This is a genomic window from Streptomyces sp. NBC_00224, assembly GCF_041435195.1.
Classification (GTDB): domain Bacteria; phylum Actinomycetota; class Actinomycetes; order Streptomycetales; family Streptomycetaceae; genus Streptomyces.
In genome coordinates, this window is sequence record NZ_CP108106.1 from 172,205 (window position 1) to 1,094,950 (window position 922,746).

Here is a 922,746-nt window from a genome sequence, read left to right on the forward strand (position 1 = left end):
CCCCCGCCTGCGCGGGGACCACGTGCCCCGCCACACGGGGGCGACGCCGATCTCCGGCTCACCCCCGCCTGCGCGAGGATCAGTCATTCCCGCCCGTCCCGCCGCATCAAGATCCGGTTCACCCCCGCCTGCGCGGGGACCGGGGTCCAGCAAGCCCGCAGAGAAGGCCGGTACGTGGATTCCTCCCGCCGTAACTACGGCTTCTCGGAAGACGTTCAGGTCATCTTCGGGTCCATCACTCACGACCGCTGCCGTATGGGCGCAAGTGTCAGCAGACCGCATCCGTATGCCTTGCCCCGGCCGATACCTGCCGCGAGTTTCTCGCGGAGTAGGTCGGCGTCGAGGACTCGGGCCATCCCGTCGAATTGTGTGCGGGAATGCTGAATTTGCTGCTTTGCGGCGGCACCTTTGGAACCTCGCGGACCGCGTACCGCGTCGAGCGGCTGGGCGTTGACGTGCAGAGGTTCCAAACCAGCGGCGGTGGATTGGCGTTCCCACCATTCAACGGCAGCATTACCGCTCAAGGCGACGACCGGAGGGAGGTTGTACGCCTCCCGAGAGGTGACCCCTGGTTTGCGCACGGGATTGGCCACGCAGCGGTAGTTGACGATTTGCCCCTTGTGCAGCTGCGCCAACAAGTCGTCAAGGATGCGCGTTTCGACTTCTCCGTAATCCGCTGGCAGGCGGGAGGGAGCCGGCTCTAGGCGACTCTGCAGGAGGATCTGCGGTCCACGCACGGTTTCCTCAGCACGGAACAACACTCCGAATGCCGCCCGGGCCGGGCCTTCGACTCCGTCGGGGAACAACTGCATCACACGTTGGTGCAATCGGATGCCCTGGGCATTGCCGCTGAGATCTCGGCGGGCCTCGGCAGAAGTGGGTGAGGGCAAGATGCGGGTCAGCCACACAGTCACCAAGTCCTCCTCTGCGGATGGGAGATGTGGGTATCGATATAGCTCTGGAGCTTCTCCAAATAGCCGGTGCCGAAGCCTTCGTATCTTGCATCCGGAAGGTACGCGGCACGCCGGTACAGCGGCCGGGGCCGGTACAGACGCTCCAGCGGTGCGAACGACATCGGCTCGTCGGTGACTTCGCCGCTGTGGTGGTCACCGTCACCGCTGTCTGGGGCGTCGGTGTTCACGGGGAGCACTCCGAGCGGTCTGTCGCCGTAGAACTCGATCGGCTGCGGGCCGCCGCGCGGTCTTTTGGCTGCCAGCGGCATCCGGACCAGGTGCTGCAGCGGATCGTCCACGGTTCCCAGCAGTACCGGACCCTCTGGCGGGCAGGACCGGCGGCCGAGAAAGAGGGGCCAGTGCGGGTCGCGCAGGGCACTGGCGCATGAGTGAAGCAGTTCTTCATCGTCGGACGTGAGCGCGAGGGTGAAAGCGGCGTCGGCCAGATACTGGCGCTTGGAGACCAGAGTGCCCTTGCCCTTGGTCCTGCGTTCCCCATCAACGGTGATCACCGTCTCATCGGCGGGCAGCCCACCGCCTACGGTGTGGAAGTCGGACAGCACGACGCCGGGTCGGTCGACACGTACCGTCATCGACAGTTCCGTGAGGTCGTCCAAGGGTGCCTGGCGCTCCCGTCCGAGACCTGCGGCGAGCAAGCCCACGACGCCGGACCGGGTGGGGAATCGGGCTGTGTCGCGGCGCAGGAATTTGCTGTGGGTGCCCCAGGACTGGAGTGGGCCTGCCAGGCGCAGCAGCAGACCGCGGGCGGGGTTTTCGGTCACTGCGGCGCCTCGGCGAGAGCGATGCCGATGGAGGTGGTGACGAGTGCTTCGAAGGACGCGTGGCGCTCGCCGAGGTGCTCCAGCTTGTCGAAGTGGAGGGAAGCGTGTGCCGCGTGCAGGACCCGCTCGGGGCCGAGGAGTGTGTTGGCAGCCTTGGAGTAGGCATCGACGCTTTGCACGGAGCGCCCGACGTAGCCGCCGTGTTCGGCAGACCGTACGGGCTCTTCGAAGGCTGCGGCGAACGACAGGGGCCGGTCGGAGCGGACGGCCACGTGGACCAGGTGAGGGAGCGTGTGCGGGGCCGTAGAGTTCTTCTTCGCCTGCGGTAGCGATTCGATGAAGGAGAGCAGGAACTGGCCGGCGAGCTCGCGGGCCGCCTCCAGGACCATGTCTTTGTCGTCGCTCAGGTTCTTGATGAGTTCCTGGAGATCAACGGTGGCGAACCGGTAGAAGGTGCCGGTGCTGAACTCGGCGGTGCCCATGTGACCGCTGCCGGTTTCGTCGCCCCTCATCGCGGTGACGTCGTCAACGGCCGCGAAGTAGTCGAGTTCGATCTCGGTGGTGTGCGTGGTGAAGGCATGCGCGACCTGGACGGCACCGTCGACATCGGCCCGGTCGACCTCGGCGAGCATGCGCCCGAAGAGGTTGATGACGCCGTTCCTATTGGTCAGGACCTTGTCGATCTTTCCTTTCAGAGCGCTCTCGGGCTTGGTCTTACCCCTCCCGGTGAAGTCCGTGGTGAGCGTGTCCTTGTGGGCTTCGGCGATGTCAGCAAGTTCCTCGACAGCGCTCTCGGCGAGGTAGACAAGCGCGTTGGTCAGGACCTTGTTCGTGATGGGCTGCTTGTCTTTCCCCTTGGCCACCTCCCACTTGATGCTGCTTCCCGCCGCAACATGCGCACCCGCACGTTCGGCAAGGGCCTTCTCCCATCCACGGCTGCAAAGCACTTCGGCGACCCGCTCGCCGATGCGGCGTGTGCGCAGCGCGTTGTCGCCGAGCGTGTCCTGGAAGTGCTCGCGGATGGCCCGCTTCCAGGACTGGCTGGAGATGCGGGTACGCAGGGCGTCGCCGTAGAGCATGGTTTTCACCGAGTTGGTGTCGTCCCGGTTCAGGTTGGCGTAGGGCACGGGTTGGACGACGTGGATGTCGATGAAGCGTGGCTTGCGGTCCATCGCGATCTCCTGTGGTGAGGGGTTCAGTCCTGATCGGCGCGGGCGGTGATCCGGTAGAAGTCCTGCAGCCAGCGGCGGCTGATGCGCCCGGACTGGTAGGGCCAGTCGACGAGGTCTGTCAGCAATTGGCCCCAGTCGATGGTGGCGTCAGTGGTGCGTACCTGGTTCACCGCGGCAGGGAGGTGAAGGTGGATGCCGCGGAGGCTCTGCCGCGTCAGGAGATTGAGGCGGCTCTCTGCGGCACTCATCCGCATGGAGGCACCCTTCGCCATGACGGCATGGCCCAGCGTGGCGCCGAACGAGGGGCCGTAAGGGGCGGGCTCGGGCGCGGCGGCTCCCTCGTCCGCTTCTCCGTCCTCCTGAAGTACTTGCTGCGCCACCGCTCCCACTTGGTCGGCGGTGTCTTCGTCGTCTTCCTGGTCCGTCGCGAAGGCGTGCCGGGGCTGGGCCGCGATCAGGGCGGCCACTGTGTAATGTGCCTGCGCTGATCTGTCGTCGCACCCCTGCGGCAGTAGCGGCGTCAGCAGCCGGTGCATGGCGCGGGCGCGCGGGTGGTTCAGATCGCGGCGCAGTCCCGCGCGCAGCGCTGCGCGGGCGCCGGGGTCGGTGCGGCACAGGCGTTCGATGTGCGCGGTGAATGCGGCGAACGCAGCACGATTCCTTGGGTGCTTGTTCGCTTCAGGGGCTTGGAAGGTCATGCCTGTCCTCGGGTCGGCGGACGACGGTCACGACTTCTTGGCCGCCCGTCTCGTCTGCGGTTGCTCCATCGCCTTGTGTGGGTCTTTCAGGGCGGCTAGGAGGATCGCTTTCGCCCTGGCGACGGCCTTCGCGCCTCGTGGGGTGCGCGTCACGGAGTCGGTCACCGTCTCGTAGGCATCGAGCGCGTGTCGCCCGAAAGCCCTGCATGTGGCGTCGAAATCGAAGCCGGAACCCTCGAGACCGTCCAAGCGGTTCAGTTGCCGAAATCGTGACCAGAACTCGTCCTCCGCCGACGGCCAGTACCGTGCCGTGACCGCGTCCAGCCATGCTCCCGGATCATTCTTCTTGTCAGCCGTGTACTTCAGCCAGGCTTCCTTCGTGGCCTGCTCCAGCCGGCCTCCGAAGAGCTCGCCGAGCTCGCGGAGCTGACGCACGGGCAGGTCTGTGTTCGCCACGTCTTCCTCCACTCGGGTAAGGAGGACCGGGGTCGTGGAGTCGACGTATTGATGGTTGGCCGCCTGGCTGGAGTCCTGTTCGAAGCCGAGCGCGCGTACGCGCAAGTACTCGCTGACGTCGAAAGCGTGGTCCATGACCCTCGGCTGGATGGGGCTGGAGTCATCCAGCTGCTTGAGCAGAAGGGCATCGATGTCCCGCCACAGAGATCGGGAGGCGCGTGCGGGCCGGGGGGAGCTCTTCCCCTCCTTGTCGATGTCCCAGATCAGGTAATCGTCTTCCGGCCGGATGCGTTCGGCGTTGTAGGCCCAGGTGATGTACGCGTCGGCGGTGTGCTGGCCATCCTCGTCAGGGACGAGCAGGAGAGCGTGCTGTGAACAGGCGGTGAGCCGGGAGCAGGGACCCTGTGGCTCGGGCATCGGCTGGAGCGGGTCCGGGAGGTCATCGCGCTCCCAGGGACACAGGTCGCTCATTCGGCTGACGTCGCCGTCCGGCGGCGTCAGACCTGCCAGGAGCGTGAGGAAGAGGTTGTCGCACTCCGGGTGATACGACAGCGCAGCGCGCAGTGGTGAAGCCTTCGCGTAGTGGTGGCTCACCTGGCCGACCGCACGCCTCGAGAGGCCGCCGGGAGATCCCCAGTAGTGCCAGGTCAGCAACGACAGTGCCGCCTGCGAAAGGTTGGGGAGTACGAGCTGGTCATGGCTCCAGTGCCCGAACCAGGAATGGTTGTTGCCCGCTGACCGGCTCATGACCAGCTTGTGGACCCCGGCGGTGCGGTTCCTGTCGCACTGGTCGGAAAGGCGAGGGTCCTGAAGCCAGGGACGATCGCGATCGAACAGGTCGAATCGGTGAGTCCACTGGTCGAAGTAGCCGGCGATGCCGGCCTTGCGGCCGTCGGGGAGTTCGATGCTCTGCTCGGGAAGACCCTGCTCAAGGATTTCCTCCCGCCGGTCGCCCCAGCTTCCGGGACCGGCCTCGTCCAGCGCGGTGATCCGGGCCGTGAGCGCGTACAGCAAGCGCAGCATCGCAGAGTGAGCCGGAGCCTCCGGAATCAGCAGCGTGCGGATCTCTCGGGCCTGCAGGAACAGGCTCCTGAGGCCCACGTGAGATGGGCCTGACTTCCCATCCAGCCATGCGACCGGAATCCATGGCTGTTCGATCAGATTGGACGCAGGCGTGGACACGCCCCTCCCCCCGTGGCCGGACTTCCTCCGAATGCTAGAAGGACGTACCCGGGCGGCGTGGGCGGTTACGGCAACGGATCAATTTTCAGGCCAAGTTCACTTATGCAGAAACGGTGGGTCGGGCTGACGTACACCCATGCACCGTCTTCCCGCCTCAGGTTCAGTCGGAGAACATTCTGGAGGGCGGCCATGTCGCGCCAGGCGGCGTTGGCATCGCCCTCCACACCCTCGACAAGTCGCTTCGGCACCGGTATCAGATAGGGGACGAGCTGGCCTGGATTCGGTCTCCTCTTAGGGCGGCGTTGCTCAAGTTTCTGCTCCAGGACGCCGTCCTCCAACAGGTACACCGTCTGCCCCTGCTTGTCGGGCCCGGGGAAGAGGCAGACCACATGCACCACCTCCTCACCGAGCACAGACGAGAGCAGCTCGGGCTCCAAACCGGGGTGGCAGCGGCTGAGCAGACCGAGGTCACCGTCGAGCTCCCGCGGTCCAGGCACCGCCAGCCAACCCGCAGTACCCCTGGCTCTGCGTTCCCGCACCGCGCGCCGGTTGTCGAGCTGCTGGAGCTCACGCGCCGCGGACTCCCCCAACCCGTCGACGAGCTCGTCGGCGTACACCTCATCCAGCAGCAAGGGCAGTTCTCCAGGCAGCGAAATGGTCCTGCCGGCCCCCAGGATCAGGTCAGTGCGCCGCACCAGCGCGGCCTCGTCCCGTGCGGACACGTTGTCCGCTCGGAGCACCACCAGCCTTGGCCGATCACTCACGCTCTGCGCCGCGCGGGCCAGCAAGGCCGCGAGCGGTGCCAGTCCAGAGATGACGAGGTCAAAGTGCAGACCCCGGACATGTTCCAGCATCGGCGTTGTCACCAGCACGGAGGGCCTGGAGACTCTACCGTTGGGGGCGAAGGCGTTCCGGCAGGCTGCAAGCCGCTTCCATCGGTCCTTGTTGCGCATCTGTTCATGGATCAGGGTCACATCAAGGCCGGGCAGATCCTGTGTGAGCTGATGGAACGTGCGGATGGCTTCCGCCGGCGTCGACCGGTAGACGACGGCCCGTCCGCTGCCTTCTGTGACCACCGGTGCAAGAGCCGCCCGGATCTCGGCATACGGCGAACCGTCAACGACTGTGATGCCGAGCGTGCGGCCGCGCGTGCTGCCGGCAGGCTGCTGAGGCAAGTGCCCGCCTCCCGACCGGGCATCCACGAACGACCACCCCGGCGAGCGGCGAGGCTGGGTCACCGGCTCCTGACCACCACCTGCGCCCCGGCGGTAGGCCGCCAGCATCGCATCCACGGACGTGTCCGCAGCCGTCGCGGCCAGGACAACCGGTATCCGCAACGCAGCAGCCCACTCCAGGAACCGGAGCATCAGCTTCTGCCCCCAGGCGCCACGGGCATGGGCTTCATCCACCACGACGACCTTGCCGGAAAGGGCAAAGAGCCTCATGACGTTGAACTTCACCGGCATGACAGCCTGCAGAAGCTCGTCCACCGTCCCCGTGCCGAGCGCAGCCAAGAGCGCGCGGTGATGGGAGTTGAGCCAGCTGTTCGCTGTCAGGGCCCACTCCTCACCAGGCTCCGCGCTGACTCCCCCGGCTGCGTTGGCGTGCGCCCACTGCTCCGCGGCTTCCGCCGGCTTCAATCGCGAAGAGCTGTGTAGCAGCAGCGACCGCCAGGGCCCGGTCAGCGCCTGCCCGGCGAACGCGTGCACCTGCGCCATGTGACTGTCGGCCGCTGAACCGGTCGGCACGGCGTAGAAGAGGCCCCGCGCATTCGCTGCATGCCCAAGGACGGCCGCTGCGCGAAGGACCGCTTCGGTACGGTCCTCTGACGGCGAAGCAGTCACGACCACCAAGCCCGGCCCATGTTCGGCTACCAGATCAGGCAACTGGCGAGCCATGCTCACCCCAAGACCCGTCTCCCCCACGCCCTGTGCAGACTCTGACGGCCGGGCGAAACCCGTCCCGAGCAGGTCCGCCTGCTGCACCAGACGGCGAGCCGCCGTGCGGGCGATCTGCCAGTAGGCGTCCAGGTCTTCGGGAGTTCCAGCCCATCCCTCGTCCCTGAGCCGGGTCAGGATCTCCTCTTCGATACTGGCCAGCCAGTCCGACAAGGTCACCAACCCCGTCAGGACAACAGCCGCCTCCGGCGTCATCCGCCCCTGCGGAACCCAGGTCGCCCCGACCACTCTGCGTACCTCCTTGAAGTGGAGCCGGCGCTGCTCCTCCCAACTGCCCGCGCCCATACCGGGGTGACGCGCAACGGGGCACCTCGAGTCCTTGTCGTAGACCACCGGGTGGAAACGGCCACCGTGCCCACCGAGGAGCTGGGCCACCGCATGGCTGAGCCGGGACTGCGGACGCCGCCTCGAGTCCGGATAGCCGCTCTCCCTGAAGGCCCCCACCAGCCACCAGTGCGCCGCCGCTTCGTGCGACTGCCTGTCCTGCGCGGCACCAGCACCGAACCCGTACCCCGGCTCACCCCTCAGCTCCTGGGCTTGCAGCCTCTTGTCCGCGTGTTTCGGTCCATTCGAGTGCAGTTGGAACGGCACACTGATCTTCCCAATGTCATGCAGCCCCGCCCAGAATGCCGCGAGCGCACGCGCCTGCCCAGGCGAAACCTGCAGCGACTCCACCACCATGCTCCGCTGGTGCGCGGTCAGTAGTTCATCCCAGACCAGCTCGGCGACGGCCGCCGTGTCCAGCAGGTGACAGATCAAAGGATGCGTGTGATCTGCACCGCGAGCGTTCTGGCCCAGTCCGGCATGTTTGCCCCACAGGCGGGCATCCAGGGGCATAGTGCTCCTTGTCACAGGTTCAGTGCAGGTGTGCCTCAGCAGAACGCAACAGAGCGACCCTTGCCTGCAACATCGCCTCGCCCTGCCGCGCCCCGCGAGGACCGACGGAGGGGAATTCAGTCAACCGCAGGCACTCGAACTGGTCCTGCGCGTAGAGTACTTACTGCTGCACGTCTCCCTGGGAGGTGCGCGGAATCCCATTGGCTCTCCCGCCGACGGCACACCGAGATGAACGCACGACCCTCTCGAGGGATGTGGCGCAACCTCGGCCCTGTAGGCGCTATGGAGAAACAGTGTCCAGGTTCCCGCAGAAGTTCGTCCAGCGACGCGAGGTCCTCCTCGAGGTCTCCCGCGTCGTGGTCAGCGCGGTACTCCGTGTCCTGATCAACGAACTCGTCAGCTGGCTCTTGTGAGCCAACGGTGACGGACCCCAGGGGTCCGTCACCCCTTTGCATAACGGCGATGCCCCGCAGGCTGGCCACTCTCCGCACACCCGAAGTCGACCCAACGCCTAGGTTCACCCCCGCCTGCGCGGGGACCACTTCAGCTGTCGCCTGTAGTCGGTGAGCGTGGCCGGTTCACCCCCGCCTGCGCGGGGAGCGGACATCCTCAGACAGGCGGCGCGTGTACGTATGCGGTTCACCCCCGCCTGCGCAGGGACCACAGGGCGATGCACTGCACCAGCGCGGCTTCCGTCGGTTCACCCCCGCCTGCGCGGGGACCACCGGTGCAGGACGCCCGTTTCCTGGTCCGCGCCCGGTTCACCCCCGCCTGCGCGCGGACCAGAGTAACGACGCGGTAGAACGCCGTCTCGGTCTTCCCCTCCCCCGTCGGCGCCGTCACCACCAAGATCCCCGACCATCAATCGCCCCGGACAGCCCCGCCTCCACGCTCTTCTGCAAGCCGTACGGACGCGCGATCTCAGGGAACAACTCAGCGAAAGTGCCGCTCCGCAGGGCCGCCCACCCCAGACCCGCTTCCTCCTACAAGTCCGGTACTCCACGCATCAGAGCCCGCGCATGGCCAGCCAGTGACGCACGGGAACCCACATCCGCTTGGCCAGCAAGGCGTATTTACTGCCGGAGGATGACGTGCTCCTGGCTGGCGATCCAGTCCGAGACGATCACCATGCCGGCGATGACCACAGCCACCTCCACCGGCAGCGCCCCGCAGGCCGGTACCGCAGGCCCACCCAGCACCTCGTGCAGCGCCGCCACATGCTCCCACCGCTGCTCAGCCCAGGCACCGGCCCCCAGCTCCCGTGTCACGCTCAGCGGGTCCTGCAGATCACGCAGCTCAATCCCCTGCGGGTAACGGCCGTGATGCCCGCCCAGCAACTGCGGCACCTGCGCGAGCAGCAGCCGCGCGAGCCGCCCGCCCGACTGCGGATATCCCAGCCGTGCCAGCAGCTGCGGCAGGGCGCGGTGAGTGGCGTACTCATGCCGCACAACCCCTGAACCGCCCCCGGACAGCACGCCCGTCCGCATACGCCGCCTCGTCGAGGAAGCCGCAGGCAGCCGGCCTGGTCCGAGCCGCGAGCCGCTGGAAACCCGGCGTGATCTTCCCCAGATCGTGCAGACCCGCCCAGAACATCACCACGCCACGGGCCTGCTGCGGCCCGAGCTTCAGCGCCTCGGCGACGCGACGCTGCTGGGCGGCCGAGAGCACCGAGTCCCACACCGTCCCGCACACCACCGCCGTGTCCACCAGATGCCCCGCCAACGGATACGGCATGGGCAGCCCATCAGACTTTCCCCATAAGCATGTATCGACCATCACTCCCCCACCCCGAGCCCAGCAGCAGGGCAGTACTCCACCACACGCCACAGACAACGCCACAACACACCAGGCCAGACCCCCCACCGACAACACGCCCCGCCCCCAGGGACGTTGACGAGAACACCAGCCACTTCCCCCCACACAGCCGCTCACCGCAATCCCGCCCCGAACCACTACCGCCTGCCGCTACCACAACACCGCCAAAGCGCCCGCGCCTGGCCCGATCTGGCTCACCCCCACCTGCGCGGGGAGCGGGGCGATCTCGCAGAGGCGAGCCACGTCCTGAGCGGTTCACCCCCGCCTGCGCGGGGACCACATCGGGCAGCCGTCGTGCCGCCACGTGGAGTCCGGTTCACCCCCGCCTGCGCGGGGAGCGGACCCAGCTCAAGACCCAGGTTCGCCAGACCGGCGGTTCACCCCCGCCTGCGCGGGGAGCGGGCCTGCACGGCTTCACGGAACCACGTGAAGTGCGGTTCACCCCCGCCTGCGCGGGGAGCAGGTCGCAGTGAAATCGTCGCGTCGTTCCTGGCGCGGTTCACCCCCGCCTGCGCGGGGAGCAGGGCCGGCCGCTGGTGACCAGCGAGTCCTGCGCCGGTTCACCCCCGCCTGCGCGGGGAGCAGGCGCACAGGCGGTGGGAGTCGGGGTGATGGAACGGTTCACCCCCGCCTGCGCGGGGAGCAGTAGTTCGAGGAGCGCGGCGAGGTCGGCTGACGCGGTTCACCCCCGCCTGCACGGGGAGCAGGGCGCACAGGCAGCCGTTGAGCCAGAGGGCGCCGGTTCACCCCCGCCTGCGCGGGGAGCAGGCCGAGCTCTACGCCCTGCGTCGCGAGTACTGCGGTTCACCCCCGCCTGCGCGGGGAGCAGGGCCTGCTGGCACGCCGAAAGGTACTGCCCGACTGGTTCACCCCCGCCTGCGCGGGGAGCGGGCTTCCTGACCTGCGACGCTGAAGACCCTTTGCAAGTTCTTGACGCATGCCACTAGGGACCACTGGAATCTCCTCACTCACTGACGAACTGCACCGAGGCTCCAGCATTTTAGACAGGAAGTCTCGCGAGCCCAGCCGACCGCTCACCAACGGCGGATACCTGTAGAGAGGCAAAAGGGGCGCGAGGGTGCCGGCGAATGTGAGCTCAACAGCACAGCCCAGGCGCCCGGGATCAGCACCGCGTCCACAACGCCTGCTCTGCCACGTTCGGTTCACCCCGCCTGCGCGGGGATCAGGTCCTGGTCACCGATTCCGTGGATTTCCTGGGCGGTTCACCCCCGCCTGCGCGGGGATCAGCGGCCCGAGCGGTACATCAGATCCACGTAGCCCGGTTCACCCCCGCCTGCGCGGGGATCAGACGCTCCTCTTGACTGATGCGGACATGGTGGGCTTGGTTCACCCCCGCCTGCGCGGGGATCAGGGCGAGCAGTCTTCGCAGGGCATCCGCCCCTCCGGTTCACCCCCGCCTGCGCGGGGATCAGCTTCCCGCTGGCCGCGCCAACTGCCGTGCGGACGGTTCACCCCCGCCTGCGCGGGGATCAGGCTTCCTGAGCTGCTACATCAAGACCGCTTTGCCGTTTCTTGGCCAGCAAGTCCCGGATCGAACATCTCCCCCCTCACTCCACGGCTCCCACCATCTCACCCATCACCGCTGACGTCAGAACATCGCCAACAGCCTCCGCTCCAACGGCGCTCAGCACCGCCAGCACTCGACACCTCCCCACCGGCCGTACGGGCCAAGCCCGACCAAGCTGCTCGCACGTGCCTCACAGTGGGGCGGTATTGCAGGAGAGTGCGCAAAAGATCACGGGATCGATGCGAGATGGCTGCCGCGACCAACGCTTCAACGGTGAGGACCAGACCTCGCTGTAGACGACGCCCCCGGTGCACACCACGGTAACGAAATACAAGATGCACATCTCCCGGCTCCGGTACTGCCGCAGCCGGGGGCCACCGTGCCGCCGAAGAGCCCCCGCCGGCCTCAGGGTCGACGGCGAAGACCCGCGGTTGAACGGCCCAGCGGGGGCCAGGATCACCTGCCAAAGAGTCCATACGGCTACCCGTGCCGGGGAGCGTTGCCGAGCGGGTACCGAAGACACCGTGCGGCCAGCCGGCGCGGGAGCTCCGCCGGACGCGATGCAGGGCGTGGCCTGGAAGTCCTTCTCACCGCGCAGGCACCAGCCATGCTGCACCCCGCCGTCCCCCGACTTCACGCCAGTGTCGGCGCTGCCCCTGGCAGAGGCTTTCGGCTCCGAACCGATACCTGCTCCCCTCGACAGTCTCAACACCAGCCTGTGACGGGATGTTGGTCACCGCACCCGCGTCTCCTCGCTGCGCCGGATGGCTGTTTCCTGCCTCACAGGAACCCAGCAGTAGTGGCGCTGCGGCGGGTTGGCGTGCGCGGGCGGGGTGGCGGGTTCAGTCTGTGGGGATGGAGTGGCGAGTGCCTGGAGGGCCTCCGCATGGACCGATACAGCGGCCCGACGGCGAGGACGGGCAGCCGAGGAGCAGGCGGATCCGGCCGTGGCTGACGCATACAGCAGCGGCCGCGGTGGGGCTGCTGATCGGAGCGTTGGCCGGCTCGGTGGGGCACTCCTCCTCCGACGGGGGCGCCTCCCCCACGGTGACAGCCACGCGCACCGAGACCGCCGCGCTGCCGCCGACGGCAGCTCCGCCACGCTCCGAGGACGCAGGCCACGCGAAGGCCGGGCAGATCCCGGGTGACGGCATTTCCCTCATCGGGCGGGACATCCGGCCCGGCACCTACCACAGCGAGGGCCCCCAGGGCGACCCCATCACCTACTACACCTGGGCCCGACTGAACAAGACCAGCGGCGAGGGCAAAGACGTGATCAGCGCCGACGCATCCAAAGGAGCCGAGACCGTCACCATCGCAGCCACCGACAAAGCCTTCCGCACCAACGGCTGCAAGACATGGAAAAAAACCAACTGACGCGCATACTCCGACCGTTCAAGCCCAAGCACCTCACGCCCATGCACCCGCCACCAACCAGTACGCTTCCCCCTTCACCCCCGCCTGCGCGGGGAGCGGTGAGCCGTGTAGACCCGGGGGTCGATCCGGTTCGGTTCACCCCCGCCTGCGCGGGAAGCGGCCCACCGATCCGATGGGCATCGACGTCACCACCGGTTCACCCCCGACCTGCGCGGGGAGCGGTCGCGGATGCCGCCGTCCGCGTACGACAAGCCCGGTTCACCCCCGCCTGCGCGGGGAGCGGTTTGCCACGACTCAGATGGAGCTGTCGTGGATCGGTTCACCCCCGCCTGCGCGGGGAGCGGAACGGGCGCAACCTCGGCGTCTACCCGATCGCCGGTTCACCCCCGCCTGCGCTGGGACCACTGCTCGTGTACGGGCCAGCCGCCTCCTCGGGCCGGTTCACCCCGCCTGCGCGGGGACCACATGGCCACGGCGCGCTGCCGCTTTGCCTCAGCCGGTTCACCCCCGCCTGCGCGGGGACCACGTGACCAAGATCGACCTCATGTAGTCGTAGGCCGGTTCACCCCCGCCTGCGCGGGGACCACCTGGACCGCCCCTCGATCCAGGGAGAAAAGCGCGGTTCACCCCCGCCTGCGCGGGGACACGAGCGAGGGAAGGTCTTGACCGCTACGGACGACGGTTCACCCCCGCCTGCGCGGGGACCACTTTGCCCGTCAGGTGGGTATAGGCGATCGGATCGGTTCACCCCCGCCTGCGCGGGGACCACGCTCATCCCGGTGCTCCCCTAGAGTCCAGCGTCGGTTCACCCCCGCCTGCGCGGGGACCACTTGCCGGTCTTGCCGACACCCTCCCCGAACGTCGGTTCACCCCCGCCTGCGCGGGGACCACGCGGTGTGCGGGACCGCCGCGAACCGGGGCGGCGGTTCACCCCCGCCTGCGCGGGGACCACCTGACACCCCGCCCGGCGGTGCCCTACCCTTTCGGTTCACCCCCGCCTGCGCGGGGACCACGCTTCGTGAGCTGGGATTCTTAGGGCGGTTTGCAAGTTCTTGACCATTCTGGATACGCACGAGGCAGCGGGCGCAGGATGTCCGGTCTCAGCACGGGCCAGTTCCCCTTCACTTCCCGATCCCGCAGATTTCGATCATGATGTCACCGGCCCTGGCCGGGAACGCTCTCGCCACAGAACAGGCAATCGCCCCTCCGTCATCTCCAGCAGTCAACGCAGGGTAGCGTCCCGTCAACGCGGCAGCCACAGCCGCAAGTCAACCGGCCGGCTGGGGGGACTGCGCCCATTCCAGAAGGGGGCGGACGGCACGAAACTCAAGGCGACAGGTCACGGCTGGGGACTCGTAGCCTCGGCGTGGATCACCTTGGGCGGGATCTACGGGCAGCTCGCCACGATCGCCGCCAGGATAATCGCCGCACACGCCAACCGGGGTATCAAGGTTTCCTGTGCTGTCGCCTGGGGGCAGCAGACATGGCCGTCGGCACGTACACAGTGAAGTTCGTCCGCAGCACGCTCGCCATCGCCCTCGCCCACACACCACCCGCGACGAACAGACGCCGCGACATCCCCCTCCGCAACAGTGCAGCCATCCGCTTCCCCAGGGAAACGGCCCTTGCACGCCACGATCCGGCACCCCCGGCCATGCCCGCCACACCACCCACGTCAGCCGCACTCTGACCCATGATCAGATAGCGCACACTGCCCTGCCCCCGTCTTCAGCCGGGAGGAGCACTCTCGTCATGCCGCCTCATAATGGTGCGCCCGGCCGCCCCGCCATTCGATCATCACGGAGTTCCCGGCGACCATGTCCTCGGCACTCGTCTCATCCAGGCCCGACTGCCGCAGGAACTCCACCAGGTCACGGTCACTGTGGGCGAGGCCGATGATCTGTCCGCGCACGGTGACGCGCCGGCCGCCACTGCCGCGCGGCCGGTGGACGACTATCGGCGCTTGGTCCATGTCTCCAGGGTGCTCCGGGCTGCTCATTCCAGCATGCCAAGGGCGGTGTCGGGCCGGCAGAAGTCACAGGCCGGGGCGCCTTCGGCGAGGGCGGCGAGGGCCTGCTCGCGGCTGACGGCCGTGGGCTGGCCGGGCGCCATCGAACACCCGCCGACATGGACGCCTTCCGGCAGCCGGGCCTTGCCGGCGCCTCGCCGTACGTAGGCGATCACCCAGTCCGGTGGCGGCGGGAGCGGACGGCGGGCCGCTTCCTCGGCGGCGCGCTGCCGCTCACTCTCGATCCAGCACCGTGTCCGGGCCAGGTCGTCCAGCTGCACACGCTCCAGGAAGAGCAGAGCGGCGAGCCTCGGAGACACACTGTCGGACATACGTTCGAGTATAGATCGCATCGCGGCGCCCCGCCCTGCGCTCAGGGCCCTCTCCCGGGCCAGCGAACCCTGATCGTTGACCACCGAGTACGAGCGACGGCGGTTCCTGATGTGGGCGTGTGACCGCCCTGAGCAGCGGTGCAGCTGCCCCCATGACCAGGAATGGAAGCCGTGGCGATAGTCGTCCTGGCTCACGGGGCAGTGGTCCGAGCCGTTTCGGAGGAGTTCCTCGTACCGCTGCGCACGGAAAACTGACTGATCAGGATCCACTTCCAGAGGCGAGGGGCCTCTTCGCTGGTCAAGCTGGCGGGGTGACGGGGTGAGCGGCCCACAAGACTGCTGGCTCATGCCCGACCCCGCCCTTCCTGCGCTGCACCGACGCGGCTTGAGCTGCCGAGCGTCGGCCGCCGCGCATCTCGCACGCGAGCTCGACGCTCCGGTCGCCGCCGGCCACTGATCCTGGAGCCCCGGGGGGAGCGTCCGGTGAACAACCAACAGTTACTTTCCTGTCGCCCGGGATGAGTCAGGGCCTGTCCGGGAACTCCGTGGTGGACGGGCCGATGATGGAGAGGGGCTATGGGGGCGGGAACTGTTGCGGTGTTGGTGGCCGGCATGGGGGTATTGGGTACGTTGCTCGCGCCCTTGGCCGCGGCGTGGGTGGGTGCGCGATCGCGGTCGCAGGAGTCCGAGTTGCGACGGCTGGCCGACCAAGACCTGCGGCGCCACGAGGCGACGGCAGCCGACCTGGAGCGTCGGCGGGCGACCTACATTGCCCTCAACACCAGCGCCCGCCTGTGGCGGATACGGCTGATGGAGGACCTGAACCGGTTCCCCGACCAAGCGGGGCCGTCCTCGGAGACGGAGGAGGCGCGGCTCGCGTTCCAGAACGACTTCGCGCAGGCGCAGATGCTGGTACCCGACACTGTGCTGGACGCCGCCAACCGCGTACGGATCGCTCTGGCCGACGCCTACAAGCGGTTCGGGCACCTCGGCGAGGCATCGGCAACAGACGATCACGCGGGTGAGGAGCTGCGTGCGTTCCTGCTGCACATGTGGGACGAGATCACGCAGATGCAGGCAGTGATGCGCAAAGATCTGGGGGTAGGTTCCGGCGTCCCCGTGCCCTCGGAGCGGCCAGGAGCCTACCGGCCACCTTGGGCCTGAGGGATCTCAATGAGGCGGGTTCAGCGTGCAGTTGCGGTCCAGGAATGCCACGTCGCCGCGGACCTCCCTGTCGACTCGCCGCGCAGGTCATCGCTACCGGCTGGAGGCCACGTCACGGGCTGCGTAGGCGAGCAGTTCACCGATTGCTGCCTCGTCGGAGCTCGGAGGCCGCCGACGCCACTGCGCCAGCGTCTCCCGCACGGTGCGCGCCACAGTCTGAACGTGTTCCGCCAGGTCGTCGTCGAGTGCTGCCGCATCCCCGTCGGCTGTGCGGCCGGTGACGACGATGGTTCCGGCCAGCGGATACACGGCGACGCCCCGCCAGGCACTCGCCAACGCCCAGGCGGTCAGATTCTGCGGGAGACCGAGCGTGCGGCCGCTGCCATGGATGTGCAGCACCGCCCGGCGGTGGTAGACGCCCTGGTCGACACAATCGGGGGAACCTACCTGCTCACCGATCACGCAGAACGCGTCCTTCCGCGGCAGCAAGAGCTCGGTGACAGTGGTGTCCGGGTCAATGCGCAGGGCGCGCATGGTTTCTCCTCCGTCAGGGGTGCGGTTTATGGCGTGCCTGGGGTGGGTTGGTGGGTGAGTGTCTGCCAGCGGCGCTCGAAGTCCTCGCATTCCCCGGCGACCAGCGCGGGGGTGACCGGCTTGTTGTACTGAGCGGTGATCCCCCGCTCCCCGCACACCCGCGCCACCTCCACGGGCGCGGGAGTGCCGGTGTGTAGCCGGTGTTCGGCCCACACCTGGTATATGCGCAAGCGTACGAAGTGGCGGCGCACGTTGCCCGCGCTGACAGGTTTGCCCCCGCGGCCCAGCAGGCCCTTCGTAGCCAGGTAGGTCGACAACTCCTCATCGGTGGGTTCATCGCCGTTTTCCTCCTGGTACTCCCTCCACGCGAGGTAGTACCGGTCAGAAGCATTCAGGACACCTATCCCACTCCCACCTCGATCCTGGGGTGAAGGTGGCTCGTCGAGGGGGGCATTGACCCGCGGGCCACGCTGCTGCCTCGCGCCCTGCGCGGCAGCACCGACAGGCACCGCCCGCGCACCCTCCCTCTGCGACAGCGGCTCGTCGGCTTCCTCATCCCCGGTATCGGCAGCATCCCCGGCAGGCGACTCCCTGCGTTCCCCCTGCCCCTCCGGGAAGCGCCCGACGACGTCCACGGTGTCTCCCTCCCTGATGGGCTCGCTCCCCTCACCGGTGATGAGATCCCGCTCGTCCACATCCGCCGTGACGTCGCCTGTAACGGGGTGGGAGGCGTGTTCCTGCTCGTTGCTACGCCAGGTCCCGGAAAGGTCGCTGTCCCCGGAGTGGCCGCCCGGTAGTGGCGGGCCGGAAGCTGCCCGCCGGTGGGGGTGCGGTGTGTAGCGTTGACGGAGGGCTTGGAGCAGGGGCTGCACCTGCTGCTCGGAGAGCGGTTCGCCCGAACCCGTGGCGATACCGAGGACGTCACGCAGCCACACGGCCCACTGCGTGGCGGACGGCTCGAGGCGGAACTCGGCAAGGAACGCCTCATAGGCATCGGCCAACCGCCCCGCCGGGACCATCACCGGGGTCGGCTCCAGACCCTCGACATACTGGGGGTCATACGTGCCCGCGTACGCCTCCTGATCCAACTGCTGGGCGGCGAACCAGGGACTCTCCAGGGACACAGCCTCGGACGGCTCCTCCTGGACGAACTCCGGCTCCGGCGCGGGCGCCGGCTCGGGCTGGGGCTGGGGGGTCGCGCTCACCACGGGCGTGACCGGCGGGGCAGTGGGCAGCAGCGTCGGCTCGATGCCCGCCGCGGCGAGGCCTGCGGGGCCGGTGTCCGCGAGCGGGACGCCGAACTTGGCCAGGCGCAGCGGCATCAGCGACTCGACCGGCGCCTTGCGGCGCCAGCCGCGGCCGTAGCGGGCCTGGAGGCGGGCGCGGTAGACGAGGCGGTCCTGCTCCAGCTTGATGACCTGCTCGTAGGAGCGCAGTTCCCACAGCTTCATGCGGCGCCACAGGCGGAAGGTGGGGACCGGCGAGAGGAGCCAGCGGGTGAGGCGGACGCCTTCCATGTGCTTGTCGGCGGTGATGTCCGCGATGCGGCCGACCGCGTGGCGGGCGGCCTCGACGGCGACGACGAACAGGACCGGGATGACCGCGTGCATGCCGACGCCGAGCGGGTCGGGCCAGGCGGCCGCGCCGTTGAAGGCGATGGTCGCGGCCGTCAGCAGCCAGGCGGTCTGCCTCAGGAGCGGGAAGGGGATGCGGATCCAGGTCAGCAGCAGGTCGAGCGCGAGGAGCACGCAGATGCCCGCGTCGATGCCGATCGGGAAGACGACGGAGAAGTTCCCGAAACCTTTCTTCTCCGCGAGCGCGCGCACCGCCGCGTAAGAACCCGCGAACCCGATCCCGGCAATGACCACCGCACCCGCCACCACCACCCCGGCCAAAACCCGGTGCGTACGGCCGAACACCACCACCTCATCGCCCCGTACTGACACCAGCAGCCGCTCCTCCCCCGGCACCAGACCGCCATCCAGCCGTAACGGTCTCCACTGCCTTCGTAGCCACAGCCTGCCACAATCAGCGCTCCCTGCCCGAACGTGTTTTGCGCGACTGCCGCGTCCCTCCTTGCCCTCCCGCATCACACTGCTGGGCCTCACAAGCAGACAGGACACTCCTGAGACTCATATCCGGCCACTACCGCTCGCCGATGACTACCAGCAACGGGTGTAGGTCTCTGAAGGGAAGGGCTCACTGATCCACGGCGCTGTTGCCCATCACGCTCATGGTGGCGGCACGTGACCCGGTGGAAACTCCCCAGGTTCGGGAATCACGGATGGGGGCGCTCACGTAGCGGATTCACCACCAGGCTGCATCTGGCAGGCTGACCCACACCCGCCCCGTGAACGCCCTCCGGCGACCCGGCGCGGGCGACGTTCGACCACGCGCGGGCTCATCAGCTCGGGTGGGCCAGTTCCGACAGCTCTCGCTCGTGAGAGTCGGGCCGGAGTTCAGCCCGACCAGCCCTCGGGCGGCCGGAGGCGGCCCCATCGGACGTTGGCGTCGCTGAACTGTGCGTCGGCGAAGGCGACTCGACCCCCGTTCACCTGGGCGCGGACGAAGGAGACCATGCCACCGCTGAACCGGGCGCGGCCGAGCGAGACGGTGCCTCCGTTGAATCTCCCGTGATGGAAGGTGACCGTGCTGTCGGTGAACTGCCCGTAGTCGAAGGTGACGTTTCCACCATCGAACCGCGCCGCGTAGAAGCTCACCGTACTGCCCGTGAATTCCGCGTCGTCGAGGGCGAGAGTACCGCCGGTGAAGTGCGCGTGGTCGAAGCTAAGCGTGCCTCCGGTGAATCGTGCGCGGCGGAAGGCGAGCGACCCGTCGGCAAGTCGGGCCCGGTGGAAGGTAACCGTAGCGTTGCCGAACTGCGCGTAGTCGAAGCCAACCGTGCCACCAACGAACCGTGCCTCGTCTAAGGTAAGCGTCCCGCCACTGAGGCTCGCGTGGTGGAACGTGATGTCGCCGGCACCGAGCAGCGCGCCGCGGAAGGAAAGCGCACTGCCGCTCAACCGGGCCTCGTCGAAGCTGACTACACCGCCCTGGAATTGCGCATCGTTGAAGGTGACCGCACCCGCACCGAATCGTGCGCCGTGGAAGGTGACCACGCCGTCGAGGAATCCGGCTTCGTCGAAGCTGATCAGGTCACCAACGAAGTCGGCGTCGGCAAAGGAGACACTGCCGCGAAACCTGCAGCCGGAGAAGTCGCCTCCGTCGAAGGTCGCGCGAGTGAAATCAAGAGCGCAGGTCGACCATGAAGACTGCTCCAGCGGCTCCTGGAGGTGATCGCGGATTACCCGGATGATCGTCTGCCGTACCTCCAGTTCTCCCTTCCTGTACTGGTCGGACTCCAGGTTCCATTCGTAGGGCATGCGCAAATAGGCGCACAGGACATCCACGCAGACCTGGCGTTGCTCCACCCAGTCATCGGCCAGCCGGGCCATCGCATATACGCCGGCGAGGCGTACGGCCGGTCCTTCATGACCCAGCTGGCCGGCCGCCGTGCTGTAACGCTCGGCGAACTGGGCCGCGTCCGCCCGGTGGGCGTCCCCTTCGGCGATGCGCTGCCTACGATAGGCGTACACACCGGCGAGGACCGCACCGAAGACCGTCAGGATGGCGATGCTGAGCCTGATGCCATCGGGAACGTCCAGGGCCCCCGTGGGTTCCGTCAGCCGGCGGACGAGCCAGTACGCCACGACGCCGACGACGCAGACCACGACCACAGCCAGACTGGCCACGATCCACACGGGCCAGAGGTCCGGCGCGTACCGACCACTCTTATGCCGCCATCGGCGCGGCCACCAGGGTCTACGGGCCATCGATTTCAGCTCGCCCGACCGCCCGTGGCGGAAATCAACTCCGCCACGAACTCCCGGCATGAACTGTAACGATGCTCCGGTTCCTTGGCCAGGGCCTTCGTCATCACGTGGTCGACGGCCGACGGGAGACCCGGGCATCTCGAGGAGAGCTCCGGGGGTCGGTCATATCGGTGCGCCCACAGCAGTGCCATGTCGTCGTCACTCTGGAATACGGAGCTACCCGCAAGGGCCTCATATACGACGCAGGCGAGGCTGTACAGATCGCCCCGGCCATCTACGGGGCGCCCAGAGATCTGTTCGGGGGACACATAGTCCAGGGTGCCCACGAACTGCCCCACCGAGGTGAAGGACACCTCCTCCAGCGATGGTTTCGCCATCCCGAAGTCCATGAGATACGCATGGTAGGGATCGTCGCCGACATCGCTCCTGGCCAACAGGATGTTGCCGGGCTTTACGTCCCTGTGTACGAGACCGAACTCGTGCGCGGCGTCGAGCGCCGACGCCACCTGCCGAGCGATGCGCATCGCACTTGTCACCGATAGTGGACCATCCCTATCCAAGAGAGCTCCCAAGGTCGGCCCGGAAACGTAACGCATGGCGATGTACAGGACCCCGTTGGCCTCTCCGGCTCCAAAGATCGGCACGATGTGCGGATGATCGATCGCAGCGGCCATGCGCGACTCATTGAGGAAACGTCGACGGAAAGCGTCTCTGGGCGTCAATTCAGGGGCGAGCACTTTCAGGGCTACGACACGACCCAGCCGCAGATCTTTCGCGAGGTAGACAACGCCCACTCCCCCGCGACCGATCTCACGCTCCACCTGGTATCCCGCGATCTGCGCACCGAGCTGAATGGGGTGAAGTCGGGTCACCTGCCGAAATTAGCATCCGGACGCCCCGGGCTGATGGATATCCGTGCGGACGCTGCGTCGCGATGTGGGGTGCCGGCCGAACCGACCTCTACGGCCGTCGACTGATGTCCACAGCCGTAGCTGAGATCGTTCAGGCCGTCAGGCGGTAATCGACCCGGACGGGCCAGGGATAGAGGCGCGTGGGCTCATTGCGCACGTGATAGCGCCACAACGCTGAGCGGTCGTGGCAGGCAGTCCCATCCTCGTCTCCGGCGGGGCCGACAAGACCGTGCGCCTGTGGGACCTGGCGGCCCACCGCCAGATCGGGTCGAACTTGACCGGCCACACCGCGACGGTCAACGCCGTCGCGTGCACGAGCACCGATGGCAGGCCGCGCGCCGTCTCCGTTGGCGACGACGTTGGCGTTCGGCTGTGGGATCTGGCCGCCCGCCGACACCTCCCCAAGGTCTTACCAGCCATACCGCGCACCGGCATGCACCGCAGCACGCAACCGCGCGGCCGAGTTGATCACCGCGTACAGGCCCCGGGTGGTCATCGTCCACTCCTTGGGTCCAGTCGTCGCCTGCGAGGCTCTATGGGCCCATCCCCAGCTCGAAGGAGAGCTGCTCGTCACTCTCGGCTCGCCGCTGGCACTCCCCCATGCCGTGTTCCACCGCCTCCAGCCCCCGCCTCTGTCGCTGCGCGGGAGACGACCGCCCGGAGTGGCCCGCTGGGTCAACCTCGCCGATCCCGGCGACCTGGTAGCCCTGCCACCGCACGGCATCAAGCGGCAGTTCGACGGCGTGGACGCACCGCAGCCGCTCGACGAGGCCATCCACGCCTTCGACTTCCACAAGACGGCCAACTACCTGGCCACTCCACGCCTGCGCACCCTCTTGAACGAGCTCCGCTGAACGTGGCGAGGCGCTGCTCGGCTCTCTGCTCGCCGCCGTACGGGGCGTCTCCCCCTTGAGGTCGACACCGCAGACAGGCGCGAGGTGATGTTCTACGGGCCCGGTCCGGGCTACGCGGGCGGCGGCAGGCTCGTTCTCACCGCCGCCTTCCTCGGCGCCCATCGCTGACCACCACCCTGGCTGACTCGTCCCGATATCACGTGCACGCGAGCCCGGCGCCTGACACCCTGTGACCTGATTCACGGCTCAGCGGCAGGAGTTCAGGCTTTGATCATCACCGATTCGTGCGTCCTCCGGGGCATCTCGCTGAGCGACAGCAGCGCCGACCTTCTCCGTACCATCCGCGCGCTCGGCGTCGAACGGGTGGGTGCCCCATGGATGGTCGTGGAGGAACTCATTGCGCAAGAGGCGGTGGAGTACCGGCAGCGCCATGAGGCGGCAGCCCGTGCGCTGAAGTCGCTGAAGAAGGCCACGCCTTGGAACAGCGACGGGGTACCGCTCGGGCCGTCCGAGGAGGACCGTGTACGGGAGCACTGGCGGACTCAATACGCGACCGTCGTCGAGGAGGTTCCGACCAGCGAGACGGCCCTCCGGGAAGGCGTCTGGCGTGAAGCGAACTCCTTGCCTCCCTGCAAGGCGACCGAGGGCACGAAGTCGCTGAAGGTGGGAGGCCGGGATGCCGCAATCTGGCTGTCCGCCATCGAGTACGCGCATAGGCACCAGACGGAGACGGTCTACTTCGTCAGTGCGAACACCAAAGACTTCGGAGCTGGCTCGTCCTACCCGCCGCCCATGGATCGGGACGTCGACGGCCTCGGCGACCGGTTCGTACATCTGACGAGCCTGGACCAAGTGCTCGCCCGGTTTACGCAGCAGACCAAGACGGATGACGCCCTCGTAGCCGAGATCCTCAATGCCCCTGCGGTGCTCAAGGCGATGAAGAGGGAAGCAAAGAAGCGGCTCGGTGAAGACGGGGCATTCGTGTGCACGACGTCCGTCGGGGAGCTGGAGCAGGAGGTAGCCGTCGCCTCCGCCTTCGGCTGGCTCGCCGCCAAGGCGACCGTGCACTCCATTGAGAAAGTGCAGACGTACCGCATCGGCGAGCACGAGTGGTGCACCGGTGTCGTCCGGTGGCACATCGGCGGGATGGCGTTCGTGGCAGCGGAAGAGCCAACCCTTGGCGCAGCGGGCTGCTCATGGACGACGTCCGTCCTCTTCACCTCAGACGTGGAGAACCCGCGGCTGACGGTCCTGCGTCACAACCTCGCGCGCCCGCTCACGCGCGAGGAGTTCGCCGCCCTTGGCATGGCCAAATCCCCGCCTGTGTCGGCCATGCCGCTTTTCGATCTGATCAACAGCCTTGGCATTCCTGCGGATTCGGCACGCGGGCTGCCACGGGCGTACGAGGGAGCACTCGTGAGGAACGCGGCCAAGATCCGGCGTAGCGCCATCGGGGAGCAGGTAGCTGCTCTCCTCGACGCGGCCGAGGCCGACGACCCTGATGAGTAGGCGCGGCCGACGAGCCCCGTCGGCCGTGCCCTCCTTCACCTCGGGCGCGACGCGGAACTTCAACACCGGCCAGAGGCCGCCGTGATCCGGGGTCACCATAGGCGTCGGCGAGTTCCTCCAAGGCCCTGACCCGGACTTACGTACGCACCCGGGATCAAATGGAGGCCTCTGGACGGCTTCTACGACATTTGCCATGTAATACCGCAGGATGTCCCCTGACTGGCACCACACACCGAGAGCCGGACCAGGTGCGCACCAACTCGGCTTCGCATCAGGACCTTCTACCCACTGTCGCAGGTCAGAAGCGAGGGAGGCCGTGCACCCTTCCTGAGCCTGAACTCGTGGAGTCGTTGGGCTGATGGGAGACGATGGGAGTTTCAGCGGGCCCGGGTGACGCTGATCTGCTCGTCGGGACAGCGCGTCAGGACTTCGTTGAGGGCGGTTTGTTCGGCCGGGTCGATGGTCAGTCCCCAGCGGATCTTGTCGGCCACCCAGTCGGTCACGTACTGGCAGCGGTAGCCCGCGAACGGCGGCAGCCACGTAGTAAGGATCCTGGTCTGCTTTGCTGCGATTGGACTTGGCCGACACCGCGATCAGAGCACGCTCGTCCGCCAAACCGTTGGCGTAGTCCTCGGGCTCACATGATCGCGAAACGGACGTCAGTCAACTACGCCGAAGCCCTGCTGCGGAACCGCTCGCTCAGGTGACCCGCGCGGCCACCAGGGTCTCGAAGGTATAGGGCCGCAGGCCATCGGTACGGCCGGCGAAGTACCGCTGCTGGAGGTCTGCACGTGCGGGGTGGTCCACGACCTTCAGCCCGCACCGGCTGACCAGCCTCTCGATCCCGGATACCGGCCAGCCAGGCTGAAGAGGCTCACCGACAGAAGCCGCGATCGGTGCGTAGATGCGGGCATATTCCGTGCAAGTTAGACCGGTCCCGACCCGGCCCTCGGCGGGCGAGGGTGAACTGTCCAGGGCTGTCCTCGGCCAGCCAGCCCCGCTCCACCAGCCGCTTCAACTTGCTCCGGGTCCCCTCGATCTTCCCGGTCGTCGTCGGCAGGCCGATCCGCGGCACAATCTGCTTGGCCTGCACCGGCCCCGGGGCATCAGCGATGACTTCCACGATGTCCCGGTACACATCCGGCAACACCGCCACGACGAAACCCTCCCGCCAGGGCGGCACCATCATCACCCCGGTGCCATGAGGCACCAACGTCTCACTCGGTTCCGGCGCATTCCCCGCCGCAACGTCCGGATCAGCCTCCGCGGCCGACAACTCCGCCAGGACTTGCGCAACCGTCTCCCGCGTGATCTCCAACCGCGAAAGGTCCTCCCTTGCCCTCTCCAGCCGGACGGCCAACTCCGCAGCCTCAGCCTGGAGTTCCTCCACTCTCTGCCGAGCCGCGGCCTCCCGAACCCGAAGCTCCTCCGGCAAAGACACCATGGCACCCCACCTCCACCCCACCACGGTAGAAGTCCTGCGGCACCGACCACACGCAAATCAGCGTCTTCCCCGATCAGCCATCCCTCAAGAGGATCCGCACCCAATTCAGTTCCAACAAGCGGGTCACGCACGACCTGAACGGCCAAGTCGCCGCGCCTTGTCGGTTCCAACTATCGTGTCCCGGCACACGGGATTGTGCTGGCCAGGGATGACGAACTCTGCGCGTCGGCCCGGCAGGCAGTCCCAATGAGTGATCATTACCAGCAGCTGGCGGCCCTACGGACGCGACGGAACCCCCGTCGTTCCTCTGCCGGGGGTTCCGTCGCGCCTCACCTTGGAACGATCGCCGGATCGTCTCCGTAGACCTGCTGCCGTGTAGCAATCTGGTTCTTGGGCACGTGGGGCAGCCCCAGGTTGCCGCACTGATTGGTCGGGCCGCTTCCCGGCAGTCCAACGACTGACAGCTGCGGCCAGGTATCGCTGACAGCAGCCCTGTGACCTGCGCTTGGCACCGCGGCCTGGCCGAGAACGGCAAGGCGGCGGTGCGAGAGCGTCATGGCTGGTGAACGAGCGTCAGTGCGGGGTGACGCAGGCAAACCAGTCCAGCGGGGCTCCGGCGCGCCTCGAATCTACGGACGTTGACCCAATCACCCAGTTGGCCACGCGATCGTGATCCGGGACGAAATCGGCCGTATTCGCCTCCCTTTATCGCTCCGCGGGGCCTTCCCGGCACTGCTCCTAGCAGCTCCCGTCGGTGACGGGGATGACCTTGTCGTCGTCCGGCGCGGCGTCGCCGGTACCGTCCTTCTCGAACCAGAACACCTCAGCCGTCGCCGTGCAAGACGAGGACGCAGTCCTCAAGTTGAGTTCCTGCGCGGGGCGCAGGTCGTCTCCGGTGGCTACCGATCCGTTGCCCGTGGCCGCGCAGTGCACCTCGGTGGCGCTGTCCACGGTGCAGGTCCCCACGCGGGTGCCGTCGTGGCCCTTGACCAGGGTGAAGGAGGAGCCAACCGTGTTGAGGAACTTTGCGTTGGAGAGGGCAGTGGCCGACAGTCGCCAGTTCGAGTCGTAGGTGCACGGGCCCTGGTCGCAGACGACCCGGGGCGTCCAGGCGACTTGGGAAGCCGCCCCGTACACGCCTCCGGGAGAGGGGATGTACCAGTTCCCGCTCGCCGCCGATGCCGGCCCCTGGGTGAACAGCAGAGCCGCCGCGGAGAGCACCGCGACCGCCAAGGACCCATGCCGGGCCCGCCTGCTCCTGCCGTACATATGTGTCCTCATCTGGAGTCGCCCTTCATGATGGTGAACCTGTCGCCGGGGAGGCATCCCCAGCTGCCACGCCTTACCCGGCAGCCGTACGGTCACGGTGTCGGCTCGCAGACGACGGTGGCGGGGGCCACTTCTCCGCGATCCCGCCGTCTGCGGCGCGCCGATGGCGGCCAGCAGTCGGGCGTCGGCGCGTACGGCGGCCATGGAGGAGAGAACGGCGGACAGGTGAGAGCGAGCACGGGAGACCGCGCTGCAGCGGGTTCTCGATCACGAACCCGATATGTAACGGCCCGGCGCCCCCAGCGACAGGCTGCGGGGTGCCAACTCACCCGACTGGGTGACCGGATTCACCGCATAAACGATCAGCCTCGTAGCCGGATACTGCCCTTGGCGAACCTGGCGGTCTGCTCGCCGGTCCGGCATCACGTCAGCGGCCTTGCCCCCAGAGTTCGCCTGGCCAACTATCGCTGACACCAGCGGCCAGATGCAGCTGACAGACGCCCCGTCACCTGGCGCTTAGCAGCGAGGGCTGGCCAGCTACCGATGACCGTCACAACCCGTACGGGCCGCTGTGGTCGTATGCTCGACCACTGATGTGAAGGAACCGCCAGGCCCCCCTTCAGTCGTCAGATCCCTCGGGGACCCAGCTCAGCAAGAGGTGACAGAGCTCGCGGAACTTTTCCCGGCCGTACGCGCCGATCTCCTCCGTGAGCTCCAGGACGGGGCGGTCGGCGCCCCCGTAAGTAATGGAAAGCGCGGCAGAGGCTCCAACTTGCGCCTTGGCCGTCCGGAGACGGTGAGTGGCCTCGTTGCGGCTGGTCTTGAGGTTGTCGTACTCGGGGGTGTTCCGCAAGGCGGCGGCCGGTGCCGTCTCCCAGGTCGCCGACCAGGCTATGACGGAGATCAACGGGCGTCCGGGATTCGCGACACTGGGTTCTGTCGCGCGAAAGCTACAGAACGCCAAACGCACGTACAACCAGCTGGGCTGTGCCACCGCGCCGACGGCACCGCAGACCCGACACGCCTGCCTGGCTCCGGCCGCGGTGGTCGCGCAGGGCTTCGACGATCTCCGAGACGGAGCCAACCTGGCCCTGGCCGGCAAGTGATCCCAACACACGACCACCACTGGCCGTACGCACCACCCCCGACTGCTCATCCATCTGCCGCCGGTACGACCAGGCGGCCGGGCTGCAATCCCGCGGTGCCCGCCCTGCCGGTCGCCATGAAGGCAATCTCCAGCGCAGCGCATCTCACGTCTCACCCGCGCAGCGGTAGGGCGTGCCGACGGGCGACGCCGCGCCTGCTGGTACGGCCCTGGCTCTGCGGGGTGCTTGTGCTGTCGTGCGCACGTGCTGCCCGCTCCGCGCGCTTGAGGTCGGCGACCAGGAGCGTGGCGTACGCGCGGGCCTGCCACTGCAGAGAGGTGAGCCAGAGACGCCATGCCCTGTGGCGGCCGGCTGTACACCCTGTTGGCTACGCATGCACGGTAAGGCGCCCCGCCGCCAGGCGGCCAGTGGCCGGTGATGTGCGGCCAGGGCGGCGTCATCCAAGCGGCAAGGGCCCTGCAGCGCGGGGACCGGTGTCGAGATGGGCGGCGATGCGCGCAATCGTCCGGGCGTTGTCCTCGAACAGATGCGCCCGCATGCCAGCAGCCTGGGCGGCCTCGACGTTCACGGCGTAGTCGTCGATGAACAGACAACTCGATGGCTTTACGTCCAGGCTGGCGCAGGCGGCTTCGAAAGCGCGTGGGTCCGGCTTCTCGATGCCGATCTCGTGCGAGTAGACGATGTGTTCAACGAGTTCGTCGAAGCGGTAGCGCGCTGTTTCCCGCTCTCTGGCGCCGACGAAGCTGTTGCTCAGGATGCCCAGTTTGCACTGCCCTTGCAGCGCTCGCACGTAGTCGATCAGCTCCTCGTTCGGCGTTCCCAGGTATTCCGTCCACAGATCAGCCACGAGTTCTTCGACCTGCTGCGCGTCAAGACCCAGGCGTGATGCCAGTTCCCCGTGCACGTCTTGCTCGCTGATCCTTCCAACGCTTCCAGCACGCCACACGTCGTCCATCCGCTCGTGCACGGTGCCCGGCGGCAGTCCCAGCCGCTCTTCCCACCGTTGCACCCATCCCGTCTGCGGCGTGATCTCCAGCACGCCGCCGATGTCGAGAATGACGCAGCTCTCCCTCACCCGAACTTTCCCTCCTCGTCCTGCCCAGTCCGCGAACGTACGCGGCCCCGCTCGTGTGATCTCTCGAGACACTGTGGCTCGTCCCTCCGGAGCAACGTCAAGCGATCTTGGAACGCTGTGACAGCCCTGTCCACGTGGTGTGACAGTCCTGTCGCCGCGCGGATCCCCTGGCACGCGGCAGCAGCAGGATGCTGCTCCGCTCCGCTACGACGGGACCGGCAGCTTCGCCGGCCGGGTGCGTATCGGAGGCAACGGGACCACCTGATGCACAGTTGCGACCAGGTCAAGCGCAGCCAGAGCATCATCAAGCGGAACCAGGCCGCCGTCGAAGCCACCGGCAAGTCTCCGCGGTCGTGGCCTTGGAAGCCTCGGCGGAACGGCTGGGCGGCGTGGTCGAGTCCGGCGAGGCCGGCGTCGGCGGGGAACTCTTCTCCTGGAACTGAGTCGAGCTCATTGCCAGGACGCCGTCCACACCTGCCGACGGCCCGCCACGTGTGGGTAAACAGCCATCGGACCGGGTTGTCCTGGGCACCACGGTGTCGGACGCGTCCTGAAGATATAGCCCGACGGCCCCGCCCTCCGCCTTCCCTCAACCACTTGGACCACGTTCGTCGGGAACATCAAGAACGCAGCTCGTTCAGAAGGGCTCAAGCGCGGTACAGCCAGCAGCCACCGGCACCGGCACCGGACTGGGCAATCGAATACGCCTGGCGCACATCCAGGCAGCGCAGCCGGACACCGGGCTGCCCCGGATCCCGTGTCGTACGGTCTGATGTCGCCCGCAACGGATTGCACCGAACCCGGCGGAGCCGCCGGTACGGCTGAAAGATCTGAACCAATACCGGGAATCAGGCCGCGACGAGCTCCTGCTCGCGGTCCGGTGTCTTGACCTTGGGCTTCTTGTTCGGCAGCGAGAGCCGGAAGACCTTGTGCCACGCGGAGAACACCTGCTTGGGCAGTGGCCCGGTGACGTACTCCAGCTCGTACTTTTCGAACAGTGCGCGCACCTTCACCGCGACCTCGGCGTACCGGTTGCTCGGCAGGTCCGGGAACAGGTGGTGCTCGATCTGGTGCGAGAGGTTGCCGGTCATGAAGTGCATGGCCCTGCTGCCGCTGATGTTCGCCGAGCCCATCATCTGGCGCAGGTACCACTGGCCGCGCGTCTCGCCCTTGATCGACCGGCGCTCGAAGATCTGCACCCCCTCGGGGAAGTGCCCGCACATGATCACCGAGTGGGACCAGATGTTGCGGACCAGGTTCGCGGTGAACGTGGCGGCGAGCGTGGTGAGGAACGACGGGCCCGACAGCAGCGGGTGGATCACGTAGTCCTTGAGCACCTGCTTGCGGATCTTGCGGCCCACGGCCTTGGCCCGCGCGCGGAACTCCGGGTTCTTGCGGCGACGCTTGTTGAGGTTCTTGCCGAGCTCCAGGTCGTACGCTGCGATGCCGTACTCGAAGAAGCAGGCGTTGAGGAAGTTCCACAGCGGCTGGCCGAGGTGGACCGGGTGCCACGCCTGGTCCTCGTCGACGCGCATGATGCCGTAGCCGAGGTCGTTGTCCTTGCCGATGACGTTGGTGTAGGTGTGGTGCAGCTCGTTGTGCGAGTGCTTCCACTGCTCGGACGGCGAGACGTGATCCCACTCCCAGGTGGTGGAGTGGATCTTCGGGTCCCGCATCCAGTCCCACTGGCCGTGCAGGACGTTGTGGCCGATCTCCATGTTGTCCATGATCTTCGCCACGGACAGCCCGGCGGTGCCGATCAGCCACGCGGGCGGGAAGAACGAGAACAGCAGCACGCCCCTGCTGGCCAGCTCGAGCTTGCGCTGCGCCGAGATGACCTTTCGGATGTAGGCGGCGTCCTTCTCGCCCCGGCTGGCGATCACCTCGTCGCGGATCGCGTCCAGCTCGCGACCAAGCTCCTCGATCTGCTCCGCGCTCAGGTGGGCGGTGGGGTCGATGGCGGTCAAGGTGCTCCTACCGTTCGATGTCGCAGGGGCCCGCCGCGGCGGACACGCAGGTCTGGATGAGGACGCCCGGCCCGGCCTCGGTGATCTCGCCGGTGCGCAGGTCGCGGACGGCGCCGTCCTTGAGCGGTGTGACGCAGCCGAAGCAGATGCCCATGCGGCACCCGGAGGGCATGAGCACGCCGGCCTTCTCGCCGATGTCCAGCAACGGCGTGGCGCCGTCCGCTCCGACGATCTTGCCTGTGGTGCTGAACGTGACCTCGCCGCCGTCGCCGGCGACGACGATGCTGGGGCGGAAGCGTTCGGTGTGCAGGCGCTCCGGTACGCCGTGCTCGCTCCAGTGCTTCTCGGCGGCGTCGAGCAGGCCCGCGGGCCCGCAGGCCCAGGTCTCGCGCTCGGCCCAGTCGGGCACGAGTCCGTCGAGACGGGCGATGTCGAGCATGCCGTGGGTGTCGGTGTACACCTCGGTGAGGCGCAGCTTCTTGTCCGCGACCAGGTCGTGCAGTTCGTCGCGGAAGATCACGTCCTGCGGCTGCGGCGCGGAGTGGATCATGACGACGTCGTCGAACTCGGTGTCGCGCAGCATGCCCATCACGGGCGTGATGCCGCTGCCGGCCGTCAGGTAGAGCACCTTGGCGGGCTTGGCCTGCGGCAGCACGAAGTCACCGGTCGCCTGGTCGAGCTGGATCAGCGTGCCCGGTTTCGCTCTGCGGACCAGGTGGTTGCTGACCTTGCCGTCCGAGATCGCCTTCACGGTGATCGTGACGCGGCCGTCGGAGCGGTTGGCGGGCGAGGTGAGGGAGTAGGCACGCCACAGGCGGACCCCGTCGACGTCGACCCCGATCCGTACGTACTGACCGGCCGTGTGGCCGCGCCAGCCCCGTCCCGGCCTGATCACGATGGTCGCGGCGTCACCCGTCTCCGGGTGCACAGCCTCGATGCGCCCCCGCAGGTCGGCGCCCGCGCGCAGCGGGCTGACCAGGTCGAGGTAGTCCGACGGCAGCAGTGGCGTCGTGACCATTTCCAGCAGTTTCCACGCCCTGCTGCGCAGGGCTGTACTCGTCATGACCCCAGCTTGCTGCGTCTCCAGGCGTAAAGTCCTGACCGTAGGACGTGAATTTGATGGTTGGGATTGTTCGTAGGGAATAAAAACATGAGTCATGCAGTCCAGCGGGCCAGCGAGCTGGCCCTGGATGAGACGACGGTCACCGCTCTTCGGGCCGCGCTGAAGACCACGGCCGACGAGGTCGTTCAGGCGATCATCGACGAGGTCCCTCCGTACACCAACGCCCTGTCGGGCCACATGGGCGCTACCATCCGCCGCGCCGTCCGCACCGCCCTGGGGCACTACCTGGACCTCGCGAGCGGGAACACCATCAGCGGCGACGCCAGTGACGCGGCCTACGAGCTGGGCCGGGGCGAGGTGCGCGACGGCCGTTCCATGGACGCCCTGCTCAGCGCCTATCGCGTCGGCGCCCGTGTGGCCTGGCGAGGCCTGGCGGCGGGTGCCGTACCCGCAGGTCTGCCCGCTGCCGAAGTCGCCAAGTTCGCCGAGCTGACCTTCGCCTACATCGACGAGCTCTCCGCCGCGAGCGCCGCGGGCCACGCCGACGAACTGGCCGCCCGGGGCCGGGCTCACGAACGCCATCTGGAGCAGTTGGCCCGCGACCTCCTCGCCGGCGCGAGCCCGGACGTACTGCTGGCCTCCGCTCAGCGAGCCGGGTGGCAGCCTCCCGTTTCCCTGACCGCGGTCCTGCTGCCCGCCGCCCAGGCCCGACCCGCCCACCGCACGCTCGACCCGAGCACCCTCGTCCTGGACGATCTGCCGGACGCCACCGGCGTGCTGCTCGTCCCCGATGCCGACCGATCACATCTCCTGCGGCAGCTGACCGACCGCACCTCCGTGGTCGGCCCGGCCCGGCCATGGACTCGTGCGTCCGCCTCGTACGCACGAGCCGTACGCGCGCGCTCCCTCTCCTCCGATATCCGCGACACCGAGGACCACCTGCCCGAGCTGGTGCTGAGCGCCGACGTGGACGCGTTCGCAGACCTGCGTACCCGGGCCCTCGCACCGTTGCGGACCTTGCCTGCCGCGACCGCACGGCGGCTGGAGGAGACATTGCGGGCGTGGCTGTTGCATCAGGGCAGGCGGGACGAGGTGGCGGCAGCGTTGTTCGTCCATCCCCAGACGGTGCGGTACCGGATGTCGCAGCTGCGGGAACTGTTTCCGGATCTCGCATCGCCACACCGGGTCCTTGAGCTGACGCTGGCGGTCGGTCTTCGGGGCAGCTGACGCGTACTTCGACCGTCCACGACCGCGTCCGAGCGGTCCAGGAATCGTGCCTCGTTCTCGGTGCCATCAGCTGGCTCATGACAAGGCCTCGGGAAGCCCGTCGGGAACGCTGTCTCCGAGAAGCGCGGTGGCGGATACGGCTCGGTTGGATCCGGTGGACGATGCGCACCGGCCCACTCGTCGACGCGCTCATCGAGCATCTGGTCGGCGATCTGGGCCACCATGCCCTGGAAGACGGCTTTCATATCGTCGTGGAAGGCGCGCTGTCCTGGCACGAGCTGACCCACGGGCGCGCGGCAGGCTGCAGCTGGATGACCGGCGGGGCGGCCAGGCCGGGTCACCAGGGCGGGGCCGGGCCGCTCGCGCCGGGGACCCCCGTTATTCTGCGACGGCCCCGCGCCTCCCTTCCGACAGGTCAACCGGACGACCGACCGGGCCGGCCCGGCACACCGCGCGAGGGATGATGGGGATGGAACGACGGAACATGAGGTCAGGAGCATCCATGGCGAACCGGGTTCACCGACCCCGTGAGGACGCGGAGTTCAATTTCATCCTCGGGATGAGCGGAGTTCCGGTCCTCGCATACTTCACCGGGACATGGCCCAAGGCAATCGAGCCCTGCCGGGTGATGGACCTCGTCGTGGGTGGCATCGCCGACGACTACACGGGCCGCCTGACGGCCATCCGCGCCGACATCACGCGTTGTCCGGCCGCAACCGAGCGATACGGGATCACCGGAGCCCCGTCCTACGTCCTGCTGAAGGAGGGAGAGGCGGTGGCGCACGGCACGGGGCCCATGACCATCACCGAGGTACGGAAGTTCCTGGACGGCCACCTCTGAGCGGCCGCTGCGGCACGTGGCCGCGACGCCCGTCACGTCACGTCTCATCTATGGGAGCTGCGCCGCCTGCAACACCTTGGGGCTGAGACACCCCCACAGGTCACGTAACCCTGTCGAAAACGGTGCCCTGCGGCAGATGCGCAGCCGCGCGCACGATCTCGGCGAAGGTATCGGCCAGGGTTCCGCCGCTGCGCGAGCGGAGCCTCACCCGGCCCTGCCGCCCGTGACTCGCCAGCGCCCGGAAGTCGTCCCACTTGGGTTCAGCGGCATACCCGGGCGGGAGCTTGGGCTTCTCGCTGGCGGCCGCCAGCGTCGGCTCGGGCAGCGACCAGGAAGAGGGCATGGTCGAGTCCTTCCCTCATGCGCCTTGCGCACTGGCCCAGCTCCCCGAGTTGCCGGGCGGCCTGAGGGGCCTGCCCCGCAGACTGTCGGGCTGCCCCCGACCACCTGCCCGTGCGTACTGCGGCGACGGACCGCGCAGGGCGCTGGAATCCGCTACGCGGGTGAGATCAGGCATCATCCGGACCGACCGCCGACGCCGCGGTAGCCAGCCATACCTTGGCAGCGGGGCGGTGCCGGTGCCTCGGGGTCCGGCTGTCCGTGAAGCAGGCGGCGGCCGGTCAGGTCACCCCGGGAGGGGCCGCACGGATCCGCTCGCGCCGAGGTTCTGGCGTGCCTGCTCGATGTATTCCTGTCGCGCGGCGCGATAGTCGGCATACGCCCGGTCCCAGCTGCCGCTGTGGTCCTGGCCGGGAGTTGCCCGGGCCAGTGCTTCCAGCAGCCACAAGCACTGGTTCATCCGTTTCATCGCGGCAATGGTGTGCCTGTCTGCCAGGAGGAGCAGGGCTTCGGACAGGGCGGTGCGGTGGACTTCCGCCTCACCCAGCCTGTCAAGTACCGCCGCAGTAGGCTCCAGCGGGTGAGGACCTGCGGTCAACCCCCGGGCCACCGCGATGCGCCGGTACTGGTAGGCGAGATCCTTGACAGCATGCGCGTATTCGGCATAGGCCGTCAGGCGCTGTCCGTCCCACCGCACGGATTGCTCACGCCGCCACTTGGCCCGCTCGTTCAGACTCGTCACCACAAAAGACATGGCGGCTCCGACAGCGACACCGGCGAGCGGAAGGATCTGACTGGCCATGTCCATGGATCCCCCGATCACGCGACACCAGAACTCCATTCTCCCGCCGCGCCCCGGGCCGAACCAGAGACCGCGCAGCAAAGACAGGCACCGCCCACGGTGAGCGGGGAAGCCACGGCGCACAAGAGACCGACCCCCACAGCGGCTACCGCGCCCTGCCGGCCCGCCCCAGAGAGCAGCCCCTGGGCGAGGTGACCGCAGTGCGGGCCACACAGGCGGAAACACTCAACCCATCGTTACCGCAGGCCCCTTTGGCGGATACCCGGTGCAGAACGCGGACGCCGAGCGGCCGGGCCCCGCGTTCCACGGACCTGTCCTGATCCCCCGGAGAACCTGGCCGGCCCCTCCCCCGAGTTCGCCAGGACGCTCGACCGGCTCGGGCTCCGTCGCGCTGCCAGCCCCACCGGGATCTGTTTCGACAGCGCAATGGCCCCGGGCCTCTGACTGACCGGCAGCAATGGACTGCCGATCGCTCAGCGCGCGAGTTTCCATAGGCGGATCGTCTGGTCGGCGCTGCCGCTGGCCAGCAGGTTTCCGTCCGGGCTGAAGGCCACGGAGTAGACGGCGCCGTGGTGACCGGTCAGGGGATACCCGATGGCGACCGGGCCGGTGGATTCGCTCACGCGCCACAGTCGGATCGTGTTGTCGCTGCTTCCGCTGACCAGGACCTGTCCGCTGGGGCTGAAGGCAACGGTGTTGACGGCGTCGTTGTGTTCGGTGGCGTTGCCGAGGAGCACCGGGCGCGCGGGGTCGGTGACCTTCCACAGGCGGATGGTTCTGTCACCGCTGCCGCTGGCCAGCAGGTGGCCGTTCGGGCTGAAGGTGACGCTGTAGACGCGGTCGGTGTGGCCGGGCAGCGCCGGGCCGATGGGTGCCAGAGGGTCCGCCACGTTCCACAGCCGGACTGCGTGGTCCGACCCGCCGCTGCCCATGACGCTCTCCTCGTGGCTGAAGGCCACCGACAGGACGGCATCAGTGTGCCCGTAGACGGGTGTGCCGACGAGTGTGGGGTGTGCGGAGTCGGTTACGTTCCATAGTCGGATCGTGCGGTCGCCGCTGCCCCCGGCCAGCAGGTCCCCGCTGGGGCTGAATGCCACGGAGAAGACGGCGTCGGTATGGCCGGTGGTCGGTCGGCTGGCAACGGCTGGTTTCGCGGGGGCGGTGACGTTCAGCAGCCGGACCTTCTGGTCGGCGCTGGCGTCGGCGAGCAGGTTGCCGCCGGGGTGGAAGACCACCGAATAGACCGTGTCGGTGTGGCCGTCGAGAGGGAGACCGATGGGCGTGGGGTGCAGCGGATCCGTCAGGTCCCAGAACCTGACGGTTTGGTCGCGGCTGCCGCTGGCAAGGACGTGGCCGCCCGGCCGGAAGGCAACTGAGTAGATGCGGTCGGTGTGGCCCAGGAGTGGCTGTCCCAGCGAGGCGGCTGCCGCGTTGGACGTCCTGCCCGGGGCTCCGCGATCTGACGTCGTCGCCGGTCCGGTACGACGGCGGGTGAGCGTCAGGACGGTGTTGGCGGCGGTCAGTCCGGCGGCGCCCACAGCGCTCAGCAGCGTGCGCCGGTCCAGCAGGGGCAACTGCCCGGCCACAGGTTGCGCGAATGGTTCCGGCGGTTTCCTGGGGTGGTCAGGGTGGGCGGCGTTGCGGGCGAAGAGGAAACCGTGAGCCCCTCGGGCTCCGCTTTCCACTGGCTCGGGTAGTCCCGCGTCCCGTAACCGGGCGTGTAGTTCGAGGAAGATCCGGTCCAGGCGCAGGTGCGGCGCCGACACCTCGCGGATGCCGTTGCTCACGATGTCCAAGAAGGCTTTGGTGAAGTAGGTGAGTGTTCCGTTGACGGGCGTCTTGGCCTTCTTGGTGCTGGCGCTGGCACCGATGACGTACAGGCCCTCAACCGGGTGAGCCTCTTCGACGTCGGCCGACTGGAACACATGATTGGACTTGGTGGCGAGTTCGGCATGGCAGCAGTCCAAGAGGACGAGCTTGGTCTCCGCCCGGCAACCGCGGAGAATTTTCGCGAGACTCTCATAGAGCATTGCGGTGTAGGGCAGCGCTCTCCAGCGTGGGTCGGTGTCGCCCACTGTCAGGGCGAGTTGCCCCTCACTGGTGCGCAGTCCGTGGCCGACGTAATACACCAGAAGTGTGCCTTGGACGTCGCTGACAGCCTTGATCACTTTTCGGGCCAGGGCGTCTGGCGACGCCATGTCCACCAGGCACGTCACGCGCTCTGCCGGCCATCCGCACAGCTCGCTGGTCAGCAGGTCGGCTATCGCGCTGACGCACTGGGCGGCAGGTAGATTCGGGAGTCCTAGGTCCGCGTAGACTCCGTTACCGATCAGGATGGCGCGGGAGCTGCTCAGGTCACGCTCCACCTAGCCATTCCTCCAGCACCGGGCGGGCCTCTTCGAAGGTTTCGGCGGTGATCGTCAACCGGACAGTGCCGTGCCGCACCTTCATGACGAAGCCCGGCCCCCTTGAGTCCAGCAGCGACTTGACGATGCCCAAGAACACCGCGACAGCACCGCCCGACGCACAGGCTGCCGTCAGCAGGTCCACCGCTGTGCCGAGGTCCTCGGGCTCCATCGGCGCGGGCACGGCATCCACCGCGATCCCGCTGCGGCCTTGCAGCTCACCGAACAGGATGTCGAAATCGTCCGGATCCTCTGCCGAGATCTCGACCGTACCCACCCGCGCCCCCTTCGCACCTGGCCTTCGGTCCGCCAGCAAACGTCAACAAAATGCCGCCGCCGATCGCCGCCCTGACCCTGGAGACCCCAGACCGACATATCGGCCCATCCATCCGCCGTCCGCGCCCGGAGATGCGGATGAGTCCTCGACGATAGAGGTGCCGCGGTCACCGTACGCCGCAAGGACAAAACCGTCCATGAATTGTCCGCACATGACTGGCGGCGATGCAGAAAAGCGCGGTTCTGATGCTTTCCGGGAGCTGTTTCCGATCTTCAGCTGGCACGTCGCTCGCTCGGCGACGGGACGTTGCTTCACGGTGGGGGTGTGCTCCGGTCGGGGATCGGGAGGTGAGGCTCTCGGGAGGCAGATGCCTGCACGCAGTCGTCCCGACCCTTCACTCTTCCATCTCCGCTGCCGGCAGGGGCCTGGGGACCGGACATGTCTCCTGAAGTGGTGAGCCCGGTCGAGACCGCGGTGTCACACGAGGCGCCGGGTCACCTCGACGGCGAGGACGAACCTGTGTCACCCACAGCCGACGCCGCCGCTCTCAGCGGGCGCTGCGCGGCGGCTCCCGGAGGGGTTCAGTGGTAGACGTCGACGACGACGCGGTTCGGAGAGGTCAGGGTGAAGATTTTGCACTGGGAGTGGTCGCCCAGCGAAAGGCCGAACGTCACGTTGCCCTCGTAGCCCGCGGCCAACTCCACACCCTTGAGGGAGGGCAGGGAAACGGACTGCACCCGGGGGGTGGCGTAAGCGTCAGGCCCGCTGGGGAGAGCAACAGCTCCACCGGAGACGTCGAGGAGCAGGTAGGACTTCCCCGAGATCTGCAGGTGTCTGATCTCGTCGTCACCTGCCGTGTGATACGTGCCGTCCGCGCTCGCGGTGGCCCGCACCTGGGGCAGGCCGGTGCCACTCAGGTCGAAGACCAGACGGTCGAAGTCCGGGTGGCCGCCGGCGCGGGCATCCAGAACGCAGATGTTCAGGCAGGAGGTGACGGGGGATGTGGTGCTGGCCTGGGCAGGTGCGGGTCCAGCGAGGACGAGGGCAGCGGCCACGGCGGCACCAGCGGCGGATACCTGTCGGATGATGCTGGTCTTGGGCATAACGGTTCCTCACGTGTGCAACGTTTTGTCGTGCTGATGGCACGCGGTGGACGAAGCCGGCGGCATCACTGGATGCCGCCGGCTTCCGGTCACGGGGTCTGTCTGGGCCCTTGATGGTTGCGGGGCTTGACTGGTGGCAGTGGTACGGGGCGGTGGGGCCGGGCCGACGCCCCGGTGGTCACGGCGGGCCGGGGCGGGCACAGTGGGGCACGAAGACGATTCAGGTTCTGTCGCCGGGGTCCACTCCGGCTCGATGGACACGATGACGACGGTGGTCGCGCCCAGGGAGATCCCGACCAGGGTGCCCACCAGCAAGGTCGGGTGCCATGGACTCGGCGAGGAGCAGGAGGGCGATCGTGCTCGCCACTCGCGCCCCAAGGGCGCAGCCCGGCCGAGTTTGTCGCCGACCGCCGTTCTCAGGCTCTGAGGTACGGGGGCTGGGGGCTGGGTGGGTCTTGAAGTAGTCGGACCGCTGAGTGGATCTGGCGGCCGCCCAGTGACGAACGCGCCACGATGCTCATCTCCACCCGAGTGGAGCAGGTGGCACCGGTACGTCTTGCTGGGCGATGCCGGGCACGGTCGAGTGCCGGGTAGCTTCGGGAACCATCCTCGTTCTGACCGTGATGGCTGATCAAGTCGCCATCCGCAACCATGGCTTACAACTCCAGGTGCCAGTTCTGCTCGGCGGGGTCTCCGCCGGCGCACGTCCACAGGGTCACCCAGGTGCCGTTGCCGAAGTTCCCCCCGTAGTTGGTGAGGCACTTGTTGGAGTGGCTGGTCTTGATGTTCCTGAAGAAATCCAACTCGGACTGGTCGAAGTCCTGGCTCTCGGCACCCGTACACGGCCACAGGGTCAGCACCGCACCGTTGGAGTAGATACGGTCGCCCTCCGGGGTCAGGCACTTTCCGCTCTGCTCGTGCACGATCCTGTCGCCGCTCCACCTCCAGACCTGGGCGTCACTTCCCGTGCAGTCCCACAGGGTGATGCGCGTTCCGTTCGCGGTGCTGTTGCCCTGAGGTGTCGCACATTTGTGTGGACCGGAGGGAGGGATGTTCATCAATGGCATGCCGGGAATCTCGCCGCCCGAGGCTTCGGCGTGGGCTGAAGAAACACCCGGCAGAGCGAAGCCGAGCAGCAACGCGGCAGTGGCCGCAGCACGTAGCGCGCGAGTGCGCATGATACGAGTCCTCCCATGGTGATCGCCTGATCTGAACAGGGTGCTGGAATGGCCGCCCGCCGAGCGCTGCGCGCCACGCGGGCCCGCATGGTCGGGGTGTACAACGCTCACGCCGAGACGGCGTCCCCGGCGACACCGAATCTAGGCCGACGCGGTGCGCGGGAGTGTGCGTGGCGTGCCGAGCCTCTACGCAATGCGTGCACAACCAGGTATGCAACAGGCACACCGGAGGTGTCCCGGCCGGGGCCTGACGTCGATCGCCGCGTCCGCGCCGTCAGCCAACCGGCCCCGGAGAAAGGACAGCCCGGCCGCCATAGCGCCCCTGTCACCGGTGAGCGCGATGACGTAGCCGGGTGCGTCGGAACACCGACGGCAGCGGTAGCAGTGGGCGACTGCACGCCCCTCCCCGGCCACGCCTGCCCCCCACACGAGGCCCAAAGCGACCGAAGCGACCGGATCGCAGACATGGCCTGACCCGGTCCGGCCAAAGTCCGTCTCCTGTAGAGGCCTTGGAGGAAGTGCCGGACGAGGCGGGACCATGTGGCGTTCACCGTGGGCTCAGCTTCATGGCCAGGGCCGAGTCGCTTTACACGGCGCCCCGCCTTTCCTGCGGCCCCGACGAATCAACCGCTGTGAGCATGGAGGAACGGCAGATCACAGGACCGCTCAGCTACCCAAGGCTTGCCAAGCGCGGCGACGTGACGGGTGGGCCGGTATGAGGCGGGTCACGGAGATCTCCCGGTGGGTGGGCGTGCGCCGCCGGGCGGTGCCCCGGCGGCGCACGCGACAGGGACCCTGCTGGCGGCCGGTCGCGGCCGCGGTGAGGGTCTGGTGGTCAGTCGGAGGTCGGGGGTTGTTTCGGTGTGGCTTTAACGGCTGGTAGCGGCTCCACTCTTCCAGCCTGAGCTGGCTCCAGCCGAAGATCGATCGGGCGAGAGTTCCGGCTTGAAGCGGCTCCGGCTTCCGGGGCCGGATGGCCCCGGAACATCCAGTCTGGAGCGACGGGTCACGTGCTGTTCTTCTGCTGCTTGGCCCTGGTCTGAGCCAGCCGGTAAGACTCGGTGCCGGTCTCGATGATCGCCCCGTTGAAGGTGAGCCGGTCGACGATGGCTGCGCAGAGCCTCGGATCGGTGAACGTCCTCGTCCAGCCACCGAACGATTCGTTCGAGGCGATGGCGACGCTGCTCTTTTCCTCACGCTCAGTCAGAACCTGGAAGAGCATCTCAGCTCCGCGGCGGTCGAGCTCGAGATACCCCAGCTCATCGATGCAGAGCAGGTCAACACGCCCGTAGCGGGCAATCGTCTTGGTCAGCTGCTTCTCGTCGGCGGCCTCCACCAGTTCATTCACCAGCTTCGCAGCCAATGCGTATCGGACTCGGTAGCCGGCCATGGCGGCAGCGGCACCGAGGCCGATCAGCAGGTGAGACTTGCCAGTTCCGGAGTCACCGATCAGGCACAGAGGCTCGCCCTTCTTGACCCATTCGCAGGTGGCGAGGTTATTGATCAGTGCGGGGGTGACGTTGGGGTTGGCGTTGTAGTCGAAGTCCGACAGCCATTTCTGGCGGAGAAACCCCGCCGTGCGAATACGCCGTTCCGATCGGCGGCGGTCACGGTCTTCGCACTCGGCCATGAGCAACTCGGCGAGGAAGCACCGGTAGGACAGGTGCTCGCGTTCGGCGCGGGCGACTGTGTCGGAGAACTGAGCCCGCATGGTCGGCAGCCGCAGCACGCGGCAGGCGGTGTCGATCGCGGCATCCGAGGCGGGTTCGGTCAGGGTGTGATGTGGGCCGGTCATGGCGATTCCTTCCTCGAACGGTTCAGTAGCTGGTCCCAGTTGCCCAGCACAGGCAACTGCCGACTGTCGACGGGTAAGCGGGCGGCCCGGCGCAAGGTCAGGCTGGTGACCTGCAGGTCCGTCGGCTCCGGCGGGACAGGGGCTCGTGCCCGGGGCGCAACTCCCGCTCCGACGAATGCGAGCCTTCGCGTGCGCTGTGCCATCCAGACCTCGTGGACGATCGATGCGACGCTTCGTAGAGGTCCTGTTCAAGAATCACGACAGCAATCCTCGCCAGAGCCACCGCTGTCCGCACCACGATCCCGACATCGACGCAGATCACAGCGACTGAGACTCCGCGCGTGATGTCGCGTGGCGACAGCGTCCCTGAGCTTGGAGTCTTGCCAGCCGTCAGGCGACATGACGCCGGGATCATCTGTAATGCGCGAGTGGATAACCAGGCTTGTCCGCGGACAACCCCGCTGCGTGGCCGTGGACTCGGGCACACGGAGTCTTCCTGGCCACGGTCAGACGCGTGTTGCTCGGCAGCGCCGCATGACCAAGCGAGCCTCCGTCCACGCCGCGGTCTTGGCCTTCATCGCGGTCCCGTCTCGTGATCTCCCTCTCACGGGTGATGATTTGTCACAGCCAGGCAACTGCGGGCGTGATGTGGCTATGTGGCTGGGATGCCCCCGTTCTCATTGGAGCGCGCTTTGGGGGCGATATGGCACTTCAGGATGGTGTGGACGGTGCGGAGTCGAGATCGCGGAGGCGTCGTCGTTGGCCGTGGATCACGGGCGGCATCGTCGTCGGGTTGATCGTCATCGGTACGGTGACAGGCGGCGGGAAGAAGGACGGCGACGCGAAGAACCCCACGCCGTCGTCGGCTGCAGGAGAGCCGTCCAAGTCGGCCGACTCGTCGAAGTCGGTGTCCGCGGCCAAGCCGAAGGCGAAGCCGGTCGCGGAGACGGTGCTCTCGGAGTCGGGCAGCGGCATCAAGTCGACCGCGAAGTTCAAGGTCGACGGGGACTGGGACCTGCGCTACTCCTACGACTGCTCGGCGTTTGGGATGCAGGGCAACTTCATCGTCCAGGAGGGCGGTAATCCTCTGGGGGCGATCTACCTCAATGAGCTCGGCAAGTCGGGGGCCGACGTAACGCATCTGCATGATGGCGGGACACGCTTCCTGGAAATCAACTCCACCTGCTCGTGGAAGATCAGCGTGATCGACGTGCCGTGACTGCGGCCCGGACATAGCGAAGTGCCCCGGCCCCCATGGGGGCCGGGGCACTGTCGCGTTTCTACGGCAGCTGTCCTGCGGCCGGCGGATGCGACGCCATAGCCGTACGGGCCGGGAACACTCCTGTCGGGACGACCGCACCCGGGCCGGGCGAGTGCACGTCACACTCCCGCGTCTCCCGCGTTATGCTCGGCTCCGCCCACGTCAGGGTTGAGAGGGCAGGCGGCGAGCTCCGCCCAAAGACCTTGCCGACGAGTGAGCACTGTGCATGGTGATGTTGCTGGTCACGGGTCTGGTGTGCACGGGGTTCGGGATGCTCGTACTGGTCGTGGGTAGACGACTTCGGCGAGGATCGTTGACCACCGGGGCCCTTCGTGATCACCGGGGCCCTTCGCGGTTCGCTCTCGGGGCGGGAATCGGAGTCGGCATCGGCATCGGCTTCACGATGTGGCTGCACACCCCGGCCGATTCGCTCCGCTCCCCGACACCCGGCGCCGTGCTGCGCGGCGACAGGATAGTCAGCTCCATGCGATTACTGATCGAATCATTCGGATCAGGACTCCTCACCGGAGTCCTGGTCGGACGCCCCGGCTTCGGTCTCACCTTCGGTGTCCCGACCGCCCTAGCCTTCGGCTTCGGAGGCGGCTTCACCATCGGGCTCATCAACCGCTTCACGCACAGCTTCCGTACGCCCGGACACGTAGGAAACACCAGTGGCTGGTTCTTCGTCACCTGCGCCTGGTTCGCCTTGCGCGGCCAACTCCCCTGGCGCCTGATGCAGTTCCTCGACGACGCGCACCGCAGAGGAGCCCTGCGCCAGGCGGGCGCGGTGTACCAGTTCCGCCACACCCACCTACAGGACCGGCTGGCCGATCCTGCACCCCCTGCCGCTGCCCTCAATCCGCTGCCGGGCACCGTTGAGCGATGCCCTGCGAGCGGCAGGCGCCTCCGCGCCCTACGCGTCCACCGTGAGGGCGCCCACCAGGCCGAAGTCGGTGATCGTCTTGTCGAGCTACTCAACCGCCGTGTGCGCTTGGGAGGTTCGCGGTGATCCAGGTCCAGGGCGGTGCGGCCTCGCGTCGATGGTCGGCGACTCCTCACTCTCCCCCGTCGGCGGAATGGAGCTGGAAGTCGACAACGACGCAGCCAACCTGTCCGTCATCGGTGCGGCCGATCCAGACGGGATAGGCCCCGTCGCCCCGGCCGGCACGAAAGGCGATGAGGTTCGGTTCGAGCTCCGTGCTGGGCAGTTCGACGGTGAAATGGCTGTCGAGGGGTATGAACAGGTCCTCGTCCAGCTGGTCTTCTGTCACGGTCCGAGTGGCATCCATGAAAGCCGCTGTGCCGGTATCCACGCCAACCCCGTAGAACTGGCCCTCGCCGAGCAGCCCCAGGTCCTCGTCGGGCAGAAGGGCCAATTCCCACTCACGAGGCGGCATGTCCAGGAATTTCACCCTGGCAGCGGCGACACCGGCCCCGCGTGTCGTGCGCAAAAGCGACAGCATGACCGGGAACTCGCCCAGTGGCACAGCGACGGTCCGCGGGGTCTCTCCGATCCAGCCGGGGTCCGAGACCACCAGCTGCCCTGACGTGATCCGCAGCCGCCCGGCACCAACAGGCTCGACGACGGCCGGCCCCTCCGGGGTCTCGCATGCGCCCGGACTGAACAGCTGCTCGATCCCGGTAGCGCGCAGCGGTCCCGATCCTTCGTCCACCGACACGTCGCACAGGACTACGGTCGTGGCGGGCTCGTGGTTCTGCTGGGCGAGGAACGGCACGAACACCTGCCAGTCGCCGAATTCCGGTACGGGGCACAGGAAGCTTTCGACGGACGCCCGGAACTGCCGCACGGAATCGCTCGACGGGCCGGATGTTCGGGCGTGCAGCGGCTCCGTCGACGCTCCCCTGGGCTCGGCGAACTCGGACCTCACCTCCACCTGCCCGTCGGCCGAGACGGTCGTGGTCTCCTGGACATCCCACTTCCAGGACGAGTGCTCCTGCTCGCTGGAGAACTGCCATCGGGTGTTCTGGTGAGCCAACAACATCCCCGTACTGTGCGGCTTGAGGTCGATCATCTGCATGCGCCAGGACCTGTCGTCGAACAGATACACACGCCACATCCGGCCCGGCCAGTATTCGACCAGCGCCAGCGGCCGCTCCCGCGCGGACAGCAGAACCGCGTAGTCCATCCCGGCAGCGTGTCTGCGCGCCGCGACCGCGCGCGACATCGGGTCCGGATGGGTCATCCTCTGCTGGGAACCCCACATGTTGCCGTACGACACATCAAGACTGTCGAAGATCACAGCCGCGCATCTCCCCCGTAGTGCTAGGCCCCCCCGGGCAGTGGCGCGCGGCGAGTGCCCCTGCCGTATCACCCCGCCGTTCCAGGGCTTCGTTGTGCAGCCAGTCTGCCACTGAGGTGTGACACACAGGATTACGGGAGGCCAGCAACCTGGGGCTACCGACCAAACGGGCCGACCCAGGTGACGACACACAGCCGGGTCGGGCCGTCGGCGATGGGTGGTTGGTCTGGAAGGGGCCCCTGTTCATCTGGCAGAGCCTAGAAGCCGGGGTGTTCCGCCCGCCATCCGGCGATCGTCGGGTGCATCCCCGCCAGATGGCGGGGCCCGGAGCCGGGCACAGCGGAACGCCGCCCTCCAACCGTGAGCACCGGTCAGGAGGGCGGCGTTCTACCGCTGAGAGCGCATCGGCTCATGCGTCACATGTGCGTCCGCTCCGGCGTTGGCGTCAGGACGGGTCGCCGTACTGGAGGCCGCGTCCGTTGGTGCCGACGTATACGCGGCCGAAGGTGTCGGGGTCGCCGGTGACCACGCCGACGCCGCCGATGCTGCCCCACTGGTGGGAGTCGTCGTTGACGCGGAGCCAGGTGGCGCCCTTGTCGGTGGAGCGGAAGACCCCGGTCACGTCCTTGACCGTGCCGATCAGGTACAGGGCCTGGTAGGAGGTGCCGGGTGCGGCCTTGCCGAAGCCGAGGGCGGAGGCGGACCTCACCGTGGTGAGCGTGGTGAACGTGCGGCCGCCGTCGGTGGAGTGCAGCAGCCCCTGGCCGCTGTCGGTGATCCACAGGTCCCCCGCGACGCCGGGGACGGCCGTGAGCCGGCCATCGGCGGGCAGCTTTGCAGCCCGGGCGGTGAACGTCGCTCCGCCGTCCGTGCTGGCGTAGAGCGTGCCGCCGGCCAGCGAGTAGAACGTTCTGGCCGAGGAGCGGTCGGCGACGACCACCGAGTCGGTGCCCAGCCCCACTACCTTCGACCAGCTCGCCCCCTTGTCGGTGGAGCGGTACGGAACCTGGCCGGCCTCGGTCCAGACAATGGAGGAGCCGTCGGCCGCGAGCGCGACACACCCGTCCTGGGCACCGGCCACCGGCTCTGCCCTGAAGCCGTTCCAGCTGATGCCACCGTCGGTGGAGTAGGCGCCGTCCTGCGCGCCGCCATGGCCGACCCGGACCATCACCGAGGGGTTGGACTGGGCGAAATCGATATCGGTGCTGTTGGTCATCATCGGGTTGTTCAGCCGCCCGGCGGGCACCTTGGTCAGGTCGTCGTGGCGGAAGCCGCCCTGGTCGCCCATGGCGGTGATGACCGTGGCACCGCCAGGCGGGGCGATCGCCTCCATCAGCGCCGTCTCCTCAAGTCCCCGCGCCCCCACGGTCCAGTGGCTGGTGCCGCCGCTGTCGGTGGCGTTGGCGTCCTTGCTGCGCCAGATGCCGTTGCCGGTGCCGTACAGCGCGTGCCCGGAGTCGAAGGGGTCGATGGCCAAGGCGGTCATCCAGTGCCCGGTGTGGGTGCCGACGTACGGAGCGGCCGAGGCGTCGCGCACCGATTTCGCGGCCTGTGCCGTCCATGTCGAGCCGCCGTCCGTGCTGCGGTAGATCTCGTCCTCGGGCCACCAGCGGTCGAGGGTGGTGACCATCACCGTGGACGGCTTGCGCGGGTCGACGGCCAGGCCGGAGAACCCGTAGCCACCGCTGGACGGGGAGACGTTCTTCCACACTCCACCGGCTGGTGTGTACTTCCACACCGAGCCCCCCGTCACGCCGTTGGGTCCGAGGGCGTCGGTGTACGTCAGGTACAGCGAACCGTCACCGGAGAGCACGCCGTGCTGCGGCAGTTGGCCGGTGGGCTGCCGGGACACTGCCTGCCAGGTGCTGCCGTCGTCGGTGGAGCGGTACAGGGAGGTCGACCGGTCGGCGACGCCGACGTAGACCGTGTGGCTGCCGGCCGGGCCGTACGTCACGAAGGAGATGCCCGCGCCGCTGCTCGCCCCGTCCTTGACGGGGAACGAGGAGACCTGCCGCCAAGAGACACCGCTGTCCGTGCTGCGCCACAGGCCGTTCTTACGGGTACCCAGCAGCAGAGTGCGGTGGTCCGAGGGGGCGATCACGAGCCGTTCGCCCGCCCCGCGTCCTCGTTGCCGCCCAGTTTGAACGGCAGATCGGTGCGCTGGAAGGTGCGTCCCCGGTCGGTGGACCGCAGGATAGCGCCGTTGCCGCCCCAGCTGTTGGTGTAGGTGCCCGCAGCGAGGTAGAGCCGGTCGGGCTCGACGGGGTCGGTGGCCAACGCGTCTATGCCCAGCAGGTTCCAGTCCTTCTCGCCGAGCCAGTCGGTGAGCGGGATCCACTGCTCGGCCGCGGCGTCCCAGCGGTAGGCGCCGCCCATGTCGGTGCGCGCGTACAGCAGGCCCTTCTCCCGTGGGTTGAACACCAGCCCGGTGACATAACCGCCGCCCACCACCTGGGCGTTCTTCCACACATACGAGCCCGCGGACGGCTGGGGACCGGTCACCTTCACCAGTCTCCACTGCTGGTTGGTGCTGCCCCTGCCGGGATACTGGACGATCGCCGCGCCCTGCGCCGTGGAGCCTCCGGAGACGTCCAGGACCTGGCCGCTCCTGCGGGAGGTGAAGGTGACGGCGCCGGAGCCGCTCACGTCCTCGATCCGCCACTGCTGGGAGGCGGAAGAGCTGTCGGTCTGCTGCTCGGCGGCAGCCGACTGGGCCCTCGAGCCACCGGCTATGCCCAGTACCTTGCCGCTGTTGCGGTTGACGAGCGTGTAGTAGCCGTCCCCGGTGGCCCTCAGTCTCCACTGCTGGTTGACGGTGCTCTGGTCGGTCCACTGCTGAATGCGGGTGCCGTCGGCCGTGGAGAAGGCGTTGACGTCCACCGCCTTGCCGCTGCGCACGGAGACCAGCCGGTAGTAAGCACTGGCGTCGACCGTCGCGGCCTGCGAGTCCTCCTGCGTGAGCAGGAGATACGGGATGCCCGCCGCGGGTACTCCGAGCAGCAGAGCGGTGGCGCTCCAGCGACGGCGGTGACGCCCGCGGCGCCCGCCGTTCGTGCGGTTGTTCATAGGGGGGTGTTCTCCTTGTGTGTCACCGTGGATCGGGCAGGTCAGCGCTGCAGGGTGAGGAGACCCGGCCGGTACGGCAGTTGGTCGTACGGGCCGGTCGCGGTGGGCGACTTGCCCTGGTAGAGGAGCTGGAGGTGGCAGGGGTCGACGGTCATGGTCTGGTCGGGGTTGGTGCGGACCAGGTCGCCGTGGCTGATGTCGTTGGTCCAGGTGGCGCCGCTGTTGGCCTTGCCCGCGAAGGGGTTGCTCTCGCTGGCGGCCTGCGGGGTCCAGGAACCGTTCAGGCTGGTGGCCGTGAACGAGCGGAAGTAGCGCTGCTCGTTCGCACCCCGGGCCTCGACGATCATGAGGTACTGGTTCTGGCCCTGGACCTTGTAGACCTGCGGCGCTTCGAAGAGGTTCTTGACCGTGTCGCTCATGACGGTGGTGTACGAGGAGCCGAAGCTGCCCGGGAAGTTCCCGATCGGCATGCTCGCCCGGTAGATCTTGCCGTTGTCACCGGCGAAGAACAGGTACATGTTCTGGCCGTCGGCGATCAGGGTCTGGTCGATCGGGGCGGCGCCCGGGATGCTGCCGGTGAACAGGGGCTGCGGCGCGGACCAGCCGTTGGGGTTGGTGGGGTCGCTCGACGTGCGGTAGATGAAGGGCCACGCGCCCCACTGGTAGGCCAGCACCCAGACCTTCTTGGGAGCGAAGTAGAACAGTGTGGGAGCCACCGCGGCCTGTCCCATCCCGGTCTGGCGGGCCGAGGACATGTCCGACCAGTCGGTGAAGGGCGCGAAGGCCATCGAGCCGTACGACGACCCCGACACGTTCGAGGCATACACCAGGTGCTTGCCGTTGTACATCACGTGGGTGAAGTCCTTCACCGACCTCCACCCGTTGGCCGGCTGCGCCAGCGCTCCGGTCGACGTCCACCGGTAGCTCGACGGAAGGGCACAGGTGCCGCCCGTCGGCGCGGGTGACGTCGGGGCCGGTGCCTGGGAGGGGCCGGTCCACTTCTGGTTGGCGCCGGACCAGCACGAGTACAGCTGGATCTTGGTGCCGTTGGCGGTGGCCGCGCCGACCGCGTCGAGGCACAGCCCGGACCGGACACCGGCGATCGTACCGTCGGTGTTGACGTTCCACCGCTGGTCGGCGCTGCCGTCGCAGTCCTGGATGACCACCGCGGTGCTGTTGCCGGTGCCCTTGGCCTTGGCGTCCAGGCACTTGTTGCCGTAGACCATCAGCTGTTTGTCGGCGGTGTGGGTCCAGCGCTGGTTGCGCTGCCCGTTGCAGTCCCACAGCTGTGCCTGGGTGCCGTTGGCCGTGGAGAAGCCATTGATGTCGATGCAGCGGCCGGACGGGACGCCCTTGATCTCTCCGCTGGCGGCGGACCCGCCCGGGGTGGGGCCGGTTCCGCCGGTGGGGGTGCCGGACCCGCCGGGCGTCGGCCCCGGGGCGGACTTGAGGGCGTTCATGACGGCGGTGTAGGCAGGCTTGGGCTTGCCGTCGTTGTCGAACAGCAGCGGACTCTCGCCGCTGCGCCAGGAGTCGCGGTCACGCACGCCCCACACCGTGATGCCGGTGCACCGGGCCACGGACAGGCAGGCGTTGACCGCGCTCGCGTAGTGGGTGGGCGACGCACCGGCGATGTCCAGCTCGGTGAGCTGGACGTCGACGCCGAGGGCGGCGAAGTTGGACAGGGTGGTCCGGAAGCTGGACGGCGGGCCGCCGGCGCCGAAGTGGCTCTGGAACCCGACGCAGCCGATGGGCACGCCGCGCGACTTGAAGTCCTTCACCATGCGGTAGACGCCCTGCGTCTTGGCGTCGGTCCAGTTCTCGATGTTGTAGTCGTTGTAGCAGAGCTTGGCCGAGGAGTCGGCCGTCCGAGCGGTACGGAACGCCTCCTCGATGAAGCCGTTGCCGAGCACGTCCTGGAACACCGAACCGCGGTGCTGGCCTGAGCCGTCGGCGAACGCCTCGTTGACCACGTCCCAGGCGTAGATCTTGCCCTTGTAGTGGTTTATCTCGGTGGTGATGTGGTTCTTCATCACGCCGCGCAGGGTGTTCGCGTCGCGGATGGAGCGGACCCAGGCGGGGAGCTGCGAGTGCCAGACCGTGGTGTGGCCGCGCAGGCGCTGGCCGTGTGCCAGGGCGTGGCTGACGACCCGGTCGGCGGCTTCGAAGGTGAACGTGCCGCGGGACGGCTCGACTGCGTCCCACTTCATCTCGTTCTCCGGGGTGACCATGGTGAACTCCCGGTCCGCGATCGCGGCGTACGCCGGGTCGCCGAGCCGCCCGGCGGCCACAGCGGTGCCGAAATACCGGCCCGAGGGCGCCGCCTGCGTACCCAGGGCGGCGGCTCCGGCGGAGTCGGGGAGCAGCGTCATGGCACCGGCCACCAGCGCGGCGGCCGACACTCCTGTCACCACGAAGCGGCGACGCCGGCTGAGCCGGTGCAGGCCCTTCATGATGTTCCTCGTGGGCCTTGGATGTGTCGCGTCATAGAGCGGCTTCCTTCGGGAGATACGTCAACGGGTAAGTCGGGGTCCCTCCACCGCCGACCCGCCCAAGCGAGCGGCGGGAAGAACACCCCACACAAGGGGAGGCTGGCGAACGCGCGGTCCCGTAACGGAAAAGTGGCGCCGCCCGGCGGATTGCCCGGTGATGCATCTCGCAGGAAGAAAGCGTTACGCGAGGCCCCGCGATCTGGTCGTCCCGGCGGGAAGGGCATGCCTCGTTCTGGGGTGCCTACAGGTGGCGGTCGCGGCAGCGCGGCCGTCGTCCCGCCTGCCCGTGCCGTCCGCTCAAGGAGCGGTTCCTCAGGCCCAGGCCCTGCGCACGACGAACGAGGCCTGTCCGGCGAAGGCGCGGGTGCCGTCGGAGCCGTCGAGCCAGATACCGCCGTCGCGCCGACGCAGGACCGACCCGGGGTAGTTGTGGGCGTGCAGGGTCACCGACCCGGCGACCGCCCCGGGGCTCGCGCAGAAAGTGGCGTCCTCGCGGAACAGGGCGCTGCCGTCGCTGCTGCTCAGCCGCAGCCTCAGTTCACGATGGCGCAGATAACGGCCGTCGGCGGCGCGGAAGGTGACGCACCGGGCGTCAGCCAGGCCCCTGATCACCGTAAAGGTGACCCGCCGCCGTGTCTGGGCGTCGCTGGACGCGGAGACCCGGCCGAGCGTCGCGAAGTCGCCGGAGTACGCGACGTACCGGCCGGGGGCGTCCGCGGACTCCAGCGACTGGGCGCCCAGCGGAACCGTACCGATCGAGGACGCACTCGCCGCCGGGGACGGACCGGCCGAGGGGGTGGTGCGCGACGGGCTCGGCGCGGCGGAGCGCGAGGGGGTCGGCGCCGACTGGCCGAGCGCGGGCTTGCTGGCCCGGGGCTCGCCGGCTGTGGGAGCGGCGCTGACCCCGGGCGCCCGATGCGTAGGCTCGGGCCAGGCCACGTAGACGGCGGTCCCGGTGACGAGCACCGCGCCGGTGGCGACGGCGAGCAGCGGATGCGCGGTCAGCGCGGAGAGTTTGCCCACCAGCGAACCGTGCAGACCGCCTCCCCCCGCCGCCGTGCCGAAGGCGACAGGGGTGGCGGCCACTTGGGCGCCGCCCACGGCCGTACCCGACAGCAGCCCCTTGGCGGCCAGCGCGGCGACGAGCCCGGCCGGGACCGCCAGCGGCGCGAGGCCGAAGAGCAGGAGTTCGGCCGGGACGCGCGTCGCCGTCGTCGCCCCGCACAGGGCGCATCCGCGCGTGTGCCGCGCGATCCGCTTGCGCCACACCGAGGTACGCGCGCCGTCCCACCCGGCGGCGGTCTCGCCCAGCCCCGGGCAGCGCGGGTCGGCCTCCAGCGCGGCGACGATGGTCCTGCTCAACTCCAGCTGCTCGCGCATGCGTTGTAGACGCACGCCGACATGGGCGGCCGAGAGCCCCGTCGCGGCGGCGATGTCGTCACGGCTCAGCAGGCCGGCGCGTTCCTGCCACCACAGCGACAGCAGCACCCGATGGTCCGTATCGAGCCACCGGGTGGCCTCGACGACCTGCCGGCGCTCGTCGGACATCCGCAGACGCAGGATCGTCATGTCCTCGGGTTCGGCGCCCGCGTCCGGTATCTCGCGTGCCTCGTCGATGACCGTGGTCCGTCCGGCGAAGGCGCGTTGCCGGTGGCGGTGGGTGCTGATCTGCCGGATCGTGATCGACACCAGCCAGGACCGGAAGCTCTCCGGGGCGCGCAGGGCGGGCAGGTCACGCATCGCGCGCAGCAGGGTTTCCTGGACGACGTCGTCGACATCCGCATGGCCGCTCAGCGCTCGCCCGACGATGTTGTAGAGCAACGGCAGGTACGCGGCGATGAGTTCCTCGCGCGCACGGTCGTCGCCGGCCTGCGCCTCGACGACGAGCCCCGTGTGGTCCGCGTCCATGAATCCGCCCTTCCCCACCTCCCTCGGGGGAGCGACCCGCCGAGTCCGGCGGCATACCTTAGCGTCGGCAAAGCGATACGGCCAAAGCGTGCGGCACACGCGAGGCGGCTCCCGCCCTGCGGGAAGCGCCTCCCTCAGGGCCCTCCGCCATCACCGCGCCGCCGTCCACTACCGGTCCGCCGTTGTCCTGGGGCAGCGTGCGGCAGGTGTACGCACTGGGCGTCGGGGCGCGGGCTGGGCTGGTTCAGGTGGCGCCATGAGCACCCGCGCGGCTTTGCGTGCCTCTTTCCTGCGGCCCCGCCGAACCGACAGCTCCGAACAGGGACAAACGGCTGATCACAGGACCACTCAACGGCCCAAGGCTTGCCACTGCGGCACCAGCACCGACCAGACCTCGGCGTCGTGGCGGACGCCGCGGTAGAGGTAGGTCGCCACAACTGTGACTGAGCACCGTATCTGGCCTCTCTGGCCAAGTATCCGCTCAAATAGGCTCAGCGCGAGGAGCCACAGAAGGCCCTCGATCCACTGCGCGCTACCGCTTGCCGATTTCGCCCATCAATCGGTCGGTTCTGAGAGGTTGTTTTCTTCCGCTGTTTCATCCCGGAATGCCAGGATGGTTCAGCTTTGGCGGGTTGCGCCAGGAGATGGCGTTTTCGTGGGTGAGGCGGCGGGCCATCAGGTCGCGAAATCCTGGGCTCGTTGATCGGGAATCTGCAACTGCCCTTCGTGCGGGTGCTCCCGAGGTGACAATGATGCGTGGTGTCGTGGCTACAGGGGGTGGCGCATGATCGATAGAGTGCTTGAGATCTTCACGCAGATGGCCGACGGTACGGCGGTTGCTGCCGGAACCGGGGTAGGACAGGCGGTCTCCGACGTGGTGCGGGAGCGGCTCGCCACAACAGACCGCGGGCGCACCGCGATGCGTGCAGTCGCCGACGGCCACCGAGACCCGGATACCGTAAGTGAACTGCGCACGCTGCTCCAGGCCGCGGTGGACAGTGATCCGGACTTCGCCAGACGATTATCCGAAGCAATGGCCGGGCCCCGACCCGTCGACGTCCCCCGCTCCACGACGCACAGCATCACATTTGAGGGTACGACGGTACGCGGCAGGAACACGATCTCTTTAGGTCCTGTGACGTTCAACAACACTCGAAATACCCGGTTTTCGCTGCTCGCTGCCGCCCTGGCTCTCATCGCCCTGGTGGCCATCAGCATTTACGGCGGTGCACGGATGATCACAGGTGACGGCCCGGGACAGAACCAGGCCGTGACGGCGCTCAACAGCGATTCCCTGCACCAAGTGCTGCCCACTCATGGGAGCCTGCCCGCGAAGTGGACGCAGCCAAAGCCGGCCGAGACCCTGACGGCGGCTCAGGGACCGGGATTGATCGTCGCGGCATCCGCCGACTATCTGATGGGGACCCCGGAAGCCGAAGTCTCCTTCATGGCCGCGGCTTGCATCAATGCGGAAAAAGCGCATGAATTCTTCAACGCGGTGAAGAAATCGCATGATGGTAGCGGCCGGGCGGAGGCAGACGGCTTGACTGTTCCGATGCCGAAGATCGGCGACGAGCAGTGGGCCGTAACCGGACCTGCCACCCAAGACCGCCCTGGCGGAGGCTTCATCACTCTGCGCGTCGGCACAATCGTCCTGTCCATCCAAGGAACCGATACCGATCGCCAGTCCTTCGCCACATCACGTCTGGAAGTACTGGCAAAGATGATGGCCGAACGAGCCCAGCAGGCGCAAAACGGCCAAACACCGTCAGCCTACGTACGCGATGCCTGAGCACACAGCAGCGGTAGAACCCGCCGCGCCTCTCACGGGATAGGTCAAAGTCTGGAGAAGGACAGACTCCGAATGGCGACGTAGCGAGCACCCCTCATCGCCTAACGCACAAACCCCAGACCGACGTCAGAACACGTCCGGCCAGGGACATCTGGCTATGGCGTGCGCGGCGCCGGAGCGGCACCGCCCCGGGCGGGCGGGCGCCGGCCGTGCCGGGTGCTCGGTAAGCGACATAGCGGGCGTCGTCACCGCTCCTCTCCGCCCTCCAGGTCGCAGCGGTCTGCCCGCTGAAGCCGAGCAGTCGGTTGAAGACGAAGGCGGCAAGCTCGGTGGCGAGGTCCATAAGAGGGGCGTTTCTGGTGGGCCGGGGCCGGCTGCTGAAGTCGGCGCCCACCGCGCTGCTGACGCGTCCATCCCTCCAGCACCGCCTCGAAGACCGCGTCCTCGGGACGCAGCAGGGACACGGGAGGCAGCTTTTCGGGCCGCCGACCTCGCCGTTCGCCGAAAGGCCCGTTCAGTGACGGTCCGTCACCTGGGGTGGCTTGCGTGAGCGTCCGCCCGGGCCCTCGCCACCGCTCGTTCGTCCCCCTCGGCAGACGCCTCAACGAACGTGCTCCGGCTCACGCCCCGAGCGCGACGGCCCCGGCGCCCGACCATGATGCCCGCGTTCCCCGGTGGACTCCGTGTCCGGCACATGCCGCCGAACGCGCTCAAGAGGTACGCCCTTTCGGAGCTGGTGCACGGATCGGCATCAGCTGCGAACTGCGGGAGAAACCCGCGCGGCGACTTTCTGGGCAGCCTGGTTGAAGGCGTGGATCTGAGGGGCGGTGTTGGTGACGAGCCAGGTGGGCACCCATTCCAGGGGCGGTGCATCGCTCAGCGGAAGATACGCGACGCCGGGGCGCGCGTAGAACCGCGACACCTGGGCGCCCATCACGAAGGCCCCTTCGCCGGCATCGATCAGGGCCAGGGCCTCCTGGAGCGTCTCGAACTGCGGGCCCGGCTCGACGGGGCGACCTGCGGGCGTCACGTGGGGGGTGCGGTCCGCGCGCCAGTAGTCGGAGAACGCTCCGGCCACCTGCAGCATCTTGATCTCAGCCAGGTCTTCCAGCGAAACGCTGTCACGGCGCGCGAGCGGGTGGCGGGACGACACTCCCAGCACCCGGGGTTCGGAGAACAAGACCGGCCCGGTGACCATGTCGGGTTCGTGGTGCGGCAGGCTCACGACCAGAAGGTCGACATCGCCTGCGCGCAACCGCCCGAGGCCGTCGACGATCTGCATTTCCCTGGGCCGGACCCGCCAGCCGGGGTGTCGTCGGTCGAACAGCCGGGCGGCCTGGACCATGAGCTGTCCGGCGGCGGCGCCGAGGAAGCCGACCTGGAGAAGGCGGTCAACGCCGCGCGCGGCGTTGACCGCCTTCTCCAGCCCAGCCTCGATCTGGTCGTAGGCCGGGCGTACATCGTCGTGCAGCAGCCTGCCGGCCTCGGTGAGGCAGACGTGACGGCTGCTGCGTTCGAACAGCGGCGTACCGATGTGGCGTTCCAGCCGCTTGATGGTCTGGCTGATCCGGGCAGTGCTCACGTGCAGACGTTCGGCCGTGCGGCCGAAGTGCAACTCCTCGGCCAGCGTCAAGAACGCCTCCAGCTCAAGCCGCTCCAGCACTCGTTCCTCCGGACGTTAAATCCACCTTAACGATCCTTGCACTATGCCAGCTTGTTCGCACATCAGTCCCGTAGCAGTCTGAGCGAGCCGACATCATCCGGCACTTCCACCTCACACCCGAGGGCTTTCCACGGGTGGACTGCCCTCTGGCTGCCGGCAGAAGCAGTGAGGGTGAACCGAACCCACCCGCATAGCCGGACCATGACGGACGGCGTGCCAGACACCAAGGGATCATCACGATGCGTGCCATCGGCCAGGACTCCTTCGGCAAACCGGACGTCCTGAAGATCATTGAGGTGCCGCGCCCCGTGCCCGGCCCCGCCGAAGTGCTCGTCCGGGTATGTGCCGCAGGGGTGAACCCGACCGACTGGTGGCACCGGGCCACCGGCGGGCTGGCGGGCGATGTTCCGATCCGCCTGGGCTGGGACGTATCCGGTGTGGTCGAAGCGGCCGGGCCGGGTGTCACCTTGTTCGGACCCGGCGACGAGGTGTTCGGCATGCCGCGCCAGCCGGCTCCTGCCGGGACCTACGCCGAGTACGTGGTCTCCCCGGCCCGGCACCTGACTGCCAAGCCGCCGGGGCTCTCCCATGTGGAGGCCGCCGCCCTCCCCCTGGCCGCGCTCACCGCGTGGCAGGCCCTCGTCGACACCGCCGATGTTCGCCCCGGGCAACGCGTGCTCATTCATGCCGCAGCCGGTGGCGTCGGACACCTGGCCGTCCAGATCGCCAAGGCGCGCGGCGCACATGTCATCGGCACCGCTCGCGCCACCAACCACGACTTCGTACGAGGACTGGGCGCCGACGAGGTCATCGACTACACCCGCACCGACTTCGCCACCACAGCCCGCCACATCGACGTCGTGATCGACACCATCGGTGGCGACTACGGGCCGCGCTCCCTCAACACCCTGCGCCCGGGCGGCATCCTCGTCTCACTCTCTTCCCCCGCCGAGGCGCACCTGGCGGCCGAGGCCCGAGCTCTCGGACTCCGCTCCACCTTCATGATCACGGAAGCCGACCAGGCGGGCATGAAGGAGATTGCCTCCCTCGCCGCATCCGGCCGACTGCGGGTGCGCATCGACACGGTCCTGCCGCTCGAACGGGCTGCCAAGGCACACGAGATCGGCGAGACCGGCCGTACCGCCGGAAAGATCGTGCTCACCGTCTCCGCCTGACCCTCCCCTTGCCACGAGCCCCCTTGTCACGAGAGCAGGACCATGCGTTTGTTCCTTTCCTCCTGGAAACTCGGGGACACCCCCGCATTGCTGGACGACCTCGCCAAAGACGCCCGAACCGCAGCCGTCGTCGGCAACGCGCTGGACGCCCTCCCCGTCCCGCAAAGACAACAGGCCACCGGCCGGGAGGTCGCGATGCTGCGCGACCGCGGCTACCGGGCAACCGAGATCGACCTGCGGGACCACTTCGGTGATGCGGGCACGCTCGCCGAGCGCCTGTCCGGCTTCGGCGTCGTCTGGGTCCACGGCGGGAACCCGTTCGTCCTGCGGCTGGCCATGGCTCTCAGCGGTGCTGACGAGCTCCTGACCGGCATGCTGCGCCGCGACGCCCTCGTCTACGCCGGCTGGAGCGCCGGCGCCTGCGTCCTGTCGCCCAGTCTGCGCGGCTTCGAACTCGTCGACGACCCCGCCGACGCCGTCACCGCCTACGGCCTGCCGGCGCGCTGGGATGGTCTCGGCCTCCTGGACTACGCCTTCGTTCCCCACTTCCGCTCGCCGATCCCCGAGAGCGAGCCGATCGAACACGTCGTGGAGCGCTACGAGCGCGAAGGAGTGCCCTACCGCGTCTTCCGCGACGGCGAGGTCGCCCTCGTCGATCAACCGTCGACCGCTGCAAGCCGATAACCCACTCGAAGGAGAATGCCATGACGTCCGTACGACTACCGGTGGACAAGCTGGCCCCGCACATCAACCGCGCCCTCAGCTCGCTCGACGCCGCCTCCCGGAAGGTCAGCCTGGAGCCCGCGCTGCAGGAGCTGGTATGGGCACGCGTCTCCCAGCTCAACGGCTGCGCCTACTGCGTCGATCTGCACACCCGGGACGCGCGTACGGCAGGCGAGAGCGAGCGCCGCCTCTACGCACTGCCGGTGTGGCGCGAGACCCCGTTCTTCACCGACCGCGAACGGGCCGCCCTGGAGCTGGCCGAGGCGGCCACACGTCTCACCGACGGCCCCGTCACCGACGAGGTCTACGGCCGGGCGGCCGCGGAGTTCACCGAGGTCGAACTCGCCGAGCTGATCTGGACCATCACCGTGATCAACGCCTGGAACCGGCTGGGCGCCAGCGCCCGGCCCTGGCCACTCGACTGACCGACGCCACGACCGGGTCAACGGGCAGCCGACAACGGACGCTGCCTGGTGTCGGCTGTCGTGGACCGGTACTTCCATTGTCAGAGGCTGCTGGCAGCATCGCCGCTATGAATGTCGTCCGTACTACCCCGCCGCGACCGCTCGACGTCGCGGCGGTCTTCCCCCAACTTGCCCCGCTGGCACGCACGGCGACCCGGTTGCATCCCCGCCGCGGAGCTCCTTCGTTGCACGACAGCTCGATAGGCGGGCCACTGCTGTGGCCCGCCGACGAGCCGTGGCCGCACTGCGACCTCCCGCACGAGGGCGGGGGCTACGCGCTGGCCGAGCTGCGCCTGCAGCAGCGCATCCGGGCGAGCGAGGCGGTGCACCCGGACGGCGAACCACACGTTCCCCAATACACGTCTGAGGAGCAAGCGGTCCTGGAGCGGCTCAACTCCGACGACACGTGGCACGACGACACGTGGCTTGCGGGCCCGGTCGCCATGCTGCCCTTGGCCCAGTTGTACGCGCGCGACATTCCCACCCTGCGCCCGCCCGGACAGGCCGGGGCCGATCTACTCCAGGTGCTGTGGTGTCCCTTCGACCATCCTCCGGAGAAGTACATGCCGAGGACCGTGCTGGTCTGGCGGTCCGCGGCCGCCGTCACCGAGATCCTCACCTCACCCCCCGAGCCGCCGCTGGTGGTCGAGGAATACGTGCCGGAGCCGTGCGTGGTCGCCCCGGAACAGGTCACCGAGTATCCCAGCCCCATGGAGTTGAGCAAGGAACTGCGAGAGCGGATCGGGAACTGGAGCACGTGGCAGGCGGCCGACGCCGGTGTGGACAGCGTCTACGCCCCCTACCCGGATTCGTTCTACGGGAGCCACCTGTCCGTCGCCCCCGGCTGGAAGGTCGGCGGCTGGCCCATGTGGGGCTACACCGATCCCGCTCCCCAGTCCTGCCCCGCCTGTGACACCGAGATGGACCCGCTGCTGACCATCGATACCTTCGAATGGGACAGCAGCAACCGAAGCTGGATCCCGTACGAAGACCAAGCGGCTGCGTCCTCCCCCGACTCGCGCTACCGCGACCTGCGGCAACCGACCGCGGTCCAAATCGGCAGCGGCTACAAACAGCAGATCTACATCTGCCCGGCTGCGCCGGAGCATCCCCACACCGAGCTGATGCAGTAGCCGGGCCCCACCAATGTGCAGGAGCGCCACCACGAAGTCACCTCCCCGGCCGGCGACTACACCGTCGAGGGTGCCTGGTGACCTGATTCCCTGCGCGTCCGCTCGCCCAGGAACCGCCGATGCTGGAGAACCACTCCGACCCCGGCCTCAGAACCGACACCCGGTGGCCGTACGCAGCGATGCGCCGCCGATGGCGTGCCAGTGCCCGCCCGGGCCGACGTCATCGAGGAGAACCCGGGGCGGCGGTAGGCGGCTGCGGCCACCGGGAGGTTGTCTTTCTTCCCACTCCCGCCATCCAGCAAGAAACCTCATGGTCCAGCAGCGGGCTGCGGACCCATAATCCGGATGTGGACCTCTCGGATGACGGCCCGGCCCTGGATGACAGATGGGCGCAGAGCGACAACAACCTGTGCGGGCTGCTGCCGGACAGCCGGAACGCCTCGCACATCGCCGAGCGCTTCGTGCGAGCCGGATGGCGGTCCCGGTCGTCCTCCTGGGAAGGCTACGAAATCGAGACCAGCTGGTGCCGCATCGAAGCCGACCCCACCGACAATTCCGCCACCCTGCTCAACGGCGTCATCGACCCGGACCGGCTCGACGACCTCGCCGCACTGCTGACACGGTTCGGCCTCCGCTTCCACCTTGAGCTCTACGACGACGAGCGCGACCTCATCCGGGAGATCAAGGGCTGACCGGGTCGGGTGACGCTGCATGCGTGCGAAGGCAGGCGCGGGCCGTCCGGCCACAACTGGAATGACCGGATGAAGCAGATCACCGCGATGGTCCTGGACATCACCACGTGGTTCGACCGCGACCGGTGGAATGCCGCGCTCCACGAGAGCGGCTTCAGCGTCGAACGCCGCTGACCACGCGGCGAGGAACACAGCCCGAAGACAGGCAGGCGCGGTGCACCCACCTGCCTCGGATGCTCCGGCCTGCCGGTGGCCGCCTGCTCACTGGGCGGCGAGGGTGCGCCGGGCGAGCGGCGCCATCGTCACCGCCGCCTCGCTGACCGCCCACACATGCCCGCGGCGCACCGGCCCCGGATCGCTGGGACTGCGGGGGCGGTAGCGCAGCAGGTGGTGGCGCTGGGCCACGTGCGGCAACACCAGCTGGCCCCACTGGATCGCGGCCCTGCGGTCGCGCAGCCGGGCGCCCAGTCCCCCGCACCGCACAACGAATCCGCCGGGCCGTGCGGTCGTATGTCGGACGGTCCGGAGACGGTCGGAACTGTCCGGCCCGGTCAGAAGGGGCGTCAGACGAGGTACTGTGCCTCGCCGTTGCCCAGCGACCAGTCGGCATCGCTGTTCTCGGTCAGCACAACGAACATGTTGCGGGGTTCCGTTCCGGCATGTTCCTGGGCGAGTTCGGCGATGCGCCGGTACAGCGCCTGCTTCTGCTCTGCCGGACGGCCCTCCCGCAGGGTGATGGTCACATAGACGATGTCGTCGTCCCGCCGCACCCCGAGGTAGGTGCCGTGCCGCAGGAGGCCGCTCTCGCCGTCGTGGGCCGTCAGGATCTGGAACCGGTCGTCGTCCGGGACCCCCATCACCTCTCCCAACGCCTCGTGCACGGCGCGCCCCAGGGCAACCAGGCGCCCGGTGTCACGGCCCAGCACGTCGATACGTACGAGCGGCATGCGTCCTCCAACCACGGGACCAACAGTGTCTCAGCCCAATCGTACATACCAGTAGGTACAGAGTAGGGTGCGGGGCCCGGCAAGCATTCAGCAGCCGCCTCAAGTGACCCCGTTGCCCTAAGAGTTGCCCATAGGAGTTACCTATGGGCCCCGCTGACATTTCGTCTTTGCCTCCCGTTCCTCCTCGGTCCTACCGTGAAACCAGTTCACAACAGAAAGAAAAGGACCAGCGAAATGACCAGCATCGAAAACGGATCGACGACGCGGGAGCTCAAGGGAAAGCGGGCACTGGTGACGGGCGGAACCCGAGGGATAGGAGCGGCCGTTGTCCGCCACCTCCTCGACGCAGGCGCCGAAGTACTCACCAGCGCCAGGTCGGCCACGGTCCCGGTGCCGGAAGGAGCCGCCTTTGTGGAGGCCGACGTACGGACCGCGGCCGGGACCCAAGCGCTCGCCGAGGCCGCACACAAGAGCCTGGGCGGCGTGGACATCCTGGTCCACAACGCGGGTGGAGCGCAGCCGTACGAGAGTGCCTCGGACATCCCCGACGAGGTGTGGCAGGACGCGCTGGACCTGAACTTCCTGGCCTCGGTGCGGCTGGACGCACTGCTGGTGCCGGGCATGCGGGAGCGGCACTCGGGGGCGATCGTGCATGTCTCCTCGGCAGCGACCCTCGCCCCGGTGGGACCGTTCCTGCACTACACGGCGGCCAAGGCGGCCCTGGAGAACTACAGCCGGGGCCTGGCCCTGGAACTGGCTCCGGCCGGCATCCGGGTCAACACCGTCTCTCCCGGCAGGGTCGCCACCCCGGGCGGCGAGGCGACGCGGGAGCAGTGGGCGCAACTGAACTCGGCGGCGGGCCGGACCGGCGCCGAGGGCACCACCCCGCTGGGACGGGACGGCCGCCCCGACGACATCGCGCACACGGTCCTGTTCCTCGTCTCCGACCAGGCGGGCTGGCTGACCGGCAGCAATCTCTACGTGGACGGCGGCGAATTCCCCCGCAACTGACGTTCGGCGGAATTCCGGAAATACTGCTTCCGGACATCCGTCAATGCGAAATCAGCGGGGGCCAGTTCTCCTGGCGCAGGAATGCGAGTAGCGCCGTCTCCGCCGGTCCCGCACCGGACCGGAGCACCGCGATCACGGGCTGGGTGACGGCCGGGAACACCGGCCGCACCAGGTGTTCGTGCCCCGGGGGCACGGCGGAGGCGGGGACGAGCGTCGCGCCCAGTCCGTGAGCGGCCCAGCGAACGGCGGTCGCGGCCTGCGACACGCGGGCGGCCGTGGCCGGGGCGAGCTCGTTGTCCCGCAGCGCGTTCACCGCGACCTCCGCCTCCCGCAAGAAGGCACGCCCGACCACCGTGGGAACCAGTCCGCTGGGCGTACGGGCGAACAGCTCCACGCCGAGGTCCCGCTCCAGGCCGCGGATCTGCTGGGAGACCGACGGCTGGGCGACGTGCAGCCGCTCGGCCGCCGCGGTCACCGAGCCCGCCTCGGCGACGGCCAGCGCGTACTCGAACTGACGAAGACTCATACCCGTACCCTCTCGGCGACGGGCCCCGGATCAGCCCGTCGGCATAGCTGTCACAGTCAGTAACTCCGGCCCGTTGCGTGGGATTCCCGTACGTCCGGCCTCGGCCGACACTCGCGGACGTTCCGGCCGAGCCGAGCTGCCGCGCGGCGAAGGTCCTCGCCTAGGTGCGTGATGAGCTGACACTGCGGAACCAGCGGCAGTTGGAGCACACCCACTTCCACGTCGGAGTGGCTGCCCGGCAGCGGGACTTTGCCGATCTGACGCAGCGGGTGCCCTCGCCTCGGACACCTTGCTGCTGTCGCACAGGGGACAGGGCACTTTCATCCAGCTCGGCGCCGTGGAGCGAGGGCCCGACGGCCGACCGGGACACGGTCGTCGGAGGCGCCGACGGTCACGTGGTCTGTACACACGCCCATCGGCCATCGATTTCCTGATACGTAACGGCTGTGCCGTCGAGACAGCAGAAACCCGGCCCGCGTACACGGAGGTAAATCTCTGGAACACCAATTACGTCAACGGCAACTGGCACGGCGGCTTGATCGACGTGAAGTTGACCATCAACTCGATCGCCGACTCCCGCGCGACGGGGTACAGAGCCGCCACGGTCTCCTCGGCCGTGGCAGGTCCCGTGGCGCCCTTTACCGCTTCATGGGACCAGTTGGCCTCAGCGGCCCTCGCGAGATCGTGGACATGGTGTGCAAGGTCGGCCCGGAACTCCAGCACCAGCGTGCGTACACACTCCCCTCGCCAACCAGAGAGTTACCAGCACCTCAAGAAGAGCCGCGCCGTCCATAGCCGCATCCTCGCAGGAGCCCGGCCTTCCACAGGGTCAGGCCGCCAACGGCACTCCCACCCGTATCTCCCCGACGACACCTGCGGGGACGTCCACGCCCGGCGGCCCCACTGCAGGCCGGACGCAAACAGCCGCCAGGTGACTTCGACCGCCCAACCGACCGCTTCCTTGTTCCTAGTCGTCCCCGCCGGTGGTCCCGTTCACCTGCCGGCGCCGGTTCTTCCCGGAGCGACGCACCAGCTCGCCCGCCGCGAGCGTCATAGCCGCCACCACACGGGTCCACCGGGGCCCACCACGCTCCGCCCACACCACACATGCACACCCGCCCACCGCGAGCGCCAGAACACCAAGCAACAGCAGACCGATCATGTTCCCCACCTCTGCGTTCGTTCGTACGGTCCTGCTGATCGTCTCAGGCCGACGAAAACGCTGACATGCCTTGGCTCACGCTGCGAGGGAGGAGCGCATGCGGTCCAGCCCGCGCAGCACCTCGTCGCGGTTCTTCGCCTGCTTGATCCACCCGGGAAGGCGCCCGAAGAGCCCCATCTTGCGCCAGGGCTCATACCAGGGGTCGTGCTCGCGCAGTGTCGCCCGCACGTACTGGCGCAGCAGATTGAGGTGTTCAAGGTTGTACGCCCACAGGCGCCCATGCCTTGCATGGGTCTGGAGCGAGAGCGGCTCACGGAAGTAGGGATCGAGCATGTCCGGGCCGCCGCCCCACGAGAACACGACCGGAGCGTCCTTCTCGCGTTGCCGTGACAGTCCACAGTGACGGCACACGAGCCGCCGCGGCACGTCCCCACTCGACACATTGTCCAGGGCATTGCGGGCGGCCGTGGCTATCTGCGCCTGCCGTGCGCACCGGGGACAGCGCACCAGTAGCCAGCCTGAGACGGCGAAGTGATGCTTCCCGTATCCGGGATCCCGGAAGCGGGCAGGGTAGAATGTGGTCATCACCCCAGTATGCGGGTGGGGGCTCTCGGACTCGCGGCAGTATCGGTCAGGACGACTCGACGATCCCCCGGACCACCCTGATAGGGCTCCGTTAGGTGCTCCTGTTCTCGCTGTTCGGGAGCATGTTGGGTGTGTGGGCAGGCGGCAAGTTGAGGATCTGCGTGCCGAGTTGGCGGAGTTGCTGGCCGATGTGTTCGTGTCGGTTCCGCGGCGGGACCAGCGGGCAAAGGGTGGCTGCTGTCTGCGGGGGCTGATGCTGGACGGGCGGCGCAGTCCATCCAGGCGATGGCTGGCTGGCTCGCTGGACGGCAACGAGCAGAACCTGCAGCCGGTTCAGCGCCGCGAGCTCCCTACATCCACCCTTGTGGCCGGGGTCCGACCACCTCAACAAGGCAGTGCCCACACCGGCATCGACGCACCGCGTCCGGCTCAGGCGCTGCCGGCAGTGATCTCCGCGCAGCGGGTGGCCACGGCGCCGAGCGTGCCCTCCGTACGCAGCAGCCCGCGCTGGACGCGCGCCCCGTTGCCGTGCTCCCGGAGGCGGGCGATGCTCTCCCGGACGCGATCGTCGTCGCCGTGGTCGGCCAGGGCTTCGCGCACATGGGCGTAGAGCGCCTCGACGGCCCACTCCGGGGACGTCTCGCGCATCGTCTGGGGATCGATGAGCGGGCCGTCCAGCCCCGAGCGGCCGGCGCGCCAAGCCGCCAGCCGCAGCAGGCCCGTACCGACCCTGGCCGGAGGCTGTCCGTCCCGCCAACCGCGGGCGGCGGTCTCGACCAGGCCGCGTACCAGGGCCGCCAGCAGGACCGGGGTCGACGCCTCCAGACAGACGTCCGCGACCCTGACCTCCACCGTGGGGTACGCAGCGGACAGGCGGGCATCGAAGTACATCATCCCCTCGTCGCGCAGCACCCCGATGTCGAGCATCGCGCGCACCTGCTCGTGATAACGGTCGGCGGACCCGAAGACGTCCGTGGGTCCGGCCGAGGGCAACCGGTTCCACACCCGGCTGCGGTAGCTGCCGTATCCGCTGTCCTCCCCCTGCCAGAACGGCGAGTTCGCGCTCATCGCCGTCAGCACAGGCAGCCATGGGCGGATCCGATCCAGGACCGCGACGCCCTCCTCGTCCGACTCGACCGACACGTGGACGTGGCAGCCGCAGGTCAGCTGCTCCTGCGCGGTCAGGCCGAACTGCTCGCCGACCCACTCGTACCGCTTGCCCGTGCTCAACGAGGGCCGAACCGGCAGCGGGGAGGTGCCGAGGGCCGCGACCAGCGCCCCGGCGGACGCAGCATGCCGGGCGGCTTCCATCCGCCAGCGGGTGATCTCCTCCAGCAGCTCCCCCATCTCCGTCACCGGTTTGGTGGCGAACTCCAACTGCTCCTGCTGCAGTTCCTTCTCGAAGATGTGCCCCTGCGGTCCGCCGCCCTCCGTCCGCTGTCCGACCGACCAGCCCGCGGCCGCCAGCACGGCCCCCGACAGGGCCAGCGGCTCACCGCTGCGGGCGTCCACCAGCAACAGCTCCTCCTCCAGGCCTACGCTTCGCATGCCGCCGCCCATCGGTCCGCCGTCCACATCGCCTTGCGCCTGCCCTGCCCCACCCAACCATGCGGGTGCCGACCAGGGCGGTCGGGCGGGCAGGCGGCATCCTGCGGGTTGAGGCGCCGGGTGCGGGGCAGGCGCGCCGTCGGTGGCGGCGCTGCCCGCCCCCCGGCTCATGGGCGGATTCACCGGAGCCGTTCTCGCCGCCCAGGGAACCAACACGACGCGAGCCGGACCGTCTCGTCTTCTCATTTCGCCGGATTCGCCGAGGTGCTCAGGACGGCAGCGCCCGCGCATGCACCCGCCGGGCCGGTTCCTGGCCGCCGCCGCTGGGCAGGACGCGTCCACAATGTCCTGCCCCGGCTCGGGACCGTCCTCGAAGACCAGCTCGTACCTCTGAGTGGGCATCGTCTTCCATCCGCCCTCGGGGGCGTCGGGCAAGATGCTGCGAGCACATCGGGCAGCGCTCAGGACCATGCTCGGCCGCAGCCCGAAGGCAGGCATCTTCCGGGTGCCGGACGGTGACGACCAGCCGGGCCGGTGATGCATGCACGAGGGGCCGGGGCGGCCGATCCGGCCGTGCACCGTAGGCGCCGCAAAGGCCGCGCGCGGCCTTCCGCAGCGGGAGTTCACGCATCTGCGCACCGCCGCCAACCGCCGACGGCTCATACGTAACGGCCACCACCGTCAAGCCACAGCCGCACTCGCACCCCCTCCCGGCCGCACCTGGGTACCAGCACCACGCTCAAGAACCCTCGCCACCGCACCGGTCGCCAACCTCATCGACCACACCCCTGACGTCATCCGCAAGGCCATGGGCCAGCCCGACCCCGCCTGCCCCAGGCCCGCGACGCCGATCCCGGCGCCATGCCAGCGGGCGCCCAGGCAGGCGAGGAGAACCGCAATCCCGACAGGGACCAAGTAGTACAGCCCATGGACGACCACCCCATCCGGCCCAGCACGGTGGCCGCGACGACGAGGAGAGTCCGGTGCCTCTTCGGTCGGTCGACTTGCCTCAGCGGCGGGCCAGTTGACGCTCACCCGACATACCGGGCTGGTAGACGAGGCCGCAATACTGGAAGATCTCCGACTCCTGCCCGGCGGGCAGCACGTCGTCCGTGCCGATGGAAGGGGCCTCGCGCACCAAGGACTTGGGGTAGGGCACCTTCACATACCCCGGGCCCACGACGGCGTCGGCCACCGGGACGAACAGCAGCCGGTACCGGGTGGGAAGGCCGCACCGTACGGTGGCCATGGCGGGCCTGTCGGTCATGGTGTCCACATAAATCGCCTCCAGGACCTGGATATACACCCACGACCGGCTCAACCTCAGTGATACCACACGACGTTCGGACGGACCGGGCAAAGCCGGCCCCGGCGCTGCCGCCTCGGCGCGGTGCCCCTGGTCCAGGATCGAGATCGTCACGCCGCACGATGCTCGGGCCCGCTTCGCGCACGGTCCGGGCAATGAGGCCTGGATCAGCTACAAGAATCACCAGACCGAAACCTGCGGCACCGATATGCCCAGCGTCATCGTGCACTCGGCGACACAGGAGGTCCCTGAGGACGACCTATCGGTCTTCGAACCGATCCACCGGGCACTGGCTCGACGCGGTCTGCTGCCTAGCGAGCATCTGGTCGACGTCGGCTACGTCTGGCCACACGTCGCCCTCCAAGCATCCGCTGCCCACGCCGTCCCTCTGCTCTGCCCAGGCGGAGGCGCTCACCGCGGACACCCCAACATTCCAGGGTTCTCGCGCTCCGGTCAGTCACCGGATCACCCCAGGACCGCCGTCCCGGCCTGCCGAACTCCGGGTCCGCGGTAGAGGAAGAGTTGGCAGGCTCTGCTCAAGCCCCGTCCATCACCGTCTGCGCGCTCACGGCCTCGGCCTCGCGCCGGTCGTACTCGGCGCGAGCGGCGCCGATCTCGTCCTGGTGGTCCTCGGTCCAGGCGACGAGCGTCTGGATGGTGTCGTGCAGCGTCACGCCCATCGGCGTGAGCTGGTAGTCCACGCGCGGAGGGACGACCGGGTGCACCGTGCGGCGCACCAGTCCATCGCGCTCCAGCTGGCGCAGTGTCACGGTCAGCATGCGCTGGCTGATCCCGTCGATCTCGCGCCGGAGTTCGGTGAAGCGCAGGGTGCGGCGGTCGAGCAGGGCGATGGCGAGCAGCGACCACTTGTCGGCTACACGGTCGAGGATCTGACGGACCTCGCAACCCTCTCGGGTGTCCCACTGGCGGGCCTGGTCGGTATCGGTTCCCGTGCAGTAACTCGGTGACTTCAAAGTGCCTTCTTCCATGGTCCTCCAGGATGCACCAGGCTCAAGTCGGTAACAAGAAGGAACCGACTGGCAGTTCGGTAATCGCCTGCGACGCCTTCGTTCTCCCATGTCTCCCTTCCCCGATCACGTCAAGGAGCAGTCCTGTGTCCACGTCGTCCATGTCACCACCGTCGGAGCCCGGCGCTGACCGCCTGAGCGGGCGCGCTTGGGGAACGCTCTTCGTACTGTGCGGAGCGATCTTCCTGGAAGGCATCGACGTGGCCATGCTCAATGTGGCCCTGCCGTCGATCCGTGCCGACCTGGGCTTGTCCACTGGTGAGTTGCAGTGGGTGATGAGTGCATACGTCGTGGGCTACGGCGGGTTCATGCTGCTGGGCGGACGAGCCGCGGACCTCTTCGGCCGTCGGCAGATGTTTCTGTTCTGGCTCACCGTGTTCCTGCTCTTCTCCGGCCTGGGCGGTCTCGCCGACGACGGACGCACGCTCATCGCCGCCCGCTTTGTGACGGGGGTCGCCGCCGCATTCATGACTCCTGCCGGGCTGTCCATCATCACAACCGGCTTCGCGGAGGGACCGCAGCGCGACAAGGCCCTCCTGATCTACTCCGGCACCGCGGCCGGGGGTTTCTCCATCGGCCTGGTCGTCGGAGGGCTGCTCACCTCGGCCGACTGGCGCTGGGTGTTCTTCGCCCCCGTAGTCCTGTCGCTCGTGATCCTGGTCGCCGCCCTCACCCTCATCCCCAAGTCCGTGCGGCCCGAGCGCGCCGGGCAGCGTGTCGATGTGCTCGGCGGGCTCACCATCACCGGCGCGATCGTGCTCTTCGTCCTCGCCGTCGAACGCGCCACCCACACCGCCATGGGCCAGACGCTGGGCACCCTCGCGGCGGGCTTCGCGCTCCTCACCGCCTTCGTATTGACCGAACGCCGGACGGCCGCCCCGCTCATGCGGCTGGGGATCCTCCGCAACGGCTCCCTGGTGCGCGCCAACCTCGCCGCCCTGCTCTTCTCCGGTGGCTTTTTCGGCTTCCAGTTCATCGCCGTGCTGTACCTGCGGGAGCTGCGAGGCTGGTCCACGGTCCAGACCAGCCTCGCGCTCCTGGTCATCGGCATCGACGCCGCCCTCTCACCCACCCTCACCCCCAAGCTGGTCCACCGATTCGGCAACGCCCCGGTCATCTTCGGCGGCATGGTGCTGGCTGCGCTCTCGTACGCTCTGTTCCTGCCGGTCGGCGCCGACTGGACGTATGCGGCGATGTTCCCCAGCCTCATCACCCTCGGTCTGGCCTTCTCCCTGGCCTACGGTCCGCTCACCATCGTCGCCACCGAGGGCATCGACGAGGAGGAGCAGGGACTCGCAGGAGGCCTGCTCTATACCTCCTTCCAGTTCGGTGCCGCCCTCGGCCTGTCCGCCGTCACCGCCGTCAACGTCGCCTCCACCGATGACGGCGGATCCCCCAAGTCCCTGCTCGACGGCTACCACGCCGCCCTCCTCGTCCCGCTCATCGCAGCCGTCCTCGCCGCGCTCGTCAGCGCGTTCGGCCTCCGCGATCGCCCCCGTGCGACGGATGACGATGTCCCGCGGGCCACGTCGGCCACCGCCGAAAGCGCTGCGACAGCAGGGGCAGCGGCGATGAGCCCCACGGAGACGGACGTGGCGCCATGGCGCTGAAGTGCCCTCCTTCCGCAGGGTGGAGGAGGCGTTCCTCCAGTACATCAGCGACATCGAACAATCGATCAAGGGAAGCCCACCCGGGGCCGCCTACGACCCTCGCGGCTACTGGCCCGGCAGACATACGAACCCGACGCACTACGTGTTGCGCATCGAGCCACGGCGGGTGCAGGTACTGCACGGAAGGGATTTGAGCAACCGGATCTGGACCAGCGAAGGCGGGGCACAGGGCCCCTCAGTGCGCCCCCGACCACGACCAGGGGCGCACCCCGCACGTTTCGACACTGTCCGGCACATCGTGTCCGACTGCCCGCCAGCCAGCCCCTCGCCGAAGCTCTCCGGTGCCCCTGGGAACGGCCGACTGAACCCGGTCGGTAGACCCAGGCCCAGCTCCGCCGCAGCGGGCGAAACGGGTTTTTCTGGCGGTGGAACCGAGCTGGCGTCGTCACCTACATCCGTGATCAGCTCCGGCGCCGGATCCGTGCTAATGCCGCATCAGGCAACGTTCGCCCTCTCGACGGGCGTGACTCCGTCTCGTGTGGAGCAGCAAGTCATGCGCGATGATGCGACGCGGCTCAGGATCGCTATGTGAACAGGCGGACGTCGCCGTCGCCTGATTCCGGCCCAGACGTGGCAGCCCCATGCCGCGTCTCCGCGATCTGGAAGGACCCAAATGCCGATCGTCCTCATCTCCCCCGAGTTCACGCAGGAGCAGTACGAGGAGACCAACCGCAAGTTGACGGGGGGGGGGCAAGAACCGGATGGAATCTCCAGCCGACTGGCCCGTAGAAGGTTTGCTCGCACACATCGCGGGACAGGGCGAGAGCACCTTCCGCGTCGTCGACGTCTGGGAGTCCGAGGAGGCCCTCAACCGCTTCGCCGAGATCCTCATTCCGATCCTCCGTGAGGCCGGTGTCGAGGGCGACCCGGAGGTGTATCCGGCACTCACATATGTGTCCGTCTAAAGGCAATGCCGTTGCGTTACGGGCTTGCGGGTTGGGGTCTTGTGATGAGGACCGCTTGAGGTCCGGTGCGGGTCGGCTGTGGCCAGGAACGGTGTTCAGTTCGCTTGAGGTGGTAGTTGGACATCTTGCGTTTCACCACGCGGGGCTGGCTGCGGAGGCGTCTGACGGGCAGGAGCCGCTCCAGGAGGTCCTGCTCGAGCATCACCAGTGCTCTGACCAGGAGGGCAGGGGGAAAAACTGCCCGGCGTGACGGTCACGCTGCGCCGGGCAGAGCGCAGGGTTTCGGTGAAGGAGACCCGGTCAGGGTCCAAGCCACGGGTGACAGCCGTTCTCAGCATGAGTTCCCGCAGAGCGTGGTGGACCAGCAGGTGTGCCCAGATCTGCTGGTGAATACCGTCGGGTGTTTTGCTGCTGAGTACGACGCGTGCGCCACGCTGATGGGTCTTGATCTCGGCGAAAACGGACTCGATCTCCCAGCGTTCGCGGTAGAGCGCGGCCAGCTGCCGGGCAGGATACCGTCGGGCGTCCAGCAGGCTGGTGACCAGGCGATAGCCGTCGGTCTCACCCTCACCAGCCCGGTCCCTGAGCCCGTAGGCCAGGACACGGACCACAACCGGCTCCTTGCGGGCCGGGCTGCTGCTCGCTCTGATGTGTGAGAGCCATGACCCGTCGCGGAACTGTTTGGTGACGGGCAGGACGCGGTTGGCGGGCACCCGCCACAGCAGGTCGGCGCCGGTGGCTGTGAACGCCTGCCACAAAGGGACGCCGAGGAACTCACGGTCGGCCAGTACCAGCTGACCTGGGCTGGTCGAACGCGGCAGGCGGCCTACCAGAGTGACTTCCCCGGTGCGGCAGCCAGCCAGTTCCGCGTCCAGCACTGCATGGCTGCCGATCTCCACCAGAGCTGCCATTCGCACTTGCGGAAACGCGCTCCTGCCCGACCCGCGGCCACTGCCCGGACGTCCGAAGGCAGTCTCGTTGGCTTCACTGTCCGCGACGTCCCAGCACGTGCCGTCGACGGCGAGCAGCCGCAAGCCCCGCCAGAACGCGCCGGGCGTCGCCTCGGTCGCCATGGGCTTCGCGGTCGTGGCGAACAACACCCGCAGCGGCTCGGAGCCCAGCCGCTGCCGGGCCCTGAACAGTGAGGACTTCGCCGGAACACGCCAGTTGCCCAGCAGCCCCGAGCTCCGCAAGCCATCGACGAGATGGCGCATCACTTCCAGATACGGGGCAGGTGAGAACAGGGCCAACGCCAGCACGAAGTACACCACCAGCCGCGCGGGAAGCAGCCGCTGACGTCGCTCGGCACGTCCGCACGCCGCCACCACCCGGTCCACCAAACCTGGCGGATACACCCAGGTCAACAGGCCGAGACCCGATAAGTCAGACACACTCGCAGCCATCCGAACCACCCCCGGGACGAACTGCCAAGCACAGTACGCCTACAGCGAAGGCAACGGCATTGCGTCTAAAGGGTGTTGCACAAGGCTCTGAGCTGGGCATCTCCCGTGTATGGCTGGGGTGTTAAGGGCTAATCGGGTGTGGGTGGAGACGTTCACGGGGCTGCGGTTGACGCAGTTCTCGGGTCTGTTGAAGGTGGTGCGGGAGCGGGGCGGCAACGGCACCCTGCGGGGCCGGCCGTGGTCTCTGCCGCTGGCCGAGCGGGTGCTGATGGTCGCGGTGTACTACCGCACGAACTTGACCATGCGGCAGCTGCGCCCGCTGTTCGGTGTCTCCTCCTCCACTGTGTGCCGGGTCGTCCAGCGTCTGGGTCCGCTGCTCGCGATCGAGCCCGCCGGCCGCCCGGTGGACGCGGCGGACCGGTTGTGGATCGTGGACGGGACGCTGATCCCGGTGCGGGACCGGAGTGTGGCGGCCTCCAGCCGCAACTACCGATTCTCCGTAAACGTGCAGGTCGTCGTGGACGCTGATACCCGGCTGGTGATCACGGCGGCGCGGCCGGTGCCGGGCACCACCGCGGACGCTCACGCCTGGCGGGCGTCCGGGCTGAGCCGGCACTGCCGGGGTGTGACCATGCTGGGCGACGGTGCCTACCTCAACTGCGGGATGGCGGTACCGCACCGCAAACGCCCGGGACGGGCTCTGCTACAGGCCGAGGAGGACGACAACGCCGAACACCGCAAGGTCCGCGCCCGCGTCGAGCACGTCATCGGCCGGTTGAAGAACTACAAGATCCTGCGCGACTGCCGCCAGCGGGGCGACGGGGTCCGACACGCCATGCTCGGCATCGCCCGACTGCACAACCTCGCTCTCACGGGATAGCTTCTGCCGCATACGAGACCTGAGAGGTCCCCGGGAGACGGCTCCCCCCCTCGCAGTCTCGGAGGAGAATCAGGCGAGGCAGAACTCGTTGCCCTCGATGTCCTGCATCGTGATGCACGACTCGTTGACGCCATCGGCGCGCTGCGTCAGCACGTGTTTCGCGCCGAGCGCCATCAGCCGTGCGCATTCGGCCTCGAGTGTGGCCAGGCGCTCGTCACCCACGAGCCCTGTGCCGACCCGCACATCAAGATGCACCCGGTTCTTGACGACCTTGCCTTCGGGAACTCGCTGGAAGAGCAGGCGCGGGGCCACACCCGAGGGATCAGCGCACGCGAAGTAGACCTCCTCCTCAGGCGGCAGCGAGTGGTGGTACTCCTCCCACGTGGCAAAGCCCTCCGGGACTGTCGGTACGACGTACCCCAGCACCTCGCACCAGAAGGCGGCGAGGCGCGCAGGTTCCGCACAGTCGAAGGTCACTTGGAACTGCTTGATCGTTGACATCGGCGCACGATAACAGGGGCCCCGCTCATCTCCCCGGGCGGGTGGATCCACACGTTGCCGGGAAGACAGCCCCTGCCATCCGCTGCTGTGTCGTGCGGTCACAGGGGTGAACCGAGGTCGGCGCCTCTCCCAAAGGGTGGGACCCAGGATCCGATCTCAGCCTGAACGAGGCCACCCAGGGGTGGTTCAGTCGGCCTGATTGTTGGCCTGCTTGGGCAGGCAGAACATCAGGCCCCACATCAGGGCGAGGAGGCTGCCGACCCACCACAGCACGGTGATGAACGCGTCGCGGTTGAGTCCGGCGTCAGCAGAGCCGCCGGTGGTGGCGAAGAACACCAGGGCGGTCAGCGCGGTACCAAGGGCGATGCCCAGGTGCATGACGGTATTGAACAGGCCCGAGGCCGACCCGGCGTCCTCGTGCGGGACCCTGGCCAGCGACATGTCGGCGAGCGGGCCGCCGACCATGCCGAGGCCGAAGCCGATCAGTACCACCGGAGCGGTCATCGCCAGCAGGGTCAGGTCCGCCTGGCCTGCGTCGACCTGGAGCCCGTAGGCAGCCATCGAGGCGAGCGTGATGAGGGCTCCGGCCTGCGGCAGGCGGCGGGCGAAGCGCCCGCCGCTCTTCGCCGTGACCGTCGCGCCAGCCAGCTCTCCGAGGGAGAGCAGCACGAAGGCGAGGGCCGCGTGGAAGGGGCTCATGCCCAGTCCGCGCTGGAGGTAGAGCGTCCAGGTCATGAAGAACAGCCCGCACAGAAGGCCGTGCACCAGCTGCGCGGCCATGCCGCCGGAGAACTGCCGACTCCGGAAGAGGGGCAGGGCCACGAGGGGTGCGTTGTTCTGCTTGCGCTGCTGGTGGCGCAGGAAGACACCGAGGACGAGGAGCCCGGCGGCGAGCAGGGCGAAGCACCACAGCGGCCAGTGATGGAGGTGCCCCTCGGTGAGCGGGAAGACGATCAGGACGATTGCCAGTGCGGACAGCAGCATGCCGGTGAGGTCGAGCCGGTCGGCCTTCTTCACGGTCGACTCGGGGATGAACGTGCGCCCCAGGAGGAGCACGGCGAGGCCGACGGGCACGTTGACCAGGAAGATCGGCCGCCAGGACAGCCCGAACAGGTCCGTCTCGGTCAGCAGACCGCCCATCACCGGGCCCAGGACGTTAGCGAGCGACATGACGGCCCCGTACAGACCGAACACTTTGCTGCGGTTCTGCCCCTCGAAGGTGACATGGAGGGTGGCCAGGATCTGGGGGATCATCAGGGCCACTCCCGCGCCCTGGAGCATGCGGGCGCCGATCAGCACGCCCGGCCCGGCAGCAAGGCCGCACAGCAGCGAGGCCGTGGTGAACACGACGGTGCCGATGAGGAGGATCTTTCGCCGGCCGTGGAGGTCTCCGAGGCGTCCGCCGGTGATCAGCCCGATGGCGACGGGCAGTGAATAGCCAGTGGTCAGCCACTGGACCGCGTCCGGTCCGGCGCCGGTCGACTCCTGGATCGCGGGCAGGGCGGTCAGGACGACCGACTGGTCGATCATGTCCATCAGTTCGGCGCCCAGCAGCACCAAGACGGCGATCCAGGCAGCCAAGCCCATCTTCGACAGCCTGGTTGCTGGGTGGGTTGGGGGCTGGGTGGTGTGCTGCGGCTCGTTGTCGAGCGCGGAGGAAGACACGACAGGAAACTCCTGATCCAAAGGAATCGGGGAGCCCTGCCGACAGCCGCACCGGGGCCGGAAAACACGAAACCCGGGGCAGACGGCAGAGCTGCACCCGGGAAATGACAGAAGACTGCAGGGATGGATGACGCAACTCAGGCCAGCGCGACGTCCGCCCTCGGACACGTGCGACACAACAGCACGCGGGGAACACGGACGACTACATGGCCTGGTTAATAGGACGTCACCTCAAGATCGACACAGAAGGAACAGGAAATCCGGTCACTGCCGCCGAAGCCTCCGGCGCAGGACCTCGTCTACGGTACGACACCCCCGGGCCCTTCGCACATCAGATACTGCGTCTCCATCCCTCGCCTACGCCTGTCGACCTCACGCATCCGTTTCCGCCACGAAGCTGAAACATCCCCTGACTGGCACGCGGCTCACGCCCCCAGTCGCGGTGAGCTGATCCTGAGCATCGGATTTGTCCGCCCGGGCCAGATATCGCGCTCAGTCACATATCTCCGTGACGACCGAGCGTGAGGGGCAGTCCAGACCGTCCGCCCGCGAGGCTCGCAGCGCAATGCGGAGTTCCGCCGCGACTGCCGTCATGGCCGGCCGCGCCGCCACCGGGGAACCGTGCCACGGCCCGGCTCAGACCCCGTTCGATGAACGTCCGGCGCCCGCCTGGGGTACTGCCACCGGCGCGGGGCGGGCTGGCCGGTCTGGGTCAGGCGGTCGTGACGTGCGAGGTGGTCCGGCACGGCGGAGTCTGGAAATCATGCAGCGCAAGGGTGAGCAGGCAGGCGCAGGCCATGACGTGGAAGCGGTTCTCGACGAGCTGTACCTCACACCACCGCCCGCCTTTGTGGTCCGCCGTGAGGAGCTGGCTGCCGCGGCGCAGGCGGCAGGCGGCAGGCGGCAGGCGATGTCAACGGTGCCCGCCGCATCCACGCCGCCCGCCGCCCCACACTCGCGGCCTGGGCCGCGAACCTTCTGCTGCGCACCCGGCCTGAGGAGAGCGGGCGTTTCATGGAGTTGGGGCGGGCGCTGCGGGAGGCCTACGAGTCCATGGACGCCGACGGGATCCATGAGCTGTCCCAGCGGCGCCGGAGCGTCGTCTCGGCGCTGTCCCGGCAGGCGGCCGAGCTGGCCCAGGAGGCGGGCCACCGGCTGTCCGATACGACGCAGCAGGATGTGGAATCCACCCTGCGCGCCGTACTCGCCGATCAAGACGCGGCAGACCAGTGGGCCACGGGCCGCCTGCAGTCATCGCTCACTCCCCCTTCAACCTTTCCCTCACCCACGACCCCGGCGGCATCCTCATCGGCCAAACCGTCCCCATCCAAGGCCTCAAGGTTGGCTTCACGCACACAGGCGAAGGCCGAACGCGCCGACCGGGGCCGACAGCGGCACGAAGAACTCGCCCAGGCCAAAAAGGCAGCCGAGGCAGCCCAGCAGCGCCTGCGTGACCAGCGCGCGAAACACGCCCAGGCGGGCGAGATCCTTCAGCGGGCACGCACCCGCCACGACCAGGCTCGCCAACAGGCATCGGCCCTTGAACAGCAACTTCAGCGCGCACAGGCACAACTCCAGCGCGCCGAACACGAACACCAGAAAGCCCAAGCACGGCATCAAGCCACCGCCGACGCCCTGGCCGAGACCGAGCAGTCCGCACGAAAGGCCGCCCAGAGAGTCGAACACCTGACTGCAGCGACTAAATAGGACAGTGCGCCGACAACAGCACGATCAGCCATTCGCGCCAGCCGCAGGCACTGGACGCGGCTTTCGACGCGCAGGCCGGGCCTGTCCGGCGTAGAGGTGACCGTGTGGTCCTCAACCCTCCGATCGAGCCGATGCTTGCCCAAGCCCGGCGGGAACTACCACCCGACGGGGCGCTGCCCGGCACGCTGCAGTTCGAGCATAAACCAGACGGATTCCGGGCCGTCGTCTTCGCGCGCACCGACCTGGTCCGGGTGCAGTCCCGCCAGGGCACGGATCTGAACCCCGCGTTCCCCGACATCGCCCAGGCCGCGGCACAGCTTGGCGAGGACCTTGTCCTGGACGGTGAGCTGGTCGTGGCCCACGAGGGGCGGCTGGACTTCGGCGAGCTGCAGCGCCGCGCCCGCCGCAGCGGCCGCAGCGCCGTCCAGGCGACCGCCGAACACCCGGCCTATCTGATCGTGTTCGACGTCCTGGAGGCCGCCGGAACCGAACTCGTCGCCCGGCCGTACCGAGAGCGCCGCGCCCTGCTGGAGGACCTCTTCGCCTGCGGCGTGCTCACCGCCCCGTTCACGCTGTGCCCCGCTACCGGGGACCGGGCGACCGCCCTGGACTGGCTCGACCCGGCCTGGGGCGCGGCCGGCATCGAGGGCGTCGTGGTGAAGGGGACCGAGCAGACCTACCAGATGGGCAAGCGCGGCTGGCTGAAGGTCCGCTCCCGCTCCACGTCCGAAGGCGTGATCGGCGCAGTCACCGGGGCGACGACGTCACCCGACACGCTGCTGCTCGCCCGCTACGACGCGGCCGGAAAGCTCCGGCTGATCGCCCGCACCACCCCGCTGGCCCCCGCTGTCCGGCGTGACCTGGGAGAGCGGCTGCGTCCCGCCGGGCCCGGCCATCCCTGGCACGGGCGCCGCTTCAGCGCCGGCTGGGGCGCCCGTAGCGAGCTGGACTTCCATCCCGTACAGCCCGACGTCATTGCCGAGTTCATCGCGGACACCTCAGTCGACGCCGGCTGCTACCGCCACCCCGTGCGATTTCTGCGCATCCGAGCGGAGTTGCATCCGATGCATGTCCCGCTCTTCGGCGAGGAAGACGATTCGGCTGGTCGAACCGGCAGCCAGTATGAGGGATAAGCGGTCCTGAGCTGGGTCTTTCGGTGAAAACGGCAACACGATGCATCGATGTTGCCGCCCACACCCAACTCCGCCTGGCCCGGCCCCTCGCCGAAGACCTCCGCAAACTCTGGGAACGGCCCGCACGCCAAGTACGCCTCACACCCGCGCGCGTGCGTAGAGGATTTCGCTGCCTCCACGGGAAATCGCCTCAGGCGGCCAGCGCACCGAAACCACCACTGCAGGCCCCGGCCGGCCAACCGGCATGAAGAACAGGCACCGTGCACGTGTGCACCCCGTCGGCAAACACGACACACCGACCCCCCGCGGCAGCCATGACAAGCCGCACAACTGCATAAACGCCAAGCTCAGGCGGCAGGCGGGATGATGAGAGAGGTCCCCGGGAAGATCCAGTGACCGTTGTCACTCGACGCGAATCCGTGATCCCGCGCTGCCTTCTCGATCACTGCCCGGTTGGCTTCGTACAGCGCCTCCCAGGGCGGGCCGCCGCCTGAGTACCTTCTCGCCAGATCCAACAACGTGTCGCCGTCCGCGCCCACCACTTTGGTACGGCCAGAGAGAAGCCCCGCACCAGGAACGGCCTTGCGCGCCGCCCATTCGGCTGCGCTCTTCGCCTTCTCGCTCTTCTCATACGCCGGGGGCAGGTGTTCCTTGTAGTAGGCCTCTATATTGGCGCACTCAATGTAGTCGAGCCTTTGGCAGGCAAGCCACTGTGTCATGGCTGGGCCAGGAAGGTACTTGACCGCGCCTGAGTCGCAGAGGGGGTCGCCTGAGTTGCACTCGTACTTGATGCGGTCAGCGTATTCGCTCCCCACCTTGTACTTATTGCCCACTCCTGGCCACTTCGTTGGGTCCGCGAACATCTCGATCGAGACGATCTGGCTTCCCAACTGCGTGGAGACTCCCCCTTCACTGAGCGCCCGCTGAATGACGACGACCCCCGTCGAGTAACCGATGAGCGCAAGGCACACATCCTTGGGGCGGGTCTTGCTCAGAACGTTCAGGCGAGCCACAAGATTGTCGCGACCTTCGCCTGTAGCTTTCTCATCGCTCGGCACGCCCTTGAGGCCTGTGCGCCCAGGGCTGTCGTACAGAGACTCATAACCCACCTGGACAGGAACAGGAGGAAGAACCTTCAAGAGGTTCTTCCTGAGTTCGTCCTTGAGAGGGAGAGCAGCCCAGCCCCCGCCGCTGGGGTCGTTGTACCCACCGACGTAAATTATCTGAACGCCTCCAGCGCATCTGCGGACTGGTTGCGCAGGTGGTCTGGTTGATGGGGCGCTGGATTGCGACGGCGACGGTGAGACGACGGACGGGCTCGGCGTCGACGTCGTGCTGTGAGTCGGCGTCCGCGACGTCGTGCTGTGAGTCGGCGACGGCAACGTCGTGCTGTGAGTCGGTGTCCGCGACACGAGGTGCGTCACCGGGGGTTCCGCCGTGACGAAGGGCGAAGGCGTAGGGCTGGGGGATTGGGCCTGGGCCTCAAGGCCTGAAGAGAGGGCCAAGCGGCCGATGGCCAGACCGCTGGCCGCTATGACCGCCATTCGGCGGGTCGCCCGTATTCGCGGTTTGGTACGCCTCAGTAGCTTGATTCGCACGCTGGCCTCCTAAGAGTCGCGTAGCGGCACTGGCGGTGACGCTACGCGCCGGCTGTCAAGATCACCCTTGGTGCTGGGCCATGCGGGTCATTGTGGTTGTGATGCCGGACTCACAGGTTGGGCAGTGAACCTCTGCACCCTGTGGTGTGGGAGTGAAAGAGGCTGGTCAGGATAGGTGACATGGCGAAGCCCCTCGTCGTTGGTGTCGTGATCTCACTCAACACGCCGACGGCCGGGGGGCTTCGTTGGTTCCGTATCCTTCCAATACGGGGTATCAGCCCGAACCGAAGGCTCTGAAGGGGCCCCGCGGAAGGCCGGCTGTTCGATCGAGTGCAGTGGCTGCAGGACTTCGGCGGATGCTTCGTATCCTCCCGGCTCGGTGAAGCCCAAGCATGGACTGGCACCTCTCGGTGATCTGTGGCTGCTGCCCTCGCTCGAGTGCGATGGGGCCGTGAGTGCCGGGGTGGACGCTTCGACTACTTTCCGGTTCGTGAAGCCTCTTGTACGGACCGGCGCCTCGTGGCGCTCTCGGATCTGACATCACCCGAATGGGCGCGTGCTCGTTGGTGCCTGTGATGCGAGCCCGCTGCGCGGTGAACCCCTCGAAGCTTTCGACGCCAGATGCCTCAAGACGGACCGGGGCCCGCGCGGTGCGCTGGTGCCATGGGCGGCCAGTGAGAGGGAGGGGCGTGACCCGCTTGGGCTCCTGACCAGTGCAGACGAGACGAAAAAGGGTGGGGCCAGTCGGCCATCTTCTGCGGGATCGACTGGGCGGAAGGGCACCATGACGTGGCCCTGACGGACGACAGCGGGAAGCCGATTGCCAGGCTCCGCATCGACGACACCCTGGCCTGCTACCAACAGCTGCTGGAGCTGCTGACCGAGTACGGTGACAGCGAGCTGTCCCCGATACGGGTAGCCATCGAGACCGGCCGCGGTCTGCTCGTAGCCTTCCTGCGGCAGGGAAAACGGCGGGCCTATGCCCTCAACCCCATGTCCGTGGCCCGCTATCGCGACCGACCCAGTGTCTCGCGCAAGAAGTCTGACACTGGCGATGCCCACCGCCAAGCCCCCGATGCAGGAGACGCCCCTGGCCACCGGCCCGGACCGCCCAGCCCCCGAGCGGCCGAGCATACGGTCCCGTCACCGTCGGCACGCCGGGGATTTCGGGCGGGCTCCGACGGGTTTCGCCACCACGCAGGCGATGCCATCTGCCCGCTCATAGAGTGCAGTCTCCGAGCCAGGTCAGGACCGGCCCGACCGAGTCAGCGGGAATCCGTTGCGTCGTCCTCGGCCGGGCCGGGGGCTGCCGTGCTGTCGGCGGCCTGGCCGGCGGCTCGTTCCGCGCGGAGTTCTTCGGCGACCTCGTAGGACCGGCCCGGGTCGTAGACGGTGACCGAAGTGCCAGGGCTGTACATCGCGGCGGCCCGGGGCGTGTACCCATAGGTTTCGACGCCGCGCTGGGCGGCTATGCCGTCGACCTCGCCGACGGGTACCCGCCACAGCTCGGCGGTGTGGGACGGGGTCCACCACTCGTCCGGACGCAGGAAGTCTCGCCTGACCTCGCTCTGGCGCTCCACCGCCACCTGGACCCGGCCGAGTTGCTCGGTCAACCAGTCGGTGAGCGCCTGTGCGTCGACCCGAGAGAGCGGTGCGGACGTCGCCGGTTCGCACTCCACCGTCTCGCTGCCGGTATGCAACACCACCTTGATCGACTGTCGCTGCCCCAGACTGAGTCGCTCGATGACGACGACTCGCTGCAGATCAGCCATCGCCATAGTCGACGAACGCAGAAAACGGGCGATCACGACCTGGGCCGGAGTTCCCAGGGGGCGGAGCTCGACCCACCGCACCGTCATGGAGACCGTGACGTACATCATGGCCACGGCGAGCAGGATCACTGCGACGACCGTGAGCGCCAGTAGGACCCAGAAAATGCCCCAGACGAGTGAGTTCCCCGAGATCACGGCGGCCACCAGAGCGGCCAGCACAAGTGGGGCTGCGACCACCGGCGGGACCATGACGCTCCCGCCGAGCGCGACGGCCAGCTCGCGGGCCCGGCTGGGCACGAACAGCAGCCGCCATCCGGCCGTCACGGGTGACACAACTTCCGCCAGCGGGCCGGGATGCTGAGTTTCCATGACTCAAAGGTAGGACCCTGCAAAGGAGTTCGTAAGGCCACAGCGAGCCGCACATTCTCGAGGACGGGAACCGCAGGCGACAGTGCGTCAGCCGGCCAGGCAGGTGCAGAGGCCGGCCACGGCTTGGGGGCCCGGGGAGGCCGCGAGTTGTTCCAGGGTCAGCGGCTGGCCGGCGGGGCCGGCGATGAGGAGGCACCCATTGGCGTACTCATCGAGGTGCCGGGCAGGTTCTGGGGGCGCCGTTCTCCAGGACGGGCAGGGCACGCTCATCGCCCAAGGCCCGCTCCCGAAGCTCGCGCAGATCCCGTACAACCGCCAACACCACCCACCCGAGCCCCCTCACCCTCGCCCAGACCGCAAAACAGTCGGACAGGGTCAGAACCATTCAAGAATCCCGAAGCTACGTCACCTGACCGCCAAGCCCCCGACGCAGGAGACGCCCCTGGCCACCGGCACGGACACTCAGCGGGGCTCAAGGGAACTCAAGTGAAGTCGCACAGAAGACGATTGAGCCTTCAGCGGGCCCGGGTGACGCTGATCTGCTCGTCGGGACAGCGCGTCAGGACTTCATTGAGGGCACTTTGTTCGGCCGGGTCGATGCTCAGTCCCCAGCGGATCTTGTCGGCCACCCAGTCGATGACGTACTGGCAGCGGTAGCCCGCGCGGCAGCCACGTAGAAGTCCTGGTCTGCTTTGCTGCGATTGGACTTGGCCGACACCGCGATCAGAGCACGCTCGTCACCAAGATCGTTGGCGTAGTCCTCGGGCTCACATGATCGCGAAACGGACGTCAGTCAACTACGCCGAAGCCCTGCTGCGGAACCGCCCGCTCAGGTGACCCGCGCGGCCACCAGGGTCTCGAAGGTATAGGGCCGCAGGCCATCGGTACGGCCGGCGAAGTACCGCTGCTGGAGGTCTGCACGTGCGGGGTGGTCCACGACCTTCAGCCCGCACCGGCTGACCAGCCTCTCGATCCCGGATACCGGCCAGCCAGGCTGAAGAGGCTCGCCGACAGAAGCCGCGATCGGTGTGTAGATACGGGCGTATTCCGTCCCCGCGTCGTCGAGCACAGCGTCCTCGGCCCGGTAGGAGAACACCACCTCAGACCCGGGAGCAGCCGCCGCGATCGTGTGCAACGTCGACTCGATCGCCTGTGCCGTCAGATAGGGGGCGACGCCCGTCCAGCAGAACATCGCCGGCTGCGCCCAGTCGAACCCGGCCGCGCCCAGAGCATCCTGAACCGGTCCGGCCTCGAAATCAACCGGCACGAATACCTGCGAGGCGCTGAGCGGCAGGCCGAGATCTCTGACCCGCTCGAGCTTCCAGGCATGGGAGGCAGGGTGATCAACCTCGAACACCGTCAGCGAGCCGAGCAGATCCGGCCGCCGCCACGCGAACGAGTCAAGCCCCGCGCCGAGAATCACGTACTGCGTGAAGGCACCAGCAGCCAGCCGGTCCTCGGCGTACCGGCTGCGGGTGCAGACAGCCGCACGGGCCTCGCGACGGACCGGGCCGGGGAACAGCGGATCGAACTGGTCTCGCAGCTGCTGCCATACCGGGCCGACAAGCACCAGGGCCAGCACATCGTCCAGTACCCACGGCGACGCCGTCTCCAGGCGAAACAATCCACGCGACACAGCCGCAAACATCGCCGTCCTGCTCGGCGCGCTTTCCACGCATCCCTCCTTGCCGGCCAGACCCCAGCATGCTGGCCACACCCACCCACTCCGCGCACTTCACAGGATGCGCCTGAAGCGCCCTGACGGCCATAGCCAGATCGCCTGGCAGCCACGATCTGCACGCCATCGGGATCCTCCAAAACGGCCGGGCACGCCAGCATCACAGCCGCCTGCACGCCACCACGCCCGGGACGCCACCAGCACCCCCGAGACTCTCCGACTCGACCCGGCATGAATAGACCGGACATAACGCGACTATGCCGAGGCCTTGCTTGAAGGGCGAGAAGGAAATTTCAGCGTGCTGGCAGGAAATTTCAGGGCGCGCCGCCGCAGCACGGGATAGCGATCGGGGCTATCGACCAGGTCTCGCCGCTATGCGACATGGCATGAATGAGAAGTGGGCAGCCATGTTCGAATTCATTCAACTGCTGACACAAACAGTGGAGTTGCACTCCCCACCGGAAGCTCGCCGTTACAACTGCGGGATGGGGGAATTCCTTGCCCGCACCCTGCTCGGGGACTTCGCAGAGTGTCCGCTCGGTGACCTCTCCCTCTGGGCCAAACAGTCCGCGCTCTACCTGAACGCACACGAGGAAGAACGCCTGAGGAAGCAAGGCCTGGATCCCTGGACAGGACAACCTGACCCATACGCCGGCACCTACGGCGGCTCCTAGAAAAATGCGGGCGGTGGTCCTGCTGATGCGTCTCATCCGCCAGACCGAGGTTCCGACGCTCCCCAATGGATCTCCGGCACATTGGCAGGACCACCACGCACGCAACCAGACGGGCACCTGCAACGTCCGAGCCTGGCCCCAGACGCCCACCCCAGGCTGTCCGGTGCAACAAACACAAGCTCAAAGCCGCGTCCGCTCAGCGCCCTGGGGTCCGGGTCCAGCGCACACCAGGCGGACTCCCCCGGCCGCCTTCAGCTCAGCGTTCCAACGCCGCCAGCAACCCGAAGTCCTTCACCGTCACCGTGGTCACCGCCAGACAGCATTTGCCTGCAGCACCCATGGTCCTGGTTCCCACTGCCCTTTTCGCGGGCGTTTCCAGCGGCTCGTTCACGGAGATCCGGTCACCACCAGGGCCCCGTCGCTCGCCCTGCGGGTCCCGCTGAGCTTCAGCTGCGGCGAGGCCGATAAAGGCCAGGTAGTTGCGGGGTGCCTCCCTGGCCACCGTCGCGGGCTTCGGATTCACCCGCGTCGGCGAACAGGGGAACGAGAGCGACGGGCTCGTGATCGTCTTCGAGGTCCCGGCGGACGCGATTCGGACCGCGCAGCTTCAGGGCAAGGGCGAGCATCGTGATCGTCCCGGTCGGGCCGTGGCGGAGAAGGGCCGCACGGGTGGGCGTGTTCCGAAGTCGGCCGCCGCCGGGGTCCCGATCAAGGCGACCGCCTGCCACCATGAGCCGGTGACGACTCAGAGGTGCCAGGCGTCGATGGGGAGGGTTCGATCATGCCCGCTTTCGGGAGAAGGACCAGGCGCGCCGTGTCGGTCATCGGGTCGGCGGTGTCACTCGCCGTCACGCTGACCCTCGCCATGCCGGGGACGGCCTCCGCCGCCGAAACCGCGGCGACGCGCCGCGACCGGTTCGCCAACTTCGAGTACAAGCAGTGCATCGAGGAGAACTCCTACTTCAACTTGTGGGCCCAGAGCTGCAAAATCAACTACCCGGGTCAGTACTGGTGGTGGGTCGGCACCACCAACACGTCCTCGACACTCAAGAACTACACATGGGACCACTGCCTCGACAGCAACTCGGCCGGAGACGTCTACGCCATCGGATGCAACGGCGGGAACAACCAGCTGTGGCAGATCATCCAGCCCGCGCCGGCGAGTGCCGTCATGCTCCGGAACACCGCGACCCGCCTCTGCCTCTACCAGACCTATGACGGCCTCTACCGCACGACGGTGTGTGACCGCAACGCACGCACTCAGCGGTGGACCATCGGCTGAGCTTGGTGGTACTGCCGGAGAGTGCCTGTCTTCGGTCCACGCCGTCACCTCCGTCCAGGCACCCTCCGAGCAGCGGGTGTTCAGGTCGTACGCGCCGCTTGGGCGGCCGATGCCGCATCGGTTTCGCCAGTCTGCGTGTCCGCTTCCGTATCCGTGTCCACGTCCGTGTCCGACAGATCTCGTTGGCGGGTCTCGCTGGCGCAGCCGAGGGCGATAATCGTGAGCAGGGCCGCGGCCATGACGTAGAGGACGATCGGTGTGGCGTTGTCGTACTTGGAGAGCAGGGCGGTGGCGATGAGCGGGGCCGGGGCGCCGGCGGCCACGGAGGAGAACTGGGCGCCGATCGATGCTCCGGAGTAGCGCCTACGGGTGGCGAACATCTCGGAGAAGAACGCCGCCTGCGGGGCGTACATCGCGCCGTGAAAGAGCAGGGCCACGATGACGGCCGTGGTCATCGCCGTGAAGGACTGCCGGTCGCCCAGAGCGAAGAACGGGTAGATCCACAGGCCCATGCCGAAGGCTCCGATGACGCACCCTGGCCAACCGGCACGGTGTCTCCTGCCGAACCGTCCGGCGACCCCTGGCCGCACCACAACCCCGCACCCACGAAGTCATCCGCAGACGCGTGCCCGCGACCGATCCCGTCAAGGAGCTCATCGACCCCCTGACCGAGGAAGGACTCACCATCAAGGAGATCTGGGATCGCCTCGTCGACGAACACGTCATCGCCCTGTCCATCACCGCGATGACGCCCTACGTCAGAACACACCAGCTCGACCGGAACCACGAACCGCACCCGCCGCCCGCTCCCACCTTCTAGAGCCAGCGAAACTCAGTAGCTGTTCGAGCCCAGCTCTGCATACCTTCGGCCGCATGGCTGACGACTCCTTCGCGCATCCACGGCTCGCCGCGATCTACGATCCGCTCGACCCCGACCGCAGTGATCTCGACGCCTACCTCCGGATCACAGAAGAGTTCGAGGCACGCCAAGTGCTGGACATCGGCTGCGGCACAGGGGTGTTCGCACTTCTCCTGGCTGACCGCGGGATCGAGGTCGTCGGCGTCGATCCCGCCCTGGCGTCCATCGACGTCGCCCGGACCAAACCGGGCAGCGAGCAAGTGCGCTGGATCTGCGGTGACGCGACAGCCCTCCCCCCGCTGCAGGTCGACCTCGCGACGATGACAGCGAACGTGGCCCAGGCCATCACCGACCCACATACGTGGCACAAGACGCTGCGGGGAGCCTACGAAGCACTACGGCCCGGCGGACATCTGGTCTTCGAGACCCGCGCCCCTGCCAGACGCGCCTGGGAAGAGTGGACCCGCGAGAACTCCTACCGCGTGACAGAGATCCCAGGCGTCAGCTCCGTCGAGAGCTGGGTCCAGCTGATCGAGGTGAGCTTGCCCCTCGTGACATTCCGCTGGACCTACGTCTTCGCTGCGGACCGACAGGTGCTCACGTCTGATTCGACGCTGCGCTTCCGAGAGCGAGAGGACGTCGAGCAGGACCTGGTCGCGCACGGATACGTGGTGGAAGACGTTCGCGATGCGCCCGACCGCCCAGGAAGAGAGCTCGTCTTCCTGGCACGACGTCCGTGATCTCCAATGATCCACACCACTTAAACTTGCGCTGCCCGAGCCCAATGTCCCCGCGCCGCGGGTGGTCGGCGTCGACGAGTACGCCACCCGCAAGGGCCGCCACTACGGCACCGTCCTCGTCGACATCGAGACCCGCCGCCCCGTCGATCTGCTGCCGGACCGGGAGGCGTCCAGCCTGGCGCCCTGGCTCGCCGAACGGCCGGGCATTGAGATCGTCTGCCGCGACCGTGCGCCGTTCTTCGCCGAAGGCGCCTCCGCCGGCGCCCCGCAGGCCGTCCAGGTCGCGGACCGGTGGCACCTCTGGCACAACCTGAGCGAGGCCACAGAACGGACCGTCGCCCAGCACCGCCACTGCCTGCGAGCCCTTGTCCCGGCCACCCCCGAACCCGAGCCTGAGCCCGCCCCGGAAGAAGAACCGTCCGGTTCCCCATGGCCGACCGGGCACCGGGTCGCCGACCGCACCAGGTCCCGGCACGCCGCCGTTCACACACTCCTGGAGGCAGGACACAGCCTGCGTTCGGTCCAGCGGCAGCTCGGCATGGCCTGGCACACCGTCAAACGGTTCGCCGATGCTGCGAAGCCGGACGACCTGTTCACCGGCCAGTGGCAGAACCGGACCTCGGTACTCGATGACTACAAGCCCTACCTGGACGACCGCTGGAACGAGGGCTTCACCAACGCCTGGAAGCTGTGGGAGGAGATCGTGCCGCTCGGCTACAAGGGCAGCTACCAGCGCGTTCGCGCCTACCTGTACAAGAAGCGCACCTCACCGCGACCGGTGACCGCCCGGCCGCCGTCGCCTTGAACGGTCTCCGGATGGATCCTCAGACGCCCGGAGACCCTCACCGAGCCCGAACAACTCCAGCTCAAGACCGTCCGCACCCAGTGCCCCGAACTCGACGCACTCACCCGACACGTCCGGTCCTTCGCGGTCATGCTCACCGACCGCCAAGGCGAACGTCTCCCGGACTGGCTCGACGCCGTCCGACAGGACGACCTGCCCAGCCTCCACACCCTCGCCGCCGGCATCGACCGCGACATCGACGCCGTCACCGCCGGACTCACTCTGTCCTGGAGCTCAGGTGCGGTCGAAGGCCATGTCAACCGGATCAAGATGCTCAAGCGCCAGATGTTCGGGCGGGCAGGCTTCCAACTCCTCCGCAAGCGCGTCCTACTGGCATGACGGAGGGGCGCCGCGTCAAGGACGACGAGCCAGAGTCTTCGACGCGAACAAGACCAATGGGGTCAGGTGTCGGCGCATTCGTCGATGACGGCGCAGGCGAGGCGACTGCCGCCCAGGTAGGTGGAGATGCCGTCATCGCCGTGCATGTGGGGCGCGTCCTGGAACCACTGCCGCCACAGGCCGCCCTCCTGGAGGAAATGGCTGGCCCGGTCGCTGTGCAGGACGGAGTCGGTGTACGCCAGGGCGCCCATGGCTGTCGGCTGGTCGTAGGCGAGGTCGGGCCGATGCAGGTAGCGATCCAGGTAAGCGGCGAGCAGGTCGGCGTCCCGTGCGGTGCCGAAACTCGCCAGTGCCACGCAGTAGGCCCCACCCGCGCAGCAGACCTCGCTCTCCAGCAGCAATGCTCCCAGACGCCCGCGGAAGTGGTCACGGCGCGAGACGGCGGCGAGCCATGCCGCGGTGCGCCGCTCGCGCCAGCTGCCCTCGAAGAGGATGGTGAGCTCGGCGTCGGTAACAGCCCTCGCATCACGGGCCAGAGCATGAACGAACGGCTCGTACTCCTCGCGCGACATGCGAAGTACCACTCCGCCAAGCTTCAGGTAGCGGCGCGCCGGGAGGCAATAGCGGCGATACAGAGCCTGTATCTCGGGGTCGTAGCGGATCACCACCCCATCCTCTCGCGACGAGCACGCAGCTGAGGGCGTGGGGCGGAATACGCCTGCAGTGTCCCCGAGACGGGTGGGACGCCACCTGGAACCCGGGTCGGGTGAGCAGGGTTCCGTCAGCACGCAGCGTTACTGCTCCACGAAGTTGAGCCAGAGCCTGAGAACGGACAGCAGATGTGCACGAAGCCGGGAGGCGTCTGGCCTGCGGAGGAATCGCACTAGAGCCTGTCTCTCGGAGAGGTGGCGCGGGTCATGCGGAACTGGCCCCCGGCTGGTGCCGGGGGCCAGTTCGTTGTCGGGGGCGTCGAACGGGGATGCCGGGTGAAGTCAGCTCACGCGATGGTGTTGAGCATCGCTTCTTCGACGTGGTTGGCGGCGTTGCGGTGGCCGAGGGCGTTGGGGTGGACGAAGGACAGTTGGTCGGGGAGGGTGACGAAGCCTTCGACCCACTTGGAGTTGTCGCAGACGCTGTGGTGGGTGGTGGAGTCGTAGAGGTCGACGAAGGTGGCGGCGTCCTGGGTGCCTGTGGAGTCGTTGATGGCCTTGTTGAGGGGTTCCAGGACGTCATCGCGCAGCCAGTCCAGGTCGCCCTGGGTGATCGTGCCGAACTGCGTCAGTTCACCGAAGCTGCAGCTGGAGGCGTCGCGCGGGATGATCGTGGGGTAGCCGACGGTCAGGATCTTCGCGTGTGGGGCGAGCTCGTGGAGCGTTTCGAGCATCCGGTCGTAGTCCTGGCGCACCTTCTTCAGCCGGGCCGGGATGCCGTCGCCCAGGGCGTCCTTGCACGGGGTGCCCTTGCCGCCGCTTTCGCCGCCCAGCCCCGGGCACTTGGCCAGGATGTCGGCGAAGCCCAGGGTGTTGCCGCCCGCGCCGACGGTGATGACGTCGGTGCCGGGGCCCACGGCCTCGGACTGGGGCGGCACCGGGGGGAAGGGGTAGTCGGGGTCCTCGGAGAGGGGCGGCATATGGCGGCCGATCGGATACTGGGGGGTGTCGGTGACGTGGTCGATGGTGGCGGCGCCGCAGCTGGCGTTGGTCAGGTCGAAGAGACCGCCGAGGTCGCGCTTGATGACCTGGGGGTAGGAGCGGTCGGTGCGTTCGCAGCCGTCGCGCGGGATTTCGAAGGTGTCGCCCGCGGCCTGGATGACCCCGGCGGTGTAGGAGTCGCCCAGAGCCACCCACTGCTTGGTCGCGGCCGCAGCGGCGGGCTGCGCGCCGGCGAACTGCGCGGGGACGAGAGCGCCGGCGGCCAGAGCTGCGACCGATCCGAGCAGGGCCAGACGAGTACGGAAACGTGCCACGAATCCTCCAGGGATACGGCGTTGACATCGCTTTCACCCTAAAGAGACAGTTACTCAGTGCACTAGATCCAATACGGACAGTCATAGGTGAGTTGGGGAGCCCGCCTCTGTGGGGGACCTGCGTTCCGCGTGTCGACCACTCGCCCACCACAGGCGACCGCTCCCATGTGGCGTCTGCGTAACATGTGCCAGTTTCTGATCGATTGCAGGGCCTCGGCCGGTCACCCTTCTCACGAGGACTGGCCTGTTCTCGATCGCCAGCACGCTCGACCCCCAGCCGTTCAGAGCCACGAGGAGGCGCCTTCCGACGGGCAGACGCGTGTTCGGCGGACCGGCCGTCCGCCCACCTCCGGGAACGGAGCTGCCGAGTCCGTTCGAACAGCCGGAGCTGGGCGGTGCAGTACGCGGTATCAGCGCCGCGTGGTCGCCGAGCGAACAGTGAACATGGCAGGGATGATCGTCGACACTTGTTCTCCCGGGCTGGTAGCGGTGACGCACCAGCCTCGGAACCGTCGGGCATGACCGCAGCCGCGCCGGGCCCAGTTGCCGTTTCGCGCTGGCACCACGGTGGCAACGCGCCACATCAACATGGCCGTTGACAGTCGACTGCAACCGCCGTAGCGGTCCCAGGCCCACTCCCCCTGCATGCCCAGCGGACTGGCCCCGGACGGAAAGGTCCGGAGCCAGAATCCCCAAAAACTTCAGTGATCTTCTATGGCCGCAGCACGCCGTCGAACTGGTCCCAGTTCGACCAGCCGCTGCCTGTGGGGACCTGCCAGCGGTGATAGACGTATCCGCCACGGTTGACGCCGAAGAGCTCGACACGACCGTCCGCGTTGGTCGCGGCGGCAACCTGGGTCAGGCCACCCTCGAACTGTGCCCAACTCGACCACGCGCCGCCGATGGATGTCTGCCAGCGGTGGAAGACGGCGTCAGCGCTGTTGGCTCCGAAGATTTCCAGCCGTCCGTCTGCGTTGCGGGCCACGGCGATCGACGTCAGGGCGCCGTCGAACTGCTCCCAGCCCGACCATGGCCCGCCGATGGACGTCTGCCAGCGGTGGTAGATATTCCCGGCGCTGTTGACGCCGAAGAGCTCCACGCGGCCGTCCGCGTTGGTTGCGGCGGCAACCTGGGTCAGCGCACCGTCGAACTGTGCCCAAGCCGACCACGCGCCGCCGATGGATGTCTACCAGCGGTGGAAGATGCTTCCCGCACTGTTCGTCCCGAAGAGCTCCAGTCGTCCGTCCGCGTTGCGGGCCACGGCGATCGACGTCAGGGCGCCGTCGAACTGCTCCCAGCCCGACCAAGAGCCACCAGCGGGTGTCATCTGCCAGCGGTGGAAGATGCTCCCGGCGCTGTTGACACCGAACAACTCCATGCGGCCGTCGGCGTTGGTTTCGGCGGCCACGGCACGCAAGGCGCCGTCGAACTGCCCCCAGGGCGACCAGTTACCGCCTTCCTGGCCGGTGGAAACGATCAACACGAGCCGCCCCTGACGCCACGCCGACACAGGCTGTCACCGTCACACGTGTGTATTCACGCTGCGTGAGAGGGCTGGTGGCCAGGTGGGGCAGGAAGACCAGACACGGCTTGAGCGGGCTCAGGCGATCGGCCTGTTCCGCTACATGCTGATCAGAGAGGCCGCCGACCCGACACTGTCACGTCGTCAACGCGGCTTCCTGGTGCGGGAGTTGGCGGCTGTTCCGCATACCGATCCGGACGGGCGGTCGGTGCGGATCACCCGGTGGACGCTGGACCGCTGGATCCATGACTGGCGGACGGGCGGCTTCGACGCCCTGGTGCCGTCCCCGCGCCAGTCCCGGCCCCGGACGCCGCCGGAGGTGATGGAGCTGGCCGCGTCGCTGAAGAAGGAGAATCCGTCACGGTCGGCCGCTCAGATCCGCCGGATCATCGGCGCCAAGCTGGGCTGGGCGCCTGACGAGCGGACCATCCAGCGGATGATCGTCCGCGAAGGGCTGACCGCCCTGCAGGCTCCGCTCACCCCCGCCGTGTTCGGCCGGTTCGAAGCGGATGGCCCCAACGAACTATGGACCGGCGACGCTCTGCACGGGCCCATGGTCCAGGGCCGGAAAACCTATCTGTTCGCCTTCCTCGACGATCACTCGCGGGCGGTCATGGGGCACCGCTGGGGCTTCGCCGAGGACACCGTCCGCCTGGCCGCCGCACTGCGGCCGGCCATGGCCGCCCGGGGCGTCCCGCGCTACATCTACGTCGACAACGGCTCCGCGTTCGTGGATTCGTGGCTGCTGCGGGCCTGCGCGAAACTCGGCGTCAAGCTGGTCCACTCGACCCCCGGCAGGCCACAGGGCAGAGGCAAGATCGAACGGTTCTTCCGCACCGTGAACAGCGAGTTCGTCATCGAGATCGCCTCCGGTGACGGCGAACCGGGACGGCGCATCGACAGCCTGCTGGAGATGAACCGCCTGTTCACGGCCTGGACCGAGAACGTCTACCACCGGCGAGTGCACTCCGAGACCGGTGCCGCCCCGCTGGCCCGCTGGATGGGCGACCGCCCCCTCGCCGTCCCGAACCCGGCCGACCTCGCGGAAGCCTTCCGTTGGTCGGAACACCGCACCGTGTCCAAGACCGCGCTGGTCTCCCTGCACGGCAACCGCTACCAGGTCGACCCCCAACTCGTCGGCCAGCGGGTCGAGTTGGTCTTCGACCCCTTCGACCTTTCCTTCCTGCGCGTCCGCCTCCAGGGGCAGGACATGGGCACCGCCCTGCCTTTCCAGGTCAGCCGGCACTCCCACCCCAAGGCCCGGCCCGAAACCCCGGCGGAGGAGCCCCGCACGACGACCGGGATCGACTACCTCGGCCTGATCGGCACCGCTCACACCGCCGAACTCGCCGACAGGGTCAACTACGCGGCCCTGGGAGATCCGACGCCGACACCGGTCGTCGACCTCACCGACCTGCCCGGCGCATGACCCCGCACCGCCAGCTGCACGGAGGATCAGCGTGATTGAGAAACTCCAGGCCCACTACGGATTCAGCCGCATGCCCTTCGGCCGCGACCTCGCCCCCGGCATGCTGCACCGCCACGCATCCCACAACGAAGCCGTCGCCCGCATCACCTGGTGCATCTCCGAACGCTCCATCGGTGTCGTCACCGGCGAGGTCGGCGCGGGCAAGACCGTCTCGGTCCGCACCGTCCTGCACGGCATCGACCCGTCGAAACACACCGTGATCTACTTGCCCAACCCCATGATTGGAGTCCGCGGCATCCACGAAGCGATCGTGACCGCCTTCGGCCAGCAGCCCTCCCACCTCGGCTCCCGCCTCACCGCCCAGACTGGCCTGGCGCTGGCCGCCGAACGCGAGGAACGCGGCCGCACCCCCGTTCTGGTCCTGGACGAAGCCCACCTGCTGTCCTACGAACAGCTCGAAGCCATCCGGATGCTGACCAACACCGCCATGGACCAGGACTCGCCGCTGTCCTGCCTGCTGGTCGGCCAGCCCACCCTGCGCAGAACGATGAAACTCGCCGTCCTGGCCGCCCTCGAACAGCGGACCGCCCTGCGCTACACGATGCCGGGCATGACCGCGAGCGAGACAGGCAGCTAGATCAAGCACCACCTCGGCCTCGCCGGCCGCAGCGACCAACTGTTCACCGACGACGCCGTCACCCTCATCCACACCACCTCCCGCGGCTTCCCCCCGCGCCGTCAACAACCTCTGCCTCCAAGCCCTCGTCGCCACGTTCGCCGCAGGTAAGTCCCTCGTCGACGAGAAAGCCGCCCAGTCCGCCGGCACCGAAGTCCTCGACTGAGAAAGGCCCGTTTCAGGCCATCCGAGCAGTATCAGGACCGCTGATGACCGCAGTCTCGGATCATGTGACCGTTCCGAGTGCAGCAAGGAGGATTCCGTGCAGTTGCGCAACGTCACACCGAACGACGTCGACGCCTACGTCCGGATGCGGTGCGACCCGGTCATGATGGCTGATCTCGGCGGCCCGCTGCCGCGTGAAGGGATGCCCGACAAAGTGCACCGAGACGCCGCTGAGGCAGCCGACGATGTCTCCTGGATCAAGATGGTCATTCCCGATCCAGACACCCCCGACGTGGTGGCCGGGTCGGTGACCATCTGGTCACACAACACCGACGACGGGGCCGTCTCTGAGATCGGATGGATGATTCTTCCGCAATTCCAGGGCCGCGGCCTGGGCAAACAGGCAGCCCGGACCCTTCTCGAACAGGCGCGGGACGAAGACCGCTGGGGCGTCGTGCACGCGTTCCCCGCAACCAGCAACGCAGCCTCGAACGGTATCTGCCGGTCTCTCGGCTTCCGCTTCATCACCGAGCAAGACGTCACGTTCGCGGACCGGGTCCTGCGAAGCAACCACTGGGCCATCAACCCGCGCACCGACCTGAAGCCAGCCTGAGATCCGCAGACCACATGGCAGGCGATACATGCAGCCTGCACGAACGGCCGACACCATGCCGGCCACGGCGACACCTCGCCCACAACCGCCCCGCTGGAATCACACCAGCGGGGCGTTCGCGTCCCCTGTCATCGGCATCCTCAGTGCCGCAGCCGTCGGCATTTTCAGCGTCGCCCAACAGTCTCCACACGGCGTTTGCGGGCACTCGCCTGCGATGCCACGTCACATTTCCCGCCTCGGGACTGGTGGGCTCGCATGTTGAAGCGTCGCGTATTCCTCGATGAGTCAGTCGTGGTGTCACCGTGTGTGGTCGCCGAGGGTGCCATCGTTTGCCGACAAGGCCCCGTGTGGAACGTCGCGTAATTCTCCAGACTGAAGATCACGAACGTCCCCATGGGGAACGCGGAGTTGCTCCGCGATGACCAGGAGGACAGCGTTCTTCCCCGGGCCGCCCGGCAACCAGCCGATCCTTTAGGTCCGAGCCAGGCGGTCAAGGATGAGCGCAGCTCATCGTGGTAGCGACGCCGAAGGCGTCCTTGACGGCCTGGCTCGGACCGGACACTTCACAGCCGGGCGGCCCGTCTCTCTCCCGCTCACTCAGATCGCACGAACGAGCGGCGACGACGGAGCAGGTCTGGGGAATTGCATGGTTCAGGCCGCGATTCCGTGAATCCCCAGGTGGATGCGTGAGTGCGGGAACGTTTCTCGTGGGGATTGCCCCGGTATGGGAGCTGTGGCGATCGAGGATGTGCTGTTTCCCGGGATCGATGTTCAGGTCACGGCGGTGCACGCCGCGATGGACGGAGTTGTCGTCGAGGCGGAGGCGTGCGGGAGTCCGCCGAGCTGTCCGAGCTGCGGCTCGTCAGGACGTCGCGTGCACTCCCGCTACCGGCGTCGATTATCCGAACGCCCGGTGGCGGGACGGCCGTTGATGGTCTCCTTGCGGGTACGGCGGTTCTTCTGCGACCGGCCCGGGTGTCGACGGCGGACGTTCGTCGAGCAGGTACCCGAGCTCAGCGAGCGATACCGGCGCCACAGCGTCGGACTGCGGCAGTGGATGCGGGCCGTCGCGACGTTCCTCGGCGGGCGCCCCGGTCAACGGCTGTGCCAGAGACTGCAGTTCCCCACCCGGTCGCACCCACCTGCTGAATCTGCTCACCGCGCCGGCGATCCCGGCCCGGGCACCTCAAGTGCTCGGCGTCGACGAGTTCGCCTTCCGCAGGGGATGGCGCTACGGCACCGTGCTGGTCGACGTGGAGGCGGCCCGGGTGGTCGATGTCCTCCCCGACCGGGACGCGGCGACCTTCATCGCCTGGCTGCACCAACACCCCGGCGCCGAGATCATCTGCCGGGATCGGGCCACCGCCTACTCCACCGCGATCCGCGAAGCCGCCCCCGACGCCCAGGAGATCGCGGACCGCTGGCACCTGCTCCATAACCTCTCCGCCGCGGTCGAGAAGACCTGCCACCAGCACCGCCCCTGCCTGCGCAAACGCGCCGACGAGAACGAGTAGCCACACCCCGGAAGATCATCAATCCGCTACCGCCGCCCGCTCTGCCGCCCACGAAGATGGCCCTCCGCACCGTTGACCGGTACTCCGACATCCACCGCCTACTCGGCGAAGGATGCTCCGTCTCCGAGACCGCCCGCCGCCCGCATCTGGACCGCAAGACGGTCCGCCACTTCCGCGACACCGACCTCGACACCCTGCTCGCCTCCTCCCGGATGGGGCGACCCAAGGGGGTACTTGAGCCCTACACTGCCCACCTCACCGAGCGGTTCACCGACGGCGTGACCAGCCCGATCGCGCTCTACCGCGAGATCAGGGAACGCGGCTATCAGGGCAGTGATATGCCCGTGCGTACCTACGTCGCCGGGCTGCGGACGGGCACCGTGGAACCCGCCCGCGGCGCCATCCCCCGCCCACGCAAGATCACCACCTGGATCATGCTGCCCCGCGGAGCACTGACACGCCAGGAGGAAGACGAACTCCTGGCCATACGCCTGGCCTGCCCCGATATCGCCCGGGCCTGCGACCTCGCCCGCACCTTCCACGACCTGCTCCAACACCGCCGCGGCCACCAGCTGTTGGCGTGGGTCCGCGAAGCCGAGCGGGACGCACCGCCGCCGATCGTCGCCTTCGCCCAGGGCCTGTGCCTCGATCTCGACGCCGTCACCGCCGGCCTCACCCTCCCGTGGAGCTCAGGCATCGTCGAGGGCCACGTCAACCGCATCAAGACCATCAAGCGACAGATGTACGGCCGAGCCTCATTCCGACTCCTCCGCACCCGGATCCTGCTTCGATCATGACCTGGGGATTCACGGAATCGCGGCCTGAACCAATTGCATGACCGCTGACACCCCGGTTGTCCGCTGCCTGTGCGCCGTTCCGTACCGGGGCCCCGGTAGTTCTCGCCGGAAAACAACGCTAAAGGAATGGTCCACAGGTCAGCGCGTAGGTTCCACAGGGCGTGCCAGAGCTCGTTAGGTGCGGCCGTAGCGTCGTGCCCGACACGAGAGCCGGGCCCTCAGCCTGCCCCAACCCTCAAAGACCTCATCTCGCAAACACAGAGCGTCAGCACACCGGCGAGGCTCATGAACGATCGAGGCTAGCTTTCGGACGATCCCGGGTTGAGGGGGGATCGGCACCGGCGGGCTATCGGGACACCTCGGTTTCTGACGGCCGACGTGGAGGGAATGTCAGCTCCCCGTCACGGGTTACTCGATCCGGCGTACATGCCGGCCGAGAGGATTTGTGGGAGGACGGCCACCGACGCATCGGCAGTCTCCAGCAGCGCCAGCCCTACTCCTGACATTCCCTGGAACAGGCCCGGCGAATTGACTGAGGCATACATGCCATGGACATGCCGTTCACTCATCGTCCGCCGCTCGAGCGAGAGCGCGGCATCGAGCCACGTATGCTCTCCGAGCTCAGTTGCTGCTACTCGGAGGATCACAGCGCGTCCAAGGTTCCCGCAGCAGAGCGAGTCGGCCGAGAGCGTTGCGTCCGCGTCAGCCGTTGTGACCAGGGCGGTTAGCAGATCGGCTGATGTCTTGGCATCTGACGCGGCGGTCTGTCGCAGGCACATCCGGGCCAGAGCAATTCCTGGGGCACCGTGGCACCAGCTCACGGCGGAGTTCGTGCGGTTGGCCTCGGCGGAACGGAAGTCCGGCCAGTTTCCGTGGATTTCGTCAAAGGTGGTGCGTTCATATGCCAATGCCCGCCTCGCGCCCTCCGTGTACTGGAGGTGTCCAGTAGCGTCAGCGAGGAGCGCCAGCGCCGCAGCTATACCGCTGGCGCCGTGCGACAGGCCAGTGAGCGGTATGCTCCCGGGCCCGTCCGGGAGCCACCCGCCGGAGGAGTGCTGGTGCTCCAAAAGCAGTTGACCAGCGCATTCAGCGAGTGACACGGCCCGCGGGGTACCCAGACGCAGAAGGGGCCCGATGAGACCGGCGGCACCGAAGACGAGGTCAGTGCGTCCGTCCAGACGCAGTACTGCCTCGTCGCACCCGGATAGCATTTCGTCCCAGCCCTCAGGGCACGCCACCTCGGGCAGGATCTCCGAAACGAGCGACAGCCCCAGGATGACTCCAGCCGATCCTATGATCCCGAGCGGTTGGTCGCGCCACCATCGTCTTTTCGTCTCGGCAGGGCACTCCCAAAGACGGCGTGGCACGTCGGCCAGCGCGCGCCGTGCGAGACGTCGGTAGTCTTCCGAGCGGGGCAGCTCCTGGAGGGACAGGGCGGCCAGGAACAGGGCGATGCCGACCCGTCCGCCGTAGAGCGATAGCCCGAGTGGACCGAACCGCTGTGTCTGGAGGTCCTGCAGCACTTCGGTGCCCAACCACTCGGAGTAGTCCGATCCATCGTCGAACGCGGTGTCAAGGAGGAGGTTGCCGATTCGCTCTGCCTCGCCGACCGAATCGAGTACCTGGTTCGACCGTGGTGTCAGACGGATAGCCTGCGATGTCGATCCGGCCGACTTGTGATGCTTGGCAAGGACTGCACCTCGCACCAGTTGGGCCTGGAAGTCGATGGCCTGCTGATCGAGGCTCGCGACCTTGCGGCGGGCTGTGTCACAGCCAGACGCGCCCAAAAAGTCGGAGATCTCAGAACCGTCGGGGAGTGGGAGGCGAACATCATCGACGGGCATCTCAAAGAACGGCACGTCCAGCTCGTACATTTGCGCCACTTCGGCGTGGAAGAGCCGCCAGTTCGCGGGGCGCTCGGAGCTGCGCAGGTAGCTTTTGGCGAGCGTCTCAAGAACCAGGCGTTGTCGCAGCCAGGAAGTCAGCGCGACAGGGTCGGCTTGCTGCTCGCGCAACCACGCGTAGATCCAGGTGGGCCTCACCACCAGGCGTCGGCGCAGGCCAGCGAATCTGGATAGGTGGCCGCTGACGCCGACCCAGCTCTCGCGGTCTGCTTCGGCTGTGTGCAGCTGATCGACGAACCCGTCGATCAGCTCCTCGACGAAATCGGCAATCCGATTGCGGTCTCCGGGCTGTGCGGGTGACGACGTCGGGACGTTGGCCGCCCGCTCGCAGGTGCCGACGAGCATTGCGTCGGTGTTCCCGTACGTCCACCCCTGCGCCTTTGACTGCTCGGCAGCCGGAGGTTCGATGCCCAGGGCACTGACATCGCGCGCGAGTCGCCGTCGTCCGACGACCTGCCACTGGGGCAGGATGCCGAGGGCGGTCACAGAGTTCGCAACCCGTGCAGCAAGATCAGAGTCGTCGTCACTTCCCCAGCCACCCAGCAAAGTCTCGGCATCCACGAGGTGCAGCTTGTCTCCGCGCGCGATGAGGTTCTCGTGGTGGCAGTCGTTGCAGCCGAGAAGGTACAAGATGGCCGTGAGCCGGCCGGCGTTCCGGTAGAAGCGGCTCAGTTCGGCGTCGTCGGCTGACGGCGTGTGTGAGACATACTCCATATAGCCATACTCAGGGCGGATCAGAACCGTCACACCACCCAGGGTGGCGTCGTCCGGCCTCGGCCGGGGGAGCTCACGAAGGAGATCCTGGAACACTTTGTCAATCGTAAGGTCCTTGGGCTTGTAGACGACAAGGTGCTTACTGCCTTGCGTTGGCGAGACCAGCTCTACGACTGCCACTGTCTGGCCTCCCCGGTGGGGATCGCTGAGGCCCGGTCGAAGCCCCCGGACCTGGACATCGGCGGGTAGTCCGAAGGCTGCGATGAGATCCCCGAAGTCTGCGTGAAGCCTGGAGAGGAACCGAGAGAAGTGCACAGTCCACTGCTCCACTGTCATCCGAAGGTGCTCGCCGAACACCGGATAGCGCTCGATGAACGATCTGAAGTCCTCGGCGCGAATCTCTTCAAGTAGCGTGCAGTAGAGGGTTCGCCGAGGACGCCCCTGCCTTGTGGGGTCCCCCAAGTGGGCGAAGACCACGTCGGACGGCGTACGACGGGACGTGAACTCCTTCCACAGCACCTTCTCCCCCACCCCGGCCAGCCGAGAGACGAGGTCGCTGATAAGAGCCTGTCGGAAGGGGTCTTCATATGTGCCGGTGGGTGGGAGATCCAGCCCCAATCCGGCGGGCACGTCCTCATCAAGAGCGTCGAGGAGGCGGATCAGTGCTCCGTCCGCGATCCCGAGCCAAAGGTCGGCGAACGGCACGGTCGCCATCTCTCCAAGGTCTGTCTCCTCGGTGAGTGGCGTCGCAGGCACAAGCCACCGACGGACAGGCCGGCCGAAACGGGCCAGTGACTCAGGGGGACGCGAGAAGACTGCCGCGGCTTCAGCCGGTGAAAGCTTGTCCCAGGCCAGGCGCCTGTCCAAGAGCGAGGGCTCCTCGACTCCCGTGACGCGAAGCCACTCTTGCCGCCACTCCTGGGACGTTTCGTCTGAGCAACACCTGTCCGCGGCGTGCTCACTTGGCCACGCTCCGGCCACATCAGCCCGCCGTTCCACGCCGCTGCTCCTCTGCTCGACCCGTCGTGTTTGAATCAGATAGGGACGGTACCGGTACCACAGCCTGGGCCTTCAGCCGTCAGGCCCTCCGTGTCCCAGACTGAGGTCTCCACCCAACAGCAGGTGAGCAGGCAGCAGGCGCTCTCGATCTCCTGGTGACTCGGCGTGACGAACCGATTGAGCCCGGCCTCGTCGAGCGTCAGGTCGAAGCCGTATTCCGCGGCAATGCCCTTGAGCGACTCAAGGTTCTCCCGGTTGGCCCGTCCGAGCTCGCTCTTAACCTCCTCTGTACGGGCAGCCACCTGTTGCTCGGCCTCTTCAACCCGACGTCTCAGCTCCTGATCGGAGTTCAACCGGGCTACGAACTGATCCAGCTGAGTCATGACATCGGCCTCTCTCATGTGAGAACTGCCCTCTCAGACCACCGTAGATCCAATCGCTACGGCTCGCACCCGGCCGGATCACCTTCGCCGAACGCAGGTACTCGCACCCCAGCCGGAACAGCAGGCTCGGCGCGTCGTGCTCCATCGCGCGGGCCAGCAAGAACTCGTCCAGCTCCTTGAGCTCGATGGTCTTCGGTGGCTTCCACCCCAGATACTCCGCGATCTCCCGCAGGTGATCGGTACGGTCTACTCACGCTCGCCGTAGCCCGCCAGATAGGCGACGCCGAGCCCAAGCTGGCGGGCGAGCCGGCCGACCGCCGCGAGCGGAGCGGCGGGCACATCGTCGGGAACGAAGCCCAGCCAGGGCAGGACAGACAGCTGCACAGCGGCGCCAAGCACATACTGGGCCCGCAGGAACGCCTCATCGGCCGGGGTAAGGGTGAAGTACCGGATCAGCTCGTCCTTGCCAATCGACGGGAACGACCGCAGGGCCTCCAGCTCCTCATCGCTGAAAACCCTCGTCGCCATCCGCCCGCCCTCCCGTCACCATCACCCGGTCAGCCCAACGAGCCACCATGCGCCCAGCAACGGGCCACGGCCCGTCCTTCCCCGAGATCACCCCAGATCAGGCGGAGTCTCGCGGGCTTAGCGTTGTTTTTTCGGCGCGAACTACTGGGACCCCGTACCATCCGCTGGTGATATTCCGTCCTCTCTCCACGCCACGCCTAGTGGCAGCCGTGCTCACCGTGACGGCCGCCATCGTCGCGTTCGGGTCGTGGGTGCCGTGGCCGGTCTACGACTCATCGTGCGTCGTCTACTCCGGGTCCTACGTCCCTATGAGTGCGCCGAAGGCCGAGGTCGACACCGCCGTGCAGCGGCGCTACGACGAGGCCCTCGGCGACGGCGCGTGCGGGCCCAAGCGGGCGCGCTTCCACAACTGGACTCGGTGAGGTCGGGTCTGCTGCAGATTTAGGTGACAAGTGTGGTCACGCGGCCTGGACGGCCGGTGTGGTCATGACGGTCTCGAATTCGACGGGGGTCAGCCGGCCGAGCGAGGCTTGTCGGCGACGGCGGTGGTAGGTCTTCTCGATCCAGGTCACGATCGCGATCCGCAGTTCCAGGCGAGTTGCCCACGTCCGGCGGTCGAGAACGTTCTTCTGTGGCAGGCTGACGAAGGACTCCATGGCCGCGTTGTCGCCTGCCGCACCGACCCGCCCTATCGAGCCGACCATCCGGTGGCCGTCGAGCGCCCGGACGGACTTCCGTGACCGGAACTGTGATCGGCGATCGGTGTGCAGGACACACCCGGCGACACCGTCACGTCGGGCAACAGCGTTGCCCAGAGCCGCGACGGCCAGGCGGGACTTCATCCGTGCGTCGATCGAGTAGCCCACGATCCTCCGGCTGAAGACATCCTTGATCGCGCAGAGATACAACTTCCCTTCCGCTGTGGGATGTTCGGTGATATCGGCGAGCCACAGACGGTTCGGTCCGGCCGCGGTGAAGTCACGCTGGACGAGGTCGTCGTGCACCGGCGGGCCAGCCTTCTTGGTCCGGCCACGTCTCTTGCCGAACACGCTCCACCAGCGGTTGTCCCGGCAGAGCCGCCACGCGGTCCGGTCCGCCATGACCGCCCCCGCAGCGCGGGCTTCGTCGGCCAGGAACCGGTAGCCGAACTCAGGATCGTCGCGGTGGGCGTCGAACAGGGCATTGGCGCGAGCGGCCCGTTCGAACTCGGCCTCGGTCACCGGCTTGTCGAGCCAGCGGTAGTAGGGCTGTCTGGCCAGCTTGCGGACCCGGCACGTGACCGTGACGGGGATTCCGCCCGCGGCCAGCTCGTTCACGAGCGGGTAGATCCTTTTCCCGGCAGGTGTGCCTGGGACAGGTAGGCCGCGGCCCGGCGCAGAACCTCGTTCTCCTGCTCCAGCAGCTTGATCCGCCGGCGTGCTTCCCGCAGTTCTGCGCTCTCCTGGCTGGTCGTTCCGGGCTTGCTCCCGTCGTCGATGTCCGCCCGGCACATCCACTTCCACAGCGTCATCGCGTGAACCCCGAAGTCGGCGGCCACCTGCTCGACCGTCACGCCCGGGCCGCGGTTCCTCGCGACCCGCACGACGTCCTCGCGGAACTCTTCCGGACAAGGCTCGGGCACAGCGACATCCTTCCCACCCACCCCACAGGGCAAGCCAGTTCAGATGTCACCCGATCGTGCAGCAGACCCGTCCGGTGTGGCTTGAGAAGCGATTCCCAAACCGAGGGACACGACCGTCGCTCGAACTTCCGTGTGCATCAGGCTCGTTCGGGTGATCGCTTCGTGGCCGGCGCATAGAAGAAGGGCTCCTGCACAGTTCGGTGATCTCGAGTCAACGAACCATCAGGAGGCCCTGGTGTCCCACTGTGCCGTGTTCGCTCCGTCCGCGTCCAGCTCCGGCATGTCGTGCGATTGCATCGCACACCGGCTCGGGAATGCCGCTGACCAGCCCGACCGGACCCGCCGCTACGGCTCCGACCTGACCGACGCGGAGTGGGTGATCGTGCGGCCGCTGCTGCCGGTCCCGTCCTGGCTGAACGGACGCGGCGGCCGCCCGGAGGGCTATTGCCACCGGCAGATGATCGACGCCGTGCGCTACCTGGTCACCGAGGGTGTGCGCTGGGTCAGCCTGCCCGCCGACTTCCCCAAGTGGCGGGCGGCATATCGGTTCTTCCGCCGCTGGCGCGACAACGACTACATCAAGGAGCTCTACGGCCGACTGCGCAAGATGCTGCGCGAACTGGCCGGCAAGAAGGAGGATCCCACCGCCGCGATCATCGACTCGCAGTCGGTCAAGGCCGACGCCACCGTCGGCGCCACTACCTGCGGCTACGACGCCGGAAAGAGGATCAACGGGCGCAAGCGACACATCGCCGTGGACACCCTGGGCCTGCTGCTAGCCGTGATCGTCACCGCCGCGTCGGTCAAGGACAACGACGCCGGCCGCGACCTCCTTGAACAACTGCGCGCCGAACACCACCGCATCACCCTGGTCTGGGCCGACGGCGGCTACACCGGCTGGCTGGTCGTCTTCGCCCACGCCGTCCTGGCCCTCGCGCTGACCGTCGTCAAGCGCAGCGACGACGCCAAGGGATTCGTTGTGCTGCCGCGCCGCTGGGTCGTGGAGCGCAGTTTGTGCGCCACGAGGCGCTCTGTTGTATCCCCGGATTATCCGGGAGGAACTCGGAAGGAGGTTCCTGGGCCTATGACTTACCTGGAGCCGAAAGGCGAAGGGGACAAGAGCATGTCAGGAAACCAGTGACCGGGCCCAGTTGTCAGGGACGGTGCGCTGGGTGGCCCGCGCGATATGGCGAAGACTGAATTGTTTGAAGCCCAATCTCCAGCAGATGCAAGTTCCCATCCGTCGGAAAGACAGCCGAAACCGACGCCGCGATCTGCCCTTGCTTCTTTTGACTTGGCAGGGGCAACTTCCGGTTCACGGAGCGATGCCCAACGAGGGTATTCAAGGAGATGAGTGGGACGCCTACGTCGCGCTATGACGTACAGCAGAGACGAACGTGGGATCGCCTACGGGACGCGAGTCCTATGGCGACGGAGGCCCCGTAGTAGTCGCCGGAGCAACGCCCGGCCAGGGAGGGCGGGAAAGCCGTCCGCAGGGCGAAGGGGGCCAGGTGGTTCGGACACCCGAGACTCGGGAGGTATGCGAAATGCAGAGCGCCGCAACGGTGCTGGGTGTCCTGCGTGAACGCGGCAGGCGTGGCCTGCCGTGCAGTGAACTGTATCGACAGCTGTTCAACCCGCAGTTGTATCTGTTGGCCTACGGGCGCATCTACGCCAACCATGGCGCGATGACGCCCGGGGTCACGCCGGAAACCGTGGACGGCATGTCCCAGCGGAAGATCAGCCGGATTATTGAGGCGATGCGTCACGAGCGTTACCGCTTCCGTCCGGTCCGGCGCGTCCATATCCCGAAGAAGCATGGGAAGACGCGTCCGTTGGGGCTACCGACCTGGTCGGACAAACTCGTGGGCGAAGTGGTTCGCCTCCTGATGGAGGCGTATTACGAGCCGACGTTCTCCGATCGCTGTCACGGATTTCGCCCTCGTCGTGGATGCCACACCGCTTTGCGGGAAGTGGGACACACCTGGACCGGGACGGCCTGGTTCATCGAGGGCGACATCGCTGACTGTTTCGGCAGTTTGGACCACCAGGTTCTCCTGGCGATCCTTGGCGAAAAGATCCATGACCAGCGGTTTCTGCGGCTGGTGCGGAACATGCTGACAGCCGGATATCTGGAGGACTGGAAGTGGGGAGCCACGCTCTCCGGAGCACCGCAAGGCGGAGTGGCCTCCCCGATCCTGTCCAACATCTACCTGCACAAGTTGGACGAGTTCGTAGAGACAGTACTGATTCCGGAGTACACCCGAGGGGAACGTCGGGCCCGAAACCCGGCGTATTTGGAGTTGCAGAGTCTGCTGCGGACAGTCCGTCAGCACGGCGACCGGCCTTTGGCTCGTGTCGTGCGCCGGCGGATGACCAGTCTGCCGAGCGCGGACCCGAATGATCCGCACTACCGGAGGCTGCGTTACGTCCGCTACGCAGACGATCATCTCCTCGGTTTCACCGGACCACGAGCCGAGGCCGAGCAGATCAAACAACGCCTGGAGGCGTTCCTGCGCGAGGAACTCAAGCTGGAGCTCTCCCAGGAGAAAACTTTGATCACTCATGCCCGTACCCGGGCAGCGAAGTTCCTCGGCTATGAGATCGCGATCCAGCACAACGACACGAAGAAGACCGGCCGTTACCGGCGCGTCAACGGCCAGGTCGCCCTACGTGTTCCCCGGGACGTGATCAAAGCCAAATGTGCCCCCTACCTCGCCCGCGGTGATCCCGCGAAGCGAAAGGAACTCGTCAACAGCAGCGACCATGCGATCGTTGCCACGTTCGGGTCCGTCTATCGGGGCATCGTCCAGTACTACCTGCTCGCCGGGGATGTCTCCAGGCTGCACCGGTTGCGATGGGTCATGGAGACTTCCATGCTCAAGACCCTTGCGGCCAAGCACCGTTCGAGCGTGCCGAAGATGGCCGCAAAGCATAAGGCCAGAATCGACACCGAGAAGGGCCCACGAGTCTGTTTCGAGGCCCGCATCGAGCGGAAGAACAGGAAGCCGCTGGTGGCACGGTTCGGAGGAATTCCCCTCTATCGGCAGCGGTCGGCGAAAGTAGTCGACCGACGGCCGGTCTGGGTTGACTATCCGCACAAAGAGCTGGTCACACGGCTCTTGGCGGACACCTGTGAGATCTGCGGGAGCAACGGTGATGTCCAGGTGCATCACATTCGTGCTCTTGCTGATCTCGCCCATGCCGGATGGCCGCCGTCCGATTGGGCGCGCGTCATGCTCGACCGGCGCCGCAAGACAGTTGTGGCCTGCGACGCTTGCCACGACCGAATCCATGAGGCGCAAGCGGCCAGATCATTCACGTTGTGATCACTGGAGAGCCGGATGATCGGGAAACCGTCAAGTCCGGTTCGGCGGGAGGCCGCGAGGAAAAGGACCTGACCACAGGCACCTCGCCACGCGGCCGACCCAACCTCCTGGCTGATCCGGGCCCGGCGCCTGGCCCGGGGCTACGAGACCCACATCGACAGTGCCGAGGCGATGGCCTGGTGGGCCGCGAGCATCCTGGCCACCCGCCGCCTGGCCCGCTCCGGCCGACCCGCGCCCCGCCGGGTCAAGCAGTCCGCGGCCTGAACAGCCCCGGCCGCCCCTCGGTCAACCAGCCCCACTCGACCAGCCGCTTCGCCCGAAACCGCGCTGCCTGCTCCCGCGCGTCACTGGCCGACCAGCCCAGATGCTCGCGCATCGCCCGTGCCCGCACTCTGTTCCCGCCACCGGTGGCATCCTCCTGGACCAGGGCCACGATCCGCGCGCACTCGGGCGGCAGCACCTCGATCCCCACCCCCTCGCGCCATAACGGGACCTTCACCCGCGGCCCAGCAGCACCCGAGGCCTGCAAATCCACCGACGCACCGACCACGACGGCTTCCCCGGCCGCCTCGGCCAGGGCCTCGACCGTCTCGTCGCGGGCGGTGACCGCGCGCCGCGCGCCTCATCCGCCTCGGCCACAGCAGCCTGAAGCCGCTCCAGTTCGGCCCGCAACTCCTCCGCCCGGGCCAGCGCCACCCGCTCGCGCCTCTCCAGCACGCCCCGCACCGACGGCATCCGCCACCTCCCAGCACGCCCCGCACCGACACGACGCTTCGAGCATGCCTACCGACCGACGGCCACACCTCACCTGGGAAAACGTGACCCTACCTTCGGTTTGGGACTCGCTTCTGAACGGCTCTGTCGCACATTCGGTGGTGACGTAGAGTCATTGCTGCTCGGGTGTCACGGCGTTGGGGTATTCGCGGACGAGGCCCGGGCCCGGGTTTGCGCCTGCTGGCCGTTCCAGTCCCGCGGCTATGCGAATCCCGCAGGCCGAGGCTCCGAGTGCACGTACCACCGTTCGGGTGACCAGGACGGCGAGCCGGGCCGGGCGGCCCGCAGGTGCCGCATAGCCGCGCGGGTCTTGGCTCGCACTGTGGCACCCCTCGTTCCCTGTTGAATCAGCGTGTTGAAGCCGATCCAACAGGGGTGGTTCTGTGCCAGGTTGGCGTACGTACTGGGCACCCGACACCGGCCGAACGCCGTGGAGGCAGCGGCTTTTGACCTCGGGTAGGTCAGCGGGCGGGCATTTGAAGGTCGTAGTCGCGGAAGTCGACCGCATACCAGGCGACCATCTGCGACGCGATCTTGAACATCTGGCTATGGGTCGAGGCGAGGAGCGGGAACTTCTGCTGGACCTCGTAGGCGGGACGGAACAGGTACGGGGTGAGCGTGGCGACGGCGGTGTCGAGGGGTGGGTTGGCGCGGATGTGCAGCACGTCGGCGACATGCGCGTCCATCATCCGAACCATGGACGCTCCGACGGCAGAGGCGCCGGGGAAGATCTTCCGGTCCATCCAGTCCAGCATGTTGCTCGCCAGCTTGATCCCCTCGTCGGACGAGGCTCGGTGATGCGCGGCGGCATCGGCGAGGACCAGGTTGGCTTGCTCCATGGACTGCGGGTTGTACTTGTCGTCGATACCCAGCAGCCGCCCACCGATACGCATCGTGGCCGTCAACTCGTCGGCCTGTCGCGCGGTGATCTGAACGTCATACTTGGCCGCCAGCTGGACGTTGTAGGCGCCCACATACATGAGCTCCTCGACCTTCAGGCGCTGGCTGATCGGCATGCCGTCCCGGGTACGGTCCCAGCCGTGCGCCAGGGCCATGTGACGGGCTGCGGCGTGCACGAGCCGCAGCTTGACCAAGGTGATCAGCGCACTGCCCGACGGATCCCAGCTGTTGCCGCCGAGCATGTCCCACATGGTGTTCATCGTGCGGGAGAAGCGTCGGCCGATGTCCATCACGAGGTCGAACTTCGCGGCCCATACCGATTTGGCCAGCAGCGGGTCGGCCAGCGCGGCGAACAAGCCACCGAACGCCTCGGCCAGCGTGAAGGCTTCCATGTTGGACTGGATGAGCTTGATTGTGTCGCCGTGCGCCAGCCGGTCGACGGTTGATTTCTCTTCCGCGGTCAGCACGGTGTTGCGTTGCAGGAAGTCGCGCAGCACCGGCGGTGCCTCGGCGGGCACTGGCTGGTCGTTGCGGGTCCAGGCGTGGAAGACCTGATTGGCCAGCGCCATCTGGCCTGCGCGGACCAACTGCTCGATGACCTCATCGGCTTCGGGGTCTCCCTCCTTCACCGCCTGATCGCCCGGCAGCACCCAGGCCGGCTCGGGGCCCGCAGCGGCAGCGGGGCTGCGGCTGTCCTCCGCGTGGGCAGGAGTGGCGCTGGGCAGGCCGGTGGCCACACCGGCGGCCAGGGCGGCAAGAGCGGTCCTTCGGGTTACGGATTGGGTCATGCGCCTCATCGTGCCGGGTCGCTTCTCGGCGTTTCCAGTGATCATCGCGGAGGTCACTCGGATGGCTGATCCAGCGTCAGATCGAGCGAGCCAGCCGCTCACGCCTTCGGCGTCCAGGGCGGCAGCACACCCGGTGTCGACGCGGTGACGGCCCAGCGGTAGGTGAGCTGGTCGGGCCGGGGTTCGGTCGACAATCCGGTGACAACGAGCTGCCGGTACGGCGCGGAACCTCCGCGAGCACTTCACTCACTGCGATTCGAGCCATGACTTGAAGTAGGACACGCTGCTGAAGAGGGAAAGCGAATCGGTCTCGCCACAACCGCTGCCGCCGGAGATGATGCCGACGACCGCGCCGTTGATGGCGGCGGGGCCGCCAGCGTCGCCGTTGCAGATGGCCCGACTGCCGTCGGCGGGGCCTGCGCAGAACCTGCCCGTGGTGTCGAAGGCCGCGCCGGGCTCGCTGTAGGCGGCGGCGCAGGACTGCCGGCTCAGGACCGGGAGTTTGGCGGTCTGAAGCCGCGTGGGCAGGCTTGCGCTGTTGCGCTGGGTGCGCCCCCAGCCGGTGACGGTGACATTCGCGCCGGCGGCGGGCTCACTGGTGGCCAGTCGGGCGTACTTCACGCCGCCGGTCTCAGAAGCCGACTTGGCAAGGGTTACAACCGCGACGTCGTTGGCCAGGGTGCCGTAGTCGTAGGACGGGGGGACGCTGATCTTGGCGACCGGGCTCGTCTGGGGCAGCTTGTTACGGTCCAGGCCGCCCCACTGGACCTCCAGTTTGGAGGCGGTGGCGCCGTCCACGCAGTGGGCGGCGGTGATCACCTTGTTCGCGCTGAGCAGGAAGCCGCCGCACACGTGGGATTTGCCCTTCCAGCCCTCCATTCGGACGCTGACCTGATAGGAGGCGGTTTGCGCCGCGGCGGGACTCCCACCGACGATGGCGGTGGCGGGCACCACGTTCAGGGCTGCTGAACCCAACACAGCCACAGCACAGACGGCGACCTTGCGCAACATCAAAAGATTCCCTTTCAGGCAACACAGCGGTGACGATTCTCAACGCGAACCGACAGCAGCTCTAACGAACCGCGTTGCGTGAGGTTGCGACACGGACAAACTGTCACGAACCACCGCGCTTCCCGATTTCGGTGACAATCCACCCAACTTCGCTGTCCCAGGTCAGTTGGCCTCGCCTGGCCCGCTCAGGCCAGCCGGCACCGCACCGCGTCAAGCAGTCCGCGGCCTGAACAGCCCCGGACGCTCCTCGGCCGACCAGCCCCGCGCCACCAGCCGCTTCGCCCGGAACCGGGCCGCCTGCTCCTTCGCCTCGGTCGCAGGCCAGCCCAGATGCTCACGCATCCGCCGTGCCCGCACCCCCTCCCCGCCAGCCGTGGCCTCGCGCTCGACCAGGGTCACGAACCGCGCGCAGTCGGGCGGGAGCACATCGATCCCCACCCCTTCACGCCAGAGCGGGACTTCGACTCGCGGTCCGACACCGACCGCAGCCGACACCGCCGCCGGCACATCGGACACCACGGCCTCATCGACCGTCTCGGCCAAGGCCGCGACGGTCTCCTCGCGAGCGATGACCGCGCGCCGCGCGGCCTCATCCGCCTCGACCACAGCAGCCTGAAGCCGCTCCAACTCGGCGCGCAACTCCTCCACCCGCGCCAGCGCCACCCGCTCGCGCCGCTCCAGTACCCCCAGCACCGACGGCATCCGCCACCTCCAAGCACGCCCCACACACGACAGTCCGAGCATGCCTACCGAAAGGCGACTACACACCTCACCTGGGAAAACGTGACCGTACCTTCGGTTTGGGAATCGCTTCTCACTGCAGCTGATCGTCAACCCGGCAACGGACCGCCCCTCTCCTTGCTGCACCAGTGGCCGGGCACGGCACTCGGCCACGAGAGTGGGAACACACCCACCAGCTAGGGCGTGGCGGGCGGTGTCGGGGCGGGGCGGTTCCACTCCTGGGCGATCCAGGCGTCCACGCGCGACCACTGGTCGGTCAGCCAGGACTCACGGGCCTGGTCACCGGCTGGTATGGCGTGGTTGGGCACACTCCACCACGTGGCGCGGACCGCCGTGCGCAGGGGGATCGACTGCCACAGTCGGGCCGGCGAGTCGATGCGGTCGAGCCCGGTGTGCGCGACGAAGGCGACTGCCGCTCCGGCATCCCCCGCCCCGGACAGCGCCGCGAGCGAACCCTCCATCCTGGGCGGCAGGACGTGCCGCTGGCGGCGGGCGCGAGCCGCGCGCCGGACCTGGCCGGTTCGGTTGAGCCAGCCGATGGCCCGACGCCTGCGACGTTCCGTGAAGTTGCCGCCCTCGGGGAACATCACCAGCGCCTCCCCCGGGCGTAACGCCGCCGCCAACCTGTTTCCCGCGCGGTGCCGGCGCCCGGACAAGGGGCCCAGACGAGGAATCCGGCTGCGGACGGACGCGGAGCGGCCGTCGCGGTCAGCGCGAACGCTGCCCGGTGAAGAGGCGGTACAGCAGGAGCACGATCACCGAGCCGACGATCGCGGCGATCCACGTTGAGGGGTGGAAGAAGCCGTTGACGGAGTGCACGCCCAGGATCGCCTTGCCGAGCCAGCCGCCGAGCAGACCGCCGACAATGCCGATGAGCCCGCCGCCTCGAGCTCCAGCAGCCGCGCCACCAGCACCGGCCTGGACACCCCCAACCCCAACGCGGCCTCACCACACCCTCCCGGCTCTCCCATCCCACACCTCCCGACGCCCGAACTCGACGCCGACCACCGTGCCCCCGACCTGCCCCCGAGGGGTCAGAAGTGCCGTTCCCATGACAGCGGAACAGGAAAGGGTGTACCTCCCTATGACGGCCACCACGGCACCACACACCGTCCCATGTCAGTGACTCCCCACACTCAAAACCCCACCACCAGCGAGCACACGCTGACCTGACATGCCGTCACTGACACCCACCACTGACGCCAAACCGGCACGTCGCAGCTCGGCTGGCGCCAGCGTGGAATCACACCGTGGTCGGCGGCCGAGCTCAGGCGACTGGCTCGGCACTGGCACATCGATCCGGGCCTGATGTTTCTCCCGGCGGGCCACCAGCCGCAAAGTTCGAGGACCCCAAGCTGCCCGAACCCCAAGGCTACGGCCCCACCAGACCCTTGTGGGCATCGTCGGCAGGCCGACGTCGCGCGTGCCCTGCGCGACCCCAAGGCCGGCGACCTTCTCCAAGCCCTGTCGACCGACTGACCCGACTCCGCACCCTCGCGGCGGCCGGGCGTTCGCGGGCACGGTGGGCTCCCGCTGGCCGGGCGCCTCTTGCCCCCAACTCACCGCACCGGGTTCAGTTCCCGGCCGGACTGGCACCGGCCCACACGGGCGCTCGCCGACGCGTCAGGCACGGTGCCGCAGCGGAAGGGTGGCCCGCACGACCGTGCCACCGCATGCGGGGGCGGCCACAAGGAACGTTCCGCCGTACGCCTCACACCGCCAGCGCATCCCTTGCATGCCATATCCCCGCGCTTCGGCCCTCGGTGCGGCGCCGGACAGACCCACGCCGTCGTCGCGGACGGTGATCGACAGCCGGTCGTAGCTGTGGACGAGAGCGATGTCGGCCCGCTCGGCCCGGGCATGCTTGACCACGTTGGTGAGCGCCTCCTGCACGATGCGGTAGGCCGCGAGACTCGTACCCTCGTCCACGACGGCTTCGTCCTCGCCCTCGATGGCGACGGTCACGCGCAGACCGTTCTCGTCCGCGACCCGTCCGGCCAGCGCCCGGACGGTCGGCGCGAGCCCGAGCCCGCGCAGAGTCACCGGATGCAGAGTCGCGATGATGCTCCGCAAGACCGTGGCCTGATCGTCGAGACGGTGCATCGCATCCTGTGCCGCCAGCTTCAGGGCATGCGGATCGGACGAGGCCCGCGCCACATCAAGCTGACGGCTCGTCAGGGCTAGCAGTTGCAGGACCTCGTCGTGCAGCTCCCCGGCGATCAGCGCCGCGTAGTGCTCCTGTCGGGCGATCAGGGCCCGTGCCCGGCTCTGCCCGAGGAGCGCTTTGCCCTCCGGCCAGGCCCGCACCGCGAAGACCGCCGCTGCCAGCAGCAGTGCCGCGCCCACGTAGGCCGCCCGCCCCGCCGCCGGCCCTTGGGACAGGGCCAGCGTCACAAAGGCACCGGCAATGAGCACGAGGACGGTTCGTACGCGCGACCTGGGGCCGGCCAGGACGGCCAGGACTGCGGTGGCCATGGCGACGGCCGTCGCCGCCACGGGGCGGACCGGAAGCGGGTCGTGCGAGAGGAGGTCCGCTCCGTACGCCATCGCCCCCACCAGGCTCAGCGCCAGGCACAGGTTGCGAAGGAGCGCGACCGCCTGCCGCCGGCGCAGCGTGGGCCGACGGAGTTCGGCCCTAGGCACGGACGTCGCCCTGCTTCCGCGCGTAGGCGACGAGGTCCGCGCGGGTGACCAGGTTCAGCCGGCCGCGCAGCGAGGCCCGCACGTTCTCGACCGTGCGGATGCTGACGCCGATGCGCTGGGCGACCTCCCGGTTGGTGTGTCCGGCGGCCAGCAGTTCAAGCACCTCGCTCTCGCGCGGCGTCAGCATGTCCATCTGCTGGGCCACGCCCCCCAGGTCGGCTCCGAGCGAGGGCTGTACGTAGCGTCCTCCCGCGGCCACCGTCGCGGCCGCCAGGGACAGTTCAGTGACCGAGGTGTTCTTCAGCAGGTATCCGGTGGCGCCCGCGGCGAGGGCCTTGCGGACCAGCAACACGTCGTCGTGCATGGTGTGCATCAGGATCGTCATCCCGGGGGCGGCCGCGAGCAAGCCGGGGATCGCGTCCAGCACGGGGCCCGAATCGAGCACCATGTCCAGCACCAGCAAGTCGGGGCGCCGGCGCGCGACCACCGTCTCGGCCTCCTTCTCACCGGCGGCCTCCCCCACCACCGTGAAACCGGCACGTTCGAGGAGTGCCCGGGTGCCCGCCCGCACGGTCACATGGTCGTCCGCCAGAACCACGCGCACGGAACCTGTCAGCACGGAACGAGACCTTTCGGACTTGCGGGGAGCGGTCGGCGTGCCTGCACCCGGGGACCCGGGGTTCCGCACACCCGGGTTTCCGGGGATCCGGGAACCCGGGGGGCTGAATTCGACTCGCCGATGCACGGAGCGGAATTTCTCTCCACTCTCCGATGCCTCACGAGGCTTGTCAAAATCGGGACAGACCGTAATCGGACCGTCGCTCGGATCGGCAGGAGTGATCAAGGGAATGGTTGATGCGGTAAACCCACATGCGGCTTGCGGACTTGCACGGATGTCCCCGGTGACGGGGCCAGCGACGATGAAACGGTCCGCACGACAAGAAGCGTCCTCGCATTCGCCGCCCATGGGCGACGGCCACAGCGCGCCTTCCCTCAACGCGCCGTATCGGCTCGCTTCGTGTCGTGAGTCCAGATGACGCAAGGAAGACATGAGCCACCTCACAAGACGACGTTCCTGGCTTGTCCGTGCCGGCACGCTGACCGCCGTCGTCGCGGTCACTGCGGGATCCGGCGCGCAGCTGGCACTGGCCGCTCCCCTGCCGACCGCCGCCGAGATCATCCGGGAGCCGAAGCCGGGCCTCACCGGCTATCACGGCGTAAAGCCCGGGGACCTGGAAAAGATCCTCGCGGGCATCAAGCGGCCCGAGGGCGATGCGGGAAACCACATCGCCGACTGGAAGGGCTTCTACATCGCCGAAACGGTCAATCACGCAGCCGGGTACGCGATAAAGGGAAAGAGGGCCGGTGGAATCGTCAAGGTCACCCTGCCCGTGGACATCACTATCGCCACGGTGAACATCAAGAAGAATCCAGGTGAACTTACCGATGATTTCAAGGCGCGGCAGGTAAAGCGCATCAAGGACGAGTTCGGCATCCCGGCGGACGCGCCCATGATGGATTCACTGGCGAAGGACCGCATAGTCCTCAAGCTGCCGGAAGAATCCGAGTTCGGAGGGTTCGAGTACGTCGTACCGTGGAAGTTGGCGGAACGCGGAACGGCGACGAAGGAAAGAGAATTCGCCCCGCGCAATGAGGGTGTGGACGAGGCGTACGCCTTGTCGAACGCCGCGCCGGCCGTGGCGGCGGAGGGATGTGCCCCGCCCACTGCTCGCGCCAAGCGGTCCGCCAGCCGGTGCGCGGATCTGGACTGGGAAACCGTCCGCGACGAAGCGAAGAAGACCGTCGGCGAAGTCGTCCAGGACACCGAGCACCTGGCCAGCCTCCCCGAGCGCACCCTGCAGGGCCTCAGCAAGGCGGAGGCCCATACCGTTGCCGTGCGCACGCAGGCCAAGCTCGGCACGATGAGCGGGGTGAGGACGGCCGCCGAAGCAGCCGGCGTCGCCGCCTGGGCCTACGGCATGGGCGTGGCCTTCACCGACCAGCGGGCCACCACCCTGGACAAGGTGGCGGCCACGACCGCCATCGTGCCCGGCGTGGGGAACGCTCTCGGCATCGCCGACGGCATCGAACACCATGACCCCGAGGCCGTCGCGGCCAACGCGGTCGCTCTCGCAGCCCTGGTGGCGGCGCAGGCCGTGCCGGTGGTCGGCGAGCTCGTCGACACCGCTCTGCTCGCCGAGCAGATCGTGGACGTCGTCATCGACATCTATCAGCGCACGGCGGCAACACCGAGGCCTGCCACCCCGCTTCCCTCCGGCGCGCTTCCCCTCCTGCCGCCGGCCAAGCCCTCGCTGGACTGCAGCGTGCTGGCCCTCGACATGGACATCGTCTGGGACACGACCGTGTCCGTCCCGGACAAGACCCAGCTGGTCATCAAGGAGCGGGGCGGTAAGGAATTCACCTACCCCGCCTCGGCCGGGAAGGCTCCCGGCTGGCTCATCGCCAAGGGCATCGGCCAGGACCGTACGTTCGACGTCTTCTACCGGGTGACGAACGACCAGGGCAAGACTCTGGAGTCGAGCAGGCGTGCCGTGGTGAAGCAGACCGTCAAGGACGCGGGTTTCTACTGCACGGCGACGGTGTCGCAGGAGAGCTGGTGACCGGCCGCCCGCACCGAGCGGCTGTCGGCGACGGTCGCCGCCGGATCCCGGCGGCGCCCTCCGTCCCCCGTACCGACACCGCACACCTGACTGTGCGGACGCCCTGACCGAGCGGGGGGCGGGGCACCACGTCCCGCCCCCTGTGGGGCAGTTGGCGCGGCGCGCAGTCCTGCGCCGCGCGCCGCCGATGGCGCCGCGCGCTCACCCGAACGCGGCGCCCCCTCCCGATGCACGTCGTCGTCCGGCAGGCCCCGGCGGCCACGTGCCCCTGCCCCAGACCCCGCTCCGGCCCACCCGGAACCACCGCAGCGCACGGCCATCCCGCGCCTGCCCCTTCGAGAGGTATTCATGACATCCCCGCTGACCCGCCGAGGCCCGCGATACGCGGTCCTGGTCCCCCTGACGGCCGTCATCGTTGTCGTCCTGGCAGCCGTCGCCCTCCTCGGAACCCGCACCATCCTGTTCTGGTTCAAGGAGCAGACCGGTCAGGGCGCCTGGCACCTCACCTATGAGGGAACGTCCAACGACGGCCGGGGCCGGCCCGCGAAAGAGGTCCGATACGGGCACGATGACTATGCCGAGCAGCGGTACAAGGAGGAGAGAGCCGCCCCCGTGCGACTGCCCTGGCGCCAGGAAGCGGTGGTCGACACGGGCAACGAGGCCCGCGTGGAGGTGGTTCCCGGCACGGACGGCGTCGCCTCGTGCCGCATCCTGCTCGACGGCGTCCGCGTGGTCGCCGAGGGGACGTCACCCGCGCCGGGCAAGCCCGCGGTCTGCCGGGTGACCACCCCCACCACACCGGAGAAGTGGCCCTGCGGCAAGAGCGTCAACACCGCAGGGTGCGGCGACGAGACCCACGCGGGAGCGCGGACGCTGGGCGGTGAAGATCTGCCCGTAGTGCGCGGCCATCACATCGGGGTCGGTGGCAAGGGTGCGGGCGGGGGGTCGTTCCCGGCCAGGCCGAGCCGAACGGGGCGGTGACGGCCAGGCATTCCTCCGCTGCGCGTTGGTCGTCGTCTTCGTCAGTGCGGGCACCTGACGCCCGGGTTCGGATGGTTGTTCTGATCGGGTAGTGAGAGCGCCTTGCCGGTTCTGGGCTGATTCTGGTCTTGGGCCTTTCAAAGGCCTCACCTAGGTTGTTCGTATGGGGCAATCATCCGAGGACGCTGCGCGGCGTCGAAACATACCTGCCGCCGTGGAGGCAGCTCTCTGGGCTCTCAGCAGCGGCCGCTGCTACGCGCCTGGGTGCCCTTCCCCCGTGATCTATGAAGTCCGCCCTGGCGTCTATCAAAAGAACGTCCAGATCGCCCACATCATCGGAGTCAAACGCGGTGCCGCCCGTTACCGCCCCTGCCTTCCGAGGAAGAAGCACGGGACCGAGAGTCATTCAAGAATCTGCTACTGCTCTGCCTCGCGCACCACGCCGAAGTCGACGACAAGAACCATGGCGAGGAGCTCTACCCACCCGAGCTCCTTCGCAAGTGGAAGCGTGACCACGAAGGCAAGAACGGCGGGGGATTGGACCAGATCGGCCCGATTAGCGAAGACCGGCTCACCGCCCTCCTCACCTCAGTGTTCACCCCACCGGTGACGCGGTTGGAGAGGATCGCCGACCAACTGGAGCGGACGGGAACGCTCACATCGGAGGCTCTCAGCGAGCTCCGCAACATCGTCACTGTGATGTCAGACAGTCCCGGAAGCCCTGACGTGCACACCGCGCGGAACCTGGCGTACGCGGCAGAGGTCTTCAATACCCGCACCCTTCAGACTTCCGCACAGTCTCTCGCGTACGCTGCCGAACGCCTCCCATCGGTCTTGAAGCGGCTCGACCAGCGGATCAAAGCACTCGGGAATTACACATAACGCTGGTACGACGCGGCGATATCACCCCCCATAGCGTCTGTGCTCCGCAACCTGCCGCATCGCGGCGGCGGCGGACACACTCCCGCGTGCCTGCAGCGCCCCGGTGCGAAATGACCGACCAGGTGCGATGCCGGGTTCGGTGGGGTGCGCAGGAGGACCCTCCTTGGCCTTGACCGGTCTATCCCCGCACCCGGCCAGCGTGGGCCCCTGATCCCTGTCGATCAGGCCGGACGCCGAAGCGGGTGTACGTCCAGCCTGCGGGGATGGACAAGTTGATCGAGCTAATGAACAGCTCGCTCATATCCGGCGGGGTCATTGCCGTCCTGGCGTCGTGGCTGGCCAACCGTGCCCGTACCCGCCAGGATCAGCAGACCAAGATCGGGGCCCTGCCGGTACACGCGGATGCGGTGACGGTGACCGTGGCGGAACTGCAAGCCTCGGTCTCCGCCAGCCAGCTGTTGTGGGAAGGCCCAGTCGAGCACGCGGTCGGGGCCCTGCTGGCCGTGCTGGTCTCCACCGCCGATACCGCCCAGGCCCGGATCAACGGCGAAACGGACACGCAGAGCCTCCGAGTGGGCCTTGGGCCTGCGGTCGAACGGACCCGCCGCTGTGCCGGGTCAGAGGACCGTGCAGTGCACGGGCGTGACGGTCCCCGGACATGCCGTAGCGCGATTCAATTTATTTGATCTTGTTCGCGTCCGTGGGGCACCATAGTTGACGACAATCTCCAGTCGGGCTAGGGGCACCCGGCTGGAAGTCATCCGGTCCGAGGCCGCAAGTGCCCCCGCTCGCATAGCTTTACGAGGAGCTTCATCTTGAACCGCAAGCGCACTTCGTTCATCACCGGCCTGGCGTTCGCGGCTTCGGCCGTCACCGTGACCCTCACGGCTTCCCCGGCGTCTGCCAGCAACCTCGCGAACACGCTCGTCAACGCCAACAGCGGCAAGTGCCTGGAGGTGGAGAACTCTTCCACCAGCAACGGCGCCCGCGTGCAGCAGTGGGACTGCAACGGACAGCCCAGCTCGAAGTGGAAGGTGATCTGGGCCGGCGGTGGCGGCTTCAACCTCGTCAACATACACAGCGGCAAGTGCCTGGAGATCGAGAACTCCTCCACCAGCAACGGCGCCCGCGCGCAGCAGTGGGACTGCAACGGACAGCCCGGGGCCAAGTGGACGGAGGGGGACGGCGGAAACGGCCACCACGTCTTCAAGAACAAGAGCGGCAAGCTCCTGGAGATCGAGAACACCTCTCACGACAACGGAGCCCGCGCGCAGCAGTGGAGCGACAACGGCCAGCCGGCCGCCCGTTGGGACCACTACGGCCCCAACGCGTAGGGCCCCCTGCTCCCGACCTGTGTAGCCGAGGTTCTGTCCGGCCAACGCCGAGCACGACCTCAACGCTTTGGGGGGATGCGCTGGTGACGAAGCCCGCCGGCCCTCGCACTGACCGACACCACGACACCGCCCAGGGCACCCCGGCCACACAGCCCGGGGACACCACCATGCCACCCGGCAGGACACGAAGAGCGGGGCCGCTGCCGTGAGGCAGCGGCCCCGCTCTTCGTGTCCTTTGAATCTCTGAGGGCCACGGCTGGGCAGTCCTGTTACAGGGGCTGCCCAGCCGTGCTGATGAACCATCGGAGACCTACGGGTTCACGACATTGCCGTTGCGGGTGTGGAACAGGATGTTGCCGCTACTCAGGCTCTTTCCGCAGGAGAGATCGTCTTCAACGGCGGCACGGGACGGGGCGCCGCCGAACGGGCTGGGAATGACGTGCACGTACGTGTACTTGAAGTCGAGCACCAGCGTGTTGCCCTGGCGCGCCGATCCTTGGACGATGCGCTTGCCGGTGAGGATCGTCGAAATCGTCGGATTGGTGCCGGTCCAGTCACTTCCCTCTTCGCAGTTGACCCAGTACTGGAGGCCGGTCGTGCCGCCCGCTGCTGCGGCTCTTGCGACAGTTCCCTCCGGGGCGTGAGAGGGGGAAGCGGTGGCCGTTGCAGTTGATGCAAGCGTGGCCAGAGCTGCCGTACCGAGAACGGCCCCCACGAGCCGCGTTCCCTTCCGGGCAATGGACATGGTGATCTCCTCGTATCTCTGTGCCGCTCTCGGTCGGACCCGAGAGGTGGACAGAGACCACCTAAATGACCACGAGTCAAGATTCGATCAACATCTCCTCAATGCGTGGAAAGAACTGGTGAGGGTGATGAGTGACCGGCTCAGGCGAGCTTCGCTGTGTTGAGGCAGGCATTCGTAGTCCCTCATTGCGGCGGGTGCAGCCCAGCGCGGGCGCGATGACCCTGCCGATGGACAGGACCGGATAGACCGAGCCGAGCAGCCGGTTCTGCCCGACCGTTGTCGTCCTCCCCAAGCTGGTGGGGCCAGGGGGCGGGGTGCGGGGTGCGGGGTGCGGGCTGGTCACTCACAGGCGACGCCGTCGCCGTCGCGGTCGAGGTGGGATCCATAACCGGGCTCTCCCCGATGGATCGGAGCTGCGCCTGCCTGCCTGACGGCGGTGCAGTTCCGGTACGAGACGCTGCCGCCACCTCCCCCGGTGCTCGAGCTGCCGCCGGATGACGTTCCCCCACTCGCTGGTGGGCCTGCGGGGGGCCTGGCCTTGCTGTCGTCTGCTGCCGACGGCTGCGGTCGGCTCGGCGGCTGCTCAGGTACTTCCTGTTGCGGCTGCGCTGGGGCGCGAACAGGTGGGGGCGGCGGTGGCGTCGGGGTGGCCGCTGTGCCGGGAGTGGAGGAAGGGGGCGCCGGTGTAGCCGAGGAAGCAGGGACGGAAGCTGGTGGAGCTGGGGCCGCCGCGGTAACGGTGACGGTGGTGGCCGGCTGCGGGCGGGGCTTCGCGTCGTCCTGCGTGTTCTTCGGGCTGGAACCGGCGACGACCAGGACCACGAACCAGATCGAGGCCAGGACCACGGTCACCGCTTTGCCGGTCTTTGCCCAGCCGACCATAAACGCGAGTGCGGCACCCAGCGGGGGCATGACGAGCGTTGCGGCGATCACGGCGGGAACCGCCAGCAGGGGATGCCAGCGGCGCGATGGAAGTGGCTGGAACGGGGCGGCATCAGGGGGTGGGTACACGGAACTCCAGACCGGTAGGAGACGAGGCAGGCACCGCGTCGTACCTGCCGCACAGCCATCCGGTGTCCTGTCCAAAACCTGGCGAGGATGGGCTGCAAGGGGGCGGCATGCCGCTACGGCAACGATCGCGGCACCAGCGCGGATTCACCCGTCCAACGCCCCTGCGAGGCAATGGTTACCGGCAACATGCCCCCGACGACGCGCACCACCTCCTCGGCCCGCTGCCTGAACTTGGCGAGGCCGTCCTCGGTGACCGGCCGCCCCTGGAACGCCTTGCGGACGCCAGAGATGACCTTGGTGCGCGAGAGGGATCGGCCGAACAGGCCGAACGCCGCGAAACCGGCAAAGACAAGCATCAGAACGAGCAACGAGCAACGAGTGATCACATCAGGTGAGAACAGGGCTCGCATAGCGGCGGCAGGGCGCAGGCTTGGAGCAGGGGCTGTACCTGCTGCTCGGAGAGCGGCTCGCCTGAACCCGTGGCGATGCCGAGGACGTCGCGCAGCCGACCGCCTGCGCCCTGCGGGCCTGGCCCGCCCCTTGCTCGAGCTGGCGGCCTTTCTGGACTCCGAGGGCATCCCCGACTCTGTCCTGACCGGCGAACGGGCCCTCGTCTACATCGCCCACACCGCCGAGGAAGCCACAGGCGCCCGCTACAACTATGACTTGGTCACGTCCGAGCAGGTCCGGCTCGCGCTGCGGGCGCTGTATCGGCTCAGCCTGATCGACCACAGTCCCGCCACCCCTGATCAGGCGGTGCGGGTTCACCAGCTGATCCAGCGTGCCGTCCGCGACAGCCTCGCCCCCGACCGGCGCGACAGGGCCGTCACGTCAGTGGCCGACGCTCTCCTGGATGCCTGGCCGGCAATCGAATACGACACTGCCTTAGCCTGACGCGTTCACCGGGCAAGTCCGGATCTTGATGTCGGAACGCAGAAGTGCTCCCTGAGTTGTGGTGATCCGACTTGTCGAAGATCAAAGCACCGCAGCCGGGAGCAGTTTCACGTGAACGCCACAACGTCTCGTTCGAGGCTGTCTAATGCGCTCGGGGTTTGACGGAGCCGGGATGCTGGACACTTGTTGGTCAAGAACCTTGGAGGGCTCCGTGTCACGCAGCTATCCGCCTGAGTTCCGTCGCGAGGTTCCTCGACTCGACCTCGTTGCTACGGGACGCCTGGCCGGCACGTTGTCCATCCCGCGACCGACTACCGCCGGAGGAGACCGTCAGTTGGTGGCGAGAAGGTGCTCCAGCCAGTTGCGGCGTGCCGCGACAGCGGCCTTGCTGATCCGCGCCTCGGGGGCTTTCCGGTCGAAACCGTGGATTCCGCCGGGCCACACGTGCAGCTCGGCTTCGCCGCCGGCCTGCCAGATCCGGTCGGCGTAGGCGAGGATTTCATCGCGCAGGCACTCGGCGGAGCCGACGTCGAGGAATGTGGGCGGCAGGCCGGCCAGGTCAGTGGCGCGGGCGGGCGCAGCGTACTGCGGCACGTCAGCTCCGCCCTGGACGTCGCCGAGCAGCGAGCTCCAGGCGAACCCGTTGCGGCTGCGGTCGAACAGTTCGACGTCGTCCATCTGCAGGGCCGAGGCGCTGTCGTTGCGGTCGTCGAGCAGCGGGGCAATCAGCAGCTGGCCGAGCAGGCGGGGACCGCCCTTGTCGCGCACGGTCAAAGCGAGCGCGGCGCTGAGGGTGCCGCCGGCGCTGAAGCCCGTGACGACGATGCGCTCCGAGTCGATGCCGAGCTCGTCCGCGTGGTCGGCGACCCACAGTAGACCGGCGTAAGCGTCGTTGATCTGGGCGGGGTAGGGGTGCTCGGGCGCGAGCCGGTAGCCGACCGAGATCAGCGTGGCCCCGAACCGCTCGGCCGTCTCGAGTATCTGGTCGAGCCCGGTGCGGTGATCGCTACCGTAGAAGCCGCCGCCGTGTATGAAGTAGAGCGCCGGCCGCGATGCGGGCGCGCCGGAGGGTGTGCACACCAGCAGCGGGATCTCGGGGGCGCCGTCCAGGCCGGGCACCGAAGGCTGGAAGACGGTGAAGCGCCCGCCATGGCTGAGGTCCTCGAGCACCGCCACTGCGGCGTCGGCCTCCGCGCGGATCACCGACAGCTTCTCGAGGCTCATCGGCGCCAAGTCTGGTTCCTCCGCCAGGTAGGCGTCATAAGCGACCTGAAGTTCGGCATCGAGAGGAACGGGAACGGCGGGCACGGTCTTTCCAGGTTCAAGATCCATGCGCGCACGCTAGCGCCCCTGCTCCTTTCGCATCATCCGGTTTTCAACACCTTGCCGATCGCGCAGCAGGGCCGGGCGGATCAGCGGCGTGGGCCAGGCGTGGGCCAGGCGTGGGCCTGCTCGATCTCGACCAGTCTCACCGAGCAAGTCCGGATCTTGATACCGGAACACAGAAGTGTGCCCTGAGCTGCGATGATCCGACTTGTCGAGGATCAAAGCACCGCAGCCGGGAGCAGTTTCACGTGAGCTCTACAACGTCTCGTTCGAGGCTGTCCGTAACGTCCGACGGGCGAAGTGTCGTCTCGCATGCCGGGCCCGGCTGCTGGCCGATCTGGCGGAGGTGACCACGCTGACCAGTGTCTTCGGTGACGCGCTGGCCGGAGGACGACAGCGCACCGGCGGCCACGATCCGGGCCAGGTGATCACGGACATGGCGGTGATGCTCGCCGATGGTGGCGAGACCATCTCGGATCTCGCCGTGCTGCGGGACCAGGCCGAGCTGTTCGGGCCGGTGGCCTCCCCGGCCACGGCATGGCGGGTGCCGAACCGAATCGACGAGGCGGCCCTGGGCCGGATGCGGGCGGCCAAAGCTGCGGCCCGCGAGATCGCCTGGGCGCAGCATGCCGACACCCATGAGAAGTTCCCGCAGACCAAAGCCGCTGGGCGGGCGATACCGGGGCAGGTGGTGGACATCGACGCCACCATCGTGATCTGTCACTCGGAGAAGGAGCAGGCGACACCGACTTGGAAGAAGACCTTCGGCTATCACCCGATCCTGGCCTTCCTGGACAACACCGGCGAGGGGTTGGCCGGGATCCTGCGCCCCGGGCGGGCTGGGTCCAACACCGCCGCCGACCACATCACCGTCCTGGACCACGCGCTTGCCCAGATCCCCGACGACCGGCGGTATGGGGTCGCGATCCTGGTCCGCACCGACACCGCCGGCTGCACCAAAGCGTTCCTGGCACACATCAGGGCACTGCGCGCCGACGGGGTCGACGCCCGGTTCTCCGTCGGCGCCCCCATCGACGCCGAGGTCCGTGACGCCATCAGCGCGCTGCCGGCCTCCGCGTGGTCGGCCGCGATTGACTCCGACGACGAACCCCGTGACGGCGCGCAGGTCGCCGAGCTGACCGGTCTGCTCGACGCCGCCGGGTTTCCCGAAGGCACCCGGTTCACCGTGCGGCGAGAACGCCCGCACCCCGGCGCTGCCCTGGATCTGTTCGACACCGTCGAAGGCTTCCGACACCAGCTCATCGCCACCGACAGCCCTCCCAGCACCGGACCTCTGGCCTTCATCGACGCCCGCCACCGCGCCCACGCCCGCGTCGAGGACCGCATCCGGTGCGGCAAGGACACCGGGTTCGGCCGCTTCCCGTCGCGCCAGGCGAACATCAACGCCGCCTGGCTGGAACTCGCCCTGGCCGGCATCAACCTCATCGCCCGGACCCAGATCCTGCTCCTTGACGGCGAACTGGCCAAGGCCGAGCCCAAGCGACTGCGCTACCGACTGTTGCACACCGCCGCTCGCATCACCCGCGGCGGCAGACGGACCTGGCTGCGGATCGCCGAACACTGGCCCTGGGCCCGGGACCTCGTCACCGCCTTCGCCCGCCTGGCCGCGCTGCCCCGTCCGGCCAGCCCGCGCCTCCGCTGGCGCCCGGCGGTCGATCCGCTCCCATCCCGCCGGCACGACGCCCTGATGTGCCCGATCGACAGGGGGAACGCTCTGTCGACTCGCTTTACACAATCCGGCGAGCTGTAACAGCCGCGGTGTTCCTCGCTGGCGCCCCAGGGGTTCCCTGCGGTAATTCTCCGTCCTGTCGGGGGAATTACACTCGGCGCGCTGCCGCGTGTACCGGGCCAGGTCGCGACGGGCCAGCAGCGCGTGCAGGTCCCGGCGTTGGTCGTCACTGTGGCCTTCCCGCGGCGGTGAGGGTGGTGGAAGCCAGGCCGCCCTTCGCCTGCCTGTCCAGCAGTCGCGGTCTGGATTCTCCGGCTCCGGCAGGGCGTTCGGGCAGAAGAGCCTAGAGTTCACGGTCCCATGTCACGTCCGCAAGTCGTCGATCACGTGGAAAGGCCGCCCGGTCCGAGGTTGACCAGTGACAGATCCACTCAATGGAGGGGCGGTCAGCCGAGACCGCCCACCCCACTCGACACCTACACTCCCAACGAAGCCTGTGACCAGGTCAGACAGCAAAACGCTGCTGGAGTTCCAGGTCGCCCGTTCAGTAGTACATGAAGGTCGGGATCAGGCCGCCGCCGCTGGCATTCGGTATCGTTACCAGCCCACCGGAGCCGACGCCCCTGCTGTTCGCGACGTTGACCACGTCGTAGACCGAGCCATAGTTGCCCATCCAGTGCCACGAGGGGTCAGACTTCTGAGTCTTGCAGGCGCTGACAAGCTTGATGCCCTCCTGGGCAGTGAGAACTTGGTCAGCCCGCGGGGTGTAACACCTGGCGTTCGGCGTTGTCGGCGCCTGCGGCGCAGGTGCGGCGGAAGCCGGAATCGCCAGGCCGATCAGCAATGTCGCGGGTGCAGCCGCGATGGCGAGGGTGCGCAGTCGGTTCATGGTTGACCTCCCTGGCTAGCCACCTGTCTCGGAACCGAGATCTGAACCGACCGTAGAGTCGCCAGGCCCAGTCCCGCCATTTGGGTGCGTCCATTCGGGTGATGGCGAGGTGTCGATTCGGGGATTCTGTTATTCGGTGCGGGGGCGTCTGACCTGGAGCGTTTCACATGTAGATCGTGAGAGTGAGGATCGCGGCGGCGACTGACGTGAGCTTGTTCGGACCCAGACGGGCTGATATGGGCTTGCCGCAAAACTCGCCACTGCCTGGTCTGGGAGATGGTGCGTTCGACAGGGGCCCGGAGTGCCACGTGGACCTTGTTCGAGGCCTTGTGCTTGTCGGAGAGTTCGGCCATTCGGCGGCGCTTGACCGGCGTGATTACGGTGTCGGCGCTGCGCTCGTCGGCCTCGCCGACGAAGCCTTCGTCCACGCCATTCCTCCGTCGCCAGCTCTTCCGCTGTGTGCGTCGGCTGGATGCGAAACCAGCTTGGGTGCGGAGGCGGCGGAACACTAGGGTCAGTCCCGTGCCTCAACCGAGACGAAGCCTTCGACGCGAGCTCGCCCGCCGCGGCGGCGCCACAACAGCCCTTCGCTGACGGCTCACCCGGCCAGCCATCCACACGGCGTGCCGACGGATGCGGGAGGAGTCCTTGGGAAAGCAGCTCTCCCGGTCGTTAATCCAGAGGCATCCAGGACACAGGTTGCCCGGTCTCCGCGACGAACGGCGTTGCCGCATCATCAACGACCGCGGCACACGACAGCCCCAGAATGTCCGGAAAGTCCGGGTCGCGCACGTTGGAGGGCAGGAGAGGCACAGGAGTGCAGTACGACGAAGACGACTACCGTGACGAGCTCGACTACTTCGTCCGGCACGCCCACGAGCACACCGCGCACCTCCCCCTGCTGCACCAGACAGCTCAAGGCCTCCTGGGCGAAAACGCATCCCGCACGCTGATAGAAGAACTCACCCTGCACGTGATCACCGACATGTTCGAGCAAGGCGTGAAGCCCGGCGACGATCCCGACCCGGCCGACTTCACCCCTGGAACCTCTCCCCCCAGGCCGCCCTCGAACAGATCCGACACAGGATGAGTTCCTCCCCACAACCCGAACACGAACTCGCCGCCTGGCCCCGCCACGCCACAAGCAACTGACAGCTCCACGTACCCAGACAACAAGTCGAGCGACCAAAGACCGGCGCTGCTTGTGCTGCGGTCCCGTACCGAGACGGCACGCATCGATGCCTATAGCGACGCCGTGTGGCCGCACGAGGCGGTGTCCTTCTACGAACGTGCACGGTCCATGGGCCGGGACACGGTGGTCCGTGGCGCGCTCCCCACCACGCGTAGATCCGTGCCGTGCTCAAGGCGTTGATGAACTTCTGCGGCGAGCTGTAGCTCACGTCACGCGTCCAAAGCCTGGCGACAGTTCCGTTCTCCGCGCCGGCATTCCCCTTCGGGGTGAGGCACTTGCCGCCGGCTTCGCGGTAACCCGAAAGCGGGTGTGCACGCTCCGCGCGGCGGGTCCGCGTGCCCGCCGGGGTCCGCAGCTCCGGCCGACGCGCCCGCCTGTCGCCGCCTGATCCGTCAACTGCGCGCCGAGAAGTGGACGTTGTTGGGCCTTCACCACACGATTTCAAGTCATTCACGCGACGATCACTTGATCTTCACATGGCATGTGCAATATCACATGTCATGTGAGCCCATCGGGATCGCCCGACGGCCCCTCCTTCCAAGGAGATTGACCATGAAGCGTTCGACATTCCTCACTGCCGCAGTCGCAAGCCTGAGCCTCGCCGCCCTCACCCCGGCGATCGCCGTCGCCGCCCCCGCGAGCGCCACCGAGACCGTGGTCTCCTGCGGCAACTCCGGCCTCCAGTCGGCCCTTTCAACCCGCCTGTGCGCCGAAATCACCGGCAACACCGTCACGTTCGTCGGCAAGGTCAGCCTTGCCGGCCCGCCCTCGCCGGGCAGCCCGGCCCCCGCACCGAAGCAGCTCACCACCACCTTCACGGCCACGGTCGACGGCGCCCCGCTGCCGAATGTCACCAAGTTCGCCCTCTTCAACAACACCAACCTGGACGTCCCGGGCCTGAGCGCCAACGCGGCCTGCGGCTCCACCATCCGCGCCACCTTCGGTGTCACCAGCTACCCCTGGGCGGCGCGCCCGGTCTCCCACGAGGTGACCGTCATCTGCTGACCCGCCCCTCCAGCCCGTCAACTCCTGTTTAATCACCTCATGTCCGAGTCGAAGACGTCCGGTCTGGTGGCGTTACGCAGTCGCCACCGAGAGCTCTACTGTGCTCTGCGCGACACCCGGAGTTCCGAGAGCGTCGACGCCGCTGTCGAGTCCGCGGAACAGCTGACGGCACACGGTCAGGCGGGGCCGGAAGACCACTGGAGTGCGGGCCGGACACTCCTTCTGTCCTGGCACGTCTCCCAGGACCGGGGCCTCTTCGAACAAGCCCTCCAAGCATTCCGCCGGGCCGGCGCACAGGCGCTGGACGACGACACGCGCGCGGCGGCGGCTCTGTCGGTGGCAAGGGCTTGGTATGTGCGCATCGGCGTCGACCCCGACACCCTCGACCAGGCGATTGACGAGGTGACAGTTGCCGTACGGTCCGTCGGCGTAGCGCACACCGAGCTCGCGGAGCTGCTCACGGCCCGCTTCGCGCACAGCTTCCGGCCGTCCGACCTGAATGCGGCATTGAGCCTGTACTCACAAGTCGGCAGTCTGCCCGCACCCGTTGCCCTCAAGGTGGCCGCCCTACTCTCGGAGCACTTCGAGTTGACCGGTGACGACGACGGTCTGTACCTGGCCATCGAGTTGACGGCCCAGGTCGTCGTGGGCGACCACGACCCGGAGGACCCGGAACACCCTCAAGCGGCCGGGCTGTTCCTGTACCTGCTGGGCAAGCGTCCCCGGACGAGCGAGGCGGGATCACACACCGCGACGGCACTGCTGCACGTGATCGCCGAGGCGGAGGATCCGCTGGGGGCGCGGCGATTTCTGGTCGGCGCGCTGGAGGCGGTGTTCCAGGCGACCGGATCGGTGGCGGACCTGCGTGCGTTACTGGACGTTCTGGGCAACGGCTTGGCCGAGCCCGACCTCGGTCTCCCGCCGCACGGGATGGCCCTGGCATGGCTCGAACACTCCACGGAACTGCAACAAGAGGGAGCGCTCGGCACCCATGAGCTGGACGGGGTCATCAAGATCCTCGTCCATGCCCTCACCGACCACAACACCCTGCCGTCGGCACTGGACTCACTCACTATCGCACTGGCCCAAGCCGTGGCGGCCTGGAACGAGGTCACCCGGGAGCCTACCGTCGAGCAGTTGGAGCGTGTGCTGACGCTCACCGAGGCAGCGGACGAAGTCCTCGGGGAGGAGCTCAAGTCAGCGCTGATAACCACTACTTCGTTGCTTTACCTGAAGCGGTCGAACAGATCCGGCAGACACGACCATGTCGACGCCACCGTCAGGGCCTACGAGCTTCTGCACGAGCGTCTCGAAGGGCCGGAGCTGATCCCGGTGAAGGTAAGTCTGGCCAACGCCTGCGAGGTCCGGTACGAGAAGCTCGGGGACCCGTCCGATCTCGAACGGTCCATCACCTTGCTGGCGGAGGCTCTGGCCGCGGGCGGCGAGGACGACGGCCCTGTTGCCGCCTCGACTGCTGCATCGCTCGCCAGCAGTCTGCTGCTGCGCTTCAGGAGAGGGCAGGGGCATCCGGAAGCGGACTGGTACCGAGCGGCCGAACTCCTGGAGTCCGCCTTGGCCACCGAGCAGACGTATCCATGGCTGCGCAACGGTCTGGTGTGGGGAGTTGCGGATCTCTTTCTGCACGGTGTGCTGCTTCGCCGCCACCCAGGTCCGGAATGGATACCGCGGCTCCACGGCCTGTTCAACAAGGCCGTGCCCCTGGCCGACACCGATGGCCTGGTGTCGGAACTCGCACGGGCCTCGACTGCGCTGACAGGCCATTTCACCAGGGGCTTCTCCGGGAGCGCCCGGCGCCACGGCGGCATCGAACCGCCGGAAGCCGCCGTGGCCGACTGCCTGGCAGGTATGAAGCGCGCTCTGGCAGCGGGCGACGCCACGTTGTTCCGCGAGTGCGACGAGGAACTGCGGCAGACATTCGTCCGTGCCTCCACGGACGAGTACGAGCTGAGTCGATGGGCGACCACCTACGAATCCCGTTACACCACCGCGAAGTCGGTAGACGATCTGTGGTGCGCCATCGCAGCCCTGCGGTCCTGCCCACGCGGAACGATCAACATGACCACGTTGGCCCACCTGTTGACGGACAGCTACTCGATCACCGGGCTCGTGGCGTACCTCGATGAGGCCATCGAATTGATCAGCGAGCAGCTCTGTGGCACTCCCGGTCACGCGCAGCGCCACGGTCTGTTGAACGATCTCTCCGGGGCCCGCTGGCTTCGCTTCGAGCACACGGGACGTGCCGCCGATTTGGATGCCTCGGTGAAGTCCATGCGGTCCGTGCTGGAGATCACCCCGGAGGAGTCGGACAGCCGAGCCCTCTATCTGAGCAATCTGGCGGGGAAACTGGACACCCGTTTCGTCGCACTGGGCAGCCGCCAGGACCTGGACGAGATCATCACGCTCTGCACCGAGGCCGCACGGCTGGCGGGAGCCGAAAACCCCGAGGTCCGCTCTGTGGCCCTGAACGGGCTGGGCGGCGCATACCGTCGCCGCTACCAGCTCGACGGGAACACCGACGACATGCGGCTGGCCATCGACACCCTCAGCACCGCCTTGGCCGGACTCGACGCGGACGACCCGGCTCGCCCCAGGGCGCTCACCAATCTGGCGGCCTGCACACTGATCTGCGGGGTGCGTGAGCCCGAGGTGAACACGGATCTGGACGAGGTCGTACGCATGCTGCGTACCGCGATCGCCGCGACCGGCGCGCTGGACCCGGTCCGCACCGGCCGACTCTTCATGCTCACCCAAGCGTTGCTTGTCAGAAGCAGCAAGACCGGACACGCGGGCGACCGGGAAGAGGCACTGACCATCCTGCGCGGGCTGGTACCCGGGAACCAGGCAACGCATCCGAACCAGATCGATCCCGCCGAAGCACTGGCCCTCGAACTCCGCTCCGAAGACCCGCAAGCGGCCCGTCAGCTCAGTCGCGGGACCGCCCGAGCCGTGTTCGCCCGCGCTCCCATCAGGATTCAGGCCGCCCTGAGGTGGGCGGTCCTGAGTGCCGTCGCGGGTGACGAGGAAGACGCGCTCACCGCCTGGCAGACGGTCCTCGACCTGTTCGACGTGGCCGCCTGGCGCGGAAAGCCCAGGCACGATCAGGAGGAATCCCTGGCCGAGCACCAGGGGGTGGCGAGCAGCGCCGCGGCGTATGCCATCTCCGTGGGCCGGCCGGCCCACGCGGTGGAGTTGCTGGAGCGCGGCAGATCCGTGCTGTGGAATCAGGTCCTCGAACGGCGGGCAGACGTGCCGGGCTCGCTCAACGAGCGACTGCACACGATCGCCGAGAGCCTCCAGCACGGCGGCAGCGTCGATCAACTGGTGCGGCTGGGCCGGGAATGGGACCGGCTCAAGGCCGAGGCGGCTGCCGAGTACGGGGAGTGGAACCCGTTCGCCGCCCCCACCTACGAGACGTTGCGGCGCGGTGCGGGTGACGGCACCGTGGTCGTCAACGTGGCCCCGCTGCGCTGCGACGCGCTGGTCATGGCCGACGGCGCACCCCGGGTCGTCGAGTTGCCCGGTCTCGATTTCGCCGAGACGGCACGTCAGGCCGCCGCGTTCCTGCAGGCCGTCCACGCCCCCGGTGCGGGAGTCGGTGGCCACATCACCGCCCAGCAAACCGCCCGGGGAGTGCTGGACTGGCTGTGGCGCGCGGTCGTCGCCCCGGTCCTCGACGCCCTGGGCGACATCAAGCGGATCCGCTGGTGCCCGACCGGGATGCTGTCGCTGCTGCCGTTGCACGCGGCGACCGATGCGACCACGGGGGCGAGCGCCCTCGACCGGGTGGTGTCCTCGTACACCCCCACACTTCGCGCCATGGCCTCCGCAACACCACCCCACGATGCCGGTAGGCCCGTGGAGCGGCTGCTTACAGTGGGCGTGGCGGACTATCTGGACCACCCTCCCCTGGCCAGCGTGGACCGGGAGACCGAAGCGGTGCGCCGGTTACTGCCCCACGCCCAGCACACCTCCCTCATCAATGCCAGAGCCACCGTGCAGGCGGTCCGTGCGGAGCTGCCCGGCAGCCCGTGCGTGCACTTCGCCTGCCACGGCATCCAGGACTTCGGCTCTCCGTCCAACGGGGGTGTCGTGCTGGCCGACGGCACGCTGTCCATCCTCGACATCGCGCGGCTGCGCATCGAGAACGCCGAACTCGCCTACCTGTCCGCGTGCCAGACCGCGACGGGTGGCACGCGGCTGCCCGACGAGTCCCTGCATCTGGCGGCGGCACTGCACCTGGCCGGCTTCCGCCAGGTGGTGGGAACGCTGTGGCCGATACGGGACACGCTCGCCGCCGACGTCGCCGAGGACTTCTACTCGGCAATCGGAGCGAAAGGGCTGGACGGCGCGGCGGAGGCGATCGCCGGGGCGACCCGGAGGCTGCGCGATCGCTATCCTCTGGAGCCGCTGCTGTGGGCGGGCTTCGTCCACATGGGTTGACGGGAGGGCCGCGTTGTCGACGGACGACTACTTCGCACTGCTGGTCACACCGGGCGCGACCGCCACGGTGCTGGAACTGCCCGAGCAGACGCGGGCCGCCACGGCGGCCGAGGTGGTGGAGCAGCTGTTCGCTGTGGAGGCATCGCTGAACGAGGTGACGCTGCGCGTCGGATGCCGCGAGTACGGGATCGTCACCCGGGCCCGGCTGGCCGAACTCCGGGGACACGCGCCACGGCAGGTGGGTGACGGCGACCACGGCCGACTACCCGGCCCCGGCACCTTCGTCCTGCTGAGGTTCGGCTGCACGGCCTGCGGCAAGGAAGAACTGCGAGTGCATGTGGACGAGGGGCGGCTGCCGCGCTGCTCGGAGCACGGTGAGATGAGGCGCGAGGCGTGACAGAGCTGCCCCTGCAGCTGGGTCTGAGGTTCTTCCTGGTCAATGTGGTGCCGACGGCGGCTGCCATGGCGTTTGTGCTGGTTCTGATCCGGGCCGGGGCGCCCGGTGACCATCTCGTCTTCGCCGACGCGTGGCACAGCGCGGCCCGTCTGTCCCTCGGCAGGACAGCGCTGCTGGGACTGGCTGTGCTCGTGGCGGCAGTGGCACTGCACCCCCTGCAAGTGGCCCTTGTCCGCCTGTACGAGGGCTACTGGCCGCGGCTGCTGCGCGGGCCGGCCCGGCTGCTGTCCGGGCGGCAGCGGCACCACATGGGCAGGGTAGCCGAGAAGGTGTCCCGGGCGCTGTCCGCGCAGGACGCGCAGGCCGCGGGGGAAGCGGGCGAGGTGCTGCGCTCGTCGTTCCCAGATCGTCGGGCCGTCTTGCCGACTCGCCTGGGCAACACCCTCGCCGCCACGGAAGAGCGGGCGGGTGCGGTGTACGGCTGGGACGCGGCGGTTGCCTGGCCGCGCCTGTACCCGGTACTCGGCGATGCCTGCCGGCAGCAGGTGGACGACCACCGCAACTCGCTGGACTCCGGGGTCCGGCTGGCCGCCACCGGTACCCTGCTGACCCCCGCGACGGTGTGGCTGCTCTGGGGCTCTGGCTGGTGGCTGCTGCTGGCCATGGCTCCCTCCGCCCTCGCCTGGATCTCCTACCGGGGCGCGGTGCAGGCGGCCCTCGGCTATGGCCAGGCCGTCACCGCGGCGTTCGATCTGCACCGCTTCGACCTGCTGACCGCGCTGCACCTCCCGCTGCCGGCCGACCGGGACGCGGAACGCGCCCTGGCGACGGAACTGTGCACCATGTGGCGCCAGGGGGCGCCGGTGGCCTTGCGCTACGACCATGCGCTCTGAGCGTGCCGGGCCACTACGTGTCCGCTCCGCTCAGCCTTCCCTTCAGAGGAACGGCCGCGCCCAACCGTTATGGGGCACCGAGCCCTTCCCGGCCAGACCCCGAACGGCCTCAGGGGCGCCATGGCGGGGCGGGGGCGTTCCACTCCGGAGCACCTTCGTCATCGGGGTTCCTAAGAGTGTGTTGCGCTTCAGGTACCGGGCTGGTCCTCAAGTCCATGGCAAGGCTGGCGAGTTGCTCACGGACTACGTGCGGGCAGGGTTCAATGGGGGCGCACGGTTCTGTCGGAGCCCCCTGGCGGGGCAGGCCGAGAGGTGGAGCAATGGCAGGAAAGCACGGTGGGGAGACGGACGACAAGCCGTGGACGCCGCCACCAGAGCCGCCGAGTCCTGATGGCTCCCGTCCGCAGAAGTAGGCCCGGTGGGCTATCGCGCCGTATGCCGACGCGCCCTGGAGGCGAAGGCGTGCTTCCGTGCCCCCTGGCTGCGGGAGGCGTTCGACACTGTGGACCGGGAGCTGTTCGTCCCCGCGCGGGCCTGGGCGCCCGAACGGGACGAGCACGGGCGCTGGCGGTTCCTCGACCGTGATGTGGACGAGGATGCGTGGCGCCGGGCGGTGTGGGACTCCCATCAGTCGGTGATCACGCAGCTTGACGACGGCCGTACCGGGCCGGTCGGGCCTGCCGACGGCGACTTCACATCCTCGGTGTCCGCCCTCGACATCGTGTGCACCAAGCTGGAGCAGCTCGGCCTGGATGCCGGTCATCGGGTCCTGGACATTGGCTATGCCTCCGGCTACCACACCGCGCTCCTGTGCGAGCGCACCGGCAGCGAGCGGACCGTCGGGATCGAGGTCGACCCTCAGCTCGCGGCGTGGGGTGCATCGAACCTGAAGAGGGCTGGGTATGCGCCGGTGCTGGTGTGCGGGGACGGCATGGCCGGTGTGCCGCAGCATGCTCCGTACGACCGGATTATCAGCACCGCCGCGGTACGGACCGTCCCGTGGGCGTGGGTGCGCCAGTTGGCGCCCGGCGGGTCGATCGTCACGCCGTTCGGCACCGCGTACGCGAACTCCGGGCTGCTACGGCTGACGATGCGCGGCGAGAAGGCACGTGGCCGCTTCGCCGGGAGCGCGGCGTACATGTGGATCCGCGGCGAGCGGCCCACCCGTGCGTTGAACGTGCCCGAGGAGTCCACCGCCCGCTCCTCCCCACTCGACCCGGCCGAGGTCCTGGAAGCCGGCTGGGAGCAGGACTTCGTGATCGGACTGCACACTGCGGATGTCGCGTTCTCCCACCGGGGCGACGGCGCCGACCGCCGCGTCCAGTTCGTCGACCAGGCCGGCACGTCCGCGACCATCGTGCGCTACCGCGACTGGTGGCAGGCCGACGCCGTCAAATCCTGGGGTCCCAGAGACCTGTGGGATGAAGTCGTGGCGGCATTCACCTGGTACGCGACACAAGGCCGCCCCGCGGTCACGGAATTCGGCCTGACCGTGGACTCCTCAGGACAACACGCCTGGTACGGCAACACAGGCCATCCCCTGAACACCGACCACGCATAAGGACTGTCCCGATCGGCTGGCACCCGGCCTCAACAATCCTGGGCCTGGGCGGCTGGGTTGCCCCGGACAAGGGCGACGAGGGCTGCGCAAGCAGGGCGTCGCGGAGGGCGTCCCTGGCGCCAGGGGATCCGCGTGAGGGCCGCACCAAGCCCGCTGCCGATGCCCACGGCCAGGGCACTGATGCCGCCCAAAGCCCCCCGCCCAGAACCCGAACCCGCTCCTCGCGAAACGCCTTCCATGGCGTTGGTCTGCGCCCGCATCAGCGAAGTCCAAGAGCGGCTCGAAGGCCTGATCCCACGGCTGGAACGCATCCTGGACGCGCAACCGGCAACGGCCGTTGCGGCGGAGGAGGGCGGGGATCCCGTCGCTGAGATGCGGGCCGCGCTGCGTGTGATGGGCGGGCCCGCTCTGGAGGCAGTCGAGGACCACTTCTTGCGGTACGTCCTGGCGAGTGCGCCGGCGCCGCCCGGGCTGCGAGGGGAGGCAAACGTGTGGGGGTGGGATGACGCGGAGGTGCGCGGCCGTCTCGCCTCCCACGTCGCGGCGGAGCTGGTGGGACGGCGCTGGCCGAAGGAGACGGGCGGTGCGGCTGTGGAAGCCTTTCTCGGTGAGCTTCTGGCCGCCCACCGTGCGTGGTGCGACCGCCGCCCCGGCATCCGTGGAGCCCCCGCGCACAAAGGCAGCGCCGGGTCCTGAAGTCGCCCGTGCGACAGCCTGTACCCGCAGGTTTGGCCATGGCCAGGCAGCGGGATCCGTCGCGGCAGCGCGCCCGATGCTGCGGCGCTGATGCTGGCTACGGCTGTCTCCTGTCCGCAGCGCCGTACCTGTGCGCCAACCGGGCTTGTGGTACTTGGAGTTACGGTTGGGGAAGTGCCCGGTCGGCGCGGCCGCGGGAGATCCTGGAGGAGCGGATGGGGACGCATGAGCAGGGGTTGTCGGTTACCCGGATCGAGTTGACGGGGGTGCCGCAGGCCGTGGATCGCCTGATGGCCGCCCTGAGCGCCCATGGCGAGATCATCTATGACTCGCGGTCTGATCTGGATGCCCGTGGCGAGGTGCACTGCATCGCGGAAGCGGTACTGCCCGGCGAGGATGCTGTGCCAGGGGCGCAGGGTGCCACCACGGTGACGGTGCAGGCGGTCCTCGACATCGATCGGGCCGCCGGCCCCAGCCTGCTGGCCGCCGCAGGGCGCGGGCAGTTGGAAGCCGACGTGGCCGCCCGCCTGGAGGGGCTGTCGCACAGCTCCGGGCCGGCACGGACGCGGGTGGTGTCCGTACGACCCTCCCGCGCCCCTCAGGACTAAGCCGTGGCAGGTTCCCGGCTCGCGGGGCAGTCGCCGTGGCTGGCAGCTCGCCAAGGCGACCAGGAGCACCACCGGCCAGGGCAGCAGGTGATGACGGCCGCGAGGGGATGCCGGCTCGGCCGTTACGTTCCCTCGTCGCTCCCGTGGCTCTGCACGGCGCGGTCCCGCCTGCCGTGACGGGCCGCGCGGCCCCTCTGGGCCTGTGCGTTGGCCGCATAGTACGCGGAGGCAGGTCATGGACGAGGCGGGGGCGCAGGCGCGGCTGGACGGTTCGGGGCTGTCGCTCTGGCTGACCGACTGGAAGATCACTGCGGGCACCTGGCGGAATCGGCGCGTGATCGCGCTGGACGGTGGCCGGTTCGCGGCGGGGAACCTGGACTTCGAAATGCACCCCAGCGGGCGGGCGTTGACTGTGTCCATGGTGACTGTCGATCCCGGCTACGAGCGCCGGGGCATAGCCTCGGTCCTCATGGACGCCCTCTACGCGGCCTACCCGAGGGCGTGGATCAACCATGGAGGGCGCACCGCTGAGGGGGCGCTGTGGTGGAACGGCTACCGCGATCCCGGGCCGCATCGCAACATCCATAACCGTGCCCCGGCCGAGTAGGCCGAGTACTTCGATGCCCGCCAGGTCGGCGCCAACAAGGCCCGTCGCTCAGCTCGCGCGCGTGGTGGGCTTGGATCTGCTCGGTGATGACGTAGCCGGCGGTCGCTCCGATGATGGCGGGGACCATGCCCCAGCCGATCAGGAACCCGTTGAGCACGTACAAGGCACTGCATACTCCCAGCACGATGGCGCCCCGGCTGAGCAGCCAGTAGCCGAACCGGGGCAGGGCGTGTCGGTCGGCCCAGCGTGCCCGCAGCCGCTGCCATCGGCCCGGTGGCGGGGGCCCGCCGGGTGAGGGCGCAGGTGCGGAGGACACCTTGCCCACGGTAGGGGGCGGATCGCCTCCCGAGCAGGTGAACGGCGGCTTTGGTCGAACCCCGGCTCCTTGAGTTTCAGTGCATCCTCGAAGTGGGTGCTCGCTCTTTGCGGGGACGGCCCAGCCCGGCAAGGTCCCGGGCGGAGACCGCGCGGGCACCAGCGTGCTGGGCGTGGCGGCGGCCCCCGGAAGGTGCGGCGGGTATCGGCGCACTGGGCTGGTCCGCGTTGGACATCTTCCCCCCCCGGGGGGCCGTCGAGCGGCACGCGGTCAGCGGATGGTGGCGGTCCACTGGCCGCGCTTGAGGCGGATGGTGCCGTCCGGGGCGATCCTGGCCCTCGCTCCGTACACCGGCAGACCGCCCTCGCGGTTGAGCCGGTGGCGGATGCGTTCCAGCTCGTCCCACAGGGGGCGGGGGCCGCCCTGGTGAACCTCGGGCGAGTCGAGGTAGCCGTCGGCGGTGGCGCGAGCCCATGAGCCGTCAGGGTGCAGGAGCCATACGGTGCGCGTCTTGTCGTCCTGGTCCCAGCGGTATTCGATGCCAGGGACGGCCAGTTCCATCATCGACCACACCTCCCAGGCGTCCGGGACGTACAGCAGTGGGTAGCGGCTGGTGGTGACGCTCTCGCCCTGGGCATCCTGGACGTGCCGGAACAGCTCGTCCGTGGCGTCGTCGGCGTAGTCGTCGCCGTGCCGGGTCTGCATGAACGCCGCTTTTTCCTCAGAAATGAACCCGGCGGCACCGCCGTCCTCGGTCTTGTCGGCCACCAGGAGCAGACCGGTTTTGGCGATCGTCGTCACCAGTCGCCCCCCGGGGCGCAGTGCGGCCAGCCAGGACGGCGGGATGCGCTGCACGGAGACGGTGGAGACGATGCGGTCGTAGCGGCCGGGCAGTTCCCCGGTGAGGTCGCAGACGGCCAGGTGCGGGTGCAAGCCGATCGATTTGAGGCGCTCCTGGGCGGCCGTCACGAGGTAGGGGTCGACGTCGACGCTCGTGACCTGCGTATCGCCGAGGCGCCGGCAGGCCAGGGCGGTGCCGTAGCCGCTGCCGCAGGTCACCAGGATGTCGCTGTCGTCGGTGATCATCGCGTGCCGGTACATCATGACGACCAGCGTGGGCAGCGTGGAGGAACTGGTGGCCCTGCCTGGGGTGACGGTGCCCGGTTCGTTGGTGTCGGCGTGCAGCGGCCCGAGGCGGGTTACGAGGGTGTCGTCGCTGTAGGCCGTGCGCAACCACGTTTCGGTGTCGGCGATGCCGTCCCGCACGATGCGCCCCTCCTTGACCCGCTCCCACCAGCACGGCACGAACAGATGCCGGGGTGTGGTGGCGATCGGCTGGTACCAGCGGGAGGAGGGATGAACGGTGTCGGCCGCGAGACGCCGGGCGTGGGTTTCCCAGTCCATAGTGGGTGCGCTCCTGTTCGATCAGTCTTCCGCCGGTCCGCAGGTTCCGCCGGATGAGGGCTTGCAGGTGTCGTTGTTCGGCGAGCAGTCCGGACCGCAGGGCGCCACCCCCGGCGAGGGCATGCACGAGTCTTCGTCGGGGGTGCAGCCGCGTCCCCTGCGCGGCGGGATCATCGCTTTGATCTGGGACCATTTCTCCCCGGCGAAAATCGCGGCCAGGCCCTCATCCTGCACCTGTCCGGCGGGCAGAAAACGCCCCAGGACGCACGGCGTTACCGAACCGTCCGGCATCACCGCAGCCGTGTTCCGGGCGCAGTTGCCGCACAGCTGCGACACGGACGGCGCTCCGCTGCCCCGGGCCGCGTTGCCGACGCCCCGGACGCGGTCGATGTGCACATCGGTGATGCCGAGCGTCGCGAGGTCCGCGCGGGCCTGTTCGACGCGCTGGCCGGCCAGAACATCAACGATGCCCACCCGCAGGGGGATGCCCCGGCGGTGGGCTTCGATGATGTTGGCGCGGATCGCCGTGTGGCTGCCTGCGCGGCCGGTAACGGCGTCGTGCCCGTCGTCGGTGTCAGCGTAGTAGGACGACGCCAGGCTCACCCCGGGCCGCGTGAACAGGCTCCAGTGCGCGAGGCGGACCTTGTAGAGGTTGCTGTAGACCTCCACGCCGAGATCCAGGCCCAGGGCGTGCTCGACGAGCTCGGCGAAGGCGGGGTGCAGGGTCGGTTCGCCCCCGATCACCTGGACCTTCTTCACGCCAATGGCGGCAGCCTCGCTGATCACCCGCTTCCAGTCCTCGCCGGACATGGTGCCGTGACCCTGGGTCGGCCCGGCCTCGGCGTAGCAGTGCGAGCCGCAGGTGAGCTGGCAGCGCTGGGTGATCTCCAGCTCAAGGAAGCTGGGTGTTGCGGGCGCCTCGGGTGCGATGGTCATGATCAGTTCCCTTCGGTTGATGCTGCAACGCTGCCCTTCCCGTGCTCCCCCGGCCGGGCTTCCCTGCCCGGCCGGTCGGCCCGTCCCGCTCGTGGCGCCTGAGCCGTTGGGCGTTGCGGTTGCTGCTGCTGCTGCTGCTGCTGCCGAGGGTGGCGCCGGTGACGGTGCCCCGGGTGCTGATGAGGGGCGCGGTGTAGCTGCCGGTCTCGGGCTCGGTGCTGTCCACGGGCTACCGCCACGAGTCGGCCGGCCGGGGTGGTCCGTCGGCCGCACGGGGCGGTGCAGGCTCCCGTGCGGCCGGTTGGACTCCTCTATGACAGCGCGGGGCAACGCGCCGCGACAGATGAGGAGTTGGGGACTTTCTGGTTCACGGGGTAGGACAAAACTGGGTTCCCGCTAGGAAGTGCCGCCGTCAGCCGCCGCTCAGCAGGTCGAGGACAGCTTGGTGGTAGACCGCGTACACCTGCGGAAGTTCGGCGAGGTGGGCGCGCTCGTCGATCCCGTGGAGCCCCACATACGGCACTCCGAAGCCGGCGGTCGCGGGAATGCCTCCTTCTGCGGCGAGGAGGTTGCCGATGTTCGACGGGCCCGCTGTCTTGGTCCGCACGGCGATCCCCAGGGACGTGGCGGCCTGGATCAGCGCGGCGGCAGGCTGCTCATCGTCCTGGAGGCGGAACGGTGGCCAGCAGGCGATCGGCTCGACGCGGGTGGGAGCGGGGCCGGGGAGCTCGGCGTCGAGCTCGTCGACGGCCTTGCGGACCAGGGTCTGGGCATCCTGGGCGTCGAAGGCGGGGGTCGTGCGGATGTCCAGGTTCACCTCGCACCGGTCCGGGGACACGGAGAAGCCCTGCCCGCCGTGGATCGCGGTGACGGACAGCTTCGGCGCCAGCGGGAATCCCGAGCCGTCGTTTGGAGGGCCGGGCAGGTCGGCGGAGTCGAGGAGCTGGACCAGGCGGGCGGCGCGGGAGACGGCGCCGAGCACGCTGCGGCTGGATCCCGAGTGCCCGGACGGCGCGTAGACGGTGATCGTGGCCCGCCACAGGCCACGGCCGCCGACGACGACCTCGTCCATGCCCGGGTAGCCGATCATCACGCCGGCGGGCCGGGCTGCCTCGGGGTCGGCCAGGTAGGCGCGGGCGCCCCCAAAGTCCCCCGTGTGCTCGTCGACGTCAAGCAGAACGGCCAGGCCACCGTGGAGCGATGCGGCGCAGGCGTGAACGTCCGCGGCGATGTGCACGAAGACCGAAGCCGCCAGCTTCGAGTCGGCCGCTCCCCTACCCCGCAGCCACCCCGACTCCACGTCGCCGACCGTGGGCGGGAACGACCAGGCGCTCTCGTCACCGAAGGAAGCGGTGTCCACGCAGGCATCCAGCGTCCACCACGAGCCGGGCCGCCCACCCTCGATCTCCACCAGCAGGCCCACGAGTTGACCCTGCTCATCGTGCAGTCGCCGGTGCGGCAGCGCCCGACCGGACAGCCAGCCCTCCACAACCCCGAGCACGGGTGCGTAGTCGTCGATCCCGCCGCGGCTTGGCCGACGGATCAGTTCCTGGGCCAGTTCGATGACGGATGCCGATCGCTGGGCGGCCCGCGCCACCAGGTCTTCGCTCACGTGTCTCCTCGCCATGACGTTCCGCCGAGCCCAACGGGCAGGGCGTGAACGGCCTCCAACGTCTCCACCGGCCGTGCGGACGCACACGCCTCCCGGCCATGCTGCACCAGTCCGACGGCGGCTTCGCGGCCCAGCAGAATTCCGCAGTCGAAGCCCTCCGCGCCATGAAAAGAGGGCAAAGGGACGACGGCCGCGCTCCCCGAGGCCACGAAGTACCGCTCCATCGCCTGCAGCGGCTCCACGATCCCGATGTGCAGGGTCTTGACCCCGTTGCGCCGCTCGCCTGGATCACGAAGTTCCAGAAGCCGCACCAGATGATCCGACAGCGCCAGATGACGCGGCGGACCGTACAGAATCCGGTAGTGCACAAGATCAGGGCGCTGGGCCACCGCCGTCTCGATCGCGGCCAGATACGTCTTCTCTCGACTGCGTGAGCCGGTGACGACCAGATGCTCCTGCGCTCCAGCGACCACCTCGATCATGGCCTCGACGAGGTCCCTGTACCGGGTGAGCACCCGCACCACCACACCTGTGCCGGCGGCCTCCAGGTCGCTCGCACTGTCGGTCCCGTCCTGATGCGCGAAGAGGATCTCAGCGCGCTCGCGGTAGACCTGGCTCAGGCCACGGCGGTTGCGCGCACCCGTGCGCTTGCGCCCCGCCTCCCAGGCACTGATCGCACTGCCGTCCGTCGAACCGCCGGTGATCGCATTGAGCTCATCGGCAGCTTCCTCCTGCGTCAAGTTCCTTGCCAGGCGGGCGCGTTTGAGTGGCGAGTCCCCGCGCGTGGATCCGGTCACCGCTACCCCCAGGAGGTGATGGGCCCATCCGCGCCTTGCGACCGCGCCGACCCGCGATCTAGTTGTCCCCTGACACACCAGCTTCAGCGGCGCGACCCGCGGAGCCCTCGGCTCCAAGCCTGTGACCAGCAGAGGTAGTCCACCACGTACGCCCGGTGCTTCGACCATGGGACACTCCACCGCTGCGTCGCGCAAGAAGACGCGTTCTGCCACCACGGCAAAGCATCACATCCGAAGGCCGACAGCCGCGGCAACAGGCTTACCAGACAAGATCATTCCTCTGGCGCGGCGTATCCCGCCCGGCCCAGCAGGCAGGCGAAGCCGGGTGAACCGTGAACGGGCTCAAGGGGGTTCCCTCTTCACCGGACGGGCACCCCGCCCCGTGCCTCCGGAGCGATTCAGTTCAAGGTGGTAGCCGGGCTCACCGGCCGTGGCCCGGGTGGCGGTGTCGGCCACTGGAAGGCAGCGCCCTGCCCCGGCTCCGGTCTCGACCGTGTCTGGCGGCGGAGCGCGAACGGCCCTCTCGCCTTCGCGCGAGGCTTGTGCTGGACTGTGCACCATGATGCGTGAGCGACGACGGGGTGACCACGATGCCTCTTGAGGGCGAGTACGAGCCGAGTCCGGCGCAGTGGGTGCGTGAGCAGGTCGAGCTGTACGAGAGTTCGGGCGGCGCACAGGGAACGACGCTGTGGGACACGGGCCTGCCCGTCGTCATTGTCACGATGCGCGGGGCGAAGAGCGGCAAGATCCGCAAGGTCCCGTTGATGCGTGTGGAGCACGGGGGGCGGTACGTGGCCGTGGCCTCGAAGGGCGGCTTCCCGCGTCACCCGGTCTGGTACTTCAACCTCATGTCCAACCCGCACGTGGAGCTCCAGGACGGGCCCGAACGCCAGGACATGACGGCCCGTGAGATCACCGGGGACGAGAAGGCCGAGTGGTGGGAGCGCGCGGTCGCCGCGTATCCGCCGTACGGCGAATACCAGGAGAAGGCCGGCCGTGTGATCCCCGTCTTCGTCCTGGAGCCCGCGTCTGCGGGGACGGTCGACGCCCCAGCGCCGTCGACGAGGAACTGAACTCCAGGCCTCACTTCTGAGTTTGCGGTCGGGGTGACGCTGAGTTCGTGCGCCTGTTCGCGATCGATTCCAAAGGTGCGCCAGCACGGGTTTGTTGCCTGCGAGTCCAGCCACGTCCAGCGAGGACCGCTCCAGGAGCCGTAGCTTTCCCGCGGCCGTCCGGTAACGCTCGACGAATGTGCCCTCTCCAGTCTCCATGAGGTCGCACAGGGCAGCTTCGCCGATCCGGGATGAACAAGCGATGAACAGCGAGCGCGCCATGTCGAAGTCAGGCGCGGCCGAACCGCACAGGTGCTGTGACAAGTGGTCTCGGACCTCCCCGGCCGTCTGCGCCCTACGGTGCGACCGGTGTGCTGTCGCCTCGCCGGCTGGCAACCAGATACGAGCCAGACGCAGAGCGGTGTCCAGTGCGGCGCGTGCCGCTTCCGCGGTTTCCTCCTCGTTGCCGCCAGCGCATGCCCACATCGCCCAGTCGCACGCCGCGGCGAACCGAGACTGCAGATCACCTCTGTCGAGATGCGCGCAGATAGTGCGGTAGAGGACGCTGGTTCGTTCGGCCTCTCCGGCAAGAGTCAGTGTCATGGCGGGGGTCCGTAGTTGAGCGGGCAGCCGTTTCGCGCCGGGCGCCACAGCGTACGTATTCTTCGGTGGTCGGGTAGCCCTAGGTGATCGCGCCCTCGGGCTACCCGACCTTCTTCGATGCGGGACTTAGCGATGCGGTTACGGCAGACCCGCTGCCCGTCGAGCGGCATGTCAGGTTGTTGGCCATCTACCAAGCGGTCACGATGATGAGGATCCGCCGGAGCCCTCGTGTAGTTCTACGATCCGTGCTGGTCATGGGGCGTGACCGGCAGCGAGCGCCGGTGCTCGCGGCTGGTTGAGATTCCCATCGGGTGGGTACCAGTGTCCAGTTCGGCGTGCACGTGCAGGCTGGCCGGTGCAGGTCACGGCGATGGGCCTGCTCGCAGCCGTTGACGTACATCAGCTGGCCGCACAGCGCGACGGTGGCCTCCAGGGCGGCGCCGGCAAGGCCCATGCGGTCCCAGACCTCCAGGGCACACGGCTGGATTCCGGACCGCCTTGGCGAGCTGTCCGGCGGTCGGCTTCATGCGGGTCTTGCACCACCACGGGCCGATCATCACTCGCTCCCCGTCCACCTCGATCCCTTCCCGGGCCCCGGGCGGGCGGCCGTAGCGCTCGATGAAGGCGCGCAGCAGTTCGGCGCTCTGTGTGAAGGCGCGGCGGCGTGGGGTGCTGGTCTGTGCGGGCGGCTGCTTGGTCGTTCGCCGGCTGTGGTCGGGGGCCGCACCGAGGCGGGTGAGCAGTGTGCGCTGGTCTGGGCAGCCGAACATGGCCACTTCCTCCCGCCGGCCACCGCGGCGTGGCAGGGCTACCCCATCGGGGTGTGGGCCAAAAACCAACGGGCGGCGGGAAGGAAAGCCCTGGTGAACATCGTCTGCCGGGAAGCCGGGATGCCCGTAGACGCGGCCGGTGCGATGCCGCAGACGCGACTGGACGCCCTCGACGACATCGACCCCGGCTGCTGCCCCGCATGGGACACCAACTGGCAACGCAGCTTCCAACTCACCAAAGCCCATGTCGATGCCGGCGAACCGCTGCCCGCCCAGGCAGGCGCCGTCATCGTCCAGGGCGAAGACCTCGGACGATGGGTCACCGCACAACGGCGCGGATGGCACCAGCTCACTGTCGGGCAACAGGTGTTGCTGGAAATCCTCGGACTCGAGCCCGCTGGCCCCAGGATCAGCCCGTCGCTCCCCCCACCCGAGACGACAAATGGGCCCTCAACCTCGCCGCCGCCCGCCAGTACCACGCACGAGAAGGGCATCTGAACGTACCCAGGAAACACGTCGAGCGACTCAAGCGACCAGAAACCGGGGACGGTCCCACCGGGCTCCAGGCAGGCGGTGACAGCCCCGTAGAAGTCAAACTCGGCACCTTCCTCGACAACACACGACGCAGGGCCGCGAAGCTGTCGGTGGAACGGCGAGCAGACCTCAACGCCCTCGACATGCGCTGGTAACGCGGACGTCTTTCTCGCGTACGGGTGTTCAAAGAGCGACGCCGCCTCGGCCGTGTCCAGCGCGGCCGAGGCGCATCAGGAGACCGCGGCTACTTGGCTTCCTCAAACGTCCAGCCACGGTCCCCGTCGGAACCGGACGTCAGCTGGAGGAAGGGCGGGAAGATCGGAATCGGCGCGATTCCGATCGCCAGGGGCTCTCCCCCACCGGCAACAACGATGGTGAAGGTTCCCGGCTGCGCACCTTGGGTGATCTTCCACTCGCAGGGAGGGAAGTCGCTCACCCGCACGCGCACCCTCGTGCCTTCATACGGGGCCGCCGGGGCCCCGTCGTAGCACACGAACGGGCTGGGCCAGATCCTGGAAGACTTAGAGATGGCGTAGTTGTCCTCGCGGGTGCGCCTCACCTCAAACGTCTGCCCTTGATCCTGGGCGGGCAAAAGGGTGACGGCCCCTTCTTCCCCGACGGTCAGGAATTGATCGTTGTTGAATTTGATGTGATAGGTGCCGTCGGGAACGCTTCCCATGGATGACTCCCTCGCCTGATGCGCGCCGCGGCCGCGGCCGGCTCTGGCCGTCAGCCTCCTACAGCCGCAAACGGGCCGACAGAGCGCACCCCGGCCAATGGCCTGAACCGCACCGGACAACGACGGGGGGGAACGGGGCGGTACTGATCACGGATACGGCCGGAGCCCGCCGCATCGGCCAGATCCTCGACGCACGCAAGGAAGCCAAACACTCGTAACACCCCCCAAGCCCCGGTACAGCCTGTGACGGCTGCCACCTGAGCCCCGACGCCGTCGCGGTCGGCAGCGGCGAGTAGGGATGGCGCGCATGGAGCGGGTACCGGAACACGCTCGCCGGGATGCCGAGCCCACCGAGCCAGCCGGCGGTCGGCTCCGCTTCGTGTGCCGTGTGCTCCGCGTACCCGCCGCCGGGGAGCACGATCAAATGGAGTGCCGCAGGCCGGGCCGCGCCGGCGGCTGCGCGGCGGCACCTCATCGATTCGGGCTGGCTCCTCACCACTGAACCTCCGTATGCGTCCGTGGACGGCGTCGCCGCCCTGCTCCCGTGAGACCGCATCAGGTCATCAGTCGGCCGAACGCCCTGGCATCACGCGAAGATGTCAGCGCGCGGATCTGGTGCACGGCGGCCCGTCGGAGTGCCCGCTGCCGACGCTACGCCCGTGCGGCGCGATGCCGGCGTCGGCGTCAAGAACCCCAGCGGGAGGCCCGCGCCGCGAGTTCGAGGGCGGTGACGGCGCCGGGTTCGCCGCGCTCGCGGAGGAATTCGCCGGGGACGGTGTAGCGGGCGCCGGCCTGCGGGGAGCGCGCGGCCTGCCGCACGACGTCGTCGACCAGCACGGTGGCCATGTCGAGGCGCGGGTAGCGGCCGTGGAGCGCCTCGCCCTGGGCGTCGGTGACGAACTCGGTTCCGAAGCCGATGTCGACTCCGATGCCCCGGCGGGTGAGGTAGGCCAGCACACCACGGCGCTCCGCGATGCCGTCCGAGGTGTGCAGGGCGATCGCCTCCCACACCGGGTCGGTCTTGTCAGCGCCATAGCCGTGCTCGGCGAGGAACCCGGCGGCCATATCGGCGCCTTCGACCTCGAAGCGCGCCTGGCCCGGGGCCGACGGCGAGGCCCCGAGGTCGTGCAGCACGCAGGCGTGGAAGAGGAGTTCGGCATCGAAGTCGATGCCGGGCTTCAGCCCTTCGTGTTCGGCCAGCAGCTCGGCGAACACGTAGCTGCGGATGCTGTGGTTGGCGACCGGCTCGCTCTCACGCGACCGAACGAGCTCGACGGCGGCACGGGCGACGGGAGTGTCCGGGAGTGCCGGCAGAAGGCGGGCTTCAGTGTCCATGAGGCGACCGTAGGCGCGTATCGGACCCAACCGTCAGTGGCACGGGTGCCATGGAACGATAGAATCGTGCCATGACGAGCCGGGCATCAGACGGGGCACACCACGTGGTCGTGGTGGCCCTCGAAAACGTCCTCGCGTTGGACATCGGGATCCCCTGGCAGGTCTTCGGGAGCTGGCAGAACGGCCCGTACACGCTCACGGTCTGCGCCGAACGGCCCGGCCCCGTCCCGATGCACGGCGGCCCTCCGCTGTCCGTCACGCACGGTCTGGACTGCCTGACATCCGCCGACACCGTGATCGTCCCGGGCTACCTGGAGCCGGACGTGCCCTCCGCCGAGGTGACCGCCGCACTGGCGGGGGCGGCAGCCCGCGGCACCCGCATGGCGTCCATCTGCACCGGCGCGTTCGCCCTCGCCGCCGCCGGACTGCTCGACAGCCGCCGGGCCACCACGCACTGGCTGTACGCGCAGGAGCTGGCCCGGCGATACCCCAGGGTGACGGTCGTGCCCGAGGACCTGTACATCGACGAGGGCCAGGTGCTCACTTCAGGCGGAGTCTCCTCCGGCCTGGACCTGTGCCTCCACCTCATCCGCCGCGACCACGGCCCCCGCCTGGCGAACCAGCTGGCCCGCCTGCTGGTAGCCGCCCCCCACCGCACCGGCGGCCAGGCCCCGTTCATCGACCTGCCGGTACGACCCGAGCCGTCCGACAGCCCCGCGCTGTACGACTGGGCCCTGCGCAACCTGCACCAGCCGCTCACCGTCGACCAGTTGGCGCGCCGGGCCGGCGTGTCTCGCCGGACCCTGATCCGCCGCTTCCACACCGACACGGGCCTGCCGCCCATGCGATGGCTGCTCGACGCCCGGCTCGCCCGCGCACGCGAACTCCTCGAATCCGGCGACCTCACAGTCGAAGCCGTCGCACGCCACTGCGGCCTGGGCACCCCGGCCAACTTCCGGACCCTGTTCAAGGCACACGTCGGAGTGCCGCCCAGTGTCTACCGCGCGACGTTCGTCGGCTGACGGACGCCCGGGCCGCGAGCCGGCGTCGACGAGACGCGCGCCCGCCGCCGCTGGTGTCGGCATCGGTCCGGATGCCTGGTCCATTCCCTGCTCACTGCGGCCCCGCTCACGAACATCGTGTAGACGAGTGCCGATGCACGCCTGCATGTGAGCGGGCCCCGTGGGCGCGCACGACTCCGCTGATCTCATAGGCACCAACACTGCAATCGTCGGCAGCGGCCGACACATGCCGTTGCCGGTGAAGGCATCGCTGCATTTCAGGAACCTGTTTCGTCCTGACCAACGATTGGTGCCCCGGACACTGCTGCTTGGACGTCGAGCGAACAGCTGGCCCGATGTCACATCCGGCGGCCGCACACTGCTCATGTGCAGCACAGTGGCCACCTGGTAGCCCAGCCCACTCCCGATCATTCCCAGAGCTTCCCAGCCCACCCCCATCCCCTCCACCCCAGGACTGCCCGGACCAAGATCCGGACCATTCCCGGACCAGCCCACGTCAGGTATCCGCACCAACTGCCGTTTCCGCTGGTCAGCATGGGCGTAACTGGTGTACCACCAGCAGACGAAGAACCTGCTCGTGTCGTACTCGCCGAAGAAGCTCGGCTTCCTTTAAGGGGATGAGAAAAGGCGACTGAACTGAGATTTTACCCATCAGCCGCCTTCCGCTTGGCTGGCTCAGAGCAAGAACCGGTCCATGCATATCTGCCGCTATCTCCCACCGCCGCCCCGCTCCCAACCAGTGCTTCCGGACCAGTCACGGACCAACACCCAGCTCACCAGCAGGTGCCGGGCATGACTGGCGCGGGCCCAGTCCCGCCCGGACCTCTTTCTCGTGTGTGGATCGAACCCCGAGGCAGGCTACGCTGCGTTCCCGTTGCCGCGCAGCAGAGGCGGGCTGAGCAGCCATGCGCTCCCCCGACGGTAGAGGTTGGCCGCCCACACAATGCTGTGGCGACAGCGGTGTATTCGATCTTCCTGCGGATCTCCTCCAGGGCAACCGAGACGATGGCGAGATGATCGAAGGCCAACGCCTCTGCCTCATCCACCAGTTGTGAGACAGGAGCCCAGAACCGCCAGAGCGCCCAGCGAGACCGTGGCAGCCAGCTGACCGGTCACCGGACCGTACGCCGAGACCCCGCTCGTCAGCTTCGGATTCGAATCGGCCGTATGGGCCACCTAGGAGGCGTATTGACCTGGCGGTTGCTTTCACGAGGATTGGCGGAGGTTTCGCGCCTGTCCCCGGCGCTCGGCCGAGCGCCGGCAACCTCGTGACCCGGCGGTCCCGCCCCGCATCCGATCCGAGGCGGGCGTCAGTCCGCGGAGTCCCTCTCCGGCGTCCCGTCGTCCACGGTGTCCGGATGTGAGACGCGGCTGGCGGACTGGTCGTCGGTGTGGTCCGCCCCTTGCGGGTCGATCGTGGCCGCCCAGCGTTCCGCCCAGCGGGCGAGGGGGTTCAGGGCGTGGCGCGCCTCCTGTCCCAGCGAGGTGAGCTCGTAGCGGCTGTCCGGTAGTTGGTGAATCACCTGGGCATCCAGCAGTTCGGTCAGGCGCTGCCGCATCACGCTGGAGGACATGTCGTCGCACCGCTTCTGCAAGGGGCGGAATCCAAGCGGGCCCGCGCGAAGCTCCCACAGGATGCGCAGACTCCACCGCCGCCCGAACAGATCGAGTGCGGCCATGAGGGGGCGGCCGGTGGTCGAGCCGCGAACAGGATTGCCAGGTCTGGGTGTTGCCATGTCGGGATGTCCAGCTCTCCAGGGTTGATGCTTCGAATTCCGACACGCTAGCATCAGTGACCGCTTCGGAAATCGAAACGGAGGAGGCTGTTGTGGCACCTGCCCCCGACTACCTGGGTGACAGGCGTTCCTCAAAGCCCGTGTAGACGGAGGCGAGACCGGCCGGGAGGACCGGTACGTGCGCATGGTGCCCCGAGTTCGGCGTCGGCGCCGAGTCGCACGGACGGCTCACTCGGAACCTGTTCGTGGCGGGGGGACGGGTGACCGGCACGTGGGAGATCGAGTACAGGATCCACCAGGCTGCGAACCGGCCCAGCGGAACTTCAGTGCTGCCTCGTCGGCAGTTGCCGCCACCAAGCCAACATCCACTCAGAGCTGGAGACCAGATGACCACGACCGAGTTTCCCTCGGCGGCAGCACGGGCCGCCGCCGCTGCCGCCCTGGCCGAGGACGCGTCAGGCAACGACATCACCACCGTGTGGAGCGTTCCCGAGGAACTGGTGGCCACGGCCGAGATCCGCACCCGGCAAAGCGGCATCGCCGCCGGCCTCCCCGTGGTCGCCGAGGTCTTCGCGCAGGTCGACCCCGAGGTCAAGGTCGAGCCGGCCGTCGCCGACGGCGCCCGACTGTCCGACGGCCAGGTCCTGGTGCACCTATCCGGTTCGGCGCGCAGCCTGATCACCGGGGAGCGTACGGCGCTGAACTTCCTGCAGCGCATGTGCGGCATCGCGACGCTGACCGACCGCTACGTCCAAGCTGTGGCAGGGACCAGGGCGCGCATCCTGGACACGCGCAAGACGGCGCCGGGCCTGCGCGCCCTGGACAAGTACGCGGTCACCGCCGGCGGCGGCCACAACCACCGCCTCGATCTCGCGGCGATGGTCCTGCTCAAGGAGAACCACATCGCCGCGGCGGGCGGGGTGACCGCCGCGATCGAGGCGGTCAGGCGCGGGATGGCGCGCACCGGGCAGACCATGGAAATCGATGTCGAGGTGCAGACCGTCACACAGGCCGCCGAGGCCCTCGACGCCGGAGCCCGCTGGATCATGCTCGACAACATGCCGGTGGCCGGCATCGAGCAGGTCGTGAAGTTCCGGGCCGGGCGGGCCGACGCTTCCCGGATCCTGCTGGAAGCCTCGGGCACCATCCGCCTGGACACAGTTCTCGACATCGCCGGGACGGGCGTCGACCTCATCTCGGTCGGGGCGTTGACGCACAGCGCGCCCACACTGGACCTGACCATGCTGCTGACCACCGGCCCGGTGCCATGTCCGAGGTAGCGCTCGTCGTCGCGTGTCAGCGAGACGGCGCGGGTGGCAGCCCGACCGCCGTTCTGGGTGATGCGGCGTTCACCGAGGAGGAGCGATGCCGCATTCCCGCGGCGTTGGGAACATCGCACGCCGTCTTCCTCCGCGCGACCGGAATCGAGCGTCGTCGGCCCGCGTACACACTGCGGTTCTTCACCGCCCAGGGCGAACTGCCCGCCTGTGGACACGGCACCGTCGCCGCCCTCGCCGTGCTCGCCGAACGGGAAGGCGGCGACCACGACTACCGCGCCGCCCTGCGTACGGCCCACCGCAGCTTCACCGGTCGGGCAAGCCGAAACGATGCCGGCCTGACGGCGTCGTTCGACCCGGGCCCGGTCAGCCTGCGTAGCACCGGTGGACCCGAACTGAGGGCAGTCGTAGGCGGCCTCGGACTGACAGAGGACGCGGTAGCCGGCGACGCCTGCGTGGCGTCGAACGGGCGGCCGAGGCTTCTGCTGCCCATCCGATCCCGCGCCGCACTGGCCGAACTCACGCCGGACTTAACCCTGTTGCGCGCAGCCTGTGACCGCTACGGTCTGCTGGGCTGTTACGCCTACTCGCCCCCGGACCGACACGGCCGAGCAGCAGCCCGGATGTTCGCCCCGTCGATCGGCGTCCCCGAGGACATCGCCAACGCCAACAGCACGGCCTGCCTGGCAGCCCATGCTGCCGGGTTCGGCACACACCGCCTCGCTGTCGACATGGGTGATCACCTCGGCAGCCCGTCCACCATCACAGCGACCGCCCACCGCGACCGCACGGGACACCGGATCCGAGTCGGCGGCCAGGCAGCGATCGTGCGCACGGTCATGCGATGAGGCCTGCGCGCCTCAAGGCGAAGGTGCCGGTCCGCAGCAGCTCCTGTGAGAGCCCGGCCAGTTCTGGCGGCATCTGTGGCAGGGGCTCAGGGTTGATGGCCGATCACGTCGTACTGGTGCGACTCGCACCTACCTGTCGGCTCCTCTCCGTTCCAGTCCGGGCCGCGGCCCTTCCGGCGAGGCCAGTCATCGACTCGACCGGCTCTGGCTCGTCCTCGCCCGCCGACGCCCACCCGAGACCAATCCGATCGCAGCCCCCGGCCGGTTGATCGAGGCCGTCCGGCTTCGACGCCGTCTCCGTCGGCTCGCTGACCCACAGCGCGCCGGCCATGGATCTGAGCATGCTTCTGATCATCAATTCCGAACACAGGAGATACCGTGGCCAAGGGCTACTGGGTCAGCGTCTACCGCACCATCGCAGACCCTGAGAGGCTTGCTGCCTACGACAAGCTGGCCGGTCCAGCCGTCAAGGCCGCGGGCGGGCGGCTGCTCTCCCGCGGCAGCCGGGTCGTCGCACACGACGCCGGAATCGCCGAGCGCACCGTCCTGATCGAGTTCGACAGCTTCGAACAGGCGGTCGCCGCACGCGCGAGTGCGGCCTACCAGGAGGCACTGGCCGTACTTGCTGACTGCGTCGAGCGCGACTTCCGCATCATCGAAGGCCTCGACTGACGACCGATGCCGCGTCAGGGAGGAACACCGACGCCGAGGACGATCGCTTGCCGTGGCCCGCGCACAGGGCGGGGGCGAAAATGCTGAGGTCTCCGCCGACCTGCGCGGGTTTGCGCCACATCCCGTTCTCCAGGCAGCTCCACATCACCGCCTTGTCCTTGCGGACCAACGCGACGTGGAGCCTTCCGTCGAAGGAGGCCAGAGCGGGCGGGGTGATGCTCTTCCGCGGAAGAGTGATCAGCACGCTCCAGCGGTTACCGGTACGCGCGGCGTATTCGAGGGCCAAACCAGCTATTCCCGCGCAACACCCGCAGCCTGGGCCACTTCCCGCCCGGAGCCGCGCACTGGCTCACCCAACTCGACGACGGCACACTGCCACAAGAATGCAGATGGAGGGTGGCGCCATCCGACAACATCGCCACGGTCAACTGGCCGTACCCAAAATCGTCCAAGAGAACGACATAGATCGTCCGGACGGAGCGGGACCTCGACTTGGAGAGATCGACTTCCAAGTTGTACCGGCCCGGTCGGCAAGGTGCACAGGCCAACGGTCCGCGGAACGGCAGGGAGACCGCTCGGGACTCCCCCAGGGCAGCGGACAGGACGACATGCCCCGTCGAGACACTTGCCCTTCCGGTGGCACCCAGTCCGCGGCAGACACGCTGGCCGGCAGTATGAAGGACAACGTCAGGGAAGGACTCCGCGAATCCGGTGCCCGGCCGGGCCAAGGGGCAGCCTGCACGCCGGCTACCGCCCCTGCACCTGCTCCAGTCGAGCCTCGTACACATCAACGCACTGCTGCTTCAGCAGGTCCTCGCCGAACCGGCCTGGGCGAAGAAGCTGAGCGACGAGGACCCGCGTGGGCTGACCGCGCTGTTCTGGTCGAACATCAACCCGTACGGCACGTTCCGCCTCGACATGAACAAGCGCCTCGGCCTGTCGGGCGTGACCATTCCCGGTCAGCGTGCCGCCGTGAGCGAGCGAGCCGAGGCGGCCCCCGCCACCCGCTGAGGATTATGATCACTCACCAATATGAGTAGACAGTGTCTACTGTGCACGGTAGACACAGTCTATGACTGATGAGAGCTCCCTTCGGGAGCGGTTGATCGATGTCGGGGTCGACCTTGTGCTGACCGAGGGCTCCGCGTCCGTGGGCCTGCGGGAAATAGCCCGTCGAGCGGGGGTGTCGCACGGGGCGCCACGCCGGTACTTCCCCACGCACCACGCGCTGCTCTCGGCTATCGCCCGTCGCGGCTTCGAGGATCTCGCAGCCAGATTCGAGGCCGCGGTCGCCCGCACGACCACACCGCGCGGCCAGTTGGAGGCTCTCGCGCGGGCGTACGTCGGATACGCACTGGAACGCCGCGGCATGTTCGAACTCATGTGGCGGCACGACCTGCTCGACAGCGCGGCGCAGGCATCGGACCAACCGAAGCTGCGCGAGTCGACCCTCCCGCTGTTCGGGCACATCACCGGACTCGTCGCCCGATGCCGATCGGAGCGGGATGCCGCGCAACGCACCGACGGGCCGAACGAGGCCGCACCGCCGCCTGCCGTGACCGCCGCCGCCCTGTGGTCAAACCTGCACGGCATCGCCCAGCTGTGGGCCTGGGGCAGCCTGCAACTCGCCCTCGGCGCCCCACCGCTGGACGGCGACCCCGGCGACAACCAACGCGACCGGCTCATCGCGACAGTTCTGGACGCCCATCTCGGCCCGGCGACCTCATGACCGCACCCGCACAGCGCCAGATGGCACTTCTGGTCAGCGTGGTCGGCGCGATGATCGTCGCACTGGACGGAACCATCCTGCTCATGGCGCAGCCCGGAATGCAGCGTGATCTCGGCGCGAGCGTGGCGCAGATCCAGTGGACGAGCACCGGCTATCTGGTCGCCGTGGCCGCGCTACTCGTGATCGCCGGGCGCCTCGGGGATCGGTACGGGCACCCCCGCCTACTGTTCGTCGGCGTCCTCGGTTTCGGGGCTGCCTCGGCCGGGATCGCGCTCGCGCCGGACGTCGGCTGGGTGATCGTCCTGCGCGCGGTGCAGGGCGGGTTCGCCGCGTTCCTACAACCTGCGACGCTCGCGCTGCTACGGCTGGCGTATCCCGCGGACCGGCTCGGCACGCCGATCGCCATCCGCACCAGTGCGATCGCGGTAGCGGCAGGGTCCGGTCCGCTCCTGGGCGGTGTTCTCATAGCTCATCTGGGATGGCGCGCCGTCTTCTGGATCAACGTGCCCCTCGCGTTCGTCATCGCCGTCCTCGCCCTCGCCATACGGGCGCCGACACCTCAACGTGCCAACTCTCCACGGCTCAACCTCACCAGCACGGGCCTGCTGGCGGTCGCGCTCGCAACCCTGGTCCACGCCTTGTCCGATGTACCCGCGCGGGGGTGGACCGCCGCGCCGACGCTGCTCGAATTCCTCGCCGTCATCGGCGTCGCAACGGTGCTCACCTGGCACGAACGCCGCACCACGCACCCGATCGTTCCACCAGCCGTAGCGCGGTCCGTACCGGTGACGGCGTCGATGGCGATTCTGCTGGTCACCACCGCCGGCGTGTTCGGCGCGCTGTTCAGGGCCACGTTCTACCTCCAGGACGTACTTCGCCTCGACCCACTCGCCAGCGGTCTGCGCGTGCTCCCGCTGACCGTGCTCATGGTCCTCGGCTCACCCGCCGCGGTCGCCGCACTGCGCCGGTACGGTGCGCGCCGCACCGCGGTCGCCGGTACGGTCCTCGTCGTGGTCGGCATCGCGGGGCTGTCCCGGCTCGGTCCCGCCAGCACATGGATGGCCATGGCTGCAGTCTTTGCCGCCATCGGTGCCGGGTTCGCCGCCGTGATGGTCACCGCCACCGGGACCGTCGTCGGTGACGCGCCGCCCGGGTACGCCGGAGTCGTCGGCGGGCTCAAGCAGACCGCCATGAACATCGGGCCGACCTTCGGCATCGCCGTCGCGGCCACCGCAACCGGCTCGGCTGTTTCAACCATGAGCTCCACTCTGCTGATCCTGGCCTCACTCGCCGCGCTCGGCCTGCTGCCCGCGTCGCGGCTGCCCCGGCGGCCGGCCCACCAGGAAGGAGACGACACGACCGCCTCACGCCCGGCGCAAGCACCAACACCACAGGCGGCACCCGCTCGACACACAAACAGTTGAGCAAGCGGCGAACACACCCAGGCTGATCCGGCTCGACCGGCACTCCCGCTCCGTGCTCCACCTGGTGACGCTCGGCGCTGACCTGCGCGAGCGCGGCATCGGGCTGCACGTGATCGAGCAGGGCATCGACACGTCCACGATGGAGGGACGGGCGATGTTCGGGATGCTGTCCGTGCTGGCCTAGCTCCAGCGCGAACTGATCGTGGCGGACACCAACGATGGGCTCGCCTCCGCCCGCGCCCGGGGCCGGGTTGGCGGACGCCGGTCGAAGCTCACCGAGGACCCGGCTGCGCTCGCCCAACGGCTCTACGACGAGCAGGAGAAGACGGTCAAGCAATCGCCGACATGTTCGGCGTGCCGCGGTCGACGGTGTACGGGCACCTCGACAAGACCAAGACCGTGCCCCGCCAACCCAAGAAGACCGCGGTCACGAAGTCCTGGCGGTCCATATCCTGCACGCCTCTCACCCACCCGTGCCGCGCGGACGAAACTGTGCGCTGGCTGACGGACCCGGTGGTCGCCCTCTCCCCCCGCATCCGCGTCGTCGCCCTCGTCGACGCACCTCTCCCAGTCCTGGAAGCGGTCGTACGGTGCAGCCGGTCGGCGCGGGTAATGCCGGAGACGTGCCTACTCCACCGCACCGCCCCCCCCACTCCCCCGGCACGACAACCCCCCGCAGACCCGCCCCGCAGTTCCGCAGGACCCAGCCACGTCACCGGCCTCTCCACGATTCCGGCTCCTGGGATCTCACGAGTCGCGAGATCCCAGGAGCCTGCCTGAATTCAGTGGAAGATCGGCTCGCCCAGCGGATGTGCCGACGGAATCCCTGGCCGCCGCGCGTCCTGGCGGTCCCGGAGCGTTCCCGCCCAGCGCCATGGCACTCAGTACAGCTTGTTCACCGCTGTCCGCAGGGTGTTCTTCCACGCGGCCACGGGCGGATCCCCCCAATAGCTCGACCACAGGACCAGCGTGACCGTGTCCCCGTCGCGGCCCACACCCCACAAGTAGTTGAAGTCGGGGCGCTCAGGGTTGTTGGCGTTGAAGGTGTGCATCCCCTGGAGGGTTGCCCCCTCCTCCACGTCCACCACGCCGTGGTCGTAGCCGGTCGCGGTCACGCCGGGGGGCTGCGGGCGGTTCATGCAGTCGACGTAGTCCTGTCGGGCCGCGTCCGCGAACGCGACGGCCTCGGCCTCCGTGGGGAACGCCACCACCTTCTGCCGGGCGAACGCGGTCTCCGCGGTGGTGAAGTCCCGGTGCCAGACGTTCACCTCGGCAGGCCCCGCCGGCCAGCCCGCCGGGCAGCCGTACTCCTCGCCCCACCCCCGCGAGACCGGTGCAGCGCGCCACGACTCGGTCGTGGGCAGGTCGGAGATGTACAAGGTCCCCGGCCTCGGCCGCCACTGGTCGGCACTCGTGGCCGGGCCCGACGCGACCACTACCGCCAGCACCGCAGCCCCCACCACGACGACGCCCCCTCGTATCCCTCTACGTACCCTCATGGTTTCCCCTTCCCCCTGTGCGTCTCGATCGCGATGCCCATCTCGGCCGGGCCGGAACCCCGCTCCAGCGTGGGGTGCCTGCGTCCAGGAGACCGGATCTTCGATCACAATGACCTGAAATCCGCCGCCACTGACCGGAAACGACAAACGCCACTAGAAGGGAGTCGCGCACTCCGGGTTAGGCAAACCCGTGAGGCGGGCTCGACAACCCATGCGTCGCATGCACCTCAGAACAACGGCTTCGGATCGGAACTGAAGAAACAGGCGTACAGCGTGCCGACACTGCGCCGGGGCGGAGCTATGCCCAGCTCGGGGAACCCGGGGACGGAGCGCGGGGGGCGGGTGCGTCTAGGCATGGGACCTCCAACGCGGGAGCTCGGCTGAGTACCACAGTCGTGGTCCAGTACGGATCGGATTTGGTATATCGACTTCGGATGGCACGGCAACGGTGGTAGCGACAGCAGAGCACCTGCCATGAACGTGCTATTTGCGAATAGTTTCTTACCCTTTCGGTCATGCCGTGTCCGCCCCGCAACACCGAGGTTTAGCGTCCTCCCTCAGTCGAGGAGAAAGGCGCTAAAAATGCCGAACAGTAATAATCCGCCACAGTTCGAATTGATCTGCGGACCGGTGCACTTGGTCATTGAGCGTGTACCTACATGGCTCGTCACGCTGGTGACGACAACGGCCACGGGAGCGGGGGCCGCCTGGTGGGCGAGCCGCTAGGACTGTCTCAACAGACCCAGCGGGCCTGTAGCGTTGCCCTTGCTCGTTGGTTGAGTTGGGGTCAGGCCGCCGGTTCGAGTCCGGCCGTCACCGTCTCCGCCTCCTTGCTCGTCATGCACACGTTCGAACTCATCTGGCACGTCCTCTCGACGAAGGCACGCCGTTGGTTGACGGAACACGTAAGGAAGGGGGTGCGGAGCATGGTCCATGTCAACTTGTCCGTCTTGGTGGCGGGGGCTGGTGTCGCGGGAGGGGCGTACCACCTGGCCCACAGCTGAACCAACGAGCGTCACACAGTGGATCAGTCCGCATACGTCGTCCGCTCGCGCATCACAGCCTCTCGCCGAGAAGGTGCCTGCCGGGAGTCTTGCTGGTGCCGTACTCAGGGTGCATTGCATCAGCTGCGCCGCCGGGCGTGTCTGCGTCGCGGATGGCCAGGCCGACCGGCTTGCCATCGGCTCGCACGACGCTGGTACGGACATTGATTGCCGCTGCGGTCCGGTGGCAGCCGCCGCGAACCCGAGCGCCATGGCACTCCCCGGATACCGGGGTTGAAACTGCCGCTGCGGCAGCTTCTACCGTTGCGAACAGGGCCGGAGAGACCGGCCCGGTGGAAGGATTCGTGAGGGAGACGGCGATGGCGTGGCCGACCGCGGAGGTCGCCCGGATGTCGGGCGTCACGGCCCGGACACTGCGGCACTCCTGGCGGATCGCCGACCGCTTCCCCACGTCCGAGCAGGCGGCAGCCGCGACGGGCGACGCGGCCCGCGAGCTCGCCCGCCCCGTCGCGCGGCGCGCCCTGAACCAGCTGGTCACCGTAGAACTGACAGCGGGTGGCGCCGTCCGCTGGCAGCTCTCCTGGTCCCACCCGGCCGCCCCGCGCTACCCGACGGACGGCTTCGAGGACCTGCTTGAGGCGGCCCTGGACGCGACGATCGCCGACCAGCCCGACACCGAACCCCTGCCAAAGCTGGTACTTGCCCGGGCATCGGTCTGATCACCCTCGGAGTCCCCCAGGGTTCACGACTGTCCTGCTGGAGCGACGGACACTCGCCCAATGAGCCGCAGCACACCGCCGGGCAGCTGGTGCTGCCCCTGGTTCCGCGTCCACACAGAGCAGTTCGAGGCTGCGTTCCTGCCGAATGCCGGCGAGAACGTGGAGGCCGTGGACAACGTCGACGTCCTCGTGGACCTCAAGGACGGCTCCCGGTGGAGCGCAACCGTCATCACCCCAAAAACCAGCTGCGCGTGTCCACAGTGACTGCTGAGGGGTGCCCTGCAGGGTGTGCCACTCGTCGGCGCCGCGATACGAGATGGCGAGCCATACCCGCCCGGCCGGGGCATGTCGGCCTTAACGCTCTGACTGTCCAACACCCCCGCACTCGGGGTGGGTTCAGGACCTGCCCTGTGCGTTCGCGAACCCGCAGGGCGGCGAGAATTTCTTCCCAGCGGCCTTCAATCCGCCACATCCGCCAGTAGTGTTACACCGTCTGCCACCGTGGGAAGTCGTGCGGCAGCAAACGTCAGGCGCAGCCGGCCCGCCGCCAGTAGGCGAGGGCATCGATGAGCTCAGGCGCTGGTGCGTGGGCGGACGACCACCCGGCTTCGGCGGCGGCACCAACGGCGCGAGCACTACCCACTCAGCATCGGACAGATCCGTCGGATACACACGCCTACCAGCCATCTCCACCTCCCCGACATGCAGTAACCCTCAAGTCACCTGCCCTGAACGAGGCTTCTCAGACACCCACTGCGTCGTCGGCGCCCGAACGGGCAGTGCGTCGGACAGTGGTCAGGACCCGGGCAACCGAACGGACATGAAGGCTCCTGTACGTGAACGCCGACTGCACCTCAACGGCGCCAGAGGTGCAGCCCGGCACCGCCGGACGTGACCTTCAAGTCGTTGAAGGTCACGCCGTCCTCATAAGTCCGCAGTCGCCGAGCCGCGCGTTGCTCCCGCCGGACAGGGCCGTCAGCGGGCCACGAACTGCGTGAGGATCGCCTGCACCTCGTAGATGTCGACCCCCTTCGTGAATGTCTTCTGCAGTGGCGTCGGGTTGCTGGAGATCCAGATCTTCAGCTCGGCGTCCAGGTCGAAGTGCCCGGCCGTCTCCACCGCGAAGTGGGTGATGCTGCGGTACGGCACCGAGTGGTACTCGACCTTCTTACCGGTGATCCCCTGCTTGTCGACCATGATCAAGCGACGGTCGGTGAACAGCATGGTGTCGCGTATCAGCGTGTACGCGGCGTGCACCTGCTCGCCGTGGCCGAGCAGCCGCCCGTAGTCGCCCTGCGCCTTCGCCGGATCGACGGTGTGCGCGTTTCCGAACAGTGCCATGTCAGGCCCCCCACTCGACCGATCTGCAACCCCCGCATCCCTGGTGAAATGCCGGATCTTGACCACTGTATACGGGGGCAGGTGAGAGGAGTCGAAGGTCCGTGCGACTTGGAGACCTCAGGAGTCGTACGGGAACCGCTCCGGGCCCGGCTTGCCCGCCCCACACGCAAACGTCCGCGAACTCGGTCCCGCCGAGCACCGCCCGCGTCGCCGTCGTGATCCGGTTCACATCCCCACCTCCCCGAGGGCGCATCCACTACCAACTCACCTTCCCCGAAAAGGACTTCTCAGACACCCTCTAACAACTTGCGGAGAACCATGTCGTCAGCAGGGTCGCGTTCGGGCATTCCGCGAGAACCGCCAGGAGGTTGCCCGCGTGGTCGCGGTCGTCGTGGGTGAGGAAGATCCACCGTACGTCCAGAGGATCCACGACGGACCAGGCTGCCTCCAACCACTGGGAACGCACTGCGGGCGCCCCGGTGTCCACCAGGACCGGTTCGGCTCCCCGAATCACCATCGAATTCATCGGGAAGTGACCGACCGGCGGGGCCTCAAGGGCCCACGGGATGACGAAAGTCTCCTCTGCGATCTTGTACGGCTTTGGGCGGCCCGCCGTAGGCCCTTTATGTGCTCGCACGTGCCGGTCAGTCTTGGGCGCTTCGTGTCACCAAGCATTCCAGAGCCCGCCGTGACGGTGGCGGACCGGAGGGATATCTGCCTCGTCAAGGTCGTGGCCGGCGTAGTGCAGTCCGTGGATCCTCTGGGCTTCAAGTCGCCCCTGAAGCCGGGCCCGGCTTTCAGCCGTAGCGATCTCGGCAGAGAACGAGCCCTTTCTGCAATAGAGCACCATCCACTGCCAGGAGGTGACCCGGCGCAGCATCTTCGTAGGGATAGGGCGACGGCCTTCACGGGTGGCTTGGGCCAGTTCAGCGTGCGTGTAGCGCAGGTCGCACAGGGACATGGACTCCGAAGCGCCGTCTTGGACGCGGAGTTTGCTGGGAGTTGTGCGGACGGTTCGGGACATCGAGAGCCTCCGTAGGTACCTCTGGGCTTTCCAGAGGTACCTACGGGGGGTGCGTAGTGGTCAGCACGACTCAGCCCTCTCGTCGGTCGGACGATCTACCAGCAGGACAGTAGTCGCGCGGAGGTATGGAGACAGGGGTTTCCCTCTCGCCGCGTTGCCAGATCATGCCGCCGTCCGCCGTGCGTTCGGCAGCGTCGCGCCAGTCCTCCGCAGGAAGCGCGACCCGCTCAGATGGGGTACTCGGCCTGGGCAATGCACCGGTGGCCACCCGCTATGACAAGCGCCGCTACGTTCACTTCGGCACCGCAACCGCCGCAGCCCTCACCATCTCACTCCGAACTTGATCGGCCGGTCACGTCCCTGACTACTGCGGGCCGTTCCCCGCCTCCCCTGCCCCGACTCCGGAGGCCGTCGATCAATTGCCTACCCGGAAAACCTTGCCTGGCTGGATCGAAAAGCGCATGACCGAGAACCGTGAGGAGATCAGGCAAGGAGGCTACGGCCGGTCTCGTACAGGAGTTGCGCGACGCCGTCGGTGGAGTGCTGCAGAAGGGTCTCCATCAGACCATCCAGGGCCCGGCGTACGCGGCTCGGTTCAGGGGCGGGGCTGGTGCTCTCCTCTTCGAGACGGGAGGCATCGCGGACAATCTGGCCCCTGAGTTCCTCCGCGATCTCTACCCGCGGTGCGGCTGCGAGGACCTGGCGGGCGAAGTCGACGAACTGAGAGGGGTCGAAGCCAATGTTATTGTTCTGGGTGTTTTCCGAGCCGACTTGAATGTTGTGACCGCCATGAATATTGGTGGTGAAGGTCGGGAGATGGCCGTTCTGCATAAGGAAGTCCTTCACGAGGAGTGAGCTCTCGGCACACTGCACTCCTGTTCCAGTCAGCGTCAAGAGAGCCTTGAGCGGATACTGAGCGTTCCCTTCCTGAAGGGTAGCCAAGCCCCGCTCCATCAGAAAGGCCGCCGCTGCGCGCACCTCGTCGAGGGTCAGGGAGTCGCCGTACAGTTGCGATTGCGGCATCGCGAGGAACGCCTCGAGACCGACGGTGGGACTGTAGGAAGCGCGAAAGGCCGCGGCTATCAGGCCGTTGTGGGCATGCTGCTGGCGCCCTTCAGAGTCACGTCGCAGGTACAGGAGCCGCTGTGCTTCCAACTCACCGGCATGCGTCAGGCGATACGGGTCACCTCTGCGGAATACAAAGTTCCGTTCCAGCTGGTCTCGGCGAACCAGTTCGTTCAGGTCGGCCCGAAGTCTGAAGCGGTTACCCCGTCTCCACTCCACGGGAAATCCTCCGGACCAGCAAGATCTCCCATTCCCTGGGCACTGCGCTCGTACATCCACACCAGCAGGTACGCATCCGCCCCAACTCCCGTCATAGCCAGATGCTACGGCCGATCGCGTCTGTACAGACTGCTTCCGTGCAGTCCGGCCCCACCCCCAGCTCCGGTCCACTGCCGGCGGCCGCGCGCAGCGCCACGAATGATGCTGCCCTGCCCGTAGAGCACGTCCTTCAGGCCGGCATCGCATCCCTCCGCCATCGGCGGTGTACACCAGGGTGCGGTCAGCAGTGCTTCGGCAGTGCTAGAGACGCTCCACGTCCGAGAACCCGTTGTGCGCCAGCCGGATCAGGACACGCGGCCATGCCTTGATCCCAGCGAATTGACAGAACGTCAGCCGTGGCCCGCGCCACCGCGCGCGTCGCGCTCCTCGATGACGCGCGCTCCACACAGTCCGCCTACGTCGACCTGGACCGCCTGGCCGCCGTGGGCAGCGGCTTCTCGCTCGGCGTCAAACGGTGACTCGACCAGAACCTCACGGCGCGCTACGACCTGCCGCCCTCGCCCTGGCGTTCCAGGTCAGCACCAAGACCATGCTGCGCCGCTTCCGCGACGAGGCGAGCCAGACGCCCCTCGCGTATCTGCACACCGCCCGGGTGCGCCGGGCCAGGCAGCTGCTGGAAACGACCGAGAGGACCGTCGCGAGCATCGCCGCCCGGTCGGGTACCGCGACGTCGGGACGTTCGGCGCCCTCTTCGCCCGGCACACGGGACGGCAGCCGAGCGTGTATCGCGCCACGTTCCGCCGCCACGACGCACCCGACGGCTGAGCGCGGCGTCCCCCACACGCACCCCCGCCGTCGCTCCGGCCGCATCCGTGCACAGTTCTTCGTTCCCGCGCACCGCACGGAAGCGGCAGGCCTTATGCTCCCGTTCAGATGGCAGCGGGTCACGGCGAGTGACCGCTCGGGGGCGGCGGGGGGACGGGACCACATGACCGTCGAGGAGTACTGGAGCAGGAGCGACGACGAGCTGTACGCCTTGCTGGGGGCGGAGCTCCTGGGTGAGGGCGTGGGGCTCTCCCCCGCTGACGACGAGGACAAACGCCGGTTCGGGCAGCAGTGGTTCGCCAACAAGCACCGGGAACTGCAGAGCAAGATCTGTCATCACGAACGGGCCCAGGCGCTCATGGGCACCACCGGTTCGGACCGGCTCCTCGACGCCTACGCCCTCCAGGAACTGCTCCAGCAGTCCATCGGCGACCCCACGACGGCCACCCTCATTGCCGTCCTCGTCGCCAGGGTGGGACTCGGCACCTTCTGCCACAACGCGCCCGCGCGCCCATGAAGACCCTGGCGGACCGCAAGCGTGCGCTCCTCCAGGCGGACCGCGAGGCGGCGCTGGCGGAAAAGCGGCGGCAACTACAGGAACTCGGGGCCCACGACCTGCTGCGACAGCTCGACGACTACTCCACCAAGCCGGTCACCGACCTGTCCATCGCCTTCGTGGACATGGTGAGCGAGGAGTTGAGTGCCGCGATGGCCGACCTCGGGGCGAGCGCCGCCCGGCTCGACTCGGTACGCGTCGTCACCACGCTCGACCAAGCCGTGTCGGCCCAGATGACCCCCTTCGACGACGGCTCGGGCCTAGTCATCGTCGCCGACGGGATCTTCGGCATGTGCTCCAGTTACTGCCAGTACCTCGCTCTCTGCGCCGACAAGAGGTCCCACGCCGCGTTACGGCCCACGGCCTTCTGGCGGGTGCTGCGCGACCTGGGCAAGGGGGAGGTCTTCGGATACGAGGACGTGCTCACCGCCCTGCTGCGCTACCACACCGCCCATCAGCGGGCCTTGGCCGTGTCGACGCAGTTGGGGGTGCGGCTCAGCCCGGAGGGCGAGCGGTACGCCTCGCAGCTCAGTCACCTCGCCTATCGCTTCGTCGTCGGCCATGAGATGGCCCACCACGTTCTCGGGCACTCCCAGGGCCCGAACGCGTTCGCGCCGGGCGAGCACCTCCCGGCCTGCTCCGCGGACGACCGCAGGGAACGGGACGCAGACCGGCTCGCCTTCCAGGCCACCAGACGAGCCAGTGATAAGCAAAGCCGCAGCCGGTTGGAAACAATGGTGATGCTGGAACGGGCCACCATGGCCGCGCTGATGGCCATGATGGCCCTGCACGTGGCGGAGCGGACGCTGTTCATCCACCGCGGTTGCACGCATCCCCCGGCCGCGGTCCGGACGGGCTGGCTGCTGGAGCAGCTCAAGCCGGGCAAGCAGCTGTCCACACGCCGTCTCCTGCGCGTACCAATGAAAGCCACGGAGGCCGCCACCGATCTGTCAGAGCACGCCCGGCCCTTCTCCTGGCAGGCGTTGGACCCGGAGCTGGTGTACAGCCCTATGCCCCGCTCGCACCTGGAGGCGATCGGCGAGCTCGACGCGCTGCAGTGCGAGACGGAGGCCTTCCACGTCGCCTGGCTGGAACGGCACGCCACGGCCGACACCGCCTGGCTGGGCGAGGGAGCGCGGCTGGCCGCCGCCGGGGAACCGGCGCCGGCGCTGCGGCGCTGGGGCGTGGACGAAGGGACTTCCCGCGCGCTGTGCAACCCTCAACGGGCGCTCACCTTTTTCACATTGAAGGAGTATATCGCCCGGTCCTTCACCGAGCGGGGCATCGCGGAGCCGTGGGTGGCGCCGCACGCGCTGGTGGCGGGCATGCTGATCGCCAGGCGCGTGCAGCCGCATCGAGCCCACCTCGTGCAGGGCCCCGACGGCCGTCCGGCTTGAAATACGTGAGTTGGGCCTCCGGCAAAGCTGCGGACGCACCGGATCCGGCTTCGACAACGCCGCCGCGGAGAGACTCTGGGCCCTGCTCAAAGAAGAGATCGGCACCCGAATCTGGCCCGACCGGGCCACCGCCCGCGCCGAGGTCTTCGACTTCATCGAGACGTTCTATAACCGCCGCCGACTACGCAAGCATAAGGTCTTCGGATACCTCACCCCAGCCGAGACCCGGCAGCGCCACCCACACGACCTCGCGGCATAAAGATCGAGTGTCCAAGATCACGGGGAAGCTTCACCTGCGAGATGTTGACGCACCAATGTGGCCGCTGGGATTCGACGGGAGCCCGTCATACGGATCTCATCCCTGGAAGCCTGCCTCACTACAAACACGCTTGCACCGAGCGCACCGTCGCGCCGCCTCAAGGCTGAGATCCGGCGCGACGGGGCGGCGGGGATGCTTCAGTTCCCGCTTCGCCGGCAGTCGAACTCAGTCGCAGACCGTTGCCGGGCGAATGGCATCGACGATTGCCCCGCTGGAATTCGGCGTGTCCTTCATGATGGCGTAGACTTTTCCGCACCCTCCCCGCGCACGGTACACAGGGCCCGCGTATTGCGTGAAGTAGCCGGAGTCCTCTGCACATCCGTCGGCAATCCAGTTCGAACACAACTTGAGTTTCATCCATTTGCGCACACTCAGATTGTTGTCCATGATCGCGCAGGTCGGCTCGTCGTTCGGGTTACCGCCTGTCGGTATGCGATAGGTGAACAGGGTCGCCAGTCGCTGCTCATTGGTCGGGAGCCGATAGCCGTTGTCGAGTACGTATCCCTCACCGCACACCACGGCTGCCGCACGCACCTCCCGAGGGTGGGCGGCCGCGAGGGCCCGGGTTTCGGCGTTGGCCCCGGCCGTGACCTCGGCGGCACGCGGCGACGGATCGGCGTGAGCCTGCGGTGCCGCCACGCCCAGTGCGGCAATGCTCGCCAGCGCGATCAGGAATCTGGAAGGCCTGATTCCCCGGATCCCCATAGCGATTGCGGTTTCCGTGGACCGCGTACGGCTTGGCGCGGCAGCAGGTGACATGAATCCTCCAGGTGGGTGTCACGGGCTGGTCCGGGTGCCGTCTCACCGTGTGATGCGTCTGGTTGTCCGTCAACACAAACACGCGTATCCGCAGGTGGGGCGCGGACAAACACATTGTCCGCGGACAAGGGTCGAAGGGGGACGGCACCGCGAGGGACGACCATGGACGGGCGTTCGAGGAGCATTGCGACGCCCCCGGCCGCCGGGGGTGGGCGGGGTGACACCTCCGGCTGCCGCTTCCCGAGGATGCGCCCACCCGTCCGGTCCGGCGGCGAGCGTGAGTTGGATCTCGGCATCTCAACTGCCCAAGATTGTCCGACAATCGCTGGACCAGCTATCCGATTCCTGTTCTTCTGAGGTTGGAATTGACGGCAGGGCGAAGCGGTGTGCGCCCATGAACACCAAAGGGGTTCAAAATGGGCAGGGCGGGACGTCTGCAAGGAGAGCCCAGAGGCGAGACAGCCCAGGCAAACAAACTTGCTGTCTTTCTTCGGGACATGACCAAAGGGCGTACAGTCCGCGAACTGGCCAAGTGTTACGGGAGCGGCAAGAGCACCTGGAGCGACTATCGTTCAGGCCTTAAGATCATTCCGCTCAACTTGCTGGAACGCGTGGTCTTGAGTCAATACCGGGACGAGCGCAGCCGAGTGGAACTCATCCGCCGGGCAAGGGATTTGCACGCCGCCGCCTGTGACGCGGAGGCGGGGAGGATTCCCACAACAAGCGGAAAGACGCCGCAGCCTGAGGCTTGGGACGCGATCAGGGAGGCGCAGCGTCGAGCGCAGGCGGAATTGGCGGAGTCGGAAGCGGTCGTGCGTAGCCTGCTTGCCTTGACCGCGAGGCTGCAACACGAGTTGGGACAGACACTGCCGCCGACTCACAGCCACGCGACCGGGAGCACGGCTACGCCCGCAGGTCGGATACCACCGGCGCCGCTCGATCAGCATGACGAGCCATGGAACACCTCAAGGCAACCCCTGGACGGCGACGCCGAGCAGACGCAGGAGTCTGCTTCTTCAGACGACATGAGCCACCAAAGGCGCCGTGTGCTCCTGCCTCGGGACATCGAGGAGGGGCGGCGGGAAGGTTTGGTGAGCGCCGTCATACAGCTACGGCGAAGATACCTACCTGCCACACGCGGTCTTGCCGCGTTCGGGGATGCGCACTCCCCCGGCGACGCGCCTCAGGCTGCGGTCTGGCTGCCTGCCGAGGTCCACCGGTGTGAGGCGCATCCGCTCCAGCCCTACCGGCAGCAGAGCCGAGCACTGAGTCGTTCTGGTGAGGCAGTGGTGCGCGGACAGGTGGTCCGACGGCGCGACTCGATGAGAGGCGCGGGGAGACTTCCGGTTCTTCCGACTCGCCATGGTGGCACCCCTGTCCGGCGCGCAACAAAGTGGGCGCGTCACGGGTTCCTGCTCGCCTTCACCGTACTGATCATATTGGTGTCCGCCGCACGCATGGAGGGGGTTCGACAGCCCTTCGCCTCACCTCACCCCCCTCCGCCCCCGCGCCCTGTCCAGGGATCCGGCCCGCAGGAAACACCCGCCAGCTCCTCGCCTCAACCACCCGCTTCACCGGTCGCCACCGGCCCGCGGGCCGCTCCGTTGCCCGGCGCCTCCCGGCCCGCACCCGCTGCGTCGAGCCCGTCCGGATCGGATCGCACAGCACCGCCGCCTTCCACCACGGTCGCGGACCGCAGGTCGCCGGGGCAGCAGCCGTCGACCGTCGTCCCCGCGCCGGCCGACGGCGGTGTCTATGCCATCTCCGAGAAGGACAGCGCCGTCTTGGAGTGGAGCGGGAGAGGAACCGCATGGACGAAGATCGGCGCGCCGGCCACGAAACTCTACGCCGGAGCGCCCGGGTTGTTCGCCATCGACTCGGGCACACGTGAGTTACTGAAGTACGGTCAATCGCCCGGAAGCTGGGCGAGCATCAGCGAGCCCGCCGCCGAGTTCGCCATCAGCGGGCCCGACGTATTCCGCCTGGCTCAGGACCGCAGCGCGATCCATCGGTGGGACGGAGCTCGGGGAAGCTGGACACGTGTCGGCGGACCGGCGGGACGAATCTACGGCGGTGGAGCGGGCCTGTTCGCCACCGACCCGGTGGACGGCAGGATCTTCGCCTACCGTGGCAAGGCGGAGGTTTGGACGTACGCCGGCGGTGCCGGCGCCGACTTCGCCGTGACGGACCACCACTTGTACGGCCTCAACCCCGAGCGCACCGCCGTGTTCCGCTGGAACGGTGAGGGTGGCGACTGGAGCCCTGTCGGCGGTCCGGCGGCCGCCCTCCACGCAAGCCCCTCCGACGTGTACGCCGACAGCGCGGCGGACGGTGGGCTGTGGCGCTACCGATCCGGTGGCTGGACCCGGGTCGGTGAGACGGGGGCGGCTTTCGGTACCCGTGGCGAGCGGCTGTACCGGCTGGACAAGAACCGGTCCGCGGTGTGGGAATGGGCCGGCGCCGACTGGCATCGGATCAGCGGGCCCGTCGGCTCACTCGTGGTCACGGGGTGAGGGGTCGCAGAATGCGTTGATGCCGCCCGACGCGGGCTTCGTCCTATGTCGGCCTGCTTCGAGGGCCTCCCGCCGCGTACCCGGCGTGGCCGTGAACACGGCGGGAGGCCCCGGCCGACCTTCGCTACATCACCCAGCCGTTGACGGCCCATTCCATGGCGTCCGCGTAGAGCCGGGCACCGCTGATCTTGGGATGGAAGGACTGGGCCGACAGGCCGTAGTCACGCAGGAGCGGCCAGTCCTTGACCGGATCGTCGCTCTTGGTCAGGGTCTTCACGATGCCGTGGATGTTTTCCGGGCTGCCGCAGACACCTTTGCCCTTGAAATTGGGGGTGGGGTCCGCGAACCGCGCGTCGATTCCGTCGTCCCTGGCCATCTTCGCCGCGGTCGCCATCTCGGCGGCCAAGTGCTTGGCCAAGAGGTCGAGCCAGTCGTTGGACGCCTTCGACATACCGATGGTCAGGGGCCCCACCCGCAGACAGCTCGCGTCGTCGGAGATCAGATTGGGGTATCCCATGAGCAGGACCTTGGCGTTGGGCGCCTTGGCGTGGATGCGCTGCAGGACGTTCACGATGTCCTCCCGCACCACCTCGCTGATCAACGCGGGCACAGCCTTCACCATCGGGAGACCCTGAAGGTGCTTGTCACGTTCCGTATTCGTCCTGCCGTCCCCGTCGGTGTCCCGGTCGATCTTCTCGTCTCTGCTGTCGAACTTCCCGCTCTCGCAGCTTCCGTTTCCGATGGCGATCAGGCATTCCTGGATGACGTCGGAGAACCGTGAGTCGTTGCCGCCGATGGAGATCGGCACGAAGGTGGTGTTCTGGTCGAGATACCCCTGATCCAGTTGCGGCAGTTCACCGTTCTCCGGATATCTCAGGATGTTGTAGGTGCGTGCGCCGGAGCAGGCGATCAAGTGGTAGTCCATGACGGGGTCCTGGGTGTCCGCGAGCTCACCGACCGAGGTATAGGTGCCGGTCAGCTGTGCCTGGCGCGACCACGCCTTGTCGGAGCGGTGGCAGGCATTGCGCGTGAAACTGTTGTTCTTGTCCCGATAGTTCGACTCCGGATAGTAGTTGTCGTCTCCGTTCGAGGCGCCCTCTCCGGAGGAGAAGGAATCACCCATGGCCACGATCTGGTGTTTCGGCTTGCCGGGCAACGGCTGGAACGCAACGGAGTCCCACGCAACGTCCTCGTCACCACCACCGTCAAGGGAGTGGGTCGACAGGGAGACCGACGGCGTGCCGGTGAAGCGGAACACTCCCAGACTCATCCAGCGGTTCTCGCGTGCGCGCTGCGGCACCACCCGCACCGGCGAGGTGGAGTCCGTGCCACCGACGACATAGGTGGCCTGTCGGGTATGTGCCCCATGGTCAGGGAGGTGTACCAGGACTCTGGACCAGCCGATGTTCGGCTCGCCGAGTGTCCAAGTGCCGGTGATGAGCAGCCGGGTGCCGTCGTTGGTGCCCGGCTGGACGTTCTCCTTGTTCCGCGTATGGGAGAACCAGAAATGATTGTCGTTGCCCGCACCTATCTGATGCAGATCCATCTTTCCCGGATAGGTGTTGTTCCAGTTGGCGAATTGGAACCCGAACGTACCGGCCGAGGCGGTTGCCCCGCATGATCTGTTCGCACTGCCCGCCGGCGTCGAGCCGTTGGGGGTGTTCTCGACCACTTTGGTCCCGGCGGGAAGGCCGCTCAGACCGCACACCGGAGGATAGGAGGTGCCGTCCGGCTGCTCGGGGTAGGTGTCGTTGAACCGGTGGATCGCGTTGCCGCACTGCGCACGGGCCTTGCAGTCTTTCCACTGCACGGAGGTATTCCACCAGCAATGCAGCCAGTGCGGGTTGACGTTCTCCGGCTGATCGAGGGTGCAGGCTCCCTGACCCGGTTCGTTGGAGTCACCGTCCTTGATGCGGCCGGCGTCGCAGTTGTTGTCCTGCATCGTGCAGAAGAGGTCGATCGGAGGTTTCGCCGACGTACGGTCCTTGTTGGAGGACCACCACGCGGGCCGGTACCCCGGCTGGGTGTCTCCCGGGCTGAACAAAGCGGCCAGCGGACGAGCGGCCCAGCCCATCACTTTCTCCTGGTACGGCCAGTCCTGGGGATGCGCCGCGTGCGAGTAGTCGTCGGACCCGTCCGACTTCTCCAGGAACGGCGTACGGTTGTACTTCCAGAGGGGGTTGGCGGGATTGTTCGTGAATCCGACTCCCCAGTGCGCGTCGCCACCCGCCGGGTCGCTTCCCTTTTCCTTGAAACCGGAGTTGTAGGCCCACAGGGCGAAGAACCAGTTCTCCAGGTACTTCGGATGCCCGTCATTGACGGTCAGCCCCGCCCGCGCCGTCTGGTTCCACTTCTCGACGAGGATGTTCGCACCGGCGGCGATGTTCGCCGTGTAGTCCAGTGCTATAGCGTCCTGTTGCGTCGTGGTCAGCTCAATCCCACGATCGGCAAGCCGCATTCCGTCGGTGGCCTGGGTGATGCCGTACCCGCAGTCCGACTTGGCCCAGTCGATCGCCCATGGATCCATCTGCTGACCGTCGGAGTAGTAGTTGACCCCATAGAAGTTGCCGATCAGCGAGTTCGCCGTCACCCCGGGCACGGCGAACCGAGTGGCCTGCCACATGTTGGATTCCTGCGCGGTGATTCCGAGCAGCACCTGGGCGGGGATGTGCCAGTCGTCGACGCGGTCCGGCACCCCGTTGGTGTCCCCATACATCAGATGCAGCGGAAACAGGGACTGCGGCTGGTAGGCCGACATGCCCATGCCCTTCCAACCGTCCGACCGCGAGACCTGCTTGTTGAGCGTGCCGGCCACCGCCTGGTCAACGGCCCATTCGACCTGGCGGGGAGTCGGCTGGAAAGCCTGTTTGCGGATGTCGTTGCGCGGCACAGCGCACGTCCGCTCCGCTTCCACCGGGTCGCTCGGGGAGCCGGCCGCCGAGGTCTTCGCGGTCCGCGTGCTCCTTCCCGGCCCGAGCAGGGCCGGGGAGGTCGCCGTTCCCCGGGAGCGTTCCTCTGCCCTGCCGAGCGGGTGCCCGCCCGGCAGAGTCTCAAGCTGGGTCTTTTTCCCGGTTCCGAGCAGGTGCAACTCGGTCCGGATGACGCGGCCCTCCCCCTCGGCCTCGGCCCTTAGCGGGGACTTCTCCCCCGCGGCCCATGCCGTGCTCACCGCGGTCGCACCCCGGGTGGAGATACGGTCGTCCTTGGAGAGGTCACCGCGGTTTTTCACACTGCTCGGCAGAGTCCCCTCGGTCTTGGCCTGGCCGGTGACGTACACCGTCCCGTCGGCCGAGGACGCCAGGTCCCAGTCGGTGAGTGGGCCGCGTGCCAGGGTGGTGGGTTTGGCGTTGCCCTTCATGATCTGCTCGGCGCTGACCCGGCGGGCCTGGCTGTCGCCCTCGTCGGCCTTCGGCGTGGCCGGTCCGGGAGCCCTGTCGATGAACGTGACGCCCCCGTCCTTGTCGGCCCGCAGCTGGAACGGCACGCCCTGTGTCCGGGCGATCGTCGTCTGCTCCCCCGTCCCGCCGATTCTGACCAGCCGCCCGCCGGAGGCCGCCACGATGCCGTGCGCCGTCGGTACGGCGGAGGTCACCTGACCGTTGAGTGGCAGGGGTGCACCAACCTCGCGGCGCGCGAGGTCGACCGATATCAGCCGGGTGCCGACCTCCTTGTCCCCGTCCTGGGAGAGTTGGCTGAAGACGGCCTCCTCGCCCGTCCCGCATCCGGGAGAGAAATACGCCAGCGTCGCCTGGCGCGCAAGCTTGGTGACCTCCCCCGACTCCAGGTCCACGACGGCGGTGAACGCCCCGCGCACCATCAGTTCCGGCTTGTTGGTGAAAGTCCGGGGCGCATAGGCGACCGCCGCGCGCTTGCCCGACTGACTGACGCAGGCGTTGCCGATCCAGCTGTCTGCTTCGAATCCTGGCTCCGACAGTGTCGCGGCGGTCTTCCACTCGTATCCATGGGAGGCGTCGGCCACCATGACGTGGAAGCCCTCGGCATCCCCGGACGTGGTCCATGCCACGTCCTTGGAGGAGGCATACCCCTTGCCCTGCATGGCCTCGCGCTGTGTGGCGGGGATGGCCCCGGCGGGCTCGCGCGCGGCCTTTGATGTCTGGCCGGTTGCCTCGGCCGACCATCCCTGCGTGCTGCCGTCCGGGATCTTCGGGTCTTCGGAGGCGCCGGCCTGTCCGCACAGCGTCACCAGCAACGTCATCGCCGCCCCGACCACTACGGGCACCCGCGCCCGTCGCTGTCTCGTTCGTCTTCTCAAAACGTGCTTCCTGCCCTCCGTTCGAAGAGAGCCGGGGCACAGCCGGGCTGAGCTCCGACCCCACGGCCCGCAGCCGGGGCCATCACGCATCAGTGGACACGGGCGCTCTCTCCGAACTCTCTCCAACGCCACTCACCGAGACATCCCGCGAACACACGACGTTGCCCCCCGCCGCATCCCGTCCGTGGACAACGCCCATTGTCCACTCGCCACCTGCCATTTCTCCGAGCTGTGTTGACGGACAATCTCCCAGTTCCAGACGCTGAGGTCCCCAGTGATAACCGCACGATCGGCCTACGCGGTTCCCGTCCACGAAGTCCGCTCCCACATGTACTGGAGGAACCTTGAACGCCATCGGCATCGTGAAGGTCCGGCTCCTGGGCCCGGTGGCCCTGGTGCACGACCGCACCCCGGTCCTGGTGCGCGGGCAGCGTCAGGTCAGATTCATCGCGGCTCTGGCGCTCAGACCAGGACAGGTCGTTTCCAAAGAGACGCTCATGGCGGAGTCGTGGGACGGCGCACCACCGCGTACGGCATCGGGTCAGCTGCAGACATCCGCCTGGCGGATCCGGCAGGCGCTCCAGCAGGCAGGAGCCCCGCCAAGGGCACTGGCCTCGCACGGCTTTGGATACCGGCTGTTGACCGCACCAAGCGATGTGGACGTCTTCCAGGCGCGAGAGGCCGTCCGCAACGCCCGGAAATTGTTCGGGCGCCGGGAGTACGAGAGCGCGGCCCGGGAACTGGATGTCGCACTGGAGTGGTGGCGTGGCCCGGCGCTTGCGGGCATCTCCTCCGGCCGCCTCCGACACCGTGCGGAGGCTCTCGACGCGGAACGCGTGGCCGCTGTGGAACTGCGCGCACTCATCGACGTAGAACTCGGCGGGTTCGACAGCGCGGTCGAACGGCTCACCGAACTCATCGAGCAGGAACCACTGCGTGAGGACCTGTATGTGGGCCTCATCCGCGCCTACTACTCCATGGGCCGACAGGCAGACGCCCTGCACACCTTCCACCGCGCCGGCCGTCTACTGCGCGAGCAGATCGGCGTGGCCCCGGGCGAGAGGCTCCGCCGCGCGATGCAAGCCGTACTGCGTCAGGACGCCCGAGCGCTCAAGGAAGCCTGACCGACAACCTCGGCACGCCCTGTGCCCGCGCTGGCACTCGCCAGTGCTCATGAGCCTGCGGCCTGGGCTGTTGTTGGATCAACGGCGAGGTGCTCGCGCCGGATGCCGGATTCCCTCCTGACGGTGGGCCGGGGCGGCGGATTGGTCTGGACGGGCAGGGTGGCGGATTTGGCAAGGCATTCGTCGTCCAGCGAAAGCCCGACTCCCGCAGTGACGGTGACCCACCCGTACGGAGAACGCCTCCCTGCCACCGTCGTCGGCCCCAGCACGCTCCACGGAGGCCGGGCAGGTGAAGGCGGGACAGATCGAGGGGGACGGAGTCTGCCTCGTCGGGCGGGACATCCGGCCCGGCACCTATCGCAGTGAGGGCCCCCAGGGCTACCCGGTCGCCTCCTGCAACAGGGCTCGGCTGAGCGGGACCAGTGGTGAGGCCAAGGACCTGATCAGCGCCAACGCCTCCATGGGCGCCGAGACCGTCACCATCGCGGCCACCGACAAGGTATTCCGCACCAGCGGCTGCCAGACGTGGAAGCTGTCCGACTGAACCACGCACACCTCTGGCTGCGGTAAGCCCACTTCGACCGCCGTCGGCCCGTCCACGCACAGAGCCCGGCCGTCGGGGCCGCCCGTGTGGACGGCCTGCGCCGACTCGTTTTGGGAGTGGCGGCAACCCCGCCGTGCGTCGCACGTCGTAAAGGGGTGAGGGGCGTTCCCCCGTCCTGGACGGCACCTTTTGTGTCGCCTCAGCAGCCCTCGGAGGTTCCCGTTGCTGCATTCCTCTTACCCGCGACGTCGTGGCCGCAGGGCTTGGACGGCCCTGGTGGTGGCGGCCTTGGCCCTGGTCGCCGCGCTCCTCCCGGCGGATGCGGAACCGGCCGCTGCCCGTACGACAGCCAGCCTCGCGGAGTACGCGCAGGGGTCCGGCGCGCCGACCGTGTCGCAGGCGGAGGTGATGCCGCACCTGCGCGCACTGCAGCGGATCACCGACCGCAACGGCGGCAACCGCGCGCACGGCACTCGGGGTTACGCGCAGTCGGTGGCGTACGTGCGGCACGCGCTGGAGCGGGTGGGCTTCCGCACCCAGCTGCGCCACTTCTCGCACGCCGACGCGGACGGCTACAACCTGATCGCTGACTGGCCGGGCGGCGACCCGCAACACGTCCTGCTCACCGGCGCCCACCTCGACAGCGTTCCGGCCGGTCCAGGGATCAACGACAACGGTTCCGGCTCGGCGGCGGTCCTGGCCGCCGCACTCAAGGTGGCTGAGTCCCGTCTCAAGCCCGCACGGCACCTGCGTTTCGCCTGGTGGGGAGCGGAGGAGGCGGGGCTGATCGGCTCCGCACACTACGTTCAGAGCCTGTCACCGTCCGACCACAAGGCCATCGACCTGTATCTCAACCTGGACCAGGCGGGCAGCAAGAACACCCGACAGTGGTTCGTGGTCAACGACGCGCAGCACGGCGAGAGCGCCGGATTCCAGGCGTTCCAGGCGTGGTTCGCGGCGCTGGGCCTCGCCACCTTCGACGTCGGAGTGGGCGGTTCGGACCACGAGCCGTTCGGAATCGCCGGCATCCCCTCTTCCGGCCTCAGTACCGGCATCTCGGACTGCATCCACAACGCGTGCGACACCCTCGCCAACGTCGACCCGCCGACACCCCCTCCGCAGTACATCGCGGACTGGATGATGCGGCAGAAGTCGTGGGACGGCACCGTAGAGGCGTTGAGGCTGGGGTATCTGGCTGTCAGGGTCGACAGGGGGGCGGGACCGAAACTGTTCGACAGGGTCGGAATCTGCAGCTCCACCTGCAGGGCGCGGGTCAGGGCGTACATCGTGTTCCAGCCCACTTGACCATCTTCGTCGATGGTCATCCTGATGCGGTCGCCGTACATGGTGTTCACGAACCGCTGGGCACGCACCACCATTTCGTCACTCATGGCAGGTCCTCACTCCAGCGCGAGCGAGGGCCACCAGGAACGTGGGCCTGTCACCGGCACCGCACCTTGCTGCCGTGGTCGCTGAGCAAGTCGTGACGGATCCACCCCTCGACACCCGTGCTCACGTTCCGCACGTACGTCCAGTTGTAGTCGTCGTCAGCCAGGGGGTTGGCGAAGCAGTGGTAGTCGAGGGCCTGGCCGGGATAGGCCACACCGTTGATGGAGCACCCTGTGCTGGCACCCGATCGCATGTTGACTGCCTCGTGTGCGGTGGCGTACCACCCGCCGCCATCGATGTCCTCTGGCACCCATCCGCAACCGGCCAACGCGGAGGCGGATGTAGCGGATGCGGAGCCAGCGAGGGCTTGTGGGGCAGCGAGTGCGCACAGTGCTGTACTGGACAGGAACAGCGCGACGATGCGTCTGCGCATGGATAACCTCCGATGGATGGGGTGAGGAACGCCTGAAGGCACGGGGCGACATGCGGGGCAGGGCAACGCGGCCTACGCCGGTGCCCCACCCACTGAGCTTGTCGACGAGGGCTCCGTCGGCTGCCTATCAATCGTGGTAGACCAGAGCCCCGCAATCTAGGGTGCTAGCCGGGAAGTTGAAGTACGTACCGCAGACTCGGTAGTAGGAGCCGTAGTTGGTGCCCACCATGTTGGACCAGTCCAGCTGCCCCTTACTCACGGCGACGAAGCGCTCTTCCTGGACGTCGACACCGCCGCCGCCGTCGAGGAGAACGCGCTGGATCACCGCACTGGCACCTGCGGCGCCGGCACCGGAGGCGCGTATCCATGCGGCGTGGCACGTGTTCGACCACCGCAGCTCGTAGTATCCGCCCTTCAGTACGAAGTCACGCAGGTTGAAGGCGTTGGCGTCGCAACCGGTCCCCTTCGGCCCCTTGTTGGAGCACGTACTGCCGTAGCAGGACGCCGCGTAGGCCGCGGGTGAGGCGGCGACGGAACACCCGATGAGGGCTGCGGCCGCGATGGTGAGAGAAACGACCCTGCGTTTGAGCACATTCACTCCTATCGATGGAAGGTGCCGGTCGCGTCGGCGCCCTGTCTGGTCGACCACCGGGAAACCCTGGCGGCCCCCTGCGGGGCAGGCGGGCGCCCCGTCGGCACTATCGAGGCTTCCGCTTCATGCCAGGCGACTGGCGGTCACCTCACGCTGGATCGTCGCTGATTGTCCGTCAACCAAACTCGCCGAAAGCCCAGTTCAGGCGCGGACAATCCCGTTGTCCGCGGACAAAGGGGATTGCCGGAGACGGTGGCCACCCAGGGGCAATTGACCACTACGAGCGAGCGGACAGAACCCCCAATGCGTCGCCAGTTCGATCCCGCCCGCTCCCACACACCTGCGCGACCCTTGTCCAACCGATAAATACGGTCGCCCTGGCTCCGAACCCCGCTCCGGCATCTCCGATGCGCGACCAGCCGCCCGCCCGGTAGCGCCACGGGCCGACGTCCGTCTCATTGGCGGCGTACAGGTCCAAGGGACCCGGTACAGAGCACCAGTCGGCCCGCCGACCGCGCTCCGCTCACCCGGCTTGCCGCTCCAGCGGAACACCCCGCTGCGCACCGCAACCAGCTGGTGGATCGCCGGGGACCTGGCCGGAGTCGTCCCGCTGTACTGAGCTCCGCTGCAGGACGGCATCTGGTGGGCGACCGTGGCCACTCCCCTCGCGGCACTGGCCGGCGCCGAGCCCGACCTGGCGTGGCTCTTCGCCGAGATCACCGTGACCGGAGTGGACCTGCGGCGCGGAAGCTGCCACTTCACGCGACTACATCAAGCACTTGCTGGGCAGGGTGACCGTCTCCACGATCCACCAGCGCCTGCGTGACCAACACAAGCTGAAGGTGTCGATCTCCTCGTTCCGCCGGTGGGTCCACGCCACGCTACCGGACGAAGTGCGAGATCGCAGGTCACCGTCCTGCGGGGCGAGATCGAGCCGGGCTCGGAAGCCGGAGCTGTAAGACGTTCGGGTCTTCCAACATCTTCGTAACCGTTGATCGCGTGAACTTGCCTGTGGTGCCGGGGTGTTGACGGTGGCACGCTGACAGTACTGGGCTTGCCCCGGCCGAACCGCTGGTTCCACCCCCGCCGCAAGGCAGCACGAGCCCAACCGTTGATCTTGTAGCTTGCAAATAATCTTGCAGGTGTCAGGTGCACGGCATAGCCTCCGATGGTCAACCTTCGCACGCTTGAGCGATTTGCGCGGGCGCCGGGCCAGGTCTGCTCCCAGCCGCACTGCACACCATGAGCCCTCATAACCGCCATTTCGCGATAGGCAATTAAGAAAGCGACCAGATGCGCAAGCTCTCCGCTGTTCTCACTCTGTTGCTCACGCTGCTGGGCATCTCCGCCATCTCCACCAGCCCGGCCAGCGCCAGCGTCAGCAGCTGGGGCATCTTCGACAACACGAACGGCTGGTATCACGCCTGCGCCACCCCGCAAGGCAACGGGACCGGCAACGGTACCGTGATCACCACATGGGACTGCACGGGCAGCGACCTGCAGCAGTGGGGATGGGACCGCAACCACCTTGTCCACAAGGTGAGTGGCAAGTGCCTGACCCCCTCGGGGAACGGCAGCGATGTCAACGGCGCTGTCCTGACCCTGTGGACCTGTGACTACTCCTACGGCTCTCCGCAGGAGTTCGTGTCCAGCCAGTACAACACCTATACCGTCTTCGGTGGCAAATGCATCACCAACAAGGGCGGTTCTCTGACCAACGGCACCTGGCTCACGCTGTGGTCGTGTGCAGCAGACAACCCGCAGGAGCAGCAGTGGTCGGGGTACTGGATCTAGCAGTTCCCCCCGCCGGAGATCTGGCACCGTGAGGCTCACGGCCTACGCCAATGAGCAGTCCTTCGCCCTGGGGCCTCAATTGCGGTCCCAGGGCGAGGATCATGCGGCCAGGGCCCGGCGTTGAGCATGACCTGCCGGTCTTCGCCAGTCGATCCACGGTGATCGCAGCGATCTGCAGGAGCACGAACCCGATGGCCGCGGCCAGGGCCAGCCAGGGCGCCCTGCCGGTCGCCCGTGGCAGTAGCAGCCCCGCGGCACCCGGAACTTCGAGCGTTCCCAGCGCCCTGACGGCAGACCAGCGGTATGCGGTCCACCCAAGCCATCATCGGGCCGAGCAGATCGCGGCTGCGGACCACCTTGGCCATGCCCGCGTAGAGGTAGAAGGAGGCGAGCAGTCCGGCAACCGAGAGGTGGCAGCGCCTTGGCCGTGCCGGTCCGGCGGCGGGCAGCCGGGAGATGTCCGCTCGCTGTCTTCAGATGAAGTCGGTAGCGGGCTCGGTAGCGTAGCGGCTCATCGTGTGGAGGGCAGCCTGGCGGGCAGCGGCCTGCCGCCGGTGCTCATGCTCTGGAGGTCTCGGAAGCACGGCACGTACAGGTCGGGGGTGCCTGGTTCCAGGGCCAACTCAACGTGTTCTACCGGCGCTGATCGACGCCGCCACCGCCCGGCGTGGGAGCAGATCCTTGATCCGCTCCCACGCCGTGTCGGTCAGCCCGCAGTACCCTTCCATGGCCGGACAACCGGGTTGATCGAATTCGGTCCGGCCGGCCGACGCTGAAGCGCCCGCGCCGACGATCGCGGTCCCGTCCGAGAACACGACACCCGTCGGAGCTGCGAGAGACGCCGATGCGGTGTCCAGGAACACGTACCTCCTACGCACCGCACCATCAGACGACGACGGCCGGCCCACCATCAGGTCTCCGTTCCCCGCTCTCGCCGAAACCGCCGGTCGCAGGCAGATGTCCTCCGAGCACCTCGCCGACCGCACAACCGGTCAGGCAGTGTCACGGTCCACGCAGCCCGTGCGCCAAGTGGCCCCGTCGGCTCTCGACATGACTGTGATCGCAGGTGGCGAGGTGCTCATGACGTCAGACGTGTGCGGAGGGGGTCATGAACCGCTCTCCGTCGGCAGTCCCTGTTCGAAACGCAGGTAGCGGTCTACCGACCTTGCCAGGACCTCGTTGCCGTCGGCAGTGACGACGCGGTCCCACCAGGCGCCGTAGATCCGGTCGAAGCGGTACCCGGCGAGCAGTTTGCCGGCGGCGCGGACGGCGTCGGGGCGCTCAGGGATGTGGTTGGCGTAGCTGTACATGATGCTGACCCAGCGGGGGTCGGGGCCGACGTTGACGATGTCGCCGGTGAACAGGGCACCCTGGCCTGCCTTCCAGTGCATGACGGTGCTGCCCGGGAAGTGGACGCCCGGGTTGATCAACGTCAGTTCGTCGGTCAGCCGGTGGGTCTGCCCGCTCCAGTAGCGCAGGGCTGGGTCAGGGCGGCCGACCCAGCGGCGGTCAGCCTCGTGCAGGTAGACGGGGGCGTCGAAGGCGTGCGCCCAGTCGACCATGGCCGAGTAGAAGTGGGGGTGGCTGATGGCGATCGCGGTAATGCCGCCGAGCTCCCGTACCTCTCGGATCACTGCGTCGTCGAGGTAGGGCACACAGTCCCACAGCACGTTGCCGGCGGCCGTGCGCAGCAGCAGGGCACGCTGGCCGATGGCGAACTCGGGGGTGCAGCCGATCCCGAGGACGTCCGGACCCTGCTCCTCGAAGCGGCCCTGGTGACCTTCGGCGCGCAACTCGGCGAGGCTGGTCCACTGCTGGCCGTCGCGTCCCACGTACTGGCGCTCGTCCAGGCAGACCGGGCAGTCGGGGCGCGGGATGGCGTACTGCGTGCGGCAGATGGGCAGCGTCGAACCGGTGAGGTCAGCCACGGTAGCCTCCGGCCAGCTCGGTCAGGACGGACGGGCGGCTGGGGCGCCAGCCGAGTTCGGTGACGGCACGCTGCCCGGACACCACCTGGTTCAGGCCCAGGGCCTCGGCGAAGGGGCCGCCCACGGCCTCGGCAGCCTCCTCCAGCGGCCAGGGTTCGGCCCGGCCGGTGCCGCCCGCGGCGACGTCGGCCGCCGCAGCCAGCGCCGCGACCGGTACCGCCTCGTGTGCCACGCCGTGCAGCACGCTGCCCGAACTGGCCTTGGTCACCGCCAGCACGAACAGGTCGGCGAGGTCGTCCACGTGGACCATCGGCCAGCGGGTCGCGGCCGATCCGACGTAACGGCCAGTGCCGTGCTCGCGCGCCCAGCCGGTCATCAGCCCGGGAATGCCGCCGCCCCGGCCGTACACGATGCCGGGCCGCACAACGACGGCTCGTACGTCCTCCCCGCCCGTGGCCAGGACCCGCTGCTCGATCCGCGGACGGTAGCCGACGATGGCGATCGCATTCGTGGGCGCGTCCTCGTCGACTGCCGCGTCGCCGGTGGCGCCGAGCACCCACACGCCGCTGGTGTAGACGAAGGCGCGTCCGGAGCCGCGCAGCCGCTCGGTGAGCGCGTCCACGGCCGCCGTGTCCACTGCCTCGTCGCCGGTCGGCGTAGCGAGGTTCACCACGGCGTCGATGTCATCGGTGACAGCCGCCCGCAGCGAGGCCGGGTCGGTCAGGTCGCCCACCACCATCGTTGCCTCGGTCGGCGGCCGGCTCGCGTCCTTCATGAAGTGGACCACCTGGTGGCCCTCCGCCGCGAGCCGTCGCACCACGGCCGACCCTATGTAGCCGGTGGAACCCAGCACCAGTACCTTCACGCCCACTCCCCTTTTGCTCCTCGACAAGCTGAAGCGGGTGTTTCCCGCCTCACCAACGACAATCGAATCTAGGCGCGCACGGTCGGCCTTGGTCGCCGCAGCGTGCAGGATCTCTCGACTCCACGTGCAGAGCCGGGACCCAGCGCGTGGCCGCGGTACTCCCCCGGAGTGAGACCGTAGGCCTGGCGGAAGGCGCGGCCGAAGACGGTGGCGTTGGAGAAGCCCCAGCGGGCGGCTATCACCTGAACGGACAGCCCGGACAGCTCGCGCCGCGCGAGATCGGCGCGGCAGCGCTCGAGGCGGCGGGTCCTGATGAGGGCAGCGACGCCCTCGGGCTCGTCCCCGAACAGCGCGTAGAGGCCGCGCAGCGAGATGTTGTGGTGGTCGGCGACCGCTCGGGGGGTGAGCTCGGGGTCACCCAGGTTGCGTTCGATGAAGACCTTGGCCCGCTCCAGAAGAGCACGGGCACGGATCTCGGGTGCAGTGCACTCCAGAGTGCCGAGCTGCTCGGCCAGGTAGGCCGTGGCCATCTCCAGGGCCACCCGCCCGAGAGCCGGGAGCTCCTCGCTCCGGCAATCCGGGCCGTTGTCGCGAAGGCTCGTCAGGAAATCGGCCAACACCGCCCCGAGGCCGGTGCGGGGAAGCCGACGGGCAACGAGGTGGTCGGCGCGGCTGGCTCGCAGGGGCAGCTCCGATCTCGGGATCTGAAGGACGATCACGCGGATCGGTCCGCCCTCGCGGTCGGTGTCGCACTCCAACGGGGCCGAGGTGTTGGTCACGATGAAGCCGTCGACGACCAGGCTGGAGTCCCGGCCGAACTGGCAGGCCTTCAGCGCATTGTCCTGAACCAGCGCGAGTTGGTACTGCTCGGGGTCGCCCCGCCTGATGTGCGCCTGAGTACGGCGCGACCATACGGGCGAGAACTCGAGCGTCGACACCGTGAGCGCGCCCAGCTCGACTGCCCCGATGTCGGCGTGGAAGTCACGCGCCCGATCGGTTTTGATCTCCACGGGCAACAGGTCCGTGGACACCGTCTCGGTGAACCAGTCGAACCTCTCGGCCACCGGTACCTCACGGCCGGACGCCCATGTCCACGTCCGATTTCTTGCACTCACAGACATTGATGACTCCCCCGATGTGCTCTTCGTGAACGTTGATATGACGGATCTGAAGGTCCGCGGCGTGTCAGAGATCCGTCCCTGCTTCGTCCTTGATGTGGGCAAGGCCAGGTGCCGGCCCTGCCGGGTGCAGCGAGTTGCACCACGAGGCGCTGCAGAACGCGCGCGGTGCAGATCCCGTTGTCCCGGCCCGGGTGGCAGCCGGTCGTGCCCCCGACGTACTCGCCATTCAGGAGCCGCTGGCGCATCGGACGCGGCCACGACGCCCGGCGGCGGCGTACCTTCCCGGGCGGACGGCCACCGTGCGCCTCATCCCGCCACGAGTGGCCTTCCTCGGCCGACCGTGTCGCGTAGCAGCTTCCCGGCCACCGTCGTCCCGTCCGTGCGGATCGTGACCGCCACGGCGTCCGCTCGTGCCCGGGTCCCGGGGTTCAGGGCCGTCCTGAGCGCGACCCACAGGGACTCGTACGTCAGCCCCGGTCCGTCGTGCGCTGCGCCGATGCCCAGGTCAACCACCCGGCTCGCCCAGTACGGCTGGTCCGCCATCTGCGGTACCACCAACTGCGGCACGCCGGCCAGGGCGGCCGCCGTCGTGGTGCCCGCGTCCCCGTGGTGCACGACGGCGGCTACCCGGGTGAAAAGTGCCTGCAAGTTGGCCTCACCGACAGCGAAACAGTCGCCCTGGCCGTCAGTCACCGCCGGGTCGGGCCAGCCGCGGCCGATGACGACGCGCCGGCCCTGAGCACGGATCACCTCCACAGCGGCCCGAGCGGTGCCCTGGACGTCACGCACGGGCATGCTCCCCAAGCCCACGTACACCGGTGGTGTGCCGGCCTTCAAAAACGCGTCCAGGTCGGCCGGGAGGGGGCGGTCGTCCGGCCGTATCCACACACCAGTCTGCACAACGTCGAGATCCGCCGGCCGCAGCCACGGACTCAGGGTCGCATCCGACACCAGCCAGGGGCGGCCGGTGAGGACGTGGTCGCGGATGTCGTCCACCGGCGGCAGGCCGATCGCCGCCCGGTGGGTGTTGACCCCCTCGCCGAACAACGCGTTCAGGTGCTCGCCGTTCAATGCCCACAGCACCCGGTTGTCCGTCACCTCCGGCGGGTGCGGGCACCCCGGCCACGCCAACGGCGGGTGGTGCGGTGACGGCAGGTACGTCGGGGAGTGGGCGACGAACACATACGGGACGCCCAGTTTCTCGGCAACCGCCCGCGCGGCGGCCGCCGCCGGGATCAGACCGGCCGTCACCACGACGTCGCATCCGTCGGCCGCCGCGGCGAGCAGGTCGTACGTCGCGGCGACCATCCGGGCCACGCACACCGACAGGTTTTTCGTCGGCCGGTCCTCCGTCGTTCCCGTCACCGCGGCGTTCGCCATCGCGTGCGGCGACTGGCCGAGCGGCGCCAAGGGGATGTCAATCCCCTCCAGCAGCTCCACGAAGTCCGGCGGGGCACATACCTGCATCTCCTCACCGCATGCTCGCAGAACCGCCTCGAGCGCGAGCATCGGCTCTACATCTCCGCGCGAACCGTACGCCACCAACAACACGCGCACGTCAGGACGTCCTTTGCTTTCCGTGGATTTCGGCCCCGGCCGACGGGAGGTCGCTGGTGGTCTTGCCGTAACCGAGGGACTCGACGATCAACCCGTCCCGTACGAGCACGAGCGTCACGCCCCGGATCGAGTCGGCCGGTCCATCGCCGAAGCGGTACCGCCAGCGCACCGTCGCCCGTTCACCGGTGACAACGACGGCCTCTGGGTCGAACCGGCCCGTACGGTCCTCGGCGAGTGCCCGGCAGAACTCCAGGCACGCGGCGCGGCCTTCGTAGCGGGTCCCGTCGGGGGCCGGCTCTTTCGCCTCCATCACGCAGTCATCGGCAATCAGGCCGGCGAGCGAGGAGGTGTCATGGTCGATGAAGGCGCGGTTGAAGCGGTGGACGACCTCGGCCGTGGTACGGAACGACATGTCGCGACCCCCTCGGGAATGAAATGATCGGTCCGCCCTGCCCCGTCCGGACCCCGCCAGATGGCCGGTCTTCCCCGAGGGTGCACGTGCCGTCCTGGTGACGGCGCCTGGCACCCCCGGTGGCCCGTAGGACCTGGTCCGGCCCGAGCCTCGGGGCCGCCGGTTCATCGCGTTTCCCGCTGCGAGCCGGTCTCCCCATCCGCGACTGCGGGCGCGGGAATCGCGTGTTCGGCGGCACGGCTGGCGTGCTCCCACGCCGCCCAGGTGTCCATGCGCGTGTGGGCGATGTCGAACGCGAGGTCATAGACCATGCTCCCCAACAGAAGACGCAGCGGCGGATCATCGCTGCCGACCAGCTTGAGCAGCGCCGCCGCAGCGAGCTGCGGATCGCTGTCGACCGCCCCCTCGGCGAACTGCTTGGCCAGTTCCTCCCGCAGCGGCGCGTACGGCTCCATGGGGCTGGTGCTGCGCATGGCGGTGTAGAGGTCCGTCCAGTAGCCGCCCGGCTGGACGATGCTGACCTTCACCCCGAAGCCGGCAGCCTCCGCGGCGAGGGCTTCGCTGAGGCCTTCCAGGGCGAACTTGCCGGCGCTGTAGAGGCCGGTGCTGGGGAAGCCCCCCAGAGCGGCGATGCTGGAGACCTGCACGAGGTGGCCGGAGCCCTGCTTACGCAGGACGGGCATGACGGCCTGGGCGACCCAGAGCGCGCCGAAGAAGTTGAGGTCCAGTTGGGCCCGGGCCTCGGCCTCGGTGAACTCCTCGACCATGCCCATCGACAGCATTCCGGCGTTGTTGACGACGATGTCGAGCCGGCCGAAGTGGCCGACTGCCTCGGTCACGGCGGCGAACACCGCATCGCGGTCGGTCACGTCCACCCCGAGGGGCAGGACCTGCCCTGGGTAGGCGGCCGCAAGCTCCTCCAGCGGGGCCGCGGTGCGGGCCGCGCCTGCGACGCGGTCGCCGCTCCTCAGCGCCGCTTCGGCGAAGGCGTGGCCGAGGCCCCGGCTCGCGCCGGTGATGAACCAGACGCGGCTCGTGGTGTCGGCTGGGGTGTGCATGTGCGCGGCTCCTGTCTGGGAAGTGAGCTGCCCGGGCTTGGTCCGCCGGGTCTGGTGTGCCGGTGTTGCGGGCGGGTGCGTGCGGGGGCGTGCCCGCTCCGCCGGTCAGCTCCTGCGCGCGCTCCGCACGGCCAGGGAGGTGAGGAGGGTGAAGACGGCCCCGGTCGTCAGGACACCGTTGAGGGTGAGGCGGGTGGCGACGATGGCTCCGAAGAGAGCGCCGAGTGCGATGGCGAGGTTGTAGACGGAGGTGTTCAGGGCGGTGGCTGCCTCGGTCGAGTCGGGTGCCGCCTTGAGAATCCACGTCTGGACGGCCACCGGCACGCCGCCGAAGGCCAGACCCCATCCCATCAGCAGCAGGGCCCCACTGACCGGAGTGCGGCCGGCGAAGGGGAAGACTGCGAGGATCGCGGTCAGCAGGACGCTGACGGCGAGGATGGTCATGCGAACGTTCCGCTCCGAGGCCGCCGCGGCGAGAAAGTTGCCGAGGATGCCGGCGACTCCGAAGCCGAGTAGGAGCGGGCCGATCGCGCCTTCGCCGATCCCGGCAGTGGTGCGGAGGATCGGGCTGACGAAGGTGAAGGCGGCGAAATGACCGCCGACCAGGAGGAAGGTGGAGAGGACGCCGGCGCGCACCACGGGGTTGCGGAACTGCCGCGGCAGCGTGCGCAGTTGGACGACCTGTTGGGCGGGCATGGGAGGCAGCAGGAAGAGCAGGGCCACCAGGACGACGAGCCCCAGTGCGCCCGCGGCCACGAAGGCCGTGCGCCAGTCCGCCAGCCCGCCGATCAGCGTCCCGGCCGGTACGCCGAGGACATTGGCTGCCGTCGCGCCACCGAAGACGAGCGAGACGGCCCGGGGCACGGACCGTTCCGGCACCAGCCGCACGGCGAGGCCCGCGGCAAGTGCCCAGAAGCCGCCGATGCTGATTCCGACGAGGAAGCGCGAGCCCAGCAGGACGACGAAGTCGGGCGCTACGGCCGACAGTCCGTTGGCCAACACCATCAGGGTGACCAGGCCGATCAGGGCGGCCCGCCGGTCGAGCCGGCCGATCACCACCGGGAACAGTGGCGCCGTGACGGAGGCGACCAGGCCGGGTACCGTCACCATCAGCCCGGCGGTCCCCTCGGAGACGTGGAGGGCCTCTCCGATGAAGGGGAGCAGCCCGACAGGCAGTGATTCGACCGTAACCAAGGCGAACGTCCCGACCGCCATGGCGACGACGGCGAGCCATCTGGTGAGCGGTACCCCCTCGTCGTCGCGCGTGGCGGGTCTCTCGGCGGTGTCTGCGACGGTCATGAGTGTGCTCCGGTCGGTAGGGTTTGGTCCGCCTCGAAGGCGTCGTGATCGATGGAGGCGGTGCTCTGGGCGACGGCGATCCGCCATCGGCCGTCGTCCTTGGTCAGGACGTACACCGGGGTGCCGGGTGCCACGTCGGGGTGGGCGGCCACCACGAATGCCCATCGGCGCTGTGCCGCGCTGGGTCTGTCGCACCGCCTGCTGCGCAGCCCCGGGCCGTCGTGACCGCGGAGCACCTCATCAAGGCGCCGCCCGTCACGGGTGATCGGCCGCTGACGGATCTTGACCGCCGCGAGATCGGGCCGGACGAACACGATAGACTCGGCTTCACAAGTGACGGTCAGCGGCCGGTGGACCGTGCCGGGCAGCGACCTACGGGCGAAGGCACTGATCGCCGCCAACCCGGTCAGCGGGTCGCCGTGCGGAACGGTCCACACGGCCTCCTGGCCGAACAGCTCCGTGAACGCATCCGGCAGTCCGTTCTGCTGGGCGTATTCGACTTGCGCGACGAGCCTGACAACGGCGCTCACGTCCTCCTCGGGAACGGCGACGCCGGCGACTTGCGGCTTCATGATGGCTTTCCTCCCTGAGTGTGTGGGCGTGCGGGGGCGTCCCGGTACAGCCGGGACTTGTCTCCCGTCCGGGCACGCTCCAGCGGCCGCCAGCGGCCCGCTGGCAGTGCGGTGTCACCGGCACCAGGCAGCGGCTCCGGGCCGCTGTCGATCCTTCAGCTTCCTGCCGCGCCCATCAACATCGAAGATCAGTAAGATCCGATAACTCAGGCTTATGACGGGGGTCGGCTACACGTGGAAGTACGTGACATCGAGATATTCCTGACGCTGGCGGAGGAACTGCACTTCGGCCGTGCGGCCGCACGGCTGCACCTCACGCAGGCACGTATCAGTCAGGCGATCGGCCGTCAGGAACGCAAACTCGGGGGCTTGTTGTTCGACCGCTCCAACCGCCGCCAGATCCGCCTGACGCCGCTCGGCAGCCAGCTGCGTGCCGACCTGTTGCCGGTCTACGCCAACCTGCGCGACAGCCTCGAACGCGCCCGGATGACCGCCCGCGGCAAGTCCGCCCGCCTGCGCGTCGGCATGATGCCCTTCAACGTGCTCGATCTGCACCACTTCTGGAAGACGTTCCAGGCCCGCCACCCCCAGTGTGAGCTGCAGATCCGCAGGGCGCCCTACGTCGACCCCTTCGCGAAACTCCGCGAGGGCGACGTAGACGTACTCATCACCTGGCTGCCGGTGGACGAACCCGATCTCACCGTCGGCCCGGTCCTCTTCCACGACCGTCGCGTCCTGGCCGTCTCCGCGGTCCACGAACTCGCTGACAGAACCGTCGTGCCGGTCGAGGCACTGGCCGACTTCGCCCACGCCATGCCCCCCGGGATGCCCGACTACTGGGAGGACGGCTACCTGCCGTTCTACTCACCCCGGGGCAAGACGCTAGAGCGTCTCGAGCAGGTCACCAATGCCGACGAACTGATCCACCTGGTGATCACAGGCGAGATCGTCCACCCCTTCCCCTCACACGTCACCCTCTACTGGTCCATGTTGTCCCACATGCGCTTCGTTCCCGTCCCCGACATGGGGACCATCCCCTACGCCCTGGTGTGGCGCAAGGACGCCGAAAACGAACTCATCCGGGCCCTCGCCCAGACCGTCCGCGACATCGGCGCCGTGCGGTTCTGACGACGCCCGCGGACGACCGTCTGTACTCGGCTTCGGCGTCCCCCACTGCGAGGTCCACCGACACACGGCGTCCCCACCGGGCTCCACGGCTGGGGTCGGCACCATGGTCACAGAAGTCGGGGGAACGACCTGTGGGGCGGTGCGGCCCGCGTCGTCAGCCCGGTGAGCACCGCCAACACCTTGGCCGCGGCAGGGTGCTGAGGAGCGGCAGTTCGAGACAAAGCGCAACTCGGAGGAAAGGGTCGACATGGAGACCTGCGGGCGGGAGCGGGCGATGGCCACGTCGCCGCCGTGCGCACCGAAGAGCCAGAGCTGAGGCGTCTGATGGGTCGTCAGATCGGCGACTCGGTCCGTCACAAAGTCACCAGTTCGGACATGCCGACCGTACCGTCGCCATCCCGGTCGGCCTCGCCCGTGCGCAGTCCTTCCACCAGCACCCCGGTGAACAAGAACGGCCGGAAGCACACGCGCTGCCTCCGCGCTGGGCACTGGCCCGCCACCCTCCAATGCGTACTGAATCGAGCTGGAAGCCGTGAAAACAGCTCGCCCTCGCCGCGTACCCATGTGATCGAGCTCCTGGAAACTCTCCTCGCCGTGGGCGTCCGTACCGGAGCGAATGAGGAGCCCACCCGCGAAGGCGCCCGCGTAGCAGCAGTCGAGAAGGAGCACTGCCCGCTGCGCACGGCTCGCCGGCATCAAGCAGTGCGGGCGCGGCGGTGAGAGTCACGAACAGGGCGTTCACCTGCTCCAGAATGCTCGACCGGGCGCCCGGCGGGCAGGCCCAGCGTCCGGCTTTGTGACGTCCTCCACGTCAAGCTGGAGGAGGTCCTCCCATAGGCCGTCCAACTCCCAGAGCAGTGACTCGACGTCTTGGCCGGGCTGCTCGAACCCCTGGACCTCTATGCGCAGCTGTCCGATCATGGGTGCCCCTCATTTCTCAGTTCGGCACTGCCCGGCCGCTTCCGCCCCATGGCCGCAACTCGACATCAGAGACCCCAGGCACTCCGCGCGCGCCCGCACAGAGTGCCCCGAGCAACTGCTGGATCCGCTGATGCCGTGCGGCCGCTACCACGCCATCAACTACACCGCCCGCGCCACCAGGCTCCCCCCCCTCGAACCGGGCGCGCCGCGATTCTCCGACTTCGCCGCCCCGGGCAGCGACGACATGTGGAGGGGTGCTGCGTGGATTGTGGAGAAACTCTGCACGCCTCGCACATCCCAGCCCGCCGGGCGTGGCTAGATTCACCGGTGTTGCAGACGGCATATCTCCCTGATGAAAGGCGTGTCATGCGCAAGCCAATGGCGTTTCTGTCGGCGGTCTTCCTGGCGGTGGGCTTCCATGCGGCCATGGCCCCGCAGGCCTCGGCGGCCGGCCCCAACTGGGGAGAGCTCATCACCCCGGTCGGCCCCGGCACCTGGTACCCCGCAAAGTGCGCCACTCCCAAGGGCAACAGCACGGCCAACGGGACCATCATCACCCTGTGGACCTGTACAGGGGACGAGCTCCAGAAGTGGGACCACGACGGCTACCAGATGGTTCACAAGGCGAGCGGGAAGTGCCTGACCCCGCAGGGCGACGGGTACAACGTCAACGGCGCGGTGCTCACCCTGTGGCCGTGCGACGACAGCGGCAACAACCGCAGCCAGCAGTTCTGGTCGAGCGACTGGTCCATCAAGACCAACTACTCGGACAAGTGCCTCACCAACAAGGGCGGTTCGTCCGGCAACGGCACCTACCTCACCCTGTGGACCTGCGCCTCGGACTTTCCGCCGGAGCAGCACTGGCAGATGCGGTACTGACGGGCGGCACCCCGGTGGACGGGGCCCCGGCCCGGTGGTCGGGGCTCAGCGGGCACGCGGGTTCAAGGACGGGCTGTCAGCCGGCAGGGCGTGATGCCGCAACGCACAGGTGCGGCAGGGGAAATCGCCCGCTGTCCGGCTGCTGTGGGCTGCGGGACAGCAGCGCTGGCCAGGTCCGCTCACGCGGCATGTGATGCCCTTTCGCGCGACCGGTCAGAGCAGGTAGACCCCCTGCTCGGCCGGTGCTCCTGGCTGCGACGGGCCTCATGACTTGCGGTATGGGCGGGGGTTTTCCAGCTCCGCCGAGACCGCGCATACCGGTGGCCGCCGCCCGCAGGTGTGCGGGGCGAGCCGTTCATCGAGATCTGTTGGCCGCACCGGATGTGCGGACCAGCTGAATACACGCCCGCACTGGCGGGGGCAGCCCTGTGAAGGCTTGGTCCCACCGGCCGGGTGAACCCGGCTGTGCCCGAGCAGGCACAGCCCCTGACCGACGAGATACGGGGGAGTTCTCTCTTGAGATCCATCCAACGGGCATCCGTGCCGGTAGCCGCGCTGGCTGCCTGTGCGGCCTTGACCGGGGGCTTACTCCAAGCCGTTCCTGCGGCCGCCGCGCCAACGCCCTCCACCGGGGGTGCCCCGCCACCCGCCACGTCCGGACGTGTGGACAGTCCGGACGAGACGCTGGGCAAGGGCTGGAAGACCTCCGAGGACCGCGCGGTGACCGGCGCGGCCGACGCCAAGGCCTTCAAGATACTTGTCGCCGACGAGGCAAAGGCGTACGAGTGGAAGACGGTCGCCGCGCTGGCGGAGCCGGGAGTGCCCGCCGACTCCTGGATCGGCAACCAGTGCGTCATGGACGACTCCCATGTAGCCGCTGTGTATGCCCCGCGCGCGTTCACGAACAAGCCCGACCTCATGCAGGGCGGCGCGTTCACAGCGATCGTGAACACCAGGACGGGTGAGGTGACGAAGCTGCCGTTCACCGCCACGCTCGCCTACTTCGACCCCACCTGCAACACCACCACGCACACGGCCGCCTTCACCCAGTACCGCGACATGAACGACATGGCGCAGGTGAAGACGCAGGTGATCACCGTGGACACGGCCGGCACCACGGTCGTGAAGACGGGGGAACTGCGCGGGCAGGTGTCGTCGGCGGCACCGGTGAAGGGCGGTGTCGTCGCCGGTCTGGGCCGCGATCTCGTCCAGATCGACGGCAAGGGGAAGATCCGCCGACTCGCCAGGGGCGACAGCATCCCCTTCGACATCCGCCCCATGACAGGGGACCGGATCGGCTTCGTGGACCGCAAGGACACGAAGACGGCGCAGGCGAAGGTGTACGGCGGCAGCGGTGAGCCGCTCACGGTCGCCACCGGGCCCCTGGGCGACCTGGAGCTGGTGCCCGGCGCGCAGGGCCGCGTCTTCCTCACCGGCCGTCCCCAGAACGTCAAGGTGGAAGGGAGCGGAGTCACCCGGCTCAACACGCCGGCCGACACCGACGTCTCCTCCCACGGTCGCCTCGCCGTCGCTCCCGTACTCACCCCCAGTGTCCGCGCCGGACTGACCCGGATCAAGGCGGCCGGAAAGGACTTCGACAGGCCGGCCGAGCCCGAGGCGGGTGTGCGTTCCCGCTCCGGGACGGCCCCCGAGACGTCGGACGACGACACCGCGATGACGGTCACGTCGACCGTCACGGCGACGGGCAAGGAGGTGCGGCAGCAGGTCGCCCCGACGCGGCAGAGCCCCATCGAGGGTCTCTCCCCCGCCCTGACCGGTGACGCCAAGCCGCGTACGCTGCCCCGTGCGGCCGCAGCCGCGCCCGACTCCCACGACCCCCGTGACACCGACCGCTGGTGCTCCGTCTCCCGCAACGACATGAGTGTGCAGGCGCTGCAGCCTACGTCCAACCAGGTCGAGTGGGCGGTGGACATGGCCGTACGCGGCGAGCTGCGCAGCAACTGGATCCGTCAGGGCGACTACCGCGGCCAGGCCGGGCTCCTGACGACCGACCCCCAGGGCCTCTTCCCCCGCCCGGAGCTGAAGGGAGGCGGCCGGATCCCCGCCAACGTGCTGCTCGGCATCCTGGCACAGGAGTCCAACCTGTGGCAGGCCGAATCCGGCGCGGTCCCCGGCCAGATGGGCAGCCCGCTGGCGGCCGTGGACGGCTACTACGGCCACAGCGCGAAGGACACCCTGCTCGGCTACTGGCGCATCAACTGGGACAAGTCCGACTGCGGTTACGGCGTCGGCCAGGTCACCGACGGCATGCGCCTGAAGGGGCACGAGAAGACCGGCGAAACCAGCCTTGAGCCGGCGCTGCAGAAGGCGATCGCCGTCGACTACGCCACCAACATCGCCGCCTCCATGAAGATCCTCACCGACAAGTGGAACGAGGTGCACGCCGACGGGCAGAAGATCACGGTCAACAACGACGATCCCTCCCGCGTGGAGAACTGGTTCACGGCGGCCTGGAACTACAATCTCGGCTTCAACCCCAAGTCGGCGGCCGGACAGAACGGCGGCAGCTGGGGCCTGGGCTGGTACAACAACCCCGCCAACCCCATGTACAAGAAGGGTGCCTGGGACCACCCGTTCATGGATGTGAGCCTCAACACGAACAACATCCGTGACGCGGCGACCCCGCAGTACTGGCCGTACGAGATGAAGGTGATGGGCTGGTCCGCCTGGTCCATCGACTCCGGCTTCTCCTACGGCACGGACGGCCGCCAGGACTGGAAGGGCGAATCGGGGTTCAACTCCGCCGGCTTCAACCCCGCCTGGTGGACCACCGTTGCCGACCGCTCCCGCGTCAGCCCGCCGATCAGCACCTTCTGCAACACGAAGAACAACTGCAACCCCGCCAGCCCGGTCGACTGCCCGGACGAGGCCTGCTACCGCCAGTTCTGGTGGAACCAGGAGAACGCGACCTGGAAGCCCGACTGTGCGCAGACGTGCGGGCACGAGAACATCAAGTACCAGACCCTGCGCGCCGAGCCCGGCCGGGGCTACCGGCTGAAGAACGGCAGTCCGGTGTGCGCCGGCGCCCCGGCGGGCTCCGACGTCGTCACCTCCATCCCCACCGGCACACCGACGTGGTCGGCCTGCGGGGCGGCGGCGTCGACGGGCAGCTTCCAGTTCACCTTCCATCCCGACTGGGACCAGCACTACGAGGCGAAGGCCGATCTGCATTCGATCGGCGGCGGCCACGGCGGCCACTTCTGGTACACCCACACCCGTGACGAGAACCACCTCGGCGGCGACGGCAACCGGATGACGATCGGAGGCGAGTGGACGGCGGGCAAGACGTACGACCTCGCAGCCGTCTACGCCTACATCCCCGACACCGGAGCGCAGACCAAGGACGCGAAGTACGTCATCAGCGGCGCTGTCGGCGGCCCGTACGAGCGGTACGTCGACCAGGACGCGAACAACGGCCAGTGGGTACCGCTGGGCGCCTACAAGTTCACCTCCACGCCGAAGGTGACACTGACCAACTACTCGAAGGGCGCCACCGCCGACCGCGACATCGCCTGGAACTCCGTCGCCTTCAAGCCGATCAAGGGCAGGTTCGTCCAACGCTCCCTGACCGCGGCCGCGATCTTCGACCCGAACCAGGAGCTCAACTCCAACTGGCCGGTGTCGACGGAGATCAACTCGCCCGTGCGGTCCATGAAGTCCCTCTACGACTGGGGACTGGGCCTGGCCGACAAGGGGCCGCTGTGGAACAACCCGGAGGGAGCCGACGCCCACGGCCTGTCCTCCGAGGCGCGCTGCCCGACGGCGAAGGCCGTCGGCGAGTGCACGGGGCAGCAGACGTGGGACGCGGCCGATCAGTGGGCCAAGGACATCAGGGAAGGCGGATCGGCTCCGCGCACCGACGGATCCGCCCCCGCGATGTCGATCCCCGTATGGATGGCCATGTCCAACCTGCGTCCCGACGTGTCCAAGCCCGCCTCCGAGGCGTACCGGGACCCGAACAGCTACAAGATCAAGTCTGATGTGAACGTGACGTTCGTGGTCGGCGAGGACGGGAAGATCGTTGACGGCAGCGCCGCGTCGAACTACCGGGCCCGCGTCGGCAACGCCCACCTGCCCCACTTCGTCACCAAGATCATGAAGACGATCGAGGCGGACTACGGGATTCCGGCGCCGGACATCGACTACACCACGCAGGACGCGCTGGAGTACGGCAACGTCCACACCTCCCACCCCTACACGGACGGGGACACTCCGGGCCAGGCGTACTTCCCGCACGTCCGCGGGGCACGCATCGACGACGCCAAGCAGTGCGTCGACTTCCGTGCCATCGGCGGCGGCGTGCACGGCTACCGCGCCATGATCGGCCACAAGTCGATCAACGACAACGTCAAGGCGTGGGTGGACAAGGTCAACGCGAGCCTGCAGGCCAACCACGCGGTGAAGCGGTTCGCCGGAGACGTCTACGCGATGTTCTTCAAGAACTCCGGATCCTGGAACAACAACATGGGCGGCTCCATGATCGGCAATGCGCCTCCGATCTGGCAGGACATCGCCGCGGCCTTCTGCGCCGACGGGTCCGTCAAGCCGATGCACCTGCAGAGGAACGGCGACGCGACTCCGTCCAACGGCATCGTCTTCCAGTCCTACATGCCCGACCTCTACCTGTACGTCGACGACCAGCTCACCGACAACCTCGGCCGCCCGTCGAACCACCGGATCAACGGCGGAGACTGGAGGAACTTCTCCAATTTCCCCGCCACCGCTCCCAACGGCAACGCCTATGCAACCTGCTCGGCGGCCACCCGCGGCAGCGGCGGCAACCCGTGGGGGGTCGACGCCCCAGCACCGATCATCGGTGACGGCCCGGGAAACCGGCCGAACAAGGTGGTCCACTGCGACGACCCGGCCAACGAGTTCACTGCCCCTCTCACCCGGTGACCGCGTCCGCCACCGCGTGATGTAATGCGAGGAGAAGGGGGGCGGCCATTACAAGCCACCCCCCTTCTCCTCGCGCACACCATCGGAGAACTCCTCATGGGCATCCTGTACGTCGCCTTCTTCGCCGCGATCCTCTACCTCGTGCCGGTGACCCTGCTGTGCCGGAGGATCGCGAACAGGACCACGGCGCGGACGGGCTGGGCCATGGCCTTCCTGCTGATCGCCCTCCCGGTCATCCTGCTGACGATCGGCGCGATGATCGATGCGGCAAGAGCTGCCACATGACTGACTCACCTTGCCAACCCGGGGGTCAATTCAACGGCTGATCCTGGTTGTCGAGGTTCAAGTTGCTGGTCGGGGTGAGCCGGCTCTCGAGGTGAGCGGCCACCCTCATCAGGCGTGCACCCCGGGCAGACGCCCGCGGACTCCTACCAGCTGATCGGCTACACCACGAAGAGGGGCACGATCGGCGGCATGCCACCTCCCCATCCGCCGCCCGAGCGGCCCGCGTCACGCAGCCCGGGCCACGTCCGCGGTCCCGGCCTTCCTCCGCCGCCGTGGCGGCACCGCACTCAACCCCCCTCGCGTGATGCGCTCACTGTGTCGTCACCTGGTTGGAGGGGCAGCCGGATCACGGTGATGCGGGTGCCGCTTGGAGCCGCCTCTTCGTTCCCGGCCCGGCCGGTCGCGGTCGACGTCAGGCGTGCAGGACTGCTGAACACCTGGTGCCGTACTCAAGGACCGGGCGGCTGCACGGTGTTCGCCGGGTGTGATCCCGTACGCGTTCCGGAACGCACGGCCGAAAGCGGTGGCGCTGGCGAAGCCCCAGCGCGCCGCGATGGCCTCGACGGTGCGGCGGCTCGACTCGGGGCAGGCCAGCTCGGCGTGGCAGCGGGCCAGTCGGCGTCGGCGGATCGTTTCGGCGACACTCACCGGCTGGTCGCGAAAGAGTGTGTAGAGGCCGCGCAGGGACATGTTGTGCCGGTCGGCGACAGCTTGGGGCGTCAGCTCGCGGTCGCCGAGGTTGTCGTCGATGAACTGGAGGACGCGCTGGAGCATCGCCTGGGCGTGCGCCTCGGCCGGTGTCTGAACCGGTGTCTCGTCCCGGGCCTGGGCCTCGATCCGTTGCGCCAGGCACGCGGTGGCAAGGTCGAGGGCGACTGAGCCCAGGCGGAGCAACTCCTCGGGTCCGCAGCGGGGGCCGTGGTGGTGCAAGGAGCGCAGGAAGTCGGCCAGGATCTTGGCCGTCCCTCCGTCGGCTCCCGCATGCACGGGGCCTGGCTGTGCGAGGATGCGATCCACCCTGTCGGACCGCAGGGGCAGGACCGTACGGGGGATCTGCAGCACGATCGCCTCGACCGCCCCGTAGTCGCTGAAGCAGATGTTCTCCATCGGGCGTGAGGTGTCCGCCAGGACGAGACCCCCCGCCACCACGGACGCATTGCGCAACCGGGCGATGTTGAAGGCACCTTGGGTGGCGAGGGCCAGTTGATACGACCCGGGATCGTCCCGCCGGACGGGGGTCGCCGCCCGGCGCGAGCACACCCGCGAGAACGCGACCGATGAAACCCTCACCGGGCCGAGGTTCAGCCCGGTGTGCCGGGCGTGGACGTCTGACGTGCGCTGGGTGCTGAGTGGTGCGGGCGTCAGCTCGCTCGGCACCATCTCACAGAACCAGCCTGACCCGTCGGCCGACACCATTGTGTCGGCAGTGACCGCGGACCGTCCCATGGCATCCCCCTTGCTGGCGGCGCGACACCAACCGGCTGGTCAACCGGCGGACGCGCAGCCACACTTCCACTCGAAGCAAAAAATCGACTGTCCGTCACCAACCCCGTTCCGGGGCTCGGCATTCCTTGTTGGAGCGGAGCGCGCCGCGGTGTCGTAGGGAGAGAGGAGTGGATGCCCGCGGTGCAGTGACGGGGCTGCTGCCGTCCTCCTTGTCGCGCCCGGCCCGGTGCAGTGCGGATACGGCTGCGGCGCGCGACCACGATTGGCGGTGGTGCCGCTGGGCCGACGACGCCGCGTCGGGCGATCAGGGGTTTGATGACGCTCCCGGCCCATCGACGCTGTCCACGAAGTCGGCGATGAGCGCGAGAGCGACCGTCATCGCGCGCGGTTCGCTCTCCGGCACCGGCCCGGCCCCGTCCCGCCAGGCCACCGGATCGCCGCCATTAAAGGACACCCGCACCGCCTGGGCCACCATCGGCAGGTCAGCCGACTCCACGAAGTCGCCGTCCCACTGGCCCAGCTCACCCATCAGCTGACCAGCCAGCGTAGCCACGCGGAGCACACGACAGAGGGGGGTGACGAAAGCAGACACAAAAGAAGCTCAACGCAGCGAAACGCACCCATCTCGCGTTCTGGCCCCCGGCAATCGACGGGGCGGCGACTTCGACTCGCAGAGACCGCGTCAGCGCGGCCTGCTCCCCGACGGGAGGAGCCACGGGTTGGCCGATGGATGCCCCCCCGGGGCAGACCCGCGTACTCCGGTCATGCGACCCTAACGTGCCGGGGCCCGGTGGACATGACCCGTGCACCCGCACGAGCCATGGTCGTGACGGAACTCCGGGCCCCAGCACACCCCACCGCGCCTCCTGATACTTCTCCACGCGGACGGCACCAGGGCCACCCCAGGCACCTATCCACCCCTGGAACATGTCCCGGCTCCCCCGAAAACCCCTCTTTGAACCTCGGCCGGGGGCCGCGTGACCGGCCAGGCAACGGCCTGAAAGCAAATCCCCACCCAGCGCAGTAAGCACACCGCCTGACAGGCAGGACCTCCATCATCGCCTTCGGTACCGGTAGGACCCGGAGCCGCCATGGGCGCGGATCTTGAAGTGGGCTGCGCGTCCTACCTCCCGGTCGGTGTGCCGCAGCGCGGGCCGCCCGGGCCGTCGAACTGCAATGAGCTGAAGAAGTCCCGGTAGGCAGGGAAGAAATTCCCCTTGCCGGTCGGGCCGGCCGACGTGACAGACGTGCACCCGCTGTAGTTCACGTCGGACCACAGGTAGATGGTCGAAGGGGTCCGGTTCCAGTCCGACTTGGCCCGGTCGTTCATGCCGAGCGCCGTGAGGTCCGGCGTGTTACCCCGCAGCTTGATCATGTCGCCGGTGCCGTCGAGACCCGAGAACATGCAGTAGTAGCCGTCAGGACACCTGTCATATCCGTCAGCCGCCTGGGCAGGGGAGACCGGCGCCATGCTCAACGCCGCCACGGCGGCGACCAGCCCGGCAAGAATCCGCTTGGTGTGGTTCATGCCCAGCTCAACGATTCCTCCCACCCCGGGTAATCGCACAGACGCCTTCAGTCAGCGCGGGCGCGCGACCATGACGCATGACACGAGAGGGCTCGATGCCCAAGGCGTAGTCGACAGTCGCGCGGGCACGGTAGACGTCGGCGTCCGAGACGGATTCGTCGTCCTCCACGTCGCTGGGCCACTGCGTGACTTCATTGGGATGCCAGCCCTCATGGCCCACCGGGATCTCCACGGACGGGCGCAGGACGCCAGTCGCTGGCGCTGGCCGGTCCGTCTGCATCGAGCATGGGCTTGTCCTTGCTCATCGGTCGTCTCTCTTCTTCTCGCCGGCCTCCGTGGCGTCCAGGTCGACACCCAGCGCGGTCGGTCGCCGAGTAACCGCCCACCCTGGCCGACTCCGTGACAAACGTCGGGAACTCCCTGTGGGCGCGGCCGTTGTGACCCTCGCGCGCACCAGCGCCCACCGGGCCGCAGGAGGTCTTCGAGCGGGGACCGCCGTGGGTACCTAGGTGTGCTCCCGGCGCGGCCCGGCACCGAGGTTGACGTCATCGCCCTGCCCGAACGCCGTATTCTGCCGTGGATCGCGCTGCGCCCGCGTAGCGCGTGAGCAGCGCGTGGCCGCCTTTGAGGATCCAGCGTTCGGGCTGGGCCTGGAACACCCGGGCGACCAGGCGGCCGAAGTAGCAGGAACTCAGCAGGTCGGCGACGCCCATCCCGCTCTGCCGGGACAGGAGATGGGCCTTGTGCTTGAACGCGCCATAGAAAGCCGTCGGGCTCGTGTACACGTCCATCTGGCTCCTCGAACAGCGGTGGTCGGCGGCCAGGGTTCAAACTTACGGGCGGTGACCGGGTATCCCGACAGCCGTGCCCACAAGGGCGGCGGGGTGCGACGGCGCTTCTGGGCTCTGATCGGGTCCGGACGTCAGTTGTCGTCCGCGCCGGGCGCCAGGTGCTGAAGGAGCTGCTGGCGCCACGGGGCCGGGAGGCGGGACAGGGCGGCGGCGACGTCCTCCACGCGCGCCTGGACCAGCAGCCGTCCCACCTGCTCGGCGCCCACACCTTCGCCCGCCTGGGCAGTGAGATGGTCGATCAGGTCGTGGCCCGTGGCCGCGTGGGGCAGCCCGTAGGCGTGGGTGAAGGGCTGGAGATGAGGGGCGAGGGTGTCGGGCCCGACCAGGTGGCGGCCGGCCGCGTCCGCGATCACCGCGCCGATGTGCGCGCCGTCGACTCCGGCATGCAGCAGGTCGGTGATGGTGCGCGTGGGTGTGGTGACGGGCAGTCCGTCCACGAGTGCGATGTGCCCGGGATCCAGGACCGGCCCGTCATACAGGCGCCGGCCCGGCGCCGCGCCGCCGGTCCCGGGGGGCACCAGCATCTCCACCACGGGTGCGGGCAGATCACCGAGCTGGTGCAGGCGGCAGGCGGAGGCGTGGGAGATGACCGCCCCCGGGCGGGCGGGCGGCAGCCTGCGCCAGGCGGGCGTCGGCGGATCCATCGCGAGCCAGGCGGCCTTGATGTCCCCGTGCCGCGGCACGGGCGCCCCCGCCAGCTGAAAGACCCCGTCGTCCACCGCCGTCAGCAGACCCGCCTGTACCAGCCCCGTCAGCCGGAACGTGCTGACGCCTTCGATGGCGGCCTGCGCCTGCGTCACCAGGCCCCACTGCCCAGCCGTCCAACTGCCCAGCCTCACCAACGCGTCCACGTGATCCACCCTCGCATCATCCCAGGAGGCCCCGGGTAAAGGAGAGCAGTGGCCAAAGCCGCCGAGGACGAAGCACTGGCCCTCCCTGCCTCGTCGAAAGCTGCCTAAACAGTCGCCGCATAGATCACGCTCCGTCAGACCGCGGGAGGTCGCACCCAGGGCGCGAGCCTTTCCCCGGCTGCCAGCTCGCGCCAGTATCGGAAAACGGAGCCCTGAACGATGTCGAGCTGTCCTGCAGCGATCAGGCACGAAGCCTGGTTTGTGCCGCCTGCGTCCGCTTCGAAGGCCAGGACGACAGGGGGTGTTTCCCCGACCTGGTCGACAACCAGCCGCATCTCGTCCGGCGTTGGTGCACGGAAGGCCGGATCCTGGAAGCTGGAAGGGCACCTGACCAGGACCGGGTCAGCGAAGACCAATTCCAAGTGGTGAGCGTAGGAAATGTCGTGCCCGGCGCCCAGGCACAGCCGGCCCGCGTTCCACTCCACCACGTCCCAGTCCCACCAGGACCCTTCGGGGAGCTGGATCACCTCGTGTCCCTGTTCATCTGAGGCCCTCCCTTGCGCTGCTAATCGAACAGTCAGCAAAGCTACACGTGCTCCCCAGTTCACCCCCTTGACGGCCTGGGGCCGTGAGGCGTCTGGCCCCGGCCGAAGGCAGCGGTCCCGCGATGGTCCTCCTACCTGCCGGGCTTCGGGCGAAATCCCCATCGGTACCTGCCCGGCCCCGCCACCCCGGGGCAGTTCGTCACCCGGCCGGTCAAAGACGACCACCGTCCCAGGCCGTAGGCCTCACCGGTGCCCGCCGCGGGCATCTCCCGGCGGGCGGACCAGGGCAGGCGGGTGAGCCGGGTCGGGGCGGAAGCCGAGCCGCAGGTAGGCGCGTTCCAGCTCGGGGGTGCGGGCGGCGGCCACCAGGCCGATGCCGTGGGTGTCGGCGTGCCGCAGCGCCACGCGCACGAGGCGGCCGGCGGAGACGGCATCGTTCTCGGCCGCGGCCAACTGCCCCACTTCCCACCACGTGCCGCCCGCCCTGCGGTGCGCGTGGCGGGCCCGCGTCACGGCCACCGAGCTGGAGACGCCGCGCAGCGTGCGGGCCATCTCCGCCATGAGAAGGACACCGAAGGTATGGCCACGCTGTTTCCGGCCAGCGCCACAGGCACCCCGCAGACCGCCGCCAGCAATGCGGCGGCGGCGCCCAGACCAAGCGCGAGCAGTGCGAGCACCAGGGCGGCGGCCATGCCGATTGCGGCCAGACGGCGCCGGGGACGGATGCGCGGGCCCTGGACGGCTGATCCGGAAAACAGAACATCATCGAGCGATTCAACCCCCATGCGCAGGGTGTCCCACAGGGGAACGTTCCTGCATGCCGCCCCTGACCTGGGCATTCACGGAACTGCGGTCTGAACCTCTTTCAAAGAGGCCACCCACGTTACGAGCCGGGCGGCGTGGGCAGCGTCTCACGCTCGTATGAAACAGCCCTCCGCCCACAGGGGCAGCCCGCTCTGGCAGCTACCACTCAGGTTGACCGAAGCTCACCCACGCAGAACGCGGTCCGGGTGCGCTGCCAGTGCGGCGCCGCACTCTGCCCGCCCCGCGGTCGCATCGGCTCGATCTCCAGGGCGCGGTCCCCGATCGTGAACTGCCCGCGTGTCTGCTGTTCGACCACGTCCCGCAGCTTGCTCACGATCTGCTCGTATCGGGACTGGCTCACGTTTCCGACGTCGGTGAGCTCCTCTGGCATGGCGTCTTCACCATCCAAGTTCGGTGCGCAGAAGGGCACTTCGGTCCGCAGGAGGCCGGGCTCTGCTTCCAATACGGAGAGGCAGAGCCTGTTACCCCAACCAGGCGTTGCTCGACGACATGAGCACGCGCTGTACCGGAAGCCTCAGGAGTCCAGAGCAAGTTGTGCAGGTACGACTGGGCTCCTGCCCCTTGCGACTCCGGACCCCCGCCCGTCTCAGACCTCGCGTTCGCGTAAGCATCCAATCGACGCTTTGCTCCGGCATCACCAACGCCCCGTTCAAGACCCGCGTCAAGATCGGCGGCGGCTGGAACACCTACAACACCCTCTTCTAGGCGCTGCACCGCTGTTTTGGGTCGTCCACCGCCACAGCGGCAGGGCGTGCCCGAGGGTGACGCCGCGCCTGCTTGCTGGTACGGCCCTCGCTGTGACCGGAAACGTTCGCCGGCCCGGGGCCCGGGGCATCCACCGGATTGTGTGACACGGAGGGTTTGCTCGTTCCGTTAGGGTGCGCCGAATGGACGACAGCACTTCATGGCAGCACTCAACGGCGACTCAGACCCTGTACTTCCATCCCGACTATCTCGATGCAGTACGCGCCGAACAGAAGACGACCACGGTACGTTTCCATGACCCGGTGGAGACGGGCCCGGTGAGCCTGGTGTTCGAGTTGGACGAGGAGGTAGCACTACCGGGTGTCGTCACGCAGGTCACCGCTAAGACGATTGCCCAGCTGAGCGAGTCGGACGCCCAAGCGGACGGTTTCCGTAGTCTCGCCGAGCTTCACGACAGACTGCGGTTTCACTACCCCCAGATCGAGGCGACCGACACCATCGCCATCGTGCACTTCCGATTGGCGAAATGAGTGAGTGACCTCAGGCATCGACTGCAGTGCATCCCTGCGTGATCACGCCGCTTCGGGACGTGGGCGAACCCAGCGCTGCTGACGTTCACCGCGGATGCGGGCACGCTCACGGCGCTGGGCGGCCAGTATGTCGAGCGGGCGGGCATTGCTGTTGCGCCAGCTCAGGTAAGCGTGCAGGACCCGGGTCTGGACGGTGTGGCCGGGCCCGCCCCCTGTTTCTGCCTGCAGGAGCCGACGGTGGGCGGCCCGAACTCGTCGAAGGCGAACGTGCGGTCCGGCGGTTCCCGGCAAACCTTCCCGGTCGCAGCCCTAGTAGTGCTTTGTTACTGACCTTTCCGTTGGGTTGTCGGGGGTGACGCTGACGGGGCTTCGCGCTATCTCAGTGGTATGAGGTATGCGCAAGGGGGTGGGCTCAGGCCCCATGAACAAGCCGCCCGGGAACGGATAAGGATGCTGGCGGCAAAGGGCTTTGAGCAGGGTGAGAAGAACTCCGTGATTGCGAAGGACCTTCGGGTGAGTGTCCGTTCGGTCGAGCGGTGGCGGCGGGCATGGAAGGAGAACAGTGCTGCTGGCCTGCGCTGTTCAGGACCGGCCAAGAGCCCGAAGGTGGGCTCCGAGGAGTTCGCCGCCGTGGAGCAAAGGCTGCTGCTCGGGACGGTGTTCCATGGGTGGCCCAATGAGCGGTGGACCCTGTCCCGGGTGCAGGTGCTCATCGCCGAGACGCTGGGTGTGTGCCTGTCCGTCCGTGGAGTGTGGGAGTTGCTGCGGCGTCACGGCTGGTCCTGTCAGCAGCCCGCGCGGCGGGCAGTGGAACGGAACGAGGCGGCCGTTGCGGGCTGGGTGAAGGAGACCTGGCCGTCGGCAAAGCCCCGCGGCGGCGCTCGGGGCCTGGCTCGTCTTCGAGGACGAAGCCGCTGTCACGATGACGTCGCACCATGGACGCACCTGGGCGCCGAAGGGAAGGACCCCTGTGATCAGGTTCAACGGCGCCTCCCGCGGCCGGGTGACCCTGGCCGCGCTCGCCTGCTACAAACCCGGCGAACGCAGCCGGCTCATCTTCCGGCCCCGGATCCAGGGCCACCACTTGGGCGCTCAACGAGGCTTCACCTGGCAGAACTACCGTGACCTGCTCGTGCGTGCCCATCTCCAACTCGGCGGCCCCATCGTCGTGACCTGGGACAATCTCAACGTCCACCGCAGCACCGGAATCCGCGACTACGCAGCCGATCACGACTGGCTGACCATCATCCAGCTGCCGTCATACGCACCGGACTTGAACCCTGTCGAAGGGATCTGGTCTCTTCTGCGGCGGGCCGTGACAGCGAACACCGTCTTCGCCAACCGAGACCACCTCGTCCAGGCCGTCCGCAGCGGCCTGCGACACATCCAGCACACACCAGCCCTGATCAACGGATGTCTGGATGGCACCGGTCTCTCCCCCGTGACCTGACACCGCCCGACAACCCAACGGAAAGGTCAGTAACAAAGCACTACTAGGGCCTGTCCGACGGATCATTTCGGGCAAGTGCAGGCACGCCCGACGCGGCGGAGCTGAAGGGCCGCAGCAGTCACGTGAACGACGGCCACCGGTCGGCGGCCCACTCCCGCCAGCCCACCCAGCCGGGTGGCGGGCCAACGACCCTGCGGCCCTCCAGCTCCGCCGCGTCGGGTTCCTCAAAATGCGCCCACCCGTGCAGGATGTCGGCCTCGGACATCGGCAACGTCTCTTCTGGGGTGGTCGCCCAGCGATGGGCGATACGGGCGCGTTGGGTCCTATCGTCCACCGGCAGGTAGACCATGCGGAAGCACGCATCCTCGGCCTCCACAAGCCAGCGGATCGCGGACCGTTCGTCCCGTGACCAACAGCCGAAGTCCACGACGACGTTGGTGCCCAGTTTGACCGCCTCCAAGGCGAGCCAGAGCATGCGGCCCTCCAGCACGTCGCGCTTGCCGTCCGCCTCCGCCTCGCCGAACAGGGGAATCATCCAGTCGTCGGGCGTCAGGCGCAGCGCACCGTGCTCCGCAGCGAGCTGCCGAGCCCGCGTGGTCTTTCCGGCCCCTGGCAGGCCGACCATCAGGAACAACGTGGTCACACCCAGATCATGGCAGGGAAGCCAATCAGACGACCACCGCTTTACCTGCCCGCCCGATCACGGGCTGAGCCACAGACGGATGGAGGCCAGCGTGCAGACCATCCAGGCCCGCAGCCCAGCCGTGCACCTCGTCAACCGTGACATCCCCACCCATGACTGGCGCAACGAGCGGCTCGCGGGCAGTCACGTCCACTGCGGCTGCAGTACTGCCTAATCAGCTGTCCGGAAGAAGTGGCGGGGCAGGGGGATCAGCCACCTGAGCCATCAAGGGCAACCGGCGTGAAACCATCCCTGCCCCACCCGCGCAGTCCCAGAGTCGCGAACTCGTGGGACGCACCCAAGAAGGTACGGCCGCGTGCTCAAGCTGTGGTTCCGGTCCCGGCAGAGAATGCAGACTCAGCCCGGCCCCGGCTGTCTCCTGGTCCTGCCCCCCCCGGAACCCGACTGGGTACGTCTGCCCCTCCTCCTGTCTCTGCGCTCCTCGACAGCGAGCGGCTTCCCGGGTGGGCTTGGCTGTAGGCAGACGTCAACGGCCTCAGCATCAGGAGCAGGTATGCCCGAGCGTGAACGCAAACCCGACAGCACACCCCGTACGCCTCACACCCCGCTGCGAGAGGCCACATCCGCACGTCTGCCAGAAACGGCCCTGGCCATGACCGCCCACAACGCGCCCAACTCCGTGACCCATCCGCCTGGCCCGGGGATGCACGTTCTGCAGCGCGCCGCCGGCAACGGCGCACTGGCCAAGGCGCTGGCCGCCCGCCGCTCCGCATCCACGCGTGGCGCGCCCACCCCGCCGACGGTCCAGCGGGCCGGGGCCGACAGCACGGACGCCGGTCCGTCGGACGCCGTCACCTACCGGCTCCAGATCCAGGTCAAGAAGCAGCGCCGGATGGTCGATCCCCAATACTGGGACGGTAACGATATCGGCCACGCCTGGGTGGTCCTCTACACCAAGACCGGTGGCTCCACCTCGTACAAGTCCTACGGCTTCTTCCCTTCCAGTCCCCTGGACGGGCGCCGCGAGGCACTCAGTACCGTGCCCGGCGTCGTGAAGAGGAACTGGGACCTGCCCGAAGGGGCCACCTCCGCGTTCGAGACGGACCTGACGCAGGAACAGGTCCTCAAGTTCAAGGAGTACATCGACCAGCACGAGAACGAGAAATACAGTCTCCTCCGCTACAACTGCGTCTCCTTCGCGCGCGGCGCCTTCAAGGCCGCCACCGGCAAGAGCGCTCCCGGCCTCGAACTCCCGTTGCTGGAGAACCCCAACCTTCTGCAGGACTTCATCAAGCGGACCAACGAGAAGCAGGGCAAGCCGAGGGCGGGCGAGCGGGTCGCGGACGCGTACGCCGGCGACCCCAGCCCCACCAGGTCCGAACGCGTGGCGCTGGAGGCCGCCAACGCTGCCGGCTCGGACTCCGGCGGGGAATGGGTCCCGGGTCACGAATCACCGGCCTCCGCCGCCAACAGCCCCGCCCTCCCGCCCCAGCAGCACACCCCCGGGCGGATGCTGCTCGAATCCGAAAGCGACTCCGACGAATCCGCCCGGGGCCGGCCGACCGCCCCTCCCACACAGCCCGCACAGAGGCGCTTCTCTCTGGACTGACTAATCGATTCAGAGACTCTGACCCGCAGCGTCGCCGCTCGCCTGGACGCCCGACACCAATGTCGCCCAGGTCCCCGCCGACGGCCGGGGCTTCCCTGCGCGGCCGAGAGGATCAGCTGAGGCCGCCTGCGGCGGCAGCAGTCGCCGGGGGGCGGGTTGGTCATCTCCATCAGGAAGTCCTGGTCAGCGGCGCCCGAGCAACGGACCTGATGCCGATCGCCGTCGACATCGACGTGATGCCGGACAAACGCAAGATGTCCGTGGGCGAACTCGCGGACCGCATAGGGATCACCCCCGCCAACCTGGCGGTACTCAAGAACGGCCGCGCCAAGGCGGTGCGCTTCGCGAGGCTCACCGCGCTCTGCGAGGTACTCGAATGCCAGCCGGGCGACCTGCTGCGCTGGGAGGCCGAGGACACCGCGGGCCGGTGACGCGTGGCCGCCGGTAGCCTACGTCCGCGACGTGTCGGAGAAGATTTCGAGGAAGGCCCGCCCCATCCGCACCCGACGGAGGGCGGCGACGCGGGCCCCATCTCCCCGGACCGCTCCTAAGCGGTCACAGGAGCAGCCGGATCACGGTGATGTGAATGCCGCTTCCGGCCGTCTCCTTGTTCCCGGCCCGGTCGGTCGCGGTGGACGTCACTTTGTACGTACCGATGCCGCGCGGTGGCGCCACCTTCCACGTACAGCTGTGCCGTGAGGCGTCCGTGCAGGTCACCGCCGCCTTCGCGGACTGCGTTTGCCCCAGCAGGGTCGGTGTGAACGTCACGGTCACCTCGTCGACACCGGCCGCGGCGTCGGTCGCGGTGCCCGTCACGAACTGGGTGTCCGGGGCGCCGATGTCGACGGCGATGAAGATCGTGCCGTCCGCCGTGGTGAACCTGGACGCCGCCGGTGTCTTGTCGACCCGTACGGTCAGTGTCCTGTCGGGCTCGGCGTTCCCGGCCTTGTCGGTCGCGTGGAAGGTGATGACGGTCTCGCCCTCCCGTGCGATCGTGAGCGCGGCCGAGTCCCCGGCGACGGTGGCCGGGGGCGTCGTCTGCGCGCCGGACGTGGAGTAGGTGATGCTCGCGACCCCGGAGCCCGGCACCGGGTCCGTGGCGTGCAGGGTCACGGTCCCGTCGGCGGCGATCCAGCCGTTCCCGTTGGCGGGCGGCACGAGGGCCGCCGTGGTGGCCGGCGCCTTCGTATCGATCTTGAAGGCCTTGCCCCGGATCTCCTCCAGGTTCCCCTTCTTGTCCTTGGACCGGTACGAGAAGGTGTAGTCGCCGTCCGGCAGTGTGAACGGGCCGGTGTACGGCAGCCAGGTCTGGCCGTCGTAGCTGTACTCGGTACGGTCGATCCCCGAGCCGTTCGCGTCGTACGCCGTGAGCGTCGCGGTCACGGGCGACACCAGCCAGCCGTTCTGGCCCGGGGTGCCGCCGGTGGTGGTGAGCCGGGTCAGCGGCGGCTGGTTGAGGGTCGGGCAGATGTCCAGGCCCGGCAGGTTTCCGCCGCTCGCCGAGCAGAGCGCCTGGAACTGCGCGTGCAGCCGGGCGAGTCCGCGCGGATCGGGTGCGTGCGACACGGTCGGCACGCTCGTCGGGAAGGCAGGCGCGGTGCCGGTCACATAGGCGGTCGCCGTCGTCTCGTCGTCGACAGTCTTCGGTGGCCTGAGCTGCGCGAACATGTCCTTGGCCAGGGCCTGTTGGGCGGGCGTGAGCGCCTCGAACGCCTTGGAGATGCGCGCCTCCGGGTCGTTCTCCTCGCCGGGCTCCTCCGCGACGAGCCGCGGGCTCTGTGCGGCGGTGGCCTTGGGGGCCGGGGACGCGGTCGGGGCGGGTGCGAGACCCGTACCCGTCCAGTTCAAATGCAGCTCGCCGACCTCCCACGGCTTGTTCTCGCCGTTGGGCAGCGTGAAGGTGACCTGCACCCCGCCCTTGGAGTTGTGGACGGCGGGCGCGCTGCGGGTCCCGTGCGCCAGGAACTCGTTGTTGCCGACCAGCGAAGCCGTCGCGTTCGCGGGCACGCCGGGCGGGCGCGGCACGTCGACGGTGATCGAGTGCGCGTCCAGATAGTGCTGCTGGGAGCCGCACTCGCCCTCGTTGCCCGAGTTGCGGACCATGAACACCCAGGCGTCGTTCGCCGTGTTGATCGCGCCGGGCGCACTCTCGCGGATCGCGAGGGTGTGCACCGGGTGGATCTCGGCGCCGCCGGGCGCGTGCACCTGGTCGATGCCCATCAGGCCGGTGACCACGGCGTCGTGGTCCTTGACCATCCGGTCGATCCGGCCCCGGTCGTCGTCGTCGACGGCGTCGTGGAACTCGGCCCACCACGGCTGGTGGTCGAAGTGGTCGACCGTCTCGTCCGAGTCGAACTCCAGCTTCACCTCGTCCGGGTTGCCTGCGGTGGCCCCCGCGGGCCCGGTCCCCTTGAAGTCCCTGGGTTTCAGGGCCATGTTGTAGTCGTCGTCGCCGCCGATCCCGCCCGCGTGCTCGTCGAAGTCGATCGAGCCGGTGTAGGTGACGTCGAACCAGTTGCGGTGCCCGGTCGGCGGATCACCGCCGCAGAGCCCGAAGATCTCGAACAGGTCCCAGCCGATGCGGTCCTCGTCGGTGGTCTGCGAGGTGCAGGGCACGCCTGTGTAGCACTGCCTGACGTAGTTCCCCTCGTTGCCCACTGTCCCGCCGTTGGCCTGCCAGCCCCACACCGGGTCCCGGAACAGCAGGTTGCTGTCGTACCCGGTGGGCACGAGGTCGAACGGCTTGGGGTGCAGCGCCGGCATCGGTCCCGGCGTGCCGTGGTTGACGGAGAGGGTCAGCCAGGCCGAGCCGCCGTCGTGGTCGAGGGAGCACTGGTTGTCGTTGCCGTCGTCGTGGTTGTAGTAGCCGTTGTCGCCGTACTCGTCGTCCGTGTAGCCGACGATCAGGTCGAGGGGCTGGACGAAGTCGGCGGGGTCGCCCAGAGCCGCGATCTTGAGGGTGTGCTTCCCGAAGACGATGTCGCCGAGCGGGACGTGGGTGACCGGCTGCTCGGGCTTGTCGGCGTAGTACGCGCCGGGGATGGTGACCCAGCCCCAGTACAGGCCGGCCGGGTAGCCGCTGCCCGACCCGCGCGGGTCCAGGTACCGCTTCCAGGTCTCGCCGCTGCCGCCCGTCTGCACACAGCCGCCGGCGTCGATGGTGATCTCGTCGCCCGGCTGGAAGACGATCCGGTCGTACTCGTAGCTGGGACCGGCCACGAAGGGCTGGTCGATCCGCATGTGGGTGGCGTCGGTGGTGGTGAGGGTGCAGACGGCGTCGCGGTCGCTGGTCGACCCCGGCCCGCAGTTCGCCGTGTCCGCGGCGTGGGCCGCGCCGGTCGGGACGAGTGCGGCGAGCGGGACGAGCAGTGCGAGCGCGGCCACGCGGGCGAGGCGCCGCCGCACTCCGGGTAAGACGTCGGATCTGAGTCGCTTCAAGGGACCCTCCCTGTGACGGACAGGACGGGACACAGAGTCCATCCGCGCCCCACCCCGGGACAAGGGGTGGAGCGCGGATGTGACAACTGCTCCGCACAACCAATTCAGCCAGCCACTCTTCAACGCCAAGCCCGCCGTACCACGCGAAGGGGCGGCCCTGGCCTCCCCGTCAGCGGCCGCCCCGCCACCGCGAGGGCGCAGTAGGCCCTCAAGGCACCGCAAGCGCGCCAGGCATGGCCATCGCTGTGGTCCTGGATGGCGCCTGGGCCTCGTCGTCGAGCACGGCAGCGGGGGCCCAGCCCGAGCGGGTGCCCAGACCCTGGAGCCACAAGCGGCCCCCGGCGCCGGGAGACCCCAAAGGCGGTTCCCGCCGTCTCTGTTCCGCTCCTTCCTGCAGAACCTCACGGCCACGTGCTCAGCCGACGCGGGCCGGACGCTCTCCGAGACCGGCCCGGTGATGGGGCAGTCAGCTGGGTCGGGCAATGGGTCCTCGCCGATGGGTTGATACAGCTGCTCCCGACGGCGATGGTCTTCCCGGGCGCCTGGGCGGTCGCCGCTACTGGGCACCAGGTCGGGCCTTGGCGATGCAGTGGCGCCCACGCCACGTCAGCGCCTACCCGACGGTGTTCACCCGAGGCACCCCGGGCCGCACAACGGAAACGTCCGGCTGACGACGAGGTTGGTGGTGGTGCTGCCGAACTCGGCCAGCTCGTCGACGATCTCCTCCAGGTGGGCCATCGACGTGCCCGCCACCTTCATGACGTAGCAGTCGTCTCCGGTGGTGCGCAGGCACTCCAGGATCTCCGGGCGCTCCTCCAGCAGCGGGCGCGATGCAGACCGCAAGGACGCACCGGTACCGTTGTGATCATGGTGATTGACCCAGGTTTGCACGAGGTTGCCGGCGCGGACATTCCCCGGATACTCGACGAAGTCGCCCGCCAGGGCGTGCCCGCCTTTACACTCTCCACCGCCACCCGTACCGACCAGGAAGCCTTCTTCAAGGCAGTGCAGGCGGCACTTCCCCTGGACCCGCCGCTCGGAACCGTAGGCATGGTGTGGGAAGCCCTCGCGGATTCCCTGTGGGGCGGACTCCATGCGCTCAACGCTCCCCGTGTGGTCATCGTCTGGCCCGATGCCCACCCCGTCGCGGGCGCCCAGGGAGACTTCGAGATCGCACTGGACATCCTCCGTGAGATGGTCACCAGCCTCGCCGAAGCCCACTACACCGACGGACGGCCCACACACGTATCGGTCTACATCGCACCGGCCACTGGCAGCAGGCAGCCCCCCGGGGCGTAGCGGCCACAGATCGAAGAGTCCTTGCACACCCCCGCCGCCGGGGCAACATCCGCGCCTGCCCGCAGGGTCAGGCCGCCGCGGGCAATCCCGCCCGTATCTCCTGGACGACGCCCGCGGGCACGTCTGCGCCCGGCTCCACCTCGACGACGCGCACCACAGTCCTGGTCCGCATGCGGCACGACCAACGGAACCGGGACTCCATCGCCAGACGCACCACCGAGGGCATGTCCACCAAGGACATCATGCGGTGCCTCAAGAGGTTCGTCGCCCGCGAGGTCTACAGGCTCTTCAGGAGCACAGGCATCCTGAACACGGCGGGCTCGGGCGGAGCCGGATCATGATCCCGACCGGCTGCCGTCCGCGTCATCGAGCGACGCGGCCGCGGCCAGCCGCTCGACGAACGTCTGAAAGTCCGTCGCCAGCGGGAGCTCCGTGTCGGTGTCCACGTCGAACCACGTCACGGACGGCTCCCCGCGCTCTCCACATGTCTGGTAGTCGAGGGCGATCCAGCAGTGGCCATCACCAGAGAGCAGAACGAGAGGTGAAGGAAGACCCCATTCCTCAACCAGGTAACCCGAGTCCAGCAACGACGGCTGGCCGTCGTGACGGCCAATGCCCATCATGTCGTCGAGCGGAACATGGTTCTCGCTCCACGACGTCGGCACATCGGTCGGAAGCGCGTTCCACAGCTCCGCCACCAGGCCGCCGTTCTGGACCCGCAGGATCTCCAGCAACGAAGCCGGCAGACGGACACCCAGCTGGCGTTCGGCATCCTGAACGACCGCGCCGGTCAGCGGTGGCTGAACCCCGAACAGGCTCTCACCCCAGAACGTCGTCTTAACCTCATCAAACCGAGCCACGAACGCATCCTATGGACCTCACAGCCCGGCTTGACGATCTATAGAAGCTTCACCCCGCCCCCGGCGGCGATGGTCCTGGTGCAGGCGATGAGTGACCTCGGCACCGGCTTTGGTCGTCGTTGCCGTCGCTGATCCGGTGAGCGGGTGGCACACAGCGGCAGCTGGGCGAGCACAGCCCGTCTCCGTTGCCTAGATCCAGTTCCCCCACCCAAAGGTGCAGAGATACGACCGACGCCACGCATCAGCCCCCCGGATACCGCGCAGGTACATCACCGCAACCGCCACGAAGAACAGCACCGCGAAGCCTGCGGCAACCAGGCCCCCGGCGACGGGACCTGCGAAACAGCCCACCACCACGCCGGCCACCACCACAACGGCCACACCGCCATGCGCGGCGGGCATGTCGGCGCGGAAGACCTCCCTCAATGCCGTCCGCGTCGTCCGCATGTCGGACTTGTACCGCTCCCGCGCCGCATCCTGATCGGCGCCAGGCCCTTCCGGCCACTGCTGCACCGTCATCCCCCTTGAGTCAGTCAAAGGCTATCGGCGTGAGGCTCAGAACCCGCCTACGTGCCTCGGTCCGGATACGACCTGTACCTCAACCGACTCGATGACGGTCAGGGCGTCCTGGAGACGGACGCGGCTGCCGCCGACCGTGCTCTGCGCGCCTGGCACCGCCGCGCCGGGGCACCGCCGATCGTCGTCAGCAGAGCGGATCGAACGCGTACTCCCCTTCTGGTAGGCGGGTCTGACAACCCGCCCCCGCCGAGGCGAGGGGCGGGACGGCGGGTTCGCCAAGACGGACCCAGCGGCGTGGTCGTACGGGGGCGGGCGGCTGGGGGGTGGCGTCAGCGCGCCCCACCCGGAACCTCTCCCGCCGCGGGTCATGACACCGGCGCCGCCACATGCCCCACAGCCACCAGCCCCAGGCCGACAACACACAGGAACGGAGAGCCCCAACTAGCCACCACGAGCAGGGCGCCCGTTCCCCACACCCGGGGACGGTGAACGTGACGCTGCAGCCACCGGCCCGGCAACCGGCCGAGCAGGAGCCCGTGCAGGCCCAAGACCGCCCCCATCACCCCCACCCCGAGCATCGCCAACAGCGCCCCACCCACGAACACACCCACCGCCATGAGCAGCCCCCAGCGACGGCCTTGCAGGACAGGGTGTTCCAGGAGGAGTACGGCGACGGTACCCAATACCGAAGCCTCAAGGACCTGTACGAGGACGAGGAGTTCATGGGGACCGAGGGCACGCATACAATCCTCGACATCGACCGTGTTGTTGCGACACAGTCCGGCACGGGCGACTACGGCACCCTGCGCCCTCTGGCACTCCGCGTAGTGCACCATTTCGGCACCGACCGGCCCTCCGTCGAGCACTACGACAAGCTCGTCACCGCCGCCCATGAGGCCACGAGCTATGAAGAGCACCAGCGGAGTCTGCTCGGCGAGTGCCAGATGCGATGGACCGGCTACTACATCGTCCTCTACACCGGCGACAGCCCGACCCACCTGGGAATCTTCGGATCCTCAGGAGACCAGGGCAAGAGAGCTGGCCCCCATCCGTGAGGATGAGAGCGCCATCCGGACCCTGCCATACGGCGTGAGGAGACCTCCGCCCATGAAGGATGATCACCGCGCCGTTACGGTGACGCAAGCCGCGCCCCACCAGACGCGCGACGGGAGGGAGCAGCAGATGATCCGCCACGACAGCGTCGGAGCGTACAAGGCGCCGACCGTGGGCAGTCGGGCGGCGCCCCAGGCGTGCTGCTGTAGCCCGGCCAGTGTGGGTGCATGGTCCATCTCAAGCAGCCGCAGCTGTCAGGACTGGGGCGGAAAAGACCGTTCAGAATGGCGGCCGCCAAATCTTCACGGTACTGGAGGGCGGAGTCGGCCGCCTCGCTTTCCGGTCATCCTCCGGCGGCCGACTGACGATCGAGATCGGCCAAGGCGAACCTTCGGGCCGGAATCAGAAGGCGGGCGCCCTCGGCACACAGGGAGCCGTCGGGGCCGAGGGGTCCAGGGCCCGCTTGACCAGTCCGATCGCACGCGGGCTGTACGACATGCTCAGATGGGCGGAGAAGTCGACGACGCAGCCCTCCTGCAAGGTGATGTTCTGCACCGTTGCTCCGGGGCCCGCCGCCATGAACGTGCTCTGCCAGGGGGTAGTGATCTCGTCGTACTTCGTGCCGATCACGGTGTACTCGACCCCGGGAACGGTGTCCCCGTCGGCATTGAGCTCCTTGATGAACTCGGACTTCTCATACTGCTGGACTCCCGCCTTCCCCAAGGGCTTCTCCCCGGGCCCCAGCATGTGGAGCACGTCGGCGAGAGTCTCGATGCCGCTCATGGTGGTGCCGTGGTTGGTCGCGCCGAGCTGGACGACCTTCTTGACCTTGTTCTTCGAGGGGTCGGTCGTGTTCGCGCCTCCGTCGGCCTTGAGATACCAGCGGGACAGGGTCCCGCCCTGGGAGTGGCCGACAAGGTCCACCTGGCCGGAGCCGCTGGCAGCGAGCACCTTGTCCACGAAGGCGGCCAGCTCCTTGGAGGACTTCCTGATGTCTCCGTAACCCTTGACGGTGGGAGCGAGAGCCACTCCGGCGTCGTCGGTGTCGCCGTAGTCGAGGGCGTAGACGCAGTAGCCCTGGGCCTTCAACTCGGGCGACATCCCGGCCCAGTTGTTGTAGCGGTTCTCGTAGGTCCCGTGCACCAGGACGACCGGACGCGGGTGAGCGGCGCTGGGACGGCAGGTCCAGTCATTGGCACCCGGCGCATCGATGTCGAGGTGGAGGATGGAATGGACCATGGCGGGAAAGAAATTGTCCTGCTCGGGGCCGGTCTCCGCGGCCGCGGACGTGGAGGTGGCCAAGACCGTCGCCGCGGCGGTGGCACAGGCGGCGGTGACGTATTTGGGTAAATGCAAGACGGCTCCTGAGAAGTGTGGAACTCGGGCCACGCGCGATGTTTCGTATGGGTGCCGGCCGAGGAGGGAACCTCGGGTGACCTCCTCCGACGTCCACCGGATGACGCACCGTCAGACCCCGGCCCTGGTAACGCCCGAGGACAATCCCGGACCGTCGGCCGCGTACCCCGGGCAACTTTCCGGGCCCCCAGTATGCACGCGAGGCGGGAGGTTCTGAAGGGAGGAACACAAACCTCGAAGGGGGGGAGTTCTGACGCGAGAGGCGTGCCGGGATCCTGGTTCCCGGCGGAATGTTGTGCCTCCCCATCACCCGCCGACCACGAAACTGCTGAGGCCTCGCCCGCGCCGAGCGTGCCTTCGATCGTCGGCCCCGTGGACTCCTCGGGGATCTGCTGGCAGCCAGCGAATCTGCCCCGGTTCGAGGGATACCCGAAGGGACGCTGGCACTGACCCGGGGGAATGCACGTTCCGATCCCCCGTCGCTGCGCAGATCCATGCGAAGGAGCTGGTGACGCACACGGGGTCGGGCGGTGGAGAGCCGAATTGTCAGCGGCCGCTGCTGTCATGGGTCGATGACCTCATCGATCCGCGTTACCGCGTGCTCCGGCGACATTCTCCAGGCCTATGTCAGTGCCCTGGTCAACCCCGTCAACGCGGTGGGGGTGATGGGCAAGGGCCTCGCCCTGCAGTTCAAGAAGGCCTACCCCGCGATGTTCGCTGCCTACAAGCAAGCCTGCCATTCCGGTGACCTTGCCGTCGGCAGGATGCACGTGTGGGATGCAGGCGCGGCGGCACAGCCGCGCTACGTCATCAACTTTCCGACGAAGGAACTCTGGCGCTCCCGCTCACGGATAGAAGACATTGACGCCGGGCTGATAGATCTTGTGGCCACCGTCCAGCGTCTCGGGATCGCGTCCCTGGCGATCCCCGCACTCGGCGCGGGGCTCGGGGGCTTGGAGTGGGCTGACGTCGAGCCGCGTATCCGGCGCGCCTTCGCTGATGCCCCAGGCGTCAGTCTGTTTCTCTACCCGCCCCACCCACCGCAACAGCAGCCGGTGCTCAACGGATCGTGATCCCCAGCCGTCGAGGTACAGCGGTGCAACGTCGGTATGTTTGCCATTGGCCAGTGCCGTTGCGTATCCAGTGGCTAGCATCCGGAGGCAACACCCTTGACGGAAGCGGGCCTTCATGACCGCCGAGCTGGGCAGCACCCTCCTCTCCGACCAGTACGCCGCGCGGGTCGCCGCCGACCTGGAGACCAACCCGCACGGACAAACCCGCATCCGGGGCGAGATCGAGGCCCTGCAGGCCCAGCTCGCGACCCTGGAGGTCGACAGTGTCCTGTTGACCCGCATACGCGACGCCCTCTCCTCCTCACTCCCCGCAGTGACAGCGGCCAAGGAGGCTGCTCCGGACCGCGTCAAGCCGTCATCGAAGGGCGGTCCGGCCGCGTCTTCCCCCGCTCAGCGCGCCCCGAAGCCCGGCAGCCCGGCGGGTCTGGGGCGGGACAAGAAGTCACCCGCGGCCCGCGCTTTGCGAGCCCGGGCAACGGCCGTCACCCGGCCCAGGCTCGGTGACCTGGTGCTGGCTCTGTTCACTCACCAAGAGCCCCGTACGGCCAGTGACGTAGTCCGCGAGCTCGGGGCAGCACACCCAGACCGGGCGCAGGCCAGCACCCAGGTGGTCCGCAACACCGTCGAGGCCCTCGTCGCCAAGGGCAAGCTGGCCAGGGAACGCACGCAGCGCACCGTGCACTACACCGCACCCCGCCCTGTCGCCACCGCTGCCGAGCCGGTGGCGGCAACGCCCGCTGCCGTCACGGACCTTCCTGCCTGATTCCGGGCGACGCCGCTGTCTGCGGCCCGGACCTGCACGACTGCGCGGTCCGGGCCTCTCGGACGGGCGCCTGGTTCGCTCGTTGTCGCCCTACCCCCGCCTCACCACCTTGCGCCCGGAGTGCCTGACGCCATTGGGGATCCATAGCGAAGATGATTCGGTTCTCCAGGATGTCCTGGTCCACGCTCTCCGGCAGTTGCCCCATGAGGCCGAAGCACAGTAAGGGGCCGCGGAGACGTCCGGCTGACTGGCCAGCTCTCACGGCAGGCCATCAAAAGACCTACTGCCATAGAGCGAAGCCGCACGGAACGCCCGTTCAGAGCCCTGTGTCGTCGGCGCTGGTTGGCAAGCGCCAAAGGGGATCGGTGTGGATATCCCACCACCGGTCCGCGACGGCACGGGCCAGCTCGGCGTCGTACTGCTCGGCGTCGAAGTGGAAACCCAGCGGCAACCGATCCCCGTAGGGCCCCTCCCAGCCGGACCAGACCACCATCCCTCCGCAGCGCTGCACCACAGCGGACAGGAACCCGCAGCAGCCGCCGGTGCACTCGGGTTCGCCCAGCCTCAGGCGGCGACCCGTGCGGGACGCCGCGAGCGGACTGGGCCGGTCCATCCGCAGCACGTCCCTCGCGAACGGCCCACGCCCACCCTCATGGACCGCCGCTTCCACCACGTCGCAGCCATCCACCCACAACCGCACCTGACAAGGCCACCGAGGCCCCGGTGGCAACACTGTGATCCCGAGCCGATTGAACACACGCTCACCCTAAACCGACCAGCCTGACCTCGTGCACCGTCTCCCGCCAGTGGCCACAGCGTCCGGTCAAGACGCCCGAATGGTTGTGCACAGGTACGCCGCCCCGCATGGTCGACCACATGAGTCGGGAATCAGCGGTCGAGAAGACATGGCGTCTGCTGGACGCCTGGAGCTCGGGCCCCGCCGCCACGACGGGGCCCGAGAAGGTGATCCGGGGCGGACCCCACGGATCAGGCGGTGCGTCGGTGCGTCAGAGGACGTTGACCGCGCTCCAGGCCGCAGCCACGGTGGCGTACTCGGGGCTGGTTGCGCCGTAGAGGTCCTTCGCCGCGTTCAGGGTCGCGGTGCGGGCGCCCTTGTAGTCCGTGGTGGAGGTCATGTAGACGGTCAGCGCCCGGTACCAGACGGCGGAGGCCTTCTGGTTGCCGATGCCGGCGACGGTGGAGCCGTTGTACGTCGGGCTGTTGTAGGTGATGCCGTTGATCGTCTTGGCGCCGCTGCCCTCGCTGGCGAGGTAGAACCAGTGGTTGCCGACGCCCGAGGAGTTGTGCACGTCCAGCCGGCCGACGGACTTCGACCAGTAGTCGGCGGAGCGGCCGTCCAGGGACGGCTTGTCGAAGCGGCGCAGCCACGGCGGGGTGGACTGGTCGCTGAAGAGGTAGTCGGGGGTGTCGACCGGGTTGTTGGCGTACCACTCGACCATCGTGCCGAGGATGTCGCTGGTGGCCTCGTTCAGGCCGCCGGACTCACCGCTGTAGCGCAGGTTGGCGGTGGCCGAGGTGACGCCGTGGGTCATCTCGTGGCCCATGGTGTCGAGGTCGACCTGCTCCGGGTCGGTGGTGCCGTCGCCGTCGCCGGTCATCATGCAGAAGCAGGCGTCCGACCACTGGGCGTTGTCCCAGTTGGTGCCGACGTGGACGAAGACGGTGGCGCCGCGGCCGTCGTTCTTGATGCCGTTGCGGCCGAAGGTGCTCTTGTAGTAGTCGTACGTCTTCGCGGTGTTGGCGTGCGCGTCGACCGCAGCGGTGGAACGGTCGGTGGAGAACTTCCGGCCGTCGCCCCAGATGTCGTCGGCGTCGGTGAACAGCGTGCCCGAGGAGCTGTTCAGGGACGAGGAGGAGACGTTGCGCGCATCCTTGGTGATGTGCTTGCGGGTCGGGTCGATCAGGGCGAAAGTGCCGTCGGCCTGCTGGGTGGTGTCGATGGTGATGTCACCGGTGTACTCGGAGTGGCCGGTGCCGGTCGCCTCATGCTCGGCGTCGTAGTTCTCGATCGCGGCGCCGGTGGTGGCGTCGGTGACGAATACCTCGCCGTGCGGCTGTCCCTTGTCGCCCAGACCCTGCACAGTGGTGCGCCAGGCCAGGCGGGGGGTGCCGTCGGCGGCCCACACGATCAGCTCGGGGGTGGACTTGGCGTTACCGACCAGTCCCTGCGAGCTCTTCAGGGCTCCGGCCGCGGCACCCTTGGAGTCGACCGCGGGAGTGACGGACTTGGGCGCCACCTTGTGAGCCTTGGCGTGGGTGGATCCCTTGAGCGAGCCGTCGGCCTTCTGGTGGACGACGAAGTCGCCGCCGACGACGGGGAGGCCCTGGTAGGTCCGCTCGAAGCGGACGTGCTGGGTGCCGTTGGCGTCGATCACGACATCCTTGACGTGGAGCGTCTGGCCCGCCCCAAATCCGAAGGTGTCGGCGTGCCGGGTCACGTTTGCCATGGCCTGGGATATCGCCGTGTCGCGGACGGAGGTTCCGTGCTGCACCGCATGGGGCTGCGAGTGCGCCGGTACGGACATCGCACCTGCGGTAATGACACCGGCGGCGACCATCGTGGAAAGGGCAAGGAAGGGACGGGGCATGACGGGGTGTTTCCTTCGCTCGTCGTGGGGGTGACGACGTCCTTGGACGTTGACGCGAAGTGTTCACCAGGTGACATGTTCCTGACGTGATCCCATGTGGGATACAACTGCGGAGCTATAGGGGGTGGGGAATCGCAGCCCGGCCGGTCACCTGTCCGCGCCGAGGGCGAACTCCTCGCCGCCGGCCTCCCACCAGGCCAGGTACTGCGGCCGCTGCCGCACCAGCGACAGATAGCCGGCCAACAGACGCTCGCCCACCGCGTCGGCGAGCTGGGGCGGCACCGATTCCGTGTTCCAGGCCAGCTGCAGCCGCCGGTGGAACGGGACGTCCACAAGCGGCCGCTGCACGGTGCCCGGGGCGGGGACATCGGCGGTCGGCCACACACCGCAGACGGCACGCCGGCCGGCGACCAGGATCTGCGCCACGGACAGGTCCGGCGTCACGTGCGCGATGTGCGGAGTGAATCCCGCCGACTGACAGGTGAGATGGAGATACGCGTGCACACCGCTCTCGTCGGCCTCCGGCATGACCCACTCCTCGCCCCTCAGCTCGTGCAGGCTGACCGTCTCCTGGCGGGCCAGCGGGTGGTCCTCGGAGAGCAGGACGAAGACCGGCTCGCGCAGCAGCGTGCGCGTCGCCACCGACTCGCCGACCGGAAGAGGGAAACCCGGGAACTCGCCGAACACCGCGATGTCGCATTTCGACCGGCTCATCATTTTCACCAGGGTGTGCACGGAACGGCGGGCATCAGTGGTGAGCCGGCGTTCCGGGACGAGTTCGAAGAGGGCGGAGATCAGCAGCGGCACCAGGGGGCCGGCGGTTCCGCCCGCCCGCAGCGGCGCGGCAGCCTCCGTGTCCGCCTCAGCGGCCGACCGCGCGTGCTCGCGCAGCCGGTCGAAGCCGACCACGAGGTCACGTGCGCAGCGCAGGACGTACTGACCGCTCGCGTTCGGCTTCACCCCCTCGGCGCTGCGGATGAACAGGGGGCCGCCCAGCTCGTGCTCGATCCGCTTCAGCTGAGCGCTCGTGGCCGGCTGGGAGAGCTGCAGCCGTGCGGCGGCTCCGCGGATGCTGCCGGCCTCGGCGACGGTGAGCAGGACACGGAGGTGACGGAACTCAAGGTGCATGAACATTCCCCGCTCAGCGCGGAGAGCCCTTGCACCCCCCGTGACCAGCAGTACCAGCTGCCCGGGGGCATGGTGACCAAGAGTCTGACGGACCTGTCGGGGCGGCAACCACGGGACGGCAAAATCTACGGGCGAACGCCACAGTCCTGCCTCCCTGCCGTCCAGCGGCTCCGGCGGTCCTCAGGAGGGAAGGTTCTGCTCCGCCCACACCACCTTGCCGGTCACGGTGCGGCAGGAGCCCCATCGGCGGCACAGCATGTTGATGAGCTGGAGGCCCCGGCCGCCCTCGTCGCTGAGATCCGCGTGCTGGATCTGGGGCAGGTCCGGGCCCGTGTCCGAGACCTCCACGACGAGTCGCTCACCGCGCAGCAGCCGGAGCCGGCCGGGCCCGTTGCCGTAGCGCAGGGCGTTGCCGACGAGTTCGGAGACGACGAGTTCGCAGACGTCGGCGAGCTCCGTCAGATCCCACGCGGCGAGCTGGTCCGTGACCAGACCCCGGGCGACGGACGCCGCACGCCCTTCCTGCGGCAGCTGCCACTCGCGGAGGCCGGCGGGGGTGGCAGAGGCGATCGTCGCGACGAGGAGCACGGCCTCGTCGAAACGGGCGGTGTCGGCAGGGGCGCATTCGATCAAGCCGCCGCCTTCCAGAACCTCGGGTGCCAGACCGCGCGCCGCCGAGCGCAGGCGTTCCAACTGGTGGTCCAGGTCCGCATGCCGGGACTTCACGAGACCGTCCGTGTACATGACCAGATTGCCGCCTGCCTGGACTTTCAGGCGGATCGGGTCGTACGGAATCACTCCCGCGCCGAGCGGCGCGCCGATGGGCAGGTCCACGAACTCGGCGGAACCCCGCCCGTCGAGGAGCAGTGGTGGCAGGTGCCCGGCGCTGGCCAGCGTGTAGGTGGAGTCGGCCGGGTCGAAGACAGCGCAGAGGAATGTGGCGACCTGCTCGTCCTCCAGGTCACGCGTGGCGAGGTCGAGCCGGGCCAGGACGCGCTCCGGAGCCATGTCCAGGGTCATCAGGGTGCGGGCCACCGCCCGCAGACGCCCCATGGTCGCGGCCGCGGGCAGCCCGTGGCCCATGACGTCGCCCACCATGAGGGCCGTACGTCCGCCGGGCAGGGCCATCACGTCGTACCAGTCCCCGCCCACACCGTGGTGAGCCGTCGAGGGCGCGTACTCGGCCTGCACACGCAGCCCCGGCGTCACCGGGGTCGCGCGCGGCAGCAGAGTGCGTTGCAACGAGACGACGTGCTCGCGCTCGCGCCCGTACAGCCGGGCGTTGTCGATGTAGACGGCGGCTTGGGAGGCCAGGTGTTCCGCCAGTGCGAGGTCGGTGGAGGAGAACGGTGGTGTTCCGGGGCCGCGTACGAAGTCCGCGCTGCCGAGCAGCAGCCCGCGGGCGATCAGCGGCACCGCGAGATAGCTGTGCACTCCGGCGGCACGCATCTTCGCCGCGGCGCTCTCCGTCGGCGCGACCTTGATGAAGTCGTCGTTCCGCATCCGGCTCACCATCACAGGCTTGCCCTGCCGCAGACAGTACCGATGGAGCAGTGTCTCGTGCGCCTGCTCCGTGCGGACGAAGGTCTCGCCCACCGGAGTGGGCTCCAGGGCGGACAGCTCCTCGATGGCGCACAGCGCCGTGGCCCGCATGAGCGGGACGCCCGTACCCGTCCACCGTGAGCCCTCGTCGCCCCGCAGGACGCTCTCCAGGATGTCGACAGCGGCCCCGTCGGCGAAGCCGGGCACGGTGAACTCGGCCAGCTCCTGGGCAGTGCGCTCCAGGTCCAGAGTGGTGCCGATCCTGGAGCCGGCGGAGTTCAGCCAGGCCAGTCGATCGCGCGTGGTGATTCGGTCGAGGGGGACCTCGCCGGTACTCCGGCCGAGCCGCCTGCGGGCACCGGCCGACCGGTGCGCCGCGGCCCCCTTTCGGGCCGAGGCGCGGCTGGCCAGGCGCCGTCTCCCTTTGCCGCCGTTCACTCTTTCGACCTCCCGCCAGGAACTCGATCCCTGTTGGTGCCCAGCATGCACCTCTCCCGGCCGATTGGGTCGATGCCGGCCGGACAGTCGGCCAGGAGCTCGGCCAGGGCCTGTCCGGCGGATGATGTCGGGCGGTCGGCGGTGGGTGGGGCAGGGGCCCCTCCGCGAAATGCCTCGACACGGGTCGTGGTGATCGGGGATGCTTCGCGCGATGACCAGAATCAATGACACACCGCCCGCGTGGGACGATCGCACCCAGCTCACCACGTTCCTCGACTACGCACGTGGCACCGCACACGCCAAATGCGAAGGCGTCTCTGAGGAGAACGCGCGCAAGGCGCTCCTGCCGGGCTCACCGTTGATGACCATGAGCGGTGTGATCAACCATCTTCGCTGGGTCGAGTACTACTGGTTCCAGGTGGTCTTCCTCGGCGAGGAAGACCGGGCCCCCATGACGGATGAGGACCCCGACCGCGAGATGCGTATTGCCGTCGACTTCCCGCTCACACAGTTGCTCGACGAATACGCCGAACAGAGCAGCCTCTACCGCGAACTGGTCGCCGGAAGCGACCTGGACAAGCAGGCTCAGCGCACGATCCGCAACGGCGTCCACGTCGACTTGCGCTGGATCGTGCACCACCTCACCGAGGAGACGGCCCGCCACAACGGCCACCTGGACATCCTGCGCGAGATGCTCGACGGCGCAACCGGCTACTAGATCCGGCGGAGATCACGGGCGGAGCCAGAGGCGGATCGAGGCCACGGTGACAGTGTCGTGGAAGGCATAGGCGCGCTGGTCGACCTTGTGGGTGCGCGACGATGCGCTATGGAGTCGAGTGAGGTGAGAGACCTTACCGCCAGGTTGTCGTAGCAATCCGGTTGAAGCAGGGGGCAGTTCGCCTCGGGGGATGCCGGGGTGTGCGGTAAGCAGCCCCGACAACGTCGGGACGAGCCGGTACTGCCAGACGGCTCAGGTCCGGCAAGCGAGACGGGAAGGTGTACGCGAGGAACCAGTGCCTGACGCCCCGTAATTTCGACATCGGCTCCAACCTGGCCGATGCGGGCCGGATGCAGCATACGACCACCGGTAGCGGTGGTCGACTCCGAAGCCGACTCCACGAATCGGTGGGGAGGCCGTGCCGAAGGGTGTAGCGGTCGGCGAGTGCCAGGAGTGCGGGTCCGTGGTCGGCGTTGAGCCATACCCGCAAGGGCTTGCGGCGCGCGGGAGGCTTGTGTGTCTGCCTGGCCTCCCAGCTCGGGGGCATCATCCGGTGCGTGCTGATGGGTACGCGGACGGGGCGGTCCCTGGTTCCCCATGGCACGCAGCTCGCGCCGGTGGGCCCTCGGTACCTGGGCTCGGCTGGAGAAGATCGGATTCATGCGGGAAGGAACGTTGCGGGAAGACTGCGTCGTGAACGGCGAGGTATCCGACTCGTGGGTCTTCGGGTTGATCAAGCGGGAGTGGCGGCCGTCGACCATGCTGATCCCAGCGCGCTAAGAGGCCGTTACATCCGTTTCTGGTACAGGCCGCGTCCGGGCTGGGTGAGCACGCCTTGGTGGGCAAGGCGGCCGAGGCGGGGATCTTCGCCTACCGCGACGACCTCAACGCGTGGATCCACGCTCTGATGTCCCTGCGGGACCCGAAGAACCGGGAAAGAGCCTCCCGCCGGGCCAAGGCACGATCCGACAAGCTCAGCGCGAACCCCGGTCTCGACGTCTGGTGCAACACCGTCGAGTCGTTGTGCGACCCAAGGCGCCGGAAGCTCTCACGTGTGGCAGGCCAACCGGAACACAACGGACACGTGCTGTAGCGCGGCCGGCCCGGCCGCATCGTTGTCGACGAGGGCGATGACACGGTTCATTACACCTGCAGTGTCGACCGGATGTCCGCTGCCAGGATCTCCCGCAGGTCGGCGAGTGCCGCCTCCACTCCTTCGGTGACCAGTACGCCCGCAGGGCTGAGGATGACCTCGTCCACTCCGCAGGCACGGTATTCCCGCAGGGACTCCGCGATCTCGGCGGGCGTTCCCACCACGATCCCTCCTGAGCGAAGGAGCTTCGCCGCTCCATCGGCCGGGTCTGCGCCATCGACGCTGATTCCGGCGCGCCGGAACATGTCGGTGTAGTGCGGCAGAATCAGGTTCGGGTAGGCACCGGCGTATGTGACGCGTTCGAGGTCGCGTCCCGGCAGCGCCACGGCGACATGCACGATCGTCGCCACGCGCGGCCGACTGCGGCCGGCCTCGCGCGCTCCGGCTTCCAGTGCGGGAACGATGTGGTCGCGCACGTAGTGCGGCGGGGTCATCAGGGTGATCGCCACCTCGGCGACGCGTCCGGCGGTGCGGGCCATCCCCGGGCGAAGGACGCCGAGCCCTAGCTCGACCGCGGGTGTCTCCAACGGTTCGAGATTGGCATGCAGGGTGAAACAGTCACCGTCGTGCCGAACCTTCTCACCGTTCAGCAGGGCGCGGGTGAGGGCGATGTACTCCTCCGCCGCGGCGCACGAACTGGGATAGGGGGTGGAGCGCAGTGCCCGCTGGGCTCCCGGATATGACGGGCCGTATCCAGCGACGTACGGCATTCCGGACAGCCGGGCCAGGGAGCGGGCCTGCAGCGCTGCCTCGTAGGGATGCCGGAGCAGCGTGATCGCGACGCCGGTTCCGAGAGGTATTCCTGGGAAGCGTACGGTGAGTGCGGCGAGGACTTGGTGGATCTCCAGCGCTTCCATGGACTGGCCGGCCCACAGGCGGTGGGCGTGGCCTTGGTGTACGAGCTGGGCGAAGGCGGCGATGCTGTCCAGCCGTTTCGGCTGTACGGGGAAGAACACCGAGGCGGGCGGTCGGCTCGGCATGTTGCGGGCTCCTTCGTTGATCCGGCGGCCGTGGTGGGGCGGGCGGGCACCGCGATGCTCGTCGCGGTGCCCGCCTCTGTTCTGTCCCGGTGTCTCACGCGGTTCCGGGGCAGGTCCACGCGCAGCTCTGCAGCGCGCTCTCGGTCTCTTCATCGGCGTCGAGAGCCTGCAGCGCAGTCACGTCGGCCTCCATCACCTTGTCGTTCTCCATGGGAATCACCTCCCTCCACACTCGCTACGTCTCTTGCGTCTCCGTGCCACCGAAGCCGACGCCGGCTCCGGCGGCACGGATGCCGTGGTGCGGCAGCCACAGGCGGGGACCGCCGTGGACCAGCCGCAGCAAGAAGGCCAGAACACCGGCGATGCCGGTGCCGAAGTCGGCCGCCAGACCGGTCGCGGTCTCGTCCGGGGGCAGCATGCGCCCGTCGCGCAGTGTGTGGCGCGCGAGGAGAGCCGTCGCGAGATCGGCCGCCCAGTCCCGGTAGCGTTCCTCGCCGGTCATCGCGGCGAGGTCCAGGAGGAACTCGCCGTCGCCGGAGATCCCGTGGCACTGGGTCGTCCCGGCTTGCCATCGCGCTCGGTGAACGGCGCCTGCGGCCAGAGCGGCGAGGTCGAGCAAGCACCGGTCACCGTTCTCCTGCCACATACGGACGAGGAAGGTGCCCACTCCGGAGGAGCCGCTGCACCAGTGTGTCCACTGTCGATCGGGGTTGTCGCCTCGGGCGTCTTTGGGCCAGTACGCCGCTCCGTCGCGCACCTGAACCACGGCGCGGAGCGAGTCGGCGGCTCGCGCGGCCAGCTCCAAGTAGGCGCGTTCGCCGGTGATCTGACCGGCGCTCAGCAGGAACGTGCCCGCGCCCGCGACCCCGTGAGCGAAGCCGAAGTGGGCAGCCCCGGCGAGACGTGACGAAAAGTGCCGTGGAACGGGCCAGAGCACGAGTCCGTCCTGCTGCTCGGCCGCTGCCGCCATCGCCTCGGCGGCCTGCCCGGCCCGGTCGAGGTAGGTCTCCTCGCCAGTGATCTCCCAGAAGCGGAGTTGGGTCAGTCCCGCTCCGGCGACGCCGTGGCAGACGTCCGGATTGGGCCAGCGCACCGGGACCGTCCTGGCGAGGTCCCCGGCGAACGCGAGCAGGTCGTCGTCCCCGAGGGCCGAGGCGGCTTCCGCGAGTGCCCAGGCCGTACCGGAGCGGCCGAAGTAGAGGCCGGGCAGCGCGCGTGGCTCGCGGGCGGCGCGGTGGCGGATCCAGCCTGCGGTAACCGTCATGGCGTCGCGTAGCGCGGTGTCCGGCCGGTTCCGGTACGCAAGGGTCAGGGTGCCCAGGATCCCGGCGGCACCGTGCTGGACGTTGCACGGATCGGAGGTCGCGCCGGATGCGCCGGTCGGCCACAGCCGCTCGGAACTGCCAGTATCCATGGTCGCCAGCAGGTGGTCGAGTGTGTCGATGAGCATGCGCTTCACGCCGGAGGTGTCGGGGAGCGGCGGGATCGATCGGGCTCGGCCGTCTTGATCGGTCGGGTCAGTGCGCGCGGCGAGCAGATGGCGGACTCTCGCGAGCCCGGGCCGCCGTCCGGGATCCTCGTGCATGAGCGCGAGGACGACATCGCCGAAGCGGCGTACGCCGGGGTTGCCCGCGCCCAGCTGGTCGAGCCAGTACGCGATGCGCTCGTGGTGCGAGCGCGTGCCCGGATCGTCGTCGGGGAGCAGCGGATCCGCGCCGCTGATCAGGTGGAAGAGAGTGGCTCCCAGGCTGTACAGATCGGCCGTGGGCGGTGGTGCGGTACCGATCCGGGGCGCAACGGTCTGTTCCGGCGCGGCATAGCCCGGCGTGTACCCGCGGACGACGGGCCGTGCTCCGGACCGGACCAGGAGCTCAAGGTCGATCAGACCCAGGGATCCGTCATCGGTGACCATCACATTGCCAGGGTTGAGGTCGCGCAGCACCAGCCCCTGGGAATGCACCAGCTCGACCAGGTCGGTCAGTTCGGAGGCGATCCGCTGGACGGCGTCCAGCGCTGTGCCCCATGTGCCGTCGTCGTGGAAGCTCGTGTTGTCCGACACCCAGCGACGCAAGGTGACTCCGGTGATCTCCTCCTGCACCAGGAAAAGGTCTCCCTGCTGCTCGAAGAGATCGACCAGCAGCGGTGTGACGCCCGACGAGGCGAACTGCCGCAGCATTTCCGCCTCATGGCGGCGCATGTCCCGGACATCGCCGCCCGTCGTCGTGGCCTGGGTGTGCTGACGGGCCTGCTTGACGATGACCGCCGCACCGGTTTGTTGATCGAGGGCTCGGTATACGCCACCTGTGCACAGTTGACGTACGGACGTACGGACCAGGTAGCGGTCCTTCAGCAGAACCGGGCGGGGCGCAGCCACACTGCCCGGTCCGGTCTGGGAGGTCTGGGAGTGGTTTCGGGCATGGGTGAACGGATCGCGCGGCCCCCAGTCCGGCGGGGAGAATCGCGCCGTGCGCCGGTCCAGCACAAGGGCCCCATCGGGTGCGACCAACATCGCCTCGTACTGACCGTCGTTCCCGAGCATCGGCACACCGTGGAACACCCCGAACCGGTAGTGCACCGAACTCCCCTGCCGGAAGGGGCGGTCGGAGAGGACGACCGGGCCCGGCAACCCCTCGGTCGCCCGGTCGAGTTCCGCGGCCAACGCACGCAGCCCGTCGTCATCGACCTCGGGATAGACAGTGATGATCTTGCCGGCGCTTCCGCGGTCACACTGGCGGGAGACCAGTTCCGTGACATGGTCGATGGTCCTGGCGAATTTGAAGTGACACCGGTGCTGAACCAGTACATCGGCCGCCCGCGCGAGCACCAGCGGCGCGGACAGAGGCGTGGCCGAAAGATGAAGCTTCCATCCCTGGACACGAGAGATGTCACCGGGGGGCTGGACATAACACCAGAAGCCCTTCGCCACCATATTCCAGTCCCGCAAGCCGTGATGCTCAAGTACCGAGCGGACACAGCCCACCAGCATGGTCGCGTCCGTAGCGGTGAACTCATCCCCCATCCCAGCCCCCTGGTTCGTGTGATTCCTTGCCGTGAATTGACGCTTGTGCTTCTCGTCAACGCCGGCTTCGTCTGATCGACTTTGGCACGACGAGAATCGGAAGTGATATCCCCAGCATTCGGGGGTTGACAGGCATGGCGCGGGCCGGAGGCCCCTGGAGAGCTCGATGCGAAGGCGTATCGCGCACCAGAGTTGCAGGAGCAGGCGTTCCCATCACGGGGAGGAAACGGTACCCAAACCGCATCCCAGGGGCGGAGGGAATGACGGTGCGTCAGCGCGGGCGAAACGTGCGCCGCCAATGCGCTCCGCGCCTCCTAATGGGTGCCTGAGAAGCCTCGTTCAGGAGTTCCTGCAGGATCCGCTGGGCCAGAACCCTCATCAACTCGATTCCGTCCGCCGTACGCAGTGACTCCATCAGGCGGAGTAAGTCATGCTGGGACAAGGCCATCGCGCCACCTCTCGCTTCAACGAGCTTCGTACCCGGAGAGTTGCGCGATGGCCGCCCCATGACCAGGGGCTATGCGGAGATCGCTGTTACACCACCCAACGGGACACCATCCAGGTCGCAAGCGACCTGCGCGACGGCAGGGACTGCATCACCGAGCTGATATGAAGTCTTTTTAGCTGATCTCCATCTGGCGCTCGTTCAACGCTGAACGGACAGCCTCCGGTCAGGCTGACCGCCCTGCTAGATCTCCAGCGGCAGGGCGGGCTCGAAGGCTCCTTGCCGGTCACGCGGCAGCCCTGGCTCAGGGGTTGCAACGTACGATGGATCCCTGGTTTCGGGGCAGGGCCTTGCAGACGTCGTCGCCCGCGCCGCCGTCGATGGTTGAGCGCACGCTGTTGCCGTCAGATTTGTCCGTCGTCCTGCGCCCGGCGACGGCGATCAGGATGTCGTTGCCGTCGTTCCCGAACATCCTGCCCAGATAGTTTCCGGTGCCGCCCTTCCCCTGGTCTCGGCTTCCGGCGCCTCCATCGCCGCCACCGGCCATGATGCGGTCGTTGCCGCCATCACCGGACACTGAGCTGCCAAAGGAACCCTTGCCGCCATGAGCTCCGTCAGGGTGCCCTCGAACTCGGTGACTTTCCGGCCAGATTCTCCGTGAAGTGTCAGAGCCACGTTCACGTGTATGCCGACACCACCCGAGACGGTCGCCGTGCCGATGAACGGGGCGTCCACGGCGCCGACGCCCGTGCAGTCGGTGAGCGCGCCACAGCAGGTGTCGGCCGCGTCCGACTGGGCGGCAGGTCCCGTGGCCATGGTGACGCCCAGAACGGCGCACAAGGGCAGAACCAGTGCGGCGATGAATGAGAAGCGCGCCGACGCCCGCGCAGTTCCTCACGTTCGGACTCGTCCAGCCTGCCCGCGGCCTCGGCATCCGCACAGACCTTGGCCCCATGAACTCACTCTGCAGCGTGCCCTCGTGCACGCCCAAGTCCCGCGCGACCTCTGCTGCGGACTTCCCCTCCCTCTCCATCACGATCCGTACCGCACGGCCTCCGAATGTCAGCCCCTCTCCTGCCGGGGCGGCGCATCCCTGGGGAAGGCGACCGTGCAACACCCGAGCAGCAGGCGTGCGGCGGCGCAGAGGGCCGCGGTGATCCACAGGCCGGTGCCGATGGGGCCGATACCGGCCAGGACGGGCCGGATGGCGAGCAGGAGGTAGGCGATGAGGATTGCCGGGAACGTGAGGGCTGCCAGTCCGTAGGGCACGCTCCACAGCTGGGGCAGGCGGCGAGGCTGCGGCGGGTGGCGGTAGAGGTGGTGGCCGAGCCAGGCACGGGCGTCGTCCATGGCGTGGTCCCGCAGGTGGGGGCGGTCGACCGTGGCCAGCAGCAGGAGGTAGCCGTCGAGCCTGATGAAGGGCAGCAGATTGAAGACGACCGTGGTGGTGTTGGCGAGGGCCAGAAGCCACCAGTAGGAGCGTTGTCCGCCGAGGTCGGCTGCGCCGGCCAGGGCCGCGCAGGCCCCGACGCCTGTGTTGACGATGATGCCGGCGAGAGCGACGGTGGCGCGTTGGCGGCGGGGCAGGCACCAGCTGGAGGTGACGTCGCAGAAGAAGGCCGGGGAAAGGTAGAGGAGCATGACGCCCATGCGGCGGGGGCGGCCGCCGAAGTAGGCCAGGGCGGTGGCGTGGCCGAACTCGTGTCCGACGTTCACTGCGATCATCGTGGCGTACACGAGGAGCCAGGTGACGGCGTTGCGGTGGGCGAGGGCGCTGTGCAGCTGCTCGGCGCAGAGCACGGTGGTGATGAGTCCCGAGCAGACAAGGACTGCGTAGAACACCGCGACGGGGCGGCGGGCCAGGTGTGTTCCGATCGTGTGCAGGATTCCTGTCAGGCGATCGGGCTGGTACAGGGTGAGCTGGAGCATCGCCGGCCTGCGGTAGACCAGGCGGCGCATCACAGGACGTCTGGCGTCTTGATGGGTTTCCAGCAGTCCTGCGGCAGCGAAACGGGACAGCGTCTCGCGTGCACGGACATCCCCGGTCACCCCTGCCCAGCTGGCCAGCACCGCCGTTCGGGGGCGTGTGCCGTCCAAGGCCAGCAAGAGGACTGCCGCGTCTCTGCCCAGGCGCAGGTACTGCCCCCCAGGCAGGCTCACCACTGCCTTGCCACCCTCCCGTTGGGTGACTTCCACGCCGCTGCGCAATGCCGGAAACTCCGGCTCCAGCACATCCGACGGGTTATCCGTGCGGCTGGCGCCGGGCGGTGGTGTCGTCTGCGGAAACATGATGCAACCTCACCCTAGAGAAGGCGCCTGGCCCGGTGGCAGACCCCGGTGCGCCACCCGTGCCACCGATCTCCCGCAGACGGGCGGGCAGTCCCACCATCAGCCCGAAAGGCAAAAGCCATCCGCCCGTCTGCCCCGTCCGTCAACCACACCGCACTCCGGCCTGGGGACTGTTTACCTCGGGCCCATCATCGGAGGCATCCCGCCCATGGGGGGCATCCCGCCCATCATCGGAGGATAGAAGTAGTTGTAGACGTTGAGCCCGAAGTGATAGCTGTCCTGGAGGAAGGTAAGGCCCGAGTGAGCCGCCATGAAGCCACTGTCGACGGCCATCTGGCCGGGTCCCGGGCCATCGGCCGGAGCATCAAGCTGCTCCAGAAAGTCGATCTCCAGATCCAGATCACACGACTCGCGTACGGAATCCACAGCAACACCTCTCTCTAGCTTTCACCGGGGCCCCGCAGCACGGCGCAACAGTCGGCTCCCAGTCACTCCGCGCCGACACGGTCATCCAAACCCTCATCACAGAGAGACGGACGCTGACGTCATACGACACGACGTACGAGCAGCCAAGCAGAACGAACCACCCCAAAATCAACCGCCGCCTAGCAACACCCACACCACTTCAGAAACCCTGACACACACCAGCCCGCGCTCCCCCCGCGCACGCTCCCGCGCACACACGCACGCCCCCGGCCCCGCCCCCACGCTCAAAGGGACTGCAAAGGCTTCGGCCGGGACTGTAAGACGTTCGGTGTAACTCCCGATCATGGAAGATGCATCGATGACCAGTGAGAACGTGTCCGAGTCCGGGGCCGTCGAGCCACCGAAGGCTGTGTCGGCGAAGGCCGTGGACGACCAGTTGATCGACGAGCTGGTGGACCGCGCCCAGGCCGAGGGCTCGCAGTTGACTGGTGAGGGCGGGCTGCTGCAGCAGCTGACCAAGCGGCTGCTGGAGTCCGCCCTCAAGGGTGAGATCACCGACCATCTCGGCTATGACAAAACACGATGCGGCCGGGAAGAACGGCGGCAACTCCCGCAACGGCAAACGCTCCAAGACCGTGCTGACCGACGTCGGCCCGGTGGAGATAACCGTGCCCCGCGACCGCGAGGGCTCCTTCGAACCAAAGATCGTCAAGAAACGGCAGAAGCGCCTGACTGGCGTCGACGAGATGGTCATCTCGCTGGCCGCCAAGGGCCTGACCACCGGCGAGGTCCAGGCCCACCTGGCCGAAGTCTATGGCGCCGAGGCCTCCCGCCAGACCATCTCCACCATCACCGACAAGGTCCTCGACGGCACGGCCGAATGGCAGAGCCGACCCCTCGACGCCGTCTATCCGGTGGTCTTCATCGACGCCATCCACGTGAAGATCCGCGACGGCGCGGTCGCCAACCAGCCCGTCTACGTGGCCCTGGCCGTCACCACCGAGGGCCGGCGCGAGATTTTGGGCCTGTGGGCCGGCGACGGCGGTGAGGGCGCCAAGCACTGGATGCACATCCGCACCGAGATCAAGAACCGCGGCGTGAACGACGTCCTCATGCTCGTCTGCGACGGGCTCAAGGGCCTGCCCGACGCGGTCGAGACTGTCTGGCCGAAGACGATCGTGCAGACCTGCGTGGTCCACCTGCTGCGGAACTCCTTCCGCTATGCCGCCCGCCAGGACTGGGACAAGATCGCCCGTCTCCTCAAGCCCGTCTACACCGCCCCCACCCAGGAGGCAGCCCTGGACCGGTTCGCCGAGTTCGCCGATGTCTGGGGCAGGAAGTATCCGGCGATCGTGAAACTGTGGGAGAACGCCTGGGAAGAGTTCACCCCGTTCCTGCGGTTCGACACCGAGATCCGCCGCATCGTCTGCACGACGAACGCGATCGAGTCGATGAACGCCCATATCCGCCGGGCGGTGAAAGCCCGCGGTCACTTCCCGAACGAGCAGGCCGCCCTGAAGTGCGTCTACATGGCCATCATGTCGCTCGACCCCACCGGCAAGGGCCAGGCTCGCTGGACCGTGCGCTGGAAGACCGCCCTGAACGCCTTCGACATCACCTTCGACGGCCGCCTCTCCGCAGCCCGTCAGTAATCCCAACTACCCCAGTTACACCACTCGTTTGCCAGTCTCCCTGCCACGTGAGACATCCTCTTATTCGGAGGCCAACCCTCAATCAGCCGCGTCAACAACCCCGCAGGGCAATACGCCTAGCGCCATACGGGTGAACAAGCGATCGGGCGGGGGCAGACAGTGACAAAACGTGTTCGACTGCTCACCGGAGGTGCCAAGGCCGGGCTCGGCAGACGCCTTGCGCCGGACATCGCTCCTGTACCAGCGAAGGGCGCTCGCCATGCTCCGTCCCTCCATCGCCAACGGCGCCGCCAACTCCCGCTAAGCGATCGACAACAACCTCATCGGTGTTGGGGGCCTGTCCGCCTGATTGGGCGGACAGGCCCCCAGCGGCCACCACGCCGTCGTAGATGGCAGGGCGTCTCCATCCCTTGCCATCTAACGATATCCAGCCTCCGCCGACTCAGAAGGATCCGCCATGCTCCCGTGCCGCCCTCACTGCACCAACGTCCTAGCCGTCAGCACCGTCCTCCTCGCTGGTGTCCTGTTCACCGCGCAATCAGCAGCCGCCGACGAAGGTCCGACAGCGTCTCCGTCCGTTGCAAGCCCAATCACTCAAGACGACCTGGTCAAGTCGGAGGCGGAACTCAGCGCACAACACACCAAGGAGAATGGCGCGCAGAATGCTGAGCAGCATGTCAACACCAACGCGTGCGGCGACTCAGTGGGCGTCCTGGGGGCATCGGTCCCAGTAGCGAACGCGACCGAATGCGCCGTGGTGCCGAACGACTGAGGGTCCACAGAGGATGACCGTGTTACTTCCCACCCTCTGAGCTTGACTCTGTCGGTGATCTTGGAGTTTCCCGGTGCGACGGCGTGATCAACAGGCATGCTCGGGGCTGTTCCGCAGGCCGATGCAGTTGTCGAGGTACTCGTTGTCACTCCGTCCCCGTTCCGGTGAGCAAGTCCCTTCTCTGACCGTGCAGATCGCGCGGGCGAGCAATCCGGACGGTACGACGGCAATGTGGGTGCGGGACCGGCTGGACGGGCTGTGGCACGACGAGGACTTCGCCGGCTGGTACCCGCGCGACGGCCGTCCCGGCCTTTCGCCCGCTCAGCTGGCCACCGTCCGCGTGCTGCAGTTCCTGCTCGGTCTGTCGGACCGTCAGGCAGCGGAAGCGGTCCGCTGCCGCATCGATTTCAAGTACGCCCTGGCCATGGAGCTGGACGATCCCGGCTTCCACCACAGCGTGCTGGCCGACTTCCGCGAGCGCCTCGCCCAGGACGACCGCGCCGACCGGCTCCTCGATCTGGCACTCGCCCGCTTGAAGGAGGCCGGACTCGTACGCGAGCGCACCACGCAGCGCACCGACTCTCCACCCACGTCCTGGCCGCGGTGCGCGACCTGACCCGGCTGGAACTGGTCACCGAGGCGGTCCGTGCCGCACTGGAGGAGGTGGCCCGCACAGCCGGGCATCTGCTGATCGGCCTGGTGGACGAGGACTGGGGGCGCCGCTACGGCCGTCCGGTCCGGCTGGGCAAGAACCTCACCCGGCCCAAGACCAGGATCCTCGCCGCCGGCGACGATGCCTGCCGACTGCTGGAACGCCTCCACCGGCCCGGTCCGCAGGCCGAGGCCCTGCGGCAGGTCGTCGTGCAGAACCACTACCGCGACGCGGCGGGCCGCCTGCGCTGGCGCACTGCCGACGACGGCGGGCTGCCGCCCTCCTCGTCGGCCATCATCTCCCCCTACGACACCACCGCTCGCTACGTCCGTCATGGGCACATCATCCGTTGGAAGGGGTTCGCCGCCCATCTCACCGAGACGTGCGCCCCCGGCAGCGTCAACGTGATCACGGACGTGGCCACCACCTCGGCCGCCACGAGCGACGCCCAGGTGCTGCCCGGCCTCCGGGCTCGGCCGGCGCGGCGTGGGCTGCTGCCCGCCGAGCACCTGGTCGACGGCGGCTACACCTCGCTGGTCCACCTGGAACGAGCCGCAGCCGAACACCAGGTCACCGTCAGCGGACCGCTGACGGTCAACCCCACCCGCCAGCACCGCCTGGGCGAGGGCTTCAGCCGGGACGACTTTCACATCGACTTCGACCGCCAGCAGGTCACCTGCCCGAATGGCAAGGTCAGCGCCGGCTGGCACGGCCCCTACCCGACCTCCGAGCTCGCCGGCGCACCCCTGATCGTGACCCGGTTCGCCAAGAACCAGTGCCAGCCGTCTCCGGACCCGCCCCGGTGCACCAGCGCCCCGGCCAGGAACGTGGGCTTTCCGCGAGAACTCCGCGACCTGCAGCTGTGAGTCCGCGCCGAGCAGCAGACGCCCGAGTGGAAGGCCCGCTACGCGGTCCGCTCCGGAGTCGAGGGCACTGTCAACGAGTTCGCCCACGGACACGGAATGCGCCGGTGCCGCTACCGAGGACAGCCCAAAGCCCATCTGCAGCACGTACTCACAGCCATCGCCGTGAACATCGAACGGCTCAGTGGCCAACCAGCAACCGAGGAAACCCCCGCAACGAGACCGCCGACCGCTTTCCAGATCTATCTCGACCAGCACGGGATCTCCCGCTCGAAGTCCTGGCGAACCCTGGGCACCTGACCTCAACCACCAAGATCACCGACAGAGTCAAGCTCATCGCGCGCCGCCACCGCGGCCGGGACAGCATGCTGGACCCCACCGGCTTCGGCGAACTGGTCCTCCGCCCGGGCCCGGTTCATCCTGCCGGATGTCGACGGTCCGCTCGCCGACATCGCCCGCACCGCCCGCCGCATGTCAGGCTCGGACCACGTCCGCCGGGGGTCCGTCGGCACTCCCTCGCCGACTTCCCAGAAGGAGGTGTTCCTGAACGAGGTCCCGGAGGAGCCCTCGCGCCTTCACGGGATTGGCCGATGAACCGCGACAGTCGACAAGCCTGGTGTCCCGCGCACGAACGATGCGCGGGACACCAGGCTCTCCTGGCTCAGTTCTTGCCAGTGGCCGAGGCCCCGGTCAGCGGCCGCTGCGGGCCGGCAGTTGGCCGCACTTGCCGCCGGCGCACGTGCTCAGCCAGTCGGCGAAGTCGGCGTCGTACTTGGTGCCGATGGTGTCGCGGAGCAGGCTGTGCGCCGCATCGTACTCGCCTGCGCGGTAGTGGCCGAGCACAGTGGCCACATCCGCGGGGTGCGACTGGAGCATGTAGCGGACGCCGAGATAGCCCCACTGGTAGATGCGGGTGGTGTCGGCGTTTGCATAGGTGTTCTCGAAGAGCTGGCTGAGCTTGTAGGTGTTCTTGCCCGCCTCCTCGATCGCCCTGTCGTAGGTGACGCCGCGGTACGCGTAGGAGATGTACTCCGCGAAGCCCTCGACCCACATCACGGTCGGCGTGGTCTGCCCGGCCGCGAAGTCGCCGTGCATGTCGTACCGGCCGTCGAGGTAGTGCGTGTACTCGTGGTTGAGGTTCCAGATCTGGAAGGCACCGTCCTGGGCCCGCTGCTCGTAGGCGATGAAGCGCGGCTGGTTGCCCTGAGCGGCCGGGTCGCCTTCCAGGTATATGCCGCCGTTGTTGGTGTCGACGCCGAAGACGACACCGGCGTAGGTCTTGTAGTCGGTACTGGAGTTGAAGGCGACGATCTCAATGCTGGTGTTGTTGTCGTCCTTGACCGGACCGCTGTCCTTGACGATCTTGTGGAAGAACGGGTCCTGCTTCAGGGTGCTCTCGCACATGGCTGACAGTTCGGACGCGGTCAGCTCCTGCGCGAGGATCTTCGCGCTCGGACCGCATGTGTGCTTGACCGTCAGCACGGCGTCGCGTACGCGGTTCTGCAGGTCACAGGTGTTGTACTCGGCACAGCTCGCCTTGTCGTACTCGTTCGTCATCTCGGCGAGGCCGACCCAGAGCTGGGCGGTGCGTCCAGTCATCTGGCTGCGGCCGAGCAGCTCCTTGACCAACGGCGTAACGGTGCCCTTGAAGTCGGCGTGGCGCAGGAAGCGGCCGAGTTCGCGTCCGGCGTTGGCGGTCAGATAGGACTTGTCGGTGCCGAGCAGACCGTCGTGGGCAACGGCGAAGTCGCGCAGTCCGGTGAGGACGCTCGGGTCCGCCTTCACGGCTGCCACGAACTCCGGCACCTGGTGGCCGCGGAAGAGGACGGTGTAGGTGTTGTTGACCGCCGAGACCATCCAGTAGAACGGGTCGTACGACGCGTTGTAGTCCTTCAGCAGACGCTTGACCACGCCGAGGAAGCGGGCGTTCTCTCCGGAGCTGTCGATCAGGGTGACCGTCTCGGCCAGGGTCTGTCCGTTGGCCTCGGTGACGTCGAAGGCGTGGGACGAGCCGAAGAAGGCGTCCAGGGCGCCCTGACTGGCGCTCTTCAGCGTCGGGCCGTATTCGCCGACGTTCTCCGGCTGGTTGTACTGGATGTAGTAGCCGGCGCGCAGGTACAGCACCACCGGGGTCGCGTACGTGCTGTTGTTCCCCGGATAGTTGGCCGCGACGTCCTTGAGCGCGTTCGCCACCGTGACCATCTGTTCCTCGCGGAAGAGAGCCTTGGAGTCCTGACCGGTGACGCTGAACAGCGTGTTGATACAGGCGGTTTCCGATTTCTTGATCTGCTCGACCAGGGCGGCGCCGGACTTCGAGGTGAAGTCGCTGACGTTGCAGCCCGCCGCGGTCTTCGCCGCCGAGTGGGCCTGCTTGCGCTCTGCGGCGTTCTGGGCTGCGGGGAGCGGAGGGCGTTGCGCGGAGTTCGAGGTCTTCGTGGCCGATCGCGCGGGGTCGGCTGCGTGTCCGGGAGCGAGATCGGCGGCAAGCACGGTGGCGGAGGCGGGCTGCGGGCCAGGGATCGACCTCGGTACGGGCTTGGGTGCCCCGGCGTCGGCCGGAGCCGCCGCGCCGTTGGGCGCGAGCATGGTGAGCCCCAGGGTGGCGGCAGCCACGGTAGGTATCAGCAGTTGGGCGAGATTCTTGAGTGTGGGGGGTCTGCGCATGGGGATGGCCTCCAGGCCGGTCGGCAGCCGTGCGTGGGGCACGGCAGTGGGGGGTGCGGACCGCAATGGCAACGGAAGTTGAGCCCTTCCGGAGCCGGCATGCCCGCGGAAAGTGTGACCGTACAATTTCACAGTTCACATGGCAGTTAAAGGGGGCTGCAGGCAACAGAAGAAACTGATGAGCCGTCAGTGGTGGGATTCTGTCCGGGATTTGGAGATTCCCGACGAAATCACATGATCATCAGACATGCCCATGCCCGCTTCCGGTCTCGACCGCCACCCTTGAGGTGAGCCGGCGTCCCTCCATCCCCCACTCTGGTGCGCGGATTCCGCCCCGGACCGCACGGGTGGCACGGCGGTACGGGTGAGCAACCCCGGTGGCACGACGGCGACATGGGTACGGGACCGGCCGGCCGGGCCGTAGAGCGGCGAGGACTTCACCGGCCGGTCGCAGGTGAAGCAGAAGGCCGCTGGACGACGCCGCCCGCGAGTCTGGCTTTCTCGGGCGGCTCTGTCAGCGATCACGGGGAACCCTCACGGGCGGTAAGGATCCTGTTCGATTCACAGTGCGAACCGGTGTGAACTGACGCTCCCTCATGTCCTGCGACAGAGGACTGGAGGCTCCTGTCCGGGGCGACGTACTGGGCATGGACGGACCTCAACTCTCCTGGCCGGACATGCTGTTCGCGGGAATCCCGGTGGTCGTCGAGGCGACCGTGTGTGCCAGGAGCCCGCCGGACTCCTCACCTGACCTTCGCCGAGCACGACAGCTACTTCCGAGGCGGTCACCCCAGGGCCGAGACAGGACACGCTGAACTCAAGACCCAGCCCACCGCGATCCCCGGAGACGGAGACGACGGCAAAGACGATCACTACGCATCGGAGCATGCAGCATGCCAGACCCTCATCCTGGCCACCTCCCCCGCACCGAACAGCAAGCTCAACGCCAGCCTGGCCTCCATTGAAGGGCTCGAAGCACCGACCCACGAAGTGTTCTGACCCGTCTGAGCAAGCTCTCTCTATGGCCTGACCTGTACCAAAGCCTGGGACCCACAGACCCTCCGGATCCGTGGACTATTCAGCAGGAAGCATGACGTTCAAGACCACTGACGAGGCGCGGTGTTCCTCGCAGACAGCCCACCAACTGTCGCCACCCTTGTCCTTCACATGGACGCTCCAAGTCGCTTCGTGGCTACAAGGAGCGCCCCAAGCGCAGCGCTGTTCGTGAGACTCCGTACCAGGAGCATGCTTCTGCTGGTCCCACCTGATCGGTTGCTCGACAAGTTCCACGAGACCAGTGAAGCGCCTCTCGCTGGCTGCCGCCGCTCATCGGCATGGGCGGCCAGCTTGCCATCCTCGACCGCGCCGAAGCCCTCACCCGCGACGTCCTGCTCGACGCCACCCGCTACCTCGACCTTCCCGTGGCAGACGAGAACGACAAGACATGGTGGCAGAGCCGTGTCCATTCACATTCGCCATGGACCCGGCATGCCCGTCGTCGCCGGTTCCGGTGACTCGCCGACTCACCGACTCGCGTGAGCGCATACAGGGACATTCCCCGGAAGAAGACCACGTCGGTCTCCTCGTTGTGCGGGAACTGACCGTGTACCCGGCCGAGGGGACCGGGTATCCAGTGCTTCATGCCGACACCGTAGAAGACCGCGCTGACACCGCTCCACAATTGCGACACCTAGCCATGCCGCGGCGAGGCAGAACCGCACGACTCCCGAGCGGTACGTTTCGCCGCCCCGCAGCGACGGCAGGAACTGAAGTGACGCCGTAAATAGGAGGGGTTGTGGTGCAGGACGACTTACTCGTGGTGGGCTTCGACCTGGAGACGAGGCGAGAGGTGCACGTCGCGGAGCGGCCACCAGAGCAGTGGAAGCGGCTTGGCTACGGCGGCACAGGCCAGCTGGTGTGCTTCTACTGCTTCCACGGGTTCGAGGCCGCCTCGGGCACCCGGGTGTCGCTGGTGACGCGGGGACGCCTGGGCGGCTCTTCTCCCCTGGAACGGCACCCGGGTTCTTGCTCGCGCCGTAGAACGCCACGTTGGTGAACCTCATCGATGTAGAGGCGTTGAGGTGATTGTAGAAGGCGAGCTTGCCGCGTCCGAAGCCGACGAACAGCCAGAACACACCGAGAGTGGCGGTGTTCTGCAGCAGGGACCGTCTCCCACCAGGACGGCATCGGCACGGGCCTCGACGCCCGGCTCACGATGAGCCCGAAGGGCCCCTCGGTCACCTTCATCGACGAGGCCGACGGCAGCCAGGTCGCGCGACTGGGCACAGTCAACCGCAGTCACCCCAAACTCCCCGGCTCGGCCGGTATCTACGCCGAGATCGTGCAGCCGTCCAGCTGGGACCCGCAGCTGAAGTCCAAGACCCAGGGCGGCCCCACACAGTACGCGTACACCGACTTCCCCAAGCTCCCCAAGGGCTGCCCGCTGTACTGACCCGCCCCTCCACCCGCCCAGAAGCAGCCCCTCCGGCCGGGAGCCACCGCGTCGCGGTGGCTCCCGGCCGCATCCGCTTGACGCACTGGCGGGTGAGCCGCCGGCGGCGAGGACACCGTCAACGGCGCCCGCGTGCGCTACTGGCGCGTCCACGACCGCACCGCCACTGAACTGTGCTCGATCACAGTCCGGTGGCCAGCCAGATGGTCACGGCTGCGGTGGCAATCAGGGCGAGGTTGAGTGTGATCCGGCGGTCGCCGATGGTCAGGTGGACGGCGACCGCACCGATTTGCAGGGAAACGAAGCCGATGGCCGCGGCTGACGCCAGCGAGGCAACGACACCCGTCAGCGGTGGCAGGATCAGTCCGGTCGCGCCGAGTATTTCAACCGTTCCCAACGCCCTGACGACGGGCAGCGGCATGCGGTCGACCCAGGCCATCATCGGTCGGAGTTGATCGCGGCTGCGGATCAGCTTCATCGTGCCCGCGTACAGGTAGAAGAGGGAGAGAAATCCCGCGGCGATCCAATAGGCGATGTTCATGGTTCCCGTTCATGGGCCACCGGCCAGCGGAGCCCCATCGATTGCGTCGATTGTCAAAGAAGCCCTGTCGAAGGCCCGGTGCGGCCGTCCGAGGGGCCCGGACGCCGAAAGGCGAGCCGCGCCGCGGCCCGGTCGGTCGGTCGGAGAGAAAGCCGGCGGGCCGTGCGGCCCGGCGGTTTCAGGCAGGCTCGGTCGCGTAGCGGTTCATCGCACCGATGGCGGCCTGTGGCGTCAGCCGTCGTCCGCCGGCGAGTACGTCCGAGAGGTCTCGGACGTACTGCGCGTACAGGCCGGGGGTGAAGGTGCTGAGCAGGACGGCCAGCTGGTCGGTCGAGGTGGCGTAGGGAATGCGGGGTACCGGGCAAGCCCATCATGAGCGTGCCCCCGGTGGCGTCGTGGTCCTCGCGTCCCCGACGGTGAAACGCACGGTGCCGCAAAGGCCGGAGAAGCCCTCGTCGTGTCGGGCGTGGCTGGGGCGGTGGCGGTCCCTGGGCGTGCGGAACGAGGACGGATTCGGCGATGGCGAGGCGGTGCCCGGTGCGGCTGCCGCCCTGTGGAACGCGCATGGGCGTGATGCCCACAACGGTCGTCTCGCCGTCGCTGGGACCCGCCACCGATACCGCGGTGTCGGCCTGCGGCCCGCTGGGCTTGGCTTCGTCGGTCATGCTCACGAGTGCACCGCCTGGGCCTTGTCCGTGTCCAAGACCTATCCCGCGACGCCGTTACCTGGTGGGTATCGTTGCAGCGTGGAGCTACCGACCTTGCGCTACTTCGTGGCCGTCGCCGAGGAACTTCACTTCGGCTGGGCTGCCACCCGACTGCACATGCCCCAGCCGCCGGGCCGGGCATCCAAGCAGTCGGAGGCCCATGTCGGGGCCCTGCTGTTCGCCCGCTCACCGGCCTATGTCACGCTCACACCGGTGGGCACGACCCCACCCGCCCCGTCAGGATCTGACACAGCGCCACCGTCCCCCACCCGTGACTGCGCCCCGCCACCGGCACCCCCGCCCCGTACCGTCACCGTACGCCCAGCAGCCCAGCGGTGACCGGGCACCAGCGGGGCTGCACAATCCCCGGCAGCAACAATCCCGGGGCACCCTGCCACGGAACATGGCGGGCGGAGCCTCGGGGTGTGCGGCCCCCAGGCAAGGGGCAACCTGAAGCCACACGTTGATTCTCTCCAAACCCCTCAAGCGCGGTGATTCCGGTCCAAGTGCGCACTTGGGCGACGACCGCGATGCTCTCCGCCAAGTCGGCGGACCCCAGCAACGGTGCGGCTATCCGCGGCCCTTGCCGGTGCGGCAGCGGCGGGCTGCGAAGCCTGAGGCACTGTCGCAGACAGTGGTCGCAACAGGCTCTGGTGTGGTGGCGTCTTCGCCCGTTTGACCAGTGATCGACATGCGGTTTCCATGCAGAGGCAAATCCGGAATCATCGCTATTGATCGTCGTTTTTGAGGGTGACGGCCGTGGCCAATGCGAACCCGCCGCGGTAGTCACCATCTCGGGCGAGCGAAAGCGTGTCGCTATGTCTGATGTGAAAGCAGTCGAACTTCAGTGTCCATTCCGTAAGCGCTACATGGGGCAAGGCGAGGTGAGCAACCTCGCCAAGCACCTCGAAAGAGATTGCAGCTCGATCAACAGGGACGGCACAAACACCCACCATTCAATCGCCTCGTGTCCCATCATCATCGACGTGGCGCCCGGAGGCGGCGGGTACGGCGTTGGGGTCTCCCTAAGGGCCGTCCCGTAAGTGATCTGGCCGTGGGATGATCACGGCCGTGGCTGGTGTGATCACGGCGTCTGAGCCGTCCTGGATAGCCCCGTGCGCCGGGCTAAGCCCGCGCGCCTTCGGCAAGTTGATGAGGCAGCTGCGCCGCGAAGGCGGAGACGCGCCGGGCCGAGGCCGACCCTGGAAGCTGTCCCTGGAAGACCGGGTGCTACTGGTGGCCGCTTACTGGCACACCAACTTGACTTTGCGCCAACTCGCGCCGCTCTTCGGAGTGTCGAAGTCCACCGCCGATCGCGTCATCGACCATCTCGGCCCCAGACTCGCGCTTGCCCCGCGTAGGCGATTCGCCAAGGACGCGGTGCTGATCGTGGACGGGACGCTGGTACCCACCCGCGACCACCAGGTCGCCGAGCAGTCGAAGAACTATCGCTACTCGACGAACCACCAGGTGGTCATCGACGCCGACACCCGCCTGGTCGTGGTGGTGGGCCGACCCCTGCCCGGCAACCGCAACGACTGCAGGGCATGGGAGGAATCCGGGGCCAAGGCCGCCGCCGGCCGAACAACCACGATCGCCGACGGCGGCTACCCCGGAACCGGCCTCGTCATCCCGCACCGCCGCCCCAGAGGCGGCGAACTGACTGACTGGCAGGCCGAACACAACCACGACCACAAACGGGTTCGCGCCCGCGTCGAGCACGTCTTCGCCCGGATGAAGACTTGGAAGATCCTGCGCGACTGCCGCCTGAGAGGCGACGGTGTGCGCCACGCGATGCACGGCGTTGCCCGCCTGCACAACCTCGCTCACACGGGATGACTCCCGCCGCATGCGGGACCTGAAAGGTTCCCGGGAGACGCTCCCCACCTCGCGGTCTCGCAGGAGAAATCAGGCGAGGCAGAACTCGTTGCCCTCGATGTCCTGCATCGTGATGCACGACTCATTGACGCCATCCGCACGCTGCGTCAGCACGTGCTTCGCGCCGAGCGCCATCAACCGTGCGCATTCGGCCTCGAGTGTGGCCAGGCGCTCCTCGCCCACGAGCCCGACGCCGGCCCGCACATCGAGATGCACCCGGTTCTTGACGACCTTGCCTTCGGGAACTCGCTGGAAGAGCAGGCGCGGAGCCACACCCGAGGGATCAGTGCACGCGAAGTAGATCGCATCCTCGGGCGGCAGCGAGCGGAAGCACTCCTCCCACGTGGCGAAGCCCTCCGGGACCGCCGGCATGACGTACCCCAGCACCTCGCACCAGAAGGCGGCGAGGCGCACAGGCTCCGCGCAGTCGAAGGCTACTTGGAACTGTTTGATCGTTGACATTGGCGCACAATAACAGGGGCCCTGCTCATCTCCGCAGGTCAGGGGGTCTGCAGGTGGTCAGGAGGAGGGCTGCCACCCGCTGTCGTGTCGTCCGGTCACAGGGGTGAACCGAGGCCACCGTCTCCCCAAAGGGAACCCGGCCAGCCACTCCCGTGCTGTCGAAGACCAGTTACGGGACAACCTTTAGGCAAGGTCGACGGAGAATGCGCCTATCAGTACGCCGGATCGCCATCCTGAACGGCTCGACAACCTCCCACTGCTCGTCCACAAAGTTGCCTGCGTATCACGCCCAACGCGCTACCAGACCCCACCCCCACACAAAATCCGGTCAACCAGGGCATCACAGGCAGATCATCCGAGTCATCCACGCCCCGACCGCACGGCTCCTCCGGGTCCTGGGCCTGGCGGGCTGCCACGACGACTCGTCGCCGCAGCCCGTCACATCCACTCACAGAGCCTCGCCCGGCTGACCGCCGGACGGGCCAGTCAGCCGGAGACGCTCGGGCGGCCGTTCTCGATATGGCCCATCAGGCGCCTACGGAACGGGCTCCCGCCATCTGCGGTCACTTCGAGGTCGTACCAGCCGTGCGCGTCGGCGGCCGAGTGCACCACGGCGCGGCTACGGCCCGGCTTGACCGTCACGGAACGCTCCCAGTCCCGCAGATCGGTCTCGTCGGCGTAGCCGAGCGGCCGCACGACGAAGGTGACGGGCCGCTGTCCGCGGTTGCGGAGGATGAGGTGGACGTCCCGGTCGTGGTGGTCCAGGTAGGTGGTCACCTCGGCGCCGTCCGCGTCGCCGGCGCCCTCGAACTCACGCCGGAAGCCGTTCGGCCCGGTCACCGTGAACCGGTAGGCGCCGGTCAGCGGCACGGTCCACTGGTCCTTGCCCCGTACGTCCTTGTGCTGCGGCGCGGCGAACTCCTTGGCGTACGGGTAGAGCGCGAAGTGGGCGCTGGCCCGGCCGGTGTTGCTGAGCTGCACCTGGAGGGCGCCGCCCGCGACCTTGGCATAGGCGTCCGGCTGGTAGGGCAGCGGCCGGGCGGGCCGGGTGCCCTCCTCCTGGACGGGCATGTGCTGCTGCGCGGGCGGCTCGGGACGCCAGCGGCCGCTCATCGGCGGAATGGGTCCCGGCCGGTGCACTGCGGGCCGCGGCCTGCCACGCCTGAAGTCGAAGGCCGAGGTCAGATCGCCCGCGACGGTGCGCCGCCAGGCACTGATGTTGGGCTCGCGCACCCCAGTCCAGCGCTCCAGGAAGCGGATGACGGAGGTGTGGTCGAACACCTCGGAGCATACGTAGCCGCCGACGCTCCAGGGCGAGACCACGAGCATCGGCACCCGCGCACCGAGGCCGGTCGGCTTGCCCTGCCACTGCTCGTCCGTCACCTCGGGAGGGGCCACCGGCGGCGGGATGTGGTCGAAGAAACCGTCGTTCTCGTCGTAGTTGATGAGGACGACGGTGTGCCGCCACACGTCGGGGTGCTTTCCGAGCGCGTCGAGCACCTTGTAGACGATGGTGGCGCTGTGCACGGGCGAGGAGACGCTCGGGTGCTCGGAGTCCAGTGCCGAGGGCACCAGATAGGAGACCTCCGGCAGGGTGCCGGCGGCAACGTCCTGGCCGAAGGCGTCGGCGAGCGTACCGGTCGGCACCCGCCTCAGCCCCCGCTCGAACAGGCTGCGTTCGGCCGTGGTGAGGGTGGCGACTCCCTGGTCGAGCAGTCCCAGGAGCCGCTGGCGCTCGGCGTCGCTCGGGGCGTCGCGCACGACGGAGTAGAAGGACTCCATGAACGTGTGCCCACCCGTCCTGGCCAGCGCCTTGCGCGCGATCGCCTTGAACGTGGTGAAGAACTCGATCTGGTTGTCGGTGAAGTTCTCCCACTCGGTGTACGTCTTCCAACTGCGCCCGGCCTTCTCCAGCCGCTCGGCGTAGGTGCCCCAGTCGTACCCGGGGTGGGTGCCCTCGTCGTAGGCGTCGTTGCCGACGGCCCGCTGGCCGCCCGGCTCGAACCCGGTCTTCCCGCTCCACAGGTGGTTGCGGTTGGGGCTGGTAGAGCTGTGGATGGAGGAGTAATAAGCGTCGCAGACAGTGAAGGTGTCGGCGAGCTCGTAGTGCAGCGGGATGTCCTGGCGGTCGTAGTACGCCATGGTCGCCGAGGTCTTGGCGGACACCCAGTTGTCCATCCAGCCGCCGTTCCAGGCCTTGGCCCCGCCGCCCCAGGAGTGGTCGAGGGCCCCTATGTACTGAAGGTCCTTGTGCTGGGTAGCGGCGGCACCGCGCACGGGGAAGGGCAGGACGGTGCTGCCCAGCGGCCCCGGCTGCTCGAACACGGGCTTGCCGCCCGGGAGTTGAAGGGCATTGCGATCACCGAAGCCGCGGACTCCGCGCAGGGTGCCGAAGTAGTGGTCGAAGGACCGGTTCTCCTGCATGAGGATCACGACGTGCTTGACCGCGCCGAGGCCGCCGGCCGGGGGGCCTGCGGCCATCGCGGTCTGCAGCGAGGGCGGCAGCAGGGAGGCGGTCGTGGCCGCGCCGAGGGCGCCGCCCCCCAGTGCGAACAGCCGCCGCCGTGAGATGCCGCCTGCGTTGTCCGTGGCCAACTGATCCTCCTGAGTCGTGTGAGGTGTGTACGGGGGAACGCTACTGACTCGGAGTGACCGCCAGAAGACCCCACCGCGCCCACCGGGTGAACGTCCAACCGTCCGCCCCAAAAGTCCAACAACGCAGCGGCCCGGCCGTGGGCGACTCGAAGGGGAGCACGAGGCCCGGGTACGGGTCGACGCAGGCAACGCCCCACAGGTGCACGGTGTTGATCTGAAGCGCACCACCTTCACAATGGCCACCAACGACCTGCCGTGCGCCTGCGCTAGCCAGGGACCTTCAGGGCTTCCTCTCCACATGCAGTAGATGAGCACCCCGCGGCCGCCGTAGCGCGAGTGCCACTCGGTGAACAGGTTCTGGTCGTAGGCACACACGCAGGTGGAGTCGGAAGCAACCGGTCGAGCCCTGGCCCCACAGCCCGGTACTGCGCGCGGCGAAGGTGGCGTTCGCGATCTGGATGGCGATGGCGCGCGAGCGGCCACGGCAGACAGATACCGGCGCCGGACGTATCGCAGTTCATCAGATGTAGAGGATGAACCACGCTCTGCCATCATGCTCTGGCACAGGCCCTGGAACGCGGCGGGCGCAACGGCCTTCCCACGCTGGCCAGCACGGTAACCCGCAGGATGGGCACGGCGGGTGGGAGCCTGAGGGATGCGCTATCCAGAGTCCGTGCGGCAAGATCTTGCAGGCGGTGCCTGGCGAGTTCGAAGGCGGCGGGCTTGATCTTTAATGTGCCCCCGACGGGGTGGTTGAACTGATAGACGATCAGCAGCATCACTCCGACGGTGATGGCTAGAGCGCAGACCGCGCCGGCGTGGACGCGGAGGCTGCCGACCTCGAAGAGGTAGACGAATCCGACGGTCATCAGCGCACCCACCAGGAGGGCGGCCCACAGCAGGGCCGGGACCCCGGCCGTGGCGGCCTCGTTCACGCGCTCGCGCCGCGCGTCGCCGAGTTGACTGACCGCGTCCAGAGCGGATTGGTAGCGGGCCTGGTCGGCGCCGGTCTCGGGCTGGCGGACGTTGATGAACCCCCGGCCAGCTCCTCAAACCGTTCAGCGGCGCTGTCGCCTCCCTTGCGCCACCTCCGCAGTACGTAGGCAGTGTCTGCCGCAAGATCGAGCCGCAGCTCAGGACCGTCAAGACTGCACAGCATCACCTGGCCGCTGCCGCTCATGTACACCCACTCGCCGAGCGGCACAAACTCCGGCCCTGGCTGGGGGAGGAGGATCGTCACGAACCTCCAGCTCAACCAGCACCTCGTGCGACGGGGCGTTGCTGAGAATCCTGGCCGTGCCGGCCCCCACCACCACCGAATCCCCGCCCATGGGGAGCTCGGTCCAAAACAGCTACTCCGGCTCGCCCGGCCTGCGCATTTCGTCCAGCCCGAAGACCGAACGCTCCACCGGCACGGTCCCCGCCACCTCGGTGACAGCACCTTCCGCCATGAACCCACCTTAACTGCAAGGGACTTCAGGCTAGGCCAGCCGTGAAGGCACGATGGGACAGTGCAGCGCCAAAGCACGGGACCACACGGAGTGCCCGGCTTCGCGGAGAGCGGTGGCCGACCCAACCGCCGGACGGTCGGGTGCCCAGTCGGCGTGCGGGATGCCCGGCGACCGGGCCTGCCATCCGGCTTCCCAGTGCCCAGCATCCGGCCCCCGCTACTGCGATAGCTGATGGTTCAAGCTGAGCTAGGACGCGGGGCCGACGCACGGCGGGTCGAGGGCATCCACGGCACCTATGGGCCGGTGGATCATCAAATCTCCCTAGCTGCAGTCATTTTGCGCCGCCGACCTTCCATCTCCGTTCCTACCGGTGGTTTGTTGACAGCGGACGGGTGTGGGAACAGACCGCAGGTGGGGGGTGTCAACTGCGGCTGTGGGAGGCCGAGATGACGAAGCGGCTGCCCTGTCCCCCGCGCCTGGCCCGCTGGGGGCCTATGCCGACCGGTTCGGTGCCAGCCAGGCACGTCAGTGTCTTGTTGCGGTCCCGTGGCAGCGGCAGTCCGGCCAGGTCGTCACGAAGCCCCCGCGGTCGCAGCTGGACCCACGGACTCGCTGCACAGGCCCCAGACACCCGGGTCAGCACCGCAGCTCTGCCGCTCGTTCGCACATCACCTCCACGGCGTCGGACAGCTGAGGGCGCGCCCCGGGGTGGGCCTCCCGGATGACCTTCACCGCGTGAAGCCGCCGACCACTCCTGATCAGCTCGTCCACCTCTTCCCGGACCACCGGCAGCAACGCGTCCCAGATCGAGTTCTCCATACACCCATCCAAGCAAATCGCTCTCGCCCACCGCCACCGCCCTTACGGTGCGCCCCGCACGGAGAGCCGCTCAGAGCAGGTCCTTAGCGATCGCCGTATTCGTCTCACCTCGCTCGAAACCCTCAGCTGCCCGCATCCCAACTCGTTCCCGAGCTGTCTGTGACCAGGCTGTCAGCCGTCCCCTGGCGTATACCGCACGCGCCGCTGGCATGGCGTGATCAGCAAGGCTTTCCCCATGGCGACCCTCCAGAAAGGTCAGTAGCACCTCCACGGAGTCGATGAGAGCAGACCTTGCAAGGTCACAGCGGCGGTCGTTCGAGGGTGCCGAGTGAGTGGGATCACAGCAGGTGCGGCGGAACGCCCTTGGATCTCTTCGCATCTGTTTGCCTGGAGCGGGGATTTCGATCGGCGTGTGTGCGGAGGTACGGCGCGGGTGTTCCCTTCCCGCCCGGTGCCGTCTTCCGCGGTGCACCGCCCTCGACTTTCGGAGTTTGTGTATGAAGCGCCTCTCCACGGCGTCGGCTGCGGTGCTGGCCGTGTGCTCGGCCGTGCTGGTTGCCGGTTGTTCCAGTGACAGCAAGCCGGTGAACTTCGGCAAGGACGACGCCAAGGGAGGGACGAACCGGAGCCAGGCGCCGAAGAACAGCAAGGTGCAGTTGCCTACGAACCCGCGCGAGTGGACCACCCAGCGCGAACTCAAGGACGGCACCAAGGTGGTGCGCACGACGCTCAAGGGCGGAAAGTCGGGCTTCGAGGGCAAGGTGTGGGCGTGGGCCCCCAAGCAGTACTTCGAGGACAAGTACAAGAACAGCGCCTTTCCGGTGCTCATCGCGCTGCCCGGCAGCAACGGCTATCCCAGCAACTACTGGTACGGCGGTGACCTCAAGCTCCAGGAGACCATCGCCGAGCAGGCGGGCAAGGGGAAGAGCCTGCCGTTCATCGTGATCATGCCGGTGCTGAACGCGGACAAGAAGAACTACTACGACGGCAGCGACATCCCCGGCCGGGCAAAGATGGGCACCTGGATGTCGGACGACGTCCCGGACCTGGTCCGGGAGAACTTCCGTACCTTCAAGGACCCCAAGGGGTGGGGTTTCTTCGGCTCGTCGTCCGGCGGATACGTCGGGATGAAGATGATGCTGCAATACCCGAACCGCTTCGGCGCCGTCATCGCCGGCGGCCCCGACACCCGCCCGGACTCCCCGATGTGGAACGGCCACGAGAAGGAGAAGCAGGCAAACAACCCGGAGAAGCTGGCCCAGAACCTGATCAACAAGGGCGGCCCAACGGTGAACCTCTCGATCATGCTGGGCACCAAGGAATCGGGGCAGCGCAATGTGAAGGACTTCCTCACCAAGTACGGCAAGGGTCCCATCAAGACCAGTCTGCACATGATCCAGAACGGTCAGCACAGCGGACGGCAGTACGCGAAATCCCTCGCGGACGGCCCGCTGGAGTGGATCAGCAAGCGGATGCTGGCGCCGTCGCCGTAACGGCCGCAACCTGCCACCGTGGGAAACCTCTGCAGCGCTGGGGATGAGTGCGGGCGCTACCGCAGGCTCGGCACCCTCCTGAGCGGGCTCTTCGTAAGGGCCTTCACCTACCGCGTCTGGGTCCGCTCCCAACTCCAGCAGTTTCTCAAGCCCCCCGAGCTCCCGGTCCGCCGCATGCTGCTGAACACTTATGTCGAACCTGCGTACACCGTCGTCCGCGATGACAGGCAGCCCGTGACGGTTCCGCCCGAAGAACGTACGTACCTGTGGCCTGACGACCACATGCCGGCGCTGCCGTCGGGCTTCTTCAACGACATCCCCTCATCCGCTTCGCCCCTCGCCCCAGATACCCCACTGCCAGTAGAGGTCATGGGCCTGCCCCGCCCGGGTGAATGGGTGCTCGTCCGCTCCCCGCAGGGCACCCTCGGACCGACCGGGCGGGCCAAACACTGCTACAGCTCCGAGATCAACCAGGCCATCCGCTGCCACCGACCGCTTCCGAAGAGCCCCCGCGGCAGAAACAGGCGACAGTAATCGCGCGTCCCTTACTGCACCGCAGCAGCCGGGGCGTTGGGGGGCCACATGGCGGCGTACTGCACCAAGCCCACCGGCGCCCCGAACGGCTCGCCTCGGTCACCGCCCCCGACCCCGGCGGCCTGGAGAACGCGGGCCCCGGAAACGCAGGCCGTAGCGTCCACCGCGAGCCCGGGTGGCAGCCCGAGCACGCCGCCCAGTGGATGGACGAGGCTCTCGACACACTCGGCCTCGACAGGGTCCACCTGGTCGGCTCCTCCTACGGCGGCTGGCCTGCTGGCGCTTCGGGTGTGCGAGCAGGCGGCGCTTGCCCATGACGACGCAGAGCCGGGGTCCGGAGGGATCGCAGCTCGTCCTCCCGGTCGTTGTGAAGATCCGGTCCAGGTGGTGGTAGAGCACCGCGATGGCCGACTCGGGGTTCCGCCGGCCCACGAGGATGCCAAGATGTCAGTCGGAACGCGGAAGCCGGCGAACCCGGACCTCTGCTCGCCGGAGCGGTGGCACGAGCGCTCCGGGCGGCTTGGAACCGCGGCTTCGACGCCGTTGCCGCCTGCAGCTTCGAGGACGAGCTCCCGGACCTCGGCGGACTACCGCGCTATCGCTGACCCACGCCGGATCCACAGGTATTGACCATTCCTCCAACGACAAGACTGGCCACTGCTGACGGCAAGCACCGTTGCATTACCAGAGCCTCTCTTTCAAATCATCCGCACGGGCGTGCGATAGGTTCCCCGTCATGACGGACCTCGGATCCGTCGCCTGGCCACCTGCCCCGATGAGGACCGAACGACTCGTGCTCCGCGAGTCCAAGGCCCGGGACCGTGCAGCGTTCATCAAGCTGTTCGCCTCGCCAGAGGTGGGCACCTACATCGATGGCCCTGCCCAGCCCCCAGCCGCCGTAGCCGCCTCAGTCCGTGAAGTCCAGTACCAGGTGGTCCTGGACCCGCCGGTACCCCAGCCGCTGGTACAGCGCGTTGCTCGTCTCATTGGCCAGGTCCGTGAACAGCACCACCTGCTCCGCCCCCCATTCCAGGGCCAGCCGAGTCGCGGCCGCCGTGGCGGCGCCCGCGAAGCCGCGGCCGCGCAGTGCGGGCGGGGTGTAGACCGGGCCGATACGGGACTGGCCGACCAGCACCCCGGAGGCGGCGGCCAGTGACACCGGGCCCTCGTCCGTCTCCCACAACATCAGCTGCCCGGCCGCCGTGCGCCGGAAGGCGGCCGCCGCCGCGCCCAGGCCGGGCGGCAGCGCCACCTCGTCGAGGAACGCGGTCAGCCACGCGGTGACCAGCGTCAGATCCGCCTCGGCCGCCAGGCGGGCGCGGCCCGCCACCGGTGCCGGGTCGGCGAGTTCGGCGAGCCGGAACAACCGCTCCTGACGGTCCACCCGGTAGGGCCCCCAGGCCTTACCGAAGGCCCGGGCGGTGGCGGTCGCGCCGTTCACCCCGACGAGGGCGTCGCCGCGCAGCGCCCCGGCGAGCTCCCGAGCCGCGCCGTCCGGCATCGTGCCGAGCACCGGCGGCATCCCCGGGGTCTGGACGTACGCACCGCCCACCACCGGGCCGGGTCCGGTCCACCAGCCGAACCGCGCGCCCGGCCAGTGCCCGCAGCGCGCCTGCTCAGCGAGGGTGAGCAGCACCGTGTTGCGGGCCGGGTCGGCGGCGAGGAAGGAGTCCGCGGCCGCCCGGAAGGCGTCGATGTCCTCGGTGAGATGCCAGGTCATGCCCGATCGTCGTACGACACCCGGCCCTGGCGCACCCGAATTTCCGCAGCCCTACGGGACAGCCCATGCACCCGAACCGGCACGGCGCAGGCCGCGGCCACCTCTCACGCAACGCAGACCTTCCCTCAACGTCGTTCTTCATGCAGCACCCATCAGCGCGATCAGCGCCTGCCGCCGCTGGTCGACCCCGTAGGGCTCGCGGACACGGACGAGGTCGGAGAAATGACGCTGAATCAGGCTGCCGCGCCTCGACTGCAGCAGCCCCGGCCGGGGCGGCGTGAACAGTAGCCGCCGGCAACCGTCGAACCTCACCTCGGAACACCATCCCGCGAGGCAGCGACTTGGGGCCGGAAAGCGTCTCGCGTGCCTAGGCGAGCATCGGCTGCACCGGCGGACCAAGCATCAACAGGACCTCGCCCACGGGTAGGGACTCGTGACGCTCACAGGGTGGCACGGCTCCCCGCCACAGGTCGCAACCAGCCTGGCCTGTCAGCGGAACCGGCTGCCCCTCATTTCTACGACCCGACGTCAGACCACGCGGCCGGGCTGAGCACGACCATACGCAGGTTCCCTCATACGGATGCTTATCGAGGCATCAGACAACCGCATCCGGTGTGGAACCAACCCTGGGAACATTGAAGATCCATGCACAGCACATCGACAAGCCCGGCCTGGCCGTCCTGGAGATGGTAGGAGTCGGCGGGCATGTGAGCGGGACACGCGCTCTCTCCTGTGAGATGGCCGGCTGGGCCGCCCGCGGCCGCGGGCGGCCCAGCCGGACGAAGAACTCGTCTGTGGAGGCTGTCCGTTGGCGGTTACCCGATGCATCCGGGGACAGGAGAGGGACTGTTGGTGCAGTTGGTGGGAGTGTTGGCGGTCACGGTGGAGGTGTTGAGGGTTACTGATCCGGCGACGTAGTAGATTCCGCCGGGGTTCACCATCGCGGTGTTGGCGGTGACTACGCTGCTCGTGATGGTGAGTGTTCCGTTGACGCTGGCGATTCCACCGGCCTGGTGAGCGGTGTTGTTCTGGACCGTGCTGCTGGTAAACGTGGCCGCTGCCGGGGTGCCGCTGCTGTAGAGGGCGCCGCCCAAGCCGTCGGCGGCGTTGGCGGACAGTGCGCCGCCAGTGAGGGTGACCGCGCCGAAGTTCAGGATGCCGCCACCGTTGTTGTGACCCGCGGCGGCCGCGTGGCCACCGCTGAGGGTGACTGCCTTGAGGGTGATGCCACCGGTGGAGCTGACTTGGGCGATGCGGAAGGCTGACGCCGTCCCGGCGCGGGTGAGGGTGTTGGCGTTGCCCTCGAAGGTGATGGGCGTGGTGATGATCGGCAGGCCCGCAGGGCCGTTGACGCCGTCGCTGCCGTGGGCTGCGGTGAGGGTGTAGGTACAGCCGGGTGTCAGAGTCACTGTCCCGCCACCCGCGGCGTTGGCTGCTGTGACCGCGGTGACCAGCGCTGTCTCGTCGCAGGCGACGGACGTGGGTCTGGCCTGTGCGGTGACGGGGAGGAGGACGGCCGTGCCAGCGGCCAAGATGGCCGTTCCGGCAAGGGCGAGAGTTACGCGACTGTGTCGCATGAGAGCTTTCCTGGAACCGAGGCCGACGGTAGTTGAGTGAGAGCTCAAACGTCCCGCAGAGGCGGTCGTCGGCGGCAAATGTGCAACCAACTCCTATACTACGTCGGTTTATCATAAATAGATAATTCAGTGCAGATTTGGCTGGTTTTTGTGGCGAGATTACCTCAGGGCCAGGGAAACCTCGCCACAGAGCCCTCAAGAGAGCGGGTTGGCCCACCAGTTGGGCCGGGAGGTCAGCCGGTGCAGTTGGGCACTGCCGGGGTGCTGCCGACGCAGTTGTTGGGGGTGTTGGCGCTGATCGGTGCGTTGGTGGTGGTCATCGTGCCGCCGACGCGGTAGACGCCGCCCGCGTTCAGCAGGGCGCTGTTCGTCGTCACGGCGGTCTGGGTGAGGGTGGTGGCAGTGGAGTTGACCGCGGCGATGCCGCCGCCTTGCGAGCCGGTGTTGCCGGTGACGGGCAGCGGGGAGCCCGATACGCCAGTGACCGTCAGCGTACCCCTGAGGCCGTTGTAGATGCCGCCGCCATCGAGCAGTGCGGCGTTGCTCTGGACCGGGCTCCGGGTAAACGTCGCGGCGGGTGCGGTGCCGGAGGGGGTGTCCGCGTTGGCCAGACCGCCGCCGTTGAGTGTGGCGGTATTGCCGCTGAGGCTGCTACGGGTAAGGGTCACCGCGCCGTGGTTCAGGATGCCACCCCCGTTACCGACGGCACTGCCGTTGGTGAACGCCACGCTCGTAGTCAGGGTGAGGGAGCCCGTGGCGCTGACCTCAGCGATACGGAAGGGCAGCAAGGAGGTGCGTGTGACGGTCGCGGGCCCGATCATTTCGACGGGAGTGGTGATGACCGGCAGCGCGTTGGTGAGACCGCCGTGAGCGGCGGTCATCGCGTAGGTGCATCCCGAGGCCAGCACGAGGGTGTCGCTGGTCGCGGTGGAATTGGCGAGGTTGATGGCCGCGACCAGAGCACCCTCACTGCATGCCACAGGAATGGTGATGGCCTGCGCTGCGGGGCTGTTGACGACCACGCCGACGGTTAAAAGGGTGCCCGTGGTCAGGGCCTGGATGATGGTGCGAGTGCGTCGCATGACGCCGCCTTTCCCTGAGCCGCGCGAACATCCGCACGGCGCGGCGCGCCGGGGCTACGGATCGCACGGTGAGACCTTCGCCCTGCCAATGACTATTCGCGTACCTCGCGCTCCCGCTTGTCCCGTTGGGCCTGGCGGCACCAACGGCCCTGGCGCTCCCGGCTGCAACGCCGACCCGTCCAGTCCTGTCGATCCCGGTACGCGCAGTACTCCGGGTTGCTTTCCAGGCCCCCGAGCCCCTGGTACGACCATCACGGCCGTAACGGACGAGAACGTAGACGACCAAGGCCGTGGCCACCCACCACACGGGATTCAGGAACGCGAGGCCGAACAGCACGACTGCAAGGGCGAGAAGCAAGAGCATGGTGGACCTCCGCGAGTCTGGCAGGGTGACCTGGGCCGCCCGCCCGGTTTGAGGCCGGGTGCTTCAGGATCGCTGCAGGGAACGGCGCCACCAGGAGCAGCCCGTCGCGGTGGTGACGAGTGCGGCGAAGCAGAGGTAGCGGAGAAGGCGGGAAGCCTGTGGGCATCGCATGCCTCCTGGGAGCGGAAGGAGCTCGCGCTGCCGGGGGCTGGGGCTTCATTGACCAACGTAGTCCTGTCTGCCCCCCGCTCATAGGGCCAGGGCTCAAGTCCGGGTCCCGGCGTTCAGGCGATGGCGACGATGTTCGAAGTAGCCTCCGCAGGCACATCAAGCTGCCCATTGGCGTTGTCGCCGCAGGCGAAGACCTTGCCGCTCGTGATGAGCGCCAGGCTGTGGGTCTGGCCGGCGGCGACGGCAGTGACGCCCCGGACCTGATCGGCCGCGATTTCCACGCGGACGCTCCCGGCACCAAGTTGGTGGGTGCACCTACCTCCCGGACGACCGAGGGCTGGCTCTACCTCGCCTGCTGGCTGGATCTGGCCATTCGCGAAGTCGTCGGCCACGCGATGGCCGACCACCACCGCGCCAACCTGGTCGTCGACGCGCTGAAGATGGCCCACGGCCGGGCCGCCCGGCAGCCCGGATGCATTGCGCACTCGGACCGGGGCAGCGGATACACATCCGCCGACTTCCACCGCGCGTCCGGCGAGTTGGGGATCCGGCGGAGCTGTGGGCGCACCGGATCATGCTTCGACAATGCCGCCGCGGAGAATTTCTGGGCTCGGCTCAAAGAAAAGATCGGCACTCACCTCTGGCCGGCCGAGCCACCGCCCGAGCCGAGGTCTTCACCTTCATCGAGACCTTCTACAACCGCGCCGCCTGCGCAAACACTAGGTCTTCGGCTACCTCACACCAGCCGAGACCAGCAGCGGCACCAGCATGCCCTCGCGTCGTAACGATCAAGTTTCCGAGACCACGGGGAAACCTCACCTGTACACGTGCCCCGCACACCGTTTGACGTGCTCCCCGCCCTGAAGGACGGGGATTCCAGCCTGGGCCGTCAGGCCCTTCTGGTGGCTTCCTGCTTCACGGCGCTGTGCGGGCACGGATGCCCGTCTTACCGGCGCTCCACAGGCGTTTAGCCGGTCCGCTTGTCCAGCGGCCCGAATGTTTTTGGCGGCGTTGATGTCGCGGTCGTGGACGGTCCCGCACTCCTGACAGGTCCACTCACGGACACTCAGGGGCTTGGGGCCGTCCTTGATCCCGCAAGCGGAGCAGACCTGAGAGGTCGGCTCGAACCGTCCGATCTTTGCGAAGTGCCGGCCGTGTTTGGCGGCCTTGTACTCCAGCATGTTGACGAACGCCGACCATCCGGCGTCGTGCACGGACTTGGCGAGCCTAGTACGTGCGAGACCGGACACCGCGAGGTCTTCCACGTACACCGCTTGGTTGTCGCGGATGATCTTCGTGGACTCCTTGTGGTGCCAGTCCCGCCGCCGGTCCGCCACGCGGGCGTGCTGGCGTGCGACCTTGATACGGGCCTTGGCCCGGTTCTTCGATCCCTTGGCCTTGCGGCTGAGGTCCTTCTGCAACCGCTTGAGTTTCTTCTCGGCGCGGCGTAGGAAGCGCGGGGCGGAGATCTTCGTACCGTCTGAGAGGACGGCGAATGCGGACAGGCCGAGATCGATGCCGGTCTCGGTGTCCAGTTCGGGCAGGAACTGCGGGTCGGTGTCCACGACGAACGAAGCCCAGTACCGGCTGGCCGCGTCCATCGTGACCGTGACCGAGGTCGGCACGGCTGGAAGCGGACGAGACCAGCGCACCCGCAGGTCCCCGACCTTCGCCACGTACAGCTTGCCGTTGTCGCGCAGGGAGAATCCGTTGGCGGTGAGTCGGATCGACTGCCGCCGGTCCCTCTTGGACTTGAACCTGGGCGGCGCGACCTTCGGCCCCTTGCGCTTGCCGGTGACCGAGGAGAAGAAGTTCCGGTAGGCGGTGTGCAGATCGCGAAGCGACTGAACCAGTACCACCGAGGACACCTCACCCAGCCACAGCCGTTCCTCTGTGCGCTTCGCGGCGGTGACGACCTGCTTTTGCAAGTCGGTGTCCTTGATGTACGGCAGCCCCGCAGCGTGTGCTTCCCGACGGGCCCTGAGGCCGTCGTTGAAGACCACGCGGGCGCACCCGAACGCCCTGGCCAGCGCGTGGCGCTGGGCGGGCTCAGGATACACGCGGAAGCTGTACCGAAGCTGCACGGCCGCGATCCTATCATTTGGTCTATGGCTACCGATGGCGAATACAGGCGTGGCAGGCACGTGGTGTCTGGGATGCACGTTCATTTGGTCTTCGTGACCAAGTACCGGCGTGGTGTGTTCAACGACGAGATGCTGAACGTGTGCGAGGCGACCATGCGGAAGGTGTGCGAGGACTTCGAGGCTGAGCTAGTCGAGTTCAACGGCGAGGATGACCACGTGCATCTGCTGGTGCACTACCCGCCGAAGGTAGCCGTGTCCGGCCTCGTGAACAGCCTCAAGGGCGTGTCCGCCCGAATCCTGCGCCGGGACTTCACCGGCCGAGTGAACCGGGCGATCATGCACGGCCACTTCTGGTCGCCCAGCTACTTCGCCGCGTCCTGCGGCGGCGCCCCGCTCACGGTGGTGCGGCAGTACATCGAACAGCAGCGTCGGCCGCTATAGCTTCGCTCTGCGGACCGTTCCGGCTTACCCCGCCCTGAAGGACGGGGCTTGCACCGCGCCCAAACGGCCACGTCGGCCTCGCCCGAAGCCGCGCAAGATGAGCTGTCGTTGCAGGCGCGGAGGCAGCAAATCGCGTACCTGTCCAGACAGCGGGTTCGCCAGCGGAGGCTGCGTCAGACCGGTCGGTGTGGGCCGCCGCCGGTCAGGCGCCGGTGGCGGCCGGGACGGGGTCCGGACCGGGTCCGGAGCAGATGATCTGTGCGAGCAGGTTGAGGCCGGGACGGTCCACGGGGCGGGTGTTGGCGTTGAGGATGACGACTGCGGCTCGGTGTTCGGGGGCTATGGCCAGCAGGCTGCGGTAGCCGCCGGTGCCGCCGGTCTGGAACAGGATCCGGTGCTGGCTGCGGGGCAGGTTGGCCGAGATCCAGCCGGGATGGATGGCGGCTCTGGCGTTGATGCGGTGGGCGGTGGTGTGAGTGAGAGCGATGGCTTCGGCAAGTTCTTCGGGTGCGGGGCCGATCTGGGCCCGGGCCAGCGTGAACAGGTCGGGCATGGTGGAGTGCAGGCCGCCGGCGCCGGCGAGGGCGGCCAGGTGCCAGGGTGGGCGGGGGCGGCCGGTGCGGGAGTGACCGACGGCCAGTCGTGCGGTGCGTCCGGGGTCGAGGGCCACGCGGGTGTCGGTCACGCCGAGGGGCCGACAGATCTCGGCCTGGATGAGCTTGTCGTAGTCGGTGCCGGTGTGGCGTGCCAGGGCGAACCCGAGCAGGCCGGCGCCGAGGTTGGAGTAGCGGAAGCGGGTACCGGGCACCGACCGCAGTCGGGTGCGCCGCAATCCGTCCAGCAGGAGTTCGCTCGTGCAGCCGGCGTAGGGGTCCGATCGGAACAGGCCTCGCGCCAGGAGACCTTTGGGCAGCCGGGGCAGGCCGGAGGTGTGGCAGGCCAGGTGAGCCAGCTTGATGACCTCACCGCCACGTTCAGGAGCCGTGATGTCGCGGGGCAGCAGGTCGCGAAGTGGTTGGTCCAGTCCCACGGCGCCACGCACGGTGAGCTGGGCCAGGGCCAGCGCGGTGAACGTCTTGGTGACGGAACCGATCTCGAACAGCGTGCCAGGGTCTGCGCCGTGCAGCGCGGACTGCCCGCCCCTGACGGCACCCACCGCGACGACGCCACGCTGTCGGGCACCGAGCCGCTCCGCCGTTCGTCGTACCAGACCATCGAGGAGCGAGGGCATGATCGTCAGGCCTCCGTCCGGCCGAACAGACGTCGGCCGCCGTACTTCTTGTGTACGGCCTGCTTTGAGACCCCCAGCGCCTCGGCGATCTGCGTCCACGTTGTCCCTGCCACCCGCGCCCGGTGCACGAGAACCTCTTCCTGTCCTTCCAGGCGGTGGCGCAGCGCGGCTGCCTCGCGCAGCGCCTCGATGGGATCGGCGTTCTCGGTGATCGACGAAATATCAACTTCGGCCATGCGTCAACTTTAGTTGACCTCCTCCCCGATCGTCAACCTAAGTTGACGGCATCGCCCGAGTGGTGAAGGTCGTGTCCCGCGTCGTGGCGTAGGGGATCAAGCGTTACGCATTCCGGTACAAGGCCCCTGCCGACCTCCGCAGAGGCGACCTTCCACGAAGCGCCCTGCTGAGGCGAGTTGAGCGCCGTTCCGGCGGAGCCGCCGCGCCCGACCTGCGGATTCCGGCGCCTTGATCGGCTACACCACCAGGCGGGACGTCATCGTGATGAATGTGTTGGCGGTTATGAACGACCAGCGTGGCGCCCAGGAGGGCAGCAAGCCCGGGGCGTTGGTACAACATCCGGACGGTGCTGAACCAGGCCGATAGCGGTCTCTCGGGGGCCAGGCTGACCAGTCTCGACGGTGAAGTCTCCGGCTCCGCGTCACAGTGAGCCCTGGGCGGCGTTTGCAGTTCGGAATGCACATGCCTCGGAGAGCGGCTGAGCGGCGACGCTCGGGAAGGAACGTCGCCGCTCAGCAGTATTTGTACGCCTGATAGATCTGCCCTCATCAGGAGAGCGTGGCGACCGCCGGGGCGTTGTCCGGTGCCGGAGAGCCAGGAGTTCCCGGAACGTCCGCAATCGCTGGTGCATCAGCCAGCGTTGCATCGGTTGTCAGCAGCGTGGCCGTGGCTGGTTGGCGGACCTGCTCGACCACTTCGGCGACGTCGACGTGGAGCTCGCCACCCTCGCTGACTTTCCCGAGCATGAGCATCACTTCGGCGTGCTGGTGATTTTCGCGCAGCATCGCCTCGGTGTGCCGGTTGCGCTGCTGCCGCGTCTCGTGAAAGTGGTGCAGCAGTACCGACCGAAGTGGCCGCAGCGCCACCAACAACGCGACCGCCGCTGACGGCGAATGCGGCCACCCACGGGACATCGGTGGTGAGCGGGACAATCAGAGGGGCAGCACCCACTGCCGCTACTCCGGCCTGGCGCCGTGTGATATCGATGGTCGGAAAATGACCCATCAGTAACTCCTCGACCTCCATGCGGCGCCCCGCGTTCGCGGCGTATGAGTCGAGATTGAGAGAGAAGGTCTGGACGGAAGAAGGCTCGCTTGCCACGGCCGCTACCATCCGTCGAAGCCGCCCATCTACACAGGCCACCCGATGCGATGAATATTGTGGATTGCCATTGACTCTGTCGGTCCAACGTGAACCCCTGCCCTTAACGGGGCTACGACTCAAGGGAGTTATCTTCACGCACGCATCGGATGCCACACCGGCTGAGTGGGAGATATGGCGACGCCAGGTCTCTGGCGACGACGACGAGGACCTGTCTGACGTCTTCAAACAAGTACGTCGCGACAAGACGATCGCCACCCAGGTGAAGTGGGCGCAAGACTGGCGGACACGGACGTTCTGCGATCTTGGATTGCGCCTGATCTACGGTCGCCATATCCGCGGAGTGCCCGCCGAGAAGGCGGACGAATCACAGCTCTTCGCCAACGTCAAGGCAAGCGACCTCAACTACCACGCTTCTCGTGGATTCTTCTGCAGCTCGGAGGCTGAAGCGCTCAGCGTCGATCGCTTCAACAGCACCTTGAGTCAGCAGGCCGCATTTTGTAAAGACTTGATCTCCTATCTCTTCCGGCCAGCTCCGTATCTGCGCCGGATCGCGCAGATGCGTCCGCAGTTGATCGCCAAGGCGGAGGAGCTGACGCTGGAGGAGTGGATCCGATACGTCTCGAAGACCGAGCTTGATTCAGTAATGGTCAACCCACTGGTGTCTCTGCACACTTTGGTCGAGACCGTGCGCCCTAACGGACCGGACGTTCGGGAGTACATGCACACCCTTCGTCGACTCAGGCTGCAGAGATGGGCCGACTTGTACGAGCGTGTGTTAACCGCCTACGGGGCACCCGCAAGCCCAGCCGTCAGGACGCGGTACTGGAGCAGGTCTTCGGCGCGCCGCTGGACGAACTGTACGAGCGGGCAGTGCACCCTGGCAGCTCGCCTGCGCTGGTCCGTGCCCTGGAGCTGCGTGCCTTCCTGGCGCTGGCCGAGGAGCAGGTGCTGCACGTGCGTGAGCGCATCCACGCGGCGATGGCTCCCGGCGCCGGTCTCGACAGCCTCGACGCGGACGTGCTGCGGTTCGAGACGCAGTGGCTGGAGGCTGCTCTCGCCGGCCGGTCCGGGTATCTGACGGCGCTGTCCGGGCTGCTGGCGACAATGCCCCCGCCCGCCGCCCGTCCGGCCGTCCGGCCGTGGTCACAGTTCCCGCCCGCCCTGCCTTGGTGAGCAGCATGCCCTCGCCTGCGCCATCCGGTGCGGGGGTGCCGACGGCTCGGGGGCGCTGAGTTGCCCGACCCGTACGCCGCTTCCCGCCAGGCGGGCGAGCGGATCGAAGCCCTCTACGCCCGCTCACCTGCCGGGAGGCGCTGGGGCACGAGGGCTCGATCGGCCTGATCGCGGCGGACGCGCGGATCCCGGTGCTGGCCGAGGCGCTGACGGCGGCGGGCCTGGCGTTGCCTGACGGTGGTCCACGCGGCCCCGCTGCCGCTCCAGGGGGCGGTCCCCGGTGGCGGTCGCCCCGCCGGCCCGGCCGGGCGCGCTCGCGGCGGCCACCGCACGCGCGGGCGGCCGCCCTTGTGCGGCTGTGCCGTGCGTCACCGGGACGCCTCTCTCACCCCTGTCGCGCACGTACGAAGATCGCACGTGTGATGGAATGAGGTGATGCGACCCCCCACACGCATGCCGTCCCGTCCCCGCAACCCCTACGACGAACTGGCGGCACTTGCCGACCCCGACCCCGATCTGGACCCCGCGCCCCGGCCCCGGATCCTCCCCCTCGACCTCGGCCGTCTGCACGCCGACGACGACGAGCCGTGGTCGCCGCCCGACCACCGCCGGTCCGGTAACGGCCGCCGCGCCAGGCGGAGTCGACGGCGCCGCCGCAGTCCCCTCGCCGCGCTCCCCCGGCTGGCCAAGCTGCTCTTCGCGCTGGTCGTGTGCGTCGGATTCCTGGTGCTCGCGGACCGGTGCGCGGTGATGTACGCGGAGAAGAAGGCCCAGCGGGCGCTCCAGGACGAACTCCACCTCGCGGCCGCTCCCCAGGTGGACATCCACGGCTTCCCCTTCCTCACCCAAATCCTGGACAAGCACCTGAAACGGGTGGACGTCACCGTGCCGCACGTGGCCGCCGACCGGGTCTCGCTCGCGAAGGTGCAGGCCAGCGCGCGTGACATCAAGCTGACCGGGGATCTGCCCAGCGACATCATCCGCAGCGCGGTCATCGGCGACCTCGACGGCAGGGTCACCCTGTCCTTCGACGACATGAACCGCGAACTCACCGCCTCCCGGCTCAAGTTCAGCCGGGTCAGCGACGACACGGTGGGCGCGGACGGCAAGCTGAGCATCGCCGGGCAGGAGCTGCGCGTACGGGCACGGGCCCAGGTGCGGCTGGTCGGCACCAGCGGGCTGTCCACGGACGTCGACGGCATGAGCCTCGACATGCCGGGCATCGCCACCTACCGCCCGGGACGAAACCGGGGGCTGACGCTGCACCGGGAGTCCGCCGAACTCATCAGCCGGGACACGGCACGCGTGAAGGCGCTGCTGTCGGTGCCGGCGGTGGTGCGGCGGCTCGGGGTGCCGGAGAAGGACGTACGGGCGGCGCTGCGGAGCGACAAGAAGCTGCACGAGCTGGTCGGCACGCCCCAGTTCGTCGAGCAGCTGACGCGGGTCAACCTGGTCGACGTGGTCGCCGACCACCCCTGGCTGCTGTCCAAAATCGGCATCGACCCGAAACTGATCACCGGCCTGCTCGCGATGCGCCCGCCGGAGCTCTCCGACCGGCTGTCCTTCTCGTTCACGCTGCCGAGCCAGGCGCAGGAGCTGCGGATACGCGATGTCCGCGTGGAGGAGAGGGGTGTCGTGGCGACGGTGTCCGGGGTGGAGGTGGGGGTAGGGCGGTGACGGGGTGCGGTATCCGGCCCCGGACCGTGCCGGACTGAGCACGGCCCGCGGACAAGGCTCACAGAGGGTACGGCCCGCGGACAGGACACCCCATGCAGCTATCGGGTCAAGCGGCGGTGGAGAGTTGGGGCCTTGCTGGCGGAGTGAAAGCGATGGTTTCGTCGAATTTCTGGCGGGTTGGCTGTGTTCACGAAAACGGGTTCTGGCTCACTTCCGGGCTCTGTCCCTAATTTGGGGGTAGTTGGGCAGCCATCCGATGTGATGGGTGGGGTGCAGGTAGCGGATCTTCTTCTGCGGGTTATCGCGGTGGAGGTCGACCAGCTGGTGTTGACGGATGCGGAGGTCCGGGTCGCCGTGCGGCCAGGGGCCGTGTCGGCGGCCTGTTCTGGATGCGGACAGAGATCTTCAAAAGTGCACTGCTACTACCAGGGACTCTGGCGGATCGTCCGGTCGCCGGCAGACGTGTACGAACCGAACTGCGAGCTCGTCGACTCGTCTGCGGGAACGATCACTATGCCCGTCGGACGTTCGCCGAGCAGATACCGTCCCTGACCCGTCGTCACGCACGCCGGACGGACGCTCTTACCGCCCAGCTCACCGACGTGGCCTTGTTCCTGGGCGGTCGGCCAAGCGCTCGCCTGTTCCGGCGCATAGCCATCAATACCTGTAAGGACACTCTGCTTCGGCTGATCCGGGCGCTTCCGCTCCCCTCGTCGGGACGGGTGCCGCATCTCGGCGTGGACGAGTTCGCCGTTCGAAGGGGACGGAACTACGCGACGATCCTCATCGACATGGCAACCCACCACCCGGTCGACGTCCTGGCCGACCGGGCCGCAGCTACCTTCGCGTCCTGGCTGCGGGATCATCCTGAGGTCCAGATCATCTAATGGGTCCTGAAGGAAGTTCATGAGCCTCTTCTTGGAGGGGCTCATGTCTCACTGGTACAGGGCTGAGCCCTAGAGATCATCCGGACCTTCGAGTCCGATCGGCAGACTGGGCCAGCCCTGCGCTCAGAACTCTTCGCTGCGCTCACGTAACGAGACATGGACAGATCGCGGTCAGTCACGAGTATCCGGATTCGGTATGGGGCATGCAATCTGGCATCAACGTGCCCAATCGCCGCACCGGTGCTGTTCTCTTTTCGTGGCCTGAGCCGATCGCGTGCCGTTGAGTCCGCGCAGGCAGGCGACGCGATGGCGGGCCTCGGTGGCGGTGTGCGGGTGGTCGATGGCGGTTTGGATGGCGTAGGTGGTCATACCCTACGACCGGACATTCCCCGCGTCGGAGTCGTCTCCTCGATCCGACTCTGGCCCAGGCCATAGTCAGCCGGCATCCAGGGCATCGGCCCGCCTCGTTAGGTCTGCTGCGATGTCGTCCCAGTCCGGGCCGTGCAGCCACAGGTTCTCGGCGGCCTCCCGCATTAGCACTGACTCGTTCGGCCGCTGCAAAAGGACTAGCCGATAGGACAGGTTCCGGACCCAGACGGGCAACTGTCCGTCGACCCCGTGCGGACAGAGCTCACGCAACATGGCGAGGATCGCATCCGCGTCGGCGAAAGTCAGCTCCTCAACGAAGTAACGCTCCTGGTGTTTCTGGTCGCACTCCGGTGTGGGTCGGTACTCGTCTCCGTATAGACACCGAGCGTGCTCCGTCAGGGTGCTGTGCATGTCCTGGAGCCTACGACGCGATGATCCGCCGGACAGGCCCGAGGAGCCTTCCTCCCTCTGCAGAAGGAGCAGACATCCGCCAGGAGGCTCGGCGAGAGTGCCGGTCGGTCGGGCCCGGCCGACCCGCGGGCGGCGATTCGGGGGGGGCCGCCGTGGCCAGCCTGCCAAGCCGGGGGCAGGGGCGGAAACCCGCCGACCGGCGGGGTTTGACGGGTTTCATGTGCGCCTACCAGATGCTTCGCACGGCCCCGTGAACGGCGCTGGTCGGTTCAGCCCACTCTGCCGACGACCTTGGTGAAGGCGCGCAGGTAGCCGTACCGCTGCCCCTCGGCGCTGGGGTGGTAGGACTCCTTGAGGGAGGTCTTGGGGGGAGTGTTCAGCCAGGGGGCGCCGGAGCAGACCTGGTGCCCGGCGAAGTACGGGTCGACTGAGGCGAACGTGAAGCGGGAGTGGCCCTTGACGCGGTTCTCGATCGTGGTGTTGAGGGTCTTGATGGTGGCGTCGATCGCGTCGTGCGTCTTCTTCTTCAGGCTCGGGTAGTGGCAGCCGGTGCCGTCGTCCTTGTAGAAGGTCGGGTAGCCGAGGACGACGACGCGGGCGTTGGGTGCTTTGGCTCTGATCGCGTCGTACACCGTGTCGAGCTTGTCGGGCAGGTCGTACGTTGCGATGCTCTGCGCGTTCGCGAGTCCTCTGGAGCAGAGGGCATCCACGGTCGTCCCGCAGAGCTCCCCGATGCGTTTGAAGCCGATGTCGTTGCCGCCGATGGTGAGGGAGACGAGGCGGGTGGCCTCGCTGAGGTTGCCGAGCTGCCAGTGCTGGCCGGCCCGGGGCTCCTCGTTGATCACGTCGTCGGTCTTCGCCCCCGAGCACGCCTCGAAATCGAGCGAGGCGTCGGGGTGGGCGGCGTGCCAGAGTGCCGGGTACGCGTTCATCGAGCCAGGGCGGCGGCAACTGTCCTCGCCGTCGGAGTAGGGGGCTCCGCCGGATCCCAGCCCGGCCGAGTACGAGTCGCCGAGCGCCACATAGTCGAAGCCGGTCCGGGGAGCTGTGTCGGTGTCGGCCGGCCGGGCCGTGGCGTCGGCCGTGGCTGTCCAGGCGATGGTGAGTGCGGTGGCCAGCGATATCGCGGACGCGTGGGCCGTGATGCGCGAGATCTTCATGTGAGGGATCCCTCGGGGAGTGGATTTCTGTAGCTGGAGGTACTACCAGCCGGCGGGAAGCAAGGAAAGGGGAATGTGCGTGATGAAACTTGCCGGCTTGGATTTACTGGGTGAGTTCTCGCTTCCGGCGGCCGTCATCCTTGTCCCAGCTGGCGAACGGTCTCCGGTCGCAGTGTGGAAAGCTCTTCTCTCGGCCGGTCGGGAGGAATTCTCCGGTGGGACCCGGACCTGTGCGCATCCTTCCTCCGGCTCGCGGTGGTGCGCTGCAGATCCTCCGGGCTGTAGCCGAAGCAGTGGGAACGACCTGCTGAGACGTTAGCGGAGGGGTGGGTTCCGCAATATCCGCCGACCGGCGGCTTGACTTCCCCATTAGGGGAGGGTGGGGATCTCTCATCCTCCTCTATCAGGCTGATAGGGGCTCTGAATTTCTTTGCGATCCGGGGTATGTGAGAGGAAGTTCACGAATGCTGGATCGGAGCGCAGGAGGTCGCTTAAAGTGCGTCGATACCCAGACCCGGCGGGGGCGGCCGAGCACCCTTAAGGATTAGTGCGGCACGGCAGGACGGTTCGCCGCGACCGCGCCTCGTCGTGGTCGACGAGGCGCTTTTGCGTTCGTCGCTGCCGATGATCATCAATGCGGCGGGGACATGCGGGTGGTCGCGTCCGATAGTGGCGTGGACGCCGCTGCCGTCGTCACCGAGCATTGGCCCGACGTGGTACTCCTCGATATCCAGATGCCGGACCTGGACGGCTTGGGTGTGCTGCGACAGCTCAAGGCACTCGCCAACCCGCCGGCCGTGGTGATGCTGACGTCGTTCGGGCCGAACGAGTACATCCACCGCGCCTTGGCGGGTGGAGCGGCCGGCTACCGCCTGAAGGATGCCGATCCCGAGTAACTCATCTATCAGATACAGGCGTTGGCGAACGGGGGCCGTCCGCCCGGCGCGGTGCTGGTCGGCGCACCGGCGGTCTTCGGGCTCCTGGTCGGCGCCCGCGTCGAGCTCGTCGCCGCGTGCCCGGCGGACCTGACCCGGCCAGGAGCGGGAGCAGGCGTTCCTGGTGGAGCGGGTGTTGTCGGCGGAGCGGGCGCGGCTGGCGCAGGAGACACCCGATGTGGTTGTTCACCAGGTGAGCCTGGTCAGTGTGCAGGCGGGGGCGTCGCAGATGACCACCGCCGATACGGAGGCACGGGAGGTGGCGCGCTTCGTGCTCAGGACGTCCGCGCGAGCGCTGGACGAGCTGCGCCAGATGGTCGGGGTGGTGCGCGCCTCCGGCGGTACGACGGACACGCTCGCCCCGCAGCCCCTCCCCCGTGACCTGCCCGCCCCATCTCCGACAGCCAACTGGACATCGACGCCCGCCTGGACCTACCGCTCACCCTGCCGGGTGCGGACCCCTGACACGAGGCCGTGCTGCGGGCCGCCTACCGCACGGTGCAGGAAAGGCTGACCGACGCCCGCAAGCACGCACCCGGCGCCCCCATCCGCGTCCACCTTCACGACGAGGACGGCCACCTGCACGTCGAGATCCGCGACAGCCCACCCACCGCGCCCCCACTCGACCTCGGCCTCGCCCCCGGCGGCCACGGCCTCGTTGACCTACGTGAACGCGCCCACCTCCCCAACGGCATCTTGCGCATGAGCCACGAGTGCGACGGGGCCTCCTGCTGCACGCGGCGTTCCCGGCGAGCAAGCGGTCGCGGGTCTGAACGTGACCGGCGGCTGCCGGGCCTGCTGAGGCACCAACCAAGCACCCCTCCCGAGCAGACCCCCGCTGATCGGCGGGTGACGCGGCGGGGGGTGGCTGGGCCAGGATGACGGTACCGCAGGCCGAGACGATTTCGGGGGCGGTGCTCCTTCCCGCCCCGGACGGGTTCTGTGATTGCCTTCTCCTCTCCTTGCCAACTCGCCAACTCCCGTACCCCACATGCGTGTTCAGGGTCACTACCCGCGTGTACGGCTACGCGCCGTACGGGTTCGGGGATGCCTCCGGGACGGGCAGGCAGGCGGTCATGGAGCACGGCCCCACCGTCTCTGCGTGCGGATACCGCCCAACCCCTCTCATGCGTAAGGACGTTCGCGCATCATGCACTCTTCCCATCTGCGCAGACTGGCGATTGCCCTGGCCGTTACGACGGCCGCCACCATCGGCGCCGAAGCTGCGGCCACCGCGTTCCCGTCATCCGCCGCACCCCTGGGCGCGCGGACCGCCTCCGTCTCTTCCGAGACCGACCGGAAGGCGACAGTGGAGGCCGCCCGCGCGGCGGCCTACGCGCACTCCTCGGCCACTGGCGTGGGCAAGCACGACACGCTGGAGACGGCGGACGTGGTGGTCGGTCGGAACGGCGTGCAGCACGTCCGGTTCCTGCTGCATCACTACGGCAAGGAGGTCCTCGGCGGCGACCTCATCATCCACCTCGACGCCCACTCCGCCTACCAGGACGTGACCCGCGGCCTGAGCCGCCAGGTCGAGATACCTGCCACGGCCGCGCGGCTCAGCGCCGAGCAGGCACGGGCCAAGGCCGCCGCCCTGGCCCAGGGTGACGCGGGCGCGGCCCAGCTCGTTGTGGACGCCCGCTCGGAACGTCAGGCGCTCGCCTACAGGGTGTCCGTGACAGGTTCCCGTACGGCTGAGAACAGGGGCGGCCGCACGGTGGTCGTCGACGCCACCACGGGCACGGTGCTCAGCAACGAGGAGGACAGCGAGGCGTTCGTCCACCGTGCTCTGCGGACCCCGCTGCGCGAGCGCAACGGGAAGGTCGGCGCCGCCGGGCAGTCCACTGCCGGGGAAGTGGGGCAGGGCAGGTCCCTGTACAGCGGCACCGTCCCGTTGACCACCACCAGGACCGGCTCCGGCTTCACTCTCAAGGACCCCTCCCACGGCAACACCGAGGTCCGGGACGCGAACGGCCAGACGCCGAACAGGTTCACCGGCACCAAATTCACCAGCACCGACAACAAGTGGGGCAACGGCAGGACCGGTGACCGGGCCACGGCCGCGGTGGACGCGCTGTTCGGTGTCACCAGCACGCTCGACTTCTACCAGAAGACCTTCGGCCGCGACGGCCTCAAGAACGACGGTGTCGGGGTCCGCGCGCTGGTGCACTATGGGGACCACCAGGAAGGCGCCTTCTGGGACTCCACCTGCGGCTGCATGGTGTTCGGCGACGGTGGCGGAAAGGACTTTCCCACTCCGCTGGTGGCCTTGGACGTCACCGCCCATGAACTGACCCACGGCGTAGTCGCCCAGACCGCCCGCCTGCGGGCCCGCGTCGACAGTGAGGGCAGCCAGTACGGGGAACCGGGCGCGCTCAACGAGTCGCTGGCGGACATCTTCGCCGTCGGGGCCGAGTTCGCGACCGACAACCCGCACAACCCCCCGAACTACCTCATCGGCGAACGCCTCGGCATGAACAAGCAGAAGTTTCTGCGCAGCCTCGCCGACCCGGCCCTGGACAAGCTTGAGGGCGGGGTCGGAGAGTGGGATCCGAAGCAGTACGACTGCGAGGTGCACGCCGGGTCCGGCATCTCCTCGCACGCCTTCTACCTGCTCGCCGAGGGCAGCAAGCCCAAAACGATCAATGGGATCCACTACAACTCCCGCACCCGCGGGGGCATGAAAGTAGAGGGCATCGGCCGGGACAAGGCGCTGCAGATCTTCTACGACGCCCTGACCGGGCACATGGTCCACAACACCGACTTCCACGGTGCCCGCCAGGCGACACTCCAGGCGGCCACGGAGCGCTACGGCCAGGGCTCCGCGGAGTACGAGGCAGTGGACCGGGCCTGGGCGGCCGTCAACGTCACCGAAGCCAACACCCCGCAGCGCGGGGGGATCGGACACTAGGCAGTTCAGTCGGATTGTTCTGGCCTGTTCGGGTGCGGTGATGGACAACCGTTGTCCTCGTACACCTCGTGGGTGGCCTCCTGGGCGCACTTGCCCGCAGAGGTGGGGAACTGACCCCCGAAGAAGTGCCCCGGCTGATGGACCGCTCGGCCAAGACCTCGCATCCGCATCTCTGGGCCATCGACGACACTCCGAAGTAGCCCTCCGGCTGAGGTCGTGACGGCTCGCAACGCCTCGTACCGGCGAGGCGAGGCGCCCGTACAGGGTGCGGGCGCGCTGTGGCGGGAGATGGCGGGGCTTGGCTTCGAGCTGAACGACGGAGGACCGGCGGCCAGTGGCAGCAGCGGTGACCACGATCTCTCGCCACGTCCGGGCCTGTCCAGGTCCTGCCTCCCGCCACCGCCACACCAGGCCGAGTTGCGGCGACGCGCCACCCACCGGTCAGTCGGCTCCCACCCGCCAACCGGCGGATGGCGTAGGGAGCCGACCCTGTCCGAGACTCCGTTCACAGGCCTTGAGGGCCAAGTGAACTCATGGGGGAAAACCAAATGAACGGCACCACTGCCCACGCCATCACCTCTTTCCGTCGCCGCCTGACGGGAACTCTCCTATCCACCACGGTTGCGACCGGGCTGCTAGGCGTCGGCCGGAGCCGCGCATGCCGCCTCCGCAGTCGGCGGTGATGTCTACACCCCGGCCGGATACACCGCCTACTTCTGAAGAAGGCAGCCTCCGACCCCGAGGCCAAGGAAGTACTCAAGGGCTTCACAGCACTCTCGGCCGACAGCAAGGGGAAGTTCCTCAAGTCCCTGCGCGTACGCGGCGATCCGGCGTGACCATCGCGGCGGCATGTCGATGCGGGAGCTTGAGCGCAAGCACGGCGTGACGTGGCGGACGGTGCGGAAGGCGTTGGATTCGTCCTGGCCGGAGCCTCGTAAGAAGCTGCCTCCCCGAACCACGACGCTGGACCCGTACAAGGCGGTGATCGACGAGATCCTGCGGGCGGGATCTGGACGCGCCGCGCAAGCAGCGGCACACGGTCACTCGGATCTTCCACCGGCTGGTCGAGGAGCATGGGGCGGACGTCTCCTACGGCGTCGTGCGCTACTACGCTGCCGGCCGGAGGCCCGAGATCCTGGTCGAATCCGGCAAGGCATCGCTGGAGGCGTTCGTCCCGCAGACTCACCTGCCGGGCCACGAGGCGGAGGTCGACTTCGGTGACGTGACCGTGCGCCTGGCCGGCGAGCTGGTGACCCGCTACCTCTTCTCCTTCCGGCTGTCGTACTCGGGCAAGGCCGTCCACCGCGTGTTCGCCTCCTGCGGCCAGGAAGCCTTCTTCGAAGGCCACGTACACGCACTGCGGACCCTGGGCGGAGTGGTCGCCTTCCGCTCGCACTTCGGCATCGAGAGCGACCGCAGCCTACGTTCCTCGATGGCCAGCCGTCCTGGCGGACGCCTGGCCATCCCGCGTTTGCGGTGTCCCTGGAAGAGGTCTCAAGAATCGAGCACGGCGGCGACGGCCTCGATCTCGACGAGTTGGTCCTTGTAGCCGAGCACGGTGACGCCCATCAACGTGCTGGGAACGTCATGGTCAGCGAACGAGTCCCGGACAACCTGCCAGGCGGCCACCAGGTCCTCCCGCCGGGCCGATGCGACGAGAACCCGTGTGCTGATGACGTCCTGGAGTGACGCGCCTGAGGCAGTAAGAGCGGCCTGCATGTTCGCGATGGCTTTCGCCGCTTGGCCCGCGTAGTCCCCGATCGCTGCTGTGGAGCCGTCATCGTTCAGCGGACACGCCCCTGCAAGGAAGATCAGGCGTGACTCGGCGGGCGCCGTGGCCGCGTAGGCGTACTCGGCGACGTCGGACAGGGCGGTGGAGCGGATCAAAGTGATGGCACGAGCCACGGTCGTGGGGTCCTTTCCCCTCGGGTGTTCAGCGCGGACATCCTGCCAACGGCCAGTTGGCTCCGCCTTCCCTTTTCTCGCCGCCCCGCGAGAACGCCGTCACTTCTGCTCGACATTCACGAACCGCATGATCACCAACTGACTCCGGAACCAGTCGACAAACGCTGTTCTTAGACATCAACGAAGCCAGGGTGTTGGCGTGAGCATGGAGCGGGGAGATTTAACGCATGTGGAGTGGGCCCGGCTGAAGCCGCATCTGCCGAAGTCCGGGCAGCGCGGCGGCCGCTGAGCCGGCCACCGCAGCGTCATCAACGGGATCCTGTACCGACCGCGCACGGGGGTACCGTGCCGGGACCTAGTCGCCGGTCGTGCCGTCGAGCATCTCGCGCAGGATGTCCAGGTGGCCGTTGTGGCGGGCCGTCTCCTCGGTGAGGTGAAGGAGGATCCAGCGCAGGTCGACATGGAGGCCGTCGCGGATGGCTCGCTGGGCCTGCTTGTCCAGGCCATTCCCGGCGACCAGTTCGCGGTAACGGGCGCTCTGTTCGGCGTATTCGTCGAGCAACTGCGTGAGCGGGAAGTCGACGGCGATACGCATCTCGCGGTCGGGGTCCTCATCGGTCCAGGGGCCCCGGTCTTCCTCGCCGAGGAAGACCACCTGGAACCAGTAGTACTCGACCCAGCGAAGATGGTTGATCACTCCGCTCACAGTCATCAGCGGTGAGCCCGGCAGGAGCGCCTTGCGGGCGTTCTCCGCCGAGACGCCATCGCACTTGGCGCGGGCGGTGTCACGCGTGTAGTCGAGAAACGTGGCGAGCTGGGTGCGCTCGTCCCACGCGGGCGGCGTGTCGTCGATTCTGGTCATCGCGCGAAGCGTCCCCGATCACCGCGACCGCTGTCGAGGCATTTAACGGCGGGCCCAACCTGCCCCATCAGCTCCTGCCCGCTGGGTCGCCACAGCCAGTCAGCGCCGGTGGGCCGCCCGGCAAGATCCGCCGGACAGGCCCTGGACGTCATCGAGCGCGCCGAGGGGGGCGACCAGATGGAGTTCCTGCTTCACGTCCGGGCGCTGATGGCGGCCAGGGCCTTGCGTGTGTCGGTCAGGCTCCAGCCGGTCCACCACTTCAGGTCGTCGGCTGTGGCGGGCCCGAAGGCGGCGAGATACTGCCGCGCCAGCCGGGTCTTCGTGTCGGAGGCGGGGACTTGGGGCAGGGGGTCGGCGGGTGCCCAGCGGAACTGGGCGGAGGTCCAGGAGCCGGCGGGGCGAGCGCGGCGGATACGACCCTCGACGGCGAGGACGCCGAGGATCGGGGCGGAAACGCGTTGGCGGGATTCGTAGGGCTTGCCGGGGAGCGTGGTGATCTGCTCGCGCAGGGTGGGGATGTCAGCGGCCAGGTAGGCGGCGGAGGCCGCACAACTGCGGTGCCGTTCGCGGAGCAGTGCGTACCCGCCCGGCCCGAAGAAGAGGAAACGGCCACCTGAACGGTCACTGCGCGCTCAGCCCGTGAAAGCCCGTACGGCACAGCCTGATTGTCCGCCCGACTCCGCATACAGCGACTGCAACCTGCACGCGCAGACGACGTTTCTCGCTGTGGGCGTAGTCGGCCGGCCGCCGAGCACAGGCCGCCGCAGGTGGCGTGACCTCGTGGCACCGACGGGGCAACACCCCGCAGCAGGCCTATCGAGGGTGTTTGTCGGTCGACAGAACAACCGCCCACACCCACCAACCCCTTTGTCTCACACTCATGGTGTGATCGTGGCGTACCCCATGAACACATCGGCCGACGGTATATGGCACCCCATATGGCGGGGCTCGTCTACGGCTCGCGGTCGCAGGGCCACACATATACCTCTCCTGGAACTCCACTGCCCCTGAAGAGGGTTGCCTCGGAGTGCGAGAGTGTGTGCGCCCTTGCCAGCTCGGTTCAGGGTTGTTCACCATGTGCACACACGGTTTCTCTGGACCAACCTCCGTGCATCACACGAGGTTTGAGTCGAGGCCGCTGTTCATCCACCTCGCGCTGGAAGGTACCCCCGCCATGTCTGCTTCCACGTCTGTCCTGACCTGCCTGCCCGCCCGCCTGCGTGCCATGTCCGCAGCCGGTACCGTCGCCATCGTCGCGACGGCGGCGCTCACTCTGACCGCTACTCCCCCTGCCACCGCGGCCCCTCGCCCCGCGAGCACACCGCAGGTGTCCTCCCGCGTCCTGGACCAGTGGATCGGCAGGGCTCTGGCCGTCATGAAGGCCAAGCACATCCCCGGCTCCTACGCCGGCATCCTGCGAAACATCAAACGCGAGTCCGGCGGCAACCCCCACGCCGTAAACAACTGGGACTCCAACGCCCGCGCCGGCACCCCCTCCAAGGGGCTGCTCCAAGTCATCGACCCCACGTTCCGAAGCTTCCATGTCGCGGGCACGGCATGGGACATCTTCGACCCCGTGGCCAACATCGCCGCCGCCTGCAACTACGCCGCCCACACCTACGGCTCCATCGACAACGTCAATTCCGGGTACTGACCCCCTTCGATACGGGGCACCGCTGCGGAGAGCTGTGCCCCACACCCAAGCACGCCGGACAAGGCTCCAACGCACCGGAGGAGGCTACGTTTGAGCCGACCCCCAGTTCGGCGGCGTGGGTGTCACGGGCCGGGTTACTTCCGGTTTGGCCTGGCCTACCGCGTCGTGGGCGGCCAGGGCGGCGCGCAAGGTCAGGGTGTCGGCGCCCCGGGAGGCGTCCAGACCGGTGAGTTCGGTGGCCTTGCGCAGCCGGTAGTCGACCGTGTTCGGGTGCACCTGGAGCCGGGCGGCGGCCCGGCGCCGGTCGAGTCCCCGCGCCAGGAAGGCGCGCAGCGTGTCGAGCAGCTCCGGACGGTCGTCCAGCGGGTCGAGCAGTGCGGCCAGCCCGGCCCTGGCCGGGCTCGGCCGGCTCAACTGGTACTCCAAGAGCACGTCGTCGAGCAGGTACAGCCCGGGTCCCCGCCCGGACGCCTCCGCCACCGCGCGCACCTCCCCGGCGAGCCGGGCGGCCTCCGCGACCCCTTCGGGCGCCGCGGTCGTCGCCGCGGCCAGTAGCTCGGCGCCGCACATCCGGCCGAGCTGCTCGACCAGATCGGACAGCCGTGCCCGGTCCGCCCGGCCGAAGTCGTCCGGCGAAGTCGCGTACGGGATCAACACCAACCCACCCCCGCCGGACAGGACGGAGAGCGGAACGCCACTCGTCTGGCGCTGGATTTCGTTGCGCAACCGCCGGAGCTTGCGGCGGGCGGCGACCGCATGGTTCACACCGGGCACCAGCTCGTCCGGGTGCGGCCCCATCGCGATGCTCAGCACCAGGTAGCAGGCCGGCAGCTCAATACCGGCCCGGTCCGCCGCGCCCTGGGGGCTGCCACCCTCCAGCAGCCGCGACAGCAGCGACTGCAGCGCGACCTGCTCGTCACTCAGCGCGGTCTGCCGCTCCTGCACATACCCGGCGGCCACCTCGCAGCTCACCAACCGCAGATACGCGAGCAGTTGGCGCTGCACCATCAACACGTCGGCCAAGTCGCCCGGTTCGGCCGCCGAGAAGACCTGGGCGGCGCACTCCTCCGCGCCGAGGTGGTAGGCACCGACGACGGCCTCCAGCGGTACGCCCTCGTCGGCGCGCCGGGCCGACGACTCGCGGATGGCCGCCGCCTCGGCCTGCCCCGGCATCTCCCCGGTGCGCAGGACCCCAGCGAAAGTCCGTATACCGCGGGTCACCTGCTTGGCGATGTCGCCGCCGAGGTGCTCCGCCGGCAGCGTCCCGTACACGGGGAGCCGCTCGACCAGCCGGATCATCACGGCACGCTCCAGCGCGCCAGCTGCGTCCTGGAGCCGCTTGTGCACCGGCACACCGCCGAACCGCGGTACCTTGTTGCGCTCCACAGCGTTGGATCCGGTCACAATTCACCTCGCACATCTCTGTTCCCCGCCCCGGAGACTGGGCCGCCGACGAGCCCCATGATGTTTCCGGGACATCACCTACTGGTTGGTAACACGACTGGCTAGTGGATGGCCAGATGCGGCAGGACCTCGGCCGCATCGTTCACCGCATTCCCCTGCCGGGGACCGCCGCCCCGGCCGACCCGACGTGTCGCACACCAGCCCCCTGCCGACGCGTCGCTCCCCCAGGAATCGAGGACCGCATGTCCAAGGCAGCTGTTCGCCTGATCTCCGTCGCTGTCGCCGCCGCAGCCATGGCCGCCACGCCCGCCGCCACCGCCGTCGCGGCCACACCGGCCGCCGCGACGGCCTCGGCAAGCGACCCGTTCTACGCCTACACCGGCAGCGAGCCGCTGTCCTCGTTCGCGCCGGGCACCGTACTCAAGACGCGGACCCTGCAGTACCACGTCATCGGCATCCCCACGCCCCTCAAGGCGGTCCAGCTGCTGTACCGCACCACCGACGCCCAGGGCCGCCCGGCCGCCAACGTGACCACAGTGGTGCGCAGTCTGACCGGCGACAGCAGCAAGGCCGTCTCCTACCAGTCGTTCTACGATTCGCTCAACCCGGAGGACAGCCCCTCCCGGGCGATCGCCGGCGACGTCACCCTGGGCGGTGCCATCCCCAACGTGGAGGCCCTCTTCATCGCGCCGCTGCTGCTGCAGGGCTACAACCTCGTCATCCCGGACACCGAGGGGCAGCAGGCCAACTTCGCCGCCGGACCGGAGTACGGAACCAACACCCTCGACTCCATCCGCGCCGCGACGAAAGCGGCCGAGACGGGGCTCAACTCCACCACGTCGTTCGGCCTCATCGGCTACTCGGGCGGCGCCATCGCGACCAACTGGGCCGCCACGCTCGCGCCGAGCTACGCACCGGACGTCAACCGCCGACTGGTCGGCTACGCCGAGGGCGGCCTGCTCGTGGACCCGGCACACAACCTGAAGTACGTCGACGGCTCACTGGCCTGGTCCGGCGTCATCCCCATGGCCGTGATCGGCGTCTCCCGCTCGTACGGCATCGACCTGAAGAGCTACCTCAACAGCTACGGTCTGAGCGTCTACAAGGACCTTCAGCGCGGCTCGATCATCAACGCCCTCGGCCACTACCCGGGGCTGACCTGGAAGAAGATGGCGAAACCGGAGTACGCCAACCCCAATTCGATCCCCGCCTTCCTGACGGCGATGAACAAGCTCAACCTCGGCTCTGCCGCCACCCCGGCCGTCCCCGGGTTCATCGGCCAGGGCAACGGAGGCGTCCTGGAGGGGACCTTCAGCAACCGCCCGGGCATCGGCACGGGCGACGGCGTGATGGTCGCCGGCGACGTGCGCTCACTCGCCCGCCAGTACTGCGCCACCGGCAGCTCCGCAGTCAAGTACAGCCAGTACGAACTGCTCAGCCACACGGGCGCGACCCTCGCCTGGGCACCCGCCGCGCTGGGCTGGCTCAACGACCGCTTCGCCGGCCGCACAGCGCCGTCCGACTGCGGCCGGATCTCCAGCGGCAACTCGCTCGCCCCGGAAGAGCCCGTTCCGCTGTCGTGATCCGTGGCCGCCCCCTCACAGAGCCCGGCATCGCCGCGTTTTCCGTCGAGCGCGCGGAGCTCCTGTCGAACCGCGGCACTCACAGCCGACGCTCGCGCGGGGTGGATACACCGGGCCCCCGTGAGCGGCGGTGGCGGCCGGTCCGCACGGACGCACGATCTCATCACCCGATCGTGAGTTCCTGCGGCCGCAGACAGGGTGCGCCGCGGTTCTGGGAGTGATGGCATATGCCGGGCGCCCGCTCGGCCATGCCGCAGGTGAGGAGGTGCCAAGACTGGGGATACGGGACGGCACAGGGGCTTGGACGAGACGACGGTCCTGTTGGCGGCGGGCCTTGCCGACCTGACGGTGAGCACACTGGGCTCGGCCCTGGGGACCGTGTGGGCAGCGTTACACCGCTCGGACGCCGCCGAACTCGCGGCGGACGCCGAGCACGATCTGCTGGCGCGCGGCCGCCTGGTGATGGACCGGTACGCAGTGCACCGAGCATCTGGCCTCTTCTCTCCTGTGCGCGCCCAGGATCAGCAGCTGCAACAGAGGTTGTCTCACGTGGCAGGTTTCGCGAGCTTCTTGTAGCCGGTCAGGGCGGCGGCCATGGCCGGGCCTCGGCTCTGCCAGTCGTTGCGGACCACGTACGGGATCTTGAGACCACGAGCAGCCCATGGCAGGCTCATGCCGCATGATCGATGAATTCGCGAAAGGCAACCTGCACGGGAGACTGCGGCGGGACCGCAAGGCGCTGCTCTGGAAACTCGACGGCTTGTCCGAATACGACGCCCGCCGGCCTTTGACAGCGACCGGGACCAACCTCCTCGGCCTGGTCAAACACGTGGCCACCGTCGAGGCCAGGTACTTCGGCGAGGTCTTCGACCGCCCTTCCCCGCAACCGCTGCCCCGGTGGCAGGACTCCGACGGCAGCGATCAGTGGGCGACCGAGGACGAGACCCGCGATCAGATCATCGGGTTCTACCGGCGCACGTGGGAACACTCGGACGCGACGATCAACGACCTTCCCCTCGACGCCCCCGGCCACGTGCCGTGGTGGCCGGCGCCTTATCCCAACACAAACCTGTTCGCCGTCATGGCCCATGTCCTCGGCGAGTCCACCCGGCATACCGGGCACGCAGATATCCTGCGCGAGGGCCTCGACGGCCGGACCGGGTTGCGCGCCGAACACGAGACGCAGACCGACGAGGAAGCCCGTACAGCCTACTGCGCGAAGATCGAGCAGGCCGCCAGATCAGCCGCACCCATCAAGACTTAGAGGGTGTCTCACGTGACTTGATGTTCGTGCGCCATGATGCCGGTCGTGGGTGCTGATCGATTGAAGCGTCTGGTTCCTGATGAACTCTGGGAGCCGGCCGCCCCGTTGCTGGGGTCGTTCGCTGCTCGTCCGCAAGGTGGCGGGACCGCTCCGTGTGACGAGCGGGCCGTGTTCACGGCAGTGGTGTACGCGCTGACCAGCGGCTGTGCCTGGCGGCATCTGCCGCCGACATTCGGCACGTCGCCCGCCACCGCACATCGCCGCTTCACGGTATGGACCGAGGCCGGCCTGTGGCGTCGGCTGCACCGGGCAGTGCTGGACGAACTCGGGGCCCGGGGCGAGGTGGACTGGACCTCGGCGATCGTCGACGCGGCCTCCGTACTCGCAAAAAAAAAGGGGGGATCGCTGACCGGGCCGAACCCGGTCGATCGCGGCAAGAAGGGCAGCAAGCTGCACGGGCGGTCCGATGCCCGAGGCATCCCGCTTGCCGTCGCCGTGTCCGGCGCGAACATGCACGACAGCCTCGCCCTCAAACCGCTCATCCGCGGCATACCCGCCGTCCGGTCCCGCCGGGGACCACGGCGGCGCCGACCCGTCACGCTCCGCCCGGACAAGGCGTACTTCTCCGCCGAACACACCTGGCCTGGCTGCGCGAGCGCGGGCTCGTCGCGCGCATCGCGCGGCCCGGCACCGAGTCCGGCGAACGCCTCGGCCGACACCGCTGGAAGACCGAACGGTCGACCGCCTGGCGCTTCGGCTACCGCCGCCTCACCGTCCGACACGAACGTAAGGACTCGCACTTCCTCGCCTCCCTCGGCCTGGCCGCCGCCCTCACCTGCTACAAGAAGCCCGCGAAACTTGACACGTGAGACACCCTCTTATCGCCGGCGATTACCGACTCAGGAAACCGTGGCCGGCGATGAGGTGATTGAGGTACACAACGGCCGGATAGGTCGCGATGAAGATGACGAAGAAGCCGTTGAGGCCCATGAACACGGCGACTGCGCCGTGGAACAGCACTCCGAGAACAAGCAGTGTCCGCAGCAGCCCTGGCCCGGCGACAAGGGTCAGCAAGAAGCAGCATTCGAAGAGAATCACTGACCAGCAAACCGTGCTGGCGACGGCTGGTCTGGTTTGAAGGAACCGCCACAACCAGGCTCTGCCATAAATGCAGGTGCTCATGATGCCGGTCACCGCTTCACCTCGGCGCCACATCGGCCCCAAGAGCTTGACAACACCTGACACCGTATAGGCCAGTACTGCCTGGGCGGCGATGAAGACGACGCACAGCATGCTGGCCAGCGACCCGGCAGGCGCGAGGAAGAACAGCGCCGACGAGCCGAAAACGACCATGTGCATGTGGTGCGCACCATCCAGGCCGAACACGGTCCTGCAGTTCATCAGCAGCAGCCAGCAGAGCACGGCAGCCGTGAGCGTCGCGATGATGGCCGAGGCGTGGGGCAGGTAGAGCAGCGTGGCAGCCAGGCACAACGACGAGGCCAGCGCGAGTCGCATGATCCAGGCGAACGGGGCCGGGGCGAAGACGCGGTTCAGCACCCGCCACAGCGGTCGGGGTGTGCTCGGCTGGGACGTGATTCTCAGAACAGTCCAGCTCAGCAAGCCCGTGGGGGCGAACACGTCGCTGCGGCGCATGTCCTCGACCAGCGACAGCGAGACGCCCAGTGTCGCGATGAGCAAGACGGCCCGGATCGCCTCGTCGGGGGTGGTGAACAACTCAGTCATTACAGTGGGTGCAGTTCCGAGGTGAAGATCGGGAGCGCGGGCTGGTCGGCGTGGCTCTGCATGATGAGGAACTGCGTGGCGATGGCTCCGGTGGGGCGGGGGATCGACGAGATGTGATGGAGAAGGAGCAGGTACGGGGTGGACAGTTTGATCAAGTGCCGACGCTCGTCGACCTCGCTCTCCATGCGCAGCGAGGTGATGACATCGAAGAGTGCCTTTCTCAACCGCTTCGTCGGGTTCCAGGCGCACGACCAGGGGCTCTTGAAGCGGTCCATGCCGTGCAGCATCGTCCAGTTGCCGACGGTCCCGTCCGGGAAGACGTCGCGGTAGAGCAGGTACAGGTTGTGCGTTCCCGGATGCGGGGCGAAGAAATGCCACTTGGGCAGCAAACTTAAGGCTTCTAGCTTGCCGATAACGCCAGCCTGTTTCAGGCCCACGTTATAGAGGACGGTCAGCGTGAAATAGCCGCCCAGGGCTGCGACCACCATCCCGTTGGAGAGGACTGACAGGTTCATACTCTCCGAACCCACTCGGTTGTTCTACTCAAACCCCGAACTCATCGAGGATCTCCCGGCGCATCGACAGCAGATCGCGGGCTGAGGCCAACGACCCCAGCCGCTTGATCTGTTCTTCGGTGAGCTCCACCTCGTCCAGTCGTTCACGCAGCATCTTGCACCCACCAGCGCACGTGACCAGGGCAATCACGACGGCGGCGATGGCCACGCAGGCGAGTGGGCACATGATCGTGTGCGCGACGTTCATTTCCAGTAGATGCTCGGGGACGGCATCGACTGCCTGCCGCTCAACGGTGGACAGGTCAGGCGCCGTCTTCACGATCAGCGTGTCATACGAGGCGCGCTCGAAGTCCCGGTAGCGCTCGATGATCTGGAAGTCGGCATCTCGGAGTTCGCCTCCGTTGTAGGCAAACACCACCGCCCCGTAGTCGATCTCGTCGACCAGGGCGAGGCTTGAGGCTACTGTTCTGCTGCCATACATGACGTCGAAGTAGACCGGTGCGGAGAGAAGCTTCTCGAAGGCGACGTCGATCGGTTGAACCGGCCGTGTGTCCAGTTGTTCCTGGAAGTCCGCGCTCAGTTGTCGCAGGACCCTCTCATCGCCGGTCGAGTAGGCCTTCTCCAGCACTCCGATCAAAGTTGTCCCCGGCCGCGCCCAGAACAGCAGCACCGTGCCCTTGATCGGCTTCAGCAGATAGTCGGTCGAGTCCTGCAGCGCCGGGTGCGGGGTGACCACGACAGGGGCCCGGGTCTGCACGATACGTCGGTGCTCGTCGGCCCGCAGGCGTTGCACCTGCTGGGCCAACCCTTCCTTGGCGAACTCTCGCAGGATCTGTTCACGCTTGGGGTGCATGGGCGCACTTCCTCGATTGATCGTCCCGCGCCGGAGTCCCATCAGTCACCTAACGTCACGAAAGTAGCAGACAGCTACCACTCATCTGTATGACACGCCGTCCGCTGGCCATTCCAGAGCGACGCTTGCGGTCGCTCTTCCTCCGGGGCCGAGTAGCGAGCACCGAGGAATTGCGCATGGCCGGAATACCGCCTCTTCACCAGTACGCCGCGCCCGCCGACGGCCGTACCATCGCCACCGGGCTCGGCCGCCCCGCCCGCCGAAGACACCCCGGACAACGTGCACCCGCTCCAAAAGCGCTGACCCGCCGCACCCTCCCGCTCAGTCGGCGGACCTTCCGACGGCGGGGCAAAGCACTGCCCGCCTTGCCCTGGCCGCCGACGTTCCGGCATCAATCCTGGCTGAAGTCACAGGTATCAGCGTGAGCAATGCGACGCGGTGGGCAATCCTGGCCAAGCGCGACCGGACGGACTACATCGCCACCCGCCGCGACGACGCCTGAACTCGCTGAGAGGTTGGATGTGCTGCGGCTTCCCCCGGCCGTGACACAGACGAAGTTCCAGCTCGCTCAGAAGCCGAAATAGCCCAGCAAGGAAACAGCAGCCCTGCGCCAGTGCCAAGGCCCACTCTGGGCGAGCGAGACAACTACGAGCAGCGTTTCCGTCAACTCGTGTCGGCGCACTCATCGACGAAGGCGCAGAGCCGACGAATGAGGCTCAGGGAAGAGGGGGTGGGGTCCGTGGTGCCCTGCATGTGGGACGCACCTTGGAGCCACTGTTGCCACAGGGCGCCGGGGCCCAGGAAACGGGCAGCTTGGTCGCCTTGGAGATTCAGGTCGATCAACAGGAGAGCGCCTATGGCCACAGTCTGGTCGTAAGCGAGGTCGGGCCGGCGAAGATAGCGATCAAGGTAGGCGACCAGCAGATCGCCGTCGCGCGGCGTCCCAAAACTGGCCAGGGCCACGCAATAGGCCAGTCCGGTACAACAGACCTCGCTGACCAGCAGGAGCTCCCCGACGCGCTCACGGAACTCGGTCCGGCGGGAAACAGCCACGAGCCACGCCGCAGTCCTCCGCTCGCGCCACCCGCCCTCAAGGAGGGTGGCGATCTCATTCGCGGTGATGACTCCCGCGTCCTCGCTTAGCCGTCGCAGGAATCGGTCGTACTCGGGACTCTGCATGCGCAGCAAGTTGCCGCCGAGCTTCATGTAGCGCCGCTCGGGCGTGACATAGCGGCGAACCAGGGCCAACAGTTCGGGGTCCTCGTGGGCATGGCGCATCACAGGGCCGATCCTGCCTCGCTGGTGCGCAACGAGGCCACCCCCTTTTTTTGACGTTGCGCCGCTCGGCGACGGAGAGCGCGGCTACTTCCGCGCCTCGGCACAACCACCGCACCCGAACGGCCTCTGCGCTGCACCGGAATACGACACCTGCGGAACAAGTGCACTCCGCCAGTACCGCTCAAGACCTTGGGGTCCTGCTTGGAGTGCTACGACGGCACGCCCGCCGACCCCGCAACCTACATCGCTCCTCCGTCCAAACACCTGCTTGCCGCCTGATCCGAGAGGACGCCAGCCCAGCCGGGCCCGCAGGAACTCGCTCAGCCGGTTCTTGTCCATGCCTGTCAACGTAGAGGCCGGCACCGCCAACCGGGTGGCCCTGCCACACCCACCCGGAGGCGCCGTCCGCGGACAGCTTCGCGGGCAGCGGGGGCAGCTGTGCGGCGTCGGCCCAGGCAATGGGTGGCGACCATGGAGGAAGTGGGGGCTCCAGGTTGCCGCCTCAGCCTGGCGAGGTGATGCGTCCGCCCTCTCAGCCGGCCACCAGCTCTGCGGCGACCTGCGCAATACGAGCATCGCCCTTCCCCCACCGATTGAGGAGAAAAACGGAAGCTCTCCCGGAGTGGCCGACGCACCGGCAGAATCGGTCCCATCACCCGGCCGGGTCAGGGACAGCGCGGTCCCGTACGGCTGTTCAGCCCTGGGGATCCGCAGGGCGGTGCCCCGTAGCAGCCACGTGTACGCGAGGAGCACGGCGCGCCGGGCCCCCTAGCGCGTCGGCCTGCCCGTGCACCAGACCGCCCTCAGCGTCCTGCGTGAAGCCCTGCCACAATTCATCGCCGCCCTCGGCGTCACCGGCATCCTGACAGCCCTCAAAGCGACTGCTCCTCGCCGCTGGCCGCCGACGCGAGCAGCACTCCCGCACCCGCCGCGACGACGGACAGCCCTGAGTTCGGCAACGCCAGCCCACTCCCTCGCGGTGTCGGTCGCTGTCCGGACAGTTGAACCAGTTGCGGCACCACCCCCCTCCTGCCGGACTGCGCTGCCACAGTTGGTGGCGGGCGGGCGAACGGGTGCCCCAAGACTCGGAATACGCTCAGAACCTGTCAGCGTGATCGCTGCCTAACGAGCCCGTCAGCAGAGCGTGTACCGACATGCGGTCACAGCCTGGCTAGACCAGCACGGGAAGCGAGGCCAGCCCACGGACGAGACGGGTGCGCCGCCACTCCAGTCGGTCGGGTGGGAGCGCGAGGCGGATGCTGGGGAATCTGGTCAGCACCGCTCGTAGGGCGATCTCAACTTCGGCCACGGCCAAGGGGGCGCCGACACAGCGGTGGATACCGTGACCGAACGCGAGATGAGCAGCCGCGTCCCGGTCCAGGTCGAGGTGATCCGGCTCCGGGAACCGGGCCGGGTCGCGGTTGGCTGCCCCCAGCGCGACCAGGACCGGGACACCGGCCGGGATCTCGGTGCCGCCGAGCGTGACGGCCTCCGTGGTGAACCGGAAGGTGGCCATGCTCACCGCTGAGTCGAAGCGGAGCAGTTCGTTCAGCGCGGCAGCGACCTCGTCCGGATTGCCCCGGAGGCGATCCAGCACGTCCGGGTGCCGGAGCAGCGCCAAGAGGGCGTTGCCGAGGGCATTGGTCGTCGTCTCGTGTCCGGCCACGAGCAACAGCACGGCCAGGGAAACCAGTTCCTCCTCGCTCAGGCGGTCCTCTCCGTCCCGAGCCGAGACGAGCCGGTCCAGGAGCGAGCTGCCGGGGCCCAGACGCTTGGCGGCGATGAGGTCCGTCATGTAACCGGCCAACGCGTGTGAGGCCGCGTCGATGACGCAGGGCTCTCCCGCCGCGAACAGCTCCGCGGACCAGCGCTGGACCGCGGACCGGTCGGCCTGCGGCACTCCGAGCAGCTCGCAGATCACCATGACCGGCAGGGGGACCGCCAGGCGGGCCACGAAGTCGCGCGGTCCGCCGACAGGCCACTGGTCCAGCAGCTCGTCGGTGGCCTGGGCGATGAAAGGACGCAGTTGCTTGACGGCCCCCGTCGTGAACTCCTTGGTCACCAGCTTCCGCAGCCGGCTATGCCTAGGCGGGTCACTGGCCAGCATCGTGTGCGCCACCGCCGGATGCAGGCGGCGTCGCGACTCCTTGCCCGCGAAGAAGACGCTCGTGTCCTTCGACAGACGGGAGTCACCGAGGGCCTCCCGGGCCTCCGCGTACCCGGTGACCAGGTAGTTCGCACGCCCTCCAGCACCGGCAGGCACGGACTGCACGGGACACGCGGACCGCATGGCCGTGTACGTCGCATAGGGGTCCCGGAGGATGCGGGGATCTTGAGCCGGCCCGGTCATGGCCTCAGACTCCGACGGGCCATCGTGGGTTTCGACAAGACCCCCCACCTCCGCTGCTTCGTCGGCCGACCGCGGCACGACTCCCTTGGCCCGCGCTTCGTGCTGCACTGCCTCAGCCCCGACACCCCCTCCGTACGACCCGATCTACCTCCTCACAAAATAGCCGGTCAGCGCACACTTCCCCGCGCATCCGGAGCAGAGGAAACTCGCAGCCGCTGGATCGCCTGCGTTGCCCGGAGTTCCTGCCAGCAGGCGGCAAGACGGTCATGACGCTCCACGCGACCGACACTGCGGGCAATCCCGAGCCGGTCAGAACACTGGCCGCCCGGGGCGACAAGAGACCGCCCGCGCCACGGTTCGCCACCGCCGACGGCACCATCGTCATCGCAAAGTTGGCCAGCAGCCGTTGAGCGGTTCCGCGTTCTCGTCGGCAATCAAGGCCACGGTTTCCATGCACCGAAGGTCGGACGCGGTAGCGACATTGATCGAGGGGCGCGAGCCTCTCGACCGACGTACCGCGCACCGCACTCCATACAGGCTGGCGGCATGACATCAGCACCGATCGTCCGCCGGACCCTCCCTGCGAGGGCCGCGGCCTGTCCACCACCTGCACCGCCGACAACGCCCGTTGCCCGTACATCATCCACCGCTCCAGCGGCGTCGTCGCGGACCGCTGGATCACTCACCTACAAAGGCGTCAACTTCGATACAGACCGCGAGGTGTGGCGGCCGGAGTATGTGCGCCGGGAGATCGCCGCCGTCAGGCAACAGCTGCACGGCAACGCGGTCCTGCCGCTCGGCCACGACCTTGACCGGCTGGCGCAGGCCGCGGCGATCGCGGCCGCGCACGGCCTGTTCGTCTGGTTCGAGCCGCGTCAGTTCGACAAAGGCGCGGAGCAGACCCTCGCCTTCCTCGGCTCGTTGGCACGCACTGCCGAGCAGCTGCGCACCCGGCACCCCGGCGTGGGTATCGCGGTCGGCACCGAGTTCGGCTGCTGCACCTTCACCGGGGCCAAGGAGCAGGGAGGTTCGGGCTTCACGCGGTGGGCTGGGAGCGGCAGCCTCCACGGGTCAAGGACGGCTACGTGCGCGACGAACAGGAGCAGGCCGACGAGATCGGGGAACTGCTGGACCTCTACGCGGCCGAGCGCGCCTGCACGGCGCGTTCGTCTACAACTTCATCGCCCCCGACTCGCCCCGTTCCCCCCAGCGCCGCCACGACCTGGACATCGCCAGCTTCGCGCTGGCCAAGACCTACCCCACCGGGACACGGCGCGGCTACGCGCAGACCGGGCGGTGGGAGCCCAAACAGTCCTTCCACACCGTGGCAAGCCGGTTCCGCTGACACCTGCGGCCGGCGCTACCACCGAGCCTTCGCCCCCTGAGGAAACCGGGCCAGTACGCGCCGACACCGCCAGGGCGCGTATCGGAAGTGGGTCTTGAGCTATGAATGATCACGGTTCATGGCACGGGGAGATCTCACGGACGAACAGCGGGCGGTGCTGGAGCCGTTGTTGCCGAGGAGGAGGGCAGGACGGCCGCCCGGCCGACCAGCTTCGACGCCGAGGACTACGAGGCTCGGCATGCAGTCGAGCGGACGATCAATGCCCTCAAGAACTTCCAGGCTGTCGCGACGCGGTTCGACGACCGCGCCTACGTCTTCTACGGCACCGTCATTGTTGTCTCGATCCGGCTTTGGCTGCGGTCGTGATCCACCGGGGATCTAGTAATACCCCTTCGCCCCGTCGAGTAGCTCCCTCACGATGTCCGCGTGCCCCGCGTGCCGTCCGGTCTCCTCGACGAGATGGATGAGCATCCAGCGGAGGTTGGCGTTGCCGGAGCGGTAGTCGGGGTGGCGGCCGACGTCGTCCAGGGAGGCCGCGGCCACGATCTCGTTACTTCGGGCGCACTGGGCCTCGTACTCCGCGAGCAGCTGCTTCAGCGGGATGCCGTCAGTACGCCAGTTCGCGTCCTCGTCCGTCTCGTCAAAGGATGGGTTCTGCGTCTTGTCGCCGCCCAGGAACAGCACCTCCAGCCAGGTGTGCTCGACCCACCGCATATGGCTGATGAGGCCGGCCATCGTCATTGCCGGCGAGGTCGGGATGACGGAGCGGTGCGCGTCCGCCTCGCTCAGGCCATCGCACTTCCATCTCAGGATCTGCCGTTGCAGATCCAGCCAGCCGATGAGCGCGGTGCGCTCGTCGGCCTGCAAGGGGGGACGCTCAAGTGAAGGTGTCATGTGCGGACGTTAGAGCGCCGGTCTCCGACTGTCGCCTGATTTTCGGCTCAAGATCCGCCGGACAGGCCCTAACTCGCCGACGCCGACCTGCGCCGGGAGAGAACGACGGCCTGCAGGTGGCGGAGAACTGGAACTCCGCCAACCATGACCTGCTCTACGGCAAGGACGGCGACCTGACCTGCTCCGCCAAGGAGAGTCAGGAGGTCTCCATGCTCGCCTTGCGCCTGCTCCAGTCGGCGCTCCCCGGCCACGGTGAAGCAGGCTTCCGTCGGCACGAAAGAGGCCCCCTGCGAGTGGCAAAAACCGCGAACCCCGCAAGGCGCTGCGCCATCCTCAGCAGGATGGGGCCATGAACTATGGGCATGAAGATGCAGGCGGGCAACGGCCCCTGGTCGTGCGGGTCCCGGTGGAACCGGTGGAAGCAGTTGCGGAGGCGGACGCCGCGGATGCCGTCCGGCGGGCGGGCAACTTCGCGGTGCGCGGCCCTGTGTTCGGGGTGGCCGCGCAGGACGCCGATGACGGAGCACGGTGGCGGGTGATGGTCGCGGTGACCGCGGACAACCCGCAAGAAGCCCGCGACAGCCTCAACTCACTCCTGTGGTTCAAGGCGAAGGACGACGCCAAAGACCGAGCCGAGCGCCGCGGGCTACTGGCAGCGGTCGCCCAGCTGGAGCGCGAACGCGTCCAGGAACTCACCGTGCTGGGGACCCGCTACCGCATCGTGCGGGCCGAAGAGTACGCCGGTGAGGGCAGCGACGGCATCGAACTGCCCCGCCCCAGCGACCCGGAGCCCGCCGCGCCCGACTGGGATCCGAGGACCCCGGCAGCACGGATCGACGACGGCCTGGTCCTCGACCCCGACGCGCCCCTCACCCCAACCCAGGCCGCGGAAACCCTCGCCCTGCGCGACCTGACCTACACAGGCACGCGCTTCCCCACCCCCGTACGCAACGACTCACGCCGGGCACGGCAAACCCACCCCGACGTCATGCTGCTGCCCACCACCTACACCCTCGTCGAACGAAGCAGCACCGGCTGGACACCGGCCAGCGCCCCGCACCCCACTCCGCACGAGGCCCGCAAAACACTGGAGTACACCCTCCTGCAGTTCGAACCCCGACGACGCGGCCTCCTCCCCGACCTGCACTCCGACGCCCGCACCCTCCTGGCCTCCGGAGACTGCGACCCACAGACCGCCACACAGCTCGCCGCCTACGTCGCCGGCGCCGACCAACTCCGCGCCGCACCCATCAACGAACTGGAAGTCCACGGCATCGTCTACCGCATCGCCCGCACCCGCCGCATGCTTCGCTGGGGCCCCAACGGCCCCGAAACCCCACGCCCCACCGACTCCACCGGCCAAGACCCCTGCCCCATCCACGTACCCCTCGATGAAGACGGCAACATCATGCCCACACCCTCCGCAGGACCGGACACGGGCAACACCTGAACCAAGGCCCCCTGAGGGCAACGCCTCGACAGGAAGCGCCCAACCAGTCCATCCCGCCACAGCCTCGTCACTACCAGCCGTCTGGAACCAGCCTGCCCTGGCAATACGCCAGAGCCGACCCCCACCAGCCCCAACCGCTCCTCGGCACTGCCACCCAGCGGACGCACGTTCAAGCAGCGCAAAGGCGGCGGGCACGCCACCGCCGATCACCCCAGCCCTCAACCCACCCCCCGTCCACTGGGCAGCCCCCGCCGCTAGTGCAGAACCGACGACGCGGACGCCCCCGCGCTCCTCCCAGTTTCGAATCGGGCTCGAAGTCACCTCGGTCCCCCTCGGGAACCAGGAGCTCCCCCTCAGCCGGCTCCGCCCGTGAAGTCCAGTACCAGGTGGTCCTGGACCCGCCGGTACCCCAGCCGCTGGTACAGCGCGTTGCTCGTCGCATTGGCCAGGTCCGTGAACAGCACCACCTGCTCCGCTCCCCATTCCAGGGCCAGCCGGGTCGCGGCCGCCGTGGCGACGGCCGCGAAGCCGCGGCCGCGCCGCGCGGGCGGGGTGTAGACCGGACCGATACGGGACTGGCCGACCAGCACCCCGGAGGCGGCGGCGAGCGACACCGGGCCCTCGTCCGTCTCCCACAGGACCAGCTGTCCGGCCGCCGTGCGCCGCGCCGCGGCCGCCGCCGCGCCCAGGCCGGATGGCAGCGCCACCTCGCCCAGGAACGCGGTCAGCCACGCGGTGACCAGCGTCAGATCCGCCTCGGTCGCCAGACGGGCGCGGCCCGCCACCGGTGCCGGGTCGGCGAGTTCAGCGAGCCGGAACAGCCGCTCCTGACGGTCCACCCGATAGGGACCCCAGGCTTCCCCGAAAGCGCGGGCCGTGGCGGTGGCCCCGTTCACCCCGACCAGCACCTCACCGCGCAGCGCCCCGGCCAGCTCCCGGGCCGCGCCGTCCGGCATCGTGCCGAGCACCGGCGGCATCCCCGGGGTCTGGACATAGGCACCGCCCACCACCGGTCCGGACCCGGCCCACCAGCCGAACCGCGCGTCCGGCCAGTGCCCCTGGCACGCCCCCTCCGCGAGGGTGAGCAGCACCGTGTTGCGAGCCGGGTCGGCGGCAAGAAACGGCCCCGCGGCCGCCCGGAAGGCCTCGACGTCGTCCGTGAGATACCAGGTCATGCTCGATCGTCGTACGGCGGCACACCCGGGCGCAGCTCATTTTCCACAGCCGTACGGGGCGGCCCGGTGCGCCCGAACGGGCCCGGCGCAGGCCCGCGGCCACCGCGGGTAGGCAAGGAGGGGAAGGCAGGCGGTTCCTCAGGTGAAGGTAGGCGCAGCCCCGGCCGTACCGCGGTCCGTCACCGGCGGATGTTCACTGGATCGATGGATCTGCGGGCCAGATCTGTTTGTTCCTACGTGAGTGATGGAAGTCTGCCGAGCACGGATCCATGAGGCTTCCGTGAACCGCCCGCCGCACTATGCAGGGAGCCGGCCGTGAAAAGACTTCTCGCCGCCGCACTGGGTCTGGCAACCAGCTTGGCAGTCGTGTCCGCAGTCCCGAGCCACCCTGCGGAAGCAGCCATTCAGGCAAGTTTCGAAATCCGCAACCAGTACAATGACAACTGCCTTGACGTTGCCGGAGCCAACACCGGATCGGGTGCGGCTGTCCACATGTGGACGTGCAATGGCGGAGCCAACCAGCATTGGCACTGGGTAGGAGATCAGCTTCGCAGTGATCTCAACGACAAATGTCTGGATCTCGCTGGCACGAATCCCTACGACGGCGCCATGGTCGAACTGTGGGACTGCAATTTTCAAAACAATCAAATGTGGGGGTACAACAACCCGTACCTCTACAGCAAGCTGAACAGCAAATACTTGCTTATGGTGAACAACGGCCTCGGCTCACCAGTGGTGACCCAAGGAATCCCTTTCCCCCCGGACAACAGGAACGTTAAGTGGGAGCTCAGGCCAGTATAAGCAGCCGCCCGGGGGCGCGCCCGTACTCGATGAGCCACTCCGGTGCCGCCTGCTGATGCGCCATCACCGCCTGCCACGCGCGGGCCTGGGGTGTCATCGCGGCGACGGTGCCCCCATCACTGACGACAAGCATCCCCGGCGGCAACCCTTCCCCCTGTCCCCCGGGCGTGACGGGCCCTTGGGTGACATAGCTGCGCAGCGCCCCGACCAACGCCGGCCCGCCGTCGAGCACATCACCGACACCATCCACATCGAGGAAGGCGATGCCGCCCGCCCGCACGACATGCGGGTGCACGGCTCCCGCGACAGGCATCGGGGGAAGCGTTGAGGGAGGGCCGGGCGGCCCCTGTGCGGGTGGGTGCCGCCCGGCCCGGTGACCTCGTCGCCCTACGACGGGGTCGCGCACGCGGAGTGCTGGGCGGGCTACTCAAGCAGCTCCGCGTACGAGCCCATGGCCATGGCGATGTCCGCCTGGGCCCAGAACCGGTGATACGTGAAGGAGGGCGCCGCCCCGCCCGCCAGATACGCCTCGATCTTCGACCAGGCCGGGTCGTTCTTGTAGAAGGACCGCAGCGAGGCGAAGGTGGACGAGGAGTTGATCGCGTCGCCGTTCGGCATCTTGCCGCTCCAGCCGCTCGGCACGTACACCGTGTCACCGAACCGGCTGTAGTCGGCGCGGGTTTCGGGGACGGCGATGCCCAGGCTGTCCTGGTAGTTGTTCCACATGCCGTCAAGCAGCGCCTTCGCCGTCGTCTTCGCCGCCATGTCGCCGGACTTGGCGGCGTAGTACGTCAGGGTCTTGGCGAACGCGGCCGCCACGCCGACGTCGTTGGTGTAGTCGGCGACGGTGACGTGAAGTGCGCTGTTGGCGCCGGGGCTTGAGGCGTTCCAGACGTCGGGCTGGCCCGACCACTGGAGTGTGGAGGGGATCCGGTACGTGCCGTCCGGGTTGATCGTGGTCTTGGACAGTGCCCACTTGACCCACTTGTCGAGGACCGCCTTGGCACTGGCGTTTCCGGTCTGCTGGTAATACTCGGCGACCCGTTCCATCGACCATGCCTGGAAGCCGAACCACTGGTTGGACGGCGGGTCGTGATAGACGGGCTGCTCGTCGTAGTACATGCCGTAGAACGTCGACTTCCCGGCCGGCGGTGCCGCGTAACGGCCCGCCCAGCTGTTGGTCGCGCCGCCCGCGATGGCGCCCTCGTCCGACTGCAGCCAGCGGTAGAACTCCAGCTGCCGGGTCAGCGAGGTGCCCCAATCAGCCGCCCCGGAGGCCGACTTGGGCTTCAGGTCGGCGTTGGAGCTGAGCGCGTACGCGGCCAGCGGGTTCTGGTATCCGCCGTGCGCGTGGCTGGAGCCGATGCGCCAGGCCCAGCCGCCACCGGTGTCAGTGGAGCCGCCCCATGCGTAGTACCAGGACAGCAGGTACTGCGAGGCATCCTTTCCAGTCCCGGCAGGGCAGGTGGACGGCCCGACGCAGTTGCCGATTTTCTTGAAGTACTTGTCGTACATGGCGTAGCGCAGATAGTCGCCCATCTTCGCGGCCTTGCCGACGGTCGCGGTGACGTCGCCGCCCTTGCCCTGCGCCTTGGCCCACACGTTCGCCCAGTACGCAGCCTGCACCGCACGCGCGTCGGCGTCCGGGGCGTCCGTGTACTTCCACTGCTTGGCGTAGGAGTTGTCGCCGGTGAACAGGTCCAGGTAGCCGTTCTTGCCGCCGTACTTGAAGGCATCGCACGTCGGCTGAGGCACCGTCTCCCACACCGACTCCTGCGGGCCGCGCTGGAAGGTGTTGATGTACGACGGTCCCTTGGCCGTGGGGCCACCCTCGCATGTACCGCCGGGCGTGTCGCCGTAGCCGTAGACGTTGTCGACGTCCTGGAGCCAGTGCATGCCGTAGATGTCGTCCGTGCCGTACGCGGACTTCAGCTCGCCCGCGATCGGGTCCGATCCCACCGGCACCGACGTGTCCAGCTTCGCCGGGTACTCGTTGGGGGTGTCCTCCTCGGGTGCGTACGTCGCCGGCTTCGAGGCGTTGTAGAAGGAGTTGGTGGGCTGGTCCGCGTGCGTGGGGATCATGTACTTCTCCATGAGAGCCCACGCGCCGTTGAACTTCGACCAGTCACCGGTGACTTTGCCGTACGTCGCCTGCAGCCAGATGAGGTAGCTGTAGGCCTCCGACGTGGTCTCGTGACCCTGGTCCGGGGCCTCGACGATCAGCGTCTCGACCGAGTGGTAGGGGATGCCCTCGGGTGAGAAGTAGCCGTTCGCCGGGTTGGTGATCTTCCCGTAGAGATCCAGGAAGCGGGCGTCGTACGTCTTGGACGCGGGCAGCTCCGTCACCGTGACCGTCGCCTTGCTGTGTCCGGCCGCCGAGGCGGTGAAGGTCGCGCCGCCCGTGCCGGAGGAGTCCGCCGCGATGGTCACTGTCTGCGCGGTGCCCCAGTTCGACGGGGTGAAGGTCAGCGACGAGCCGCTGGAAACGGACAGGCCCGCGTTGCCGCCGGTGCGAGCGGTGCTCACCGTTACGTTCGCGCTCGGCTGCTTCGACAGCTTCACCGAGAACATGTCCGACTTGCCCTGCTGAACGGCGAGTTGGGTCGGCGAAGCCACGACCGCAGGTCCCGAGGCGACCATGATGCCGACCGGGGTCGACTCCGCGGAGGCATCCAGGCTGTCGTACGCCTTCGCCAGCAGGGAATGGCTGCCCACGGCCAGGTTGGAGGCCGAGAACGTGTAGGGAGGACTGGTGTCCGTGCCCAGCAGGGTCGTGTCGTCGTAGAACTCCACCTTGCTGACCGTCGCGTTGTCGGCCGCCGCCGCGGTCGCCGCGAGCGGGACCGCGTCCCCCTGCGTGTAGACCGCGCCCGCACTCGGACTGGTGAGCACGGTGACGGGCGGCAGGTGTGCGCCGGCACAGGTGGTGCCGTTGATCGCGAAGCTGCTGGGCGCGGTGTTGGTGCCGCTGTAGGTGAACTGCGCGCCTGTGGAGACTGCGGCGCCCGCGGCGATCTTCGCGTTGTACCCGGCGTCCTTCACGGTGACCGTCTGGCCGGCCTGGGACCAGGTGCCGTTCCAGCCGTTCGTGAGCTTCTGGTTGCCACCGTAGGCGTACGTCAGGGTCCAGCCGTCGATGGTGTCAGTGCCGCGGTTGGTGATGGTCAGGTCGGCGGTGAAGCCGGAACCCCAGTCGTTCGTCTTGTAGTCGACGCTGCACCGGACGGCCGCCGCGTGCGCGGCGGTGGTGCTGGTGGCGAGCATGGTCAGGGGCAAGGCGAGCGCGGCCAGGGCAGCGGTCCACCACCGCCGCACGGCTCTGCGCCTGTGTCCGGGATCCATGTACTGGTTCCTCCTTGCGGCTTGCGGCTCGGGAGAATTCAGGTCTTGAACCCAATGGGAGCGCTCCCATAGTGGGGACGACCCCGCGTGCGGTCAAGGTGTTTGAAGAGTCGAAAGCTTTCGCGCGCTCAATGAGACAAAGTCAAGTCACACCCCTGGGCATTTGCGCCAGCGGGCGCTACGTTCCTTCGCACCAATGGGAGCGGTTCCATTCAGTCGACGCGCCGGTCACGGCGCGCCAAGCTGCAAGGAGTCGCTCATGCGACACTCCCGTGTTCACTACCTTTAGCCGCCCGGTGCGCTCGCACGTCGGCTGCTCGGCCTGCCCGTGGTAGACGACCGGGGTCACCTCACCCTGCATGGTGGAGTGCTCGGCCACCGGCCCCGCTGGCGCTCTGCCGAACGCACCGCTGGTCGGGCACTGGGTTCTCCGCCCACTTCCAGCTGTTGACGCAGAACGCCTACCCGCCGGAGCCGTAATCGGCCGACCGGTTCCGCCGGGGCCAGTCCCCACCCACGGACCGGCCCCGGCGCTCCCACTCCTGCGCCCCCCACTTCGAAGAGGATCCACATGCGACCGTCACCACACCATGCGCGCAGCGCGCGGGGCCTGTTCTGCGCGCTGCTCACCGCGCTCATCTCGCTGACCGCGCTGCTGACCACCAGCTCGGCGGCACAGGCCGACACCACCCTCTGCGAACAGTTCGGGTCGACGACGGTCCAGGGCCGCTACGTCGTTCAGAACAACCGCTGGGGCACCAACCAGACCCAGTGCGTCACCACTACCGACTCGGGATTCAGGATCACCCAGGCCGACGGGTCGGTCCCCACCAACGGCGCCCCGAAGTCCTACCCGTCCCTCTACAACGGCTGCCATTACACCAACTGCTCACCCGGCACCCACCTGCCCGCCCGGCTCAGCACCATCACCAGCTCGCCCACCAGCGTCTCCTACAGCTATGTGAGCAACGCGGTGTATGACGCCGCGTACGACATCTGGCTCGATCCCACACCCCGTACCGACGGCATCAACCGGACCGAGATCATGATCTGGTTCAACAAGGTCGGATCCGTCCAGCCCGTGGGCTCGCCGGTCGGCACAGCGACCGTGGCCGGACGCCAGTGGCAGGTGTGGTCCGGCAACAACGGCTCCAACGACGTGCTGACCTTCGTCGCACCGTCAGCGATCGCCGACTGGAGCTTCGACGTCATGGACTTCGCCCGGGAGGCCGTCTCCCGCGGGCTGGCCCAGAACAGCTGGTACCTGACCAGCGTTCAGGCAGGCTTCGAGCCCTGGCAGAACGGCGCCGGCCTCGCCGTGACCTCGTTCTCCTCCACGGTCAACACCGGGGCCGGCAGCCCCGGTGACCCCGGCAGCTCCCGGGCCTGCAAGGTGGCCTATGCAACGAACACCTGGCAGGGTGGCTTCACCGCCGACGTGACCGTCACCAACTCGGGTTCCTCCCTTGTCGACGCCTGGAAGCTCGGGTTCAGCCTGCCCGCCGGGCAGCAGATCACCAGTGCCTGGAACGCGGACGTTTCCCCGTCATCGGGAGCGGTCACGGCGAGCGGCCTGCCCTACAACGCTCAGATCGCCCCCGGCGGTCACGTCTCCTTCGGCTTCCAGGGCCTCTACAGCGGCGGTTTCGCCGAGCTCGCCGGTTTCCGCCTCAACGGCACCCCCTGCCCCACCACCTGAAACACCCCGCACTCGTCGGTGATCCTGGGCGCCTTGGGACATGCGGGTCCTCCCCCGAGGTCTCAAGGGCCAGGCGGTGCCCCGCGAGCTCGCCCAGCCCGGCCCAGCCGTGGCGGAGTACGGCAGTTGCCCGCACCCTTCAGCGGAGTCCGGCAGTTGCCCGCCCCCTTCACCGGAGTGGATCAACTTCCTTTCCGTACCGCGCTCTTGACGTGTACTGCGCAAGGCTGGCTTGATGAATTGGGAGCGCTCCCATATCTCCTTCCCCCCAAGCCCCCCACCCCAGGAAGGTTCCACCAGTGCCCCCTGTCACCTCCGCCCGCGGCGTGCTACGTCATGCGGTCGCCGCGGTAGCCGGCCTCGTCCTGGCCACCGGCGGCCTGACCGCCACCGCGTTTCCGGCGCACTCCGCCGGCCCGGCCACCGCCACTGCCGCCGACGCCCCCGTCCGGGTCAACCAGCTCGGCTACCTGCCCGACGGCCCCAAGCGAGCCACCGTGGTCAGCTCCGCGACCGGGCCGCTCCCCTGGCAACTGCGCGACTCCTCCGGCACGGTGGTCGCCTCGGGCGCCACCACCGTGCGCGGCGCCGACCAGGCGTCCGGCCAGTCCACACACCAGGTGGACTTCGGCGCGTACACCGCTACCGGCACCGGCTTCACCTTGGTCGTCGGCGGCCAGGCCAGCCATCCGTTCGACATCTCCGCGGCCCTGTACGACGGGCTGCGCACCGACAGCATGTCGTTCTTCTACCAGCAGCGCAGCGGCATCGCGATCGACGCCGCCCTCGCGGGCGCCGCCTACGCCCGCCCCGCCGGACACCTGGGCGTCGCCCCGAACAAGGGAGATACCAGCGTCCCCTGCCAGGCCGGGGGGTGCGACTACCGGCTGGACGTGCGCGGCGGCTGGTACGACGCGGGCGACCAGGGCAAGTACGTGGTCAACGGCGGCATATCCGTCTGGGAGCTCGTCAATTCCTTTGAACGAGCACGGCGTTCGGGCGGTGACGCGGCACTCGGCGACTCCACACTGCGGGTGCCAGAGCGCGGCAACGGGATACCGGACGTGCTGGACGAGGCCCGCTGGGAGGTGGAGTTCCTGTTGCGGATGCAGGTCCCGGCGGGCAGAGCGATGGCCGGAATGGCCTTCCACAAGATGCACGACGCCGAATGGACCGCGCTGCCGACCCGCCCCGAACTGGACGACAAGCAACGCGAGGTGCACCCCCCGTCCACCGCGGCCACGCTCAACCTGGCGGCCACGGCCGCGCAGTGCGCCCGGGTGTACGCACCGTACGACGCGGCCTTCTCCGCGCGCTGCCTCGACTCCGCCCGCCGTGCGTGGGCGGCCGCCAAGGCCAACCCGGACGTGCTCGCCCCGGCGACCGACAACACCGGCGGCGGCGCGTACGAGGACGCCGACGTCTCGGACGAGTTCTACTGGGCGGCGGCCGAACTCCTCGCCACCACCGGCGAGTCGCAGTACCGGGACGCCGTGACCGCCTCCCCGCATCACACCAAGCCCGCCGACGGGTTCTGGTGGGGCGGCACCGCGACGCTCGGCCGGATCACCCTCGCCACCGTCCCCGGCGTCGACCTGCCCACCGACGACCTGACCCGGGTGCGCGGCCTGCTGACCTCGGCCGCCGACGGCTACCTCTCCACCATGGCCGGCCAGGGCTACGCGGTGCCGATCCCCGCCACCGGCTACGTCTGGGGCTCCAACAGCTCCGTCGCCAACAACGCGATGATTCTGGCCGTCGCCCATGAGCTGACCGGCCAGCAACGCTACCGTGCCGGAGCGCTGGAATCGATGGACTACCTGCTCGGCCGCAATGCCCTCGACCTCTCCTACGTCACCGGCTACGGCGAGCGCTCCTCCGAGAACCAGCACCATCGCTTCTGGGCGCACCAGAACGACGCCTCGCTGCCGCACCCGCCGGCCGGTTCCTTCGCGGGCGGTCCGAACGCGGGTCTGGAGGACCCGGTGGCCAAGGCCAAACTCCCCGGCTGCGCGCCGGCGGCGTGCTACGTGGACGACATCGGCTCGTACTCCACCAACGAGGTGGCGATCAACTGGAACGCCTCGCTGGCATGGCTGGCGGCCTTCGCGGCGGAGCGGCGCGGGACCCCGGCGGTGCCCGAGGTGCGGGTGACACCGGCGGCGGTGACCGTCCCGGAGGGCGGCTCGGCGGCGGTGGGGGTGCGGCTCTCGGCCGCGCCGGCGCAGAGCGTCACCGTGACCGTGGCCCGGAGCTCCGGCGACCAGGACCTGGCCGCGACAACAGGTACGACGCTGGTGTTCACACCGGCCAACTGGGCAACCGCGCAGCAGGTTTCGGTGTCCGCCGCACAGGACGCCGACGCCGTGTCGGACAGTGCGACGTTCACGATCGGCGGGCCGGGGGTGCGGTCGGCGACGTTCACGGCGGCGGAGGTGGACGACGACACGGCGCCGCCGGCGTCCTGCGCGGTGACGTACCGGATCGACAATTCCTGGGGCAACGGGTTCACGGCGACGGTGACCGTGAAGAACACCGGGGCGTCGGCGATCTCGGGCTGGACGCTGGGGTGGAGCTTCGCGGGCGATCAGCGGATCAGCAGCGCCTGGAACGCGACGGTGAGTCAGTCGGGCGCCGCGGTGACGGCCCGCGACGCCGGGTGGAACGCCGCGCTGGCGCCCGGCGGCAGCAGGAGTCTCGGGTTCCAGGCGACGTACTCGGGTACGAACGCGACACCGACGCGGTACACCCTGAACGGCTTGCTCTGCTCCTGAGCGACGGACGACCACAGGAAGGCAGGTCGACGCCCGGCATCACTGCTGCGGGCGTCGGCCTCCCTCACCGAGTGGGGCTGTTACCTCAGAGCGGCGACAGCCCCACTCGGACCGCCTTCCTCAACTCACTGGCGCTCCAATGGATTTGGCGGTAGGCAGAACCTGTGCGGTGACGGTCGGGTGGAGGCGGCGGGTGTGGTCGAGCGGGCGGACCGGGCCGGTCAGGCGCAGCGGTACGGTGAAGCGGGCATCGGTGCTGGAGGCGGCGATGCGTAGTTCCAGCGCGCCCGGTTCGACGATCCGGTGGCCTTCGCGGCCGGTGAAGGAGGCCAGGTCGGCGGGGAGTACCAGTTCCACGCGGCACCCGGCGCCCGCGGCCAGGTCGATCCGCCGGTATCCGATCAGCCGCTGCACCGGCTGCACCACGCTCGCCACCGGGTCGTGCAGGTACAGCTGTACGACGTCACTGCCCGCCCGGCCGCCGACGTTGCGCAGTTGGAAGGCGAGCCGGAACTCGCCGTCGGTGCCGGTCTCGTCGGTCTCCACCGCCAGCCCCGACCAGGTGAACTCGCTGTAGCCGAGCCCGTGTCCGAATCCGTAGACGGGTGTCGGGTCGGTGCTGGAGACACCGCTCGCCTGGGCGAGCCGCGCGGCAAGATACGTCGACGGCTGGACACCGGGGTGCGTGGGGATGCTGACCGGCAACCGCCCGGACGGGTTGACCCGTCCGCTCAGCACGCCCGCCACCGCCTGTGTGCCCGCCTCGCCGGGGAAGAAGCACTGGACGATCGCCGCGGCCTCGCTCACCGCGCGCCCCAGCGCGTACGGCCGCCCGGCCAGCAGGGTGACCACGAGCGGAGTGCCGCAGTCCAGCAACGCGTCCAGCAGCTTGCCCTGGACGCCGGGCAATTCGAGCGATTCGGTATCGCAGCCCTCGCCGCTGGTGCCTCGGCCGAACAGGCCTGCCCGGTCACCGAGGGCCAGCACCACCACATCGGCCTGCCGAGCCGCACGGACCGCCTCGGTGATGCCGTCGGCATCCTCGCCGTCGACGGCCACCCCGCGCACCGTCCGCACCTCGCTCCCGGCGAACTCGGCCCGCACCGCCTCGCTCAGAGTGGGAAGTTCGATGCCGAGCGGCACCTTCGGATACTGGCCGCCCACGTGCACCGGGAAGGCATAGCAGCCGAGCACGGCGGTGGGTTCGTCGGCGTTGGGGCCGATCAACGCGATCCGGGCGGGGTCGCGCAGCGGCAGCAGGCCGTCGTTGCGCAGCAGTACCACGGCCTGTTCGGCGAGTTCGGCGGCGAGGGCCCGGTTGGCGGCCCGGTCGAGGTCGACCGTGCCGCGCAGCCCCTCCGGCTCGCTCGGGTCGGGGTCGATGAGGACGTCGGGCACGGGATCCCAGTCCGGGTCCAGCAACCCGAGTTGGGCCTTCTGGACGAGCACCCGGCGCAGCGCCCGGTCGACCAGCCGCTCCGGGACGAGCCCGGTGGCGACGGCGTCGAGCAGGGGCTGGCCATAGGTCTTCACGGTCGGCAGTTCGGTGTCGACGCCGCTGGTGAGGGCCAGGGCGGCGGCCTGCGGCCAGTCCTCGGCGACGCCGTGCAGGGTTTTGAGGAAGGCGATGCCGAAGTAGTCGGCGACCACCGTTCCGGTGAAGCCCCAGGTGTCCCGGAGCAGTCCGGTCAGCAGGGTCTCGTCGGCGGCGCCGGGAATACCGTCCGTATCGGTGTAGGCGTGCATGACCGAGCGGGGGCGGCCCTCGCGGACGGCCATCTCGAACGGCGGCAGGATGACGTCGGCGCGTTCGCGCGGTCCCATGGAGACGGGGGCGAGGTTGCGTCCGGCGCGGGAGGCGGAGTACCCGGCGAAGTGCTTGAGGGTGGCGACGATCCCGGCCGACTCCAGCCCCTGGACATAGGCCGTGGCGATGGTGCCGACCAGGTACGGGTCCTCGCCGATGGTCTCCTCGACCCGTCCCCAGCGGGCGTCGCGCACCACGTCGAGGACCGGCGCGAGGCCCTGGTGCACGCCGACGGCGCGCAGGTCGCGGCCGATCGCGGCGGCCATCCGCCGCACCAGTGACGGGTTGAAGGCGGCGCCCCAGGAAAGGGGCACGGGGTAGGCGGTGGCGCCCCAGGCGGCGAAGCCGGCCAGGCACTCCTCGTGGGCCAGGGCGGGGATGCCGAAGCGGTTGGCGGCGACGATCCGGCGCTGGGTACGCATCAGCGAGAGGGCGCCGAGCGCCGGGTCGACCGGTGCGGTGCCGAAGGGCCGGGTCAACTGGCCGAGCCCGTACGGCAACAGGGTTTCGAGGTCCGGCGGTTCCTCCATCTCGTGCTGGTGCGGGGCGACTTCACCGCCCTCGTCGCTGGCACCGACCCAGACGCCGATCAGCTGGGCGGTCTTCTCCCGCAGGGTCATGGCCGCGATCAGGGCGTCGGCCCGGGCCTCCGGGGTGAGCGTGGCGTCCCGCCAGGCGGGAACGCCGTCCGGGGCGGGGGGCGGGGTGGCGCTCATTTTCCTCCCACGCCCGTCAGGCCCTGGACGAGGGCGCGGCGGGCGAACAGGTAGACGACGAGGATGGGGAGCATGGACAGCACCACGGCGCTGAGCAGTCCGGGTACGTCTACGCCGTGTTCGGTCTGGAACTCGTACAGGCCGAGGGTGATGACCTTGGTGGAGTCGGACTGGGTGAGGATGAGCGGGAACAGGAAGCCGTTCCACGCCTGGAGGGCGGCGAAGACCACGATGGAGGACAAACCCCCCTTGGACAGTGGCAGCACCAGTTGCCGGAAGACCCGGCCCGGGGAGGCGCCGTCCATCGCCATCGCCTCGTACAGCTCGGGGCTGATGTCGCGCATCGCGCCGGTGAGGACCAGGGTGCAGACCGGGAGACAGAAGGCGGCGGTCGGCAGGATGACACCGATCAGGTGGTCGTACAGCCCGGCCTTGCTTATCAGGTAGAACATCGGCACGATCACCGCCTGGGCGGGAATCGCCAGGCCGAGGAGGAACAGCCGGAACACCCAGCCGGTGGCGCGGCCCCGGGCCCGTACGATGGCGTACGCAAGCGGCGGGACGACCAGCAGGACGAGGGCGACCACGCTGGCGGTGACGGTCAGGGTGTTGAGGAAGTCACGGCCGAAGCCGTTGGACAGGTCGGTGAGGTAGTTCCGCAGGGTCCACTGTGCGGGCAGGCTCAGCGGGCCCTTGGTGGAGTAGTCGGCGCGGGTGCGCACGGTGGCGAGCAGCAGCACGTACAGCGGCAGGCCCACCAGCATCAGCCAGATCAACGAGCCGAATCCGGCGAGGTAGTTGGGGCGTCCGCGCATCACAGGCCCTCCGCAGTGCCGCGCATGCGGTCGTAGCCGGAGAACTTGACCACGGCCAGGGAGATCAGGGTGGCGACGACCACCAGGACCAGGGCGATGGCCGATGCGGCACCGAAGTCATAGCTCTTGAAGGCCTTTTGGTACATATAGAAGGCGCTGACAGTGGTGTCGCTGCCGGGGCCGCCCTGGGTGAGGATCAGCACCGTGTCGAAGGTGGTGAGTCCGCCGACCACCATCAGCACCATCGAGGTGATGATGGTGTTGCGCAGTTGCGGCAGGGTGATGTGGAAGAACTGCCGGACAGTGCCCGCCCCGTCGACCGCGGCGGCCTGGTAGAGCACCTGGGGGATGGCCCGGGCACCGCCCTGGTAGATCAGTGCGTGCAGCGGGGTGAACTGCCACACCCCCACGAAGGTGAGCACCCCGAGCGCGCCGCCGCGGCTGCCGAGCAGGTTGCCGTCGCCGAACAGCCAGGTCAGTTGGGAGGGCACACCGAAGTTGGGATCCAGGACGGCCCGCCACACCACGGACACGGCGGTCGCCGACAGGAGCAGCGGTACGAAGTAGACCGCCGAGAGCACGGCTCGGTTGCGCTGGTGTCCTGCGGCCCACACGCCGAGCAGGAGGCTGACCGGGGTCTGGGTGAGCACGCCGAGGGCGGTGAGCAGCAACGTGGTCCAGACCGACTGGCCCATCACTGGGTCGTGGATCAACGCGACCCAGTTGTCCAGGCCGTTGAAGTGCGGCTCGCTGATGCCGTCCCAGCTGGTGAAGGAGAGCACGGCGACCAGGACCAGCGGCACGATGGCGAACAACAGGAAGAACACCGCGGCGGGCGCCGCCCAGACGAAGCCCGGGCGGGCCACGCCCGTGCCGGCCTTCGGGGCCCGCGTCATGAGGTGGGCAAGGCCTGCATGGCCTTGATGAAGGCGTCGGCATCGCGCTTGCCGTCGAAGTACTGCTGGATGGCGGTGTGCATCGGGGTGGCCGCGCTCGGCGGGTACGCCTGGTCCCAGGAGAGCTGGAACGAGGGGGCGGCCTTGACCAGTTCGTACTGGTACTTGGAGTACGCGGGGCTGGCCGCGGTGTCGAGGAAGTCGACGGTGTTGACGGTGGTGGGCAGGTTGCCCACGGCGAGCTGCGCCTTGACGAACTGTTCTGAGTACATCAGCTTCAGGAAGGCGGCTGCGGCCTCCGGGTGCTTGGTCTTCTTCAGCACCGAGTAGAAGTTGTTGGTGTTGCCGACCACGTCGGCCGGGTCGCCCTTGCCGCCGTTCAGCGTGGGGAAGCCGGTGTACCCGAGGTTCGACTTGGCGAAGTCCGGGTTGGCGTCCTGCTGGGTGGAGTAGTACCAGGAGCCCATGAGTTCGAAGGCCGCCCTGCCCTTGGCCACCAGGGCCGGGGAGCCGCCGTCGGTGAACTTGACGGAGTCGTAGTTCCTGCCGAACGCGCCGGAGTCGGCCAGTTCCTTGAGGACGGCCAGTGCCTTGCGGCTGTCCTCGCTCGCCCAGGCGGCCCGGTCGCCGCTCACCGCCCGTTGCAGCAGGCCGGGCCCGCCGATCCGGTCGTACAGGTACTCGAACCACATCAGGGTGGGCCACTGGTCGCCGCCGCCGAGCGCGATCGGCGTTTTGCCCTTGGCCTTGAGCACCTTGGTGGCGGCGACCAGCTCGTCCCAGGTCCGCGGCGGGGTCAGGCCGGCGTCCGCCAGCACCTTCTTGTTGTGGAACAGCAGCACCGGCTGGGTGCCGCGCATCGGCACTCCGTACGGTTTGCCGTCCACGACGGCCGAGTTGAACACCGACGGCAGGAAGTTGCTCTTCAGTCCCGGGTCCTTGGCGATGAAGCCGTCCAGCGGGAGCAGCAGGCCGGCCTTGACGAAGGGCTGGATGGAGCCGCCGCCCCAGTTGAAGAAGACGTCCGGGGCATGCGGGGTGCTGATGACGGTCTGCAGTTTCTGCTGGTAGTCCGCGCCGGGCACGGTGTCGAGCACCACCTTGACCTTGGAGGTCCTGTTGAAGGTCTCGGCGATCTGCTTCTCGACCTTGTTGGTGGCGTCGCCGTAGACCATCACGTGGATCGTCCCGGAGCCCGCGTCGGAGGAGGCGCCACCCGATCCGCACGCCGCGGTCATGCCCAGGACGAGTGCGGTGGCCGCGACGATCGCGGCGAATCTCGATCCCATACCCTGCCTATCATTCGAATGTTTCGGTCCATTTGGCGAATGTTGTGGGAAAACTAGGACCACCCTCGGCGCCCGTCAAGAGTTTCGGCGGGATCCGATCGGACCGCGGCCGACCGGCTAGCATCCGTGCCGTCGGCCACCCACACAACGGAGTTGCCCAGCAGGGCAGTGAGGAGGAGTTCGTGACCAGAGCCGCGACGCTCGCCGAGATCGCACGGGAGGCGGGGGTCTCGGCCCCGACTGTTTCGAAAGTCCTCAACGGCCGAGCCGACGTCGCCCAGGCCACCCGGGAGCGGGTCGAGGAGTTGCTGCGCCGGCACGGCTACCGGCGGCGGCGCGGCACCCAGAGCAGCCCGCTCCTTGAACTGGTCTTCCACGAGCTGGAGAGCGTCTGGGCGATGGAGGTGATCCGCGGCGTCGAGAACGTGGCGCGCGACGAGGGGCTGAGCATCGTCCTTTCGGAGTCCTCCGGGCGGCTCACCCCCGGCCAGTCCTGGGTGGACGGAGTGCTCGCCCGGCGCCCCACCGGCGTCCTCCTGGTCCTGTCCGGCCTGGACCGCTCCCAGCAGGAACAACTGGCCGGCCGCGACATCCCGTTCGTGGTGATAGACCCGGCCGGCGACCCCGGCCAGGGGGTGCCCGCCGTCGGCACCACCAACTGGGACGGCGGTCTGGCCGCCACCCGGCACCTGCTCGACCTCGGCCACCGCCGGATCGGCCTGATCGGCGGGCCGAGCCGGATGATGTGCAGCCGGGCCCGGGCCGACGGCTACCGGGCGGCCCTCGACATGGCAGGCATCGCGTACGACCCGGAGCTGGTCCGCGACGGCGACTTCCACCACGAGGCCGGCCGCCGGGTGGGGCTGGAACTGCTGGGCCTGCCCGACCGGCCGACCGCCGTGTTCGCGGGGAACGACCTCCAGGCCCTCGGGCTCTACGAGGCCGCCCGTGAGCTGGGGTTGCGCATCCCCGCGGATCTCAGCGTGGTCGGCTTCGACGACCTGCCGCTGGCCCGCTGGGTCGGCCCTCCGCTCACCACCGTCCGCCAGCCGCTGACCGAGATGGCCGAGGTCGCCACCCGCATGGTGATCGACCTCGCCCGAGGCACCCGGCCGGGCACCCTGCGGGTGGACCTGGCCACCAGCCTGGTCGAGCGGAGCAGCACCGCCCCGCCACAGACTCCGTCCCGAACGGTTGACGGAGCATCACCCCGCCTCTAGGGTCACCGACTGAATCGGCAGAGAGACCGAAACTTTCGAGTACCCGGTCTCTCCGCGCGGTCCGCGTTCCACGCCCCACCGCACGTCCGTCTCTTCCCTCACAGAGAAAGGACCACGCCGGTGCCAGTCCGGACGCTCCGCCTCCCCCGCCCCAGGCAACCCCGGCGCGCCCTCGGCGCCGCCGCCGTCACCGCACTCACAGCCCTGGCCGCCGCCACCCTGCTGCCCACCGGCAGGGCCGGCGCCGCGGACACCAGCCTGCGCTCGCTCGCCGAGGCGAAGGGCATCTACTTCGGTACCGCCATCACCCAGGGCGACCTCAACAACTCCGCACTCACCGCCGTCGCCGGAAGCCAGTTCGGCATGCTCACCCCCGGCAACGAGATGAAGTGGGACACCACCGAGCCCTCGCGGGGCAGCTTCAACTTCGCCCCCGCCGACAGGCTCGTCTCCTTCGCCCAGGCCAACTCGATGAAGCTGCGCGGCCACACCCTGGTCTGGCACAGCCAGCTCCCGTCCTGGGTGAGCAGCCTGCCCACGGCACAGGTGAAGGCCGCGATGGAGAACCACATCACCAACGAGGTCACCCACTACAAGGGCAAGCTCTACGCCTGGGACGTGGTGAACGAGCCGTTCAACGAGGACGGCAGCTTCCGCACCGACGCCTTCTACAACGCCATGGGCAGCGGCTTCGTCGCCGACGCGCTGCGCACCGCGCGCGCAGCCGACCCGGACGCCAAGCTGTATCTGAACGACTACAACATCGAGGGCCAGAACGCGAAGAGCGACGCCATGTACAACCTGGTGAAAACGCTCAAGAGCCAGGGCGTCCCGCTGGACGGTGTCGGCTTCCAGGCCCACTTCATCCTCGGCCAGGTCCCCTCGACCTTCAAGGCCAACCTCCAGCGGTTCACCGCTCTCGGCGTCAACGTCGCGATCACCGAGCTCGACGACCGCATCCAGCTCCCGGCGACCACCGCCAGCCTGGCCCAGCAGGCGAACGACTACGCCGGCGTGGTCAACACCTGTCTGGCCGTCACCGGCTGTGTGGGCATCACCCAGTGGGGCGTCGGCGACGCGGACTCCTGGATCCCCGGCACCTTCCCCGGCTACGGCGCCGCCACCCTGTACGACGCCGACTACCGGCCGAAGCCCGCCTACGCCGCCTCCGCCACCGCCCTCGGCGGCAGCACCAGCCCCTCACCCACCCCGGGCGCCTCCTGCAAGGTGACCAGCTCGGTCAACGCCTGGAACACCGGCCTGACGGAAGACATCACCCTCACCAACACCGGCTCTACCACGATCCACGGCTGGTCCCTGGGCTTCACCCTGCCCGCCGGCCAGACCGTGACCAGCAGCTGGAACACCTCCCTCACCCCGGCCACCGGCCGGGTCTCCGCCGCAAACCTCGGCTACAACGGCACACTGGCCCCCGGCGCCTCCACCTCCTTCGGTTTCCAGGCCACGCACACCGGCAACACCTCCCTCCCCACCCTGTTCAGCCTCAACGGCGCCCCCTGCACCACCGCCTGACGCCCCTTCCCCTCACAGACCCGGCACCGGCCCGGGGCTCGGGCATCTTCTGGGAGCGCTCCCACCTCCAGCCTCGGCAAAGGACCTCGACGAAGGACCTCGACCAAGGAGAAGAACGCGATGTTCACTGATCATCCCAAGGCTCGGTCGCACACCAGATGGCGCTTGCGAAGAGGGATCATCGGCCTCGTGGTGACCGCTCTGCTGGCCGGCCTGTCCGTCGCCCTCAGCGCGGCACCCGCGTCGGCGGCGACGGTCGACACCAACGCCTGGTACGTGCTCGTCAACCGGGGCAGCGGCAAGGCGATGGACGTCACCAACCGCAACGCCGACAACGGCGTCGGCATCCAGCAGTACACCCGCAACAACGGCGCCTGGCAGCAGTGGCGCTTCGTCGACGCCGGAGGCGGCAACTACCGGCTCCGCTCCCGCTTCACCGGCAAGACGCTCGACGTGTCGGGGGCCTCCACGGCCGACGGCGCCCGAATCCAGCAATGGGACGACACGAACGGAACCAACCAGCAGTTCGGCCTGGCGGACTCGTCGGGCGGGTACGTGCGGTTGATCGGCCGGGCCAGCGCCAAGGCCGTCTCGGTGGCGGATGCGTCAACCACCGACAGCACGCCGGTCGTTCAGTCCGCCGATTCCGGCGCGAGCAGCCAGCAGTGGCAGCTGGTGCGGGTCGCCACCGTCTCCACCTCGCTTCCGTCATCGCCGTCCTGGGTGTCGACCGGCGTCCTGGCCGGGCCGAAGTCCGACGCGTCACACAACCTCGTGTCGATCAAGGACTTCTCGGTCATCCGGCACAACGGCAATTACCACGTCTTCGCCACCACGGCGAACACGTCCGGGAGTTGGAGCCTGGAGCAGTTCTCCTTCAACAAGTGGGGGGACGCGTCCTCGGCCACCCAGCACTACCTGGACGCGTCGGGCATCGGCAAGGGATACCGGGCGGCGCCGCAGGTCTTCTACTTCGCCCCGCAGGGCCTGTGGTACATGGTCTACCAGACCGGCCCACCCACGTACTCGACGTCGACCGACCCGACGAACCCCGCCTCGTGGTCCGCGCCGAAGACGTTCATCGGCTCCGAACCACCGATCGTGACACAGAACAAGGGCAAGGGCGGCTGGATCGACTTCTGGACGATCTGCGACGCGTCGAACTGCTACCTGTTCTTCAGCGACGACAACGGCCACCTGTACCGCGCGCAGACCACGCTCGCGAACTTCCCCAACGGCTTCGGCAACACCACGATCGTGATGTCGGACTCCACGTACGCCCTCTTCGAGGCGTCGAACGTGTACAAGGTGTCCGGCACGAACCAGTACCTGCTGCTCGTGGAGGCGATCGGGGCCAACGGCCGGTACTTCCGGTCCTGGACGTCCTCCAGCCTCACCGGCAACTGGAGCCCTCTGGCGGCCTCCGAGAGCTCCCCCTTCGCGGGCAGGGCCAACGTCTCGTTCAACGGCTCCACCTGGACAAACGACATCAGCCACGGCGAGATGGTCCGCTCAAGCAATGACCAGACGCTGACGATCGACCCCTGCCATATGCAGTACGTGTACCAGGGCCGCTCGCCGGATTCCGGCGGCGACTACTCCCAACTCCCCTACCGCATGGGTCTGCTCACACAGGCGAACTCGAACTGCTAGGGAGGCGTGCCCCCACCCCCCAGCCACCCAACCACCTACCCAACCACCCAACAGCGTACGGAGAACCATGAAGCACCCGCACCGATCCAACTCACGCCGCGCCTGCCTGCTGGGCTTACTGGCCGCCGCCACCCTGGTGTCGATCGGCACGGCGACCGCGACTCCCCCAGCCCCCCGGGCCGCCACCCTGGGTGCCCAAGCCGCCCAGTCCGGACGGTACTTCGGGACCGCCGTGGCTGCCTACAAGCTCAACGACCGGACGTACACGACGATCCTTGACCGCGAGTTCAACAGGGTCACGCCGGAGAACGAGATGAAGTGGGACGCCACGGAACCGTCCCGGGGATCGTTCAACTTCGGCCCCTCCGACCAGATCGTCAACCATGCCCTGGCGCACGGGCAGAAGGTCCGTGGTCACACCCTCGTATGGCACTCCCAACTACCCGGCTGGGTCGGCGCCATCACCGACGCCACCACCCTGCGCGGCGTGATGAACAACCACATCGCCGGGGAGATGACCCACTTCAAGGGCAAGATCCATTCCTGGGACGTGGTGAACGAGGCCTTCGCGGACGGCGGCAGCGGACAGCACCGTTCCTCCGTCTTCCAGAACGTCCTCGGCGACGGCTTCATCGAAACGGCCTTCCGCACAGCCCGCACGGCCGACCCGTCGGCCAAGCTCTGTTACAACGACTACAGCATCGAGGACTGGAACAGCGCCAAGACCCAGGGCGTCTACCGCATGGTCCGCGACTTCAAGGCGCGGAGCGTACCCATCGATTGCGTCGGCTTCCAGGCCCACTTCGGCACCAGCGGCCCGCCCGCGAGTTTCGGCACCACGCTGGCGAACTTCGCCGCGCTCGGCGTCGACGTACAGATCACCGAACTCGACATCGCCCAGGCGCCACCGACCGCATACGCGAACACGGTGCGGGCCTGCATGAACGTCGCACGCTGCGCCGGCATCACGGTATGGGGAATCCGGGACACGGACTCCTGGCGCACCGGAGAGAATCCACTGCTCTTCGACGGCGGTGGCAACAAGAAGTCGGCGTACTACGCGGCGCTCACCACCCTCGGCGGCACTCCCGCTGGGCATAAGTGACGCTGTCCCGGGTGTCAGTTCTTGCCCTGTAGTCGCCATATCTGCTTCTTCTTGGTGCCGAGGGCGCTCGCCGGGTCGCAGGTCCACTGGTGGATCAGCGACCCGGCCGTGGTCGAGACGTTGCTGACGTCGACGCACTGGCCGCTGTGGACGGCGACCAACTGGTAGTCCTTGCTGTTGCCCAGCGCCGTGACGGGGCTGGACGGGGCTGAGGGGCCCCGTGACGGCCCGGCGGCCTACGACGGCTCGCGGGCACCTTCGCCGCAGAAGCGGCCGTCGGAGCCTACAAGGCTCACTACGACCGGCCCATCGTCCTCCCTCTCCTCGGTGACGTACATGGCCGGTGGTCGCCGTCGGTCGCGCGGGCCCGGCCACCTTCGAGGCGGCGGCCTCGCTGCTGCGCGGCAACATGGCCCGCGCCTACTCGACGGGCCCCCGACCTTTCACGGACCCAGCGCAAGCCACGGCTTGGGAAACAGCGCCCAGTGGCCGTTGACGAAGACCAGACCGTCGAAGGCCATCCCATAAGGCTCACCGGGCTCCGTGTACTTCCAGCGGTAGATGACCAGCCCGGGCCTGAAGCCGTCCTTGAGTTTCGCATAGCCGCCCGGAAAGTACTTCAGGGCCGGCGCCGTCCCGGCCTGGATTTCCTCGGTGGTGGCCTTCCACATCTGCAGGACCGTCTGCTGGGGTTCGGCCCAGGGCCCGGTCGGCCAGAGCGCAGAGGCCTGGTAGTACCGCTCGGCCTGTTCCGCGAAGCCCGGCCGGAAGACGGCTTCGTAGTCCTCGTGCCTGGGCCGCAGTGCCTCCACCAGACCCGCGTCGGCCCCCGTACCGGCCTTTGTCAGCAGGGACCTGGCGCCTCCGTCAGTCGCGGGATAGGCGCTCGCCGACGCGACGGGGCTCCCCGACCGCCCCGCACCACCGTCGGCACCCACGCGGATCACTCCCGTGGCCGCGAGAGCGGCGACGCACACGGCAGACACCCCCACAGCCGCGACCTGAACGCGGCGCCAGCGCCGACGGCGTTCGCTGCGGCTCAGGAAATCCTCCGCGGGCGCGGGCAGTCCGAACTCAGCGCGCCAACGCCGTCCGAGCTCCAGATCGGTTCCCTGCAGGAGGTCGCCCCCTTTCCCGGAGCCCCCCCACCTCCCGGCCCGCTCCAGCGCGTGATCCAGCCACATGTCGAACTCGGCGTACGCGGCTCCCCACCGACGCAGCTCTGGCCATTTGTCGATGAGGAGGTCGTGAACGAGCTCGGCCATGGGCGGACCCGTCCCACCGGATTCGTCCGACGAGCGGACGGTGATGATCCGCTCGCGGGTCAGGACCGTCAGCACCCGGTCCACCGCCGCCTCGTCGACAGCGGGGCCACAGGCCAACGTGCGAAGCGCTGCCACACTGCGCTGTCTGCGCGTATCCAGACTCTTTCCGCTCTGGTCATGGCGCACCAAGAGGGCGAGGACGCGTTGGGCCACCGGCTTGTGCCGCTCGTCCAACTGCCCCAGGACAGCGTCCTGCCACTGGGCCAGGCTGCCACCGAACCTACCGACCTTCGCATAGGCGTCGCACGTCAGAAGGTTGTCGGCGCGGTTCTCCCACACCAGGGTCAAGGTCTTCTCCAGCAACGGCAGTACGGTGGCGCGGACCTCGTCGGGGTCCGTGTCGTACCGGCCGCTGGCCAGGACCTCCGAGAGGATCGTCTGCGGCAGCCCCTCCTCGAAGCGCAGAGCGGCGTCCGTTGCGGGCTTGGTGATGATGTCGTACAACTCTCCCGACGTCAGCGTCGGCGGCAGATCGACGACGGGTTTCACGGCCTGCAGCAGTTTCGGCGCCCGATCGGCCAGACTCGGGTAGAAGTCGTTCCGCATGACGAGCAGTACGGTGACGGCGGCACAGGACTCGACGACCTCGGTGAGCTGGCGCAGCACGACGAGGTCGTCGTCCGGCACGGCTGAGCCGTGCCCTGGGCCCGGGGAGGTGAGCAACTCCTCGAACTGGTCGATCACGAGCAGCAGACGATCGGTGCCGCTCGACTCCGCGAGAAACCTCTCGGCCGACGCCAGGATCCCTCCACCGGCGGCTCCCGGCAGGCCCGCGAGTTCCAGATTGGCCCCGAGACCGCGTGCGGGACGAGCAACCACCGACCGCCACCCCGACGGCAGTTCGGGCAGCACACCTGCCTGGACCAGGGAGGACTTGCCGGACCCGGAAGGGCCCTGCAGCAACACCCCGTGCCGCCCGCCCACCAGGTGCCGCAGCAGTTGCTCCTTCGCACGGTCACGCCCGTGAAACCATCTCGCTCTCTCATACGTGAAAGCTCGGAAGTCCTGGTACGGGCAGACATCCAGTGGCTTCAGCGCGGGCCAGACCTCGCGCAGGATCTCGCCGGGCGTCGCGTAGGCGGTGTTCAGGCCCCGTTGGTGCGGATCGGCACCCGGCAGGGACGTCACCATCCCGATCACCAGGCCGGTCTGGGTGTCCACGACCGGTGCGCCGCTGAACCCGCGCGCCACGGTGTTCGCGTCGTGCAGTTGAAGCACCCAGTGGTCCAGGACGCGCAGCGGACCGCCCGCCGTCGCCGTGCCCTCGTGACCGCCGTCGAAGGTCGAGCTGGGAAACCCGAACGACCACGCGGGCCGACCCTTCGCCCCATGAGCGAGCCCTACCAGCAGTTCCGGCACCAGGGGCGGGGCCTGGGCGAGCTGGATGACAGCCGTGTCCTCACGCTCCGGCCGGCGCCACGGCCCGGCGAGCACTCTTCCCCGGGCCTTCGGAGCCCCCATCGCCTGAGGGAAACACACCTCCACCTCGTCACCAGGCCCATGGCCCGCGTCGCACACGACATGGGCGCAGGTGACCACCACCCCGCCCGGCACGAGGAAACCCGCCCCGGTCGCCACGCCCGCACCGGTGAGGATCTGTGCCACCGCGCCGGCCGGACCGCCGAGTTCCGAGGGCTTCGCCGCGACGGGATCCCCATCTGCCGATGACGTGACCAGGGACTCCATGTCAGTTCGCGCTCTCACCGCCGTCAGCGACAGGGCTGGCGGCGGCGTTCCAGGTCACGGTCACCTTCAGATGACAGGCCGCCTCGCTCTTCGCGATCACTGCCCCCGCCTGCGCTGCCAGGTCGACGCCGAACTCCACCTCGACGCCGTCGGGCCGCACCCGCCGGAACTCATCCAGCACCGCCCGCGCCATGCCCGCGACGGGGCCGATGACGCTCTCCAGACTCTGCGGCAGATCACGTATAGCCTCCGAGACCCGTCCGGCCATGACCGGCCCGGCCGACACCTCGACGGGATCCGCCTGCACAAGGATCGATCCACCGCAATCCAGAGGCATACGCACAACCGGCCTCGCTGACATCAGCGTCCCCCCGCCCGTCGACTCCCCCCGCCATCCCCAAGAGACAGGGGCGAGCACTCACCGTAATGCCTCAAGTACCGCCCCGTGGCCGGATTCCCATGAAGTCTCGATATGCCTCAGAGACCACTCATATCGGCTGCCCCGGCTACTGCCAGGCCGCAGGACCGGCCGGATCCTCACCGGAACGGAGCACGCCGCCATGCATGAGCCGAGGGCGGGCAGGCGGCTAGGTGTTCTGTCCCGGGAGGTTGTGGACGGGTGAGCCAGGTCTCGGCTGAGGGATCTTGAAGGGGTGTGACCCAGATATGCCAGAAACCCGCCAGAACTTGATCTTGTCCTGCTGAGTGCCTGACGGTGTCGGGGATCTTGGCGATGACGGTCGGCCATGCCCTCGACATCTAAGTCTCCAAGATCCCCGACCTCGTCACCCGCGATCAGCTCTGCGTCTCCTCGCGGCGTCCAATAGCGGCCGCATCGGGTATGACGAGCAGCTTGCCGGTGGTACGCCGAGCCTCCAGATCGCTGTGAGCCTGGGCGGCCTCGGACAATGCGTAGCGGCCCGTTACGGTGACCTCAAGCGCCTTGGAGCGCACCCACTCGAACACATCGGCGGCCCGTCGGAGCAGTTCGGACCGATCGGCGATGAAGTGATCGAGGCTGGGCCGGATCAGGGTCAGCGAACCGCCGTGGGCGAGCCGAATCGGATCAAACGGCGGCACGGCACCACTTGCCGCGCCGAAGAGCACGAGATGGCCGCGGGTTCGCAGGCTGGCGAGGCTCGCATCGAAGGTGTGCGCGCCGACGCCGTCGAAGACAACCGGCAGTCCCTGACCGCCGTTGAGCCGCCTCACCTCGGCTGCGAGATCGTCGACTGCGGAGGAAAGGATCACCTCAGCGGCCCCGGCACGCTTCGCCAGCTCGGCCTTCGCCGTGGTCGACGTCGTGCCGATCACCCTGCCGCCGAGATGGGTGATGAGCTGGGTCAAAAGCAGCCCCATGCCACCAGCAGCCGCATGCACGAGCACCGTGTCGCCCCCCTGAACCGGGTAGGCGTCCTTGACGAGATAGTGCGCGGTCATGCCTTGGAGGAGCACGGCGGCGGCGGTCTCGAAGCCGATATCGTCGGGCAGCGGCACCAGCCGGGAGGAGTCCACGACGGCCCGCTCGGCATACGTGCCGGGAATCTCCACCCAACCGACCCGGTCCCCGACTGCGACGTCAGCGACGCCGGGTCCAACTTCGACGACCGTGCCGGCGCCCTCAGCGCCCGGGGTGAAGGGCAGGGGGAGGCTGTACCGGCCTTCGCGGTGGTAGACGTCGAGGAAGTTGACCCCGGATGCGGCGACCTCCACGACCGCCTCGCCCGGACCCGGCCGCGGCTGGTCCACCTTGGCCTCCTGCAGCACCTCGGGACCGCCCACTTCGTACACCTGAATCGCTCGCATGTTCCTCCAATTAACGGCTCATCCCCACCAACCCCGTTGATGGCTCATCCCCCACCAACCCCGTTGATGGCGATCCGATTCCCGGCAAGCAGACCAGCCCGCCGCCCCCGCCGAGAGCTGGGACGCCTGCTTTGCACCCGGGTCTGGGACAGGAGACCGAGGCCGTCAAGGGTCGACGAATGCACCACCCGCCGCTTCCGCACCGCCGTACGGCCACCCGCCATAACCGGCGTAGCCTCCGGCAGCTCCACCGCGCGGCGCACGAAATCGACCACCGCCTCCGGATACTCCTCCGGCCTCGGGAACCGGCAATCCGCTGTTACGACTTCAACGCCAGCAGCAGGGCCAGCTGACCTCCATCCGCTCCGCCGCCCACACCGCCTCCTCCCGCGTCGGCGCGAAGAACAGATGGCGCCCATGGGTACGCATGGCGATGGCAAGGGTGGCTCGGACGGCGACAAGAAGCAGTCGCCCAAGGAGGGCGACGGGCAGTGGACCAAGCCGATTCCGCCGAAGGCGGAAGTAGCGCGGTGAGCACGCCACGGCGGCTGGCGGAGATCCTGCAGGGCAAGGGCGTGTTGTCCGCGCAGTGGAAGGATGCGGTGGAGAACGTCCCCCGGCACTTCTTCCTCCCGGACAGGGTGGAGGCGGGGGCCTGCGTCATCTCGCGTGCTGGGGATCCGGAGTCATGGCTGGCCGCCGTCTACGACGATGTGGCGATCACGACGCAGGTCAACTTCGGCGAGACAACCGATGAGGGGGACTACCGGCTGCCGACATCGAGTAGTTCCATGCCGTCGATGATGCTGCAGATGCTGCAGATGCTGGATCTGCTGGATGTCCAGGACGGGCAGCGCGTGCTGGAGCTGGGGGCGGGGACGGGATGGAACGCGGCGTGGCTGGCCCACCGGCTGGGGGACGAGGCCGTCACCTCCGTCGACATGGACCCCGTCCTGGTGGAGCAGGCCGTCAAGAACACCCAGGCCGCTGGCTACCATCCCCGTCTGGTGTGCGGCGACGGGGACGCCGGGTGGCCTTCATCGGCCCCCTACGAGCGGGTACTTGCCACCTACACCGTCTGCGAGGTGCCCTTCGCCTGGGTGGAGCAGGCACCCGGTGGGCGGATCGTCGCGCCTTGGGGCGGCAGTTTCCTCAGCCACTCCTTCGCCGTCCTCGACGTGGAGGACGGCAGCGCCCGGGGGCGGTTCACCGGGTACCCGTCGTTCATGCGCACCCGTAACCACCGGCCCGAGCGCGGCTACCTCTCCGGCTTCATCCACCATCGCGACGAGGCCGTCCGGGCCCGCAGCGATTTGTCGCCCCTGGCCATCGCTTACGACGCCGAGGCGCTCTTCTTCGTTGGTCTGGCCCTGCCTACCGCGTGGTACCTCCCCGTGGAGGCCGAGGACGACAGCGGAGAGGTCACGGTCTGGTTCCTCGCCGATGACCGCTCATCGTGGGCGGCGGCCGACTACTCCCCCAGCGGCGAGTACTGGGTGACCCAGTACGGCCCCCGCCGGCTGTGGGACGAGGCCCAGACCGCCTACGTTCAGTGGCGGGCATGGGGCGAGCCGACGCGCGACCAGGCCGGAATGACCGTGGACGCCACCGGCCAGAGCGTGTGGCTTGGCTCGCCCGACCACGTCATCGCCTGACCAGCACAATGAGCGGTCGAATCGCCACACCTTGCCCGGCACAGGCCCTAGTGCGAGTGCCCCGGCACCGGGTGACGTGAGGTCACCCGGTGCCGGGGCACTTGTGTGTGATGGCAGGGGTCTGGGGTCTGCCCGCTGCGGGGTTTAGTACACGTCGCGGTAGGTGTTCCAGCCGCCGCCGAGCTTCACGCGGGACTCGAAGCCGCCGTAGCCGTTGGAGGTGTAGCGGAACAGCTCGCCGCGGGAGTTGGTGGCGAGGAGGTCGGCGCGGCCGTCGCCGTTGAGGTCGCCGGGGGCGGCGAGGTTCTTGAACTGCTGCCAGCCACCGCCGACGTACACGCGGGACTTGAACGGCGAGGTGGACACACCCGTTCCCGGGTAGAGGTAGAGCTTGCCGTCGCCGGTGCGGGCCACGATGTCCGCGAGGCCGTCTCCGGTGAGGTCACCGGCACCGACGATCTTGTCGTAGGCGTTCCAGCCGCCGCCGACCTTCAGGCGGGAGGCGAAGCCGGTGCCCGTCCCGTTGCCGCGCTGCAGCCACAGGGTGCCGGAGCCGTCGCGGGCCAGCAGGTCGCCCTGACCGTCGTTGTTCAGGTCGCCGGGACCGATGACGAGGTTGTAGCGGCTCCAGCCGGCGCTGACCCCGTTGCTTTCGTTGTAGAGCCAGTTGTCGGCGATCTCCAGCAGTTCCGGCTGGCCGTTGGCGTCGAGCGAGGAGGCGAACCGGATGTCGGCGCCCGCCCAGCCCCCGCTGTCGCCCGCCTGCTGGCGGCTGCCCAGCTGGCCGTTGTTCAGGGCGGGGTAGTAGAACAGCGTGCCCTGGGTGTTGCGGGCCAGGATCTCGCTCTTGCCGGTGAAGGGATTGGCGCTCGACGTGTTGAACGAGGACGCGATGTTCCAGCCGTCGCCCCACTTGCGCCGGTCCTGGAAGTTGCCCTTGCCGTCGGCGAGGTACATGTAGGCCGTGCCGTTCTGGGCACGGCCGTAGAGGTCCGCGTGGCCGTCACCGTTGACGTCGTCGATGCTGAAGAGTTGGTTGTACGTGTTCCAGCCGCCGCCGAGCTTGACCCGGCTCGTGAGCGGGGCGGCGGCGTTGCCGGTGCCGGCGTAGAAGTACAGGTCTCCGCCGGGTGTGCGGGTCAGGACGTCGGCGATGCCGTCGCCGTTGACGTCGTTCGCGCCGAGCAGCTGGTCGTAGGCCTGCCAGCCGCCGCCGACCTTGACCTTGGCGGCGAACGGGTCGCCGCCCGCGTTCCCGGTGCCGGGGTAGAGGTACAGGTCGCCGCCCGGGGTGCGGGCCAGCAGGTCGGGCTTGCCGTCCCCGGTGACGTCGCCGGGGGCGATGAGCTTGTTGTACGCGTTCCAGCCGCCGCTCGACCAGCCGGGGATGCCTGCGGAGGTGGTGGTCGCCTCCGCGTACAGGGCGATGGTGCCGTTCGACGACAGCGCCAGCACGTCGGGGCGCCCGTCGCCGGTGAGGTCGCCCGGTGTGATGACGTCCTTCAGCCACTCGTTCTCGCGGTACGGGAACGCGTATTCCGACTCGTCCGCCCCCTTGAACTGCTGCAGCCACCACTTGCCGCTGGGCGTGCGGTAGAGGAGCTCGGAGACGCCGTTGCCGTCCAGGTCGAACCGGGGCTTGACCGCGCCGACTGCTGCCGCCCCGGTCAGGCGGTGGCCGGTCCTGCCGGGGAGGGTCCCCGAAGGGTGGGCGGGCTCGGGCTGGGCGGGAACGGCTGCCGTGTGAGGCGCCACCGGTGCCCCATCGGCCGACGCCGTGCCGGACAGAAGCATCCCGGCCGACAGGGCGAGGGCGGTGCAGGCCGCGAGACGGCCGGTGCGCAGGGCGCGCGAAGAAGACAAAATTTCCCCCCAGGGAATACACGGGTGAAACCGGGTCGGATCCGCCACGGCTCACGAGGCGAGCGGAGCGCACAGAAGCACTCCTGGCGGACCGCATGGCGCGTCGCCGCAGACGCCAGGTCCATGTGCGGCCGCGCGCAGAAATACCAAATCCCCCCGGAAATGTGAATGCAGCATACAGCCGACACACAGGTAGTTGAAGGGAATACCGAGCCGTAAGGGCCGCACGGCCGGCGAGGACCGCCCGGAGGGCACCCGGCCAGGATATTGGGGGTATCGCCGGCGGGCAGGGCGCCCGGGGCGGAGTCGTAGAAACTGATGCGGCTTGGCCCAGCGTTGCGTATCCCGGCCACGATCCACCACGGGCGCACGTCATCCTCCTTGGCCGTGCACGCTGCCGTACGACGGCCTCCGCCCTGGCGACCCCTGCCGCTCTGGCGTGTTCGCCTGCGTGAACATCAGGGAACCCGTGTGTGTGGCACGTGAAGGCCCTGTATAGAGTGCACGGCGTATAGCGCGGTACAGACCAATCGCGCCCATTCACGACAGCCGGGGGGCTTGTTCATGAAGTTCATTCCACGCGCACTGGCCGCGACCGCCATCGCCACGGTGATGGCTGCCACCGCCGCTACCGCGTTCGCGGCCGGGAACCCGACCGACGCCAGGGAACTGCGCGCCCAGGCCGATGCCCAGCACCGCGCCCACGGCTCCCAGGGTCTTGCCGCTCCGCGCGCCGCCGCGAAGAAGCGTGTGGAGACGCCCACGTTCTCGATGACGGCCGTCGACAAGAAGTCCGGCAACCTCTACCTGTACTTCGCGGACCGCCAGGGCGGCTTCGACAAGCGCTACGACGTCGGGGTCGGCTATGACTTCGAGGCGTTCCAGGGCCACGTCGACAACGACAAGGACGGCTACGGCGAGAGCACCTGGCACGTCGACAAGTCGGGCCTGCTGTCGTACACGTACCACGTCTCGGAACTGACGCTGGACACCAAGGACATCGGTGGCGGCTGGCAGATCTACGACAAGGTCCTCTTTCCCGGCAACCTCGCCGGTGCGGGCGAGGCCGACATCATCGCCCGTGACAAGGCGGGGGTGCTGTGGCTCTACCTCGGCTACGCGGACGGCCGCGTGACCGCCCGCACGAAGATCGGCGGCGGGTGGGGGCAGTACACCGAGATCGCCGGACAGGGCGACCTGGACGGCGACGGTTTCACCGACATCGTCGCCCGTGACAAGGCCGGTGTGCTCTGGTTCTACAAGGGCAGCGGCGACCGCAACGACCCGTTCAACCAGCGCACGAGGATCGGCGGCGGCTGGAACACCTACAACCGCATCCTCTCCGTCGGCGACCTCGACAACGACGGCCGCACCGACCTCGCCGCCCGCGGCAACGACGGCACGCTGTGGCGCTACTCCGGCAACGGCGACAGCGCCGACCCGTTCGACAACCGCGTCAAGATCGGCTGGGGCTACAACATCTACAACCTGATCTGACCGGAGTGGGCAGGTGCCGTGCTGCCACGACTTCACCGGCGACGGCCGCGGTGACCTGCTCGCCCGCGACAGCAGCGGAACCCTGTACTGCTACGACGGCACCAGCAGCGGCCAGCCCGCCTCCCGTGCTCGGATCGGTGGCGGCTGGAACACCTACAACACCCTGTTCTAGACGCTGCGTTGCAGCCGGCGGTGCGCTCGGCCAGGATCCGGCTGGGCGCACCGCTGTTTGCAACGCGCCCGTCGAGCGGACGGAGACGAGCGCTCCGGCCTCCCGGCGACCGTGCCGAGTCCGCTGCCGAGCCGCGCGGGCGCCCGGCGAACACGACGAAGCGGACGGCGGCGCCGGGAAGTGAAGCGGCGATAGTCGGTGGACCGCCGTGCCCGTCGGTCCCGGCGGCAGCTGGGGCGGTTCAGACAGGCAGCTGCCAGCGAGGCCCGTCCGGGGATCCCAGCAGATGGTCTGCTGCTCTGCAGTCGCGGTCATTCCGAACTCCGTGAGCTCGGGTACTCCTGCTGCCTGCCAGGTCTACAGCGCTACTTCGACCTGGTCCCGCAGGCGCAGCAGGCCGTGCTGGTAGACGGTCCATCCGCCTGTTGTCTTGAGTCCATGCCTGTGATCCGGTGGCGCCGTCCCGCAGGATCACACCGCTCCCACTGCGGTTGTGTTCCAGGCGGCACGGCCTGTACATCTGCCAGCCGCCGATGTTGGCGGGCTATGACCACGGCCCTGCCCTGGAGGTCCGCAAGAAGACGGCTGCGGACTTCCTTCTGGGAGATCAGCGCGTCATCGCCCTGGTCACGATCGCTCGCGGCCGCCAAGGCGGCCGGGCACGCACAGCGGCTCCCCCGACTCCCGTAGCCGGGGCCCGGAAGACGTGCCACAACAGTGCATCGCCGTCTCAGGGCATCAGCGGGGTACACGGGCGTCGTTGCGGATCCTGGCGGCAGTGTCGGCGTTCTCACCGAAGCTGACCCCGGTGCCTCCGTTGCGCAGTGCCCCGGGGTCGAAGACGGCGACTTCGCCGTAGGTGTAGTGATCGGCCCACACGCAGATGGGAGTCGTGATGATGTACTGATTCGCGAGCTGTCTTCGCGAAGTGCGAAGCTAAGTCTTGATTGGTGCGGCCGTCCTGGCGGCCTGCTCGATCTTCGCGCAGTGGGCTGTACGGGCTTCCTCGTCGGTCTGCGTCTCGTGTTCGGCGCGCAACCCGGTCCGGCCGTCGAGGCCCTCGCGCAGGATATCGGCGTGCCCGGTATGCCGGGTGGACTCGCCGAGGACATGGGCCATGACGGCGAACAGGTTTGTGTTGGGATAAGGCTCCGGCCACCACGGCACGTGGCCGGGGGCGTCGAGGGGAAGCTCGTTGATCGTCGCGTCCGAGTGTTCCCACGTGCGCCGGTAGAACCCGATGATCTGATCGCGGGTCTCGTCCTCGGTCGCCCACTGATCGCTGCCGTCGGAGTCCTGCCACCGGGGCAGCGGTTGCGGGGAAGGGCGGTCGAAGACCTCGCCGAAGTACCTGGCCTCGACGGTGGCCACGTGTTTGACCAGGCCGAGGAGGTTGGTCCCGGTCGCTGTCAAAGGCCGGCGGGCGTCGTATTCGGACAAGCCGTCGAGTTTCCAGAGCAGCGCCTTGCGGTCCCGCCGCAGTCTCCCGTGCAGGTTGTCTTTCGCGAATTCATCGATCATGCGGCATGAGCCTGCCATGGGCTGCTCGTGGTCTCAAGATCCCGTACGTGGTCCGCAACGACTGGCAGAGCCGAGGCCCGGCCATGGCCGCCGCCCTGACCGGCTACAAGAAGCTCGCGAAACGTGCCACGTGAGACACCCTCCAAGGCATCACCGCCATTCTCGCCGCCACGGTAGTGCGGTTGCCCCGCCCAGTGGAGCAGCAGGGCAACCGCCGTGGAAGGGTCAGCGCCAGTCGAAGGAATAGCGGTTGGCCACCCGGTCGAACGATGCGTCGATCCGGCGCGGAGGAAGACTGAACTCTTCCTCGGCCCAACGGCACATCGCCACCGGGACACCCTCCTCCTGGAAGTCCGACTCGACGTAGGACATCCGGTGGATGACTACGGTGGCAGGGGCGCCCCCCACGCTGTCCGACACCTCGGAGGCGACCGCCGCGAGGCCGTCACGCAATCCCGTCTTGACGGCTTCGTCGAGTCCGGAAGCCGTTTCCTCGAAGGCGATCCACACAGGCACCTCGGCGGACACGCGCTCGCCTTCCGACGGCTCTCCGTGGACAACCTGCGCGGTCAGCGAAATCCTGACGCCCCAGGGCCCTTTCAGGAGCTTGTAGATGTAGGTTCTGGATTCTGTCATCAGTCGAATTTCAGGATGAGGAAGACCGTGGACGCGAAGTAGTTCTCCGTGCCCTTGGCCGTCGGTCGGGTGATGTAACTCAGGCCGTGGTTGGGTTTCCCGTCCCACAGGAGACTGTACTTTTCCATGAACTCCGTCGCGGCGTCGTCCGACATAAGGCCCAGGTGGGCCTGCGGGAGCGTGGCCAGGGCCACGTTGCTGATCGTGAACCGCATGATCTCGGAGCCCGGCTTGTTGGCCGCGTAGGCCACGGCCTCGGCCCGGCTCCCCCATGCATAGACGCCGGGGCCGAAGTGTGCCCGGTGCGGCTCGGTCGGGAACGGGTGGCCGCCGGCCCGGAGTCGAGCCGCGTCGGCCTTGTCCTGGACGGTGAAGAACTCGGTCTCGCCGCACACGATGTCCTTCACCGCGTCCTTCGCGCCGCCGCTGCGGGTGAGCCTGGCGACCCCCTTGCCCTTGGGCTTCGGCTTGTCCCGGTCGCAGTCCGGAATCTTCTTCTGCACCCGCTCGACGGCTTCCTCGACCTTCTTGAACCGCTTCTTCGCCGCGGCGATCTTGTCGAGGAACTTGTTGATGCCCCAAATGGCCTTCGTGATCTTCGGGAGCTTGCTGCCGATCTTGAGCAGCTTGCCGGGCCCGATGTTCTGGACGATCGCCCAGAGGCACGTCGGGATGTCGGGGTCGTCGATGCACGCCTTGATGTCCTCCAGGAAGAGCTCGACCAGGAGCTCGGCGCCGTTCTCCATCAAGTAGTCGATGAGGTCCTTGCCCGAGAGGTCCTTGGCCTCCTCGTACTGCTCGCGGGTGAGATTGAGCTCCTTGAGCGCCTGGTCCAGTTCCGAGCCCGACGCGGGCACGTCATGGGCCTCCGAGGCCTTCCGGGCGGCTTCCTCGCGAGCCTTGCGCTCCTGATCGCGCTGGTACTGCTCGGCGTTCTTGGCCGCCTCGTCGGCTTCCTTGGCGTAGGTGTCGGCGTTCTTCGCCGCCGTCTCCGCGGACTTGGCGTGCTCCTCGGCGGAATCGGCCAGCCTGCCCGCGTCGGCGGCGTCCTTCTCCGCCTGCTTGGCCGCGCCCTGGGCGATGGCCGCTTGCTTCTCCGCCGTGGTGGCGGCGCTGTTGGCGGCGGCGGCCTCGTTCTCCGCCCGGGTGGCGGCGTCGCGGGCGCGCTGGGCCTCCGCCTCGGCAGTGGTGGCAGCGTTACGGGCCGCGTTCGCGTCCGCGTACGCGTCGTTGGCCGCCTGGCGGGCGTCACGGGCGTCCGTTTGCGCCTGAGCGTCTGCCTCGTTGGCGCGGGCTGCGGCCGCACGGGCCTGCGCTGCCTCCTCGGCCGCCTGGGCCGCCGACTTGAGGGCGTCGGCGGAGGAACGGGCCGCGTCCGCAGACGAGCGCGCCGCGTTGGCTGCGGCCTTGAAGGCCGGTGCCACCTGGGCGTTGGCACGGCTCGCCGCCGCCTCGGCGGCCTCGGCGGCCTTGACCGCCTCGTTCGCCTTGGCCTCGGCCGACTTGACCTGCTCCGCGCCCATCTCCAAGGCGGCTTTGGCCACCGCTGCGGCGAAGTCCGCGTCGAGGTCCTGGCCGGAGAAGGGAGCCGTCAGCTCGATGGCCGAGTTCGCCGGATCGGCGATACCCGCGGCCGTCGAACGCGCCGACATCGACGCCTGAACCGCGACCGTGGCCTGGATCTGCGCCATCGCCGCCTCACGGTTGGCGCCATCCGCCTCGTCCTTCGTACGGTTGGCCGCCTGCAGGGCACCATTCGCCTCGACTGCCGCGAGACCCGCCAGGCGGGCCGCTTCGTGCGCGGCCATGCCCGCACGGGCTTCCTGAGCCGTCGCCTCGGCAGCCTTGTGGTCGGCCCGCAGGGCGGCGGCGTGCGTGGCCGACGCCTCGTAAGCGGCCTTCGTCGCGGCCTGATTGGCGGCGGCAGCGGCGGCCTCCGCCTTGTTCGCCGCCTCGTTCGCCCGCGCGGCATGCGCGGACGCCTCGGCGGCCGCGGCCCGCGCACGGGCGGCGGCACCGTCAGCCGCGATGGCGGCGGAGCGCGACCGCATGGCCGCACCGCTCGCCTCGTCGGCGGCGGTACGGGCCCGCCCGGCAGCCTGGCCCGCGGCATTGGCCGCGGACCGCGCCTCGGTCGCGGCGGTCCGTGCGGCCGCGGCGTCCTGCGTGCCCTGGGCCGCGGCGGCGTACGCCTCGGTCGCCCGGGCCCGGGCCTCCTCGGCCTTGTGCTCGCGCTCGGCGTCGAACGCCTTGTTCCGCGCCTCGCGCGCCTTCTCCTCGTCGCCGCGAGCGGCTTCGTCCGCGGTGGCGGACTTGCCCTCCTGGACGGCGGCCCGCTCCCGCGCGGCAGCGGCGTCAGCGGCGGCCGCCTGGGCCTCCGCACGCTTGGCGGCGGCCGTACGGGCCTCGGCCTCGGCCCGCGCCCGCGCCGCGGCGGCGTTGTTCCGCTCGCGTTCCGCCCGCGCACGGGCTTCCGCGGCCAGGGCGCGCTCGTGCTCGGCGATCGCCCGCTGCTCCGCGGCGATCTTCGCCTGGCGCTGCGCCTCCGCGCGGGCCTCGCGGGTCTTCCTGGCGTGCTCCCAGGCTTCCTGCTCGGCCTTCTCGGCGTCGATGCGCGCCTGCCTGCTCTTTACGGCGGCGTCAGCGGCGACCTTCGCCTGACGACCGGCCGCATCGGCCAGCTGCGCCGCGGCCTTCGCGTGCTCCTCGGCGTTCGCACGCCACTGCTTGGCCTGCTCCTCGTGCAACTCCGCCTGGTTCTTGGCCCCGAGACCTGCCGCGTCGGCAGCCGTCGCGTCCACCGCGTGCTGCGCGGTCTGCGTGGCCTTGACCGCGGCAGCCGCCGCCGACGCGATGCCCTCGGCGACCTCCGCCCACTGCACGCCGCGCGTCAGACCGGTGTCCACCAGGACATCGGCCTGCGTCTTCGCGCGGCCCGCGGCGACCTGGGCCTGCTTGGCCGCCTCGTCCGCGTTCTTGACCTGCCGGGCGATCTCGGCCTTGACCGGACCGTAGTCCGACGACCGCTTGCCGGCCCGGTCGGCAGCCAGCATCCGGTCGGCCTGACGTGCCTGTGCGGCCGCCGAACTCATGGCGTTCGAGGCGTTCTTGAGGGCCTTCACCGCATCGCCGTGGGCGGCGATCAGCTTCGTACGGGCCTCTGCGGCGCGCGCGGTGTTCTCCGCCAGCTTCCGCAGCTTCTCGGCGGCCTCCTGGGCCTCCTTCTGGGCCTTCTCCTCGGCGGCCCGCCGGTCGGCGTCCTTCTGCGCGGCGACCTGGTAGCCCTTCTCCAGGAACTCCGCGATCACCTTGTCGTCGTTGGAGGCGAGTGCCGCCAGAGCGGCCTTCTTGACCTCCGGACCGCCGGACGCCACCAGCATCTCGACCCGCTTGCGGTTCTCTTCCGCGCGCTTCTTGTCGTTCTGCCCGGTCTGCTTGTCCCGCTGCCGCGCGATCTCCGCGCCGAAGGCGATGAAGTCGGCCCGGTCCTGCCGCGATCCCTTCAGAACACGGTCGATCTCCTGCTCCAAGAAGGAGCCGCCCGTGCCGCGCATCGCCTCGATCGTCCGACGGTTGTCGGCGTCCGCGGCGTCCTTCTTCTCCTTGGCGCGTTGACGGGCCTCGGACTCGCCGTGCTCCAGGAATTCCCGGATCGCATGCGGGTCGGTGCTCTCCAGAGCTTTCTTCGCGGCCTCCTTGACCTCCTCTTCCTCATCGAACTGCGCATAGATTTCGACCAGTTCACGATCACGGTCGTCACTCGCCTGCTCGGCCGCGGTCCTGGCGGGAGCGGCCGGCACGCTTGCCGTGCGCTGGGCCAGGGCCGACAGCGGCCGCGTCGCGGGCTGGTCGGTGGCGGCGATGGCCTGCTGCACCGTGCCGCCCAGCAGCGCCACGACGACCGCCGTGGTCACGGCCCTCCTCGCCACCGCGCCCGCGGCACCGCGTCTTCTTCCGGCCCACGGCCGTAATCTACCCATCACGGAAAATCCTCCTGAAAAAGGGAAAAAGAAGCCCCTGCCCGCACACACGGGCAGGGGCATGGGGAACGAGAGAAACCGCAGGCTCCATCACGGGGCCCGGGCGACGGGACACACCGCCGACCGCGCCTCGTCAGCCCTTGACGCGGCTCTCGCCGTCCTGGGCTCGGTCGTACATGTCCTTCCAGAACGCCGCCGTACCGGCCGCGTCCGCCTGTTCCCTCGCCCAGGAATCCTGGTTGGCCTCGGCCGGCTCAGCGATGTGCTTCCAGAGGCTGTCGGCACTCTCCCCCGCCACCCTGGCGATGTTCCGCCAGCTCTCGGCCTGCGCCCGTGCCTCCTCCTGCTCGGCCAGCCACCTCTGACGAGCCGTATCGGAGTGGTCGGCCACCGCCTTCCACGCCGCCTCCGCCTCGACCCGCGCCCGCGCGGCGTCGGCCGCATCCTTCAACGCGGCCTCGGCAGCCACGGCCTTCTCCACCAACCGGGACAAGGTGTAGTGCCGTGCGGTCTCAGCCTCCGCGCCCCGCAGCCGGTAACCCTCCAGATCCAGGGTCGCGCCCGACGCCCAGCCGTACCCGAAGAACTCCGTGACGTCCGCATCGGTCGCCGACGGCCGCAACGCCCATTGCGCCGCGACCCGTACGTTCTCCCCCGGGTCCCGCTCGGCGACATCCCGTACGAACTCCCGGTCCTTCGCCACGACTTCCCGCCGGTGCTGGGCATCTGCCTCCCGCACCGCCCGGTCGCGCTTCTGGGCCTCGGCATAACCGGACTTGACGAAGGCCGCCCGGTCCGCGTCCGATCCCTTGACGGCGCGTTCCGCGGCCGCGTGCACTTCCGGGGCGAAGGTCGCGGTGTGGGTCCGTGCCACCCGCTCGCAGAACGCGCGGTTACGGCTCCGGGTCTCCTTCATCCGCTGCATGGCCAGCTCGAACCCACCTCCCGGCGCCAGCCACTCCGTGATCGCCTCGTCGCCGCGCGAGCTGCGCAGCGCGAGCCAGGCCGACACACGGATCTCGGACGGCAGATTCGACATCGCCATCTTCAGAACTCGGTCCCGGGCCGCCTGGGCCGCCGCGGACCTGACCGGCGAGGGCTGGTCGGCCGCCCCGTCGTCCGCGGCGGTGACTACGGCCCGGGCCGACGCGGTCCCGGCGACCACTCCCCCGCCCGCCAGCAATCCGGCCGTCAGCACGGGCACGAGCCACCGATGTGCACGGCCGGTCACTTGACCACCTTGATCTGCCAGAGCTGGGCATCGCTCTGGTTGCAGGACCACGACTGCGCGCCCACGCCGTTCGTCCGCACACCGTTCTGGAAGCCACCGTTGTTGATGTCCAGGCAGCGCTCGGTCGTGTGGGTGACCCGAAACTCGTAGCTCCTGTTGGTGTAGTCGACCACGGCGGCCTGCCAGCGCATCTGCTTGCCCCCACTGCACTCCCACACCTGCACAGCGGCTCCCACCTGCGTACCGCTGTTCTCGACTTCGAGACACTTGCCGCTGCGCACCGACCGGAGTTCGAAGGAGGAGTTGTCCACGGGGACCATGCGCCACTTCTGGGTGTCGGACCCGTCGCAGGCCCACTGGATGGCCTTCGCACCGTTGTCAGCGACACCCGAGATGTCCAGACACATGTCGCTGCCCACCAGCTGGAGGTTGACGATCGTGTCAGCGGACGCGGGCGCGCCGGTGCTCGCCGACGCGTGTGCGGTGGTCGCGCCGGCGGCCACCGCGGCGACACCGGCACAGACGGCCAGCGCGCAACGGAGAAGTTTTTCCATCGTGATTTCCGTTTCTTCTCGGCGGTGGGCGTCAGGCCGGCAGGAAGCGCCAGCGGGCGAGGTCATGGCCGCACTCCCAGGTCATCGCGCGCGTGCCGTCCTCCTCGGGCTTCCAGAAGTCGATGTTCAGGCAGCGGTCGGGAGCCGACATGGGTCTCAGCTCGTACAGGTCCTTGGCGACCTCGACCAGCATCAGCCGCCAGCGCTGGCTGGAATCGTCGAAGCACCATTGCTGCCCGACCTCGATGTCGGAGCTGGCCAGGCACCGGCCACTGTGCTTGGCCCGCAGCTCGAAGGTGCCCGACCCGGCGGGCTTCAGACTGAAGAGCTGGTGGTCCGCACTGGCGTCGCAGGTGGACTGCACCGCGTAGGCACCATTGCGGATGGCGCCGTCCTGGATGGTGAGGCACTTGCCGCTGTGTTCGACCTGGAGCCGTACGTATGACGACGCGCCGGCCGAGGCGCGGGACGTGGACGGGTCCGCCTGGGCGGTGGTGACGCTGCCGACCAGGGCGGCGACGCTGGCGCCGACGGCCAGCGCGGCTCTGACGGTCCGGGACATGTCGAGTCCGTTCATCTCTGTGGAGGGTTCGGGGGCAAGAGGAAGGAAGCGGTCAGTCCGCGTACGGAGGGATGACCATCCAGGTGGAGTCCCGGTCGAAGTCCGTGCCGTACTGGGTGATCGCGTAGAGCCGCCCCTGGAAGTTCCGCAGCCACACACCCGGCTTGCTCGCGAGCTCGAAGGACTTCCCGTACCCGTTGAAGCCCTTGCGGGGACACCAGGAGGCGTCCGCCCGGAACTCCGCACTGCCGTCGTCCCCGGCGACCAGCACGTTCTCGCCGATGTGCTCGTTCCTCAGGTAGTAGCCGGGCTTGCTCACCGACTCGAAGGAGAAGCAGCCCGGGTTGCTGGCCAGCGCGGGCACGATGACCCAGCTGGCGTCCTCGCGGTCGGCCTGCTTGAACCCGTAGCTCATCGGGGCGATGAACGCCCCGTCGCCGTCGGCGGCGTTCCTGCGGATGTACCAGCCCACGTCGGTAACGTAGGACGACATGAAGGACTGCCGTCGCGCCCGGTGCTGGTTCTCGTCCTTGAGGAACGCGGTGACGTCCTCGTCCGTCCCGGCCAGCGCCTTCTTCGCCGCGGCCACCAGGTTGGGGTTCACACCGCCGTTCTCCGCCGCGGCCTGGATGCGCCGGGCGAGCTGACGGTTCTCCTCGGCAATCTTCTTGCGGCGGTTCTCGTCGTCACGCTTGTACGCCTCGTCGGCCCCGGTGTCGATGTACTTCTTCCACGCGGCCGGGTCGGAGCTGAGCAGCGCCTTCTGGGCGGCCGCGAGGAGTTCGGTGCCCTTGACGTCGGCCGGGGCCGCACGCAGCAGTTCGCGGATGAAGTTGTCGTCGGCAAGGCCGAGCATGGCCTCGGTCGGCGTCACGCGGAAGAGCGCCGCCACGTTCTTGCGGGCGGCCAGCTGCCGCTTGCGCTCGGCTTCCTGGCGATTCCTCTCCTCGATCTCCTTGAGCTCGTTCTCGACGTCGCGCTTGTGGGCCTCGCGGGCACCGTTCACGATGAACTCGTGCCAGGCGGGCGCGTCACCGGCCAGCGCGCGGGCACCCGCCGACCGCACCTCCGGCCCGGAGGCCGGGTGCCTCACGATGGCGCGGACGAAGTTGTCATCGCTGAGCTCCAGCAGCTCCGGGCTGCTCGGGATGCCAACCGCCAGCAGGGCCTGGGACTTGGCGAGCCTGGCCGCACGGTCGGCCTCCGCCTTGTCCCGCTCGCGCTTCTGGTCGATCTTGCGCGCCTCACCGATGCCCGTCGTGATGAACCGCACGTGGTCCTCGGGCTTGGAGCTGAGCATCGCCTCCTCCGCGGCGGTACGCACCGTCGCCATGCGGTCGCCCCCGTCCCTGGCCTTCTGCCACAGCACGTGGATGAAGTCGTAGTCGTTGAGCAGGAGCACCTCCGACGGCGGATCGAAGTCGACCTTGGACGCCGCCTCGATACGCTGCTCGGCAGTCGTGCCCACCGCACCGGCCTGGGCGCTCGCCTTCGCGGGCTGCTCGGCGGCGGCGGCCGGTACGACGGCTCCGGTCACGGCGGCCAGCGCGGTGGTGGCCACGATGCCGCGAGTGACGATCTTCCGCACACGCGCGGAGGTGATGTGGCTGTTGTGCATGCTGTGTCAGTAACCCCTCTGGTACCCAATGCTGGGTGACCCGATATATGGAGAGCGGTCATGGCGAAGTAGGCGCTTCACCGGTGCCTCACCGAGCGGAATTCGTAGTTCTCGAACGCGCGGTGAAATCAGCCCTCGCGACCAGGACACGTGAACTGATGCCAGGAAGGCCTGCCGGACCGCTGAGCGATGTTTCTCGCCAACGAGAGAGCGTTTCAGCGCCTCACGGGGTATCGAGTACTGCAGCCCGGACGTCGCGTGGGCCGCTACTGACGGCGCTCGTGTTCCGGGCCGACAGTCCAGGACTCTGCCTGGTGAGCATGGCGTGAGTGCGATCGATGCTGGCAGACAGCCGATTCCGAATGCCTTCGGCCACGGCACTGACCTGCGGGAAACCCGAGTCCGGCTGCAGTACCCGTGCGGCAGCAGCAGCCACCGCACGCATGGACTCCCGGTCCACGGTCATCCCCCATACCCCCGTCAACGAACTTCAGGACGGGCGCACACGGCATGAAGGGGCACAAACGCCCTGCTCACCCCGTACCCCCGTCGACTGGATGAACCAGTCACCATGACCGTATCCGCCATATGTCGAATAATGATCTTCTTTTGGCCAGTGGAATCCCCCATTCCAAATAGAACATGACGGCAGCTCGACCAAGCGGCAGGGCAGACAATCAAAGTCCCATGAGCAGCAAATGCAAGAGTCAAGTGAAGGAAACGTAAAGTGAGTTGAGTAACGGGAACGCTCGCGGTGCGGAACCACGCGCCACTCATCACCCAGCCCCGCCCAGCCTCAACAGAGACGTAGACAGCCAAGGCTGTCACTCCAGAGTGATGACTCATCTACGGAACGAATCCACTCGCTTGGCTGGATCGGCCCAGCAATCGCCAGCAGGGGAACGCCCTTCCCTCGCTCGGCCGGCTGCGCATCGGCACCTGCGCCTCTTCACGCCGTCCCGCGGTGCGCCCCGCCGGGTGCCGGGCCCCGCCCGTGGCGCTTCGCGTGCGGGCGTCGAGGCCGATCGCAGACTGTCCGGAGACGCGGACCGCACCGTCCCAAGGGCACTTCCCGTGAACGAGGTAGAACGCCGCCCAACTCCCGTCGGCCTGCCTGTACCAGCACGGCGGCACGGGACCCCCTACTGGGATTGGGACCAGCATTCGCTGCGGCTCTCGCTGACCGCGGCCGAGCTCGATGTGCCGTGCACGGTCCACCCCCTCGGATCATGGGCGTGCGGCACGCTCGGGCTCGGGGAGGAGGTCCTGATGATGGACCCCAACCCGCTCCCCGTATCCTCGACGGCACTTGGTCTCCGTACGAGCTGGTGCCGCTGCCCTGCCGAACCATGGCAGTTGGACGTCCCGTTTCCACAGCGGGCTGACCCGACGGTGGCGCTGGGCGCATGGCACGGCACCTGTCGGACCACCCGCGCGGGGTGACGCCGGGACATGACTCGGACGGAATGCCGGGCTGCGAGCGTAAAGGCGGGCCCCTTCGCTCGTACGGCGGCGTCGGCACACCTCACGCGGCCGACGATTCGCCCCCGCGAGAGACCGAGGGCTACTTCCACACGGCCCCGTACCTGTCGCAGCCACCGGAAGACACCGCGGCATTCCCGTTCACCACACTGACACAGGCTCCCACCCAAGCCCCTTGCCCGACGAAGCGCTGAGCACCGCAGGCGGCCCCGGTTCTGATTCGCAGTCACACCGCGGCGGGGCGCCTGCGCAGCCCCAGACCTGCGCGCCTCTGGCAGCGCACGCAGGTGCCAGAACACCGAGCGAACCTGTGAAGGGGGGCGAGGAGCTGGCTGACCACGCCCCGGGTACAGCGCCGCTCGCCCCCCACTTCCCCTCGTGGAAACGCGTCAACGTGGGTCATGCCGCTCGGAGCGCGCATCTAGACCTTCGCAGAGGTGCCTTCAGCCAGCCGGGTCGGCATCCGCACGCTGTGCCAGCGTGCCGGTCGCCACCCAACAGGCGGGCAGACGGGAGACCGTGCGCCCGTGCCCGATGCGGGGGTCGGCTCCGCTGTAGACCTCAGCATGCCAACCATGGCCTGCCAGCCACGACTGCAGGTCGTCCCGGGCGGACAGCCAGCGGGCACCCTGCGACGCGAGCCGTTCACGGGAGGGTTTGCCCTCCTCCCCCAGCATCACCGTCGCCAGCTGTTCCAGCATGATCCGACTGCCCGGCGCAGACAGCGCGGACAGCCCGGAGAGCAGGGCATCCCCCGCTTCTTCGGAGAGGTACATCAGCAGGCCCTCCACCAGCCAGGCGGTCGGCTGGTCGGAGTCGAAGCCCGCTTCGCGCAGCGCGTCGGTCCAGTTGGCGGTCAAGTCCGCGGCAACTCCGCGGCGTTCGCAGGTGGCGGCCAGTCCCGAGTGGGCGATCAGCGCGTCTTTGAAGGCCATCATGTCCGGCAGGTCGAGCTCGTACCACTGTGTTCCGGGCGGGCAGTCCAACCGGACGGTCCGTCCATCCACTCCAGCAGCCAGAGTGACGACCTGGCGGACCCCGGCGCGCATCGCGCTGAGCAGCTCGTCGTCGAAGAACCGGGTGCGCACCGCGAAGTACGCGGGGTATTCGCGCGTGCTGCTGCTCGCTCGGGTGACCATGTCAGACACCTCGGTGAAGGACTGATCCTCGGCGATCGCGTTCAACAGCCCGTCGGCGAATGGGTCTTGGAACAGAGCGTCGGGTCTCTGGCTCTCCATCTGTCGCATCCAGGCCACGACCAGCGCCGTCTGCCCGACGCCTTCGGGGACCTTCAGACCGTCGATCATCGAGATTCTCCTGAGTGAGGGGGTGGGGATGGTGGGTGGAGTTCCTGCTTCCGGCCCCGGGGCGGCGGAGAAAGTGCTGGCACATCAGTGCCCCGGGCGCGTATCAGTCGGAACCTCCGCAAGGGGGCGAGGAACTCACAGGCCGACGCGATTATCACTGGTTTGAGTCCCCGTGATCACGAACTCCACCGTATTCACGGACTTTTTTCCGCCGCAGACACCAGCCTGGGTCCTGGACACAACAACCCTTCGGGAAACCCGACTTCCAAGGGACCTGACCCGACGCCGTCCGGCGGAGGGCAACTGGGCCGCGTACCGGACCGGCACGACAGAAACCCGCTCCCCGCCGCGCCGGACACCTGCAGCGGCCGAGGACGCACAGCCGGTGGCAGCGCGCAGCACTCCCCTTTGACTGGTCAGGGGGCACGGCGGGTGCGCCAGCAGCTGGTTCTGCGGCAAGAGCAGCCGACGCAGCAGGCGGTCCGCGAAGCGTGTACGCGCCGGAGCCTGGGGAACAGCGTTCCCCAGGCGTGATCCGCGCTCACCAACGCCTGGACGAGCGTGGGGTGGTGAACGATTGAAATGCCGTGTCAGCACCGGTGGAGTGCTGGTCCTTGGCCGTGTTGCACGGCCAGAGGATCACCGCCGCCGAGAGCACCCGTCCCTGTCAATGGTGGTAGTCGTACGCCTTGACGTCGACGGTGTGGTGCCTGCCCTTCTCCTGCGATGACGACGCCCAGACCCTGGCCGACCCGGTACCCGCCGTTGGAGTGGATGGTGAACCACGCATTGCCGGGCTTCTTGCAGTACTGGAACCGGGTGTTGCCGGTGATGGGGATGCACTTGCGGCTTTCGACGTTGTACAGCCGCACGCGGGCCTTGCCGCCATCCCCGCTGTTGTAGCAGTTGAAGTTGATGTCGGTCCTGGCCGTGTCCGGCGCGAAGGTCCCCGACACCCAGCGTGTGTGGTGGTTGAAGTCGCTTCCGGCCCCCCGAAGACAGGCAGACTTGTCGCCGTTCACATTGACCACGGCCGCACTCCGGCCTGCAAGGCCGTACTGGCGGCGGACACCGCGACGGCCACCTCCGAACCGTGGCACGGCTCGGCCCAGCAACCGGTCTCAGCGGGAGGACCGGACGGACCGGCCCTCCCGCGTTGATCAGTTGCAGGTCATGTTGGCGGGGGCGTGGTCGGGGTCGGTCCGGTAGCAGGAGTGCTGCGCAGCCGTCAGGTCGCCTACGCTGGTCTGCCACACGGCGCCCTGCCACAGGGCTTGCAGCGAGTCGGGCTTTTCCAGGAGGCGCGGGTAGCGCAGGACTTCCCAGGACGGGAACTTGTCCTTCACGGTCTCGACGTCGAAGCCGGTGAAGTTCCTGTTGTTGCCGTCGTATCCGTGCGGGTACACGTAGAACGTCGCGTTGATCCGGCCGAGGTCGGCGACGCTCGATCCCGGTACATCGGCGAACGAGTTGACCGCCGACACGTCGACCCGCATGCCGCCGTCGCCATAGGGCTCCACCCAGTACTCGTTCTGCGGAGTCCGGTCGTCCTGGACGACCTTGGCGTGCTCGGTGCGCACCAGCGGTTTGGCGTTGCGGCACGGCAGGTCTCCGACGCAGGAGTGCTCGACGTAGATGCCGACCTGGCCCGTGGCGGTGTCCCAGGCAAAGGCCACCTTGGAGCTGACCTCGGGCTCGGTGCTCCACAGGCGGTGGTTGCCGATGGAGTGGTTCACCGGATTGCCGTCGTCGCCGATGTAGCCACGTACGACGACGATGCCGCGGTCGGCGCCCTTGGGCAGCAGCGTTGCGCTCTCGTCCAGGTCGCCCGGGGTGGGTTTGCCATCGAGGAGCTTGGCTTTCGCGCGGGGGATCAGCGGGTTCGCGGTCTCGTTCGGCGACCACCGGAGGGGGCCGTGCTCGAACATCTGGGTGACGCCCTCCTGCGGGAGCTCGTCGGTGATGGGGTAGCCGTACACCCCGCCTTCCCAGCCCGCCTGTCCCCAGCGCTGGCCGATGAGGCCCAAGACGGGGTGGACGCCGTTGGAGCGCGTGGGGTGCCAGTAGAGCGAGCCACCCTGGAACACCTGACGCTTCCCGGCGCCGTCGGGCAGGGACAGTTCGTCGCTGGTGGGGTAGCCGAGAGAGCCCTTCTCCCAGCCCATGGCGGCCCACTTGTCGCGGATGAGGCCCCAGATGGCATGGGCGTCGGTGGAGGGACTCCAGTAGATCGAGCCGCCGTCGAAGACACTGAACCGGCCCACCCCGTCGGGAGCGGTCTGCTCGTCGGTCTGGGGGCAGCCGAGCGTGTCCCGGTACTCCCGGTACTTTTCCAGGATGCGGCCCTGGACCGTATGGCCACAGATCTGTTCTGGGTCCTGCCCGGCGGCGGAGGCCGTCGCCGGGAAGAGGACGGAGCCGGCGAGAAGGGCGGTGAGCAGGAGCGAGATTTTCGCTCCCCGTCCGCGGGCTCGTCGGCGGGACGTTAAGTGTTCTCTGATGGCGTTCACCCGAGTGATTTTCGTGCACACGCCAACGAGAGAGACAGTGTTCGAAGATCCAAGGAATGGGCAGGTCCACGGCACAAGCACACAGCCAGGCCCTTCACGAGCCGCGAGAACTACTGGGGCCTCCGGGAACTGGGCCTCTCACCCGCGAGAACCGGAGGTCAGGTGATCGTCTGCGCATGGCCGGCCAACTGGGAGTCGACATGGCCGACGATCGGTCGATGTCGCCTGGACAGCTGCCGCGCGGGGCCGCGCCGCCCACCTCACGGGCCATGGCGGTCAAGGACCGTCGCAGTCGCCTCCAGTCCTGCCGGGGGGACGAGGTCCACATCGCGAAGTCGCCGGGGCTCAGACGGGTTTCGTTGCGCTCCTGGGTGACACGCATGGCGCCTTCGAGGATCAGGGTGAGCGGCGCAGCGTCACCGCGCACGCGCCAGCGTGCTGTACGGCCGGTGGCTCGCCGCGCAGGCACGGGCAGCCGGCGTAGCGGTCATCGCTCCGCGTCCGTGGCAGGACCTGGCCGACCGTGTCGCCGATGCGATAACGGGCACGGGGCGCCGCCGTCTGCCGCTGCGTGACTGAAGCGGGGCACCGGCCTTCCTCGGCCGCCGACACACCAAGGCAACCGGCACCCCATACGGACGGCATGCACCCGCGATAATCAGGTCCGCCCCTTCCCTGCCGGCCTGCGCGAGCCTCTGGCCCGCACCGACCGGGAGAGCCGAGAAAATACAACACGGAACCTGAGACCCCGTCGGATGGCATCACCTGAGACACCGTGAGAACACCCAGGTCACAGGCCAGCAGATAGCGCGGGCCGTGTGTGATCCAAAACTGATGTTCATCGTTGACACCCTTTGCAGGCGGTGCGCCGACTGGTCGAGCTCTAGCGTACCGACGTTTTTCTCGCGGTATCCGTTTACTCGTGTCCAAGCCAGCATGCGAGAGCATTCGGACGGCAACTGGAGAAAGCCATGATTCAGATCGATGTGGGGATCTGCTACGGGATGGGAACCGCGCTCGCCCTGTCGCACGCCCGCCATCTGATCGTCGCGCCCGAGAGCAGGGGGGAACTCGATGCCCGTCGGTCGGCCGTGGTGCTCTTTGCCGCTCTCGTCGTCACCCCTGTGGTGGTCTTGACGCTGTGGCTGTACCCCGGCTGGGAGACGATGTGGGTGGTGTCCGCACCATCGGTCTGGCTGGTGGCGGCAGTGGTGCCGGGTCTCGTTGGGGCCGCTTCCGCCGGATATCTCCTGACCTGTGAACTGCTCGTACGCAAGCGGTATGGCGCGGCCTGTGCGCAGTGGCACGCAGCCGTCTTCGTGACAGTTTTCCTGATGTTCCACGGCTGGGACGGCACGGGGTACCAGCGCATGCTCTCGCCTGACTCCGACGCCTTCGCCCTGTGGGCTCACAGCTCGGTGGTGGAGAACGCGGCCGCGTGGCTGCTGTCACCGGTAGCGCGGCTGGTAGCCGTTCTGACGGTCCTGACTGTGATCGCGTTCTTCCTCATGGCATGTCGTTGTGAAGGGCTCTCGGCAAGCGGGGGTCCGGGGTGCGCAGGACGGGAGCACGGGTGGCTGGCGGTGCGCCCGGTGGCAAGCGCCGGCTTCGCCGGGTGTGCACTCGCCGCTGTGGGGGTCAGTACGGTGGTGCATCTGGTCGGCTGGTTTTGGGCGGTCCTCGCGCTGTCTGGCGGAGCTGTGGCGTTGGGTTCCTGCGGGTTGTCCGCCGCCTGGTACGCCCCGCTCGACCCGCGCCTTCGATCAACGCGGGAGGGCGGTTGAATCCCTATGGGGAGGGAGTGCGGTGCGCGTCCCCCGCCGTCTGCGGCCGCGCCACCGGCTGCCACCGTGAAGCGACCGGCGTGAGCTGGGCGACGCCGAACTTGTCCATGGTGCAGCCCGGTCCACCCACGGTGTACGTGCGGACCTTCGGCAGCTCGTCGAAGAGTGAGCGGCGCCGGGGAGGCGCGAGACGCAGCAGCCGTCCACGTGCCCACAGGGCACTGTGTGTCAGTGCGGCGACGCCGGTGGGGGCGCCGGGGTAGCCAAGGGCCGTACGCAACGGTTTGTCCAGCACGCTCAGGACCACGGGCCTGACGAGGGGGCGCAGGGGCCGGGGGAACCAGCCGCACATCGCTTTGAGGGCATGGTCGGCGACGCGGCGGCCCGCGTCGGTGCGACTGAACGCGGTGCGCTCGTACTGCTCATTGAAGTCCTGGAAGTCCTCGTAGCGCGAGGGGATGTCCTTGACCCCCAGGCGCAGTCCCACATTCCGATAATACCAGAATGCGGCAAGTTTCTCCTCCCCCAGCAGCGGGCGCCATCCATGTCTGCCGATCCATCTGATGGGTTCGTAAATGAACGAGGAGAGCGTATAGAGCATGTCGTCGTTGCTGATGCGGTACCAGCCGTGGGCCCGGTTCACCGTGCGCAGGGCGGTTTTCCCCTCTGGTGAGTCGTAGCCGTAGCGGGCGAGCGCGCCCATGAGGATGAAGGTGTCGTCATAGCGGCGCTGGGCGGCACACTCGAACTGGCCCGTGGCATCCAGCAGTCCGCCGATGCTCGGCACGGCGAAGGTACGCAGCAGGGCGATCTCAGTGGCACGCAGATAGTCCCAGGGGAATTCACAGCCGGAGCTGATGCGGTAAATCTCCAGGTGGTCGCGTTCGGGGTCCAGGGTCTTGATGTGCCGCATCCGCGCGTAGCGGTTCCGGACGGGCCGCAATACGGAAGGCCGATTCATGCTTCTGGCCATGTTGGCGACTCCTTGTGTCGTTGGCTCGCGGCGCGCGGTTTACATCGGGCCCAGAAGAAGAAAAGGCCTGAGGCGGCGAGACCACTGGCCCAGGTGAGTTCCGCCAGCAGTTCGGTAACGGGGATCCGCGCGCCGAAGGTGCCGCTGACAGCGGTCTGCATTCCTCCGTACATGGGCAGGAAGGACACAAGTGTCCGGTCTGCTGTGGGATTGAACATCGGATTCTGGAGGCCGGCGTCGATGAGGCTGATCATGATGATGGCGAACATTCCCTCAAGCTCGCCCGGGAGCAGGGAGGCCAGCGCCATGCCCAGGCCGCCGTAGGTAAGACCCGCGCTCAGCAGGCCGAGAGCCACCGTCCAGGGGCTGTGCAGGCTGAGGTGCACGGCCATCACCGCCGTGGTGTAGGCGGCCGTGCAGGCGGCGGCGAGGTTGAGCGCCACGATCTTCCCGGCGAACAACCATCCGTGAGGAAACCCTGAGCGCACCAACCGCCCGTCGAAGTACCGGCAGCGGTAGGTGGCCGTGAACGTCATGAACCCGATGATGAGCGTCACGGCGTTGGCAGCAGCCAGGATCAGGGTGAGGTCGTTGCCCGGCACGGTGAACGGGGGCTGATGCCGGGCTGGTGTGAAGACGACGAGGTCGGCCGGGATGAAGAGTTGCTCCAAGGTCAGCCACAGCGGGACGAAACCCGCGATCATGCACAGGCCAAGCCGGTTGCGGGCGTGCTCCAGGAGCGCGAAACGAGTGGCCACGGACAGGACGGACGATGGGGCTGAGGAGGTCGTCATCGGCGACCTCCTCGGTCGACCGGCGCCACGAGTGCCGACTCAGGGCCGCAGGAGCGCAGGCGGCCATCGACGAGTTCGTACCGGAAGTCGAACCGGCTGACGTCAGGGGCGAAATGAGAGACGACCAGTACGGTCCTGCCGCGCTCGCGCAACGTGTCGGCCAGATCCCAGAACCGCAGGTACGTCTCCCAGTCGAAACCCTGGTACGGCTCGTCCAGCAGGAGCAGTTCCGGATCGTGCATCAAAGCCAGGGTGAGGTTCAGCTTCTGCTGGGTGCCGCCGCTGAGGGTGCCCACGGTGCGCGTCCGGTAGTCACCGAAGCCCAGCTGCGCCACGAGGTGCTCGGCATGTTCAAGGCTGGGAAGGCGGTAAGCCGCCTGGAAGAACCGCAGGTGCTGGTCCACCGTGAGGCAGGGATTCAGCACCGGAGTCTGCGGGCAATGTCCCATCGTTCCCCGGTAGCGGATCTCGCCCTCGTCCGGGGACAGTTCACCGCACAGGAGACGCAGCAGCGTTGTCTTCCCCGCCCCGTTCTCGCCGAAGAAACCGACGATTCCCCCGGCAGGCAGGCTTACGTCGACTCCGGTCAGGACCGGCTGCCGTCCGAAGCTCTTACGCAGCCCCGCGACGCGCAGAGACCACTCCACCCCTTGTGTCGAGACCTCCTGGCACAGCGCATGGCCTGCCACGGCCGGGTACCCATCGCTTCTGTCGGGCCGCGCGTGTGGCGGCTTACGCCGGTGAACCACCGCTTCTCCTCGTTCGCCGGGGGCTATGGTGTCTCAGGGACGCAAGGACAAGGCGCAGCGGCGCAGTTCGCCGTCGGGCATGATGGTCTCCCGGGCGAAATCGATGAGCGGACCAGCCTGTTCCGGGCTCCGGCCGAGCCGCCGTACTGCATCGGCCGCGTCGCACAGGTGCTGTTCGGCGATGGCCAGGGTCTCCTCGACGGCTCCGGAGTTGATCACCATCCTGCGGATGTTGTCGACCGCTTCCTCGCAGAGCGGAGCCGCGAGGTGTTCGCGTACCGCACCATCGCGCTGCAGCGCGCGGATCACGGGAAGGGTGAAGATGCCCTCCAGCAGGTCCTTGCCCACTGGCTTGCCCAACTGGACGGAGCTTGCCGTCAGGTCGAGGACATCGTCGACCAGTTGGTAGGCCATCCCGAAGTGCCATCCGAAGCGCGCCAACGCCGCGCGTGTGGCCGGATCCTTGGTGGCCTGCATGGTGCCGAGCTCACAGCACAGCGACAACAGCGCCGCAGTCTTCTCGCCAATCACCTCGAAATAGGATTCCGCGGTGCGGTCCAGGCGATGGCGTCCGGCAGTCTCCGTCACCATGCCCCGGCACATTTCGCGCCCCGCGCGGGCGGCCAGACACGCCTCCTCCTGCCCGAGCCGGGCGACCAGTTCGATGGCATGCAGGATGATGTAATCCCCGGCAAGGATGGCCATCTCGTTCCCCCACAGCTGGTTGACGCTCCCCCGCCCGTGCCGGCTCGGTGCCTGGTCAACCACATCGTCGTGGTACAGCGTCCCCACATGAATCATTTCCATGGCGGTGGCGGCCTCGATCGCCCGAGAACGCCCCTTCTCGGCGCCGTCAGCGGCGAACTGGTGGCACAGCAGCGTGAGCCGAGGCCGCACCCGGCGCCGGCGCCCGCCGACCTGGTAGCCGATGACGTGACGGAGGTCGTCGCGGCCCGACCGGCTGATCTCCAGCAATCTGTTCTCGACATCCGTGAGAGAAGCATCGGAGGAAGCGACGCCAACGCCCTCTTCTGTTTGAGATTTCACGGAACTCCTCGGCGAAACGCGGCATGCAGTATGGAACTGTTCGACTACTAGAAGTATGTCTAAATGTTTGCAGACTTCCGGAAGACGGGGTACGACCGGCGTGTCGGACATCACGGCACGCCAGCGTTATACGTTTCGGCTGCACTGCGTCGAGCAGCGACACCCGATATAGATTGCCCATCAGACACGCTCCCGTTGTGACTGGGCGCTTCCTGTCCAGAAGGAACTTTCGCGTCGACGATACGGATGACCTGAATCACCCAATCGGAAAACTAAGGTGCTGTGCAGGGCGCGGGAACGGAAACTCGGACAGGTCCGCTCGCCCAGCCTGAGAGGAGAGCACTGCCGTGGAATCGCCGAAACGGGCCGGCCCATTGGCTGCGCTAAAGGGGAGCGTATGCCTGGTCACCGGCGGGGCTCAGGGGATCGGCCTGGCGATCACGCGGGCTCTAGCTCACCAGGGCGCACAGGTACACGTCGCTGCGATCTCCCCGGACAGCATCGAGTCGGCCAACGCGGAACTGGCGGCAACCGCGACGGGCGCGTCCGTGACCTTCCACTTGGTCGACGTCAGCAACCGAGACGCCTTCGAGGAGTGCATCGCGCAGGTGCACTCAGCCAGCGGGCGATTGGACATCTTGGTGAACAACGCCGCATTCACTCAGTGGTGTGATGTCGCGGATATGAGCATCGAGGACGCCGAGCAGACGATGCGTACCGGCTACAACGCCATGGTCTACGGTGTGAAAGCGGCACTGCCGCTGATGCGTGCCGCCAACAGCGGACACATCGTCAACATCAGCTCCGCTGCCGGAGTAATCTTCGTCAGAGGCCCCTCCGCTGCCTATGCGGCAGCGAAAGCAGCCATCAACGCCTACACCCAGATCCTCACCTGCGAACTGGCTGACACCCCGGTCCACGTCCTGCTGGTGCGGCCGGGTGCGGTGGGCGGTACCGAGTTCTTCGGCAAATGCGTCCCCTCCAGTCGGATGCCGCGTGTCGCCGACTTCCTCCCCGTCTCCACCCCCGCACAGGTCGCCGCCGCCATCGTGAACGGCATCCTGCGCCGCCGGGCCGTCGTCGACGTCCCTGGCTATCTCCCGTGGTTGTACCGCGCCTACGCCCTGACCCCACCGCTCCTGGCAAAGCTGGCCGCCCTCGGCGGCCCGGCACACCGCAACTTCGCCACTGTTACCGCCCCGTCGGTAGCACCCAGTGCGCACGAGCCCACGCTGGCGGGAAGGGCATCCGCCGCGGCTGCTGTGAAGCGGCTGGCCATGCGGCTGATGAACAAGGCCGGCCCCACCGTAGGGGTGAGTACAGCAGGGCGGTTGTTCCTCGCCCCGATGGACACCGTGCTCCAGCGCTACAGCGTTGGGCGGTGGAGCGTAGGCCGCGGGCTGGGCGTGCCCTCGCTGCTGCTGGCCTCGACTGGCGCCCGCTCAGGACAGCCGCGGCAGTCCCCGCTATTTTACGTCGGGCACCGCAATGGCTTCTGCGTCGTGGGAACCAACTTCGGACTCGCCCACCACCCCGCCTGGACAACCAACCTCCTGCACAACCCGCACGCCGTCGTCATTACGGCGGGACAGCGCATCCCCGTTACCGCACGCCTGGTCGAAGGCAAGGAGCGCGACGGAGTCTGGGCCCAGTTCCTTGACCTTTACTCGGGCTACCAGACCTACAGCGACCGCAGCGACCGCCACCTACGAATCTTCCACCTGCAGCCCTCCGAACCCATCTTCAACGGCCCCCTCGTGCACGGCGAGATCAACACCAGCGACATCACCGCCGAACGGCCTCAACAGCACCCATCCGCAGACGGGCCCTGACCCTGAATCCTGGACACGGGTAGGACTCCGTTAGTACTGCAACGGTGCTTGTCGTGACGGGTGGGCGGCTTTGTCGTTGGTGTGGGTATGGGCGGGGATCTCGCTGATGTCAAGTTGTGGGCCGGGGAACTGAGTGCGGTGCACGGGCGGTTCGTGCACCGGTTCGGCGGATTCAATCGATCGTCGCAACGCCTTGATCGAGCGGTGGAGCGATGGGCGTCTTGGAACGGCAGCAGCGGGTGCGCGCGTATCGCGGGCAGATCCCGTCACCGGGTAGGCCGACACTCCCGCCTCGGTCAGCGGTCTCCAATCGCCTACGAGATCGACTTCCAAACAACAGCAACTACCCTGACCCAAGCCGCATAAACGTGTTCAAATCCGGGGTCAAGGCCCGATCGCCTCGGCTGAGGCCATCGAGCAAGTGGCTCCGACATCCACGAAGTCTTCCTCACCCTCGGTTGCGCACTCAGCTGCTGGCGCCGGCTCATGAACCACCGTTTGTGACACCGCCGCGCGAGCGGCCGTCTACAGCGAGACCTTCCGCTCTTCGGCCTTCAGGCCGCGGAGTGTCCAAAGCCCGTACAGAGCCAGCAGCGGCTTACCAACCAACCACTCGCCAGGGCGGTAGTCATCCGCTCGCACGAGCCTCTCAGCAAGATCAGGGCGCTGCCGCCGCACGTACGCACGGGCCTTGAGCGCGTGAGCCGGTTGGGAGGCAAACTTGATCCGGTCGACATCCTCAAGCAGCGGGATCACGTTCGTGATGTTCTCCCATGTCGTCGCGCTCCGGTCTTCGAGAAGCACCGTGCCGTCGAACCCAAGCACCGACTTCGCGTAGTCAGCCATCAACTGCGCCTCCGCAGCTCCGTTGCTGGTCGCACCACCGCTGAAGATCACACGAGTGCCGCGCGCACCGTCAGCGGCAATGGAGCGGATTCCAACGCGAACTCGCCAACGGTTGATGAAGTTCACCGTCGATTGTGGGTTCCGGTAGCCCAACACGACCACGGCTTCGGACGCGCCCACTCTGCTCCCTACGAGGGATCGAGACCAGCGCCAGTTCAACCACTCTCCCCAGGCCAGAACTGCAACCCCAGCTATCCCCAATCCTGCCCTTCGTCGCATGCGGCGACTCTAGAACACCGCGACATCGGGCAGCAAAGACACCAGCCGCCCTACAGAGGGCGCATTCTGTCAAGGCTTCTACTGAGGGTTTTCGTTAGCTCTGCGGCGGTTGGGGATGAATGATGAGTCCGGTGTGGGTGAGGAAGGACCACGGGAGTTGTTCGTTGGAGCAGACCCGGTGGATGCCGCGTTCGGCGGCGTCGGCGACATCGGCGAGGTGGTTGCCGGCGAGGTTGGCCAGCTCGCGGGTCTTGATGGCCGACCACAGCAGTTCCACCGGGTTGAGTTCGGGTGCGTAGGCAGGCAGCCACTCCAGCGTCAGCCAGTCCTGGCCCGCTGCCCAGGCCCGCAATACCCCGGCTCCAGTGTGCGGACAGTCCGTCCCGGACCAGCACCACCGGCTCACCGGCTCACCGGCTCACCGGCGTAGAGGGTTTTGACCTGTTCCAGCACGTCGATCAGGGAGGTGGTGTCGTAGCTGCCCGGCCTGAGGTGGAAGCAGAGTCGCGGACCACGCCCAGGGTCGGCGGCGTGATAGCCCAGCACGGCGGCCATCCCGGCGCGTTTCCAGTTCAGCCGGTGCCGCAGTGTGGGAGTGCGGCCGCGGGGTGCGTAGGTGGCGCGGACCTGGGACAGCAGGGACACGCCCGATTCGTCGAAGGACACGTTCCACGCACGTTTCTTCACCGCCCCTTTTTGATGCGTGGCCACTCCTGGGCGACCCATCGGGCGAGCTCGACGCCGTTCCGCTCGACGGCCTGGCGCCGGGGCCGCTGCAGACTCCACCCCAGCCGCCCGGTCAGCAGGCGCCGCACCGATGCCCGCGCCAGCCTCACACCGGCCACCCGATCAACCACCATCCCCACCCGCTCCAAGGTCCACAGATCGGCCTCGAACCCATGCGCCTGAGCACTCTGCTCCAACACGGCCCGAACTACCTCGACTTGAGCCTCATCCAGCTTGGGCGATCGACCGGTGACCAGCCGCCGCCGCAGCGCCAGAGCCCCGCCTCGCTCCCACAGGCGTTTCCATCGACGCACGCCATCTGGATGGATCCCCACCATCCGTGCGACCTCGGAATCAGCACGTCCCTGCTCGAACAACTCCACCGCGCACACACGCCGGGCCCGGCCAACTGCGGTCGCATCAACGGTGGAACAGCGATGTCCGACACAACAGACACAGGCTCAGAAGACACGCCAGCATCCTCACACTGCTACAGCCCCTGCACCCACAGAACTAATGAAGAACTCAGCAGAAACCCACATGGTGCAGAAGTCCGGTCATCGGCGAGAGGGCCTCGTGCAGACCCCCCAATAACCGCGGTGAAAACCTTCCCACCGCCCAGTTTCTTGATCAGTTGGGCCGGCCCGAATTTCACGGCGTGCAGGGCGGCGCCGCCCAACGCATGCTCGAACTCACTACTCGTCCACCCATGGCCGATGCCCCTGAGCAGCGCGTTGAGCATGGCAAAAGCCATGGAGACGAGATTTGCCTCCATGGCCAGCAGCCCCTGAGGGTTCACTGCGGTAGTGACCCTGCGGCCAGAGCCTTCCGTGCTGCTGCCTCGAACTCTTGCTGACGGAGGCCAAATGCTTGATTATATTCGCGGAACCTCAACGATGAAGAACTCTGCTCTGCCGGACCAACAGTGCGAGCCTGAACGTAGCGGCCTTGCTCATCAAACATCGCCCCGGCCGATTGAATCAATGCACCTGCCGCGCGGGCAACCCCCTCGGGACCTTCCACCTTGACTCGTGCGCACAGGGTCACAGCGAGCTTCCAGTCTGCCAACAGCTGCTCTGCGGAACCCGACTGTTCAGGTGGCAGAGTTCCATCAGCTGTTACGCGCTCCAGAGAGAGTTGCCGCTTCAGTATCTCGATAGTCACGGTTGTCATCTGATCCAAGAACTCGGTGTACGCCTTGGCCCGGGGTTCCCGCTGATGGATCGTCCACTCCAGCTGACGCTGCCCTTTGGCGTTCGAACGACCGAACCAACCATTGACGACGGCGCCAAGGACGGCAGAAACCGCACCGATGGCAGCGCCGACGAGACCCACAACCCCCGCATTCATGGGGACGATTGTGCCGCAAGAAGGCATCGCCGAGATCACCCGCCACCTGCTGCAGGTCGGTCTTGCCCGTCACACCTCAGATGTCCTGGGGCCCTCCGATTCTCACTCACAGCCGCTACACGCAAGGCAGCGAAGAGCCGGTTGGCCCCAGCCCGCCCACAGCCACGGCTGCGCGTCGCAGCCAACACCTGAGCCGACAACCTGCCTTGGCGGGCGGCATGGTGGGCCCCACCACGGCCCCGTGGGGAGAGAGGCAGCCTGAGTCGCACTACTCCCACGCGCCGTGTCGACCGATCGCGCCAGTGCCTGTACGTTCCGTCCAGCCCCATCTTCTGGCCGTTCTCGGGATCGCCATGTCCCGGCGCTACGCGTTCCAGGGCGGCCCAGACCTCGCCAGTCGACGTGACGTCCCAGCCCGACGCCAGCGACGTGGCCCTGCTGCGCCTGGTGGCGCAGCAGCTCTGCTCCAGGCCCCTTCACTCAGTCAGCCAAGGGACAAAGCAGACCGGACAGATGCGGCTCGTCGTTCAGGTCCTCTCGTGTGAGCCGGATCCCGAAGGCGTTCTCCACCAGCGCCAGGACACTGTGGACGTCGTGTTCCAGGCCCGGGCCGAGTCCGAGTGGCCGCATCTGTTCGTCCAGGCGTCGCGGATCGGTCCCTGTCGGGTGAATCTCCTGCAAGGTATCGAAGGCGACGACCACTTGGCCGTCGACGGCCTAGGCGAACGAGTCCATCTTCTCGTTGTGGTGCAGGACAACGGCCTCGGTACCAATGGACACGGCCCGCAGGATGGGCGCGTGAAGGCCGTGGACGCCGCCCTCTTCCCAGGCCCAGGACCAGCACCGCGTGGTGCCGGAGCTGACCACAGGCTCTATCTCGTCGGAAAAATAGTCCCCGAAGTCGGCCGCCAACTCATCCATGTCGCGCACGGCCACGGTCGAGGGGTCTGCCCCCATCCGCATCAGCAGCTCGGACGGTGCAAGATCCCGTACGAAAGTGACCGTGTAGAAGGGGAAGTCGCCCCGAAGCAAGTCCAGGCCTCGTCCCTCAAATCGCCCTGTCATGACGCGGATCCTGCCACGCGCCACTGACACCATGTTTTCGCATACCAGTCGGCGCAGGCGGATCCTCTCAACGGAGTGGTCCAACCCCACCAGTCGCTGCCGGGTGCGCCAGTGCCGCACCCACTGCCCGGCCACCCTGCGCCCCGCCACACCCTCCCGCCCGCCAGATCCACCCACCAGATATTCCTCGTCCGCCGGGGGCCTGGGGCCATGGTCGGATGGCAGCGGCAGCGGGCCTAGATGGAGGTCTTCTCGTCGATGGAGACGACGTACTGGTCCTCGCGCAGCGGGACACCCTCGAACGTACGGGCGTACAGATCCAGGACACGCTGAGCCTTGGCGCGGAAGTCCGGGTCGCGGATGAAGATCCAGGACCCGTACTGCCAGGGCTTGAATACGTCCTGGCGCAGCCAGCGGCGCACAGCGGACGGCGAGACGCTATCGGTGACACCGCGCGCGTTCAGCTCTGCAGCCAGTTCCGGGGAACGACCAGCGCGACGGCGGGATGCCGCCTCGGCCGGGAGCTGGCAGGCCAGGGCTTTGTCCTCGGCGACCCGCACGGGGGTGAAGTGGGCGGGGCACCCGGAACGCTTGCGGTCGGCCAGGGCCGGCAGCCCGCCGCGGGCGAACCGGCCGCGCCAGACACGAACCGTGTCCAGGTGCAGGCCCGTCTCGTGGGCGATACGCGCGTTGGAGCGCCGCCATGCCGCCCTTAGCACGAGCGATGCCCGCTGCCTGTGGCCTGATATTCGGTCTTGCGACCGTAGGCCATCGTTTTCAACCGGCGGCGCTCGGCGACGGTCAAGGTAAGAGCCACGGCCCGGGCCACGGGCACGGGCACGGAGGACAACGGCCAATCTCGGAAAGATCATTCAGGACGGGTCAAGCACACTGCGCCGCACGCCGTCCGCGCCGTGTTCAAGGGCGCCTGATCAGGGAGGTCCGACAGTCAGCCGAGGAAGTCGACGCGGTCGATCAGGCCGTCGCGGACCCGGTAGGCGACCAGCACGCGGAGGGGGTCGTCCGTGATGCCGTGGGCGATCTCGTGGTCCACCACCCAGTCGCCCTCGGTGAGGCGGCCGACGATCTCAGCCCGGCAGCGACCCTTGGCGAACTGGTCGGCGTACGCCTCCCGCACGGCGTCGCGCCCGAGCAGGCGGTCGCCGCTGCGGCGGTTGATGCAGACGTCGGGGGCGTACGTCGCCGCGAAGGCTTCCAGGTCATGGCTGTTGTAGGCGGCGAGCTGGCGTTCAACGATGGTCTCTGGGGTGATCACCAGTTGATCATGCAGAGTGTTCCCTCGCTCGTCCAGGGAAATCCGGGACTACCTGCCGATCGGGACATTCCCACCTCGCACGACCTCCCGTTCAGCGGTAACTCTCCAGAGTGAGGACGGCTTTGGAGGCATTGGTGAGCAAGTTCGGGCTGCAGCGGGCATGCCGGAAAATCCGCCAGGTCTTCAGGCGGGCGATGCCCCGTTCGACAGGGTGACGCAGCCGGGCATGGGCCCGGTTCAATGACCGTTGGCGGAGGTAGGTCCTGTCACGCGCTCGGACCCGGCGGGCGCCGGCTCCTCCCCCGCGTCGGCCTGTTGCGGGGGTTCGGGCACGGACGCGGGGCCGAAGACCAGGCGTCCGGGCGGCAGGATGAGCGCGGCCGGGGCGGCCAGAACCCACAGGATCACCACGGTCACCAGGCCGGCCACGGCCGCGTCCACGGGGTTGCCGTTGTCGTCGAGGTGCCCGAAGAACACCGTGCCGACGACGGCGATGCCGGTGGCGACGCCGATCTGGATGGCCGTGTTCACGAGTGCGGCGGCGGCTCCCGCGTGCCGGCCCGGCGTCTTGGCCAGGACCGTCGTGACGAGCACGCCCGAGGTCATCGAGACGCCGAGGCCGGCGAGCAGCAGTCCGGGCAGGATCTGCCAGGAGTGCAGGCCCGTCTCGTACCGCTTGAACGCCGCGAGGACCAGGCCCATGCCGCCCGCCGCGAGCAGCGAGCCGACCACCGCGACCGGCCTGCCGAACTGCCGGATCTTGGGCGCGAAGGGCGTGAACAGACCCACACCGACCGCGAACGGCACCATGCTCAGCGCGGTGTGCAGCGGCGAGTAGCCCAGGCCGCTCTGGAGGTGAACGGTGATCACCAAGGTGTAGCCGGTACCGGCGAAGAACAGTACGGCCACCAGGAGGCCGCCCAAGGGGGCGCGTTCGCGCAGGAGTTGGGGGTCGATCAGCGGGGCATGGCCGCGGCGAGTGACACCGCGTTCGTACCACGCGAACACCCACAGCAGCGCCGGGCAGGCTGCCATCAGCGCGAAGCTCCACCAGGGCCAGCCCAGGGTGCGGCCCTCGACGAGCGGATAGAGCAGGGCCAGGACGGCGGTGGTGGCGATGGCCAGGCCGGGGATGTCGGTGGTGGCGGCGTGCTCGGCCCGCGAGTCGCGGCACAGATAGTGCGTGGCGATCAGCGCGGCGATGCCGATGGGGACGTTGACGAAGAAGATCGGCCGCCAGCCGAGGTCGAAGAGGTCGGCGTTGAGCAGCAGACCGCCGATCAGCGGGCCGCCGACACCGCCGATGGAGAAGTTGAGGCCGAAGATGGCCGCCGCCTTGGACTGCTCGGCGGGCGGGAACTCGACGCGCAGCATGGCGAGCACCTGGGGCACCATCAGGGCGGCGCAGGCACCCTGGGCGATCCGGGCGGCCACCAGCATCTCGGGGTTGACCGCGAGGCCGGTGAGGGCGGAGGTGACGGTGAAGGCGGCCAGGCCGAGCTGGAAGATGCGCAGCCGGCCGAACCGGTCTCCGAGGCGGGCCGCGGTCATCATCCCGGAGGCGAAGGCGAGCACATAGCCGGCGATGGACCATTCGAGCTGGGTGCTCGACGCGTGCAGTTCCCGCCTCAGCGAGGGCAGCGCGACATTGATCACGGTGGTGTCCACGAGATCCATGAAGACCGCCGACAGCGTGACGATGAACGCCGCCCACCGCCGGGGGTTGAACTCGGGTGCGGCGGTGGCGGGAGGTGAGGCTAAGGACATGGGCCATCCCTTTCCTGAGCAGGCCCGGAGCGCACGTGTCCGGTAGGGTGGACGAACAAAGAGAGAGTTTGCTTTGAAAGCAAAGCTATAAGGGGGTCGGCGGGATGTCAACGGAGCGCGAGGCGGAGCAAAAGCGGCAAGCCGCCCGGGAGACCGGGATGAGCAGGGACGACGCGATCCGGGCCATGCTCGTGCTGATGCCGCGTGTCGCGCAGCGGCTGAAGCGCACTACCGTGCCCGAGCAACTGCGCTCGATGAACCTGGCGCCGCGCCACCTTTCCCTGCTCTCCCACCTCGTCTTCGACGGCCCGGCCCTCGTCAACGAACTCGCGGCCCGCCTGGAGGTCGCCCCCACCACGGTGAGCCTCATGGTCGCGGACCTGAACCGCCAGGGCGTCGTCGAGCGCAAGGCCGACCCCTCCGACCGGCGGCGCACGATCGTCTCCCTCACCGAGGACCCGGAGACCCGCGAGGCCATCAACAGCTGGCTCGCGCGCGGCGCCAACGCCTGGGAGAAGGCCCTGGACCCGCTCACCCCGCAGGAGCGGGCCATCTTCGTCCGCACCATGGAGGCGTACGAGAGCGGGGCCTCCGGCGCGACGGAGTGAGCCGAACCCCCGCCCAGCAGGCCGAACGACCCTGCGGCAAATCCGCCTGAGCCCGGCTCCGGTACGACGGGGCCGGCGACCGAGCCGTGCTGCAGCGGGATTCGAGCCCCCGCCTCTGAGCTGTGCGCGGGAACGGGCACCCCGCCCGATCCCCGGACGCCGGCAGGGAAGAACCTGTGAGAAGGCGAGGATCAGGGCGGGTGCTTCTCACTCAGCCTCGCGCAGCCACGCCAACAGCTGGTGGCCACAGTGGCGCTGGAGCAGCCGTGGAAGGTTCAGGCGAGGTAGCAGGTTCGGGCGAGTTCGGGGCAGGCCAGGCGAACGGCCCTGGAGTGCGTGTTGGACAAGACCGCGTATCGGGCAGGGCCATACCCCGGCCGTGAGCACAGCGGGGCCACCGGGGTGGGCCAGGGGCATAGCGGCCGTCCCGGGCGCGGGAGCCAGGAGGCGTTCCCCGGCAGCCGACAGATGCTCAGTCCTCGCCGACTTGCAGGAGCGCGACCACGAACCCGCCTCCCCGGCAGGCGACTACACCGTCGAAGGTGTGCCTGGTGACCGGATTCCATGCGCGTCCGTTCTCCCAGGAACCGTCGATGTTGGCGAACCACTCCGACCCCGGCCCGAGAATCGCTACCGCCTTCACCGCGGCCCCGCTTCGCGGCAGGTGCACTGAAACGCGGGAGTGCTGAGCTCCGGCCCACGGATTCGCGTCCCGGGGCCGGAGCCGGGACGGGGTCAGAACGTCGTGCAGATGGACTGGACCGTGAAGGTCTGCGGGGAAGCGGTGTTGTTCTTGCCGAACACCGTCCACCCCTTGTTGGGGCCCGTGCCTTCGGGGAGGCCGCGCGAGGAGCTGATGACGACACCCGGGGCGCCCGTGGACCCGGCCGCGTATCCGCCGCCGCCGCTCGGGCGCTGACCGTCGGCGCAGGCCGCGGTCTCGTGGGCCTGCTCGCCGACCGCAAGGACGCGGCTCGACTCGCGCAACGTCACCGGGGCAGGGGTGCACAGGACGAAGGCGGAGACGGTCTGGGCGGCGCCGTCGTTGTTGGCGACGGTGACCTTCCAACGGCCGGAGGGGTCGGTGTACATGGCGCTGGCGGAGAGGAACCCCCGGCCGGGAACGAATCCGCCGCCGGCGGGGTGCTCGCCCGAGGGGCAGCTCGCGAACGCCGTGGCGGTGCCGCCGGCGGGCACGGTGACGGCCGGGCCGGTGACGCGGGCGTGCGTGTTGTGGGTGCACAGCACGTACCCGGCGGCCTGCTTGTTCTCGCCGGTCAGGTTGCTGACGGTCAGGTTCCAGCTGTTGCCGGACGGGGCCGAGCCGGAGATGAGCGTGCCCTGGCCCGTGGTCCCGCCCCCACCACCGCTCGGTTCGGTGCCGGCGGGGCAGTCCGCAGTCGCCACGACCGTTCCCCTGGCGGGGACGTCGATGATGCGTCCTGTGACGCCGGTGTGGTCGAGCGGGGCCCGCGCGGCCGGAGCCCCGGCTGCGGGTGCCTGGGGCGGCGAGGCGGCGGTGACTGTGGCGGCGAGTGCCACGGCGGACAGCAGGGCGACGATAGGGACGCGAGCCACGGGGGGCCTCCGGGGGCGTTAAGTGCACTGGTACGTGGATGTGGTCCATGCCCTCCCCCTCGCCCCCCGAGACGAGTCCGCCCATCCGAGCACTCACCTGGCGCAAGGCGGATCGATTCTCCGCTCCCCCCGACGGCTGAACGGGCAGGCGGGCGCATCGGCGGGCACCTGCCCGTACGCTGGACGACCCGCAGATGGCCGCGAGGGAACCCGCTCGCTGACCTGCGGATCATTCCCTGGCTTGACTCTGTCGGGGATCTTGGAGGTGCCGAGGTCAGCTGCCCAGGGTTCGCCAGGACTTCGGCCGAGGTATCTCGCGCTGGTCGAGGTAGTTCTGGAAGGCAGTGGGCCGGCGGGGTGGGTGTGTTTCCTCGGTTGGTGGCAGTGCGCTGAGGCGCTCGATGTTGACGGCGATGGCGGTCAGGACGTGCTGGATGTGGGCCTTTCCGTGTCCTCGGTAGCGGCAGTGGCGCATGCCGTGTCCGTGGGTGAACTCGTTGACGGTTCCCTCCACTCCGGAGCGCACTGCGTAGCGGGTCTTACACTCGGGTGTCTGTTGCTCGGTGCGGACGCGGAGTTGCAGGTCGCGGAGTTCGCGCGGGGGAAAGCCCACGGTGCGGGTGCTTTCGCAGGAGGTGGTGCACTGGGTGCGGGCCGGGCAGGGCTGGCACTGGCTCTTGGTGAACCTGGCCACGATCAGCGGGGCCGCGGTGGGTGAGGAGGTCGGGTAGGGGCCGTGCACAGACGGTAGCCAGTTGAGCAGGTGAGAAACCCGGACGCCCGTCCCGCAGGTACCAGTCGGCGAAGTCCCCGTCGCACCACAGCCCATCCAGCCGGTCGCGCACCCATATCGGCGTCGTGCCGCCCGGGTTGCTCGCCCGCGCGACGTGCGCAGTCAGAGGCAGGACATGCTCACCGGAACGTGGGAGGAGGGACAACAGACACCTCGACGGCTGCATCGGTCATCGGAACCACCCGAGCATGCCCGTTGACCATGCTGCCGCACCGCGAAACTTCAAGATCCCCGACAGAGTCAAGCTCAGAGGCCCGTGTAGGTGAACTCGTCGGCCGGGCTGGTGGCGGAGGTGACGTCGCCGACCGTCACGGTGATGTCCACCGTCTGGTTGTCGTCGATCTGCGGGGGCGCGGTGGCGGTGAGCTGGGTGTCCGAGACCCAGGTGACCGACTTCGACGCCTGGTCCTTGAAGTTCACGCCGACGCCCTTGGGGAAGCCCGCGCCGGTGATGGTGACCGTGGTCGTCTTCGCCCGTCCGCTGGTGGGGTTGACGCCGGTGACCACCAGAGGTGCCGGCCCGTCATAGGCGAACTGCCCGAGCGGCACGACGGGCGACGTGCCGAGGACATTGGTGACCCGGACGTCCGCGATGCCGACGCCGTCCGGCACCGTGGCGCTGATGTGGTTGCCGCCCGGGCTGATGGTGAGGTCAGTGCACGGGATGGGACCGAAGTCGAGGAGGCTGCCCGGAGCGAAACCGCTGCCCTCGATGACGACCGTGGACCCGCTCTTGCCACAGCTGGGACTGACGCTGGTCACCATCGGCCCGGAAGGAGAGAGCAGCGAGGTCTGGAGCAGGCCGAGGTAGGTGTTGTTGGCGTGCTGGTATGCGACCTGCCCCATGAAGTCCGCGAGAGTGCTGTTGGTCAGCGCCGGGTCGTACGTTGAGTAGTTCCCGTCCGATGGCAACTGCTGCTGCACACCGGGCTGCACGTAGACGTTGCCCTTGGGGAGCCCGTTGAGTACGTCGAACAGGCGGTGCACAGGGATGTTGCCTGCCGGGCCGGGTGACGGGTACCACTTGTCCTGCTTCACCTCGTCGAGGCTGCTCCAGGCCAGCGGCACCGCGTCCCAGGCGTTGACGTGGTGGTTGTTGCTGAAGGGCAGTCCGTTGACGTAGGTCGCGAAGCTCTGCAGCCCCGCGGTGGGCGCCGCGAAGGTCTCCAGGGCGAACTGCGGGACGTTGGTCCAGGTCTGCGCCTGCGTGTACAGGTAGGGGGCGAGCATGGTGGCGATGGAACCACCCAAGCTGTGACCGGTCACGTACACCGTCGGCTGCGGGGTAGTGGGCGCCGCCTGGACCAGGCTGGCCAGCGCCTGCGCCAGTGTGGCGCCCTGGTAGGCGAACGCACCCTCGGGCACCGGCACACCCAGCACGTCCCCCGGCGGCGGTGGGATCGAGACCATGGTGGCGACCTGGGTGAACGCCGTCATGGCGCCCTTGGAGACGGTGACCGGCGTCGGCGAACCGCTCGCGGTGAACGGGACCACGGTGCCGACGTCGAGGTCCTCCAGGATGTCGGTGATGTTGCCGGTCGTGCCGCGCGCGACCACGGCGAACTGGTTGGAGCCGCCGATGCTCTTGGCGATGTACACCATGTTGGCGTCGTCCGGGCTCAGCGCGAGCCAGGCCAGCTGCCAGCTGGCCCGGGTCGCCAGCCAGATGGCCCTCAGCTGCTGGGAGATACCGGCGGCCACGCGCCACGTCTGCTGGTCCCGGGTCTCCCCCGACGGTCGCGGGGTCGCCGCGGTGGCCGCGAGGGCGGACAGCGTCATGCAGACCTGTGGCGGGGTCGGCGTGGTCATGATCACTCCTGGGGTGCTCACCGGACCGGCGATGGACCACCGTGGACGGTACGTGCCCGGCCTGCCGATCCGGGTGCCCCACCGATCGTCAGACACCCGGATGGGCTGCTGGGTTGACGCTTGCGGACCAACGTCGGGCTCAGTGGGGCAGCAGGCACCCGGAAGACGTGCGCAGGTCGAGCGGCGGACGCGGGCACGCCCCGACGAGTCAGCCAGGCGTGGCCGGCCATGGATGTCGACTTCAGCAGGCGATGTTCCCCCAGCGGGTGCGGCATCGGCTGCCGTCGCCAAGGCGTCCCATAGCTCAGCACGATGCCGGCCGACGATGCGCCACACAGCCTCGGCCAGGTTGTGGAGTACGTGCCACATATCGGCCACCTACTTTGCCTGCGGTGCTCCGGCGCAGCCTCCGTCGCGGACGATCTCCAGCCGCACTCCGCACAGACATCCCCATGCCCCGGGCCCGAGCGGCCACGAGCACTTCGTCCTGGATGAGCGACAACCACTCGACCTCAACAGCCGCACCGGGGAAGAGAAGATAAGCAACACTCACGACCCCGTCCATACCCAGGTGATGCCCAAGCCGTGATCGCAGTCGCTGCCCCCAAATCAGCGGCAGAGCCCAAGATTTTCTGTGCCAGAGCCCACTGAGCAACGTCACAGCCAGCCTGCATGCCTCTACGCCCGACGGCCCCGCTGATGACGGCGTAGACGAGCCGCCGGACAGCCGCTGCGGCGCGAACGCGGCAGCAGCCCGTGGGGAATCGCAGGCCAGTTGGCGTGACGCCGTTCGCCAGTGATCGTTTACTCGGGGTGGAGTGTGTGATCGGTCCAGGCGGTGAAGAGCGGAGGCGTCTCAGTGGCGTCGCCTCCTCACGGCGTGGTGCTGGGGTGGTGCTCTTCGCCATATGCCTGTGGGGGCTTCTTGCCGCCCTGTATGCGGGGGGCATCGGTGGTCGGTTGTCACCCGAGACGCTGACGCCGGCGTCCGCCGAATCTCTCCGTGCCGACTCCGTGCTGGCGTCTCGTTTCGGCGCTGGGGATCCGCACCTCGTACTGCTGGCCGAAGCCCCTGGTTCGGTTGATGAACCTCTGGCCGCGAAGAGCGGTCGGGATCTGACGCACACGCTCGCAGCCGATCCCCGGACCGCCTGGGTGCGCGGATACTGGCCGTACCGCCTCCAGGAGTTTCGGTCCCCCGACAGGCGTCACGCCCTGGTGCTGGTGCGGTTCCGCGGGGACGAGCGGGCGGTGCGTTCCGCTGGTGACGACGCGATCGCCCGGTATACGGGGACGGTCGGCCCGCTGCGGGTCGCTGCCGCAGGTGAGACCGCCGTTCTCTCCGAGACGGAACGCCTCAGCAAGCGCGGCCTGCTGCGGGCCGAGATCGTCACCGTCCCCCTGGTCCTGCTCATCCTGTTGTGGACGTTTCGCAGCGCCTTCGTCGCGCTGATCCCGATGGTGGTGGGCATCCTCGCTGTCGTGACCACGACCGCGTTGCTGCGCCTGCTGACCAACGTGGCCTCGGTGTCGGTCTTCGCCTTGAACGTCACGACGGCACTGGGTTTCGGGCTCGCCGTGGACTACAGCCTGCTCCTGGTCAGTCGCTACCGGGAGGAACTGGCCCGGGGGAACGCTCCTGGGCCGGCCATGGAGGCGATGGTGCGGACGGCCGGGCGTGCGGTGGGGTTCTCCGGGGCCACTGTGGCGGTCGCCCTGTGCACGCTGCTGGTCTTCCCGCTGCCGCTGGTGCGGTCGGTTGCCTACGGCGGTGTCCTGGTCGTCCTCGCTTCCGCTGTGGGCGCGCTCCTGCTGGTTCCCGCTCTGCTGGTGCTGCTCGGGGAGCGAGTGAACCGGTGGGACGTCTTCGCTTGGCTGCGCCGCCGCAGGAGTCCGGAGCCTCACGAGGTGTCCAAGGGTGGCTGGTTCCGGCTGGCCGAGTGGGTGGCGAAGAGGCCGGCCGCAGTCACCGTCGGCGTGCTAGTGCTGCTCGTCCTCCTGGCCGCACCGTCGGCCCTGACGCGGTTCGGCCTGTACGGCGACAAGCTGCTCCCGGAATCCTCTCCGGTCACTCAGACCTCCAGGGAACTTCGCGGTGCTTTTGAAACGACGACATCGGGCGCGCCGTCTGTCGTTCTGCCCGGCCTGAGCGCAAGGCGCTCTGCCAAGTCACTCGACGCCTACGCCCGCCGGCTCTCCCTCGTCGCGGGTGTGCGCCAGGTGGATACGGCGACTGGCGCTTACCGCGGGGGACGGCGGTCGGCGCGCGCGACAGCCCAGTCGGCGCGCTTCTCCACCGACACCGACACCGATGCCTGGCTGTCGATCGTCCCCACCATGAAGGACGCCCTCACTCCGGAGGGAAGCCGGCTGGCTGAGAGGATTCGCCGCGTCCCCGCCCCGGTGCCGGCCCTCGTCGGCGGGCCGGGTGCCCGCCTGTCGGACACGGAGCAGGCACTGGTCGACCGACTGCCGCTCGCCGTCATCTTCGCCGCCTGCGCCACGGCGTTGCTGCTCCTGGCGTACACCCGCAGCGTGCTCATCCCGCTCAAGGCGCTCTTGCTCAACGCCCTGAGTCTGATGGCCACTTTCGGGATCCTGGTCGCCGTCTTTCAAGAGGGATGGCTCGGTCCGCGCTTCGGAACTCCGGCTGTGGGCGTTACCGACGTGATCGCTCCTCTGATGTTTTCGGTCGCGTTCGGCCTGTCGATGGACTACGAGGTATTTCTGCTGTCGCGCATTGTCGAGGAGCACCACCGGGGAAGCCCGACGTCAATCGCTGTGGCTACCGGTCTGCAGCACAGCGGACGACTGTTCACCTCGGCCGCGGTCGTCTTCGCCACCGTCATGGCCTCCCTGGCGCTGTCGGATCTGTTGCATCTGAAGGTGGTCGGGACCGGTCTGGCCGTGGCTGTCCTGTTGGATTGCACCGTCATCCGTGCCTTCCTCGTGCCTGCCGTCATGCAGCTCGCGGGACAGGCGAACTGGTGGCTTCCGAAGGCGTGGAGGGCAGCCCCGCGGGCAAGGGGCGATGCCGCACGCCGCGCCGCTCTCCAGGGCAGGTAGCCATGTGGGGCGTTCTCTCGCGACGATCGGGAAGCGAAGGTGGTGTGGCGTCGGTGCGGATTCCTCCGGCGTCAACTCAGCAGCACGGGCAAGGACTCGGCTCCGTAGACGATGGAGAGTTTCCGATACGGAATGTGCTCCGGATCGATCGCCAGACGCATGCCCGGAAAACGTCGTACCAGCGCGGGATAGGCCGCGCGCAGCTCCATCCGTGCCAACTCGGCGCCGATGCAGCGGTGGATTCCGTGGCCGAAGGCCAGGTGGGACGAGGAACGCCGGGTCGGATCGAACCGCTTCATACTCGCGCCAAGCGACTTGTCGCGGTTCGCGCCGCTCAGCGAGCACAGCACGAGGTCGCCCTTCCGCAGCCCCACTCCGGAGACCTCGACGTCTTCGCGGACGAACCGAGGGAAAGCGACCTGAACGGGCGACAGGTAGCGCAGCAACTCCTCCATCAATGTGTCGACGGAGTCGTCCTCGGCTCGGACCAGTTCGAAGGATTCCGGGTTCCTGAGCAGGACAAGGGCGCCGAGTGCCAACATGCTGGCCGTTGAATCCAGTCCTCCGGTCAGCACTCCGTCGGCAATTCCGGCCAGCTCCCTGTCGTCGATTTCATCGCCGTGTTCGCGCACAAGCATGCCGAGCAGACCGTCACCTGGTGACTCACGTTGCCGGCTGACGAGGTCTATCAGGCGGGACGTGGACGTCGACATGGCGGCCAACAAGCCGTCCGGCCCGCCGGACACATCGAAGTGGGCCGTGCTGAGCTGCTGGAACTCATGGCGGTCTGCGCGCGAAACTCCCAGGAGTTCACAGATCGTCAGGGACGAAACGGGTAGGGCGAATGAACGCACGAGATCGACCGGACCAGACTCCTTTGCCATCGCGTCCAGTTGCCCCTCGACGATCTCATCGATCCTCGGCGCAAGCCTGACCAGCCGCCGCCTGGTGAACTCGGGGGTCAGCAGCCGTCGCAGCCTGGTGTGCTCCGGCGGGTCGCTGAATCCCAGGCCCCCGGGGCTCGCCGCCGCGTCGATGCCGGCACTGTCCACCAGACGGGCGAAGCTGCTGCTGAACACGTCAGCCCGGCCCAGCACCGCCTTGACCTCGCCATGGCCGCTGACAAGCCAGGCGTTCACGCCGAACCACCTGGCCAACCTTGTCACCGGTGCCGAATCGCACCTCTTGGCCATGTCCGCCACCGGATCCAGCCCGACTCGCCGCAAGATGACCAACAGCGAGCCGGGGAGCAGTGCTTCCGGGGACGGGCCGGTACCTCTCCTGCGGGCGCGCGCGAAATACAGGCGGGTCAGGAGCGAACCAACAAGAGAACGAACATTCCTCACACCACCGACACTATCGGTGCCCATGTGGGCCATTCAGTCAAACAGGTGAAGTGAACCGTTCCGGATTCGGTAGAGACTCCGGACTGTCCCGAGTTGGGTGGAGTGGAGTCGATCTGAACCAGCCAGCCGAGAACACCGGTGCGTCCGCCCGGCCTGGACCCGAACGAAGACATCGTCGGGGCGTAGCGGCGGAAGCAGTGCAGCCCGCGCTCCACGATCCGTATCGCTCAGGCAGGTCGCGCCATGAGGGCTCTGTGCGGAGCTCCCCCACGTCGGTTGGGAGAGCAAGCCCCCGCACGTCTACGAGGGTGGGGCAGCAGGCCAGGTGTACTCCAACTCAGGCAGCTCGAAGCCCTGCTCGAACCGGCATACGCGTTCGTCGGTACGCAGAGCACCGTGCCGTTCATAGAAGGCGATGGCGCGGGTGTTGGCGCGCAGTACCTCCAGGTAGACCGCCTTGTCGGGATGCTCGTCGGCGGCCCATGCGAGAGCGTGACGCAGGAGCCGCCCCCCTGTCCCAGACCCGGTACGGCCCGGCCTGGCATGCAGGTTGTCCAGCAGGAGCCGACCGTCAGGCCGTAGCATCAAGTACGCGAAACCTGTCATTTCTCCCGCACTCTCCGCCACGAACAGCGCCGCCCCGGAAGGCGGTTCATGGAGCCGACCACGCCAAAGCTCCAGGCGCTCCTCCAAGAGCGGGCCGCTCAAGAAGCTGGCCGGCATGATCCCCGCGTAGGCTGCGCGCCAACTCTCCGCATGCAACCCCGCAACGTGCTCGGCATCGCTCTGTCCGCCCCTTCTGATCTCCATGGCGCCCAGCTTCGCCCATGCCCACGGACGATGCCACACCTGTGCTGGTGAGACGGCTAACAGGGGCCTTGTGAAGACGGACCCCGGGCGTGCAGGGTGCCGTTCATGACCGTGACGGCGTCTCCGGTGAGGTGGACACGGTCGCCGTGCATGGCCGTGCGGACCAGGCCGGTGCGCACGGACGCCTGAAGGCCGGTGAGCTCGTCCCGGCTGAGTCTCGCCGACCAGTAGGGGGCCAGCACGGTGTGGGCGCTGCCCGTGACCGGGTCCTCGGTGATGCCTCTGGCCGGCGCGAAGAAACGGGAAACGAAGTCGTACTCCAGGCCGGGCTCGGCTGCGGGGGCCGTGGTGATGATGCCCCGCAGGCCCTCGCGGCGCGTCAGGGCGGCTACCGCGTCCAAATCGGGAACCATGGCCCGCACGGTGGCCTCTTCGGGCAGGACGGCCAGTAGATCGCCGAGCGCCCCGGCGCGGAAAGTGGCCTCGATCTCGACCGACAGCGCCTCGGACAGCCCTGCCGGCGGGGGGACTTCGGTGCAAGGCGCGGCCGGAAAGTCCAGGGTGATACTGCCGTCCGCGTCGGCATGCGTGACGAGGATGCCGTACCGCCGGCTGCTGAACCGCACGGCGCCCAGGAGCCCTCGCTCGGTGCGCAGCACGTGCGCCGTGGCCAAGGTGGCGTGGCCGCACAGTTTGGACTCGACGCGCGCGGTGAACCAGCGGATGGCCCAGTCGGCCTCGGCCTCAACGGGCAGCGGGAGGGCGAAAGCGGTCTCCGAGTGGTTCATCTCGGCCGCGACCTGCCGCATCCAGGAATCCTGCGGCCACTCCCCGGCGGGCAGCAGGCACACACCTGCCGGATTCCCGGCAAACGGACGATCGGTGAAGGCGTCGACGACGTGCATGCGCATGTCGCAAACGTAGCGACGCCGATGGAACCACCCCTACGGCCAATCCGGAACGAGTGGCCCGGCCTGGGCCGGGGCACACGGGAACGGCCGCAGGGCCCCCGGGAGGCTTGGCTCGACAGGGGCCCCACTGACTGCCCAGATCCGCGACCACGTGGGTGATCCCGGCGCGCCTTCGAGGCCCCTGTGATCCGCGCACACGTAAGAACCCGTCTTTGGACCTCGATGACCTCGCGCGGGCGGGACGGCAAGCCGTAGCACACGATCGCGGAGGCGGCGCGGGGCGGAAATCCGCTCGCGCGGTGCTAAACGCTTTGGCCGCGGCTGGAGATGTACGAGCATGGACGTCTTCACATTCCCCGTGCGCGGGGTGAGCGTTTCAATGGGCGAGTTGGTTCGCGGAAACCAGCCACCGCCAGCGCCGACGCTCCGTGACAAGGGTGCCGACGGCCAGCAGGGTCACGGGAACCGCCGCCCAGGCAGGCCAGGCCAGCCACGAAGAGATCACAGCTGCGGCGAGTTGGAGCAGCACCAGCAGGATCGTGGCCCAGCCCGGCACCGCGATGATCACGTTGGCCTTGTCCCCCCGAGTGGAGAAAAGCGTCGGAAGGCCGATCAGGGCCACTACGGACACGGCGGCAAGCAGCCATGAGTGGCCGGCCAGGGCCCAGGGGGTGGCCACCCACGCGACGAGCTCCGTCGCGAAGCGCAGGGCGGACGCGGCGCGGTCGTCCGGTCGTCCCGAGGTCGTTTCTCCACCAGCAACGTCAGTCACCTGCGGACGATCTCACGGCGCGCGGCCGGCTGCCAGGGGTTTGGGGCGCCACCGTCGCACCACGGCTTCGAGACCAGGCCGGGACAGTTACCCGAAGCGGGCCCCGGGGCGGCCCTCGGGGCGAAGTCTGTATCGCCGGAGCCGATCCGGCCGTCAGCAGGTGTGTGGCGTACGAGGCACTGTTCGATGGGTCGTGTGACCAGGTCGGCAGTCGCATCGTTCCGGCTGGTGTAGGACGGGGTGACCTGTCGGATCGGAACTGGGCTCGGATTGAGCCGCACTTGCCGAAGAACATGGGACGAGGCGGTCGTTGGAGAACCATCGCAGGGTGATCAATGGCATCCTCTTCCGGCATCGGACCAATGGTCCCTGACGTGATCTGCCAGCACGGTTCGGGAGGTGGGCGACAGTGCACAACAGGCACCGAAGATGGTCAACGGAGCGACTGGCCGGGGTTGAGGCGGCGGAGGTTACGCCGTCGCCATCGACCGGGCCAGCCGCACCGCCTGCTTCCCGGGTGGCACACTCCTGCCGTGGCTGACATAACAACTCAAGTAGTGCCGGTGGCCTCCGCGCTTGCGGCAGTCGCTGTGACGCTCGCGGGCAACATGTATGTGGAGCGCAGCAAGTGGCAGCGGCCCCGGCGGGACGTCGTCGAGAGGCCCCACTTGGTGGGTCGCTCGGGTGCACTGAGGGGTGGTGACGGGGCGATGTGGCCCCAGGCCGGCTCTTGTGGTGAGACGGTTCCTGTGGATTCCGGCAGAGGCGGTGCTGTGGATGTCTTTATCCAAGCAAGAACTGTTCGACCGGATCCGGCGGGACAGCTGGCAGCGGCAGCCGTCGGTCCGGGCTCTGTTGCGTAAGTACGGCGTTCACCGTCGGCTGGTCCGCGAGGCTCTGTCCTCGCCGGTACCCACCCTGCGCCGACGGCCGGTGAGGACTTCACCGCGGATGGAGCCGTACACGAAGACGTTCGATGCCTGGCTGCGGGCTGATCTGGAGGCTCCGCGCAAGCAGCGTCACACCGTGCGGCGGATCGTGGCCCGGATCGAGGAGGAGTTCGGCGAGGCGATCCCGTATCCGACGGTGCGGGACTTCATCGCGGCACGGCGCAAGGAGATCGCAGCCCAGGCAGGGGCTCCTGTGGAGGTGTTCGTCACCCGACACAACGCGCTTGGCGCGGACGCCGAAGTCGACTTCGGCGACGTCTACATGGACATCGCCGGGCAGCGCACCCGTTGCTACGCGACAGGGCCCGGATCCACCTGGATCCGGGCCCTGCTCAACAGTAGCGGGGACAGGATTTGAACCTGCGACCTCTGGGTTATGAGCCCAGCGAGCTACCGAGCTGCTCCACCCCGCGTCGGTAAACCCCACCGTACGCCATCCCGACGGGCACCGGAGACCACCTCCAAGAACCGAGGCTCCTACGCGGCGAAGCCGACATCGGTGACCTACTCGCACTTACCCCACCAACTGCCCAGGCGCTACGGCGAGCGCTATTCGTGACCGAGGCGGCGAGCCTTGCGCTCATGGGCGGCACCCCCTGGACTGGCCTCGGCCGCCGGCTTCGCCTGGGGCTCCATCGCCGACAGCTGCGCCGCTTGCTGACCACGCTCGGCGGCCTGGGCGGCCTGCTGCTACTGGCTGCGATCACGGTTCTTGTTCTTGGCCATGGTGACGTCTCCTGCCACATCGAGAAGCTAGGGCCATTACAGGCTCAAACGCTCCACCAGACACCGCAGCTCGGTCGACCACCGTGCGTAGCCACCCGCCACCGCCGATACGAATCCGCCCCCTCCCGCAGTTCCAGGGCAGCAGCCTCCTCTGCCGGGGGTGGCGGCCGGGTTGGTGGTCAGGAGCGTTGCGGGGTGGCGTGGGCGATGTACAGCTCGTCGAGTTGGGCGGTGCCCGTAGTGAGGTGCCAGGGGCCGCGCCAGGTCAGGACGGCAGCTGAGGCCGTGGGCAGGACGAGTTCACTGCGGGGCAGGGCCCTGGTCAGCGCGCCGGTGATCTGGGAGTCGACCAGGCCGTGGAGGCTGGGGTTGTGGCCGACCAGCGCCAGGGTGTGGATGTGGGCCGGGGTCTGGCGGACGAGACCGAGCAGCGCGGGCAGCGGCGGGTGGTAGAGGCTGAGTTCGAAGCGGACCGGCGGCGGTGCGGCCAGTTCCTCGGCGATCAGCTGCCATGTCTCACGGGTGCGGCGGGCGGGCGAGCACAGGACCAGATCCGGGAGCCACTGGCCCGTGAACATCCAGTGCCCCAGGAGCGGGGCGTCCCGACGGCCGCGCGGACTCAGCGGACGATCGTGGTCGACAACCCCCGAAGGCCGGGTGGCCTTCGCGTGCCGGACCACGACCAGCCGCCGCAGCGGCACGGCCGGCGTCACGCCCTCACCCCACACACGCAGGACGCCCCAGATGCCAGAACGTTCAACGAGACCACGATACTCACCACGCCACGGACCCTAGAGCGTTGACCCGCCACGACACAGCAGCGCCCTTCGCGCCACCTTGCCCCACCGTGAAACCCCAACTGCCGCCCGCCAGACCCCCGAGAAGGCCGGCCCAGCCGGGCCGCCGACGCCCTCGGCGCCCCTCTCCACGCGGAAACGGGAGGCTGCTGAGATTGACATCAAGTGGATCCGCGACGCGCTCGCGAAGGAAGCCCCGCAAAGTCTGCGGGCCGCGCCGGACGACCCACGGTGATAGAGCTTCGTGAAGAAACAGCCAGGGCTGCTCTTCGTTCGCCACTCGGCTGCCGTCGGCAACGGGGAGCGGGGCTGCCTGCTCGTGGAGCGTGCGGGCTGTTCCGGGCGGTCAAGGTCACCGCGCTGCTCACCACGACCCTGTACGTCATCAGGGATGCCGACCGGCCCTTCGGCGGCATCGACGTAACCCCCACCGCCACCGCCGAGGCCGAACGCCAGGCCACTCGCGGTGCCCGGTCCGGGAGACAGCCGCACGACGAAGCCCAGGCCGATGACCTGGGGCTTCGTTGAGGGGCGAGGACGGACGGTATTCGGACCCGCGCCGAGTAAGGGTGCGGGTCCGGTTCCCACCTGAGAGGCTGTGCCCCTTACCGGTTGAGGATCTGCTCGACCTTGTCGGCCACCTGCTTGGCCTGGATGTCGCGGCCCTTCTCATTGGGGTGCGCGTACCAGGGGAGCCACTGGTCGCCCTCGCCGATCTGGGAGTTCTCCAGCAGGCCGCCGATGCCCCGGTTGCGGCCGTCGCACGCCGTGTTGCTGCCGGTCTGGTCGTAGAGGTCGACGAAGTCGGCGCCGGCGTCCGCGACGGCCTTCTTCATGGTGTCGTCCAGCCGCTTCTGGATCTGGTCCAGGACCGGCAGGGCGTCCTTGGGGATGTCGGCGAGCGGCAGCTCGGTCTGGCCGGGCGCCGGGGTCAGGCACTTGTTCGTGTCCTTGGGCACGAGCCTGGGGTAGCCGACCAGGACGGGCTTCGCGTCGGGGGAGAAGTACTCGATGCGGTCGAGCATCTCCTCCAGGTCCCATCCGACCCGCTCGAACTGACCGTCCAGCCACTGCTTTCCATCACCGGACTCGAAGAACTCGCCGCACGTGGCGGCCGGTTCGTCCCCGTCCACCGGTTCTCCCGGCAGCAGACCGTGATCCGGGCTCCGGAGCTTGTCGGAACACTGCTTCAGGATGCGGGTGAAGCCCAGCGTGTTGCCGCCCATGCTGCCCACGGCCAGCTGGGTGTTCTCCTTGAGCGCGTCCTGCTGCGGCGGGACCGTCAGGCTGGTGCCGGGAAGCGTCTCCTGCTCGTTCCAGAAGTGGTGAATGAGTGCGCCTCCGCAGGAGACGTCCGACTGGACGTCGAGCGTGATGCCCTTGTCCGCGAGGCGCCGGGTGGCGACGGTGGGATAGTTCTCCTTCGCCTGGAAGCAGAGGGTTCTGTCGCCGTCCTGGTTGAAGGGTGCGATGCCGAAGTTGGCGGTGTAGGAGTCGCCGAAGAAGACGGTCGGTACAGGGTCGGCGGGCGCCGCGCCGGCGCTTCCCGCCGGGCCGGCGAGCGCCAGGCAGCTGCCCAGCGCGACGGCCGCGGCAGCCAGCCGCCGTACCACCGGAGATTTCGTCGTCTTATTACGCATGGCCGAAGACATTCCTGTGCCCTTTCGTCGTGGTCCACGAGGAGAGGCGAGCGGACCGGAACGTTCCGTATTCACTCATGCGCGGATCGTGATTCCCTCAGGTGTGCGAGCCACACCCGGGTGTTCTTGGACAACCCCCTCGCTTATGTCCATCTCGCCTGCTCAGCAAGGGTTCTGAGGAGGCAGGGCCGGGGAGTCCGGATGCGATCACGACCCGAAAGAGGAAGAGCCCGCCCGTCCACCGCGCCTGCCCGGCAGCGCGGCCGTGTGCTGAAGGGGCGCAGGGCGTCTGGCAGGCGTCGGTCATGCCGTACAGGGGAGCGACTGTCGTAGAGGAGTTCCGTGGCCGACCCGGTCGCCTCCGCCTAATCGGCCAGAAGTCCGCGTGACGTGTGGGCGGCCCAGGCCGGCGGTCCACGCCACGCGCCGTGAAACGGAGCCGTCCGGACGAGGGTTCCCACAACCATGCCGATCTGAGTATCCGTACGTGATCACGGTGGCGCCCCGTGCTCATGGAGTCCATCCGGCAAGCGGGAAGGCTGGCGGCATGGACAACACAGGAGCGCGGGGCTGGAAACCGGAGAGCCACCACCGAGGGGCTGAAACGGCCATCCGGACGGTTGCCTTCGTTGTGGGAGGGATGCTGGCGCTGATGCTGCTCGGCATCGTCGCCGTCACCCTCCTGTACGCGGTAGCGCTCCAGTCCTGACTCTCAGATCTGGTGGGGCAGTCGACCCGGGCGGAAACCGAAGCGATGATCTGCCGGTGGGAGAAGACGAGTTGATCGCGCCCGTCCAGGCCGAGGCGCCGACGGGGAGCTGCCCAGCCAGGCGCTGCACCTTTCCCCGGGCGTATCCGTCACTTCCCGGTCCGGTGGGTGAGGGGCTGCTGTGAGGCGGTCGCTGGTGTGAATAGTGCCTGGACGGTTTCGGTGGCCAGTTCTCGCAGCCAGGTGTGGGCGCGGTCGTTGTCGTAGCGCTGGTGCCACAGCAGGTACAGGGGGACGTCGGGCAACGGGAGTGGCGGCGACAGCGTGGCCAGACCGAGTTGTTCCCGGGCCGTGCGGGTGACCGCGTCGGGGAGTGTGACGACCACGTCGGTGTCGAGGGCGAGTTGCAGTGCGAAGGCGGCGGTGGGCCCAGCGGCGACGACGCGTCGTTCGAGGCCGCGTGCGGTCAGGGCGTCGTCGATCGGGTCGCGCAGGCTGCCGCGCCGCGAAACGGTGAGGTGCTCGGCGGCTGCGTAACGCTCAAGGCTCAGCGGGCCTTCGGCGAGCGGGTGGCCCGGTCGGACGGCGATGACGAGCCGGTCCCTGCCGACGAGGCGGTGGCGGATGTCGGGGAGCGTCGGAGTGCTGGAGCTCGATTCGAGGTCGACCTCTCCCCGGCGCAGCTCGGCGTCGTCCGTCCCGGGTTCGGCGGACAGGCACAGTCGGACGCCGGGGGCCTGGCGGTGGACGGCGGTGATCAGGGCGGTGCCGCACGCGGCGGTCAGGGCGTCGTGCCAGCGCACGGTGAACACCCGCTCCAGAGCTGCCAGGTCGAGTTCCTGCTGCGCCGACAGAAGCTGGTGGGCCTGCTGCACCAGGGCGTGGACCTGGGCGCGCATGGCCAGCGCGCGGGTGGTGGGGACCATGCTGCGGCCGGTGCGGACCAGGATCTGGTCGCCGGTGGCCTTGCGGATGCGCCCCAGGGAGCGGCTCATCGCCGGTGGGGTGACGTGGAGGCGTGCTGCGGCGCCGGCGACGCTGCCCTCTTCCAGCAGGGCGTCCAGGGCTGTGAGCAGGTTCAAATCCAGTTGCATGGCAGTAACTCTACAAGTGACAAGCATGCACTTGTTGTTAATGGTCGGGCGGCCTACCTTCGAAGTGCGGGGCGAGACAACTCCCCCGCTTCCACTGAACCCCAGGGAGCCCGCCATGAGCACAGACATGCCTTTCGACGCTGGTACGACGCTTCTGTCCGACGTGACCGCTGCGGTGAAGACCGCCGGCGTCACGCTGCGCGATCGCTACACCTCGTACGCCCGGGGCGTGAGTCTGGACGAGGTCGTGGGCGAGATCCACGCCAACGACGACGCGGTGCTGGACGTGCTGCGGGAGCCGTTGCTGCGGGCCCGGCAAGGGTCGCAGTGGGCCGAGGACGAGCTGGCCGGCGGCGCGCTCCCGCCCGGGGAGTGGTGGGTCGTCGACCCCGCCGAGGGCAACATCAACCACGTCCACGGGATGGAGGACTGGGCCGTGACCGCCACCCTGGTCCGCGACAACCAGCCGGTACTCACCGTCGTCCACCTGCCGCTGACCGGCGACACCTACACCGCCGTCGCCGGCGGCGGTGCCCGCCTCAACGACCGTCCGCTGAAGGTGTCGGCCAAGACCGACCTGGGCGCCGCGCTGATCGGCACCGGTCAGGCCAAGCCCGGCGAGGACGAGCGCACCTTCCGGCGGATCGGTGACTCCGTCACCGCCATGCTCATCAACGGCCTGGTCGTGCGGGTGTCCGTTCCCGCCACGATGCAGCTCATCCACGTCGCCGCCGGGCGCATGGACGCGTTCTGGCAGTTCTCCGACGTCCGCTCCGGCCTGGTCGCCGGCGCCCTGCTGGTCTCCGAGGCCGGAGGCACCGTCACAGACTTGGCGGGCGCCCCCTGGACCACCGGCAGCCGCGACTTCCTGGCCGCCGCCCCCGGCATCCACGCCGCCGCCCTCAAGGTCCTCTCGCCGATCGCCTGACCGGAAATCTCCGCTCTTCCCCACCCCGATACCGCAAGGAGCATCACCGCATGACCAGCATCGGCATCCTGGGCACCGGCCGCGTCGGCACCAACCTCGCCGGCAAGCTCTCCGCAGCCGGACACCATGTCACCCTCGGCGGCCGGAGCCCCGAAGACACCGCCTCCCGCACCGCCGGACTCGCCCCGCGGATCGCCTTCGCCGACCAGCGCACTACTGCCCGCACCGCGGACATCGTGATCAACGCGACGCCCGGCGACAGCTCCCTGGACCGCCTCACCGACCTGCGCGCCGAACTCGCCGGCAAGATCCTCATCGACGTCTCCAACGCCACCCGCGACGACGGAGACGGCCTGCCCGGCGACCTCTGCTATCCCGGCAGCAGCCTCGCCGAGAAGCTCCAGGCCGCGCTCCCCGACACCCATGTGGTCAAGACCCTCAACACCATGCTTTTCATGGTCATGACCGCTCCGGAAACCCTGGCCACCCCACCGACCGCCTACCTCTCGGGCGACGACGAACACGCGAAGAAGACCGTCACCGGCCTGCTCGGCGACCTGGGCTGGCAGCCCGAACGGATCGAGGACCTCGGCGACATCACCACAGCCCGCGCCACCGAAGCCATGATCCTCATCGTGCCCCACATCCTGCGCCGACACGGCTTCAAGCCCTTCGCCATCTCCCTCGCCCGCTGACCCGCCAAGGCCGGATTGGGCCAACTTCAGGGGGTGTGTTCGGAAGATGGGTCTTCCAAGACACACCCTGGAGGAGTCACCCCAGGTCAGTGCCGTGACACGCAGGATGTCCGTGCCGACCTCCACACGCTCGACCCGCACCGCGAAGCCAGCTGCGGCAACAAGCCCTGCCGAGCCCACACCGGTGAAGTGCCGGTCAGGCGGCCTGGCCCGTGGGCATGATGGTGACCTGCTGGAGGTTCACCCGCGGCGGCAAAGTGGCGATGAAACCGACGGTCTCGGCGATGTCCTGCGCCGTGAGCCACTCCATCGTCTCCTTGGAACCGGCCAGCCAGTCCCGGGCGCCCTGGTCGGTGACGTGGCTCTGCAGCTCGGTGCCGACAATGCCAGGTTCGAGTACCGAGACGCGGACGTTCTTCGCGCCCAGTTCGGCCCGCAGGTGACGGGAGAGGTGGGTGACGTACGCCTTTGTCCCGGAGTAGACGGCGAAGTTCGGGAAGATGTTCTGCGCCGCGATGGAGGAGGTGTTGATCAAGTCGGCCACACCGAGCTGGGCGGCGGCCTTGACCAGCTGCGGGGTGAAGGCGCCGATCGCGTTCATCAAACCGGTGATGTTCAGGTCGATCTGCTGCTTCCACTGGTCGGTCGCCAGCTCCTCGACCGGAGCGGGAAGCATGACTCCGGCGTTGTTCAGGAGCAGGTCTGCGCCGCCGAACTCGGCCTCCACCCGGTCGGCGGCAGCTTGCACCGCGGCGGCATCGGTCACGTCGGTGGCAATCGCGACCGCGCTGCCGCCGTCCTTCTCGATACGGGAGACCAGCTCCTGCAGCCGGTCCGCACGCCGGGCCAGGACAACGACGCGGGCTCCCAGAGACGCCAGCTGCTCGGCGGAGGACTCGCCGATGCCACTGGAGGCGCCGGTGATGACGGCGACGCGGCCGGCCAGAGGGCGGGAGGTGGTGTTCGTGGTCATGATGCGTACCTTCCAAGCGGTAAGGGAGAGGGTTGGATCGCGGTCGCTGACTGCTGGCCGCACATCCAGAACACCACCCACGCCAGTGCTTCAGGACGCTATAACTGGCCCTGCCAGAACAGGTACTGGCAGGGCCACCCTGGAGCGACATGGCGCCGCTGAAGTAGTCACACTTGAGCCATGGATGGAACCAAGGAAATTTCCGGCTTTCTGCGTTCACGGCGCGCGGGCATCACCCCGGAAGACGCGGGATTGCCCTCCGACGGGCGCGTCCGCCGCGTACCGGGCCTGCGCAGGGACGAGGTGGCCCGCCTTGCCGGTGTGAGCACGGAGTACTACACGCGTCTGGAGCAGGGGCGGGCGGGCAACCCCTCCGCCGAGGTCATCGAAGCGATCGCCCGCACGCTGCGGCTGGACGAGACCGAACGCGAACACTTCACCGACCTCCTGCGGTCCGGCGCCCGGACTTCACGCCGCGCGCCGGCCAGGGCCCAGCGGGTCCGGCCGGGGCTGCACCTGATGTTGGAGACCCTCGACCAGGTCCCGGCCTTCATCCTGGGCCGGCGCACCGACGTGCTGGCCTCCAACCGGCTCGCCAGGGTCGTCCTCACCGACTTCGACGCCCTGCCCGCCACCCGTCGCAGCCTGGCCCGCTACTACCTCCTGGACCCGCAGGCCCGTGACCGCGTGGGCGACTGGGAACGGATCGCCGCGGAGACAGTGGCCATCCTCCGGCTTGAAGCAGGCCGCTACCCCCACGACCGGCAGCTCGCCGACCTCGTCGGCGAACTCACCCTTCAGTGCCCTGAGTTCACCGGCTGGTGGAACGACCACCGCGTGCTGCGCCGAACCCACGGTGCCAAGAACTACCACCACCCCCTCGTCGGCGGCCTGCACTTCTCCTACGAGTCCTTCCAGGCCCCCGGCGACGCGGAACAGACCCTGTGCGTCTACAACGTCGAACCGGGCTCCGAAACCGCGCAGGCCCTGCAGGTCCTGGCCAGCTGGACCGCACCCGAGATCATGACACCTGAGAATCCGCACCCCAGCTGACCAAACCGCCGGAGAACGAGTCGCCCTGGAAGCCGAAGATTCGCGATCGGCCCGCTCCAGGATCTCGGCCGTCCACCGTATGAACACCCCCACGCTAACCAGCCTCTCCAGCGTGGGTGTCGCGCTCCCGTCCTCGCCGTTGGCGACGGCGCCCTCGGCTTCTGGAACGCACTGAGCGAGGTCTTCCCCGAGATCCGGCACCAAAGATGCTGCGTTCGCAAAACGGCCAACTGCCTCTACAGCCTCCCGAAGTCAGCCCAGCCCGCTGCGGCGGGGTGACCCACTCGATGAACTGGACGATCACGCCGCTGGGGTCGGTGACCTGGAAGTAGCGTTCTCCCCAGGGCTCCTCGGCAGCAGCACGGTCATGTCGACGCCCTCGGCGCGCAGCCGCTTCTCCCGGCCAAGACGGTTGTTGTTGTCAACGGCTGTTCGCGGATGCCTCGTTCAAGTTGGTGACCGCATCTGGCTCGGTGGAACGTTGCGGCGCCGCGGAGCCTTCCGCGGGCTTGGACCTCGCCAGCCACAGGCCGGTGAACACGGCGGTGGCCAAAGTGACGGCGCCAGCCGCGACGAAGGCGCTGTTGAGGCCGGTCTCGAAGGAGGCGCCGCCGGATTGCCGGGTGCGGACGATGGCTCCGAGTACCGCCACGCCGAGCACCGCGCCGATCTGCCGGGTGGTGCTGCTGATGCCTGATGCGAGGCCGCCTTCCTGCGGGCTGACTGCTTGGATGGCGGCGCCTGTCAGTGGGGACAGGGTCAGAGCGAAGCCGATGCCGACGACTCCCAGCCGCCACCACACGTTCCCGTAGCCGGTGTCGGCGTGCACCATGCCGAGCGCCAGCAGTCCCAGGCCGGCCAGGGCCAGGCCGGTGGTGACCACGATTCGGAAGCCGTACCGGGCGGCGAGCCGGCCCGCGTACGGGCTGACGATCACCATGGCGAGGGATACCGGCAGGGTCTGCAGGCCCGCGCGCAGGATCGAGCTGCCCTGGACGTACACGAAGAACTGGGAGAAGAAGAACGACGAACCCATGAGCGCGAACCCCACCACGACCATGGCGGTGTTGGACACGCTGAACAGGCGCTGCCGGAACAGCCGCAGCGGCAGCATCGGTGCGGAGCGACGCGCTTCGACGGCGACGAAGGCGGCGAGGAGGATCACCGCGGCGGTGAAGCTGCCCAGGATCACCGGCGACGTCCAGCCGCGGGCACCACCCTCGATCAGCCCGTAGGTCAGTGCCCCCACCCCCAGAACGGACAGCACCGTCCCCGGGATGTCGATTGCGGGGGCGCTCGGATTGCGGGACTCGCCGAGGTGGCGCAGACCGAGCAGCAGAAGGACCACGCCGATGGGCAGATTGACCAGGAAGATGGCGGGCCAGCCGAAGGCATCTGTCAGCACGCCGCCGGCCACGGGGCCTGCGGCCAGGCCGATTCCGCTGAGTCCGGCCCACAGCCCGATCGCCTTGATTCGTTCTTGCGGCACGGGATAGGCGGCGGCGAGCAGGGCCAGCGAGGCAGGGCTCAGTGCCGCGGCCCCGATGCCCTGCAGCACCCGGCCGGCGACCAGCCAGCCGAGCGAGGGCGCGAGGCTGCACAGCAGCGACGCGGCGGTGAACACCACCACGCCGGTCAGGTACACCCGCTTGCGGCCGAACCGGTCGGCGAAGATACCGCCGGACAGCAGCAGCATGGCGACCAGCAGTACGTACGCGTCGACGATCCATTGCAGACCGGTCAGCTGAGTGTGCAGCCGGTGCTGCATATCGGGCAGCGCCGCTCCAACAATCGTGTTGTCGAGCAGGACCATGAATTGGCCTAGGCAAGTCACCGTGAGCAGCACGGCCCGGTTTGATCGACTGCCTACGGCCGCCGCATGCGATGCCGCCATGGGGATTCCTCTCAATCGTCAGTTGCGCCCGGCCACGGTCGACGCGGCTGGCGATACACCTGAGCGCTCTAAAGCAGTCAGCGACTGCGTTAGGCGACTGTAAGGAGAGCCGCCCCACAAACGCAAGTCACGGCTGCGTTAAGGTGGGGGCATGAACGAGCGACAGCCAGCCCGGCGGCCCGGCGGGCGCAGCGCCCGCGTCGCCGCGGAGGTGCACCGGGCGGTCACCGACCTGATCAGCGAGCGCGGCTACGGCAACTTCACCGTCGGCGAGGTCGCGACCCGCGCGGGCGTAGCCGACAGCAGCATCTACCGCCGGTGGGGCAGCCTGGAAACCCTGCTCACCGAGGTGGCGCTCGCCCGCCTCAACGCGCAGTCGCCGATGCCCGATACCGGGAGCCTGGTCGGCGACCTGCGCACTTACGCGGCCCAAGTGGCCCGCGAGATCACCGGACCTGACGGCCTGTTGTTGGTGCGCCTGGCCGTCGCCCTGTCGACCAACGGTCAGCAGGGCCTGCAGGCCCGTGACGACCTCCGCGACGAACGCACCCGGCAACTGCAGTCCATGCTCGATCGCGCCCGCGAACGCGGCGAGCACGCACCCGACGCGTTGGGCGTGCTGGACCACATCCTGGCCCCGATGTACATCCGCGTCCTGTTCGGTATGGGCCCGCTCACCCCGGACTACATCGACGGGCTGGTCGACCGATTGCTGTGACCTCAGCCTGGTCCCCGGGATCAGCCCTCGGACGCGGTGCCAGGGCTCCGCGGTGCCAGGGCTCCGTGAGGTGCTCGCCGACACGCGCCCGGCCAGCTCAGGCATCCGGCCCCTGGCCGGCTCACGTGGCCTGGCCGAATCCGTCGGCCGGCGGGCCGTCGCCGCGGATCGGGGTGAAGTCGACGTCCAGGTGCGGGTCGTGTACGCGTACTCAGCTACGCCACCCAGCTGGATCCCCCCCAGCCCGCCTTTTCCGCGTCGTCGAACTCGGCGCGGCCCACTGCCTCATGGCCGCGCTGGTTGACGTGCCTGAGGCGTCCGAGTCGAATTCGTCAACGAACCAGGACTGCACAAGGATCCGCACGAGCACGGCCGCCGCGGAGTCCGTCGGCGCGGAGGCCAAGAGATCGTCTCAACTGGCTTGATCACTAGGCTGACGGCCGCGATGGCGATGGTGGAGCGGCTGGTGCCGGACGGATTGAGGGATTGGTTCCAACGGGTGGTTCCGGCTGCTCCGGTACGACCCCAAGGTGGTGGCCGGTGCAGGTATGTGGATCGGCAGGTGCTGGCGGCCCCGCCGTCCAGGAGAGCCATGTCAGTGCCCCGCTGCATACTGGCGCCCATGCAGATCACGGAGTACACACTCAAACGGGCCTGGCACCAGATAGCCACGGGCTCTGACCTGCTCGACGACGCGATGCTCCCGCCCATCGCCACCTCACCCGGCCCCTACGCACAGCGCGCAGGTGACGGGGGTGGCCTCTTCCTGGTCCTGGAGGAAGACGGCACGGTGCGCGGGCACCACGGCTACCGGGAGTTATTCGCTACCCGGGACCTCGACCAGGTGCTGTACATGGTTGCCGAGGAAGCGGTAGCTCAGCTCGCCGAGCACATCGTGGCCCACTCCCCCGGCCGCGGGCCGGTCACCAACCTCGTCACCGGGCAGGCACAGATGCTGGAGCAGATCAACCCCGCCTGGGCCAGGAGATTTAGCAGCGGCGGTCTGGATGGCACGCCCCCGGCGCAGCCCTGCGGACGCGACCCTCTGGAGCGACTCGCCTGGATCGCCGATTCCTGGCGCGACCAGGACCCCTACACACACCTTGCCTTCTTTCGCGGCGAGGGCATCAGTGCCGAACAGATCGCCCTGCTCCACGGCGCCGATCCCGAACAGACCGCCGCCGGGACCTGCCTGTCGGACCTGCACGGGATGGACGGCGACGGCCGCGACTCCTGGGAAGCCGACTGGCAGACCGTCTGCTTCGGGCAGGCAGGCGACTGGGTGTTCCTGATGTACCACGAGATGCCGCCCGGCATCGGAGACAACAGTGTGGCGCTGTCCCGGCTCGGAGTCACCGAGACCGTGCGCCTGAGCGCCACCGCCGCGAAGGCCATCTACACCCTCGACTACACACGCGACGGCCGTCGCGTCGACGACGACTGGGGGGTCCTGGAACTGATCTGGTACCGGCGGGGCCGCGCCCCCTACTACCGGGGCGGCCAGCTCGACTTCCTCAACCAGGCCATCCGCCGCGCCGAACTGGACCACCCCGAACTGACCAGCGAGTTCGAACTGTACTTCCACGCGCTGGATGACGCACTCAACCTGCACCTGCCCCAGCAGGACATCCAGCAGGGCACGGTCCGGGCCGCGCAGTGGGCACGCGGCAACCCGGGGCAAGGCTGACAGCCAAGGCCAGGGCTGCCCTCTTCAGGGCCCGACCGTACGAGTCAGCAGCCCAAGTGGCGCTCCCGGCGGTGCAGTACCGGCTTCACGGCGCCACCGCCGGACCCCCCGCGTCGCCTCCACACCGCTCACCACCGCTGCGGGTGGCTACCTCTGCTTCGTTGCCTCCTTCCCCAAAGGGGAAAGTCACCGAACGCGTCCGCTTTACTGCCGTGGCTGCCGTCATGACGTGCCCGCCCACGGCTCACCAGTCCCCATATGCCCCTCCACACCAGCCGGGCCGCGGCTCGTCTTGAGCAGCCGGACGACCACCAAGCGCGGCACCCGTCGGCGCTGATGCCGATGGGCGCCGCCGCGGCGGGCAGCGCCTCCAGCTGCGCTGGGCGTACGAGGGCGTGATCTTCGGGCCATCCGGTGTCGCCCACTCGCCTGCCGCGGCGGGCGCTCTGCCGGTGCTCTCCGCACGCGACTGCACCCTTTGGACTACTGCGTTTCGACCCCATGGAAGACGATCTTGCGGCACCGCCGCGAGAGGCAGCAGCCCACGCAGATAACAATCTCCCTTCACACGCTGGTCTTCCCGCGGCACCGACGCGAACACGTCCGCCACCAACCTTGCCAACTTGCCCCGAACACACATCGCTTCGAGTGCGTCCACACACCCACCATGCCCCTGATCAGGACCGACCGAAGGACCTCACGGAGCCCTATCAGGCGAACCAGTCGGGGTGGCGCTTGCGGAGATCGGCCATGGCGGCGACGAAGGCATTGAGGGCATCGCGCATCAGCTTCCCGTGGAACGCCTCGAACACTGCCTCCTGAGCGCCGAAGCGGACCGTGGTGGTGACCACTTCGGTCTCCCCTCCCCACCCCGCCTGGTCGTTGCTGCCCGACCAGGTATCCCACCGGCTCGTGGAGGACACCGAGAGCGACGACAACTCCCGATAGGGCACCCGCAGCAGGTGTGTCGCGTCGAGCACGCACAGATGTGTGCTCGTATAGGCCACCGCCCATCGCGGGTCCACGATGCGGCCCGTCTTGACGTGACCGATCAGACGCTCCCAGCCTACGAGTTGGCACCGTTCCCGCAGATTGACGAATCTGCGCCCCACGGGCGTGCCCTCGTCGATGAGGGCGACCCGCTGCTCCCGCAGCAGTCGGTTCAACGCGACCTCGAAGTCGGCGGGTTCGGCAAGGTGGTGCAGGATGTGGGCGTCTACCTGCTGCTTGTCGTAGCCGATACCGCTCTTGCCCGACACCTCGGAGAAGAAAGGCGACCGGACCGGCTTGGTCCGCCGAGGGTCCGACACGAGGTCGATGACCTCCTTGAGGTGGTTCATGACCGCGCCGATGTCGTACCCGGAACCCTTCACCGGGTCGAATGGGTAGTCCGTCGAGGGCGCGACCACGACCGGCTCCGCGGCGGCCGCGGCGACCGGTTCGACTGCGGCGGGACGACTCGGTCTGGGCCCCGCCGGATTGAAGGCGACGACAAGGTCACCGATCGCGCTGTTGACGCTGAGGGTCGGCGTCTGGTCGGGCAGGATCCGCGTGACCCGGTCGCAGACGTCCCGGTAGAACTCCTCGGCGCCGACGCGACCGTCGCCGTCACGGTCGCCCGTGCCGTGGCGCAGCGACTTCACCACGGCCGAGGTGAAGACCGACGGCTTGGCCCCGTCGCGGCTGCGCTCACCGTCCTCGTAGCTGTACTGCAGCGAGGTCGAGGAGGTGATGATGAAGCGGCCGCGGCCGCCGAGGTTGCCCGCCACATCGATGGCATGTTCGCCCGCACGCGTGCGCATGCCCTTCACGAACGCGCCGCTGTAGCAGCAGTCGAGGAGCAGAATGATCTGTTGCGACGCGCTCTGCTCCATGCGGTCGTTGAGGAAGTCGGCGTCGACCGAGCTTGCTTCGAGCGTGTCGACCTCCGTGTCCCGAGCGGCGAAGTGCAGCCGGCCCCGAGAGTCCTTGCGGCCGTGGCAGGAGAGGTGGAGCAGCAGAAGGTCCTCGGGAGCCGCCGCGCTGAAGAAGCGCTGCACGCCCCGGGCCACTTCGTCGCGCGTCCGGTCCTTGAGGATGTCGACCTCGAAGCCCCCGATCGCCCCGTCACTCAGTACCTCGGAGAGGGCCACCGCGTCCGCGTTCGCCCCGGGCAGATGCTCCAGCCGCGGATCGTCGTAGCGCGAGGTCGTCACGACGAGAGCCCGCCTAGCCATGGTCGCCGGACTCTGCCGACCGAGCCGCGTCTCGGTCCCGCTCGACAGATGTGAAGAAGTGCTCGATCGCCTCGCGCTGTTCGGCGCGTCCGGTGGAGGTGAGCCGTAGTTCGTGCTCGCCCAGCTTCATCTCGATGGAGCCGGAGTTGCGGCGCCGCAGCCAGTCCTGAAGCAGCCCGACCAATGACCGCACCAGTGTCGGCGCGGTCCGCAGGACGATCACGAGCGCGGCGGCCTCCCATGCCTCGGCCGACCGGGTGCCCACCGGCGCCGGACCTGCCGACAGCGGCGTGACGCGATGCAGTGCGAGCCCCGCCAGCTCTGCCATCAGCGCGGCCGTTTCGGCTTCTGCCATGCGCATCCCAGTCGACTCGTCGTGCCAGAGTCGAATGGTCGCCTCGGCGAGATCCCCGTGACTGTCCATGTCCCGGCCCCCTTTATGGCAGTGCTCGAAGTGCAAGAAGGGTGACAGAGTGGCATGAACGGGCCCATCATCGGGGCGGTTTCATGGATACTCGCAGACCGTGTGCCGAAGTCGCCTGCGGGCCGCAGCAGCGCGACCCCGCTCACCAGTTGGCGTCTTGCCGCACCCGGCGCCGCGACGTCGATCCTCACCGGTCCACCACCCTCTGCCACTTTCGTTGGATGCGAGAAAACCGCATCAGACGCGAGTCGACGGGCGGTCCGTTGGTCAGTCAGTCGTACGAGTGACACCGGCTGGCGATCAGGCACCGTGAGTCACTACCGTCGCTGGCGTCTCCCCAGCCCAACATCGCTGGTCACGCAGGGGCATCCCGCACCAGGCGGCAGCCAATCTCAAACCGTCACGAGTCCGCACCCGATGCAATCGGCGGCCGGAGTCCCCCGCGCCGGCCGGATCTTCGGCGCACGTGAGGATGCCACGCACCGTTAACACCCGACGCGGCCCGGGAACTACCACCAGAGGGGCCGTGCGAAGCCCGGTCCTCGCGGGAGGGGGCCGGTGCCGGCCACCGCCTCCGCTTGCCGACCGGAATCGGTTGCCCGCGCGGCGTACAACCGGCGTGCACCCCTTCACGCCCCAGGTGCGGCCAGTGGCCTGGTCGGCACGGATGCCGACCTGGTCGACGAAGATCCCCTCACCGTCCTGGGCCTTCGCCGTCGCATCGATCGTCGGCCAGATCTTCTCCCGCCAGATGCGGACCGCTTCCGCGTCCTGCTCGACGGCCCGCTTGTCCGGACGCCTTGGCGACCTTGTCGTTGTTGGTGATCACACGGTAGTCCGCGTACACACCCACGCCGTGGGTTCATACCCTGCTTCCTCGCCGCCCGAGGTGGCAAGGACTTGAACGAGCTGGCCCGTCCACCAGCCCGGGAAGGTGGTGGCGATCACGCTCCCTCGGGGGCGGCGCGGCGGCATTTACTACTTGGCCGCCAGTACATCCCAAGACTCCACATCCAGGAGCTGGCTGCGCGGGTGGCCGAGCCCAGCGCCCATGTCAGTGCCTCACCGTAGATTCCCGGCCATGGGTATCTACTTGGTCAGTATCGGCTCCGAGGACTGGGACGACGAAGAAGTCCTCAAACCCACCGCCCGCGCCCTCACCACCGAACTGAGACGCCTCAAGCTGCCGCCGCTCACACCCCCGCCACCCCACGCCTTCGTCCCTGGATCGGGCACCACATTCGAAGAGAAGCTCAACCGCCCCATGGACAGCTTCAGCGCCCTGTGCCGCGCTCAGCCCGACGGCCAGGATCGCAGCGACGCACTCCTCGGCTGGGACCTGCTCCTGCCGATCACCCTTCCCGAGCCCATCGAACTGCGTGTCCCTTCGCCTCACGGCGACATCACGATCGCCCATTCCGCCGCCACCGTCCTTGCCGCCGCTCAGACGCTGGCCCGACAACTGGCACTTCCCCCGCAGACGCCGGCGTACTGCGACAACCTCAACCTCACCAACTGGTTCGACAGCCCCGAGGCCCAGCGAGCAGCCGAAACGCACCCGGGCCCCTGGCAGGACAACCTCGACGCCGCCTTCTACACAGCGATGTACCTCCGCGCCGCCGAACACAGCCTGCGCAACGCATGTCCCCTCCACTACAGCTGACCACCCCGAAACACAGTCCCAGGATGCAGCGAGCACCACCTCGCCCAGGCCGTCGCGTGCGAGCTGTGCGGGGCGGGTACGGATCATGTCCCGCGAAGTGGTGTAGTCAGCCGGGTTTGTTTGGTTCCGCCTGTCCCGGCTCGTCCGGGGCTGTCCGGCCTCGTTCGGGGCGGGGCAGAAGGCAGGTTTCGGCGGGGCAGTCGGGCACAGCAGCCTCTTCCGGTGGAGCCCGGCAGTAAGTCACGCCATCTCCTCACGGCCGCTCTCGTCACTGTAAAGGTCAGCCAGTCCTGACAATGGGGGGTTTCCCCCATCGTGGGCGGGACTGTGGCTGAGTAAAGTCGCAATGACTGATCACCGATCCAACTCGCTCCATACGGGGAACTTCATGCGACACCTACAGACGCGCGTCCTTGCACCAGTGGCTTTGGCTGCTCTCACCGTCGGCGGGCTCTCCGCCTGCTCGGCCCTCGACCAGAAGACCTTCGAGGACGATGCCGAGGTGCCCCAGAAAATCACCTCGATCCGTCTCGACAGCGGGAACGGCGGGGTGAAGGTGGACGCGTCGGCGGACATCTCAACGGCCTCCGTGCACCGAAAGGTCAACTACCGTGGTGACAAGCCCAGTGGCACGTCCTTCAGCGTCGAGAACGGCGTCCTGACGCTCTCCGGCTGCGGCAAGAACTGCGGCGTCGACTACGTCGTCAAGGTGCCCGCCGGTCTTCCGGTGACGGGAGGCACGTCCAACGGCAGCCTCACGCTGACCGATGTCGGCACGGTCGACGTGCACACAAGCAACGGCGAGATCGCAGTGAACAGCGCGAGGGGCCCTGTGAAGCTGAGCACGTCCAACGGTGACGTCAACGTCAAGGACGCCAAGGGCGGCGACATCGACACGCAGACGTCGAACGGCGAGGTGACGATCCAGACGGCCACCCCACAGAACATCAAGGCCCGCACGACCAGCGGCAGCCTCACGATCACGGCCCCGCCCGCCAAGTACCAGATCTCAGCGACCAACTCCCACGGCGACAAGAAGGTGGCGTTCAAGAACGACCCGTCGGGCAAGTACCGCTTGGATCTGTCGACAACGAACGGTGACCTGACTGTGGAGTCGGCAGGCTAGTGACCTTCTTGAGAGCGGCCAGCGCCGCGTTGCGCGCGGTGCGGACCGGGATGCCGTGCCGGTTGAGCTTCTGTGTCATGCCGTGCGTTGAGATCGGCTTGCCCGGGACCATGCCGGGGAAGAGCCACTGAGGGCCGGGGTGGACTCGCGAGGGCTGCGGCCGTAGCTGAGGCTGTTCGGCGAGGCGGCGGAGGAGCTCGGCGAGCCGTGGTGGTAGCAGGACGGGGTGGCGGCCCAGGATCAAGTGGGCGTGCCTGTCGTCGAACTTGAGGTGCTCGGGCGTCAGTGGCAAAGGGTGCGGTCCTTTCGAGGGAGGGTGGGGATCACGCGCCGAGGACGTATCTGTCCTGGTGGGGGGGGCCTGATGGACGCGTTCGTGTTCGTGGGCGACCTGGAAGGCCCAGTAGGCGGTGAAGTCGCCTTTACTCAACACGGCACGGAGTTTCAGGACTGCCTCGGCGCCGTGCAGGCCCCAGCCAGCCACCAGTACCCGCCGGAACACCGTGCGGGCGGTCCAGGGCGTTTATCCGACGTTCATGGCGTATGGAGTGTTGAGCGATGGGCTGACCGCGGTCGACGTGACCGACACCACCAGCGGACAATTCATCGTGTACAGGAGAGACACATGCCCTCTGTCAGACGCGCAGCCATCGTCATCGCCTCGTTGAGCATGGCCCTCGTCGGGACCACTGCCACCGCCCAGGCGACGCCCAAGACCAAGGCCGGCTCCCACTGCGTCGCCAACGTCACTACGCACAAGACCACGTGCTACGACAGCTTTCGCGACGTGATCGCCGCAGCGACCGGCGGCCGGGTCACCGACGCTCCGGCGACCCCGGAGCAGGCCGCGAAGGACAAGAAGTTCCTCGCCGAACTCAACGCCCCGGCCACCTCCCCTGCCGGCGCTCGGACCGCCGGCGCCGTGAACAAGGTCGTGGGCGCCATCCTCTACGAAGACTGGAACTACGGCGGCGCGTCCCTCACGCTGACGATCCCCGCACCGTGCGAGAACGACGGGCAGTGGGACTGGCAGTATGACACCCTCGACGACTGGAACGACAGTGTCAGCTCCCTGATCCCCGCGAACAACTGCTGGGTCGCGCTGTCCTCGGACATCTACCACAGCGGCACGCAGCAGGAGTACCACACCGCCACGCCCTACGTCGGCGACGCGATGAACGACCGAGCCAGCTCGGTCAGCCTCCTGTAGCGCGCGCCGAGCCCCGGCGCCGGGGCCATCACCGACCTGGAGATGTCGAAGCGGATGCGCTGAGCTGCCGGCGTGGTCCAGCCGGACCGCGGCGGCGTGGATCCGGTCGCCGCTCCAGGTCGGACGCTCGGGCCCGCTCCGGCGAGATCCGCTCACGCCGACGTGCGGCCCGGTGCCCAGCGGCCGGGTGCCGGGCCGGTCGGGCCGGTCGGCGGGCGGCTACCTGAGCTCGTACGAGGGCTCGCGCCGATACTCCGTGTCAGCGTCGTCCCAGGCCCCTGTCGGCGAGCCACCCGACCACATCCACGTTGCTACAGGCGGCGCGGGACCGGCATACGGGCTCTCCCCCGTGCGGCGCGTACCGGGGCGGTGGCGCTGGGAAGGTGGCGGGGCGACGGGTCGGCCAGGCCTCTCCCTGCTCGCCGAGCCGTTCCCGGAGCAGGGGCCGCCGCTTCCAGGACCCTGCTCGACATCGTCGGCAACTGACCAGCTGGCGAACTCATTAGAGGCAGTCATAGACGCCATGACAGCATGCGGCCATGCGATCCGATGTCACGCTCCGCCCCCTTGACCGGACTCTCCTCGCGGAATTGCTGCATGCCGCAGTCGAGGATGCCGATCCGCTTGAGGTGATGCCGCCCGTGGAGGAGCCAGGTGGATGGACGCCGGAGCGTCGGTCGGCATTCGTGCGCTTCCACGAGTCACGCTCGCTGGCGACAGACCCGGTAGAGACCACTTTTGCCATCGCCGCTTCACGGCGGGTTGTTGGAGCAGCACGGCTGTGCCCCGTGGACAAGCAGGCCGGGGCAGCGGAGGTCGGGGTGTGGATCGGACGGTCTCACCGAGGCGTTGGCGTGGGCGGTGCCGTGCTGGAGTTCCTTTTGAAGCAGGCTCGCACGGAGGGATTCACCTCTGTCTATGTGAGCACGACGCCGGACAACACCGCGGTGCAGACCCTCATGGCCCGTATCGGTGTGCATCTCGTCCCCGATGGTGAGGAACTCACGGCGTGCGTGAATCTCGCAGCTGACGATCAGTAACTACTTGCTCCAGGCATGCTCAGTTCGTGCCGCATCCGCCTTTGTGCCGGTGGTGGCGTGCCGCGCCGCCCCCCCCAGCGGGAGGATCGAGATCGTCGGCTGTACGCGGGTATGGCCCGTTGCGGGGCCGCATGCGTAGGGGCGGGGATCGTCAGCCACAATGGCGGGTCAAGAAAAGAACGATCATGGGGGACGGATGTCAAGGCTGCGCCCAACGGTGCTGATCGGTGCGGTAGTGCTCGCGCTCGTGGCTGCCGGACTGGTCTGGGGCGTGTGGCTGCGGGACGAGGGCGGGGACGACCTCGCCGACCGCTGCCAAGGCACACTCGCGGTGGAGGAGGCACGGGCGTACTTCGGCGCAGGAGAGCTCAAAGCACGCGGTCACACCGGTGACTGGGCCGGCCACGAGTCCCAGTGGTGCTCGGTGTGGCCCAAGGGCGACGACACCGGATCGGTTCTGCGCCTCCAGATCCGTCCCCGGGCCGCCTACCGGGCCAACGGCGCAGGTGACGAGGCGTCCGCGACGCCGATCGGGCACGGCTGGAACGGATCCTTCACCGACCGGCACGAGCCGCAGGCAGCCGTACTGGTCGACTGCGCGCCCCTTGCCGGCAAGGGCCTGTACGTCACGGCCGAGACGACCAAGCCCACCAAGGAGCTCTCGGCCGCTCAGCTCCTCCAAGTCGCCCGCCTCGCCACCGAGACGGCACGCAAGGCGGCAGGCCACTTCTCCTGCGAGGGCAAGCTGGGCGAACGCCCCGCGAGCGTCGACCGCACGGACTGGGCCCAGCGGCCCGTCGCACAGGCGACAGGCACCTGCGCCGGCGTCGTGGACGCCCGCGAGGCCGCCCATCTGACGGTCACGACCGTCTCCGAGAAGCCCGCCGGACGCGCGCTCACCGAACAGTGCTCGCTCAAGCGGGGCAAGCTGGGACTTTTCCACATGACCGCGTACTACGGCCCGTCAGCCGAGCAGGAGATGTACCTCGACGGCCGCTACCCCGGCACCGCGAAGGACGCCTCTACGCGGTCGGTGGCGTGCAAAGGCGCCATCGGGACCGCGTACTTCAAGCTCGTACGCACCAACGACCGCGCCCCGGACGGAACCTCCGGAGCACACGGCACGAGTGACCCGGCCGCGCTCAACCACCTGCTGGAGTCCTTCGCCACCGCGTCAGCCCACCGGCACGGCTGCCCCGCCACCTGACCGGGGCACACAGATGTGCTGCCGCAGAGACCCCGATCGCTGCCGAGCGCCCCGGCCCCGGAGCGACCCGGTAGGCGCTGGGGTGTCATCCAGGACATCGACCGCTCCTGCGGCGGCACTCTCGACGTGCAGCCGACGGCGATCACCGAGGCTGACCGCAGGCCACCCCGCCTTCACGACCAACCCCTCCAGCCGCCCAACTGCCCTGCGACGACCAGGACGACCGCCCTGCAGCCTGACTGCGGAGCCATGGCGGGCGCTGACGTCACAGCCGACCGAGGGCCGCTCATCCACTACGCTGCAGCCTCGTGACGCTACTTTCCGTGTCGAACGGGCGGCTTCGCACCGTTCAACTGGCAGGCGACGCGGCCGCCGCCCTCTTGCGCTCAGAGGGCTACCTGCCGCTGCCAGGCCTGCTGACCACAACAGGCCTGTCCGTGCTGCGTGAGGACGCGGAGCGCCTGGAACAGGCCGCCCGACGCCGGGACTTCACCATGGCAAGCATGGGCGGCTCTCCACGGCACATGACGACCCTCGGCGGCCACGACATCGCCAAGGCGTCAAACCTCGTCCCCGAGTTGTACGCCGACCCGGAGCTCCTGGCGCTCATCTCCGGACTGATCGGGCAGAGGCCGCTCCCGGTGCCCGACCAGGTGGAACGGCACGTGCTGAACATCCTCCACCGCGAGGGCGACACCCACGGCGCGCACACCGACGACTACCCCTACGCCCTCGTGATCTTCCTGGAGGCGCCGTCCTCGCCGGAGGACGGCGGGCTGCTGGAGTACGTCTGTGACGCCGCCTCCCTGCGGGACCTCACCGCCGGCCCCGCGCGCACCGCCCACCACCGCGCCGGCGACGCATACCTGCTGCGCAGCGACACCACCGCGCACCGCGTCACCCCGCTCACCCGCGCCGGAGTGCGGCGTACCGTCCTCAACTTCGCCTACACCACGCCTGGTGCCGTCCCGCAGACGACGACGTCGGCGCGCCGCCTGTACGCCTGACGTCCACGGGCCGGCCCGACCGCCCGAGTTCCGCGGCAACCCCGGCCCGCGTCATCCGGCCGTGCACGCGACAGAATCCGCCAATCCCGCACGGTGAGTGATGTTCCGGCGTTTTCCGGAGAACCTCCAGGGCACTGCTCGGCAAGGGACCTTGTCAGACGACGCCCGTGCCCGGTTCGCCAGCGACATCGATCCATGAGGAGCATCGTGGTGCGCCACGCCGAGGTCGCCGTTGTCGGCGCGGGGATGTTCGGTTCCGCGGCGGCCAAGTACCTCAGCCGCGCGGGCGCGGACACCGTCGTGATCGGTCCCGCAGATCCCGCGTACCGGACGACCGTCCGGCTGCCGGAGTTCGGCGCCCATCAGGACGAGTCCCGGATCGCCCGCTGTCTGGGCTGGGATCGGTTCTGGGGCACCGTGGACACGCGCTCGACCGCCCGGTACCGGGACATCGAGGCCGAGTCCGGCATCAGCTTCTTCCACGAGTGCGGTTCTCTCGCGCTGGCGGCGAACTCGCTCGGTGACCACACCCGGGACATGCTCAGCACCGGGCGGGAGGACGGCGTCGTGGTGGAGCGGCTCTCGGACGCGGAGGTGCGAGGGGAGTTCCCCGAACTGTGCCCGCCCCCGATCGCCGGCGGTGTCGACGCCCTCCTGGAGCGCAAGAACGCCGGCTACATCAATCCGCGGCGACTGGTGAGGTCCCAGCTGGAGCTGGCGGCGACAGCGGGGGCACGGCTGCTCCGGGGATCTGTGACCTCCGTAGGCAGGGACGAGAAGACCGGCCTGTGGTGCGTACGCGGGGAAGGCGCCGCCGGCGGCCCCTTCTGCGTCGGCGCCGAGAAAGTCCTCGTCGCGGCAGGTGCGCTGATCAACCACAACGACGCTCTCCCCCAAGGCCGCCAGCTCGACCTGCAGGTCTTCACCGAGCCCAACCTGCTGTTCGAGGTCGACGCGCCCCAGCGCGAACGTCTGCGGGACCTCCCCACGGTCGTCACCATCGACCCGACCGACTCGGGCGACGACAACATGTCGGCCTATCTGCTGCCGCCGGTCCAGTACCCCGACGGCAGGTGGTACTTGAGGATCGGACCAGCGATGCAGCCCCTCGTCGAGGAACTGCGGGCGGCACAGGAGATCCTCGCATGGTGCACGCGGCAGACCATCACGCCGCGACAATCCCAATTCCTCCTGCGGATGACACGCATGCTGCTCCCCCACCTGGAACCGGTCTCCGTCCGCGAGGCGTGCTGCGTCGTCGACAAAACCCCCTCCCGCTACCCCTACCTCGGTCACCTGGACGACGGCCTGTCCGTGGCCGTCGGTGGCAACGGCCACGGAGCCCGCGGATCCGACGAGATCGGCCGGCTCGCCTCGACCGTCGTACTGGGCGAACCCTGGGACTTCCCCCTCCCGCAGAAGACGTTCGCTCCCGCCGCCGCGCCCATGGCACAGCCGGACCGCCCCTCCTACCTGAAGCCGCCCTTCGGCCTGTGCTGACGAGTCCCGGCAGGCCACGGCAGCCGTCGCGGGGTCGCGGGGCGGGCGCCACGGCGCCGTACTGGCAGCGACCTCGGTGGTGCTCGCCGCCGGGCGGGTCCCGGGGCCGACCTGGGTGGCGGCCACCGTGGGTGCGTTCGTCGCGTGTGCGGCCATAGCCGGGAAAAGGGTCGTGAAAACTCTGGGAACACGGCTGGCCGAGCCCGTCGAACGAGTCGTACGCCGGTCCGCCGCGAGGAACGCGCTCCTCGGCCCACGGGTACCCACGAGCGGCAGCGACACTCGCGGACATCGAAATCGGCCCCGGAGAGCCGCTGCTCGCTCTGCTCCGGCGCGCACGGCCGCCGAGTCGACCGACGGCCCTCCTCACCCGCAGCCAGCACTCCCCGCGGGCCTCCTACGGCGAACAGTGCCTCGCCGACCAAGGCGACGCGACCGGAGCCGTGGAGTGGAACTCCCTGGCTGACAGGCATACTTCGCCCGGCTCGCTCGCTACGGCAACTACCGAGGAACACCACGGACGTTGGCGATCCTCGCGGCGCTGCTGGTAGCGCAGAGCAGCACTCGGGCGCTAGCTGGACGCTAAACATTCTGTTCAGCGTCCGTAGGGAGACATCACTCCTCGGGCAGTTCCACGATCACCAATGTGCCCCGGCTCCCGGGACGGACCGTGTGGGCAGCTCCTGCCGCCACCATGAACAGCTCGCCCGCCCGCACCGACACCGGCGTGCCGTCCACCTCCAGCTCCAGCCGGCCGTCGAGGACCAGCAGAGCCTCGGCGGCCCCATGGCTCTCCTCCTCGACCGGCAACTCATTCATGCGCAGTACCTTCACGCAGGCCGCCCCCACCATGCCCAGCTTGCGAGAACTCCACGCCTCCGGCAGACCGGCCGCCGTCTCCGCAAGGTCGACCGCACTCATGACACACCCCTCCTCACGGACCCGGCCGGTCATGCCGAAAGGGCCCGCACATAAAGATCAATGGATGCCTTGAAAACTACCTGACCAGGGAAAACAACTGGTCGACCGTTCGGTAAAACCTGTCGCCGGGGCCAGACCGAAGCCAGCCCCCGGCCCCCGGCCCCCACCAGAGGCTCATCCATGACCCGGTCAACGATCCGAGATGAACCACTAGCATCCCCACCCCCGCACCCGGGGCCGACAGATTCAAACGCAAGCCGTACAGCCCGGAGATCATGCGCTCGATGGCCCCGCGGAAAACCCAGGCCGCTGCCGTGTGGCTCACCGCGTCGGGCGATCATCGGGCGGATGCCGCCTGCCCACCGCAGACGACAGTACCTGTCGTGGCCGTAAGCGCGGTCGGCGAACAGCGTGTCGAGGCGGCGCCCGGGGGCGTCCGACCGTACCCGGCCGGGATCTTGTCGAGCAGGGGCAGCAACTACGTGACATCGTTGCGGTTTCCGCCGGTCACCGCATCGGCGACACCCTCGGGCTCGCGGAAGCCACCATCAGCGCGAGGACCGAAGGCTCACCTGTCCCGGTGGTTTGACCTCGGTCATGCATGGCGGGCGCGGCGGTCGAGCAGAACACCTCCTTGTGGAGATCTGGCTGTTGAACCATCTGTCCACCGCCTCCCTCACCCTGATCACGGTCGGCGGCATCGTCGCCCTGGCATTGACAGGCAGCCTGCTGACCTACCGTTTACATCCCGCAATCGCCGAGGGCGAACACAACGACATGATCGGCGCGGGACTTGGCATGTTCGCTGCCATTTACGGGATCATCCTGGCCTTCGTCGTCGTCACCCTGTGGACCCAGGCGGACGAAGCCGAGATGGTCGTCGCCAATGAGTCGGCCCACCTGGCGCAGATGGTCCGCGACTCCCAGGCCTTCCCGCCCGCCCAGCGCGCCGACATGGAGCACGCCGTCAGCGACTACGCTCACGCCGTGGCGGAGGTGCAGTGGCCCCTCATGCGAAAGGGCCGCCCCAAGTACGGCGCCACAGAACGAGCCATGGAAGACATGTTCGCCACGCTGAACTCATTCGAGCCGAAGACAGAGCGCCAGAAGGCTTTCTACCGCGAGACCATCAGCGACATCAACAAGGTCGTCGCTGAGCGCCGGGCCCGGATCACCAAAGCCCAGCAGTCGCTGCCGGAACTGTTCAAGATATTGGCGTACGGAGGCGCGCTCGTGATCATCCCGCTCACGTTCCTGTACGGCAACAAGAGCCGACGAGTACGGCTGCTGTTCGTCGGCTCGGTCGCCGCGCTCGTCGGCTTCACCCTGCTGCTCGTCCTCGTGCTCGACCACCCGTTTTCCGGGGACATCAGCGTGCAGCCGGACGCGTTCAAGGAAGGCGTGCTGGCAAAGTTCTGGTGATCGGCCGGCTGCGGGTGAGGTCCGGTTGACCGCTGCAAAGGATGGACAGGGGCTACTGATCCATCCGGGGCGGTGTCGGGCCCACCCCCCGCCTGGATCCGTATGGCAGCTCACTGCGGCCCGACGCGCGTCAACGAACGCGCCGGCACCTCGCAAGGGGGCTCGGTACTCGCTGTGACTTCGCCTTCATGAGCGGGCGTTGCGCGCCGGCCCCGTGACAGAGTCTTCCTCATGCAGATATCCAGGTACAGATACGTTGTCGCAGGCCTCCTCCTGAGCGCCGCCCTGGCCCTGACTGCCTGCGGCCAGCAGCGCACCGGCCCCACAGCGGCTGGCTCCGCCCTCTCGCCCTCGCCCACGGGCTCCCCCGTCGGCCCCGGGCGCGGAAACGTGGAACCCGACTCCCACGATGGAGCCCCGCACTACCGCGAGAACAACGGCTTCAAGATCCCCAAGGACATGTCCCCCAACAGCGAAAAGATCGCCAGGGCCGAGGCCGATCGCATCGAACCCGTACTCAAGCGCCTCTGGGACGACAAAGTCTGGGACCCGACGCGCGTGCGAGCAGCGCTGCTCCAGCTCGGCTACCGCAGCGAAGGCCCCGACAGCGAGCAGGGCCGTGGAACGCTCGTCGTGCAGGATATGGGCGAACGGCTCGGACTCACCGACACTCACCCCGTCAGGCCCGAGGGCGCCCGCATCGCCCTGCGAGTCCGCAACGACGCCTGCGTCACCGCGTTCACGCAGCCCACCAACTACCTAGTCAAGGTCAACGGCCCGTTCCTGGAGAGCGGCTGCTTCGAGCCACGCGGCGGTCACTGAGCACCGGGACGACGTGGGGGCGGGTGAGCCCCCAGCCCGGGTCACCCTGCGGGCCCCGCGACTTCCCGGAGAACTCCGAACTGTCGTGGCTGTGCAAGATCCACCAGGACTCTGGTGGCCATGAAGCTGATGCTGCGCATGGGCTACGTGTGCCAGCACTGCCAGCGCGAGCGCACCCGCCCTCGTCAGTGGCTCCCCGCCGTACCGGCACCGGCGGGACGTGCAGTCCCCCGAGCCGGGGCGACCTCCGGTGACTGGCCGGACGCTGAGCGAACCCTACTGGGAGTTGACCCGCAGGCTCTGCTTGGCCAGTTCGTAGGCCGGGAGCATTTCCTTGTGCTCGTTGGTGTCCATGCCGCCCAGGTGCAGGACCACCGCGCCGCTCGAGGTGATGACGGCCAGGGCGTGCTCCTGCTTCGACTCGTCGAGGAGCTTGCTGTACGTCTCGTACTGCGGGGCAAGCTGGAACCGCTGAGCGGGAAGCTCGTGAGGCTGACGGGCCGCGGATGGCTGCGTAAACTGCCCGACGGTCGGTTCACCACCCGCCGGTGAACCGGCACGCTGCCGTCCGGAGCGGTGCTGATGAAACTCCTTAATCGGCCGTCTGCCGGGCCGCTGGGCACCCTGCTGCCAGGCGAGCACACCAGAGCACGTCAAGTGCCCAACTCCTGTCATCCGTTCACTCTCTTTTGATGGCAAATGAACGCTTCAGGCTTAGATTGACACTTTGGTCCATTCTGTTCCAGGTGGAGTATGACAGTGTCATGCTGACGTCAACGACCGCTACGCACCAACTCACCTGACTCCTCAGGCAGCTGCACCCCTCGGCCCAGCCCCCGCCCGGCCGCAGCAGGCCCAAGTCGAGCCGTCACACGGTTATTGGCCCGTCGCGTCGTTGTCCGTACCACTGCGGATTCCCAGGGGGCTGCTGGTCCCCGCCGACACGGTGCGGACACGGAAAGGGGACACTCTGATGTCTTCCATCCTGCCCAGCGGCTTACCGCTCCACAGGCTCGGCCGCCGACTGAACGCCCTGCTCTCCGTCCTCGCGCTGCCGAACGGGAGAACACGATTGAACCGGCGAGGGGCCCAGCTCCACACCGGACAACTGAACGCGCTGCACCGGTCGCAGACCACGGGCCGCAACTTCGCGGCGCTGGTGATGGCACTGCTCCTGGCGGCGGCCTCCGCTCTCGCACTGCCGACGGCCATGGCGTCCGCCGCGCCGGTGACGGCGGCCCTGGCTCCGGGGCTGACGTTGGCGAAGTCGGCGTCGCCGACCACGGTCTCGGCCGTGGGTGAAACGGTGACGTACTCCTACGTGGTGACCAACACCGGCGACGAGCCCTTGACCAATGTGACGGTCACGGACACGCTGACGGCCCCCGCAGGCCCGCCAGTTTCCGTCACCTGCCCACAATCCACGCTGGCCGCAGGCGAGTCCATCACCTGCACATCCTCCCCCTACACGGTCACGCAGGCGGACGTGGACGCAGGCCAAATCAGCAACACCGCGGTCGCGGAAGGCACACCTCCCTCCGGCACGCCGGTCCAATCGCCGCCGTCCACGGTGACGGTGCCAGTAACGGCGACTGCGGGAATCACGGTGGCGAAGTCGGCGACGCCGACCACGGTCTCGGCCGCCGGTGAAACGGTGACGTACTCCTACGTGGTGACCAACACCGGCAACGCGTCCCTGACCAATGTGACGGTCACGGACACGCTGACGGCCCCCGCAGGCCCGCCAGTTTCCGTCACCTGCCCACAATCCACGCTGGCCGCAGGCGAGTCCATCACCTGCGCATCCTCCCCCTACACGGTCACGCAAGCAGACGTGGACGCGGGACAGATCAGCAACACCGCGGTCGCGATGGGCACACCCCCGTCGGGCACGCCGGTCACCTCACCGCCGTCCACCGCGACAGTGACGGTAACGGTGGTGACCCCGTCTCCGACCGTCACCGCCGTCAGCCCGACCTCCGGGCCCACCGCGGGCGGCACCATCGTCACCATCACCGGCACCGACCTGACCGGCGCCACCTCCGTCACCTTCGGACCCGGCAACCCGGCCACCGCCGTGTCCTGCTCGGCGACCTCCTGCACCGCCACCTCGCCCGCGCACGCCGCCGGCACCGTCGACGTGCAGGTCACCACCCCCGCCGGCACCAGCGCGACCAGCGGCGCCGACCAGTTCACCTACCTCACCCCCAACGCCGACCTCGCGTCCGCCGTCACCGACTCGGCCGACCCGGTCTCCTTGGGCGACCCCCTCACCTACACCCAGACCGTCACCAACAACGGCCCGGCCACCGCAACGTCGACCACCTCCGCACTGACCCTGTCCGGCTCCTCCGCCACGATCGTGTCCGCGACTAGTTCCCAGGGCTCGTGCACTATCAGCGCGCCGACGGTCAACTGCACCCTCGGTACCCTGGCAGGCGCCGCATCGGCGACGGTCACTGTGGTGGTCGAACCGCAGGCGACCGGTACCGTCACCGCCACCGGCGCCACCACCTCGGCCGTGGCCGACTCCACCCCGGGCAACAACTCCGACGTCGAGACCACCACGGTCAACAACGGCCACGGCTGCACGATCACCGGGACCAGCGGCAACGACACACTCAACGGCACCAATGGGGCCGACGTGATCTGTGGCCTCGGTGGCGACGACATCATCAAGGCCGACAACGGCGACGACATCGTCTACGCCGGGCCCGGCAACGACACCGTCTACGGCGGCAACGGCGCCGACACCCTGTACGGCGAAGCCGGCAACGACAACCTCGACGGACAGAACGGCAACGACACCCTCGTCGACACCTCCGGCACCGACACCCTGATCGGCAACCTCGGCAACGACAGCATCAACGTCCAGGACGGCACCGGCGGCGACACCGCCAACGGCGGCTCGGGCACCGACACCTGCACCGCCGACCCCACGGACACCACCACCAGCTGCTGACCAACGACAACACAACAACAAAGGGGCCGCCAGCGAACGCGGGCGGCCCCCGTGCATCCCCCCCATCGCGTGACACCAGCCCCCCAGCACCCCAGCCGCCTGCCGCCGTACACCAGCCGACGTCGCACCTTCCTGGCTTGGCCGTGTCCTGGTGTCCTGCGCCAGAGATCCGTTGGCAGAAGCGGGCGAGGGAGCCGAGGATTTCCTCGGCCGTCTTGGTCACGATGAACGGTTTGGGGTTGGTGTCCCACTCCTTGACCTGGTGCGGATGTCGGCTTAGAGAGTTTGCACGTTGTGGTGTGTGCCGCGGCGGATGTTCTGATCCGTGAGGAGGCCGGACCACCGCTCGCCCTGTGATCAAGCCCAGCCTTCACGAACGCTTCCCGCCGGGCATCGTGATCCACCACACTCATGGCAACGGCCTTCGTCCTGGTCACGCGCACCCCATGGTCGGAGCATCCGATCAGGTATGAAGGCCGCCCTCACGTCCGCTGAACTGCGGAAACGCCTCTCAAGTTCGAGTCACGTTCGACGCCGGGCGACATACCGCGCCGCAGGACCCGCATGTCCTCTACGGGCCCGTCCGCGCTCTTCGGCACGGTAGTGGCCTCTCCTCTTCGCCAGCCAGGGCCGACGGCGCGGTATGGCCCCCGCGGCAGCGGCGAGTTCCCCTCCGCGCCTGGCCTGCGAATGCTCGGCCTTGAACGGAATGCGACACCGTATTCGTAGGCACGGCCGCGCACCGGCGCCTTCGAAGCCGAGGCGGAGGGCGGCCTGGACGCCGTCGCCGTCACGTGACCGGACTTCGCTCCGCTGCTCCACGCGACCGTCGAAGGAACGCCGCCGCACCGCGAGCCGCTGCAGATCAGCGCCTGGTCGCACCAACGGCAGTGGTCGATCCGCGGTACGGAGTCGTTTCACGGCGTGGCCCTCATCGACGGCGAGACGGACGACCTGGCCCAGGTCGCTCGGGCCGTCCGGGCGTGGTGCGATGGGGTGGCCCTGGGGGACATCTGACAGGCGGCGCCCTTCGTGCACCTGACCGGCCGGTTCGAAGTCCCCGACAACGATCCCCCGCGCTCGACCGCCGCGGAAGTTCCGCCGATGAGTTTGCGGCGGCTGCACGGTCTACCCGTCGACGAAAGGAGCACACCATGCGCAAGATCATTGTTTGCACGTTTCTGACGCTCGACGGCGTCATGCAGGCGCCGGGCGGTCCGGACGAGGACGCTGAGAGCGGGTTCAAGCACGGCGGCTGGCAGAAACCGGTGGCCGACGACGAGGTCGGCACGGCGATTGCCGGTTGGTACGAGCACTCCGACGCGATGCTGCTCGGCCGCAAGACGTACGAGATCTTCGCGTCGTACTGGCCGACCGCCGATCCCGAGAACCCGTTCACCGATCGGATGAACGGCATGCACAAGTACGTGGCGTCCCGGACCCTGACGTCCGTCGAGTGGCAGAACTCCACGCTGCTGGAGGGCGACATCGTCGATGCCGTGCGCAAGCTGAAGGCGTCCGACGGCGGCAACATCAACGTCGTCGGCAGCGGAGACCTCGCCCAGACCCTCATGCAGCACGGCCTCGTCGACGAGTACCGGCTGACCATCCACCCGGTGATCATCGGCACCGGCAAGCGGCTGTTCGCCGACGGAACGATCCCCACTGCGCTGGAGCCAGTCAGCGTCTCGACGACGAAGGGCGGCACCATCGTCGGCGTCTACCGGACAAACGGTAAGCCCAGCTACGACAGCTACTAGTGTCATGCGCTGCGGGAGTGCCGCCGATGGCGACCGGCGGAACTCTCGCAGCGCAGCACGAGTGCTCCACGTCGCCCGTGCTGGCGGCCACCAGCACACTCCGGATCACCCCCAGCGCTGGAAGACGGGCTCGAACGCCCCTCCTCCCGCGCCGCCTTGAGCAAGCGGGCCTCCCACTCCTTCGCCCGCGAGCGGCGACCTCCTCCTCGCCCGGCGCCCCCGGCTCCCGCCGCCATTCAGCGACCATCCGCTCCGCCCGCCACAGCGACAACAGCTCGGACTCGATCTCGGTCTCGATCTCGGCGTGCAGACGGGCATGCACCGACAACTCCTGGACCAACCACACCTCCCGTCGCCCCTCCGACGGCGGCAGACCAGCCGGTACAGGCGGCTCCCCCACCAACCGGTTCACCACCTCGCGACCGTGATCAACCCCGGCACCGCTGTCCGCCCCTCGCCTGCTCGGACAGGCCACGGGTCACATGCGCCGCCAGGGCCTCCCTGGGTGCTGTTTCTCGGCGGTGAGTTCGGTGATGCGGAAAGCGCGTTCACCGCGGGAACTGTGGGGGGTGTCGAAACATGGCCCTTCGCCCCATGGCGGGCACGGAGCTGGGCCAGCGAATGACGCCAGCGGAGGGGTCCGCTGGCGGCAAGTCCTACTAGTGGTCGTCGGCGGCCTCGGGGCCGGTGCCCAGCGGGCGGCGGCCACTGCGCGCGGGGCCGGCCGGAGGCTGAACGGGGCTCCTGGGGCCAGCGGGCGCGCGCTCGACTGTGGTGCGGCGCTCGTCCGTGCGGGACTGCTCGTGGTCGGTGCGGGGTCCGGTGCCCAGCGGGCGGCGCGTGGTGCTCACGGGGTGGAGTCTTCCAGGGGCTCGGGGCTCAGCACGCCCCGTTTCCGGAGATCGTCGACGTCGGGGAGGTGGGCCTGGCCCAGGGGGCCGGTGTCCAGATCGGCCTGGGTTGCGTGCACGCGGTGGCGGGGCTCGGCGGGCGGCACCGGCGGCTGCGGTGTCTGCGGGCCGGTGCCGAGGGGGCGACGGGTGGAGGTCACGGCGGGAGTATTCCACCTGGGCTTTTGCCCACCAATTCGAACACGCGGCCCAATGTCATCATGGCGACTTTTCCCCTCCCCCATGATCTCGCGACAGACCAGGTGGCGCGGTACGACGCGTACCGGCGGCTGACCGATCCCGCGCCGGACGGGACCGCGGCCGCCCGGCGGAGCCTTGAGCGGCTGGCTGTCCTGATCGCCGCCCATCCGTACTGGGACCCGGACGGTCCCTCGGCCGCGGCCCGGACGGCCCTGCACGAGCAGGCGCGGCGGGAGGCGCAGCCGTGACCTGACGGGACAACGGACGGCCGTTGACGGGCTTAATTTGTTTGCCGCCGGCCGACCCGGTCCGATAGACAGCTCGCATGCTTCGAGGCAACAAGATCGGGCTGCGGGCCCGGCACGAGGAGGACATCCCCATCCTGCGGGCCGAGCTCTACGACGACGTGGCCAACGCCTCGCGGGCCGAGAGCGGGCCGTGGCGGCCAGTCACGCCCGGCTCGAAGGACCCGCGGCTCGTGGTGGACGACAGCCAGCATGGAAGCGTCCCGTTCTCCGCAGTGGAGCTGGACGGCGGCGCGCTGGTCGGCACCGCGACCCTGTGGGGCATCGACACCCACAACCGGACGGCGCACATCGGCCTGGGACTGCTGCCGTCCTCTCGCGGCAAGGGCTACGGCACCGACGTGGTCGCGGTGCTGTGCCACTACGGCTTCGTCGTGCGCGGCCTCCAACGGCTGGCGATCGAGACGCTGTCGGACAACGCCGCGATGCTCCGCTCCGCCGAGCGCAACGGCTTCGTCCGCGAGGGCGTGCTGCGCTCCTCGGCCTGGGTGATGGGCGAGTTCCTGGACGAGGTGCTGCTCGGCCTGCTCGCCCAGGACTGGAAGGCGGAGTCGAGGGCCTAGGCTGCTGCGCACGACTACAGGGCCCCGGCCGACGGTGACGTCGGCCGGGGCCCTGTGTCTGCATTCACTGCGTCAGTCGCGATCGGCTGACGGGATGTAGGCGCCCGGCACGTCCTCGGGCGCGTAGATCTTCTTCTCGCCGGGATACGGCTTCGCCCACTCGTGCGTCTGGTACCAGGTGAAGTGGTTCATTTGCGCGGGGTTGGCGAAGTCGGGCTTGGCGTCGGGTCCGGTGAGCCGCTGGTGCGACTTCCAGGTCTCCCATTGCGCCGCGAGCTTGTGCATGTCCGCGGGCACCTTCGCCGTCGGGGCGGCCGCCGCGGCGGGGTTCTGCGGCGCCGGGGCGTCCTCGCCGCAAGTGGGCGGGACCGTCAGACCCCCCGTCAGCGAGGTGCGGTTGGGCAGCGCGCTGAACGGGGTGAGGTCCGGCGTGGCGGTGAACGCCGCGGCCATCGGGCTGGCCGCGCTGTCCTTCTGGTTCATCGGGTGGATCCCGAGGATCTGCTCGATGGTGCGGATCATCGTGATCTGCGAGTAGTAGTGGCTGTCGACGACGCCGTGCTTGGCCCAGGGGCTGATGATCTGGATCGGGGCGCGGTGGCCGTCGACGTGGTCCAGGCCGGCCTGGGAGTCGTCCTCGACCACGAAGATCGCGGAGTCCTTCCAGTACGGGCTGTGCGAGATCGTGTCGACGAGCCGGCCGGTGGCGAGGTCGTTGTCGGCGACCTGGGCGGCCGCGTTCGGCGGTCCGCCGGTGTGGTCGCTGGAGAGCCAGAACATGTTCAGGTTCGCCGGCCCGTTCTTCTCGAAGTCACGCTTCCAGATCTCGTACCGGTAGATGTCCGGCACGCTGGTGTCGAACTTCGCGAAGCCGTGCACCGACACGTCGTTGAGCGAGGGGATCGGCGAGGACGAGACCAGGGGGTAGGCGGTGTCCTGTCCGGTCGAGCGCATGTTCTTGGTGTCGCAGTACAGGTTCTGCCAGCTCGCGCCCGCCGGCTTGGTCAGGAACTGCTGGAACTCGCCGAAGTCCCGTACGGACTGTCCGGCGGCCTGGGCGCCGGTCCACAGGAAACCGGTCCGCTGGTGGCCGAGGGCGTCGTCCTCGGTGTCGTAGCTGCGCGCGTACTCACCGGCCATGGACTCGGTGTACTCCGGGTTGTCGGCCTGCATCAGCCAGTTGTGCCCCTCGGCCGAGTTCGTACCGATGTCGTACGTGTTGTCGTAGAGCCCGAACTGCTTGGCCAGCGCATGCTGGTTGGGGGTCACGTTCTCGCCGAACTCGGCCAGCGCCGGGGCGCCGTTGCCCTGCGGCAGGTCCCCGTAGACCTGGTCGTAGGTCCGGTTCTCCTTGACGATCAGGAAGACGTGCTTGATCGTCGACGGGTCACCGAGCCGTACGGGGACGGGCACCGGCTGCGCGTTGCCCTGGCCGTGCGTGACCGAGCCGGGCGTCCAGCCGTTCTGCTCGAAGACCTTGGCCGTCTGGGCCTTGATGATGCTGTCCTTGGGCAGGAGGAACCGCTGCAGGCTCGATGTCGTGTCGTGGGTGCCGTGTCCGGCGCTGTTGGAAGGGCGGCGCGCGTCGATGCCACGGGTGTTGGAGACCAGCACCTCGTTGCCGACGGTGGTGATCTCCGCGGGGAAGTAGTCCGTGGGGAGCAGGCCGACATAGCTGACCGGCTCCTGCGGGGTGGTGTAGCGGTAGACGGCGACGGCGTTGGCCCGGCCGAGCGTCACCAGCAGGCGGCCGTCGCGGGAGAACGTCACCGCGTTGGGCTCGTAGCCCACGGACGCCTCCGGCCACGGCCTGGTGGAGATCGTCTGGACGACCTTGTCCTTCGCCGGGTCGATGACCGAGACGTCGTTGGTCGCGGTGTTGGTGACGAACACAGCGCCCTTCTTGGCGTACACGGCCGTCGGGTGCAGACCGACGTCGATGCTCGCGACGGCGGCACTCGGGTTCGCCACGTCGATGACGCTGACCGTGCCGGTGGTGGTCGCCGCGGTCACCGGGTCCGCGGGCACCTGGGTGTCGTAGGAGTTGACCGTGGTCTCGCCGGGCCGCGCCGGTCGGCCGCCCTCGTTGCTGACGTACAGCTTGGAGCCGACCAAGGCCATGCCGCGCGGGGCGTTGCCCACGGCCCAGCTCTGCTGGACCGCCCCGGTCGCCGCGTTGATGGCGGCCACCCGGTTCTGGCCGTTGACCGCCGCGTACACGGTGGAGCTGTCGGGCGAGAACGCCGCCGCGCCCACCAGCGCGTGCTTGGGGCCGTCCGCCGGGATCTTGACGGCCACGGGGCCGGCGAGGCTGCCGTCCGCGTTGACGGTGAACTTGGTGTAGCCGTCGGTCTGGCCCAGCCACAGCTGCTTGCCGTCGGGCGAGTACGTCGGGCCTTCCTGGCCCACGTCGTTGCCGCTGATGCGCAGGTCGGCCGATGCGGAGTTGCCGATGCGCTGCTGCAGCTTCCCCCTCCGCAGGTTCACGATGTCCAGCGCCAGCCCCCCGTCGGCGAGCGAGGCCGCGAAGTGGGTGCCGTCCGGGCTGACCGTGGACGACATGATCTTGCCGTTGTTGATGACGAAGCGGGCACCGAACGGGGCGATGAACTGGTCGCTGGAGATGACCTGGCCCTGCTGGGTGACCTGGCCCACCTGGGCCGTGCCGAACTGGTCGGTCCGGGCGAAGGCGGTGCCGGCCAGAGCGAGGGCAACGGCGGCGACGCCTGCCGTTGCCAGGGGGGTTCGCCGGCCGGGGCGTCTGCCGATACGCCTGCCGACAGAGCCGGAGCGCCTCTCCTCGGCACTCCGACGGCGACGTGTGACCTGCATGGAGTCATCCCTTCGGGGTGGCGGAGAGCAGCTCGACATTGCCGTCGAACTGCCAGAGCGGGTTCGGCGCGTCCCCAGTGGCGGTCCGCACCAGGAAGTAGCCGTTCACTTCCTTCGGCCCGTCGCCGTCGGCCACGAACCGCCCGTCCGCGCCGACATCGAGCTGGTACACGGCTTGTCCGGTGGCCTCGACACCGGGGAGGTGCCAGGAGACGACGCAGCGCCAGTCGTTGCCCGGCCCGTGGGCGCCGGTCCTGACGTTGCCCTTGGTGCACGCCGCCGTGGCCTTCAGCTGCGCCTCGGTGACGGCGGGCCGGTTGAGCTGCTCGGTCTGCGTGCGATAGAGGTGGGCGAATTCCGTGGCGAGCGAGCGCTGCACCTTCTCCTGCTCGATGCCGGAGCCGCCGGCCGTCGTCGCCGCCGCGACGACGGCCACCGTCCCGGCGAGCAGCCCGGCGAACGGCAGCACCGCGATGGTGAGCCCGCGACGCCCCGGGCCGTCGTGCGCCGGGTTGGTGAAGTCGCGGCGTACGAACAGGAGGTAGGCCAGCGCGCCGGCGGTCACGGCCCACAGCAGACTCACCACGACGCCGATCAGGAGCGGGCTGCCCTGCGCGGGGCTGGTGAACAGTCCGTTCCAGGCGATGAACGCGTAACCGGGCAGGGCCAGGCGTACGGCTACGGGCAGCGGCAGGATCTGGGCGAGCTGCATCGCCAGCGCGACGAGAACCGGCAGCAGCAGTCCCATCGGCGAGCGCCCCAGGGTGACGGAGCCGAGCAGTCCGATCGCGGCGAGGGCCAGCGTCGGGGCCAGCACGCAGACCCAGGCGAGCACGACCTTCCAAGCGGCGTCCGACGGTGCCACCGCGTGCCCGTCGAGGCCGACGAGTGGATGGTTGCCGACCGCCGCGAGCCCGCCGACCGTACTGGAACAGGCCAGGCCCACCACGAGCACCAGGATGACGCTGAGACCGGCCAGAGCCTTCGCCGCGAAGATCCGCCGGGGTGAGCGCACCGCCACGATGAGATGGCGCCAGGTCCCCAACCGGTCCTCGCAGGCGAACACATCACCGGCGACCACCGAGGTGAGCAGCGGCAGCGCCCAACTGCCGGAGAACCCGAGCGTCACCAGCGGTCCGGCCCACCCGGTCGCGTGCATCCAGCGGCCGAAGAGCGTGTCCGTGGGGAGCGTGCTCTGCTGGGCCACCAGGGCGACGAAGGCACCCGGCACGAGCCAGCAGGCGAGCACCAGCAGGCGGATACGCCACTGGGAGACGAGCTTGACCAGCTCGAAGCGGTATGCACGCGCCACCGGGACGCGGTGGGCGGCGGAAGCGTGGGGGGCGGCGACGGTCGTGGTCATTTTCCGGGCTCCTGCGGCTCGATCGGCTGCTGTCGCACGATCGACTTCTCGGTGAGCGGCTCGGTGAGCGGCTCGGTGAGCGGCTCGGTGAGCGGCTCGGTGAGGGAGAGGAAGGCGGTTTCGAGCGGCGAGGCCACTGGGGCGAGCTCGCGCAGCGCGATGTCCGCGTGGACGAGCCGCCTCACCAACTCGTCGAGGGCAGGCACCAGGGCGCGCACGACGAGCACGCCGGAGTCGCGTCGCCCCTCGGCGTCGTCGACGGTCCGGGTCCCGTCCGTCTCGTCCGCCAGCAGCCGGGCAGCCGACGGGTCGGAGGTGATGAGCCGGTAGTCGAGTTCACGGTTCTCGGCGGCGAGCTTGCCGAGCGGGCCGGAGAAGACGACCCGTCCGGTGGCGAGGATCGTGACCTCGGAGCACAGCGCTTCGACGTCGTCCATGCGGTGGCTGGAGAGCACGACGCTGGTTCCGTCGGCGGCGAGCCGGGTCAGGACACCGTGCACGTGTCTCTTTCCTGCCGGGTCGAGGCCGTTGGCCGGTTCGTCGAGGACGAGCAGCCGGGGCTTGGTGAGCAAGGCGGCGGCGAGCCCGAGCCGCTGGCGCATACCGAGGGAGAAGCCGCGGGCCCGGTCGTCGGCGACATCGGTGAGCCCGACCTCGTCGAGCACGTCGTCGATCCCCGCCGTCCGCGCGTCGTGGCCGCGCAGAGCTGCCAGGGCGGCGAGGTTCTGCCGGGCGGTGAGCGAGGGGTAGAGGCCGGGTCCGTCCACGAAGCCGGCGACCCCGTCGGGAGCGGCGAGCTCGCGCCCGACCGGCGTCCCCAGGATCTCCAGCCGGCCACTGTCGGCGACGGCCAGTCCCAGCAGAAGCCCGAGCAAGGTCGTCTTGCCCGCGCCGTTCGGTCCGACCAGGCCATGGATCTGCCCCTGCGCCACATCCAGATCGACGCCGTCGAGTGCGATGACGTCGCCGAAACACTTGGTGATCCCACGGGCCTGCAGCGCCGGCAGTGTGTCCATGAATCCCTTCTTCCAGAAGAACCCCCAACAGAACATAGAGACGACACAAGACGCGGGCAGGGTAGGCCAGTTGAAGCCACAAGGAACGGAAGGAGACCGGCACCTGACGCACCGACAGCGAACGGGATCCAGCGCCGGAGATCCCGCGGAACGCCGACAGTCCGCGGCCGGAACGACCACGGACTGTAGGTCTGTGCACGCGGGTCATGTGGGGACCCGCGCGGGAGGTACGGAGGTCAGTGAGCGTCTTCAGCGGTAGCCCTCCAGTGTGAGAGGTCGCTAAGTCCGATCTCCCTCGGTTCGTGATCGCTCGATCGTGGTACGGATCGTCGCGCAGGCCGCCTGCTGGGCATGTCCATGTTGAGGTGCGAGGCATGGAGCGAGAGCCGTACCTCAGCGACTTATCGGACGAGCAGTGGGCGTGGATCGAGCCGATGGTCACGGCCTGGAAGCAGGACAGGGGGGCGCGGTCGGCGACCGGGGGGACCCCGGGGCCTCCGATCTGAGGGAGGTCGTGAATGCGATCTTCTATCAGAACCGGACGGGCTGTCAGTGGCGCTATCCGCCCCATGACTTCCCGGCCTGGTCGGCGGTGTCCTACTACTTCGGCCTGTGGCGCGAGTTCGGGCTTGACCAGCGGATTCAGGAACTCCTGCGCTGCTGCCAGGTGCGGGAGAGAGCCCGGCGATTAGAGGACCCGTCCCCCCGTGATCATCGACACCCAGTCCGTGCGCGCGGCCGCGGGTGTCCCGAAGACCACGACGGGACTGGACCCTCGATCGCGAACATGGCCCGTCGTCTCACCACACCCGCCCCCACCTGGCGCGACAGCCTCGGGCTGGCCGCGTGAACGTCATCGAGCTCCTGGCAGACCTCCAGGCCCAGCACGACGAGACCACGGCGCGGGCCGGTGAACTACGCGACCAGATCGAGCACTTGACCGCCACCCTGGCCGAGGCCGAGGCCCGACTCGCGAACCTGGCCACCACCACCCGGAAGGTCATCGCCGAACGCGTCCCACCCGGGACCGAGCCCGACCCACCCGAGACAAACACCGCTTACCAGGCCATCGTGAACGTCTTCAACCAGCACCCCGGCCAGCCATTCAGAGCCCGTGAGCCGCACGAATTCCTCGGCATGCCCACCGACGAGGCGGCCGTCAACATCACCCGCAGCCGCCTCGGACGCCTCACACGCCAGGGCTTCCTCACCCAACCCGGACGAGGCCGCTATCAGAAACGGACTTAACGCCGCACTTCGCGGGCCGGAATCGGCCCAGCCGACAGCCGCCAATCTCGCCTGAGCAACCCGAAGACCCACGAGTCGGATACCTCGCCGTTCACCACGCAGTCTTCCCGCAACGTCCCTTCCCGCACGAAACCGATCTTCTCCAGGACCCGGGCAGATGCCACGTTGCGCGTATCGGTCTCGGCCTGAACCCGATTCAGGTCCAGCGTGTCGAACGCCCACTGCAGCACGGCGTGCGCGGCCTCCGTCGCGTAGCCGTGGCCCCACATCGCATCATCGAGGACATAGCCCAACGACGCACTGCGGTAGTCCGGGTTCCATCCGGTCAGACCGCACCAGCCGACGAAGGCCCCGTCAGAAGCACGGTCGATGGCCACCCGCGCCCCGGTGCCTTCGTCCGCCATCTTCCGGCACATGTTGATGAAACGATCGGCGCGGGCCCGTTCGGTCCACGGCGGGGAGTCCCAGTAGCGCAGCACGTAGGTGCTGCTGTGCAGCGCGAAGAGGGAGTCCGCGTCGGCGTCGGTGAAGGGCCGCAGCCGCAGGCGAGCGGTGTGCAGTATCGGGGTGGCCAAAGTCATGCGCACCATGTTGCGTCCTCATGGGGCGGGCAGAACACCGAATATCCGATCCCGGTCCGGTCCTCACGACCAAACACCTGCGCCGTGCGCCCGGCCACAAGTTGTGAGTACGCGTACTCGGGCTGAGCCTGTTCCGTAACCTCTGAACCCGTCAGTTCAGCAGGGCAGCCGTGAAAACATCGCGTTGAGCCACCAGCCACCCCTGGATGCGGTCCCAACGTTCCCAACCACCACGCTCGGACAAGGCCTGGGTGTAGACGGGGTCACCATCGGTCACTCGGTCGGCGACGAAGGCCCGGCAGGATGCGGTGGCCTGTTCGATGACGTCAGGCAGGTCAGCGCGCTCCTGCGGGGAGAGGCCGTAGCTGTCGGCGAGGATCCGCAGTCGCGTCGGGGCGTCCAGTCCCCCGGGATGGACAGCTGCCGCAGACGCGGGATCGAGCATCGGAACCCAGTAGCGGGCGGTCATGGCAACATCCCACACTGCTCGGCCGGGAGCCGCCAAGTCGAAATCGATCAGGGCTACGGCATGGCCATCGCGGAAGACGACGTTGTCCGGACACACATCGTTGTGGCACAGCATCGTTCCTCCCGCAGGGTCGGCCAGAGATCGGGGCCACTCGGCGCATGTGTCAACCGCGATGGCCGCGCTGGCGTCGTGCAGGCGCCGCAGCAGGCTTCCCACAGACCTCAACGCGGTCTCAGTCATCACCCAGCGCGGATACGGCGGTAGAGCGACGTTACCGGGGATGTAGGTCAGCTGCTCGCGGCCGTCCGCGGTGAGACGGACCGGCCTCGGCGCTGCGTCGAACCCGTGTTCTGCGAGTGCGAGGAGATGAGCGTGGAGGGCGCGCGCGGTGCGCGGCGCCGGGCGTTCCACCACGGCACCGTGGCGGAAGACCGCGCCCTCGTTCATCATGCCACCCACCAGCGCTTCGCCCTCTGCCATCTCGCCCTCAGTCGTCATGTCGATCACGCTACCGTCAGGTCGATCACGCGTGGGACGGTCCCGAAATGTGCTTCGAACTAGGTCGCTCACCTGGATATTTACCGGACGCCGGGGCGTCCTTCGCCTGATCATGTGCTCCGACCAAGGACACACGTGACCACGACGAAGGCCGTGAAGGTGAGTTTGCTGCTTGATCATGTTCCGGGTGAAGCGCTCGCGAAGGCGTCATGCTTCCGGGAGGGCTCATTCGACTGCCTGACCGCGCGCGGGGACGAACTGTTCGACCTCGCCGACGCGTTGCTGTGCGCGGACGGACCGGCTACGGCGCCGGTGGACCTGACGCTGGTGGCCGGACACCGGCGCGTGTCGGCGTACAAGTGAAGATTCGTTCATGTGTACGCCGAGAACCCCGACCTACAAAAGCGTTCAACACGGTCAGCCTCCCAGGCACCGCCGACAATCAACCAGCGCAACCACGCCACCCCGTCACGCTCCTGGAGGCGTACTTCCCGGTGCCGCCTCCCCTTTCGAGAAGCCTCGGCCGATCGGCTGGCTCGATCGGCCGACCGGGCGCTCGTGGCGGCGGTCCGGAGCGTCGTGCCCCGGCGGTGTCCGGCACGTGGGAGACAGTGGGCCCCATGCCAGAAGCCTTCGCCGGGTCAGGGGCGCCCCGCCGCACCCTCCTGACGGCTGTCGCCCTCACCCCGCTCGCGATGGCCGGCTGCTCCGCGGAGGGCCCGACCGCCGCCTCGGCCGACGGCCCGGAACCCGGGCCGAAGGACGCCCTGATCATGGTGATCCGACCTGCGAAGAAGCTGCACGCCGGGGACACCGGCGAGGACGCGGAGGGCACTGAGGACCCCGGATTACTGGCCGGTCGCGATCGGCGCCGGGCCGAGGAACTGCACGGGGCTCTTCCCGCCCGTTTAAGGCGCGACGCCGCCCCGCCCCGCGGTCGTCCTTCGCGACCGGCGGACCGGCCGGGGCCCGCGCCCGCTGCCTCCAGACGGTCGAACCGCTGACCGCCGCCCTGCGCACCCGCGTGCGCGGTGAGCCCGCCGTCGGCGCCGAGGAGGCCCTGGCCCGCGCCGCGCCAGCCGCCCCCGTGCCCGTCCTCGTCTGCTGGGAACACACCGGCAAGCCTCCCGCCTGATCCAGTCCCTTGGCGTCCACCAGGTGCTCGGCATCCCCGCCGCCTAGCCCGACCGCTATGAACTGATGTGGGTGTTCACCCGCCAGCAGGGCCGGTGGAGCTTCCGCAAACTCCGCAGCGCCTGCTGCCAGGGGATGCCAAGCACGTCGAGCGTCGTCCGACGTTCTCCGACCGGCAGAAGGGTGCAGGAAAATGAACGGTGGCGAGCCGACGGCGCCGGCCGAACGAAGGGGCCGACGCAGCATGGCGCTGTGGTGGGGACCGCGGGTCATGTTCGTCGGCGGCGCCGTGCTGCTCGTCGTGGAGTCGAGCCGCGGAGTGCCCCTCTCGGAACTGCGGCTGGCCCTGTACGTCTTCGGTGCCTGCAGTGCCGTCTTCATCGTGCGACAGCTGTGGGTCGGGCATCAGCAAGGGCCAGGCGGAAACCCCCCGCGCTGGCTGGTGCGCGCCGCCGCGTTCCTGACCGCCGCAGGAGTGCTGGTACTCGTCGCCCCCCTGGCGGGTTTCGAGGGGGACGCCCTGCCGCTGGTCGGCTCGGTCCTGCTGCTGCTCGGTCTGGGCTGGTTCGTCGAAGCGTGGCGGGGAGCCAAGCTCGGCCAGCAGAGGAACGCCCTCCTGTGGTGGGGTGTGGCCCTGTGCGCCCTGACCGCAGTGACGGCGATCTCAGCTGCCTTCCTGCTGCCCAAGGCCAAGGGCGGCCTCTTCCTGTCCCTGCTCATCGCCCTCGGCCTGGCCCTCTTCGTAGCTCTGCCGCTCGGGCTCAACGTCCTGTCCGAGTGGGGAGTGCGCCGACTGCGCCGGCGCAGCTCTGCCGCGGGAGACGACGCCGGTGTCGGTATCGTCGGGTACTTGGGCATTGCCGGGATCGTCCTGACCGTCCTGGCCGTCGCATATCTGGGGTATCTGGACTGGGTACTGGCCGCGGTCCTCGCCGCCATGGCGCTGGTGCTGGTGTTGGCCATCGTCTCCAACACGCACGCAGACATCGCCCTCGTCCTCGCGGCGCTCTGCATGCTCGCGGCGGCTCCCCCCGAGCACCCCACACCACAGGCCCTCCTTCCCGCCGGAGGGCAGCGCGTCCTCGTGGCGATCGGCGACTCCTACATGTCGGGCGAGGGTGCGAGCAGTTACTTCGAGGGAACCGACGACGGCGGCCGCAACGAATGCCGGCGCTCGCCTTCCGCGTACGCGGTGGGACTCGCCACGGGAGACCGGCGCTTCGACCGCGTGCTGTTCCTCGCGTGCTCCGGGGCGCGGACCTACAACGTCATCGCGAAAGCCGATGCACGCTTCCTCCAAGTGCAGGAGGGGAGGCCGGGCCCCAAGATCGAAGCGCAGGGGGACGAGCCGGGTACCCAGATCGATCAACTCACCAGTCAGGCATCCTCGTTCCACCCCGCACTCGTCATCGTGGCGCTGGGAGGCAACGACGCCGGCTTCGCCATCCTGGGAGAAGCGTGCATCGCGCCCGGCGACTGCGAGGACCAGGAGTCGGCGTTCACAGGCAACCTGCCGAAGGTACGGGGAGCCCTCGCCGCGACGTTCCGCTCGCTCAGGAAGGCCCTGCCAGCCGACGTGCCCATCGTGGCGGTGCCCTACCCGCAGCCGCTCGCCACAACCGGCAGATGCACCGGAGTGGCCCTGACGAAGACCGAACGGGGCTTCATCCACCGGTTCGTGGACCAGGTCGACAAGACGATGTCCGACGCCGCGACCGAGGCCAAGGCGGGCATCGAGTACCTGGCCGAGATGAAGGACAGCCTCAAGGACCACCAGCTCCAGCTGTGCCAGGGGAGGAAAAGCAAGGCCGGTATCAACTTCGTGGACATCGCATCGGTCAACGGCCTCACCTCACAGCGGTTCAGCCCGGCCAAGTGGATCCACAACAGCCTCCACCCGAACGAGCGCGGCCACGAAGCCATGCGCGACACCTTCACCACCTGGCTGAACAACCACCCCGGACTGCTGGAGCATCGCGCGCCCACGGCGCAGGGGCAGACCACGAACCAGGCCCTGCCGGCACCCGAGCCCGAATGCAGCATGACCCGCAACGCCGGGAACCCGCACTGTCAGAACCGGATCCGCGCCTGGGAGCTGGAGCAAACCCGCGGGCGCTGGCCGTGGCTGGTGCCCGTGCTGCTCGCACTGGCCGTTCTGTGGGTCGCGAGCATCGCCGTCTTCAGCCTGCTCCCCGGAAGGAAACCACCCCACAGGGATCCCGCCTCCTCAGCGCAGGCGAGGTAGGGAGCCGAGCAGCTCGCCCGCCGCCAGTGGACCGGCATCGCCGGCCACTTGAAGCGTCACCCGGCCACCCGCCGCGGCGTGAACTCACCCGCGGCCGGCAGCTGTGTGAGCGCCGTCAACCAATCCCGGTGACCAGCGAGGCCGAAGACAGGAACAACGCGCCCAGGGCCCCCACGCATCCGTAAACCCGCACTTCACGCCGGTCATCGTGGCGGCGGACATAGTTCGTGGCGGCCGCGGCGAAGGCCAGGCCGCCGGCAATGAACCACGGCCCCCACAGGTAGAGGTACCAGCGGGTCAACCCGGCCAGATCAGGCGCGACTGCGCGCGCCCCGGCCTCGACCAGCATTCCGTGGACAACGAACAGACATCCGTGCCAGACGAGCAGCAGCGTCGCGCCACCGCCACAGAACACCAGGAGCCGACCCGTCCACGTGCCGCGACGGCGCGTCAGGCCGATACCGACCAACGCCCCGAAAAGCTTCAGAAAACCGGTCACCCACAAGACGGCCAGGAACCACGTCACCCGGTCGTCAGCAAGCTTCACCAGCGACGGAGCCACCGTCGACCGCGCGCCGAAGGTGCCACCCAACGCCCAGAGGAAACTGGGGACCGCGAACAGAAACCCCCATGCCGCAACGGCGAACCCGGGCCACCTGCCCAGACGGAGGCGGAGGCGGAGCGCCCAGCTCGCGGCCGGACGCACTGGATTGTCCAAAGAATGCTTGCTCGTCACGGCTCCACCGTTGCCGAACCTCGATGACAGGGCGTCGTCCGCGCGAACGGCCAGCCCCCCGCCCGGGGGAGCCGCCCTTGGACACGCCAGCGACTGACAGTCAGCGCCGCATCGCCCACACCACAGTCGGATCGATGGCATTGCCCGTGGCCGGCTCCACAACTCACCCTGAACGGCTGAAGGGTCAAGGAACAAGCTCTGCGCTCAGGAATGGCGCTCACGACCGCCGCCCCCTGGACGCAAGAATCAGCAGCACAGCCGGCACCAGACCCAGCGGGAACCCCGACGGTCCCAGGATCCACCCGGCCAGCACCACCCAGCCCGCCAGGACCCATCCCACGTAGCGCGGGACCTCCTGGCCGGTGCGGGCCATCCGCGACAGCAGCAGGCCCAGCAGAATCAGCGGCACCGCGAAGCCGCCCGGCAGCGCCCAGAACAGACGCACCGTCTCGGCGTGGGTGTCGGGGTCCGCGCCACGCAGCTCGCCCGACAGCCAGCCAGCCCATTCCGACCGGGACTCGACGGCAAAGAGCGCGGTGTGGAGGCCGCCGATGGACACGGCACTGCGGCCTGCCCACAGGGTCAGGGTGCGGGCACGAGTGCTGCCGCCCGCGGAAGAAGTTTCGATACGTCCAGTTCCGATACTCATGGTTCCGTATGATGGGGCAATGCAGCCTCCGAAGCAACCCACCGGCCGCCCGCGCGAGACCCGCGTGGACGCCGCAATCCGCGACGCGGTACGCGAGTTGGTGCCACGCGTGGGATACGCCGGCCTGACCATGGACGCCATCGCCGCCAAGGCAGGCATCGGCAAAGCGGCCATCTACCGCCGCCACACCTCACGCGGCGAACTCGTCTTCTCCGTCCTCGTCCACGGGAGAAAATCGCAGCCCCTGCCCGACACCGGAACACTCACCGGCGACCTCACCGCGCTCGCGAACCTGATCCTGGGGATCTTCTCCGACCCGGTGACCGCCGCAGCCACCCCCGGGCTGCTCGCGGACCTGCAGCAGCAGCCCGACATCGCCGCGCGGTTCCAGGAGACCTTCATCGCCGAAGAACGCGCACAGATCACCGCGTTGCTGGAACGCGCCCACCAACGAGGAGAACTGCCCACACCGGCAGACCCCGTATTGGTGCACGCCGCCGTACTCGGCACCGCGTACGCCTGGTTGTTCCTCCTCGCCCAGCCACCCACCCCCGCCCTCGCGTCGCGCATCGCCGCGCTCGCCGAAGCCGCCGCTCGGGGCAATTGACCGACGGCGCTATCGAACGGAATCCTGGTCGCAGAGGGAGCCTCGGCATCCTCCCGGACCTGAACGATCAGGAGGATGCCAAACCCCAGGGGCGTGGTCTGCGTTGGTAGCCGTTGTCGTACCAAGAGGTTTGCCTGGTGGTCGAGCGAGGGTTCCCGGTCGGATGGTCTTCCGGTGGCACGGGCATGAAGGCAGGGCCTCCTGCACCGCTCGTGGGTGTCACCCGCCACCAGTCCCGAAACGTCACCCGGCCACCCGCCGCGGCGTGAACACCCCAGGACGCTCCTCGGCCAGCCAGCCCCGCTCCACCAGCCGCTTCACCTTCGACCGCACCCCCTCGACCGTCGTCGGCGCCACCTCCAGGCTCAGCCGTCCGGTCAACTCCCGGGCCCGCAGCCCGGCCCCACCCGCCTCCGGCACGCCCACCAGCCGCTGATAGTCCGGCGCGACCGCCTCCACCCCCAGGCCCGGCGCCTCTCAAAGAGAGCCGGCACCGCACGTCAGAGCCTGCCTGGTCCGGGCTCAGGCCGAGACGGATCCCGGCGACAGCGGCACCTACGGAGTGTCCACGGCCGTACTCGTCCACGGGGCGCGCAGCGCCTTCTTGTCCACCTTTCCGACCTTGGTCATCGGCAGCTGGTCGAGCAGGACCGTCTTGCGGGGCGTATACAGGTCCCCCAGCTCGGCGGTCACCGCGGCGCCGACCGCGTCCGGGTCGACGTCAGCGCCCTCGGCCGTGGCCAGGAAGATCTGTACCGCCTCCCCGTAGTCCTCGTCCGGCACGCCCAGCGCCGCCGCGTTGCGCACACCGGGGAGCGTGAGCAGGAAGTCCTCCAGGAGGCGGGAGTAGACGTTGTCGCTGGTGCTGCCGGTGACGATGATGTCCTTGGCCCGGTCGACGAGATAGAGGTATCCCTCGGCGTCGAGATAGCCCATGTCCCCGGTGCGCAGCCAGCCGCCGTAAAACGCCTCCGCGGTGCGCTGCGGGTCCTCGTAGTAACCGAGCATCACGGCCTTGCCCCGCACGCACACCTCGCCGATCTGCCCGGCGGGCAGCACCGCCGTGCCGTCTTCGCCGCGGATCTCGATCTGGGTGTCGGATATCGCGCGGCCGCAGCTGCGCCAGAGCTCGGGCCGGCGGGCTGCCTGCACGGCGAGGTCCTCCGCGTCGAACGCGGCGATGCCGAGCGCCTCCGACTGCCCATAGCCCTGGCTGAGCACGGGCCCGAAGACCTCGACCACCTGCTGGAGCCGGCTGGGCGAGGAAGCCGCGCCGCCGACGACGATCCGCCGCAGCACAGGCAGCGCTCCCACCTCGCACTGTGGGTGGTCGAGCAGCGCGTACAGCATGGGCGGTACGAACATGGTGGCGGTGATCCGCTCCTCGCGCAGCACCTCCAGGGCCGCGCCCGCTTCGAACTCGGGCAGCACGACAAGGGCGCATCCTGTCACCAGCGCCTGAAGCGACGTGAGGTGGCCACTTGCGTGCGTGAGCAGCGTGGAGACGAGTACCCGGTCCGTACCCGGGTCCATGGCCGGGAAGAACCCCACAGAAGGAGCGTTGCCCCCGTCGGCCGCCACGCCATCCATCAGCACGTCGTACAGCCGGTGGCTGTGGGCTGCGAGTTTGGGGCGGCCCAGGGTGCCGCCGGTGTACAGGACGGTGACGGCCTCGTCCGCTGCCGGGGCGGACACGCCCTCGGGACGCGTCACAGGGCACTCGGCCGCCACGGCCAGCAGATCCGTACACCGCTGCTCACACGGACCGACACTGAGCAGCACAGGTGCATGGACACTGCGGCCGGCCGCGTCAGCGGCACGCGCCGCGAACACCGGATCGGTCACCACAACGCGCGCCTTCGACTGCTCGACCAGCGCGGCGAGTTCACCCGGCCCCGGCTCGGGCGGCAGGAACACCACACGGCAGCCGATCAGATGCACCGCAAGCTGCACCAAGACAGAATCCACATGGTTGGCCAGGAACAACCCCACACCGTCACCGGGCACGAGTCCCTGCCGCCTCAACGCGTGCCCCAAACTGAACAGCCGCTGCCGAGCCTCCCTGCGGGTCAGCCGCAACTCACCCTGGACGAGCGCATCGGCGTCCTCGTCCTCGTGCCAGTGCTCCAGGATGTGCTCCAGGTACGTCCGCGCCCCAGATGCTTCCTGCAAATTAACGATCATGAATACATGCAAGCACGCCACCCAGGAGCCGTGACCTCGCAGGGAGCAACTTCAGCCATCAGCAACTGGAGCACTATATTCCGATATGGGACGGTTACTCGGCTCTCCGGCCCAGGGTGCTGTGCATCTGGCCTCAACAAGATCAAGACTGTTCGCGCAACGGTCATGCCACAGGAGGCAGCGGCGGCGCGCCACCCTGCGAAACCGCCACCCCACCGCCGCCCCCACTCTTGCCCTACCTATCGAATATCGATAGATTTACATCGTGATTCGATGGAAGGGTAGGTCGTGGGAAAGCTGACCGTACGTGCGCTGCGCGCCGTGCTCGTGGTGGTGCTCACCGGAACCGCGTTCGTACAGGCAATGATGGTGTGGACATTGGTCAGTGGGAGCGACCCGGAGGACGGGTCGCTCCCACTGACCGCGCTGCGCGTGATCACGATCCTGGGCATGGTGTCGGTCCAGGTCGCCCTGGTCTGCATCTGGCGACTGGTGACGATGGTGCGACGCGGAACCGTGTTCTCCCACGCCGCCTTCCGGTACGTGGACGGAGTGATCGGCGCGATCGTGGCGGCTGCCCTCGTATGGTTCGCCGTCACGGCCGTAAACGCACCGGGCCAGCGCGACGACCCGGGCGTCACCGTCATCATGGGCGGGATTGGCGTAGCCATCCTGGGGGTTGCACTCCTCGTGCTCGTACTGCGGATGCTGCTCGCCCAAGCCGTCGCGCGCGACGGCGAAGCGGCGCAGATGCAGGCCGAGCTGGACGAGGTGATCTGATGCCGATCACCGTCGACATCGACGTGATGCTGGCCAAACGCAAGATGTCCGTCGGCGAGCTCGCGGACCGCATAGGGATCACTCCCGCCAACCTGGCGGTACTCAAGAACGGCCGCGCCAAGGCGGTGCGCTTCGCGACACTCGCCGCGCTCTGCGAGGTACTCAAGTGCCAGCCGGGCGACCTGCTGCGCTGGGAGGCAGAGGACGCCGCAGGCCAGTGACGCGTGGACGCGCCGGTAGCCGTACGTCTGCCGCGAGTCGGAGAAGACTTCGAGGACAGCGGACCTCCTCAAGGGCTACTGGTTTTTCGGGGTGGGGTCGGTCGGGGTTGATGGTCAGGCCGGTGCCTGCGAGGAGGCCGTCGATGATGTCGGGGCGCTGCTCGATGCGGCGTAGGCCGCGGTGGAGGGTACGGATGAGATGGCCGATATCGGTGAACGCGGTGTTGGCCAGTGGCCCTCGTCGCAGCAGCGAACACACAGCTTCAGCCCACCACCTTGCGCTTATCACATAACTCCGGCGTACCGCAGGGATCAAGCCCCGTCACCACCCGACCCCACCCCGAAGAGATCAGTAGCCCAGCCGGCACGATGCAGGGCCGCCAAGCTCTCCAGCGAACGTCGCGTCGACCTTGAGCAGGTGGCCATGCGGGGTCAGGGAGGATCAGTGGGCGGAGTACCCGCCGAACCGCATGATCTTCTCGGTCAGATAGGGCGAGACCTCCGCCGGGTCCTCAGGTTCCACCTTCCAGCCCTCGGCCTGCAACTCGCGCACCGCTTGGGCGATGTCCAGGGTGTTCTGGAAGATCAGGCATTCTCGGAACTACGAGTTGCGATGATCGGGGCCGACGCCAGACCGACATGCCCGGTCACCCACCGATGAAGCTCACTGTTTCTGTCATGTCAGCCCGCCCGGTACGCAGCCGTGGCGCGCCCTCCTTCTCGAATCCCACCGAGACACCGCAGAACAGCACGAGCCCGTCATCGGCTCCGACGATCTGGCTGACGGTCTTGCGATACATCGTCCACATCACCTGAGGGCAGCTGTGCAGCCCTTCCGCCCTCAGTAACAGCATGACCGTCTGCAAATGCATCCCCGCGTCCCCCCACTGCCCGGGCCCCATCGTCCGGTCGAGGTAGCAAAACAGCACGACCGGTGCCCCGAACGCCTCCGAGTTCAAGGCGGCGATCTTCATGGGCCTGTCGGGGTCGTCGCGCTCGATCCCCAGCGCTTCGTACCGCTGGGCAGCCGCGGCGGAAAAACGGTCCACATACGGCGAGGTCAGTTCGGCCGGGTACATCGGATACTCCCGCTCATCCCCCGGGTCTCCCGCCAGTGCCCTGGTCGTTGCGCGCCTCTTCAGCTCGGCCAAGGGCTCGCCGGTCACGACATACAGATGCCACGGCTGGAGGTTCCCGCTCGACGGAGCCCGCGTCGCTGCGGCCAGCACACGTTCGAGTATCTCTTTGGATACCGGCTCATCGCTGAACGCCCGCACAGCCCGGCGACTGTCCACAGCTTCATACACATCCACGTCTGCTCTTCCCTTCACTCAACGCCAACCACCTCTCTACCGTCTTCAGCACGCACACGAGGCAACAGGTGATCCGGATCGCACTTCGGATCTGCGGCAGGCGGCAGCGCTGTTCCTCGGCCTGTCGATGCGATCGGCGGCAGCGGATGCAGGCGTGTTCGTGGATGCAGGGGGTGCCGAACGCGCGGCCGCATGCGCCGATGGAGACTTTGCGGCGCTCGAAGTGGCCGAGGAACTCCTGCCATTCCTCGTCGGTGGGGACGCGGTATTCCTCGCTCGGGCGAAGGGACCGGCGGCGGGCCAGGAAGGCCATGTGCGCCTGAATCGCCTCTTCGGGGTAGACGGCTAATGCTGGAGTCGGGTAATGGAACTGTCCGAATGCCTCAGCCATTGCGGACCCACGAGGTGAACTCGTCGGCGAGACCGGGCGGGTTGGCGGCCTCGGTCTGCCGGGCGACCGCCTCGTAGTACTCCAGCTCGTGGACGATCACCGGCACGGTTCGGCCGACAGATCTTTCGATGACGCCGGTCGTATGGAGGGTTCGGGCGAGCTGGCAGCAGGTCTGGACGAGGGCCGTCGTCCTCGTTGCTCGATGAGGAAGGAGACAGCGTAGTTGTCGCCGGCGCCGGCGGCCGGGATGTTCTTCGCGGAGGACGTGGGACTGTCGGTGGCGACTGTCCGGACGTACCCGGTGGGTGGCGACGAAATGGCCGACCGAGCGCCGGGTGGCGGGGGTGTCGTGGGAGGTCCACAAGGTCCTCGCCTCCGCTGCTGACCCGTTCGAGGTGATCGCGCATCCGCCGCCAAACGAGCGGACGGGCCGCCGGGCGTGGGACGGGGACGCAGCGAAACGGGCGGTGGGGTGGAAGGCGTCGGTGCCGGTGACGGTCGAGGAGAAGGTGGAGGCGGTCACCGAGCTGGTGCGGGACGAGGCGGTGGCCTGCCGTGTCGCGGTCGCCCTCCTGAAGCGCCGGAGGGTCGTGTTCGTGGCCATGCGGGACGGTTATCCGGACTACGGGCTGGCCGGCTGGCCGGCTGGCCGCGTGAGTTTAGCGTCCGGAGTCTCGCCCGGCGTGCATCGTCTCCACGGAGAGGACAGGATCAAGAGGCGGAACAAGGGTCTTGGTTGCGGCAGCGACGAGGTGCTCTGGTGCGGGGCCCGCCTGAAGGGCGGTCACGTATTCGATGACTTCGGCATGGGTCAGGCTCGGGACGCGTTGCCGTAGCAGGTGCATAGCGATGATCCGGCCTTGGTCAGCCGTCGCTCGGCGGAGTTCGTCGTGTAGGTCGTCGACGGCCGTGCGCGTGGGCTCCTTCCGGATGCGCTGGCGGTAGTCGGCCTCCCACTCGCCGGTGGCATAGGAGACCGGGCCGATCTGGTGGAGGCCACCGTCAATTCGGTCGACCAGATAAGGGCCGTTTCCGCCCAGAAGCTGTCCCGGGTCCCGGGTCCGGAGGTACTCCTCGGTCTGGTAGGAGACGATCCAGACCAGCTCGTGCGCTTCCACCCCGGACACCACCAGGCGCCCCGCATAACTGCGGTCCAGGTCTTCCTGGGCTATGCGCTTGGCGTACTCACGGTCGATCATGCCCGGCAGCATCCCGCATGGTTCCTCGTACGCCCAGTGGTTTCCGTGCTCGGTGGTCATGAGGGTGGTCGCGCGGCGACGGACACCCCGAGGTCAGTAACGCCGTGGCCGTCGCCGCGGGCGCGTCGCAGGCTTCGGTCGAGGGCGGTGAGCTTCACCTTGGCTTTGGTCAGATCGCCGCCCTCCAAGGGCACCAACACCTCGTCGACGCCCTCGCCTACAGCCCGGACCACACCCTGCTGAGCGGCAGCGACGACCATACGGCGAAGCTGTGGGACATCAGTCACCTCCCCCAACACCCTGAGCTGGGCGAACTGGCCAGACACGCCGACATCGTCACAGGCGTCGCCTTCGCCTCCCATGACCACACGGCGGCAACCAATGGCGTGGACGGCGTGGTGAACATCTGGGACGTGACCGACCGCGCCCAGTGGGCCCGCCATTCCCCGGCCTCGACTACGCCCCGCCCTGCCCGCGCCGCACGTGACCCGGACCGGCCGCAACCTGGGAGCGTTCGAAGGGAAATCCTCAACGGGAGTGCCCTTGCCCATGGTGCCAACGCCACAAGAATCCGCCTACCCCGCCAACCCGCTGATCGGCCGTCAGGCCACCGCCTCGCGGATACCTCATACATCGGCTCTACCGCGACGACTGCCCCTGTCAAACTCCACGGCATCACGGCCACAAGCTCAGCAGACACTCCCTTTCGGGGGTCAGCCGACGATGCGGAACCGCAGTTTGAACAAGGTGAGCGCATCGAGCCCGAGCCCTTCGGTGAGGAAGGCGCCGAAGCTTCCGTAGTCGGCCAGCGCCTGCGCCCTGAACGCCCCCAGGTAGCTGCTGTGCACCTGAAGCAAAGGGTCAAGCAAGGCCGGGTCCTGCATGAACCCCGCGGCTTTGAGCTGACTCTTCAGCGCAGCGTCCGATGCCGCACGGAGTTCGTTGCTCAGGAGGTAGTCACCCTCGGATGTGGAGGCCGGCACGCCGACCGCGCGCAGGATCGTGTCCGCGAGGATTCCCGTGCGGTCCTTGCCGGCCGAGCAGTGGAACATCGACGGCTCGTTCGCGTTCGCCACGGTGCGGATCGCTGCCCCGAGCGCGGCTCGGTTCGCCGGGTTGGTGACGAAAGCACGGTAAAGCACATCCATCCTCGCTTCGGCCTTTCCTCCGCCGAGTTGCTGCTGCTGGTACACGGGGTCCTTGCTGCGCACCACCATGCCGATGAACGCGAACAACGACGTGTCGTCGATCGGCTGGACGATGGAGGTCACGTCGGCCGGAAGTCGGTCGGCTCCGTCAGCCTGCATCTCGGGCGCGGTACGCAGGTCGATCACGCTGCCCAGCCCCAGGGCAGCGAGCGCGTTCACGCCCTCGGGCGGCAGCTTCGACAGGGTCTCCGAGCGGTACAGCACACCCCAGCGGGTGGTCTTGCCGTCGTACGTGCGGTAGCCGCCGATGTCCCGGGCATTGACCGTGCCCGGTACCGCCAACACCCGCGAGCTCGTGACCGTGCTGTCGGCGGGGCGGGCGTGGTTCGCAGGCGGGGACGCCTGCGCCGTACCGGCTGCCAGGGGTATCACCAGGGCCAGGGCGAGCACAGACGTGCTGATGGCGCGTCTCATCGGTGCCACGAGAGGGCTCCTTCCATGGGGGGAGCCGGGAACGTAGCGCGTGGATCTTGTGCCTGGAAGGCTCACGCATGAAACAACAGCCCCGCCACGCGCCGTGACCACCCGTCAGTTCCGCAACGCACCGTTCCGGTTATGAAGGCAGCGGCGTCAGATACCGGCTGAGGACCTGAAGACGATCGGCCGACGGACATCAACCAGCTCGGCGAGGTCGCACCGGCGTCCGGCCAGCACGGCGCCACCTGGATCTGCCAGGTCGGATCCACCAACTCCGGGTCGCGCTCGGCACGGACGGCGCGGGCGCCACGGGCCGGCAGCCACCACGGCCTGGCCCGCTTGCCCAGGCCGCCGGCCGCGCCGGACGCGGGATGGCGATGCGGATGACCGCCGCGACCGTCGAACACAGCCGCGCCATGCCGCCCACCCCCATCGCCGAACCCGAAGCACCGTCCACCTCAACACCGGCACCGGAGCGGGCGCCGAACTCCTGGACGTCCTCGCCTCCCACGTCCTTACCCGCGGCGTCTCCCCCGTGGGCCGGATGCGCCAGGCACCTGCGCACGCGGACCGGTGGCCGGCCACCCACACCACCCCCGCCGCGGAAGTCCGCATCGCGCAGCTGACCGTCATGGAACCCGCCGGGACACTCTTCTACATCGGAACCATCGCTTCCCCGCCCCAGTGAACCGCCGCAGTCGAGCAGTACGGGTGGAACGTGCCGTACGTCGGGAAAATCGGACTCACCCAAAACCCCGCCGCCGACCAGAAAGCCAAGCGCCGTCCCATACGGGAAGCCGCCGCGAACAGCCGGTTCGTCAGCGCTCGAATCCTCGTCCACCACCTCGACTGACCGCATCACCCACCCACGACACGGCACGAAGGACAGCCTCCAGAGGTACTCGTGCTCCTTGGCCAAACGTAGGGCGTTGAATCGCGTTCCTACTGCAAAAGTCCGGCTGGAATTATTAGGGCAGGGAAGGAACAGAGTATCGACGCTATCGCCATCCTGTACCAGATGCCGATCTGCGCTAACCGTGCTTCCCTGGAAGGGATTGCCGCGGCGCTATCGATGGCCCCCTGTCGAGCTGGAGTCCATCAGCCACAGTCGCAGAGCCCTGGAGCGGGCCTGCTCGACGAGCCAACGTCTTTCTCACCTCCCTCGTAGAGTCACGAGAGGAGCATCATTATGCGCAAAAACAATCGGACTCGCCGTCTTTTGACGGCCTCGACAGCTCTTGTAGCCGGGGGCATCATGCTCTGGCCCGATGCCGCGGTTGCGCATCCGGCCTCTCCCGACACCCCGGCAGGGATAACGGGAGACTTCCAGCTCGTCAACGCGGGGACCGGCAAGTGCGCGACGGTTGCGGGCGGTGTCTCGACCGAAAACAACCTCGAACTCGTCCAATTCAACTGCGACACACATCCCTCACGCCGCTGGTCCATCACCAACAACAACGGCAACGGCAGGCAGTTCGTCAATGGAAAGACCCGAAAGTGCGCGACAGTTGCGGGCGGCGTCTCCACCGACAACAACGTCGAACTCGTCCAATTCAACTGCGACACGCACCCCTCTCGCCGCTGGTTCGTCACCAATTGGAACGGCAGCTCATACCAGCTCGTGAACGCGCAGACCCGCAAGTGCATGACGGTCGCCGGAGGTGTCTCCACCGACAACAATGTCCCGCTCGTGCAATTCACCTGCGACACAGACCCCTCGCGCCGTTGGATCCTACGGCGCGTAGGCGTGCCCATCGACTGAAGCAGCGCTGGCGTACTGGGCGAGCACCCATCGGGGCGGGTGGCCGGGGCCGGTCGGGCAGGTGAAGACGCGGAGGTCGCGGTCACGGTCACGGCCGAAGCGAAGCCGAGTGGGTGGGAAACAGGCCAGCCGCTCCGGATCGAGTCCTGTCCCCGCAGAGACGGGTCGCGATCCTCCAGCGGCATCCAGCTTTGCGAGCCGGCGTCCATCTCATCACCGACGGCCGTCAGCAGCAATCGCATGGGCGTTGCGCAGGATTCGCAGTCGATCGCCATCGGTCCTGTCGACGCCCAGCTGGGACAGCCCCCTACCCGCCGGCCAGGCGGGATCGACAAGTCGCCCTGGTAGCTGGCGGCATCGGCACCGTGTTCCAACGTCTGGGCCTCGGCCCACGCGTCGATGCGCGCGATCAACGGGGCAGGCCTCAAAGCCCTCGTGAAGACAGCCAACGCAGCCTGACCTGCAACAGGTGAGGTCACCACAGGTGGAGGAAGCTCCGGACATCGTCGTAGCCGTCGAGGGCCCGACCGTCCACATCCGACGGGTCTGCCTCGGCCCGCGCCGCCAGCGACTCTGCCAGGGCACGGGCCTCATCGCTGAGATGCCCAAAGCGTCGAGCGGTATGGCCCAGGCACAGCCCAGCCAGCCCGAGCAGCGGACTACCCGACACAGCCCGCGTCCCGACCTGCACGCACCAGTGCTCGATGAACCCCGCGTCGTCGTCGTTCAAGGCGGTGCCGACCAGGACTCCCGCCGCCTCGCCCTCGGTCGAGCGGTCACGCAGAGCCTGCTCCAACGTCTCGACCACCGCCCCGTGAGGCAGCGCGGGAGGGTTCTCGAAGCTCAGATGAGAATGCACCCCGCGAGACTACGCGGACCGTATCCAACGGCTGCCTGCCGCGGACCCGTTCGGCAAGACGGGGCGAACGTTGCTTGATGCGGCACTGGCTACCGCTGCACAGCTCGCCCGCGCACAGCACATCCGCAACATCGTCGCCCGCAAGATCGACGAGCAGCGGCGGGACGTCGCCTTGTCGTAAGGCGGCCACCTCGCTCACCCTGGCTGAACCCGTGTTCCGCTCAGTGGACCAGCCGCTGGACGGTCGGTCTCCGCCCCAACCACCATGTCTACATTGTTCGCGCACGCCTCGTGGTGAAAGGGCAGTGTCATGCGAAAAAGATCAAGAAGAGCGTACGAACGCATCGGTCAGCTGGTCAGGAATCTGCGGGCAAGTCTGGTGGCCTCTATGGCGATTGCGGCACTACTGGCCGCGGTGCCCGGCCCCGCCACGGCCGCGCCCCAGCAAGGTGTCGGCTACTTCGGCTCCTCGATTGCCGCGGCTCGCAACGCGGACGGCCGACTGGAGCTGTTCGGCGTCAGTAGCGACGGAGACGTTTGGCACCGCTCGCAGACCTCTCCCGGTGGCGGCTATGCGAACTGGGAGAAGTTGGGCGGCCCCTTCGTCGCCGTCGCCGCCGAGGCCAACGCCGATGGGCGGGTGGAACTGTTCGGCGTCAATAACGCCAGGGGTGTGTGGCACCGCTGGCAGACCTCCCCCGGTGGCAGCTGGTCCGGCTGGGAGCAATTCGACGGCGAGCTCACGTCAGTTGCCGCGGCTCGCAATCAGGACGGCCGACTGGAACTGTTCGGCACCGATCGCACCCATGGTGTGTGGCACCGCTGGCAGCGGTCCCCCGGCGGCGGCTGGTCCGGCTGGGAGAAGTTCGACGGCGGGTTGTCCCAGGTTGCCGCCGAGACCAATGCCGATGGGCGGGTGGAACTGTTCGGCGTCGATCACACCGAGGGTGTGTGGCACCGCTGGCAGACCTCCCCCGGCGGCAGCTGGTCCGGCTGGGAGAAGTTCGACGGCGGGCTCACGTCAGTTGCCGCGGCTCGCAATCAGGACGGCCGGCTTGAGCTGCTCGGCACCGATCACACTGAGGGCGTGTGGCACCGCTCGCAAACCTCCCCCGGCGGCGGCTATGCGAACTGGGAGAAGCTCGACGGAGGGTTGACCCAGGTTGCCGCCGAGACCAATGCCGATGGGCGGGTGGAACTGTTCGGCGTCGATCACACCGGGGGCGTGTGGCACCGCTCGCAATGGTCCCCCGGCGGCGGCTACTCGAACTGGGAGAAGCTCGACGGTGTGTTGAGGCCCTGACAAGGCTCGGGCTGCGTTCCTCCGGCCGGGCCTCCGCGTCCGGCCGGAGGAACGTTCACGCCCTCCCACTCGCCATCAGTCAGGTCCGCCCAACGGAGATCGGCACCGGCCAGGTGCAGTTCGCGGAGATCGATCTCCTCACGGCTACTCATGTACTCACGGGACTGGGGTCGGGAGCCCGTGAGCGCCGCCTGTGGGTCGGCGCTCGGCCGGACGGGCAGCGGCTCCTCGTCTGTGCGCGCAGACGAGGATAGAGTGCCGGGCGCGCGCTCGTGGATGGAGAAACCCAGCACTCACGCGGCGTCGGTGACCACTTGTTCCGGGGCGTCCTGGACCATCTGTTCAACGATGGTGTCCAGGACAACAAGATCGCCCTGGAGGGCGACGGGGCCCAGGATGCGGTGGGCGCGGCCTTCGCCACGCTCACCCTGCCCGACGCGAAGCTCCCGATCGTCACGCCGCGCTCACGGAACTGACCGAACGCATCGGGCCGGTTCACGGTACGTACCAGCCGGATGTCAGCCCCCTTGCCGTGGTCGTCGCGGACCGCCCGCGAGAGGGACACCGGTGCGCCGGGCCTGCTCAACGGATGCGGTGGAGCGGCTGCTCCGGGCGGCCTCCTGGGGGATCCGCGCGGGCTGCACGGGCTGGTCGGGCGGCGGGACGTATCCGGGCAGGCGCAAGGTGCCCCAGACGTAGGGATCGGCCTGGGCGCTACCGAACGGAGACCAGGCCAGGCGCGTCTGACCGGTGCGGTCCGCCGTGTCGGAGTCGTAGAGGAGGATATTGACCGCCAGGCGCTCAGGATCGGCGGGGGCGGGCAGGCCGTCGAGCGGAATCCTGACCTCGACCGCGTACCCCTTGTACGGATCGGTCACGGCGGAGGCGACGGCCAGGCCCGGGGCGGTGCGGCTCGCGGGTCCCTGCCAGTTGTCGGCGTCGCGTTCCGCGCAGGGTCCCCTGCTGTCCTTGGTGAAGGGCAGGATGCCCGTCTTGAAAGTGGTCGAGGTGTCGTCGGAGCGGCCTTGCGGGTCGAGGGCGATCTCGACGGCGTCGGTGCGCCAGTGGCGTTTGCAGTCGGCCGCGGCGTCCAGGGCGTACCCCTTGATGTCGTCGGCGACGCGGACGAACACATACAGGTCATCGCCCTGGCGCGAGAAGCGGACGTCCGCCGCGCAGTCCTTCTCGTCGGCACATCGCTCGCCCTCCCAGTGGGTGAGCCGCAGCGCCGGGCCGGGGTACTCCCCCAGTCCGGCGACACCGTCCACGACGGGAGCCTCGGCCACGGAGGGCACACTGGCGGAGGGGTTGGCCGGATACGCAGGCTGGGCGTCATTGGCGAGCCAGGGCATCCGCATCCGCCGGGCCCAGGCGCGGAAGTCGGCGTACAGCGGGCGCAGGCCCGGCTGTTCGCGTGTGACGGGAGTCTGTGGTGTACGGCTGTCGGCCAGGACGGTGAACCACTCGCAGGGCAGCTTCACCCGTGGGGTTTCGACCGTCGGCGGCAGGGAGGCGAAGCCCTGGGTGGCGTACTCGCGGGTGGCGTCCCGCTCGATCTGCGCCCAGGTCCTGCCCGAGTGTCTGCGCGCTGTCGTGCCGGTCCATACACCGATGACGGGGAGCCCGGTGTGCGGGTCCTTGGCCTGGTACTTGCCGCACTTCTCCCCCGCGGGCCCCGGGAAACCGCCGTTCGTGGCGAGCAGTCGGGACGGTTTCCAGGCCGGGTACTTCTCCCGGGTGATCTGCCCGGGGAACGCGGTCGGGTCGCCTGCGAGCTGGAACGCCTCGACAGCCAGCCGTGCCGCCTCCTGGTGTCCGCCGTGCTGGTGGAACGGGCGCGGATCCATGACCACCACTTCGCGCGGGGTGGTCGCCCGGATCAGCCGGACGAGCCGCGAGAGCGTGTCCGTCGCCGGCTGGGGCGACGGGTTCCAGACCGTGGCGGTCAGCGGAGCGGAGAGTGTGTACCAGAAGTCCGGCTTGTCGAGATAGAACACGTTACGGATGCCGGCCCGCCGTACGGCCTTGCGCTCCTCGCCCTCACGGATCAGGCCGAGAGCTGCCCCCTCTTCGGTGCCGACCGCGTTCCCGCCGCCCTCGCCCCGGGTGATGGTGACGACGCCGGTGCTCAGGCCTCGCCGCTCCTGCCACTGGCCGAAGGTGGCCAAGGATGACGACTCGTCATCGGGGTGGGCTCCGACGAACAGGACATCGGTGTGCGCCGGATCCGTCCTCCCCAAGGAGTCGGTCGGCACCGGACCCGCCCGTGCCGTGTCTGCCGCCAGGGGCAGCACGCTGGCGACCACGCCGAGCACCGTGCACCCCGTCCACAGCATCTGTCGGACCCCGCATCGCAGCAAGGCAGCCCTCCCTTCACCGGCAGTGTGCGACGAGCGGCGCCCGATGTCATCAGCGAACGCACGTCATCAAGCCAGCCTGCCAGTCAGCGGCTGCTCCCCCTCGCACCGCGAGTGACACATCCTCACGCGTCGCAGTGCGGGGACGCATTCGAAGCTGATCGAATCCTTCGACAGCGGACACGGGCGCACTGTTGAATAAGGGTCCGGCTCGTTTCGAGTGACTGGCTGAGCTGGGCTTTTGTGTGAGTGGGCTGGTGGCGGGGCCGGGGATCGGCATTCTCGGTAGCGTGACCATCTGCTGCATGGGGTGTCCATGCGTCCGGCTGGTCCGTGCGCGGGCTTTCGACGGAGAGTGATGAGGCTGCAATGAGTGAACTGACGAAGCCCGCGGTCGACGTCCCGGAGGGTGACGCTCCTACCGAGCTGACCATCCGGGACCTGGTCGTCGGGGACGGGGCTGAGGTGAGGCCGGGCATGGTGGTCAGGGTCCACTATGTCGGGGTGACCTTCGAGTCCGGGAAGGAGTTCGATGCCTCCTGGGACCGGGGCGAGCCGTTCAAGTTCGCCCTGGGCAGTGGCAGGGTCATCAAGGGCTGGGACCGGGGGGTGAAGGGGATGAAGGTCGGCGGTCGGCGCGAGATCATCGTTCCCCCGCGTCTCGGCTACGGCAATCAGTCGCCCTCACCGTTGATCCCGGCGGGCTCGACCCTGGTCTTCGTGGTGGACCTGCTCGACTCGTATTCCAACACGGCCGGGTGGAGCAACGCCTAGCGACCCAGGCCGCTCCTCCCCTGCGACGTGCTGCGTCGCCTCCAGGGTTTGGTACCGCCGTGCTCCTCGCTGCCGCTCCTGCTTCCGCCTGGAAGCAGGCGGCGTGGAGTCACATCCCCTGGTGGCGCACACCTTGGCCGAGAGCGCAGCAGTAGTCCCGCCCGTGCCGGCGGACGCCCCTGACGGGGCACCAGAGCGGTGCTGTACGGGCCATGGTGACATGCCGGGCTGCCCCAAAGGCTGCCCCCGCGGCACTGTCCGCTCGCAGAGCCGGCGACTACAACGGTTACGACAGGGAGCCGCGGCCGAACGCTGATCCCCTCACCGCGGTGCTGCCGGTACTGCTGATCGGCTGCGATTCGAGCGATCAGGATCGGGACATGCCATGCGCGCGCACGTAGAAGACCCCGGAGAGAAAAACGGGAGCAAGGCACGGCCTCCGCGCCGGGCGGTGTCCGTGCCCGGGAATACGGCACACGTCCCGAGGAGCGCCTCCGAGGTCACGGCACTGAGTGGCCAGGTGGGCAACCGTGTCGTCGCACGCCTGTTGAAGGAGGAGCGGCACACCCACGGTGCCGGCTGCGGTCACGACGGCGTCGAGGACGGTACTGCGAAGGCGCAGAGCGCTCTGATCGCCGAGGCGATCAGGTCGGAGAGCAGCCAGATCCCCGATCCGCTGCGCGGCAAGGCCGAGTCCTTCTTCGGCAACGACTTCTCCCGTGGCCGCCTCCATGACGGTCCAGTGGCCCAGCGCGCCATCGAGGCCATGGGCGCCCGGGCCCTGACCATCGACAACCACGTCTTCCTCCCTCCGCCCGGGGCCCGGGACTTGGCGCTCATCGGGCACGAGTTCAGCCACCTCAACAACAATCTCAACGGAAAACCCGAGACGGGCACCGACAACGGCGCCGGGCTCAAGGTCACCAACCCCAACCAGCCCTCCGAGCGGACAGCGGACACGGAGGGCGACAACTTCGCCGCGGACGTGGCCACGGCCCCCTCGGCCACCGCGCAGCGCTCGGTGGCCGCGGACTCCGGCGCCGAGCCGGTGCGGACCGAGCTCGTACAGCGCGCCGCGCGACCGCAGGGCGACGCCATGGACGTCGACCACTTCGGGTCCGACGAGGACTTGGACGAAGCCATGACTGACGCGTTCGACCGCCAGGACGCGGTCGACGCGGCAGAGCTGGACCGCCTCAAGAAGCTGGGCCTGGGGGGACGGCATCGAGAGTTCCTCCGGCTGTTGCGCGGCCATTTCTCCGCGTCGGGCGGCAAGTGGAAGATCGAGAAGTCGACGCCTGAGGGCGACTTCGAGGCCGCGACCAAGGAAAAGGGCAAGGTGAAGGCGCACAGTTACGAGGACCAGCCACAGGTCCGACGGCTGCGGTGGATCTCGACCGTCATCAAGGAGTATCTGACGACCGTGAAGCTCCCGCCGATCGAAGTGCAGGCGGCGATCGACGATTCGGGACGGCTCATCGTCGCGGCCAATGACAAGAGCGCCAATGACCACCTGGTCGAGCTGGCCGCGAACGGCGGCGCCACGGATTCCCTGGGGCACATGCTCGGCAACGCCGCGCGCCCCCAGGCGCGGGCGGGCAGCGCGATGGACGAAAGGGCCAGGGTCGACCGGGTCAACCGGCACTTCGACCAGGCGTCCGACATGCACAGCGGCGCGGCGCCGGTGCCCGCTGCCCTGCGGACCGCTCTCGCCCAAGGCATGGTGGTCGCCGCCGGAGGCGCGTCGGGGCAGCACGCGGAGCTCCGCATCTTCGCGAGCAACAACGGCAAGACGCCGCCGTATCTGGGCGGAACCAAGAGGCCGTGTGCCACCTGCTTCGCCGCCCTCTACCCCCATGGCTCGCCCAAGGGCGGCGACGGGAAGGAGCTCGTGCGCCCGGGAAGGTTCTATTCCAGGGAGGACGCCAACCGGACGGTCCCGGGATACAAGGACAGCACCACGGTGTCCCCCAAGGACCGGGCACAGCAGGTGTTCGCCTGGATCGACAAGTCCGTCGCTCATACGCATGACTCCTATGCGCGCAACAACGCGCTCCTTCGGGGGCAGGGCTCGGAGTCGGATTCGGACTGACCTGCGACAAGCGACACCGCGCGCCGCGGTCGCCACCGGTGACGACGGGACTGTTCCGGCAGTACGTCCGCATCTGGACGCGCCACTCGCAGCGCAGCGAAGTCGGCGTCAAGCAGCGCGAGTCGCGGGTCGATCCGGCGCGGCAGGGCGGCCGGTTGTGCACGGAAATCCAACCGTCGTGCGCGCAAAGTCAACGACGCCTCACGTGAAACTGCCTCACGTCGAGACGAGAACAGCACCCCACTTCGCCCGGGCGGGACTGCTGCACGGGGGACCATCGTGACAAGAGGATCGGTACACATGCGTGGAGTGAGAAAAGCACTCGTCGTTCTCGTGGCGGCTTCCACGGTAACGCTCATGGCCAGCACATATGCGTCTGCCGGTGACGAGAGATGGGAAGACGCAGGTTGGTACTCAACCGGTGCGGGTGCTCCGCAGGGCACGATGTACGGCCCGACGGATCTGTCCGGCAACCAGGCGTGCTTCCGCGAGGACGGCGACCAGCGGCGTTCATCAAGATTGCCGTCAGCGAGGCGGCCTCGGCCGTCACGGGGTAGAGCCACCTGCAGGCCCGGCGACCGGCGGTGGCGAGCAAGTTCACCTCGGAGGACAAGGCCCGGGTGGTCGAACTCGGGCCAGACTGGCGACCGTACGGCGACACCTTGACTGACCGAGAGGCGGCCCCATACGCCTGTGACAGAACGAAGACGTCACGGAGGACCGCCTGTGACTCCGTGCGAGATACAAATACTTCCGACCACATACACCGCGCCACTTCAGGGGGAACACCGTGAAGTACACCCGCAGCACCGCTCTCGCCGCCATCGGCGTCGCCGCCACCCTCTCGCTCACCGCCTGCGGCAGCGACGGCTCCGCGAAGGACTCGTCCTCCAAGGACTCCTCGTCCACGTCTTCTTCACCCGCGAACGGTGGCTCGCAGCCGGAGGGCGGCTCTAGCTCCCAAGGTTCGCAGGCCGGTGACGCGAAGTCGGGCTTAGGCGAAGACACCGAGTCGCGCCCCGGCGCCGCGAACGGCGCAACGAAGACCGGCGGCAAAGCGACGACCGGCGGCAAGGTCACCTTCTGCAAGACGAAGGACCTGGCCATCGACGCCAGCAACGCCGCGCCCGACAAGAACTCCGGCAGGATCGACATCACCATGATCAACCGGGGCTCGACCACCTGCTCGGCAACCGGCTTCGCGGGCGTCGACATCAAGGACGCCGACCACACCTCGAACCCCATCGAGCGCGGCCACGCCCAACCCCGTATCACCACCCTCAAGCCCGGCGACGCCGCTGTCTTCGACCTCGCCTACGACATCGACACCACCGGCCACAGCCTCGCGTCCCCGACCAACATCCTGGTGACGCCCCCGAACGAGACCCACACCGTGAGCCTGAAGTGGCCCGCGCGCGCGGGAAAGATCAAGGGCGCCTACACCAACGTTGAGGTCTACCCCACCCACACGACCAAGTAGAGGTGGTGACCGCGGCCAGCCCGGTGGCTACTGACCTTGGCGGCGCGCCAGTTCGGCAGCTGGTCACCGTGCTGCGGCGCAAGGGTGCGGACACGCTCTGCAGGGTCGGCCGTGGAGCCTTCCGCTGGAAGACCGGCTTCTGCTGCTCCCGGCTTACTGGCGAGCGATATTGACGATGCGCCAGCTGGCGCCGCTGTTCGGGATCTTCGAAGTCGGCAGCCCACCGGATCATCGACCGCCTCGGTCCTACGCTCGCGTTCCAGCCCCGCAAGCAGTTCGCCAAGGCGAGGGCGGGCGAGCCCCGGGCCGACGCCGCTGGCGGGTGTCCCAGGAGCGGGTTCCTCAACAGACCACCTTCACCGCAGCGATCGGCGAGACGGCATCGGTGAGATCGACGACGAGCGGCTCGTCGCCGGTGACCTGATTGCCGTTTCCCGTTGAGGAGTCCGCGGCAACTAAACGGGCTCGGCCGCCTGCGGCGTGGGCCAGCCGGCCATGACTGTGGCCTGTTGACTCCTTTCGGCGCAGGTTCGGGGACGGCATGCTCGTTGATCTGTGAACGGTATGCAGCGGACTCACCTCAGGATCTCTGCGCGGGCCGTGGCCGGGAGACCACGGGTGGAGCACTGATGAGGACGGAACACCGGGCCGGCGTCCGTTCATGCCTGGGGCAGGAGCGGGCGGTGGGCCATGGCGGCCTGCCGCGTCCAGTCGGCCCGAGGGGGGCCGCCGGGGCAGGGTCGTAGCCCTCATGAAAGGGGAAAATCCCCATGTCACACAGAACTCTTTGCACGAGCGAGAGCAGATGGTCGACAGCGCGGCTACGCCGGGGCGGCCTGACCAGGCGGCTGACCACACGGGTTCTGCCCGGCACGATGGCGCTCGCGCTCGCCGGCGCCGGGCTGGTCGCACTCGCGCCACCGGCGCTGGCGCTGGCCGCGACGACGGTCGCCTTCTCCTACACCGGCAGCGGCCAGTCCTTCACCGTGCCCGCCAGCGTGTACTCGATCAGCGTGGACGTCTTCGGTGCCCAGGGCCAGGACGGGCCCGAGGGCGGCAGCACGGGCGGACTGGGCGGGGAGGCCCAGGGCAACCTGACCGTCACGCCGGGACAGGTCCTGCAGATCAACGTCGGCGGCTCGGGCGGCTATGGCGGCGCGGGCGCCGCGGGTACGGGCGTTGAACCCGCCACCGGCGGCGGTGCCGGAGGAGGCGCCTCGGATGTACGCCAGGGCGGCAACGGCCTGAGTGAGCGGATGCTGGTGGCCGGTGGCGGCGGAGGCGGAGGCAACTGGATCGGCAGCGCCGTCAGCGGGGCCGGCGGCAACGGAGGCGGCGCCAGCGGTACCGCCGGCGGCAACGGGAGCGACGGGGCAGAAGGCGGCGGGGCAGGTACCGCCAGTGCCGGCGGTGGCGGTGGGCTCGGCGCGAACGGTGCCCCTACCGCAGCAGGCGGAGCCCCAGGCCTCGGAGGTACGGGCGGCGCCGGCGCCAGCGGGGCCGGCGGAGGAGGCGGAGGCGGGGGCTGGTTCGGCGGCGGAGGCGGCGGAGGCATCATGAGCAGCCCCTCCGCCACCGTCGGCTCAGCAGGCGGCGGAGGAGGCAGCGGGTACGGTCCGGCCGGCACCGTCTTCCACAGCGGCGTGCGCTCGGGCGACGGCTTGGTGAGTATCACTTACGCCCCAGCCGCTGCGGACATCGATGTGCACATCACAGCCCAGCCGCGTCTGGGCATCCTGGTGCCCTACCTCCGCTACACCCTGACGGCCAACAACACCGGACCGGACACCGCCACCTCGGCCACGATCACCGCATCCCTGCCCCGGGGCACGAGCGCGACCGGCCTGTCTGCCGGATGCACCACCGGCGCAGGGACCGTCACCTGTACCTACGAGGCCATCGCCAAGGGTGCCGGCACGGCCAAGTCCTTCGATATCCCCCTGCATCTGCTCTCCCTGGGCCGCGTGTCGGTGACCGGCACACGCACCGCGTCAACTCCCACCGACCCCAACGCCGCCAACGACAGCGCCACGGCCAACTGCACCGTGATCTCCATCCTCCTGGCCACCTGTTCCTGACACCGAAAGGCCGCGCAGGGTGGGCCCGAGCGAGGGCTGGGCCCACCCCCAGGCACGGGTGTGGAGGTGAAGGAGCCCACCGCCGCAGGCCTCGTGAGAACAACCATGCCAGCGGCCACCGACAACTCCGCCCAGCCTCCCGGGCCTACCACGCGACCTACGCCTCTCATGGCAAGAACAACAGCCAAGCCCCCGCCCATGGTGAAGGCATGGAGAGCGGGTGGTGATCGCACCAACCGCACGCCAGCGCCTGGCGCCCCACGACGACTCGCCCGCATCGCTCCTGGGCCACACCAGCCACTCGTGTACCGACAGCACGAGGGGAGGCACCAGTAGACGGCGTGGTCGACGCCCGCACCGCAGCCATCCACCGCCGCATCTCACGGGAGATCACAGGGGCTGGCCGGCGGATGCCGCCGAGACAGCCCGCCCGCTGGGCCGTACGACCCTGACGTGCTGAGCCCGGTGGGCGCTGTAGGGTCCCGCATCCCACGCCGGAGGCCACCGTGGCGACCTGGGGTTCTCCAACCTGTCTCACCGCGACCTCCACCAACATGCCCACGACGGCCACCTCGCCCAGTGGCCACCACGGCCGGACAGGGCAACTTAACAACTTCGCATGACAATGTCCGGACAACTGTTACATCGCCGATGGAATACCTACGTGCACTCCTCATAGCGTCAGCTTTGCCGCTCACGCCCAAGCGCCGCCCATCAGCTCGACCCACACCCGCCGGCCCGGGACGGGACAACGCCGTGCTGCGCCTCGGGCAGACCACCGTGCCGGTGCACGCCTCTTCCTGGAGTCGTGCTCGCCCGCGTCCCGCCCGTACGCCTCGCCCGCCCAGTCACCCGCGAAAGACCTCCCGTGCCGCCACAGCCCGCTCGCCGCGCCCTCATCGCCGGTTTCATAGCCCTTTCCGCGGCGATATCGGCCTGCACTCCCGCCTCGTCGACGCTTGCTTCTCCGCCGGTCCACAAGCGCGGCACGGTGCTGGCCGCCCGGGACGGTTCGAGCGGTGTCCGGGTCATGCAGATCCTCGCCCACCCGGACGACGACCTGTACTTCATGAACCCCGAGCTCCAGCAGTCCATCGACGCCAACGACCAGCTCGTCAGCGTCTATGTGACCAGCGGTGAAGCCGAGGGCTTCAACAAGATCCCCGGCCGCAAATCCCCCAAGCCCAGCGTCGCCAACTACTCCGGTGCCCGCCGCCAGGGCCTGCGCCAGGCGTACGCGTTCATGGCGACCGGCGACACCAAGGCACCCTGGGCCAGACAGGTCACCACCCTGCCCGACGGCACCCCCATAGAAGTGGACGCCCTGAGCCACCACCCCGGCATCCGGCTGATCTTCCTCGGTGTGTCCCAGCACTCCTCCACCCACGGCGCCCCCAACCGCGATCTGCGGCGCCTCTGGGAGGACCCCCACACGGTCACGCGGACCCTGGTGGGCACCGGCTCCCCCGTCCGGGCGTCGCACACGGTCACCCGCGCCGGGCTGATAGACGCGCTGGTCCACCTCATGGACAGCTACCGGCCCACACTCGTCCGCACGATGGACCCCGACCCGGACATGCAGGTCCGCGACGCGAAGCACCGCGCCCACCACGACCAGCGCGGCTACTCGGACCACCCCGACCACACCGCCGCCGCGCTGTTCACCTACGCCGCCCTCGACCGCTACAGGGCCCCCCACGCCGTCACCGCCTTCCGCGGCTACTACAACGAGCGCTGGCCGCAGGGCCTCCCCGCGCAAATCATCCGCGGCAAGGCCAACGTCCTCAACGCCTACGGAGGCTCCCCGCAGGGCTGCGACGACAAGGCGTTCGGCGGCTGCGGTGACTACGACGTCGGCCGGGACCGCTCGTACGGCACCGGCTGGCTCCAGCGCACCTCGCTGCGCTACCCCACCGCCGCCCCGCAGCTGCGGCAGGGCGCCGACGGGCGGCTGACCGCGTTCGCCGTCCTCGGCGGGCAGGCGGCCATGTGGCAGGAGACCGAGCCCGGCGGCGGACGGTGGACCGCGCCGAAGCTGCTGGCCGGAAAGGGACTGCTGCCGGGCCTGACGGCTTCGCTGACACGGGACGGCCGCTGGCAGCTGTTCGCCGAGCGCGTCGCCTCCCTCGGCGCAGCGGCGAAGGACAACCGGCGCGAGATCGTCATGACGGAACAGCCGCGCCAGGGCGGGCCGTTTCGCGCCTGGGTCTCGCTGGGCGCCCCCGACCGCGACCCCGAACACGGCCGCCGGGTCGGCGGGCCCGTCGTGACCCGCGGCGCCGATGGCACCACCTGGCTGTTCGTACGCAACTGGGCCAAGGGGGTCTCCGTCCGCAGCCAGCACGCCGGCGGCACCTGGAGCAACTGGTCGGACCTGGGCGGCGCCGAAGTCCAGGAGGGGCTCAGCGCCGTCACCGACGCCAAGGGGGTCGTCCATGTCTTCGGCGCCGGCCACCACACCGTTCGCCACTGGGTGCAGCGGAGCCCGGGGGGACCGTTCGTCCTTGCACCCACCGGGCTGCCGGCCCCAGCCGATCCGCCCACCGCGCTGGCCCGGCCCGACGGCTCGCTTCTCCTGGCCTTCCGCGCGGCCAGGACCGCCCGTCTGCTGGTGCGCACCCTCCCAGCCGGTGGCGGAGCATGGCGCGACGAACGCGTCGACCTGGGCAGCCGCGGCTACGGCGCGCTCGCCCTGCACTCCATACCCGGCGGAGTCCTGCTGGCCGCCCGCAACAACGACGGCGGTACGAGCCTGGTCACTCTGGGCACCGGGCGCCCCCCGCATTGGAGCACCGTCCCCGGAGCCGTCGTCGGCGCGGCCTCCCTGGCAACCGACTCCGCCAACCGTGCCGTCCTCGCCCAACTTGCCCCTGACGCGACACTCCACACCCGCGCCATACCTGACGGCATCCCTGTCGAGCAGGAAGACCGTCAGCGCGGGAAGTCCGTGGATCAGGCCGCGAGTTGGTAGTTGTGCTGGTCAGAGGTGGGATGGAGACGTCCGTGCTTCCGGGCGCGGTGGAAGGTCCAAGACTGATCGAAGCCACCGTTGTCGTTCAGGGCGGGGAGTCTGAGCACGGCCCCGGCACCGGCCAGACGCCCCGCACACGAGACTGGCCGTGCAGACGCGGAATCCCCCGGCAGCTCAGCCACCCGATCCCCCGGCGACCGAGGCCCCGGTGATGGACTGCATCACCTGCGCGATCATCTCCTGCAGCGGCACGCTGTCCCGGTTGCCTAGGACGACACCAACCCAGCCGGTGTACGGGTAGATGTTCCAGTTGGCGCTGACCCGCCGCTGAAGGGGACCTCATGGGGTGGTCCGGGCTCACCCGCGCCCGCTACCCCGACCCCGCCCACACCGAGCGGGCCTTCAACCCGATCGGCGAGGTCCACGCAAGACTAGTCAGTGACCGCCCGTGACTCGGCCCGGATGTAGGCGTTTCTTAGGTGGTTGCTCATCGCATCTCGGCCACGCATGGCGGCCCCGTACCGCGGCCTGCGCCGGCCTCGTCCATCCATCGAGCCGCACAATCTTCCCCAGCCCACCGCCGAGTTGGTGACCAGCGGGAAGGGGAAGACGGAGAGGGGAAGCATGGAGGATCTGCCCAGGTCGGCGACGGAGCCTGATGGCTGCGTGGTCGTGCGCGTGCTCAGTTACAACATCCGCTCGATGCGCGACGACATCGCCGCCCTCGCCCGCGTGATCCGGGCCTGTCGGCCCGACGTGGTCTGCGTTCAGGAGGCGCCGCGGTTCTTCCGCTGGCGCAAGGCCGCTGCCCGTCTCGCCCGGTCTTCCGAGCTCGTGTACGTGGCGGGCGGCGCCACCGCCTCCGGCCCCATGATCCTCTCCTCGCTCCGCGCCCACGTGGAGCACACCGAGGACATCCTGCTGCCCCGCACCCCCGGCCTGCACCAGCGCGGCTTCGCGACCGCCGTGCTGCGGTTCGGCCAAGCCCGCCTCGGCGTGCTCAGCTGCCATTTGAGCATCAACGACCAGGAGCGCTACGAGCAGGGCCAACTGCTCCTGGAGCGGCTGTCCGCCATGGACGTGCCGCACGCGGTCGCTGCGGGCGACCTCAACGACCGGCCCGACGGCCCGACCTTCGGCCTGCTCGCGGGCGCCCTGCAGGACGGCTGGGCGACGAAGCCGTGGGGACGGGAGCACACCACCCGGCTCGGCGACCCACTGCAGCGGATCGACGCCGTCTTCGCCACACAGGGGGTTCAGGTGCTGGGATGCGGAGTGCCGATGGGGCTCCCCGGAGTCTCGGAACGAGACCTGCGAGCAGCCACGGATCACCTGCCAGTGCTGGCCGCTTTGCGAGTACCCCCCGTCCTGCAACCCGACACGTGGCTCGAACAAGCCAGATCGGTCCCTGCCCCACACACCCAGCACGAAGACTGATTCGGTCAGGGACGCAGATCCGCAGCCAGGCGGGCCGAGCCTGCCACGAGTGAAGCGGTGAACTCGTGCCGCGGCGCGGTGAGCACCTGCCGTGCCGGTCCCTGCTCGATGAGCTCACCGCCGTCCAGTACGGCGATCCGGGCGGCAGCCGCTGCGGTGTCGAGGTCGTGGGTGATCAGGACCAGGGCCAGTTCGGGTCGGTCACGCAGCAGGACGGCGAGCGTGTCCAGGAGGCCGCGCCGGGTGACCGTGTCGAGGCCGGAGGTGATCTCGTCGCAGATCAGCACCCTCGGCCGGGCGAGCAGGGCCCGGGCGAGCGCGGTCCGTTGGAGTTCGCCGCCGGACAGTTGGCCGGGTCTGCGCCGCACCAGCTCCTCCGTGAGGCCGAGGCCGGTCAGGGTGTTCAGGGCCTCGGCACGAGCCTCTCGTCGGTGCGCTCCTCGCAGCCGTACCGCCGTGCGCGCCACCTGGTCGACGACCGGTCGGTATTCGTCGAACGCAGCCCTCGCGTCCTGGAAGACGTACTGGACCCCGGCCAGTTGTTCACGGGTCCGGGCGCGCAGACTGCGCGGGAGCGGGGTGCCGTCGAGCTGGACCTCGCCCCCGTAGTCCCGGTGGAGTCCGGCCAGGCAGCGGGCGAGCGTGGTCTTGCCGCTGCCGGAGCGGCCGACGACGGCCAGGCACTCGCCGGCGCGGAGGGTGAGTTCGGGGATGCGCACCACCTCGTTGATACAGGCACCGTCGCGGTGCCGGGCGGTGAGGCCACGTACCTGGAGTGTCGCGTGTCCATCGCGCGCGGGCGGGCTGTCACCCGTCTTCCCTTCCGCTGCCAGGAGTTCGGCGGTCCAGGGGTGTCGCGGGGCGAGCCACAGTTGCTTCGCGGGAGCCGCCTCCACCACTCGGCCGCCGCGCATGACCAGAACCTCGTCGGCAAGGGCCCGGACGACGTCCAGGTCGTGGCTGAGCAGGACCACGGCGATGCCCTGTCGGGTGACCGCAGCCAGCTGGTCGACGATGTGACGCTTCGTCAACACGTCCTGTCCTGTGGTCGGTTCGTCCGCGACCACCACCCTGGCGCCGAGCAGCAGTGCCTGTGCCAGGACGGCGCGCTGCTGCTGGCCGCCCGATAGCTGGTGCGGATAGCGGCGCAGCAGGGACTCGCCCTCCGGGAGCTGCGCGGCCGAGAGAGCGTGCAGGATGCGCGTTCGGGCGGCGGCCCGACGCTCACCTCTGGGCAGGCTCCGCACCTGCTCGCGGGCGATGTCGCGCAGCAGTGCGCCGACCCGGCGTGCGGGGTTGAGGACGGCGCCCGGGTGCTGGGGTACGTATCCGACGAGGCCGTTGGACACGCGGACGTCGCCGGTCACCCGGGCGCCCGCCGGGTACTCGCCGAGCAGCGCGAGGCCCGTGGTCGTCTTGCCGCTGCCGGACGCGCCGACGAGCGCGGTGACCTTCCCGGGCAGGACGTGAAAGCTGACCCCGTCGACGATCGGCCGGCCGTCGATCTCGATGCGTAGGTCCTTGACCTCAGCGACCGCGTTCACGCCTGTTTCCTCTTTTCCGGTGAGGTTTCTCCAGTACGGCGTCGAAGAGCAGGTTGCTCCCCATGGTCAGGGCGACGATCAGCAGGGCGGGAACCACCACGGCCCAGGGCTGGACGAACAGCCCTGTACGGTTGCGGTCCACCATCACCGCCCAGTCGGAGGCGTCCGGCTCGACGCCGACGCCGAGGAATGCCGCCGTGGCCACCAGGTAGAGCACGCCGGTGAGCCGTACGCCCGCGTCGGCGGCGAGTGTGCGCGCGATCGACCTGCCGACATAGCCGACCGCCATGCGCCACCACGTCTCGCCCTGCATGCGCAGCGCTTCGACGGCCGGGCGGGAGGCCGTCTCGGCCGCGGCCGCGCGGACGATCCGCGCGGCGTCCGGGAAGTTGACCAGGGCCACGAGCAGTGAGAGGCCCACCGCCCCCGGCGAGAAGGCGGCGGCCACCAGCAGGATCAACAGCAGGGACGGCACCGCGAGCAGCACGTCCACGGGCCGCATCAGCAGCTCTTCGAGCCATGTCCGGTGGGTGAGCGCGCTGACGAGTCCGAGCGGCAGGGCCACCAGGTAGGACAGGGCCGTCGCGGCCAGGGCGACGAGGACCACGGACCGCCCACCGAGCAGCACTTGCCGCCCTACGTCCCGGCCGACGAAGTCGGTGCCGAGCCAATGTCCGCCGCCGAGTGTGAAGGAGGGCGCTCGTGGCCCGGGCTCGCCTGCGAGGAGCGGCCCGAGCAGCGCCAGAGCGAGCGGTACGGCGACGATCACCAGGCCGAGCACGAAGCGTCCCGGAGGGAGTGCGGAACCCGGCTTCATGCCGCCGCCCCCGCCCGCGGCGCGAAGCGGTGGACGACCAGGTCGGCGCCCAGATTGAGGACGACGGCGGTCAGCCCGAAGATCACCGCGAGACCCTGCACCACGGGGACGTCCCTTTCCGCGACCGCATTCATCAGCACCGTGCCCAGCCCGGGGATCACATACAGCGCCTCCACGACGATGACCCCGCACAGCAACCAGTCGACCGTGCGGGCGAGTTGCTGGGCGGCCGGCGCGATGGTGTTGGGCAGCGCGTGCGTGTAACGGATGCGGGCGCCGGAGATTCCGTAGCGGCGGGCCTGGGCGACGTACGGCGAGGCCAGCGCGTCGATCATGCCCGCACGTACCAGGCGCGCCAGCGAACACACCGGCCGCGACAGCAGGACAAGGAGGGGAAGGACCAGCGCCGTTGGGTGGCCGAGCAGATCGGTGCCGTATCCGACGGCGGTCGGTGGCAGCCAGTCCAGACGCAGGGCGAACACGGTGACCAGCAGCGTGCCGAAGGCAAACTCCGGGACCGCGTACACGCCGAGTGTCACCGAGCTGACGAGCCGGTCCGGGAGCCGCCCCTCGTGGCGGGCGGCCAGCACCCCGAGGCCGACGCCAATCGGAACCAGCAGCATGATCGTGAGCACGGCGAGCAGCACGGTCGGCCCGAAGCCGTCCGCGATGTACGAGCTGACGGGCCGCCCCGAGGCCAAGGATGTGCCGAAGTCGCCGTGCAGCAGCCCGGCCGCCCAGTCCGCGAGGCGTTCGTGCGCAGGCCGGTCCAGGCGCAGCGTCTCGCGGATGGCCGCGATCCGCTCCGGGTCGGGCTGGTCGCCGGCGAGGGCGACGGCGGCATCGCCCGGCAGCGCCTCGGTGAGGGCGAAGACGAGCAGGACGACGGCTGCCGTCTGCGCCCCGCCGAGCAGCAGTCGCCGGGCGAGCCAGGAGCGTAGTGCGCTCACGCGAGCCAGACCTTGTCGAAGCGTGCCCAGTCGAGGGAGTTGGCGGGTGCCTTCTGCTCGACGCCCCGGACACTGCGGGCGGTGCCGAGGATCCAGTCGGCGAAGCCCCAGATCAGGAAGCCGCCCTCGGTGTGCAGGCGGCGCTGCATGCGCTCGTAGATGGCGGCGCGCACCTTCTTGTCCTTGGTAGACTGTGCCTGCTGGTACAGGGCGTCGAAGTCCTTGTGCCGCCAGTGGGTTGCGTTGGTGGTCGACCCGGTGAGCAGGCGCTGGGAGATGTGGGACTCGATGGGCATGGCGCCGGAGCGGTAGGAGGCCAGGGTCCCGGAGTCGAGGATGTCCCTCCAGTAGCTTTCCTTGCTGCCGGTCCTGATCTCGATGCTCACTCCGGCCTTTGCCGCCTGGTCGCGGAAGATCGCCGCAGCCTCCGTGAACCCGGCCGCGACCGGGGAGGTGTCGAGGGTGACCTTGAGCTTCTCGGCTCCGGCCTGCTTCAGCAGCTCGCGGGCCCGGTCGAGGTCCTGTTCACGCTGCGGCAGGCTCCCCGCGTAGTACTCATAGCCCTTACCGAACAGGTCGTTACCGATCCCTCCGGCGCCGGACAGGGCGCCGTCGACCAGTTCCTTGCGGTCGGCGATCAGGTAGAACGCCTCGCGGACCCGCGTGTCGTCGAACGGAGGCCGGTCGGTCTTCATGACGAAGCCCTGCATGGCGCTGTTGCGCAGTCGGACGATCTGGATCTGCCCCTTGTCCTCGTGGGCGCGAGCGGTGGCGGGGTTGAGTTCGTGGGCGTACTCGACCTGCCCGCCGAGCAGGGCGTTGGTGCGCGCCGACTCCTCGTTGGCGACGACGAACTCCAGCTCGTCGAGGTACGGGGCACCGTCCCAGTAGGCGTCGTTGCGCTTGAAGACGGCGGATTTGCCGGGCGCGAAGGACACGAAGCGGAACGGGCCGCTGCCGACCGGCTTCTTGTCGAAGTCCTGAGCGCCGTCGGGGACGATGTACGCGCCGAATGCGGCCAGTACGTTGGGGAATTCGGCGGTCGGGCGTTTGAGGACGAACTCGATGGTCCGCTCGTCCAGAGCGCGGCTGGCCTTCAGGTCGATGGGCTCCAGCGACGCCTTGGCGCGGAACGCCTTCGCCGGGTCGGTGATGCGGCGGTAGCTGTAGAGGACGTCCTGGGCGGTCACCGGCTTGCCGTCGTGGAAGGCGGCCTTGCGCAGGGTGACCTTCCAGCGGTCCAGGCCGGCGTTCGGCTCCCAGGCCGAGGCGAGCCGGGGCTGCGCGGACAGGTCGGATCCATAGTCGGCGAGCTTGTCGAAGAGGGCTTTGGCACGAGCGGCATCGGCGAAGAGGTTGACCAGGTGCGGATCGAGGGTCTCGCTCGCACCGCCGCCTGCGAAGGCGGCGCGCAGCCGTCCGCCGCGCTGGGGCGTGCCGTCTGCCTTGGCGGGGTCAGCGGCGGTGCCGGAGCCGGCGCAGCCTGCGAGGGCGAGCGCCCCGAGTCCGGCGGCGCCGCCGGCGGCGGCGAGGAAGCCCCGGCGGCGCAGGCCGGGCAAGCGGGAGTCGTTGACGGGGACGTCGTTCACGTGGGTGTCCTTGCTGTGTGAGCCAATATCGGCGTGGGGGCGACGGCTTGTGGGGTTCAGCGGGCGTGCGTGAGGCGGGCGACGAGATGGAGCCGGTCGGCATCGGCCGTGGAGGCCGGCAGGTCGCCCTCCCGCCACTGCGGCTCCGTACGAGGACCGGGCCCGTCGTACAGGGCGAGCACCTCGAAGCCGTGAACAGCGAGCACGTGGCGCAGTTCCTGAGGGAAGAGCAGCCGCCACGCGGAGCGCTGCTCGACCGGTGGCGATCCGTCGTCGGCGGTCCATACACGGGTGCGGCGCAGCAGTTGCGCGGCACGGTCCACGCGCAGGGTGGTGGTGGACCGGTAGGCGGTGCCCTGCCAGGTGAAGCCGTTGCGGGACGGGCGGTCCAGGAGTGCCGTCCGGCCGAGGAAGAAGGCCCCATTGCGCATCTCGGCGACGAGCAGCCCGCCGGGTGCCAGAGACCGGCGGCAGGAGGTCAGGAAGCCGTCGAGTTCGTCGTTGGTGTGGCAGTACAGCAAGGCACTGTCCAGGCACACCACGGCGTCGAAGAACCGTTCTGCCAGGTCGAATCCACGCAGGTCCGCCCGGATGTACTGAGGACCGGGGTGGTGCACGCGGGCGTGCTCCAGCATCGCCTCGGACAGATCCGCGCCGACGACCGTCCGGCCGACCTGGTGCAGATATGCGGCGTCCCGGCCGGTGCCGCATCCGATGTCCAGAACCCGCGGCCCGGCCCCGTGCCGTCGCAGACAGTCCTCGGCCCAGCGCCCCGCCAGGCGCGCCTCGTCGGGGAAACGGGCTTCGTACAGGACCGGGTTGTCGGTCAGCAGGTTTGTGCTGCTCATGGGTGTCTCCTCAGGCCGGCACGGGTACGGGCGCCGCTTGGGCGGGAAGTACTCGCCGGCGGTGCAGCCAGGCGACGGCGGTGGCGGAGGCGAGTCCGAAGGCCAGGCAGCACGCCCAGGGCAGCCACTGCGCTCCGGTGCGCCGACCGGCGTCCATGGACCAGCCGACGACCGTGTTGCCGACGGCCGCGGCGATGCCCGAGACCACGTAGAACAGCCCGAAGTAGGTGCCGGTGAGCTCCGGGCGGCCGAAGCGGGGGATCAGCTCCATGACGAAGGGCTGGGCGATCATGACGCCCAGGTAGAGCAGCAGCGCCCCTGCCAGGACCGGCAGTGCGCCGAGCGCCGCGTCGCCGACGCCGCCGTGCGCTGTCCCGGCTCCCGCCACCGTCATCGGCGGTATGAAGGACAGCCCCATCAGCGTGAGCCCCGCGCTGATCCATCGCGCCCGGCTGCCTCTGCTCTTCAGTGCCCGTGTAATGGGCAGTTGCAGCAGAAGGTTGGTGAGGGTGCCGACGAGGAAGACGATGCCTGCCGCGCCGTCCCAGCCGGTGGCCCGGCGCGCGCCGTCCGGCAGCAGCAGATACAGCTGGTTCTCCATGGTGAACATACCGACCATGGCAACGGCGAACGCCACGAAGCCGCGGTTGCCGATCACCTCTCGCCAGTCCCCCAGGACGCTGTTCGCGGACGGTGTGACCTTGCGCGCCGGAAGCACAACGGCCTGGGCGACCGTGAGCGCTGCGAAGATCCCGGCCGCGGTGAGCGCGGAGGCGCGGAAGTCGACCAGCAGCAGGGCGCTGCCGAGCAGCGGCCCTATCAAGGCACCGGTGGTCGCGAAGACGTTGAACAAGGCGAACGCCTCGGCCTTCTGCTCCCCTGCCTCCAGGGCGAGATACGCGCGTACCGCCGGGTTGAACAGCGCCCCGGCCAGCCCGCTGAGCACGGAGGCGGCCAGCAGCACCGTCAGTCCGTCGCCGAGGGCGAAGAGCCCGAAGCCGACGGTGCGCAGCGCGCATCCGGCAATGATGACTCCGCGCGCTCCCAGCCGGTCCGATGCCGATCCGCCGATGAGGAACAGGCCCTGCTGGCTGAGGTTGCGTACGCCGAGAACGATGCCGACGACAGCGGCCGACAGCCCGAGGTCCTCGTTCAGATGCACGGCGAGGTAGGGAATGAGCAGGTAGAAGCCGGTGTTGACGCCGAGCTGGTTGACCAGGAGGAGCCGTATCGCGAGGGGGAAGCCGCGTATCTCGTGCCATGTCTTCACGCGTGTTCACTCTCCGCTTCGATACGCGGGCGCACGCCGAGGCCGGGGTGGTGGCTCGTCCGTACGGTGCCGTCGGCGCCGCCGATGCCGGTCCACGGGTCGTGGGCGAGCAGGAGGTGCCCGTCGAGGTCGATCCACCGGGCTCGGTCGGCGAGATGCACGGCGGGGGCGATGCCGAGCGTGCTGGCGGTCAGACAGCCGAGCATCAGATCGGTGCCGGTACCGGCGATCAGTTCGGCGATCCGCAGTGCTGCACTGACGCCGCCGCACTTGGCGAGCTTGACGTTGATTCCCTCGACCCGCCCGGCCAGTCGGCGAGCGTCCTCGTAACCGACCGCGTCCTCGTCGGCGATGACCGGCAGCGGCGAGCGTTCGGCGAGTCGTGCCAGCGCCTCGGGGTGGCCGGGTTCGATCGGCTGCTCCACGGCCTCGATTCCCAACTCCGCGAGGCGGGGCAGGAGTCGCTCCGTCGTGGCAACCGTCCAGGCTCCATTGGGGTCCAGGAGCAGTCGAGCGTGGGGAGCCGCGGCACGCACGGCCCGTACGCGCTTCAGGTCGTCCTCGGGGTCCGGTGCCCCGGCCTTGATCTTGAGGACCGAGAAACCGTCCCGTACCAGGCGGGCGGCCTCGGCTCCGGCCCGTATCGGCGACGTGATGCCGATGGTGCGGGCGGTCGCGGCGGACGGCCGGGCGGAGGTACCCAGCAGTGCGTGGACCGGGATGCCTGCGCGCTTGCCCAGGAGATCGAGCAGCGCGGACTCCACGGCCGCGATCACGGCGGGCGGTGTGCCTTCCCGGCCTCCGTTGCGCAGGGCCTCCAAGGCACTCCCCGGTTCGGCGAAGCGTGTCAGCCACTGGGACTCCGCGTGCAGCAGACGTCCGAGTGTGTCGGCATCGAGGCCGTAGTACACGCTGGTGACGGCCTCTCCTCGGCCGAGTTGGCCTTCGTGTTCGACGAAGAACCAGACGGCGTCGCGGGCCGCCATCGTTGAGCGGGATATGCGCAGCGGCTCGGTGAGTTGGAGACGCACGGTGCGCTGACTGACTTTCACGGGCTCTCTTCCAAACGTGGGGTTCGGCTGTGCAGCGGGTCGGTGACGGCGCGGCACCGGGCCCAGCCGGTGGCCTCGACAGCCCGCGGATGCGGGATCTCGACCGGGCGAGTGGCGGCGGTGGCCGGTTCGAGCCCGTGAGCGGCGGTGAAGTCGTCGTCGTAAACGCTGCCGAGATAGCGGTGCGGCCCGTCGGGGAAGACGGTGGCGACGACGGCTCCCGGGTGGACACGAGCGGCCCAGGCCGCCACGAGCGCGACGGCTCCGGTGCTCCAGCCGCCGCTGACGAAGTTACCGACGGCGAGCTTTCGGCAGGCGTCCGCGGCCTCGGCCGGGCCGACCCAGTGGACTTCGTCGAAGGCTTCGTAGGCGACGTTGCGCGGATGGATGCTGCTGCCCAGGCCGCGCATCAGACGCGGCCTGGCCGGCTGGCCGAAGATCGTCGAGCCGGTGGCGTCCACACCGATCAGCCGGAGCCCGGGCCAATGCCTGCGCAGCGGTCCGACCACACCGGCGCTGTGGCCGCCGGTACCGACGCTGCACACCAGCACGTCCAGGTGGTCGAGCTGTACGGCCAGCTCGGCGGCGAGGGAGGCGTAACCGGCGATGTTGTCGGGGTTGTTGTACTGGTCGGGCCAGTAGGCGTCCGGCAGCGTCGAGAGCAGTTCGCGCAACCGGGCCAGCCGGGCGGCCTGCCAGCCGCCTTCGGCCGCCGCGCGGTCGACCAGCTCCAGCTGGGCCCCGTATGCGCGCAGCAGTTGTCGCATCGAGGGCTCCAGCTCTGTGTCACCGACCAGAACGATCGGATGCCCGAGAGCCTGGCCGGCGAAGGCCAGCCCGATGCCGAGCGTTCCGGACGTGGACTCCACCACCGGGGCCCCGGGCCGCAGCTCGCCGCGCTCCTTCGCGCCGAGCAGCATGGACACGGCCGCTCGCGCCTTCATGCCGCCGACGCCGAGACCTTCCAGCTTGGCCCAGAAGCCGGGCTGCGGGCAGGGCAGGTCGACGGTGATGCGGGCGAGGGGGGTCCGGCCGAGCAGGGTGAGCAGTTCGCGGTTGCCCGCGGGGCTGAGGACGGCCGTGGTCACAGGGCGGCTCCGGAGCGCTCACCGGCGCCGTAGCGGTGGATGGTCCCGGGCCCGCCGTCGAGCCAGAAGAAGGGGTACGGCTCCGCGCACACCGCGCTGACTCCGGCGCCGATGAGGCGCGGCAACACCGCGCTGCCGGTCTGGGCGAACATCACCAGCGGCTTGCCGTGCCGCAGTGCGTGTTCGCGCAGCGGCTCGAAGCTTCCGTTGCCGAGCGTCATACCCGAAGCGAGGACGGCGTCGCAGCGCTCCAACTCCGCCAGCGCGTCGGTCCGTACCGGCTCGCCCCACTCCGTGGTGCCGCCCTTGAAGTCGCAGGGTATGTACGCCAGTCCACGCGCCCGCAACGCCTCCAGCAGCGAATTGACCACGCCGACCACGAGCACGGTGCGCCCTGGGCCGACGTCGAGCAGACCGGTGACGGCCTTGGCCCTCGCCCGGGACTTCTCCAGCGAGCTCCCGGCGGGGAGCGGACACGGCCGGGCGCCGCTCGCGGAACGATGGGGAAGCACGTGCATCAGGTAGGCGTCCAGTGCGGCCACCCGTACCGGCAGCAGTTCATGCGCCATGAGCCGGGCGACGTCCACGCCGACACAGTCGTCGACGGCGCCGTCGGGGAGCCCACCGGGCTCGACCGCGCACGAGCCCACGGCTTCGGCCAGCCTCAGGCTGAGCACTTCGTTGCGGTAGCAGCCGCCGCGCCCGTCGTGCCGTACGGCCTGGCGCGTGGTGAACGCCATCGCGATCCGCTCGGTCCTCGGGTCGGACCCGAAATCACCGCGGAGCACACGGTCGACGAGTTCGTCGTACGAGGCCGCGGTGAGGTTCGCGTGGGTGACGGCGGTCATCGGCCGACCACCTTCGGGCAGAGCGCCGAGAGCAGCGTCTCGACCCGGTCGCGAGCCGCGAGGCCCTCGGCGTCGCCGGCCATGACGTGGCCCAGGTACTCGTTGTTGCTGCCCGCCTCCTTGACGGCTGTTCCGGGCTCGGCCAGCTGGATCTCCAGCACGTCCGTCGCCGTGCGCACGTCGTCGGCGCCGTCGATGGACTCCAGCACTCCCTCGGTGTCCGGCACCAGGAACCCGATGGCGGCACTGTGCAGGCCGGTGGCTCGTCGGCGCAGGTCCGGTTCTCGGCCGAGGGCCACATCTACGCAGGCGGCGGCGAGATCGACCCCCGTCACATGACGGACCAGTTCGGTGATGCGGTTGCCGGCGGGGCGGGGGTTGACCTCGACCACCCGGGGCCCATCGGCTGTCAGCTTGATCTCGGTGTGTGCCACGACCCCGTCCAGTCCGAGGGCCTTCAGCGCCTGAACAGCCGTCTCCGCGGCCGCCTCGGCGTCGGCGGCAGCGAGCGCCGCGGGGAACATGTGGCCGGTCTCGATGAACGCCGGCGCCCCGCCGACGCTCTTGTCGGTCACCCCGACCACCTGCGCCGTTCCGGCGAACGACACGGTCTCGACGCTGACTTCCGGCCCCCGGAGCAGTTCTTCGAGCAGGACCACGGGCTCACGGCGCTGGCCTCGCGCGTTGACGGTGAAGTCCGCGAGCGCCCGGTAGGCGCGGGCCAGGTCCGACTCGTCGTCGACGCGCCGGACGAACATCCCGGCGCACAGGTCCACGGGTTTGAGCACGAGCGGGTAGCCGATCTCCCGCGCCGCACCGGCGGCCTCGGCCCAGTCCGCGCAGACCGCGTAGCGGGGCCCCGGCACTCCGGCCTCGGCAAGGACACGGCGGGTCGCGTCCTTGCGGCACGCGTTCTCGACCGCCGCGGAGGAAGGACCTGGCAGCCCCAGACGGCCGGCGATCCGTGCGGCCGTCGGGAGGTAGTAGTCGCAGGAGGTGATCACCCCGTCGAAGCCCAGCACACCGTGGGCGCGCTCGACCAGGGGCAGCAACGTCCCGACTTCGTTGGTGTCGGCGGTCAGCACATTGTGCGCCGCGAGCAGCGGGTGCGCGGTGCCCTCAGGAGCGGAGCGCAGGTAGTGGTGCAGATCACGGGTGAGGAACGTGAACTCGTGCCCGCCCTCGCGGATCGCTCTGGGCAGCAGCCTGCTCATCGATCCGACCCAGCTCTCGACCATCAGCAGATGGGACACGGCTTCCTCTTCTCAGAACGCGGGATGAACGCATGACGCGTCGGCAGCACCGCAGCACCCGCCCGGGGCCGCTCGGGGCTGCTCGGCTTGACGCAGCCACACGTTATCGACAATCGTTTTCATTGTCATCTGAATGCCTGTCGACTCTCTGAATGCGAGACCCGTGACTCCCGCTGCACGCCACCGGGCCGTTCTGTCCGCCCTCGCGGCCACCATCGCCGCCCTGGCCCCGGCCACCCCTGTCCAAGCCACCACCACCCCGGCACCATCCCCGCGTTTCGGTCCCTGCCCGGAGTCCGTACCGGCCCCGGCCTCTCCCGCGCAGGTGGAGTGCGGATCGCTGAGCGTCCCGCTCGACTGGGAACGCCCGGACGGCGAGCACATCCGCATCGCCGTCTCGCGCGTACGCGCGTCCGGACCGCCCGAGGAGCGGCGCGGCATTCTGCTGGTGAACCCGGGCGGACCCGGCGGGCCGGGGTTGGCCTACGCCGTCACCAAACGGGCCAAGCTGCCCGAGAGCGTGCGCCGCGCATACGACGTCATCGGCTTCGACCCACGCGGCACCGGGCAGAGCGCGCCCGCGGACTGCGGCCCGATGGGCGGACTCTTCGACCGCCCCGGACCCGAGCCCGTACCGTCGGGCCGCGCCGCGGAAAAGGCGCACCTCGACTCGTTGAGGCGTATGGCGGACGACTGCGCGGCCGGCGTCGGCGACGCGCTGGTGCATCTGTCGACCACTCAGACCGCCCGGGACATGGACGCCATACGCTCCACACTCGGCGAACGGCGGATCGGCTTCCTGGGCATCTCCTACGGCAGCTACCTCGGCGCCGCCTATGCCGCCCTGTTCCCGCAGCATGTCGGCCGTATGGTGCTCGACAGCGTCGTCGGCCCCTGGCAGTGGTACGACTTCGACCTGCGGCAGAGCCGGGCATTGCTGCGCCAGCGCGATGTGTTCTTCACCTGGGTCGCCCGGCACGAACAACGCTTCGGCCTCGGCGGCAGCGCCGGTCAGGTCCGTTCCGCCTACATGCGGGCGCGTCAGGAACTCGCCGCCCGCCCCGTGGACGGCATCGGTCCTGCCGAGTTCGACCGTGCCGTGTACCGATCGCTCGGCCGCACGGAACGCTGGGAGGACCTCGCGGCGGGCATCCATGCCTACCTGCACGACGGCAGCACCGAACTCCTGCGCCCCGCCGCCCCCTTCGACGGCGCCGCGTCACGTACCTATGAGTCCGCGAACCGCGTCGTGAAGTGCGCTGACGGGCCCGGCCCGACGCCGGGCCGCGTCACGGCCGACCTCCGGCGCCTGCGGCGTCTCGACCCGCACCCGATCGTCACAGGAATCGAAGCCTCGGCTTGCTCGTACTGGCACCACATACCCACCCAGAACACCCGGCTCGGCGGCCCCGAGGTGCCCCCGGTGCTGCTGATCGCCTCCGAACACGACCCCGTCACACCCGTCGAGGGCGCCCGGCAACTTCGGAAGCGGCTGCCCGGCTCGCGCCTGGTCACGCTCTACGACGACTACTCGCACGGCGTCTTCGCCAGCCGGGGCAACGCGTGCGTGGACGGCACCGCCGCCGCGTATCTGATCGACGGGACCGTCCCGTCGACGGATGTGCACTGCGCGGGCCCCGGCCTTCCGGCGCTTCGGGTCCCCAGCGAATGAGTTCTCAGCGAAAAGGAGTTACCCGATGACCGATGCCCCGCAGGACGCCCCGCACCCCTCGTACACCGTGCGCCCCGCCACAGTGGCCGACGCGGAGGGAGCGCGCCGCGTGATGCTCGACACCTTCTACCGGGAGTTCGGCTACGGCTACGTACCCCAATGGCACCGCGACGTCGTCGACATCGCGGGCACCTACCTGGACGACCCCCGGCATCTGCTACTGGTGGCGGTGCACGGCGGCGAGGTGGTGGCCACGACCGGCGTGCGATCGGTCGGCCCGGTCCATCCGCCGCACCCGCGCCGGCTGGCGGAGCGCTACCCGCCGGGCACGACCGCGCAGCTGGTCCGGGTCTACGTCAAGGCCGAGCACCGGCGCCACGGCCTGGCACGGACCCTGGTGCGCAGAGCATGCCACTTCGCCGCCACCACCCCGGGCTACGAGAGCATTTACCTGCACACCAACGTCCACGTGGAGGGCGCCGAAGCGTTCTGGCGAAGCATGGCCAAGGAGGCGTTCGACGCCCGGACGACCGGTGAGCACGGTCCCGGTGTCGGCACGGTGCACTTCGAGATCCCGATGCCTCGGTGACGCAAAGCCAGCCCGAATTGGGCCGCAGCGGCTGGCCAAGGCGTACGAGCGCGGAATGCTGCGCCCCGCAGGCTGACGGGCATGATCGAACGACTGCCCGTCACCGTCCTGTCCGGCTTCCTCGGAGCGAGCAAGACCACGCTGCTCAACCACGTGCCGAGCAACCGCGAGGGAATGCGCGTCGCGCTCATCGTCAAACGACATAAGCGAGATCAACATCGACGCCGCGCCAGTAATCCAGCCGTGCTTCGGTATTTCGGCTGGTCAGTGTTGGTTGGGTGTGCACCGTCGGAGTCGGAGTGGTCGGTGTTCTGACTCTGCTGGTTTTGTTCACGAGATCCGGGATCCGACAGCGGTTGTTCAGTTCTCGGGAAGGCACTCTTTCGGGCCGAGGTCGATGTTCATGAGGGCCGACAGCACCCGGCAGGCGGCAGCGTCGCTGGGCAGAGGTGGGCGTTCCTCGACAACTGTGGACCCTTTGTCGGCGGAATGGGCAAGTGGCCCGACCCGGGCGGGGCCGCCGCACCCCCGTGGCGGCGGCCCGGTCCCGGCTCAGCGCAGCCGAGTTGCGGCGTACGTCTCGATGGCGTCCCGCTGGTACGCGGCCAGGCCCGGCGCGATCGACTCGTACACCGCGCGCCAGTGCTCGTTCTCCACGCAGCAACGCCCGATCGCGCGGTACTCCTCGGCGGTGGCTGCCCGGCTCTGGGCCAACGTCCGGTACTGGGTGTCGATCTCGACCTGCACCTCGTCGGCGTCAGCGGGCAGGCCGGTGGCCATCAGCTCCGCCAGCCGGATCATCTGCGCCGTGCGCTCGCGCTCGTCGGCCTCGATCTCGGCCCTGCTCAACGCCGCGGTATGCCGCTCGACGGCCCCGACCAGCTCCGGGAAACCGCGCAGGACCTTCATGCACTGGGCGGGCCGGATGCCCTCGAACAGGTTCTCCGGCCGGCTGATACTGATCATGTCTGTGCCGTCCTTCCTGGACTGCTCCAGTTCGGTGATCGTGCGGGCGACGGTGCCGGCCAGGGCATCGAGGCGGTCGCGCTCGGCGAGCAGCCGACGGTAATGGCCCCGCAGAGCCTCCACCTCGTCGACCTGCGCGGCCAGGATCCGGCCGATCTCAGGCAGTCCCAGGCCCAGCGCCCGCAGCACGAGAACCTGCTGCAGCCGCAGCAGTTGGCGCTCCTCGTAGTAACGGTGGCCGTTGGCCCCGATCCAGGCCGGCGGCAGCAGGTCGATTTCGTCGTAGTGCCGCAGTGTCCGGGCCGTCACACCCGACATCCGGGCGACCTCCGCGATCGGCCAGGCCATCGCCGCCTCCCTCACACCTGCTTCACCGGGCCGGAATCTCCGGCCCTGCTCAGAACGGTAGAGGCTTCCGCTACGGCAGGTTCAAGCCCAACTCTCAGCTTCTTACGCGCCGATCGGCAGCCGCACGGACGGTGATCACGACCGGCCTGCCCTGTATCGACCACGTAGCGCAGGGCGTCCACGATCTCGCGGCGCGGGTGGGCCTCGGGCCTGCCGCCTGTCGGGGTTCGGCAGGCCGGCACCGATGATCGCGCCGAAGCACGGCACACCACGGGAGGGGAAAGATCGTACGGCCGCACACCGCACCCGCCGCGATCCCAACTGGGGCACCACTGTCCGCGACAGCGCCTGGAACTGACCCAGCACCACACACCCCGGGCACGGGTCTCCTCGTCCACGCAGTGGAGACAGGGACCCGGCCCGCGGACTGCGCCAGGCCACACCGGCCCCCACTCCGCCTTCGGGTGCCCGCCGTGCCCTGGGCGGACGGCTCGCGCCCAGGACACGACGCCAACGTGGCGGCAGCGGCAAACCCCACGACCACCCCAGGCCGGACCACCAAACCGATCCCCGCCGCGCGGAAGTCCTGGGTACCGCCACCGCTGGCTGGGGCTGGGGTGGGTCAGCTCGGCCAGTAGATCCAGCCGGAGCAGCCCGTGTGGTCCTCGCAGACGCGGAACTGCTTGATCTGGGAGGAGTAGGTGGCCCACGGGCCCCAGTCGCCGTGGGCACCGTTGCCGTCCCACTGCGAGACGTGGGCGCCGTTGGCCAGGTAGGCGTCCGCGTACACGCCGTTGCCGTCCGACTCGCCGTCATAGGCGCGCATGGAGTAGGCGGTGGCCTGGGCGCTGTCCGAACCGTGGGTGGCGGTCACGGTCGCCGAGGCCGAGGTGGCCGTGGCGATGGCGAGCAAAGCCGCACCGCCCAGGACCGTCGTAACCCTGAGCGTCGCCTTGGGCGACAGCTTCATGCGGTTGAACACAGATTCCTCCTTGAGGGATCGCCCGAATCACGTACCCGTGTTTCGGGGCCGTGGCTGCGCCGGCATCCGCGCGCAGCCGCACATCGGACACGCCGCACCGGATGGCACGACGGCCCACACAGCGCCGACGGTGGCGCCGGTCACCGAGTCCAGCAGCCCCGGGATTGTTCGGCACCCCGCTCCCGCCAGCACGAACAACCCTTTTCTGGCGGGGACGCGTCGTGCGGGGGTGGCCGGGGGGTGCCTTGCCGGTCCGGGCCGGCCGTCTCTAGCGTGGGTGCGCTTGATCACGCACAGGAGCCGATCAGTTGCACAGGGGGATGCGATGGCACGGCCCGAAAAACCCTTGGACCCGGACGCGGGTCCCGTCGCGCACTTCGCCGACACGCTGCGCCGGCTGCGCCACGACGCCCGGCTGTCCTACCGGGCGATGGCGCAGAAGACCGGCTACTCCCTCTCCTCTCTCTCGCAGACCGCCGCCGGCAGGAAGCTCCCCTCCCTGGCCATCACCCTCGCCTATGTAGAGGCCTGCGGTGGGGACCGCGCCGCATGGGAGGAGCGCTGGCATCGGGCCGAGCAGGCGGTCCGGCACGCGACCGCTGCCGCCCGCACCGAGCAGGAGGACGGTCCTGCTCCATACCGGGGGTTGGCCCGCTACGAGTCGGCGGACAGCGCCCTGTTCTACGGCCGCAGCGTGCTCACCGACCAGCTGGTTGCCCTGGTGGCCCGCCAGCGGGTGAGCGTGGTCGTCGGGCCGTCCGGCAGCGGCAAATCCTCCCTGCTGCGCGCCGGCCTCATCCCCCGCCTCCAGGACCCCGATCCCACCACCGGCGAGTTACGCATCGCCGCCCTGCGGATCTGCACACCAGGCCCCCGCCCGATGAGCGAACACGAAAGGCTCTTCACCCCTCGCGACACCGAAGCGGCCAAGGAAGCCGACGGCGACACCTTGGTGATCGTCGATCAGTTCGAGGAGGTCTTCACTCTCTGCACCGAGGCGGACGAGCGCGACACGTTCCTCGATCTGGTCCTGGCCGCCCGGGATCCCGGCAGCCGCCTGCGCGTGGTGCTGGGCGTGCGCGCCGACTTCTACACCCACTGTCTACGCCACCCCCACCTCGCCCAGATCCTGCGCGAGGCGGACCTGCCCGTCGGCCCGATGAGCCCGGGCGAGATGCGCGAGGCGATCACCAAGCCCGCCGCCACCCACGGCGCCATCGTGGAACGCGTCCTCACCTCACGGTTGATCGAGGCTGTCTCCGCCGAACCGGGCGCCCTGCCGCTGATGTCGCATGCCCTGCTGGAGACCTGGCGCCACCGCACCGGCCGCGCCCTCACCCTGGAGGCTTATGAAGCGGCCGGCGGTCTCGACGGCGCCGTCGCCGCCACCGCCGAAACCCTCTACACCTCCCTCGACGACCACCAAGCCGCCCTGGTACGCCAGATCCTGCTCCGGCTGATCACCCCCGGCGACGGCACCCCCGACACCCGCCGCCCCATCCCCCGCAGCGAAGCCGAGACCGACCGCCCCGGCAAGACCACCACCGTCCTTGAGCAACTGGCCCGCGCCCGCCTGGTCACCCTCGACGACAACCAGGTCGACCTCGCCCACGAAGCCCTCATCACCGCCTGGCCCCGGCTGGCCGGATGGATCGACGAGGACCGCGACCGGCTCCGCCTGCACCGCCGGCTCACCGACGCCACCCACACCTGGCAGCAGCACGACCGCGACCGCGGAGCGCTGCTGCGGGGCGGTCGGCTGGAAGCCGTGTGGAACGCGTTCGGCGCAGACGGTGGTGCGGCGGAGCTGACTTCTCTGGAGCGGGAGTTCCTCACCGCGAGCCGGGCGGCGGCGACCCGGGAACGCAGACTCCGGCAGACGGCCGTGGCGATACTGGCGGTGCTGGTGGTGTTGGCGTTGGTGGCGGCCGGGCTCGCCTGGGGGCAGCGCAAGGACGCCCTGGCCGCCCAGCGGCAGGCCCAGTCCCGCCAGCTCGCGCTCCAGTCCGACGCCTTGCTGGCGACGAATCCCGACGTGGCCGCGCTGCTCGCGGTGGCGGCCTACCGTCTCAGCCCCACCGACGAGGCCACGGTCAGCCTGCACGCGGCCGCCGCCCTGCCCCTCAAGCACCGCATGGTGCTCGGTGGCGCAAGCACCAGGGCGCTCTCCCTGGCCTTCTCGCCGGACCGCAAGACGGTGGCCGTGGGCGGCATCGACGGAATGGTGCGGCTGTGGGACACCACCACGGGCCGCTCCCACCCCCTGACCAAGCCACAAAGAGGCGCCTACGACGTGAACGTCGTGATGTTCAGCGCCGACAGCCGCACACTGGCTGTCGCCAGCGGCAGAACGGTGCGGCTGTGGGACACGGCGTCCGGCCGCATCCGCAGCGAAACCAGCGGCGACAGCCGCATGCACAGCGAGACCAGTAGTGGGTTTTCCCGAACGGAGGGTGTGGCGTTCGCCCGTGACAGGCACTCGCTGGTCCTCTCCGACAGCAGAGGCGCAGTGCGGCAGTGGGATCCGGCCGACGACAGCGTACGCACCCTGCTGGCCGCCACGCCGGATCCGGCCGCCACGGCGCTCAGCCCGGACGGCAACACCATTGCCGTGGGCAGCGAGGCCGGAACGGTGCGGCTGCGGGAGGTCGCCTCGGGCCGGACCAGACAGACCCTGAACGGCTCACCCGGCGCGGTGTCCACGCTGGGGGTCAGCCCCGACGGGCGCACCATCGCGGTCCGGTACGCCAACGGCAGTGTCCGGCTGTGGGAACCGGACAGCGGCCGGGTCCACGACCTCGCGGAGCTTCCCGCCACCGTGCGGCATCTTGCCTTCAGCGCGGACGGCCGCACACTGGCCGGCAGCACCCTGGGGCGCACGGTCGTCAATGACGAGGGATGGACGGTGGGGGTGGCAAGCGGCCGTGATGCGCCGGGGGTGTGGGATGTCGCCTCGGGGCGACGGGTGGCCACCCTCACCGGGCACACCAGCGAACCCGAAGCCCTGGCGGTCAGCCCCGACGGGCACACCATCGCCACCTCCAGCAGCGACGGCACCGTCCGCCTGTGGGACGTCACCCATAGCCAGCACACCTACACCCTGCTCACCAACAGCCTTGAGTCCGTGTATGCCCTCGCCTTGAGCCCGGACGGCCAGACCCTGGCCACCGCCGACACGTCAATACGCCTGTGGGACACCGCCGGCGGACACCTGCGCCGCACACTGACTCCCGCCCGAAGGCTGCGCACAGCAGCCTTCGCCTTCGGCCCGGACGGCCGGACCCTGATCGCGTCCACCCGTGACGCCGTCCAGCTCTGGGACGTGGCATCCGGCGCGGTCCGCGCCACGGTAAGAGAGGCCGGCGACCTTCCTGGAGGACTAGCCGTCAGTCCCGATGGCCGCCTACTGGCCATCAACGGCGACAACCCGAAAGTGCACCTGTGGGACACCACAACCGGACGCCGGCACTCAACCCTGGCGAGAGAAGGCACACGCGTGCCGGTCATGGCGCTCAGCGCCGACGGCCGCACCCTGGCCACTGCGGACCGGAAACAGACAGACCTGTGGGACACCGCGACCGGACAGCGTCGCGCCACGCTCACCGACGCCACCGGTACAACGGACGACCTGGCCTTCAGCCTCGACGGCCACACCCTCGCCACCCGGGACGGTAGATCCGTACGCCTGCGAGATGCAACCACCGGCCGCATCCGCGCCACCCTGCCCCCGTTCAAGGATCTGGCCAGGGACCTGGTCTTCAGCCCCGACAGCCGCACCCTGGCCACCCGCTACGACAACGGCGTGCGCCTGTGGGACACCGCCACCGGCCGCAGCCGCGGCGTTCTGACCGGACGCAGCGACCGGCTTGAGCACATAGCGTTCAGCCCGGACAGCCGAACCCTGGCCACCGCCAGTGACGACGGCACCGTCCGCTTGTGGGACGTACCCACCGGACTCGCCTACGCCACCCTCACCGGCCACACCCGCGCCGTGACCCACGTCCTGTTCGGCAACGACGGACACACCCTGTTCACCGCCGGCAACGACCGCACGGTACGCCAATGGGGCATCCAGCCACTCAGCCCGCACACCGCCATCCGCACCATCTGCACCGCCCTCGGCCGCGACCTCACCCAAGCCGAACAGACCGCTTACACCAACAGCCGGCCTGTCCCCGCCCACTGCTCCCCCACCTCCTCATGAGGTTGTCAGAAGCCGGTTGTCGGGCCCGGCAACACCGGGGCCGCCCGCGCCACCTCCACCCAACGCAGCCACACCAACACCCCTGGATGACCTACAAAAACCACGAAAGTCGAGTCCCGTACAACCCTGAGCTCAGATCAGGTGTCGAAGAGGTCGGTGCGCACCGAAGCACGTACCGCCCGGCTTCGTTCCCGTGGGCCTTCAGTCGCGGGGCATAGAGCCCTCATCCCAGGATATTTCATCGCAAAGGGCGTACAACCGTCCAGTCTTCTCAGAGGTCTTGGTGGGTGTCGCATTCTCCGCCGCACCCGCACGTCCTTCTCCGAGGAGGCCCCCGCCCCATGTCACGCGCCCGCGTCCGCACCCCCCGGTTCCGGCTGACCGCCGCCGTCGCCGTCGCCCTGGCCGCCACCACCGCCGGCACGCTCGCCGGCCCGGCCGCCGCCGCGGCGGCCCCCACCGGTGCGGCCGCGGTCGCACAGCAGGGCGCCGGGGACGCCGTCTTCCCGTTCCTCAACAGCGTCGTCGCGACCGCTGGGCCCAACGGGTTCCTCGCCGTCCGGACGGACGACGTCGTCTGGACGCGGTACGCGGACGGTTCCGTCACCACGTTCCCGAAGAGCCCTGCGATCACCTACCGGGGCGCCGCCGGAGCCGACGTCGTCGTGGCGAGCGAAGGAACCCGCCACACTGTCCACGACATGGCCAAGGGCGGCGCCCCGGTCGTCATCGACATTCCGTACGAGCTGCGCGAGGTCAACGGCTCGACGCTCGTGATGGTCGACCCGGCCACCCACGAGCTCCACCTCGTGAGCCGGGCGCCCGGGGGCGAGGTGGTCGACCGCAAGGTGACGGGGATGCCGACCGGAGTCCCCTGGGAGTTCCACGGCTCCACGCCCGGTACGGTCGCCGTGCAGACCTCGGAGTCGGGCGGCTTCCGTCTCGCCCTGGTCGACGTGGCCACGGCCGCCGCCGTCGAGACGTACGACCTCGCCCGCTACAGCGGCTTCGCACAGGTCACGCCCGACCACGTGCTCTGGGAGCCGGCATACGGCCAGACCAAGATCGTGGACCGGAAGACCAAGCAGGCCGAGACGCTTCCCTACCGGGCGCAGATCGCCCTGGGCGGCGAATGGCTGGCGATCACGGGCGGCGACAAGGTCGTCGTCGACGGGGTCACCTACCCGAACAAGCCGATCGTCCTCAAGTCGCTGAAGGACAGCCGCAAGGTCGCGCTCCTCGATCTCGCGAGTCGCGTGGCCCCGGCCGGCGACGGGACGCTCCTGGTGTCCGGCGGCACCTTCGCGCAGGGCCAAGGCCTCTTCCGCATCTCGCTCAACGCGAGCGGGACCCCGGTGGCCACCATGATCGGGGACGGGCAAAGCCCCCTGGAAATGGTCTTGGAGCGGGTGAACATTCCGAGCGTCTACCGCTTCGACGGCACCGACAAGCGCGTGACCTGGGAGGCCAACCAGCAGGACCTGGGCGTCGCGCTGGACCTGACCCACGTGGCCACCGGCCGCAAGGTGTCGCTCTGGAGCTACTACGACACCTCCATCGGCTGGGACGGTTACCTCGACCAGGTGATCGGCGCCTACAACGGCGCGTACACCTGGAAGATGACCGCCCGCCCGGCGTCCGGAGTCGGCCCCGTCGCCGTGAAGACCGGTACCACCACGGTGGACCGTGGCACCGCGCCACGCGACTTCAACGACAACGCGCACGCGGACGCCCTCGTTCGCGACAGCTCGGGCAACCTCTCCGCGTACGACCTCAGCCAGCTACGCGCCATGGGCAACAGCTCCGACTGTCATGACGAGGGCTGCCCGCCGGTCGTCCGCGACCCGAAGCCGGACGTGCTGGGCACCGGCTGGAACACGTACACGCTGATGGCCTCCCCCGGAAACGTGGCTGGTTCAGCCTCGGACGACGTTGTCGGCCGAGACCGTGACGGGGTGCTGTGGCTCCACCAGGGCAGCCAGCAAAAGCTCCTGCCCCGTACGAAGATAGGCGGCGGCTGGAACATCTACACCCAGATCACCGGCGGATCCGACCTGAACGGCGACGGCCGGGGCGATCTCCTCGCCACCGACAAAGCCGGCGTGCTTTGGTTCTACGCCTCCACCGGCAATGCCACCGCCCCCTTCAAGGCCCGCCAGAAGATCGGCGGCGGCTGGGGCGTCTACAACCTCCTCACCGCCCCGGGCAACATCGCGGGCGCCTCCGGCGGCGACCTCCTCGCCCGCGACAAGGACGGTGTCCTCTGGCTCTATCTGGGCAAGGGCGACGGCACCTTCACCGCCCGTCGCAAGATCGGCGGCGGCTGGCAGAAGTACACCCACGTCATCCCGGCGGGCAGGAACGGCAAGGGCGTGGCCGACATCTACGCCATCGGCCCCTCCGGCTCCGCGCTCTACTCCGGCCGCGACAGCACGACCCGCCCCTTCGAATCGGCCTACACCCTGCCCCTGCGCAGCGACTCCACCCGCTTCCGGACCTTCTTCTGATCCCTGTCTCACGCCTCCACCTCGTCCCGACCGAAAGGGTCGCTGTGACCGCCGGGCCTCGGGACGCTGTCTGACCGCCGTGTGGGCACCGCCGGCCGCGGTGCCCCAACCCGGGCCCACGTCGAGCGAAACCACCGTCACGGCGCTGCACGATCTCCACGGCGAGCCCGGTGGCCTCCCGGGCGCAGGCATGGAAGTCAGCGCCGCGATAGCCCTGGTCCGCCCACACATGCCGCAGGCGCGGAAAGACGTGGGCGGCCTGGGAGAACAGCACGGCGCCAGCCTGGCCACCCACACTGGCCGGGCCTACGCAGGTGAGCAGGACAGTGCCGCGGGTATCGATGAGAAGGGGGCGCTTGATGCCCGCTGCCGCGCCCCCTTGTACGCCACCGTGATCACAGACGACGAACGCCCCCTATCGCCATCCTCGGACCCTCGTCACCCGCCCCGTGACACCACGACGGCCAAAGCCCCAGCGGGGCGGCAGCACTGTTCACCCGTCAGCTGCGGGAGAGGCGGCCCTGCTCGGCCGCAGATGCCATGAGGCAGGGTTCATCGACGGCCACAGCCCGCAGCCATCGAGGGAAGCCACACTTCGCTCGGCGAGACGCGCTGGCTGCAGAGTGCCTCCCGGCCTCGTGCACATCGACAACACCGTCATCTGGCCGCCTCCCGTGGACGCCGTCGGTAAACGGCCCTTCGGCTACCTCGGCAAACCCGGGAAGTGGGCTCCCGTCAGCGAAGCGCGAGCCGATTTCACCATTACTGGCGATCAACTCTTCCGGTTGCCGCCCGACCGCAACAGGAAAGGAGCCTCGTCGGCACCTTGCTCCTCACGCTCAGGCCATTGATCGCGACGCCCTGCCGCGTCGCGGGGCGTGACGCGTTCGTCGATCACGTACGGCATCGCGACTCATTGTCCGCGGACATTCTTCATTGTCCGCGGGCCAACAGAAGTACGGGCGGCCGTGTTGACGGACAATTCACAGACGGCCAGGGTGGGTTCGAAGATGCCGGAGGAGGTTGTGCGCTGCCCCTTCCGGCGTACGGACCGAATTCGGGGAGTGCAATGAGTGCAAGGATGCACATGGGAGCAATCGCCCTCGGCCTGACCGCCTCTGCGGTGGTCCTGCCGTCCGGTACGGCTTCGGGGCAGGAGGTAGCCGATTCGTCTCGCTCCACTCCGGGGCAGATCGCACAGCATCGGACTGCTCCGAGCCGGGCATCTGCCACCACGTACTACATCGTGAACAGTTATTCCGGAAAGTGCCTCACTGTCGACGACTCACAGAACTGGGATGGCGGGGCTGTTTACGCACAGGAATGCAATACAGCCGTGCAGAGCTGGTATGTCGGATCCAACGCGGGACGTTGGGCGGTGACGGCCACGTGGGACGGCCGAGTCCTGGATGCCGTGTTGGACAACGTCAACGGAAGTCGCATCACTCGCTACCGTTGGCTCGAATGGGACCACCAACCCAGGAACCAGCAGTGGACGCACAGCACGGTGACCGGGGAGATGAGGAATTCCTGGAACGGACGGTGCCTCGACGCCGATCCCGGACAAGCCAACAGCTATATCCAGCGCGTGTACTTGTGGGACTGCAACGGCAGCGACTGGCAGAAATGGCTGTGGTATTAGCTCGGATTTCCTCCACAGCACCCAACCGACGCGCTCGGGACTTCCATCCCCGAAGCCGGACTCCCCCACCCCTTTCCGTCGTCCGGCTGTGGACAAGGACGCCGTCGTCTGGTTCCTCGGCCGTGCCGCCGCACCGGCTGGCAACCGCACACAAACCCCTGGAGGAGAGAGCTATGAACCGAACACACCACGCTATGACGGCTGTCGCCGGAACCATAGCGACTCTGGCACTGGCGGCGACGCTCAGTGCCGGTCCGGCGAGCGCGGCTACGACCCCGTCAGTCCCCTCGACCGAGGTGGCTGCGAGCACGCCTTACCACTACTACAGCACGTTCCCCAGTGAAATCGAGTGCGGACAGACAGGCCACAACCTCGTGGACCGCGGTCCCTACGCGTCGTACATGTGCACCCGTGTACTCAGCGGATGGGAGCTCTGGGTGAGGTAACCAGCGTCTGGGCGGTCCGGCTCCCCTGCGCAAGTCGGCAAGGGAAGCCGGACGGTCTGTGTGAAGCCGGGGCTTACCAGTCGCTGTCGCGGAGGGGTTCCAGGCGCCACTTCCGATTGCCCCAGTCGACCCAGTCTCTCGGCCTTGCGCAACCGGCCGTTCTCCACCCGCAGCCTCGCCAGTTCCTCACCCCAGCCCTCGACCGACCGCTCGCCGCGGCCGCCGGCACGGCCGGCCTGCTCGCCGGCCGCTGGCCCCGAGGACTTCGACAACCTGGCACAGGACCGGGAGCGGGAACGGGCCGTGCTGGTGTTCGAGGAAGTCAGTAGGCTCTTGGGCTTACCAGCGTTGGCCTCCTCTCAGGCCGCCCGCACCCGTAGACCCCGTTCACCGTCACCCCGACGTCGGCGGCCGCCCGCGCCAGCGGCATCCCCGAGACAACCAAGGCGACCAGGCGCTCGCACCCACGAAGCCCGGGTCTTGAAGTATGTCCTGAATCGGCAACTAAACCTCTATTGAAGGTGAGTTGATCTCCAGCCGGCGGTAGCTTGGAGGCATGTCTCGCAACGACGCCGTCAGCTCTGCGCTGATTGATACTTCGATGGTCTCTCGGCCACCGATGCGTCGGCTCGTGTGCCTGTAAGTCTCTCCCTCCCGTGCTCAGATCACGGGCGGGGCGGCGGTGCGTGCCGTTCGACGGGAGCGCAACCAGGCGGCCGCAGTCCCGCCTCTCCTCCGCAGGAGAGGCCACACCTCATGTTCAGGGACAAAAGCAAGATCGCAGACCGCAACGACATTGCCCGCCGCTGGCTTTTAGCAGCTGCGGTGCGAGGCATCCTCGCCGGTGTCACCCGTGCCGTCATGGACATCCTCATCAACTCAATGAGGGGCCGGTACTTGCAGCACCACTGATCGACTGAACCTGAGGGCGGCACCAAAGTCACGGACCGCGGCCGCCCTCAGGCGTCGATTGACGAAGACAGACCAGTTGAACAACGACTCCCACCAGTACGACCGCACACTTCGACAGGCATCTCTACTTGGTCAGCTGGTGGCATCAAGGCCACCGTTTCGACCCGGCACGCGTTGGCGCGCCAGGGCAGCCGGCCTGGCCGGGCGCCGCATGCCGGGAAGGCGAGTACTACAAGCTCCTCACGCGCGACCTGCGCATGGGTACCTTCTGGCACCCATGAGAGGAGTCCCTGTGCGTCTTCGGCGCAGAGCTCCTGGCCGAGGTCGAGGACGACCTCACAGCCATCCTCGGCACCGTGATGCGCCGGGGCGGACGCAACGTAGGCAACGTCTGGACATACGAATCAAAAGGCAGCCCGTAGGCGAACGCCGTGAGCCGGAGGCCGCGTGCCGAGCGGGCGGTGAGCGCACTCACCCGGTGGGACCACCGGCGGCCTCCCGGCGCACGGTCTCGGCGACGCGGGAGAGTGCCGCGCCGAAGTGGCGGCGCTGTGCGGCGGTGAGAGGGTCGAACACGAGTCGGCGCACCTGTGCGACATGCCCCGGCGCGCTGTCGACCACCTTCTGCCGGCCGCTGTCGGTCAGCGTGGCCAGGGTGTAGCGACCGTCGCTCGGGTCGATTCGTCGAACGATCCACTCTCGCGCCTCAAAGCGGTCCATCAGCTTCGACAGCCGCGGGAGAGTGCTGTTGCAGTCCCGGGCCAACTCGCTGAACCGCATGGTGATCTGATGCGCCATCGACAACCGGGCGAGCACGCCGTACTCGAAGTTCGAGATACCCGCGTCGCGCTGCAGCTGACGGTCCAGTGCTGCAGGCAGCGCGATCACGACGGTGAGAAGGTCCTGCCAAAGTTCCTGCTGCTCGGTGTCGAGCCACGGTGACGGTTCATCCATGTGATCCATCCTACTTGCTCAGGCAACAGATGTCTGTTGCCTGAGCAAGTCAGTGCGGTCTACCTTATGAGTTGCCCAGGCAAGTCAAATGCAGCTTCAAGGAGTCCTCCATGATCAAGCTCAGCATCTTCCTGACCCGGCGGGCCGACCTCTCCCACGAGGAGTTCGTGGACTACTGGACACAGAAGCACACCCCGCTGCTTTCGAGCCTGCCCAGCGCAGAGGTCCCGGTCCGGCGCTACGTCCAGCTCCTGCCCACCGAGGACGAGATCCCTGGCATAACCACCGCCGTCTACGACGGTGTCGCCGAAGTGTGGGTCGACGGCATCGCCGACGCCGCCCGCTGGTTCACCTCCGACACCTACACCACGACCATCGCCGCGGACGAGGAGAACTTCCTCGACCGCTCCCAGACCCGCTTCCTCTACGCCACCGAGAGCCCGATCTTCGGCTGAACCGCCGTCAGCGACAACTCCCCCCCCGTTATCTTCTTCGCGGTCCTGCAATGGGGCCTCCGGCCTCCGGGCCCCGGCATAGCTGCTCCCCCCTGTCGAAGGCATGACTTGGATGGTGGTGCCACCGGGCCCAAGAGGCGTCATGGGAGACGCTGATGAGTGCCTCTGTGTGTCAAGGGGCGCAGCGAGAGTCGTGTGGCGGTCGCGTTTCAGGGTGCGTTAGACGACGTTCGACAGGCGTCGCTTGAGGGCCCGGCCGACCTCGGCCGTGGTCTTCCCTTCGGGGATTTTCCGCAGGTAGCAGTCCTGGCCGCGACCGCCGTGACGGATCTGGCAGACCGCGATGACGTGCGGCACGGAGTTCAGCGCCCGGTTCCCGCCGGTGTTGAGGCGGTGACGGGTGTTCTTGCCACTGGAGGCGTCCAGGGGCGCCGTATCGGTGTAGCCGGCGTAGCAGTGCTCGGTGGGTCGCGGACTTGGCGGTCGACGCGTCTCAACCCGCCCTAGGCTCACGGGGTAGGGAAATCCCCCTGGCAGGTGGGGTGTTGGTCCCAATGTGCCGGGCGTGCCGGGAGCGGCAGAGTCCAGCCATGAACCTTTCCAGGCTCCGTGGAAGATCAGCCAAGCGCGGTGTGCTCGCTGTGGTATGCACCGTGACCGTACTGGCGGGGACCGGGTGCAGTGACGACCACCAGCGGTCCTCCTCGTCTGCCGCACCTGCCGCACCTGCCGCGTACCCGCAGCCCGCAGCACGTGGTTCGGTGATCTCTGCGACCCCTGTGGCGGACTTGACCGCCAAGGAGGTCGTGGCCCGTGTGGCGAAGGCCGGCATCGACGCGGCACAGGTCCGCTACGGCGTGCGGGCCCACCGGATCGTGTACCGCACCATCGACATCAAGGGCCGGCCCACCACGGCGAGCGAGCTGGTGGTGATGCCGAAGAGCGACGACCGCACTCTTCGAGTGGTGTCCTGGCTGCACGGCACGGAGGTGTACCGGGGGGAGGTGGCCTCGGTGAACGACGAGTCCCCCGACCGGACCACGGCACTGCTGTTCGCCTCGACCGGCCGGGCGGTGTCCGCACCGGACTACCTCGGCATGGGCAAGGGCCCGGGGATCCATCCCTACGGGAACCCGGAGGCGACCGTCAGCGCGTCGGTGGATGCCTTGCGGGCGGCTCGTGCCTTCGCTGCCCGGGACAGTCGCACACTCGACCGGCGCGTACTGATCAGCGGATTCTCCCAGGGTGGACCGGCCACCATGCTGGTCGGGCGCGCCCTGCAACAGGGTGTCGACCCGTACTTCCGCCCGGGTGCGCTGGCCCCGATCGCCGGCCCGTTCGACCTGAGTGGTTTCGAGGCCGCCGCAGCAGCCGACAAGGTTGCCCGCTCGTCCCTCTACCTCGCCTATTTCACCACCGCCTGGAACCGGATGTACGGCCTGTACGACACTGCGGACCAGGCATTCCGTGCCCCCTACGACAAGACGGTGGAGACGCTGTTCGACGGCGACCACCAGGCGTCGCAGATCGCGGCCGCCCTGCCGGCCACCTCGAAAGAACTGTTCACCCCCGAGTTCCTCCAGAAGGTGCGCAACCCCACGGGGATCCTGAGGCGGAAACTGGAGGTGATGGACACCACCTGTGACTGGCGGCCGACAGTCCCGGTGCACCTCTTCCACGCCAGGGGCGACAAGGACGTCTCCTTTACGAACTCCCTTCACTGCCAACGCCAGCTGGCTACCCACGGGGCCCACCAGCAGTTGAGCGACGTCGGGCAGTTCGACCACTCCACAACGGTCCTCAAGGCACTGCCCCAGGTGGTAAGCGAGTTCGACTCCGCCCACTGACCCGTCACCGGTGCGGTACGCGGGACACGTGCCGCACGCGGCACGTGTCCGACGGGCCGGGGCGGCGGACGCTGACCGGGTAGGCACCCGCCACGCGTCGCAGGCCGCGCTGTCCTGTTGTTGCAGACGATGTCGCCGCGCTGCAGCCACTTCCCCACATACGTCGTCGGCGCGGTCTCCGGCGCGGTCAGACCGACGTGGATGCTTCGTTCCAGGTTCGGCTTGCATCGGTAGGAGAACTGCACGACGTTCGGGGCGATCAGCTTGTTCGCGGTGATGCGCTCCGGTGCACGGAACGGTTTCCCGGCAGCCGACGCGGGGAGCGCGGCGGCCGTGGTGATCGCGGCGACTATCGCGGCGGTGGCGGTGATCTTGCCTATGCGCATGGTTTCCCCCTCTTGGTCTTGCGGTCTGTCACGGGCCCTGCCAGGGCCCCTGGCGTATGAGAAAACTGGATGAACACAGGTTCCGCGGGCTGTGGTTGGTGTCGCTGGTCGGCAAGCCAACCAGGCCGGGGATTGTTCAGCAGCCCGGTTCGGGTACCGAACAATCCCGCTGACCCGGGTGAACACGCACGCATGCGACCGGCGAGAACCGGGCGCAGCGAGCGACGCCCCCGAAGACCGGAGTATCCAGTTCAAGTCACGGGCAGGGCGCGGCAGTTGTTACGCGACCGGCGGCAACCCGACACCCTCACGTCCCGCGTACAGAGCCAGCGTCGGCATGAGCCCGGCCACGACCGACCCCGGCTCCGGCAGCTCCAAGGGCGGCCGGTCCACGCCGGGCGCACCATCTATGCGGTGCTGGACACAGATCCCCACGGCGCCAAAGGCAGCAATGGGGGCTTCGACGAGATCAACGTCCTTGCGGACAACAGCTTCCCGAACGCCGACACCCACAACATCCCGCTGGCTTACGGCGCGGTCGTCGTTCAGCACCCCAAACTGGGGCTGTACCGCAGCAGCGTCAGTGACGCGGTCGCCAGCATGCGCACCGCGAACACCAACGACAGCTGAGGACAGGCGAAGAGCAGAGGCGAGCCCCGCGGACGGCGAGTGGTCGATCACCGCCGGGGCGCGGGCTGCGAGCTCCGTGCTTTCGCATGGAGCGGGCAACGCTCAACAAGATCGGCGCCCGGCAACCGGGCACCCTCCGCCGCGTACATCCACAGGCGGCAGACCGACGTGTCGTCGTTCACGTTGGGCGCGGTCACCGCCTACGAACAAGCCGAGTCCGCAGGCAACGCGGGGACGAGTCCACAGGCCCACATCTGTCTTGGCCGACTCACGCTGACACTCCCAGACCTGGCTGCAGTTGAGGAGGCGTTGCGCGCCGCCATTGCCTCGGAATACCGGATGACCTGCGCCTGGGTTCGCGGGAGTCATGCCATGCCCAGCCAGCCTTCCAGCACGGCCTCGCGCTCACGGGATCGCAGGACCTCACCAGGCTGGGCGTCGTTCCACCAGTTCGTCAGGGCGGCAGGCGAGGACTCGCCACGCGTGAAACGGGCGAGCAGCCCCAAAGACAGATCGACTTCTCGCTGGGTGTAGGCGGTCGCGGCGCCGGAGAACACCGGGGACTCGATACGGTCCCCCTGCGTCGTGGTGATGACGACTGTCATCTCGGCCGGGCTGCCGGGAACCCACGCGTCGAGGGCTGCGGCGGCCACGGACAGTCCGCGGGCCGCCCACCGCACGAGCGTGGAGCGGACCGGGGCTTCCGTCACTTGGAGATCCATCACAGCCGACCAGCGCCACGCCTGCGGAGCGGGGCCGGTGATCCGCACGCCTACTGGGGAGAGCAGCACACCCGGTTCCCCCGTTGCGGGAGGCGTGCCCAGGTAGACCCTTTCCCCGCTGACCCAGAAGAGGCCCACCGTGCTACCCGTTCGGTCGGCTGCATGGGTAGGCGGTGACGGTTCCACATTCAACTCCATCTCTTGGGCGCTGCGCGGCGATCATGCCGAAGCAACCGACCCTGGACGCACCGCGACTGGGACCCATCATAATCGCGCCACCAGGGGTTTTGCCGGGCGTAGCGCCCGACGCGGGGCTCGGTGCGGGCGGTTGGAAGGCTTGACTACCCGGCGATCCGGGCCGGGAAGAGCCCGGCCGGCACCGGCTCATCGTACCGATACGACCTCGCCTTCCCGAAGACCGACAGCGTCCCGGCGAACGAGACCTTCCCGGTCACACCGGGCAACTGGCCACCCTCCCCTACGCGTTGCACACCGACGCCTCGCGTACGGGAGCGCCCGTCCAGTATCGCCACCTCGCGCACCCGCCCGACCAGCCGTGCAGTGCCTGCCACTCCATCCCCCCGGCCTCTTGGACGATGGTGCGCCTCAAGGACGCCACCGGCGTACGACAGCGTCCAGGCTTCGGACCGGTCACGCTCGCGGCCTCGCGACCGCTTCGCGGAGCACCGTCTGCCCGGCAGGTGATGTTTCGGCCGCGATGGCGCACCTTCAGCCGCCGACCGGCCGGGTTCGCGCAGGCACTCTGGCGTCATGCCTGTCCACGGCTCTACCGTGGCACCGGGACACACCCGCACCACAGTTCGCATCGTTTGTCATGGACGCGCCATGCCCTGCCCTGTCATTCACCACACACCGTGACCTTGATGACTCCAGGCAAGAGGTGAGCCATGTTCGTGCACCACAGACGCCTGCACCGACCACGTCGACTGCGTCGGCTCAGTGTCGTCATCCTGCTCCTCGGCGTCGTCGCAGCCGTCGCGGCCGGGCCCGCCCGGGCGACGCCGGATGCCGCGCCTTGGGGCCCGCCCCTGGTCAAGCCGGTCGACCCTCAGCACTGGCGCAACCCCGACGACATGACCTGGGCCGAATACCGCTCCGTCCCGGGCACGGACTGGGCGAACCCCAACCGCCAGCCCACCCAGCGCAAGTTCAAAGGCGCTCTCGTACTACTGGACTACGCCGACGAAGACTTCTCGGTCACCAAGCCCGCCGGAGCCGCCAAGTTCGGCAATCCGCTGCCCAGCGCGTCCGGCATCCCCCGCGCCCAGCTCCCCAAGTTCTACGAGGACTTCCTCAACAAGCCCGGCACGCTCAACCACGGCCACACCATCAACGAGTACTGGATGGAGGATTCCGGCGGCCGCATCGGCGTCGGCCTGACCGCCTTCGGCGCCTACCGCATGCCGGGCAAGTCCTACCAGTACGGCATCGAGCCCGGCATGAACCCCGGCGCCTGCCCCGTGGGCGACACCTGCGGCAAAGACATCCGCGCCGACGGCAAACGGGCCTGGGTCGCCGACGTGGGAGCCGGTAAGGCCGGCGAGTTCGACTTCGTCTTCTACCTCACCGCCGGAGTGGACGAGTCCTCCGCCTGGCAGGAGTTCGGGCCGATGAAGTTCGCCTCCGCCCAGGACGTGCCGGCCGCCTGGGGACCCCCGTCACCCATCGCCTCCGGACAAAACTCGGCACGGACCCGCTATGTGCCGTGGACGTCCTGGCAGGCGGCCGCCCGTATCTGGCCCAACGCCGCAAACGGCTCCTCCACCCAGGCCGAGAGCTCCGGCATGGCCACCTTCGCCCATGAACTCAGCCACATCCTGGGCATCGGCGACAACTACAACAACCCCTACGGGACACCGCTCAGCCGCTCCTACACCGGCATCTGGGGCATGCTCTCGCGCGGCTCGTTCAACGGCCCCGGCGGGCCGCACACCCGCTGGCAGATACCCGCCACCGCGGGCGGCTCCATGGGCGCCCAGCACGTCCTGCGCGACAAGCTCAAACTCGGCATGGTCGACGAGAAGAACATCCTGCGCCTGGACCGCGACGCCCTCAAGGACTCCGGCCCCGTCGTCGCCCGCGTCACCGCCCGCTCCGCCCCGCCCGGAGAGAAAGGGCTCACCGGCGTCAACATCACCATGGCCCGCGACCTGTCGCCGACCTGCGACCGGGCCACCGACCCGCTGTGCGACGGCGGCGGCTACGACAACTACACCGTCGAGGTCGTCGACCGCATGGGCATGGACTCCTTCACACCGGACAGCGGCGTCCTCCTGAGCAAGACCAAGAACGCCGACCGCGCGCCGTTCGCCTGGGTGGTCGACGCCCACCCCGAAGACATCGGCCTGGTGGACTTCACCCGCCCCGACGGCACTCCGCAGAAGATCACGATGGGCGACTACCGGCAGCTCAGCGACGCGCTCTTCCACGCGGGGGCGGACTCCGGCAGCTCGTACGAGTACGTCGACGAGGCCAACCGGCTGCACTTCTACGTCCTCAACGTGCGACACGACGCCACCGGCGTGCTCTCCTACGACATCGGCATCAAGTCCCTGGACGGTGTCGGCCCGCAGACCCGCGCGGTCGCCCTCGGCAAGGGCTCCGTCACGAGCACGCCCGCCACGGGCCGGGCCGTATGCACCTTCAGCCTCGCCAACACCGGGCAGCCCGACCCGCACAACCAGCCGCACCTGTCCTCCGACATCTACCGCCTGACCGCCACCACCTCGCAACGCGGCTGGTCGGCCTGGCTCCCCAACCGCCTCACCGCCGTGGCTGCCGGCACCTCCGTCCCCGTCGACGTCGCCGTCACCGCGAAGCCGGGCGCCGAGCGCACGGGCGCCGTCATCCTCACCGCCCGCTCGGAGAGCGACCCGGCCAAGACAGCCCAGGCCACCTGCTCGCTGCCGAAACCGGGCAGGTGACCTCTCCCGCACAGGGCACGGGGCGACCGGGCCGCATCCGGCCCGGCTGCCCCACGCCCTGCCAACAGCGGCGGCCCCGAAGGAAGTCAGCCACTGACCGCCCACCAGGACCGACTCCCCGGCGTTCGAGGTCGAGTGCCCTGCGAACTGTCGGACGAGATATACGCGTTGCCGAACGCCCCATCGCTGTGGGGGCGGTGCCTGCGCGATCGGGCGTGAAGGGAGGGTGCCGCCGGTGATCCGGGGGGGAATGATCTAGGCTGCAGGGGATTTGATGATCACCAGGCCGGTCAATCGGGGTCTTCTTCACGGCGTCGAGTGCCCGACCGCGGAAGGAGCCCCATGCCTCCCGTTCGCCCGACTCGCCGCGTTCTCATAGCCGGTGGCCTTGCCGCCGTCGCTTCGTCCGCCGCCGTGCACCCTGCCTTCGCCGCCCCTGCGCCCGCGCGGTCCGCGGCGCCGACGGCCGGTCCCGTCACGGTGCGGCTTGCCGGACCGACCGGACCCGCCCCGGTGGGTGCGGTCGAGCTGCACCTGATCGACCGCTCCAGGACCGACCCGTGGGCGGATCCGAAGCAGCCGCGCGAGCTGATGGTGACGGTGACCTATCCCGCGGACAACACCCGGGCCCGCACGCTGCCGTGGCTGCCGCCGGGCGCCGAGCGTGCGCTGAAGGCCCGTTACGGAGGTGCCCTGGACGCCGTCGTACTCCCGGCGACGCACAGTGCGGATCGCGCGCCGACCCGCGGCAGTCGGCACCCCGTGCTCCTGTACTCGCCGGGCTACGCCTCGGACCGCACCTTCAACACCCTCGTCGTCGAGGACCTGGTGTCCTGGGGGTACGTCGTGGTCACCGTCGACCACCCCTATGACTCCGGCGAGGTGGAGTTCCCCGACGGCCGTGTCGTGCTCACACGCCCCGAGGAGGACGAGGACACCATCACGAAGGCGGTCGCGGTGCGCGCCGCCGACCTGCGCTTCGTACTGGACCGACTGGCGTACCTCGACCGGGGTGGAAATCCCGACGCCCAGCGGCGCCCGCTGCCGCGCGGACTGTCCGGGACCTTGGACCTGTCCCGGGTCGGAGTGTTCGGCCACTCCCGGGGCGGCGCCGCGGCGGCGGCCGCCATGGACGGGGATCCCCGGGTGCGAGCGGGCGTCAACCTCGACGGCGCCGTTCGCGGGCCGGTGGTGGAGCGGGGGCTCGACCGGCCGTTCCTGTTGGTGGACACCGCGGTGCACGACGGCCTCCGCCAGGATCCGACCTGGTCCGCCCTCTGGGAGAACCTGCGCGGCTGGCATCGGTGTCTGCGTCTGGCCGACGCGGACCACCTCTCCTTCACCGACCTGGTGTCCATCGGGCCGCAGTTGGGGGTGCCACTACCCCTGCCGCTGGGCACGATCCCGGCCGAGCGGGCGGTGGCAGCGGTACGCGCGACCGTGCGGACCTTCTTCGACGCGCACCTGCGCAGACGTCCCGACACCGGGCACCTGCTCATGGGGGCTTCGGCGCGCTATCCGGAGATCCAGTACATCGCCGGCCGCTAGCCGGGCGATATGCCCCGGCTGGGGCGTCGGACGGACGCACGATCGCCTGACCAGGGAAGCCCCGAGCGCTACCGGCCACCCGCAGATCGCGGCCACAGACAGCGGATGCGGTCGTGACTTCGCGTTCGACGGAGTTTTCCGTTTCATGGGCAGCACTTGACCTGACAGCCGATGCCCGGACCTACAGACTGCCTCCACGGCCGGTCCGCCACGAACCGTCGTGGCGTACGGCTCATCTGGAGCGGGGTACTGCCGATGGGCGGCGGAACGGAATCGACGGGAGAGGGCGCGATCATCTCGCTGCCCAAGGGCGGCGGCGCGATCAGCGGTCTGGGCGAGAAGTTCGCCCCCGATCTGTTCACCGGTACGGGCAACTTCACGGTCCCGATCGGACTTCCGCCCGGCCGGGCGGGCCATGCCCCCCAGCTGTCGCTCGGGTACAGCACCGGCAACGGCAACGGCTCCTTCGGGTCGGGCTGGCAGCTGAGCCTGCCGGGCGTGGCCCGCAAGACGTCCCGGGGCATTCCGCGGTACGTGGACACCGACGCGCCCGGCGCACTGGGGCGGGCCGATGTGTTCGTTCTGTCGGGGACCGAGGACCTGGTGCCGGTCGCGGGTGCCCATCCGGGGCGGGTGCGCTACCGGCCGCGCACGGAGGGCCAGTTCGCCCGGATCGAGCATGTGCGGGACGCCACGGGTGACTACTGGGAGGTCCGTGGCACGGACGGCCTGCTCACCCGGTACGGCACCGCGCGCCCGGACGGCGCGGACGCCGACTGGCGCGACCCGGCGGCCGTCGCCGATCCGGACGATCCCGGCCGGCTGTTCGGCTGGCGGGTCACCGAGTCCCGGGACGTCCTCGGCAATCTGATCCGCTACGAGTATCTGAGCGACCGGGGCCGTGAGCCCGGGCACTCCTGGGACCAGCCGCTGCTCGCCCGCATTCGGTACGCGGACTACGGCGAGCGCGCCGCGCCCTCCTTCCTGGTCGAGGTCGAGTTCGCGTACGAGCAGCGCCCCGACCCGTTCTCCGGCTACCGCTCCGGCTTCGAGTTACGGACGTCCCTGCGCTGCCGCGCCGTCCGGGTCACCACCCACGCCGCCGATGGCGTCGCCCGGATCGCACGCGAGTACCGCTTCGGCTACCACCAGGCCGCGTTCAGCGGGGTGTCGCTGCTGAGCCGGATCGACGTGACCGGGCTCGACGACCAGGGCCTGGCGCCCGGACAGGAGCCGGTGCGGGAGGACATGCCGCCGCTCACCTTCGGATACACGGACTTCGACCCGGCCGGGCGCCGCTTCGAGGCGGTGACCGGAGCCGGCCTTCCAACGGCGTCGCTCGCCGACCCGACCCTCGCCCTGGTCGACCTGAGCGGCAGCGGGCTGCCCGATGTGGTCGAGCTGGGGGCGGCGCAGCGGGTCTGGCGCAACGCGGGTGGCGGCCGTTTCGAGGCTCCCCGGAGGCTGGCCGAGGCACCGCCGTACTCGCTCGCCGACCCCGGGGTGCGGTTCATGGACGCCGAGGGCGACGGGCGTCCCGATCTGGTCGTGTCCTCGGCGGTCACGGGCGGCGGGGCCCCGGGCGGGGCGGCGGGCTACTTCCCGATGACCTTCGCGGGCGGCTGGAGCCGCCGTTCGTTCGTCCGCTACCGGCTTTCGCCCTCCTTCGGGCTCGCCGACGCGAATGTACGCCTGGTCGACCTGGACGGGGACGGCCTGACCGATGTGCTGCGCTCCGGCACCCGCCTGGAGTGCTGGTTCAACGACGCCGACCCGCGAAAGGCCTGGCAGCGCACGGCGACCGGCACTGCCCCGGGACCACCGGTCGACTTCACCGACCCCCGGGTGCGCCTGGCCGACATGACCGGCGACGGGCTCGCCGACATCGTGGTCCTGAGCAGCGGCAATATCGCGTATCTGCCGAATCTCGGGCACGGGCGGTGGGGTGCGCGGGTCGCGATGCGCGGCTCGCCCCGGCTGCCTGCCGGCTACGATCCGCGCCGGGTGCTGCTCGGTGACGTCGACGGGGACGGCGCGGCCGACCTGATCTTCGTCGACCACGGCCGCGTTCAGCTGTGGGGAAACAGGTCCGGCAATGAGTGGACGGACGAGCCGATCACGATCCGGGGCACCCCCGACGTCGTCGACACGGACGCCGTGCAGCTGTCCGACCTGTACGGCACCGGCATGGCTGGGCTCCTGTTCAGCCGCGCCGCCACCGGCTCGGGCCGCCCGTACCTGCGCTTCCTCGACTTCACCGGCGGGATCAAGCCGCAGCTCCTGGGGCTGATGGACAACCACCTTGGAGCCACCACACGCGTCACGTACGCGCCCTCCACCCGGGAGTACCTGCGCGACCGCCGCGATCCGGCGACCCGGTGGCGCACTCCCCTGCCCTTCCCCGTGCAGGTGGTCACGCGGGTCGAGGTGACGGACGCGCTCTCGGGCGGGGTGCGGACCACCAACTACCGCTACCACCACGGCTATTGGGACGGCACGGAGAGGGAGTTCCGGGGCTTCGCGATGGTCGAGCATCTCGACACCGAGACGTTCGGGGAAGGGACCGCCGCGACCACCGCAACCTCAGACGCGGAGCTGCACTCGCCACCCACCCTGACCAAGAGCTGGTTCCACACCGGCCCGGTGGCTGCCGCCGAAGCGGGTGACTGGAGCGAACTCGACCTGCGGCACGAGTACTTCGGCGCCGCCATCCCCATGCTGGTGCGCCCACCGGGCCAGTCGGCGTTCCTGGCAGGGCTCCCTCGCGCCGCCCGCCGCGCCGCCCTGCGGACCCTGCGCGGACATCTGCTGCGCACGGAGTTGTACGCCCTGGACGCCACCGTCCACGAACGGCGCCCCTACACCATCACCGAGTCGCTGCCGGGAGTGCGCGAGGAGTCGCCGCCCGCCCCGGACGACACCCGTGAACGGATCTTCTTCCCGCTCACCCTCGGCACCCGGGTCACGGAGTACGAACGCGGCAACGACCCGCTCACCCACTTCACCTTCCCCGCCGGGTACGACGCATATGGCTTCACGACCGGGCAGTTGGCCGTCGCGGTCCCCCGTGGCCGCGATCCGCTGCTCGCCGTCGCCACCGCGCCGGGGCCGTACTTGGCGACGTACACGAGCGTCGAGTACGCCCGACGCGACGACGCCACGCACTATCTGGTCGACAAGGTCGCCAGTAAGACCGAGTACGAGATCGTCAACGACGGACGGCCGCGGGTGACGGACCTGCGCGACGCGGTCCTCGCGGGACCGGCCCCGGGGTCAGGGGTGTCCCTGCGGGTTCTCACGCACACCCGCAACCACTACGACGGCGCCGCCTTCACCGGTCTCACGCCGGGCGCACTCGGCGAGTACGGGCTCCTCACGCGCACCGAGTCTCTCGCCTTCACCGACGCCTTCCTCGACTCGCTCTACCGCTCGGACGACCCGCCGGCGGTGGGCCCGCGGCCGGTATATCTCGCCCGCGGCGGTGCGACCGCGTGGACGGGGGAGTATCCGCGGGAATTCCGCGACCAGTTGCCCGCGCTCGCCGGCTACGTGCACCGCGGCGACGGCGAGATACCCGGTTCGCCCGGTGGCTACTACGTGGTCAGCGCCCGCCACCAGTACGACGTGCACGTGCCGGGCCGCGTGCCGCGCGGCCTCCCCCTCACCTCGCTCGACCCGCTGGGCGCCCCGAGCCGTATCGAGTACGACCGGCACGACCTGCTGCCGGTGCGTGCCGTCGACCCGGTGGGCCTGGCCACGGATGCCGTGAGCGACCTGCGGATGCTTCTCCCCCGCCAGGTCACCGACGCCAACGGCACTGTCACATCGGTCACTTACTCACCGGCCGGGTTCGTCACCGCCCAGTACACGCACGGCAACAACGGCGAGGGTGATCGCCAGGCTCCCAACACCCGCATGACGTACGACCTGCGGGCCTTCGCCGAGCGGCGCGGCCCGGTGTCGGTGCGCACCGTGCGGCGGGCCCACTACGACACGGACACCGATGTGCCGCCAGGACAACTGGACGACATCATCGTGTCGGTGCAGTACACCGACGGATTCGGCCGACTCCTGCAGACCCGCGCACAGGCCGAGGACACCCTCTTCGGCGACGCCGCGTACGGCGGCGGCGTCATACCGGCGGGCGACCTCACCCCGGTCGGCGACACCACCGGGCGCACCCGCGCCCCCGCCGATCCGGACAACGTGGTCGTCTCGGGCTGGCAGGTGTACGACAACAAGGGCCGGGTGGTACGCAAGTACGAGCCGTTCTACGCCACCGGCTTCGCCTACGCGCCGCCCCTCGACGCCCAACTCGGCCAGCAGGTCCGCCTGTTACACGATCCGCTCGGGCGGGTCGTGCGCATTCTCAACCCGGACGGCAGCGAGCAGCGCGTCGTGTTCGGCGTCCCGGCCGATCTGGCAGAGCCCGAGGTGTTCGCGCCGACGCCCTGGGAGTCGTACACCTACGACGCCAACGACAACGCGGGCCGCACCCACCCCGCTCAGGCACGGCCGTACGCGGGCCACTGGAATACCCCGGCCAGCACCGAGATCGACGCTCTTGGCCGCACGGTGCGTGCCGTCGCCCGCACCGGCCCGGCCGCCGGTGACCGGCTCACCACCAGCTCGGCGTACGACATCCAGGGCAATCTCGTCTCGGTCACCGACGCGCTCGGCCGGGAGGCGTTCCGGTATGTCTTCGACGTGGCCCGGCGGCGCTGGCGGGCCGACGGGATGGACACCGGGCGCCGGGACACGGTGCCCGACGCGCTCGGCCGTCCGGTCGAAACCCGGGACAGCAAGGGCGCGTTGACGCTCTTGGGCTTCGATGTGCTGCACCGGCCCGCGCGGGTGTGGGCACGCGATGACGCCACCCGGCCGGTGACGTTGCGTCAGCTTGTCGAGTACGGCGACGGTGGCAGGGCGGATCAGGCCCCCGCCGACCGGGCTGCCGCGCGCGCTCTGAATCTGCTCGGCCGGCCGGTGCGCCACCACGACGAGTCCGGTCTGGTGACGGTCGTGAGGGCCGACTTCAAGGGCAATCCCCTTGAGTCGCGGCGACAGGTGATCGCCGACGCCCCCATCCTCGACACGTATCAGACGGCCAAGGACAAGGGCTGGCAGGTGGTGCCGTTCCAGGTGGAGTGGACGCCCGCGGCGGGACAGAACCAAGCGGCTCGTGACGCCCAACTTCTCGAATCCACCAGCTACTTGACGACCACGGCCCACGACGCCCTGGGCCGGATCGTGAAGCATGTGTTCCCCGCCGACGTGGAAGGTGGACGCCGGGTCCTTCGCCCCGCCTACAACCGGTCCGGCGCCCTCGAACAGGTGCGGCTCGACGACACCGTGTACGTCCAGCGGATCAGCTACGACGCCAAGGGCCAGCGCACCCTCATCGCCTACGGCAACGGCGTCATGACCCGCTACGCCTACGACCCGCACACCTTCCTCCCGGTGCGCCTGCGCAGCGAGCACTACACGCTCGTCGGGACACAGACCTACCACCCGTCCGGCGATCCGCTGCAGGACCACGGCTACGACTACGACCTCACGGGCAACGTGCTGGCGCTGCGCGACCGGGCGCCGGGCAGCGGCATCCCCAACAACCCCGGTGCGCTCGGCGCCGAGGACCCGCTGCTTCGCAAGCTGCTCGGCGGCGGCGACGCGCTCGACCGGCAGTTCACCTACGACCCCCTCTACCGGCTGCTCAGCGCGACCGGACGCGAGCACCAGGCGCCCTTCGCCGGCGACCCGTGGAACGCCCCGCCGCGCGGCACCGACGTCACGAAGGCGCAGCCGTACTCGGAGACGTACCGCTATGACGAAGTGGACAATCTGCTCACCCTCGCGCACGCGGGCAGCGGCGGGTTCACCCGCTCCTTCACCGTCGCCCCTGGCGACAACCGGCTGCGCCGCTCGGACACCGGCAAGACGCCATACGACTACACCTTCGACCGCAACGGCAACATGGTCGCGGAGACCACCTCACGGCACTTCGCGTGGGATCACGGCGACCGGCTGAGCGCCTTCGCCGTCCAGACCGCGAACGCCGAGCCGTCGGTGCACGCCCAGTATCTCTACGACGCCACCGGACGGCGGATCAAGAAGCTGGTACGCCGTCAGGGCGGCGCCGTGGAGGTTGTCCACTATGCCGACGAGCTCTTCGAGCACCACCGGTGGGCCGGCCCCTCGGGCAGTGGCGAGAACCAGCACATCCATGTCATGGACGACCGGCTGCGGGTGGCCCTGGTCCGGCTCGGCCCCGCCCATCCCGAGGACCGGGGCCCGGCGGTCGCCTTCCACCTGGGCGACCATCTCGGCAGCAGCACCGCCGTAGTCGACCAGGCCGGAACCCTCACCAACCGCGAGGAGTACACCCCCTACGGCGAGACCAGCTTCGGCAGTTACACCAGGAAGCGGTACCGCTTCACCGGCTGCGAGCGCGACGAGGAGAGCGGCCTCAACTACCACCGGGCCCGGTACTACGCGCCGTGGAACGGGCGCTGGACCAGCTGCGACCCGCTGGGCATCGTCGACGGGATGAATCCCTATCTGTACGGACGTGCCAATCCGCTGCGGATGACGGACCCCGAGGGCAAGCAGGCCGCAGGGGTCGGCGACGCCGCGGGGGACGCGATCGGACTGCTCGACACCTTGGAGAACCCGTTCACGGTGCAGGGCAAGACGGGGCTTCGGGACGTCGATGTGTCCCTGGACATCGACGAGGCGCTGCCGGTCGGCCAGCGGGGCATCTCGGCCGCCGAAGCGCGGGCCAGAGCCCTGGACCTGTCGAACCGTCAGCTACTCGACCCGGCCACGAACCGGATCTCCAAGCACCTCGGTCCCAGCACGCCTGCCGCCAACGTGAGCCGAGCCGCCGCGTCGGTGACCGAGGACGCGAGCATTCTGTTCACCAGGAACTTCAACGAGATCACCGAAATGCGCACGATCTTCGCCGAGGCGGTCGGCAAGGTCCGCAACCCGATGGGGATGACCCCGACCGCGCTCAAGGCCGCGATCAACGGGCACATCTGGGAGATCATCAAGACCGGCACCGGCACGGCGGCGGCCCGGGTGCGGGACGCCCTCGGCAAGCTCGGCTTCGAGAACGTCCCGGGCACGGGATTCCGGATGCGGATACCGGTGGGCGACGGGCATGTGCCGACGGGTCTGGCCTCCGGTGGAACTCCGGCCCCGGCCGAGCCGGCCGCCGCGCCGTCCGCGGCCTCGACCGCTGAGGAGGCGGTGGAGGGCGTATCGGCAGAACGTGTCGTGGTGACCGAAGTGGCGGAGGGGGCGTCTTTCGCGAGTAAGGCGGGGCGGGTCTTCGGGTTCGTCGGCAAGGCGGCCATCGCGATCCCCGTTATGTACCACTCCTTCCTGGCCGGTACCGCCCTGCGCGAGGGACACGGCTGGGAGGCCCTGAAGCAGGGCGGGCTCCTCGCGTGGAATCTGAGCCCTGGGCCGCTGCTCCTCGCCGGGGCCCAGGCCCGGCAGGAACTCATCCAGGAGATCAGGGCCACGCACGACCCGAAGACGGCGGAGCGGATGATCCGCGACTCCTGCCTCTATATGTCGCCCGCCTGCCGCCAGTGAGGCACGCAGGCAACACGCCGCCGTATCCGAGCAGTTCAGCAGAGCTCACCAAAGGCAGAGTTCACCGGATTTCATCAGAGGAGGGGTCGTCGTGACCGCCGAGGGACCAGAGATTTCAGGGCAGAGCGCGGTCGCGACCGGCAGCCGCTTACCCAGGGCCGACGCGCCGCTGATACCGAAAGCCCCGCCGGACGTCCCGCCCTGGGTGAGCATCGCGCTCGTCGGGGCGGCGGTGGCCGGTGTGCCCGCGACGGCCTCGGTGTCCGAAAGCCGCGGCACTCATTTCCGGTGGGTGCAGGCCGACTTGACCTGGGAGCCGGAGCCGGCCGTCACGTACACCCAGACGTGGATCACCGTCGACGGCATCGTGGTGATCAGGGACCCCCAGGGCGGGGGCGGAAACTACTCGGTGACCTTCGCGCGGCCCGGTGACCACACCATCATGGCGACCGGGGTGACCGACCAGGGCGAGCACATAGACTCCGCGGTCAGGCCCGTGCGGGTGGCCGCGGCCGCTCCCCCGGCCTTCACCCTCACCTCGCCCGCCAACGGCACCGTCGTCAATCTCGACGAGGGCGGCGGACAGGTCACCGTCCAGCTGACCACGTCGAGCGACCAGTACTTCCCGCTCACGGTGAGCATCACCCGGGACAACCAGACCACAAGTGAACAGTTCACGGGCACCACGTATACGAGGACGATCGTCCTCGCACCCATGCCACTGGGAGCCAGGTCCCTCTCCGTCACCTGCGCCGACCCCGACGGCCAGGCGACGACCCAGACCCGCTCCCTGACCGGCCGTGACATCGCGCCGCCCCATGTGCGCGTCAGCACGCCGCAGCCCGGCGCCGCCCTCATCGGCGACGCCAACGGAGCGGTGGCCGTGCCCGTGCAGGGCACTACCGAAGACGTGCAGAGCAGCATGTCGGGCGGCAGCGCCACCGTGGCCTGGGCGCTCGCGCCCGGAGGTCCCTGGACCACGGTCCGCCCCTCGACCGGCACCGACTTCCGCAACTGGAGCGCCGACATACCGCTCGCTGGCTTCGGCGCGCACACCATCCATGTACGGGCCACCGACCAGGCGGGCAACACGGCCCCGCTGCTCGCCGTCCCGGTCGTCGTGATCAGCTCGTACGTCCCCGCCACGCTGACCGAGCGCCTCGGTGAACGGCAGTATCTGACGGCCCTGTTGTCGTTCGCGCAGGAGCAGGTCACCGTGCCCGGCACACCGTCGGCCCCGCTCGACACCCGCGCCCTGGTCACCGCGCTCGGACAGCCACTCGACCGGCTCAGCCAGCCCCTGTCCGCGGCCGCCGACCGCGGTGGACAGGCGGTCAACCAGCTGCGGGTACCCGTCGAGCTGCTGCGCGCCCGGATCGCCTCGACCCGCACCCCCACGGCCCCGGGCGCCGCGGCCGAAACCCACTACCGCGATACGGCCTACGCCGATCTGCTCGCCTCCTTCGGCACGTCGTACGCGGAATTGAGGCTGGCCAGAAGCGCCACCCCGGCGGCCCGCCGCGCCCTCGCCGACCGCCTGGGCATCCGCCTGTCGGCGACCAAACCCGACGAGCTCGACCGGCTCGTCCTGGACGGCGCGGCCCTGACCGAAGCGGCTGTGGAAACCCTCTTCGGCCTTCAGTCCAGCACGGCCGCCGACCCGCTCAGGGCGCCCGCGACCCCGCTGATCCTCACCTGGCAGCTCGCGGGCCTCGCCCTGGCCTGGGCCGAGCAGGACCAGCACCCCAATGCGCCACGGGCGTTCACGGTGCTCGCCGACCCCGATGTCATCGGTGCGCCCGATGTGATTCCCGGTCCCAAGGGCGACCCGATCCGCACGCTCCTCGCTCAGCGCGCCCACCATCTCTCCGACTACGCGCAGCTGCTCAACAGCCTGCGCAACGCCGAGCTCGACGCTGCCAAGGGGCTCGCCAGCATGCAGGCACGAGCCCTTCCCGGCGTCGACCTCGCCGCCCTGGAGGCCAAGGACACCAGCGGCGCCGACATCAGCGCGGCGCTCACCGCGGCGGGCTTGACCCGCGGCGGCTTCCGGTATCTGCGCGACCTCGGCCGGCTCGCGGCAGCCGGGACCCTCACCCTGGCGGAGTGGACCGACGCCATCGCCATCCTCACCGGCGCCCACCGGCGCCAGCTCTATCCCACGTGGCGGACGCAGGAGACCGCGTTCGTGCTCTCCCCGGACTACTTCGTCCTGTCCGGTGACCCCGGCCCGCAGGTCAACGCCTACCGGGCGGACCCACGGGCGCGCGGCGACTGGCAGTCCGTGCTGCGCGGCCGTATCGCCGAACGCCAGAATCTGCTCGACGCCGCAGCGCGGGCCGTCTCGGCCGCCGAACAGGTGGCGCTGCCACTCATGCGCGATGCCCTGCTCACCGACCTCGCCGCGCCCACCGGGGCCGAACTCACCACCACCGGCGAGGAGATGTCGGCCCTCTTCCTGGTCGATGTGCTCGCGGGCGGCACCCTGAGCACCACGCGCCTGGGGCAGGCCATCGAGAGCGTTCAGTCGCTGCTGTCCGCGAAGCGCTCCGGCGAACTGCCGCCGGGCCACCCGGCGGCGCCCTGGACCCTGAACGACTTCGACGGGTTCACCGCCGCCTGGGTGTGGATGGGCGAGCTCGGTAGCTGGCAGGCGGCCACCACGGCCTTCCTGTTCCCGGAGCGCAACCTCGACCCGACGCTGCTCGTGCCGGGCGCCAAACCGCCGCAGCCCTTCGACACGTTCTACGAGAACATCCGCGGCTCGGGCCCGTTCAGCGCGGCCGACACCAACCGGTACGCGGCGGCGTATCTGGCCCAGATGGGCCTGAGCTTCACCTATCTCGACCCGAACAGGTCGGCGGAGCACCAGAAGACACTGCGGGACCTGTCGGCCCGGCAGAGCGAGACCAACGCCCGGGAGATCTTCTGGGCCGTGCCGCTGCTGCTCGCCGGGCGCCTTCAGTCGGTCGGTGACTTCCAGTCCGCGCTCGACTGGTACTGGCTCGTCCTTCCGTACGACGTCGGCGCCCCGATCTCCGTTTACCACCGCATCAACACCGAGACCCCGGCCCGTCCCGACCTGCGCTTCCCGCCCCGGTGGACGACGGCCCTCGCGCCGTTCACGCTCGCCGCGACCCGGCCGACCCCGTACAGCCGCGCGACGCTGCTCGCCGTGATCCGCTGCCATCTCGACTACGCCGACGCCGAGTTCACCCGCGAGACAGACGAGTCGGTGGCCCATGCCCGCGCCCTCTATGTCACGGCCAGGCGGCTCCTCGGCGCCGCTCAGCTCAAGCCCTTGGAGCCGACCAACCTGGGCGAACCCGCCCTGGCAATCCCGGAGGTGGAGTCCCTGCGGACCCGTGCGCAGGTGCAGCTCGCCAAGTTGCGGCAGGGCCGCAACATCGCCGGAATGCCCCGCCCCCAGGGCGCCCCCACCACTCTCACGATCAGCCAGCCCACCCCCTTCCGCTTCAAGGTGTTGCTCGAACGGGCCCGTCAACTGACAGCGCAGGCAGCCCAGTTGGAGTCCGGCTACCTCACCGCCCTGGAGAAGTACGACGAGAAGAACCTGCGCCTGTTCGATGCCCTCAAGGGCATCGACCTGAGCGCGGCCCAGGCCACCTTGGCGACCAGCCGGGTCAAGGAGGCCAAGGACGCGGTGGCCGCTGCCATGGCGCAGCAGAACAAGGCGAAGGTCATGGCAGAGACCTATACGGCCGCGATCGACGCGCCGCCGAACAAGTACGAGACGGACCTCCTCGATCAGTACGACAAGCAGTGGAAGATCAAAGACGGAATCGTCACGATGGACACGGCGATCGGCATCGCGCAGGCCGCGTCCAACTCGGCGAGCCTCTCCGACATCTTCTTCAGCGGAGGGTCCAAGGTGGCCCTGGCGCTCGCCATCTCCGCCGCCCATGTCATCAAGGGCGGCCTGCAGGCCTGGGAGAACGACCTTGAGGCGCAGATGCAGGCCAACCAGCTCAAGTCCGGCGTGGAGCAGCGCAGGGAAGAGTGGCGCCGGCAGCTGGTCTCCGCCGAGCAGGAATCGCAGATCGCCGCGGTCCAGGTGACCACCGCCCGGGACCATGTGGCCATCGCCACCCAGGAAGAAGCCATCGCCACGCTCCAGCACGACCAGGCGGTGGCGACCCTCAAGTTCCTGGGCGGCCAGTTCACCAACGCCGATCTGTATCTGTGGCTGAGCACCACACTGGGCTCGGTCTACCGCTACTTCCTCCAGCAGGCGACCGCGACGGCCCGCTTGGCGCAGGCCCAACTCGCTTTCGAGCGTGCCGAGCCCGCCCCGTCCCTGATCCGCAACGACTACTGGCAGTCCCCCGCGGAGGCCACCGGTCCGAGCCGCCGCGGCCTCGCGGGCGCGGAGCAGCTCGCCGAGGACCTGACCCGCCTCGACCAGCACGCCTTCAACTCCGAGCGGCGCCGCCTGAACCTCTCCCAGACGTTCTCCCTGGCCCGTCTGATGCCGGTGGAGTTCCTGGGCTTCCGCGAGACCGGAACCCTGCCGTTCGCGACGCCCATGTCCCTGTTCGACGCCGACTTCCCGGGCCACTACCTCCGGATGATCCGGCAGGTGCGCACCAGCGTCGTCGCCCTTGTGCCACCGGACCGCGGCATCCGCGCCAGCCTCTACTCCAACGGCATCTCCCGGGTGACCACCGGGCAGGACGGCGTCTTCCGTGACATCACGGTGCGGCACGATCCGGGCGTGGTCGCCCTGACGTCGCCGGTCGGCGCCAGCGGCGTATTCGAACTCGATGCGCAGTCGGATCTCCTACTGCCCTTCGAGTCGAGCGGGGTCGACACCACCTGGGAGCTCCGACTCCCGCCCGCGGCCAACCCGTTCGACTTCTCCACCATCGTCGACGTCCTGGTCACCATCGACTACACGGCGCTGTACGACGACGCGTACCGCGACCAGGTGACCGCCCGCCTCAACGCCGACCGGCGGCGCGGCTCCGATGTGGTGTTCAGCCTCGCCCGGGACTTCCCCGACGAGTGGTACGACCTCAACAACCCCCTCGACCCGCGCAACCGCGGCGTCACGCTCACCCTGCGCGACGTCGACTTCCCGCTGAAGATCGAGGACCTCACTACCGCCTCGCTCGCCATACGCCTCTCGGGCACCGAAGCGGTACCACCGACCGTGGTGTCGTTGCGCCGGGGTGCGGCCGGGGGCGAGGCCACCACCGACGACGGCATCGCAGCCACCCGCCGTGGCAACGCCGCCAGTTGGCGACCGCTGCTCGGCTCCGCTCCCACCGGGGACTGGCACCTCGACTTCGGCCCCGACGCCACACCGCTGTTCGAGGCGGGCGCGCTCGGCGACGTCCTGCTCGTAGTCGGCTGGACCGGTCAGGGGCCCGCCTGGACGTAGCCGACTCCGCTATGGTCCGCGGCAGGACGTCCAGCCCCATTCCCGGTCGCCACTTGGGCACGGTCAGCACCACCATCACCGCCGCTCCGCCCCCGCGTACGGCGACAATGGCCTCGTCGAACGCCGTCTCGGCCGCCGGTTTCAGCGTCCTCCGAGCTCAACGCTTTCCCTCCAGAGGAACCACACCCTGCTTTTTTCGCAGTCAGACGCGAATCAGCCCTCGGCGGCAAAGATAGCGCGGATGGCTGAGCGCGAGCCGTGCCACCGGGTCGTTATCCGACGGCGGCGAAGTCCGGCCCGCCCGCCCGCGACCCTGGACCCCGGAAATCTTGAGGAACCTGCCGATGCAGGCCACACAGGAATCGTGTGGCCTGCATCGGTCAGCCGGACAGGAGAGAATTCATCCCGACAGGGAATTCAGTTCTACGCAGGAAAGAGATTGGCCCCGCAAAGGACGCGAGTCGGCACGGCCTACCCGGGACGCTACCGCCCTCCCGTTAAAGGATTTCGATGTCCTTGACCCGCGGGGGACGGTGCGGGAAGGTGATGTCCGTCCACCGGTTAATGCGGACCGAGTCGCCGTTTACGTCGTAGTAGATGAGATCGTTGTTGCCCGTCGAGATGCGGTCGACCCACCAGCTACCGAAGGACTTCCGGCCCTTGTTGGCGTAGCAGTCCACGCTGGAGCGGTTGTCCAGGTGCGACCAGATCTTCAGGAAGTTCTCCCCGCCACGGCACTCGACCTTGTCGATAGCGAACGCGTTGCCCGTGGGCATGGCAACCGTGACCGCCGTGGTGGCTGCTAACGCCACGATCACGGAACGGGCAACTCTCTTCGTCTTTGAGATCACAAGTTCTCCTTCATTCGATGCTCGAACGGGGAGGCCACGTCACGGCCGCGCATATGAAGGCTTGCCAAAAATACCTCTGCTTGCCTCCGTGCAACCCTTCCGTAGTCTCATCTCTCGGACTTGCCTTACGAATATCACGCAAGGCAGCTGCACATGGCAATCATCCACAGCCTTCTGGGCCGGAATACTCCCCCAAATGTCTTGATCGAGACTGCACGGGTTGTCCCGTGTCAATCTCAGGTATCCGTCGCCCTTTCGTTTGGGAGACCGTCGACGCTCTCTTGAATATCCAGGTCCATTACGTCGTCCAGCAAGGAGTCGGGCCTACCGTCCCCTCCCCCTGCTTCGCGTACTTCGGACCGGATTCCTGATCCCGTACGGTGCCCAACCTCTGTCTCTTCCCCCCTCGGCCAGGGGGGCGCTGTACATGCGAGCCACCCGGGTGGAGTGGGTGCGCGGTCACCACAGCGGCGAGCGGCCGGTTCGCGGAGGTGCCGGGCTCCCGCCGCGCCACTGGGCGGGACCATCTGTGCCACTGCTGCCACTGCAGCTCTTGGCCATCGGTGCGCTGCACCGGGCTCGATACGCAACGCGGTCACGCGGCCCTGTCCCGCTCGTCCTTCGCATGCAAAACACATCCCCTCGCTACGCCCCCTACTCCTTGTACAGACCATGCACCTCGCTGACAAAGGGCTGAACGGGCAGACCTGCAGGCACAATTGCCGCCCGGCAGCGCAATCACAGGCCCGCCGCCGGTACATCAGCTTCCACCGACCGGTGCAACACACGCGGGCCACCCAGCTGCTCCAGGTCGGCGCGGGCCGTTGACACCGCCCAGGTCAGCCGCCGGCCGTGTCCGCGGGTTCCGGAAACCGGACGCTGTGCGAATGCGTCCTGAGGCTCGATAGGCTCGGTCGCTGTACTGCACGGACACGGGGAGAGGGCATGAGCCAGGCGCTCTATACGGAACGGTCGTGGAATCCGCTGGCGCGGACCGTTGAGCTGACGGAGGAAGACCTTCATCGCGGCGGAAAGGTCACGCCGCTGAGCGAGCTGAACCTGCCGGCCATGGCCGAGGCGTTCCAGCGCGGCCACTGGCTCGGCGGAGGCGGCACGGAACGTCCGCTGGACCGGCTGGTCGCAGGCAGTGGCGTCATCCCGGTCACTCGCATCACCGGCACCACCACTCCCGTGAAAGTACGCCAGGCAGCCGAATTCGCCCAGAAGCTGGGAGAACTGGCGGTACGGCACTGTGGCGGGTCCGCGCAGCTCAACGCCCTGGCCGAGCGGGCGCGGGCGGAGGACGTGCCGCTGTGGATGGCCCGACGGTACGCCCACGGACCCGTCGGCCAGATAGGCGTGGCGGTGGACCGCCGACTGGTACGCGTGGACGTGTGGGGGCCGGGCGCTCCACCCGTACGGATACGGGCGCCGCACGGCTTCCTGAGCAGCACCGCTGACCAGGCGCAGGGGCTTCGGATGACCGTCGGGGACGTACCGGCCGGCCTCGTCCTGAAGAAGAAGCTGCGCAAGTCCAAGAGTTACGCACGGGCGCAGCTGCCCCAGGGCGTCTGGGAGCTGCGACGGGCGGACCACACGAGCTCCTGGTTGCTGCGCAACGAGCAGCGGGTCGCCCTGATACAGCGACCGCCGCGCCGCCCCGACCTCGACCCCGAAACGGTGCTGCTGCCCCTGGCGCCCGTGCACTACGAGAGCCCGGACCCGCTGGACGCTGTCATGGCCCAGGCCTTCGCGGTCGCCTTTGGCCTGGGCGACACCACGGGCACGGCCCGCTTCCGGCTCCAGCGTCCGCACACCACCACCGGCGAGCCGGTCGCCACCGACGACTCCTGGGACCGCCCCTGGTTCAGCAACCTGGGCAGCGGCGGCGACGACAACGAACCGGGCGGCTCGGACGGCTGGGGCTCCGACGGCGGAGACGGGGGCGGCGGCGATGGAGGCGGCGGAGACAGCGGCGGTGGAGACGGCGGTGGCGGGGACTAGAGGCAGAAGCGCGGTCGTTCAGGGCGCGGCTGACGGGACTTCGGACAGTGTGGCCGGCGACCGCCGGGAGGCCACGCCGTGCCGGCTACGTGGACCGTGCGGAGCGGGTCAGGATGTGGGGTGGCCTCAGATGCCTGCGACCTGCCAGTTCGCCGAGCTGCCGCGGCGACGCCTGCGTCCAGGGCAAGTCGGTGATCGCGTAGATCGTCTTACGGGTGAGTCGGCCGGTTCTGGCGTTCGCGCCAAAGCGCATGATCCGGGCGGCCTGGACCGCGCCAGGAAAGTCCAGCTCCAGATTGAAGCTCCGTTGCAGGCAGACGACTTGGGAAGGTCATCTGCATCAACGGGGCTTCGATGCGTCCGGCGCGGCCACCCCGCCCTGCGACGCTACGAGATCACGCGACTCCGCAGCGGCCCTGTGCCGGGACCTGCCATGCTGAGCAGGTTCGACTCGATCCTCATACCTTGGAGGCTTGATGCGTGCTGGCGTCGTTGTCGCCGCGCAGCCCGGTGTGGAAGATCTCGCCGTGCGGGCCGAGGAGTTGGGCTTGCACAGCTTCTGGGTCACCGACACCCCGATGGTCCATGGTGATCCCTTCGTCGCCTTGAGCCTGTGTGCGAAGGCCACCAGCCGTATCAGGCTCGGCATTGGCGTGACCTCACCGGCGCTGCGCTCGGCCCCGGCCGCCGCGAGCGGGCTCGCCAGCCTCAACGCCCTGGCACCGGGCCGGATCATCTGCGGCGTCGGCACCGGAAACACCGCCCGGCGCACCCTGGGCATGCGGCCGACCACGGCGGCCAGGATGGAGAACTTCACCGCCGCACTGCAGGACCTGTGCGCCGGACGCTCGACCGAGTACCGCGAAGGTGACCGGGTCCGCGACATCCGGTTCCTGCACTCCGGGGCGCACGTGAACACCGCCGACCCGATCGAGTTCGTCGTGGCCGCGCTGCTCGGACCGAAGGCCGCCGCCGTCGCCGGCCGCCGCGGCACCGGCCTCATCTCCGTCGGCCTGCTGGACCCCACCGCCTGGCACGCGCTGCACGACACCCGCCGCCACGCCGCCCAGGACACACCCCACGACCCCGACTCCCACACGGACTCCTACGTGGTCACCTCGCTCCACATCCTCGACCAGGACGAGGACCCCCACGGCGACGCGGCCCGGGACGCGACCGGCCAACTCGTCCTGTCGCTGCTGGCCTTCGCCGCCGACACAGCCGCCGACACACCCGCCTTCGCCGATCAACTCGGCCCCGAGGGACGCGAGGCGGTGCGGCGACTCCTCGACCGGCGCGGCACCACCGCCACCGCGCCGGACCGGCACACCAAGCTCTACCCCAACTACCTCGGGCGCATCGCACCGCAGGACCGGGACCTGGTTCTGCCCTCGCTGATGAACACCCTGGCCCTGATCGGCACCCGCGACGACCTCCTCGCGCGCATCACCACCCTGGAACAGGCCGGCATCGACGAACTCCTCATCCAGCCGGTGATCGACCCACCCACCGAGATGGCCCAGCTCGCGAAACTCCTCACCTGAGCAGACCCGCCCGCCGCACGTCCATGACCTGCACACCTCCAGGATCACCAAGACTTTGCCATCGCCCTGCCCGCCGCGGCCTGCAACTCTTCGTACTCGGCGTGGACTTCTGCGGGGGGTTCGGCAGCCAAGTCCGGAGTGGAGGCGTTGACCTGGGGCTTCTTGGCTGCGGCTGACCAACTATCCGCCGTGGTCGCACCCTGTGACGTCGACCGTTGTCCTGTCGCATCAAGGCTGAGCGATCTCATCGGACTTTGAGCCGCATCGGTTTCCGGCCGAAGCGAAGCTTGTGGTGGCCGAGTTCCTCATATCGCGGTTGGTGGTCGGGCCCGTACCTTGCGTCATGTGCGCTGATCAGTGACGGTTCTGCCCCCGTCCTGGCGGCGCCGTCATCCTTGAAGGGGAGCAGCATGGCAACAGGCACGGTGAAGTGGTTCAACGCCGAAAAGGGATTCGGCTTCATATCCCAGGACGACGGGCCGGACGTGTTCGTCCACTTCTCCGCGATCCAGTCGGAGGGCTACCGCTCGCTGGAGGAGAACCAGAAGGTGGAGTTCGACGTCGGGGCGGGCCCCAAGGGCCCCCAGGCCGACAACGTCCGCGTCGTCTGACGAATCCGATGCTTGGCGCCCCGCACCACCAGTGCGGGGCGCCAGGCGTTTCCGCACTACGGCACGCAAGGGTCAGCGAGACTGCTCAACCTTCCCTACGTCTTCCACGGGACCGGGCGACAGGACAACCGTTGGGTCGTTCTGACCAGGCTCGGCCACCGCGCCCACGGTTGACCGGGTTGCGAGCACGAGTACCACGGTTGACGTCGCCGCAGCCGCTGACGCCCGCGATGCACTCCTGCTGGCCAGCGGCCGGGAAGCACGGCATGTCGCAGAGAAGTCTGCGGGGCAGGCGTCCTCAGCGCTGGAACAGCTCGCCCGCGCGTACGCCCTGGTGGTGTCCGGCGACGTGCTGGGCCCCTCCGTTTCGGGCTCCGGCGCCGATCCGGTCCCGGTGCAGATACAGAGCCGTGCCGAGTGGGGCGTCGAATGACCGCCGAGAGGGTCATCCACCAGTAGCTCGGCCAACGGCCTCCACGGCCGGAATCGGCAGGTGACCCGCATCGGGCGAGGGCCGTGTCCCAGATCGACGACTTCCCCGATAAAGCCGAACGCGCCATATTCCCCTCGCCATGTACGCCGGATCTGTCGGGAAAGCCACTTACAGGTGTATCGCCCGTAACGCTTGAATCAGCACCCCAAGGCAGCAGACCGAGGGCGCCGGCCGGCGTCTCCTCGGAGGCCAGGAACGAGGGGCAATGCCATGAGCATGATCCAGAGCGGCAAGCTGGTCCTGAGCTCGGACAATCCCACGGAGAAGGTCGCCGCCCGAACCAACACCTTCACGCGGGTCGACTTCCCGACCCCCTTCCCGCCGGGCTCCGACATCATCGTGCAGACCACGGTGCAGACCTTCAACGGCCCGGAAACCCCTGGCATCCGGCTGCACGACGTGAGCAACACCGGGTTCCTCATCCGTCTCAATGAGATCTTCGGCGGAGGCGTCAGCAGCGACGGCAAGCACACCGCCGAGACCATCGGCTGGACCGCGTACACCGTCTGAACCAACGCGCGGACACCACGTATCAGAGGGCTCCGGTGGACACGCCGCCGGAGCCCTCCACTGTTCCCCGGCGGGTAGGCGGCGGGCGGGGCAGCCGCCCGCCCCGGGGCTGCGCCCTCAGCACGCCGGCTTCCATCTCCACATGGCCCTCGATGCCGCCGCCCAGGCCGCCGGAGCCCCGATCGAGGTCCTGGACGCGATCAACGTGACCCTGCCCTCCGTTGTGGTCGTGCCGCCGTTTCGGTTGGAAGTCGGTCTCAGGCGCCGAAGTAGACCTGGGCGGCCCAGCGCGTCGGGTCGTCGGTGAAACGTTCGCGGAGCAGCCGGGTCGCCCTGTGGGCCGCGTGCGCCGAGTTTTCGACCCCGAGATTCCGGTCCCAGGTGCACAACGCTTCGTAGAACCAGAACGCGAAGCACGCCGCGGCTCCGTCGCCGACGTTCCAGAGCGTTGCGACGACGTGGGGGTAGCCCACCAGTTGGAAGGCTGCGGCCAGGTGCAGTGACTCGTCCAGCTGGGACAGTTTCGCTATGAATGAGGTCCGGCAGGCGGACAGGAAGGCCAGCTGTGCGTCGCGCAGATCGAGCGGCAGTAGGCTGCCAACCGTGAGTGGCTCGGTCTCGTGGTCGGCGAGAAAGAGCCGGCTTTGCACAGGATCCTCCGCGTCGGCGCCGCCGTGACAGGCGAAGTGGGCGATCGTGGAGCGGCGGAGGTGCCGCAGGACGTTCTCCTTCTCCGGCTGTTCGCCCGCCGGATTGCCGGAATCGAGAAGAAGGCGCTGCGGAATCATTCGCGCGATCTCCCGCGCCTCGGCCGCCACGCCGGGCAGATCATCCAGAGGGCCGGGAGTCTGCGGCAACGCGACGATCAGGCCGACGTGCGCGGCGGGACGTCGGCGCCGTTCCCGGGCGTGGCAGAGCGCGGTCACGCTCGGCGTGTAGGACGACACCACGCGATCGAGCACCGACCGGCCACTTGAGGTGTGGTCGCCCGCCGCGTGCAGCGGAAACAGGGCGAGCAAGCCGGTCGGGACCCACCAGACCCGAGGCCACTCCCTCTCGTCGTCCTCGTGCACGGGCCCGAGGCCGAGGGCGTCGAGTACGGGGCCGGTCGCGGCCTCGTACAGCCAGGTGAGCACGTCGCTCATGCCCTGGCCGGGCTCCTGGACGTCCGGCCATCCTGGTTGCGCGCGAAGAAGGATCTTGAATTTCTCGGCCGTGGTCTTCAACGTGAGGCGCGGAAGCTCCAGGGAGCGAATCCCGCGCCTGGTCAGGAGGATGGCGTCGCTGCCGTATGAGCTGATATTGAAAACAGCAACGGGTCCCTCCGCGGCTTGGCGTTTCAGTTCGGCAAGGCTGAGCCGGCGACCGAACTCGCCGAACCCGTCCATGGCACGGACCTCGACCAGCGTCTCGCGGAGCCGCGCGTCGAGTTGTCGGCGGTCCGCGGCTGACACGTTCTCACGGCCGAGTTCGGCACGCAGTTCTTCGAGCGCTGTCGGTCCTTGAGGTCCAACCGGCGTAGTGCGACGGTCTCCAGCAGTTGAACGGCTTCCTCCAGGAAGTCGGCGGCGCGGCCGGGATCGTGTTCGACGGTGAGTCTCGCCGCGGCCCGGGCCGCGCGGATCCGCACCACTGCCATCGCGTCGGCTCGCTTCACGACCTTGGCGAACTCGGCGACTGCCGCGTCCCGATGGGTGGGGTCACCGGTGGTCTTGAACCGTTCCCGCAACGCGGTGGCGTAACCCGACTGGTCCTTCGCCCACTCCGGGACGCCGGGGTCGCGCAGCTCGACCGCGCGCCGATGTGCGTCGATGGACGCCTCCAGGTCGCCCTGGTGCCGGAAGCGCCGTCGCAGTGCTATGCCCAGGTTGTTGAGGTACGTGGCCTGGGCCTCGTCCGGCGCCGCCGGGGACTCCGAGGCCGTCCGGAGCGCAGTGATCGACCGGTCGATGTCGGCCGGGTCGGCGGTCCGCTCGAACCGACGCTGCAGTGCGTTCCCGAGGTTGTTGTTGAAGTCCGCGTGAGACGAGCCCAGGGGGGTGACGGCCACGGCCTCTGTCAGCGCGGCGACTGCGACGTCGAGGTCGAGGTCGCCGGGATCGTCGCTCAGTGAGAACTGCTCCATCCGGTAGACCCCCCGGTTGGCGAGTAGGGTCCCTCGTTCTGGATGGTCGGGCGGCGCCGACCGGACGGCGACGTCATTCGCCCTGATGGCGGATTCCAGGTCCTCCGCCGCACCCAGTGCGTCGTAGCGCATCTTGAGTGTGACGGCGAGATTAGCCTGGTAAGAGACCCGGAGGGGAACTTCGGTGGGTGCCTGCCCAAGGGCCCGCCGGTAACAGTCCTCCGCCCGGTCCAGGTCGGCGACGTCCCCGGTCCGCTCGTATCACTGCCCCAGCCACTGGCCGAGTGTGTCGTACAAGTCCGCGCGCTCCGTGCTCCCGCTGGCGGCGGTCTGGGCCACGACGCCCATGTCCGCGATCGCGCCGTCGAGATCGTGGTCGCGGGCGCAGCGGAATGCCAGCCTTGCCAGCTCTTCAGTCAGCTGCTGCCGAACCTGTTCGTCAAGGTGCTCCCGCCACACCCGGCTCCCGCCGGATGATGGCCAGTGCTGCCTGGAACCGTTCCTCATCGTCGTGCAGCTGTGCGGCGACGGCGAGGAGAGTCGTCAGCAGGCCGAGAACCTGCCGACGCGAGTCCCGCTCGTGCTCAGGAAGGAGGTCGGCCGCTTTGCTCAATGCTTCGATCGCGCCGTCCAGGTCCGTCGAGCGGCGGCGGCGGTATCGAGTCCAGAGCGCGCTTCCGAGGTTGCTCCAAGCCGCCGCGAGATCCTGCCCCACCTTGGGAGATCCGGGGTCGGGATCGGAAGCCACCACGACGCGGAGCAGGTCGATCGCCTCGTCGAGATCCTCGGGGTGATCTCGTCGAAGGAGAGCTGCTCCGAGCTGGGCCCGGACCGCCGTGAGGTCCTGCTGCGGTACGGACGCGAGCGCTACCCGGAAGTGCCTCACCGCCTCTTCGATGTCGACGCGGACGCGTGCACCATTCCGGGCGAAGCGCTCCATCGCGCCCGCGCCCGCGGCCCAGTACCTCAGCCCGGCGTCCGGGTCGTCTGGCGGGGTGGCGTCCGCGACCTGTGAGGCATGGTCGGCATGCTCAGCGAAATCGATGGCATCAGGAATGACGAAGAGGGCGCCATGCCGTTCCCGCAGATCGTTCAGGAATGCCGACAGGGCCGCCCGGTCGCCTCCCTCCGAATCGGGGAGTTCGTTGATCCGAGATGCCCACAGCTTTACCGAGGCGTACAGTTCACGGGCCGCTTCCTGCCACTGCTCGGTCTGAGGCGGAGCCGCCTCAAGTGCCGTCCGGCCATGGTGGATCGCGCTCATCAGATCGGCTGGTACGCCAGTGTGTTTGAAGCGCGTTCGCTTGAGCATGCCCAGATCGCTGAGTAGTGCCGCCCGCTGGCCGTCTCCTGGCTTCGTGAGCGGGACGCCTTCCTCGCAGGTTTCGATCGCCTGGCCCAGGTCCAGCTCGTGTGCCAGGACGAAACGGTGAACCAGCAGGCTCTCCAACTGCAGGAGACCTGGCACCCGGCGTTCGGAATCGGGCGGCAGCGCCGTGAGAGCCGCACGAACCGTGCCGAGCGACTCATCGAGGTGATCGAGGCGGAAGGTGGCCTGATAGCGGGCGTACAGGGCGCTGGCCAGGCCCAGCAGCACATCTCCCCGGTTTGGCGCCTCCCCTGATGTGCGCTCCACGATGCGCTGCCAGCCGTCCACCAGGCCAGGGGTGACTTCTGTCCGGAGTTCCTCCGGCAGGGAATCCCGATCCTGTTGCAGCGCGGTCTGGAGGAGGAACTGTGCCCGATCGAAGTCCGGCTCCCCGCGCTCGAAGCCGAGAACCTGGAAGCGGCGCCAGTGGAACTCTCCGAGGACGGCGATCGCCCGGACCTCGGCCTCGCCACGCTCCGCGAGATCGAGAAGAGCCTGCGCGACCTCCAGCGCGGGTGCGTCAAGGAGTTCGCCGAGCTCGCTGTTCACCCGGTGCCGGTCCAGGACCGCGCGCAGCCGTCCGGCCATCTCCGTCGCTCCCACCCGAACCCCCGGATCGACTGAAGTAGGTCACGCCAAGGAACTTGATCTGCCGTGCGCTGACGACGACGCGGTGCGTGTCCGTGAGGTCCCGCTGTTCGCCGTCCGGAGCCGGCCGGTATTCGAACGGCGGCCCGAGCGCGAGCTCGCGGTCGCCGGTCTCTTCCGGATTCGGGGAGTAGTGATGAACCTGTCCGGCCAGATAGGAGCCGTCGACCAGCTCGCATCCCACCCGGATCCACTCGGTGCCGTTGGCCCGGGCGTTCATGTCGAAAAGAACCCACCAGGCCGAGGACTCCGGGTTGACCGCGGATGTCCGGCGCGGAAGAAGCCGCGCGACGAGCACCGCGAACAGCACCGCGAGGAGCAGCACCGCAGCCGTCCACGTGATGGTCTCGGCGTAGTGCGCGCGAACGTAGGGACCACGGTCACGGACGATCCGACCCACGTCCGGGGTCTGGCCAGGCGCGCTGATCCGTACGCAGGCAAAGAAGACCAGCGCCGCGGCGTTGAACCCGACGCTCGCGAGCACCACGCGCGAGGTCTCCCGGAACGCCGACGAGGTCCGCTCCGGACGGTGCCGGTCCCGGACGGCCGCGTAGGTGAACCCTGGTGCGAGCAGGACGATGAACAGCAGCAGGCTGGTGAACGTCGCCGGCATCGATCAAGAGCTTTCGTCCGTGGTCGAATCGTCGCCTTGGGGCCCCTGAACGTCGTCTGGGACATGGATCGGTTGGGGAATCTCTGCCCCCGGCGCGAACGCCTGCCCGCGAACGTCGTTGTCGTCGAGCAACGTCTCCAAGTCGTCGGGCAGATCACCCATGCGTCTCGTCATCTCCCCCACCGCCCGGGCCATGATCCAGCCTCGCACCAGTATCGCGTCCGATTGGCAGGGAACGCCGCACACGACAAGCCCCTCACAGAAATAGGAGCAGGGTCTGCTGCACGGTCGGGTGACATCCGAACTGGCTTGCCCTGTAGGACGGTTGGGAAGGATGTCGCTGTGCCCAAGCCTTGTCCGGAAGAGTTCCGCCAGGACGTCGTGCGGGTGGCGAGGAACCGCGGCCCGGGCGTGACGGTCGAGCAGGTGACCACCGACTTCGGGGTTCACGCGATGACGCTGTGGAAGTGGATGCGCCGGGCGGACATCGACGACGGGAGCAAGCCCGGAACGACCAGCCAGGAGAGCACAGAACCGCGGGAAGCACGCCATCCTCGCCGAGCTCGCAGCAGCGCACCCGGACCGGGCAAAGCCCAGCGTTGGCATCCTCCTGTGACTCAGCGGGCTCCCAAGTCCTCAGGAGGTCGTTCGATGGCCTCGGAGCGGAGTTGCTGAGCGAGGCCCCCGTCGAAGAGGTAGGTCGCGCCGTTCGCGAAGTCGAAGACCGGTGTCGCCAGCACCGCGACGGCGTGGACCACCTCGGCGAGGGTCGCGTAGCGCTGTAGGGGGACGTCGCGGACGAGGGCGTCGAGGTGTACCCCGTCGGCAGAGGTGGTCGAGGAGTCATCGATCGGCCCGATCGCGATGGCCCGCGTCGAAATGCGGAGCGGGCCGTACTCCAGGGCGAAACTGCGGGTGAGGCTTTCGGTGGCGGCTTTGGCCGCGTCGTAGCCGGCCTTGTAGCGGTGTGCCCTGGTGCCGCCGACCGAGCCGAGGACGAGCATGGCGCCCGGTACGCGGTGGGCTGCCGCGGCCTCCGCGACCGTACGCAGGACCGCGTAGGTGGTCACCAGGTTGTCCTCGATCGCCGCGCGAAAGGCCGCTACGTCGTTGGCGGCGATCCGCGCGAGGTGGGGTACCCGTCCAGCAGCGTGGAAGAGCTCCACGCGTTCGGCTCCGTCGAGGAACTCGTCGACCAGTTGCGTGAAGCGTTCCGTGCGGCAGTCGACGGCGTGCCATCCCCGCACCGTGCCGGTAGGGGGCCCGGCCGGTTCGGAGTCGATGAGGAGAAGGCGTCCCTGCTGGGCGGCGAGGTGTGCGGCGAGCGGGCGGCCGATGAAACCGGCCGCTCCTACGACGATGCGGTGAACCATCTAGGCCGCCAGGATTCGGTGGTAGAAGTCGTCCAGGGCGCCCGCCGCCTCGTCCCACTGCGGCAGGGTCAGTGCTCCCGGCCCGCTCACCATCCGTTGCCCCTCCGGCGGGACGGTCAGGGCCTCCTGCCAGCGCAACACGGCCACATCGTCGTCCCACGGCTCGACGATCTGCCAATCGTCGAGCGCCGGCCCGTAGGCGTCCGATCCCACCGGTGGCGGTGACAGGATGCGGCGGCCTTGCTGCGCCGCGGCCACCAACACGCCGCTGGACCACACCCGTTGGTAGGGCAGCGCCACCCAGTCCACCTGCTCCAGCAGCCGCACGAACTCGGACCCGGGGTGGAAGCCCGGAAGGTAACGGACCCGGTCGTGGGCGGCCGCGATCTCGGTCAGGGCGTGGTGGGTGGCCGGGTCGTCCGGGTATCCAGCGATCAGGAGCAGTTGCTCCCCGGTGGCGTGCCGGACGAACGCCTGCGCGAAGGCGGCGGTCCGCTTGTAGGGGCGCAGTCGGCCGAAGCAGCCGATCGTCGCGCCGTACAGGGATCCCCCTCGGTCGGGGACAAGTTGGGGGTATCTGGGGTGGGGCAGGTGCAGCGCCGGGCCGGGCAGGCGGCTGCGGATCCGGCGTGCGGCCAACTCGTGCTCTTTGGTGAAGAAGTGGACGCCGTGCGTGAGCGAGTCGACCTCGTCAATGAACCCGGTATTGCCGTGTGTCCCCTCTTCATGAGGGGCGAGGTCGTGCACCGTCTGGACCAGACGCGCGCCCCTGGCCGCGAACTCCCGCAGGAGGGCGATCGCCTCGGCGTCGCCGAGCAACCTGGCCAGCATTTCCGGCCAGTGCAGGTGCACGATGTCCGGCACCGCACCGACCAGATGGGAGAGGTCTCCGGGGGCGAACCCTGGTTCGTCGCGGCACAGACCCGGGCGCAGCACCACGGCCCCTTGGGCTGCGAGGTGGCTCTCCTGGAGTGCGACGTAGTCGTTCCAACCGCAGGTCTCGGGTATCTGGAGCACGCGGAGTCCGGTCACCGCACAGCCGCCCTCTGAAATCCCTCCAGGGGGCAGCGGTCCCTGGGTGCGGGGAGGGCTGGGGGTGACGGCGCCGTACGGGTCATGAATCCTCCGCCGTGTGATGGCAGTGCACTTGACGTGTCCGTGATGAATGTTCACAGGTGAGGAGGCAGGTAGCACCCGGGATCCGGGAAGTGGCCGGATCCCGCCGACTCGGGCGCATGCCGAGTTCTGGACAGCCGATTTCGGAAGCCCGAACAAAACCCCTTGCCTAATGGTCAAGAAACGTTGACCATTGGGACCATGCCTACCGATGATCTTCCCGAGACGTTCCACGTCACCACTGACGAGCAGCTACGCGCCGTCTCCAACCTCACGCGTCACCGGATCATGGCCGTGCTCCGCTTCGAGCCCGCGACGATTACTCAGATCGCCCAGCGAGTGGGCCTGGCGAAAGGGAGTTCCAGCTACCACGTACGGCTGCTGGAGCGGGCCGGCCTGGTGAAGGTGGTACGGACGCGGAAGGTGCGGGGGGTCACCGAGCGGTACTACGCGATGGCCGCGCGGTCGATCGAGCTGCCGGATCCGGGAGAGGGAGGCCCCGATGTGCTGATGCGGCATGCGGTGGCGGACCTGGAGGCAGCGCCGGCGGACGGCGAGCGGCACGTACGGATGGCGCATCTGCGGCTCACCGACGAGCAGTTCGCGCAGTTGGGGGCGCGGCTGCAGGCACTGGCGGACGAGTACCGGGAGCTGTCCGACCCCTCGCTGCCGGACGCGTCACTCGTCTTCGCACTGTTCCACCCCACATCGCCCGCGCAGGCCGAAGGAGACGCCAAGTGACTTCAGACGTTCGGAAGTTGCCGACCGGGTTCGGACGGCTGTGGACCGCTCAGACGGTGTCCTCGCTCGGTGACGGGGTGTCGCATGCCGCGCTGCCGCTGCTCGCGTTGACGTTGACCCGGGATCCGATGGCGCTCGCCGTCGTCACGGCCGCCGGAACGCTGCCGTGGCTGCTCTTCGGGGTGCTCGGCGGTGCGCTGGTGGACCGCTGGGACCGTCGGCGCACGATGTGGGTGGCGGACGCGGCGCGTGCGGTGCTGCTCGCGATACCGGCGGCAGCGGCCGCGCTCGACGTGCTGAGCATTCCACTGCTCGCGGCCGTCGCCTTCCTGCTCGGCATCGGCGGACTCTTCTTCGACACGGCCGCCACGGCCTATCTGCCGGATCTGCTCGGCCGCGACCCCGTACTCCTGGAGCGCGCCAACTCCCGCCTGCGCGGCGCCCAGACCGCCGCGTCCGGCTTCGCGGGGCCGCCTGCGGGCAGTGCCCTGCTCACGCTCGGGCGGGCGGTTCCGCTGCTCGCCGACGCGGTGTCGTTCGCGCTCTCCGCACTGCTCGTACGGTCGCTGCCCGCCGCACCCCGGCCCGTACCGCAGGCCCGTGAGTCGCTGCTGCGGCAGGCGCGGGCCGGCGCCTCCTACGTATTCCGGGATCGGTTGCTGCTCGGGCTCGCGCTGCGTCCGGCGGTCGGGAACATCGCCTTCATCGCCGTGGAGACCGTACTCGCCCTCTTCGCGCACGACCGCCTCGGCATCGACACCTTCGGCTTCGGCCTGCTCCTCACGGCGGAGGCCACCGGCGGTCTGCTCGGCGCGGGCATCGCCTCCTTCCTCGGCCGACGACTCGGCACCGGCACCGCGCTGACCTGCACGGCCGCAGTCGAGGGACTCGCCATCCTGGGCCTTGCCGCCGCCCCGAACCCGTACGTGGCCGGGCTCGCGCTCGCCGTCTGCGGAGCGGGCATGGGCGCCACGATGGTGCTCGCACCCTCCCTGCGGCAGTCGATCGTCCCCGCCCACCTGATGGGCCGGGTCGCCTCCACCTCCCGCATGCTCTCCATGTGCGCCGCCCCGTTCGGCGCCTTCCTCGGCGGCTGGCTGGCCACCACCTACGACGTACGCACCCCGCTCTACACCGCCGCCGGCCTCCTCCTCACCATGACCGCCGTCACGGCGACCATGACCAGCAACCGCCACGTCGAGGCGGCGCTGCGTGCCGCCGCCCCAGCCGATGATCCAGATCACCAGGAATCCAAGGATCCCGTTCAGGAGGGTGCCATTTAGGGCTCCGCGAGGTCGTTGAGCCAGTCCTGAGGGTCAGGCGAGCAGGCCCAGACCGCTGTACCACAGCGGTCCCGGGTTGATCCGGTCACCGTGGAGCTCCATCATCTGGTCGAAGAACTCCAGCGGGGTCGGCTCCTCGGCGAGGAGCCGGATCGTGTCGCGCAGGTACTGGCGGGTCTCGTCAAGGATCTTCGGGTCGTCGGGCAGGTCCCTGTTCTTGTGGCCGGCGACCACATGGCGCGCGTTCAGTGCGGCGATCCGGTCGATTCCGTCGAGCCACGCCTGGAGACCGCCGTTGCCACCTTCGAGCATCATCTGGTGCACGCCGTTGTAGACAACGTCTCCGGCGACGACGAGGCCGATCGAGGGCACGTGGAGTACAGAGCTGTCGTCCGTGTCGGTGTGGCCGGTCTCAACCGCGCGCAGAACCTGGCCCTCCAGCCGGAAACCTTCGGCCGGCACGGGGACGGCGAGGACGGGGGTGTTCTCCGGGACCTGGGGGAAGGACTTCGCGAACCCCTCCTCTTTACCCTTGAGTTGTTCGCACATCTGCCGGATGGTGCCCTCGGTGGCGTACACGATGGTGTCGGCGCCCTCGAACTGCTCCAACAGCGTCGCGGTTCCGAACCAGTGGTCGGGATGGCCGTGGGTGATGTACACGAACGCGAGCCGCTTGCCGGAGCGCGCCACGCCCTCAACGACCTGCGCGATCTGGCTGTGGGTCAGTGGCGGGTCCACCAGGACCGCGTCTCGCTCCCCGTAGATCAGGGTGGACGAAATCGGCGAGGAGACGATCTCGTCTCCGTTCGGCAGCCGCAGATCGATCTTCCTGGGAACGCCGTCCGAGACGAGGACCTCGTAGGACAAAGCAACGGGTTCGGGCATTTCGATGCTTCTCTCATGGCTGGGTGCATCCCCCGGACCACTCTCGCGCATCGGGCGGTGCAATGCCCGGCGAGTACACGCCCGGGCGCACTACGTAGGTGGCCAACCAAGAATCGTGATGGCCATCTATCGGTCGTCGTGTGACTGAGCGCGCTACCTGACCAGGTAGCGCGCTCAGCTCGGCGGATACCGCAGGTCGACGCTCGGCGTCGATTCCTGGTTGGCCACCGCGTCGACCGACAGCTGGCCACTCGGGACACGGCATCGCCGCCGCGAGCGGAGGCCATGAGCCCCTGGCGCTGCCGACCTCACCTCATGGCAGCCGACGCGACGCCCTGACTTGAGGTACGGCCGGGGCGTCGCGCGGTCACCTGCTTGGGGCGACACCCCGTCAGTGTTCGTCCATCCTCTTGTTCTTCATGTCTTCGACGGAGGCCAACTGCTCCTTGGCCTGCTTCCGGCGCCGCCTCAGCTGCCCTTCATCGACAGCGTTCCCCACCTTGACCTTGGACGACCGGTGAGCCGGGCGTTCGTCCATGCTCATGTTCTTCATGTCCTCGGCGGAGGCCAACTCCCGCTTGATGCTCTCTCGACTCTGCTTCGGTTGCCCCTCGTGGGCGGAGCCAACCGCTTTGACCTTGGTCGAGCCGTCGGCCGACGGGGCGTGCATCTTCTTCTTTCCCATGCCTTTGTGTGTCACAGCGATCACTCCTGGTGAGTATTGAAGGGCTTCGATCAGCCTGGCATGGCAGGACACAGGTCGCATTTGCTCACGATGCAGGCACCAGTCGCTCGGTCTCTGGCAACCAGCGGCTGCCTCGACAATCGAACGTACGATCTACTGGAGACATGGGCCGGTACGCCCTCCCCCACGATCTCCTGATGGCCCAGACGGCCTGGTACGCCGTCTACGGGCAGCTCGCCACCACGGCGGAGGGCGGGGCCGCGCAGCGTCGCCAGTTGCTGGAGCTGTCGCGGCGCATCACCGCGCACCCGTTCTGGCAGACCCCGGCGGGAACCCCCGCAGCCCGGGTCGCCCTCAAGGAGCTGCCCCGCACGCAGGTGCGACGGTGACGCTCACCGACGAGGACACCCCCACGGTCGCGGCGAGCTCGCGGCCCGTGGGCGCCTCCGTGTTTCCGTGTTGGAGTTCAGTGCGGGTGGTCCGGCAGTTGAGGGTGAGTGGTCCGTACCCGGCACGGCTCGGAACCGGTATACCGAGTGGATCGGGCCGCACAGCCCGGGCAGTTGTCGGGTATGGGAGCAGGCGCGAGCACGTACCCCTGCGTCAAGGCGGGGGCTTCTGTGGGATGCCGCTGAAGGGGACGAGCGGCGCGGGGGCCTCGTATGCGCCGTAGGACTCCTTTCAAGCGTGTTGCGGATTCCTGTCTCAGCCGTGTCCGCGCGTATCGGGGCCTTGTCCTTCCCGTGAAGAGGCGGGCGGCAAATCCGGCATGAGCAGCCGAACCCCCTTTTGTGTCACGTGACATGTGCGCGGCGGCCTGAGAGTGTCCCTGCCCATCAAGGCAGTTCCTCCTTGAACCGTTGGGCGGCGATCCCGCCCAACTCCCCATGACTCTCTGGAGAATCCCCATGTCCTCGCTCTCCCCCACCGGCGGCAGGGCGCGCCGTCTCGCCCTCACGTCCGGCGCCGCCGTCCTCACCGGTGCCCTGCTCGCCGCCGGTGCCGCCACCGCATCAGCGGGTGCCGCTCCGGCGCAGCACGACGGCACCTCCGTCGCGGCCACCGCCCAGGCGCTCGGCCTCGGTGCCAAGGAGGAGCTGGTCGTCAAGGACGTCATCAAGGACGCCGACGGCACGGTCCACACCCGCTACGAGCGCACCTACGCCGGTCTTCCGGTCTTCGGCGGCGACCTCATCGTCCACCGTGCCGCCGACGGCTCCGTCAAGGACGTCACCAAGGCCGTCAAGACCGCCATCAAGGTCGCCTCGCTCACCCCGAAGCAGACCCCGACCGCTGCCACGTCCGCTGCGGTCAAGGCCGCCACGGCCGCGAAGACCACGGGTGCCGCCACCGGCGACGCCCCCCGCAAGGTCATCTGGGCCGCCGACGGCAAGCCCGTCCTCGCCTACGAGACCGTCGTCACCGGCACCCAGCACGACGGCGTCACCCCGAGCAGACTGCGCGTCATCACCGACGCCAACACGGGCAAGAAGCTGTACGAGATCCAGCTGATCAACGACATAGCCGACGGCATCACCACCAAGGGCGGCTCCGCCGCCGCCACGCCGGGCGGCTCCCAGGTCGGCGCCGTCGGCACCGGCGCAAGCCAGTACAGCGGTACCGTCAGCCTCAACACCACCAAGGCATCGACGGGTTACTCCCTTGTCGACAGCGTGCGCGGCGGCTCCAGCACCGTCGACCTCAAGCACAAGACGAGCGGCAAGGGCACCGTCTTCACCGACGCGGACAACAAGTGGGGCACCGGCAGCCCCGCCAACAACCAGACCGCCGCCGTGGACGCCGCCTACGGTGCCGCCCAGACCTGGGACTTCTACAAGAACGTCCTGCACCGCAACGGCATCAAGGACGACGGCCGGGCCCCGGTCTCCCGCGTCCACTACGGCAACGCCTACCAGAACGCCTTCTGGGACGACCAGTCCTTCACCATCACCTACGGTGACGGCGCGAGCAACCAGCACCCGCTGACCCAGCTCGACGTGGCCGGCCACGAGTTCAGCCACGGCGTCACCTCCGCCACCGCGAACCTGCAGTACTCCGGCGAGTCCGGTGGCCTGAACGAGGCGACCTCCGACATCTTCGGCACCGCGGTGGAGTGGAACGCGAACAACGCCCAGGACAAGGGCGACTACCTGCTCGGCGAGAAGATCGACATCTTCGGCAACGGCAAGCCGCTGCGCTACCAGGACAAGCCGAGCAAGGACGGCCGCGGCTCCGCCGACTACTGGAGCGCCGGCGTCGGCAACCTCGACGTGCACTACTCCTCGGGTGTCGCCAACCACTTCTTCTACCTGCTGTCCGAGGGCAGCGGCGCGAAGGACATCAACGGTGTGCACTACGACAGCCCGACGGTGGACAGCTCCACTGTCACCGGCATCGGCCGCGACAAGGCGGTGCAGATCTGGTACAAGGCGCTGACCACGTACTTCACGTCCACCACCGACTACCACGGTGCCCGTCAGGGCACCTTGAAGGCAGCCACCGACCTCTACGGCGCGAACAGTGCCGAGGTCAAGGCCGTGGACGCCGCCTGGGCCGGGGTGAACGTCAAGGCCTGACCCCTGAACCACGCAGCGCCGCACCGGTGTGGAACCGGTGCGGCGCTGCCGCGATACCGCCGGGTTGAGGTGTGTCCCGCGGGCTACTTTCGTAGCCCCCGGGACACGAACAGACGGCTGCGGGCGCCCAGTTCGGGGTGCAGCAGCCCATCCAGTCAACACGCCTGACGATTCACGAGAGGCGCTCCGCCCCTGTGGGCACGCGCGTTCAGGAGGTGGCCGCGTTGCGCCACACCGTGAGGTCCACGCCGACGAACTGGCTCGGTGACTCCTTGGGTGCGAAGCCGCGCACGGTGACCAGGCCGTAGTGCCCGGAGCCGGTCTTCACGCAGATCCGGGAGCCCTTGCCGAGCTTGTCCTTCGTGATGGACGTGGCGTAACGGGTGTTGGCCCGGCAGCCGGCCAAGGAACCCGGCTCGCCGGAGTCAAGCAGAGCCATGGTGTTCTTGGACTGGTTGGTGGCGAGGGCGTCACCGTTGACCATGTCGGCCGCGTAGCCGAAGTCGCCGTCGTAGAACACGTCCAGCTTCTGCGGCTGGGGCGGCTCGTCGGCGAACTTCACGGAGTAGCCGATGGGAATGCTGATGTTGTTGTACACGGCTGCCTTCGGTGCCGCCGGGGCCTTGCTGTTTCCGCTGCCGGCGCCCGCTCCCGAAGCCGCGGCGCCGGGCTGCGACGACGAACTGTCCTTCTTGGCGTCCTTCTTGCTGTCCTGACCGCCGTCCGAGTCGCTGCCGGTGATCTGCCCCACCAGGTACGCGCCGACGCCGATGAGCGCAGCGGCGACCGCTCCCGCGACGACCAGTGCGGCACGGTTCCGCTTGCGGGACGGCTGCGGCGGCACCGCCCCCGCCGGATGACCCGCGACGGTCCCCGCCACGGGAGCGTGAACCGACTGCGGCTGTACGGGGTGCGGATACGCGGGCTGGGTCGGCGGGTACACAGGCGGCGGCGTGTGCGGGGCGGCCTGCGTCGGGGGGTGCGCCGGCGGTGCGGCCGTGGCCGCCTGCGTCGGCGGGTGTGCCGGCTGCGGCGGCGGGGTCGGTGCGGCCGCCTGGGTGAGATCGGCCGCGTACGAGGAGGGCAGCCAGCCGTCCGGGCGGCGCAGCGCCGGGTCCTGGGACGCCCGGCCGCACATCTCGATGATGCGGGCGGGGGACGGCCGGTGCGCCGGGTCCTTGCTGAGGCAGCCGGTGACGATCTCCCGCAGCTCGTCCGGCAGGCGCGACAGATCCGGGTCCTCGTGCACGATCCGGTAGAGGACCGCGTGCGAGGACCCGTCGCCGAAGGCCGCGGCACCTGTCGCGGCGAAGACCGCGATCTGGCCGAGCGCGAAGACATCGGTCGCCGCCGTGCAGCTCGTCCCGGCCGCCTGCTCGGGCGACATGAAGGACGGGGTCCCGACGCTGACGCCCGTACCGGTGAGCGCGGTGGCGTCCGCGGCCCTGGCGATGCCGAAGTCGATGACGCGCGGCCCGTCGACCGCGAGCAGCACATTGGACGGCTTGAGGTCGCGGTGAACGATGCCCGCCTGGTGAATGACCTGAAGCGCCTCGGCGATCCCGGCCACGAGCAGCAGAACGGTCGCCACCGGCATCGCGCCGTGCGCGGCGACGGCCGCGTGCAGGGAGGGCCCCTGGACGTACGCCGTGGCCAGCCACGGGTGCGGGCCGTCGGTGTCGCTGTCGATCACGGGCGCGGTGTAGAGGCCCTGCACGCGCTGCGCGGCCCGTACCTCCTGCTGGAACCGGCGACGGAAGTCGGGGTCTTCGGCGAACTCGGGGCGGATCACCTTGATCGCGACGGGCCGCCCGCCGGGCGTGTAGGAGAGGTACACCTTGCCCATGCCACCGGCACCGAGCCGAGCACTGAGCAGATATCCGGCCACCGAGCGAGGGTCGTCCTCGGCCAGCGGCTGGAAGACTCCCAGATCCGCTGCCGAACCGTCCGCTCCGCTCACACGGACCGATTGATGCTGTTGATCCGTCACAATTTGCCCCCGCATGTCCCTTTACTCGGCGCTTACGGCGCCGAGCCTATCGAAGCCCGCGGTGGCCGCGCGCCTCGGCAGCGCCCTGCCGCCGCCTCGCGCGCGGTCGCGCCAGTCAGGCGGGCCGCGCCGAACACGCCGGTCTTCGGCGGCTGCAAGGAAGACAAGCAGGCTGAGCAGACCAGGACCTGGCGGCGCCGCAACTCGGCAGCGCCGCCAGGACTTGATCAGCAGGCGCCTGCACGCGACGCGGGAACCTGTTCCTGGGATCGGCCTCTGGCCTGCATGAAGTGGGAAAAGGTTGCTGTGCGGCTGAGGGGCCAGAAAGGCCCCGGCTTACCGCCGCTGCGACCTGGCCGCAGAACCGGCGCCCCGAAGCGGTTGTGGCCGACGACCACGGCGTGGTCGCCGTCGACGACGGTCGTGGCGACTACGTATTCGTCGGCGGGAGCGAGGTGCTGGCCGAAGGAGGCGAAGAACGCGGCGATGTCGTCACGGGTACTGGCCGAAGCAGTGATGGCGCTCAGGGTGGGTCAGGAGGCGACGGAGAGGACGATCTTGCCGGTGGTGCGGCCGGTCTCACCCAGCGTGTGGGCCCGGGCGGCTTCTTCGAGCGGGAAGACCTCGTCGGCGATCACACGCAGGCGGCCGTCCTCGACCAGGGAGGTGATCTCGCGCAACCCCGCATGGTCGGGCTCGACGAGCATGAACACCGCCCGCACTCCGGCCGCTTCGGCCTCCTTGGCGGGGAAGGTGTCGTTCAGCGGCAGGATCGAGATCAGCGTGCCACCCGGCCGCAGCGTTTGCAGAGACCGGGCCCAGTTGGGGCCGCCGAGGGCGTCCAGGACGACATCGACGTCACGGAGGGTCTCGGTGAAGTCCTGGGTACGGTAGTCGATCAGCTCGTCGGCGCCCAGCGAGCGCAGCAGTCCGTGCTTGGCGGCGCTGGCCGTGCCGATGACGTACGCACCGCGGACCTTGGCGATCTGCACGGCCAGGTGGCCGACGCCTCCGGCGGCCGCGTGGATCAGGACACGCTGGCCGGGCTGGACGTTCGCGGTGTCCACCAGGGCCTGCCAGGCGGTCAGCGAGGCCAGCGGCAGGGCACCGGCCTGGATGTGGGTGAGGCCCTTGGGGCGCGGGGCGAAGTGCCGGGCCGGGGCGGCGACATACTCGGCATAGGCACCGGGTGGGTGCGGGAAGCGCGGCATCCCGAACACCTCGTCGCCCGCCTGGAAGAGTGTCACCCCGTCACCGACCACCTCGACCACCCCGGCGACGTCGAAGCCGAGCGTGAACGGCGGCCTGGCGCCATTGGCGAACACACCCCGCTCACGGGTCTTCCAGTCGGCTGGGTTCACGCCCGCCGCGTGCACCCGGACCAGGATCTCGCCCCGGCCCGGGACCGGGCGCCGCGTCTCGACGACCTTGAGGACGTCCGGAGCTCCGGCGGCGTCCTGGGAGATGGCGCGCATGGTCGCGGGGTTCGTGGCCTGGGCCATGATGGCGTGCTCTTTTCAGCAGGGGTTGCTTGTGGTTTGTGCCAGTTCTCTTGGGCACGTCCCCAGACTGCCCGGGCGGACAGCCCCCCAGTAGTGGCCCGATGGTCAAGGAATGAAAGGATCGGGTCATGCACCACGTTGGCGTTCTGGCCCTGGATGGCGTGGTCCCTTTCGAGCTCGGTATCCCCGCGCGAATCTTCGGCGCCGCCCGCGACGGCACGGGCAACCGGCTCTACTCCGTGACCACGTGCAGCTTGGACGGCCGGCCCGTCCGCGCCGAGGCCGACTACCAGCTCACCGTCTCCCACGACGCCTCCCTGCTGGCCACCGTCGACACCGTCGTCATCCCGCCCTCCCACGCGCTGGGCCCCATCCGCGAGGAGGGCCGCCTGCCCGACGCCCTGCGCGAGGCCCTGGCTGCCATCCGCCCAGGAACCCGGATCGTGGCGATCTGCACCGGCACCTATGTGCTGGCCGCCGCGGGACTGCTCGACGGCCGCCCCGCCACCACACACTGGCGCGAAGCCGACCGCCTGCAGCGCATGTTCACCACCGCGCGCATCAACCCCGACGTCCTCTTCGTCGACGACGGCGAAATCCTCACCTCCGCCGGGGTAGCCGCCGGCATCGACCTGTGCCTGCACATCGTCCGCCGCGACCACGGCAGCGACATCGCCAACGAGGTCGCCCGCTCCTGCGTCGTACCGCCCTGGCGCGACGGCGGCCAGGCCCAGTACATCCGGCGCCCCGTCCCCGACCCCACTGCCCCCGGCACCGCCCGCACACAGGCATGGGTCATGGAACGCCTCTCCGAACCCGTCACCTTGGCCGACATGGCCGCCCACGCAGGTGTCAGCGTGCGTACTTTCACCCGCCGCTTCCGCGACGAGGTCGGCACCAGCCCCGGCCAGTGGCTCATCCGCCAGCGCGTCGACCTGGCCCGGCACCTGCTGGAGGCCACTGACTGGCCGGTCGACCTGGTCGCCGACCGCGCCGGATTCGGTACCGGTGTCTCCCTGCGCCAGCATCTTCATGCCGCCATCGGAGTCACACCCCAGGCATACCGCCGCACCTTCCGCCCCACGCTCGCCGACGGTTCAGCCCAGTAGCAGCGGGCAACTCACCGTTCCGCCGGGCTTACGGCACGTTTCCGGCGTATTCCGGCTGCCCTCCCCCAATGACCTGAGGCCCCCTGACCAGAACCGAGGAGCCCCTCGCCGGATCCTGGCGACTGGCGCGGACAGGGGCGGCAGAGCGCGCTCTGATCGGGTGAGCTCTGTCGCCTGAAAGCCCAAAGTGCCAGCAGGTCAGCGGATATGGGACGGGATGTCAGGCACCGCAACGGGACGGAGCACCGTGAGGGATTCTTCCTGGCGGGCCATCATCGCGAAGGGGAACCTGTCGATTTCCAGGCAGAGATCGACGTCGTCTGGGTGGTATCCGCTCCGCAGCCCACCGGCGAGGTCTGCCGCGGCACGAGAAGTCCTCGCGCGGTGGAGATACGGGGCCGCCTCGACATCGTCTCCCGTCATACATTGACCAATGTATTCAGCGCAGGCCAGGTCCTCGTCGGCCTGGCCTGCCTCGCCGGTGACAACGAACGTCACCGGACCGGCATCCTTGGCCTGCAGGAACCGCGCGGTCGGGCCGGCCACCACGAAGCTCGCGCACAAGACCAGCGGCGCGTTCGCGACGGCCAGCGCGCCCACGGTTCCCGCCGTCGTCTTCTGCACCAGCGTGCGCCCAGCGAAATCGCAGGACCTGAGCAAGCCAGGTGAGTTCACCGCGTCGAAGCCCGCTGCCGCAGCTCCGTCCTTCAAAGCCAGCCAACCCGAGTGGCTCTCCTTCAAGGCAAGCGCCTCACCCTCCGTCGAGGCCAGGACGATCCTCTCCACGCCACGCGAGAAGGCCCAGGCAGCCACAGTGAAGGCACGCATGACGTCGATGACGACCGCAACACGGGGAACGCCGGTCAACTCCGGTATGCCAACGAAGTGATGATCCATCGCACCATTCTGACGCCCCTGGATCATCCGCAGGGCACGATTGATCCGGCTGCCGTCGGGATGACGGTCAGCGAAGCGGTTCTGGCGGGATCACAGACAGGTGATCAACGGGTTGCTTCTACGTCTGCACGACACCGGCAAGACGTGCCGGAAAGGCAGCCACAAGGACATGCGTGACGTTCGACGGATCCCGAGGCAGCTCCATGACATGAGGACGCGGGTGGTAGGCCGAGAGCTGAGCGGGACCGGCCGCGCCCGGTACGGCAGCAAGGCCCGGACCGCGCGTCGCGGTCCGGGCCCTGCCCCGTGCGGTGCCGCCCTGCGGCGGCGGTGCGTCAGCTCTGTGCGGTGTCGTCGCCCGCCTGCCCGGCGCCCTCAGCTGTGCCTGTCTTCTCGCGCATCTTGCGCACCAGCTCCGCCTTCTGGTCGGCGGCGCTCTGGCGGTCGAGGTTGCGGTGCGGGCCGTTGTTCTGCCGTTCGGCGCGGGACTGCTTCTTGCGCTGGCCGCCGCCCTGGCCCACGGGGTTGTTGATGTTCTTGCTCACGGTCACGGGTTCTCCCGGTAATGATGTGGAGTGATCTACGGATTCATCGGTGGGGGACGGGCGGGCGGCGACGTCGAAAGACGTCAGCGGGGGCCCATCACGCTCTCACTCGTAAATCGGCGTTTGGAAGAACATGACAAAGACCTTACCCGGTTCCGTCGGCCCCGCGCACCAACCTTTTCGCCGCCCCGGCGTCGGCACAGCCTCGGCGGCTTCGCCCGCCTTGTCGGCGGCAAGCGCCGCCTCGCCGGATGGCGATCCGAAAGGCTGTGGTGTCGATCGAGCGGTCGAGCGCCTGTGCGGGTGCCCCGAAAAATTCGAGGGAGTTCGAGGTGGGGCCATGCCATGATCACACGATGGCCTTCTCATCCTCAGGACAGGTTGCGACCCCGGTACTGGACATCGCCTACGAGTACGCGGGCGAACCCGATGCCACGCCGGTGATCCTGCTCCATGGATTCCCCTACGACGTCAGGGCGTTCGACGACGTCGCCGCGGGCCTCGCCGACCAGGGCGCCTACGTGCTCGCACCGTATCTGCGCGGCTTCGGGCCGACCCGGTTCCGGGACGCTGCGACGGTCCGCTCCGGACAGCAGGCAGCGCTCGCCCAGGACCTGTTCGACTTCATGGACGCGCTGGGCATCGAGAGCGCCGTCCTCGCGGGGTACGACTGGGGCGGCCGGGCCGCGTGCATCGCCGCCGCCCTGCGTCCCGAGCGCGTCCGGGGCCTGGTCACGGTCGACGGCTACAACATCCAGGACCTCGCCCACGCCGGAGAACCCTCCGCCCCGGAATGGGAACGCACCTACTGGTACCAGTACTACTTCCATTCCGAGCGCGGGCGCCTCGGTCTGGAGCGCAACCGCGACGAACTGTGCGAGTTGCTCTGGCGCACCTGGTCGCCGACCTGGGCCGGTGCGGGCGCGGCCTTTGCCGCCAGCGCCGCGAGCCTGCACAATCCCGACTTCGTCGACGTGGTAATCCACTCCTACCGGCACCGCTTCGGCCTGGCCGAGGGCGATCCCCGCTACCAGGAACTCGAAGATCTCATCGCCGCCCAGCCGCCGATCTCCGTACCCACCGTCGTACTCGAAAGCGGCGACGACGGCGTAGGCGGTCCGAGCGCGGCACAGGACCGCGACTGCTTCACCGGACCGTACGAACACCGGCTCCTGCCGGGAGTGGGACACAACGTTCCGCAAGAAACCCCCGCAGCATTCACCGACGCCGTCGCCGGCCTGCTGACCCGCTAGCCGGGCCGCTTTCCTCCCGGCGCCGCGCGATCCGCCACACCCGCCCTCCTCCCCCGAGGCGCCCCCGTTCAGGTGCTCGGCACCGGGACCGGCCTGGCCAGCACCTGGTCCAAGACCTCGGTGAGGAACCGCGCCGGATCCGTCGCCGGCGCCGTGGCGCGCATCGCGACGATCCCGTCCGGACGGACGAGCAGCGCCCCTTCATCGGGGAGCCACGGGACCGCGACGCGATGCGCGGGGAGTCCGACGTCGGCCGCGGCGGTGAGCCAGCGGTCGTCGGCGACGCCCACCAGGAGGGTCCACCGGGACGCCACCAGGTCGAGCGTGGAAACCCCGTCGATCCACGCGTGGGGCACCCGGGAACCCGGCGATCCGTCCAGTGCCACCGCCAGGTCCACCGTGGAGGGGAGTTCCGGCCGGGGGTCGACGACGGCGGCCGAGTCGTACCGCTGGCCGAGGTGCACGACCGGCGCCGCCCACACCCCCGCCGCCGCCCTGGCGGCGTCCGCCTCGGGCCCGCGTCCCCAGTGCAGCTGCGGGTCGGCGAGCCTGCGCAGCGCCTGGTCCAGCGTCGCCGCGGCGACCGGTTCACGTTCGTGCGCGTAGGTGTCGAGCAGCCCGGCACCGGCCTCGCCGTGGTGGACGGCGGCCAGCTTCCACGCCAGGTTGTGCGCGTCGGCGACCCCGGTGTTGAGGCCGAACGCGCCCATGGGCGACACGGTGTGCGCGGCGTCGCCCACGAGGAACACGCGGCCGACGGCGAAGCTTTCGGCCGCCGCGCTCCGGGGCCGCCACGGGAGCACGCTGCGCACCTCGACGTCGAGGTCGGGATCGCCGACCGCCAGCCGGACGACCGAGGCGCAGCGCGCGTGCGTGAAGTCCTCGGGGCGTTCGCCGCCGTCGACGTCGCAGGGGACGTGGAAGACCCAGTTCGTCTCGCCGTCCACGGTGGCCAGCAGGCCGGGCGCCTGAGGCGTGGTGATCGTGCAGGTGGCGAAGGACATTCCCCGCAGGTGCGGTCGGAGGTCGGCGCGGAACAGGATGTTGATCCTCGACTTGCCCAGGTCGCCCGGCCCGGAGGTGCCCACGCCGAGCGCGGTCCGCACGGTGCTGTGCGTGCCGTCGGCAGCTACTACGCGCGCGCACCGCAGCGAGTAGCGGCCGTCGGGTCCCTCCAGTTCGACGTCGACCCCGTCGGCGTCCTGCGCGATGCCGACCAGGCGGGTGGACCAGCGCAGGTCCGCTCCGCGGCGTGCCAGGTCGGCTGCTACGACGGCGTCGAGCCGGTCCTGGGCGCAGACGCCGCGCAGTCTGAACGGCGTCACGTCCAGTTCGTCGGCGGACGGGGTCGGCATGGGCACGGTCACGACGTCGCCCGCGCCCATCTCGACGACGGTCCGGGCCACCGCCTTGCCCGCGGCGCCCCGGAGGTCGACCGCGACGGCGTCGACGGCGGTGTCGAGCCCGAGTTCGCGGAGGACCTCGACGGTGCGCGGTGCGATGCCGGTGGCACGTGGGTGCACCGACGGCCCGGACCGGCGTTCGACGAGCACCGCGGGGACGCCGTGGTGGGTGAGCAGCGCCGCGGTGAGCAGGCCGACGCTGCCGCCTCCGACCACGAGCACCGGTACATCTGGATACACTGTCTCCGTCATGGATACACCGTAGCCAGAAGGTAGGATGCAGGTCAACGAGGAAAGGAGCCGCCCCGATGACCGAACCCGTTCCCTCGTCGGTGTGGACCCGGCCGCGCCCCGAGCCGCGTCGACGCGCGCCCGGGGTGGACCAGTACGTGGCCGCCGCGCTGGCCGTCGCGGACGCGGAGGGATTGGCGGCGGTGTCGATGCGGCGGGTCGCGGGTGATCTCGGTTCCGGGACCGCCTCGCTCTACCGGTACATCACCAACCGCGACGAGCTGGTGGACCTGATGGTCGACGCGGCGCAGGGCGAGGATCCGCTGCCCGAGTCCACTGAGGACTGGCGTGCCGGTCTGGGGACGGTCGCGCACGCGTTGCGTGCGACGCTGCTGCGGCACCCTTGGTTGGCGGGTGAACTGGCGGGGAGGCCCGCGCTCGGCCCCAACTGGTTGCGGCGGTCCGAGGCCGCGCTGCGCGCAGCCGTCGCACTCACGCCCGACATCACCCTGGCCTCGCGGGCGCTCGGCGCCGTGCACGCGTACGTGCTGGGTTCGGTCGCCGCCCAGCAGGCCCTTCGACGCGCGGAGCAGCGCACCGGGCTCAGCGAGGAGGAGTGGCAGCGCAGCGTCGGCCCCTACATCAGCGAGGTCATCGCGGCGGGCGAACACCCGATGCTCGCCCGCCGCGTCCTCGAAGCCGAGGAACTCGACCCCGACGTCGAGTTCGCGTTCGGCCTGGACTGCGTGCTCGACGGGCTCGCGGCCCGGCTGGGTCGCTGAGCGGTCAGTTACGCGTAGCGGTTCACGGTCTCCGGGTGGAGGACGAGGCGGACCGGGTCCTCGCGCCAGGATTCCGGCCAGGTCGGCGGCGCGGGTCGGGTCGTCGAGGTCTCGGTAGCGGGCGGCCAGGTCATGAGCAAGATCCCGTGCGGTCCGGAGTCAGGGCCCCGCCCCCGCTGCCCCACATGTTCGCCCGTCTGCCCCGCACCGCACGACAGCGGCCCCGAGCTGGGGCAGCGTCGTCAGGAGTGCACGGAAGTCCCCCGGAAGAGGCTGGCATGGACGAGGTCGCACAGTACGAGCGCTACGCCGGCGGCAGCCCGGAAGCCGAGCGGCTGGTCTTCGAGAGGCTGGCGCGTGAGCTGCTGCAGGTCCAGCTCAAGGTACGGAAGCGCAGCGGCGCCGCCACTGTCGACCGGACCTTCCACGCCAAAGCGGCCCTCGGCGTGGAGAACGCCCGGCTCAGGTTCCGCGAGGACCTTCCCGAAGCCCTGCGAGCGGGTTTCGCCAAGCCCGGAGCCGAGTACCCGGTCACGGTCCGGCTGTCCAACGCGAGCGGGGTCCGTCAGCCCGACTTCGCGCCCGATCTGCGCGGGGCGGCGCTCCGCGTCGAGGTGGGCCCCGGTGAGACCCACGATCTGCTGATGACGAGCTTCCCGGTCTCCCACGCCCGCGACGCGGGTGAGTTCGTCGCCTTCGCCAAGGCCATGGCAGGCGCCGACTCGCGGCTGCGCAAGGGGTACGCCCTGTTCCTCAAACTGCCCCTGGCGGTCGGCTGGCCCGCAGCCTCCCGTATGCGGCGCAACGTCGTCGCAGGAACGAGGCGCACGGTACCCAGCCTGGCGCTGGAGACGTATTGGAGCCGCGGCGCGATCCTGTGGGGCGAGCGCGGACCGGTGCGCTATCAGCTGCGGCCCGCCGCGGACGCCCCGCCGGCCCCGGCGGCATCGCGCACCGATCCCGACTACCTGCGGCGCGAGCTCTCCCAGCGGCTGCGTCAGGCGGACGTCGTCTTCGAGCTGTGCGTGCAGCGCTACGTGGACCCCCGGCGCACCCCCATCGAGAACGGCGCGGTGGAGTGGACGGAGGACGCCGCGCCCGTCCTGCCGGTGGCCACCCTGACCATCCCGCGCCAGGACATCCACACCGCCGAAGCCCGCGCCTGCGCGTCGCGGGTCGACCTGCTGGCGTTCAACCCGTGGCACACCGCGGAGGGCTTCCGGCCGCTGGGCAACCTCAACCGTGCCCGCAAGGCCGCCTACGAGGCCAGCAGCGCCCACCGCCTGGGCCGGCGCTTCCTGACCGTTGAGCCACGGCGCAACGCCCTGCTCGGGGCACCGCTGCGGGCCGCCTTCCGCACCGTCAACCGCTTCGTCCCGTGGCACCGGCTGCCCACCCCGCTCGGCCTGCTCAACCTCATGGCCTTCCGGCAGACGCTGCGCCGGCACAACCTCATCGACACCGAGGTCCACGAGGCTCCGCCCGAGGCCGGTCCGGTGGAAGCCGCGCCCGAGGAGGAGCTGCTGGTCAGGCGCAGTTACGACGGCTCGTACAACGATCTGTCGGCGCCGCGGATGGGCGCTGTCGGGGCAACGTTCGGCCGCACCATGCCGCCCGTCCACCGCCCCGACCAGTTCGACACGCCCAATCCGGTCACCGTGAGCCGGGAACTGCTCCGGCGTGAGGCGTTCATCCCCGCGACCTCGCTGAACATCATCGCCGCCGCGTGGATCCAGTTCCAGGTGCACGACTGGGTCAAGCACAAGAGGCTTCCGGTCACCACCCGAAGCGTCGAGGTGCCACTGCCACCCGGCGACACCTGGCAGAACACCCCGGGCGGGCCGCAGGAGAGGGTGATGCGCTTCGGCGATGACGAGGCGGTGCGGCCGACCGACGACGGGCGGCCGCCGATCGTGTTCGCCAGCGACGTGTCGCACTGGTGGGACGGTTCGGAGGTCTACGGCAGCGACCAGTCCGTGGCGATGTCGCTGCGTGAGCCCGACGGCGGCGCCGGGCTCCGGCTGGAAGAGGGGCACCTGCCCAACAGCTCCAACGGTATGCCGCTCACCGGATTCACCGACAACTGGTGGCTCGGCCTCAGCTCCATGCACACCCTGTTCGCCCGTGAGCACAACGCCCTGTGCGAAGCCCTGCGGCGCGAATACCCGCGGATGGACGAGGACCGGGTGTACCACACGGCGCGGCTGATCGTCTCCGCGCTCATCGCGAAGATCCACACGGTCGAGTGGACCCCCGCGATCCTCGCCACCAAGACGCTCGACATCGGCATGAAGACCAACTGGCAGGGACCGCCGAAGAACTGGCTCGACCAGCTGGGCGTCTGGCTGCTGGAGGCGAACGGGCGGCAGGGCATCCCCAAGACCCTGCCCGACCACCACGGTGCCCCGTACTCCCTCACCGAGGAGTTCGTCACCGTCTACCGGATGCACCCGCTGATCCCCGACGACTACGAACTCGTCGACCACCGGTTCGGCCGCCGGCTCGACACCCTGGACTTCACCGCCCTCCAGGGCGCCGCGGCGGAGCCGCTCATCCGCAAGACCGGGCTGGTGAACACCCTGTACTCGCTGGGCATCGCCCACCCGGGGGCGATCACCCTGCACAACTTCCCGCGCGCCCTGCAGACGTTCCAGCGGGACGGGGAGCTGATCGACCTCTCCGTGGTCGACCTGGTGCGCACCCGGCGCCGCGGCGTCCCGCGCTACAACGACTTCCGCGCCGGCCTGCACAAGCCGCGGATCCGGCGCTTCGAGGACCTCTCCTCCGATCCGGAGACGGTCGCACGGCTGCGTGACGTCTACCGCTCGGTGGACGACATCGACACCGTGGTGGGGCTCTTCGCCGAGAATCCGCCCACGGGCTTCGGCTTCAGCGACACGGCCTTCCGCGTGTTCATCCTGATGGCCACCAGACGGTTGCAGAGCGACCGCTTCCTCACGGTCGACTTCCGGCCGGAGCTCTACACGCCCCTCGGCATGGACTGGATCGCACGCAACGGCATGACGAGCGTCATCCTGCGGCACTGCCCCGAGCTGGCGGGCGTCCTGCCGCGTGGGGCCAGCGCCTTCGCGCCCTGGCGCCCGGTCCAGCCGGTCCGGAACAACAGCGGCCGCGGCTGAGCGGGAGAGGACCATGACCGCATCACAGAACGCGGGCCACCCCGGCCTGGAGGACCTGCTGTCCCGCCCCCTGTGGCAGACGCTCTTCGAGCGGCGCACCCACCGGGTCAGCAGGGGCGCGTCCGTGCCGGCCGGGTCGATGAGCTACGACTCCCCGCACCGTCCGGAGCCGCTGGGCGAGCTTGAGGAGGCGGTGCTCATCGCCGTCACCGGCTCCTCGGGACTCACCATGCCCGACCGGCCCTTCGAGGACCCCCGCGACCACCAACCGATCATGGCCAAGCCGAACCTGAACATGACGGGCCGGACCGCGGGCAGCCCCGACAACGCGCAGGCCACCCACTTCTTCATGATCAACGACACGGGCACCTACTACCTGAGGAAGCTGCCCCCCTCCCCCGGCCACGCCTTCGACCCCGACACTCTCATCGAACGCGCACGCCGGTCGAAGGTGCGGGTACTGGACCACCGCCTGGATGTCGCCGAGGGAATGCGCGACTTCCCGGCGTACCTCGACTCCAACCGGTTCCTGTCCAACCTCCCGGGCACCACGCTCTTCCTGCCGGTGGTCGACCTCTCCCACCAGTACATCAACGCGCTGATGTACCTGCTCACCCAGCCCGAAGGGGCCCGGCCCACCCTCGTCGACGACCGCAACTTCTACCGCCCGGCCGGGGTACGCAAGTGGGTGCGCAGCGGCTTCCTCAACCCCGACGTCAAGCTGCCGCTCGGTTCCCTGGGGCCGATGCGCACCCAGATCGAAGCCGACCTCCTGCTGCAGAACATGATGCTGACCGCGGACGCCATGGGACTCGGCGCCTGGATCCACGCCTCGATCAGCCCCCAGATCATGCTCGGTGACCCGAAGTTCTCGCGCGCCTACGGCCGCATGCTGGGCTTCGACTTCGCCACACCCAGGTTCCGCCCCGCCGACATCCTGCGCTGGCAGGTTCCGCTGCCGAAGTACGCCGGGCTGCGCTCCCATCCGGTGGGGCTGCGGGCCGGCGGCGAACACCTCATCAAGAGCGCCTGCCCGCCCAACTACCCGTCGATGCACGAGGCCGTGGACTCCGTCGTCCGCTCCAAGTTCGGGGAGCGGGGCATCTACACCGACAAGGACCTCTTCACCCGCATCTACAAGGACGACTACGCGCAGCGCTACCTCACCGAGGCCAGTGAGTACGACCGCCAGGTGATCGAATGCGCGCGGGACATCTGCGTGTACATCCACGAGACCCACGGGCGGTTCCCGGCACACACCGACGCCATCCACGTGCCCGGCATCTGGCTGCAGGCCCACCACGTCGAGTCCGAGTACTACGAGCGCTTCTTCCAGAACGGCCTGACCGACGCCCACCGTAGGCACGCCGCGCACTGGGACGGATAAAACGATGAGGGAGATCCGGTGAGAGTCTACGAGGCCATCGTCAAGGGGCTGGAAGGCATCGGCGTACAGGCGGCCTTCGGCGGTGCCGGGGAGAACGCGGCGGGTCTGATGCTGGCCCTCAAACATTCGCAGCACATCAGGCCGATCATCACCCGGCACGAGCAGGCCGCGTCCTTCATGGCCTGCGGATACGCCATGTACACCAACCGGCTGGGCTTCTGCTTCGCGACCGCCGGGCCGGGCGCGTTCAACCTGTTCTCGGGGCTGGCCGTGGCCATGTCCGACTCCTATCCGGTCCTCGCGGTCTCGGGGTACGCGAGCATGGAGTGGCGCGGATGGGGCTCGCTCAACGAGACGTCGGGGCTCAACCGCACACCCGACTCCCAGGCCATGTTCGCGGCCACGACCAAGAAGTCCTTCCTGCTCACCGACATCGCCGACACCTGCGACGTCCTTGAGGAAGCGGTCAACACCGCGTTCGAGGGAAGGCCCGGGCCCGTGCACATCCACGTGCCCGAGGACCTGACCCACCGCGGTGTGGAGGTGACGGACTTCCGCCCCATCAGGCTCGACGTGCGGCCGGTTCTGCCGGACCCGGCACGGGTGGCGGAGATCGCGGCGGTACTGGCGGACGCCCTGGCACAGCGCAAGCGCATCGTGGCACTCGTCGGCTTCGGCGCGGTGCGCAGCGGGGCGGGTCCGGAGATCCAGCGGCTGATCGAGCGGTTCCAGATCCCGCTGCTCACCACCTTGGACGGCAAGGGCATCGTGTCCGAGGGGCACCCGCTCGCGGTGGGCGTCTTCGCCGACAGCGGCCATTCCAGTGCGTGGAAGGCCTTCCGTGAGGCCGACGTCGTGCTGTGCGTGGGCAATTCCCTCAATCAGCACGCCACCTTCAACTACCGCGAGGACCTGTTCGAGAACAAGCTGCTCATCCATGTGAACATCTCCGAGGGCGAGTTCCACAAGGCCTACCGCCCCGACCACACCCTGTTGTCCGACGCACGTCCCGCCGTGGCCGCCCTGGCCGACGAGCTGGAGCGGCTGGTCGGCGAGGTACCGCCGGTCGAGGTCGACGGCCAGGACTACGAGGCCCGCAGGATCCACCACCTGCCGGGGAAGCTCCACCCCGGAGAACTCGCGCAGTCGATCGGGCGCATGCTGCCGCCCGGGGGTGTGCTGCTCGCGGACGCGGGCGCCCATCTCGCGTGGCTCGGATACTACGTGGAGCTCGAACAGGGGCAGAACTTCCGCAAGGCGGGCTCCTTCGGGCCGATGGCCGGGCACGTCAACGGAGCCATCGGCCTCAAGGTCGCCCACCCGGACCGGACCGTCGTCGTCGGCTGCGGCGACGGGTGCTACTCGCTGTCCGGGTTCGAGCTGATGACCGCCGTCGAGCACGAAATCCCCGTCATCTGGGTCATCTTCAACGACGGGGAGTTCAAGCTGATCAAACTCTTCCAGTTGGTCACGTACGCCGAATCCGGGCTGGTCGAGTTCCAAAACCCGGACTTCGCCGCGTACGCCCGCGCGTGCGGCGCGGACGGGTACCAGGTGGAGACGCTGGAGGAGTTCGAGGAGGCGTTCCGCGCGGCCCTGGCCTCCGGCCGGCCCTCGCTCATCGACGCCAGGATCACGCGCTGGGCCGTGCCGCACTACAGCCCGTCGCCGGACGGCGTGATCGACGGCCTCGTCGAGACCGTAGAAGCACGCTTCCGGGACTGACGGCCCCGCGTGCATGGGGCTACGGGGTCACCTCGTGGGAGGAGGACTCGTAGGCCGTTCATCGGTGGGTCCAGGACGTCGAGGCGGGCAGCCTCACGGTGGACCGGCTCTCGGTACTCACTATCCGAATACATCTGATGTCAGGGCGAGTTGGACAAGTGGCGTGGTGGTGGGCCGAGCCGAGCCGCCCTCCGGTTCGTCGGTTACCGCCAGTGCCCTGCTCCCGGACGCGAGTCCGGTGACCACGACCGGCTGTTCGCCGTGCAGCAGTCCGGCCGAGCGGGGCGCCGCGCCCTGGTCCGCCATCACCCACAGTTGCCGAACACGGCCTTCGGGGGGCGCGCCGAGTCCGGACACGGTCACCACGGCGCGGTGCAGCCCGGGCGCGGCGACCGCGCTGATGCCGCGCCCCCGCTCGTCCCGATCCGTACTGGTGCGCGCGTCGGGAGCGGCGAGCACCTCGCCGATCGATTGGGCCCGGGCCCGCTCGGCATCGAGCCGGTCCTGGGTGCGGTGCAGCTGCACCCCGAGCAGCACGGCACCGACCAGCGCGATCGCGGCGGTCCCGGCCGTGGCGAGTAGCAGCGGGCGGCGCACGGCGGGCGTCGGCGTCCGCCGCGGCGACGGCCCGGCCGGCAGCCGCTCCTGCGCTGTCGTGCGTACGTCCCTGAGCACCCGTTCCCGCAGCGCGTCCGGGGCCGGGCGGGCGGTGGCGCGCCCCAGACGCTCGGTCCCGGCGGCGAGCTCGCGTACCTCGGCGGCGCAGGCGGCGCAACGGGCCAGATGGCGTTCGAAGCGGTGCAGCTCGCGTGGCTCCAGGGCGTTGAGGGCGTAGGGGACGGCGAGGGAATGGACGCGTCTGATCCGGGTGAAGGGGCTCATGCGGCGTTCTCCAGGCATTCGCGCAGCCGCAGCAGACCGTCCCGCATCCGCGTCTTGACCGTGCCGAGCGGGACGGAGAGCCGCTGGGCGACCTCCCGGTAGGTGTAGCCGTCGTAGTACGCGAGCGTGACCGACTGGCGCTGGAGGGTGGTGAGCCGGTCGAGGCAGCGGCGCACCCAGTCGCGTTCGAGACCGCTCTCCACCTCCTCGACGACCTGGTCGAAGGCGGGCCCCTCGGAGCGCCGGGCGGCCTTCTCCTCGCGCTCGCTCGCGGCCCGCACCGAGCGCACCCGGTCAACGGCCCTGCGGTGCGCGAGGGTGAGCACCCAGGACAGGGCGGTGCCGCGGCCCGGGTCGAAGCGGGCGGCGCGGCGCCACAGTTCGAGCAGCACCTCCTGGGCGACCTCCTCGGACTGGGCGGGGTCCCGCAGCACCCGGCGCACCAGGCCGTAGACCGGCCCGGACACCAGGGTGTACAGCTCCTCGAACGCCTTCTGGTCCCCGTCGGCGACCAGGACCAGCAGCCTGTCGGCCTCCACCGGCTCCCCCTCTCCGCGGGCGCCATTGTCCCGTCGTCGGCCCTTCGGAGCGAGAGGCGGCAACGGATTGCCCGCGCCACCAATCCCCCACGGGCCGGGCTCCGAATGGCTTCTCGTCAAGCACTCCACCGCACGCACGAGAAGGACGAAAGCGATGACACCGAACCCCAGGAACAGGCCGGCACGCCGCTCCATCGCCATGCTGGCCGCTGGTGCGCTGGCCACCGGAGGGCTCGCAGCCGCCGGCGTGTCCGCACTGATGCCGGGGGCGGCAACCGCCTCCAGCCACCGGGAGGCCCCGCTGATCTCAGGGCAGCCCCAGTACGACAACACCGATGTGTACGCGTTCGTCAGCCCGGACCGGCCGGACACGACGACGCTCCTCGCCAACTGGACACCGTTCGAGGAACCGGCGGGCGGCCCCAACTTCTATCCGTTCGCCGCCGACGCCCAGCACGACATCCACATCGACAGCGACGGGGACGGGCAGGGCGACCTGCTGTACCGCTGGACGTTCAAGAACCACACCAAGAACGGCAACACGTTCCTCTACAACACCGGCCCGGTGACCTCGCTGGACGACCCGGACCTCAACTTCACCCAGACGTACGACATCGAGCTGCTCAAGCTGAAGGACCAGAAGGTCATCTCCAGCACCAAGCTCGCGCAAGGCCTGCCGGTGGCGCCGTCCCACGTCGGCAAGGCGTCCATGCCGAACTATGGCGCGCTGCGCTCGCAGGCGGTACGTGAACTGCCGGGCGGGACGACGGCGTTCGCGGGCCAGGCGGATGACCCCTTCTTCCTCGACCTGCGGGTCTTCGACCTGCTGTACGGCGGGAACCTCTCCGAGGTCGGCAAGGACACGCTCAAGGGCTACAACGTCAACACGATCGCCCTCCAGGTGCCGACCGTCCAGCTGCGGCAGTCGACACAGCAGCCGGTCATCGGAATCTGGTCGACGACCCAGCGCAGGAACGCCTCGGGCGGCTGGACCCAGGTGTCCCGACTCGGGATGCCGCTGGTCAACGAGGTCGTCGTACCGCTCAAGGACAAGGACAAGTTCAACGCGTCCGCGCCCTGGAACGACGCCGACTTCCTTCCGTACGTCACCAAGCCGGAACTGCCGAAGCTGATCGAGTCGATCTACAAGATCAAGGCACCGGCGGAGCCGCGCAACGACCTGGTGTCGGTATTCCTGACCGGGGTGAAGGGCCTCAACCAGCCGCCCAACGTCCGCCCGGCGGAGATGATCCGGCTCAACACCGCCATAGCGCCGAGCGGCTCGCCCAAGCGGCTGGGTGTCCTCGACGGCGACACGGCGGGCTACCCCAACGGCCGTCGGCTCGCCGACGACGTGGTGGACATCTCGCTCCAGGTGGTGGAGGGCGAACTGAACGGTGCCAAGAACGACTTGGGCGACGCGGTCAACGCCAACGACGCGGCGTTCGGCAAGAGCTTCCCGTACGTGGCGCTGCCGGCCTCCGGTTCGCGGGGCCCGCTCGCGCATAAGGGCGGCCAGAACAGTGACCAGCAGGGCGGCGAGACCCGCACCCAGCTCACCGGCGGGGCGCGCCCCAGCTCGTCCGGCAGCGGTGACGACACCCTCCTGATCGCCTCGGCGGCGGGCGGCGCGGCGGGCATCGTGCTGATCAGCACGGGCCTCGTGTGGTGGCGGCTGCGGCGCCGCGAGGTCAGCCCGTAACGCCCGACCCGGGCCACCCGGTGGCTCCTGTCACGCCGGGAAGTCAGGCCCGTAGCTGTCGCCCCGACCGCTCCGCCCGGTGGCCCCGGCTACGGCGGGGCGGGCCGAAACAGCCTCCGGCCGCCCAGGTGGCTCCCGCCACTCCAGAAGTCGATGCGAAACGGCCGCCCCCGGCCCCCGAGCAGCCCCGGCCCCGATCGCACTGCGGCGTCCAACCTCCTTACGCCGCCGTGCGATCGGCCGCCTCCCCTTCGAGACCCCGTGCACAACCGCCCCCGGAACGTTCCTTCCGCCTTCTGAAAGGATCCGACATGACCAGCACCCAGGCCGTGCCCCCGCCCCGGGGGCGCGGGAAGGTCCTGCGCCGGAGCGCCCTCGCCCTGGCGCTCGCCGCCGGGCTCAGCGTCGGGGCGCTCGCCTTCGACGGCCGGGACGCGCCACGTGCTCCCGCTGTGGCCGCCGCTCCTGCGGGGCGCCTCGACCCGGCCGACCTGCCGCGCGGCGTCACCGCTCTGCAGGCCCACCTCAAGGCGCAGCCCAAGGACGCCACCGCGTGGGCCTCGCTGGGCGCCGCCTACGTCGAGCAGGCGCGGACCAACGGCGACCCCACCCGCTATGCGCAGGCCGAACACGCCCTGGAGCACTCGCTCAAGCTGCGGCCCACCGACAACGACGCCGCACTCGCGGGGCGCGCCGCGCTGGCCGCCGCCCGCCACGACTTCACCGGCGCCCTCACCGCGGCCGACGCCGCGCTCGCCATCAACGCCTACGACGAACTCGCCCTCGCCCTGCGCGTCGATGCCCTGGTAGAACTCGGCCGCTACGACGAGGCGTTGGTGGCAGCCCGCACCGCCGACGACCGCAAGCCCGGCATCCCCGTCTTCTCCCGGCTCGCGTACGTCCACGAACTGCGCGGCGACACCAACACCGCCGGCCGGATCCTCACGCAGGCCCTCGGCTCGGCCACCGGCCCCGGCGACCGCGCCTACGTGGCCACGGCGCTGGCCCAACTCTTCTTCGGACAGGGCCAGTTCGTGGAGGCGGGGCAGCAGGTCGATACGGCGCTGCGGGCCGACCCCGACTACCTGCCCGCCCTGGAGACCCGTGCCCGCATCCAGTATGCGCGGGGCGACCTGCGGTCGGCGACCCTCGGCATGGAGCAGGTCGTCGCCCGCTATCCGCTGCCGGGTCAGCTCGTCGCACTGGGCGAGCTGTACGAGGCGGCGGGGCGGGGCGCGGACGCCCGGTCCCAGTACCGCCTGGTCGCCGCCTGGACCGCGCTGGCCCACGCCCACGGCGTCGACACCGACCTGGACACCGCCCTGGCCGAGGCGGACCACGGGGACCCGGTGGACGCGCTGCGCGCGGCCCGCGCCGAGTGGGCCAAGCGGCAGACCGTGCACACAGCGGATGCCCTCGCCTGGGCACTGCACGTCAACGGACGGGACGCGGAGGCCCTTCCATACGCCGAACGGGCCACCGCGCCCGGCTACCGCAACGCCACCTTCCTCTACCACCAAGGCGTCATCGAGCGCGCCGCCGGGGGCGCCATCGCAGCCCGCCGCGACCTCACCGCCGCACTGACGCTCAACCCGGCCTTCTCACCCACCGGTTCACCACTGGCCCGCGAAGCCGTGGCCGCCCTGACGGGAGCGTCATGAACCGGCCCCGGCCCCTACGCCTGCTGCGACCCCGGCTCGGCACGGTCGCGGGCGGAGCGGTCCTCGCCATCGCCGCGCTCCTCGGGCCCCTCCCGGCAGGCACCGCATCGGCCGCCGCCCCCGCGCACCCCCTGGGCAACTTCACCGTCAACCACTACGAGGGCCTGGTAGTCGCCCCCGGCAGGCTCACCGTCGACCACGTCGAGGACCTCGCGGAGATCCCCGCCACCCAGGCGCGGGCCGCCGAGATGACCCCGGACGAGCGGTCCGCCTGGGCAGCCGAGCGGTGCCGGGCCGCCGCACGGGACAGCACGGTCACCGCCGCCGGACGGCCCGCCGCCCTCACGGTGGAGAGCGGTTCCGCGCAGGTCCGGCCCGGGCAGGCCGGGCTCGTCACGCTCCGGCTCGAATGCCGCCTCGCCGCTCCCCTGCCCGACGCGGCAGAGCTGGCCGTGAACTTCCGTGCGCCCGCCCGGCACGGCCCCGGCTGGCGCGAGATCACCGCACGGGCCGACCGCATGACCCTCAAGACGGCCTCGGTCCCCACCCGTTCGGTCTCCGACCGGCTCGTACGCTATCCGGCCGGCCTGCTGTCCTCACCGCCCGACCGGACCTCGGCCGAGCTGCGCGCGGTGCCCGGCGGACCGGCGCTGGCCACGGACTCCCCCGGCCCCGCAGCCACCGGGGTGCTACCGCGCGGCGCCGACCGCTGGACCCGGGCGCTGACCGATCTGGTGGCGCGGCACGACCTCACCGCGGGCTTCGCGGCCCTCGCCCTCGGCACCGCGTTACTCCTCGGCGCGCTGCACGCGCTCGCCCCCGGGCACGGCAAGACGATGATGGCGGCCGCAGCAGCCGCGGGCGGGCGCGGTTCGCTGCGGCAGGTGCTGGCGCTCGGCATCTCGGTGACCCTGACCCACACCCTCGGGGTGTTCGCGCTCGGCGGCTTGATCGCCGCGGGCTCGGCAGCGGCGCCCTCGGTGGTGTCCTGGCTGGGCGTGGTCAGCGGCGCGCTGGTGGCGGGCGCGGGCGCCGTCCTCGTACGCAGGGCCTGGCGCAACCGGCGCAACCGGAAGGAACACCCGCACACCCACGAACATGACCACGGGCACTCACACCAGCACGGGCACGAGAACAACTCGCCGCACACACACGGGCATTCACACCCGCACCACGACCACCATCACGATCACCGCAGGTCCGCCGGCCTGCGCGGCACCATCCTGCTCGGGTTCGCGGGCGGGCTGGTGCCCAGCCCCTCGGCCGTGGTGGTGCTCGTCGGGGCGGCGGCGCTCGGGCAGGCGTGGTTCGGGGCGCTGCTCGTCCTTGCGTACGGAGCCGGGCTCGCCCTCACCCTGACGACCGCCGGGTACGCGGCGATCCGGATCGGGGAACGCCTCGTGCGGCTGGGGCGGACACGGGCGCGCGGACGGCTCACCGCGGCCGCCAACCGGTTCGCACCGCTCGGCACCGCGTTCGTGGTGCTCTTCCTGGGGTGCGGATTGGTACTCAAGGGGGCGGCAGCCGCCCTGGGCTGAGCAAACTTCCAATGGTTTCCGCGCTGCCGAACCGCCACGCTACGGCTGAACGACCACAGCCGCCGCGGGCGGGAGTACGGCCGGGCGGTCCAGGTACGCCAGTACCGCCCGCTTCTGTGGGAGGTACACCTCCGGCAGGTCGATCTCCGGCAGGGTGATCTCTCCCTGGCGCACGAACCCGAGGCGGTTCAGAAGTGCGAGGGCCTTCTCGTTGCGGGCGTCCGGCTCGGCCACCGCGCGCAGGACGGCCGGGTCACGGAACGTGAAGCGGATCAGAGCGCCCACCAGGGTGCGGCTGAAGCCGGGGCGGGGGCGGTCCGTCACCGGGGCCAGCATCAGGTGGACGCCGATGTCCCCCTCCCGTACCTCGTAGCACTCGCTGATGCGGTCCTCGGTCGGCTCGTACGTCTGGAAAAGCGCCACCGGCTCGTCGTCCAGGCGGACCAGGAACGCGTGGTGGGTGTCGCGGCGGTCCACGTCCTCGTATATCTCTTGGACCAGTTCCCGGCTCGCGCCGTTCATGCCCCAGAACTGCGCCCGCTCCTGGACCACCCAGGCGTGCAGCACGGTGCAGTCCTCGGCCGGATCGACGAGCATGAAGCGGAGGGTGCCGAAGCCCTCCACGGTCTCGGTGTACACGTCCGCACGCGAAGGCGTGGGGGGTACGGGAGGCGCGGGGGAAACGAGGGCGGTGGACTCGGGTCTCATGCGGTGTTCCTGCTCTTTCGTGCAGACATGGCGAACCGCGCGAGCGTCCTGTGGCAGGACACGCGGGCCGCGATTAGGTTAGGCTCGCCTAACCATAGACGCTTGACGCCATAACTAACAGATCACCCTGTTTCCTTCAGTCCCGCCGCAGTCCGGCGTAGACCCCAGCGTCCTGCCACAGAGCGCCAGTTCCGCTGTGCGGCGGGAACAACCGGTCCACGCGCCGCTGTTGCACCGGCAAAAAGACCGGTGCCGCGCGGGCGGGGAACACAGAGCCCAACAGACCGTCCTGTCGTGATGCGGGGCACCTCGGGGTTCGCGGTACGCCCAGTCATCCGACGTAGAGGGGCGACCGCTCATGCGCCCGCCACGGACTCGGACCGAGACGTTTCACAATGGAGGACTTTTCATGGATAGCAGGCCCTTGACGCTCATGGCGGTGCACGCCCACCCCGACGATGAGGCCACGGGAACAGGAGGTGTCCTCGCGCGGTACGCGGCGGAGGGCATTCGCACGGTCCTCGTGACGTGTACCGACGGCGGTTGCGGCGACGGACCAGGGGGCGTCAAGCCGGGTGACCCCGGACACGACCCGGCAGCCATCGCCTTGATGCGGCGTCAGGAACTGGAGGCCAGCTGCGAAGTCCTGAAGGTCAGTCATCTGGAGATGCTGGACTACGCCGACTCCGGGATGATGGGCTGGCCCACCAATGACGCCCCCGGCTCCTTCTGGCGGACCCCCGTCGAGGAGGGCGCTGCCCGACTCGCGGAACTCTTGCGGCGCTACCAGCCCGATGTGGTCGTCACCTACGACGAGAACGGCTTCTACGGCCACCCCGACCACATTCAGGCCAACCGCATCACGATGGCGGCGCTGACGATGACCGGGCTGACACCGAAGGTGTACTGGACGACGGCGCCCCGCTCGATGATGCAGCGGTTCGGGGAGGTCATGCGCGAGTTCGGTGGGGACGGGCAGGAACCGGATCCCGCTGAGGCCGCCGCGCTGGCCGAGATCGGACTCCCCGACGAGGAGATCACCACCTGGGTGGACACCACCGCGTTCGGCGGCCAGAAGTTCGACGCGCTGGCCGCACACGCCAGCCAGGGCGAGAACATCTTCTTCCTCAAGATGGGCCAGGAGAGGTTCACCGAGTTGATGGGCGTCGAGACCTTCGTACGCGTCCAGGACACCACCGGCGCGGCCGTGCCCGAGAACGACCTCTTCGCCGGACTGCACTGAACCGCCCGCCCACTGCAGATTAGAGAACTCGTCGCCCGCGCGGTTCGATCCCGCGCAACCAGCCCGCGCAACCGCCCCGTTCGGCGGCAATGCTGACCGGGTTCAGCTGACAAGGAGGGCAGTGCGGGACGGCCCGAACCAGACATCGTGGTTCGGGCCGTCCCGCGCGTACGGGCAAGAACGCGGCGGCCTCGGCGATGAGACTCCGGCAGGTGACTGAACCTCGCCGACGCCTTCCCCCCTCAGGCGAGCTTCTTCACCTGCGCATCGATCACAGCCTTCGGCTGCTCCGCCGTGCCGGCGAGGCTCTGGGCGTAGAAGGTGGCGAGCGTGGAGCCCTTGCGGACGGCCACCAGATGGGCCGTGCCCGTCTCGCCGTCCAGGTCCGCGGTCAGGGTGAAGGCAACCGCCTCGTCACCGGCGGTGTAGGAGGCCGGGGCAACCTTGGTGAAGGAGGTCTTGTCGCCTCCGGCGATCAGGGCGAAACCGCCCGCGCAGTCCGTGCCCGCCTTCTTGAGGGCTGCCAGGGCATCGGCCGCGCCCCGGCCGTTGTAGGAGGCCACGGTGTCGGCAGTGACCGTGGCGCCCAGGGCGTTGAGGCCGGCCTTCGCCTTCTCCTCGGCCGAAGCGTTCGCGCCCGGCCCCTTGGGCACGGCGACGACCTTGCGGGTCGCGGTCGCGCCGGGGGTACCGGCGCCGCGCAGCGCCATCACGTCGACCAGTGGCGTGCACGCGGCCTTGTCAGTGGTGACGGTCTTGGCCGTGGCGAGGTCCGCCTCGGTGGCCTTGGCGACCTTGTGGTCCTTCAGGTCGGCCTCGGCCAGCACGAGGTTGTCCACCTCGGCCTGGGACAGGGCCTTGGCGGCCGGGGCCGCGGGCGCGCTCCCCGAGGTCTTGCCCTTCGGCTCGTCCTTGGCCGCCGTCCCGTCCGAGCCACAGGCGCTGACGAGCAGAGCCAGCGAGAGCGTGGAGACGGCGAAAGCGGTACGGCGGACAGTGGTGCGGCGCATGACTGAATCAGCTCTCTCTGGATCGGCGGACGACGTCTCCGCGCACGGCCCACTGTGCCGTGGACCTGCAGAAACGTCGTGTGCAGATCAATTTATGCGCCGTCACATCAGGCAAGGCGGCCCCGGCGACGCAGCGCCCCGATCGTGATGACGGCGCAACCTCACCTGCATGCGATTGAGATTGAGATCCGTACAACCTTCCCGTCTGCTGCCGCGGGCACCGCGTAAAGAGGGGTTCGAAGCGGATGATGGCGCGGAGGCTGTCGGCCTTCTTGGTCAGGCGTGGCGCGCGCGGCCAGGGCTGAGCCTCCTACCGCCGGAGCCCGTACTGCCTTGTTCCCTACCGGCGTTACGGGAAGGGCGTGACCGGTACCCGTACGACCACCGGGACCGTTTCCGTGTGGCCGTTGGCGTCCAGGGCGTCCGTCAGAAACGTCTGGGTGGTGGCGGTGAAGCGGCAGCCGATGACGGCGATGGCGCACACCCGGTAGCGGACGACCACCGGCGCGCTGCCACCCGCCGGGATCGCACCCACCGTCTGCGGCACCGGACCGAGCCGGGTGATCCCGGAGCCCGTGGGCAGGGCGTCGACCAGCCTGACACCGAAGGCGTCGCCGGCGCCGGTGTTGCGGATGCGGTACTCCACGCTCAGCGTGCGCGTGAGGTAGTTGCCGAGCCCGCCCCAAAAGGCGCGCTGGGTGACGGCGACCTGCGGCTGGAGGAGCGTGACGTTCCCCGTGAGGTTCAAGGTCCACTGCCTGCCGGTGCCCGGGGTGACATCGGAGGTCACCGTGAAGGATCCGCCGCCCGAGGCACCGCGGTACGCGTTCGCCGGGGCGGCGTCCGGCACGACGGTCCAGGTGCCGCTGCCGCTCACCCTGGTCCCGTCGTACGACAGGGTGGGCGAAGTGCAGTCACCCGCGGTCAGGGCCAGGGCCAGCGTCCCGCGCGCGTTGGTCAGAGCGACCCGGGCTTCGCTGCCCGGGAGCGCGGCCTGAGCGCCGCCGACGCGGAAGGGCAGGTCCACGCTCAATTGGGAAGCGAGCGAGGAGAAGACGCCGGGGGTGAGCGCAGTGCCGCCGGTCAGCTGCCGGGTCGCGTCGAGCGGTCCCGAGGGGCAGCCCGGGGCGCTCGTCACGACACCCGCCGCGCTGGAGCCGCTCACGGTCACCGCGTCCGGCGCGCGGCGCGCCACCGCCTCCCGGCCCACCGCCCCTGCCGGGGCCGCCGCCGACGCCGACGCCAGCCACATCAGAAGCGCTATCAAAACGACCACCGCCCGCCGGACTGCGGAACGGGCACGCGGTGCGGTCATACCTCTCATCGGCATCCCTTCTGACAGCTCGACAGCCGACGACCCCGCAGCCTATGCACCCAAAACGGACCAAACTCGGAATACGCGCCCCGCATACGAGTGACAGACCCCGCCCCGACCACCCACGTGGTCACGTCATCGGATTCCGCACCGGGCGTGGCGTGCCTTGACTACTGCGGCGGTCGCTTCATCGGCGGCGTCGGTTGCGGCCTTCGCGTGGGATGCGGCCTGGGTGGCTGCCCGGTCCCCACCGTCGGCAAGTCGGCCGCTACACCCCAGGCGGCCACGTCACCATCACCCTGGGCGCCGCCATTGCGCCGGGCGTCAAGAAGGCCGGTACGCCTACCGCGTGGCGAGTTCGCGTACCGTCGCCATGTCGCTGAACGGCAGCAGTTCCTCGTTGACGATCTGGTAGGGCTCGCTGCCTTTGCCAGCGATCAGGATGACGTCGCCGTGCCCTGCGGCGGACAGGGCGAAGGAGATGGCGCGGCGGCGGTCGGCGAACCGCTCGAAAGTGGTGCCGCTCGCGAGCAGGCCCGGGACGATCTGATCCATGATCGCCCGGGGGTCTTCGTTCCGGGGATTGTCCGAAGTGAGAACGCACAGATCGGAGTAGGCGCCGGCGATCTCCCCCATCGGGGCGCGCTTGGTGACGTCCCGGTCCCCGCCGCAGCCGAAGACCGTGACGACCCGGCCAGAGGCGAAGCCGCGGATGGTGGTCAGCACCTTCTCCAGTGAGTCCGGGGAGTGCGCATAGTCCACGATGACGGACGTGCCGTCCGGGGTCTCGTAGCGTTCGAACCTTCCCGGGATCGGGGGTATCTGCTCAAGTGCGGCGACCAGTCCGGCCAGATCGTGCCCGAGGAGGTGGCAGGCCGCGACGGTGGCCAGGGCGTTGGAGACGGAGAACCGTCCAGGCAGGGGGATCGCCGCCGGATACTTGTGGCCGGCGTGGTGCAGGGTGAAGCGGGTGCCGACGGCGTCCATGGTGAGGTCGGTCGCCCGGTAGTCCGCCTCCGCGTCGATGCCGTACGCGACGACCGCGCCGGGCATCATCGCCCCGATGCGGGCTCCGACCGGGTCGTCGGCGTTGACCACCGCACGCCGGCACAGTCCCTGGAACAGGCGCAGTTTGGCATCCCGGTAGTTCTCCATCGTGCCGTGGTCGTCCAGGTGATCCTGCGTCAGGTTGGTGAACACCCCTACGTCGATGAACGAGTGGTCGAGGCGGTGGGTCAGCAGGCCCATCGACGTGGCTTCGAGTGCCACGGTTTCGACACCGCGGTCGCGCATGCACCCGAGCAGATACTGGAAGTCCGGCGACTCCGGTGTGGTCAGTACCGACCTCGGCATCGGGATCAGTTCGTCGCCGATCCGGCTGCCGCCCGTCCCGATGACCCCCACCCTGGCGTGCTCGGCGATCCTCAGCACCGACCCCACCATGGAGGAAACGGACGTCTTCCCGTTGGTGCCCGTGACGGCCACCATCTTCATCTGCCTGCCTGGCTCCCCGTGGTAGCGGGAGGCGACGACCGCGGCCGCCTTGCGCGTGTCCGCGACGGCTACGACGCATACATCAGCTGCCGACGCCCAGGTCGCGACCGGACGTTGCGCCGTCGCGGAGTCGATGAGTATCGCCACCGCGCCGCGTGCGAGAGCCGGTCCGACGGACTCGGGGCCGCCCTCGCGATGACCGGGTACCGCGATGAACAGGGATCCCGGAGAGACGCGGTGGGCGTCGAAGCAGGTGCCTCCGGTGATCCTCGTCTCCGGATCGCCCTCGATGACTTCATGGTCGTACCCGGCGAGCAGCTCGCTCAACTTCACAAGGGTCCTCTCAAGGATGCACCGGCTGCCGGTCGTCCGGCGGTCGGCGCGCAGGCGGCGCCCGCCAGGGCACCAAAGGATGACAAAGCAGGAGATTCTGGCGAGGACCGTCGCCGTGCGGTTACCGAGATGGGGAGGGGCGGCCGCGCAGAAAATCTTCCGCCTGCAGGGGCGGAATGATCTGGGAAATGTCGAGAATTGCCCGGAATCGCTAGCCGTGGCCGTGCAACGCGCGACAGTAGATCGCCGACGCGTTCACCGGGTCGGCGGCCGTCGCGCACGCGGCGGACGGGCACAGGGCATGAGTGGCCTGGAGCAGGCACTCCCTCACTGCGCATGTGCGACCCATGTGTGGAGTGTACGTCCAGCTGTGGCGGCGATCACCCACCGTTCGTGCGGACATCTGCATTACTGCTGCCGCGCTGCCTCCGCCACCCGGGCCGCGAGGAACGCCGTGCGGTGGCGCAGCCGGAATCCCAGCGACTCGTACAGCCGGATGGCGTTGGTGTTGCGTGCGGGAGGTGTGCGGGAAGGGCCAGCCTCTCGTCGCGGGCACGGATGCCGGGGCCCCCGCCCGGACCAGGCGGGCGGCCAGACCCTGCCCGCGCAAGGCCGCGCGGCAAGCTGGAACCGCTGCGCACGAAGCTGACCAAACTCCCCGACCGTGTCTGGCCGCACAAGCGGCCAGACGGGCGGTTCACCGCACGCCCGGTGGTTTCGACTGGCCCCCGCGGTCGAGCCGTCACTCCGTCATGTGTCAGCCGGTGGCAGGGAGTTCGCGCCCGGTGAGTTTCCCGTCGGGGGTGAGGGTGAAGGCGGTGGGGTCCATGCTCGTGGTGCCGTGGGCGTCCTCGCCGTACGCCTTGAGCGTGATCGACTCGGCCTTGCCCATGTGGATCTCCGCCTCGGCGGCGTGCGCCCATGTGTTGACGCGGATGTGCGCCGACCAGTGCAGCACCTCTTCGGACCGCCAGCCGCTCCACCTCCCTTCGGGCAGGAGGCCCGTCACCGGGCCCTGCCGGACGGTAAAGGCGCCGGTGGCCAGCAACACGGCGGCCAGGATGAGGCAGACCGCCGTCATGCGGGACGGGCGGTGCAGGACGGGCACGGAGGGCTCCTGTCGGTCGGTCCACGGTGGCCGGCTCTCGTCGCACCAGCCGGAGGGAGAGACGGCAGTGGGAGGGCAAGCGTTCCCGATTGGCGGCGTGGCCCCGGTCGCGGCCGGAGTCGGCCGGGCCCCGAGCCTGGGCTTCGGACCGGTGCCGACATCCCCTCCATGCCACCGCTTCCGCAGTGACATCCCCGATGTGCGGCCCACTGACAACCGGTGCCCAACCTGCCCCGCCCGGGCAGGGCGAGGCTGTCGAGCCGACCCACGCGGTGGACCTGGCAGAGGGGTGGGCGGCAGGGAGTCGGACGCTGCCATGTCCCCCGGCGGTCGCGGCCTCGCTCAGTTGGCTTGAGTACCCCCTCGGGCAGCAGTGACGCGCGACGGCGGGGGATCAACGGCCGTCTCCCCCACTAGGGATTCCCCTGATCCAGTTTGCCCCTCGCGTCGTCGATGCTGATCTCACCAGTCGTCGCAGCCGGTCAACACACATGAACGGAATGCCCGTCCGCGCCGATGGATCACAGAGAAATCGGAAAGGTCGACAGCCGCGTGCGTGCATTCCTCCGCGCTACCTCAGCTGCGTTCATCTCATCCGTCCTTATCGGCTCACTCAGCTCATCCCCCTCCACGCCCCCGAACTCCACGCCGCATTACTGCTGCTGCATCCACGCGGCGATCTCTGAGCCTCGCGGCGGCGTCTCCAACTCCTCGGATCATGGGAGCGGTTGTCCCCAGGAGCACAGCAGTGGTCGTGTGGTCATCTGGTTGCAACTCCCCTGAGCACATGGAGTCTCTTGACCAGCTCAGATAACTGCCAAGGCCCCCTCTCGTTCCGGTCTCCACTACGCTCCACCCCAAGGCAGGCCGCATGCCCGGGCCCGGTTCCCGGCGTGCCGGTCGATCCGTCGAAGCGGTTGCGACAGACGGGGCAGGGTCGTGGCAAGGGACGAGCGAATCGACGTTCCACTGGTCGGCAGGGAGACCGAGCTCCAGCAGCTGCGCAACTTTCTGGCAACGGCAACGACCAAGCGAAGCGGCGTTCTGGTCCTGCAGGGCGAGCCGGGAATCGGGAAGTCTTCCCTATTGGCAGCGACGGCACAACTGACCCCCGCGCTGGCCACACTGACCGCGAGCTGTGTGGAGAGCGAGGCGGAACTGGCCTTCTCCGCGCTGAGTGGACTTCTGCTGCCGATCGCCCGCTTGATGCCCCGATTACGGGCGCCCCAGCGCCGCGCGCTCGCCCTCGCACTCGCCTTGTCCGAACCCGGCTCAAATGAGGCCGCCCCCAACAGCATCGCGATCGGGCTGGGCACCCTCGGCCTCCTCGCGGAGGCCGCACCAGTGGTCGTTCTCCTCGATGACATTCAGTGGATGGACGAAGCGTCGGCTGCGGCACTTGCCTTCGCCGGTCGGCGGCTGTTCGGAGAGGGAATCGCCGTGGTCATGAGCGTTCGTTCAGGGATCCACTGCCCGATGGACCTCACCGGGCACCACGTAATGGAATTGGCTGCCCTAGGGCCCGAACCCGCCCGGGAACTCGCCAGTCGTGTGCGCGGTAGCCCCGTCAGCGTGGATGAGTTCGAGCGGTTGATGCGCCATACCGGGGGAAACCCACTCGCTCTGGTGGAACTCAGCAGGTCCGGGCTGTCAGCCTTCGGCCCAGGCCAGACCGAACTCCCCCTGCCTCTGCCGCAGGCCTTGGCCATCGCCTACCGACGACGTCTGGCGCCGCTCTCCGCAGCCACCAGGGCGACGCTGCTGGTCTGTGCCAGCAGCTACACCGGAGATCTCGCCGAAATAGCCGCAGCTGTGGGACGTGCAGGGTTGGCCGACCTGGAGCCGGCGGAGTCCGCAGAGCTCGTCGCCATAGGCCATGGCCGCGTGGAGTTCTCCCATCCCTTGGTCCGTGCTGCCGTCTACCACTCGGCATCACCGGCCCAGAGGCGCACAGCCCATGCGCTCCTCGCTCGGACCCAACCTGGGCATGGCTCGTCCGGCATGGACCAACAAGCCTGGCATTTGGCCGCCGCAGCGCTCGGGACCGACGAGGACGTGGCCGCGGCTCTCACCGAGGCTGCCGAGCGGGCGTGCCGACGCGGTGCCCTTGGAACCGCACGGTCCACCTATGTACGAGCGGCGTGGCTGACCCCGTTCCCCGAATCGCGCGGGCGTCGGTTGGTGGCAGCCGCTACCTGCGCTCAACTCGCAGGCTTCCCGGACCAAGCCCTTCCTCTGCTGTCACAGGCACGAAGTGTCACGGCCGATCCCCAGCTGATCGGCGAGATCGAACAGCTGCACAATCAGATCAGGCTGACTCGTGCCGCGCCTCGGCTCGCCTTCGTCCAGATGACCGAGGATGCCGCTCGTCTGCGCAACGAGGCGCCACTGGCCGCTGCCCACTTACTGGCGACGGCGGCAGGGGTCGCGGCGATGGGCGGGACCGTGGCGCAAGCACTGGCCGCAGCGGAGGACGGCCATAGCCTCGCCTGCGCCTCGACAGGCTCAGGCACCCTTGCAACGACGGCGCTGCGTATCCACACGCTGTTGTTGGCCGGACAGGTCCAGACGGCTTCCGACCTCTTGGATCCCGCGCTTGATCAGCTCTTGTCCTCTGACCCGCTCGTTCACGGGGCGGAGGTGTTCGGCTATGCGTGCCTGGATCTCCTGTGGCTGGGCCGCTACGCTCCCGCCCGCCGCCTGGTCGAGCACGGACTGAGGTGCGTCAGAGCGGCCAATGCGGTGGAACGCCTGCCGGTCCTCACCTCCGTACTGGCTGACCTGGAGTTCCGGCAAGGCCGATGGAACGCTGCCTACGCAGCAGCGGCAGAGTGCATGTCGCTCTCCGAGGAACTGGGCCAGCCTGTGCTCGCCGGCTACGCGGCCAGCACGCTAGCCCAGATCGAGGCGGTGCAAGGGCAGCGGCAACGTTGTGAAGAGTACGCGGCGCGCGCACTGTTCCTGCTCGAGTCGAGCGGCTACGACCTGGTCGCGCCCTACGCCCACCTCGCTCTGGCTCAGTTGGAGCTGACTCTGGGGGAATACGCCGTAGCTGCCGCTCAGTTCACCGCGCTGAGCGAACGCACGGAGGAACTGGGCGTGCGCAATCCGGCTGTATTTCCCATGTGCGCAGACCTGGTAGAAACCTGCTTGCGTGCGAACCGGCCGCAGGAGGCCAGATCCGCGCTGGCAGCCCTTGCCGACAGAGTGGACTCGTCATCACCGGACACCGTGCGGGCCTCGCTGGCTCGGTGTCAGGGTCTGCTGGCCAGGGATGTGGAGGATGCGGAGGAGCACTTCACAGCAGCTCTGGCTCTTTACGGAGCGCACAACCCCGATCCGTACGGACTGGCACGGACCCGGCTCGCCTTCGGTCAGCGGTTACGCCGTGCACGCCGTCGAGCGCTTGCGCAAACACACCTCCAAGCCGCCGGGGCCCTTTTCCGGCAGCTTGGAGCCACGCCCTGGGTCCAACACGTGGAAAGGGAACTACGTGTCGCCGAAGGCCGCAGGAGGCAGACGGATTCACATGTCGAACTCACTGTGCAAGAGGCCCAGGTGGCGAGACTGGTCGCCCGAGGAGCCACCAATCAGGAGACCGCGGACGCACTATTCCTGTCGAGCAAGACCATCGAGTATCACCTGGGAAACATCTACTCCAAGTTGGGACTCCGCTCACGCGTGGAGCTCGCCCGCCGCCTCGCCGACACCGTATCGGATGAAACAGGCACCTGATGCGACTGGGCCGGCTGGGGGCGTAGCCGTACCCGAGGACGAAGGGGCAACACCCTCCTGCGGCTGAAGGGCGGGGGCCACGCCCCGTCCGCTTTCCCACCCGTAGACTCCAGCAGCACGTGCCACCGGTCCCGAGTTCTGTGCACGGTATCGATGCGCACCTGCAACTCATCGAGCAGCTGATCCAGACTCAGCCGCGACCACGGCTGCACTCCCGTCCCGCCCGACCCCACCCATCGGTGCCTGCCTGCGGAACGCCAAAGCCCGACGTCCACCACGCGTCAGCGTGAGGTGGGAAGAGGCTCCGTGTGCTGTCTCCACCCGGAGAGTGTCTGCGCAGCTGACAGGTCCATCCGTGTCGTTCTTCTCGGCAGAGGCCGGAACTGCGGGATCGGACCGCAGTTCCAGCATGCCTGGGCTTACTCCGAGGGCTCTACCTCATCATCCACCTCGTCCTCGTCGCCCATCTGGTCAGTGTCGGACCAGTCCGCGGACGGGACCCAACCAGGGCCACCTGGCCTGATCGAGAAGGGCGGCGTGTTGGGACGGGAGCCGAAGGCCGTCGAAATCACCCATCGTGCCAAACGGTTCACTGGGTCATCCTCTCGGGAAGACCCCTCGGGCCCTGACGATGCCGGAGCCCCACCGGGAGATCACGTCCCCCAGCGCAATGGAGGGGGACCCCGGCCTAGGTGCGTGCCGGGACCCAGATGTAGATCACCAATGGCCGGGGGCTGCCCGGCAGCGACGAAGTCCAAAGGGGAAGCACCGGGGGCCGCACCCCGAGCGCGCTCCATGCCACGTACAGAAACCCAGAGAAGTAGATGCCAAGGGCGCGGAGCGCCGCTGGCAGCCGTCCGTGCCGCTGCCGCTCCTGGAAGGAGGCCGACAGCGGATCTTCAAACAACGACGCGAAGACATCCTTGTACCGAGCCCACGCCTCGCGATGCCATGCGGCAAAGTCCGCGAAGCTCGAAGGGCAGTCTTCGAGAGGGGCGAAGCGAGGAGGGCGGCTCATCCTTGGTCCCCTCCGGTCGCCTGTCGTGGTGAAGCGGAACGCTAGCAAGCTCACCGAGTGCAGCCAAACCAACCGGGAACGACACGAACGACCCCTCACATAAACGAGAGTTGACGCATTCGACCAAGTCGCATGTCGCCGTCTGCGGCGCGGTCCGGCATGGGGGGGTCGATGAGCGGCACCGTCAACGGGTCGGGGTCGGCTTTGGGTAGACCCAGACACTCTCCCGAACCACGGCGACGTCTCCAGTGGCGTCGGCGAGGCGGGCAGCGGCATCGAACGCGCGGGAGTGAATGCGATCGATCTCCGTCGGTACGGGCCAGGACCGGGTGGTGGTCGGATGGGTCGAGGTCGGCAAACTGCCCGACCGCCCAGCCGGTTTCGGCCCGTTCGACTCTGCTGGCCAATTCACAGGAGGACCTGAGTCGATATCGACGACCCGGGTCATGGAGCTGCCGGCTCAGGCATCGAACGGGGCGACGGGTGCCATTGGCGGGGCGGCCGGAGCCGAGGCGTCGCGGCTGGTGCGGAGCGGCTGGAGTCCTCACCCGAAGGCCGCACGGCCCTCGATCCGGCGAGCGAGGGCCCGGGCGAGATGCAAAAACAGGTCGCCGCCGCCCTCGGCGCGGGCCCCCAGTTCACCCAGCGACTGGAGCAGCCGAGGGCGGGCCGTTGGGCGGATCCCGCCCACTGGGGAGAGTGCAGTGGGCTCGGCGGACGGGCTGTGCTCCGGGTCGGCGTGTACCGGCAGGGAGGGACGGGATCCGGCCTCGCTCCTACGGCGGTTGTGAGGTACGGCCGGGGCCGGTGCTCTGAACTGAGTCCGCCGGCCCCGGGTGCATCAGCGCAGCAGTGCTATGCGCGCGTGAACCATCGCTGGTCCGGGTGGTAGTGGCAGTCCCACAGGACGAGCGGGGTCCCGTTGGCGGTACTGCCATTGTTGGCCAAACCCACGCACTTGTTCTGGCCCGCTCCGGAGGCGAGGGCGAAGGTGCCATCCCCCAGATCCTGCATGCGCCACCACTGATCGGGGTGGAGGTGGCAGTCCCACAGGACCAGACGTGTTCCGTTGGCGGTGCTGCCGTTGTTGGCCAGCCCGACGCACTTGCCGTTCGGATAGCCGGACGCGTAGCTGCGCAGGGAGACGCCGTCGTCACCCTTGTACCACCACTGATCGGGGTGGAGATGGCAGTCCCACAGGACGAGCTGGGTTCCGTTGGCGGTGCTGCCGTTGTTGGCCAGTCCCACGCACTTGTTTCCGTCCGGGCTGGCCACGCTCCGTAAGCTGGAGATGCCGGGGGCCTGCGTCCCTGCTGACGGTGCTGCCGTGGCCGTTGTACCGGTCAGAGTCAGTGCAGCGGTCGCAGCCGCCGCGATCGCGAGCCCGAGCCGATGGGTCGTACGAACGTTCATCCGTAGTCCTTCCTCACGGGTGGCTCTCAGACAATGCTCAACTCTGGTCTTCGCGCCCGGCGGTGTACATCCCCTGAATAAGGGGGTGCCGCCGGGCGCCCGTCACCGGCCGCGTTTTCAGTCAGCCGGGCGATCAGGGTGTCCAGACATCCGGAGTGATGACGAGGGACTGTCGACGGTCACGCAATTGCATGACCGTGTGAACGTCTTCACGCTGCACCGCGAACTGCTAGCCGAGACCTTCTCCGTAACGGCCAGATGGTCCGCGCCGCACCGGTTCAACCGGGCGCGCGCAGCCGTTTGGGCGCTCACACCCCGCTGAGACGCGAGTACCCGCTGGGTGAACCCGCCAGCCCCGCCCCGCTTGATGCGGTCGCGGGGCGGGGCTGGATCGGAAGGTGTGATCAGGAGACGCGCTTGAGGGTCCAGGCGTTGTTGTTGAAGCCGGAGTTCGGGAAGGCGACGCACGAGCCGCTGTAGTACGAGGCGGTCTGGACCCAGCCGGTCGGGTAGTACGCGGACCCGCAGGCCTGGACGACGGTGCCTACGGGCAGGCCGGTGAGCTGCTTGATCTGCTTGATGTTCGGGGCGAAGTTCTGGCCGCCGCAGCTGTTGCTGTAGCCCCAGTTGACGTCGACGTAGCCTGCCGGGGTGGCGCTGCTCGCGCAGGTGGTCGTCACGTCGCCGGGAGCCGCCTGGGCGGGCGCGGCCGTGAGGGCGAACACCGCAGCAGCACCGGCGAGAGCGATCGTGGTGGTACGCAGGCGAGACATAGTGGGCTCCTTGGATCCGAAACAGCCAACGCGATATGACGTCCCGTTTCTACGGCCTGGCCACAAACCACAACAGTCGTTTTCCGGTCTACAAGATCACGCCATCTCCCCGAAATGCACACGCGATCACCACATCTACCCCCTCCACACTGAAGGCGACCTCCTTGGACGCGAGCTCAGCCAGGGAGCACACCTCGTCATCCCAGCGCATCGCCGTGCAAAGTGATCGCGGCGCCCTTGATACGGAGCAGTCCGAGGCGTTCACGGCCCCGCCAGGCGAACTTCGCGATGGCAATCTTGCGGCAGCGCCGAAGGGACCGACACAGGAGGAGGTAGGGCTTGGTCGATCTCACACACCTTGCGGGCGCACACCCGGCGAGACCCTTGGGATTCCCCGTCGGCGGCCAGTTGGTGGGGGGATCTGGCCGCCGACGGTTACGGTGCGTCCCTCCATAGGGAGGGAGTTGCCGACCGACCGACCCACCCACTCACCCACCGGCCCGGTCAGTGCTTTCGGTTCCGTGCGAGGAAGTCGCCGATGAGCTTCACCCACTCCTGCGGGCGCTCCGCAAATGGCAGGTGTCCGGTCGGGAGTTCGGCGATCTCAGCGGTGGGGACGGCGGCGGCGAGCTCCCGCTGGAGGCTCGGCGAGATGAGCGGGTCGCCGGTGGTGACGACAATGAGCGTCGGTACCGCGATGGCGGCGAGGTCGCCGCGGACATCGGCCCTTCGGACGAGGTCGACCTGGTCTCCGGTGCCGACGGGGATGGCGGGCGCGAGCTGCTCGGCGGCGGTGTGGACCTGGGCCGGGGTGAGGGAGTTCAGGACCGGTTCGCTCAGCGCCATCAGGTTCAGGTATTGGGCGAGCACGGTGTGCTGACCGGATTCGAACAGCTGGTGCCAGATGGAGGCGGCGAGGGAGGTGCGCGTGTCGGCGTACGCGAACGTCGCACTCAGCACGAGTGAGCTGACCCGCTCAGGGTGACGCGCGGCGAGGCGGATCGCGACGGGGCCGCCGAGCGAATACCCGCTGACCGCAAAGGTATCGAGCCCTTCGGCGTCGGCCGCCGCCACCAGCTGTTCCACAAGCTCGTCGATTTCCAGCGACCCCTGGGCCTTCGGGGTAGCGCCGGAGCCGGGGTAGTCGACCCCAACGACGGTGTGCTGTGCGGCGAGCTCCTCCATGATCGGTCCGTAGTTGGCTTCGATGCCGCCGCCCGCCCCATGGGCGAGGAGGAGGCCGGGGCCGGCACCGCGGACGGTGCGGGCGAAGGCGGCGGGTGTGGTCGTGGTCATCGGAGTTGCCTCTCGTGGGTCGACTGGCCGCCACTTATCTTTAGCGGTCGCTAAAGCTGAGCGGTGGACCGACCCTAACAGAACTTCCTTAGCGATCGCTATGGACTGGCGGTAGGCTGTGGTCATGAGCAGCGGACAAACCCCGACCAAGGCCGCCCCCAGGCGGAGCCGACGCGCCTTCGACCGCGACCAGGCCTTGGCCGCCGCCTTGCGGGAGTTCTGGATCCACGGTTACGAGACGACGTCGGTCGCCTCGCTCACCGAGGCGATGGGGATCAAACCGCCGAGCCTGTACGCCGCCTTCGGCGACAAGCGACAGCTGTTCGACGAAGCCGTGCAGCTCTACGTCCATACGTACGGAGCCCCGCTGCCACAAGGCCCGGAAGCCCGATCGGACATCGCCGCGATGCTGCGGCACCTCGCCGCCGACTACACCGACCCAGGTCACCCGCCCGGCTGCCTCATCATCACGGCGGCGACCAACTGCGGCCCCGGCTCGCAGGACGTGAAGGCCAAGCTGCGCGAAATGCGCGAGGAAACCAAGACCTCGATCGCCGCCCGCATCCGCGCCGACATCGACGCGGGACTGCTACCCGCGCACGTGGACGCCGACGGACTGGCGGCCTTCTACGCGGCGGTCATCCAGGGGATGAACCAGCAGGCATGCGACGGGGCGGGGCGGGAGGCACTGGATCGCGTGGTCGACGCGGCGATGGCTGCGTGGCCGCAGACGCCAGGCAGCCCGGCGCCGGCGTCGCCGTCCGCACCCTGCTGACGGCCACCTGCTCACATCCACTGGCCGCGCCTGACGTAAACGTAGAGTGCCGCCCCAACTGGCCGTACGTGGGGAACTCCGAGGGTCAAGCCACATTTTCGTGCCGGGTGCTCTCCAGCCTGCGGCTGTGGGGTCCGTTCCTCGGGCTGATACCTCAGCTGAAGGAATGGCGGACAGGCCGTGCGGCTAAGGTGGCGCCTCATGAGTGATCACACCAGCCAGCCTGGATCAGTAGGCATCCGCCTCCGCATACGTGTGGTTGGCGGCCTGCTGGCGTGTTCAGCGTCCCTGCTGGGCGGCTGCACGACCAGTGACGATCAGTCAGGCAAGTCGGCGGGGACCCCGCACTCGTCGTCAACCGCGTCTGCCACGCCCTCACCCTCGCCGACAAAGACGTGGAGCTCCCCGGCGTTCCCCGGTCCCACGGCGCGCGCGATCATGGGCAAGATCGCCACACGATGGGGAATGGAGGTCCACCGGTCGGGCCGCTACGGTCAGGGACCGATGGAGGCGAAGCGCGTCCTCCCAGAAGGGTTCACCTTCTGGGTGCGGATGAACGGCGACGACGACGGCCGAGCGCGTCGCGCCGAGTGCATGGCCCTGAACTCGATGTCCGAGAAGGTCGCAGCCACCCTGACGGAGTGCGCGGACATCGCATTGGACGGAAAGGCGACCACTCGGCACAAGGAGTGGATCTCCGCACAACTGGCCATCGCCGACAAGCCGGATGGCCCGCGGGAGTCCACCGACACCCTCACCGAGAACGGCTTCACCATGCGCCTTGTCGCACGGGACACCGGGACCATTCTGACCATCACCCGCGCTGCATAGCCGCCCCCCAAGCCCTGGGGGCAGTCAGGGCCTGCTGCTCCGCAAAGCCGTGTCCCTGGGGCCGTCGCTGCTCGGCCGCCAGATGGCAGCGGCACAGGGGACGCAAGCAGCGCGCACTCGTCCCGGAAGGCGGACACCTCGTCCGCCTTGATCCGCCTTGATCCGCATTGATCGCCCGTTTATACGCCATTGATTGCCGCTGCCTACGTTCCGGTGGTCGCGGCGGTGAAGTGCCGTCGCGCGGACGCCACAAGGAGGCGGATCGATGCGAGGCAACATGGCGCTGCTCGCCACGGGAGCGGTGGTCCTCAGCACGGCGCTGCTCGGTACGGCGGGGCAGGGCACGAGCGCGAACGCGGAGCCGCGTGAGAAAAGGGCCGTCACGGTCGACGAGGTCGTCGCCAAGGACACGCTGAGCCAGATGAACCGGCAGCGGCCGCTGGTGGCCGCCGCCGACAAGATCAGATGGCAGCTGGAGCGCGGCAGTTACGCCGGCTTCGCCGGGATCGGACTGGAGCAGGACCGGGTCGCCCTGTGGTGGAAGGGCGAGATACCCGTCAAGGTCCAGCGCACGATCGAGGAGGCACGGCGCACGGCCCCGGTGCGCGTGGCGGACGCGCGCTACTCACTGAACGAGCTCAGGTCCGCCTCCGAGCGGCTGCAGGCGCAGTTGCGCAAACAACCCGGCCTGGGGCACACGGTGAAGATCCCGACGGACGGCAGCGGGCTCGTCCTCGCTACCGAGGGGACGAAACGCGCCGGGGCCGCTGCCTCACCCGCGCCTGGCGCCCTGGCTGATACTGCGGGCGTTCCGGTGCGTACGGTCGAGGAGGCACCGCTCAAGGAGCGCTCACGCGACAACGACTCCTTCCCGTGGTCGGGCGGTGCACTCCTGAAGAACAACGGCGCGCCCAACTGCACGTCGGGTTTCGGGGTGCGCAACAGCAGCGGCGCACAGTACATCCTCACTGCGGAGCACTGCGGGAAGGCAGGTGACCGGTACACCAACGGGGCGGACGCCTACATCGGTTCACCCGGGCCCGCCAACGACCCGCACGACATCATGCTGATCCCGACCTCCGATGTGGACAATTTCATGTACACCGGCGGGCGGGGCGACGAGCGCGGCGTCCGGGTCGAGGGCTGGGACTGGGTGTACCCCGGCGAGTTCCTGTGCCAGTCGGGCGCCACGAGTGCGGGGGCGACCGGCGGCCCCGTCTGCAACCTGAAGGTGCTCTACTTCTACAACGACTCCGAGGACCTGGTGGAGGCCGAGCAGACGAACGGCCAGGAGGCCGCGCGCGGCGGCGACAGCGGCGGCCCGGTGTACTCGGCCGCGGCGAACGGTGGCGCGATCGCCAAGGGCACGGTAACCCGCTCGTTGGGTGCCCGCCTCGCCTTCCAGGATTTCGGCACGGCCTGGCGGGACTTCGGCGTCTGGATCGACAAGTAGGGACGTGACAAGAGCGGGACGAGCGAGATCGACTTGATCCCCTGCCCGGGGAGAAGGCGTGGCCCCGGGGCCGCGTCTTCTCCCCGGGGCCCTTCAGGTTGGGCATACCGCGGTTCGGAGCCGGGGAACCGGGTCCGAACCGCGGGTACCTCCGATTGAAGTCCGGTTGAAGTCCGGTTGAATGGGGGCGTGGCGCACGAAGTGGGGTTCGACGAAGACGACTTGCGTGCCCGGGCAGGGACCCGTTCCTTCCAGCGGGCGCTGGGCTATCTGGACGCGGTGGCCGGCCTGGAGGTCGGGGAGAGCTGGATCACCGCCAGGGTGCAGGGCACCGACGTCTACGAGGTCGAGCTCACCCTGGACGGCGGCAGCGCAGTCCTCGGGGACTGCTCCTGCCCGTACGGGCAGGAGGGCCACTTCTGCAAGCACTGTGTGGCGGTGGGAATGACAGTGCTGCGGCAGGCGGAGGCGATCCCGCGGCAGCGGGCCGCCGCCGCAGCCAGGGCCGACGCGCTCGAAGCGTGGCTGCGGGCGCTGTCCCGCGAGGAGTTGCTGACACTGCTGCGGGAACAGCTCACCGACGACCGGGAGTTGCGCCGCCGCCTGGAGCTGCGGGCCACGGCGGCCGGCTCCGACCTCGGCACCATCCGCGACCGCGTCCTCGCCCTGCTCGATCCCCGCCCCTTCGCGCGGTACGGCTACGTCGAGTACGCCGACGCGCACGCCTAAGCCCGGCAGGCCCAGGAGGCGGTGGCCGCGCTGCACACGCTGACGGCGAACGGCCGGCCGGCGGACGCCGCGGCACTGGCCCGGGAGACGATCGAGACGCTCTGCCGGACATACGAGGAGATCGACGACTCCGACGGCGCCGTCGCAGAGGTCGCCTCCAGGCTCACCGAGGCCCACCTGCAGGCGTGCCGCGCGGCGCGGCCCGATCCGGACGACCTGGCCCAATGGCTGGTCGGCCACCTCCTCGGGCACCTGGGCGACGCCATGGACATCGATGTGTACGACTACCGCGGGGTGCTCGGGGAGGCGGGGCTCGCCCGGGTGCGGCGCCTTGCGACCGAGGCACGGCGGCGCAAGCCGTCCGGTTGGGCGGAGAAGTACCTGTTGGAGCGGTTGGTCAAGGCGGAGGGCGATGTGGACGCCCTGGTCGCCGTGCGCCGCGACCGCTTCCTCGCGCACCACTCGCTCGATGCTTACCAGCGACTGCGGACCGCGGCCAAGGCCGCCGGCTGCTGGGACCACGAACGCGAAACTGCCCTCGAAGCGCTGCGCGAGGACGCCCGACGGCAGCGGCGCGGCGGGTACGGCGGCCCGGTGCTGATCGACGCCCTGGTCGACGACGGCGACCTGGACGCCGCCTGGCGGGCCGCGCACGACGGCGCCGACGCGGGGCAGTGGCTCACCCTCGCCGACCGATCGGCCGACACACACCCCGCCGACGCCCTCGCCGTCTACCTGCGTCTGGTCGAACCGCTGAAGAAGACCACCGGTGACCGCGCCTACCAGCAGATGGCCCGGCTGCTGCTCGGCGCCCGCGCCTGCCACAGGACGCTGGGCACCGAGCAGGAGTTCACCGAGTATCTCGGCGCCCTGCGGACGGATCAAAAACGCAAGCGCAACCTGATGAAGATCCTTGACCAGCACGGACTGTGACGATGGGGCACCTCTTCTCCGTCGGCCACCCCAGGCACGGTCCACCGCGACGCGCCGACCGGATCAGGCCGAGGCGGATGCGGGCATCTCGTTGGTCTCCTCGATGTGGTCGAGGGTCAGCCGGGGGATCCGACGCGGGCCACCTGCTGGTCGGCCAGCGCGCGCTGGGCGCGGAAGTTCTCGCGGTAGGCGTCGTGCACCGCCGCGTCGTCGTACTTGAGGAGCGCCTCGTCGTTCGTCGTCAACGCGCTCTTCGTGTACGGGTGGCTGCCAGTGAAGACAATCTTCTGGTCGGCGTTGCCGAGGTAGGTCCCGTCGATCAGAAGGTACTTGGAGTGCGTGGCTGTCGCGTTCCGCGTCGTCGGGTCGCCGTCGCCGTCGTCCGCGTCGTCCAGGCGGTGCAGGGCGATCCCGCCGAACCTGGTCGGCTTGGACAGCTGGTCGGCGATCGCCGTACCGGCCCCTTCGACGTCGAGGTAGCGGTAGACGATGTCGACGTAACAGCCCGCGTCGTCGAGCTCCCACAGCTTCTTCGCGACCTCGGGCCGGGTGATCTGGTGCATCGCGACCCTGACGACGGTGCGGCCGTCCTCGGTGCCGTGGCCCGGAGAGTTTCCGTAGCAGGCGGGCTGCCCGTTCACCGGGTTGTCGACGGTGTTGAGGATGTTGAGGATCGGGTCGGAGGCGGCCCGGGGGAAGAAGTACGCCTTCGCGTTGCCCGCCGGATACTCCGTCGGGTAGTCGGCGACCTGCGCCTTCGTCCCGGCCTGGGCAGCCGCGAGGTCGTTGAAGTAGCCGGTGTACGCGGCGTACAGCGCGGTGTTGCCGGCCACGGTCAGCGCGTCGTTGAAAGCGTGCTGCCGGTCCCACGGGGTCTGGTTGGCGGACGTCTGCACGACCACGTTGTCCACCGGGACCGTGCCCGTGCCACTGCCGGTGGTGCGGGAGAAGAGCACGAACTTGTTGTGGTTGACGCCGTGGAAGGAGTCGCCCGGGTTCGGGTCCTTGGCGAGGCACGCCTGGTTCTCCGCGCAGACCCGCACCCATGAAGTGCCGGACCCCGTAGCGGGCTTGAGGCCTTCGACGAGCTTCGGGTACGTGACCTTGCCCGCCCAGTGCAGCAGGCTCTCGTTGTCCAGGACGACCTGGACGTTCACGCCGCGCTGGTGCGCCGCGGTCAGCCGGGCCGCGAGGTAGTCCGAGCCGAGCACGTACATCGACATCTTGATGTCCGAGCCCCTCTGGGCCCCGTCGACGAGCCGGGCTATGTGGCCGAACACCGCGTCCTGGGCGGCCGTGTCCCCCGTCGGGTTGTTGAACACCGCGCCGGTGGTGACGAGCGGCACCGGATCGGCAACGGCAGGGGCGGGAGCGGCCGCGAACAGGGCGGGCACTCCCAGCGCCAGGGCGAGCAGAGATCGGGGCGTCTTCATGCCGCACACTTTATACAGCCGTATACCCGGGGCTCGGGGCACCCCTACCTCGCCGGGAACAGCAGATCCAGACCAGTCTTGTGGTGCCCTTGTCCGCAGCAGTGCCGGGAAGCGGTAAAGCCGGACGTCTGCCAGGTGGGCCGCACGGGCCGGTGCCGGCGGACGTCCGGTGACCGCTCACTCGGCTTCGATGGCGAGGCGGTCGGTGGACGGCAGCCGAATGGGCATCTCATCCCCGTACCAGGCATATTCGATACCCGACAGGTACCCGTCGGCGACGCCAGGGATACCGGGGCGCGCCGCCGCGATGCGCGCCTTCCTCTCCGGCCGATCCCCCGGAACGGGCTCAGACGCGGCGCCTGGCCGCGGCCAGGGCATCCTTGACCTCGCGCCCCACGCGGGCTGCATCCTCAGGGTTGTTCACCACATCGGTGTGGTTCATGTCGACGACGAGGACGTCGCTGGCCGAGTAGTGCTGGTGCACCCAGTCGTCGTAGCCGGACCACAGGGTGCGGTAGTACTCGACGAGAGTGTCGTCCTGCTCGAAGTCGCGGCCCCGCAGCCCGATGCGGTGCAGTACCGTCTGGAAGTCCGCCTTGAGGTAGACCATGAGATCGGGTGCCTTGCGGTACGGCAGGCCGTCGATCTCGCGCATCATCTCGGCGAGCAGCCCCTCGTACACCTGCATCTCAAGGGAGCTGATCCGGCCCAGATCGTGATTGACCTTGGCGAAATACCAGTCCTCGTAGATGGACCGGTCCAGGACATTGTCACCCTGCTTGTACGCCTCCTTGATCGAGGCGAACCGCGTCTGCAGGAAGTACAGCTGAAGCAGGAAGGGGTAGCGCTTCGCCTGGATCTCCTCGGGGCTCGCCGTGTAGAACAGCGGAAGGATCGGATTGTCTTCCACGCTCTCGTAGAAGACCGTGCTGCCCAGCTCCTTCGCGAGCATTTCGGCAACGCTCGTCTTACCGATCCCGATCATGCCTCCGACGCAGATCACTGCCATACCTCACTTCTCCCCGGGGGTCATCTGTGTGCGGGCGGGCGGCCCACATCGCTGAGACGCAGGCCGGCGGGGTCACTCAACTCCCCTACGGCCTTCGTGCTCAGCATCATGTGGTCCTCGTCCAGGCCAAGGCCCCGACGCAGGCCGGAGTCCTCGACCGGCCGGACCGGCCGTTGCGCAGGTGCCCCGTTACCGCGAAGCGCCCACCCTCCCGCGGCCACCCTGAAGGATAAACGGCCACTCGCCCCGTACCGGCCAGAGCACCGCCTCCCACCCCGGGCACCCGTTCCGGCAGAGTCTCGCGGGCTCCGCCGCGGCCATGATCGCCTCAGTCCGTCGTCGGTGTCTGCGGTTGGTCGCCGAGGGAGATCAGCAGGGTGCGGAGGTGCTGCACGAGTTGTTTGCGCTCGGTGGGAGCCAGGCCGCCGAGGAGGCGTTCCTCGTTGGCCAAGTGGTGTTCTACGAGGTCCTCGGTGGCGCGGATGCCTGCGTCCGTCAAGGAGATGAGGACGCGGCGCCGGTGGGTGGGGTCGAGCTCGCGGTCGACGAGGCCCTTGTCGACGAGCCGGTCGATGCGGTTCGTGAGCGCCGCCGAGCTGACCATCGCGGCCGTGCTGAGCTCTCCCGCGCTGACGGTGTACGGCTGGCCCGAGCGGTAGAGCGTCGCGAGGACGTCAAACTCCCACGGCTCGACGCCGTACTGCGCGAAGTGCTCTTTGAGGGCCCGCTCAAGCAGGCGGGAAGCACGTGACAGGCGGCCGATCACGGCCATCGGCGAGCAGTCGAGGTCGGGCCGGACCTGCTGCCACTGCCGGATGATCGCGTCCACGCCGTCGCCCGGTGGGGTTGCCGCCATGTGTCCTCCCTTGTGGGGTCCTGCCTCGCCGGGCCGGCCGTCGATCCGACTTCGCCACGAGCCTAACACTTCGACGTCGAAGTTTTTGACATCGCGGCAGCCTCGTGTCTAATATTTCGACATCGAAGTTTTCGACCGACGCTCAACCAGGGTGCTCGGCTTCCGCGAAAGGTGATTCCCGTGAAGGTCCTTCTCATCGGCGCCTCCGGCTACATCGGCTCCGCCGTCTCCGCGCATCTGGCCGACGCCGGTCACCAGGTGGTCGCGCTGGTACGTGACGCCCACCGCCCGGACGCCGGACACGAGCAGCGCGTCGGAGACCTGGCCGACCCCGCCTCACTCACCCGCGCAGTCACCTCCGACATCGACGCCGTCGTCAACCTCGCGCCCCCGACCGGCGACGCCGCGGTGGACGCCGCAGCGATCACCGCGCTCACCGACCCGCTGCGCGGCACCGGGCGCGCGTTCGTGTACGCGAGCGGCGTATGGGTCCTCGGCGCCACTGGCCCGGACGCCGCCGACGAGAACGCCCCGGTCAACCCGCTGCCGATCGTCGGATACCGTCCGGCAATCGAGCGCCAGGTGCTCGACACCGCCGAAGCCGGCGTGCGGGCAACGGTGATCCGCCCCGGCATCGTGCACGGAAACGGCGGCGGCATACCCGCGCTGCTCGTCGACCTCGCTCGCAAGCACGGGACCCCGAGGTATGTCGGCGAGGAGGCCGTGCACTGGCCGATGGTGCACGTCGACGACCTGGCCGACCTGTTCGTCGCCACCGTCGAGAAGGCGCCCGCCGGCAGCCTGTGGCATGGTGTCGCCGAATCCGCGGTCCTGGTACGCGACCTCGCGGCAGCGGCCGGAGCGGCGGCCGGGGTCGGCGGCGAGCCGCAGTCGTGGCCTCTGGAGGACGCCCGCGCGGAGCTCGGCACACCGTTCGCCGACGCGCTCGCCCTCGACCAGACCGTCAGCGGAGATGCGGCGCGCGAAGGCCTCGGCTGGCTGCCGCGGCGCGCGGGAGCGGTCGCCGACGTAAGCGAACTCTCGTACCCGCAGGTGGACACGAACGGCATCGAGGTGTTCGGTGCGGCGGACGGGCAGCAGGCCGACGTCGAGGCCATCGTCCGCTTCGTGGCGGGCGTCCAGTACGCGCAGCGGAACGAGCTCGTCGACGCGTTCATGAGCAACTTCCGCAAGCAGCACCCGGTGTGGACGACCGCGCACGGCAAGCGGCTGTCGGGCTGGGACGAGATCGACGACTTCACGCGCCAGGTACTGCCCGGCGCGATGAAGCAGTCGACGGCCACCTACGAGGTCGTGCGGATCCTGTTCGTCCGCCCGGACGTCGCCGCGGTCAACGTCCGCCAGCGGCCGGTCACCCTCGACGGACAGCCCATCGAGGACCAGCCGGAAGGCCGCCCGATGTACGTCCTCGCCAAGGAAAACGGCCGCTGGCGGATCGCGGCCGCGCAGAACACCCAGGTCTTCTCCGGCTGACGCGCCGGACGCCCGCCCGTCGCGGCCCGGCTCCGATGGCATCCCCACCGGAGTCGGGCCTCGCTCATCGGGTCCAGAAGGTTCGCCCACCACTCCAGGGCATCCGCCGCAGGATCACCGTCGCCGAGTCGGCGATCTCCGCCGACCCCGACGGGCATTCCCAGGAGGCTGCGCCTACTCGGCGGCAGTGAACGCGCCACCAGTGAGGACGGGGACAACTGCGCAGGCATCCAGCTCCGTTGCGATGGCGACGTCGTCGGCATAACCCCACTCGATGAGTTCACGTCCCGAGGAACAGTCCGCGACAGCGACACCGGCGTTCGGCACACCGTCAAAGGCCGCGGCCGCCATGGCTGCTTCCGGCGAGAGCTGGTCCCGGCCGCATCGGCGCAGCGCGGCGATCACAGCTCCGGCGCCGAGCAGGTCTTCAAGCGCCGGCCTGAGGCTGCCGTCGGGCCAGCGCTCGCCCGAGGCAATCACCGCGACAGGCCGCTCGGCCGTTCCATAGCCCCGATCGGCCAGCCAACGGCCGACAGCGGTCGAGTTCCGCAGCGATCCAGCGACCACCATCGATTCCCCTGCCGCCGCGGCGATGGTGGATCCGTTGGGTGAGGGGAGCACCAGCCGAGGAGTGAAGGGGGCACGTCGCAATGCGGCCGGTGACAGCGACCACGGTGACGTCTCGGTGGCCTTGCTCCGCCCCACAGCCAGGCCGGCACCCAGCTCGTCAGCGAATACCGCTGCGGTCTCGTCCCTCCAGCGGTAGGGAAACACCCGAGTCCCCGACTCCACCGCGACCGTCACCGATGTCGTGAACGACAGCACATCGACGACGACAAGACAGGCAGCGTCCTTCGCCAGAGCAGCCGCACCAGCAGGTCCCCAATCGAACCGCACCCCGTGATCTGCCTGCATGAACCAATCCCCCATGACCGAAGATCATGCCAGGCCGAGCCGGCAGCCCCCGCGACGGTCCCCGGCATGCGCTACGCCCCACAGGCCGTCACCAGTCAAGGGCAACGGCACAGCCGCGGCGCTGAACGAACGACGCTCTGCTGCCGGGCCCGGACAGGGCGGCCTCACTCGTGACAGTCACCGAACACGATCGGTACCACCAGCCCAGGGGCTCACCCCTGTTGACCGCGCTGGGCACCTCGGCCGTCATGACGCTGGCTACCGCGTCCGCTGGATCACCGCCGCGCGCTTGGTGAACGAGCTCGTCGAGGCCGCCGACGACAAGCAACTGGGCAAGACCATCGCACGCTACGGACGCACCGGCTCCTTGAGATCGACGGGCTCGGCTACCTCGAACTCGACTGTTGCGGCGGAAGCTCGTCCCTAATCAGACCTACGACATAGACCCCGACCACGCCACCCGCACCATCTGCCAGCGCGCCGGAGGCCCGCTCGACCGTACCGACTGGGACAAGTACCTCCCCCGTATCCCCTACCGCACCACCTGCTGACCCACTCGCAAAACAGACACCTCCCGTTAGTGGCCCCGAGAGTCGCCCCACGGACGTGTCAGCGAGTTGACTCATCCAAGAACTTCGTCACCAGTGATCGTTCTAGCGCACCGGTGTGACTGAGTGCTGCAGTCGGCCACTTAGCAGTTCAGTTGGCCGTTCTGGTGTGCTCAGCATTGATCTGCGCCATCGAGATCAGGGAATGAGGACGCCTCACCGGGCGACCGGGGCTACTCCAGCCACGCTCCCTCGCGCATGAGCACCCTGCCGCGCAGTTCCGGCTCGCCGCGCCAGGCGAGCACAGTCTTCGGCGCCACGCGTATATACAGAAAGGGGCCCTCCTCCGCACGTGGGTCCCACCCGAACTTCTCCGCGAACGCATCCGCGGCGTCCTGCGGCACTCCCCGGTCCGAGAAGCACTCTGCCTCCCCTTTCAGGAGCACCACATCGAAGGTGTCCGGCAATGCCAGGCGCACACGGGGCTCCTTTCGCACGTTACGCGCAGTCGCGAAGGTCTCGCCGGTGCACATCCACACGGCCAGCCCGTCCCACCAGAACCACAGCGGCACTTGATGCGGGCCGTGATCCGGATGAGCCGTCGATACCCATATATCCCGTTCTCCAACGAGCCGTTCAAGAGTGTCGCGCCTGCGCTCCTGCACATCACGACGAGCGATTTCCCTGGTCTGCATGAACGCCGACACTAATCAGCGGTTCCGAAGCGCGCATGAGTCGTTGGTCCTACTCTCAGCGACCGACAAGCCACTCAGCCCGCAGCTCGGGGGTGTGGCCAACTGCGAGGCTCAGGCCCACCAGCTGAAGGAACCGCCGTCCTCCACGAGGCCCTCCTCCAACACCTCCGCGAGGTGGACGCCCGCCGCCACTGACTGATTCGACATCGCCGGAGAACACCCATGGCCAAGGGGCTTGGGGAGCGTCTGCGGCGCCGCAAGTCTGGGGCCCGCCGGCAGGCCGCCGGTGGTTCGGTCGCATGCAGGCGGAAGACCCCGGAGCAGCCCGGGGTCTTCCGTATCGTGCGCAAGGTGGTACGTGCTTCAAGCCGCCACCCGCGCCGTCCCCTCCGACGCAACCCGGTCGGCCTCCACCCGCCGCCGTCGTACCGGAATGCCCAGCGTCGGGTTGGCGACACCCCAGGCCGCGCTCTTGCAGATCAACTCCTTGTAGCGGGCCGCGAAGCGGCCGGTCAGGGTGCGGTCCACCGCGCGGTCGTCGGCGGTGACGAACTGGATCAGGCCCTCCTTGCGGCCGAGCGAGATGCACTGGTTGAAGTAGTGCAGCGGGGTGCTCGTCAGCTTGCCGCCGGTCAGGCGGGCTGCGATGGAGTCCGCGGCCCGCCATGCCATGGGGGTGCCCGAGGCGCAGGACATACGCAGTGGCTTGTCGCCGGCGCCCAGGGCGTGACCGGCGTCGCCGATCGCGTACACGTCCGGGTGCGAGAGCGAGCGCATCGTCGCGTCGACCACGATTCGACCGGTGTCCGCGAGCTCAAGGCTGGTGGTCTTCGCCAGCGGGTGGACCGCGAAGCCCGTGGTCCAGACGGTGACGGCGGCCGGAATGGTCCGGCCGTCCGCGGTCGTGACCCGGTCCGCCTCGACCGCACTCACCGCGGTGTTCTCGTACACCGTGATGCCGAGCCCGTCGGTGACCTTGCGCAGGTGCGCGCGGCCCTTCGGGGAGAGCCAGTCGCCCAGTTCGCCGCGCGCGGCGAGCGCGATGTCGAGGTCCGGGCGGGCCTCGGCCACCTCCGTGGCGAACTCCAGTCCGGTCAGACCGCCACCCACGACGAGGACCGTCTCGCCCTCGGCGAGAGCGGCCAGGCGCTCGCGCAGCCGGAGCGCGCCGGGGCGGCTCGCGATCTGGTGGGCGTGCTCGGTGACGCCCGGGACGCCGCCTGCGTTCCATGCGCTGCCGAGGGCATAGACGAGGGTGTCGTACGACAGTTGTTCCGAGCCGTCGGCGCTCTGTACGGCGACCGTCTTGCGGTCCACGTCGATCGACGTGACCTTCGCGAGCTTGAGCTCGACCCCCGTTCCCGCGAACATCTCGCGCAGCGGGCGCGGCTTCAGCTCCTGGCCCACGGCCAGCTGGTGCATCCGGACCCGCTCGACGAAGTCGGGTTCGGCGTTGACGAGGGTGATGGCGACGTCCTCGCGGCGCAGCCGCTTGGCGAGCCGGCCGGCCGCGATCGCTCCGGAGTAGCCGGCGCCGAGGACGATGATGCGGTGCTGCATTTTCCTGCTCCTGTCTGCGCGGGTCCGGCGCCTTCTGGCCCGGTCACGCCCCTTGAACCGGGCAGCCCGCGGATTCCTGACAGGAGAGGAGTGCGACCTGCGTCACATGACGACTCAGAGGGCTTCGGCCAGGACCGGAGTACCGAAATCGCCCGCGGCCCAGCGCTCCGTCGCGCGCTCCAGCTTGTCCGGGTTGACCTGGCTGCGGACCGCGACGATGCCCTCCGGCGTCCGCTCCAGGCACATGATGCCCAAGACCCGCCCGTCGACCACCGCGACGAGCGCGGGGCCGCCGTTGGCGGTGGCGGCGTAGAGGTCGGGCGAACCGCCGACCAGATCCCGCTTGGCCGGGGCCGGCTTGAACATCCCGCGCAGGAACCTCGCCACCGCGAGTGCGCCCTCGACGGCGCTGGCCCGGGCCAGCGCCTTCCCGCCGCCGTCGCCGACCGCGATGGCGTCCGAGGTGAGCAGCCTGATCAGCGGCTCGGTCTCACCGCTGGTCGCCGCAGCGAGGAACTCCTCGACGATACGGCGCGCGGCCGCCTCGTCGATCTCGACCCGCGCCCCGCCGGCCGCCCTGCCAAAAGCCGCCCCATCAGCAGCACCCCCGCCGGAAGCCGCCCGCGCCCTGCCCTGCGCCACACGCTTCTTCGCACGATGGAAGATCTGCTGGCTGGCCGCCTCGCTGAGGTCCAGGATCTCGGCAATCTCCCGGTGGGAGTACGCGAACGCCTCGCGCAACACGTACACCGCACGCTCGTTGGGCGAGAGCCGCTCCAGAAGGACCAGCACCGCGTACGACACCGACTCGCGCTGCTCGGCCGTCTCCGCCGGGCCCAGCATCGGGTCCCCTTCGAGCAGCGGTTCGGGCAGCCACTGGCCGACGTAGGTCTCGCGGCGCGCACGGGCCGAAGTGAGCTGGTTGAGGCAGAGGTTGGTGAGCACCTTGGTCAGCCAGGCCTCGGGCACCTCGATGCGCTCGACATCGGCGGCCTGCCAGCGCAGATAGGTCTCCTGCACGGCGTCCTCCGCCTCGCTCGCCGAACCGAGCATGCGGTAGGCGATGGCCTCAAGGCGGAGCCTAGCCGCCTCGAACCGGTCCACGTCACTCAAGGTCAGGGCCATGCCAAGATCTTACCGGCGGGATGATGCGCGGTTCCACGGCCGTGCGAGCCGGGCGGCAGCGGCCTTTCCGTTGGACCGTGCCCTACGTGCTGAGGCGGGCGTTGAGCCGTGCATGGGGCGGGGTACGTGGAGTTGGCTTGTTCCGGATGGGCTGTGGGAGCTCTGGCAGCCGACTGAGTAGTTCTGACCCGAGGACACTAGGGGCGGAGCATCTCCGTCATGGGCGACTGCGGCGGGATCAGGCCCGGCAGCAGCCAGGGCTGGAAGAGACTCAGTGCCGCGAGCACGAGGAAGGCGGCCCCGACGACCTGCGAGAAGACGGGGCCCAGCCGCCAGAGCTTCTCCATGAAGATCACCACGGCCACCGCGGCCATCGCCAGGACGTTCATGACGCCCAGCGGGACGAGCACGACCATCAGCCCCCAGCAGCAGCCCACGCAGTATGCCCCGTGGTACGCGCCGACCCGCAGATCGCGGGCCCGGGGCCGGAAGCCCGCGTAGCGCACGAGCTGGCCCATCGGGCTCCGGCAGTGCCGCAGGCAGAGGTCCTTCCACGGGCCGAACTGGTACAGCCCGGCGACCAGGAAGGCCCCGGCGCCGATCCAGCGCCCGGCACCCGGGTGCTTGTCCACCAGGGCCCCGGTCCCGGCGAGGAGCCCGTAGGCGATCAGGCCGAAGGCCGTCCAGGCCAGCAGGTACCCGCCGACGAACTGGGCGGTACGAGCCACCCGCACGACTCCCGTGGGCGACTGGCGCCCGATGGCCCGCGCCCAGGTGAGGGCCACCGGGGCCACCGAGGGGAACATCATGGCGATCATCATGACCAGCCACAGCAGCAGGAACAGCGGGACGCCCATACCCATGGTTCCCGGCTCGACCCCCATGTCACGGGCCTGGTCGACCACCAGCACCCAGGCGAGGAGGGCGATCGACGCCATCACTGACCAGGCGAACGCAAACTGCCGGGCCGACAGCAGATTTGCCGGACGCAGAGGGGGTGACAGAGCCTTCCGGTCGAGGCGCACACCTCCAGCACATCACGGCGGACGTGCGCGTGCGCGCGGGAACGCGTGTACGCGGAAAACACCTCCTCCGGGTGACCCCTGCGGTGGGACAATAGGGGTGGATACCCGTACGACCCGGGCGTGGGCCGGCGATGGTTCCCGGGGTTCTGCCGTCCTCCCGAGACCGACGTCCCGGCACGGTCACGAGGAGGCAGGGAGATGTCCGAGACGACGGCGACCGTTCCCCGGTGGCACGCGGCGGGCGACTGGTTCGACACCTGCAAGTGCAATGTGCCCTGCCCCTGCTCGTTCGCGCAGCTGCCCACCCACGGCGATTGCGACGGCATCCTGGCCTGGCACATCCGCGCGGGCCGTTACGGTGACGTACGGCTGGACGGCCTGAACGTGCTGATGGTGGCCTCGTTTGTCGGCAACATCTGGGCCGAGCACACGGACACGTACGCCGCGGTCTTCGTCGACGAGCGCGCCGACGACCCCCAGCGCGAGGCGCTTCAGATGATCTTCGGTGGGCAAGCGGGCAGTTGGCCCGCCGAGATGGTGAGCATGATGGGCGCCGAAATGCGCGGCATGGAGTTCGCCCCCATCGAGATCGAGGTCGCCGACGACCTCGCGAGTTGGCGGGCCGTGGTACCGGGCCGGGTCGAGGCGAGCGCGGTCGCGCTCACGGGACCCACGACCCCGGAGGGTGCACGCGTCCAGTCGACCAACCTGCCGGGTGCGGAGACCGGACCGGGCCAGGTCGCGACCTGGGGCCGCTCGACGGTGGACCGCGCCGACGCCCACGGCTTCCTTTGGAGCCGCGAAGGCCGGTCCAGCAAGCACATCACCTTCGACTGGACCGGGCCCGACTAGCCAGGTCGTCAGGGCCCGGTTAACTGATCGACACTCTGATCTTGATCGCGTTAGCTTGGCGGCATGCCCGAACTCCATACCGATCGTCTTCTGCTCCGCCGATGGCGGGAGTCCGACCTCGAACCGTGGGCGGCGATGAACGCCGATCCCGAAGTCCGTGCACACCTGGGCGAGTTGCTGACACGGGAGCAGAGCGATGCCGCGGTGACGCTCATGCAGGCCGAGTTCGACGAGCGAGGTTTTGGGTGGTGGGCGCTGGAAGCGCGGGAGACCGGCGAGTTCATCGGCCGTGCCGGCTTGGACGAGGTGGGCGAGGACATGCCGTTCACGGGTGTGGATATCGGGTGGCGGCTGACCCGTTCGGCGTGGGGTCACGGTTACGCCACTGAAGCCGCGCTGGCCTGCCTGGCCTTCGGCTTCGAGACCCTCGGGCTGTCGGAGGTCGTTGCGTCGACGACCGTCAACAACCTCCGTTCCCAGGCAGTGATGCGCCGGATCGGTATGACCCGGGACCCGGCCGACGACTTCGAGGATCCGAGCGTGCCCGATGGGCCACTGCGCCGGTGTGTGCTGTACCGAACCCTCCGCAAAGAGGCTCATGGCCTGCACCACTCGGCGGGACACGCCGAGTCCGACCCCGCGAGTTGACCCGGAACCTGGAGAGCACCTTCTTGCCGGACTCCTTGTCCGCGAAGATCATCCAGCACCCGGCGGCGGCGAGCGCGTCGAGCTGCCGTTCCAGCTTCCGGCCGCCGATGGAGACCCGGGCGTATCCGATTCTGAAGATCACCGGGCGCCATCACCCTCCCCGCCTGGCCGCGACCTCGACCGGAACTCGTCAGGGGTGGCCTCTGGGTGGTTTAATAAATGAACGAGCATTTATTAACGGACGGTGCGGTGATGGGACGTCCCCGAGGGGTCGAGGATGCGGTGATTCTGCGTGCGGCGGCGCAGGTCATGGGCCGGGTGGGTCCCGCGGGTCTCACTTTGGCCGCCGTGGCGCGCGAGGTCGGGTTGGTACCGGCAACCCTGGTGCAGCGATTCGGTTCCAAGCATGGTCTGCTTCTGGCGCTCGCCGACCGGTCCGAGAAGGACGCGAGCGAGATGGCTGGGCGAGTGCGTCAGTCGCACGACTCGGCGCTCGGGGCCTTGGCGGCGCTGACGGTGGAGTCGGCGGCTGGGATGGCCACGCCGGAGAGCTTCGCCAATCATCTGGCGTTCTTGTGCATGGATCTCGGCGATCCGCAGCTCTACGAGCGTGCGCTGGCCATTCACCGTACTCAGAAGCGGGCGATCGAGGAGCTGCTGACGGAGGCGGCCGGTGCGGGCGAGCTCCGCGCCGGAACCGATGCCGCGGCGCTGGCCCGCACCGTACAGGCGATCATCGCTGGTGCGGGCCTGACCTGGGCACTCGAACGCGAAGGCACCCTTGAACAGCGGCTCCGGCAAGAGCTCGACGTCGTGCTGTCTCCTCACCTTCTGCCCCGACACAGCCACGACCTGGAGGAATCATGACGACTGACGCACGCCCGCTGGCCGGAAAGGTGGCCCTGGTCGCCGGCGGTACCCGGGGCGGCGGACGGGGCATCGCCGTCGAGCTCGGCGCCGCCGGCGCGACGGTGTACGTCACCGGCCGCAGCAGCACCGGTGAGCGCTCCGACCTGGACCGCCCGGAAACCATCGAGCAGACCGCCGAGAAGGTCACCGCCGCAGGCGGCCTGGGCATTCCCGTACGAACCGACCACAGCCGTCCCGACGAGGTCCAGGCACTCGTCGACAAGATCGCCGCCGAACAGGACGGACAGCTCGACATCCTGGTCAACTCCGTATGGGGCGGAGACCCGCTGACTGACTGGGAAAACCCTTTGTGGGAGCAGGATCTGGACACCGGTCTACGGCTGCTGCGGCAGGCGGTGGAGACCCACGTCATCACCAGCCGGTTCGCGCTTCCCCTCATGGTCGCCCGCAAGAGCGGCCTGGTCGTCGAGGTCACCGACGGCAACACCGCCCGCTACCGCGGCTCGTTCTTCTACGACCTGGCGAAGTCCGCAGTCATCCGCCTCGCCGTCGCCCAGGCCGCCGAGCTCAAGCCCCATGGCATCGCGGCCGTGGCCATCACACCCGGCTTCCTACGCTCGGAGGCCCTGCTGGAACACTTCGGCGTCACCGAGGCCAACTGGCGCGACGGCGCGGCCCAGGACCCGAACTTCGCCCACTCCGAGACCCCGGCCTACCTCGGCCGGGCCGTCGCCGCACTGGCCGCCGACCCGGACATCATGGCCAAGACCGGACGGGCTCTGGCCACCTGGGGCCTGTACCAGGAGTACGGCTTCACCGATGCCGACGGCACACAACCGGACTTCGCCGCTCACTGGGCCAAGAACCTGGAAGAGCAGTACGGACCCCTCGGAGACCCGCTGTAACCCTGGTTGGCAAGGGCGAGGGACAGGTGCCGGATGCCGCCGGATGCCTGCGTCGGCCTCGGCGACCGCGTCGATGATGCCGTGGCGCCGCGCGGCGGTCAGGTAATGGGTCGATCCGGGCCATGCCGGCGAGGCCCACAGCAGTCGGCCGAACGGGTCGGTGAGGACCTGGCCGTTCATGCCGTGGTGTTGGTGTTTTCCGGAGTAGTACGGGTGTCAGGGGCGATCCGGTCGATCGGCAGCAGGGTGCCGTCCAGGATCACAACGGCTTTCGCCCGTACGGTCTTCATGGCCTCGGTCAGGGTCGGCGCGGCGGCGGCCAGAGCGTCGATCACCTCACGTATGTATCGGTACACGGTCACGACGCCGATGCCGAACCCGGCGGCAAGCCGCGTGTAGGTGTCCCCGCACCGCAGGTGGGCGAGGACGAGCAGGACCTGCCGGCCGACAGGCAGCCGTCGCACCGGGTCCCGATGAAACCTCCAACACCTCACCGCCGCAGTCAGGTTGGAAAGGCACCGTGCCCTCCTCGACCAGCGGCGAGCGACACGGCTCGCAGCGGGTTTCCCCCCAGGCAGCGGCCCCGGTTGATCGAGATCATCCGCAACCTCTCCAGGCGCATCGAAGAAGCCCGGACGAACGGCCGGCTCGGCGAAGTCCAAGGACTTCAAGTCAGCCTCACCAAGGCCAAGGAGCAGCTCGTCGCCCTCGACCGCAGCCTGGAACGCACATGCAGCGCCGGTCAGAGCAGACCCACCGACCTTCGGTATGCCGGTGATCACAAGGCCGCCGTGATGCTGCTGTCCGGTCTCAGCGCAGTGATCTTTTATGGCGGTAGCCGTATGACGGCCGGTGCACATGTTTCCGGATTGCTCCTCGGCCTGTTCTGCACCCACGTTGTGCTGCGACGCTTACCTCCCGTGTCACGTCGACAGCCGAGGTGGTGGGAGATGCATCCTGATCTTGGATCATTATGGACCGCGGCCGGAGTGGTCTCTGGCCTCCAGGTCACCGGATTCGCTCTGCGGATCAATAGAGAGATAGAGGTTAGCGGCAAGGGTGACATCACGTGGCTGCCTCCCGCAGACATCCTCAACCTGCTGTCGATCGCCGTAACGATGCTCGGGGTGTTCATTGCACCTGTCCTTGACATCGGCAGCGCGACCTTCCCCGTGAAGGCATTTGGTTTGTCTGTCCTCTTGCTCGCGGGGTACCCGTTCGCGCTCGCAGGCCACTACGACATGTTCAACCCGCGAACGCATCGCTCATGGACCTATTGTCCGAGACAGGAGCGGATCGCCCTATCGGCCATTGGTGTCTCGGCAGTCGTCTATATCGCTCTTGCGATACTCCGGTAGGGAAACCGCACAGATCATGAGGATCTGCCGCTTCACTCGGCATCCTTGGGAATCAGACAACTCGCGCGAGGCGAGGCAACTGCCCTCCAGAGCTCACACCGCCAAGCCGTAGTCCGGATATTCGTCGGCCATCGCCTTCGAGGCCCGTATCACCGTCACAGCCAAATGCCGTGACCTGGGACTCCTTCGAGCAACCCCACCGCCCGACACGCGACTACACGGCGTTCGGCCCCTTCCGGTTCGTCCGTCACCGATACGACCACGCCCCGCAGGACCTGGGTACAGCAATCAGCGCTGACGACGCGTGAGCCCAACCTCTCCGCCTCCGCGGCGACGTCGGCCAAGGGCGCTGGTTCGGACGGCGTCGGTCCTTCCGCTCCTCCCCACCCGCGTCATCCTGCGATCGTGACGAAGTCAGTCTCGTGGCAAAGGCGTTATGTCTGTGCCTCGCGAGCGTTCAGGCCTGATCATCGCTCTCGGCTTGTCGGCGGCTTTCGATCGAGTGACCACCACCGACACATCCGTCGAGGAATTCCGACAGCTGCGCCAGCGCCATGAGCAGGCACTGCGTGCGCTCGCGCTTGTCACGATGGGCAGTTTCGATATGGAATTTGATCAGCCGGTCGGTCCAGACCCGCCAGCTGGGGTCCTGCAGCCGCTCGCAGAACTCCCGGTAGGTCAGCAGGCGTTCGTCGTTACGCACCCACATTGACTCACCAATGCTGGGCTGGGTCACATAGTAGACGCCATGGTCGATCAGAAAGCCCCGCTGAACGCGTAGCAAGAGCGCCGCGAGCTGGGTGTCGTCAGCAGCGGAGAGTCGCAGGTAAGGGAAGTCCTCGCGGACCTTCTTGAGCTGGGCGAACAGGCAGGCCGTGAGGTAGGTCGAGGAGATCAGCGCGCAGCCCGTCCCGTTGAACCAAGCCGCATCCTTCTCCGATACCTCGGCCGGATCATCGATGACCAACATCGCTTCAGCCGTTCCACTCACCGAACCAGTACGCTCCAGCGTGCCGGACAATCGAAAGTGGTTCTCCACCAAGTGCAGCCGGAGTGGATTCAGGTATTTCGCATTGAGGTCCTGACGCTGAACGCGCTCCTCCTTGCGACGCTGCTGACGATCACCCAGCAGCAGCGAAAACACCGTCACCGTCACCGAAGTGACCGCTGCGACTGCCGCTGCCAGCGCGGCGCTCACTGCACAGCCCTCATGCTCGGCCTCCAGAACGCGACACCCATCGCCATCGACGCACAGCATGCCGCCCCCGGGTTCTGCTGGGATAGTGCCCGTCCCAAAATCTCGACCAGACCCGATTCCAAAGATCCTCACGCCGTCGGCTGGGCCTCGGGCTGCGCTTGGCGGAGCAGGGTGCTGGCGGCCGTGCCCAGGCCGCTCGCGCACGCGGGACCGTCTCCCTGAGTGTGGGGAATCGGCCAGGATGCGCCGCTGCGGCAGGCCGTTGGTGTCGGCCGCAGCGCGCGGTTACGCGGGTTGGACGAGGGTGCGTTCGTCGCCGAACGTGGTGCCGGTGCGGGTGCGTGTGTACAGGGTGGTTTCGCCGTCGGACCAGCGGATGATGAGGTCGTCGGGCCACTTGTTAGAGTCGTATGCGCCCGCGGTCATGACGGTGTCGTGGGTCCGGATGCTCTGCGGGGCGGCCGTCTGGATCTCATTGCCGAGGCCGCCGCTGGGGCCGGTGTCCTGGTACTGGATCACGCGACCGTCGGACCAGCGGATGAGGGTGTCCCAGTTGGCGCCGCCGGTGAAGTCTCCCGCCGTGACCAGGGTGGCCTGCCTCCAGGCGGCGTCACAGCCCGCCCCATTGACACCTACGAGTTGACCAACCAGGGGAGCTGACCGGAAGTGCAGGACAAGATTGTCGGGCTTATGGACGAGCACCGTCGCAGCAACGGGTTCCTGACGCTCGCCGAGATGGCCACCCTCGCTGAGAGAAACACCGTCTTCGACCCGTTCTCGACGCTGATCGCCGTCGACGCCGTGCTCGGTGAGGGCAACACCCTCTTCCCCGGTGTCGTGGTGCAGTGCGACGGCGGGACATGTTCCATCGGCAGTGGCAACATCATCTACCCGTCGACGCTGGTGATCGCCGCGAACGGCGGGCGGATCGTCATCGGCGACGAGTGCTCCCTCGGCCCCGGCGGCGTCCAGATCAAGGCCAACCAGCCCGGCTCCGTACTGTCGGTCGGCAACCGTGCGCGGCTCCTCAACGGCGCGGAGATCGTCGGATCCAGCATCATCGGCGATGGCGCCCAGGTCATCGGCGCCATCTCGGCGCAGAGCGTCCAGCTGGCCGGAGGCGACGACTTCACTGGCCCCGACCCCGACCGCCGCGGCGCGGTGCTCAAGGGAACCGGGCTCGCCCGCGGGACCCGGCTCGACGCCGGCGACGTCGTGAACGGCCTCGGCGACTTCGCCGCAGCGACCGTCGAACGCCAGCTCGCCTACCACCCTCGGAGCAAGTGATGAACAGGACAACAGCCCACCGGGTCCGCGGAGTCGGGCTCGGGCTCGGGCTCGGTCTGATCGGCATCGGCCGCCCGTCCTCGCGCAGCCACTCCAGCGCGGTCGCCACATCGGCTTGTCGATGACGTCGGTGTCTCTCGCCTTCCGCTGGTAGAAGCGCAGGCACTTGTCGAACTATGGCGGCGATGAGGGCGGCGTCCTCGAAGCCGTTGTCGGCCTCGAGGAGACCTCAATGGCTGAAGGCACCCGTCACCGAAGACCGTGCGGCTCTCACGGCCTCAGGGCGACATGGTGCAGGGAAGCCCCTGCGTACCGCTCGCGGTGTTCGCCGCGGCGCGCAGGGGCTCCAGCCCTGAAACAGCCGCCTCGGGCGCGGCCAGACGGGCGTCCTGCACCGGTGGTCCGGTCAGGCAAGCGCTGAGCCCTGGCCTAGAGTGCGGGTGTGCCGTCGTACAGCATTGGACAGGCAGCAGGGCTGCTGGGAGTAAGTTCGGAGACCGTCCGCCGGTGGGCGGACGGCGGACGGCTGCGCATGGACCGGGACGGCTCGGGCAACCGGGCGATCGACGGCGTGAGCCTGGCGGCGTTCGCGAAGGAGCGGGCCGCGGGCATGCATCCGGTATCGGACGCTGTATCCACCTCCGTGCGCAACTCGTTCGCCGGGATCGTGACCGCCGTACGCGTCGACGATGTCGCCGCGCAGGTTGAGATCCAGTCCGGCCCGCACCGGCTGGTCTCGCTGGTGACCCGGGAGTCCGTCGAGGAACTCGGCATCGAGGTCGGAGTCACCGTCACGGCGAGGGTGAAGTCGACGAACGTCCACATCGATCTGACGTGACAAGCGAGACGTGTCAGCGGCAGAGCAGAGCGGCACGCAGGTCGAGCTTGTGGTCGAGGCGGGACAGGTCCCTTCCGGTGAGGGCTTCGATGCGTTGGATGCGGTAGTGCACGGTGTTCACGTGCAGATTCAGAGCCTCGGCGGTCCGGGCCCAGGAACAGTCGTGTGCCAGGAAGACCTCAAGCGTCTCCAACAGCATGTTGTGCGACGCCCGTTCGCTGAGCAGCAGGTGTCCCAGAGTTCTGCCGCTGTACGCCGCTCTCACGTCGTCGGGGACGCCCGCGAGTAGGGACTCCAAGGTGGAGAGGTCCTCGACGGCCGTCACATGGGCAGTGTGCGGGACCGTGGTCCGGGCCGCGGCCAGTGCGTAGCGAGCCTGGGCGAGAGCCGCTACCAGCCCTGCCGGGTTCGGTATGAGGGCACTGACGCCGGCATGCAGCGCGGTGTCCGGCCGGCAGTCGTGGAGCAGGGGCCACACCTCCTCCAGCCGGGCCGGGATTTCTCACATTCACTAGGTGATTACGAGTTATCGCATCGTAAATGCCCAAGACTTTCCACAGAAATCCTCTTGGTTGATCATCCAGTTCACGGGTGGCCGGGATGGAGGTTTTCCGTATGCCGAACCAGTCGTTTTCGGTCCCCTCCAAGGGCTTCACTGACGTGGAAGCAGTGGCCGAAAGGCGTGGGGAGACATGGATCTGAACACAGTGCTGGACGTGCGCGACGCGCGTCGTCGTGAGCCGTGGCGGCCAGGTGACGCCTGGCTGGGCGGGGGTACGTATCTGTTCTCCGAGCCGCAGCCGCATCTGCGGCGCCTGGTGGATCTGAGCCGCATGGGCTGGGAGCCGATCACGCACGGGGACGACGGGGCGCTGGAGGTCGCTGCGACCTGTACCGTCGCCCAGCTCTCCCGCTTCGGCCGGACGTATCGTGCGGCAGCGGCGCCGCTGTTCGAGCAGTGCTGCCGGGCCTTCCTGGCCTCGTTCAAGATCTGGAACATGGCGACCGTCGGCGGGAATCTCTGCAACGGCCTGCCGGCCGGGCCGATGATCTCGCTGGCCGCCGCACTCGACGGGGAGTGCCTGCTCCAGTCACAGGGAGGCACACTGCGTCGCGTCAAGGTCGCCGACTTCATCACCGGCGCGGGCCGCAAGGACCTCGGCGAGGGCGAGTTGCTGCGCTCCGTCACCCTGCCCGCACGGGCGCTGGGGTGCCGTACCGCCTTCCGACAGGCATCGCTGTACGGGCTGGGCCGCTCGGGCGCTCTGGTCATCGGCACCCTCGACCCCGTGGACGGCTCGATGGCGCTGACCATCACCGCTGCCACCGTGCGGCCCTTCCGGCTCTGGTTCCCGCTGGCCCCGGACGAGGACGGATTGCGACGCGCGATCGAGGCGGCCGTCGCCGACGACGACTGGTTCGACGACATCCACGGACTGCCCGAATGGCGGCGGCACATGGCGTTCCGCCTCGCCGAGGAGATCCGCCGCGAACTCACCCAGCTTCCCCAGGACGGTGCGAGATGAGCTTCCACATCGAGGTCAACGAGCAGCCCTTCGACGCCGAGCCGCGCGCCGGGCAGTGTCTGCGCACCTATCTGCGCGAGCGCGGGTGGTTCGGTGTGAAGAAGGGCTGCGACGCCGGGGACTGCGGTGCATGCACGGTCCATGTGGACGGCGAGCCCGTGCACAGCTGCCTCTATCCGGCCGTACGCGCCGAAGGGCGCCGTGTCACTACTGTGGAGGGACTGGCCTCCCCGGAGGGTGAACTCCACGCCGTCCAGCAGAAGTTCCTCGACGCCCAGGGCTTCCAGTGCGGCTTCTGCACCGCCGGATTCCTGATGACCACCGCCGCCCTCGAAGCCGAGAAGGGCACCGCCGACGACGACGCCAAACTCGATGACCTGCCCCGCGCCTTCAAGGGCAATATCTGCCGCTGTACGGGCTACCGCGCGATCGAGGACGCGGTGCACGGGGTCAAACACACCGAGCGGCCGTGCGCGGGCAAAGCGGTCGGCAAGAGCCTCGGCGCACCGGCCGGCCCGCAGGTCGTCACCGGCACCGCCCGCTACACCTTCGACGTCGAGGTCCCCGGACTGCTGCACCTGAAGCTCCTGCGCTCCCCGCACCCGCACGCCCGGATCGCCTCCATCAACACCTCCGCAGCCCTCCAGGTCCCGGGCGTGCACGCCGTCCTCACACACGAGGACGCCCCCGAGCGCCTGTACTCCTCCGCCCGCCACGAGCACCCCACCGAGGACCCCGACGACACCCGGGTTCTCGACGACACCGTCCGCTACGTCGGCCAGCGCGTGGCGGCCGTCGTCGCGGACAGCGAGCAAGCCGCTGAGGAAGGCTGCCGACGCATCGAGGTCACCTACGAGCAACTCCCCCATGTCACCGACCCCGAGGAGGCGATGCGCCCGGGCGCCCCTGTCATCCACGTCGGCAAGAGCCGCGAGGTGCGGATCGCCCGCGTCGAGAACAACGTGGCCGGCGAGGTACACGGCGAGATCGGAGACGTCGCCGAGGGATTCGCCGAGGCCGAAGTCGTCTACGAGGAGACCTTCCGCACGCAGCGCGTCCAGCACGCCAGCCTCGAAACCCACGGCTGTGTCGCGTACTTCGAACCCAAGGAGGACGGCACCGGCGAGCGCCTCACCGTCCGCTCCTCCACCCAGACACCGTTCCTGACCCGGCGCGCCCTGTGCGCCTTGTACGACCTGCCCGAGGACGAGGTCCGGGTCGTCGCGGGCCGGGTCGGCGGCGGCTTCGGCGGCAAACAGGAGATGCTGACCGAGGACATCGTCACGCTGGCGGCACTGAAACTGCGACGGCCGGTGAAGCTGGAGTACACCCGCGCCGAGCAGTTCTACGGAGCGACCACCCGCCACCCCTTCACCATCGGCATCAAAGTCGGCGCCCGCGCCGACGGCACCCTGACCGCGATCCAGATGCGCGTGGTCTCCAACACCGGGGCGTACGGCAACCACGGCCCCGCCGTCATGTTCCACAGCGTCGGCGAATCCTTCGCCGTCTACCGCGCCCCGCACAAGAAGGTCGACGCCTATTCGGTCTACACGAACGTCGTGCCGGCGGGCGCCTTCCGCGGCTACGGCCTCGGCCAGGTCACCTTCGCCGTCGAGTCGGTGATGGACGAGCTGGCCCGCCGCCTGGACATGGATCCCCTCGCCTTCCGCGAGAAGAACATCATCGGCCCCGGCGACCGCATGCTCAGCCCGATCGGCGAGGAGGAGGACCTCCACATCGCCTCCTACGGCCTCGACCAGTGCCTGTCCGTGGTCCGCACCGCCATCGCCGAGGACACCAGCGCGGAACAGGCCCCGGAGGGCTGGCTGGTCGGACAGGGCACGGGGATGGCGATGATCGCGACGGGGCCGCCCGGAGGCCACTACGCCGACGCGCGCGTCTCCCTTCTCCAGGACGGCACGTACGACATCGCAGTCGGCACGGCCGAGTTCGGCAACGGCACCACCACCGTCCACCAACAGATCACCGCCGGCGCCCTGAACACCACGGAGGACCGCATCACCATCCGGCAGTCCGACACGGACGTGGTACGCCACGACACCGGCGCCTTCGGCTCGGCCGGCACCGTGGTCGCGGGCAAGGCGGTCCTGCTGGCCGCCGCCGCCCTCGCCGAGCGACTGCAGACCTTCGCGGCCCGGCACACGGGCGCGGCCCGGCACCTGTGCAAACTCGGCGCCGAAGCCTTCGACTGCGCGGGCCGGGTGGTACCCCTCAAAGAGCTCTTCGAGGCCGCCCACACGGCGGGGGCGGAGGATGAACTGGCCGCCGACGGGCACTGGGGTGGATCCCCGCGCTCGGTCGCCTTCAACGCCCAGTGGTTCCGCATCGCCGTCGACCCCGGGACCGGGGAGATCCGCATCCTGCGCAGCGTGCACGCGGCCGACGCGGGCAAGGTGATGAACCCGCTGCAGTGCCGCGGTCAGGTCGAAGGTGGTGTCGCCCAGGCGCTCGGCGCGACTCTCTTCGAGAACGTACGGGTGGACGCGCGCGGCGAAGTCACCACAGCGGCATTCCGCCGCTACCGCCTCCCCCAGTACGCCGATGTCCCCCGCACCGAGGTCCATTTCATGGAGACGGCGGACGCGATCGGGCCGCTGGGCGCCAAGTCGATGAGCGAGAGCCCGTTCAACCCGGTTGCCCCGGCGTTCGCCAACGCGCTACGCGATGCCACCGGCATCCGGTTCACCGAACTGCCCGTCACCCGGGACCGGGTCTGGCTCGCTCTCGACCGACACGCCAGGTCCGCCGCCGGGAGCCCGGCTCTTGGTGCATGAACCCGGAGGATGCGACCAGGACATTCGTAGCAACCCCACAATCGCCTTCCTGCTGGCCGTCAGCGGCGGGGACGGCCACCACGCCGTCCTGTCGTGGGCAGAGATCGACGCCGACTTCGGCAATGCCCCCATGTTGCTGGCGACCTGCCTGGACGGCGAAGACCTCGACGCGGCGGGTACTCAGCTCGTCGTACCCTCCGACCGCTGCGGCGCGCGCTACATCAGCGCCGTCACCAGTATCTGGATCGGCGCCTGCCGCCTGCCCGCGAGCTCATGGGCGGGTCGCGGAGACGTCTGAGTCCGGCCGTCCGCGGCTTCGTCAACCGTCCGACCCGGTCTGGACCACCTGGCCGTCGCGGCGCGGCTCCTCGCGGCGGTGGGGAAGAGAGGAAGGCGCCAGGCCGCAGCGGCCCCTGCGTCAGTCCTGCTCGGGTGCCTCGGGGCGCAGGAGCGGGTGCACGACGCCGGGGAACACTCGGGCCCGGACGACCTGTTCGGCGGCCCCGCCCTGAATGACGGTCTCGGCGATGCCCCACGGGCGGCCGGGGAGGGTAACGGCAAGCGTGTAGGAGGAGGAGCAGCCGGTGCAGTCGTACCGGTCCGCCCAGACCTCCACGTCCGTGAGGCTGCCGGGGGCGCGTGCCACGTGCCGGTACCGGGCGTGGCAGTGGTCGCACTTCTCGCCGGGCTCGCACGTCCCGCCGCAGGGACACGGCAGGTCCAGCGAGTCCGCGGGCCGCCAGCGCTGCGTGCGCACGGCTTCGCCGGTGGAGCCCATGTCCTTCATCGCCTTCAGATTGCGGGCGGCGACGTTGTACGACTCGCCGGTCGCGGTCATCCGGTCCCGGATCACGTCCTTGCGTCCGCGGTTCGTCGTCATGTTGTTCCTCCTGGGTTCACGCAGCCCGTCAGGAGGCTCATGAGATCGGTGATCCCCACGTTACCTGCTGCCCCGCACAGCCCGTGACGCCCCGGCTGTCCAGCAGACGGCCAATGTGCTGAATCCGGCATGCTCCGCGGTGTCGGGGACGCGAGGGGTGGCGTTCCCGCCGCTCGCCGCCCCACAGCGCGTGCGGCCCTCGGTGCGTGCGGCCCTCGGTGCGATGTCAGTGGTGCTGGGTCATGTGGGCGAGGGCCTGGGCGGCGCTGTCGGGGGAGAACGCGCTGTTGATGCCTTCTGCGGCTCCTTCGGCTGCCTGGATGGAGCGGGGCAGCAGGACAGTTTCGTACGCGCGGATGGCGTCGTCGGTGGTGGGGCTTTCGATGAGGGCGTGGGCGAGGTCGGCGCCGTCGAGCATGGCGAGGTTGGCGCCCATGCCGGAGAAGGGGGACATGAGGTGGGCGGCGTCGCCGAGGAGGGTGACGCCGGGGGTGTGGGTCCAGGTGTGGGGGACGGGCAGGGCGAACAGGGGCCGGTTGGTGTAGCCGGTGTCGGTGGCGGTGATGAAGCCGAGCAGGTCGGGGCTCCATCCGGCGAACTTCTTCAGGAGGGCCTCGCGGACGGCGGCGGTGTCGGTCAGGGCCAGGCCGGCTTGCTGGTGCCAGTCCTGTGCGGTGCGCATGCCGACGTAGACGCGGATGTGTCCGCCGCTGTTGCGCTGGGCGACGAAGGCCTGGTTGTCGTGGAGGGCCATCATGGTGCCGTTGCCGGTGAGTGCGGCGAGGCGGGGGTGGCGGGTGTCGGCGTCGTTGAGTCCGGTCTCGACGAAGGTGACGCCTGTGTAGAGGGGCGTCGCGTCGGACAGGAGGGGGCGGACCTGGGACCAGGCTCCGTCGGCTCCGATGACGACGTCGGCGTCGGTGCTGGTGCCGTCTGCGAAGTACAGGCGGTGGGTGCCGTTGCCGAGGGGTTCGGCGCGGGTGAGTTTGTGTCCCCAGCTCACGGTGTCGGGTTTGAGGGAGTCGAGGAGGAGGTCGCGGAGCTGTCCGCGGTCGATCTCGGGGTTGCCTTCGGCGGTGTCGGCCTCGGGCGGGATCGCGTCGAACAGGATGCGGCCGTCGCGGCCGACCAGGCGCATCTGCTGGCCTTCGGGGCGGGCCTGGGCGAGGAAGTCGTCCCAGAGTCCGGCCTCGCGCAGGGCGTGCTGGCCGGAGCCGGGGTGCATGTCGAGGGTGCCGCCCTGGTTGCGGGCGGTGCGGGAGGCGTCCAGGTCGTAGACGGCCGCGGTGATGCCGTGCTGCTGCAGGATGCGGGCGCAGGTCAGGCCGCCGGGACCGGCGCCGATGATCGCGATGCGGTGGGTGGGCATGGCTGGTCACGCCTTTCGGGCAGAGGGGAGCGTGCGGAACGGGCCGGGCTGTGCCACGCGGCCCCGCCACTTCAGAAGAGCACATCAACTCAATAAGTGCAACGACTCAATTTTTGAAGTTGGGCAACCGAGTGTGTAGGCTCGTGGCATGACCGACACGACGACCGGCGCCCCACCGACGGCACCGGCGGGGCGCCGCGAACGCAAGAAGGCCGCCACCCGCCAAGCCCTCGCCGACGCCGCTCTACGTCTCTTCATTGAGCGGGGATACGAGCAGGTCGGCATCCGTGAGATCGCGGACGCCGCCGACGTGTCCACCACCACGCTGTTCAAGCACTTCCCGGTCAAGGAAGCCCTCGTCTTCGACGAGGACGCCGACCAGGAAACCCGTCTGCTCGCCGCCGTACGCGAGCGGCCCCAAGACGAGTCCATCCCCGCGGCCCTGCGCGAGCATGCCCTGCGCTACCGCGTCGCGGCCGTGGAGGACGACGCCGGTTTTACCGCGTTCATCGAACTCGTGGAAAACACACCGGCGTTGCGGGACTACGCCCAGCGCATGTGGCTGCGCCACGAAACCGCCCTCGCTCGCGCCATCGCCGAGGAAAGCGGACTTCCGGCCGACGACCCGACCTGTGCCGCCCTCGCCCACTTCGCCCTCGAAGCACCCCGGGCCGCCCGCAGCAGCCAGGACCCCCGCCAGGCCGTCACGCGCGCCTTCGACCTCCTGGAGATGGGCTGGGGCGCCGCTGTCTCCAGGGGGTGAGCGCCTGACGCCGGGCCCGTCCCCGGGAGCCCGGCACACCCTCCGCCATGATCACTTCCCATAGTCGAAGTCGCGCAGCCGGTTCCACAGCGCGATGTACGGCGACGCGGGCTGCTGCGCCCGGAGGGCGACCACGCGTCGCAGCCCCTCCACAATGTCCATCGACGCACCAGCCACACGCCACGGCCGCTGCGCCTGGGCGTTACCGGTCGGCCCTGTCGGCACGGGAGACTGCCATGCCCTCGCCACGCCCGGCGCACCCAACCCCTCTGCCCCGTACCGCTCGGCTTCCTATGGTGTACAGACAGACCGAGGCGAGGCGCCCAGGGAGCGACGCGGCGCCGGACATCCGGACGGAACACGGGGAAAGCACGGGGGTCATGCACGGAGACGATCTTCGCTATACCTTGCTCGGGCCGGTCAAGGTACTCGGCGGCGCGGGGGAATCCATTCGGGTCTCGCCGCAGCAGCGCGCGATCCTGGCGATGCTGATCGCCCGGCGCGGCAGGGCCGTCACCATCGACGACCTGGTGCACGGCGTCTGGGGCCCCTCCGCTCCGGAGCGGGCGCGTTCCATCCTGCAGAGCCAGGTCTTCGAGCTGCGTCGCAAGCTGGAGCCCGGTCGGCCACCCCGCACGGCCGCCAAGGTCCTGGCATCCGCACCCGGTGGCTACCGTCTGCTGATCGCGAAGGACGCCTGCGACGTGGACCGCTTCGACCGGGACGTCTCCGAGGCCGAGCGGGCGGCCGGGGACGGCGACCGGGAGGGCGCCCGCCAACTCCTGTGCTCAGCGCTGTCCTTGTGGCGCGGCGAACCGCTCGCGGGCGTGCCGGGGCCGCACGCCGAGAGCCTGCGGGGCGCGCTCACCGAGCGGCGGCTGGCCACCGTGGAGACCCGTATCCGCCTGGAGCTGGAGCTGGGCGCACACGCCGAGACCGTCCCCGAGCTGACTCTTCTGGTCGCCGAGCACCCGCTGCGCGAAGGTCTGCGGGCCCAGCTCATGCTCGGCTTGTACCGCAGCGGGCGGCAGGCCGAGGCCCTTGCCGCATACGCCGACGGCCGCTCAGTGCTCGCCACCGAACTGGGCGTGGCCCCGGGTGCGGAACTGAGCGACCTGCACCAGCGAATACTGCGGGCCGACCCGTCCCTGACCGCCGGCCTGCCCCCGGCGGCCGCGTCGAGCGGCCCGCCCCTCACGGGCGTCCCGGGCATCGCAGACGGTGCGTCGAGCGGGCCGACGGCCGTCACCGCACGCTACCGGCACCCCACACCCGCCCAGCTCCCTGCGCCTCCGGCCGACTTCACGGGGCGCGCGGCCGCAGTCGGGCAGTTGCTGTCCGCGCTCGACGCCGAGTCCCCGCACATCGTGGTCTCCGCCGTGTCGGGCCTCGGCGGCGTCGGTAAGACCGCGCTCGCCCTGCACGCAGGTCATCGCGTCCGCGACCGCTACCCGGACGGTCAGCTCCACGTCGATCTGGGCGGTATGGCGACCGACCCCGTCGAACCGGACGAGGTCCTGGGCCGGTTCCTGCGTGCCCTCGGCGTCGGATCCGTCCCGGATGGTCTCGACGAACGGACCGCGCTCTACCGCTCGGTACTCGCGGGGCGCCGGGTCCTGGTCCTCCTCGACAACGCGGCGCACAGCCGGCAGATCGACCCGCTGCTGCCGAACACCTCTGGATGCGCGGCCCTGGTGACCAGCCGCGCGAAACTGTCACTGCCGTCGGCGCACGCTTTCGAGCTGGATGTCTTCTCGGCCGAGGAGGCGTTGGCGCTCATGTCGCGGATCGTCGGCCCGGACCGTATCGCCGCCGAGCCTGAGGCCGCCGCCGCACTGGTAACCGCCTGCGGCCAACTGCCGCTCGCCGTACGCATCGTCAGCGCCCGACTGGCCCAGCGCCCCGCCTGGACGGTCGCCGGTCTCGTCGAGCGGCTGGCCGAGGAGCAGCACAGGCTCGACCACATCAAGATCGGCGATCTGGCCGTCGACGCGACGTTCCGGCTCAGCTACGACCAGCTGACGCCGGACCTCGCGAGGGCCTTCCGCCTGGCCTCCCTCGCCGAGGGCCCGGTGCTCTCGGTGCCGATGGCCGCCGCGCTGCTCGACCGGGACGAGCAGCAGACCCGGTCCCTGCTCGAACAGCTCGTGGACGCGGCCCTGTTGGAGCCTTCGGGCAAGTGGCACTACCGCTACCACGACTTGCTGCGCCTGTTCGCCCGGGCACGGGCCGAGGAGGCGGAGCCAGGGACGCGCGCAGCGGGGGCCGCGGGATCATCGACGGCACCAGTCAGGGCAGAGGGGGCGGAGGCCGATGCCGCGCTCGACCGTCTCGTCGACTTCTGCCTGGCCACCGTCCGCGACGCCTATCGTTTGTCCCGCCCCGGCTGCACCACCCCGGACGAGTTGGCGGCCACGTGCACGACCCCCGTACGCTTCGAGCGCTTTGCCACCGGTCAGGAATGGGTGCGCAGGGAACTTGACACCTTGTTGGGGGTGTTACGCACAGCCGCACGCAGACCGGGCGTGCGGACAGCACCGGCGGCCGACCTGCTCCTGGCGCTCGACCCGTTCGGCGAGAGCGACTTCCTGTGGCCCCACCTGAACGGCCCCGCCGCCGCGCTCGCGGACGCTGCCGCCCGTCACGGTGAGCCTGCCGCCGAGATCCGCGCCCGCTACATGCTGGGCGGCGGGCTGTGGCAGGTCGGCCGCCGGGACGAGGGGCGCGCACAGGTGGAGCACGCCATGACGCTGAGCCGGGCCACCGGTGACGAGGTGATACGCGGGCAACTCCTCAATGTGAGCGGTCTGCTGGCGGCCACCGCGGCGACGACGTCCGAGGGCCACCAGGCCGCTCTCGCCCTGTTCCGCGAGAGCGTCGCCGTGCACGTCCAGCGCGGCAACCTCTGGGGCGAGCTGGAGTCGCGCAACAACACCGCGCACCCACTGCGGCAGCTGGGCCGCCTGCCGGAAGCCCTTGACTGCCTCGCGGACGCCCTGGGGCGCGCGGCTCCCCTCGGCTGGACGCTGGTACGCGCGTACGCCCAGTCGGGTCACGCCCAGACTCTGCTGAGCCTCGGCCGCCCCGCCGAGGCGGTGGCGAGTTATACCGAGGCGCTGAGCGGCTGCCAGGAGATCGGCTCCGAGCACATGGAGCTGATCGTCGAGCGTGGCTTGGGCGAGGCTCTGCACGCACTCGGCCAGTACGGACAGGCAGCGGCACACCTGGAGCGCAGCCTCGCGGGCGCGCAGCGGCTCGGCAACGACCCGTTGCGCGCTCTCGCGCTGCTCGCCCTGGGCACGACACTGTCCGCGGCGGGCCACGCCGAGCGAGCGGATGCCTGCCTGCGCGCCGCCCACGCGCTCCACCTACAGCTCGGCATCCCTGTCCCGGAGCCGCTGGCCGCGTACAGCACCGACGGCTGACGGCCGGGCCGCGACCGGAAGCCTTCTTGCGAGAGCGTCGACAGAGCCACCGCCGGGCACGGCCGCAGTGCCGGCAGGGCCACATCCCCGCACCGCACAAGGGCGGCCGAGTCGATCCCCTTAGCGTGGGAGCACCGTCTTCGACAGGACAGACGGAAACGAGCGGGGCCCGCGGTCACTTCGCACGTACGCGGGCCCCGCTCACCGGGCGGAAGTGCGCGTAGGCATCCGGGGTCAGGGGGCTGCCGTGTGGAGACGGTCACTCATCGAGGGTCAGGTTGGCGTTCCGTCTGCTCGTCGTAGGGCAGCAGGTCGCTCGCTCTGCGTTCCATCAGGACTGGCAGATAGGTACGTACGCGCGCGTACCTGAGCTCGTCGTACGCCGTCTGTACGGAACTTTGCACCAGACCGGCGTCGAGCCGGGGGTGCGCCGTCATCAGCCGCTCGGCGACATGGCGGATGGTAAGGGCATCCTCCGATTCCACCTTCATGGGCCTCAGCTCTCCTTCTGGATCGCGTTCTCTCAGTTTCGCGGAGCGACCTTCAGTCGGGAAGTCGTTCTTCCGCCGCTCTGAGCGGCCGTCGGCAGGACCCAACGCCTGGAAGCACGTACACGATCCGGTCGATCGAGCGGACCAGTGCCCAGCGCACCGGCATGGGCGACGAACGCCGGATGCACCGGCTGCGGCAGCACCAGGGCGTCATCGTCGCGCGGCAACCGAAGGAACCCGGCGTCACCCGGCCGGATACGGCAGCAGCTCCTTGTCCGTCTTCTCCCACGACGCCTTCAACTCGCCAAGGAGCTTCGGCTCGTCCACGGCCCGGTCGGCCTGCTCCCGCCGGTCCTCGGCCAGGTTGAACAGCTGGTCCTGACCGCCCTTGCCCCGGTAGTACTTCCAGTCCCCGCGCCGCAGCGCCCGCTCCCCGCGCACGCGCCAGAACAGCTCGCGCTCGGCGAGCTGCTCGCCCTTCAGCAGATAGGGGGCAAGGCTCGTCCCGTCCAGCTTGTACGCCGGATGCGGCCGCGCCCCGCCGATCTCCAGGAGCGTCGCGGTCCAGTCCGGGGTGAAGACCGGCTCATGGCTGACCTGCCCGCCGTCAAGGCGCGCGGGCCACCGCACGATGGTCGGCACGCGGATGCCGCCTTCCTGCAGCGAGGACTTGTTGCCCGACAGGGGCCAGTTGTACGAGAAGCGCTCACCGCCGTTGTCCGAGGCGAAGAACACGAGGGTGTCCCGCTCCTGCCCGGACTTCTTCAAGGCGCGCAGCACTTCACCGATCGACCGGTCCAGGTCCTGCACCATCTCCGTGTACTTCTCGACGGAGCCACCGTCCTGGTGCCAGAGCGCACCCTTCTGGCCCGCCTTGATCCTGCGTACGATCTCGGCGCTCTCCTCCTCGTCCCCCTCCGCGATCCAGGGCCAGTGCGGGGTGGTGAAGTTGAGGTTGAGCAGCCACGGCTGATCGCCGTGGTCCCGCTGGACGTACTCACTGGCGCGCTCGGTGAGGATGCGCGTGTAGTAGCGCAGATCCTTGTACGCGGCATCCCCCTCTCGTACGTCACCTTCGTACAGGTCGTACTCTCCGCCGAGCCCCAGCTTCGAGTAGTACTCAAGAGCCCCGCCGAAGTTCCCGAAGAACTCGTCCCAGCCCGACTTCGTGGGCGAGTAGTCCGGCAGATACCCGCAGTGCCACTTGCCGATGAGCGCGGTCGCGTAGCCCGCGTCGCGCAGCAGCGAGGCCAGTGTGGGATGCGTCGGTTCGAGCCCGACGGACTTGTCCGCGATCGGCTCCGCGAGACCGCCCTTCGTACGCCCCGGCAAGCGCCCCGTGTACAGGCTGAACCGCGTCGGCGAGCAGGTCGCGGACCCGGAGTAGGCATCCGTGAACCGCACTCCCTGCCGCGCGAGCCGGTCCAGGTTCGGGGTCTTGATGTGCGGGGCGCCATAGGAGGAGAGATCGGCCCAGCCGAGATCGTCGCCGAGGATGAAGAGGATGTTGGGCCGATTGGCCCGCCGGTGCGGCGCAGCCTTGAACGGCCTTTCCTCCAGCGGAACTTGGGCCTGGGCATCGACGGCGGACAGGCCGATGCCGGCGGCGGTGGCGCCCGCCGCGACGGCACCACCGAAGGCGCGCCGGGACAGCTTGGATTCGAACGAGGACACAGTGCGCTCCTGAGCAGGGCACGGCGCACCACGGCGTCACATACCCGGAGAGAGTCGAGAGGGGGTCGGTTCAGGCAGCGCGGCGACAGATGGCGCTCGCGACACGGACCAGGTCGACGTGGCGGCGCTCCACAAGCGTGACCGTCGGATCACTGGGCGGCTGCATGGGCCAGGAGCCTCGTCGAGGAGCTGTGTACCTGTCAACGAAAAGGCCCGCCTGTTCACAAGGGCTTCGTACTCCGGATCCGCAAGGGGCTTCGTATCGCAGCAGCCCACCAAGGCCACATACTCCCGACGCCCCCCTCACCGCAACATCTGAACGATCACACACCGTCGTGACCCATTAATGGCAAAGGCCTAATGAGCCGAGTTGCCGGTCCCTGGGTTGCGTGAAACGCTGGCAACAGTATCCGAATGCCCGGATCGGAGGATTCCGATGCGCCTCGGACCATTGACCGGCCTGGTGGCCGTTGTTCTGATTGCCGTCGCTTTCGGTATGGGTGGCGATACGCCGGATGTCGGGGATTCCGGGCCGCAGGTCAAGCTGTTCTTCCAGGAGCACGACACACAGCAGGCGGTTTCCGTATATCTGCTGGTCCTGGCGGGAGTCTTCCTGGTTTTCTTCGCCGGTAGTCTTCGGCACCACCTCGCCGAGTCCGACCGGCACGGTTGGCTGCCCCAAGTCGCTTTTGCCGGAGGGATATTGTCGGCCGGGGGTTTCTGGGTCGCCTCGGGCGTGACGCTCGCGCTGATCGACGCAAGCGACGAACAGAGAGTCGGCGGTCCGGCCCTCCAGGCCATGAATGCCATCGGCAACGACCTCTTCATTCCCTTCGTCGGCGGAATCGGCCTCATGGTGCTCGCCGCCGGCCTGGGCACGGCACACAGCGGAACCCCATTGCCGCGCTGGCTGGGCTGGGCCGGAATCGTGCTCGGCGTGCTGGTGTTCATCCCCTGGGTCGGCTTCTTCGCCTTCCTCGCGTCGGGGTTGTGGATCATCGTCGCCAGTGTGCTGCTCGCCCGGCGGCCGAATGTCCCGGACACCGCGAGCACCCCGAACGTGTCGACATCCTGATCCTCTCGCGCCCAACACCCCGGCCCTGCCCGGCCGTTGCCCTGCTGCCGATCACCAACCCCTCCAGAAGGACAGGGGCCGGTCATACCCTCCGCCCCCCCTTTTGCCTCGCGCCCGTGTGCCTCCCGGCATGTTGCCGTCGCTATCAGGGGGTGGCTCCAGCCACTTCCCCATGAGGCCGACAAGCTCCTTCCGCAGCATTGGTGCGCACCCCCACGGTGGAGGAGTGATGCCTTGCACATGGGAGGTGAGGGGCATGTCAGCAGCGCCGTACACGCAGCCGAACGGCCACTCACGGGGGGCGGGACGGGTCTCCGTCCTGCACGGGTGGCTGCGTTCACTGAGCCAAGAGGCTCCGGAAGTGGATACGGCCGTGACGACCTGTCTGGTCTGGGTCGCCGGCGTCCTGGTGGAGATCGCGGGGGACGTGGCGGACGCGCGCAGCGCGGGCGCACTGATGCATGAGGCATCGGCCGTGCTGGCCTCGGTGCCCACGCCGCCGGGGAGGGCGCCCGGTCCCCCGCCACTGCCGGTGGCCTTGACGGGGCGCCAACTCGCGGTGCTGCGGCAGTTGCAGCGCGAGGTGCCGCTGCGGCACATCGCCGACGGTATGTACCTGTCGTACAACACGGTGAAGAGCCACACCCACGCCGTGTACCGCAAGCTGGGAGCGAGCTCCCGGGCCGAGGCCGTGGACCGGGCCCGGGAACTGGGGCTCATGTAGGGCCGCTCACAGCAACCGGAGCTCGCGGGCCCGCCTGACGGCGGCCGAGCGCCGGGACACCGCGAGCTTGCGGTAGACGCTCTTGAGATGGGTCTTGACCGTGTTGACCGAAAGATACAGCTCCTCGGCGATCTCCTCGGTGGTCATCATCTGCGCCAGCCGGTCGAGCACCTCGCGCTCCCGTGCGCTGAGCCGCTCGGCGGGGACCGGCGCCCCGCACACGGGCTCGGCCATCACGCCGGCGGCGCTCGACCCGCAACGGGCGGGGGCGAGCAGCGAGGCACACGCGGGGGTCACCGTCCGCAGCACCGTACGGGGCAGGCGGGACGCGGCCAGCACGTCACCGATCGGCACGGTCGCGTCGGCACCGTACTCCATCGCGGAGGCCAGCCCCGCCACCAGCGAACCGACGTCGGCGAGGAAGACGTCGGTCAGACCGCTCAGCACCGTCTCGCCCATGGCGAGCTCGCACCGGGCGCGCCGGGGGTGGCCGCGCGCCAGTGCGACCCAGGCGCGTACGAGGTGCAGGGTGGCCCGCGAGAACTCGGCCGTGGTCCAGGCGGGCAGCGGCGGCCGGGTGGCCAGGGTGGCGAGTTCGTCGGCGGCCCGGAAGCGTCCGCGCAGCGCCTCAAGGAGCGCGAGTTCGACCAGACAGTCCCGGCGCAGCGTGCCGTTTCCGGCGGCGCCGGCCGCCTTGAGCCCTCCGGTCAGGGAGGTTTCGGCCGCCTTGAGCGCGCCCGCCCGCAGCTCGTCCGCGCCGCGGATCGCCAGCGTGAGCGCCGGGATCTCGGGGCACTGCGTCAGCGCGGCATGCGGCAGCCGCGGTCCGGCCGACTCCGCGTCGGCCGCGGCGGCCCGGGCCTCCTGCGGGCTGCGGGAGCGGCATCGCTCCATCCGGATCACGGCGTGGGCCAGCGAGCACCGTGCCCTGCGGTCGTCCTCGCCGGGCGGCAGCTCGGCCAGGAGCGGGACGGACCGTGCCAGATGCCGGGCGCACGCCTGGTCGTCGCGGCGGGCCAGGGCGACGGCTGCCGCGAGCAAGACGGGTTCGGGCTCGTCCGCCGGTGCGCCGCCGGGTGGCTGACGGGTCAGTTCGGCGGGCAGCCGGGCCCTGGTCAGACCGAGGACCTGGCCGATCGCGAGACGTTGCACGATCAGTCGGCCGGCCTGGTCCCAGTCGCCCGCGGCGAGCAGATGCCGCACGGCCTCGGCGAGCAGACCGTGCTCGCCGAGCCAGGCGGCGGCCCGACGGTGCAGGGGTGCCACGAGTCCGGGCGCCTCGCGGCGCAGGCACATCCGCAGCACGTCGGCGAACATCCGGTGGCAGCGGTACCAGCCCTGGCCGACGGGCTGCAGGAACGAGTTCTCCCGAACCAGATCCCCGAAGTGCCGGCCGTCGTCACCATCGCAGAGCTCGGCGGCCAACTCGGCGTTCACCCGGTCGAGGACGCTCGTGGTGAGCAGCAGCCGGCGCATACCGGCCGGCTGCACGTCGAGCACCTCCTCGACGAGATAGTCGGCGATCGCCGCGTCGTCACCGCCGAACCGCGCCACGAACCGGTCGGGATCGCTCTGCTTCGCCATGGAGATCGCGGCCAGGCGCAGCCCGGCCGCCCAGCCGTCCGTACACCGCCGCAGCGCACTCACCGTCCGCTTCGCCACCTCGATGTCGTGCTGGGCGAGCAGCTCCGCCGTCTCCCGGACGTCGAACGCCAGGTCCGCGGTACGCAGTTCGGTGACCTCGCTGGTGAGACGCCCGCGACACAGGTGCAGGGGCGGGTCCCGACGCGCGAGCACCACCAGGCGCAGCGACCCCGTGGTGTGCCTCAGCAGGCTGGTGACGCCCTCCGCGATCGGCGAGTTGGCGGCGGGCTCGAAATCGTCGAGGACCAGCACCACCGGCTCGCCGCGCTCGTTCAGACGCGCGGCGAGCGCCGCCACGAGCAGCGGCTCCTCCCCCGCCGCGACGGACGCCGGCACATCCACGCCGGACGCCGCCAGCGTGCCGATCACGCGCTGCCAGAACACCCCGGGCTGCTCGGCCCGTCCGTCGCAGGTGACCCAGGCGAGCGGTCCCGGTCGACGCCGGGTGTGCGCCCACTGCAGGGCCAGCGCTGTCTTGCCGACGCCCACGGGGCCGATGACCACGGTCAACGGCCCCAGAACGCCTTTGGCCAGCCGGTCCGTCAGCCGGGGCCTGGACACGAGCCGACCGGGTAACGCGGGAGCGGTGCAGACGGAACACCGGTGCGGACCGGCGTCCGGTGGGCTGCATGAACACTCGGCCATGGGCGGCACCTCGCTCTCGGAGCACAGTGGGTGCGGCTCAGAGCAAGTGTGGGGCCGACAGGGCTCTGGGGGCGCGCGGCGTACGCCATCTCACCCGGGTGAACTTCCGGCGCACGCCGGGCGCATAGCCAAGGCGCCCGGGTGGGGGATGGCGTGCCGCCTGCGATCACATCCCCCGAAGGGCGGCGACCAGTTCCTCCTCCCGGTCCTTGGTGAGCGAGGTGCGGATCACGGTGGGGTGGAAGGGGCGTACGGCTTCCCGAACCCGGTCGGGCGGCGCGGACAGGGAGAAGGCGGAGGCGGTTCTGCGCCTTGCCAAGGACCTGTCCCGCCAGGAACTGCTCGACCTGGAGGACGCCGAGCACGACGAGATCAGCCATCAGTTCCTCCTCCGCTTGTCGCGGTTCGCCGGTTCCGGTCGTGATCCGGGCTCGGCCGGTTCACCCATGCGCTGCGCCGCGGCCATCAGTTCGGCGGCAACAGGCTCCAGCGCCTCCACGGTCAAGAAGCCCTCCGCGACAGGCACACCGCCGGCGTCACGAACCGCTTTGCGCAAGTGCTTCGCCCACACGTGCTCCAGCAGGACGAAGGCCGCCGCGGTGCCTGCGGCCAGGGATTCGGCCATCTCCCGGATCTCGGTCAGGGTCAGGCCGAAGGCGTGGCCCTCGGCCAGGCTCGGATACTCCTCCTCCGCCTCCCGCAGCCGCTCACCGGACATGCCCAGCAGGGCGGCGACCGTCTCGCCCATCCCCTCCGCCTGGAAGTCGAGCACGAGCAGATCCCCGCTGGGCTCCTTGTGGACGAAGAGCATGTCGAGGACGTGAACCTGCCCGTCCGCCTCCAGAATCGCCAGCTCTTCGACGATGCGTCCTTCGAACTTCGCGTCCATGCCGAACTCGACCACCAGCAGCTGCACCGGCCCGATCCCAGCCATGGTCTCTCCCTTCCGACGGAACCAGCTCCGTCACTACGGCCATGACAGCGGTGCGTCACCCGCGGCGCGTCACCCGCCGCAGGTGAACCGGCGTGTGCCACGCGCCTGCGCGCCGAGGGGGCGCACGCGCGGTTCACCCCTGGCAGGTGGGGCGGGCCCGCACACCCCCGCGCAGACTGGCGCATCAGGCGATCCAAGAGCAGGGAGGCGGCCCATGGAGAGGCACACGCGCGCCGGGCACATCGGACCCGTCGGCGACAGGAGCGCACAGTCGCGCCTGTGGGGCCCGTATCTGAGCGAACGCCAGTGGGGCACGGTCCGCGAGGACTACAGCCAAAGCGGCGACGCGTGGTCCCACTTCCCGCACGACCACGCCCGTTCGCGTGCCTATCGCTGGGGCGAGGACGGTCTCGGCGGCATCTGCGACGAGAAGCAGCGCCTGTGCCTGGCCCTCGCCCTGTGGAACGGCCGCGACCCGATCCTCAAGGAACGCGCCTTCGGCCTCACCAACGGCGAGGGCAACCACGGCGAGGACGTCAAGGAGTACTACTTCTACCTGGACAGCACCCCCAGCCACTCCTACCTGCGGTACCTGTACAAGTACCCCCAGGCCGCGTTCCCGTACGACGATCTCGTGGCGGTCAACCGCTCGCGCACTCGGCAGGAGTTCGAGTACGAGCTCCTCGACACCGGTGTCTTCGACGACGACCGGTACTTCGACGTGACCGTGGAGTACGCCAAGGCGGATCACGACGACATCCTGATGCGCATCACCGTCGACAACCGCGGCCCCGACGAGGCGACCCTGCACGTGCTGCCGACCCTGTGGTTCCGCAACACCTGGTCATGGGGCGAGCAGGGCGCGCAGGAGGACAGGCCACGGCTGCGCGCGGTGGACGTGCGGCACTCGGCCGTCGCCATCAGGGCCGAACACCCGCAACTCGGCAGCTACGACCTGCGGTGCGCCGACGCGGCGCCGCTGCTGTTCACCGAGAACGAGAGCGACAACGAGCGGCTGTTCGGCACGCCCAACACCTCCCCCTACGTCAAGAACGGCATCGGCCGGTACATCGTCGACGGGGACCAGAGCGCCGTGAACCCGGCCCGGGAGGGCAGCAAGGCCGCCATGCACCACGAACTGACCGTGCCCGCCGGCGGGTCGCGGACGGTGCGGCTGCGTCTGGCACCGGCCGGCGCCCAACGGTCGCCGGCTCAGTCCTTCGACACGGTCTTCCACGACCGCATCACCGAAGCGGACGCCTTCTACCGGCAGTTGACACCCAAGGGCGCGAGCGAGGACGAGGCACGGGTGCTGCGCCAGGCCCTCGCCGGAATGCTCTGGTCCAAGCAGTACTACGCCTTCGACCTGGAGACATGGCTCGCCGAACACGACCTCACCCCATGGAGCCTGCCGCGCCCGGGGATACGCAACCGCGAGTGGTTCCACATGGTCAGCGACGAGATCGTCTCGATGCCGGACAAGTGGGAGTACCCCTGGTTCGCCGCCTGGGATCTGGCCTTCCACGCGGTCGCGCTCGCCGTCGTCGACACCGCGTTCGCCAAGGAACAGCTCGAACTGCTGCTGCGTGACGACTACCTGCACCCGAACGGCCAGATCCCCGCCTACGAGTGGAACTTCAGCGACGTGAACCCGCCGGTGCACGCCTGGGCCGCGTACTTCGTGTACACGGTCGAGGAACGCACCACCGGCCACGCCGACCGCGCCTTCCTGGAGCGAACCTTCCAGAAGCTGCTGACGAACTTCACCTGGTGGGTCAACCGCAAGGATCCCAACGGCCGCAACGTCTTCCAGGGCGGCTTCCTCGGCCTGGACAACATCGGTGTCTTCGACCGCAGCGCACCCCTGCCCACCGGCGGCACCCTGGAACAGGCCGACGGCACCGCCTGGATGGCGCTGTACTGCCAGTCGATGCTGCAGATCGCGCTGGAACTCGTCGAGCACAACCCGGCGTACGAGGAACTGGTCCTCAAATTCGTCGAGCACTATCTGTGGATCGCCGCCTCCCTGGACCGGCTCGGGGGCCTGGGGGACGGACTGTGGGACGAGGAGGACGGATTCTTCTACGACGTGCTGCGGCTTCCGGACGGGCAGGCCGTGCGGCTGAAGGTCCGATCCGTGGTGGGCCTGCTGCCCCTGTGCGCGTCGACCGTCTTCCAGCCCCCGCAGCTGGCTCGGCTGTCCGGCCTGAGCGAGCGCCTGCAGCGCTTCGCCGCCCGCCATCCCTCGCTGTCCGTCACACTCGCGGCGGCGCGGGCCGGAGCGGCGGACGGTCCCCGGCTGCTGTCCGCGGTGGACGAGAAGAAGCTGGTGCGGGTCCTCGCCCGCCTCCTCTCGGAGGACGAGTTCCTCAGCCCGTACGGAATCAGGGCCCTGTCGCGCCACCACGCCGAGCACCCCTACACGTTCCGGGTGCACGGCGAGGAGCACCGGGTCTCCTATCTGCCCGCCGAGTCGGACACCGGCATGTTCGGCGGCAACTCCAACTGGCGCGGCCCGGTATGGCTGCCGGTGAACGCCCTCGTCATCCGCGCCCTGATCAACCTCTACGGCTTCTACGGCGACGACCTCACCGTCGAGTGCCCGACCGGCTCGGGCGTGCACAAGAACCTCTTCGAGGTCGCCGAGGAGATCTGCACCCGGCTCACCCGCATCTTCCTGCGCGGTCCGGACGGCGGCCGACCCGTGTACGGGGGCCAGGCCAAGTTCCGCGACGATCCGCACTGGCGGGACCTGATCTCCTTCCACGAGTACTTCCACGGCGACAACGGCGCCGGCATCGGCGCCTCCCACCAGACCGGCTGGACCGGACTGATCGCCCCCCTGATGAAGATCTTCGGCACGCTCGGACCGGACGACTTCCGCCCCGGGCACGACAAGGGGCGGAACCGATGACCGAGTTGCCCGCACAGCCCGTCGTCCATGAGGTCAACACCCGGGTGTGGCTGAGGGAGACGGGGCGCCGCACCGGCCGCGGGACCGGCCTCTCGGACGTGCCGAAGGACATCTGGGACGAGATCGCCCCGGCTGGGGTCGACGCCGTCTGGCTGATGGGTGTGTGGGAGCGCAGCCCGCAGGGACGGGCCATCGCCCTGGACGACCCGGCACTGCATGCCACCTTCACCGAGGCCGTCGAGGACGTCGGCGCCCAGGACATCGCCGGGTCGCCGTACTGCGTACGCCGCTACGAGGTCGACACGGCGCTCGGCGGCGCCGCGGGCCTGGCTGCCGCGCGGGCCGAGCTCGACCGCCGGGGCATCGGGCTGCTGCTCGACTACGTGCCCAACCACACGGCCCCCGACAGCCCCTGGGTGCACGAGCACCCCGAGTACTTCGTGCGGGGCGACGGGGAGGACGCCCGGCGTGACCCGCTCGGCTTCCTCGACACCGGCCGGACCGTGCTGGCACGCGGCCGCGACCCCTTCTTCCCTCCCTGGCCGGACGTGGTGCAGCTCAACGCCTTCGACCCCGCCCTGCGCCGGGCCTCCACGCAGGTCCTCGACGCCATCGGCCGGGCCTGCGACGGGGTGCGCTGCGACATGGCCATGCTCATGATGAACGACGTCTTCGCACGGACCTGGGGCGAGCGGGCGGGAGCGGTGCCCGAGGAGGAGTTCTGGTCCGAGGTCCTGGCCGCGGTGCACCGCCGGCACCCGCGCCTGGTCTTCGTGGCGGAGGCCTACTGGGACCTCGAATTCGCCCTGCAGCAGCAGGGGTTCGACTTCTGCTACGACAAGCGCCTCTACGACCGATTACTGAACGCGAGCGCCGAATCCGTCCGCGCGCATCTGCGGGCCGACGAGGCCTACCAGCGGCGGCTGGTCCGCTTCCTGGAGAATCACGACGAGCCCAGGGCCGCCCGGGCCCTGAGCCCCGGGCACGAGCGGGCCGCGGCCGTACTGATCGCCACTCTGCCCGGCGCCACGCTGTGGCACGAGGGACAGTTCACCGGGCGCCGCGTCCACCTGCCCGTCTTCCTGGACCGGCGCCCCGACGAACTCCCGGATCCGTCCCTGCGGTCGTTCCACCAACGACTGGTGTCGGGCGTGCACCGCAGCGGCATGCGCACGGGGCGCTGGCAGCTCCTCGACGGCGCCACCTGGCCCGACAACACCTCCGGCCGTGACCTGATCGCCATGTGCTGGACCGGTCCCGCGGGCCGCTTCCTGACCGTGGTGAACCTCTCCGGGCACCCGGCGCAGGCGCGTGTGCGACTGCCGTGGCAGGAACTCGGCCCGGACGCCTGGACGTTGTCCAACCTCCTCGACTCCGAGCGGTACGAGCGCCCCGGCGTGGAACTGCTGGAGAGCGGCCTGTACGTCGACCTGCCGCCCTGGGGCACCCATCTGTGGTCCGTCACGAGCGGTGCATGAGCGCTCCACCCCGCACGCGCGCCCTCTGCCGACCGGCTCGGTTCGCCGCGCCCCGCCCCGACCGGGCGGCACGCGGGCAGCACCGGCTCAACTCGGCTCGTACAGCGCTTCCGGATCCACCACACACAGGGCCCAGATGACGAACCCGTCGATCGCGATCAGGATCAGGGACCACAGGGGGTAGTACGGAAGGGACAGGAAGTTGGCGATCATCAGCACCGCGGCGATGATCACACCCATGATCCTGGCCCATGTCGCGGCCACGAACAGACCGACACCGACGCCGACCGCGATCACCCCGAACGCGAGATGGATCCAGCCCCAGGTCGTCAGGTCGAACTCGAAGACATAGCCGCGCGTGACGAGGAACACCTCGTCCTCAAGCACACCCATGAGGCCCCGGCAGATATCCATGCCGCCCGAGACGAACAGCATCACCGAGGCAAAGATCGTCAATCCACTGGCGGCGGCCTTCGCGGTGTCCGAGCGCTGGTGCGGAGTGGTCGAGGTGGTCATGCCAGAGCCGCCATCCTTGAGGAGGGTGCCGATTGCACCGCTCTGTCGCACGAGTCTCGCTCCCCGGGGAACGCCGGACGTCACCCTCCGAGGGTGACGCCCGAGCAGGAGCCCGCCGGGAGGCTGACGTTCGTCCGCCGGATCGAGAGCGAGGCGATGGCCGTGCCGCCCTACCCCGACGAACCAGCCGTCCCAGGGCGCGGCCCCGCGTGGCCGCGCCGGGTGCTCGCACCGCTGGCCCTGGCCCAGTTCGTCTGCAGCTTCGCCGGTTCGAACATGAGCGTGATGATTCAGGACATCAGCGAGGACCTGGACACCTCCGCACAGGGAGTGCAGATCGCGATCACCGTCTTTCTGCTGGTGATGGCGGCGCTGATGATTCCGGGCGGCATCCTGACCGACCGCTACGGCCGCAAGCGGTGTCTTGTCGTCGGCCTCGCCGTGTACGGGACCGGAGCGCTGCTCAGCGCTGCCGCGCCCGGCCTGGGCGTGCTCATCCTGGGCAACTCGATCCTGGAGGGCATCGGCACCGCCCTGCTCATCCCGCCCGTGTACATCCTCACCACCCTGCTGTTCACAGAGGCGTCCGACCGCGCCCGCGCCTTCGGGGCGATCATGGCGATGGGTGGCATCGGCGCCGCCGCAGGACCCCTCCTCGGGGGCCTCATCACCTCGGCGATCAGCTGGCGGGCGGCCTTCGTCTTCCAGGCGGGCGTGGTCGCCGCGATCATCCTGCTGAGCCGGCGTCTGCACGACCCGCTCCCACCAGACCCCGACCGCGTCTTCGACACCGGCGGCGCGATCCTGTCGGCCACCGGTCTGATCCTTGTCGTCATGGGCATTCTCGCGGCGGACGACAACGTCTGGCTGACGGCCGGTCTGCTCTTGGTCGGCGGCCTGTTCCTGGTGGCGTTCTTCCGCTGGGTGCGGGCCAAGGAACGCGCCGGGACCCAGCCCCTGCTGCCGACAGAGGTGTTCCGCAACCGTACGTCCAACCTCGGCCTGATCACCCAGCACACACAGTGGCTGCTGCTCATGGGGGTGTCGTTCGTGGTCGCCGCCTACCTTCAGGTCGTCCGCGGATACGACGCGATCAGCACCGGCGTGATCTTCACTGCGTCCACGCTGGGCCTGCTCGTCAGCTCGCTCGGCGCCGCACGGCTCGCCAAGCTCAGCACCCAGCGCACGCTCATCATGGCCGGTTACGCCGTCACGGTCTGTGGCATCGGCGTGCTCCTCGCCATGGCCCACGGCTCACCGAAGGCCTGGGTCTTCACGCCCGGACTGCTCCTCATCGGCCTCGGGCTCGGGGTGATGCTGACGCCTTCGGTCAACGTGGTGCAGTCGAGCTTCCCCGAAGGCCTCCAGGGCGAGATCTCCGGCCTGTCACGCAGTGTGTCCAACCTCGGTTCCTCCGTGGGCACCGCCCTCGCGGGCACCATCCTCGTGGCCGACCCGGCGGTGGGTCCGTACGCCGCCGCGCTTGTCGTGCTGGCCGTCATCGGGCTCGTCGGGCTGGGCGCCGCGGCGAAGCTGCCCCGGGACACCGGCTCCCGCCCGACTCGGGTGGAACCCGCCGCGGATGGTCAACGCCCGTCGTAGAACACGGCACTGGCAACGACCAGGTCCTGGAGCGACGCACGCGTCCTGCTGAGCGGGATCCAGCACAGCCCCAGCGGGAACGTCACGCACAGGGCGGCCCGCACCACAGAGCGCCGCAAGCCCAGCGCCCGGCCGGTGCGGTGAACGAAACACGCGGGCGCGGGCACCGGCATCCCCCACGGGGGGTGAGTCGTGCGTCCAACCGTGGCCGGCCACGGCCTGAACACGGTATCCGTCGCGTGGTTGTGGCGCAGGAAGGCGTTGCGTTGCCGTGCGACGAGCAGCGGCGCAAGCAGTCCTGAGCAGGTATCAGGAAGGCTGGTAGAGGGGCGTCGAGGCACGGTCATCGTCGAGCTTCTCGTTGCATGGCCCGAGCACAGATGCGTGGCGTCAACCGGCCGACCACACCAGTCACATCACACGACAACCTTATGGATCCGATCACACGTATGGGCGACTGCGCTGGTAGGTGTGCTGGGCCAAGATCGAAGTCATGAAAGCTTCCTTGATCCGCCGCGCGTGTGCCGCAGCCCTGGTGCTGGCGACGACGATGGCCCCCGCGGTGGCAGCCCAGTCGGGCGACCCGGGCGATACAGCCGCACGGTTCGACATCGGTGCGCACGCGCGGCTGCTGGGCGAGAAGATCGTTCCGCACAAACTCCCCTTCCGGAACACGACGGTTGGCGGGCTGTCCGGCATCGACCGCGACCCGTGCACGGGCGAGTACGTCATGGTCAGCGACGACCGCTCCGTCCTGCAGCCCGCCCGCTTCTACACCGCCAGAATCAACGTGGACGGCGCCGGGGTGCACTCCGTGGACTTCACCAGCACCCACCCGTTCCTGCAGCCGGACGGTTCGGTCTACCCGTCGGCCAGCGCCGGCGACGGCAAGGTCGTGGACCCGGAGGAGTTGCGGGTCGACCCGTTGGGCTGCCGGTACTGGTGGGCGCAGGAGGGCGACCGGCCGAAGTCGTCGAGTGACCCACTGATCCAGCCGACGATCCAGTTCGCCGGCCGGACCGGCCAGTATCGCGGTCAGTTGCCTCTGCCGCGCAACTACGAGAGCACCAGGGGAGATTGGGGTCTCAGGCGGAACAAGGCGGTGGAAGCGATTACCTTCGGCGACGGCAGCAGGACGCTCACCAGCGCCGTCGAGGGTCCGCTGTTCCAGGACGGCCCGGAGCCCGACCTGGAACATGGCGCCCTGGTCCGCGTCACCCGGCAGAACCGGGAGGGCGGCGTGCTCGGGCAGTTCGCCTACCCGCTTGAGAAGATCTTCACCGAGTCCGACCCGACCAGCCCGTGGGGCCCGGACACCGGTGTGCCCGCGATCCTCTCCTTCCCCGGGGACCCCAGCCGCTACCTCGTACTCGAACGTACCTGGGTGGCGGGCGCAGGGTTCAAGATCCGCATCTACGACGCCACCACCCGCGGCGCGACCGAGGTGCAGAACATGGACTCCCTTGCCGGGCAGAAGGTCGTGCCGATGCGCAAGAAACTGGTCGTGGACTTCCACGACCTCCACCTGTCCACGGTCGACAACACCGAGGGCATGACCTGGGGCCCGGCCCTGCCGAACGGCGAACGCACCCTTCTCCTGGTCAGCGACGACAACTTCGCCGCAGACGAGGTCACCCAGATCGTCGCACTCGGCATCCGCTGAGAACCAGCGACACCAAGCCGAAGGGGCGGCCGCGCTGAGGGATAGGACGAACCCCAGGCGCGAGCCGCCCCCCCCCTCGACGCGGCTCACTCCTGGGGAAGCGCCTCGCGGAGCCTGCGCAGGGAGGCCGTGTTGTTGCCGAACTGGTTGATCGCGGGCGCTCCCCGGTGGGACGGGCCGTAGCCGTGCTTGAGGAAGTTGGCGAACGAACCGCTTGCGCTCAGGTCGACGAAGAAGTGGCGCTCGGGCTCCGGGAAGGCCGACGCCATCAGCTCGTCGAACCGGATGCGCTCGCGGACCACGTCCCAGAGGTAGCGCTCCCGGTGCTCCGGCGCGCCCGGGTCCACGGTCGCCGCGTGCGTGGCGGAGTACAGCGGCAGGCGTGCGGAGCGCAGTGGGACCGCCCGGGCCGCGGCCATGACGTCCGGGCGGATGGCGTCCAGGTGCGGGGAGTGGAAGGCCTGGCGGACCGGGAGGCGCACGGCGATCACGCCCTCCCGGTCGAGCCCGGCCCGCAGCTCCGCGAGCCGGTCCGCCGCGCCGCTGACCAGGAAGTTGCCGTCGTAGTTGACCCCGGCGAGGGTCACCGCGCCGAACAGGTCGGGCCGGTCCGCGAAGAGGGACGGTGCGGCAAGCACGCTCAGCATGCCGCCGTCGCCGTGCTCCGCCAGCAGCCGGGCCTGGCCCATCACCAGCCGCAGCCCGTCCTCGAAGTCCATCGACCCGGCGACGGTGGCCGCGATGTACTCCCCCAGGCTGTGGCCGAGGACCGCGTCGGGCCGCACGCCCTCCTCGCGCAGGGTCTCGGTGAGGCTGTAGCCGATGCTGTAGAGCGCCGCGTGCGTGGTGAGGACGGAGTCGTACTCCTTGCCCTTGCGCGCGTCGTCGTAGATCGCTTCCACCAGGGAGGCGCCGCCCGCCGCCCGGTGGGCCGCGCTGCAGCGGTCCAGGGTGCGGCGGAACGCCGGGTGGGTGTCGTAGAGCTCGCGGCCCATCTGGTGGTACTGGGTGCCCTGGCCGCCGTACATGAACACCAGCTCGGTGCGCGGCCGGGCGCTCACCACGGGCGCCGGGGGCTCCTCGGACAGCGGCAGCGGGTCCTTGAGGATCTGGTCGGTCAGTTTGGCCAGGACCCGGCCGGGGCCGATCTCGTGGAAGGTGCGGTACCCCTCGCCGATCAGCCAGGAGATGGACTCGTACCACTTCACGGGGCTGGATATCTGGCGCGTCAGATACTCCGCGTACCCCTGCTTCGGGTAGAGGCGGGCCGTGTAGTTCGCGACGACCGGGATCGTCAGCTCCCGCAGCTCGAACCCGGCGAGGTAGCGGGCGAACTCCTCCTCCACCTCCGTCATGCAGCGCGAGTGGAAGGCCGCGCTCACGTTCAGCGGGATGAAGGCGGCCCCGGCGTCGGTGAAGGCGGTGCGCAGTTCGGGGGCGAGCACCTCGTCGTACTCGCCGGAGACGATGCACTGCTCGCGCGAGTTGATGTTGGCGATGTCGAGGTTGCGGAACGGCAGGCTCTTGAGGATCTCGTCGACCCGCCGCTGGTCGAGGCGGACGACCGCCGCCATCGCGCCCTTGGGCGCCCGGCTCATCAGCTCGCCGCGCTTGCGCACCAGTTGGAGCCCGGTGAGGAAGTCGAAGGCACCCGCCGCGAACAGCGCGCAGTACTCCCCCAGGCTGTGCCCGGCCACCACGTCGGGCAGCTCGCCGCCCGCCGTACGGTCCAGATAGGTGAGGGCGTTGACCACGTACAGCGCGGGCTGGGTGTACTCGGTCCTGGCCAGCACCTTGTCGGGGTCGCGCAGGCAGAGCTCCTCGACGGAGTAGCCCAGGCACGCGTCGGCCTGCGCCACCAGCTCCGGGAACTTCTCGAAGAGCCCCTCGCCCATGCCCTTGTGCTGCGAGCCCTGGCCGGGGAAGACGTAGACCGATTTCATGAGTAACTCCCGTACGTTCCGAGCTGTTGGCCCAGCAGGGCCGCTGTTTCCCGCAGCAGGTGCTCCGCGACGGCGGCCACCCGGCGCTCGCGCCACTTCTCCAGCGGGGTGTCCCGTACCCAGGCGTTGAACGCGCCCATGGCCGGGCCGCAGTGGATCTGGTAGTCGACCCGCTGCTCGGTACTGCCCGCCATGGCGAGGCGGGTGGAGTGGACGAAGTACCAGCGGAAGACGAGCGCCATCTTCTGCTTGGGGCTGCGCTCGATCTCCGCGAGCCGTTCCGGGAAGCGCCGGGCGACATGGGCCCGGGTCTCGGCCCAGACCTCGTCGATGGAGCGCCGGAAGAACCTCTCCTCCAGCGTGGTGCGCGTCCGCGCGTCCAGGTCGTCGAGCGAGTCGTGGCGCAGATACAGCTCGTACAGCTTCTGGGCGCGCGCCGGGAAGAACAGCCCCTTGCGCACCGCCTGGACCTTGGCGCCGACCTCGAACATGTCCCCGGCGGGCGCGTAGTCGGTGTCGTGGACGCCGAGTTCCTGGAGGATGTCCTTGACGGCGTCGCTGGTGCCCGCCTCGACCGTGCACTGGTTGATGGATCCGGTGACGATGAAGTCGGCGCCCAGGGTGTACGCGGCGAGCGCCGCCTCCGGGGTGCCGATGCCGCCGGCCGCCCCCAGGCGCACCGGCTCCGGATACCTCTCCTCCTCGCCGATGCGGTCGCGCAGCGCGCGCATGGCGGGCATCAGCACGTAGGCGTTGCCGCCGTCGGTGTGGCCCGCCGAGTCGGCCTCGACGCACAGGTCCTGGGCGAGCGGCAGCCGCGCGCCCAGCTCCGCCTGTTCGGCGGTGACCAGGCCGCGCTCGACCAACTCCCGTACGAGCTCGGGCGGCGCGGGCCGCAGGAACCGCTCGGCGACCTCGGCGCGGGACACCTTGGCGACGATGTGGTGGTCCTGGACCACGTTTCCGGCCGCGTCGCGCGAGAGCCCGGCGAGCCGGTAGCGCACCAGGGGCAGCGTGGGGCGGATGTAGGCGGACGCCTCGACGGTGCGGACGCCGTGGCGCAGATACAGCTCCACGCTGCGCATCTCCACGTCGGGCTCCTGCGGGTTGCTCAGCAGGTTCACGCCGAACGGCTGGCCCTGGTCGAGCTCCCGGCGGATCCGGGTCAGGGCGTCGTCGATCGTGTCCAGGCCGAGGCCGCCGGTGCCGAAGAAGGAGAGCAGCCCGGCCCGGCCCATCGCGGTGACCAGTTCGACCGAGGCGATGCCCTTGTACATCGCGCCCGCCGCGTAGGCGTACCGGACGCCGTGCGCCTCGCGGAACCGCGCGCTCCCGAGCGCCTCGGGCGGCACGGTGAATTGCATGGGGGCCTCGGTGGGTCGGGGGGTTTCGACGGGCTGGGGGGTGGTTTCCAGGGGCTCGGCGGGGGCCGCCTCCCACGGGAACACGCCCTCCTCCGCGTACCGCTGGATGGCCCGGACGTTCTCCGGGTCCTCGAAGACCAGGCGGTTGGTGGCCAGCGCCGCGCTCTTGGCGTGCTCGGTCACCGGCGACAGCTCGCGCAGATACGCCTTGTACCGCGTGACCGCCTTCTTCGACAGCCGTCCGAGCCGCTGGAGGTGGGTGCGCAGCAGCGCCTCGCTGTCCGGCCCGTACGCGTCGACGAGCCCCCACTCGCAGGCCCGCGCCGCGTCGGCGGTGCGGGTCGTGGCGGCGAGGTAGTGGGCGTGCTGGAAGCCGGTGCGGCGGATCAGGAACGGGAGCACCATGGCCGGTATCAGGCCGAAGAGCAGCTCGGAGAGGCTGAAGGTGGCGCTCTCGTCGGCGATCACCACATCGCTGGCGGCCACCAGGCCGACCCCGCCGGCGTTCGCCTTGCCGCGCACGTGCGCGACCGAGAGGAAGTCGCCGTAGGCGAGGAGGCGGAACAGGTCGAACAGCGGCTCGGGGTCGGCCGCCGTGCGCCCGCCCTCCCGGACCGCCGCGCCGATCGCCCCGAAGTCGGCGCCGAAGCAGAACACTTCGGGCAGCCCTTCGAGCACCACCACGGTGGCGGACGAGCGCGAGGCGCGGGTCAGGACCTCGGTGAGCTCACGCACCAGGGTCTCGTTGAGCGCGTTGTCCGCCTCGGGCCGGTGGATCCGCACGTACCAGGTGGTGCCCTGCTCGCGCAGCCGCAGCGTGGTGGGAGCCGGTCCGTGCGTCAGCCCACCCATGCGTACTCCCGGTGGTAGTCCTTGATCTCCCGCAGGACGAGCCGGGGCCCGCTGCCGTTGCCGGTCGCGGCGACGAGGTCCTGGTTGACGGCCGTGTCGCGGGTGCCGAAGCGGATGAAGTCGCGGTCGCTCAGCAGCCGGTCGTACTCGTCCAGGGAGAGCCGGTAGCGGCCGTCGAGATGGGCCTCGATGGCCATCTCCTTGAGCCGGGCGGCCCCGTCCGGGGTGACCACGCCGCTGTAGAACTCGGAGCAGCAGCCCGACCCGTAGGAGAAGCAGCCCAGGCGCCGGGGTGCGTCGAAGCCGCCGTTGCAGACGGTGCTCGCCAGCGACAGGAAGACGGTCGCGCCCATGATGTTGCCGACGCGGCCGCAGTACTCCAGGCCCGGCATCACCCGGCGCTCGAAGTCCTCGGCGATCTCGGCGCCCTTCGCCTTGGCGACCTTGCGCATCATCGTGCGGTGGGCGCCCTTGACCATGCCGCCGAAGGGCGTGTGGAAGGCGAGGTACTGGAAGGAATCGCGGTAGTCGGCGCCCGCCACCTTCTTCTCGTACGCCCGGTAGGACTGCTCGCAGCAGTCCAGGTACGACATCAGGGACAGGTCGACGTCGCCGGACTCGCTGTCGGGGGCCGGACGGCAGGTGTCCATGACCTCGTAGCCGTAGTAGCCGCTGGCGCCCACGTCAAGCTGGAAGACGTGCGGGGTGTCGCTGATCAGCATGGCGACCGCGCCGGCGCCGCCGCTGGGCTCGGCGTACGCCCACTCCTGGGCGGCCGCCTCGTCGCCGTCCTCCAGGAGGTAGCGCGAGATGTCGGTGGCGATGACCAGCGCCTTCGCGCTCGGCGACGTCTGCGACAGGATGAAGTTGCAGGCCATCTGGAACCCGGCGGTGCCCGCGTAGCAGGCCTGCTTGAGCTCGAACATCCGGCAGTTGCGGCTCAGGCCCAGCTGGTCATGGAGATAGGTGCTGGTCGACTTGGAGAAGTCGATGCCCGACTCCGTGCAGGTGATCAGCAGCTCGATGCTGTCCTTCTCCTCGGCGCTCAGCCGGTCGAGGAGCGGCCGGGCGGCGTTGGCGCCGAAGGTCACCGGGTCCTCGAAGGGCAGCGCCACGGTCTTCTCCCTCATCAGGAGGTTCTCCAGGCGCGGGAGGTCGAGCCCCCGGTGCTGCGCCAGTGCCTTGACGTCCAGCACTGCCGAGCCGCCAAACACGTTCATCGCTTCGATACCGACGCGGGACATGACCTTATGCTCTCCGTGATTCGCACTTGCTCATGCAAAGTGCCGTGTTGATGCCGCCGAATCCCATGCTCAGGCTCAGACAGTGGTCGACCTCGGCCTCGACGGCCTCGCCGCGCACCCAGCGCAGCCGGTCGTCGATGGGCTCCAGCAGATTGCGGGTGGGGTGCAGCCTGCCGTGCCGCATCTGGAGCAGCGCGGCGACCGCCTCCACCGCCCCGGCCGCGGTGAGTCCGTGCCCGGTGATCGACTTGGTGGCGTTGACCCGGGCGCGGGTGAGCCCGGCGGCCAGCAGTGCGTCGGCCTCGGTGCGGTCGCCGACCGGCGAGGCCGTGCCGTGCGGGTTGACGTAGTCGATGTCGGCGGCCGTCAGCCCGGCCCGCTCCAGGGCCTGCCCGATCGCCCGCACCTCACCCTCCAGTGAAGGGTTCGGGTTGCGGTTGCCGTCCAGCTGGACCGACCAGCCGGTCAGCGCCGCGTACGGCTCGGCGGGCGCCGGGCGGGCGCCGACGCGCTCGACGACCAGCGCGCCGCACGCCTCGCCGAAGACGAAGCCGCCCCGGCCCGCGTCGAACGGACGGCAGGCAAGCTCCGGCGCATCCGCGCAGGACTCCGGCGCCATCGCGCCCATGGCGTGCAGGCCCAGGTACTCCCAGTACGAGAGGTCCATCAGGGCGCCCACCGCCACGCACACGTCGACCCGGCCGGACGCCACCGCCTCGGCCGCCTCGATGACCGCCAGCTGGCCGCTGGCCGAGGCCCCGCCCACGGTGTGGGCGAAGCCGCGGATGCCGAAGGCCGCCGTGGCGAGCCCGCACAGGTCGGTGTCCAGGAAGGACATTCCGTAGCTGGGCCGCAGGAAGCGGGGTTTGGCGCGGTGGCGGTCCTGGGCGAGGGTGAGCTCGCGCTGCTGGAGGTTGTTGCCGCCGACGACCAGGCCGATGCGCTCGGCGGGGACCTCGTCCAGGCGCGCCTCGGTCCAGGCCTCTTCCAGGGTGGCCAGCAGGACCTGGCCGGTGAGGGAGACGGTCCGCAGCTCACGTGCGGCCAGCCGGTTCGTCGGCGCGAAGGTGGGGATCTCCGCGCCGACGAACCGGGTGTCGGCCTGGCGGCCGGGCCGCTCCATGACGGCGAACCGGTGCGCCCCGGCGAAGAGCGCCTCGGCGAAGGCGGCCTTGCCCTGGCCGACGGCCGTGGTGACCCCCAGCCCGGTCACGGCGATCTCGGGCACGTTACCGGGCCACCGCGGTCTTGTCGGCGAGGTGCCGGGCGAGCTCGCCCAGGTTCTGCGGGCCGAACGTGTCGACCAGCGGAATCTCCAGGTTCATCGCCTCAAGGACGATCATGACGATCTCGGCGCGGTCCATCGAGTTGGCGCCGAGCGCGTCCAGCGAGTCGGTCTCCTGGAAGTCGTGCCCGTCGAGCTCGGGCAGGACCTCGACGATCGCCTCGTGGATCAGGGGGAGGATTTCTTCGCTCTTCATAGTCACACCATCACTAGGGGAAACAGGGGGAACACGGGAACAGGATTCGGTGGGGACGAGGCAGGGGGGCGTCCGGTCACAGCTCCGCGTCGGCCGCGGCCGCCCGTAGCTCGGCCAGGTCCGCACCCGGGTTCGCGACGATCTTCAGCAACAGCCGCTCGTACAGCCCGGCCATCCGCTCGGCCGTCCGCCGCGCGAACAGATCGGTGCTGTACTCCAGATAGCCGTTCAGGCCCGCCGGAGTCTCCCGCACCACCAGGTTGAGGTCGAACTTCGCCACCCCGGCGTCCGAGGAAACCGGCAACGTGGCGAACTCCGGTACGGGTGCCTCCTCGCCCGGCGGGGTCGGTGCGGGCGCCGGGATCAGGTTGAACATCGCCTGGAACAGCGGCGAGTGCGCCGGATCGGGCTCGGCGACCAGCTCCTGGGCGAGCCGCGCGAACGGCACGTCCTTGTGCTCGTGCGCCTCGGCCGTGACCCGCTTGGCCCGGGCCAGGAGCTCGTCGAAGCTCCGCTCCCCCGCCGTGTCGAGCCGCAGCACGAGCACATTGATGAAGTAGCCGATCAGCTGCTCAAGCGCCGGGTCCGGGCGGTTGGTCACCGGCGAGCCGATGGCCGCCTCGCGGTCCTCGCTGTACGCGCCGAGCAGCACCGCGAACGCCGACAGGAGCGTCATGTAGAGCGTGACGCCCCGCTCCTGGCCGTACCGCCGCAGCTGTACGAGCAGCTCGGCCGGGACGTTCACCGCGACCGTCGAGCCCTGGTGGGACTTGACGGCGGGGCGGCGGTAGTCGGTGCGCAGCGAGAGGCAGGCGGGCAGCCCGGCCAGCTGACCGCGCCAGTACCCCTCCTGCCGGGCGAGCTCCGCCGCGTCGACCGCGCGGTGCTGCCAATGCGTGAAGTCGGCGTACTGGAGCGGCAGTTCGGGCAGCTCCGGCTCGGCGCCCCGGCGCAGCGCCGCGTACACCGTGTTGAGCTCGGTCAGGAAGACGCCGGTGGACCAGCCGTCGAAGATGCCCCACGGGCGGGTGACGACGGCGATGTGCTCGTGCGGCGACAGCGTCAGCAGGTGCACCCGCAGCAGATGGCGGTCCTGCGGCGCGAACGGCCGGGCGCGCTCGGCCCGCAGCCACTCGGCGGCCGCCGCGTCCCCGGCCATCTCCTCGAAGGCGACGGCGAAGCCGCCGGCGTCGTTGACCTGCTGTACGTATGCCCCGTCGCGCAGGAGATAGCTGGTGCGCAGCACCGCGTGCCGGGCCACCAGCGCCTCGAAGGCGCGGGCGTAGGCGGCGCGGTCCAGGGTGCCGACGATCCGGTAGGCCATCTGCACGTTGTCGTACGCCGTGCCCAGGTGCTCGCGGTGGTTGAGGAACCACAGCTCGCTCTGCTGGAGGGAGAGCGGGGCGCTCAGGGCGCTTTCGCCGGGCGCGGGCAGCGGCAGTGCCACCGGCTCGTCCGCCGGGGACTCCAGGGCCGCCGCCATCTCCTGGACGGTGGCGCCGCCCAGGATCACCTGGAGCGGAAGGTCCTTGCCGGTCTCCTGCTTGACCCGGATGGTGAGCCGGGTGGCGAGCAGCGAGTGGCCGCCCAGCTCGAAGAAGCCGTCCTCCAGACCGACCCGGCCCAGACCCAGCACGTCCTCGACCAGACGGCACAGCGTCCGCTCGGTCTCGGTGCGCGGGGCGACGTACACCTCCTTGTGGACGTCGCTCTCGTCCGGGGCGGGCAGCGCCTTCTTGTCGACCTTGCCGTTGGTCGTGATCGGCAGCTCTTCGAGCGCCACGAACACGCTGGGCACCATGTACTCGGGCACCCTGGCCGACAGGTGCTCGCGCAGCACCCGGGTCATGGTCTGGCCCATCCGGGCCACCTGCGGGGCGTTGGCGAGCTGCGCGTGGCGGTAGGCGCCGCGCGCCCGCACCCGGGGCAGCTCCCCCTTGCCGAGGACGAGGTCGAGGCCGTCGGGGCGGTCCTGCGACCAGGTCACGGCGACCCGGTGGCCGAGCTCCTCCGCGTAGCGCAGGGCCGACTCCAGCTCGCGCACCCGCTCGGTGGCCGCCGCGGACAGGCGGGTGCCGCCCGGCAGCGGGTCCACCTGGCGGTTGGCGGGCCAGCGCGTCAGGCCCTCGGCCACCAGGGCGTCGTCCTCGATGCGGGGGTTGGTCAGGCCGGTGACACCGAACCGCTCGGGCACCTCGCCCGCCAGCAGCGCGCGCAGCGCCTGCGGCGAGTCGGCCTCCAGCCACGGCAGCGGCTCGGCGGGCGCGCCCGCGCCCTTGGTGAGCACCACGTCGTAGCGGTAGCTGAGCATCTCGTTGTCGCCCAGGCCCCGCTTGACCATCAGGTCGACGGCGCCCAGCTCCGGGAACCGCTCGCCCAGGCCCGCGAAGAAGGTCGGGCTGACCAGCAGCTCGCCCTCATGGCGGCGGCGGCGCTGGACCTGGGCGGCGAGCGCCCCGGCCGAGGTGCGCACCTGCGTACGGCTGCGCTCCATCGCGCCGAGGTGCGCGGAGAACAGGTCGAGGTTGCGGACGTCGCCGATCAGGATGCGGCCGCCGTCCTCGACTAGCGGCAGGATCCGGGCGATGGCCTCTTCGAGGTAGACCCGGTTGGGGAAGTACTGGACGACGGAGTTGAGGACGACCGTGTCGAACGTGGTGCCTTCCGGTGCCGTCACCGACAGGGCGTCGCCGTGGCTCAGGGTGACGTGCGACCAGCCGCGCCGCTCGGCGCCGCGCTTGACCCCGGCGAGCGCCGAGGCGGAGATGTCGACGGCGTGCACCGACTCGCATGCGCCCGCGTAGCGGTACAGGAGCAGTCCGGTGCCGCAGCCGATCTCCAGGAGCCGCTGGGGCCGCAGCTCCTCGATCTGGGCCACCGTGCCGTCGATCCACTCGCGCATCTCGGGCTCGGGGATGAGCTCGCCGGTGTAACTGCTGTTCCAGCCGACCAGGTTGAGCTCGGCGTCGGTGGCGTCGGCGGTCGCGTCGTCGGCCGCCGCGTACTGGTCCTCGAAGAGCTTCTGCCACTGGCCGAGGTGTTCGGCGTTCTGCTCCTCGGCGGCCGTGTCCAGCCAAGCATCCGTGGGGCGGACGTAGGCGACGAGCTTCTTGGTGTCGCCGCTGTCCCGGGTGGTGACGACGGCGCTGTGCACCGAGGGGTGGGTGTGCAGCGCGCTCTCGATCTCGCCGAGCTCGACGCGGAAGCCGCGCACCTTCACCTGGTCGTCGATCCGGCCGACGAACTCCAGGGCGCCGTCGGGCAGTCGGCGCACCAGGTCGCCGGTGCGGTACAGCCGCGCGCCCGGGGTGTCGGAGAAGGGGTCGGCGACGAACTTCTCGCCGGTCAGGCCGGGGTTGCCCAGGTAGCCGCGCGCCACGCCCGCGCCGCCCACGCACAGCTCGCCGACCACCCCGCACGGCACAAGGCGCAGTCCGGGGCCGGTGACATGGGCGGTGGCCTGGCCGATGGGGCGGCCGATCGGGATCGGCGCGTCCTCGGCGAGGTCGCGCGGGATCTCGTGGCAGGTGGAGGCGATGCTGTTCTCGGTGGGGCCGTAGGCGTTGACGACGGTCAGGCCCGGGTGCGCCGCGTACAGCGTGCGCACGTCGCGGGCGGAGAACGCCTCGCCGCCCACGCCCAGATAGGCCAGCGGCAGCGTGCGGTGGCGGGAGGCCTCGGCGAACGCGGGCAGGAACGCGGCCGACAGCGCCATCATGGTGACCCCGGAGCGCTCCACCCGGTCCAACAGCTGCCCGACGTCCTTGGAGTCGCCGTCGTGCAGCACCAGCCGGCCGCCGTTGAGCAGCGGGCCGAGCACCTCCTGCGAGCCGACGTCGAACGAGATCGACGAGTGGTGCAGCACCACGGTCCGCTCGTTGGTCGGGAAGTACTCCCGGTTGCGCACAAGCCGCACCACACCGCGCTGCTCGACGAGCACGCCCTTGGGCACGCCCGTGGAGCCCGAGGTGAAGATCACGTACGCCAAGTGGTCCGGGGTGAGGCCGAGTTCGGCGCGGGTGAGATTGTGGTCGGGGCGGTCCGCGAGGACCTGGACGCCGTCCGCCGCCCGCTCCCCCGTGTCCAGGTGCAGCACGTCCGTGCCGTCGAGCACCGCGCCCGGCAGATGCGACTGGCTGAGCACCAGGGCGACGCCTGAGCTCTCGATGAGCGTACGGATACGGGCCTCGGGGTAGCCCGGGTCGATCGGCACATAGGCGCCGCCCGCCTTCAGGATGCCGAGCAGACCGGCGACGAGCTCGGGCGAGCGCTCGGCGCACAGCCCCACCAGCGTGTCCGGGCCGACCCCCCGCTCGCGCAGCTCGTGGGCGACGCGGTTGGCGCGGGCGTTGAGCTCGGCGTAGCTGAGCACGGTGGCGCCGTGCTCGACGGCGACAGCGTCGGGCCGCCGCTCCACCTGCTCCTCGAACAGCTCGAAGAGACAGCTGTCCTGCGGATACGGGTGCGCGGTGGCGTTCCAGTCCGTGAGCAGCCGACGGCGCTCGGGCACGGGCAGGATGTCGACGGCGAGCGCCTCGGTGCTCGCGCCGCCGTCGGTGGCGAGCGCGGTGACGATGCCGGTCAGCGCCGCTTCGAGGTAGCCGATCAGCGCGTCGGGCGACAGCGAGGCGTCGACCTGGGCGTTGAGGGAGAGCTCGGTGCCGATGTCGTCGATGGACAGGCCGACCGGGTAGTTGGTGCGGTCGACCGAGCCGAGCCAGCGCACGCCCTGGGCGTCGGTGCCGGTCGGGCCGTCGTCGTCGCGGCCGGGCTCGAAGTGCCGGAAGTTGATCATCGAGCTGAACAGCGGCACGTCGCCCTCGACCCCGCTGCACCGCTGGGCGGCGATCAGGGAGCTCTGCTCGTACGTGATCAGCTCCTTGAGCGCGGAGTCGACCTCGGCGACCAGCTCGCCCACGGTGCGCCCGGCCAGGCGCACCCGCAGCGGCAGGGTGTTGATGAAGTTGCCCAGCATCCGCTCCACGCCGGGCACGCCCTGGAGGCGGCCCGACAGGACGGTGCCGAACACCACGTCGTCGCGGCCGCTGCACGCCGCCACCACCACGGACCAGGCCGCGTGGCACAGGGCTGCCGGGCTGGTGCGCAGCCGCTGGGCCTCCGCGCGCAGATCGCGGGTCAGGCCCGGCGCCAGCGAGCGGCGCAGATCGCGCACCCCGCGCCCGTCGCCGCGCACATCGGTGAGGCCGAAGGGCGCGGTCGACTCGGTGACGTCGCCGAGCCGGTCCCGGAAGAACGCCTCGGTGTCGTCGGAGGCCAGCCGGTGCAGGGTGTGGGCGACGAAGTCGCGGTAGGGCGCGGGCGGCGCGAGGCGGTCGACCCGTCCGGACATGTGGGTGACGAGCTCGTCGAGGATGAGGCGCAGCGAGGTCGCGTCCTCGATGAGGTGGTGTGCGCTCAGCAGCAGGAACCGCCGTGCGGAGTGCGGGTCCTGGGCGATCGCCAGCTTCAGCAGCGGGGCCCGGCCGAGCGTCATCCGCCCGGGCTGTTCCAGCAGGGCGCGCGCCTGCTCCTCGGCGTCGCGGTCCGGGTCGAGCGTGACGTGTTCGACGGGCAGCTGGGCGGTGCGGTGGACGACCTGGACGGGTTCGGGCAGCCCGGCCGTCAGCACGGCGGTGCGCATCACGTCGTGCCGGTCGACCAGCGACTGGAGCGCTGCGGCGAACGCGTCCCCGGCGGCCGCGTCCTCGGCGGCCAGCAGGATCGGGATGACGTACGGGTCGTTGTCGGGATCCATCAGGTGATGGAAGAGGATGCCCTCCTGCGAGGGGACCAGCGGGTAGATGTCCTGCACGTTGGGCGCCCCGCCGGGCACGGTCGCCACCACCGCGTCGAGCTGCGCCTGGGTGAGGTCCACCAGCGGCAGCATCGCGGGGGTGATCCGCTCGCACGCCTCCGGTATGAGGTTGGGCGGGACGGTGAAGTCGGCGCGCGCCTCGGCGCCGTCGATCTCGGCCGCGAGCAGCGCCAGCGTAGGGGCGTTGAACACCGCCCGTACGGTGACGGCGAGGCCGTGCTCCTTGAGGCGGGCGATCAGGACGGTGATGAGCAGCGAGTGGCCGCCAAGCGCGAAGAAGTTGTCCTCGGCGCTGATCTTCTCCCCGTCGAAGCCGAGCAGCTCGGCCCAGACGTCCGCGAGCAGCTGCTCGGTGCCGGCGCGCGGGGCGACGTAGGCGCGCTGGGCGTAGGCATCGATGCCGGGGGCGGGCAGGGTCTTGCGGTCGAGCTTGCCGTTGGCGGTGACGGGCAGCGCGTCCAGGACCACGAAGGCGCTGGGCACCATGTAGTCGGGCAGGGCGCGCTCCAGGTGCGCGGCGAAATCGGCCCGGTGGTCGGCCGGTTCGCCCTCCAGGACCGTGTACGCCACCAGCTGCGGGCTGTCGGCCTTGTCCTCGCGGACGACCACGACGCAGGCGCGCACCGCGGGGTGCTGGGCGAGGCGGTGCTCGATCTCGCCGAGCTCGATGCGGTGGCCGCGCAGCTTGACCTGGTCGTCGATGCGCCCGAGGAACTCCAGGGTGCCGTCGGCGAGCCGCCGCACCAGGTCGCCCGTCTGGTACATCCGGGCGCCCGGGGCGTCGTCGAACGGGTTGGGAACGAACCGCTCGCGGGTCAGGTCCGGGTTGTTGAGGTAGCCGCGCGCGAGCCCGGTCCCGGCGATGTACAGCTGGCCCACACACCCGATGCCCCGCGGCTCCAACGCGTCGTTCAGGACGTGCAGTTGGATGTTGTGGATGGGCCTGCCGATGGGGACCGTGCGCAGCGGCCGGTCGGCCGGGCAGGTCCAGTGGCTGACGTCGACGGCCGCCTCGGTGGGGCCGTACAGATTGTGCAGCGGGGCGGGGTGCAGGGCGTAGTGCCGGGCGCACAGGTCACCGGGCAGGGCCTCGCCGCTGCAGAACACCTGGCGCACCGAGGCGCAGTCGGCCCAGCCCGCCTCCTCCACGACCGAGCGCAGCATCGACGGCACGAAGTGCAGGGTGGTGACGCCGGTGCGGCGGATGAGGGACACCAGGTAGGCGGGGTCCTTGTGGCCCTCGGGCTCGGCCACGACCAGCCGCGCGCCCGCCATCAGCGGCCAGAAGAACTCCCACACCGACACGTCGAAGCTGAACGGCGTCTTCTGCAGGACGACGTCGTCCTCGCCCAGGTCGTAGGTGTGCTGCATCCACTCGATGCGGTTCACCGCCGCGCGGTGCTCGATCATGACGCCCTTGGGGCGGCCGGTGGACCCGGAGGTGTAGATGACATACGCCAAGTGGCTCGCGTTGAGGCCGAGTTCGGCCGCGTCGAGGTTGTCCTCGCCGAGGCCGGTGAGCTCCTCGCCCGCGTGCGCGACCCGTCCCTCGGCGTCGACGGTGAGCAGGTGCTTCACCCCGGACACCGCCTCGGTGTCCAGGTGCGGCTGGGTGAGGACGACCTCGACGCCGGAGCTCTCGACCACGTATGCGGTGCGCTCGGCGGGGTGGGTGGGCTCGATGGGCAGATAGGCGCCGCCCGCCTTCTGGATGCCGAGGATCGCGGCCACCATCTCCGCCGAGCGCTCCATGCGCAGGCCGACCACGGTGTCCGGGCCGACGCCGTGGCGCCGCAGGGCGTGCGCGACGCGGTTGGCGCGGGTGTTGAGCTCGGCGTAGCCGATCTCGTCCGTGCCGAAGACGACGGCGGTGCGCTCGGGGTGGCGCGCCACCGCCGCCTCGAACAGCTCGTGCAGACAGCTCTCGTCGGAGAAGGGGTGGCGGGTGTCGTTCCACTCGGCGAGGACCTGGTGGCGCTCCGCCTCGTCGAGCGCGGAGAGCGTGGATATCCGTGCGCCGGGCTCGTCGGCGACGGCGGCGAGCAGCCGGGTGTAGTGGGCGATGAAACGCCGCACGGTAGCGCTCTCGTAGAGGGCGGTGGTGTACTCGACCGCGCCGACCAGCCCGTCCGGCGTCTCGCGCAGATCCAGGGTCAGGTCGAACTTGGTGATGTCGAAGTCGAACTCGATCAGTGAGACGTCGAGCGCGCCGAGCCGGACCTCGCGCTCGGACTGCGCCTCCTGGAGCACGAACATGGTCTGGAAGACCGGCGAGTGGCTGAGGCTGCGCTCCAGGTTCAGCGCGTCCACGACCGCCTCGAACGGCACGTCCTGGTGGTCGTAGGCCTGCAGCGCGCCCTCCTTGACCCGGGCGAGGAGCTCGGGGAAGGACGGGTCGCCGGACAGGTCGGTGCGCATGACCAGGGTGTTGGCGAAGAACCCGATGAGTCCCTCGGCCTCCAGCCGGTTGCGGCCCGCCGCCGGGGTGCCCACGGCGATGTCGCTCTGGCCGGTGTACTGGTGCAGGGCCAGCGCGTACACCGCGAGCAGCGTCATGTAGAGCGTGACGTCGTGCCGCTCGCTCACCTCGCGCAGCCGCCGCAGCAGCTCGGGCGGGCAGCTGAACCGCTCGTGCCTGCCCTGGTACGTCTTGATCTCGGGGCGCGGCAGGTCGGCGGGGAGGGTGAGCCGGGCGTCGACCCCGGCGAGCCGCTCCTTCCAGTAGCCGACCTGGCGCTCCTGCACCTCGTCGACCAGCCACTGGCGCTGCCACTGCGCGTAGTCCGCGTACTGGATCGCCAGCTCGTCCAGCGGCGACTCGGCGCCCGCACAGTACGCCTCGTACAGCGCGACCAGGTCGCGGAAGAAGACGCCGAGCGACCAGCCGTCGGAGACGCTGTGGTGCATGGTGACCAGCAGGACGTGCGCCCGCTCGGACTCGCGCAGCAGGCGGACCCGGATCAGGGACTCACGCGCCAGGTCGAAGGGCGCGACCGCCTCGCGCTCGCACACGCCGGCGAGCGCGTCCGGGTCGGCGAGTTCCTCGTAGGCCACGGCGAAGTCACTGCCGTCGCCGATTTCCTGGTACGGGACGCCGTCACGCTCCACGAACCGGGTGCGCAGCACCTCGTGGCGGCGGACGATCTCGGCCAGCGCCCGCTGGAGCGCGGGGCGGTCGAGGGGGCCGCTGAGCCGCAGCGCCATCGGGATGTTGTAGTACGCGCTGGTCCCGTCCAGCTGGGCCAGGAACCACAGCCGCTGCTGGGCGAAGGAGAGCCGCACCGGCTCGGTCGCGGACCGGGGGTGCCTGGGGATGGTGTCGAGCGCGGAGAGGTCCACGCCCTGCTTGCGCAGCAGCGCGATCAGGGCGCGCTGCCGCTTGGCGGGCAGCGACCTGATCTTCTTGATCAGGTCGGCGCTGTCTTCGTTCACAGTGGTCATCGTCCGGCCCCGGGTTCCTGGTTCTGGCTTTCCAGAGCGTCCAGCTCTTCGTCGCTCATGCTCTCGATCAGACCGAGGCTCTCGCGGATCCTATCCACGTCGACCAGGCCCTCCTCCCCGCCCGCGGGCGCATGTCGCTCCAGCTCAGCGGCCATGCCGGCGAGCGTCGGGGCGTCGAAGACGACCTGGATGGGCAGGTCCGCGCCGCTGTGCTGCTTGAGGCGGTTGACCAGTCGGGTCACGAGCAGCGAGTTGCCGCCGAGGGCGAAGAAGTTGCTGTCCACGCCCAGCTGGTCCACGTCGGTGCGCAGCAGTTCGGCCCAGACGGCCGCGACGGCGCGCTCGGTCCCGGTGCGGGGTGCGACAAGACGCTCGCCCCGGCCGCGGGTGCTCTCGGGGTCGGGCAGCGCCCGGTGGTCCAGCTTGCCGTTCTGGGTGAGCGGCAGCGCTTCGAGCAGGACCTGGGCGGCCGGGACCATGTACTCGGGCAGGGCCTCGGACAGGGCGGTGCGGACGTCGTCGAGCAGTGGGGTGCGCGCCGACCAGCGCGGCGCGGCCTCCTGCTCGCCGGACTCGGGCGCGCGGGCGCCCTCCTCGCGGATCGCGTACACGTTGTAGAGCGGGGTGCCCTGGAGCAGCCGGTTGTCCTGCTCGCTGACCACCCGGTAACCGAGCGCCCGCAGCAGCGTCTCCACCTTCTCCAACTGGCCGTCCACGTCGTGGAGTTCCACCACCAGCTGGCGGATCCTGGGCCAGTCGCGCCAGTGGATGCCCTTGAGCACCTCGTACTCGGCGTTCTCCACGTCGATCTTCAGCAGGTCGATGCGGTCCAGGCCCTGCTCGGCGACGATGTCCGAGAAGGTGCGCAGCTGACAGGTGAACCGCTCGCTGTCCAGGCGCGCGTCGACCAGCTCGGCCACCAGCTCGTCACCGGCGACCGTGCCGTCCTCGGTCAGCTCCTCCTGGTTGCGCAGGTAGGAGCGGACCATCTCGTGCGCCTGCTCGGCGGTGGTGACACTGCTGGAGATGACGGTGTTGTGGCGGTAGAAGGTGAACGTCTCCTCCTTCGCCTCGGCCGCCAGACCGCACGCGAACACCTGGGCGTTCAGCCCGTGCAGCTCCACGTTGCGGCGCAGCGAGTCGAAGACCGGCGGGATCGGCTCGAAGGCGAGGATGCGCGCGCCGGGGCAGCGCGTCCCGGCGAACAGGGTGAACATGCCGATGTTGGCGCCGACGTCGACGATGGTGTCGCCGTCGCGGATGGTGATGCCGTTGCGCAGGTATTCGAGGTTGGTGAAGATCTCCTCGTAGACGAAGTCCGTCTCGCTGCGGTTCTGCTGGAACACTGTCATGCCGTTGGGCAGTTCGTACGTCCGCTCCAGCGCCTCGGGTTCGGTGCGCTCGATGCGCAGCAGCTCGCGCACCGCGTGCGCGCGCTCGGCCGAGGGCACCACGTAGGACACCAGGCGCTGGTCGTGCTCGCCGTACTCGCGCACGACCACGCGCGCGTCCTGGACGCCGGGGTGGGCCAGCAGCTTCGCCTCGATCTCGCCGAGCTCGATGCGGAAGCCGCGCACCTTCACCTGGTCGTCGTTGCGGCCCAGGTACTCCAGGGTGCCGTCGGACTGCACCCTGGCCAGGTCGCCGGTGCGGTACATCCGGGCGCCCGGCTCGGGGCAGAACGGGTCGTCGAGGAAGCGTTCGGCGGTCAGCCCGGGCCGGTTGAGGTAGCCGCGGGCCACCCCGTCGCCGCCGACGTACAGCTCGCCGACCGCGCCGACGGGGGCGGGCCGCCCGTGCCGGTCCAGGACGTAGGTGCGCAGGTCGGGGATCCGCTCGCCGATCGGGCTGACCGCGAGCTCCGCGTCGGCCTCGGTGAGCGGCCGGTAGGTGACATGCACGGTGGTCTCGGTGATCCCGTACATGTTGACAAGGCGGGTGCCCCGGTTGGCCGCGCGGCCCAGCCACGGCTTGAGGGCGGCCACGTCCAGCGCCTCGCCGCCGAAGACGACCGTGCGCAGCCGGTGCGCAGCCGGGCTGTCGCCCTGCGCCGCGATCAGCTGCCGGAAGGCGCTGGGCGTCTGGTTGAGGACGGTCACCCCCTCCGCGCACAGCAGGGCGTAGAAGTCTTTCGGGTTGCGGGTGGTGGCCTGCGGCACGATCACCAGCCGGCCGCCGTGCAGCAGCGCGCCCCAGATCTCCCACACGGAGAAGTCGAAGGCGAACGAGTGGAACAGCGTCCACACGTCGTCACGGCCGAAGCCGAACCACGGCTCGGTGGCGGTGAACAGCCGGGTCGCGTTGCGGTGTTCGACCATCACACCCTTGGGCGTGCCGGTCGAGCCCGAGGTGTAGATCACGTACGCCATGTGAGAGGGCGTCAGACCCGTGGTGGCGGCGGGCAGATCGGTGTCCGGGCGGCCGGCCCAGAGCGCCGCGTCGGCCCGTACGTCCACCACCGGCACCTCGGGGGCGCGCAGGCCCTCCGGCAGCGGGCCGTCGACCAGCAGGGCGCGCGGCGCGCTGTCGGTGAGCAGATGGCCGAGCCGGTCCACCGGCGATGCCGGGTCGAGCGGCACATAGGCACCGCCCGCCTTGAGGACCGCGAGCAGGCTGATCACGATGTGCTCGCTGCGCGGCAGGCAGAGCGCGACCAGCACGTCCGGGCCGACGCCCAGCTCGCGCAGATGGCGGGCGAGCCGGTTGGCGCGGGCGTTCAGCTCACGGTAGGTGAGGCTCTCGGCGCCGTGGGAGAGGGCGACGGCGTCGGGGGTCGCGGCGGCGGCCGCCTCGAACCGCTCGTGCAGAGCACGGTCGTCGGCGTTTGAGCGCGGGCGCCGGTTGTCGTCGACGAGCAGCCGTCGGCGCATCGCCTCGGGCAGGACGGAGATGTCCAGCGCGGCCACCGGCTCCTCGGCGTCGAGCGCGCCGAGCAGCCCGGTCATGGCGGCTTCCAGATACGCGATGACCAGGCCGGCGTCCTGCGCCTGGTCGATCTGCGCGTCCATCGAGAACGAGTGCCCCAGGTCGTCGACCGAGAGCGCGACCGGGTAGTTGCTGCGCTCGATCACCCCGGCCAGCGACTTGACGCCCGCGCGCTCCAGCTCGTCCTCGTCGATGCGGTCGTCGGACTCCAGATGACGGAAGTTGAAGATCGCGTTGAAGAGCGGGGTGTCGCGGGGCACGTCGCTGTGGCGGTGGGCGACGGCGAGCGGGGTCTGCTCGTGGCGCACCAGCTCGCGCAGCGCACGGTCGGTCTCGGCCACCAGTTCGCGCACGTCGCGCCCGGTGAGGTCGAGCCGGACCGGCAGGGTGTTGATGAAGTTGCCGAGCATCCGCTCGATACCGCGGGGCCCCTGGAGGCGCCCGGACATCACGGTCCCGAACACCACGTCGTCGCGCCCGGCGCAGGCCGCGACGACCAGCGCCCAGCCCGCGTGGAAGAGCGTCGCCGGGCTGACCCGCAGCTCCTTGGCCCGGGTGCGGACGCGCTCGCCGAGCTCCGGGTCGAGCGGCTTGCGCAGATCGGCGACCCGTCGCCCGTCGCCGTGCACGTCGTGCATGCCGAAGAGCACGGTCGGCTCGGTGACGTCGCCGAGCCGCTCGCCGAAGTACGCCGCCGGGTCCAGGGCCTCGGCCCGGTGGGCGGCGTGTGCGATGAAGTTGCGGTACGGCTCGGGGGCGGCCAGCTCGGCGGCGCGGCCCGTCATGTGCGCCACGAGCTCCTTGAACAGGAAGCCGAGCGAGGTGGCGTCGTCGATGACGTGGTGCAGATTGAGCACCGCGGACCACTGCCCGCTGTGCGGGTCGCGGGCCGCGCGCAGCCGGATCAGCGGCGCCCGATCCAGGCGCATCGCCTGCGAACCGGCCAGCAGCCGCTGGATCTCGTCCGCCGCGGAGCTGCCGGGGGTCACCGCGAACTCGTCCACGGTGAGCTCGGCGTGCCGCACGACGACCTGTACGGGCTGCGGAAGACCGTCGGTGAGGATCGCGGTGCGCAGCGCGTCGTGGCGGGCGATCACCGCGCGCAGGGCGTCGGCGAAGCGGTCCAGGTGGTCGCGGCTGTCGAAGGAGAACACCCCGGACAGCACGTACGGGTCGCGGCCGCTCTCCTTGAGGTGGTGGAAGAGCATGCCCTCCTGGAGGGCGGCCAGCGGGTAGACGTCCTGGAGGTTGGCGGCGCCGCCGGGCACGGCCGCGACGACCGCCGCCAGCTCGTCCTCGGTCAGCTCCACCAGCGGCAGCATGTCGGGCGTGATCCGGGTGCAGCCCTCGGGGACGCGCGCGGCCGGGACCACGAAGGTGTCCGCCGCGCCGCTGCCGTCGACGGACGCGGCGAGCTCCGCAAGCGTGGCCGCCGCGAAGACCGCGGGCAGGTCGCAGTGGAGCCCGGCGGCGGTCAGCCGCGCGGTGAGCTTGGGAATGAGCAGCGAATGTCCGCCCAGCGCGAAGAAGTTGTCCTCGACGCTGATCCGGTCCGCCGCGAACCCGAGCAGCTCGGCGCAGATCCCGACCAGGGCCGCCTCGGCCGGGGTGCGCGGGGCGACGTAGGCGCGCACCGCGTACGCACCGGCGTCGGGGGCGGGCAGCGCCTTGCGGTCGAGCTTGCCGTTGGCGGTGACGGGCAGCGAGTCCAGGCGGACCAGGGCGCCGGGGACCATGTAGTCGGGCAGCGCGTCCTTGAGGTGGGCGAGCAGCTCGGCGTGGTGGTCGCGGCCGGGCGTCTCGTCGAAGCCCGGGTCGAGCACCACGTAGCCGACCAGGCGGGGGTCGCCGGTGCTGTCCTCGCGGGCCAGCACCGCGCAGGCGCGCACCTCGGGGTGGGCGCCGAGCCGGGCCTCGATCTCGTCGAGCTCGATGCGGAAGCCGCGCACCTTGACCTGGTTGTCGATGCGGCCGAGGAACTCCAGGGTGCCGTCCGCGAGGCGCCGTACGAGGTCGCCGGTGCGGTACATCCGGGCGCCGGCCACGGTGGCGAACGGGTTCGGCACGAACCGGTCCCGGGTCAGGTCCGGGTTGTTGAGGTAGCCCCGGGCCAAACCGTCCCCGGCGATGTGCAGCTCTCCGGCGCAGCCGACCGCCGCCAACTGGCCGAAGTCGTCGAGCACATGGAGCTGGATGTTCTGGATCGGACGGCCGATCGGGACCGGGCGCGCCCCCTCGCCGGGCGGGCAGGTCCAGTGGCTGACGTCGATGGCGGCCTCGGTCGGGCCGTACAGGTTGTGCAGCGGCGCGCGGTGCACCGCGTAGTGGCGCGGCGGCAGCTCGGGCGGCAGGGCCTCGCCGCTGCAGAACACCCGGCGCACCGATGCGCACCGCGCCCAGCCGTCGTTCTCCACCATCAGGCGCAGCATGGAGGGCACGAAGTGCAGGGTCGTCACACCGGTGCGGCGGATCAGTGAGACCAGGTAGTCGGGGTCCTTGTGGCCCTCGGGCTCGGCGACGACCAGGCGGGCGCCGTTGAGGAGCGGCCAGACGAACTCCCACACCGACACGTCGAAGCTGAACGGCGTCTTCTGCAGCACGACGTCGTCCACGTCCAGGCGGTACGCGTTCTGCATCCACTCGATGCGGTTCACGGCCGCCCGGTGCTCGACCATGACGCCCTTGGGGCGGCCGGTGGAGCCGGAGGTGTAGATGACGTACGCCAGGCTGCGCGCGGTGGCGGCACAGCGTCCCGCGACGGCCCGCTCGGACGTGGCGCCCTCGACGCGGCCCTCGCGGTCCAGGTACAGCACCTCGCGGGCGGCGGACAGGCCGTCGCCCGTCAAGTGCCGCTGTCCGAGCACCAGTTGGGCGCCAGAGTCCTCGATCATGTACGCGAGGCGGTCGGCCGGGTAGCCCGGCTCCAGCGGCAGATAGGCGCCGCCCGCCTTCATGACCGCCCACAGGGCGACCACCATCTCGACGGACCGCTCCATGCAGACGCCGACCACGGTGTCCGCGGTGACGCCGCGCCCGCGCAGCTCGGCGGCGACCTCGTCGATCCGCGCGGCCAGCTCGGCGTACGTCAGTGAGCGCTCGCCGAACACCACGGCGGTGCGGTCGCCGTGGCGCGCCACGGCGGCGTCGAGCAGCTCGGGCAGCGAGGTGTCGTCGGAGTAGGGGCGCCGGGTGTCGTTCCACTCCGCAAGCAGCCGGTGCCGCTCCTCGTCCGACAGGTGCGAGGCGGCCGACAGCGGCCGCTCGGGGCCGGCGAGCAGCGAGTCCAGGAGCCGCTGGTAGTGGCCGAGGAACCGCTCGACGTCGGCGCTCTCGAAGCGCTGGGCGTCGTACTTCAGGTGCAGCGCGTAGTCGTCGGCGTTCTCGAAGACCTCCAGGTGGAGCTTGAACTCCCCCTCCTGCGAGATCCCCTCGACGAACCGCATCGACCGCGCGAGCTCCAGGCCGAGCACCTCGTCCGCGACGTGCATCATGCGCTGGTTCTGGAAGACGTAGGAGACCTGGAAGACCGGCGAGGAGTCCGGGTCGGACTGGAGGTTCAGGTCCTGCACCATGCGCGGGAACGGGTATCCGGCGTGATCGAGTCCATCGGCCAGGACCAGCGAGAGCTCGCGCACGTAGTCGCGGAACGGCACGTCCTCCCGCGGCCCGAACCGCACCGGCACCATGTTGACGAAGTAGCCCACGGAGTCGGCGTACGCGAGGTCCGGGCGGCCCATCGACGGCACGCCGACGATCAGGTCCCGCTCGCCGCTGTAGCGGTGCAGCAGCAGTTCGTACACCGCGAGGAAGAGCACGGCGGGCCGCACTCCGCTCGCCGCGCACCAGGTGCGCACCCGGTCGCCGGCCGCGCCGGAGAGCGGAAGCGAGGCGGTCCGGCCGAGCACCGGCGCGCCGGGGGCGGCGGCACGCTCGACGCCGAGGCGCAGCACGGGCAGGTCGCCCGCCAGCGTCCGCTGCCAGAACGCGCGGTGGCGCGCGCCCTCGGGCCCGTCGAGGAAGGACTGCTCCCATCGGACGAACTCGTCGTACACGTCCGGCGTGGGCGAGGTCCAGTCGGCGCCGCGCCCCAGCGTCTCGTACGCCGACGCCAGGTCCCGCAGGAACAGCGGCGTGGAGGCACCGTCGAAGACAAGGTGGTGGAAGACCAGCAGGACGACCGCCCCGGGGGCGTCCGTCTCGTAGACGTACGCCCGCGCCAGCGGATCCGACGCCAGGTCGAACGGGGTCTTCGCCGCCCGGCGCACCTCGGCGAGCAGCGCGTCCTCGGACAGGCCCGGCACCCGCTCGTGGCGGAAGTGGACCGGCCGGTCGGGGCGGGCGACGAGGTACGGCACGCCGTCCTGCTCCGTCACCGCGCTCGACAGCTGGCCGTGGGCCGCCACCACCAGGGCGAAGGCCCGGCGCAGCCGGTCGACGTCCAGGGGCGCGTCGGTGCGGAAGCAGACCGGGACGTTGTAGACGTCCGCGTCGGGCCGCAGCCGGTGCAGCAGCCACAGGCCCTTCTGGCCCTCGGAGAGGGGGCGCTCGGCCGCGTGCCGCTGGAGCTCTTCGTAGAAGGCGAGAACGTCGTCGGCGGAGAGGGTGCCCGCCTTGAAGCCCGCCAGTATCTGATCCTCGTTCACGCGCTCGGTGCTTCCTTCATGAGTGCCTTCAGATCTTCGAGGCTGACGTGCCCCTGCCGGAACTGCTCCAGCGCCCGGGCCTTGGTGGCACGGGGGTCTTCGGTGTCGGGACCCGGGCCGGGGGCCGGGTCGGTGGCGGGCTCGGCGGCGCCGGTCGCGGCGCGGAGCCCGGTGAGGCGGGCCGCGATGCGTTCGAGGGTGCCGCCCTCCAGCATGTCGCGGGTGGACAGGCGCAGGCCGAGGTCGGCCTCGACCCGGCGCTGGAGCCGCGACCAGAGGATGGAGTCCACGCCGAAGCCGTGCAGGTCCTTGTCGGCGGGCAGTTCGCCCGCGTCCAGGCCCAGGGCTTCGGTGAAGAAGTCCGCGAGGTAGCGGGTCAGGTCGTCGGGCGCCTGCCGTACCTCGGACGGCTGCTGGGCCCGCGCGGCCTCGGACGGCTGCGGCGCATGGGGGGCTTGCATGGCCTCGGGGGGCTGCGGCGCCTCGTCGGCCACCGGCCGCTCGTCCGGCCGGGGCGACTGCCCGGTGTCGAACACCTGCTGCCCGGCCGGGGCCGGCTGCTGCCAGGTGCGGCCGATCCAGTACCGCTTGCGCCGGAACGGCGTGGTCGGCAGGGTGATCCGCCTGCGGGGCCGACCCGCGTGCAGAACCTGCCAGTCGACCTTGGCGCCGCCGACCCACAGCCCGGCGAGCCGGTCCAGGTCGCCGTCCGCGACCAGCGCGGCCACGAACGCCTCGCCGTGCGCGCCGGAGAGCAGGGCGGTCAGCGGGTTGGCGCCGTCCTCGGCGCTGCCCGCGTGGACCTGGACTCCTAGCGCCTCGGCGGCGTCCGCCTCGCCGAGGTGGCGGGCGAGTGCGGCGCGCAGCTCGGCCCGCGAGCCCACGACGGCCGCGAACCGCTCCGGCAGCGCCTCGCGCCCGGTCTGGAGGGTGTACGCGAGGTCCGCGAGGTCGGTGGAAACCTCACGGTCGACGAAGTCGAGGAGTTGGCGGGCCGTGTCCCGCAGCCGCTCGGGGTCCTTGGCCGAGACCACGACGAGCTGCGGCCCGCCGTCACCCGCCGCCGGTTCGACGACCGCGGCCGGGGCCTCTTCGATGACCAGGCTGACGTAACTGCCGCCCGCACCGACGGAGTTGATGAGACCGCGGCGGACTTCCTGCCCCTCGGCCGGGCGCGGCTGCCACGGCGCGAGCCGCTCGGACAGCGCGAAGGGCGCGGCCTCGAAGTCGAGGTTCGGGTTGGCGGTGCCGCCCTCGACCAGCGGGGCGAGCTCCTGATGACGCAGCTGGAGCACCACCTTGGTCAGCTGGGCGATGCCGGAGGCCGCCTCGGGGTGGCCGAGGTTGGACTTCACCGACCCGAGCGCGACCGGCTCGGGCACCGCGCCGAAGACCTCGCGCAGCGCGCTGAACTCGACGGCGTCGCTCAGCGCCGACCCGTTGGCCGCCGCCTCCACGTAACCGATCGACTCGGGCGCCGCACCGGCCCGCTCCAGCGCCCGCCGCATCACGGCGACCTGGGTGCGGTGGCTGGGCGTCATGAAGCCGTTGGCCCGGCCGCCGTGCAGCGAGGCGCTTCCCTTGACGACCGCGTGCACGGTGTCGCCGTCGCGCAGCGCGGCGGCCAGCGGCTTCAGCAGCACCGCACCGACGGCCTCGGCGGGCAGGTACCCGTCGCCGTCGCGGAAACTGCGGCTGCCCGGGTGGCTGCCCAGGAGCTGCGCCTGGGAGAGCGCGAGGTACTTGTCCGGGTGGACGGTGAGGTTCACCCCGCCCGCGATCGCCAGCTCGCTCTCCCCGCGCAGCAGGTCCGCGCAGGCGAGGTGGATCGCCTGGGCCGAGGACGAGCACATGCTGTCCACGGCCAGGCTCGGGCCTTCGAGCCCGAAGAAGTACGAGACGCGGTTGGCGATCATGTTGTACGAGGTCGCCGAGGTCAGCGCCGCGCGCGGCACGTCCGCCTCGTCGGCCCGGTACATCTGGTACATCGAGCCGACGTACACACCGACCCGGCGCCCGTAGCGCCGCTCGATGGCGTCCTGGGTGACCCCGGACCCCTCAAGCAGCTCCCACACCGTCTCCAGGAAGAGCCGCTGCTGCGGGTCCATCGTCTCGGCCTCGCGGGGCGAGATGCCGAAGAACAGCGGGTCGAACCGGTCGATCCCGTCGAGGAAGCCGCCCCAGCGGCAGTACGTGCGGCCGGGCGCGTCCCGGTCCGTGTCGAACAGCGCGTCGTGGTCCCAGCGCTCGGCCGGCACCTCGGTGACGCTGTCCTTGCCGGACCGCAGGTTCCCCCAGAACGCGTCCAGATCGGCGGCCTGCGGGTAGCGCCCGCTGATCCCGATGATCGCAACGTCCTGGTCCATGGGCGCGGGACCGGGGCGCGGGGACCGGTCGGCCACGGCGGCGACGGCCGCCGCGACGCGCACAGGCTCGGCGGGCCTGGCGGCGCTCGGGGCCGGGCGTGGCGCGTCGGGCTCGCCGAACATCGTCCGCAGCACGCCCTCGTACTCGGCCACGAAGTGCTCCGCCAGTGCGCGGACCGTCTGGATCTCGAAGAACAGGGTCTTCGAGAGCGGGCCGAAGCTCTCCTCCAGGCGGGCGATCAGATCGGTCGCCACGACCGAGTCCATGCCGTACCGCTCCAGCGCCGTGTCGGCGTCGAGCCGCTCGACGCCCAGCTTGAGGGCCCCGGCGAGCATCTGCCGCAAGTAGCGGACGGTACGGTCCACGAGCGCGCGGTCGGCGCCCGGTACGGGCTGCTCCTGCTGCACGGATTCCCTTTCCCCAGTAGTCACATGACGGTCCGTCAGCCTCGGCAGCAGTGCCTCGCGGTTGCCCGCGACGACCACCAGGCGGCCGTCGTCCAGGCCGTTGTCGTGCGCGGCCGCCCCGACCCGCAGGGCGTGCAGGGCGCTGTCGGTGTCCAGGGGCGCGAGGTCCATCTGCCGGAGCTGTTCCCTGGTCGCGTCGTTGACCTGCATGCCACCGTCCTCCCAGAGCGGCCAGTTGACGGAGAGCGTCGTGCCGTGCCGCAGCCCGGCGCCGACGAGGCGGTTGCGGTGGGCCGCGTAGGCGTCCATGAAGGCGTTGGCGGCCGCGTAGTCGGCCTGCCCGGGGTTGCCGAAGGCGCCGCTGGTGGACGAGAAGCAGCAGAAGAGCTCCAGCGGGTGGCTCTTGCTCGCCTCGTCCAGGTTGACCAGGCCGGACACCTTGGGGGCCAGCACGCGGGCCAGCTCCTCGGGCGTCTTCTTGACGATGAAGTCGTCGCTCAGCACGCCGGCGCTGTGCACGATGCCGGTGAGCGGCCCGTGGGTGGCTTCGACGTATGCCATCAGCCCGTCCACCGCCGCGCGGTCGGTGACGTCCACCCGCCGGTAGGTGACGCGCAGCCCGGCCGCCCGCAGGGCGTCGAGCGCGCGCGACTGCTCCTCGTCCAGCGGGGAGCGGCCGGTGAGGACGACCGTGGCGTGCTCGACGCCGTCGGCGATCTCACGCGCCGCCACGAGGCCGAGGGCCCCGGCGCCGCCGGTGATCAGATAGACGCCGCCGGTGCGCCACGGCGCCGCCGCCGGGCGCGCGGGCGCCACTTCGTCCAAGCGCCGCACGTACCGCCGCCCGTCCCGGTACCGCACCTCGGGCTCGGCCGCGCGGCCCGCCTCGGCGAGCAGCCGGGCGGCGACGGCCGGGGCCGGGGCCCCGTCCAGGCAGTCGAGGTACTGGGTGCGCAGCCGGGGGTTCTCCAGCTGGGCGGTCTTCAGCAGTCCGGTGAGCCCGCCGAAGCACTCCGCGGCGCCGCCGCTGCCCACCAGGACCACCTGGAGCAGCACGGGTCGGCGCGGGCCGCCCGCCAGGAGCTCACGGGTCCGGGCGAACACCTGCCGGGTGACGTCCAAGTACTGGGCGTCCAGCGTTCCCTCGCCCGGCTCCACCACCTCGAAGGCGGTCGTCCCGGCGAGCGCGGCCGCGTACGTGTCCCGCCCGGCGGCGTCGAGCGAGCCGATCAGGACGACGTGGTGCTCGGCGTACTCCTCGGCCGTGCCCGGGGCCGCTCCGGCGTCCGCCTCCCACACCGGCCGCAGAAGCAGCAGCTCGTCGTGGCGCGGCTGGGCCGGTACGGCCACAGCGCCCTCGGTGTCGAGCCAGTAGCGCTCGCGGGCGAACGGGTAGCCCGGCAGGCTCAGGCGCCGCACCGGCGCGTGCGTCCCGTGCAGCGGCGCCCAGTCGACCGCGAGGCCGCGCACCCAGCGGGCCAGGACCTCGTCGTACTGCCCCTGTTCCCACCAGGCGCGGACGGTGTCGGCGGTCTCGCGCGGCACGTCGCCGTCGGGCCGTACGGTCCCGCGCAGCCCGGTGCCGGGCGCGGCGGGGTCGGTGACGAAAGCGTCCAGGTGCTGCTTGAGGGACTCCATCGAGGTCGCCGTGAAGGCGAGCCGCTCATCGAGCGCGACACGGCCGGTCTGGAGCGTCCAGGCGACGGAGGCGAGGTCGGCCTCGACCAACTCCTCGGCGCGGGCGCGCAGTTGGCGAGCCTGCTGGACGAGCTGCTGCTCGCTCATCGCGGACAGCACCACGGCCACCGGCCGGGCCCCGTCGGCGGGCACCTCGCGGCGCGCGGCCTCCGGCTCGTACTCGGCGAGGATCACATGGGCGTTGGAGCCGCCCGCGCCGAAACTCGACACCCCGGCCACGCGCGGCAGTTCACGCTCCTCGCCGTCGACGATCAGCGTCGGGCGGTGCCACGGCTCCAGATGCTGCTGGACCCGGAAGGGCGTCCGCTCGAAGTCGATGTGCGGGTTGGGCACAGCCGAGTGCAGGCTCGGCACCAGCTCGCGGTGCTTGAGCTGGAGCAGCACCTTGGTGACCGCGGCGATGCCCGCCGCGCTCTCGCAGTGGCCGATGTTGGACTTGACCGAGCCGATCGCCAGGTTCTGCGGCAGCGCGTCGCCACCGGCCGTGCGGAGCGCCTTGACCAGGCCCGCGATCTCGATCGGGTCGCCGAGCGCGGTGCCGGTGCCGTGGGCTTCGAGGTAGCTCAGCGCCGCCGGGGAGACCTCCGCCTCGGCCAGCGCCGCCGCGATGACCTCGCCCTGCGCCACCGGGCTCGGCACGGAGAAGCCGTGGGTGCGGCCGCCGTGGTTGAGCGCGGTGCCCTTGATGACGGCGTGGATGTGGTCGCCGTCCGCGATCGCCCGGTCCAGCGGCTTCAGCAGCACCGCGCCGACGCCCTCGCCGGGCACATAGCCGTCGCCGCCCTCGCCGAAGCTGCGGCAGCGGCCGTCGCTCGCCGCGAACCTGCCCTGACTGAGCATCAGGTACTTGTTGGGGTGGACGCTGACGTTCACGCCGCCCGCCACCGCCGATTCGCACTGACCGCTGCGGATCGCCTCGCAGGCGAGGTGGATCGCGGTCAGCGACGACGAGCACATGGTGTCCACGGCCATGCTCGGCCCGTGGAAGTCGTAGAAGTACGAGACGCGGTTGGCGATGGACGAGGGGCTGCCCGACAGGGCGACGTGCTGCCCGCGCGCCTGCGCCTGTGCGCCGTGGAGCTGGTACTCCTCGTACATCACACCGACGAACACCCCCACCTTGCCGGCCGGGGCCAGGTTCGCCCCGGTGTATCCGGCGTCCTCCAGGGTGTGGTGCACGCACTGGAGGAACAGGCGCTCCTGCGGGTCCAGGTACTCGGCCTCGCGCGGCGAGATGTGGAAGAACAGCGGGTCGAAGCGGTCGACTCCGTCGAGGAAGCCGCCCCACTTGCCACCCGGGTGCTCCCGGTGGTCCCAGCGGCCCTGCGGGACCTCCCGGATGCAGTCGCGGCCGGAGCGCAGGTTCTGCCAGAAGGCGTCGAGGTCCTCGGCCTCCGGGTAGCGCCCGCTCACGCCGACGATGGCGATGTCGGTGCGCGCACGCGGGGCGCGGCGCTCGCCGCTGGACTCCACCGGGGCGGCGGACACGGACGTGGTCACCGGCTCGGCGCCGGACGCGCCGAGGGCCGCCCGCACCTGCTCCGGGTACTCGGCCAGGAAGTGCTCGCTCAGCGCCCTGATGGTGCGCACCTCGAAGAACAGCGTCTTGGACAGCGGTCCGAACGGCCCTTCGAGGTGGCGGGTGAGCTCCATCGCCATCATGGAGTCCATGCCGTAGTGCTCCAGCGGGGTGTCCACGTCCAGCCGCTCGGGGGCGACTTCGAGCGCGGCCGCCAGCTGCTCGCGGATGTAGTCGAGCGCACGGTCGGCGGTGGGCGCGTCGGCGGACACGGTCACCGGCGTCACCGGCGCCGCCTGCGGAACCGGCGTCGGCGCGGGCCGCTCGCCGGGGCCGCCCGGGAGCACCCGGGCGCTCAGCCCGGTCAGCTCCACGCACACCTCGCCGCGCTCGTCGAGGACGGTCACGTCGAGCTTGGCGGAGGGGGCGTCGGGGCGGCTGCCGTGCTGGTGGCGGATCCAGGCGTACGCCGTCGCCGGGGTCGCCCCCGCCGCCGTCAGACCCTGGAGGGCGAAGGGCAGCGCGGGCCGCCCGGCCTGCTCGGTGCGCGCGGCGGCACTCAGGCCGAGGCCGATCGTGGCCTGGAGGGCGCCGTCGACGATGCTGGGGTGCAGCCGGTAGCGGTCCACGGGCTCGGCCGCCGCCGGAAGGCGCAGCTCGGCCAGGACCTGCGGCCGCCCTTCGCCGTCGGTGCCCACGCCGAGCCCCGCGAGGGAGCGGTGGGCCGGTCCGTACTCCATGCCGACGTTCGCGTACAGGTCATACAGGTCGTCGGCCGTGAAGGCCGCCTCGGCGCAGCGCGCGCGCAGCTCGGCCAGGAGCGGCGGACGGCTCTCGGCGCCGCCGGTCACGCTCGCACGGCCCTGGCTGCACAGGGTCCGCACACCGTCGCGGTCGACGGCGTGGATGGTGTACTCGTACGCGCCCTCGGCCGTCGTGCGCACGGTGACGCGCAGGTCGAGACCGTCCGGCCCGCAGAGGGCGGGGCGCAGCCACACGACGTCGGCCAGCCGGACGCGGTCGGCGCGCTCCGGGCCGAGCACCCGGGCGAGCGCGGCGCGCGCCATCTCCAGGTGCGCGGCGCCGGGCAGCACCCGGCCGCCCTGGACGCGGTGGTCGCGCAGGAACGGCTCGCTGCCGTCGAAGCGCGACTCGTACGCCTCGGCCCCGTCGGCGTCGCCGGACGCGGCCCGGTGCAGCAGCGGGTGCGGGTGGGCGGCCGGTGCGGCGGGGCGGCGGGTGCGGCCCGCCCAGTAGCGCTCGTCGGCGAAGGGGTAGGTGGGCAGGCCGAGGCGCTCCGGGCGGGCGCCCGGGCCGTACAGCCGCTGCCAGTCGACCGGGTGCCCGGTGACCCACTCGGCCAGTACGCGGCTGTCGTCCCGGGCGTCCAGCCAGGCGTGCGAGGCGGCGAGCCGTGCGGTGTCGCGCCCGGCGGCCTTCGGGGCGCGGCGGGGCGCGGAGCCCCGGTGCCAGCCGTCCGCGTTGCCGCCCAAGAGGCGGGCGAGCCGGTCGCGCAGCTCCGCCACCGAGGTGACGGCCACGGCGAGCCGCTCCTCCATCGCATCGCGGCCGGTCTGCAACGTGTGGGCGAGGGCAGGGAGTTGAGCGTCCGTCACCTGATGGGCCGTCAAGTGGTCCAGCAGGTTCCGGGACCGGCCGGTGAGCTGCTCGTCCGTACGGGCCGACAGCACGACCAGGGCCGGACGGCTCCCGGCCGCCTCCCGCCGGGGCTCGCCGCCCCGGTACTCCTCAAGCACGACATGGGCGTTGACCCCGCCGAACCCGAACGAGCTGACACCCGCGCGACGCGGCACGCTGACGCCGTCCGCGTCCCGCAGCCGCCGCCACGGCGTCCGCTCGCGCACGACGTGGAAGGGGCCGTCCGCGAGATCCAGATAGGGGTTGAGCTCCGCGCAGTGCAGGCTCTCGACCAGCTCGCCGTGCTTCATCTGCAGCAGCGTCTTGATCACCCCGGCCACGCCCGCGGCCAGTTCGAGGTGCCCGATGTTGCTCTTGACCGAGCCGATGCCGCACCGGGCGGGCTCGCCCAGACCGTCCGGCGTCTCCTCGGCGAGCGCGGCGAAGGCGCTCTTGAGGCCGCCGAGCTCGACGGGGTCGCCCAGCTCGGTGCCGGTGCCGTGCGCCTCGACGTACGTCACGGTACGCGGGTCGATCCCGGCCTGGCGGTAGGCGGACTTGAGGAGTTCGGCCTGCGCCTGCGGGTTGGGGGCGGTGAGCGAGTGGGCCCGGCCGCCGTGGTTCTCGGCGGTGGCGCGGATGACGCCGTGGATGCGGTCGCCGTCGCGCTCGGCCGCGGCGAGCGGCTTCAGGACGAGGATGCCCACGCCCTCGCCGCGCACATAGCCGTCGGCACCCGCCGCGAACGTCTTGCAGCGGCCGTCCTCGCTGAGCATTCCGGCCCGGCTGTAGCTGATGTGCAGATCGGGGCTGACGATGGTGTTCACGCCGCCCACCAGGGCGAGTCCGCTCGCCCCCGAGCGCAGCAGGTCCACCGCGCGGTGCAGGGCGACCAGCGAGCTGGAGCAGGCGGTCTCGACCGGCTCGCTCGGGCCGTGCAGATCCAGCAGATAGCTGACCCGGTTGGGGCCGACGGAACCGGAGACCCCGGTGGCCGCGTACCCGTCCTCGCCCTGCTGCTCCTTCAGCACCAGGCTGCCGTAGCCGCTGGGCGCGGTGCCGACGAGCACGGCGGTGTCGGTGCCGGCCAGGCTCGACGGCGCGAGCCCAGCGTCCTCAAGGGCGTTCCACACATGGGTGAGCAGCAGCCGCTGCTGCGGGTCCATGGCGGTGGCCTCGCGCGGCGAGATACCGAAGAAGAGCGGGTCGAAGCGGTCGACGGCGTCGAGGAAGCCGCCCCAGCCCACGTGCCGCCTGTTCGCGGGCGTGGCCGGGTCGTCGTGCATCGCCCGCCAGTCCCAGCGGTCCTCGGGTATCTCGGTGATGCAGTCCCTGCCGTCGCGCAGGTTCTCCCAGAAGGCCGCGAGGTCGGGCGCCTGGGGGAAGCTGCCGCTCATGCCGATGACGGCGATGGGCTCGGCGGGGCCGGTCGGAGCCGTGTGGTGGGGAGCGTTGTCCTCGGACGGGGCGGCGGGCGCGGACGTCCGCACAGGCTCCGGCGTCGGCCGCCGCTCGCCGTGTACGCGCGCCATCTCCGGCGCGTACGCGTCGACGAGGTGCGCCGCGAGGCTGCCGACGGTCCGGTACTCGAAGAACACGGTGGGAGCCAGCGCCAGACCGTGGCGCTCGTTCAGCCGGTTCGCCAGCTCGGTCAAGCTGATCGAATCAAACCCGTACTCCCCCAACTCACCATCCGCATCGATCTCTTCGACCGGCACGTTGAGCTGAGCGGATATCTCGGATACGAGAACGTCCTGGGTCGCGGACAGAAGATCACCGACAGCCGGGGCGGCGGACGCGGCCGGAGCCGTGTGCCCCTGTCCCGCCAGGTGCCCCACCAGGTGCTCCGCCAGGCGGCGCGGTGTCGCGTACTCGAAGAAGACGGTCGGGGCCAGCGCCAGACCGTGTCGCTCGTTCAGGCGGTTCGCCAACTCGGTCAAGCTGATCGAATCAAACCCGTACTCCCCCAACTCACCATCCGCATCGATCTCTTCGACGGGGACCTTGAGCTGGGCGGACATCTCGGCAACGAGCAGTTCCTGCCACTCCTGTGGCGTCGGGCCGCTCGGCGACTGCGGCTCAGGCTGCGGCTCCGATGCCGTGGCGATCAGCGCCGACAGCCGCGCCAGGAGTCGCTCGCGGTCGCCGGAGAGGACCAGCGTCCGCTCCCGGCCCGATGCGATGGCCGCGTCCAGGGCGCGCAGGCCGTCACGGGTGGCCAGCGGGGCGACCCCGAGGTGCGCCAGCCGGTCGAGCCCGGCCGTGTCGAGGCGCATCCCGCCGTCCGCCCACAGCGGCCAGCCGATGCTGACGGCGCGGCCGGATCGTCGGCCCTGTGCGGCCAGTTCGTTGCGGTGCGCGGTGTAGGCGTCGAGGAAGCCGTTGGCAGCGGCGTAGTCCGCCTGCCCGGGGTTGCCGAGCGCGGCCACCGTGGACGAGAAGGAGAGCAGCAGGTCGAGCGGCTGGTCCCGGGTGGCCTCGTCGAGGTGGACGAGCCCGGCGACCTTGGGCGCGAGCACGGCCCGTACGTCGTCGTCCGTCTTCCCTGCGACCAGCCCGTCCCGCAGCACGCCCGCGCAGTGCACGATGCCGTGGATCGCACCGTGGCGCGCGACCACCTCGCCGACGAGCGCGTCCACGGCGCCGCGGTCGGCGATGTCGGCCCGCTCGTACGTGACGGTCACACCCGGCTCGGCCAGGGCCGCGAGGGTGCGGCGGGCGGCCGCGTCCGGTGCGGAGCGGCCGACGAGGACGAGCGCGCCCTTGCCGATGCTTCCGGCGATCTCGCGGGCGAGGACGAGGCCGAGCCCGCCGAGGCCACCGGTGATCACATAGACGCCACCGGCACGCCAAGGCGTGCTCAACACGCCTTCCGTGGACGGTAGTTCGGCCAGGCGGCGCACGGAACGCACACCGTCGGCCTGGCGTACCTCCGGCTCGTTCCCGTCGCCCGCGCACTCGCGGACGAGCCGGGCCAGGGCGTCGGCCGACAGCGGGTCGGCGTACTCCACGCACTGCGTGCGCAGCCGGGGGTGCTCCAGGCTCACCGTACGCAGCAGCCCGGAGACGCCCGCGAGCACGCGGGACTCCCCCGATCCCGCCACGACCACCTGGAGCAGGCCCTCTCGCGCCCCGCCACGGCCCCGCACGTCGTCGAGGAGCGAGCGGGTCAGCCGCAGGTAGTCCGCGTCGAGGGTGTCGGCGCCGGTCGTGAGCGTCCGTACGGTGGTGGCGCCGGGCAGCCGGTCGCGCACCGCGTCCGCGAGGGTGTCGTCGATGCCCTGTCCGACGAGCCAGACGGTGTGCTCGCCGGGGGCGGCCGTGGCGCCGGACGGCCGCGCGGGCTCCCAGCGCGGCTCCAGCCACAGCGGCTCACCGGCCACGGGGGCGGCGTCGCGGGCCGGTTCGGCGGAGGGGGCCGGTTCGGCGGAGGGGGCCGGTTCGGCGGAGGGGCCCGCGAGCCAGTACGAGTCGGTCGCGAACGGGTACGTCGGCAGTGAGGTCCGGGCCGGGCGGCCCGCCTCGAAGAGCGCGTCGAACGACGGGGTGCGGCCCTGTACGTACTCCTCGGCCAGCGACTCCAGGTGGCGCCGGTCCAGCTGGTCGGCCGTCCCCGTGGGCACGGTCGACCGTTTGCCCGTCGCGCGCTCCGGCTTGCGGTCGCCGGTGCGGACCGCCGGGTCGGCGCCGGTCTCCAGCCAGGTGCGCAGGGCGCGGGCCACGTCGCCGGGCGCGGTGGCGACCAGGGCGAGGCGGTGGCGGAAGTGCTTGCGGCCGAGCAGCAGCGTGTGGCTGAGCGCGCGCAGGCTCTGCGCCGGGTCGGCGTCCAGGTGCACGAGGAGCTGCCGTGCCTGCCGGTCGAGCTGGTCGGCGGTGCGCGCGGACAGAGCGATCAGCCGGGCGCCCGGCTGATCGGCCCGTACGGCGACCGGCGGCGCCTCGGCGACCACGAGATGGGCGTTGGTGCCGCTGTAGCCGAACGAACTCACCGCCGCCATACGGGAGTTGACGTCCCGCTCCGGCCAGTCGCGCACCTCGGTGTTGACGTAGAACGGGGTGTCGCTCAGGTCGATGTGCTCGTTGAGGCGGTCGTACTGGATCGTCGGCGGCAGCGTCCTGTGCTTGAGGGCGAGCACGGCCTTGAGGGTGCTGGCGACTCCGGCGGCGCAGGCGCTGTGGCCGATGTTGCTCTTGACCGAGCCGATCGCGCAGTAGCCGCGCTCCTCGGTGTGCGCGCCGAAGCTTCCGACCAGGCCGTCGATCTCCACCGGGTCGCCGAGCGCGGTGCCCGTGCCGTGCGCCTCGACGAGCCGGATGTCCGCCGGGTCGATGCCGAACCTGTCGTACACCCGCCGCTGGAGCTGGGTCTGCGCCTCGGCGTTGGGGGCGGTGATGCCGTTGGACTTGCCGTCCTGGTTGACGCCCCAGCCCTTGATCACGGCGTGGATGCGGTCGCCGTCGGCCTGCGCGTCGGCGAGCCGCTTGAGCAGCAGGACCCCGACGCCCTCCGCCGGGACGAACCCGTTGGCGCCCTCGTCGAAGGCGTGGCAGCGGCCGTCCGGGGAGAGAGCGCGCAGCTGGCTCATCGCCACGTGGACGCCGGGGCCGGGGATGACCCAGACACCGCCCGCAAGCGCCGTGTCGCTGTCGCCGAGGACCAGGCTGTCGCACGCGGCGGCGATCGCCACCAGCGACGACGAGCACGAGGTGTCGATCGACAGGCAGGGTCCCTTGAGGTTCAGGGTGTACGAGATCCGGCTGGCCAGGATCGCGCTGTTGCTGCCGAGGTTCTGGTGGGCGCTCAGCTCGGTCTCGTCGAGCCGTCCGCCGTAGCCGTTGACCGAGCAGCCGACGAAGACGCCGCACTGGGTACCGGAGAGCGCCTCGGGGTTGTACCCGGCCTCCTCTACGCACCGCCAGCTCTCCTGGAGCAGGACCCGCTGCTGCGGGTCCATGTGCTCCGCCTCGCCGGGCGAGATGCCGAAGAACAGCGGGTCGAAGCGGTCGGCGTGCTCCAGCACGCCCATCCACTTGCTGTACGACTTGCCGGGCGTGCCTGGCCGCTCGTCGTAGAACGTCTCGACGGACCACCGCGAGCCGGGCACCTCGGAGACGCAGTCGCGCCCCTCGACGATGTTCCGCCAGAACTCGTCCAGGTTCTCCGCCTTGGGGAAGGCGCCGGACATCCCGACGACGGCGATGTCGACGAGGTCGACGGCCGGGCGGGGCGCGGATTCGCGTACGGGCTGCGGCTCCGGCTGCGGCTCCGGCTGCGGCTGCGGCTGCGGCTCCGGCTCCGGCTCCGGCTCCGGCTCCGGCTCCGGCTCCGGCTCCGGCTCCGGCTCCGGCTCCGGCTCCGGCTCCGGCTCCGGCTCCGGCTCGATGGTCGCCTCAACCACCGGCACGTCGACCACGGGCACGTCGATGACCGCCGGCTCGGCCGGGAGCGCCGCCCGCTGCTCGTCCGCGAGGTACGCGGCGAGTGCGGCGACGGTCGGGTGGCCGTACACCGTGGTCGCCGAGAGCGACAGCTGGAGGCGGGTGTTGATGGACCGCGTCCAGGTGACGCCGGTGATGGAGTCCAGGCCCAGCTCGACGAACGGCGTCTCGTCGTCGAGGTCGGCCTCGTCCAGCTCCAGCTCCTTGGCGAGGCTCGCACGCAGCCAGGAGGCGAGCGCGGCGCGCTCCTCGGCACCGGTGCCGCCCTCGTGCACGACCTCGGGCTCCGGGGCGGGAGCGGGGGCCAAGGCGGGAGCGGGGGCCGGGGCGGCGGCCTCCTCGACCGCCGTCGGCGTACCCCTACCACCCAGGCATCCCACCAGGTGCTCGGCCAGTTCGGCGATCGTCGGGTGGCTGTAGACCTGCGTCGCGGAGAGCGACAGCTGGAAGTGCGTGTTCAGCTTGCGGGTCCAGGTGACTCCGGTGATGGAGTCCAGGCCCAGCTCGACGAACGGCGCGTCGTCGTCGATGTCCGGCTCCGCCAGCTCCAGCTCGTCGGCCAGGCTCTGCCGCAGGTACGAGGCCACCTGGGCAGCCGAAGACCGAGGGCTCGTGACACTCATCAGATCTCCCATGGCCCCCTGGATGAGGGTGGCCAGCTCGCCGAAAGTGGGGTGACCGCATACCTCGGCCACCGTGAGGGAAAGCCCGAAGGTCCGGTTGACCTCGCGCAGCCACACGACGCAGCTGATCGAGTCGAGCCCCAGCTCCACGAGGGCAACGCTGTCGGAGCTGGTGGCCAGATCGGTTCCCAGGACGCCGCTCAGCGTCTCTCGCAAGAACCGTTGCAGGTCACGCTTCATCGGGATCTTAGTACCTGTTTCTCGGTTCATCGCTCAGTGGCCCCGCTCGCCCCACGGCCGCCGACGAACCCTTTGACCAGCCGTTCGAGAGAGGCGTTCAGCACCTCGGGCGCCTCCAGCATCACGAAGTGCCCGACGCCGTCCACGAACTCGACGTCCACGCCGTACTTCGCGGCCGAGGCCGTGTCCGTGGGCATCCACGACGTCGAGTTGACCAGGGTCACGGGCACCCCGAACCGCTTGGGCAGCCGCTGGAGGTACGTCAGCATCTCTCGGAAGGACGCCGAGACGATCGCCTCACCGACATGCGCGCGCGTGCGCTCGACCAGGGCGACGAGGTCCGCCCGGCGCGTGTCCAGGAAGAGTTCCTCGGCCCGTACGGGCGCGTCGACGAAGCTCTGCACGAACCGGTCCAGCTGCTTGGCGCTGAGTGGCTGCGGGTCGAAGGTGTGGAGCGTGTCCACGCCGACCATGCCCCGCACCCGGCCCCCGAGGAGCGGCTCGGCCGCCAGCATGACCGGCCCGCCGAGCGAGTGGCCGACCAGGACCACGTGCTCGGCGCCGACCCGGGCGACGACGTCGGCCACGTCCCGTGCGTACGCCTCGACGGTCCAGTGCGGCCGGTCGCGGCCGGAGCCGCCGTGGCCCGCGAGGTCGAGCGTGACGACGGTGTACCGGTCGGCGAAGTACTGGGCCTGCTGCTCCCAGTACGTCATGTCGCAGCCCAGGCCGTGGATGAGGACCAGGGCCGTGGTGCCGGTGCCGCGCACCCGGTAGTCGATGTCGCCGACGCGGGCGGTCTCGTCGCGGGGCGCGGCCGTACGGGCCGGGGCCGAGATCTGGGCCTGGGCTTGGACCCGCGCCTGAGCCTGGGCCGCCCCGGAGGTGTCCGGCTTGCGCGCGATGATGCCGACGTGCTCCATGTCCGGGCCCGGCGCCCCGTACGAGCCCCGGTCCACGCCGACCGCGCCGAAGTACCCGGCCCGCTCGACCACGAACCCGGCCGCCTCGCACTCCCGCTGGAAGACCTCGGGGTCGAGGGCGTTGATCAGGCTCGGTCCGCCGACGACGTGGGCCGCCTCGAAGTGGGCCGCCACGTCCTCGATGTAGCCGGGCCACGGGTCGCCCGCCCGCCTGCGCGCCTCGTAGTCGGCGGCCTTGGAGGCCCAGTAGCCGAAGTAGGGCGAGTCGGTGCTCAGGAAGACCTTTCCGCCCGGCTCCAGCCAGCGGAACATCTTGCGCAGGGTCACCCCGACGCCCTCGGGCGTGAGGAAGTGCATCACGCGGCTGGCGTGCACGGCGGTGAACCGCCCGTCCTCGAAGTCGACGTCCGGCAGCACTCCCTGACGCAGCGTCAGGCGGGTGCGGGCGTCGTCGTTGACGCGCTGCCCCAGGATGTCGAGGTGCTTCTTCTCCATGTCGAGCGCGACCACGCGCGCGCCGCGCTCCAGCGCCGCGATGCTGGCGATGCCGTAGGCACAGCCGAGGTCGAGGACCTCGCCGCCGCACTCCCCCGCGTACTCGGCGAACTCCGAGGAGTACGGGATGAGGTGCTCGACCATCACACCGGTCCGGTTGAGGGTCGCCACCATTCCGCCGAAGTCGAGGTTGGCCGCCGACTTCAGGTCCTCCAGGACGTCGTGCTCCCGCGTGACCGGACGCGCGGGCGCGGGCAACGCGGAGAGCGTCACGGTGTGCGGCCGCGCCTCGACCGGCTCGGCGAGCCGGTGCGGGAAGTCGGCCAGGTCGGCCAGCACGACGGGCTTCGCCGGGGCAGCGGACTCGGCCGGAGCCGAAGCCTGGATAGCAGGTGCAGCCGGAACTCGGCCGGCGGGCCGCACCGGAGCCTGGGCAGCGGCCCGCTCCGGGGCCGGAGCCGCCGCCTCCGCGACCACCGGCGCCTCCTCCCGCACCCAGTACCGGTTCCGTGCGAACGGGTACGTGGGAAGCCGCAGGCGCGCCGGGCGGCGGGCGGCCGTCTCCGCGTCCGGGGACGGGAGGTCGTGGCCGCGCACATAGCGCTCGGCGAGCGCGGACAGGGCCCGGCGACGCTCGGTGGCGTCCAGTCCGGCGCCGGGTGCGGTCACCTGCCCGGCGTCCGCGCCGTCCGCCGACCGCGCCGAGAAGTCGCGCGCGACCGTCCCCGCGAAGCACCCCGCCCCGGCCGAGCCGTCGCGCCAGCCGCGCCACAGTGCGGCCGCCTCGTCGAGGGTGTCGGCCACGACGGCGCAGCGGTGCCGGAAGTGGTGGCGGCCGTCGCCGAGCGTGCGGGCCAAGGCGGGCAGGTCGGCGTCGCGCAGCTCGCCGTCGGCGATCAGGTCGAGCAGCCGGTCCACGAGCCGGCTAAGCGCCGCCTCGGTCTTGGCGGACAGAGGCAGCAGATGCCCCACCGCACCGGACGCGGCGGGGGGCGCCACGGCGCCGGGTACGTACTCCCGTACGACGACGTGCGCGTTCGTCCCGCTCATGCCGAAGGCGCTCACCGCGCCCGTCCTGGGCGCACCCGTCGGCGTCGCCCACTCCTTCGTCGCCTTGTTGACGTAGAAGGGGCTGTCGCTCCAGTCGATGTACTCGTTGTCCTGCTCGCAGTGCAGGCTCGCCGGGATGACGCCCCGGCGCACCGACTCGGACAGGCTCATCAGACCGACCAGGCCGGACGCCGCGAAGGTGTGGCCGAAGTTGGTCTTGGTCGAGGTCAGCGCGCAGAACCCGCGCTCCGCGACGCCCGCGTCCGTACGGAAGGCCGCGCGCAGGGCGTTGACCTCGACCGGGTCACCGAGCTTGGTCCCGGTGCCGTGGGTGACGATGTGGCCGAGGTCCCTCGGGTCGATGCCGCCGCGCTCGTAGACGGAGGCGAGCAGTTCGCGCTGGGATTCTCCGGCGGGCGCGGTGATGCCGTTGGTCCGGCCGTCGTAGTTGAGGCCGCTCGCGGCGATCACGCTGTGCACCGGGTCGCCGTTCGCCTCGGCGGCGGCGAGCGGCCGCAGCACCAGGGCCGTGACCGCCTCGCCGGGCACCATGCCGTCGGCGCGCTGGTCGAAGGTGAAGCACCGGCCCGCCTCGGACAGCATGCCCGCCCGGCTCATCGCCTCCAGCGACTGCGGGGTGAGCACGAAATTGGCGGCCGCCACCACCGCGATGTCGCACTCCTTCTGCCGCAGGCTCAGACAGGCCTGGTGCAGGGCGACCAGGCCCGAGGAGCAGGAGGTGTTGACGGCGAGGACCGGGCCCTTGAGGTCGAGGAAGTACGAGAGCCGGGCGGCCAGGACGCCGTCGTGGTTGGAGGTGACGTTGCCGCCGTCCTTCACCAGGAGCTGGTAGTCGCCCTGCTCCACGCCGACGAACACGCCGACGCGCTTGCCCTTGAGCTCCTCGGCGCCGAGCGCCGCGTCCTCCAGCGCCCTCCAGGACTCCTGGAGGAGGTGGCGCTGGCGCGGGTCGATCGTCCGGGCCTCCTTGGGGGCGATCTCGAAGAAGGCGGCGTCGAACTCGTCCGCCCAGTCGATGCTGCCCATCCACCGGTAGCGCTCGCCGTCCGGCTCCCCCGGGGCCGACTCACCGAACCGTACGGGCGGGAGCTCGCGGACCATGTCCTTGCCGTCGGCGAGCGCGTCCCAGAACTCGGCCACCGAGCGGCAGCCCGGGAAGATCCCGCTCATGCCGATGATCGCCACGGGCTCGTCCCCGACGGCGGGTTCGACACCGGCAGCGGGCCCGGTCGCCGCGACAGCCTGGACCGCCGCCACGGGCTCGGCGGCCACCGCCGGAGCCTCCACCGCCATCCGGACGTCCTCTCCTGCCAAGTACTCCACCAGCCGTTCGATCGACGGGTGGTCGTAGAGGACGGTGGGCAGCAGCCGCACCCCGACGCGGTCGGAGAGCCGGTGTGCGAGCTGGGTGAGGCGGATGGAGTCGAAGCCGAGGTCGACGAAGTTGCTGCGGTCGTCGATCCGGTGTGCCTCGGCCTTGAGGACGTGCTGGACCACTTCCCGAACCGCGTACGTCAGTTCACCGGTCTTCGGCGCCCGGGTGCGCACGGCGGGCGTCGGCTGCTCGGGCCGCGCGGTCGGTCGTACTGTGTCGGCGACGATCGGCGACGCCTGCGCGGTGGGCCGCAGCACCATCGGCGCGACGAGGTCGGCCGCCAGGAGGCGCTCGAACGCGTCGAGCCCCGCCGCCGTCTCCAGCGCCCGCAGGCCGCTGGAGCGGAGGTAGGCGTCGATGAACTCCGGGTCCGCATTCCGCTGCGCGGACGCGCCCATGCCGCCCTCCTCCCACAGCGGCCACTGGATCGCGAGCGTCCGGTGTCGCGTCGGCCGCTCGCCGAGGGCGCGCGCGTAGGCCGCCTGGAAGCGGTTGGCCACCGCGTAGTCGCCGCTGCCGAAGTCGCCGAGGACGGCGGCGGTGGAGGAGAAGTGGCAGACGAAGTCGGGGCGTTCGGTGTCGAGGCCGAGGGCGCGCTCCAGGGCGAGCGTGCCGTGCGCCTTCGCGCCGAGCACCGCGTCGATGGAGGCGGTGGTCTTCGCCGGCAGGGTGACCGGCTCGGCCGCGCCCGCGAGGTGCAGGACGCCGTCGAAGGCGCGCAGCTCCTCGGGCAGGCCCGCCCGCAGTCCGGCCAGCGCGTTCGGGTCGCTCACATCGGCCCGGCGGCAGACGACCCGGCTGCCGGAGCGCCGCAGTCCCTCGACCCAGGCCTCGTCGGCCGCGCCGATCTCCGAGCGGCCGAGCAGGACGAGGTGGGCACGGTACTCGCGCGCCAGGTACTCGGCCAGGCGGCGGCCGAGGCCGCCGAAGGCACCGGTCAGCAAGTACGTTCCGCCGTCGCGCAGTACGCTCCGGGCGGGCCGGGCCGGGGTCTCGACGTGCTCGACCCGGCAGGTCCGGCGCACGCCGTCCGCCCGGTACAGCACGCTCGACGGGTCCTCCTGGCGCTGCTCGTCGAAGAGCAGAGCGGCCCAGTGGGACGCGTCGAGCGCACCCTCGTGCAGGACCACGCGCAGGGCGGTGCCCGGCAGCACCTCGGCGAGCGAGCGCTCGTACCCGATCAGGGCGTCGAGGGCGGCCTGCTCCACGGCGTCGCGGAAGTGCCCGGCCACGAGCAGGTGCGGCACCTCAAGGCGGGCCGCGACCACGGCCCGGATCAGCGAGGCGACGTCGCGCAGCTCGCGCAGGAGCGACGGCTGCTGGCCAGGACCCGCGTCGCGGTGCCCGGCCGGCCAGAGGTAGTGGATCGCGTCGACGCGCCCGTACTCGGCCGCGACCGCCCCGAGCGCCCGCTTCCAGCTGCGCTCGTCGTCGCGGTCCACGGGATACGGGGACCCGGCGCCGACGAAGACCGGCTCGGCACCGGGCGCGCGCTCGCGCAGGGACCGCTCGTACGCGGCCCGGTCCGCCGCCCCGTCGAGGAAGCACAGGACGACCTGCGCCTCGGACGCGGGGGCGTCGGGGACGGGGGTGGCGGCCGTCGCCACCCAGCGTTCCTCGAAGAAGTCCAGGTCCGACGAGCCGTCACTTTCCTTGCGGGACACGTCGGTCGAGGTGGGGTCCGGCGCCGCGGCCTCCTGGCCGCGCAGCCAGAAGTACTCCTCGGTGAACGGGTACGTGGGCAGGCTGATCCGGCGCGGAGGGTGTGTCTCGTCGGTGTGCGGCCAGTCGACCTCACCACCGTCCACCCACTGCCGGGCGGTGTGTGCCAGGACGCCGCCGCCGTACACCCGCTGCTCCCCGCCCGAGGCGAAGTCACCCAGGGCGTCGATGAGTTCGCGCACGTCGCGCACCACGAACGCCACGCGCTCGCTCTGCTGGGTGCGGCCCACCTGGAGGGTGAAGGCCACGTCGGCGAGTCGGCGGGCGCTCGGGCCCGTCTCCTCCAGCTCGGCGAGCCGGTGGGCCAGGTCATCCGCGTACCGGCGCAGGTTCTCCGGCCCGCGCGCCGACAGCGGCACCAGGCGCGGACCGGCGAGGACGGCGTCCTCGGCCCCGCGCGCGGGCGCCTCCTCCAGAACGGCGTGGACGTTGGTGCCGCCGATGCCGAACGAGCTGACGGCCGCGCGCATCGGCTCGGCCGAGGGGGCGTGCTCGACGAGCCGGTCCACCACGTAGAACGGCGAGCCCGCGAAGTCGATCTGCGGGTTGGGCACGCGGTGGTTGACGGTCGGCGGGATCCGCCGGTTGCCGACGACCAGGGCGGTCTTGACGAGACCGGCGAGCCCGGCCGCCGCGTCCAGGTGGCCGAGGTTGGACTTGACGGAGCCGATGCCGCAGAAGCCGGTGCGGTCGGTGTGGCGGCGGTAGGCCTCCGATACGGCCATGACCTCGATGGGGTCGCCGAGCCGGGTGCCGGTGCCGTGCGCCTCCAGGTAGCCGATGCTCTCGGGGTGCACTCCGGCGCGGTCCAGGACCGCCGAGACCAGCTCGGCCTGCCCGGCCACGCTCGGCGCGTAGTAACCGGCCTTGCGGTCGCCGTCGTTGTTCATCCCGGCGCCGCGCAGCAGCGCGTAGATGTGGTCGCCGTCGCGGACGGCGGACCGGGCGTCCTTGAGCAGGACCACGACGACGCCCTCGCCGCCGATCATCCCGCTCGCCTCGGCGTCGAACGGCTTGCAGTGGCCGTCGGAGGAGAGGGTCATGCCCTCTTCGAAGAGGTAGCCGACGGCGTTCTCGGCGTACATTCCGGCGCCGCCGACCAGCGCGTGGCGGGTCTGGCCGGACTGGATGCCCTGGACCGCGAGGGCGAGCCCGGCCAGCGAGGACGAGCAGTTGCTGTGCACGTACAGGCTCGGGCCGGTCAGGCCCAGCTTGTGCGAGACGGTGGTGGGCATGGTGCCGGGCTGGGCCTGGAGGAAGCTCACCAGCGACTCGGAGTCGCGCCGCGCGTTCCCGGCCGCCAGCGGTGCCTGGTAGAGGGCGTTGCTGGTCGACACGTAGACCGCGCTGTCGGTGATGTCACCGGGCAGCCGCCCGGCGTCCTCGACGGCCTTCCAGGAGTGCTGGAGCAGCAGCCGCAGCTGAGGGTCCATCAGCTCCGCGTCGCGCGGCGAGACCTGGAAGAAGTCGGCGTCGAACAGGCCCTTGCCGCGCATGCTCGCGCGCACCGGAACGTAGTCGGGGTGCGCGATCAGGCTCTCGTCGACGCCCAGCTCGCGCAGTTCGTCGGCGGAGCAGAGCTCGACGCTCTCCTCGCCCGCGAGCAGGTTGCGCCAGAACGCGTGGTGGTCCTCGGCGCCGGGCAGCCGGCAGGAGATGCCGATGACGGCGACGCTGCCGGTGAGAGGGGCGGCGGGGGCCGGTGCGGGCTGCACGCTTTCCGCCTCGGCACGGGCGTGAGTGCCGCCGCCAGCCCGCAGGTGCTCGCTCATCCCCCGGGCGTTGACGCACTTGAAGGTCTCGGCCGCCGTGAACGCCACCCCGTACCGCTTGGCGGCCCGGTCGGCGAGCACGGCCGCCAGGACCGAGCTGCCGCCCGCGTCCAGGAACGCGTCCGTCGGGCCGAGGTCGTCGACGCCGAGCACCTCGCGCCACAGGGCGAGCACATCGCCCTCGTGCGGCAGCGGGGAGCCGGGTGCCGCCTCGACGGGCCGGGGCGCGTCCGCGCGGGTGTGGGCCAGCGCCACCGGACGCTCCTCCAGGGTCTTGCGGTCGACCTTGCCGTTGGGGGTGCACGGCAGCGCGTCGATGGGCAGGACGAACGACGGGACCATGTACGGCGGGACCTTCCGGGCCAGGTGCCGGGTCAGCTCCTCGGCCGCCACCGGGCCCGCCGCCGGCACGTAGTACGCCACCAGCTGCCTGCTCTCCGCACGCGTACGGGCCACCACGACGCACTCGCGCACGGCCGGGTGACCGGCGAGGACGTGCTCGATCTCGCCGAGCTCGACCCGGAAACCACGGATCTTCACCTGGGAGTCGATGCGGCCCAGGCACTCGATCCGGCCGTCGCTCAGCCGGCGCGCCAGATCGCCGGTGCGGTAGATGCGGGTGCCGGGCGCGAACGGGTTCTCGGGGAAGCGCTCGGCCGTCAGCTCCGGCTTGTTCAGATAGCCCCTGGCGAGCCCGGCGCCCGCGATGCACAGCTCACCGGGAACACCGGCGGGCGCGGGGCGGCCGAGGCCGTCCAGGATGTAGATCTGGGTGTTGTCGATGGGCGTGCCGATGGTGATGCGGCCGTCCGCCCCGATCCGCCCGGCCGTCGACCAGATGGTCGTCTCGGTCGGCCCGAACAGGTTCCACACCTCGCAGTCGAGCGCGGTCAGGCGCTCGCGCAGGGTCTCGGGAAGCGCCTCGCCGCCGCACAGCACGCGCACGCGCTCGTCGTTGGTCCAGCCCTCGTGCAGCAGCATCGTCCAGGTCGACGGGGTCGCCTGCATCACCGTGGGCCGCACCGCGCCAAGGAGCGCCTTGAGCCGGCCCGGGTCGCGCGCGGTGTCGGCGTCGCAGAGGTGGACGCGTGCCCCGACGACCAGCGGGAGGTAGAGCTCCAGGGCGGCGATGTCGAAGCTGTGGGTGGTCACCGCGAGCAGCCGGTCCTCCGCCCGCAGGCCCGGCCGGTCCGCCATCGAGCAGAGGAAGTTGGTGAGGGCGCCGTGCGGCACCATCACCCCCTTGGGGTTGCCGGTGCTGCCCGAGGTGTAGATGACGTACGCGAGGTCGTCGGCGGTGACGCGGGCGCCGACCGGGCCGCCGGTGGGCCACGGCCGGTCCATCAGGACCGTGCTGGGCACGTCGGCGAGCTCGCGCAGCCGGGCGCGCAGCGCGCTGTGGGTGAGGACGGCCTGCGGGCGGGCGTCGCCGAGGATGTGGGCGAGCCGGTCCTGCGGGTAGTCGGGGTCGAGCGGGATGTAGGCGCCGCCCGCCTTCATCGTCGCGAGGAGCGCGATCAGCAGCTCGGGCGAGCGCTCCAAGTACACCGCGACCAGGCTGCCGGGGCCGACACCGAGGTCCGCCAGATGGCTCGCGAGACGGCCGGAGCGCTCGTCGAGCTCCGCGTACGTGAGGGAGTCCTGCCCGGCGACGACCGCGAGCGCGTCCGGAGTGCGGGCCGCCTGCTCGGCGAACAGCTCGTGCACGGGCCGCTCGGGGTGGGCGGCCTCGGTGGCGTTCCACTCGACGGTGAGGGTGTGGCGCTCTTCGGGCGAGAGCAGCGAGCACGCGTCGACGAGCTGCTCGGGGTCGGCCGGGACGGTCTCCAGGAGGTGGATGTACTGGCGCAGCAGCTGCTCGGCCGTCGCGGCGTCGAACAGGGCGGTGTCGTACTTCCAGTTGACGGTCCAGGAGCCGCCGGGCCCGGCGGGCTCGACGACCTCAAGGACGAGCTCGTACTCGCCCTCCTGGTGGATGCCCTCGACGTAGGAGAAGGCGGGGGCACCGGCGGTGACGTCCTCGTGCCAGTCCTGGTACATGAACGCGTACCGGAAGACCGGCGCGCCGCCGTCGCCCGTGGACAGGCCGAGCTCGCGCACCAGGGCCGTGAACGGATACTGCTGGGCCAGGCCGTTGACCAGGTTCTTCTGGACGTCCTTGCAGAGGTCGGCGAAGCGCGCCGCGCCGCTGACGCGGCTGCGGACCGGCAGCATGTCGACGAAGTGGCCCACCGTGCGCTCGAAGCCGGTCGCGGGCCGGGTGCTCACCGGCATACCCACGATCACGTCGTCCTGCTGGGTGTACTGGCGCAGCAGGACCTTGAACGCGGCGAGGTAGGCGGCGGACGCGTAGACGCGCCGACTGCGGGCGAACTCCGCGATGCGCGCGCCGAGTCCGGCCGAAAGGCGCCGGGTCGCGGTGGCCCCGGCGCCGGAGGCGGTGAGGCGTGGCCGGTCGGCGGGCAGCGCCAGTGCGGGCAGCGGCGGGGAGAGCCGCTCACGCCAGTACGCCAGCCGTTCGTCGGCCCCGGCATCGCTCAGCGCCTGGGCCTCGGCGGCCACGAACTCCTCGTAGGGGGCGCTCGGGTGCGGCGCGTCCGGGATCCGGCCCTCGGTGAGCGCCGTGTACTCCGCGAGCAGGTCCTTGACCAGCAGCACGGCGGAGGCCCCGTCGAGGACGAGGTGATGGGTGTTCAGGAGCACCCAGGCCACAGCGCCCGGGCCGTGGAAGACGTCGAGGCGGCGGAGCGGGCCTTCTTCCAGGTCGAACGGTTCCTTGGCGCGCGCGCGGATCAGCGCGACCGCCTCGCTCTCGTCGGCCACGGACAGGTGATGCTCCGTCACCACCGGCTGCCGGTCCTGCTGTTGGGCCAGCAGGAGGCTGCCGCCCGCCACCTCGACGGCCGCGCCGAGCACCTGGTGCCGGGCGCGGACCCGCGCGAACGCGGCCCGCAGGGCACCGACGTCCGGGCCGGTGGTCTTGAAGCAGAGCGGCACGTTGTACGCACCGGACTCCGGGGACGCCTTCTGCAGGGTCCAGAGCCCCTGCTGACCCTCGGAGAGCGGGTGGCGCGCGGCGGGCACCACCGGCTGCGTCGCCGCGGCGACGCCGCACCCGGTGAGGTGGGCCGCCAGCTCGTCGACCGTCGCGTGCTCGAAGAGCAGCGCTGACTCGAACCCCGGGTCGAGATCGCGCTGGATCTCCTTGGCCAGCCGCACCAGCCCCATCGAGGTGAGGCCGAGGGCGGGGAAGTCCACATCGGTGCGGACCTCGGCGGGGTCCACGTCCAGCTGCGCGGCGACGGCGTCCAGGAGCAGAGCGCGGACGCCACCGTCCTCGGCGGGACGGGGTGCGGGCGCGGGCGCGACGGCCTGGGCCGCTGCCGCTGCCGCCGGGGCCGGGGCTTGGGCCTGGGCCGGGGCGAGCCGCTCCCCGTACCAGTGCGTCTTCCTGGCGAACGGGTACGTGGGCAGGCTGACGCGCCGGGGCAGCGGCGCCCCGCCGTACAGCGCCTCCCACACGAGGGCCGTCCCGGACAGCCACTGCCGGGCCGCCTCGCGCGGGTCGCCGACCGTCGCGGGCGTCTGCCGTCCGGCCTCGCGGCCGGTCAGGTCGGCGTACTCGGCGCCGGGCACCAGGCCCTCGCCGAGGAACACCGCGAGCCGTGCCGCGAGCTCCGGCACCGACCGTACGACGAGGGCCAGCCGCACCGGCAGCTCGTCGCGCCCCACCTGCAAGGTGTACGCGAGGTCGCGCAGCGGCACCGCACGCCCGGCACGGTCGGTGTCGCCGACGAAGTCCGCCAGCCGCCCGGCCACGTCACGCAGTTGGTCCGGGGTCCGGGCGGAGAGCGGCACCAGGCAGGGCTCGTCGGTCAGATGCGCAAGCGCCGGGGCCACGTCGCCGCCTCCAGGGTGTTCCTCGATGATCAGATGTGCGTTGGAGCCGCCCGCGCCGAAGCAGGAGATCCCGGCGCGCCTGGGCAGCGGCCGCCCGTCGGCGTCGACCGGCGCCCACGGCGCGAGCTCGCGCTGCACCGCGAACGGCGTCCGCTTGAAGACGATCCCGCCGTTCAGCTCCTCGGCGTTGATGGACGGCGCGAGCTGCCCGTGCGCGAGCTGCATGAGGACCTTGGTGAGACCGGCGACGCCGGACGCGCTCTCGGCGTGACCGAGGTTGGACTTGAGCGAGCCGACCGCGCAGTACTGGCCGGCGCGTGCGGTGCCGAACGCACGGCTGAGCGCGGAGATCTCGATGGAGTCGCCGAGCGCGGTCGCCGTGCCGTGCGCCTCCACGTAACTGACGGTGGCGGGCTCGACGCCTGCCTTCTCCAGGGCGCGGGCGACGACGTCGCGCTGGGCCGTGAGGCTGGGCATGCTGTACCGGCTGGTCCGGCCGCCCGCGTTCACCGCGCTGCCCTTGATGACCGCGTAGACGTGGTCGCCGCCTGCGAGCGCGTCCTCCAGCGGCCTGAGCACGACAGCGCCGACGCCCTCGGCGGCGAGGAAGCCGTCCGCGTGCTCGGAGAACGGTCGGCACCGGTCACCGGCGGACAGCAGCCCGTGCTCGGCGAGCACGTCGAAGTGGTCGGCGTTCAGGAGCAGGTTGACGCCACCGGCGACCGCGCAGTCGTTGTCGCCGCTGTACAGGCTCTCCAGGGCGAGGTGGATCGCCGTGAGCGACGACGAGCACGCCGTGTCGAGGGCGATGCTCGGACCCTGGAAGTCGAAGAGGTACGAAGTGCGGTTGGCGATCGAGGAGTGGGCGGTGCGCCCGTTGTACGTGGCGTTCATGGCGCCCGCGAACACCCCGACCCTGCCCTGCCGGTTGAGCGCCGCAGCCGTGTACCCGGCGTCCTGGAGGGCGCTGTGGACGGTCTCGATGAACAGCCGCTCCTGGGGGTCCATGGCGGCGGCCTCGTCGTCCGGGATGCCGAAGTACTCGGCGTCGAAGGAGGCGACGTCCGCCAGGAACCCGCCCCGCGGGCGCTCCTTGCCGTCCTCCTCCCAGCGCAGCCACCAGCGGTCCTCGGGGTACTCGGTGGTGCAGTCGAGGCCGTGGCGCACGTTCTCCCACAGCGCGGCGGGGTCGGCGGCCCGGGGATAGCGGCCGCCGAGGCCGACGACGGCGATGTCGCGCAGGCGGGGGGCGGGCGCCTGGACCGGCGCCGGGGACACGGCCGGAGCCACGTCCTGGACCGGGGCCGGAGCCGGGACCCGGACCGGGGCGGCGGTGTGCGGCGGCTCCTCGGCGCCCAGCACCTCGGCCAGCCGCGCGGGGTGCGCCCCGGTGAAGTACCCGGCGACCTCGCGGACCGTCGGGCAGTCGAAGAACAGCGTGCTGCTCAGCTCGTCGAAGTCGCGGCCGAGCGCGTTGTTCAGCTGGATGACGAGGATCGAGTCGAGCCCGAGGTCGAAGAGGTCGGCGTCGGGGGCGAGGTCCCCGGGCGCCATCCGGAGCGTGTCGGCGACCAGCGCGGTGACGTACGCGATGGCGCGCTCCGCGAGGTCGGTGGACGGGGGCCCGGCCTGCGCCGCGTGGGCTCCGAAGAGCCTGAGCAGCTCCGGGCGGCGGGTGTCCAGGAAGTGGTCGGTCAGCTCGTCGAGGGTCCGCAGCTCGAAGAAGAGCGTGCTGGGAACATCCTCGAAGTCCCGTGCGACGGCGTTGTTCATGCCGGAGACCAGGATGGAGTCGAGACCGTAGTCGTGCAGGTTCCGGCCCGGGTCGAGTTGATCGTCCGTCAGACGCAGGGCGTCACGCAGGAGTTGCTCGAAGTAGGCGAGGGTGCGCGCCCGCAGGCCGGCGTCCGGGACGACGGCGGTGACGGAGGCGGCGGGGGCCGGGCGCGGCGCCGGGAGGGCGTCGGTGCGCGGCACGTCCGTACGGACCACCGCACCGCCACCGTTCTCGGCGACGGTCAGCTGCTGGCCCAGGACATGCGCCCCGGCGTCCGGCTGCCCCACCCTGTCGAAGCCCTCGGCCCGCAGTACGTCCACCCAGCTCTCGGGCGTGAGCACCGGGCTGCCCGGGATGCGCAGGTCCGCGTCCCGGTACAGCCACCAGCCGTCGACCAGGCCGAACGTCAGATGCGCCAGGAGCGTGTTGCGGCTCATCTCGTTCATGAAGAGCAGCCCGCCCGGCCGCATGGCCGCCTTCACGTTGCGCAGGGTCAGCGCGATGTCCGCGGTGGCGTGCAGCACGTTGGTCGCCACCACGACGTCGAACCCGCCGGGCTCGACGCCCTGCTCCCCGGGCGACTTCTCCGCATTGAAGATACGGGTCGTCAGATACGGGTGGCGCGGCAGCAGTTGCTCCTCGGCGCGGAACAGGAACGCCTTGGAGAGGTCGGTGTAGCAGTACTCCGCGATCGCGTCGCCCAGCGGCTCCAGCGCCGCCAGCACCTTGGCGCTGGTCGCGCCGGTTCCGGCCCCGACCTCCAGGATGCGCGGGCGGCGGCCCGGGTGGGCACGGCGCCAGCGGCGCACCGCGTCCACGACCAGCTCGCTCAGCCGGTCGTTGAAGTAGTCGGCGATCGGGTCGCCCCGGTAGATGCCCTCCACGCGGGACATCGAGGAGCCCGGGAAGAGGATCTCGGTGGCGGGGCGCTCCCCGGCCAGGACCTCGCGCAGGGCGAGCAGACAGGACTCGACGAGGTCGACCTGGGCGCGCTGGTTGGCGCCCGGCTGCCAGTCGGCGCGCTCCGCGTACCACTGGCGCCACAGCTCGGCGGCGTCCAGGTCCCGCGCGGCGGGCAGGGCGCGCCGTCCGCCGCGCACCTCGATGAGCCCGGCGGCGGTCAGCACGCGGTCGCTCTCCGCCAGCCAGCGGCCGTACTTGGCGGGAATCCGTCCTTCCAGACCGTCCAGCCCGAGGTCGCGCAGCGTGGTGAAGAGCAGCTGCTCGGCCAGCTCGCACAGGCGCGGGTGCGGCAGGAACCGGCCGAGCCGCTCGACCTCGCCGTGCGGTGCGCGGTGCGCGGCCACGACCGCGTCGAGCACGGAGGGCAGCCGGTCCGGCCCGTCCTCGGGCACATCGGCGGACGCGCCCAGGCGCTCGGCGGGCACGAGCCCCCGCAGCGCCGCCTCGTCGAAGGTGCGCATCAGCGCGATCTGGCCGTGCTCACCGCCGAGGAAGTCCGCGAGGGTGCGCAGGGATTCCTCGGGGTCGAGGGAGTCGATGCCCGCCGCCGCCATGCGCGCGCGGTAGAAGTCGTCGCTGACGACGCCCGCCACACCCCAGTAGCCCCAGTTGACGGACTTCACCACGGGCCGGGCGGCGCCCGGCGCGGTGGGCCACCGGTCCGCGAGGTCCAGGGCCAGCGCGTCCTTGAAGGTGCACCCGGCCGCGTAGTTGGCCTGGCCCGCGTCCCGTACGAAGCTCTCCACCGAGGAGAAGAAGAGGACGAAGTCCAGCGGCTCGGCGCCGAACACGCGGGCGAGGTGGACGCCCACGTCGACCTTGGCGGTCAGCGCCGCGCGGAACCGGTCCTCGTCCATGTTGGCCAGCGTCTTGTCCGCCAGCACGATCGCGGAGTGGACCACGCCGTCGATCCGGTCGTGGCGCTCCTTGATGCGCCGGTACGCGGCGGCCAGCGCCGCCTCGTCGCTCGCGTCCGCCTGTACGTAGAGGGGCTCCCCGGCGCCGACGGCCCGCGCCCGGGCCGCCAGGTCGGCGAGGGAGGCCGCGACGGCGCCTTCGAGGGGGCGGCGGCCGATCCAGACGATCGCCGCCCGGTGGTGCTCGACCATGTGGCGGCTCCACAGCTCACCGATGCCGCCCGCGCCGCCCACGACGACATAGCGGCCGCCGTCCCGGTAGGGCGCGGTGGCGGGGGCGAGCGGGGCGACGGGCCGCAGCTCCTGGGCGAGCCAACGGCCCTCGCGCAGGGCGAGCGTGGTTCCGGCCGGGACGGTGGGCAGGGCGAGTCCGGCCGCGCGCAGCGCGTCGCCGGGCGCCTGGGCGGGCAGGTCGAGGAGGCGGACCGTCCAGCGGGTGTGCTCCTTGGCGGCGCTGCCCAGCAGCCCGTGCACGCTCGCGTGGGTCGCCGCGACCAGGTCGCGGGCCTGGGCGCGCTGGGTGGCGAAGGTGAGCGCGGTCCAGGTCAGCGACTTGGTGCCGAGGCCGAGCGACAGCAGCGCCCGCACCAGGCGGTACACCTCGACGGCGCCCCGCTCCTGGCCCGCGACGGGGTCGGGCCCGTCGTGCGGCGCCACCCAGACGAGGTGCGCGGGCGTCCGCCCGGTGCTGCGGATCCGCTCGGCGATGTCCGCCACCGAGGCGCCCGCGGGCAGCTCCACCAGCCGGTGTCCGGGCGCCAGCGCCCCGAGCTCGTCGCGCAGTCGCCGGTCGGCGTCGAAGACGAACACCTCATCGGGTGCACCCTTCGACTCACCGCCGGACGACGGGAGTTCGGCGCGCTTGGGCTCCCACACCGGCAGGAGGGTGCGCAGGGCCGAGGCCCGGCCGCCGTCCGGCTTCCCGTCGAGCACACGGTAGGCGAGGCCCCGCAGCGCGGCGCAGACCCGCCCGCCGGCGTCGGTGAGGTCGATGTCGAGCACCTGGCCCGCGCCCTCGGCCCGCTCCCCGGGCGCCGGGCGCACCCAGGCGTACATCTCCTCCTCGCACTCCGCGAAGACGTCGAGCCGGTCGAGCGCGAACGGCACCGGTGTGGCCGACGCCTCCCGGGGCCGCGACGCCGCGCCCGCCTCCGTGTCGAACCGGGGGTCGAGGCCTAGCGAGGCGTGGATCGCCGCGTCCAGGAAGCCCGGGTGCAGCGCGTACGACTCCAGGGAGCCGCGCGAGACGCCCGGCAGCCGCAGTTCGGCCAGCACCTCGCGCCGCCCGTCGGGGGCGCCGCGGTACAGGGTGCGCACCAGCCGGAAGCCGGGGCCGTAGGCGACTCCGGCGCGGGCGATGTAGGCGTAGCACTCGTCGCCCGACAGCGGGCGCAGCCGCAGGGCGGCGCGCAGCCGGTCGAGCCCGACCGTGGGCCGCTCGGTGGCGGGCGCGGCCGTCGCGCGGCCCTGGACGTGGACCTGTCCGCCGTCCTGGGCCGAGCCGGTCAGCTCGAAGCGGGACGAGCCCGGCGCCGCGTCCTCGGCCAGGGTGAACTCGACCGTGCGGCCCTCGCCGCCGACCGCCACGGGCCGTACCCAGCTGACGTTCTTCAGCGTGACCCGCGATCCGGCGGCGGGCAGCGCACGGCGCACGGCCGTGTACGCCATCTCCAGGCTCGCCACGGCCGGGAGCAGCCGCTTCCCGTCGACCACGTGGTCGCGGAGCACGAACTCCTCGCCGGTGAACCGGGTGCGGTAGCGGACCGCGCCGAGCCCGGACACGTTCTCGTGGAGCAGGGGGTGCGCCGGAGCGGGCCCGGACGCCTCGACGGCGCGGGCCGGCCACGGGTGGACGACCCGGCTGAACGGGTAGGCGGGCAGGCTGGTCCGGCGGCCCGCCGCGGTCCTGGCCAGCTGCCGCCACTCGACGTCGGCGCCCCGCACCCACGCCTGGGCGAGCTTCTTCAGCTTGCCCTTCTCCTCGCCCTTCTCCAGCCAGCGGGCGACCTTGGCGGCGGGGCCGTCGGCGGCGGCACCACGGGGCACCTCGCCCGTGAAGCGGCGGGCCGAGTCCCGGCCGTCGAGGAACAGCGCGAGCTCGTCGGCGAGTTCACCCAGGTCACGGACGACGAACGCCACCCGGTGGGCCATCGCCACCCGGCCCACCTGGAGCGTGTACGCCACATCGCGCAGTCGCAGCGTGGGCCTCGGGCTCGCCAGGGCCGCCCGCAGCTCACGCGCGTAGGCGGCCAGGTTGTCCCGGGTGCGCGCCGACAGCGGGACCAGCTGCGGGGAGCGGTCGTCGGCGGCGGGCGCGGCGGCCGCGTACTCCTCGAAGATCGCGTGCGCGTTGCTGCCGCCCAGGCCGATGGAGCTCTGCGCCGCCCGGCGCGGGCCCTCGCCCCGCGGCCACTCCCGCAGCCGGTCGACCACGTGGAACGGCGACCGCTCCAGCTTCAACTGGGGGTTGGGGGTGGTGTAGTTGAGGGTCGGGGGGAGCTCGCCGTGGTAGAGGCCGAGCAGCACCTTGACGGTCCCGGCGAGTCCGGCCGCCGAGTCGAGGTGGCCGAGGTTGGACTTCACGGAGCCGATGCCGCAGTAACCGGTCTCGTCGGTGGCCTCGCGGTACGCCTCGGTCAGCGCGGCCAGCTCCACGGGGTCGCCGAGCTTGGTGCCGGTGCCGTGCGCCTCCACGTATCCGATGGAGCGCGCGTCGACGCCGGTGCGCTCCAGGGCCCGGCGGATCACCCGGCTCTGGCCGTCGACGCTGGGGCTGTAGAAACCGGTGGCCTGGGCGCCGTCGCTGTTGGTCGCCACACCGCGCAGCAGGCCGTAGATGTGGTCGCCGTCCGCGACGGCGTCCTTGGCACGGCGGATCAGCAGCGCGGCGACGCCCTCGCCGCCGACCATGCCGTCGGCGGCGGCGTCGAACGCCTTGACGCGGCCGTCGCCGGAGAAGTTGAGACCGGGCTTGTGGACGTAGCCGCGCCCGTCCGTACTGGCCGCCGAGGCCGCCGCGACCAGGGCGAAGTCACTCTCGCCGCTCTGCACCGCGCGGGCCGCGAGCGAGAGGGCGCTCAGCGAGGACGAGCAGTTGGAGTGGACGGCGAGGCTGGGGCCGCCGAAGCCGAGCTGGTACGAGATCATCGAGGCGACCGTGCCGCTCTGGCACATCACCCACGACAGGTACTGCTGCGGATCCTCGATCACGGGCGCCGCGTCCGGGGCGGGCGCTCCGTAGAAGTGGTTGCCGCTGGTGACATAGACGCCGGTGTCCGGGATGTCGCGGTGGTCGTAGCCCGCGTCCTCGACGGCCTTCCAGGCGTGCAGGAGCAGCTGGCGGAACTGCGGGTCCATCAGGGCGACGTGGTTCGGGGAGAGCCGGAAGAACTCGCCGTCGAAGACGTCCTTGTCCGCGAGGGCGGAGCGCAGCGGCACATAGCCGGGCTCGCGCAGCACCCGCTCGGGCACCCCGGCCCCGCGCAGCTCCTCCTCGGTCCAGAACCGGGTGGTGCCGTCGCCGCGCCGCAGGTCCTCCCAGAACCGCCAGTGGTCCTCGGCGTCCCCGAAGCGGCAGGCGATGCCGACGATCGCCACGGCGTCCTCGGGCAGGTCCGCGGCGGCGTCCGGGGCGACCGCGACGGTCTCCTCCTCGGCCCGCGCGGCCGGAACCACAGCCGGTGCGGTGTGCTCGCGCACGTACTCGGCGATGCTGCGCGCGCTGGCGTACTTGAACAGGTCGGCCGCCGCGAACGGCACGCCGAGGCGGTCGGCGATGCGCTCGGCGAGCACCACGGCCGCCAGCGAGTTGCCGCCCACCTCGAAGAAGGAGGCGGTGGGGCCGATGTCGCGGACCTGGAGGACGTCCTGCCAGCAGGCCAGGACCCGCTCCTCGATGTCCGCGAGGTCCGCGAGCGGCACACGTCCGGGGGCGGCCTCAACAGGCGCGGCCGTGGCGGGCGCGAGGGAGATCTCGCGCCGCATCAGCGCGTTGCGGTCCACCTTGCCGCTGCCGGTCAGCGGAACGTCGTCGATCGGCACGTAGAAGTCCGGGACCATGTACGACGGCAGCCTCTCGCGCAGGTGCTCCTTGAAGTCGGCCGCGTCCGCCGTGCGCCCCGGGCCGGGCCGGTAGTAGGCGACGAGCTGCTTGGCCGCGTCCTCGCCGCGCGCCACCACGACACACTCGGCGACGGCCGCGTGAGCGCCCAAGTGGTATTCGATGTCGCCCAGTTCGACCCGGTTGCCCCGGATCTTGACCTGGAAGTCGAGCCGCCCGAGGTAGTCGATCTCGCCGTCCTCGTTCCAGCGCGCCAGGTCCCCGGTGCGGTAGAGCCGCGCGCCCGCGACCAGGGGGTGGGCCACGAACTTCTCGGCCGTGAGCTCGGGGCGGTTGACGTACCCCTCGGCGAGCCCGGTCCCGGCGATGCACAGCTCGCCCGGCTCGCCCTCGGCCACCGGCCGCAACTCCTCGTCCAGGATGAGGACTTCGGTGTTGGCGATCGGCCTGCCGATGGTGATGGGCGCGTCGGGGCGCACCAGGGTGCCGGTCGAGTAGACGGTGGTCTCGGTCGGCCCGTACAGGTTCCAGGCCTCGGTGCCGGTGCTCAGGAAGTGGTCCTTGAGCGTACGGGACAGGGCCTCGCCGCCGGTGAGGATCCGGACGCCCTCGGTGTTGCGCCAGCCCGAGTGGAACAGCATGCTCCAGGTCGCCGGGGTGGCCTGCATGACCGTGGGGCGCACCCGGCCGATGCGCTCCTTCAGCCGGTCGACGTCCTTGATCGTCGCGCTGTCGCACACATAGCAGCGCCCGCCCGTGACCAGCGGCAGGAACAGCTCGACCTGCGCCATGTCGAAGCTGACGGTGGTGACCGCGAACAGCGTGTCGGTGCGGCCGAGTCCGGGCTCGACGGCCATCGAGCGCAGCAGGTTGGTGAAGCCCCGGTGCGGAATCATCACGCCCTTGGGCTTGCCGGTGCTGCCGGAGGTGTAGATGACGTACGCGAGTTCCGACTCGGTCACCGTCACCCCGGGCCGCTCGCCCCGCGCCGCGGCGGCCGCGAGTTCGTCCCGCTGCTCGTCGAGGACCACGAGGCCGCCCGGCGCCGCCGCCCGCGCCTCGGCCGACCGCGCGTCGAGCAGGGCCCGGGCCCGCGCCTTCAGCCGGGCCTGGGTGACGACCAGGGAGGTGCCGCTGTCCCCCACGATGTCGGACAGCCGCGCGGCGGGCAGCTCCGGGTCCAGCGGAACGTAGGCGGCGCCCGCCTTGAGGATGCCGAGCAGCGCCACGACCATCGCGGCCGAACGGTCGAGGAAGACCGTCACCAGGTCGTTCGGGCGCACGCCCCGCGCCACCAGATGGGCCGCCAGCGCGTCGCTGCGGCGGCGCAGTTCGTCGTACGTGAGGATCTCGTCCGCACCGGTCACCGCGACCGCGTACGGAGTCCGGGCCGCGGCCGCGTCGAACAGGTCGTGCACACAGGGTCCGTCGGCCGCCGTGGGACCGGCGTCGGCCGCGAAGAGCGCGCGCAGGTCGTCCAGGCGGACCTCCGGGTCGGTGGTGACGGCTTCGAGGACGCGCCGGTAGCGCTCGCCCAGGCCCACCACGAAGTCGGCGCCGAACAGCTCGGGGTGGTACTTCCAGTGCAGCGCGTACCCGTCGCCCTTGCCCCACACCTCGACGGACAGCTCGTACTCGCCCTCCTGGTGCAGCTCCTCGACCAGCTCGTAGGGTCGGTCCGGCTCCGCGATGCCGTCGAGCACGTCCTGGAAGACGAACGCGGTCTGGAAGACCGGCGAGCGGCCGGACGGCGCGGACCGGTCCAACTCGCGGGCGAGCGCGGCGAACGGGTAGCTGTGCAGCATCCCGTCGACGACCTCGCGCTGCACCTGGGCCACCAGCTGCCCGAAGGTCGCGCCCCCGGCGAGGGCCACCCGGACGGGCATCATGTTGATCATGAGCCCCATGGCGTCGGCGAGCTCGTCGCCGCCCCGCTCGTTCACCGGCATCCCGACGACGACCTCGCGCTCGTCGGAGTAACCGGCGAGCGTGACGGCGTAGGCGGCGAGCATGACCGTGGAGGCGAAGACGCGCCGGGAAGTGGCCATCTCCTCGACGGCGTGGGCGAGTTCGCCGGACAGCTCGCTGAAGCGGGTGTCCCCGGCGAAGCGGTCGACGACCTCGGCGTGCGGCCTGTCGGTGGGCAGGCTCAGCGCGGCGGACGGGCCCGCCAGCTTCTCCCGCCAGTAGTCGAGCAGCTCCGCGCGCCGACCCGGCAGTGTCGCGCGCTCCTCGCGCACGAACGCCTCGAAGTCCGCGCCCGCGCGGGCCGCGTCAGGCTCGCCCCCGGCCAGCAGCGTCTCGTACGTGTCGAACAATGCCTGCGCCAGCAGTCGGGCCGAGCTGCCGTCGAAGACGATGTGGTGGACGCTGACGAGCACGATCGAGCTGTCCGCCGGGCGGGCGAAGACCCGGATCCGCAGCAGCGGCTCCCCGTCCATGGCGAACGGCCGCTTGTGCTCGGCCTCCACGGCCGCCAGCGCCTCGGCCTCCGGCAGTGCGCGCAGATCAACGCGCGCGTAGTCGAGCTCACGGCCCGGGTCGACCGACTGCACGGGCCGGTCGCCCTCGCGGCCCAGGACGGTGCTCAGCACCGGATGCCGGCGGACCACCGCACGGCAGGCCCGCTCGAACACCGCCTCGTCGAGCCCGGAGACCCGGAAGCAGAGCGGGACGTTGTAGGCGGCCATGCCCGGGTACGCCTTCTGGAGCGCCCAGAGACCGCGCTGGCCCTCGGAGAGCTCGTACGTCCGCGCGCCCGCCCTGAGCCGCCGCAGCAGGTCCCCGACCTCGCTGTCGGTGACCTTGCCCGCCCTGTAGTCGGCGATGAGGGCGCTGAGCTCGTGCTTCACTTCTGAGTTCTCTCTCCGTCGAGGAGCGCGATGGCGTCGTCGAGGTCCAGGGCGCCGTCACCGAGGCGCTCCAGCACCTCCAGGACCTCGGACTGCGGGGCGGTTTCGGGGGCGGGGCGCGTACGGCCCACGGGGACCAGACGGGCGACCCCTTCGGGGTAGGCGTCCACCAGGTGCGCGGCCAGCTCGCCGACCGTGGCGTACTCGAAGAGCGCGCTGGGCACGAAGCCCGGGGCGACGGTCGCGCCCAGCTCGCGGGTCAGCCGGACGATCCCCAGCGAACTCAGGCCCAGCTCCAGGAACCCGGCCTGCGGTGCGACCTGCTGGGCGTCGGGGCCCAACTGGTCGGCGAGCAGCCCGCGCAGGAACCCGAGCGCCCGCTCTTCGGCGGCGTCGGTGGTGTCGGCGCGGTGCGGCACCGGCTCGCCGTCGGCGGGGAAACGCCAGTGCGCGGCGGCGGGCCGAAGCCGCGGCTCCGGTGTCGGCCGTACGGGGGCCGCGGGCTCCGGAGCCGGTGCGGGCCGGGCGTCCGCTGCCGCCGACACCCAGTGCCGGTCCTTGGCGAACGGGTACGTGGGCAGGTGGAGGCGGTGCGGCGGGACCTCGTGGAGCGCGCTCCAGTCGACCGCGTACCCCTCCAGCCACAGCTCGGCGATCTTGCGCCAGTTGCCCTGCGCGGCCCATCGGCCGACCAGCTGCTCGCGCACCTCGTCCTCGTCCAGCAGCCGTGCGCCGGACGGGCGTGCGTCGACGCGGCCCCGCCAGAGGTTTCCGGAGGCGGCGCCGTCACCGGTGAGGAAGCGGCCGAGGCCGTCCTTCACCTCGTCGAGGCTGTGGGCGCGCAGCACCAGCCGCTCATCCAGGGCGACCCGGCCGGTCTGGAGGGTGTGGGCGAGGCCGGACAGGTCGAGATCGTCGTGCGCGTCCAGGAAGCGCAGCAGCTTCCGCGCGTACGCGCGCAGCCGGTCCTCGTCCTTGGCGGACAGCGGGACCAGCACCCCGCCGGGGACGTCCGACAGCCGCGCCGCCCGCGGCGCGGGCGCCTCCTCCAGGACGACGTGCGCGTTGGCACCGGTCGCGCCGAACGCGCTCACCCCGGCCCGGCGTGGCGCGCCGTCCTCGCTCGCCCACGCCGCCAGCTCCGTCTGGAGCCGGAACGGCGAGTCGGCCAGGTCCAGGTACGGGTTGGCGCGCTCCGCCGGTACCAGCGGGGTGAGCGTGCGGTGGTGGAGCTGGAGCACGGCCTTGGTCAGCGCGCTGATCCCGGCCGCCGACTCGGCGTGCCCGATCGCCGACTTGACCGAGCCGAGCGCACAGAAGCCCGTACGGTCGGTGCGCGCCCTAAAGGCCCGCTCCAGGGCCTCCACCTCCATCAGGTCGCCGATCTCGGTACCGGTGCCGTGCGCCTCCACGTATCCGAGCGACGCGGGGTCGACCCCGGCCCGGTCCAGGCAGTCGGCGACGACGGCCTGCTGCGCGGTGGCCGACGGTACCCGGAAGCCGGGGGTGCGGCCGGAGTGGCTGACCGCGCTGCCCTTGATCACCGCGTACACCGCGTCGCCGTCCTCGACGGCCCGGCTCAGCGGCTTGAGCAGCACCGCGCCCACGCCCTCGGCCGACACATAGCCGTCTCCCCCGGCCCCGAACGACCGCGCGGGCGCCTCCTGGGCGAGCAGACCGAGCAGGCCGTACGTGCGGTACTTGCCGGGGTGCAGGGAGAGGTTGACCCCGCCGGCGAGCGCGGCGTCGCACTCGCCCCGGCGCAGCGACTCCACCGCCAGGTGCACGGCGTTGAGCGAGGACGCGCAGACCGTGTCGACGGCCAGGGACGGGCCGTGGAAGTCGCAGAAGTGCGAGACGCGGTGGGCGATGGTGGCCGCGTTCAGGGCCTGCGGAACGCGCTGCCCCTGGCGTACGGCCTCCTCCTGGAGCAGGGCGTAGTCCCGGTGCATCACGCCGACGTACACGCCCACCGCACGGCGTCGTTCCCCGTCCCGGGCGGCGGCCAGGGCGTCCGGGGTGTACCCGGCGTCCTCGACGGCCTCCCAGCACACTTCGAGGAACAGCCGTTCCTGCGGATCGAGTTGGGCGGCCTCGTCCGCCGGGATGCCGAAGAAGGCGGCGTCGAAGGAGTCGACGTCGTCGACGAACCCGCCCCAGCGGGACAGGCCCGCGTGCGCGTCCTGCGACCACCGGCTCCCGGGCACCTCGCCGACACAGTCCCGGCCCGCCTTGAGGTTCTCCCAGAACTCGGCGACGTCGGCGGCCTTCGGGTAGCGCCCGGCGATGCCGACGATCGCGATGTCCTGGCTGTCGGGCAGCTGAGGCCGCTCGGCCCGCGGAGCCTGCGGCTGCTGGGTGATCCGGCGCTCGTGCGGAACCGGAAGCTGTACGGGCCGCTCGGCGACGGCTGTTCCGGCCGCGCTCAGGTGGTCCGCCAGCGCCCCGACCGTCGCGTGCTCGAAGAGCAGCGTCGGCGACAGGCGCGTGTCCAGGGCCTCCTCAAGGCGGCCGGCGACCTGGAGCAACTTGGCCGAGTCCAGGCCCATTTCGTAGTAGCTGACGGTCGTGGAGACCTCGTCGGCGGGTACGCCCAGCTGCTCGGCGATGACGGACGCGACCACCGCGCCGACGGCATCGGCAGAGGCCGACGGCGTCACGGGAGCCGTGAGCGGTGCCACGGGGGCGACCGGCGCCTCGGCGCGGCGGGCCGGGTCGATCAGGCCCGCGTGCCGCACCAGCTTGCTGCTGAAGTCGGCCAGTTCGCCGGTCTTGCGGCCCTGCGCGTCGAAGAACTCCATGGTGAAACCGAGCAGTTCCTCGCTCTGCCGGACCGAGGACCGCCGGACGCGGGTGCGGCAGGCGGCGCCGAAGGCGGCGGACGCGCGGAACGAGCCGTAGTGGAGCGGCAGGAACAGCTTGGGGTCGCCGCCCTCCGCGTACGCCAGGGCGCCGCTCGCGCCGACGGCGCTGCCGTCGATGAGCGTGGGGTGGAAGAGCTCCCCGCCCGCGCCCCCGGCCACGCCGAGCCGCACCCAGATGTCCTCGGCGCCGACGGACACCGTGCCGTCGGCCTTCATGGGCCCGGAGTGGGCCACTTCCCGGGCCCGGTAGGCGCCGTACACCTCTTCGAGGCCGGTCACCCGCGCCCCGGGCTCGGCGTCGGCGTCGGCGTCGGCGTCGGCGGGAACGCGCTCGGCGAAGGAGACCGGGCTGGTGAGGCGGTGCATCTCGGCGGTGATGTACCGCTCCGCGTCGGCTCCGGTGACCTCGACGCGCCAGCCGTTCGCGGACTGCTCGACGGCCTCGACACGGATGTCGAGGGCGCTGTCGGCGTCCACGCCCAGCGGGCGGTAGATCGACAGGTCGCGCAGCTCCAGCGTGTCGTACGCGAACCCCGACTCGGCGAAGCACCGGTACAGCAAGTCGATCCAGGCCAGGCCCGGCAGCAGCCGGCGGCCGTAGACGCGGTGGTGGTCCATGACCGGGTCAGCGGCCGTGACGCGCCGGGTCCACACCTGTGTCCCGGCGGATGCGACATGCGTGACCCGCGCGCCCGTACGCACATCGGTGCGGGTCAGCTCCGGCAGTGCGACCGGACCGCGCGTGGCCGGACCGGCGGGCGCGGGGCGGTGCTTGAGGACGACGTGGCCGTTGGTGCCGCCGTCGGCGAAGCTGCTCAGCGCCGCGTACGGCAGGGCCGCGTCCGCCGCCTGCCGGGGGAAGGCGAGGTTGGCCGCGTCGAGGGAGAAGTGCTCCATGGGCTCCTGGCCCGAGCGGAACGGCACCATCCGCTGGTGGTGGACCATCAGCGCGACCTTGATGAAGGCGGCGATGCCCTCCGCGCAGAGCGGATGCCCGATGTTGGGCTTCATGGAGCCCAGGTGCAGCGGCGCGGCGGTCGGCTCGCCGTCGCGGTAGACCGCCTGGACGGCCTTCAGTTCAAGGAGGTCGGTCAGCTGCGAGCCCGAGCCGTTGACCTCCAGGTAGCGCACGTCCCGCGGCGCGCGGTCCGCCTGGCGCAGCGCGTCGCGCATGACCTGCTTCTGGGCCTGGAGGTTGGGGGTGGCGGGCCCGGCCGTACGGCCGTCGTTGTTGATGGCGATGCCGTCGACCACGGCGTACACCGTGTCGCCGTCCCGCTCCGCCTGCTCCAGCGGCTTGAGTACGACGACACCGCAGCCCTCGCCGAGGACCACTCCGGCGGCGCGGCGGTCGAAGACGTGGAACTCGCCTTGTTCCTGCAACAGGCCCCGGCGGCGGAAGAGTTCGTGGTCCTCGGAGTCCGTGAGCAGGCTGACGCCCGCCACCACCGCGAGGTCCACCGACCCGGCCGCCAGCGCGTCGGTGGCGAGCTTCATGGCCACCAGCGAGGAGGAGCAGGCCGTGTCCAGGACCATGGCCGGGCCACGCCAGTTGAAGAACTGGGAGATGTTCGCGGCCAGGTAGTTCTGCCCGACCGTCATGATCGGGTTGCGCGCCCCGGCCACCAGGTCGTTGTCGGCCCGGCCCCGGCCACGTGCGCCGACGTACACGCCGGTGTTGCTGCCGTCGAGCTCGCCGAAGCGGTAGCCCGCGTGGTGGACGGCCTTGAGGCTCTCCTCAAGGAGCACCAGCGCCTGCGGGTCCATCGCCCGGACGTCCTCGGCGTGGAGCATGAAGTACCCGGCGTCGAAGCCGTGGACGTCGTCGACGACTCCAGCGGTGAAGCCGGTCGCCCGCCCCCAACGGTCCTCGGGGACCGTACGGATGGCGGAGCGGCCCTGCGCGAGCAGGTCCCAGTACGCGTCGAGGTCGGGCGCGCCGGGCAGTCGGCAGGCCATGCCGATGACGGCGACGGGGCCGACGGTGGGAGTGGCGGGCGCGGCCGGTGCCGTGATCGCGGCCTCGGCCACCACAGGGACGGTGACGGCCGGGGCGGGTGCGGCGACGGCCGGGGCCGACGCGGGCGTCTCCTGCGGGAGCGGCGCGGGCCTCGCGGGGGCGAACTCGGCCGCAACCTCGGCCCCGTGCGCGCCGAGCAGCCACCCCGTCAGCTCGTGCAGGGTGGGGTGCTCCAGGAGCGTGGACGGTTCGAGCGGCACGCCGAGGCGCTGCTTGATCCGCTGGAGTATCTGGGCGAGCAGGATGGAGTCCGCGCCGTAGTCCGCGTACGAGGTGCGCTCGTCCAGCACACCGGGCTTCAGCTTGAGTTCGGCCTCGAAGGTCTCGGTCAGGAACGCCATCAGCCGCGGACCGGCGTCGCCACCGTGGGCGGACGCGGGGACGGACGCGGGCGCGGCGGGGGGCACGGAGGCGGGCGCCTTGGCGTCGGCCGCCGGAGCCGTCTCCGCCGCGGTGCGCCGCTTCGGCCGCAGCAGCGCCGCCGCGTCGAAGCGTGCGGGGTCGACGTGCACCGGCATGACCACCGGGGCGTAGCGCGAGGTGAGGACCTGGTCGAGGAGGTCGAGCCCCTCGCGGTCGGTGATGCTGAGCAGTCCGGTGTCGGTGTACGCCTGGTTCTTGACCTCGCCGAAGCCGGTCTCGCGCCAGCTGGGCCACTGGACGCTGGTGATCGGCAGGGCGTGGGCGTGCGCCTGGGCGAAGTAGTCCAGGAACGCGTTGCCCATGGCGTAGTCGCTCTGGCCCGCGCCGAGCGCGGGGAGGGCGGCGGAGACCGAGGAGAAGAGCACCACGAACCGGAGGGCCGTGGCGTCCAGTGCTGCCAGCAGGTTGCGGGTGCCCTCGATCTTCGGCGAGACCACGCGCTTGATGCCCTCGACGGGCTTGCGGACGAACGCCGGGTTCTCCGTGTCGACAAGACCGGCCGCGTGGATGACACCGGCGATCCGGCCCATCGTCGTCTCGATCGCCTCGATGCCGGCCGCGACCTCGTCGGCGCGGTCGAGCGGCAGCGCCAGGACGCGCACCTCCACGCCCCGGGCCTCCAGGTCGAGCACGGCGCGGATCTTCGCGCGGACCGCCGGGGCGCAGGCCTCGGGGTCGCTCCACAGATGGCGCGGGGGCAGCGGGTCCTTGCCGGTCAGCACCAGTCGGCGCACTCCGCGCCGCTCCACGAGATGCCGGGCGCAGAGCAGGCCGAGGCCCCGGGTGCCGCCGGTCACCAGCAGCACCTCGTCCTCGGCGAGGTCCGCCCCTCCGGTGCTCTCGCGCGCGGCGAGATCGTCGAGGGCGGGCGCGTGCCGGACGCCGTCGCGGTGGCAGACCTCCGACTCGGCGCCGGGTCCGTCGAGTTCGCGCCGGACGACGGCGGCGAGCTCGGCGGCTCCCCGGGTCGCCGGGTCGAGGTCGAGGTGGCGGGAGGTGAGGCCGCCGTATTCGCTCTGGAGCATCCGGTACAGCCCGACCCGCGCCGCTCCCGCCAGGTCCTGCCGGGTCCGGGTGCGCCCGAACGATTCGAGGCCCTGGGTCACGTACAGCAGATCGATGTCCCGCGACGACTTCGCCGCGAGGACGCTCTGGAGCAGCGCCAGGGACTGGCCCGACGGCTCCCGCTCGGTGATGCCGGTGAGATCGACGAAGGCGGTGGCGCGCTCGATCCGCCCGGCGAGCCGCTGCTCGGCACCGGGGCCCGACTCCACCAGCGTGACCTCGTCGCACAGCCCGGCCAGCGCCGAGGCGAGCGGCGCGGTGGCGGCGTCGTGCAGGACGAGCGCGCTCGCCCGGCGCGGGGCGAGCCCGTCGAGCGGGGCCGGGAGCCACCGCTTGGCGAGGAAGCGCACGTCGGCGCGCGGGGAGGCAGTCGGACCCTGGCCGACACCGTCGGGCGTGCTCGCGGCCGACTCCGGCACCCAGTGGCGGTCCCGGGCGAACGGGTACGTCGGCGCGCTCACCCTGCGCGGCGCGTCCGCGCCGCTGTGCAGCTTCTGCCAGTCCAACGAAGCACCCCGTACCCAGAGTTCCGCGAGCCGGGGGAGATCTCCGCGCTCGGCGAGCCGGTCGGTGGTCCGCGCGAGCTCCTCGGCAGGGATCAGCGACAGGGCTTCGCGTCCTGCCTTTACGCTGCCGTTGACCAGGCCCGCGACATCGCCCTCGGCCGCCAGGTACCGCTCAAGGCGGTCGGCGAGCGAGGCGAACGAGTCGGCGACGACGGCGAGCCGGGCGTCCATCGCCTCACGGCCAATCTGCAGCGTGTACGCCAGATCGGCGGGCGCCACCGCGTCGGGGCCGTCCGCCGACTCCCGTACGAAGCGCAGCAGCCGGGCCGCGTAGGCGCGCAGCCGCTCCTCGTCCTTGGCCGACAGCGGGAACAGCAGCGGCTGCCCGGCGGCGGTGCCGGGGCGGCGGGCGGCACTACCCACGTACTCCTCCACCAGGAGGTGAGCGTTGGAGCCGCCCGCGCCGAACGAGGAGATCCCGGCGAGCCGGGGACGGACCTCGCCGTCGACGACCGGGCGCTCCCACGCGCGCAGTTCCTGGTTGACGACGAACGGCGTACCGCTGAAGTCGATGTTGGGGTTGAGGGTGCGCGAGTGCAGGGAGGGCGCGATCTGGCCGTGCCGCAGCTGCAGCAGCACCTTGGTGAGCCCGGCGATCCCGGCGGCACTCTCGCAGTGGCCGATGTTCGACTTGGCCGAGCCGAGGTGGCAGTACTGGGTGTCGGCGGACCGGGTCGCCGCGCCGAACGCCTGGCTGAGACCGGTGATCTCGATGGGGTCGCCTAGCTTGGTGCCGGTGCCGTGCGCCTCGACGTAGCTGATGGCGCGGGGGTCGACCCCGGCCTCGTCGAGCGCGTCGCTGATCGCGGCTTCCTGCGCCCGGGGGTTGGGCACGGTGTAGCCGTTGGTGCGGCCGCCGTGCGAGACGCCGCTGCCCTTGATGACGCCGTAGATGTGGTCGCCGTCGCGCTCGGCGTCGCGCAGCGGCTTCAGGAGGACGACTCCGACGCCCTCGCCGGGGATGTAGCCGTCGCCGCCGATGCCGAAGCTCTCGCAGTGGCCCTTGCTGGAGATGAACTGGCCCGCGCTCAGGCTCAGATACTTGTTGGGGTGGACGGTGACGTTGACGCCGCCCGCGAACGCCAGCTTGGTCCGGCCCTGGCGCAGGTCCCGGCAGGCCAGCTCGATCGCGGTGAGCGAGCTGGAGCACATGGTGTCCACGGTCATGCTCGGGCCGTGCAGGTTCATCACGAACGAGACGCGGTTGGCGACGCTCGCGTAGCTGCTGCCCAGCGCGTTGGGGTTGCCGCGCGGGGCGCCCCCGCCCGGGAAGAGCAGCTGGTACTGCCCCCACATCACGCCCGCGTACACACCGACCCGGCCACCGAGACGGCGCAGCTGCTCGCGGGTGTGGCCCGCGTCTTCGAGCGCCGTCCAGGCGTGCTCCAGGAACAGCCGTTCCTGCGGGTCGAGGTAGTCGGCCTCGTGCGGGGAGATGTTGAAGAAGAGCGGGTCGAAGCGGTCGACCTCGGCGATGAAGCCGCCCCACTTGCTGTAGTGGCGGCCGGGTGCGGTGCGGTCCTCGCTGTAGTGGTCGCGCCAGTCCCAGCGGTCCTGCGGCACCTCCACGACGCAGTCGCGCCCGTCGCGCAGGTTGGCCCAGTACTCGGCGAGGTCACGCGCCTCGGGGTAGCGGCCGGAGAGGCCGATGACGGCGATGTCGAGCGCGGAGGAGCGGGGCGCGGCGGGCTCGGTCACCTCCGCGCGGGGCGCGGGCAGCACGTCGGCGGCCACGGCGCCGGCCAGCGCGACGGCGTCGGCCGCATCGGCTGCCTCGACGGTCCCGACCGCCTCCGCTGCCTCGGCTGCCTCGGCGAACAGCGCCTCCAGCACCGCCCGGTGCCGCGCGACGAAGTATCCGCTCAGCTCGGCGAGCGTGTGGTACTCGAACAGGAGCGTCTTGGAGAGCGGGCCGAAGGTGGCCTCAAGCCCGGCCGTCAGCTCGGTCGCCAGGATGGAGTCCATCCCGTACGCGCCGAGGAGTTCGTCCTCCTCGATCTCCCCGACGGCCAGCCCGGTGAGCCGGCCGAGCGCCTCCTTCAGGAAGCGGACGGTCCGCGCGGTGAGCGTACGGTCGTCGACAGCGCGTGACTGAGCGACGGTGACCTCGGCGACGACGTCCATGGGCTGCGGGGCGGCGGAACCCGTCTCCAAGTACGCCTGCAGCCGGGCCCGTTCGCCCGCGCCCACCACGATCTGCGGCTCGCCGGCCGCGAGCGCGCGGTGGAAGGCCTCGATGCCCGCCGACGTCGCCATGGGGACCATCCCGGCGCGCGTCCGCAGCGCGTCGCGCGTGGCCGCGTCGACGCCCATGCCGCCGCTCTCCCAGAGCGGCCAGCCGATGGCGACGCTGCGCCCGGCGCGCTCGCCCGCGCGCACCAGGGCGTCGCGGTGGCGGGCGAAGCGGTCGAGGAAGGCGTTGGCCACGGCGTAGTCGGCCTGGCCGACATTGCCGGTCGCGCCCATGATGGAGGAGAAGAGGACGAAGAAGTCGAGGTCCTCGTCCTTGGTCGCCGCGTCGAGGGCGACCGCCCCGGCGAGCTTGGGGCGCAGCACCCGGGCGAACTCCGCCGCGGACTTCTTCAGCAGGAAGTTGTCGTGCAGCACGCCCGCGCCGTGCACCACTCCGTGCACGGCCCCGTGGCGCCGCACAAGGTCGGCGACGAGTACGGCGGTGCCGTCCGCGTCCGCCGCGTCGAGGACGTGGTACTCGACGCTCGCGCCGGTCTGCCGCAGCGCGTCGAGCCCGGCCCGCCGCTCCGCGTCCGGCTCGGCACGGCCGGTGAGGCACAGCACCGCGCCGCTCGCCCGGCGGGCGATCTCCTCGGCCAGGATCAGACCGAGGCCGCCCGCGCCCCCGGTGATGAGGTAGACACCGCCCTCTCGCCATACCACCGGCCCGGCGTCCGGGAGTTCGCCCACCGGCTCCCAGCCGAGCACCCGGCGCCGCCCGCCTTCGCTGCGGACCTGCTGGTCCCGCGGGGCGCGCGCGCCCTCGGCAAGCGCCTCGGCGAGATCCGCGGCCGGGGCGTCGGCGGGAACGGCGACGACCTGCCCGAGGAGCACCGGGTTCTCCAGGTGCGCGCTCTTCAGCAGACCGGACAGGGCTTCGTACGCGTACGGTTCGCCGTCGGCGGGCACCAGCGCCTGCACCAGTACGGGAGCGGTCGGCCTGCCGAGGAGGATGCCCTTGACGGCGTGCAGCAGCTCGACGGCGTGAGCGGTGACGGCCGCCGGGGCGCCATCGCTCTCGGCCGTCTCCGGCGGGTCCAGGAACGTGATCTGCGGCGCCAGTCGGCGCAGCTCCGCGAGCCGCTCGTCGAATCCGCAGGCCAGCACTACCTGAGTGGTGAGGGCGGCGGGCTCGATGCTCGCGGGGGCGGGCCGGTCGCGCCAGACGGGCCGGAACAGGGTCACCGGGGCATCGGCCTGGCCGGCGGCGGTCTCGCGCGTGGAGTAGCCGCGCAGGGTCGCGAAGATCTGGCCGTGCTCGTCGCACAGGTCCAGGTCCCACCGCCGCACCCCGGCGGTGCTGGCGGAGGCCGCGCGGATCCAGGCGTACGCGGTCACCGGGGTCGGGCCGTGCACCTCCAGCGCGTCGAGCGCGAACGGCAGCGCCGCGCTCCAGGCCGCGCCCGTGCGGGCGTCGTGGATCTGCGGGGCGTAGACGGCCTGGAGGGCGCCGTCGAGGATGCTGGGGTGGAGCACGAAGCCGCGCCGGTCCTCGCCCAGCGCGTCCGGCAGGGCGAGCGCGGCCAGCATCTCGCCGTCGCCCAGGCGGACTTCGCGCAGGGAGCGGTGTGCGTCGCCGTAGTCGAGCCCGGCGCCGCGCAGCGCGGCGTAGCACTCCTCGCGGCCCAGCTTGGCCGTGCCCATCCGGGTCTTCAGCGAGGCCAGGTCGAGCGCGGCGGGCTCCTGGGCGCCCCGGCGCGAACCGGTACCGCGCGAGTGCACGACGCCCTCGCGCCCTCCGGTGCCGATCTCGTACGTGAAGCGGCCCTCGCCGTCGTCCGTCAGGACGGTGTACGCGGTGCGGGGCTCGTCGGCGACGACGAACGGCCGCTGCCACACCACATGGGCGAGCCGCACCGGGGCGTCCGTGTCGGCCTCAGTGGCACGGACCAGCGCCTCGCGGGCCATCTCCAGGTACGCGACGGCGGGCAGTACCTTCTCGCCGCGCACCCGGTGATCCCGCAGGTAGAAGTCCCGGCCGGAGAGGGTGGCACGGTACCGGGAGGGCTCGTCCGACACCGGGGCCCCGAGCAACAGGTGGGCCCGCGGCGGCGGTTCGGCCCCCGGCTCGTCGTCGAGCCAGTACCGCTTCTTGGCGAAGACGTGCGTGGGCAGCGGTACGCGCCGGGGCCTCGGCACGTCCTCGTACAGCCGCTCCCAGTCGACGTCCGCGCCGCGCACCCAGGCGTCGGCCGGCAGGCCGTGCTCGCGCCCGGCCGCTGGGGCTTCGGCCGGGGCTCCGGCGCGCCGCCTGGCACTCCCCCGGTGGATGTCCACTCCGCCGCCACCTGCGAGGAAACGTTCCAGCAGAGCCGTGAGAGCGTCCGTGTGCGCCGCCACCAGTGCGAGGCGCTCGGTCAGGGCCGCGCGGCCGGTCTGCGAGGTGTACGCCAGATCGGCGAGTCCGGCCGCGTCCGGCCGTTCCCGGCGGACGTGGTCGAGAAGGAGCTCCGCCTGCCGTACGAGCTGCGGCTCGCTCTCGGCCGACAGGACGACGAGGGAGGGAGCGGCGGGCAGGTCGGACCTTCTGGCGTCGTCCTCGACGTACTCGGCCACGATCACATGCGCGTTGCTGCCGCCCGAGCCGAAGCTGCTGACTCCGGCGAGCCGCGCCCGGCCGCCCTGCGGCTCCCATTCGGTGAGCCGGTCGACCACCGAGAACGGTGAACCCGCCAGGCTGATCTGCGGGTTGAGCTCGGTGTAGTGGAGCGAGGCGGGCAGGGCGCCGTGCCGCATCGACAGGACGATCTTGAGCAGGCCGGTGATGCCCGCGGCCGCTTCGAGGTGGCCGAGGTTGGTCTTCACCGAGCCGAGGCCGCACGGGGTGGCGCTCCCGGCGAACGCCCGGGTCAGGCCCTGGACTTCGATGGGGTCGCCGAGCGCGGTCCCGGTGCCGTGCACCTCCACATAGCTGACGCCCGAGGGCTCCACGCCCGCGTCGGCCAGCGCGGCGGTGATCAGCCCGGCCTGCATCGCGGCGCTGGGCACGGTCAGACCGCCCGACTGGCCGCCGTGGTTGGTGGCGGTGCCCTTGATGACGGCGTGCACGTGGTCGCCGTCCGCGAGCGCCTTCGCCAGCGGCTTGAGCAGGACGACGGCGCCGCCCTCGGAGCGCACATAGCCGTTCGCGGACGCGTCGAACGTCTTGCACAGGCCGTCCGGGGACAGCATGCCCGCCTGGTGGTAGGCGACGCTGTTGGCCGGGTGGCACAGCACGTTGACGCCGCCGACCAGCGCGGTCTCGCAGTCGCCCGCGCGCAGCGCCCGTACCGCCGAGTGCACGGCGACCAGCGAACTGGAACAGGCGGTGTCCACCTGGACGCTGGGGCCGCGCAGGTCGAAGAAGTACGACACGCGGTTGGCGATGATGGCCATGGACGTGGTCAGGCCGCTGTGGGCGCGCACCGGCAACCGGCGGGTGTCCATGACGCGCTGGTAGTCGGAGCCGCTGGCGCCGATGAACACGCCCATCGGGGTGCCGGAGACGGCGCTCGGCGAGTATCCGGCGTCCTCCAGACAGGCCCAGCCGAGCTCCAGCATCCAGCGCTGCTGGGGGTCCATACGCCGGGCCTCGTTGGGCGAGATGCGGAAGAGCCCGGGCTCGAAGCACTCCGCGTCCTGGACGAAGCCGCCGCGGTCGATGCCGGGGTGGGTGTCGGGGCCGATGCCGTCGGGCCACTGCCAGCGGCCGTCCGGGAGGGTGCCGACGGCCGAGCGCCCGTCCGCGAGGAGCTCCCACAGCGCGCTGTGGTCGTCGACGGCGCCGGGCAGCCGACAGGCCATGCCGATGATCGCGACGTCACCCTCGGCGGCCTCGCGGGCCGTCGGCACCGGCTCCTGGACGTCGGCGGATTCCACCGGCTCCGGCTCGTTGCCGCGCACGCCGTCGAGGAAGGAAATGATTTTGGCGCCGGTGTTGTACTCGAAGAAGAAGAGGGGTTCGAGCGAGATGCCGTAGCGGCCCTCGATTTTGTCCTGGAGGTCCAGGAGGCTGGCCGAGTCGAGGCCGAGCTCGAACAGCGGGCTCTCCAGGGAGAGTTGCGCGCCTTCGGCGTCGGAAGTATCACCGAGGAGCTCTTCCAGGAATGCCAGGATTTCGGCGGTCAATTCAGCGGTCGCGGGTATCGCGGTCGGAGAATTCGTCTGGGATTCAACGACCGTATCCCGATCCAGCCGCTCCAGTCGCTTCGCACGGTCGAGCCGGGTGGCGAGATCGTATTCGACGAGAACACCGTTTCCGCCGTTGACCAGATCGCCCGGCCGATAGCCCGGCACGAGGGAACGTATCTCAGCACCGTGCAGCTGGTGCATGCGCAGAACGGTGTCCAGACAACGATCTTGCGAATTCTTTGCCTGGATGTAGTCCGCGAGCTCGATCCCGGGGTGCCGCTTGAAGTCCTTGCAGCGGGTGACGCCGACGGCCGTGGCCACGGCTGCGACCTCGCCGCTCCACTCCAGCAGGTGTTCGAGCAGGGCATCACCATACCCGAAGCTCTGCTTCCGCGGATCGATGTTGAGGGACAGCACGTGGGCGACGGCCCCGTCGGCTCGGTGCAGCCGGTCGGCCGTGTCGAACCGTACGGTGCGCAGGGCAGCAGGGTCGGCGATGCGCTGGGAATAGATGACGCCCCAGACCGCACCCTCGTCCTCGATGACGAATTGGCTCTGCGGATTGACTGTGAGACGCCGCCGGACGACCCGTGCGGAGACCCGCAATTCCTCGGCCCAGCACATCTCTTCCAGCTCCATGAGCCGGGTGAGATCGGACAGCCGGGCGCGACGAATGGTTCCCTTGTGCTCGCGAAGCATAGATGAAGCGACCCGTCCCCCGAGTGCCGGGCACTTCACAGTGGCCGAACGACCGTAATTCTTGCCTGCGGCGGGCTGCTACCGCCGCGAAATATACACTCAATCGGGCGGTCGACCAGAACAGGTTGACCACCCGGTTCCGTATCTCACATGACGCCCCGGATAACGTCAAGCGCCGCACGTCGGGGCCGTTGGCGGGTGCTCGGCGCGTCGGCCTCGGGCCCTAGGCTGACGGATGGCTCCACCAAGAACTTGAATGCTGGACTTCACCCGAAGCGCGCATGAGGAGAAGGATCGACCGTGGCACGATCGTCCATGACCAGCCCCTGGATCCGGCGGTTCCACCCCGCCCCGCAGGCCGCCACCCGGCTCGTCTGCTTCCCGCACGCGGGCGGCTCGGCCACGTACTACTTCCAGGCCTCCCAGGCACTCTCGCCCGAGGTCGATGTGCTCGCGATCCAGTACCCCGGCCGCCAGGACCGGCTGGCCGAACCGTGCATCAAGGACATATCCGCGCTTGCCGACCGCATCGCCGAGGAGCTGGCCCCCTGGACGGACCGGCCGCTCACCCTCTTCGGCCACAGCATGGGCTCCGCGGTCGCGTACGAGGTCGCGCTGCGCCTGGAGCGGCGCGGCACCGTACCGCTGGGCCTGTTCGCCTCGGGGCGCCGCGCCCCTTCTGTCGTACGTGACGGATATGTCCACCTCGGCAGCGACGAGGACCTGCTCGCCGAGCTGAAGCGGCTCAGCGGCACCGACGCGCAGGTGCTCGCCGACGAGGCGCTGCTGCGGATGGTCCTGCCGACGATGCGCAGCGACTACCACGCCATCGAGACCTACCGCCCCACCCCGGCCCCGCCGCTGAGCTGCCCGGTCGTCGCCCTGTCCGGCGACGACGACCCGGTGGTCGAACTCGACGAGGTCGCCCTGTGGGAGCGGCACACCTCGGCGTCCTTCCGGATGCGGGTGTTCGCGGGCGGCCACTTCTTCGTCGACGACCACCTGCCGGTCATCACCCGCGAGATCCGCGAGCACATCGCGACCGCGAACGCCCGCTGACGGATTTCGGTGCCGGGGCCGTCGAACCCCGGCGCCGACCGACTCGTACGCGTATGTCACGCTGGCCCGGGCACGCAACCGAGGAGTGGACGACCGCATGGAGCCGCACGCATACGCAGCCTTCGACGCGGTCGGTCTGCGCGAGCTGATCCGTACGCGCGAAGTGAGCGCCGCCGAGGTGGAGGACGCCGCCCGGCGTGCGGTCGAGCGCGTGAACGCCGATCTCAACGCCCTGACCGGGCCGCTGTTCGACCCGGCCCCGACGCATGAGCCGGACGGGCCGCTGGCCGGGGTGCCGTTCGTCATCAAGGACAGCGGCCCCTTCACCCAGGGCGTGCCGTTCACCGTGGGCAGCCGCAGCATCCGGGGCGCCTACGCCCTGGTCGACCACGATCTGATGGCCCGCTTCCGCACCGCCGGACTGGTCGCCCTCGGCCAGAGCACCGCCCCCGAGTTCGGCCTCAACTTCGCCACCGAGTCGGTGCGCTACGGCGTCACCCGCAACCCGTGGGACCTGGAGCGGGGCGTCGGCGGCTCCAGCGGCGGCTCGGCCGCACTGGTCGCCGCCGGGGCTGTACCGTTCGCACACGCCAATGACGCGGGCGGCTCGATCCGCGTCCCGGCCTCCTGCTGCGGCCTGGTCGGCCTCAAGCCGAGCCGCGGCCGCACCCCGTCCGGACCGCTCACCGGCGAGGCCGCGTTCGGGCAGCTGGTCGAGTTCGGCCTCACCCGGACCGTACGGGACGCAGCACACCTGCTCGACGCCGTGTCCGCGCCGACGGTCGGCGAGAAGTACCAGCTGGCGCCGGTCACCCGGCCCTACGCCGACGAGGTCCGCACGGACCCGGGCCGGCTGCGGGTCGCCCTCACCACCGTGCCGTGGTCGGGCGTGCCCGTCGACCGCCAGATCGCCGAGGCGACCGTCGCCGTCGGCCAGGTCCTGGAGTGGATCGGCCACATCGTGACGGAGGCGAGCCCCGACGTCGATGCCGACGAGGTGGTGGAGGCGGTCATGCTCAGCGCCGTCTCGACCGGCGGCGCGGTGCTGCGGGGCGCCCCGCGCCGACCCGACCCGTCCGCACTCGAAGGCGTCTCGCGCCGCGTCCTGGCCGAGGCCGAGTCCTTCACCGCGCTGGACGTCCTGGCCGCGATGGAGGCCCAGCACCTGGTGACCCGGCCGATCGGCCGCTTCTTCCTCGACCACGACCTGCTGGTCACCCCGACGCTGGCCCAACTCCCCGCCCCGCACGGCACCCTGGACTACGACGACGCCCGCCACAGCACCCGCTCCTGGCTCCGCCGCATCTTCGAACACGGCCCGTTCACGGCCCTGTTCAACGTCTCCGGCCATCCCGCGATCAGCCTCCCCCTGGGCCAGAGCCGCACGGGCCTGCCCATCGGGGTTCAACTGGTCGCCGCCCATGGCCGCGAGGACCTGCTGCTGCGGGTGGCGGCGCAGCTGGAGCAGGCGGTGCCTTGGGGGGAGCGGCAGCCCGGGGTTTATGTGGATTGAGGGGGCGGCGGTTACTTGTTCCGGGAGCCGGCCGGGCCCGGGCGCCTGCGGCCGGAGGCGCCGGGCTTGCGCGCCGGGGAGCCCTTGCGCGGGGCGCCACCGCGGGCGGGCGTGGCCGGGGCGGTGGCGTCCTTGTTCCAGTGCGACGGGCGCTCCAGGCCGGCCGGGAGGAGGGTGGCGGCGTCGCCGTGCGCCGCGTTGACCTGTGTCTGGGTGAGGAAGAGGCAGTCGGTGAGGTCGGCGCCCGCGAGGTTCGTGTCGCGGAAGTCCGCGCCGATGACATCGGCGAGCCGCAGGTCCGCGCCGCTCAGGTCGGCGGCGATGAGGTACGCGCCGCGCAGGTCCGCCCCGCGCAGATCGGCGCCCTTGAGCCGGGCCCCGAACAGGTCGGCGCCTCTGCGGTCCTTCTTCATGCCCCGGACCTCGGCGCGTACCAGCTCGCTGGTGCGCAGCAGCAGGACGTTCACCTCGGCGCGGTGTGCGGCCACGTCCAGGCCGAGCAGGGTGTCCACGTCGCTGAGCGTCAGGCGCTCGATCTTCTCCAGCTCGGCCGCCACCTGGCGGTGGACCGGCCGGGCGGCGGGGCGGGCCAGCGCCTCGGAGAGGTACCAGAGCAGCTCGTGGAACTGCCGCATCACGGGGAGCGCGGCGAACATCTGCCGCGACCCGTCCGGGGACTCCCGCCAGTTCCGGCCGACAAAGGTGACCTGCGAGATCTTCTGGCCCGCACCGAAGCAGTCGTACACCGTGCACCCCTGAAAGCCCTTGGGACGCAGCTTGTCGTGGATGCCGCAGCGGAAGTCCTGCTGAAGGTTGGGGCAGGGGTCCCCGACGGCCTTGTCGATCGCGAAGTCCGTCGACCGGGAGAATGCCAGCGCGACGCAGCACAGACCGAAGCAGTTCGCGCAGTCGGCCCGCAGTTCGGATGTCTCGGACACGGTGGGTGGTCTCCTGTGCTGTCGGCCCCGGTACGGCTCTTGATCGGACCCGTGACGGACCGCAGGGGCCCCGTACGGGCAGGTCAAGCCTATCGCCCGAGGCTTTCCCCGCGGAGTGGACACCCTGGCAGTGGATCTTGATGGTCCAGGGAGGGATGTCCAGGTGGGACGCGAGTCTCCGACACACCCAGCCCCGCGAGCACCGGCAGGGCTTGTCATGAGCCCATCCCTCGCCAGCGGGTAGGCTGCTGAGCGCACGCGCACCACACGGGGGATTTTGCATGAGCGACGACAAACTGCCCGAACCGTCCCAGCTGCCGCTGTCGCCGGACGAGCTGAAGCGGCACCACTCCGAATGGGCCGCCGGCATCACCAAGGCCCCACCCGCCGACAGCTACGTGGACCCCCTCACCCCGGTCCCCCTGCGTCCGAACCCGCCGATCACCGGCTCACCCTTCCTCAAGCCGCCGCTCCAGGGCCCGCCCCAGGACGTGCTCCGCATCGCGCCCGGTGTCCTCACCGCGGCGGCGGGCCGCGCGGACGAGATCCACACGGCCTTCACCAAGCCCGCGGCCGCGCTGGAGGACCCCGCGCAGAAGGCGTCGGCGGCGATGGACGGCTGGGAGTCGGCCAAGGCCATCCGTACGGCAGGTGTGCAGTGGGAGAAGCAGGCCGGCACCGTGGCCGGCTGGCTGGCCCGCATCTCCGAGAGCCTGCGCGTGGGATCGCGGGAGTATCACACGACGGACACCGCCGTGGACGAGTCATTGCAGTGCGTCGTACCGCGCCGCTCGAAGCTGGAGGGGCTGTAATGCCGTCGTTCTACCGGGAGATCCTCGACACCGACCTCGGCCCGCTGCAGAAGCTCGCCGACCAGTGGCGCACCACGCACACGGACCTCGCCAAGCTGCCCAAGCGGGTCCACGACGAAGTGCTCACGCCGCTGCGCGACAAGGGCTACTGGGAGGGCGCGGCCGCTCCGTACGCCTGGCGGATGATCGACGACATCGAGCGCCAGATCGAGGCGGCCGCCAAGGTCGCGCAAGCGGCGGTCGGCGTCCTCGACGACGCGCTCGGCGAACTCAAGACCGTGCAGAAGGATCTGAAGGACGCCGTCCGGCGTGCCCTGGAGAGGGGCCTGTACATCGACAAGGACGGCGCCGTCTCCCCCGACATGGTCGGCGGCGTCTGCAAGGTGATCGAGAAGGGCTCTGCGGACGCGAAGGCCATCGAGGACGCCCAGCGGGAGATCGTCGACATCGTGAAGCGGGGCATCGTCGCCGACCGGAATCTGGCGTTCGCCCTCATGTCGGACGTCGGGCTCGGCGACTGGTTCAACACCGCCCCGCAGCACAAGAACATCGACACGACCAACACGATCAGCCAGGCCGACTACAACGCCCTCGGCCTCGCGATGCAGGGCAAGGACCCGCACCCGCTCCGTCAGGGCGACGACCCGTACTCCCTCGGCTTCGACTGGGTCACCGGCAGCGGGCCGCGCGACCGCGAATACCACGACGGCGACCGGATGACCGAGCTGATCAAGTCCAGCGTCAGCATGGAGCAGCTCCGGGCCGACACCCTCGCCAACTGGCGCAAGGACGGAAGCGACGAGGGCACCGTCAACTACTCCATCTCCAAGGGCGGAAAGATCGGCGCCCTCGAAAAGCTCATCTTCACCGACCTGCCGGCGATCGCCACGGGTGACAAGGACCACCTGGGCGAGGCGTTCGTCGGCTCGTACTCCCTCGACTACTCGGTCAAGGGCCAGGACCCCGACGGCTCCCTCGTCGTCGAGTACACGCTCAAGAACAAGACCAGCAACGAATCCTTCCTCCACTTCGTCGGCTACTACGACTGGCTGAAGAAGACGAACCGCGAGGACGGCGTCTTCTCCACCGTCGGACAGCACATGACCTGGACCGAACGCATCCCGGCAGCAGGGAAGTAGCACCGTGCCCCACCACTCCCGACGCGCCCTCGGGGCCGTCGCCGCCCTCGTGGTCCTTGCCGCCACGCTCACCGCATGCGGTTCCGACGCCCTCCAGCGCTGCGTCCCGGTCGCCGCCAAGTCCGCTACGCCCGGCGAACTCATCGGCAGTTACGAGGGCGCGCACGAGGCCGATGGAGTGCGTCTCACGCTGTCCTCGGGCGGTGCCATGCGGGCGGAGAAGTGGCCCACCGGCGACTACCACCGCGCCAAGCTGGGCGACACGTTCAACGGCTCCGGCACCTGGGAGATCGAATCGGCCACGGCGTCCCGGGACCGCGCGCTGCTGCGCCTGCACTTCACCAAGCCCACCCTGTTCCTCCAGGGCGACACCCTCGACAAACTCACCATCGGCATCGACACCAATCGCACGGACCTCTACGAGGACTTCGACCCCGACGTCTGCCCCGACTTCCGGCTCCAGCTCCGAAAGCCCTGACCGACGGGCCGCCGGGGGAGGCCCGAACGGTCTCCCCCGACAACGAGCACCCCGGTGCCCACCGTCACCGCTTCCCCGCCACCTCCCGCAGATACGCGCCGAAGCGGGCGATCGCCGACGGGTTGCGGGGGCTCTCCACCAGGTCGGCGTAGTCGAGGGTGAAGATGCGCCGGTTCTTGACCGCGGAGACATCCCGCAGAGGGGCGTAGGAGAGCAGGAACTTCTTCTTCGCCTCGGCGCTCACATCGCCGTAGTCGCAGATGAGGATCACGTCGGGGTTGCGCTGGACGACGCTCTCCCAGCCCACCGTGGTCCAGGAGTCCGCCACGTCGTGCATGACGTTGACGCCGCCGGACTCGGTGATGATCTGCTCCGGGGCGGCGTAGCGGCCGGAGGTGAAGGGCTGGTCGCGGCCGCTGTCGTAGAGGAAGACCGTGGGCCGGTCGGCGCCCCGGGGTGCCTTGGCCCCCACGTCCGCGACGCGCTTCTTGAAGTCGGCGATCAGCCGGGTGGCCCGCTCCTCGACGCCGAAGAGCTTGCCCAGGTTGGTCAGGTCCGCGTAGAGCGCGTCCAGCGGCGGCATGATGCCCCGCGAGGACTTCGTACGGCTGTTGCGGCAGGACTCGGTGAGGACGTACGAGGGGATACCGAGCTTGCGCAGCGCGTCGGGGGTGAAGCCGCCTTCTTCGCGGAAGCCGTAGCTCCACCCGGCGAAGACGAGGTCGGCGCGGGCGTCCAGGACGTTCTCCTTGGTGAGCTGGTCCTTCGAGAGCCACTTGACCTTGTCGTAGCCGCCCTTCCAGGGCACGTCGCTCAGGTCGCCCTTGTCGTCGGGCATCGCGAAGCCGGCCATCCGGTCCTCAAGGCCCAGGGCCAGCATCAGTTCGGTGATGCCGACGTCGTTGGTGACGACCCGTTCCGGGACCTTGTCGTAGGTCACCTCGCGGCCGCAGTTGGTGAGGGTGACCGCCGCGGACTTGGTGTCCTGGGACTCGGACCGCTCGACCGACGCACCGCAACCGGTGGTCACGACGAGGCAGACGGAGGCGGCGAGCAGCTTGCGCATGGGCGTCCTTACGGAGTGGGCCGGGTGGGCCTGATGGTCGGAAGCAGGTCGAACAGGAGCTGGACGGCGCCCGTGAGGGGATGCCGTACGCGATGGGCGCGGACGCCGAACACCTCGGCGAGCAGCTCCGGTTGGAGGACGTCGTGCGGGGGCCCGGAGGCCACGATCCGGCCCCCGTCGATGACGTACAGCAGGTCGCAGTGGGCCGCGGCGAGGTTGAGATCGTGCAGCGCGGCGAGCACGGTCACCCCGCTCTCGCGGACCAGGGACAGGACGTCCAACTGGTGGGCGATGTCGAGGTGGTTGGTGGGTTCGTCGAGGACGAGCACCTGCGGCTGCTGGGCGAGCGCGCGGGCGATGAGCACCCGCTGCTTCTCTCCGCCGGACAGGCTGAGGATGCCGCGGTCGGCGAGGTGGGCGACGCCGGTGCGCTCCATGGCCCGCGCGCAGATCTCGCGGTCCGAGGCCGCGGTACGGCCCTGGTGCGGCAGCCGTCCCATGGCGACCACCTCGGCCACCGTGAAGTCGAAGTCGGCCGAGGACTCCTGCGGCAGCGCCGCCAGCACGCGGGCGGCGGCCCGGGGATCCATGGCGTGCAGGTCGTCGCCGTCGAGCCGGACCGCTCCCCCGGCGGGCCGCAACGCCCGGTACACCGTGCGCAGCAGAGTCGACTTCCCGCTGCCGTTGGGGCCGACGAGCCCGACGAACGCCCCGCTGTCCACCGTGAGCCGGACGTCGTCGACCAGCCGGGTACGAGCGGCCTCCACCGTCACGCCGTCGATGTCGATCCGCACGTCAGCGACCTCCGAACGCATGGCCGCTCTGCCGCATCAGCAGGACGAACGCGGGGACACCGACCACCGCGGTGATCACCCCTACGGGCAGTTCGGTCGGGGCGAGCAGCAGCCGGGACAGCACGTCGGCCCAGACGAGGAGCACCGCACCCGCGAGGGGCGCGATCACGAGGACGCGCCGGTGGTCGGCGCCCACCACCATCCGTACGACATGAGGCACCATCAACCCGACGAACCCGATGGCCCCGCTGACCGCGACGACGGTCCCGGTGACGGCGGCGGTCACGAGGAACAGCTCCCGGCGCAGCCGCGAGGGCGGCACGCCCAGCGCGGCCGAGGTCTCGTCCCCCATGGCGAGCGCGTTGAGCGCCTCGGCCCGCCACCGCAGCCAGATCCACCCGGCCGCCACGGTCACGGCGGCAATCGGCAACTGCGCCCAGGTCGCCCCGCCCAGACTGCCCAGCAGCCACATCATCGCGGACCGGGCGGCCTCGCCGCGGGCCGCGCCGAACACCATGACGGTGGTGATGGCCTCGAAGCCGTACGCCAGAGCCGTGCCCGTCAGGATCAGCCGCAGCGGCGTCAGCCCATGGGGCGAGCGGGCCACGGCGTACACCAGGACCATGGCCGCGAGCGCGGAGACGAACGCGGAGACGGACAGCGCCCACACCCCGAGCCCGGCGAACGCCCCCAGCAGGATGACGGCGTTGGCGCCCACGGCGGCGCCGGAGGAGATGCCCAGGACGAACGGGTCGGCCAGCGCGTTGCGGACCATCGCCTGCACGGCCACACCGACGGCCGCGAGACCCGCCCCGACGACCGCGCCGAGCAGCACTCTTGGCAGACGGATCTCCCAGACGATGGTGTACGAGGCCGCGTCGGCCGCCGCCACGGTTCCGCCGGTCAGTCCCGCCCACAGGAAGCGGAGTGTGTCCGCCCAGTCGATGTCGGCGGCTCCGAGCCCGACACCGCACACGAGCGATGCCACGAGTAAGAACCCAAGGCCGAGGCTGAGGGGCAGCACGGGTATCCGGCTGGCGGCCTTACTTCGGCGCACGGTGGGGACCGTCCTTCACATGGGCCGCCTGCTGGACGGCACACAGGAGACAGCCCGTACGGCCGTGATCCGACCGCGCGGTCCCCTCTCGCAGTCCACGGCGAGCAGTCAGCGGGTCGCAGGCCCCCCACGGGCGATCGGGCTCACACGGAGGCCGTCGGGCAGCCGTGCACACCGTTGCGGGTCAGCGCCGGAATCCCACCGGACTTCCCCCACAGGAGACGAAGGGAGCCTAACAAACGCCGTGCGCGGTGTGTTTACGGACGGTGGGTGCGGCCGATGGGTCATGGCGTCGCGGATTCGGCGGGGGTAAAGACGCCATGGGCGAGGGTGGCCAGGATGGCGTCGACCGGTTCATGGCGCGGTGCGCCGTCCTCCCCCGCTCGTGGCGATCCCGACAGGAGCGAACTTCACCTTCGAGATCCCCGAGGGCGAGGAACCCGTGCTGAACGTCATGGGCCTGCCCGGCGACGGACATGACTGCTCCGCACGGACCACGGGCTGAATGAAGCCAACCACCCGATCCGCGCCACCAGGGCCACTGCCCCACCTGCCAGGCGTCCCAGGGCCGAATTATGGAGTCCGCCCGAATCGGGCTTCCGCGACGTACTGGCCCCAGGACGCGAAGGGCTCACGCCAGGGGCTGTTGGGACGTGGTGCAGAAATCCCGAAGTGCTGGGCAGGCTGTCTCTGAGCGCCGGACAGACTCCGCCGAAGCTGCCAGTTGCAAATACCGCCTGGCCTCATCTCCTCTATTGAGTACTGCTGGATATGGCGACCTCCGGGGCCGCAATTCAGGATGCATGAATATTTGAACCGTAATCCAGTGCGACCGCCCCTCAGTTTGGCCGAAAGTAAAGGTCAAGGTGGTGTCAACCCTGCCCATACGGGCCAGTCTTGCTCGGCGAGAATCGGCCTCTGACGGTGCGTCAGGCATGGCTCTCAATAGCCGAAATTGTGCGGGCGGAAGCAAAATCGGCCATCGGTCGGTGTGTGATTGACAGCCCTTCAGGCCCACGACAGCATTGTTTTCTCAATCGTGAGGAGGCGTCATGGACCGGGCAAGGAAACGCCTGACACGCAGAGCCGCACTCACCGCCGCCGTGGCAGGAGCCGGCTCTGTCGCCGTCAGCGTCCCAGCGAGCGGCGCCGCCACCGCGCGGGGCCGTGGCCCCGGGAGCACGGCCCGCACCGATCTGGCCCGGGTCCGCTCGGTCACGGCGGACTCGCTGCACGTCGACTTCCCACAAGCGGGCACGCGCACGCGCTCGCTGATGGCGCCTGATGCGCCGGCCTCGCGGGAGACCGTGCCCATGGCGGGGTTTCCCCAGGGCGTCGTTCCCCGGCCCGGCGACCGTGTGATGGTCACCGACTGGTGGGACGGCAGGGAGACCGCCGCCATACCCGTCGTGTCGTGGGTGACCGGCGTTCCCCGACCGCTGCGGGACGGCGGGTACCGGGTCGGCGGCCGACGCGCCGCGCCCTCGCCGCTACTGGAGCGCGCGAGCAGAACCGGCACACGTACGGCCGTCTGCCTGCTGGACACCGAACTGGCGACTGCCCAGGTCATGGCCGTGCGGCCTCCCTCGCGGTGACGGCCCTCGCGGCGGTGAACGCTCTCGTCCGCCTGGTGGCAGCCGTGCTGCTCCTCTACGCGGCCGTCCACAAGCTGGCCGCCCCTCGCGCGTTCCGCTCGACCCTCACCACCCTGGGTGTGCCGTGGCCCGCGCCGGTCTCCGCGGGCGTTCCCGTACTGGAGCTCGCTGCCGGGTTCACCCTGCTGAGCGCTCCGCGCTCGGTGGTGGCCGCCGGGCTGGTGGCCGGGCTGGGGGTGGCGTTCGCGGTTGCGGGCGTGCTGGCCCTGCGGAGCGGGACGAAGGTGAAGTGCGCCTGCTTCGGCCGGGTCGGGGCCGGTGATCTGGGACTGCGCCAGATCGCGGTCCTGCCCCTGTGGGCCGGGGTGGCCGCCGTGGCCCTCCGTACGCCGGAGCAGTCACCGGCCGGGCCTGCGGCAGCGGCAGCCGTGATCTGGGGACTGGCGGTGTGCGCGGCCCTGAGGGTGGTGGTGCTGATGCGAAGGAACCGGGAGGACATGCAAGCGATGGTGCCGCAATGATCTTCCTGTGGATCGTGGTGACGGTTCTGTCCCTGCTCGTGTCGATCTGCCTGATGGCACTGGTGGACCAGTACCAGACCCTGCAACTGATCCGGGGACGGCTGGAGTTGGACGACGCTCCCGCTCCTGTCGTCATCCCCGGCGACCGCGTGCTCGCGCCGTCTGCCATCGGCCTGCCCGCCGAGCTGGATCACCGGGAGCATCTGGTGGTCCTCTTCCTCTCGACCACCTGCGCTACGTGTCGGGCTCTTGCGAAGAAGCTCGGCGGCAGGCCCCCGGACAACCTGTGGGTCGTACTCGTGGAGGGCGATGCCGAGCGGGCCGCCGACTGGTTCGCCGCCGCCGGGCTGCCCCGCACTCGGGCGACGGTGGATCTGGACGGGCGCATCAGCGACGCGTTCGGCCTCGACGTGACCCCCGCGGCATTCGTCTACCGCCGCGGCGAAGTACTCCTTGGGCAGACCATCCCCTCGTTCCGCCAGCTCGACTCTCTGCTCAGCTCGGACGCCGTGCCGCCGTCCCTGCTGCCCTGAACCAGCCGAGAAGGGAAGAAAGGAGACACCCGTATGAGCACGACCACCGTGTGCAGCCAGTCGACGGGCGTGGCCGCGGCACTTGAGGAGTGGGACAGCCATCCCGCCCGGCGACGCCGGGTACTGCGGGTCTCGGCCACCGCGTTCATCGCCGGTCTCTCGGCGCTGTTCCTGGGCGACCGGGCCAACGCCGCGGACTGCCAGGGCTCGCCGTGCTGCAGCCTGGCGAAGTGCGAGGAATGCAGCTACGGGGAAAGCAAGGACCGCTATAGCTGCCCGAGTGGCTACAACCGCCGAACGTGGAGCTGTGTCAGCGGCAGCAACCGGTACTACTGCGGCGAATGCGCCACGGGCACCGACTGCTGGTCCGGTCCGTTCGCGTGCTCCATCTGGTTCGGCCCCTCCCCGGCCTGACCGTCTCCCGCAGTCTCCGCACCCTTTCTCCGCACCCTTGAGGGAGCCGAAGCGCCATGCCCCTGGTGGCTCTGTGGACCGTGAGCCTGGCCGCCGTGGCCGGGTTCGCCCAGTTGTTCAGTCCTTGAGGCCAGTCCTTCATCGGATTCGTCCGCCCCTTCGTGCAAGGGGATTCCGACCTCATGCGGCGGCGCAACCTGCGCTTCATCGCCACACTCGCGCTCGCGCACATCGCCGCGGCCGGTTTCATGGTCGCGGTCCTGTACCAGGCCGGCACGGTGACGTCCGCTCACCTGCCCTCTCACGTACGGGTCGCGGTGTGCGCCGCAGCGGCGGCGGTGGGCATCGTTCTCGACGCCCGCGCCATCAGACGGGGCACGTTCACCGTCGGCCTGCGCCGGCAGACGACCAAGAGGCTGTCGGACGGCACGGAAACCGCTCCCGGCTGGGTGACGCCCCTGCTGTGGGGGCTGGACACGGGGTTGGTGTGGACGACGTTCCGTATGTCGTGCGCGTCATGGGTGCTTCTGTTCAGTTCGCTGCTGACGGTCGCCCCGCAGTGGTCGGGCCTGGTCTACGGTACGTGCTTCGGCGTCCCGTTGGTCATCGCGACGCTGACCGGGGACCCCGCCGGGATCGGGCGCCGTCGCACGTACTCGCTGACGCGCCTGACCCAGACGGCGGGCATCGTGGTCCTGATGCTGTTGCCGCTGGGAATGGCGGGGAGCCACGTCGCGCGGCGGGCGTCGGCCGCCCCCTCAAGCGCTCACCTCATCGTGAACCCGACCGGATCACCTCCCGGCGGTGATCCGGCAGTCGGCGGGTGAGGCCCTGTTCGTCCAGGTGGTTGAGCATAGGCAGAGACACCCGGCGGGTGGTGTCGAGCGCGCGGCTCGCGGCGCCCACGGTGAACGGCTGTGCCAGCCGCCCCACTTGTACCAGGGCACGTGCCGGGGCGTCTGGCAACAGGACGATCCCGGGCGCGAGACACAGCAGCAGACCCGCGCGGGTCGCTGCCCGGATCTCCCGCTCCCCCAGGCCGAGTTCCGCCAGGCGCGGTGCCGCCGGAGCCCGGAACGGAGCCTGCTCCAGATCGGCGCACACCTGCCGTACCGCGTCGCGGAGCGCTTGCGGCACACCGGCGGATCGGTGCACGATCCTGCCCGCGCGCACCTCAAGAGGCGCCCGGACCAGAGCCTGGACCAGGGCGCGATCGGGCAGCTGGAGCTGGAGCCGGGCCGTCTCCAGCGGCAGGCCGTCCGCGTAGGGCCGCTCCTCGGCGAAGTCGGCCACCAGCGTGGTCAGGCGGTGGAACAGTTCCTGCCAGTACGCGGGGTCGGCAAGCCAGTCCCCGCTCACCGGATCACGGGTGACCGCCACACCCATGGCCTCCAGCAGGGGGCGGCGTATCAGGCGTCGGCGGGCGAGTTCCGTCGCTTCGGTCGGGGTGCCGGCGAGCTGTGCGAGCTCGCGGGCCCGTGTGGCGGCGGCTCCCCGGCGGCGCAGTTCGGGCGGGCGGACGTCGAGGACGGTCACTCCCGCGCTGATCGCCTGGCGGCCGGGGTCGCGCAGCAGTGCCCGGTCGCCGAGGCGCAGCGGGAGCGCGGGGGTGAAGGAGAGCCGGGCGGCGCCGTGGCCGAGCGGGCGAAGGTGCACGGTGCGAGCGGCCGCTCCGATGTGCAGCGTGAGCGTCCGGGGCAGCCGGCCGGCGTCGGTGCCGTGCAGGCGGACGTCGCACACGGTGGTCTGGATGAACTGCCCCGGCGTGAGAAGGGCTTCACCCCGTGGGAGGGCGCCGTGAGCGGGGCCGCGCAGATTGAGGGCGACGCGGGCGGGCGCGGTGACCGTGGGTGTGTCCCGCTCCAGGGTCTGGATGCCCCGCACCTTGGCCCGCAGCCCCTGCGGGGCGGTGACGAGTTCGTCCTCCACATCGATGCGCCCCCGGGGCAGGGTTCCGGTGACCACCAGGCCCGCCCCGCGCACGGTGAAGGCCCGGTCCACCCACAGGCGCACCGCGCCCGACGGGTCCGGTGCGGGGATGCGGTGGACGAGCCGGGCGAGGCCGCGCCGCAGGTGGTCGAGCCCGTGGCCGGTCTTCGCGCTGACCGTGACGGAATCGACGCGGCCCAGCGAGGTGGCGCGGATCTCGGCCAGTGCCCGTACACGGGCGGGGGCGGGGTCCGCGAGATCGCTGCGGGTGATCACGAGCAGGCCGTGGCGCACGTCGAGGGCGTCCAGGGCGGCGAGGTGCTCGGCGGACTGGGGCATCCACCCCCCGTCGGCCGCCACGACGATCATCACGGCCGCCACGGGGCCGATACCGGCGAGCATGTTCGCAACGAAGCGTTCGTGCCCGGGGACGTCGACAAAGGCGATGGTCTCCCCCGAACCGAGGGTGGTCCAGGCGAAGCCGAGGTCGATGGTCAGCCGCCTGCGCCGCTCCTCGGCGAGCCGGTCGGGATCGCGTCCGGTCAGGGCCCGTACGAGGGTGCTCTTGCCGTGGTCGACGTGGCCGGCCGTGGCGACGACGTGCATGTCAGGCTCCCGCCGCTCGCAGCACGGCTTCGAGGATGTGCGTATCACTGGGCTCGGGGACGCAGCGGAGGTCCAGCAGCAGTCGGCCGTGGAGCACACGGCCGATCACGGGCGGAGTGCCGGTGCGCAGGGCGCCCGCGAAGTCGGGCGGCAGAGCGACAGCGCAGGAAGGCAGCGCCGTCCCCGGTGCACCGCCGCCTCCGACGACGGCATCGGCGGCGACGACCTGCGCGTCGATGCCGTGGGAGCGCAAGGACGCGGCGAGCCGCTCGGAGCGCTCCTCAAGCTCGGCCAGGGGCAGGCGCAGAGCCTGCCGCACAGGCGGCTCGGGTCCGGTCAGGGTGGCTTCCAGGGCGGCGAGGGTGAGCTTGTCGACCCGCATGGCACGAGCGAGCGGATGACGTCTGAGACGGTCGACTTCGGCTTCGGTTCCGAAGACGAGGCCGGCCTGCGGTCCGCCGAGGAGTTTGTCGCCGCTGGCGATGACGAGGCCGGCCCCCTCGCTCAGAGCGGTGCTCACGTCGGGTTCGTCGGGGAGAAGGGGCTCTGGGGCCAGCAGTCCTGATCCTATGTCCGCGACGACGGGCAGGCCCAGGGAGGCGAGTTCGCAAAGGCCAGCCTCGGCGGTGAAACCGCGGACGATGAAATTGGACGGGTGGATCTTGAGGATGAAGGCGGTCTGCGGTCCGACGGCCGCGGCGTAGTCACTGAGCCGGGTGCGGTTGGTCGTCCCCACCTCCCGGATCCTCGCACCGGTCGCGGTGAGCAGTTCGTGGATCCGAAAGCCGTCCCCGATCTCCACGAACTCGCCCCGGCTGAGGAGGATTTCCCGTCCCGCGGCCAGGGCGGTCGCCGCCAGCGTCAGCGCGGCGGCGCCGTTGTTGACGACATGGACCGCCTGGGCACCCGGTACGGCGTGCCGCAAGGCGCTGAGCGCGGAGCGCCCGCGGCGGGCACGGCGCCCGCTGTCCAGATCGAGCTCCACGTCCGTGCATCCGGAGGCGGCCGCCACCGCCTCCACCGCTGCCCGCGAGAGCGGGGCGCGACCGAGGTTGGTGTGCACGATCACCCCCGTCGCGTTGTGGACCGGGCGCAGCCCCGACGCCTGGCCGGGCAGCGCGGCCAGGACCGCGCCGACGACGTCCTGCGGCTTCACGTTCCCCTGCCGCACCGCCTGTTGTACGGACTGGACGGTTTTTTTGACCATCGCTCTGCCCAGCCGCGCGATGGCCGCCTGCAAGAGAGGGTCGTCCAGTACGACGGCCGTGCTCGGCACGCTGCGCCGGGGATCCGGCTCGCCCCGCACGGCCTGGTCCACGTCGCGCTCCCCCCACCAAGTCGGCGGAGGCGGACGGGAATCGAACCCGCCTGACCCGGATGCCGGATCACACCGATTTTGAAGATCGGGAGGGGCACCAGCCGCCCTAACGCCTCCATGTCGCCGCTCACCCGCCCCCTGTTCCCCGAGCGGCCGAGAGTGAAATCATCCTGGCATGACGGGACATGAGGTGTCATCAGCGCCCCGATTGACGTCGTACGCGCACGGCGGCGGATGCGCGTGCAAGATTCCCCCCGGTGAACTGGAACAAATCGTCGGCGGGCTGAGCGCCGGGGGCGCCGAGAACCCCGAAGCCGAACTACTCGTCGGCCTCGACACCGGCGACGACGCCGCCGTGGTCCGTATCTCCCCCACCACCGCGCTCGTCTCGACCGCCGACTTCTTCACCCCTGTCGTCGACGATGCCTACGACTGGGGCCGTATCGCCGCGGCCAACGCCCTCTCCGATGTGTACGCGATGGGCGGGCGCCCCGTCACCGCCGTCAATCTGCTCGGCTGGCCGCGCGACGTGCTTCCCTTCGAGCTGGCCGGCGAGGTGCTGCGCGGCGCACTCGACGTCGCGCACAGCGCGGGCTGCCATGTCGCGGGCGGTCACAGCGTCGACGACCCCGAGCCCAAGTACGGCATGGCCGTCACCGGCCTGGTGCACCCCGATCGCATTCTGCGCAACAGCACCGGCCGGGCAGGGCTTCCCCTGACGCTGACCAAGCCGCTCGGCGTGGGCGTCCTCAACAACCGGCACAGGACGACCGGCGAGATCTTCCCGCATGCCGTCGCTTCCATGACCGCCCTCAACGACCGGGCCGGCGCCCAGGCCCTGGAGGCCGGCGTCGAATGCGCCACCGACATCACCGGTTTCGGCCTCCTGGGCCACCTGTACAAACTGGCCCGGGCCTCTCACGTCTCCGCCACCGTGTACGCGGCGGCCGTCCCCTACCTAGACGGCGCTCGCTGCTCGCTGCGGGCCGGATACGTCAGCGGAGGAACCCGCCGCAATCTGGACTGGGTGCGCCCCCATCTCGATGCCGGCGACACCGCCGAGGAAGAACTCCTCCTGCTCGCCGACGCCCAGACATCAGGCGGCCTGCTCATCGTCGGCGAGATCCCCGGCCATCCCGTCATCGGCGAACTCGGCCCCGCCTCGGGCGCGGGCGCGGTCGTCACCGTCGTCTGATCAGGCTGCCGGGTGAGGCCTTCGCGATGGCCGGAGGCGCTAGGCGAGAGCGGCGGTACGAGCCGGACGCGCCGCCCTTCAGGCCACCCAGGTGCCGGTGAAAACTAGACGGTGTCGGGAAGCGGGGCCTCGTCGGGCCGACCATGTGTCGCGCGGGCCGTGTCGTGGCTTGAGCGGCGGGTGCGCTCCGCCCATGCGGCCACCGGCGGGCCTGCCGCGCCCAGAGCCGCGAAGAACGCGCCGAGCAGCAGCCAGCCTGCGTGTCCCAGTCCAAGGACCGCTGTCGTGAGGACCACCGGAGCCAGGGCCTGTCCGGCGTCGAAGGCGATGCCGAAGAAGCCCTGGTACTGCCCTTGGGCGTGGTCGGGGGCGAGACCGAAGCCCAGCGCGAAGCCGCCCGAGGACTCCCATACCTCTCCGAGACTGTGCACGCAGACGGCGAGGATGGCGAGCCCTGGCGCGACCCAGGTCGGAACGTCCGCGGTCAGGGCCATCAAGGGGCAGCTGACCAAGAAGAGCAGCCCGGCGAGGCGGAACGCCCGGCCGCCCTGGCGCGGTGTTTCCACCCGGGAGCCGATCCTGCTCTGGAGCAGCACGCACACCCCGCTGTTGACCGCGTAGACCGCCGCCACGGTCCACCGGGGCGCGTCGGTGTGGGCGGACAGCCAGATCGGCAGGAGCAGGGAGACGGTCTGGTATTGCAGGCCCATGGCACCGTAGAGCGCGGCGAAGGACACGAACGGCCGGTCCGACAGGACGGCCCAGCGGTGGTGCTCCTTGGGCCGGGGCAGGGGCTGGTAGTTCGGGACGCCGATCAGTGCGACCAGTCCGGCGCAGGCGAAGCTGGCGGCGTTGGCGAGGATGAGCGCGGTGTATGCCGGGCGGGTGTTGGCCGAGATGGCGAAGGCGGCGCCGAGGGTGCCCAGGACCACGCCCAGGTTGACGAACGTGCGGAGTTTCGCCCTGAAGGCGGCCGGGCGTTCACCGCCGGCACGGGCGATGAGCGCACCGCCCGCGGCGCCGCTCGCCGCTGCTGCCAGCCGGTCCAGGGTGGCGATGAGCGTGAACGTGACCCAGCTGTGGATGAAGACGAATGCGGCCATCGTCGCGGCCTGCATCGTGAGGGACGTCAGCCAGACCGTGCGCGGCCCGTACCGGTCGGCCAGGTTCCCGGCCGGGATCCCGGCCAGCAGCCCGACCAGCCCGGCGATCGTGAGGCCGACACCGACCCGTGCGGCGGGCAGGTGCACCACCAGCGTGAAGTAGAGCACCGCAGCGGTGTTGAACAGCCCGTTGCCCACCCGACTGACGAAGCTCGCGACGATGAGGGCGCGCTGCGGACCACTTGGCGCCAGCAGGTTGGATATCCGCAGCCTGGCGCTCTTCCCGATCATGAGCAACAGGCTAACAGCGCCCCCGCGGACACCCTCCGCATGGCCCGGGCCGTCTCTCGGACTCACCGATGAGGCGGAGGTGGCCGAAACGTCCTGGCGGGCCGGGGCGTCGGCGGCCGCGCTCAGGCGCGGCGGACCCGCCAGAGCCATGCTGTCGTACTGGCCAGCACGGCGAGCGTCGCCAGGTTGGCGAGGAGGGCCGGACCGTCGCCCGCCGGGGCGGCGCTGGACCATGTCCAGATGCTGATGGCGACGGTCGGCAGGACGGCGGCGAGCAGCACGCCAGTGGTCTTCTGGACCGAGGTCCAGTGCACTGAGGTGCAGAGAAATACCGCGCCGATGACGCGGAACAAGGTGCTGCAGAACTGCACGGCGGGGACGTCGGGGAGGACCGTCGCGAAGAGGAAGGGGATGGTCAGCATCAGGAGCGGGACCAGGGGGTGCACCTTGCCGCGCCGGGCGGGTGCGTCGGCACCGCCCTGGGCCGGGGCCCCGGCGGTCCCGTTCCCCGCCTCGGACAGTGCCGTTGCCGCGATCGTGCGGGGGTCCCCCAACTCCGCCAGGACCGCGCCGATCGCGGCGTCGGGGCGTTCGGCGCGCGTCACCTCGATGTGTTCGGCGAGGTCGGCGAGGAGTTCCTGGCGACGGTCGGCGGGGAGCGCGGAGGCCTCGCGCTCGACGGCGGAGAGGTAGTCGCGTACGGGGTCGGTTGAGGTCTTCATGCGAGGTCTCCGGTGGAGGTGTGGGGGGTGGTCAGGAAGGCGTCGACGGCGTTGCGGAAGCCGGGCCAGACGCGGGTGAACTCGTCGAGTGCGGCCCGGCCGCTGTCGGTGAGCGCGTAGTAGCGACGGGGTGGTCCGGAGGCGGACTCCTGCCAGGTGGTGGTGACCAGGTCGTCGCGGCGGAGCCGGGAGAGCAGCGGGTAGACCGTGCCCTGGCTGGTGGCCAGGGCGCCGGATTCCTCCAACGCGTGGAGGAGTTCCACGCCGTAGCGGGGGCGGTCCCGCATCAGGGCGAGTACGCAGTACTCCAGGACACCCTTGCGCAGCTGGGCGGCTGCCCGGGCCTGCTTGGTCGAATCACCTGGTTCCATGCGATGCAAGATACCTGGTGGAGCAAGTGGATGGGAAGGGGGGTGTAGCTCTTTCGAGAACGGGCTGAGCTGGGAAGACGTTGATTGGTGCGTGGTCGGTGTCTTTGCAGAGCTAACGGAGTCCTACCTGTACCGCGAGTACTTACGCCCGTGGTCCCGGCCGCGATGACAGCGGACGCGGCTTCCGGTCGTGACCACTGCGTACGGTGCGGGCCGGCCCGGAGGCAGCTCCGGGCCGGCCCAGGGGGTATGGGTGTCACCCCGTGCAGTTGACCCTGACAGCGGCCGCCGCGTGATGGGCGTAGGTCTTGGTGGACCCCTTCTTGTTCGTGCCCCGGTCGTGCATCTTCACCGAGATCTTCCTGGTGCCGACCGGGAACGTGCCGCTGACGTCGTACCAACCTCCTTGATGGGCAACCTGGTTGATGGAGAATGACCCCACGAGGTTGTCGCCCTTGGGGGTGAAGGCCCGGTAGACGCTGTAGTACGTCGCGGTGCCGCCGACCCTCATCACGTCACTGCTGCGCGGAATGTAGACGGAGATACGGCATTGCTTGGCATCGGCCGAGGTGTCGAAGAGCCAGTTGACCGAGTTGGCACCGTCCCCCGAACCACCGGACATCGGCATCGACACATACCGCCCGTCGCAGCCCGAGCCCTTGTAACCGCCGGTCGAGCTGGACCAGCCCGTCCGCTTGTCGCTGACGTAGTCATGCATCTGGAAGCGCTGCGGGCCCGAGCAGTACGGTCCGGCGATGGCACTGAACACCGTGCTGGGGCCCTGGGCCGCCGCGCCCTTGGACGCGCCGGAGCCCGATGTCTTGGTTCCTCCCGAGCCGCCACCGGGCTGAGACGAGGGCGACCCGCCCGTCGTGGTCCGGGATTCGCCCCCGCTGCCGGTGCCGGCCTCGGACTTCGCCTGCCCTGCGGGGTGGTCACCCGTAACGCCGCTCCCGGCGGGCACGCCGCTGAGCGCGTGCGTGCCGTTACCGGCGCCGCCATCGCCCGAGCCGGCCCCGCCCCGCTGGTCTCCGCCCCCGCCCTGTCCGGTGTGCGGCGCCGAGCCGGCTTCGCCCCCGCGCTGCTGGGGGTCGGTGCCCGGGACGAAGCCGTCCTTCGTCTTACCGCCGTTCCACGCGGCCGCCTGTTCCCGGCGGGCCGCCTGACCGTCGTCACCGCCCTGGAGTCCCGCCACGATGAACGGTGTGGCGATGAGAGCCGCTCCGGCGAAGGCCGCGGCGATGCGCATGGGCCGCGGAACGCGCCCCACCACGCCTGGGCCACCCCTTTCGGGTCCGTCGCCGTCCCCGGCTTCGTCACCGCTGTCGATGTGGGTGGCCGACTGGCCCGCCTGGGCGGCGGCGGGCGCGCTCGCCACCGCAGCGGACACGGCCGGGGGTTCGGACGATCCGGCTGACGCGGGTGAGGCGGCTGCACCGGATGATCCGGCCGATTCGGCTCGGGTCCCGGCGGCCCCGCCCGCCGAGGCTCCGGCTTCCTTCGCCGCCTCCGTACGGGCCACCTCGGCCGTGGGCTGCACAGCGGTGGAGACCGCCGCCTCTGCCCGGCCAGGGTCGTGTGCCGATGGCACCGTACGTATCGCAGTCCCAGTCGCAGCCGTACCCACCGCCGCTCCGGCGACCGCTCCGAGCGCACCGATCGCGGCCGTCACCGGAAGGGCCTCCTCCTCCGTACTTCCCTCCGCCTCCGGCTCCGGGTCCCGCCCAAGAGTGCCGGGGCGACGGCCCGGCCGCTCGTCCAAACCGCTCTCGACGCTGCCGGTGTTCCCCTCCGCTTGAGCCCGCGCGGGCGCGCCTATGGCGCCGACCGGCGCCTCCTCGTCGGCTGCGGGGTCATCGCCACCGTGGTACTCGGGCACTTCACGGCCGGATGCGTTCTCCGGACCGGCGGATCCGAACAGGTTCCTCTCCATCACTCTCATTCCTTCCGGGCCCACTCGTAGTACGGCAGGGAGCAGGCCATCAGATTTGCTGTCTCAGCCACGCGAGAGAACCCGGCGTGAGCGTCAAGAATTGCTCTATGTATGCGGCTGCCGAAGGGTTGGTTTGATATATGTCCGTCACGACGCGCTTAAGCTCGGCGCTCCAGAGTCCGTTCAGCACAGAGCTGTCGGCCGTTCCGTCCCGCTTCAGGCATTCAGTCCAGGTTTTGATAAAATCTGCGGGCATCGTTTCGATAATCCTTCGGCGATCATCGACGCTCAGACCGTCCAGGACCAGATCAGGTTCCATCACTTCTTCGATGAAATCCGTCTTCATCCTCTTGCTGATGGCGGCCTCGGACACTCCCAGAAAACGCGAGAACTGGGCCTGCAAACCAAGTTCTGGGTAGTCTCGAATGACATTCTTCATCATGCTCCACACGCGCTCGTCATAATGGGTATGGCCACCCTTGTCCTGGCCATCCGCGCGCCGTGCACGGGTTTGGAGATCCTCGTCGCCCATGACGGCCAGGACGTTCCACTGGTGCACTTTCGCGAGTTCACCCAATCCCCTGCCGCCCCCGGTTCCACTACTTCGCGAAGTGCTTCGCGGGATCGATCCGGTGTGCAGCGTATTCTCATTTGTGGGAAGAGAAATGTCATCCCACTCCGGCTCACTTTCAGATGCCGTTTCGTAGGACCTGCTGCCCTCAGCTCCGTCGGACATGGACGACACAGCGCTGCCATCGGCGATTCCTGCGCCTGCGTACGAATAGGCGGAGATGAACGAGTTGTGCCGCAACTTCTCCTCCAGAACCTCGGCACGACCGGCCAGGTGCGGGAGATGGCGGGTGAGGGTATGGAGTGACTGCTGATAGAAGTTCCCGATGTTGTCGTTGAATTGGACACTGTGATCGAGGTGGCCGCGCGTGCTGTTCCACTCTTCCCGGAAGTTCGTCAGGCCCAGCCAGCACGCCGCACAGGGACGCTTCTGGCCCCGAATGATGACCGGTGAGTCGATGTCCTGGGCCGTGACAGCTGCCCGCGACAGAAGATGGAGGATCTTCTGCTCCGCGTGCATCGGGAAGTCCCAGTTGCGTGCGCCGTCCGGCCCCATGACCAGAATCACGTGGCCTGCATAATCCGCATCCGTCAACAACGCGTGCAATGCCTCAGGATCGTCGGAACTCGCCACCTTGTGAACACGTACATTCTGGTCCTGGGCACGGTGGCTTTTGAGTATCTCCACCACAGCATTTTGCGCCTGATGCAGACCGTCGCCCTCAGAAATATCCATGCCGGAGGTCTCAATATCCAGCTTCTTCAGGGCCCGGTCCGAGCGCGCACGTGCCTCACTGGAGTCAGCGCTGGTGTAGCCCAGGAAATATCGATCGCCAGGCGACCACCGCAGCAATTCCCAGAACCCCCCGGCCTGCGAGTTGATTCCATGCAGCCATTCGACCGAGCGGTCCAGATTGGTCGCGAAGACCAGGCGATCGCGCACCAGCGCGCCCTGCACTTCCACTTCCCGCTTGAACGCCTCCCCGGGCATCTCGGCGGATATCTTCTGGTGGATTTGACCAAGCGCGTTCCACAGCCTGATGGAAATGTGGCGCAGCGACTGGGCTTCCGGGGAGTCACTGAAACTGCGCCGCCCACTGACAGTGACCTCTTCCGTGGATCGCCCCATCTGGGAGAAACTCGGGTCAGATGTGATCTCTATTATTCTATTGGTCGTTGTTTTCACCCATGCGGTCTGCTCCCGCGACAGGGGAATCCTGCTGTATATCCGCCGACTTCCCGTTCCGACGCGGTCCCCACGCGACGCACGGGCCACAGGGTGGTGTGGCGCCGGGGGCCCAGTGTGCGACCTGGGGGCGGACTGCGCCCCGGCGACCCATGCCTCACCCGTGGCAATGATGGGCAAAAGGTGCGACGGGGTGCCACCGGAGCCAGACATGTCAACGTCAGAGTCGACTGCGGGCAGTGGGCGGCTGCGGGAATATCGAAGGTCGAAGTGTTTGCTGAGCATCCCTTCCCAGGCCCCGGCAGGCCAGGCTCCCATGAACCGCTGCAGGCCGTTCGGCAGGATCAGCTGCCGCTGGAGAAAGAGGCCCTCGTGCGCCAGAAGACTGTTGCCTGCCGTCACGAAGATGACGTATCCACGACGCTCGGGTTCCAGAACCGCGACGAGCTGGGCCAGTTGCTCACTGCCCAGTTCCACGAAGCCGTCCGTCTTTGTCCGAAGCAAGAGCCCGCCATTGGGGCCGACCTGCGCCTCAATGATGGTGAAATCCTCAGCGGGCCCGAGATTCTCAAAGGACGCCAGATCGACGTGCTCATAGAATCTCTGAACCGCCCGGTGCTCCTCGGGACTTGCCAGGGAGGCGTGATAACGCAGCGCAGCGTTCCGGTTCCTGGACGTATAGAGCCCAAGGCTCGACAGCCCGAACCGTGTCCCGTCGAGAGCCGTCAGCGTCTGCGTCAGATCACTGGGGAACGACGAACGCATCCCGCGCGGAGCGCCGGCCTCTGCCGGTTCGCTCAGGTACGGATCCACCTCGTGCTCGGCGCCCGGCCCCCGCAGGCCCTCGTAAATGAGTGTCGCAAAACCGCCCTGCCCATCGGTATTGACCGTGAACTCGCCCGGGGCCGTGTTCCTCCCCCGCACGTCCGCTCCCGCATCTGCCTCGGCCTGAGCCGTCGCCGGGGTCGCCCGTTCCGCCACCACGGGCGGCGCGGATCGCGAGGAGGCGTCGGGCGCGAGCGGGGCCGCCGCCTCGTCCGTGCCGGGCGCATACGCCGTGACCCATCGCCCGCGTGCGTCCTCGCCACGGGCCAGCAGTGCCAGTACGCCTCCGTCCGGCGCCTCCCCCTCGATCGCCGGGGAGTGGCCCACGTCGCTGTCCGGCGCGTAGAGGCGGCGCCCGGGTGCCGCCTTGGCCGCCTCGGCGACCACGCTGCGCCCGTCGTTCGTCTGACCCGTCTTGCACGCCACCAGGACGATGTCGCCCCGCTCGGCCGGTCCCTTGGTGAGAGAGGTGAGGAAACGGCCGAACTGGGCACCGTCGACGACCACCTTCTCCGACACAGCCGTCCCGTCGGCCGGTTCGGCCGCATCCTTCAATCGCAGCACCACTCCGTCCTTGGCGCCGTGCGCGTCGAAGAAGTACGGGCGCGACGTGTCCGTGCCCGACGTCTCCGGCCGCCACGGCAGTCGCTCCTCGGCCTGCGTGCCATCCGGCGACGCGGTGGTCCGGTCCGCGCCCTCGCTCACGCGGTAGTGGCGGAAGGAGTCGGTGGTCGTACGGAAGCGGTGGTAGAAGTCCTCCCGCCGGGCCCAGTCGTCGGCGCTGTGCGAGGCGTGGCCGAGGAACTCCCCCTGCGCGTCCCTGATTTCGAACAGCTGCACACTGCTGTAGGGGATCTTCCGGCCGTCCTGGAGGACGAAGACGTGCTCCTGCTCAGCCGCCTGCGCAGCCGGTTTCTGCTGGGTCTGGCTTTCGGCCTGGGGCTGGGAATGGGACTGCGCACGGCTCTGTGCCTGCGCCCGACCCTGCGCCTGGGGCCGAGGCGCCGCCGCCTTACGGGCAGCCGAGGGCAGGTTGTTGCCGATCTCCCGCAGCGTGCTCCAGTCCGCCTGGACAAAATCGGACTGGGGCTGCCCGCTCTTGGCCGCCTTCTCGATGGCTCTCTTCAGCTGGTTCGCAGCCTGATCGAAGGCGGTCTTCTTCAGGGGCTGGTACTTCGGCGACACCTCATCGCCGAGTTCCGCCACCTGTGCGAGCGCGGTCGCCACCTTGCCCTGCGCGGGCACGTCCTCGGAGAGCTTGTCGGTCAGGGCGAGGATGTCGAGCGCGTCCCGCCTGCGCTTCTCGGTCAGCTCGTCCTCGGGCCGCTGCCCCTGCGTGCCCTCCCCGGGCGCCGCCGGTTTCCGGTTCGCGAGCGCCACGATCTTGTCGCTGAGCAGGCGCGGTGCCGAGACAGCGGTGACGGGGACGGTCTGCGTCTCGTCGCCGGCGAGCTTGAGCCGGCGCTGGTCCGTGGGGACCTTGCCGAACGTCACGCTGACTTCGACCCCGCCGAACCAGCCCTTGACCGTGCTCGCCGGCGCCTGGGCTCCTCCGTCCGGGTTGACGAGCTGCGACACGGTGGCGAAGATCTGCTGGCGTTGCGCCGCGTCGATGCCGTCCGGCAGGCTCAGCCGCAGGTCCAGGTCCTGGAGGGGCCGTTGGGGGCGGTAGGCGAAGACTCCGCCGCCACCGCCCAGGCTCACCACGGCCTCCACGGCATGCTCGTCCCGGATGGCCTCGATCAGCAGGCGCTCGATCAACGCGGCTGTGCCCAGCCGGAATTCGGATTCGATGTGCTCGTAGCCCTGGAACGTCTGCTCCTGAGCGTCCGGGGCCGCGGGTACGTCGCCGTTGAGGGCCAGGGCCGCGAGGAGTGTGTCCGCCGCCGAGCTGAACCGGCCGCCCTGGCGCGGGACTTCGGCCGCGTCAGTGGCCGGCAGGGCCGCGACGTAGTGGTCGCCGTCCTGGTACAGCAACGGTGACGCGGCCGTGGGGGTGCCGTACGTTCGCACGCGGCCGTCCGGGCCCACCACCCGCAGCCCGCCGACCGCGCGGACAGCCAGTTCATGGAAGAGCCGGGGCAGGGCGGACGGGGCCGAGGTGTAGGGCCGGTGCAGTACGAGGGCCGTGAGCGCGGCGCGCTCGCTGTCGGAGAGGCGGGCGTGGGCGGCGGCCGTCAGGGTGTAGTGGCCGGAGGGCAGGGATGAGGTCGAGGACTGCGGGTCCGCGCCCTTGGTGAAGGGTGCGCCCGGCTCCCGTCCGGCGGCCCGGAGCTCATCCTCGGTGAACGTGGTGCCCGCTCCGGGGAACAGGCGTCGGCTCAGCGCTCCGCGCGCGAACGCGCCGAGGACGGTGTCCTCGGGCAGCAGGCCTCCTGTCTCGGTGAAGCGGCGCCACCCTGCCCCGTCGAGGGCGACCCCGGCGGCTGCCAGGTCATCCTCGGTGAACGGATGGCCGCGCAGCACGTCCTCACCGAGGTCGGGGAACTCCTCGACGACCTCCCGCAGCAGACCGTCGAGGGCCCGGGCCCGCAGGTCCCCGGCGCTTTCCCCACGGCCGTGCGCGGCGGCGAGTGCTTCGAACAGCCCGCCGTCCTCGGAGCCGGTCACGGGTCGCAGCACATACCTGCTCCCGTCGGGCAGGACGAGGGTGTCGCCCTCGCGCACTGCCGCCTGCGTGTCGGTACGGCCCAACGCGGGCCGGTACTGGTGGTCCTGGACGTGCAGGGTCACCTCCAGCGGCGCGAGCCGGTCCGGCGGGGTGAACGTCTGGTGGCCGAGGTCGCCGCGTACGACGGTGAGGTTCAGCCCGAGCAGGCGTGCGGCCAGGACGGGCAGCAGGTCGGCGGCCGCGTGGTTCCAGCCCGCGTCGACGCGGTCGCCCACCCGGCCGTCTCCCGGGCGCAGCAGGCTCAGCCGAGCCAGGGCGAGACGCTGCTCGGGGGTGAGCGTGAGCGCGCGGGGCAGGCGGTGGTGCGCGGCCAGTTCCTGGCGCTCCGCTGCGGTGAGGGTGATGCCCGCGGCGTCGAGGTCCTGCACGGTGAACCGGTCGGCGGGTCCGGGGGCGAGGGTGTCCGCCAACTCCCGCTGCCAGGTTGCCAGTTCGCCCTCGGGGAGCAGTTGGTCGGCCACGGCGTGGGCGACGGTGCGCACGGTGGACGCGAGGTCGTTGCCGCGCAGTCCGCGTGTGTCGAGCAGGTGGGGGGTGGTCGTGTCCACGGCGTGAACGAGTGAGCGCAGGAAGCTGGTGCCGCTGTCGGGCTCGGCGGTCGGCGCCTCGACGATGTCGAGGACCCGCTCCCCGTCCGGGGACAGCAGGGTGAGCGGGCGCCCTTCGGGGTCGGTGAGCAGGGCCGTATACCGGCGCGGCTCGTCGGTGGTTGCTGTACGGGCCGTGGCGGGCATCGGGTCGGGACGCCAGGGGGCCGGACGAGGCGCCATACGGGGGATGTCCGCGGCGGCGCGGGCGGCCGCCCTGGCCGCCAGGAACCGGGCGCGGGCCGCGACCGCCTCCGACCGGGAGAGTTCCAGGCGCTCGCGCACCTCGTCGTACGCCCGTACCGCCTCCCGTACGGGTTCCAGGGCACGCCACTGGCGTTCCGCGGAAACGCGCGGGGTCTTTCCGTGGGCACGGCTCAGCCGCTCCCGGGCGGCCTGCTCGTCCGCGAGCGCGACTCGGTAGCGGGTGTCGGCGGCCTGCCAAGTGCGGGCCCATGCCCGCACGTTGTCCCGTTCGCGTACGGCGGCGTCCGTCAGGTCGGCGCGGGCCATCAACGGGTCCAGCGTCGCGCGGTGCTCGGCGAACCAGGGCCGCACGGCCTCGGTCACCTCGGCTTCGGTGAGCGGGCCGGGTGCGGTCAGCGGGTCAGTGGCCGCCGCATCGGCCAGATGCTGGGGGCCGGGTGCCGGCAGCGGGTAGTCGGCCAGGTCGTGGGCGGAGGGCTGTGCCACGACGATGTCGTCGCGTACCGCGTCGGCGTCGAAGGGCTCCGGCGCGTTGCCGGTGCGCTGGGCCGGCGGGCGGCTGTGGTGGAGGAGCGTCTCGTCGGCCCAGGTCCGGGCGCGCGAGAGGCGGGTCTGGGCGGAGGTGAGGTCGCGGCGGCGGTCGGCCAGTTGCTGCTGGAGTTCGGCGAGCCGTTCCTCGCGCGAGGCCAGTCGTGCCGCCGCCGCGCGCACGGCGGCGGGCAGTGGGTCGTGTCCGGTCGGGGCGGGGGCCGCCGACGATGTCGACGCCATGGCGTCCGGTGTGTCGTCGTCCGTGGTGTTCTCGTGCCAGGCGCGTTCCACGTCGGCGCGGGCCTGGGTGAGTTCGGCCGTCAGGTCGCGCAGGGACCGTACTGTCGCCGCCTCCGTCTTCGCGGCCTCGGTGAACGCCTTGGTCTGCTTCTTCAACGTCGTGGACGCGGCGTCGAGTTCGGGCGTGAGCAGGCCGTGCCGCCTGGCGAGGTCGTACGAGACCCAGACGTGGATGCCGGCCGTCACGGTGTGCTCGGCGGCGACGGGCGGTCCGACGCGTCTGCTGATGTGGTCCGGCAGGAGGTTCCGCACGGCCTGGGGCACGGCTCCGGTGCGCCGGGTGACCTCGGCGAGGTGTCGCCAGTCCACGTCCATGCGGACCAGCACCGCTCCGCCCGCCGGCGGCTTGACGGTGGTCAGGGCGGAGGTGCGGCGGTCGAGGGTGAGTCCGTCGATCGCGGTGTCCGGCCAGCCGGGTGTGGACACGGTGACGGTGCCCGGGGGGAACGCGACGGACACCGGTGCCAGGCTCGGGCCCGCCGTCAGTCCCGGCTGGTGCACCTGGGTGGTGTCACCGCTGTGCGTGTGGTTGCCCAGGGCACGTCGACTGCCGCCGATGCCCGCGTCCGGATCGAGGGCGACCACGACCGCACTGTCGAGGTCGATGTTGGCGAACAGCCGCAAGGTGGCGTCGAACCCGCCGTGCGCGGAGTCGGTGTCGTGCAGTCCGAGGGTGAGCCCCTGCGTGAGCAGCTGGCGGAAGTAGGCGGCGAGGACTTCGTGGCTGACGGTGTCGGCGTGGACCTGGGCGGCCGCCGCGCCCGGACGGGTGAGGGCGCCGCGGCCCTGGTGCGGGTCGCCGCCTTGGACCAGCGCCGTCCCCGTCCAGGTTCCGGCCCGGGTGCCCAGGGGCGGGCGGATGCCGCCGCGCGGCAGCGGCCCGGCCGCGTCCAGGACGAACGTCCCGGCCTCGCGAAGCTCGGCGATGCCCTCGATCCGGGCGACCGCCAGGGCTTCGGGTCCGGCCGCGAACAGTTCCCGCGCCCGGCGGTACGCGGGCCGCGCGGACCAGTCGGCCAGGGCCCCGGGGGTGCTCGCGTCGATCAGGGTCGGCCGGGTGGAGACGGCGGCGGGAGCGAAGGGGTGGTGTGCGACGGCGGCCGGTACGGCCAGGGACAGCGGAAGGTGCTCACGGACCGTGCCCAGGGGGTAGGGCGGGCTGGTGAGCCGATGGCGTCCGCCGTCGACCTCCAGTTGGAAGACGACGGAGAACGCGCTGTCGCCCGACACGGAGATACCGCCGTGCGTCACGGTGGAGGTGGCCGATTCGGTCAGGGTCAGGCCGAGCGTGGTGGAGCGAGAGACGCCGGCGCGGTCGTCGAGCGCCACGGAGATCCCGGTCAGGGCCGACTGCCCCGGGACGGTGGGGCCTTCGGTGACTCGTATGCCCGCGTCGGTGCCCCGGGCCGCCTTGTCGGTGACCGTGTGCGCCGTGGAGGTCACCTTCGACGCCGACAGTGCGGCGTCGTGCCGCAGCGCGCCAGGGGTGAACGCGGTGCGCTGCACGGACACGGTCAGGCGGGCGCTGCGCGAGGAGCCGAGGTTCTGGCGGGTCAGGCGCAAGGTGGCGCCGCCGTTCTCCAAGGTGGCGAGCAGGCCGCGTATCCCGCTGGGCGACAGAGTGGCGCTGCGCCGGGCGAGGCTGCCGAGCTGGTCCTCAAGCAGACCGGCCGGCTCCAGCCAGTCGGCGTGCCGGGGCAGGCCGGTGCCTACCAGCTCCCGGAACCGGGTGAGTGCGCCGCTCAGATCGAGGCTGCCGACGGGGAAGGACCCGAGCGCGGCCAGCGGGCCCGCAGTGAACGGGACATGCGGCAGCGGGTCGCCGAGCCCGTCCTCGTACAGCCCCAGCGCCCTGGCCTCCTCCAGCGGCATCCAGATCAGCACGCCGTCGGGCACGGAGACGATCCGCCCCTGCGGCGCTCTCACCCAGGGGCCGGTCGTGGGCAGCGCCAGCAGACCTCGCGGGCTGGAGCGTGCGGCGAGATGCCACTCCACGTCCGCCGCGACCAGGGCGAAGGGCCCGCTGTAGGCCACGGTGTGGGTGGGGTTGGCCCCCAGCGCGTGGGTCTCGGTGTGGGTGGTGGAGCGCTGGTAGGGCGTCCAGGAGAGCCCGTAGGCGCCCGTGGTGCGCAGGGCGTCGTGCTGCTTGGCGCGGAACGCCGCGGCCACGGTCACGCTCGCGTCCCGGGTGGCGGCCAGGGAGTGGCCCGCGCCGGTGGTCACCGATCCGATGGCGGACAGGGTGACGTCGCCGGAGTCGACGACGCCCAGCACCCGGGCCCGGCCGAGCCGGGGCCAGGCGCTGACGGACGCGGTGATGTCGGTGAACGCCGTCTTGCCGAACAGCTCGCCGACGTGCTTGCCCACCACCGCCGCGTCGGCGAAGTCCGCCTCGTTGCGGCCGGGCGCGAAGGACTCGGCGAGCGCGTGGGAGGCAGGGGTGCCGTCGCTCCGGTAGACCCATGAGTCACCCGAGACCTGTGCCAGCAGTTCCCGCGCGTGCCGGTGGACCGTGGCGGGTGCCAGGACGTTCTGGACGATGTGGGGGCCTCGCAGCAGTGCGGGCGTCACCCGGTCGGCGACGGGCCGCCCGGAGGACAGCGTCCGCGCCTGCTCGGCGCTCATCGCCCGCACCGGCGCACCGCCCTCGGTGACGGCGCCACCGGCGGCGGCCAGGGCGGCCGGAACGGCGAGGGTCAGCTGTCCGCCGAAGTCCCGCGCACCCAGCAGGTCATCGGCCGTGCCGCGGGAGATGAACACATCCGCGGCCAGGAGTTCGCCGGTCGCGACGCGTGCCGCGTTGGCGGGCCGGCGCAGGGAGCGGGCCGACACCTCGAAGTCCAGGTCGTACGTCCACAGATGCTGGCTTCCGGTGCTGCCGATCCCGCCGTCCGGGTTCAACTGCGGCCCGTAGGTGGCCCCGTAGGCGCGCTGGCGGCCTCGGCGCAGGCTCAGTCCGGCGGTCGCGCCGTACGCGTCGCCGCCGAGGATGCCGAGGTCCAGCCCGCCGGACCAGCCCTGGGTGCGGGTGCTGGCGCCGTCGGCGCGGATCGACGACAGTACGTTGTTGGCGAGGCCCAGATCGTGCTGGGTGCCCGCGAACCGCGGGCCGCGCACGCGCGCCCTGACCTCGACGGTGACGTACTCCTTGAGGGCGGCGCCGAGCCCACTGTCGCCCACCCTGCCGACGCGGTCGAGCTGGATGCGCAGACCGGTGGTGGTGAGCCGTTCCAGGGCGCTCTCGATCTGCGGCTGCGACAGCGCCTGGTACAGCTTGTGGGTGTTGCGCAGCGCGTTGGCGTAGTCGGCCTCGGCGGAGTCCTTGAGGAGTCGGCCCTCGCGGAAGCCGTGCGGAGTGTCCTGGTCGGGCCGTACCACCAGGCGGGGATGGCGCTCCCACAGGCTTTCCAGCACCTGGTCGCGTACGCGCTCGATGAGCGAGGCGCGCCGCACCGGCTCGCCGCCGGCGTCCTGGGGCGCGGCCACCGCGTCGAGGGCGACGACCACGTGCGGCCCGAAGGTGCCCGGCCGTTCGGCGGTGGGGAGGTAGGCGGGCGGACGGGGTTCCTGTGCGGTGTCGGTATGCCCGAGGTCACGCTGCCATCGGGCGAGCCGCCGTGCCTCGTCGCGCGCCATCAGCACGGACGCGGTCAGGTGCGCGGGCTCGCGGTCGGCGCGCGGCGAGCGCCAGGTCTCCCCCAGCCTGCGGACCTCGACGCGGTAGCGCACCTCGTAGACGCCCGAGTGACCGCGCGTGGTGAGGGTGCGGCCGATCTCGGCGGTGTTGCCGGTGAAGCTGCTCTCGGCGCGCTGCGTGGACCACGTCAGCGCCCCGCCCGCCTGGACGCGAAGCTGCTGCGCCAGGCCGGGCACGGTCACGGCCGGGCCCAGTGTGCCGGTGAGGCTGCCGCCCTGGGTGCTGCGCCGGTCGAGGACGGCGGAGACCCGGCCGGTGTCGGCCTTCTTCACCTCGGTCGTGTCGGACGCGGCGCTGAGCGTCGCCGACACCGGACGCAGGCGCAGCTCGGCGGCGCCCAGCCAGTGCGCGCCGGCCGGGTCCGCCGGGAGCGGTGCGCTCAGGACCGTGGCCTCGGTGGCCGGCCCCAGCAGGGTGCGCAGGCTCTCCGGCGAGAAGAAGGAGTCGAGGGCCCGGAGGGCCTCGCTGTCCGGCCCGGCCTCGGGGAACGCGGTGCGCGCCCACGTGTACAGGTCGCCGCCGGGGGCGACGTCGAGGGGGACGAACAGGCGGGGCCGGTCGCCCGGGGCGAACCGGATGTGCTCGGGCATCCGGTCCGGGAGCACCGGCCGCACCGCGCTGTCCGGCGCCCGCCACACGAGCCCGCCGGTGATGCGGTACGCGGACTCCCGCACCGGGCCGGACGGTTGTCCGGACCGGTCCAGGGGTGCGGCGACGGCCCTGATGTACAGGTCGTCGACGTGGACGTGGCTGCCGTCCTTGCCGACGGCGGTGCTGCTGGTCTGGGCGCGGTGTTCGAAGGCGTACTGGTAGGCGGGTTCCTTGCGGCGCACGGTGGCACCGACGGAGGCGTACGGGGCGACGGTGCCGGCTCCCGGGCCCAGCGGGAGGGTGGCGCCGAAGGACCGTGTCGCGCCGAGGGACTTGCTGTCCCCCGTGCCCGGACGGCTGCGGACCTCGGTGTCCACCTTGGTGTCCCCGGCGGCCTTCGCCTCTTCGCCGAGCGGGGTGTAGCGGCTCCAGTCGCCATAGTTGGCGGCCTCCACGGTCAGTGTGTGCCGACCGCCGTCCTGGGTGGTGAAGGTGAAGGGGCGGCCGTGGAGGAAGGTGTGCGGGTTGTCGGCGAGCTCCCGCCGCAGCTCCTCCAGCGCGCCGGGGGCCGGGCGGACATCCGCGTGCAACTCCTCGACCAGCCGCTCGATCCCACGGAAGGCGAGCGCGCCGTGACCCGCCGAGCGGAGGTTGTACGGCAGTTCGGCCCCGTCGTCGAAGCGGACCAGGCCCTCGGGCCGGTGCTGGGGCGCGACCGCGTCGCGTGCCAGCGCCACGGGCCGCTCGGCGCCGGGGTCGTCGCCGGCGTGGACCGCGCGCGGGACGGCGTCCAGCTCCTCGCTCGCCCGCTGCCGTACGGCCTCGTCGCCAAGGTCGGGGAAGCGTCGGCGCACCGAGTACAGCAGCCGCTCGTACGCGTCGGCGGAGAGGCCGTCGAGGCTCCGGGGAGGCCGCGGCGGTGCGGTGACCGGTTCGGAGGTGGCGGGCGCGGGGCCGGGGTGGGGTACCGGGACCGGCTCGGGCTCATCGGGGACCGGCAGCGGCTCTCGCGCGTCCTCGCCCGCGGCGTCGGTGTCGGCGGCACGGGGGCGCTCGATGACCCTCTCGGACTCCTCCAGGCTGTTCCACGTGAAACCGGAGCCACGTCCCTTGGCCGTGGTGGAGGCGGCCGGAGCGGACGAACTCGTGGACGGGGAGGCCGGGGCGTCGCCGGTGTCGGTGTGGGGGGCGGTGTCGCTGTCGTCGGAGAACGGCTCGCGCAGGGTGTCCTCGCCCTCCTCCAGCTCGCCCGTCCGCTCGCTCGTCCGGGACATCTGCCCGATGTCCGATCCTTCGGCGCCACCGGCACGCGAGGGCCCCTGGGACGCGCCGTCGTCCGTGTCCGAGCCGTCGCCCTGCAAGGCCTGCAACCGGGCCCGCATGAGGTCGTCGAAGTCCTGCTCCGCCTGGCCACGGACGACCGCTCCCCCGTCTCCGTCGCCGTCCGAGGGGTGGTCCGGGTCGCGCGGCGGCAGGTCCTCGCCCACGCCGTCGCCGAGGTCGCGCCCCGCGGCGCCGGGGCCCCGGCCCAGCCGCTCCAGCCGTTCCGAGAGCGTCGCGCTGTCCTTGGCGGCGGCCCTGCGCGCCTCGGTGGACAGACCGTCGAGAGCCTGGTCGATACGGTCGTTGAGCGGGCGCAGCGGATCGGGGGCCCTGAGCGCCCGGTCCAGCCGGTTGCGTCCGACTTCCCGCAGCACCCGGGTCTCCGCCTGATACTCCTCGATCAGCTTCTGCGTGGCCTCGGTGTCACCGGCGGCCTCGTCGAATCGGGACAGCCATGCGGCGCGCTCCCGTTCCGTTCGCTCCGCGCCGACGGGGTCGCCCTCGCGAAGGGCACGCAGCTCGGCCTCACGCCGCAACTCCTGCACCCGGGCGTCGTGTTGCCGGTCGAGCCGGTCACGGGCGGCCTCGTCGTCGGCGTGCGCGTAACGCTCCGCCCACCGCTCGCGCTCGGCCTGCGGCATGTCGACGAGGTTCTGGTGTCCGGCGCGCACGCGCGCGTCGAAGTCGGCGGACTCCTCGGTACGGGAGCCAGACCCGTCCTCGCTCCGGTCCGGTGGAGCGGGCGCCTCGCCCTGCTCGTTCGGGGTCTGGTCGCCGAGTCGTTCGGGGTCGGCGTCGGGGCGCGAGCCGGGTCCCAGCGCCTCCAGGCGTCGGCGCAGCGCGGCCAGGTCCGCGTCCGCCTCGGCGTCCCGCATGCGCAGCGGGTCGTGGCGGCGCTGCAGGCGTTCCCACTCCAAGGAGTTGCCGGCGTCGTCAGGGCGCAGTTCGTCGAAGCGCCTTCGCAGGCCGGCCTGTTCGCGCTCGTCGTCGGTGCGTGTGCGGTCCAGGCGGCGCTGGGTGTCGAGGTCGCCCAGCGCGGCCGTACGCCGCTCGTACTGCTCCCTCAGTTCCTCGCTGAGGCCGTCGCGTTCCAACCTCCTTTGCCAGTGCTCCAGTTCCCGCTCGCCCGCGCCCATTTCCCGCAGCCGCTCGACCCGTTGTGCGCCATCGAGGCGGGAGAGCTCGGCACGGTACTCGCCGTCCAGCCGGGCCGCCTGTTCGGCCGTCATCTCGGCGCCACGCCGCAGCGACCACAGGTCGCTGCGGTCCGGGTCCATGCCGAGGCGTCGCTCGTGGTCCCGGTGGAGGCGGTCCAGGCGCTCGTCGAGCGCCCGCTCGTCCATCGGCCGGTGTGCCGGGTCGGCGTCGGCGCCGCCGCCCCGCCCGCCGAGTTCCGTCCGCAGGGCCCCCAGCCGCCGCTCGTATGTGTCGATGAGCGCGGCGGTCTCCTGGGCGGGGCGGCCCTCCAGGGCCGACGTCTCGATGTCGACCGCGTGTCCCAGCCATTCGCTGCGGCGCATGCCGAGCTCCGAGACGCGTCGGTATCCGGCGTCGATGTGACGGCGGAAGTCCGCGAGGCGGGTGTCGAGCCCGGCGACGGCGACATCGCGCTGGAGCGAGCGGAGCGCGGCGGCCGCCTCGGAATGACGCCCGGCCGCGGTGTCCTGGCTGATCTGCTCCATGCGTTCGCGGACGTCGGCGCGGTCGAGGCCGGCCTTGCGCGCCTGGGTGGAGAGGTGTTCCAGGGCCCGCGCGACCCTCGTGTCCGTCCGGTCGGCGGGGGCGCCGCGCGGCACCTGGGGAAGGTCGAGGTCCATCGGCGAGCCGTCCGGCACGTCCGGCAGCTCGGCCGGCACACGTGACGCCCGGTCCAGGTCGCCGAGGCCCTCGCCGTCCACGTCCGCGAAGGGCAACTCGTCCAGCAGCGCGTCCAGTTCACCCCGGTCACCATGTGCTTGCCGGGGTGTGTCCGGGCGCGCCTGGGACCTCTCGGCTGCCGGGCCCCGATCGGAATCGAGCGAGTCGAGGAGTTCGAGGGTTGCCAGGTCCTGCGGCGTGGCGTCGGTGTCGTCCCCGGCAGGGCGCGTGCGGTCCGCCCCTTCGGCCTCCTCGGGCAGCGGCTCGCCCCGCCCGTGTTCTTGCTCCTCGCTCAGCGCGTCCCGATGGGCGCGCCGCAACTCCTCCAGCCGGTCGGGGCGGCCGTGGTAGTCGGGGCCGCTGCCGTGGAGCCGGTCCAGGCGCTCACGCAGCCCGGCGTACTGGTCGGAGTCGTCCGGGGCATCGGCGCTGGCCTTGCGCAGCTCGTCGAGGCGCCGCCGCAGCGACTCGTCGGAGTCCTCGCCGGACCTGCGGGGCCCTGCGTCACGATCGGAAGTGCCGCGCCCGTCAGCGCCGTCGGCGCTCTCCAGGAAGTCGTGGACCAGCCTGCGGCGAAGAGCATCCTCGCGCGTCCGTGCGGCGCGCTCCCCCACCAGGTGCTCGCGTGCCTCCCGCACCATGCCGGATACGTCCATGGCTGGGTCGGTACGTACGGCCAGTGCGAGGTCGTCCGCGATCTCCCGTACGCCGCGCACGGGTTCGGGGCCGTCCGCATCGAGCGGCCCCGCGCCTCGGTGGCCGTCCAGCTCCGCACGGGACTGGACCTCCAGTTGCTTGAGGGTGGTGATCTCCCGCAGCGCGGTCGGCGCGTCCCCCTCGGCCAGTGCTTCCTCGATCCGGTCCAGGACATCGGCCCGGTCCGGCCCGCTCTCCGCGCCCGGGTCGGCGTCGGGGGCCTTGGGCCAGTGCTCGCTCAGCGGGTCGCCCATGTCGGGGCCGTCAGAGACCCGGTGCTCGGCGTCGCCGCTCCCGTCCGGCGTGTGCCGGGTACCGGATCCCAGGGTGTCCTGCCCGTTGCCGTCGCCGGAGTCCGCCGCTGTCTGCGGGCGGCCGCCCGAGAGGTCCGGGCCGTCCGAGCTGGTCGGAACCCGGGTCGGGGCGGGGGCCGCGGCCGGTGTGGGCGCCGCGGTCGTGGCCGATGCCGGTGCCGGGGCGGGCCGCTGGGCCGGGCGGGGCGGCTCGGCCACCGGGGTCGGTCCGCCGCCGTCGCCACCACCGGCCCCGACCGTCAGGGGCCGTACGGGAGCGGGGACGGGCCCCTCGTCGCCCTCGGTGTACCCGATGCCCTCATCGAGCACGTCCGGGTCCTCGTACCGAACGCCGCCGTCCACGTCCAGGTACCGCAGCCCCGTGTCCTGGCCGTCGCGGCCCTGGTGGTCGGGCGAGGGGCTGTCGCCGCCCGGGCCGCCTTCGTTGGTGTGTTCCGTGGCGGGTGAGGTGTGCCGGGCATCGCCGTCGCCGCTTTTGGAGGCGGTGGCGTTGCCCTCGGTGCCGCCCGAGGAGACCGTGGAGACCTTCTCGGCGACCGGGACCGGCGCGGCCCCCTCGCCCTCTCCCGAGGCGCCGCCCTTGCCCGAACCGCCCGACGTACGCGGCGGCTTGATGTCCGGCACCGGCGGGGCCGCCGGTGCAGCGCCTCCGCCCGCGCCGCCCATGGCGTGGATGCCGTGGGCGATGCCATGGCCCAGGAGACCGCCCACGGCTCCGGCCACCGGGGTGAAACCGGTGACCTTGAACTCGTGCTCGGGGCTGAAGAGCAGGTTGTACATGCCCTCGGTGACGGCTTGGTGCCCGGCGTCCGAGCCGATGTTGCCGAGCAGGTTTCCGATCTTGTATCCGGCGTCGCCGGGCAGGTGCTTGCCGATGCCGTGCACCAGCGCTTCCGGCAGGTCGTGGGAGAACGCCTGCATCCCGGTGGTACCGAACTTGCCCGCGTACGGCTCCAGGACGTCGCCCAGCGACCGCGTCAGCCCCTGCCAACCGCCCTTGCCCGCCCAGTTGGTGACGAAGGCCTCGCCGTACTCCCGGCCGAGGGCGCCGGCCGTGGTCTTCCCGAGCGTGCCGCCCAGGTGCTTCTCGAAGATCTTGCCGAAGTCGTTGACGACGAGTTCCCCGGCCATGCCCCGGACCGCCCCGGCGGTCGCACCCCTGGTCACCCCGCCCATGGCGGGGGCGGTCTTGCCGAGCACCTTGCCGATGTCGCGGCCCAGTTCGCGGGCGACTTCCGGGGTGATGAGGCTGCCGCCGGCCTTGCCCGCGGCGTTCCCTCCGGCCCTGCCGCCCGCGCCGCCGCCGAGGTCGCCCAGCGCGCCGCCCGCGCCCTTGCCTCCCGCACCGGCCGCGCCCTTGCCCGCGCCGCCAAGACCCCGCGCGCCGCCCTTCGGCAGGTTCTTCAGACCGCCGTCCAGGATGTCGTCCAGACCACGCCCCGCACCGCCGCCGAAGCTCTTGAACAGCCGCTCGCCCAGATCCCCGGAGAGCTTCTTGCCCAGCCCCTTGCCGAACAGGTTGCCGAGCAGTTTGCCGAGTCCCTCACCGAGCACCGAGAACGGCCCGCCCAGCAGACCGCCGATGGCACCGAACTTCACCGCGTCCAGCGTGAACTGCTTGTTCCACTCCGTACGGTTGCCCATGCCCATCTGCGTGAGCTGGAGGACCGCGTCGAGCAGCAGACCCCCGGCGATCCCGATGATCATCTGCAGGACGATCTGGGTGAACAGGAAGCGGGCCAGCAGGATCACCGCCACGCGGAACTCCGCCGCCAGCAGCGCCAGCCACGCCTCCGAGAGGCCACCGGTGACGGAAAGCAGGGCCTGGGCGAGGGCGATCTGAGCGATCAGCAGCACGAGTTGGCCGAAGATGGCCCACTTGGTGTACTCGACGTCGGCAGCGGTCTTGAAGGCGTTCTCGGCCAGGGCCTCGGCCTCCTTCTTGGCATGGCCCAGCACACTGTTGTCACCGCCGACGAACTGGTTGGCGTACTCCAGGAAGCCGGTCGCCGTCTCGCCCTCGAAGTCCGCCTGCACCTGGCGGACCACTTCCCGCAGGAGTTCTTCGAGCTGGCCGAACTTCTCGGCGGCCTGCCGGTACTCACGGCTGACCTCGCGCAGCTCGTCCTCGTTCGCCTGCGGGAAGTCCACGCCGCTCAACGTCTTCAGGAACGTCGCCCAGCCGCCGGATATCTCAATCGCCATCGTGTACTGCCGTGGTCCGTCCGTGTACTAACGCCAAGTGGGGGGTGTGCTGCCATGAGCCGGTGCGAGGGGGCGGGCCGGTGGGGCCGGGCGCCGCGTCAGCCGTGCAGGCCCTTGGCGATCCGGTCGGCATCCGTCTCCGCGTCGTTCAGGCCGTCCGCCGCGCCCTTGCCGCTGGCCCCGAACCGCTCCAGGAGGTCGGAGAACGCGTCGAGCCCGGTCGAGAGGCCCTTGCCGTGCTCCTCGACGAACTTGTGGTACTCCTTCGCGTACGCGTCGTCCCGCCCGCCGGCGGTCTTGTTCTGTACGTTGATGTGCTCGATCAGGGTGTGGAGGTCGGCGGTGATGGTGGACATCTCGCCGAACTGGGCGAAGCGTTCGGCGAGGTTGTCGGGGATGGCCATCCGGCCGCCGCCGTGGTTCTCAGGCATCGAACTCCTCCTCGTCCCGCCGACGCGCGGCAGACCGGCCGGCGGGCGCGGTCTCCCCCAGCAGACCGGCGGCCAGCCCGTCGGGGCGCATGGCCCGCAGCGGCGCCAGCAGGTCCTCGATGCCGCTGCCTCCGAACAGCCCCTGCGCGAGGTCGCCCTGTTCACCCACCAGCGGCCGTACGCTCTTGCCCACCTTGGCCGTCACGGCGTCCCGGGCCTCGTTGACGGTGGATTTGACGAGGTCGGCGAGCTGGGCGGGGGGCAGTGTGCGGAACTCCTCGGTGTGGAACTTCAGATCGGTGAGTCGTCCGCCCGAGTCGACGGTGGCGCTCACCAGTCGGCCCCTGGAGGTGGCCGAGCCGGTGACGGTGGCGAGTTCGGCCTGCATCTCCTGCACCCGGCGGGTGTGCGCGGCCAAGTCGGCCATCGCCTCTTCGAGTTGCTGCTCCAACGATGCCATCAGGTATTTCCTCTTCCGTTCGCGCGGGCGGTGACGGCCGCGACGGCGTTCTCCAGGTCGGCCACCGACAGACGCGCCGGGACGGGTCCGGCCGGGTTGACGCAGAGCTCGTAGCCGTCCGGCACCCACGCGAAGACCTCTTCGGCGGGCAGCAGCTGATGGGCGAGTGCGCCGGCGGCGTGCAGATGTACGGCTTGGCTGAACACCGGGACGACGGGGGTGCCGTCGGGGGCGCAGGCGAGGACCGGGCCTCCGTGGGGCGCGGTGAGCACCGCCAGCCGTGCCTGGACGACGGCGATGGCGACGTCCTCGTGCGGACCGTAACCGGTGGCGGCGAGCTGGGCGGCGGCGTCGACCGGGTCCGTGGGCCGGGGCCAGCCCATCATGGCCGGCGAGGGCCGGTAGGCGGTGTTGTCCTGCCATTCGACGATCTCGCCCCGGCTGTCCGAGCGCCACTGGCCGAGGACGGCCCATACCGGCGGGGCCTCGTCCTCCTCCTCGTGGCGTGCGCGCCATGCCGGGTCGAGCATGCCGAACCAGTGGTCGGGGGCGCGCCGGGCGGCTTCCCGCACGTCCTCGGGGGGCTCCGGCACAGCGGCCGCGTCCGCGGCTCCGCGCGGTTGCGCGGTGGTGGTGTTCATCGTTCCGTCTTCTCGTGGTTCGTTCTCGCGCTCGTGTCCCGGGCCGTCCGGCGGCCGCGCCTCGCTCACCGCCCGATCACTCCGGGCGCGGAGTCCGGGTCGGTGCCCCAGACCTCTTCCTCCTCGGAGAGCCACACGTTGGGGGTCCGGCCCGCCGCGGCGCCGCCCGGCGCCCCGCCGCCCCCGCCCATGCCTCCCATGGGCGGCATGTAGGGCGTCCCGGAACCGGAGGCCCCGCGGCCAAGAGCCCGGCTTTCGGCCGTGGCGACCTGCTTGGCCCGGTCCGCCAGCGCCGCCTCAGCGGCGCTCTCCCCCAGTGCGGCGCGGACGCGGCTGCTCATGCCGCTGCTCATGACGGACTGGTTGACGGGGTTGCCGTTGCTGTCGAGCATTCTGCGCACCCCCGCGCCGCCGGTCTTCGCCACACCCAACTCGCCGCTGGAGGCGGTGCTGACGGTCGCGCGGCGCGGCGGGCCCCAGAGCTCCTCGCCGGACTTGTTGGCGCTGCGGATCAGGCGCGAGTCGGTGTTGAGGGATTCCCGGATCCGGCGCAGTTCCGCGTTCGGGTCCCGCGCGCCGGCGCCGGTGTTGATGGCGGCCGGCGGCTGGATGCGGGAGCCCTTGGGAAGGATGAGGGGCTTCTTGCCCTTCCCCAGGACGGGTTTGCCGTTCGCTCCGGTGACGGCTCCGGTCCTGGGGTCGATGACGGCGCCCGGCGGAATGAGGATGGGCATGCCCTTCTCGTCCCTGAGCGGTTTGCCGTCCGGGCCCAGCACGACCTGCCCGAAGGAGCCGCCGGTGTTCTGGCCGTTGTTGCCCCCCTTGGAGCCGCCGCCCAGGAGATCCTTGGTCTTTGAGCTGGCTCCGCCCTTCGGGCCCGAGCTCAGGCTCTTCGGTACGGGGGGCGGTTTCACGGTCTGGTGCTGACCGCCACCTCCGCCCAGGCCGAGGTCTCCTCCGCCGGCCCCGCCGCCCTTCTCGCCGCCCTTCTCGCCGCCGCTGCCGCCGGATCCAGGCGGCGGCGGGCCCGCCCCCGGGCCGGGACCCGGTCCCCCGGGGCCCGCCGTCAGGAACTTGTTCGCGTCGTCCTGGGTGAATCGGAAGGCGAAGTCCGGGTTGACCGTGTGCAGATGCCGGGCGGCGGCGGCATAGGAGTTGGCGATGTTCACCACCGGCGCGTGGGCGGGCTGGTCGAGCCGCGTCTTGACGTCGTCCCACCAGCTGATCTTGGCGGCTCGCTCGAAGTTGAACCAGAAGCTGTCGTCCGCGGGCGACCCGGTCGCCTTGAACAGGTCCCGGAACTTCGCCGAGATCGTTTCGAGAGTGTCGGAGCCCTCGATGGTGACGGGGGTGCTCGCGGGGGCGGGGAACTTGGTGAACAGATGCCACATCGGCATGGCCCGCGGGTCTCCCCACCATCCGTCCCACACGCCCAGCAGATTCTTGAACTCCTTGGTGAGGGTGGTCCCGGTGTCACGCAGCGTCTTGGCGACCTGGCCGCCGTCGAGATACTTCCCCGTCTCGGCGACGGCGCGCGCGGCGGACACCAAGGTGGCCTTCATGAGCCCCGCGGCCTCGCCCTGCAGGTCGCTGTCCCCCTCGCCGACGTCACCGGACCAGGTGACGAACTGCTGCTCCCACGTCGTCAGCCACTTCCCCATGGCGTCGAGGGTGTCGGCGGCCGCGTTCAACGACGTGGCGTTGACGACGTTGTTCCCGACGGGCTGCAGCGAACGGACGATGGTGTTGGACGTACCGGTGAAGTCGGCGAGGGCGCCCTTGTCGTTGCCGTAGTCGTTCCAGTTGTACTTCAACCCGACGACGAAGGTCATGGGCCTAGCGAAGGTGAAGGACCATTCGTACCAGATGTCCACATCGAGGGCTTTGCGCTCGGCTGTGGTGTAGTACCCGCAGTAGTGCTTGGCGATCCACTGCGTCCCCGTGGCCCCCACGTCGGCCACGGCGAGGCGGTTGATCTTCCCCTTGACGTCGCCCGCGCTCTTGGGGTCGGCGAACGCGAGGATCATCTCGTCCCACACCGTCGATACGGTGCCGCCCCAGTCCTGCGGGGCGGGACCGGCGTGGGGGTCGGGGGTCACGGGGGGCACGGGGGTCCTTCGGGTCCGGGTGTCAGGGGGTGCTGGTGGCGGGCGGCTTGGGGCCGGCGGTACCACCACCGGGGCCCGAGAGCAGGTTGTGCAGGGTGCCGGCGAGGTCGGTCACGGAGATGGCATGGGCGTCCCGCTCCCCTTCGCCCAGCAGGAGGTCGACGTCGTCCATGGCCGACGCCAACTCGTTGACCTTCCCCTTGCCGTGTTCCAGCCGGGTGTGGAGCCCGGTCGCGAACGTCGTGAAGAGGGTGCCGAGGGTCTGCGCGGCGAGGAACTTCTCCGGCACGCCCAGCGCGAGGTGGGCCGAGGGCTTCTCCCCGCCGTAGTTGGCCAACTGCGGGTAGAAAGGCGAGGTGTTGAGGTCCGTCTCGAACTGGGCCACCCAGTCGATGTACTTGCGCAGGGCGTCCTCGGTGAACTTATAGGTGCCACTGCCGTTCTCGGTGGGCATGGGCGGCGCTCCGATCCCGCGGCCGCTCAGGCGCCCTGGAGGGCGGCCATGCGGCGCCGTCCGTTCAGGTCGCCCTCGATCTGCCGGTCGTGCATCCGCTGGAGCACGACGCGGGCCTGCTGGTAGTCGTTGTTGAGGGTCAGCTTCATGGACTTCAGCTCGCTCTCGAAGCTGTCCCACTGCTGGCGCGCCGCGCCCTGCAGCGTCTCGCGCAGGGCGTTGAAGTTCTGCTCCAGCCACTGCAGCGCGTCCACCATGTCGGCGTGCGCGCGGTCCATCGCGCTCACCGCGTCGGTGACACCCTGGTGACGGATCTCTACGTTGGCCATGACGGTCTCCTGCTGCTGTGCGGACGGGAACGGTGGGTGGGGACGGAAGTGCGGCGGGACGGGGCGGTGTACGCCCCCGTCTCACTTGCCGCCGAGGGCGAACACCAGGTTGTTGACGTAGCCGCCGGCGTCCTGCTCCCCCTCGTCGATCGAGTAGTTGACCTGGTGGGTGCCGTGCCGGAAGTTCTCGGTGACCTTGGTGACCCGGGCGTGGATGCGCAGCCAGTCGTCGATGGCGGCGCAGTGGCTCGCGCCGGAGCCGGCCTGGTAGGCCGTGGCGACCTGAGCCTGGATGCCGCGGACCGCGCGGCCCGCGCTCTCGATCTCGTCCAGATGCTGGGTGAGACCCGCGAGGGCACCCGACATCGCATCGTCGTTCTTCGCCAAAATCCCGTCGGGGGTCTGGGACACAGGGACTCTCCTCCTCGGATAAACACAGGCGGACGGTCTCGGCGGCGCATTTGTGCCGCTCATTTCACTGACCATCCGCCACGAGAGACGAACGATGTTTCCATATGGTTCCGGCGAAAGTTCAGAAGGAGATCAATAAAAGATCCAAGAAAGATTGATGCGTTTCTCCATCTCTATTTCCCGCCGTTTTCCGCAGCGGCCACCACAAGTCCCCGAGAACGCAGAGCGCCGACATCAAGGGCCGGTCCGGTGGGGAGCATGGACAGCAGCGCGGTGGGCAGCGCCACCGCGGACGCGGCCGGATATCCCAGTTGTTGGAGGGAGTCGGCGTCCGCGACGGGGTACTTGGCGCCCGACTCCGTCACCAGGTACAGCGCCCGGCCCGTGCCGCTCGACGACACCGCCCTGACCAGCGCGCCCGACCCGGCGCGCAGCGCCACCCGGTCCGCCGTACGGGCATCGGCGACCAGCCCCGGACCGGCCGCCGGGGGCGTCCCGGCCACCGCTGACACCTGCGGCAGGACCACGGAGACCGACGGGCCGCCCGCCCCGGTCGCCGTCACCGCGCACACCGCCTCGCCCGCCTCGACCTCCATCACCCGCGGCACGTCATCAGGCAGCCCCGGGCCGGGGGACGACGCCGCCGTGCCCGGTGCGCGGTGGCGGGCCAGATCGTCCGGCCCGACCGGAGCCTCCGTGACGGCGGCTCCGGCGTAAGCGGTGCGCTGGGTACGCGGATCGCCCTTGAGCAGCGCGTACTGCAGGGGCGTCAGCGGCGCCAGCCCGTCCGAGCGCAGCAGCAGGTGGTGCCCGGCGCCGTCGCCGAAGAGCTGGCCGACCCGGCTGGGCCGTCCGGCCAGCGAAGGCCCCTGCGCGCCGCGGCCCGCCACCTCCGGGGTGGCGAGGTCCGGGCCCGGGGGCAGCGCGTTCAGGAAGCCCTCGGGGACCGGGAAGGCCGGGGTGTCCCCGTACCCGAGGGCGGCGGGCGCCCCGTTGGCCGGGTCCACCCGCGACCGTGTGCCGTGCCACAGGAGATACGTGTCGTGCCGGGTGCCCCCACGGACCAGGACCGCCCGCCCGGCGGTGACGGGGCGGCCACCGGCGGACAGGCCCACGCCCAGCGTCAGCAGCGCCCCGTCACCGCCCGGCTCGGCCCGGGTGGCGCAGGCCGACCAGGCGTCCCGGCTGAGCCGGGACGCGGCCGGCAGCGCGTCGGGGGCGCCGACGATACCGAGGGCGGGGCCGCGCGGGGCTGCGGCGATCGACGCGGAGGACAGTGACTTGACGCTGAGCCGGTCCCCGGCGAGCAGCCGGGCCGAGCTCTGGTTGAGGACGGGGTGCAGCCGGCCGTCCAAGGACAGGTAGCGGGCGCCCGACTGCTTGTCGAGCACCAGCGTGCCCTCCTTCTTCCAGCCGTCCGAGCCGCCCGGCACCACGAATCCGTACACCGTCACGGCCAGCGCGACGAGCACCCCGATGGCCAGGCCGACGCCCATGCCGCGCGAGGTGCGCCGGTGGGGCGGCTCGGGCGCGTCCGGGTCGTCGCGGTACATCCCGGCCGCCACCCGGCCCATCACGAACATGTGGGCCTGGACCTGGTCCCGCCTGGACTGCATAGGGAGAGTGCCTTTCTGCGGATGTCGGGACGGCTGCGGTCAGCCGCCGAGCCCGCGCAGGTAGTGGAGGAGTCCGCTCGCCTCCAGGGCCAGCGGGATCAGGCAGATGGCGAGGAGCGTGTGCGTGAGGTCGACCGCCCGGCCCCAGTACGGCACGAGCCGGCGGCCCGGCACCGTCCAGCCCGCCACGGCGAGCACCGCGGCGAGGGCGACCAGCGCGCCTACCAGCAGCGGCCGCTGGGCCGGGCTCATGCGCAGCGCGTACAGGACGGCCAGCAGCACCGCGCCGTACGCACCGGACACCACCACCGCCAGCCGCTGCCAGCCGCCGCCCAGCGAGCGGGCGTGGACCAGCAGCAGCAGACTCAGCGCCGCCGTCAGGGCCTGGGCCGACCAGGAGGTCTGGCGGCCCAGCGCGGTGAGACAGCACGCCGACACCAGCGCCAGGGCCGCGCACAGAGCGGTCAGATACGCGTCGGCGACGGCGCCCCGCTCGGCCACCCGCTGTCCGGGCACCGGCTCGATGCCCTCCTGGAGTTCGTCGGCGTTGGTGGGCAGCAGCGGTAGGCGCAGCCCGGACAGCCGGAAGGCCAGCGAAGGCAGGAAGGCCCCCGCCGCGACCACCGTGACCACCAGCGGCGCCGCCGCCTCGGCCAGCGCCCCTGCCACCTCGTGGGACGGGTCGATCAGCAGCAGGACTGCGCCGCCCGCCGCGGTCAGGACGGCCGCCACGGCGGCGCCCACGAACAGCGGGGCGCAGGCTCCGACGGCCGCCAGGGCCAGCACCGCGCAGCCCGCCCCGGCGGCACCGCCCGCCAGCAGCCGCGCCCCCGCCTCGGCGCTGTCGCCCGACCCGCTCGGCACCAGGGCGCCCGCCAGGGCGAGATAGGGCACGGCCGCGATGCCCAGCGCTCCGCCCGCGCCCGCGTCGCCCAGCGCCCGGGACGCGGAGGCGGCCCCGGCGAGCAGCACGACGGCCACCGCCGCGCCGCACGCCGCACGCGTTCCGGGCGGTCCCGGCAGCACGACGGCGAACAGGCCGGCGGCCAGGGCGCACAGGGTCAGAGCGGTCATCAGCAGGCGCGACCAGCGCGGCCGCCAGCTGTCGGCGCGCCCGCGCAGACCGCTGGCGAGCCCTTCGACGAGGTCGTCGAAGTGGATGTCGGGCAGCGACTCGTCGCGGGGCCGCAGATGCAGGGTGTCGCCGTCGCGCAGGCCGAGGGCGGCGAGGGTGAGCTCCTCGTCCAGCGGGGCCTGGCCCAGCCGCTGCAGGACCCAGCCGCCCGCCTCCACCCCCTTCTCGTACAGGTCCGTTCCCGCCTGGTCGACGATCGCGGGCAGCAGATCCGCCAGGGCGATATCGCACGGCACCGCGAGTTCCAGGGACTTTTCCGGCGCCATGACCGTAAGGCGGCACAGCGCAGCGGTGGAATTGTCACTCAAGCCTTGAGGGTCCCTTCCGAATGTGAGGTCGACGCGATCTCGTCGGTCACATTATCGTGAGACGGGAGCGGGGGACGCGGGGCAAGTCCGCGAGAAACGCGGAGCCCGTCCCGAAATCCCCCGACGAGCGCCCGGTGACCGGATTTCCGCACCGGCCGCCCCGGCATTTCCCAGGAAGGCGAACCCCTTTGAGCGTGGTCCTCATCAAGAGGCCTCCCCGGCGTCTCGGCCCCGAGATGCCCGATGGCGAACTGAGCCTGCAAGAGCCGCCGTCGCTGCCCGAGACCCAGTCCGCGATGGGCAACATGGTCACGTACATGCCCATGGCGCTCAGCTCGCTCGGCATGGTGCTCATCTTCCTGCGGCCCGGTGAGGGCGGCGGGCCGCTGATGTACGTGGCCATCGGGCTGATGGCCGTCTCGGCCGTCGGCATGCTGGTCTCGCAGATCATCCGCAGCTCCGGGGACCGCAAGCGCCAACTGCGCGCGGAACGGCGCGACTACCTGCGCTACCTCTCCATCAGCAGACGTCGCATCCGCAAACTCGTGGCGCAGCAGCGGGCCGCGCAGTCCTGGCTCCACCCCGAACCGGCCGCCCTGTGGAGCCTGGTGCGCACCGCGCGGCTGTGGGAACGGCACGCCACCCACGACGACTTCGCCGAGGTCCGCATCGCGCTCGGCGAACAGCGGCTGGGGGTGACGCTGACCCCGCTGAGCACCAAACCGGTCGAGGACCTGGAGCCGCTGTGCGCGCACGCCCTACGCCGCTTCATCAAGGCCTACGCCACCATCCCCGACCAGCCGGTCGCCCTGTATCTGCGCGGTTACGCCCGCGTCCTGGTGCACGGGGACCCCTCCACCGCGGCGGCTTTGACGCGCTCCCTGATCGGCCAGCTCACCGTGCTGCACGCCCCGCAGGACCTGCGGATCGTGGTGGTGGCCGACGACGAGCGCAGGGCCGACTGGGAGTGGGTCAAGTGGCTCCCGCACGCCCTGCACCCCAGCGAGACCGACGGCCTGGGACCGGTGCGCCTGGTCACCGACTCACCCGCCGGTGTGGAGCGCCTGCTGGGCGGCGAGTTCACCGACCGGCCGCCGTTCGAGCCAGGCGCCCAGCCGCACGCCGACGAGCCGTACTACGTGGTGATCCTCGACACCCCCCACGTCCCGGCCGAACTGCGGCTGCTCGCCGAGGGCTACCGCAACTGCGCGGTCCTCGACGTGGCCGGGGCCCTGCCCTGGCGCCCCGGACGGCATGTCCTGCGGCTGCGGGCGACTCCCGGGCGGCTGGAGATGGTCCGCACCGACCGCTCCGGCAAGGAGAACACCACCTTCCTGGGCCTGCCCGACCAGCTCGGACCCCGCCGGTCGCGCGCACTGGCACGGCTGCTCTCGCCGTACCGGATGGGCGTGACCGCCGACACCGGCGAGGCACTCACCACCGACGTCCAACTCACCAGCCTGCTGGGCATCTCCGATCTGCGCGGCATGGACGTGGCCGCCGTCCAGAACGCCCGGGGCGGCGAGGCCCGGCTGCGCGTCCCGCTCGGCGTGTCCGGCGACGGCGCCCCGATCGCACTCGACATCAAGGAGTCCGCCCAGGGCGGCATGGGCCCGCACGGCATGCTCATCGGCGCCACCGGCTCCGGCAAGTCCGAACTGCTGCGCACCCTGGTCCTGGCGCTCGCCCTCAGCCACTCCTCGGAGACACTCAACTTCGTCCTGGTCGACTTCAAGGGCGGCGCCACCTTCCTCGGCCTGGACACCCTGCCCCACACCTCCGCCGTCATCACCAACCTGGCCGACGAGGCGGCCCTGGTGGAGCGGATGAAGGACGCCCTGCACGGCGAACTGATACGCCGCCAGGAACTGCTGCGGGCAGCGGGCAACCACACCTCCGCCCTGGAGTACGAGGCGGCCCGCGCGGCCGGTGCCGACCTCGATCCGCTGCCGACCCTGTTCGTCGTGGTCGACGAGTTCAGCGAACTCCTCGCCGCCCACAAGGACTTCATGGACCTGTTCGTGATGATCGGACGGCTGGGGCGCTCACTCGGCGTGCATCTGCTGCTCGCCTCGCAGCGCCTTGACGAGGGCCGGATGCACCAGCTGGAGTCCCACCTGTCCTACCGGATCGCCCTGCGCACCTTCTCGGCGATGGAGAGCCGGGGCGTGCTCGGCGTCCCGGACGCCTACCAGCTGCCGCCCGTACCGGGCAGCGGCATCCTCAAGAGGGACACCGGCGCCCTGGTCCGCTTCAAGGCCGCCTACGTCTCCGGCGCCTACCGGGGCGCCCGGCGGGTTGCCCAGTCGGCCGTGGCCGACCAGGTCGTGCCCTACCGCACCGAGTGGTCCGCGCCGACGGCTCCACCCGTCCCCGCCGCCGAACCGGAGAAGGAGTCCACCGACAGCCTGCTGGCCGTGGCCGTGGGGCGGCTGCGGGACGTGGGCCCGCCGGCGCACACGGTGTGGCTGCCGCCCCTGGACACACCGCCGACCCTGGACACCCTGCTCCCGGCGCTGCACACCGATCCCGTACGCGGACTGGGCGCCGACATCCCCACCGGGCGGCCGGTGCTCACCGTGCCGCTGGGCATCGTGGACCACCCCTTCGAGCAGACCCGGGAGCCCCTGCTCGCCGACCTCTCGGGGGCCGGTGGCCATCTCGCCGTCGCCGGTGGCCCGCAGAGCGGAAAGTCCACCCTGCTGCGCAGCCTGATCCTGGCGCTCGCCCTCACCCACACTCCCCGCGAAGTCCAGTTCTACTGCCTGGACTTCGGCGGCGGCACCCTGAACTCGCTGCGCGACCTGCCGCATGTCGGCGGTGTGACCGGACGGCTCGACCTGGAGCGGGTGGAGCGCACCCTCGCCGAGGTCAACCATCTCGTCGCCCGCCGCGAGCGCCAGTTCCAGGAGCTCGGCATCGAGTCCATGGCGGACCTGCGGGCCCGCCGGGCGGCCGGTGAACTGCCGGACGAACCGTACGGTGACGTCTTCCTCGTCATCGACGGCTGGGGCACCGTGCGCCAGGACTTCATGGACATCATGCCGATGTTCACCACCTTGGCCTCCCGGGGCCTGAACTACGGAGTTCACCTCGTCATCGCCTCGACGCGCTGGGCGGAGATCGGCACGGCGCTGCGCGACCAGCTGGGCACCCGCATCGAACTGCGGCTCGGCGACAGCATGGACTCGATGGTGAACATGCGCGCCGCCGCATCCGTGCCGGCGATCCCCGGCCGGGGCCTCACCGACACCCGCCACCACTTCCTCACCGCGCTGCCCCGCCTCGACGGCGAGGCGGACGCGGCGACTCTCGGCGCGGGCGTGGCCGACGCGGTCGCGCGGATCCGCGAGGCCTGGCCGGGCGCCCCCGCCCCGCAGGTGCGCACCCTGCCCGCCGTCCTCCCCCGCACCGAACTCCCCGACGCGCGTGTGGTCGAGGGCGATCTGCGGCTGCCGATCGGTCTGGAGGGCGAGCGGCTCGGCACGTTCGTCCACGACTTCGGGCAGACCCCCCACCTGCTGGTCGTGGGCGACGCCGAGACCGGCAAGAGCAACCTGCTGCGCGGGGTGTGCCGGGCGGTCGCCGAGCGGTACACACCGGAGGAGGCCCGGGTGCTGCTCGTGGACTACCGGCGCGGCCTGCTGGAGAGCGTGCCCGAGTCGCACCGGCTCGGCCACGCCGTCTCGGTCGACATCCTCAAGCAGGCCGTGGAGGGGGTGGCACGGGCCATGCGCGACCGGCTGCCCGGCCAGGACATCACCGCCGCCCGGCTCAAAAAGCGCGACTGGTGGACCGGCCCGCAGCTGTTCCTGGTGGTCGACGACTACGACATGGTCGCCGGATCCGGGCTCTCCAACCACTTCGGCCCGCTCCTCGACTACCTGGCGCAGGGCAGCGAGATCGGCCTGCACCTGGTGGTGGCCCGCAGTGCGAACGGGGCCGCGCGCGCCATGAACGACCCGCTGCTGCGCTCACTCCTGGAGGTCAACACCCCGGCCGCCCTGCTGTCCTGCCCGCCCTCCGAGGGTTATCTGTTCGGCAACACCAAGCCGCGCCAACTCCCGGTCGGCCGCGCCCAGTTGATCACCCGCCGGGGCATCACCCAGGTGCAGACCGCTCTCGACGAGGCAACCCAGGAGCAGACCTCCGGACGCTGGTGACCGCACCGCCACCACACGCCCGCCGGCAGGGGACCACACGGGTCTCCTGCCGGCGGGCGTCTGCCTGCGACCGGCTCCGAGCGCGTACGGAGGGGCTGCTCAGTCGCAGTCCGTCCGCACGGCCGCCGACGAGCGTTCTCAGCCCGCGCGGCCCGGACGCCAGCCGCGCCGCCGCGCCCGGGGCAGTACCACGGCGGCACCCGCCACCAGCGCGGTCACCGCGGCCGCCGACCCGGCGACGACCAGGGCTTGGCGCGGACCGTCGGCCGAGGCCCGGCGGGCCAGGGCGGGCGGAGCCGCCGCTCCGGACGCGTTCGCCGCGCGCTCGCCGTCCACCGCCGTGGCGGCGATCGCCTGGACGGGGTCGAGGGCCGCACCACCGGACGGGCCGTAGCTGGTGCCCGTGAGGCGCCGCCGCAGCTGATCCGCCGTCAGATCCGGTTGGCGCGCCAGGACCAGGGCGGCCGTGCCCGCCACGAACGCGGTCGCCACCGCGTCACCGCTCCCGGTGAACTGGCCCGGCCCACCGGGCCCCGGCCCGGTCACCGCCACGCCGGGCGCGGTCAGCGCGCCCGCGACGGCCACCTTGCCGCCGGCCCGCGCGGGCGGCGCCCCGTCCGGCCCCACGGCGGACACCGCGAGCACACCGGGCAGGGCCGCCGGGTAGGACGGGCCCTGCCCCTGACCCGCCGGATCGGCCGGCGCCACGATCAGCACGCCCTTGTCCCGGGCTTCACGCACCGCGCTCTTCAGATCCTCGGAGGCCTCGGTGACCCCGAGCGCCACGGCGATGATCCGCACCCCGGCGCCGGTGCCCGCCCGGATCGCCTTGGCCAGCGCCTGCGCACTCGTCGCGCCCTTTCGGTCGGTGGCCCGCACCGCGAGCACCCGGGCCCCCGGCGCGACGCCGGCCGCCCGCACGCCGTCCACCTGCCGGCCCACCACGACACCGGCAAAAAACGTACCGTGCCCCACACAGTCGTCGCCGGCGCTGCCGCCCGCCACCACATCGGGCCCCGCGACGACTTGGCCTTCCAGCGCCGGCACCTTCGCGGGCGCCGCGCCGGTGTCCACCACGGCCACCGTGACCCCGGCGCCACGGCTGAGCCGCCAGGCACCCTCCAGATCCAACGCCGCCTGAGCCCAGGGGAGTTGGTCCGTCTTCTTGGCGGAGGCAGGGGTGCATCCCTGGCCGTCTTCGAGCGTCGAGGGCACCGGCGGCAGGGAGACGTTGTCGCGGGCGGCCGCCTGGGTGGCCCCGGCGAGCGGAACGAGCAGGGCCGGCAGGAGAAGCGCGGCGGCCGCCGCCCGCCGGGGGCCGCGCCCACCGGCTCGCACAGAAGATCGCATGGTAGGAACCCAATCACACCCCGCGCACGCGCGTCACCGTGGACCGGGCTCTCCTCCCGCCAGGTCCTGGGGCAGCAGGCTCCGCAGATCCTCGACACCCGCCCGCGGCGTCCGTGAGAGCCGTCCCGCCTGACGGGTCACCATGCCCTCCAGGACCCGCCGGGCCTCCCGGGCGTTACCGAAGGCCCGGTCGCGGGGCAGTGCGGCGAAGTGTTCCCGTACGGCCGTGAGAGCGTCGGGCGTCAGCTCGTAGCCTGCCGTCTCGGCCTGCTTGCGTACGACGGAGACCAGTTCGTCGTCGCTGTAGTCGGCGAAATGGACCTGCCGCGAGAACCGGCTGCCGAGGCCGGGGTTGGAGGCCAGGAAGCGTCCCATGGACTCCGTGTACCCGGCGGCCACGACCACCACCTCGTCCCGGTGGTCCTCCATCAGCTTGACGAGGGTGTCGACCGCCTCCTGGCCGAAGTCCTGACCCTGTCCTCCCTCGGGGGTGAGGGTGTAGGCCTCGTCGATGAACAGCACTCCGCCCCGCGCCCGCTCGAAGGCCTCCTTGGTGAGCTGGGCGGTGTGCCCGACGTACCGGCCGACCAGGTCCGCCCGCGCCACCTCGATGAGCTGACCGCGCGTCACCACACCGAGGGCCGCCAGGAGTTCGGCGTACAGTCGGGCCACCGTCGTCTTGCCGGTGCCCGGGGAGCCCGCGAACACCAGGTGGTGGCCGACGGCCGGCGCGGGCAGGCCCGCCGCCCGCCTGCGCCGCCCCAGCTCCAGCAGATTCACCAGGTCCTGCACGTCCGACTTGACCGCCGCGAGACCCACCAGGGAGTGCAACTGCTCCAGGATCTTCGCGGAGCGGGCCCCGTCCTCGGGCACACCGCCGCCCGCCGGTTCACTCGCGCGCTCCGACACGTCCTGCGGCAGCAGCAGCGTCAACGCGTCCTCGTTCACATCGGCTACCGTCGCGAGGCGCAGCGCCTGCCTGTCCACCATCTCCTCGAACACCTTGCGGGCGGCGCGGCCGTTGCCGAAGGTCTCCCCCCGGGGCATGTCCTCGAAGTGGCCCTCCAGGGCATGCACAGTCCGCTCGGTGAGCGTGTAGTGGTGCGCCGCGCACATGGTGCGCACGATGGTCACCAGCTCCTGCACCGAGTAGTTCGCGAACTCGACCGTGCGGCTGAACCGCGAGGACAGACCGGCGTTGGAGCCGAGGAAGCGCTGCATCTGCGGCCCGTACCCGGCGGCCACCACCACGACGTCGTCGCGGTGGTCCTCCATCAGTTTCACGAGGGTGTCCACCGCCTCCTGGCCGAAGTCGGGCCCGGTGCCCGTGCCGTCCTGGGTGAGCGTGTACGCCTCGTCGACGAACAGGACCCCGCCGAGCGCCTTCTGGAACATCTCGGTGGTCTTGATAGCGGTGCCGCCCACGATCTGCGCCACCAGGTCGGCGCGCGACACCTCCACGAGGTGGCCGCTGCGCAGCACCCCCAGATCCGCGAGGATCGCCCCGTACAGCCGGGCCACGGTCGTCTTACCGGTGCCGGGCGGTCCGGCGAAGACGAGGTGACGGGCCGTCGAGGGGGCCGGAAGCCCGGCCTCCAGCCGTCGGCGCACCAGCCGGTTGAGATTGACCAGCGTCAGCACCTGCTGTTTGACCGCCTCCAGGCCGACCAGGGCCTGCAGTTCGCCGAGCGGGCCCTGCTGTCCGGCCTCTCCCCCCGATGCGGCACCCCGCTCGTCGGCGTCCGCCACGGGCGCCGCCAGGGGGCCGTTGTCGGCTCCGGCCCATACGTCGGGCCGGGCGTTGCTCCGGCTGACGAGGTCGTCGACGGCCAGCCGGGGAGCGTCCACCGGGGCCCGCAGCCCGGCGCCGCGGTTGTCCCGGACGGTGCATCCCGTGACCCCGACCGCCTCGGTACTGTCCACACGGATGCCGTCACCGGCGTTGTCCGCGACCTCGCAACCGCCGAGCGTGGCCCACCCGCCAGCGGCCACCACCACGCCGGCCGCCCCGTTGCCGTGGATACGCACCCGGGAGGCGGCGAGCGCCCCGCCGTGCTCGATCAGCGCGCCCTCGCGGCCCGAACCCGTCAGCTCGCCGTCGCGCACGGTGCAGCGGCCGTCCGCGCCGACCGACACGGCCGCGTCCTTGGCCGCCCGTACGACGGTCCGTCCGACGAACGGGTCTCCCCCGCCCGTCACCCGCAGTCCGGCCCGCCCGGCGCCGCTGATCTCACTCTCCTCGATCCGGCCGCGCCCTTCGCCGCTCACCTCCACACCGTGGCCCCCCACGGCGCTCACGGCGGCCCGGCGCAGCAGGGGGTTGGCTCCGCCCTGGATCAGCACGCCGCCGCCGCGCATGTCACGCACGTCCGGCCGGTCGAACTCGGCGACGCACTCCTCGGTGAGACAGATGCCGACCCCCTCGCCCCCGCGCACGGTGAGCCGGTCGAAGCCCGGCCCCGCGAAGCCTCCCACCCACACTCCGGCGTCGCCGCCCGCCGTCACCACACACTCCTCGAACAGCCCGCGCGCCCGCCCGGTGACCCGTATCCCGTTGCCACCGGTCCGTTCGGTGGAGCACCGCGCGAGGCGGGGGTCGCTGCCCTCGTCCACCACGATGCCGTGCCCGGCGATGTGCTGGAAACCGCAGTCCTCCAGCACGGCCCGGCCGGTGGTGGCCACATAGGCGCCGACGGCCGCGTCCCTGACCACCGTACGCAGCACGCGGGTGGCGCTGGCCTGCTCCAGCGCTATGCCCGGCTTGTCGGTGGCGGAGACCGTGCAGTCCTCGACAGTGCCCCGCCCCGTGCCGTTGGCGAGCACACCGTTGCCCCGCGCGTCACGGATCACACAGCGCCGTATCCACGGATCGGCGTCCTCACTGATCACCAGACCGGACGTGCCGAGGTGTTCGACGACACAGTCCTCGATGACACTGCGCGCGTCGGCGGTGTCGACGATCCCGGCGCCCGCGGGGTTGACCACCCGGCAGTCCCGCATCGCCAGCGACCCTTGTCCGCGGGCGAGGACGGCGGTCCAGCCCGCGCCGATGATCTCGCACCTCTCCAGCGCGACCTGCCCCCGGGCGACATCCAGTGCGGGCAGCTCCTCGTCCTGCCCCCGCACGGTCAGACCGGAGAGCTTGGCCGCCTCGGCAGCCACCGTGAGCGCGCCGCCGCGCGGCAGCACCAACTCGACGGTGCCGGGCCCCTCCTCCGCCACAATGGTGACCACCTGCGAGATGACCAGGCTCTCCTCGTACCGGCCGGGCCGCACGGAGATCACCGCACCCGGGCCCACCCGCGCCAGCGCCGCACCGAGAGTGGTGCAGTCGTCGTCCTCGGCCCGGCCGACCGTCTGATGGGACCTCACGCGAACCCTTCCTCCCCAAGTCACCCCGCCGGCCACGGCATCGCCCCAGCCACCCTCATCATGCCTGCTCACCCGCACACTTGTCCCCGGAGCACTGTGCGGTCATTCCGTCACACAATGATCAATTACGCTGGTGAGCGCTGTACCGCAACCGCGGTCACGCCCCCGTGGCCCGGTCCCGAGCCCAGGTTCCCGCTCATGAGAGGCATCCGCATGCCCCCCTGCGAGACAACCGTCAGTTCAGCACCCCACCGGTCACCCGCACCCCGGGGTGCGGCGATGCTGACGATCCGGGTGCTCGGTGAGGTCGGGGCGCGGCTCGACGGCCAGGCGGTCCCGCTCGGCGGCCCGCAGCAGCGTGCCGTACTGGCCATGCTCGCCCTGCGCTCCCCCGAAGTCGTCGCGGTCGGCGAACTGGTGGCCGGGGTGTTCGGCAAGGAGCCACCGGCCCGCGCGGTCGGCATGATCCGCACCTACGTCGCCCAGCTGCGCAAGCAGCTGGACCCGGAGCGCGCCAACCACGCCAAGTCCCAGGTGATCGTCGCGGCCAGCGGCGGCTACCGGCTGGCCCTGCCCGCCGAGGCACTCGACGCGGCCGAGTTCGACCGTCTCGTGGAGTCCACCGGGCAGCTGAGGGCGGGCGAGGACGATACCGAGATACGGGACGTCCTCGGACGCGCCCTCGCACTGTGGCACGGCGAGCCGCTCACCGGGCTCCCCGGCCCGTACGCGGAGGCACAGCGCCGACGGCTCGCGGAGAGCAGGACGGCCGCGGCCGAGCGCGCGGCCGGATGCGACCTGGCGCTGGGCCACCACACCGAGACCGTCCCCCGCCTCACCGCCCTGGTGGCCGAGAACCCCTTGCGCGAGGGGCTGCACGAACTGCTGATGCTCGCCCTGTACCGCTGCGGGCGCCAGACCGACGCCCTGGAGGCCTACACCTCGGTGCGGCGCACCCTGGTCGACGAACTGGGCGTCGAGCCGGGCCCCCGACTCCAGGACCTCCACTCCCGCATCCTCAGCGGCGACCCGGGGCTGCTGCCCCCAGTGCCGTGCTCCCCCGCCCCCACACCGCCGAAGCCCGAGACACCCCGGCCGCCCGCGCCCGCCGCCCGCCCCCGCGCGCTGCTGCCGCGCCGACCGGCCGGCTTCACCGGCCGCGCCACGCAACTCGCCGCCCTCGACGCGATGCTCGCCGAGGCCCACGACCCCGCGGTGTGCCTGGTGACCGGGCCGGCCGGAATCGGCAAGACCGCGTTCGTGTCCCACTGGGTCCACCGGGCCGCGGACCGCTTCCCGGACGGCGTGCTCTTCGTCGACCTGGACGGCTTCACCGACACCGCGCCCCCCGCCGACCCGGCGTCGGTCATCCGGGACTTCCTCGTGGCCCTGGGCATCGCCCCCGACGACATCCCGGAGAACCCGCGCGCCGCCGAAGGGCTCTACCGCTCCCTGCTCGACGGCCGCCGCGTCCTGGTCGTCCTCGACAACGCACGCTCCTCCACCCAGGTACGCCCGCTCCTGCCCGCCACCGACGGCTCCGTCACCGTCATCACCAGCCGCAACCGCCTGTCCGGCCTGGTGGCCAGCGACTGCGCCCGCCCGCTGCCCCTGGACCGCCTCGCCTCGCACGAGGGCACCGGCGTGCTGCGCGCGGTCCTGGGCGAGCGGCGGGTCACGGCCGAACCCGAGGCCGCCCTGCGCCTGGTGGACCTGTGCGACGGCCTGCCCCTGGCGCTGCGGCTGGCCGGGGCCCGCCTCGCCTCCCGCCCCGGCCGCTCCCTGTACGACGCCGCCGAGGAACTGCGCGACGAACGCCGCAGGCTCTCCCTGCTCACCACCGACGACCTGGACTTCGTATCGGTCCTACGGCTGAGCCTGCGCCCCCTCACCCCGCGCGCCGACAACCTCTTCCGGCAACTGGCGCACCACATCGGCCCGGACATCGACGAGAGCGCCGTGGCGGCGCTGGCCGGGTGCGACATGGAGAGCGGCCGCACGGCCCTGGACCAGCTGGTCACCGCCAACCTCGTGGACCAGCGGGCGGACGGCCGCTACGCCCTGCACGACCTGGTACGGCTCTTCGCGCGTTCCCTGTCCTCCGGGGGCCACCCGGACGGGCTGCTGCGGCTGCTCGACCACTACCTGTGCGGCGCGCTGGCCGCCGCGACCGCCGCCGAGCAAGGCAGCCAGCCCTGCTGCCGACTGCCCGAGGACGTCCACCCACCCGTCATGCCGTTCGCCTTCGCCGACCGCGCCGCCGCCATGCGCTGGTACGGCATCGAGCGACGCAACATCGTCGCGGCCACCGCCGCCGCGGCCACCGCAGGGCACCCCGACCGCGCCTGGCGCCTGGGCGTACTTCTCTGGCCCCTGATGGTGCAGCAGCCCCGCGCCGACTGGGAGCCGACCCTCGGCCACGCCCTGGACGCGGCCGTCCAACTGGGCGACCCGGACGCCGAGTCACGCGTACGCACGCTGCTCGGCTGGATACTCAGCGACGGCGGACACCACCGCGAGGCCCTGACCCATCTGGTGCACGCCCCCCGTCTTGCCCGGCTGGCCGGGGACCTGCCGGGCGAGGCGCTCGCGCTGATCAACCTGGCGCACGCGCACGAGCAGTTGGACGACCCGGTGGCGGCGGTCGCCGGGTTCGCGCGGGCCGCCGCACTCGTTCGGGACGCCGGCCACCCCCACACCGAGATGCTCACGCTCTACCACCTGGCCCGCCACCACCTCCTGGACCACCGCCCCCAGGAGGCGCTCGACCACGCGCGCCACGCTCTCACCCTCGCCCCGCCGCACGAGGTCGCCGCCCGCCGCGCCATGCTGCTGGACATCTGCGGGCAGAGCCTGCTCGCCATGGGCCGACCCGTCGAGGCACGCGACCACTTCGAGCGGGCCCACCGGCTGGCCGAACAGGAGGGATACACCGAACTCGCGGCCGAGTGCCTGACTCGGGCGGCCGCCGTGCGGAACGAGCACCCCCGCTCAGCGCGGACCGCAGGGGTTCACTCGGCCTGAGGCCCCCGGCGGGGGCACGGCGACGACGCTCTACCGCCGCCGCCAAGCCCGCCCGGTCCGTCCCACCGGCGACGCGTCACGATCCGTCGGTGATGTAGTAGTCGTTCTTGAGGTACTCCAGGGTGTAGCTGCCGAGGTCGCTCTCGGAGAAGGTGGCGGAGGACCTGACCGCTTCGAGCGGCATCTCGATCTTGTCGGGCGTGCGCACGGAGATGCGCCGCGGGTCGACCGTCGCGGTTTGCAGGGCCTTCTTCTGCGCGGGTGAAATCATCTGGAACACAGCGACGTACGTGGACGTGCACGGACCGAATCCCTTGTCCTGCGCCTTCTTCGCGCCGGGCCCGGCCACTTCGCAGACCGTGGCGATGTCCTCACGGCCGAGAGCGTGGAGGTACTGCTCGTACCGCTGGATCGCGCGCTCCTTCGTCCTGGGTGCGGGCTGGTTACGGGCCGGCGTGGACGACGGCTTCGACGACGGCTCCTCGGTCCGAGCGGACGCGGACGGCGTGGCCGACGGCTCTTCTGCCCGCGTGGACGCGGACGACTGCGAAGGCTTCGCGTCCGCGCCCTCGTTCGTTTTCTCCGGACCGCACGCGCACGCCATCAGCGCCACGCAGGCCGATACCGCCATGCTCACCATCATCCGCGTTCTCATACGGTCCCCTCCACCAGCCGACTACACATCGGGAGATCACGCAGGATCCTGGGGAACGGTTCCCGAGCCGGTCCAGGAGTCGTGATCGCTGCCGCGCTCGTCGTCATCCCGCCGAAGCCCGTGAGTCGACCGCCCCCGGAGGCCTGGTCGAGCCCGGTTGCCCCGTAAATCTTTCGCATTCATTTCACCCTACGGGTCAAATCTTTCACGCTCGACACAGCGCCTGCCCGCATAACTCTCAGGATATTGACAGGGCACTCAAGCCACGCTTAGCGTTCGCCGCATAACGGGAAGCTTTCCGTTGAAACAGCCCCCGTCTACTTCCAGGGCCGGAACGGAGATTCCTTGAAAACTCGAATCATCAACTTCATCCCATTCCTGGCCTGCTGGCTCCCCCTGGCAGCTATCCCGATGACCCGCACCTTTGCGATCTGCAACCTTGGAATTCAACTTGCGATCTTCATTGCGGCGGCCAGTATCCCCGGTTGGCATACCGGGCGGCTCTCGTACGTTGACTTCGCCTGGTCGTTCGGTGTCTTCTGCATCGGAATCGAGACCGCTGTGTTTGCTCAGACCTTCACACCACAGGTGGCGGCGATAGCCGGCTTCTATCTATGGTCCGGTGGGCGCATGAGTCTGCTGACGGTGCGTCTGTACACACCTCGGCTGCTGCAACGCGACTTCCCCCGCTACATCTACCAGCGCAAGCGCTGGACCGCGGAAGGGTTCAGGAGCGAGCGGCTGTCCATCCAGTACGAGATCATGCTGCAGGCCACGGCCAACGCCTCGGCCCTCGCGCTTCCCGGCATCATCGTATCGACTGACTCCGCCTCGCATTTCGGCGCTTACGAGACTGCCGCAGTAATCCTGTGGGCGACCGCTTTCGGTCTCGAACGAATCGCGAGCCGGCAGAAGAGAACGTTCACTCAGGGCCAGAACACTGACACCGACGTCTGCACCGTGGGCCTGTGGCGCTACAGCCGACACCCCAACTACTTCTTCCACTGGCTGCAATGGGTCGCGCTGGCCGCACTGGCCATCCCGTCCGCCCTCGCCTCACGAGACCAGCACAATGGCGTGCTCGCCGCCCTGCTGGTGGTCGGACTGCTGCGCACGGCCCATCTCATGTACTACACCATGGTGCACTACACCGGAGCGGTACCAGCCGAGCATTTCAGCGTCAGCAAGCGCCCCGCCTACGCGGAGTACCAGATGACCGTGAACCGCTTCTTCCCCGGCCCGCGCAGAAGGACCCGCGTCCCAGTACGCGGCAACCACACGCACCGTCAACTCCATAAGCCGGAGATCAACGACGCACTTCGAGACCTCGAAGTACCGTCGGCGTAGACGGCCCGGAGAGTAGGTCTGGGCGTAGTTGTCGAAGTACTTGAGAAAGTGGCTCTGCTACACGCTCACTTGATCCGTTCCAGGAACGGGACGATCGCATCGATGAAGTGCTCGTTCCGATCGCCAGCCACCATGTGCCCCGCGTCAGCCACATCGACGTACCGCGCGTTGGGGACCCTGTCACAGAACTCCTCTGCGATGTCTTTGCGCACCACGTCGCTGATGCCGCCGCGGACGAGCAGGATCGGCACGGCGGTGTGGCGCGCGGCATCGAGGAGACGCTCCGCCATGCCGGGCGGGTCCATCCGGCCCTCGAAGCTGTCCAGCATCCGGGGGTCCCAGTGCCAGACCCAGCGATCGCCGTGGCGTCGCAGGTTCTTCCGTATCCTCTCGGGGTCGCCCGGAGGTGGGCGATGCGGAAGGTGGGCGGACACCGCCGCGGCCGCTTCCCCCACGCCGGCGAATCCGTCCGGCCGGCGGCGCATGAACTCGATGATCCGACGAACCCCGCGGGGATCGGGTCGATGAGCGACGTCGACGAGCACCAGGGCGCGAATCACCGCCCTGGGCACCTCTCCGGCGGCGAGCAGCGAACTCAGGCCGCCGAGCGAGGCACCGACGAGCATCGGCCGCTCGCCCAGTTCGGCGACGAGCGCCCGGACGTCGTCGGCGAACAGGTCGAGGTCGTAGTCACCATCGGCCGACCATCCGCTGGTGCCGTGCCCTCGCAGGTCCGGGGCGATGACCCGCCACCCCAGCGACGCCAGTCGAGGGCCGGTCCGATCCCAGGTGTGTCGCGTCTGGCCGCCGCCGTGCAGCAGGACAAGAGGCGGCGAGGACGCCTCGCCCCACACATCGGCCGCGAGCTGGATCCCTCCGCGTCCCACGAAGCGTCGGGGCCGTGGCAGTGCGCCGGCCGTCATACCGCACCTCGGGTCCGCAGCGGCGCCAGCAACTGTTCGCGGTGAGGATCCGCAGCCGCCGCGGCGAGTGCGACGTCCAGCGCGAACAGGGCACGCGCGAGGAACCGGTCATCGTCGATCAGGGCGGCGACCCACTGATGCAGCGCGCCCACACACGAGGTGGCGACAACGGCGGCCAAGGCGTCGGTGTCGATGTCGGCGCGCAGGAGGCCTTGTGTCTGTGCGTCCGCCATCGCCCGGCGGAGCTGGGTGAGCGGACTGCGTTCGAGCACGAGGCCGCTTTCCTCCCACTCACGCACCATGCGACGCGAAACGACCGGGTCGCCCACGAACAGCCGGACGGTCGACCTGACGACCTCCCTCGGGTCATCGGCTCCCAGCACCGCCAGGCGGCGCTCCAACTCGTCCATGAACCCGGCGGCGAGCGCCTCCCAGATCTTGTCGCGCGGTCCGATCAGGTTGTACACGGTGGCCGGGGCGACCTCCGCTAGCTCGGCGATCCGCTCGGTACTGATCACCGATTCCGGGCTGTCCCGCAGGAGTTCACGCGTCGCGTCGAGGATCCGGATCCGCCGCTGAGCCTTGTGCTGCTCACGCAGTCCCCCTTCGACCGGCTCCATACGCACACACCCCTTCGTAACACTTAGAGAGCACTTTAAATTTAGAGGAGCCTCTAGATCTGGGCAAGTGTCGAGAGAGACTGTCCCGTGTCGGTGGGCGTCGGCGTCATTGCCACGGTCGCTGGATGGAGAGCTGGGACGCGGGCGCCGTACGCGCTCGGGTACGCAAGATGGCAGCACGGGACCCAGGGCGGGAGCGCTTCGGGGCGGATACGCCACCGGTACGAGCTGACACCCCCGCTGCCGGAGGCGGAGATCAGGGCGTTCGAGGAAGCCCACGGCGCCGATCTGCCGGTGGAGTACCGGTCCTTCGTCGCGGAGGTTGGGCAACGGCCCCGCCGGTCCTGGCCACGGGTTGATGCCGTTGACCATCCCCCGACCGGAGGCCGGCGAGGAGTGGGCCGTGGACGACGAGTGGGAAGAGGACCGACTGCCGGGCCGACTGGCCGTGTCGAGCGTGTCCTCCGCCGAGTCCCACCTCGTGAGAGCCACCGCGCCCTCCTTGCCAGCACCGCAGATCTCCACGGGATAGATGTCGCTGACGTCAACGCCGCCACAGTGGCTGCGGTGGGCCCGATGGGCTCAGTGAAGGCAGAGGCAGAACGGATGGCCGGCCGGGTCCGCGTAGACCCGCCAGTTGGCCCCAGGGCGGAGCTGGTCCGTGCGCTCAAGCACCGTCGCACCGAGGGCGAGCACCCGCTTCTCCTCCCCGTCGAGATCGTCCACATCGAAGTCCAGGTGGAGCTGCTGCGGGAACTGCTGGCCGGGCCATTCGGGCGCCCGGTAACCGTCCACCCGCTGGCAGGCCAGTGGCGTCCCCTCGAACCCGTGCACCTCGACCCAGTCGGAATCCTCCGCATCCGCCACCACCCGGCCGCCGAGCAGATCCGCATAGAACCCCGCGAGCCGTACCGGATCGGCACAGTCCAACGCGACCGCCTGCAGCTTTCGAATCACTTCCGACACCCTTCGCTCTTCAGCCACTTCCGCAACGCCGCTGTACGGGAGGGGTCGTACCCACCGCGGCGGCGGCCATGCCGGCGGCGGTACGCCGGACCGCCGCCGGGCTTCACAAAAAGGGGAGGCGGCAGCGGGATCCGCCACCCGCCGTCAGTAGGCGACGTATCCCGTCGAATTGTTGCCGCCCCGGAACTCCAGGTAGAAGCCCCAGCCGTCCGGGACGTAGGAGGGGTGTCAAAACATAGGCCGGGCCCGGCGGAAGCGATCTGGAGCATGGCGGTCCCGTCGAGAATCACAGCGCGTGCAGCCACAAAGGCTGTCGCTTCCGACACTTCCATGTCGACCGGGCTGAGCCCCCGTTGCTCGAAGTGATCGGAGGACGCGATGAACCTTGAGATGGTCCGTGAGCAGACGCGCTCATATTTCACCGACGTGCTGCTGAAAGGTACGTACATCCTTGGCTATGTGCTGACGACGGCGGGTGGTGTGTTCGGCGCGTACTGGCTGATCCTGCTGAACGGCTCGCTGGCAGCAGCGGGCCTTGGTGGTGCTGGTGCGCTTGCCCAAGCGTCCCGGGCCGTGCAGAAGCATGAGCGCGAGCGCAAGGCTGCTCGCCTGGCCGCCTGGGCGGCGTGCACCCCGCCGATCATCCAGGCCAATATGGTCCGCGAGATCCGGTCCTTGATGGGCGACTGGGTACGCCGAGCGGCCCTGGCGTGCTCGGCGGTTCTTTGTCTCGCGGGCATCGCCGCCGGCATCTTCTTTCTGGCCTGCCAGAACGCGGCGATGGGCGGGGGGTGCCTGGTCTGGGCGGCACTCGTGTTCAAGCTGACGTGGTGGCTCTCGCGGCAGTTGGAGAAACGTCAGGCCGCGCGTGCGGTCCGGCTGTGAGCTTTGGGCCTTGGCTACATCCAGGGGCGGTCTCCACCGTGGTCACGCAGGAACTCCGCAGGGGTTACGCCTTCGAAGCGGATATCGCCGGCTCACCAGCTCCAGGCGATGCTCGCGCTGCACAAAGAGGACGAGCGGCTGCGCAAGCGCGTCGACGAGATGGTGCTGCACTGGGGGTAGCACCGGCGGCCATGCCGACCGCTGTACGTACAGAAGGCCGGTCCCTCAGAAACGGGGACCGGCCTTTCGGTACGGGTCATGCGCCAACATAGACCCGTAAACGCCCTGGTCAGCTGTGGTTGGAGCCAATAGCAATCAGGACACGGCACACCCATTCCACTGGGGAGGGGCTGCTTCGTACGCTGAGCATCGCAAGCAGAAGGCGTACGCGCAAACACAGATGGGATGTGGATGAGCATCCCAGGCCCGGTTTCGTACGTCATCACGCATGGTTGCCGTACCGCACGCCTGTGACCAGGAACTTCGTCAATCGTCCTCCTGCTACCACAGTTCCCTGGCCATGCAGCCCCCGCCCGGAGCAACGCCGGGATGCACATGCACCAAAACCCCGATGACCATACGAGCGGGGATAGAGGGGCCGTTCGGCCTGAGATGCTGGTGTACAGCAGGACGGGAACCAAGCCAAGGCGCCGCCAACCGCCCTTGGTTCTCACCGAATTGGAGCCAGTAGCAGCCGCCCGGCGGATACTCGGCCGCCGGGCGGCCATGGAAGGAACCCCCATGGCAGGCAAGCCCCCTACACACCCAGTCTCATCACCGTCCCCGGAGCACGTACCGGACGACGAAGCGCTCCCCTCCCAGCGCCGACTGGGCGGCGCCGAGGCGGCCGTCGTCATCGTCCTCGTCGTCACCGCGGCGGTGCTCGCCAAGACCGGCATGCCGCTGTCGGCCGTCCTGCAACTGCTCCTGGGAACAGGTCTGATCGCCACCGTGACCATCACGGCGCTGCACATCCGGTCCTCCCGGCGCCTGCGCAAGGTGATGCGGGCTGTCTTCGGCGCGATCCAGTAAGGGGGGACGTCATGGGCCGCAAGGAACAACCCATCGACCGCACCCTGCGACACAACGCACAGCTCGCGGCCTTCCTGCGCACGCGCCGCGCGCTCGGCCCGCACTCATACTCCGAGCTCGCCGAGCACAGCGAGTACAGCCGACACACGCTGCAGCGGGCCGCTGCCGGCGGAGCGACAGTCCCGCCCTGGCCGGTCGTCGCGTCCTTCGTGGCCGTCACCGCTCGGGCCCTGGTCTACTACGCGGAGCACCCGGACGAGACGCAGAGGGCGATGGAGCGCGCCAAGTCCCTGTGGCGCAAGGCGCGTTACGAATCACGACAGGAGACTCGGCCTCGCCGCCCCGAGCCGCCCGTCCTGGCGCTTGTCCGGGATGAAGCGGACCTGTCGGCCGTACTGATCGAACTCTCGAACGCGCAGGGGCGCCCTCCATGGAGACCATGGAGGGACAGGCGGGTGGGATGGGCCGCCGCCCGCACAGCACTGCGCACCGCATCATCACCCGCAAGGCACTGCCCAGCTCATACGACCAGTTCAGTGCCTTCCTGGACGCGTGCGAAGTCCGGCCGGGGATGCGCGGTCCGTGGGGCAGGATGTGGGACCGCGTCTTCGGACGGTCATCGGCCCTGCAGCCCAACCCTGCCCCCCGATCACCCGTGCCGGATCCCGGATCACGAAGTACACCTGGCGTCTTCCGTGTATCCCGGCACGGCACCTTCCAACTGGTACGTGACAAAGCCCAGGTGACCGTGTGGGACCTGAGGAATGGCACTCGGGTGGCGTAGACAGCAGCTCACGCTGACCCAGCCGGGATGCCGGGGGCGGACTGCCGACTGCGGTCGTGTGTGTCTTCATGATGACGGTCCTCTCGATCAGGTCATGACTGTCTTGACGGACCGACCCGGGCTGCGGGCGCGATCCGCTTCCTGCCGTGCTGGTGGGTGACAACTCCCCCGAGCTCGTCACCCACCAGCACACTTCCCCCAAGGTCACGACATGCAAGACGTGTCCTTCGTGACGGACCGCGGCATCGTCAGCCTGGTGTCATCCCCGGATGTTGCGTCGATGCCCACTGGTCCTTGCTGTCCGCCTGCTCTCAGTCAGGCAATACACGACGGCCCCTCTCCGAGCGATCGTGTTCGAGCCCCCGGCAAGCGTGGTGTGAGTCGGTCACAGCCACAGTGCTGCGGCTGAGCTGTAGTCAGATCACTGAAACCTCCTCATGGCCGTCCTTCGAGGTGTCCCTCAGACCCGCTGCCTGGGTACGGATGTGGCGCGCAGCGGGCCAGCGTCAGGCGTTCACTTGGCGGGGCAACCAGCCCCAGACGTTTCCCTGAGGAGCTCGGTCACCGCCCTGGCAGCAGACAAGTACAGCTACCGTCGCAGCCCACAGGAGCACCATGAGTGTTGCCACCTGGAGCACGATGCTGACGGGTGCCGTCGCCATGGCGGCTCCCATGCCCATTCCGGCGAGCGTCACCACCGCGACAAGCTCGCGGCGCATGGCAGAACCACTGCGTGCACGCGGCACCGGTGCGGTGCCTGACCAGCCACTGACCGATTCAGTCTCTTCATCCTGCCCGCTCACGTTGTCGGGGTCCCCCAGGTTCTCGACAGAGTCGTCTTCAGGAGGGGGTGGCCCTGAAGAATCAGTTCGCGAGGCTGCAAGCGCATCACGGACGCGTGCGTCCCGCTCCCGGATCTGCTCCAGGAGCAGTGTGTGCAGATCTGACACGGATTCTCTCCCTGATCTTCGGTGTTGAGGCCGCTAGGCCCCGCAAAGGGATCACGATCCGCGGCGCGCAGCGGCTCTCACACACCGCGGGCCGTAATCCCCAAGCGGGAACCAGGGCGCTCACACCTGAGGGTCGAGCAGTGCCTTCACCGCCGGCCGACTCAGGGCCTCGCGGGCGCGGTGGAGGTAGCCATGGACCTTCTCGACGGGAAGGCTGAGCACTTCGGCGATGTCCGGCGCGGCAAGGTCGTCGATGTAACGGAGCACGTAACAGGCGTACTGATTGGGCGTCAGTGCCTCCCGTACGAGAGCGAGGGTCTCCTCGAACTCGACGGACGCTCCGAGATCGACGAACACGACCCGCTCCGGGGGCTCCTCGTCGCTGAGGTGGTACTGATCCCGCAGGTGGGCGTTGATCAGGTGGTACAGGATCCCGACCGCGTACGCCCGCTCGTTCGTCGTGATGGTGACGCCCCGCTCGACGGCCTCACCGAGCAGCTTGTAGGCCTCCTGCCCCAGGTCACGGCACTTGTCGAGGTCCTCCAGCCGTCGTGCCGCAACAACGGTCAGGTGCTCGACGAAGGCGCCCGCGATCTCCTCCTCTCCCCACTTGTAAGGCGCTGGGCCGCTCTTTGTCGGCACCCTCACACGTGAACCAGGCATATCGCCCGGTTCGGTGCGTTGCGCTGCCATGGGCGGTTCCTTTCAAACGTCTGCGAGGTGTAACCCGCGCTAGTAGCGACAGCGCCAAGGACCGGGACACCCGGGTGAAGCACGAACCCCTTCCAGCGACGCCGCCGCTGCCCTGGCAGCTAGGTAGTGCGCACCGGCTCAGGTTTCATGGCCGCCTGGACCAAGATTCTTTGAGGAAACACGTCACCGCAGGTCACCGACCAAGCCTCAAAGAAGCCGATGCGCGATCAGGTGACCGGTCAGAGTTGCTGCTGGTCGATCACACCACCTCCCCGGCGAGCTCCGGGACCCGGCGGCGCGCGCAGACTCTGCGGAACTCCCCCTACCTGCCCGTGAGTTGACTATGCGTCACACCCACCGCCCTACCAGCTTCCGTTCCCGCATGAGAACGGAACCCTCAAGTTGATCACAACCTCACACAGTCCCCAGGTCGTGTCGTCAGAGTCCCGTCCGCCGGGCCCGCTCAAGGCCGTCGAGGATCAGGTCGAGTCCGAACACGAACTCGTTTCCGTGGTCGTAGCCGGGCCGCAGGATGTGCTCGACGGTCATCTCGGTGAGGTGGGGGTACTGACCGGCGCCGAATTGTGCCTGGATCGTCTGCGCGGCCTTCGCCGTCTCCTCCGCGGTGCCGAAGGGCGGGCCGGCCTCCTGCAGCGAGAACCCGTAGATATAGCTGTCCAGAACGGACAACGCGTGGGCGGTCAGTTCGATCGAGAAGCCCGCTTCCCTGAGCGTTCCGATCACGGCGTCGTGGTGGTGCAGCGTCGCGGGGCCCGGAGTGGTCCGCGACTCCATCAGCCCCGTCGCCCAGGGGTGGCGCGACATGACGGCGCGGGCCGAGATGGCCCGTCGGCGCATGGCCGTCCGCCAGCCGGCCTTGCCGCAGGGAAGGTCGATCTCCGCGAAGACGCTGTCGATCATGCCGTCGAGCAGGTCGACCTTGTTCGCCACGTGGCGGTACAACGACATCGCCTCGACCCCGAGTTCCACGCCGAGCTTGCGCATGGTCAGCGACTCGATCCCGCCCGTGTCGGCGAGAGCGACGGCGGTCCGCAGCACGCGGTCCCTGGTCAACGGGGGGCGGGGGGCGGGTTCCGGGTGGCTCATGCGCGTCCTCCGGTCCTGGGCCTTGACAGGCTTATGACGTAAGCGTACGACTTACAAAGTAAGCTTACGTTGTAAGCCACCGATCATGGGGCCCCTCGTCGATGCGAAGAAGTGCGCACTCAGGGCCCGCCTTGGGGCCAGGTCCAAGCCCAACGGCCCGTCACCATCCGTGAACGGCTGCCCGAGGAGGGCACCATGTCACTGGCCACCCCCTACCCCGCTCAACTCGACCTTCAGGGCACACGTGAGATCGCCCGCTGGCGACCGCTCGTGCAATGGCTCCTCGCCGTCCCGCAACTGCTGATCGCCTACGCGCTGAGCCTGTTGCGTGGGGTGCTGACGTTCATCGCCTTCTTCACCGTGCTGTTCACCCGGCGCATCCCCCGTCCGCTCTTCGACGCGATCGCCATGACCTTCCGCTACGAGTGGCGCGTCGTCAGCTACGTGCTGTTTCTGCGCGAGGATTACCCGCCGTTCGACTTCCAGGCCACCGCGGACGACGACGGCGTCGATTCGCACACCCTCGTGACGTTCGCCTACCCCGAGCGGATGTCACGGTGGCAGCCACTGGTCAAATGGCTCCTCGCCGTCCCGCACTACCTGGTGCTGTTCGCGCTGAGCCTCGCGGCGATGGCCGTCGTGCTCGTGGGATTCTTCGCCGTGCTGATCACCGGTGAATATCCGCAGGGGCTCCGCAACTTCCTCGTCGGCGTCTACCGCTACAACCTGCGGGTGCAGGCCTACGTCGGCCTGCTCACCGACACGTATCCGCCCTTCAGCCTCCAAGCCGGCTGACCAGGCCACCCTGTTCCGGCCCGGCACGCGCGGAAGGCCCCGCTTCTCTCTCAATTCCCCAGGGTGGGAGGTATGGCCAGCGACCCAATAGCGGCGTACCGTCCCTGGCAGGTCCCAGACCCCGGCCGTTCGATGGACGCGTGGAACCGCGAAGAGGCTGAACCAGCCCCGAACCACCGCGACTCACCGCTTCCGCTCTCGCTCAGGCACGGGAGGCGTTGATGGCCGCACCTTCTTGGAGTGGCTGCCTGGCTGACGCAGCGCATGAGGACGGCGGCCCGCACCGCGGCACAGTATGTGCCCGGCCGAGGCGACGCACCGTACTACCACCCCCTGATCAGCACGGACGCGACTGGACGCTGATCCGAAGCCACCCCCGGCCGCGCCGCGTTCCCACGCGAGCGGGGGGCTCCAGGTGCTCGGCCGATGGCGGGGTGGGGGCATCGGCCGAGCACCGAAACCGCACGATGGCACTCCACGAATCAACTCGCCCGGCAACCACGGCACCAGCACGGCCCGGCGATCGGCTCCTGCACCGCATCCTGACCGACCGTTACATGTCCGGTGCGGCGTCCACACCGCCCGCGCCGGACACACTGCGTTTGCGTCGCCTCAGAGGCGCCCCCCAACAAGCTCGCAGCGACGCATCACGACGGTGGGCAGGCTGAGAGCCGGCCACACTCAGAGAGTGAGGAGCCGCACGGCCAGGACGGTCACCGTCCCCACGGTGAACACCGCCCCCAGCGCGGTGAACAGCAGGTCGACACTTCTCGTGTCCCAGCCCACGATGGCGAACCGGTCGGGGGCTTGCGGATCGTATCGGACCATGACGTGCGCCCCCACGCCGAAGCCGTTTCCCACGCCTGCGCGGCCGAACCTGGATGCGTACTCGCAGGTGCGCCCGTCCCGGGCCGTCCAGGCCGCGACCGGGTAGTGGAACCTGGCGCCGTCGTCATTGCGCACCACGTCGTGGCGGACGATCCGCGCCCTGGCGCTGACACCACTGCGGCGCAGCGCCTTGGCACGGCGGAGCCCGTACACACCGAAGCTGAGGAAAACCACGCCGATCGTCAGCGGGATGAGACAGAAGAGCCATTCACGTTCCATGTGTTGCCCGACGCCTGAGCTGGGACATCGGTTGCAGACGGAGCGCAGTGACAATCCTCGGGCGGGGCTTCTCTTGACGACCACGCACGATGAGCCCGCTTGTCGTGTGAGCCAAGAGGTCATCTCGAACGGCGCGGGACCCGGGTGTTCACGCCTCCGTTGCCTGCTGCGTCGTCCGAGTCAGGCGCCGCGCCAGCGTGTGCACCGTGCCCGCCGCGACGGGGAACAGAGCGAGACCGAGGGCCGGGGAGGCGGGTGGGAGGCCCGCGCGGCGCAGGTGGGACAGTGCCCACACGCTGTAGGGGATGACCACGGTTGGGGAGGTCGCGACGCCCGGGGTCAGGCCGCGATAGGCGGCCGACTGGGCGAGGTGCACCACACCGTGGAGGCCGAAGCCGGTCAGAACGGTGCGGAAGAAGGCGCTGTGCCCCCGGGTGCGGGCACCGTCCGCCGCGGCGGCTGCCATCACCAAGGCCATCAAGCCGATCGCGGTGTTCACCTGCGGCTGGGTGACTTCCACTCGTTTCCACACCGCGTCCGGGACCCGGGGGAAGCGGGCTTTGAGGCGCGGTCCGGCGGAGCGGGACCAGGGGGCCATGGTGAGCAGTTCCTCCACATCGTTGACCGCCCAGGCGGCGAACAACCCCCAGTAGACACCGGTGGGTACGACGTGCGTCTGCGCGGACGCCGCCAGATCCGCGGTTGTCCTGCGCCTCACACGAGCCATGCTTCCTCCCCGGAATCACCCCGAAACACAACGCAACGTTGCGTTGTGTTTTACACTAGCGCCATGGGCGAATCCAGCACGAGCAGTCCCCGGCGACGCACGGCAGGCACCGGTCCGCGCGCCGCCGAACGCATCCACGAGGCCACGTTGGAACTACTCATCGAGCGCGGCTACCAGCGGCTGACCGTGGAGGCTGTCGCACAGAAGGCGGGGGTGAACAAGACCACGATCTACCGGTGGTGGCCGTCCAAGGGGCCACTGCTGCGGGCCGCACTGCTCCGCTCCCAGCTGCTCGACATCGACATCCCCGACACCGGAAACCTCCGGGGTGATCTGATCGCACTCGCTGGACAGATGGCCCGCCTGGTGAACGGAGAGCGCACCGGCCCCGTCGCCCGTGCCATGCTCAGCGGCGGCGGCCAGGACGAACTCGCCTTTCTCACCCGGGACTTCTTCGCCGACCGCCTCGAACGGGAACGGCCGCTGTTCGCCCGTGCCGTCGCCCGCGGCGAACTGTCCGCGGACACGGACCCCGCCCTTCTCGTAGACCTCATCGCGGGCGCCGTGTGGATGCGGATCCTGCTACGGCAACTCCCGGCCGGAGAAGAGTTCGTGGAGGCCGTGGTCGACGCGGTACTGCAGCCCATCGGCGCCCAGCTCGCCTCCGTCGAGGACCTGCGCTGACAACGAAGCCAGTCCTCGCAGGTCGGTGCCTTCCGTCGGACCGACTCCGCTGCCGAAGGACAGCCAGGCCGCTGCTCTGCCACGCCCGACCTTGAGCAGATCTCGCCGAAGGCCGACGGATCACCGTTCGTCTCGTCGAGGGTTGGGCGCGCAGGTCAGGGCCATCAGGGCACAACCAGCTGCCCGAACACGCCATCTTCCGCGTTCCAACGTCTCCAGGTGTCAGGTTTCCCTGACGGCCGGGCAGAGCACCCCGCAGGCTCGGAGAGTCCAGGCACCGCACCCACCGGCATCGACCAAGTCGGCGGGTGGGCCGAAGTCTGTGGTGAGCCTGCCGGCGGCACACCGGGATCGGGGGGGGGACATGTGCCGTCGGCCGACGCTTCATGACAAGGAACGGCTCACGGCGCCTTCCGTCCCGCCATGGACAAGCGGCTCGAACTGCCGCTCTTCGCTTCACGACACATGAGGGGGAACCTTTCTTGACCACTCACCTTCGACATGGCACCGGCCCGCGGATGGTACTGGCGCTGGTGATGGCGCTGTGCGGGATCCTCGGTGCCACCGCGCTCAGCACGACCCCGGCCGCGGCCGGCGATCAGCGTCACGCCATCTACGCCATCGCGCACCGGGTCGACACCCTGGACGGCGTGGATGCCGCGCTCAAGCACGGCGCCAACGGCATCGAGATCGACGTCTGCGCCTGGTACAACCCCAACGAATGGCGCGCCTATCATGACTGTTCCTCGGCCGGTGAGAACCGACGGGGCCCCAGCTTCGACAGCATGATCGACCGCATCGTCTCCCACGCCAACGCCGGGCGCCGGCTGGCGCTGGTGTGGCTGGACATCAAGGACCCGAACTACTGCGGAGAGCAGCCGAACCGTGGGTGCAGCGTCGCCGGACTGCGCGACAAGGCGCAGCGGCTGACGGCTGCCGGGATCCAGGTGCTCTACGGTTTCTACGAGTACCACGGCGGCAGCACGCCGGACGTCGGCGGCAGAGGCTGGAAGAGTCTGGAAGGCAGGCTCGGCAGCCTGGAGGGCATCACGACGACCGGGACCCGCGACCAGGCCCAGAGCGCCTTCAACCGGTCCGGTTCCGGGTTCCCGACCGGTCACCGGGCGATGGACTACGGAGACAGCGACATCACCAAGGGTTTCGGCAACTGCACCGAAGCCACCTACAACACGTGCGCGGAGCTCAAGAAGGGCGCCCAGGACCGTGCCGCTGGACGGCTCGCGGCCACACTGTCCTGGACGACCACCTACAACGACCCGTGGTACGTCGACAAACTGCTCGGCGACGCACAGGTGGACGGCATCATCGCGGGCTACGGCGCCTTCACCGGAGTACGCGAGTACGACGACAACTGGCAGTGCGCCAACGCCGTCAACCTCGTCCGTGACTGGGTGAACCGCCACAGCTCGACCCACCGCATGGCCACCAGCGGCGACCGCCTCTTCAGGTAACACAAACCCCGGGCCGGGTCCGTCGGGGCCCGGCCCACGGGAGTCCCACTCCCAGGGACGGTCGGACATGGGAGAGGTCCCCTCTGCCCCCTCCCCAGCCCCTCTGCCCCCCTCCCCCCCTGGACAACTCTTCCGATCCATCGACTATTCTAATAATCGAACTAGTCGGGTTGCTCGGGAGGGGTCATGCCGGACATCCAAGCCGCGTGGCTGCGCGCGTCATTGCCGTTGTGCCTGCTCGGCGTGCTGGCCACCGAGGGCGAGAGCTACGGCTACGCACTGATCCAGCGGCTCGGCGAGGCCGGGCTCGGGGGCCTCAAGGCAGCCACCCTCTACCCGGCCCTCGGCAAACTGGAGGAAGAGGGCGCCGTCGAGGTGCGGTGGAGCGCGGGAGACGGCGGGCCGGGGCGGAAGTACTACCACCTCACCCCCACCGGACACACCCGCCTCGCACAGGAGTACCGGTCCTGGCGGGCCCTGGACGACGTGGTGAGCGCGCTGGCCGGGGACCGCTCTCCCGCACGGACGACACCCGGGGACCACGGGGGCGAGGATCAATGACGCGCGGCACCGAGCAGCGGCCGGTCTGGACGTGCAAGGACGACGAGCGGTGGGCGGCACAGTTCGAACTCGCGCTGGCCTACCACCACAACCCGCCGGACGGGCTCGCCGACGCGGCACTCACCGAGGTCCACGAGATCGCGGCGGAGGCCGGGCAGCCCATACGCAAGGTAGTGGGCGAACCGAACGCCTACGCCGATACGGTCGCGGCCGAGCGCATCAGCGAGACGCGGCGCAGCACCGAAGGCCTGGACGGACTCGTGGCGGGCGGCCGGTTTACCGCGGGACTGGTGCTGGCGGGCGTTCAGGCAGTGCTGTTCGGCATCGTGCTCTGGGTGAGCGACGGGTTCTGGCTGACGGCCGGATGGACCGAGCTGACGGGCGGGGCGCTGCTGACCGTGCTTTCCGTGACGGTGTCCGGGGTGCTGCCCGAACTCCGGGCGGCCGCGCGGCTGCGGGCCTGGCGCATCGCGCTGGCGGCGGTCTGCGCCCTCGCGGTGACAGCCGCTGTCCTGTTCACCGCGGTTCCCTCCGGATCGCTGGTCGAGGTCCCGGCGCCCGCACTGTTCGGTGTCGGGGCGCTGCTGGCCGTCGCGGGGTTCCGGCTGCCCGACGAGCGGGCCGCGCGCTGCTTCCTCGGGCGGCGTGCCGCGGCGGAGCCGGTCGGTGACGACGCCTGGCTGGCGCGCCTGGAAACGCTGCTCAGAGGGCGGCACGGATACTCACCCAAGGCGGCGGCCCGCTGCCGGGAGGAGGCTCGGGACCATCTGCGGGCGTCCGGCGGCGGCGCGGCCGAGGAGTTCGGGCCTGTCGAGGTGTATGCGATGCGGTTGGCCGACAACCCGGGACGCACGAGCCGTTCAGCGCGCGCCCGGCTGATCCCGGCCGCGGCCATGTGCGCGCTCAGCGTCCGGTACGGGTACGACCTGCTCGCCGACCCCGAGCCCCGATCGGTGTGGTTCTGGATCAAGGTCGGGGCGCTGCCACTGGCCATCTGGGCGTGGGGCACGGCGCTCCTCGAAATCCGCTCGGCGCTGCGCCGCGACACCCGCAAGGGCACAGCTCAGCGCCACCGCTCCAAGTAGGGTCGGGGACTGCCGCGGTGGCTTCCGCGCCGTCTCCAGCCCCCGTCGCGTCTGCCGCTCTCGTCGTTCATCCAGTGCGGCGGGGCTTCGTTCCCTGCTTGGGCGGAACCGGCTGTCCGTGCGGACAGCCGGTTCCTGACTGGCAACTCACGGACACTGCCCTCCCGTTGGCAGCACTCCGATCGTGAGGTTCACCGCGGTTCCCGGGACGGCCAATGTGCCGGCGCCCGGAGTCTGACCGGAGACGGTGTGGTCGTGATTGCACCTCCAGTCGACGACTGTGGTCACCCTGCCGACGGCGAAGCCCGCGGAGTTCAGGATCGACGTGGCCACGAGCCGGGTCTCCTCGCCCACGTCCGGCACCCGCACCAGGTTGAGCTTCTGCCAGGTCGAACCGTTGGACCACCTGATGGTGTTCGGCGCCTGCAGCTTCGCGCTGTAGGTGGCGTCATCAGGGAAAGTGACCAGGATGGTGTCGCTGTTGATCACGACACCGGTGGCGGTCGGACGATGCTGGGAGGACATGTCCACCGTCAGGATGTCGTTGACGTCCGAAATCACCGGCCTCGCTGACCCCCCGTCGGTAAACGTGCCGTTCACGTCGAACACCAGCGGTGTCGCTGCCGCGGTGGCGGTGCGCGCCGACACGGACGCCGTGTGGGCGCTCGCTTCGACGGGTGTGACGAGCGCAGACGTGAGCGGGGCAGAGCTGGCGGCTCCTGCCCCTGCTCCTGCCACGTTCAGGACGGTGGCCAAGGACGCCACCAGCACCCCTCCGAAGATCTTGTCGCGGACTCGCATGGTTGTCTCCCCCTTCGGGCCCGAGCCAAATGTGAGCGGATGCAGGCCCTGATTCACCGCGTCACGGTCGGTCGCGTTCAGCATCGGCTGGTCCGTGGCCCGGCTGCTATACGAGGTTCTGCGTATGCCCGGGGACCACGGCCGCTGAGTAATCTGAGACCGGTCTGCGGATGAAAGGGGACCCGATGGGGAACTCGTTGTCGGTCAGCGACCTGGATCTGCGCACCTTGGCGGGGATGGTCACCGAGACCCGCACCGACGTGCCGGCGCAGGGGCTGCCGCCGTCCCTGCTCAGTGACCTGATGGGCCAGATCCGCTGTGACGAACTGACCGTCGCGGGGTTCGACAGTCACCGGCGGGCGTGGTGGCTGACACAGGTCGGCCCTGGTGGCGACGAGACACCTGATGAAGCCGCCGACCTGACGCACTGGGAGCACTACTGGGACTGCGAGCCCTGCAGTTACCCCGACCGTAGCGCCGACCTGCGCAGTGTCCTGACGATCGCGGACTTCTACTCAGCCAGGCAATGGCACAGCACCGGCATGTACACCGACTACTATCGGCCACTGGGGATCGAGCACGAGCTCACGCTCTGCATGCCCGCCGGAACGCCGGGGACCAGCCCCCTCGGCCGGACTCTGCGGATATTCCTGTTCCGCGGGCCCGGCCGGGACTTCTCCGAGCGCGACCGCGCGCTGCTCACGTTGTTGCGGCCTCACCTGTACGAGGCATATCTGGAAGCCGAACGGCGTCGGCACCCCACTCCCCAGCTCACGCCCCGGCAATGGCAGTTGCTGCACCTGCTCGCCGCCGGACACACCAACGTCCAGATCGCCCGCCGACTGGGAGTGTCCGAAGGGACCGTGCGCAAGCACTTGGAGAACGCCTACCGACGACTGCAGGTCTCCAACCGCATGGCGGCGGTCACCCGCGCGTTCCCGGAGGGCGTATCGGTTCCGTCCCCTCACTCCGAGGCACCGTACCGGGGGTGTTGACCGAAAACCAGGTCGCTGGCGCGTCCCGGCAGCAACCAAGGGTAAATGCGTCGACAGCGCCCCTCGGCACCCGGCAAAGTGGCCGCCCGTGACGAGCAGTGAGCTATGGACCCGTGCGACCGCCGACCGCTACGACGCCGAAGAGACCGGGATGGCCTCGGCCGCCGTCCTCGGACCGGCTCTCGCTTTCCTCGCCGAGCTCGCCGGAGACGGCCGGGCTCTGGAGTTCGCCATCGGAACCGGTCGGGTGGGCGTCCCGCTCCGGGCACGCGGCGTGCAGGTGGTGGGCATAGAACTGTCCGAGCACATGGCAGCGGTCCTGCGGCGCAAGGCCGACGAGGTCACGCTCCCGGTGGTCATCGGGGACATGGCCACCACCGTCGTCCCTGGCGAGTTCACCCTGGTCTATCTCGTCTACAACACCATCACGAATCTGCTCACGCAGGACGAGCAGGTCGAATGCTTCCGCAACGCCGCACGTCATCTGGCGCCCGGCGGCCGATTCGTCATCGAACTGGGCGTGCCGCCACTGCGGTTCCTGCCTCCCGGCCAGGTCGCGGTGCCGTTCGACGTCTCTGAACAGCATCTCGGCTTCGACACCTTCGACCTGGTCGAGCAGATTCTCGTCTCGCACCACTTCACCCGCGAGGGCGACGACGGCCGCTACCGCCGCGGCAACTCCCGGCATCGGTACGCCTGGCCGGCAGAGCTCGACCTGATGGCACGGATCGCCGGCCTCGAACTGGAACGTCGCGTCGCGGACTGGGACGGGGCGCCGTTCACCCAGGACTCCGCGAAGCACATCTCCGTATGGCGCAAGCCAGCCTGAGGCCGACTGCCTCGTTCCCCCCGCACCGGCGGTATCGCCTGAAGCAGTGGGATCACCTGGGTGAGATCGCTGCGGTTGTGCCCGGGCCCGGGCCCGTCGCGGAATCCGGACAGGCCGGACGGCTAGTCCGGTTCACCCCTCCCCCGCGAGGCCGCCGCCTGCACGGTGCGCAGGGCCAGAAGCAGGACTCCTATGTCGTCCAGGTAGACGGGGTCGGGGAGCAGGTCGACCGGGCTGATCACGTACAGCAGCGCGCCCCAGTAGGCGGCCTTGTGGGTCAGGGGGATGCCGGCGTCCCGCAGGATCTTGCGGGCCCGGACCAGCCGGACGGTCAGGACGACCGCCACCAGCGCGGCCGCGAGAAGCACGAGTGCGGCAAGGACCAGGCCGACCGTCAGCCCCGTACTCATCGAACCGGCGAGAACGCCTTGCGGGAGGTCCATCTCGATCTCCAGGTCCATGGCCGTGTGCCCCTCACCGTCCACCCCGCGCACGCCCCGGGTCACGGTCGAGCGCCCCGCCCGTGCCGGGCACCTCGCGCTGAGCGTACGGGCGGGGGCCGCCACTCAGGGAGTGGACGCCGGGGGTTCCGCGGGGGGCTCCGATCTTTCCCGGCACGCCTGCCGAACGCTGGCCTCGGCCGCAGTCACCGGGGTCCGGTGATGCACCACGAAATCAAACCAGTTCGGGTTGCGGCTGCGGTTCCGGCTGCCGCACTGGTGCGGCCTTCGCGTCCCACAGCTTGGTGGTCCGTACGCAGCCGTAGACCACTGAGGTCATCGCCAGAATGAGAAGCGGTCCGAACACCCACGGATGTTCGGCCATCTCCACGGACAGATAGCGATACGCCAGCAAGAGTGCGGTAAAGACCACCGCTCCATAAGCGACCAGCCGGATTCCCGAGCGATCCCAGCCACGGTCGAGCGAGCGCAGCGCTGCCTCGATCGTGAATGCGAACACCACGCCCGCAATGATATCCGCGCCGTAGTGGTAGCCGAATCCCAGCGTCGCGCCGAGCGTCGCGATCAGCCAGAACGCGCCGCCGAATTGCAGGATCCTCGGGCCCTTGCGGGAATGAATGAAGATCGCGGTGGCCCATGCCGTGTGCAGGCTGGGCATGCAGTTGCGCGGCGTGATCCCGTCGAACGGCATCGGGTGCGGGGCGTTGACCGGCGACGGCGTGTCCGGCCACAGGTTGGCCACCGCCCAGTGACCGCCGTCGGCGCCGTAGGCGAAGATCGGTCCGACCACCGGGTAGATCATGTAGATGGCCGGCCCGAGCAAGCCGATCACCAGAAAGGTGCGCACCAGGTGGTGGCCCGGGAAGCGGCGCTCCACCGCCACGTTACGCAGCTGGTACAGCGCGACGGCGACCGCGCCCACCGCGAGCTGGATGTAGACCCAGTCGAGAACGTGGGCGCCGATCGGGCCGGTGGCCTCGACGATCCGGCCTGCGACCCACGACGGGTTGCCCAGCGCGTGATCGGCGGTTGCCACGTACTGGTCGAGCACCGTCGGGCGGGTCTTCCATGTGATGAGCAGCCAGGCATCGCCGGTCTTGCGGCCGGCGACCAGCACCAGGCCCAGCCCGACGCCCTTGAGCAGCAGGACACGTTCCCGGCCGGTGCGGCGCGTGACCGCGATGGCCGCACATCCCAGGATCACCCAGAGCGCGCCGTTGCCGAACATCATCTTGGCGTCCACGGCCCACCGCACGAGAAAGAAGATGATGTCGATTCCGATGGCGGCACCCACCGCGATAAATCGTTGCCGCCAGGTGAGCACCACCATCATCAAAGCCATGCTGGCGTAAAGAAGCGGCCCCGATTTGGGTGCGAATATCACCTCGCGCGCCTGATTGGTGAGCGGCCCCGGCACGCCGTAGCTACGCGTGGCGATCTCCAACGCGACGAGGAAACCGAGAGCGACCACACCCACCGCAGCCCACAGCATCACCCGTGGTTGACGCCACGCGGCGGACTCCGATCGGCCGTCTATTCGTGAAAGCACCCGCACTTTTATCGGTCTCACTCGCTTAGTCGATTTTCCGGATTTCATCACTCTTCGCGCCGGAAGCATGGTTTCCGGTGAAGGACACGATGAGGGCGATCACCGCGAGGTCGAACATGCTAGCGGAGTGGTACGGGTGGGATCACTGAGCCGACCGGTGCCGGGGTTGGTGCCGATGATGGCCTGGTGGCCTCCCGTGCAGGCGGATGGACGGGCGTCGCGAGGAGGCACTTAGCATGTACACGACGCGCGCGAGCGCGGCCAGGGGGAGTTCGGCATGCTCAGGCTCCCGTTCCTCCCCCGTCCGGGATCTGTAGCAGAAGGAAGAATGCATGCACCGCCGCTCCAAGGCCCTGTACGGGGTTTGCGCCCTCGGACTCACGCTCACCGCCTGCGGCGGTGACGGAGGGGGCGGGAAGCCTGGCGTTTCCGAGGGCCGGGCGGCGAAGGGCGAGACCGGCCAGGAGAGCCCGGCCGCGAGTCCGTCCGCGAAGTGGGCGTGGGGCCCCGCGCTGGCGATGGGCCAGCCGGCCCCGAAGCTGTACGAACCCGCGAACACCGAAGGCGGGAAGTTCGAGGTGACGGCCAAGAAGATCGTCAAGGGAACCCCTGAGCAGGCGAAATACCTAAGCTGGGACACGGTCGGTCCGGGCGAACTCAAGGGTGATACGCCGTACTTCGTGTACATCACCTACACGCTGAAGGAGGGTAAGCCGCAAGTCGCCAACCCCGACCTCGGAGCTCATGCCGTGGCCCTCGACAAAAACGGTGTGAAAGTCGCGGAGCGGCCGACCGTCCACACGGGATATGTCGACGGTGGTTGCGAGGTCCCACCCGTATACATGGGTTGGGACATGGGCGAGACCCGCACCCTCTGCACGGTCTTCGCCGGGGACGAGTCGAACCCCCCTGCCCGACTCGCCTGGGCTACGGACGTGACAGACGACAAGGACTACATGAAGGCCGCATCCTGGGAGTGGACCGTCCAGTGACCACAGGAGTGGCGGACTCGGCGCGGGCCTGGTGGCCCAGCTCGTCCGGCTCCACCCCGATCAGCAGCCTGTCCTGCACCCACAGCCGTCCTACTCACCAGCTGGCACTCATGGCCCCACCTGCACCATGAGGGGGCCTCTCCCCGAGTGGAGACAGGCCCCCCATGTGTCATGCCTGCGTCATGCGGTCGGCGGTGTGTAGACGGACGTGTAGTGCGAAGCGTCGCCCGCGATCGAGTAGCTCTCCTTGCCCTCGATGCCGACCGGCACGTCACCGGCGACGGTCACGCGGTGCAGGCGGCGCGGCAGGCCGTCGTAGTTGTCGATGGCGTAGTGCTGGGTGATCCGGTTGTCGAACAGGACGAGCTGGTTCGGGGACCAGCGCCAGCGCAGGATGTTCTCCGGCCGGGTGACGTAGGCCTGGAGCAGTTCGAGGATCTTGCGGGACTCCGCCACTGACAGGCCGACGATCCGCTGGGCGAATCCGCCGATGAACAGCCCGCGTTCGCCGGTCAGCGGGTGGACCCGTACGACCGGATGGGCGGTTCGGTAGGTGACGGACGTGAACTGGGCGCGCTGCTCGGCCTTCTCCTCGTCGACCTCCTCGTCCGGCACCGCGTAGTCGTAGTCGTTGGTGTGCTCGGCCCACAGGGTGTCGGCGAGCGCCCGCAGCGGTTCGGGCAGGCTGCGGTACGCGGCCGCCGCGTTGGCGATCAGTGTCTCGCCTCCGTAGGGCGGGACGGTGATGCTGCGCAGGGTGCTGGCCCGCGGCGGGTTGAGGACGAAGGTGACGTCGGTGTGCCAGTGGTTGGCGCGGCCGCGCTCGCTGTCGACGGGGAGCACGTTGGGGGCGTCGGCCACGGCGGGCACGGTGGGGTGTGCGGTGGTCAGCTCCCCGAAGTGGCGGGCGAAGGCCTGCTGGCCCTCGTCGTTGAGGTCGACGTCGTCGAAGACCAGGGCCTTGTGCTCGCTGAGGGCCGTACGCAGGGCGGTGACGGTCTCGGCGTCCAGAGGCCTGGCGATGTCGACGCCGGACACCTGGGCGCCGATGTGCGCGGTGACCTTGCGGAACTCGATGTCGGACATGTGTGGGGTTCTGCCTTTCCAGACGTGGGTCGGGGTCGGGGAGGTGTGCTGGTTGGCGGGGCGCGGCAGGCCGTAGCGCTCGCGCAGGGTCTGCCGGGGGCCGTACTCCCTGCGGAACAGGCCGCGCCGGCGCAGGATGGGCACCACGTGGTCGACGAACCGGTCGAGGCCGGACGGCAGGACCGCGGGCATGATGTTGAAAGCGTCGGCGGCGCCGAGGCGGAATCAGTCCTCCTGGTCGTTCTCGTGTTCCTGGTGGTCCTGGTGGTCCTGGTGTTCCGTCACGCCGAGGGCGGCGAGGAGCCGCTCGCGGTAGCCGCCGAGCAGAGGGTCGCGGTACCGGCGCGGGTGTGGGCGCTCGATGGTGAGGTCGAGGCCGATGCGGCCCCGGTCGAGCACGAGCACCCGGTCGGCCAGCACGATCGCCTCGTCCACGTCGTGCGTGACGAGGAGGACGGAGGGCCGGTGGCGCTCCCACAACTCGCGCAGGAGTGTGTGCATACGGATGCGGGTCAGCGCGTCCAGGGCGCCGAACGGCTCGTCGGCGAGGAGCAGTTCGGGTTCTCTGACGAGGGAGCGGGCCAGCGCGGCACGCTGGGCCTCGCCGCCCGACAGCTCGTTGGGCCAGGCCCTCTCGCGCCCCGCGAGACCCACCTCGGCGAGGGCCGCGCGACCGCGCCCCACGGCTTCCTTGCCGTCGGTGCCCAGCAGGACGTTGTCCAGCACCCGGCACCAGGGCAGCAGCCGGGAGTCCTGGAAGACCACCGACACCCTGGCCGGGGCGGTCAGGTCGCCGCTGCCCGCGACCCGGTGGTCCAGCCCGGCGATGGCCCGCAGCAGCGTGCTCTTGCCGGAGCCGCTGTGGCCGAGCAGGGCCGTGAACTGCCCGGCCGGGATGGCGAGGTCGATGCCGTCGAGGACCGTTCGGCCCTCGAAGGAGCGGGTGAGCCCGGTGAGGCGGACTGCCGGGGTCGTGACGTCGGTGGTCAGTTGCTCAGCGTGCGTCGCCACGACAGCACCCTTCGTTCGACGAGGCGGACCGCGCTGTCGGAGAGCAGGCCGAGGACTCCGTAGATCAGCAGGCCGACGAGGATGATGTCCGTGCGGCCGTAGTTCTGGGCCTGGAACATCATGTAGCCGAGGCCGCTGGTGGCGTTGATCTGCTCCAGGACGACCAGCGAGAGCCAGGAACCGGTCACCCCGAGCCGTAGCCCGACGAAGAAGCCGGGCAGGGCGCCGGGGATGACGATCTGCCGGATGAAACGGATCCTGGACAGGCCCTGCGCCTCGGCGAGTTCGACATAGCGGTGGTCGATGCCCGACAGCGCGGCATGCAGGTTCAGGTAGATCGGGACGTAGACGACGATCGCGATGATCGCGATCTTGAAGGTCTCACCGATGCCGAGCCAGAGTATGAACAGCGGAATCAGGCCCAGGGTCGGAATCGCACGGTTGAGCTGGACGGTTCCGTCGATCAGCGCCTCGCCGATCCGGCTGAGTCCGGCGGCGAGTGCGAGTACGACACCGGCCGACAGCCCGAGCGCGAACCCGTATCCGGCGCGTTCCAGTGAGGTGAGCACATCGGTGGGCAGGGTGCCACCGCTCCACAGGTCGCCCGTGGTGCGCAGGACCGTCCAGGGCGACGGGATCGCCGCGGGGTCCAGCTGTCCGGCCGCGGACGCCGCGGCCCACAGGGCGAGGACCAGGGACGGACCCATGAGGCGGGAGGCGGGCAGCCGTTTGCCCGGGGCGAGGCTGCGCCGCCTGGTCGGGCGTACCGCCGGGGGTGTTTCGGTGGGCGCGGACACAAGGAGGGGCGTCGCGGTGGTGGTCATGGCCGTCACCTCTGGTATTCGGCGGGGACGGCCTTGGCCGCGATGCCCTCGAAGCGCCGGTCGAAGAGCGAGTCGACCGTGAACCTCTTCACGAAGCCGCCCTCCGCCAGCAGGTCGGCGGTCTCCTGCTCCCACTTCACTGCCTCGTCCCAACTCGGAGGAAAGAGCGGTTTGTTGGCGAGCGCGGTGATCGACTGGGCCTGTGCGGTGGTGAGGTTCTGGGTCCTGACGTAGAACTCTTCGTTCCAGGCGTCCGGGTGCTCGTACGCCCACACCTGTCCCTTGGCCCAGCGAGGGATGTACGCGGCGATCGCGGCGGCTTTCGCGGGGTCGGCGAGGACGGTGGCGGGCGCCCACAGGAGGTTGAGCAGGTCCACGACATCGGTCGTGATGGTGTGCGCGCCCTTGGGGCCGTACTGCTTGAGGTAGGCCGGGGCCTGCTGGTTGGCGAGCGGGGCGATGTCGACCTGTCCCGCCTGGAGCGCGGTGAGGAACTGATTGCTGGTCAGCGGCACCAGCTTCACGTCGTCGTGGGTCAGCCCGGCCTTCTTCAGGGCGCGCAGCAGGACCACTCCCTGTGCCTGCCCCTGCGAGAAGGCCAGCTTCTTCCCCTTGAAGCCTTGGACGTCCTCGATATCGCTGCCGGGTTTGGTGGCGAAGAGGTAGTTGGGCTTGCGGGTGATGTCGATCGCCACGATCTTCGCCGCGTAGCCCTGGTAGTGCGCCTGGATGGGCGGGATGCCCGCGTTGTTCGCCAGGTCCAGGGACTTGGCACGGAAGGCGTTGATGACGTCGGGGCCGGCGCCGATGTTCAGCCAGTCGGACACGGTGAAGGGCAGGTCGGTCAGGCCCGCCAACTTGAACTGGAGCTGCTGCACGCCCTGGTACGAGGCGACCTTGAGGCTCGTACCGGCGGGCACCTCGGCCGCCGGCGGGGCGAGCACGGCCCCCGCGGCCTCGGCCTCGTTGCCGGCGGCAGTGGCCCCCGCGCAGCCGCTCAGCCCGACGGCAGCGATTCCGAGCAGGGAGGACAGGAACAGTCGCCGGTCGACACCGGCCGCGAGCGGGGACACTGGTGGCATGGGAGGACTCCATGAGCCGAGAGGGAGGAATACCGCGTGAATTCCGGCCAGGGCAAAGCCCGGAAGGAGAAATACGTGGGAGAAAGGACGCACGCCAAAGGAGCTAGGGAGAAAGGGAGTGCGGGACGCCGGTGCGTCACCACGTCAGCGCATGGCAACGCACGCAACAAGGCGTCAATTCAACCGCGTGTCAGCGTGTGGACGCGTGGGGAAACGGACACGCGGGCACTTGGGCGTGACGCTTCAGCAACAACGTGACGCTTCAGCAACAAAGGGTGCGGCCTACCCGCATCAGGTCGATGACACGGCACCTGGTCAGCGGAGTGCGCCGCAACGGCAGCGGCGACTTCGACGGCGCGACATCGACGCTCCGGTCGCGGACCTGCCGCGACCGGGCCATCGGGGAGAATTCCTGCGCGCTGCTCATGCCCAGAATGCTCGCGGCCCCGCACCACCCCTGTCAACATTCGGAGTTTCTGAATTAATTGGCGTCCGTCGGCACGCCCAGCGGATTCCGGTAGAGCACGTCGAGGGCGACCGAACCGCCCGCCACCGCGAGCACCGATTCCGCGAAACTGGTGGGCACGACCAGCCCGCCCCGCTCCCCCACCTCCGCGCGCAACGCGCCGAGGCAGTCCTCGCGGTACATCACACCGACCTCGGTGATGACGACCGTCTCCGGGTTGAGCACGTCCAGCAGCAGCCGAGTCGCCCGCCCGACCATCCGGGCCCGCTCCACCAGGAGGCGTACGGCGACCGGATCGCCGTCGGCCGCGGCGCTCACCACGTCCATCGGGTTCGCCGTGCGGACGACCCCGCCCTCCCGCGCCCGGCGGGACAGTGTCCGCTCGCTGAGCTCGGCCTGAAGGCACCCGGTCCGGCCGCAGTCGCACGGCTCCGTCCCGCCCTCCAACGGCAGATGGGCGATGGCACCGGCCTGTGAACGAGGCCCGTGATGGACCTCGTCGCGGGTGGCGAAGGCGGCGTCCACCACATTGCCGACGAAGAGGTGCAGCACGCTGCGACCGCCCCGTGCCCGGCCGAACAGCCGCTCCGCGTCGACCAACGCCCGTGCGTGCCCGTCCACATGGACCGGCAGGCCGGTGCGCGCGCCGATCACCTCCCGGACGGCCACGTCGCGCCAGCCGAGGAGCCCGTGCTCCACGATGGTGCCGGAGTCCCGGTCCACCCATCCCCCGGCCGCCACACCGACGCCCAGCGGGGTGCGGCCGCCGGCCTCCGCGAGCAGCGCGTCGAGCCCGTCGGCGGCGTTGGCGAGGATCCGGCCCGGCTCGATGCCGTCGCCGTGGCCCAGCCGCCGCTCGGCGACCACCCGCCCGCGCAGGTCGAGCAGCGCGACGGTGGTGTACGGCACAGCCACGTGCACCCCGCCGACCACGAACCGCGAAGTGTCCAGATCGACGGGTATGTACGGACGCCCGGCCCCCTTGGACTGCCTGGGCACCGCGCCCTCCCGTATCAGGCCCACCGCGCCCAGCTGAGCGCAGTAGTCGGTCACCGACGCCGGGGAGAGGCCGGTCAGACGGGCGATGCCGCTGCGCGCGACGGGACCGCACTCAAGGACGGACCGCAGGACAACGCTGGCGCTGGTCCTGCGCCGCGCACTGTCCGACACCCGGCGGACCGCCGGGGCCGGACGGTACGGCGGGGAGGCAGGCGGGGGTACGGGTGCCACGGAGCGGTACATGGGGAACTTCCTCGGGGAGCTGGTCCGACACTGCGCCGTCTGCTTCTCGGCGGTCGGGACGGAACCCGCTCCGGCCGCCTCAGCGGGGAAGACAGGTGGCGGTGGCCTGGCGCCGCAGGTCGACATAGCGACGCGACGCGAAGTTCTCAGCCTGGGCGACCATGGCTCGAAGCTAGCAAACCCGCCCGCCACTGCCCAGATGCCGCCCACGGTACGGACCGACGGCGATACCCCGCTGCCCCTTGCCCGGCCCCGCCACACCGCACCGCACCGCCGCCCGGCGACATGGCCGGGCGGCGGAAGTGCGTCCGAAGACTTCAGTGGCTCACGGGGGCCCGGCGGGCCCGGGCCCGGTCGCGGAACCACGCAGCGCCGCCCACCAGCACCGCCGCCCCCACCCCGTACACCGGCAGCCACAGAGTCGTCGTGGCCGCCAGGCACTCGGCAACGGCGTTGCGGGCCTGGACGTCCTGCGCGAACGCCAGGGCGGCACCGTCACTGCCGGCCAGGTTCCCCAGCGCGGCCTTCACCTGGAGGGCCTCGTACCTGCCCATCAGATCGCACTCGCTGCGCGTGCCCGGCATCGGGAACAGCCAGGCAGCGCGCTGCAGCAGGGGTGCCAGCGCGACCGCCGCACAGAGACCGACGACCAGCGCGTACGCGACCAGGCCGCGCAGGTAGGCCGAGCGGATGTCCGGCGTCCACTGCGCCCGACGCTGGAAGGCGAGCATCACCGCGAGGAGCGTCGCCCCGATGAACGTGGCGAACCACTGCCACGAGCCCTGGGCGAGGGCGAACGTCAGCACCGCGGCGAGTCCGATGCCGATGACCCCCGGAGCGGGAATGTCATCGCTTGCCGCGACGGATGCCGGCCTCGGGGTCACGCGGCGGCTGGGATCACTCACGGGCTCTCCTGCGGGGGGAGACATCAGCATCCTGCACGGGGCACTGGGGCCCTGGGCACCATGCCGTACGAGCCCGGCGCCTCGCCCGGATGGCCCGCACCTGGTCGGCCACGCGGGCCACTGGCTGGGCTGGGCGCACCCCGGCACTCAAGAAGCCGGGAGGCCACGGCGCCGCTGCCTGGATGCAGCATCCGCGGGCTCCGATTCCGGCGCTGTCTGCTCACGTACGCAGGTACGAGGCCCCGTTGAGGTCCAGGACCGTCCCCGAGGCCCATTCGGCCGCCGGTGAGGCCAGCCACAGCACGGCTGCCGCGATCTCGTCCGCCGAAGCCACCCGTCCGAACGGGCTCTGGGCGCGGATCGCCTCGCCCTCCGCCCCGCTCAGCCGGTGCGCAACCCGCTCGGTTTCGAAGAACCCGGGTGCGACGGAGGCGACGCCGATCCCGTACGTGGCGAGGTGCACGGCGAGGGACTGGCCCAGCGCGTGCACCGCCGCCTTCGTCGCCCCGTACGCCGGGTGGTCCGGTTCGCCGCGGAAGGCCCCGCGCGAGCCGACGTTGACGATCCGGCCACCACCGCCCTGCTCGATCATCCGGCGGGCCGCGAGATGGCTGAGGTTGGCCGTCGCGAGGAGGTTGACGGATACGTGACTCTGCCAGGCGGCCGCCCAGTCTTCGTACGCGGTGGTGGCGAGCGGGTGTGGAAGGTTCACAGCGGCGTTGTTGACGAGCACGTCCAGCCCGCCGAGTCCTGCGGCCGCCGTCTCGGCGACGGCGTACGCACCATCCGGGGCGGACAGGTCGCCCCCGGCGAGCACGTGCCCCGTACCGACGAGGGAGGCGAGGGTTGTCTCGGCCTCCTCGCGCCGCGAGCCGAAGTGGACGGCTACCCGGTCGCCATTGGCGGCGAACGCCTGAGCAAGCGCACGGCCGAGCCCGCGCGAGGCACCGCTGACGAGCACGCGACGGCCTGTGGGCGGGAAGGCGGGGGCTGAGGGGGAGGTGCCGGGGGAAGGGGAGGTTTCGGGGGAAGGGAAGGGCGCTGCGGAAGTCATGTGGATCATGATGCCCGTACCCGATGCGCGCAGGGACGTCGGATCGGTCGTCCTACGTACATCGGGCGCCCCCGGAGGCCCTGCGCGGCTGAGGCCTACCAGTAGCCCTCGCAGGAGCAGGAGTTGGAGTAGAGCAGGTCGCCGACGCGGACCCGCGCCTGGTAGGTGCCGGAACCCCCGCCCTACAGGGCGGGAAGTCCGTCAATCCCATTCCCAGCGCATGGCCTGGAAGCCCGGGCCGGGGTCTTCGACGGTGAAGGCGGCGCGGCCGGAGGCGCTGATCCAGACCTGTTCGGCGGGGTCCATGGGACCGCCTGCGGTGGTGCCGAAGTAACGGTGGCACCGGATGGGGACGGCGTCGGGATGGAACTGGACTTCGAGGGTGTAGAGCCGGGCGGGGGCGCGGAAGCCGGTGCCGACCTCGCTGGTGCGGGCACCGGTGGTCGAAAAGGCATAGGTGTACTCGATTACGTCGGTCTCACCCTTGGTGAGCACCCGGTCCAGGAGCAGTTCCGCGACGGACAGCGGTACCGAGGTATCGGAACGTACCCGTCCTTTACGGGCATTACGGATGCCCGTGAGGGCGGGCAGTTCGCGCTCCGGGTCGTCGCCACGGCTGATGAGCACCAGCCGGTCCACCCGCTCGCGCTCGGCGCGCAGCACCATGGTGACGGTCAGCCGTCGCTCGGCGCCGTTCTCGTCGATCTCGTACCGGTCGTGCACGGCAAGCCGGGCCAAACCGTCGTCGTTGGAGCCCATCGCATCGAGCAGGCCGGGCAGGCTCTTGTACTCCTGCCACAGGTCCTCGGTCTCCAGCACCCGAGGCGGGCGGTTGACCCAGCGTCCGCGCGGGCGCTGGGGACCCAGCAGGGAGACCAGGGAGTCGGTGGGGAGGCCCAGCAGTTCCTCAAGGAGTCGGACGGCCTGCCGGGACTGGGGGCGTTCGGGGCGGCTGCGGCCACGGCGCCAGTAGCTGAGAGTGGTCACACTGACGGCAACCCCACGGGCCGCCAGCCGGTGCTGGATGCGCTCCAGACTGAGACCACTGGCACGCACGGCGCAGTCGAGCGCGAACTCGAACGGGCCGTGGCGCAGGGCGTCGGCCAGGTCGGGCAGCGGGGGTTGAGGGGGCACAGGTGATCCGTCCTGCGTGCCGTGCGGGGGGACCACATGCTAGCGACTTCCAGCCAAACGGCAGGTGACACACGTCACGATGTGAACAGTCTTGACCAGGGCCCTGGTTGCGCGAGGGCGAGCACCGACCGTTCGTTCTGCTCCGTACACACGCGCCCATCAGGGCGGGAAACAACGGGGACACACACCCGTTACTTGTCATGATCGTTTCACAAGGATGCTTATTAAACAGAATTGGCAGCTCATTGCCCCGGAGACGTAGATCCCGCCATTCTCCGTGCCCATGAAACGATCTCTACTCGTCGGCACTCTGTCCCTCGCGGTCAGCGGCCTTCTGATAGCCGGTGCGGGCACCCCCGCCTCCGCCGCCAAGGGTCCCCGGGCCGCCACTCCGAAGCCGAGCAAGGCCCAGGCCCTGCGGGACGCCACCGCCGAGGTGGCCGCCAGCCCCAACACCGTCCGGGCAGGCGCTCACGACACCTTCCTGTCACACGACGTGACGGTCGACAAGGACGGCACCCGCCACGTCCACCTGGACCGCCGCTATCAGGGCCTGCCGGTCCTGGGCGGCGACGTCATCGTGCACTCGGCCCCCAACGGTGAGCTGCGCTCGACCTCGCTGACCCTCAAGGCCCCGCTGTCGCTTTCGGTGACTCCGAAGGTCAGCAAGCAGCGTGCCGTGGCCGTGGCCATCGCGAAGTTCAAGGGCACCAGGAAGGGCAGCAAGGCCGAGCTCGTCGTCGACGCGACGTCGGCCACGCCGACGCTCGCCTGGCAGGTCGTCGTCGACGGCACCGCCCCCGACGGCTCGCCCAGCCACTTCCACACGCTGGTCGACGCGACGACCGGACAGGCCGGGAAGTCCTGGAACACCTTCCACAGCACGGTGGTCCCGGGCCACACCACCACCGCCTCGCAGACCACCGCCATCGCCGGTGCCGCCGCCTCGGGCACCGGCCACGGCTACCAGGTCGGCGACGTGACGCTGGGCACGAACAGCATCTCCGGCGGATACGAGCTCAAGGACCCGACCCGCGGTAACGGGGAGACGCGGGACGCCCAGAACAAGACCGTCACCAACGACTCGCCGCCGGCCGGCTGGGGCGTCGCCTTCACCGACACGGACAACGTGTGGGGCAACGGCACCCTCAGCGACCGCGCCACCGTCGCCGTGGACGCCCACTACGGCATCCAGGCCACCTGGGACTACTACAAGAACGTCCACGGCCGCAACGGCATCAAGAACGACGGCGTCGGCGCCCGCTCCTTCGTCCACTACGGCGTCAACTACGCCAACGCGGGCTGGGACGACGACAGCTTCAGCATGATCTACGGCGACGGTGCCTCCGGCCAGAAGCCGTTCACCGAACTGGACGTGGCCGGCCACGAGATGAGCCACGGCGTCACCGCGGCCACCGCGGGCCTCAACTACTTCGGTGACGCGGGCGGCATGAACGAGGCCACCTCGGACATCTTCGGCACCCTGGTCGAGTTCAACGCCAAGAGCCCCGCGGACACGCCCGACTACCTCATCGGCGAGAAGATCAGCTCCTCACCGCTGCGGTACATGGACGACCCGAAGAAGGACGGCGCCTCCCAGAGCTGCTGGACCACCAACACCAAGAACCTGGACCCGCACTACTCGTCCGGTGTCGGCAACCACTGGTTCTACCTGATGGCGGTCGGTTCCGGCTCGTCCAGCTACGGCAACAGCCCGACCTGCGACGGCGGTACGGTCACCGGACTCGGCAACGACGCCGCCGGCAAGATCTGGTACCGCGCGCTCACCACGTACCTGACGGCCGCCTCCACGTATGCGGATGCCCGTACCGCGACCGTCAAGGCCGCGACCGACCTGTACGGCGCCAGCAGCACCCAGTGCACCACCGTCGAGAAGGCCTGGAGCGGCGTCGCCGTCGCGCCGACGTCGACCACGTGCGGTGGCAGCGGCACCACTCAGCCGCCGAGCGGCTCCAACCTGCTGTCCAACCCCGGTTTCGAGTCGGGCGCGACCACCTGGTCCGCGTCCTCCGGTGCCATCACCAATGACACCGGCGCCACCGCCCACGCCGGCTCGTACTACGCCTGGCTGGACGGATACGGCTCCTCCCACACCGACACCCTGTCCCAGTCGGTGACCATCCCGGCGACGGCCGCGGCCCCGAAGCTGTCCTTCTGGCTCGCGATCGACACCAAGGAGACCGGCACCACCGCGTACGACACGCTCAAGGCGCAGGTCGTCTCCGGCACCACGACGACCACCCTGGCGACGTACTCCAACGTCACGCCGAGCGGCTACGTCCAGCGCACCCTCGACCTGTCCGCCTTCAAGGGCAAGACGGTCACCATCAAGTTCACGGGCGCCGAGGACTCCTCGCTGGCGACCAGCTTCCTGATCGACGACACCTCGGTCACCACCGGCTGATCCAGCGCACGGCGCTGCACCGGCTCTGATCAACGGCCCGGACGGGATGCCCCCAACACCCGTCCGGGCCGTTCCACGTCCCTAATTCACGGTCAGCTCCGCGACGCCCGGGTGCTTCTTGGCCTCCGCATCGCCTTGCACCGTCACCCGTACGTACCGCGCGAGCCGCGCATCGCCCGCCACCGCGCGCTGCCAGTGCCGCCCGTCGAGGGAGAGGTCGATGCTGTAGGCAGTGGGCTTGGTGTCGTTCCAGGTGGGGGTGACCTTCGTGACGCGGACGGGCCTGGCGAGGTCCGCCGTCAGCTCGCCCCGTGCACCGTCCGGGACCCAGGCCGTGGCCGTGTTGCCGTCGAGCGCGGCGCCCGCGTACATACCGGGCTGCTCGGACGAGGCCGTGGCCGTGGTGCAGCGGGCCGCGTTGGTGGTGGGGTCGAGGTCGGGGCGGCGGGTCTTGAGGACGGCCGGGACGTCCTTGCTGACGAGCTGCTCGCCCTGGGGAGTGTCGAGCGTCATCGGCGCACCGTCGGTGAGGCGCACGGTGGTGCGGTGGGCGCCGAGTTCGATGTCGTAGGTGCGTCCCTGCCAGGTCAGGCCGTGCAGGGTGACGCCGCGGTCGAGCTGCGGCGGCAGCATCGGGTCGAGGTGCAGGCGGTTCTCGCGCATCCGCATCCCGGTCAGGCCGTTGGTGAAGACCTGCAGGAAGCCGCCCTTGCCGGTGAGGAAGTCATGGGCGGGCGAGCCCGCCAACGGGTCCTCGGCGCCCGCCTTGTCACCGCGGGCCTCCGAGAACTGCGCGAAGGGGCCGCGGACGAACGGCTTGATGGAACGCTCCAGATACGTGTACGTGGAGCAGCCCGGCTCCCCGATCCCAGCGGCGTCGATGGCGTGCACCGAGTCTGTCATGGCCGGGCCGTCCGGGTCGGTGCGCTGCGCGTAGTAGTCGAGGGTGGCGGCGTCGGCGCCCTTGGGCATCGGCCACTCCAGCGGGTACATCAGCAGGACCGTGTCAGCCTGCTTGATGGTGCTGCCGTGGTAGCCGTCGTACTGCTGGAAGACCTTGCTCTGTGCGTCGTACGGGATCCGGATGCGGTCGGCGATCGCCTTCCACGCGGGGGGAGCCTGCTTGCCGAGCATCTCGGCGGCGCGGGTGGCGTGGCGCAGCGCCGTGGCGGCGCCGGCGTTGGTGAAGACCGCGTCGTCGACACCGTTGCTGTACTCGTCGGGCCCGGCCGTGTCCTTGATCGAGTAGCTGCCGTCCGTGTTGCGGCTGACACGTCCGGCCCAGAACTCGGCGATGCCCTGCAGCACCGGCCAACCGCGCTCGCGCAGCCACCGCGTGTCCTTGGTTGCCAGATAGTACTGCCAGGTGGCCAGGGAGATGTCGGACTGGAGGTGGATCTGGGTGCGGCAGTGCGGCGGGTCGACGCTGTGGCACTCCTGGGCCAGGTTGCCCGAACTCCCGCTGTTCCAGGGGTAGAAGAGCCCTTGGTAGCCGAGCTTGCGGGCGTTCTCGCGCGCCCCCGCGCGGGTCCGGTAGCGGTAGTCGACCACGGTCTTCGCGAGTTCGGGCCGGGAGGCGAGCAGGCCCGGGTACATCCACGTCTCGGCGTCCCAGAAGACGAGGCCCGCATAGTTGTCGCTGGTCAGGCCCGCCGGAGCGATGCTGTTGGCCGCGCCCTCGCGGGTGTTGGCGAGCAGCCCGTACTGCGCGGACCGCACCCACGACTGCATCTCGCGCTGCCCGGGAACCTCGATGTCGCTGCGCCACAGCCGCGACCAGGCGGCGGTGTGGGACCGCAGCAGGGCGTCCCAGCCACGGTCGGCGGCACGCTGCGAGGCGGCGGTGGCGTCGTGGCGCGGCGCGTGCGAGGTCAGAGCCGTGTCGACGCCGACATACTTGGTGAAGTCGTAGGACTGCCCGCGCCGGACCGGGAGGGCGAGGGCCTGGCGAGCGGACATGTTCTGGGCGTGGCCGGCCTGTCGGGCCGTGGCGCCGTGGGCTCCGCGTCCGGCACGCAGGGTGGAGGCGACGGCGCCGTCGACGTTGGTGCCGTCCGTGCGGAAAGCCACGTCCATGGTCGGCGCGGTCCGGCCGTCGCCGCGCTGCCCCCTGGTCCGGTCACCGCCGCCGGTCTGCTGGATGCGCCGCGCGCCGCGGCCGTCCAGCATGTCGGTGACGGTCACCTCACCGCTCCAGTGCGGCACCATGCTCATGCGTACGGCGCCCACGTGCGGGTTGACCCGGTCGGCGAGCACCTCGTACACGAGGTCGGTGCGGCGGCCGTCGGCGGCGGTCCAGGTCAGCGACGTACGCACCACTCCGCAGTGAAGCAAGAGCGACTGCCGGTAGTGGGAGATCCGGCCCGGCGATGTCGAAGAGTTGAAGGTATCGCTCTGCGGCCCGTCGGTACTGACGGTGAGTGCGGTCCAGGTGGGCAGCGCCGCGACGGCCTGCCGGTCGGAGGCGGTCTGCTTGTTGTGCGCGTACAGCCCGGAGACGAAGGAGCCGTCGTAGCGCGGGGTGAACAGCGGCCAGCCGGTCTTGGCCGTGCTGTCGGCGTATCCGGCACCGTTGGGGGGCACCCGCTGGCCCAGGTAGCCGTTGCCGACAAAGGCATGGTGGGTGTCTGCCGCGTCCGCACGGGTGGTGCCGAGCGTCCAGTCGTCGCTGTCGCGGCAGGTCGCGGTCGTGGCGGCGGTGTTCTTCGCCGGCTGCGAGGCCGCCGACGGCGCGGAGGTGACAAACGCTCCGGCCAGCAGCACCGCGGTCAGTCGGGCGGCACGCGGCCGCGCACCGAGGGAGTACGTCATTGTTCTCCGTCACTCTGGTTCACCTGCGAGGTTCCTGGGACCATAAATTTCCTGAACGATCCACGTCAATAGTTGTGCGTTCTTCATCAAGTTCCGAATCGATAGGGACGCCTGTCGGCGGGCGGGCCGACGTGATTCAGCCAGTGCGTGGCGGCAGGGAGCGCGGCTGGGCCAAAAGGGGAGGGCTCCGTGGGACCACGGAGCCCTCAGCTTGTCTTGGCGCCTGGACGATCCGGCCCTGGGAGTGGCCGGGCGTTTCGTGCTGTGGTTCCGCTCAGCGGGCGGCGGGGCCCACCGACGGCAGATAGCGCGGTGTGCGCCAGGCACGCAGCCGCCGCTCCACGGCGGCACCCAGCGACAGCAGGCCGGCGTCCTCGTGGTCACCGGCCATCAGCAGCAGGCCGACCGGGAGTTCACCCACGGATCCGGCGGGCACCGACAGCGAGGGGTAACCGGCGACGGCTGCGGGGGTGGAGGACGGAATCACGTCGTTGTCGCCGCGCGCACAGTCGGTCGTCCAGGCCGGCGGGTTCGTCGGCGCGGCGATGGCGTCAAGGCGGTGGGCGGCCAGCGTCTCGTCCAGCGAGCGCCGGGACAGGTCCGTCAGCTCCGTACGCGTGGCGCGGTACTTCGGGTCGGTGGTGGGCGGCGCGGCGAGGGCCTGCTCGAACAGTTCCTGCCCGGCGAAGCAGGTCTGTTCCTGCGGGTGAGTGCGGTTGAACTCGATCAGCGCGGCCAGATCGCGCGGCCCTTCACGCGTGCCGAGGTAGGCGTCGATGTCCCGGTGGAACTCGCTGAGCAGCGCGGGGAATTCGAGCTCGGCCAGTCGGGCCTGGTACGGGGGCGTCACCTCGACGACCTCGGCACCCGCCCCGCGCAGTTTCGCCGCGGTACGGGTCATCACGGCGTCGACGTCGGGGCCGAGCGAGGGCAGTCGCCACAACCCGATGCGCTTGCCCCGCAATCCGTCCTGACGGCCCGCCACCTGGCCCTGGGGTGCTCCCTGTTCGCCCGGCGCGTCGAAGGCCGACCGGCCTGCGGGGCCCGTGGGGCGACCGCCGGTGAGCACGGACAGCGTGAGCGCGGTGTCGATGACGTTGCGCGCCATGGGCCCCGCGGTGTCCTGCTCGGCGGAGATCGGTACCACTCCCCTCTGGCTCACCAGGCCGAGGCTCGGCTTGAGGCCGACCACTCCGTTCATCCCGGCCGGGCAGACGATGGATCCGTCGGTCTCGGTGCCGATCGCCACCTGGGACAGCGACGCCGCGAGCGCGGCGGCCGAACCTGCGGAGGATCCGCACGGATTGCGGTCGAGGACGTACGGGTTGTTGGTCTGCCCGCCCACGGCCGACCACCCCGATGTCGGCTTCGCCGCCCGGAAGTTCGCCCACTCCGACGGATTGGTCTTGCCCAGGATCACCGCCCCCGCCTGCCGCAGCCGGGTCACCAGAACCGCGTCGTCGCCGGGCGGCTTGCCCGCCAGCGCGAGCGACCCGGCCGTGGTCGGCATGTCCCGGGTGTCTACGTTGTCCTTGAGCAGCACGGGGATGCCGTCGAGCGGTCCGCGTAGCCGGCCGCTGCGATGCCGGGCGTCGCTGGCCGCGGCCTGCCGCAGGGCCGACGGGTCCGTATGCAGCACTGCGTTGATCTTCGGGTCGACGGTCTCGATCCGCCGCAGGTAGGCACGGGTCAGCGCCGACGACGTCAGGGACCCCTTGTCCCTGCGCGCCTGCAACTCCGGGATCGTCACCGTGTCCAGGTCGATCCCCTGAAGAGCCGACTCTCCGGGCGACGGCGTGTCCGCGGCGACGACGTCCTGCGCGTTCGACCCCGGCGCACCCGCCAGCAGCGAACCGGCGACCACCGTAGCGATCAGTGCACCAACTCTGCTCGTTTTCATGGGAGTCAGCGCACTACACGCGTACCGTCCGGCGCAAGGGTCGTCCCGACCGGGAACGCTGTCCGGACGGCGGCCGGCGGACGGCGGGCGTCGAGCTCGGACAGCGACGGCCGTCAGCCACCGGTTCCCGAACGGCTACCGACGGTCTCAGGTCATCCGGCCCCGCGCCCCCGGGGCGGCACCTCGGCCAGGACCAGGCGGGCGGCGGCTGCCCAGGTGACTGAGGCGGTGAGGCGGCTGCGCACGGTGTGCATCCGCTCGAACTCCTCGTCGCGGCCGGCCAGGCACTTCTCGATCCGATCGGCCCATTCCCTGGCGTCGTCCGCGAAGTTGCCCGTGACGGGAACGATCAAGTGGTCGGCGTCGGAGCCGAGTTCCTCGCGCAGCAGCTGGGCCAGTCCGCTCTGGTCGCTGACGCGTACGGGCACGCCGCGCAGGATGGCCTCCTGTCCGACCAGGCCGAAGGCCTCCGAGCGGGATGGCATCACCACCAGCCCGGCGCGCAGCATGTCGGACTCCAGTTTGCGCGGGTCGGAGGAGTAGGGGCGTACCACCACGCGCAGGCCGGGACAGCCCGACCAGTCCTGGATGAGCTGCTGCTGTTCGTCGGCCTTCTCCGGCGGTGCGCCGCGGACGAACAGCTCGATCGGCTCTCCCGCCGTTCTGTTCCGCAGTTCGTGCACCATTCCGCAGGCCCGGGCGGCGAGGTCGACTCCCTTGAGCCGGACGTCCTCGGTGCGGCCGACGAACAGCACCTTGTGCAGCCCGTCCGGTGGAGGTCTGCGGCGCGCGAAGGCGTTCGGCAGACCCTCCGCGCCTGCCGGTCCGGTGGACGTGGGCGAATCGAAGCCCGGATCCAGGCGCAGCGGTTCGGGGACTCCGGTGCCCCAGAGCTCGTTGCTGAAACGGCGTTTGAGCGCTGGGCCGACCGCGACCACCCGGTGGGCCGTCAGACCCAGTTCGCGCTCGATCTCGGTGCGTTCCTCGGCCTGCCGGGCGCGGTCGACGCCGTCACCCAGCTTGTGCCATTCGATCTCGTCCGGCGCCATGTGGACGAAGTGCAGCCGACGGGCGTCCGGGAAGAAGTCCTCCGTGAGGTGCGCGGCCGCCGGTCCGGTGATGCGGGCGTGTCCGATGACCAGGTCGGGCCGCGTGCCGTACGGGAGGGTGGGCCGACGGGTGAGCCGGCCGTAGTCCGGGGCTCCCGGCGCGCCGGGGTGGGTGAGCAGGGTGACGCCCTTCTCCTTGGCGTCGGTCACCTCGGAGGCGTCGGCGTTCAGCACGATGCAGAAGACCTGGGCGCCCGCGGCCGCCATCGCCACACACAGGTGCCGGTTGAAGGTGCTCAGCCCGCCGCGGCCCGAGGACCATTCGGTGGCGACGACCAGGACGCAGGGCCGCTCCGACAGGACGTGGACGGCGGCCAGTTCGGTGGCGGTCACCCGGTCATGGTCATAGTCGTAGCTGTCGTAGCTGTCGTAGCTGTCGTCCTCGGCCGCGTCGGCGTCCGTGGCCAGGTCCTCGTCCGTGGTCATGCCCGCGTCGGTGTCGGCGTCCGCGCCCACGTCCTCGTCGGCGGGAGCATGGGACTCCCGGGCCTCGGCCTCGACCTCGGCCTCGGGGGCCGCGGTGGCCGGGACGATCGCGCCGCTGTCGGCCAGCGCCCGCAGCAGCGGCTCCGGCGTCGCATGGCTCAGGTAGGCGCTGTCCCGCACGACTTCGCCGAGGATCCGGCCGGCTGCGGCGTGGGTCGCGAGATGTTCGAGGATGTACGGGTCCGCCGCGGCCCAGTCGCTCCGTCCGTCGGTCGTGCGCGGTACCAGCCGGGCCAGTCCCCGGGCCAGGCGCCGCTGCTGCTCCCGCTCGTCGGCGGACGCCCGCAGGAACTCCGCGAGTGCGACGTGGACGAGCCGGTGGACCGTGGTGCCGTCGGGCCTGGTGGTGTCGACGACGAGCGTGCCCGCCCGGTCGCGGAACCGCCGAAGCTCCTCGGGCGTACACGCCTCACCGGTGAGGGCCTCGACCAGTGGCCCCCACAGTCCCTGAGGCAGACCCGCTCCCTGCGCGTACGCGAGCGGCGACAGCAGGCGCTCCGAGCGCGCCTCGTCGGGGCCGAGGCGTTGGATCAGGCCCTGGAACAGCGAGGGGAGGTCCCCCGCGTTCGACGGTATGCCGTCAGCCTCCAGCGCACGCGCCGCCAGCAGGTGCACCATCAGGAAGGAGTGGTCCACCTCTCGGGTGAAGTCGCGCTTGAGCTCCGCCAATACCGCGGCGGCCTGGCCGGGATCCTGAGCCAGCCGGTAGGCGACCTGGTGCAGGGCGCCCTCGTCCCGGTACTCGGGCGAGTCGAGGTCGAGCACCTCGACGTCCGGGCCCAGTGACCCCAGTTGGGCCGCGCGGGCCACGACGAGGAGCCGCACTGCGGGAATGCGCCCGAGCGAGCGGACGAAGTCGGCGAGCCCGTCGTCGTACGCGGACGGGGCGATCTCGTCGAGGCCGTCGAGGACGATGACGACGGGGTCGGTCCGTGCGCGAAGCGCGGCGAGCACGTGTCCCGGGGCCGAGTCCGGGGGTCGGCCGAGCGCGGCGGCCAGGTCGACGGCAAGGGACCGCAGCCCGTTGACGCCTCGGCCACTGAGCGGAATGACGGCCAGCCCCGGCGGCGGCAGTGTCTGGGGCGCGGTGTTCATCCTGGCCGGGCTGTCCGCGTCGGTCAGTGCCAGGAAGCGGCCCAGGAGGGCGGTCTTGCCGGAGCCCGGCGCGCCGGTGACCGCCAGCGGTGGCACCGCGGCGCCGGGCGCCGCCCGCACCCAGGAGGCGATCCGGGCCAGGGCGTTCGTCCGCCCCACGAAGAAGTCACCCGGCTCGGCGGCGTGCGCGACGCCACGGCTACGCGGCTCGAAGTGGTCGCGGTGCTCGTGCCGCAGCCGGGCCACACCCACGGGGTCGAAGGAGTCGCGCGGCAGGTCCGGTACGTATCGGGGGTTCGGGAAGAAGACCTCCGCCTCCTCCACCCGGTGTCCGGCATAGAAGGGTCCGCGAGTTGTCCCGTGGTCCCTGAGATGACGGCGCATCTCCTGGAGCACGTCGGCGAGGGGAAGGTGGCGTTGCCGCGGCCCGGCGTACGAGGAGGCGAGCGCGTACGTCCAGGCGTCCGCCAGGGACACCGCGTTGTCGTCGGTGTTCCGGTTGTACGTGACCAGGTGGTACGCGCTGTCCTGGGACCGCGTGTGAACGTTGGGCGCGGCCCATCCCGCCCCCGCCGCCCGGACACCGGCTTCCGCCGCGCACACGTCGAGAACGGCCAGGGTGCTTCCCACACCGCTGTCGGCGATCATGGCAGTGAGGTCGTCGGCGGCCAGTGACGTGTACGCGCGCCCCGGTTCGCTGTCCGAAGCGAGCAGCTGGAGACGCGGTTCTTCGGCGGAGCCGTGGCCGGCGAAGTACACGATCAGCACGTCGTCCGGCCCGAGCCGGGCTTCCCTGGTCCAGCGCGCCACACCGGACCGCAGCTGCTCGGCCGTGGGAGAGCTGCCAAGTTCGGAAAGGACGCGCTCGTACCCGAAGTCCGCGAGCAGGCCGGCCACACGTTCCGCGTCCGACGCGGCGCCGGGAAGGTCCGGCAGGTGGGGTGAGCGGTACTCGGAGACACCGATGGACACCAGGTAGCGGCGCCCCGCGTCCGTGCTCCGACGGCCCGCTTCGCCTCCGTTCACGCCAGTCCTTTCGCTCCGGCACGCGAGCGGTGGCCGCTTGCCACCACCCCCTGCGACCCCTGACGTCCGCACCCCACTCCCCGTGGACTGGCGGCCGCCGCTGCGGGTCCGACCTTAGGGCAAGCGGCCTGGCTGCTGCGGCACTTCACCGGGAACTCGCCCTGCGAGCCGGGGCGTTGACTGTGCACGTGCCACTCGCCCGGCCGGGTACCGGTCCGTCCCCGGCGACGAAGACGGCGCCGAGCTCCCGCTCCCCGGGGCACCCCTGCCTCCCGGCACGGCCGCGCCGAGCGCTCACCCGGCGGTGCCCGCTCCCCGCAGCAGTTCCAGGCCGAGCGGTGTGCAGCAGTGCCAAACAGCCTTGCCGTCGCGCTGGGTGGCGACGAGGCGGGCGTCCCGGAGGGCCTTGGTGTGCTCGGAGGCGGAGGCCTTGCTGATGCCCAACTCCTTGGCGATGTCGGACGTATTGTGTTCACGCGGGAGCAGATCCAGGATCGCCGCCCGGGTACGGCCCAGCAGGACGCCCAGGGGATCGGCGGGGGCCTCCTCCAGGAGCGGAAGCGGAGTGACGGCCGGGTAGATCAGGATGCTGGGCGCGTCCTCGTACAGGGCCACCAGCGGCCTGGACCACAGGACGGACGGCAGGAGCACCAGCCCGTGACCCGACAGGACGGCGTCGAACTGCTCGTGCCGGGGGAAGACCAGCACCGTCCCCTCCCACCGGCCTCCGGCCGCGAGTTGGGCCAGTGTGGTACGGATGCCGTCCCTGGCCAGCAGCCTTGTGCGCCAGGCACGTTCGGCCTGGAAGCCGGCCTCGATACGGCTCCAGGACTCGTTGATCAGCGCCGAGTGCGCCGCGCGCACGGCGTGTTCGAGGGTCTGCCAGGCCTCCCGCTCCCGAACGGCGAGATCCCTGATCCACGGGGTGACCGGCCGGTGCGTCGGGCACACCCGGTCGAGTTCCGCCCGTATCCGGGAGACGGGCGTCGCTCGGACCAGGTCGAGTCCGTCGTCGAGCCCTTTGCTGAGCGGGTCGAGGAACATCGGGCCGCGCGCCGTCGGAGGCACCAGACCGAACAGGGCTGTCGCCTCCCGGGGCAAGGTCTCCCGTGCCCTTCGCTGCCAGCGAGAGAACTCCGGCACCGTTGCCCGCTGGAGCATCGCCATGGCCAAGCCCAGTTCCATCAGCGGCGCGGGCTCGGCCGCGAACGTCACCCGTAGAAGGTCTTCGGCTGTGAAGTGCAGGCGCAGCAAGCGTCCTCCCCCATCGGTCACCCAGGCCGTGCGCACCCGTCAACAGCCGCCCCGCCTTTGACAGTTCGGCCACAGCCGAAACCATCGCAGTCCCCGATGCCCGGCGCCGAGCATGGAGCGCACGAACACGACCGATGGTTCTCGATGGCCCGGGTACGGCGAAAGGGCGTACCCGGCCACATCACGGCACGCAAGAACCGGTCCACCGGTCGTCACTTGCCGTCTTCAAGGAGGACACACGTGAAGAAAAAGTTGGCTGTCCGCATAGGCGCCGCGGTGCTGGGTCTGGGTACCGTCCCCGTGGCCCAGGCCTCCGCGCACACCGCCAAGGCACCGGGGAGCGAGTCGGGGGTGCAGGCCTCCTGCCCCTCCGGATACGCCTGCTTCTGGCCTGGTCAGAACTTCACCGGGAACCGGGGACAGGTGGCCGGCAACAACCCCAACTTCGCGACGTTGCCCAACTCGGCTCACTCCTGCGGGACCGGGTGGGAGGACTGCATCAGTTCGATACGCAACAGCGGCACGGACTGCACAGTCTACTTCTACTCGGTCCGGAACTACAGCAAGTCGGGCAGGTGGCACAGCCTGTCCCGTGGTGACGAGGTCGGCAACTTCGGCACGGTCTACCACGACGCCGCCTTCGACAACACGATCAGCTCCAACAAGTGGTGCACCTCGTAGTGCACCGGTCGGCCAGGGGCATGCGCTTCGCGCTGTCGTCCCTGATGCTCCTCACCGTGTCGGCCGGTTGCGCGGGCGCGCAGTCGGCCGGCCGGTCGCCCACTCCGCCGCCCGAGCGGACGTCGTCACAGGGACGGCTCAGCAGCGCGGCGATCGACCTCGCGACGCACTCCGGGACCTGGCCGACGACCGAGCGCACGCTGATGTCGGCCGAGGTCCGGCTCGTCCGGGCCTGCATGCAGGAGAAGGGATTCCGCTATCCGGCGCCGGACCCTCCCGCACGGGCCGCGCCCGAGGACGAGAGCGCCGCCGTCGAACTGGCCGACCGGAGCAGGACCGGGTACGGCATCTCCGAGGCCCCGTCGCAGGCTCCCGGCCCGGGCTCGCCGTCCGTCGACCGCTACTACCGGACCCTGTCGGCAGCCCGGCAGAGGGGCTTCGACCAGGCGCTCAACGGGCCGCCCGACAAGAAGGTGACCGTGAGCGGGACCGACTGGGGCGAGGTGCGCGTGGCGACAGCGGGCTGCGGCGCCGAGAGCCGGTCCCGCCTGGCCGGCAGCCCGGCTCTGTGGGCACGCATCACCTACGTTCCCGAGAAGTACGACAACGAGCTGGGGCAGCGCGTGACGTCGGCTCCCGCCTATCTGCGGGCCATGGGCGAATGGCGCTCCTGCATGGCGGGCCGAGGACTTCCGTACGGCAGCCCCGAACAGGCCCAGGGCGCCCTGCGAAAGGAGCGGCAAGCGGCCGGCAGCGCCGACGTGTTCCGGCGCAGGGAGATCGCGGTTGCGGTCGCGGACGGCGAATGCGCTCTACGGGCCCACCTGCCCGCCGTCTCACTGCGCGTGCAACGTGAACTCGTCTCCACGTTGAGCCGGGGCGAACAGCGGACTCTGGCGGACCTCGCCGCGCATCGCGAGGCGGCGCTGCGGCGGGCCCGCACGGTCCTGTGAGCTCGCGGGCCACGACGCGGGTGGAGATCACCCGCATGGGAGGCGCCGGTGGCACCCGGCCTCTGCGATCGCGCTCGGGCGGCAAGTGACCGTCCGAGCACCATCGGGGGTCAGGGGTCGGGGACCGCTGAACTACACGGGGAGTTCAGCGGTCCCCGTCACGGTGCGTTCAGCGGCGAGGCTCTTCAGCACCTGCCTGGGCTTTACGGGCGAGCAGTTGAACCTCCTGGAACTGCCGCCGGTCGGTGGGCTGGGGCTCGCGAACCATCCGGGCCACCTCGGCCAACCCGGACTTGCGCAGCAGCTCGGCGAGGTGATCGGGCCACCACCGATAGGCCGGCGCGACGGTGTGATCGAAGACCTGCGTCGGGTGAGACGGATCTTCGCTTGCTGAAAAGCCGACCAGAAGGTGACCGCCAGGTGCCAGCACACGATGGAACTCCGCCAGGATGACGGGGAGTTGTCGCGGCGGGGTGTGGATGATGGACCAACGCGAGAGTACGCCGCCCAGCACGCCGTCAGCGATGTCCAACGCCCCCATCGAGCCCACGTCGAACCGCAGGCCCGGATACGCCTGTCGAGCCAACTCGATCATCGCAGGAGAAGCGTCAACACCAACCGCCGCCAGCCCCAACCCGTCCAGATGAGCGGTGATATGGCCGGGCCCACACCCCAGGTCCGCGACCTGGCCGTCCCCGTTCGCGCGTACGACCTCGGCGAAGGCACCCAGGATCGCCCGGTCCAGGGGCCTGTCACTCAGCGTGTCGCGGAACAACTGCGCATAGGTGGATGCAGCGGCATCGTAGGCCTCGCGGGTGGCGTTGAGGGCATCGTGTTCGACCATGCTCGCGACAGTAGTTCCTGACGCCGAGACGGAGCTGCGAATTCCTGAGCCTTGTACGCCCCTCCTCTCCCCTGGCCTTGCCCGGGCATTCCGCTCCGTACGGGCGAGATGACAGAAAGCCATCACATCTTCCGGATACCGGACAGAGCGGACGGAAGATCGCCTGGGCGTCTCATAATCGGGCGTACTTGCATCTCATTAATTGGACACGCCCGCACATGAGCCAGACACTGACACCCACTCCCCCTCAACAGGACGCGCCTGCGCCGGGCACCCCGCTCTCGAACGGGCTCAAGCAACGGCACCTTTCGATGATCGCGCTCGGCGGTGTCATCGGGGCCGGTCTCTTCGTCGGGTCCGGCGCCGGTATCGCCGCCGCCGGACCGTCGATCGTCCTGGCCTACGCCGCGTCCGGCATCCTGGTGATGTTCGTGATGCGCATGCTCGGGGAGATGTCCGCGGCCAACCCGGACTCCGGGTCGTTCTCCGTGCACGCCGAGCGCGCGATCGGCCCCTGGGCGGGATTCACCGCCGGATGGATGTTCTGGACGCTGCTCGTCGTGGGTGTGGGGATCGAGGCGATCGGCGCCGCGCACATCATGCAGGGGTGGTTCCCGGGCACCCCGTCCTGGCTGTGGGTGCTGGCCTTCATGGCGCTGTTCTGCGGCGCGAACCTGGCTGCCGTCTCCAACTTCGGCGAGTTCGAGTTCTGGTTCGCCGCATTGAAGATCGGTGCCATCGCGCTCTTCCTGACGCTGTGCACCCTGGCGGTCCTCGGTCTGCTGCCCGGCACCGACTCCCCCGGCACGGCACACCTCGTCCACGACGGCGGGTTCCTGCCGACCGGCATGAGCGGACTGCTCGTCGGACTGCTCGCCTCGGTCGTCGCGTACGGCGGCCTGGAGACGGTGACCATCGCGGCGGCCGAGTCCGAGGACCCGGCGCGGGGCGTGGCCAAGGCCGTGAAGACGACCATGTGGCGGATCGGCATCGTCTACGTCGGCTCGATGCTGGCGATCGTCACGCTCATCCCGTGGAACGACAAGGCCGTCACCGACAGCGGCCCGTACGCCGCCGTACTCGACCGGCTCGGTGTCCCCGGCGGCGCGCAGATTATGAACGCGGTCATCCTGATCGCGCTGCTCTCCGCGATGAACGCCAACATCTACGGCTCCTCGCGCATGGCGTACTCCCTGGTCGCGCGCGGCCAGGGCCCCGCCTTCCTCGGCAGGATCTCCGGCCGGGTCCCGCGCCGCGCGGTCCTCGCGTCGTGCGCGTTCGGGTTCGTCGCCGTGCTCCTGTCGTACTGGTGGCCCACGACCGTCTTCGCCTGGCTGCTCAACATGGTCGGCGGGGTCGTACTGATCGTGTGGGGCTTCATCGCGGTGTCCCAGCTGGTGCTGCGCCGCCGCCTGGAGCGCACGGGATCAGCCCAACTGGCCGTCCGGATGTGGGGTTTCCCGTATCTGACATGGGTGACCCTGGCCGCTGTGACCGGCGTGCTGGTGCTCATGGCCCTGGACTCCGGGACCCGGGTGGAGCTCTACTTCACCGGCGGACTGGCGCTGACGCTGGCCGCGATCGGTTACGCACGACAGCGGAAATCCCAGACGCGCTGAGCGCACGGCGCGGCAGGACACCCCCGGCACGACGGTGCGGGCGGAGGATGTCACTGAGGCGTGGGGATGTGGGACAGGAGGGTGGGCCAGTCCTGGGCGACGGCCCAGTCGGTGAAGCTGTGCCAGCCCACTTCGGGGAAGTCGCGGCGCAGCCCGGTGACGTCGACGTCGAGGCCGACGGTGGTGAAGTACTCGAACATGGCCGCCAGGTCAGCCGATCGGCTCCGGACGTAGGCCAGGGGTACTTCCTGGTGGGTGACCGGGCACCCCATGGCGGTGGCGAGGATCTCCGCCATCTGTGCGGGGGTGCGCTCGTCGGAGGCGATGTCGATGCGTTGGCCGGCGAAGTCGTCACGGCGCTGGAGGGCCAGTGCGGCGAAGGCGCCGATGTCGGCGGCGGGGATGAGCGTGAGGGGCCGGTGGGCGGGCATGGGCCAGGCGAAGGCCCCCTCGCGCAGCCCGTCGAGGGTCCAGCCGCTGGCGTAGTTGTCCATGAACGCGGCCGGGGCGATCACGGTCCAGGGCACCTGGGCCGCGCGCAGGTGCTGCTCGACCAGGTGCTTGCTCCGGTAGTGCGGGACGTCGGTGCTCCGGTCGGCGTGGGCGGCGGAGGTGAACACGATGTGTCCGAGACGGGCCTGTGCCGCCGCGTCGATGAGGGCCTTGCCCTGTCGGACTTCGGTGGCGGTGTCGGTGCCGAACGGGGTGGTGACCGCGAAGAGGGAGTCCGCTCCGGCGAGGGCCGCCTCCAGCGAGGGAGGGCTGTCGAAGTCGGCGTGGCGTACCTCGGCACCGAGGGTCCGCAGGGCGTCGGCGGCGGGTGAGTCGGGCCGGCGGGTGAGCGCGCGTACCTGGTGGCCGGCTGCCAGCAGGGCGCGGGCGGTGGCCCCGCCCTGGGCTCCGGTGGCTCCGGTGACGGCGACGGTGAGCATGGTTCCCCCATAGGTAGATCGCTGCGTGAAGCATTGACTGCGCTACGCAGAAGACTACCCACAATCGCTGCGCCGCGCAGCAATCTGAACGTGATCCGGACGACAGACTCGCGCCGGGCCCGACGGGGACGGCCGACGGGGCTGCGTATGGCAGGCCCGCTCCCGGCCGTCCCGTGTCGCCGCCGGGGCGGTCAGACGCGGTCGGCGGCGATGAGGAGGTAGTGGAAGCTGCCTTCTCGGTAGGCGGTCAGGAACGGGTCCTCCACGCCGGTGGCGAGGGAGGACTGGGCGCGCAGCTCCCAGTACGGGATCGTGGCGGCCGTGAGGTCGACGACGTTCATGGGGACGAGGCCGTTGGCGGCGAGGGCCTTGAAGTAGGCGCTGCGGGGGTGGATGTTGCACGTGTAGTGCTCGTCGATCCGGCTGACCGCCTTGGAGCGACCACCGGTCACGTCGTTGTAGCAGCCGGTGATGACGACGTAACGACCGCCGAAGGCCAGCTGGCGGGCGTGCTCGGAGAAGAGGTCGAACAGGTCCACGTACATGGTGGACTCGTTGTTCCAGATGCCCTGGAAGGCGCCGGTCGGGAAGCCGGTGTCCAGCATGTTGCGGAAGTGGTAGCGCACCTTGTCGTCCACACCGCGCTTGCGGGCCTGGCCGTTGGCGAAGTCGACCTGCTGCTGGGAGATGGACACGCCGTCCACCTGACAGCCGAAGCGCGCGTTGGCCATGATGCTGGAGCCGCCCCGGCCGCAGCCGGCGTCGAGGAGGCGGTGCTCGGGGGCGATGGGGCCGAGGTGGTCGAGGAGGACGTCCGCCTGTGCCGACTCCAGCCGGTGCAGCTCCTCGATGATGCGCGCATCGCGCGTCTCCTGCGGGCCTTCCAGCACGGAGGGGTCGTACTCGCCGATCCCGTAGTGGTGGTGGTACAGGCCGTCGACGTCGCCCAGGCTCAGGTTGACCGGGTCCTTCTCGTTGTTCCAGTACTCCGCGACGGACTTCTGGTAGGCCGTGCGCAGCACTGGGGCCGTGGAGGAGGTGGGCGTGGTCGTCATGTGGGGGCTCCTTGCTGCATGCGGGTATGACCGCGTGGGTGGGTGATGACGGTGACAAAGGGGGTGGGTGTGCTCAGGCTTCGTTGTAGCGGAGGCTGCCGCTGTGCCATTCACGATTGCCGCCGAGCCAGGCCCACACCCCCGCGAGGAAGCGGCACAGCTGGGGCGATCCGGTGAGGGCGAGGGCCGCGGCCTCCGTCTCGAAGGTGCGCACCAGCTCGTCGTGGATCTCCACGCTCCGTTCGACCGCCTCGCGCGGTGAGCACCGCTCCTCCTCGGCGATCACGGTGGGCAGGTTGAACTCCACACCCACGGAGTGGTGCTCCTTGGCCATCGAATACAGGTCGTTGACGAGTGTGCTGGCCGTGGCGGCCATCGTCACAGCGCGGCGGACCCGCGGATCCGCGTACTCGGAAGCCGTCAGCGGATGACCGCCGACCACGTCGACGAGTGCGATACAAGGGAGGAAGCTGTTGATCTGACGGTGCGCCAGGTATTCGCGGACAGTGGGCATATGGCCGCGAGAGCGCCAGGAGCCCTCCTGTCCGTACCCCACGAAGAGCACGGCGACTTCATGGCGGAGCCGGGCCACCTGGGAGAAGTCGGCATAGGTGGACAGGTGCCGAAGACCCGAGCGCAGGGCCACCCTTACGGGATCCTCGTCCATCTCCTTCTCCCATGCGGACGCATGGCCGGCCGGGAGGTGGGCGGGGTCGAGCGCCGCATAGGCAAGACCGAGGTGCGAGCCGAGGAGTTCGGGCCGCGACCCCATCGTCTCGTCGTCGCAGTAGTAGTCGTCGGTGGCCCACTCCGCCAGCGCGCACTTCGCCACGGCCAGCAACCGGTCCGGATCGTCGCTGTCGGGGTGGGCCAGCATCATCAGCCGCCCGAAGTCGGCCGCGCGTACACGTTCGAGGCGTCCGGCGTAGAGACCGACCCCTTCGGCCCACTCCACCAGCCGGTCGTTGACCTCCCGGCCGAGCGTCGGATCGTCCCGTATCGCGGGCGGACAGTACAGCTCGGGGACACCGCTGCCGCTCGCTGCCGCGCTGCCCGGCGCGTGGTCGGCCGGTGTGCGGGCCGCGACACGGGCAGCGGAGGTGCCAAGCCCTGTCGGCCCGGTGGGCACGCCGACGCCCACCGGGCGAAAGGCGGACCCCGGCAGCGCCTTCGGCGCCGGCGGGCGGATGTTCTGGCTGTGGGTGAGGAGCGTGGCCACGAGACGCGCCACTTGATGGTGAGCCGCGGGCGCGGTCATCCGGGACAGCTGTGACACCGGTTCTTCTCTCCGTTCGCGCCGCTGACGTCAGGACGGGCTGTGGAAGACCTCGACGTTCTCCAGAACGCCGAGCGCGTCGGGCACGAGAACGGCCGCCGAGTAGTAGGTGCTGACCAGGTAGGAGATCAGGGCCTGGTCGTTGATGCCCATGAACCGCACGTTGAGGCCGGGCTCGTACTCGTCGGGGATGCCCGTCTGCCGCAGGCCCACCACTCCGCCCTCGGCCTCTCCCAGGCGCATCGCGAGGATGGCGGAGGTCCCCTCGTCCGAGACGGGGATCTTGCCGCAGGGAACGATCGGTACGCCTCGCCAGGCGGGCATCGAGTGGCCGTCCACGTCAGCGGTGTCGAAGGACAGGCCCCGCTTGTTGCATTCACGGCCGAAGGCGGAGATGGCCCGGGGGTGTGCGAAGAACGCCTTGGTCCCGCGCCGCATGGCAAGGAGCTCGTCCATGTCGTCCGGAGTGGGCGGGCCGGAATGGGTGGAGATGCGCTGACTGTAGTCGGCGTTGTTCAACAGCCCGAACTCCGGGTTGTTGACCAGCTCGGACTCCTGGCGTTCACGCAGGGCCTCGATGGTCAGGCGCAGCTGCTGCTCGACCTGATCCATCGGGTCGTTGTAGAGGTCGGCGACCCGGCTGTGCACGCGCAGGATCGTCTGGGCCACGCTCAACTCGTATTCGCGTGGTGCGAGTTCGTAGTCGACGAAGGTCCCCGGGATCACCGGTTCGCCGGTGTGCCCGGAGGCGAGGGCGATGTTCGCCTCACCCTTCTTGTTCCGCGGCCGCGCCTTGTCGGCCTGGCGCCCGCGGACGTGCTCCCGCAACTGGCCGTTGCGGTCGGCGACTTCCTCGTACGCGGCACGGGGCAGGGCCAGCACCGTGCACGCCGTCATCGCGCGCGCCGTGAACCCCCACTCCCCCGGCTCCTCGGCCACCGCCTGCCCACCGAAGAACCCGCCGTCGGACAGCACACCCCGACGGGTCTCCTCCCCGTAGCTTCCGCTGCCGACCTTCTCCACCTTGCCGTGCACGATCAGATAGACGTGGTCGACGGGCCCGCCCTGCTCCGCGATCAACTGGCCGGGTCCATACTGCTGCTGGAGGCACCGGTCGGCGAGTGCCCGCAGCGCCTTCTCGTCCTCGAACCCACGCAGCAGCGGAAGTTCTCCCAGCTCCGCGGGGACGACCCGGACCGCACTCCCCTCCTGGACGAAGGTGACCCGGCCGTCGCCGACCTCGTACACCAAGCGCCGGTTGACCCGGTACGCGCCGCCCTTCACCTCCACCCAGGGCAGCATGCGCAGCAGCCACCGCGAGCTGATGCCCTGCATCTGCGGGACGCTCTTGGTGGTGGTCGTCAGGTTGCGCGCGGCGGCGATCCCCAGGCTGAGCTGTGCCCGGCCGGTCGGCTCCTCGTGCTGTCGCGGATACGCTGCGGTCGACATCCTGGTCCCTTCGATTGGGGCGCATGCGTCAAGAAGGAGCCTCCAGAGTTACCCGATCGGGTGAGAGAGGCTCCCGGTGCGCAAGTGAACCAGCGGGTAATGATGTTGGTCGAAACGGCTGGCACCATACCGAGGTATTCGCGCCACTTAGCTGACGCACGCCGCACGGCACTCCGCAGGGCGACATCATCAACAGGAGCAGCCAGAGGGTCCGCTACGTCGTAGTAACCAATACTTTGATCAAGCCGATAAGGGTGACGAGCGAGGGCGAAGACGGCCACGGGCCCTGTCGGGGAGGTGGCTGATAGTGCACGCCCAAGGACCCCGGATGTGATCGGGTTCCGCGGGCAAGATCGGGGCATGTGCCTCTCATCCCTGATACGCACCGATTTGCCCGGCGCACCCGGAGGTTGGACCATGCAGTACTCACGCACACGCCGTACCGCGCTGGGCGGGCTCGCCCTGCTCGCCACCCTCCCTCTGGTGGCCTGCGCACAGGCCGACGACCAGGCGTCGTCACCGGCGCCGCCCACCGCGACGACACGGCCGCATACGAGCGCGAAACCGCCTGCGGCCGATTTCAAGGAGCTGGAGCGCAAGTACGGGGCGCGGCTCGGGGTGTACGCGGTGAACACCGGCGACGGGCGTGAGGTGGCCTACCGCGACGGCGAACGGTTCGCCTACGCCTCCACGTTCAAGGCGCTCGCCGCCGGGGCCGTCCTGCGGAAGTACTCCCTGGACGGTATGACCAAGGTGATCCATTACTCCAAGGACGACCTGGTGGCCAACTCGCCCGTCACCGAAAAGCACGTCGACACCGGGATGACGTTGGGCGAGCTGTGCGACGCCGCCGTGCGCTACAGCGACAACACGGCCGGGAACCTGCTGTTCGACGCGCTCGGCGGACCGAAGGGCCTGGAGAGCGCCCTCAGGGAGACGGGCGATGCGGTGACCCGCGTCGAGCGCCGCGAGCCGGAGCTGAACCAGTGGGCCCCCGGCACGGTGCGGGACACCACCACGCCCCGCGCACTGGCCCAGGACCTGCGCGCGTTCGTCCTCGGCAACCGCCTCGGCACAGCCGAACGCGCCCAGTTGACGCGGTGGCTGCGGACCAACACCACCGGAGACGAGCTCATCCGGGCCGGAGTCCCCAAGGGCTGGACGGTCGGCGACAAGACCGGCGCGGGCGGCGTCTACGGCATCCGCAACGACATCGCGGTGGTGTGGCCCCCGCACGCCGCGCCCATCGTCATGGCGATCCTGTCGAACCGCGGGACTCAGGACGCCGACTACGACAACAAACTGATCGCGGACGCGGCGGCCGTGGTTTCCCGGGCAGTGTCGTAGGGGGAGCGGTGGCATCACCCGGTGGGCGTCGACGGCAGCACACGCCCGAACGGGGTACGAGCCCACGTATGGCACGCCCGAGAGAGCGCATCGCGCTGCAGAGGTGTTGGGTGGAACCACGTTGCCCTTTTTCGGGTGATACGTCTATTGAAAGGTGTTCCACCATGCATCTGCTCCCCCGTCACAGCCGTCGGCTGTGGCCGCTGGCCCTCCTCGCGACAGCTGGGGTGATCGCCGCGGCGCCGACCGCTGCCGCCGCCGGGCACGTGACCATCGCCCCTACCGCTGAGGCCGCCAACGACCCGGCACCGCCCCAGCTGCCGACCCCGCCGGTATCCCCCGGAACGAGCACACCGACAACGGGGCTGCCCCCCGCACCGGAAGCGGCCAAGCCGACCACGCCGTTGCCGCCCGGGACCGTACAGGAGCCGGCCAAGCCGACGACCCCCGCGGCGAGCCAGCCGACCACACCGACCACACCGGCGGCTCCCGCAACGAGCCAGACGCCGACCGCACCGACGGCTCCCGTGGGAAACGTGCCGACCACGCCCGCCGCACCGGCGACCCCCGCGGCGGCCTTGCCGCCGACCGCACCGACGACCTCCGTGGGGAGCACGCCGAGCACGCCGGCGACCCCCGCAACGGGCATGCCGGCCGCGGAGTTGCCGGCCGGTACGGGCGCGCAGCGACCGGCGTCGGAGCTGCCCATCGGGACGCCGCACTCCTGACGAGACACGGGGGTTGAGCCAGGCGTCCACGTGCCCGAGGCGGGCCCGGGGCTGCCATGTCGACTCCCAAGCCCGCAGCGTGACTCAGCCCGGTCGGACCTGTTGGGTCTAACGGGTCCGACCGGGCTGATCTGCATGGTGTCAGGCGCGGCGAGTGGTTTCCGTACCAGCTGGGCTACCAGGTGACCGGCAGGTCGACAGGTCCCCTGATGAGCACGTCGGTCTGCCAGTTCATCTCGTCCGGCGGGACCGCGAGACGCACCGCGGGGAATCGGCTGATCAGAGTGGACAGCAGGACCTCCGCTTCCATCCGGGCCAGCAAGGGGGCCACGCACACGTGTGGGCCGTTGCCGAACGCCATGTGCGGCGGACCGCTGCGCTCGAAGTCGATCCTGCCGGGATCGGGGTAGACCCGCTCGTCCCAGTTGGCAGCCACGTAGGAGACGTAGGCGAGCTCCCCCTCGCGGATGAGCACGCCGCCCACTTCCACGTCCTCGGTGGCGATCCGTGGCTGCCCGACGCCGTGCTTGTGGGGTACCCAGCGGAAGAGTTCCTCCACCGCTTGCAGGATCAAACCAGGTTGGCGTTGCAGCCGTTCCATCAGGTGCCGTTGGGTGAGGAGGACGTACATCATGTTGGCCGCGTTGTTGCACACCGCGTGCCAGCCGTTGAGGCCCATCAGGGTAGCCAGGGCCAGAAGCTCTTCCTCATCGATCCGTCCCGCACTGACCGCGGCCACCATCGTGCTCATCACGTCCTGCCGCGGCTCCGCACGACGCTGTGCCGCCAGCTGACGGAAGTAGTCATGGGCGGCTTGCTTGGCCTCCTCGGCCCGTTGCGCCTGAGCCTCGTCCGACGCCCTTGTCAGGACTGTCCGCGCCCAGTCCCGGACACGAGGCCGGTCCGCGGCGGGGATGCCGATCACCTCGCCGATCATGGCCAGGGCGAAGGGCGAGATGACGTGGTGCACGAGGTCGGCGGACGGGCCTGCCGCTTCCAGCTCCAGGCACAACTCGTCCATGAGGAGGCCGGCGCGCAACCGCAGACGGTCAACACCGCGCTGGGTGAAGGACGATGAGACCACCGAACGCACCCGGGCGTGTTCGGGCGGGTCCACGAAACTGACCGCGCGGTCCAGGGGAATGAAGTGCTTCGTCATCTTGGGCACCGCCCGCCCCAGGACGTCCCTGCTGAACCGTGGGTCCGAGGTGACGAACTTGACGTCCTTGTGCCGGGTGACCAGCCAGCAGTCTCCCTTGCCGTGCGGAAGCCGGATCCGGGAGACCGGCGCGTCAGACAGCGACTCCCACAGGAAGGGGTCGAAGTCCAGGCCAGGGAGGTCAGGGACCTCATACATACGGGCATCGTCAGTCCGGGACACAGCGGCCTCCACCGGTAACAGCACCAATCGCCACGACATGCTCTTCGGCAACGATGTTATTGCCACCCAAATGCAATTGTTTTGGACTCAGTTCGACTCACTCGTCAGAGTGAGGCACCGGTCGCGGGCCTGGCCGCCCGGGACACGTTTTCGGGTTCGCGGCGCCGGGAAGCGTGGACTGGGACACCTGTCCCACATGGGTGATCTGCCAGCACTTCTGCGAGCAGAGGAGATCCTGGGATGTCACGCTCAGCCGGCTCCGCGAACGACCCGTACCCCACCCGCCATGTGACCGAGTCCGTGCCGGTGGACCGTCCTGACGCCGTGGTGTGGGGCGGCGGCGAAGGGGGGCCGCTGACCAGGGACGGGCTCGCGCGGTATCAGCAGGACGGCTTTCTGTCCTTCGACGCGCTGCTGACCCCGGAGGAGGTGGCCGCCTGCCGACAGGAGGTTCTGCGGTTCGGCGCGGACAGCGCGCTGCGCGGGACCGGGCGGGTCGTGATGGAGCCGGACTCGGCAGACATCCGGTCCGTCTTCGAGGTCCACGCGTTGTCCAACGTCTTCGCCGGCATAGTCCGTTCCGAGCGCCTCGCGGGGCCGGCGCGGCAAATCCTCGGCTCGGACGTGTACATCCACCAGAGCCGGGTGAACTACAAGGCGGCGTTCGAGGGTTCCCGGTTCGGCTGGCACTCCGACTTCGAGACCTGGCACGCGGAGGACGGGATGCCCGCGCCCCGTGCGCTGAGCTTCTCCGTGGCCCTCACCGAGAACTTGCCCTTCAACGGCCCGCTGATGATCATCCCCGGATCGCACCGCACCTTCGTGCCGTCGGTCGGCGAAACCCCCGCCGGCTACCACAAGTTGTCACTCCAGGGAAAGAACCTGCCCGCCGGGTCCGCCGACCGGGCGGGGGTGACCGCGCTGGCAGAGCGGCACGGGATCCGGCAGTTCACGGGCGCGCCGGGCTCTGCCGTCATGTTCGACTGCAACTGTCTGCACGCCTCCAGCGGAAACACCTCCCCGTTTCCGCGCACCAATCTCTTCGTGGTCTACAACAGCGTCGCAAACCCCCTCGGTGTCCCCTACGCGGCGCCCGAACCCCGCCCCGCATATCTCGCCAACCGCACCGTCACCCCGGTTCCCCGGCGATGAGCCGGGCCACCTCACGCGTGGTGTAACCGCGCTCGAAGTGCCGCGGCTCGGACAGCATGAGGGAGCCGAGCCCCAGGAGGGTGCGCGCGTACTCCTCCACCGTGCCCTCCCAGGCCGTGGCGTCGAGCATCCACGGCTCGGTCTCCGCCGACAGATCGGCTGTACCTTCACGCAGGAGTGTCTTGGACAGCTTCGCCCCGGAGTCGGAGAGCACCACCGGGGTGAAGACGCGCGGCGGCGGTACGGCGCCGGGGAAGCACAGGAACGCCTCGTCCAGGAGTCGGCAACCCGGCGCCCAGTCCGCCCCCTTGACGATCAACGGGAGTGCGTCGGCGTCGCGGGCCGCGACGCGCTCCTTGACCAGATTGCGGTGCAGGGTCGTCAGTCCTATGTAAGTGTCCGTGCCCGGGGTGACCTCCACGAGATACTTCCCGTGGTCGAGGCAGACCGCCGCGAACCGCGCCTCCCGGGCGCCGGCCGAGAGCAGTTCCGTGTCCTCGCCGTGTTTCTGCGTCCAGCCGCACCGCGGGCAGGGAAAGCTCACCGGCACCGTGCCGGTGGACGGCGCGAGCACCCAGCGCAAGGTGTCCATCAGACCGAGCGAGTCCAGGAACTCCTGCCTGAACTCGGGCCTCGACTGCTGGTCCGTGTAGGTCTCGACGTCGTAGGGGATGCCGGTGGCGTCGGACAGCGCGTCGAACAGGCCGCCGTAGTAGCGGCGGACCAGTTCTCCGACCCGGGGAGCCCCCAGCACATGCCGGAAGGAACGCTCATAGAGTGTGCCGGTCCTGGAGCAGGAGCGGCTCTCGTACGGGGCGTTGTCCAGGGCCCCGAACCGTATGCGCACTTCGGCTCCGAATCGATCCCGTACCGCCGCGGCGAGCAGGAACGTGGCGGTCTGCATGACGTTGGTGCCCACGTGGGGAGCGCCGTTGATCTGGACTCCGGCGTGCAGGACGACGCGTCCGAGGCCGCTCGCCCGCAAGCGCGGCCAGATGAAGTCGGCGCTGTGCAGCACCGCGTGGGCGGTGACGCTGACTGGTGAGACGGGCACCGGGCAGGGCGTTCGCTCGGGCTTCACGAGGTTTGTCGCGTTCATGGGCGGTTCTCCTCACCAGTGATGGCGCACGGTCGCGGCCGGCAGGTCCAGCACCCGCAGCCGCCCCGTCCAGCCGTCCGGGGCCGGCTCGTCCAGGGCCTCCAGCCGGGAGGTGCGCGAGCGGGCGGCGGTTCGCAGGAGGTGGAGCAGCCCGTCCCCGGTGAGGTCGCCACGGGCCCTGCCGGCGTCCGGGCCCACCCACCGGCAGGCCAGGCCGACGATGAAGTAGGCGGGCGGCCCGTGGCCCGTCCGCCACAGGACGGCCTCGCCACTCCGCTCCAGGGCCAGCACTTGTTCCCTGTGGCTCAGGGTGAACTCGCCCAGTGGCAGCGGGCACAGGGTGACGGAGTCGACGCGGTATCCCGCCGACCGCAGCAGTCGCACCGCTGCGCGGGGAGTGGAGTAGCTGCCGATGGTGAGCCCCATGTCGCACCGCAGGGCCCGCGCGTGCCCGATGACGGCCGGTGCCCATGTCAGCCCGTCGGCGCCCCCGCTGATGGAGCGGCGCCGTGCGGCCGCCTGCGGGGTGAGGGGGACGTAGGGCGGGTTGCTGGTGATGACCAGCGGCCGGGTCAGCGGGGCGGGCGCGGTGGACAGCAGTTGTGCGGTGGACAGCAGAGCGAAGTCGCCCTGGGCGACGGTGACTTGGAGGTCGCCGTCACGGGAGGCGTAGTGCTCGGTCGCCCAGGCGACCGACTCCGTGCCCGCGTCGACGCCGTGCACCCGCGCCGCGCCGGCCCGGGCCATCGCGGCCGCCGCGGCACCGCTCCCCGAGCCCAGGTCCAGAACAGAGCAGCCCTCGGTGATGAGGTCGCGGGCCACCCATACGCCGGTCTCGGTATCGGCCGGCTCGAAGAAGACCCGGGGGGAGGCGGGCGGTACGAAGTCGCCGTCGGCCAGGTGCTGGTAGCCGAGGACACGCGAGACAGTCGGCATGGATACCTCTTCCGGAGTCGTACGCCCTCGTCGACGTGGAAAGGGCGGAAGGGCTCCCGCCAGGACGGATGCGGTTTGGCGGTGCCCGTGGTCTGCGAGCGGGCGCTGCAGACGACGGCCAGTGAACGGCAGTACGCCCCCTCGCTGCTGGTCCACGGCAGGTCTTCCGTCATCCGTCGCCTCTCCGCGGGGTGCGGTCCGCCGTGCCCGGACTGCCTCACACCAACTCGGCTGTCTCGAAGGCGTCCCGGCCACCGGGCACCTCCAGGACACCCGACTCCTCGAAGAGCCGTACCGCGTGCCGGGCGGCGGTCCTGATGCCGGTGTTCACCCGGTCCTGGGGGTAGGCGTCGCGGACGACCTCCGCCACGGCTGCCGGCGCGAGCCCGGCGGCGGCCAGCGACGCCCGCACCGGCCGGAGGTCGGGCAGCAGGCTGGAGCGGATCAGACCGGGCAGACAGCGCGCCACCCGCCCGCGCCGCGCGGTGGGCTGCTGGGCCCACAGCTCGCGGAAGAACCGGGCGAAGAAGGCGTGGTGCCAGCCCTCGTCCCTCGCGTGGTCGGCCACGATGTCCCGGACGACCGTCAGCACCCGGGGATCCTTGGGCACGTCGTTGAGGATCGCCGTGATCAGCATTTCGAACACCACGACCTGGAGCAAGGGGGCGAGCTCCCGCTCGCCGGGCAGGGCCTGCTCCCCCACCTGGTCCAGCCGGTTCAGGAAGGGCTCGAAGTCATAGGGCGTCGGGGAGACACCCGAGGCGGTGGAGATCTGGTCGATGACGTCCAGGCTGTAGAGGGAGTGGTACCCCTCGTCGCAGTAGATGCGGTAGGCATCCAGCCGGACCGGGATACTGACATCTATTCCGCTGCGCCCACCGGCTATGCGCTCCGTCGCGCGGTTGACCACCCGCGTCTCGAACTGGGCGGTGAAACCCAGATACTGAAAGAGATGGCGGGCGAAGACCTCCGCGCGGCGCGGCTCGGGCAGCGCCCGGACCAGCGGATGGTCTCCGTACGGGATCAGCGGGGGCGGGAAGAACAGCTGCCCGGCCGCCAGTTCGTCGCCCAGTCGGCGACGTGGTCCGCCGCGCACCCCGGCCCTGTCGTACCAATCCCGTGACCACTGTGCCGGCGTCACCGCGCTCTCCCCTCCCGGACGCCCTCCACGACCGGCTCGCCGTGCGGCGGCCGGTGCTCCACCGCCGTCACCTCGACCGCGCGCGCGATCTGCACCGGCTCCAGCCCCTGCCGCTCACGCCACTCCGCCGCGTACACGGTGTCGAGGTAGCGGTCGGCGCCGTCCGGACACAGACAGGCCACCTCCCGGCGCGGGGGCACCGTACGGAACAGCCGCAGTGCCGCGGCGATCAACGCGCCCGAACTGCCGCCCACCCCCAGGCCGGTGGCCGCGGACAGCCACAGGCAGGCACTGACCGACTCACGGGGGCTGACCGGCACGGTGGGCCGGTGTCCCGCGGGCAGGAATGCGGAGGGCCTGCTCGACCCGATGCCGGAGAGCACCCGCGGGCCGGCGGCGCCCCCGAGGGCCGCCGAGCCGGCCACGTCCACGCCCACCAGCTCCCAGGCCGGCCGGGCCGCGGCCGCGTAGTCGCGGAAGCCCGCCAGCGTGCCCCCCGTCGAGACCGCCACCAGGACGCTCATCGGCCGCCCCATGGTCTGGGCCCACAGCTCGGGGGCCGTCCCCCGGGCGTGGACGCGGGGGCTGGCCGGGTTGGCGTACTGATCGGGCCAGACCAGCCGGGGTTCGGTCCGCAACCGCTCCCGGATGTAAGCGATCCGGCTGAGCAGATACCCACCGGAGCCGTCCGGGCGGTCTATGGTGACCACCCTGCCGCCGAGGGCACGTACACCCGCCACGACCGACGCACTGCTCCGGGGATCCACCACCGCGGTGAACGGGACCCCGTGCGAGGCGGTGACCGCCGCGAGCGCGAGGCCGAGGTTGCCCGAGGTGGACTCGATGATGCCGATCCCCGGGTCCACCCGGCCCGCGATGTCCTCCCACAGGGCGAGCGCGGTGCGGCCTTTCACGGAGCCGTGCGGACTGTGCGACTCCAATTTGAGCCACAGGTTCCTGGGTAGCCCGTCGACGGAAACGGTCACCTTCACCACCGGAGTGGGCGGCAGCACCCGGCCGCCGTCGCTCGGCGACGACTGCGCGGAAGTGTCCACGAGGTTCGCCAAGACGCCTCCTCGATGGCCGGGCGGTGTGCGGCTAAGAGCCGGTCCCCGCCTGCTCCTTCACATATGCGGCGATGTCCGCGTGCGTGGCGTACCAGATGTCCGGGTGGCTCTCGATGTGGTCCAGCAGCTCTTCCAGGACCACCATCCGGGAGCGGTGGCCGATCACGTGCGGGTGCATGGTCATCTGGAACACACCGCCCTCGGCATACGCGGCGTCGAACTCGTCCCGCCAGATGCCGAGCACGTGCCGCGGCGCCGCGTAGGGGCGCAGGTCTTTGTAACGGTCCATCGGAAAGTAGACGGCGTCGTCGCGGATCCACTCCGGGGGCAGCTCCACCATGCCGGTGGGCTCTCCGTCCGCGAGGATCTCGTACGGGTCGTCGTCGGCCATCAGCGACGAGTCGTACAGCAGCCCCAGTTCGCGGCTGATCGCGAGCGTGTGGTCACTGAAGTCCCACGACGGTGTGCGGATGCCGACCGGCCGCCGGCCAGTGAGCCGTTCCAGGGTGTCGGCGCAGCGGAACATCAGGTCGCGCTCGTTCTTGGGGTCCAGTTCCATGTTTCGCTCATGGATCCACCCGTGAATACCGACCTCATGTCCCCGGTCGGTGTAGCCTCGCGCCTCCTCCGGACGCAGCAGGGCGCACACCGCCGGCATGAAGAAGGTGGCCGGCACGGAGCGCCGCTCCAGCGCCGCCAGGATCCTGGGGACCCCTACGCGGGCGCCGTACTCACCCTGGGAGAGCTTGCCCGGCTGGGTCTGCCCGTCGCGCAGCGGGATCGACTCGTGATCGGGATCGAAGGACAGGGCGACGGCCGCCCTGGCCCCCCGGGGCCACGCCGCCGGTTTGAGACTGCGCCCCGCCCGCACCCGCTCGACGTGCCGCCGCCACTCGTGTTCCTCCCACTCCCAGGGATGTCTGATCGGCCTCGGAGCACCCCCTCCGCCGGACAACCACATCACCACCCTTCACGTCTCCGTGAGGTGATGGTGGCAGAGCCCCCGGCAGTGGGTGTCCGAGCGAACAGGCCATATTCGCCACGGCGCGCGCGGCCTCTGCGGCCTCAGCCCGCCGGGGCGGAGCCGACCGTGTGTGTGGGGGGGTGGCCTTCGGCAGACCGGTCGCAGGGCATGCCGCTTTGAAATTTGCCATTCAAGATCTTGATGTTTGTTCATCTCCATGCCAGATTCGGCGCAGCACAACCTGGGTCAACGGCGGAGTCCGTCCAGATACGCCGGAACAGCTGCGGGGAGAGGTCACCAACATGCCGGTACAACACGCCCCAGGGGAACGCCTCGCGATGGAGAGGCGGACCATCGAAGCCGTCCCGGACAGCGAGCGGCACGGCACGCCGCGCAGCCAGTTCACCCTGTGGTTCGGCGCCAACATGCAGATCACCGCGATCGTCGACGGCGCACTGTCGGTCGTCTTCGGTGCCGACGCGCTCTGGGCGATACCCGCGCTGCTGATCGGCAACGTGCTCGGCGGCACAGTGATGGCGCTGCACTCCGCGCAGGGGCCGCGGCTCGGCGTACCGCAGATGATCTCCAGTCGCGCGCAGTTCGGCGTCTACGGCGCGGTCCTGCCGCTGCTGTTGGTGATCCTCATGTATCTCGGTTTCGCTGCGACCGGCAGCGTGCTGGCCGGGCAGGCGGTGTCCGAGATGCTGCACATCAACACGGACGCGGGCATCCTCGTTTTCGGGGCACTGACCGCCGTGGTCGCCGTCACCGGCTACCGCCTCATCCACATCGCGGGCCGCATCGCGACCGTCGTCGGCGCACTCGGCCTCGGCTATCTGCTGGTGCGGCTGTTCACGCAGTACGACGTCAGCGCGCACGTCGGCAACAAGGGATTCGAGGCGGCGACCTTCCTGCTCGCCGTGGGGCTCGGGGCCGGATGGCAGCTGACCTTCGGCCCGTATGTCGCCGACTACTCGCGCTACCTGCCCCGCGACACCAGCACGCGCGCCACATTCTGGTCCACCTTCGCCGGCTCCGTCATCGGATCCCAGTGGGCCATGACCCTCGGCGCGCTCACCGCGGCCGTGGCGGGCAAGGCATTCCTGCCCGACCAGGTCGGCTTCCTCGGCGATCTGGCAGGCCCGGCGTTCCTCGCGTTCCTCATCTACCTGGTGATCGTGGTCGGCAAGCTGACCGTCAACTGCCTCAACGCCTACGGCGGCTTCATGTCGATCCTGACCACCGTCACCGCGTTCGACCGCCGCTCGCACATCTCGGCCGCCGTGCGCGCTGCCTACATCGTCACCTTCATCGCGGTGTCCATGGTCATAGCGCTCGCCGCCAGCGACGACTTCCTGACCAACTTCAAGAACTTCGTGCTGCTGCTCCTGACCGTGTTCACCCCGTGGAGCGCGATCAACCTGGTCGACTACTACCTGCTCTCCCGCGAACGCGTCGACATCCCGGCCCTGTACGACCCGGACGGCCGCTACGGGCGCTGGAACGTCACCGCGCTGACCTGCTATGTCGTCGGCGTCGCCGTGCAGATCCCGTTCCTGGCCACCAAGCTGTACACCGGTGCGATCACCAAGAAGCTCGACGGCGCCGACATCTCGTGGATCGTCGCGCTGGTGGTCACCTCGGCCCTTTACTGGCTCTGGGCGCGGCGCACCGCCAACCCGCCCTCCGAGACCATCCACCCAACCGCGACCGAGAGCGGCGGCCTGACGGCGGCGCCGGTCGGCTGACCTGGCGTCACCCCGTCGGCGCGACATCCGCCCACAGGGCGGCGGCGTCGGGCGAGAGCGGTGCGACCGCTCCGTCCGACGCATCGTCGTCTCCGTCCCACCACACTCCCTGACCATGCGTCAGGACATGCCCGGGTGTGCCGGCCTGCCAACGGCCATGCAGTACATAGAGCACCCCGGCGTGCCCCGCGCGTGGTGCGACCGGGCCTGCGACCCGGTCCACCCTGGCCGTCCAACGGCCGCGCCGCACCATGAGGTTGAGCACCCGACAGGGTCCTCCCGGCAGTTCGGCGGCCAGCGCGAGGTCACCGGAGAATCCGAACGGCTCCCCCGCACGCGCCAGCAGCCGGTCGAACTCCCCGGAGCAAGTCAGCCGTACACCGTCTCCTGTCAGCAGGGTGAGCGTCCGGTCCACGCCCGGGAACGCCGAGAACGGCCCGTCCCGGTTGATGTCGGCGACGCTCGCACGCCACCCGAACTCGTCGGCGCCCGCCGGCCGTGAAGTGATCTCCCTGGTCGCGCCGCCGCCGTTGCGCCACCGGCCCGCAGACAGTGTCTCTACATCGAAGTGGTGCATGGGTGGGCTCCTTATTGACCTTGTGGCGATGCTACGCGTCGAAGGGTCACGGACCGCACGAGCACCCTAGGCGGGGGTGCGCGTTCAGCCTACGGGCGGTGTACGTCGGGGCAGGCGATCCGGCCCTTGGGAGTTCCCTCATACCCCTTATGCGACCGGCTGGGGCCCGTATAGCAAGGGAGTGAGCATTTGGGGGCGTTATGCATGCGAGGCGACGGTCGGAGAAGGAGCCTGGTTCCGAGGGGCGGGAGTCGGGTCCGTCTCGGTCGGCCAAGCCGGTCGAACAGCCGCCCCCTGGGGTCGCGTTGCCCCCGGGGATCACTGTTCTCCAGGGTGCCGCGGGTAACTCTGGTGTGGCACGGATGATCCAAGAACAGCGACAAGGTGCACGGCCGGTCCTGCCGCACCAGGTGTCGGTCGGTCCGGCAGCGGTGGGGTCACGCCTGGGTGGCGTGGCGGTTCAGCGGGCTCCCGCGGAGGGGAAACATCAGAGGACCGATGATTTCCCGGATCCAGGCGCCCACAAGCAGGCCAGAACAGGCGAGTCGGCAGGGGGCGGCAGCAGTTCCTCCGACGAGGAGATGGAATGGGCTCCGGTACACGCGGCGCCTGAGCCGCCGCGTGTGAAGAGGGAGGAGCAGAGGCGCTACCAGCGTCATCCGAAGAAGATCGAATATTCCTCGGAGAACGCCCAGCGAGAGGCCCGCCGTGCGGCCGAGTTGCGCATGCTCGACCGTATCTCGCGGATTCTTATCGCTGGGCTGAGGAGCCGTGACGCCCAAGCCACGCCACACCTGGCGGTTGCCCTGGCGGGCGGCGCCTTTGTGGTGCACGGGAACACGGATCGCCAAGTCACCGACCAGCAGAGGGCGGGTGCTCATCAGTTCCTGGACAAGGCTCGGCGAGGGGATACGCCGGATGCCGTACCGGATGATGACAAACGGCGGTTCTCGAAGGACGCGAGGAAGCTGCACGCTTTCCTCACCGGCCAGTACCAGGAGCCGCTCGATGAAGAGTGGCAGCGGAACTTCGCCAAGGCGCTCAAAACGCAGATCAGCTGGGGCACACTGACGCCCAGGGGGCCGCAGTCACAGCGTGACACTGCGAACTCAGGTGGCAGCGTGCACGGCGAGATGAATCTGCTGGGGCATTTGACAGCAGAACATATGCGGCCCGAGCGGCAGGCGAGCAGCTCGACTTCGGCGTCGCCGGCGGGGACGACCCAAGTCTATCTGGGGGGCTTCAAAAAGCCCTGCCGAGCCTGCCGTTGGGTCATTGACGCAGTCAATGAAACCGTCGGTGCGGAATACGGATTCGAGATCGTGGCACCCGCCACCCACACGAACTACTACGCCCACTGGATGCCTCCCGGCTGGCTGAAGGAAAGCAGATACAAGAACGTTTTTGATCGCGTCAAGAAGAAAGCAGAGGACGCCGGTCAGAAGTTCGATGGGAACAAGCCGTCGGGTCGAGGTGATCGGCGATCGTCGACGGAGAAGGCATACGAGTCCGAATCGGACTACGAGGCCGCGAGGTGAGGGCCCCGCGGCGAGCGGAACGCGCCTGAGTGACGTCGTCGCGCGGCGATGACGGCCCGGTGTCGGAGCCGGGGCACATACAAGCGGGCAGGGGCGGTACAGCTCGGCGCGGAGGCGGGCCACGGTCTCGGGGGGCCGTTACGTCCGCTACGTCCGCCAGAAAATAGTAGCCATGGACATAGTAGCCATGTACTCTATTTGACATGAGCAACGGTTCGCCGGGCCCCACACCCGGTTTCCTCGTATGGCGACTCGCCAACAAGTGGCGTGTCGCGGTCGATCGCGCGGTGGCTCCGCTGGGCCTCACCCACGCGCAGTACTCGGTGGTCGCGTCGCTGCACGGTATGCAGCGCGCCGGCGAGCGGCCCAGTCAGCGCCAACTCGCCGACCACACCGGCCTGGAGGCGCTGTACGTCTCGAAGCTGGCGCGCGCCCTGGAGTCGGCCGGACTGATCGAGCGGACCCGCGATCCCCGCGACCCGCGCGCCGTACAGCTCGCCCTCACCGAGCAGGGCACGGCCGTCACCCGGCAGGCCATCGCGGTGGTCCAGGAACTGCATCAGCAGTTGCTGGAGCCGCTCGGCGGCCTCGACGCCGCGCGGACGCGCGCGTTCACCGACGAGTTGAGAACCCTGCTCGACGCACCGCTCGGCCCGTCCGTACCGAACGACGAGAGCACTCAGGAGACAACGTCATGACCACCACTGCCACCACCACCGCACCCCTCGCCAACGCCCGCGACCTCGCCCTGGCCCACTACGCCGCCCGCGGCGTCCTGGAGCACGTCCTGGCCCGGCACGGCATCACGTTCCAGCAGCAGGTCACCCTGGGCGCAGCCATCACCGCCGACGCCCCGCAGACGCCCGACGGTCTCGTCCTCCAGGTCCAGGGCTCCCTCAAGGCCGATCCGGCCGACATCCGCACCACTCTCGACGAGCTGCTGGCCAAGCAGTTGCTCGTCGCGGACGGTGCGCACCTTCGCCCCACGGACGCGGGGCGCGAGCTGATCGCCGTCGCCGCCACGGAGACCGCCCCCATCAGCGCCCGCATCTGGGGCGGGATACCCGCCGAGGACCTGGCCGCCGCCGGCCGTGTCCTCAGCCTGGTCGCCGAGCGAGCCAACACGGAGCTTGCGACGCTGACCGCCTGACCGCCCGACCGTTCGCCCACCCCCTACCGGCCCGCTTTGGACACTCGCGTATGCGACTGAGCGTCTGCGCCATGGTCGCGCGATGGCCTTCGCGATGAGATGAGCTGGTCACCAGGTGCGGCGGGAAACGTTCTCCACCGCGAAGCTCCCCGCACCGATGGCCGCCATCGAGGAATGCACCGGACACGCACGGCCGGTCAGGACTCGCCATGCCACCCGGAGGGCTTCATGAATCACGAACAGACATCTCACAGAACCTGCCCGCCCGCCGCCGTGTCCGTCCGGGCGTCGGCCGCTCTCCCTTCCGCGAACCCTCGCTCCCCGAAGACCCCCGCACCGGACTCGCGGGGCTCCCGCGACCGGCTGACGGGAATACTTCTGGGCGCCGCCGCTCTGACGATGGGTCTGATGGCGGGTCTCTTCTTCGCCTTCGACATCTCCGTGATGCCGGGCCTGGCGAAGGCGGACGACCGCACGTACGCCACGGCCATGCAGAACGTCAACTCCGTCATCGACAGCAGCGGCCCGTTCGCGCTGATCTTCGTCGGCGCGCCGGCGGTCACCGCGTGGGCCACGGTCCGCGCCTTCCGCAAAGGGCGGCGGGAGATGGGGTGGTGGCTCCTGGCCGCGGCACTCAGCTACGTGGTCGTGCTGCTGCTGACCATGGGGATCAACATCCCTCTCAACAACAAGCTGGCCGACCTGGGCCACCCGGGCCCCGCCACCGACTACTCGGTGGTCGAGGACTTCAAGGGAACCTGGGAGACCGCCAACATCTTCCGTACCCTCCTGTGCCTCACAGCACTGGGCGGCATCGTGCGTGCCCTGGTGCTCCACGGTCGGGCCGGAACCCCGTAGTACGCGCGATCCGCCCTGATGACCAGCAGCCGGGCAGGACGCCGATCCACCTGAGCAGATCCGTCCGATACGGGAGTGACTTCCGTCATCGGGGACGCGACTGCCAGGCGCGCGCGAAGAGTTCGGGCAGCGGTCCGGCGACCGGCACGGAGCGGACCTTGCCCGCGATCAGCCGGGCGCCGAGCAGTTCGGCCTTCCAGGTTTCCATCGGGTGGAACGGTTTGTCCGCGGCGGCCCAGTCACCGGGCAGGAACACGCCACGCCCGGCCCGGGGCCGCCGGTCGACGACCACCAGGGACGCCCCGACGAGTTCGGTCGTGACCGCCTTGTGGTGGGCGGGCGTCCAGTGGTTCCAGCGGCGGACTCTGCGGTCGGTGGGTGCGGGCAGCGCGAGCAACTGCAGATACAGTGCCGCCGCATCGGTGCCGAGGCCTGCCTTCGCGGCGATCTCGTCGACCACGTCGGGTACGGAGAGACGGGGATCGGTCTCGTAGTGCCCGGGCGGCAGGGCCTGGGAGGTGATCCGTTCCACGACGCGTTCGCAGGCGGCCCCCCGCAGCCAGCGGACGCGGGCGAGGTTGGACCCTTCGCTGTCGACGACGGTCTCCAGCCGCTGCGAGCGCTCGTCCGCCCCGTACTTGCCGGGCCGGAAGTAGATGCCCGGAGCACCCCGCTCGCCACGCCGGTCGAACCCCGCCTCGGCCACGACGACCAGTCCGTCGTCGAGCGTGGGATGGTCCAGCGGCTCGACCGCGTCCCCGTACGTTTCGGCACCGGGAAAGGCCGGCCACAGATCCGCGACGGTCCGGCCGCGCAGGCGGTTGCCGTCGGCGTCGAGCAGCAGCCGCGGGTGTGCCAGACGCTCACGCAGCAGCGAAACCACCTGCGGAACACCCTCGCGTACGGGATCTCCCGCGGGAAGTTCGGCATAGATCCAGTCGATGGCTTCGCAGGCCACGGAGAGGCGCTCCTTGAAGTGAAACCCTTCCTCGCCTTCCCAGCCGTGGCCGATGACGCTGCTGGCTCGCAGCCGGGTGTCGGGGTCACGGGTGAGCACCGGATCACTCGTGGCATCGGCGAACAGCGTGCAGACCGCGGCCGGAGCCATGCGCACGGTGTCGTGCTCGGCCGCCACGGCGAGCGTCGTCTCCGGGATCGCGGGGCGCACGCCGTGCTGAGTGCGCCAGGCTTCGGCGATGCGCTCGGCGAGCGCTGCCTGCCCGCCCGGGTGCCACAGCTGCTCCGGTTCGTCGGGCAGTACGGCGGCCAGCAGATCGAGACGCGCGTGCACCCTCAGAGCGATCAACTCGCGTTCTCCGGCGTCGGCTTCGGACTGCTTGAGCCCCATGACCTTGCGCGCCTCGGTGTCCAGGCCCCGACACCCGTACGACACATCGGGGATGCCGGCGAGCAGCAGTGCGGCCGCGGCACGGCTGAGCCCGGTCGCCTGGGCGAGCGCCGTGGCCGCCGCACGGTCCCAGGGAGCCGGACCGTGCTCTCGTACGAGACCGGCGAGCCGGCGCAGCCGTTCCGGAGTCTCCCAACTGGCCGAGGGCACGGGCTCGGCCTCGACGATCCGCCCGGGCGCGGGCGCATCGGCCTCCCCCGTGCGCAGCTCGACGAAGTGCCGCCCCTTCTCCCCCGCGCCGAGCCCGTGCAGCACCAGCACGGTTCCCTCGCCGTCGCGCGCGGCGTACACGCGGTCCTCGGCGAGCTCGATGGTCCCCGTACGCATCCGGCGCCGTACGTCCGGGTCGGCGAAGGGGGTCCCGGCCCATACCTCCAGCATGTGCAGGAGGACTTCCCGTAGATCGGGCCGGACGTGGAAGGCGCTGGCCCGGAGCGCCACAGCACCGATGCGTCCGATGAACCGGGACCAGCCCCACCCCTTGTACTGGTCCGGGACGCGCTCGCCGCGACCGGCCAAGTAGTCCCCGACGTCGGCGAATCCGGCGAGCGTACCGGCCCGCCAGTATCCGGAACCTTCGATGAGCCCGCTGAGAGCGGGGGCGATCAGGTCGTCGTCGTAGGGCCGCGTGCGACGTATCGGGGCATCAGGCATGCGCTCCATCCTGCCCGATCATGAAGCGGCTCCCGTCGCCGCGGGGAGCTGGAGATCACGTGGGCCCGGAGCCGTGGGGAAGCATCAACGCCGAGTCCGTGTGGAGTGTGATGCTCACCGGTGCGAAGGTGGTGGCGTCCACTTGTGGCTCCCCGGTGCCGGGATTCCGGGCGTAGCGCGGATGGGCGCCTCCGCTGATCTGCCAACGTATGCGGTGACCTGCGGCGAAGCGATGGGCGGTGGCGCTCATCGGCACGGTGACCTGCGACGGCTCATGCTCAGTTGTCCGAACCCGGCCCAGTCCGTCGCAGATGTTGACGGAGCGGCCTTGCGGGTCCACGTCGCACAGGCGGGTGAAGATGTCGGCGTGGCCGGTGTCCGTGGAGATGCTCAGCCGAGCGGAGACCGGGCCCACCATGTCCACGGCCTCGGCAAGTGGGGGGCCGGTGAACGTCAGGACGTCAGCTCGGCCTTCCAGGGCGCTGTTGTCGCGAGAACCGGCGGTGCGCGAGAGCAGAGGGCCGCCGATGGAGGGGGTTGGGTCGGCCGGGTCGTAGCGGAATGAGGTCAGTGGTGCGGAGTCGGTGGGGGCCTGCTGGATGAGGGTCCCGCCCGGGACGGGATACCACGAGGTGGCAGCCGTGGTTGGCGGCCACTCGTCGAGGTCCCGCCAGGCGTTTTCGCCGCCGGTGTGCACACGCACCGCGGTCGGGCGCAGGCCGGACGGGTCGGCATACAGGTGGGCGCGCAGCCACGCGAGGCTCTCGGCGAACACCTCGGGCCATCCCTGTTGCAAGGCGGAGGTATGTGTCCAGGGGCCGACGAGCAGAGCGGTCTCGCATCCGGCCTGCCGCAGCCGGTCATACTGCTCGAAGGTCTGGTCGGCCAGCACGTCATGCCATCCGGTGATCAGACTCGTGGGCACGCTGAGCCGCTCCGCCGACTGCGCCAGCGACGCACCCTGCCAGTACGCGTCCTTGGGGTCCGGGTGCGTCATGACGTCGTCCAGCCAGGGCACTTCGCCCCCGAGGGCGGACACGTACGCCCCGCGCAAGGGCTGCGCGGTAGTGACGTCACGCAGGCGGCGCTGAAGGCGCAGCGTCGCCTTCACGAACGGTCCCATGCCCTGGTGCTGGTAGGTCATGCCCGCACCGACGGCGAGGGCGTTCTCCAGGCGTAGCGCACCGTCCGCGTGGAACAGGGCGTAGGGGTCGTGCAGGCCCATCTGCACCACCATCGCCTTCAGTTCAGGCGGTGGGTCGGCGGCAAGGGCCCATTGCGTGTAGCCCAGGTAACTGGGGCCGACGGTCCCCAGTACTCCGTTGAACCAGGGCTGTTCGCGCAGCCACGACACCGTGGCCTGCCCGTCGGCGACCTCGTTGCGCCACAGGTCGAAGGCACCACCCGAGCCGCCGGTGCCGCGGCAGCTCTGCAGGACCACGTGAAAGCCTTGTTCGGCGAAGAGCAGGCCGTACATGGGAGACCACGGCAGGCCCCGGCCGTAGGGCGAGCGGACCAGGAGGGTGGGGAAGTCGCCCTCTTCGCGTGGGAAGTAGTGGTCGGTGATCAACGGCCTGCCGTCGGCGGCCGGCACCACGAGCCCCGGCTCCCATCCCACAGAGTGCCGCTTCGCCGGAAGTCCTCGCCAGGTCGCCCTCATCATCCGTGAGGACAGCGGCGGCTTTGCGGCAGGTGGCGCCCAGGACGGCGCGGCCACGGTGTCGGACATGCGTGATGGCATAGTTCCCCTCCTTCATTCCGTACAGTGTACGAGAATAGAGGATGCTTGGATGACCTTGGCAAGAGCCCACCGCGACAACCAGGGAAGGAGCGCGAGACCGTGCCCCATGACGCAGGACCCGGCGCCACGGGCGTCGACCCCGAAAAGCTCTGGCTGCGTCCCACCGAACCGCGCAGGGGCCGCCGGCCCTCCTTCAGCCGTGAGGCGATCACGGCGGCAGCCGTCACCCTCGCGGACGCGGAGGGACTCGAAGCAGTCACCATGCGGCGGGTCGCGGCCGAGGTCGGAGCCGGTGTCATGTCGCTCTACAGCTATGCCCCCGACAAGGAGACACTGCTGGAACTGATGGTCGACCACGTCAGTGGCGAACTCCCGGCCACGGACCCACTCACCGGCGACTGGCGAGCCGACCTGAAGACCATCGCCCGCCTCCAACGCGATCACATGCTGCGACACCCCTGGCTACCCGCCGCCCTGGCCACCCGCCGCACCCCCGGCCCCAACACCCTGGCCTTCCTGGAACGCGCCCTCGCCGCCCTCAGGCCCACCGGACTGGACGGTGCGGCAAAGCTGGAGATCTTCGCCCAACTCACCGCCTTCGTGTCCGGGCACGTCAGCTACGAGATCGCCCAGGCCGCAGCCACCCGATCCCCCGACCGGGGTGCGGCCGAGGCCCGCTACCTCATCGCCGTCGCCGCCGACGGCCACCACCCGGAACTCGCCGAAGCACTCTCCGCCCCCGGGCGCGCCCTCACCCCCGAAGCCACCTTCACCCGGTTCCTCAACCGCCTGATCGACGGCCTCGACACCGCCTGACCGACCGGACGTGGACCAGCCGCACGCTCACGGCCTCGCCCCCAGCCAGACCTCTACTGGACCGGACCGGCCAGCGTTTCGATGGGCAGAAGCGGCCACGTCTTCTCTTTCCGCGTAAGGCTCGCCAGCTCTTCCGGTGGTTCGGCGCCGTCCCGAACGGCCATGACGTAGGCCTTTGCCTCCTGCAGGCTCAGTCGCGGGGCCTGCCTGCGCAGGTGGCTCATCGCGGCCACGACCCCGGCGGAGTGCACGAGCGCGCGCACAGAGGAGGCCAGTGGATCCGGTGGTCTGATGCCCTTGGTCTGCAGAAGGTAGTGCTCCTCCCAGCCCTCGTCCAACCACCCGGCGGCGGGGACGTGATGGATGCTCCCGTCGTGCCGGTCCACCAGGTAATGGCCGCCGCCCATGAGGTTGCCGCGCACGCCATGGGTGCGGACGGACTCCGCCGTGTTCCAGAAGACGAGCCAGCCGACCGCGTGTTCCTCCACGCAGTAGACGGCCAGCTCGGGGGCCGGCCCCCGCCACGGCCACGTCAGCCGCTCTCCGGCCAGGAAGGACTCGACGAGTTCGACGGCGCGTTCCTTGGAGATCACGATCTCTTTGACCGCTATACCGACACCCCGGGCCGGCCGGTCCGGGTGTACCTGCGAATGCGGTAGCGCAGCCCCGACGCCGAGGACTGCCAGCCCTGGTCCTCGGCGACCTTCCACTCCGGGCCGAGTGTCGGGGCATAGGCGTCGCCGTCCACCGCCGCGTCGACTTCCGTCACCGAGAGCGTCGTGGCGTATCCCAGAGCGGCACGGTAGATCTCCCCGCCGCCGATCACCCATGTCTCAGCTGTCTCAGCGGGGACGGCTGCCGGCTCCGACGGCTCGGCGGCGAGCTCCAGCGCCTCGGCGATGGAGCCGGCGCGCTCCGCCCCTTCGGTCGCCCACCGCGGATCACGTGTGACCACGATGTTCCGCCTCCCGGACAGCGGGCGGAACCGCACGGGCAGCGAATCCCAGGTCTTGCGCCCCATCACCACCGGATGGCCGAGGGTGGTCGCCTTGAAATGCGCCATGTCCTCAGGCAGACGCCACGGAATCGCGTTGTCCGCGCCGATGACGCCGTCGGGGGTCTGCGCCCAGATCAGCCCGATGTTCACACCGCCACCGGAGCCTTGATGGCCGGGTGGTGCCGATAGTCGAGCACCTCCACGTCGGAGAAGGCGTAGTCGAACAGTGAGTCGGCCTTGCCCAGCCGCAGCTGAGGGAACTCGAACGGGGTACGCGAGAGCTGCTCGCGCACCTGCTCGACGTGGTTGTCATAGATGTGGCAGTCGCCGCCGGTCCAGATGAAGTCGCCCGGCTCAAGGCCCACCTGCTGCGCCACCATGTGCGTGAGCAGCGCGTAGCTGGCGATGTTGAACGGGACGCCGAGGAACAGGTCCGCGCTGCGCTGGTACAGCTGGCAGGAGAGTTTGCCGTCGGCGACATAGAACTGGAAGAAGGCGTGACACGGGGCCAGCGCCATCTTGTTCAGCTCGCTGACGTTCCAGGCGGAGACGATCATCCGGCGGGAGTCCGGGTTCCGGCGCAGCGTGTCGAGAACTTCGCTGATCTGGTCGATGTGCCCGCCGTCCGGGGTGGGCCAGGAGCGCCATTGCGCCCCGTAGACCGGACCGAGGTCGCCGTTGCTGTCGGCCCACTCGTCCCAGATGGTGACGCCGTGCTCCTGAAGCCAGCCGACGTTCGAGTCGCCGCGCAGGAACCACAGCAGCTCGTACACGATGGACCTGAGGTGCACCTTCTTCGTGGTGACCAGCGGGAACCCCTGCGAGAGGTCATAGCGCAGCTGGTGCCCGAAGACACTTCGGGTACCGGTGCCCGTCCGGTCGGCTTTGGCTGTCCCGGAGGTGAGCACCAGCCGCAACAGGTCTTCGTATTGGGTATCGGCCATAACCATCGATTCTACTGGCGTCGAGAAGGCGGAGGCGTCAGGTGCAGATGTCGCTGGCCCGGCCCGCGACCACCTGGCTCTCGGCCCACGACCGTTCGTTCGCCGGTGCTCGCAGCACGGTCCGGCCCAGGCCCCTCAGGTGTGCCGGTTCCCGGACCTCCTGCAAGGCGTCGACCAGTGCGAGCCGGTCCGCCGCGGTGAGGCCGGAGTCCCAGGTCACCGTGGTGTCGCCGGTGCCCGCGGCGGCGATGAGCTCGCGGACGCGGTGCCGGGACAGGCCCGCCGCGACGCGTATCTCGGGGCCCGCGCCGACCGGGAGCGGTTGGGGGACGGTCTCCGGCCTCAGCAGGGTGTCCGCCAGCTCGGGGTCGCCTGAGCGCAGGACGTCCAGCGAGAACAGTCCGGTGCGTGTGATCAACGACCAGGCCAGCCGGTCGGGGGCAAGCCTTCCCCAGCGGTGCTCAAGGCCGTGCCACCACCGAAGGCTCTGCCGGGAGATCTCCTGGACCGCTTCCACCTGGGACCTGCGCTCGGTGTCGTACTGGATCAGGGCCTCGTCCAGCCGTCCGGGCCCGTGGGCGGCGACCGTCGAGATCAGCCTGTGGGCGTCGTCGATCGCCAGCGTGGTACCGGAGCCGATCGAGAAGTGGGCCGTGTGCGCGGCGTCGCCGACCAGTGCGGTTTTGGGCCCGATCCAGGTGGGCAGCGCCACGTCGGCGAAGGCGCGCGGCCGGTTCTGGGTGGCTCCGCTCAGCGGATGGCCGTCCAGGTCCGCGGCGAAGACCTCGGCGCAGGCGCTCTGGATCGCCTCGTTCGGCGTCATCCCGTGCGTCTTGTCCGCGTAGTGGTCGAGCAGCCCCTGCCAGGCGGTGTGGTGGGCCTCGACGATGAAGGTGGAGTGTGTGGCGGAGTACGAGTAGGCGTGCGCGGTGAACACCCCCCACGGGGTGCCGCGCAGGATGAAGGTGAGCTGGGCGAACGGCTGGGTGGTCGCCATCCACATGAAGGCGAACGGGTTCTCCTCCTCCCGCGCCCCCTCCCCCGCCTGCCCCGGCGCCCGCTCCTGCTCCGCACCGGGCGGGGATCCGGGACGCGAGGCGCTGTGGACCCCGTCGGCGGCGATGACGAGGTCGAAGTCGTCGACCAGGTCGGCCGCGGTGACCGGCGAGTCGTAGCGGAGGTCGCAGCCGGCGTCCCGCACGGCCGTGTGCATCGCCGCCAGCAGTTCGGCGCGCGGGACGGCGATCAGCGGATGGCCGCGGCTGACGACGGACGTGCCGTCGACACGGATCTCCATGCGGTTCCAGGACGGGACTTGGGCCCGCAGCGGCTTGACCCAGCTGTGGCCGGCCGCCGCCAGACGCGCCAACGTGGTGGGAGGCAGGACCACGCCGAAGCCGCCGCCGGGGCCCGGGTCGCGCTCGAAGACGGTCACGTCCGCGTGCTCGCCGAGTTGCCGCTTCGCCTCCAGCGCGGCGCAACTGCCGCCGGGGCCGGCGCCGATGATCGCTATCCGGGTCATGCAACACTCCGCAGTATCTGGGTGGCCGTGGCTTCGGCGGCGACGGCGTCGTTCTGGCTGATCTTCACGGTGGCGATGGCGTAGCGGCTGGTCAGTTCGGTGACCTCCGCGGTGATGAGCGTCGGCTCGGTGGACAGCGGGCGCCGGAACTTCGTGTTCAGCTCGGCCGTCAGGAAGTCGTGGGTGTCGGGCAGACAGGTCAGCACCGCGAGAGCGCAGAACTGGTCGGCCAGGGAGGCGATGTAGCCGCCGAAGACCACGCCGTGGTCTCCGAGGTAGTCCGCGGGCACCGTGGCGCGGCCGTGCACCCGGCCGTACTCCCAGCCCTCGATGCCGGGCAGGCGCAGGTGTTCGACGCAGGGAGCCTTGCGGGCCGTGCCGGCGACGATCTCGTCCAGCGTGCGCCGATGGCGCGTGGGGACCAGCGGAGCGGGGAACCCGGTGGGCGGTGTCAGATGAAGGTCAGGCATATGGAGATCCAGTAGTCGAGGCTGCGCCGGGTGGCGACGAGCCCCCGACCGTGTGGTTCCGCGCAGGCCGCGGCGGTCGCCGACAGCGGCCGCAGGGGCACCTGCCGAGGCAGGAACGGAGCGTTCCGCAGCAGCGGGTCCGCCTTGTAGGCGGCTTCCTTCGCGCAGAGGATGCGGGCCGGGTCCTCCCACCCGGCGACGGCGGCGAACCGCTCCCGCTCGGCGGGCACGCTGAGCAGGGCGGCCGCGCGGTCCGGGAGGTAGCCGACGCGTTCCACGTCGACGCCGATGCCGTACACGGCCGCGTCCGTGCCCAGCGGGCCCGCCGGATGCCAGGCCGCCGCCACCGCGACGGAGTCCTTGTGGGTGATCGAGGTGGCGGTTCCGTGCGGAGCGGGCGGCGGCCCGCCCCCCGTCGGCCGGGGGACGTGCGGAAGGTCCATGCCCAGCGCCGAGAGGGCGGCCCGCAGTGCTGCCCTTCCGGCGAGGTGCTGGGCCGGGTCGTCCGCGGGGCCGGGCACGGAAGCGACGCCCACGGCGACGCGTCCTGTGCCCAGCGTCCATACGGTGGCGTCCCCTTGGGGGAGAACGCCACCGTACGGGGGTCTACTGCCCGGCAACGGCGGGCTTGGACAGCTTGGCGATGAGAGCCGCGGAGATCAGGAACACCACGGTCTCGAAGACCAGTCCCCAGCCCAGTCCCGTCGTGAGCTGGGACGCCCTGGCTCCGTCGAGGGCGTCGTCGGGGGTGGGCAGCAGGAAGAGCCAGCCCATGACCAGGACGCCGAGGGCGCTGCCGATCTGCTGGGCGGTGGAGAGGAGCCCGGCCGCCGCCCCGGCCTCGGTGCTGCGGATGCCCGAGAGCACCAGGGTGAGCAGGGGCGCGATCACCATGCCCATGCCCGCTCCGGTCACCACCAGGGACGGCACCAGGGCCAGCGCCACGGAGGACTCCTGCACCAGGTGGACCACGGGCAGCATGGTCAGCGTGCCGGCGGCGCAGACGCACGCACCGGTGACGGCGACCCTGCGGGCGCCCCAGGAGGGGATCAGCTTGCGGCCCGCCAGCGACGAGGCCATGGTGCCCACCGCGTACGGCGCCGCGCTCAGGGCGGCACGGAACGGGCTGAAGCCGTATCCGTACTCAAGCAGCACCGCGTAGTAGAGGAAGAAGCAGATGGCCGCGCTGAAGAAGACGAGGTACAGCAGCGCGCCGCCGCGGAAGGCCCGGTCCGCCCAGAGCGAGGCGGGGACCAGGGGGCTGCCGCCGCTGCGGCCCAGGTTGCGCTGGAGCAGGACGAAGAGGACGCCCGGGAGCGGGCAGAGAGCCAGGAGGACCCACGACCAGGTGGGCCAGTCCTGCGCGCGCCCGACGGTGAGCGGCACGATGAGCGAGAGCAGGGTCGCGACGCTCAGGACCATCCCGCCGAGGTCGAGGCGCTGCTTGGCCAGATTCCGGACCGTGGGCATCAGCTTCAGGCCCGCGACGACGAGCACCAGCCCGATCGGGATGTTGATGAGGAAGATCGGGCGCCAGTCGAGTCCGGCGACATCGGCCTCGATCAGCCCGCCCGCCCCGAGGGGCCCCGCGATGGTGGCGATGCCCATGACCGCGCCGAGGGTGCCGAGCGCGGCCATGCGGCGCGCGGGCGGCAGCACGATCTGGATCGTCGCGATGACCTGCGGGTAGAGCAGGGCGGCCGATGCGCCCTGCAGGACCCGGAAGGAGATCAGCTGGCCGGGCGAGCCGGCCAGGCCGCACGCCGCGGAGGCGAGTGTGAAGCAGATCGAGCCGATCACGAAGAGCTGACGACGGCCGAAGATGTCGCCGAGCCGCCCGCCGGTGACGAGGACGGCCGCGTACGCCGCCTGGTAGCCGGCGACCATCAACTGGATCTGCCCGAAGTCCGCGTGCAGGTCCTGCTGGATCGCGGGCGCCGTGATGTTCATGATCGACACATCCGCGAGGACCATGAAGGCCGCGAGCAGGACGAGGCGTACCGCCCAGGTGTCCCGGGCGGAGACCTCGGGCTCGGCATCCGGTGCGCTCTCGGCCGGCGCCGTTGCTGACTGTGTGTGGGACAAGGGGTGTTCAGCTCCTCATGGTGAGCGTCAGCCGGGCTGCGGGATCAGCCGGTCACGCAGCACTTTGCGCAGGATCTTGCCTGCCGGGTTACGGGGGATCTGGTCGACCAGGACGAAGCGGCTGGGGCGCTTGTAGCTGGCCAGATGGGTGACGCACAGCCGCAGCAGCGCCGCCTCGTCGGGCTCGGCGTCGGGGCGGAGCTGGAGGAACGCGACTGGTGTCTGCCCCCAGTCGGCGGAGTGCGCCGGGACCACGGCCACGTCCGCCACCAGCGGCGACTGCCTCAGGACGTGCTCGATCTCGGCCGGGTAGACGTTCTGGCCGCCGCGCAGGATGAGGTCGTTGCGCCGGTCCACGGACCAGACGTAGCCCTGGTCGTCGACCAGGCCGATGTCGTGGGTGTTGAGCCAGCCGTCGCGCAGCACCTCGGCGGTCTGCTCGGGGTTGCGCCAGTAGCCCTGCATCAGGCCGTCTCCGGAGAGCCAGATCTCGCCCAGTTCGCCCGCCGCGACGGCCTGACCGTCCTCGTCCAGGATGCGCAGGCAGGTACCGGCCATGGGCAGCCCGATGCAGACCGCACCGGGTACCGGCGTGCGGCCGGGGCGGTCCTGCGGGCCGAGCGTGAGCGCGGGACCGCCGCCCTCGGTGATGCCGTAGATGGTCTGGAGTTCCACACCCAGCCGTTTCGCGGCCTCTTCGGCGAGTTCCACGGGCATGGGCGCGGCGCCGTGCAGGAGCAGCTCGAAGCCGGACAGTTCGGTGTCGTCGAGCCCCTTGGCCTGCAGCAGGAGCCGGACCATGGAGGGCACCAGGAACGCGTGGGTGATCCGCCACCGCTCCAGTGCCTTCAGACACGCCTGCGGAGTGAAGGACTCCAGTACGTGCACGGTGGCACCGGCCGCCAGGTAGTCCAGGGCGATGACCATGCTGCCGTGGAAGAGCGGGCCCGCGTTGAGGAACCTGGCCTGCGCCGAGCCCGCCACCTCCGAGCGCCAGGAGAAGGCGTTCAGCGCGATCGAGCGCTGATCGACGACGACACCCTTGGGGCGTCCCGTGGTCGCCGACGTGTGCAGGATCGCGAACGGCTCGCCGAGAGCGCTCGGAGGCGCCGTGTCCTCGGCGGCGGGCGGCAACTCGTCCAGGTTCTCCAGCGAGATGACGCCCAGGTCCGGCAGGAGCGCGGCGAAGCGCCGCTCTCCTGCCCGGTCCGCCGCCCCGGCGGACGGTTCCACCGAGTCCAGGATGTAACGGACTTCGGAGTCCGTCAGCATGGGGTTGACCGGCACGGCGATCCGGCCGGCCACCGCACAGGCCAGATACAGCTCGATGACCTCGACCCGGTTGGCACTGATCACCGCGATGCGGGCGCCGGGCTGTGTGGTGCGCCGCAGCTCCGCCGCGAGGGCGTGCACCGTGGCGTACAGCCGGTCCCAGGAAACCTCCTGGGCGCTGTCGACCAGGGCGAGCCGTTCGGGCGCTCTGGCCCGCCAGTTGCTCAGCAGCTGGGAGATCCACATCTCAGGCCGCTCCGCCCGCGAGCAGTTCCCGGACAGCCGCCAGGGTGTTCAGCGAGGCCAGCTCCTCGTCGCTGAGGGCGCGGCCGAGCTCCTCCTCGCAGCGCAGCGCGATCCGGATGACCTCCCCGGAGTTCACTCCGGACGACACGAAGTCGTCCGCGTCACCGATCGAGTCGAGGATGCTCGGGAAGTCGAGGCACTGGCTCACCAGTTGGCGTGTGTCGGTCATGAGGTACTCCAAGGCTTCGCACTCACACCGGCCAGCGCCCACTGCGGGGCGGGCCGGTCTCCGAAATAGACAAGGGGGTCGGCGCCGTCGGTGGCGCAGGGCAGGAAGCGGTTGAACCGGCTGCCGAAGCAGGCCGCCGCGAACTCGGGCCGCTCGCCGATGCCGAGGTCCCGGCGGCTGCCGCTCACCAGGTGCGCGGCGACCGCGTCCAGGGTCTTCCAGCGGCCGTCCTCCTGGACCTCCGCCCAGGCGTGGTCGCTGCCGAGCAGCCCGAGGAGGTAGCCGCGGCGGGCCCGCGCCGTGAGCCCGAGCTCCGAGCGCAGGCGGTCGGCGAGCATCCGGCTGACCACGATGCAGTCGGCCATGCCCATCTCCCAGGCACGGCGGTGATCGGCCCGCAGCTCCTCCGGGACGGTCTGGTAGATCACCGACTCGTCGAGCAGAGCGGCCATGATCTCGTCGTAGACGGCCTTGATGCGGGGGTCGCGCACGGTGTCCTGCTCACCGGTGAGCTCCACTCGCATCTGGTAGCCGCCGGGAACGAGGGAGCCGGCCGGGGCGTCGCCCGCCGGGCCGTCGGCCTGGTCCAGGGGCTCCACGGAGTGCACCCGCAGGCCGGGGGCCTCCAGGTCCGCGGCGCGTACGGCCACGGTCTCGCCGTTGCGCTGGGGAGGGCGCACCACGACCTCCCAGCCGCGCGCGGTGTACAGGCTCTCCAGCGGGGAGGCGGCGAAGCGCATCAGGAAGCGCAGGGCCAGTTCGGGCACGGTCTGCCCGTTGCCGGCGAAGGCGGCCACATTGGTGAGGTCGACGTAGTCGCACAGGACCTCGCCGTCGGCGCCGATCGTGTGGGGCAGGCCCGCGGCGACCAGTTCGCGGATCTGCTCCGGTTCCGTACGCAGGAACCTGGTGGCGGTCACCAGGTCCGTGGAGTAGTCGGCGAACTCCTCGGGAACGAAGTGGAACTGGCCGAGAGCCTTGGTGAGCGAGCCCGCCGCGGCGGTCGACTGCGTCATGACGACTCCTTGGGCAGGCCCTCGATGAGGCCCGCCAGCTCGCGGGCGGTCTCGGCCTCGAAGAGGAAGTCGTCCGGGATGGCGACGGAACGTACGCGCTCGATCTCCGCGATGGCGCGGAGCAGCTTCACCGACTCCAGGCCCGGGATCGAGCGGATGGGGCAGTCCAGGTCGAGCTCGGCCGTGGCGATTTCGACTTCACCGGCGATCGCGGCGGCCACCACGGCCAGGGAGTCGGTCGGGTCGATCGTGTCCATCAGGCGTTTCCGTTTCGGTTGGCGCGGAGGGGGGTGAGCAGGTCCTGGGTGACGCAGAGGTCGCGCAGGGCGCTTCGCTTGGGCTTGCCGGAGCTCGTGTGCGGGATCGTCTGCAGGGCGACCGGGAACACCTCGACCGCCGAGAGGCCCAGGTCCGACTTGATCCGGTCCGTCCCGGCCAGGCTCAGCCGTTCGGCCTCGGCCGGTTCCAGCGCGGTCTCCCAGAGCAGCACCATGCTCTCGGCGCCCTCGGTGTCGGTCAGCGGGAAGGCGGCGCAGCGGCTGGCCTCGGCGCCCGGTACGCCGCGGAAGATGCTCTCGACGTCCTCCGCGTAGTAGTTCTCGCCGTGCACCACGATCATGTTCTTCAGGCGCCCGGTCAGGTAGAGCTCGTCGTCGAGCAGGAAGCCCAGGTCGCCGGTGCGCAGCCAGCCGTCGGCGGTGATCGGCTGCTGTTCCGGCAGCAGGTTGAGATATCCCGCGGTCACCGGCCCGCCGGCGATCTGTACCTCGCCGATGGCGCCCTGGCCGAGATCGGCGTCGTCGTGGTCCGCGATGCGGATGCGCACCCCGTGGGTGGCCGCTCCGCACGAGACCACGCCGCGCGCCCCCGGCGCCGACGGATCGGTGAACGCCACCCGGTCCGAGACGCGGTGCTGGTCCCGCGAGATCCACACGGTCCGCGACGCGATGCCGTCGCGGCACATGGAGACGGCCACGGTGGCCTCCGCGAGCCCGTAGGTGGGGCACGGTGCGGCGGCCGAGAGCCCGTAGGGGGCGAAGACCCGGTGGAACTCCTCCTGGGTCTGGTGGCGCACCGGCTCCGCCCCGTTGAGCGCGACCCGCAGCCGGGACAGGTCCAGGTCGTCCGGGACCGGCTCGTGCTGCGCCGCCGTCGCCAGCGACTGGTAGAAGAAGTTGGGCGAAGGGACGACGGTGGCGCAGGTCTTCGACATGGCGTACAGCCAGGCCAGCGGGGCCCGTACGAAGTCGCGGGGCTGCCACAGGCAGACGGAGGTGCCCGCCGACAGGCTGGCCAGCGTTCCGAAGAGGCCCATGTCGTGGAAGAGGGGCAGCCAGATGGCGATGGCGTCCGAGTCGCTCCACGACAGCGTCTCGGTGATGGCGAGGAGACCGGCGGCGATGTTGTCGTGCGTGAGCACGACGCCCTTCGGTGTGCCGGTGCTGCCCGAGGTGTACTGGACGACCGCTGCCCGCCCGGAGATGCCGACCGGCACCGGGGTGGTGACGGGCTCGCCCTCGACCTCGCTGATGTCCAGGAACGGCACGGCGGACAGCTCGTCCTGGACCCGCTTGCGCAGGACCTTGCCGAAGCTGCGGTCGACGAGGATCACGTCGAGCGACGCGTCCTTGGCGATGGCCTGGAGATGGTGGACGTACGCCTGGATGCCGCCGAAGGCGGTGGGCATCGGCAGCGGGAAGGCGGTGCCGCCGAGCCGCAGTGTGGCCATGAAGCCGCGCAGCCACGGCTCGCTGTTCGCCATGAGCAGGCCGATGCGGGGAGCGTCCCCGCCGGGCAGCTCCGCGCTCAGCTGCCCGGCGGTCCGCTCCGCCGCCCGGTAGAGGTCCGCGAACGGTACCTCGCGTCCCTCCGCCGGCAGGTGCAGCACGGTCGTCGGGCGGCAGGCGCCGGTCAGCTGGTTCCACAGGTCGGTCATGCGCGCACCAGCCCCTGCTCGGTGAGCTGCTCGCGCAGCTTGAGGCGCCGTACCTTGTACGACCCGGTCATCGGCAGCTCGTCCCAGGTCCGCACCAGCAGCCGGACGTCGTCCAGGCCCGCCTCGCGCGCCGCGCCGTCGAAGCGCGAGGGGTCCAGCTCCTCGCCGTCGCGCGGGCAGACGACGGCGACCGTCGGCCCGCCCTCGCGGCACGGGACCAGGACGACCTCCAGCAGTTCCGGCAGCAGGCCGAGGAGCACGTCCTCCTTCTGCAGGATGCTGCCGAGCTCCGGCGTGTAGTCGACGACGCGGTCCAGGAGCTCCAGGGAGCCGTCGGGCAGCAGACGGCCGACGTCGCCCATCGCCAGCCAGGAGCCGTCCACGGTGGGCTGTCCGCCGATGTATCCGCGCATCAGGGACGGCGTGCGCACCTCGATGGAACCGACCTCGCCGGTGGGGACGGGCTCACCGTCCGCTCCGGTGATCCGCATCTCGCGGCCGGGGGCGGCATAGCCGACGTTGCGCGTCTCGTACGCGGCGATGTCCTTGCGGGTGACCATGCGGGCGGCGACCGGGCCGCTCTCGGTCTGGCCGTACCCCTGGATGTACATCGCGTGCGGCTGGTCGGAGCCGGCCAGCAGCGCGCGCACGGTGGCGGGGTGCATCGCGTCGAAGGTGCTGATGAAGCGGCTCACCGACGCGAACGGACGCTCGGCGTCGGCCGCCATCGGCTCCCACCGCAGATAGACGTTGGGGTGCGTCTCCACGCCCTCGGGCCGGTGCTGGAGCAGCAGGCTCTTCACGTGCTGGGGCTCGGGGTCCGCGATGGCGAGCAGCGGCATGGCGAGTTCGAGGGCCGCCAGGGTGCCGGCGCTCATCCGGACGTGGACGAACGAGAGGTGCTTGGCCGACAGCCCCTCGTTGCCGAGCTTCTTGATGATCTCCAGCTGCGGCGCGACGTGCTCGAAGAGGGAACGGGTCGAATGGGCCGCCAGCTTGGGCACACCGGTGGTTCCCGAGCTGTGCGTGATCACCGCCCACTCGTCCATGTCACGCACGTCGACCTGGTGGGCCTCGCGCTCACCGGCGAACAACGCCCACGCGGCGTCGGTCTGATCCAGCGTCAGCACCCGGCCCGCGACGGTGCGCAGGACGTCGTGCTCCGGCGCCGTCCGGTCGAAGGCGAACTGGTCCATCACGACGACCGGCGATCCCAGCTGCCGGATGCAGTGCATGAGTTCGGGAACGTCCATGCGGGCCGACAGCAGCGCCGGCAGCGCTCCGAGCCGGGCCACGGCACACATCAGGGCCTGGATGTCGACATGGTTCTGCTTGACCACGGCGACGACGTCGTCGCGGCGCACCCCGGCAGCCCACAGCCGGTCCGCGTAATCGTGCACGGCCGCCACGAAGTCGGAGACGGTGGAGACCGGCTTCCCGTAGGTGAGCCAGGGTGTGTCGGACAGGAACGGCGTTTCGCCGTGACGGTCGGCAGCCAGGTCGGGCAGCTGCCCCAAAGACGCGCTCGGGAAGTTCACAGAATCCATCCGTGGTATCGAGTAAAAATGCCGGCCGCGGCGGGAAAACGCGTTGGCGGACCGACAATTGACGTAGGCAGATGTTTCTGCCGTAACGACCGGAGTGCACCCTAGAGGGAAGATCGACAGCGAACAAGTTTCGTGACCCACAAGGGAGATCACTCAACTTTCGTTTGATCACGCATGTCCCTTTTGCTATGCCGCCCCTCCCAGTGCGGCCAACCGTCGACGGCATGCCCGACTTACACCGCCGCCACCCGCCGGTTCATGGTCAACTCGCAGCCGGAGTACGGGAATGCTTCCTGGGCGCAGGTCTGGATCTCCCGCGTGACACCTGATGAACAGGCTGTGGCGGGCGATCGCTGCACACCTCGTGACCTGCTGTCTTGCCATCCAGACGGGGTTGACAGGCGATCTTGCCCCGGCTAACTTGTGCGTCGTTTGCCCGGTCGGCGCGTTCAACGCCGACTTTGGCGGGCATTCAGGGGGCATTCGGGGGGCAATTCACGGTCATACCGTTCGCGTTCAGTCGTGGATTCGCTATCCCCACCCCTGTCCATCAGACATGCTATTGGTGACCGGGGGTAGTTCATGACGGCGATGCCGCATGCGCGGAACAGCTCAAGGCTGGCCGGAGCAATTTCACTGCAACTGTTCAGCAAGAATTCAGGGAGTGACCGCTACGCCCTGTCGGCCGAACTGCGCAAGCTCTCCCCGGTATTCGTCAGCCCGCTGGGCACGGTGGTCCTGAGCCGCTATCAGGACTGCCTCGAATTGCTCAAGTCCCAGGATTTCGAGGTGGAGAGCGCCGAGTGGCGGGACGCTTCCCGGCCCGGCTGGCGCGAGTACGCCGGGATCTCCGACTTCTATCAGTGCATGCTCTTCCGCGACCCGCCGGACCACACCCGTCTGCGCCGCCTCATCAGCGGGGCCTTCACCCGCCGACGGGTGGAGGAACTGCGCCCCAGCGTGGAGGCACAGGTCGCCCGGGCACTGGACACCATCGCCCGTCTCGGCGAAGACGGCTCGGCCGTCGACCTGTACCCGGAACTGACCTTCCCGCTGCCGATCGCGGTGATCGCCGATCTGCTCGGCGTTCCCGAGGAGGACCGGGAGACCTTCCACGACGTCGCGCACGATTTCGTCGCGCTGACCGAACCGGCCTGCACCGCGGAGGAGTTGCTGCGCGCGGAGACCGCACTAGGCCGCCTCCGGGCGTACTTCGAGGAACTGGTGGCGAGGCGGCGGGGCGCACCCCAGGACGACCTGACCTCCGCGCTGGTCGCCGTCCACGACACCGACGGCGACCGGCTCGACGGCGAGGAGCTGATCCAGACCCTGGTCATGGTCTTCATCGCGGGCTTCGAGACCACCGTCAACCTGCTCGGCAACGGCATCGTCGCACTGCTCGAACACCCGGAGGCGGCCGCCGAACTGCGTCAGGACCCCGCGCTCGCCGAAGCCGTGGTCGACGAGGTGCTCCGCTACGACACCCCCGTTCAGTACGTCGGCCGCCGGGCAGTCCGCGACACCCGGATCGCGGACGTGCCGGTGCCCAAGGGGGCCGCGGTGATCGCCGTGCTCGGCGCCGCCAACCGCGATCCCGCACGCTTCCCCGACCCGGACCGCTTCGACATCCACCGGACCGGGACACGGCCGGCCAGTTTCGGGTCCGGCATCCACTACTGCATCGGCGCCGCACTGGGACGGATGGAGGCCGAGATCGTCTTCTCCGCCCTGCTCACCCGGTTCCCCCGGCTGGCGGCGGCAAAGCCTCCGGTCCGCTCCGCCGCGATCAACATGAACGGGTTCTACGAGATCCCCGTCACGCTCGACTGAGCGACTGGGACACATGGTTACCGCAGAGTCCGCCCGCCCGGCGCGCCCTGCGACGGGGTGGGAGGGCCCGCGACACATGGACACGACCGAATACCTGACCCCCGGCGGGGTGCGTGTCACCCGCACGGTGACACAGCTGGACCCGGACCGCCAGAGTCTGCTCTTCCGGAACACCCTGGCGGCCGTGGAGAGCCGCCGAGGGGGTGTGCTCAGCTCCGGTATGGAATACCCCGGCCGTTACACCCGCTGGCACATGGCGTATGTCGATCCCTGCATGGAGTTCGCCTCCCAGGGACGGCAGTTGCGCGCCCGTGCGCTGAACGAGCGCGGGCGGGTGCTGCTCCCCGTGATCGTCTCGGCCCTGGCGTCCGTGGGGCCGACAGTGCGGACGCCCGACGGCGCCGAACTGACCGTGCCGGAAGCGAGCGGCCTGCTCACCGAGGAGGAGCGGACCCGGCGGCCCACGGTGTTCACGGCCCTGCGCGCGGTGACCGCCGCGCTGCGCGGGGACGACGCGTACCTGGGTCTGTACGGGGCGTTCGGCTACGACCTGGCGTTCCAGTTCGAGCCGATCCGCATGCGCCACGAACGGCCGCAGGACCAGCGCGATCTCGTCCTGCACCTCGCCGACGAGCTGATCGTGGTCGATCCGGAGCGCGGTACCACGGCCAGGCTGTCGTACGACTTCACCGTGGACGGTCTGTCCACCGCCGGGCTTCCCCGCACCACGGAGGCGACCCCCGCGCCCGCCTTGGCACCGGTGCCCGCCTCCCCCGTCCCGGGCACGTACGCCGCCGTGGTGCGCGAAGCCAAGGAGAGGTTCCGGTGCGGGGACCTGTTCGAAGTGGTGCCCGGACACGTCATGTACGAGCGGTGCGAGGCCCCGGCGGCGTTCTTCGACCGGCTCCGCAAGCAGAACCCCGCCCCGTACGAGTTCTTCTTCAATCTCGGTGACGCCGAGTACCTCGTCGGCGCGTCTCCGGAGATGTTCGTGCGGGTACGCGGCGATCGCGTCGAGACCTGCCCCATCTCCGGGACCATCCAGCGCGGCGCGGGCCCGCTGGAGGACGCCGAGAACATCCGCACCCTGCTCAACTCGGCCAAGGAAGAGTCCGAGTTGACCATGTGCACCGACGTGGACCGCAACGACAAGGCCCGGGTCTGCGTGCCCGGCACGGTCAAGGTCATCGGGCGGCGGCAGATCGAGATGTACTCTCGGCTCATCCACACCGTCGACCATGTCGAGGGGCGGCTCAGGCCGGGCTACGACGCCTTCGACGCGTTCCTGTCCCACATGTGGGCGGTCACCGTCACCGGCGCGCCCAAGACGTGGGCCATGCAGTTCATCGAGGAGCACGAGGACACGACACGCCGCTGGTACGGCGGCGCCGTCGGCTTCGTCGGCTTCGACGGATCGCTGAACACCGGGCTCACCATCCGCACCGCACAGATACGCCACGGAGTCGCCGCCGTACGCGCGGGCGCCACCCTGCTGTACGACTCGGATCCCGAGGCCGAGGAGCGCGAGACGTTCCTCAAGGCGCGCGCCCTCCTGGACGCGCTCGGCGACCGGCACAGCACACACCCCCGTCCGGAGCCCGCCGACGGCAGCGGCTCGGGCATGCGGGTGCTGCTGGTCGACCACGAGGACTCCTTCGTGCACACCCTCGCGGACTACTTCCGGTCCGCCGGCGCCCAGGTAACCACCCTGCGGTTCGGCTTCCCCAACGAACTCCTCGACGAGATGGCCCCCGACCTCGTCGCCCTCTCCCCCGGACCCGGTCGGCCCAAGGACTTCGCCTGCGCCGACCTGCTGGACGCGATCTACGCCCGCCAGCTGCCGGTCTTCGGAGTGTGCCTGGGCCTGCAGGCCATGGTGGAGCACGCGGGCGGCATGCTCGACCAACTCGACCCCCCGGTCCACGGCAAGCCCGGACGAGTCCGCGTGACCGGCGGGACACTGCTCGCCGACCTGGCCCCGCAGTTCACCGCCGCCCGGTACCACTCCCTGTACGCCGCCGTGGACCAGGTACACGGCTTCGAGGTGACGGCGGTCCTGGACGACGTCGTCATGGCCATCGAGGACCCGGTGCGCAAGCGGTTCGCCGTGCAGTTCCACCCCGAGTCCATCCTGACCGCCACGGCGGGCGCCGGCCACCGGATCATCGACAACGTCCTGCGCGCATGCCGCCAAGCGGCCACCGCACCACCCTGCCAACCGCAACTTGGGGCACTGCTCCCCGGCAGTTCGTCTCTGCCGGGCTCAACCGATGTGAGCCGCGCCGAGGTCGCCTCGGCCGGGCGGCTGCCAGCCTAGGATCGGGGTGAGCGAGTTGAGCAGGGTCGAGCCGGGAGCCAGGCGCAGCATCAGGTCGCGCAAAGCGGTGGCGGGTGCTGAGTGCCATTGCGCGGCGACGCCGATCCGGTGGGAGCGACGGGCGACCAGCTGAGTGCGGGGGCGTCGGTGGCGGTCGTAGGCGGCCAGCGCGGACTCCACGTCAGGGTATGTGTCCAGGAGTACGGCCAGCGTGGCCGCGTCCTCCAGCGCCTGGTTGGCTCCCTGGCCCAGGTTCGGGGTCATGGCGTGCGCGGCGTCGCCGAGCAGCGCGGCGCGCCCGGTGACGAAAGTGGCCAGTGGCGGCAACTCATAGATGTCGTGGCGCATCACCGCTTTCTCGTCGGCCGCCGTCAGCAATTCGGGAATCGGGTCATGCCAGCGCCCGAAGCGCTGACGTATCGCGGCCAGTTCGCTGCCGGGGCTGCGCTGCCCTTCGGGGGCGTTGGCGACGCAGAACAGGTAGGTGCGGCCGTCCGCGAGCGGAGCGATCCCCACTCGCTCACCGCGTCCCCAGCTCTCACCGCCGGCCGGCACCCGCCGACCCGTGTCGACGACGAGACGCCATGCGGTGTATCCGGCATACCGTGGCGCCGGAGCCTGCGGCCACAGCGAGCGCCGCACGGAGGAGCCGATCCCGTCGGCGGCCACCAGCAGATCGGCCTGCGAAACACCTTTGCTGTGCTCTACCTCGACCCGTTGGCCGCGGAGACCGACCCTGGTGACCCTGGCGTCCGCGCACAGCGCCTCCGCCGGAAGAGCCGCACGCAGGATGTCGAAGAGCTGAGCACGGTGAATCATCGCCACAGGGCCGAACCGCCTGGCCAGCTCCTGGGTATCGGTCCGCGACAACCAACGGCCGGACGTGTTCCGGATGCCCGCCTGCGTCTCCGCCAGAGCCTGCTCGCGAACCTGATCGCCCACGCCCAGGGCGTCCAGCGCGCGCACTCCGTTGGGCCACAGTGACAGCCCCGCTCCCACCTCACCGAAGGTGGCCGCACGCTCCAGCACTTTCACCTGCCAGCCGCTCCGAGCCAGCGCGACGCCGGCGGCCAGGCCGCCGATCCCACCGCCGACCACGATCGCGGAGCGTTCCCCGGCACCACCGGCGCGTCTTGCCTCGCCCATCAGAACTCCCTCTACACCTGTAGTAGATGCCAAGCACTCTACACTTGTAGAGCAAAAGGTCGAGACGAAGAGGGAAACCAGTGGCCCACACCACGCTCCGGCGGCAACAGCTCGCCGACGCGGCGATCAGCACCCTGGCCCGTTCCGGCATGCGCGGACTCACCCACCGCGCGGTGGACCAGACCGCCGAAGTCCCGGCGGGCTCGTGCTCGTACTACTTCCGTACGCGCCGAGAGCTCCTACAGGCCGCCGTCGAGCGTCTGGCCGAACTGGACCTCACCGAGATCGACGAGCGCCCCGCCCTCACCGGGCCCGCGAGCATCACCCAGATCGCCGAGGCCACCGCGGGCCTCATCGAGCACTGGACCACCGCCGGACGCGAACGCATGCTCGCCCGCTACGAGCTGGCCCTGGAAGCGCCCCGCCGCCCCGAGCTTCGCGCCGCCCTGCACACCGCGGGCAGCCGCCACCGGGCCGTGGCCGAGAACATGCTCGCCGCCGCGGGCGCACCTGACCCCGCGGCACACACGAACGCGTTCGTGGCCTGCCTGGACGGCCTGCTCTTCAATCAGCTGACCGAGACAGCCCCACATCGGCTCACCCCCGAGCAACTGGGGCTAACCCTCCGCACCCTGATCCACACCTACGCCGGACCGCCCCAACCCTGATCCGAGGTCGCCCGCGCACCCGACTACGAGACGTGCGTGAGTCCCGGCAAGTCTCGCTGTCTTGGGCCGACGCCCGGGCGCTGTCCGGAACCGCGCCGCACATCGCACTAGCGTGCGGCGAGCCGCTCCAGCAGGGCGGCGCTCCGCGCCAGCAACGCCCGCTCCTCATCCGTGAGTTCGGCCTCGATGGCCTGCGCGAGCCAACCGGCCCTGCGGCCGCGCTCCGCTTCGAGCGCGGCCCGGCCCGCGTCCGACAGCTCGACCAGTGACTTGCGGCCGTCCGTGGGGTGCGCCCGGCGCGTGATCAGGTTCTGCTCCATGAGCAGCCCCACCGCCCGGGCCATCGACTGGGGGCGTACGCGCTGATCGGCGGCGAGGTCGCTGGCGGTCATGGCGCCGTTGCGGTCGAGCGCACCGAGCACGGCGGCCTGGCCCAGCGGGATGCGGTCCTCGTTCTTGACGCGTCGGGTGAGCTTGCCCATCGCGGTGCGCAGTTCGGCGGCGATGGCGGCGGCTTCCGAGGTGGGCATAGGGCACTTTACCCCGTTGGTCAGCAAAGCTGCGCACCTGACCTGCACAGCAATGCTGTACAGCAAAACTGAGCAGCATTGCTGTAGGGTTTGGCGTTGTCGGGCTCAGCGTCAGCGTTGTCGCAGCCGGGGCCACGGCACATGACAACGGGAAGGGACTCCCATGTCCGCAAAGGCAGTCGGAACCGTCAACGCCACCATCGAGACCGTCACCGCCCGCCGGATCATCGACAGCCGGGGCAACCCCACGGTCGAGGTCGACGTCGTCCTGGCGGACGGGTCCCTGGGGCGCGCGGCTGTCCCCTCCGGCGCCTCCACCGGTGCCCGGGAGGCCGTGGAACTGCGCGACGGGGACTCCGCGCGCTGGCACGGCAAGGGCGTCGACCGAGCGGTGGCCCACGTCAACGGGGAGATCGCGGCGTCCGTGCGCGGGCGGGACGCGGCGGACCAGGCGGGTCTCGACGCCGCACTGGTCGCCCTCGACGGCACCGCCACGAAGTCCCGGCTCGGCGCCAACGCGATCCTCGGCGTCTCCCTCGCCACCGCCAAGGCCGCCGCGGCGGCCCACCGCCAGCCCCTCTACCGCTACCTCGGCGGCGCCGACGCCCACCTCCTGCCGCTGCCGATGATGAACATCGTCAACGGCGGCGCCCACGCCGACAATCCGCTGGATTTCCAGGAGTTCATGATCGCGCCCGTGGGCGCGGACACCTTCGCCGAAGCCGTCCGCATGGGCAGCGAGGTCTTCCACACCCTGCGCCGCGACCTGCTGGCCGCCGGGCACTCCACGGGAGTCGGCGACGAGGGTGGCTTCGCGCCCGCGCTGCGTACCGCTGAGGAGGCGCTCGACTTCGTGATGACCGCCATCGAGCGCACCGGCTACCGCCCCGGTACGGACATCGGCCTGATCATGGACCCGGCGTCGTCGGAGTTCTTCCGCGACGGGGTGTACGACTACGCGGGCGAGGGAGTGCGCCGCACCCCCTCCGAGAACGCCGACTACCTGGCCAAGCTCATCGACGCCTACCCGATCGTCTCCATCGAGGACCCGATGGCGGAGAACGACCTGGACGGCTGGCGCGAGCTGACCGCCCGCGTCGGCGACCGCTGCCAGCTCACCGGCGACGACGTGTTCTGCACCAACGAGACGCTGCTGCGCGAGGGTATCCGCACCGGCGTCGGCAACTCGGTCCTGGTCAAGGTCAATCAGATCGGGACCCTGACCGAGGCGCTGGCCGCGGTGGCCACGGCCCACCAGGCGGGCTGGACGGCTGTCATGTCGCACCGCTCGGGCGAGACGGAGGACACCACCATCGCGGATCTGGCGGTGGCGACCGGCTGCGGTCAGATCAAGACCGGCTCGCTCTCCCGCTCCGACCGCACGGCGAAGTACAACCAACTGATCCGGATCGAAGAGGAGTTGGGCGACTCGGCACGCTTCGCGGGCCGCTCCGCACTGCGTCGGGCGTGAACTGCAGACAGAGGTAGAGACCACGCGGGCCCCCGATCACGGTCGGGGGCCCGCTCGCGTGCCGGGGGGGTGCCCCTATGACTTTGGTCAAGGGGACAGCTCGCGCCGGCCGTCGGCGCTCGGGTGTTCAGCGTCCGCGCGGGATACCCAGCACCTTGATGAGCTGGTCGAGTTCCTCCAGGAACAGCTTCCGCGGGCTGGCGGTCTGGTTGCGCAGATGGCCGTAGACCTCCAGTGAGACGAGGCCGTGCAGGTGGCCCCACATGCGCAGGGCGAGGGCGACGGCTGCGGGCGGCAGGTCGGGGAAGGCGGGGCGCACCTTGTCGAGGAGCCCGGGGTCGAAGTCGGACCAGTCGAAGGTGCTGTCCTGGTAGAGGTGTTGGGCGTGGGGCCAGGCGGCTGCCGCGAGTGCGGTGAGTCCGGTGCAGACCCGGCGTGCGGCGCCGGGTGCGGGGCCTCCGGCGGGAGCCTGGTAGCCGGGTACGGGGTCGCCGTAGATGAGGCGGAAACCCTGCGGGTTCACCAGGGCCCAGGCGCGGAAGGCGTTGGCCCACGCCTCGATCCGGGCGGCAGGGTCGGTTGCGGGGGCGGCTTCCCAGGCGGCGTCCACGGCGTCGGCCAGGGCGGTGTACACGTCGTTGATGAGCGTGGTGACCAGGTCGTCCCGGGCCGGGAAGTAACCGTAGATGGCGTTGGCGGTCATGCCCATCTCGCGGGCGATGGCCCGCAGCGTGATGGCGTCCGGCCCGCCCGAGGCCATCAGGGCCAGGGCCACCTTCTTGATTTCGGCTGTGGTCTCGGCGCGCAGTCGCTCACGCCGTCCCTTGCTTCCCGTGACTGTCACGACGGGAACTCTACAGCGTCCATATAGTGAGTGCCGTGCTGATACTTCACGGCGTATAGTTTCTGCACGGCATCACCTCACAGGGTGGCGTTCCACATCTGCATGCACAGGGGAGAACCATGCACATCGGAGTCATCGGAGCCACGGGCACCATCGGCAGCCGGGTCGTCACCGAGGCCCTTCAACGCGGCCACCACGTCAGGGCGTTCAGCCGTGACGCCACTCAGGCACAGCGTGCGGAGCGCCGGGACAACCTCACGTGGGCGAGCGCCGACGTCCTGGACCCGCAGGGCATCGCCGGCGTTCTGCCCGGCCTCGACGTCCTGATCAGCGCGTTCCAACCGGGCAACGCCGCCAGGGACTTCGCGGAGACCGTGCGGCGCTCGATCGCCGACCCGACCGTCTACGCGACGGCGGCGCGGGCTCTACTGAAGGGGTTGGAGAGCCACCCGCGGACCCGGCTCATCGTGATCGGCGGTGCCGGCAGCCTGGAGATCGCACCGGGCGTGGTCCGCGCCGACTCCGACGAGCTGCTGCACACCACCCTCGACCAGCTCGGGCTGCCCCGCGAGTACGCCGCAGCGGTACGCGGTCACCGGGACGCCCTCGACGTCCTGCGGCTCTCGAACCGGCTGTGGACCTACTTCAGCCCTGCGGAGGAGATCGCCCCCGGCGAGCGCACCGGGCGTTTCAGGGTCGGCGGTGACCAGCCCGTTCTGGACGCCGAGGGGCGCAGCCGCATCTCGGTGGAGGACGCGGCCGTGGCTCTGATCGACGAGGCGGAGCTGCCCCGCTTCGTCCAGCGCCGCTTCACCATCGGCTACTGAAATCCCGCAGCCGGATTGCCGTGCGGATCACCGTCCAGGCCTCCACGAGTGCACCGTCGAGCCGGGGCCTCGCCTTGGTGCGACTATCCGAGCGCGAGGCCTGCGGATCCGGGACGTTCTCCACTGGCCGGTGAAGAACAGCAAGCAGCGCCCCTGACCTTCAGCTCGCCGGTCAGCCTGGCAGGATGAGGGCATGGTGACGAATCAGCCGTGGGCGGGGCTTCCCGGTGATCTACTGGCGGCGAAGGAGCTGGTGTACGACCCGAGCGGTTTTGCCTGTTCACTGCCGGTGCCGGAACCGGAGAGCGCCGAGTACGCGGCTCATGCTTTCACGCTCGATGGTCTCTCGGTCCGGTTTCGCGTGGCCAAGACCACCCCGACGAAGGTGGGCCAGTTCGTCACGGTGTGGCAGCGGTCCGAGCAGGGGCCGATCCGGCCCTTCGACGTCGATGACGGGGTGGACCTCTTCGTCATCAGCAGCCGCGATGACGACGGCTTCGGACAGTTCGTCTTCCCGCGCGAGGTGCTGAGCGAGCGCGGCATCGTCTCCCGTAACGCTGCCGGTGGGAAGCGGGGGTTCCGCGTCTATCCGCCCTGGGTGACCACGACCAACCGGCAGGCGGGCAGCACGCAGGCATGGCAGGTGAACTACTTCCTCCACCTCCGCAAGGACGAGCCTGTCGACCTGGCCCGCGCCCACACCCTGCACCACCCGTAGCCCCCCCTTCGGCCCCTCGTGAATGCGCGTCACCAGACGGCCGGACGACTCTCCAGGGAGGTAGCCGATGCGGGAAGCAGCGTTTGCGAACCTCTGGACCTCCTGGTCAGAGGTTCGCGTCAGCGTTCACCCCTCGACGACGACGTTCTCCGCCTGAGGGCCCTTGGGACCCTGAGTGACGTCATACGTGACGCGGTCCTCCTCCCGCAGCTCCTTGAACCCGGTGCCCTGGATGGCGGAGAAGTGGACGAACACGTCCGGGCCGCCGTCGTCCTGCTGGATGAAGCCGAAGCCCTTGTCCGCGTTGAACCACTTCACTTTGCCTGTTGCCATGCTGGTCTCCTCCAAAGGTTCCGGGCGCCGTCGGCGCGCATGCGGAACCGTCTTTGAACAGTGCTCGTGACGGACGGTACGGGTTCTCCGCGTAGACGTGACGGGGAAACCTCCGACCGATCACCCATGGTTCACTCGCGCAGACGAACCACCCGGTCGTTCCAAAGGCGTCCAGGTTGTCCAGGGGCCTCCAAGGGCGATGGCAGCGTGTTGGGTGGAGTTCACCTTGATGTCTGATCACGTTCGGAAGAGGCGGTCAGCTTGGCCACTGTCACATGACTTTGTTGGCCAGGAGGCCCGATGGCATCGCAGGCGCACAAGCAGCGCACCGTACGACGTTCCCTGGCCGTAGGCGTGCCCGTCGCCCTGCTCGCGGCGATCGGCGTGGGCGGGACCGCCACGGGTATGCCGGCGCCTGAAGGCGGCAGGGCGCGGGGCGCGTACGTCGAGGGCACGGCCGCCCTCGCGGACATTCCGCTCGGTGCGTTCAGCAATGCCCTCCTGCCCGGTTCGGTCGCGGACGACCGCGGTATCGACCTCGGCGGGATCGGCAGCGACATGTATCCCGCCGGACGCAAGGGCGAGTTCTGGACGGTGACCGACCGCGGTCCCAACGGCCAGATCAAGGTGGACGGCAGCAAGCGCCGCACCTTCCCGGTCCCCGGTTTCGATCCGGCGATCGTCAAGGTACGTGTGTCGGGCGGCCGCGTGCAGGTGCTCAAGGCGATCGCGATCACCACACGGTCCGGCAAGGCTGTCACCGGTCTGCCCAACCAGGCCTCGCGTGACGAGGCCCCGTACACCTACGACGCGAAGACCCCGCTCCCGTACGACCCGAACGGTCTGGACACCGAGGGCATCGTGCAGGCGGCGGACGGCAGCTTCTGGCTCGCCGACGAGTACGGGCCGTCCCTCGTGCACGTCTCCGCCCGGGGAAAGGTGCTCACGCGGTACCTCCCCAAGGGACTGAACCTCAAGGGAGCCGACTATCCCGTCGTGGAGTCGCTGCCAGCCATTCTGCTCAAGCGCAAGACCAACCGCGGCTTCGAGGGCCTGGCCCAACTCCCGGGCGGCGACCTGGTCCTCGCCGTACAGAGCCCGCTGTCCGTGCCGGACACGGCCGCGGGCGAGAAGTCGCGCAACGCGCGCCTGCTGCGCTTCTCTCCGAAGAAGCGCGCCGTGACGGCCGAGTACGCCTACCGCTTCGACGCGGTGGACGTCGTCGATCCGGGCGAGGACAACACCTCCGAGCTCAAGATCTCCTCGCTGGTGGCGATCGGCCGCGACCAGTTGCTGGTGCAGGAGCGCACCGACAAGGCCTCCCGGCTGCACCGGGTCACACTGCCGCGCGGCCCCGGCATGCTGGGCAGCGCCTGGGACGACTCGGCGGCCTCCCCTTCGTACGAGCAGTTGGAGGACCCCGTCGCGGCCGGTGCGCCGGTGCTGCGCAAGACCCTCGTGGTCGACTTCAACAACGTCGCGGGCGTGCCCGGCAAGGTCGAGGGCATCGCGCTGACGGGCCGGGACACCCTCGCGCTCATCAACGACAACGACTTCGGTATGACGGACGGACCCGGAGCCTTCGACACGCGCGGCCGTCTGGTGGACAGCGGCATTGATACGACCGTGACGTACGTGCGTCTGCCCCGGCCACTGCGCGGCTGAACTCAGGCGGAGGGCCTGCCCGGCTCCGCCGCCGGGCAGGCCCGTCAGGGCGCACCTTGAGCTTCAGCGCGTCGCAAGGAGGCGGGCGTCCGTCCGGTGAAGTCCCGTGCCGTACGGGTGAGGTGGGCCTGGTCGGCGAAGCCTGCGGTGGCTGCGGCCAGAGCGGCCGTCGACTCCGGCAGGCCGGCGATCGCCGTACGCAGTCGGCCCCACCGGCGCAGGCGCGCAAGGGCGATGCCCACGTCCTGCCGGACCAGAGCGCGCAGCCGTGGAGCCGACAGACCGACTTCGGTGGCGATGGCGGTGATGGGCATGTCCGGATCGCGCAACGTACACAGGTCGACAGCGTGGGCGACTCTCGGATCGAGCCGGGACGGGCGCCCGGTGAGTGTCCGCAGTTCGGCGTATCCGGCGCCCAGGTCCACGCAGGTGCCGGGTCCGTCGGAATCGGTGGTGCCAAGTGCGGCGAGCAGGCGGCGGACCTCGCCGGCACTGAGCCGTACCGGCCCCGGGCACGGGGGCAGCAGCCAGGAGTCGATGAACAGGGCGAGGTAGGGCGAGGTCGCCGTGCAGGAGTGGGCGAGCTGGGGCGGAACGATCAACCCGGGCGCCGCCACCAAGGGCCGCCCCGGCTGGAGGAGTTCGGCGTGGCCGCCGATCGGCAGCACGGCTTTCCAGGCGGGCAGCCGGTGTTGGGCGACGCGGAACGGGCGGGACTCGGCGAACATCGTCGCCTCGGGGCCGGTCGCGAAGACGATGCGGCGATCGTTTTGTTCAAGTACCCAGGCACGAGGTGAACGGATCATCGTGCCATGCACGCTATCGCTTCCGTCGCCTTGGCGACGTTCCTGGTCGTCACGGGGGTCATGCATTTCCTGTCCCCCGGCTACTTCCGCACGCTGGTACCCGCATGGCTCGACCGGAAGCGGCTCCTGGTGGCCGGGAGCGGGGCGACTGAGGTGGTGGTGGGTGCGCTGGTGCTGGTACCGGGCGGCAGGCAGGCCGGGGGCTGGGCCGCCGCCGTCCTGATCACCTGTTACCTGGTGTCCCACGGGGACGCGCTACGACGGGCGCGGCCGGACCGGCCCCGGTTGCTGGAGCGGCCGGTCGGTGCGGTGGCCCGGCTGGTGGTGAACGTCCTGTACATCGCCTGGGCGGTGGCCGTGGCCGGATCCGCGCCCTGACGCCGACGCGCGGCGACCGATCGTCCGAGGCGGCGGCGAAGCCGCCCGCAGTCGCACCGGCAGTCGCACCCATAGTCGCCCGCAGTCGCCCCCGTAGTCACAGAGGAAGTCATGCCATGAGTCATCGCATCGTCGTCGTGGGCGCCGGATACGCCGGTCTGCGGGCAGCCGAGCGCCTCGCCCGCAAGCTGCGTCGCAGCGACGTCACGGTCACTCTGGTCAACGCCTCGGACCGGTTCGTGGAACGGGTCCGGCTCCATCAACTGGCCGCCGGGCAGCGGCTGGTGACGCGGTCATTGCGGCAACGCCTCGCCGGTACCTCGGTTCAGCTGGTCGTCGCCCGCGTGACCGCGATCGATGCCACTGCCCGGACCGTACGCCTTGACGTCGCACCCCGAGTGATCGGCTACGACACCCTGGTGTACGCGGCGGGCAGCCTGGCTCGGTTCGACGCCGTCCCGGGGGCGGCCGAGCACGCGTACACCGTCACCGACCTTGAGCAGGCGACGCGGTTGCGGCACAGGGTTGCCGAGGTGGCGTCGGGCGGCACTGTCGCGGTGGTGGGCGCAGGGCTGACCGGGCTGGAGACCGCCTCGGAACTGGCCGCGACTTACCCTGAGTTGGGGGTCCGGCTGTTCACCGGTGGCGATGGTGTGGGGTCCGGACTCGTGCCGCGAGCTCAGAGCCATGTGCGGCGCGCTCTGGACCGGCTGGGCGTCTCGATTCACCCCGGGACCGTTGTCGGGGCGGTACGCAAGGACGGCCTGGACACCCTTGATGGCGCGTCGTTCGCCGCTGACGCCGTCGTGTGGACCACTGGGTTCCGAGCGCCGGAGCTGGCGCGTACGGCGGGATTCGCCACGGACGAGAACGGCCGGATGCTCGTCGACGCCACCTTGCGCTCGGTGTCGCACCCTGAGGTGTACGCCGTGGGCGACGCGGCGGCCGGTATCTCCGTGGGTGGGGCGCCGAGCCGCATGTCCTGCCAGGCGGCCCTGCCCATGGGCCGGGGCGTGGCCGACGTCGTTGCGGCGCGGTGGGCAGGCCGGGAGCCAGAACCCGTACGGATCGGTTACGCCTTCACCAACATCAGCCTTGGCCGGCAGGATGGCATCGTCCAGTTCACCCACGCCGACGACCGCCCGCGCAGGCTCGTCCTGACGGGACGCGCCGCGGCCGCCTTCAAGGAGACGGTGGTGCGGAGCACGGTGGGATTCGTCGCCCCGGGCGCGGGAGCGTGACCGGGGGTGGGGCCGCCTGTGAAGTCAGATGCCGCGCTCGATCATGTCGATGACGTGCTGGCCCGCGTCGTGGGCCTGGGTGGGGTGGAGGCCGCGGAGGGGGCCGTCGATGACGAGCACGGCGAGGCCGTGGACGGCCGACCAGGCGAGGAACTCGGCACCGGGGCGCCGGTCTTCGGGCAACAGGCCCGTCTCCACGAGGCCGTCGAGGGCGGCGCCGAGCAGTTCGAAGGGGGTTTTGCCGTTGCTTCCGGCGGCGTCGTCGTCCGCGGCGTGGGTCATGTCGCCGGGGACGTGGAAGGCGGCCCGGAAGAGGCCGGGCTCCTCCTGGGCGAAGCGCAGATAGCCGGTGCCGACCGCACGGAAGCGGGCGCGGGCGGCGGTCTTCTCGTCCGCGGTCGGCGCCACGGCGGCCTGTTCGGCCTCCATGGTGCGGGCGACCTGGGCCATGGCGGCCTGGGAGACGGCGTGCAAGAGGGCGCCGCGATCGGCGAAGTGGCGGTAGGCGGCGTTGGGCGCGACGCCCGCGTGGCGGGTGGTCGCGCGCAGCACCACGGCCTCGGGGCCGCCCTGGCGGGCCAGTTCGACGCCTGCCTGGATCAGGGCGTTGCGGAGGTCGCCGTGGCGGTAGGTGCTCCGCTTCGGTGTACCGGTGTCCGGGACCATCACCAACTCCAATGTGGACAGCATCCACATAGTTCAACTAGGCTGACGCAAGATCACTCGGGGGGCGCGGATCTTCGCACTCCTCGAATGTGAACATCGTACACATGGGCATCTACATGTCCGTTGCCAAGGGGGAGTCACCGCATGCGCAAGATCATCGCGTCCGTCTACATCACGCTCGACGGCGTCATCGAGAACCCGTCCTGGTCGGCCCCGTTCTTCAACGACGAAGCCGCCAAGTTCGCCCAGGCCCAGCTGTTCGCCGCCGACGCCCTCCTGCTCGGCCGCGTCACCTACCAGGGATTCGCCGCTGCCTGGCCGACGATCACCGACGAGGACGGCTTCGCCGACCGTATGAACAGCATGCGCAAGTACGTGGCCACCACCACGCTCGACACCGCCGAGTGGAACGCCACTCTCCTCGCCGGCGACGTCCCGGCCGCCGTGACCGAGCTGAAGCAGCAGGACGGCGGGGACCTGCTCGTCTACGGCAGCGGCGACCTCGTCAACACGCTGCTCGAAGCCGACCTCGTCGACGAGCTCCGGCTGTGGACCCACCCCGTCATCGAGGGCACCGGGAAGCGTCTGTTCACCGCGGCTTCCCCGAAGAAGACCCTCCAGCTGATCAGCACCACCACCTTCAGCACCGGCGCCCAGGTCCTCGCCTACGCGCCCGTCGCCCCGGCCGACCAGTAGCCGCCCGCGCGGCAGACGCCCGCAAACACCCCTCGGAACGGCAGGACACCGACATGACCGACAGTGCCAACGGCCCCGCCAGCTACTTCCCTTCCATCGAGGCGAAGTACGGCCACCCCATCGCGCATTGGAAGGAACTCATCTCCTCCTCGCCCCTGACCAAGCACATGGAACTCGTCGCCTGGCTCAAGACGGAACACAGCTTGGGGCACGGCCACGCCAACGCCCTCGTGGCGCACACCCTTGCCGAGAACACCGGCAAGTGAACCGGCCCACCCCTCGCCCAGTCCGGCCTCTGCCGCTCCGCGAGCCCACTCGGTCCGACTGATCCCCGCAAGGCAACGCATGACATGGTCCGAGCGCATGGTGGTGTGTGATGGCGCAGGGGCGCTAGACGGTCAGGACGATCTTTCCTCGGGTGCGGCCCGCCTGGCTCAGGCGCCACGCTTCGGCGGTCTCGGCCAGCGGCAGCGCGTGTTCCACGGGCACCGTCAGCTTGCCCGCGTCCGCGAGCGCGGCGAGTTCCGTCAGATCACCGGCATCGGGGCGTACCCAAACATAGTGGCCGCCCCTGGCCGCGGCCTCACCGTCGGTGATGGACGCGACCCGGTCGCGCTTGCGGAGCAGCTGCTGCGAGACGTCGACCGCGCCCTCGCCGACGAAGTCGAGGGCGGCATCGACGCCGTCGGGTGCCAGGGCCCGTACCCGATCGGCGAGCCCGTCCCCGTAGGTGACCGGTTCCGCACCGAGCTCGCGGAGGAAGTCGTGGTTGCGTTCACTCGCGGTGCCGATCACCCGGGCGCCGAGCGCGACGGCGATCTGCACGCCGAGCGAGCCGACGCCGCCGGCCGCGGCGTGGATCAACACGGTCTCGCCCTTGGCCAGACCGACCCGCTTGATCGTCTGCTGGGCGGTGAGCCCCGCGAGCGGCGCTCCGGCGGCCTGCTCCCAGGTCAGCGCGGCGGGCTTCCTGGCCAAGGTGCGCACGGGCGCGGCGACGAGTTCGGCGTACGTGCCGTTCTGCGCCCAGTCCTTGCGCACATACCCGAAGACCTCGTCCCCCACCGCGAACTCCGTCGCGTCCAGGCCCACGCGTTCCACCACACCGGACACGTCCCAGCCGGAGATCAGCGGGAAACGGACTTCCATGATCGGGTCCAGGTAACCGGCGGCGAGTTTCCAGTCGACCGGATTGACCCCGGCCGCCTTCACCCGGACGAGGACCTCACCGGGCGCGACCTTGGGATCGGGCAGCTCGACCAGCCGCAGGTCGTCGGCCGCTCCGTACGATTCAAGCGCGATTGCCTTCATGGCCCAGGACCGCTTCCCGGCCGGTCGCTGCGTTCCGGCCCAGTCGATGGGGGGACTCTCCCCCTCCTGTGTCCAGCATTCACACGGCTGCGCCACATGGGCAACTCCACCCTGGCACCTGCTCGCCGGCTGTGTCTCAGGGGCCGGCGGCCTCTCGTCACGGCTTGGGCACCGCCGGTGGGGCAGGCGCGAGGACGTAACCGCTGACCAGCTTGGCGAGACCGAGTACGCAGTCCAAGGCGATGGCCGTGGACTGCGAGGTGCCGCCGCGCGCGATGATCAGGACGACACCGATCACGAGAACGGCAAGAAAAGTCAGGTAATGGCGGCGGAGTGACGTCGCGAAGTCGATCGGCATGTCTGTCTCACCTTCCTGGGCACTGCTGGACCGAGGTGTCCTCCATTCGACTGGCCGCCGATGCCTGCCGTCCAGGAAATCCAACGGGCCTCGATGTGCCTGGAAGGGGCCAGAAGTTCCGCCTACTTCAGCGGAATTCGGTGAAGTTCCACGCCCTCGGCGTACGAGATGCGAGCATCTCGGCCATCCGGCTTGTGTCAGGCGCTTGGGGGGAAACATGCAGGGCTACCCACGCGGTGCGCTGCCGCCTGTGCAGCGGTTCGCCGCGGAGCTGCGACGGCTGCGCATCGCCGCAGGAGACCCTCAGCTCAAGACGATCGCTGCGCGGGCGCAGTGCAGTCAGGCGACGGTCTCCGAAACGCTCAACGGCCGTCGCCTGCCCAGTGAGACCGTCACCCGTCGGCTGGTCACCGCTTTGGGCGGCGACTGGGCGCGGTGGAAGGAGCTCTGGCGGGAGGTCCGGACCGAGCTGGACGAGCTGAAACACCCTGCGCCGCAGACGCCGCAGACGCTGCAGGCCGACATGGTCTGCTACCCGGACCCTCCCGCCTTCTACCGCGCCGCGGCCGACCGGGTCCGCGCCGCCCGACACGAGATCCGTCTCACCTACGTACGGCTCCATCCTCCCGGCCAGTGGGTCGACTCGGAGGTGACTGCCTACTACGAGACGTTGTTGCAGTGGGCCAGGGAGACCAGCGAGTCCGCCAGCGTCCGGCGCATCATCGGCGTTCCGGAGCGCGACGGCGTGCCGCCGCCGGCCTATCTGGCCTGGCTGCAAGAACATCAGGAAGAAGTCAGGGACCTGTACACCTACGAGGCACGGGTTATGTCCTGGAACAGCTCCTGCGCCTGGCACAACACCGCCCTCATAGACGACTCCGTCACCTTTCTCTCCTTTTCCGGTGCCGGCCGCCAACAACTCACCGGGTTCAGCGTCGAAGGGCCCGTCTTCCTGGCGTACTTCGCGTCCATTTTCGACCGTGCCTGGGGCGCATTGCGGACTCTCGACGAATACGTGGCCAGGCAGAGCCGGTGACGGCACACCAACGACCCCGGCAGGCGACTTGGTGCGGGCTCTCAACTCGCCGTCAGCGCGAAGGCGAGCAGCGCGGTGGAGGTGAAGTCGTCGGCCGGCTCCACCGTCTGCCACGCGCCGACGTGGTCGAGGTAGCGGGCACCCTTGCCGTCGAAGCGCTTCCAGGTGTCCGTTCCGTACGCGCAGGGGCGCATCGTGTCGAAGGAGTTGAGCTCGGACAGCTTGGCCGCCGCGTTCGGGCCGTTGACCACCGCACCGCGCAGCGGGGTGCCGGTCAGGTTGGCTGCCTGGTGCTCGGGGCAGTGCGGATACGTCTCGCCCGCGCCGACCATGAAACCGGTGCCCCAGGCGTTGGCCCCCAGCGCCCAGCCGCGCTGACGCTCGGCGAAGGCGTCGTAGCGGTGGTCGCTGGTCGCCTTCGCGTACAGCCGGGCGGTGGCGACAAGACCGAAGGTGTGCGGCACCGCGTCGAAATCCGTGTAGACGGCGCCCGCCCGGAACGGGTCCTTGGCCGCCCGACTCTCACCGTCCGACAGTTGCCGCCGCAGATCGGCCACGGCCGCGCCGGACGGCGCAAGGCGCAGCAGGTCGGCGTGGGCGAGGGCGCTGACATCGGCGACGCCGAGTGTGCCGCGCGCGTCCGACGCGATGTATTTACGCGCCCACTCCCCCGCCTCGCGCTGCCAACCCCCAGCCCGACCGTCGTCCACCTGCCGTGCTGCCAGAGCCAGTTCGACGGCGCCGAACTCCATGTCGTCCTGCCAGGACTCCTCCGGGTAGAAGCCGTGCGGGAACGCGGTCACCAGCTCGCCCGAGTGCTCGGTGTCGGCCTGCCCGTAGACGGCCGCGGCCTTCTCCAGCCACCGCCGGGCCCGCTCCGGGTTGTCCTTGGCGTCCGCCTGGGCGGCGAGCGCGAAGGTCCCGGCGACCCGGCCCGCCAGGTTGGGGCTGATCGGCCGGCCCGGCTCGTTCGCCCGGAAGACCGGCCGGTGCTTGATGGTGTGGTCGGGGTCGCCCTCGCGTACGTCCAGCGCGTCGTCCGCCTCCGGCAGCCGCCAGACGTCGTGGTCGCTGCGGAACTCCTTGCTGCCCGCGCCGATCCCGACCTGGGCGTAGAGCGTGCCGGTACGTCCGTCCCACATCCGGTCGAGCCAGGCCAGGCCGTGGCGCGCCTCGGCGGCGAGCCCCGGCACGTCGCCGAACGAACGCTGGGCGAGCAGCAGTTGGGCGGTCGAGTAGGACGCGGTGTGGGTGAACTTGAGGAAGTCGCCCGCGTCGAACCAGCCGCCCGAGACGTCGACGGGCCCACTCACGCGCCGCAGCGGCTCGGTCAGTTCGGTGCCCTCGTCGTTGTAGCGGGGCGTGGCGTACACGGTCGCCTCGCGGTCCGCGAGGTGGGAGGGCTTGCGCTCCAGTACGCCGGGTACGACGTCGGCGCCGTCGCGCTGGGCCTGGAAGAACCGCACGTTCTCGGCTGCCAGGCCGCGCATCAGCTCACCGGACGGGGCGACCTTGAAGTGCGGCGAGGTGCCGTTGGCGGCTCCGGTCAGCTCGACCCGGTAGGTGCCGGGGGCGGTCAGCGCCGTGAGGTCGAGGGTACGGACCGTGTCGTACGCCGCGTTCCAGCCGCCGGTGCGAGGTCCGGTCCTGCCGCTCAGGACCGTACGGCCCGACTCGTCGACCACCTGGAAGCCCGCGCTCGCGAGCGCGTCGTCGTCCCCGCCCATGACGAACGCCTCCTTGGAACCACCGGTGAGGTATCCGGCCTGGTTCACCCGGACCACGACCGGATGTGCCTCGACCCCCCGCGAGGGCAGGGCGTACCAGACGGCTCCGGAGCCGATGAGGACGGCGGTGGCCAGGGTGACGGATGCGGCGCGCGGGCGCCTGGCTTTCGCGAACATGCGGCCAGACTGGCGGACGCATCATGAGGAGAAGATGAGGGCGCCCGCCATACGGAGACACTCCCCCGTGCGGACGGATTGCCCGCTCACGAACCGCCCGGCCGACCTACTCAGGAACAGCCCGCTCCGACCGCTCCGGTTCAGGCCGCAGCCGCAGCCGCACCAGCGCGCCGCCCCCCGGTGCGCCCCCCGCCTCCACCGTGCCGCCGTGCAGCTCGGCGACCCAGCCGACGATGGCGAGGCCGATTCCGTTGCCGCCCGCGCCCGTGCGGGTACCGAAGCCCGGACCGTGGTCGCGCACCGCGACCCCGTCGGGGTGCACCCGTACCTCGACGGGGGTCGCGCCGCCGTGCCGCAGCGCGTTCTCCACGAGGTTGCGCACCGCCTGCTCCAGCAGGTCGGGGTCCCCGGCGACCACCACGGGCTCGGCCGACACCGTGACCTCGGCCCCGGGGTGGGCCCGTGCCACCTCCTCCACCGCCTGCTCCACCAGCTGGTCGAGCCGGAGCGGCGTCAGCTCCACCTCCTGGGTGCCCGCCTCCACCCGTGCCCGGGTGAGCAGCCCGCCGACCAGACGGCCCATGCGGTCGACGATCCGGACCGACTCTGCGCCGCCGCCCGACTCCAGCGTCGCCCGCAGCGTGGCGAGCGGGGTGCGCAGCTCGTGCGCCGCCTCGGCGAGGAACTGCTCCTGCTGGTCGAGCGCCCGCAGCGCGGGACGCATGCTGCGCCCGGAGAGCAGATGACCGATCAGGGCGGCGGCCAGGACCAGGGCCGCGCAGCCGAGTGCGAGCCAGCGCAGCAGGAGGGCATGGTCGCGCTCGCCCGGGCCCGGGTCGGCGGCGGCCAGGACGGCCGCGCCGATGCTGTCGTCGTCCCATACCGGCGAGACGGCCCAGCGCAGGGTCGTACCGTCCCGGGAGGTCTCGGTCGCGTACACCGTGTCCTGCTCGGACAGGACCCGCCGCCACAGTCCGTCGATACGGGCGGGCGCGGGCAACGCGCCCGGGCCCGGGCGTGACCAGCGCACATCCGGGGTTTGCCGCCCGCCGACCACGGCGAGCGCGCCGGGCTCCTTGGCCAGCGCGTCCTCCGCCAGGGGTTCGAGGTGAAGGACACCCTTGTCCATCCACACCGCCCGGGCCAGACCGTCGGCCCGGCGGCCGACCTCCTTGTCGAGCCCTTCGGTACGGGAGTGGGCGTCGATGGAGGCGGCGACGACGGCGAGGACGACCAGGCAGGCCGCGGTGGTCCCGGCGAACAGGACGGTCAGCCGCCGCCGCAGCCGGGCGAGCCGCGCCACGGCCGGGCGCGGACGCCGCTGCGGAGCACTCACTCGGGGCCCGCGATGCGGTAGCCGGCACCGCGCACCGTCCCGATGAGCTCCGGGGGACCGAGTTTGCGGCGCAGCTGTGCGATGACGACGTCGACGACGTTCGACATCGGGTCGCTCATCTCGTCCCAGCAGCTGTCGATCAGCTCGCTCCGGGTGACGACCTCGCCGGCGCGCACCATCAGCGTCTCCAGTACGCCGAACTCCTTGGCGGTGAGGGTGAGCAGCACCCCCGCCCGGCGTACCCGGCGGCGCGGCAGGTCCAGCTCCAGGTCGCCGACACGCAGCTCCGGCAGCCGCACGGGCTGCCCCCTGCGGCACAGGCTGCGCACACGCGCGGTGAGCTCGGCGAAGGCGAAGGGCTTGACCAGGTAGTCGTCGGCGCCGTGCTCGAATCCGGCGACCCGGTCGTCAACGGTGCCGAGCGCGGTGAGCAGCAGCACCGGCAGTGTGGACCCGGCGCGCCGCCGGTCCCGTACGAGATCGAGGGCGTCCCCGTCGGGGAGCCCCCGGTCGGCGACCAGGCAGTCGTACGTATTGACGTCCAGCTTGAGATCGGCCTCGTCGATCCGCACGGCGAGGTCCACGGCGAACCCGGCCGCGCGCAGCCCCTCCACCACGACGGGCCCCAGCTCGGGGTCGTCCTCCACCACCAGCACACGCATGGGACGGCAGCTTACGGGCAGCCGGAGCGGGTCCAGGTACAGCCCGCCAGTTGAACCCGTCCGGGCATCAGGCCTGCTGAGAGGCGGCCCCTCCCGGTGGCAGGATCCGATGGGCCAAAGGGAGCACTCCGGCTCGCGAGGGTCGGGCGGGGCGATTTCGATGTCCATGGCGGAATGTCGGCCGCCGCGTTTCGCCCGCAACGCCCACGAGGATCCGTCATGGCTGAGCTCGTTGATCTGAACACCGCCACCGCGAAGGACCTCGCGGCGCTTCCCGGCGTCGAGCCCGCCCTCGCGGAGAGCATCATCGCCTACCGCGAGGCGCACGGGTTCTTCGAAGCGGTCGAGGAGCTGATGCGCGTCCCCGGCATGTCACCGTCGTCGTTCGCGAGGCTGGAGCAACTGGTGACGGTCAAGACGTCCTCCGGCCCTGCGCCCGGGTCCGCGCCGCCGCCCGAGCCACTGGACGTCCAGCTCGTCCAGGCGGGCGGCGGTGGCGACTTCACCGGGTACTCGGTCGTGGTCGTGGGCGTGCGCCGTACGGGTGACGAGGGAAGCGAGGGTGTTGCGAGCGTCCCGTTCGCGGCTTCGGGCTCCACGGGAGCCGACGGACTCGCCGCATTGAGCATTCCGGCGCGCCAGAGCATTGTCGGCGACGTCACCCTGAGGGCGAGCGCGCCGGACGGCGAACTGCTGGTCAGTACCACCCAACCCGGTCCGGGTCTGCCACGGACGGTGGCCCTGACGGTCACGACGCGCGAGCCCGGCACCACACAGGCCAACACCGATCCCACGGCGGGGATGCCGACGCGGCTGCGCGGCCGGGTGATCGACTCCGCGGGCCGTCGCCAGGCGGCGGGCGTGCAGGTGGTGCTCTGGGGCGCGGAGGCGGCGCAACCCCAACCGGTGGATTTCCGTGCCCTGATCGTCGCCACCACCGACGCGCAGGGACACTTCAGCGGGCCCTACCCCGTCGGATACTTCACCTCGGCCCACGCCACCGTCGGCCTCGCGGACGGGCCCGCCGACGTACCGGTGCATCTGCTGGCGCCGACAGTAGAGACGGAGGCGGGCCCCGAGGAGAGGGGGATCTTCCCGGAGACGGCTGTCCTCGTCGTCGACGTCCCGGAACCGGCGGCCGAGGAGGACTGCGCCTGCCACGACACGGACAGCGCGCCGCGGTCCCCGGACGCCACCGACCTGGCCCGCGCCGACGGAACGTTCTCCACCGACGCCGGCGTGGGCCGCTGTGTGGACTTCACCAAGCCCGACCGCACCCTGGAGGAGTACAGCTTCAGCTACCTCGTCCGTACGACCGAGCCGGAGATCAAGGGGCTGTCGCTCGACGAGCCGCCCAAGGTGCCGGTGCGTCTGCTCACCCCCTACCTGGTGGCCGAACTGGCCCAGTCGCGGGCCGAGTTCCGCAACGCCCCCGGAGCGGAGGCAGCCGCGGACGTCTCGGCGCGACGGGCGGTGGACAAGGGGGCCGACGCGTCCGACCGTACCGGCGATGGAGAGGCGGTGGACGAGCCGACTCTGCCTGCCGCCGGATACATCGACGCCGCCGTACTCAAGTCGCTGGCCCGCGACCCGGACGTATCCACGCTCAAGGCCGTGTACGCGGCCGCCCAGCAGACCCGGCACGGCGACCTGCTGCGCTACCTCGGCGAAGTGGAGGCGAAGCCGCCGGGGCGGCAGCAGCTGACCGGGGCCCACCCGGTGGACTGGGACGACGATCCGACCGTCTACCAGGCGAGCACCATCGCCCATGGACACATCCTGCGGTTCAAGCAGGAGTGGGTGGCCGACGGCTACTCGATGGGCAATCTCCTCTACAGCCTGCCGCTGGCGCCCGGCCAGAAGAAGCAGATCGCCGTCCTCGACTGGGAGCGGCGCGAGACCACCGCGCGGGCCGAGTCCGGTGAGTCCCGCGACAGCCTCGAAGCGAACCTGACCAGGGACCGCGACATCACCGAGATCGTCACCGGCACCCTGGCCGAGTCCACGCGCGGCGGCTCCCGGTCCTCCTCCGGCTCCATCGCCGCCGGCGGCGGAGTGGCGGCGATCTCAGGAGCGGTCGGCGGCCTGCTGGGGGTCGGCGGCGGCTATGCCAGTGCACAGAGCACCGCCTGGCAGGACTCCTCACGCAGCACCGCGGCGAACGCGCTCAACCAGCTCCGGGACCGCACCGTCCAGGCCGCGTCCTCCGTACGGACCCAGCGCACCTCGGTCGTGCACACCGTGGCGCAAGGGGAGCGGGTGGTCGCCACCACCGAGTCGGTCGCCAACTACAACCACTGCCACGCGCTGACCATCCAGTACTTCGAGGTGCTGCGTCATCTGCTGGTCAGGGAGCGACTGGTGGACGTACAGGAGTGCCTGCTGGTGCCGCTGCTGATGTCCTGGTTCACCGACGCCAAGGCTCTGCGGTGGCGCAACACCCTGGCCGATGCGGTGCCGCCCGCGCTGCGGGCCGGATTCGACGCCCTGGAGCGGATCGACGCCCACTACGCGGGCAGTGACCTGCCCGTGGGCCGCTACGCCGACGAGAACCTGGAATCCGTCGAGGGCGAGCTGAACCTCACCTTCCAGCTGGCCCGCCCCAGGGACACCGACGACGACTTCGACCCGGCGCAATGGAACCCGCTGCTCGGCCTGTTCGGGTTCACCCCCAAGGACTTCTACGACCAGTACCTGCGCGACCAGAACTTCAAGGACCGGGTCTTCCTGGAACAGCTCGGCCCCAAGATCGCCGCCACCGTCGTCCAGCACCTACGGGTGCACGCCGTCAAGAACGACGAGTCCACCGTCGATCTCGCGATCGATCCCACCCTCGTCTCGCGCTTCGCCAACGACCGGAGCCTGTTCGTCTCGCTGCGCATGGCCGCCTCGCTGCCCCCGGTGCACCGCGCCGACATCAAGGCCGTCGTCATCAGCTCGAAGCTGGCGCTGCCCGGCCTGCCCTTCGTGATCGACCTGCTGCCCTACGGCTCCCGCGTGATCATCGATTCCGGGGAGCTACGCTACCGCACGGGGCATCTGTCGTCGCGGCTGTTCTCCAGTGCGTCCATCCGCAACGACCTCACCGGGTACGACGAAGTCCGGATCGAGACCCCGCTGAACCGCCAGGAGCTGCGCAATCCACGGGAGGAGGACAAGGAGCTGGCCCGCAACCTCCTTGACCACCTCAACGAGAACATCGAGGGCTACCACCACCTGCTGTGGGCACGGATGAGCGATGCCCGGCGGTTCATGCTGCTCGACGGGTTCGTGGCACCCAACGCGGGCGGCCGTTCGGTGGCCAGTGTGGTGGAGAACGAGCTCATCGGCATCGTCGGCAACAGCCTGGTGCTGCCCGTGGCACGCGGCTTCCACCTCGACCCCACCTACCGGCAGGACACCGAGCACCCGGTCGACCTGCTGGGCCACTACCAGCCGAACACTCCCATGGAGCCCTCGCGGATCGCCGTCCCCACCAGCGGTGTCTACGCCGAGGCGGCCATGGGCGCCTGCAACTCGTGCGAGCAGATCGACGAGACCCGCTTCTGGCGCTGGGAGGAGTCCCCGATCCCGGACTCGCCGCCGCAGATCCTGCCCACCTCGACCGACACCCGGCGGGCCGCCCCCGCGGACGTCACACCGACGCCTTTCCAGCAGCCGATCATCGCGATGCAGAACGCCCCGGCGGCACCGGATCCGACAGGTCTGGGCGCCGCACTGACCCTGCTGGGCCAGTCCGGGTCCTTCCGGGACATGGCGGGGCTGGAGGGTACGCAGAAGAACGCCGCCGCGGCCCTGCAGGAGGCGTTCACCACCGCGACCGCCTTCGGCACCAAGGCCGCCGACCTCGCCCTGCAGGGGAAGATGAGCAAGGACATCGACAAGGCCATCAAGACGATCGAGACGGCGAAGTCGAAGGGCCTCATCGACGACGCGAAGGCGTCCGAGCTCACCAGTACGGCCATCCGCGGCATGGTGGGCGCGGGCGCCACCAACCCCGAGTCCGCCACGTCGGCCAAGGAGGTCAAGGAACTCACCGAGACCGCCGGGGCGAACAACGCCGCGGTCAGGGTCACCCAGCCCACGGGTGAGAAGGTCGACATCGACGCCCGCCCGGTCATGCCGGCGTCAAGCCCTGCCCGCGAGCCCCTGGTGAAGATCACGCTCCCGAAGGGAAAGCAGTCCCTGGACCCGCTGGGCACGCTGCCACCGCTCGAAGTCCAGCTCACCATCCCCGACCTGAGCAAGATCAGGGCCGACAGGGCGGTCCTCGAACTCGACGACGGCACTCCCACACTGGTCGCCGAAGAGGTCCTGCCCCCTTCCTTCCTCACAGCCGGCACCCATGTGTGGCGCTGGAACGGACGGGACAAGGCCGGTGTCTTCGACCCCGAGGTCTTCCGCCGTCCGCTGAGGCTGACGGTCAGATTCGAGGGTGCCGGCCTGGTCTCCGTCGAGAAGGCGGTGCACCTGAAGACCGCCCGACGGAGCTGGGTCGCGGCCAAGGTGAACTCGGCCACGAAGCAGATCGCGCTGGACGTGTACGTCGCCAACAGCCCTGCGGGCGGCATCACTCCGAGCGAGTTCCACCGGCTGGCTCCACTCGTCCTCAGCGGCCTCGGCAAGTACTGGTCCCGCTCCGTGACGCCGGGGAGCGACACGTTCGTGGTGACGGCGACCGCCCGTCAGAGCCTCGCCGACGGGGTAGCCCTCAACCTGATCGTCGAGACCGACTCGGAGTACCGCCGCAGCCACAACTCGGGGATCATCGACGCGCGCATCTACTACAACGAGGGTTTCTACGGGGGCCCGGGCACAGCAGCCGACGAGGACTTCGAACACACCGCGGCCCACGAGTTCGGACACACCGTACTGGAGGCAGCGGGCGGCAGAGACCTGTCATGGAGCCACAAGGGCACCGTCTACGGCAGCCCGCTGGACCTGTGGGACTTCCAGAAACCGTCCCCCAACGCCACGGTGTACCCGACGTCGGGGGAAATCGACCTGATGAAGTACTACAAGGGCTCCGAGCCGTCCGATCTCTATGCCCGTACCCACGCCGCACAGGAAGACGTGCTCAGGCTGATCGCCCTCGCCGACATTCAGATCTCCCTCTAGCCGAAGCGTGTGACGTCCCTTCGGGGTCGTCGTCCGCCCCCGGTCGGGCCTGACAAGCGGTACGACACGTCCTGTGTCGGATACCGCCGGACAGGCCCGGCCGGAAGGACTCAGCGCTTGAGCGTGAAGGTGAAGTCGCCCGAGAGCTTGCCGCTCAGACGTACGGTCGACACGAGGTTGCCCTCAACGAGCAGTTTCTCGACCTCGGCTCGCGAAAGGCCGAAACCTTCGGCGATCAGTCGCACCGGCCGCACAGGTATCCGCGCCGCAAAGCGGACCGAGACCTCGATCGCCTCACCTTCCGGCTGATGCGGCTGATCCGGCGCGCCGCTGTCGAGGCGCCAGGCGTTGTCCCAGTCGAGGGCGATGCGATTGCGGCGCCGTACGACCGGGTCCTGAAGCAGTTCGGCTGCCAGGCCGGGATCGTTGTCGTGCAGCAGGTTCAGGAACTCGGGTTGTACGGAACGCACGTTCATCCGCTCCAGGACAGTGAGCTTGGTGGTGTCCCCGCACTCGGTGCACAGTGCGAGGAGCCAGGCGTCGAGGAGCTTGTGGTTGGCGTTGACGCGGAATTTGCCGTTCGCCCGGAAGCGCCCGGAGGCGCACCTGGGGCAACGGCGGAGAACTATCGGCAGGCAGGTGGGCACGACCACCCAGGTTTCAGACACAGAAATACACCGGTTCCAGTGAGAAGACCGCAGCGAAAAGGAGCGCGGCGCACAGGTGCGACGCGCGACGGATCAGCGCTCGGGGGGTCTCACTTGGTGTACAACGGCACGTCCTTGACAGGGCGACTGCGGGCGGGAGAACGGTAACGGCACACGGGAGTGCGGTTCCATTGATTTTCGGGAGGGTGGCGATGCCGAACGGCGGGCGCCCGCACCACCCTCGACCCACCGGACATGCCCTGGTGCGCTGGGACGGGCAGAGCCGTCGGAGTCCGTGATCACCATTTCCCGTATCCCCCCGATGACATACGCTGCCGAATGACGAGGTGATCCACGCGGTGAGCCGAGAGGTCGAGGGCACGGAAGTCGATGACACACCGACGAGACGCCGGACTGCCGGGGGTTGGTGCCGGTGGGACGGCAGAGCCCCGGGCCGGTAACACCTGGGGCTCGGCGCTGTCGTCCGAGGAGTTCGCGGCGATCAAGGGTGTCGGGTTCGAGCCGGTCGGGCAGGTGCTCGGCACGGCCGTCTTCAACATCGGGTCCACCGGCGTCTGGGGCTGCCCGGGCGCGTGGTCGGTCGCGGACGGCAGGAAGGTGCCGCCGTCCTCGGCATGGACGTCGTCGTACGCGCAGTTGGTGAAGGCGATGTACGCGGTGCGCAGGCTGGCGCTGTCCCGCGCGGTGGCCGAGTGCCGCGCGCTCGGCGGCGACGGGATCGTCGGGGTGCGGCTGCGGGTCGGCGGGTTCCCGGCGGGGGGCCTGGAGTTCACCGCGCTGGGCACCGCGGTCCGGGCCCGTTCGCGCATCCGGCCACGCCTGCCCTTCACTTCGCACCTGAGCGGCCAGGACTTCGCCAAGCTCGTACACGGCGGATGGGTTCCCACCGGACTCGTCTTCGGCATCGCCCTCGAAACCCGGCACGACGACTGGCGCACCTCCCGCCGGATCCGCTGGACCGCCGGGAACCAGGAGGTCGACGGCTATACCCAGCTGATCAACCTCGTCCGCCACGATGCCCGGAAGCAACTGGCCCTCGATGCGACGAAGCACGGCGGCGACGGAGTGGTGGTGGACGGGATGGAGTTGAGGGTGCGTGAGAACGAGTGCCCCACGTACGGGTACACGCGCGACCTCAGCGCGGAGGCGGTCCTCGTCGGCACCTCCATCGCCCGGTTCGGCCGCTCCGAGCGGCCCGCCGGGCCCAGACCACTGACCATCATGAGACTGGAGCGCGAGCGCTGACATGACCGAGCGAACGGGGCAGGAACCGGCCGGGAGAACCGCGCGGCCGGCGGCGGAGGGCGTGCCCGAGGACGCGATGCGGCGGCTCGCGCAGCTCCAGCCGGGGGAAAAGGGCTCGCTCTTCACCTCGGACCTGACGGTGAACGAGTTTCTGCTGGTGCGCGAGGTCGGCTTCCGCCCGCTCGGCCTGGTCCTCGGCTCCTCGGTCTACCACGTCGGCCTCCAGCTCGGCCGGTGGTCGAAGAACCAGGAGCTGACCAAGCTGTCACAGGCCATGTACCACGCGCGCGAGCTGGCGATGGGCCGGATGGAGGCGGAGGCGAGCGCGCTGGGAGCGGACGGGATCGTCGGGGTGCGGCTGGACATCGAGTTCAAGGAGTTCGGCTCGGACATCGCCGAGTTCATCGCGATCGGCACGGCGGTGAAGGCGGACGGTGCGGACCCGGGGCCGGGCGGGACCTGGCTCAACAACAAGGGCAAGCCGTTCACCTCGGACCTGTCCGGCCAGGACTTCTGGACGCTGATCCGGGCCGGATACGCGCCGCTGGACATGGTCATGGGGTCGTGTGTCTACCACGTGGCGCACCAGCGCTTCGCTCAAGTGCTGAGCAGCACGGGCCGCAACGTCGAGATCGAGCCGTTCACCCAGGCACTCTACGATGCACGCGAGCTGGCGATGAGCCGTATGCAGGCGGAGGGCAACGCCCTGGAGGCCGAGGGGATCGTGGCTGTCCAACTGAGGCAGCATTCGCACAACTGGGGGACGCACACCACCGAGTTCTTCGCCATCGGGACAGCGGTGCGCCCGCTTCGCGACGACCACATCATCGAGCGGCCGACCATGGTGCTGAGCCTCGATGCCTGAGAGGGAAGTGGAACTGCTGGCCGCGGCGCTGCGCCAGGACAGCGCGGATCTGAACCTCTACGCCAAGGTGTTGTCGGCGAACCTGGCGGACTCGCTGCCGCCCGGCGCTGTGCGGGTCAAGCGCAGGCGATCCGTCGCGGAACGGGTGGCCGGGCGCGAGGGTTCGGTCGCCGAACTGGACGTCGCGCTCGGGGAGCAGCGGCTCTCGCTGCGGATGGATCGGGGCCGGGTGGCCGGGGAGATCTGCCACGAGGTGCGGGGCATCGTGCTCTCGCGGCGCCATGTGGGCCTGGACGAGTGGATCGATGCGCTGGCCCAGTCCCTGGCCCACGCCGCCGCCTCCAACGCCCGAGCCCGCGAGGCCGTCGAACGCTTCCTGGCCTGACGGGTCGCCGACCCTGTCGGGTATCGCCCCGTAGAGTCACCGGCGGTGGTATCCACGCGGTGAACCGAGCATCACTGCGGGCAGAAGGTCAAACCGAAGTCCCCCTGTCCGTCCCCCGCCCGTTATTGCTGCCGGTTTGAGCAAGCGGGTCGCTACTGTGACCGTATGACCACTGACGCCGTCTCTCCCGACGACATCGCATCGCTGCCCCGGGCCGAGTTCGCCTTCCCCGGCCCGCTGCGTGACCAGCTTGTCGCAGCCATCCTCAATGGTTCCAAGACCTCCACCACCGGACTCGTGATCGCCTACGAGCACGAAGGGGAGCCGCTGCCGCCCATCGGGAGCCGTGCGGTGGTCGTCGACTCGGACGACCGTCCGGTCGCGGTCATCGAGGTCACCGGCGTGCGGGTCGTACCGCTTGCGCAGGTCGATTTCGCTCACGTGGTGGATGAAGGGGAAGGCGACACCAGCATCGCCGGGTGGCGGGCGAACCACGAGCGGTTCTGGCACGGCGACGAGATGCGCGCAGCGTTGGAGGACCCGGAATTCACCGTGAACGACGCGACCTTGATGGTTCTGGAACGCTTCCGCCTCATCGCCGACCTTCGCCCGACTGATTGACCACCCCCTCATCGCTCATGGCCGCTCGCCCAGCCGCCCAGCCGCCCACGATAGGCAGGACCGGTGATAATCTGTCCTCCTGTCAAATTGCTCAGGGCTCTTCCCAACATGCGGAGGTACGAGCGCAGATGACGGATTCGGCGGAGTTCTGGGACCGTCGGTACACCCATGGCGACATCGGCTGGACACTTGCCCCCCATCCGCTGGCGGTCGCGGAGCTCGCGCTCGTACCGCCGGACACCTCCGCCGGGCCGAACACGCCGCGGCGCCTGGCCCTCGACCTGGGCGCGGGGGCCGGACGCCACACCCTGTGGCTCGCCCGCCGCGGTTGGCGGGTGACAGCCGTGGACTTCTCAGCAACGGCTCTGGAGCGCACCCGCCAACAGGCCGCGGCCGAGGAACTGGACGTGACGACCGTCCTCGCGGATCTCGCCTCCTACGAGCCGCGGCAGGACACCTTCGGCCTCATCCTGATCACGTACGTGCACATCGAGCCGCCGCAGCGGGCCGCACTGCTGGCCCGGGCGGCCAAGGCGCTGGCTCCGGGCGGACGGCTGGTCGTAGTGGGGCACCATCTCGACAACCTCGGCAGGGGCCTCGAAGGCCCGTCCGATGCGGAGCGGATGTTCACCCCGGAGCGCCTCTCCGCCGAACTGCCGTATCTGCGCGTCGAACGGGCCGAGCGGGTGGTCCACACCGTCACCACCGCGTCGGGCGAGCGCGAGTCGTACGCCACCGTGATCAGGGCCGGTCGCGCTATCGGCGACCACCCGAGTCTGCCACCGTCAGAGGCCGGGCTGCCGCGCCACGAGACGCATCAGGAGATTCCGTAGGGCTTCACGCTCCTCGGCGGACAGGGGGCTGAGGAACTCCTGATGGACCTCGGCCAGCACCTCCTGCGCCTCCCGGAGTCGTGCGACACCCCCTTCGGTCAGATGCAGCGCCGAGGTCCGACGGTCGGGGCCGCGTCTGCGTTCCATCAACCCCGCCCCCTCCAGCTTGTCCACCAGGGCGACGATGGTCGTCCGGTCGATCCGGAGCCGGCAGCCCACGGCCCGCTGGTTCAGCCCCGGTTCGGCCGCGACGACACTCAGGACACCGAATTGACGCATCGTCACCTGAAGGGGGCACAAATCCCGTTCGGCGTGTCCCGTGACCGCCTGGGCGGCTTTGCGCAACAGGAAGCCGTGCCACTGCTGAAGCCCTTCGAACAAAGGCCGATCCTCCACGCCGAGTTCCCCGCTCACCGTCATTTTTCCGGCTCCCCTCCAGCGGACGTAAGGAATGACGCACGGTCTGCCCAGGGCACTTGACGGCCCGACCGGCGTTCCCTCACGCTTCGGATCTGACAGCGACACTGACTGTCTTTGAGACAGAACATCAATGCTGCCGCGACCCGTCAAGCCTTCAACAGAGGGCGTGACGGCGTGGCGGCCCGCGTCATCGAGTCCGCGCGCCTGATCGAGCGCTGCGATGGAGGCGCCCTTCGACCCGAGCCGGGGGTGCCTCGCGCGTGCGCACCCGTGACCAGCAAAGGACGTCACCAGTTGCCTCAACTGAACCCTCACGACGAGCAGTTGGTGCTCGCGGAGGCCCGGCTCCCCGCGTTGACGATTCCGTCGGACAGTCCCATACTGACCCATCAGGGCCTCTGACTATCAGCTCCATTGATTAATCGGCCTTCCGGGACAGTCATGGGGCAAGGGCGTAGGCAGCCGCAGCCCGTCAGCAGGCCACCTGGCCGGAGGGAACAGCATGAACAAGCACGCCAACGACGCCCAGGACATGCGGCTGATCTACGCCGGATCCTTCCTCGGCAACTTCGACCGGATCGTGATCACCCCACTGCTGCTGCCCGCGTCCAAGGGCCTGGGGGTCAGCGTCTCCTCCGTCACCATCGCGCTCACCGCCTACCTGCTGCTGTTCGGCCTCATGCAGCCCGTCCACGGCCTCGTCTCCGACGTGTACGGGCGCGTACGAGTCATGCGAGCGGCCCTGATCGGCATGTGTGTCGCCGACGTGGTGTCCGCTTTCGCCCCCAACCTGGGCGTGCTCATCCTCGGACGGGCACTCGCGGGCGCGTCGGCGGCCGCCCTGCTGCCGGTGATGGTGGCGTACGTGGGCGACCGGCTGCCCTTCGCCCAGCGGCAGCGGACCGTGGCGAGCGTCCTGGCGGCCGGGGCGGTCGGCACGGCCGGCGCGACCGTGGTCGCCGGTGTGTTCACCCATCTGTGGAGCTGGCGCGCGGCGATCCTGCTGGTCGCGATCTGCTCACCGCTGCTCGCCCTCGCCTTCGGCCGCCTGCCGGAAGCCTCCGCCCCGGCGCCCAGCGGCACGAGCGTCAAGGCCCGGCTCGGCATGGTCTTCCGTATCGGCTGGTTCCGGTTCCTCGTGGTCTTCGCGCTCTTCGAGGGCGCGGCCATGCTGGGCTTCTTCAACTTCTTCAACACCGCGCTGCAGTCGGGAGGGCACAGCGTCGTGTACGCCGGTCTCGTCACCGGCAGCTACGGACTGGCCGCGGTGGCCGGCGGCGTGGCGGTACGCACCTTGGGCGACCGGGTGTCGGCGGCGACCCACTTCGGCGTCGGCAGCGTACTGCTCGGTGTGGGCTATCTGGTCTGCGTGCCCGCCCAGTCGATGGTCACCGTGCTGGCGGCCAGCGTTCTGTCCGGACTCGCCTTCGCGTTGGTCCAGTCCATCGTGCAGACCTGGGGCACCGAGGTCGCGCCGCCCCAAGTACGCGGCATCGCCACCTCGCTGGTGGCCAGTGCCGTGTACACCGGGGCCGCCCTCAGCACGTTCCTGGTGAGCGGGCTGGCGGACGACGAGCACTTCGGCACGCTCTTCGCGATCGCCGCCGCCGTGACCCTGCCCGTGGCACTCGTCGGGCCGATCGCCCGCGCGCGGTTCTCGGCCGCGCTGGCCGACCGAAACGAACAGCACCAGCCGGCCGAGCCGCCACCGGCTCGCCCGGCGAACCAGAACCCGTAGTACGACGGCAGCCGAGCGCACACCGAACTTCGGTGCCGCTCAGCTGGAGGGCTCTCAGGCGGCCACGGTGTCCCACATCTCCTGTGAGGAAGGACGGTGCGGGCGCTGAGGAGCGCGCTCGGCGAGCCTCACCATCCAGGCGCCGATCTCCTGAAGTTCCGGCTCGGTCTTGAGGCACAGGACTCACTTCCGTGCCAGCCCCATACCCGGCAAGCGGGACGATCATGCGCCAGGCCTTCGGGGGCTCTTCGTATGACTTCCCTCCCGGATTCGAGGTAGACACCCTCCGAATCGGGGTACACCCGCTGGACCAGGGACCCGGTCCAGTTCAGGTGGTGATGGTGATGCGACAGGTTCTCGTCAAACGGCCGCAGGCCCCGGCCCCCCGGCCGCCGCTGGACCTGCGCACGCCCAGCGGACGCCCTCTCCCGTACTGACGAGGAGTGCCGCCCCCGGATCATCGTGCCGTACGAGAACGGACCGTACGCCCCCTCCTCAGCCGGCTCGGCGAGGACGGGGCGTACGGCCCCTCCCGTGCGGCACGGCTCAAACCAGCTCGGGCTGCGGTTGCAATTCCGGTTTCCGCGCTGGTGCGACCTGCGGCTCCCACGATTTGGTGGTCTGCACATAGCCGTAGACCACCGAGGCCAACGCCAGAATGAGAAGCGGTCCGAACACCCACGGGTGTCCGGCCATTTCCATCGACAGATAGCGGTACGACACCAGGAGTACGGCGAATACCACGGTGCCGTAAGCGACCAGCAGGATTCCGGACCGGTCCCAGCCACGGTTGAACGAGCGCATCATCGCCTCGATCGTGAGCGCGAACACCACACCGGCAATGAGATCCGCACCGTAGTGGTAGCCGAATCCCAGCGTTGCGCTGAGCGTGGCAACCAGCCAGAACGTGCCCGCGTACCGCACGGCCCGCGTGCCCTTGCGGGAATGAATGAAGATCGTGGTGGCCCACGCCGTGTGCAGGCTGGGCATGCAGTTGCGAGGGGTGATCTCGTCGTACGGCATCGCGTGCGGGTTGATCGGCGGCGGCGTGTCCGGCCACAGGTTGGCCAGCGCCCAATGCCCGCCGCCGGTGTCGAAGGCGCCGTCGCCGTAGGCGAAGACCGGTCCGACCACCGGGAAGATCATGTAGATGGCCGGCCCGAGCAGCCCGATCACCAGGAAGGTGCGCACCAGATGGTGCTCCGGGAAACGGCGCTCGACCGCCACTTTACGCAGCTGGTAGAGCGCGACGAGGGCCGCTGCCAGCGGAAGCTGGCTGTAGACGAGGTGGAGCACATGGGAGCCGACGGGGCCGCTAGCCTCGACCACTTGGCCTGCCAGCCACGACGGGTTGCCCAGCGCGTGGTCGGCGGTCGCCACGTACTGGTCGAGCACCATCGGGCGGGTCTTCGACGTGATGAGCAGCCAGGTGTCGCCGGTCTTGTGGCCCGCCACCAGCAGCAGGCCCAGCCCGACGCCCTTCAGCAGCAGGAGACGCTCCCCGCCGGTGCGGCGCGTAATAGCGATGACCGCGCAGCCCAGAATCACCCACAACGCGCCGTTGCCGAAGGCAGGCTTGGCGTCGACCATCCACCGCACCAGCAGGAAAACGGCGTCGATGCCGATTGCGGCGCCGAGCGCGATGAACCGCTGCCGCCAGGTGAGCACGACCATCGTCAATGCCATACCGGCGTACAACAGCGGCCCCGATTTGGGGGCGAATACCACCTCCTGCGCCTGATTGACGATCGGACCCGGCAGACCGTAGTGACGCGCGGTGATCTCCAGGCCGATGAGGAATCCGAGGGTTACCACACCCGCCGTAGCCCACAGCAACGCCCGCGGCTGGCGCCACGCGGCGAAGTCAATTCTGCGGGCTATTCGCGAAAGCACCCGCGATGTCATAGAAGTCAATTGTCTGGCCGATTGTTAGAATTTAATTTTCTAGGTCATTTCCCGTGCCGGATGGCATAAAGTTCCGGTAAAGGGCGGCGCCGGAGGTGATCGCCGTTGGATCATGTTATCGGAGCGACGCGGGTGGGTTTCGCGGGTCAGCGATCGCGCGAAGATCACTCGACCCCACGCGCGGGCGGAGCGGCGCAGGCGATAGGTCCAGGGCGATAGTCATCCGGGCAGTTCACAACGAATCGGCCGGAGAGCGCAAGCACCCCCGCGCTACGGCCTTGACGACGCCGACCGCGCCGGGCCGCAACCGACAGCGCACGCGCTGCCGCCGGGCGGGCAGACGGGATGCGCCGGACGGGAGCGGGCGTCCCGCCGCACCGCGCGATCGAACCCACGGCCTCGCGGCCGGCGCGGTGCGGCGGGCCAGGCTCAGCTCAGCATGTCCTCAATGAGGTCGGCCGCCCGCGACGTGCCGCCCTCAGCCCGTGCCCCGGCGCGCAGCGATGCCGAGCGGCGGGCGACCTCCGCGTCGGTGACCAGGTCGTTCAGGGCCGCCCGCAGGGTCTCGGCGGTGGCTTGCGCGGTGTCGACGCGGCGCGCCACGCCCAATTCCACGAGCTGGTCGGCGTTCATGAACTGTTCGGCGCCCTGCGGCACCGCGATCATGGGGACGCCCGCCAGCAGCCCCTCGCTGCAGCCGCCCATACCGGCGTGGGTGACGAAGGCGTCCGCCTGTTCCAGGATCGCCCGCTGAGGGACCCAGGAGTGCACCTCGACGTTGGGCGGGATGTCGCCGAGTTCCCGCGGGTCGGTGTACTTGCCGATCTGGAGTACGACGTGCCAGCCGGGCAGATCGCCGTAGGCCGCCAGGCACTGGCGGTAGAACTCCGGTTGACGGGTGTACGCCGAGCCCAGGGAGATCAGCAGCACGTTCCGCGCATCCGCCGGGCGGATCCAGCCGTCCGCGCCCGCAGGTGCGTCGAAGCAGGGCCCGACGAAGGTCACCACGTCGGTGTCGACCCGGTCGGCGTGCGGCTGCATCGCCCGGGTGATCAGCGCCAGGGCCCGCGAGGGAGGGCCGGAGAAGGTGTCCACGTCGGTGGTGATCGCCCCGCAGCCGGCGAGCCACCGGGCGAACTTCGCCCGGTACGCGTCGGCGCCGGGCAGCTGCCACAGCTGTGCCGCGACCTCCTGGTCGTAGCCGTCCCAGCCCACGAACGTCGGGGACAGCTGCATGACGGGCCGGTCCTGCGATTCGGCGAGGGCGCGCGCGGCGTACGCGCCGATGTCGTACAGGTACAGGTCCGCCGGGTCATGGTCGTACGCGGCGCGCAGCTGCGGGAGTGTCTGAACCGCGTCGTCGAGGAAGAGGCCCATCGCGGCGATGGGGTCGTCGGGCCAGTCGTTGTCGGCGACCGGCAGGCCGGAAGTGCAGGGGACGAGTTCGGCACCGGAGGCCGCGATCAGATCGGTCACCGCCGGGTCGTTGGCGTAGGTCACCCGGTGACCGCGTGCCACCAGCTCGCGGATGATCTCCAGGCTCGGCAGGATGTGGCTGACGGCAGGGATGCCGACCATCGCGATGTGGGCACGGCGAGGCAATGCGGAAGACGCGGAGGACATGGAGGAACCACTCATTTCAGCTCTACGGCGAAAGGGACACGGCAAGCCAGTGCGTCGGCCTCTCCGAGGGGCTCGGTAGCAGGCGCGCACAGGACATGAGGGCGGAAGCCGGGGCGCTGCCCCGACCGTGTCAGCCGTAGATCTGAAGGAAGTTCACGCTGGTGACTCTAGAGCGGCGTCAGGCGGGTGTGCATCTCATTTACCGTCGGCTGCCGGCTGCGGCTTCCAGGTCGGCGATGCTGCCCGACATGATCGTCCGTACGTGCTCGGTGATGTGCTCCGCAGACCAGTCCCACCAGGCCACGGCGAGCAGCCGGGCGATGTCCGGTTCGCTGTAGCGGGTGCGGATGAGGCGGGCAGGGTTGCCGCCGACGATCCCGTAGTCGGGTACGTCCGTGGTGACCACGGCGCCGGAGCCGATGATCGCGCCGTGTCCGATCCGTACGCCGGGCATCACCATCGTGTCGTAGCCGAACCAGACATCGTTGCCGACGACGGTGTCCCCCCGGTTCGGCAGGCCGGTGAGCAGGTCGAAATGCTCGGACCACGAGCCGCCCATGGTGGGGAAGGGAAACGTCGAGGGGCCGTCCATGCGGTGGTTGGCACCGTTCATGATGAACTTCACGCCCGTGCCCAGCGCACAGAACTTGCCGATGATCAGCTTCTCCGGGCCGTAGTGATAGAGGACATTGCGCGTCTCGAACGCGGTCGCATCGTCCGGGTCGTCGTAGTAGGAGTACTCCCCGGCCTCGATCAGCGGGGACTTCACCAGCGGTCTGAGCAGCACGACCCGCGGCTGCTCAGGCATCGGATGGAGAATCGTCGGGTCGGCAGGCACGGGCATGGGGAGTGGTTCCTTCCGGGCTGTGTGTGGGTCCGTAGCCGCTCCATGATCGCGGTACTGCGCTTGCCGGGACACCGATTTATGCCTGCTTACACCTGCAAGAACAGGATCAGCGGGTCGGATCCGCAGGCGGCGCAGCAGGCGGCGCAGCAGTCGGTGCAGCAGGCGGCGCAGGCTTGTCGAACATGGCGCACACCGTCGCGGTCTGGAGCGTCTTGGCGGCTTTTGCGAGCTCGGGGAAGGCGTCCGGGTGCTCGGCGAAGGCCTCCGTCACAACGAGGACGTTCGCCGTGCGCCTGCCGGTGGGGTCGGTGACGGTGACGCTGAGGTAGCCGGGGATGCCGCCGTCGTGCGCCCACACCGTGCCGCACGGGGTCGCGCTGGTCTGGATGCCCAGCCCGTAGCCGGGTCCGTCCGGCTGGTCCGGGAAGATCGGCACGGTGGTGCGCATCTCGGCCAGCTGGGCGGCGGGCAGCAGCTTGCCGGACATCAACGCGGAGTAGAACCGGCTCCAGTCGTACGCGGTCGACACCATGGCCCCGGCCGCGCCGCCCCACGAGGGGTTGTTGTCGGAGACGTCCACATGACCGTCGCGGTGCGCCCCGGCGTAGTCCCTGAACCCGGCCGGCACATCCGGCGGCATGTGGGCGGCATCGGGTTCGTAGCCGTGGGCGTGGGGGCCGTGCCAGGCGGAGTCCGTGGCGTAGTAGGTGTGCTCAAGGTGAAGCGGACGGGCGATCCGGTCACGGACCAGATCGGCCAGGCCCTTGCCCGTGGCCTTCTCCAGGACGGCGCCGATCGCGGCGTAGTTGGTGTTGCTGTACGACCATGAACTGCCGGGCGGGAACGTCGGGTCGTGCCGCACGCCGAGTGCGAGCAGTTGCTCCGATGTCCATCGCCTCTGGTCCTTGCCCATGATCGAGGGCAGGATCGCGGGATCCTCGGTGTAGTCGACGAGGCCGCTGGTGTGGTTCAGCAACATGCGCAGCGTGATCGCGCGACCGTTGGGTATCTGGCCCGGCAGCCACGTGTCCACGGGGTCGGTCAGGGCGAGCTTGCCCTCACCGACCAGTTGCAGCACGAGGGTGGCCATCACGGTCTTGGTGCTGGAGCCCATCCGGAACTCGTCCCCCGCCCTGAGCCGGTGATCTGGCCTGGTCCAAGGGGCCTGCTCGGTGATCTCCAGGGGTCGGCCGTGGCCGTCGTCCACCCGCACGACCACGCCGGGCGCCCCGGCGGCCACCAGTTCCCGGGCCAGTTGGGTCAGTTGGGCACGCTGCTGCGACGTGGTCCCGCTCCCCACGGCGGACGACGCGGCGGTGGCCACGGTGACGGAGACAGAGGCAGAGGCGGAGGCTGCGTGGATCGGTGCGGCCGGCGGAATAACGGCCGTACGGGCAGCCGCATGTGCCTCATGATCGAGTGTGTCGACGAGGCCGGTCACCGCCAGGCCGGTCATCGCCAGGAGGGACGCCGTCACCATGAGGCGCTCGCGACGGCGGCGGGCAGCCGGTCGCGTCCGGGGTTGTTCGGGCGCGCTGATGAGGTGTGAGCCTGATGTCATACCGATCACCGTCGCGCACCCGCGGGCACCTTGTCACTGAGGTACGCCACCCACTTGAGGGTGAGGCCTGCCCCCAGGCGACTCTCGGACATCAGACGGCATTGCGGATGCGGCGGATCCGCTCCAAGTTCTCCTTAGACGACGGGAGTTACGTCGTTGCGTCGTCTTCGCACGGCGGGCCCCAGTCCCCCGGGCATCGCGGCCTGCTGGTGTGTCCGTACGGCATCCCCACTGCCTGGATTCCTGGTTTGGGAGCCGTACCGGTGAGATCATTGGTTGCTCAGAGCTGCGACGCCCTTCTGCGTTCCATTCCGTTCCATCAGCTTACGGAGAATGCTCATGCCCGATGTCAACAGCCCCTACAAGCCCGGCACTCCCTGCTGGGTCGACCTCATGGTCCCCGACCAGCAGGCGGCACTCGACTTCTACCGCGACCTCTTCGGCTGGCAGGGTGAGGTGGGGCCGCCGGAGACCGGCGGGTACGCCGTCTGCACCTTGAACGGGAAGCCCGTGGCCGGCATCGCGACCGCGATATCGCCCGACGGCGGGCCCACCCCGCCGACCGTGTGGACCACCTACCTCGCCGCTTCCGACGCCGACACCAGCGAGAAGAAGATCGCCGGCAACGGCGGCACCGTGATCATGCCCGGCGTGGACGTGCTCACACTCGGCCGCATGTCCCTCGCCGCCGACCCCACGGGCGCGGTGTTCGGCCTCTGGCAGGCCCGGGACTTCTCCGGCGCCCAAGTCGTCAACGAGCCCGGCGCGTTCATCTGGAGCGAGCTCAACACCAGCGACCCGGATGCCGCATCAACCTTCTACTCCAACATCCTGGGCATCACGAGGGCCCCCATGGAAGGCGAGGACGGCTACTCCGCCCTCGAAGTGGACGAGCGGACCGTCGCCGGGATGCAGGGACTCGACAAGATGCCGCCGGGCACGCCCTCGCACTGGCTGACGTACTTCGCCGTCGACGACACCGACAGCACCATCGAAGCCCTGATCCGCGGCGGCGGCAAGGTCCTCAGGCCACCGTTCAACATGACCGCCGGCCGGATGGCTGTCGTACAGGACCCCCAGGGCGGCAAATTCGCCATCATCACCCCTTCCCCCACCGAGTCCAGCTGACCCGGACACAAGGACGCAGGGCGAGTGCCAGGCGCTCCGCTCGGCGGCCCGCCTACCCACGTGGCAGGCGGGCCGGACGCCATGGAGACGGGCTGTCTCCTCGACCATTTGCCAGAGGGCCGACGCCCGAGACCAGTGGCTGGGTGGGCAGCCCCGGTTCCATCGAAGGTCAGAGCATGATGAGCAGACGTGTCTTCGGCTTGAGCTTCCTGTTCACCGAACGACTCTGCACGTATACCTCCAACTTGGGATTACGCCCCGCCTTCACGGAGACCGTCCCCTGGATTCCCGTTCCGAACAGAAGACTGCGTGCCGCGTCGCCCGTGTACGCGCGGTCGGTGTCCTTCTCGACCACGATGACTTCCTTGTCGGGCTGAACCTGAACCCGGGTGCCCAACTGGTAGTAGCACGACCCGCGTTCGTACGTCACGCCCGGATGCGAATCAACGAAGGATCGAATCTCGACCTCCGTGTCGACCTTCAGGAGTCGATACTTGTCGGCCGGGACCGGTTCGAGGTTCGCCCGCACGTCGTCGACCGATATGTCCTGGCCGACCGCGAACAGGTTCTTCGTGCCCCGCACACCCTGCTCGCGGCCACGGAGGAAGCTGGTGGCGGCAGCACGCACTGTGCCGATCGCCTCCTCGACACCCTCCTGGGAATCCGCATCCCAGATGGCGATGTTCCCGGCCGGGAAGCCGTAGTTCTGGGCGGTCCGCTTCGCCAAGGAGTTCGGAACGAGGATCGCGGAAGTCCAGTGGCCCGGCAGCGCGCCCATCTTCGCCGCGATCCTGTCGAGCCAGGGGCCGAGGATGGCCATGTCGCCGTCGTGCCGCCTGTCGCCGCCGGAGGCGTTCTCCTCGCCGTCCGTCACCACGATCTGGAGGAAACTGTGCTCGCCGTACGCCTCCCAGATGTGGCCCAGGTCGTCCAGTGACTTCAGCGAGGCTTCGATGAGGGCCGTGGCGCCATTGTTGACCTTGTACAGACCCCGCATGGACGGCAGATGCTTCACGTCCATGTCCCAGACCAGGTTCTCCACCTTGTGGTCGAAGGAGTAGAGGCTGATCCGGGTCTCATGCCCGAGGCTGTCCGACTCGGCCTTCAACCCCGCCACGAACTCGTCCACGACGCGGATGAGTTGACTCTGGTGCTGGTGCATGGAACCCGAACAGTCCACGACGAGCGCGACGTGATTCACCTTGTGCTGGATCTTGTTTGCGGACATGCCTCTGCTCCCCCTCCGATGTTCCCGAGTGATGTCTCCACACTATGGGGAGGCACTGACAACGGAGCTTGACGGACGATCACCTGCCCACCCCGGGGTAGGCCCGGGTGGGAGGCACACCGCGTCTCCCCCTCCGGCCCATGTCAGGGCCATCACACTCGCCGGGGGCGGCGGCCAACCCTTTGCATTCGGCAGCCGCCGCCCTCAGCGCGCCTTGTCGCTCCCAGGCGCGTGGCCATGGCTGCGCAGCGCTGCGCTCACTGTGCGGACGGTCACCTTGACGACCTGCGACACTTAGGCCAGCCTTACCTTCGCTCGCCGCCTGCTGGTGTGAGCACGACCTGCAGATGATCCCTGGAGCAACCATGTCCGCCGCCGACGTCACCGCGAGCCCACACAGACCCGGGCGGGAAGCGGAACTTCTCCGGCTTCCCCGCTGGTGCGGGACCGTGGCGGCGTCCCTCGCGGTATGTGTCGGCTGGGCAGCCACGACATGGATCGCCCTGCACCTGCAAGCCGACACCGCGCTTCACACCGCGGCGCTGTTCGTCCACCTCGCCTCCCTGATCCTGGGCTTCGGTGCGGTACTCGCAGTCGACTACTTCGGTGTCCTGTGGCTCATGGGCCGCAAGACCCTCCGTGAGGTGCTCGACTTCACGGCCCCCTTGCATGTCCCCGTGTGGGCCGGCCTCGGTGGTCTGCTCTTCAGCGGTGCCTTCCTGCATCCCGATCTCGGTTCACCGCTTACGTGTATCAAGCTCGGCCTCGTTCTCGTGCTCTCACTCAACGGTGTCCAGGCCTCCGCCCTGCACCGCCGGCTGGCCGCCGTCGACGGCGCCTCTGTCGGCCCCTCGCTGTTGCTCCGCAGTGCCGTGACAGCAGCTGTCTCACAAACCGCCTGGTGGGGCGCTGTCACGATCGGCTTCTTGAACAGCCAGCACTGATCGCCCCACCGAAGCGGTGCATGGCGCCGACGACTCCCCTCCCGGGCGCGGGCGCCCGGATGGTTCCCTGGGGGCAGATCCCTCCGCCGGCCTTCAGCCGAGCTGCTCGGCCAGTCCCACGACGATGCCCTCGGGACCTCGGACATAGCAGAGCCGATAGCTGTCCTCGTACTGCGCCAGCTCGCCGACGAGCTCGGCGCCGTGGGTGCGCAGGCGGGCAACAACGTCCTCGATGTCGTCGACAGCGAACATGATGCGCCGAATGCCCAGCGTGTTCACCGGTGCGTCCTTCGGCTCTGCGCTGATCGCCTTCGGCGTGTGGAACATCGCCAGCTCGATCCGGCCGTGACCGTCCGGGGTCCGCAGCATCGCGACGTCCTGCCGGACGTCGTCGAGCCCGATGACACGCTCCACCCAACGCCCCTCGACTGGCGCCTTGCCCTCCAGCTCCATGCCAAGCTCGACGAAGAACGCGATGACAGCGTCAAGGTCGTCGACAACGATGAGGACGTTGTCCATCCGCTGAATCGTCATGCCGGGTCTCCTTGGTATGGGTACGGCCACAGTGGCCGCATCCACCCCTGAGACGGAGCCGCCAGGCCGTTCTCGACATCGTCTGCCACATCTTCTTCAAGAAGTTCCGTCACAGCACCTGAGACACCTTGTACGCGATGCCCCCTTCGACCAGGTATCCCGACCCCACGCAGACCGCGTCGTTGAGCCAGGCGTAGGGCTCGGCTCCTGTCTCGAAGAGGGGGTTGGTCCGGAAGTAGTAGCGGGTGGGGTCGATCCGGTGGCGCTCGGCGGGGTCGGACATGGCGTCCCGCAGCCCGGGTGGGGTGGCCCAGCGGCCCCCGTACGCCATGTGCAGGAGGGCGCCGTCGTGGGTGCGCAGGGTCAGGCGTACGTCCAGGCGCATCGTTCCGTCGGGGCCGAACAGCGCCCAGTCTCCGCCGCCGGGGAGGACGTCGCCGTGCAGCCGGGGGCCGTGGAACGTGCCGCCCGCGGCACCGAAGAGCACCCGATGGCCGAACGGGCCACTGCCGATGGGCAGGCGCGGGTCCAGGTCGACGACCATGTCGAACAGGTGCGTTGTGCGGATGTCGCCGACGTCCTTCACACGCGGGTCTGCGGTCATGCGGCGTCGCCTCCTGTGCGCGCGGGGAACAGAGTGCGTCGGACCTCGTCCGTCGAGACGCCCGACTGGGCGCACAGCGCCGCCAGGTCGAAGAAGAACCGTTCGCCCGCGAGGGCAACGGCGGTCGAAGGCGGCTGCGCCTCCACCCGAAGCAGGCACTGAAGCAGGAGACGAGGCCGTGATGGATCAGCGTCTCGCCCGGGGCGCCCGGACCCGGCGCAGGATCGCGCGCCACGGCGTCGACGTTGCCTCACTGGAGGGGCTCGAAGGGCTCAGCATCGGCCGCCTGGCCACCGACCTCAGGCTGAGCAAGAGCGGCGTCCAGACGCTGTTCAAGACCAAGGAGAACCTGCAGCTCGCGGTCGCGGAGGCGGCGCGCGAGGCGTTCACCGAGGCGGTCATCCGCCCCGCCGGGACCGCCCCGCCGGGACCGCCCGGCCGGGTGCCGCCCGGCTGCGCGCGCTGACGGAACGCTGGATCTCCTACGCCGAGGAACCGCTGTTCGCCGGCGGCTGCTTCTGGGCTGCCAACCTCCCGGAGTTCGACGACCGGCCGGGGAGCGTACGTGACACGCTGCTCCTCCACCGGCGCAACTGGCTCACCCTCCTCGCCGACGAGCTACGGCATGCCGTCGAAGCCGGAGAAATCGCCGAACTGGAGCCGGACCTGACGGTATTTCAGCTCGATGCGGTGCTCACCGCCGCGAACATCGCGCTGCGCCTGGGCGACACCGAGGCCGTCACCATGGTCCGCCGCACTGTCGACGGATTCCTTGCGGCACCACCGCGCTGACAGCCCGGCACCCCAATAAATGCCCTTGATCTCGCATCGGACCTCACACCTAAGCTGCCCCACCATGACCACATCTCCGGACGACAGCATCCGACCGTTCCGCATATCGATCCCGGACAGTGAACTCGACGACTTGCGGACCCGCCTCGATCTCACCCGCTGGCCCGACGAACTGCCGGACGCCGGCTGGGCCTACGGTGTTCCGCGTGACTACCTGCGGGAGCTCGCGCACTACTGGCGGCACGAGTACGACTGGCGGGCGGCGGAAGCGCGCCTGAACCAATGGCCCCAGTTCATGACCACGATCGACGGCGCGGACGTCCACTTCGCGCACATCCGCTCCCCGGAACCGGATGCCACACCTCTGGTCATCACGCACGGCTGGCCGGGCTCCATCGTCGAGTTCGAGCACATCACCGGCCCGCTCACCGACCCCCGGTCGCACGGCGGCGACCCTGCGGACGCCTTCCATCTGGTCCTGCCGAGCATCCCCGGCTTCGGGTTCTCCGGCCCCACTCGCGAGAAGGGCTGGGAGTACCAACGCGTCGCCGCTGCCTTCGCCGAGTTGATGCACCGCCTGGGCTACGCGCGATACGGCGCGCAGGGTGGCGACTGGGGGTCGGCCATCTCCCGCGAACTCGGCCGTATCCGCCCCGACCAGGTCATCGGCGTCCACCTGAACATGATCCCCGGCGCCGGGGCGACGACTGAGCCGACCGACGACGAACTCGCCGCCCTCAGCCCCTCGGAGCGGGAACGGACCCTGGCCTCCTGGGCACGGATGCAGGCGTGGAGCCGCGAGAAGCAGGGTTATGCCGACCTCCAGTCGACGCGTCCGCAGACCCTCGCCTACGCACTCACCGACTCGCCCGTCGGCCAACTCGCCTGGATCGCCGAGAAGTTCAAGGAGTGGACGGACTCCGTCGACCGGCCGGAGGACGCCGTCGACCGCGACCACCTCCTCACGAACGTGATGCTGTACTGGCTGACCGGGACCGCCGGCTCCTCCGGGCGTATCTACTACGAGCGCGCCCACGCGTCCTACTGGGGGCAGCCGCCCGAGCCCTCACCGGCTCCCACCGGGTTCGCCGCGTTCCCGCAGGAGAACTTCATCATCCTGCGCCACCTCGCGGAACGTACCAACAACATCGTGCGCTGGACGGAGTTCGACCGAGGGGGCCACTTCGCCGCGATGGAAGCACCCGACCTGCTCATCGGTGACATACGCGCCTTCTTCCGCGACCTGCGCGACACACCCCCGTCCTGACGGGACTCCACACGCCCGAGGACGTCGGCGGCACGTCTCGATCGGCAAGGAAACAAAGACGTAATCTGCGCTGGCTACCGTCATCCGATGAGCATCAGGGTGAACGGGGCAGCTGTGGGTACGCAGGTCCGGGCCGGGGACGAGGACGACCTGGAAGAGTTGACCCGTATCTACAACCATTACGTCGTCGCGACCCCGATCACCTTCGACATCGAGCCGTTCACCGTCGAGCAGCGCCGCTCGTGGTTGGCGTCCCACCCGGACCACGGCCCGCACCGGCTTCTCGTGGCCGAGGAGGGTGGAACGGTCCTCGGGTACGCGACCAGCAGCGCGTTCCGCCCGAAGCGGGCGTACGAGACCTCCGTCGAGACCAGTGTGTACGTGGCGCCCGAGCAGGTGGGGCGCGGCGTCGGCGGTCTGCTGTACGCCTCGCTCTTCGAGGTGCTCAAGCATGAGGACGTACGCCAGGCCCTCGCCGGAATAGCCCTGCCCAACGAGGCGTCGGAGCGGCTCCATCTGCGCTTCGGTTTCCAGCCCGTCGGGGTGTACCGGGAAGTCGGGCGGAAGTTCGGGAAGTTCTGGGACGTCGCCTGGTTCCAGCGGCCGCTGACGCCGGGCCCTCTTCCCGCTCCCGGTCAGGGAGCGGGTTGAGGGCTGCGGCGCCGGTCCGCTGCTGCCGACGCGCCCCGGTCAGATGCTGTTCGAACTGGAGCGGCCGAAGAACTCGATCTCCGCGAGGGCCACCTGCTTGTCGCCGGAGACCGCGTAGGCCGACTCGATCGTGAGGCGGACCTTGACGGCGTCGCCGACGCGGAAGGGGCGGCGCTGGCCGCCCGCCCCCTGGTCGAGGGTGATGTCGCGGGTGGTGGTCTTTCCGTCCTTCAACGTCACCGTCGCCTTGATGCGGTGCGGCAGCGCCGATTCGCCCAGTTTCTCGGCGCGGGCGGAGACGCCGGGGGTGATGATCACGTCCAGGAGGCGGGTGGGCTCGGCGAAACTCGCCTCGATCCACTCGCCCTGGCCCGACTGCGAGACGCCCGGACCCCACCAGGTGTTGCTCCGCTTGTCGAAGGCGAGCAGCGGCTGGTGTCCGGGGTAGGAACGGGAGGCCCGGAAGCCGTCCGGGGCGACCGGGGCGCGCTTGGCGAAGTGGTCGCGCCCGGCCTGGACGCCGTCGGGGACGTAGATGACGGCGAGGACGACGAGGGTCAGGGCGACCGCCGCGGCCACCCAGGTGCCGATGCGGTCGAACACCCGGCGCAGCGGCGGCCGTTCACCGGCCCAGGGGGTATCCCGTCGCCGGTCGAAGAGCCGACGCCACCACGGGCGGCGGCCCGGGGGCTGTGCGGCGGTGCCGTCGTCGGCGAGGGGCATCGCGCAGCGGGCGCAGAAGTGGCGGTCGGCGCGGTTGGGGGTGGAGCACCAGGGGCACGGCGGACCGTTGCCGATGTCCTGACTGAAACCGGGGCCGCGGACCTGCGGACGGTCGGCGTCGGGGCGGCCGGGCAGGACGGGGGCGACGGCGGGGGGTGGGGCGGGGGTCGATGTGTCCGGGTCGGCGACGGGGACTAGCAGGGAGCGGGCGCGATCGCTCGCGCTGTCCGGCGAGTTGTCGGGCGCGCCGGCGTCGGCACCCGATGCCGGTACGGGCTCCACCGGGACGGTGGGTGCGGTGTCGCCCGCTTCGCGCGGAGCGGGGGCCCCGGCGGCGGGCGGTGTGCTCGCGCCGGTGGCGGGGCGGTCGCGTCCGTCCCTGGCCGCCTCGGCCGTCGTGTCGGGGTCGTTCCGGTCGTCGGCGGGTGCCGGGTCCGGCATGCCCCGTGGGGCGGGCACCGGGCCGCTGCCGCGCGGGCCTGGGTGGTCGGCGGCGTCCCGGGGGACGGCGGCCGCCGCGGGGCGGGGCGTCCGGGCGCCTGCCCGGTCCCAGCCGAGTACGGCGCCGCAGGAGTCGCAGAAGGACTGGCCCGGTTCCGCGCGGGTGCCGCATTCGGCGCAGTTTTGGGTGGTCATCGCTGCGGGGTCCTTTCAGCGGTGGTTACTTCGACGGTGTAGGGCATGTGGGCGGGGCGGGCCGCGGCGACGAGGGTGTCCAGGCGGTGGGTGTCGGCCGGGGCGGGGTCGGGCAGCCGGAGGGTGACGTGGAGGTGGGGACGCGGGGTGCCCGGGAACGGGCCGAGGGGGCGCGCGTTCCAGGCGGCGCCGCCGCTCTCGGTGATGTCGGGCGTGACGCCGAACACGAGTCGTATCGCCTCTTCGAGGCCCCGCCGGGTGCCGCGTACGCGGTGCAGCCGGGCGGCCGCTGCGACGGCGGCGCGCAGGCGGGGCTCGGGTTCGGTGCCGTCGGTCTCGGCGCCCACCCAGGTGCCGAGCCACCGGGCGAAGTCGGCGGGCGTCAGGGCGGGGTCGAAGTAGGTGTCGAGGCAGTCGAGGACGTTGAGGATGGGGGCGAGGACGTCGTCGAGCCCGGCGACGAAGCGCTGGGCGAGGTCGTCGTCGGCGAACACGGCCGGGAGCATGACGCCGATGGGCGCGGAGGAACCCAGGCCGTCGACGGAGCCCCTGCCGCCGCTCACGTTCCGTCCCCGATGACGCGGACGCGGTGGTCGTAGGAGAAGACGAGGGACGGGGCGTCGAGGTCGATGCGGTCGGTGGGGTCGCCGCGCTTGCCGGTGAGGGGGTCGGCGGGGTGCAGCACGACCTCGTCGACGAGTTCGACGCCGGGGACGCGTTGCAGGACGGCGAAGACCTCACCGGACTGGACCGGGCGGCCGAAGGGCCAGCCCCGGCCGTCCGCGCCCCCGGTGAGCGGGTCGAGGTGGCGGTAGAGGGCGTCGTGGGCCTGGCGGCGTACGCGATCGGTGTCGGTGCCGCGGAAGGCGTGGACGGTGGCGACGACGGTGACGCCTTGGTAGTACGGCGGGCCCACGGCGAGGCGGGTGCCGATGAGGCGGCGTTCGTCGAGGTGGCGGGTGATGCGGCCGAGCAGGTCGTCGCCGGGCACGAGTTGTTCGAAGCGGAGTCGGCCGCCGGGGTCGGGGACGGCCTGCGGGACGACCACGACACGTACCGCGTAGGCGCCGTGGTCGCCCTCCTCGCCCTCCAGGCAGGTGATGCGGGCGGTCTCGGGGGCGGCGCGGCGGGCGAGTTCCTCGTAGTCGCGCAGGGTGACGGCACGCTCCTGGGCGCGCAGGGTGATGGGGGCCCGGAGCTTGGCCTCCTCGACCGTCTCGCCGTCGACGCCGCCACGGGCGGCCTCGCGGTTGACGACTTCGGCGACGTACGGGATGGAGGTGCGCAGCACCTGGACCGCGCCGCGGGCCACGTTGCCGGACCGGCCGCCGCCTGTGCGGTAGCGGCGGGCGCGGACAACTGCGCCCTTGGGGGCGACGGCTCCGTACTGGCGCAGGGTGCCGTCGGGTTCGCGGACGGCGGGGCCGAAGGCGATCTCGCCGGTGGTGGCGTCGAGGGTCAGGTGCCGGTCGTCGGGACGGGAGGCGGCGAAGTGCGGGACGACCTGCCAGTCCTGCCATCCGTCGTGCGCGGCGGTCTGCAGCAGCAGGGGCGGGTCGTCGGCGACGACGGGGGTGCGGTCCAGTCGCAGGCGCTGGCCGGGCAGGCCGGTGGATTCGCCGAGGGCCTCGTCGTAGACCGTTTCGGCGTGGACGGCGCGGGTGGTGGCGCCGATGGTGTACGCCTCGGCGGAGCGGATGGTGGGCGTGGTGGTGTAGAAGGGCTGGCCGGGCCGGGGGTCGGTGACACGGCAGCGCACCCAGCCGGCCTCCTGGCCGCCGGTGCGGGACAGGACGTGGCCGCCCGGGACGTGGAGCACGATGTCGCCGGGGCGGTTGAGGCCGCCGGTGCCGTCCCGGTCGACCTCGCAGGGCCGCCAGCCGTCCTCGGTCCACGCCTCCCACACCAGCGGCGGCTGACGGGGGTCGACGCCGACGCCGTCCACGCGGCTGTCGAGTTCGAGCGCGAGGGCGCAGTGCGGAACGGCCGCGGTGAGACCGAGGAGCAGGCAGTCGCCGGGGCGGGGTGCCTCGGCGAAGCACGCCAGGTCCCTGCCCTCGATGAGGTCGGCGGTGCGGTCGGAGACGGGCTCCCCGTGGTGCTGCACCACGAGGTGGCCCAGCGAGCACGGGACGACCGTCAGGTCGCGCTCGGTGGCGAAGACGACGGCCTCGTCGCGTTCGGTGCGCGTGGTGGAGACCTCGGTGCCCATCGGCACGGAGATGGGCTCCTCCTGTGGTGCGGACAGCCAGAAGGTGACGTCGGTACGGGCCGCGCCCGGCGGGAACAGAGTGATGCCGACCAGGTCCAGGAAGGCCAGGTGGTTCTTCTCCGGGACCCGGTTGAGGCGGTAGACGATCTGGTCGGCCATGTGGGCGACCGTCTCGATGAGGGTGACGCCGGGGTCCGAGACGTTGTGGTCGGTCCACTCGGGGGCCCGTTGCTGGATGTAGCGCTTGGCGTCGTCGACGAACTGCTGGAAGCGGCGGTCGTCGAGGTTGGGCGAGGGCAGGGACATCAGTGTTCGCTTTCGGGGAGGGAGCCGGGGCCGGCCGGTCCGCCGGGACCGTCCGAGGGACCCGGCACTCCGGGCTCCTCATGGGAGGGGATGACGTAGAAGGGGAAGACGAGGCTGCGCGGGTTGTTGGTGCCGCGGATCGAGTAGCGGACGTCGATGTACAGCACGCTCTGGTCGGCTCCGGCGGTGACGTCCACGGCGTGGACCTCGATGCGCGGCTCCCAGCGGTCGAGGCTCATCAGGACCTCGTGCTGGATGCGGCCCGCGGTCTGCTCATTGACCGGGGCGAAGACCAGGTCGTGGATGGCGCAGCCGAACTCGGGGCGCATCGGCCGCTCCCCGGGCGAGGTGGCGAGCACGAGCCGGATGGCCTCCTCCACCTCGCGCTCGCCGCTGACCAGGGCGATGCCGCCGGTGGGCCCGATGCGCAGGGGGAACGCCCAACCGGAGCCGACGAACTGTTCGGCCATCAGAGCACCACCGGTCCCTTCCCGTAGATCACTTGAGTCCTCGTCATGAGGGGAGCGGGTACTTCTTGTTGTTGACCATGACCAAACCGTTGAGCAGGAGCGTGCCGGCCCGGATGCCCACATTGGCGGTGGAGTTGATCTGCACACCGGCTGGGGCGAACACCGTCGCGGCGGCACCCGCCTTGATGTCGAGGACACTCGCCGCGGACACGCCCACCACACCCCCGAGGGACCGGAGGCTGACCAGACCGCTGCCCTGGATGCTGATCGAACCACCGCCGCGGATGGACACGTTGCGCTTGGCCCGGAGGGTGAGATCGGTGCCCGCCTCGACCGACACCGAACGCCCGCCCTTGATACGGACGGCACCCGCGCTGTCGACGGTGATCTCGGTCTCGGTGCGGTCGAGGTTGATGGTCAGCTTGTCGTTGCCGGTGGCGATCCGCACGCCCTGCTTGCGCCTGCCGCTCTGCTGACTGAGCAGGTCGACACGGTTGCCCTTGCGGTCGGACAGGGTGTGCCGGCTGGCCTGCTTCTTCAGCCCGTGGTGCAGGGGCACGTCGTTCACCGTCGGTTTGTCGCGGCCGTTGTAGAGCCCGCCTATCACGAACGGGTGGTCCAGGGCGCCCCGGTCGAAGGCGACCAGCACCTCGTCGCCCACGTCCATGGGGAAGACCCCGCCGCCGCCCTTGCCGCCCAACTGCACACTGCGCGCCCAGTCGGTGACGTACGCGTCGTCGAGCCAGGGGAAGGTGAGCTTGACCCTGCCCTGTTCGAGCGGGTCCTGTACGTCGGTGACGACGGCGTTGACGACGCCGGGCAGCCGCGCCGCCCCGGCGTCCGCGCCCGTCCCGCCCGACGCCAGTCCGTACAGGGAGCGCCACTGGCGTCCACTGACGGTCACCCAGGACTCGTAGTGCTTGCCGTCGCCGAAGACGTGCCGGACCGAGGTGGCGGTGTACTTGCCCTCGAAGGGCCTGCCGACACGGGAGAGGGCCACCGGCACGCCGGGCCGCAGCTTGGGGTTGCCGCGGACGGCCACCTCCACTTCGGCGAACGACGAGGTGACGTCGGCGGCGAGTGCTTCGGCGGCGTGCCGGACCTCGGTCTGCTTGTCGTAGGGCACACCGGTCTCGACGAGCCTGGCGGCCTTGAACTTCTTCGCGATCCGGCTCGGGGTGGTGCCGATGCTGATGCCCGTGTCGGTGCTGACGTTCTGCGTCTCCTTGATCTTCTTCTTGGTGGTGACGTTCCAGCCGCGCGACTCGACCTTGCCCACCTGGTCGGCCGCGGTGACCGCGGCCCGCAGCCGCAGGATGTCGCGTTTCGCCCGCAGGACGAACGGGCTCGTGTCGCTGTCGGTCTGGGGCGAGGGCGCACCGGAGGACGCTTTCGGCTTGACGAACTGGAAGCGCCCTTCGGCATCCAGCGACATGACCATTTTGTTCTCGTCGGCGAGCCGGGCGAGGAAGTCCCAGTCGGTGACGTTGGCCTGGCTGATGAACTCGTACAGCGTGTCCGTCGGCTGGATCCGGCCGATACGGACGCCGTCCTGGACGGCGAGCGTGCGGGCGATGTCGGACGCCAGCTGATTGCGGTAGGCGACGACCCGGCGCTGGCGCATCAGGCGGTGACCGTAGTCGTAGCCACGGATGACCGTGAAGGTACCGGTGCCCTCGAAGTCGGCCTCCAGACCGGTCACTTCCCCGGTCAGCAGCGGGTCGCCCTTGCCCCGGCCGTCGGCGATCGGAGTCAGGACCACCTCGGTGCCGAACTGCACGTTCAGTTCTTCGAGGACCAGCCGACCGGGGTCGCGGAAGGTGAGCCGGAACGCGGCGGGCACGCCGGCTCCCTGGTCGACCCAGCCGTCGACGAGCAACGGGGCGATGTCCGGCGGCAGTTCCTTGCCACCGATGGTGACGTGTATGAGGGTGGAAAACGCGGCCTGCACCATCAGCTGCGCACCTCCTCGGCGGCCGGAAGGACGAGTTCGGTGCCGGACCCGATCCGGGACGGGTCGTCGATGCCGTTCGCCTCGGCGATCGCACGCCAGACGGTGGCGTCCCCGTATTCGCGCCAGGCCAGCGACGGCAGCGTGTCCCCGGCGACGACCCGGTGCACACGCCGCGCGGTGAGCGCGCCCGAGGTCGGGTTCTGCCGCTTCGTCTTGGAGGGGATCTCGTGCAGCCGCATCTGGCACGTGGCACGGATGGGCACACCGGTGGTGCCGAACAGCGTGTAGGAGGCCTCGACGGAGGAGACGTACGCGGTGAACCGGGCCGTGGAGAACGACCCCCACTCGAAGACCACCCAGGGCGGTGACGGCTGGTCGGCGAAAACGCTCTTGTCCGTGGTCTCGCAGCAGCTCAACAGCGTCTCCACCTTGTTCAGGACCGTGTCGCGGGTCGGCTCGGCGGAGGAGTCGAGGAAGATCTCAAGGCTCATCTCGCGGGCCTCCGGGCCCAAGAACTCCGGTTTGGAGCCGTCCCGTACGGCCGGGGCCACCGTCACGTGCCACTGGGCGCGGCGGCTGAGGGAGAGCTGCGCGGGGTTGAAGTCGAAGTCGAACGTCTCGATCAGCCCGCCGGGCGTGGTGCTGGTGCCGAGCGGGGGCTCGTGGATGGCGAGGGTGGCGCGTACGAGGCTCTTGCCCGCGCCCTTGCCGCCCGCGCCCCTGCCGCCCGCGCTCTTCCTGTTCTTGGCCATGCTCTCTTCCTCTGCGGTCCTTCGTCCTGTGGGCCCTCGGGCCGCCGTCAGTCGGTGAAGCCGTGGTGGGCGATCTCCAGCACCTCCGTGGCGACGGCGGGACTCGCCGGGTCGAGGGTCGGCCCCGTCCAGCTGACCGGCAGTACGTCGATCAGCCCCCAACGGGCGACCTGCGACCCGTCCGCCCGCAGCGCCGCGATCTGGGCGGTGGGCCGCTGGATCCCGGTCTGCACCGAGGAGATCCACTTGGCGACCTTCGTGGTGTCCGGGGTCAGGGGGCGGGTCAGCCGGATGGTGGAGAAGGTGACGCGGGTGGGCAGCGCCCAGACGAAACCGTTGTTGCCGCCCTCCTGCCGGTGCTCGATCTCCACCTGCGAGGAGAGGCCCTCACACCCGTTGAAGTAGCCGAGGCTCTCGCCGTCGATGGCGAGGGTGAACCAGATGGTGGAGCCCGGGTCCTGACGGGGCATCGGGGTGAGCCTTTCTGTTCTGTCGTGGCCGTGGCCGGTTCGCTGGTGGTGCCCGGTCAGGGGCGGGGGTCTCGGAGTCGGCCGATCCGCTCCCGGTCCAGGCGCAGTTCGGTACGGATGAGGCGGGTGATCCGCCCGATGATCCGGTGCACCAGCTCGTCGAGCTGGAAGTCAGTGAGCTCGCGCGGGTCGAACCCGCCGGCGGGCACCGCCGTGTACGCGGGCGGCGGGTCCGCCGCCGACGACGTCACGGAGTTGCCGGGCGTGTACGGGGGCGGGCTGTCATCCGGGGCCGGGCTGTAGGGCGGCGGAGGGTCGGCCGGTGGGGCGTGGCCGGTCGAGGAACTTCCCAGGTGGCTCAGATTGGATGCCACGGAGGACGCCACGGAGGCGGCGAGCGCGCCGATGCTCCGGCCGGTACGCCGACCGGGCAGACGCTGGACCGTCGGCATCGAGGTGGTACGCACGGGCGCCTGGGCACCCGCTGCCGGTACGGGGGCGGAATGGAGCGGGTGAGGCGGTGACTGCGGGGGCGGAGTGAGGCGGGTGACGGGCAACGGGGTCCTGGTGCCGACGGCGCCGGGCGCGGACGGGCGGAGCAGGGGCACGGCCTTGGGGAGCGCGGGACGGGAACCGCGTGCGCGCTGGACCGGGGGGAGAGGCCCGCTGGAGGAGAGCGCGGCTGCCGGGGTCGCGGCAGGGACATGGTGGACAGGCGGCGGGGGCGACATGGGAAGGGAAGGGGCGACGCCCGGCGAAGGGGGCGTGGGTGAGAGGGGCGGGGGCGGCACCGCACCGCTGCTGGTCGGTGCGGCGGCTCGCTGGACCGGCGCGGGTGTACCGCCGTTGGTGCCGCGGGTCCCGGGGCCCGGTGCCGTACGCCGCCCGGCGAGCGGCACGGAGTCGGCGGGCGGGGCGCTGAGCGGGGCACCGAGCGGGGAGCGCCGGGCCGGGGTGGAGCTGAGCGGAGCCGGAGTGGTGGCGGCCGGTCCCGGAACCGGCGCCGGGCTCACGGGCGAGGCGGCTTGACGGGACGGGCTCGGGCCGAGGGTGGCCGACCTCGACAGGACGGGCGCGCCGAGGCCCGCACGGGCTGCCGAAGTGCTGCGCTGGACCGGGTGTACGGAGGTGGAGTCGGCGGAGCGCCGGGAGGCGGCGCTCGTGGTCGTCGGTCCCGGCAGGGAGCTGGAGGTGGCCGGGGCGGCGCCCGGGAGCGACGGCGGACCCGAAGGTGCCGGGGAGACGGCCGGGCCTGCGGGTCCGGCAGCAGGGCGCGCGGTGGAGCGCTGCACCGGTGTTGCCGCGTGGCCCGGGGGGACGGCGGGAATGCCCGAATACGGCGCCGTACCGGACGTCGACGGACCCGGCGCGGTCGGCGCGCGGCGTGCCGGTGCCGGAGTCGGGGCCGAAGTCGGGGTCGGTGCCGGAGTCGGAGTCGGTGAAGGCTGCGTCGTCTCCGGTCGGCGACCGCCGGCTGTTGCCTGTCGCTGCACGGTGTCCTTCGCGCCGGTTACGTGGGGCGAACGATCGCCGTTGGACGGTGTGTTCACCGAAGGCAGCTGCGCCGAAGGCGCGTCGGCGGCGCTGCGCGTCGACGCGGGGTCGGGAGCGGGCCGCCTCCGGGCGCCGGCAGAGCCGGGCGACGAAGGCCCGGCGCCGGACGGTCGGTTGGCGCCGGGCACCCCTCCCCCGCCGGAACTCGGTGCGGACGTCTGCGGAGACACGGCCCGCTGGACCGACGTGGGCGGCAGCGGCGCGCGCGACGTGCCAGGACCTCCACCGGCCGGGACTCCTGGCCGCGGCGTGCTGGTCGTCCGGTCGGCGCCGGGCGCGTGTGCCGTTCGGTCAGCGGCCCCGGTGGGGCGGTCGTTGTTCGGCAGCGCGCCGTCAAAGTCAGCTGTGGGACCGCTTGTCGGCACAGTACGGGGCGCCGGGGAGGGGCGGGAGCCTGACGTGTCGGCGGGTGCGGTCCGGGCGGTTGATGCGGGGCTCCGCGTCGAGGACGCCCGCTGCACGACCGGGTTGCCGCTCGTCGTACGGGTGCTGGGGGCAGGCGCCGCAGTGCCGCCGGGCGGGGTCGCCGGGCGTATCGGGGTGGGACGAACGGCGGGCTCGGTCGGCGCGGGCCCGCTCACGGGCACCGCACGCTGCACCGGGGCGCCCGGCGAAGGAGCCGTCCCGGGGCCGGGTGTGGTCGGGCCGCCGGGCGCAGTCGCGCGGGATCCTGCATCAGGACCCGGGCCGGGCACGGTCGGTGCGGGGCCACGCGGGGGCGCCCCGCCCTCGACCGGGGCGCCCGGAGAGGTACGCGCCCCGGCGTCAGGCGCGGCCCGATCGCCGGACCGCTTCGCGGTACGTACCGGATCAGGAGCAGCGGCATCAGAACCACGGACCGTCGCGGCGGGCCTGGACCCCTGCGCGGACACCGCCCGCTGCACCGGCCGGACGGCCGCCGCCGGGGCACCGGTGGGCGCGGATCCACGGGTCGCGGACGGGCCCGTCGCCGGCTCGGCCGGAACGGGCCGCGGCGAGGCCGGGCCCGTTCGGTCGTCGTCGTTGGACGGCTGCGCCGCTGCGGAGGACCCCGGCTCGGCACCCGTGGTCCGGCGGGTGGCGGGCAGAGTACGGCGCTGTACGGCCGCCGCCTCGGTCGGAGCCTTGGTCAGGGAGGGCCGGGGCACGGGCCGGGCGGAGGGCACGGGTGTCGCGCGCATGCCTCGGGGGGCCCGGGGCTGCGTGTTCACCGGTGCTGTGGCCCCACCTGCCCGCGCGGAGTGCGCCGCCCGCTGGATCGGCCGGGCGGGTGCTGTGGAGCGCTGCACCGGTGCGACGCTCGCGCCCGGCCCCAACGCCGTGGGTGCGGCCGAGGCCGTGGGTACGGACGGCGTGCTCGTCGCCGGTACCGACCGCAGCGGCGCGACCGGCATCCGCTGCGCCACCGGACCACCGGCGGGCGCGCCCAACAGACCTGCTCGCGCAGGCCGTTCGGACTCCGCCGGGGACAGCGTCGCGCCGGTGAACGCGCGCGAGAGCAGGCTGCTGCCCGCCGCCGGGTCCAGGACGACCGGGGACGGCGCCGCCGTGAACGACGGGTTCTGCCACGTCGGCAGCCGCCCACCGAAACCGGCGTCCACGACCCCCGCACGCGTATCGCCCACCGCCCGCTGGATCTGCGGCATGTGAGGCCAGGCCGCGACGGCCGTGGACGCGTCCGGGCGTGCCGGGCCGCTGACCGGGTCCGGGCCAGAGCCCGTCGCCACGCCCACGCCCGCACTCACAGCGGCACCGGGACCGCCTTCGTCCCCGCCGACACCCTCCCCGCGCTCGTCCCGACGCGCCCGCAGCCGGTCCAGGAATCCCACCGCTCAGCCCTCCGCCGCGCCGCGCGTCACCAAGGACGCGATCTGGTCCGTGTACCGGCGGCGGTCGTGGTGTTCCAGGTCCAGGATCGCCTCCAGGCTCCAGTGGAAGTGGTAGGCGACGTACGCGACCTCCTCGTGCAGCCGGTCGGTCGCGTACGTCACGATTCCCCCAGGCGGCTCCCGCCGAGTTCCACTTCGAAGGGCTCCGAGCAGTGCGGGCACCGGACGGCCGCCCGGGTGTGGCCCTCCGCGTTGATCTGGCGGTAGAAGTCCTGCAGGAACGCCAGGTCGGAGGCGAACATGTTCTCCACGATCCCGTCGTGCACCATCGTCAGCGTGCCGAGGCGGGTGATGACCCGGCCGAGCAGCACGACCGAGAGGTACGCCGGGTTCTCCTGGACGCGCACGTCACGCAGCGGGACGAGTTCGTCCCGTGCCGTGGACAGGCGCATCACCCCGTCCCGGTGCACCGTGCCCGAGTCGTCCACGTATCCGCGCGGCAACTCGAAAGGGAACTCGGTGCGCAACTGGTCCCGTTGAACCGTCTCGGCAGGTTGCTGCTCGGGGGATGCGACGGCGGGAGCCGACTGGGGGTAGCCCTCTCCCGCCGCCGCGCTCATGGGGGCGGCGCCCGGCGCTGAGGCCGTCGTACGCCGCATTACTCGATGACCAGTTCTTCGAACACGATGGTGACGGTCTCGGTCAGCGCGGCGGCCTCGCCCGCCTTCACCGAACTGGCGTCGATCTTGCTGCACCAGGCGTTGCGCAGGTTGTACCGCTTCACCGGGTTGTCCTCGAAGTCCATCAGGATGATGGAGGCGTTCTTGCGGGCCGTGGACATCCGGCCGTTGATGGAGTCGTTGATCCACTGGGTGAACGAGGACGACTGCGTCATACCGCGCACGACGGTGCACTGGCCGTCCTTCTGCGTGCCCGGCAGCAGGGCGATCTCGCTCTTGCCTGTCGCGCCGTTGTTCTGCGGGTACTTGATGACGTCCTGTTCGAGGCTGAGGCCGCTGACCTCGGCAAGGTACTCGACCATCACCCCGTCGATCTGGAGCCCGAAATTGTGTGAGGTAAGGGAGTCACCCGGCTGGAGAGACATCTGTTCGCTGTCCTTCTAAAGGAAAAGGGAAGGGAAAGGGCTGACGGCGGGCAGGGGCACCGAGATCAGGTGCCGAGAGGCCCGGCCTACTCCTCCAGCTCCCCGCTGCCGCTGGAGAACTGGGCCAGCCGGAAGATCACGAACTCGGCGGGCTTGACCGGCGCGATGCCGATCTCGCACACCACCCGGCCGAGGTCGACCGACTCCGGCGGGTTCGTCTCCTCGTCGCACTTGACGTAGTACGCCTCCGCCGGGCTCTGGCCGAAGAGCGCTCCGCTGCGCCACTCGTTGACCAGGAACGCCGAGATGTTGCGGCGGATGCGGGCCCAGAGGTTGTGGTCGTTCGGCTCGAACACCACCCACTGGGTGCCGATCAGGATCGACTCCTCCAGGTAGTTGAAGTACCGGCGGATGTTCAGGTAGCGCCAGGCCGGGTCGGAGGAGAGGGTGCGGGCGCCCCACACGCGGATGCCGCGGCCGGGGAAGGACCGGATGCAGTTGACGCCGATGGGGTTGAGCAGGTCCTGCTCGCCCCGGGTGATCTGGAGTTCGAGGTCGACGGCGCCGCGCACGACCTCGTTGGCGGGGGCCTTGTGCACACCGCGCTCGGAGTCGTTGCGGGCCCAGATGCCGGCGATGTGGCCGCTCGGCGGGATGAGGCGCGACTGCCCGGAGGTCGGGTCGAAGGACTTGATCCAGGGGTAGTACAGGGCCGCGTACTTGGAGTCGTAACCGGCCGTCTCCTGGCGCCATACGCGGATCTGACGGGCATTCAGCCCGGGCGGCGGGTCGATGATGGCGACCCGGTCCCCCATCAGCTCGCAGTGGGCGATGAGGCCGAGCTGGACGGCCTTGACGGCCTCCAGGTCGATCGCGCCGCGCTGGTAGGCCGCCATCAGGTCGGGCACGGCGACCATGGAGATCTCGTCGATGGCCTCCAGGCCGCCGAAGCCCGTGCGGTCGGCGGAGTCACCGAGGTAGTGGGCCGGGCCGGGGTGTGCGGCCTCGCCCGGGGCGGCGTCCGGGGACACGGCGGCAGCGGGAGCGGGCGGCGCGGGCAGCGTCACCGTCTGGTTCTCCGGCCGGGCCAGCTGCGCGGAGGGCGCCGTCTCCGTCACGGTGATGAGCCTGGACTGCTCCTTGACCTGCGTCACGACGTAGGAGCGGTTGCCCTTCTTCGCGCTCACGTCGAAGGTCTCGACCGGCTTGCCGCCGTCCTTGACGATCAGCCGGAACCGCTCGGCGGGGCCCTCGCCCTCGGGGTCGGCGACCTCGACGGTCAGCGGACCGTTCGTACCGGCGGCGGTGGCCGTCACGGCGAACGTGCCGAGCTGCGCGGGCTCGGCGGCGGGCAGGGCGGCCGGGGCGGAAGCGCCCGCCACCGCGGCCGGATTCGAGGCTGCTCCCCCGCCGTCCCCGGCGGCGCCATCGGCCGAGCCGCCGACCCGGACGACGTACGCGGCGGAACCGCCGTTGTTGAAGAACCCGTAGACGGAGTGCGCGAGGTAGTAGCCGTCGGAGAAGACACCGAAGGCCGCGACGTACTGCGTCCAGTTGGTCACCAGGGTCGGTTCGTTCAGCGGTCCGGTCGGGGCGAGGCCGACGAAGGCCGCGACCGAGGTGCCCACACCCTCGATCGGGCGCGAACCACTGGCCACCTCCTCGACGTAGACGCCGGGCGACAGATAGGACGGCATGCTCTGCTCTCCTCGGGGTACGCGACAGGACTTCTCTCACTCTCACTCGCGCGCCACCCCCACCGAAACGGCCTCAGGGGCCGGTGCGGGGGCAGTGAGGCTGCCCCTGGCGATGCCCGTAAGGACCGACTCCCGGTCCGCGTGGACCGCAAGGGCAGGCAGACAGGTAATGCCGGGCAACCCACCGTGTCCCAAGGGCTCCTGACACCACGGAAGGTGCCCCCTAGCGTCGTGATGTGAGCCTATGGACTTCCCTGGAACCCGCGTCCGCGACCGTCGACCCCGGCAGCACCACCCAGGTGCGCCTACGGGTGCGCAACACCGGTGACGTGGTGGACGAATACCGCTTCGAGCCCGTGGGCGGGCCCGCGCCCTGGACCAGGGTGGAGCCGCAGACGCTGCGGCTGTACCCGGGAACGACGGGGACGGTGGAGCTGACCTTCACGCCACCCCGCACCCCGGACGCGACGGCCGGGCCGAACCCGTACGCGGTGCGGATCACCCCGACCGAGCACCCACAGGCGGTGACCGTCCCGGAGGGAAACCTCACCATCACGCCGTTCAGCGAAGTGCGGGCGGAACTCGTGCCGGTGACGGTCAAGGGGCGGTTCCGGGGACGACCACGGCTGGCGGTCGACAATCTCGGCAACACCAAGGTGACCGCGTCGGTCAGTGGCAGCGACTCCGGGGAGCACCTCTCGTACGAGATCCGCCCCGCCGCCCTGCAGATCGAGCCGGGCCGTGCGGCGTTCGTGGACGCGGCGCTCAGGCCCCGGCGGATCATCTGGTTCGGCTCCAGGGAGGAACGGCCGTTCACCCTGGCCGTACGACGCTCCGGAGCCGAACCCACCCAGGTGCAGGGCACATATGTGCAGCGAGGCTTCCTGCCCCGCTGGCTGGCGACCTCCCTCGGCCTCGTCACCGCCCTCGCGATCACCTTCGTCATGCTGTGGATCGCCTACAAGCCCCAGGTGCGCAGCAGCGCCACGGAACAGACCCAGCAGGCGGGCAACACCCTTCCGCCCAGCGCCGCCCCCAAGCCGCTGGCCTCTCCCAGTGCCGCCGAGCCGCCCGCGAAGGAGCAGCCGCCCGCCGGGGGGGATTCCAAGGGCGGCGGCGGTGACCCGGAATCGTCCAAGAAGCCGGCCGGCCCACCCCCCGTGGTGCCTGCCGAGAACATCCTGCTGCGCAACACCACCACCAAGATGTGCGCCGAACTCCCCGGGCGCGACAAGGGGCAGCTCAACGGCCCTGTCCAGCAGGCGACCTGCCACGAGACGGGCGACAACCAGAACTGGAACCTGGAAGTGACGGAGCCCAAGGGGGGCCCGGGCGGAGCCCCGCTGTTCCTGATCCGGAACGTCAAGGACCAGCTGTGCATGGACCTGCCCTACAACGGGGCCCAGCCCATCCGTACCGGCATCACCGAGTTCACCTGCGACGGCACGACCGGCGACAACCAGCTGTGGTGGATCCAGAAGCAGGACAGCGGCGCCTACTGGATCCGTAACTTCGCCAGCAACAACAAGTGCCTGGACGTCGGGGGCTACAGCGACGGCGGTGTCGGCACCAGGCTGACGCTCTTCGACTGCAGCAACACCGACGACCAGGAGTGGCAGATCATCCACCCCGCGAAGGACTGAGTCACCAGCCGCCCTCCCCCGGCACCAGGCGGCCCGCCTTGCGGTATTCGCGGCGGGCCCCCTCCAGGAGGTCGGCGGCGGTCACCTCGTCCCCGCGCCCGGCGGCGAGGTACGCGGCGGAGACCACCGCGCTGCGGATCGACCCGCCGGCCATCTCGAAGTCCCGCGCCAGCGGCGTCGGGTCGATCCCTTCGACACACGGGACGTGCGCCAGGCCGTGCCGCCACAGGGCCAGGCGCTGCCCGGCGTCCGGGAAGGGGAAGTCGACCACCAGGTCCAGGCGCCGGGTGAACGCCTCGTCGATGTTGGCGCGCAGGTTGGTGGTGAGCAGCGCGATACCGTCGAAGGACTCCAGCCGCTGGAGCAGGTAGGCGCTCTCCATGTTGGCGTACCGGTCGTGCGCGTCCTTCACCTGGGACCGCTTGCCGAAGACGGCGTCGGCCTCGTCGAAGAGGAGTACGGCGTCGGTGCGGTCGGCCTCCGTGAAGATCCGCTCCAGGTTCTTCTCGGTCTCGCCGACGTACTTGTCGACGATCGACGACAGCTGCACGACGTAGAGGTCGAGGCCGAGGTCGGCCGCGACCACCTCGGCCGACAGCGTCTTGCCGGTGCCGGACTCGCCCGCGAACAGACCGAGTACGCCCCGGCCGCGTCCGCCGCCCGCGCTGAGCCGCCAGTCGCCGAGGACCCGGTCGCGGTGGCGGGCGCGCAGGGCGAGTTCGCGCAGCTGGGTGAGGGGCCCTTCGGGCAGGACGAGGTCCCGCCAGTCCACGGCGGGCCGGATCCGCCGGGCGTGCCGCTCCAGACCCGAGGCCGACTGGCGGCGTGCGGCGAGGCGCACGTGGGCGGCGGTCACCGGCGTACCGTCGAAGGCCGCGAGGGCGCGGGCGGCCTGCGCGGCACGCTGGACGCGGTCGCCGCCGAGGCGGTACGAGGCGACGGTGACGGCCAGGTCGAGACCGTCGGCGTCCGCGCCGAGCGCGGCCTGCCAGGCGGACGTTCCACCGTCCCGTCGGCCCGGGGCTTCGAGAACCAGCGGGTCGTGCGGGGACCAGTGCGGGTCGTAGGGGCGCGGGTCTGTCAGCAGTACGGTCACCTCGGGTGCGGCCGTCAGCGCTCGTACCAGCGGGCCGGGGTGGTCGGGCAGACCGGGCACGACGACCGCCCGGCCGCTGAGGCGTGCTTCTCGCAGCAGCTCGGGGACGCGGTCCGCCGGGTCCGGACACTGCAACGCGTCGAGGCCGGCGGCGCGCAGGGCGGTGGCGAGGGCGGCCAGGCCGTCCCCCTCCCGTGGTTCGCGCAGATAGGCGATGAGCGGGCCGGTGCGCAGAAGGTCGGCCAGCCGAGCCGTGAACTCCTCGGCGCCGGGGGCGGCCGGCAGCGGGTCCGGCAGCGGGTGCAGTCGTCCGAGGAGCGCGGCGTCCGGGGTGTCGTCGCCGAGGAGATGGCCGATCAGCCGGTCGGGCACGCGCAACGCACGGCTGAGGAAGGGGCGTTCGGGCTCCTCGTCCTCCAGCAGGCCGAGGGCGCGCAGCGGCGCCGACGCGTGGAAGCGGGCGCGGGCCTCCGCCGTGGACGCGGGCAGCCCGCACAGATCGAGGGCCAGGCCCACGGTGGCGCGGCGCCGGCTCACATCGTCGTTGAGGTAGCCGTAGAGCTGCTCGAAGGTGCGGTCGATGTCCGGGGCGAGGGCGATGAGCAGGACGGTGGTGTCCCAGTCGGTCAGTCCCATCCGCTCGGCCAGCCGCGCCAGGCGGTCGGCGGGGTCGTGCTGCGCGCCCGAGTGGGCGGGTGGTGGTGCGGAGTGTCCCGCCGTGGTGGGCGGCCAGGTGTGCAGCAGGTGGTGCACCGCGTCGTCGGACAGATAGAGGCCGCGCAGTGGGTCGTCGGCCGTGGGGTCGGTGGCGGTGCGGTGCTCGACCAGCGCGGTCACCTGTTCCCGCAGGGCGGCGAGGCGGGCGAGCAGCGCGTGTGCGGGGTCGTCGTACCGGTCGGACACCGGCGCGCCGGGGACGGCGGCCGGTGTCTCGGCGTACCGGGCGCTCACCGCGGGTCCGGGCGGTCGGGCGCCGTGGCCTTGCGGGCGTCGCGCGCGGCGGCCACCTGGTGCGGCCGGTGGGAGCGCTCGGAGGACTGCGGTGGACCGCCGTCGGTGCCGCGCAGCCGTACCGTCGCCCCCTCGGTGACCGCAGGCCCGGCGTCGTACTCGGGAAACGCGGGGAAGGGCACGGTCACCACCAGGTCGAGGGACGGCCTCAGTTCGCCGCCCAGGGCGGACCAGATCTCGGCGAGGGAGCGGGACTCCGTCCGGCTGCCGGCCACCGTCACCGGCACCGACAGGCCCAGCGCCGCGAGGGAGCCGGGAAGTTCGGCCGGCGGCACCAACTCCCGTGTCAGCAGGGTCGCCAGTACGGCCGACATCAGCCGGTGTTCGTCGTGGGGGGTCTTGGTCCACGCCGTGACCAGGTACGACAGCCGGAACCAGCGCGGTGGCCGACGGCGGCGCACCACGATGTCGCGCTCGTCGCGCACCGGCATCTGGCCGCGCTGGCGCCGGTCCACGTCCTCCCGGATGTCGTACAGGTAGGTGTTGATCACGGGGGCGTTGCGCCGGGCCGCCCAGTCCCGGGTGGGTGCCTCGAAGGACACGTCGATGCCGGAGCCCGCCAGCGCTCCGCCGCCGAGGAGGCGTTTGAGTACCTCGTCCACCTCGTGGATCACGTTCGCGCTCCCGCCGTGCCGGTCCGCCGGCTCCCTCGTTGTCGTCTTCCGGCACCGATCGTGCCCCGCGCACCGTTCCGCCCGCAGGCACGGCGGGACCGACGGCCGGGCAGACGTCCTTGCCCCCAAGGCCCCAAGTGACCGCCGCGGCGTGCCCGTTCGGTCAGATGTAGCCCTCGCGCAGGGCGTAGGCCACGGCGTGCGCGCGGTTGCGCAGGTGCAGCCGGGTGGTGAGGGCGTGGATCACGTTCTTCACGGTGCGTTCGGAGTAGGACAGCTTGGAGGCGATCTCCCCGGTGTCGAGCCCCTCGGCGACCAGCCGCAGCACGTCCACCTCCCGGGCCTGGAGGCCCAGCGAGGGGGCGCCCAGGCGGCCCGCCACGCCCCGGTGCAGGGTGCCCACCTGGTCGATGAGCCGTCCGAGCAGGTCCGCGGGGAGGTCTCCGTCGCCGCGGGAGGCGGCGAGCACCGCCTGCACCAGCCGGTGGGCGGTGGCTTCGTGCCGCCAGACGATGGCGCCTATGCCGCACCCGACGATGTCCAGCAGCTCCGTCTCACGGATCGCGTCGACCACGACCACGGCCCGTGCGCCCTCGCTGCGCACGATCCGGCGCAGCCGGGTGAGCGCCGACTCGTCGAGCGCGTTCTCGATGAGCAGGGCGACCGTGTCGGGACCGGGCTGCTCGCGCAGCTCGATCTCCGGATGCCGACGCAACTGGCTGACCGCTCCCTCCCGGCTGATCGGGTCCGGGGCGGTGACCGCCACCGGGACGCGCCGATGGGCGGCGGGACCGCCTGCGGCATCGGACACAGCGGCGGTCCGCGGTGAGTTGAGCAACCGTCTCCCCGTTCACGAGCGTGCCGTACGGATTTGTCCGGCACTGGATGTCATTTCCCACCCTTTGCGGCCGCGGCGGCGTGCGCAATCGTGGAGCACCACGAGGCACACCACGAGACCACGACGTCCGCCCCCCGAGAACAGCGCGCCGCTCCCCCTCAAGTGATCGATCTCACCCTCACCTTCACCGGCCTCCGCACGTCTTGTCGAAGGAAGATCGCCTTACCGAACGTCAGGAGGCAGCGATGAGCGGACCGCTCCGCGCACGCGACGGCGCCCACGCGCTGATCGCGGCGGAGATCGAGCGTGCCCGGTCCGGCGCCGGCGGCCTCGTCGTGCTGCGCGGCGCCACGGGCACCGGCCGTACCACCGTGCTGGAGGCCGCCGCCGGCCATGCCGCAGAAAGCGGTCTGCGGGTACTCCGCGTGCGCTGCTCGCCCGAGGACACCGCGGTGCCCTTCGCCGCGGTGCGGCAGCTACTGGCCCCGGTACCGGAGTTCACGGACACCGCGCCCGACGCGGACGACCGCGCCGACGCGGCCGGGCTGTGGCGGCTGCTGTGCTCGTACGCGGCCGAACGCCCGCTGCTGCTGGCCGTCGACGACGTCCACCTGGCCGACGAGCCCTCACGCCACTGGCTGCGCGAGGCGGCCCGGCGCATCGACCGATTAGCCGTCCTGATGGTGGTCACCGAGCGCAGCCAGTACGACATCGAGCCTCGGCCCGCGGGACTCACCCAGCCGCTGTCGCCCTCCCTCGTCCACGCCCACACCCTCGCCCCGCTCAGCGAACAGGCGGCGGCCGACCTGGTCCGGGAGGCCTTTCCCACGGCCGGACCGCAGTGGACGGCGGCCTGCGTGCGCGCCGCCGCGGGCAGTCCGCTGCTGCTGCACGCCCTCCTCGACGATCTGGGCGGCGCCCCGCAGGACGGCCTTCCCGCGACGGGCGAGTCGCCCCTGCCGGAGACCTGCGCCGCGCTGTATCCCGGGTCCTATCCGGCGGCCGTCTCCTGGTGGCTGCACAGCGCCGGTCCCGCCACCGCCGAGGTGGCCCGCTGCCTGGCCGCGCTGGAGGAGGCCTGGATACCGGACCCGACCGACCCCGCCGTGGACGACCCGAGCGGCCGAGCCGCGAGCGATCCGGTCCATCTCCTCTCCGAGGCCACCGGCGCCGACCCGGTCCGGATCACCGGCTGGCTCACCGCGATGACCCGGCTCGGCCTGCTGCGTCCCGACGCCACCGGCCGTCCCCGCTACGCGCATCCGCTGCTGCGCGACGCGGTGCTCACCGGCTGGCCGGAGACGAGTCGGCAGGCGGCGCACCGGGCGGCGGCGCAGGCCATGCTGCGCCGGGGCGAACGGGCCGAGGCCATCGCCCGGCACCTGCTGCGGGTGCCGGGCGGCGAGCCGGCCTGGGCGCTGCGCGTCCTGCGGGACGCTGTGACGGTCGCCGTGCACGACTCCCGGCCCCACGACGCCGTCGGCTATCTGCGCCGCGCGCTTGACGAGCCGCTTCCCGACGCCGTGCGACAGCGGCTGCTGACCGAACTGGGTTCCCTGCACTACGCGTCGGCCGACGCCCCGGCAGCCATCGCGCGCCTGGCCGAGGCACAGCACCTGGCGGCCGAGCCCCGAAGCCGGGTACGTACGGCGGTGGCCCTGGGCACCGCGCTGGCGGCCCGGGGCGAGGTACATACGGCCCTGGAAGTCCTGCACCGTACGCAGGGACAGCTCTCCGGCCACCCGGACCTGGCCCGGACGGTACAGACCGCGGCCGCCCTGCTGGCCGACGAGGACCCGGCGACCCGGCAGCAGGTCTACCGGTGGCTGTGCGAGACAGCGGAACACTCCCCGGAACGGGTGGGCACCGCCGGACAGGCCCTGCTCGTACGGTACGCCGCCACGGCCGCGCTGATCTCGGCGCGAGAGGCGATGGCCCGGATACGGGACCTGCTCGCCCAGCCCACCGACCCGCTCGCCGAGCCGTTCCTGCTGGGGACGGCCGCCGCCGTGGCCCAGTGGGCCGACGAACTCGACGAGGCGGACCGGCTCGTCGAGCAGGGGCTGGCCGGACAGCGCCCCGTGCTGCTGCACCCGATGCGGCACGCGCTCCTCAGCACCCGCGCCGACATCGCCGCTTCCCGTGGCGATGCCGCCGGTCTGCTGACCGCCTATTTCGGCGCCGACACGACGGTCGGTCCCGTGGAGTCCCGCTCCGGCCCGTCCAACCGGGACGCCACCGCGCTGTTGGCGCTCGTCCACACCAGCCGCCTCGAAGAGGCACAGCGGTTCGCCGCCGGGTTCGACCTGCGCGGGACGGCGGAGAACTTCGAGCTGAACCGCTTCCTCTACGCGCGGGGCGTGCTGCGGGTCACCCTCGGCGACCCGGCGGGCGCGCTGCACGACTTCCTGGAGTGCGGGCGACGCCAGTCCGCACGCGGCGAGGCCAGCCCGGTCGTCACCCCGTGGCGGACGGCGGCGGCACAGTGCCGCCTCGCGCTGGGCGGTGGGCCGGACGCGGTGACCCTGGCTGCGGAGGAGCTGCGGTTGGCCCGGGTGTGGAACACCCCGCGTACGGTGGGCCGCGCCCTGCGCGTGCTGGGTGCCGCCACCGGGGGGCGGCGCGGTCTGGAACTGGCCGAGGAGGCCGTGGCGACCCTGCGGCCGGCGTCCGCCGCCACCGGCATGGAGCTGGTCCGGGCCTTGCTGGCGCAGGGCCGCCAGCTCCATGTCGCCGGTGAACGCACCCGCGCCCGCGACTGCCTGCGCGAAGCCGCCGAACTGGCCGACGGCAAGGGCGCCGTGGGTATGGTCACGCTGGCCGGGCAGGCCCTGCGCCAGAGCGGCGCCCGAAACCCCGTCTTGTCCCGCACCGGCCCAGGGGCACTGACCGACAGCGAGCGCCGCATCGCAGAACTGGCCGCCGACGGTCTGACCAACACCGAGATCGCCGACCTGCTGCATCTGGCGCGCCGCACCGTGGAGACCCATCTGACCAGCACGTACCGGAAGTTGCGGATCCGACGCAGAGCGGAACTGGTCGAAGCGCTGGACCGGGACCGGTCCGCGGACACGAGCGGCACCGCTCTCAACGGGGCGTCGGGCTGAAGCGCCGGGTCGGTCACTCCCCGGGGAGCAGCCGGGTCTCGGCGGCGGGCACACCCTTGGTCCACCAGTGGTCGTAGCGGGCGTAGGCCCGGGGGTCGCGGGCGGCGAGGAAGGCGCCCAGGGACCGGGCCTCGGCTGCCAACTCCTCCCAGACGTGCTCCGGCAAGGGGTGGAAGGCGCTCGCTTCGATGCCGCCGTCGGTGGCGCGCCAGACGCCGGCGACCTGGCCGTCGACCAGCAGGGTGGGCAGCACATCTCCGTTCACGCGGGTCACGTGCTTGCGGTAGGCGGGCGGGATCACGCGGCTGCGGTCGGCGTAGGCCAGCAGGACGCTGTCCCACATCGCCATCAGCCGGGGCGGTGCGGGTGTGTCCTCATCCGGCCTGAGCGCGCCGGGGATGTCGTACAGCACCGTGCCGTCGGAGCCCTGTAGTTGCTCCAACTCGTCCGCGAGGTTCTTCACGGCCGCTCTGACCCGGGGCCGCTGGACCAGCCCGAACTGCGCCATGTCGGCGATCGACGCCGGTCCGAAGCCCGCGAGGTAGCGCAGGAGCAGGGCCCGCAGCCCCTCGTCGGGTGCCTCGGCGTCCCCCAGGGCGGGCCGCTCTTTCGCAGCGACGTACGAGAGCCGGTTGGTGAACGCCCAGGGCCCGCCCGTGGGCGCGTGCCACAGCGGCGCGTACTGCCGCAGCATCCTCTGTGCCCCGACCTCCAGGGGCCGGCCCAGGCGCTTCTCGAACCAGTCCCCCAACTCGGCGCTGCCGCGCGGCCGCTGGGCGTACCGCAGCAGACCGGGGAGCAGGTCATCGGCGTCATCGGCGGTGAGCCCGGACGAACGGAAGCGCGCGTCACCGAGCCGGGAGGAGCGCAGCGTCGGCTCCATGGCCTCGCGAAAGCTCCGGTAGTCCTCGACGTGGACCGCGTGCAGGGTGACCCGCATGAGGGTCGCCTTCACGATACGGCGGTCGGCGAGCGCCGTATCGAGTTGGGCCGGGTCGAAGTCGCGCAGCCGGTTCCACAGCGCGATGTACGGCGATGCGGGCTGCTGCGCCTGGAGGGCGACCACGCGTCGCAGCCCCTCCACAGCGTGTAGCGGCTCACGGTCGAGCAACAACTGCCGGGCGAGCGTGGCACGGTTGAGGGCACTCGCGGAGATCACCATGCCGCGATTCTCCCGCGCCGCCGCCCGCCACAGAACCCTGACCTGCTCCTGGAACCCCCAGAGCTCCCCCGGACCAACACCCGACTAGGCTTGAGTGTGTCCTTTTCCGTTCCCCGGCGGGAGCTCATCGGCCAACAGCCTCGACCCGTCGCCGCGTGACGTAGGAGAGTGATCCGGTGACGGAGCGCAAGCCTCCGGGTATCAGCGTTGAGTCGTGGGTGGACAAGCAGATCCGCGAGGCGCAGGAGCGCGGCGAGTTCGCCGCGCTGCCTGGCTTCGGCAAGCCACTGCCCGATGCCGCGCAGCCGTACGACGAGATGTGGTGGATCCGCCAGAAGATGGCCCGCGAGGGCGTCACCGCGATGCTGCCGCCGGCCCTGGCCCTGCGCAAGGAGATCGAGGACGCGCTGGCCACAGCGGCCAAGGCGCCGTCCGAGCGGGCCGTACGGGCACTTCTGGAACCGCTCAACGAGAAGATCGCCGCCATGCTCAGGCAGCCGCCTCCGGGGCCACTGCTGGGGCGCGAGCCGATCGACGTGGACGAGGCCGTACGCGAGTGGCGCGAGGCACGCCGCCAGGCGTGACGGGTGGGCCGACCCACCAACGCCGCCCATCGCCTCCTACGAGGACGCCGACCCCAGGGCCACCCGCGCCCGACAACCTCCCTTTGGCTCAAAAGTTACGCCCCAAAACGGCTTCCACGAACGGGAGTTGGTGCATACGGTCGCCTCTGTCAGTCGTGACGGCAACATTCAGGGAGGGACAGCATGAACCCCAACATACGGGCAGCGGCGGCCACAGCGGCGCTCCTCACCGGGCTCCTCGCGGCCGCCGGCACCGCCAACGCAACCGAACGCATAGACGCTCAACACCTGGCCGCACACCTCGACAAGGCGGTCGCCGCCGAGCAGGCGAGCGGGGAGAACGCAGGCGACATCGGCGGGCCCATCCTGGGTGCCCTCACGAGCAGCCCCGACGGCGCCGACACCGTCAACTCCTGAGCGGGCGCGGGTGCGCACCGTGGACAATCCGGGGGGAGGCAGACGAGACGGGGAAGACCACACCACTTGGTGCCCCAGCGGGGAAGCCCACCGTCCGGAATCCGTCGTTCTGGGCGTCAGATCAGGGGAGAACGGCCAGGTCGTCTATCTGGCCGAGCCGGTACCGGCCGCGCAGGTCCTGCCCAGCATCCCTGAGGGCATCGCGCCCCACCGGGTGCTCCGGTTCGCCTCGCACTGTGTGTCCGGCTGCGCGAACCGGGTCGGCGATGCCTGCGGCCTGATCGAGCGTATACAGACCCTGCCGTCACCCGACGCCACGGGAACCGTGCCACGGTGCCATCTGCGTTCACACTGCAAGTGGTGGGACCAGGCAGGGGTGGACGCCTGCCACCGCTGCCCCGCCATCCCCACGCTCAACTCCCCCGACGACGAGCTCGCCGTACTCGTCGCGGATCCCTCCACCACCACCGAGCAGTTGCAGAACTGGATCGCCGCGGCCGAGTAACACACGGCGGCGGCGCGCACCGGCTCACCAGACCCTCACGCTACGCAGAAGAGTGCCGGTCGCGGGGCACCCCCGCGGCCGGCGCTGGTGCGCTCATCCGGACCCACCATGTGGGACCGCCAAGGCGTTAGGCACACTTTGTGTGTTGTAGTCCCTTACCGAGGCGCAGAGGATGAGCCACGCATGATCACGCTTACGAAGGAATCCGGCCCGGCAGACCTGGACGGAGTGACCCATCTGTCCATCGGTGTGTCCTGGGACCCCACGGCCGGCAGCAGCGGTGGGGTCGTTGGGCTGCTCCGCCGCAAGAGCGGCACCGATCTCGACCTGATCGCCGTCGCGATGCAGGGCGGGGACCCGGTGCGCCTTGCGGGTCTTGACTCGCTGGACCCCATGGGCAACGGCTCCTTGGTGCACAGCGGTGACAACCAGACCGGGCGCGGGGACGGCGACGACGAGACCGTCACCGTCGAGTTCGCGCGTATCCCCGCACACATCACGTCGGTCGTGTTCGTCGCGGCCGCGTTCAAGAAGGGCAGCTCTTTCCAGAAGGCCCGCAACATCAGCTTCAAGGTCTACGACTCGACCGGTGGAAGCTCCCAGCAGGTCGCCGACATCTGGCCCAGTCTGCTCACGCAGGACAACGGCTGCGCCGTGGCCAAGGCCGTGCGGTCCGGCGGCTCCTGGAAGCTCGAAGTGATCAACGTGACGGGGAAGATAAAGCAGGGCGACGAGCACGCCCTGATGCGCTTCGCCATCAGCAAGTAGCCCGCCCCTCGACCCGGTCGAGCGGCCATCGGGTCTGCGGGACATCGCACGCGCCTCTGGCTGTCGCCGATGCACGGCATCAGCGACAGCCGAGGGCTCCCTCGATCAGAGGGACTTCGCGTCCAGCCACGGACGGTGCCCCGGTCCCGTCGGGTGGGTACCGGTAACGCCCATGACCAACGAGTAGAGGCTGGTCTCCGCGGTGATGAAGAGGCGGTTGCGCTTGGCGCCGCCCCACGAGATGTTGGCGACCGCCTCGGGGACGTTGAGCCGCCCGATGAGGGTGCCGTCCGGGTCGTAGCAGTGCACCCCGTCGTTCATCGCGGCGGCCCAGAGCCGGCCGCCGTCGTCGAAGCGGAGGTTGTCGAAGCGAGCCTCCTTCCGGCCCTGCGCCTCGGCGAAGACCTTGCCGTCGGACAGCGTGCCGTCATCGCGTACGTCGAAGACCCGGATGCACCCCGCGCGGGTGTCGGAGACGAACAGCTGCCGCTCGTCGTTCGAGAAGACCAGCCCGTTCGGCGCTTCGAAGCAGTCGGCGACCAGCCGCACTTCGCCGGTGGCAGGATCGATGCGGTAGAGGTTGTTGGCCCCGATCTCGCTCTGCGCGCGATGGCCCTCGTAGTCGCTGGTGATGCCGAAGTCCGGGTCGGAGAACCAGATCGAACCATCGGACTTGACGGCCGCGTCGTTCGGGCTGTTCAGGCGCTTGCCCTGCCACCGGTCCGCCAGCACGGTGACGGTGCCGTTGTGTTCGGTGCGTGTCACGCGACGGTTGCCCTGCTCGCAGGTGATCAGCCTGCCCTCGCGGTCGAGGGTGTTGCCGTTGGTGTGCCCGGCGGAGCGGCGGAAGACGCTGACGACACCGGTCTCCTCGTCCCAGCGCAGCATCCGGTCGTTGGGGATGTCGCTCCAGATCACCTGCCGCCAGGCGGGCAGGTAGATCGGTCCCTCGGCCCAGCGACATCCGGCGTACAGGACCTCCAGCGCGTCGTCTCCGTTCATGCAGCGTCCGGTACGGAACCGGTCGTCGAGCATCTCGTACAGCCCAGGGCGCTCGCTGGTCATGATGCCTTCCCCTCCTACAGACGTCACATTCCGAAGTTGATTCGGCCTGATATGCAGATTGCAGGATGAGCTATGGTCACCACAAGGAGATTCCGAATGGAGAGTTGTGGATCACATCGATCGTCTCCTGCTGGCGCAGCTCCAGCAGGACGCCACCCAGTCCTACGCCGCACTGGGCCAGGCCGTCGGCCTGTCCGCCGGTGCCGCTCATGAGCGCGTGCGCAAGCTGCGGGAGCGCGGCGTCATCCGGCGCACCACCATCGAGGTGGACCCGGCCGCGGTCGGCAGTGCCGTCCTGGCCTACGTCCTGGTCGACTCGACCTCTTGGATGGGTGATTCGGCGAACGACTTCGCCGCGCTCCCCGAAGTCCTGGAGGCGCACGTCATCGCCGGCACCGCCTCAGTGCTGGTGAAGGTCAGGACCGCGACCACCGAGCAACTCCAGGACGTACTCCGCCGGATCTACGCCATCGACGGGGTCAGCGGGACCCAGGCCACGGTGGTGCTCGAAACGTTCTTCGAGCGGCCACTCTCCCCTCAGGCCACCGACCAGGCCTGAGGCCACACCTCGGCGCGCGCCCTACCCCCTCGCCCCCTGGCCATCCGTGAGCCGGAGCGCTTGCACACCCGGCTCACGCAGAAGTGATGGCCTGTTCCAGCAGGCCGTGAAGGACGCGCTGTTCCTCCGGGGCGAGGCCGGACAGCGGGGAGTCCACGGCGAGGAGTTCGAGGAGACGTCCGCGCAGTGCGGTGCCTTCGGCGGTGAGGACGAGGTGCTTGGCGCGGCGGTCCGTGGGGTGCGGGTGGCGCTCGACCAGGCTCTGCTTCTCCAGCTTGTCGACGACAAAGGTGGTGTTGGAGGGCTCGCAGCTCATGCGTTCGGCAAGCTCCCGCATGGTCATCGGCCCGCTCATCTCCCGCAGCGCGGTCGCCTGGGACGCGGTGAGACCCAGGGTGGCGGCGCGCTCCCGTACATGCTCGGCGATCCGCTGGGCCAGTCCGTTCACCAGACCGCACAGCTGTCGCTCGGCGATGGCCTGGCGCTCGGGAGACGTCGTCATGTCACCACTCTAGCAAATCCATCAAGACAACATATTTACAGCTTGAATGATTCGAACTTGATGCTTATGGTTGTCACCGCCGCCGCAGGACACGCGACGGCGACCTGATGATGGCTCACGGGAGAGAACTCATGGCTGACTTGACGGTGGATCAGGGCGTACGACTGCGCCGGCCGGCGGGGATCCGCTCGATACGGCTGGGCGACACGAAGGTGTCGTACGTTCCGGACGGCGATGTACGGCTCCGGCCGCTGCACCTGCTCAAAGACACCACCGACGAGGTGTGGGCCGCACACCCGGAGTACCTGGACGCCACGGGCCACCTCGTGGGGAGCGTCGGCGGTCTGCTGGTCGAGCACGGCGACCGCGCGCTGCTGATCGACGCGGGCGTCGGCCCGCAGACGCTCACGGCTCCGGACGGCCCCCTCGCCACGATCCACGGAGGTGCGCTCCCGGGCAGCCTGGCCGAACTCGGCCGCCGCCCCGAGGACATCGAAGCGGTGGCCTTCACCCACCTCCACGCCGACCACCTCGGCTGGGCCTGCCATCCCGCCCCCGGCGGTGACCGGCCCGTATTCGCCCACGCCGACTACCTGATCTCCGAGCCGGAGTGGGACCGGCGCGACCTCCTGGAGGCCCAGGGCATGACCGAGCAGGTCGCGGCTCTCGCACCGCTCGTACGGACGATCACGGACGGGCAGGAGATCTTCCCCGGCGTACGCGTGCGGATCACCCCCGGCCACACCGTCGGGCACGCCGAGTACGTCATCACCGGGGGCGGACGGCGTCTGATCGCCTTCGGTGACGCCGTGCACTCACCGATCCAGATCGACCACCCCGACTGGTCCTCGGGCTTCGACCACGACCCCGCCCTGACCGCCGACCACCGCCGCCGCCTGGTCGCCGAGTTGGCGGAGCCCGGCACGATCGGCTTCGGCGTCCACTTCGCCGACGTGGTGTTCGGCCACGTCCAGCAGGGCGGAGACGGCCCGGCCTGGCGGCCCGTGGACGCCTGACCGGCCGGAGCCGGATGGCGTCGGTGTCGGCCTGTTGGGGGTGTGGCGGCGCCGAGGGCGGCCAGCGGGACCGCCGGCAGGGCGGCGCGCAGCCGGGGACCGGGGCTGATCCTGGGGAGAGTGTGCCGCTGCCGAGCCGGGGCGGCTACCCGGCTGTGGGCGGGGGGCGCTTGGGCGCCTCGGAGCGGCGCGATGAGGGACGAGAGCAACGTCTAGCGCAGCTGCGTGCAGGAGGTACCGACGTAGGTGTGTCCCTCTTCGACGACTCCCAGCTCACGGGCGAGGTTGCTGGCGGGGCTGACGAAGAAGTAGACCGGAGGGTCGTTCAGGCACCGCCAGGTTTCGACCGTGTAGCGATCCAGCAGGGTGACCGTGGTGGTCTTGTCGGAGGGAAGTTGTCGGTTGCAGTGGATGCCGACCGTGGTGAAGGAACCACCTCGGCCGATCATGCATGTTGCGTGCGATGTTGCGGTCGCAGGGGCCGCGGGAGTCGCAGCGCTGAGGCTGAGACCGGCCACGGACAGGGTGGCGATACCGATAGAACCTAATAGGCGGGCTGCCTTCATGGCGTACCCTCCTCCTTCTTCTCTCTCGATGACTTGAGGCACGACGGCCTATAGCGCACTCTGTCAGGCGCTACTCCACAACCGCCAGCGCGACTTGCTCCTCGGGTGACGTATCGGCCAACAGATCTTGGCGGAGAAAGTTTCCCAAGTGTGCCGCAGAGAGCGGGGGTGGTTAACATCGGGTCATCCTTCAGTGAATCCGTTGCGTTCTCATTTACTTTGCCCCGCGCCGGGCCCGAGGGCCTTGACGTGTTCGTAACCGCCCATGAACGGCACCCCTGCACGGAACGCCGCACTGACCTCCGGGTGACGTGTCGAACAAATTCGCTCCGCCCATGCGGCCCTTGAGGCAAGGCTGCGGCGCCTATTCCCTGGGCACGTTCCCAAGGCCCGTGCGGCCGCACCGGATTGGCCGACGTGTGCCCCAGGTCGTAGCAGACGACCATGTCAACCGGAGGTCATCATCGGCATGTCACACATCAGCAGGCGCCTCGGTATGGCTGGTGCGGTACTGACAGCGGTGGCTGTCGCCGCCTCCCCCGCGGGCGCGGGATCGGCGCTGGCGGAAGCGGGGTGTTTCGACCGGGTGAGAGAGCCCTACACCTCTCAGGTCGACAGCCACCTGCACTTCCGCCCGTTCGGCGGGCCGGCGATCGGGTTCGAGGAACTCACCGGGTACCTGCACAAGAGCGGTGTCCGGCACGCGAGCATGTACGGCATCGGGCAGATGCTGCCCGTGAACTCCCCCTGCACCTATTACCTGGACTGCCCCGGCACTCCCGTGGTGCCGAGCATGAAGAACGACTTCGCCAATGCCGAGAATTATGTGGAGGCAAAACCCAAGGACCCCGAACTCGCCGTCTCCATGACCTTTATGGACCTGAACCACCCGGAGTCGATCCCGCCCGGCATCGCCCTCTTCGACAAGGAGTTTCCAGGAGTTTTCCGGTGGGCGGGAGAGGTGAACCTCGTCAAGCAGGCGCTGTTCCCCAACCACCACACGGCCGCGACGAGCGAGAACATCAAGAACTGGGCTCCCTTCATGAAGGTGCTGCGGGACCGCGGGATTCCCATCACCATCCACTCGGACCTCGGGAACAATGCGGAGCAGACGAAGTATCTCCATCTGATGGAGCAGACCCTTCGCCTGTATCCAGCCAACAAGATCGTGTGGGCACACATGGGCCTGTCCAAAGAACTCACCGCCATGGATCCCGACCGTCACATCGGGATCATGAAGAGGCTGCTGGACAAGTACCCCGATCTCACACTGGACCTCAGCTGGCGGGTCCTGGAAGACAACTACTTCAGCAAGCCGGGAGTACGGCAGAAGTACGCGACGTTCTTCGACCGGTATACGACCAGGGCCATTCCCGGCACCGACTTCGTTGCCTCGCGCGACAAGGACTACCACGTCTATGAGCAAGAACTCGAAGTCACCAGCCGCATCAACAAGGCATTGGACGACCGCGCCTTCCGTGACATCGCCCTCGGGGAGAACTACTACCGGCTGCTCAATCTCAAGGAGAGCGCGCCGCAGGTGTGCAGGACAAGGTGACGCGACGTGACACGGCGGGCCGCCGACTGACTCGGTCGTAGGACAGACCCTCGGATGGCGCCGGACAAGGCCCATGGCTGTGACTGAGCGCCGCAGTCGGCGAGATCCGCCGGCTGCGGCGCTCCGTCTGCAAGCCGTCCACTCCGGGCGGACCTGTGCCACCAACCGATCCTGGCGCGCGAACGCGCGGGGCAGGCAGCCGCTTCGTGGTGCACGGACGGGGCGGCTAACCTTCGGGACCTGCCGCGGAGCAACCGGGCTCGCTCATCGAGTGCAGCTGGGCGAACTCCTCGGCGAGCATGCCCATCATGACGAGATCATGGTGCCGGCCGGCAAGGAACACGTGATCGCGGAGGCGGGCCTCCTCGACGAAACCAAGCCGCCGGTGCAGCGCCAGCGACGCCTCATTATGGGCGAAAATCCGCGCTTCACACTTGTGATACCGCCGCTCGGCGAACATGAAACGCAGCAGCATCACCACAGCTTCCGCCGCATAGCCCTTACCACGATGATCGGCGCCGACCGTGACGCCGTACTCGAACCAACCCGCCCGCGGGTCAGCCTGGTGTGAGCCGACAGCACCGACCATCTCTCCCGTGTCGAGGGCCTCGATCGCCAACCCGAAGCAGTCACCGTCGGACTTGGCAGCGGCCTGCTCATTCGCCCAGTGACGAAAACTCTCGGCGGAACGGGGCGGGTTGAGCAGGTCACCCATCCGCTCCTCGTCCACGGCGAAGCGCATGAACGCGGCCCAGTCGTCAGGTTCGATACCGCGCAGGCGTATCCGTCTGCCGCTCCAGAACGATGTCATCCCCTATTCGATCACGCCGTAGCGCACGAGGGACAGCAACCAAGTCCCCTCGCGGCACCCCCCTCCGATCGCCGCGCGCACCTTAGTCACCCCGCGCATGTTCCGCTGGAAAATGCCAGAACTTCCCTTAGTGGGCGACACGCTGCGTAACCTCTCGTCACCTCAGCCGCGTGGGAGCACCACACGCGGAGCCGGTCCACGGCGGCCCCAGGGAGGCAGTCGCGCGTGCTTGGAATCGATGAGTGTCTGCTGGAAAGCATGGGGTTGCCCGGCGTGCGCGGCGCAGCGGTGGTCGACTGGACGAGTGGGCTGGCGCTGGGAACCATCGGCGACTCACCCTGCGGCGACCACGAGACGACGGCCGCGGAAGCGGCTGAATTCGCCCGTACGGCGGCCGAGCACCCCGCCTTCGTAGCGGACGAGGTGGATCCGGCGGGGCTCCTGCCGGTCGAGGACGTGCTCGTCACCGCCCGCACCGGCTACCACCTCCTGCGTTTCGTCGAGACGACCTTCGACAGCAGCCTCTTTCTCTATCTGTGGCTCGACCGCGAGCAGGGCAACCTCGCCATGGCGCGGCTGCGCCTGCGCGACCTGGCGCAACGGCTGGTCCTCGGATGACACTCACCGACGACGCCTGCGACCCGGTACTCGTGTCGCCCATGCTGGTACGGCTGGTGGCCGAGCGGGCCACCGGCGCACTGCTGCGCGACACGGGCACCCTCTATCTGGTCGACGGACAGGTGGTCCACGCCGAGAGCCCTGCCGCGCCCGGACTGGAGGTGCTGCTCACGGCGAGTGGCCGGGTGCGCCCCGAGGGCTGGCAGCGGGCCGTGGACCAGGCAGGCGCGCGCGGTACGGTCGGGCGCTTCCTCGTCGAGAGCGGGCAAGTCGCCGGTGGTGAGCTGGAGTTGTGCCATCTCGGCGCGCTCCACGACGCCGCGTTCTTCGCGCTCGCACCCGGCAAGGGCCCCACCCGGTTCAGGTACGGGGCCGTGCACTGGATCGGCTCGGTGCGACCCGTCGCCGCCCACGCGCTGGCCAGGGAGGCCACGCGCCGCAGGGAGCTGCTCGACCGGATCTGGCCGCACCCCGAGGTCGACACCGCGCCCGTCGTACCGGTACCGGACCGCCCGGGTCTGCCGATCACCGTCCGCCAGCGTGCCCTGCTCGCGGCCGCGGACGGCGTCCGCAGCCCGGGCGCCATCGCTCGTCTGCTGGGCCGTCCCGCCTTTCACACCATGGTCGACGTGCGCAGGCTCGCCGCGGTCGGCGCGGTCGAGACACCCCTCGCGCCCGCCCCGCCGGAGACCGTGCCCGACTGGCTCGCGCGCGCCTCCGCCGAGGCGGCCCATCCCTCGGACGAAGCCCTGCTCCGCAGACTGCGGGACGCCCTGGAGGCCATGCAGTGATCCGCGCCCTGCGCCAGCGCGCCGAAAGGAGACAGCTGATGACGGCCGAGTCGGAGATCCTCGCCGAACTGCGCCGACTGCGCACGCGCCTGCCGCAGGTCACCGGCGCCCTGACCGCCAGCGTCGACGGCCTCGTCCTCGCCCAGGACGCCATCGACGACGCCGAGTCCGTCGCCGCGCTGACCGCCGCCGCCCTCGGCGTCGCCCAGCGGCTCACGCACACCACGGGCCGCGGCGACTTCCGCGAGCTTCTCGTCCAAGGCGAGGACGGCTACGCCGCCACCTATGCGGCGGGCTCCGCCGCGGTACTCACCCTGCTCGCGCTGCCGCGTACCAACGTCGGCCGTCTCCACCTGGAGGCCCGCCGGGCCGGAGCCCGGATCGGCGAACTGGTCGACGGCGCGCTCGAACGGCTGGAGACCTCATGACCAGCGCCGGACCCCGGGCCGCTCGGCCCCGGAACACGACAGGCAGCACCCACCGGAAAGGAAGTGCGAACCCCATGGGCAACACCGAAACCGCGCTCAAGGAAGCGATGACCTCCATCGAGGGCACGATCGGCGTGGCACTCGTCGACTACAGCAGCGGTATGGCCCTCGGCACGCTGGGCGGCGGCAAGGACCTCGACCTGGCGGTGGCCGCCGCCGGAAACACCGACGTGGTCCGCGCGAAGGTGCGGACCATGGAACTGCTGGGTCTCAAGGACGAGATCGAGGACGTCCTCATCACCCTCGGCGGCCAGTACCACCTGATCCGCCTCCTGAAGAGCCGCGGCCACACCGGCCTGTTCCTCTATCTGGCCCTCGACAAGAGCCGGGCGAACCTGGCGATGGCCCGCCATCAACTGCGACGGGTGGAGGACATGCTGGAAGTGTGAGGCCCCTTCCGTACGGGCAGGACGTGCCGGGTCCGGGGCCGGACCCGGCACGTCCCCGCGCACTCCCGAAAGACGCTCGGGACGTGCCGTCGCTGACCTCCTCCCCCAACGGCGAGGTGCCGCCCGCCGGATCACGGTTCAGTGCCGGTCCGCCCGCGCGGGGGTGTCGTCGAGGAAGCCGCCCGACTGGTGCTGCCACAGTCTCGCGTAGGCGCCGCCCGTGGCGAGCAGCTTGTGGTGCGTGCCCTGTTCGACGATCCTTCCGCGGTCGAGGACGACCAGCTGATCCATGGTGGCGACCGTGCTCAGCCGGTGCGCCACCACGAGCGCTGTCCGCCCGTCCATCAGACGCCACAGCGCGTCCTGGACGAGGATCTCGCTCTCGGAGTCCAGCGCACTGGTCGCCTCGTCGAGCAGCAGGATCGGTGCGTCGCGCAGGATCGCCCTGGCGAGGGCGACCCGCTGGCGCTGGCCGCCGGACAGCTTCACCCCGCGCTCGCCCACCATGGTGTCGAAGCCGTCGCGAAGCGCATCGGCGAACTCCGTGACGTGCGCCGCCTCGGCCGCGCGACGGATCTCCTCGTCGGTGGCGGCCGGCCGGGCGAACGCGATGTTGTCCCGGAGCGTCCGGTGGAACATCGCCGGGTCCTGCGGCACGTAGGCGATCAGGCTGCGCAGTTCGCCCTGCCGCAGCCTGCTGATGTCCCGCCCCCCGATCAGGATCCGCCCACCGTCGATGTCCGTCATTCGCAGCAGGAGCCGCGTCAGAGTGGTCTTGCCTCCGCCCGACCGGCCGACGAGACCGATCTTCGTCCCGTTGGGAACGGCCAGGTCGAGGCCCTCGAAGAGCGGCTCCGCGCCCGCGTGGGCGAAGGTCACCCCTTCGAAGCGCACCTCACCCGCCCGGGCCGGCAGCGGTTCCGGGGACGCCGGGTCGAGCACGGTCGGCGGTTCGAGGAGCAGCTCGGTGAACTGCGAGGCCTCCGTCATCGAACTTTCCAGACGGCGGTAGATCTGGTTGAACTCGAACATGATCCGCGTCGCGTTGGCGTAATACGTGAAGGCGACGATCACCGCTTCGACACCGTGCTCTCCACCACCGAGCCCGATGGCGAGCAACAGGCCCAGCACATTGGTCAGTACGGACATGGGGGCGACCAGCGTGTCGATGCGCAGGTTGCCGTAGTCCCACGAACGCAGTGTGAGCCGCCGCGACTCGGCGACGCGGGACCGGTGTTCGGCGGCCTCGCGTTCCTCGGCGGCGAACGACCGGACCGTGTCCATGTTCATCAGGCTGTCGGCGACATGGCCCGACACCCGGGCGATCGCCTGCTCCCGCTGGGCGACCAGCGCCTGACGGTGCCGGATCAGGGGCGCGACGCACAGCGCCGTGAGCGCGATCAGCACCAGCAGCCCCACCACGAGCAGCGGGTCGTACTGCCACAGCACCACCGACGCGAACACCAGCGGCACGAAGCTGCCCACGACGTTGAACGTCAGCGTGTCGACACAGTCCTCGAAACGGGTGGCGAAGCTCAGGACCCGCTTGGTCAGCGACCCGGCGAAGTTGTCGTGGAAGAACGCGGCGTCCTTGGCGAACAGCTCGTCCATACCGATCACATACAAGTGCTCGATACCGCGGGCATCGAGGCGGTTCAGGCAGTGCAGCCCGATGCGCCACAACCCCTCCGCGAGCAGCAGGACGCCCGCGAAGCCGAGCACGTACGGCAGCGCCGGGCCGATGGCGACGGTTCCGCCGTCCTCGGCGATCCGGGCGACGAGCTTGGCGACGATCAGTGGCGTGATGTACTGGATACCGATGTTGCCGAGTGCCGGCAGCAGCATCGCCGGCGCGGTCAGCCGCCGCAACCGGGCCAGTTCGCGCCCGTAGTAACGAAGCGCGAGGAGCACCGAGCCCCTGCTCGGTAAGCCCTCGCTCGATTCCCGCGATTCAGCTGATCCCATCCCAACCCTGTGCTCTCGGACCGGCAGGTGAGCACACGAGTGTCCCGCGCCAACACCCGGACGGTCCACGGGTTTTAGGCCGCCCACCGCGAACGCCGAGGTCGCCTGCGCGTGTCAGGTGCTCGCGTGGACGTACGCCTCCAGCTGGTCGGCGAGCTCCCTCGGGTGGCTCAGCGCCGCCAGGTGGCCGCCCGGCACCTCGTCGGGGGTGATGCCGAGGCGGTCCTGGGCCACTTGGCGCTGGAAGGCGGCGGGGAAGAGCCGGTCGTCACGGGCGGTCACCACCCGGGTCGGTACCCGCGGCCACGCGTCGAGGGTGAACGGCGTCGCGAAGACCGCGTCGGACTCCTCCTCCGCGTGCTCCCCCGAGGCGTCGATCTCCGCCTGCGGCAGGTCGTGCAGGAAGCAGGAAGTACGTCGCCAGGTCGAAGGGCGCGTCCGGGTCACGGCCCTCGTGCAGGTCGTGCGCGCGGCGTGCCGCCTCCTGACCGGTGTGGGCCCACCACTCCCCCGGTGTCTCGCCGGGGCGCGGGATCATCCCGTTGACGAGTACGAGGAGTGACACGGGCAGTCGCGCGCACACCAGGGGCGCGGTGAACGCGCCGAGGGACTGTCCCACCACCACCAGCTCCGCGCGCTCACCGACCGCGTCGACGACCGTGTCCACGTACTCCGGCAGCCCCGCGCCGGCATCGGCTCCCGGCAGGTCCACGGACACCACGTCCCGGCCCCGGCGACTCAGTTCGTCCGCGACGCCATGCCAGTACCAGGAGGAGCCGCCGGCTCCGGGAATCAACACGTACGTAGTCATGGGTGCACCCTCCGCGCCGGGACGTCGTCCTCTCCCCCATGTGACTGTCGGTCCTCGCGGAACTCATCGGCGAGGGCCGGCCACGGGTGCCTTTCTGCGGATGATCGTCCGCTGATACGGTCCGAACATGCCGCGCCCGCGCCTGGTCGACGTCCCTGGATACATACGTTTCTGGACCGCCTCGGCCATATCGGCCTTCGGCTCACAGGTGACCGGGCTCGCCCTGCAGATCCTCACCGCGGTGACGTTGAGCGCGTCCGCCACGGAGGTGGGACTCGTCAGCGCCGCCCGCTGGGTTCCGTATCTGCTCTTCGGGTTGGTGGCGGGCGTGGTGGTGGACCGCTGCCGGCGCAAGCCGATCCTGGTCGCCACGGATGTCGGGCGGGCGGTCCTGCTCGGTGCGATCCCCCTGCTGTACTCGCTGGACCGGCTGACCATCCCCGCACTGTGTCTGTTCGTCTTCGCCTTCGGGGTGTTGTGCCTCCTGTTCGACGCGGCCAACCAGTCGTACGTGCCACGGCTGGTCCCGCAGGAGCAGCTCAACGCGGGATACGCCCGGGTGGAGCAGGCCAACGCGGTGGCCGGTTCGACCGGCCCTCTGATCGCCGGGGTGCTGATCAAACTCGTGGGCGCACCGCTCGCCGTACTGGTGGACGCCCTCAGCTATCTGGCGTCCGGCCTGCTGATCGCCTCGGTGAAGGCCCACGCCCCCGTGCCCGATCGCGGCACGCGGCGCAGCCTCGGCACCGAGGTGCGCGAGGGGGTCGCCTGGGTCTACCGGCATCGCACGCTGGCACCCATCGCGCTTACTTCGCACGCGATGCTTCTGTTCAACACGATGCTCAGCACGGTGTTCGTGGTCTTCGCCCTGCACGAGCTGAAGATCGGGGACTTCGGCCTGGGAGCCACCTACGCGTGCGGGGGCGTCGGTGCGGTACTCGGCGGGGCGCTCGCGGGGCCGGTGACCAGGAGGCTCGACGTCGGCGCCACCCTCATCGCCTTCCGGCTGCTGGCGGCCATCGGCTGGCTGCCCCTGGTCCTCGCCCAACCCGGACCGTGGGCGCTCGCCTCCGCTTCGCTGGCCTTCTTCATCGTGTCCCTGGCCATCGGCGTCGGAAGCCCCGTCGAAATGAGCTATCGCCAAGCGGTGACGCCCGATCGCCTGCGGGGGCGGATGAACGCGACGATCCGCTCGTTCAACTGGGGGATGGTGGCGGTGGGCGCACCCCTGGGTGGAGTGCTCGCCGACCAGATCAGCTTCCGCTTCGCCCTGTGGATCGGGCTGTCCGGAGCCGTCGTCCAGGCACTCGTACTCGCCGTCTCCCGCACCCGGGAAGCGCGCACCGCCGATCAACTCACCCCCTCACCCTCCACCGCGACCTGAGCTTGAGACCTGAGGCTTGAGGCTTGAGGCTTGAGAGGACTCTGGGGCCGACCCCTGCACTGCTGCGTGCTGCGGGGCGTGTCCGTGGCGGAGCCGTACGGGCAGGCGGTCCGAGCGTGACCGCCAAGCGCCCTCGGGTGGCACGGTCAGCGGCGGGCCAGCACGGTGTTGGCCTTCATCAGCAGCGGGATCAGGACGTAGGCGGCGACGGGGACGACTATCGCCGTGAGGATCAGCGTCCGCAGCAGCAGCGGCAGGTCGGCGGTGGTCGGGCCGAGCAGGCCGAGGACGGCCGTGATGGTCGGGTAGACAGCCAGCCAGGTGATCACCGCGCGGCGGTGGATCGACGGGGCAGCGGCGGGCGTGTGCGCGGACATGGATATCTCCTGGTCAGGGTGGCTGGAGGCGTGATCCCCAACCGTTGGGTTGGAGTCTTGCATTCACTCGTCCCCATGTCCAACCCCACGGTTGGAAATGAGTTAAAGTCATGGCATGGCCTGGGACACAGCACGCACACGGCAGCTCCTGCTCGACGCCGCGGTCGAGGAGTTCGCCGAGCACGGCCCCGAAGGGGCCCGCGTCGCCCGGGTCGCGACACGTGCGGGCGTCAACAAGGAGCGGATCTACCAGTACTTCGGCAACAAGCAGAAACTGTTCGTCGCAGTGCTGGAGTCCGAGCTGCAAAAGCTCGCCGCGGCGGTGCCGCTGACCGATGAACAGGCCGCCGACCTGGGCGACTACGCGGGCCGGATCTTCGACTACCACCACACGCACCCGCACTTCGTACGGCTGCTGGCCTGGGAGGGCCTGCTCTGCCAGGACCGGGTGGCAGCGGAGTGCGAGCGCACCGACCACTACGCCGAGAAGATCGCCACGGTCGCCGCCGCCCAGCGGGAGGGAACGCTGACCGACGCGGTCGGCGCGGGCGAGCTCATGCACGCCGTGATCGCGCTGACCGCGTCCTGGTTCACCCTGCCCCAGCTCACCCGCATGCTGATGTACCCCGCCGCCCGGAGCGGTCCCGAGGGCCAGCGCGAGGTCCTGGTCACCCTGGTCCGTCGACTGACCTCCTGACCCGCACACACGCATGGGCCGCCGCCCAGCCCGGTTACGGATTCACCCGGGCTGCCGACCGATCCGGCGGCAGCGCGAGGATCCTGAACCGCCCCCGTGCGGCCTCCTGAGACACGGCCGCCACCCTGTCCGCGACGCCCGCCGGCCACACCGTCTCGCGCGTCCAGACCGCGCCCCGGAGACGGGAAAGGTCAGGGAGGAGGGCGCCGGTCAGGTCGGCTCCTTCGAAACCGGCGCGGCGACAGTCGGCATCGGTCAGGACAGCCCCACGAAGTCGCGCGTGGGAGAGGTCCGCCGCTTCCAGATCCGCTCCGGTCAGGTCCGCCCCCGACAGATCCGCGCGTGCCCCATGGGAGGCGACCAGGTCGGCCCTCCTGGCCGAGGCGTCCCTGAGCACCGCGTCCTCGAAGATGGCGGCGTGGGCGTAGACGTCGTTCAGGTCGGCGCCCGTGAGGTCCGCCCGGGTCAGATCGGCGCCGCCGAGGTCGGCTCCTCGCAAACCGGCACCCGAGAGGACGGCGCGTACCAGTGTGGCGGCCGACAGATCCGCGTCCGCGAGGACAGCTCCCGCCAGTTGACGATCTGTCAGGTCAGCCTCCGAAAGGTGGAGGGCCCGCTTGGAGTACTCCCGTGGGACACCTCCGTCGAGCACCAACTGTGTGAGTCTGCGCATCGTGACGTTGACCGCCGAGTCGGGGGCGTCGTCGTCCTCACCATCGGGTGCGCAAGGTGCCCCGTCCAGGGCCCGCTCCGGCTTGTTCATGCCCGTGACCTTACGCAGCGGAAATACGCTGGTCCCAGTGAATATCCTCGGGCGCCCGTCGGCAGGATGCGGGCGTGGTCAGTAGAGCTTGGCGACCGCGGTGCGGGTGGTCTCCTTGAAGGCATCCACGGGCGCGGTGCCCCAGTTGCTCTCCCAGCCGAAGCCGTAGACGTGCGCGCCCTCCTCGACGTCGACCCGACCGTAGTCGTTCGGCTCGACACCGGCGCGGCGTCTTGGCGTTGGTCGGGGGGTGTGGTGGGAGGCCGCCGGACCACGGAGGTGGATCCGGCCGCGTCAGTCACACGACCATGCAGGTCATGGCTGCCCACAGCAGGGGCGAGTGTTCGATCCGGCCACCGGCCCGCCAGTGGTCGAGTTGTTCGCGCTGCCAGCGGCCGAGTCGGTGCACGGGGTCGGGGTGCTCGTGCGCGGCGTCCACAGCGATGATCGCCTCGGACAGCGGTCGTACGGACTCGGGCAGACCGGCCAGCCGGTGGAACGCGAAGCTCGTCGGCAGCACCCAGCGCGTGGCGGTGACCAGCTCGGCACCGTTGTGGATCATCGCTGTCGCCAGGCCGAACGACTCGGCGAACCGGAGATCGCCGCCGCTCTCACAGCCGATCAGGGCGACGCGCGGCGGCGCGGGCCAGATCCGCGCACCCGGCTCGCCGTCAGCCCGCAGGGGAAGCGTGCCCAGCAGCAGGTCCTTCGCCGACAGCGGCCGATGGGTGCGTAGGGGCTCGGCCAGGCCGGTGGTCCCCGTGCCGCAACTCAAGTGGAGCGCGCCGTCCTCGCTCTGCCCGCCTTCGATGGGCGCGCCACTCACGTGCCCCACATACAGGAGCCTGCGCGCCCCCTTGCGGAGCACTCCGCTGAGCCAGTCCCGGTCGAGGTCGGTGCGGCGCAATGCCTGCGCCGCAGTGGCGACGGACGGCACGGCGCTTCCCGCGTCGACACGACTCTGGACGAACGAGAGCAGCTCCGGGTCCGAGCCGGGCGGTCCCAGGACCGAGCCGAGCGCGGATTCGGCCCGGAATCCGGGGATCCGGGGATCGAGAACGAGCACGACCGCATCGGTGCCCGCGTCCATGTCGCTGTCCGCGTCGAGCTGCGGCTCCGGCTCCGGGCGTACGGCCGGAGCCTGCCGCCGCAGGGACGCCGGTGCGGTGGTCACGACGTCCGCCAAGTCGATGAGCCGGGCCTCGTCGTCGACGGCGAGCAGTTCCCAGGGGACCTGGGCCACCCGGGGCGAGGGCTGGATGCGTACCAGTGGACGGCCCGCGCGCGCCGCCACCTGGCGTATCTGCTCCGTCAACCCCTGCGGCCACAGCGCCTCGGCCAGCACGCGTGCCAGCCGGTGCTCCCGGCCGGGATCAGCCAGCGCTCCCAAGGCGAACGCGCGCCGCATCCCCTCCGCCCCCTCCCCCGACCCCGGCAGCGCGGCGGCCAACTCGCGTACGGCCCGGTCGACTTCATCAGCCGGCCCGCAACCGGTGCCGAACCCCCGCGCCCCGCCGGCCCATGTCCACGTCATGAACAGGTCGCCGGCGTCGGCCAGCCGGATCTGGACCACCGGGCGGCCGGTCAGGTCGTCGGTGGTCCAGAACGGGACCTCTTCCTCGTCCACGATCCGCCGGTGATAGCGGAACTCGGCCGCCTCGATGTGCTCCTGGAGCGCGACGCGGCCGGATTCCGGCGACATCCGCACCTTCGGCGGCGGCGCGACGCGCAGACCGGCGGAGGCAGCAGCCTCCGCCGCCACACCCCCGAGCGCCGTCGGGCCCTGGGGGTTCCCGTACGTCTTCATGGCCGCGCTCGGGAAGAGCGACACAGGGTCTTCGGCGGAACCCGAAGAGGGCGGTGTACGGCCCAGGGCCAGGGAAGCACCCGCACAGCGGTGTTCCACCAGCTCGAAGAGCAGGCCCTGGTCCTGTCGGCGTACAGCGAGGCGAAAGACCAACCGCATGGCGTCGTCCGCCAGTTGGAGCCACTCACTGCGTGCGTGAGCGGATGCGAAGTCGTAGCGCGCCGCCTCCAGGGTGAGTGCGGCGGGAAGGGCGAGGGAGAGCGCGGTGTCGATGGAGTGCCGCTCGTGCTCGCCGTGGTCCGTCCGGTTGAGGTTGTCCTCAAGGGTTCTCGCGAGCATGAGGTCGACCTGGGCGCAGCGCTCGTATACCTCCCGCGCCTGGTATACGTCACGGGCCTGCTGGGCCAACCGTTTCATCTCGGCGATGTCGCCCCGCTCATAGGCGTGTTGGGCGCCCATCAGCTGGGTGTCGGCGGCGGCGATCGAGGCACCGAGCCTTTCGAACCGGGCCAGGCTCGCCGTCATCAGGCCGTCCGCACCGGTCAGGTCGCCGCGCCGGCCGGCGAGAAAGCCGCGGGCCTGTTCGCAGACCGCCAGATCACCGAACCATTGGTGCCGCTCGAAGAACGCGGACGCCTCCGCGAACAGCTCCTCCGCGAGGTCGAAGTCACCCCGGTGCATCGCGACGTACGCCCGGTGCGCGAGCAGCGACTGCTGCTCGCCGGTGTCCCCCAGCGCCCGGAATCCGTCCTCCGCGCGGGCGAAGTAGTCCTCGGCCGCATCGAACCGCCCGGTCGAGGCGCAGATCAGCCCGAGGGCGGTCAGCAGCCGCGGCACGGCCTCCACCACGGTCGCGGGCATCGTGGACAGCAGCGCCGAGGCATGCTCCTCGGCCGCTCCCCACTCGGCCCGCTCGATCAGCAGATGGATCCGGTTCAGGCCGAGTTCGGCCGCGCGCAGTCCTTCCGGATCGTCGAACTCGGGCAGTTGGACCGCTGCTTCGTCGAGGGCGGCCAGTGCCTCGTCCAGGCGTCCGGTCCTGCGCATCAGGTCGGCCGTGGCGAGCAGCGTCTTCAGCAGGGTTTCCAGCCACAGTTGGCGTCCACGTGGCCCCATCGACGCCGCCGCGATGCCGTCGAGCAGCCTGCGGGAGCGCTCGACGGCGTCCTGCGCCGCGGGCAGATCGGTGGCGGTGAGCCGCACGCTCGCGAGGTCGGACAGCAGGTGCGCCCGCAGGAAGCGCACGTCGGGCGAGTCCTCAAGGGACTCGGCCAAGGTGAGCAACTCCTCGTAGACGGCGCACGCGGCTGTCAGATCGGCCGCCCGCTGATGTTCCTCGGCCAGGGCGAAGCCGCCGTCGAACGGCTCCCCGTACAGCCGCATCACCGCTTGGTTGTCCGCGCCCTCATCCGGCATGTGTCAGTAGTCCTCACCTGTGGCAGCGGCGGCGGTCTCGGCAAGGAACGGTGTGCCCCAGCCTTCGTGCGGCGACGGGTCGTATGTAAGGGGCTCTGCCGCAGCGGTCAGCCGCCGCCGGACCAACTCACGGATCGCGTCGCGTCCGACGCGGCCGGAGGCTTCGCCGGATGTGCCGGGGTGATCGGGAGCAGGTCCCGGGTCGAAGCCGGGCAGCAGGACACCGGCTTCGATACGCACCGGCGCAGCGCCGTCCGACAGGTCCAGGTCCACCCGGCCGGCCCACAGGTCGTCCCGCCTGCCCAGAGGCACCCGGTGCGGGCGGCCGCCGTTCACGTGGATCTCCGCGACGAGGGGCGCGCCGACGGTGGGTGCCGCCGCGTGCGCGACGGCCTCCACCTCGATCTGTCGCCGCGCACCGAGTGCGCGAGCCGTCCAGGACACCGCGTTCTCGGCCGCGTCGACCAGGCCCGGCGGGTAGCGGCGCCAGTCGTTGGTCCCCGTTCCCCGGGCGATCACCCGGCCGCCCGCGCCCGGTGGTTGGCCCGCCGCGAGGGCGTAGTCGTGAGGCCGAGGAAACAGCGCGCCGAGGTCGAGTGGTGCACCCGCAGGGCGGTGCTGGTCCAGGGCCGAGCGGAGGTGACGCAGGGCCGGGGTGTCGAGTCCGGTGCTGTCGGCCGCGTCGTCGATCAGCCGCAGGACGCTCTCCAAGTGGTCTGCCAGGGCGGCTGGTTGAGGCGCCGCGCGCCACCACCGGACCAGTGGTTCGAGGGCGGCGTGGTGCTCCTCGATCAGGTCGGCCACACAGTCGTCGGGCTGATCGTCCTCACCGTCGAACAGTTGCTGGCACCGGTGGGTGAGCGCGGCCAGCTCCAGGCCGAGCACGTCCGGTTCGAGCGCCGGTATGCCGTCCGTGTACGAGGCGGGCCACCACCGGGCCGCCCAGTGCCCAAGGGCGAGCCGGGCGGCGCTGTCCGCGAGGGCGGTCGGGTCCGCAGCCACCTGTACGCCCAAGTCCTCCTCGGTCACCGGTACGCCGAGCGGCTCCTGCGCCGCACGGTCGTGGACGGCGGCGGCGACGCGCTCGCCGTACAGCGCCCACAGCCACTGCTGGGCCCGCCCCGCGTCATGAATCTCCGCCGTCGGCGGGCCGGGTTCACCCGAGACGGGCCAGGTCAGCACGGCGCCCGCGACGTCGAGGACGGCCTGGGCGAAGTCAGCCTCCACGGCGAGCCCACCGCCGTCGGTTTCGGCGCGGTGCAAGGCTGCCGCGGCGGCGATCCGGATCGTGCCGTCCAGGCGCCGCGCCACCTGTACGTCGAGGAGAGGCCGCCCCATCACGCGCTCCTCGGCTCGCCCGCCCGGGCGGGCGCCGCCGGCAGGGAGCGCAGTGCCGACCTGACCCTGGCACGGTGGTCCATCATCACCGAGCGGGCGACCCCGTCCAGCACCGCCCAGGCCGACGCGAGGTCCGCCAGCGGTGCGCCGCGGACGTCCCGCCCGTGCAGGCGCACCCACAGCCGCCGCATGTAGGCCGCCCACGGGGTACGAAGGTCCTGGGCGAGGGCATCCAGGACGCCGCCGTCCGGATCGGGGTGCGGAGAAACGGTCATCCTGCGGGCACGCAGGACCGAAGCCTCACGCCGCCAGCGGCTGTTGACCGCGCGGTGCGCCGCGGTCCGCCCCGACACACCTTTCCCGGTGCCCAGCGGATCGAGGCCGACCGCCAGTTGGCCGCCGAGGACCACGGCGACGCGCAGGCTCTCGTCGTACAGACCGAGCGGAGCGCAACTGCGGCCGGTCTCGCGCTCGACGAGCTCCGGCACCGGCGGCAGCTCCTCGCGCCGGGCCGACGACTGCAGGACGACGAAGAGCCGCTCGAAGAGCGTGCGGTCGAGCGGCGCGGGAAGCGTGGCCGTCGACGCGCCCCGGCCGACTTGCGGACGTGGCGGCAGCCGCCGTGCGGTCAGCCCCAGATGGGCCGGCAGCTCGTCGGCCCCCCAGACACCGCTCGCATGCGCCCACAAGGCCCGGCCGAACAGGCCTCCTTGTCCTGCCTCGATCATGGACGCGTACACGGTGGAGTCCCCCACCCCGCCCGAAGCGCCGCAGGCTTCCAGGGCCTCGGCCGCCCGTGCCACCGCTGCCGCCGCGTCCACACCCGGGTCCTGGGGACGGCTCTCCCAGGCAGTGGCCAGCCCTCGTTCGAGCCACGAGCGCCGTGCCGCGTCGGTGAGATGTTCCTTCAGGGCTTCCACCGTGCGTCCGCCGGCCGCGTCGGCCACTTCCTCGACCACGGCCCCGGCCATCGCGTCCGATCCGGCCGGGGGCGCCCCGTGCTCGGTGGCCAGCTCGAAACAGCGCTGGAAGTACAGGTCCTGGGGGTTGCCCGCCACGATGCCCAACGCCCGGCGGGCCCGCTTGAGCAATGTGAACCACTGTGCCGTCGCCGCGAGATGCGTACCGGACTCTCGGATCAGGCCCTCCAGGCAGTCGGCCTGCACGGGTCCGAGGAAGTCCGCCGCAAGGTCGGGGCGCAGCGCGGGCCTGACGATGAGCGGCAGCACGATCAGCTTGACCGTACGGGTCAACGGCGCCCCACCGGGGCCGCTCAGCGACTCCAGCCCCGGCCCCAGCCCACGCCAGGCGTGGTCGATCACCATGGCACGCGGTCGGCGTTCGCCGGTCGGCTCGCTCGGGCTCGGCATGTGAGGAGAGTACGCGGAGGGGAACAGGTGGACGAACCTGGGATCGGTAGGCGCCCCGGGCCTCCTAGCGTCCAGATCGTCAGGCCGGAGCAACCCCTGACATCACCAGAAGGGAAGGACGCCATGGGAATCTTCAAGAAGCGCAGGAGCCGCGAGGAGCGGGCCGCCGAGATCGTCGGCCAGGTGGCCGCCGGAAAGGGTTTCTACGGGCGTGCCACGCGCGCGTTCCTCGGCAACGACGACTTCGCCCGGGTCCAGCAGTCGATCGGCGCGTACCACTCCGGCCTCGACGTACAGCAGTTGCTCGCCGCCGGGGCGCCGACCATGCCCGCGGCCGTCGTGTCGATCAGCGACACCGGCAAGCTGGTCAACTTCGACCCGATCGTCGACCTGGTCCTCCAGCCGTCCGGGACCGCCGACCGGATCACCCTTCAGACGATCGTCTCGAAGCTGCGGATCCCCCGCGTCGGCGACCAGGTCCTGCTGGTGGCCGACCCCGCCCGGGCCGGTGGCTACCTCTACGCCGGGGACGGCGTGACACCGTGACTCCGACACTCCCGTACGAGGCCCCGACGTCCGACTCCGTTCTGCTCTCCTTCAACGGCCGGGTGCTGGAGGTGTTCGGATACGTCGACGCCGCCCGCTACCACATCTGGGAGGAACCTCGACTGGCGTTCAAGTCCGGCCGGTTCCGCAGGCTGACGATCACCGTCAAGAGCGGCAGACAGCACACCATGCCGTACGACGCACACCTGCTGCCCGGTCTACAGGGGTTGGCGGACCTGCTGGCGCGGAGCGTGTCCGAGAAACGACAGCCCTGAGATGACGGACGGTGCGAAGGGGCCCGAGCCGGGCCCCGAGCCGACGCGGGTGGCGCGGATCGGCTTGCCCGGAGCCCTGTTCCTGTACGTCAACGCCGCGCTGCTGTGCCTGTTCGGACCGGTCATGCTGGCCTTCACCCTCTTCACCGATTCCAACGGCACCGGCACGCTACTCACGGGCATCCTGTGCACGGTGTTCTGCGCTCCCCTGGGCCTCGCCATCTGGGGCGACACCCTCTGCGAGAGGGAGAACAACGAGAGGCTCGACGCCGTCGGGGTCGCGGCGACGGCGGAAGTGACCGGCCTGACCGACTGGGACGACGGGGAGGACAGCGGCGTCGTCGTCGCGCTGCGGATCAGCACACCGGGCTGCCCGCCGTTCGAGACGACCTGGAAGCGCTCGCGGCACCCCGCCCTGCGCGTGGGCCTTCGACTCAAGGCCGTGGTCGACCCGACAAGCAACCTGTTCCGGGTCGAGTTCTGAGTGGGGCCTTGGCGCATTCTCCATTGGGCGCGGTCCGCTGAGCGGAACCGCTCTTGTGTCCCCAACACGCCCCCGCACAGGCTGTCCGGGACTCCCTCAACAGGAGAGGGTCGCCAAGCCAACCTCAAGGAGGGGCCAAATGAAGTTACGTCCTGGTCGTGGTACTCGTACTCGTACCCAGCGCCTGATCGGAGCGCTTGCCACTGCCGCGGCAGCGATGGCTGTCCTGGCGCTGTCGACTCCCGCACACGCCGGGGCACAAACCCTGCTGTACACGAACGGATTCGAGGGCAACCAGCTCTACGCGTGGGACCACGTCACCGGTGACGACGCCCAGGCCGGTTTCGAGCTCAACACCGGAACGGCCGACACCGGTCAGAACAACGGATGGCTCCGCGCCCGCCAGGGCTGGGCACGTGAAGGAACATGGGCCGGAATCGACGGCATCACGAGGAACTCAAGCTGCACGGCCCGGATATGGGTACGCCCACAGGACTCCGTGGAATTCGCCCTGCGGGTGTGGGACTCAAAGGGCACCAAGCTCGGTGAGACGGTCCCCCGGCTCTACCCCAGCACCTACTACCTGTCTGTCGCGACCCCGGCGTGGTCGCCCCAGGGCAACACCAACGTGTTCGTCGAAGCCGTCATCAGCTCGTACGACGGAACCTCTCGAACCGTGCGGATCGACGGCCTGTCAGTGGACTGCACCACCTGATCACTGCGGCCCGTGGAACCCCTCCTGGAATACACCAGCAAGTCACCCCCATTCGGCTGGCACATACAATGTCGGCACTTCAGGCGTGAATTCCTTCCCGTACCGTCGGCCGTGAAAGCAGGCCACAGAAGTGCTTGCTGAATCGCATTCCCTCGTGTGAGGTGTGTTTCCATGAGCCTGTCCATCCGCAACCAGATCGCCGGCACCGTCACCTCGGTCACCACCGGCGAGGCCATGGCGTCGGTGAAGGTACGGCTGATCGGCGGCCAGGAGATCACCGCGGCGATCACCACCGAAGCCGTCAAGGACCTCGGCCTGTCCCAGGGGTCTGCCGTCAAGGCCCTGGTGAAGTCCACCGAGGTGTCCCTCGCGACCGGCCCGGTCGAAGGCATCTCCATCCGCAACCAGATCGCCGGCACGGTCACCGACGTGGCGACCGGTGGCGCCATGGGCGCGGTCAAGGTCACCGTCGAGGGCGGTGAGTTGACCGCCGCCATCACCAAGGACGCCGTCGAGGCCCTCGGTCTGGCCGCCGGTACGTCCGTCGTCGCGCTGATCAAGTCGACCGAGATCTCCCTCGCCGCCGCATGATCACTGCCGCAACTACTGGAGGGCCGCGCCTCTTACGGACGCGGCCCTTCTTTGCGGACGCGCGCAGCTCCTGGACGCGGGCATTCACATCTCCAGGCGCTCGATCTCGCCCTATGATCGGCCGGTGAACGTCTCCGTCATACTCACGGCCGCCGCGACGGCGACCGCTCCCGCCCTCGTCCTTCGCCCCTGGTGCCCGGACGACATTCCTGAGCTGATCGAGGCGTACAAGGATCCCGCTCTGCGCCGTGGGGCAAGCGGCCCGCTGGAGAGCGCGGACGATGTGCTGCGGTGGATGCGGATGCAGGAGCAGGGGTGGGAAGCAGGCGACCGGCTCGGCTTCGCCGTCCTCGAAGCGGCCCAGGGCGAGGCGCCGTCGCGGTTGGTGGGCAATGTGGTGCTCAAGGACGTCGCCGCCGGCAAGCCCGCTGCCGAGGTGGGGTACTGGACGGCAGCGGCGGCGCGTGGGCGCGGTGTGGCGCCGCGCGCCCTGGAGGTTCTCACCTCCTGGGCGTTCGACACCTTCGGAGCCGATGGTCTGGAGTGCCTCGAACTACTTCATCAGGTGGACAATGCGGCATCGTGCCGCGTCGCGGAGAAGTGCGGGTACGCATTCGACCGGATTCTGCCGTCGTGGCCACCCACCTACCCGCTCGACGGGCACCTGCACATCAAAACCGAACCGGGGCAACGCACTTCAGGCGAAGTGCGGGCCGAGTGAGGCGGCCCGGTCTCGGCAGCGGTACGGGCACCGGTACCCGTACCCCTACCCCACTCCGCTATCCGCGCAGGAAGCCGTCTCCGTGCGCGGCGATGTGCGCCTCCAGGGCGCTCAGCGCCTGCTGCGTCGTGTCGGGGGTGCCCGACCCGCGCCGCTCCGCGTAGTAGGCCGCCCCGAGCTGCTTCAGCAGGTCGTTTCCGGCTCGTTGCTGTTGGACCTCGTCCACCTTCTGCTTCCCCTGATTGAGGGCGGACTGGGCCTGTTCCTTGGCCCGGTCGAGGAATCCCGGCATGACAACCTCCGCGTTTGGTGTGTGGCCATTCTGCTTGCTCGGGCGAGCCGTGCGGGGCAGGGCGCGCCGCTGCGCTTGTCGGGGTGACGAGATGTCGGCGCACCCGAACTGTCCGACCAGCGCCCCGGTCCTGCCATCGCCAGGGGACGGCCCCGCGCCCTTACCCTCGTACGACCGCCGGATTCGAGGAGGCTTCAGGTGAGTTTCGACGACTTCACCGCGCTGGTGGACTCTCCCGTGTACGTGGTGACCGCGTCGGCGGGCGGGCAGCGGGCCGGGTGCCTGGTCGGTTTCGCCGGGCAGTGCTCCTTGCGACCCGAGCGGTTCATCGTGTGGCTCTCCAAGGCCAACCACACCTACCTGGTGGCCGAGCGGGCAACGGTCCTGGCGGTGCATCTGCTGCCGCAGGACCACGGCCTGGCCGCGCGGTTCGGCGCCCTGTGCGGGGCCGAGGTGGACAAGTTCGACGGCCTGGAGTGGACCGAAGGCCCGGACGGAACCCCGCTGTTGACCGAAGCCGTGGCCCGGTTCACCGGCCGGATCCTTGAGCGCTTCGACGGAGGCGACCACGTCGGGTTCCTCCTGGAGCCCCTGACCGTGGTCAAGGCAAAAGACGGCAGGCCGCTGTCCCTGCGCCAGACGCTCGACATCACCGCCGGGCATCCCGCCTAGTGGACAAACCCCCGGTGGCACATGACGTCCGAGCTACCGGGGGTTAGCCCTACCTGGAGCCGGGCGGGTAGCAGGATCGCTGCGGGTGGTCGCATCCGGAGAAGCTGGGGGCTCGGCACATACCGCCGCTTCCCAACGTTTCTCCAGGAGTTGACTCGTGCGCGAGCAAGCAAGGCAGAGGTTCCGTTCTTCCGGGCGGCAGCAGAGCGGTCGGCCCATTGGCGTGCCCGCCGCGGTCGCGCTGGCCATGGGTGTCATGGCGATGGGTGCACTGACGCCGCCCGCGGCATCCGCTGCCGCCAGGCCGGACACCGTCCAGCAGGGCCTCGACGCGCTGGTGTCCTCCGATGGCCTGCCCGCCGCTCTGGCCAGCGTCAAGGACCTCGACGGCCGCAACCGTACGTACACCGCGGGGGTCGGCGACGTGGCCACCGGGGCGAAGGTGCCCAAGGACGGTCAGGTGCGGATCGGCAGCAACACCAAGACGTTCACCGCGGTGGTCGTACTGCAACTGGTCGCTGAAGGGAAGATCCGCCTCGACGCCCCGATCGACACCTATCTGCCGGGCCTCGTACGTGGGGACGGCATCGACGGACGCCACATCAAGGTCCGCCAGATCCTGCAACAGACCAGCGGGCTTCCCGACTACCTCAAATACCTCGACGACGACATCCGGTACTACGAACCCCGCGAGCTCCTCGACCTCGCCCTCCAGCACAAGGCGGACTTCGACCCCGGGAAGGGATGGAAGTACAGCAACACGAACTACGTGCTGGCGGGCCTGCTCGTCGAGAAGGTCACCAAGCACACCCTCGCCGAAGAGGTGGACCGGCGCGTCATCAAGCACCTCGGGCTGCGCCACACCTACTTCCCCGCCCCCCGTGACGCGACCATCCGGGAACCCCACCCCCATGGCTACTACCGGGGTTCAGCAGACCAGCCTCTGACTGACGTCACGGAGATGGACCCCTCCTGGGCCTGGGCGGCCGGCCAGATCATCTCCACCAACTCCGACCTGAACAGGTTCTTCACCGCGCTCCTCGACGGCAGTCTCCTCCCGCAGGCCCAGCTGGCCCAGATGCGCACCACCGTCCCCGCCGGAGCCCCCTTCGCCTCCGGCGCCCGCTACGGGCTGGGGCTCGTGAGCACTCCGCTGTCGTGCGGCGGTGTGTACTGGGGGCACGGCGGTAGCTTCCCCGGATACGAGACCCGGGGCGGAGTCAACGAGAAGGGCCGCGCCGTCAACGTCGCGGTGACCGTCCAGCAGGACGACAAGACGCCCATGAAGCACGTGGAGGGTGTCGTGGACACGGCTCTGTGCCGCTGACCGCACCTGTTCCCGCGGACCCGGCGCTGGCCGCTGCTGTCAGTGCCGGGTGCCAAAATCCAGGTCCGTCGATGACCGTCGGCGGCGCCGAGTGGGTGGTGGTTCCTTGGGACGGCGGCCCACGGTCACTCCGTGGCGAAGTCCGTCCCCCTGGAAACCTTCTCCCACTCGGCGATTTCGGCCCGCACGGAGTCCAGGTGTGCCGTCAGGAAGTCGACCGCGTCGCCGCCGAGGGCGAGGCGGAGCGGGGTCTTCTCGGCGTCCAGGGCCAGCCGGATGGCCGCCGCGGCCTTCGCCGGGTCGCCGGGCTGGTCGCCGCTGCTGCCCTGCACCATCTGCCGGGTCACGCCGACCTTCTCCGCGTACGCCGGGTTCTCCTCGGAGAAGTACGCCGCACCCTTGCCGAACAGGTTGGTGCGGAACGCTCCGGGCTCCACGATCAGCACCTTGATGCCGAACGGCGTCACCTCGTCGGCCAGGGCCTCCGACAACTGCTCCAGCGCCGCTTTGGTCGCGCTGTAGGCGGAGAACCCGGCGAAGGACAGCTGCCCGCCGAAGCTGCTGATGTTCACGATCGATCCGCTGCCCCGCTCCCTCATCTGCGGCAGCAGCGCCCGGGTCAGCCGGGCCGGGCCGAACACATGCAGCTCAAACAGGTCGCGCAGCTCCTGGTCGGTGGTCTCCTCGAACGCCCCCACCTGGGTGCGGCCGGCGTTGTTCACCAGCACGTCCACCCTGCCGTAACGGGCGAGTATGTCGGCGGCCACCGCGTCGATCCGCTCGCCGTCGGTGACGTCCAGGCTGATCGCCTCCACGCGGTCGGGGTACGCGGCGACCAGGTCGTCCAGCGCCCGCGTCCGCCGGGCCGTGCCGATCACCGTGTCACCGGCGGCGACCGCGGCCTCGGTGATGGCCCGCCCGAAACCGCTGCTCGCGCCGGTGACCAGCCAGACCTTGGCGTTGCTGCTCATGTTCCGCTCCCTCGTCAACTGCCGTTCGGGGCTTCCCCGTCGACAGGCACCATCCTTCGCCCGGAACCGGGGACACGTCCAAGACCCGTTGTGATAGCCATGAGTTATGGATGTCCATGGGCGCGATCTTCGCTACTTCACCGCCGTCGCCGAGGAACTGAGTTTCACCCGGGCCGCCGAGAAACTGTTCGTCTCCCAGCCCGCGCTGAGCAAACAGATACGGATGCTGGAGAAGCAGCTCGGCGCGGAGCTGTTCCAACGGGATCGGCGCACCGTGCGGTTGACCGCGGTGGGGCAGGCCCTGCTGCCGCACGCCCGCCAGGTGCTGGCCGACTGGCAGGGCGCGGAGGAGGCGGTGGAGGAGGCGAAGACCGCCGAGCGGTGTGCCCTGGTGATCGGCATGTCCACCAGCCCGGGCCGCGGGCTGCTGCCCGCCCTGCGGGCCCGCCTCGTCTCCCGGCATCCGGACGTACGGCCCGTCCTGCGTCAGGTCAACTGGGCTGATCCCAGTGCCGGGTTGGCGGACGGGACCAGTGATGTCGCCTTCGTCTGGCTGCCGCTGCCGGACGGGGGCCGATACCAGCATGCGGTGGTGGCCCGGGAGCCCCGGCTGGTCGCACTGCCGGACGGGCATCCCCTGGCGGCGCGTGCCGCGGCCGACCCCGAGGGGAAAGTGGACTTCACCGACCTGCTGGACGAGCCCTTCCTCGCCCTGCCGCCGCAAGCCGGCCCGCTGCGGGATTACTGGCTGGCCCTCGATGCCCGCGACGGTCGCCGGCCCCGGATCGGCGCGGTGGTGGCCAGCGCCGAGGAGACCCACGAGGCGGTCGCAAGCGGCCAAGGGGTGGCGCTGCTGGCCGCCGGCAACGCCCCGCTGGTCGCCCGGGACGAGGTGATCGCCGTGCCGGTCCGGGGCATCTCCCCGTCCCAACTGGCGGTGGCCGCCCGCCAGGACGACAAGCGGCCCCTGGTCCTCGCTTATCTGGCCGCCGCGCGGGAGGTGGGGGCCACAGCCACCTGATCCGGCACCGGGAGCGCGCCGCGGACCTCGTCAGCCCCGCTCCCACTGGCGGCCGGTGCGGCTCTGCGCCCGTCTGCCGCAGTCGTCGGACACGTGGCGCACCATGAACACGTCCACCGGGTCTTCGCTCTCGACCGCGAACCCGTGCCGCTCGTACAGTCGCCGGGCCGCACTGCCCTGCAGCACGTTCAAGCGGACGCGGGACCCGCCGCGGTCGCACCGCTCCAGCAGTTCGCGCAGCACGCCCGAGCCGATGCCGGTGCCCTGGAGGTGCGGGGCCAGGTAGAAGTGCTCCAGCCAGTGGGCGTCCTCGGCCGGTCGCAGGGCCACACAGCCGGCGAACGCCTCGCCCACCTCGATCACCCAGGTGTGGGCCGGGTCGAAGCCGTCGCGCAGTCGCTGCCGCACCCGCTGCTCGTCGTACCGCCCGAGCCGTTCCAGATCCGGTCGCATCACGACCGCACGCAGCTCGACCACCGCCTCGACGTCTTCCGTCGACGCCGCCCGTATGTTCCAGTCCGCCATGATCGCCACGCTACCGCCATGGCGTTTCACCCTGGTCAGCGACCTCGTCGCCGGGTCAGGCCGGTGAGATCCATGGAGGCGGAGATGCGGTGCGGCTGTAGGCGGAGCACGATGAAGAGGACGTCTGACCACGAGCGTGGAACGAGCGCGACAGCGCAGCCCTACAGAGCGTCGGGCGGGGCGGGGCCGGTGCCCGAGTGTGCGTAAGGACGTCCTCCTTCAGATCGTGAACGGCTGCGGCGCGGGGAACTCCTGCGCGCCCCGATGGCCGGCCGCACGCGTCCAAGTGCGAGGAAATGGGGAGAATCATGAGGAAATCCCTGGTGGCCGCGCTTGCCACTGCCACGTCCGCGACGGCCGCCCTGCTGGCCGGGCCCGCCATCCCCGCGAACGCCGCTTCGGCGTACTGCAACAGCACCACCCCGAGCAGCTCGATCCTGTTCTACCGGGCCGACAACGGCCAGGCCGGCACCGGCACACTGTCCGGCGGCCACTGGCGGTACAAAGGGGGGTTCACCCTCCCGACCGGCTACTCACACGCGGCGGCGAGCCGTGACTCGCTGGTGCTGTACAACGAGGACACCGGGGCCGGGGAGGTCGGCACCTTCAAGAACGGTACGTACTCCCGCACCCAGACCTTCGACGACTTCTCGACGGGCTGGACCTTCGTCGAGGCGTCCGGCGACTCCGTGCTCTTCTACAACGGGAACACCGGCGACGGCGTCACCGGCACCCTCAAGAACGGTACGTACCGAGAGGTGCGCACGTACGACAACTTCAGTAAGGGCTGGGGAACCATGGCCGGCTCGTGCGACACCCTGGTCTCCGCGGCCCGTCACGGGTCGGGCGACTTCCCCTGGAGCAACGTCGGCTACGGGACCCTCAAGAACGGTGTCTACTCGGACAAGGGCGGTATCCCGAGGGACGACTTCCTGGGTGAGCTGACCGCGACCAAGGACTCCGTACTGGCCTTGTCGAGGAGCGGCGGCGAGCTCCAGTTCCGGGTGAGCAACGCGACCAACGGTGCGGGCATCAACTTCCATGAGATCGGCACCTCCGGCATCTGGGAGAAGGTCGGCCGGACCTCGGACAGCCTGTTCTTCTACAAGACCGACGGCACCGCCTGGATCTCGACGCTCGCCGGCGGCAACTACGCCAACGTCGGCGCGCTCCCCAACGTCTCCTCGGGCTGGACCCTCATCGAAGGCGGCGTGTGACCACGATCTGAACGCCCGCCCCGGGACGCACCGCGCCCGCGCCCGCCATGATGTTGAGCGCGGGCGCGGGTGCGAGCGCGCTGTGGCAGCGGGGGTTTGACTGTTCGGAGCAAACAAAAAGGCAAGGAGGTATAACCGCTCCTTGCCACTCTCAACTTATAGCGCACTGGGGGGCTTGCCGCAAGGCCCCGGGGGTGGGGCAGAATCGCGCATCCAGGTCAGCACCTGAAGTAAACAAGGGGGACTCACGAAGTGCGTGTGTTGTTGTCGGTTCATAGGTCGTGCGGTGACGTCGAGTTGGTGGGAGGACTCGCGCTGCCGTCGCGAGCGCTCGGCACCGGGCTGCGGGTGTGTGCGCCGTCGGTCGTCGCGGGCAGCGGCCTCGGATCGGAGCTGATGGCGTGAACAACGTGACCACCAGCGCGTTCGACCTTCCCGAGCGTCTCTCCCTCAAGGCCGACCCGGCGCTGATCGACGGCGACGAGCAGCACTTCGCGGCGATAGCGGAGAGCCTTGAGCAGTCGATCGCCGAACTGTCCGACCGCCTTGAAGTCGCGCGCAGGGCGCCCGGCGGTATCGGCCGGGAGGCGATGGACCGGGACATGGAGATCCACCGGTTGACCGGTCGTCTCCGCACCTTGCGCCGCTTCGGCCTGGATCTGTGCCTCGGGCACTTCGTGCCCAAGGACGACGCCGAGCCCGTGTACATCGGACGTCTCGGTCTCACCGACAGCACGGGCCGCCGGCTGCTCGTCGACTGGCGCTCCCCCGCGGCCGAGCCGTTCTTCGCGGCGACCCACGCCAACCCGATGGGCCTGACGAGCCGCCGCAGGTACCGCTGGACGCGCGGCCGGATCAACGACTACTGGGACGAGGTGTTCTCCGCCGAGGGGCTGGAGGGGCGCGCCGCACTGGACGACCAGTCCGCGTTCATCGCCAGCCTGGGCGGCAACCGGTCGGCCCGGATGCGCGACGTGCTCTCCACGATCCAGTCCGATCAGGACGCCATCATCCGCGCGGGATCGCGCGGCGCTCTCGTCGTCGACGGTGGCCCGGGTACGGGCAAGACCGTCGTCGCCCTGCACCGCGCCGCCCACCTGCTCTATTCCGACCCGCGCCTCGGTCACCGTCGGGGCGGTGTGCTGTTCGTCGGCCCGCACCGGCCCTACCTGGACTACGTCGCCGACGTCCTGCCCAGCCTCGGCGAGGAGGGCGTGCAGACCTGCCTGGTGCGGGACCTGGTCACCGAGGGAGCCGCGGCGGCGACCGAGACCGACCCGGACGTGGCCCGTCTGAAGTCGTCCGCGGACATGGCGAAGGCGATCGAGCCGGCCGTCGGCATGTACGAGGAGGCGCCCACCAAGGGGATGACGGTCTCGACCCACTGGTCCGACGTCTGGCTGAGCGCCGCCGACTGGGCCGCGGCGTTCGCAGCCGTGGAGCCCGGCACTCCGCACAACGAGGCGCGCGACCAGATCCTTGAGGAACTGCTCACGATCCTGATGGACAAGCACACCGACGAGTACGAGGACGAAGACGAGGTCTCGCCCCAGCTGCTCCGGAGGTCGCTGCTCCAGAACCGGGAGCTGATCGGGACCCTGAACCGCGCGTGGCCGATGCTGGAGGCGACCGACCTCGTCGGTGACCTGTGGTCGGTGCCCGCCTATCTGCGCAAGTGCGCTCCCTGGCTCAGCGCCGACGACGTACGCACGCTCCAGCGCGAGGAGGCCCAGGCCTGGACGGTGTCCGATCTGCCGCTCCTGGACGCCGCACGGCAGCGGCTCGGCGACGCGGAGGCGTCCACGCGCAAGCACCGCCGCGAGGCCGCCGCCGCTGCCGAACGCGCACGTCGGGCCGACGTCATGGACAGCCTGCTGCAGAACGTCGAGCTCGACGAGAGCGAGGGCGCGCTGGGGATGCTGCACGGACGGGACCTGCAGGACACCCTGATCGACGAGAGCGCACTGCCCTCCGCCGAACCGGATCTGCTGGCCGGTCCGTTCGCCCACATCATCGTGGACGAGGCCCAGGAACTGACCGACGCCGAGTGGCAGATGCTGCTACTGCGCTGCCCGTCGCGGAGTTTCACCATCGTGGGCGACCGCGCCCAGGCCCGGCACGGGTTCACGGAGTCGTGGCAGGACCGGTTGGAGCGGATCGGGCTCGACCGGATCGAGGTGGCCTCCCTGAGCGTCAACTACCGGACGCCGGAAGAGGTCATGACGGAAGCCGCGCCGGTGATCCGGGCCGCGCTCCCGGACGCCAATGTGCCGACCTCGATCCGCAGCAGCGGCATCCCCGTCGTCCACGGGCCGGTTTCGGAGCTGGACTCGATCCTCGACGGCTGGCTCGCGGCGCATGACGAGGGGGTGGCCTGCGTCATCGGTGATCCGAGGTTCCGGGAGACGTCCCGGGTGCGGTCGCTGACGCCGACGCTGTCGAAGGGGCTTGAGTTCGACCTGGTCGTCCTCATCGACCCGCAGACATACGGCAGTGGCATCGAAGGAGCCGTCGACCGCTATGTCGCGATGACCCGCGCGACCCGGCAACTCGTCATCCTCACGAGCGCCTGACGGCAACCGTCCCCCCGCCACACCTGAGACGTGTGGCGGGGGGCCGACCGGCTGTTGCACCGACTCGGAGCAACTCACGGGGTACTTGAGCGAAACGCAAAGGACCGGACGTAGGCTGGAGCGCCGCTGCTGGATCGTACAAACATTCCATGCACCCTTGTGTCACACAAGGATGAAAGAGGGGACCTCACCGATGACAGGCGCTCGCCCGGAAGCCACAGGAGCTTCGCAGACATCCGGCACCCCGCACGGCTCGGAAGCCGAACAGCCCTCCGGCTCCCCCGCCGCCCCGGACCAGGTGACGAGCGAGTTACTCGAACTCTCCCTGGGCTACCTGTACTCGGCGGCCCTGCACACCGCAGCGCGCTTCGGCATCGCCGACCACCTGGCGGCCGGACCTCGCAGCGCCGACGAACTCGCCAAGGCCGCGGAGGTCGACGGCCCCCACCTCTACCGGCTCCTGCGGTTCCTCGCCACCAAGGGTGTCTTCCGCGAGGACGAGGAGGGCCGCTTCCATCTCACACCTCTCGCGCAGCCACTGCGCACGGACACCGAGCGGTCGCTGCGCGACTACATCATGGTGCGCGGCGAACCGGTCTTCTGGCAGTCGGCGGCCCAGCTCCACGAGGCCGTACGCACGGGCAGCACCGCCTTCGAGAACGTGTACGGCGTCCCCTTCTACGACCACGTCGCCGCCGTCCCGGAGCTCGGCAGGGCCTTCAACTCCAGCATGGCGGCGTTCTCCGAGACGCTCAGCAACGACGTCGTCGAGGCCGTCGACTTCTCCGGGGCCACGAGCGCCGTCGACGTGGGCGGCGGGCGCGGTGGTCTGCTGCGCGCGATCCTGCGTCGCAACCCGCACATGACGGGCACCCTGGTCGACCTGGAGAGCGTGGTGGCCGGGCACGTACTCGACACCCCGGAGCTGACCGGACGCTGGAGCGCCCAGGCCGGGGACTTCTTCGCCTCCGTGCCGTCCGGCGCCGACGTCTACCTCCTCAAGCACGTGCTGGCCAGCTGGCCGGACGAGGAGTGCGTACGCATCCTGCGGACGTGCCGCGAGGCCATGCCCGCGGGCGCACGCCTCCTTGTCATCAACGCGATGATCCCGGCGGGCAACGACCCGCACCCGGGGAAGACCATCGATGTGCTGATGATGACGGTCCTGAACGGAAAGGGCCGCACCCGCGCGGAGTACGAGGCGCTGCTCGCCACGGCGGGATTCGCGGTCGCGCGCGTTCTGGAAGCCTCGCCGCACGCGTCGGTCATCGAGGCGGTCGTGGCCGACTGAGGCTCCGCACGAGATGACGGAGCCGGGCCGGGTCGGCGCATAGCCATTGAGCGCCGCCCCGGCCCGGCCCCGAAGTCTCCGTCGGTCGGGCGGAAATTTCAGTGGCGTAGGGCTGTCACGGCTGGAGCCTGCTGGTCTTCCAGCCGCCGTCGGTGCGGTCGTAGCGCAGCCTCTCGTGCAGCCGCTCGGTGCCGGTGGCCCAGAACTCCACGGAGTCGGGCGTGAGCTGGTAGGCCGTGAACGTGGCAGGGCGCGGTAGCGGCCGCTGCGGGTCGCCCAGCTCCCGGGCCCTGGCGCGCAGTTCCGCTACATGGTCGAAGTCGTCCAGCGGCCGGCTCTGCCGGGAGGCAGTGCTCATGGCGTGCGTGAAGACGGGCCGCGCGAACCACATACTGTCCGCCTCGGCGTCGGACAAGCGGCCCACCGGGCCCGCCAGCGTGATCTGCTGACTGGTCTCCCTCCAGTACAGGACGCCGGACGCCCAGGGGTTCTCGGCCAGTTCCCGGCCCTTCTGACTGTCGGCGTGGGTGAGGAAGACGATCCCGGCGTCCGACAACGAGCTGAGCACCACGATGCGGGAGGACGGACGGCCCCGGGTGTCGGCGGTGGCCAGGGCCAGCGCGCGCGGCTCCCGCACCCCGTGCGCGATGCTGCTCTCCAGCCACGAGGCCAGTAACCCCATCGGCTCGGGGGGCGGCGTGCGGAACTCGGGGAAGTCCACCTCGATGCTGCCGGTGAGCGTCTCGGAACGGGAGGCACTCCCACGGCTGTTGGAGGTGTTGACGGGAGATCCGTTCAACTGGGACAGGTCAGGCATGAAGAATCCTTTCGATCGTCGAAACATCATGTCCCGCGACCTCCACGGCGTCGACGGTGCGTCAGCGGGCGCTGCCCAGATTCCGGTCGGCGTCGGAGCCCCGGAGCATCAAGGTGGTCTCCTCGATGCGGTGGAAGCGTCCGTCGGGGGCGAGGTCGGCGAACACGTACACCTCCATGCTCACCGTCGAGCCGTCCTTCTTCGTGACGTCGACGGTGTGCCGGTCGGCGTACCTGCCGCCGTCATACAGCTCCTCGTGCACCGTGACGCGGCCGTCGGCGACGACGGTGCGCAGATGGGAAATGTGCTCGATGAACTCGGCGCGGTCGGCCCACTCCCCGTCGGTGCGCTGGCGGTACTGCGCGGTGAAGTGGCGCTCGGCCGCCGCCTCCACGGTGATGTCGCGGTTGAACAGCAGGTCGTCGAGGGCAGCGCTGATACCGGTGCGGTTCATGGTGGTTCCCTTCACACAAGCCCGTGGTGCGTGCGCGGAGCATGCATCGATGACACGGTAACAGGAACGCGTGCGTGGCGCACGCATTGATGACACCGTAACAGGAACGCGTGCGCAGCGCACGCTATTCTTGGGAGGTGGACAACGAAGTAGGGCACGAGATCGCGGACGCGCTGGGGATTCTGCTGCGCCGCACCACGCGCGCACAGCTGCACCAACAGCTCACCGCCGGCATGGGCGAGGGGGTGGACGAGGTGACGTACCCGGTGCTCAGCGCACTGGCACGGACGGGGCCGCGCAGCGCGGCCGATCTGGCGCCCGATGTCGGAATCGACCGCTCCGGCGTCACCCGCCGCGCCTCCCGGCTGGAGGCCGCCGGGCTCGTCCGCCGCGAGCCGGACCCCAACGACCGGCGGGCACACCTGCTCGTCCTCACCGAGCGGGGCCGGCTCGCGGTGACAGAGCTGCGTACGCGGCTGGCCGCCCACATCACGGCCAGCCTGGCCTCCTGGCCGCCGGGCGAGGCCGAGGCCTTCGCCCACCAGCTGCGCCGCTTCACGGCCGAGGGCCCGTTCGCCCAGTGAGCGGCACGGCGCCCGCCGCGGCCGGGAAACGCGAACGGCCCACCGGCGGCTGACGCGCCGGTGGGCCGAGGCAGGTGGGGTCAGCGCATCACGGCTGCATCTCGTACGCCCCAGAAAGCGCCTCGACACGCTCCCAGACGCGCGCCGAGCGGGCCGCGTCCACGAGGGGACGCCGGACCGCGCCGAGCGCCCAGGTCTGCTGCTGCTCGGTGGCGGAGTCCTTGCCGTGCAGCTCCACGGCGTGCGCGGAGAAGTCGCGTACGAGAACGGCGAACAGCTCGTCCAGCACGTCTTCGTCCAGGCCCGTCAGACGGGCCTGCTCCAGGATCAGCTGGCCGTGGACGACGAGCGCGAACAGCTGGCCGACGGCGAGCAGGAGGTCGAGGTCGCGGCTCTGCTCCTCGTCGGGGGCCGCGGTGGTGACGAACTCGCACAGCGCGTCGGCCTGCTCGCGGAGGCGGGCGACGTTGGGCAGCGCGGCGTAGCCGTCGTAGGCCTCGCGCCAGTCGTGGAAGCGTACGGAGCCCAGGCCACGGGCCGGGCCCTGCTGGAAGAGGAACGCGTCGTCGGCCGCGTCGAGGCGGGTGGGGACGGGGGCGTACTCGGCGGGGGCCAGCAGGTGGTTGCGCATGAACTTGAGGATCAGCGCGAGGTTGACGTGAACCGTGCCCTCCAGCTTGGGCAGTCCACGGATCTCGATGGCCGCCTGGGCGAAGTAGTTGTCCTTCTCGAAGCCCTTGGCGGCGATGACGTCCCACATCAGGTCGATGACCTTCTCGCCCTCCGTGGTCACCTTCATCTTCGTCATCGGGTTGAAGAGGAGGTAGCGGCGGTCGTCGGGTCCGGCCGAGCGGAAGTAGTCGACGGCGCGGTCGCTGAACAGCTTCATCCCGACGAGACGGACGTACGCGTCGGTCAGCTCACGCCGCACGTGCGGGAAGGCGGTGACGGGGCGGCCGTACAGGATGCGGTTGTGCGCGTGGGTGACGGCCTCGTACATCGCGTGCTCGCAGATGCCGATCGAGGCGGTGCACAGGTTGAACTTGCCGACGTTGACCGTGTTGAGGGCGGCGTCGAAGGCGGCGCGGCCGGTGTGCAGGACGTCGTCCGGGCCGACCGGGTAGTCCTCCAGGCGGAACTCACTGACGTACTTGGAGGAGTCCACGACGTTCTTGACGAGGTGGTACGCGGGGTGGCGGCTGTCGGCGGCGAAGAAGACGTAGCCGTCCGGGCCCTCGACGTCGGTGCGCCGGCCGAAGACCGACACCAGCCCGGCGGCGTTGCCGTTGCCGATGTAGTACTTGGAACCGGTGGCCCGGAAGCCGCCGTCGCCGTCGGGCTCAAGCAGCATGTCGGTGGAGTAGATGTCGGCGCCGTGCGTCTTCTCGGACAGGCCGAAGGCGAACACCTCGCCCTGGGAGAGGAGTTCGGCCGCGCGGGCACGGGCGGCGGCGTTGTCGCTCTGCCAGACGGGGCCGAGGCCGAGGATGGTGACCTGCCAGGCGTACCAGTAGTCGAGGCCGTAGAACCCGAAGATCTCGTTGAGGGCCGCGATCCGGGCCGTGTCCCAGCGCTGGTCCTCGTTCCCGGCGTCCGAGGCCGGGGTGAGGAAGGTCGCGAACAGGCCTTCCTTGGCGGAGAAGGCGAGGAAGTCCGCGAGCCAGGCGCGGGAGCGGTAGTCCTCGATCAGCTTGCGCTTGCCGCGCTCCTCGAACCAGTCGACGGTGGCGCGCAGCAGCCTGCGGGTCTCAGGGTCGAAGTGCGCCGGGTCGTAGGTACGCGGGTTGAACAGCAGGGCGTCGGACATGAAGGTCCGCCTTTCGAGAAGAGGTCGGAGTCGAGGTCAGTGGTCATCGGTGGTCGGTGAGCCGGTGGACAGCCGGTGGAGGGTGGCGAGGACGTCATCGAGCCAGGCGATCGTCATCCGCTCGTACGCGATGCCGCCCCGCAGCACGACGTGCTGCAGCTCCTGACCGGTGTCGAGCGGTGCGGGGGCGGCGGGACCGGTGAAATCGCGCAGCTCCCCGGCGAGGTAGTGGGCGAGCCGGTCGCTGTGCACCCGGCGGTGCCGCTCGACCTCGTGGATCACCGTGGCCGGGTCGTCGAAGGCCGCACCGCGGATCTTCACGGCGAGGTCGTGGCGCAGGCTCTCGGGTTCGATCGGCTCGTGCAGCCACTGGGCGAGGGCGGTGCGGCCGGGGCCCGCGACGGAGTACTCCTTCTTGTCCGGCCGGCCCTCCTGGGCCACCTCGCGGACGGCGAGCATGCCGTCGCCCTCCATGCGCTTGAGGACGCGGTAGATCTGCTGGTGTGTCGCTGTCCAGAAGTAGCCGATGGACCGCTCGAACCGCCGGGCCAGCTCATAGCCTGAGCCCGGCTTCTCCAGCAGGGAGACGAGGATCGCGTGTTCGAGCGCCATACCGCGATCCTTCTATGCAACTCGTTGCATAGCCAAGCCGCACCGCCCGAGTGAGACCCGGATCACCCGGGACTGCGGGGGGCGGTGCGGCTCGTCGGGACCGGGTCCGGCGTCGATCCGCAGCGTCAGGTCAGAGCGTGGCGCCCTCGGTGAGATCACGCCCGCGCTCCGCGAACGCCCGGGCATCGCCGGCTGCGGCCGGGCCGCGGCCACGTCCGCGATCGCCCGTATATGAAACATAGATGCCCCACTGCGACACTCGGCGCAGAACGACCCGAAGGCCAGGTCGCAGCCGTAGGCCTCCTCGAAAGACAGGGAATTCCCGTGCAGCACAACCTCAAGTCCGGCGCCCGCCGTATGACCGTTCTCGTCCCGGCGCTCGTCGCTGCCCTCCTCGCCGTCTCGGGACCGGTCCTGTCCGCGGCCCACTCCGGTGACACGGCACGGACCTCCCTGGCCGACGGCCCCCTCCGCCCCGGAAAGAGCGACCACGAGGAGTTCAACACCAAGGCGTGACGGCGGCTGTCACCGGGGTCATGCCGGTGCAGGGCGGACCCCCCTGCCCTGTACCGCCATGACCCCGGTGGCGTCCACGAGCAGCCGCGCCTGTGCGGCCTCGGGCAGACCGGCCCGGGTGAAGACCTCCAGCGCCTCCCGGGAGTGGGCCAGCGCCTGCTCGTCGTGACCGGCGTCGGCGGAGATACGGGCGTGGATCAGCAGCGCGTATCCACGGTCGCGGTCACGGTCGGGCACCGTCCGGAAGTAGGCCACCGCTTGGGCGGCCGCGTCCAGTGCCGACTCGGCGCGGCCCAGGACGCGCAGGGTCTCGGCGTAGCGGTACAGGGCCTGGGCCCGCCGGCCCGGGATCCTCTCGGCTTCGCAGACCTCCAGGCACTGCGCGTAGTCGGCCAGCGCCTCCGGCAAACGGTCCAGTTCGTGCAGGGCCTGGCCGCGTACGCACAGTGCGTGGGCGATGCCGTGGTGGTCCGCCATCTCGCGCAGGGCGCTCAACGCCTCGTCGCAGGCGGGCAGCGCCTCGTCGGCCCTGCCCCCGCGGATCCTGGCCAGCGCGGCGTTGAGGGTGGTGGTCAGTCCGCCCGAGCGGTGCCCCAGCTCGCGGGCCAGGGCGAGCGCCTGGTCGAAGTGCTCGGCCGCGTCGTCGTAGCGCTGCTCGAACTGCGCGATGACGCCCAGGTCGTTGTACGCCTGTTGCAGGATGGCGCGGTCTCCGGCCCGGCGGCATGCCTCGGCGGCCAGTTGGGAGTCGGCCCGGGCCTGCGCCAGCTGGGTCGCCTGGAGCGCCGCGTTGCCGCAGATGAAATGGGCACGCCCGGCGGCGTGGTGGTTGCCGTGCAGCGCCGAGACCCGGGCCAGCGCCCTTGCCGTGAGGGCCATCCGCCCGTACGCGATGTCCTGACCGAACGAGCTCAGGGCCACCAACATGTCCGCCGCCACCGTCAGCAGGTCCGGTTCGGCGCTGTCCCCTCGCGCGACCAGGAGCTGGACGGCGTGAACGGCGCAGTCGAACTCCGCCACGACCCATGCCCGCGCGTGCGCCAAGGTCACGAGCCGGTGCTCTCCCGGCTCCGCGCTCACGACGGAGATCGTGCTGTGCACCGCGTCCCCCGGCACCATCCGCTGGAACGCCTCGGCCGCCATCCGCAGCAGATGGTGGAGCAGTCGGCGCTCCACCGCGAAGTCCGCCCCGCCCGACGGATCGGTGTCCGGCCGCGGCAGATGCAGCGCGAAGTCCCGGCCCAGCTCGTGGTAGCGGTAGCGTCCCGCTTCCGGCGATTCCAGCAGCGCGGCATCCACCAGCGCCTCCAGCAGGGTCTCCGTCTCCGACTCCCCCAGGCCCAGCGCCGCCGCAGCAGCGGACAGGCCGATGCTCGGCCAGGCCACCGGGGCCAGCGAACGGAACACCATTGCCTGTCTCGCCGTCAACTGGCGGTAGCCGAGTTCGAAGACGGCGGAGACGGCCAGGTCGTCGGCCCGTAGTTCGCTCAGCCGCCGTCGTTCATCCGCCAGCCGGGCCAGCAGGTACGCCACCGTCCAGCCCGGCCGGGCCGCCAGCCGGGCGGCCACGATACGCACCGCCAGGGGCAGATGGGCGCAGGCGCCCACCAGGGCGACCGCGGCGGCCTCCTCCCGGTCGACCCGGTGCGCGCCGACGATGTGCCGCAGCAGGGACAGGGCTTCGGCCGGACTGAACTCCGCCAGCTGGACATGCGTGCCGGACGGCACACCGGCGAGGTGGGCCCGGCTGGTCACCACGACCGCGCAGTGGACGGCGCCCGGCAGCAGCGGCTTGACCTGCGCGGTGTCGCGGGCGTCGTCGAGCAGCAGGAGGACCCTGCGGCCGTCGAGGACCGTACGGAACAGCCGCGCGCGGTCCTCCACGGAGCCGGGCACCTCCTGCCGTGCCACGCCCAGCGCGGACAGGAAACTGGCCAGGACCGCGCCGGGGTCGGCCGCGTCCGCGCCGGTCCCGCGCAGGTCCGCGTAGAGCTGGCCGTCGGGGAACTCCTCCTTGACGCGATGGGCCACCCGCAGAGCCAGCGCGCTCTTGCCGATGCCGCCCATTCCGCTCACGGTGGCGACGGCCAGAGCGGTGCGGTCCCGATCGGCGAGGGCCTCGCACAGCGCGGCAAGCGTGCCGGCCCGGCCGCTGAAGTCGGCGATGTCCGCGGGGAGTTGCGCCGGGCGCAGCGGGGAGGACGGGCTCGCGGCCCCGGCGTCGGCGGCCTCCGTCCGGGTGGACGGCGACGCGGCGGGGGCCTGGACCGGGGCGACCAGTTCGGCGTCTCCGGCCAGGATCCGCTGGTGCAGCGTGCGCAGCTCCGGCCCCGGATCCAGCCCCAGCTCCGCCGCGAGCACCTCGCGCGCCGTCCCGAACACGGCGAGCGCGTCGCCCTGGCGCCCGGCGGCGTACAGCGCGCGCATCAGGAATCCGTAGGGCCGCTCACGCAGCGGCTGTTCGCCGATGAACGCGGTCAGTTCCGGGACGACCTGGGTGTGCCGCCCCAGCAGGAGGTCGAGGGCGAATCGTTCCTCCAGCAGTTGCACACGCAGCTCGGACAGACGGGAGCGCTGCTGCTCGGCGAACGGTCCCGGCACCCCCGCCAGCGGTTCGCCGCGCCACAGCGCCACGGCCTCGGCGAGCAGTGCGGCTCCCTCATCGTGACGTCCGGCCTCACGGGCACGTGCCGCGTCCGCGGCCAGCTGCTCGACGCGGAACGCGTCGACCGAAGCGGGCGGCACGGCGAGCCGGTAGCCGTCGTTGACGGAGGCCAGGACCTGCGGATCGCAGCCGCCGCCCTCCAGGATCTTGCGCAGCCGCCACACGTACGTCCGCAGGATCATCACCGCGGAGCCCGGCGCCGCCTCGCCCCATACGGCGCTCATCAGCTCGTGCAGGGGGACGACGTGGCCGGAGCGCAGTGCCAGCGCGGCCAGGGTCGCCTGCTGCTGGGGCGGGCCACCGGGCACGACGGTTCCGCCGATCTGGATGCCCATGGATCCGAGCATGAAGAATTCCACAGTTCCCCCGGCGCGCGCACAAGTCTCACCGGCTGCTGGTCTCCAGCGATCTGGCGCGAACCGGTAAACGGAGGATCATCTTACGGTGTTGGGGATTCCGACCAGGTGCGATGTGATGGCGTCCGGCTTCAGACCGATGGACGCCACGTCGGCCAGGGGCACCCACACGAGCCGGTACTGGTTGTCGCCGGAGTCGCGCTCGCTCTCCGGGCCGCCGAGGCGCGGCGTGCCCGTGGCCGGGCCCATCACGAAGTAGTGCTCGGAGCGGCCCGCGTTGTCGAGGGTGTGCAGAGGTGACTCCACGGCGGCGCGCAGCCCCGTCTCCTCGGCCAGTTCGCGTACGCACGCCTGCTCGGGCGTCTCCCCCTCCTCGACTCCTCCGCCCGGCAGGGTGTAGTACTCCGCGCCGCCCTTGCGGCGGTGGATCAGCAGCACGGCGTCGTCCTTCCGGACGATCGCCACGGCCCGGGCCTTCATCGGGTCCTCCCATGATCGACAAGTGTGCGCAGGACGTTACCGAGGTCGTCGCGCTCGTTCCAGAAGTACAGCACCAGAGCGGTGCACGCGGCCCGGTCCGCGGGGTCAAGGGTGTCCAGGTCGAGGACGCCGACCGCCCGCATGACCAGGTACGGGGCCAGCCCGCGGTCGAAGAGCCCGGGGCCGAAGGCGTCGGCGAAGACGTCCAGCAGACGGCCGAGCAGGTCG

732 protein-coding genes, 2 tRNA genes, 50 pseudogenes, 3 CRISPR repeat arrays and 1 riboswitch (1 of these 788 running past the window's edge) are annotated in these 922,746 nt (G+C 69.6%); of the genes and pseudogenes, 341 read left to right on the plus strand and 443 right to left on the minus strand.

Annotated elements, in window-relative coordinates; translation table 11 throughout:
- Positions 1-239: 239 nt before the first annotated feature.
- From cas6e to OG965_RS00895, 8 genes are all read right to left on the minus strand, one after another.
- Positions 240-914, minus strand: a complete 675-nt coding sequence (gene cas6e / locus OG965_RS00860) for a type I-E CRISPR-associated protein Cas6/Cse3/CasE (RefSeq protein ID WP_371648058.1) — start codon at positions 912-914, stop codon at positions 240-242.
- Positions 911-1,735 (minus strand): type I-E CRISPR-associated protein Cas5/CasD, encoded by an 825-nt coding sequence (cas5e, locus tag OG965_RS00865; RefSeq protein WP_371648060.1) that lies wholly within the window; start codon positions 1,733-1,735, stop codon positions 911-913. Before cas5e ends, cas6e begins: the two co-directional genes overlap by 4 nt.
- A complete protein-coding gene (gene cas7e / locus OG965_RS00870) occupies positions 1,732-2,907 on the minus strand; it encodes a type I-E CRISPR-associated protein Cas7/Cse4/CasC (RefSeq protein WP_371648061.1) in 1,176 nt (391 codons plus the stop codon). Before cas7e ends, cas5e begins: the two co-directional genes overlap by 4 nt.
- A gap of 23 nt (positions 2,908-2,930) precedes the next feature.
- On the minus strand, positions 2,931-3,605 hold the full coding sequence (casB, locus tag OG965_RS00875; protein WP_371648063.1) for a type I-E CRISPR-associated protein Cse2/CasB: 675 nt from the start codon (positions 3,603-3,605) through the stop codon (positions 2,931-2,933).
- Positions 3,606-3,632: 27 nt separating this feature from the next.
- The gene (gene casA / locus OG965_RS00880) at positions 3,633-5,243 is read right to left on the minus strand and encodes a type I-E CRISPR-associated protein Cse1/CasA (RefSeq protein ID WP_371648067.1); all 1,611 of its coding nucleotides are present in this window, start codon (positions 5,241-5,243) and stop codon (positions 3,633-3,635) included.
- 65 nt (positions 5,244-5,308) lie between these two features.
- Complete coding sequence (locus OG965_RS00885; RefSeq protein ID WP_371648070.1) at positions 5,309-8,038, minus strand: CRISPR-associated endonuclease Cas3''; 2,730 nt, start codon at positions 8,036-8,038, stop codon at positions 5,309-5,311.
- Between the two features lie 1,073 nt (positions 8,039-9,111).
- Positions 9,112-9,486: an HD domain-containing protein gene (locus tag OG965_RS00890; RefSeq protein ID WP_371648072.1), complete on the minus strand. Its 375-nt coding sequence runs from the start codon at positions 9,484-9,486 to the stop codon at positions 9,112-9,114.
- Positions 9,476-9,814: an HD domain-containing protein gene (locus OG965_RS00895; protein ID WP_371656808.1), complete on the minus strand. Its 339-nt coding sequence runs from the start codon at positions 9,812-9,814 to the stop codon at positions 9,476-9,478. The genes OG965_RS00890 and OG965_RS00895 overlap by 11 nt, the downstream gene beginning before the upstream one ends.
- Positions 9,815-10,043: 229 nt before the next feature.
- A CRISPR array of direct repeats spans positions 10,044-10,742; the repeat unit is 27 nt; unit sequence CGGTTCACCCCCGCCTGCGCGGGGAGC.
- Between the two features lie 270 nt (positions 10,743-11,012).
- A CRISPR array of direct repeats spans positions 11,013-11,347; the repeat unit is 29 nt; unit sequence CGGTTCACCCCCGCCTGCGCGGGGATCAG.
- Between the two features lie 901 nt (positions 11,348-12,248).
- Here OG965_RS00895 and OG965_RS00900 point away from each other — a divergent pair.
- Entirely contained in the window at positions 12,249-12,758 is a 510-nt protein-coding gene (locus tag OG965_RS00900; protein ID WP_371648075.1) for a hypothetical protein, read from the plus strand.
- Positions 12,759-12,828: 70 nt separating this feature from the next.
- A CRISPR array of direct repeats spans positions 12,829-13,767; the repeat unit is 25 nt; unit sequence CGGTTCACCCCCGCCTGCGCGGGGA.
- Between the two features lie 741 nt (positions 13,768-14,508).
- Here the strand turns inward: OG965_RS00900 and OG965_RS00905 are convergent.
- Both OG965_RS00905 and OG965_RS00910 read right to left on the minus strand, forming a co-directional pair.
- Complete coding sequence (locus OG965_RS00905; RefSeq protein ID WP_371648077.1) at positions 14,509-14,730, minus strand: hypothetical protein; 222 nt, start codon at positions 14,728-14,730, stop codon at positions 14,509-14,511.
- Positions 14,731-14,753: 23 nt separating this feature from the next.
- Positions 14,754-15,098 (minus strand): DUF6233 domain-containing protein, encoded by a 345-nt coding sequence (locus OG965_RS00910; RefSeq protein WP_371648079.1) that lies wholly within the window; start codon positions 15,096-15,098, stop codon positions 14,754-14,756.
- Between the two features lie 690 nt (positions 15,099-15,788).
- Here OG965_RS00910 and OG965_RS00915 point away from each other — a divergent pair.
- On the plus strand, positions 15,789-16,262 hold the full coding sequence (locus OG965_RS00915; RefSeq protein WP_371648081.1) for a hypothetical protein: 474 nt from the start codon (positions 15,789-15,791) through the stop codon (positions 16,260-16,262).
- A gap of 93 nt (positions 16,263-16,355) precedes the next feature.
- Here OG965_RS00915 and OG965_RS00920 read toward each other — a convergent pair whose 3' ends face one another.
- From OG965_RS00920 to OG965_RS00935, 4 genes and pseudogenes are all read right to left on the minus strand, one after another.
- Positions 16,356-16,796: a hypothetical protein gene (locus OG965_RS00920; protein WP_371648083.1), complete on the minus strand. Its 441-nt coding sequence runs from the start codon at positions 16,794-16,796 to the stop codon at positions 16,356-16,358.
- Between the two features lie 1,004 nt (positions 16,797-17,800).
- A pseudogene (locus OG965_RS00925) lies at positions 17,801-18,718 on the minus strand (DUF2637 domain-containing protein); the annotation flags it as partial.
- Positions 18,719-19,255: 537 nt separating this feature from the next.
- Positions 19,256-20,548: a pentapeptide repeat-containing protein gene (locus tag OG965_RS00930; RefSeq protein ID WP_371648085.1), complete on the minus strand. Its 1,293-nt coding sequence runs from the start codon at positions 20,546-20,548 to the stop codon at positions 19,256-19,258.
- Between the two features lie 98 nt (positions 20,549-20,646).
- Positions 20,647-21,501: pseudogene (locus tag OG965_RS00935) on the minus strand (serine/threonine-protein kinase); the annotation flags it as partial.
- Positions 21,502-21,724: 223 nt separating this feature from the next.
- On the opposite strand from OG965_RS00935, the pseudogene OG965_RS00940 reads away from it, so the two are divergent.
- From OG965_RS00940 to OG965_RS00950, 3 genes and pseudogenes are all read left to right on the plus strand, one after another.
- Positions 21,725-21,784: pseudogene (locus tag OG965_RS00940) on the plus strand (WD40 repeat domain-containing protein); the annotation flags it as partial.
- A 262-nt stretch (positions 21,785-22,046) separates the two neighbouring features.
- Positions 22,047-22,394 carry a hypothetical protein gene (locus tag OG965_RS00945; protein ID WP_371657182.1) on the plus strand — a complete coding sequence of 116 codons (348 nt, stop codon included), beginning with the start codon at positions 22,047-22,049 and terminating at the stop codon, positions 22,392-22,394.
- Positions 22,395-22,661: 267 nt separating this feature from the next.
- On the plus strand, positions 22,662-23,903 hold the full coding sequence (locus OG965_RS00950) for a PIN domain-containing protein (RefSeq protein WP_371648087.1): 1,242 nt from the start codon (positions 22,662-22,664) through the stop codon (positions 23,901-23,903).
- A gap of 377 nt (positions 23,904-24,280) precedes the next feature.
- Here OG965_RS00950 and OG965_RS00955 read toward each other — a convergent pair whose 3' ends face one another.
- The 4 genes from OG965_RS00955 to OG965_RS00970 form a co-directional block, all read right to left on the minus strand.
- Positions 24,281-24,406 (minus strand): hypothetical protein, encoded by a 126-nt coding sequence (locus OG965_RS00955; protein WP_371648089.1) that lies wholly within the window; start codon positions 24,404-24,406, stop codon positions 24,281-24,283.
- Between the two features lie 371 nt (positions 24,407-24,777).
- Positions 24,778-25,347 (minus strand): hypothetical protein, encoded by a 570-nt coding sequence (locus OG965_RS00960; RefSeq protein ID WP_371648090.1) that lies wholly within the window; start codon positions 25,345-25,347, stop codon positions 24,778-24,780.
- 738 nt (positions 25,348-26,085) lie between these two features.
- Positions 26,086-26,628 carry a hypothetical protein gene (locus OG965_RS00965; protein WP_371648092.1) on the minus strand — a complete coding sequence of 181 codons (543 nt, stop codon included), beginning with the start codon at positions 26,626-26,628 and terminating at the stop codon, positions 26,086-26,088.
- A 607-nt stretch (positions 26,629-27,235) separates the two neighbouring features.
- Complete coding sequence (locus OG965_RS00970) at positions 27,236-27,523, minus strand: hypothetical protein (RefSeq protein WP_371648094.1); 288 nt, start codon at positions 27,521-27,523, stop codon at positions 27,236-27,238.
- Between OG965_RS00970 and OG965_RS00975 the strand changes: the two genes are divergently transcribed.
- Entirely contained in the window at positions 27,510-27,722 is a 213-nt protein-coding gene (locus tag OG965_RS00975; RefSeq protein WP_371648095.1) for a hypothetical protein, read from the plus strand. The genes OG965_RS00970 and OG965_RS00975 overlap by 14 nt on opposite strands.
- A gap of 436 nt (positions 27,723-28,158) precedes the next feature.
- On the opposite strand, the gene OG965_RS00980 is transcribed toward OG965_RS00975, so the two are convergent.
- The 4 genes from OG965_RS00980 to OG965_RS00995 form a co-directional block, all read right to left on the minus strand.
- Positions 28,159-28,797, minus strand: a complete 639-nt coding sequence (locus OG965_RS00980; protein WP_371648098.1) for an HAD family hydrolase — start codon at positions 28,795-28,797, stop codon at positions 28,159-28,161.
- Positions 28,798-29,444: 647 nt separating this feature from the next.
- Entirely contained in the window at positions 29,445-29,636 is a 192-nt protein-coding gene (locus OG965_RS00985) for a DUF6207 family protein (protein WP_371648101.1), read from the minus strand.
- A 9-nt stretch (positions 29,637-29,645) separates the two neighbouring features.
- Entirely contained in the window at positions 29,646-30,764 is a 1,119-nt protein-coding gene (locus tag OG965_RS00990; protein ID WP_371648103.1) for a fatty acid desaturase, read from the minus strand.
- 7 nt (positions 30,765-30,771) lie between these two features.
- Entirely contained in the window at positions 30,772-31,827 is a 1,056-nt protein-coding gene (locus OG965_RS00995; protein ID WP_371648105.1) for a ferredoxin reductase, read from the minus strand.
- Positions 31,828-31,914: 87 nt separating this feature from the next.
- Here OG965_RS00995 and OG965_RS01000 point away from each other — a divergent pair, with 87 nt between their 5' ends.
- Together OG965_RS01000 and OG965_RS01005 are read left to right on the plus strand one after the other, a co-directional pair.
- The gene (locus OG965_RS01000) at positions 31,915-33,054 is read left to right on the plus strand and encodes a helix-turn-helix domain-containing protein (RefSeq protein WP_329404332.1); all 1,140 of its coding nucleotides are present in this window, start codon (positions 31,915-31,917) and stop codon (positions 33,052-33,054) included.
- Positions 33,055-33,556: 502 nt separating this feature from the next.
- Positions 33,557-33,895: a thioredoxin domain-containing protein gene (locus OG965_RS01005; protein ID WP_329404331.1), complete on the plus strand. Its 339-nt coding sequence runs from the start codon at positions 33,557-33,559 to the stop codon at positions 33,893-33,895.
- 100 nt (positions 33,896-33,995) lie between these two features.
- Here the strand turns inward: OG965_RS01005 and OG965_RS01010 are convergent, their stop codons facing one another.
- The 7 genes from OG965_RS01010 to istB form a co-directional block, all read right to left on the minus strand.
- Positions 33,996-34,238 carry a hypothetical protein gene (locus tag OG965_RS01010; protein WP_371648108.1) on the minus strand — a complete coding sequence of 81 codons (243 nt, stop codon included), beginning with the start codon at positions 34,236-34,238 and terminating at the stop codon, positions 33,996-33,998.
- A 282-nt stretch (positions 34,239-34,520) separates the two neighbouring features.
- Entirely contained in the window at positions 34,521-35,036 is a 516-nt protein-coding gene (locus OG965_RS01015; protein ID WP_371648110.1) for a hypothetical protein, read from the minus strand.
- Positions 35,037-35,509: 473 nt separating this feature from the next.
- Positions 35,510-37,402, minus strand: a complete 1,893-nt coding sequence (locus OG965_RS01020; RefSeq protein ID WP_371648112.1) for a caspase family protein — start codon at positions 37,400-37,402, stop codon at positions 35,510-35,512.
- Positions 37,392-37,718 carry a hypothetical protein gene (locus tag OG965_RS01025; RefSeq protein ID WP_371648113.1) on the minus strand — a complete coding sequence of 109 codons (327 nt, stop codon included), beginning with the start codon at positions 37,716-37,718 and terminating at the stop codon, positions 37,392-37,394. The genes OG965_RS01020 and OG965_RS01025 overlap by 11 nt, the downstream gene beginning before the upstream one ends.
- A 581-nt stretch (positions 37,719-38,299) precedes the next feature.
- Complete coding sequence (locus OG965_RS01030; protein WP_371648115.1) at positions 38,300-38,821, minus strand: hypothetical protein; 522 nt, start codon at positions 38,819-38,821, stop codon at positions 38,300-38,302.
- A gap of 656 nt (positions 38,822-39,477) precedes the next feature.
- Positions 39,478-39,999: an RICIN domain-containing protein gene (locus tag OG965_RS01035; RefSeq protein ID WP_371648117.1), complete on the minus strand. Its 522-nt coding sequence runs from the start codon at positions 39,997-39,999 to the stop codon at positions 39,478-39,480.
- A 1,006-nt stretch (positions 40,000-41,005) separates the two neighbouring features.
- Complete coding sequence (istB, locus tag OG965_RS01040) at positions 41,006-41,794, minus strand: IS21-like element helper ATPase IstB (RefSeq protein ID WP_371648119.1); 789 nt, start codon at positions 41,792-41,794, stop codon at positions 41,006-41,008.
- A gap of 703 nt (positions 41,795-42,497) precedes the next feature.
- Between istB and OG965_RS01045 the strand changes: the two genes are divergently transcribed.
- Both OG965_RS01045 and OG965_RS01050 read left to right on the plus strand, forming a co-directional pair.
- On the plus strand, positions 42,498-43,013 hold the full coding sequence (locus OG965_RS01045; RefSeq protein ID WP_371648121.1) for a hypothetical protein: 516 nt from the start codon (positions 42,498-42,500) through the stop codon (positions 43,011-43,013).
- A gap of 526 nt (positions 43,014-43,539) precedes the next feature.
- Positions 43,540-44,064, plus strand: a complete 525-nt coding sequence (locus OG965_RS01050) for a hypothetical protein (RefSeq protein WP_371648123.1) — start codon at positions 43,540-43,542, stop codon at positions 44,062-44,064.
- 46 nt (positions 44,065-44,110) lie between these two features.
- On the opposite strand, the gene OG965_RS01055 is transcribed toward OG965_RS01050, so the two are convergent.
- The 4 genes and pseudogenes from OG965_RS01055 to OG965_RS01070 all read right to left on the minus strand — a co-directional run bounded on the left by OG965_RS01055 (position 44,111) and on the right by OG965_RS01070 (position 52,782).
- Positions 44,111-45,316: a DUF4241 domain-containing protein gene (locus tag OG965_RS01055; protein ID WP_371648125.1), complete on the minus strand. Its 1,206-nt coding sequence runs from the start codon at positions 45,314-45,316 to the stop codon at positions 44,111-44,113.
- A gap of 445 nt (positions 45,317-45,761) precedes the next feature.
- Positions 45,762-48,382 (minus strand): annotated as a pseudogene (locus OG965_RS01060) (RICIN domain-containing protein).
- Between the two features lie 41 nt (positions 48,383-48,423).
- A complete protein-coding gene (locus OG965_RS01065) occupies positions 48,424-50,835 on the minus strand; it encodes a non-reducing end alpha-L-arabinofuranosidase family hydrolase (RefSeq protein WP_371648127.1) in 2,412 nt (803 codons plus the stop codon).
- A 351-nt stretch (positions 50,836-51,186) separates the two neighbouring features.
- Entirely contained in the window at positions 51,187-52,782 is a 1,596-nt protein-coding gene (locus OG965_RS01070) for a sigma-70 family RNA polymerase sigma factor (RefSeq protein ID WP_371648129.1), read from the minus strand.
- A gap of 796 nt (positions 52,783-53,578) precedes the next feature.
- Between OG965_RS01070 and OG965_RS01075 the strand changes: the two genes are divergently transcribed.
- Complete coding sequence (locus OG965_RS01075; RefSeq protein WP_371648131.1) at positions 53,579-54,574, plus strand: hypothetical protein; 996 nt, start codon at positions 53,579-53,581, stop codon at positions 54,572-54,574.
- Positions 54,575-55,325: 751 nt separating this feature from the next.
- On the opposite strand, the gene OG965_RS01080 is transcribed toward OG965_RS01075, so the two are convergent.
- Entirely contained in the window at positions 55,326-56,237 is a 912-nt protein-coding gene (locus OG965_RS01080) for a LysR family transcriptional regulator (RefSeq protein ID WP_371648133.1), read from the minus strand.
- A 239-nt stretch (positions 56,238-56,476) separates the two neighbouring features.
- Between OG965_RS01080 and OG965_RS01085 the strand changes: the two genes are divergently transcribed.
- The 5 genes from OG965_RS01085 (at position 56,477) to OG965_RS01105 (ending at position 60,424) form a co-directional block, all read left to right on the plus strand.
- Positions 56,477-57,412, plus strand: a complete 936-nt coding sequence (locus OG965_RS01085; protein WP_371648135.1) for an NADP-dependent oxidoreductase — start codon at positions 56,477-56,479, stop codon at positions 57,410-57,412.
- A 42-nt stretch (positions 57,413-57,454) separates the two neighbouring features.
- On the plus strand, positions 57,455-58,096 hold the full coding sequence (locus OG965_RS01090; protein WP_371648137.1) for a Type 1 glutamine amidotransferase-like domain-containing protein: 642 nt from the start codon (positions 57,455-57,457) through the stop codon (positions 58,094-58,096).
- A gap of 20 nt (positions 58,097-58,116) precedes the next feature.
- A complete protein-coding gene (locus OG965_RS01095; protein ID WP_371648138.1) occupies positions 58,117-58,560 on the plus strand; it encodes a carboxymuconolactone decarboxylase family protein in 444 nt (147 codons plus the stop codon).
- 224 nt (positions 58,561-58,784) lie between these two features.
- Complete coding sequence (locus tag OG965_RS01100) at positions 58,785-59,732, plus strand: hypothetical protein (protein WP_371648140.1); 948 nt, start codon at positions 58,785-58,787, stop codon at positions 59,730-59,732.
- Between the two features lie 347 nt (positions 59,733-60,079).
- On the plus strand, positions 60,080-60,424 hold the full coding sequence (locus tag OG965_RS01105; protein ID WP_329404317.1) for a hypothetical protein: 345 nt from the start codon (positions 60,080-60,082) through the stop codon (positions 60,422-60,424).
- 261 nt (positions 60,425-60,685) lie between these two features.
- Here OG965_RS01105 and OG965_RS01110 read toward each other — a convergent pair whose 3' ends face one another.
- Both OG965_RS01110 and OG965_RS01115 read right to left on the minus strand, forming a co-directional pair.
- A complete protein-coding gene (locus OG965_RS01110) occupies positions 60,686-60,907 on the minus strand; it encodes a hypothetical protein (protein ID WP_371648142.1) in 222 nt (73 codons plus the stop codon).
- Between the two features lie 80 nt (positions 60,908-60,987).
- Positions 60,988-61,371 (minus strand): tautomerase family protein, encoded by a 384-nt coding sequence (locus OG965_RS01115; protein ID WP_329404314.1) that lies wholly within the window; start codon positions 61,369-61,371, stop codon positions 60,988-60,990.
- Between the two features lie 234 nt (positions 61,372-61,605).
- Here OG965_RS01115 and OG965_RS01120 point away from each other — a divergent pair, with 234 nt between their 5' ends.
- Positions 61,606-62,382: an SDR family oxidoreductase gene (locus OG965_RS01120; protein ID WP_371648144.1), complete on the plus strand. Its 777-nt coding sequence runs from the start codon at positions 61,606-61,608 to the stop codon at positions 62,380-62,382.
- A 40-nt stretch (positions 62,383-62,422) separates the two neighbouring features.
- Here OG965_RS01120 and OG965_RS01125 read toward each other — a convergent pair whose 3' ends face one another.
- The 6 genes and pseudogenes from OG965_RS01125 to OG965_RS01150 all read right to left on the minus strand — a co-directional run bounded on the left by OG965_RS01125 (position 62,423) and on the right by OG965_RS01150 (position 68,498).
- Positions 62,423-62,908, minus strand: a complete 486-nt coding sequence (locus tag OG965_RS01125; RefSeq protein ID WP_371648147.1) for a LysR family transcriptional regulator — start codon at positions 62,906-62,908, stop codon at positions 62,423-62,425.
- 967 nt (positions 62,909-63,875) lie between these two features.
- Positions 63,876-64,070, minus strand: a complete 195-nt coding sequence (locus OG965_RS01130; RefSeq protein WP_371648149.1) for a hypothetical protein — start codon at positions 64,068-64,070, stop codon at positions 63,876-63,878.
- 75 nt (positions 64,071-64,145) lie between these two features.
- A complete protein-coding gene (locus OG965_RS01135; protein ID WP_371648150.1) occupies positions 64,146-64,430 on the minus strand; it encodes a hypothetical protein in 285 nt (94 codons plus the stop codon).
- A 654-nt stretch (positions 64,431-65,084) separates the two neighbouring features.
- Positions 65,085-66,203 carry a glutamate--cysteine ligase gene (locus OG965_RS01140; protein ID WP_371648152.1) on the minus strand — a complete coding sequence of 373 codons (1,119 nt, stop codon included), beginning with the start codon at positions 66,201-66,203 and terminating at the stop codon, positions 65,085-65,087.
- A gap of 1,009 nt (positions 66,204-67,212) precedes the next feature.
- Positions 67,213-67,503 (minus strand): annotated as a pseudogene (locus OG965_RS01145) (PRC-barrel domain containing protein); the annotation flags it as partial.
- 542 nt (positions 67,504-68,045) lie between these two features.
- Positions 68,046-68,498 carry a winged helix-turn-helix transcriptional regulator gene (locus OG965_RS01150; RefSeq protein ID WP_371648154.1) on the minus strand — a complete coding sequence of 151 codons (453 nt, stop codon included), beginning with the start codon at positions 68,496-68,498 and terminating at the stop codon, positions 68,046-68,048.
- Between the two features lie 140 nt (positions 68,499-68,638).
- On the opposite strand from OG965_RS01150, the gene OG965_RS01155 reads away from it, so the two are divergent.
- A complete protein-coding gene (locus OG965_RS01155) occupies positions 68,639-70,147 on the plus strand; it encodes an MFS transporter (RefSeq protein ID WP_371656809.1) in 1,509 nt (502 codons plus the stop codon).
- Between the two features lie 761 nt (positions 70,148-70,908).
- On the plus strand, positions 70,909-71,112 hold the full coding sequence (locus tag OG965_RS01160) for a hypothetical protein (RefSeq protein ID WP_371648155.1): 204 nt from the start codon (positions 70,909-70,911) through the stop codon (positions 71,110-71,112).
- Positions 71,113-71,207: 95 nt separating this feature from the next.
- Here OG965_RS01160 and OG965_RS01165 read toward each other — a convergent pair whose 3' ends face one another.
- Positions 71,208-72,515, minus strand: a complete 1,308-nt coding sequence (locus OG965_RS01165) for an IS4 family transposase (RefSeq protein ID WP_371648156.1) — start codon at positions 72,513-72,515, stop codon at positions 71,208-71,210.
- Between the two features lie 109 nt (positions 72,516-72,624).
- On the opposite strand from OG965_RS01165, the gene OG965_RS01170 reads away from it, so the two are divergent.
- Positions 72,625-73,395 (plus strand): transposase family protein, encoded by a 771-nt coding sequence (locus tag OG965_RS01170; protein WP_371648158.1) that lies wholly within the window; start codon positions 72,625-72,627, stop codon positions 73,393-73,395.
- Positions 73,396-73,464: 69 nt separating this feature from the next.
- Here the strand turns inward: OG965_RS01170 and OG965_RS01175 are convergent, their stop codons facing one another.
- The 3 genes from OG965_RS01175 to OG965_RS01185 form a co-directional block, all read right to left on the minus strand.
- The gene (locus OG965_RS01175; RefSeq protein ID WP_371648160.1) at positions 73,465-73,896 is read right to left on the minus strand and encodes a VOC family protein; all 432 of its coding nucleotides are present in this window, start codon (positions 73,894-73,896) and stop codon (positions 73,465-73,467) included.
- A 186-nt stretch (positions 73,897-74,082) separates the two neighbouring features.
- The gene (locus tag OG965_RS01180; protein ID WP_371648162.1) at positions 74,083-75,561 is read right to left on the minus strand and encodes an MFS transporter; all 1,479 of its coding nucleotides are present in this window, start codon (positions 75,559-75,561) and stop codon (positions 74,083-74,085) included.
- Positions 75,562-76,908: 1,347 nt separating this feature from the next.
- On the minus strand, positions 76,909-77,247 hold the full coding sequence (locus OG965_RS01185; RefSeq protein WP_371648164.1) for a hypothetical protein: 339 nt from the start codon (positions 77,245-77,247) through the stop codon (positions 76,909-76,911).
- A 152-nt stretch (positions 77,248-77,399) separates the two neighbouring features.
- Between OG965_RS01185 and OG965_RS01190 the strand changes: the two genes are divergently transcribed.
- Positions 77,400-78,401 (plus strand): ATP-dependent DNA ligase, encoded by a 1,002-nt coding sequence (locus tag OG965_RS01190; RefSeq protein WP_371648166.1) that lies wholly within the window; start codon positions 77,400-77,402, stop codon positions 78,399-78,401.
- A gap of 50 nt (positions 78,402-78,451) precedes the next feature.
- Positions 78,452-78,768: pseudogene (locus OG965_RS01195) on the plus strand (transposase); the annotation flags it as partial.
- Here OG965_RS01195 and OG965_RS01200 read toward each other — a convergent pair.
- On the minus strand, positions 78,749-79,540 hold the full coding sequence (locus OG965_RS01200; RefSeq protein WP_371648167.1) for a cutinase family protein: 792 nt from the start codon (positions 79,538-79,540) through the stop codon (positions 78,749-78,751). The pseudogene OG965_RS01195 and the gene OG965_RS01200 overlap by 20 nt on opposite strands.
- Positions 79,541-80,761: 1,221 nt before the next feature.
- Between OG965_RS01200 and OG965_RS01205 the strand changes: the two genes are divergently transcribed.
- Positions 80,762-81,370 carry a transposase gene (locus OG965_RS01205; protein ID WP_371656810.1) on the plus strand — a complete coding sequence of 203 codons (609 nt, stop codon included), beginning with the start codon at positions 80,762-80,764 and terminating at the stop codon, positions 81,368-81,370.
- Here the strand turns inward: OG965_RS01205 and OG965_RS01210 are convergent.
- Both OG965_RS01210 and OG965_RS01215 read right to left on the minus strand, forming a co-directional pair.
- Positions 81,265-82,140, minus strand: a complete 876-nt coding sequence (locus OG965_RS01210; RefSeq protein WP_371648169.1) for a hypothetical protein — start codon at positions 82,138-82,140, stop codon at positions 81,265-81,267. The genes OG965_RS01205 and OG965_RS01210 overlap by 106 nt on opposite strands.
- 829 nt (positions 82,141-82,969) lie before the next feature.
- Positions 82,970-83,815 (minus strand): class I SAM-dependent methyltransferase, encoded by an 846-nt coding sequence (locus OG965_RS01215; protein ID WP_371648170.1) that lies wholly within the window; start codon positions 83,813-83,815, stop codon positions 82,970-82,972.
- A 275-nt stretch (positions 83,816-84,090) separates the two neighbouring features.
- Between OG965_RS01215 and OG965_RS01220 the strand changes: the two genes are divergently transcribed.
- On the plus strand, positions 84,091-84,492 hold the full coding sequence (locus OG965_RS01220) for a hypothetical protein (protein WP_371648172.1): 402 nt from the start codon (positions 84,091-84,093) through the stop codon (positions 84,490-84,492).
- 256 nt (positions 84,493-84,748) lie between these two features.
- Here the strand turns inward: OG965_RS01220 and OG965_RS01225 are convergent, their stop codons facing one another.
- A complete protein-coding gene (locus OG965_RS01225) occupies positions 84,749-84,883 on the minus strand; it encodes a hypothetical protein (RefSeq protein WP_371648174.1) in 135 nt (44 codons plus the stop codon).
- A gap of 423 nt (positions 84,884-85,306) precedes the next feature.
- Here OG965_RS01225 and OG965_RS01230 point away from each other — a divergent pair, with 423 nt between their 5' ends.
- Entirely contained in the window at positions 85,307-85,774 is a 468-nt protein-coding gene (locus OG965_RS01230; RefSeq protein WP_371648176.1) for a hypothetical protein, read from the plus strand.
- An 80-nt stretch (positions 85,775-85,854) separates the two neighbouring features.
- Here the strand turns inward: OG965_RS01230 and OG965_RS01235 are convergent.
- Positions 85,855-86,352 (minus strand): annotated as a pseudogene (locus tag OG965_RS01235) (MFS transporter); the annotation flags it as partial.
- Positions 86,353-86,399: 47 nt separating this feature from the next.
- Between OG965_RS01235 and OG965_RS01240 the strand changes: the two are divergent.
- From OG965_RS01240 to OG965_RS01255, 4 genes are all read left to right on the plus strand, one after another.
- Positions 86,400-86,594: a hypothetical protein gene (locus OG965_RS01240; protein ID WP_371648178.1), complete on the plus strand. Its 195-nt coding sequence runs from the start codon at positions 86,400-86,402 to the stop codon at positions 86,592-86,594.
- Between the two features lie 53 nt (positions 86,595-86,647).
- Positions 86,648-87,373: a class I SAM-dependent methyltransferase gene (locus OG965_RS01245; protein ID WP_371648179.1), complete on the plus strand. Its 726-nt coding sequence runs from the start codon at positions 86,648-86,650 to the stop codon at positions 87,371-87,373.
- 61 nt (positions 87,374-87,434) lie between these two features.
- Positions 87,435-88,178 carry a transposase gene (locus tag OG965_RS01250; RefSeq protein ID WP_371648181.1) on the plus strand — a complete coding sequence of 248 codons (744 nt, stop codon included), beginning with the start codon at positions 87,435-87,437 and terminating at the stop codon, positions 88,176-88,178.
- 15 nt (positions 88,179-88,193) lie between these two features.
- Positions 88,194-88,556, plus strand: a complete 363-nt coding sequence (locus OG965_RS01255; protein WP_371656811.1) for a transposase — start codon at positions 88,194-88,196, stop codon at positions 88,554-88,556.
- A 62-nt stretch (positions 88,557-88,618) separates the two neighbouring features.
- Here OG965_RS01255 and OG965_RS01260 read toward each other — a convergent pair whose 3' ends face one another.
- From OG965_RS01260 to OG965_RS01275, 4 genes are all read right to left on the minus strand, one after another.
- A complete protein-coding gene (locus OG965_RS01260) occupies positions 88,619-89,221 on the minus strand; it encodes a DUF6000 family protein (protein ID WP_371648183.1) in 603 nt (200 codons plus the stop codon).
- Between the two features lie 332 nt (positions 89,222-89,553).
- Complete coding sequence (locus OG965_RS01265; RefSeq protein WP_371648185.1) at positions 89,554-90,522, minus strand: SGNH/GDSL hydrolase family protein; 969 nt, start codon at positions 90,520-90,522, stop codon at positions 89,554-89,556.
- Between the two features lie 712 nt (positions 90,523-91,234).
- Positions 91,235-91,702, minus strand: coding sequence for a tectonin domain-containing protein (locus tag OG965_RS01270; RefSeq protein WP_371656812.1), 468 nt, complete (start codon positions 91,700-91,702; stop codon positions 91,235-91,237).
- Between the two features lie 6 nt (positions 91,703-91,708).
- Entirely contained in the window at positions 91,709-92,005 is a 297-nt protein-coding gene (locus tag OG965_RS01275) for a tectonin domain-containing protein (RefSeq protein WP_371648187.1), read from the minus strand.
- An 82-nt stretch (positions 92,006-92,087) separates the two neighbouring features.
- On the opposite strand from OG965_RS01275, the gene OG965_RS01280 reads away from it, so the two are divergent.
- The 6 genes and pseudogenes from OG965_RS01280 to OG965_RS01305 all read left to right on the plus strand — a co-directional run bounded on the left by OG965_RS01280 (position 92,088) and on the right by OG965_RS01305 (position 97,238).
- The gene (locus tag OG965_RS01280; protein ID WP_371648189.1) at positions 92,088-93,473 is read left to right on the plus strand and encodes a DDE-type integrase/transposase/recombinase; all 1,386 of its coding nucleotides are present in this window, start codon (positions 92,088-92,090) and stop codon (positions 93,471-93,473) included.
- Positions 93,474-93,504: 31 nt separating this feature from the next.
- Entirely contained in the window at positions 93,505-94,110 is a 606-nt protein-coding gene (locus OG965_RS01285) for an ExeA family protein (protein ID WP_371648191.1), read from the plus strand.
- Positions 94,111-94,411: 301 nt separating this feature from the next.
- Positions 94,412-94,927 carry a GNAT family N-acetyltransferase gene (locus tag OG965_RS01290; RefSeq protein ID WP_371648193.1) on the plus strand — a complete coding sequence of 172 codons (516 nt, stop codon included), beginning with the start codon at positions 94,412-94,414 and terminating at the stop codon, positions 94,925-94,927.
- Between the two features lie 796 nt (positions 94,928-95,723).
- Positions 95,724-95,882, plus strand: a pseudogene (locus OG965_RS01295) (transposase family protein); the annotation flags it as partial.
- A 235-nt stretch (positions 95,883-96,117) separates the two neighbouring features.
- Positions 96,118-96,441: a transposase gene (locus tag OG965_RS01300; RefSeq protein ID WP_371648195.1), complete on the plus strand. Its 324-nt coding sequence runs from the start codon at positions 96,118-96,120 to the stop codon at positions 96,439-96,441.
- Between the two features lie 56 nt (positions 96,442-96,497).
- The gene (locus OG965_RS01305) at positions 96,498-97,238 is read left to right on the plus strand and encodes a transposase (RefSeq protein WP_371648197.1); all 741 of its coding nucleotides are present in this window, start codon (positions 96,498-96,500) and stop codon (positions 97,236-97,238) included.
- Between the two features lie 401 nt (positions 97,239-97,639).
- Here OG965_RS01305 and lanM read toward each other — a convergent pair whose 3' ends face one another.
- The 4 genes from lanM to OG965_RS01325 form a co-directional block, all read right to left on the minus strand.
- The gene (gene lanM, locus OG965_RS01310; protein WP_371648199.1) at positions 97,640-100,570 is read right to left on the minus strand and encodes a type 2 lanthipeptide synthetase LanM; all 2,931 of its coding nucleotides are present in this window, start codon (positions 100,568-100,570) and stop codon (positions 97,640-97,642) included.
- A 320-nt stretch (positions 100,571-100,890) separates the two neighbouring features.
- Positions 100,891-101,238, minus strand: coding sequence for a hypothetical protein (locus tag OG965_RS01315; RefSeq protein ID WP_371648200.1), 348 nt, complete (start codon positions 101,236-101,238; stop codon positions 100,891-100,893).
- Entirely contained in the window at positions 101,174-101,470 is a 297-nt protein-coding gene (locus OG965_RS01320) for a DUF4158 domain-containing protein (protein ID WP_371656813.1), read from the minus strand. The genes OG965_RS01315 and OG965_RS01320 overlap by 65 nt, the downstream gene beginning before the upstream one ends.
- Before the next feature lie 14 nt (positions 101,471-101,484).
- Positions 101,485-101,766 (minus strand): DUF4158 domain-containing protein, encoded by a 282-nt coding sequence (locus OG965_RS01325; RefSeq protein WP_371648201.1) that lies wholly within the window; start codon positions 101,764-101,766, stop codon positions 101,485-101,487.
- Positions 101,767-101,933: 167 nt separating this feature from the next.
- Here OG965_RS01325 and OG965_RS01330 point away from each other — a divergent pair, with 167 nt between their 5' ends.
- Complete coding sequence (locus OG965_RS01330) at positions 101,934-102,188, plus strand: hypothetical protein (RefSeq protein WP_371648203.1); 255 nt, start codon at positions 101,934-101,936, stop codon at positions 102,186-102,188.
- Between the two features lie 36 nt (positions 102,189-102,224).
- Here OG965_RS01330 and OG965_RS01335 read toward each other — a convergent pair.
- A protein-coding gene (locus OG965_RS01335) for an IS3 family transposase (RefSeq protein ID WP_371648205.1) occupies positions 102,225-103,387 on the minus strand; the annotation gives its coding sequence in 2 pieces (ribosomal slippage) (positions 102,225-103,100 and positions 103,103-103,387; 1,161 coding nt in all).
- Between the two features lie 235 nt (positions 103,388-103,622).
- Here OG965_RS01335 and OG965_RS01340 point away from each other — a divergent pair.
- Positions 103,623-104,528: an IS5 family transposase gene (locus OG965_RS01340; RefSeq protein ID WP_371648206.1), complete on the plus strand. Its 906-nt coding sequence runs from the start codon at positions 103,623-103,625 to the stop codon at positions 104,526-104,528.
- A 406-nt stretch (positions 104,529-104,934) separates the two neighbouring features.
- Positions 104,935-106,716, plus strand: coding sequence for a reverse transcriptase domain-containing protein (locus OG965_RS01345; protein ID WP_371648207.1), 1,782 nt, complete (start codon positions 104,935-104,937; stop codon positions 106,714-106,716).
- A gap of 1,235 nt (positions 106,717-107,951) precedes the next feature.
- On the opposite strand, the gene OG965_RS01350 is transcribed toward OG965_RS01345, so the two are convergent.
- The 7 genes and pseudogenes from OG965_RS01350 to OG965_RS01380 form a co-directional block, all read right to left on the minus strand.
- Entirely contained in the window at positions 107,952-109,178 is a 1,227-nt protein-coding gene (locus tag OG965_RS01350) for an oxygenase MpaB family protein (RefSeq protein WP_371648209.1), read from the minus strand.
- 246 nt (positions 109,179-109,424) lie between these two features.
- The gene (locus OG965_RS01355) at positions 109,425-110,189 is read right to left on the minus strand and encodes a serine protease (protein ID WP_371648211.1); all 765 of its coding nucleotides are present in this window, start codon (positions 110,187-110,189) and stop codon (positions 109,425-109,427) included.
- 210 nt (positions 110,190-110,399) lie between these two features.
- Complete coding sequence (locus OG965_RS01360; RefSeq protein WP_371648213.1) at positions 110,400-110,891, minus strand: hypothetical protein; 492 nt, start codon at positions 110,889-110,891, stop codon at positions 110,400-110,402.
- Between the two features lie 215 nt (positions 110,892-111,106).
- Positions 111,107-111,520 carry a hypothetical protein gene (locus tag OG965_RS01365; protein ID WP_371648215.1) on the minus strand — a complete coding sequence of 138 codons (414 nt, stop codon included), beginning with the start codon at positions 111,518-111,520 and terminating at the stop codon, positions 111,107-111,109.
- 118 nt (positions 111,521-111,638) lie between these two features.
- Positions 111,639-111,806, minus strand: a pseudogene (locus OG965_RS01370) (GlsB/YeaQ/YmgE family stress response membrane protein); the annotation flags it as partial.
- A 747-nt stretch (positions 111,807-112,553) separates the two neighbouring features.
- Positions 112,554-113,573, minus strand: coding sequence for a sensor histidine kinase (locus OG965_RS01375; RefSeq protein WP_371648217.1), 1,020 nt, complete (start codon positions 113,571-113,573; stop codon positions 112,554-112,556).
- Complete coding sequence (locus OG965_RS01380; protein WP_371648219.1) at positions 113,566-114,192, minus strand: response regulator; 627 nt, start codon at positions 114,190-114,192, stop codon at positions 113,566-113,568. Before OG965_RS01380 ends, OG965_RS01375 begins: the two co-directional genes overlap by 8 nt.
- 430 nt (positions 114,193-114,622) lie before the next feature.
- Here OG965_RS01380 and OG965_RS01385 point away from each other — a divergent pair, with 430 nt between their 5' ends.
- From OG965_RS01385 to OG965_RS01405, 5 genes are all read left to right on the plus strand, one after another.
- Positions 114,623-116,194, plus strand: coding sequence for a hypothetical protein (locus OG965_RS01385; protein WP_371648221.1), 1,572 nt, complete (start codon positions 114,623-114,625; stop codon positions 116,192-116,194).
- 348 nt (positions 116,195-116,542) lie between these two features.
- Positions 116,543-117,175, plus strand: coding sequence for a hypothetical protein (locus OG965_RS01390; RefSeq protein ID WP_371648223.1), 633 nt, complete (start codon positions 116,543-116,545; stop codon positions 117,173-117,175).
- A gap of 537 nt (positions 117,176-117,712) precedes the next feature.
- Entirely contained in the window at positions 117,713-118,057 is a 345-nt protein-coding gene (locus OG965_RS01395) for a hypothetical protein (protein ID WP_371648225.1), read from the plus strand.
- 263 nt (positions 118,058-118,320) lie between these two features.
- Entirely contained in the window at positions 118,321-118,743 is a 423-nt protein-coding gene (locus OG965_RS01400; protein WP_371648227.1) for a hypothetical protein, read from the plus strand.
- Positions 118,744-118,872: 129 nt separating this feature from the next.
- Complete coding sequence (locus OG965_RS01405; protein ID WP_371648229.1) at positions 118,873-119,391, plus strand: RICIN domain-containing protein; 519 nt, start codon at positions 118,873-118,875, stop codon at positions 119,389-119,391.
- Positions 119,392-119,701: 310 nt separating this feature from the next.
- On the opposite strand, the gene OG965_RS01410 is transcribed toward OG965_RS01405, so the two are convergent.
- The 3 genes and pseudogenes from OG965_RS01410 to OG965_RS01420 all read right to left on the minus strand — a co-directional run.
- A complete protein-coding gene (locus tag OG965_RS01410) occupies positions 119,702-120,136 on the minus strand; it encodes a hypothetical protein (protein WP_371648231.1) in 435 nt (144 codons plus the stop codon).
- Positions 120,137-120,475: 339 nt separating this feature from the next.
- The gene (locus OG965_RS01415; protein WP_371656814.1) at positions 120,476-121,048 is read right to left on the minus strand and encodes an excalibur calcium-binding domain-containing protein; all 573 of its coding nucleotides are present in this window, start codon (positions 121,046-121,048) and stop codon (positions 120,476-120,478) included.
- 290 nt (positions 121,049-121,338) lie between these two features.
- A pseudogene (locus tag OG965_RS01420) lies at positions 121,339-121,452 on the minus strand (transcriptional regulator NrdR); the annotation flags it as partial.
- A gap of 235 nt (positions 121,453-121,687) precedes the next feature.
- Between OG965_RS01420 and OG965_RS01425 the strand changes: the two are divergent.
- Positions 121,688-122,041, plus strand: a complete 354-nt coding sequence (locus OG965_RS01425) for a hypothetical protein (RefSeq protein WP_371648233.1) — start codon at positions 121,688-121,690, stop codon at positions 122,039-122,041.
- A gap of 330 nt (positions 122,042-122,371) precedes the next feature.
- On the opposite strand, the gene OG965_RS01430 is transcribed toward OG965_RS01425, so the two are convergent.
- On the minus strand, positions 122,372-123,373 hold the full coding sequence (locus OG965_RS01430; protein ID WP_371648235.1) for an alpha/beta hydrolase: 1,002 nt from the start codon (positions 123,371-123,373) through the stop codon (positions 122,372-122,374).
- Positions 123,374-123,615: 242 nt separating this feature from the next.
- Between OG965_RS01430 and OG965_RS01435 the strand changes: the two are divergent.
- A pseudogene (locus tag OG965_RS01435) lies at positions 123,616-125,009 on the plus strand (IS1380 family transposase); the annotation flags it as partial.
- Between the two features lie 592 nt (positions 125,010-125,601).
- On the opposite strand, the gene OG965_RS01440 reads toward OG965_RS01435, so the two are convergent.
- Together OG965_RS01440 and OG965_RS01445 are read right to left on the minus strand one after the other, a co-directional pair.
- Complete coding sequence (locus OG965_RS01440) at positions 125,602-125,946, minus strand: hypothetical protein (protein ID WP_371648237.1); 345 nt, start codon at positions 125,944-125,946, stop codon at positions 125,602-125,604.
- A complete protein-coding gene (locus OG965_RS01445; protein WP_371648239.1) occupies positions 125,943-126,455 on the minus strand; it encodes a transposase family protein in 513 nt (170 codons plus the stop codon). Before OG965_RS01445 ends, OG965_RS01440 begins: the two co-directional genes overlap by 4 nt.
- Positions 126,456-126,763: 308 nt before the next feature.
- Between OG965_RS01445 and OG965_RS01450 the strand changes: the two genes are divergently transcribed.
- From OG965_RS01450 to OG965_RS01490, 9 genes are all read left to right on the plus strand, one after another.
- On the plus strand, positions 126,764-127,036 hold the full coding sequence (locus OG965_RS01450; protein ID WP_371648241.1) for a hypothetical protein: 273 nt from the start codon (positions 126,764-126,766) through the stop codon (positions 127,034-127,036).
- A 654-nt stretch (positions 127,037-127,690) separates the two neighbouring features.
- A complete protein-coding gene (locus tag OG965_RS01455) occupies positions 127,691-128,143 on the plus strand; it encodes a hypothetical protein (protein ID WP_371648243.1) in 453 nt (150 codons plus the stop codon).
- 39 nt (positions 128,144-128,182) lie between these two features.
- Positions 128,183-132,604, plus strand: coding sequence for a CHAT domain-containing protein (locus OG965_RS01460; RefSeq protein WP_371648245.1), 4,422 nt, complete (start codon positions 128,183-128,185; stop codon positions 132,602-132,604).
- Positions 132,605-132,617: 13 nt separating this feature from the next.
- Positions 132,618-133,001 (plus strand): hypothetical protein, encoded by a 384-nt coding sequence (locus OG965_RS01465; protein WP_371648247.1) that lies wholly within the window; start codon positions 132,618-132,620, stop codon positions 132,999-133,001.
- Positions 132,998-133,894 (plus strand): hypothetical protein, encoded by an 897-nt coding sequence (locus tag OG965_RS01470; protein WP_371648249.1) that lies wholly within the window; start codon positions 132,998-133,000, stop codon positions 133,892-133,894. The genes OG965_RS01465 and OG965_RS01470 overlap by 4 nt, the downstream gene beginning before the upstream one ends.
- Positions 133,895-134,312: 418 nt before the next feature.
- The gene (locus tag OG965_RS01475) at positions 134,313-135,455 is read left to right on the plus strand and encodes a hypothetical protein (RefSeq protein ID WP_371648251.1); all 1,143 of its coding nucleotides are present in this window, start codon (positions 134,313-134,315) and stop codon (positions 135,453-135,455) included.
- Positions 135,456-135,692: 237 nt separating this feature from the next.
- The gene (locus tag OG965_RS01480; RefSeq protein WP_371648253.1) at positions 135,693-136,151 is read left to right on the plus strand and encodes a hypothetical protein; all 459 of its coding nucleotides are present in this window, start codon (positions 135,693-135,695) and stop codon (positions 136,149-136,151) included.
- A 215-nt stretch (positions 136,152-136,366) separates the two neighbouring features.
- Complete coding sequence (locus OG965_RS01485) at positions 136,367-136,759, plus strand: hypothetical protein (RefSeq protein ID WP_371648256.1); 393 nt, start codon at positions 136,367-136,369, stop codon at positions 136,757-136,759.
- 235 nt (positions 136,760-136,994) lie between these two features.
- Positions 136,995-137,366, plus strand: a complete 372-nt coding sequence (locus tag OG965_RS01490; protein ID WP_371648258.1) for a GNAT family N-acetyltransferase — start codon at positions 136,995-136,997, stop codon at positions 137,364-137,366.
- A gap of 586 nt (positions 137,367-137,952) precedes the next feature.
- Here the strand turns inward: OG965_RS01490 and OG965_RS01495 are convergent.
- Together OG965_RS01495 and OG965_RS01500 are read right to left on the minus strand one after the other, a co-directional pair.
- Positions 137,953-139,086 (minus strand): methyltransferase domain-containing protein, encoded by a 1,134-nt coding sequence (locus OG965_RS01495; RefSeq protein ID WP_371648260.1) that lies wholly within the window; start codon positions 139,084-139,086, stop codon positions 137,953-137,955.
- A 21-nt stretch (positions 139,087-139,107) separates the two neighbouring features.
- Complete coding sequence (locus tag OG965_RS01500; protein WP_371648262.1) at positions 139,108-140,022, minus strand: radical SAM protein; 915 nt, start codon at positions 140,020-140,022, stop codon at positions 139,108-139,110.
- A gap of 41 nt (positions 140,023-140,063) precedes the next feature.
- Here OG965_RS01500 and OG965_RS01505 point away from each other — a divergent pair, with 41 nt between their 5' ends.
- The gene (locus tag OG965_RS01505) at positions 140,064-140,219 is read left to right on the plus strand and encodes a hypothetical protein (RefSeq protein ID WP_371648264.1); all 156 of its coding nucleotides are present in this window, start codon (positions 140,064-140,066) and stop codon (positions 140,217-140,219) included.
- 215 nt (positions 140,220-140,434) lie between these two features.
- Here the strand turns inward: OG965_RS01505 and OG965_RS01510 are convergent, their stop codons facing one another.
- Both OG965_RS01510 and OG965_RS01515 read right to left on the minus strand, forming a co-directional pair.
- Positions 140,435-141,634 carry a M20 family metallopeptidase gene (locus tag OG965_RS01510; RefSeq protein WP_371648266.1) on the minus strand — a complete coding sequence of 400 codons (1,200 nt, stop codon included), beginning with the start codon at positions 141,632-141,634 and terminating at the stop codon, positions 140,435-140,437.
- Positions 141,631-142,374 carry an XRE family transcriptional regulator gene (locus OG965_RS01515; protein ID WP_371648268.1) on the minus strand — a complete coding sequence of 248 codons (744 nt, stop codon included), beginning with the start codon at positions 142,372-142,374 and terminating at the stop codon, positions 141,631-141,633. Before OG965_RS01515 ends, OG965_RS01510 begins: the two co-directional genes overlap by 4 nt.
- A 647-nt stretch (positions 142,375-143,021) precedes the next feature.
- Between OG965_RS01515 and OG965_RS01520 the strand changes: the two genes are divergently transcribed.
- The 3 genes from OG965_RS01520 to OG965_RS01530 all read left to right on the plus strand — a co-directional run bounded on the left by OG965_RS01520 (position 143,022) and on the right by OG965_RS01530 (position 145,545).
- A complete protein-coding gene (locus OG965_RS01520; RefSeq protein ID WP_371656815.1) occupies positions 143,022-143,504 on the plus strand; it encodes a nitroreductase family deazaflavin-dependent oxidoreductase in 483 nt (160 codons plus the stop codon).
- Between the two features lie 1,034 nt (positions 143,505-144,538).
- Positions 144,539-145,354: a helicase associated domain-containing protein gene (locus OG965_RS01525; protein WP_371648270.1), complete on the plus strand. Its 816-nt coding sequence runs from the start codon at positions 144,539-144,541 to the stop codon at positions 145,352-145,354.
- A complete protein-coding gene (locus OG965_RS01530; protein ID WP_371656816.1) occupies positions 145,351-145,545 on the plus strand; it encodes a hypothetical protein in 195 nt (64 codons plus the stop codon). Before OG965_RS01525 ends, OG965_RS01530 begins: the two co-directional genes overlap by 4 nt.
- Before the next feature lie 89 nt (positions 145,546-145,634).
- Here OG965_RS01530 and OG965_RS01535 read toward each other — a convergent pair whose 3' ends face one another.
- Positions 145,635-146,069, minus strand: a complete 435-nt coding sequence (locus tag OG965_RS01535; protein ID WP_371648272.1) for a hypothetical protein — start codon at positions 146,067-146,069, stop codon at positions 145,635-145,637.
- A 684-nt stretch (positions 146,070-146,753) separates the two neighbouring features.
- Positions 146,754-147,404 carry an HD domain-containing protein gene (locus OG965_RS01540; protein ID WP_371648274.1) on the minus strand — a complete coding sequence of 217 codons (651 nt, stop codon included), beginning with the start codon at positions 147,402-147,404 and terminating at the stop codon, positions 146,754-146,756.
- Between the two features lie 71 nt (positions 147,405-147,475).
- On the opposite strand from OG965_RS01540, the gene OG965_RS01545 reads away from it, so the two are divergent.
- Complete coding sequence (locus tag OG965_RS01545; RefSeq protein ID WP_371648276.1) at positions 147,476-148,426, plus strand: GlxA family transcriptional regulator; 951 nt, start codon at positions 147,476-147,478, stop codon at positions 148,424-148,426.
- 1,310 nt (positions 148,427-149,736) lie between these two features.
- On the opposite strand, the gene OG965_RS01550 is transcribed toward OG965_RS01545, so the two are convergent.
- On the minus strand, positions 149,737-150,348 hold the full coding sequence (locus OG965_RS01550) for a winged helix-turn-helix transcriptional regulator (protein ID WP_371648278.1): 612 nt from the start codon (positions 150,346-150,348) through the stop codon (positions 149,737-149,739).
- Between the two features lie 200 nt (positions 150,349-150,548).
- On the opposite strand from OG965_RS01550, the gene nadC reads away from it, so the two are divergent.
- The 3 genes from nadC to OG965_RS01565 all read left to right on the plus strand — a co-directional run bounded on the left by nadC (position 150,549) and on the right by OG965_RS01565 (position 152,959).
- Positions 150,549-151,442 carry a carboxylating nicotinate-nucleotide diphosphorylase gene (gene nadC / locus OG965_RS01555; RefSeq protein WP_371648280.1) on the plus strand — a complete coding sequence of 298 codons (894 nt, stop codon included), beginning with the start codon at positions 150,549-150,551 and terminating at the stop codon, positions 151,440-151,442.
- Positions 151,430-152,287, plus strand: a complete 858-nt coding sequence (locus tag OG965_RS01560) for a PhzF family phenazine biosynthesis protein (protein ID WP_371648282.1) — start codon at positions 151,430-151,432, stop codon at positions 152,285-152,287. The genes nadC and OG965_RS01560 overlap by 13 nt, the downstream gene beginning before the upstream one ends.
- 378 nt (positions 152,288-152,665) lie before the next feature.
- Positions 152,666-152,959, plus strand: coding sequence for a DUF1330 domain-containing protein (locus OG965_RS01565; RefSeq protein WP_371648284.1), 294 nt, complete (start codon positions 152,666-152,668; stop codon positions 152,957-152,959).
- Here OG965_RS01565 and OG965_RS01570 read toward each other — a convergent pair.
- The gene (locus OG965_RS01570; protein ID WP_371648285.1) at positions 152,940-153,245 is read right to left on the minus strand and encodes a hypothetical protein; all 306 of its coding nucleotides are present in this window, start codon (positions 153,243-153,245) and stop codon (positions 152,940-152,942) included. The genes OG965_RS01565 and OG965_RS01570 overlap by 20 nt on opposite strands.
- Positions 153,246-153,670: 425 nt before the next feature.
- Between OG965_RS01570 and OG965_RS01575 the strand changes: the two genes are divergently transcribed.
- The 4 genes from OG965_RS01575 to OG965_RS01590 all read left to right on the plus strand — a co-directional run bounded on the left by OG965_RS01575 (position 153,671) and on the right by OG965_RS01590 (position 156,296).
- The gene (locus OG965_RS01575) at positions 153,671-153,970 is read left to right on the plus strand and encodes a Tn3 family transposase (protein ID WP_371648287.1); all 300 of its coding nucleotides are present in this window, start codon (positions 153,671-153,673) and stop codon (positions 153,968-153,970) included.
- 61 nt (positions 153,971-154,031) lie between these two features.
- The gene (locus OG965_RS01580) at positions 154,032-154,688 is read left to right on the plus strand and encodes a TetR/AcrR family transcriptional regulator (RefSeq protein ID WP_371648289.1); all 657 of its coding nucleotides are present in this window, start codon (positions 154,032-154,034) and stop codon (positions 154,686-154,688) included.
- Positions 154,685-156,112 carry an MFS transporter gene (locus OG965_RS01585; protein ID WP_371648290.1) on the plus strand — a complete coding sequence of 476 codons (1,428 nt, stop codon included), beginning with the start codon at positions 154,685-154,687 and terminating at the stop codon, positions 156,110-156,112. The genes OG965_RS01580 and OG965_RS01585 overlap by 4 nt, the downstream gene beginning before the upstream one ends.
- Before the next feature lie 52 nt (positions 156,113-156,164).
- Positions 156,165-156,296, plus strand: coding sequence for a recombinase family protein (locus OG965_RS01590; protein WP_371648292.1), 132 nt, complete (start codon positions 156,165-156,167; stop codon positions 156,294-156,296).
- Positions 156,297-156,993: 697 nt separating this feature from the next.
- Here the strand turns inward: OG965_RS01590 and OG965_RS01595 are convergent.
- The gene (locus OG965_RS01595; RefSeq protein ID WP_371648294.1) at positions 156,994-157,611 is read right to left on the minus strand and encodes a hypothetical protein; all 618 of its coding nucleotides are present in this window, start codon (positions 157,609-157,611) and stop codon (positions 156,994-156,996) included.
- A 1,363-nt stretch (positions 157,612-158,974) separates the two neighbouring features.
- Here OG965_RS01595 and OG965_RS01600 point away from each other — a divergent pair.
- The gene (locus tag OG965_RS01600; RefSeq protein WP_371648296.1) at positions 158,975-159,334 is read left to right on the plus strand and encodes a hypothetical protein; all 360 of its coding nucleotides are present in this window, start codon (positions 158,975-158,977) and stop codon (positions 159,332-159,334) included.
- Between the two features lie 60 nt (positions 159,335-159,394).
- Entirely contained in the window at positions 159,395-159,598 is a 204-nt protein-coding gene (locus tag OG965_RS01605; RefSeq protein WP_371657183.1) for a hypothetical protein, read from the plus strand.
- 711 nt (positions 159,599-160,309) lie between these two features.
- On the opposite strand, the gene OG965_RS01610 is transcribed toward OG965_RS01605, so the two are convergent.
- The 3 genes from OG965_RS01610 to OG965_RS01620 all read right to left on the minus strand — a co-directional run bounded on the left by OG965_RS01610 (position 160,310) and on the right by OG965_RS01620 (position 162,983).
- Positions 160,310-160,675: a PH domain-containing protein gene (locus tag OG965_RS01610; protein ID WP_371648298.1), complete on the minus strand. Its 366-nt coding sequence runs from the start codon at positions 160,673-160,675 to the stop codon at positions 160,310-160,312.
- 298 nt (positions 160,676-160,973) lie between these two features.
- On the minus strand, positions 160,974-161,192 hold the full coding sequence (locus OG965_RS01615; protein ID WP_371648300.1) for an MBL fold metallo-hydrolase: 219 nt from the start codon (positions 161,190-161,192) through the stop codon (positions 160,974-160,976).
- A 990-nt stretch (positions 161,193-162,182) separates the two neighbouring features.
- Positions 162,183-162,983 carry a hypothetical protein gene (locus OG965_RS01620; RefSeq protein ID WP_371648302.1) on the minus strand — a complete coding sequence of 267 codons (801 nt, stop codon included), beginning with the start codon at positions 162,981-162,983 and terminating at the stop codon, positions 162,183-162,185.
- A gap of 395 nt (positions 162,984-163,378) precedes the next feature.
- Between OG965_RS01620 and OG965_RS01625 the strand changes: the two genes are divergently transcribed.
- From OG965_RS01625 to OG965_RS01645, 5 genes and pseudogenes are all read left to right on the plus strand, one after another.
- Positions 163,379-163,501, plus strand: a complete 123-nt coding sequence (locus OG965_RS01625; protein WP_371648304.1) for a hypothetical protein — start codon at positions 163,379-163,381, stop codon at positions 163,499-163,501.
- A 71-nt stretch (positions 163,502-163,572) separates the two neighbouring features.
- Positions 163,573-163,644: pseudogene (locus OG965_RS01630) on the plus strand (hypothetical protein); the annotation flags it as partial.
- A 327-nt stretch (positions 163,645-163,971) separates the two neighbouring features.
- The gene (locus OG965_RS01635; RefSeq protein WP_371657184.1) at positions 163,972-164,325 is read left to right on the plus strand and encodes a hypothetical protein; all 354 of its coding nucleotides are present in this window, start codon (positions 163,972-163,974) and stop codon (positions 164,323-164,325) included.
- Positions 164,322-165,761, plus strand: coding sequence for a hypothetical protein (locus OG965_RS01640; RefSeq protein ID WP_371648306.1), 1,440 nt, complete (start codon positions 164,322-164,324; stop codon positions 165,759-165,761). Before OG965_RS01635 ends, OG965_RS01640 begins: the two co-directional genes overlap by 4 nt.
- A 10-nt stretch (positions 165,762-165,771) precedes the next feature.
- On the plus strand, positions 165,772-166,020 hold the full coding sequence (locus OG965_RS01645) for a hypothetical protein (RefSeq protein WP_371648308.1): 249 nt from the start codon (positions 165,772-165,774) through the stop codon (positions 166,018-166,020).
- Positions 166,021-166,245: 225 nt separating this feature from the next.
- On the opposite strand, the gene OG965_RS01650 is transcribed toward OG965_RS01645, so the two are convergent.
- Positions 166,246-166,839: a hypothetical protein gene (locus OG965_RS01650; protein ID WP_371648310.1), complete on the minus strand. Its 594-nt coding sequence runs from the start codon at positions 166,837-166,839 to the stop codon at positions 166,246-166,248.
- 1,862 nt (positions 166,840-168,701) lie between these two features.
- On the opposite strand from OG965_RS01650, the gene OG965_RS01655 reads away from it, so the two are divergent.
- A complete protein-coding gene (locus OG965_RS01655; RefSeq protein WP_371648312.1) occupies positions 168,702-169,352 on the plus strand; it encodes a hypothetical protein in 651 nt (216 codons plus the stop codon).
- 124 nt (positions 169,353-169,476) lie between these two features.
- Here OG965_RS01655 and OG965_RS01660 read toward each other — a convergent pair whose 3' ends face one another.
- The gene (locus tag OG965_RS01660) at positions 169,477-173,568 is read right to left on the minus strand and encodes a NocE (RefSeq protein ID WP_371648313.1); all 4,092 of its coding nucleotides are present in this window, start codon (positions 173,566-173,568) and stop codon (positions 169,477-169,479) included.
- Positions 173,569-173,969: 401 nt separating this feature from the next.
- Here OG965_RS01660 and OG965_RS01665 point away from each other — a divergent pair, with 401 nt between their 5' ends.
- From OG965_RS01665 to OG965_RS01675, 3 genes are all read left to right on the plus strand, one after another.
- The gene (locus OG965_RS01665) at positions 173,970-174,749 is read left to right on the plus strand and encodes a BTAD domain-containing putative transcriptional regulator (RefSeq protein WP_371648315.1); all 780 of its coding nucleotides are present in this window, start codon (positions 173,970-173,972) and stop codon (positions 174,747-174,749) included.
- A 289-nt stretch (positions 174,750-175,038) separates the two neighbouring features.
- Complete coding sequence (locus OG965_RS01670) at positions 175,039-175,293, plus strand: hypothetical protein (protein ID WP_371648316.1); 255 nt, start codon at positions 175,039-175,041, stop codon at positions 175,291-175,293.
- A gap of 276 nt (positions 175,294-175,569) precedes the next feature.
- Positions 175,570-176,598: a M20/M25/M40 family metallo-hydrolase gene (locus tag OG965_RS01675; protein ID WP_371648318.1), complete on the plus strand. Its 1,029-nt coding sequence runs from the start codon at positions 175,570-175,572 to the stop codon at positions 176,596-176,598.
- Between the two features lie 136 nt (positions 176,599-176,734).
- Here the strand turns inward: OG965_RS01675 and OG965_RS01680 are convergent, their stop codons facing one another.
- Together OG965_RS01680 and OG965_RS01685 are read right to left on the minus strand one after the other, a co-directional pair.
- Entirely contained in the window at positions 176,735-176,896 is a 162-nt protein-coding gene (locus tag OG965_RS01680; RefSeq protein WP_371648320.1) for a hypothetical protein, read from the minus strand.
- Positions 176,897-177,242: 346 nt separating this feature from the next.
- On the minus strand, positions 177,243-177,707 hold the full coding sequence (locus OG965_RS01685; protein ID WP_371648322.1) for a DUF2690 domain-containing protein: 465 nt from the start codon (positions 177,705-177,707) through the stop codon (positions 177,243-177,245).
- A 1,293-nt stretch (positions 177,708-179,000) separates the two neighbouring features.
- Here OG965_RS01685 and OG965_RS01690 point away from each other — a divergent pair.
- A complete protein-coding gene (locus OG965_RS01690) occupies positions 179,001-179,501 on the plus strand; it encodes an RICIN domain-containing protein (RefSeq protein ID WP_371648324.1) in 501 nt (166 codons plus the stop codon).
- Between the two features lie 35 nt (positions 179,502-179,536).
- Here OG965_RS01690 and OG965_RS01695 read toward each other — a convergent pair.
- From OG965_RS01695 to OG965_RS01740, 10 genes and pseudogenes are all read right to left on the minus strand, one after another.
- A pseudogene (locus OG965_RS01695) lies at positions 179,537-179,866 on the minus strand (DoxX family protein).
- 258 nt (positions 179,867-180,124) lie between these two features.
- A complete protein-coding gene (locus OG965_RS01700; protein WP_371648326.1) occupies positions 180,125-180,364 on the minus strand; it encodes a hypothetical protein in 240 nt (79 codons plus the stop codon).
- A 243-nt stretch (positions 180,365-180,607) separates the two neighbouring features.
- Complete coding sequence (locus OG965_RS01705) at positions 180,608-181,429, minus strand: MBL fold metallo-hydrolase (protein ID WP_371648328.1); 822 nt, start codon at positions 181,427-181,429, stop codon at positions 180,608-180,610.
- Positions 181,422-182,294: an NAD-dependent epimerase/dehydratase family protein gene (locus OG965_RS01710; RefSeq protein WP_371648331.1), complete on the minus strand. Its 873-nt coding sequence runs from the start codon at positions 182,292-182,294 to the stop codon at positions 181,422-181,424. Before OG965_RS01710 ends, OG965_RS01705 begins: the two co-directional genes overlap by 8 nt.
- A gap of 68 nt (positions 182,295-182,362) precedes the next feature.
- Positions 182,363-183,358: a helix-turn-helix domain-containing protein gene (locus tag OG965_RS01715; RefSeq protein WP_371648332.1), complete on the minus strand. Its 996-nt coding sequence runs from the start codon at positions 183,356-183,358 to the stop codon at positions 182,363-182,365.
- Between the two features lie 363 nt (positions 183,359-183,721).
- Positions 183,722-184,924, minus strand: coding sequence for a glycosyltransferase (locus OG965_RS01720; protein ID WP_371648333.1), 1,203 nt, complete (start codon positions 184,922-184,924; stop codon positions 183,722-183,724).
- 49 nt (positions 184,925-184,973) lie between these two features.
- Positions 184,974-185,384 (minus strand): nuclear transport factor 2 family protein, encoded by a 411-nt coding sequence (locus OG965_RS01725; protein ID WP_371648334.1) that lies wholly within the window; start codon positions 185,382-185,384, stop codon positions 184,974-184,976.
- A 164-nt stretch (positions 185,385-185,548) separates the two neighbouring features.
- On the minus strand, positions 185,549-186,442 hold the full coding sequence (locus OG965_RS01730) for an SDR family NAD(P)-dependent oxidoreductase (RefSeq protein WP_371648335.1): 894 nt from the start codon (positions 186,440-186,442) through the stop codon (positions 185,549-185,551).
- Between the two features lie 105 nt (positions 186,443-186,547).
- Complete coding sequence (locus tag OG965_RS01735) at positions 186,548-187,741, minus strand: MFS transporter (protein ID WP_371648337.1); 1,194 nt, start codon at positions 187,739-187,741, stop codon at positions 186,548-186,550.
- On the minus strand, positions 187,738-188,313 hold the full coding sequence (locus tag OG965_RS01740) for an SgcJ/EcaC family oxidoreductase (RefSeq protein WP_371648339.1): 576 nt from the start codon (positions 188,311-188,313) through the stop codon (positions 187,738-187,740). The genes OG965_RS01735 and OG965_RS01740 overlap by 4 nt, the downstream gene beginning before the upstream one ends.
- A gap of 234 nt (positions 188,314-188,547) precedes the next feature.
- On the opposite strand from OG965_RS01740, the gene OG965_RS01745 reads away from it, so the two are divergent.
- Positions 188,548-189,441, plus strand: coding sequence for a LysR family transcriptional regulator (locus tag OG965_RS01745; RefSeq protein ID WP_371648341.1), 894 nt, complete (start codon positions 188,548-188,550; stop codon positions 189,439-189,441).
- Positions 189,442-190,179: 738 nt separating this feature from the next.
- Here OG965_RS01745 and OG965_RS01750 read toward each other — a convergent pair.
- Entirely contained in the window at positions 190,180-190,362 is a 183-nt protein-coding gene (locus OG965_RS01750) for a hypothetical protein (RefSeq protein WP_371648343.1), read from the minus strand.
- Positions 190,363-190,728: 366 nt separating this feature from the next.
- On the opposite strand from OG965_RS01750, the gene OG965_RS01755 reads away from it, so the two are divergent.
- The 3 genes from OG965_RS01755 to OG965_RS01765 all read left to right on the plus strand — a co-directional run bounded on the left by OG965_RS01755 (position 190,729) and on the right by OG965_RS01765 (position 196,446).
- Positions 190,729-191,241: an RICIN domain-containing protein gene (locus OG965_RS01755; protein WP_329394592.1), complete on the plus strand. Its 513-nt coding sequence runs from the start codon at positions 190,729-190,731 to the stop codon at positions 191,239-191,241.
- Between the two features lie 663 nt (positions 191,242-191,904).
- Complete coding sequence (locus OG965_RS01760) at positions 191,905-196,161, plus strand: hypothetical protein (protein ID WP_371648345.1); 4,257 nt, start codon at positions 191,905-191,907, stop codon at positions 196,159-196,161.
- A gap of 96 nt (positions 196,162-196,257) precedes the next feature.
- Positions 196,258-196,446, plus strand: coding sequence for a hypothetical protein (locus tag OG965_RS01765; RefSeq protein WP_371648347.1), 189 nt, complete (start codon positions 196,258-196,260; stop codon positions 196,444-196,446).
- Positions 196,447-196,767: 321 nt separating this feature from the next.
- Here OG965_RS01765 and OG965_RS01770 read toward each other — a convergent pair whose 3' ends face one another.
- The 8 genes and pseudogenes from OG965_RS01770 to OG965_RS01805 form a co-directional block, all read right to left on the minus strand.
- Positions 196,768-197,892 (minus strand): helix-turn-helix domain-containing protein, encoded by a 1,125-nt coding sequence (locus tag OG965_RS01770; RefSeq protein WP_371648348.1) that lies wholly within the window; start codon positions 197,890-197,892, stop codon positions 196,768-196,770.
- Positions 197,893-198,196: 304 nt separating this feature from the next.
- On the minus strand, positions 198,197-198,445 hold the full coding sequence (locus OG965_RS01775; RefSeq protein WP_371648350.1) for a hypothetical protein: 249 nt from the start codon (positions 198,443-198,445) through the stop codon (positions 198,197-198,199).
- A 570-nt stretch (positions 198,446-199,015) separates the two neighbouring features.
- Entirely contained in the window at positions 199,016-199,420 is a 405-nt protein-coding gene (locus OG965_RS01780) for a peptidase inhibitor family I36 protein (RefSeq protein ID WP_371648352.1), read from the minus strand.
- 545 nt (positions 199,421-199,965) lie between these two features.
- Complete coding sequence (locus tag OG965_RS01785) at positions 199,966-200,211, minus strand: hypothetical protein (RefSeq protein ID WP_371648353.1); 246 nt, start codon at positions 200,209-200,211, stop codon at positions 199,966-199,968.
- A 131-nt stretch (positions 200,212-200,342) separates the two neighbouring features.
- On the minus strand, positions 200,343-201,122 hold the full coding sequence (locus tag OG965_RS01790) for a hypothetical protein (RefSeq protein WP_371648355.1): 780 nt from the start codon (positions 201,120-201,122) through the stop codon (positions 200,343-200,345).
- Positions 201,123-201,256: 134 nt separating this feature from the next.
- The gene (locus tag OG965_RS01795) at positions 201,257-201,649 is read right to left on the minus strand and encodes a hypothetical protein (protein ID WP_371648357.1); all 393 of its coding nucleotides are present in this window, start codon (positions 201,647-201,649) and stop codon (positions 201,257-201,259) included.
- 261 nt (positions 201,650-201,910) lie between these two features.
- The gene (locus OG965_RS01800) at positions 201,911-202,228 is read right to left on the minus strand and encodes a hypothetical protein (protein WP_371648359.1); all 318 of its coding nucleotides are present in this window, start codon (positions 202,226-202,228) and stop codon (positions 201,911-201,913) included.
- A gap of 466 nt (positions 202,229-202,694) precedes the next feature.
- A pseudogene (locus tag OG965_RS01805) lies at positions 202,695-202,862 on the minus strand (RacO protein); the annotation flags it as partial.
- A 517-nt stretch (positions 202,863-203,379) separates the two neighbouring features.
- On the opposite strand from OG965_RS01805, the gene OG965_RS01810 reads away from it, so the two are divergent.
- Positions 203,380-203,727, plus strand: a complete 348-nt coding sequence (locus OG965_RS01810) for an ASCH domain-containing protein (RefSeq protein WP_371648361.1) — start codon at positions 203,380-203,382, stop codon at positions 203,725-203,727.
- Positions 203,728-203,769: 42 nt separating this feature from the next.
- Here OG965_RS01810 and OG965_RS01815 read toward each other — a convergent pair.
- Positions 203,770-203,931 (minus strand): annotated as a pseudogene (locus OG965_RS01815) (IS630 family transposase); the annotation flags it as partial.
- A 246-nt stretch (positions 203,932-204,177) separates the two neighbouring features.
- Between OG965_RS01815 and OG965_RS01820 the strand changes: the two are divergent.
- Together OG965_RS01820 and OG965_RS01825 are read left to right on the plus strand one after the other, a co-directional pair.
- A pseudogene (locus tag OG965_RS01820) lies at positions 204,178-204,519 on the plus strand (winged helix-turn-helix domain-containing protein); the annotation flags it as partial.
- 130 nt (positions 204,520-204,649) lie between these two features.
- On the plus strand, positions 204,650-205,177 hold the full coding sequence (locus tag OG965_RS01825) for a transposase (RefSeq protein WP_371648362.1): 528 nt from the start codon (positions 204,650-204,652) through the stop codon (positions 205,175-205,177).
- Positions 205,178-205,295: 118 nt separating this feature from the next.
- Here the strand turns inward: OG965_RS01825 and OG965_RS01830 are convergent, their stop codons facing one another.
- Entirely contained in the window at positions 205,296-205,820 is a 525-nt protein-coding gene (locus tag OG965_RS01830; RefSeq protein ID WP_371648364.1) for an AAA family ATPase, read from the minus strand.
- A 91-nt stretch (positions 205,821-205,911) separates the two neighbouring features.
- On the opposite strand from OG965_RS01830, the gene OG965_RS01835 reads away from it, so the two are divergent.
- From OG965_RS01835 to OG965_RS01845, 3 genes are all read left to right on the plus strand, one after another.
- On the plus strand, positions 205,912-206,034 hold the full coding sequence (locus tag OG965_RS01835; protein WP_371648366.1) for a hypothetical protein: 123 nt from the start codon (positions 205,912-205,914) through the stop codon (positions 206,032-206,034).
- Between the two features lie 339 nt (positions 206,035-206,373).
- Positions 206,374-207,429: a hypothetical protein gene (locus OG965_RS01840; RefSeq protein WP_371648368.1), complete on the plus strand. Its 1,056-nt coding sequence runs from the start codon at positions 206,374-206,376 to the stop codon at positions 207,427-207,429.
- A gap of 209 nt (positions 207,430-207,638) precedes the next feature.
- Positions 207,639-207,860 (plus strand): helix-turn-helix domain-containing protein, encoded by a 222-nt coding sequence (locus OG965_RS01845; protein ID WP_371648370.1) that lies wholly within the window; start codon positions 207,639-207,641, stop codon positions 207,858-207,860.
- 124 nt (positions 207,861-207,984) lie between these two features.
- Here OG965_RS01845 and OG965_RS01850 read toward each other — a convergent pair whose 3' ends face one another.
- A complete protein-coding gene (locus tag OG965_RS01850; RefSeq protein WP_371648372.1) occupies positions 207,985-210,867 on the minus strand; it encodes an OmpL47-type beta-barrel domain-containing protein in 2,883 nt (960 codons plus the stop codon).
- Positions 210,868-211,494: 627 nt separating this feature from the next.
- A pseudogene (locus OG965_RS01855) lies at positions 211,495-211,695 on the minus strand (Lrp/AsnC ligand binding domain-containing protein); the annotation flags it as partial.
- Positions 211,696-211,734: 39 nt separating this feature from the next.
- On the opposite strand from OG965_RS01855, the gene OG965_RS01860 reads away from it, so the two are divergent.
- Positions 211,735-212,166: a barstar family protein gene (locus OG965_RS01860; protein ID WP_371648374.1), complete on the plus strand. Its 432-nt coding sequence runs from the start codon at positions 211,735-211,737 to the stop codon at positions 212,164-212,166.
- Between the two features lie 170 nt (positions 212,167-212,336).
- Positions 212,337-212,507: a hypothetical protein gene (locus OG965_RS01865; RefSeq protein WP_371648376.1), complete on the plus strand. Its 171-nt coding sequence runs from the start codon at positions 212,337-212,339 to the stop codon at positions 212,505-212,507.
- Here the strand turns inward: OG965_RS01865 and OG965_RS01870 are convergent.
- Both OG965_RS01870 and OG965_RS01875 read right to left on the minus strand, forming a co-directional pair.
- On the minus strand, positions 212,502-213,026 hold the full coding sequence (locus OG965_RS01870; protein WP_371648378.1) for an SMI1/KNR4 family protein: 525 nt from the start codon (positions 213,024-213,026) through the stop codon (positions 212,502-212,504). The genes OG965_RS01865 and OG965_RS01870 overlap by 6 nt on opposite strands.
- A 189-nt stretch (positions 213,027-213,215) precedes the next feature.
- Positions 213,216-213,545: a hypothetical protein gene (locus tag OG965_RS01875; protein ID WP_371648380.1), complete on the minus strand. Its 330-nt coding sequence runs from the start codon at positions 213,543-213,545 to the stop codon at positions 213,216-213,218.
- A 491-nt stretch (positions 213,546-214,036) separates the two neighbouring features.
- On the opposite strand from OG965_RS01875, the gene OG965_RS01880 reads away from it, so the two are divergent.
- Positions 214,037-214,600 (plus strand): hypothetical protein, encoded by a 564-nt coding sequence (locus OG965_RS01880; protein WP_371648381.1) that lies wholly within the window; start codon positions 214,037-214,039, stop codon positions 214,598-214,600.
- A gap of 400 nt (positions 214,601-215,000) precedes the next feature.
- Here OG965_RS01880 and OG965_RS01885 read toward each other — a convergent pair whose 3' ends face one another.
- Positions 215,001-215,954, minus strand: coding sequence for an esterase/lipase family protein (locus OG965_RS01885; RefSeq protein WP_371648382.1), 954 nt, complete (start codon positions 215,952-215,954; stop codon positions 215,001-215,003).
- 572 nt (positions 215,955-216,526) lie between these two features.
- On the opposite strand from OG965_RS01885, the gene OG965_RS01890 reads away from it, so the two are divergent.
- Together OG965_RS01890 and OG965_RS01895 are read left to right on the plus strand one after the other, a co-directional pair.
- Entirely contained in the window at positions 216,527-217,027 is a 501-nt protein-coding gene (locus OG965_RS01890; RefSeq protein ID WP_371648384.1) for a macro domain-containing protein, read from the plus strand.
- Between the two features lie 115 nt (positions 217,028-217,142).
- The gene (locus OG965_RS01895; RefSeq protein ID WP_371648386.1) at positions 217,143-217,790 is read left to right on the plus strand and encodes a hypothetical protein; all 648 of its coding nucleotides are present in this window, start codon (positions 217,143-217,145) and stop codon (positions 217,788-217,790) included.
- Between the two features lie 316 nt (positions 217,791-218,106).
- Here OG965_RS01895 and OG965_RS01900 read toward each other — a convergent pair whose 3' ends face one another.
- The 4 genes from OG965_RS01900 to OG965_RS01915 all read right to left on the minus strand — a co-directional run bounded on the left by OG965_RS01900 (position 218,107) and on the right by OG965_RS01915 (position 223,507).
- Complete coding sequence (locus tag OG965_RS01900; RefSeq protein WP_371648388.1) at positions 218,107-218,490, minus strand: hypothetical protein; 384 nt, start codon at positions 218,488-218,490, stop codon at positions 218,107-218,109.
- A 307-nt stretch (positions 218,491-218,797) separates the two neighbouring features.
- Positions 218,798-220,399, minus strand: a complete 1,602-nt coding sequence (locus OG965_RS01905; protein ID WP_371648390.1) for a M4 family metallopeptidase — start codon at positions 220,397-220,399, stop codon at positions 218,798-218,800.
- 147 nt (positions 220,400-220,546) lie between these two features.
- Positions 220,547-221,527: a LysR family transcriptional regulator gene (locus OG965_RS01910; protein ID WP_371648391.1), complete on the minus strand. Its 981-nt coding sequence runs from the start codon at positions 221,525-221,527 to the stop codon at positions 220,547-220,549.
- A gap of 180 nt (positions 221,528-221,707) precedes the next feature.
- Positions 221,708-223,507, minus strand: a complete 1,800-nt coding sequence (locus tag OG965_RS01915; protein ID WP_371648393.1) for a SpoIIE family protein phosphatase — start codon at positions 223,505-223,507, stop codon at positions 221,708-221,710.
- A gap of 211 nt (positions 223,508-223,718) precedes the next feature.
- Between OG965_RS01915 and OG965_RS01920 the strand changes: the two genes are divergently transcribed.
- The 3 genes and pseudogenes from OG965_RS01920 to OG965_RS01930 all read left to right on the plus strand — a co-directional run bounded on the left by OG965_RS01920 (position 223,719) and on the right by OG965_RS01930 (position 225,318).
- Positions 223,719-224,225, plus strand: coding sequence for a DinB family protein (locus tag OG965_RS01920; RefSeq protein ID WP_371648394.1), 507 nt, complete (start codon positions 223,719-223,721; stop codon positions 224,223-224,225).
- Between the two features lie 642 nt (positions 224,226-224,867).
- Positions 224,868-225,005 (plus strand): annotated as a pseudogene (locus OG965_RS01925) (GNAT family N-acetyltransferase); the annotation flags it as partial.
- A 55-nt stretch (positions 225,006-225,060) separates the two neighbouring features.
- Positions 225,061-225,318, plus strand: coding sequence for a hypothetical protein (locus tag OG965_RS01930; protein WP_371648396.1), 258 nt, complete (start codon positions 225,061-225,063; stop codon positions 225,316-225,318).
- 50 nt (positions 225,319-225,368) lie between these two features.
- Here OG965_RS01930 and OG965_RS01935 read toward each other — a convergent pair whose 3' ends face one another.
- From OG965_RS01935 to OG965_RS01960, 6 genes are all read right to left on the minus strand, one after another.
- Positions 225,369-226,358 carry an LLM class flavin-dependent oxidoreductase gene (locus OG965_RS01935; protein WP_371648398.1) on the minus strand — a complete coding sequence of 330 codons (990 nt, stop codon included), beginning with the start codon at positions 226,356-226,358 and terminating at the stop codon, positions 225,369-225,371.
- A 94-nt stretch (positions 226,359-226,452) separates the two neighbouring features.
- Complete coding sequence (locus OG965_RS01940; RefSeq protein ID WP_371648400.1) at positions 226,453-226,569, minus strand: ALQxL family class IV lanthipeptide; 117 nt, start codon at positions 226,567-226,569, stop codon at positions 226,453-226,455.
- A 24-nt stretch (positions 226,570-226,593) separates the two neighbouring features.
- Positions 226,594-229,377, minus strand: coding sequence for a class IV lanthionine synthetase LanL (gene lanL, locus OG965_RS01945; protein ID WP_371648403.1), 2,784 nt, complete (start codon positions 229,375-229,377; stop codon positions 226,594-226,596).
- 749 nt (positions 229,378-230,126) lie between these two features.
- Positions 230,127-230,399, minus strand: coding sequence for a hypothetical protein (locus OG965_RS01950; protein WP_371648405.1), 273 nt, complete (start codon positions 230,397-230,399; stop codon positions 230,127-230,129).
- Between the two features lie 485 nt (positions 230,400-230,884).
- Positions 230,885-232,111: a daptide biosynthesis intramembrane metalloprotease gene (gene mpaP, locus OG965_RS01955; RefSeq protein ID WP_371648407.1), complete on the minus strand. Its 1,227-nt coding sequence runs from the start codon at positions 232,109-232,111 to the stop codon at positions 230,885-230,887.
- A gap of 174 nt (positions 232,112-232,285) precedes the next feature.
- Positions 232,286-232,537, minus strand: a complete 252-nt coding sequence (locus OG965_RS01960; protein ID WP_371648408.1) for a hypothetical protein — start codon at positions 232,535-232,537, stop codon at positions 232,286-232,288.
- A 358-nt stretch (positions 232,538-232,895) separates the two neighbouring features.
- Between OG965_RS01960 and OG965_RS01965 the strand changes: the two are divergent.
- From OG965_RS01965 to OG965_RS01980, 4 genes and pseudogenes are all read left to right on the plus strand, one after another.
- Positions 232,896-234,189, plus strand: a pseudogene (locus OG965_RS01965) (IS256 family transposase).
- Positions 234,190-235,148: 959 nt separating this feature from the next.
- A complete protein-coding gene (locus OG965_RS01970) occupies positions 235,149-235,577 on the plus strand; it encodes a transposase (RefSeq protein WP_371648410.1) in 429 nt (142 codons plus the stop codon).
- Positions 235,565-236,479, plus strand: a complete 915-nt coding sequence (locus OG965_RS01975) for a hypothetical protein (protein WP_371648412.1) — start codon at positions 235,565-235,567, stop codon at positions 236,477-236,479. Before OG965_RS01970 ends, OG965_RS01975 begins: the two co-directional genes overlap by 13 nt.
- Positions 236,480-236,542: 63 nt before the next feature.
- Positions 236,543-236,776, plus strand: a pseudogene (locus OG965_RS01980) (transposase); the annotation flags it as partial.
- Between the two features lie 390 nt (positions 236,777-237,166).
- On the opposite strand, the gene OG965_RS01985 reads toward OG965_RS01980, so the two are convergent.
- Positions 237,167-239,140, minus strand: coding sequence for a collagenase (locus OG965_RS01985; protein WP_371648415.1), 1,974 nt, complete (start codon positions 239,138-239,140; stop codon positions 237,167-237,169).
- A 720-nt stretch (positions 239,141-239,860) separates the two neighbouring features.
- Here OG965_RS01985 and OG965_RS01990 point away from each other — a divergent pair.
- The 4 genes from OG965_RS01990 (at position 239,861) to OG965_RS02005 (ending at position 241,592) form a co-directional block, all read left to right on the plus strand.
- Complete coding sequence (locus OG965_RS01990; protein ID WP_371648417.1) at positions 239,861-240,139, plus strand: hypothetical protein; 279 nt, start codon at positions 239,861-239,863, stop codon at positions 240,137-240,139.
- A 335-nt stretch (positions 240,140-240,474) separates the two neighbouring features.
- Positions 240,475-240,654, plus strand: a complete 180-nt coding sequence (locus tag OG965_RS01995; RefSeq protein WP_371648418.1) for a hypothetical protein — start codon at positions 240,475-240,477, stop codon at positions 240,652-240,654.
- 284 nt (positions 240,655-240,938) lie between these two features.
- A complete protein-coding gene (locus OG965_RS02000) occupies positions 240,939-241,196 on the plus strand; it encodes a hypothetical protein (RefSeq protein ID WP_371648420.1) in 258 nt (85 codons plus the stop codon).
- A gap of 159 nt (positions 241,197-241,355) precedes the next feature.
- On the plus strand, positions 241,356-241,592 hold the full coding sequence (locus OG965_RS02005) for a hypothetical protein (RefSeq protein WP_371648422.1): 237 nt from the start codon (positions 241,356-241,358) through the stop codon (positions 241,590-241,592).
- A gap of 181 nt (positions 241,593-241,773) precedes the next feature.
- On the opposite strand, the gene OG965_RS02010 is transcribed toward OG965_RS02005, so the two are convergent.
- Positions 241,774-242,133 (minus strand): DoxX family protein, encoded by a 360-nt coding sequence (locus OG965_RS02010; protein WP_371648424.1) that lies wholly within the window; start codon positions 242,131-242,133, stop codon positions 241,774-241,776.
- 178 nt (positions 242,134-242,311) lie between these two features.
- A pseudogene (locus OG965_RS02015) lies at positions 242,312-242,798 on the minus strand (AraC family ligand binding domain-containing protein).
- 30 nt (positions 242,799-242,828) lie between these two features.
- Here OG965_RS02015 and OG965_RS02020 point away from each other — a divergent pair.
- A pseudogene (locus tag OG965_RS02020) lies at positions 242,829-243,062 on the plus strand (LysR family transcriptional regulator); the annotation flags it as partial.
- A gap of 849 nt (positions 243,063-243,911) precedes the next feature.
- Entirely contained in the window at positions 243,912-244,679 is a 768-nt protein-coding gene (locus OG965_RS02025; protein WP_371648426.1) for a transposase, read from the plus strand.
- Positions 244,680-244,748: 69 nt separating this feature from the next.
- On the opposite strand, the gene OG965_RS02030 is transcribed toward OG965_RS02025, so the two are convergent.
- The 5 genes and pseudogenes from OG965_RS02030 to OG965_RS02050 form a co-directional block, all read right to left on the minus strand.
- Positions 244,749-245,180, minus strand: coding sequence for a VOC family protein (locus OG965_RS02030; protein WP_371648428.1), 432 nt, complete (start codon positions 245,178-245,180; stop codon positions 244,749-244,751).
- A gap of 486 nt (positions 245,181-245,666) precedes the next feature.
- Positions 245,667-247,751 carry a phosphocholine-specific phospholipase C gene (locus OG965_RS02035; protein WP_371656817.1) on the minus strand — a complete coding sequence of 695 codons (2,085 nt, stop codon included), beginning with the start codon at positions 247,749-247,751 and terminating at the stop codon, positions 245,667-245,669.
- A gap of 327 nt (positions 247,752-248,078) precedes the next feature.
- A pseudogene (locus OG965_RS02040) lies at positions 248,079-248,229 on the minus strand (Tn3 family transposase); the annotation flags it as partial.
- A 97-nt stretch (positions 248,230-248,326) separates the two neighbouring features.
- Positions 248,327-248,710: a hypothetical protein gene (locus tag OG965_RS02045; protein WP_371648430.1), complete on the minus strand. Its 384-nt coding sequence runs from the start codon at positions 248,708-248,710 to the stop codon at positions 248,327-248,329.
- A gap of 1,152 nt (positions 248,711-249,862) precedes the next feature.
- A complete protein-coding gene (locus OG965_RS02050) occupies positions 249,863-250,045 on the minus strand; it encodes a hypothetical protein (protein ID WP_371648432.1) in 183 nt (60 codons plus the stop codon).
- Positions 250,046-250,542: 497 nt separating this feature from the next.
- Between OG965_RS02050 and OG965_RS02055 the strand changes: the two genes are divergently transcribed.
- From OG965_RS02055 to OG965_RS02065, 3 genes and pseudogenes are all read left to right on the plus strand, one after another.
- The gene (locus tag OG965_RS02055) at positions 250,543-251,538 is read left to right on the plus strand and encodes an alpha/beta hydrolase (protein ID WP_371648434.1); all 996 of its coding nucleotides are present in this window, start codon (positions 250,543-250,545) and stop codon (positions 251,536-251,538) included.
- Between the two features lie 671 nt (positions 251,539-252,209).
- Positions 252,210-252,344: pseudogene (locus OG965_RS02060) on the plus strand (alpha/beta fold hydrolase); the annotation flags it as partial.
- Positions 252,345-252,808: 464 nt separating this feature from the next.
- A pseudogene (locus OG965_RS02065) lies at positions 252,809-252,962 on the plus strand (GNAT family N-acetyltransferase); the annotation flags it as partial.
- A gap of 17 nt (positions 252,963-252,979) precedes the next feature.
- Here the strand turns inward: OG965_RS02065 and OG965_RS02070 are convergent.
- From OG965_RS02070 to OG965_RS02090, 5 genes are all read right to left on the minus strand, one after another.
- Positions 252,980-253,792 (minus strand): GNAT family N-acetyltransferase, encoded by an 813-nt coding sequence (locus OG965_RS02070; protein ID WP_371648436.1) that lies wholly within the window; start codon positions 253,790-253,792, stop codon positions 252,980-252,982.
- 138 nt (positions 253,793-253,930) lie between these two features.
- A complete protein-coding gene (locus tag OG965_RS02075) occupies positions 253,931-254,104 on the minus strand; it encodes a hypothetical protein (protein ID WP_371648438.1) in 174 nt (57 codons plus the stop codon).
- 503 nt (positions 254,105-254,607) lie between these two features.
- Positions 254,608-255,324 carry a hypothetical protein gene (locus OG965_RS02080; RefSeq protein ID WP_371648440.1) on the minus strand — a complete coding sequence of 239 codons (717 nt, stop codon included), beginning with the start codon at positions 255,322-255,324 and terminating at the stop codon, positions 254,608-254,610.
- Positions 255,325-255,602: 278 nt separating this feature from the next.
- Positions 255,603-256,451, minus strand: coding sequence for a hypothetical protein (locus OG965_RS02085; protein WP_371648442.1), 849 nt, complete (start codon positions 256,449-256,451; stop codon positions 255,603-255,605).
- Between the two features lie 648 nt (positions 256,452-257,099).
- Complete coding sequence (locus OG965_RS02090) at positions 257,100-257,267, minus strand: RCC1 domain-containing protein (RefSeq protein WP_371648444.1); 168 nt, start codon at positions 257,265-257,267, stop codon at positions 257,100-257,102.
- 24 nt (positions 257,268-257,291) lie between these two features.
- On the opposite strand from OG965_RS02090, the gene OG965_RS02095 reads away from it, so the two are divergent.
- Positions 257,292-257,771, plus strand: coding sequence for a DDE-type integrase/transposase/recombinase (locus tag OG965_RS02095; protein ID WP_371648446.1), 480 nt, complete (start codon positions 257,292-257,294; stop codon positions 257,769-257,771).
- 30 nt (positions 257,772-257,801) lie between these two features.
- Here OG965_RS02095 and OG965_RS02100 read toward each other — a convergent pair whose 3' ends face one another.
- Entirely contained in the window at positions 257,802-259,070 is a 1,269-nt protein-coding gene (locus OG965_RS02100; RefSeq protein WP_371648448.1) for an RNA-guided endonuclease InsQ/TnpB family protein, read from the minus strand.
- Between the two features lie 24 nt (positions 259,071-259,094).
- Here OG965_RS02100 and tnpA point away from each other — a divergent pair, with 24 nt between their 5' ends.
- On the plus strand, positions 259,095-259,511 hold the full coding sequence (gene tnpA / locus OG965_RS02105) for an IS200/IS605 family transposase (protein ID WP_371648450.1): 417 nt from the start codon (positions 259,095-259,097) through the stop codon (positions 259,509-259,511).
- Positions 259,512-259,713: 202 nt separating this feature from the next.
- Here the strand turns inward: tnpA and OG965_RS02110 are convergent, their stop codons facing one another.
- Both OG965_RS02110 and OG965_RS02115 read right to left on the minus strand, forming a co-directional pair.
- A complete protein-coding gene (locus tag OG965_RS02110; RefSeq protein WP_371648455.1) occupies positions 259,714-260,742 on the minus strand; it encodes a serine hydrolase domain-containing protein in 1,029 nt (342 codons plus the stop codon).
- A gap of 5 nt (positions 260,743-260,747) precedes the next feature.
- On the minus strand, positions 260,748-260,978 hold the full coding sequence (locus tag OG965_RS02115) for a hypothetical protein (RefSeq protein ID WP_371648457.1): 231 nt from the start codon (positions 260,976-260,978) through the stop codon (positions 260,748-260,750).
- Positions 260,979-261,653: 675 nt separating this feature from the next.
- Between OG965_RS02115 and OG965_RS02120 the strand changes: the two genes are divergently transcribed.
- The 4 genes from OG965_RS02120 to OG965_RS02135 all read left to right on the plus strand — a co-directional run bounded on the left by OG965_RS02120 (position 261,654) and on the right by OG965_RS02135 (position 265,820).
- Entirely contained in the window at positions 261,654-261,866 is a 213-nt protein-coding gene (locus tag OG965_RS02120; RefSeq protein WP_371648459.1) for a hypothetical protein, read from the plus strand.
- Positions 261,867-262,833: 967 nt separating this feature from the next.
- A complete protein-coding gene (locus tag OG965_RS02125; protein ID WP_371648461.1) occupies positions 262,834-263,256 on the plus strand; it encodes a hypothetical protein in 423 nt (140 codons plus the stop codon).
- A gap of 435 nt (positions 263,257-263,691) precedes the next feature.
- Positions 263,692-264,933, plus strand: coding sequence for a DUF2993 domain-containing protein (locus OG965_RS02130; protein ID WP_371648463.1), 1,242 nt, complete (start codon positions 263,692-263,694; stop codon positions 264,931-264,933).
- A gap of 791 nt (positions 264,934-265,724) precedes the next feature.
- Positions 265,725-265,820, plus strand: a complete 96-nt coding sequence (locus tag OG965_RS02135) for a hypothetical protein (protein ID WP_371656818.1) — start codon at positions 265,725-265,727, stop codon at positions 265,818-265,820.
- 216 nt (positions 265,821-266,036) lie between these two features.
- On the opposite strand, the gene OG965_RS02140 is transcribed toward OG965_RS02135, so the two are convergent.
- The 3 genes from OG965_RS02140 to OG965_RS02150 all read right to left on the minus strand — a co-directional run bounded on the left by OG965_RS02140 (position 266,037) and on the right by OG965_RS02150 (position 267,760).
- Positions 266,037-266,189, minus strand: a complete 153-nt coding sequence (locus OG965_RS02140) for a hypothetical protein (RefSeq protein WP_371648465.1) — start codon at positions 266,187-266,189, stop codon at positions 266,037-266,039.
- A 66-nt stretch (positions 266,190-266,255) separates the two neighbouring features.
- Positions 266,256-266,600, minus strand: a complete 345-nt coding sequence (locus OG965_RS02145) for a hypothetical protein (protein WP_371648467.1) — start codon at positions 266,598-266,600, stop codon at positions 266,256-266,258.
- Between the two features lie 269 nt (positions 266,601-266,869).
- Positions 266,870-267,760: an SGNH/GDSL hydrolase family protein gene (locus OG965_RS02150; RefSeq protein WP_371648469.1), complete on the minus strand. Its 891-nt coding sequence runs from the start codon at positions 267,758-267,760 to the stop codon at positions 266,870-266,872.
- Between the two features lie 647 nt (positions 267,761-268,407).
- Here OG965_RS02150 and OG965_RS02155 point away from each other — a divergent pair.
- The 4 genes from OG965_RS02155 to OG965_RS02170 all read left to right on the plus strand — a co-directional run bounded on the left by OG965_RS02155 (position 268,408) and on the right by OG965_RS02170 (position 273,155).
- On the plus strand, positions 268,408-268,656 hold the full coding sequence (locus OG965_RS02155) for a response regulator transcription factor (protein ID WP_371648471.1): 249 nt from the start codon (positions 268,408-268,410) through the stop codon (positions 268,654-268,656).
- Positions 268,657-268,888: 232 nt separating this feature from the next.
- A complete protein-coding gene (locus OG965_RS02160) occupies positions 268,889-269,209 on the plus strand; it encodes a hypothetical protein (RefSeq protein WP_371656819.1) in 321 nt (106 codons plus the stop codon).
- A gap of 636 nt (positions 269,210-269,845) precedes the next feature.
- The gene (locus OG965_RS02165) at positions 269,846-271,606 is read left to right on the plus strand and encodes a M4 family metallopeptidase (RefSeq protein ID WP_371648473.1); all 1,761 of its coding nucleotides are present in this window, start codon (positions 269,846-269,848) and stop codon (positions 271,604-271,606) included.
- A 1,099-nt stretch (positions 271,607-272,705) separates the two neighbouring features.
- Positions 272,706-273,155, plus strand: a complete 450-nt coding sequence (locus OG965_RS02170) for a hypothetical protein (protein WP_371648475.1) — start codon at positions 272,706-272,708, stop codon at positions 273,153-273,155.
- Here the strand turns inward: OG965_RS02170 and OG965_RS02175 are convergent.
- Positions 273,101-273,511 carry a RidA family protein gene (locus tag OG965_RS02175; protein ID WP_371648477.1) on the minus strand — a complete coding sequence of 137 codons (411 nt, stop codon included), beginning with the start codon at positions 273,509-273,511 and terminating at the stop codon, positions 273,101-273,103. The genes OG965_RS02170 and OG965_RS02175 overlap by 55 nt on opposite strands.
- 205 nt (positions 273,512-273,716) lie before the next feature.
- Here OG965_RS02175 and OG965_RS02180 point away from each other — a divergent pair.
- Positions 273,717-273,869, plus strand: a pseudogene (locus tag OG965_RS02180) (transposase); the annotation flags it as partial.
- Here the strand turns inward: OG965_RS02180 and OG965_RS02185 are convergent.
- Positions 273,867-274,373, minus strand: coding sequence for a DinB family protein (locus tag OG965_RS02185; RefSeq protein WP_371648479.1), 507 nt, complete (start codon positions 274,371-274,373; stop codon positions 273,867-273,869). The pseudogene OG965_RS02180 and the gene OG965_RS02185 sit on opposite strands and share 3 nt — an antisense overlap.
- Before the next feature lie 191 nt (positions 274,374-274,564).
- Positions 274,565-274,948, minus strand: coding sequence for a DNA glycosylase AlkZ-like family protein (locus OG965_RS02190; RefSeq protein ID WP_371656820.1), 384 nt, complete (start codon positions 274,946-274,948; stop codon positions 274,565-274,567).
- Positions 274,949-275,547: 599 nt separating this feature from the next.
- Here OG965_RS02190 and OG965_RS02195 point away from each other — a divergent pair.
- Complete coding sequence (locus tag OG965_RS02195; RefSeq protein ID WP_371648481.1) at positions 275,548-276,027, plus strand: transglycosylase SLT domain-containing protein; 480 nt, start codon at positions 275,548-275,550, stop codon at positions 276,025-276,027.
- 84 nt (positions 276,028-276,111) lie between these two features.
- On the opposite strand, the gene OG965_RS02200 is transcribed toward OG965_RS02195, so the two are convergent.
- Positions 276,112-277,431 (minus strand): PucR family transcriptional regulator, encoded by a 1,320-nt coding sequence (locus tag OG965_RS02200; protein WP_371648484.1) that lies wholly within the window; start codon positions 277,429-277,431, stop codon positions 276,112-276,114.
- A gap of 242 nt (positions 277,432-277,673) precedes the next feature.
- Between OG965_RS02200 and OG965_RS02205 the strand changes: the two genes are divergently transcribed.
- A complete protein-coding gene (locus tag OG965_RS02205; protein WP_371648486.1) occupies positions 277,674-279,014 on the plus strand; it encodes a lipase family protein in 1,341 nt (446 codons plus the stop codon).
- A gap of 300 nt (positions 279,015-279,314) precedes the next feature.
- Positions 279,315-279,491 (plus strand): annotated as a pseudogene (locus OG965_RS02210) (polyprenyl synthetase); the annotation flags it as partial.
- A 68-nt stretch (positions 279,492-279,559) separates the two neighbouring features.
- Here the strand turns inward: OG965_RS02210 and OG965_RS02215 are convergent.
- Positions 279,560-279,688, minus strand: coding sequence for a hypothetical protein (locus OG965_RS02215; protein ID WP_371648489.1), 129 nt, complete (start codon positions 279,686-279,688; stop codon positions 279,560-279,562).
- Between the two features lie 5 nt (positions 279,689-279,693).
- Between OG965_RS02215 and OG965_RS02220 the strand changes: the two genes are divergently transcribed.
- Both OG965_RS02220 and OG965_RS02225 read left to right on the plus strand, forming a co-directional pair.
- Positions 279,694-280,278: a DinB family protein gene (locus OG965_RS02220; protein ID WP_371648491.1), complete on the plus strand. Its 585-nt coding sequence runs from the start codon at positions 279,694-279,696 to the stop codon at positions 280,276-280,278.
- A gap of 45 nt (positions 280,279-280,323) precedes the next feature.
- Positions 280,324-281,147, plus strand: a protein-coding gene (locus OG965_RS02225; RefSeq protein ID WP_371656821.1) for an IS5 family transposase whose coding sequence is annotated in 2 segments (ribosomal slippage) — positions 280,324-280,902 and positions 280,905-281,147 — 822 coding nt in all. Because the reading frame shifts where the segments join, the coding sequence is not laid out codon by codon here.
- 22 nt (positions 281,148-281,169) lie between these two features.
- On the opposite strand, the gene OG965_RS02230 is transcribed toward OG965_RS02225, so the two are convergent.
- The 6 genes from OG965_RS02230 to OG965_RS02255 all read right to left on the minus strand — a co-directional run bounded on the left by OG965_RS02230 (position 281,170) and on the right by OG965_RS02255 (position 287,974).
- Entirely contained in the window at positions 281,170-282,012 is an 843-nt protein-coding gene (locus OG965_RS02230; protein ID WP_371648494.1) for a hypothetical protein, read from the minus strand.
- A gap of 8 nt (positions 282,013-282,020) precedes the next feature.
- Complete coding sequence (locus tag OG965_RS02235; protein WP_371648496.1) at positions 282,021-282,536, minus strand: hypothetical protein; 516 nt, start codon at positions 282,534-282,536, stop codon at positions 282,021-282,023.
- 28 nt (positions 282,537-282,564) lie between these two features.
- The gene (locus tag OG965_RS02240; protein WP_371648498.1) at positions 282,565-283,389 is read right to left on the minus strand and encodes a hypothetical protein; all 825 of its coding nucleotides are present in this window, start codon (positions 283,387-283,389) and stop codon (positions 282,565-282,567) included.
- 663 nt (positions 283,390-284,052) lie between these two features.
- Positions 284,053-284,667, minus strand: coding sequence for a DUF6000 family protein (locus tag OG965_RS02245; protein ID WP_371656822.1), 615 nt, complete (start codon positions 284,665-284,667; stop codon positions 284,053-284,055).
- Between the two features lie 1,171 nt (positions 284,668-285,838).
- Positions 285,839-287,017: a cytochrome P450 gene (locus OG965_RS02250; RefSeq protein ID WP_371648500.1), complete on the minus strand. Its 1,179-nt coding sequence runs from the start codon at positions 287,015-287,017 to the stop codon at positions 285,839-285,841.
- A 678-nt stretch (positions 287,018-287,695) separates the two neighbouring features.
- A complete protein-coding gene (locus tag OG965_RS02255; RefSeq protein ID WP_371648502.1) occupies positions 287,696-287,974 on the minus strand; it encodes a hypothetical protein in 279 nt (92 codons plus the stop codon).
- Positions 287,975-288,545: 571 nt separating this feature from the next.
- On the opposite strand from OG965_RS02255, the pseudogene OG965_RS02260 reads away from it, so the two are divergent.
- Positions 288,546-288,728, plus strand: a pseudogene (locus OG965_RS02260) (IS5/IS1182 family transposase); the annotation flags it as partial.
- A 12-nt stretch (positions 288,729-288,740) separates the two neighbouring features.
- Here OG965_RS02260 and OG965_RS02265 read toward each other — a convergent pair.
- Positions 288,741-289,256 carry a DinB family protein gene (locus OG965_RS02265; protein WP_371648505.1) on the minus strand — a complete coding sequence of 172 codons (516 nt, stop codon included), beginning with the start codon at positions 289,254-289,256 and terminating at the stop codon, positions 288,741-288,743.
- A 415-nt stretch (positions 289,257-289,671) separates the two neighbouring features.
- Between OG965_RS02265 and OG965_RS02270 the strand changes: the two genes are divergently transcribed.
- The gene (locus OG965_RS02270) at positions 289,672-290,706 is read left to right on the plus strand and encodes a DUF5954 family protein (RefSeq protein WP_371648508.1); all 1,035 of its coding nucleotides are present in this window, start codon (positions 289,672-289,674) and stop codon (positions 290,704-290,706) included.
- A gap of 353 nt (positions 290,707-291,059) precedes the next feature.
- Here OG965_RS02270 and OG965_RS02275 read toward each other — a convergent pair whose 3' ends face one another.
- The gene (locus OG965_RS02275; protein ID WP_371648511.1) at positions 291,060-291,881 is read right to left on the minus strand and encodes a GNAT family N-acetyltransferase; all 822 of its coding nucleotides are present in this window, start codon (positions 291,879-291,881) and stop codon (positions 291,060-291,062) included.
- Between the two features lie 315 nt (positions 291,882-292,196).
- On the opposite strand from OG965_RS02275, the gene OG965_RS02280 reads away from it, so the two are divergent.
- Positions 292,197-292,682, plus strand: a complete 486-nt coding sequence (locus OG965_RS02280; RefSeq protein WP_371648514.1) for an RICIN domain-containing protein — start codon at positions 292,197-292,199, stop codon at positions 292,680-292,682.
- On the opposite strand, the gene OG965_RS02285 is transcribed toward OG965_RS02280, so the two are convergent.
- Complete coding sequence (locus OG965_RS02285) at positions 292,669-292,995, minus strand: hypothetical protein (RefSeq protein ID WP_371648518.1); 327 nt, start codon at positions 292,993-292,995, stop codon at positions 292,669-292,671. The two genes, OG965_RS02280 and OG965_RS02285, sit on opposite strands and share 14 nt — an antisense overlap.
- A 110-nt stretch (positions 292,996-293,105) precedes the next feature.
- On the minus strand, positions 293,106-296,024 hold the full coding sequence (locus OG965_RS02290; RefSeq protein ID WP_371648520.1) for a glycoside hydrolase family 48 protein: 2,919 nt from the start codon (positions 296,022-296,024) through the stop codon (positions 293,106-293,108).
- A 571-nt stretch (positions 296,025-296,595) separates the two neighbouring features.
- On the opposite strand from OG965_RS02290, the gene OG965_RS02295 reads away from it, so the two are divergent.
- Both OG965_RS02295 and OG965_RS02300 read left to right on the plus strand, forming a co-directional pair.
- A complete protein-coding gene (locus tag OG965_RS02295) occupies positions 296,596-297,723 on the plus strand; it encodes a cellulose binding domain-containing protein (RefSeq protein ID WP_371648522.1) in 1,128 nt (375 codons plus the stop codon).
- A gap of 326 nt (positions 297,724-298,049) precedes the next feature.
- The gene (locus tag OG965_RS02300) at positions 298,050-300,497 is read left to right on the plus strand and encodes a glycoside hydrolase family 9 protein (protein ID WP_371648525.1); all 2,448 of its coding nucleotides are present in this window, start codon (positions 298,050-298,052) and stop codon (positions 300,495-300,497) included.
- 120 nt (positions 300,498-300,617) lie between these two features.
- Here the strand turns inward: OG965_RS02300 and OG965_RS02305 are convergent, their stop codons facing one another.
- Genes OG965_RS02305 through OG965_RS02320 form a run of 4 tightly spaced genes read right to left on the minus strand, consistent with a single transcriptional unit; the run spans position 300,618 to position 306,020 of the window.
- Positions 300,618-303,020, minus strand: a complete 2,403-nt coding sequence (locus OG965_RS02305) for a beta-glucosidase (RefSeq protein ID WP_371648527.1) — start codon at positions 303,018-303,020, stop codon at positions 300,618-300,620.
- Complete coding sequence (locus tag OG965_RS02310; protein ID WP_371648530.1) at positions 303,017-303,835, minus strand: carbohydrate ABC transporter permease; 819 nt, start codon at positions 303,833-303,835, stop codon at positions 303,017-303,019. The genes OG965_RS02305 and OG965_RS02310 overlap by 4 nt, the downstream gene beginning before the upstream one ends.
- Positions 303,835-304,731, minus strand: a complete 897-nt coding sequence (locus OG965_RS02315) for a carbohydrate ABC transporter permease (protein WP_371648532.1) — start codon at positions 304,729-304,731, stop codon at positions 303,835-303,837. The genes OG965_RS02310 and OG965_RS02315 overlap by 1 nt, the downstream gene beginning before the upstream one ends.
- Positions 304,728-306,020 (minus strand): ABC transporter substrate-binding protein, encoded by a 1,293-nt coding sequence (locus tag OG965_RS02320; protein WP_371648535.1) that lies wholly within the window; start codon positions 306,018-306,020, stop codon positions 304,728-304,730. The genes OG965_RS02315 and OG965_RS02320 overlap by 4 nt, the downstream gene beginning before the upstream one ends.
- A gap of 182 nt (positions 306,021-306,202) precedes the next feature.
- Between OG965_RS02320 and OG965_RS02325 the strand changes: the two genes are divergently transcribed.
- From OG965_RS02325 to OG965_RS02340, 4 genes and pseudogenes are all read left to right on the plus strand, one after another.
- Positions 306,203-307,240 carry a LacI family DNA-binding transcriptional regulator gene (locus OG965_RS02325; protein WP_371648538.1) on the plus strand — a complete coding sequence of 346 codons (1,038 nt, stop codon included), beginning with the start codon at positions 306,203-306,205 and terminating at the stop codon, positions 307,238-307,240.
- Between the two features lie 120 nt (positions 307,241-307,360).
- Positions 307,361-308,773, plus strand: coding sequence for an endo-1,4-beta-xylanase (locus OG965_RS02330; RefSeq protein WP_371648541.1), 1,413 nt, complete (start codon positions 307,361-307,363; stop codon positions 308,771-308,773).
- A gap of 192 nt (positions 308,774-308,965) precedes the next feature.
- Positions 308,966-310,426 (plus strand): non-reducing end alpha-L-arabinofuranosidase family hydrolase, encoded by a 1,461-nt coding sequence (locus OG965_RS02335; RefSeq protein ID WP_371656823.1) that lies wholly within the window; start codon positions 308,966-308,968, stop codon positions 310,424-310,426.
- Between the two features lie 67 nt (positions 310,427-310,493).
- Positions 310,494-311,519: pseudogene (locus OG965_RS02340) on the plus strand (endo-1,4-beta-xylanase); the annotation flags it as partial.
- A gap of 26 nt (positions 311,520-311,545) precedes the next feature.
- Here the strand turns inward: OG965_RS02340 and OG965_RS02345 are convergent.
- From OG965_RS02345 to OG965_RS02360, 4 genes are all read right to left on the minus strand, one after another.
- On the minus strand, positions 311,546-311,716 hold the full coding sequence (locus OG965_RS02345; protein WP_371656824.1) for an RICIN domain-containing protein: 171 nt from the start codon (positions 311,714-311,716) through the stop codon (positions 311,546-311,548).
- Positions 311,717-311,974: 258 nt separating this feature from the next.
- A complete protein-coding gene (locus OG965_RS02350) occupies positions 311,975-314,542 on the minus strand; it encodes a trypsin-like peptidase domain-containing protein (protein ID WP_371648542.1) in 2,568 nt (855 codons plus the stop codon).
- 1 nt (position 314,543) lies between these two features.
- Entirely contained in the window at positions 314,544-314,849 is a 306-nt protein-coding gene (locus OG965_RS02355; RefSeq protein ID WP_371648544.1) for a CU044_2847 family protein, read from the minus strand.
- Between the two features lie 488 nt (positions 314,850-315,337).
- Positions 315,338-316,348, minus strand: a complete 1,011-nt coding sequence (locus tag OG965_RS02360) for a quinone oxidoreductase (protein WP_371648547.1) — start codon at positions 316,346-316,348, stop codon at positions 315,338-315,340.
- Between the two features lie 530 nt (positions 316,349-316,878).
- On the opposite strand from OG965_RS02360, the gene OG965_RS02365 reads away from it, so the two are divergent.
- Positions 316,879-318,003: a methyltransferase domain-containing protein gene (locus OG965_RS02365; RefSeq protein ID WP_371648549.1), complete on the plus strand. Its 1,125-nt coding sequence runs from the start codon at positions 316,879-316,881 to the stop codon at positions 318,001-318,003.
- A 144-nt stretch (positions 318,004-318,147) separates the two neighbouring features.
- On the opposite strand, the gene OG965_RS02370 is transcribed toward OG965_RS02365, so the two are convergent.
- A complete protein-coding gene (locus OG965_RS02370) occupies positions 318,148-319,866 on the minus strand; it encodes an FG-GAP repeat domain-containing protein (RefSeq protein ID WP_371648551.1) in 1,719 nt (572 codons plus the stop codon).
- 564 nt (positions 319,867-320,430) lie between these two features.
- Here OG965_RS02370 and OG965_RS02375 point away from each other — a divergent pair.
- Both OG965_RS02375 and OG965_RS02380 read left to right on the plus strand, forming a co-directional pair.
- Positions 320,431-321,363 (plus strand): FG-GAP repeat domain-containing protein, encoded by a 933-nt coding sequence (locus OG965_RS02375; RefSeq protein ID WP_371648553.1) that lies wholly within the window; start codon positions 320,431-320,433, stop codon positions 321,361-321,363.
- Between the two features lie 13 nt (positions 321,364-321,376).
- Positions 321,377-321,535, plus strand: a complete 159-nt coding sequence (locus tag OG965_RS02380) for a hypothetical protein (protein WP_371648555.1) — start codon at positions 321,377-321,379, stop codon at positions 321,533-321,535.
- 936 nt (positions 321,536-322,471) lie between these two features.
- On the opposite strand, the gene OG965_RS02385 is transcribed toward OG965_RS02380, so the two are convergent.
- Positions 322,472-323,056, minus strand: coding sequence for a DinB family protein (locus OG965_RS02385; protein ID WP_371648557.1), 585 nt, complete (start codon positions 323,054-323,056; stop codon positions 322,472-322,474).
- Positions 323,057-323,061: 5 nt separating this feature from the next.
- Between OG965_RS02385 and OG965_RS02390 the strand changes: the two genes are divergently transcribed.
- Positions 323,062-323,190 carry a hypothetical protein gene (locus OG965_RS02390; protein WP_371648561.1) on the plus strand — a complete coding sequence of 43 codons (129 nt, stop codon included), beginning with the start codon at positions 323,062-323,064 and terminating at the stop codon, positions 323,188-323,190.
- Between the two features lie 91 nt (positions 323,191-323,281).
- Here OG965_RS02390 and OG965_RS02395 read toward each other — a convergent pair whose 3' ends face one another.
- The 9 genes from OG965_RS02395 to OG965_RS02435 all read right to left on the minus strand — a co-directional run bounded on the left by OG965_RS02395 (position 323,282) and on the right by OG965_RS02435 (position 336,936).
- Positions 323,282-323,692, minus strand: a complete 411-nt coding sequence (locus tag OG965_RS02395) for a hypothetical protein (protein ID WP_371648564.1) — start codon at positions 323,690-323,692, stop codon at positions 323,282-323,284.
- Positions 323,692-327,606, minus strand: a complete 3,915-nt coding sequence (locus tag OG965_RS02400) for a hypothetical protein (RefSeq protein WP_371648567.1) — start codon at positions 327,604-327,606, stop codon at positions 323,692-323,694. The genes OG965_RS02395 and OG965_RS02400 overlap by 1 nt, the downstream gene beginning before the upstream one ends.
- Before the next feature lie 199 nt (positions 327,607-327,805).
- Positions 327,806-328,903 carry a hypothetical protein gene (locus OG965_RS02405; RefSeq protein ID WP_371648570.1) on the minus strand — a complete coding sequence of 366 codons (1,098 nt, stop codon included), beginning with the start codon at positions 328,901-328,903 and terminating at the stop codon, positions 327,806-327,808.
- Positions 328,900-329,457 (minus strand): RICIN domain-containing protein, encoded by a 558-nt coding sequence (locus OG965_RS02410; protein WP_371648573.1) that lies wholly within the window; start codon positions 329,455-329,457, stop codon positions 328,900-328,902. The genes OG965_RS02405 and OG965_RS02410 overlap by 4 nt, the downstream gene beginning before the upstream one ends.
- 31 nt (positions 329,458-329,488) lie before the next feature.
- Positions 329,489-330,034: an RICIN domain-containing protein gene (locus tag OG965_RS02415; RefSeq protein ID WP_371648578.1), complete on the minus strand. Its 546-nt coding sequence runs from the start codon at positions 330,032-330,034 to the stop codon at positions 329,489-329,491.
- A gap of 37 nt (positions 330,035-330,071) precedes the next feature.
- Positions 330,072-331,637, minus strand: a complete 1,566-nt coding sequence (locus tag OG965_RS02420; protein ID WP_371648582.1) for an AbfB domain-containing protein — start codon at positions 331,635-331,637, stop codon at positions 330,072-330,074.
- 1,925 nt (positions 331,638-333,562) lie between these two features.
- Complete coding sequence (locus OG965_RS02425) at positions 333,563-334,426, minus strand: SAM-dependent methyltransferase (RefSeq protein ID WP_371648585.1); 864 nt, start codon at positions 334,424-334,426, stop codon at positions 333,563-333,565.
- Positions 334,427-335,016: 590 nt separating this feature from the next.
- A complete protein-coding gene (locus OG965_RS02430; RefSeq protein ID WP_371648590.1) occupies positions 335,017-335,382 on the minus strand; it encodes a hypothetical protein in 366 nt (121 codons plus the stop codon).
- A 204-nt stretch (positions 335,383-335,586) separates the two neighbouring features.
- The gene (locus tag OG965_RS02435) at positions 335,587-336,936 is read right to left on the minus strand and encodes an LGFP repeat-containing protein (RefSeq protein ID WP_371648592.1); all 1,350 of its coding nucleotides are present in this window, start codon (positions 336,934-336,936) and stop codon (positions 335,587-335,589) included.
- 971 nt (positions 336,937-337,907) lie between these two features.
- Here OG965_RS02435 and OG965_RS02440 point away from each other — a divergent pair.
- Positions 337,908-338,720, plus strand: a complete 813-nt coding sequence (locus OG965_RS02440) for a hypothetical protein (protein ID WP_371648595.1) — start codon at positions 337,908-337,910, stop codon at positions 338,718-338,720.
- A 4-nt stretch (positions 338,721-338,724) separates the two neighbouring features.
- Here OG965_RS02440 and OG965_RS02445 read toward each other — a convergent pair whose 3' ends face one another.
- The 4 genes from OG965_RS02445 to OG965_RS02460 all read right to left on the minus strand — a co-directional run bounded on the left by OG965_RS02445 (position 338,725) and on the right by OG965_RS02460 (position 342,283).
- Positions 338,725-339,693 (minus strand): oxygenase MpaB family protein, encoded by a 969-nt coding sequence (locus OG965_RS02445; RefSeq protein ID WP_371648598.1) that lies wholly within the window; start codon positions 339,691-339,693, stop codon positions 338,725-338,727.
- Complete coding sequence (locus OG965_RS02450; protein ID WP_371648601.1) at positions 339,678-340,451, minus strand: ABC transporter permease; 774 nt, start codon at positions 340,449-340,451, stop codon at positions 339,678-339,680. Before OG965_RS02450 ends, OG965_RS02445 begins: the two co-directional genes overlap by 16 nt.
- Before the next feature lie 32 nt (positions 340,452-340,483).
- A complete protein-coding gene (locus OG965_RS02455; protein WP_371648605.1) occupies positions 340,484-341,176 on the minus strand; it encodes an ABC transporter ATP-binding protein in 693 nt (230 codons plus the stop codon).
- A 93-nt stretch (positions 341,177-341,269) separates the two neighbouring features.
- Entirely contained in the window at positions 341,270-342,283 is a 1,014-nt protein-coding gene (locus tag OG965_RS02460) for a polyprenyl synthetase family protein (RefSeq protein ID WP_371648609.1), read from the minus strand.
- Positions 342,284-342,630: 347 nt separating this feature from the next.
- On the opposite strand from OG965_RS02460, the pseudogene OG965_RS02465 reads away from it, so the two are divergent.
- Both OG965_RS02465 and OG965_RS02470 read left to right on the plus strand, forming a co-directional pair.
- Positions 342,631-343,236 (plus strand): annotated as a pseudogene (locus OG965_RS02465) (SDR family NAD(P)-dependent oxidoreductase); the annotation flags it as partial.
- 393 nt (positions 343,237-343,629) lie between these two features.
- A complete protein-coding gene (locus OG965_RS02470; protein WP_371656825.1) occupies positions 343,630-344,115 on the plus strand; it encodes a nitroreductase family deazaflavin-dependent oxidoreductase in 486 nt (161 codons plus the stop codon).
- 525 nt (positions 344,116-344,640) lie between these two features.
- On the opposite strand, the gene OG965_RS02475 is transcribed toward OG965_RS02470, so the two are convergent.
- The 12 genes and pseudogenes from OG965_RS02475 to OG965_RS02530 all read right to left on the minus strand — a co-directional run bounded on the left by OG965_RS02475 (position 344,641) and on the right by OG965_RS02530 (position 351,424).
- Complete coding sequence (locus OG965_RS02475; protein WP_371648613.1) at positions 344,641-345,240, minus strand: YdcF family protein; 600 nt, start codon at positions 345,238-345,240, stop codon at positions 344,641-344,643.
- 94 nt (positions 345,241-345,334) lie between these two features.
- On the minus strand, positions 345,335-345,592 hold the full coding sequence (locus tag OG965_RS02480) for a transposase (protein WP_371648617.1): 258 nt from the start codon (positions 345,590-345,592) through the stop codon (positions 345,335-345,337).
- Positions 345,593-345,642: 50 nt separating this feature from the next.
- Positions 345,643-345,927 carry a hypothetical protein gene (locus tag OG965_RS02485; protein WP_371648620.1) on the minus strand — a complete coding sequence of 95 codons (285 nt, stop codon included), beginning with the start codon at positions 345,925-345,927 and terminating at the stop codon, positions 345,643-345,645.
- A complete protein-coding gene (locus OG965_RS02490) occupies positions 345,924-346,358 on the minus strand; it encodes a winged helix-turn-helix domain-containing protein (RefSeq protein WP_371648623.1) in 435 nt (144 codons plus the stop codon). Before OG965_RS02490 ends, OG965_RS02485 begins: the two co-directional genes overlap by 4 nt.
- A 98-nt stretch (positions 346,359-346,456) precedes the next feature.
- The gene (locus tag OG965_RS02495; RefSeq protein ID WP_371648627.1) at positions 346,457-346,741 is read right to left on the minus strand and encodes a hypothetical protein; all 285 of its coding nucleotides are present in this window, start codon (positions 346,739-346,741) and stop codon (positions 346,457-346,459) included.
- A 20-nt stretch (positions 346,742-346,761) separates the two neighbouring features.
- Positions 346,762-347,316: a hypothetical protein gene (locus OG965_RS02500; RefSeq protein ID WP_371648629.1), complete on the minus strand. Its 555-nt coding sequence runs from the start codon at positions 347,314-347,316 to the stop codon at positions 346,762-346,764.
- A 480-nt stretch (positions 347,317-347,796) separates the two neighbouring features.
- Positions 347,797-347,946: a hypothetical protein gene (locus tag OG965_RS02505; RefSeq protein WP_371648633.1), complete on the minus strand. Its 150-nt coding sequence runs from the start codon at positions 347,944-347,946 to the stop codon at positions 347,797-347,799.
- 87 nt (positions 347,947-348,033) lie between these two features.
- Complete coding sequence (locus OG965_RS02510; RefSeq protein WP_371648636.1) at positions 348,034-348,381, minus strand: DUF6461 domain-containing protein; 348 nt, start codon at positions 348,379-348,381, stop codon at positions 348,034-348,036.
- 236 nt (positions 348,382-348,617) lie between these two features.
- On the minus strand, positions 348,618-349,100 hold the full coding sequence (locus OG965_RS02515) for a helix-turn-helix domain-containing protein (protein WP_371648638.1): 483 nt from the start codon (positions 349,098-349,100) through the stop codon (positions 348,618-348,620).
- A 230-nt stretch (positions 349,101-349,330) separates the two neighbouring features.
- Positions 349,331-349,657 carry a nuclear transport factor 2 family protein gene (locus OG965_RS02520; protein ID WP_371648641.1) on the minus strand — a complete coding sequence of 109 codons (327 nt, stop codon included), beginning with the start codon at positions 349,655-349,657 and terminating at the stop codon, positions 349,331-349,333.
- A 91-nt stretch (positions 349,658-349,748) separates the two neighbouring features.
- Positions 349,749-349,898: pseudogene (locus OG965_RS02525) on the minus strand (transposase family protein); the annotation flags it as partial.
- Positions 349,895-351,424 carry an MFS transporter gene (locus OG965_RS02530; protein WP_371648643.1) on the minus strand — a complete coding sequence of 510 codons (1,530 nt, stop codon included), beginning with the start codon at positions 351,422-351,424 and terminating at the stop codon, positions 349,895-349,897. The gene OG965_RS02530 and the pseudogene OG965_RS02525, both read right to left, overlap by 4 nt.
- Before the next feature lie 158 nt (positions 351,425-351,582).
- Between OG965_RS02530 and OG965_RS02535 the strand changes: the two genes are divergently transcribed.
- On the plus strand, positions 351,583-352,032 hold the full coding sequence (locus tag OG965_RS02535; RefSeq protein ID WP_371648646.1) for a MarR family winged helix-turn-helix transcriptional regulator: 450 nt from the start codon (positions 351,583-351,585) through the stop codon (positions 352,030-352,032).
- Positions 352,033-352,767: 735 nt separating this feature from the next.
- On the opposite strand, the gene OG965_RS02540 is transcribed toward OG965_RS02535, so the two are convergent.
- From OG965_RS02540 to OG965_RS02550, 3 genes are all read right to left on the minus strand, one after another.
- Positions 352,768-353,610 (minus strand): hypothetical protein, encoded by an 843-nt coding sequence (locus OG965_RS02540; RefSeq protein WP_371648649.1) that lies wholly within the window; start codon positions 353,608-353,610, stop codon positions 352,768-352,770.
- A gap of 274 nt (positions 353,611-353,884) precedes the next feature.
- A complete protein-coding gene (locus tag OG965_RS02545) occupies positions 353,885-354,352 on the minus strand; it encodes a transposase (protein ID WP_371648652.1) in 468 nt (155 codons plus the stop codon).
- A gap of 297 nt (positions 354,353-354,649) precedes the next feature.
- A complete protein-coding gene (locus OG965_RS02550) occupies positions 354,650-356,212 on the minus strand; it encodes an IPT/TIG domain-containing protein (RefSeq protein ID WP_371648655.1) in 1,563 nt (520 codons plus the stop codon).
- Between the two features lie 891 nt (positions 356,213-357,103).
- On the opposite strand from OG965_RS02550, the gene OG965_RS02555 reads away from it, so the two are divergent.
- Positions 357,104-359,278, plus strand: coding sequence for an MMPL family transporter (locus OG965_RS02555; RefSeq protein ID WP_371648659.1), 2,175 nt, complete (start codon positions 357,104-357,106; stop codon positions 359,276-359,278).
- 71 nt (positions 359,279-359,349) lie between these two features.
- On the opposite strand, the gene OG965_RS02560 is transcribed toward OG965_RS02555, so the two are convergent.
- The 4 genes from OG965_RS02560 to OG965_RS02575 form a co-directional block, all read right to left on the minus strand.
- A complete protein-coding gene (locus OG965_RS02560; RefSeq protein WP_371648663.1) occupies positions 359,350-360,648 on the minus strand; it encodes a cytochrome P450 in 1,299 nt (432 codons plus the stop codon).
- A gap of 276 nt (positions 360,649-360,924) precedes the next feature.
- Positions 360,925-361,434, minus strand: coding sequence for an N-acetyltransferase family protein (locus OG965_RS02565; RefSeq protein WP_371648666.1), 510 nt, complete (start codon positions 361,432-361,434; stop codon positions 360,925-360,927).
- 56 nt (positions 361,435-361,490) lie between these two features.
- The gene (locus OG965_RS02570) at positions 361,491-362,345 is read right to left on the minus strand and encodes a PhzF family phenazine biosynthesis protein (RefSeq protein ID WP_371648669.1); all 855 of its coding nucleotides are present in this window, start codon (positions 362,343-362,345) and stop codon (positions 361,491-361,493) included.
- 376 nt (positions 362,346-362,721) lie between these two features.
- On the minus strand, positions 362,722-363,117 hold the full coding sequence (locus OG965_RS02575) for a hypothetical protein (RefSeq protein ID WP_371648672.1): 396 nt from the start codon (positions 363,115-363,117) through the stop codon (positions 362,722-362,724).
- 215 nt (positions 363,118-363,332) lie between these two features.
- Between OG965_RS02575 and OG965_RS02580 the strand changes: the two are divergent.
- Both OG965_RS02580 and OG965_RS02585 read left to right on the plus strand, forming a co-directional pair.
- A pseudogene (locus OG965_RS02580) lies at positions 363,333-363,559 on the plus strand (transposase); the annotation flags it as partial.
- Between the two features lie 335 nt (positions 363,560-363,894).
- Positions 363,895-364,425 carry a hypothetical protein gene (locus OG965_RS02585; RefSeq protein ID WP_371648675.1) on the plus strand — a complete coding sequence of 177 codons (531 nt, stop codon included), beginning with the start codon at positions 363,895-363,897 and terminating at the stop codon, positions 364,423-364,425.
- On the opposite strand, the gene OG965_RS02590 is transcribed toward OG965_RS02585, so the two are convergent.
- The 3 genes from OG965_RS02590 to OG965_RS02600 all read right to left on the minus strand — a co-directional run bounded on the left by OG965_RS02590 (position 364,407) and on the right by OG965_RS02600 (position 367,230).
- Positions 364,407-364,480: transfer RNA gene (locus OG965_RS02590), tRNA-Met, on the minus strand. The genes OG965_RS02585 and OG965_RS02590 overlap by 19 nt on opposite strands.
- A gap of 492 nt (positions 364,481-364,972) precedes the next feature.
- Positions 364,973-365,506, minus strand: coding sequence for a histidine phosphatase family protein (locus OG965_RS02595; protein WP_371648678.1), 534 nt, complete (start codon positions 365,504-365,506; stop codon positions 364,973-364,975).
- Positions 365,507-366,195: 689 nt separating this feature from the next.
- A complete protein-coding gene (locus OG965_RS02600) occupies positions 366,196-367,230 on the minus strand; it encodes an SGNH/GDSL hydrolase family protein (protein ID WP_371648680.1) in 1,035 nt (344 codons plus the stop codon).
- A 547-nt stretch (positions 367,231-367,777) separates the two neighbouring features.
- On the opposite strand from OG965_RS02600, the gene OG965_RS02605 reads away from it, so the two are divergent.
- Positions 367,778-367,939: a hypothetical protein gene (locus OG965_RS02605; RefSeq protein WP_371648683.1), complete on the plus strand. Its 162-nt coding sequence runs from the start codon at positions 367,778-367,780 to the stop codon at positions 367,937-367,939.
- A 149-nt stretch (positions 367,940-368,088) separates the two neighbouring features.
- Here the strand turns inward: OG965_RS02605 and OG965_RS02610 are convergent, their stop codons facing one another.
- Positions 368,089-369,033, minus strand: a complete 945-nt coding sequence (locus OG965_RS02610; RefSeq protein ID WP_371648686.1) for a LysR substrate-binding domain-containing protein — start codon at positions 369,031-369,033, stop codon at positions 368,089-368,091.
- A gap of 115 nt (positions 369,034-369,148) precedes the next feature.
- Here OG965_RS02610 and OG965_RS02615 point away from each other — a divergent pair, with 115 nt between their 5' ends.
- On the plus strand, positions 369,149-369,961 hold the full coding sequence (locus OG965_RS02615; RefSeq protein WP_371648690.1) for an inositol monophosphatase: 813 nt from the start codon (positions 369,149-369,151) through the stop codon (positions 369,959-369,961).
- Positions 369,958-370,656: an NADPH-dependent F420 reductase gene (locus OG965_RS02620; protein ID WP_371656826.1), complete on the plus strand. Its 699-nt coding sequence runs from the start codon at positions 369,958-369,960 to the stop codon at positions 370,654-370,656. Before OG965_RS02615 ends, OG965_RS02620 begins: the two co-directional genes overlap by 4 nt.
- Positions 370,657-370,852: 196 nt before the next feature.
- Here OG965_RS02620 and OG965_RS02625 read toward each other — a convergent pair whose 3' ends face one another.
- Positions 370,853-371,629 (minus strand): SDR family oxidoreductase, encoded by a 777-nt coding sequence (locus OG965_RS02625; protein WP_371648692.1) that lies wholly within the window; start codon positions 371,627-371,629, stop codon positions 370,853-370,855.
- Positions 371,630-371,809: 180 nt separating this feature from the next.
- Between OG965_RS02625 and OG965_RS02630 the strand changes: the two genes are divergently transcribed.
- Positions 371,810-372,682, plus strand: coding sequence for a helix-turn-helix transcriptional regulator (locus OG965_RS02630; RefSeq protein ID WP_371648694.1), 873 nt, complete (start codon positions 371,810-371,812; stop codon positions 372,680-372,682).
- A 111-nt stretch (positions 372,683-372,793) separates the two neighbouring features.
- Positions 372,794-372,952, plus strand: a pseudogene (locus OG965_RS02635) (transposase); the annotation flags it as partial.
- Here the strand turns inward: OG965_RS02635 and OG965_RS02640 are convergent.
- Both OG965_RS02640 and OG965_RS02645 read right to left on the minus strand, forming a co-directional pair.
- Positions 372,948-373,081: pseudogene (locus OG965_RS02640) on the minus strand (VOC family protein); the annotation flags it as partial. The pseudogenes OG965_RS02635 and OG965_RS02640 overlap by 5 nt on opposite strands.
- 22 nt (positions 373,082-373,103) lie before the next feature.
- Positions 373,104-374,576 carry an MFS transporter gene (locus OG965_RS02645; protein WP_371648697.1) on the minus strand — a complete coding sequence of 491 codons (1,473 nt, stop codon included), beginning with the start codon at positions 374,574-374,576 and terminating at the stop codon, positions 373,104-373,106.
- Positions 374,577-374,727: 151 nt separating this feature from the next.
- Between OG965_RS02645 and OG965_RS02650 the strand changes: the two genes are divergently transcribed.
- From OG965_RS02650 to OG965_RS02665, 4 genes and pseudogenes are all read left to right on the plus strand, one after another.
- Complete coding sequence (locus OG965_RS02650) at positions 374,728-375,294, plus strand: TetR/AcrR family transcriptional regulator (RefSeq protein ID WP_371648701.1); 567 nt, start codon at positions 374,728-374,730, stop codon at positions 375,292-375,294.
- A 445-nt stretch (positions 375,295-375,739) separates the two neighbouring features.
- Positions 375,740-375,868: pseudogene (locus OG965_RS02655) on the plus strand (IS5/IS1182 family transposase); the annotation flags it as partial.
- A gap of 48 nt (positions 375,869-375,916) precedes the next feature.
- The gene (locus tag OG965_RS02660; protein WP_371656827.1) at positions 375,917-376,981 is read left to right on the plus strand and encodes a hypothetical protein; all 1,065 of its coding nucleotides are present in this window, start codon (positions 375,917-375,919) and stop codon (positions 376,979-376,981) included.
- Positions 376,982-377,239: 258 nt separating this feature from the next.
- Positions 377,240-377,380: a hypothetical protein gene (locus OG965_RS02665; protein ID WP_371657185.1), complete on the plus strand. Its 141-nt coding sequence runs from the start codon at positions 377,240-377,242 to the stop codon at positions 377,378-377,380.
- A gap of 76 nt (positions 377,381-377,456) precedes the next feature.
- Here the strand turns inward: OG965_RS02665 and OG965_RS02670 are convergent.
- The 4 genes and pseudogenes from OG965_RS02670 to OG965_RS02685 form a co-directional block, all read right to left on the minus strand.
- Positions 377,457-377,639, minus strand: a pseudogene (locus OG965_RS02670) (IS701 family transposase); the annotation flags it as partial.
- Positions 377,640-377,691: 52 nt separating this feature from the next.
- A complete protein-coding gene (locus OG965_RS02675; RefSeq protein ID WP_371648703.1) occupies positions 377,692-379,197 on the minus strand; it encodes a caspase domain-containing protein in 1,506 nt (501 codons plus the stop codon).
- On the minus strand, positions 379,190-379,621 hold the full coding sequence (locus OG965_RS02680; protein ID WP_371648706.1) for a hypothetical protein: 432 nt from the start codon (positions 379,619-379,621) through the stop codon (positions 379,190-379,192). Before OG965_RS02680 ends, OG965_RS02675 begins: the two co-directional genes overlap by 8 nt.
- Before the next feature lie 588 nt (positions 379,622-380,209).
- Positions 380,210-380,422: pseudogene (locus OG965_RS02685) on the minus strand (IS630 family transposase); the annotation flags it as partial.
- Between the two features lie 280 nt (positions 380,423-380,702).
- On the opposite strand from OG965_RS02685, the gene OG965_RS02690 reads away from it, so the two are divergent.
- The 7 genes from OG965_RS02690 to OG965_RS02720 all read left to right on the plus strand — a co-directional run bounded on the left by OG965_RS02690 (position 380,703) and on the right by OG965_RS02720 (position 388,374).
- Positions 380,703-381,284, plus strand: coding sequence for a hypothetical protein (locus OG965_RS02690; protein WP_371648710.1), 582 nt, complete (start codon positions 380,703-380,705; stop codon positions 381,282-381,284).
- A 421-nt stretch (positions 381,285-381,705) separates the two neighbouring features.
- Entirely contained in the window at positions 381,706-382,410 is a 705-nt protein-coding gene (locus tag OG965_RS02695; protein ID WP_371648713.1) for a DUF4097 domain-containing protein, read from the plus strand.
- Between the two features lie 625 nt (positions 382,411-383,035).
- Positions 383,036-383,620, plus strand: coding sequence for a hypothetical protein (locus OG965_RS02700; protein ID WP_371648715.1), 585 nt, complete (start codon positions 383,036-383,038; stop codon positions 383,618-383,620).
- A 539-nt stretch (positions 383,621-384,159) separates the two neighbouring features.
- Positions 384,160-384,660 carry a GNAT family N-acetyltransferase gene (locus OG965_RS02705; RefSeq protein WP_371648717.1) on the plus strand — a complete coding sequence of 167 codons (501 nt, stop codon included), beginning with the start codon at positions 384,160-384,162 and terminating at the stop codon, positions 384,658-384,660.
- A gap of 196 nt (positions 384,661-384,856) precedes the next feature.
- Positions 384,857-385,867, plus strand: coding sequence for a hypothetical protein (locus OG965_RS02710; RefSeq protein ID WP_371648719.1), 1,011 nt, complete (start codon positions 384,857-384,859; stop codon positions 385,865-385,867).
- Positions 385,868-386,175: 308 nt separating this feature from the next.
- Positions 386,176-386,874, plus strand: coding sequence for a hypothetical protein (locus OG965_RS02715; protein ID WP_371648720.1), 699 nt, complete (start codon positions 386,176-386,178; stop codon positions 386,872-386,874).
- Between the two features lie 195 nt (positions 386,875-387,069).
- Positions 387,070-388,374 (plus strand): NAD(P)/FAD-dependent oxidoreductase, encoded by a 1,305-nt coding sequence (locus OG965_RS02720; RefSeq protein ID WP_371648721.1) that lies wholly within the window; start codon positions 387,070-387,072, stop codon positions 388,372-388,374.
- Between the two features lie 615 nt (positions 388,375-388,989).
- Here OG965_RS02720 and OG965_RS02725 read toward each other — a convergent pair.
- Positions 388,990-389,295, minus strand: a complete 306-nt coding sequence (locus OG965_RS02725) for a cupin domain-containing protein (protein ID WP_371648722.1) — start codon at positions 389,293-389,295, stop codon at positions 388,990-388,992.
- A gap of 290 nt (positions 389,296-389,585) precedes the next feature.
- Positions 389,586-389,818: pseudogene (locus tag OG965_RS02730) on the minus strand (transposase); the annotation flags it as partial.
- Between the two features lie 113 nt (positions 389,819-389,931).
- Here OG965_RS02730 and OG965_RS02735 point away from each other — a divergent pair.
- Together OG965_RS02735 and OG965_RS02740 are read left to right on the plus strand one after the other, a co-directional pair.
- The gene (locus tag OG965_RS02735) at positions 389,932-390,717 is read left to right on the plus strand and encodes a DUF4239 domain-containing protein (RefSeq protein ID WP_371648724.1); all 786 of its coding nucleotides are present in this window, start codon (positions 389,932-389,934) and stop codon (positions 390,715-390,717) included.
- Between the two features lie 231 nt (positions 390,718-390,948).
- The gene (locus OG965_RS02740; protein WP_371648726.1) at positions 390,949-391,539 is read left to right on the plus strand and encodes a hypothetical protein; all 591 of its coding nucleotides are present in this window, start codon (positions 390,949-390,951) and stop codon (positions 391,537-391,539) included.
- 276 nt (positions 391,540-391,815) lie between these two features.
- Here the strand turns inward: OG965_RS02740 and OG965_RS02745 are convergent, their stop codons facing one another.
- A complete protein-coding gene (locus tag OG965_RS02745) occupies positions 391,816-392,196 on the minus strand; it encodes a lipoprotein (protein WP_371648727.1) in 381 nt (126 codons plus the stop codon).
- Between the two features lie 316 nt (positions 392,197-392,512).
- On the opposite strand from OG965_RS02745, the gene OG965_RS02750 reads away from it, so the two are divergent.
- A complete protein-coding gene (locus OG965_RS02750; protein ID WP_371648729.1) occupies positions 392,513-394,501 on the plus strand; it encodes an IPT/TIG domain-containing protein in 1,989 nt (662 codons plus the stop codon).
- A 1,154-nt stretch (positions 394,502-395,655) separates the two neighbouring features.
- Positions 395,656-396,261 carry a dihydrofolate reductase family protein gene (locus OG965_RS02755; RefSeq protein WP_371648731.1) on the plus strand — a complete coding sequence of 202 codons (606 nt, stop codon included), beginning with the start codon at positions 395,656-395,658 and terminating at the stop codon, positions 396,259-396,261.
- Positions 396,262-396,920: 659 nt separating this feature from the next.
- On the opposite strand, the gene OG965_RS02760 is transcribed toward OG965_RS02755, so the two are convergent.
- Together OG965_RS02760 and OG965_RS02765 are read right to left on the minus strand one after the other, a co-directional pair.
- A complete protein-coding gene (locus OG965_RS02760; RefSeq protein ID WP_371648733.1) occupies positions 396,921-397,112 on the minus strand; it encodes a hypothetical protein in 192 nt (63 codons plus the stop codon).
- Entirely contained in the window at positions 397,109-397,312 is a 204-nt protein-coding gene (locus OG965_RS02765; protein WP_371648734.1) for a hypothetical protein, read from the minus strand. Before OG965_RS02765 ends, OG965_RS02760 begins: the two co-directional genes overlap by 4 nt.
- Before the next feature lie 60 nt (positions 397,313-397,372).
- Between OG965_RS02765 and OG965_RS02770 the strand changes: the two genes are divergently transcribed.
- The gene (locus tag OG965_RS02770) at positions 397,373-397,600 is read left to right on the plus strand and encodes a hypothetical protein (RefSeq protein ID WP_371648736.1); all 228 of its coding nucleotides are present in this window, start codon (positions 397,373-397,375) and stop codon (positions 397,598-397,600) included.
- Between the two features lie 77 nt (positions 397,601-397,677).
- Positions 397,678-398,220, plus strand: coding sequence for a GNAT family N-acetyltransferase (locus OG965_RS02775; protein ID WP_371648738.1), 543 nt, complete (start codon positions 397,678-397,680; stop codon positions 398,218-398,220).
- Between the two features lie 72 nt (positions 398,221-398,292).
- Here OG965_RS02775 and OG965_RS02780 read toward each other — a convergent pair whose 3' ends face one another.
- The 3 genes from OG965_RS02780 to OG965_RS02790 are packed head-to-tail and all read right to left on the minus strand — an operon-like array spanning position 398,293 to position 403,431.
- Entirely contained in the window at positions 398,293-401,052 is a 2,760-nt protein-coding gene (locus OG965_RS02780; protein ID WP_371648740.1) for a bifunctional YncE family protein/alkaline phosphatase family protein, read from the minus strand.
- Between the two features lie 4 nt (positions 401,053-401,056).
- The gene (locus tag OG965_RS02785; RefSeq protein WP_371648742.1) at positions 401,057-402,415 is read right to left on the minus strand and encodes an ABC transporter permease; all 1,359 of its coding nucleotides are present in this window, start codon (positions 402,413-402,415) and stop codon (positions 401,057-401,059) included.
- The gene (locus OG965_RS02790; RefSeq protein ID WP_371648745.1) at positions 402,412-403,431 is read right to left on the minus strand and encodes an ABC transporter ATP-binding protein; all 1,020 of its coding nucleotides are present in this window, start codon (positions 403,429-403,431) and stop codon (positions 402,412-402,414) included. Before OG965_RS02790 ends, OG965_RS02785 begins: the two co-directional genes overlap by 4 nt.
- A 374-nt stretch (positions 403,432-403,805) precedes the next feature.
- On the opposite strand from OG965_RS02790, the pseudogene OG965_RS02795 reads away from it, so the two are divergent.
- Positions 403,806-404,219, plus strand: a pseudogene (locus OG965_RS02795) (transposase); the annotation flags it as partial.
- 58 nt (positions 404,220-404,277) lie between these two features.
- Positions 404,278-404,679, plus strand: a complete 402-nt coding sequence (locus OG965_RS02800) for a hypothetical protein (RefSeq protein ID WP_371648747.1) — start codon at positions 404,278-404,280, stop codon at positions 404,677-404,679.
- Here the strand turns inward: OG965_RS02800 and OG965_RS02805 are convergent.
- Entirely contained in the window at positions 404,676-405,260 is a 585-nt protein-coding gene (locus tag OG965_RS02805; protein ID WP_371656828.1) for a GNAT family N-acetyltransferase, read from the minus strand. The two genes, OG965_RS02800 and OG965_RS02805, sit on opposite strands and share 4 nt — an antisense overlap.
- A gap of 151 nt (positions 405,261-405,411) precedes the next feature.
- Positions 405,412-406,227, minus strand: coding sequence for a phosphotransferase enzyme family protein (locus OG965_RS02810; RefSeq protein WP_371648749.1), 816 nt, complete (start codon positions 406,225-406,227; stop codon positions 405,412-405,414).
- A gap of 159 nt (positions 406,228-406,386) precedes the next feature.
- On the opposite strand from OG965_RS02810, the pseudogene OG965_RS02815 reads away from it, so the two are divergent.
- A pseudogene (locus OG965_RS02815) lies at positions 406,387-406,572 on the plus strand (transposase); the annotation flags it as partial.
- Between the two features lie 1,033 nt (positions 406,573-407,605).
- The gene (locus tag OG965_RS02820; RefSeq protein WP_371648751.1) at positions 407,606-409,606 is read left to right on the plus strand and encodes an SGNH/GDSL hydrolase family protein; all 2,001 of its coding nucleotides are present in this window, start codon (positions 407,606-407,608) and stop codon (positions 409,604-409,606) included.
- 115 nt (positions 409,607-409,721) lie between these two features.
- Here the strand turns inward: OG965_RS02820 and OG965_RS02825 are convergent, their stop codons facing one another.
- The gene (locus OG965_RS02825) at positions 409,722-410,342 is read right to left on the minus strand and encodes a DUF3995 domain-containing protein (protein WP_371648753.1); all 621 of its coding nucleotides are present in this window, start codon (positions 410,340-410,342) and stop codon (positions 409,722-409,724) included.
- 217 nt (positions 410,343-410,559) lie between these two features.
- On the minus strand, positions 410,560-410,991 hold the full coding sequence (locus OG965_RS02830; RefSeq protein WP_371648755.1) for a DUF6463 family protein: 432 nt from the start codon (positions 410,989-410,991) through the stop codon (positions 410,560-410,562).
- A gap of 19 nt (positions 410,992-411,010) precedes the next feature.
- Here OG965_RS02830 and OG965_RS02835 point away from each other — a divergent pair, with 19 nt between their 5' ends.
- Positions 411,011-411,598, plus strand: a complete 588-nt coding sequence (locus OG965_RS02835; protein WP_371648757.1) for a TetR-like C-terminal domain-containing protein — start codon at positions 411,011-411,013, stop codon at positions 411,596-411,598.
- Positions 411,599-411,841: 243 nt separating this feature from the next.
- Here the strand turns inward: OG965_RS02835 and OG965_RS02840 are convergent, their stop codons facing one another.
- The gene (locus OG965_RS02840) at positions 411,842-412,057 is read right to left on the minus strand and encodes a hypothetical protein (RefSeq protein ID WP_371648759.1); all 216 of its coding nucleotides are present in this window, start codon (positions 412,055-412,057) and stop codon (positions 411,842-411,844) included.
- Between the two features lie 96 nt (positions 412,058-412,153).
- Positions 412,154-413,770 carry a class I adenylate-forming enzyme family protein gene (locus OG965_RS02845; protein WP_371648760.1) on the minus strand — a complete coding sequence of 539 codons (1,617 nt, stop codon included), beginning with the start codon at positions 413,768-413,770 and terminating at the stop codon, positions 412,154-412,156.
- Positions 413,771-414,070: 300 nt separating this feature from the next.
- Here OG965_RS02845 and OG965_RS02850 point away from each other — a divergent pair, with 300 nt between their 5' ends.
- Positions 414,071-414,562 (plus strand): DUF2975 domain-containing protein, encoded by a 492-nt coding sequence (locus OG965_RS02850; protein WP_371648762.1) that lies wholly within the window; start codon positions 414,071-414,073, stop codon positions 414,560-414,562.
- Complete coding sequence (locus OG965_RS02855; RefSeq protein WP_371648763.1) at positions 414,562-414,783, plus strand: helix-turn-helix domain-containing protein; 222 nt, start codon at positions 414,562-414,564, stop codon at positions 414,781-414,783. Before OG965_RS02850 ends, OG965_RS02855 begins: the two co-directional genes overlap by 1 nt.
- Before the next feature lie 442 nt (positions 414,784-415,225).
- Here OG965_RS02855 and OG965_RS02860 read toward each other — a convergent pair whose 3' ends face one another.
- The 3 genes from OG965_RS02860 to OG965_RS02870 are packed head-to-tail and all read right to left on the minus strand — an operon-like array spanning position 415,226 to position 416,487.
- Complete coding sequence (locus OG965_RS02860) at positions 415,226-415,372, minus strand: Tn3 family transposase (RefSeq protein ID WP_371656829.1); 147 nt, start codon at positions 415,370-415,372, stop codon at positions 415,226-415,228.
- Between the two features lie 58 nt (positions 415,373-415,430).
- The gene (locus OG965_RS02865) at positions 415,431-416,096 is read right to left on the minus strand and encodes a nitroreductase (protein WP_371648765.1); all 666 of its coding nucleotides are present in this window, start codon (positions 416,094-416,096) and stop codon (positions 415,431-415,433) included.
- Entirely contained in the window at positions 416,083-416,487 is a 405-nt protein-coding gene (locus OG965_RS02870) for a hypothetical protein (protein ID WP_371648767.1), read from the minus strand. Before OG965_RS02870 ends, OG965_RS02865 begins: the two co-directional genes overlap by 14 nt.
- 305 nt (positions 416,488-416,792) lie before the next feature.
- On the opposite strand from OG965_RS02870, the pseudogene OG965_RS02875 reads away from it, so the two are divergent.
- Positions 416,793-417,083, plus strand: a pseudogene (locus tag OG965_RS02875) (DUF6192 family protein); the annotation flags it as partial.
- A 63-nt stretch (positions 417,084-417,146) separates the two neighbouring features.
- Here the strand turns inward: OG965_RS02875 and OG965_RS02880 are convergent.
- Entirely contained in the window at positions 417,147-417,686 is a 540-nt protein-coding gene (locus OG965_RS02880; RefSeq protein ID WP_371656830.1) for a YrhB domain-containing protein, read from the minus strand.
- A gap of 104 nt (positions 417,687-417,790) precedes the next feature.
- On the opposite strand from OG965_RS02880, the pseudogene OG965_RS02885 reads away from it, so the two are divergent.
- Positions 417,791-418,051 (plus strand): annotated as a pseudogene (locus OG965_RS02885) (WD40 repeat domain-containing protein); the annotation flags it as partial.
- Positions 418,052-418,399: 348 nt separating this feature from the next.
- On the opposite strand, the gene OG965_RS02890 reads toward OG965_RS02885, so the two are convergent.
- Positions 418,400-419,308, minus strand: a complete 909-nt coding sequence (locus OG965_RS02890; RefSeq protein ID WP_371656831.1) for a tyrosine-protein phosphatase — start codon at positions 419,306-419,308, stop codon at positions 418,400-418,402.
- A gap of 547 nt (positions 419,309-419,855) precedes the next feature.
- On the opposite strand from OG965_RS02890, the gene OG965_RS02895 reads away from it, so the two are divergent.
- Together OG965_RS02895 and OG965_RS02900 are read left to right on the plus strand one after the other, a co-directional pair.
- Positions 419,856-419,999 (plus strand): hypothetical protein, encoded by a 144-nt coding sequence (locus OG965_RS02895; protein ID WP_371648769.1) that lies wholly within the window; start codon positions 419,856-419,858, stop codon positions 419,997-419,999.
- A 501-nt stretch (positions 420,000-420,500) separates the two neighbouring features.
- On the plus strand, positions 420,501-421,073 hold the full coding sequence (locus OG965_RS02900) for an RICIN domain-containing protein (protein WP_371648770.1): 573 nt from the start codon (positions 420,501-420,503) through the stop codon (positions 421,071-421,073).
- 475 nt (positions 421,074-421,548) lie between these two features.
- Here the strand turns inward: OG965_RS02900 and OG965_RS02905 are convergent, their stop codons facing one another.
- Entirely contained in the window at positions 421,549-421,932 is a 384-nt protein-coding gene (locus OG965_RS02905) for a hypothetical protein (RefSeq protein ID WP_371648772.1), read from the minus strand.
- Between the two features lie 388 nt (positions 421,933-422,320).
- Here OG965_RS02905 and OG965_RS02910 point away from each other — a divergent pair, with 388 nt between their 5' ends.
- Together OG965_RS02910 and OG965_RS02915 are read left to right on the plus strand one after the other, a co-directional pair.
- Entirely contained in the window at positions 422,321-423,235 is a 915-nt protein-coding gene (locus OG965_RS02910; protein WP_371648773.1) for an amidase, read from the plus strand.
- A 272-nt stretch (positions 423,236-423,507) separates the two neighbouring features.
- On the plus strand, positions 423,508-423,711 hold the full coding sequence (locus OG965_RS02915) for a hypothetical protein (RefSeq protein WP_371648775.1): 204 nt from the start codon (positions 423,508-423,510) through the stop codon (positions 423,709-423,711).
- 42 nt (positions 423,712-423,753) lie between these two features.
- Here OG965_RS02915 and OG965_RS02920 read toward each other — a convergent pair whose 3' ends face one another.
- The gene (locus OG965_RS02920) at positions 423,754-425,595 is read right to left on the minus strand and encodes a sugar-binding protein (RefSeq protein ID WP_371648777.1); all 1,842 of its coding nucleotides are present in this window, start codon (positions 425,593-425,595) and stop codon (positions 423,754-423,756) included.
- Positions 425,596-425,961: 366 nt separating this feature from the next.
- On the opposite strand from OG965_RS02920, the gene OG965_RS02925 reads away from it, so the two are divergent.
- The 4 genes and pseudogenes from OG965_RS02925 to OG965_RS02940 all read left to right on the plus strand — a co-directional run.
- Positions 425,962-426,366: an FKBP-type peptidyl-prolyl cis-trans isomerase gene (locus OG965_RS02925; RefSeq protein ID WP_371648779.1), complete on the plus strand. Its 405-nt coding sequence runs from the start codon at positions 425,962-425,964 to the stop codon at positions 426,364-426,366.
- A 520-nt stretch (positions 426,367-426,886) separates the two neighbouring features.
- Positions 426,887-428,458, plus strand: coding sequence for a DUF4157 domain-containing protein (locus tag OG965_RS02930; protein ID WP_371648781.1), 1,572 nt, complete (start codon positions 426,887-426,889; stop codon positions 428,456-428,458).
- A gap of 790 nt (positions 428,459-429,248) precedes the next feature.
- Complete coding sequence (locus tag OG965_RS02935; RefSeq protein WP_371648783.1) at positions 429,249-429,938, plus strand: DUF4232 domain-containing protein; 690 nt, start codon at positions 429,249-429,251, stop codon at positions 429,936-429,938.
- A gap of 2 nt (positions 429,939-429,940) precedes the next feature.
- A pseudogene (locus OG965_RS02940) lies at positions 429,941-430,222 on the plus strand (transposase family protein); the annotation flags it as partial.
- Positions 430,223-430,280: 58 nt separating this feature from the next.
- Here the strand turns inward: OG965_RS02940 and OG965_RS02945 are convergent.
- Positions 430,281-430,481, minus strand: coding sequence for a hypothetical protein (locus tag OG965_RS02945; RefSeq protein WP_371657186.1), 201 nt, complete (start codon positions 430,479-430,481; stop codon positions 430,281-430,283).
- A 227-nt stretch (positions 430,482-430,708) separates the two neighbouring features.
- Here OG965_RS02945 and OG965_RS02950 point away from each other — a divergent pair, with 227 nt between their 5' ends.
- From OG965_RS02950 to OG965_RS02960, 3 genes are all read left to right on the plus strand, one after another.
- Positions 430,709-432,016: a hypothetical protein gene (locus OG965_RS02950; RefSeq protein ID WP_371648784.1), complete on the plus strand. Its 1,308-nt coding sequence runs from the start codon at positions 430,709-430,711 to the stop codon at positions 432,014-432,016.
- A gap of 868 nt (positions 432,017-432,884) precedes the next feature.
- Positions 432,885-434,987, plus strand: coding sequence for a PIG-L family deacetylase (locus tag OG965_RS02955; protein ID WP_371648785.1), 2,103 nt, complete (start codon positions 432,885-432,887; stop codon positions 434,985-434,987).
- A 624-nt stretch (positions 434,988-435,611) separates the two neighbouring features.
- Positions 435,612-436,424, plus strand: coding sequence for an endonuclease/exonuclease/phosphatase family protein (locus tag OG965_RS02960; RefSeq protein WP_371648787.1), 813 nt, complete (start codon positions 435,612-435,614; stop codon positions 436,422-436,424).
- A gap of 5 nt (positions 436,425-436,429) precedes the next feature.
- On the opposite strand, the gene OG965_RS02965 is transcribed toward OG965_RS02960, so the two are convergent.
- From OG965_RS02965 to OG965_RS03010, 10 genes are read right to left on the minus strand one after another with little or no spacing between them, the layout of a single operon-like run.
- The gene (locus OG965_RS02965) at positions 436,430-437,968 is read right to left on the minus strand and encodes an ABC transporter ATP-binding protein (protein ID WP_371648789.1); all 1,539 of its coding nucleotides are present in this window, start codon (positions 437,966-437,968) and stop codon (positions 436,430-436,432) included.
- A complete protein-coding gene (locus tag OG965_RS02970) occupies positions 437,952-438,785 on the minus strand; it encodes an ABC transporter permease (RefSeq protein WP_371648791.1) in 834 nt (277 codons plus the stop codon). Before OG965_RS02970 ends, OG965_RS02965 begins: the two co-directional genes overlap by 17 nt.
- Positions 438,782-439,735, minus strand: a complete 954-nt coding sequence (locus OG965_RS02975) for an ABC transporter permease (protein WP_371648793.1) — start codon at positions 439,733-439,735, stop codon at positions 438,782-438,784. The genes OG965_RS02970 and OG965_RS02975 overlap by 4 nt, the downstream gene beginning before the upstream one ends.
- Positions 439,732-441,324: an ABC transporter substrate-binding protein gene (locus OG965_RS02980; protein WP_371648795.1), complete on the minus strand. Its 1,593-nt coding sequence runs from the start codon at positions 441,322-441,324 to the stop codon at positions 439,732-439,734. Before OG965_RS02980 ends, OG965_RS02975 begins: the two co-directional genes overlap by 4 nt.
- Positions 441,325-441,380: 56 nt before the next feature.
- Positions 441,381-442,172, minus strand: a complete 792-nt coding sequence (locus OG965_RS02985; RefSeq protein ID WP_371648797.1) for a class I SAM-dependent methyltransferase — start codon at positions 442,170-442,172, stop codon at positions 441,381-441,383.
- A 10-nt stretch (positions 442,173-442,182) separates the two neighbouring features.
- Complete coding sequence (locus tag OG965_RS02990) at positions 442,183-443,442, minus strand: MFS transporter (protein WP_371648800.1); 1,260 nt, start codon at positions 443,440-443,442, stop codon at positions 442,183-442,185.
- Positions 443,439-444,494 carry a dipeptide epimerase gene (locus OG965_RS02995; RefSeq protein ID WP_371648802.1) on the minus strand — a complete coding sequence of 352 codons (1,056 nt, stop codon included), beginning with the start codon at positions 444,492-444,494 and terminating at the stop codon, positions 443,439-443,441. Before OG965_RS02995 ends, OG965_RS02990 begins: the two co-directional genes overlap by 4 nt.
- Positions 444,491-445,582 (minus strand): PLP-dependent cysteine synthase family protein, encoded by a 1,092-nt coding sequence (locus OG965_RS03000; protein WP_371648804.1) that lies wholly within the window; start codon positions 445,580-445,582, stop codon positions 444,491-444,493. Before OG965_RS03000 ends, OG965_RS02995 begins: the two co-directional genes overlap by 4 nt.
- Complete coding sequence (locus tag OG965_RS03005) at positions 445,579-446,430, minus strand: Rossmann-like domain-containing protein (RefSeq protein ID WP_371648806.1); 852 nt, start codon at positions 446,428-446,430, stop codon at positions 445,579-445,581. Before OG965_RS03005 ends, OG965_RS03000 begins: the two co-directional genes overlap by 4 nt.
- A complete protein-coding gene (locus OG965_RS03010; RefSeq protein ID WP_371648807.1) occupies positions 446,427-447,683 on the minus strand; it encodes an ATP-grasp domain-containing protein in 1,257 nt (418 codons plus the stop codon). Before OG965_RS03010 ends, OG965_RS03005 begins: the two co-directional genes overlap by 4 nt.
- 163 nt (positions 447,684-447,846) lie before the next feature.
- Here OG965_RS03010 and OG965_RS03015 point away from each other — a divergent pair, with 163 nt between their 5' ends.
- The 3 genes and pseudogenes from OG965_RS03015 to OG965_RS03025 all read left to right on the plus strand — a co-directional run.
- The gene (locus tag OG965_RS03015) at positions 447,847-449,355 is read left to right on the plus strand and encodes an alpha/beta hydrolase (protein ID WP_371648809.1); all 1,509 of its coding nucleotides are present in this window, start codon (positions 447,847-447,849) and stop codon (positions 449,353-449,355) included.
- A gap of 25 nt (positions 449,356-449,380) precedes the next feature.
- Positions 449,381-449,944, plus strand: coding sequence for a GNAT family N-acetyltransferase (locus tag OG965_RS03020; RefSeq protein WP_371648811.1), 564 nt, complete (start codon positions 449,381-449,383; stop codon positions 449,942-449,944).
- Between the two features lie 72 nt (positions 449,945-450,016).
- Positions 450,017-450,179 (plus strand): annotated as a pseudogene (locus OG965_RS03025) (GTP-binding protein); the annotation flags it as partial.
- A gap of 317 nt (positions 450,180-450,496) precedes the next feature.
- On the opposite strand, the gene OG965_RS03030 reads toward OG965_RS03025, so the two are convergent.
- Positions 450,497-451,258, minus strand: a complete 762-nt coding sequence (locus OG965_RS03030) for a MerR family transcriptional regulator (RefSeq protein ID WP_371648814.1) — start codon at positions 451,256-451,258, stop codon at positions 450,497-450,499.
- A 622-nt stretch (positions 451,259-451,880) separates the two neighbouring features.
- Positions 451,881-452,240: a hypothetical protein gene (locus OG965_RS03035; RefSeq protein WP_371648816.1), complete on the minus strand. Its 360-nt coding sequence runs from the start codon at positions 452,238-452,240 to the stop codon at positions 451,881-451,883.
- 325 nt (positions 452,241-452,565) lie between these two features.
- On the opposite strand from OG965_RS03035, the gene OG965_RS03040 reads away from it, so the two are divergent.
- The 4 genes and pseudogenes from OG965_RS03040 to OG965_RS03055 all read left to right on the plus strand — a co-directional run.
- On the plus strand, positions 452,566-456,444 hold the full coding sequence (locus tag OG965_RS03040) for a helix-turn-helix domain-containing protein (protein WP_371648818.1): 3,879 nt from the start codon (positions 452,566-452,568) through the stop codon (positions 456,442-456,444).
- A 341-nt stretch (positions 456,445-456,785) separates the two neighbouring features.
- Complete coding sequence (locus OG965_RS03045; RefSeq protein ID WP_371648820.1) at positions 456,786-458,951, plus strand: hypothetical protein; 2,166 nt, start codon at positions 456,786-456,788, stop codon at positions 458,949-458,951.
- Between the two features lie 1,087 nt (positions 458,952-460,038).
- The gene (locus OG965_RS03050; protein ID WP_371648822.1) at positions 460,039-460,593 is read left to right on the plus strand and encodes an RICIN domain-containing protein; all 555 of its coding nucleotides are present in this window, start codon (positions 460,039-460,041) and stop codon (positions 460,591-460,593) included.
- A 1,477-nt stretch (positions 460,594-462,070) separates the two neighbouring features.
- A pseudogene (locus OG965_RS03055) lies at positions 462,071-462,232 on the plus strand (DUF2716 domain-containing protein); the annotation flags it as partial.
- Positions 462,233-462,422: 190 nt separating this feature from the next.
- Here OG965_RS03055 and OG965_RS03060 read toward each other — a convergent pair.
- Entirely contained in the window at positions 462,423-462,905 is a 483-nt protein-coding gene (locus tag OG965_RS03060; RefSeq protein ID WP_371648824.1) for a MarR family winged helix-turn-helix transcriptional regulator, read from the minus strand.
- Between the two features lie 110 nt (positions 462,906-463,015).
- Between OG965_RS03060 and OG965_RS03065 the strand changes: the two genes are divergently transcribed.
- The gene (locus OG965_RS03065; RefSeq protein ID WP_371648826.1) at positions 463,016-463,360 is read left to right on the plus strand and encodes an EthD domain-containing protein; all 345 of its coding nucleotides are present in this window, start codon (positions 463,016-463,018) and stop codon (positions 463,358-463,360) included.
- Between the two features lie 219 nt (positions 463,361-463,579).
- Here OG965_RS03065 and OG965_RS03070 read toward each other — a convergent pair whose 3' ends face one another.
- Positions 463,580-463,873: a transposase gene (locus OG965_RS03070; protein ID WP_371648828.1), complete on the minus strand. Its 294-nt coding sequence runs from the start codon at positions 463,871-463,873 to the stop codon at positions 463,580-463,582.
- Positions 463,874-464,139: 266 nt separating this feature from the next.
- Between OG965_RS03070 and OG965_RS03075 the strand changes: the two genes are divergently transcribed.
- On the plus strand, positions 464,140-465,207 hold the full coding sequence (locus OG965_RS03075; protein ID WP_371648830.1) for a hypothetical protein: 1,068 nt from the start codon (positions 464,140-464,142) through the stop codon (positions 465,205-465,207).
- A gap of 800 nt (positions 465,208-466,007) precedes the next feature.
- Complete coding sequence (locus OG965_RS03080) at positions 466,008-466,223, plus strand: hypothetical protein (RefSeq protein WP_371648832.1); 216 nt, start codon at positions 466,008-466,010, stop codon at positions 466,221-466,223.
- A 365-nt stretch (positions 466,224-466,588) separates the two neighbouring features.
- Here OG965_RS03080 and OG965_RS03085 read toward each other — a convergent pair whose 3' ends face one another.
- Both OG965_RS03085 and OG965_RS03090 read right to left on the minus strand, forming a co-directional pair.
- The gene (locus OG965_RS03085) at positions 466,589-466,933 is read right to left on the minus strand and encodes a hypothetical protein (protein ID WP_371648834.1); all 345 of its coding nucleotides are present in this window, start codon (positions 466,931-466,933) and stop codon (positions 466,589-466,591) included.
- Positions 466,934-467,286: 353 nt separating this feature from the next.
- The gene (locus tag OG965_RS03090; RefSeq protein ID WP_371648836.1) at positions 467,287-467,517 is read right to left on the minus strand and encodes a hypothetical protein; all 231 of its coding nucleotides are present in this window, start codon (positions 467,515-467,517) and stop codon (positions 467,287-467,289) included.
- 336 nt (positions 467,518-467,853) lie between these two features.
- Between OG965_RS03090 and OG965_RS03095 the strand changes: the two genes are divergently transcribed.
- From OG965_RS03095 to OG965_RS03110, 4 genes are all read left to right on the plus strand, one after another.
- The gene (locus OG965_RS03095; protein WP_371648839.1) at positions 467,854-469,890 is read left to right on the plus strand and encodes a M6 family metalloprotease domain-containing protein; all 2,037 of its coding nucleotides are present in this window, start codon (positions 467,854-467,856) and stop codon (positions 469,888-469,890) included.
- A 342-nt stretch (positions 469,891-470,232) separates the two neighbouring features.
- Positions 470,233-471,438 (plus strand): alpha/beta hydrolase family protein, encoded by a 1,206-nt coding sequence (locus OG965_RS03100; RefSeq protein ID WP_371648841.1) that lies wholly within the window; start codon positions 470,233-470,235, stop codon positions 471,436-471,438.
- A gap of 171 nt (positions 471,439-471,609) precedes the next feature.
- Positions 471,610-479,040, plus strand: a complete 7,431-nt coding sequence (locus tag OG965_RS03105; RefSeq protein ID WP_371648843.1) for a SpvB/TcaC N-terminal domain-containing protein — start codon at positions 471,610-471,612, stop codon at positions 479,038-479,040.
- Between the two features lie 91 nt (positions 479,041-479,131).
- The gene (locus tag OG965_RS03110) at positions 479,132-484,444 is read left to right on the plus strand and encodes a neuraminidase-like domain-containing protein (protein WP_371648845.1); all 5,313 of its coding nucleotides are present in this window, start codon (positions 479,132-479,134) and stop codon (positions 484,442-484,444) included.
- A 497-nt stretch (positions 484,445-484,941) separates the two neighbouring features.
- Here the strand turns inward: OG965_RS03110 and OG965_RS03115 are convergent, their stop codons facing one another.
- Entirely contained in the window at positions 484,942-485,295 is a 354-nt protein-coding gene (locus OG965_RS03115) for a beta/gamma crystallin domain-containing protein (protein WP_371648847.1), read from the minus strand.
- 945 nt (positions 485,296-486,240) lie between these two features.
- Here OG965_RS03115 and OG965_RS03120 point away from each other — a divergent pair.
- The 4 genes from OG965_RS03120 (at position 486,241) to OG965_RS03135 (ending at position 490,457) form a co-directional block, all read left to right on the plus strand.
- Entirely contained in the window at positions 486,241-487,299 is a 1,059-nt protein-coding gene (locus OG965_RS03120) for a hypothetical protein (protein WP_371648849.1), read from the plus strand.
- Positions 487,300-487,775: 476 nt separating this feature from the next.
- A complete protein-coding gene (locus tag OG965_RS03125; protein ID WP_371648851.1) occupies positions 487,776-488,843 on the plus strand; it encodes an LLM class flavin-dependent oxidoreductase in 1,068 nt (355 codons plus the stop codon).
- A 410-nt stretch (positions 488,844-489,253) separates the two neighbouring features.
- The gene (locus tag OG965_RS03130) at positions 489,254-489,454 is read left to right on the plus strand and encodes a cold-shock protein (protein ID WP_371648853.1); all 201 of its coding nucleotides are present in this window, start codon (positions 489,254-489,256) and stop codon (positions 489,452-489,454) included.
- A 703-nt stretch (positions 489,455-490,157) separates the two neighbouring features.
- The gene (locus tag OG965_RS03135) at positions 490,158-490,457 is read left to right on the plus strand and encodes a hypothetical protein (protein ID WP_371648855.1); all 300 of its coding nucleotides are present in this window, start codon (positions 490,158-490,160) and stop codon (positions 490,455-490,457) included.
- A gap of 257 nt (positions 490,458-490,714) precedes the next feature.
- Here OG965_RS03135 and OG965_RS03140 read toward each other — a convergent pair whose 3' ends face one another.
- From OG965_RS03140 to OG965_RS03170, 7 genes are all read right to left on the minus strand, one after another.
- Positions 490,715-491,845, minus strand: coding sequence for a CHAT domain-containing protein (locus OG965_RS03140; protein ID WP_371648857.1), 1,131 nt, complete (start codon positions 491,843-491,845; stop codon positions 490,715-490,717).
- Entirely contained in the window at positions 491,797-492,714 is a 918-nt protein-coding gene (locus OG965_RS03145) for a hypothetical protein (protein WP_371648859.1), read from the minus strand. Before OG965_RS03145 ends, OG965_RS03140 begins: the two co-directional genes overlap by 49 nt.
- 307 nt (positions 492,715-493,021) lie before the next feature.
- Complete coding sequence (locus tag OG965_RS03150) at positions 493,022-494,539, minus strand: hypothetical protein (protein WP_371648861.1); 1,518 nt, start codon at positions 494,537-494,539, stop codon at positions 493,022-493,024.
- Entirely contained in the window at positions 494,472-495,212 is a 741-nt protein-coding gene (locus OG965_RS03155) for a DUF6338 family protein (RefSeq protein WP_371648863.1), read from the minus strand. The genes OG965_RS03150 and OG965_RS03155 overlap by 68 nt, the downstream gene beginning before the upstream one ends.
- 3 nt (positions 495,213-495,215) lie before the next feature.
- Entirely contained in the window at positions 495,216-495,662 is a 447-nt protein-coding gene (locus OG965_RS03160) for a hypothetical protein (protein ID WP_371648865.1), read from the minus strand.
- Between the two features lie 167 nt (positions 495,663-495,829).
- The gene (locus OG965_RS03165) at positions 495,830-496,585 is read right to left on the minus strand and encodes an SDR family NAD(P)-dependent oxidoreductase (protein WP_371648867.1); all 756 of its coding nucleotides are present in this window, start codon (positions 496,583-496,585) and stop codon (positions 495,830-495,832) included.
- A complete protein-coding gene (locus OG965_RS03170) occupies positions 496,586-497,617 on the minus strand; it encodes a hypothetical protein (RefSeq protein WP_371648869.1) in 1,032 nt (343 codons plus the stop codon).
- Positions 497,618-497,902: 285 nt separating this feature from the next.
- Between OG965_RS03170 and OG965_RS03175 the strand changes: the two genes are divergently transcribed.
- Together OG965_RS03175 and OG965_RS03180 are read left to right on the plus strand one after the other, a co-directional pair.
- Positions 497,903-498,442 carry an ArsR/SmtB family transcription factor gene (locus tag OG965_RS03175; RefSeq protein WP_371648871.1) on the plus strand — a complete coding sequence of 180 codons (540 nt, stop codon included), beginning with the start codon at positions 497,903-497,905 and terminating at the stop codon, positions 498,440-498,442.
- Positions 498,439-499,725, plus strand: coding sequence for an MFS transporter (locus tag OG965_RS03180; RefSeq protein WP_371648873.1), 1,287 nt, complete (start codon positions 498,439-498,441; stop codon positions 499,723-499,725). The genes OG965_RS03175 and OG965_RS03180 overlap by 4 nt, the downstream gene beginning before the upstream one ends.
- Before the next feature lie 33 nt (positions 499,726-499,758).
- On the opposite strand, the gene OG965_RS03185 is transcribed toward OG965_RS03180, so the two are convergent.
- Both OG965_RS03185 and OG965_RS03190 read right to left on the minus strand, forming a co-directional pair.
- Positions 499,759-500,610: an MBL fold metallo-hydrolase gene (locus OG965_RS03185; RefSeq protein ID WP_371648875.1), complete on the minus strand. Its 852-nt coding sequence runs from the start codon at positions 500,608-500,610 to the stop codon at positions 499,759-499,761.
- 391 nt (positions 500,611-501,001) lie between these two features.
- Positions 501,002-501,295, minus strand: a complete 294-nt coding sequence (locus OG965_RS03190; RefSeq protein ID WP_371648877.1) for a hypothetical protein — start codon at positions 501,293-501,295, stop codon at positions 501,002-501,004.
- Positions 501,296-501,459: 164 nt separating this feature from the next.
- Between OG965_RS03190 and OG965_RS03195 the strand changes: the two genes are divergently transcribed.
- Together OG965_RS03195 and OG965_RS03200 are read left to right on the plus strand one after the other, a co-directional pair.
- A complete protein-coding gene (locus OG965_RS03195) occupies positions 501,460-501,684 on the plus strand; it encodes a hypothetical protein (protein WP_371648879.1) in 225 nt (74 codons plus the stop codon).
- 519 nt (positions 501,685-502,203) lie between these two features.
- Entirely contained in the window at positions 502,204-503,871 is a 1,668-nt protein-coding gene (locus OG965_RS03200; protein ID WP_371648881.1) for a M4 family metallopeptidase, read from the plus strand.
- Positions 503,872-504,079: 208 nt separating this feature from the next.
- Here OG965_RS03200 and OG965_RS03205 read toward each other — a convergent pair whose 3' ends face one another.
- Entirely contained in the window at positions 504,080-505,831 is a 1,752-nt protein-coding gene (locus OG965_RS03205; protein ID WP_371648884.1) for a serine/threonine-protein kinase, read from the minus strand.
- A 563-nt stretch (positions 505,832-506,394) separates the two neighbouring features.
- Positions 506,395-507,363, minus strand: a complete 969-nt coding sequence (locus tag OG965_RS03210; RefSeq protein WP_371648886.1) for an NADP-dependent oxidoreductase — start codon at positions 507,361-507,363, stop codon at positions 506,395-506,397.
- Between the two features lie 128 nt (positions 507,364-507,491).
- Here OG965_RS03210 and OG965_RS03215 point away from each other — a divergent pair, with 128 nt between their 5' ends.
- Positions 507,492-508,472: a GlxA family transcriptional regulator gene (locus OG965_RS03215; protein WP_371648888.1), complete on the plus strand. Its 981-nt coding sequence runs from the start codon at positions 507,492-507,494 to the stop codon at positions 508,470-508,472.
- A gap of 198 nt (positions 508,473-508,670) precedes the next feature.
- Here the strand turns inward: OG965_RS03215 and OG965_RS03220 are convergent, their stop codons facing one another.
- Together OG965_RS03220 and OG965_RS03225 are read right to left on the minus strand one after the other, a co-directional pair.
- Positions 508,671-509,369: a 2-phosphosulfolactate phosphatase gene (locus OG965_RS03220; protein ID WP_371648890.1), complete on the minus strand. Its 699-nt coding sequence runs from the start codon at positions 509,367-509,369 to the stop codon at positions 508,671-508,673.
- A 335-nt stretch (positions 509,370-509,704) separates the two neighbouring features.
- Positions 509,705-509,920: a DUF6243 family protein gene (locus OG965_RS03225; protein WP_371648892.1), complete on the minus strand. Its 216-nt coding sequence runs from the start codon at positions 509,918-509,920 to the stop codon at positions 509,705-509,707.
- Between the two features lie 350 nt (positions 509,921-510,270).
- Between OG965_RS03225 and OG965_RS03230 the strand changes: the two genes are divergently transcribed.
- A complete protein-coding gene (locus OG965_RS03230; RefSeq protein WP_371648894.1) occupies positions 510,271-511,167 on the plus strand; it encodes an alpha/beta fold hydrolase in 897 nt (298 codons plus the stop codon).
- A gap of 68 nt (positions 511,168-511,235) precedes the next feature.
- Here the strand turns inward: OG965_RS03230 and OG965_RS03235 are convergent, their stop codons facing one another.
- The gene (locus tag OG965_RS03235; protein WP_371648896.1) at positions 511,236-512,822 is read right to left on the minus strand and encodes an FAD-dependent monooxygenase; all 1,587 of its coding nucleotides are present in this window, start codon (positions 512,820-512,822) and stop codon (positions 511,236-511,238) included.
- A 56-nt stretch (positions 512,823-512,878) separates the two neighbouring features.
- On the opposite strand from OG965_RS03235, the gene OG965_RS03240 reads away from it, so the two are divergent.
- Positions 512,879-513,583 carry a TetR/AcrR family transcriptional regulator C-terminal domain-containing protein gene (locus tag OG965_RS03240; RefSeq protein ID WP_371648898.1) on the plus strand — a complete coding sequence of 235 codons (705 nt, stop codon included), beginning with the start codon at positions 512,879-512,881 and terminating at the stop codon, positions 513,581-513,583.
- 8 nt (positions 513,584-513,591) lie between these two features.
- On the opposite strand, the gene OG965_RS03245 is transcribed toward OG965_RS03240, so the two are convergent.
- Positions 513,592-513,717, minus strand: a complete 126-nt coding sequence (locus tag OG965_RS03245) for a hypothetical protein (RefSeq protein WP_371648900.1) — start codon at positions 513,715-513,717, stop codon at positions 513,592-513,594.
- Between the two features lie 144 nt (positions 513,718-513,861).
- On the opposite strand from OG965_RS03245, the gene OG965_RS03250 reads away from it, so the two are divergent.
- The 3 genes from OG965_RS03250 to OG965_RS03260 are packed head-to-tail and all read left to right on the plus strand — an operon-like array spanning position 513,862 to position 519,835.
- Positions 513,862-516,723: a peroxidase family protein gene (locus OG965_RS03250; RefSeq protein WP_371648902.1), complete on the plus strand. Its 2,862-nt coding sequence runs from the start codon at positions 513,862-513,864 to the stop codon at positions 516,721-516,723.
- A gap of 13 nt (positions 516,724-516,736) precedes the next feature.
- Positions 516,737-518,110, plus strand: a complete 1,374-nt coding sequence (locus OG965_RS03255; protein WP_371648904.1) for a hypothetical protein — start codon at positions 516,737-516,739, stop codon at positions 518,108-518,110.
- A gap of 18 nt (positions 518,111-518,128) precedes the next feature.
- Positions 518,129-519,835 (plus strand): thiamine pyrophosphate-binding protein, encoded by a 1,707-nt coding sequence (locus tag OG965_RS03260; RefSeq protein ID WP_371648906.1) that lies wholly within the window; start codon positions 518,129-518,131, stop codon positions 519,833-519,835.
- Between the two features lie 120 nt (positions 519,836-519,955).
- Here OG965_RS03260 and OG965_RS03265 read toward each other — a convergent pair whose 3' ends face one another.
- Positions 519,956-520,717: an anti-sigma factor domain-containing protein gene (locus tag OG965_RS03265; RefSeq protein ID WP_371648908.1), complete on the minus strand. Its 762-nt coding sequence runs from the start codon at positions 520,715-520,717 to the stop codon at positions 519,956-519,958.
- Entirely contained in the window at positions 520,714-521,319 is a 606-nt protein-coding gene (locus OG965_RS03270) for a sigma-70 family RNA polymerase sigma factor (protein WP_371648910.1), read from the minus strand. The genes OG965_RS03265 and OG965_RS03270 overlap by 4 nt, the downstream gene beginning before the upstream one ends.
- Before the next feature lie 91 nt (positions 521,320-521,410).
- Between OG965_RS03270 and OG965_RS03275 the strand changes: the two genes are divergently transcribed.
- From OG965_RS03275 to OG965_RS03285, 3 genes are all read left to right on the plus strand, one after another.
- Positions 521,411-522,958 carry a DUF4331 domain-containing protein gene (locus OG965_RS03275; protein WP_371648912.1) on the plus strand — a complete coding sequence of 516 codons (1,548 nt, stop codon included), beginning with the start codon at positions 521,411-521,413 and terminating at the stop codon, positions 522,956-522,958.
- 311 nt (positions 522,959-523,269) lie between these two features.
- On the plus strand, positions 523,270-524,619 hold the full coding sequence (locus OG965_RS03280; RefSeq protein ID WP_371648914.1) for a tetratricopeptide repeat protein: 1,350 nt from the start codon (positions 523,270-523,272) through the stop codon (positions 524,617-524,619).
- Positions 524,616-526,157: a nickel transporter gene (locus tag OG965_RS03285; protein ID WP_371648915.1), complete on the plus strand. Its 1,542-nt coding sequence runs from the start codon at positions 524,616-524,618 to the stop codon at positions 526,155-526,157. Before OG965_RS03280 ends, OG965_RS03285 begins: the two co-directional genes overlap by 4 nt.
- Positions 526,158-526,196: 39 nt before the next feature.
- Here OG965_RS03285 and OG965_RS03290 read toward each other — a convergent pair whose 3' ends face one another.
- Positions 526,197-526,865 (minus strand): GNAT family N-acetyltransferase, encoded by a 669-nt coding sequence (locus tag OG965_RS03290; protein ID WP_371648917.1) that lies wholly within the window; start codon positions 526,863-526,865, stop codon positions 526,197-526,199.
- Positions 526,866-527,274: 409 nt separating this feature from the next.
- Here OG965_RS03290 and OG965_RS03295 point away from each other — a divergent pair, with 409 nt between their 5' ends.
- Complete coding sequence (locus OG965_RS03295) at positions 527,275-528,108, plus strand: PIG-L family deacetylase (protein WP_371648919.1); 834 nt, start codon at positions 527,275-527,277, stop codon at positions 528,106-528,108.
- A 242-nt stretch (positions 528,109-528,350) separates the two neighbouring features.
- Here the strand turns inward: OG965_RS03295 and OG965_RS03300 are convergent, their stop codons facing one another.
- The 5 genes and pseudogenes from OG965_RS03300 to OG965_RS03320 all read right to left on the minus strand — a co-directional run bounded on the left by OG965_RS03300 (position 528,351) and on the right by OG965_RS03320 (position 533,368).
- Entirely contained in the window at positions 528,351-529,118 is a 768-nt protein-coding gene (locus OG965_RS03300) for a hypothetical protein (protein WP_371648921.1), read from the minus strand.
- 349 nt (positions 529,119-529,467) lie between these two features.
- Positions 529,468-530,433 carry a hypothetical protein gene (locus OG965_RS03305; RefSeq protein ID WP_371648923.1) on the minus strand — a complete coding sequence of 322 codons (966 nt, stop codon included), beginning with the start codon at positions 530,431-530,433 and terminating at the stop codon, positions 529,468-529,470.
- A gap of 342 nt (positions 530,434-530,775) precedes the next feature.
- Positions 530,776-532,260 (minus strand): UDP-N-acetylmuramoyl-L-alanyl-D-glutamate--2,6-diaminopimelate ligase, encoded by a 1,485-nt coding sequence (locus OG965_RS03310; RefSeq protein WP_371648925.1) that lies wholly within the window; start codon positions 532,258-532,260, stop codon positions 530,776-530,778.
- Between the two features lie 408 nt (positions 532,261-532,668).
- Positions 532,669-532,873: pseudogene (locus OG965_RS03315) on the minus strand (GNAT family N-acetyltransferase); the annotation flags it as partial.
- A 144-nt stretch (positions 532,874-533,017) separates the two neighbouring features.
- Entirely contained in the window at positions 533,018-533,368 is a 351-nt protein-coding gene (locus OG965_RS03320) for a hypothetical protein (RefSeq protein ID WP_371648927.1), read from the minus strand.
- Positions 533,369-534,307: 939 nt separating this feature from the next.
- Between OG965_RS03320 and OG965_RS03325 the strand changes: the two genes are divergently transcribed.
- Positions 534,308-537,103, plus strand: coding sequence for an AAA family ATPase (locus tag OG965_RS03325; protein WP_371648929.1), 2,796 nt, complete (start codon positions 534,308-534,310; stop codon positions 537,101-537,103).
- Positions 537,104-538,976: 1,873 nt separating this feature from the next.
- On the opposite strand, the gene OG965_RS03330 is transcribed toward OG965_RS03325, so the two are convergent.
- The 3 genes from OG965_RS03330 to OG965_RS03340 form a co-directional block, all read right to left on the minus strand.
- A complete protein-coding gene (locus tag OG965_RS03330) occupies positions 538,977-539,534 on the minus strand; it encodes an RICIN domain-containing protein (RefSeq protein ID WP_371648930.1) in 558 nt (185 codons plus the stop codon).
- A 404-nt stretch (positions 539,535-539,938) separates the two neighbouring features.
- Positions 539,939-540,307, minus strand: a complete 369-nt coding sequence (locus OG965_RS03335; protein WP_371648932.1) for a hypothetical protein — start codon at positions 540,305-540,307, stop codon at positions 539,939-539,941.
- Between the two features lie 504 nt (positions 540,308-540,811).
- Positions 540,812-541,603 carry an alpha/beta fold hydrolase gene (locus OG965_RS03340; protein ID WP_371648934.1) on the minus strand — a complete coding sequence of 264 codons (792 nt, stop codon included), beginning with the start codon at positions 541,601-541,603 and terminating at the stop codon, positions 540,812-540,814.
- Positions 541,604-541,727: 124 nt separating this feature from the next.
- Here OG965_RS03340 and OG965_RS03345 point away from each other — a divergent pair, with 124 nt between their 5' ends.
- The 5 genes from OG965_RS03345 to OG965_RS03365 all read left to right on the plus strand — a co-directional run bounded on the left by OG965_RS03345 (position 541,728) and on the right by OG965_RS03365 (position 546,324).
- Positions 541,728-542,378 (plus strand): TetR/AcrR family transcriptional regulator, encoded by a 651-nt coding sequence (locus tag OG965_RS03345; protein ID WP_371648936.1) that lies wholly within the window; start codon positions 541,728-541,730, stop codon positions 542,376-542,378.
- 438 nt (positions 542,379-542,816) lie between these two features.
- Positions 542,817-543,209 (plus strand): hypothetical protein, encoded by a 393-nt coding sequence (locus OG965_RS03350; protein ID WP_371648938.1) that lies wholly within the window; start codon positions 542,817-542,819, stop codon positions 543,207-543,209.
- A gap of 265 nt (positions 543,210-543,474) precedes the next feature.
- Positions 543,475-544,662 (plus strand): hypothetical protein, encoded by a 1,188-nt coding sequence (locus OG965_RS03355; RefSeq protein WP_371648940.1) that lies wholly within the window; start codon positions 543,475-543,477, stop codon positions 544,660-544,662.
- Between the two features lie 189 nt (positions 544,663-544,851).
- Positions 544,852-545,391, plus strand: a complete 540-nt coding sequence (locus OG965_RS03360) for an SWIM zinc finger domain-containing protein (RefSeq protein WP_371648942.1) — start codon at positions 544,852-544,854, stop codon at positions 545,389-545,391.
- Positions 545,392-545,412: 21 nt separating this feature from the next.
- A complete protein-coding gene (locus OG965_RS03365; RefSeq protein ID WP_371648944.1) occupies positions 545,413-546,324 on the plus strand; it encodes a hypothetical protein in 912 nt (303 codons plus the stop codon).
- Positions 546,325-546,440: 116 nt separating this feature from the next.
- Here the strand turns inward: OG965_RS03365 and OG965_RS03370 are convergent, their stop codons facing one another.
- From OG965_RS03370 to OG965_RS03380, 3 genes are all read right to left on the minus strand, one after another.
- Positions 546,441-547,757 (minus strand): phospholipase D-like domain-containing protein, encoded by a 1,317-nt coding sequence (locus tag OG965_RS03370; protein WP_371648946.1) that lies wholly within the window; start codon positions 547,755-547,757, stop codon positions 546,441-546,443.
- A gap of 346 nt (positions 547,758-548,103) precedes the next feature.
- Positions 548,104-548,766: a deoxynucleoside kinase gene (locus OG965_RS03375; RefSeq protein WP_371648947.1), complete on the minus strand. Its 663-nt coding sequence runs from the start codon at positions 548,764-548,766 to the stop codon at positions 548,104-548,106.
- 328 nt (positions 548,767-549,094) lie between these two features.
- The gene (locus tag OG965_RS03380) at positions 549,095-549,622 is read right to left on the minus strand and encodes a MarR family winged helix-turn-helix transcriptional regulator (protein WP_371648948.1); all 528 of its coding nucleotides are present in this window, start codon (positions 549,620-549,622) and stop codon (positions 549,095-549,097) included.
- 180 nt (positions 549,623-549,802) lie between these two features.
- Between OG965_RS03380 and OG965_RS03385 the strand changes: the two genes are divergently transcribed.
- Positions 549,803-551,116, plus strand: coding sequence for an SgcJ/EcaC family oxidoreductase (locus tag OG965_RS03385; RefSeq protein WP_371648950.1), 1,314 nt, complete (start codon positions 549,803-549,805; stop codon positions 551,114-551,116).
- Between the two features lie 174 nt (positions 551,117-551,290).
- Here OG965_RS03385 and OG965_RS03390 read toward each other — a convergent pair whose 3' ends face one another.
- Positions 551,291-552,031, minus strand: coding sequence for a 2-phosphosulfolactate phosphatase (locus OG965_RS03390; RefSeq protein ID WP_371648951.1), 741 nt, complete (start codon positions 552,029-552,031; stop codon positions 551,291-551,293).
- Between the two features lie 212 nt (positions 552,032-552,243).
- Between OG965_RS03390 and OG965_RS03395 the strand changes: the two are divergent.
- Positions 552,244-552,433: pseudogene (locus tag OG965_RS03395) on the plus strand (ATP-binding protein); the annotation flags it as partial.
- 2 nt (positions 552,434-552,435) lie between these two features.
- A complete protein-coding gene (locus tag OG965_RS03400; protein WP_371657187.1) occupies positions 552,436-552,582 on the plus strand; it encodes a hypothetical protein in 147 nt (48 codons plus the stop codon).
- 230 nt (positions 552,583-552,812) lie between these two features.
- On the opposite strand, the gene OG965_RS03405 is transcribed toward OG965_RS03400, so the two are convergent.
- From OG965_RS03405 to OG965_RS03420, 4 genes are all read right to left on the minus strand, one after another.
- Positions 552,813-553,274, minus strand: coding sequence for a pyridoxamine 5'-phosphate oxidase family protein (locus tag OG965_RS03405; protein WP_371648953.1), 462 nt, complete (start codon positions 553,272-553,274; stop codon positions 552,813-552,815).
- A 363-nt stretch (positions 553,275-553,637) separates the two neighbouring features.
- On the minus strand, positions 553,638-554,834 hold the full coding sequence (locus OG965_RS03410) for an NAD(P)/FAD-dependent oxidoreductase (protein WP_371648955.1): 1,197 nt from the start codon (positions 554,832-554,834) through the stop codon (positions 553,638-553,640).
- Positions 554,835-554,948: 114 nt separating this feature from the next.
- Positions 554,949-555,959 (minus strand): sigma-70 family RNA polymerase sigma factor, encoded by a 1,011-nt coding sequence (locus OG965_RS03415; protein WP_371648956.1) that lies wholly within the window; start codon positions 555,957-555,959, stop codon positions 554,949-554,951.
- Positions 555,960-556,156: 197 nt separating this feature from the next.
- Positions 556,157-556,984 carry a DUF2182 domain-containing protein gene (locus OG965_RS03420; RefSeq protein WP_371648958.1) on the minus strand — a complete coding sequence of 276 codons (828 nt, stop codon included), beginning with the start codon at positions 556,982-556,984 and terminating at the stop codon, positions 556,157-556,159.
- A gap of 198 nt (positions 556,985-557,182) precedes the next feature.
- On the opposite strand from OG965_RS03420, the gene OG965_RS03425 reads away from it, so the two are divergent.
- Positions 557,183-557,836, plus strand: a complete 654-nt coding sequence (locus OG965_RS03425) for a DUF1326 domain-containing protein (protein WP_371648960.1) — start codon at positions 557,183-557,185, stop codon at positions 557,834-557,836.
- Positions 557,837-557,899: 63 nt separating this feature from the next.
- The gene (locus OG965_RS03430; protein ID WP_371648962.1) at positions 557,900-558,484 is read left to right on the plus strand and encodes a GNAT family N-acetyltransferase; all 585 of its coding nucleotides are present in this window, start codon (positions 557,900-557,902) and stop codon (positions 558,482-558,484) included.
- Positions 558,485-558,512: 28 nt separating this feature from the next.
- Here OG965_RS03430 and OG965_RS03435 read toward each other — a convergent pair.
- Positions 558,513-558,626: pseudogene (locus OG965_RS03435) on the minus strand (recombinase family protein); the annotation flags it as partial.
- A gap of 77 nt (positions 558,627-558,703) precedes the next feature.
- On the opposite strand from OG965_RS03435, the gene OG965_RS03440 reads away from it, so the two are divergent.
- Entirely contained in the window at positions 558,704-559,351 is a 648-nt protein-coding gene (locus OG965_RS03440) for a TetR/AcrR family transcriptional regulator (RefSeq protein WP_371648964.1), read from the plus strand.
- Positions 559,348-560,259 carry an SDR family oxidoreductase gene (locus OG965_RS03445; protein WP_371648966.1) on the plus strand — a complete coding sequence of 304 codons (912 nt, stop codon included), beginning with the start codon at positions 559,348-559,350 and terminating at the stop codon, positions 560,257-560,259. The genes OG965_RS03440 and OG965_RS03445 overlap by 4 nt, the downstream gene beginning before the upstream one ends.
- A gap of 51 nt (positions 560,260-560,310) precedes the next feature.
- Here OG965_RS03445 and OG965_RS03450 read toward each other — a convergent pair.
- A pseudogene (locus OG965_RS03450) lies at positions 560,311-560,765 on the minus strand (transposase family protein); the annotation flags it as partial.
- An 81-nt stretch (positions 560,766-560,846) separates the two neighbouring features.
- Between OG965_RS03450 and OG965_RS03455 the strand changes: the two are divergent.
- Positions 560,847-561,617, plus strand: coding sequence for a hypothetical protein (locus OG965_RS03455; RefSeq protein ID WP_371657188.1), 771 nt, complete (start codon positions 560,847-560,849; stop codon positions 561,615-561,617).
- Between the two features lie 457 nt (positions 561,618-562,074).
- Here OG965_RS03455 and OG965_RS03460 read toward each other — a convergent pair whose 3' ends face one another.
- Both OG965_RS03460 and OG965_RS03465 read right to left on the minus strand, forming a co-directional pair.
- Positions 562,075-562,815 carry a hypothetical protein gene (locus OG965_RS03460; RefSeq protein WP_371648968.1) on the minus strand — a complete coding sequence of 247 codons (741 nt, stop codon included), beginning with the start codon at positions 562,813-562,815 and terminating at the stop codon, positions 562,075-562,077.
- A 285-nt stretch (positions 562,816-563,100) separates the two neighbouring features.
- The gene (locus OG965_RS03465; RefSeq protein ID WP_371648971.1) at positions 563,101-563,517 is read right to left on the minus strand and encodes a hypothetical protein; all 417 of its coding nucleotides are present in this window, start codon (positions 563,515-563,517) and stop codon (positions 563,101-563,103) included.
- Between OG965_RS03465 and OG965_RS03470 the strand changes: the two genes are divergently transcribed.
- From OG965_RS03470 to OG965_RS03480, 3 genes are all read left to right on the plus strand, one after another.
- On the plus strand, positions 563,506-564,102 hold the full coding sequence (locus tag OG965_RS03470; RefSeq protein ID WP_371648973.1) for a hypothetical protein: 597 nt from the start codon (positions 563,506-563,508) through the stop codon (positions 564,100-564,102). The genes OG965_RS03465 and OG965_RS03470 overlap by 12 nt on opposite strands.
- Positions 564,102-564,227 (plus strand): hypothetical protein, encoded by a 126-nt coding sequence (locus tag OG965_RS03475; protein ID WP_371648975.1) that lies wholly within the window; start codon positions 564,102-564,104, stop codon positions 564,225-564,227. Before OG965_RS03470 ends, OG965_RS03475 begins: the two co-directional genes overlap by 1 nt.
- Positions 564,228-564,544: 317 nt before the next feature.
- Positions 564,545-564,940 carry a molybdopterin-binding protein gene (locus OG965_RS03480; protein WP_371648977.1) on the plus strand — a complete coding sequence of 132 codons (396 nt, stop codon included), beginning with the start codon at positions 564,545-564,547 and terminating at the stop codon, positions 564,938-564,940.
- 13 nt (positions 564,941-564,953) lie between these two features.
- Here the strand turns inward: OG965_RS03480 and OG965_RS03485 are convergent, their stop codons facing one another.
- Positions 564,954-565,418 (minus strand): PucR family transcriptional regulator, encoded by a 465-nt coding sequence (locus tag OG965_RS03485; RefSeq protein ID WP_371648979.1) that lies wholly within the window; start codon positions 565,416-565,418, stop codon positions 564,954-564,956.
- Between the two features lie 214 nt (positions 565,419-565,632).
- Here OG965_RS03485 and OG965_RS03490 point away from each other — a divergent pair, with 214 nt between their 5' ends.
- The 3 genes and pseudogenes from OG965_RS03490 to OG965_RS03500 all read left to right on the plus strand — a co-directional run.
- Positions 565,633-566,466, plus strand: a complete 834-nt coding sequence (locus tag OG965_RS03490) for a xanthine dehydrogenase family protein subunit M (RefSeq protein ID WP_371648980.1) — start codon at positions 565,633-565,635, stop codon at positions 566,464-566,466.
- Positions 566,463-569,264, plus strand: a complete 2,802-nt coding sequence (locus OG965_RS03495) for a molybdopterin-dependent oxidoreductase (RefSeq protein ID WP_371648982.1) — start codon at positions 566,463-566,465, stop codon at positions 569,262-569,264. Before OG965_RS03490 ends, OG965_RS03495 begins: the two co-directional genes overlap by 4 nt.
- Positions 569,265-569,310: 46 nt before the next feature.
- A pseudogene (locus OG965_RS03500) lies at positions 569,311-569,562 on the plus strand (hypothetical protein); the annotation flags it as partial.
- 120 nt (positions 569,563-569,682) lie between these two features.
- On the opposite strand, the gene OG965_RS03505 reads toward OG965_RS03500, so the two are convergent.
- On the minus strand, positions 569,683-570,144 hold the full coding sequence (locus OG965_RS03505) for a hypothetical protein (protein ID WP_371648983.1): 462 nt from the start codon (positions 570,142-570,144) through the stop codon (positions 569,683-569,685).
- Positions 570,145-570,370: 226 nt separating this feature from the next.
- The gene (locus OG965_RS03510) at positions 570,371-571,513 is read right to left on the minus strand and encodes an FAD-dependent oxidoreductase (protein WP_371648985.1); all 1,143 of its coding nucleotides are present in this window, start codon (positions 571,511-571,513) and stop codon (positions 570,371-570,373) included.
- 148 nt (positions 571,514-571,661) lie between these two features.
- Here OG965_RS03510 and OG965_RS03515 point away from each other — a divergent pair, with 148 nt between their 5' ends.
- Positions 571,662-572,276 carry a TetR/AcrR family transcriptional regulator gene (locus OG965_RS03515; RefSeq protein WP_371648987.1) on the plus strand — a complete coding sequence of 205 codons (615 nt, stop codon included), beginning with the start codon at positions 571,662-571,664 and terminating at the stop codon, positions 572,274-572,276.
- A gap of 380 nt (positions 572,277-572,656) precedes the next feature.
- Positions 572,657-575,701 carry a BTAD domain-containing putative transcriptional regulator gene (locus OG965_RS03520; protein ID WP_371648988.1) on the plus strand — a complete coding sequence of 1,015 codons (3,045 nt, stop codon included), beginning with the start codon at positions 572,657-572,659 and terminating at the stop codon, positions 575,699-575,701.
- A 263-nt stretch (positions 575,702-575,964) separates the two neighbouring features.
- Here OG965_RS03520 and OG965_RS03525 read toward each other — a convergent pair whose 3' ends face one another.
- The 3 genes from OG965_RS03525 to OG965_RS03535 form a co-directional block, all read right to left on the minus strand.
- Positions 575,965-576,192, minus strand: coding sequence for a three-helix bundle dimerization domain-containing protein (locus OG965_RS03525; RefSeq protein ID WP_371648990.1), 228 nt, complete (start codon positions 576,190-576,192; stop codon positions 575,965-575,967).
- A 243-nt stretch (positions 576,193-576,435) separates the two neighbouring features.
- On the minus strand, positions 576,436-577,866 hold the full coding sequence (locus OG965_RS03530) for a sulfatase (RefSeq protein ID WP_371648991.1): 1,431 nt from the start codon (positions 577,864-577,866) through the stop codon (positions 576,436-576,438).
- A 70-nt stretch (positions 577,867-577,936) separates the two neighbouring features.
- Positions 577,937-578,032 (minus strand): putative leader peptide, encoded by a 96-nt coding sequence (locus OG965_RS03535; protein ID WP_371648993.1) that lies wholly within the window; start codon positions 578,030-578,032, stop codon positions 577,937-577,939.
- Between the two features lie 270 nt (positions 578,033-578,302).
- Between OG965_RS03535 and OG965_RS03540 the strand changes: the two genes are divergently transcribed.
- Both OG965_RS03540 and OG965_RS03545 read left to right on the plus strand, forming a co-directional pair.
- Positions 578,303-578,941 carry a hypothetical protein gene (locus OG965_RS03540; protein ID WP_371648994.1) on the plus strand — a complete coding sequence of 213 codons (639 nt, stop codon included), beginning with the start codon at positions 578,303-578,305 and terminating at the stop codon, positions 578,939-578,941.
- A gap of 256 nt (positions 578,942-579,197) precedes the next feature.
- Positions 579,198-579,665 (plus strand): response regulator transcription factor, encoded by a 468-nt coding sequence (locus OG965_RS03545; RefSeq protein WP_371648996.1) that lies wholly within the window; start codon positions 579,198-579,200, stop codon positions 579,663-579,665.
- A 6-nt stretch (positions 579,666-579,671) separates the two neighbouring features.
- On the opposite strand, the gene OG965_RS03550 is transcribed toward OG965_RS03545, so the two are convergent.
- The 3 genes from OG965_RS03550 to OG965_RS03560 form a co-directional block, all read right to left on the minus strand.
- The gene (locus tag OG965_RS03550) at positions 579,672-581,954 is read right to left on the minus strand and encodes a LuxR C-terminal-related transcriptional regulator (RefSeq protein ID WP_371648997.1); all 2,283 of its coding nucleotides are present in this window, start codon (positions 581,952-581,954) and stop codon (positions 579,672-579,674) included.
- 166 nt (positions 581,955-582,120) lie between these two features.
- Positions 582,121-582,273: a hypothetical protein gene (locus tag OG965_RS03555; protein WP_371648999.1), complete on the minus strand. Its 153-nt coding sequence runs from the start codon at positions 582,271-582,273 to the stop codon at positions 582,121-582,123.
- A gap of 60 nt (positions 582,274-582,333) precedes the next feature.
- Positions 582,334-582,870: a DUF1269 domain-containing protein gene (locus OG965_RS03560; protein ID WP_371649001.1), complete on the minus strand. Its 537-nt coding sequence runs from the start codon at positions 582,868-582,870 to the stop codon at positions 582,334-582,336.
- Positions 582,871-583,102: 232 nt separating this feature from the next.
- Here OG965_RS03560 and OG965_RS03565 point away from each other — a divergent pair, with 232 nt between their 5' ends.
- Together OG965_RS03565 and OG965_RS03570 are read left to right on the plus strand one after the other, a co-directional pair.
- The gene (locus OG965_RS03565; protein ID WP_371649003.1) at positions 583,103-585,802 is read left to right on the plus strand and encodes a glucosidase; all 2,700 of its coding nucleotides are present in this window, start codon (positions 583,103-583,105) and stop codon (positions 585,800-585,802) included.
- A complete protein-coding gene (locus tag OG965_RS03570; protein ID WP_371649005.1) occupies positions 585,799-587,280 on the plus strand; it encodes an alpha-amylase in 1,482 nt (493 codons plus the stop codon). The genes OG965_RS03565 and OG965_RS03570 overlap by 4 nt, the downstream gene beginning before the upstream one ends.
- 87 nt (positions 587,281-587,367) lie before the next feature.
- Here OG965_RS03570 and OG965_RS03575 read toward each other — a convergent pair whose 3' ends face one another.
- Positions 587,368-587,796, minus strand: a complete 429-nt coding sequence (locus OG965_RS03575) for a hypothetical protein (protein ID WP_371649007.1) — start codon at positions 587,794-587,796, stop codon at positions 587,368-587,370.
- A 156-nt stretch (positions 587,797-587,952) separates the two neighbouring features.
- On the opposite strand from OG965_RS03575, the gene OG965_RS03580 reads away from it, so the two are divergent.
- On the plus strand, positions 587,953-589,398 hold the full coding sequence (locus OG965_RS03580) for an MFS transporter (protein ID WP_371656832.1): 1,446 nt from the start codon (positions 587,953-587,955) through the stop codon (positions 589,396-589,398).
- Positions 589,399-589,891: 493 nt separating this feature from the next.
- Positions 589,892-591,061, plus strand: coding sequence for an esterase-like activity of phytase family protein (locus OG965_RS03585; RefSeq protein WP_371649008.1), 1,170 nt, complete (start codon positions 589,892-589,894; stop codon positions 591,059-591,061).
- An 86-nt stretch (positions 591,062-591,147) separates the two neighbouring features.
- Here the strand turns inward: OG965_RS03585 and fabD are convergent, their stop codons facing one another.
- The 10 genes from fabD to OG965_RS03635 all read right to left on the minus strand — a co-directional run bounded on the left by fabD (position 591,148) and on the right by OG965_RS03635 (position 664,506).
- A complete protein-coding gene (fabD, locus tag OG965_RS03590; protein ID WP_371649011.1) occupies positions 591,148-593,004 on the minus strand; it encodes an ACP S-malonyltransferase in 1,857 nt (618 codons plus the stop codon).
- Positions 593,001-595,220, minus strand: coding sequence for an enoyl-CoA hydratase/isomerase (locus OG965_RS03595; protein WP_371649013.1), 2,220 nt, complete (start codon positions 595,218-595,220; stop codon positions 593,001-593,003). Before OG965_RS03595 ends, fabD begins: the two co-directional genes overlap by 4 nt.
- Positions 595,208-596,464: a hydroxymethylglutaryl-CoA synthase family protein gene (locus OG965_RS03600; protein ID WP_371649015.1), complete on the minus strand. Its 1,257-nt coding sequence runs from the start codon at positions 596,462-596,464 to the stop codon at positions 595,208-595,210. Before OG965_RS03600 ends, OG965_RS03595 begins: the two co-directional genes overlap by 13 nt.
- A gap of 4 nt (positions 596,465-596,468) precedes the next feature.
- Positions 596,469-597,692: a beta-ketoacyl synthase N-terminal-like domain-containing protein gene (locus OG965_RS03605; protein WP_371649016.1), complete on the minus strand. Its 1,224-nt coding sequence runs from the start codon at positions 597,690-597,692 to the stop codon at positions 596,469-596,471.
- A gap of 1 nt (position 597,693) precedes the next feature.
- Entirely contained in the window at positions 597,694-597,945 is a 252-nt protein-coding gene (locus OG965_RS03610; RefSeq protein ID WP_190093451.1) for an acyl carrier protein, read from the minus strand.
- A gap of 76 nt (positions 597,946-598,021) precedes the next feature.
- Complete coding sequence (locus OG965_RS03615; protein ID WP_371649018.1) at positions 598,022-607,201, minus strand: amino acid adenylation domain-containing protein; 9,180 nt, start codon at positions 607,199-607,201, stop codon at positions 598,022-598,024.
- Entirely contained in the window at positions 607,198-614,769 is a 7,572-nt protein-coding gene (locus OG965_RS03620) for an amino acid adenylation domain-containing protein (protein ID WP_371649020.1), read from the minus strand. Before OG965_RS03620 ends, OG965_RS03615 begins: the two co-directional genes overlap by 4 nt.
- Positions 614,766-628,700, minus strand: coding sequence for an SDR family NAD(P)-dependent oxidoreductase (locus OG965_RS03625; protein WP_371649022.1), 13,935 nt, complete (start codon positions 628,698-628,700; stop codon positions 614,766-614,768). The genes OG965_RS03620 and OG965_RS03625 overlap by 4 nt, the downstream gene beginning before the upstream one ends.
- Before the next feature lie 26 nt (positions 628,701-628,726).
- The gene (locus OG965_RS03630; RefSeq protein WP_371649024.1) at positions 628,727-650,527 is read right to left on the minus strand and encodes an amino acid adenylation domain-containing protein; all 21,801 of its coding nucleotides are present in this window, start codon (positions 650,525-650,527) and stop codon (positions 628,727-628,729) included.
- A complete protein-coding gene (locus OG965_RS03635; protein ID WP_371649026.1) occupies positions 650,524-664,506 on the minus strand; it encodes an SDR family NAD(P)-dependent oxidoreductase in 13,983 nt (4,660 codons plus the stop codon). The genes OG965_RS03630 and OG965_RS03635 overlap by 4 nt, the downstream gene beginning before the upstream one ends.
- 315 nt (positions 664,507-664,821) lie before the next feature.
- Here OG965_RS03635 and OG965_RS03640 point away from each other — a divergent pair, with 315 nt between their 5' ends.
- Both OG965_RS03640 and OG965_RS03645 read left to right on the plus strand, forming a co-directional pair.
- Positions 664,822-665,565 carry a thioesterase II family protein gene (locus OG965_RS03640; RefSeq protein WP_371656833.1) on the plus strand — a complete coding sequence of 248 codons (744 nt, stop codon included), beginning with the start codon at positions 664,822-664,824 and terminating at the stop codon, positions 665,563-665,565.
- A 97-nt stretch (positions 665,566-665,662) separates the two neighbouring features.
- Positions 665,663-667,078 (plus strand): amidase, encoded by a 1,416-nt coding sequence (locus OG965_RS03645; protein WP_371649028.1) that lies wholly within the window; start codon positions 665,663-665,665, stop codon positions 667,076-667,078.
- 11 nt (positions 667,079-667,089) lie between these two features.
- Here OG965_RS03645 and OG965_RS03650 read toward each other — a convergent pair whose 3' ends face one another.
- Positions 667,090-668,016 carry a pentapeptide repeat-containing protein gene (locus tag OG965_RS03650; RefSeq protein ID WP_371649030.1) on the minus strand — a complete coding sequence of 309 codons (927 nt, stop codon included), beginning with the start codon at positions 668,014-668,016 and terminating at the stop codon, positions 667,090-667,092.
- Between the two features lie 281 nt (positions 668,017-668,297).
- On the opposite strand from OG965_RS03650, the gene OG965_RS03655 reads away from it, so the two are divergent.
- From OG965_RS03655 to OG965_RS03665, 3 genes are read left to right on the plus strand one after another with little or no spacing between them, the layout of a single operon-like run.
- Complete coding sequence (locus OG965_RS03655) at positions 668,298-668,828, plus strand: WXG100 family type VII secretion target (RefSeq protein WP_371649032.1); 531 nt, start codon at positions 668,298-668,300, stop codon at positions 668,826-668,828.
- The gene (locus OG965_RS03660) at positions 668,828-669,967 is read left to right on the plus strand and encodes a hypothetical protein (RefSeq protein WP_371649034.1); all 1,140 of its coding nucleotides are present in this window, start codon (positions 668,828-668,830) and stop codon (positions 669,965-669,967) included. Before OG965_RS03655 ends, OG965_RS03660 begins: the two co-directional genes overlap by 1 nt.
- Before the next feature lie 4 nt (positions 669,968-669,971).
- The gene (locus OG965_RS03665) at positions 669,972-670,445 is read left to right on the plus strand and encodes a hypothetical protein (protein ID WP_371649036.1); all 474 of its coding nucleotides are present in this window, start codon (positions 669,972-669,974) and stop codon (positions 670,443-670,445) included.
- 64 nt (positions 670,446-670,509) lie between these two features.
- On the opposite strand, the gene OG965_RS03670 is transcribed toward OG965_RS03665, so the two are convergent.
- Genes OG965_RS03670 through OG965_RS03680 form a run of 3 tightly spaced genes read right to left on the minus strand, consistent with a single transcriptional unit; the run spans position 670,510 to position 673,329 of the window.
- Positions 670,510-671,511: an ABC transporter substrate-binding protein gene (locus tag OG965_RS03670; RefSeq protein WP_371649038.1), complete on the minus strand. Its 1,002-nt coding sequence runs from the start codon at positions 671,509-671,511 to the stop codon at positions 670,510-670,512.
- Between the two features lie 8 nt (positions 671,512-671,519).
- Entirely contained in the window at positions 671,520-672,305 is a 786-nt protein-coding gene (locus OG965_RS03675) for an ABC transporter ATP-binding protein (protein ID WP_371656834.1), read from the minus strand.
- Position 672,306: 1 nt separating this feature from the next.
- The gene (locus OG965_RS03680; RefSeq protein WP_371656835.1) at positions 672,307-673,329 is read right to left on the minus strand and encodes a FecCD family ABC transporter permease; all 1,023 of its coding nucleotides are present in this window, start codon (positions 673,327-673,329) and stop codon (positions 672,307-672,309) included.
- 143 nt (positions 673,330-673,472) lie between these two features.
- Positions 673,473-673,604, minus strand: a riboswitch (cobalamin riboswitch).
- Between the two features lie 122 nt (positions 673,605-673,726).
- Here OG965_RS03680 and OG965_RS03685 point away from each other — a divergent pair.
- The 6 genes from OG965_RS03685 to OG965_RS03710 all read left to right on the plus strand — a co-directional run bounded on the left by OG965_RS03685 (position 673,727) and on the right by OG965_RS03710 (position 677,252).
- Complete coding sequence (locus OG965_RS03685; protein WP_371649040.1) at positions 673,727-673,867, plus strand: hypothetical protein; 141 nt, start codon at positions 673,727-673,729, stop codon at positions 673,865-673,867.
- A 547-nt stretch (positions 673,868-674,414) separates the two neighbouring features.
- Positions 674,415-674,957 carry a hypothetical protein gene (locus OG965_RS03690; protein WP_371649043.1) on the plus strand — a complete coding sequence of 181 codons (543 nt, stop codon included), beginning with the start codon at positions 674,415-674,417 and terminating at the stop codon, positions 674,955-674,957.
- A 14-nt stretch (positions 674,958-674,971) separates the two neighbouring features.
- Complete coding sequence (locus OG965_RS03695) at positions 674,972-675,478, plus strand: MauE/DoxX family redox-associated membrane protein (protein ID WP_371649045.1); 507 nt, start codon at positions 674,972-674,974, stop codon at positions 675,476-675,478.
- Positions 675,475-676,011, plus strand: coding sequence for a TlpA family protein disulfide reductase (locus OG965_RS03700; RefSeq protein WP_371649047.1), 537 nt, complete (start codon positions 675,475-675,477; stop codon positions 676,009-676,011). The genes OG965_RS03695 and OG965_RS03700 overlap by 4 nt, the downstream gene beginning before the upstream one ends.
- A gap of 33 nt (positions 676,012-676,044) precedes the next feature.
- Positions 676,045-676,425: a hypothetical protein gene (locus OG965_RS03705; RefSeq protein ID WP_371649048.1), complete on the plus strand. Its 381-nt coding sequence runs from the start codon at positions 676,045-676,047 to the stop codon at positions 676,423-676,425.
- A gap of 182 nt (positions 676,426-676,607) precedes the next feature.
- Complete coding sequence (locus tag OG965_RS03710; protein ID WP_371649050.1) at positions 676,608-677,252, plus strand: hypothetical protein; 645 nt, start codon at positions 676,608-676,610, stop codon at positions 677,250-677,252.
- Here the strand turns inward: OG965_RS03710 and selB are convergent.
- From selB to OG965_RS03725, 3 genes are all read right to left on the minus strand, one after another.
- The gene (gene selB / locus OG965_RS03715) at positions 677,197-678,960 is read right to left on the minus strand and encodes a selenocysteine-specific translation elongation factor (RefSeq protein ID WP_371649052.1); all 1,764 of its coding nucleotides are present in this window, start codon (positions 678,958-678,960) and stop codon (positions 677,197-677,199) included. The genes OG965_RS03710 and selB overlap by 56 nt on opposite strands.
- Before the next feature lies 1 nt (position 678,961).
- Positions 678,962-680,278: an L-seryl-tRNA(Sec) selenium transferase gene (gene selA, locus OG965_RS03720; protein ID WP_371649053.1), complete on the minus strand. Its 1,317-nt coding sequence runs from the start codon at positions 680,276-680,278 to the stop codon at positions 678,962-678,964.
- Positions 680,279-680,302: 24 nt separating this feature from the next.
- Positions 680,303-680,395 (minus strand) — tRNA-Sec (locus OG965_RS03725).
- 58 nt (positions 680,396-680,453) lie between these two features.
- Between OG965_RS03725 and selD the strand changes: the two genes are divergently transcribed.
- A complete protein-coding gene (selD, locus tag OG965_RS03730; protein ID WP_371649054.1) occupies positions 680,454-681,473 on the plus strand; it encodes a selenide, water dikinase SelD in 1,020 nt (339 codons plus the stop codon).
- Positions 681,474-681,577: 104 nt separating this feature from the next.
- On the opposite strand, the gene OG965_RS03735 is transcribed toward selD, so the two are convergent.
- From OG965_RS03735 to eccD, 14 genes are all read right to left on the minus strand, one after another.
- Complete coding sequence (locus tag OG965_RS03735; RefSeq protein WP_371649056.1) at positions 681,578-682,867, minus strand: MFS transporter; 1,290 nt, start codon at positions 682,865-682,867, stop codon at positions 681,578-681,580.
- A gap of 122 nt (positions 682,868-682,989) precedes the next feature.
- On the minus strand, positions 682,990-683,589 hold the full coding sequence (locus OG965_RS03740; protein ID WP_371649058.1) for a hypothetical protein: 600 nt from the start codon (positions 683,587-683,589) through the stop codon (positions 682,990-682,992).
- Positions 683,586-683,960, minus strand: a complete 375-nt coding sequence (locus OG965_RS03745) for a PadR family transcriptional regulator (RefSeq protein ID WP_371649060.1) — start codon at positions 683,958-683,960, stop codon at positions 683,586-683,588. Before OG965_RS03745 ends, OG965_RS03740 begins: the two co-directional genes overlap by 4 nt.
- A 256-nt stretch (positions 683,961-684,216) precedes the next feature.
- Positions 684,217-685,893: a hypothetical protein gene (locus OG965_RS03750; protein ID WP_371649062.1), complete on the minus strand. Its 1,677-nt coding sequence runs from the start codon at positions 685,891-685,893 to the stop codon at positions 684,217-684,219.
- Positions 685,894-685,942: 49 nt separating this feature from the next.
- Positions 685,943-703,453: a hypothetical protein gene (locus tag OG965_RS03755; protein WP_371649063.1), complete on the minus strand. Its 17,511-nt coding sequence runs from the start codon at positions 703,451-703,453 to the stop codon at positions 685,943-685,945.
- 98 nt (positions 703,454-703,551) lie between these two features.
- The gene (locus OG965_RS03760; RefSeq protein ID WP_371649064.1) at positions 703,552-703,884 is read right to left on the minus strand and encodes a hypothetical protein; all 333 of its coding nucleotides are present in this window, start codon (positions 703,882-703,884) and stop codon (positions 703,552-703,554) included.
- A complete protein-coding gene (locus tag OG965_RS03765; RefSeq protein ID WP_371649065.1) occupies positions 703,877-704,344 on the minus strand; it encodes a YbaB/EbfC family nucleoid-associated protein in 468 nt (155 codons plus the stop codon). Before OG965_RS03765 ends, OG965_RS03760 begins: the two co-directional genes overlap by 8 nt.
- Positions 704,344-704,985 (minus strand): type VII secretion system-associated protein, encoded by a 642-nt coding sequence (locus OG965_RS03770; RefSeq protein ID WP_371649067.1) that lies wholly within the window; start codon positions 704,983-704,985, stop codon positions 704,344-704,346. Before OG965_RS03770 ends, OG965_RS03765 begins: the two co-directional genes overlap by 1 nt.
- A gap of 65 nt (positions 704,986-705,050) precedes the next feature.
- Entirely contained in the window at positions 705,051-707,084 is a 2,034-nt protein-coding gene (locus tag OG965_RS03775; RefSeq protein ID WP_371649068.1) for a hypothetical protein, read from the minus strand.
- A gap of 31 nt (positions 707,085-707,115) precedes the next feature.
- On the minus strand, positions 707,116-707,547 hold the full coding sequence (locus OG965_RS03780) for a hypothetical protein (RefSeq protein WP_371649069.1): 432 nt from the start codon (positions 707,545-707,547) through the stop codon (positions 707,116-707,118).
- 26 nt (positions 707,548-707,573) lie between these two features.
- Entirely contained in the window at positions 707,574-707,876 is a 303-nt protein-coding gene (locus tag OG965_RS03785; RefSeq protein ID WP_371649070.1) for a hypothetical protein, read from the minus strand.
- Between the two features lie 81 nt (positions 707,877-707,957).
- The gene (locus tag OG965_RS03790) at positions 707,958-708,287 is read right to left on the minus strand and encodes a hypothetical protein (RefSeq protein ID WP_371649071.1); all 330 of its coding nucleotides are present in this window, start codon (positions 708,285-708,287) and stop codon (positions 707,958-707,960) included.
- A gap of 173 nt (positions 708,288-708,460) precedes the next feature.
- Positions 708,461-709,903, minus strand: a complete 1,443-nt coding sequence (eccB, locus tag OG965_RS03795; RefSeq protein WP_371649073.1) for a type VII secretion protein EccB — start codon at positions 709,901-709,903, stop codon at positions 708,461-708,463.
- Between the two features lie 39 nt (positions 709,904-709,942).
- Positions 709,943-711,346, minus strand: a complete 1,404-nt coding sequence (gene eccD / locus OG965_RS03800) for a type VII secretion integral membrane protein EccD (RefSeq protein WP_371649074.1) — start codon at positions 711,344-711,346, stop codon at positions 709,943-709,945.
- A gap of 236 nt (positions 711,347-711,582) precedes the next feature.
- Here eccD and eccCa point away from each other — a divergent pair, with 236 nt between their 5' ends.
- Positions 711,583-715,509, plus strand: coding sequence for a type VII secretion protein EccCa (gene eccCa, locus OG965_RS03805; RefSeq protein ID WP_371656836.1), 3,927 nt, complete (start codon positions 711,583-711,585; stop codon positions 715,507-715,509).
- 138 nt (positions 715,510-715,647) lie between these two features.
- Here eccCa and OG965_RS03810 read toward each other — a convergent pair whose 3' ends face one another.
- A complete protein-coding gene (locus OG965_RS03810) occupies positions 715,648-716,859 on the minus strand; it encodes a S8 family serine peptidase (protein ID WP_371649075.1) in 1,212 nt (403 codons plus the stop codon).
- A gap of 33 nt (positions 716,860-716,892) precedes the next feature.
- Positions 716,893-720,231 (minus strand): right-handed parallel beta-helix repeat-containing protein, encoded by a 3,339-nt coding sequence (locus OG965_RS03815; protein ID WP_371649076.1) that lies wholly within the window; start codon positions 720,229-720,231, stop codon positions 716,893-716,895.
- Between the two features lie 279 nt (positions 720,232-720,510).
- Here OG965_RS03815 and OG965_RS03820 point away from each other — a divergent pair, with 279 nt between their 5' ends.
- Positions 720,511-723,255: a BTAD domain-containing putative transcriptional regulator gene (locus OG965_RS03820; RefSeq protein ID WP_371649078.1), complete on the plus strand. Its 2,745-nt coding sequence runs from the start codon at positions 720,511-720,513 to the stop codon at positions 723,253-723,255.
- A 76-nt stretch (positions 723,256-723,331) separates the two neighbouring features.
- Here OG965_RS03820 and OG965_RS03825 read toward each other — a convergent pair whose 3' ends face one another.
- On the minus strand, positions 723,332-723,886 hold the full coding sequence (locus tag OG965_RS03825; RefSeq protein WP_371649079.1) for a hypothetical protein: 555 nt from the start codon (positions 723,884-723,886) through the stop codon (positions 723,332-723,334).
- A 369-nt stretch (positions 723,887-724,255) separates the two neighbouring features.
- Between OG965_RS03825 and OG965_RS03830 the strand changes: the two genes are divergently transcribed.
- Positions 724,256-725,257, plus strand: coding sequence for a DUF1295 domain-containing protein (locus tag OG965_RS03830; protein ID WP_371649081.1), 1,002 nt, complete (start codon positions 724,256-724,258; stop codon positions 725,255-725,257).
- Between the two features lie 65 nt (positions 725,258-725,322).
- Here OG965_RS03830 and OG965_RS03835 read toward each other — a convergent pair whose 3' ends face one another.
- Together OG965_RS03835 and OG965_RS03840 are read right to left on the minus strand one after the other, a co-directional pair.
- Entirely contained in the window at positions 725,323-726,180 is an 858-nt protein-coding gene (locus tag OG965_RS03835; protein WP_371649082.1) for an alpha/beta fold hydrolase, read from the minus strand.
- Complete coding sequence (locus OG965_RS03840) at positions 726,177-726,800, minus strand: TetR/AcrR family transcriptional regulator (protein ID WP_371649083.1); 624 nt, start codon at positions 726,798-726,800, stop codon at positions 726,177-726,179. Before OG965_RS03840 ends, OG965_RS03835 begins: the two co-directional genes overlap by 4 nt.
- A gap of 364 nt (positions 726,801-727,164) precedes the next feature.
- Between OG965_RS03840 and OG965_RS03845 the strand changes: the two genes are divergently transcribed.
- A complete protein-coding gene (locus OG965_RS03845) occupies positions 727,165-727,332 on the plus strand; it encodes a hypothetical protein (RefSeq protein ID WP_371649084.1) in 168 nt (55 codons plus the stop codon).
- A 50-nt stretch (positions 727,333-727,382) separates the two neighbouring features.
- Here OG965_RS03845 and OG965_RS03850 read toward each other — a convergent pair whose 3' ends face one another.
- Positions 727,383-727,757: a VOC family protein gene (locus OG965_RS03850; protein WP_371649086.1), complete on the minus strand. Its 375-nt coding sequence runs from the start codon at positions 727,755-727,757 to the stop codon at positions 727,383-727,385.
- Between the two features lie 387 nt (positions 727,758-728,144).
- Here OG965_RS03850 and OG965_RS03855 point away from each other — a divergent pair, with 387 nt between their 5' ends.
- Positions 728,145-728,651: a hypothetical protein gene (locus OG965_RS03855; protein WP_371649087.1), complete on the plus strand. Its 507-nt coding sequence runs from the start codon at positions 728,145-728,147 to the stop codon at positions 728,649-728,651.
- A gap of 741 nt (positions 728,652-729,392) precedes the next feature.
- The gene (locus tag OG965_RS03860) at positions 729,393-729,683 is read left to right on the plus strand and encodes a hypothetical protein (RefSeq protein ID WP_371649088.1); all 291 of its coding nucleotides are present in this window, start codon (positions 729,393-729,395) and stop codon (positions 729,681-729,683) included.
- A 1,290-nt stretch (positions 729,684-730,973) separates the two neighbouring features.
- On the opposite strand, the gene OG965_RS03865 is transcribed toward OG965_RS03860, so the two are convergent.
- The 3 genes from OG965_RS03865 to OG965_RS03875 all read right to left on the minus strand — a co-directional run bounded on the left by OG965_RS03865 (position 730,974) and on the right by OG965_RS03875 (position 733,217).
- Positions 730,974-731,417 carry a hypothetical protein gene (locus tag OG965_RS03865; protein ID WP_371649089.1) on the minus strand — a complete coding sequence of 148 codons (444 nt, stop codon included), beginning with the start codon at positions 731,415-731,417 and terminating at the stop codon, positions 730,974-730,976.
- A gap of 120 nt (positions 731,418-731,537) precedes the next feature.
- Positions 731,538-732,059 (minus strand): RNA polymerase sigma factor, encoded by a 522-nt coding sequence (locus OG965_RS03870; RefSeq protein ID WP_371649090.1) that lies wholly within the window; start codon positions 732,057-732,059, stop codon positions 731,538-731,540.
- Between the two features lie 489 nt (positions 732,060-732,548).
- Positions 732,549-733,217 (minus strand): TetR/AcrR family transcriptional regulator, encoded by a 669-nt coding sequence (locus tag OG965_RS03875; protein WP_371649091.1) that lies wholly within the window; start codon positions 733,215-733,217, stop codon positions 732,549-732,551.
- 195 nt (positions 733,218-733,412) lie between these two features.
- Between OG965_RS03875 and OG965_RS03880 the strand changes: the two genes are divergently transcribed.
- Complete coding sequence (locus OG965_RS03880; RefSeq protein WP_371649092.1) at positions 733,413-734,012, plus strand: DUF4389 domain-containing protein; 600 nt, start codon at positions 733,413-733,415, stop codon at positions 734,010-734,012.
- Positions 734,013-734,693: 681 nt separating this feature from the next.
- Here the strand turns inward: OG965_RS03880 and OG965_RS03885 are convergent.
- The gene (locus OG965_RS03885) at positions 734,694-735,119 is read right to left on the minus strand and encodes a DUF3592 domain-containing protein (RefSeq protein ID WP_371649093.1); all 426 of its coding nucleotides are present in this window, start codon (positions 735,117-735,119) and stop codon (positions 734,694-734,696) included.
- A 148-nt stretch (positions 735,120-735,267) separates the two neighbouring features.
- Positions 735,268-735,846 carry an HXXEE domain-containing protein gene (locus OG965_RS03890; RefSeq protein WP_371649094.1) on the minus strand — a complete coding sequence of 193 codons (579 nt, stop codon included), beginning with the start codon at positions 735,844-735,846 and terminating at the stop codon, positions 735,268-735,270.
- Between the two features lie 63 nt (positions 735,847-735,909).
- On the opposite strand from OG965_RS03890, the gene OG965_RS03895 reads away from it, so the two are divergent.
- The 4 genes from OG965_RS03895 to OG965_RS03910 all read left to right on the plus strand — a co-directional run bounded on the left by OG965_RS03895 (position 735,910) and on the right by OG965_RS03910 (position 739,648).
- Complete coding sequence (locus tag OG965_RS03895) at positions 735,910-736,530, plus strand: TetR/AcrR family transcriptional regulator (protein WP_371649095.1); 621 nt, start codon at positions 735,910-735,912, stop codon at positions 736,528-736,530.
- 482 nt (positions 736,531-737,012) lie between these two features.
- Entirely contained in the window at positions 737,013-738,002 is a 990-nt protein-coding gene (locus tag OG965_RS03900; protein ID WP_371649097.1) for a phospholipase, read from the plus strand.
- A 186-nt stretch (positions 738,003-738,188) separates the two neighbouring features.
- The gene (locus OG965_RS03905) at positions 738,189-738,563 is read left to right on the plus strand and encodes a PadR family transcriptional regulator (RefSeq protein WP_371649098.1); all 375 of its coding nucleotides are present in this window, start codon (positions 738,189-738,191) and stop codon (positions 738,561-738,563) included.
- The gene (locus OG965_RS03910; RefSeq protein ID WP_371649099.1) at positions 738,560-739,648 is read left to right on the plus strand and encodes a hypothetical protein; all 1,089 of its coding nucleotides are present in this window, start codon (positions 738,560-738,562) and stop codon (positions 739,646-739,648) included. Before OG965_RS03905 ends, OG965_RS03910 begins: the two co-directional genes overlap by 4 nt.
- Positions 739,649-739,795: 147 nt before the next feature.
- On the opposite strand, the gene OG965_RS03915 is transcribed toward OG965_RS03910, so the two are convergent.
- The gene (locus OG965_RS03915) at positions 739,796-740,533 is read right to left on the minus strand and encodes a PASTA domain-containing protein (protein WP_371649101.1); all 738 of its coding nucleotides are present in this window, start codon (positions 740,531-740,533) and stop codon (positions 739,796-739,798) included.
- A gap of 101 nt (positions 740,534-740,634) precedes the next feature.
- Between OG965_RS03915 and OG965_RS03920 the strand changes: the two genes are divergently transcribed.
- Both OG965_RS03920 and OG965_RS03925 read left to right on the plus strand, forming a co-directional pair.
- The gene (locus tag OG965_RS03920) at positions 740,635-741,444 is read left to right on the plus strand and encodes a LuxR C-terminal-related transcriptional regulator (RefSeq protein WP_371649103.1); all 810 of its coding nucleotides are present in this window, start codon (positions 740,635-740,637) and stop codon (positions 741,442-741,444) included.
- 88 nt (positions 741,445-741,532) lie between these two features.
- Entirely contained in the window at positions 741,533-742,273 is a 741-nt protein-coding gene (locus tag OG965_RS03925; protein ID WP_371649105.1) for a class I SAM-dependent methyltransferase, read from the plus strand.
- 122 nt (positions 742,274-742,395) lie between these two features.
- On the opposite strand, the gene OG965_RS03930 is transcribed toward OG965_RS03925, so the two are convergent.
- Positions 742,396-742,779, minus strand: coding sequence for a YkvA family protein (locus OG965_RS03930; RefSeq protein WP_371649107.1), 384 nt, complete (start codon positions 742,777-742,779; stop codon positions 742,396-742,398).
- A 169-nt stretch (positions 742,780-742,948) separates the two neighbouring features.
- On the minus strand, positions 742,949-744,226 hold the full coding sequence (locus OG965_RS03935; RefSeq protein ID WP_371649108.1) for a phosphatase PAP2 family protein: 1,278 nt from the start codon (positions 744,224-744,226) through the stop codon (positions 742,949-742,951).
- A gap of 389 nt (positions 744,227-744,615) precedes the next feature.
- On the opposite strand from OG965_RS03935, the gene OG965_RS03940 reads away from it, so the two are divergent.
- Positions 744,616-745,275, plus strand: a complete 660-nt coding sequence (locus OG965_RS03940) for a hypothetical protein (protein ID WP_371649110.1) — start codon at positions 744,616-744,618, stop codon at positions 745,273-745,275.
- A 180-nt stretch (positions 745,276-745,455) separates the two neighbouring features.
- On the opposite strand, the gene OG965_RS03945 is transcribed toward OG965_RS03940, so the two are convergent.
- From OG965_RS03945 to OG965_RS03985, 9 genes are all read right to left on the minus strand, one after another.
- Positions 745,456-746,361: a TauD/TfdA dioxygenase family protein gene (locus tag OG965_RS03945; protein ID WP_371656837.1), complete on the minus strand. Its 906-nt coding sequence runs from the start codon at positions 746,359-746,361 to the stop codon at positions 745,456-745,458.
- A gap of 225 nt (positions 746,362-746,586) precedes the next feature.
- Positions 746,587-747,372, minus strand: coding sequence for an ABC transporter ATP-binding protein (locus OG965_RS03950; RefSeq protein WP_371649112.1), 786 nt, complete (start codon positions 747,370-747,372; stop codon positions 746,587-746,589).
- The gene (locus OG965_RS03955; RefSeq protein ID WP_371649114.1) at positions 747,348-748,196 is read right to left on the minus strand and encodes an ABC transporter permease; all 849 of its coding nucleotides are present in this window, start codon (positions 748,194-748,196) and stop codon (positions 747,348-747,350) included. Before OG965_RS03955 ends, OG965_RS03950 begins: the two co-directional genes overlap by 25 nt.
- Positions 748,197-748,201: 5 nt before the next feature.
- Complete coding sequence (locus tag OG965_RS03960; protein WP_371649116.1) at positions 748,202-749,278, minus strand: ABC transporter substrate-binding protein; 1,077 nt, start codon at positions 749,276-749,278, stop codon at positions 748,202-748,204.
- A 262-nt stretch (positions 749,279-749,540) separates the two neighbouring features.
- Entirely contained in the window at positions 749,541-749,705 is a 165-nt protein-coding gene (locus tag OG965_RS03965; RefSeq protein WP_371649118.1) for a hypothetical protein, read from the minus strand.
- A gap of 54 nt (positions 749,706-749,759) precedes the next feature.
- Complete coding sequence (locus tag OG965_RS03970; protein ID WP_371649120.1) at positions 749,760-750,986, minus strand: ROK family protein; 1,227 nt, start codon at positions 750,984-750,986, stop codon at positions 749,760-749,762.
- 317 nt (positions 750,987-751,303) lie between these two features.
- Positions 751,304-751,891 (minus strand): hypothetical protein, encoded by a 588-nt coding sequence (locus OG965_RS03975; RefSeq protein ID WP_371649121.1) that lies wholly within the window; start codon positions 751,889-751,891, stop codon positions 751,304-751,306.
- Between the two features lie 220 nt (positions 751,892-752,111).
- Positions 752,112-752,945 (minus strand): SDR family NAD(P)-dependent oxidoreductase, encoded by an 834-nt coding sequence (locus OG965_RS03980; protein WP_371649124.1) that lies wholly within the window; start codon positions 752,943-752,945, stop codon positions 752,112-752,114.
- A gap of 201 nt (positions 752,946-753,146) precedes the next feature.
- Positions 753,147-754,079 carry a hypothetical protein gene (locus tag OG965_RS03985; protein ID WP_371649127.1) on the minus strand — a complete coding sequence of 311 codons (933 nt, stop codon included), beginning with the start codon at positions 754,077-754,079 and terminating at the stop codon, positions 753,147-753,149.
- A gap of 283 nt (positions 754,080-754,362) precedes the next feature.
- On the opposite strand from OG965_RS03985, the gene OG965_RS03990 reads away from it, so the two are divergent.
- Positions 754,363-756,504, plus strand: a complete 2,142-nt coding sequence (locus OG965_RS03990) for a M4 family metallopeptidase (RefSeq protein ID WP_371649130.1) — start codon at positions 754,363-754,365, stop codon at positions 756,502-756,504.
- 81 nt (positions 756,505-756,585) lie between these two features.
- On the opposite strand, the gene OG965_RS03995 is transcribed toward OG965_RS03990, so the two are convergent.
- The 4 genes from OG965_RS03995 to OG965_RS04010 all read right to left on the minus strand — a co-directional run bounded on the left by OG965_RS03995 (position 756,586) and on the right by OG965_RS04010 (position 766,185).
- Positions 756,586-759,315, minus strand: a complete 2,730-nt coding sequence (locus OG965_RS03995; protein WP_371649132.1) for a discoidin domain-containing protein — start codon at positions 759,313-759,315, stop codon at positions 756,586-756,588.
- Positions 759,316-759,589: 274 nt separating this feature from the next.
- A complete protein-coding gene (locus tag OG965_RS04000) occupies positions 759,590-761,215 on the minus strand; it encodes an amidase (RefSeq protein ID WP_371649134.1) in 1,626 nt (541 codons plus the stop codon).
- Positions 761,216-761,367: 152 nt separating this feature from the next.
- Positions 761,368-764,931 (minus strand): caspase family protein, encoded by a 3,564-nt coding sequence (locus OG965_RS04005; protein ID WP_371649136.1) that lies wholly within the window; start codon positions 764,929-764,931, stop codon positions 761,368-761,370.
- A gap of 294 nt (positions 764,932-765,225) precedes the next feature.
- Positions 765,226-766,185 (minus strand): ArsR/SmtB family transcription factor, encoded by a 960-nt coding sequence (locus OG965_RS04010; protein WP_371649137.1) that lies wholly within the window; start codon positions 766,183-766,185, stop codon positions 765,226-765,228.
- 240 nt (positions 766,186-766,425) lie between these two features.
- On the opposite strand from OG965_RS04010, the gene OG965_RS04015 reads away from it, so the two are divergent.
- Together OG965_RS04015 and OG965_RS04020 are read left to right on the plus strand one after the other, a co-directional pair.
- Positions 766,426-766,866 (plus strand): peptidase inhibitor family I36 protein, encoded by a 441-nt coding sequence (locus OG965_RS04015; protein ID WP_371649139.1) that lies wholly within the window; start codon positions 766,426-766,428, stop codon positions 766,864-766,866.
- The gene (locus OG965_RS04020) at positions 766,851-767,819 is read left to right on the plus strand and encodes a hypothetical protein (protein WP_371649141.1); all 969 of its coding nucleotides are present in this window, start codon (positions 766,851-766,853) and stop codon (positions 767,817-767,819) included. Before OG965_RS04015 ends, OG965_RS04020 begins: the two co-directional genes overlap by 16 nt.
- A 169-nt stretch (positions 767,820-767,988) precedes the next feature.
- Here the strand turns inward: OG965_RS04020 and OG965_RS04025 are convergent, their stop codons facing one another.
- Positions 767,989-768,663, minus strand: a complete 675-nt coding sequence (locus OG965_RS04025) for a class I SAM-dependent methyltransferase (protein ID WP_371649143.1) — start codon at positions 768,661-768,663, stop codon at positions 767,989-767,991.
- A 218-nt stretch (positions 768,664-768,881) separates the two neighbouring features.
- On the opposite strand from OG965_RS04025, the gene OG965_RS04030 reads away from it, so the two are divergent.
- Entirely contained in the window at positions 768,882-770,282 is a 1,401-nt protein-coding gene (locus OG965_RS04030) for an amino acid permease (protein WP_371649145.1), read from the plus strand.
- A 50-nt stretch (positions 770,283-770,332) separates the two neighbouring features.
- On the opposite strand, the gene OG965_RS04035 is transcribed toward OG965_RS04030, so the two are convergent.
- The 4 genes from OG965_RS04035 to OG965_RS04050 all read right to left on the minus strand — a co-directional run bounded on the left by OG965_RS04035 (position 770,333) and on the right by OG965_RS04050 (position 774,994).
- Positions 770,333-771,214, minus strand: a complete 882-nt coding sequence (locus tag OG965_RS04035) for an NmrA/HSCARG family protein (RefSeq protein ID WP_371649147.1) — start codon at positions 771,212-771,214, stop codon at positions 770,333-770,335.
- A 191-nt stretch (positions 771,215-771,405) separates the two neighbouring features.
- Positions 771,406-772,269 (minus strand): geranyl diphosphate 2-C-methyltransferase, encoded by an 864-nt coding sequence (locus OG965_RS04040; protein ID WP_371649149.1) that lies wholly within the window; start codon positions 772,267-772,269, stop codon positions 771,406-771,408.
- A gap of 73 nt (positions 772,270-772,342) precedes the next feature.
- Complete coding sequence (locus tag OG965_RS04045) at positions 772,343-773,545, minus strand: family 2 encapsulin nanocompartment cargo protein terpene cyclase (protein WP_371649151.1); 1,203 nt, start codon at positions 773,543-773,545, stop codon at positions 772,343-772,345.
- 30 nt (positions 773,546-773,575) lie between these two features.
- The gene (locus OG965_RS04050; protein WP_371649153.1) at positions 773,576-774,994 is read right to left on the minus strand and encodes a family 2B encapsulin nanocompartment shell protein; all 1,419 of its coding nucleotides are present in this window, start codon (positions 774,992-774,994) and stop codon (positions 773,576-773,578) included.
- Between the two features lie 417 nt (positions 774,995-775,411).
- Between OG965_RS04050 and bla the strand changes: the two genes are divergently transcribed.
- On the plus strand, positions 775,412-776,341 hold the full coding sequence (gene bla / locus OG965_RS04055) for a class A beta-lactamase (RefSeq protein ID WP_371649154.1): 930 nt from the start codon (positions 775,412-775,414) through the stop codon (positions 776,339-776,341).
- Positions 776,342-776,522: 181 nt separating this feature from the next.
- On the opposite strand, the gene OG965_RS04060 is transcribed toward bla, so the two are convergent.
- Positions 776,523-777,050, minus strand: a complete 528-nt coding sequence (locus tag OG965_RS04060; protein WP_371649156.1) for a hypothetical protein — start codon at positions 777,048-777,050, stop codon at positions 776,523-776,525.
- A 194-nt stretch (positions 777,051-777,244) separates the two neighbouring features.
- On the minus strand, positions 777,245-778,501 hold the full coding sequence (locus tag OG965_RS04065) for a cytochrome P450 (protein WP_371649158.1): 1,257 nt from the start codon (positions 778,499-778,501) through the stop codon (positions 777,245-777,247).
- A 189-nt stretch (positions 778,502-778,690) separates the two neighbouring features.
- Here OG965_RS04065 and thpD point away from each other — a divergent pair, with 189 nt between their 5' ends.
- Positions 778,691-779,602, plus strand: coding sequence for an ectoine hydroxylase (gene thpD / locus OG965_RS04070; RefSeq protein WP_371649160.1), 912 nt, complete (start codon positions 778,691-778,693; stop codon positions 779,600-779,602).
- Here thpD and OG965_RS04075 read toward each other — a convergent pair.
- The 5 genes from OG965_RS04075 to OG965_RS04095 form a co-directional block, all read right to left on the minus strand.
- Positions 779,580-780,701, minus strand: a complete 1,122-nt coding sequence (locus OG965_RS04075) for a hypothetical protein (protein WP_371649162.1) — start codon at positions 780,699-780,701, stop codon at positions 779,580-779,582. The two genes, thpD and OG965_RS04075, sit on opposite strands and share 23 nt — an antisense overlap.
- 12 nt (positions 780,702-780,713) lie before the next feature.
- Positions 780,714-781,637 (minus strand): methyltransferase domain-containing protein, encoded by a 924-nt coding sequence (locus OG965_RS04080; RefSeq protein WP_371649163.1) that lies wholly within the window; start codon positions 781,635-781,637, stop codon positions 780,714-780,716.
- A 217-nt stretch (positions 781,638-781,854) separates the two neighbouring features.
- Complete coding sequence (locus tag OG965_RS04085) at positions 781,855-782,778, minus strand: diiron oxygenase (RefSeq protein ID WP_371649165.1); 924 nt, start codon at positions 782,776-782,778, stop codon at positions 781,855-781,857.
- Positions 782,775-783,845: a pyridoxal-phosphate dependent enzyme gene (locus OG965_RS04090; protein ID WP_371649167.1), complete on the minus strand. Its 1,071-nt coding sequence runs from the start codon at positions 783,843-783,845 to the stop codon at positions 782,775-782,777. The genes OG965_RS04085 and OG965_RS04090 overlap by 4 nt, the downstream gene beginning before the upstream one ends.
- Positions 783,846-783,876: 31 nt before the next feature.
- Positions 783,877-784,806 carry a polysaccharide deacetylase gene (locus OG965_RS04095; RefSeq protein ID WP_371656838.1) on the minus strand — a complete coding sequence of 310 codons (930 nt, stop codon included), beginning with the start codon at positions 784,804-784,806 and terminating at the stop codon, positions 783,877-783,879.
- Positions 784,807-785,111: 305 nt separating this feature from the next.
- Here OG965_RS04095 and OG965_RS04100 point away from each other — a divergent pair, with 305 nt between their 5' ends.
- Complete coding sequence (locus tag OG965_RS04100) at positions 785,112-786,557, plus strand: cytosine permease (protein WP_371649170.1); 1,446 nt, start codon at positions 785,112-785,114, stop codon at positions 786,555-786,557.
- Between the two features lie 7 nt (positions 786,558-786,564).
- Here the strand turns inward: OG965_RS04100 and OG965_RS04105 are convergent, their stop codons facing one another.
- Entirely contained in the window at positions 786,565-787,134 is a 570-nt protein-coding gene (locus OG965_RS04105) for a HutD family protein (RefSeq protein WP_371649173.1), read from the minus strand.
- 362 nt (positions 787,135-787,496) lie between these two features.
- Here OG965_RS04105 and OG965_RS04110 point away from each other — a divergent pair, with 362 nt between their 5' ends.
- From OG965_RS04110 to OG965_RS04125, 4 genes are all read left to right on the plus strand, one after another.
- Positions 787,497-788,672 (plus strand): nucleic acid/nucleotide deaminase domain-containing protein, encoded by a 1,176-nt coding sequence (locus tag OG965_RS04110; RefSeq protein WP_371649176.1) that lies wholly within the window; start codon positions 787,497-787,499, stop codon positions 788,670-788,672.
- A gap of 203 nt (positions 788,673-788,875) precedes the next feature.
- A complete protein-coding gene (locus tag OG965_RS04115; protein WP_371649179.1) occupies positions 788,876-789,370 on the plus strand; it encodes a MarR family winged helix-turn-helix transcriptional regulator in 495 nt (164 codons plus the stop codon).
- Complete coding sequence (locus OG965_RS04120; protein ID WP_371649182.1) at positions 789,367-789,822, plus strand: MarR family transcriptional regulator; 456 nt, start codon at positions 789,367-789,369, stop codon at positions 789,820-789,822. Before OG965_RS04115 ends, OG965_RS04120 begins: the two co-directional genes overlap by 4 nt.
- Positions 789,823-790,230: 408 nt before the next feature.
- Entirely contained in the window at positions 790,231-790,680 is a 450-nt protein-coding gene (locus OG965_RS04125; RefSeq protein ID WP_371649186.1) for a DUF1772 domain-containing protein, read from the plus strand.
- 85 nt (positions 790,681-790,765) lie between these two features.
- Here OG965_RS04125 and OG965_RS04130 read toward each other — a convergent pair whose 3' ends face one another.
- Together OG965_RS04130 and OG965_RS04135 are read right to left on the minus strand one after the other, a co-directional pair.
- Positions 790,766-792,742 (minus strand): hypothetical protein, encoded by a 1,977-nt coding sequence (locus OG965_RS04130; protein WP_371649189.1) that lies wholly within the window; start codon positions 792,740-792,742, stop codon positions 790,766-790,768.
- A gap of 55 nt (positions 792,743-792,797) precedes the next feature.
- Complete coding sequence (locus tag OG965_RS04135) at positions 792,798-794,402, minus strand: CocE/NonD family hydrolase (protein WP_371656839.1); 1,605 nt, start codon at positions 794,400-794,402, stop codon at positions 792,798-792,800.
- Between the two features lie 180 nt (positions 794,403-794,582).
- On the opposite strand from OG965_RS04135, the gene OG965_RS04140 reads away from it, so the two are divergent.
- The gene (locus OG965_RS04140) at positions 794,583-795,299 is read left to right on the plus strand and encodes a TetR/AcrR family transcriptional regulator (RefSeq protein WP_371649191.1); all 717 of its coding nucleotides are present in this window, start codon (positions 794,583-794,585) and stop codon (positions 795,297-795,299) included.
- 53 nt (positions 795,300-795,352) lie between these two features.
- Here the strand turns inward: OG965_RS04140 and OG965_RS04145 are convergent, their stop codons facing one another.
- From OG965_RS04145 to OG965_RS04205, 13 genes are all read right to left on the minus strand, one after another.
- A complete protein-coding gene (locus OG965_RS04145; RefSeq protein ID WP_371649193.1) occupies positions 795,353-795,892 on the minus strand; it encodes a YrhB domain-containing protein in 540 nt (179 codons plus the stop codon).
- Positions 795,893-795,906: 14 nt separating this feature from the next.
- A complete protein-coding gene (locus OG965_RS04150; protein ID WP_371649195.1) occupies positions 795,907-796,446 on the minus strand; it encodes a dihydrofolate reductase in 540 nt (179 codons plus the stop codon).
- Positions 796,443-797,240, minus strand: coding sequence for a thymidylate synthase (locus OG965_RS04155; protein ID WP_371649197.1), 798 nt, complete (start codon positions 797,238-797,240; stop codon positions 796,443-796,445). Before OG965_RS04155 ends, OG965_RS04150 begins: the two co-directional genes overlap by 4 nt.
- A 37-nt stretch (positions 797,241-797,277) precedes the next feature.
- Positions 797,278-798,762 (minus strand): FAD-dependent monooxygenase, encoded by a 1,485-nt coding sequence (locus tag OG965_RS04160; RefSeq protein ID WP_371649199.1) that lies wholly within the window; start codon positions 798,760-798,762, stop codon positions 797,278-797,280.
- Positions 798,759-799,232 carry a PaaI family thioesterase gene (locus OG965_RS04165; RefSeq protein ID WP_371649201.1) on the minus strand — a complete coding sequence of 158 codons (474 nt, stop codon included), beginning with the start codon at positions 799,230-799,232 and terminating at the stop codon, positions 798,759-798,761. The genes OG965_RS04160 and OG965_RS04165 overlap by 4 nt, the downstream gene beginning before the upstream one ends.
- Entirely contained in the window at positions 799,214-799,768 is a 555-nt protein-coding gene (locus tag OG965_RS04170) for a 4'-phosphopantetheinyl transferase superfamily protein (protein ID WP_371649204.1), read from the minus strand. Before OG965_RS04170 ends, OG965_RS04165 begins: the two co-directional genes overlap by 19 nt.
- A 70-nt stretch (positions 799,769-799,838) precedes the next feature.
- Entirely contained in the window at positions 799,839-801,317 is a 1,479-nt protein-coding gene (locus OG965_RS04175) for an MFS transporter (protein ID WP_371649206.1), read from the minus strand.
- A 27-nt stretch (positions 801,318-801,344) separates the two neighbouring features.
- Positions 801,345-802,835 carry a class I adenylate-forming enzyme family protein gene (locus OG965_RS04180; protein WP_371649208.1) on the minus strand — a complete coding sequence of 497 codons (1,491 nt, stop codon included), beginning with the start codon at positions 802,833-802,835 and terminating at the stop codon, positions 801,345-801,347.
- 1 nt (position 802,836) lies between these two features.
- Positions 802,837-803,064: an acyl carrier protein gene (locus tag OG965_RS04185; protein WP_371649210.1), complete on the minus strand. Its 228-nt coding sequence runs from the start codon at positions 803,062-803,064 to the stop codon at positions 802,837-802,839.
- A complete protein-coding gene (locus OG965_RS04190) occupies positions 803,061-804,080 on the minus strand; it encodes a transglutaminase domain-containing protein (protein ID WP_371649212.1) in 1,020 nt (339 codons plus the stop codon). The genes OG965_RS04185 and OG965_RS04190 overlap by 4 nt, the downstream gene beginning before the upstream one ends.
- Positions 804,077-804,337 (minus strand): acyl carrier protein, encoded by a 261-nt coding sequence (locus OG965_RS04195; protein WP_371649214.1) that lies wholly within the window; start codon positions 804,335-804,337, stop codon positions 804,077-804,079. Before OG965_RS04195 ends, OG965_RS04190 begins: the two co-directional genes overlap by 4 nt.
- Positions 804,337-806,016 carry an AMP-binding protein gene (locus OG965_RS04200; protein ID WP_371649216.1) on the minus strand — a complete coding sequence of 560 codons (1,680 nt, stop codon included), beginning with the start codon at positions 806,014-806,016 and terminating at the stop codon, positions 804,337-804,339. The genes OG965_RS04195 and OG965_RS04200 overlap by 1 nt, the downstream gene beginning before the upstream one ends.
- Positions 806,013-807,563 carry an AMP-binding protein gene (locus OG965_RS04205; RefSeq protein WP_371649218.1) on the minus strand — a complete coding sequence of 517 codons (1,551 nt, stop codon included), beginning with the start codon at positions 807,561-807,563 and terminating at the stop codon, positions 806,013-806,015. Before OG965_RS04205 ends, OG965_RS04200 begins: the two co-directional genes overlap by 4 nt.
- Before the next feature lie 582 nt (positions 807,564-808,145).
- Between OG965_RS04205 and OG965_RS04210 the strand changes: the two genes are divergently transcribed.
- Positions 808,146-809,393: a cytochrome P450 gene (locus OG965_RS04210; RefSeq protein ID WP_371649220.1), complete on the plus strand. Its 1,248-nt coding sequence runs from the start codon at positions 808,146-808,148 to the stop codon at positions 809,391-809,393.
- A gap of 76 nt (positions 809,394-809,469) precedes the next feature.
- Entirely contained in the window at positions 809,470-811,710 is a 2,241-nt protein-coding gene (locus tag OG965_RS04215) for an anthranilate synthase component I (RefSeq protein ID WP_371649222.1), read from the plus strand.
- On the opposite strand, the gene OG965_RS04220 is transcribed toward OG965_RS04215, so the two are convergent.
- Complete coding sequence (locus OG965_RS04220; protein ID WP_371649225.1) at positions 811,657-812,856, minus strand: FAD-dependent monooxygenase; 1,200 nt, start codon at positions 812,854-812,856, stop codon at positions 811,657-811,659. The two genes, OG965_RS04215 and OG965_RS04220, sit on opposite strands and share 54 nt — an antisense overlap.
- An 80-nt stretch (positions 812,857-812,936) precedes the next feature.
- Here OG965_RS04220 and OG965_RS04225 point away from each other — a divergent pair, with 80 nt between their 5' ends.
- Positions 812,937-813,524 carry a TetR/AcrR family transcriptional regulator gene (locus OG965_RS04225; protein WP_371649227.1) on the plus strand — a complete coding sequence of 196 codons (588 nt, stop codon included), beginning with the start codon at positions 812,937-812,939 and terminating at the stop codon, positions 813,522-813,524.
- A gap of 107 nt (positions 813,525-813,631) precedes the next feature.
- Here the strand turns inward: OG965_RS04225 and OG965_RS04230 are convergent, their stop codons facing one another.
- On the minus strand, positions 813,632-814,054 hold the full coding sequence (locus OG965_RS04230; RefSeq protein WP_371649229.1) for a MarR family winged helix-turn-helix transcriptional regulator: 423 nt from the start codon (positions 814,052-814,054) through the stop codon (positions 813,632-813,634).
- Between the two features lie 163 nt (positions 814,055-814,217).
- Here OG965_RS04230 and eno point away from each other — a divergent pair, with 163 nt between their 5' ends.
- The gene (eno, locus tag OG965_RS04235; protein WP_371649231.1) at positions 814,218-815,525 is read left to right on the plus strand and encodes a phosphopyruvate hydratase; all 1,308 of its coding nucleotides are present in this window, start codon (positions 814,218-814,220) and stop codon (positions 815,523-815,525) included.
- A gap of 127 nt (positions 815,526-815,652) precedes the next feature.
- On the opposite strand, the gene OG965_RS04240 is transcribed toward eno, so the two are convergent.
- On the minus strand, positions 815,653-816,369 hold the full coding sequence (locus OG965_RS04240) for a TetR/AcrR family transcriptional regulator (protein ID WP_371649233.1): 717 nt from the start codon (positions 816,367-816,369) through the stop codon (positions 815,653-815,655).
- A gap of 119 nt (positions 816,370-816,488) precedes the next feature.
- On the opposite strand from OG965_RS04240, the gene OG965_RS04245 reads away from it, so the two are divergent.
- Positions 816,489-817,196 (plus strand): NAD(P)-dependent oxidoreductase, encoded by a 708-nt coding sequence (locus OG965_RS04245; RefSeq protein WP_371649235.1) that lies wholly within the window; start codon positions 816,489-816,491, stop codon positions 817,194-817,196.
- A gap of 193 nt (positions 817,197-817,389) precedes the next feature.
- Positions 817,390-817,914, plus strand: a complete 525-nt coding sequence (locus OG965_RS04250; RefSeq protein ID WP_371649237.1) for a MepB family protein — start codon at positions 817,390-817,392, stop codon at positions 817,912-817,914.
- 126 nt (positions 817,915-818,040) lie between these two features.
- Here the strand turns inward: OG965_RS04250 and OG965_RS04255 are convergent, their stop codons facing one another.
- The gene (locus OG965_RS04255) at positions 818,041-818,247 is read right to left on the minus strand and encodes a cold-shock protein (protein ID WP_371649239.1); all 207 of its coding nucleotides are present in this window, start codon (positions 818,245-818,247) and stop codon (positions 818,041-818,043) included.
- Positions 818,248-818,547: 300 nt separating this feature from the next.
- Here OG965_RS04255 and OG965_RS04260 point away from each other — a divergent pair, with 300 nt between their 5' ends.
- The gene (locus OG965_RS04260) at positions 818,548-819,912 is read left to right on the plus strand and encodes an esterase-like activity of phytase family protein (protein ID WP_371649241.1); all 1,365 of its coding nucleotides are present in this window, start codon (positions 818,548-818,550) and stop codon (positions 819,910-819,912) included.
- Positions 819,913-819,956: 44 nt separating this feature from the next.
- Here the strand turns inward: OG965_RS04260 and OG965_RS04265 are convergent, their stop codons facing one another.
- A complete protein-coding gene (locus tag OG965_RS04265) occupies positions 819,957-820,718 on the minus strand; it encodes a helix-turn-helix domain-containing protein (protein WP_371649243.1) in 762 nt (253 codons plus the stop codon).
- Between the two features lie 6 nt (positions 820,719-820,724).
- On the opposite strand from OG965_RS04265, the gene OG965_RS04270 reads away from it, so the two are divergent.
- Together OG965_RS04270 and OG965_RS04275 are read left to right on the plus strand one after the other, a co-directional pair.
- Positions 820,725-821,096, plus strand: coding sequence for a hypothetical protein (locus OG965_RS04270; RefSeq protein ID WP_371649245.1), 372 nt, complete (start codon positions 820,725-820,727; stop codon positions 821,094-821,096).
- A 116-nt stretch (positions 821,097-821,212) separates the two neighbouring features.
- On the plus strand, positions 821,213-822,337 hold the full coding sequence (locus tag OG965_RS04275; protein ID WP_371649247.1) for an NAD(P)/FAD-dependent oxidoreductase: 1,125 nt from the start codon (positions 821,213-821,215) through the stop codon (positions 822,335-822,337).
- Positions 822,338-822,361: 24 nt separating this feature from the next.
- Here OG965_RS04275 and OG965_RS04280 read toward each other — a convergent pair whose 3' ends face one another.
- Complete coding sequence (locus OG965_RS04280; protein WP_371649249.1) at positions 822,362-823,027, minus strand: TetR/AcrR family transcriptional regulator; 666 nt, start codon at positions 823,025-823,027, stop codon at positions 822,362-822,364.
- Between the two features lie 120 nt (positions 823,028-823,147).
- Between OG965_RS04280 and OG965_RS04285 the strand changes: the two genes are divergently transcribed.
- Entirely contained in the window at positions 823,148-823,699 is a 552-nt protein-coding gene (locus tag OG965_RS04285; RefSeq protein ID WP_371649251.1) for a dihydrofolate reductase family protein, read from the plus strand.
- A gap of 53 nt (positions 823,700-823,752) precedes the next feature.
- Positions 823,753-823,965: a DUF4287 domain-containing protein gene (locus OG965_RS04290; protein ID WP_371649255.1), complete on the plus strand. Its 213-nt coding sequence runs from the start codon at positions 823,753-823,755 to the stop codon at positions 823,963-823,965.
- 124 nt (positions 823,966-824,089) lie between these two features.
- Here OG965_RS04290 and OG965_RS04295 read toward each other — a convergent pair whose 3' ends face one another.
- Positions 824,090-825,010 carry an NADP-dependent oxidoreductase gene (locus OG965_RS04295; protein ID WP_371649257.1) on the minus strand — a complete coding sequence of 307 codons (921 nt, stop codon included), beginning with the start codon at positions 825,008-825,010 and terminating at the stop codon, positions 824,090-824,092.
- A gap of 157 nt (positions 825,011-825,167) precedes the next feature.
- Complete coding sequence (locus OG965_RS04300; RefSeq protein WP_371649259.1) at positions 825,168-825,368, minus strand: hypothetical protein; 201 nt, start codon at positions 825,366-825,368, stop codon at positions 825,168-825,170.
- Positions 825,369-825,618: 250 nt separating this feature from the next.
- Here OG965_RS04300 and OG965_RS04305 point away from each other — a divergent pair, with 250 nt between their 5' ends.
- Positions 825,619-826,404 carry a helix-turn-helix domain-containing protein gene (locus OG965_RS04305; protein ID WP_371649261.1) on the plus strand — a complete coding sequence of 262 codons (786 nt, stop codon included), beginning with the start codon at positions 825,619-825,621 and terminating at the stop codon, positions 826,402-826,404.
- 41 nt (positions 826,405-826,445) lie between these two features.
- Here the strand turns inward: OG965_RS04305 and OG965_RS04310 are convergent, their stop codons facing one another.
- The 3 genes from OG965_RS04310 to OG965_RS04320 all read right to left on the minus strand — a co-directional run bounded on the left by OG965_RS04310 (position 826,446) and on the right by OG965_RS04320 (position 830,306).
- A complete protein-coding gene (locus OG965_RS04310; RefSeq protein ID WP_371649263.1) occupies positions 826,446-828,308 on the minus strand; it encodes a glycoside hydrolase family 9 protein in 1,863 nt (620 codons plus the stop codon).
- 106 nt (positions 828,309-828,414) lie between these two features.
- A complete protein-coding gene (locus OG965_RS04315; RefSeq protein WP_371649265.1) occupies positions 828,415-829,644 on the minus strand; it encodes a sensor histidine kinase in 1,230 nt (409 codons plus the stop codon).
- The gene (locus OG965_RS04320) at positions 829,641-830,306 is read right to left on the minus strand and encodes a winged helix-turn-helix domain-containing protein (RefSeq protein ID WP_371649267.1); all 666 of its coding nucleotides are present in this window, start codon (positions 830,304-830,306) and stop codon (positions 829,641-829,643) included. Before OG965_RS04320 ends, OG965_RS04315 begins: the two co-directional genes overlap by 4 nt.
- A 219-nt stretch (positions 830,307-830,525) precedes the next feature.
- On the opposite strand from OG965_RS04320, the gene OG965_RS04325 reads away from it, so the two are divergent.
- Complete coding sequence (locus tag OG965_RS04325) at positions 830,526-835,424, plus strand: helix-hairpin-helix domain-containing protein (RefSeq protein ID WP_371649269.1); 4,899 nt, start codon at positions 830,526-830,528, stop codon at positions 835,422-835,424.
- A gap of 110 nt (positions 835,425-835,534) precedes the next feature.
- On the opposite strand, the gene OG965_RS04330 is transcribed toward OG965_RS04325, so the two are convergent.
- A complete protein-coding gene (locus OG965_RS04330) occupies positions 835,535-836,092 on the minus strand; it encodes a DUF1062 domain-containing protein (protein WP_371649271.1) in 558 nt (185 codons plus the stop codon).
- Between the two features lie 369 nt (positions 836,093-836,461).
- On the opposite strand from OG965_RS04330, the gene OG965_RS04335 reads away from it, so the two are divergent.
- From OG965_RS04335 to OG965_RS04355, 5 genes are all read left to right on the plus strand, one after another.
- The gene (locus OG965_RS04335) at positions 836,462-837,337 is read left to right on the plus strand and encodes a heavy metal-binding domain-containing protein (RefSeq protein WP_371649273.1); all 876 of its coding nucleotides are present in this window, start codon (positions 836,462-836,464) and stop codon (positions 837,335-837,337) included.
- A gap of 1 nt (position 837,338) precedes the next feature.
- Positions 837,339-838,202, plus strand: a complete 864-nt coding sequence (locus OG965_RS04340) for a heavy metal-binding domain-containing protein (RefSeq protein ID WP_371649275.1) — start codon at positions 837,339-837,341, stop codon at positions 838,200-838,202.
- Entirely contained in the window at positions 838,195-838,587 is a 393-nt protein-coding gene (locus OG965_RS04345) for a hypothetical protein (protein ID WP_371649277.1), read from the plus strand. Before OG965_RS04340 ends, OG965_RS04345 begins: the two co-directional genes overlap by 8 nt.
- 165 nt (positions 838,588-838,752) lie before the next feature.
- Positions 838,753-839,208, plus strand: coding sequence for an ASCH domain-containing protein (locus OG965_RS04350; RefSeq protein ID WP_371649278.1), 456 nt, complete (start codon positions 838,753-838,755; stop codon positions 839,206-839,208).
- 128 nt (positions 839,209-839,336) lie between these two features.
- The gene (locus tag OG965_RS04355) at positions 839,337-840,041 is read left to right on the plus strand and encodes a class I SAM-dependent methyltransferase (RefSeq protein ID WP_371649279.1); all 705 of its coding nucleotides are present in this window, start codon (positions 839,337-839,339) and stop codon (positions 840,039-840,041) included.
- Here OG965_RS04355 and OG965_RS04360 read toward each other — a convergent pair.
- On the minus strand, positions 839,994-840,461 hold the full coding sequence (locus tag OG965_RS04360; RefSeq protein ID WP_371649281.1) for a MarR family winged helix-turn-helix transcriptional regulator: 468 nt from the start codon (positions 840,459-840,461) through the stop codon (positions 839,994-839,996). The two genes, OG965_RS04355 and OG965_RS04360, sit on opposite strands and share 48 nt — an antisense overlap.
- Before the next feature lie 502 nt (positions 840,462-840,963).
- Between OG965_RS04360 and OG965_RS04365 the strand changes: the two genes are divergently transcribed.
- Positions 840,964-842,199, plus strand: a complete 1,236-nt coding sequence (locus OG965_RS04365; RefSeq protein WP_371649282.1) for an MFS transporter — start codon at positions 840,964-840,966, stop codon at positions 842,197-842,199.
- A 546-nt stretch (positions 842,200-842,745) separates the two neighbouring features.
- On the opposite strand, the gene OG965_RS04370 is transcribed toward OG965_RS04365, so the two are convergent.
- The 4 genes from OG965_RS04370 to OG965_RS04385 form a co-directional block, all read right to left on the minus strand.
- Complete coding sequence (locus OG965_RS04370; RefSeq protein WP_371649284.1) at positions 842,746-844,104, minus strand: phosphatase PAP2 family protein; 1,359 nt, start codon at positions 844,102-844,104, stop codon at positions 842,746-842,748.
- Between the two features lie 429 nt (positions 844,105-844,533).
- Positions 844,534-845,742, minus strand: coding sequence for a macrolide family glycosyltransferase (locus tag OG965_RS04375; RefSeq protein ID WP_371649286.1), 1,209 nt, complete (start codon positions 845,740-845,742; stop codon positions 844,534-844,536).
- A gap of 184 nt (positions 845,743-845,926) precedes the next feature.
- Positions 845,927-846,571, minus strand: coding sequence for a CatB-related O-acetyltransferase (locus tag OG965_RS04380; RefSeq protein WP_371649288.1), 645 nt, complete (start codon positions 846,569-846,571; stop codon positions 845,927-845,929).
- Positions 846,572-846,680: 109 nt separating this feature from the next.
- Positions 846,681-848,135 (minus strand): serine hydrolase domain-containing protein, encoded by a 1,455-nt coding sequence (locus OG965_RS04385; RefSeq protein ID WP_371649290.1) that lies wholly within the window; start codon positions 848,133-848,135, stop codon positions 846,681-846,683.
- A gap of 339 nt (positions 848,136-848,474) precedes the next feature.
- Between OG965_RS04385 and OG965_RS04390 the strand changes: the two genes are divergently transcribed.
- Positions 848,475-849,263, plus strand: a complete 789-nt coding sequence (locus OG965_RS04390) for a VOC family protein (RefSeq protein WP_371649292.1) — start codon at positions 848,475-848,477, stop codon at positions 849,261-849,263.
- 169 nt (positions 849,264-849,432) lie between these two features.
- On the opposite strand, the gene OG965_RS04395 is transcribed toward OG965_RS04390, so the two are convergent.
- Positions 849,433-850,491: a VWA domain-containing protein gene (locus OG965_RS04395; protein ID WP_371649295.1), complete on the minus strand. Its 1,059-nt coding sequence runs from the start codon at positions 850,489-850,491 to the stop codon at positions 849,433-849,435.
- Between the two features lie 365 nt (positions 850,492-850,856).
- Here OG965_RS04395 and OG965_RS04400 point away from each other — a divergent pair, with 365 nt between their 5' ends.
- Entirely contained in the window at positions 850,857-851,435 is a 579-nt protein-coding gene (locus OG965_RS04400) for a hypothetical protein (protein ID WP_371649296.1), read from the plus strand.
- 93 nt (positions 851,436-851,528) lie between these two features.
- On the opposite strand, the gene OG965_RS04405 is transcribed toward OG965_RS04400, so the two are convergent.
- Positions 851,529-851,969 carry a VOC family protein gene (locus tag OG965_RS04405; protein WP_371649298.1) on the minus strand — a complete coding sequence of 147 codons (441 nt, stop codon included), beginning with the start codon at positions 851,967-851,969 and terminating at the stop codon, positions 851,529-851,531.
- 109 nt (positions 851,970-852,078) lie between these two features.
- Positions 852,079-852,573, minus strand: coding sequence for a DUF3237 domain-containing protein (locus tag OG965_RS04410; protein WP_371649300.1), 495 nt, complete (start codon positions 852,571-852,573; stop codon positions 852,079-852,081).
- A 181-nt stretch (positions 852,574-852,754) separates the two neighbouring features.
- Between OG965_RS04410 and OG965_RS04415 the strand changes: the two genes are divergently transcribed.
- From OG965_RS04415 to OG965_RS04430, 4 genes are all read left to right on the plus strand, one after another.
- Positions 852,755-853,039 carry a hypothetical protein gene (locus OG965_RS04415; protein WP_371649302.1) on the plus strand — a complete coding sequence of 95 codons (285 nt, stop codon included), beginning with the start codon at positions 852,755-852,757 and terminating at the stop codon, positions 853,037-853,039.
- A 32-nt stretch (positions 853,040-853,071) separates the two neighbouring features.
- Positions 853,072-853,365, plus strand: a complete 294-nt coding sequence (locus tag OG965_RS04420; protein ID WP_371656840.1) for a TetR family transcriptional regulator C-terminal domain-containing protein — start codon at positions 853,072-853,074, stop codon at positions 853,363-853,365.
- 64 nt (positions 853,366-853,429) lie between these two features.
- A complete protein-coding gene (locus OG965_RS04425) occupies positions 853,430-854,632 on the plus strand; it encodes an epoxide hydrolase family protein (protein WP_371649304.1) in 1,203 nt (400 codons plus the stop codon).
- Positions 854,633-854,719: 87 nt separating this feature from the next.
- Entirely contained in the window at positions 854,720-855,283 is a 564-nt protein-coding gene (locus tag OG965_RS04430) for an N-acetyltransferase family protein (protein WP_371649306.1), read from the plus strand.
- Between the two features lie 39 nt (positions 855,284-855,322).
- Here OG965_RS04430 and OG965_RS04435 read toward each other — a convergent pair whose 3' ends face one another.
- The 8 genes from OG965_RS04435 to OG965_RS04470 are packed head-to-tail and all read right to left on the minus strand — an operon-like array spanning position 855,323 to position 863,273.
- Positions 855,323-856,642 carry a zinc ribbon domain-containing protein gene (locus tag OG965_RS04435; protein WP_371649308.1) on the minus strand — a complete coding sequence of 440 codons (1,320 nt, stop codon included), beginning with the start codon at positions 856,640-856,642 and terminating at the stop codon, positions 855,323-855,325.
- A complete protein-coding gene (locus OG965_RS04440; protein WP_371656841.1) occupies positions 856,639-857,148 on the minus strand; it encodes a phage tail protein in 510 nt (169 codons plus the stop codon). Before OG965_RS04440 ends, OG965_RS04435 begins: the two co-directional genes overlap by 4 nt.
- Positions 857,149-857,201: 53 nt before the next feature.
- A complete protein-coding gene (locus OG965_RS04445) occupies positions 857,202-859,160 on the minus strand; it encodes a putative baseplate assembly protein (RefSeq protein WP_371649310.1) in 1,959 nt (652 codons plus the stop codon).
- Positions 859,160-859,630: a GPW/gp25 family protein gene (locus OG965_RS04450; RefSeq protein WP_371649312.1), complete on the minus strand. Its 471-nt coding sequence runs from the start codon at positions 859,628-859,630 to the stop codon at positions 859,160-859,162. Before OG965_RS04450 ends, OG965_RS04445 begins: the two co-directional genes overlap by 1 nt.
- Positions 859,631-859,673: 43 nt before the next feature.
- Positions 859,674-861,584: a VgrG-related protein gene (locus tag OG965_RS04455; RefSeq protein ID WP_371649314.1), complete on the minus strand. Its 1,911-nt coding sequence runs from the start codon at positions 861,582-861,584 to the stop codon at positions 859,674-859,676.
- Positions 861,584-862,336 (minus strand): LysM peptidoglycan-binding domain-containing protein, encoded by a 753-nt coding sequence (locus tag OG965_RS04460; RefSeq protein ID WP_371649316.1) that lies wholly within the window; start codon positions 862,334-862,336, stop codon positions 861,584-861,586. Before OG965_RS04460 ends, OG965_RS04455 begins: the two co-directional genes overlap by 1 nt.
- A gap of 47 nt (positions 862,337-862,383) precedes the next feature.
- Positions 862,384-862,806: a phage tail protein gene (locus OG965_RS04465; RefSeq protein WP_371649318.1), complete on the minus strand. Its 423-nt coding sequence runs from the start codon at positions 862,804-862,806 to the stop codon at positions 862,384-862,386.
- A 56-nt stretch (positions 862,807-862,862) separates the two neighbouring features.
- Positions 862,863-863,273 carry an extensin gene (locus OG965_RS04470; protein WP_371649320.1) on the minus strand — a complete coding sequence of 137 codons (411 nt, stop codon included), beginning with the start codon at positions 863,271-863,273 and terminating at the stop codon, positions 862,863-862,865.
- A 298-nt stretch (positions 863,274-863,571) separates the two neighbouring features.
- On the opposite strand from OG965_RS04470, the gene OG965_RS04475 reads away from it, so the two are divergent.
- Together OG965_RS04475 and OG965_RS04480 are read left to right on the plus strand one after the other, a co-directional pair.
- Positions 863,572-863,835, plus strand: a complete 264-nt coding sequence (locus OG965_RS04475; RefSeq protein ID WP_371649322.1) for a hypothetical protein — start codon at positions 863,572-863,574, stop codon at positions 863,833-863,835.
- Positions 863,836-865,542: 1,707 nt separating this feature from the next.
- Positions 865,543-865,989, plus strand: coding sequence for a hypothetical protein (locus OG965_RS04480; RefSeq protein WP_371649324.1), 447 nt, complete (start codon positions 865,543-865,545; stop codon positions 865,987-865,989).
- Positions 865,990-866,171: 182 nt separating this feature from the next.
- Here OG965_RS04480 and OG965_RS04485 read toward each other — a convergent pair whose 3' ends face one another.
- The 4 genes from OG965_RS04485 to OG965_RS04500 all read right to left on the minus strand — a co-directional run bounded on the left by OG965_RS04485 (position 866,172) and on the right by OG965_RS04500 (position 868,970).
- The gene (locus OG965_RS04485) at positions 866,172-866,330 is read right to left on the minus strand and encodes a DUF6760 family protein (RefSeq protein WP_283145314.1); all 159 of its coding nucleotides are present in this window, start codon (positions 866,328-866,330) and stop codon (positions 866,172-866,174) included.
- A complete protein-coding gene (locus OG965_RS04490; protein ID WP_371649326.1) occupies positions 866,327-866,827 on the minus strand; it encodes a hypothetical protein in 501 nt (166 codons plus the stop codon). The genes OG965_RS04485 and OG965_RS04490 overlap by 4 nt, the downstream gene beginning before the upstream one ends.
- Positions 866,827-867,273, minus strand: coding sequence for a phage tail protein (locus OG965_RS04495; RefSeq protein WP_101386354.1), 447 nt, complete (start codon positions 867,271-867,273; stop codon positions 866,827-866,829). The genes OG965_RS04490 and OG965_RS04495 overlap by 1 nt, the downstream gene beginning before the upstream one ends.
- An 86-nt stretch (positions 867,274-867,359) precedes the next feature.
- Positions 867,360-868,970, minus strand: a complete 1,611-nt coding sequence (locus tag OG965_RS04500; protein WP_371649328.1) for a phage tail sheath family protein — start codon at positions 868,968-868,970, stop codon at positions 867,360-867,362.
- 236 nt (positions 868,971-869,206) lie between these two features.
- Between OG965_RS04500 and OG965_RS04505 the strand changes: the two genes are divergently transcribed.
- Positions 869,207-870,613 (plus strand): RICIN domain-containing protein, encoded by a 1,407-nt coding sequence (locus OG965_RS04505; RefSeq protein ID WP_371649330.1) that lies wholly within the window; start codon positions 869,207-869,209, stop codon positions 870,611-870,613.
- Between the two features lies 1 nt (position 870,614).
- On the opposite strand, the gene OG965_RS04510 is transcribed toward OG965_RS04505, so the two are convergent.
- From OG965_RS04510 to OG965_RS04520, 3 genes are all read right to left on the minus strand, one after another.
- Positions 870,615-872,612 carry an ATP-binding protein gene (locus tag OG965_RS04510; RefSeq protein ID WP_371656842.1) on the minus strand — a complete coding sequence of 666 codons (1,998 nt, stop codon included), beginning with the start codon at positions 872,610-872,612 and terminating at the stop codon, positions 870,615-870,617.
- A 44-nt stretch (positions 872,613-872,656) separates the two neighbouring features.
- Positions 872,657-873,334, minus strand: coding sequence for a DUF4255 domain-containing protein (locus OG965_RS04515; RefSeq protein ID WP_371649332.1), 678 nt, complete (start codon positions 873,332-873,334; stop codon positions 872,657-872,659).
- Between the two features lie 163 nt (positions 873,335-873,497).
- Positions 873,498-874,172 carry a response regulator transcription factor gene (locus tag OG965_RS04520; RefSeq protein WP_371649334.1) on the minus strand — a complete coding sequence of 225 codons (675 nt, stop codon included), beginning with the start codon at positions 874,170-874,172 and terminating at the stop codon, positions 873,498-873,500.
- 245 nt (positions 874,173-874,417) lie between these two features.
- On the opposite strand from OG965_RS04520, the gene OG965_RS04525 reads away from it, so the two are divergent.
- Entirely contained in the window at positions 874,418-877,279 is a 2,862-nt protein-coding gene (locus OG965_RS04525) for an AAA family ATPase (RefSeq protein ID WP_371649336.1), read from the plus strand.
- A gap of 13 nt (positions 877,280-877,292) precedes the next feature.
- Here OG965_RS04525 and OG965_RS04530 read toward each other — a convergent pair whose 3' ends face one another.
- The gene (locus OG965_RS04530) at positions 877,293-878,441 is read right to left on the minus strand and encodes a winged helix DNA-binding domain-containing protein (RefSeq protein WP_371649338.1); all 1,149 of its coding nucleotides are present in this window, start codon (positions 878,439-878,441) and stop codon (positions 877,293-877,295) included.
- A 176-nt stretch (positions 878,442-878,617) separates the two neighbouring features.
- Here OG965_RS04530 and OG965_RS04535 point away from each other — a divergent pair, with 176 nt between their 5' ends.
- The 4 genes from OG965_RS04535 (at position 878,618) to OG965_RS04550 (ending at position 880,715) form a co-directional block, all read left to right on the plus strand.
- Complete coding sequence (locus OG965_RS04535) at positions 878,618-879,025, plus strand: DUF1992 domain-containing protein (protein ID WP_371649340.1); 408 nt, start codon at positions 878,618-878,620, stop codon at positions 879,023-879,025.
- 183 nt (positions 879,026-879,208) lie between these two features.
- Positions 879,209-879,442, plus strand: coding sequence for a hypothetical protein (locus OG965_RS04540; RefSeq protein ID WP_371649342.1), 234 nt, complete (start codon positions 879,209-879,211; stop codon positions 879,440-879,442).
- 19 nt (positions 879,443-879,461) lie between these two features.
- Positions 879,462-879,947, plus strand: a complete 486-nt coding sequence (locus OG965_RS04545; protein WP_371649344.1) for a hypothetical protein — start codon at positions 879,462-879,464, stop codon at positions 879,945-879,947.
- Positions 879,948-880,130: 183 nt separating this feature from the next.
- Entirely contained in the window at positions 880,131-880,715 is a 585-nt protein-coding gene (locus tag OG965_RS04550) for a TerD family protein (RefSeq protein WP_371649346.1), read from the plus strand.
- A 105-nt stretch (positions 880,716-880,820) separates the two neighbouring features.
- Here the strand turns inward: OG965_RS04550 and OG965_RS04555 are convergent, their stop codons facing one another.
- Positions 880,821-881,780, minus strand: coding sequence for an SMP-30/gluconolactonase/LRE family protein (locus tag OG965_RS04555; RefSeq protein ID WP_371649348.1), 960 nt, complete (start codon positions 881,778-881,780; stop codon positions 880,821-880,823).
- A gap of 106 nt (positions 881,781-881,886) precedes the next feature.
- Here OG965_RS04555 and OG965_RS04560 point away from each other — a divergent pair, with 106 nt between their 5' ends.
- Complete coding sequence (locus OG965_RS04560; RefSeq protein WP_371649351.1) at positions 881,887-882,339, plus strand: Lrp/AsnC family transcriptional regulator; 453 nt, start codon at positions 881,887-881,889, stop codon at positions 882,337-882,339.
- A 73-nt stretch (positions 882,340-882,412) separates the two neighbouring features.
- Here OG965_RS04560 and OG965_RS04565 read toward each other — a convergent pair whose 3' ends face one another.
- Complete coding sequence (locus tag OG965_RS04565) at positions 882,413-882,841, minus strand: MarR family winged helix-turn-helix transcriptional regulator (protein WP_371649353.1); 429 nt, start codon at positions 882,839-882,841, stop codon at positions 882,413-882,415.
- Positions 882,842-882,972: 131 nt separating this feature from the next.
- On the opposite strand from OG965_RS04565, the gene OG965_RS04570 reads away from it, so the two are divergent.
- Positions 882,973-883,857 carry an MBL fold metallo-hydrolase gene (locus OG965_RS04570; RefSeq protein WP_371649355.1) on the plus strand — a complete coding sequence of 295 codons (885 nt, stop codon included), beginning with the start codon at positions 882,973-882,975 and terminating at the stop codon, positions 883,855-883,857.
- Between the two features lie 212 nt (positions 883,858-884,069).
- Here the strand turns inward: OG965_RS04570 and OG965_RS04575 are convergent, their stop codons facing one another.
- A complete protein-coding gene (locus OG965_RS04575) occupies positions 884,070-884,306 on the minus strand; it encodes a hypothetical protein (RefSeq protein ID WP_371649357.1) in 237 nt (78 codons plus the stop codon).
- Between the two features lie 586 nt (positions 884,307-884,892).
- Here OG965_RS04575 and OG965_RS04580 point away from each other — a divergent pair.
- Complete coding sequence (locus tag OG965_RS04580; protein WP_371649359.1) at positions 884,893-885,981, plus strand: amidohydrolase family protein; 1,089 nt, start codon at positions 884,893-884,895, stop codon at positions 885,979-885,981.
- Positions 885,982-886,207: 226 nt separating this feature from the next.
- Here the strand turns inward: OG965_RS04580 and OG965_RS04585 are convergent, their stop codons facing one another.
- Complete coding sequence (locus OG965_RS04585; RefSeq protein ID WP_371649361.1) at positions 886,208-886,792, minus strand: GNAT family N-acetyltransferase; 585 nt, start codon at positions 886,790-886,792, stop codon at positions 886,208-886,210.
- A gap of 225 nt (positions 886,793-887,017) precedes the next feature.
- Between OG965_RS04585 and OG965_RS04590 the strand changes: the two genes are divergently transcribed.
- From OG965_RS04590 to OG965_RS04605, 4 genes are all read left to right on the plus strand, one after another.
- A complete protein-coding gene (locus OG965_RS04590) occupies positions 887,018-887,410 on the plus strand; it encodes a hypothetical protein (protein WP_266989474.1) in 393 nt (130 codons plus the stop codon).
- On the plus strand, positions 887,407-888,201 hold the full coding sequence (locus OG965_RS04595; RefSeq protein ID WP_371649363.1) for a transcriptional regulator: 795 nt from the start codon (positions 887,407-887,409) through the stop codon (positions 888,199-888,201). Before OG965_RS04590 ends, OG965_RS04595 begins: the two co-directional genes overlap by 4 nt.
- A 38-nt stretch (positions 888,202-888,239) precedes the next feature.
- Positions 888,240-888,629, plus strand: coding sequence for a roadblock/LC7 domain-containing protein (locus OG965_RS04600; RefSeq protein WP_371649365.1), 390 nt, complete (start codon positions 888,240-888,242; stop codon positions 888,627-888,629).
- Positions 888,630-888,703: 74 nt separating this feature from the next.
- A complete protein-coding gene (locus OG965_RS04605) occupies positions 888,704-889,078 on the plus strand; it encodes a hypothetical protein (protein WP_371649367.1) in 375 nt (124 codons plus the stop codon).
- A gap of 138 nt (positions 889,079-889,216) precedes the next feature.
- Here OG965_RS04605 and OG965_RS04610 read toward each other — a convergent pair whose 3' ends face one another.
- The 3 genes from OG965_RS04610 to OG965_RS04620 all read right to left on the minus strand — a co-directional run bounded on the left by OG965_RS04610 (position 889,217) and on the right by OG965_RS04620 (position 891,854).
- The gene (locus OG965_RS04610) at positions 889,217-891,043 is read right to left on the minus strand and encodes an ABC transporter ATP-binding protein (protein WP_371649369.1); all 1,827 of its coding nucleotides are present in this window, start codon (positions 891,041-891,043) and stop codon (positions 889,217-889,219) included.
- Between the two features lie 114 nt (positions 891,044-891,157).
- The gene (locus OG965_RS04615) at positions 891,158-891,325 is read right to left on the minus strand and encodes a hypothetical protein (RefSeq protein WP_371649371.1); all 168 of its coding nucleotides are present in this window, start codon (positions 891,323-891,325) and stop codon (positions 891,158-891,160) included.
- Positions 891,312-891,854, minus strand: a complete 543-nt coding sequence (locus tag OG965_RS04620; RefSeq protein ID WP_371649373.1) for an alpha/beta fold hydrolase — start codon at positions 891,852-891,854, stop codon at positions 891,312-891,314. The genes OG965_RS04615 and OG965_RS04620 overlap by 14 nt, the downstream gene beginning before the upstream one ends.
- Positions 891,855-891,981: 127 nt before the next feature.
- On the opposite strand from OG965_RS04620, the gene OG965_RS04625 reads away from it, so the two are divergent.
- Complete coding sequence (locus tag OG965_RS04625; protein ID WP_371649375.1) at positions 891,982-893,238, plus strand: MFS transporter; 1,257 nt, start codon at positions 891,982-891,984, stop codon at positions 893,236-893,238.
- Positions 893,239-893,384: 146 nt separating this feature from the next.
- On the opposite strand, the gene OG965_RS04630 is transcribed toward OG965_RS04625, so the two are convergent.
- A complete protein-coding gene (locus OG965_RS04630; RefSeq protein ID WP_371649377.1) occupies positions 893,385-893,615 on the minus strand; it encodes a hypothetical protein in 231 nt (76 codons plus the stop codon).
- Positions 893,616-893,730: 115 nt separating this feature from the next.
- On the opposite strand from OG965_RS04630, the gene OG965_RS04635 reads away from it, so the two are divergent.
- Positions 893,731-894,312, plus strand: coding sequence for a TetR family transcriptional regulator (locus OG965_RS04635; RefSeq protein ID WP_371649380.1), 582 nt, complete (start codon positions 893,731-893,733; stop codon positions 894,310-894,312).
- 34 nt (positions 894,313-894,346) lie between these two features.
- Here the strand turns inward: OG965_RS04635 and OG965_RS04640 are convergent, their stop codons facing one another.
- From OG965_RS04640 to OG965_RS04655, 4 genes are all read right to left on the minus strand, one after another.
- A complete protein-coding gene (locus OG965_RS04640; RefSeq protein ID WP_371649382.1) occupies positions 894,347-895,075 on the minus strand; it encodes a pentapeptide repeat-containing protein in 729 nt (242 codons plus the stop codon).
- A 298-nt stretch (positions 895,076-895,373) separates the two neighbouring features.
- Positions 895,374-898,298 carry a CHAT domain-containing protein gene (locus OG965_RS04645; RefSeq protein ID WP_371649383.1) on the minus strand — a complete coding sequence of 975 codons (2,925 nt, stop codon included), beginning with the start codon at positions 898,296-898,298 and terminating at the stop codon, positions 895,374-895,376.
- A 3-nt stretch (positions 898,299-898,301) separates the two neighbouring features.
- Entirely contained in the window at positions 898,302-899,636 is a 1,335-nt protein-coding gene (locus OG965_RS04650) for a hypothetical protein (RefSeq protein ID WP_371649385.1), read from the minus strand.
- Positions 899,636-901,006, minus strand: coding sequence for a hypothetical protein (locus tag OG965_RS04655; RefSeq protein WP_371649387.1), 1,371 nt, complete (start codon positions 901,004-901,006; stop codon positions 899,636-899,638). The genes OG965_RS04650 and OG965_RS04655 overlap by 1 nt, the downstream gene beginning before the upstream one ends.
- Positions 901,007-901,129: 123 nt before the next feature.
- On the opposite strand from OG965_RS04655, the gene OG965_RS04660 reads away from it, so the two are divergent.
- From OG965_RS04660 to OG965_RS04685, 6 genes are all read left to right on the plus strand, one after another.
- Positions 901,130-901,552, plus strand: coding sequence for a hypothetical protein (locus tag OG965_RS04660; RefSeq protein WP_371649389.1), 423 nt, complete (start codon positions 901,130-901,132; stop codon positions 901,550-901,552).
- The gene (locus tag OG965_RS04665) at positions 901,549-901,827 is read left to right on the plus strand and encodes a hypothetical protein (RefSeq protein WP_371649391.1); all 279 of its coding nucleotides are present in this window, start codon (positions 901,549-901,551) and stop codon (positions 901,825-901,827) included. The genes OG965_RS04660 and OG965_RS04665 overlap by 4 nt, the downstream gene beginning before the upstream one ends.
- A 1-nt stretch (position 901,828) precedes the next feature.
- Positions 901,829-902,311, plus strand: a complete 483-nt coding sequence (locus OG965_RS04670) for a hypothetical protein (RefSeq protein ID WP_371649393.1) — start codon at positions 901,829-901,831, stop codon at positions 902,309-902,311.
- A gap of 139 nt (positions 902,312-902,450) precedes the next feature.
- Positions 902,451-903,026, plus strand: coding sequence for a hypothetical protein (locus OG965_RS04675; protein ID WP_371649395.1), 576 nt, complete (start codon positions 902,451-902,453; stop codon positions 903,024-903,026).
- Positions 903,027-903,197: 171 nt separating this feature from the next.
- Positions 903,198-903,617: a molybdopterin-binding protein gene (locus OG965_RS04680; RefSeq protein ID WP_371649397.1), complete on the plus strand. Its 420-nt coding sequence runs from the start codon at positions 903,198-903,200 to the stop codon at positions 903,615-903,617.
- Positions 903,618-903,741: 124 nt separating this feature from the next.
- Positions 903,742-904,338 (plus strand): GNAT family N-acetyltransferase, encoded by a 597-nt coding sequence (locus tag OG965_RS04685; RefSeq protein ID WP_371649399.1) that lies wholly within the window; start codon positions 903,742-903,744, stop codon positions 904,336-904,338.
- Positions 904,339-904,396: 58 nt separating this feature from the next.
- Here OG965_RS04685 and OG965_RS04690 read toward each other — a convergent pair whose 3' ends face one another.
- A complete protein-coding gene (locus OG965_RS04690; RefSeq protein WP_371649401.1) occupies positions 904,397-904,630 on the minus strand; it encodes a hypothetical protein in 234 nt (77 codons plus the stop codon).
- A 198-nt stretch (positions 904,631-904,828) separates the two neighbouring features.
- On the opposite strand from OG965_RS04690, the gene OG965_RS04695 reads away from it, so the two are divergent.
- Positions 904,829-905,302 carry a flavin reductase family protein gene (locus tag OG965_RS04695; RefSeq protein ID WP_371649403.1) on the plus strand — a complete coding sequence of 158 codons (474 nt, stop codon included), beginning with the start codon at positions 904,829-904,831 and terminating at the stop codon, positions 905,300-905,302.
- A 157-nt stretch (positions 905,303-905,459) separates the two neighbouring features.
- A complete protein-coding gene (locus OG965_RS04700) occupies positions 905,460-906,629 on the plus strand; it encodes a serine hydrolase domain-containing protein (protein WP_371649405.1) in 1,170 nt (389 codons plus the stop codon).
- A 125-nt stretch (positions 906,630-906,754) separates the two neighbouring features.
- Here OG965_RS04700 and OG965_RS04705 read toward each other — a convergent pair whose 3' ends face one another.
- Positions 906,755-907,600 carry an oxidoreductase gene (locus OG965_RS04705; protein WP_371649406.1) on the minus strand — a complete coding sequence of 282 codons (846 nt, stop codon included), beginning with the start codon at positions 907,598-907,600 and terminating at the stop codon, positions 906,755-906,757.
- 106 nt (positions 907,601-907,706) lie between these two features.
- Here OG965_RS04705 and OG965_RS04710 point away from each other — a divergent pair, with 106 nt between their 5' ends.
- Positions 907,707-908,621 carry a LysR family transcriptional regulator gene (locus tag OG965_RS04710; RefSeq protein WP_371649408.1) on the plus strand — a complete coding sequence of 305 codons (915 nt, stop codon included), beginning with the start codon at positions 907,707-907,709 and terminating at the stop codon, positions 908,619-908,621.
- A 30-nt stretch (positions 908,622-908,651) separates the two neighbouring features.
- On the opposite strand, the gene OG965_RS04715 is transcribed toward OG965_RS04710, so the two are convergent.
- On the minus strand, positions 908,652-909,146 hold the full coding sequence (locus OG965_RS04715) for a GNAT family N-acetyltransferase (protein ID WP_371649410.1): 495 nt from the start codon (positions 909,144-909,146) through the stop codon (positions 908,652-908,654).
- Between the two features lie 308 nt (positions 909,147-909,454).
- Between OG965_RS04715 and OG965_RS04720 the strand changes: the two genes are divergently transcribed.
- The 3 genes from OG965_RS04720 (at position 909,455) to OG965_RS04730 (ending at position 914,227) form a co-directional block, all read left to right on the plus strand.
- Positions 909,455-910,363, plus strand: coding sequence for a hypothetical protein (locus tag OG965_RS04720; protein WP_371649412.1), 909 nt, complete (start codon positions 909,455-909,457; stop codon positions 910,361-910,363).
- A 401-nt stretch (positions 910,364-910,764) separates the two neighbouring features.
- A complete protein-coding gene (gene helR, locus OG965_RS04725) occupies positions 910,765-912,936 on the plus strand; it encodes an RNA polymerase recycling motor ATPase HelR (RefSeq protein WP_371649414.1) in 2,172 nt (723 codons plus the stop codon).
- A 193-nt stretch (positions 912,937-913,129) separates the two neighbouring features.
- A complete protein-coding gene (locus OG965_RS04730) occupies positions 913,130-914,227 on the plus strand; it encodes a methyltransferase (protein WP_371649416.1) in 1,098 nt (365 codons plus the stop codon).
- A 115-nt stretch (positions 914,228-914,342) separates the two neighbouring features.
- Here OG965_RS04730 and phzG read toward each other — a convergent pair whose 3' ends face one another.
- Together phzG and OG965_RS04740 are read right to left on the minus strand one after the other, a co-directional pair.
- Positions 914,343-915,044, minus strand: coding sequence for a phenazine biosynthesis FMN-dependent oxidase PhzG (phzG, locus tag OG965_RS04735; protein WP_371649418.1), 702 nt, complete (start codon positions 915,042-915,044; stop codon positions 914,343-914,345).
- Between the two features lie 61 nt (positions 915,045-915,105).
- Positions 915,106-915,498: a nuclear transport factor 2 family protein gene (locus tag OG965_RS04740; RefSeq protein ID WP_371649420.1), complete on the minus strand. Its 393-nt coding sequence runs from the start codon at positions 915,496-915,498 to the stop codon at positions 915,106-915,108.
- A gap of 137 nt (positions 915,499-915,635) precedes the next feature.
- Between OG965_RS04740 and OG965_RS04745 the strand changes: the two genes are divergently transcribed.
- Positions 915,636-916,082, plus strand: coding sequence for a MarR family winged helix-turn-helix transcriptional regulator (locus OG965_RS04745; RefSeq protein ID WP_371649421.1), 447 nt, complete (start codon positions 915,636-915,638; stop codon positions 916,080-916,082).
- A gap of 88 nt (positions 916,083-916,170) precedes the next feature.
- On the opposite strand, the gene OG965_RS04750 is transcribed toward OG965_RS04745, so the two are convergent.
- Together OG965_RS04750 and OG965_RS04755 are read right to left on the minus strand one after the other, a co-directional pair.
- The gene (locus OG965_RS04750) at positions 916,171-917,889 is read right to left on the minus strand and encodes an acyl-CoA dehydrogenase family protein (protein ID WP_371649423.1); all 1,719 of its coding nucleotides are present in this window, start codon (positions 917,887-917,889) and stop codon (positions 916,171-916,173) included.
- 36 nt (positions 917,890-917,925) lie between these two features.
- Positions 917,926-918,501 (minus strand): PadR family transcriptional regulator, encoded by a 576-nt coding sequence (locus tag OG965_RS04755; RefSeq protein ID WP_371649425.1) that lies wholly within the window; start codon positions 918,499-918,501, stop codon positions 917,926-917,928.
- A gap of 324 nt (positions 918,502-918,825) precedes the next feature.
- On the opposite strand from OG965_RS04755, the gene OG965_RS04760 reads away from it, so the two are divergent.
- The gene (locus OG965_RS04760; RefSeq protein ID WP_371649426.1) at positions 918,826-919,017 is read left to right on the plus strand and encodes a hypothetical protein; all 192 of its coding nucleotides are present in this window, start codon (positions 918,826-918,828) and stop codon (positions 919,015-919,017) included.
- Between the two features lie 18 nt (positions 919,018-919,035).
- Here the strand turns inward: OG965_RS04760 and OG965_RS04765 are convergent, their stop codons facing one another.
- The 3 genes from OG965_RS04765 to OG965_RS04775 form a co-directional block, all read right to left on the minus strand.
- Positions 919,036-922,029: a BTAD domain-containing putative transcriptional regulator gene (locus OG965_RS04765; protein ID WP_371649428.1), complete on the minus strand. Its 2,994-nt coding sequence runs from the start codon at positions 922,027-922,029 to the stop codon at positions 919,036-919,038.
- A gap of 87 nt (positions 922,030-922,116) precedes the next feature.
- Positions 922,117-922,518, minus strand: coding sequence for an NUDIX domain-containing protein (locus OG965_RS04770; RefSeq protein ID WP_371649430.1), 402 nt, complete (start codon positions 922,516-922,518; stop codon positions 922,117-922,119).
- On the minus strand, positions 922,515-922,746 hold the 3' end of the coding sequence (locus tag OG965_RS04775) for a hypothetical protein (protein WP_371649432.1). It continues 992 nt past the right edge of the window; 232 of the gene's 1,224 nt are visible here — the last part of the coding sequence; its start codon lies off the right edge, out of view; its stop codon occupies positions 922,515-922,517. Before OG965_RS04775 ends, OG965_RS04770 begins: the two co-directional genes overlap by 4 nt.

Excerpts from the sequence above, each read along its gene's own strand:
- OG965_RS03355 (WP_371648940.1), top strand. The coding sequence starts at position 543,475 with ATGCGAGGCAACATGGCGCTGCTCGCCACGGGAGCGGTGGTCCTCAGC.
- OG965_RS03050 (WP_371648822.1), top strand. The coding sequence starts at position 460,039 with ATGGGAGCAATCGCCCTCGGCCTGACCGCCTCTGCGGTGGTCCTGCCG.
- OG965_RS01085 (WP_371648135.1), top strand. The coding sequence starts at position 56,477 with ATGCGTGCCATCGGCCAGGACTCCTTCGGCAAACCGGACGTCCTGAAG.
- OG965_RS03995 (WP_371649132.1), bottom strand. The coding sequence starts at position 759,315 with ATGACGTACTCCCTCGGTGCGCGGCCGCGTGCCGCCCGACTGACCGCG.
- OG965_RS01120 (WP_371648144.1), top strand. The coding sequence starts at position 61,606 with ATGACCAGCATCGAAAACGGATCGACGACGCGGGAGCTCAAGGGAAAG.
- OG965_RS01770 (WP_371648348.1), bottom strand. The coding sequence starts at position 197,892 with ATGGGACGGTCCGCGGTCACTGCCGACACAATGGTGTCGGCCGACGGG.
- OG965_RS03825 (WP_371649079.1), bottom strand. The coding sequence starts at position 723,886 with ATGGCGGTATCGGCCTGCGTGGCGCTGATGGCGTGCGCGTGCGGTCCG.
- phzG (WP_371649418.1), bottom strand. The coding sequence starts at position 915,044 with ATGCCTGACCTGTCCCAGTTGAACGGATCTCCCGTCAACACCTCCAAC.
- OG965_RS03280 (WP_371648914.1), top strand. The coding sequence starts at position 523,270 with ATGACCAGCACCCAGGCCGTGCCCCCGCCCCGGGGGCGCGGGAAGGTC.
- OG965_RS01155 (WP_371656809.1), top strand. The coding sequence starts at position 68,639 with ATGTCACCACCGTCGGAGCCCGGCGCTGACCGCCTGAGCGGGCGCGCT.
- OG965_RS04765 (WP_371649428.1), bottom strand. The coding sequence starts at position 922,029 with ATGCTCGGATCCATGGGCATCCAGATCGGCGGAACCGTCGTGCCCGGT.
- OG965_RS02290 (WP_371648520.1), bottom strand. The coding sequence starts at position 296,024 with ATGGATCCCGGACACAGGCGCAGAGCCGTGCGGCGGTGGTGGACCGCT.
- OG965_RS03255 (WP_371648904.1), top strand. The coding sequence starts at position 516,737 with ATGACCGCATCACAGAACGCGGGCCACCCCGGCCTGGAGGACCTGCTG.
- OG965_RS02985 (WP_371648797.1), bottom strand. The coding sequence starts at position 442,172 with ATGAGCAGCACAAACCTGCTGACCGACAACCCGGTCCTGTACGAAGCC.
- OG965_RS03540 (WP_371648994.1), top strand. The coding sequence starts at position 578,303 with ATGCGCCTCGGACCATTGACCGGCCTGGTGGCCGTTGTTCTGATTGCC.
- OG965_RS03840 (WP_371649083.1), bottom strand. The coding sequence starts at position 726,800 with ATGGAGCCGGTCGAAGGGGGACTGCGTGAGCAGCACAAGGCTCAGCGG.
- OG965_RS01605 (WP_371657183.1), top strand. The coding sequence starts at position 159,395 with ATGAGCCGCAGCACACCGCCGGGCAGCTGGTGCTGCCCCTGGTTCCGC.
- OG965_RS03990 (WP_371649130.1), top strand. The coding sequence starts at position 754,363 with ATGAAACGATCTCTACTCGTCGGCACTCTGTCCCTCGCGGTCAGCGGC.
- OG965_RS03250 (WP_371648902.1), top strand. The coding sequence starts at position 513,862 with ATGGACGAGGTCGCACAGTACGAGCGCTACGCCGGCGGCAGCCCGGAA.
- OG965_RS04310 (WP_371649263.1), bottom strand. The coding sequence starts at position 828,308 with ATGTTCGCGAAAGCCAGGCGCCCGCGCGCCGCATCCGTCACCCTGGCC.
- OG965_RS02550 (WP_371648655.1), bottom strand. The coding sequence starts at position 356,212 with ATGACCACGCCGACCCCGCCACAGGTCTGCATGACGCTGTCCGCCCTC.
- eccCa (WP_371656836.1), top strand. The coding sequence starts at position 711,583 with ATGCCCGATGGCGAACTGAGCCTGCAAGAGCCGCCGTCGCTGCCCGAG.
- OG965_RS03655 (WP_371649032.1), top strand. The coding sequence starts at position 668,298 with ATGAGCGACGACAAACTGCCCGAACCGTCCCAGCTGCCGCTGTCGCCG.
- OG965_RS03710 (WP_371649050.1), top strand. The coding sequence starts at position 676,608 with ATGCGGCGGCGCAACCTGCGCTTCATCGCCACACTCGCGCTCGCGCAC.
- OG965_RS01000 (WP_329404332.1), top strand. The coding sequence starts at position 31,915 with ATGAGTCATGCAGTCCAGCGGGCCAGCGAGCTGGCCCTGGATGAGACG.
- OG965_RS03520 (WP_371648988.1), top strand. The coding sequence starts at position 572,657 with ATGCACGGAGACGATCTTCGCTATACCTTGCTCGGGCCGGTCAAGGTA.
- OG965_RS02625 (WP_371648692.1), bottom strand. The coding sequence starts at position 371,629 with ATGACCACGAACACCACCTCCCGCCCTCTGGCCGGCCGCGTCGCCGTC.
- OG965_RS01545 (WP_371648276.1), top strand. The coding sequence starts at position 147,476 with ATGACGAGCCGGGCATCAGACGGGGCACACCACGTGGTCGTGGTGGCC.
- OG965_RS03300 (WP_371648921.1), bottom strand. The coding sequence starts at position 529,118 with ATGCGCCGCACCACTGTCCGCCGTACCGCTTTCGCCGTCTCCACGCTC.
- OG965_RS01650 (WP_371648310.1), bottom strand. The coding sequence starts at position 166,839 with ATGTCACCTGCTGCCGCGCCAAGCCGTACGCGGTCCACGGAAACCGCA.
- OG965_RS03960 (WP_371649116.1), bottom strand. The coding sequence starts at position 749,278 with ATGCCACCAGTGTCCCCGCTCGCGGCCGGTGTCGACCGGCGACTGTTC.
- OG965_RS03980 (WP_371649124.1), bottom strand. The coding sequence starts at position 752,945 with ATGACTTCCGCAGCGCCCTTCCCTTCCCCCGAAACCTCCCCTTCCCCC.
- OG965_RS02950 (WP_371648784.1), top strand. The coding sequence starts at position 430,709 with ATGTCACACAGAACTCTTTGCACGAGCGAGAGCAGATGGTCGACAGCG.
- OG965_RS03745 (WP_371649060.1), bottom strand. The coding sequence starts at position 683,960 with ATGGAACCAGGTGATTCGACCAAGCAGGCCCGGGCAGCCGCCCAGCTG.
- OG965_RS03705 (WP_371649048.1), top strand. The coding sequence starts at position 676,045 with ATGAGCACGACCACCGTGTGCAGCCAGTCGACGGGCGTGGCCGCGGCA.
- OG965_RS03130 (WP_371648853.1), top strand. The coding sequence starts at position 489,254 with ATGGCAACAGGCACGGTGAAGTGGTTCAACGCCGAAAAGGGATTCGGC.
- OG965_RS04130 (WP_371649189.1), bottom strand. The coding sequence starts at position 792,742 with ATGCCTGATGCCCCGATACGTCGCACGCGGCCCTACGACGACGACCTG.
- OG965_RS02470 (WP_371656825.1), top strand. The coding sequence starts at position 343,630 with ATGGACACCGTGCTCCAGCGCTACAGCGTTGGGCGGTGGAGCGTAGGC.
- OG965_RS03955 (WP_371649114.1), bottom strand. The coding sequence starts at position 748,196 with ATGACCACCACCGCGACGCCCCTCCTTGTGTCCGCGCCCACCGAAACA.
- OG965_RS03175 (WP_371648871.1), top strand. The coding sequence starts at position 497,903 with ATGCCTACCGATGATCTTCCCGAGACGTTCCACGTCACCACTGACGAG.
- OG965_RS04340 (WP_371649275.1), top strand. The coding sequence starts at position 837,339 with ATGACCGAGCGAACGGGGCAGGAACCGGCCGGGAGAACCGCGCGGCCG.
- OG965_RS02135 (WP_371656818.1), top strand. The coding sequence starts at position 265,725 with ATGGCAACCCACCACCCGGTCGACGTCCTGGCCGACCGGGCCGCAGCT.
- OG965_RS01045 (WP_371648121.1), top strand. The coding sequence starts at position 42,498 with ATGGCACTTCAGGATGGTGTGGACGGTGCGGAGTCGAGATCGCGGAGG.
- istB (WP_371648119.1), bottom strand. The coding sequence starts at position 41,794 with ATGACCGGCCCACATCACACCCTGACCGAACCCGCCTCGGATGCCGCG.
- OG965_RS04395 (WP_371649295.1), bottom strand. The coding sequence starts at position 850,491 with ATGTCCGCAAACAAGATCCAGCACAAGGTGAATCACGTCGCGCTCGTC.
- OG965_RS01800 (WP_371648359.1), bottom strand. The coding sequence starts at position 202,228 with ATGGCGGAGATGGCCCGCACGCTGCGCGGCGTCTCCAGCTCGGTGGCC.
- OG965_RS03185 (WP_371648875.1), bottom strand. The coding sequence starts at position 500,610 with ATGCCCGAACCCGTTGCTTTGTCCTACGAGGTCCTCGTCTCGGACGGC.
- OG965_RS04460 (WP_371649316.1), bottom strand. The coding sequence starts at position 862,336 with ATGGCCAAGAACAGGAAGAGCGCGGGCGGCAGGGGCGCGGGCGGCAAG.
- OG965_RS01755 (WP_329394592.1), top strand. The coding sequence starts at position 190,729 with ATGCGCAAGCCAATGGCGTTTCTGTCGGCGGTCTTCCTGGCGGTGGGC.
- OG965_RS01750 (WP_371648343.1), bottom strand. The coding sequence starts at position 190,362 with ATGATCGGACAGCTGCGCATAGAGGTCCAGGGGTTCGAGCAGCCCGGC.
- OG965_RS01035 (WP_371648117.1), bottom strand. The coding sequence starts at position 39,999 with ATGCGCACTCGCGCGCTACGTGCTGCGGCCACTGCCGCGTTGCTGCTC.
- OG965_RS01500 (WP_371648262.1), bottom strand. The coding sequence starts at position 140,022 with ATGACCATCGCACCCGAGGCGCCCGCAACACCCAGCTTCCTTGAGCTG.
- OG965_RS02870 (WP_371648767.1), bottom strand. The coding sequence starts at position 416,487 with ATGGCTGAGGCATTCGGACAGTTCCATTACCCGACTCCAGCATTAGCC.
- OG965_RS02185 (WP_371648479.1), bottom strand. The coding sequence starts at position 274,373 with ATGACCAGAATCGACGACACGCCGCCCGCGTGGGACGAGCGCACCCAG.
- OG965_RS04610 (WP_371649369.1), bottom strand. The coding sequence starts at position 891,043 with ATGGGATCAGCTGAATCGCGGGAATCGAGCGAGGGCTTACCGAGCAGG.
- OG965_RS03515 (WP_371648987.1), top strand. The coding sequence starts at position 571,662 with ATGACCGACACGACGACCGGCGCCCCACCGACGGCACCGGCGGGGCGC.
- OG965_RS02530 (WP_371648643.1), bottom strand. The coding sequence starts at position 351,424 with ATGTCCTTAGCCTCACCTCCCGCCACCGCCGCACCCGAGTTCAACCCC.
- OG965_RS04350 (WP_371649278.1), top strand. The coding sequence starts at position 838,753 with ATGACCACTGACGCCGTCTCTCCCGACGACATCGCATCGCTGCCCCGG.
- OG965_RS04245 (WP_371649235.1), top strand. The coding sequence starts at position 816,489 with ATGCACATCGGAGTCATCGGAGCCACGGGCACCATCGGCAGCCGGGTC.
- OG965_RS02645 (WP_371648697.1), bottom strand. The coding sequence starts at position 374,576 with ATGGCGGCATCGCATGCGGCGGCCGTAGGCAGTCGATCAAACCGGGCC.
- OG965_RS03635 (WP_371649026.1), bottom strand. The coding sequence starts at position 664,506 with ATGCTTCGCGAGCACAAGGGAACCATTCGTCGCGCCCGGCTGTCCGAT.
- OG965_RS01160 (WP_371648155.1), top strand. The coding sequence starts at position 70,909 with ATGGAATCTCCAGCCGACTGGCCCGTAGAAGGTTTGCTCGCACACATC.
- OG965_RS02945 (WP_371657186.1), bottom strand. The coding sequence starts at position 430,481 with ATGCCGTCCCCGAACCTGCGCCGAAAGGAGTCAACAGGCCACAGTCAT.
- OG965_RS03970 (WP_371649120.1), bottom strand. The coding sequence starts at position 750,986 with ATGTACCGCTCCGTGGCACCCGTACCCCCGCCTGCCTCCCCGCCGTAC.
- OG965_RS01460 (WP_371648245.1), top strand. The coding sequence starts at position 128,183 with ATGTCCGAGTCGAAGACGTCCGGTCTGGTGGCGTTACGCAGTCGCCAC.
- OG965_RS04650 (WP_371649385.1), bottom strand. The coding sequence starts at position 899,636 with ATGGGGCGGCCTCTCCTCGACGTACAGGTGGCGCGGCGCCTGGACGGC.
- OG965_RS03135 (WP_371648855.1), top strand. The coding sequence starts at position 490,158 with ATGAGCATGATCCAGAGCGGCAAGCTGGTCCTGAGCTCGGACAATCCC.
- OG965_RS04050 (WP_371649153.1), bottom strand. The coding sequence starts at position 774,994 with ATGTCGACCGCAGCGTATCCGCGACAGCACGAGGAGCCGACCGGCCGG.
- OG965_RS04575 (WP_371649357.1), bottom strand. The coding sequence starts at position 884,306 with ATGATCGGCCGAGGTGGTTCCTTCACCACGGTCGGCATCCACTGCAAC.
- OG965_RS03545 (WP_371648996.1), top strand. The coding sequence starts at position 579,198 with ATGTCAGCAGCGCCGTACACGCAGCCGAACGGCCACTCACGGGGGGCG.
- OG965_RS02820 (WP_371648751.1), top strand. The coding sequence starts at position 407,606 with ATGGCGCTGTGGTGGGGACCGCGGGTCATGTTCGTCGGCGGCGCCGTG.
- OG965_RS03880 (WP_371649092.1), top strand. The coding sequence starts at position 733,413 with ATGTCACTGGCCACCCCCTACCCCGCTCAACTCGACCTTCAGGGCACA.
- OG965_RS01615 (WP_371648300.1), bottom strand. The coding sequence starts at position 161,192 with ATGGTGATTCGGGGAGCCGAACCGGTCCTGGTGGACACCGGGGCGCCC.
- OG965_RS01165 (WP_371648156.1), bottom strand. The coding sequence starts at position 72,515 with ATGGCTGCGAGTGTGTCTGACTTATCGGGTCTCGGCCTGTTGACCTGG.
- OG965_RS03575 (WP_371649007.1), bottom strand. The coding sequence starts at position 587,796 with ATGACCACCTCGACCACTCCGCACCAGCGCTCGGACACCGCGAAGGCC.
- OG965_RS01315 (WP_371648200.1), bottom strand. The coding sequence starts at position 101,238 with ATGACTCAGCTGGATCAGTTCGTAGCCCGGTTGAACTCCGATCAGGAG.
- OG965_RS03120 (WP_371648849.1), top strand. The coding sequence starts at position 486,241 with ATGAGCCAGGCGCTCTATACGGAACGGTCGTGGAATCCGCTGGCGCGG.
- OG965_RS04030 (WP_371649145.1), top strand. The coding sequence starts at position 768,882 with ATGAGCCAGACACTGACACCCACTCCCCCTCAACAGGACGCGCCTGCG.
- OG965_RS02680 (WP_371648706.1), bottom strand. The coding sequence starts at position 379,621 with ATGGACAGTCACGGGGATCTCGCCGAGGCGACCATTCGACTCTGGCAC.
- OG965_RS02130 (WP_371648463.1), top strand. The coding sequence starts at position 263,692 with ATGCGACCCCCCACACGCATGCCGTCCCGTCCCCGCAACCCCTACGAC.
- cas7e (WP_371648061.1), bottom strand. The coding sequence starts at position 2,907 with ATGGACCGCAAGCCACGCTTCATCGACATCCACGTCGTCCAACCCGTG.
- OG965_RS04185 (WP_371649210.1), bottom strand. The coding sequence starts at position 803,064 with ATGACCGACACACGCCAACTGGTGAGCCAGTGCCTCGACTTCCCGAGC.
- OG965_RS02505 (WP_371648633.1), bottom strand. The coding sequence starts at position 347,946 with ATGCGGCCACTCGGACTCGGCCCGGGCCTGGAACACGACGTCCACAGT.
- OG965_RS01090 (WP_371648137.1), top strand. The coding sequence starts at position 57,455 with ATGCGTTTGTTCCTTTCCTCCTGGAAACTCGGGGACACCCCCGCATTG.
- OG965_RS02010 (WP_371648424.1), bottom strand. The coding sequence starts at position 242,133 with ATGAACATCGCCTATTGGATCGCCGCGGGATTTCTCTCCCTCTTCTAC.
- OG965_RS04455 (WP_371649314.1), bottom strand. The coding sequence starts at position 861,584 with ATGGTGCAGGCCGCGTTTTCCACCCTCATACACGTCACCATCGGTGGC.
- eccB (WP_371649073.1), bottom strand. The coding sequence starts at position 709,903 with ATGCAGTCCAGGCGGGACCAGGTCCAGGCCCACATGTTCGTGATGGGC.
- OG965_RS04155 (WP_371649197.1), bottom strand. The coding sequence starts at position 797,240 with ATGGCCGATACCCAATACGAAGACCTGTTGCGGCTGGTGCTCACCTCC.
- OG965_RS03155 (WP_371648863.1), bottom strand. The coding sequence starts at position 495,212 with ATGCCGGCGACGTTCACCAGCCTGCTGCTGTTCATCGTCCTGCTCGCA.
- OG965_RS02710 (WP_371648719.1), top strand. The coding sequence starts at position 384,857 with ATGTCAAGGCTGCGCCCAACGGTGCTGATCGGTGCGGTAGTGCTCGCG.
- OG965_RS01845 (WP_371648370.1), top strand. The coding sequence starts at position 207,639 with ATGCCGATCGCCGTCGACATCGACGTGATGCCGGACAAACGCAAGATG.
- OG965_RS04180 (WP_371649208.1), bottom strand. The coding sequence starts at position 802,835 with ATGTGGATCTCCCAGCTGCTGAGCAACTGGCGGGCCAGAGCGCCCGAA.
- OG965_RS02215 (WP_371648489.1), bottom strand. The coding sequence starts at position 279,688 with ATGAGCCTGCCATGGGCTGCTCGTGGTCTCAAGATCCCGTACGTGGTC.
- OG965_RS02110 (WP_371648455.1), bottom strand. The coding sequence starts at position 260,742 with ATGCCCTCGCTCCTCGATGGTCTGGTACGACGAACGGCGGAGCGGCTC.
- OG965_RS02420 (WP_371648582.1), bottom strand. The coding sequence starts at position 331,637 with ATGCACAACAGCCACATCACCTCCGCGCGTGTGCGGAAGATCGTCACT.
- OG965_RS04645 (WP_371649383.1), bottom strand. The coding sequence starts at position 898,298 with ATGCCGGATGAGGGCGCGGACAACCAAGCGGTGATGCGGCTGTACGGG.
- OG965_RS00965 (WP_371648092.1), bottom strand. The coding sequence starts at position 26,628 with ATGAGGACACATATGTACGGCAGGAGCAGGCGGGCCCGGCATGGGTCC.
- OG965_RS02740 (WP_371648726.1), top strand. The coding sequence starts at position 390,949 with ATGCAGATATCCAGGTACAGATACGTTGTCGCAGGCCTCCTCCTGAGC.
- OG965_RS01170 (WP_371648158.1), top strand. The coding sequence starts at position 72,625 with ATGGCTGGGGTGTTAAGGGCTAATCGGGTGTGGGTGGAGACGTTCACG.
- OG965_RS04495 (WP_101386354.1), bottom strand. The coding sequence starts at position 867,273 with ATGTCTCTCCAGCCGGGTGACTCCCTTACCTCACACAATTTCGGGCTC.
- OG965_RS03145 (WP_371648859.1), bottom strand. The coding sequence starts at position 492,714 with ATGCGCTACGACGCACTGGGTGCGGCGGAGGACCTGGAATCCGCCATC.
- OG965_RS01540 (WP_371648274.1), bottom strand. The coding sequence starts at position 147,404 with ATGGACACTGAAGCCCGCCTTCTGCCGGCACTCCCGGACACTCCCGTC.
- OG965_RS02235 (WP_371648496.1), bottom strand. The coding sequence starts at position 282,536 with ATGAACCTGTCAGTCCTCTCCAACGGGATGGTGGTCGCAGCCCTGGGC.
- OG965_RS01175 (WP_371648160.1), bottom strand. The coding sequence starts at position 73,896 with ATGTCAACGATCAAGCAGTTCCAAGTGACCTTCGACTGTGCGGAACCT.
- OG965_RS02785 (WP_371648742.1), bottom strand. The coding sequence starts at position 402,415 with ATGACCACGACCGTCGCCGCCCCCCACGCTTCCGCCGCCCACCGCGTC.
- OG965_RS03335 (WP_371648932.1), bottom strand. The coding sequence starts at position 540,307 with ATGTCTCGCCTGCGTACCACCACGATCGCTCTCGCCGGTGCTGCTGCG.
- OG965_RS03290 (WP_371648917.1), bottom strand. The coding sequence starts at position 526,865 with ATGAGACCCGAGTCCACCGCCCTCGTTTCCCCCGCGCCTCCCGTACCC.
- OG965_RS02750 (WP_371648729.1), top strand. The coding sequence starts at position 392,513 with ATGTCTTCCATCCTGCCCAGCGGCTTACCGCTCCACAGGCTCGGCCGC.
- OG965_RS01345 (WP_371648207.1), top strand. The coding sequence starts at position 104,935 with ATGCAGAGCGCCGCAACGGTGCTGGGTGTCCTGCGTGAACGCGGCAGG.
- OG965_RS04115 (WP_371649179.1), top strand. The coding sequence starts at position 788,876 with ATGAGCAACGGTTCGCCGGGCCCCACACCCGGTTTCCTCGTATGGCGA.
- OG965_RS01520 (WP_371656815.1), top strand. The coding sequence starts at position 143,022 with ATGCCTCTTGAGGGCGAGTACGAGCCGAGTCCGGCGCAGTGGGTGCGT.
- OG965_RS04290 (WP_371649255.1), top strand. The coding sequence starts at position 823,753 with ATGACCGACAGTGCCAACGGCCCCGCCAGCTACTTCCCTTCCATCGAG.
- OG965_RS02510 (WP_371648636.1), bottom strand. The coding sequence starts at position 348,381 with ATGACAGGGCGATTTGAGGGACGAGGCCTGGACTTGCTTCGGGGCGAC.
- OG965_RS03940 (WP_371649110.1), top strand. The coding sequence starts at position 744,616 with ATGCACCGCCGCTCCAAGGCCCTGTACGGGGTTTGCGCCCTCGGACTC.
- casB (WP_371648063.1), bottom strand. The coding sequence starts at position 3,605 with ATGACCTTCCAAGCCCCTGAAGCGAACAAGCACCCAAGGAATCGTGCT.
- OG965_RS04490 (WP_371649326.1), bottom strand. The coding sequence starts at position 866,827 with ATGCGGCGTACGACGGCCTCAGCGCCGGGCGCCGCCCCCATGAGCGCG.
- OG965_RS02830 (WP_371648755.1), bottom strand. The coding sequence starts at position 410,991 with ATGAGTATCGGAACTGGACGTATCGAAACTTCTTCCGCGGGCGGCAGC.
- OG965_RS03945 (WP_371656837.1), bottom strand. The coding sequence starts at position 746,361 with ATGTCCGACATCGAGTTCCGCAAGGTCACCGCGCACATCGGCGCCCAG.
- OG965_RS02005 (WP_371648422.1), top strand. The coding sequence starts at position 241,356 with ATGAGCCCGAAGGGCCCCTCGGTCACCTTCATCGACGAGGCCGACGGC.
- OG965_RS01355 (WP_371648211.1), bottom strand. The coding sequence starts at position 110,189 with ATGTTGCGCAAGGTCGCCGTCTGTGCTGTGGCTGTGTTGGGTTCAGCA.
- OG965_RS04060 (WP_371649156.1), bottom strand. The coding sequence starts at position 777,050 with ATGGGCAGCTCCGACGCCGGTCGCTGCGCGCCCGTACCGGCCGGCAAC.
- OG965_RS03670 (WP_371649038.1), bottom strand. The coding sequence starts at position 671,511 with ATGCGCAAGCTGCTCGCCGCCTCCGTCTGCCTCGTCGTGACCACCGGT.
- OG965_RS04165 (WP_371649201.1), bottom strand. The coding sequence starts at position 799,232 with ATGCCTGACCTTCATCTGACACCGCCCACCGGGTTCCCCGCTCCGCTG.
- OG965_RS03735 (WP_371649056.1), bottom strand. The coding sequence starts at position 682,867 with ATGATCGGGAAGAGCGCCAGGCTGCGGATATCCAACCTGCTGGCGCCA.
- OG965_RS04160 (WP_371649199.1), bottom strand. The coding sequence starts at position 798,762 with ATGACCCGGATAGCGATCATCGGCGCCGGCCCCGGCGGCAGTTGCGCC.
- OG965_RS02375 (WP_371648553.1), top strand. The coding sequence starts at position 320,431 with ATGAAGTTCATTCCACGCGCACTGGCCGCGACCGCCATCGCCACGGTG.
- OG965_RS02755 (WP_371648731.1), top strand. The coding sequence starts at position 395,656 with ATGCGCAAGATCATTGTTTGCACGTTTCTGACGCTCGACGGCGTCATG.
- OG965_RS01350 (WP_371648209.1), bottom strand. The coding sequence starts at position 109,178 with ATGACCCAATCCGTAACCCGAAGGACCGCTCTTGCCGCCCTGGCCGCC.
- OG965_RS02085 (WP_371648442.1), bottom strand. The coding sequence starts at position 256,451 with ATGCGACGCACTCGCACCATCATCCAGGCCCTGACCACGGGCACCCTT.
- OG965_RS00895 (WP_371656808.1), bottom strand. The coding sequence starts at position 9,814 with ATGGTCGATACATGCTTATGGGGAAAGTCTGATGGGCTGCCCATGCCG.
- OG965_RS03380 (WP_371648948.1), bottom strand. The coding sequence starts at position 549,622 with ATGGCGGCAACCCCACCGGGCGACGGCGTGGACGCGATCATCCGGCAG.
- OG965_RS01415 (WP_371656814.1), bottom strand. The coding sequence starts at position 121,048 with ATGCCCCCGCTGGGTGCCGCACTCGCGTTTATGGTCGGCTGGGCAAAG.
- OG965_RS02810 (WP_371648749.1), bottom strand. The coding sequence starts at position 406,227 with ATGACGACTGAGGGCGAGATGGCAGAGGGCGAAGCGCTGGTGGGTGGC.
- OG965_RS02805 (WP_371656828.1), bottom strand. The coding sequence starts at position 405,260 with ATGACTTTGGCCACCCCGATACTGCACACCGCTCGCCTGCGGCTGCGG.
- OG965_RS04380 (WP_371649288.1), bottom strand. The coding sequence starts at position 846,571 with ATGCCCGTGCCTGCCGACCCGACGATTCTCCATCCGATGCCTGAGCAG.
- OG965_RS03565 (WP_371649003.1), top strand. The coding sequence starts at position 583,103 with ATGGAGAGGCACACGCGCGCCGGGCACATCGGACCCGTCGGCGACAGG.
- OG965_RS02790 (WP_371648745.1), bottom strand. The coding sequence starts at position 403,431 with ATGGACACACTGCCGGCGCTGCAGGCCCGTGGGATCACCAAGTGTTTC.
- OG965_RS04205 (WP_371649218.1), bottom strand. The coding sequence starts at position 807,563 with ATGGATTCTGTGAACTTCCCGAGCGCGTCTTTGGGGCAGCTGCCCGAC.
- OG965_RS03030 (WP_371648814.1), bottom strand. The coding sequence starts at position 451,258 with ATGGCCTGGCCGATCGCGGAGGTCGCCCGGATGTCGGGTGTGACGGCC.
- OG965_RS04120 (WP_371649182.1), top strand. The coding sequence starts at position 789,367 with ATGACCACCACTGCCACCACCACCGCACCCCTCGCCAACGCCCGCGAC.
- OG965_RS02900 (WP_371648770.1), top strand. The coding sequence starts at position 420,501 with ATGCGCAAAAACAATCGGACTCGCCGTCTTTTGACGGCCTCGACAGCT.
- OG965_RS03020 (WP_371648811.1), top strand. The coding sequence starts at position 449,381 with ATGACCGATGCCCCGCAGGACGCCCCGCACCCCTCGTACACCGTGCGC.
- OG965_RS01660 (WP_371648313.1), bottom strand. The coding sequence starts at position 173,568 with ATGACGTTGCTGGTGACGCTGTGCGGACAGGCCGGCGCCTCCGAAGAC.
- OG965_RS04370 (WP_371649284.1), bottom strand. The coding sequence starts at position 844,104 with ATGACATCGCGGGTGCTTTCGCGAATAGCCCGCAGAATTGACTTCGCC.
- OG965_RS03125 (WP_371648851.1), top strand. The coding sequence starts at position 487,776 with ATGCGTGCTGGCGTCGTTGTCGCCGCGCAGCCCGGTGTGGAAGATCTC.
- selD (WP_371649054.1), top strand. The coding sequence starts at position 680,454 with ATGACGGGACATGAGGTGTCATCAGCGCCCCGATTGACGTCGTACGCG.
- OG965_RS02910 (WP_371648773.1), top strand. The coding sequence starts at position 422,321 with ATGGCGATTGCGGCACTACTGGCCGCGGTGCCCGGCCCCGCCACGGCC.
- OG965_RS02385 (WP_371648557.1), bottom strand. The coding sequence starts at position 323,056 with ATGATCGATGAATTCGCGAAAGACAACCTGCACGGGAGACTGCGGCGG.
- OG965_RS02275 (WP_371648511.1), bottom strand. The coding sequence starts at position 291,881 with ATGACCTGGTATCTCACGGACGACGTCGAGGCCTTCCGGGCGGCCGCG.
- OG965_RS01860 (WP_371648374.1), top strand. The coding sequence starts at position 211,735 with ATGGTGATTGACCCAGGTTTGCACGAGGTTGCCGGCGCGGACATTCCC.
- OG965_RS02125 (WP_371648461.1), top strand. The coding sequence starts at position 262,834 with ATGGGCCGACTTGTACGAGCGTGTGTTAACCGCCTACGGGGCACCCGC.
- OG965_RS02560 (WP_371648663.1), bottom strand. The coding sequence starts at position 360,648 with ATGGGCACCGATAGTGTCGGTGGTGTGAGGAATGTTCGTTCTCTTGTT.
- OG965_RS03405 (WP_371648953.1), bottom strand. The coding sequence starts at position 553,274 with ATGCAGACCAGGGAAATCGCTCGTCGTGATGTGCAGGAGCGCAGGCGC.
- OG965_RS03470 (WP_371648973.1), top strand. The coding sequence starts at position 563,506 with ATGGACGAGCACCGTCGCAGCAACGGGTTCCTGACGCTCGCCGAGATG.
- OG965_RS03510 (WP_371648985.1), bottom strand. The coding sequence starts at position 571,513 with ATGCCCACCCACCGCATCGCGATCATCGGCGCCGGTCCCGGCGGCCTG.
- OG965_RS03755 (WP_371649063.1), bottom strand. The coding sequence starts at position 703,453 with ATGGCGATTGAGATATCCGGCGGCTGGGCGACGTTCCTGAAGACGTTG.
- OG965_RS01140 (WP_371648152.1), bottom strand. The coding sequence starts at position 66,203 with ATGCGAAGCGTAGGCCTGGAGGAGGAGCTGTTGCTGGTGGACGCCCGC.
- OG965_RS03230 (WP_371648894.1), top strand. The coding sequence starts at position 510,271 with ATGGCCTTCTCATCCTCAGGACAGGTTGCGACCCCGGTACTGGACATC.
- OG965_RS04270 (WP_371649245.1), top strand. The coding sequence starts at position 820,725 with ATGCACGCTATCGCTTCCGTCGCCTTGGCGACGTTCCTGGTCGTCACG.
- OG965_RS02115 (WP_371648457.1), bottom strand. The coding sequence starts at position 260,978 with ATGGCCGAAGTTGATATTTCGTCGATCACCGAGAACGCCGATCCCATC.
- OG965_RS01895 (WP_371648386.1), top strand. The coding sequence starts at position 217,143 with ATGACCGCCGAGCTGGGCAGCACCCTCCTCTCCGACCAGTACGCCGCG.
- OG965_RS04275 (WP_371649247.1), top strand. The coding sequence starts at position 821,213 with ATGAGTCATCGCATCGTCGTCGTGGGCGCCGGATACGCCGGTCTGCGG.
- OG965_RS01785 (WP_371648353.1), bottom strand. The coding sequence starts at position 200,211 with ATGGACGTGTACACGAGCCCGACGGCTTTCTATGGCGCGTTCAAGCAC.
- OG965_RS02705 (WP_371648717.1), top strand. The coding sequence starts at position 384,160 with ATGCGATCCGATGTCACGCTCCGCCCCCTTGACCGGACTCTCCTCGCG.
- OG965_RS02605 (WP_371648683.1), top strand. The coding sequence starts at position 367,778 with ATGGACAACACAGGAGCGCGGGGCTGGAAACCGGAGAGCCACCACCGA.
- OG965_RS04580 (WP_371649359.1), top strand. The coding sequence starts at position 884,893 with ATGTCACACATCAGCAGGCGCCTCGGTATGGCTGGTGCGGTACTGACA.
- OG965_RS03305 (WP_371648923.1), bottom strand. The coding sequence starts at position 530,433 with ATGACCGCACCGCGTGCCCGTTCCGCAGTCCGGCGGGCGGTGGTCGTT.
- OG965_RS02195 (WP_371648481.1), top strand. The coding sequence starts at position 275,548 with ATGTCTGCTTCCACGTCTGTCCTGACCTGCCTGCCCGCCCGCCTGCGT.
- OG965_RS04555 (WP_371649348.1), bottom strand. The coding sequence starts at position 881,780 with ATGACCAGCGAGCGCCCTGGGCTGTACGAGATGCTCGACGACCGGTTC.
- OG965_RS04260 (WP_371649241.1), top strand. The coding sequence starts at position 818,548 with ATGGCATCGCAGGCGCACAAGCAGCGCACCGTACGACGTTCCCTGGCC.
- OG965_RS02320 (WP_371648535.1), bottom strand. The coding sequence starts at position 306,020 with ATGGGATCGAGATTCGCCGCGATCGTCGCGGCCACCGCACTCGTCCTG.
- OG965_RS04415 (WP_371649302.1), top strand. The coding sequence starts at position 852,755 with ATGGATCAGCGTCTCGCCCGGGGCGCCCGGACCCGGCGCAGGATCGCG.
- OG965_RS01985 (WP_371648415.1), bottom strand. The coding sequence starts at position 239,140 with ATGCGCAGACCCCCCACACTCAAGAATCTCGCCCAACTGCTGATACCT.
- OG965_RS01430 (WP_371648235.1), bottom strand. The coding sequence starts at position 123,373 with ATGGATCTTGAACCTGGAAAGACCGTGCCCGCCGTTCCCGTTCCTCTC.
- OG965_RS03285 (WP_371648915.1), top strand. The coding sequence starts at position 524,616 with ATGAACCGGCCCCGGCCCCTACGCCTGCTGCGACCCCGGCTCGGCACG.
- OG965_RS03890 (WP_371649094.1), bottom strand. The coding sequence starts at position 735,846 with ATGGCTCGTGTGAGGCGCAGGACAACCGCGGATCTGGCGGCGTCCGCG.
- OG965_RS03445 (WP_371648966.1), top strand. The coding sequence starts at position 559,348 with ATGACGACTGACGCACGCCCGCTGGCCGGAAAGGTGGCCCTGGTCGCC.
- OG965_RS03835 (WP_371649082.1), bottom strand. The coding sequence starts at position 726,180 with ATGACGGCCGGCGCACTGCCACGGCCCCGACGCTTCGTGGGACGCGGA.
- OG965_RS04255 (WP_371649239.1), bottom strand. The coding sequence starts at position 818,247 with ATGGCAACAGGCAAAGTGAAGTGGTTCAACGCGGACAAGGGCTTCGGC.
- OG965_RS02285 (WP_371648518.1), bottom strand. The coding sequence starts at position 292,995 with ATGCCTGTCGCGGGAGCCGTGCACCCGCATGTCGTGCGGGCGGGCGGC.
- OG965_RS02145 (WP_371648467.1), bottom strand. The coding sequence starts at position 266,600 with ATGCACAGCACCCTGACGGAGCACGCTCGGTGTCTATACGGAGACGAG.
- OG965_RS03370 (WP_371648946.1), bottom strand. The coding sequence starts at position 547,757 with ATGAAGACGCCCCGATCTCTGCTCGCCCTGGCGCTGGGAGTGCCCGCC.
- selB (WP_371649052.1), bottom strand. The coding sequence starts at position 678,960 with ATGCACGTCGTCGCCACGGCCGGCCACGTCGACCACGGCAAGAGCACC.
- OG965_RS03855 (WP_371649087.1), top strand. The coding sequence starts at position 728,145 with ATGAACCTTGAGATGGTCCGTGAGCAGACGCGCTCATATTTCACCGAC.
- OG965_RS04385 (WP_371649290.1), bottom strand. The coding sequence starts at position 848,135 with ATGACATCAGGCTCACACCTCATCAGCGCGCCCGAACAACCCCGGACG.
- OG965_RS02835 (WP_371648757.1), top strand. The coding sequence starts at position 411,011 with ATGCAGCCTCCGAAGCAACCCACCGGCCGCCCGCGCGAGACCCGCGTG.
- OG965_RS03150 (WP_371648861.1), bottom strand. The coding sequence starts at position 494,539 with ATGGCCGGACGGCTGCGCGCGGTCCTGGACCGGCACCGGGTGAACAGC.
- OG965_RS00910 (WP_371648079.1), bottom strand. The coding sequence starts at position 15,098 with ATGTCCGACAGTGTGTCTCCGAGGCTCGCCGCTCTGCTCTTCCTGGAG.
- OG965_RS02880 (WP_371656830.1), bottom strand. The coding sequence starts at position 417,686 with ATGATCGACCGTGAGTACGCCAAGCGCATAGCCCAGGAAGACCTGGAC.
- OG965_RS03240 (WP_371648898.1), top strand. The coding sequence starts at position 512,879 with ATGACCGAACCCGTTCCCTCGTCGGTGTGGACCCGGCCGCGCCCCGAG.
- OG965_RS02650 (WP_371648701.1), top strand. The coding sequence starts at position 374,728 with ATGAACGAGCGACAGCCAGCCCGGCGGCCCGGCGGGCGCAGCGCCCGC.
- OG965_RS04360 (WP_371649281.1), bottom strand. The coding sequence starts at position 840,461 with ATGACGGTGAGCGGGGAACTCGGCGTGGAGGATCGGCCTTTGTTCGAA.
- OG965_RS04565 (WP_371649353.1), bottom strand. The coding sequence starts at position 882,841 with ATGACGACGTCTCCCGAGCGCCAGGCCATCGCCGAGCGACAGCTGTGC.
- OG965_RS04200 (WP_371649216.1), bottom strand. The coding sequence starts at position 806,016 with ATGACCGACCTGTGGAACCAGCTGACCGGCGCCTGCCGCCCGACGACC.
- OG965_RS04430 (WP_371649306.1), top strand. The coding sequence starts at position 854,720 with ATGAGCATCAGGGTGAACGGGGCAGCTGTGGGTACGCAGGTCCGGGCC.
- OG965_RS01410 (WP_371648231.1), bottom strand. The coding sequence starts at position 120,136 with ATGTCCATTGCCCGGAAGGGAACGCGGCTCGTGGGGGCCGTTCTCGGT.
- OG965_RS02895 (WP_371648769.1), top strand. The coding sequence starts at position 419,856 with ATGCGCCAGGCACCTGCGCACGCGGACCGGTGGCCGGCCACCCACACC.
- OG965_RS01490 (WP_371648258.1), top strand. The coding sequence starts at position 136,995 with ATGGACGAGGCGGGGGCGCAGGCGCGGCTGGACGGTTCGGGGCTGTCG.
- OG965_RS01245 (WP_371648179.1), top strand. The coding sequence starts at position 86,648 with ATGGCTGACGACTCCTTCGCGCATCCACGGCTCGCCGCGATCTACGAT.
- OG965_RS03200 (WP_371648881.1), top strand. The coding sequence starts at position 502,204 with ATGTCCTCGCTCTCCCCCACCGGCGGCAGGGCGCGCCGTCTCGCCCTC.
- OG965_RS03375 (WP_371648947.1), bottom strand. The coding sequence starts at position 548,766 with ATGGCAGTGATCTGCGTCGGAGGCATGATCGGGATCGGTAAGACGAGC.
- OG965_RS01115 (WP_329404314.1), bottom strand. The coding sequence starts at position 61,371 with ATGCCGCTCGTACGTATCGACGTGCTGGGCCGTGACACCGGGCGCCTG.
- tnpA (WP_371648450.1), top strand. The coding sequence starts at position 259,095 with ATGGCTACCGATGGCGAATACAGGCGTGGCAGGCACGTGGTGTCTGGG.
- OG965_RS03005 (WP_371648806.1), bottom strand. The coding sequence starts at position 446,430 with ATGACCGCCGTCACCCACGCGAACCTCACCGCGGCCTCGTACGACGAA.
- OG965_RS03430 (WP_371648962.1), top strand. The coding sequence starts at position 557,900 with ATGCCCGAACTCCATACCGATCGTCTTCTGCTCCGCCGATGGCGGGAG.
- OG965_RS02395 (WP_371648564.1), bottom strand. The coding sequence starts at position 323,692 with ATGACAGAATCCAGAACCTACATCTACAAGCTCCTGAAAGGGCCCTGG.
- OG965_RS03275 (WP_371648912.1), top strand. The coding sequence starts at position 521,411 with ATGACACCGAACCCCAGGAACAGGCCGGCACGCCGCTCCATCGCCATG.
- OG965_RS04390 (WP_371649292.1), top strand. The coding sequence starts at position 848,475 with ATGCCCGATGTCAACAGCCCCTACAAGCCCGGCACTCCCTGCTGGGTC.
- OG965_RS02425 (WP_371648585.1), bottom strand. The coding sequence starts at position 334,426 with ATGATCGACGGTCTGAAGGTCCCCGAAGGCGTCGGGCAGACGGCGCTG.
- OG965_RS02055 (WP_371648434.1), top strand. The coding sequence starts at position 250,543 with ATGAAGCGCCTCTCCACGGCGTCGGCTGCGGTGCTGGCCGTGTGCTCG.
- OG965_RS02315 (WP_371648532.1), bottom strand. The coding sequence starts at position 304,731 with ATGACGCGGGCCCCGAAGGCCGGCACGGGCGTGGCCCGCCCGGGCTTC.
- OG965_RS04660 (WP_371649389.1), top strand. The coding sequence starts at position 901,130 with ATGGGAATCTTCAAGAAGCGCAGGAGCCGCGAGGAGCGGGCCGCCGAG.
- OG965_RS04345 (WP_371649277.1), top strand. The coding sequence starts at position 838,195 with ATGCCTGAGAGGGAAGTGGAACTGCTGGCCGCGGCGCTGCGCCAGGAC.
- OG965_RS04110 (WP_371649176.1), top strand. The coding sequence starts at position 787,497 with ATGATCCAAGAACAGCGACAAGGTGCACGGCCGGTCCTGCCGCACCAG.
- OG965_RS04625 (WP_371649375.1), top strand. The coding sequence starts at position 891,982 with ATGCCGCGCCCGCGCCTGGTCGACGTCCCTGGATACATACGTTTCTGG.
- OG965_RS03875 (WP_371649091.1), bottom strand. The coding sequence starts at position 733,217 with ATGAGCCACCCGGAACCCGCCCCCCGCCCCCCGTTGACCAGGGACCGC.
- OG965_RS01005 (WP_329404331.1), top strand. The coding sequence starts at position 33,557 with ATGGCGAACCGGGTTCACCGACCCCGTGAGGACGCGGAGTTCAATTTC.
- OG965_RS01095 (WP_371648138.1), top strand. The coding sequence starts at position 58,117 with ATGACGTCCGTACGACTACCGGTGGACAAGCTGGCCCCGCACATCAAC.
- OG965_RS01905 (WP_371648390.1), bottom strand. The coding sequence starts at position 220,399 with ATGCCCCGTCCCTTCCTTGCCCTTTCCACGATGGTCGCCGCCGGTGTC.
- OG965_RS01940 (WP_371648400.1), bottom strand. The coding sequence starts at position 226,569 with ATGGAGAACGACAAGGTGATGGAGGCCGACGTGACTGCGCTGCAGGCT.
- OG965_RS04540 (WP_371649342.1), top strand. The coding sequence starts at position 879,209 with ATGAACCCCAACATACGGGCAGCGGCGGCCACAGCGGCGCTCCTCACC.
- OG965_RS01635 (WP_371657184.1), top strand. The coding sequence starts at position 163,972 with ATGACCGTCGAGGAGTACTGGAGCAGGAGCGACGACGAGCTGTACGCC.
- OG965_RS03965 (WP_371649118.1), bottom strand. The coding sequence starts at position 749,705 with ATGAGCAGCGCGCAGGAATTCTCCCCGATGGCCCGGTCGCGGCAGGTC.
- thpD (WP_371649160.1), top strand. The coding sequence starts at position 778,691 with ATGTCACGCTCAGCCGGCTCCGCGAACGACCCGTACCCCACCCGCCAT.
- OG965_RS04295 (WP_371649257.1), bottom strand. The coding sequence starts at position 825,010 with ATGAAGGCAATCGCGCTTGAATCGTACGGAGCGGCCGACGACCTGCGG.
- OG965_RS04230 (WP_371649229.1), bottom strand. The coding sequence starts at position 814,054 with ATGCCCACCTCGGAAGCCGCCGCCATCGCCGCCGAACTGCGCACCGCG.
- OG965_RS03195 (WP_371648879.1), top strand. The coding sequence starts at position 501,460 with ATGGGCCGGTACGCCCTCCCCCACGATCTCCTGATGGCCCAGACGGCC.
- OG965_RS03040 (WP_371648818.1), top strand. The coding sequence starts at position 452,566 with ATGGCACGGCCCGAAAAACCCTTGGACCCGGACGCGGGTCCCGTCGCG.
- OG965_RS02780 (WP_371648740.1), bottom strand. The coding sequence starts at position 401,052 with ATGCAGGTCACACGTCGCCGTCGGAGTGCCGAGGAGAGGCGCTCCGGC.
- OG965_RS01210 (WP_371648169.1), bottom strand. The coding sequence starts at position 82,140 with ATGGAAACTCAGCATCCCGGCCCGCTGGCGGAAGTTGTGTCACCCGTG.
- OG965_RS04500 (WP_371649328.1), bottom strand. The coding sequence starts at position 868,970 with ATGCCGTCCTATCTGTCGCCCGGCGTCTACGTCGAGGAGGTGGCCAGT.
- OG965_RS01640 (WP_371648306.1), top strand. The coding sequence starts at position 164,322 with ATGAAGACCCTGGCGGACCGCAAGCGTGCGCTCCTCCAGGCGGACCGC.
- OG965_RS04655 (WP_371649387.1), bottom strand. The coding sequence starts at position 901,006 with ATGCCGAGCCCGAGCGAGCCGACCGGCGAACGCCGACCGCGTGCCATG.
- OG965_RS04410 (WP_371649300.1), bottom strand. The coding sequence starts at position 852,573 with ATGACCGCAGACCCGCGTGTGAAGGACGTCGGCGACATCCGCACAACG.
- OG965_RS04365 (WP_371649282.1), top strand. The coding sequence starts at position 840,964 with ATGAACAAGCACGCCAACGACGCCCAGGACATGCGGCTGATCTACGCC.
- OG965_RS03440 (WP_371648964.1), top strand. The coding sequence starts at position 558,704 with ATGAACGAGCATTTATTAACGGACGGTGCGGTGATGGGACGTCCCCGA.
- OG965_RS04675 (WP_371649395.1), top strand. The coding sequence starts at position 902,451 with ATGAAGTTACGTCCTGGTCGTGGTACTCGTACTCGTACCCAGCGCCTG.
- OG965_RS04080 (WP_371649163.1), bottom strand. The coding sequence starts at position 781,637 with ATGCCGACTGTCTCGCGTGTCCTCGGCTACCAGCACCTGGCCGACGGC.
- OG965_RS01840 (WP_371648368.1), top strand. The coding sequence starts at position 206,374 with ATGCCCGAGCGTGAACGCAAACCCGACAGCACACCCCGTACGCCTCAC.
- OG965_RS01730 (WP_371648335.1), bottom strand. The coding sequence starts at position 186,442 with ATGCACACCCCAGCCGACACCACGAGCCGCGTCTGGTTCATCACCGGC.
- OG965_RS03065 (WP_371648826.1), top strand. The coding sequence starts at position 463,016 with ATGATCAAGCTCAGCATCTTCCTGACCCGGCGGGCCGACCTCTCCCAC.
- OG965_RS02630 (WP_371648694.1), top strand. The coding sequence starts at position 371,810 with ATGGATGGAACCAAGGAAATTTCCGGCTTTCTGCGTTCACGGCGCGCG.
- OG965_RS01560 (WP_371648282.1), top strand. The coding sequence starts at position 151,430 with ATGTCCGAGGTAGCGCTCGTCGTCGCGTGTCAGCGAGACGGCGCGGGT.
- OG965_RS03550 (WP_371648997.1), bottom strand. The coding sequence starts at position 581,954 with ATGGCCGAGTGTTCATGCAGCCCACCGGACGCCGGTCCGCACCGGTGT.
- OG965_RS03640 (WP_371656833.1), top strand. The coding sequence starts at position 664,822 with ATGACCAGCCCCTGGATCCGGCGGTTCCACCCCGCCCCGCAGGCCGCC.
- OG965_RS04705 (WP_371649406.1), bottom strand. The coding sequence starts at position 907,600 with ATGAGCAGCAACGCCAAGGTCTGGCTGGTCACCGGCGCGAGCAGCGGT.
- OG965_RS02615 (WP_371648690.1), top strand. The coding sequence starts at position 369,149 with ATGAGCACAGACATGCCTTTCGACGCTGGTACGACGCTTCTGTCCGAC.
- OG965_RS00905 (WP_371648077.1), bottom strand. The coding sequence starts at position 14,730 with ATGGACCAAGCGCCGATAGTCGTCCACCGGCCGCGCGGCAGTGGCGGC.
- OG965_RS02890 (WP_371656831.1), bottom strand. The coding sequence starts at position 419,308 with ATGAGACGCGCCATCAGCACGTCTGTGCTCGCCCTGGCCCTGGTGATA.
- OG965_RS04680 (WP_371649397.1), top strand. The coding sequence starts at position 903,198 with ATGAGCCTGTCCATCCGCAACCAGATCGCCGGCACCGTCACCTCGGTC.
- OG965_RS01360 (WP_371648213.1), bottom strand. The coding sequence starts at position 110,891 with ATGCCGTCGGTGCTGGGGGTACTGGAGCGGCGCGAGCGGGTGGCGCTG.
- OG965_RS04220 (WP_371649225.1), bottom strand. The coding sequence starts at position 812,856 with ATGGGCGAGGCAAGACGCGCCGGTGGTGCCGGGGAACGCTCCGCGATC.
- OG965_RS03215 (WP_371648888.1), top strand. The coding sequence starts at position 507,492 with ATGCACCACGTTGGCGTTCTGGCCCTGGATGGCGTGGTCCCTTTCGAG.
- OG965_RS04595 (WP_371649363.1), top strand. The coding sequence starts at position 887,407 with ATGACACTCACCGACGACGCCTGCGACCCGGTACTCGTGTCGCCCATG.
- OG965_RS04035 (WP_371649147.1), bottom strand. The coding sequence starts at position 771,214 with ATGCTCACCGTCGCCGTCACCGGAGCCACCGGAGCCCAGGGCGGGGCC.
- OG965_RS03895 (WP_371649095.1), top strand. The coding sequence starts at position 735,910 with ATGGGCGAATCCAGCACGAGCAGTCCCCGGCGACGCACGGCAGGCACC.
- OG965_RS01585 (WP_371648290.1), top strand. The coding sequence starts at position 154,685 with ATGACCGCACCCGCACAGCGCCAGATGGCACTTCTGGTCAGCGTGGTC.
- OG965_RS03910 (WP_371649099.1), top strand. The coding sequence starts at position 738,560 with ATGACGCGCGGCACCGAGCAGCGGCCGGTCTGGACGTGCAAGGACGAC.
- OG965_RS01910 (WP_371648391.1), bottom strand. The coding sequence starts at position 221,527 with ATGCACCTTGAGTTCCGTCACCTCCGTGTCCTGCTCACCGTCGCCGAG.
- OG965_RS02720 (WP_371648721.1), top strand. The coding sequence starts at position 387,070 with ATGAGGAGCATCGTGGTGCGCCACGCCGAGGTCGCCGTTGTCGGCGCG.
- OG965_RS04445 (WP_371649310.1), bottom strand. The coding sequence starts at position 859,160 with ATGTCCCTGCCCTCGCCCAACCTCGACGACCGCCGCTTCCAGCAGTTC.
- OG965_RS02665 (WP_371657185.1), top strand. The coding sequence starts at position 377,240 with ATGCCCCTCCACACCAGCCGGGCCGCGGCTCGTCTTGAGCAGCCGGAC.
- OG965_RS02970 (WP_371648791.1), bottom strand. The coding sequence starts at position 438,785 with ATGAAGCCGGGTTCCGCACTCCCTCCGGGACGCTTCGTGCTCGGCCTG.
- OG965_RS04755 (WP_371649425.1), bottom strand. The coding sequence starts at position 918,501 with ATGGCGCTCGAACACGCGATCCTCGTCTCCCTGCTGGAGAAGCCGGGC.
- OG965_RS00975 (WP_371648095.1), top strand. The coding sequence starts at position 27,510 with ATGACGGAGATCAACGGGCGTCCGGGATTCGCGACACTGGGTTCTGTC.
- OG965_RS03595 (WP_371649013.1), bottom strand. The coding sequence starts at position 595,220 with ATGGGTGGGCTGACGCACGGACCGGCTCCCACCACGCTGCGGCTGCGC.
- OG965_RS01385 (WP_371648221.1), top strand. The coding sequence starts at position 114,623 with ATGAGCCACCTCACAAGACGACGTTCCTGGCTTGTCCGTGCCGGCACG.
- OG965_RS02305 (WP_371648527.1), bottom strand. The coding sequence starts at position 303,020 with ATGAGCGCCACCCCGCCCCCCGCCCCGGACGGCGTTCCCGCCTGGCGG.
- OG965_RS03615 (WP_371649018.1), bottom strand. The coding sequence starts at position 607,201 with ATGACCACTGTGAACGAAGACAGCGCCGACCTGATCAAGAAGATCAGG.
- OG965_RS02500 (WP_371648629.1), bottom strand. The coding sequence starts at position 347,316 with ATGAATGCGGGGGTTGTGGGTCTCGTCGGCGCTGCCATCGGTGCGGTT.
- OG965_RS03905 (WP_371649098.1), top strand. The coding sequence starts at position 738,189 with ATGCCGGACATCCAAGCCGCGTGGCTGCGCGCGTCATTGCCGTTGTGC.
- OG965_RS04720 (WP_371649412.1), top strand. The coding sequence starts at position 909,455 with ATGAGGAAATCCCTGGTGGCCGCGCTTGCCACTGCCACGTCCGCGACG.
- OG965_RS03340 (WP_371648934.1), bottom strand. The coding sequence starts at position 541,603 with ATGACCACGACCACACCCGCCGCCTTCGCCCGCACCGTCCGCGGTGCC.
- OG965_RS01190 (WP_371648166.1), top strand. The coding sequence starts at position 77,400 with ATGCTTGCCCAAGCCCGGCGGGAACTACCACCCGACGGGGCGCTGCCC.
- OG965_RS03810 (WP_371649075.1), bottom strand. The coding sequence starts at position 716,859 with ATGCGATCTTCTGTGCGAGCCGGTGGGCGCGGCCCCCGGCGGGCGGCG.
- OG965_RS04710 (WP_371649408.1), top strand. The coding sequence starts at position 907,707 with ATGGATGTCCATGGGCGCGATCTTCGCTACTTCACCGCCGTCGCCGAG.
- OG965_RS04640 (WP_371649382.1), bottom strand. The coding sequence starts at position 895,075 with ATGAACAAGCCGGAGCGGGCCCTGGACGGGGCACCTTGCGCACCCGAT.
- OG965_RS03210 (WP_371648886.1), bottom strand. The coding sequence starts at position 507,363 with ATGGCCCAGGCCACGAACCCCGCGACCATGCGCGCCATCTCCCAGGAC.
- OG965_RS03495 (WP_371648982.1), top strand. The coding sequence starts at position 566,463 with ATGAGCTTCCACATCGAGGTCAACGAGCAGCCCTTCGACGCCGAGCCG.
- OG965_RS02675 (WP_371648703.1), bottom strand. The coding sequence starts at position 379,197 with ATGGCTAGGCGGGCTCTCGTCGTGACGACCTCGCGCTACGACGATCCG.
- OG965_RS03220 (WP_371648890.1), bottom strand. The coding sequence starts at position 509,369 with ATGGATCATCACTTCGTTGGCATACCGGAGTTGACCGGCGTTCCCCGT.
- OG965_RS02415 (WP_371648578.1), bottom strand. The coding sequence starts at position 330,034 with ATGAACGGACTCGACATGTCCCGGACCGTCAGAGCCGCGCTGGCCGTC.
- OG965_RS04440 (WP_371656841.1), bottom strand. The coding sequence starts at position 857,148 with ATGCTCCCGGCCGTGTTCGCCGACGACGACCTCGCCCAGCGCTTCGTC.
- OG965_RS02610 (WP_371648686.1), bottom strand. The coding sequence starts at position 369,033 with ATGCAACTGGATTTGAACCTGCTCACAGCCCTGGACGCCCTGCTGGAA.
- OG965_RS01010 (WP_371648108.1), bottom strand. The coding sequence starts at position 34,238 with ATGCCCTCTTCCTGGTCGCTGCCCGAGCCGACGCTGGCGGCCGCCAGC.
- OG965_RS02495 (WP_371648627.1), bottom strand. The coding sequence starts at position 346,741 with ATGGAGGCAAATCTCGTCTCCATGGCTTTTGCCATGCTCAACGCGCTG.
- OG965_RS02700 (WP_371648715.1), top strand. The coding sequence starts at position 383,036 with ATGCCCTCTGTCAGACGCGCAGCCATCGTCATCGCCTCGTTGAGCATG.
- OG965_RS02360 (WP_371648547.1), bottom strand. The coding sequence starts at position 316,348 with ATGCGAGCGATTCAGGTGTACGAAGTGGGCGGTCCCGAGGTGCTGCAG.
- OG965_RS04550 (WP_371649346.1), top strand. The coding sequence starts at position 880,131 with ATGATCACGCTTACGAAGGAATCCGGCCCGGCAGACCTGGACGGAGTG.
- OG965_RS04525 (WP_371649336.1), top strand. The coding sequence starts at position 874,418 with ATGAGCGGACCGCTCCGCGCACGCGACGGCGCCCACGCGCTGATCGCG.
- OG965_RS01690 (WP_371648324.1), top strand. The coding sequence starts at position 179,001 with ATGCGCAAGCTCTCCGCTGTTCTCACTCTGTTGCTCACGCTGCTGGGC.
- OG965_RS01735 (WP_371648337.1), bottom strand. The coding sequence starts at position 187,741 with ATGACCGTCGCAGACACCGCCGAGAGACCCGCCACGCGCGACGACGAG.
- OG965_RS04465 (WP_371649318.1), bottom strand. The coding sequence starts at position 862,806 with ATGCCCCGTCAGGACCCGGGCTCCACCATCTGGTTCACCCTCGCCATC.
- OG965_RS02295 (WP_371648522.1), top strand. The coding sequence starts at position 296,596 with ATGCGACCGTCACCACACCATGCGCGCAGCGCGCGGGGCCTGTTCTGC.
- OG965_RS02535 (WP_371648646.1), top strand. The coding sequence starts at position 351,583 with ATGAGCAGGGACGACGCGATCCGGGCCATGCTCGTGCTGATGCCGCGT.
- OG965_RS01070 (WP_371648129.1), bottom strand. The coding sequence starts at position 52,782 with ATGGACGCGGACCACACGGGGCTCGTCGTCGAGGCGCAGGCCGGCGAC.
- OG965_RS01325 (WP_371648201.1), bottom strand. The coding sequence starts at position 101,766 with ATGGCGACGAGGGTTTTCAGCGATGAGGAGCTGGAGGCCCTGCGGTCG.
- OG965_RS02600 (WP_371648680.1), bottom strand. The coding sequence starts at position 367,230 with ATGCGTAATAAGACGACGAAATCTCCGGTGGTACGGCGGCTGGCTGCC.
- OG965_RS04770 (WP_371649430.1), bottom strand. The coding sequence starts at position 922,518 with ATGAAGGCCCGGGCCGTGGCGATCGTCCGGAAGGACGACGCCGTGCTG.
- OG965_RS01065 (WP_371648127.1), bottom strand. The coding sequence starts at position 50,835 with ATGAAGGGCCTGCACCGGCTCAGCCGGCGTCGCCGCTTCGTGGTGACA.
- OG965_RS01825 (WP_371648362.1), top strand. The coding sequence starts at position 204,650 with ATGACGTCGCACCATGGACGCACCTGGGCGCCGAAGGGAAGGACCCCT.
- nadC (WP_371648280.1), top strand. The coding sequence starts at position 150,549 with ATGACCACGACCGAGTTTCCCTCGGCGGCAGCACGGGCCGCCGCCGCT.
- OG965_RS03060 (WP_371648824.1), bottom strand. The coding sequence starts at position 462,905 with ATGGATGAACCGTCACCGTGGCTCGACACCGAGCAGCAGGAACTTTGG.
- OG965_RS01400 (WP_371648227.1), top strand. The coding sequence starts at position 118,321 with ATGGACAAGTTGATCGAGCTAATGAACAGCTCGCTCATATCCGGCGGG.
- OG965_RS04530 (WP_371649338.1), bottom strand. The coding sequence starts at position 878,441 with ATGGTGATCTCCGCGAGTGCCCTCAACCGTGCCACGCTCGCCCGGCAG.
- OG965_RS02565 (WP_371648666.1), bottom strand. The coding sequence starts at position 361,434 with ATGGAGATCAGAAGGGGCGGACAGAGCGATGCCGAGCACGTTGCGGGG.
- OG965_RS04135 (WP_371656839.1), bottom strand. The coding sequence starts at position 794,402 with ATGAGGGCGACCTGGCGAGGACTTCCGGCGAAGCGGCACTCTGTGGGA.
- OG965_RS02445 (WP_371648598.1), bottom strand. The coding sequence starts at position 339,693 with ATGGCCAGAAGCATGAATCGGCCTTCCGTATTGCGGCCCGTCCGGAAC.
- OG965_RS01130 (WP_371648149.1), bottom strand. The coding sequence starts at position 64,070 with ATGATCGGTCTGCTGTTGCTTGGTGTTCTGGCGCTCGCGGTGGGCGGG.
- OG965_RS03265 (WP_371648908.1), bottom strand. The coding sequence starts at position 520,717 with ATGAGCCCCTTCACCCGGATCAGACGCGTCCATTCCCTCGCCGTCCCC.
- OG965_RS01480 (WP_371648253.1), top strand. The coding sequence starts at position 135,693 with ATGGCGTTGGTCTGCGCCCGCATCAGCGAAGTCCAAGAGCGGCTCGAA.
- OG965_RS02855 (WP_371648763.1), top strand. The coding sequence starts at position 414,562 with ATGCCGATCACCGTCGACATCGACGTGATGCTGGCCAAACGCAAGATG.
- lanL (WP_371648403.1), bottom strand. The coding sequence starts at position 229,377 with ATGGGGGATGAGTTCACCGCTACGGACGCGACCATGCTGGTGGGCTGT.
- OG965_RS04265 (WP_371649243.1), bottom strand. The coding sequence starts at position 820,718 with ATGATCCGTTCACCTCGTGCCTGGGTACTTGAACAAAACGATCGCCGC.
- OG965_RS03165 (WP_371648867.1), bottom strand. The coding sequence starts at position 496,585 with ATGGTTCACCGCATCGTCGTAGGAGCGGCCGGTTTCATCGGCCGCCCG.
- OG965_RS03690 (WP_371649043.1), top strand. The coding sequence starts at position 674,415 with ATGGACCGGGCAAGGAAACGCCTGACACGCAGAGCCGCACTCACCGCC.
- OG965_RS03765 (WP_371649065.1), bottom strand. The coding sequence starts at position 704,344 with ATGGCATCGTTGGAGCAGCAACTCGAAGAGGCGATGGCCGACTTGGCC.
- fabD (WP_371649011.1), bottom strand. The coding sequence starts at position 593,004 with ATGAAATCGGTCTACGTCTTCCCCGGCCAGGGCTCGCAGCACAAGGGC.
- OG965_RS02775 (WP_371648738.1), top strand. The coding sequence starts at position 397,678 with ATGCTTCGAGGCAACAAGATCGGGCTGCGGGCCCGGCACGAGGAGGAC.
- OG965_RS00885 (WP_371648070.1), bottom strand. The coding sequence starts at position 8,038 with ATGCCCCTGGATGCCCGCCTGTGGGGCAAACATGCCGGACTGGGCCAG.
- OG965_RS03100 (WP_371648841.1), top strand. The coding sequence starts at position 470,233 with ATGCCTCCCGTTCGCCCGACTCGCCGCGTTCTCATAGCCGGTGGCCTT.
- OG965_RS02660 (WP_371656827.1), top strand. The coding sequence starts at position 375,917 with ATGCAGATCACGGAGTACACACTCAAACGGGCCTGGCACCAGATAGCC.
- OG965_RS03490 (WP_371648980.1), top strand. The coding sequence starts at position 565,633 with ATGGATCTGAACACAGTGCTGGACGTGCGCGACGCGCGTCGTCGTGAG.
- OG965_RS04195 (WP_371649214.1), bottom strand. The coding sequence starts at position 804,337 with ATGGACACGATCGACCCGACCGACTCCCTGGCCGTGGTGGCCGCCGCG.
- OG965_RS04100 (WP_371649170.1), top strand. The coding sequence starts at position 785,112 with ATGCCGGTACAACACGCCCCAGGGGAACGCCTCGCGATGGAGAGGCGG.
- OG965_RS01600 (WP_371648296.1), top strand. The coding sequence starts at position 158,975 with ATGGCGTGGCCGACCGCGGAGGTCGCCCGGATGTCGGGCGTCACGGCC.
- OG965_RS01875 (WP_371648380.1), bottom strand. The coding sequence starts at position 213,545 with ATGACGGTGCAGCAGTGGCCGGAAGGGCCTGGCGCCGATCAGGATGCG.
- OG965_RS04630 (WP_371649377.1), bottom strand. The coding sequence starts at position 893,615 with ATGTCCGCGCACACGCCCGCCGCTGCCCCGTCGATCCACCGCCGCGCG.
- OG965_RS03580 (WP_371656832.1), top strand. The coding sequence starts at position 587,953 with ATGGCCGTGCCGCCCTACCCCGACGAACCAGCCGTCCCAGGGCGCGGC.
- eno (WP_371649231.1), top strand. The coding sequence starts at position 814,218 with ATGTCCGCAAAGGCAGTCGGAACCGTCAACGCCACCATCGAGACCGTC.
- OG965_RS03475 (WP_371648975.1), top strand. The coding sequence starts at position 564,102 with ATGAACAGGACAACAGCCCACCGGGTCCGCGGAGTCGGGCTCGGGCTC.
- OG965_RS04040 (WP_371649149.1), bottom strand. The coding sequence starts at position 772,269 with ATGACGACCACGCCCACCTCCTCCACGGCCCCAGTGCTGCGCACGGCC.
- OG965_RS01050 (WP_371648123.1), top strand. The coding sequence starts at position 43,540 with ATGCGATTACTGATCGAATCATTCGGATCAGGACTCCTCACCGGAGTC.
- OG965_RS01865 (WP_371648376.1), top strand. The coding sequence starts at position 212,337 with ATGCGGCACGACCAACGGAACCGGGACTCCATCGCCAGACGCACCACC.
- OG965_RS01015 (WP_371648110.1), bottom strand. The coding sequence starts at position 35,036 with ATGGCCAGTCAGATCCTTCCGCTCGCCGGTGTCGCTGTCGGAGCCGCC.
- OG965_RS03585 (WP_371649008.1), top strand. The coding sequence starts at position 589,892 with ATGAAAGCTTCCTTGATCCGCCGCGCGTGTGCCGCAGCCCTGGTGCTG.
- OG965_RS02350 (WP_371648542.1), bottom strand. The coding sequence starts at position 314,542 with ATGGAGTCCCTGGTCACGTCATCGGCAGATGGGGATCCCGTCGCGGCG.
- OG965_RS01150 (WP_371648154.1), bottom strand. The coding sequence starts at position 68,498 with ATGGAAGAAGGCACTTTGAAGTCACCGAGTTACTGCACGGGAACCGAT.
- OG965_RS02050 (WP_371648432.1), bottom strand. The coding sequence starts at position 250,045 with ATGGAGAACTCGATCTGGGACGCGTTGCTGCCGGTGGTCCGGGAAGAG.
- OG965_RS01125 (WP_371648147.1), bottom strand. The coding sequence starts at position 62,908 with ATGAGTCTTCGTCAGTTCGAGTACGCGCTGGCCGTCGCCGAGGCGGGC.
- OG965_RS04570 (WP_371649355.1), top strand. The coding sequence starts at position 882,973 with ATGGCTGACTTGACGGTGGATCAGGGCGTACGACTGCGCCGGCCGGCG.
- OG965_RS02240 (WP_371648498.1), bottom strand. The coding sequence starts at position 283,389 with ATGCACCCCAAGCGTGAACAGATCCTGCGAGAGTTCGCCAAGGAAGGG.
- OG965_RS02070 (WP_371648436.1), bottom strand. The coding sequence starts at position 253,792 with ATGACCTGGCATCTCACCGAGGACATCGACGCCTTCCGGGCGGCCGCG.
- OG965_RS03245 (WP_371648900.1), bottom strand. The coding sequence starts at position 513,717 with ATGACCTGGCCGCCCGCTACCGAGACCTCGACGACCCGACCCGCGCCG.
- OG965_RS01390 (WP_371648223.1), top strand. The coding sequence starts at position 116,543 with ATGACATCCCCGCTGACCCGCCGAGGCCCGCGATACGCGGTCCTGGTC.
- OG965_RS01440 (WP_371648237.1), bottom strand. The coding sequence starts at position 125,946 with ATGAACCGACTGCGCACCCTCGCCATCGCGGCTGCACCCGCGACATTG.
- OG965_RS04285 (WP_371649251.1), top strand. The coding sequence starts at position 823,148 with ATGCGCAAGATCATCGCGTCCGTCTACATCACGCTCGACGGCGTCATC.
- OG965_RS03535 (WP_371648993.1), bottom strand. The coding sequence starts at position 578,032 with ATGCAGCCGCCCAGTGATCCGACGGTCACGCTTGTGGAGCGCCGCCAC.
- OG965_RS04075 (WP_371649162.1), bottom strand. The coding sequence starts at position 780,701 with ATGAACGCGACAAACCTCGTGAAGCCCGAGCGAACGCCCTGCCCGGTG.
- OG965_RS03820 (WP_371649078.1), top strand. The coding sequence starts at position 720,511 with ATGCTGACGATCCGGGTGCTCGGTGAGGTCGGGGCGCGGCTCGACGGC.
- OG965_RS03140 (WP_371648857.1), bottom strand. The coding sequence starts at position 491,845 with ATGGACGGGTTCGGCGAGTTCGGTCGCCGGCTCAGCCTTGCCGAACTG.
- OG965_RS01580 (WP_371648289.1), top strand. The coding sequence starts at position 154,032 with ATGACTGATGAGAGCTCCCTTCGGGAGCGGTTGATCGATGTCGGGGTC.
- OG965_RS01525 (WP_371648270.1), top strand. The coding sequence starts at position 144,539 with ATGCGGTCCCAGACCTCCAGGGCACACGGCTGGATTCCGGACCGCCTT.
- OG965_RS03660 (WP_371649034.1), top strand. The coding sequence starts at position 668,828 with ATGCCGTCGTTCTACCGGGAGATCCTCGACACCGACCTCGGCCCGCTG.
- OG965_RS02205 (WP_371648486.1), top strand. The coding sequence starts at position 277,674 with ATGTCCAAGGCAGCTGTTCGCCTGATCTCCGTCGCTGTCGCCGCCGCA.
- OG965_RS04400 (WP_371649296.1), top strand. The coding sequence starts at position 850,857 with ATGTCCGCCGCCGACGTCACCGCGAGCCCACACAGACCCGGGCGGGAA.
- OG965_RS03525 (WP_371648990.1), bottom strand. The coding sequence starts at position 576,192 with ATGAAGGTGGAATCGGAGGATGCCCTTACCATCCGCCATGTCGCCGAG.
- OG965_RS03750 (WP_371649062.1), bottom strand. The coding sequence starts at position 685,893 with ATGGAGAGGAACCTGTTCGGATCCGCCGGTCCGGAGAACGCATCCGGC.
- OG965_RS04605 (WP_371649367.1), top strand. The coding sequence starts at position 888,704 with ATGGGCAACACCGAAACCGCGCTCAAGGAAGCGATGACCTCCATCGAG.
- OG965_RS02155 (WP_371648471.1), top strand. The coding sequence starts at position 268,408 with ATGCGGGTGGTCGCGTCCGATAGTGGCGTGGACGCCGCTGCCGTCGTC.
- OG965_RS04025 (WP_371649143.1), bottom strand. The coding sequence starts at position 768,663 with ATGGTCGAACACGATGCCCTCAACGCCACCCGCGAGGCCTACGATGCC.
- OG965_RS02725 (WP_371648722.1), bottom strand. The coding sequence starts at position 389,295 with ATGAGTGCGGTCGACCTTGCGGAGACGGCGGCCGGTCTGCCGGAGGCG.
- OG965_RS04125 (WP_371649186.1), top strand. The coding sequence starts at position 790,231 with ATGGCGGGTCTCTTCTTCGCCTTCGACATCTCCGTGATGCCGGGCCTG.
- OG965_RS02310 (WP_371648530.1), bottom strand. The coding sequence starts at position 303,835 with ATGCGCGGACGCCCCAACTACCTCGCCGGATTCGGCTCGTTGATCTGG.
- OG965_RS01890 (WP_371648384.1), top strand. The coding sequence starts at position 216,527 with ATGACCTCATCGATCCGCGTTACCGCGTGCTCCGGCGACATTCTCCAG.
- OG965_RS00920 (WP_371648083.1), bottom strand. The coding sequence starts at position 16,796 with ATGCGCGCCCTGCGCATTGACCCGGACACCACTGTCACCGAGCTCTTG.
- OG965_RS04670 (WP_371649393.1), top strand. The coding sequence starts at position 901,829 with ATGACGGACGGTGCGAAGGGGCCCGAGCCGGGCCCCGAGCCGACGCGG.
- OG965_RS01455 (WP_371648243.1), top strand. The coding sequence starts at position 127,691 with ATGAAGCGTTCGACATTCCTCACTGCCGCAGTCGCAAGCCTGAGCCTC.
- OG965_RS04190 (WP_371649212.1), bottom strand. The coding sequence starts at position 804,080 with ATGACGCAGTCGACCGCCGCGGCGGGCTCGCTCACCAAGGCTCTCGGC.
- OG965_RS01740 (WP_371648339.1), bottom strand. The coding sequence starts at position 188,313 with ATGAAGCCGCAAGTCGCCGGCGTCGCCGTTCCCGAGGAGGACGTGAGC.
- OG965_RS03345 (WP_371648936.1), top strand. The coding sequence starts at position 541,728 with ATGAGCAGCGGACAAACCCCGACCAAGGCCGCCCCCAGGCGGAGCCGA.
- OG965_RS04730 (WP_371649416.1), top strand. The coding sequence starts at position 913,130 with ATGACAGGCGCTCGCCCGGAAGCCACAGGAGCTTCGCAGACATCCGGC.
- OG965_RS04715 (WP_371649410.1), bottom strand. The coding sequence starts at position 909,146 with ATGGCGGACTGGAACATACGGGCGGCGTCGACGGAAGACGTCGAGGCG.
- OG965_RS03770 (WP_371649067.1), bottom strand. The coding sequence starts at position 704,985 with ATGAACACCACCACCGCGCAACCGCGCGGAGCCGCGGACGCGGCCGCT.
- OG965_RS02165 (WP_371648473.1), top strand. The coding sequence starts at position 269,846 with ATGCACTCTTCCCATCTGCGCAGACTGGCGATTGCCCTGGCCGTTACG.
- OG965_RS03190 (WP_371648877.1), bottom strand. The coding sequence starts at position 501,295 with ATGGGAAAGAAGAAGATGCACGCCCCGTCGGCCGACGGCTCGACCAAG.
- OG965_RS01725 (WP_371648334.1), bottom strand. The coding sequence starts at position 185,384 with ATGTCGTTCCGTACCACGGCCGAGGTCGTCCACCGCTTCAACCGCGCC.
- OG965_RS04405 (WP_371649298.1), bottom strand. The coding sequence starts at position 851,969 with ATGACGATTCAGCGGATGGACAACGTCCTCATCGTTGTCGACGACCTT.
- OG965_RS02410 (WP_371648573.1), bottom strand. The coding sequence starts at position 329,457 with ATGGAAAAACTTCTCCGTTGCGCGCTGGCCGTCTGTGCCGGTGTCGCC.
- OG965_RS01485 (WP_371648256.1), top strand. The coding sequence starts at position 136,367 with ATGGGGACGCATGAGCAGGGGTTGTCGGTTACCCGGATCGAGTTGACG.
- OG965_RS04600 (WP_371649365.1), top strand. The coding sequence starts at position 888,240 with ATGACGGCCGAGTCGGAGATCCTCGCCGAACTGCGCCGACTGCGCACG.
- OG965_RS04750 (WP_371649423.1), bottom strand. The coding sequence starts at position 917,889 with ATGTCCGACGCCCTGCTGTTCAACCCGCGTACCTACGACCCGGCGCAC.
- OG965_RS04585 (WP_371649361.1), bottom strand. The coding sequence starts at position 886,792 with ATGACATCGTTCTGGAGCGGCAGACGGATACGCCTGCGCGGTATCGAA.
- OG965_RS03915 (WP_371649101.1), bottom strand. The coding sequence starts at position 740,533 with ATGCTGAACGCGACCGACCGTGACGCGGTGAATCAGGGCCTGCATCCG.
- OG965_RS02770 (WP_371648736.1), top strand. The coding sequence starts at position 397,373 with ATGGCGACTTTTCCCCTCCCCCATGATCTCGCGACAGACCAGGTGGCG.
- OG965_RS02140 (WP_371648465.1), bottom strand. The coding sequence starts at position 266,189 with ATGACCACCTACGCCATCCAAACCGCCATCGACCACCCGCACACCGCC.
- OG965_RS01495 (WP_371648260.1), bottom strand. The coding sequence starts at position 139,086 with ATGGACTGGGAAACCCACGCCCGGCGTCTCGCGGCCGACACCGTTCAT.
- OG965_RS03935 (WP_371649108.1), bottom strand. The coding sequence starts at position 744,226 with ATGCTGTGGGCTGCGGTGGGTGTGGTCGCTCTCGGTTTCCTCGTCGCG.
- OG965_RS04325 (WP_371649269.1), top strand. The coding sequence starts at position 830,526 with ATGGCTGAGCTCGTTGATCTGAACACCGCCACCGCGAAGGACCTCGCG.
- OG965_RS03570 (WP_371649005.1), top strand. The coding sequence starts at position 585,799 with ATGACCGAGTTGCCCGCACAGCCCGTCGTCCATGAGGTCAACACCCGG.
- OG965_RS01030 (WP_371648115.1), bottom strand. The coding sequence starts at position 38,821 with ATGCCCAAGACCAGCATCATCCGACAGGTATCCGCCGCTGGTGCCGCC.
- OG965_RS04740 (WP_371649420.1), bottom strand. The coding sequence starts at position 915,498 with ATGAACCGCACCGGTATCAGCGCTGCCCTCGACGACCTGCTGTTCAAC.
- OG965_RS04375 (WP_371649286.1), bottom strand. The coding sequence starts at position 845,742 with ATGAGTGGTTCCTCCATGTCCTCCGCGTCTTCCGCATTGCCTCGCCGT.
- OG965_RS03885 (WP_371649093.1), bottom strand. The coding sequence starts at position 735,119 with ATGGAACGTGAATGGCTCTTCTGTCTCATCCCGCTGACGATCGGCGTG.
- OG965_RS01810 (WP_371648361.1), top strand. The coding sequence starts at position 203,380 with ATGGACGACAGCACTTCATGGCAGCACTCAACGGCGACTCAGACCCTG.
- OG965_RS03610 (WP_190093451.1), bottom strand. The coding sequence starts at position 597,945 with ATGAAGAGCGAAGAAATCCTCCCCCTGATCCACGAGGCGATCGTCGAG.
- OG965_RS01610 (WP_371648298.1), bottom strand. The coding sequence starts at position 160,675 with ATGGCACTGTTCGGAAACGCGCACACCGTCGATCCGGCGAAGGCGCAG.
- OG965_RS02960 (WP_371648787.1), top strand. The coding sequence starts at position 435,612 with ATGGAGGATCTGCCCAGGTCGGCGACGGAGCCTGATGGCTGCGTGGTC.
- lanM (WP_371648199.1), bottom strand. The coding sequence starts at position 100,570 with ATGGCGACCGTGCCGTTCGCCGACCTTTGGCTCGGGATCGCGGACGGA.
- OG965_RS03390 (WP_371648951.1), bottom strand. The coding sequence starts at position 552,031 with ATGCAGGCAGATCACGGGGTGCGGTTCGATTGGGGACCTGCTGGTGCG.
- OG965_RS03045 (WP_371648820.1), top strand. The coding sequence starts at position 456,786 with ATGTCACGCGCCCGCGTCCGCACCCCCCGGTTCCGGCTGACCGCCGCC.
- OG965_RS02925 (WP_371648779.1), top strand. The coding sequence starts at position 425,962 with ATGAGTGAACTGACGAAGCCCGCGGTCGACGTCCCGGAGGGTGACGCT.
- OG965_RS01720 (WP_371648333.1), bottom strand. The coding sequence starts at position 184,924 with ATGCTCGCGCTCGAGGCGGTTCTGCGAGCATGCGGTGAGGAGATGCAG.
- OG965_RS02245 (WP_371656822.1), bottom strand. The coding sequence starts at position 284,667 with ATGCGCCATGCCCACGAGGACCCCGAACTGTTGGCCCTGGTTCGCCGC.
- OG965_RS04280 (WP_371649249.1), bottom strand. The coding sequence starts at position 823,027 with ATGCTGTCCACATTGGAGTTGGTGATGGTCCCGGACACCGGTACACCG.
- OG965_RS04105 (WP_371649173.1), bottom strand. The coding sequence starts at position 787,134 with ATGCACCACTTCGATGTAGAGACACTGTCTGCGGGCCGGTGGCGCAAC.
- OG965_RS04690 (WP_371649401.1), bottom strand. The coding sequence starts at position 904,630 with ATGCCGGGATTCCTCGACCGGGCCAAGGAACAGGCCCAGTCCGCCCTC.
- OG965_RS03780 (WP_371649069.1), bottom strand. The coding sequence starts at position 707,547 with ATGCCCACCGAGAACGGCAGTGGCACCTATAAGTTCACCGAGGACGCC.
- OG965_RS03410 (WP_371648955.1), bottom strand. The coding sequence starts at position 554,834 with ATGCAGCACCGCATCATCGTCCTCGGCGCCGGCTACTCCGGAGCGATC.
- OG965_RS00960 (WP_371648090.1), bottom strand. The coding sequence starts at position 25,347 with ATGGTGTCTTTGCCGGAGGAGCTTCGGGTTCGGGAGGCCGCGGCTCGG.
- OG965_RS04425 (WP_371649304.1), top strand. The coding sequence starts at position 853,430 with ATGACCACATCTCCGGACGACAGCATCCGACCGTTCCGCATATCGATC.
- OG965_RS02150 (WP_371648469.1), bottom strand. The coding sequence starts at position 267,760 with ATGAAGATCTCGCGCATCACGGCCCACGCGTCCGCGATATCGCTGGCC.
- OG965_RS02250 (WP_371648500.1), bottom strand. The coding sequence starts at position 287,017 with ATGACCGGGCCGGCTCAAGATCCCCGCATCCTCCGGGACCCCTATGCG.
- OG965_RS04620 (WP_371649373.1), bottom strand. The coding sequence starts at position 891,854 with ATGACTACGTACGTGTTGATTCCCGGAGCCGGCGGCTCCTCCTGGTAC.
- OG965_RS01920 (WP_371648394.1), top strand. The coding sequence starts at position 223,719 with ATGACCAGAATCAATGACACACCGCCCGCGTGGGACGATCGCACCCAG.
- OG965_RS03505 (WP_371648983.1), bottom strand. The coding sequence starts at position 570,144 with ATGACGACGAACCGCGGACGCAAGGACGTGATCCGGGACCGGATGACC.
- OG965_RS03860 (WP_371649088.1), top strand. The coding sequence starts at position 729,393 with ATGGCAGGCAAGCCCCCTACACACCCAGTCTCATCACCGTCCCCGGAG.
- OG965_RS01995 (WP_371648418.1), top strand. The coding sequence starts at position 240,475 with ATGGGCGGCCAGCTTGCCATCCTCGACCGCGCCGAAGCCCTCACCCGC.
- OG965_RS04000 (WP_371649134.1), bottom strand. The coding sequence starts at position 761,215 with ATGAAAACGAGCAGAGTTGGTGCACTGATCGCTACGGTGGTCGCCGGT.
- mpaP (WP_371648407.1), bottom strand. The coding sequence starts at position 232,111 with ATGTTTCCGCAGACGACACCACCGCCCGGCGCCAGCCGCACGGATAAC.
- bla (WP_371649154.1), top strand. The coding sequence starts at position 775,412 with ATGCAGTACTCACGCACACGCCGTACCGCGCTGGGCGGGCTCGCCCTG.
- OG965_RS03350 (WP_371648938.1), top strand. The coding sequence starts at position 542,817 with ATGGGCAAGATCGCCACACGATGGGGAATGGAGGTCCACCGGTCGGGC.
- OG965_RS02585 (WP_371648675.1), top strand. The coding sequence starts at position 363,895 with ATGTCTTTATCCAAGCAAGAACTGTTCGACCGGATCCGGCGGGACAGC.
- OG965_RS01550 (WP_371648278.1), bottom strand. The coding sequence starts at position 150,348 with ATGCGCACGTACCGGTCCTCCCGGCCGGTCTCGCCTCCGTCTACACGG.
- OG965_RS02030 (WP_371648428.1), bottom strand. The coding sequence starts at position 245,180 with ATGTCAACGATCAAACAGTTCCAAGTAGCCTTCGACTGCGCGGAGCCT.
- OG965_RS04335 (WP_371649273.1), top strand. The coding sequence starts at position 836,462 with ATGACACACCGACGAGACGCCGGACTGCCGGGGGTTGGTGCCGGTGGG.
- OG965_RS04355 (WP_371649279.1), top strand. The coding sequence starts at position 839,337 with ATGACGGATTCGGCGGAGTTCTGGGACCGTCGGTACACCCATGGCGAC.
- OG965_RS03415 (WP_371648956.1), bottom strand. The coding sequence starts at position 555,959 with ATGGCCCTGACCTTGAGTGACGTGGACCGGTTCGAGGCGGCTAGGCTC.
- OG965_RS04450 (WP_371649312.1), bottom strand. The coding sequence starts at position 859,630 with ATGGCCGAACAGTTCGTCGGCTCCGGTTGGGCGTTCCCCCTGCGCATC.
- OG965_RS03095 (WP_371648839.1), top strand. The coding sequence starts at position 467,854 with ATGTTCGTGCACCACAGACGCCTGCACCGACCACGTCGACTGCGTCGG.
- OG965_RS03235 (WP_371648896.1), bottom strand. The coding sequence starts at position 512,822 with ATGACGGAGACAGTGTATCCAGATGTACCGGTGCTCGTGGTCGGAGGC.
- OG965_RS02390 (WP_371648561.1), top strand. The coding sequence starts at position 323,062 with ATGAGCCTGCCATGGGCTGCTCGTGGTCTCAAGATCCCGTACGTGGTC.
- OG965_RS01765 (WP_371648347.1), top strand. The coding sequence starts at position 196,258 with ATGGGCATCCTGTACGTCGCCTTCTTCGCCGCGATCCTCTACCTCGTG.
- OG965_RS01780 (WP_371648352.1), bottom strand. The coding sequence starts at position 199,420 with ATGAACCACACCAAGCGGATTCTTGCCGGGCTGGTCGCCGCCGTGGCG.
- OG965_RS04435 (WP_371649308.1), bottom strand. The coding sequence starts at position 856,642 with ATGACCACCCAAAACTGCGCCGAATGCGGCACCCGCGCGGAACCGGGC.
- OG965_RS03295 (WP_371648919.1), top strand. The coding sequence starts at position 527,275 with ATGGATAGCAGGCCCTTGACGCTCATGGCGGTGCACGCCCACCCCGAC.
- OG965_RS04210 (WP_371649220.1), top strand. The coding sequence starts at position 808,146 with ATGACGGCGATGCCGCATGCGCGGAACAGCTCAAGGCTGGCCGGAGCA.
- OG965_RS03920 (WP_371649103.1), top strand. The coding sequence starts at position 740,635 with ATGGGGAACTCGTTGTCGGTCAGCGACCTGGATCTGCGCACCTTGGCG.
- OG965_RS02690 (WP_371648710.1), top strand. The coding sequence starts at position 380,703 with ATGGGTATCTACTTGGTCAGTATCGGCTCCGAGGACTGGGACGACGAA.
- OG965_RS01535 (WP_371648272.1), bottom strand. The coding sequence starts at position 146,069 with ATGGGAAGCGTTCCCGACGGCACCTATCACATCAAATTCAACAACGAT.
- OG965_RS04300 (WP_371649259.1), bottom strand. The coding sequence starts at position 825,368 with ATGCCGATCGACTTCGCGACGTCACTCCGCCGCCATTACCTGACTTTT.
- OG965_RS04320 (WP_371649267.1), bottom strand. The coding sequence starts at position 830,306 with ATGCGTGTGCTGGTGGTGGAGGACGACCCCGAGCTGGGGCCCGTCGTG.
- OG965_RS04215 (WP_371649222.1), top strand. The coding sequence starts at position 809,470 with ATGGACACGACCGAATACCTGACCCCCGGCGGGGTGCGTGTCACCCGC.
- OG965_RS01935 (WP_371648398.1), bottom strand. The coding sequence starts at position 226,358 with ATGCCGAGCCGACCGCCCGCCTCGGTGTTCTTCCCCGTACAGCCGAAA.
- OG965_RS02440 (WP_371648595.1), top strand. The coding sequence starts at position 337,908 with ATGATTCAGATCGATGTGGGGATCTGCTACGGGATGGGAACCGCGCTC.
- OG965_RS03740 (WP_371649058.1), bottom strand. The coding sequence starts at position 683,589 with ATGAAGACCTCAACCGACCCCGTACGCGACTACCTCTCCGCCGTCGAG.
- OG965_RS02265 (WP_371648505.1), bottom strand. The coding sequence starts at position 289,256 with ATGACACCTTCACTTGAGCGTCCCCCCTTGCAGGCCGACGAGCGCACC.
- OG965_RS02570 (WP_371648669.1), bottom strand. The coding sequence starts at position 362,345 with ATGCGCATGCACGTCGTCGACGCCTTCACCGATCGTCCGTTTGCCGGG.
- OG965_RS03785 (WP_371649070.1), bottom strand. The coding sequence starts at position 707,876 with ATGGCCAACGTAGAGATCCGTCACCAGGGTGTCACCGACGCGGTGAGC.
- OG965_RS03760 (WP_371649064.1), bottom strand. The coding sequence starts at position 703,884 with ATGCCTGAGAACCACGGCGGCGGCCGGATGGCCATCCCCGACAACCTC.
- OG965_RS02220 (WP_371648491.1), top strand. The coding sequence starts at position 279,694 with ATGATCGATGAATTCGCGAAAGGCAACCTGCACGGGAGACTGCGGCGG.
- OG965_RS02475 (WP_371648613.1), bottom strand. The coding sequence starts at position 345,240 with ATGCGACGAAGGGCAGGATTGGGGATAGCTGGGGTTGCAGTTCTGGCC.
- OG965_RS00995 (WP_371648105.1), bottom strand. The coding sequence starts at position 31,827 with ATGACGAGTACAGCCCTGCGCAGCAGGGCGTGGAAACTGCTGGAAATG.
- OG965_RS04635 (WP_371649380.1), top strand. The coding sequence starts at position 893,731 with ATGGCCTGGGACACAGCACGCACACGGCAGCTCCTGCTCGACGCCGCG.
- OG965_RS01595 (WP_371648294.1), bottom strand. The coding sequence starts at position 157,611 with ATGAGGGTACGTAGAGGGATACGAGGGGGCGTCGTCGTGGTGGGGGCT.
- OG965_RS01305 (WP_371648197.1), top strand. The coding sequence starts at position 96,498 with ATGGCCCTCCGCACCGTTGACCGGTACTCCGACATCCACCGCCTACTC.
- OG965_RS03425 (WP_371648960.1), top strand. The coding sequence starts at position 557,183 with ATGTCCGAGACGACGGCGACCGTTCCCCGGTGGCACGCGGCGGGCGAC.
- OG965_RS04095 (WP_371656838.1), bottom strand. The coding sequence starts at position 784,806 with ATGTGGTTGTCCGGCGGAGGGGGTGCTCCGAGGCCGATCAGACATCCC.
- OG965_RS03645 (WP_371649028.1), top strand. The coding sequence starts at position 665,663 with ATGGAGCCGCACGCATACGCAGCCTTCGACGCGGTCGGTCTGCGCGAG.
- OG965_RS03600 (WP_371649015.1), bottom strand. The coding sequence starts at position 596,464 with ATGTCCCGCGTCGGTATCGAAGCGATGAACGTGTTTGGCGGCTCGGCA.
- OG965_RS03105 (WP_371648843.1), top strand. The coding sequence starts at position 471,610 with ATGCCCGGACCTACAGACTGCCTCCACGGCCGGTCCGCCACGAACCGT.
- OG965_RS03700 (WP_371649047.1), top strand. The coding sequence starts at position 675,475 with ATGATCTTCCTGTGGATCGTGGTGACGGTTCTGTCCCTGCTCGTGTCG.
- OG965_RS03330 (WP_371648930.1), bottom strand. The coding sequence starts at position 539,534 with ATGAACGTTCGTACGACCCATCGGCTCGGGCTCGCGATCGCGGCGGCT.
- OG965_RS04250 (WP_371649237.1), top strand. The coding sequence starts at position 817,390 with ATGGTGACGAATCAGCCGTGGGCGGGGCTTCCCGGTGATCTACTGGCG.
- OG965_RS03625 (WP_371649022.1), bottom strand. The coding sequence starts at position 628,700 with ATGAAGCGTGACCTGCAACGGTTCTTGCGAGAGACGCTGAGCGGCGTC.